The 905,485-nt window shown below is 65.8% G+C and carries 856 protein-coding genes, 5 tRNA genes, 14 pseudogenes and 1 riboswitch (2 of these 876 cut by a window edge); of the genes and pseudogenes, 482 read left to right on the top strand and 393 right to left on the bottom strand.

All coding sequences use genetic code 11. The features are described from left to right. Positions 1-2,988 carry the 5' portion of a DEAD/DEAH box helicase gene (locus LFT49_RS18920; RefSeq protein ID WP_237429072.1) on the bottom strand. It extends 498 nt beyond the left edge of the window, so 2,988 of the gene's 3,486 nt are visible here — the first part of the coding sequence; the start codon lies at positions 2,986-2,988; the stop codon falls past the left edge of the window. Between the two features lie 213 nt (positions 2,989-3,201). On the opposite strand from LFT49_RS18920, the gene LFT49_RS18915 reads away from it, so the two are divergent. From LFT49_RS18915 to LFT49_RS18900, 4 genes are all read left to right on the top strand, one after another. Beyond that, entirely contained in the window at positions 3,202-3,807 is a 606-nt protein-coding gene (locus LFT49_RS18915; RefSeq protein ID WP_237429071.1) for a DMP19 family protein, read from the top strand. A 166-nt stretch (positions 3,808-3,973) separates the two neighbouring features. After that, positions 3,974-4,684 (top strand): protein tyrosine phosphatase, encoded by a 711-nt coding sequence (locus LFT49_RS18910; protein WP_236820634.1) that lies wholly within the window; start codon positions 3,974-3,976, stop codon positions 4,682-4,684. 172 nt (positions 4,685-4,856) lie between these two features. Continuing rightward, positions 4,857-5,435, top strand: a complete 579-nt coding sequence (locus LFT49_RS18905) for an RNA polymerase sigma factor (RefSeq protein ID WP_236799886.1) — start codon at positions 4,857-4,859, stop codon at positions 5,433-5,435. After that, the gene (locus LFT49_RS18900) at positions 5,428-6,165 is read left to right on the top strand and encodes a hypothetical protein (protein ID WP_237429070.1); all 738 of its coding nucleotides are present in this window, start codon (positions 5,428-5,430) and stop codon (positions 6,163-6,165) included. Before LFT49_RS18905 ends, LFT49_RS18900 begins: the two co-directional genes overlap by 8 nt. An 18-nt stretch (positions 6,166-6,183) precedes the next feature. On the opposite strand, the gene LFT49_RS18895 is transcribed toward LFT49_RS18900, so the two are convergent. Next, entirely contained in the window at positions 6,184-6,759 is a 576-nt protein-coding gene (locus LFT49_RS18895; RefSeq protein WP_237429069.1) for a COG4315 family predicted lipoprotein, read from the bottom strand. Between the two features lie 283 nt (positions 6,760-7,042). Between LFT49_RS18895 and LFT49_RS18890 the strand changes: the two genes are divergently transcribed. Beyond that, entirely contained in the window at positions 7,043-7,543 is a 501-nt protein-coding gene (locus tag LFT49_RS18890) for a sigma-70 family RNA polymerase sigma factor (protein WP_237429068.1), read from the top strand. Then, the gene (locus tag LFT49_RS18885) at positions 7,540-8,193 is read left to right on the top strand and encodes an anti-sigma factor family protein (RefSeq protein WP_237429067.1); all 654 of its coding nucleotides are present in this window, start codon (positions 7,540-7,542) and stop codon (positions 8,191-8,193) included. Before LFT49_RS18890 ends, LFT49_RS18885 begins: the two co-directional genes overlap by 4 nt. Here the strand turns inward: LFT49_RS18885 and LFT49_RS18880 are convergent. Both LFT49_RS18880 and LFT49_RS18875 read right to left on the bottom strand, forming a co-directional pair. Continuing rightward, the gene (locus LFT49_RS18880) at positions 8,190-8,690 is read right to left on the bottom strand and encodes an SRPBCC family protein (RefSeq protein WP_237429066.1); all 501 of its coding nucleotides are present in this window, start codon (positions 8,688-8,690) and stop codon (positions 8,190-8,192) included. The two genes, LFT49_RS18885 and LFT49_RS18880, sit on opposite strands and share 4 nt — an antisense overlap. 27 nt (positions 8,691-8,717) lie before the next feature. Then, positions 8,718-9,527 (bottom strand): DUF1206 domain-containing protein, encoded by an 810-nt coding sequence (locus LFT49_RS18875; RefSeq protein WP_237429065.1) that lies wholly within the window; start codon positions 9,525-9,527, stop codon positions 8,718-8,720. Between the two features lie 243 nt (positions 9,528-9,770). On the opposite strand from LFT49_RS18875, the gene LFT49_RS18870 reads away from it, so the two are divergent. Next, the gene (locus tag LFT49_RS18870; protein ID WP_236799879.1) at positions 9,771-11,351 is read left to right on the top strand and encodes a hypothetical protein; all 1,581 of its coding nucleotides are present in this window, start codon (positions 9,771-9,773) and stop codon (positions 11,349-11,351) included. A gap of 5 nt (positions 11,352-11,356) precedes the next feature. Beyond that, positions 11,357-11,803, top strand: a complete 447-nt coding sequence (locus LFT49_RS18865) for a hypothetical protein (protein WP_236799878.1) — start codon at positions 11,357-11,359, stop codon at positions 11,801-11,803. A gap of 49 nt (positions 11,804-11,852) precedes the next feature. Here LFT49_RS18865 and trmB read toward each other — a convergent pair whose 3' ends face one another. Together trmB and LFT49_RS18855 are read right to left on the bottom strand one after the other, a co-directional pair. Continuing rightward, on the bottom strand, positions 11,853-12,776 hold the full coding sequence (gene trmB, locus LFT49_RS18860; protein WP_236799877.1) for a tRNA (guanosine(46)-N7)-methyltransferase TrmB: 924 nt from the start codon (positions 12,774-12,776) through the stop codon (positions 11,853-11,855). A gap of 43 nt (positions 12,777-12,819) precedes the next feature. After that, positions 12,820-13,089 (bottom strand): hypothetical protein, encoded by a 270-nt coding sequence (locus LFT49_RS18855; protein WP_236799876.1) that lies wholly within the window; start codon positions 13,087-13,089, stop codon positions 12,820-12,822. 487 nt (positions 13,090-13,576) lie between these two features. On the opposite strand from LFT49_RS18855, the gene LFT49_RS18850 reads away from it, so the two are divergent. Both LFT49_RS18850 and LFT49_RS18845 read left to right on the top strand, forming a co-directional pair. Continuing rightward, entirely contained in the window at positions 13,577-14,830 is a 1,254-nt protein-coding gene (locus LFT49_RS18850) for an MFS transporter (RefSeq protein ID WP_373462171.1), read from the top strand. 8 nt (positions 14,831-14,838) lie between these two features. Next, complete coding sequence (locus LFT49_RS18845; RefSeq protein ID WP_236820624.1) at positions 14,839-16,272, top strand: MFS transporter; 1,434 nt, start codon at positions 14,839-14,841, stop codon at positions 16,270-16,272. Between the two features lie 25 nt (positions 16,273-16,297). Here the strand turns inward: LFT49_RS18845 and LFT49_RS18840 are convergent. Further along, a pseudogene (locus LFT49_RS18840) lies at positions 16,298-17,101 on the bottom strand (SAM-dependent methyltransferase). Between the two features lie 317 nt (positions 17,102-17,418). On the opposite strand from LFT49_RS18840, the gene LFT49_RS18835 reads away from it, so the two are divergent. Continuing rightward, complete coding sequence (locus LFT49_RS18835) at positions 17,419-19,329, top strand: DEAD/DEAH box helicase (protein WP_236799871.1); 1,911 nt, start codon at positions 17,419-17,421, stop codon at positions 19,327-19,329. Positions 19,330-19,453: 124 nt separating this feature from the next. On the opposite strand, the gene LFT49_RS18830 is transcribed toward LFT49_RS18835, so the two are convergent. The 8 genes from LFT49_RS18830 to LFT49_RS18795 form a co-directional block, all read right to left on the bottom strand. After that, complete coding sequence (locus LFT49_RS18830) at positions 19,454-20,578, bottom strand: permease (RefSeq protein WP_237429064.1); 1,125 nt, start codon at positions 20,576-20,578, stop codon at positions 19,454-19,456. Between the two features lie 49 nt (positions 20,579-20,627). Further along, on the bottom strand, positions 20,628-21,278 hold the full coding sequence (locus LFT49_RS18825; RefSeq protein WP_236820621.1) for an MBL fold metallo-hydrolase: 651 nt from the start codon (positions 21,276-21,278) through the stop codon (positions 20,628-20,630). Between the two features lie 4 nt (positions 21,279-21,282). After that, positions 21,283-21,600: a putative quinol monooxygenase gene (locus tag LFT49_RS18820; protein ID WP_236799865.1), complete on the bottom strand. Its 318-nt coding sequence runs from the start codon at positions 21,598-21,600 to the stop codon at positions 21,283-21,285. Positions 21,601-21,641: 41 nt separating this feature from the next. After that, positions 21,642-22,655, bottom strand: a complete 1,014-nt coding sequence (locus LFT49_RS18815) for an aldo/keto reductase (RefSeq protein ID WP_236820620.1) — start codon at positions 22,653-22,655, stop codon at positions 21,642-21,644. 31 nt (positions 22,656-22,686) lie between these two features. Further along, the gene (locus tag LFT49_RS18810) at positions 22,687-23,313 is read right to left on the bottom strand and encodes a nucleoside/nucleotide kinase family protein (RefSeq protein WP_237429063.1); all 627 of its coding nucleotides are present in this window, start codon (positions 23,311-23,313) and stop codon (positions 22,687-22,689) included. Between the two features lie 9 nt (positions 23,314-23,322). Then, on the bottom strand, positions 23,323-23,688 hold the full coding sequence (locus LFT49_RS18805; RefSeq protein ID WP_236799860.1) for a DMT family transporter: 366 nt from the start codon (positions 23,686-23,688) through the stop codon (positions 23,323-23,325). After that, entirely contained in the window at positions 23,688-24,011 is a 324-nt protein-coding gene (locus tag LFT49_RS18800) for a DMT family transporter (RefSeq protein ID WP_237429062.1), read from the bottom strand. The genes LFT49_RS18805 and LFT49_RS18800 overlap by 1 nt, the downstream gene beginning before the upstream one ends. A gap of 10 nt (positions 24,012-24,021) precedes the next feature. Beyond that, positions 24,022-24,087: riboswitch (guanidine-III (ykkC-III) riboswitch) on the bottom strand. 70 nt (positions 24,088-24,157) lie between these two features. After that, entirely contained in the window at positions 24,158-24,727 is a 570-nt protein-coding gene (locus LFT49_RS18795; protein ID WP_236799857.1) for a HutD/Ves family protein, read from the bottom strand. Positions 24,728-24,830: 103 nt separating this feature from the next. Between LFT49_RS18795 and LFT49_RS18790 the strand changes: the two genes are divergently transcribed. After that, entirely contained in the window at positions 24,831-25,442 is a 612-nt protein-coding gene (locus LFT49_RS18790) for a phosphoribosylanthranilate isomerase (RefSeq protein ID WP_236799855.1), read from the top strand. Positions 25,443-25,589: 147 nt separating this feature from the next. Then, positions 25,590-26,006 (top strand): YccF domain-containing protein, encoded by a 417-nt coding sequence (locus LFT49_RS18785; RefSeq protein WP_236799854.1) that lies wholly within the window; start codon positions 25,590-25,592, stop codon positions 26,004-26,006. Here LFT49_RS18785 and LFT49_RS18780 read toward each other — a convergent pair. The 3 genes from LFT49_RS18780 to LFT49_RS18770 all read right to left on the bottom strand — a co-directional run bounded on the left by LFT49_RS18780 (position 26,003) and on the right by LFT49_RS18770 (position 28,167). Continuing rightward, positions 26,003-26,386, bottom strand: coding sequence for a VOC family protein (locus LFT49_RS18780; protein ID WP_237429061.1), 384 nt, complete (start codon positions 26,384-26,386; stop codon positions 26,003-26,005). The two genes, LFT49_RS18785 and LFT49_RS18780, sit on opposite strands and share 4 nt — an antisense overlap. 105 nt (positions 26,387-26,491) lie before the next feature. Continuing rightward, a complete protein-coding gene (locus LFT49_RS18775; RefSeq protein ID WP_237429060.1) occupies positions 26,492-27,301 on the bottom strand; it encodes a 2-phosphosulfolactate phosphatase in 810 nt (269 codons plus the stop codon). Next, entirely contained in the window at positions 27,298-28,167 is an 870-nt protein-coding gene (locus LFT49_RS18770) for a DUF4031 domain-containing protein (RefSeq protein WP_236799848.1), read from the bottom strand. The genes LFT49_RS18775 and LFT49_RS18770 overlap by 4 nt, the downstream gene beginning before the upstream one ends. A gap of 118 nt (positions 28,168-28,285) precedes the next feature. On the opposite strand from LFT49_RS18770, the gene LFT49_RS18765 reads away from it, so the two are divergent. From LFT49_RS18765 to clpB, 5 genes are all read left to right on the top strand, one after another. Continuing rightward, positions 28,286-28,696 (top strand): TOBE domain-containing protein, encoded by a 411-nt coding sequence (locus tag LFT49_RS18765; RefSeq protein WP_236820615.1) that lies wholly within the window; start codon positions 28,286-28,288, stop codon positions 28,694-28,696. Next, entirely contained in the window at positions 28,693-29,523 is an 831-nt protein-coding gene (gene modA / locus LFT49_RS18760) for a molybdate ABC transporter substrate-binding protein (protein WP_236799845.1), read from the top strand. The genes LFT49_RS18765 and modA overlap by 4 nt, the downstream gene beginning before the upstream one ends. Continuing rightward, positions 29,520-30,422 carry an ABC transporter permease gene (locus tag LFT49_RS18755; protein ID WP_237429059.1) on the top strand — a complete coding sequence of 301 codons (903 nt, stop codon included), beginning with the start codon at positions 29,520-29,522 and terminating at the stop codon, positions 30,420-30,422. The genes modA and LFT49_RS18755 overlap by 4 nt, the downstream gene beginning before the upstream one ends. Further along, positions 30,419-31,477, top strand: coding sequence for a sulfate/molybdate ABC transporter ATP-binding protein (locus LFT49_RS18750; RefSeq protein WP_236799843.1), 1,059 nt, complete (start codon positions 30,419-30,421; stop codon positions 31,475-31,477). Before LFT49_RS18755 ends, LFT49_RS18750 begins: the two co-directional genes overlap by 4 nt. 172 nt (positions 31,478-31,649) lie before the next feature. Next, complete coding sequence (gene clpB / locus LFT49_RS18745; protein WP_237429058.1) at positions 31,650-34,292, top strand: ATP-dependent chaperone ClpB; 2,643 nt, start codon at positions 31,650-31,652, stop codon at positions 34,290-34,292. Between the two features lie 43 nt (positions 34,293-34,335). Here the strand turns inward: clpB and LFT49_RS18740 are convergent, their stop codons facing one another. After that, entirely contained in the window at positions 34,336-35,016 is a 681-nt protein-coding gene (locus LFT49_RS18740) for a septum formation family protein (protein ID WP_237429057.1), read from the bottom strand. Between the two features lie 271 nt (positions 35,017-35,287). Between LFT49_RS18740 and LFT49_RS18735 the strand changes: the two genes are divergently transcribed. After that, positions 35,288-35,521 carry a DUF3073 domain-containing protein gene (locus tag LFT49_RS18735; RefSeq protein ID WP_142135039.1) on the top strand — a complete coding sequence of 78 codons (234 nt, stop codon included), beginning with the start codon at positions 35,288-35,290 and terminating at the stop codon, positions 35,519-35,521. A 216-nt stretch (positions 35,522-35,737) separates the two neighbouring features. Beyond that, positions 35,738-36,511, top strand: coding sequence for a VOC family protein (locus LFT49_RS18730; RefSeq protein ID WP_236799838.1), 774 nt, complete (start codon positions 35,738-35,740; stop codon positions 36,509-36,511). 72 nt (positions 36,512-36,583) lie between these two features. On the opposite strand, the gene purM is transcribed toward LFT49_RS18730, so the two are convergent. The 3 genes from purM to LFT49_RS18715 are packed head-to-tail and all read right to left on the bottom strand — an operon-like array spanning position 36,584 to position 39,768. Continuing rightward, positions 36,584-37,729, bottom strand: a complete 1,146-nt coding sequence (purM, locus tag LFT49_RS18725) for a phosphoribosylformylglycinamidine cyclo-ligase (RefSeq protein WP_236799836.1) — start codon at positions 37,727-37,729, stop codon at positions 36,584-36,586. Beyond that, entirely contained in the window at positions 37,726-39,396 is a 1,671-nt protein-coding gene (gene purF / locus LFT49_RS18720; RefSeq protein ID WP_236799835.1) for an amidophosphoribosyltransferase, read from the bottom strand. Before purF ends, purM begins: the two co-directional genes overlap by 4 nt. Before the next feature lie 57 nt (positions 39,397-39,453). Next, positions 39,454-39,768 (bottom strand): hypothetical protein, encoded by a 315-nt coding sequence (locus LFT49_RS18715; protein ID WP_236799834.1) that lies wholly within the window; start codon positions 39,766-39,768, stop codon positions 39,454-39,456. A 326-nt stretch (positions 39,769-40,094) separates the two neighbouring features. Here LFT49_RS18715 and LFT49_RS18710 point away from each other — a divergent pair, with 326 nt between their 5' ends. The 5 genes from LFT49_RS18710 to fdhA all read left to right on the top strand — a co-directional run bounded on the left by LFT49_RS18710 (position 40,095) and on the right by fdhA (position 46,421). After that, entirely contained in the window at positions 40,095-41,180 is a 1,086-nt protein-coding gene (locus LFT49_RS18710; protein WP_236799833.1) for an S-(hydroxymethyl)mycothiol dehydrogenase, read from the top strand. Then, positions 41,180-41,800, top strand: a complete 621-nt coding sequence (locus tag LFT49_RS18705) for an MBL fold metallo-hydrolase (protein WP_236799831.1) — start codon at positions 41,180-41,182, stop codon at positions 41,798-41,800. The genes LFT49_RS18710 and LFT49_RS18705 overlap by 1 nt, the downstream gene beginning before the upstream one ends. A gap of 564 nt (positions 41,801-42,364) precedes the next feature. Further along, a complete protein-coding gene (locus tag LFT49_RS18700) occupies positions 42,365-43,669 on the top strand; it encodes an aromatic ring-hydroxylating oxygenase subunit alpha (RefSeq protein ID WP_237429056.1) in 1,305 nt (434 codons plus the stop codon). Further along, positions 43,666-45,069: a ferredoxin reductase gene (locus tag LFT49_RS18695; protein ID WP_237429055.1), complete on the top strand. Its 1,404-nt coding sequence runs from the start codon at positions 43,666-43,668 to the stop codon at positions 45,067-45,069. The genes LFT49_RS18700 and LFT49_RS18695 overlap by 4 nt, the downstream gene beginning before the upstream one ends. A 137-nt stretch (positions 45,070-45,206) precedes the next feature. Then, complete coding sequence (gene fdhA / locus LFT49_RS18690) at positions 45,207-46,421, top strand: formaldehyde dehydrogenase, glutathione-independent (RefSeq protein ID WP_237429054.1); 1,215 nt, start codon at positions 45,207-45,209, stop codon at positions 46,419-46,421. 97 nt (positions 46,422-46,518) lie between these two features. On the opposite strand, the gene LFT49_RS18685 is transcribed toward fdhA, so the two are convergent. The 7 genes from LFT49_RS18685 to purU form a co-directional block, all read right to left on the bottom strand. Then, a complete protein-coding gene (locus LFT49_RS18685; protein WP_237429053.1) occupies positions 46,519-49,026 on the bottom strand; it encodes a GcvT family protein in 2,508 nt (835 codons plus the stop codon). Between the two features lie 219 nt (positions 49,027-49,245). Then, positions 49,246-50,658: an MFS transporter gene (locus LFT49_RS18680; RefSeq protein WP_236799822.1), complete on the bottom strand. Its 1,413-nt coding sequence runs from the start codon at positions 50,656-50,658 to the stop codon at positions 49,246-49,248. 22 nt (positions 50,659-50,680) lie between these two features. Then, complete coding sequence (locus tag LFT49_RS22635) at positions 50,681-50,806, bottom strand: hypothetical protein (RefSeq protein ID WP_272912528.1); 126 nt, start codon at positions 50,804-50,806, stop codon at positions 50,681-50,683. Between the two features lie 417 nt (positions 50,807-51,223). Beyond that, positions 51,224-52,129: a bifunctional 5,10-methylenetetrahydrofolate dehydrogenase/5,10-methenyltetrahydrofolate cyclohydrolase gene (locus tag LFT49_RS18675; RefSeq protein ID WP_237429052.1), complete on the bottom strand. Its 906-nt coding sequence runs from the start codon at positions 52,127-52,129 to the stop codon at positions 51,224-51,226. Continuing rightward, positions 52,126-52,827 carry a cyclodeaminase/cyclohydrolase family protein gene (locus tag LFT49_RS18670; RefSeq protein ID WP_237429051.1) on the bottom strand — a complete coding sequence of 234 codons (702 nt, stop codon included), beginning with the start codon at positions 52,825-52,827 and terminating at the stop codon, positions 52,126-52,128. Before LFT49_RS18670 ends, LFT49_RS18675 begins: the two co-directional genes overlap by 4 nt. 2 nt (positions 52,828-52,829) lie before the next feature. Then, positions 52,830-55,322 carry a GcvT family protein gene (locus tag LFT49_RS18665; RefSeq protein WP_237429050.1) on the bottom strand — a complete coding sequence of 831 codons (2,493 nt, stop codon included), beginning with the start codon at positions 55,320-55,322 and terminating at the stop codon, positions 52,830-52,832. A 52-nt stretch (positions 55,323-55,374) separates the two neighbouring features. Further along, positions 55,375-56,280 (bottom strand): formyltetrahydrofolate deformylase, encoded by a 906-nt coding sequence (gene purU, locus LFT49_RS18660; protein ID WP_237429049.1) that lies wholly within the window; start codon positions 56,278-56,280, stop codon positions 55,375-55,377. Between the two features lie 124 nt (positions 56,281-56,404). On the opposite strand from purU, the gene LFT49_RS18655 reads away from it, so the two are divergent. Beyond that, positions 56,405-57,085: a GntR family transcriptional regulator gene (locus tag LFT49_RS18655; RefSeq protein WP_237429048.1), complete on the top strand. Its 681-nt coding sequence runs from the start codon at positions 56,405-56,407 to the stop codon at positions 57,083-57,085. Between the two features lie 132 nt (positions 57,086-57,217). Continuing rightward, positions 57,218-57,499, top strand: a complete 282-nt coding sequence (locus tag LFT49_RS18650) for a hypothetical protein (protein WP_237429047.1) — start codon at positions 57,218-57,220, stop codon at positions 57,497-57,499. A gap of 151 nt (positions 57,500-57,650) precedes the next feature. Here LFT49_RS18650 and LFT49_RS18645 read toward each other — a convergent pair whose 3' ends face one another. From LFT49_RS18645 to LFT49_RS18610, 8 genes are all read right to left on the bottom strand, one after another. After that, entirely contained in the window at positions 57,651-59,567 is a 1,917-nt protein-coding gene (locus LFT49_RS18645; RefSeq protein ID WP_237429046.1) for a BCCT family transporter, read from the bottom strand. Positions 59,568-59,828: 261 nt separating this feature from the next. Beyond that, positions 59,829-60,638: an IclR family transcriptional regulator gene (locus tag LFT49_RS18640; protein ID WP_237429045.1), complete on the bottom strand. Its 810-nt coding sequence runs from the start codon at positions 60,636-60,638 to the stop codon at positions 59,829-59,831. A gap of 80 nt (positions 60,639-60,718) precedes the next feature. Beyond that, complete coding sequence (gene uraH / locus LFT49_RS18635) at positions 60,719-61,057, bottom strand: hydroxyisourate hydrolase (protein WP_236799805.1); 339 nt, start codon at positions 61,055-61,057, stop codon at positions 60,719-60,721. Continuing rightward, entirely contained in the window at positions 61,054-61,551 is a 498-nt protein-coding gene (gene uraD, locus LFT49_RS18630) for a 2-oxo-4-hydroxy-4-carboxy-5-ureidoimidazoline decarboxylase (RefSeq protein WP_236799804.1), read from the bottom strand. The genes uraH and uraD overlap by 4 nt, the downstream gene beginning before the upstream one ends. A gap of 171 nt (positions 61,552-61,722) precedes the next feature. Further along, positions 61,723-62,148 (bottom strand): ATP-binding protein, encoded by a 426-nt coding sequence (locus LFT49_RS18625; RefSeq protein WP_236820577.1) that lies wholly within the window; start codon positions 62,146-62,148, stop codon positions 61,723-61,725. After that, positions 62,141-62,473, bottom strand: a complete 333-nt coding sequence (locus LFT49_RS18620) for an STAS domain-containing protein (protein ID WP_141945622.1) — start codon at positions 62,471-62,473, stop codon at positions 62,141-62,143. The genes LFT49_RS18625 and LFT49_RS18620 overlap by 8 nt, the downstream gene beginning before the upstream one ends. Further along, positions 62,473-64,431: a glycosyltransferase family 2 protein gene (locus LFT49_RS18615; RefSeq protein ID WP_237429044.1), complete on the bottom strand. Its 1,959-nt coding sequence runs from the start codon at positions 64,429-64,431 to the stop codon at positions 62,473-62,475. The genes LFT49_RS18620 and LFT49_RS18615 overlap by 1 nt, the downstream gene beginning before the upstream one ends. Next, positions 64,428-65,540 (bottom strand): PP2C family protein-serine/threonine phosphatase, encoded by a 1,113-nt coding sequence (locus tag LFT49_RS18610; RefSeq protein ID WP_237429043.1) that lies wholly within the window; start codon positions 65,538-65,540, stop codon positions 64,428-64,430. Before LFT49_RS18610 ends, LFT49_RS18615 begins: the two co-directional genes overlap by 4 nt. A 266-nt stretch (positions 65,541-65,806) precedes the next feature. Here LFT49_RS18610 and LFT49_RS18605 point away from each other — a divergent pair, with 266 nt between their 5' ends. Beyond that, complete coding sequence (locus LFT49_RS18605; protein WP_237429042.1) at positions 65,807-66,088, top strand: hypothetical protein; 282 nt, start codon at positions 65,807-65,809, stop codon at positions 66,086-66,088. A gap of 239 nt (positions 66,089-66,327) precedes the next feature. Here the strand turns inward: LFT49_RS18605 and LFT49_RS18600 are convergent, their stop codons facing one another. From LFT49_RS18600 to LFT49_RS18580, 5 genes are all read right to left on the bottom strand, one after another. After that, positions 66,328-67,509 carry a Gfo/Idh/MocA family protein gene (locus LFT49_RS18600; RefSeq protein ID WP_237429041.1) on the bottom strand — a complete coding sequence of 394 codons (1,182 nt, stop codon included), beginning with the start codon at positions 67,507-67,509 and terminating at the stop codon, positions 66,328-66,330. Next, positions 67,506-68,294 carry a ThuA domain-containing protein gene (locus tag LFT49_RS18595; protein ID WP_237429040.1) on the bottom strand — a complete coding sequence of 263 codons (789 nt, stop codon included), beginning with the start codon at positions 68,292-68,294 and terminating at the stop codon, positions 67,506-67,508. Before LFT49_RS18595 ends, LFT49_RS18600 begins: the two co-directional genes overlap by 4 nt. 78 nt (positions 68,295-68,372) lie before the next feature. Continuing rightward, a complete protein-coding gene (locus LFT49_RS18590) occupies positions 68,373-69,173 on the bottom strand; it encodes a carbohydrate ABC transporter permease (protein ID WP_237430556.1) in 801 nt (266 codons plus the stop codon). 78 nt (positions 69,174-69,251) lie between these two features. After that, positions 69,252-70,211 carry a carbohydrate ABC transporter permease gene (locus tag LFT49_RS18585; RefSeq protein WP_237429039.1) on the bottom strand — a complete coding sequence of 320 codons (960 nt, stop codon included), beginning with the start codon at positions 70,209-70,211 and terminating at the stop codon, positions 69,252-69,254. A 61-nt stretch (positions 70,212-70,272) separates the two neighbouring features. Next, positions 70,273-71,493 (bottom strand): sugar ABC transporter substrate-binding protein, encoded by a 1,221-nt coding sequence (locus tag LFT49_RS18580; protein WP_237429038.1) that lies wholly within the window; start codon positions 71,491-71,493, stop codon positions 70,273-70,275. Between the two features lie 363 nt (positions 71,494-71,856). On the opposite strand from LFT49_RS18580, the gene LFT49_RS18575 reads away from it, so the two are divergent. Further along, positions 71,857-72,834 carry a LacI family DNA-binding transcriptional regulator gene (locus LFT49_RS18575; protein WP_237429037.1) on the top strand — a complete coding sequence of 326 codons (978 nt, stop codon included), beginning with the start codon at positions 71,857-71,859 and terminating at the stop codon, positions 72,832-72,834. Between the two features lie 43 nt (positions 72,835-72,877). On the opposite strand, the gene LFT49_RS18570 is transcribed toward LFT49_RS18575, so the two are convergent. Both LFT49_RS18570 and LFT49_RS18565 read right to left on the bottom strand, forming a co-directional pair. After that, positions 72,878-73,447 (bottom strand): GNAT family N-acetyltransferase, encoded by a 570-nt coding sequence (locus LFT49_RS18570; RefSeq protein ID WP_237429036.1) that lies wholly within the window; start codon positions 73,445-73,447, stop codon positions 72,878-72,880. Between the two features lie 9 nt (positions 73,448-73,456). Further along, complete coding sequence (locus tag LFT49_RS18565) at positions 73,457-73,855, bottom strand: hypothetical protein (protein WP_237429035.1); 399 nt, start codon at positions 73,853-73,855, stop codon at positions 73,457-73,459. 88 nt (positions 73,856-73,943) lie between these two features. Between LFT49_RS18565 and LFT49_RS18560 the strand changes: the two genes are divergently transcribed. Beyond that, the gene (locus LFT49_RS18560; protein WP_237429034.1) at positions 73,944-75,338 is read left to right on the top strand and encodes an MFS transporter; all 1,395 of its coding nucleotides are present in this window, start codon (positions 73,944-73,946) and stop codon (positions 75,336-75,338) included. 53 nt (positions 75,339-75,391) lie between these two features. Here LFT49_RS18560 and bcp read toward each other — a convergent pair whose 3' ends face one another. From bcp to LFT49_RS18525, 7 genes are all read right to left on the bottom strand, one after another. Next, complete coding sequence (gene bcp / locus LFT49_RS18555) at positions 75,392-75,871, bottom strand: thioredoxin-dependent thiol peroxidase (protein WP_237429033.1); 480 nt, start codon at positions 75,869-75,871, stop codon at positions 75,392-75,394. A gap of 81 nt (positions 75,872-75,952) precedes the next feature. Further along, positions 75,953-76,615, bottom strand: a complete 663-nt coding sequence (locus LFT49_RS18550; protein ID WP_237429032.1) for a winged helix-turn-helix domain-containing protein — start codon at positions 76,613-76,615, stop codon at positions 75,953-75,955. A gap of 9 nt (positions 76,616-76,624) precedes the next feature. Continuing rightward, entirely contained in the window at positions 76,625-77,968 is a 1,344-nt protein-coding gene (gene allB / locus LFT49_RS18545) for an allantoinase AllB (protein ID WP_237429031.1), read from the bottom strand. Next, entirely contained in the window at positions 77,961-79,154 is a 1,194-nt protein-coding gene (locus LFT49_RS18540; protein ID WP_237429030.1) for a glycerate kinase, read from the bottom strand. Before LFT49_RS18540 ends, allB begins: the two co-directional genes overlap by 8 nt. A 2-nt stretch (positions 79,155-79,156) precedes the next feature. Then, positions 79,157-80,947: a glyoxylate carboligase gene (gene gcl / locus LFT49_RS18535; protein ID WP_237429029.1), complete on the bottom strand. Its 1,791-nt coding sequence runs from the start codon at positions 80,945-80,947 to the stop codon at positions 79,157-79,159. 131 nt (positions 80,948-81,078) lie between these two features. Continuing rightward, positions 81,079-81,957 (bottom strand): 2-hydroxy-3-oxopropionate reductase, encoded by an 879-nt coding sequence (locus tag LFT49_RS18530; RefSeq protein WP_236799785.1) that lies wholly within the window; start codon positions 81,955-81,957, stop codon positions 81,079-81,081. 106 nt (positions 81,958-82,063) lie between these two features. After that, complete coding sequence (locus LFT49_RS18525; RefSeq protein ID WP_236820567.1) at positions 82,064-82,864, bottom strand: hydroxypyruvate isomerase family protein; 801 nt, start codon at positions 82,862-82,864, stop codon at positions 82,064-82,066. A gap of 191 nt (positions 82,865-83,055) precedes the next feature. On the opposite strand from LFT49_RS18525, the gene LFT49_RS18520 reads away from it, so the two are divergent. From LFT49_RS18520 to LFT49_RS18510, 3 genes are all read left to right on the top strand, one after another. Beyond that, positions 83,056-83,946 (top strand): hypothetical protein, encoded by an 891-nt coding sequence (locus LFT49_RS18520; protein WP_236820566.1) that lies wholly within the window; start codon positions 83,056-83,058, stop codon positions 83,944-83,946. Between the two features lie 76 nt (positions 83,947-84,022). Further along, positions 84,023-85,084, top strand: a complete 1,062-nt coding sequence (locus tag LFT49_RS18515) for a LacI family DNA-binding transcriptional regulator (RefSeq protein ID WP_236820565.1) — start codon at positions 84,023-84,025, stop codon at positions 85,082-85,084. Positions 85,085-85,184: 100 nt separating this feature from the next. After that, positions 85,185-85,928: an MBL fold metallo-hydrolase gene (locus LFT49_RS18510; RefSeq protein ID WP_236820564.1), complete on the top strand. Its 744-nt coding sequence runs from the start codon at positions 85,185-85,187 to the stop codon at positions 85,926-85,928. A gap of 77 nt (positions 85,929-86,005) precedes the next feature. Here LFT49_RS18510 and LFT49_RS18505 read toward each other — a convergent pair whose 3' ends face one another. Together LFT49_RS18505 and LFT49_RS18500 are read right to left on the bottom strand one after the other, a co-directional pair. Further along, positions 86,006-87,295 (bottom strand): MFS transporter, encoded by a 1,290-nt coding sequence (locus LFT49_RS18505; RefSeq protein ID WP_237429028.1) that lies wholly within the window; start codon positions 87,293-87,295, stop codon positions 86,006-86,008. An 83-nt stretch (positions 87,296-87,378) separates the two neighbouring features. Continuing rightward, positions 87,379-88,611: a M20 metallopeptidase family protein gene (locus LFT49_RS18500; protein WP_237429027.1), complete on the bottom strand. Its 1,233-nt coding sequence runs from the start codon at positions 88,609-88,611 to the stop codon at positions 87,379-87,381. 134 nt (positions 88,612-88,745) lie between these two features. On the opposite strand from LFT49_RS18500, the gene LFT49_RS18495 reads away from it, so the two are divergent. Next, entirely contained in the window at positions 88,746-89,777 is a 1,032-nt protein-coding gene (locus LFT49_RS18495) for an Lrp/AsnC family transcriptional regulator (protein ID WP_237429026.1), read from the top strand. Positions 89,778-89,842: 65 nt separating this feature from the next. Here LFT49_RS18495 and LFT49_RS18490 read toward each other — a convergent pair whose 3' ends face one another. Next, the gene (locus tag LFT49_RS18490) at positions 89,843-90,316 is read right to left on the bottom strand and encodes a hypothetical protein (protein WP_237429025.1); all 474 of its coding nucleotides are present in this window, start codon (positions 90,314-90,316) and stop codon (positions 89,843-89,845) included. A gap of 316 nt (positions 90,317-90,632) precedes the next feature. Between LFT49_RS18490 and LFT49_RS18485 the strand changes: the two genes are divergently transcribed. The 3 genes from LFT49_RS18485 (at position 90,633) to LFT49_RS18475 (ending at position 92,910) form a co-directional block, all read left to right on the top strand. After that, complete coding sequence (locus LFT49_RS18485) at positions 90,633-90,932, top strand: putative quinol monooxygenase (RefSeq protein WP_237429024.1); 300 nt, start codon at positions 90,633-90,635, stop codon at positions 90,930-90,932. 89 nt (positions 90,933-91,021) lie between these two features. Beyond that, complete coding sequence (locus tag LFT49_RS18480) at positions 91,022-91,900, top strand: Rieske 2Fe-2S domain-containing protein (protein ID WP_237429023.1); 879 nt, start codon at positions 91,022-91,024, stop codon at positions 91,898-91,900. Positions 91,901-92,016: 116 nt separating this feature from the next. Beyond that, positions 92,017-92,910, top strand: a complete 894-nt coding sequence (locus LFT49_RS18475; RefSeq protein WP_237429022.1) for an MBL fold metallo-hydrolase — start codon at positions 92,017-92,019, stop codon at positions 92,908-92,910. 164 nt (positions 92,911-93,074) lie between these two features. On the opposite strand, the gene LFT49_RS18470 is transcribed toward LFT49_RS18475, so the two are convergent. After that, the gene (locus LFT49_RS18470) at positions 93,075-94,676 is read right to left on the bottom strand and encodes an HNH endonuclease signature motif containing protein (RefSeq protein WP_237429021.1); all 1,602 of its coding nucleotides are present in this window, start codon (positions 94,674-94,676) and stop codon (positions 93,075-93,077) included. Positions 94,677-94,756: 80 nt separating this feature from the next. Next, a complete protein-coding gene (locus LFT49_RS18465; RefSeq protein ID WP_237429020.1) occupies positions 94,757-95,956 on the bottom strand; it encodes an N-acetylglucosamine-6-phosphate deacetylase in 1,200 nt (399 codons plus the stop codon). A gap of 146 nt (positions 95,957-96,102) precedes the next feature. Here LFT49_RS18465 and LFT49_RS18460 point away from each other — a divergent pair, with 146 nt between their 5' ends. Further along, a complete protein-coding gene (locus LFT49_RS18460) occupies positions 96,103-96,996 on the top strand; it encodes a hypothetical protein (protein ID WP_237429019.1) in 894 nt (297 codons plus the stop codon). A gap of 78 nt (positions 96,997-97,074) precedes the next feature. Here LFT49_RS18460 and LFT49_RS18455 read toward each other — a convergent pair whose 3' ends face one another. Beyond that, complete coding sequence (locus tag LFT49_RS18455; protein ID WP_237429018.1) at positions 97,075-97,665, bottom strand: AAA family ATPase; 591 nt, start codon at positions 97,663-97,665, stop codon at positions 97,075-97,077. A gap of 224 nt (positions 97,666-97,889) precedes the next feature. Here LFT49_RS18455 and LFT49_RS18450 point away from each other — a divergent pair, with 224 nt between their 5' ends. Both LFT49_RS18450 and LFT49_RS18445 read left to right on the top strand, forming a co-directional pair. Then, positions 97,890-98,153, top strand: a complete 264-nt coding sequence (locus LFT49_RS18450) for a hypothetical protein (protein WP_237429017.1) — start codon at positions 97,890-97,892, stop codon at positions 98,151-98,153. A gap of 2 nt (positions 98,154-98,155) precedes the next feature. After that, a complete protein-coding gene (locus LFT49_RS18445; protein ID WP_236799767.1) occupies positions 98,156-99,088 on the top strand; it encodes a threonine/serine dehydratase in 933 nt (310 codons plus the stop codon). Positions 99,089-99,147: 59 nt separating this feature from the next. Here the strand turns inward: LFT49_RS18445 and LFT49_RS18440 are convergent, their stop codons facing one another. After that, a complete protein-coding gene (locus LFT49_RS18440) occupies positions 99,148-99,498 on the bottom strand; it encodes a hypothetical protein (RefSeq protein ID WP_236799766.1) in 351 nt (116 codons plus the stop codon). 157 nt (positions 99,499-99,655) lie between these two features. Here LFT49_RS18440 and LFT49_RS18435 point away from each other — a divergent pair, with 157 nt between their 5' ends. After that, positions 99,656-100,570, top strand: a complete 915-nt coding sequence (locus LFT49_RS18435; RefSeq protein ID WP_237429016.1) for a hypothetical protein — start codon at positions 99,656-99,658, stop codon at positions 100,568-100,570. Positions 100,571-100,630: 60 nt separating this feature from the next. Here the strand turns inward: LFT49_RS18435 and LFT49_RS18430 are convergent, their stop codons facing one another. The 3 genes from LFT49_RS18430 to hisC all read right to left on the bottom strand — a co-directional run bounded on the left by LFT49_RS18430 (position 100,631) and on the right by hisC (position 103,137). Beyond that, the gene (locus LFT49_RS18430) at positions 100,631-101,272 is read right to left on the bottom strand and encodes an NADPH-dependent F420 reductase (protein ID WP_237429015.1); all 642 of its coding nucleotides are present in this window, start codon (positions 101,270-101,272) and stop codon (positions 100,631-100,633) included. An 84-nt stretch (positions 101,273-101,356) separates the two neighbouring features. After that, positions 101,357-101,989, bottom strand: a complete 633-nt coding sequence (locus LFT49_RS18425; RefSeq protein WP_236802948.1) for a YitT family protein — start codon at positions 101,987-101,989, stop codon at positions 101,357-101,359. Positions 101,990-102,042: 53 nt separating this feature from the next. Beyond that, entirely contained in the window at positions 102,043-103,137 is a 1,095-nt protein-coding gene (hisC, locus tag LFT49_RS18420) for a histidinol-phosphate transaminase (protein WP_442863717.1), read from the bottom strand. Positions 103,138-103,229: 92 nt separating this feature from the next. Here hisC and LFT49_RS18415 point away from each other — a divergent pair, with 92 nt between their 5' ends. Then, a complete protein-coding gene (locus LFT49_RS18415; protein WP_236799762.1) occupies positions 103,230-103,730 on the top strand; it encodes an Lrp/AsnC family transcriptional regulator in 501 nt (166 codons plus the stop codon). A gap of 202 nt (positions 103,731-103,932) precedes the next feature. Beyond that, positions 103,933-105,939 carry a rhamnogalacturonan lyase gene (locus LFT49_RS18410; protein ID WP_272912527.1) on the top strand — a complete coding sequence of 669 codons (2,007 nt, stop codon included), beginning with the start codon at positions 103,933-103,935 and terminating at the stop codon, positions 105,937-105,939. 100 nt (positions 105,940-106,039) lie between these two features. On the opposite strand, the gene LFT49_RS18405 is transcribed toward LFT49_RS18410, so the two are convergent. From LFT49_RS18405 to LFT49_RS18390, 4 genes are all read right to left on the bottom strand, one after another. Next, positions 106,040-106,999, bottom strand: coding sequence for an SRPBCC family protein (locus LFT49_RS18405; protein ID WP_236799761.1), 960 nt, complete (start codon positions 106,997-106,999; stop codon positions 106,040-106,042). A gap of 137 nt (positions 107,000-107,136) precedes the next feature. After that, positions 107,137-107,868: a polysaccharide deacetylase family protein gene (locus tag LFT49_RS18400; RefSeq protein WP_237429013.1), complete on the bottom strand. Its 732-nt coding sequence runs from the start codon at positions 107,866-107,868 to the stop codon at positions 107,137-107,139. Positions 107,869-108,116: 248 nt separating this feature from the next. Then, positions 108,117-110,759: an exo-rhamnogalacturonan lyase family protein gene (locus LFT49_RS18395; RefSeq protein ID WP_237429012.1), complete on the bottom strand. Its 2,643-nt coding sequence runs from the start codon at positions 110,757-110,759 to the stop codon at positions 108,117-108,119. 179 nt (positions 110,760-110,938) lie between these two features. Continuing rightward, complete coding sequence (locus LFT49_RS18390) at positions 110,939-111,091, bottom strand: hypothetical protein (protein WP_236799758.1); 153 nt, start codon at positions 111,089-111,091, stop codon at positions 110,939-110,941. A 238-nt stretch (positions 111,092-111,329) separates the two neighbouring features. Here LFT49_RS18390 and LFT49_RS18385 point away from each other — a divergent pair, with 238 nt between their 5' ends. Further along, a complete protein-coding gene (locus LFT49_RS18385) occupies positions 111,330-111,941 on the top strand; it encodes an NADPH-dependent FMN reductase (protein WP_236799757.1) in 612 nt (203 codons plus the stop codon). A gap of 115 nt (positions 111,942-112,056) precedes the next feature. Here LFT49_RS18385 and LFT49_RS18380 read toward each other — a convergent pair whose 3' ends face one another. Next, positions 112,057-112,533, bottom strand: a complete 477-nt coding sequence (locus LFT49_RS18380) for a sensor histidine kinase (RefSeq protein WP_236820553.1) — start codon at positions 112,531-112,533, stop codon at positions 112,057-112,059. A gap of 201 nt (positions 112,534-112,734) precedes the next feature. On the opposite strand from LFT49_RS18380, the pseudogene LFT49_RS18375 reads away from it, so the two are divergent. The 4 genes and pseudogenes from LFT49_RS18375 to LFT49_RS18360 form a co-directional block, all read left to right on the top strand. Next, positions 112,735-113,292: pseudogene (locus LFT49_RS18375) on the top strand (ZIP family metal transporter); the annotation flags it as partial. Between the two features lies 1 nt (position 113,293). Beyond that, on the top strand, positions 113,294-113,644 hold the full coding sequence (locus LFT49_RS18370) for a DUF6325 family protein (RefSeq protein ID WP_373462130.1): 351 nt from the start codon (positions 113,294-113,296) through the stop codon (positions 113,642-113,644). A gap of 35 nt (positions 113,645-113,679) precedes the next feature. Then, entirely contained in the window at positions 113,680-113,979 is a 300-nt protein-coding gene (locus LFT49_RS18365; RefSeq protein ID WP_236799754.1) for an SHOCT domain-containing protein, read from the top strand. A gap of 106 nt (positions 113,980-114,085) precedes the next feature. Further along, positions 114,086-114,637, top strand: a complete 552-nt coding sequence (locus tag LFT49_RS18360; protein ID WP_237429011.1) for a hypothetical protein — start codon at positions 114,086-114,088, stop codon at positions 114,635-114,637. A 60-nt stretch (positions 114,638-114,697) separates the two neighbouring features. Here the strand turns inward: LFT49_RS18360 and LFT49_RS18355 are convergent, their stop codons facing one another. Next, the gene (locus LFT49_RS18355) at positions 114,698-115,396 is read right to left on the bottom strand and encodes an ABC transporter ATP-binding protein (RefSeq protein ID WP_237429010.1); all 699 of its coding nucleotides are present in this window, start codon (positions 115,394-115,396) and stop codon (positions 114,698-114,700) included. 28 nt (positions 115,397-115,424) lie between these two features. After that, the gene (locus tag LFT49_RS18350; RefSeq protein WP_237429009.1) at positions 115,425-116,528 is read right to left on the bottom strand and encodes an ABC transporter permease; all 1,104 of its coding nucleotides are present in this window, start codon (positions 116,526-116,528) and stop codon (positions 115,425-115,427) included. Positions 116,529-116,694: 166 nt separating this feature from the next. On the opposite strand from LFT49_RS18350, the gene LFT49_RS18345 reads away from it, so the two are divergent. From LFT49_RS18345 to LFT49_RS18330, 4 genes are all read left to right on the top strand, one after another. After that, positions 116,695-118,011 (top strand): sensor histidine kinase, encoded by a 1,317-nt coding sequence (locus LFT49_RS18345; RefSeq protein ID WP_237429008.1) that lies wholly within the window; start codon positions 116,695-116,697, stop codon positions 118,009-118,011. Beyond that, positions 118,008-118,667: a response regulator gene (locus LFT49_RS18340; RefSeq protein ID WP_272912526.1), complete on the top strand. Its 660-nt coding sequence runs from the start codon at positions 118,008-118,010 to the stop codon at positions 118,665-118,667. The genes LFT49_RS18345 and LFT49_RS18340 overlap by 4 nt, the downstream gene beginning before the upstream one ends. Before the next feature lie 156 nt (positions 118,668-118,823). Further along, complete coding sequence (locus LFT49_RS18335; RefSeq protein WP_237429007.1) at positions 118,824-120,437, top strand: AMP-binding protein; 1,614 nt, start codon at positions 118,824-118,826, stop codon at positions 120,435-120,437. Between the two features lie 102 nt (positions 120,438-120,539). Beyond that, entirely contained in the window at positions 120,540-120,725 is a 186-nt protein-coding gene (locus LFT49_RS18330; RefSeq protein WP_237429006.1) for a hypothetical protein, read from the top strand. A 188-nt stretch (positions 120,726-120,913) separates the two neighbouring features. Here LFT49_RS18330 and LFT49_RS18325 read toward each other — a convergent pair whose 3' ends face one another. Together LFT49_RS18325 and LFT49_RS18320 are read right to left on the bottom strand one after the other, a co-directional pair. Further along, complete coding sequence (locus LFT49_RS18325) at positions 120,914-121,213, bottom strand: antibiotic biosynthesis monooxygenase family protein (protein WP_237429005.1); 300 nt, start codon at positions 121,211-121,213, stop codon at positions 120,914-120,916. 36 nt (positions 121,214-121,249) lie between these two features. Continuing rightward, positions 121,250-121,768, bottom strand: coding sequence for a GNAT family N-acetyltransferase (locus LFT49_RS18320; RefSeq protein ID WP_236799746.1), 519 nt, complete (start codon positions 121,766-121,768; stop codon positions 121,250-121,252). A 170-nt stretch (positions 121,769-121,938) separates the two neighbouring features. Between LFT49_RS18320 and LFT49_RS18315 the strand changes: the two genes are divergently transcribed. Then, on the top strand, positions 121,939-123,138 hold the full coding sequence (locus tag LFT49_RS18315; RefSeq protein ID WP_237429004.1) for a GAF domain-containing sensor histidine kinase: 1,200 nt from the start codon (positions 121,939-121,941) through the stop codon (positions 123,136-123,138). A gap of 70 nt (positions 123,139-123,208) precedes the next feature. Here the strand turns inward: LFT49_RS18315 and katG are convergent, their stop codons facing one another. Beyond that, positions 123,209-125,503, bottom strand: a complete 2,295-nt coding sequence (gene katG, locus LFT49_RS18310; RefSeq protein WP_237429003.1) for a catalase/peroxidase HPI — start codon at positions 125,501-125,503, stop codon at positions 123,209-123,211. Between the two features lie 327 nt (positions 125,504-125,830). On the opposite strand from katG, the gene LFT49_RS18305 reads away from it, so the two are divergent. Then, complete coding sequence (locus tag LFT49_RS18305) at positions 125,831-126,922, top strand: SDR family oxidoreductase (RefSeq protein ID WP_237429002.1); 1,092 nt, start codon at positions 125,831-125,833, stop codon at positions 126,920-126,922. On the opposite strand, the gene LFT49_RS18300 is transcribed toward LFT49_RS18305, so the two are convergent. After that, positions 126,876-128,111 (bottom strand): MFS transporter, encoded by a 1,236-nt coding sequence (locus LFT49_RS18300; RefSeq protein WP_236799742.1) that lies wholly within the window; start codon positions 128,109-128,111, stop codon positions 126,876-126,878. The genes LFT49_RS18305 and LFT49_RS18300 overlap by 47 nt on opposite strands. 227 nt (positions 128,112-128,338) lie before the next feature. Here LFT49_RS18300 and LFT49_RS18295 point away from each other — a divergent pair, with 227 nt between their 5' ends. From LFT49_RS18295 to LFT49_RS18270, 6 genes are all read left to right on the top strand, one after another. Next, on the top strand, positions 128,339-130,072 hold the full coding sequence (locus tag LFT49_RS18295; RefSeq protein WP_237430553.1) for an ABC transporter ATP-binding protein: 1,734 nt from the start codon (positions 128,339-128,341) through the stop codon (positions 130,070-130,072). Beyond that, complete coding sequence (locus LFT49_RS18290; protein WP_272912525.1) at positions 130,069-132,105, top strand: ABC transporter ATP-binding protein; 2,037 nt, start codon at positions 130,069-130,071, stop codon at positions 132,103-132,105. Before LFT49_RS18295 ends, LFT49_RS18290 begins: the two co-directional genes overlap by 4 nt. A gap of 291 nt (positions 132,106-132,396) precedes the next feature. Next, positions 132,397-133,650: an HNH endonuclease signature motif containing protein gene (locus tag LFT49_RS18285; RefSeq protein WP_237429001.1), complete on the top strand. Its 1,254-nt coding sequence runs from the start codon at positions 132,397-132,399 to the stop codon at positions 133,648-133,650. Between the two features lie 195 nt (positions 133,651-133,845). Next, complete coding sequence (locus tag LFT49_RS18280; protein WP_237429000.1) at positions 133,846-134,712, top strand: phosphatidylinositol-specific phospholipase C/glycerophosphodiester phosphodiesterase family protein; 867 nt, start codon at positions 133,846-133,848, stop codon at positions 134,710-134,712. A 35-nt stretch (positions 134,713-134,747) separates the two neighbouring features. Continuing rightward, positions 134,748-135,800: a metallophosphoesterase gene (locus LFT49_RS18275; protein WP_237428999.1), complete on the top strand. Its 1,053-nt coding sequence runs from the start codon at positions 134,748-134,750 to the stop codon at positions 135,798-135,800. A 176-nt stretch (positions 135,801-135,976) separates the two neighbouring features. Next, positions 135,977-136,459 (top strand): SRPBCC family protein, encoded by a 483-nt coding sequence (locus LFT49_RS18270; RefSeq protein ID WP_237428998.1) that lies wholly within the window; start codon positions 135,977-135,979, stop codon positions 136,457-136,459. 79 nt (positions 136,460-136,538) lie between these two features. Here LFT49_RS18270 and LFT49_RS18265 read toward each other — a convergent pair whose 3' ends face one another. Further along, a complete protein-coding gene (locus tag LFT49_RS18265) occupies positions 136,539-137,012 on the bottom strand; it encodes a GNAT family N-acetyltransferase (RefSeq protein WP_237428997.1) in 474 nt (157 codons plus the stop codon). A gap of 189 nt (positions 137,013-137,201) precedes the next feature. Between LFT49_RS18265 and LFT49_RS18260 the strand changes: the two genes are divergently transcribed. Continuing rightward, on the top strand, positions 137,202-138,113 hold the full coding sequence (locus LFT49_RS18260; protein ID WP_237428996.1) for a patatin-like phospholipase family protein: 912 nt from the start codon (positions 137,202-137,204) through the stop codon (positions 138,111-138,113). A gap of 18 nt (positions 138,114-138,131) precedes the next feature. Beyond that, on the top strand, positions 138,132-138,386 hold the full coding sequence (locus tag LFT49_RS18255) for a hypothetical protein (protein ID WP_237428995.1): 255 nt from the start codon (positions 138,132-138,134) through the stop codon (positions 138,384-138,386). Between the two features lie 75 nt (positions 138,387-138,461). On the opposite strand, the gene LFT49_RS18250 is transcribed toward LFT49_RS18255, so the two are convergent. Next, entirely contained in the window at positions 138,462-138,746 is a 285-nt protein-coding gene (locus LFT49_RS18250) for a DUF427 domain-containing protein (RefSeq protein ID WP_237428994.1), read from the bottom strand. 84 nt (positions 138,747-138,830) lie between these two features. Beyond that, complete coding sequence (locus tag LFT49_RS18245; protein ID WP_237428993.1) at positions 138,831-139,190, bottom strand: VOC family protein; 360 nt, start codon at positions 139,188-139,190, stop codon at positions 138,831-138,833. A gap of 47 nt (positions 139,191-139,237) precedes the next feature. Between LFT49_RS18245 and LFT49_RS18240 the strand changes: the two genes are divergently transcribed. Further along, a complete protein-coding gene (locus tag LFT49_RS18240) occupies positions 139,238-139,546 on the top strand; it encodes a hypothetical protein (protein ID WP_237428992.1) in 309 nt (102 codons plus the stop codon). Between the two features lie 37 nt (positions 139,547-139,583). Here the strand turns inward: LFT49_RS18240 and LFT49_RS18235 are convergent, their stop codons facing one another. Beyond that, on the bottom strand, positions 139,584-140,609 hold the full coding sequence (locus LFT49_RS18235; RefSeq protein ID WP_237428991.1) for a LysM peptidoglycan-binding domain-containing protein: 1,026 nt from the start codon (positions 140,607-140,609) through the stop codon (positions 139,584-139,586). Between the two features lie 166 nt (positions 140,610-140,775). Between LFT49_RS18235 and LFT49_RS18230 the strand changes: the two genes are divergently transcribed. From LFT49_RS18230 to LFT49_RS18215, 4 genes are all read left to right on the top strand, one after another. Further along, positions 140,776-141,090 carry an ArsR/SmtB family transcription factor gene (locus LFT49_RS18230; RefSeq protein ID WP_237428990.1) on the top strand — a complete coding sequence of 105 codons (315 nt, stop codon included), beginning with the start codon at positions 140,776-140,778 and terminating at the stop codon, positions 141,088-141,090. Further along, the gene (locus LFT49_RS18225) at positions 141,087-141,494 is read left to right on the top strand and encodes an SRPBCC family protein (protein WP_237428989.1); all 408 of its coding nucleotides are present in this window, start codon (positions 141,087-141,089) and stop codon (positions 141,492-141,494) included. The genes LFT49_RS18230 and LFT49_RS18225 overlap by 4 nt, the downstream gene beginning before the upstream one ends. A 103-nt stretch (positions 141,495-141,597) precedes the next feature. Continuing rightward, positions 141,598-141,846: a hypothetical protein gene (locus tag LFT49_RS18220; protein WP_237428988.1), complete on the top strand. Its 249-nt coding sequence runs from the start codon at positions 141,598-141,600 to the stop codon at positions 141,844-141,846. Positions 141,847-142,047: 201 nt separating this feature from the next. Further along, entirely contained in the window at positions 142,048-142,734 is a 687-nt protein-coding gene (locus LFT49_RS18215; RefSeq protein ID WP_237430551.1) for an SOS response-associated peptidase, read from the top strand. A 46-nt stretch (positions 142,735-142,780) separates the two neighbouring features. Here the strand turns inward: LFT49_RS18215 and LFT49_RS18210 are convergent, their stop codons facing one another. The 3 genes from LFT49_RS18210 to LFT49_RS18200 all read right to left on the bottom strand — a co-directional run bounded on the left by LFT49_RS18210 (position 142,781) and on the right by LFT49_RS18200 (position 145,306). Beyond that, a complete protein-coding gene (locus LFT49_RS18210) occupies positions 142,781-142,945 on the bottom strand; it encodes a hypothetical protein (protein WP_237428987.1) in 165 nt (54 codons plus the stop codon). Positions 142,946-143,054: 109 nt separating this feature from the next. Further along, positions 143,055-144,809, bottom strand: a complete 1,755-nt coding sequence (locus tag LFT49_RS18205) for a DUF5671 domain-containing protein (RefSeq protein WP_237428986.1) — start codon at positions 144,807-144,809, stop codon at positions 143,055-143,057. Beyond that, positions 144,806-145,306 (bottom strand): hypothetical protein, encoded by a 501-nt coding sequence (locus tag LFT49_RS18200; RefSeq protein WP_237428985.1) that lies wholly within the window; start codon positions 145,304-145,306, stop codon positions 144,806-144,808. The genes LFT49_RS18205 and LFT49_RS18200 overlap by 4 nt, the downstream gene beginning before the upstream one ends. A gap of 158 nt (positions 145,307-145,464) precedes the next feature. Here LFT49_RS18200 and LFT49_RS18195 point away from each other — a divergent pair, with 158 nt between their 5' ends. The 13 genes from LFT49_RS18195 (at position 145,465) to LFT49_RS18135 (ending at position 159,154) form a co-directional block, all read left to right on the top strand. After that, positions 145,465-146,070 (top strand): helix-turn-helix domain-containing protein, encoded by a 606-nt coding sequence (locus LFT49_RS18195; RefSeq protein WP_236799710.1) that lies wholly within the window; start codon positions 145,465-145,467, stop codon positions 146,068-146,070. Positions 146,071-146,233: 163 nt separating this feature from the next. After that, the gene (locus LFT49_RS18190) at positions 146,234-147,565 is read left to right on the top strand and encodes an MFS transporter (protein WP_237428984.1); all 1,332 of its coding nucleotides are present in this window, start codon (positions 146,234-146,236) and stop codon (positions 147,563-147,565) included. Between the two features lie 10 nt (positions 147,566-147,575). Further along, positions 147,576-148,940, top strand: a complete 1,365-nt coding sequence (locus tag LFT49_RS18185) for an FAD-dependent oxidoreductase (protein WP_236820516.1) — start codon at positions 147,576-147,578, stop codon at positions 148,938-148,940. After that, positions 148,937-150,187, top strand: a complete 1,251-nt coding sequence (locus LFT49_RS18180) for a CaiB/BaiF CoA transferase family protein (protein WP_237428983.1) — start codon at positions 148,937-148,939, stop codon at positions 150,185-150,187. The genes LFT49_RS18185 and LFT49_RS18180 overlap by 4 nt, the downstream gene beginning before the upstream one ends. Next, positions 150,184-150,987 (top strand): enoyl-CoA hydratase-related protein, encoded by an 804-nt coding sequence (locus tag LFT49_RS18175; RefSeq protein WP_237428982.1) that lies wholly within the window; start codon positions 150,184-150,186, stop codon positions 150,985-150,987. Before LFT49_RS18180 ends, LFT49_RS18175 begins: the two co-directional genes overlap by 4 nt. Before the next feature lie 56 nt (positions 150,988-151,043). After that, positions 151,044-151,994 (top strand): dihydrodipicolinate synthase family protein, encoded by a 951-nt coding sequence (locus tag LFT49_RS18170; protein ID WP_237428981.1) that lies wholly within the window; start codon positions 151,044-151,046, stop codon positions 151,992-151,994. Next, a complete protein-coding gene (locus LFT49_RS18165; protein ID WP_237428980.1) occupies positions 151,994-152,794 on the top strand; it encodes an SDR family oxidoreductase in 801 nt (266 codons plus the stop codon). Before LFT49_RS18170 ends, LFT49_RS18165 begins: the two co-directional genes overlap by 1 nt. Positions 152,795-152,823: 29 nt before the next feature. Continuing rightward, positions 152,824-154,293 carry an aldehyde dehydrogenase family protein gene (locus LFT49_RS18160; protein WP_237428979.1) on the top strand — a complete coding sequence of 490 codons (1,470 nt, stop codon included), beginning with the start codon at positions 152,824-152,826 and terminating at the stop codon, positions 154,291-154,293. 5 nt (positions 154,294-154,298) lie between these two features. After that, positions 154,299-154,619, top strand: a complete 321-nt coding sequence (fdxA, locus tag LFT49_RS18155; protein WP_236799702.1) for a ferredoxin — start codon at positions 154,299-154,301, stop codon at positions 154,617-154,619. Between the two features lie 284 nt (positions 154,620-154,903). Next, positions 154,904-156,274: an MFS transporter gene (locus LFT49_RS18150; RefSeq protein WP_236820513.1), complete on the top strand. Its 1,371-nt coding sequence runs from the start codon at positions 154,904-154,906 to the stop codon at positions 156,272-156,274. Positions 156,275-156,361: 87 nt separating this feature from the next. Next, positions 156,362-157,618 (top strand): aminopeptidase P family protein, encoded by a 1,257-nt coding sequence (locus LFT49_RS18145; RefSeq protein WP_237428978.1) that lies wholly within the window; start codon positions 156,362-156,364, stop codon positions 157,616-157,618. An 87-nt stretch (positions 157,619-157,705) separates the two neighbouring features. Then, positions 157,706-158,542, top strand: coding sequence for an IclR family transcriptional regulator (locus LFT49_RS18140; protein WP_442863716.1), 837 nt, complete (start codon positions 157,706-157,708; stop codon positions 158,540-158,542). Between the two features lie 48 nt (positions 158,543-158,590). After that, a complete protein-coding gene (locus tag LFT49_RS18135; RefSeq protein WP_237428976.1) occupies positions 158,591-159,154 on the top strand; it encodes a dihydrofolate reductase family protein in 564 nt (187 codons plus the stop codon). Between the two features lie 54 nt (positions 159,155-159,208). On the opposite strand, the gene LFT49_RS18130 is transcribed toward LFT49_RS18135, so the two are convergent. Next, positions 159,209-159,796 carry a DinB family protein gene (locus LFT49_RS18130; protein ID WP_237428975.1) on the bottom strand — a complete coding sequence of 196 codons (588 nt, stop codon included), beginning with the start codon at positions 159,794-159,796 and terminating at the stop codon, positions 159,209-159,211. Between the two features lie 61 nt (positions 159,797-159,857). Next, a complete protein-coding gene (locus LFT49_RS18125) occupies positions 159,858-161,474 on the bottom strand; it encodes a PucR family transcriptional regulator (RefSeq protein ID WP_237428974.1) in 1,617 nt (538 codons plus the stop codon). A 106-nt stretch (positions 161,475-161,580) separates the two neighbouring features. Between LFT49_RS18125 and LFT49_RS18120 the strand changes: the two genes are divergently transcribed. The 3 genes from LFT49_RS18120 to LFT49_RS18110 are packed head-to-tail and all read left to right on the top strand — an operon-like array spanning position 161,581 to position 165,388. Continuing rightward, positions 161,581-163,113 (top strand): purine-cytosine permease family protein, encoded by a 1,533-nt coding sequence (locus LFT49_RS18120; protein ID WP_237428973.1) that lies wholly within the window; start codon positions 161,581-161,583, stop codon positions 163,111-163,113. 57 nt (positions 163,114-163,170) lie between these two features. Further along, entirely contained in the window at positions 163,171-164,118 is a 948-nt protein-coding gene (locus tag LFT49_RS18115) for a polysaccharide deacetylase family protein (protein WP_236799694.1), read from the top strand. Positions 164,119-164,161: 43 nt separating this feature from the next. Beyond that, positions 164,162-165,388, top strand: a complete 1,227-nt coding sequence (locus LFT49_RS18110; RefSeq protein WP_236799693.1) for an amidohydrolase — start codon at positions 164,162-164,164, stop codon at positions 165,386-165,388. Here the strand turns inward: LFT49_RS18110 and LFT49_RS18105 are convergent. Continuing rightward, positions 165,385-166,221, bottom strand: a complete 837-nt coding sequence (locus LFT49_RS18105) for a helix-turn-helix transcriptional regulator (protein WP_236799692.1) — start codon at positions 166,219-166,221, stop codon at positions 165,385-165,387. The two genes, LFT49_RS18110 and LFT49_RS18105, sit on opposite strands and share 4 nt — an antisense overlap. 85 nt (positions 166,222-166,306) lie before the next feature. Here LFT49_RS18105 and ilvD point away from each other — a divergent pair, with 85 nt between their 5' ends. Next, a complete protein-coding gene (gene ilvD, locus LFT49_RS18100; RefSeq protein WP_237428972.1) occupies positions 166,307-168,166 on the top strand; it encodes a dihydroxy-acid dehydratase in 1,860 nt (619 codons plus the stop codon). Positions 168,167-168,233: 67 nt separating this feature from the next. Here ilvD and LFT49_RS18095 read toward each other — a convergent pair whose 3' ends face one another. Continuing rightward, a complete protein-coding gene (locus LFT49_RS18095; protein ID WP_237428971.1) occupies positions 168,234-168,728 on the bottom strand; it encodes a hypothetical protein in 495 nt (164 codons plus the stop codon). Between the two features lie 74 nt (positions 168,729-168,802). On the opposite strand from LFT49_RS18095, the gene LFT49_RS18090 reads away from it, so the two are divergent. The 5 genes and pseudogenes from LFT49_RS18090 (at position 168,803) to LFT49_RS18070 (ending at position 172,537) form a co-directional block, all read left to right on the top strand. Next, positions 168,803-169,015 (top strand): hypothetical protein, encoded by a 213-nt coding sequence (locus LFT49_RS18090; RefSeq protein WP_237428970.1) that lies wholly within the window; start codon positions 168,803-168,805, stop codon positions 169,013-169,015. An 80-nt stretch (positions 169,016-169,095) separates the two neighbouring features. Then, complete coding sequence (locus LFT49_RS18085) at positions 169,096-169,914, top strand: oxygenase MpaB family protein (protein ID WP_237428969.1); 819 nt, start codon at positions 169,096-169,098, stop codon at positions 169,912-169,914. Next, positions 169,907-170,802: pseudogene (locus LFT49_RS18080) on the top strand (DUF817 domain-containing protein). The gene LFT49_RS18085 and the pseudogene LFT49_RS18080 overlap by 8 nt, the downstream one beginning before the upstream one ends. A gap of 61 nt (positions 170,803-170,863) precedes the next feature. Continuing rightward, positions 170,864-172,129, top strand: coding sequence for an MFS transporter (locus LFT49_RS18075; protein ID WP_237428968.1), 1,266 nt, complete (start codon positions 170,864-170,866; stop codon positions 172,127-172,129). A gap of 12 nt (positions 172,130-172,141) precedes the next feature. Beyond that, positions 172,142-172,537, top strand: a complete 396-nt coding sequence (locus tag LFT49_RS18070; protein WP_236820500.1) for a (R)-mandelonitrile lyase — start codon at positions 172,142-172,144, stop codon at positions 172,535-172,537. A 76-nt stretch (positions 172,538-172,613) separates the two neighbouring features. Here LFT49_RS18070 and LFT49_RS18065 read toward each other — a convergent pair whose 3' ends face one another. From LFT49_RS18065 to LFT49_RS18040, 6 genes are all read right to left on the bottom strand, one after another. After that, positions 172,614-173,036, bottom strand: coding sequence for a universal stress protein (locus tag LFT49_RS18065; RefSeq protein WP_236799685.1), 423 nt, complete (start codon positions 173,034-173,036; stop codon positions 172,614-172,616). Positions 173,037-173,136: 100 nt separating this feature from the next. Beyond that, a complete protein-coding gene (locus LFT49_RS18060) occupies positions 173,137-174,480 on the bottom strand; it encodes an LLM class flavin-dependent oxidoreductase (RefSeq protein ID WP_237428967.1) in 1,344 nt (447 codons plus the stop codon). Next, positions 174,480-175,859, bottom strand: a complete 1,380-nt coding sequence (locus tag LFT49_RS18055; protein ID WP_237428966.1) for an LLM class flavin-dependent oxidoreductase — start codon at positions 175,857-175,859, stop codon at positions 174,480-174,482. Before LFT49_RS18055 ends, LFT49_RS18060 begins: the two co-directional genes overlap by 1 nt. Before the next feature lie 18 nt (positions 175,860-175,877). Then, a complete protein-coding gene (locus LFT49_RS18050; protein ID WP_237428965.1) occupies positions 175,878-176,639 on the bottom strand; it encodes an ABC transporter ATP-binding protein in 762 nt (253 codons plus the stop codon). Continuing rightward, on the bottom strand, positions 176,615-177,469 hold the full coding sequence (locus LFT49_RS18045; RefSeq protein ID WP_237428964.1) for an ABC transporter permease: 855 nt from the start codon (positions 177,467-177,469) through the stop codon (positions 176,615-176,617). Before LFT49_RS18045 ends, LFT49_RS18050 begins: the two co-directional genes overlap by 25 nt. Then, positions 177,466-178,587 (bottom strand): ABC transporter substrate-binding protein, encoded by a 1,122-nt coding sequence (locus tag LFT49_RS18040; RefSeq protein ID WP_237428963.1) that lies wholly within the window; start codon positions 178,585-178,587, stop codon positions 177,466-177,468. Before LFT49_RS18040 ends, LFT49_RS18045 begins: the two co-directional genes overlap by 4 nt. A 319-nt stretch (positions 178,588-178,906) precedes the next feature. Between LFT49_RS18040 and LFT49_RS18035 the strand changes: the two are divergent. Continuing rightward, positions 178,907-179,299: pseudogene (locus tag LFT49_RS18035) on the top strand (VOC family protein); the annotation flags it as partial. Between the two features lie 34 nt (positions 179,300-179,333). Here the strand turns inward: LFT49_RS18035 and LFT49_RS18030 are convergent. Beyond that, positions 179,334-180,227: a helix-turn-helix transcriptional regulator gene (locus LFT49_RS18030; RefSeq protein WP_236799679.1), complete on the bottom strand. Its 894-nt coding sequence runs from the start codon at positions 180,225-180,227 to the stop codon at positions 179,334-179,336. Positions 180,228-180,367: 140 nt separating this feature from the next. Here LFT49_RS18030 and LFT49_RS18025 point away from each other — a divergent pair, with 140 nt between their 5' ends. Beyond that, complete coding sequence (locus LFT49_RS18025; RefSeq protein ID WP_236799678.1) at positions 180,368-181,384, top strand: zinc-dependent alcohol dehydrogenase family protein; 1,017 nt, start codon at positions 180,368-180,370, stop codon at positions 181,382-181,384. A 159-nt stretch (positions 181,385-181,543) separates the two neighbouring features. Then, positions 181,544-182,584 carry an NAD(P)-dependent alcohol dehydrogenase gene (locus tag LFT49_RS18020; protein WP_237428962.1) on the top strand — a complete coding sequence of 347 codons (1,041 nt, stop codon included), beginning with the start codon at positions 181,544-181,546 and terminating at the stop codon, positions 182,582-182,584. A gap of 98 nt (positions 182,585-182,682) precedes the next feature. On the opposite strand, the gene LFT49_RS18015 is transcribed toward LFT49_RS18020, so the two are convergent. From LFT49_RS18015 to LFT49_RS17995, 5 genes are all read right to left on the bottom strand, one after another. Further along, positions 182,683-183,720, bottom strand: coding sequence for a nitronate monooxygenase (locus LFT49_RS18015; protein ID WP_236799676.1), 1,038 nt, complete (start codon positions 183,718-183,720; stop codon positions 182,683-182,685). A gap of 86 nt (positions 183,721-183,806) precedes the next feature. Beyond that, positions 183,807-184,265, bottom strand: coding sequence for an SRPBCC family protein (locus tag LFT49_RS18010; RefSeq protein WP_236799675.1), 459 nt, complete (start codon positions 184,263-184,265; stop codon positions 183,807-183,809). 175 nt (positions 184,266-184,440) lie between these two features. Further along, entirely contained in the window at positions 184,441-184,635 is a 195-nt protein-coding gene (locus LFT49_RS18005; RefSeq protein WP_236799674.1) for a hypothetical protein, read from the bottom strand. A gap of 229 nt (positions 184,636-184,864) precedes the next feature. After that, positions 184,865-185,629 (bottom strand): GAF and ANTAR domain-containing protein, encoded by a 765-nt coding sequence (locus LFT49_RS18000; RefSeq protein WP_236799673.1) that lies wholly within the window; start codon positions 185,627-185,629, stop codon positions 184,865-184,867. Beyond that, entirely contained in the window at positions 185,626-185,877 is a 252-nt protein-coding gene (locus LFT49_RS17995) for a hypothetical protein (protein ID WP_236799672.1), read from the bottom strand. The genes LFT49_RS18000 and LFT49_RS17995 overlap by 4 nt, the downstream gene beginning before the upstream one ends. Before the next feature lie 381 nt (positions 185,878-186,258). Between LFT49_RS17995 and LFT49_RS17990 the strand changes: the two genes are divergently transcribed. Continuing rightward, positions 186,259-186,993, top strand: coding sequence for a GAF and ANTAR domain-containing protein (locus LFT49_RS17990; protein WP_236799671.1), 735 nt, complete (start codon positions 186,259-186,261; stop codon positions 186,991-186,993). Between the two features lie 54 nt (positions 186,994-187,047). On the opposite strand, the gene LFT49_RS17985 is transcribed toward LFT49_RS17990, so the two are convergent. Next, on the bottom strand, positions 187,048-187,779 hold the full coding sequence (locus LFT49_RS17985; protein ID WP_236799670.1) for a Type 1 glutamine amidotransferase-like domain-containing protein: 732 nt from the start codon (positions 187,777-187,779) through the stop codon (positions 187,048-187,050). Positions 187,780-187,883: 104 nt separating this feature from the next. On the opposite strand from LFT49_RS17985, the gene LFT49_RS17980 reads away from it, so the two are divergent. From LFT49_RS17980 to LFT49_RS17970, 3 genes are all read left to right on the top strand, one after another. Next, entirely contained in the window at positions 187,884-188,216 is a 333-nt protein-coding gene (locus tag LFT49_RS17980) for an ArsR/SmtB family transcription factor (RefSeq protein WP_236799669.1), read from the top strand. A gap of 12 nt (positions 188,217-188,228) precedes the next feature. After that, complete coding sequence (locus LFT49_RS17975) at positions 188,229-188,726, top strand: SRPBCC family protein (protein ID WP_237428961.1); 498 nt, start codon at positions 188,229-188,231, stop codon at positions 188,724-188,726. Between the two features lie 156 nt (positions 188,727-188,882). Next, positions 188,883-189,476, top strand: a complete 594-nt coding sequence (locus LFT49_RS17970) for a J-domain-containing protein (RefSeq protein ID WP_236799667.1) — start codon at positions 188,883-188,885, stop codon at positions 189,474-189,476. On the opposite strand, the gene LFT49_RS17965 is transcribed toward LFT49_RS17970, so the two are convergent. Then, a complete protein-coding gene (locus LFT49_RS17965; protein WP_272912524.1) occupies positions 189,473-190,066 on the bottom strand; it encodes a GNAT family N-acetyltransferase in 594 nt (197 codons plus the stop codon). The two genes, LFT49_RS17970 and LFT49_RS17965, sit on opposite strands and share 4 nt — an antisense overlap. Before the next feature lie 306 nt (positions 190,067-190,372). On the opposite strand from LFT49_RS17965, the pseudogene LFT49_RS17960 reads away from it, so the two are divergent. After that, positions 190,373-191,738: pseudogene (locus LFT49_RS17960) on the top strand (HNH endonuclease). 31 nt (positions 191,739-191,769) lie between these two features. Here LFT49_RS17960 and LFT49_RS17955 read toward each other — a convergent pair. Beyond that, on the bottom strand, positions 191,770-193,947 hold the full coding sequence (locus tag LFT49_RS17955; RefSeq protein ID WP_237428959.1) for a transglycosylase domain-containing protein: 2,178 nt from the start codon (positions 193,945-193,947) through the stop codon (positions 191,770-191,772). A 178-nt stretch (positions 193,948-194,125) separates the two neighbouring features. Between LFT49_RS17955 and LFT49_RS17950 the strand changes: the two genes are divergently transcribed. Continuing rightward, the gene (locus LFT49_RS17950) at positions 194,126-194,752 is read left to right on the top strand and encodes a PadR family transcriptional regulator (protein WP_237428958.1); all 627 of its coding nucleotides are present in this window, start codon (positions 194,126-194,128) and stop codon (positions 194,750-194,752) included. Between the two features lie 3 nt (positions 194,753-194,755). On the opposite strand, the gene LFT49_RS17945 is transcribed toward LFT49_RS17950, so the two are convergent. The 3 genes from LFT49_RS17945 to LFT49_RS17935 all read right to left on the bottom strand — a co-directional run bounded on the left by LFT49_RS17945 (position 194,756) and on the right by LFT49_RS17935 (position 197,520). After that, positions 194,756-196,084, bottom strand: coding sequence for an ammonium transporter (locus tag LFT49_RS17945; RefSeq protein WP_237428957.1), 1,329 nt, complete (start codon positions 196,082-196,084; stop codon positions 194,756-194,758). Between the two features lie 325 nt (positions 196,085-196,409). Beyond that, positions 196,410-197,204: a carbon-nitrogen hydrolase family protein gene (locus LFT49_RS17940; RefSeq protein WP_236799661.1), complete on the bottom strand. Its 795-nt coding sequence runs from the start codon at positions 197,202-197,204 to the stop codon at positions 196,410-196,412. A gap of 82 nt (positions 197,205-197,286) precedes the next feature. Beyond that, on the bottom strand, positions 197,287-197,520 hold the full coding sequence (locus tag LFT49_RS17935; protein WP_236799660.1) for a DUF2630 family protein: 234 nt from the start codon (positions 197,518-197,520) through the stop codon (positions 197,287-197,289). A gap of 85 nt (positions 197,521-197,605) precedes the next feature. Between LFT49_RS17935 and LFT49_RS17930 the strand changes: the two genes are divergently transcribed. Next, the gene (locus LFT49_RS17930; protein WP_236799659.1) at positions 197,606-198,004 is read left to right on the top strand and encodes a hypothetical protein; all 399 of its coding nucleotides are present in this window, start codon (positions 197,606-197,608) and stop codon (positions 198,002-198,004) included. A gap of 25 nt (positions 198,005-198,029) precedes the next feature. Here LFT49_RS17930 and LFT49_RS17925 read toward each other — a convergent pair whose 3' ends face one another. After that, positions 198,030-198,362 (bottom strand): DUF202 domain-containing protein, encoded by a 333-nt coding sequence (locus tag LFT49_RS17925; protein ID WP_236799658.1) that lies wholly within the window; start codon positions 198,360-198,362, stop codon positions 198,030-198,032. Positions 198,363-198,366: 4 nt separating this feature from the next. Beyond that, the gene (locus LFT49_RS17920) at positions 198,367-198,771 is read right to left on the bottom strand and encodes a YidH family protein (protein ID WP_236799657.1); all 405 of its coding nucleotides are present in this window, start codon (positions 198,769-198,771) and stop codon (positions 198,367-198,369) included. A gap of 251 nt (positions 198,772-199,022) precedes the next feature. On the opposite strand from LFT49_RS17920, the gene LFT49_RS17915 reads away from it, so the two are divergent. From LFT49_RS17915 to LFT49_RS17905, 3 genes are all read left to right on the top strand, one after another. Further along, a complete protein-coding gene (locus LFT49_RS17915; protein WP_236799656.1) occupies positions 199,023-200,048 on the top strand; it encodes an LLM class flavin-dependent oxidoreductase in 1,026 nt (341 codons plus the stop codon). A gap of 143 nt (positions 200,049-200,191) precedes the next feature. Further along, positions 200,192-201,289 (top strand): ferredoxin reductase, encoded by a 1,098-nt coding sequence (locus LFT49_RS17910; protein ID WP_237428956.1) that lies wholly within the window; start codon positions 200,192-200,194, stop codon positions 201,287-201,289. 13 nt (positions 201,290-201,302) lie between these two features. Continuing rightward, a complete protein-coding gene (locus tag LFT49_RS17905) occupies positions 201,303-202,487 on the top strand; it encodes a fatty acid desaturase family protein (protein WP_236799654.1) in 1,185 nt (394 codons plus the stop codon). Between the two features lie 69 nt (positions 202,488-202,556). On the opposite strand, the gene LFT49_RS17900 is transcribed toward LFT49_RS17905, so the two are convergent. Both LFT49_RS17900 and LFT49_RS17895 read right to left on the bottom strand, forming a co-directional pair. After that, on the bottom strand, positions 202,557-203,615 hold the full coding sequence (locus LFT49_RS17900; protein ID WP_237428955.1) for a cation diffusion facilitator family transporter: 1,059 nt from the start codon (positions 203,613-203,615) through the stop codon (positions 202,557-202,559). Further along, positions 203,612-204,007 (bottom strand): ArsR/SmtB family transcription factor, encoded by a 396-nt coding sequence (locus LFT49_RS17895; protein ID WP_236799652.1) that lies wholly within the window; start codon positions 204,005-204,007, stop codon positions 203,612-203,614. Before LFT49_RS17895 ends, LFT49_RS17900 begins: the two co-directional genes overlap by 4 nt. 162 nt (positions 204,008-204,169) lie before the next feature. Here LFT49_RS17895 and LFT49_RS17890 point away from each other — a divergent pair, with 162 nt between their 5' ends. Next, complete coding sequence (locus LFT49_RS17890; RefSeq protein ID WP_237428954.1) at positions 204,170-205,006, top strand: alpha/beta fold hydrolase; 837 nt, start codon at positions 204,170-204,172, stop codon at positions 205,004-205,006. A 52-nt stretch (positions 205,007-205,058) separates the two neighbouring features. Here the strand turns inward: LFT49_RS17890 and LFT49_RS17885 are convergent, their stop codons facing one another. Both LFT49_RS17885 and LFT49_RS17880 read right to left on the bottom strand, forming a co-directional pair. Next, positions 205,059-205,466 carry a response regulator transcription factor gene (locus LFT49_RS17885; protein ID WP_236799650.1) on the bottom strand — a complete coding sequence of 136 codons (408 nt, stop codon included), beginning with the start codon at positions 205,464-205,466 and terminating at the stop codon, positions 205,059-205,061. Positions 205,467-205,534: 68 nt separating this feature from the next. Then, the gene (locus LFT49_RS17880) at positions 205,535-206,278 is read right to left on the bottom strand and encodes a GAF and ANTAR domain-containing protein (RefSeq protein WP_237430550.1); all 744 of its coding nucleotides are present in this window, start codon (positions 206,276-206,278) and stop codon (positions 205,535-205,537) included. Positions 206,279-206,531: 253 nt separating this feature from the next. Here LFT49_RS17880 and LFT49_RS17875 point away from each other — a divergent pair, with 253 nt between their 5' ends. From LFT49_RS17875 to LFT49_RS17860, 4 genes are all read left to right on the top strand, one after another. Next, a complete protein-coding gene (locus tag LFT49_RS17875; protein ID WP_237428953.1) occupies positions 206,532-207,125 on the top strand; it encodes an adenylate kinase in 594 nt (197 codons plus the stop codon). Between the two features lie 44 nt (positions 207,126-207,169). Beyond that, entirely contained in the window at positions 207,170-208,036 is an 867-nt protein-coding gene (locus LFT49_RS17870) for an NAD-dependent epimerase/dehydratase family protein (protein WP_237428952.1), read from the top strand. Between the two features lie 38 nt (positions 208,037-208,074). Then, positions 208,075-210,045, top strand: coding sequence for a S8 family serine peptidase (locus LFT49_RS17865; RefSeq protein WP_237428951.1), 1,971 nt, complete (start codon positions 208,075-208,077; stop codon positions 210,043-210,045). A gap of 176 nt (positions 210,046-210,221) precedes the next feature. Continuing rightward, positions 210,222-211,019, top strand: coding sequence for a phosphatase PAP2 family protein (locus tag LFT49_RS17860; RefSeq protein ID WP_237428950.1), 798 nt, complete (start codon positions 210,222-210,224; stop codon positions 211,017-211,019). 36 nt (positions 211,020-211,055) lie between these two features. On the opposite strand, the gene LFT49_RS17855 is transcribed toward LFT49_RS17860, so the two are convergent. Next, positions 211,056-211,373: a MerR family transcriptional regulator gene (locus tag LFT49_RS17855; RefSeq protein WP_236799645.1), complete on the bottom strand. Its 318-nt coding sequence runs from the start codon at positions 211,371-211,373 to the stop codon at positions 211,056-211,058. Positions 211,374-211,514: 141 nt separating this feature from the next. On the opposite strand from LFT49_RS17855, the gene LFT49_RS17850 reads away from it, so the two are divergent. From LFT49_RS17850 to LFT49_RS17835, 4 genes are all read left to right on the top strand, one after another. Further along, positions 211,515-211,940: an Hsp20/alpha crystallin family protein gene (locus tag LFT49_RS17850; RefSeq protein WP_237430549.1), complete on the top strand. Its 426-nt coding sequence runs from the start codon at positions 211,515-211,517 to the stop codon at positions 211,938-211,940. 65 nt (positions 211,941-212,005) lie between these two features. After that, positions 212,006-212,395 carry a DnaJ domain-containing protein gene (locus tag LFT49_RS17845; protein ID WP_236799644.1) on the top strand — a complete coding sequence of 130 codons (390 nt, stop codon included), beginning with the start codon at positions 212,006-212,008 and terminating at the stop codon, positions 212,393-212,395. A 42-nt stretch (positions 212,396-212,437) separates the two neighbouring features. Beyond that, entirely contained in the window at positions 212,438-212,815 is a 378-nt protein-coding gene (locus LFT49_RS17840) for a hypothetical protein (RefSeq protein ID WP_236799643.1), read from the top strand. 97 nt (positions 212,816-212,912) lie between these two features. Then, on the top strand, positions 212,913-214,475 hold the full coding sequence (locus tag LFT49_RS17835) for a glycoside hydrolase family 1 protein (RefSeq protein ID WP_236799642.1): 1,563 nt from the start codon (positions 212,913-212,915) through the stop codon (positions 214,473-214,475). A 6-nt stretch (positions 214,476-214,481) separates the two neighbouring features. Here LFT49_RS17835 and LFT49_RS17830 read toward each other — a convergent pair whose 3' ends face one another. The 3 genes from LFT49_RS17830 to LFT49_RS17820 all read right to left on the bottom strand — a co-directional run bounded on the left by LFT49_RS17830 (position 214,482) and on the right by LFT49_RS17820 (position 217,447). After that, positions 214,482-215,456, bottom strand: a complete 975-nt coding sequence (locus LFT49_RS17830) for an IS481 family transposase (RefSeq protein ID WP_237428856.1) — start codon at positions 215,454-215,456, stop codon at positions 214,482-214,484. Between the two features lie 110 nt (positions 215,457-215,566). Next, the gene (locus LFT49_RS17825; RefSeq protein WP_236799641.1) at positions 215,567-216,679 is read right to left on the bottom strand and encodes an App1 family protein; all 1,113 of its coding nucleotides are present in this window, start codon (positions 216,677-216,679) and stop codon (positions 215,567-215,569) included. A gap of 36 nt (positions 216,680-216,715) precedes the next feature. Continuing rightward, positions 216,716-217,447 carry a DUF72 domain-containing protein gene (locus tag LFT49_RS17820; RefSeq protein WP_236799640.1) on the bottom strand — a complete coding sequence of 244 codons (732 nt, stop codon included), beginning with the start codon at positions 217,445-217,447 and terminating at the stop codon, positions 216,716-216,718. A 64-nt stretch (positions 217,448-217,511) separates the two neighbouring features. Here LFT49_RS17820 and LFT49_RS17815 point away from each other — a divergent pair, with 64 nt between their 5' ends. The 3 genes from LFT49_RS17815 to LFT49_RS17805 all read left to right on the top strand — a co-directional run bounded on the left by LFT49_RS17815 (position 217,512) and on the right by LFT49_RS17805 (position 220,438). Further along, positions 217,512-219,320, top strand: coding sequence for a glycoside hydrolase family 15 protein (locus LFT49_RS17815; protein ID WP_237428949.1), 1,809 nt, complete (start codon positions 217,512-217,514; stop codon positions 219,318-219,320). Between the two features lie 114 nt (positions 219,321-219,434). Next, positions 219,435-219,725 carry a hypothetical protein gene (locus tag LFT49_RS17810; protein WP_236799638.1) on the top strand — a complete coding sequence of 97 codons (291 nt, stop codon included), beginning with the start codon at positions 219,435-219,437 and terminating at the stop codon, positions 219,723-219,725. Beyond that, positions 219,725-220,438 carry an HAD family hydrolase gene (locus tag LFT49_RS17805; RefSeq protein ID WP_236799637.1) on the top strand — a complete coding sequence of 238 codons (714 nt, stop codon included), beginning with the start codon at positions 219,725-219,727 and terminating at the stop codon, positions 220,436-220,438. Before LFT49_RS17810 ends, LFT49_RS17805 begins: the two co-directional genes overlap by 1 nt. A 17-nt stretch (positions 220,439-220,455) precedes the next feature. Here LFT49_RS17805 and LFT49_RS17800 read toward each other — a convergent pair whose 3' ends face one another. Continuing rightward, the gene (locus tag LFT49_RS17800) at positions 220,456-220,704 is read right to left on the bottom strand and encodes a hypothetical protein (RefSeq protein WP_236799636.1); all 249 of its coding nucleotides are present in this window, start codon (positions 220,702-220,704) and stop codon (positions 220,456-220,458) included. 198 nt (positions 220,705-220,902) lie between these two features. On the opposite strand from LFT49_RS17800, the gene LFT49_RS17795 reads away from it, so the two are divergent. After that, positions 220,903-222,084 (top strand): zinc-dependent alcohol dehydrogenase, encoded by a 1,182-nt coding sequence (locus LFT49_RS17795; RefSeq protein ID WP_237428948.1) that lies wholly within the window; start codon positions 220,903-220,905, stop codon positions 222,082-222,084. An 82-nt stretch (positions 222,085-222,166) separates the two neighbouring features. Here LFT49_RS17795 and LFT49_RS17790 read toward each other — a convergent pair whose 3' ends face one another. Genes LFT49_RS17790 through LFT49_RS17775 form a run of 4 tightly spaced genes read right to left on the bottom strand, consistent with a single transcriptional unit; the run spans position 222,167 to position 227,357 of the window. After that, positions 222,167-222,979 carry a bifunctional allantoicase/(S)-ureidoglycine aminohydrolase gene (locus tag LFT49_RS17790; protein WP_236799634.1) on the bottom strand — a complete coding sequence of 271 codons (813 nt, stop codon included), beginning with the start codon at positions 222,977-222,979 and terminating at the stop codon, positions 222,167-222,169. A 15-nt stretch (positions 222,980-222,994) separates the two neighbouring features. Beyond that, the gene (locus LFT49_RS17785) at positions 222,995-224,269 is read right to left on the bottom strand and encodes a DUF6986 family protein (protein WP_237428947.1); all 1,275 of its coding nucleotides are present in this window, start codon (positions 224,267-224,269) and stop codon (positions 222,995-222,997) included. 1 nt (position 224,270) lies between these two features. Next, positions 224,271-225,869, bottom strand: a complete 1,599-nt coding sequence (gene aceB, locus LFT49_RS17780; protein WP_236820481.1) for a malate synthase A — start codon at positions 225,867-225,869, stop codon at positions 224,271-224,273. Between the two features lie 36 nt (positions 225,870-225,905). After that, positions 225,906-227,357, bottom strand: a complete 1,452-nt coding sequence (locus tag LFT49_RS17775) for an NAD-dependent malic enzyme (RefSeq protein WP_236799631.1) — start codon at positions 227,355-227,357, stop codon at positions 225,906-225,908. Positions 227,358-227,577: 220 nt separating this feature from the next. Between LFT49_RS17775 and LFT49_RS17770 the strand changes: the two genes are divergently transcribed. Beyond that, complete coding sequence (locus tag LFT49_RS17770) at positions 227,578-228,333, top strand: IclR family transcriptional regulator (protein WP_236799630.1); 756 nt, start codon at positions 227,578-227,580, stop codon at positions 228,331-228,333. Between the two features lie 104 nt (positions 228,334-228,437). Here LFT49_RS17770 and LFT49_RS17765 read toward each other — a convergent pair whose 3' ends face one another. Both LFT49_RS17765 and pucL read right to left on the bottom strand, forming a co-directional pair. Continuing rightward, a complete protein-coding gene (locus LFT49_RS17765) occupies positions 228,438-229,943 on the bottom strand; it encodes a nucleobase:cation symporter-2 family protein (protein WP_237428946.1) in 1,506 nt (501 codons plus the stop codon). A gap of 127 nt (positions 229,944-230,070) precedes the next feature. Further along, positions 230,071-230,979, bottom strand: a complete 909-nt coding sequence (gene pucL, locus LFT49_RS17760; protein ID WP_236799628.1) for a factor-independent urate hydroxylase — start codon at positions 230,977-230,979, stop codon at positions 230,071-230,073. A 349-nt stretch (positions 230,980-231,328) separates the two neighbouring features. Between pucL and LFT49_RS17755 the strand changes: the two genes are divergently transcribed. Then, positions 231,329-231,511 carry a hypothetical protein gene (locus LFT49_RS17755; RefSeq protein ID WP_236799627.1) on the top strand — a complete coding sequence of 61 codons (183 nt, stop codon included), beginning with the start codon at positions 231,329-231,331 and terminating at the stop codon, positions 231,509-231,511. Positions 231,512-231,530: 19 nt separating this feature from the next. Here the strand turns inward: LFT49_RS17755 and ligD are convergent, their stop codons facing one another. Both ligD and LFT49_RS17745 read right to left on the bottom strand, forming a co-directional pair. Further along, positions 231,531-232,769 (bottom strand): non-homologous end-joining DNA ligase, encoded by a 1,239-nt coding sequence (gene ligD, locus LFT49_RS17750; protein WP_237428945.1) that lies wholly within the window; start codon positions 232,767-232,769, stop codon positions 231,531-231,533. A gap of 31 nt (positions 232,770-232,800) precedes the next feature. Further along, positions 232,801-234,171 carry an 8-oxoguanine deaminase gene (locus LFT49_RS17745; RefSeq protein ID WP_237428944.1) on the bottom strand — a complete coding sequence of 457 codons (1,371 nt, stop codon included), beginning with the start codon at positions 234,169-234,171 and terminating at the stop codon, positions 232,801-232,803. Between the two features lie 403 nt (positions 234,172-234,574). On the opposite strand from LFT49_RS17745, the gene LFT49_RS17740 reads away from it, so the two are divergent. From LFT49_RS17740 to LFT49_RS17700, 9 genes are all read left to right on the top strand, one after another. Then, entirely contained in the window at positions 234,575-235,069 is a 495-nt protein-coding gene (locus LFT49_RS17740; protein WP_236799624.1) for a nucleoside deaminase, read from the top strand. A 14-nt stretch (positions 235,070-235,083) separates the two neighbouring features. Further along, a complete protein-coding gene (locus LFT49_RS17735) occupies positions 235,084-236,625 on the top strand; it encodes an NCS2 family permease (RefSeq protein ID WP_236820476.1) in 1,542 nt (513 codons plus the stop codon). A gap of 96 nt (positions 236,626-236,721) precedes the next feature. Further along, complete coding sequence (locus tag LFT49_RS17730) at positions 236,722-237,942, top strand: XdhC family protein (protein WP_237428943.1); 1,221 nt, start codon at positions 236,722-236,724, stop codon at positions 237,940-237,942. After that, entirely contained in the window at positions 237,933-238,856 is a 924-nt protein-coding gene (locus tag LFT49_RS17725; protein WP_236799621.1) for an FAD binding domain-containing protein, read from the top strand. Before LFT49_RS17730 ends, LFT49_RS17725 begins: the two co-directional genes overlap by 10 nt. Before the next feature lie 2 nt (positions 238,857-238,858). After that, entirely contained in the window at positions 238,859-241,693 is a 2,835-nt protein-coding gene (locus LFT49_RS17720; protein ID WP_236799620.1) for a molybdopterin-dependent oxidoreductase, read from the top strand. A gap of 86 nt (positions 241,694-241,779) precedes the next feature. Continuing rightward, positions 241,780-242,760 carry an aldo/keto reductase gene (locus LFT49_RS17715; RefSeq protein WP_236799619.1) on the top strand — a complete coding sequence of 327 codons (981 nt, stop codon included), beginning with the start codon at positions 241,780-241,782 and terminating at the stop codon, positions 242,758-242,760. 103 nt (positions 242,761-242,863) lie between these two features. After that, positions 242,864-243,604 (top strand): HEAT repeat domain-containing protein, encoded by a 741-nt coding sequence (locus LFT49_RS17710; protein WP_237428942.1) that lies wholly within the window; start codon positions 242,864-242,866, stop codon positions 243,602-243,604. After that, positions 243,601-244,251: a uracil-DNA glycosylase gene (locus LFT49_RS17705; RefSeq protein WP_237428941.1), complete on the top strand. Its 651-nt coding sequence runs from the start codon at positions 243,601-243,603 to the stop codon at positions 244,249-244,251. Before LFT49_RS17710 ends, LFT49_RS17705 begins: the two co-directional genes overlap by 4 nt. Before the next feature lie 50 nt (positions 244,252-244,301). After that, positions 244,302-245,900: an HNH endonuclease signature motif containing protein gene (locus LFT49_RS17700; protein ID WP_237428940.1), complete on the top strand. Its 1,599-nt coding sequence runs from the start codon at positions 244,302-244,304 to the stop codon at positions 245,898-245,900. Positions 245,901-245,998: 98 nt separating this feature from the next. Here LFT49_RS17700 and LFT49_RS17695 read toward each other — a convergent pair whose 3' ends face one another. Both LFT49_RS17695 and aceE read right to left on the bottom strand, forming a co-directional pair. After that, positions 245,999-246,793: a nucleotidyltransferase family protein gene (locus LFT49_RS17695; RefSeq protein ID WP_237428939.1), complete on the bottom strand. Its 795-nt coding sequence runs from the start codon at positions 246,791-246,793 to the stop codon at positions 245,999-246,001. A gap of 76 nt (positions 246,794-246,869) precedes the next feature. Continuing rightward, positions 246,870-249,613, bottom strand: a pseudogene (gene aceE, locus LFT49_RS17690) (pyruvate dehydrogenase (acetyl-transferring), homodimeric type). 118 nt (positions 249,614-249,731) lie between these two features. On the opposite strand from aceE, the gene LFT49_RS17685 reads away from it, so the two are divergent. The 3 genes from LFT49_RS17685 to LFT49_RS17675 are packed head-to-tail and all read left to right on the top strand — an operon-like array spanning position 249,732 to position 252,834. Beyond that, positions 249,732-251,258, top strand: coding sequence for an NCS1 family nucleobase:cation symporter-1 (locus LFT49_RS17685; protein WP_237430548.1), 1,527 nt, complete (start codon positions 249,732-249,734; stop codon positions 251,256-251,258). Between the two features lie 57 nt (positions 251,259-251,315). Further along, positions 251,316-252,059, top strand: coding sequence for an aspartate/glutamate racemase family protein (locus tag LFT49_RS17680; RefSeq protein ID WP_237428938.1), 744 nt, complete (start codon positions 251,316-251,318; stop codon positions 252,057-252,059). A gap of 13 nt (positions 252,060-252,072) precedes the next feature. Beyond that, a complete protein-coding gene (locus LFT49_RS17675) occupies positions 252,073-252,834 on the top strand; it encodes an SDR family oxidoreductase (protein ID WP_236799611.1) in 762 nt (253 codons plus the stop codon). A gap of 44 nt (positions 252,835-252,878) precedes the next feature. On the opposite strand, the gene LFT49_RS17670 is transcribed toward LFT49_RS17675, so the two are convergent. Genes LFT49_RS17670 through LFT49_RS17660 form a run of 3 tightly spaced genes read right to left on the bottom strand, consistent with a single transcriptional unit; the run spans position 252,879 to position 255,978 of the window. Beyond that, positions 252,879-253,256, bottom strand: a complete 378-nt coding sequence (locus LFT49_RS17670) for a sterol carrier family protein (RefSeq protein WP_236799610.1) — start codon at positions 253,254-253,256, stop codon at positions 252,879-252,881. A 58-nt stretch (positions 253,257-253,314) separates the two neighbouring features. After that, complete coding sequence (locus LFT49_RS17665; RefSeq protein WP_237428937.1) at positions 253,315-254,331, bottom strand: asparaginase; 1,017 nt, start codon at positions 254,329-254,331, stop codon at positions 253,315-253,317. A gap of 60 nt (positions 254,332-254,391) precedes the next feature. Further along, positions 254,392-255,978 (bottom strand): molybdopterin-dependent oxidoreductase, encoded by a 1,587-nt coding sequence (locus LFT49_RS17660; RefSeq protein WP_237428936.1) that lies wholly within the window; start codon positions 255,976-255,978, stop codon positions 254,392-254,394. A 99-nt stretch (positions 255,979-256,077) separates the two neighbouring features. On the opposite strand from LFT49_RS17660, the gene purD reads away from it, so the two are divergent. Both purD and LFT49_RS17650 read left to right on the top strand, forming a co-directional pair. Further along, complete coding sequence (purD, locus tag LFT49_RS17655; RefSeq protein ID WP_237430547.1) at positions 256,078-257,394, top strand: phosphoribosylamine--glycine ligase; 1,317 nt, start codon at positions 256,078-256,080, stop codon at positions 257,392-257,394. Position 257,395: 1 nt separating this feature from the next. Then, a complete protein-coding gene (locus LFT49_RS17650) occupies positions 257,396-258,334 on the top strand; it encodes a phosphoribosylaminoimidazolesuccinocarboxamide synthase (protein WP_237428935.1) in 939 nt (312 codons plus the stop codon). Between the two features lie 71 nt (positions 258,335-258,405). On the opposite strand, the gene LFT49_RS17645 is transcribed toward LFT49_RS17650, so the two are convergent. Next, on the bottom strand, positions 258,406-259,671 hold the full coding sequence (locus tag LFT49_RS17645; RefSeq protein ID WP_236820462.1) for a helix-turn-helix domain-containing protein: 1,266 nt from the start codon (positions 259,669-259,671) through the stop codon (positions 258,406-258,408). 128 nt (positions 259,672-259,799) lie between these two features. Between LFT49_RS17645 and LFT49_RS17640 the strand changes: the two genes are divergently transcribed. After that, complete coding sequence (locus tag LFT49_RS17640; RefSeq protein WP_237428934.1) at positions 259,800-260,024, top strand: hypothetical protein; 225 nt, start codon at positions 259,800-259,802, stop codon at positions 260,022-260,024. A 166-nt stretch (positions 260,025-260,190) separates the two neighbouring features. Here LFT49_RS17640 and LFT49_RS17635 read toward each other — a convergent pair. The 5 genes from LFT49_RS17635 to LFT49_RS17615 all read right to left on the bottom strand — a co-directional run bounded on the left by LFT49_RS17635 (position 260,191) and on the right by LFT49_RS17615 (position 267,438). Next, positions 260,191-260,267 (bottom strand) — tRNA-Pro (locus LFT49_RS17635). A 70-nt stretch (positions 260,268-260,337) separates the two neighbouring features. Continuing rightward, complete coding sequence (locus LFT49_RS17630; RefSeq protein ID WP_237428933.1) at positions 260,338-262,164, bottom strand: ABC transporter ATP-binding protein; 1,827 nt, start codon at positions 262,162-262,164, stop codon at positions 260,338-260,340. Then, entirely contained in the window at positions 262,161-263,969 is a 1,809-nt protein-coding gene (locus LFT49_RS17625) for an ABC transporter ATP-binding protein (protein ID WP_237428932.1), read from the bottom strand. The genes LFT49_RS17630 and LFT49_RS17625 overlap by 4 nt, the downstream gene beginning before the upstream one ends. Positions 263,970-264,162: 193 nt before the next feature. Further along, positions 264,163-265,107 carry a metallophosphoesterase gene (locus tag LFT49_RS17620; RefSeq protein ID WP_237428931.1) on the bottom strand — a complete coding sequence of 315 codons (945 nt, stop codon included), beginning with the start codon at positions 265,105-265,107 and terminating at the stop codon, positions 264,163-264,165. Between the two features lie 6 nt (positions 265,108-265,113). Next, a complete protein-coding gene (locus LFT49_RS17615; RefSeq protein ID WP_237428930.1) occupies positions 265,114-267,438 on the bottom strand; it encodes a transglycosylase domain-containing protein in 2,325 nt (774 codons plus the stop codon). A gap of 37 nt (positions 267,439-267,475) precedes the next feature. Between LFT49_RS17615 and LFT49_RS17610 the strand changes: the two genes are divergently transcribed. The 8 genes from LFT49_RS17610 to arfA all read left to right on the top strand — a co-directional run bounded on the left by LFT49_RS17610 (position 267,476) and on the right by arfA (position 275,166). Beyond that, positions 267,476-267,631, top strand: a complete 156-nt coding sequence (locus tag LFT49_RS17610) for a DUF4177 domain-containing protein (protein ID WP_009359196.1) — start codon at positions 267,476-267,478, stop codon at positions 267,629-267,631. Position 267,632: 1 nt separating this feature from the next. Then, a complete protein-coding gene (locus LFT49_RS17605; protein WP_141182452.1) occupies positions 267,633-268,166 on the top strand; it encodes a RidA family protein in 534 nt (177 codons plus the stop codon). 15 nt (positions 268,167-268,181) lie between these two features. Next, positions 268,182-269,093: an NUDIX hydrolase gene (locus LFT49_RS17600; protein WP_141182451.1), complete on the top strand. Its 912-nt coding sequence runs from the start codon at positions 268,182-268,184 to the stop codon at positions 269,091-269,093. Between the two features lie 59 nt (positions 269,094-269,152). Next, positions 269,153-270,154, top strand: a complete 1,002-nt coding sequence (locus tag LFT49_RS17595; RefSeq protein WP_141159364.1) for a LacI family DNA-binding transcriptional regulator — start codon at positions 269,153-269,155, stop codon at positions 270,152-270,154. A gap of 215 nt (positions 270,155-270,369) precedes the next feature. Further along, on the top strand, positions 270,370-271,704 hold the full coding sequence (locus LFT49_RS17590; RefSeq protein ID WP_237428929.1) for an extracellular solute-binding protein: 1,335 nt from the start codon (positions 270,370-270,372) through the stop codon (positions 271,702-271,704). Between the two features lie 27 nt (positions 271,705-271,731). Further along, positions 271,732-272,673: a carbohydrate ABC transporter permease gene (locus tag LFT49_RS17585; protein WP_237428928.1), complete on the top strand. Its 942-nt coding sequence runs from the start codon at positions 271,732-271,734 to the stop codon at positions 272,671-272,673. 2 nt (positions 272,674-272,675) lie between these two features. After that, positions 272,676-273,572, top strand: coding sequence for a carbohydrate ABC transporter permease (locus LFT49_RS17580; RefSeq protein WP_237428927.1), 897 nt, complete (start codon positions 272,676-272,678; stop codon positions 273,570-273,572). Between the two features lie 55 nt (positions 273,573-273,627). Continuing rightward, positions 273,628-275,166 (top strand): arabinosylfuranosidase ArfA, encoded by a 1,539-nt coding sequence (gene arfA, locus LFT49_RS17575; protein WP_237428926.1) that lies wholly within the window; start codon positions 273,628-273,630, stop codon positions 275,164-275,166. A gap of 79 nt (positions 275,167-275,245) precedes the next feature. On the opposite strand, the gene LFT49_RS17570 is transcribed toward arfA, so the two are convergent. Next, complete coding sequence (locus LFT49_RS17570) at positions 275,246-275,923, bottom strand: Crp/Fnr family transcriptional regulator (RefSeq protein WP_013602309.1); 678 nt, start codon at positions 275,921-275,923, stop codon at positions 275,246-275,248. Positions 275,924-276,119: 196 nt separating this feature from the next. Between LFT49_RS17570 and LFT49_RS17565 the strand changes: the two genes are divergently transcribed. Continuing rightward, positions 276,120-277,304, top strand: coding sequence for a MarP family serine protease (locus tag LFT49_RS17565; RefSeq protein ID WP_236799593.1), 1,185 nt, complete (start codon positions 276,120-276,122; stop codon positions 277,302-277,304). Positions 277,305-277,334: 30 nt separating this feature from the next. Here the strand turns inward: LFT49_RS17565 and aroQ are convergent, their stop codons facing one another. The 5 genes from aroQ to LFT49_RS17540 form a co-directional block, all read right to left on the bottom strand. Beyond that, positions 277,335-277,799: a type II 3-dehydroquinate dehydratase gene (aroQ, locus tag LFT49_RS17560; RefSeq protein WP_236799592.1), complete on the bottom strand. Its 465-nt coding sequence runs from the start codon at positions 277,797-277,799 to the stop codon at positions 277,335-277,337. Positions 277,800-277,930: 131 nt separating this feature from the next. After that, positions 277,931-280,123: an alpha-galactosidase gene (locus LFT49_RS17555; protein WP_237428925.1), complete on the bottom strand. Its 2,193-nt coding sequence runs from the start codon at positions 280,121-280,123 to the stop codon at positions 277,931-277,933. A 148-nt stretch (positions 280,124-280,271) separates the two neighbouring features. Next, positions 280,272-281,612: an ABC transporter substrate-binding protein gene (locus LFT49_RS17550; RefSeq protein ID WP_236822068.1), complete on the bottom strand. Its 1,341-nt coding sequence runs from the start codon at positions 281,610-281,612 to the stop codon at positions 280,272-280,274. A 93-nt stretch (positions 281,613-281,705) separates the two neighbouring features. After that, complete coding sequence (locus LFT49_RS17545; RefSeq protein WP_236799590.1) at positions 281,706-282,629, bottom strand: carbohydrate ABC transporter permease; 924 nt, start codon at positions 282,627-282,629, stop codon at positions 281,706-281,708. Between the two features lie 10 nt (positions 282,630-282,639). Further along, positions 282,640-283,572, bottom strand: coding sequence for a carbohydrate ABC transporter permease (locus LFT49_RS17540; RefSeq protein WP_236799589.1), 933 nt, complete (start codon positions 283,570-283,572; stop codon positions 282,640-282,642). Between the two features lie 182 nt (positions 283,573-283,754). Here LFT49_RS17540 and LFT49_RS17535 point away from each other — a divergent pair, with 182 nt between their 5' ends. Next, positions 283,755-284,960 (top strand): Gfo/Idh/MocA family protein, encoded by a 1,206-nt coding sequence (locus tag LFT49_RS17535; RefSeq protein ID WP_236799588.1) that lies wholly within the window; start codon positions 283,755-283,757, stop codon positions 284,958-284,960. A gap of 10 nt (positions 284,961-284,970) precedes the next feature. Then, a complete protein-coding gene (locus tag LFT49_RS17530) occupies positions 284,971-285,993 on the top strand; it encodes a LacI family DNA-binding transcriptional regulator (protein ID WP_236799587.1) in 1,023 nt (340 codons plus the stop codon). A gap of 92 nt (positions 285,994-286,085) precedes the next feature. On the opposite strand, the pseudogene LFT49_RS17525 reads toward LFT49_RS17530, so the two are convergent. The 4 genes and pseudogenes from LFT49_RS17525 to LFT49_RS17510 form a co-directional block, all read right to left on the bottom strand. Then, positions 286,086-287,416 (bottom strand): annotated as a pseudogene (locus tag LFT49_RS17525) (ABC transporter substrate-binding protein). Between the two features lie 77 nt (positions 287,417-287,493). Beyond that, complete coding sequence (locus LFT49_RS17520) at positions 287,494-288,327, bottom strand: carbohydrate ABC transporter permease (RefSeq protein ID WP_373462131.1); 834 nt, start codon at positions 288,325-288,327, stop codon at positions 287,494-287,496. A 74-nt stretch (positions 288,328-288,401) separates the two neighbouring features. Beyond that, positions 288,402-289,337, bottom strand: coding sequence for a carbohydrate ABC transporter permease (locus LFT49_RS17515; protein WP_373462132.1), 936 nt, complete (start codon positions 289,335-289,337; stop codon positions 288,402-288,404). Continuing rightward, the gene (locus LFT49_RS17510; protein WP_237428924.1) at positions 289,324-291,387 is read right to left on the bottom strand and encodes a beta-galactosidase; all 2,064 of its coding nucleotides are present in this window, start codon (positions 291,385-291,387) and stop codon (positions 289,324-289,326) included. Before LFT49_RS17510 ends, LFT49_RS17515 begins: the two co-directional genes overlap by 14 nt. A gap of 215 nt (positions 291,388-291,602) precedes the next feature. Between LFT49_RS17510 and LFT49_RS17505 the strand changes: the two genes are divergently transcribed. Together LFT49_RS17505 and LFT49_RS17500 are read left to right on the top strand one after the other, a co-directional pair. Then, positions 291,603-292,619 carry a LacI family DNA-binding transcriptional regulator gene (locus LFT49_RS17505; protein ID WP_237428923.1) on the top strand — a complete coding sequence of 339 codons (1,017 nt, stop codon included), beginning with the start codon at positions 291,603-291,605 and terminating at the stop codon, positions 292,617-292,619. 207 nt (positions 292,620-292,826) lie between these two features. After that, positions 292,827-293,498 carry a hypothetical protein gene (locus tag LFT49_RS17500; RefSeq protein WP_237428922.1) on the top strand — a complete coding sequence of 224 codons (672 nt, stop codon included), beginning with the start codon at positions 292,827-292,829 and terminating at the stop codon, positions 293,496-293,498. A gap of 14 nt (positions 293,499-293,512) precedes the next feature. On the opposite strand, the gene LFT49_RS17495 is transcribed toward LFT49_RS17500, so the two are convergent. The 5 genes from LFT49_RS17495 to acs form a co-directional block, all read right to left on the bottom strand. Then, positions 293,513-294,298, bottom strand: coding sequence for a DeoR/GlpR family DNA-binding transcription regulator (locus tag LFT49_RS17495; protein WP_237428921.1), 786 nt, complete (start codon positions 294,296-294,298; stop codon positions 293,513-293,515). 59 nt (positions 294,299-294,357) lie between these two features. Next, the gene (locus LFT49_RS17490) at positions 294,358-295,272 is read right to left on the bottom strand and encodes a carbohydrate ABC transporter permease (RefSeq protein WP_237428920.1); all 915 of its coding nucleotides are present in this window, start codon (positions 295,270-295,272) and stop codon (positions 294,358-294,360) included. Beyond that, positions 295,269-296,237: a carbohydrate ABC transporter permease gene (locus LFT49_RS17485; RefSeq protein ID WP_237428919.1), complete on the bottom strand. Its 969-nt coding sequence runs from the start codon at positions 296,235-296,237 to the stop codon at positions 295,269-295,271. The genes LFT49_RS17490 and LFT49_RS17485 overlap by 4 nt, the downstream gene beginning before the upstream one ends. An 83-nt stretch (positions 296,238-296,320) precedes the next feature. Beyond that, on the bottom strand, positions 296,321-297,631 hold the full coding sequence (locus LFT49_RS17480; RefSeq protein WP_236799579.1) for an ABC transporter substrate-binding protein: 1,311 nt from the start codon (positions 297,629-297,631) through the stop codon (positions 296,321-296,323). 208 nt (positions 297,632-297,839) lie between these two features. Further along, the gene (gene acs, locus LFT49_RS17475; protein ID WP_237430545.1) at positions 297,840-299,861 is read right to left on the bottom strand and encodes an acetate--CoA ligase; all 2,022 of its coding nucleotides are present in this window, start codon (positions 299,859-299,861) and stop codon (positions 297,840-297,842) included. 407 nt (positions 299,862-300,268) lie between these two features. Between acs and LFT49_RS17470 the strand changes: the two genes are divergently transcribed. The 3 genes from LFT49_RS17470 to LFT49_RS17460 are packed head-to-tail and all read left to right on the top strand — an operon-like array spanning position 300,269 to position 303,239. Then, on the top strand, positions 300,269-301,726 hold the full coding sequence (locus tag LFT49_RS17470) for a hypothetical protein (protein ID WP_237428918.1): 1,458 nt from the start codon (positions 300,269-300,271) through the stop codon (positions 301,724-301,726). A 44-nt stretch (positions 301,727-301,770) separates the two neighbouring features. Beyond that, positions 301,771-302,565 (top strand): endonuclease III, encoded by a 795-nt coding sequence (nth, locus tag LFT49_RS17465; protein WP_237430544.1) that lies wholly within the window; start codon positions 301,771-301,773, stop codon positions 302,563-302,565. After that, positions 302,562-303,239 (top strand): NUDIX hydrolase, encoded by a 678-nt coding sequence (locus LFT49_RS17460; RefSeq protein ID WP_236799577.1) that lies wholly within the window; start codon positions 302,562-302,564, stop codon positions 303,237-303,239. Before nth ends, LFT49_RS17460 begins: the two co-directional genes overlap by 4 nt. A 2-nt stretch (positions 303,240-303,241) precedes the next feature. Here the strand turns inward: LFT49_RS17460 and LFT49_RS17455 are convergent, their stop codons facing one another. Both LFT49_RS17455 and LFT49_RS17450 read right to left on the bottom strand, forming a co-directional pair. Next, positions 303,242-303,430: a YegP family protein gene (locus tag LFT49_RS17455; protein ID WP_142132665.1), complete on the bottom strand. Its 189-nt coding sequence runs from the start codon at positions 303,428-303,430 to the stop codon at positions 303,242-303,244. A gap of 158 nt (positions 303,431-303,588) precedes the next feature. After that, on the bottom strand, positions 303,589-305,325 hold the full coding sequence (locus tag LFT49_RS17450) for a bifunctional 3'-5' exonuclease/DNA polymerase (protein WP_237430543.1): 1,737 nt from the start codon (positions 305,323-305,325) through the stop codon (positions 303,589-303,591). A gap of 346 nt (positions 305,326-305,671) precedes the next feature. Between LFT49_RS17450 and ssd the strand changes: the two genes are divergently transcribed. The 7 genes from ssd (at position 305,672) to LFT49_RS17415 (ending at position 311,342) form a co-directional block, all read left to right on the top strand. Next, entirely contained in the window at positions 305,672-306,730 is a 1,059-nt protein-coding gene (gene ssd / locus LFT49_RS17445; RefSeq protein ID WP_237430542.1) for a septum site-determining protein Ssd, read from the top strand. Further along, entirely contained in the window at positions 306,727-308,031 is a 1,305-nt protein-coding gene (locus LFT49_RS17440) for a TadA family conjugal transfer-associated ATPase (protein WP_373462127.1), read from the top strand. The genes ssd and LFT49_RS17440 overlap by 4 nt, the downstream gene beginning before the upstream one ends. Next, on the top strand, positions 308,028-308,828 hold the full coding sequence (locus LFT49_RS17435) for a type II secretion system F family protein (RefSeq protein WP_236799576.1): 801 nt from the start codon (positions 308,028-308,030) through the stop codon (positions 308,826-308,828). The genes LFT49_RS17440 and LFT49_RS17435 overlap by 4 nt, the downstream gene beginning before the upstream one ends. Continuing rightward, complete coding sequence (locus LFT49_RS17430) at positions 308,825-309,424, top strand: type II secretion system F family protein (RefSeq protein ID WP_236799575.1); 600 nt, start codon at positions 308,825-308,827, stop codon at positions 309,422-309,424. Before LFT49_RS17435 ends, LFT49_RS17430 begins: the two co-directional genes overlap by 4 nt. A gap of 228 nt (positions 309,425-309,652) precedes the next feature. Then, the gene (locus tag LFT49_RS17425; protein WP_236799574.1) at positions 309,653-310,168 is read left to right on the top strand and encodes a DUF4244 domain-containing protein; all 516 of its coding nucleotides are present in this window, start codon (positions 309,653-309,655) and stop codon (positions 310,166-310,168) included. Positions 310,169-310,344: 176 nt separating this feature from the next. Further along, positions 310,345-310,752, top strand: a complete 408-nt coding sequence (locus LFT49_RS17420; protein ID WP_236799573.1) for a TadE family type IV pilus minor pilin — start codon at positions 310,345-310,347, stop codon at positions 310,750-310,752. Between the two features lie 299 nt (positions 310,753-311,051). Further along, complete coding sequence (locus tag LFT49_RS17415; RefSeq protein WP_336885532.1) at positions 311,052-311,342, top strand: Rv3654c family TadE-like protein; 291 nt, start codon at positions 311,052-311,054, stop codon at positions 311,340-311,342. A 20-nt stretch (positions 311,343-311,362) separates the two neighbouring features. Here the strand turns inward: LFT49_RS17415 and LFT49_RS17410 are convergent, their stop codons facing one another. Both LFT49_RS17410 and LFT49_RS17405 read right to left on the bottom strand, forming a co-directional pair. Continuing rightward, positions 311,363-313,738 carry a DEAD/DEAH box helicase gene (locus tag LFT49_RS17410; RefSeq protein WP_236799572.1) on the bottom strand — a complete coding sequence of 792 codons (2,376 nt, stop codon included), beginning with the start codon at positions 313,736-313,738 and terminating at the stop codon, positions 311,363-311,365. A 71-nt stretch (positions 313,739-313,809) separates the two neighbouring features. After that, positions 313,810-314,502 carry a GNAT family N-acetyltransferase gene (locus tag LFT49_RS17405; protein ID WP_237428917.1) on the bottom strand — a complete coding sequence of 231 codons (693 nt, stop codon included), beginning with the start codon at positions 314,500-314,502 and terminating at the stop codon, positions 313,810-313,812. Between the two features lie 132 nt (positions 314,503-314,634). Here LFT49_RS17405 and trhO point away from each other — a divergent pair, with 132 nt between their 5' ends. After that, positions 314,635-315,531, top strand: a complete 897-nt coding sequence (gene trhO, locus LFT49_RS17400; protein WP_236820452.1) for an oxygen-dependent tRNA uridine(34) hydroxylase TrhO — start codon at positions 314,635-314,637, stop codon at positions 315,529-315,531. 9 nt (positions 315,532-315,540) lie between these two features. Here trhO and LFT49_RS17395 read toward each other — a convergent pair whose 3' ends face one another. Beyond that, complete coding sequence (locus tag LFT49_RS17395) at positions 315,541-316,101, bottom strand: hypothetical protein (protein WP_237428916.1); 561 nt, start codon at positions 316,099-316,101, stop codon at positions 315,541-315,543. Positions 316,102-316,151: 50 nt separating this feature from the next. Further along, entirely contained in the window at positions 316,152-316,649 is a 498-nt protein-coding gene (locus LFT49_RS17390) for a hypothetical protein (protein WP_236820450.1), read from the bottom strand. A gap of 43 nt (positions 316,650-316,692) precedes the next feature. Between LFT49_RS17390 and LFT49_RS17385 the strand changes: the two genes are divergently transcribed. From LFT49_RS17385 to proC, 5 genes are all read left to right on the top strand, one after another. Next, entirely contained in the window at positions 316,693-318,348 is a 1,656-nt protein-coding gene (locus tag LFT49_RS17385; RefSeq protein ID WP_237428915.1) for a N5-glutamine methyltransferase family protein, read from the top strand. A 129-nt stretch (positions 318,349-318,477) separates the two neighbouring features. Further along, on the top strand, positions 318,478-321,204 hold the full coding sequence (topA, locus tag LFT49_RS17380; protein WP_237428914.1) for a type I DNA topoisomerase: 2,727 nt from the start codon (positions 318,478-318,480) through the stop codon (positions 321,202-321,204). Between the two features lie 135 nt (positions 321,205-321,339). Beyond that, positions 321,340-321,759, top strand: a complete 420-nt coding sequence (locus LFT49_RS17375; RefSeq protein ID WP_236799567.1) for an SseB family protein — start codon at positions 321,340-321,342, stop codon at positions 321,757-321,759. 7 nt (positions 321,760-321,766) lie between these two features. After that, positions 321,767-322,756 carry a Ppx/GppA phosphatase family protein gene (locus LFT49_RS17370; protein ID WP_236799566.1) on the top strand — a complete coding sequence of 330 codons (990 nt, stop codon included), beginning with the start codon at positions 321,767-321,769 and terminating at the stop codon, positions 322,754-322,756. 276 nt (positions 322,757-323,032) lie between these two features. Then, positions 323,033-323,866: a pyrroline-5-carboxylate reductase gene (proC, locus tag LFT49_RS17365; RefSeq protein WP_237428913.1), complete on the top strand. Its 834-nt coding sequence runs from the start codon at positions 323,033-323,035 to the stop codon at positions 323,864-323,866. On the opposite strand, the gene LFT49_RS17360 is transcribed toward proC, so the two are convergent. Both LFT49_RS17360 and LFT49_RS17355 read right to left on the bottom strand, forming a co-directional pair. Beyond that, complete coding sequence (locus tag LFT49_RS17360) at positions 323,863-324,549, bottom strand: potassium channel family protein (protein ID WP_142132679.1); 687 nt, start codon at positions 324,547-324,549, stop codon at positions 323,863-323,865. The genes proC and LFT49_RS17360 overlap by 4 nt on opposite strands. After that, positions 324,542-325,975 (bottom strand): TrkH family potassium uptake protein, encoded by a 1,434-nt coding sequence (locus tag LFT49_RS17355; RefSeq protein ID WP_142132680.1) that lies wholly within the window; start codon positions 325,973-325,975, stop codon positions 324,542-324,544. Before LFT49_RS17355 ends, LFT49_RS17360 begins: the two co-directional genes overlap by 8 nt. Before the next feature lie 104 nt (positions 325,976-326,079). On the opposite strand from LFT49_RS17355, the gene LFT49_RS17350 reads away from it, so the two are divergent. Then, positions 326,080-327,291 (top strand): acetoin utilization protein AcuC, encoded by a 1,212-nt coding sequence (locus LFT49_RS17350; RefSeq protein ID WP_142132681.1) that lies wholly within the window; start codon positions 326,080-326,082, stop codon positions 327,289-327,291. Between the two features lie 66 nt (positions 327,292-327,357). Next, a complete protein-coding gene (locus LFT49_RS17345) occupies positions 327,358-327,954 on the top strand; it encodes an ArsR/SmtB family transcription factor (RefSeq protein WP_236799563.1) in 597 nt (198 codons plus the stop codon). Between the two features lie 4 nt (positions 327,955-327,958). On the opposite strand, the gene LFT49_RS17340 is transcribed toward LFT49_RS17345, so the two are convergent. Both LFT49_RS17340 and LFT49_RS17335 read right to left on the bottom strand, forming a co-directional pair. Further along, positions 327,959-329,296, bottom strand: coding sequence for an alpha-hydroxy acid oxidase (locus LFT49_RS17340; protein WP_142132683.1), 1,338 nt, complete (start codon positions 329,294-329,296; stop codon positions 327,959-327,961). A gap of 87 nt (positions 329,297-329,383) precedes the next feature. Next, the gene (locus LFT49_RS17335; protein WP_142132684.1) at positions 329,384-330,418 is read right to left on the bottom strand and encodes a LacI family DNA-binding transcriptional regulator; all 1,035 of its coding nucleotides are present in this window, start codon (positions 330,416-330,418) and stop codon (positions 329,384-329,386) included. A 348-nt stretch (positions 330,419-330,766) separates the two neighbouring features. Between LFT49_RS17335 and LFT49_RS17330 the strand changes: the two genes are divergently transcribed. The 5 genes from LFT49_RS17330 to LFT49_RS17310 are packed head-to-tail and all read left to right on the top strand — an operon-like array spanning position 330,767 to position 336,677. Beyond that, the gene (locus LFT49_RS17330; RefSeq protein WP_142132685.1) at positions 330,767-332,206 is read left to right on the top strand and encodes a Gfo/Idh/MocA family protein; all 1,440 of its coding nucleotides are present in this window, start codon (positions 330,767-330,769) and stop codon (positions 332,204-332,206) included. 9 nt (positions 332,207-332,215) lie between these two features. Continuing rightward, positions 332,216-333,175, top strand: coding sequence for an NAD-dependent epimerase/dehydratase family protein (locus LFT49_RS17325; RefSeq protein WP_237428912.1), 960 nt, complete (start codon positions 332,216-332,218; stop codon positions 333,173-333,175). Continuing rightward, a complete protein-coding gene (locus LFT49_RS17320; RefSeq protein WP_237428911.1) occupies positions 333,172-334,077 on the top strand; it encodes a 5-dehydro-4-deoxyglucarate dehydratase in 906 nt (301 codons plus the stop codon). The genes LFT49_RS17325 and LFT49_RS17320 overlap by 4 nt, the downstream gene beginning before the upstream one ends. After that, complete coding sequence (locus LFT49_RS17315) at positions 334,077-335,183, top strand: mandelate racemase/muconate lactonizing enzyme family protein (protein ID WP_237428910.1); 1,107 nt, start codon at positions 334,077-334,079, stop codon at positions 335,181-335,183. Before LFT49_RS17320 ends, LFT49_RS17315 begins: the two co-directional genes overlap by 1 nt. A gap of 42 nt (positions 335,184-335,225) precedes the next feature. Beyond that, positions 335,226-336,677 carry an aldehyde dehydrogenase (NADP(+)) gene (locus LFT49_RS17310; RefSeq protein WP_237428909.1) on the top strand — a complete coding sequence of 484 codons (1,452 nt, stop codon included), beginning with the start codon at positions 335,226-335,228 and terminating at the stop codon, positions 336,675-336,677. 64 nt (positions 336,678-336,741) lie between these two features. Here LFT49_RS17310 and LFT49_RS17305 read toward each other — a convergent pair whose 3' ends face one another. Genes LFT49_RS17305 through LFT49_RS17290 form a run of 4 tightly spaced genes read right to left on the bottom strand, consistent with a single transcriptional unit; the run spans position 336,742 to position 342,397 of the window. After that, positions 336,742-337,857, bottom strand: a complete 1,116-nt coding sequence (locus LFT49_RS17305; protein WP_237428908.1) for a M24 family metallopeptidase — start codon at positions 337,855-337,857, stop codon at positions 336,742-336,744. After that, positions 337,854-339,893 (bottom strand): DUF6807 family protein, encoded by a 2,040-nt coding sequence (locus tag LFT49_RS17300; RefSeq protein WP_237428907.1) that lies wholly within the window; start codon positions 339,891-339,893, stop codon positions 337,854-337,856. Before LFT49_RS17300 ends, LFT49_RS17305 begins: the two co-directional genes overlap by 4 nt. Before the next feature lie 29 nt (positions 339,894-339,922). Further along, positions 339,923-341,044 (bottom strand): acetylxylan esterase, encoded by a 1,122-nt coding sequence (locus tag LFT49_RS17295; RefSeq protein ID WP_237428906.1) that lies wholly within the window; start codon positions 341,042-341,044, stop codon positions 339,923-339,925. Between the two features lie 57 nt (positions 341,045-341,101). After that, positions 341,102-342,397, bottom strand: coding sequence for an ABC transporter substrate-binding protein (locus LFT49_RS17290; RefSeq protein ID WP_237428905.1), 1,296 nt, complete (start codon positions 342,395-342,397; stop codon positions 341,102-341,104). A gap of 291 nt (positions 342,398-342,688) precedes the next feature. Between LFT49_RS17290 and LFT49_RS17285 the strand changes: the two genes are divergently transcribed. The 3 genes from LFT49_RS17285 (at position 342,689) to LFT49_RS17275 (ending at position 346,185) form a co-directional block, all read left to right on the top strand. Continuing rightward, complete coding sequence (locus LFT49_RS17285; RefSeq protein WP_236799552.1) at positions 342,689-343,633, top strand: carbohydrate ABC transporter permease; 945 nt, start codon at positions 342,689-342,691, stop codon at positions 343,631-343,633. Beyond that, positions 343,623-344,567 carry a carbohydrate ABC transporter permease gene (locus tag LFT49_RS17280; protein WP_236820436.1) on the top strand — a complete coding sequence of 315 codons (945 nt, stop codon included), beginning with the start codon at positions 343,623-343,625 and terminating at the stop codon, positions 344,565-344,567. The genes LFT49_RS17285 and LFT49_RS17280 overlap by 11 nt, the downstream gene beginning before the upstream one ends. 244 nt (positions 344,568-344,811) lie before the next feature. Continuing rightward, a complete protein-coding gene (locus LFT49_RS17275; RefSeq protein ID WP_237428904.1) occupies positions 344,812-346,185 on the top strand; it encodes an ABC transporter substrate-binding protein in 1,374 nt (457 codons plus the stop codon). A gap of 162 nt (positions 346,186-346,347) precedes the next feature. Here the strand turns inward: LFT49_RS17275 and LFT49_RS17270 are convergent, their stop codons facing one another. Then, positions 346,348-348,363: a beta-galactosidase gene (locus tag LFT49_RS17270; protein ID WP_237428903.1), complete on the bottom strand. Its 2,016-nt coding sequence runs from the start codon at positions 348,361-348,363 to the stop codon at positions 346,348-346,350. 174 nt (positions 348,364-348,537) lie between these two features. On the opposite strand from LFT49_RS17270, the gene LFT49_RS17265 reads away from it, so the two are divergent. From LFT49_RS17265 to LFT49_RS17245, 5 genes and pseudogenes are all read left to right on the top strand, one after another. Beyond that, a complete protein-coding gene (locus LFT49_RS17265) occupies positions 348,538-349,827 on the top strand; it encodes an ABC transporter substrate-binding protein (RefSeq protein ID WP_237428902.1) in 1,290 nt (429 codons plus the stop codon). 51 nt (positions 349,828-349,878) lie between these two features. Further along, positions 349,879-350,832, top strand: coding sequence for a carbohydrate ABC transporter permease (locus LFT49_RS17260; RefSeq protein WP_236799547.1), 954 nt, complete (start codon positions 349,879-349,881; stop codon positions 350,830-350,832). Beyond that, positions 350,829-351,743 (top strand): carbohydrate ABC transporter permease, encoded by a 915-nt coding sequence (locus LFT49_RS17255; protein ID WP_237428901.1) that lies wholly within the window; start codon positions 350,829-350,831, stop codon positions 351,741-351,743. The genes LFT49_RS17260 and LFT49_RS17255 overlap by 4 nt, the downstream gene beginning before the upstream one ends. 18 nt (positions 351,744-351,761) lie before the next feature. Then, positions 351,762-352,409 (top strand): Poxvirus protein I5, encoded by a 648-nt coding sequence (locus LFT49_RS17250; protein ID WP_237428900.1) that lies wholly within the window; start codon positions 351,762-351,764, stop codon positions 352,407-352,409. A 107-nt stretch (positions 352,410-352,516) separates the two neighbouring features. Continuing rightward, positions 352,517-353,675 (top strand): annotated as a pseudogene (locus tag LFT49_RS17245) (MFS transporter). 78 nt (positions 353,676-353,753) lie between these two features. Here the strand turns inward: LFT49_RS17245 and LFT49_RS17240 are convergent. Together LFT49_RS17240 and LFT49_RS17235 are read right to left on the bottom strand one after the other, a co-directional pair. Continuing rightward, entirely contained in the window at positions 353,754-357,059 is a 3,306-nt protein-coding gene (locus tag LFT49_RS17240; RefSeq protein ID WP_237428899.1) for a family 78 glycoside hydrolase catalytic domain, read from the bottom strand. Further along, positions 357,059-358,264, bottom strand: coding sequence for a Gfo/Idh/MocA family protein (locus tag LFT49_RS17235; protein ID WP_237428898.1), 1,206 nt, complete (start codon positions 358,262-358,264; stop codon positions 357,059-357,061). Before LFT49_RS17235 ends, LFT49_RS17240 begins: the two co-directional genes overlap by 1 nt. Before the next feature lie 254 nt (positions 358,265-358,518). Here LFT49_RS17235 and LFT49_RS17230 point away from each other — a divergent pair, with 254 nt between their 5' ends. From LFT49_RS17230 to LFT49_RS17205, 6 genes are all read left to right on the top strand, one after another. Continuing rightward, on the top strand, positions 358,519-359,181 hold the full coding sequence (locus LFT49_RS17230; RefSeq protein ID WP_237428897.1) for a YesL family protein: 663 nt from the start codon (positions 358,519-358,521) through the stop codon (positions 359,179-359,181). Between the two features lie 126 nt (positions 359,182-359,307). Beyond that, entirely contained in the window at positions 359,308-360,840 is a 1,533-nt protein-coding gene (locus LFT49_RS17225; protein ID WP_237428896.1) for an extracellular solute-binding protein, read from the top strand. Then, positions 360,841-361,815 (top strand): ABC transporter permease, encoded by a 975-nt coding sequence (locus LFT49_RS17220; protein ID WP_237428895.1) that lies wholly within the window; start codon positions 360,841-360,843, stop codon positions 361,813-361,815. Next, the gene (locus LFT49_RS17215) at positions 361,815-362,687 is read left to right on the top strand and encodes a carbohydrate ABC transporter permease (protein WP_236820424.1); all 873 of its coding nucleotides are present in this window, start codon (positions 361,815-361,817) and stop codon (positions 362,685-362,687) included. Before LFT49_RS17220 ends, LFT49_RS17215 begins: the two co-directional genes overlap by 1 nt. A gap of 24 nt (positions 362,688-362,711) precedes the next feature. Continuing rightward, a complete protein-coding gene (locus tag LFT49_RS17210; RefSeq protein ID WP_237428894.1) occupies positions 362,712-363,404 on the top strand; it encodes a rhamnogalacturonan acetylesterase in 693 nt (230 codons plus the stop codon). Then, the gene (locus LFT49_RS17205; RefSeq protein WP_237428893.1) at positions 363,405-364,103 is read left to right on the top strand and encodes a DUF1961 family protein; all 699 of its coding nucleotides are present in this window, start codon (positions 363,405-363,407) and stop codon (positions 364,101-364,103) included. A gap of 62 nt (positions 364,104-364,165) precedes the next feature. On the opposite strand, the gene LFT49_RS17200 is transcribed toward LFT49_RS17205, so the two are convergent. Then, complete coding sequence (locus LFT49_RS17200) at positions 364,166-364,732, bottom strand: ABC transporter substrate-binding protein (protein WP_237428892.1); 567 nt, start codon at positions 364,730-364,732, stop codon at positions 364,166-364,168. A 302-nt stretch (positions 364,733-365,034) separates the two neighbouring features. Here LFT49_RS17200 and LFT49_RS17195 point away from each other — a divergent pair, with 302 nt between their 5' ends. Next, a complete protein-coding gene (locus LFT49_RS17195) occupies positions 365,035-365,412 on the top strand; it encodes a DUF7793 family protein (protein ID WP_236820420.1) in 378 nt (125 codons plus the stop codon). A 42-nt stretch (positions 365,413-365,454) separates the two neighbouring features. Here the strand turns inward: LFT49_RS17195 and LFT49_RS17190 are convergent, their stop codons facing one another. Continuing rightward, positions 365,455-366,492 carry a LacI family DNA-binding transcriptional regulator gene (locus LFT49_RS17190; RefSeq protein ID WP_237428891.1) on the bottom strand — a complete coding sequence of 346 codons (1,038 nt, stop codon included), beginning with the start codon at positions 366,490-366,492 and terminating at the stop codon, positions 365,455-365,457. A gap of 152 nt (positions 366,493-366,644) precedes the next feature. Between LFT49_RS17190 and LFT49_RS17185 the strand changes: the two genes are divergently transcribed. The 9 genes from LFT49_RS17185 (at position 366,645) to LFT49_RS17145 (ending at position 376,218) form a co-directional block, all read left to right on the top strand. Continuing rightward, positions 366,645-366,989, top strand: a complete 345-nt coding sequence (locus tag LFT49_RS17185) for an L-rhamnose mutarotase (RefSeq protein WP_236799523.1) — start codon at positions 366,645-366,647, stop codon at positions 366,987-366,989. Between the two features lie 87 nt (positions 366,990-367,076). Beyond that, on the top strand, positions 367,077-368,243 hold the full coding sequence (gene rhaI / locus LFT49_RS17180) for an L-rhamnose isomerase (protein ID WP_237428890.1): 1,167 nt from the start codon (positions 367,077-367,079) through the stop codon (positions 368,241-368,243). 7 nt (positions 368,244-368,250) lie between these two features. Further along, a complete protein-coding gene (locus tag LFT49_RS17175) occupies positions 368,251-370,287 on the top strand; it encodes a bifunctional aldolase/short-chain dehydrogenase (protein ID WP_237428889.1) in 2,037 nt (678 codons plus the stop codon). Beyond that, complete coding sequence (locus tag LFT49_RS17170; protein ID WP_237428888.1) at positions 370,284-371,777, top strand: rhamnulokinase; 1,494 nt, start codon at positions 370,284-370,286, stop codon at positions 371,775-371,777. Before LFT49_RS17175 ends, LFT49_RS17170 begins: the two co-directional genes overlap by 4 nt. 73 nt (positions 371,778-371,850) lie before the next feature. Then, on the top strand, positions 371,851-372,870 hold the full coding sequence (locus LFT49_RS17165; protein WP_237428887.1) for an acetylxylan esterase: 1,020 nt from the start codon (positions 371,851-371,853) through the stop codon (positions 372,868-372,870). A gap of 49 nt (positions 372,871-372,919) precedes the next feature. Then, the gene (locus tag LFT49_RS17160; protein ID WP_237428886.1) at positions 372,920-374,245 is read left to right on the top strand and encodes a glycoside-pentoside-hexuronide (GPH):cation symporter; all 1,326 of its coding nucleotides are present in this window, start codon (positions 372,920-372,922) and stop codon (positions 374,243-374,245) included. Positions 374,246-374,479: 234 nt separating this feature from the next. Beyond that, complete coding sequence (locus tag LFT49_RS17155) at positions 374,480-375,601, top strand: 3-deoxy-7-phosphoheptulonate synthase (RefSeq protein ID WP_237428885.1); 1,122 nt, start codon at positions 374,480-374,482, stop codon at positions 375,599-375,601. A 154-nt stretch (positions 375,602-375,755) separates the two neighbouring features. After that, entirely contained in the window at positions 375,756-375,968 is a 213-nt protein-coding gene (locus LFT49_RS17150) for a helix-turn-helix domain-containing protein (RefSeq protein WP_043452394.1), read from the top strand. 151 nt (positions 375,969-376,119) lie between these two features. Next, entirely contained in the window at positions 376,120-376,218 is a 99-nt protein-coding gene (locus tag LFT49_RS17145) for a 30S ribosomal protein bS22 (RefSeq protein ID WP_003792170.1), read from the top strand. A gap of 68 nt (positions 376,219-376,286) precedes the next feature. Here the strand turns inward: LFT49_RS17145 and LFT49_RS17140 are convergent, their stop codons facing one another. Further along, the gene (locus LFT49_RS17140; protein ID WP_237428884.1) at positions 376,287-377,105 is read right to left on the bottom strand and encodes an HAD family hydrolase; all 819 of its coding nucleotides are present in this window, start codon (positions 377,103-377,105) and stop codon (positions 376,287-376,289) included. A gap of 78 nt (positions 377,106-377,183) precedes the next feature. Between LFT49_RS17140 and LFT49_RS17135 the strand changes: the two genes are divergently transcribed. Next, complete coding sequence (locus LFT49_RS17135) at positions 377,184-377,438, top strand: glutaredoxin family protein (RefSeq protein WP_142132722.1); 255 nt, start codon at positions 377,184-377,186, stop codon at positions 377,436-377,438. Positions 377,439-377,449: 11 nt separating this feature from the next. Further along, entirely contained in the window at positions 377,450-378,154 is a 705-nt protein-coding gene (locus LFT49_RS17130) for a redox-sensing transcriptional repressor Rex (RefSeq protein ID WP_237428883.1), read from the top strand. Positions 378,155-378,228: 74 nt separating this feature from the next. On the opposite strand, the gene LFT49_RS17125 is transcribed toward LFT49_RS17130, so the two are convergent. Then, positions 378,229-379,011, bottom strand: coding sequence for a Yip1 family protein (locus tag LFT49_RS17125; RefSeq protein WP_237428882.1), 783 nt, complete (start codon positions 379,009-379,011; stop codon positions 378,229-378,231). Between the two features lie 203 nt (positions 379,012-379,214). Further along, the gene (locus tag LFT49_RS17120; RefSeq protein WP_236799513.1) at positions 379,215-379,763 is read right to left on the bottom strand and encodes a YceI family protein; all 549 of its coding nucleotides are present in this window, start codon (positions 379,761-379,763) and stop codon (positions 379,215-379,217) included. Positions 379,764-379,966: 203 nt separating this feature from the next. Between LFT49_RS17120 and LFT49_RS17115 the strand changes: the two genes are divergently transcribed. The 10 genes from LFT49_RS17115 to LFT49_RS17070 all read left to right on the top strand — a co-directional run bounded on the left by LFT49_RS17115 (position 379,967) and on the right by LFT49_RS17070 (position 394,203). After that, on the top strand, positions 379,967-380,647 hold the full coding sequence (locus LFT49_RS17115; RefSeq protein WP_237428881.1) for a histidine phosphatase family protein: 681 nt from the start codon (positions 379,967-379,969) through the stop codon (positions 380,645-380,647). 2 nt (positions 380,648-380,649) lie between these two features. Beyond that, positions 380,650-381,261, top strand: coding sequence for a TlpA family protein disulfide reductase (locus tag LFT49_RS17110; RefSeq protein ID WP_237428880.1), 612 nt, complete (start codon positions 380,650-380,652; stop codon positions 381,259-381,261). Between the two features lie 15 nt (positions 381,262-381,276). Next, entirely contained in the window at positions 381,277-382,032 is a 756-nt protein-coding gene (locus LFT49_RS17105; RefSeq protein ID WP_236799511.1) for a cytochrome c biogenesis CcdA family protein, read from the top strand. Further along, entirely contained in the window at positions 382,032-383,831 is a 1,800-nt protein-coding gene (resB, locus tag LFT49_RS17100; protein WP_237428879.1) for a cytochrome c biogenesis protein ResB, read from the top strand. The genes LFT49_RS17105 and resB overlap by 1 nt, the downstream gene beginning before the upstream one ends. Beyond that, complete coding sequence (gene ccsB, locus LFT49_RS17095; protein ID WP_236799509.1) at positions 383,831-384,916, top strand: c-type cytochrome biogenesis protein CcsB; 1,086 nt, start codon at positions 383,831-383,833, stop codon at positions 384,914-384,916. The genes resB and ccsB overlap by 1 nt, the downstream gene beginning before the upstream one ends. 188 nt (positions 384,917-385,104) lie before the next feature. Further along, positions 385,105-387,297 carry an Hsp70 family protein gene (locus LFT49_RS17090; protein WP_237430541.1) on the top strand — a complete coding sequence of 731 codons (2,193 nt, stop codon included), beginning with the start codon at positions 385,105-385,107 and terminating at the stop codon, positions 387,295-387,297. A 1-nt stretch (position 387,298) separates the two neighbouring features. Then, positions 387,299-389,386 carry a LuxR C-terminal-related transcriptional regulator gene (locus LFT49_RS17085; protein WP_237428878.1) on the top strand — a complete coding sequence of 696 codons (2,088 nt, stop codon included), beginning with the start codon at positions 387,299-387,301 and terminating at the stop codon, positions 389,384-389,386. Between the two features lie 165 nt (positions 389,387-389,551). Further along, the gene (locus LFT49_RS17080; RefSeq protein WP_237428877.1) at positions 389,552-390,664 is read left to right on the top strand and encodes an IniB N-terminal domain-containing protein; all 1,113 of its coding nucleotides are present in this window, start codon (positions 389,552-389,554) and stop codon (positions 390,662-390,664) included. A gap of 126 nt (positions 390,665-390,790) precedes the next feature. Next, on the top strand, positions 390,791-392,713 hold the full coding sequence (locus tag LFT49_RS17075; protein WP_237428876.1) for a dynamin family protein: 1,923 nt from the start codon (positions 390,791-390,793) through the stop codon (positions 392,711-392,713). Then, positions 392,710-394,203 (top strand): dynamin family protein, encoded by a 1,494-nt coding sequence (locus LFT49_RS17070; RefSeq protein WP_237428875.1) that lies wholly within the window; start codon positions 392,710-392,712, stop codon positions 394,201-394,203. The genes LFT49_RS17075 and LFT49_RS17070 overlap by 4 nt, the downstream gene beginning before the upstream one ends. A gap of 23 nt (positions 394,204-394,226) precedes the next feature. On the opposite strand, the gene LFT49_RS17065 is transcribed toward LFT49_RS17070, so the two are convergent. Further along, a complete protein-coding gene (locus tag LFT49_RS17065) occupies positions 394,227-394,796 on the bottom strand; it encodes a hypothetical protein (RefSeq protein ID WP_237428874.1) in 570 nt (189 codons plus the stop codon). Positions 394,797-394,800: 4 nt separating this feature from the next. Continuing rightward, entirely contained in the window at positions 394,801-395,190 is a 390-nt protein-coding gene (locus LFT49_RS17060) for a PLD nuclease N-terminal domain-containing protein (protein WP_236799503.1), read from the bottom strand. 62 nt (positions 395,191-395,252) lie between these two features. On the opposite strand from LFT49_RS17060, the gene LFT49_RS17055 reads away from it, so the two are divergent. After that, positions 395,253-395,561 carry a DUF4229 domain-containing protein gene (locus LFT49_RS17055; protein ID WP_236799502.1) on the top strand — a complete coding sequence of 103 codons (309 nt, stop codon included), beginning with the start codon at positions 395,253-395,255 and terminating at the stop codon, positions 395,559-395,561. Here LFT49_RS17055 and LFT49_RS17050 read toward each other — a convergent pair. The 5 genes from LFT49_RS17050 to LFT49_RS17030 form a co-directional block, all read right to left on the bottom strand. Continuing rightward, positions 395,558-396,439 carry a 1,4-dihydroxy-2-naphthoate polyprenyltransferase gene (locus LFT49_RS17050; RefSeq protein WP_236799501.1) on the bottom strand — a complete coding sequence of 294 codons (882 nt, stop codon included), beginning with the start codon at positions 396,437-396,439 and terminating at the stop codon, positions 395,558-395,560. The two genes, LFT49_RS17055 and LFT49_RS17050, sit on opposite strands and share 4 nt — an antisense overlap. Positions 396,440-396,515: 76 nt before the next feature. Beyond that, positions 396,516-397,718, bottom strand: coding sequence for an AMP-binding protein (locus LFT49_RS17045; protein WP_237428873.1), 1,203 nt, complete (start codon positions 397,716-397,718; stop codon positions 396,516-396,518). Positions 397,719-397,730: 12 nt separating this feature from the next. Next, positions 397,731-398,684 carry a 1,4-dihydroxy-2-naphthoyl-CoA synthase gene (locus LFT49_RS17040; protein WP_237428872.1) on the bottom strand — a complete coding sequence of 318 codons (954 nt, stop codon included), beginning with the start codon at positions 398,682-398,684 and terminating at the stop codon, positions 397,731-397,733. A 22-nt stretch (positions 398,685-398,706) separates the two neighbouring features. Next, on the bottom strand, positions 398,707-399,147 hold the full coding sequence (locus LFT49_RS17035) for a VOC family protein (RefSeq protein WP_237428871.1): 441 nt from the start codon (positions 399,145-399,147) through the stop codon (positions 398,707-398,709). 51 nt (positions 399,148-399,198) lie between these two features. Further along, positions 399,199-399,960: a CPBP family intramembrane glutamic endopeptidase gene (locus LFT49_RS17030; protein WP_237428870.1), complete on the bottom strand. Its 762-nt coding sequence runs from the start codon at positions 399,958-399,960 to the stop codon at positions 399,199-399,201. 206 nt (positions 399,961-400,166) lie between these two features. Here LFT49_RS17030 and LFT49_RS17025 point away from each other — a divergent pair, with 206 nt between their 5' ends. Beyond that, positions 400,167-401,627, top strand: a complete 1,461-nt coding sequence (locus tag LFT49_RS17025; protein WP_236820403.1) for an amino acid permease — start codon at positions 400,167-400,169, stop codon at positions 401,625-401,627. Between the two features lie 10 nt (positions 401,628-401,637). Here the strand turns inward: LFT49_RS17025 and LFT49_RS17020 are convergent, their stop codons facing one another. Beyond that, positions 401,638-402,432, bottom strand: coding sequence for a dienelactone hydrolase family protein (locus tag LFT49_RS17020; RefSeq protein WP_237428869.1), 795 nt, complete (start codon positions 402,430-402,432; stop codon positions 401,638-401,640). A 46-nt stretch (positions 402,433-402,478) separates the two neighbouring features. Between LFT49_RS17020 and LFT49_RS17015 the strand changes: the two genes are divergently transcribed. Then, positions 402,479-403,549 carry a DNA polymerase IV gene (locus LFT49_RS17015; protein WP_442863715.1) on the top strand — a complete coding sequence of 357 codons (1,071 nt, stop codon included), beginning with the start codon at positions 402,479-402,481 and terminating at the stop codon, positions 403,547-403,549. A gap of 183 nt (positions 403,550-403,732) precedes the next feature. On the opposite strand, the gene LFT49_RS17010 is transcribed toward LFT49_RS17015, so the two are convergent. Next, positions 403,733-403,909 (bottom strand): CsbD family protein, encoded by a 177-nt coding sequence (locus LFT49_RS17010; RefSeq protein WP_236799494.1) that lies wholly within the window; start codon positions 403,907-403,909, stop codon positions 403,733-403,735. Between the two features lie 128 nt (positions 403,910-404,037). Here LFT49_RS17010 and LFT49_RS17005 point away from each other — a divergent pair, with 128 nt between their 5' ends. From LFT49_RS17005 to LFT49_RS16990, 4 genes are all read left to right on the top strand, one after another. Next, entirely contained in the window at positions 404,038-404,712 is a 675-nt protein-coding gene (locus LFT49_RS17005; protein WP_237428868.1) for a pentapeptide repeat-containing protein, read from the top strand. A gap of 118 nt (positions 404,713-404,830) precedes the next feature. Next, complete coding sequence (locus LFT49_RS17000; protein ID WP_237428867.1) at positions 404,831-406,057, top strand: thiolase family protein; 1,227 nt, start codon at positions 404,831-404,833, stop codon at positions 406,055-406,057. Further along, positions 406,057-406,860 carry an enoyl-CoA hydratase/isomerase family protein gene (locus tag LFT49_RS16995; protein ID WP_237428866.1) on the top strand — a complete coding sequence of 268 codons (804 nt, stop codon included), beginning with the start codon at positions 406,057-406,059 and terminating at the stop codon, positions 406,858-406,860. The genes LFT49_RS17000 and LFT49_RS16995 overlap by 1 nt, the downstream gene beginning before the upstream one ends. A 79-nt stretch (positions 406,861-406,939) precedes the next feature. Further along, on the top strand, positions 406,940-407,749 hold the full coding sequence (locus LFT49_RS16990; protein WP_237430539.1) for a 3-hydroxyacyl-CoA dehydrogenase family protein: 810 nt from the start codon (positions 406,940-406,942) through the stop codon (positions 407,747-407,749). A 24-nt stretch (positions 407,750-407,773) separates the two neighbouring features. Here LFT49_RS16990 and LFT49_RS16985 read toward each other — a convergent pair whose 3' ends face one another. Continuing rightward, the gene (locus tag LFT49_RS16985) at positions 407,774-408,007 is read right to left on the bottom strand and encodes a DUF6480 family protein (RefSeq protein ID WP_237428865.1); all 234 of its coding nucleotides are present in this window, start codon (positions 408,005-408,007) and stop codon (positions 407,774-407,776) included. A 73-nt stretch (positions 408,008-408,080) separates the two neighbouring features. Between LFT49_RS16985 and LFT49_RS16980 the strand changes: the two genes are divergently transcribed. Then, entirely contained in the window at positions 408,081-408,701 is a 621-nt protein-coding gene (locus tag LFT49_RS16980) for a GNAT family N-acetyltransferase (protein ID WP_237428864.1), read from the top strand. On the opposite strand, the gene LFT49_RS16975 is transcribed toward LFT49_RS16980, so the two are convergent. Then, on the bottom strand, positions 408,698-409,534 hold the full coding sequence (locus LFT49_RS16975) for an SGNH/GDSL hydrolase family protein (RefSeq protein ID WP_237428863.1): 837 nt from the start codon (positions 409,532-409,534) through the stop codon (positions 408,698-408,700). The two genes, LFT49_RS16980 and LFT49_RS16975, sit on opposite strands and share 4 nt — an antisense overlap. Before the next feature lie 179 nt (positions 409,535-409,713). Here LFT49_RS16975 and LFT49_RS16970 point away from each other — a divergent pair, with 179 nt between their 5' ends. Further along, positions 409,714-410,412: a tyrosine-protein phosphatase gene (locus tag LFT49_RS16970; protein ID WP_237428862.1), complete on the top strand. Its 699-nt coding sequence runs from the start codon at positions 409,714-409,716 to the stop codon at positions 410,410-410,412. Further along, positions 410,409-412,571 carry a S1 family peptidase gene (locus tag LFT49_RS16965; RefSeq protein ID WP_237428861.1) on the top strand — a complete coding sequence of 721 codons (2,163 nt, stop codon included), beginning with the start codon at positions 410,409-410,411 and terminating at the stop codon, positions 412,569-412,571. Before LFT49_RS16970 ends, LFT49_RS16965 begins: the two co-directional genes overlap by 4 nt. Before the next feature lie 72 nt (positions 412,572-412,643). Here LFT49_RS16965 and LFT49_RS16960 read toward each other — a convergent pair whose 3' ends face one another. Together LFT49_RS16960 and LFT49_RS16955 are read right to left on the bottom strand one after the other, a co-directional pair. Then, the gene (locus LFT49_RS16960) at positions 412,644-413,354 is read right to left on the bottom strand and encodes a DUF4397 domain-containing protein (RefSeq protein WP_237428860.1); all 711 of its coding nucleotides are present in this window, start codon (positions 413,352-413,354) and stop codon (positions 412,644-412,646) included. Positions 413,355-413,455: 101 nt separating this feature from the next. After that, positions 413,456-413,899: a PaaI family thioesterase gene (locus LFT49_RS16955; protein WP_237428859.1), complete on the bottom strand. Its 444-nt coding sequence runs from the start codon at positions 413,897-413,899 to the stop codon at positions 413,456-413,458. Between the two features lie 143 nt (positions 413,900-414,042). On the opposite strand from LFT49_RS16955, the gene paaZ reads away from it, so the two are divergent. Further along, complete coding sequence (paaZ, locus tag LFT49_RS16950) at positions 414,043-416,154, top strand: phenylacetic acid degradation bifunctional protein PaaZ (RefSeq protein WP_237428858.1); 2,112 nt, start codon at positions 414,043-414,045, stop codon at positions 416,152-416,154. Positions 416,155-416,301: 147 nt separating this feature from the next. Next, a complete protein-coding gene (locus LFT49_RS16945) occupies positions 416,302-416,697 on the top strand; it encodes a VOC family protein (protein WP_237428857.1) in 396 nt (131 codons plus the stop codon). A gap of 90 nt (positions 416,698-416,787) precedes the next feature. On the opposite strand, the gene LFT49_RS16940 is transcribed toward LFT49_RS16945, so the two are convergent. The 4 genes from LFT49_RS16940 to LFT49_RS16925 form a co-directional block, all read right to left on the bottom strand. Next, entirely contained in the window at positions 416,788-417,762 is a 975-nt protein-coding gene (locus tag LFT49_RS16940) for an IS481 family transposase (RefSeq protein WP_237428856.1), read from the bottom strand. Between the two features lie 93 nt (positions 417,763-417,855). Further along, positions 417,856-418,161 (bottom strand): hypothetical protein, encoded by a 306-nt coding sequence (locus LFT49_RS16935; RefSeq protein WP_236799481.1) that lies wholly within the window; start codon positions 418,159-418,161, stop codon positions 417,856-417,858. Between the two features lie 13 nt (positions 418,162-418,174). Beyond that, a complete protein-coding gene (locus tag LFT49_RS16930) occupies positions 418,175-419,332 on the bottom strand; it encodes a S1C family serine protease (RefSeq protein ID WP_237428855.1) in 1,158 nt (385 codons plus the stop codon). A gap of 101 nt (positions 419,333-419,433) precedes the next feature. After that, positions 419,434-420,087, bottom strand: coding sequence for a TetR/AcrR family transcriptional regulator (locus tag LFT49_RS16925; RefSeq protein ID WP_236799479.1), 654 nt, complete (start codon positions 420,085-420,087; stop codon positions 419,434-419,436). A 161-nt stretch (positions 420,088-420,248) separates the two neighbouring features. Between LFT49_RS16925 and LFT49_RS16920 the strand changes: the two genes are divergently transcribed. Further along, the gene (locus tag LFT49_RS16920) at positions 420,249-420,995 is read left to right on the top strand and encodes a hypothetical protein (RefSeq protein ID WP_237428854.1); all 747 of its coding nucleotides are present in this window, start codon (positions 420,249-420,251) and stop codon (positions 420,993-420,995) included. Between the two features lie 25 nt (positions 420,996-421,020). On the opposite strand, the gene paaK is transcribed toward LFT49_RS16920, so the two are convergent. Together paaK and LFT49_RS16910 are read right to left on the bottom strand one after the other, a co-directional pair. Then, positions 421,021-422,424 (bottom strand): phenylacetate--CoA ligase PaaK, encoded by a 1,404-nt coding sequence (gene paaK, locus LFT49_RS16915; RefSeq protein WP_237428853.1) that lies wholly within the window; start codon positions 422,422-422,424, stop codon positions 421,021-421,023. Between the two features lie 7 nt (positions 422,425-422,431). Beyond that, positions 422,432-422,902, bottom strand: a complete 471-nt coding sequence (locus LFT49_RS16910; RefSeq protein WP_237428852.1) for a hotdog fold thioesterase — start codon at positions 422,900-422,902, stop codon at positions 422,432-422,434. A gap of 326 nt (positions 422,903-423,228) precedes the next feature. Here LFT49_RS16910 and pta point away from each other — a divergent pair. Continuing rightward, positions 423,229-425,352, top strand: a pseudogene (gene pta / locus LFT49_RS16905) (phosphate acetyltransferase). A gap of 72 nt (positions 425,353-425,424) precedes the next feature. On the opposite strand, the gene LFT49_RS16900 reads toward pta, so the two are convergent. The 3 genes from LFT49_RS16900 to LFT49_RS16890 all read right to left on the bottom strand — a co-directional run bounded on the left by LFT49_RS16900 (position 425,425) and on the right by LFT49_RS16890 (position 427,850). Then, on the bottom strand, positions 425,425-426,624 hold the full coding sequence (locus LFT49_RS16900) for an IS30 family transposase (RefSeq protein WP_442863690.1): 1,200 nt from the start codon (positions 426,622-426,624) through the stop codon (positions 425,425-425,427). Between the two features lie 484 nt (positions 426,625-427,108). After that, the gene (locus tag LFT49_RS16895; protein ID WP_237428851.1) at positions 427,109-427,399 is read right to left on the bottom strand and encodes a hypothetical protein; all 291 of its coding nucleotides are present in this window, start codon (positions 427,397-427,399) and stop codon (positions 427,109-427,111) included. A 271-nt stretch (positions 427,400-427,670) separates the two neighbouring features. After that, on the bottom strand, positions 427,671-427,850 hold the full coding sequence (locus LFT49_RS16890; RefSeq protein ID WP_237428850.1) for a hypothetical protein: 180 nt from the start codon (positions 427,848-427,850) through the stop codon (positions 427,671-427,673). Between the two features lie 208 nt (positions 427,851-428,058). Between LFT49_RS16890 and LFT49_RS16885 the strand changes: the two genes are divergently transcribed. The 3 genes from LFT49_RS16885 to LFT49_RS16875 are packed head-to-tail and all read left to right on the top strand — an operon-like array spanning position 428,059 to position 430,122. Beyond that, positions 428,059-428,340 (top strand): VOC family protein, encoded by a 282-nt coding sequence (locus LFT49_RS16885; RefSeq protein WP_237428849.1) that lies wholly within the window; start codon positions 428,059-428,061, stop codon positions 428,338-428,340. Positions 428,341-428,395: 55 nt separating this feature from the next. Next, complete coding sequence (locus LFT49_RS16880; protein WP_237428848.1) at positions 428,396-429,556, top strand: acetate kinase; 1,161 nt, start codon at positions 428,396-428,398, stop codon at positions 429,554-429,556. 5 nt (positions 429,557-429,561) lie between these two features. Further along, a complete protein-coding gene (locus LFT49_RS16875) occupies positions 429,562-430,122 on the top strand; it encodes a GNAT family N-acetyltransferase (RefSeq protein WP_237428847.1) in 561 nt (186 codons plus the stop codon). Positions 430,123-430,124: 2 nt separating this feature from the next. Here the strand turns inward: LFT49_RS16875 and LFT49_RS16870 are convergent, their stop codons facing one another. The 3 genes from LFT49_RS16870 to LFT49_RS16860 form a co-directional block, all read right to left on the bottom strand. Then, positions 430,125-431,321 carry an NAD(P)/FAD-dependent oxidoreductase gene (locus LFT49_RS16870; protein WP_236799471.1) on the bottom strand — a complete coding sequence of 399 codons (1,197 nt, stop codon included), beginning with the start codon at positions 431,319-431,321 and terminating at the stop codon, positions 430,125-430,127. Positions 431,322-431,325: 4 nt separating this feature from the next. Beyond that, entirely contained in the window at positions 431,326-431,532 is a 207-nt protein-coding gene (locus tag LFT49_RS16865) for a DUF2945 domain-containing protein (protein WP_043452340.1), read from the bottom strand. Between the two features lie 145 nt (positions 431,533-431,677). Further along, a complete protein-coding gene (locus LFT49_RS16860) occupies positions 431,678-433,894 on the bottom strand; it encodes a S9 family peptidase (RefSeq protein WP_237428846.1) in 2,217 nt (738 codons plus the stop codon). 157 nt (positions 433,895-434,051) lie between these two features. On the opposite strand from LFT49_RS16860, the gene LFT49_RS16855 reads away from it, so the two are divergent. The 3 genes from LFT49_RS16855 to LFT49_RS16845 all read left to right on the top strand — a co-directional run bounded on the left by LFT49_RS16855 (position 434,052) and on the right by LFT49_RS16845 (position 437,293). Beyond that, a complete protein-coding gene (locus tag LFT49_RS16855) occupies positions 434,052-434,612 on the top strand; it encodes a hypothetical protein (RefSeq protein ID WP_237428845.1) in 561 nt (186 codons plus the stop codon). Between the two features lie 12 nt (positions 434,613-434,624). Continuing rightward, positions 434,625-436,241, top strand: coding sequence for an FAD-dependent monooxygenase (locus LFT49_RS16850; RefSeq protein WP_237428844.1), 1,617 nt, complete (start codon positions 434,625-434,627; stop codon positions 436,239-436,241). Positions 436,242-436,870: 629 nt separating this feature from the next. Then, the gene (locus LFT49_RS16845; protein WP_236799465.1) at positions 436,871-437,293 is read left to right on the top strand and encodes an Hsp20/alpha crystallin family protein; all 423 of its coding nucleotides are present in this window, start codon (positions 436,871-436,873) and stop codon (positions 437,291-437,293) included. 220 nt (positions 437,294-437,513) lie between these two features. Here LFT49_RS16845 and LFT49_RS16840 read toward each other — a convergent pair whose 3' ends face one another. The 10 genes from LFT49_RS16840 to LFT49_RS16795 all read right to left on the bottom strand — a co-directional run bounded on the left by LFT49_RS16840 (position 437,514) and on the right by LFT49_RS16795 (position 448,399). After that, positions 437,514-438,473: an NAD(P)H-hydrate dehydratase gene (locus LFT49_RS16840; protein WP_237428843.1), complete on the bottom strand. Its 960-nt coding sequence runs from the start codon at positions 438,471-438,473 to the stop codon at positions 437,514-437,516. Beyond that, on the bottom strand, positions 438,457-439,248 hold the full coding sequence (locus LFT49_RS16835) for a histidine phosphatase family protein (protein WP_236799463.1): 792 nt from the start codon (positions 439,246-439,248) through the stop codon (positions 438,457-438,459). Before LFT49_RS16835 ends, LFT49_RS16840 begins: the two co-directional genes overlap by 17 nt. 221 nt (positions 439,249-439,469) lie before the next feature. Beyond that, the gene (locus LFT49_RS16830; protein WP_237428842.1) at positions 439,470-441,161 is read right to left on the bottom strand and encodes an alkaline phosphatase D family protein; all 1,692 of its coding nucleotides are present in this window, start codon (positions 441,159-441,161) and stop codon (positions 439,470-439,472) included. A gap of 87 nt (positions 441,162-441,248) precedes the next feature. Beyond that, entirely contained in the window at positions 441,249-442,400 is a 1,152-nt protein-coding gene (locus tag LFT49_RS16825) for an LCP family protein (protein ID WP_237428841.1), read from the bottom strand. A gap of 30 nt (positions 442,401-442,430) precedes the next feature. After that, the gene (locus LFT49_RS16820) at positions 442,431-443,588 is read right to left on the bottom strand and encodes an LCP family protein (protein WP_236820382.1); all 1,158 of its coding nucleotides are present in this window, start codon (positions 443,586-443,588) and stop codon (positions 442,431-442,433) included. A 127-nt stretch (positions 443,589-443,715) separates the two neighbouring features. Continuing rightward, positions 443,716-444,381 carry an arsenate reductase/protein-tyrosine-phosphatase family protein gene (locus tag LFT49_RS16815; protein ID WP_236799459.1) on the bottom strand — a complete coding sequence of 222 codons (666 nt, stop codon included), beginning with the start codon at positions 444,379-444,381 and terminating at the stop codon, positions 443,716-443,718. A 146-nt stretch (positions 444,382-444,527) separates the two neighbouring features. After that, positions 444,528-445,178 carry a DUF305 domain-containing protein gene (locus LFT49_RS16810; RefSeq protein WP_237428840.1) on the bottom strand — a complete coding sequence of 217 codons (651 nt, stop codon included), beginning with the start codon at positions 445,176-445,178 and terminating at the stop codon, positions 444,528-444,530. A 57-nt stretch (positions 445,179-445,235) separates the two neighbouring features. Continuing rightward, positions 445,236-445,742, bottom strand: coding sequence for a hypothetical protein (locus tag LFT49_RS16805; protein WP_237428839.1), 507 nt, complete (start codon positions 445,740-445,742; stop codon positions 445,236-445,238). A 32-nt stretch (positions 445,743-445,774) separates the two neighbouring features. Then, positions 445,775-447,961, bottom strand: a complete 2,187-nt coding sequence (locus tag LFT49_RS16800; RefSeq protein WP_237428838.1) for a heavy metal translocating P-type ATPase — start codon at positions 447,959-447,961, stop codon at positions 445,775-445,777. Between the two features lie 81 nt (positions 447,962-448,042). Beyond that, entirely contained in the window at positions 448,043-448,399 is a 357-nt protein-coding gene (locus LFT49_RS16795) for a heavy-metal-associated domain-containing protein (protein ID WP_237428837.1), read from the bottom strand. A gap of 272 nt (positions 448,400-448,671) precedes the next feature. Between LFT49_RS16795 and LFT49_RS16790 the strand changes: the two genes are divergently transcribed. Beyond that, positions 448,672-449,352: a PAS and ANTAR domain-containing protein gene (locus LFT49_RS16790; protein ID WP_237428836.1), complete on the top strand. Its 681-nt coding sequence runs from the start codon at positions 448,672-448,674 to the stop codon at positions 449,350-449,352. On the opposite strand, the gene LFT49_RS16785 is transcribed toward LFT49_RS16790, so the two are convergent. Genes LFT49_RS16785 through LFT49_RS16775 form a run of 3 tightly spaced genes read right to left on the bottom strand, consistent with a single transcriptional unit; the run spans position 449,349 to position 451,533 of the window. Further along, positions 449,349-449,966 (bottom strand): hypothetical protein, encoded by a 618-nt coding sequence (locus tag LFT49_RS16785; protein WP_237428835.1) that lies wholly within the window; start codon positions 449,964-449,966, stop codon positions 449,349-449,351. The genes LFT49_RS16790 and LFT49_RS16785 overlap by 4 nt on opposite strands. Before the next feature lie 51 nt (positions 449,967-450,017). Next, a complete protein-coding gene (locus tag LFT49_RS22630) occupies positions 450,018-450,737 on the bottom strand; it encodes a class F sortase (RefSeq protein ID WP_272912522.1) in 720 nt (239 codons plus the stop codon). 22 nt (positions 450,738-450,759) lie between these two features. Then, positions 450,760-451,533, bottom strand: coding sequence for a CHRD domain-containing protein (locus tag LFT49_RS16775; protein WP_236799451.1), 774 nt, complete (start codon positions 451,531-451,533; stop codon positions 450,760-450,762). A 237-nt stretch (positions 451,534-451,770) separates the two neighbouring features. On the opposite strand from LFT49_RS16775, the gene nhaA reads away from it, so the two are divergent. Continuing rightward, complete coding sequence (nhaA, locus tag LFT49_RS16770; RefSeq protein ID WP_237428834.1) at positions 451,771-453,123, top strand: Na+/H+ antiporter NhaA; 1,353 nt, start codon at positions 451,771-451,773, stop codon at positions 453,121-453,123. A gap of 14 nt (positions 453,124-453,137) precedes the next feature. Here nhaA and LFT49_RS16765 read toward each other — a convergent pair whose 3' ends face one another. The 6 genes from LFT49_RS16765 to ctaC form a co-directional block, all read right to left on the bottom strand. Continuing rightward, positions 453,138-453,314 carry a hypothetical protein gene (locus LFT49_RS16765; RefSeq protein ID WP_236820374.1) on the bottom strand — a complete coding sequence of 59 codons (177 nt, stop codon included), beginning with the start codon at positions 453,312-453,314 and terminating at the stop codon, positions 453,138-453,140. A gap of 199 nt (positions 453,315-453,513) precedes the next feature. Beyond that, positions 453,514-454,671, bottom strand: a complete 1,158-nt coding sequence (locus LFT49_RS16760) for an ABC transporter ATP-binding protein (protein ID WP_236799448.1) — start codon at positions 454,669-454,671, stop codon at positions 453,514-453,516. Continuing rightward, positions 454,668-456,257: an ABC transporter permease gene (locus LFT49_RS16755; protein ID WP_236820372.1), complete on the bottom strand. Its 1,590-nt coding sequence runs from the start codon at positions 456,255-456,257 to the stop codon at positions 454,668-454,670. Before LFT49_RS16755 ends, LFT49_RS16760 begins: the two co-directional genes overlap by 4 nt. Positions 456,258-456,261: 4 nt before the next feature. Then, positions 456,262-457,317, bottom strand: coding sequence for an iron ABC transporter substrate-binding protein (locus LFT49_RS16750; RefSeq protein ID WP_236820371.1), 1,056 nt, complete (start codon positions 457,315-457,317; stop codon positions 456,262-456,264). Positions 457,318-457,643: 326 nt separating this feature from the next. After that, on the bottom strand, positions 457,644-459,377 hold the full coding sequence (gene ctaD, locus LFT49_RS16745) for an aa3-type cytochrome oxidase subunit I (protein WP_236802926.1): 1,734 nt from the start codon (positions 459,375-459,377) through the stop codon (positions 457,644-457,646). A 35-nt stretch (positions 459,378-459,412) separates the two neighbouring features. Beyond that, the gene (gene ctaC / locus LFT49_RS16740; RefSeq protein WP_237428833.1) at positions 459,413-460,231 is read right to left on the bottom strand and encodes an aa3-type cytochrome oxidase subunit II; all 819 of its coding nucleotides are present in this window, start codon (positions 460,229-460,231) and stop codon (positions 459,413-459,415) included. A gap of 240 nt (positions 460,232-460,471) precedes the next feature. Here ctaC and LFT49_RS16735 point away from each other — a divergent pair, with 240 nt between their 5' ends. Continuing rightward, a complete protein-coding gene (locus tag LFT49_RS16735) occupies positions 460,472-461,293 on the top strand; it encodes a carbon-nitrogen hydrolase family protein (protein WP_237428832.1) in 822 nt (273 codons plus the stop codon). Positions 461,294-461,324: 31 nt separating this feature from the next. On the opposite strand, the gene LFT49_RS16730 is transcribed toward LFT49_RS16735, so the two are convergent. The 3 genes from LFT49_RS16730 to LFT49_RS16720 all read right to left on the bottom strand — a co-directional run bounded on the left by LFT49_RS16730 (position 461,325) and on the right by LFT49_RS16720 (position 463,954). Beyond that, positions 461,325-461,810: a hypothetical protein gene (locus LFT49_RS16730; protein ID WP_336886855.1), complete on the bottom strand. Its 486-nt coding sequence runs from the start codon at positions 461,808-461,810 to the stop codon at positions 461,325-461,327. Next, on the bottom strand, positions 461,810-462,529 hold the full coding sequence (locus LFT49_RS16725; RefSeq protein ID WP_236799444.1) for a VIT1/CCC1 transporter family protein: 720 nt from the start codon (positions 462,527-462,529) through the stop codon (positions 461,810-461,812). The genes LFT49_RS16730 and LFT49_RS16725 overlap by 1 nt, the downstream gene beginning before the upstream one ends. Positions 462,530-462,604: 75 nt before the next feature. Further along, complete coding sequence (locus LFT49_RS16720; RefSeq protein ID WP_237428831.1) at positions 462,605-463,954, bottom strand: cytochrome P450; 1,350 nt, start codon at positions 463,952-463,954, stop codon at positions 462,605-462,607. A 160-nt stretch (positions 463,955-464,114) separates the two neighbouring features. Between LFT49_RS16720 and LFT49_RS16715 the strand changes: the two genes are divergently transcribed. After that, positions 464,115-465,476: a phenylacetate--CoA ligase family protein gene (locus tag LFT49_RS16715; protein ID WP_237428830.1), complete on the top strand. Its 1,362-nt coding sequence runs from the start codon at positions 464,115-464,117 to the stop codon at positions 465,474-465,476. Between the two features lie 56 nt (positions 465,477-465,532). On the opposite strand, the gene LFT49_RS16710 is transcribed toward LFT49_RS16715, so the two are convergent. Beyond that, positions 465,533-465,757, bottom strand: a complete 225-nt coding sequence (locus LFT49_RS16710; protein ID WP_236799441.1) for a hypothetical protein — start codon at positions 465,755-465,757, stop codon at positions 465,533-465,535. Continuing rightward, complete coding sequence (locus LFT49_RS16705) at positions 465,757-466,014, bottom strand: hypothetical protein (protein WP_236820368.1); 258 nt, start codon at positions 466,012-466,014, stop codon at positions 465,757-465,759. Before LFT49_RS16705 ends, LFT49_RS16710 begins: the two co-directional genes overlap by 1 nt. A gap of 323 nt (positions 466,015-466,337) precedes the next feature. Between LFT49_RS16705 and LFT49_RS16700 the strand changes: the two genes are divergently transcribed. From LFT49_RS16700 to LFT49_RS16690, 3 genes are all read left to right on the top strand, one after another. Further along, complete coding sequence (locus tag LFT49_RS16700; RefSeq protein ID WP_237428829.1) at positions 466,338-466,676, top strand: hypothetical protein; 339 nt, start codon at positions 466,338-466,340, stop codon at positions 466,674-466,676. Then, positions 466,673-466,831 carry a hypothetical protein gene (locus LFT49_RS16695; protein WP_237428828.1) on the top strand — a complete coding sequence of 53 codons (159 nt, stop codon included), beginning with the start codon at positions 466,673-466,675 and terminating at the stop codon, positions 466,829-466,831. The genes LFT49_RS16700 and LFT49_RS16695 overlap by 4 nt, the downstream gene beginning before the upstream one ends. Before the next feature lie 80 nt (positions 466,832-466,911). Continuing rightward, positions 466,912-468,057 carry a carboxylate-amine ligase gene (locus tag LFT49_RS16690; RefSeq protein ID WP_237428827.1) on the top strand — a complete coding sequence of 382 codons (1,146 nt, stop codon included), beginning with the start codon at positions 466,912-466,914 and terminating at the stop codon, positions 468,055-468,057. Positions 468,058-468,075: 18 nt separating this feature from the next. On the opposite strand, the gene LFT49_RS16685 is transcribed toward LFT49_RS16690, so the two are convergent. Further along, a complete protein-coding gene (locus LFT49_RS16685) occupies positions 468,076-469,779 on the bottom strand; it encodes an alkaline phosphatase family protein (RefSeq protein WP_237428826.1) in 1,704 nt (567 codons plus the stop codon). Positions 469,780-469,781: 2 nt separating this feature from the next. Beyond that, positions 469,782-470,954 carry an alkaline phosphatase family protein gene (locus LFT49_RS16680; protein WP_237428825.1) on the bottom strand — a complete coding sequence of 391 codons (1,173 nt, stop codon included), beginning with the start codon at positions 470,952-470,954 and terminating at the stop codon, positions 469,782-469,784. Between the two features lie 307 nt (positions 470,955-471,261). Between LFT49_RS16680 and LFT49_RS16675 the strand changes: the two genes are divergently transcribed. The 11 genes from LFT49_RS16675 to LFT49_RS16625 are packed head-to-tail and all read left to right on the top strand — an operon-like array spanning position 471,262 to position 481,334. Further along, entirely contained in the window at positions 471,262-471,618 is a 357-nt protein-coding gene (locus tag LFT49_RS16675) for an SPW repeat domain-containing protein (protein ID WP_236799434.1), read from the top strand. Positions 471,619-471,633: 15 nt separating this feature from the next. Next, positions 471,634-471,981: a CU044_2847 family protein gene (locus tag LFT49_RS16670; RefSeq protein WP_236799433.1), complete on the top strand. Its 348-nt coding sequence runs from the start codon at positions 471,634-471,636 to the stop codon at positions 471,979-471,981. A gap of 5 nt (positions 471,982-471,986) precedes the next feature. Further along, positions 471,987-473,333, top strand: a complete 1,347-nt coding sequence (locus LFT49_RS16665) for a phosphoribosyltransferase (protein ID WP_237428824.1) — start codon at positions 471,987-471,989, stop codon at positions 473,331-473,333. Continuing rightward, complete coding sequence (locus LFT49_RS16660) at positions 473,323-474,654, top strand: erythromycin esterase family protein (RefSeq protein WP_237428823.1); 1,332 nt, start codon at positions 473,323-473,325, stop codon at positions 474,652-474,654. Before LFT49_RS16665 ends, LFT49_RS16660 begins: the two co-directional genes overlap by 11 nt. An 18-nt stretch (positions 474,655-474,672) precedes the next feature. Then, on the top strand, positions 474,673-476,508 hold the full coding sequence (gene acsA, locus LFT49_RS16655; RefSeq protein WP_237428822.1) for an acetate--CoA ligase: 1,836 nt from the start codon (positions 474,673-474,675) through the stop codon (positions 476,506-476,508). Positions 476,509-476,527: 19 nt separating this feature from the next. Then, complete coding sequence (pdhA, locus tag LFT49_RS16650; protein WP_237428821.1) at positions 476,528-477,577, top strand: pyruvate dehydrogenase (acetyl-transferring) E1 component subunit alpha; 1,050 nt, start codon at positions 476,528-476,530, stop codon at positions 477,575-477,577. Beyond that, a complete protein-coding gene (locus LFT49_RS16645) occupies positions 477,574-478,566 on the top strand; it encodes an alpha-ketoacid dehydrogenase subunit beta (RefSeq protein WP_237428820.1) in 993 nt (330 codons plus the stop codon). The genes pdhA (LFT49_RS16650) and LFT49_RS16645 overlap by 4 nt, the downstream gene beginning before the upstream one ends. Beyond that, positions 478,553-479,215 carry a biotin/lipoyl-containing protein gene (locus tag LFT49_RS16640; protein ID WP_237428819.1) on the top strand — a complete coding sequence of 221 codons (663 nt, stop codon included), beginning with the start codon at positions 478,553-478,555 and terminating at the stop codon, positions 479,213-479,215. The genes LFT49_RS16645 and LFT49_RS16640 overlap by 14 nt, the downstream gene beginning before the upstream one ends. Beyond that, positions 479,134-480,024: a 2-oxo acid dehydrogenase subunit E2 gene (locus tag LFT49_RS16635; protein WP_336886862.1), complete on the top strand. Its 891-nt coding sequence runs from the start codon at positions 479,134-479,136 to the stop codon at positions 480,022-480,024. Before LFT49_RS16640 ends, LFT49_RS16635 begins: the two co-directional genes overlap by 82 nt. A gap of 22 nt (positions 480,025-480,046) precedes the next feature. After that, the gene (locus tag LFT49_RS16630; RefSeq protein WP_237428818.1) at positions 480,047-480,289 is read left to right on the top strand and encodes an acyl carrier protein; all 243 of its coding nucleotides are present in this window, start codon (positions 480,047-480,049) and stop codon (positions 480,287-480,289) included. 19 nt (positions 480,290-480,308) lie between these two features. Then, entirely contained in the window at positions 480,309-481,334 is a 1,026-nt protein-coding gene (locus LFT49_RS16625; RefSeq protein WP_237428817.1) for an alpha/beta fold hydrolase, read from the top strand. 63 nt (positions 481,335-481,397) lie between these two features. Here the strand turns inward: LFT49_RS16625 and LFT49_RS16620 are convergent, their stop codons facing one another. From LFT49_RS16620 to LFT49_RS16595, 6 genes are all read right to left on the bottom strand, one after another. Further along, positions 481,398-482,699: an MFS transporter gene (locus tag LFT49_RS16620; protein WP_236799427.1), complete on the bottom strand. Its 1,302-nt coding sequence runs from the start codon at positions 482,697-482,699 to the stop codon at positions 481,398-481,400. Positions 482,700-482,812: 113 nt separating this feature from the next. After that, positions 482,813-484,213, bottom strand: a complete 1,401-nt coding sequence (locus tag LFT49_RS16615) for an MBL fold metallo-hydrolase (RefSeq protein ID WP_236799426.1) — start codon at positions 484,211-484,213, stop codon at positions 482,813-482,815. 145 nt (positions 484,214-484,358) lie between these two features. Next, the gene (locus tag LFT49_RS16610) at positions 484,359-484,655 is read right to left on the bottom strand and encodes a rhodanese-like domain-containing protein (protein WP_236799425.1); all 297 of its coding nucleotides are present in this window, start codon (positions 484,653-484,655) and stop codon (positions 484,359-484,361) included. A gap of 47 nt (positions 484,656-484,702) precedes the next feature. Then, positions 484,703-485,044: a rhodanese-like domain-containing protein gene (locus LFT49_RS16605; protein WP_236799424.1), complete on the bottom strand. Its 342-nt coding sequence runs from the start codon at positions 485,042-485,044 to the stop codon at positions 484,703-484,705. 22 nt (positions 485,045-485,066) lie between these two features. Continuing rightward, positions 485,067-485,825 carry a sulfite exporter TauE/SafE family protein gene (locus LFT49_RS16600; protein WP_236799423.1) on the bottom strand — a complete coding sequence of 253 codons (759 nt, stop codon included), beginning with the start codon at positions 485,823-485,825 and terminating at the stop codon, positions 485,067-485,069. Then, positions 485,822-486,439, bottom strand: coding sequence for a rhodanese-like domain-containing protein (locus tag LFT49_RS16595; protein WP_236799422.1), 618 nt, complete (start codon positions 486,437-486,439; stop codon positions 485,822-485,824). Before LFT49_RS16595 ends, LFT49_RS16600 begins: the two co-directional genes overlap by 4 nt. Before the next feature lie 125 nt (positions 486,440-486,564). On the opposite strand from LFT49_RS16595, the gene LFT49_RS16590 reads away from it, so the two are divergent. Beyond that, the gene (locus LFT49_RS16590) at positions 486,565-486,822 is read left to right on the top strand and encodes a metal-sensitive transcriptional regulator (RefSeq protein WP_142117514.1); all 258 of its coding nucleotides are present in this window, start codon (positions 486,565-486,567) and stop codon (positions 486,820-486,822) included. 45 nt (positions 486,823-486,867) lie between these two features. Then, positions 486,868-487,284 carry a DUF302 domain-containing protein gene (locus LFT49_RS16585; RefSeq protein ID WP_237428816.1) on the top strand — a complete coding sequence of 139 codons (417 nt, stop codon included), beginning with the start codon at positions 486,868-486,870 and terminating at the stop codon, positions 487,282-487,284. A 96-nt stretch (positions 487,285-487,380) separates the two neighbouring features. Here LFT49_RS16585 and LFT49_RS16580 read toward each other — a convergent pair whose 3' ends face one another. Together LFT49_RS16580 and LFT49_RS16575 are read right to left on the bottom strand one after the other, a co-directional pair. Then, positions 487,381-487,788: a four-helix bundle copper-binding protein gene (locus LFT49_RS16580; RefSeq protein WP_236820352.1), complete on the bottom strand. Its 408-nt coding sequence runs from the start codon at positions 487,786-487,788 to the stop codon at positions 487,381-487,383. Positions 487,789-487,844: 56 nt separating this feature from the next. Continuing rightward, positions 487,845-488,195 carry a hypothetical protein gene (locus LFT49_RS16575; protein WP_237428815.1) on the bottom strand — a complete coding sequence of 117 codons (351 nt, stop codon included), beginning with the start codon at positions 488,193-488,195 and terminating at the stop codon, positions 487,845-487,847. A 167-nt stretch (positions 488,196-488,362) separates the two neighbouring features. Here LFT49_RS16575 and LFT49_RS16570 point away from each other — a divergent pair, with 167 nt between their 5' ends. From LFT49_RS16570 to LFT49_RS16560, 3 genes are read left to right on the top strand one after another with little or no spacing between them, the layout of a single operon-like run. Next, positions 488,363-488,971, top strand: coding sequence for a flavodoxin family protein (locus tag LFT49_RS16570; protein ID WP_236799419.1), 609 nt, complete (start codon positions 488,363-488,365; stop codon positions 488,969-488,971). A 48-nt stretch (positions 488,972-489,019) separates the two neighbouring features. After that, a complete protein-coding gene (locus LFT49_RS16565; RefSeq protein WP_236799418.1) occupies positions 489,020-489,691 on the top strand; it encodes a haloacid dehalogenase type II in 672 nt (223 codons plus the stop codon). Between the two features lie 39 nt (positions 489,692-489,730). Further along, the gene (locus tag LFT49_RS16560; protein WP_237428814.1) at positions 489,731-490,570 is read left to right on the top strand and encodes an alpha/beta fold hydrolase; all 840 of its coding nucleotides are present in this window, start codon (positions 489,731-489,733) and stop codon (positions 490,568-490,570) included. Here the strand turns inward: LFT49_RS16560 and LFT49_RS16555 are convergent. Beyond that, the gene (locus tag LFT49_RS16555) at positions 490,557-491,297 is read right to left on the bottom strand and encodes a CDP-alcohol phosphatidyltransferase family protein (protein ID WP_237428813.1); all 741 of its coding nucleotides are present in this window, start codon (positions 491,295-491,297) and stop codon (positions 490,557-490,559) included. The genes LFT49_RS16560 and LFT49_RS16555 overlap by 14 nt on opposite strands. 41 nt (positions 491,298-491,338) lie before the next feature. After that, the gene (locus LFT49_RS16550; protein ID WP_237428812.1) at positions 491,339-491,767 is read right to left on the bottom strand and encodes a hypothetical protein; all 429 of its coding nucleotides are present in this window, start codon (positions 491,765-491,767) and stop codon (positions 491,339-491,341) included. A gap of 145 nt (positions 491,768-491,912) precedes the next feature. On the opposite strand from LFT49_RS16550, the gene LFT49_RS16545 reads away from it, so the two are divergent. Continuing rightward, complete coding sequence (locus LFT49_RS16545; protein ID WP_236799414.1) at positions 491,913-492,458, top strand: YceI family protein; 546 nt, start codon at positions 491,913-491,915, stop codon at positions 492,456-492,458. Between the two features lie 145 nt (positions 492,459-492,603). On the opposite strand, the gene LFT49_RS16540 is transcribed toward LFT49_RS16545, so the two are convergent. Further along, positions 492,604-493,350: an ABC transporter permease gene (locus LFT49_RS16540; RefSeq protein WP_236820345.1), complete on the bottom strand. Its 747-nt coding sequence runs from the start codon at positions 493,348-493,350 to the stop codon at positions 492,604-492,606. Between the two features lie 44 nt (positions 493,351-493,394). Then, positions 493,395-493,595 (bottom strand): DUF2795 domain-containing protein, encoded by a 201-nt coding sequence (locus LFT49_RS16535; RefSeq protein WP_236799411.1) that lies wholly within the window; start codon positions 493,593-493,595, stop codon positions 493,395-493,397. A 208-nt stretch (positions 493,596-493,803) separates the two neighbouring features. On the opposite strand from LFT49_RS16535, the gene LFT49_RS16530 reads away from it, so the two are divergent. From LFT49_RS16530 to LFT49_RS16520, 3 genes are all read left to right on the top strand, one after another. Next, positions 493,804-495,780, top strand: a complete 1,977-nt coding sequence (locus LFT49_RS16530; protein ID WP_237428811.1) for an amino acid transporter — start codon at positions 493,804-493,806, stop codon at positions 495,778-495,780. A gap of 132 nt (positions 495,781-495,912) precedes the next feature. After that, positions 495,913-496,431: a GNAT family N-acetyltransferase gene (locus tag LFT49_RS16525; RefSeq protein WP_237428810.1), complete on the top strand. Its 519-nt coding sequence runs from the start codon at positions 495,913-495,915 to the stop codon at positions 496,429-496,431. Between the two features lie 82 nt (positions 496,432-496,513). Then, on the top strand, positions 496,514-496,882 hold the full coding sequence (locus LFT49_RS16520) for a hypothetical protein (RefSeq protein ID WP_236820342.1): 369 nt from the start codon (positions 496,514-496,516) through the stop codon (positions 496,880-496,882). Positions 496,883-496,957: 75 nt separating this feature from the next. Here the strand turns inward: LFT49_RS16520 and map (LFT49_RS16515) are convergent, their stop codons facing one another. Continuing rightward, complete coding sequence (gene map / locus LFT49_RS16515; protein ID WP_236820341.1) at positions 496,958-497,731, bottom strand: type I methionyl aminopeptidase; 774 nt, start codon at positions 497,729-497,731, stop codon at positions 496,958-496,960. Positions 497,732-497,874: 143 nt separating this feature from the next. On the opposite strand from map (LFT49_RS16515), the gene LFT49_RS16510 reads away from it, so the two are divergent. The 4 genes from LFT49_RS16510 to LFT49_RS16495 are packed head-to-tail and all read left to right on the top strand — an operon-like array spanning position 497,875 to position 500,744. Continuing rightward, positions 497,875-498,225 carry an ArsR/SmtB family transcription factor gene (locus LFT49_RS16510; protein ID WP_236802921.1) on the top strand — a complete coding sequence of 117 codons (351 nt, stop codon included), beginning with the start codon at positions 497,875-497,877 and terminating at the stop codon, positions 498,223-498,225. Then, on the top strand, positions 498,222-498,923 hold the full coding sequence (locus LFT49_RS16505; RefSeq protein WP_237428809.1) for an aquaporin: 702 nt from the start codon (positions 498,222-498,224) through the stop codon (positions 498,921-498,923). Before LFT49_RS16510 ends, LFT49_RS16505 begins: the two co-directional genes overlap by 4 nt. Next, a complete protein-coding gene (locus tag LFT49_RS16500) occupies positions 498,920-499,330 on the top strand; it encodes an arsenate reductase ArsC (RefSeq protein ID WP_236799405.1) in 411 nt (136 codons plus the stop codon). The genes LFT49_RS16505 and LFT49_RS16500 overlap by 4 nt, the downstream gene beginning before the upstream one ends. A gap of 13 nt (positions 499,331-499,343) precedes the next feature. Beyond that, positions 499,344-500,744: an FAD-dependent oxidoreductase gene (locus LFT49_RS16495; RefSeq protein ID WP_237428808.1), complete on the top strand. Its 1,401-nt coding sequence runs from the start codon at positions 499,344-499,346 to the stop codon at positions 500,742-500,744. A 124-nt stretch (positions 500,745-500,868) separates the two neighbouring features. Here the strand turns inward: LFT49_RS16495 and LFT49_RS16490 are convergent, their stop codons facing one another. From LFT49_RS16490 to LFT49_RS16465, 6 genes are all read right to left on the bottom strand, one after another. After that, positions 500,869-501,303, bottom strand: a complete 435-nt coding sequence (locus LFT49_RS16490) for a hypothetical protein (protein ID WP_237428807.1) — start codon at positions 501,301-501,303, stop codon at positions 500,869-500,871. Between the two features lie 136 nt (positions 501,304-501,439). Continuing rightward, positions 501,440-502,903 (bottom strand): multicopper oxidase family protein, encoded by a 1,464-nt coding sequence (locus LFT49_RS16485; protein WP_237428806.1) that lies wholly within the window; start codon positions 502,901-502,903, stop codon positions 501,440-501,442. Further along, positions 502,903-503,148 (bottom strand): SHOCT domain-containing protein, encoded by a 246-nt coding sequence (locus LFT49_RS16480; protein WP_237428805.1) that lies wholly within the window; start codon positions 503,146-503,148, stop codon positions 502,903-502,905. Before LFT49_RS16480 ends, LFT49_RS16485 begins: the two co-directional genes overlap by 1 nt. A 248-nt stretch (positions 503,149-503,396) precedes the next feature. Further along, positions 503,397-504,227: an oxidoreductase gene (locus LFT49_RS16475; protein WP_236799397.1), complete on the bottom strand. Its 831-nt coding sequence runs from the start codon at positions 504,225-504,227 to the stop codon at positions 503,397-503,399. Positions 504,228-504,266: 39 nt separating this feature from the next. Beyond that, positions 504,267-505,295, bottom strand: a complete 1,029-nt coding sequence (locus tag LFT49_RS16470) for an aldo/keto reductase (protein WP_237428804.1) — start codon at positions 505,293-505,295, stop codon at positions 504,267-504,269. A gap of 26 nt (positions 505,296-505,321) precedes the next feature. After that, positions 505,322-506,203: an aldo/keto reductase gene (locus LFT49_RS16465; RefSeq protein WP_237428803.1), complete on the bottom strand. Its 882-nt coding sequence runs from the start codon at positions 506,201-506,203 to the stop codon at positions 505,322-505,324. A gap of 85 nt (positions 506,204-506,288) precedes the next feature. Here LFT49_RS16465 and LFT49_RS16460 point away from each other — a divergent pair, with 85 nt between their 5' ends. Then, the gene (locus LFT49_RS16460) at positions 506,289-507,167 is read left to right on the top strand and encodes a helix-turn-helix transcriptional regulator (RefSeq protein ID WP_237428802.1); all 879 of its coding nucleotides are present in this window, start codon (positions 506,289-506,291) and stop codon (positions 507,165-507,167) included. A 192-nt stretch (positions 507,168-507,359) separates the two neighbouring features. Here the strand turns inward: LFT49_RS16460 and LFT49_RS16455 are convergent, their stop codons facing one another. The 3 genes from LFT49_RS16455 to LFT49_RS16445 all read right to left on the bottom strand — a co-directional run bounded on the left by LFT49_RS16455 (position 507,360) and on the right by LFT49_RS16445 (position 511,104). Further along, a complete protein-coding gene (locus tag LFT49_RS16455) occupies positions 507,360-507,896 on the bottom strand; it encodes a hypothetical protein (protein ID WP_237428801.1) in 537 nt (178 codons plus the stop codon). Between the two features lie 170 nt (positions 507,897-508,066). Continuing rightward, positions 508,067-508,423, bottom strand: a complete 357-nt coding sequence (locus LFT49_RS16450) for a DUF7793 family protein (protein ID WP_236799386.1) — start codon at positions 508,421-508,423, stop codon at positions 508,067-508,069. A 68-nt stretch (positions 508,424-508,491) separates the two neighbouring features. After that, positions 508,492-511,104: an AMP-binding protein gene (locus LFT49_RS16445; RefSeq protein ID WP_237430535.1), complete on the bottom strand. Its 2,613-nt coding sequence runs from the start codon at positions 511,102-511,104 to the stop codon at positions 508,492-508,494. Positions 511,105-511,251: 147 nt separating this feature from the next. On the opposite strand from LFT49_RS16445, the gene LFT49_RS16440 reads away from it, so the two are divergent. Next, positions 511,252-511,968, top strand: a complete 717-nt coding sequence (locus tag LFT49_RS16440; protein ID WP_237428800.1) for a GAF and ANTAR domain-containing protein — start codon at positions 511,252-511,254, stop codon at positions 511,966-511,968. A gap of 276 nt (positions 511,969-512,244) precedes the next feature. Here the strand turns inward: LFT49_RS16440 and LFT49_RS16435 are convergent, their stop codons facing one another. From LFT49_RS16435 to LFT49_RS16420, 4 genes are all read right to left on the bottom strand, one after another. After that, a complete protein-coding gene (locus tag LFT49_RS16435) occupies positions 512,245-512,868 on the bottom strand; it encodes a metalloregulator ArsR/SmtB family transcription factor (protein WP_237428799.1) in 624 nt (207 codons plus the stop codon). A gap of 179 nt (positions 512,869-513,047) precedes the next feature. Beyond that, positions 513,048-514,259, bottom strand: a complete 1,212-nt coding sequence (locus tag LFT49_RS16430; RefSeq protein WP_236799382.1) for an alcohol dehydrogenase catalytic domain-containing protein — start codon at positions 514,257-514,259, stop codon at positions 513,048-513,050. A gap of 226 nt (positions 514,260-514,485) precedes the next feature. Then, positions 514,486-515,460: a type IV toxin-antitoxin system AbiEi family antitoxin domain-containing protein gene (locus tag LFT49_RS16425; protein WP_237428798.1), complete on the bottom strand. Its 975-nt coding sequence runs from the start codon at positions 515,458-515,460 to the stop codon at positions 514,486-514,488. A gap of 309 nt (positions 515,461-515,769) precedes the next feature. Then, the gene (locus tag LFT49_RS16420; RefSeq protein ID WP_236799380.1) at positions 515,770-516,150 is read right to left on the bottom strand and encodes a hypothetical protein; all 381 of its coding nucleotides are present in this window, start codon (positions 516,148-516,150) and stop codon (positions 515,770-515,772) included. A 257-nt stretch (positions 516,151-516,407) separates the two neighbouring features. Between LFT49_RS16420 and LFT49_RS16415 the strand changes: the two genes are divergently transcribed. Beyond that, entirely contained in the window at positions 516,408-517,415 is a 1,008-nt protein-coding gene (locus LFT49_RS16415) for an MIP/aquaporin family protein (protein ID WP_237428797.1), read from the top strand. 90 nt (positions 517,416-517,505) lie between these two features. Here the strand turns inward: LFT49_RS16415 and LFT49_RS16410 are convergent, their stop codons facing one another. The 5 genes from LFT49_RS16410 to LFT49_RS16390 form a co-directional block, all read right to left on the bottom strand. After that, positions 517,506-518,405 (bottom strand): metallophosphoesterase, encoded by a 900-nt coding sequence (locus LFT49_RS16410; protein ID WP_236799378.1) that lies wholly within the window; start codon positions 518,403-518,405, stop codon positions 517,506-517,508. A gap of 399 nt (positions 518,406-518,804) precedes the next feature. Continuing rightward, on the bottom strand, positions 518,805-519,824 hold the full coding sequence (locus LFT49_RS16405; RefSeq protein WP_237428796.1) for a sensor histidine kinase: 1,020 nt from the start codon (positions 519,822-519,824) through the stop codon (positions 518,805-518,807). Then, positions 519,821-520,510, bottom strand: coding sequence for a response regulator transcription factor (locus LFT49_RS16400; RefSeq protein ID WP_237428795.1), 690 nt, complete (start codon positions 520,508-520,510; stop codon positions 519,821-519,823). The genes LFT49_RS16405 and LFT49_RS16400 overlap by 4 nt, the downstream gene beginning before the upstream one ends. A gap of 5 nt (positions 520,511-520,515) precedes the next feature. After that, positions 520,516-521,211 (bottom strand): DedA family protein, encoded by a 696-nt coding sequence (locus LFT49_RS16395; protein WP_237428794.1) that lies wholly within the window; start codon positions 521,209-521,211, stop codon positions 520,516-520,518. 9 nt (positions 521,212-521,220) lie between these two features. Further along, entirely contained in the window at positions 521,221-521,982 is a 762-nt protein-coding gene (locus LFT49_RS16390) for a phosphatase PAP2 family protein (protein ID WP_237428793.1), read from the bottom strand. Between the two features lie 403 nt (positions 521,983-522,385). Between LFT49_RS16390 and LFT49_RS16385 the strand changes: the two genes are divergently transcribed. Next, positions 522,386-523,081 (top strand): response regulator, encoded by a 696-nt coding sequence (locus tag LFT49_RS16385; RefSeq protein ID WP_237428792.1) that lies wholly within the window; start codon positions 522,386-522,388, stop codon positions 523,079-523,081. A 56-nt stretch (positions 523,082-523,137) separates the two neighbouring features. Here LFT49_RS16385 and LFT49_RS16380 read toward each other — a convergent pair whose 3' ends face one another. Continuing rightward, complete coding sequence (locus LFT49_RS16380; protein ID WP_237428791.1) at positions 523,138-524,139, bottom strand: GAF and ANTAR domain-containing protein; 1,002 nt, start codon at positions 524,137-524,139, stop codon at positions 523,138-523,140. 208 nt (positions 524,140-524,347) lie between these two features. Here LFT49_RS16380 and LFT49_RS16375 point away from each other — a divergent pair, with 208 nt between their 5' ends. Beyond that, the gene (locus LFT49_RS16375) at positions 524,348-526,054 is read left to right on the top strand and encodes a GAF domain-containing sensor histidine kinase (protein ID WP_237428790.1); all 1,707 of its coding nucleotides are present in this window, start codon (positions 524,348-524,350) and stop codon (positions 526,052-526,054) included. A gap of 25 nt (positions 526,055-526,079) precedes the next feature. On the opposite strand, the gene LFT49_RS16370 is transcribed toward LFT49_RS16375, so the two are convergent. Both LFT49_RS16370 and LFT49_RS16365 read right to left on the bottom strand, forming a co-directional pair. Continuing rightward, complete coding sequence (locus LFT49_RS16370) at positions 526,080-526,757, bottom strand: response regulator transcription factor (RefSeq protein WP_237428789.1); 678 nt, start codon at positions 526,755-526,757, stop codon at positions 526,080-526,082. A gap of 175 nt (positions 526,758-526,932) precedes the next feature. Then, the gene (locus LFT49_RS16365) at positions 526,933-527,250 is read right to left on the bottom strand and encodes a hypothetical protein (protein WP_237428788.1); all 318 of its coding nucleotides are present in this window, start codon (positions 527,248-527,250) and stop codon (positions 526,933-526,935) included. 401 nt (positions 527,251-527,651) lie between these two features. On the opposite strand from LFT49_RS16365, the gene paaA reads away from it, so the two are divergent. From paaA to galU, 12 genes are all read left to right on the top strand, one after another. Beyond that, positions 527,652-528,659, top strand: a complete 1,008-nt coding sequence (gene paaA, locus LFT49_RS16360; RefSeq protein ID WP_237428787.1) for a 1,2-phenylacetyl-CoA epoxidase subunit PaaA — start codon at positions 527,652-527,654, stop codon at positions 528,657-528,659. Then, a complete protein-coding gene (paaB, locus tag LFT49_RS16355; protein WP_237428786.1) occupies positions 528,656-529,036 on the top strand; it encodes a 1,2-phenylacetyl-CoA epoxidase subunit PaaB in 381 nt (126 codons plus the stop codon). Before paaA ends, paaB begins: the two co-directional genes overlap by 4 nt. A gap of 50 nt (positions 529,037-529,086) precedes the next feature. Next, positions 529,087-529,947: a 1,2-phenylacetyl-CoA epoxidase subunit PaaC gene (gene paaC / locus LFT49_RS16350; protein ID WP_237430534.1), complete on the top strand. Its 861-nt coding sequence runs from the start codon at positions 529,087-529,089 to the stop codon at positions 529,945-529,947. Between the two features lie 5 nt (positions 529,948-529,952). Continuing rightward, on the top strand, positions 529,953-530,498 hold the full coding sequence (gene paaD / locus LFT49_RS16345; protein ID WP_237430533.1) for a 1,2-phenylacetyl-CoA epoxidase subunit PaaD: 546 nt from the start codon (positions 529,953-529,955) through the stop codon (positions 530,496-530,498). Between the two features lie 9 nt (positions 530,499-530,507). Continuing rightward, the gene (paaE, locus tag LFT49_RS16340) at positions 530,508-531,734 is read left to right on the top strand and encodes a 1,2-phenylacetyl-CoA epoxidase subunit PaaE (RefSeq protein WP_237428785.1); all 1,227 of its coding nucleotides are present in this window, start codon (positions 530,508-530,510) and stop codon (positions 531,732-531,734) included. Positions 531,735-531,758: 24 nt separating this feature from the next. Further along, a complete protein-coding gene (locus LFT49_RS16335; protein ID WP_237428784.1) occupies positions 531,759-532,550 on the top strand; it encodes an enoyl-CoA hydratase/isomerase family protein in 792 nt (263 codons plus the stop codon). Positions 532,551-532,582: 32 nt separating this feature from the next. Continuing rightward, positions 532,583-533,314, top strand: coding sequence for a hypothetical protein (locus tag LFT49_RS16330; RefSeq protein WP_237428783.1), 732 nt, complete (start codon positions 532,583-532,585; stop codon positions 533,312-533,314). Further along, positions 533,311-533,604, top strand: coding sequence for a PqqD family protein (locus tag LFT49_RS16325; RefSeq protein WP_237428782.1), 294 nt, complete (start codon positions 533,311-533,313; stop codon positions 533,602-533,604). The genes LFT49_RS16330 and LFT49_RS16325 overlap by 4 nt, the downstream gene beginning before the upstream one ends. A gap of 4 nt (positions 533,605-533,608) precedes the next feature. Next, positions 533,609-534,826, top strand: coding sequence for a hypothetical protein (locus LFT49_RS16320; RefSeq protein WP_237428781.1), 1,218 nt, complete (start codon positions 533,609-533,611; stop codon positions 534,824-534,826). 47 nt (positions 534,827-534,873) lie between these two features. Continuing rightward, the gene (locus LFT49_RS16315; protein ID WP_237428780.1) at positions 534,874-536,433 is read left to right on the top strand and encodes a polysaccharide biosynthesis tyrosine autokinase; all 1,560 of its coding nucleotides are present in this window, start codon (positions 534,874-534,876) and stop codon (positions 536,431-536,433) included. A gap of 6 nt (positions 536,434-536,439) precedes the next feature. Further along, a complete protein-coding gene (locus LFT49_RS16310; protein ID WP_237428779.1) occupies positions 536,440-537,339 on the top strand; it encodes a nucleotidyltransferase family protein in 900 nt (299 codons plus the stop codon). A 72-nt stretch (positions 537,340-537,411) separates the two neighbouring features. Continuing rightward, complete coding sequence (gene galU / locus LFT49_RS16305; protein ID WP_237428778.1) at positions 537,412-538,302, top strand: UTP--glucose-1-phosphate uridylyltransferase GalU; 891 nt, start codon at positions 537,412-537,414, stop codon at positions 538,300-538,302. Positions 538,303-538,311: 9 nt separating this feature from the next. On the opposite strand, the gene LFT49_RS16300 is transcribed toward galU, so the two are convergent. From LFT49_RS16300 to gmd, 7 genes are all read right to left on the bottom strand, one after another. Next, a complete protein-coding gene (locus LFT49_RS16300) occupies positions 538,312-538,719 on the bottom strand; it encodes a VanZ family protein (protein WP_237428777.1) in 408 nt (135 codons plus the stop codon). Positions 538,720-539,012: 293 nt separating this feature from the next. Beyond that, a complete protein-coding gene (locus LFT49_RS16295) occupies positions 539,013-539,624 on the bottom strand; it encodes an LPXTG cell wall anchor domain-containing protein (protein ID WP_237428776.1) in 612 nt (203 codons plus the stop codon). Positions 539,625-539,803: 179 nt separating this feature from the next. Then, positions 539,804-541,585 (bottom strand): DUF4012 domain-containing protein, encoded by a 1,782-nt coding sequence (locus LFT49_RS16290; protein WP_237428775.1) that lies wholly within the window; start codon positions 541,583-541,585, stop codon positions 539,804-539,806. A gap of 82 nt (positions 541,586-541,667) precedes the next feature. After that, on the bottom strand, positions 541,668-542,981 hold the full coding sequence (locus tag LFT49_RS16285) for a UDP-glucose dehydrogenase family protein (RefSeq protein ID WP_237428774.1): 1,314 nt from the start codon (positions 542,979-542,981) through the stop codon (positions 541,668-541,670). A gap of 41 nt (positions 542,982-543,022) precedes the next feature. Continuing rightward, entirely contained in the window at positions 543,023-544,459 is a 1,437-nt protein-coding gene (locus tag LFT49_RS16280) for a sugar transferase (protein ID WP_237428773.1), read from the bottom strand. Between the two features lie 48 nt (positions 544,460-544,507). Further along, complete coding sequence (locus tag LFT49_RS16275) at positions 544,508-545,482, bottom strand: GDP-L-fucose synthase family protein (RefSeq protein ID WP_237428772.1); 975 nt, start codon at positions 545,480-545,482, stop codon at positions 544,508-544,510. Beyond that, positions 545,482-546,510: a GDP-mannose 4,6-dehydratase gene (gmd, locus tag LFT49_RS16270; protein ID WP_237428771.1), complete on the bottom strand. Its 1,029-nt coding sequence runs from the start codon at positions 546,508-546,510 to the stop codon at positions 545,482-545,484. The genes LFT49_RS16275 and gmd overlap by 1 nt, the downstream gene beginning before the upstream one ends. Positions 546,511-546,788: 278 nt before the next feature. Here gmd and LFT49_RS22765 point away from each other — a divergent pair, with 278 nt between their 5' ends. The 13 genes from LFT49_RS22765 (at position 546,789) to LFT49_RS16210 (ending at position 564,070) form a co-directional block, all read left to right on the top strand. After that, positions 546,789-547,526, top strand: coding sequence for a WecB/TagA/CpsF family glycosyltransferase (locus LFT49_RS22765; RefSeq protein WP_442863714.1), 738 nt, complete (start codon positions 546,789-546,791; stop codon positions 547,524-547,526). Positions 547,527-547,600: 74 nt separating this feature from the next. Then, entirely contained in the window at positions 547,601-548,125 is a 525-nt protein-coding gene (locus LFT49_RS16265) for an acyltransferase (protein ID WP_237428770.1), read from the top strand. Positions 548,126-548,532: 407 nt separating this feature from the next. Then, positions 548,533-549,243, top strand: a complete 711-nt coding sequence (locus LFT49_RS22760) for a glycosyltransferase family 4 protein (RefSeq protein WP_442863713.1) — start codon at positions 548,533-548,535, stop codon at positions 549,241-549,243. Then, the gene (locus LFT49_RS22755; protein ID WP_442863712.1) at positions 549,243-550,109 is read left to right on the top strand and encodes a glycosyltransferase family 2 protein; all 867 of its coding nucleotides are present in this window, start codon (positions 549,243-549,245) and stop codon (positions 550,107-550,109) included. Before LFT49_RS22760 ends, LFT49_RS22755 begins: the two co-directional genes overlap by 1 nt. Positions 550,110-550,240: 131 nt before the next feature. After that, positions 550,241-551,317, top strand: a complete 1,077-nt coding sequence (locus LFT49_RS16255) for a glycosyltransferase (RefSeq protein WP_237428768.1) — start codon at positions 550,241-550,243, stop codon at positions 551,315-551,317. A gap of 74 nt (positions 551,318-551,391) precedes the next feature. Next, on the top strand, positions 551,392-552,498 hold the full coding sequence (locus LFT49_RS16250; protein WP_237428767.1) for a glycosyltransferase family 4 protein: 1,107 nt from the start codon (positions 551,392-551,394) through the stop codon (positions 552,496-552,498). Continuing rightward, complete coding sequence (locus tag LFT49_RS16245) at positions 552,495-553,964, top strand: oligosaccharide flippase family protein (protein ID WP_237428766.1); 1,470 nt, start codon at positions 552,495-552,497, stop codon at positions 553,962-553,964. Before LFT49_RS16250 ends, LFT49_RS16245 begins: the two co-directional genes overlap by 4 nt. Positions 553,965-554,130: 166 nt before the next feature. Further along, positions 554,131-555,645, top strand: coding sequence for a polysaccharide biosynthesis tyrosine autokinase (locus LFT49_RS16240; protein ID WP_237428765.1), 1,515 nt, complete (start codon positions 554,131-554,133; stop codon positions 555,643-555,645). Positions 555,646-556,252: 607 nt separating this feature from the next. Further along, complete coding sequence (locus tag LFT49_RS16235; RefSeq protein WP_237428764.1) at positions 556,253-557,080, top strand: MBL fold metallo-hydrolase; 828 nt, start codon at positions 556,253-556,255, stop codon at positions 557,078-557,080. A 666-nt stretch (positions 557,081-557,746) separates the two neighbouring features. Then, positions 557,747-559,135 (top strand): MinD/ParA family ATP-binding protein, encoded by a 1,389-nt coding sequence (locus LFT49_RS16225; RefSeq protein ID WP_442863711.1) that lies wholly within the window; start codon positions 557,747-557,749, stop codon positions 559,133-559,135. 1,079 nt (positions 559,136-560,214) lie between these two features. Continuing rightward, on the top strand, positions 560,215-561,621 hold the full coding sequence (locus LFT49_RS16220) for an O-antigen ligase family protein (protein WP_237428761.1): 1,407 nt from the start codon (positions 560,215-560,217) through the stop codon (positions 561,619-561,621). 186 nt (positions 561,622-561,807) lie between these two features. Further along, the gene (locus tag LFT49_RS16215; protein WP_237428760.1) at positions 561,808-562,950 is read left to right on the top strand and encodes an acyltransferase family protein; all 1,143 of its coding nucleotides are present in this window, start codon (positions 561,808-561,810) and stop codon (positions 562,948-562,950) included. A 580-nt stretch (positions 562,951-563,530) separates the two neighbouring features. Continuing rightward, entirely contained in the window at positions 563,531-564,070 is a 540-nt protein-coding gene (locus LFT49_RS16210; protein WP_237428759.1) for a hypothetical protein, read from the top strand. Between the two features lie 70 nt (positions 564,071-564,140). Here the strand turns inward: LFT49_RS16210 and LFT49_RS16205 are convergent, their stop codons facing one another. Both LFT49_RS16205 and LFT49_RS16200 read right to left on the bottom strand, forming a co-directional pair. After that, complete coding sequence (locus tag LFT49_RS16205) at positions 564,141-565,322, bottom strand: fumarylacetoacetate hydrolase family protein (protein ID WP_237428758.1); 1,182 nt, start codon at positions 565,320-565,322, stop codon at positions 564,141-564,143. Beyond that, positions 565,319-566,791 carry an aldehyde dehydrogenase (NADP(+)) gene (locus tag LFT49_RS16200; RefSeq protein ID WP_237428757.1) on the bottom strand — a complete coding sequence of 491 codons (1,473 nt, stop codon included), beginning with the start codon at positions 566,789-566,791 and terminating at the stop codon, positions 565,319-565,321. The genes LFT49_RS16205 and LFT49_RS16200 overlap by 4 nt, the downstream gene beginning before the upstream one ends. A gap of 128 nt (positions 566,792-566,919) precedes the next feature. Here LFT49_RS16200 and LFT49_RS16195 point away from each other — a divergent pair, with 128 nt between their 5' ends. Next, positions 566,920-567,675 carry an IclR family transcriptional regulator gene (locus LFT49_RS16195; RefSeq protein ID WP_237428756.1) on the top strand — a complete coding sequence of 252 codons (756 nt, stop codon included), beginning with the start codon at positions 566,920-566,922 and terminating at the stop codon, positions 567,673-567,675. Positions 567,676-567,706: 31 nt separating this feature from the next. On the opposite strand, the gene LFT49_RS16190 is transcribed toward LFT49_RS16195, so the two are convergent. Then, positions 567,707-568,921, bottom strand: a complete 1,215-nt coding sequence (locus LFT49_RS16190) for an alpha-hydroxy acid oxidase (RefSeq protein ID WP_237428755.1) — start codon at positions 568,919-568,921, stop codon at positions 567,707-567,709. A 309-nt stretch (positions 568,922-569,230) separates the two neighbouring features. Between LFT49_RS16190 and LFT49_RS16185 the strand changes: the two genes are divergently transcribed. The 4 genes from LFT49_RS16185 to LFT49_RS16170 are packed head-to-tail and all read left to right on the top strand — an operon-like array spanning position 569,231 to position 574,286. After that, positions 569,231-570,712 carry an MFS transporter gene (locus LFT49_RS16185; protein WP_237428754.1) on the top strand — a complete coding sequence of 494 codons (1,482 nt, stop codon included), beginning with the start codon at positions 569,231-569,233 and terminating at the stop codon, positions 570,710-570,712. 40 nt (positions 570,713-570,752) lie between these two features. Continuing rightward, on the top strand, positions 570,753-571,664 hold the full coding sequence (locus LFT49_RS16180; RefSeq protein WP_237428753.1) for a dihydrodipicolinate synthase family protein: 912 nt from the start codon (positions 570,753-570,755) through the stop codon (positions 571,662-571,664). Between the two features lie 34 nt (positions 571,665-571,698). Continuing rightward, a complete protein-coding gene (locus LFT49_RS16175) occupies positions 571,699-572,664 on the top strand; it encodes a C-terminal binding protein (protein WP_237428752.1) in 966 nt (321 codons plus the stop codon). Positions 572,665-572,705: 41 nt separating this feature from the next. After that, positions 572,706-574,286 carry a UxaA family hydrolase gene (locus LFT49_RS16170; protein ID WP_237428751.1) on the top strand — a complete coding sequence of 527 codons (1,581 nt, stop codon included), beginning with the start codon at positions 572,706-572,708 and terminating at the stop codon, positions 574,284-574,286. Positions 574,287-574,293: 7 nt separating this feature from the next. On the opposite strand, the gene LFT49_RS16165 is transcribed toward LFT49_RS16170, so the two are convergent. Next, entirely contained in the window at positions 574,294-574,416 is a 123-nt protein-coding gene (locus tag LFT49_RS16165; RefSeq protein WP_336886854.1) for a hypothetical protein, read from the bottom strand. A 92-nt stretch (positions 574,417-574,508) separates the two neighbouring features. Here LFT49_RS16165 and LFT49_RS16160 point away from each other — a divergent pair, with 92 nt between their 5' ends. Continuing rightward, a complete protein-coding gene (locus LFT49_RS16160; protein WP_237428750.1) occupies positions 574,509-575,267 on the top strand; it encodes an SGNH/GDSL hydrolase family protein in 759 nt (252 codons plus the stop codon). 127 nt (positions 575,268-575,394) lie between these two features. Here LFT49_RS16160 and LFT49_RS16155 read toward each other — a convergent pair whose 3' ends face one another. The 6 genes from LFT49_RS16155 to LFT49_RS16130 are packed head-to-tail and all read right to left on the bottom strand — an operon-like array spanning position 575,395 to position 580,579. Next, on the bottom strand, positions 575,395-576,258 hold the full coding sequence (locus LFT49_RS16155; RefSeq protein WP_237428749.1) for a prenyltransferase: 864 nt from the start codon (positions 576,256-576,258) through the stop codon (positions 575,395-575,397). Next, positions 576,255-576,593 carry a lycopene cyclase domain-containing protein gene (locus LFT49_RS16150; protein WP_237428748.1) on the bottom strand — a complete coding sequence of 113 codons (339 nt, stop codon included), beginning with the start codon at positions 576,591-576,593 and terminating at the stop codon, positions 576,255-576,257. The genes LFT49_RS16155 and LFT49_RS16150 overlap by 4 nt, the downstream gene beginning before the upstream one ends. Next, positions 576,590-576,937: a lycopene cyclase domain-containing protein gene (locus tag LFT49_RS16145; protein ID WP_373992615.1), complete on the bottom strand. Its 348-nt coding sequence runs from the start codon at positions 576,935-576,937 to the stop codon at positions 576,590-576,592. Before LFT49_RS16145 ends, LFT49_RS16150 begins: the two co-directional genes overlap by 4 nt. Beyond that, on the bottom strand, positions 576,934-578,595 hold the full coding sequence (gene crtI, locus LFT49_RS16140; RefSeq protein WP_237428747.1) for a phytoene desaturase family protein: 1,662 nt from the start codon (positions 578,593-578,595) through the stop codon (positions 576,934-576,936). The genes LFT49_RS16145 and crtI overlap by 4 nt, the downstream gene beginning before the upstream one ends. A 5-nt stretch (positions 578,596-578,600) precedes the next feature. Further along, on the bottom strand, positions 578,601-579,515 hold the full coding sequence (locus LFT49_RS16135; protein ID WP_237428746.1) for a phytoene/squalene synthase family protein: 915 nt from the start codon (positions 579,513-579,515) through the stop codon (positions 578,601-578,603). Continuing rightward, on the bottom strand, positions 579,512-580,579 hold the full coding sequence (locus LFT49_RS16130) for a polyprenyl synthetase family protein (RefSeq protein WP_237428745.1): 1,068 nt from the start codon (positions 580,577-580,579) through the stop codon (positions 579,512-579,514). The genes LFT49_RS16135 and LFT49_RS16130 overlap by 4 nt, the downstream gene beginning before the upstream one ends. A 35-nt stretch (positions 580,580-580,614) precedes the next feature. On the opposite strand from LFT49_RS16130, the gene idi reads away from it, so the two are divergent. Continuing rightward, the gene (gene idi, locus LFT49_RS16125) at positions 580,615-581,151 is read left to right on the top strand and encodes an isopentenyl-diphosphate Delta-isomerase (RefSeq protein ID WP_237428744.1); all 537 of its coding nucleotides are present in this window, start codon (positions 580,615-580,617) and stop codon (positions 581,149-581,151) included. Positions 581,152-581,161: 10 nt separating this feature from the next. Here idi and LFT49_RS16120 read toward each other — a convergent pair whose 3' ends face one another. Then, entirely contained in the window at positions 581,162-581,923 is a 762-nt protein-coding gene (locus LFT49_RS16120; protein WP_237428743.1) for a glycosyltransferase family 2 protein, read from the bottom strand. A 211-nt stretch (positions 581,924-582,134) separates the two neighbouring features. Between LFT49_RS16120 and LFT49_RS16115 the strand changes: the two genes are divergently transcribed. Continuing rightward, complete coding sequence (locus LFT49_RS16115; RefSeq protein ID WP_236799301.1) at positions 582,135-583,067, top strand: lipid kinase; 933 nt, start codon at positions 582,135-582,137, stop codon at positions 583,065-583,067. Between the two features lie 565 nt (positions 583,068-583,632). Here the strand turns inward: LFT49_RS16115 and LFT49_RS16110 are convergent. Together LFT49_RS16110 and LFT49_RS16105 are read right to left on the bottom strand one after the other, a co-directional pair. Continuing rightward, positions 583,633-584,640, bottom strand: coding sequence for an acetamidase/formamidase family protein (locus tag LFT49_RS16110; RefSeq protein ID WP_237428742.1), 1,008 nt, complete (start codon positions 584,638-584,640; stop codon positions 583,633-583,635). Positions 584,641-584,990: 350 nt separating this feature from the next. Beyond that, the gene (locus tag LFT49_RS16105; protein WP_237428741.1) at positions 584,991-585,698 is read right to left on the bottom strand and encodes a hypothetical protein; all 708 of its coding nucleotides are present in this window, start codon (positions 585,696-585,698) and stop codon (positions 584,991-584,993) included. A gap of 171 nt (positions 585,699-585,869) precedes the next feature. Here LFT49_RS16105 and LFT49_RS16100 point away from each other — a divergent pair, with 171 nt between their 5' ends. Together LFT49_RS16100 and LFT49_RS16095 are read left to right on the top strand one after the other, a co-directional pair. After that, positions 585,870-586,214, top strand: coding sequence for a hypothetical protein (locus LFT49_RS16100; protein WP_236799297.1), 345 nt, complete (start codon positions 585,870-585,872; stop codon positions 586,212-586,214). Positions 586,215-586,324: 110 nt separating this feature from the next. Continuing rightward, on the top strand, positions 586,325-586,837 hold the full coding sequence (locus LFT49_RS16095; RefSeq protein WP_237428740.1) for a hemerythrin domain-containing protein: 513 nt from the start codon (positions 586,325-586,327) through the stop codon (positions 586,835-586,837). A gap of 109 nt (positions 586,838-586,946) precedes the next feature. Here the strand turns inward: LFT49_RS16095 and LFT49_RS16090 are convergent, their stop codons facing one another. The 3 genes from LFT49_RS16090 to LFT49_RS16080 all read right to left on the bottom strand — a co-directional run bounded on the left by LFT49_RS16090 (position 586,947) and on the right by LFT49_RS16080 (position 588,948). Next, positions 586,947-587,558, bottom strand: a complete 612-nt coding sequence (locus tag LFT49_RS16090) for a copper resistance CopC family protein (RefSeq protein ID WP_237428739.1) — start codon at positions 587,556-587,558, stop codon at positions 586,947-586,949. Then, on the bottom strand, positions 587,542-588,288 hold the full coding sequence (locus LFT49_RS16085; protein ID WP_237428738.1) for a YcnI family copper-binding membrane protein: 747 nt from the start codon (positions 588,286-588,288) through the stop codon (positions 587,542-587,544). Before LFT49_RS16085 ends, LFT49_RS16090 begins: the two co-directional genes overlap by 17 nt. Before the next feature lie 75 nt (positions 588,289-588,363). After that, positions 588,364-588,948, bottom strand: a complete 585-nt coding sequence (locus LFT49_RS16080; protein ID WP_237428737.1) for a hypothetical protein — start codon at positions 588,946-588,948, stop codon at positions 588,364-588,366. A 220-nt stretch (positions 588,949-589,168) separates the two neighbouring features. Between LFT49_RS16080 and LFT49_RS16075 the strand changes: the two genes are divergently transcribed. After that, positions 589,169-591,379 carry a transglycosylase domain-containing protein gene (locus tag LFT49_RS16075; RefSeq protein ID WP_237428736.1) on the top strand — a complete coding sequence of 737 codons (2,211 nt, stop codon included), beginning with the start codon at positions 589,169-589,171 and terminating at the stop codon, positions 591,377-591,379. A 53-nt stretch (positions 591,380-591,432) separates the two neighbouring features. Next, entirely contained in the window at positions 591,433-591,957 is a 525-nt protein-coding gene (locus tag LFT49_RS16070) for a DUF2127 domain-containing protein (RefSeq protein WP_237428735.1), read from the top strand. 45 nt (positions 591,958-592,002) lie between these two features. On the opposite strand, the gene LFT49_RS16065 is transcribed toward LFT49_RS16070, so the two are convergent. Continuing rightward, positions 592,003-592,371 (bottom strand): sec-independent translocase, encoded by a 369-nt coding sequence (locus LFT49_RS16065; RefSeq protein ID WP_237428734.1) that lies wholly within the window; start codon positions 592,369-592,371, stop codon positions 592,003-592,005. 84 nt (positions 592,372-592,455) lie between these two features. Next, positions 592,456-593,520 carry a sodium:calcium antiporter gene (locus tag LFT49_RS16060; RefSeq protein ID WP_237428733.1) on the bottom strand — a complete coding sequence of 355 codons (1,065 nt, stop codon included), beginning with the start codon at positions 593,518-593,520 and terminating at the stop codon, positions 592,456-592,458. Between the two features lie 267 nt (positions 593,521-593,787). Between LFT49_RS16060 and LFT49_RS16055 the strand changes: the two genes are divergently transcribed. The 4 genes from LFT49_RS16055 to LFT49_RS16040 all read left to right on the top strand — a co-directional run bounded on the left by LFT49_RS16055 (position 593,788) and on the right by LFT49_RS16040 (position 597,403). After that, a complete protein-coding gene (locus LFT49_RS16055; RefSeq protein WP_237428732.1) occupies positions 593,788-594,477 on the top strand; it encodes a peptidoglycan-binding protein in 690 nt (229 codons plus the stop codon). A 6-nt stretch (positions 594,478-594,483) separates the two neighbouring features. Beyond that, positions 594,484-594,999, top strand: a complete 516-nt coding sequence (locus tag LFT49_RS16050; protein WP_237428731.1) for a hypothetical protein — start codon at positions 594,484-594,486, stop codon at positions 594,997-594,999. An 11-nt stretch (positions 595,000-595,010) separates the two neighbouring features. After that, the gene (locus LFT49_RS16045; protein WP_237428730.1) at positions 595,011-596,948 is read left to right on the top strand and encodes a hypothetical protein; all 1,938 of its coding nucleotides are present in this window, start codon (positions 595,011-595,013) and stop codon (positions 596,946-596,948) included. A gap of 242 nt (positions 596,949-597,190) precedes the next feature. Continuing rightward, entirely contained in the window at positions 597,191-597,403 is a 213-nt protein-coding gene (locus LFT49_RS16040) for a hypothetical protein (RefSeq protein WP_236799281.1), read from the top strand. Positions 597,404-597,706: 303 nt separating this feature from the next. Here the strand turns inward: LFT49_RS16040 and LFT49_RS16035 are convergent, their stop codons facing one another. Next, positions 597,707-598,186 (bottom strand): Lrp/AsnC family transcriptional regulator, encoded by a 480-nt coding sequence (locus tag LFT49_RS16035; RefSeq protein ID WP_373462155.1) that lies wholly within the window; start codon positions 598,184-598,186, stop codon positions 597,707-597,709. Positions 598,187-598,328: 142 nt separating this feature from the next. Here LFT49_RS16035 and pdhA (LFT49_RS16030) point away from each other — a divergent pair, with 142 nt between their 5' ends. Genes pdhA (LFT49_RS16030) through LFT49_RS16020 form a run of 3 tightly spaced genes read left to right on the top strand, consistent with a single transcriptional unit; the run spans position 598,329 to position 602,211 of the window. After that, entirely contained in the window at positions 598,329-599,558 is a 1,230-nt protein-coding gene (gene pdhA / locus LFT49_RS16030; RefSeq protein WP_236799279.1) for a pyruvate dehydrogenase (acetyl-transferring) E1 component subunit alpha, read from the top strand. Next, on the top strand, positions 599,555-600,676 hold the full coding sequence (locus tag LFT49_RS16025) for an alpha-ketoacid dehydrogenase subunit beta (RefSeq protein ID WP_236820265.1): 1,122 nt from the start codon (positions 599,555-599,557) through the stop codon (positions 600,674-600,676). The genes pdhA (LFT49_RS16030) and LFT49_RS16025 overlap by 4 nt, the downstream gene beginning before the upstream one ends. Before the next feature lie 2 nt (positions 600,677-600,678). After that, positions 600,679-602,211, top strand: coding sequence for a dihydrolipoamide acetyltransferase family protein (locus LFT49_RS16020; protein WP_237428729.1), 1,533 nt, complete (start codon positions 600,679-600,681; stop codon positions 602,209-602,211). Between the two features lie 93 nt (positions 602,212-602,304). Here LFT49_RS16020 and LFT49_RS16015 read toward each other — a convergent pair whose 3' ends face one another. Beyond that, positions 602,305-603,063, bottom strand: coding sequence for a peptide ABC transporter substrate-binding protein (locus LFT49_RS16015; RefSeq protein ID WP_236799274.1), 759 nt, complete (start codon positions 603,061-603,063; stop codon positions 602,305-602,307). Positions 603,064-603,440: 377 nt separating this feature from the next. Continuing rightward, positions 603,441-604,295: a hypothetical protein gene (locus tag LFT49_RS16010; RefSeq protein ID WP_236799272.1), complete on the bottom strand. Its 855-nt coding sequence runs from the start codon at positions 604,293-604,295 to the stop codon at positions 603,441-603,443. Positions 604,296-604,951: 656 nt separating this feature from the next. Between LFT49_RS16010 and LFT49_RS16005 the strand changes: the two genes are divergently transcribed. The 3 genes from LFT49_RS16005 (at position 604,952) to LFT49_RS15995 (ending at position 609,646) form a co-directional block, all read left to right on the top strand. Beyond that, positions 604,952-605,131: a hypothetical protein gene (locus LFT49_RS16005; protein ID WP_236799271.1), complete on the top strand. Its 180-nt coding sequence runs from the start codon at positions 604,952-604,954 to the stop codon at positions 605,129-605,131. Between the two features lie 158 nt (positions 605,132-605,289). Then, a complete protein-coding gene (locus LFT49_RS16000) occupies positions 605,290-608,067 on the top strand; it encodes a S8 family peptidase (RefSeq protein ID WP_237428728.1) in 2,778 nt (925 codons plus the stop codon). 121 nt (positions 608,068-608,188) lie between these two features. Beyond that, positions 608,189-609,646, top strand: a complete 1,458-nt coding sequence (locus LFT49_RS15995) for an FAD-dependent monooxygenase (RefSeq protein ID WP_237428727.1) — start codon at positions 608,189-608,191, stop codon at positions 609,644-609,646. A 47-nt stretch (positions 609,647-609,693) separates the two neighbouring features. Here LFT49_RS15995 and LFT49_RS15990 read toward each other — a convergent pair whose 3' ends face one another. Beyond that, positions 609,694-610,110, bottom strand: a complete 417-nt coding sequence (locus LFT49_RS15990; protein WP_236799266.1) for a VOC family protein — start codon at positions 610,108-610,110, stop codon at positions 609,694-609,696. A gap of 238 nt (positions 610,111-610,348) precedes the next feature. Here LFT49_RS15990 and LFT49_RS15985 point away from each other — a divergent pair, with 238 nt between their 5' ends. Then, complete coding sequence (locus LFT49_RS15985) at positions 610,349-612,061, top strand: phospholipase C (protein ID WP_237428726.1); 1,713 nt, start codon at positions 610,349-610,351, stop codon at positions 612,059-612,061. Between the two features lie 450 nt (positions 612,062-612,511). Here LFT49_RS15985 and LFT49_RS15980 read toward each other — a convergent pair whose 3' ends face one another. Beyond that, positions 612,512-613,249: a GAF and ANTAR domain-containing protein gene (locus LFT49_RS15980; protein WP_237428725.1), complete on the bottom strand. Its 738-nt coding sequence runs from the start codon at positions 613,247-613,249 to the stop codon at positions 612,512-612,514. A 145-nt stretch (positions 613,250-613,394) separates the two neighbouring features. On the opposite strand from LFT49_RS15980, the gene LFT49_RS15975 reads away from it, so the two are divergent. Further along, a complete protein-coding gene (locus LFT49_RS15975; protein WP_237428724.1) occupies positions 613,395-614,573 on the top strand; it encodes an acyltransferase family protein in 1,179 nt (392 codons plus the stop codon). A 33-nt stretch (positions 614,574-614,606) separates the two neighbouring features. Here LFT49_RS15975 and LFT49_RS15970 read toward each other — a convergent pair whose 3' ends face one another. Genes LFT49_RS15970 through LFT49_RS15955 form a run of 4 tightly spaced genes read right to left on the bottom strand, consistent with a single transcriptional unit; the run spans position 614,607 to position 618,183 of the window. Next, the gene (locus tag LFT49_RS15970) at positions 614,607-615,524 is read right to left on the bottom strand and encodes a cation diffusion facilitator family transporter (protein ID WP_237428723.1); all 918 of its coding nucleotides are present in this window, start codon (positions 615,522-615,524) and stop codon (positions 614,607-614,609) included. Between the two features lie 3 nt (positions 615,525-615,527). Next, positions 615,528-616,265: a cation diffusion facilitator family transporter gene (locus LFT49_RS15965; protein WP_236799260.1), complete on the bottom strand. Its 738-nt coding sequence runs from the start codon at positions 616,263-616,265 to the stop codon at positions 615,528-615,530. Further along, positions 616,262-616,588, bottom strand: coding sequence for an ArsR/SmtB family transcription factor (locus LFT49_RS15960; RefSeq protein ID WP_236799259.1), 327 nt, complete (start codon positions 616,586-616,588; stop codon positions 616,262-616,264). The genes LFT49_RS15965 and LFT49_RS15960 overlap by 4 nt, the downstream gene beginning before the upstream one ends. A 59-nt stretch (positions 616,589-616,647) precedes the next feature. Further along, positions 616,648-618,183, bottom strand: a complete 1,536-nt coding sequence (locus tag LFT49_RS15955; RefSeq protein WP_236799258.1) for an LCP family protein — start codon at positions 618,181-618,183, stop codon at positions 616,648-616,650. A gap of 203 nt (positions 618,184-618,386) precedes the next feature. Here LFT49_RS15955 and ftsW point away from each other — a divergent pair, with 203 nt between their 5' ends. Together ftsW and LFT49_RS15945 are read left to right on the top strand one after the other, a co-directional pair. Beyond that, positions 618,387-619,697: a putative lipid II flippase FtsW gene (ftsW, locus tag LFT49_RS15950; protein WP_236799257.1), complete on the top strand. Its 1,311-nt coding sequence runs from the start codon at positions 618,387-618,389 to the stop codon at positions 619,695-619,697. Continuing rightward, on the top strand, positions 619,681-620,973 hold the full coding sequence (locus tag LFT49_RS15945) for an MFS transporter (protein WP_236799256.1): 1,293 nt from the start codon (positions 619,681-619,683) through the stop codon (positions 620,971-620,973). Before ftsW ends, LFT49_RS15945 begins: the two co-directional genes overlap by 17 nt. A 484-nt stretch (positions 620,974-621,457) precedes the next feature. Here the strand turns inward: LFT49_RS15945 and LFT49_RS15940 are convergent, their stop codons facing one another. Beyond that, positions 621,458-622,210, bottom strand: a complete 753-nt coding sequence (locus LFT49_RS15940) for an ANTAR domain-containing protein (protein ID WP_236799255.1) — start codon at positions 622,208-622,210, stop codon at positions 621,458-621,460. A gap of 228 nt (positions 622,211-622,438) precedes the next feature. On the opposite strand from LFT49_RS15940, the gene LFT49_RS15935 reads away from it, so the two are divergent. Together LFT49_RS15935 and LFT49_RS15930 are read left to right on the top strand one after the other, a co-directional pair. Beyond that, positions 622,439-622,957: a MarR family winged helix-turn-helix transcriptional regulator gene (locus LFT49_RS15935; RefSeq protein ID WP_236799254.1), complete on the top strand. Its 519-nt coding sequence runs from the start codon at positions 622,439-622,441 to the stop codon at positions 622,955-622,957. Positions 622,958-623,019: 62 nt separating this feature from the next. Next, positions 623,020-623,520: a hypothetical protein gene (locus tag LFT49_RS15930; protein WP_236820259.1), complete on the top strand. Its 501-nt coding sequence runs from the start codon at positions 623,020-623,022 to the stop codon at positions 623,518-623,520. A gap of 161 nt (positions 623,521-623,681) precedes the next feature. Here the strand turns inward: LFT49_RS15930 and LFT49_RS15925 are convergent, their stop codons facing one another. After that, positions 623,682-624,005, bottom strand: a complete 324-nt coding sequence (locus tag LFT49_RS15925) for a hypothetical protein (RefSeq protein ID WP_236799252.1) — start codon at positions 624,003-624,005, stop codon at positions 623,682-623,684. A gap of 156 nt (positions 624,006-624,161) precedes the next feature. On the opposite strand from LFT49_RS15925, the gene LFT49_RS15920 reads away from it, so the two are divergent. Continuing rightward, a complete protein-coding gene (locus LFT49_RS15920) occupies positions 624,162-624,596 on the top strand; it encodes an arsenate reductase ArsC (RefSeq protein WP_236799251.1) in 435 nt (144 codons plus the stop codon). A 22-nt stretch (positions 624,597-624,618) separates the two neighbouring features. After that, positions 624,619-625,596 (top strand): thioredoxin-disulfide reductase, encoded by a 978-nt coding sequence (gene trxB / locus LFT49_RS15915; RefSeq protein ID WP_237428722.1) that lies wholly within the window; start codon positions 624,619-624,621, stop codon positions 625,594-625,596. Between the two features lie 90 nt (positions 625,597-625,686). On the opposite strand, the gene LFT49_RS15910 is transcribed toward trxB, so the two are convergent. Beyond that, positions 625,687-626,028 carry a hypothetical protein gene (locus LFT49_RS15910; RefSeq protein WP_236799249.1) on the bottom strand — a complete coding sequence of 114 codons (342 nt, stop codon included), beginning with the start codon at positions 626,026-626,028 and terminating at the stop codon, positions 625,687-625,689. Between the two features lie 196 nt (positions 626,029-626,224). Here LFT49_RS15910 and LFT49_RS15905 point away from each other — a divergent pair, with 196 nt between their 5' ends. After that, positions 626,225-626,839, top strand: a complete 615-nt coding sequence (locus LFT49_RS15905) for a PAS and ANTAR domain-containing protein (RefSeq protein ID WP_236799248.1) — start codon at positions 626,225-626,227, stop codon at positions 626,837-626,839. A 7-nt stretch (positions 626,840-626,846) separates the two neighbouring features. On the opposite strand, the gene LFT49_RS15900 is transcribed toward LFT49_RS15905, so the two are convergent. Continuing rightward, positions 626,847-627,242 carry a hypothetical protein gene (locus LFT49_RS15900; protein ID WP_236799247.1) on the bottom strand — a complete coding sequence of 132 codons (396 nt, stop codon included), beginning with the start codon at positions 627,240-627,242 and terminating at the stop codon, positions 626,847-626,849. Positions 627,243-627,417: 175 nt separating this feature from the next. Between LFT49_RS15900 and LFT49_RS15895 the strand changes: the two genes are divergently transcribed. Next, positions 627,418-627,849 (top strand): hypothetical protein, encoded by a 432-nt coding sequence (locus LFT49_RS15895; RefSeq protein ID WP_237428721.1) that lies wholly within the window; start codon positions 627,418-627,420, stop codon positions 627,847-627,849. A 25-nt stretch (positions 627,850-627,874) separates the two neighbouring features. On the opposite strand, the gene LFT49_RS15890 is transcribed toward LFT49_RS15895, so the two are convergent. Beyond that, on the bottom strand, positions 627,875-628,576 hold the full coding sequence (locus tag LFT49_RS15890) for a GAF and ANTAR domain-containing protein (protein WP_237428720.1): 702 nt from the start codon (positions 628,574-628,576) through the stop codon (positions 627,875-627,877). A gap of 161 nt (positions 628,577-628,737) precedes the next feature. Between LFT49_RS15890 and LFT49_RS15885 the strand changes: the two genes are divergently transcribed. Continuing rightward, positions 628,738-629,958, top strand: coding sequence for an MFS transporter (locus tag LFT49_RS15885; protein ID WP_236799244.1), 1,221 nt, complete (start codon positions 628,738-628,740; stop codon positions 629,956-629,958). A gap of 56 nt (positions 629,959-630,014) precedes the next feature. After that, positions 630,015-630,716, top strand: a complete 702-nt coding sequence (locus LFT49_RS15880) for an esterase/lipase family protein (RefSeq protein WP_236799243.1) — start codon at positions 630,015-630,017, stop codon at positions 630,714-630,716. Here the strand turns inward: LFT49_RS15880 and LFT49_RS15875 are convergent. Continuing rightward, complete coding sequence (locus LFT49_RS15875) at positions 630,685-631,815, bottom strand: flavin-containing monooxygenase (protein ID WP_236799242.1); 1,131 nt, start codon at positions 631,813-631,815, stop codon at positions 630,685-630,687. The two genes, LFT49_RS15880 and LFT49_RS15875, sit on opposite strands and share 32 nt — an antisense overlap. A 116-nt stretch (positions 631,816-631,931) precedes the next feature. Between LFT49_RS15875 and LFT49_RS15870 the strand changes: the two genes are divergently transcribed. Then, entirely contained in the window at positions 631,932-632,600 is a 669-nt protein-coding gene (locus LFT49_RS15870) for a TetR/AcrR family transcriptional regulator (protein WP_236799241.1), read from the top strand. Here the strand turns inward: LFT49_RS15870 and LFT49_RS15865 are convergent. Next, complete coding sequence (locus LFT49_RS15865) at positions 632,587-632,955, bottom strand: cupin domain-containing protein (protein ID WP_236799240.1); 369 nt, start codon at positions 632,953-632,955, stop codon at positions 632,587-632,589. The genes LFT49_RS15870 and LFT49_RS15865 overlap by 14 nt on opposite strands. A gap of 63 nt (positions 632,956-633,018) precedes the next feature. On the opposite strand from LFT49_RS15865, the gene LFT49_RS15860 reads away from it, so the two are divergent. Beyond that, positions 633,019-633,618 (top strand): TetR/AcrR family transcriptional regulator, encoded by a 600-nt coding sequence (locus LFT49_RS15860; RefSeq protein ID WP_236799239.1) that lies wholly within the window; start codon positions 633,019-633,021, stop codon positions 633,616-633,618. Positions 633,619-634,018: 400 nt separating this feature from the next. Further along, positions 634,019-634,402 carry a VOC family protein gene (locus LFT49_RS15855; RefSeq protein ID WP_236799238.1) on the top strand — a complete coding sequence of 128 codons (384 nt, stop codon included), beginning with the start codon at positions 634,019-634,021 and terminating at the stop codon, positions 634,400-634,402. Between the two features lie 303 nt (positions 634,403-634,705). On the opposite strand, the gene LFT49_RS15850 is transcribed toward LFT49_RS15855, so the two are convergent. Further along, complete coding sequence (locus tag LFT49_RS15850; protein ID WP_236799237.1) at positions 634,706-635,611, bottom strand: phosphatase PAP2 family protein; 906 nt, start codon at positions 635,609-635,611, stop codon at positions 634,706-634,708. A 36-nt stretch (positions 635,612-635,647) separates the two neighbouring features. Continuing rightward, the gene (locus tag LFT49_RS15845; protein ID WP_236799236.1) at positions 635,648-636,841 is read right to left on the bottom strand and encodes an MFS transporter; all 1,194 of its coding nucleotides are present in this window, start codon (positions 636,839-636,841) and stop codon (positions 635,648-635,650) included. Between the two features lie 53 nt (positions 636,842-636,894). Between LFT49_RS15845 and LFT49_RS15840 the strand changes: the two genes are divergently transcribed. The 8 genes from LFT49_RS15840 (at position 636,895) to menD (ending at position 647,713) form a co-directional block, all read left to right on the top strand. Continuing rightward, positions 636,895-637,878, top strand: coding sequence for an ABC transporter ATP-binding protein (locus LFT49_RS15840; protein WP_237428719.1), 984 nt, complete (start codon positions 636,895-636,897; stop codon positions 637,876-637,878). Position 637,879: 1 nt separating this feature from the next. Continuing rightward, the gene (locus LFT49_RS15835) at positions 637,880-639,502 is read left to right on the top strand and encodes an ABC transporter permease (RefSeq protein ID WP_237428718.1); all 1,623 of its coding nucleotides are present in this window, start codon (positions 637,880-637,882) and stop codon (positions 639,500-639,502) included. Beyond that, on the top strand, positions 639,499-639,993 hold the full coding sequence (locus LFT49_RS15830) for a GbsR/MarR family transcriptional regulator (RefSeq protein WP_236799233.1): 495 nt from the start codon (positions 639,499-639,501) through the stop codon (positions 639,991-639,993). Before LFT49_RS15835 ends, LFT49_RS15830 begins: the two co-directional genes overlap by 4 nt. Continuing rightward, positions 639,990-641,006 carry a magnesium and cobalt transport protein CorA gene (locus tag LFT49_RS15825; protein WP_236799232.1) on the top strand — a complete coding sequence of 339 codons (1,017 nt, stop codon included), beginning with the start codon at positions 639,990-639,992 and terminating at the stop codon, positions 641,004-641,006. The genes LFT49_RS15830 and LFT49_RS15825 overlap by 4 nt, the downstream gene beginning before the upstream one ends. A 112-nt stretch (positions 641,007-641,118) precedes the next feature. Next, on the top strand, positions 641,119-642,471 hold the full coding sequence (locus LFT49_RS15820) for an Nramp family divalent metal transporter (protein WP_236799231.1): 1,353 nt from the start codon (positions 641,119-641,121) through the stop codon (positions 642,469-642,471). Between the two features lie 35 nt (positions 642,472-642,506). Then, the gene (locus LFT49_RS15815; protein ID WP_237428717.1) at positions 642,507-643,547 is read left to right on the top strand and encodes an o-succinylbenzoate synthase; all 1,041 of its coding nucleotides are present in this window, start codon (positions 642,507-642,509) and stop codon (positions 643,545-643,547) included. Positions 643,548-643,719: 172 nt separating this feature from the next. After that, the gene (locus tag LFT49_RS15810) at positions 643,720-645,786 is read left to right on the top strand and encodes a PhoX family protein (protein WP_237428716.1); all 2,067 of its coding nucleotides are present in this window, start codon (positions 643,720-643,722) and stop codon (positions 645,784-645,786) included. 109 nt (positions 645,787-645,895) lie between these two features. Beyond that, positions 645,896-647,713, top strand: a complete 1,818-nt coding sequence (gene menD / locus LFT49_RS15805) for a 2-succinyl-5-enolpyruvyl-6-hydroxy-3-cyclohexene-1-carboxylic-acid synthase (protein WP_373462154.1) — start codon at positions 645,896-645,898, stop codon at positions 647,711-647,713. 96 nt (positions 647,714-647,809) lie between these two features. Here menD and LFT49_RS15800 read toward each other — a convergent pair whose 3' ends face one another. From LFT49_RS15800 to LFT49_RS15785, 4 genes are all read right to left on the bottom strand, one after another. Then, entirely contained in the window at positions 647,810-648,586 is a 777-nt protein-coding gene (locus LFT49_RS15800; RefSeq protein WP_306968954.1) for an amino acid ABC transporter ATP-binding protein, read from the bottom strand. Then, entirely contained in the window at positions 648,583-649,542 is a 960-nt protein-coding gene (locus LFT49_RS15795; protein ID WP_237428715.1) for an amino acid ABC transporter permease, read from the bottom strand. The genes LFT49_RS15800 and LFT49_RS15795 overlap by 4 nt, the downstream gene beginning before the upstream one ends. Positions 649,543-649,577: 35 nt before the next feature. Continuing rightward, entirely contained in the window at positions 649,578-650,537 is a 960-nt protein-coding gene (locus LFT49_RS15790) for an ABC transporter substrate-binding protein (protein WP_236799227.1), read from the bottom strand. Positions 650,538-650,780: 243 nt separating this feature from the next. Beyond that, complete coding sequence (locus LFT49_RS15785; protein WP_237428714.1) at positions 650,781-652,181, bottom strand: isochorismate synthase; 1,401 nt, start codon at positions 652,179-652,181, stop codon at positions 650,781-650,783. 111 nt (positions 652,182-652,292) lie between these two features. Between LFT49_RS15785 and LFT49_RS15780 the strand changes: the two genes are divergently transcribed. The 5 genes and pseudogenes from LFT49_RS15780 (at position 652,293) to LFT49_RS15760 (ending at position 656,736) form a co-directional block, all read left to right on the top strand. Continuing rightward, positions 652,293-653,069 (top strand): demethylmenaquinone methyltransferase, encoded by a 777-nt coding sequence (locus LFT49_RS15780; protein WP_236802912.1) that lies wholly within the window; start codon positions 652,293-652,295, stop codon positions 653,067-653,069. Positions 653,070-653,072: 3 nt separating this feature from the next. Further along, the gene (locus LFT49_RS15775) at positions 653,073-654,413 is read left to right on the top strand and encodes a geranylgeranyl reductase family protein (RefSeq protein WP_237428713.1); all 1,341 of its coding nucleotides are present in this window, start codon (positions 653,073-653,075) and stop codon (positions 654,411-654,413) included. Next, positions 654,410-655,510 carry a polyprenyl synthetase family protein gene (locus tag LFT49_RS15770; protein WP_236799224.1) on the top strand — a complete coding sequence of 367 codons (1,101 nt, stop codon included), beginning with the start codon at positions 654,410-654,412 and terminating at the stop codon, positions 655,508-655,510. The genes LFT49_RS15775 and LFT49_RS15770 overlap by 4 nt, the downstream gene beginning before the upstream one ends. Positions 655,511-655,896: 386 nt before the next feature. Continuing rightward, positions 655,897-655,983: pseudogene (locus tag LFT49_RS15765) on the top strand (hypothetical protein); the annotation flags it as partial. A gap of 234 nt (positions 655,984-656,217) precedes the next feature. Next, entirely contained in the window at positions 656,218-656,736 is a 519-nt protein-coding gene (locus LFT49_RS15760) for an endonuclease domain-containing protein (RefSeq protein ID WP_237430531.1), read from the top strand. Between the two features lie 111 nt (positions 656,737-656,847). Here LFT49_RS15760 and LFT49_RS15755 read toward each other — a convergent pair whose 3' ends face one another. Continuing rightward, complete coding sequence (locus LFT49_RS15755; protein ID WP_236799223.1) at positions 656,848-657,276, bottom strand: hypothetical protein; 429 nt, start codon at positions 657,274-657,276, stop codon at positions 656,848-656,850. Positions 657,277-657,328: 52 nt separating this feature from the next. Continuing rightward, positions 657,329-657,982, bottom strand: a complete 654-nt coding sequence (locus LFT49_RS15750; RefSeq protein WP_237428712.1) for a trimeric intracellular cation channel family protein — start codon at positions 657,980-657,982, stop codon at positions 657,329-657,331. Positions 657,983-658,042: 60 nt separating this feature from the next. Between LFT49_RS15750 and LFT49_RS15745 the strand changes: the two genes are divergently transcribed. The 13 genes from LFT49_RS15745 to LFT49_RS15685 all read left to right on the top strand — a co-directional run bounded on the left by LFT49_RS15745 (position 658,043) and on the right by LFT49_RS15685 (position 672,632). After that, complete coding sequence (locus LFT49_RS15745) at positions 658,043-658,912, top strand: sirohydrochlorin chelatase (protein WP_237428711.1); 870 nt, start codon at positions 658,043-658,045, stop codon at positions 658,910-658,912. Between the two features lie 54 nt (positions 658,913-658,966). Beyond that, a complete protein-coding gene (locus LFT49_RS15740; RefSeq protein WP_236799220.1) occupies positions 658,967-660,712 on the top strand; it encodes a nitrite/sulfite reductase in 1,746 nt (581 codons plus the stop codon). Further along, on the top strand, positions 660,712-661,440 hold the full coding sequence (locus tag LFT49_RS15735) for a phosphoadenylyl-sulfate reductase (RefSeq protein WP_236799219.1): 729 nt from the start codon (positions 660,712-660,714) through the stop codon (positions 661,438-661,440). Before LFT49_RS15740 ends, LFT49_RS15735 begins: the two co-directional genes overlap by 1 nt. Next, positions 661,437-662,381, top strand: coding sequence for a sulfate adenylyltransferase subunit CysD (gene cysD / locus LFT49_RS15730; RefSeq protein ID WP_237428710.1), 945 nt, complete (start codon positions 661,437-661,439; stop codon positions 662,379-662,381). Before LFT49_RS15735 ends, cysD begins: the two co-directional genes overlap by 4 nt. After that, positions 662,381-663,796 (top strand): sulfate adenylyltransferase subunit 1, encoded by a 1,416-nt coding sequence (locus LFT49_RS15725; protein WP_236799217.1) that lies wholly within the window; start codon positions 662,381-662,383, stop codon positions 663,794-663,796. Before cysD ends, LFT49_RS15725 begins: the two co-directional genes overlap by 1 nt. A 213-nt stretch (positions 663,797-664,009) precedes the next feature. Beyond that, the gene (locus LFT49_RS15720) at positions 664,010-664,786 is read left to right on the top strand and encodes a hypothetical protein (protein ID WP_236820237.1); all 777 of its coding nucleotides are present in this window, start codon (positions 664,010-664,012) and stop codon (positions 664,784-664,786) included. A gap of 125 nt (positions 664,787-664,911) precedes the next feature. After that, positions 664,912-666,078, top strand: coding sequence for an RtcB family protein (locus LFT49_RS15715; RefSeq protein WP_237428709.1), 1,167 nt, complete (start codon positions 664,912-664,914; stop codon positions 666,076-666,078). A gap of 131 nt (positions 666,079-666,209) precedes the next feature. After that, the gene (locus tag LFT49_RS15710) at positions 666,210-667,337 is read left to right on the top strand and encodes an ABC transporter substrate-binding protein (RefSeq protein WP_237430530.1); all 1,128 of its coding nucleotides are present in this window, start codon (positions 666,210-666,212) and stop codon (positions 667,335-667,337) included. 25 nt (positions 667,338-667,362) lie between these two features. Then, positions 667,363-668,088 (top strand): ABC transporter ATP-binding protein, encoded by a 726-nt coding sequence (locus tag LFT49_RS15705; protein WP_236799214.1) that lies wholly within the window; start codon positions 667,363-667,365, stop codon positions 668,086-668,088. Beyond that, the gene (locus LFT49_RS15700) at positions 668,078-669,052 is read left to right on the top strand and encodes an ABC transporter permease (protein ID WP_236799213.1); all 975 of its coding nucleotides are present in this window, start codon (positions 668,078-668,080) and stop codon (positions 669,050-669,052) included. Before LFT49_RS15705 ends, LFT49_RS15700 begins: the two co-directional genes overlap by 11 nt. Positions 669,053-669,269: 217 nt before the next feature. After that, on the top strand, positions 669,270-669,716 hold the full coding sequence (locus tag LFT49_RS15695) for an SRPBCC family protein (protein ID WP_236799212.1): 447 nt from the start codon (positions 669,270-669,272) through the stop codon (positions 669,714-669,716). A gap of 87 nt (positions 669,717-669,803) precedes the next feature. After that, complete coding sequence (gene cobA, locus LFT49_RS15690; protein ID WP_236799211.1) at positions 669,804-671,066, top strand: uroporphyrinogen-III C-methyltransferase; 1,263 nt, start codon at positions 669,804-669,806, stop codon at positions 671,064-671,066. Between the two features lie 99 nt (positions 671,067-671,165). Further along, a complete protein-coding gene (locus tag LFT49_RS15685) occupies positions 671,166-672,632 on the top strand; it encodes an FAD-dependent oxidoreductase (RefSeq protein WP_237428708.1) in 1,467 nt (488 codons plus the stop codon). Between the two features lie 100 nt (positions 672,633-672,732). On the opposite strand, the gene LFT49_RS15680 is transcribed toward LFT49_RS15685, so the two are convergent. From LFT49_RS15680 to LFT49_RS15670, 3 genes are read right to left on the bottom strand one after another with little or no spacing between them, the layout of a single operon-like run. Further along, entirely contained in the window at positions 672,733-673,971 is a 1,239-nt protein-coding gene (locus tag LFT49_RS15680) for an SRPBCC family protein (RefSeq protein ID WP_237428707.1), read from the bottom strand. 28 nt (positions 673,972-673,999) lie between these two features. After that, positions 674,000-674,827 carry a DUF1206 domain-containing protein gene (locus LFT49_RS15675; RefSeq protein WP_237428706.1) on the bottom strand — a complete coding sequence of 276 codons (828 nt, stop codon included), beginning with the start codon at positions 674,825-674,827 and terminating at the stop codon, positions 674,000-674,002. Positions 674,828-674,830: 3 nt separating this feature from the next. Continuing rightward, a complete protein-coding gene (locus LFT49_RS15670; protein WP_236799207.1) occupies positions 674,831-675,121 on the bottom strand; it encodes a hypothetical protein in 291 nt (96 codons plus the stop codon). 159 nt (positions 675,122-675,280) lie between these two features. Here LFT49_RS15670 and LFT49_RS15665 point away from each other — a divergent pair, with 159 nt between their 5' ends. After that, a complete protein-coding gene (locus LFT49_RS15665) occupies positions 675,281-675,820 on the top strand; it encodes a hypothetical protein (protein WP_237428705.1) in 540 nt (179 codons plus the stop codon). 196 nt (positions 675,821-676,016) lie between these two features. Here LFT49_RS15665 and LFT49_RS15660 read toward each other — a convergent pair whose 3' ends face one another. Then, complete coding sequence (locus LFT49_RS15660; protein WP_237428704.1) at positions 676,017-676,697, bottom strand: FadR/GntR family transcriptional regulator; 681 nt, start codon at positions 676,695-676,697, stop codon at positions 676,017-676,019. A gap of 4 nt (positions 676,698-676,701) precedes the next feature. Then, the gene (locus LFT49_RS15655) at positions 676,702-678,027 is read right to left on the bottom strand and encodes an MFS transporter (protein ID WP_236799204.1); all 1,326 of its coding nucleotides are present in this window, start codon (positions 678,025-678,027) and stop codon (positions 676,702-676,704) included. Between the two features lie 136 nt (positions 678,028-678,163). Here LFT49_RS15655 and LFT49_RS15650 point away from each other — a divergent pair, with 136 nt between their 5' ends. After that, a complete protein-coding gene (locus LFT49_RS15650) occupies positions 678,164-679,759 on the top strand; it encodes a CYTH and CHAD domain-containing protein (protein ID WP_236799203.1) in 1,596 nt (531 codons plus the stop codon). 15 nt (positions 679,760-679,774) lie between these two features. Here LFT49_RS15650 and LFT49_RS15645 read toward each other — a convergent pair whose 3' ends face one another. Continuing rightward, positions 679,775-681,214: a PucR family transcriptional regulator gene (locus tag LFT49_RS15645; RefSeq protein ID WP_237428703.1), complete on the bottom strand. Its 1,440-nt coding sequence runs from the start codon at positions 681,212-681,214 to the stop codon at positions 679,775-679,777. A 168-nt stretch (positions 681,215-681,382) separates the two neighbouring features. Here LFT49_RS15645 and LFT49_RS15640 point away from each other — a divergent pair, with 168 nt between their 5' ends. Next, positions 681,383-682,813: an aminobutyraldehyde dehydrogenase gene (locus LFT49_RS15640; protein ID WP_236799201.1), complete on the top strand. Its 1,431-nt coding sequence runs from the start codon at positions 681,383-681,385 to the stop codon at positions 682,811-682,813. A gap of 30 nt (positions 682,814-682,843) precedes the next feature. Beyond that, positions 682,844-684,214, top strand: a complete 1,371-nt coding sequence (gene gabT / locus LFT49_RS15635) for a 4-aminobutyrate--2-oxoglutarate transaminase (protein WP_237428702.1) — start codon at positions 682,844-682,846, stop codon at positions 684,212-684,214. 78 nt (positions 684,215-684,292) lie between these two features. Here gabT and rarD read toward each other — a convergent pair whose 3' ends face one another. Further along, positions 684,293-685,321 carry an EamA family transporter RarD gene (rarD, locus tag LFT49_RS15630; RefSeq protein ID WP_237428701.1) on the bottom strand — a complete coding sequence of 343 codons (1,029 nt, stop codon included), beginning with the start codon at positions 685,319-685,321 and terminating at the stop codon, positions 684,293-684,295. A gap of 118 nt (positions 685,322-685,439) precedes the next feature. On the opposite strand from rarD, the gene LFT49_RS15625 reads away from it, so the two are divergent. From LFT49_RS15625 to LFT49_RS15600, 6 genes are all read left to right on the top strand, one after another. Then, complete coding sequence (locus LFT49_RS15625) at positions 685,440-686,435, top strand: DNA topoisomerase IB (RefSeq protein ID WP_236802909.1); 996 nt, start codon at positions 685,440-685,442, stop codon at positions 686,433-686,435. 38 nt (positions 686,436-686,473) lie between these two features. After that, positions 686,474-687,940, top strand: coding sequence for an FAD-dependent oxidoreductase (locus LFT49_RS15620; RefSeq protein ID WP_373462160.1), 1,467 nt, complete (start codon positions 686,474-686,476; stop codon positions 687,938-687,940). Between the two features lie 154 nt (positions 687,941-688,094). Beyond that, positions 688,095-689,456, top strand: coding sequence for a GAF domain-containing protein (locus LFT49_RS15615; RefSeq protein WP_237428700.1), 1,362 nt, complete (start codon positions 688,095-688,097; stop codon positions 689,454-689,456). A 170-nt stretch (positions 689,457-689,626) separates the two neighbouring features. Continuing rightward, positions 689,627-691,150, top strand: coding sequence for an acetaldehyde dehydrogenase ExaC (gene exaC, locus LFT49_RS15610; protein ID WP_236799197.1), 1,524 nt, complete (start codon positions 689,627-689,629; stop codon positions 691,148-691,150). A gap of 3 nt (positions 691,151-691,153) precedes the next feature. Further along, positions 691,154-691,561: a DUF779 domain-containing protein gene (locus LFT49_RS15605; protein ID WP_236799196.1), complete on the top strand. Its 408-nt coding sequence runs from the start codon at positions 691,154-691,156 to the stop codon at positions 691,559-691,561. 172 nt (positions 691,562-691,733) lie between these two features. Continuing rightward, positions 691,734-693,296: an amino acid permease gene (locus LFT49_RS15600; RefSeq protein ID WP_237428699.1), complete on the top strand. Its 1,563-nt coding sequence runs from the start codon at positions 691,734-691,736 to the stop codon at positions 693,294-693,296. A 105-nt stretch (positions 693,297-693,401) separates the two neighbouring features. Here the strand turns inward: LFT49_RS15600 and LFT49_RS15595 are convergent, their stop codons facing one another. From LFT49_RS15595 to LFT49_RS15585, 3 genes are all read right to left on the bottom strand, one after another. Beyond that, the gene (locus tag LFT49_RS15595) at positions 693,402-694,037 is read right to left on the bottom strand and encodes a DUF2461 domain-containing protein (protein ID WP_237428698.1); all 636 of its coding nucleotides are present in this window, start codon (positions 694,035-694,037) and stop codon (positions 693,402-693,404) included. A gap of 123 nt (positions 694,038-694,160) precedes the next feature. After that, positions 694,161-695,657, bottom strand: coding sequence for a catalase (locus LFT49_RS15590; RefSeq protein ID WP_236799193.1), 1,497 nt, complete (start codon positions 695,655-695,657; stop codon positions 694,161-694,163). A gap of 7 nt (positions 695,658-695,664) precedes the next feature. Then, the gene (locus tag LFT49_RS15585; protein WP_142133005.1) at positions 695,665-696,150 is read right to left on the bottom strand and encodes a Fur family transcriptional regulator; all 486 of its coding nucleotides are present in this window, start codon (positions 696,148-696,150) and stop codon (positions 695,665-695,667) included. Positions 696,151-696,230: 80 nt separating this feature from the next. Here LFT49_RS15585 and LFT49_RS15580 point away from each other — a divergent pair, with 80 nt between their 5' ends. Both LFT49_RS15580 and htpX read left to right on the top strand, forming a co-directional pair. Further along, the gene (locus LFT49_RS15580; RefSeq protein WP_237428697.1) at positions 696,231-697,502 is read left to right on the top strand and encodes an MFS transporter; all 1,272 of its coding nucleotides are present in this window, start codon (positions 696,231-696,233) and stop codon (positions 697,500-697,502) included. Positions 697,503-697,530: 28 nt separating this feature from the next. Beyond that, on the top strand, positions 697,531-698,397 hold the full coding sequence (gene htpX, locus LFT49_RS15575; RefSeq protein ID WP_237428696.1) for a zinc metalloprotease HtpX: 867 nt from the start codon (positions 697,531-697,533) through the stop codon (positions 698,395-698,397). 174 nt (positions 698,398-698,571) lie between these two features. Here the strand turns inward: htpX and efeB are convergent, their stop codons facing one another. From efeB to LFT49_RS15555, 4 genes are all read right to left on the bottom strand, one after another. Further along, positions 698,572-699,933, bottom strand: a complete 1,362-nt coding sequence (gene efeB / locus LFT49_RS15570; RefSeq protein WP_237428695.1) for an iron uptake transporter deferrochelatase/peroxidase subunit — start codon at positions 699,931-699,933, stop codon at positions 698,572-698,574. Further along, positions 699,930-701,141, bottom strand: coding sequence for an iron uptake system protein EfeO (gene efeO, locus LFT49_RS15565; protein ID WP_237428694.1), 1,212 nt, complete (start codon positions 701,139-701,141; stop codon positions 699,930-699,932). The genes efeB and efeO overlap by 4 nt, the downstream gene beginning before the upstream one ends. 31 nt (positions 701,142-701,172) lie before the next feature. After that, the gene (efeU, locus tag LFT49_RS15560; RefSeq protein ID WP_237428693.1) at positions 701,173-702,033 is read right to left on the bottom strand and encodes an iron uptake transporter permease EfeU; all 861 of its coding nucleotides are present in this window, start codon (positions 702,031-702,033) and stop codon (positions 701,173-701,175) included. Between the two features lie 264 nt (positions 702,034-702,297). Further along, entirely contained in the window at positions 702,298-702,789 is a 492-nt protein-coding gene (locus LFT49_RS15555) for a YajQ family cyclic di-GMP-binding protein (protein ID WP_009357171.1), read from the bottom strand. 188 nt (positions 702,790-702,977) lie between these two features. On the opposite strand from LFT49_RS15555, the gene LFT49_RS15550 reads away from it, so the two are divergent. From LFT49_RS15550 to LFT49_RS15540, 3 genes are all read left to right on the top strand, one after another. After that, a complete protein-coding gene (locus LFT49_RS15550) occupies positions 702,978-703,232 on the top strand; it encodes a hypothetical protein (RefSeq protein WP_237428692.1) in 255 nt (84 codons plus the stop codon). Positions 703,233-703,394: 162 nt separating this feature from the next. Next, positions 703,395-703,476: transfer RNA gene (locus tag LFT49_RS15545), tRNA-Tyr, on the top strand. Between the two features lie 187 nt (positions 703,477-703,663). Further along, positions 703,664-704,089 (top strand): CBS domain-containing protein, encoded by a 426-nt coding sequence (locus LFT49_RS15540; RefSeq protein ID WP_237428691.1) that lies wholly within the window; start codon positions 703,664-703,666, stop codon positions 704,087-704,089. 99 nt (positions 704,090-704,188) lie between these two features. Here the strand turns inward: LFT49_RS15540 and LFT49_RS15535 are convergent, their stop codons facing one another. Both LFT49_RS15535 and LFT49_RS15530 read right to left on the bottom strand, forming a co-directional pair. Further along, on the bottom strand, positions 704,189-705,223 hold the full coding sequence (locus LFT49_RS15535; RefSeq protein WP_237428690.1) for a LysM peptidoglycan-binding domain-containing protein: 1,035 nt from the start codon (positions 705,221-705,223) through the stop codon (positions 704,189-704,191). Positions 705,224-705,560: 337 nt separating this feature from the next. Continuing rightward, entirely contained in the window at positions 705,561-706,295 is a 735-nt protein-coding gene (locus LFT49_RS15530) for a potassium channel family protein (protein WP_237428689.1), read from the bottom strand. Positions 706,296-706,367: 72 nt separating this feature from the next. Here LFT49_RS15530 and LFT49_RS15525 point away from each other — a divergent pair, with 72 nt between their 5' ends. After that, positions 706,368-706,922 carry an acyl-CoA thioesterase gene (locus tag LFT49_RS15525; protein ID WP_237428688.1) on the top strand — a complete coding sequence of 185 codons (555 nt, stop codon included), beginning with the start codon at positions 706,368-706,370 and terminating at the stop codon, positions 706,920-706,922. A gap of 93 nt (positions 706,923-707,015) precedes the next feature. After that, a complete protein-coding gene (locus LFT49_RS15520) occupies positions 707,016-707,453 on the top strand; it encodes a thioredoxin family protein (RefSeq protein ID WP_236799181.1) in 438 nt (145 codons plus the stop codon). A gap of 67 nt (positions 707,454-707,520) precedes the next feature. Here the strand turns inward: LFT49_RS15520 and LFT49_RS15515 are convergent, their stop codons facing one another. Continuing rightward, positions 707,521-707,799 carry a putative quinol monooxygenase gene (locus LFT49_RS15515; RefSeq protein ID WP_142133016.1) on the bottom strand — a complete coding sequence of 93 codons (279 nt, stop codon included), beginning with the start codon at positions 707,797-707,799 and terminating at the stop codon, positions 707,521-707,523. Positions 707,800-707,902: 103 nt separating this feature from the next. Between LFT49_RS15515 and LFT49_RS15510 the strand changes: the two genes are divergently transcribed. Then, a complete protein-coding gene (locus LFT49_RS15510) occupies positions 707,903-709,579 on the top strand; it encodes an AMP-binding protein (protein WP_237428687.1) in 1,677 nt (558 codons plus the stop codon). Here LFT49_RS15510 and LFT49_RS15505 read toward each other — a convergent pair. After that, on the bottom strand, positions 709,576-710,199 hold the full coding sequence (locus LFT49_RS15505) for a hypothetical protein (RefSeq protein ID WP_237428686.1): 624 nt from the start codon (positions 710,197-710,199) through the stop codon (positions 709,576-709,578). The two genes, LFT49_RS15510 and LFT49_RS15505, sit on opposite strands and share 4 nt — an antisense overlap. Positions 710,200-710,363: 164 nt before the next feature. Then, the gene (locus tag LFT49_RS15500; protein WP_237428685.1) at positions 710,364-711,350 is read right to left on the bottom strand and encodes a DNA-3-methyladenine glycosylase family protein; all 987 of its coding nucleotides are present in this window, start codon (positions 711,348-711,350) and stop codon (positions 710,364-710,366) included. A gap of 135 nt (positions 711,351-711,485) precedes the next feature. Between LFT49_RS15500 and LFT49_RS15495 the strand changes: the two genes are divergently transcribed. After that, positions 711,486-711,890 carry a VOC family protein gene (locus LFT49_RS15495; RefSeq protein WP_237428684.1) on the top strand — a complete coding sequence of 135 codons (405 nt, stop codon included), beginning with the start codon at positions 711,486-711,488 and terminating at the stop codon, positions 711,888-711,890. Between the two features lie 11 nt (positions 711,891-711,901). Here the strand turns inward: LFT49_RS15495 and LFT49_RS15490 are convergent, their stop codons facing one another. After that, entirely contained in the window at positions 711,902-713,089 is a 1,188-nt protein-coding gene (locus tag LFT49_RS15490) for an SLC13 family permease (RefSeq protein WP_237428683.1), read from the bottom strand. Positions 713,090-713,148: 59 nt separating this feature from the next. Between LFT49_RS15490 and LFT49_RS15485 the strand changes: the two genes are divergently transcribed. From LFT49_RS15485 to LFT49_RS15465, 5 genes are all read left to right on the top strand, one after another. Then, positions 713,149-714,534 (top strand): cystathionine beta-synthase, encoded by a 1,386-nt coding sequence (locus tag LFT49_RS15485; protein WP_237428682.1) that lies wholly within the window; start codon positions 713,149-713,151, stop codon positions 714,532-714,534. A gap of 39 nt (positions 714,535-714,573) precedes the next feature. Continuing rightward, positions 714,574-715,737, top strand: coding sequence for a cystathionine gamma-synthase (locus LFT49_RS15480; protein WP_237428681.1), 1,164 nt, complete (start codon positions 714,574-714,576; stop codon positions 715,735-715,737). Positions 715,738-715,925: 188 nt separating this feature from the next. Further along, positions 715,926-716,432 carry a winged helix-turn-helix transcriptional regulator gene (locus LFT49_RS15475; protein ID WP_237428680.1) on the top strand — a complete coding sequence of 169 codons (507 nt, stop codon included), beginning with the start codon at positions 715,926-715,928 and terminating at the stop codon, positions 716,430-716,432. Next, positions 716,429-717,805, top strand: coding sequence for an MFS transporter (locus tag LFT49_RS15470; RefSeq protein ID WP_236820210.1), 1,377 nt, complete (start codon positions 716,429-716,431; stop codon positions 717,803-717,805). The genes LFT49_RS15475 and LFT49_RS15470 overlap by 4 nt, the downstream gene beginning before the upstream one ends. 69 nt (positions 717,806-717,874) lie before the next feature. Continuing rightward, the gene (locus LFT49_RS15465) at positions 717,875-718,645 is read left to right on the top strand and encodes an SDR family oxidoreductase (RefSeq protein ID WP_237428679.1); all 771 of its coding nucleotides are present in this window, start codon (positions 717,875-717,877) and stop codon (positions 718,643-718,645) included. A 108-nt stretch (positions 718,646-718,753) separates the two neighbouring features. On the opposite strand, the gene LFT49_RS15460 is transcribed toward LFT49_RS15465, so the two are convergent. The 4 genes and pseudogenes from LFT49_RS15460 to LFT49_RS15445 form a co-directional block, all read right to left on the bottom strand. Further along, positions 718,754-719,959, bottom strand: a complete 1,206-nt coding sequence (locus LFT49_RS15460; RefSeq protein ID WP_237428678.1) for an acyl-CoA dehydrogenase family protein — start codon at positions 719,957-719,959, stop codon at positions 718,754-718,756. Positions 719,960-719,969: 10 nt separating this feature from the next. Beyond that, positions 719,970-721,465, bottom strand: a pseudogene (locus LFT49_RS15455) (APC family permease). Beyond that, positions 721,462-722,673 (bottom strand): glutathionylspermidine synthase family protein, encoded by a 1,212-nt coding sequence (locus LFT49_RS15450; RefSeq protein ID WP_237428677.1) that lies wholly within the window; start codon positions 722,671-722,673, stop codon positions 721,462-721,464. The pseudogene LFT49_RS15455 and the gene LFT49_RS15450 overlap by 4 nt, the downstream one beginning before the upstream one ends. Before the next feature lie 3 nt (positions 722,674-722,676). Continuing rightward, on the bottom strand, positions 722,677-723,297 hold the full coding sequence (locus tag LFT49_RS15445; RefSeq protein WP_237428676.1) for a Tat pathway signal protein: 621 nt from the start codon (positions 723,295-723,297) through the stop codon (positions 722,677-722,679). A gap of 177 nt (positions 723,298-723,474) precedes the next feature. Here LFT49_RS15445 and LFT49_RS15440 point away from each other — a divergent pair, with 177 nt between their 5' ends. The 6 genes and pseudogenes from LFT49_RS15440 to LFT49_RS15415 all read left to right on the top strand — a co-directional run bounded on the left by LFT49_RS15440 (position 723,475) and on the right by LFT49_RS15415 (position 728,498). Next, entirely contained in the window at positions 723,475-724,128 is a 654-nt protein-coding gene (locus tag LFT49_RS15440) for an MOSC domain-containing protein (protein WP_237428675.1), read from the top strand. A gap of 406 nt (positions 724,129-724,534) precedes the next feature. Then, entirely contained in the window at positions 724,535-726,577 is a 2,043-nt protein-coding gene (locus LFT49_RS15435) for a DEAD/DEAH box helicase (RefSeq protein WP_237428674.1), read from the top strand. A 243-nt stretch (positions 726,578-726,820) separates the two neighbouring features. Beyond that, a tRNA-Thr gene (locus tag LFT49_RS15430) sits at positions 726,821-726,892 on the top strand. A 60-nt stretch (positions 726,893-726,952) separates the two neighbouring features. After that, positions 726,953-727,026 (top strand) — tRNA-Met (locus LFT49_RS15425). Between the two features lie 92 nt (positions 727,027-727,118). Then, positions 727,119-727,903, top strand: a pseudogene (gene yidC, locus LFT49_RS15420) (membrane protein insertase YidC); the annotation flags it as partial. A gap of 40 nt (positions 727,904-727,943) precedes the next feature. Next, complete coding sequence (locus LFT49_RS15415; protein WP_237428673.1) at positions 727,944-728,498, top strand: dihydrofolate reductase family protein; 555 nt, start codon at positions 727,944-727,946, stop codon at positions 728,496-728,498. A gap of 1 nt (position 728,499) precedes the next feature. On the opposite strand, the gene LFT49_RS15410 is transcribed toward LFT49_RS15415, so the two are convergent. Genes LFT49_RS15410 through LFT49_RS15390 form a run of 5 tightly spaced genes read right to left on the bottom strand, consistent with a single transcriptional unit; the run spans position 728,500 to position 736,581 of the window. Next, a complete protein-coding gene (locus tag LFT49_RS15410) occupies positions 728,500-729,720 on the bottom strand; it encodes an MFS transporter (RefSeq protein ID WP_236799163.1) in 1,221 nt (406 codons plus the stop codon). Positions 729,721-729,759: 39 nt separating this feature from the next. Further along, on the bottom strand, positions 729,760-730,557 hold the full coding sequence (gene narI / locus LFT49_RS15405; RefSeq protein ID WP_236799162.1) for a respiratory nitrate reductase subunit gamma: 798 nt from the start codon (positions 730,555-730,557) through the stop codon (positions 729,760-729,762). Positions 730,558-730,559: 2 nt separating this feature from the next. After that, the gene (narJ, locus tag LFT49_RS15400; RefSeq protein WP_236799161.1) at positions 730,560-731,180 is read right to left on the bottom strand and encodes a nitrate reductase molybdenum cofactor assembly chaperone; all 621 of its coding nucleotides are present in this window, start codon (positions 731,178-731,180) and stop codon (positions 730,560-730,562) included. Beyond that, complete coding sequence (gene narH / locus LFT49_RS15395; protein ID WP_236820203.1) at positions 731,177-732,871, bottom strand: nitrate reductase subunit beta; 1,695 nt, start codon at positions 732,869-732,871, stop codon at positions 731,177-731,179. Before narH ends, narJ begins: the two co-directional genes overlap by 4 nt. Further along, on the bottom strand, positions 732,871-736,581 hold the full coding sequence (locus tag LFT49_RS15390) for a nitrate reductase subunit alpha (RefSeq protein ID WP_237428672.1): 3,711 nt from the start codon (positions 736,579-736,581) through the stop codon (positions 732,871-732,873). Before LFT49_RS15390 ends, narH begins: the two co-directional genes overlap by 1 nt. 104 nt (positions 736,582-736,685) lie before the next feature. Between LFT49_RS15390 and LFT49_RS15385 the strand changes: the two genes are divergently transcribed. After that, positions 736,686-737,342 carry an NAD(P)H-binding protein gene (locus LFT49_RS15385; protein WP_237428671.1) on the top strand — a complete coding sequence of 219 codons (657 nt, stop codon included), beginning with the start codon at positions 736,686-736,688 and terminating at the stop codon, positions 737,340-737,342. Between the two features lie 4 nt (positions 737,343-737,346). On the opposite strand, the gene LFT49_RS15380 is transcribed toward LFT49_RS15385, so the two are convergent. Continuing rightward, positions 737,347-738,546, bottom strand: coding sequence for an ROK family protein (locus LFT49_RS15380; RefSeq protein ID WP_237428670.1), 1,200 nt, complete (start codon positions 738,544-738,546; stop codon positions 737,347-737,349). Positions 738,547-738,642: 96 nt separating this feature from the next. Here LFT49_RS15380 and LFT49_RS15375 point away from each other — a divergent pair, with 96 nt between their 5' ends. The 11 genes from LFT49_RS15375 (at position 738,643) to LFT49_RS15325 (ending at position 748,734) form a co-directional block, all read left to right on the top strand. Continuing rightward, positions 738,643-740,358, top strand: coding sequence for a glycoside hydrolase family 13 protein (locus LFT49_RS15375; RefSeq protein WP_237428669.1), 1,716 nt, complete (start codon positions 738,643-738,645; stop codon positions 740,356-740,358). Then, positions 740,358-741,299, top strand: coding sequence for an aldo/keto reductase (locus tag LFT49_RS15370; RefSeq protein ID WP_237428668.1), 942 nt, complete (start codon positions 740,358-740,360; stop codon positions 741,297-741,299). The genes LFT49_RS15375 and LFT49_RS15370 overlap by 1 nt, the downstream gene beginning before the upstream one ends. A 167-nt stretch (positions 741,300-741,466) precedes the next feature. Then, positions 741,467-742,330, top strand: coding sequence for an HpcH/HpaI aldolase/citrate lyase family protein (locus LFT49_RS15365; RefSeq protein WP_141942759.1), 864 nt, complete (start codon positions 741,467-741,469; stop codon positions 742,328-742,330). Positions 742,331-742,357: 27 nt separating this feature from the next. Continuing rightward, complete coding sequence (locus LFT49_RS15360) at positions 742,358-743,332, top strand: DUF2797 domain-containing protein (RefSeq protein WP_237428667.1); 975 nt, start codon at positions 742,358-742,360, stop codon at positions 743,330-743,332. A gap of 40 nt (positions 743,333-743,372) precedes the next feature. Next, the gene (locus tag LFT49_RS15355) at positions 743,373-743,597 is read left to right on the top strand and encodes a DUF3188 domain-containing protein (protein ID WP_236799153.1); all 225 of its coding nucleotides are present in this window, start codon (positions 743,373-743,375) and stop codon (positions 743,595-743,597) included. Positions 743,598-743,661: 64 nt separating this feature from the next. Continuing rightward, positions 743,662-744,123, top strand: a complete 462-nt coding sequence (locus LFT49_RS15350) for an FAS1-like dehydratase domain-containing protein (RefSeq protein WP_236799152.1) — start codon at positions 743,662-743,664, stop codon at positions 744,121-744,123. Positions 744,124-744,125: 2 nt separating this feature from the next. Then, the gene (locus LFT49_RS15345; protein ID WP_236820196.1) at positions 744,126-744,563 is read left to right on the top strand and encodes a MaoC family dehydratase; all 438 of its coding nucleotides are present in this window, start codon (positions 744,126-744,128) and stop codon (positions 744,561-744,563) included. Between the two features lie 10 nt (positions 744,564-744,573). Beyond that, entirely contained in the window at positions 744,574-745,848 is a 1,275-nt protein-coding gene (locus tag LFT49_RS15340) for an MFS transporter (RefSeq protein ID WP_236820195.1), read from the top strand. Between the two features lie 59 nt (positions 745,849-745,907). After that, positions 745,908-746,975, top strand: coding sequence for a UDP-N-acetylmuramate dehydrogenase (locus tag LFT49_RS15335; protein ID WP_237428666.1), 1,068 nt, complete (start codon positions 745,908-745,910; stop codon positions 746,973-746,975). Between the two features lie 46 nt (positions 746,976-747,021). Next, positions 747,022-748,125, top strand: coding sequence for a winged helix DNA-binding domain-containing protein (locus LFT49_RS15330; protein WP_237428665.1), 1,104 nt, complete (start codon positions 747,022-747,024; stop codon positions 748,123-748,125). Between the two features lie 84 nt (positions 748,126-748,209). Beyond that, positions 748,210-748,734, top strand: a complete 525-nt coding sequence (locus tag LFT49_RS15325; protein WP_237428664.1) for a hypothetical protein — start codon at positions 748,210-748,212, stop codon at positions 748,732-748,734. A 60-nt stretch (positions 748,735-748,794) separates the two neighbouring features. Here the strand turns inward: LFT49_RS15325 and asd are convergent, their stop codons facing one another. The 12 genes and pseudogenes from asd to LFT49_RS15265 all read right to left on the bottom strand — a co-directional run bounded on the left by asd (position 748,795) and on the right by LFT49_RS15265 (position 760,640). Then, on the bottom strand, positions 748,795-749,925 hold the full coding sequence (gene asd, locus LFT49_RS15320) for an aspartate-semialdehyde dehydrogenase (protein ID WP_236799146.1): 1,131 nt from the start codon (positions 749,923-749,925) through the stop codon (positions 748,795-748,797). Between the two features lie 170 nt (positions 749,926-750,095). Further along, entirely contained in the window at positions 750,096-750,512 is a 417-nt protein-coding gene (locus LFT49_RS15315; protein WP_236820191.1) for a COX15/CtaA family protein, read from the bottom strand. Between the two features lie 2 nt (positions 750,513-750,514). Further along, positions 750,515-751,153, bottom strand: coding sequence for a hypothetical protein (locus LFT49_RS15310; RefSeq protein ID WP_237428663.1), 639 nt, complete (start codon positions 751,151-751,153; stop codon positions 750,515-750,517). Between the two features lie 23 nt (positions 751,154-751,176). Next, entirely contained in the window at positions 751,177-752,166 is a 990-nt protein-coding gene (locus LFT49_RS15305) for a hypothetical protein (RefSeq protein WP_237428662.1), read from the bottom strand. Between the two features lie 113 nt (positions 752,167-752,279). Then, complete coding sequence (locus LFT49_RS15300) at positions 752,280-752,498, bottom strand: NF038396 family protein (protein WP_018760496.1); 219 nt, start codon at positions 752,496-752,498, stop codon at positions 752,280-752,282. A gap of 7 nt (positions 752,499-752,505) precedes the next feature. After that, positions 752,506-753,087 (bottom strand): annotated as a pseudogene (locus tag LFT49_RS15295) (dihydrofolate reductase); the annotation flags it as partial. Next, the gene (locus LFT49_RS15290) at positions 753,084-753,887 is read right to left on the bottom strand and encodes a thymidylate synthase (protein ID WP_236799141.1); all 804 of its coding nucleotides are present in this window, start codon (positions 753,885-753,887) and stop codon (positions 753,084-753,086) included. The pseudogene LFT49_RS15295 and the gene LFT49_RS15290, both read right to left, overlap by 4 nt. Further along, a complete protein-coding gene (locus LFT49_RS15285; protein ID WP_237428661.1) occupies positions 753,865-755,172 on the bottom strand; it encodes a hypothetical protein in 1,308 nt (435 codons plus the stop codon). Before LFT49_RS15285 ends, LFT49_RS15290 begins: the two co-directional genes overlap by 23 nt. A 410-nt stretch (positions 755,173-755,582) precedes the next feature. Further along, positions 755,583-756,551, bottom strand: coding sequence for an NUDIX hydrolase (locus tag LFT49_RS15280; protein WP_236820187.1), 969 nt, complete (start codon positions 756,549-756,551; stop codon positions 755,583-755,585). An 8-nt stretch (positions 756,552-756,559) separates the two neighbouring features. After that, positions 756,560-758,809, bottom strand: a complete 2,250-nt coding sequence (locus tag LFT49_RS15275) for an RNA degradosome polyphosphate kinase (protein WP_236799138.1) — start codon at positions 758,807-758,809, stop codon at positions 756,560-756,562. A gap of 130 nt (positions 758,810-758,939) precedes the next feature. Then, positions 758,940-759,908, bottom strand: coding sequence for a mycothiol synthase (mshD, locus tag LFT49_RS15270; protein ID WP_236799137.1), 969 nt, complete (start codon positions 759,906-759,908; stop codon positions 758,940-758,942). 33 nt (positions 759,909-759,941) lie between these two features. Beyond that, on the bottom strand, positions 759,942-760,640 hold the full coding sequence (locus LFT49_RS15265; protein WP_236799136.1) for a winged helix-turn-helix transcriptional regulator: 699 nt from the start codon (positions 760,638-760,640) through the stop codon (positions 759,942-759,944). Between the two features lie 340 nt (positions 760,641-760,980). On the opposite strand from LFT49_RS15265, the gene LFT49_RS15260 reads away from it, so the two are divergent. From LFT49_RS15260 to LFT49_RS15240, 5 genes are all read left to right on the top strand, one after another. After that, positions 760,981-761,748, top strand: a complete 768-nt coding sequence (locus tag LFT49_RS15260; RefSeq protein ID WP_237430529.1) for a permease — start codon at positions 760,981-760,983, stop codon at positions 761,746-761,748. A 173-nt stretch (positions 761,749-761,921) separates the two neighbouring features. Beyond that, complete coding sequence (locus tag LFT49_RS15255) at positions 761,922-762,530, top strand: FABP family protein (RefSeq protein WP_142133067.1); 609 nt, start codon at positions 761,922-761,924, stop codon at positions 762,528-762,530. 64 nt (positions 762,531-762,594) lie between these two features. Next, entirely contained in the window at positions 762,595-763,677 is a 1,083-nt protein-coding gene (gene ygfZ / locus LFT49_RS15250) for a CAF17-like 4Fe-4S cluster assembly/insertion protein YgfZ (RefSeq protein ID WP_237428660.1), read from the top strand. Further along, entirely contained in the window at positions 763,677-764,102 is a 426-nt protein-coding gene (locus LFT49_RS15245; protein WP_237428659.1) for an ankyrin repeat domain-containing protein, read from the top strand. The genes ygfZ and LFT49_RS15245 overlap by 1 nt, the downstream gene beginning before the upstream one ends. A gap of 50 nt (positions 764,103-764,152) precedes the next feature. Continuing rightward, complete coding sequence (locus LFT49_RS15240; protein WP_237428658.1) at positions 764,153-765,703, top strand: DHA2 family efflux MFS transporter permease subunit; 1,551 nt, start codon at positions 764,153-764,155, stop codon at positions 765,701-765,703. Here the strand turns inward: LFT49_RS15240 and LFT49_RS15235 are convergent. From LFT49_RS15235 to LFT49_RS15215, 5 genes are all read right to left on the bottom strand, one after another. After that, on the bottom strand, positions 765,665-766,381 hold the full coding sequence (locus LFT49_RS15235; RefSeq protein ID WP_237428657.1) for a GNAT family N-acetyltransferase: 717 nt from the start codon (positions 766,379-766,381) through the stop codon (positions 765,665-765,667). The genes LFT49_RS15240 and LFT49_RS15235 overlap by 39 nt on opposite strands. Positions 766,382-766,427: 46 nt before the next feature. Next, positions 766,428-767,453, bottom strand: a complete 1,026-nt coding sequence (locus tag LFT49_RS15230; RefSeq protein ID WP_236799129.1) for an ATP-dependent 6-phosphofructokinase — start codon at positions 767,451-767,453, stop codon at positions 766,428-766,430. A 215-nt stretch (positions 767,454-767,668) separates the two neighbouring features. Further along, entirely contained in the window at positions 767,669-767,926 is a 258-nt protein-coding gene (locus LFT49_RS15225; protein ID WP_142133071.1) for a PspC domain-containing protein, read from the bottom strand. A gap of 3 nt (positions 767,927-767,929) precedes the next feature. Continuing rightward, on the bottom strand, positions 767,930-768,184 hold the full coding sequence (locus tag LFT49_RS15220) for a hypothetical protein (protein WP_236799127.1): 255 nt from the start codon (positions 768,182-768,184) through the stop codon (positions 767,930-767,932). A gap of 1 nt (position 768,185) precedes the next feature. Further along, positions 768,186-769,946 (bottom strand): PspC domain-containing protein, encoded by a 1,761-nt coding sequence (locus tag LFT49_RS15215; RefSeq protein ID WP_237428656.1) that lies wholly within the window; start codon positions 769,944-769,946, stop codon positions 768,186-768,188. A 125-nt stretch (positions 769,947-770,071) separates the two neighbouring features. Between LFT49_RS15215 and LFT49_RS15210 the strand changes: the two genes are divergently transcribed. Beyond that, complete coding sequence (locus LFT49_RS15210; RefSeq protein ID WP_237428655.1) at positions 770,072-771,436, top strand: ATP-binding protein; 1,365 nt, start codon at positions 770,072-770,074, stop codon at positions 771,434-771,436. Beyond that, positions 771,433-772,122, top strand: a complete 690-nt coding sequence (locus tag LFT49_RS15205) for a LuxR C-terminal-related transcriptional regulator (protein ID WP_237428654.1) — start codon at positions 771,433-771,435, stop codon at positions 772,120-772,122. The genes LFT49_RS15210 and LFT49_RS15205 overlap by 4 nt, the downstream gene beginning before the upstream one ends. Positions 772,123-772,294: 172 nt before the next feature. Here the strand turns inward: LFT49_RS15205 and LFT49_RS15200 are convergent, their stop codons facing one another. Beyond that, positions 772,295-773,512 carry a pyridoxal phosphate-dependent aminotransferase gene (locus LFT49_RS15200; protein ID WP_237428653.1) on the bottom strand — a complete coding sequence of 406 codons (1,218 nt, stop codon included), beginning with the start codon at positions 773,510-773,512 and terminating at the stop codon, positions 772,295-772,297. Between the two features lie 289 nt (positions 773,513-773,801). Here LFT49_RS15200 and LFT49_RS15195 point away from each other — a divergent pair. The 9 genes and pseudogenes from LFT49_RS15195 (at position 773,802) to rplL (ending at position 779,404) form a co-directional block, all read left to right on the top strand. Next, positions 773,802-773,874 (top strand) — tRNA-Trp (locus LFT49_RS15195). An 82-nt stretch (positions 773,875-773,956) separates the two neighbouring features. Next, positions 773,957-774,241, top strand: coding sequence for a preprotein translocase subunit SecE (gene secE / locus LFT49_RS15190; protein WP_237428652.1), 285 nt, complete (start codon positions 773,957-773,959; stop codon positions 774,239-774,241). A gap of 112 nt (positions 774,242-774,353) precedes the next feature. Then, entirely contained in the window at positions 774,354-775,166 is an 813-nt protein-coding gene (gene nusG, locus LFT49_RS15185; protein WP_237428651.1) for a transcription termination/antitermination protein NusG, read from the top strand. A gap of 128 nt (positions 775,167-775,294) precedes the next feature. Next, positions 775,295-775,726 (top strand): 50S ribosomal protein L11, encoded by a 432-nt coding sequence (rplK, locus tag LFT49_RS15180; RefSeq protein WP_018760472.1) that lies wholly within the window; start codon positions 775,295-775,297, stop codon positions 775,724-775,726. A gap of 179 nt (positions 775,727-775,905) precedes the next feature. Further along, complete coding sequence (gene rplA / locus LFT49_RS15175) at positions 775,906-776,613, top strand: 50S ribosomal protein L1 (protein ID WP_236799121.1); 708 nt, start codon at positions 775,906-775,908, stop codon at positions 776,611-776,613. 209 nt (positions 776,614-776,822) lie between these two features. Beyond that, positions 776,823-776,945, top strand: a pseudogene (locus LFT49_RS15170) (GNAT family N-acetyltransferase); the annotation flags it as partial. Between the two features lie 7 nt (positions 776,946-776,952). Next, on the top strand, positions 776,953-778,071 hold the full coding sequence (locus tag LFT49_RS15165; RefSeq protein ID WP_236820182.1) for a GNAT family N-acetyltransferase: 1,119 nt from the start codon (positions 776,953-776,955) through the stop codon (positions 778,069-778,071). Positions 778,072-778,367: 296 nt separating this feature from the next. After that, positions 778,368-778,949: a 50S ribosomal protein L10 gene (rplJ, locus tag LFT49_RS15160; protein WP_221386458.1), complete on the top strand. Its 582-nt coding sequence runs from the start codon at positions 778,368-778,370 to the stop codon at positions 778,947-778,949. Between the two features lie 77 nt (positions 778,950-779,026). Beyond that, complete coding sequence (rplL, locus tag LFT49_RS15155) at positions 779,027-779,404, top strand: 50S ribosomal protein L7/L12 (protein WP_236799119.1); 378 nt, start codon at positions 779,027-779,029, stop codon at positions 779,402-779,404. A 79-nt stretch (positions 779,405-779,483) separates the two neighbouring features. Here rplL and LFT49_RS15150 read toward each other — a convergent pair whose 3' ends face one another. Both LFT49_RS15150 and LFT49_RS15145 read right to left on the bottom strand, forming a co-directional pair. Next, positions 779,484-779,981 (bottom strand): aminoacyl-tRNA deacylase, encoded by a 498-nt coding sequence (locus LFT49_RS15150; RefSeq protein WP_237428650.1) that lies wholly within the window; start codon positions 779,979-779,981, stop codon positions 779,484-779,486. Further along, positions 779,981-781,180, bottom strand: coding sequence for an acetyl-CoA C-acetyltransferase (locus LFT49_RS15145; RefSeq protein ID WP_237428649.1), 1,200 nt, complete (start codon positions 781,178-781,180; stop codon positions 779,981-779,983). Before LFT49_RS15145 ends, LFT49_RS15150 begins: the two co-directional genes overlap by 1 nt. 247 nt (positions 781,181-781,427) lie before the next feature. Here LFT49_RS15145 and LFT49_RS15140 point away from each other — a divergent pair, with 247 nt between their 5' ends. From LFT49_RS15140 to LFT49_RS15105, 9 genes are all read left to right on the top strand, one after another. Then, the gene (locus tag LFT49_RS15140) at positions 781,428-781,919 is read left to right on the top strand and encodes a hypothetical protein (RefSeq protein WP_237428648.1); all 492 of its coding nucleotides are present in this window, start codon (positions 781,428-781,430) and stop codon (positions 781,917-781,919) included. Positions 781,920-782,233: 314 nt separating this feature from the next. Continuing rightward, a complete protein-coding gene (gene rpoB / locus LFT49_RS15135) occupies positions 782,234-785,743 on the top strand; it encodes a DNA-directed RNA polymerase subunit beta (protein ID WP_236799115.1) in 3,510 nt (1,169 codons plus the stop codon). Between the two features lie 106 nt (positions 785,744-785,849). After that, entirely contained in the window at positions 785,850-789,749 is a 3,900-nt protein-coding gene (locus LFT49_RS15130; protein WP_236820179.1) for a DNA-directed RNA polymerase subunit beta', read from the top strand. Positions 789,750-790,206: 457 nt separating this feature from the next. Beyond that, positions 790,207-790,581, top strand: coding sequence for a 30S ribosomal protein S12 (gene rpsL / locus LFT49_RS15125; RefSeq protein WP_009358312.1), 375 nt, complete (start codon positions 790,207-790,209; stop codon positions 790,579-790,581). Position 790,582: 1 nt separating this feature from the next. After that, complete coding sequence (gene rpsG / locus LFT49_RS15120) at positions 790,583-791,053, top strand: 30S ribosomal protein S7 (RefSeq protein WP_003803829.1); 471 nt, start codon at positions 790,583-790,585, stop codon at positions 791,051-791,053. Positions 791,054-791,122: 69 nt separating this feature from the next. Next, positions 791,123-793,237: an elongation factor G gene (gene fusA, locus LFT49_RS15115; RefSeq protein ID WP_236799113.1), complete on the top strand. Its 2,115-nt coding sequence runs from the start codon at positions 791,123-791,125 to the stop codon at positions 793,235-793,237. 240 nt (positions 793,238-793,477) lie between these two features. Continuing rightward, positions 793,478-794,668 (top strand): elongation factor Tu, encoded by a 1,191-nt coding sequence (tuf, locus tag LFT49_RS15110; protein ID WP_141159762.1) that lies wholly within the window; start codon positions 793,478-793,480, stop codon positions 794,666-794,668. Between the two features lie 170 nt (positions 794,669-794,838). Beyond that, on the top strand, positions 794,839-794,964 hold the full coding sequence (locus tag LFT49_RS22625) for a hypothetical protein (protein ID WP_268815694.1): 126 nt from the start codon (positions 794,839-794,841) through the stop codon (positions 794,962-794,964). Positions 794,965-795,071: 107 nt separating this feature from the next. Then, entirely contained in the window at positions 795,072-796,322 is a 1,251-nt protein-coding gene (locus LFT49_RS15105) for an Nramp family divalent metal transporter (RefSeq protein ID WP_237428647.1), read from the top strand. 18 nt (positions 796,323-796,340) lie between these two features. On the opposite strand, the gene LFT49_RS15100 is transcribed toward LFT49_RS15105, so the two are convergent. After that, positions 796,341-797,777 (bottom strand): GH1 family beta-glucosidase, encoded by a 1,437-nt coding sequence (locus LFT49_RS15100; RefSeq protein ID WP_237430528.1) that lies wholly within the window; start codon positions 797,775-797,777, stop codon positions 796,341-796,343. Positions 797,778-798,173: 396 nt separating this feature from the next. Between LFT49_RS15100 and rpsJ the strand changes: the two genes are divergently transcribed. The 23 genes from rpsJ to map (LFT49_RS14985) all read left to right on the top strand — a co-directional run bounded on the left by rpsJ (position 798,174) and on the right by map (LFT49_RS14985) (position 811,157). Then, positions 798,174-798,482 (top strand): 30S ribosomal protein S10, encoded by a 309-nt coding sequence (rpsJ, locus tag LFT49_RS15095; protein WP_003803825.1) that lies wholly within the window; start codon positions 798,174-798,176, stop codon positions 798,480-798,482. A gap of 17 nt (positions 798,483-798,499) precedes the next feature. Then, positions 798,500-799,150 carry a 50S ribosomal protein L3 gene (rplC, locus tag LFT49_RS15090; RefSeq protein WP_236799111.1) on the top strand — a complete coding sequence of 217 codons (651 nt, stop codon included), beginning with the start codon at positions 798,500-798,502 and terminating at the stop codon, positions 799,148-799,150. Between the two features lie 4 nt (positions 799,151-799,154). Beyond that, positions 799,155-799,775, top strand: coding sequence for a 50S ribosomal protein L4 (rplD, locus tag LFT49_RS15085; RefSeq protein WP_141942676.1), 621 nt, complete (start codon positions 799,155-799,157; stop codon positions 799,773-799,775). Continuing rightward, complete coding sequence (gene rplW, locus LFT49_RS15080; RefSeq protein WP_011692807.1) at positions 799,772-800,077, top strand: 50S ribosomal protein L23; 306 nt, start codon at positions 799,772-799,774, stop codon at positions 800,075-800,077. The genes rplD and rplW overlap by 4 nt, the downstream gene beginning before the upstream one ends. Before the next feature lie 29 nt (positions 800,078-800,106). Further along, the gene (gene rplB / locus LFT49_RS15075) at positions 800,107-800,946 is read left to right on the top strand and encodes a 50S ribosomal protein L2 (protein ID WP_026264302.1); all 840 of its coding nucleotides are present in this window, start codon (positions 800,107-800,109) and stop codon (positions 800,944-800,946) included. Between the two features lie 12 nt (positions 800,947-800,958). Then, positions 800,959-801,240, top strand: a complete 282-nt coding sequence (gene rpsS / locus LFT49_RS15070) for a 30S ribosomal protein S19 (protein ID WP_003803803.1) — start codon at positions 800,959-800,961, stop codon at positions 801,238-801,240. A 38-nt stretch (positions 801,241-801,278) separates the two neighbouring features. After that, complete coding sequence (gene rplV / locus LFT49_RS15065; protein WP_009358304.1) at positions 801,279-801,644, top strand: 50S ribosomal protein L22; 366 nt, start codon at positions 801,279-801,281, stop codon at positions 801,642-801,644. Further along, on the top strand, positions 801,645-802,475 hold the full coding sequence (rpsC, locus tag LFT49_RS15060) for a 30S ribosomal protein S3 (RefSeq protein ID WP_236799110.1): 831 nt from the start codon (positions 801,645-801,647) through the stop codon (positions 802,473-802,475). It begins immediately after the preceding gene. After that, positions 802,476-802,892 carry a 50S ribosomal protein L16 gene (gene rplP, locus LFT49_RS15055; RefSeq protein WP_015937848.1) on the top strand — a complete coding sequence of 139 codons (417 nt, stop codon included), beginning with the start codon at positions 802,476-802,478 and terminating at the stop codon, positions 802,890-802,892. A 2-nt stretch (positions 802,893-802,894) separates the two neighbouring features. Continuing rightward, positions 802,895-803,224: a 50S ribosomal protein L29 gene (gene rpmC, locus LFT49_RS22620; protein ID WP_018769136.1), complete on the top strand. Its 330-nt coding sequence runs from the start codon at positions 802,895-802,897 to the stop codon at positions 803,222-803,224. Then, positions 803,221-803,526, top strand: coding sequence for a 30S ribosomal protein S17 (gene rpsQ / locus LFT49_RS15045; RefSeq protein WP_272910802.1), 306 nt, complete (start codon positions 803,221-803,223; stop codon positions 803,524-803,526). The genes rpmC and rpsQ overlap by 4 nt, the downstream gene beginning before the upstream one ends. Before the next feature lie 486 nt (positions 803,527-804,012). Then, positions 804,013-804,381: a 50S ribosomal protein L14 gene (gene rplN, locus LFT49_RS15040; RefSeq protein WP_003803789.1), complete on the top strand. Its 369-nt coding sequence runs from the start codon at positions 804,013-804,015 to the stop codon at positions 804,379-804,381. Between the two features lie 3 nt (positions 804,382-804,384). Beyond that, positions 804,385-804,747 carry a 50S ribosomal protein L24 gene (gene rplX, locus LFT49_RS15035; protein WP_236799108.1) on the top strand — a complete coding sequence of 121 codons (363 nt, stop codon included), beginning with the start codon at positions 804,385-804,387 and terminating at the stop codon, positions 804,745-804,747. Continuing rightward, on the top strand, positions 804,747-805,328 hold the full coding sequence (rplE, locus tag LFT49_RS15030) for a 50S ribosomal protein L5 (protein WP_236799107.1): 582 nt from the start codon (positions 804,747-804,749) through the stop codon (positions 805,326-805,328). Before rplX ends, rplE begins: the two co-directional genes overlap by 1 nt. Before the next feature lie 82 nt (positions 805,329-805,410). Further along, the gene (gene rpsH / locus LFT49_RS15025; RefSeq protein ID WP_018769139.1) at positions 805,411-805,809 is read left to right on the top strand and encodes a 30S ribosomal protein S8; all 399 of its coding nucleotides are present in this window, start codon (positions 805,411-805,413) and stop codon (positions 805,807-805,809) included. An 18-nt stretch (positions 805,810-805,827) separates the two neighbouring features. Further along, complete coding sequence (rplF, locus tag LFT49_RS15020) at positions 805,828-806,364, top strand: 50S ribosomal protein L6 (protein WP_110541321.1); 537 nt, start codon at positions 805,828-805,830, stop codon at positions 806,362-806,364. A 2-nt stretch (positions 806,365-806,366) separates the two neighbouring features. Continuing rightward, positions 806,367-806,750: a 50S ribosomal protein L18 gene (gene rplR / locus LFT49_RS15015; RefSeq protein WP_236799106.1), complete on the top strand. Its 384-nt coding sequence runs from the start codon at positions 806,367-806,369 to the stop codon at positions 806,748-806,750. Further along, positions 806,747-807,463 (top strand): 30S ribosomal protein S5, encoded by a 717-nt coding sequence (rpsE, locus tag LFT49_RS15010; protein ID WP_142133091.1) that lies wholly within the window; start codon positions 806,747-806,749, stop codon positions 807,461-807,463. Before rplR ends, rpsE begins: the two co-directional genes overlap by 4 nt. 2 nt (positions 807,464-807,465) lie before the next feature. Then, on the top strand, positions 807,466-807,672 hold the full coding sequence (gene rpmD / locus LFT49_RS15005; protein WP_009358731.1) for a 50S ribosomal protein L30: 207 nt from the start codon (positions 807,466-807,468) through the stop codon (positions 807,670-807,672). Further along, complete coding sequence (gene rplO / locus LFT49_RS15000) at positions 807,673-808,158, top strand: 50S ribosomal protein L15 (protein WP_237428646.1); 486 nt, start codon at positions 807,673-807,675, stop codon at positions 808,156-808,158. Positions 808,159-808,368: 210 nt separating this feature from the next. Beyond that, positions 808,369-809,679: a preprotein translocase subunit SecY gene (secY, locus tag LFT49_RS14995; RefSeq protein ID WP_236799104.1), complete on the top strand. Its 1,311-nt coding sequence runs from the start codon at positions 808,369-808,371 to the stop codon at positions 809,677-809,679. Between the two features lie 5 nt (positions 809,680-809,684). Next, positions 809,685-810,254 (top strand): adenylate kinase, encoded by a 570-nt coding sequence (locus tag LFT49_RS14990; protein ID WP_236802906.1) that lies wholly within the window; start codon positions 809,685-809,687, stop codon positions 810,252-810,254. A gap of 75 nt (positions 810,255-810,329) precedes the next feature. Next, the gene (gene map, locus LFT49_RS14985; protein WP_236799103.1) at positions 810,330-811,157 is read left to right on the top strand and encodes a type I methionyl aminopeptidase; all 828 of its coding nucleotides are present in this window, start codon (positions 810,330-810,332) and stop codon (positions 811,155-811,157) included. An 81-nt stretch (positions 811,158-811,238) separates the two neighbouring features. Here map (LFT49_RS14985) and LFT49_RS14980 read toward each other — a convergent pair whose 3' ends face one another. The 3 genes from LFT49_RS14980 to LFT49_RS14970 all read right to left on the bottom strand — a co-directional run bounded on the left by LFT49_RS14980 (position 811,239) and on the right by LFT49_RS14970 (position 814,538). After that, positions 811,239-812,588, bottom strand: coding sequence for an ABC transporter substrate-binding protein (locus tag LFT49_RS14980; protein WP_237428645.1), 1,350 nt, complete (start codon positions 812,586-812,588; stop codon positions 811,239-811,241). Between the two features lie 73 nt (positions 812,589-812,661). Beyond that, a complete protein-coding gene (locus LFT49_RS14975) occupies positions 812,662-813,582 on the bottom strand; it encodes a carbohydrate ABC transporter permease (protein WP_236799101.1) in 921 nt (306 codons plus the stop codon). Continuing rightward, complete coding sequence (locus LFT49_RS14970; RefSeq protein ID WP_236799100.1) at positions 813,579-814,538, bottom strand: carbohydrate ABC transporter permease; 960 nt, start codon at positions 814,536-814,538, stop codon at positions 813,579-813,581. The genes LFT49_RS14975 and LFT49_RS14970 overlap by 4 nt, the downstream gene beginning before the upstream one ends. Before the next feature lie 217 nt (positions 814,539-814,755). Between LFT49_RS14970 and LFT49_RS14965 the strand changes: the two genes are divergently transcribed. The 8 genes from LFT49_RS14965 to LFT49_RS14930 all read left to right on the top strand — a co-directional run bounded on the left by LFT49_RS14965 (position 814,756) and on the right by LFT49_RS14930 (position 819,977). Then, the gene (locus LFT49_RS14965) at positions 814,756-815,685 is read left to right on the top strand and encodes a P1 family peptidase (protein ID WP_237428644.1); all 930 of its coding nucleotides are present in this window, start codon (positions 814,756-814,758) and stop codon (positions 815,683-815,685) included. A 171-nt stretch (positions 815,686-815,856) separates the two neighbouring features. Continuing rightward, positions 815,857-816,078 carry a translation initiation factor IF-1 gene (gene infA / locus LFT49_RS14960; RefSeq protein ID WP_009358723.1) on the top strand — a complete coding sequence of 74 codons (222 nt, stop codon included), beginning with the start codon at positions 815,857-815,859 and terminating at the stop codon, positions 816,076-816,078. Positions 816,079-816,149: 71 nt separating this feature from the next. Then, positions 816,150-816,263 (top strand): 50S ribosomal protein L36, encoded by a 114-nt coding sequence (gene rpmJ / locus LFT49_RS14955; protein WP_009358722.1) that lies wholly within the window; start codon positions 816,150-816,152, stop codon positions 816,261-816,263. A 184-nt stretch (positions 816,264-816,447) separates the two neighbouring features. After that, positions 816,448-816,822, top strand: coding sequence for a 30S ribosomal protein S13 (gene rpsM, locus LFT49_RS14950; RefSeq protein WP_003803743.1), 375 nt, complete (start codon positions 816,448-816,450; stop codon positions 816,820-816,822). A gap of 54 nt (positions 816,823-816,876) precedes the next feature. Further along, entirely contained in the window at positions 816,877-817,278 is a 402-nt protein-coding gene (gene rpsK, locus LFT49_RS14945) for a 30S ribosomal protein S11 (protein WP_018760435.1), read from the top strand. A gap of 130 nt (positions 817,279-817,408) precedes the next feature. After that, positions 817,409-818,419, top strand: a complete 1,011-nt coding sequence (locus LFT49_RS14940; RefSeq protein WP_013601812.1) for a DNA-directed RNA polymerase subunit alpha — start codon at positions 817,409-817,411, stop codon at positions 818,417-818,419. Positions 818,420-818,487: 68 nt separating this feature from the next. Next, a complete protein-coding gene (rplQ, locus tag LFT49_RS14935; RefSeq protein ID WP_237428643.1) occupies positions 818,488-819,051 on the top strand; it encodes a 50S ribosomal protein L17 in 564 nt (187 codons plus the stop codon). An 86-nt stretch (positions 819,052-819,137) separates the two neighbouring features. Next, entirely contained in the window at positions 819,138-819,977 is an 840-nt protein-coding gene (locus LFT49_RS14930) for a tRNA pseudouridine synthase A (protein ID WP_237428642.1), read from the top strand. Between the two features lie 69 nt (positions 819,978-820,046). Here LFT49_RS14930 and LFT49_RS14925 read toward each other — a convergent pair whose 3' ends face one another. Next, complete coding sequence (locus LFT49_RS14925) at positions 820,047-821,714, bottom strand: sensor histidine kinase (protein ID WP_237428641.1); 1,668 nt, start codon at positions 821,712-821,714, stop codon at positions 820,047-820,049. Positions 821,715-821,966: 252 nt separating this feature from the next. On the opposite strand from LFT49_RS14925, the gene LFT49_RS14920 reads away from it, so the two are divergent. Then, positions 821,967-822,746, top strand: coding sequence for a response regulator transcription factor (locus LFT49_RS14920; protein WP_237428640.1), 780 nt, complete (start codon positions 821,967-821,969; stop codon positions 822,744-822,746). Positions 822,747-822,787: 41 nt separating this feature from the next. Here LFT49_RS14920 and LFT49_RS14915 read toward each other — a convergent pair whose 3' ends face one another. The 19 genes from LFT49_RS14915 to LFT49_RS14825 all read right to left on the bottom strand — a co-directional run bounded on the left by LFT49_RS14915 (position 822,788) and on the right by LFT49_RS14825 (position 839,912). Next, the gene (locus LFT49_RS14915) at positions 822,788-823,270 is read right to left on the bottom strand and encodes an Hpt domain-containing protein (RefSeq protein ID WP_237428639.1); all 483 of its coding nucleotides are present in this window, start codon (positions 823,268-823,270) and stop codon (positions 822,788-822,790) included. 94 nt (positions 823,271-823,364) lie between these two features. Further along, entirely contained in the window at positions 823,365-824,249 is an 885-nt protein-coding gene (locus LFT49_RS14910; protein WP_237428638.1) for a type II secretion system F family protein, read from the bottom strand. Positions 824,250-824,256: 7 nt separating this feature from the next. Beyond that, entirely contained in the window at positions 824,257-825,189 is a 933-nt protein-coding gene (locus tag LFT49_RS14905; protein WP_237428637.1) for a type II secretion system F family protein, read from the bottom strand. Positions 825,190-825,199: 10 nt separating this feature from the next. Then, the gene (locus LFT49_RS14900; protein WP_237428636.1) at positions 825,200-826,702 is read right to left on the bottom strand and encodes a CpaF family protein; all 1,503 of its coding nucleotides are present in this window, start codon (positions 826,700-826,702) and stop codon (positions 825,200-825,202) included. Then, the gene (locus LFT49_RS14895) at positions 826,702-827,895 is read right to left on the bottom strand and encodes an AAA family ATPase (RefSeq protein ID WP_237428635.1); all 1,194 of its coding nucleotides are present in this window, start codon (positions 827,893-827,895) and stop codon (positions 826,702-826,704) included. Before LFT49_RS14895 ends, LFT49_RS14900 begins: the two co-directional genes overlap by 1 nt. After that, positions 827,892-828,635, bottom strand: coding sequence for a Flp pilus assembly protein CpaB (gene cpaB, locus LFT49_RS14890; RefSeq protein ID WP_237428634.1), 744 nt, complete (start codon positions 828,633-828,635; stop codon positions 827,892-827,894). Before cpaB (LFT49_RS14890) ends, LFT49_RS14895 begins: the two co-directional genes overlap by 4 nt. A 24-nt stretch (positions 828,636-828,659) precedes the next feature. Next, positions 828,660-829,709, bottom strand: coding sequence for a pilus assembly protein TadG-related protein (locus tag LFT49_RS14885; protein ID WP_237428633.1), 1,050 nt, complete (start codon positions 829,707-829,709; stop codon positions 828,660-828,662). Continuing rightward, entirely contained in the window at positions 829,697-830,071 is a 375-nt protein-coding gene (locus LFT49_RS14880) for a TadE/TadG family type IV pilus assembly protein (protein ID WP_237428632.1), read from the bottom strand. Before LFT49_RS14880 ends, LFT49_RS14885 begins: the two co-directional genes overlap by 13 nt. A gap of 87 nt (positions 830,072-830,158) precedes the next feature. Then, positions 830,159-830,578: a Flp family type IVb pilin gene (locus LFT49_RS14875; RefSeq protein ID WP_237428631.1), complete on the bottom strand. Its 420-nt coding sequence runs from the start codon at positions 830,576-830,578 to the stop codon at positions 830,159-830,161. Then, the gene (locus tag LFT49_RS14870) at positions 830,575-831,864 is read right to left on the bottom strand and encodes an ISL3 family transposase (protein WP_237428630.1); all 1,290 of its coding nucleotides are present in this window, start codon (positions 831,862-831,864) and stop codon (positions 830,575-830,577) included. Before LFT49_RS14870 ends, LFT49_RS14875 begins: the two co-directional genes overlap by 4 nt. 202 nt (positions 831,865-832,066) lie before the next feature. Continuing rightward, positions 832,067-832,945 (bottom strand): type II secretion system F family protein, encoded by an 879-nt coding sequence (locus tag LFT49_RS14865; RefSeq protein ID WP_237428629.1) that lies wholly within the window; start codon positions 832,943-832,945, stop codon positions 832,067-832,069. A gap of 10 nt (positions 832,946-832,955) precedes the next feature. Continuing rightward, positions 832,956-833,903 (bottom strand): type II secretion system F family protein, encoded by a 948-nt coding sequence (locus LFT49_RS14860; protein WP_237428628.1) that lies wholly within the window; start codon positions 833,901-833,903, stop codon positions 832,956-832,958. A 2-nt stretch (positions 833,904-833,905) separates the two neighbouring features. Then, positions 833,906-835,312, bottom strand: coding sequence for a CpaF family protein (locus LFT49_RS14855; protein WP_237428627.1), 1,407 nt, complete (start codon positions 835,310-835,312; stop codon positions 833,906-833,908). Beyond that, complete coding sequence (locus LFT49_RS14850; protein WP_236799082.1) at positions 835,309-836,508, bottom strand: AAA family ATPase; 1,200 nt, start codon at positions 836,506-836,508, stop codon at positions 835,309-835,311. Before LFT49_RS14850 ends, LFT49_RS14855 begins: the two co-directional genes overlap by 4 nt. Further along, complete coding sequence (gene cpaB / locus LFT49_RS14845; RefSeq protein ID WP_236799081.1) at positions 836,505-837,281, bottom strand: Flp pilus assembly protein CpaB; 777 nt, start codon at positions 837,279-837,281, stop codon at positions 836,505-836,507. The genes LFT49_RS14850 and cpaB (LFT49_RS14845) overlap by 4 nt, the downstream gene beginning before the upstream one ends. Before the next feature lie 17 nt (positions 837,282-837,298). Continuing rightward, positions 837,299-838,324: a pilus assembly protein TadG-related protein gene (locus LFT49_RS14840; RefSeq protein ID WP_236820170.1), complete on the bottom strand. Its 1,026-nt coding sequence runs from the start codon at positions 838,322-838,324 to the stop codon at positions 837,299-837,301. Continuing rightward, positions 838,312-838,704 carry a TadE/TadG family type IV pilus assembly protein gene (locus tag LFT49_RS14835; protein ID WP_236820169.1) on the bottom strand — a complete coding sequence of 131 codons (393 nt, stop codon included), beginning with the start codon at positions 838,702-838,704 and terminating at the stop codon, positions 838,312-838,314. Before LFT49_RS14835 ends, LFT49_RS14840 begins: the two co-directional genes overlap by 13 nt. Before the next feature lie 86 nt (positions 838,705-838,790). Further along, complete coding sequence (locus LFT49_RS14830) at positions 838,791-838,985, bottom strand: Flp family type IVb pilin (protein WP_237428626.1); 195 nt, start codon at positions 838,983-838,985, stop codon at positions 838,791-838,793. A 279-nt stretch (positions 838,986-839,264) separates the two neighbouring features. After that, positions 839,265-839,912, bottom strand: a complete 648-nt coding sequence (locus tag LFT49_RS14825; protein ID WP_236820167.1) for a prepilin peptidase — start codon at positions 839,910-839,912, stop codon at positions 839,265-839,267. Positions 839,913-840,223: 311 nt separating this feature from the next. Between LFT49_RS14825 and rplM the strand changes: the two genes are divergently transcribed. From rplM to glmM, 3 genes are all read left to right on the top strand, one after another. Further along, on the top strand, positions 840,224-840,667 hold the full coding sequence (rplM, locus tag LFT49_RS14820; protein ID WP_043454696.1) for a 50S ribosomal protein L13: 444 nt from the start codon (positions 840,224-840,226) through the stop codon (positions 840,665-840,667). A gap of 38 nt (positions 840,668-840,705) precedes the next feature. Then, a complete protein-coding gene (gene rpsI, locus LFT49_RS14815; protein WP_236799076.1) occupies positions 840,706-841,209 on the top strand; it encodes a 30S ribosomal protein S9 in 504 nt (167 codons plus the stop codon). A 486-nt stretch (positions 841,210-841,695) separates the two neighbouring features. After that, the gene (gene glmM / locus LFT49_RS14810) at positions 841,696-843,057 is read left to right on the top strand and encodes a phosphoglucosamine mutase (protein WP_236820166.1); all 1,362 of its coding nucleotides are present in this window, start codon (positions 841,696-841,698) and stop codon (positions 843,055-843,057) included. A 61-nt stretch (positions 843,058-843,118) separates the two neighbouring features. Here glmM and mscL read toward each other — a convergent pair whose 3' ends face one another. The 3 genes from mscL to coaA are packed head-to-tail and all read right to left on the bottom strand — an operon-like array spanning position 843,119 to position 845,378. After that, positions 843,119-843,523: a large conductance mechanosensitive channel protein MscL gene (gene mscL / locus LFT49_RS14805; RefSeq protein WP_236799073.1), complete on the bottom strand. Its 405-nt coding sequence runs from the start codon at positions 843,521-843,523 to the stop codon at positions 843,119-843,121. Positions 843,524-843,546: 23 nt separating this feature from the next. Further along, entirely contained in the window at positions 843,547-844,407 is an 861-nt protein-coding gene (locus LFT49_RS14800) for a M15 family metallopeptidase (protein ID WP_237428625.1), read from the bottom strand. Between the two features lie 5 nt (positions 844,408-844,412). After that, complete coding sequence (gene coaA, locus LFT49_RS14795) at positions 844,413-845,378, bottom strand: type I pantothenate kinase (protein WP_236799071.1); 966 nt, start codon at positions 845,376-845,378, stop codon at positions 844,413-844,415. A gap of 132 nt (positions 845,379-845,510) precedes the next feature. Here coaA and glmS point away from each other — a divergent pair, with 132 nt between their 5' ends. Then, complete coding sequence (glmS, locus tag LFT49_RS14790) at positions 845,511-847,403, top strand: glutamine--fructose-6-phosphate transaminase (isomerizing) (RefSeq protein ID WP_237428624.1); 1,893 nt, start codon at positions 845,511-845,513, stop codon at positions 847,401-847,403. A gap of 59 nt (positions 847,404-847,462) precedes the next feature. Here glmS and LFT49_RS14785 read toward each other — a convergent pair whose 3' ends face one another. Next, complete coding sequence (locus LFT49_RS14785; RefSeq protein ID WP_237428623.1) at positions 847,463-847,831, bottom strand: hypothetical protein; 369 nt, start codon at positions 847,829-847,831, stop codon at positions 847,463-847,465. A 349-nt stretch (positions 847,832-848,180) separates the two neighbouring features. On the opposite strand from LFT49_RS14785, the gene LFT49_RS14780 reads away from it, so the two are divergent. The 7 genes from LFT49_RS14780 to LFT49_RS14750 all read left to right on the top strand — a co-directional run bounded on the left by LFT49_RS14780 (position 848,181) and on the right by LFT49_RS14750 (position 858,935). Next, entirely contained in the window at positions 848,181-848,528 is a 348-nt protein-coding gene (locus tag LFT49_RS14780; RefSeq protein WP_236799068.1) for a holo-ACP synthase, read from the top strand. Positions 848,529-848,542: 14 nt separating this feature from the next. After that, on the top strand, positions 848,543-850,126 hold the full coding sequence (locus LFT49_RS14775; RefSeq protein ID WP_237428622.1) for an NAD(P)H-hydrate epimerase: 1,584 nt from the start codon (positions 848,543-848,545) through the stop codon (positions 850,124-850,126). A 69-nt stretch (positions 850,127-850,195) separates the two neighbouring features. After that, positions 850,196-852,454, top strand: coding sequence for a glycogen debranching protein GlgX (gene glgX / locus LFT49_RS14770; protein WP_236820161.1), 2,259 nt, complete (start codon positions 850,196-850,198; stop codon positions 852,452-852,454). Further along, the gene (gene treY / locus LFT49_RS14765; RefSeq protein ID WP_237428621.1) at positions 852,451-854,778 is read left to right on the top strand and encodes a malto-oligosyltrehalose synthase; all 2,328 of its coding nucleotides are present in this window, start codon (positions 852,451-852,453) and stop codon (positions 854,776-854,778) included. Before glgX ends, treY begins: the two co-directional genes overlap by 4 nt. Further along, complete coding sequence (gene treZ, locus LFT49_RS14760) at positions 854,775-856,544, top strand: malto-oligosyltrehalose trehalohydrolase (protein ID WP_237428620.1); 1,770 nt, start codon at positions 854,775-854,777, stop codon at positions 856,542-856,544. The genes treY and treZ overlap by 4 nt, the downstream gene beginning before the upstream one ends. Before the next feature lie 102 nt (positions 856,545-856,646). Further along, a complete protein-coding gene (gene mgrA / locus LFT49_RS14755) occupies positions 856,647-857,687 on the top strand; it encodes an L-glyceraldehyde 3-phosphate reductase (protein ID WP_237428619.1) in 1,041 nt (346 codons plus the stop codon). Positions 857,688-857,849: 162 nt separating this feature from the next. Continuing rightward, a complete protein-coding gene (locus tag LFT49_RS14750; RefSeq protein WP_236799062.1) occupies positions 857,850-858,935 on the top strand; it encodes an inositol-3-phosphate synthase in 1,086 nt (361 codons plus the stop codon). Between the two features lie 303 nt (positions 858,936-859,238). On the opposite strand, the gene LFT49_RS14745 is transcribed toward LFT49_RS14750, so the two are convergent. The 4 genes from LFT49_RS14745 to LFT49_RS14730 all read right to left on the bottom strand — a co-directional run bounded on the left by LFT49_RS14745 (position 859,239) and on the right by LFT49_RS14730 (position 864,930). Beyond that, the gene (locus LFT49_RS14745) at positions 859,239-860,195 is read right to left on the bottom strand and encodes an endonuclease domain-containing protein (RefSeq protein WP_237428618.1); all 957 of its coding nucleotides are present in this window, start codon (positions 860,193-860,195) and stop codon (positions 859,239-859,241) included. Between the two features lie 210 nt (positions 860,196-860,405). Beyond that, positions 860,406-862,082, bottom strand: a complete 1,677-nt coding sequence (locus tag LFT49_RS14740) for a formate--tetrahydrofolate ligase (RefSeq protein WP_236820156.1) — start codon at positions 862,080-862,082, stop codon at positions 860,406-860,408. A gap of 78 nt (positions 862,083-862,160) precedes the next feature. Next, a complete protein-coding gene (mshA, locus tag LFT49_RS14735) occupies positions 862,161-863,426 on the bottom strand; it encodes a D-inositol-3-phosphate glycosyltransferase (protein ID WP_237428617.1) in 1,266 nt (421 codons plus the stop codon). A gap of 64 nt (positions 863,427-863,490) precedes the next feature. Beyond that, complete coding sequence (locus LFT49_RS14730; RefSeq protein ID WP_237428616.1) at positions 863,491-864,930, bottom strand: family 4 glycosyl hydrolase; 1,440 nt, start codon at positions 864,928-864,930, stop codon at positions 863,491-863,493. 88 nt (positions 864,931-865,018) lie between these two features. On the opposite strand from LFT49_RS14730, the gene LFT49_RS14725 reads away from it, so the two are divergent. The 6 genes from LFT49_RS14725 to tsaD are packed head-to-tail and all read left to right on the top strand — an operon-like array spanning position 865,019 to position 870,299. Next, a complete protein-coding gene (locus LFT49_RS14725; RefSeq protein WP_237428615.1) occupies positions 865,019-866,110 on the top strand; it encodes a carbohydrate kinase family protein in 1,092 nt (363 codons plus the stop codon). A 56-nt stretch (positions 866,111-866,166) separates the two neighbouring features. After that, positions 866,167-867,405 (top strand): alanine racemase, encoded by a 1,239-nt coding sequence (alr, locus tag LFT49_RS14720; protein ID WP_237428614.1) that lies wholly within the window; start codon positions 866,167-866,169, stop codon positions 867,403-867,405. Continuing rightward, complete coding sequence (gene tsaE, locus LFT49_RS14715) at positions 867,402-868,031, top strand: tRNA (adenosine(37)-N6)-threonylcarbamoyltransferase complex ATPase subunit type 1 TsaE (protein WP_237428613.1); 630 nt, start codon at positions 867,402-867,404, stop codon at positions 868,029-868,031. The genes alr and tsaE overlap by 4 nt, the downstream gene beginning before the upstream one ends. Continuing rightward, the gene (tsaB, locus tag LFT49_RS14710) at positions 868,025-868,696 is read left to right on the top strand and encodes a tRNA (adenosine(37)-N6)-threonylcarbamoyltransferase complex dimerization subunit type 1 TsaB (RefSeq protein ID WP_237428612.1); all 672 of its coding nucleotides are present in this window, start codon (positions 868,025-868,027) and stop codon (positions 868,694-868,696) included. Before tsaE ends, tsaB begins: the two co-directional genes overlap by 7 nt. A gap of 44 nt (positions 868,697-868,740) precedes the next feature. After that, a complete protein-coding gene (gene rimI / locus LFT49_RS14705; protein WP_237430527.1) occupies positions 868,741-869,211 on the top strand; it encodes a ribosomal protein S18-alanine N-acetyltransferase in 471 nt (156 codons plus the stop codon). Further along, the gene (gene tsaD / locus LFT49_RS14700; protein ID WP_237428611.1) at positions 869,208-870,299 is read left to right on the top strand and encodes a tRNA (adenosine(37)-N6)-threonylcarbamoyltransferase complex transferase subunit TsaD; all 1,092 of its coding nucleotides are present in this window, start codon (positions 869,208-869,210) and stop codon (positions 870,297-870,299) included. The genes rimI and tsaD overlap by 4 nt, the downstream gene beginning before the upstream one ends. Before the next feature lie 78 nt (positions 870,300-870,377). Here tsaD and LFT49_RS14695 read toward each other — a convergent pair whose 3' ends face one another. Together LFT49_RS14695 and LFT49_RS14690 are read right to left on the bottom strand one after the other, a co-directional pair. Further along, positions 870,378-871,055, bottom strand: coding sequence for a CPBP family intramembrane glutamic endopeptidase (locus LFT49_RS14695; protein ID WP_237428610.1), 678 nt, complete (start codon positions 871,053-871,055; stop codon positions 870,378-870,380). 166 nt (positions 871,056-871,221) lie between these two features. Beyond that, entirely contained in the window at positions 871,222-872,373 is a 1,152-nt protein-coding gene (locus LFT49_RS14690; protein WP_237428609.1) for a glutamate--cysteine ligase, read from the bottom strand. A 374-nt stretch (positions 872,374-872,747) separates the two neighbouring features. Here LFT49_RS14690 and LFT49_RS14685 point away from each other — a divergent pair, with 374 nt between their 5' ends. Together LFT49_RS14685 and LFT49_RS14680 are read left to right on the top strand one after the other, a co-directional pair. Continuing rightward, complete coding sequence (locus LFT49_RS14685; RefSeq protein ID WP_237430526.1) at positions 872,748-874,196, top strand: glycoside hydrolase family 3 protein; 1,449 nt, start codon at positions 872,748-872,750, stop codon at positions 874,194-874,196. Between the two features lie 63 nt (positions 874,197-874,259). Next, positions 874,260-875,057: a shikimate 5-dehydrogenase gene (locus LFT49_RS14680; RefSeq protein WP_237430525.1), complete on the top strand. Its 798-nt coding sequence runs from the start codon at positions 874,260-874,262 to the stop codon at positions 875,055-875,057. Between the two features lie 27 nt (positions 875,058-875,084). Here LFT49_RS14680 and LFT49_RS14675 read toward each other — a convergent pair whose 3' ends face one another. Beyond that, entirely contained in the window at positions 875,085-876,323 is a 1,239-nt protein-coding gene (locus LFT49_RS14675; protein WP_237428608.1) for a class I SAM-dependent methyltransferase, read from the bottom strand. Positions 876,324-876,377: 54 nt separating this feature from the next. On the opposite strand from LFT49_RS14675, the gene LFT49_RS14670 reads away from it, so the two are divergent. From LFT49_RS14670 to groL, 3 genes are all read left to right on the top strand, one after another. Beyond that, entirely contained in the window at positions 876,378-876,758 is a 381-nt protein-coding gene (locus tag LFT49_RS14670; protein WP_237428607.1) for a hypothetical protein, read from the top strand. A 253-nt stretch (positions 876,759-877,011) separates the two neighbouring features. Next, positions 877,012-877,305, top strand: coding sequence for a co-chaperone GroES (gene groES / locus LFT49_RS14665; RefSeq protein WP_003805290.1), 294 nt, complete (start codon positions 877,012-877,014; stop codon positions 877,303-877,305). A 78-nt stretch (positions 877,306-877,383) separates the two neighbouring features. Then, a complete protein-coding gene (gene groL, locus LFT49_RS14660) occupies positions 877,384-878,994 on the top strand; it encodes a chaperonin GroEL (RefSeq protein ID WP_236799047.1) in 1,611 nt (536 codons plus the stop codon). 85 nt (positions 878,995-879,079) lie between these two features. Here groL and LFT49_RS14655 read toward each other — a convergent pair whose 3' ends face one another. Next, positions 879,080-879,682 carry a dihydrofolate reductase family protein gene (locus tag LFT49_RS14655; protein ID WP_237428606.1) on the bottom strand — a complete coding sequence of 201 codons (603 nt, stop codon included), beginning with the start codon at positions 879,680-879,682 and terminating at the stop codon, positions 879,080-879,082. A gap of 56 nt (positions 879,683-879,738) precedes the next feature. On the opposite strand from LFT49_RS14655, the gene LFT49_RS14650 reads away from it, so the two are divergent. Next, entirely contained in the window at positions 879,739-881,262 is a 1,524-nt protein-coding gene (locus LFT49_RS14650; protein ID WP_237428605.1) for an ATP-dependent DNA ligase, read from the top strand. A gap of 15 nt (positions 881,263-881,277) precedes the next feature. On the opposite strand, the gene LFT49_RS14645 is transcribed toward LFT49_RS14650, so the two are convergent. After that, positions 881,278-882,246, bottom strand: a complete 969-nt coding sequence (locus LFT49_RS14645) for a DUF389 domain-containing protein (RefSeq protein WP_236799044.1) — start codon at positions 882,244-882,246, stop codon at positions 881,278-881,280. A 116-nt stretch (positions 882,247-882,362) separates the two neighbouring features. On the opposite strand from LFT49_RS14645, the gene LFT49_RS14640 reads away from it, so the two are divergent. From LFT49_RS14640 to LFT49_RS14620, 5 genes are all read left to right on the top strand, one after another. After that, positions 882,363-884,432: an acyltransferase family protein gene (locus LFT49_RS14640; RefSeq protein ID WP_237428604.1), complete on the top strand. Its 2,070-nt coding sequence runs from the start codon at positions 882,363-882,365 to the stop codon at positions 884,430-884,432. Then, positions 884,432-886,519: an acyltransferase family protein gene (locus LFT49_RS14635; protein ID WP_237428603.1), complete on the top strand. Its 2,088-nt coding sequence runs from the start codon at positions 884,432-884,434 to the stop codon at positions 886,517-886,519. The genes LFT49_RS14640 and LFT49_RS14635 overlap by 1 nt, the downstream gene beginning before the upstream one ends. Before the next feature lie 246 nt (positions 886,520-886,765). Continuing rightward, entirely contained in the window at positions 886,766-888,277 is a 1,512-nt protein-coding gene (guaB, locus tag LFT49_RS14630) for an IMP dehydrogenase (protein ID WP_142133152.1), read from the top strand. A 126-nt stretch (positions 888,278-888,403) separates the two neighbouring features. Next, a complete protein-coding gene (locus LFT49_RS14625; protein ID WP_237428602.1) occupies positions 888,404-889,936 on the top strand; it encodes an HNH endonuclease signature motif containing protein in 1,533 nt (510 codons plus the stop codon). 41 nt (positions 889,937-889,977) lie between these two features. After that, a complete protein-coding gene (locus LFT49_RS14620; protein WP_237428601.1) occupies positions 889,978-891,837 on the top strand; it encodes an ABC transporter ATP-binding protein in 1,860 nt (619 codons plus the stop codon). 144 nt (positions 891,838-891,981) lie between these two features. On the opposite strand, the gene LFT49_RS14615 is transcribed toward LFT49_RS14620, so the two are convergent. Further along, positions 891,982-892,587, bottom strand: a complete 606-nt coding sequence (locus tag LFT49_RS14615) for a hypothetical protein (RefSeq protein WP_237428600.1) — start codon at positions 892,585-892,587, stop codon at positions 891,982-891,984. A gap of 244 nt (positions 892,588-892,831) precedes the next feature. Here LFT49_RS14615 and LFT49_RS14610 point away from each other — a divergent pair, with 244 nt between their 5' ends. From LFT49_RS14610 to LFT49_RS14580, 7 genes are all read left to right on the top strand, one after another. Beyond that, a complete protein-coding gene (locus LFT49_RS14610; RefSeq protein WP_237428599.1) occupies positions 892,832-893,968 on the top strand; it encodes a GuaB3 family IMP dehydrogenase-related protein in 1,137 nt (378 codons plus the stop codon). 103 nt (positions 893,969-894,071) lie between these two features. Then, entirely contained in the window at positions 894,072-895,811 is a 1,740-nt protein-coding gene (locus LFT49_RS14605; protein WP_236799037.1) for a glycerol-3-phosphate dehydrogenase/oxidase, read from the top strand. Positions 895,812-895,849: 38 nt separating this feature from the next. Beyond that, positions 895,850-896,338 (top strand): PTS sugar transporter subunit IIA, encoded by a 489-nt coding sequence (locus tag LFT49_RS14600; RefSeq protein WP_018769223.1) that lies wholly within the window; start codon positions 895,850-895,852, stop codon positions 896,336-896,338. Between the two features lie 86 nt (positions 896,339-896,424). Then, positions 896,425-897,324: an SURF1 family protein gene (locus tag LFT49_RS14595; protein WP_237428598.1), complete on the top strand. Its 900-nt coding sequence runs from the start codon at positions 896,425-896,427 to the stop codon at positions 897,322-897,324. Continuing rightward, a complete protein-coding gene (locus LFT49_RS14590; protein ID WP_237428597.1) occupies positions 897,321-897,830 on the top strand; it encodes a DUF3817 domain-containing protein in 510 nt (169 codons plus the stop codon). The genes LFT49_RS14595 and LFT49_RS14590 overlap by 4 nt, the downstream gene beginning before the upstream one ends. A 116-nt stretch (positions 897,831-897,946) precedes the next feature. Further along, entirely contained in the window at positions 897,947-899,536 is a 1,590-nt protein-coding gene (gene guaA / locus LFT49_RS14585; protein WP_237428596.1) for a glutamine-hydrolyzing GMP synthase, read from the top strand. A 129-nt stretch (positions 899,537-899,665) separates the two neighbouring features. Further along, entirely contained in the window at positions 899,666-903,823 is a 4,158-nt protein-coding gene (locus LFT49_RS14580) for a DUF4011 domain-containing protein (RefSeq protein WP_237428595.1), read from the top strand. 84 nt (positions 903,824-903,907) lie between these two features. On the opposite strand, the gene LFT49_RS14575 is transcribed toward LFT49_RS14580, so the two are convergent. From LFT49_RS14575 to LFT49_RS14565, 3 genes are all read right to left on the bottom strand, one after another. Next, positions 903,908-904,636 carry an RcpC/CpaB family pilus assembly protein gene (locus LFT49_RS14575; RefSeq protein ID WP_237428594.1) on the bottom strand — a complete coding sequence of 243 codons (729 nt, stop codon included), beginning with the start codon at positions 904,634-904,636 and terminating at the stop codon, positions 903,908-903,910. A gap of 115 nt (positions 904,637-904,751) precedes the next feature. Then, the gene (locus tag LFT49_RS14570) at positions 904,752-905,024 is read right to left on the bottom strand and encodes an FmdB family zinc ribbon protein (protein WP_188570909.1); all 273 of its coding nucleotides are present in this window, start codon (positions 905,022-905,024) and stop codon (positions 904,752-904,754) included. Positions 905,025-905,135: 111 nt separating this feature from the next. Then, positions 905,136-905,485, bottom strand: the 3' portion of a protein-coding gene (locus LFT49_RS14565) for a 5-formyltetrahydrofolate cyclo-ligase (RefSeq protein ID WP_236799030.1). The gene runs 271 nt beyond the window's last position; 350 of the gene's 621 nt are visible here — the last part of the coding sequence; the start codon falls outside the window, past its right edge; it ends in the stop codon at positions 905,136-905,138.

Here is a 905,485-nt window from a genome sequence, read left to right as displayed (position 1 = left end):
CTTGCTGGAACGCACGGCGGACAGCGCCGGGTCCACCAAGGACACGTCCAGGCTCAGCTGCCGGAGCAGCGTCAGCGACTGGAAGATGGTGAACCGGTTCTTGTTGACGTCCTCGATCAGCCCCAGGATCTTCTGCCGCTCCCGTTGCAGGTGCGTCTGGTACACCTTCTGGTGCCGCGGATTCAGCACCACCTCCAGGACCTGCTCCTGCTTGGGCGGCAGGTCCTTGATCACCTGGTCCTTGGTGCGGCGCATCATCAGCGGCCTGACCCGGCGGCGGAGCTTCTCCAGCTGCCCCTTGTCGCCGTTCTTCTCCACCGGCTTCTGGTAATACTCGGCGAAGCGCTTGGGGCTCGAGAAGAGTCCCGGCGCCACGATGGAGGTCAGCGCCCAGAACTCCATCAGGTTGTTCTCCAGGGGCGTGCCGGTAATGGCCAGCTTGAACGCCGCCGGCAGCTTGCGCGCGCACTGGTACGCCTTGGACTGGTGGTTCTTCACGAACTGCGCCTCGTCCAGCACCAGCCCGGACCAGGTACGGGAGGCGTAGGACTCGTAATCGATCCGGAACAGGGCGTAGGACGTGATCACGATATCTGCCCCTCCCAGGGCCTCTGCCACGTCCTGGCCGCTCTTGGCGAAGGTCTCGCCGACGGTCCGCACGGTGAGGCCGGGGGCGAAGCGTGCGGCCTCGAGCGCCCAGTTGCCCACCACGCTGGTGGGCGCCACCACCAGGAAAGGCGCGACGGCGGCCGGCTGGTTTGCGTCATCCACACCAGGGGCGGCGGCAGCACCGTCGTCGGGCTTCTCCGCGGACGACCGGGCCTCAACAGCCAGCTCCCTCGCCGCGCACATCAATGCCAGCGCCTGCACGGTCTTGCCCAGGCCCATGTCGTCGGCGAGGATGCCGCCCAGCCCGTGCTTGTACAGGAAGCTGAGCCAGTTAAACCCCTCCAGCTGGTACGGCCGCAGTTCGGCGTTGAGGGACGCCGGCAGCGGCAGCCCGTCCGTTCCGCCTTCCAGGAGCCCGCCCACCGCTGAGCGCCAGGCCGCTGCCTGCTCGTCGACGATCCCCAGCTGCGCCAGCTCGTCCCACAGCCCGGCCTGGAACCGGCTGATCTGCAGCGGAGCATCCTTGTTGTCCTGCAGCGACCTTGCTTCCTCGATCAGCGCCCGCAGCTGGTGCAGCTCCGGCAGGTCCAGCGAGAAGTAGGCTCCGCTGGGCAGCAGCATCTTGGTCTGGCCGGCAGCCAACGCGGAGAACACGGCGGCGAAGGAAACGGGCTGGCCCTCGAGGGAAATCTGGATGCCCAGGTCGAACCAGTCCCGCTGTTCTGTTGCCTTGGTGGAGATGGACACCACGGGCGCTTCCTCGGCCTCACGGTAGTCGGCGATCTCGCCCACGGTGTCGACATCCACGTCCGGCGCCTCCCGCAGCCGGGGCAGTACTTCCTCCGTGAACGCCAGCGTGTCCAGGCCCGTCAGCTCGGCAGAAGCCGCCAGCCGGGGCGTGCCCCAGCCGCCAGTGGCGGATTCGCCCAGCGCGGGCACCACGTTCCACGGCTGGCCGACGCCTTCGAGGATGCGGGACTCGGCGGTGTCGTCCCGGTAGCCGGCGTCGCCCGGGTGACGCCACAGCGGCTGCGCCGTGACCAGTTTGCCGGTCTTGTAGTGCCACTCCCAGTGCAGCCGCACCCGGTGGTCAGCCCCGTAGTTGGCCAGCAGCGACAGGGTGGGGACGGCAAGTTCGGGCAGTTCCACCGACTCGTCGCGCGCCGTCACGCGGGCCGTCTGCTTCAGTTTGGGGTAGAAACCGGTCAGGAACCGCGATTCGTCTTTGGCGGGAATGTGCAGCGTGCTTCCCGCCGTGACGAAGGCCAGCAGTTCCTCGCTCAGCCCGTTCTCCAGCGGCGCCAGCGTGATGGTTCCGTTGGGGTCGGGGACGCCGGGCAGCGACGCCTCCCCGGAGGTGAAGAACAGCCCGTGCACAGGCCGGCCGATCGTTCCCACCGAGGCCGGATCAACGTCTGCGCCCTCAACGGTGATGGTGGGCGAAAGCTCCAGCCCGCCGTCGGACGCCTGTACCTTGACGGCGTCCACCGCGGCAGGCTCCGCAACAGGAGCCCCGTAGCGGCTCAGGGAAAGTCCGACGGCGGCGGGGGCCTCGGCGACACGGACCGGCTCGGTGCCGCGCGAGTGGACCAGGGCGAGCCCGATCTTCCGGGCGTCGGACAGGAGGCTCCACAGGTTCTTCCCGGCGTAGGAGTTCAGGCTCAGCCACAGGCCTGCCGAGTTGTGCACCCGGCTGGCGGAGGAGGAGTGGCCGGCCAGGAACTCCTGCAGCCACTCCACGTGCGCCTGGTTCGATTCACGCCGGAAGTTCAGGTAGCTCAAGGTGTTCCAGGAAACGTCGCCGCGGATCCACTTGCCCTTGGCGCCCATGATGACGGGCCGCACCTTGAGCTGCCGCACGCCGCGGACCGGGTCCCGGCGGCCGGTGTAGGAGAAATGCGGCGGCGGTTCCTCCACCTCGAACTGCAGGGCCAGGGGAACGCCGCTGGTGGAGGGGGCGGATCCGGGCTGCGAGATCAGCGGGCTGAGGGCCTGCTCCCAGTCGGACAGGGCGGCGGAGGGTGCGCGGGACACCTGCGTTGCCGTGGACGGCGCCAGCAGCTGCATCCGGACCGAGGGGTTGTCCTCCGCGGCGAAGAGCAGGGCCGCCACGTGCTTGCAGTCCTTCCGGACCGGGCAACTGCAAACGCCAACGGTGCAGCTCCAGCCGCCGGCCTTGCGCACCAGCTTGGCGGTGGTGGAATAAGGAACTTCGGCGCCGCCCCGGACCTTTCCCAGCATGAGGCCCGTGCCGCCGTCGAACGATATGCCGGAGACCCTGCTGGCCATGGCGTACGCCAGCCCAGCCGCTAGTGAGCGGTCGTTGATGGCAGGTGTCTGTATCGCCAGGTCCGCACTTTCGTCCGGTTGGGATGGCATGGTGGCACTACTTTCGGGAGGTCACGGCGGAGCCGGGTCCGGTGGGTGGCTATCTGATCCATCTTAGTTCGCCAGAGCGGGGGCCTTTGCCGGGCGCTTTCTCCACACGCCCCAAAAACTTCGCTTGGCGTTCATTTCTCCCCGGCCCAGCCGTGACACTTCCCCCGTACCGTAAAGGCGTCCGCCGCACCGCCACCTCCACCAAGGATCACCATGGCCACCACGCACCTGCCCGTCGTCCTCACCAGCAGCAGCATCGACGGCAGGGACGAAGAGGTGGTGGAGGCCAACGCGGCGATCGTCAACGCCATGCACCATGCCCTGCTGCTCGCGGACGAGATGTCGCCCGTTGCCGTCCGGAGCTGCGCCGTGGACTTCTACCTTTGCCAGGTGCTGGACGGCGGCTTCACACGCTATGCCGCCATGGCAGGCCGGCGCTCCGGTGCCGCCGACGCACTGGTCCGCGAGGGCATGGCCGCAATGGGTGCTGCCGCCCATCTGGACCTTTTCAACCTGGCCATGGAGGCCCTCGCTGCGCTGCCCGGCGGGGCTGGGTCCAGCGCCCGTGGCGCCGGTGCCGTTTCCGACGGCGTCTTCCGGATGGCGGAGCTTGACGGCGAGTTTGAGGAGCTGCTGGAACGCGAAAACGTCACGGCCCTCAACTCCGGGTGGCTGCGCGGCCAGCCGGACCTCCTGGTGCTGGATGACGAGGAAGTAGGGCCCTACATCCAGCGCATGGCGGCGCGGGTTCCTGACATGGCAGGCAGGAAAACGGCCGGCGCTGGCGCCGCAGCTTCGCGGATCGCGGGATCGCTGTGACACCGCCGGAGCGGACCGGCGATCCGGAAGCTTTCCAGCGATCTGGGGGCAGAAAAAAGAAAATTGTGGGCGTCCGTAACCTTTCCGCCACCGCAGGCGATGTAGTCCGTGATGGGCCCGCCCGGCGGGCCCAGCCCAATGTGTTGTCTAGGTTTTGGAGAAGTAAATGTCTGTGTTCACCGTTCTCGCCACCAGCAAAGTCGCCGCAGGAGTCCTGGCTGCCGGAACCCTGGCAGTAGGAGGAACCGGTGCCGCCGCCGTCTCGGGCGTCCTCCCCACCCAGGCCCAGCAGACCGCCCACGAGCTCTTCGGTGCGCCCGCCCCCAAGCTGGCAGCGGAAGCAGCCGCTGACGCCCAGGCCACCCCGGCTCCCACCGCCACCGCCGCTGTGACCGACGCCCTGAAGACCGCAGAAGCCACCGGGGACGCCACCGCCAAGGCTTCCGCTACCGCTGAGGCTTCGGACGAAAAGGTCAGCGCCGACGCAACGGAGTCGGCAAAGGCCAACACCGCCGTTGACGCCGCCGGCCCCGCGGCCCTGGGCCTCTGCACCGCCTTCACCCACGGCGGCCTGGACGCTTCCTCCAAGGCATTCTCCTCGCTGTCCATCGCAGCCCAGGGCGACGCGAACATCAAGAGCTACTGCGCCGACGTCGTGACCAAGGCTGACGCCGCCGCGAAGGCCGGCGCCGAAACCAAGGGGTCCGTGTCCGTCCAGGCTGAGAAGCCCGAGGTTCCGTCCGCTCCCGCTGTGCCCGCAGTTCCGGCCGTTCCGGGTGTTGACGGCAAGACCACCGTCCCCGCTGTTCCTGCCGTTCCCGCTGTCCCGGCTGTGGGCGGCAACACGGCCCACAGCTCTTCAGTTTCGGCCCGCTAAGGCTCATTCGCTAGTCTGGACTGCGGCTCGCAAGCCGCAGTCCAGGCAGCCGGGCGGGGTCGCGCACGTTTGCCGGGGCGCCCCTGGAAGACCCGCCAAGAGGCAGCCGGATGACCACGGGGACTGGCAGTCCGTACCGGAGACCGGGACAAGGCTTGAGCCGAGTCCCGGGATGGAGGAGCCGCTGGTGCTAGACACTCTGGCCCAAGAAGAGATGGACATATTCGACAACGCAGCCGGAACCGATCCGGCCGCGTTGTTCGCTGCTGCCTATCGAACCTTCGCGGGCCCCGTGCAGGGGTACCTCAAGGCGCGCGGACTCGATGACCCCGAGGCTGTCACCCAGGACGTGTTCCTGGCCTTCTACCCCCGGATCAGCAACCTCACCGGTGGCCTGCAGGGCGCCAAGTCCCTGATCTTCTCCATTGCCCACGCCCGCATGGTGGACCACTACCGCCGGCTGGAGCGCAGGCCGCAGCTCACACCGTACGACCCCCAGTACGACGGCCGCACCACGCCGTCGGCTGAAGACCACGCCGTGGAACTGAACAGCGGAGCCGCGGCGATGCTGGAAGGGCTCAGCGAGGAGCACCAGGAGGTCCTGGCCCTTCGCGTCGTGGCCGACCTGTCCATCGACCAGGTGGCCGCCATCATGGGCAAGAGCGCCGGAGCGATCAAGCAGCTCCAGCGCCGCGCCCTGCAGAACCTCAAGGCACAAACGCTCAAGAGAAACCAGGCGAATCATGAGTGACACCGCAGGATCCCGCAACCACGGGGCCGTTGACCAGCTCCTGCTGGAAGCAGGCATGGGTGACGACGGCCAGCTCCGCGACGCCTTGGCCGACCTGAGGTCCCTCGCGGCGGAGGCCCCGGCGCCCTCCGCCGAAATCGCGGCGTTGATGGCGGGTTCATCACACGCAGCCACGCCGGCCGACACCACGGTACTTCCCATCGCGGACCGGCCTGGCGATGAACTTGCCGCCCGCCGCAAGGCCAAGCGCCGCATCACGCTTACCACGCTGTCCGTGGCGGCATCGCTCGCCGCCGGCGGTGCTGTCGCCGCAGCCTCGGACCAGGGCTTCCGCGAGTCCTTCAGCCAGCTGAACCATGCCGTGACCACTTTCGTGTCGGGCTCCGGCGCCACACCTGAGGGCAGCACCGGCGGTCAGGTACCCGCGCCTGGGCCCGCAGCTTCCCGGCCATCGGCGACCAGCAGCCCGGACTCCGTTCCGGCGGCAACCGCGCCTGCTTCGGCGCCTGCCGCCGCGGCGCCGTCGAGCATTCCTGCCCGGCCCGGAAATACCCCCACCCACGGAGCGTCGGCCCAGAAGCCGGCGGAAGTCCCCGCGCAGCCGTCCCTGCCCGCGGATGTTCACGGGGATGTCAAGAAGGGCCTGGAACAGGGCAACCCAAAACTCCCCGTTCCAGTGCCCACGGAAATCCCGCTCCCGGGCAAGGTCCCGGACGTACCCCTCAAGTAGGGGTGGCAGCGGGCAGGCCTAGTAGCCCTGGCCTGGCGCCTTGATCATCGCGCCCGACGGATCCGACAGGTACCACACACCGCCCACGCCCTGGCCAAGGGTGTCGCCCGGCTTGGTGTCCTTCGCGAAGTAGTACAGCGGCATCCCGTTCAGGGTCACCTGCTTCTTCCCGTCGGGGGTGCTGATGGTGCCCACTTTTCCGGTCACTCCCTCTGCTGCCGGTGTGCCCGAGCTGGTGGTCAGCGGCGGCCATGAGACCAGGCAGGAGCCGGTGCAGGCGCTGGTGCCGGAGTCCTTGGTGTCCTTGGTGAAGAAGTAGAGGCTCATGCCCTTCGCATCCACCACGATGCTGCCCTCCGTCGAGGAAGCCGTCTTAAGGTCGACGGCGGCGCCTGCCTGGGACGATGAGGCGGACGACGACGTGGAGGTTGAAGACGGGCCGGCAGACGACGCCCCGGATGACGCGGTGGCTGTGCTGCCCGCGGCGCCCGTAGCCGGGCTGGTTCCGGCCGGGGGTGTACTGCTGCTGCCGCAGCCGCTGAGGGCTGCTGCCAGGGCCAGGATGGCAAGGCCTGCCCCGAGATGGTGTTTCATGGTGTGCTCCTTGGCTTTGATGCTTTTTTGCTGTGGCGTTCTTCGCTGCTGCCTTCACAGCGGGCGCCGGCCCCTTTACCGGGCGCCTACCCCTACCACGCCGCCGGGTAAAGAATGGTTCACAGCGCGGTGGAGCGGGATTGCGGGCGAGGGCTGTTGAACCTTTGGAAGGCTTCATGCGTGGTAACAGCCAGGAGCGCCGGATGCTGTGGCGTTCCTGCACAGTGGCCCGCGTGTGGCGACGTGGGCCATGCAATGCCGGGGCAGCGATGGGAGGGGCGGCATGCCGCTCGACGACAATGTGGTGGAGGCCATCTACCGTGAACACGGCAACGCCCTGCGCCGGTTCGTGCTTAGCGCCACCCATGATCCGCAGCTTGCGGAGGACGTGGTCCAGGAAACCGTGCTCCGCGTGTGGCAGCACGCCCCGGACGTCAACGGCAGCTTCCGCAGTTACTTGTACCGTACGGCCAGGAACATCATGATCGATAACTACCGACGCAGCCAGCGGCGGCCGCCGGAGGCGCTGGAGGGCACCCCCACCGATCCCGTCGAGGTGATGGGCCGCGTTGATGAACTGCTCAACCGGGTCCTGATGGAGGAGGCACTGCTGCGGCTGAGCAAGGAACACCGGGACGTTTTGGTGGCCCTGCATTACCGCCGGTTCACGGTCAACGAGGCGGCTGTCCAGCTCAACATCCCCAGCGGCACGGTCAAGTCCCGCGCGTATTACGCCCTCCGGGCCCTGCGGGGCATCCTGGATGAAATGGGGGTGGAACGATGAGCACCAACCCACACACCTTGCTGGGGGCCTATGTGCTGGGCGGCCTTGAGCCCGCCGACCTTGCCCTCTTCGAGACGCATCTGCAGGGCTGCCCCGGCTGCCGCAAGGAACTTGCCGTGCTGGAGAAGGTGCCAGTGCTCCTGGACGCGCTTCCCGTCCCCGACGCAGTGGCGCTTACCGACGTTCCCGGCAGCGGGGCGGCTGACCCCGGCGTCCCCGTCCGCCTTTTCGACGAACTGGCGCGCCGCCGTCGGACATTACGACGGCGGTGGGCAGCGCTGGCGGGCGCCGTCGCCGCTGCCTGTCTGGCGGTGGGCCTGGCGGTGGGGCCTTTGCTGGCCAGGCCGCCGCAGCCGGACGCCACCTATTCGGTGGTGTCCGGGGGAGGGCTGCAGGTGAACATCGACATGGCGCGGAAGACGTGGGGGACCGAACTCGCGGTGAGCGGCAGCAGCCTGCCGGCGGACGGGACGCTCTCGCTGTGGGTGCGGGACCGCGCCGGCGGGGAGGACCGCGCCTGTGCCTGGACGGCCACGCCCAGCGGAAAGGTCAAGGTCACCGGGGCAACGCCCATCCAGCTGGGCAGCATCTCAAGCGTGGAGCTGCGGGACGGCGCGCAGCACGCGGTGGCGGTGATTACGGTTCCCTAGGTGTGGGGCGACTGGTCCCGGGTCCCCAGTGCCTTGAACTCCGCGACCAGGGCCTCGTCCTCGCAGGCGCGGGCGAAGGCATCAATCCGCCGTTCGATCTCGTAGCCCAGCAGCCAACTGCCGATCCGCTCCATGATGGGCCGCAGCAAGGGTGGCCGGCAGGAAAAGGTGTACTTCCAGACCGCCCGGGTGCCGTCGTCGTCAGCGGTGAAACGCCAGCCGCCGCCGAAGTTCTTGAAGAACCAGGGCCCGGACACCATGGTCATGCCCACGTTCCGCGGCGGCGCGTAGGAGACATACTGGCTGACCATCGTCAGGCCAAGGCGCGACCTGGTGCGGGTGCGGATGCCCTTGCCTGCTGCCTGCGCTCCGTCCAGGAAACCCTGTGCGGAGATGAAGGGGTCCCACTTGAGGCGGAACTCTCCGGTGGTCTGGGAAAAGGCGAATGCAGTCTCCGGATCGATTCGGATGAGGCGTTCGGCACGTACCTGCGGCATTCCCCCACCTCATCACACTGCAGCCGGCTATTTGGTCATTTTGGCCAGCCGGGCGCGCATGATCATGTACGCGCCGTAGCAGACCAGCCCGGCTCCCACCGCGGCCAGGAGATAGGGGCCCATCGGTTGGTCCCGAAGGGCACGCAGCCCGCCGTCCAGACCGGTGGAGTCCTCCGGATGTTCCTTGATGGTGGCAATCACGATGAGCAGGCCGGTCAGCAGCAGCACCATGCCCTTAGCCAGGTATCCCGCAACCCCCAGGGTCACCACCGCTGTACGAGCCGTCCCGGAGGCCGGCATCCGCAGGTGCTTCTCGAAGGATTTGTTGGGGCCCCGCATGCCGTAGGCCACGCCCGCGACCGCCACGGCCAATCCGATCAGGACGAGCAATGCCACCCCGCCCGGGGCCTGCACCATGGCGATAGTGAAGTCGCTGGCGGCCTTGCGGTTGTCCCCGCCAGACCCGGAGCCCGTTACGAAGTGCCAAACAGTCACGGCCAGGACGGCGTACACGACCGCCTGCAGGGCGGCCTTGGCCTTGTTCTTGATCTTTTTTCTGGTGGCCTGGTGGTTGAAGTCGAAAATTGCATCGCCGGTCTGCCAGAGCGACAACGCGGCGCAGGCCGCGAAGCTGCCCCATAGCAGAAACGGGCCCACAGGCATGGTTGCCAGCTCGGCCATCGCGCCGCTGAAATCGGCATTGCCCGTGCCGCCCACGGCCAGCCGGACGGCAATGGCACCCACCAGCAGGTGCAGGATGCCGCTAACGGCAAACCCGGCCCGGGCCAGGAACTCGAGGATGCGCGAATTCGTGACGTCCTCGGCCTTCTCGACCACCTGTTTGAGTTCTTCTTTTATCGTCTTTCCTTTGAGCAGGCGCGGTAGTGCGCTGGTGTGCGTGCCCTTCGTACAAGGGCAATCGTGCCATGCCGGCCGGGATGCGGAACAGTCGGCTCCCGGCACTGTCCGCGCCCGGACCGCCGGGCGATGGGGAGGGATCCCCATCGCCCGCGTCCGGTACCTGTGCAACCATAAGGACCAGCGATCGACAGGCACCGCACACTTTTCCCGGGGGAAACCATGACTTTTTACGGCGCAGACATCAGCCAGCTGCGGGCGCTGGCCAAGGCGGCCGACCAGGCAGCATCCCTGTTGAGCAGCCGGGCCGGTTCACTGCACAGCCAGATCCAGTCCGCACCGTGGAAGGGCAGGGACGGTGAACGCTTCCGCCAGGAATGGAGCGCCAGCCACCGCCCCAGCCTGGACAAAGTCGTCGCCAGCCTGCGGGAAAACTCCAAAATCCTGATGAAACACGCCGATGAACAGGAGAAAGCTTCCACCCGCGGAAGCGACGGCTCCGGCGGCAGCGCCTGGGACAGGATTACTTCTTTGGCGGCGCAGGCCAAGGATTGGTTCCAGGAAAAGGCCGAAGCCGCCAGGGAGCTCGCGGAGCACCACCGCGAACTGGCGTCGGGGCTGGACCGGATGCTCAACGCCAGCCCCGAAGAGCAGGCGAAGTGGTGGGCCGGACTGTCCGACGCCGACCGCAGATACCTGATCGAGGGCGAAGGCAGCGACGGCCCCTTCGCCGAGGACCTCATGCGCATGGACGGGGGCATCCCCGCGGCCGCACAGCAACTGGCCAAACAGCACCTCCAGGAGCTGGCCAAGGCGGACATCCCGGTCTACTCGGAGACGGGCAAGGCCTCCATCGAAGCCCGGGTCGCCTGGGTCCATGGCGGTGCCGAAGTGGGGACCGAGGTGGTGGAGAACGCCGACGGGTCCGCCACCATGAAGGTGTACGGAAACCTGGGCCTGGGCGTGAATGACACCACCGGCACGGCGGGGGCCACCCTGACCGGCGAGGTATCCCGCGAGTACACCTTCGGCAGCGTGGAGGAAGCCATGGCTGCCCGCGAACAGATGTACCGGGACCTGCCGCCGGACAGCATCGGCGAGATCAAGGATGTGGCGGGCAACCCTCCCGGGTACGTCCTGGACACCATCAATGACGCTGCCAAGGACAACGGCTCCATGGGACAGGCGGACAAGGCCAAGGGCACGTTCTCGCTCGATGCAGAGGGTGAGGCCGGCACGGCCTCGGGCGGGGCAAAACTGGACCTTGCCTATGAGCGGAACCTGACGGACGGAACCTCCACCGCCAGCGGTGAAATCTCCGCGCAGGGCCAGCTCAAGCTTGACGGCAGGGTCTTCGAAGCCTCCGGAAAGGGGGGCTTGCAGGTCAACATGGACAAGAGCAACAACATCGATTCCGTCTCGGTGTCCATGGACGGCACCGTGGCGCAGGGCGTCACCTCCGGTGTGAAGACAGAAGCCGCCAAATTCGATTCCACCGTCACGGCAGGGACGCAGGGCAGCGTCAAGATCGACGTGGATTACTCTCCGGAGAACCGGCCCATCATCGACAGCTACCTGCGCAACGTTGCCCTGGGGAATGACACCGGCGCAGCCCGTGACGCGGCACGGCTCTATGAGGCCGGTTCCGCCACCGTCCAGGTGAACTCGGTTGTGACGGCCACCAACGAGGCAGGCTTTGACGTGAAGATGGGCGAGGTGGAGGTCAAGACCGAGAACCAGGCCACCACCAACGTCTCCACGTACTATAAGGTCCCCAACGACACCAAGCTCGAGAGGCTCTGAAACCCATGTCAGTGCACATCGAATCCCCGCTGGGCTTCACCGCAGACTTCCCCGAGCACACCCAGGTCCTGGGCGACTCCACGGCCGGGCCCAACAGCGAACAGTACGGCCTGCTGAACGGCGTGCTGGTCACCGTGATCAAGGACGACACCTCCGTGCAGGACGCCCCGCAGGCCAACGGCTGGGCGCACCTGATGGCGGGCTTCTACCTTGAGGACCGGGGCGGGACCCTCCTGGCGGAGGGCGAGCTGAACCTGCCCGGCAAGGCTGCCTACGCCGTGGTTGTGGGATATGACGACGACGGTGGGCCGGCCAAGGTGGCAGCCACGGTAGGCGTGTGGGAAAGGGGGCGGTTCATTGGCGTAGTGGTCATCTGGCCCTACCTGAACCCGGAGGCAGAACCCCGGCTGGACATGCTCAAGGAGATCGTGGGCTCCATCAGCGTCGGCTGAAAGTCCTGCCCGGACTGGCCGGGATGCACCGCCCAGGCAGGTTCAGCGTTCAACGGCGGCGGTAGCAGAGGTCGAAGATCAACCTGCCGGCCTCGTGTGCCTTTGCCTCAAAGCTGGTCCTGATCCGGCCCTCGAAGCGGGGTGCCCAGCCGCCCGTTTCGTCCACGCCTTCGTTGGGGCCGGTGTGTTCCGTGCTCACGGGCGCGCGTCCCTCGCGGACGGGCGCGCCGCCCACCACGGATTCAACGCCGGACTGCCACACCTGGGTCAGCGGGCTTTCGGGGCCGCGGCGCTCGCCGGTGTGCAGGTTCTCGAAGTCCATTGAAGCTGCCATCACGTCGCGGACGTGGACGGCATAGTTGGACCAGTCGGTGGCGATCCGGAATAGGCCCCCCTGTTTCAGGGCCCGCGCCGCCAGCTCTGCGAACTCAGGCTGGATGAGCCGGCGCTTGTGATGCCGCGACTTGTGCCACGGGTCCGGGAAGAAGACCCACAATTCACTGACCGAGCCTTCGGGCAGCATGGTGGCCAGTACCTCCGGAGCGTTTGCCTCCACCACCCTGACATTGTTCAGGCCCCGGCTGTTGATCTTGATGATGGTGTTGGCCAGGCCCGGGGTGTAGACCTCCACGGCCAGAAAGTTCGTGTCCGGGTTCTGTTCGGCTGCATGGCAGATGGCATCGCCAAGGCCCGAGCCAATCTCGACGATGAGCGGGGCGTCACGGCCGAATTCAGCCGCAGCGTCAAAGACGTAGTCGGGGTGGACCGAGGTGTTGGCCACGTGCCTTGGTACGTCGACGGCCCACCGCTCGGCATGCTCGGCCCAGGCAGCTTGCCTCCGGCCCTGCAATCGGGTGCCGCGGCGCACGAAGCTGACCGGGCGGCCGCCATAGGTGCCAAAGGAGGCCTGGGTTCCGGGCGTCACGGGCCTCGGGACATGCGGCTGCTGGGGGTTTTCAGGGGATTCGCTCATCCCTTCCAGAATAGCGCCGCGAGACTGCTCCGGATCGGAGGGGTCAGAACACCCCCACGTTGTCCAACGCCGGACCCAGTGCCAGGGCATAGACCAGACCGCCAAGACACAGCGCAACCGCCGCAGCGGAGCGGTCACCGGATCCCTGTGGCGACCGCTTTAGGGCAGGGATGGCCCGTCGCAGGGCGAGAGAAGCAAAGAGGAGCGGAAGGCTGAACAGCACCAGGGGAGTCACCCATGGCCTGCTGGAAGAGCCGTTGGACGAATACGTCATCAACATGGCGAACATGGATACAGGTGCCGTGAGGATCATGCTTGCAGGGGCAAGGATCGCCAGGACCAGGCTGTCGGCCCCTTTATGCCTGGGCGCACCTGGCTGAGGCTGGCCAGGGCCTCCCTGCCGGGGAGGCGATCCCGGCCCGCCCGGCGGTGCGCTTCCCTTCGATGCAGCGTCCACGGATCTACTGGCCTGCGATGCACCGTTCATCGATCTACCGTCCAGCGACGCACCTTCCGCCAGTCGGCTTTCCGTCGATCCCGGGCCGGGTTCCGGTTGCGGCGTGGTTTCCATGGTGCTCCCATCGGTTGATGCAGCCATGTGCGTGGCCGCGGCTGCTTTCAACCTACGAAGTTGCAGGGGAAGCCAGAAGCCGCCTCTTCCCCTATGTGGAAAACCTGCATCCGCGCTCTCCTGCGAGAATGGGCCCATGAAGGACGCAATGAATGCCGGGGCAAGTAAGCAGCGGCGGATGACAGCCGCGGGGGACGCACAGGGCCGGGCCCGGAGCGGCAGCAGCCTGATGGACCTCAGCACCCTGGTGGACGCAGAAATCGATGAACTCCCGGCGGCGGCACCCACCCGGGTGGGCAGCCGCCGTGCCTTGGTCTACTTGGGGGTGTGCCTGGTCCTGATCGGACTGAACCTCCGCAGCGTCTTTTCCAGCCTCTCCGCAGTCCTTCCGGAAGTGACGTCCCAGGCGGCGCTGCCGGGCTGGTCCGTGGTGGTGCTGACCACCGTCCCCGTGACACTGCTCGGCGTGTTTGCGCCGCTCGCCCCGGTCCTGGCTCGCCGCTTCGGGGCGGAACGGGTGCTTTTGGGGGCCATGGCGTTGCTGACCGCCGGGCTGCTGCTGCGGCCCGTGGACACCGGGGCAGGCACGGGCGGGGCCGGCCACCTGCCTGCCCTCCTGGTTGGCACGGCTGCCTGCGGGGCCGCCATCGCACTGTGCAATGTGCTGCTCCCCGGCCTGGTGAAGCGCGACTTCCCCCACCGGCTGGGCCTCATGGGCGGCCTCTACACCACCGCCATCTGTGCGTCCGCCGCCCTGGGAGCCGGATTCACGTACCCGGTCTACACGGCGACGGGGGAGTGGACCAAGGCGCTGTGGGTGTGGGCGCTGCCCGCCGCCGTCGTCCTTTTGCTGTTCCTGCCCGTAGCCGTCCGGCAGGAAACTGTCCGGCACCAGGCGGTCAGGGACGGCGTCAATGTGTGGCGTTCCCCGGTCGCCTGGCAGGTGACCATCTTCATGGTGCTGCAGGCCATGATGTCCTTCAGCGGGTTCGCCTGGCTGGCGCCCATCCTCCGCGACAGGGGCGTGGACGGTGCCACGGCAGGGCTGATCGTCGCCGTGTGCATCGTGCTGCAGATGCTGGGTTCGCTGTTCGCGCCGGCCTTGGCCGCGAGGTTCCGGGACCAGCGGGCCATCAATACCGTAGTGGCGTTGATGACCGGCGCCGGGTTCGCGCTTAGCATCCTGGGTCCGCTCGATCTCATTTGGGTGTGGGCCGGGCTGCTTGGCCTGGGCCAGGGCAGCCTCACGGCTTGCGCACTGACCCTGATCATGCTCCGCACCCGTGACGGGCATACCGCCGCCCACCTGTCCGGCATGATGCAGGGTGTTGGCTACGGGGTGGGCTCCACGGGGACGCTCATGGTGGGGCAGTTGCACCAGGCCACAGGCTCGTTCGTGCCCGCCGGCATCCTGTTCACGGTGGTGGGCCTGCTCGCGGCGGTCTTCGGCTACCGCTCAGGCCGGAACCGGTTCGTGGGGTAGGAACTGCCGTGCGGGACTCCACCCTTCCGGCCGCCCATCCCGCCACCGGGATCTTCCGGCCCCCGTATCTGTGGGTGACCATCGGCACGTGCGCCCTGGTGTTCCTTGCCGCTTTTGAGTCCCTGGCCGTCACCACCATCATGCCGCTGGTCAGCCGGGAGCTGAACGGCGGCAGCCTCTACGCGCTAGCCTTCGCCGGGCCGCTGGCCACCGGTGTGATTGGCATGGTGGGAGCCGGCAACTGGTCCGACCGGCGCGGGCCAGCCATGCCGTTGTACGCCTCTGTCTCACTGTTCGTGCTGGGACTCCTGATTGCGGGCAGCTCGGTGTCGATGCCGATGCTCGTCGCAGGCCGCCTGGTCCAAGGGCTCGGCGGCGGCGCCCTTACCGTGGCGCTGTACGTGCTGGTTGCGCGGTTCTTTCCCGGCCCGCTCCATCCCAGGATCTTCGCTGCCTTTTCGGCCGCGTGGGTGGTCCCTTCACTGGTGGGGCCCTTCGCCGCGGGCGTGGTGGCACAGGTGTTCAGCTGGCATTGGGTGTTCCTGGGCGTGGTGGGCCTGGTCATTCCCGCGCTGGTGATGATCGTGCCGGTGCTCCGGGGCCTGGATGAACCTGAAGAGGCAGGCGCGCCCCAAGGGGCCGGTCAGCCAGCCCACCCCGTCCCCCCCTGGGCCCTGGGCCGGCTCGGGTGGGCGGCGCTGGCCGCGCTCGCGGTGCTGGGCCTCAACCTCTCGGCCGAGGTCAGCATCCCCTCGTTCCCCGCCGCCACGGCACTCCTGGCATCGGCCGCCGTCGTCCTTGCCCTGGTGGCCGTCCGGCCGTTGGTGCCCCACGGCACCCTTGCTGCCCGCCGCGGGCTGCCCAGCGTGATCCTGGCACGCGGGCTGGCTTCGGCTTCCTTCTTTGGTGCGGAGGTCTACCTTCCCTACCTGTTGATCGACCAGTACGCGTTCCCGCCCACCCTGGCTGGCCTGACCCTGACCGGAGGAGCGCTGGCCTGGGCCGGTGCAGCGGCGGTCCAGGGCCGGCTCGGTTCCAAGCTGCCGCACCAAAGCGCGGTGCAGACCGGCTCGCTGATGGTCCTGGCGGCGGTGCTCCTGGCCCTGGCCACCACGGCGCTGCACTGGCCCGCTGCCATCGCCATCGCGGGCTGGGTCTTGGCGGGCGGTGGCATGGGCCTGCTCTACCCGCGCCTCAGCGTGATGACCCTGGCGCTCTCCACCAAGGAGAACGAAGGCTTCAACAGCTCGGCCATGTCCATTTCCGACTCCCTGGGCGGAGCGCTGTCGCTGGCCACCACCGGGATAGTCTTCGCGGCATTTACGACGGCGGTCCAGTCCTTCGCGGGTGTCTTCGCCTTCACTGCGGCCATCGGAGTGGGCGCGGCGCTGGTGGCGCCCCGGGTTACCGGGCGTACGCCCTCAACCAGCCGCACGCCCTGAACCAGCCGTACGCCCTGAGGGGCGGTCAGGCGAGGCGCGTTGCGCGGAGGACGACGTCGGCGATGGTGGCTTCCTGCCCTTCCGGTCCGGTCACGGGGCGTTCCCGTGAAGTGAGGACTTCCAGCTGCCACTCCGGGCGGCCATTTGAATCGAGCCGGTCCAGCCCGAGCTCCTGTACCAGCTGGTCGGCGGTGTAGAACATGCCCGCATGATGGTGCGCTGGGCCCCAGGGCGGCAGCCGGTCAGGATGGTGGCCCACCACCAGCAGCGTCCCGCCCGGCTTCACGGCTCCGGCGGCGGTCCGCAGCGGAATCCGCCAGTCGAGCTCCTGGGAGTGCAGGAACTGCGACGTCACCAGGTCGTACAACGCCTCCGGCTGCCACTGCGTCAGGTCCGCCAGCTGCCACGTGATCCGGCTTCCGATCCCACCGTTGGACGCCTGCACGCTTTCCCGTTCCAGCTCGGCCAGTTCGTGCGAGTGCGCCCGTTCCAGGGCTACGGCGGAAACGTCGACGGCGGTCACGGACCAGCCCTGCTGCGCAAGCCAGATGGCGTCGGCACCTTCGCCGCAGCCCAGTTCCAGCGCCTTTCCCGGGCGCAGGCCGCCGGCTTCACGGACCAGCTGCGGGTTGGGCTTCCCGCTCCAGAGCCGCGCCTTGGTGCGGTACCGCTCGTCTCAGACCGATGCGGCATCAATGCTGCCGCCCGCCGCCTCGGGCGCGCTGCCGCCGTCGTGCGCTTGATTCCAGGGCGCTTCGTCCCCTTGGGGCCGGTGCCCCTGCGCTTCCTGCCGGTGCGTTTCCTGTTGCTCCTCCGGGTGCTCGTTCATGGGTCAACACTGCCCCGCCGGGGCTCCCATGGCAACGCCGCGGAAGGACGCCGGGCGCCGGGATGGTAGACTGGTGGAACTTGATGTGCAGTGATGCCGCCTGCTCCTGATCTGGAGATCCTTTCCGGGGAGTGGGCTTTCTTCATGTGAGAGGCACATCCTGCGTCGATGAACGCGTTCCATTTGGTCCCGGCCGGCTGTCCCTATTTACAGCGCCCGGTTGATCACCTGACTTTTCTTCGGCGAAACCCCTGGTCCAACCGGCATCGGGGGCCGATATCCGCCCGGATACCGCCAGAAAGACCGTAAAGAACTACATGACTACTTTTGCTGCCCTCGGTACTCCCAAGGCCCTTGCAGACACCCTTTCCGCGCAGGGAATCGTTGAACCGTTTCCCATCCAGGTCAAGACCCTTCCGGACACGCTGTCCGGACGTGACGTCCTGGGCCGCGGCCGGACCGGATCCGGTAAAACCATCGCTTTCGCCATCCCGCTTGTAGCAAGACTCGCTGAGCGGGAAGCCAAGCACTTCCGTAAGCCCGGCCGCCCCATGGGCCTGGTCCTGGCACCCACCCGTGAGCTGGCCACCCAGATCAACGCCACCATCGAGCCCCTGGCCAAGGCTGCCGGTCTGAACACCACGGTGATCTACGGCGGCATTTCCCAGGCGCGGCAGGAAAAGGCGCTGCGCGCCGGCGTCGACATCGTCATCGCCTGCCCCGGTCGCCTGGAGGACCTGATCCGCCAGCGCATCCTCACCCTCGAGGCCGTGGAGATCACCGTCCTGGACGAGGCCGACCACATGGCTGACCTCGGCTTCCTGCCCGTGGTCAAGAAGCTTATGGACATGACCCCAAGCCAGGGGCAGCGGTTGCTCTTCTCCGCCACTCTGGACAACGGCGTGGACAAGATCGTCCAGCGCTACCTGTCCAACCCGCTCACCCACTCCGTGGATGACCCGCAGGCCGCGGTGACCACCATGGAGCACCACGTGCTGGTGGTCAACGACCAGACCGTCAAGAAGCAACTGATCGTGGAGCTTGCTTCCGGCGCCGGCCGCCGCGTCCTGTTCATGCGGACGAAGCACCACGCCCGCAAGCTGGCCAAGACCCTGACGGACGCCGGCATCCCCGCCGTCGACCTGCACGGCAACCTGTCGCAGAACGCCCGCGACCGCAACCTGGCTGAGTTCTCCAATGGTGACGTCCGCGTCCTGGTCGCCACCGACGTCGCCGCCCGCGGTGTGCACGTTGACGACGTCGAACTCGTCATCCACGTGGACCCGCCCACCGAGCACAAGGCATACCTGCACCGCTCCGGACGCACCGCCCGCGCGGGTTCCGACGGCACCGTGGTGACGCTGACCCTGCCGGAGCAGCAGACCGACGTGAAGAAGCTCATGAAGGCCGCCGGCGTGGACGTCAGCTTCGAACGCGTCACTGCCAGCTCGCCCATCGTGGCCGAGCTCGTCGGTGACATCGCCGAAAAGGTCGACCCCCGGACCCGCGCTGCACTGATGGCCGCCAAGACGGCCAAGCAGGGTGGCGGCACCTCCACCGGAGCCAACGCGGAACGCAAGCGTGCACGCCGCCAGGCTGCCCCCACCGCCGGTGGCCGTGGCGGCCGCGGCGGACGCGGCAAGGTTGCAGCAGAGGCAGTGCGCGGCGACGTTCCGCGTGCCGAGCGCCGCGCCGCAGCATTCGAGGGCCGCACTGAGGCCCGCGCAGCGTTCGACCGCAACGCCGAGCAGAACGAGGACCGCGCGGTGGCCGCAGCAGCTGCACGCCGCAACGCCCGTGGCCGCGGCACCGCTTCGACCCACCGCAACGACGTCCCCGCGGCAGGTGGCCGCTCATCGGCCGGCCGCGGTTCGGACGGACGTGCGGCGGAAGGCCGCGGCGATTCCCGGATCACCCGCAGCGACGCCCCGCGCGGCGGCACCGGCCGCCCGGCCTCAGGCGGGCGCCCCGCTTCCGGTGGACGTCCGGCAGCCGGTGGTCGGCCCGCTTCCGGCGGCGGCCAGCGCAGTGGTCGTCCGGCGACCGGGCAGCGCGCAGCAGCAACCGGTGGCAGCAAGGCCGTCTGGTCGTCCAACACCGGCGGAACCTCCGGCGGTTCGTTCAGCTCAGGTAATGGCGGCTCGGGCAACGGCGGCTCAGGCCGTCCGGCCCGCAGCGGCCCGCGCCGCGCATCCGCCCCGGCGTCGAATGAGCGCCGCGGACGGTAACAACGCCTGGCCCATCGAGTGCTCCGATAACGTCGTTTAGGAGGTTCTAAACGACAGTTGCGGAGCACTCGGTGCGTTAAACCGGGTTTGGCAGCAGGGACCAGGGCCGCGGCTGCCGGGTGCCTCAGGTCAGCGCCGCCATGGCGACCGCGCCCGCCAGGCCCAGCCCCATCACGGCAGCCCCAGTGGCTGCGATCACCCGGCCGGGGAAGGCCCCGCGGACCATAAGCATCGACGGCAGGCTTAGCGCGGGCAGGGTCAGCACCAGGGCCGCCAGGGGAACCATTCCAACTCCAGCGGCCATCAACGCGCCGATGATGGGGATTTCCGCGGCGGTCGGGATTACGAACAGGGTTCCGACGACGGCGAGCAGGACGGCGGCGAGCACGCCCCAGGACGCGAGCGTGCCGGCTTCCGGGAACAGCCAGCCACGAAAGGCGCCCAGGAGCATCACCACCACCGCATACTCCGGCAGGAGTCGCACCGATAACCGGACCAGGGCCTTGGCGAACCTGTGGACTGCGCCCGCGGCAGTCACGGTTTCAGCGGGCTCTTCCACCGGTCCGGCGACGCTGGTCCCTTTTGCCAGGCGGCTCACGAGCAGCGTGACGCCAAAGACAAGGATCACGCCGGTGCCCACGCGGACGGCCACGAACTGCCAGGGGAGCACAAAGGCCATGAATGCCAGGGCTGCCGGATTGAGCACGGGATTACCCAGCCAGTATGCGAGCGCGGAGCTGACGGGCACCCCTCTGCGGCGAACATTCAACGCGACGGGCGCGGCGCAGCATGTGCACATCATTGATGACATGGACAGGAGCCCGCCACAGACCGTGCTCACAGCCGGGCCACGCCTGGCCTGGAACAGCGCGAGCAACCGGCGGGCGGGAAGAAACGCCTCCACCGCCGCTGCAACGAGCAGGCCGGCCACCAGCGCCTGCCAGATCGACCCGACGTAGCCCAGGCTGTACTCAAAAGCCGCGTTCCACGAGGGGGCGGGCGGCGCGCTTGCCTTGCCGGACAAGACGGAGTTTCCCAACGAGCGGCTGTCCGCCACCGCCGGGATCTTGAGGGCATAGGGGTACCACTTGGCCCACAGGAGGACCGCGATGGCTATCCCGGCCGTGGCCAGCGTTCCCACAAGCACCATTCGCCGGGCAGCCGAATCCGGAGTGAGCTCCTGGTCCCGTTGCCCGGTGTCCCGTGTCCCGTTGTCCTGGCGGTCGATACCCGCGGCACTATCCTTCATGCGTTCCCGAAACCTCTCCTCGTGGGGCTTGGCGGCAGCTGGCGAGCCGCTACCAGCCGCGGGCGCGCCATTCGTCGAGGTGCGGCCGCTCTGCACCAAGAGTGGTCGGCTTGCCGTGGCCGGGATGGATGACCGCGGAGTCCGGGTAGGCGCCGAACAACCGCTCCGTGACGTCGGCCAGGAGCTGGTTGAACCGTTCGGGGTCCTTCTGCGTGTTGCCCACGCCGCCCGGGAACAGCGAGTCACCGGAGAAGATATGCGCCGGCCCGTCCGGGTCCTCGTAAACGAAGGCAATTGAACCGGGGGTGTGCCCGCGCAGGTGGACTGCCGTCACATCAAAGCCGTCGAAGTTGCCAACGTCGCCATGCCTGAGCCGGACGTCAACGGGAACCGGCAACGCATCGGCGTCGTCCGCCCCGGCGGCTGTCCGCGCCCCCGTAGCCGCCACCAGCTCCTTCAGCGCCCGCACGTGGTCCCAGTGCTGGTGGGTCGTTGCGATGAGGGCCAGCCGGGGAACAGCCGTCGTGTCCGCGGCCCCGTCCGCCAGCAACTGCTGGATGGCGGGAAGGTCGTCGGCGGCATCAATCAGCAGCTGGGCCCCGCTCTCCTTCGCCGTCAGCAAGTACACGTTGTTGTCCATCTCGCTGACGGAGATGCTGCGGATGGTCAGGGCCGGCAGGTCGTAGAGAAGTGAGTCCATGGGCTTAGGCCTGGGACGGCTGCAGGTCGAGCGGCATGGTCTCCGAGTAAACCTGCTTTGACGGTGTCCCGGCGAGAACCTCGCCCAGCCTGTGCTTCCCCTCCGGCGTCTTCCGCCATGCGGCGTAGTCGTCATGGTCCTGGGTGGTGGCCCAGGTTTCCACTACCAGGATGTGGCACGGATCTGCGTCGTCCACCAATGCTTCGATCCCCAGGTTTCCGGGCCAGGCACGGGTGGCGGCGAGGGTTTCAGACAGGTATGCGGCGGCGTCGTCGCGGCGGGCGGGGTCAATCTGGACTTCGAAGTGCACGATGGCAGGCATGGGGCTCCTTTGGGTTTGCGGTGGAATTGGTGAAAGGCGTGTTATTCCCGGCCCTCGGACACCCATTTGGGGTCCGCGGAACGGGAGCCGACGACGGCGTCTGAGGCCGCGTCCAGGGCCTCCAGGTGCGCCGGGGTGAGGTCGAGGGACAGTGCGCCGAGGTTTTCGTCGATGCGGGCGGCCTTGCGGGTGCCGGGGATGGGGACCACGGGCAGGCCCAGCCGCTTGCCCTGGGCCAGCAGCCACGCCAAGGCAACCTGGGCGGGGGTGGCCTGCAGCTGGTCCGCCACGGACCGGACCGCGTCCACCACGGCCTGGTTGGCGCTTGCGGCATCGGGGGCGAAACGGGGGATGTTCCGGCGGAAGTCCTTGTCGCCCAGGCTCGAGGTGTCCACGGTGCCGGTGAGGAACCCGCGGCCCAGCGGAGAGTAGGGAACAAAACCCACACCGAGGTTGGCGGCGGCGGGAACCACATTGCGTTCCACATCGCGGCTCCAGATGGACCATTCGCTTTGGACCGCGGCGATGGGGTGGACCGCCGAGGCGTCCTGCAGTTCCTGCGCCGTCACTTCGGACAGGCCCAGGTGCTTGACCTTTCCCTGCTTCACCAGCTCGGCCATGGCGCCCACGGTCTCTTCGATGGGGACCCGGACGTCCCGGCGGTGCATGTAGTAGAGGTCGATGACGTCCGTGCCCAGCCGCTGCAGGCTCCGCTCCACCGCCTGGTGCACGTATCCGGCGTCGCCCCTGATGTCCGTGTAGCCGTCCGTCGGCGTGCCCACCAGCGCGAACTTAGTGGCCAGCTGGACCTCGTCCCGCCGGTCCTTGAGCAGCTGGGAAATCAGTTCTTCGTTGCTGCCGCCGCCGTAGATGTCGGCTGTGTCAATGAAGCTGACACCGGCGTCCACGGCATGGTGCAGCGTCTGCAGTGCCTCCGCTGGGTCCACCTCGCCGTAAACGGGGGTGAGGGCCATGCCGCCGAACCCGAGGGGGCTGACGGCCAGGCCGTCGCCGAGCTGGACTGTAGTGCCGGGGTTGGTGGGGGCGTTAGCCATGGGTGCTCCTGTTCGTTTCCTGAGAATGACGTTACAGCCAGGGTATGACGCGGTCCGCGGCAGGGCGGGTTGCCTGGATCAGCCGGGCGTTCGCCTCGTCGGGTCCGCTGGCCCAGGCAAGCGCAGCCTCCGGGTCCATCCCGAACGACACATGCCGGTCAACCAGCCGCTGCAGCCGGAGCTCGTGCGGGGTTTCGAGGAACCACACCTCGTCCAGCTGCGCCCGCACCTCCTTCCATGGCTCCTGGTCCGCCAGCAGGTAGTTGCCCTCGGTGATCACCAGCGGGACGTCGGCCGGGACGGCGATGGACGCCGCTACCGGTTCATCGATGGTGCGGCGGAACTCCGGCGCGTACACCACTGCCTCGTCCCGGCGCGCCAGGCGGCGCAGCAGCGAGAGGTACCCGCCGCCGTCGAACGTATCAATGGCGCCCTTCCGCGCACGCAACGGCGTGCCCTCGATGATCGCGTTGCCCAGGTGGAAGCCGTCCATCGGGACCACAACCGAGGTTCCCGGGCTGAACTGCTCCTGGAGCCAGGTTGCGAAAGTGGACTTGCCGGACCCTGGCGCCCCGGCAATGCCGAGGATGGTCCGCGTGCCAGGCACCATGCGGCGCCGCAGCGCGTCGACGGCCTGGGCGATCTCGGGGGAGTCCATGGCAAAAGCCTAGTCACTGCTGGGAGCAGCCGGAGCGTCTTTTCCGGCCGGCAGCGCCTTCAGGCCGGCCGCGCAGCCCACGATGCCGGCGATGAACAGCAGTTTCACCACGCTGAAGGGCTCCACGCCGGTGGCCATTGCCCAGCCGACGGTGAGTGCGGCGCCTATACCCACCCAGATGGCGTAGGCGGTGCCCAGGGGAATGCTGCGGATGGCCATGCCCAGGCCCAGCATGCTCAGGGTCGCAGTGACGGCGAAGACGGCAGTAGGCAAGGGTTTGCTGAAGCCGTCGGACAGGCCAAGGGCCGTGGCCCAGACTGCTTCCAGGACCGCGGACGCCAGGAGCACCAGCCACGGGAGTGCGCGCTTCAGCATTACGCCACCACCTTCAGGCCAACCACGCACGCGGCGATGCCGGACAGCAGCAGCAGGCGCGCCGCCGTCGGGGGTTCCACTTTGGTGGCCATGGCGTAGGCGGAAGTGAGGACGACGCCCACACCCACCCACACGGCGTAGGCGGTGCCGGTGGGGATGGACTGCATGGCGACGGCAAGGCTGCCGGTGCTGGCCGCGACGGCCACGAGGAAGAGGGCGGCCGGGGCGAGGCGCCGGCGCCCGGAAACCTTGGAGGCCCGGTGCAGCGCGGCCGCCCAGACGGCTTCCAGAGCGCCGGAAAGAATGAGGATTATCCACGACATGACCAGATCCTTTGGCCAGTCTTGTCGCGTGCCGGGTACTGAACCGTCGTCCGGAGGCTCGGGTGCGGAGCCTTGGATTCCAGCGTAGCAACGCACGACGGCGGCCAGCCACCGTTGGTGCCCAACCTCACCAGCGGTGCCGGTACTTACGCGGTGGTGTCCACCGGGTCGATGGACACCACGGCCAGGAAGCCGCGCCCCAGGATTTCGGGAGAGCCGCCGTCCGAGCCCACTACCGTGTCGTAGCGGCCCAGCTCCATGGGCTCTCCGCCGCCCTGGCTGACCGTCGCCTGCCCTTGCAGCAGCACACCGAACTGCCCTTCGAACACCGGGTGGGCGCGCTTCCTGGACAGCTCAACGATGGACGTGAAGCCCTTGAAGGCCCCCGCCCGGGTGATGACGTTCAGGTCCCTGATGTCCCCGGTGGGCAGCTTGGCAGCGGTGGCGGCCCCGCCGTCGAACCTGAAGGGACGGTACTTCTCCAGGGGCTGCTCTGCGCCGTCAACGGAAAGCAGGATCAGTTCCCCTTCGATGACCGTCAGGACGCGCTCCATGCCGGGGAACGCCGTGAAATCTCCTGCCTTGGCAACGTCAGCGATGCTCACCCGCCAGTCAAAGCCACCGTCTTCGGAGTCCTGGCGTGCGATTTCCCTGGTCACCCCGCCGCCATTGCGCCACGGTTGGGCCTTGAGTTCTGCGAAGCGGATGATCTGCATCAGCCCAGCCTAGTTGCCGCGTGTGGGCGGCATCGCAGTTGGGTCCGGTCCCTGCTACTCTCCTGCGGGGGGTCAACACGAAAACAGCCTGAAGGAGCCGGGAATGTTCGTCAAAGTGTGTGGTCTCAGCACGCCCGAATCGGTGCGCGAGGCAGTGGATGCCGGTGCGGACGCCGTGGGTTTCGTGCTCACGGCCAGCCCCCGGGTGGTCTCGCCGTCGCAGGCGGCTTCGTTGCTGGCAGGGGTCCCCAAAACCGTCTCCCCGATCGGGGTGTTCCGCGACGAACCGGTGGCCGACGCCATTGCCATCGCCCGGGCAGCGGGCCTGGAATGGATCCAGCTGCACGGCAGCCGGTCCCGCGCGGACGTGAAAACCGTGCACGACGCCGGCATGAAGCTGATCAGGGCCATCACCATGGGTGCCGCCCAGGATGATTTCGAGGACTGGGGCGAGGACCTGCTCCTGATTGATGCAGCGGTGCCCGGATCCGGCGAGTCCTGGGACTACGCCTCCGTGGCTGCGCTGCCCGCGCTGCAAGGGCGCAACTGGCTGCTCGCCGGTGGACTTGAACCCGGGAACGTGGGCCAGGCATCGGCAGCCGCGCATGCCTGGGGTGTGGATGTTTCCTCCGGCGTTGAAGTATCCCGGGGCGTGAAGGACCTGGCCAAGGTCCGCGCCTTCGTGCACGCTGCCAAGGACGCCGCCACGGTCTAGGTGGGCTGCCAGGGCTGGGCTGGCAGGGCGGCAGCCCCAAGTTCCGGCCACCGGATCGGGCAGGACCCCTGGGCACGAACCAGTATCAGGGCAGGATCAGGGGAGTCCCCCACCCTTTTGTCGGAGGGACGGGGGCACAATGGGTGCATGAAGACACTTCTGAACATCATCTGGCTGGTTTTCGGCGGCCTGTGGCTTGCCTTGGGCTATTTCCTGGCGGGTGTGGTCTGCTGCCTGCTGATCGTCACCATCCCGTGGGGCATTGCCTCGTTCCGGATCGCCGCCTACACCCTGTGGCCCTTTGGTCGAATGGTGGTGGATAAGCCCGGCGGCACCGGTGTCTTCTCGCTGCTGGGCAATGTGATCTGGCTGCTGGTGGCCGGAATCTGGATCGCCATCGGGCACGTGGTCACGGCGTTCGCCATGGCCATCACCATCGTCGGCATTCCGCTGGCCATCGCCAACCTGAAGCTCATCCCGGTGTCCCTGATGCCGCTCGGCAAGCAGATCGTGCCCACCAGTACCCCCTTTGTGAGTACCTACCCCGTCAGGACCTACCGCTAGCCGCCTTCGCCGGGCCTCAGGGCGCGAAGCACGCAGAACTCGTTGCCGTCCGGGTCAGCCATGACCACCCACGTGGCGGCCGCGCCCTGTCCCACGGAGACCTGGCGGGCACCCAACTTCTCGAGCCGGGCCACTTCAGCATCCTGGTCCTCGGGCCGGAGATCCAAATGCAGGCGGTTCTTGAGCTCTTTCCGTTCGGGGACCCGCAGGAAGAGCAAATCGGGCACCACGCCGTCTTCCTTGCTGCCCGCCGGCGGCTCCAGCACGACTTCGTCATCCTCCTCATGGGTGCGCCGCCACCCCAGCGCCTTTTCCCAGTAGGCTGCCGGAATCCCGGGCTCGGTCGAATCAACGGCGATGGCTTGGATGCGCAGGCTCATCCGTGCAGTTTTGCACAGCTGCAGGGATTCCTGAACTCTCTCCCGGCGACGGTGACGGCGCCCGTCCCGGGCCTGCCGCGGCGGGTCTGCGGGTTAAGCTGTTCCTCAAAGCTGCCGGAATGCCCCGTTCCGCAGGATGGCCACCGAATCGCTTTGGTCCAGTTCCGCGGCGATGTCAGCGTCCCCGGCGTAACCGGCCCCGGACAGCTCCCGCCCGCTGGAGCATTGCTGCAGCATCTCCCGCAGGCGCGGTTCTGCGGATTCGTAGACAGCCATGGCCGCTACGGCTTCCGGTGCATAGCCGTGCCGTCCGTCACCGGCTTCATACCCGCCCTTGCCGGCAGCCACCAGCCCGGCGATGAACGCACCGGCTCCGATCTGGTCCTCGACGGCGGGGCGAAGTGTGCCGTCCGGCCAGCGTTCACCGGCGGCCACCACCGCCACCACCGCGTCGCCTGGAAGATTGGCGGCCACCCACTCCGCCGTGGCCGCCGCGTTCCGCAGGCATACCGCGGCCATCAGGGGAACCTCCCCCGCAAGCGCGTGGCACAGTTCCGAACCGTTGGGGGACGGCAGCACCACTCTCTCCAGTCCCTCCGCATCTCTGAAGCTTGTCGGGGACAGGCTCAGCCCGCCGCCGTCGCGCGGCCCCGCCAGCTGCGCCTGGTGGTGGGCAGCGAAGTCTTCCGCGCCGGTGTCCCGCCACCGGTAAGGGAAGACTTCCGCGCCCCGGTCCAGCGCCACGCTGACGCACGTACTGAAGGACAGCACGTCCACCACCACCGCAATATCCGCCCCGGGCGCCACCGTCAATGCCCCGGCGAGCCCCCAGTCCAGCCGGACCGTGAACGGGAGTTGCCGGTGCGCGGCATTGGCGGAGAACGTGTGCCGCGGGCTGGAGCCGGGCGCGTTCACGTCAGTTCGCTTTCCAGGTTGCGGTGCGCCGCGTCCAGCCACAGGTCCCGGGCGCGCTCGTGGTGGAAGAGCGGGTCCAGTTCCAGCAGTTGGCGCACGACGGCGGCCCTGCCGGCGGCGAAGTCGGCGTCACCGATGTGCGCATAGTCCTTCCGTACGGCGGCAACATACCGGGCGTAGTCCTCCGGCTCCCCACCCAGGACGGACAGGTCCGCGTCGCAGAGGAGGGCTCCGTCGTCGTCGCCTGGTTCCGGCCGGTGGTCGGATGTCAGCCGGACCAGCCGCGCCGTCTCCGCCACCTCTTCCTCCGGCAGGCCGGCCTCGGAAAGGCGTTTCTCGGCAAGCCGTGCGGATTCCTCCTCATCCTCGCCGGCGGCGCCGCGGTACACGGCGTCGTGGAACCAGGCGGCCAGCAGCACGGACCGCGGCGCCTCGTCCGGTTCGGTGAGCAGGTCCAGCGCCTCCAGGACCGAGAGCAAATGCGTGCAGCCGTGATAGTGGCGGTGTGGTTCGCTCCACCGGTCCAGCAGGTCCAGGAACAGTGCGTCATGGCCCGGCATGATGGCTTCCCACCGGTTCAGGAGCGGGACCTTCAGTGCCTTGTTCCGCCGCCGGGCCGGGATGCGCAGTCCGCTCGCGATGAGCCTGCGGACCAGCACCCTGGCCTCCACGGACACCGCGCCGGCCGCCACGAGCTCCTCGAAGCGGCGTTCCGGTACGTCGTAATGGTCGCCGTCGAAGGCCCGCTCCGGGATCCCGGCGGCGGCAGCGAAGGCATGCAGCTCGTCCAGGGAAGCGTCCGAGACCAGGTGTGAGAAGTGGGTTCCGTGTGCAGGCCACAGCGGCGGGTCGATGTAAATGGCCATGGAAGCGAGTCTAGTGCTGCGGTGTGTCCGGAAGCCTGGGGTCCACAGGACAGGCTCAGCTCCTCCTTTGCGCCCTAATGCTGTTTCTGCTGCCGCATTTGCGGACTAGGATCTGTCCATGGCCCTTATCCGCGTTTCCGAAGCCGCCCGGTTCCTTGGCGTGAGCGACGATACCGTCCGCCGCTGGACCGAGAACGGAACCCTCAACCCGCTGCGCGACGGCTCGGGCCGGCTCGCGGTCGACGGGCTGGAACTGGCGGCCCACGCGCAGAAGCTGGCCCAGCTCCCGGATGACCCCAAGCGCGGCAACAGTTCCGCGCGGAACCGCTTCGTGGGCCTGGTGACCAACGTGATCACGGACAAAGTGATGGCGCAGGTGGAACTGCAGTGCGGACCCTTCCGGGTGGTGTCGCTGATGAGCAGCGAGGCGGTCCGCGAACTGGGCCTCGAACCAGGCGCCGTGGCCACCGCCGTCGTCAAGGCAACAACTGTCATCATCGAGGCCCCGAAAGGGAAGGCCACGGCATGATCAGGCAGGACATCCCCTTCCTGAGGCCCCGCTTCTGCGCCGCGCTGCTTGCCTTGGGTATCCTCCTGCCGGCTTTGCTCGCCGGATGTGGCGCGCAGGCCGGCAATGCCCCGGATGCCGGCGCCACGCCAAGCGGCACCGTCACCGTTTTTGCCGCAGCCTCCCTCAAAGCCACCTTCACCGAGCTCGCCCGCACTTTCGAAGCGGAATACCCGGGAACACACGTGGCCCTGAGCTTCGCGGGGTCCTCGGACCTGGCCGGCCAGCTCAGCCAGGGTGCACCGGCGGACGTCTTCGCATCAGCAGACACGGCCAACATGAAGAAAATGCAGGACGCGGGCCTCGCGGACGGCACGCCGAAAGACTTTGCCACCAACACCCTGGCCATCGCCGTGCCGCCCGGCAACCCGGCCGGAATCGCCTCGCTGCAGGACCTGGCCCGGCCGGGCATCAAACTGGTCACCTGCGCCCGGCAGGTTCCGTGCGGTGCCGCGACGGCCAAGGTGGCTCAGGCCGCGGGGCTTACCCTGAACCCGGTGAGCGAGGAGAATGCCGTCACGGACGTCCTGGGCAAGGTCACTTCCGGTGAGGCCGACGCCGGGCTGGTCTACGGCACGGACATCACGGCCGCCGGTTCCAGCGCGAAAGGCATCCCGTTTCCGGAAGCTGCGGGTGCAGTCAATACCTACCCGATCGCGGGTGTCGCCACCGGCCGGAACAAGGCCACCGCCAGGGCCTTCCTAAGCCTGGTCATCGGTCCGGAAGGCCAACAGGTCCTGGCCGCGGCAGGGTTCGGCCCGGCCGGCGAGGGTGCGGGCAGCAAGTGACGCAGCAAGGGAAGGTGGCCCGGCAGCAGGGAAGGCCTGCGGCGCGCCCGCGCACCCAAACCAGCGCGTACTCGGGCATCCCCGGCTGGGTGCGGGCGCTGGCCGTCGTGGCTGCCGTCGTCGTCGTGCTCCCGCTGCTGGCCATGGTGCTGCGGGTGGACTGGGCCCATTTCATTCCGCTGGTGACGTCCGGCCCGTCGCTGACGGCGCTGGGGCTGAGCCTGCGGACTTCGGCCGCGAGCACCCTGCTGTGCATCGTTTTGGGCGTCCCGTTGGCCCTGGTCCTTGCACGGGACACGTTCCGCCTGCAGGGCCTGCTGCGCTCGCTGGTGCTCCTGCCGCTGGTGCTTCCCCCGGTGGTGGGAGGCATCGCCCTGCTCTACACGTTCGGCCGGCAGGGGCTGCTGGGGCGGACCCTGGAAGTGCTCGGCCTGCAGATCGCCTTTTCCACCACGGCTGTGGTCCTGGCGCAAACGTTCGTGGCGCTGCCCTTCCTGGTGGTGAGCCTGGAAGGCGCGTTACGGACCTCCGGGTCCAGGTACGAGGCGGTTGCCGCAACCCTGGGAGCCCGCCCGGTCACCGTCTTCCGGCGCGTCACGCTGCCGCTCGTCCTGCCCGGACTGGCCTCCGGCGCCGTCCTCTCCTTCGCGCGGAGCCTGGGAGAATTCGGCGCCACGCTGACTTTCGCGGGCAGCCTGCAGGGGGTGACCCGGACCCTGCCGCTGGAGATCTACCTGCAGCGCGAAACGGACCTGGACGCCGCCGTCGCCCTGTCCCTGGTGCTGGTGGCGGTGGCCGTGGCGGTGGTTGCCCTCGCCTACCGGCGCCCGGCAGCGGGCCGCGCCGGATCAGGACAACGCACGACGGCGGCTGCTCCGGCAGGAGGGAACGCACAGTGACGCTGTCCTTCCAGGCAGCCGTGGCCGGCCGGGGGTTCGACGTGGCCCTGACCGTCCGGCCGGGCGAAACCGTCGCCGTCATGGGACCCAACGGCGCCGGTAAATCGACCCTGCTGTCCAGCATTGCCGGCCTGCTGCGGCCGGACAGCGGCCGGGCCGAACTCAACGGCAGGACGCTCTTCGACCTCGATGGGGCACAGCACACCTGGTCGCCGCCGCACGACCGCGGCACGGCCCTGCTCGCCCAGGAACCCCTGCTCTTTCCCCATCTGAACGTCCTGGAGAATGTCGCTTTCGGGCCCCGCAGTGCCGGCGTGTCCAGGCGGGAGGCCAGGGAGCAGGCCCTGCGGCTGCTGGCGGACGCCGAAGCGGACCATCTTGCCGCGCGTCGTCCTGCCGAGCTCTCGGGCGGGCAGGCCCAGCGCGTCGCCGTGGCCCGGGCGCTCGCCGCCGACCCGGCGCTCCTCCTGCTCGACGAGCCGCTGGCCGCCCTGGACATCCACTCCGCCCCGCTGCTGCGCCGCCTGTTCAAGCGCGTCCTGGCCGGGCGGCAGGCCATTATCGTCACCCACGACGTACTGGATGCGCTGATGCTCGCGGACCGCGTGGTGATCCTGCAGGACGGCAAGATCGCGGAGGAGGGACTCACCCGGACCGTCCTGGAGCGCCCGCGAAGCTCTTTCGCCGCCGGGCTTGCCGGGCTGAACTTCGTTGCCGGCACCCTCGACGGAACCGGGGTCCGGACCGATGGCGGCCTCAGGGTCACCGGCCACGACGACGAACCCGGCCACCTGCACACGCCGGGCGGTTCCGGCGTCGCCGTCTTCCCGCCGTCGGCCGTTTCCGTGTTCCTGACGGACGCACATGGAAGCCCCCGGAACTCGCTGGCTGTCACCATCACCGATCTGGAGCCGCACGGCGACCAGATCCGCGTCCGCGCCGGAAGCCTCGCCGCGGATATCACGCCTGCCGCTTCCGCGGACCTGGGCCTCGTCCCGGGCATGACGGTGCACTTCGTGGTGAAGGCTGCCGCCGTGTCCGTGTACGGAACCTAAGGGCCCTGAACACAGGGCCGGAGCCGGTTCCCGGGAGGCCCCCGGTTCCTAAAAGGTCCTCGGGCTCTGGACAGCCGTTTCGCCTTGGGCAAACATGGCTAGTGGACCTCGCCGTTCAAAGTTGAGCGTAGTAGACTCAACTTAGTCAACAAGCCCCCGAAAGGAGCTCTCTTTGGACGTCAAATTCACCACCAAGAGCCAGGAGGCTCTTTCCGCCGCCGCAATGAACGCCTCGACGGCCGGGAACCCCCAGTTGGAACCGGCCCACCTCCTCAAGGCCCTGATGGACCAGCGGGAGGGCGTGGCCGTTGCGCTGCTCCGTGCGACCGGGGCCGACCCCGACGCCGTCAGCGTCCAGGCCAGCAGCGCCATCAAGGCCCTGCCCGCAACGTCCGGCGGCTCCAGCCAGCAGGCCCAGCTGTCCCGGCCTGCGCTGCAGGCCATCCAGCACGCCAAGGAGGAGGCTGACCGGCTGGGCGATTCGTTCGTGTCCACCGAAGTGCTCCTGGTGGGCCTGTCCGCCGGCAATGACGCCGCTGCCCGCCTGCTGCGCGACGCCGGTGCTTCCCGCGAAGCCCTGCTCGCCGCGCTGCCCGGCGTCCGCGGCGACCGCAAGGTGGACAGCCCGGACCCGGAAAACACCTTCCAGGCTCTTGAGAAGTACGGCACCGACCTGACTGCCATGGCCCGCGCCGGCAAGCTGGACCCCGTGATCGGCCGCGACTCTGAAATCCGGCGCGTGGTCCAGGTCCTGTCCCGGCGCACCAAGAACAACCCGGTGCTCATCGGTGAGCCCGGCGTGGGCAAGACCGCCGTAGTGGAAGGCCTGGCGCAGCGGATAGTGGCCGGGGACGTCCCGGAAAGCCTGCGCGGCAAGACCCTGATCTCCCTGGATCTGGGTTCCATGGTTGCCGGCGCCAAATACCGTGGTGAGTTTGAAGAACGGCTGAAGGCGGTGCTTGAGGAAATCAAGGGCTCCGATGGCCAGATCGTCACCTTCATCGATGAGATCCACACCGTGGTGGGGGCCGGCGCCACCGGCGACTCCTCCATGGACGCCGGCAACATGCTCAAGCCCATGCTGGCCCGTGGCGAGCTGCGGCTGATCGGTGCCACCACCCTGGACGAGTACCGCGAGAACATCGAGAAGGACGCGGCTTTGGAGCGCCGCTTCCAGCAGGTGTACGTAGGTGAGCCCAGCGTGGAGGACACCATCGGCATCCTCCGCGGACTGAAGGAACGCTACGAGGCGCACCACAAGGTGTCCATCGCCGACTCCGCGCTGGTGGCAGCGGCCACGCTCTCCAACCGCTACATTTCCGGCCGGCAGCTGCCGGACAAGGCCATCGACCTGGTCGATGAGGCGGCTTCACGCCTCCGCATGGAAATCGACTCCGCCCCGGAGGAAATCGACCAGCTCCGCCGGCAGGTGGACCGCCTCACCATGGAGGAACTGGCCCTGAGCGGCGAATCGGACCCCGCGTCCGTGGAGCGGTTGGCCGCACTCCGTGCCGACAAGGCGGACAAGGAAGAGGAACTCTCCGCGCTGAATGCCCGGTGGGAAGCCGAGAAGGCCGGCCTCAACCGCGTAGGCGACCTGAAGGCCAAGCTGGATGAGCTGCGCTCCGCCGCTGACAAGGCCCAGCGCGAAGGTGACCTGGAGACGGCTTCGCGGATCCTCTACGGCGAAATCCCGGCGCTGGAACGCGAGCTGAACGCCGCCGCGGAGGCCGAGGCTGCCGTCACGGACAAGCCGGCGCAGATGGTGGCGGAGGAAGTAACCGCGGAAGACATTGCAGAAGTCATCTCGGCCTGGACGGGCATCCCCGCCGGCCGGATGCTGCAGGGCGAAAGCCAGAAGCTGCTGCACATGGAGGAGGAGCTGGGCCGGCGCCTGATCGGCCAGGCCAAGGCCGTGCAGGCAGTGTCGGACGCCGTCCGGCGCGCGCGGGCCGGCATCAGCGACCCCAACCGCCCTACCGGTTCGTTCCTGTTCCTGGGCCCCACCGGCGTGGGCAAGACCGAGCTGGCCAAGGCCCTGGCTGACTTCCTGTTCGACGACGAGCGTGCCATGGTGCGCATCGACATGTCCGAGTACAGCGAGAAGCACAGCGTGGCCCGCCTGGTCGGGGCGCCTCCGGGATACGTGGGCTACGAGGAAGGCGGCCAGCTGACCGAGGCCGTCCGCCGCCGCCCGTACTCCGTGGTGCTGCTGGACGAGGTGGAGAAGGCGCACCCCGAGGTGTTCGACATCCTCCTGCAGGTGCTCGACGACGGCCGCCTCACCGATGGGCAGGGTCGCACCGTGGACTTCCGCAACGTGATCCTGGTGCTGACCTCCAACCTTGGCAGCCAGTTCCTGGTGGACCAGTCGTTGAACGCCGAGGCCAAGCGCAACGCCGTGATGGCCACCGTGAACGCGTCCTTCAAGCCGGAGTTCCTGAACCGGCTCGATGAAGTGGTCCTGTTCGACGCCCTTACGGTGGAGGAACTGGCGCACATCGTGGAACTGCATGTGGCGGAACTGGGTCGGCGGCTGCACGAGCGGCGGCTCACCCTCGATGTCACCGACGGCGCCAAGGCATGGCTGGCGTTGTCCGGCTACGACCCCGCCTACGGCGCCCGGCCGCTGCGCCGCCTGGTGCAGCGCGAGATCGGCGACCGGCTGGCCAAGGCCATCCTGGCGGGCGAGATCAGCGACGGCGACACAGTCCTGGTGGACACCGCGCCGGACTTCGGCGAACTCACCGATTCCAGCGTCGACACGCTGACCGGTGCCCCGAGCTCAGGGCTGTCGGTCCGTCGGAAGGACTAGCCTCGCGCTGCGGTTTGGGTGTGCTGCCCCGGCAGGCTCTCTGTCAGGGCAGCACACTTGCGTTGATCACGTTGCCGCCGTCGGCCGCGACGTAGCAGTCCACCCGACGGTCGCCTGATCCCCAGCTGGTGGTGCTGGGGTAACTGCGCTGGTAGTTGAGCGGGAACTGCTTCGCCGCCGGGCTGAGCTTTGCTGCCTGGCAGACCTCCAGCGCTTTTGCCTTGAGCGGGTCCGCACCCGGATACTCGGCGGCCTGCGGGTAGTGCAGGGTGGCCACCAACTGCGCCGAATGAGGCGTGTCACAGGCCACCACCGTGGACGTCAGCGCCTGCGGGTCGAAGTCCTTGAAGCAATCACCAACGGCGTACGCGGCGGGTGCCACCCCTTCCCGGGGGAGGGGCTGGGGGCTGGCGGGCGGAGTGACGGCGGTCTGCAGCACACCCGGTGCAGCGGCTTTCGGTGCCTGGGTGCCCGGGGAAGAGCCCAGCCACACGGCAAGCCACACCAGCGATCCCGCAACCGCCAGGATTACGACGACGAAAAACGCCTTCCAGACGGCCGGCCGCCTGTTGGCGCGCTTTTCCAGGGCGGGCTCGTGGGGCGTTTGGGACCAGGTGACGGATTCCGGCGCAGGAGCTGACGTGCCGCTTCCGTTAGGGATCTTAGGCAGGCTTCCGGTGCGCGGCGGCGAGGACGGTTTTGGCGGGAGGTCCTGCTGGTTCACGGGTGCGCATCCTCCTGGTTTGGTTCCGCGGCTCGCCAACGGCCGGATAATATCCGGCAGTTCTTAGGTGACTCTACCGAAGAAAAATGCCGGAATCCCGCGGGTGGGAGTGCGTCATGGTACCCCACCGGGCCGTGCGGGCCTCCAGGCGGCAAGCGGGGCCCGCCGAAAGCATGTAATCTAGGTGTACGACAAATTGACCAAACATTCCGGGGCCTCACCGATCGCCAAGGTGACCACCTCCGGTCCAAGTACAAAAGGGGGTCACGCCATGGGGCGCGGCCGTCAAAAGGCAAAAGCTACCAAGCAGGCTCGGGACATCAAGTACTACTCCCCGAACACTGACTACTCGGCACTTCAGCGTGAGCTGACGGGCCCTGCCAGTCGTTCAACGAGCCGTTACTCGAATGAGCCGGTCGAACCGGACTATTCGGCTTATGTGGATAAGTACGCGGATGATTTGGATGACGATGACGACGAGGTTGACCACCGTCGCATCGGCTAGTTGTCGCAAGCCCGCCGTGGCTCTGGCCCGGCTGCTGTGGCGCTCAAGCACAGACTGATCCCGCAGGAATGCGGACGCAGGTAATGTGCGGGAACTCCTTTTTGATACCCGGTTCGGGTGACCGCTTACAGCGCGAAGCCCGCTGCCACCCCGGATTACCGGTGCGGCAGCGGGCTTTCCGTGTTGCTTCACGGACCGGATTGGTAACCTGACCGGATGACTGTTCGGACCACGTACGCCAACGGCGAGCCCTGCTGGGCGGATCTGCAGACCCCGGATGTTGCCGCCGCCAAAGACTTCTACGGCCGTATCTTCGGCTGGACCTACCAGGACTTTCCCACCCCGGATGGCCGCAGCTACGCGCAGGCCTTCGTGGGCGGAGAGCTGGTATCCACGATCGCACCGCAAAACCCCCTCCAGTTGGAGGCCGGCACTGCCGCAAAGTGGAACATCTACTTCTCCGCCAAGGATGCCGCGGACGTGCTGGAAGAAGCACGCCACACCGGCGGCACTGCTTTGTTCGGCCCGGAGCCGGTGGGCGATACGGGAGTGCTTGGCTTCCTGGCCCCTCCCGGCGGTGGAACCACCGGGATCTGGCAGCCCGGAACGCACTTCGGAAGCCGCTTGTTCAACGAGCCCGGTGCGCTTGCCTGGGCGGAACTGTTCACGCCCGAGCCCCCGGCCGCCGTCGGCTTCTTCCAGCAGCTGTTCGGGCATGAGGTCACCGAGTATCCCCAGGACGACGGCGGCAGCTACAGCACGCTGCTCATCGACGGCAGCGAGGTGGCCGGCGTCGTTCCTGCCGATGAAGGCGAGCAGGCCGACTGGCAGGTCTATTTCGGCGTGGCGGATGTTGCAGGGGCGGCAGCGGCGGCCCAGGCAGCAGGCGGCGAGGTCCTGGTAGAGCCGGACGAATACCCTGTCGACGGTTCACTGGCCACCATAAGGGATCCCCAGGGCGGAGTGCTCAACCTGATCCAAGTCGATTAAAAACATCGAGTGCTGAGTACTTGTCGTTCCCAGGCGTGAAAACGACAAGTACCCAGCAATGGATGGAGGGTTTTAGGCGTAGGCGTTGACCAGGCGGACCGCTCCGCCGTCCACGCCCTTGGCGCCCTGCACGTAATCGGGGCCGGACTTGTCGATCGAATCGGAGTCCGCGGTGACGGTACCCATGATCCAGGACGGCAGCCCGCGCTCGTTGAGGCGGGCCACGGCGGCATCCGCTGCCTCGGGGGACACGATGGCCACCATGCCCACGCCGAGGTTCAGCGTGCGCTCCAGGTCGGCCAGGGGGACGTTGCCCAGTTCGGACACGAGCTTGAAGATGGCCGGCAGTTCCCAGGTGGCGCGGTCAACCGTGGCCACCAGGCCCTGCGGCAGGACACGGGCCAGGTTGGCGGCCAGGCCACCGCCTGTCACGTGGCTGAAGCCGTGCACGGCCGCGCCGGCGCTGACCGGGAAGGTGCGGGCAAGGTCCAGGCAATCGGCCGCGTAGACGCGGGTCGGCTCCAGGAGTTCCTCACCCAGGGTGCGGCCCAGTTCCGAGACCTGGCGGTCCAGCGCCCAGCCGGCATGGTTGATGACGCGGCGGACCAGGGAGTAGCCGTTGGAGTGCAGCCCGGAGGAGGCCATACCGATCACCACGTCCCCGGCGCGGACCCGGTCCGGACCCAGCAGCGCGTCGGCCTCCACTACGCCGGTGGCTGCACCGGCAACGTCGTACTCATGCTCGCCCAGCAGGCCGGGGTGCTCGGCGGTTTCGCCACCCACCAGGGCGGTGCCGGCTACGGAGCAGGCGGAGGCGATGCCGCGGACGATGTCGGCGATGCGCTCCGGGACAACCTTGCCGCAGGCGATGTAGTCGGTCATGTACAGCGGCTCGGCGCCCACCACCACGATGTCGTCCACCACCATGCCCACCAGGTCGAATCCGATGGTGTCGTGGATGTCCATCGCCTGCGCGATGGCCACCTTGGTGCCCACGCCGTCGGTTGAGGTGGCCAGCAGCGGCTTCCTGTAGGTCAGCAGCCTGGAGACATCGTAGAGGCCCGCGAAGCCGCCCACCCCGCCGATCACCGAGGAGTTGTGGGTCGCCTTGACGGCATCCTTCATGAGCTCGACGGCGCGGTCCCCGGCTTCAACGTCCACGCCGGCGGAGGCGTAGGTGATGCCGGAGTTTTCTGCGGCGGGGCTGGCGGAGGTCATACGGAATCCTTCTTGTCGGCGCTGGTGGCGGCGTGTACGTCGGGCACGAGGTCGGCTTCGGTCAGCAGGTTCTCGAATTCGGAGTCCGGGCCCGGATCGCAACCGGTGGCACCGGACTTTTCCGCGGGATCCTCGGTGGCGTCAACGGCCAGGGCGGCGGTTTCACCGGGGAGCGCGGACGGGGAAGGCTTCAGGCCGCCGAGGTCCGTGCGCTCCAGCAGGTTCTTGCCCAGCTTGTCCGCATCGGGAAGCTTAATGGGGTATTTGCCGGTGAAGCATGCGGTGCAGAGGCGTTCGCGCGGCTGCCGGGTGGCCCCGATCATGCCGTCCTCTGTGATATAGGCCAGTGAGTCGGCGCCAATGGCCTGGGAGATCTCTTCAATGGTGGCGCCGTTGGCGATCAGCTCGGCCCGGGAGGCGAAGTCGATGCCGTAGAAGCAGGGCCACTGTACCGGCGGGGAGGAAATCTTCACGTGCACGGCGGCAGCTCCGGCTTCCCGGAGCATCCTTACGATGGCCCGCTGGGTGTTGCCGCGGACGATCGAGTCATCCACCACGACAACGCGCTTGCCGCGGATCACCGATTCCAAGGCGTTGAGCTTGAGCCGGATGCCCAGCTGGCGCAGGGTCTGCGACGGCTGGATGAAGGTGCGGCCCACGTAGGAGTTCTTGACGAAGCCGTGGGCGAAAGGGATGCCGGATTCCTCGGCGTAACCGACCGCCGCCGGGGTGCCGGACTCCGGTACGGGGATGACGATATCCGCAACCTGGGTATTTTCCCGGGCCAGCTGGCGTCCCATCTCCACCCGGGATTCGTACACGGACCGCCCTGCTATGGCGGCGTCCGGGCGCGCAAGGTACACGTACTCAAAAACGCAGCTCGCCGGCGTCGGCTCCGCGAAGCGCTTGGAACGCACCCCGTCCTCGTCGATGGCGATGAACTCACCCGGCTCGATCTCGCGGATGAAGCTGGCACCCACGGTGGCCAGGGCGGACTGTTCGGACGCGACGACCCAGCCGCGCTCCAGCCGGCCCAGGACCAGGGGGCGGATGCCGAAGGTGTCGCGCGCCGCGTAAAGGGTTCCTTCATCCATGAAGACGAAGCAGAAGCCGCCTTTGATCTTGGGCAGCAGTTCGGTGGCGGTTTCCTCGAGCGTCTTGCCCGGCTCGCCCTCCAGCAGGGCGGTGACCAACGCGGTGTCCGAGGTGTTGCCCTGCTTCATTTCACCGGTGAGATGACCGCCGTTGCGTTCGGTGATCATGGCGTTGAGTTCCACGGTGTTGGTCAGGTTGCCGTTGTGTGCCAGGGCAACCGTGCCAGTGGCCGTGGCGCCGAGCGTGGGCTGTGCATTGGCCCAGTGGCTGGCGCCGGTGGTGGAGTAGCGGCAGTGGCCCACAGCCAGGTGCCCGGTCAAGGTGTTCAGGGTGGTCTCGTCGAAGACCTGGGAGACGAGGCCCATGTCCTTGTAGACGTTGATCCGTTTGCCGTCGCTGGTCGCTATGCCAGCCGACTCCTGACCGCGGTGCTGCAATGCATACAGCCCGTAATAGGTAAGTTTTGCTACTTCCTCACCCGGTGCCCAGACGCCGAAGACGCCGCAAGCGTCCTGGGGGCCTTTTTCGCCGGGGAGAAGATCATGGGAAAGTTTTCCATCGCCGCGTGCCACTGATCGATTATCGCACGATATGGGGTATGTCTTTTCCGGCCACCGGTTTGTGACCTGCTAGCCCTGGGTATCGGTATCGGGCTCTGAATCCGGAACAGCCTCCACCACGGCCCTCTGCTGCCGTTTCACGCTTCGACGGTCAAGGACCAGCGCCAGACCAGCACCGAGGATGGCACCGATGGCAGCGAACATGATCAGAAAGAAACCGAAGACGGCTCCGGGGTCGAATGACGCGTCGCCCGGAACCGCATATGCCACCACTGCGGCAGCGATAATTCCCACCACGGCACCCAGGATCAGGAATGGAACGTATTTGGGTGCCCGGCGGACGGTTACTTCGCGCCGCTCGGCAGGGGTTTCTTCAAAAGCCATGCCATCCAGCCTACTGCCGGACTTTTGGGCCACATAACAGGACGCCGGGCGGCGGGAGCCCAGGTTTCCTGCCCCGCCAAACTTCGCCCGGAAAGGATCCGTGACCCGCGCCGCAACTGGCCTGCAACTGATATATCTATTGACACGACCTGTAGCCGCTGCCATATTTCCCGTTAGTGCTCTGTGCAACTTGTTGTGTAATCCGCAATCATCCCCGCAGGTCGCACTGGCCATGGCGAGACCCCTGGGCCTTGGCACGTCAGCTAGATTGGCACTTGGTGCCGACTCACCGGATCCAGCCGGATCCAGGAAAGGAACACAAGACCATGGTCCACAAAGTCCAAGCAGTTGTGGTTAAGGAAAAGAACGCCCCGGTGTCGCTGGAGACGATCCTGGTGCCGGATCCGGGCCCGGGGGAGGCCTTGGTCGACATCCTGACCTGCGGTGTCTGCCACACCGACCTGCACTACAAGCAGGGCGGTATCGGCGACGACTTCCCGTACCTGCTCGGTCACGAAGCCACTGGCGTGGTTAGCGCTGTCGGCCCTGATGTCACCTCCGTGGCTCCCGGCGACCGGGTCATCCTGAACTGGCGCGCTGTGTGCGGCGAGTGCCGCGCGTGCGCCAAGGGCCAGCCGCAGTACTGCTTCAACACCCATAACGCCACCCAGAAGATGACCCTCGAGGACGGGACCGAGCTTTCCCCGGCCCTGGGCATCGGCGCCTTCGCCGAAAAGACCCTTGTGGCTGCCGGACAATGCACCAAGGTGGACCCCGAGGCGGACGCTGCCGCCGTCGGCCTGCTGGGCTGCGGCATCATGGCCGGCATCGGTGCCGCAATCAACACCGGCGACGTCAAACGCGGCGAGTCCGTGGCAGTGATCGGCTGCGGCGGCGTGGGCATCGCGGCGATCGCCGGCGCCAAGCTGGCGGGCGCGACGACAATCATCGCCGTGGACATCGATGACAACAAGATTGAGATGGCCAAGTCCCTCGGTGCCACCCACGGCGTGAACTCCAAGCAGGAGGACGCGGTGGAAGCCATCCGTGCCCTCACCGGAGGATTTGGCGCGGACGTGGTGATTGACGCCGTCGGCCGTCCTGAAACCTACAAGCAGGCCTTCTACGCCCGCGACCTTGCCGGCCGCGTGGTCCTGGTGGGCGTGCCGACGCCGGAGATGACGCTGGAACTGCCGCTGCTGGACGTCTTCGGGCGCGGCGGCTCGCTGAAGTCCTCCTGGTACGGTGACTGCCTGCCCTCCCGCGACTTCCCCATGCTGGTGTCGCACTACAAGCAGGGCAACCTGGACCTGGACGCCTTCGTCTCCGAACGCATCACCATCAAGCAGGTGGAGGAAGCGTTCGAGAAGATGCACGAGGGTAAGGTCCTGCGCTCGGTGGTGGAGATCTAATGGCAGTCACCATCGAGAACCTGGTCACCTCGGGCACTTTTTCGCTCGACGGCGGCACCTGGGACGTGGACAACAACGTCTGGATCGTGGGCAACGATGAGGAATGCGTCATCATCGATGCGCCCCATGACGCCGCTGCGATCATCAACCAGGTCCGCAGCCGCAAGGTCAAGGCCATCCTGCTCACCCACGCGCATAACGACCACATCGGCGCCGCCCGCGAAGTAGCAGACGCTCTGGGCGCCCCGATCCTCCTGAACTCGGAGGACCTGGTCCTGTGGGAGCAGGTGTACCAGGACGCCAAGCCCGACCAGTACCACGCCGACGGCGATGTGTTCGAAGTTGGCGGGTCCACGCTGCGTGCCATCCACACCCCGGGGCACTCGCCGGGATCCACGTGCTTCTACCTCGAGAGTGAAGGGACGGTCTTCACCGGGGACACGCTGTTCAACGGCGGCCCGGGTGCCACTGGCCGGTCCTACAGCGACTACCCGACCATCCTGACCTCCATCAGGGAGAAGCTGCTGACCCTGCCCGCTGAGACCGTGGTCCGCACAGGCCACGGCGACAACACCACCATCGCCGCGGAACGGGAAACACTGGCCAAGGTGGCGCAGTAGCCAACAAAGAATCGATGCAGTAAGCCCGTGAAGGGCGGAAACAGCGACGGCGACACCGGCACCTGCCGGACTGTCGCCGTCGCTGTTGCATGTTCCCGGTAGTCACGCAGGGTTGTTGCCGTCCGGCCCCCCTCCGGATCCAGGTCCCTGCCGTAGCCGCCGGCGGAAGCCAAGCGCCCGCGAGGTGGCACTTCGCGGCAGTCCAAAGCACTGGGATTGCCGTCAAATGCCAATTCGCGGGCCGTTCCGGGGTGAAAAGTGCGGGTTTATTCGACGCTGCACCTGACACGCAAGGCCTGTTGGCGGCACGCATCGGACGACACATTCCGGGCTTTTCCGTCATATCTGAAATTCATTGACAGCGGGGGTGGCAGGAGTCACACTGTTGCATATGGTGATCGCTGTTGCGTTAGGTGCTTCCAGTTCTCCTCTGGAGTCATCAAGTCTGTTGCTGATGTACCTCCCCACATTGGTGAACAGAACGTCCTGGACAACCCCTGTTGCCCCAGCCGCTCCGTAATCTCCTCAATTTGCTCAAAACCCAGCCCTTTTGGGAGGAAACACATGACTACCTCAGTGAACGCGCCCCTCAGCGCACGCGGAAAGCTCGCTTCAACAATGCCGGCCGAGCAGCTGGCTGAAATTACCGAGTTGTTCGCTCTACGGCGCACCGGCTACTCCCTCGACGCCCCCTTTTACACCGACCCCACCATCTTCAAGCTCGACGTGGAGGCCATCTTCGGCCAGCACTGGATCTTTGCCGGCAGCGTTGCCGAGCTGCCGGAGCCGGGCGACTACATCACGGTGGACTACGGCCCCTACTCCCTGATCGTGCTGCGCACCGATGAGGGCGACGTCAACGTCCTGCACAACGTCTGCCGCCACCGGGGTGCGCGGGTCCTGACCGAAGCTGCCGGTTCCACCGGAAACCTGGTCTGTGGCTATCACTCCTGGACTTACTCCCCGGAGGGCAACCTGATCCACGCCTCCGCCCCCGGCGAAGCCAAGTTCGATAAGAACTGCTTTGCCCTCAAGCGCGCCCACAGCCGCGAGGTTGCCGGCCTCATCTTCGTCTGCATCGCTGACGAACCGCCCGCAGACTTCGACGAGACCTCCAAGATCTTTGAGCCCTACCTGGCACCCCACGACCTGTCCAAGACGAAGATTGCCTACCAGCAGAACATCATCGAAGAGGGCAACTGGAAGCTCGTCATGGAGAACAACCGTGAGTGCTACCACTGCGACGGACACCCGGAACTCGCCTGCTCGCTCTTCCCCACATGGGGCCTGACCGAGGGACTGATTCCGGCCCACCTTGAAGAGGTCTGGGACCGCAACAAGGAAGCCCAGTCCTCCCTCGAGGAGCGCTGCCGCCGCTACGGCCTGCCCTACGAGGTGGTTGAGGAACTCGACACCCGCATTGCCGGTATCCGCATCTCACGCGAATCCCTGGACGGCGAAGGCGAATCGTTCTCGGCCGACGGCCGCAGGCTCTCCAAGAAGCTGCTCGGCGACCTGCGGGACTTCCGCCTGGGCCGCTGCTCGATGCACCTGCAGCCCAACAGCTGGTTCCACTTCCTGGGCGACCACGTCATCACGTTCGGCGTCTTCCCCATCAACGAGCACCAGTCCCTGGTCCGCACCACCTGGCTGGTGGCTGACGACGCCGAGGAAGGCGTTGACTACGACCTCGACAAGCTCACCTACACCTGGAAGCAGACCAACATTCAGGACAAGGCGTTCGTGGAACTGTGCCAGCAGGGAGCTGCCAGCCCCGCCTACGAGCCCGGCCCGTACATGAAGAGCGAATACCAGGTGGAGGCCTTCATCAACTGGTACGTCCACCGCGTGCAGGAGCACTTGGCATGATTGACGTCCTCACCCAGACGCAGGTCCAGGAACCACAGCGCATCCGCGGCCTTGAAATGCCGTGGAACCGGGTGATGGGCAGCGTCGAAGGACCGGCCAGCGCAGCCAAGGCCCTGGGCCCGTGGCATCCGCAGGAGTTCATGGCCGAATGCGTCGAAACCATCCCCGAAGCGGGCGGCATGATGACCTTCGTGTTCCGCCGCTCCGATGGTGCACCGCTGGCGTTCCGCCCGGGCCAGTACGTGAACATCGCCTTCCCGGTTAACGGCGAGGACCAGGAACCCGTGGACCGCAGCTACTCGCTGTCCAGTTCGCCCACGGAACCGTGGACCTTCAGCGTTACCGTTAAGCGTGACCCGGGCGGACTGGTTTCCCCTTGGGTGCACCAGAACGTCAGGCCCGGCACCGTCCTGGACATGCTGGGACCTGTGGGCGCATTCCACCTGCCTGACGCCGACCGGCGCGCCCGGTACCTCTTCCTGGCTGCAGGCGCCGGCATCACCCCCATCATGTCGATGCTGCGGACCATCCACTCCCTGCCGGGAACCGCCGACGTGGTGGTGCTCTATCACGGCGCGGAAGCCGGCGGCTTCGCCTTCCACCGGGAGCTGGCCTACATCGCTTCCGTGGACTCGCGCATCAAGGTCTTCTATGCCCTGGGCGACCGCGGCAGGCCCGAGCACTGGGAAGGCTTCAGCGGACGGCTGACCTCAGCCATGATCGATGAGGTGGCGCCCGACGCCAACGGCCGGCAGGTGTACGCCTGTGGACCGGAGGGGTACCTGAACACCGCCACTGAGTTGCTCAGGAAGGTGGGCGTCGACGACACCTCCATCTACATGGAGTTCTTCTCCGGCGACCGGCAAACCCTCCTCGAATACCAGGCCGAGCTCGCCCTGGCGGCGGACATCGCCGAGGAAATCGCTGGGGAAATCGCGGAATCCGCCGAGGACTACTTCGAAGGCCAGCCCGCAGCGTTCGGGATCTACGAGCCCGGCTACGACGAGGACGGAACCCTGCAGGCCACGGGACTGGCGCTGGAAGCTGCCAACCCGGAAGCCCCGGCCGGTGGCACCCCGGCTGTGGCACCGGATGCGCAGGCCCCGGACGCCTCCAGCTTCGACACCGTGGGAACCGGCAGCCTCACCCTGTCCTTCATGCGCGCCGGGATCAACGTGCGGATCGACCCCGAGGAGCACATCCTCGAGGTGGCCCAGCGCGCCGGTGTCCGGATCGGCGCCAACTGCAAGGAAGGCATGTGCGGCTCCTGCAAGGTGGTCAAGTTGTCCGGGGAGATCGACATGAACCACCAGGGCGGAATCCGTAAACGTGAAATCGATGCCGGAAAGTTCCTTCCCTGCTGTTCCACCGCGCGCACCGACATGGTGATCGACGCCTAGCCGCGCCCTGGGCCGACGGGCACCCCGCGGCCCCCAAAGATTCACCGCAAGTGAAAAGTAACACCACACGGAAGGTCTGATGCACCCAGCGTCAGGCCTTCCGTGGCAACCGAACGCCAACCATAGGAGCCATGCCCATGTCAGGTAACAAAGCCGTTGCATACAAGGAGCCCGGAGTCGTCGAGGTCATCGACACCCCGTATCCCTCGTTTGAGCTGAAAGCCGGCCCCGGCGTCAATCCCGCCAATGTCGGCCGGAAGGTCCCTCACGGGGTCATCCTGCGCACCGTGAGCACCAACATCTGCGGGTCCGACCAGCACATGGTCCGCGGCCGGACCACCGCACCGGCCGGCCTCGTCCTGGGGCACGAGATCACTGGCGAAGTCATCGAGACCGGGCCCGACGTCGAGTTCATCAAGGTCGGGGACATCGTCTCCGTCCCCTTCAACATCTCCTGCGGCCGCTGCCGGAACTGCAAGGAGCGCAAGACCGGGATTTGCCTGAACGTGAACCCCGACCGTCCCGGCTCCGCCTACGGCTACGTGGATATGGGCGGTTGGGTTGGCGGCCAGGCCGAATACGTGCTGGTCCCCTACGCGGACTGGAACCTGCTGCGCTTCCCCGACCGGGACCAGGCACTGGAGAAGATCATGGACCTGACCATGCTCTCCGACATCCTGCCCACCGGTTTCCATGGCGCCGTCACGGCAGGTGTCGGGGTCGGGTCCACCGTGTACGTTGCCGGAGCAGGTCCCGTGGGCCTTGCCGCGGCCGCCAGCGCCCAACTGCTGGGAGCAGCGGTGGTTATCGTGGGCGACCTGAACGAGGATCGCCTGGCCCGGGCCCGGTCCTTTGGCTGTGAAACCGTGAATGTGGCCAACGGCGACCCCGCCGACCAGATCGAGCAGATCCTCGGCGTCCGGGAAGTCGACTCCGGCATCGACGCCGTCGGTTTCGAGGCCCGCGCACACGGCCACGGCGCCCAGGAAGCACCGGCCACCGTCCTTAACTCGCTGATGGACCTCGCCACCGCCGGCGGCTCCGTGGGCATCCCCGGTCTCTACGTCACGGGCGATCCCGGAGCAGCGGACGAGGCCGCCCGAAAGGGAAGCCTGTCCCTGTCGCTGGGTACCGGCTGGGCCAAGTCCCTGTCCTTCACCACGGGCCAGTGCCCGGTGATGAAGTACAACCGGCAGTTGATGATGGCCATCCTGCATGACCGGATCCAGATCGCCAAGGCGGTCAACGCCACGGCCATTCCGCTGGAGGATGCCCCGCGCGGGTACGCGGAATTCGATGCCGGAGCCGCGACAAAGTACGTCCTGGACCCGAACGGCTACCTCAACAACTAATGCCTGGTTCCCGTTTATAAAGAGCGGTAAGGCCAAACGGCGGCACCCCGGACTGAGCAGTTCAGTCCGGGGTGCCGCTTGCTGTGGGTGGGGCGGATCAGCCGCGGAGGCGTTCCATGCCCGGGTCAAAGAGCGGTTCGGCGCTGATGGTGGCTGCTACGCGCCGACCGAAGTACTCGATTTCCACGGCGTCCCCTTCGGCCACCGACGAGGGCAGCCAGGCGTAGGCGATGGGCTTGCCGACGGTGAAGCCGTACGCCGCGCTCGTGACGTATCCAGCGGCTTCCCCGCCCACGTACACCGGTTCCTTGCCCAGCACCACTGACGTGCCGTCGTCGACCGTCAGGCAGCGCAGCGTCTTGGCCGCCGGCTGTTCCTTGCGGACCGCCAGGGCCTCGGCACCCACAAACCCGGTCTTGTCCTTGGCCACGGAGAAGCCCAAACCAGCCTGGTAGGGGTGGTGCTCGGAGTTCATGTCCGTGCCCCAGAGCCGGTAGCCCTTTTCAAGGCGCATGCTGTTGAAGGCGCCGCGGCCGGCAGCGATGATGCCGTGCTCTTGGCCGGCTTCGAACAGCAGGTCCCAGAGCTTCAGCCCGTATTCACCGGTGGTGTAGAGCTCCCAGCCCAGTTCGCCCACGTAGGAGAGTCGCATGGCCGTGACGGGGATGCCCCCAACGGAGATTTGCTTGGTGCGGAAGTACTTGAGGCCGTCATTGCTCAGGTCGTCCGTGCTGACCTTGCCGATGACCTCGCGGGCCAGCGGGCCCCACAGGCCGATGCAGCAGGTGCTGCCCGTAATGTCGGTGACGTGGACCCACTGCGAGGGATCCGCCGCCGATTGCCGGCGGGCCTCCACCCGGAGGTAGTCGAAGTCAACGTTGCTGTTGACGCCCAGCTGGAACTCCTCCTCCGCGAGCCTTGCCACGGTCACGTCGCTGCGGATACCGCCGTCGTGCTCCAACAGCAGGCAGTACGTCACGGCACCTGGCTTCTTGGCGATGTTGCCCGTGCTGAGCCGGTGCAGCAGTGCCTGGGCGCCGGGGCCGGTGACGGAGAGGCGCTTCAGCGGCGTCATGTCGAAAAGTCCGACGGCGGTGCGCGTCTTCCACGCTTCGGCGGCGGAGATGGGGGAGTGGAACATGGCGGACCACTCGTCGCGCTCGGGGGCCTGCCATTCTTCCGGCAATTCGGCCAGGAGACCCCGGTTGGCTTCGAACCAGTGCGGGCGTTCCCAGGCGGCGGATTCCAGGAAGAAGGCCCCAAGCTCCTTCTGCCGGACGTTGAAGGGGCTGACGCGCAGGTCGCGCGGCGATTCGCGCGGCTGCAGCGGGTGCAGGACGTCGTAGATCTCCACGAAGTTCTGCTGCGAGGTCTCGCTGACGTAGGCGTCGGAGGTCTGCACCTTTTCAACGCGGGTCAGCTCGCAGCCGTGCAGGTCGGTCTGCGGGTGGCCGTCGATGATCAGCTCCGCCATGGCCTTGGCCACGCCGGCGGAGTGGGTGACCCAGACGGCCTCGGCCACGAAGAAGCCCTCGAGGTCCGGTGCCTCGCCCATGAGCGGGCCGCCGTCGGGGGTGAAGGAGAAAATGCCGTTGAATCCGTCCTGGATCTCAGTGCTGCGCAGTGCCGGCAGCAGGTCCTGGCTGTCCTCCCACGCGGGAACAAAGTCTTCGAGGGTGAAGTCCAGGCGGGAGGGCATGCGGTGGTCGGACATCTCCTTGGCCGCCACCTTTGGCAGCGCGGACATGTCCACCGGCATCGGGCGGTGGGCGTAGCTGCCGATGCCGATGCGGTCGCCCCATTCGCGGTAGTACAGGTCCTTGTCCTGGTAGCGCAGGATGGGCTTGCTGGCACCCTTCGGAAGCTCGTTGACGCCCTCGAGTTCGGCCAGGGGCGTGGTGACCGCGTACTGGTGGGCCAGCGGCAGCAACGGCACCTCCAGGCCTACCATCTTGCCGAGCTCACGTCCCCAGAACCCGGCGCAGGACACCACGATGTCAGCCGGGATCACGCCGTCGGACGTCTCCACGCCGGTGACCTTGCCGGCTTCCCGGGTGATGCCGGTGACTGTGGTGGAGCCGCGGTAGCTCACGCCGCGCTCGCGCGTGCGCTCGATCAGCAGCTGCACCGCCCGGGCCGCCAGGGCGATTCCGTCGGTGGGGATGAGCAGGCCGCCCAGGACCTCGCGGCCGCCGGAAAGCTTTCCGGTATTCAGCAGCGGGTAGATCTTTTCGCATTCGTCGGCGTCGATGATCCGGCTTTCGACACCCCAGGACGTCATCACGCCCATCTTGCGCTGGAGGTCGGCGAAGCGCTCCGGAGTGGTTGCCAGCTCCAGGCCGCCCACCTGGTTGAAGCAGGACTCGCCGTCCTTGCTCAGGGCGAGGAGCTTGTTCACGGTGTACGTGGCGAATGCCGTCATGGTCCTGGACGGATTGTTCTGGAACACGAGGCCCGGGGCGTGTGACGTGGAGCCGCCTGCCAGTTCCAGCGGGCCCTGCTCGACGACGGTGATGTCGTTCCAGCCGCGGCTTACCAGCTCGTCGGCGAGGTTGGTGCCGACGATGCCGGCTCCGATGATGACGACGCGGGGTGATGCGCTCATGATTTTTGGTTCTCCTGGGTGGTGCTGGAATCCGCCTGACCGGGTGATGGAGTTAGCTTCGCTATGAGCAACGCGCATCACTATATGCAACAGAGTGGCTTAGCTCACATTGGATGTCAAGGATTTCCTGCTTTGTTGCGGGGATCGGCAGCACTGCGTCGAAAGGCAGCAAAAAGGCCCCCGCCGCAGGCACGGCGAGGGCTCTTGTGCAGTCCCGTGTCAGTGGGAGACGTCTGCTGAGATGTCGGCGAGGGTGCGCCCCTTCGTCTCAGGCGCGAGCCATTGCGAGAGGATTGCCCCGAGTAATGCGACGGCGGCGGCTACGACCATGCTGGGCCCCATGCCGATGTTGCTGATCGCCCACGGCAGGGCGAAGGTGCCGAGCGCGGCTCCAATGCGGCTGAAGGCCGCGGCGAAGCCCATTCCGATGCCGCGCAGATGGCCGGGGAACAGCTCGGCCGGATAGACCTGGGTCAACGTGGTGTAGCCGGCGTTGAAGAAGGAGAAGGCGAGGAACAGGGCGAGCACGAGGATCGCCGGTGCGTCCGCCCAAACTCCGATCACCAGAAGGATGCCTGCGCAGAGCCACTGCCCGGGCACGGTAAGGATTCGGCGGCCGAGCTTGTCAATCAGAAGCACGGTGGTGACAACACCCGCGGTGGCAAGTGCGGACAGCCCGACTCCACCGGCCCAGCCGCCGCCGAAGCCGAACTGGTTGAGCACGTCGTCGGCGAAGGTGGCGATCGCGAAGTACGGAGTGACCGCACAGAACCAAAAACCTGAGGTGAAGAGGGTGGTGCGCCAGTTCTGCCTCGAGAACAGCATTCCGAGGGAGGCGCTCTTGATTTTGGTCCTGCCCTGCGCGGCCTGGGCCTCCTGGATCGCCCTCAGGTCGATCTCTTCGGTGATGCTGTTGTGCATCTGGGGCGATTCGATGTATCTGTGTGCGATCTCGAGTGCTTCCTCACGCCGTCCCTTCGTAATGAGCCAGCTGGGCGATTCGGGGAGCCCGAAGCGGGCGAAGAACAGGACAAATGCGAGGATCGTGCTCGTGCCGATGACGAGGCGCCAGGGGGTGCCGGCATCATGCAGGAGCGTGCCGATGATGAATGCCATCATGAAGCCGACGTACCAGGCGATCAGGGTCAGTCCGAGCAAACGCCCGCGGAGCTTTGGCGGGGAGAACTCTGACAGCAAGGGGCCGCCGATGGAGTATTCACCGCCGATCGCAACGCCCATGAGGAACCGGATGATGGCCAGTTGGATCACGGCTCCGTCTCCGGAAGTTACGAAGAACTGGGCCGCTGAGGCCGCGAGGAACAGGCCCATGTCCACGAGGAACATGGGCTTGCGTCCGAATTTATCGGTAGCCCAGCCGGCCAGCGGGGAGCCGACGAAGATACCAGCCAGCGGGCCTGCCGCAATCATGCCCAGGGACAGTGCGTCGAGCTGGAGCTCTGACCGCATGGGTCCGGTGACGGGGCCGATAATTCCAAGGATGTAACCGTCGAGGAACATTCCGCCGATGAAGACAGCAACAAGCCGCACCATGAAGCGACGTTTGAACGCGGAGCTGGTCTCTTCTGATTTTGAGGTGTCGACGGGGGCCGTCGACCTGGTCGAATTAATCATTGAAATTCGTTCCCTTCGGGCTTCAGCGCAAGCCGCTGACGGCACCGGAGCGCCGTTTTCTGGACTCAGGGACAGACTCCGGTGTCGTCCCCACGTTCCGGCGCTCTGCACTGCTTTGATCGATGGTGCTGCCATCTTTGATAGTCATCAACAGTTTCCTTTGGTGATTTAGCGGTACCGCCTGGATGCTGACATCGCTGGGCGGGCCGATGGGCGAGGTGCGGATCGGCCAGAATGAATTCGTTCGTCTGTTTCCGAGGCCATCACGGGTGGAGCCGGGGGAAGGGAAGGACATATCCGGGCGAGCTTCGTTCCGTGATGATCAACAACGTTCGCTTTATGCAACAAAATCGTGCGCTACGTCACACTCAAAGTCAAGACTGTGAACTGTGAAAGTCAGAGTATGTAAGCGCCCTTGCATCGTGTTCCGGGGCACGCCAAAGGCCCGCTCGTTACGGCGTCCCGTTTTCCGAAAACGGTGCTTCGATGAGGAATACCTCCCCAGGTCTTAGGCCCATCGAAGCACCTTTCACGGAAAACGGGACGCCCGCTGCAAACGCTGGGCCTAGCTTGCCGCTTCCAGGATGTGGGCTCCTGAAACGCCGGCCTGCAGCGGCAGGGGGCACGATTGCCGCCGTGCGGCCTCCACGGTGTGGAGGAGCAGCAACGCCGTCGTCACGGAGCCGACGCCACCCGGAACAGGGCTGAGCGCAGCTGCAACCCCTCGGACGCTGTCCGCATCCACGTCCCCCACCAGCGAACCGTCGGCCAGGACGTTGGTGCCCACATCGATGACTACGGAAGAGGGAGAGACATGGCTGCCGTTGAGCAGGGCCGTCCTTCCGGCCGCGACCACCACGATGTCAGCCTCAGCCGTGTAGCGCTCCAGCGGCCCGGAGCGTGAATGGCACACCGTGACGGCAGCATCGCGTTCCAGGAGCAGGAGGGCCAGCGGTTTTCCCACTACTGCCGAGCGGCCGACAACCACAGCGTTGCGGCCCGCCACCGGGATGCGGTAGTGCTCCAGGATCTCGACGACGGACCGGGCCGTGGCAGGCGCGAAGGCCGGCTGCCCTACGGCCAGGCGGCCAAGGCTCAGTGGATTCGCGCCGTCGATGTCCTTTTCCGGCGGTATCAGGCCCACCAGGGCATCGGTGCGGACGCCGGCCGGAAGCGGCGTCTGCAGGATGATGCCGTGCACCGACGGTTCGGCGCCCAGGTCGCGCAGGACGTCGGCCAGCACCTGCTCGGTTGCATCGTGCCCCAAGTCGATGACCCGGCAACCAATCCCGGCCGCCTCGGCGGCCCGCTCGATGGAGCGGACGTACCAGTGGGTCGAGCCGTCGTCGGTGGCGATGACCACGGCCAGTGCAGGGTGGATACCGCCCTGTTCGAGGTCCCGGGCCTGCTCCCGGGCGCGGTGCCGGATGTCCCCGGCCAGTTCCTTTCCGGAAAGCGACTGGGTGCTCATTGAAGGATCCTTTCCCGTACCCGTGCCGTGAGGGCGTCGGCCGAGGCCACGACCTTTTCCTCGATGCCGTCCGTCTGCTCCTTGAGCAGCGACCGCACTGCCGGGTCCTTGATGGCCACGACATTGATGTCAATATTGACCCGTGCCGTGGTGGCGGCGGCACGTGCTGCATCTGCTGCTGCGGCCACATCGCTGATCACGTTCGGATTGGCGACGTCGGCCAGCCCTGTTGCGAGCTCCACCACCGCGCCGGCCAGTTTGACCAGTTGGGCGGGGGTCTGTGCGGCCTGCACCAACGCTGCCTGGATGGCCGACATCTTGGCAGCCTTGAGCCCCTCGGTGTCAGAGGGAAGCCGGTAGGCGTCAATGACGGCCTGGAAGACCTGCTCATCGGCGTCGGCCAGGCGCAGTGCCTCCGACGCGAGCCCATCGGCCACCTTCGTGGTCCGCTCCACCAGGGCTGCGTGCTCCCCGTACTTGGGGCCGGTGGTGTAGCGGGCCACCATGGCCACCAGGGCTGCCCCTTGGGCGGCGTGGAGTGCGGCCGCCGCCCCGCCTCCGGGCGTGGGTTGCCGGGAGGCGAGCCGTGCGAGGTAGCCGCCGATGGTCTCGGTGCCGATCGAGCCCGTGGCGGATGAACCGGTGCCAACCGGGCCAGCCCCGGACGGCGCCGCCGTGTTCACTTGCTGTTCCGTCATGCTCAGCCGCGCAGCCGGGACATGGTGGGGTCGTACAGCGGGTCCTGGGTGACTGTGGCCACGATGCGACGGCCGAAGTACTCGATCTCCACCGAATCGCCGACCGAAACTTCGGCGGGCAGGTAGGAGTAGGCGATGGGCTTGCGGACGGAGTAGCCGTAGGCGGCGCTGGTCACGTAGCCAACTGCCTGGTCCTTGTAGAACACCGGTTCCTTGCCCAGCACCAGGCTGCGGCCGTCGTCGACCGTGAGGCAGCGCAGGCGCCGCCCGGAGTTCTCCTCGGTGCGGCCCTCCAAGGCTGCCTTGCCCACGAAGTTGTCCTTGGCCATCTTCACCGCGAAGCCGAGGCCGGCCTCAAAGGGGTCGTGCTCGGTAGTCATGTCGGATCCCCAGGAACGGTAGCCCTTCTCCAGGCGGAGCGAGCTGAATGCCGCGCGGCCTGCGGCGATGATGCCGAAGGGCTGGCCGGCCTTCCACAGCGCGTCCCAAAGGCGCTGGCCGTTGTCAGCGCTGGTGTACAGTTCCCAGCCGAGCTCACCGACATAGGACAGCCGCATCGCGGTGACGGGGACGCCGCCGATGACGACCTGCTTGGACCTGAAGTACTTCAGGCCGTCGTTGGAGAAGTCGTCGCTGCTGACCGCGCCGACCACCTCGCGGGCGAGCGGGCCCCAGAGGCCGATGCAGCAGGTTCCGCCGGTGGTGTCGCGCACCTGGACCCAGTCTCCGGCGCTGCCGCTTTCGTTTTGGTGCCGGGCTGCCCGCTCGAAGTAGGCGGTGTCGATGTTGCCGTTGGCGCCGAGCTGGAAGGTGTCCTCGCTCAGGCGTGCAACGGTGATGTCGCTTCGGACCCCACCCTTGTCATCCAGCAGGAGCGTGTAGGTGACGGCGCCCGGCTTCTTGTTCATTTCCGCGGTGGTCAGTTCCTGCAGCAGCTTCAGTGCCCCGGGTCCGGAGATTTCCAGGCGCTTGAGCGGGGTCATGTCGTACATGGCGACGGCGGTACGCGTCTTCCATGCCTCGGCGGCGGCGATGGGGGAGCTGAACATGCCGGACCAGGAATCGCGGGCCGGCGGCCGCCAGTCGGCGGGCAGATCCTTGAGCAGGTCAGCGTTCGCCTCGAACCAGTAGGGACGTTCCCAGCCGGCGCCTTCGAGGAAGTACCCGCCCAGTTCCCTGTGCCGGGCGTGGAAGGGGGATACACGCAGGTTGCGCGGGGAGAGCTTGGGCTGCAGCGGGTGCATAACGTCGTAGATCTCCACGAAGTTCTGCTGGGAGGTTTCGCTGACGTATTCGGGGGTCAGCTGCACTTCCTCGAAGCGGTGGATGTCGCAGTCGCCCAGGTCGATGGAGGACTTGCCGTCCACCAGGAGTTCGGCCACGGCCCGGGCGATACCGGCGGAGTGGGTGACCCATACTGCTTCGGCCACGAAGAAGCCGTCCAGTTCCTTCGACTCGCCGACAAGGGAGCCGCCGTCGGGGGTGAAGGAGAAGATGCCGTTGAAGCCGTCCTCGATCTCGCTCTCGCGCAGGGCGGGCAGGATCTGCTTGGTGGCTTCCCAGGCCGGGAGGAAATCCTCCAGGGTGAAGTCCAGTCGGGAGGGCATGTTGTGTTCGCTGATCTCGTTCGGCTTGAAGCTGCCGAGCTCGTCCAGGTCCACCGGCATGGGCTTATGGGCGTAGGAGCCGATGCCGTATCGGTCGCCGTGTTCGCGATAGTAGAGGTCCTGGTCCTGGTGGCGGAGGATGGGCAGACGCGCACCGTTGGGCAGCTCGTTCTTGCCCTGCTGTGCCGGAACCGGCGTGGTCTTGACGTACTGGTGTGCAAGGGGCAGCAGCGGCACGGACATGCCGATCAGTTCGCCGACCTTTGCGCCCCAGAAGCCGGCACAGGAGACGACGATGTCTGCCGGGATCACGCCGTCGGGCGTTTGGACGCCGGTAACGCGCCGGCCGGATTGCTCGATGCCGGTCACTTGGGTGTTGCCGATGTACTTCACGCCGGCCGCTTCAGTGCGCTTGATCAGCAGCTGGACCGCGCGGGCGGCCAGCGCCAGACCGTCGCTGGGAACGTGAAGGCCGCCGAGGATGTCCTCTTCGTTAATAAGGGGGTACAGCTCCTTGCACTCGGCGGGGGAGAGGATGGAGCCCTCAATGCCCCATGACGAGGCGTAGCCAAGCTTGCGCTTCAGGTCCGCAAGCCGGGTTTCGGTGGTGGCGACTTCCAGTCCGCCCACCTGGTTGAAGCAGCTGACGCCGTCCTCGGTGAGGGACAGCAGCTTCTCCACCGTGTACTTCGCGAACAGCGCCATGGACTTGGAGGGGTTGGTCTGGAAGACCAGGCCGGGGGCGTGGGACGTGGAGCCGCCCGGCATGTTGAGCGGGCCCTGGTCCAGGACCGTGATGTTGTTCCAGCCCCGGGTGACGAGTTCATCCGCCAGGTTGGTGCCGACGATTCCGGCTCCGATGATGACGATGCGTGGCGACGATTCCATAAAAGGTCTCTCCTGCTGCTTTAAGTATTGTGTCTGCGAAACGGGCGGGCGGTTACCGGAACACCACGGTGCTGGTCTGGTCCAGCAGTACCCGGTGCTGGCAGTGCCAGCGGACGGCGCGGGACAGTGCGAGTGCCTCGGCATCCTGCCCGACGGTGGACAGCTGGGCCGGGCCGTAGGTGTGGTCCACCCGGATGACTTCCTGCTCGATGATCGGCCCCTCATCCAGGTCAGCAGTGACGTAGTGCGCCGTGGCACCGACCAGCTTTACGCCGCGGTCGTAGGCCTGGTGGTAAGGGCGCGCGCCCTTGAAACCGGGAAGGAACGAGTGGTGGATGTTAATGGCCCGGCCTTCCAGCGCCCGGCAGAGGTTGTCAGAAAGCACCTGCATGTAGCGGGCCAGGACCACCAGGTCGGCGTCATACTCATCTACCAACTCCAGGAGCCGGCGCTCGGCGTCGGCCTTGGTGTCCGGGGTGACCGGGAGGTAAATGAAAGGCAGGCCGGCGGCTTCGGCCATTGCACGGTGGGTCTCGTGGTTGGAAACGACCGCTACCAGTTCCCCACCGAGGCTGCCGCCGCGCCAGCGGAAGATGAGGTCGTTCAGGCAGTGGCCGAACTTGGAGACCATGACCAGGACGCGCTGCTTGGTCTGGCCGTGGAAGCTGAACTTCATGTCGAACCGGCCCGCAATGGACGCAAATTCTTCTTCGAGCATGGCTGGCGTGTAGTTGGGGGAGCCCGAGAACGCCGTGCGCAGGTGCAGGGTTTCGCGGAGGCTGTCGTCGAACTGCTGGTGTTCGTCGATGTTGAAGCCACGCTCGAAGAGGAACGTGGTCACGGCCTGGACGATCCCTGCCTGCTCCCGGCACGACAGGGTCAGCACGAACTTCTGCGCCTGCTCTTCCTTGAGCGCGGGCAGGGTGGTGGTTGCTGAGGCTGTTTCGATGAGGGTCATGTCCCTCCTCCTTCTAGATATATTCCAAACCACTGAACTGATATATTAGATTGGGTGCCAGCGTATACTGGTCCACAGACGAGGTCAATAGATTTTTTGTGGATTGCGAAGAAGGGGGCCCGGCATGGCATTTGAGGCTTTGGCGGTGGCGGACGACGCCGGCAGGAAGTCGCTGGCCGACGTCGCCTACGAAAGCATCCGGGACCGGTTGCTGACGCTGGAAATCAAGCCCGGAGAACTGCTCAATGACGAGCTCCTGGCCAGGAACCTGGGCGTGGGGAGAACCCCGGTGCGTGAAGCGCTCAAGCGGCTGGAGCTGGACCGGCTGGTGAAGACTTACCCCAGGCGGGGGACGTTCGCCACCCGGGTGGACGTCACCGACCTTTCCTTCATCTCCGAGATCAGGGCACAGCTGGAGCCCCTTGCCGCCGCACGTGCAGCGAGGGTTGCCTCGCCTGCGGCCCGCGCGGAGCTGTCTGCCACCCTCGAGGAGGTGGAGGTGTTTGACGTGGCTGCGGCAACGGTGACAGAGACCCTGCGGCTGGATGCCCGGGTGCACCAGGGGATTTACGCCGCTGCGGCCAACCCTCACCTGGAGGACATCCTGATCCGCTACGACAACCTGGCCACTCGGATCTGGTGCATGGTCATTGATCGGCTGCCGGACCTCCATCACCATGTGCGCGAACACCTCGATCTGCTGCGGGCGGTCATTGACGGGGATGAAGATCGCGCCGCGGAGCTGGCCAAAGCCCATGTGAGTGGATTCGAGCATGCGGTGCGCGAGGCCCTTTTCAACGCCTAGCCCATCCCGGCCCTCAGGACCCTCGTTGACGCGGACTGTGACCTGCGCCATACTCGGATAGTGCTTTGATATATCAATCAAATACCAGTGTTTTCTCAGGAGCGGCGACGGTGCCGGCGAACGGAGTGACGAGTGAATTCCCAAGCAACCCTTGACGCCCGGCGTGATGCCAGCGAACTCGACCTCGAGCACGATGAGCAGCGCGCGGGAAGTTCTGGAAAGGTCCTCGGCCTCCGGTCCGACTGGGCGCGGCTGCCCGGCCGGAGTGTTGAGGTGTGGCTACTGGGGGAGCATGTGGCTACCGGGGTGGTGGACCAGGCCGCGGAGGACGGATCGGTCCTCTGGATAGCCGCCGAAGGCATCAGCACGCGGCGCATTTTCGACAAGTCATCGGGCTATCAGATCTGGGCTTAATCGCCCTGCCGCCCGCAGCGCTGCCAGTTTTTAGCGCAGCCCGCAGCTGTGTCTGGACCTAACCCGCAGTTCCGGCCCCTTGGTTGGTCTGCATAGCCATAACGACGATGGCCCCGACGCAGGCGCCGGGGCCATCGCAATGCCGGTGCTCCTACAACCGGTGGGCTGCCTTCTGCGTGTCGGTACTTGCCCCTGGGCACGGACTGCCCTTTGCGCATGCTTCTGAGCACTCGTGCTTGGTCACAAGTTCAAATTGGACGCCGCGGTGCTGCTCGACCCCCGTGCGGATGGCCCGCTCCACCACCGAGTCCGCCAGCCGGCGGTGCAGGGAGAGCGGGTCCCGCCGCAGATCCTTGGTGATGGCAAAGCAGAGCAGCAGCATAACGATGATGAAGGGCAGGGCCGCCACGATGGTGATCCGCTGAAGGCCGGACAGTGCTTCCGAGGGCTGGTCGCCGCCGGCCAGGAGCATGACGGCCGCCACGGCACCGGTCAGGGCACCCCAGAAGATGACCAGGGCACGCTTAGGTTCAGAGCTGCCGTTGGAGCTCAGTGAAGCCATGATCAGGGATGCGGAATCCGCGCCGGTGATGAAGAAGATTGCCACCAGAACCATGGCGAGGACGATCACGGCCGCGGTCAGCCAGGCGGGCAGCGGGAGGTTCTTGACCAGGTTGAACAGGGCGCCGTCGAAATCGATGGTGGCCTTGCCGTCGACCATGGTCATGAGCCCGGGCGAACCGGCGTTGTCCGCTTCCTGCTGGATGCGGAAGGCGGTGCCGCCGAAGATGCCAAACCAGACCACGCTCACAATGCTGGGGACGAGCAGGACGCCGGTGACAAACTGCCGTATGGTGCGGCCACGGCTGATGCGGGCGATGAACATTCCCACAAAGGGCGTCCAGGAAATCCACCAGGCCCAGTAGAAGATGGTCCAGCCCGACATCCAGGTGCGCAATGCTTCGTCGCCGACGGCCTCCGTGCGGGAAGACATTGCGGCCAGGTCCCGGATGTAGTCACCCAGAGCGGAGGGAATGAGGTTGAGGATGAAAAGCGTCGGCCCTGCCACAAAGACGATCATGGCCAGCACGACGGCGAGGACCATGTTGATATTGGACAGCCACTGGATGCCCCGGCTGATGCCGGAAACTGCGGAGGCAACGAAGCATGCCGTCAGGATGGCGACGATCCCGACCAGCACGGGGGTTCCGATTTCGCCGGCCCAGCCGTTGGAAGTGAAGCCGCTGCCGATCTGCAGGGCGCCCAAGCCCAGGGAGGCTGCGGTGCCGAAGAGCGTGGCGAAGATGGCCAGGATGTTGATGACCTTGCCCACCGGTCCTTCAACGGTCCTGATCCCGAACAGGGAGGTGAAGGCGGCGGAGATCAACTGCTTGCGGCCCAGTCGGTACGTGCCGTAGGCCATTGCTATTCCCACGACGGCGTACATGGCCCAGGGGTGAAGCGTCCAGTGGAAGATCGAGGTGGCCATGGCCGTTTGGATGGCGGCCGGAGTGCGGCCATCGACGGTTCCCGGCGGCGGAGAGATGAAGTGGTACAGCGGCTCGGCGACGCCGTAGAACATCAGGCCGATGCCCATGCCGGCGGCGAACATCATCGCGATCCAGGAGACCGTGCGGAATTCAGGCTTTTCACCGTCCTTGCCCAGTGGAATGTTGCCGAACTTGCTCATTGCCAGCCACAGCACGAAGACGACGAAGAGTGAGGCGAGGACCATGAACAGCCAGCCCGTGTACTCCATTACCCAGTCAAGGGCGTCTTTTGACGTGGTGGCGAGACTGTCCTTGTCGAGGAATCCCCAGGCAATGAAGGCCAAGGCTATGGCGCCCGTGATCCCGAACGTCGCCTTGTCCAGCGTCAACTTCCGGTTGCGGCGCTGGGAGACTTCCTGCTCCCGCCTGCCCAGCCGCAGCTCTTCGAGGATCTGTTCATGATCGTTAGGGGCAGCCGGGGCCGCTTCTTCCCGTGGATCGTCAAGGCTTGCAGGGGCGGCGTCCCCTGACGGGGGCACTTTGGGCTTGGGGGTAGTCAAATCACTATTGATGGCCATGAAAGCGGGTCCTTTGGCTAGTCCATGGGCTTGCGAGTGTGCTTGGCCTGTCGTTGCAGGAGCCCTAACGGCAACCGGCAGCCGCGGCCATGCGGGGGAAGGGTCATTAGCCCTGTGGGGGAGGTGTTCCGCAAAGATCAACAGAGTTCGCGCTAAGCAACAAGAGTGCTGTACGTCACTTCGAAAGTCAAGGGAGGCTGCACGGGCCGTGTCCCCGCTTAAAGCAAAATGACCCCCGGCCAGCCGGGGGTCATTTTGTTGTTATCGGACCGTGTAGCCCATGTTGGCGCTGACCTTGAGTCCGGCTTCCTTGAGCGTTTCCAGCAGCCCCGGGATCTGCTCAGGGTCGAAACGGAATGCGGGTCCCGAGATGCTGAGGGCGCCAATCACGGTGCCCTGGTGGTTGTAGACGGGCACCGCCACCGCGTTCAGGCCGATTTCGAACTCCTCGCGGACCACGGCGTACCCCTTGGCGGCCACCTCGAGCAGCTCCGCGTCCAGTTTCTTCCGGTTTGTGACGGTCCGGGCCGTTCGGGCTTCCAATCCCGTCTCCTTGAGGATCCGGTCCCGTTCATCGGCCCCCAGTGCTGCCAGGAGCACCTTTCCGCTGGAGGTCGCATGCAAGGGCGTGAGGCTTCCCACCCAGTCGTAGGTGGCCAGCGTGGAAGGGCCCATGGCTTGGTCCACGTTGACTGCATAGTTGGAACGCAGGACGGCGAGGTTGACGGTTTCCTTGAACTCCTCCGCCAGGCTTTCCAGCACAGGCCGTGCCTCGTGCACCAGGCTCAGCCTGCCGGGAATGGAACTGGCCAGGCGCAGGATGCCGAAGCCGAGCTGGTACTTTCCGCGCTCGCTGTTTTGGTGGACCATTTCGCGGGTTACCAGGGAACCCATAAGCCGGGAGACGGTGGACTTGTGGATCCCCATCTCCTCGGCGATCTCGCTCACGCCGGCGTGCCCTTCCCTGGCAAGGATCTCCAGGACGGTCAGAGCACGCTCCACGGACTGCACTCCGCCTGACTGGCCGCCTTGGGTGTCGGTATCTGATTCCGGTTCATTTTTAGGAGCCATACTTCCTGATCCTATGCGGGAACTGTGACGGCCGTGACATTGGATCAACCTGGGCGGCGTCCGGCCGCCCTGGATTTCCGCTAGCTCCCGCGGTAGGTGGAGTATGCGAACGGGCTCAGGAGCAGCGGCACGTGGTAGTGCTCGGGGCCGGTGACCTCGAACACCAGGTCCACTTCCGGGAAGAAGGTCTGTGTCTGCAGGCCTGCGTAGTACTTGCCCGTGGCGAAGTTCAGCTTGTAGTGTCCCGGTTCCAGCTGCTCCGGCCCCAGGTCCTTCGCCCGGCCGTCCGCGTCGGTGCTGGACGCTGCCAGCTCGCGCCAGGTGCCGCCGTCGTTCTTTGAAAGGACGACGGCGACCCCCGCCGCCGGGCGTCCGGCGCCGGTGTCGAGGATGTGGGTGGTGACGTGGGAAACGCTCATTCGCTGATCAGTCCTTCGAGCCGCAGTACGGCGATTTCGCGCAGCTGCTGCGCCACGATGCTGTCTTCTTCTTCCGGAGAGTTGGAGAGCCGCTGGTTCAGGGCCGCCAGGATTTCCGGGGCGGTGCGTCCGGCTGCCCGGATCAGGAAGACCCGGCCGAACTTCTCCTCGTACTCACGGTTCCCGCGCGCCAGGGACTCGGCGGCTTCAGCGTCCGCAGGGTCCACCCCGGCTTGCTCGGAACGGGACATTGACGCCTCGGTGCTGGCCGCCGTCGGGCGTTCCCCGATCCTGGGATGGTGGGCCATGGCGGCTTCAACCTCGGCGGAAGTGAACGGGTTGGCAGCCTGGGCGGCGAACTCCAGGAGCTCGTTACGGGCGGGGAACGGGCGTGCCCCGGCCACCGCCTCCACCCAGCGGCTGATGTCGATGCAGGGCCGGAGGATGGCCTGGGCCGCGGCAGGATCCGCGCTGTTGAATTCGGCAAGCTTCATGCTGGTCGTATTCCTTGGTGTCATGCTGGCATCCACGGTGACGGCTATGCGGACGCCGGAGTGCCCGGCACCTGCGCACAAAGGCAGGCTTCCGCATCATGGAACTGTTATTTCAGCATACGCAATATTCAAGAGCAGGCGAGGGTCACTGTCAAGCGGCGCGCCAGATTCCTAGTCCCCTGAGGACGTCCTGGAAAGCACCCACGTGTTGGTTCCGTCCTGGCGCTCGAATGTCACCGTGGTGACCAGCGCCTCGATCAAGGCCAGGCCGCGCCCCGACTCGGCGTCGTCGTCCGGGGTGGAGGCCTCCATGGGACCGAACGGCGCCTTGGCGTAATAGGCGCTGACCCGGGCCTGCAGCAGCGCGGGCTGCACCGTGGTCTCCACGCCCAGCTCCACCTCGCGGTCCCCGGCCGGCTGCGCATGCTGGACGATGTTGGACGCGGATTCGATGACGGCGGTGGTGAACGTCATCTGGTCCATGTCGTTCACGAACGGGACGTCCAGCCACAGGCTGTCGAGGTCGTTGTGGATCTCTTCTATGGCCTCTTCGGCGGCCGGTCCGCGGAAGCTGCGCGATGCCAGTACCTCAGTCATTGCTGAACGCCTCCTCGGCCGTGGGGTAGGCGGTGAGGACCTTGTCCATGCTGGTCAACTTCAGGACCATGTTCACCTGCGGCTGCACGGCAGCGATGCGCAGGTCGCCGCCGGCCTGGCGGGCGGCCTTGAGGCAGCCGATCAGCGCGCCAAGGCCGGAGGAATCCATGAATGCAGTGTTTTCCAGGTTGACCACGATCCGGTTGGATCCGCCGGCGATGACGTCCGTGACGAACTCGCGCAGTTTGGGCGCGGAGACCATGTTGAGCCGGCCGTCCGCCTTGACCTCCGCGTACGAATCTTTGACCTCGTAACTGAACTCCATCAGGATTCCTCTCTGTTTGCAGGTTCTGCGGCCGGTTCGTACCCCTTGTAGAGCACGGCGCGGACCAGGATGCTCATGACCACCAGGTCAAAGACCACCCAGACAACGTTGACCAGGGTGCCCAGCGGCTCGGCCAGGCCGGTGGCCAGGCGGATGATGCCGACGACGGCGGCGACGGCCAGCAGGATGGACACCACGATCTGGGGCCGGATGAGGCTCCAGCTGGGTCCGCCGCTTTGGCGCGCCTTTGGGGTGACGGCAAACCCAAGGGGACGGCCGAACCAGACGTTGCGGGCCGCCGTCGTGCATGCCTTGATCCAGGTGGGGAACAGCGCAAGGCTGTACTGCTGGCCGCGCCAGGTGGGAATGCCCCGGCCTGCCACGGCGAACAGCAGCTGGTTGACCACCATGAACGGGATGAACCGGATGAAGAAGTCCCAGCTCAGGCTGCTGACCGGCAGGATGCCCAGCAGCAGGTAGATGATGGGGGCGGCGAAGTAGATGACCGCGGCGAACCCGCTCAGGTACGTCCACATGGTGGCGAAATACATCAGGCGCTGGCCGAGCTTGAGGCCCTTCTGCACCAAAGGGTTCTCGCGGAGCAACACCTGGATGGTGCCCTGGGCCCACCGGAGGCGCTGGGTGAGCATGGTCTTGAGGTCTTCCGGCGCCAGGCCGTAGGCCAGGATCTCGTGGTGGTAGACGCTCTCCCAGCCCATGGCGTGCATGCGCATGGCGGTGGCCATGTCCTCGGTCACCGAGATGGTGGCCAGAGGCATCACCGGCTGGGCCTCGTTGCTGCGCTCCACGGTGAGGGCATCCAGGACGGCCTGGACGGACTCCAGGGCGCCCAGCGGGGACCAGTCGCGGGCGGACATGCGCTGGACGGCGTCATCAGCCACCACTGGGACACCGGACTCGCCCACGTGGGCCAGCTCCATGGCGGCGATTTCCTCGAGGTCTGCCTGCAGTGCTGCGACGTCGGCCTGGACCAGGGTCTGGACGGCGGCGTCCACGCGGCGGCGGACCCGGTAGGTCACTTCGCTGAGGGGGCGGCCGGTGTCCACTTCCGCCTGGGCTTCGCGGGTGGCGGCCTCCACCTCGTCCAGGACCTCCGACACCAGGGGTGACTCGACATCGGCAGATTTCCGGGCCTGCTTGATGGCTGCCCGGGACGCGGCCAGGGCGCGGCGGATGCTCTTCTCGGTTTCCTTGACGTAGCCCACCAGGCCCAGCTGCATCAGGGCCTCCCGGCGCAGGATGGCGTTGGAGCCGCAGAAGAAGGCCGCGTTCCAGCCGTCCTTGCCCTGCTGGATTGGGCCGTAGAACAGCGGTGCCTGGCTGCCGAGCGGATCGTCAGCGGGAACGTTGCTGAAGTACTGGGGCGTCTGGACCAGGGCCACGCGCCGGTTGTTGAAGTAGCCCAGGGTCTTTTCCAGGATGTCCGGCTCGGGGATCTGGTCCGCGTCCAGGATCAGCAGGAACTCGCCATGGGTGACCATGAGGGCGTTGTTGAGGTTGCCGGCCTTGGCGTGCCGCGGCAGGTCCTTGGTCCAGTCCCCGCTGCGGGTGACGTAGCCCAGGCCATGCTCTTCCGCCAGGGCCTTGAGCTCGGGGCGGGCACCGTCGTCCAGGATCCAGGTGCTGTGCGGGTGCCGGATCTTCTGCGCCGCCAGCGCGGTGGTGAGGACCATGTCCAGGTCCTCGTTGTAGGTGGTGATGAAGACGTCCACGGTGGCGTCTTGCGGCGGCGGCGGGGCGCCTTTGCGGATCTTCAGCTTCCACACGGTCATGCCGAAGAGCATGACGTCGATCAGGCTGTAGGTTTCGGCGACCACCAGGGGGAGGGCAATCCACCAGGCATCCCAGTTGAGGGACGCCGCCCAGCGCCAGGCGATGTAGTTCAGGCCGGTCAGGACGGTGAGCACCACCACCAGCCGGGTCCAGAAACGGGTCATGCGGCCACCTCCCCGGGGAGCCGGCGGACCACAACCACCGTGACGTCGTCTTCGGCGGTCTCCGCCGGGGCGAGGGCCATGATGGAGTTGCTGGCTTCATGGGCCGAACCTGCAGCCTGCGTCGCCTGCTGCACGGCGTCCGTGAAATCCTCCACGGACTCGAACACATCAAGCACGCCGTCGCTGACCACAACCAGGGAATCGCCCGGGGCCAGCTCCAGCTCTGCCTGCGGCCACTGCGTTCCGGGCCAGGCCCCCACTGGAGGCCCTCCCGTGGGGAGGCGGTCCGCCGGACCCGCAGGCTGGACGTGCAGCGCAAGTCCGTGGCCGGCGTCGACGTAGCTGACCTTGCCGGACGCCGCGTCCAGCCGGGCATGGAAGAGGGTGACGAAGGAGTTGGAGGAGTCAAGGTCGCTGGCGATCGCCTTGCTGGCAGAGGCGAATCCCGCGTCCAGGTCCTGCCGCAGGCCGGTGGAGCGCATCACTGCACGGACGGTTGCCGCGATCAGCGCCGCCCCCATGCCCTTGCCCATGGCATCGGCGAAGGTCAGGTGGAGCCCGTCGGGCGTCTGGTACCAGTCGTAGAAGTCGCCGCCCACGCTGCGGGAGGGGCGGAAAAGGCCCGAAACGTCGTAGCCGTCCACCCGGATGTCCTCCTTGGGCAGAAGGCTTTGCTGCACCTCCGTGGCGCGTTCCAGTTCACTCCGGGCGGCGGACGCCGCCGCTTGGGAGGGGCGGCGGCGGAACAGGGCGTTGATCCGTGACTGGAGTTCCCGGGGGCTGAACGGCTTGCTGATGTATTCATCGGCGCCGTTGTCCAGCCCGGTCAGCTTGTCCAGTTCGTCCGCGCGGGCAGTGAGCATCACGATGAACGCGTCCGAGAATTCGCGCAGGAGCTTGCATACCTCCAGCCCGTCAAGGTCCGGCAGGTTCAGGTCCAGCGTCACCAGGTCCGGTTTGGTCCGCCGGACTTCCTCCACTCCGGGGAGGCCGGCGCCCGCGTGGGTGACGTCAAAGCCCTGCTTCACCAGGACGCGGACCAGCAGGCCGCGGATGTCCGGGTCATCTTCGATGACTACCGCACGGCGGGTTTCGGAGGGAGAGACCATTCTCTACTTCTACCGTATTAAGCCGCACACGGCATGTCTTAGGCTTCACAGTTTCCGGTGACTTGCCTGACAGGAGGCGATACCCACCTTTTTCGGTCCTGCGCAGGGGCACCGCTCAGCAGATCTTGTGGAAATCTTGGCATCTGCTTGCCGGGACGTTGAGGTGCGGCGCTCACACTCGAAGGAACGCAGCAGCTTTCAGGAAACAGCGTACGACGACGACACCGCGCGGAGGCTGTACGGCTTGCGGAAGGCGGGGAAGCCACATGGAACAAGTTAAGAGGAAGGGCGCGGACAAGGCCAAAGCATGGCTTCGCGTCTACTTCCACTCACGCAAAGTACGGGCGGCATCGCGGGAACTGGAGCACGCGCTCGCCGAATCGCGGGAAGTGTCCAGCTGGCCGGGGGACCGGCTTCCGGTGGGGGAGGAGATGTCCCGGCACGTAGAGAAGCTGACCCGGCGGCTGAAGCTGGAGACCGAGGCGCACCGCAGGCTAGAAGTCCTTCTCAAGACTGCGGGTGGAGGGCATTCCGTAGCGGCGCTTTAGGTGCCACACTTAGCAGCAATCGATTGGCTGGGGGATAGTCAGGAGATTGCTGTGAGTTTGTTGCTTGGCTGGTCGTACCTGATGGCAGGACTCATGACCATGGACGCGCTGCTCCTGGCGCTATGGGCCATGGAGGTTGACTGGGGCAAATACTGGCGCCGGAAGTAGCTGAATCCCGGTTTGCGGGACTGCCCCATGGTGCAGGCGCAGTCATGGGGCAGCCCGCAACCGGCAGCCAGCTATTGTCTGCCGCTGCTGGTTCCTGCGGCCAGGGACCCCTTGCCGATGGCGTTGGCAAGCAACTCTGACGTGGAACCCCAAACGCCCAGGGTTGCCTTGACCTCCGGGATAGTCTCCTCGTTGAGGGCGTTTTCGTAGGCCGAGGCCAGGACGTGCTCGATGTCGATCCGCTCCTTCTTCTCGGCTGACAGTACCGCCGCTTCCACCATGCATAGGCTGAGCACGTTCGAATGCACCTCACTGGCAGGGGTAGCGCCTGTTCGGAGGGCATTGACGAACTCGGCAAGTGAACCGGCGATCTCCTCGGCATCCTGGCGGTTCCCCGGCTGGTCGGCCCTATCGGCCGATTGGGGCTGGCCAGGAAGCTCCAGAAGGGCTGGACCCTCGCCGTCCCAACTTGCGGTGCCGTGCGCACCGCTGATTCGCCAGTTGCCGTTCCAGGATGTTTCCAGGCCCGGGCTGCACCAGCTTCCCGTGAACATGTAGCGCGCACCGCCGCTGAATTCGAACAGGGCCGTGGTGGCCGCGTCCCCGGCATACCAGCTCCAGCTCGGGTTGTACTCCTCGCAGTAGACCGACGTGGGTTCCTGGTCCAGCAGGTAGCGGGCAACGTCGAAGGCATGGATGGCCATATCGACGAGCAGTACGTGGTCCATCTCTTCCCGGAAACCCCCGAAATGGGGTGCCTTGAAGAACTCGGTCGTTACGATTCCGACGTCACCCAGCAATGGAAGCTGCTGCCGGAGGTGTGCGAGATTACGGTAGTAGCGCCGGGACTGGCTGACCATGAGCAGTTGCCCGCTGACCTCTGCCGTGGCTGCCAGGGACAGCCCCTGGCTGACGGTTGGGGCGAGGGGCTTTTCACACAGGACTGGCAGGCCGGCCAGCAGGGCCTGGACGTTGGTAGCGTGGTGCGCCACCGGGACGGTCGCATTCACAACAGCTTGTGCCGACGTCGCGGCTGCTACTTCCGTCAGGCTCGTCCCCGTAGCCACACCTTCGAGGCCTGCTTCGCGCAGTGCTTCTGTGGCTCCTGCCAGGTTGATGTCGACCAGGCCCACCAGCTGAACGTCAGGGGATGCCGTCAGGACGGATATCCATTTTCTGCCCATCAGCCCGGCCCCGATGAGAACCACGCGGACGGGTGTGTTGTCATCCTTGAGTGTTTCGAAGGAGCTCAATTTTGCATCGCTCCCTTGTAGCCGTGACCGTTGTAGAAGTCTTCTGTCTCGTAGCGCAGAAGGACAGGGCTGGTCCGTTCCGGCCGGTTAGTCCTTGCCCACTCAACACCGTTGGCGATGACCCGGCGGACGTCCTTGTGGTGGTAGACGGGGTAGTCCTGGTCTCCAGGGCTGAAGAAGAAGATCTTCCCGAATCCGCGCTTGAAGGTGCAGCCACTGCGGAACACCTCGCCCCCCGAGAATGAGCTGAGGAATATGAGCTCATCAGGGGACGGGATGTCAAAGAACTCACCGTACATCTCCTGCTCGGGAATGATGAACGGGTGGGGGACGCCCTGTGCGATGGGGTGGGTGGGATCCACCGTCCACACGATTTCACGGTCCCGCTCGGAGCGCCAGCGAAGCGTGCAGCTGGTGCCCATGAGTTTCCCGAAAATCTTCGACCAGTGCCCTGAGTGCAGCACAATGAGGCCCATCCCCGCCAGGACATGCTCATGGACGCGGTCCACCACCTCGTCCGAGACTTCGGCGTGCGCCGCGTGCCCCCACCACACCAGTACATCTGTTGCTGAGAGGACTTCTTCTGTTAATCCGTGCTCCGGGTCGTCGAGAGTTGCGGTGGACACCCGGGCCTTCTGGCCCAAATTCTCTTCAATGCCCTGGCGGATGGTGTTGTGCATGCCTTCGGGGTAGATCTTGGCTACCTCCGGCTGCAGCTGTTCGTGACGGTTTTCTCCCCAGACAAGGACCCTGGCTGGCCCTGCTGAAGATTCGAGCTCCGACATGTCATTCCTAACTGTTGTGCACCTTAAAGGGAAAGCGGCTTGAGGTTTGAAGGGGAAACCGGGTTGGAGGGCGGGCGCTTACTTGACGGCGCCGCCTGTTGCCCCGGCGGCGATGTATTTCTGCGCTATCAGGAGCAGGACGATGGCCGGCAACGAGGAGAGTACTGCGGTGGCCATCACGGCGCTCCAGTTTGAAACCTCCGAGCCCAGGTACTGGTAGATGCCGAGGGTTACCGGACGGACATCAGGCTTGGTGGTGAGGGTGAGGGCGAACAGGAAATCGCTCCAGGAGAACAGGAAGGAGAACAACCCTGCCGTAATGAGCGAGTTGCGGCTGATGGGAAGGACGATGGAAACGAAGGCCCTTACCAGCCCGGCGCCATCGACCCGTGCTGCCTCCACCAGGGAAGGGGGAATGCCGATCATGAAAGCCCTCAGGATAAGGATGGCGAAAGGGATGGCGTGCGTCGAGTCGGCGAGGATCAGCCCCGGAATGGTGTTGAGCATTTTCAGGTCGTTGTAAGCGGTGTACAGCGCGTTGGCTATCACGATCCCCGGGATCATCTGTGACACCAGGATGGCCAGGAGCGCGATGTTGATCCATTTGAACCGGAACTGTGCCAAGGCGTAGGCCGCAGGTGCTGCAATGGCCAGGCTGAAGAGCACCGTTCCCGCCGAAACGATGAGGCTGGTCAGCAGGTTCTTGCCCTGCTGGGAAATAGCCGTTTCATACCCGGCGAAGCTGGGATTCAACGGAAGGAGATCAGCCGTGAGGGTGTTCCCGGAAGGCTGGAGTGAGGCGTTGATCATCCAGTAGACCGGAAAGAGCATGATGGCCAGGAACAGGATCCCCAGCCCTGTGAAGAGGCCCTGATGCATGGGCCGGCCGGGGCCCGGTGCCGTCCCGCGTACAGAAGGACGAAGCTTGGTTGGTGCTGAGATTGTCACTGGTACCCCTTATTCGTCGACTGCTCGCCGATTGGCGCGGAGGTAGATGATTGCGAACAGCAGGGAAATGAGAATGAGGATGTTGCTGTAAGCGGCGCCAACACCGAATTGGAAGTCGACAAAGGACGTTTGGTAGGAACGGACGGCCAGCGTTTGGGTAGCGTTCGCGGGTCCGCCGTTCGTCAGTCCCAGGATGATGTCCAGAACTTTGAGGGTGTACACCACGCCCAGGACAAGAACGACGCTGACCACGGGCCTCAGGTTGGGCCAGGTGATGTGCCGGAACGCTTTCCATCCCGTGGCCCCGTCAAGGGCCGCCGCCTCGTACAACTCCTCCGGAATGTCCTGCAGGCCCCCGTACAGGATGGTGACGTTGAAGGGGATCCCAACCCAAATATTGACGAGGACCACCGCCGAGAGGGCCACTGCCGGGCTTGTAAGCCACGGTATTGGGTCATGGATCAGTCCCGTTGCCTCGAGGAACCGGTTGAGGATGCCGCTGTCCTGGTCGAGGATTGAACGCCAGGTGGCACTGCCCACGATGAGAGGCAGCAGCCACGGGAGGAGAAGCATCGACCGAAGGAAGTTGCTGAGGTGGAAGCGGCGCCTGAAAAATGAGGCCAGTGCCAGGCCGATGACGAACTGGCCGGCAATGGATCCCACCGTGAACACTGCCGTATTGATCAGCGCAGGCGCGAAAAGGTTGCTTTGAAAGACCGTGATGTAGTTATCCAGGCCCACCCATGGGGCCACCCCCGTGAAGAAGGTCTTGGTTGTGTAGGCCTGGAAACTCATGGTGATGTTCTTCAGTACTGGGTAGCCAAAGAACAGCGCCAGGTATATCCCGGCGGGAACCACGAAGAGAACCTTGGCGATGTTCTCTTCCGAGAACCGCGGTCGGCCAGCCTTCTTGTTCCGGACGCGGAGTACTTCTGGTGCCTGAAGTTGCGAACGCTCAATGGTTGGCATGTGTTTTACGGCCCTTCCGGTTCAGCAATCGAAAACAATCCGGCCAGAACACGGTCACGCCTCAGCCCGCTGCTGCCCGCGCGAATGCTTCGTCAACAGACGCGCCGCCTGTCAACGCAAGTTGAACCGCGGTATAGATGGTGGTGGCCGCTTTCGGCCACTCCGGGCCGAGCTTTCCCGTGCGTGCCCGGGCGTTCTCAACCTGCTCGGTGAACGACTTCATGGCCGGGACTTCCTGGATGTATTTCTCTTGCAGGCCGGCGCGGACGGGCACTGTGTTGCGTGCCTTACCCAACGACATCTGGCTGTCTTCGCTGCCCGTGCATGCCACGAACTCGGCTGCCTTTTTCTCCTTGGCTTCATCGCCTGTCCTGGGCACAGTCCACACCATGCCGCCCAAAGGGGCGGTCGGCGTCTGGCCCGGCTTGTTCACTGGAATCTGGACCGAGTCCCAGTGCACCTCGGGCGCTTTGGCAAGTGCCGGAATCTGCCACGGCCCATTGATCATCATGGCCGCCTTGCCTGCCACGAACTGGTCCTTTACGTCAGCCTGCGTCCAGTTGACGATGCCTTTTGACACAGAGCCACTGTTGACGAGATCGACGTAAAGCTGAAGGGCTTCCTTCACCTCAGGCGAGTCCAGCTTGGTTTCGTCTCCACCATTCGTCCACATGAAGGGCAGGAACTGCCACGACCCCTCGTAGGTGGCTGCTGCCGAAAGAGCCAATCCATACCTGTCGGCCGTGGTGAGCTTGGCAGCGGCAGCCTTCAGTTCGTCCCATGTTTTGGGTGGCTGGACGCCAGCCGCGGCGAGGACGTCTTTGTTGTAGAAAAGCCCCAACGTGTCGGCCGGCAGGGGTAGGCCGTAGACCTGTCCGTCCTGTGTGACAGCATCCAGGCTGTTGCCGGCGAAAGGTGAGGTGTCCACATTGAAGTCCCCCAGGGGTGCGAGGGCGCCTGTTGCTGCGACATCCTTTACTTCTGGATTGTCGAGCATTAGCACATCAGGCAGTGTCTTTGAGGAAGACCGCTGGAGCACCGTCTGCATTCTGTCCTTGCCGGGCACAGTGGTTCGCTCAATTGTCACCCCAACAGCGGCGGCGCATTTGTCGATCGAGTCCTGGAGGATGCCCTTGTCGGGTTCGTTGTTGTAGCTGTCCAGTACTGTGAGCGTTTTTACGTCCCCGCCTGCGTTGGACGTCCCGCCGGAACAGCCGGTGAACGCCAGAGGCAGGACTGCTGCCATCGCCAGTGTTGCCGTAATTCTCCCTTTGATTTTCATGTTCAAAAGCTCCTTTGCTTAGGTGTCGCCACTGAAACCAGCCCGGCTTTTCGCGCAGCGGGGTTGGGGAACGGGGTTTGCATGTGCGTGCCGGACAAGCGGGTCGGGGGTGGGGACCGGGCGCTGTCGGGGATGGCAGCCCTGCATTTAACCGCTTAACCATTGCTGCCGCGCTGAATCCCTCAAGGTGAAGGGGTTTGTTGGGAACAACTCTGCATGCCGAAAAGAAGGCTTGTCAAGGAAAAATTTAACCGGTTTACTGAAAGGACATCAGCAAGCCTGACAACCAGAGGAGGGGCATCTGTGCCAACGATGAGAGACGTTGCGAGGTTGGCTAACGTCTCTGTTGCAACGGTGTCTTTCGTGATCAACGGCAGCAAGCCGGTCACACCTGCCACTAAGGCCCGCGTCGAGGATGCCATGCGGCAACTCGACTACCGCCGCAATGCGCTGGGCCGCGCTCTGGCGAGTAAACGTACGCGAATTATCGCGTTGCTGTACCCGGCGCTGCAGCGGCGGCTCACTGAGACGGCGGTCAAGTTCTTTACCAGCGCGACGCAAAGGGCGCGCGAGCTTGGCTACAACCTGGTCCTGTGGCCGATCAGCAACGAGGCGGAACAGATAGAGGAACTCATATCGAGCGGGTTCATCGACGGTGTCCTGCTCATGGAGGTCCAGCTGGACGACCCCCGGGTGGAGTGCCTTCGAAGTTCCACCATGCCTTTTGCACTGATTGGACGGGTCCGGGAGCCGGAGAGCGTGCCATATGTGGACGTCGACTTCGAAAACGCCGTGGTTGAGGCAGTGTCCTATCTCGAAGGATTGGGCCACCGCTCGTTTTGCCTGGTGGACAGCGCCGACGTTGAGTATGCCCTCACAGGCTATGGTCCCTTGGTGCGTACCAGGGAAACCTTCGCTGCAGAAATGCAGCGGCGCGGATACAGTTCTGCCCAGCTCTCCTGCGAGAACTCGCCCATTTCAGGGCAGGCCGCCATTGAACATCTGCTCGCCGCCGCTCCGGATACCACTGCCATCATTTTGATGAACGACAACGCTTCCTTCGGCTTGATCAACGGGCTGTCGAAACACGGCCTTGAGGTTCCCACCGATGTATCTGTTCTGTTAATCGGCGCGTCGCCCGCCGTTGCTGAGACGACGGATCCGAGGCTCACCGTGATGAGCCTTCCCAGTACCGAACTTGGCCGGATGGGAGTTGAAACGCTCATTGACCAACTCGAGGAGCGGGGCGCGCCCATGCAGCACGCTTTGGTGAAGTGTTCGTTCGAGGAGGGACAGTCGACCGGCCCTGCCCGGAACTGGAACCCGGCAGGTCCCTGGTAAGGAGGCTGACGTGCAGGGGGACCGGGGCTAGGCGAAGCCCTCCCTAGAGCACCAGCCGCATCAGCACGCGCGGAAAACCGTTCAGGACCGACGTCGTGTCCGCCGCCTTGGTGAAGCCTGCGTCCTCGAACAGCTTGCGGGTTCCCACATATGCCATGGTGAGGTCCACTTTGCTGCCGCCGTTGTCCACCGGATAGCCCTCCACGACGGGCGCCCCATAGGACCGTGCCATCCCGACGGCGCCTGCCAGCAGGTGGTGCGAGATCCCCTTTCCGCGGTGGCCGGGGCGTACCCGGAGGCACCAGACCGACCAGGCGTCCCGGTTGTCAACGTGCGGGATCTTCCTGTTGCGGGCGAAGCTGGTGTCCGCGCGCGGGTGGACCGCTGCCCACCCAACGGGTTCGCCGCCGTCGTACGCTATGACTCCGGGTGGCGGATCCTGGGTGACCAGCTGCCTGACCAGTTCCCCCCGTTCCTCGCCCCGCAGCGAAACGTTTTGCTTGGAGGGGATCCGGTAGCTAAGGCACCAGCAGACCGTGGCGTCCGGCCGCTTGGGCCCTACCAGTGCTTTGACGTCCTCGAAGTTTGTTGCCGGACGCACCTCGATCACCATGCGATCATCCTAGTCACCGGGAATCCGCCCAATACTCCACGCCGCCACCCTGCGGACGTCAACCCGGGTTGCCTGCAGCGGCACCCTGACTCCTCCTGAGAGAAGGACAGGCCCCAGGAAGTGGATGTACTGCGGCTGGGCGCCGTTGCCGGTACCGGCTTCATCTGTCCCGGATTCCCAGGCGTCGAGGACCCCGGCGACGGCCCAGCTGCCAATCCGCACCTGGTCATTCTGCCGCTGCGTCCAGGCCTGCTCCGACACCACCGATCCGGACAGTACCGCACCATCGACCACTACGGTTAGTTCCATGGTGGCGTCCTGACTTAACCCGAAGACCGAGGCGAGCACGAGTGCCAGGCGCGGGTCCGTCCCGTTCGCCGGCGCTTCCTTATCCGTCCCGTTGTGCATGGCGTCCCCTTCCTGGGGTAGAGCTGAATCCGCTTCAGCCCAGTTTCCACCCTGTTGGCGGTCCTTGCGCGTCACTACACTGGGACGCATGACCCAGCAGGAACCGGGCAACGCCGCTGCGGATCCAGAAACAATCCACCGCTCCCTGCGTACCCCGTCCCAGCGCTCCCGAACCTTTGCCGGCATCCTGGTCAACACCGCCCTGGCGAATATCACCACCAGCTACCTGTGGTTCGCGCTGACTTTCTGGCTGTACCTGGAGACGCGCAACGTGATCGCCACCGGCGTGGTGGGCGGCGCCTACATGCTGCTGATCGCCCTGTCCAGCATCAGCTTTGGCACTTTCGTGGACCGTTACCGCAAGCTGGCCGTCATGCGCTTCGCAGCCGGCTTCAGCCTGGTCATGTTCGTGCTGTCGGGGGTGATGTTCCTGCTGACGCCCGCGGCATCGCTGCTGGACCTGGGGCAGCCGTGGTTCTGGATCTTCACTGTGATCATCCTGGTCGGCGCCGTGGTGGAGAACCTGCGGAACATCGCCCTGTCCACAACCGTCACCATCCTCATCGAGCCTGAACGCCGCGCCAATGCCAACGGGCTGGTGGGTATGGTGCAGGGGCTGATGTTCATCGTCACCTCCCTGCTGTCCGGACTCTCCGTCGGGTTGCTCGGCATGGGCTGGACCATTGCGGTCGCACTGGTGCTTACGGCGGTCGCCGCGGCGCACCTGCTGACCCTGCGGATGCCCGAGGAAATGCGCGCGGCGGCCACGGACGCCCATGGCAACTTTGATCTTCGGGGTTCTTTGGCCGCGGTGCTGGCCATCTCCGGGCTGTTTGCGCTGGTCCTGTTTTCCACGTTCAACAACTTCATCGGCGGCGTCTACATGGCGCTGATGGACCCCTACGGGCTGGAGATGTTCTCGGTGGAGATGTGGGGCGCCGTGTTCGCAGTTGGATCCACGGGGTTCATTATCGGCGGTGCCCTGATCGGCAAGTTCGGGCTCGGAGCCAACCCGTTGCGCACCCTGCTGATGGCAGTGGCAGTCATGGGGGTTCTCGGCGCGGTCTTCACCCTGCGGGAGTGGGCGTGGCTCTACATCCTGGGAATCTGGCTCTACCTGCTGCTGGTCCCGTTCGTGGAGGCGGCCGAACAAACCGTCATCCAGCGGGTGGTGCCGTTGGAGCGGCAAGGCCGCGTTTTCGGCTTCGCCATGGCGTTTGAGTCCGCCGCGGCCCCCGTCACCGCCTTCCTCATCGCCCCCATCGCCCAGTTCTGGATCATCCCCTATGCGCGGTCGGCGGACGGCGCCGCCGCCCTGGCGCCGCTGCTGGGTGAGGGCACGTCCCGCGGGATCGCCTTGGTGTTCCTGGTGGCGGGCATCATCATGATCGCGGCGGCGCTGCTGGCCTTCCTTACGCCGGTCTACCGCAGGGTTTCGGCGTCCTATGCGCAGGTTGCAGCAGAGGTGAAGGCAGAAGGTTAAACGCCGGACGCCCCAGCAGCATGTGCTGGGGCGTCCGGAGATGCAGAGAGAGCTTAGACTCCCAGGGCTTCCTTGAGGCGGGTGACGTGGCCGTCGGCCTGGACCTGGTACTGGGCCAGGGTGACGTTTCCTTGGGGATCCACTACAACCGTGGAGCGGACGATCCCTTCGTGGATTTCGCCGTTGACCAGCTTTTCGCCCCAGGCGCCGTAGGCCAGGGCAACCGCGTGGTCGGGGTCGGAGAGCAGCGGGAAGGTCAGGGAGAAGTCGCCGCTGAAACCGGCAAGCGCTTCCGGGGCGTCGGGGGAGACACCGACAACTTCATAGCCCTTGCCCTGCAGGGAGGCAAGGCTGTCGCGGAAGTCGCAGGCCTCGGTGGTGCAGCCGGGGGTGGCGGCCTTGGGGTAGAAGTACACGATGACGTTCTTGCCACGGTAATCGGCCAAGGAGGTTTCCCGGCCCTGGGCGTCCCGGAGGGTGAAATCAGGAGCCGGGGTGCCGGGCTGAAGCTTGGTGGTCAGGGTGGGGCTCATGGCGTTCCTTTGTAAGACTCGGTCAGTGATGGCCAAACATCCAGTGAAGCGGGTTGCCGCTTACTGATACAAACCCGCGCGTCATATGCAGTATTCCGCAGGACCCCGAACCGCGGCGTGCGGGCCGGGAACAAACTGGTAGCCGCCGCCGCGCACCGTGGCCACGGCGTGGCGGGCGTTGCCCAGTTTCTTGCGGATCCTGCCCACGTATACGTCGATGGAGCGGGCGGTGGCGCCGGGGAAATCCAGCGATTCCAGGAACTCCTGCAGCTCCTCGCGGCCCACTGTGCGGGACAGGTGGGTCACCAGATACCGGAGCACCTTGTACTCGACGCCGGTCAGCGCCACCGGACGGCCGTCCAGCAGGACGGTGTCGGCGGCAAGGTCCACGGCGACGCGGCTGACGGGGCCGGCCGACGGCGGCAGGCGGGTGCCGCCGTCGGCCCTTGAAAGTGCCGGGCTGGGTGCCTCCGCCGCGGAGGAAGCGCGGGAGGAGTCATCTTTTGCTTCCTCCGCGGCGGACGTGGGGGCTCCGGCGGCAGGCCAATGGACTTCCGCCTCCGGAGCAGTTTCGAGGGCCCTCGCGAGGACCATTTGGGCGGCGTGGCGCAGGAGTTCCGGGCTGGTTCCTTCAGCGGGGACAACCCACACGGCCAGTCCGTGGGCCGTGGCCCGCCGGGCTGGAACCGGATACGGCACCTGTCGCGGGGCCGCCGTCCGTGGATGATGGGCTTCCACTGCCATGGCGCGCCCCTATACGCCGCCGCGGCGGATCAGCTTGCCCGTAGGGGTCTGGCCGTCCACTACGGCGCCGCGGAGGTAGGTTTTGCGTACGACGCCGGACAGGGCTTTGCCGTCGTACGGGGTGATGGGGTTCTTGTGCTTGAGCTTGGAGACGTCCACAACGAAGGCTTCGTCCGGGGCGAAGACGGAGAAGTCGGCGTCGTAGCCCAGGGCCAGCTGTCCCTTGTTGGTCAGCCGGGCCAGGTTGGCGGGCTTCTCTGCCATCCAGGACACCACCTGCTCCAGCGGGATGCCGCGGTGCCGCGCTTCGGTCCAGATCAGGGACAGGCCCAGCTGCAGCGACGAGACGCCGCCCCAGGCCACGGCGAAGTCGCCATTTTCCAGGTCCTTGAGGTCCAGGGTGGAAGGGGAGTGGTCCGAGACGATGCAGTCGATGGTGCCGTCCTGCAGGCCCTGCCACAGCAGCTCCCGGTTGGAGGCCTCGCGGATGGGCGGGCAGCACTTGTAGGCGGTGGCGCCGTCCGGGATTTCCTCCGCCATCAGCGTGAGGTAGTGCGGGCAGGTCTCCACGGTGAGCCTGACGCCGTCGCGCTTGGCGCTGGCGATCATGGGCAGCGCGTCCGACGACGACAGGTGCAGGATGTGCGCACGCGCACCGGTCCAGCGGGCCCGTTCGATGACCTCGGCGATGGCCTTGTTCTCGGCGCCGCGGGGTCGGGAAGCCAGGAAGGTTTGGTAGTGGTCGCCGCCCGGGTGGGGTGCGCGGTCGATGGCGTGCGAGTCTTCGGCGTGGACGATCATGAGCGAGTCAAAGGACTTCAGCTCGGCCATGTCCTCTTCCATCTCGTCCGCGTCCAGGTGCGGGAACTCGTCCACACCGGAGTGCAGGAGGAAGCACTTGAAGCCGAAGACGCCCTCGTCGTGCAGGGGGCGCAGGTCCGCCTTGTTGCCGGGGATGGCCCCGCCCCAGAACCCGACGTCGATGAACGCCTGGTCCTCGGCCACCTCGCGCTTGAGCTTGAGGTTCTCCACCGTGGTGGTGGGCGGGACGGAGTTCAGCGGCATGTCGATAATGGTGGTGACGCCGCCCGCTGCCGCAGCGCGGGTGGCGGAGGCGAAGCCCTCCCACTCGGTGCGGCCAGGCTCGTTGACGTGGACGTGGGTGTCCACCAGGCCGGGGAGCAGGGTTTCGTCGTCGGCCAGTTCGATGACTTCGGCGCCCGCCAGGCCGTTGCCCAGCGGTTCGATGGCCACGATCTTGCCGTTGCGGACACCTACCTCGCGCGGCGCGATGCCGGCGGTGGTCAGGATGCGCTGGCCCCGGATGACGAGGTCAAAACGTTCTTCAGACACGGAGGTCCTCCTTGGTACTTGCGGCGGCGGGCCTGTTGGCCGCCAGCCCCGCACTGATTTGGGTGCCCAGCTGCTCCAGCAGCGGCCCAGCCTCTGCTATGCACCTGTTTACATCGGTTTCGAGCGCCGTCAAAGCGTAGACGTCCTCGAATCCGGCCGCTGCCGCCTGGCCCTGGTCCAGGGTGGTCCGGCCGCAGACGGCGATGACCGGAACGCCCTGGGCCGCGGCGGCCCGCGCAACGCCCATGGGGGTTTTGCCCAGCAGGCTTTGCTCGTCCAGGCTGCCTTCGCCGGTGATCACCAGGTCTGCACCCGCCAGGCGGTCCGCCAGCCCGGTGAATTCCAGGACGACGTCGATGCCCGGCCGCCGCGACGCGGCCAGGACGGCGATGGCGGCGTAGCCCACGCCGCCGGCTGCCCCGGCTCCGGGAGCCTCAGCAGCCTTGACGGCGCGGAATCCGATTTCCCTGGCCAGGACTTCGACAAACCTGGCCAGGGCGGCGTCGAGCATGCCGACGTCTTGGGGCGTGGCGCCCTTCTGCGGACCGAACACCGCTGCGGCGCCTTGGGCGCCCAGCAGCGGGTTGTCCACATCGGAGGCCAGCACAAACCGTGTGTCCACCAGTCGGGGCTCGAAATCGGTGAAGTCGATGCTGTGCAGGTTTGCCAGCGCAGCCCCGCCCGGTGGAAGTTCGTTGTTCCTGTTGTCCAGGAACCTGGCGCCGAGCCCCTGCAGGAGCCCCGCGCCGCCGTCGGTGTTGGCACTGCCGCCCACGCCGAGCACGATCCGCCGGCAGCCGGCGTCGAGCGCTGCCCGGATGAGCTGGCCGGTGCCCAGGCTGCTGGCCGTGGCGGCCTCAACCGGGGTGGGCCGTCCGCCCTTCTGGACGCTTGGCACCAGGGCGAGCCCCGAAGCCGCCGCCATCTCAATGACGGCCTCGTGCCCGCGGACCGCGTAGTCCGCCTCCACCGGCTGCCCCGTGGGACCGCTGACCGTGGCCGTGCGACGGGTGAAACCGGAGCCGACGGCGGCGTCGAGGGTGCCCTCGCCGCCGTCGGCTACCGGAATCCGGACCACGTCAAGGTTCCCGCCGGCACCGCGCTGCAGGCCCTTTTCCAGGTGGCTGCACACCTCCGGGGCGGACAGCGATCCCTTGAACTTGTCCGGGGCAATAACCACGCGCATGGTTATGCCTGCAGGGCCAGGATGGCGGTGGGGGCGTCGGCGGCGGTCTCGGCCAGTTCCTCGAACTCGTTCACGGCGTTGATTTCCACGCCCATGGAGATGTTGGTGACCTTTTCCAGGATTACTTCCACCACCACGGGTACCCGGAACTCGCCTATCAGGGCCTTGGCCTTGTCGAACGCGGCGGCGAGGTCGCTGGGGTCCTCTACGCGGACGGCCTTGCAGCCCAGGCCTTCGGCCACCTTCAGGTGGTCAACGCCGTAGCCGCGGGTGTCCTCGGACAGGTGGGAGCTGTTGATGTTCTCGAACGCCAGGGACACGTTCTGCTCCATGTTGAAGCCGCGCTGGGACTGGCGGATCAGGCCCAGGTAGGAGTTGTTCACCACCACGTGGATGTACGGCAGGTTGAACTGCGCACCCACTGCCAGTTCCTCGATCATGAACTGGAAGTCGTAGTCGCCGGAGAGGGCAACCACGGTCTGGTCCGGGTTGGAACGTGCGACGCCGAGCGCGGCCGGGGCGGTCCAGCCCAGCGGGCCTGCCTGGCCGGCGTTGATCCACTTGCGCGGGCCGAAGACGTGCAGCATCTGCGCGCCGGCGATCTGGGACAGGCCGATGGTGGACACGTAGGTGGTGTCGCGGCCGAAGGACTTGTTCATCTCCTCGTACACGCGCTGCGGCTTGATGGGGATGTTTTCGAAGTGCGTCTTGCGGTGCAGTGAGGCCTTGCGGTCCTGGCATTCGGCCACCCAAGCGCTGTAGTCCGGCAGGGACCCGGCAGCAGCCCGTTCCCTGGCGAGTTCAACCAGCCCTTCCAGCGCCGCTCCGGCGTCGGACGCGATGCCCAGGTCCGGGGAGAACACGCGGCCGATCTGCGTGGGCTCGATGTCGATGTGCACGAACTTGCGGCCGGCCGTGTAGGTCTCCAGGCCGCCGGTGTGGCGGTTGGCCCAGCGGTTGCCGATGCCGATGACGAAGTCGCTCTGCAGGTAGTTCTCGTTGCCGTAGCGGTGCGAGGTCTGCAGGCCCACCATGCCGGCCATCAGCTGGTGGTCGTCCGGGATGGTGCCCCAGCCCATGAGGGTGGGGATGACCGGAACGTTCAGGGTCTCTGCCAGTTCCACCAGCTGTGCGGAGGCGCCGGCGTTGATGATGCCGCCGCCGGCCACGATCAGCGGGTGCTTGGCCGCCAGGAGCATGTCCAGGGCCTTCTCCAGTTGCTTGCGGGAGGCCTTGGGCTTCTCGACGGGCAGGGGCTCATAGGTGTCGATGTCGAATTCGATCTCGGCCATCTGCACGTCGATCGGCAGGTCCAGCAGCACGGGGCCGGGGCGGCCGGAGCGCATCAGCTGGAAGGCCTTCTGGAAGGCGCCGGGAACCTGGCCCGGTTCCAGGATGGTCATGGCCATCTTGGTGACGGGCTTGGCGATGGACTCGATGTCCACGGCCTGGAAGTCTTCCTTGTGCAGCTTGGCCACGGGGGCCTGGCCGGTGATGCAGAGCATGGGGATGGAGTCTGCCCAGGCAGCGTAGAGGCCGGTGATCATGTCGGTGCCGGCGGGGCCGGAGGTGCCGATGCAGATGCCGATGTTGCCGTCCTTGGCGCGGCTGAAGCCGTCGGCCATGTGGCTGGCGCCTTCAACGTGGCGGGCCAGGGTGTGGCGGATGCGGCCGTGGGCGCGCATGGCGGAATAGAAGGGGTTGATGGCGGCGCCTGGCAGGCCGAACGCCTCGATGGCGCCTTCCTTTTCCAGGATGGCCACCGCTGCATCAACGGTACGCATCTTGCTCATGGGGTGCTCCTTGTTGTGCCCCTTTGGGGCGAAGTCTGGGTGTTTTTGGGTGTGGTGAGGGAACCGCCGTCGTTTTATGTCCGACGGCGGGTGCCCTGCTGGTGTTTCTTAGGCGCCTGTAGCGCTGGTGCTTATTTCCTGCCGCTGAGCTGGAGGACCTGCTTGAAGAGTCCGGAGTGGTCCAGTGCGCCGTCGCCCTGGTTGACGGTGGCGGCGACGAGCTGGGCGACGATAGCGCCGAGCGGGATGGTGACGTTGGCTTCGCGGGCGGCCGAGGTGACGATGCCCAAATCCTTGTGGTGGAGGGCCAGGCGGAAGCCGGGGTCGAAGTTGCGGTCCAGCATCTTCTGGCCCTTCTGGTCCAGGACCTTGGAGCCGGCCAAGCCGCCGCCGAGGACCTTGAGGGCGGCGTCCGTGTCCACGTTGTAGGCCTCAAGGAAAGCGATGGCCTCGCCGAGGACCTCGATGTTGACGGCGACGATCAGCTGGTTTGCAGCCTTGACGGTCTGGCCTGAGCCGGAGGGGCCCACATGGACGATGGTCTTGCCGACCGCGTTCAGGACATCCTGGGCGTCCTCGAAGTCGGCCTTCTCGCCGCCGACCATGATGGAGAGGACGGCGTCGATGGCGCCCTGTTCGCCGCCGGAGACCGGGGCGTCGAGGGGGCGGATGCCTGCTTCGCGGCCCTCGTCGGACAGGCGCTTGGCGACGTCGGGGCGGATGCTGGAGGCGTCGATCCACAGGGTGCCCTGCTTGGCGTTGGCGAAGACGCCATCCTTGCCGCTGACTACGCCCTCAACGTCGGGGGAGTCCGGCACCATGGTGATGACGACGTCGGCATCCTTGACGGCCTCAGCGATGCTCGAGGCACCCCTGCCGCCTTCGGAGACCAGCTTGTCGATCTTGTCCTGGCTGCGGTTGAAGCCGGTGACGGTGTGGCCGGCCTTGACCAGGTTGATTGCCATGGGCAGGCCCATGATTCCGAGTCCGATGACGGCAACGTTGCTCATGATGGTTCTCTTTCTGAAGTCTGTATGTGTTCCCAACTGACTCGCATTTGTTGTCGTTTTGAGGGCTCATAACGACAACTACTGCGAGTCAGTTGGGCGGGAGGGGTCAGTTGGATACGCGCTCGCGGATGGCCCAGCTGAAGGCCGTTTCCTGCGGTTCCTTGTACTCGAGGCCGATGTAGCCTTCGTAGCCGAGTTCGCGGCTGCGGGCGATCCACTCGCCGAGCGGGAGTGTTCCGCTACCGGGTGCGCCGCGTCCCGGGTTGTCGGCGATCTGGATGTGGCCGAAGTCCTTGGCGTGGTTTTCGATGACGGCCGGGACGTCATCGCCATTGACTGCCAGGTGGTAGAAGTCAGCGAGGAGCTTGATGTTGTCGACGCCGGCCTCCTCCTTCACGCGGGCGATGACCTTGAGTGCGTCGTCGGCGGTGAGGAGCGGGTACTTGGGTGCGCCGCTGACGGGTTCCAGGAGGACGGTGCCGCCGATGCGGGCCACGCCCTGGGCTGCTGCCGCCAGGTTCTTGACGGCGAGTTCGTCCTGCTCTTCGGCGGTGAATTCGTCCTGCCGGTTGCCGTAGAGGGCGTTGAAGGCCTTGCAGCCCAGGCGCTCACCGATGCCGGCCACCACGTCGATGTTGTCCTTGAACTCGGAGCAGCGTCCCTTCCAGGAGACCAGGCCGCGGTCGCCGCCGGGCATGTTGCCGGCGTTGAAGTTCAGGCCCGTGAGCTGGACGCCGGCGTCCGTGATGGCGTTCTCGAACTTGGTGACCTCGCTGTCCGCCGGGACGGAGGTTTCGAAGGGCCACCAGAATTCGACGGCGTCGAAGCCTGCTGCCTTGGCGGCGGCGGGGCGCTCGAGCAGGGGCAGCTCCGTGAGGAGGATGGAGCAGTTCACTGTGTACGTCATCGTAGGTCCTTCCAAGGAGGGCTTTGATCTATTTTCCCTTGCGTCCGGCTTCCTCACCGTTTCCGCTTTGTGGAATTTAGATTCTGCTTTATGAAAAGTGTAGGGAAGGTGGGGTGGGGTAGTCAAGACCGGCCCCGGGCAGCAGACTGGGATGACGTAAGTCCGTTCTGCGGAAACGAATTGGAGCGATCATGACCGGCGCCCGCCTCCGTCTTCTGGCCTGGCTCGTTGCCGTGGCCGGATTCCTTTCCGGCTGCACGACGGTGGCGGATCTCCGGGAGGCGTCGAGTGCTCCCGCCTCACCGGCTGCTGCATCTGCGGATGCTTCTACGGAGTCCTCTGCCGGTCCCGATGCATCCGCAGCCAGTACCGCCCTGGCACCTCCGCCGGCCCCCATCCCGGCAGCGCCTGCAGAACCGGCTCCGAGTCCGGCAGCCCCTCCAGCTCCAGCTCCAGCCCCGGCTCCAGCTCCAGCCGCGGCGCCGCAGCCGTTCGCCCTCAACCTGTACCGGGAGGGGGATTTCGTGCCGCAGTACACCTTCGACTGGTGTGTGGCCGCGAGCATTCAGATGGCGCACAACCTCATCGACGACACCGGCGGCGGAACCTGGGCTGACCGGGCACAGCAGAACGAGCTGTGGGAAATGGCGCGTGCCCGTTCGTCCGATTCGTTCAACGGTGCCAACCCGTTCGGCTGGGCGCAGGTCCTGACGTTGTCAGGAATGGGGCCGTACGGCGTCGTAAGCATTCCCGACTACCAGGAAGCACTGCGGACGGCGGCCCGTGCCATCACCGAAACGGGGCGGCCTGTTGGGCTGGTGATGTGGAGCGGCCGGCATGCCTGGGTGATGAGCGGTTTCGAGTCGGTGGGGGACCCCCGGCAGTTCGCGGACTTCTCGGTAACCGGTGTCCACGTCCTTGATCCGCTGTACCCCTACGGGAGCGGCCAGTGGGGACCGTCGCCCGCGCCCAATGCTCTGCTGAGCCCCGAACAACTTGCTACCCAGTTTGTGGTCCGTGAGCCCCGGCGGTGGAGCAGCGCCCTGCCCGCCGGCTACCTGCTGGTGCTGCCGCAGGCCTGACCTTTGTGCTTGCCTTCCCGGGCATCAGGGACGTCAGGGCCGATACCCTAGAGCCCAAAAGGTGGGTGGGACACAGGTGAGCAGCAGGACAATCGGCATCAGGGACGTGGCAGTGGCCGCAGGCGTGTCCGTCACCACGGTTTCCCATGTCCTGAACGACGTGCCGTACGCCAGGGTCAGTCCGGAAACCCGCAAGAAGGTGCGGTCCGCGGCGGAGCAGTTGGGGTATGGGCCAAACCGGCTGGCCCAGGCCCTGCGGACCCAGCGGACCGGCATGCTGGGTCTGGTCTGCGAGGACATGGCCAGCACGCCCCACACAGGCAGGATCATCGTGGGGGCGGAGGAGGCCGCCAAGGCCCGGGGGTACAACCTTCTGATCATCAACGCGTCAGGTGCGGCCAACCTTGAATCCCGACAGGCCGACGTCGGCGCGCTCCTGAACCGCCGCGTGGATGGCATCCTTTACGCCACCGCTGATTACCGAAAGGTGGAGTTCCCGGCGAACTTGGGCAGCGTGCCCGCCGTCCTGGTCGGCTGCGAGATGGGGGAACCAAAAGTCCCCGCGGTGGTGCCGGATGCGGAAGGTGGTGTACGCCGCGCCCTGCACGCTCTTGTTGGCGCGGGCCACACGCGCGTGGCCTTCATCCACAACGCCGGTGATGTTCCCTCAACCCGCCGACTGGTGCAGTCCTTCCGGGCCGCGCTTGACGAAGCAGGGCTCGACGGCGGCACGGCACCTGTGGAGTCAGGGGTCCCCAACGTGCAGGGCGGCTACTTCGCGGCCCGGCGCATCCTGTCAGGTGAAGACCGCGCCGATATGCCAACGGCACTGTTTTGCCACAACGACCTGATGGCGATGGGCGCCTACCGTGGGGCCGCCGAGTTGGGACTTTCCATTCCCGGTGACCTTTCCGTCATTGGCTTCGCTGACCAGGGGTTGGTCGCGGACAGCCTCTATCCGGCCCTGACCACTGTGGAAACGCCACATCACGGAATGGCTGCCTTGGCAGCCAGGCTCCTGATTGACGCCGTTGAGGCGAAGAGCGACCTTTCCTTGCTTGCAGCGCAACCGGCCATGGTGGACTGCACACTGATGGCCCGGGATTCCGTCGCAGCCCCTCCAAGTCAAACAACCTAGCTCCTCCCGTCCAGGACCGCGAAGGCGTCCCCGACTACTCCGGCACCGGTTCCCATGCCCTCACGGCGTTAGGTGCATGGTTCCTGGGTACTTTCCTTTCATGCTTATCCCCAACGTCGCAGACGGTGTCCACCTGATAACCCACGCCAACGTCAACTGCTATGTGATTGAGGACGACCACGGCGTGACCCTGGTGGATGCCGGGCTGCCCAGCATGTGGCCCATGCTCACGCAGCTCCTGGAGGAACGGAACCGGCGCCCGCAGGACGTCAAGGCGCTGGTCCTCACCCACGGGCACTTCGACCACGTTGGCTTTGCCCTGCGGGCACACAAGCAATGGGGGATCCCGGTCCTGGTCCACGCGGAGGACGCCCGCCTGGCGGCGCACCCCTACCGCTATAAGCCGCAGCGCAACCGCTTCCTCTACCCCTTCACCCATCCCAAGTCGCTGCCGGCACTTAGCCGGATGGCGGCAGCCGGAGCCCTGGCCGTCAAAGGCATCTCCGATACCAAGCCGCTGGGCACCGGGGTGGCTGACGCTGTCACCGGCCGTCCTGACGTCGTCCATACTCCCGGGCACACCGACGGACACTGCATCCTGCACCTGCCGGACCGGGGCGTCCTGCTGACCGGCGACGCCCTGGTGACGCTCGACCCCTACACCGGCCAGGCCGGCCCGCAGATTGTGGCATCGGCCGCCACCAAGGACACGGGGCAGGCGCTGGCATCGTTGGAGGCCATTGCGGCAACGGGAGCAACCACGCTGCTGCCCGGCCACGGTATGCCCTGGAAAGAGGGAGCGGAAGCGGCGGTCCGTGAGGCACGCCGGATCGGCGCGCACTGACCGGAGCCGGGTCCCAGGCGGGAACGAAAAGGTCCCCGGCGCAGCCACACGCGCCGGGGACCGTTCGACTACCAAACCTAGTGCGTCAGGTCCTTGCCCTTGGTCTCGGGGATGGTGAAGACGAACGCCGCGCTGACCACGAGCAGCAGCACTGCGTACACGTTGAACACCTGCGGCGCGCCCAGCGAGGAGCCGAGCCACTGCTGCAGGTACGGGGCCGTCCCGCCGAACAGCGCCACGCAGATGGAGTAGGGAACGCCCACACCCACGGTACGGATCGACGTCGGGAACAGCTCGGCGTAAACGGCCGGGACGATGGCTGCACACGCGGCGATGAACACCAGCATCACGGACATGCTCACGGCCAGCTGCCAGGCTGAGTCCTTCAGCAGCCAGGTCATGGGGAAGTGCAGTACCGCCGAGCCGATGGCGCCGGCCCAGAGGACTTTCTTGCGGCCGATCCGGTCAGACAGCTTGCCCCAGACGGGCAGGGCGGCGATGAACACGATGTTGGCCACGACGCCGGCCCACAATGCTTCGCCCCGGTCGATCTTCAGTGCGGTGGTGGCGTAGCTCGGTGCCACCACGCCCCAGATGTAGTAGATCACCGTGAGGCCCACCGTCAGCCCGATCACCTGCAGGGCCTGCTTGCGGTAGCGGACAACCTGCGGCCAGATCGCAGCGCGCTTCTCGGTGGCAGCCTCACCCTGGAAGGCCTCGGTTTCGTGCAGCCGGGACCGCATGATCAGCGCATACAAGCCCATCGCGGCGCCGATCAGGAACGGAATGCGCCAGCCCCAGGCGTTCATCGCCTCGGTGCTCAATGCCATGTTGAGCACGGCCCCCAGCAGCGTGCCGAACAGGATGCCCACCGTTCCGGAGGTGTAAATAAGGGTGGCCCAAAAGCCTCGGTGCTCCCTGGGTGCCATCTCGGACAGGTACGTCTGCGACGACGGCAGCTCACCACCGTGCGCCAGGCCCTGGACCAGCCGGGCCGCCAGCAGCATCAGGGAGGCGAACGCGCCGACGCTGGCGAAGGTGGGTGCGATGCCGATCATCAGGCTGCCCAGCGAGGCGAGGCCCACGGCGAGGGTCATTGAGGACTTGCGGCCGATCCGGTCGCCGATCCAGCCAAAGAGGAAGCCGCCAAACGGCCGGGCCACAAAGCCGACGGCGAAGATCGCCAAGGTGGACAGCACCGCCGACGCCGGGTCTTCCTTGCTGAAGAGTTGGCTGGCGATGAACGGGGTGAAGGTGGCGTAGATGGCCCAGTCGTACCACTCGACGGCGTTGCCGATGCCGGTGCCGACGACGGTCTTGGCGGTGGACATGCGGCCGGTCCTGGACTTGGTTGCTGCAACTGACATGGTGTTCTTCCTGGTCGGTTGGTCTGGAGGGGCAGCGGCGCTGCTGCCGATTTCTTGGGGTGCTGAGTTCTTTAGGGGGCTCTTTAGGAGGCGTTGGCGAGGGCGGCCAGGCGTGAGATGGCGAGTTCCGCATAGAGTGCGGCCCCGTCAGCCAGCACGCCGTCGTCGAACGTTGCGTACGGTGAGTGGTTGAACGGCGAGGCGTCGTGGTCGTCGCCGGGTGCGACGGCGCTGAGCCCCACGAAGGTGCCGGGCACCTCGGCCAGTACCCGGGAGAAGTCCTCCGAGCCGCTGAGCGGGGTGGCCCAGCGGGAGAGGCGGCGCTCGCCGAAGAGTTCGGTGATCACCTTCTCTGCGGTGTGGGTTTCGTCCTCGCTGGTGATGGTGAGGGGGTACTCCTGCAGGTAGTCGACGGCGACCTCCACCCCGTGCGCGGCGGCGATCCCCTTGAGCAGGCGCGGGACCGCGTCCATCATCTTCAGGCGCGAGGCCTCTGAGAACGTCCGGATAGTGGCCTCGATGCGGGCCGACTCCGGGATGACGTTCCGCTTGGTGCCGGCGTGCAGTACGCCCACGGACAGGACCACGGGATCGAACATGTTGAACTGCCGGGTGACCATCACCTGCAGGGCCGTCACCATCTCCGCGGCAACGGTGACCGGGTCCTTTGCGGAGTGCGGGGCGGAGCCGTGGCCGCCGGCGCCGAGCACCGTGACTTCCAGGCCGTCGGAGGCGCTGAGCATGACGCCGGGCTTTGTGCAGAACGTGCCGTGCGGCTCGAGTGAGGAGAACACGTGCATGCCGTAGGCCGCGCTGACCCGGGTGCCGGCGGCATCCAAAACGCCTTCGCGGAGCATGTAGCTGGCGCCGTCGAAGCCTTCCTCGCCGGGCTGGAACATCAGGACGACGTCGCCGTTGAGTTGGTGCCTCTTCTCGGCCAGGAGGGTGGCGGCCCCGGCGAGCATTGAGGTGTGCAGGTCGTGGCCGCAGGCATGCATGGCGCCGTCAGCCTGTGAAGTGAAGTCCACTCCGCTTTTCTCCTGGACGGGCAACCCGTCCATGTCGGCGCGGAGGAGGACGGCAGGGCGGGGCTTTGCGTCCTCGCCCGAAGTGGAACCGGCGCCTCCGCGCAGCACTGCCGTGACCGACGTCGTCTCCTTGCCCAGGGTGATCTCGAAGGGCAGGCCATCCAGGGCCTGCAGGACGCGTTCCTGCGTCCGGGGAAGGTGCAAGCCGATTTCCGGCTGCCGGTGGAGTTCATGGCGCAGGCGGACCAGGTCTTCCTGGAGGTCAAGGGCATCGGCGGTAATCGTCATGAAGCACTCCTGTGCGTCGGCGGTGGGCTTGTCCACTATTCTGAAGTGGTCTGGTTCACATTTTTCGAAAGCGCAGGAAATATACTTTCAGTCCTGCTCCTGCGCAGAAAGCGTGCAAGAGAGGAGCGGGGCGCGTGGAACTTAGTGAGGAAGACCTGGCCCTGATCCAGGTCCTGCAGAGCTCGCCGAGGCTTGGCTGGGCGGACGCCGCCAAGGTGCTCGGTGTGCACGCAACCACTCTGGCCGCCCGCTGGGAACGACTGAAGTCCAGCGGGGCAGCGTGGGTGACTGCGCACCTGGCCGGAGACCCGAAGCAGATGCTCCTTGCGTTTGTGGCCGTGGATTGCGACATGAACCTCAGGGGCAGTGTTACCGAGCAGATTGCCGGCATTCCGGAGATTGTCACCGTGGAGGAAGCTGCGAGCAACCGGGACCTGATGCTCACAGTCATCACCGGTTCTTTGGCTGATTACAGCAGCCGTGTGGCGTCCCGCCTCAAGACCATCGAGGGGTTGACGAAGTACCAGACCTCCCTGTGCACCAGGCTTCATGCCAGTGCGGATGAGTGGCGGCTGAACATCCTCGATAAGACCCAACTGGCCACACTGCGGACACTCGCCCAGCAACGCGCCAACGAGGCAAAACAAGCGGCCGCTGCGGCCGCCCGGCTACCCGAAAGCCACCTGGACCTGCTGCCGTTCCTGGCCCGTGACGGCCGGGCAACCGCGGCTGATATAGCCCGTGAACTGGGGCGGCATCCGGCCACGGTGCAACGGCAGCTCAACCGGGTACTGGCCAGCGGAATTCTCCTGTTCCGGTGCGAAATCGCACAGGGCTACTCGGCCTACCCGGTCACCTGCCAGTGGTTCGCGAAGGTCCCGGCCGGCCAGCACGAGGAGGCGGCGGCCGCGATCCGCACCATCAGCAATGTCAGGCTCAGCGCTTCCACCACAGGTCCCACCAACTTTGTGATCATCATGTGGCTGCAGTCCCTGGCGGATGTGATGACGGCGGAGCTCGCCCTGCAGCAGAAGGTGCCGGGCCTTGACCTGGTGGAGAGCGTGGTCATGCTCCGGACCGTGAAGCGCGTGGGCTGGATGCTGAAGGAAGACACGACGGCGAGTGGCGCCGTCGTCCATGCCGGAAACCTTGGTGCCGCGGACTGAAACGGGGCGACAAAGTGGGGAACCAGGAGCCTAACCCCTGGTTCCCCACTGTGGACCTGGAAGGTCTATTTGCCGCCGTGCACTTCCACTACGGCGCTCTTCTCCCATGGGGTCCAGTCCGACCAATGGCCGCCGTGGTTTTCCACCCGGAATGAGACGAGTTGGTAGACCTTTTCGCCCTTGCGGTCATGGTTGCGAACATCGACAAAGTAGTGAACGGTCCTCGCGTCGTCATGGCGGCCAAATTCCTCTGTGAACTGTCGTTTGACGAGGAGGTCATCGTGGTGGCGCTCGTCTTCATAGATCCGCTGGCGGATCTCGACGGTCTTTTGGCCGTTGCAATCCACTGTGATCCTGAAGTCGACGTCGTTCCCGCGGAGATCCTTTGGATCCAGGGGGTTGACGGTACAGCCGTTACGGCTTGTCTCCGCGTTGGCGGGTGCGGCCATTGCCAGGGAAACCCCGAGCAGGCCCAGTGAAACCAACGGAACCAGGGCCGTCCGTGCCTTGGTTGGGCGGTTTGTTCCAGTGTTGGACATTTTTCGTTGCTCCTCAAAGGGGTGTGATTCACCTTTGCGGGCAGCCTTCAGAACCGTCGCGACTGATGAGCATGTTGTAAAACCGGTGTGGCGGCCCCGTGCCTGCCCGTCCCATTTCAGACAGCTCGCCCGCCGAAGCGGGTGGCTTCGACTCCGGATCCTTCCGCTTGATGTTCGCGCGGTTATCCGGTCGTTTAATCTTCCGCCCGCGCTTTGGGGGCGTACTAGGGGAGCACCTACCCTGCTTGTGCGGGGTTTTCCCGTGGGTAGGCGGAACGGGCCGCCGCTTGTCGCGGCCGTGCCGCACACTGTTTCCATGACATTTGCGAATGTGGGAACCCTTGGTACCAAGCCGGGGCAGCGCGATGCCCTCGTTGCCATCCTGCTTCGGCCCAAGCCGGAGATGCGGGAAGCCGGTTGCTTGCTCTATGAGGTGGGCATCAACGATGACGTGCCGGACACGGTGTTCGTTTCCGAACTCTGGGAGTCCGCAGAGGCGCACCAGGCCTCACTGCAACTCGACAGCACCCGCGCGGCGATAGCGGAGGCCACACCGCTTCTGTCCGGGGAGATGGGCGGCCATCGGTTCACTGTCCTGGGATCGCCACTGCGGTGAGTTTTGCCTCGAGCAGCGACCCTTCGGCTTTGCCAAAACAGGATGTTCCGTGATGAGTGGACGGGCCTGATCGGGGTAAGGGACGTCACATGAAACCGTTGCCTGCACTTGAGCTTGTCACCCGCCTTGAGGACGCCGAATGGCTTGACCCGCTGGCCAAGAGCGTCAGGAAGGCCGTCAAAAAGGTCATCAAACCTCAGTGGGCCCGCGACATCCTGCATGGCGTTCCCATCGGACACCCCGTGCATCCCCTTGCCGTCCAGGTCCCGCTCGGCGCCTGGGTGTCAGCCGGTGTCCTCGACGCGGTTCCAGGGGCTGAAAAAGCGGCAAGCCTGTTGATCGGAGTGGGAACTGCCAGCGTGCTTCCGTCTGCGCTCGCCGGGTTCACGGACTGGTCCCAGCTGCACCCGCAACAGCAACGGGTTGGCCTGGTGCATGCAGCGGCCAATGTGACGGCAACGAGCCTTTACATCGCATCACTTATCCAACGGGCCAGGGGCAGCCAGGGCAGCGGCAAGGTTCTTGCCTATCTTGGGCTTGCCACTGTGGGCGCTGGCGGTTTCCTTGGCGGCCACCTTTCCTACCGCCAGGCCGCCGGCGTGAACCACAGTGAGGACGTCCCGCACCGTTTCCCCTCCGGCTGGCACCCGTTGGCGCCGTTGGCGGAGCTGCCTGAGGGTGGCCTGCACAAGCGCGAGGTGGCCGGCATCCCGCTGTTGGTACACCGCGAGGGCGACACCGTCAACGTACTGTCCGACGTCTGCAGCCATCTTTCCGGACCGCTTCACGAAGGAAAGATCAAGGACGACGACGGCGACCCGTGCGTCGTCTGCCCATGGCACCGGAGCACTTTCTCGCTGCGCACCGGAGAGGTGAAGGCGGGGCCGGCAACTTCCCGGCAGCCTCTTTTCGAGACGCGCGTCAGTGGAGAGCTTGTGGAGGTGTGCCTGCCCGGGGCGGACGGCTAGAAAGGCCGTTCGGCCCTACTGGGCAAGATAGGGCGGCGGAAAACTGGGTGCATGCGAGGTCCAGTGGTGCAACTGTCCGACCGGTCACCGCTGCGGTGCAAGGGCGAATCTTGTGCATGTCGATCTTTCGCACGCCTGTGCTCCACCCGTCCCCTCATTTCCAGCGGTGTGATGCCACGGTGATGCGGGTTTCGGAACCGCGGGAGATTGCCTCCGGCGTGGTGCTCATGACCGCCGGTACGGGGCCTAGGGCCGCAAACCTCTACCTTGTCCGTTCGGGTTCCGGCTGGGTAATGGTTGACTGCGGGTGGGCCGGCAGTGCAAGAGCCGTTCTCGGTGCTGTGGAAAAGATGCTCGGAGCCGGGAACGCGCCGGCTGCCATTTTCCTGACGCATATCCACCCGGACCACTCAGGTGCCGCCGGTGCACTGGCGCGCTCTTGGAACATCCCGGTGTACGTCCATCAGGCTGAGCTGCCAATGGCTGCCGGGCGCTACATTCCCGAATTCTCGATGCCGCTGGACCGCTGGCTGGTTGCCCCGTTCCTGTGGTCATTGCCGACTCGTGCCCGCCGACGCATGGAAGCGGCAAACGACATCTCCGACGTGGTGCAAGGACTTCCGCGCAGCGGGGAAGTTCCCGGTCTGCCAGATTGGGCTGCCGTTCCGACCCCTGGTCACACACCCGGACATGTCGCCTACTGGCGCTCCAGGGACGGCCTCCTGATGACTGGAGATGCGGTGGTGACGGTGAACTTGAACTCGCTGCGCGGAGTCCTGCTGGCATCACCTGATTTGTCCGGCCCGCCCTGGTACACCACCTGGAACTGGAAGATGTCCTTGGAATCAGTCTCGCGATTGGCGGAGTTGGGCCCCCGCTTGCTGGCGCCCGGTCACGGGCAGCCCCTTGCCATGGGGGTCGTTCCCCGGCTCCGCGCCATGGCCACGAAGGAGCAGGCACAACGGCTGGTACGCCGACGCCGCACCGGCGGAGCGCCCAAAGCTGCATGAACCGGAGCTCAAAGCTGACTAAACCGTAGCGCCCCAAAGCTGCCTAATGGGGAAGTCCCGTGGGGGTTTGCTGCGGTCAATTTTACGTGGGGGCATTAGGGCTTTCGCTGAGGGGTATGCCGGCTTCATGCTGTGCAGGGCAGCATCATTTGGGCAGGGCTGCATCACGTGGACAGAGCGAAGGGCGATGCAAGGAGTTCGGCCCACAGCGGATCATCCGGTGCGAGATCATCGGGGTCTATGAGTGAGTCGTCGTCGGGCTCCCACAGTGGGAGGTCTTCCGGGCTGGCATCCACACACCTGGCATTGGCATTTGCACACCTGGCATCGAGGCACTGGTATTCGGTGGGCGTGAGCCATTGCGGCCAGTGTGTGGGTTCTGGGTGGGGGTGTTCGGGTTTGTAGTGGCGGCCGGTGGGCGAGGTCCAGCCGGGTGATTCGTTGTTGGTGGCCGGGTCTGGTGTCCATTGGGTGTGGTGTTTGAGCCGGTGGTGTTTCGGGCACAGTTGTGCCAGGTTGCCGGCCCCGGTGGGTCCGCCACATCCCCAGGCTTTCAGGTGGTCGGTTTCGTTTTCCGGGGTGCGGTTGGTGCAGCCGGGGAAGGTGCACTTGCCGTCGCGCATCCTGATCCAGCGTTTGATGGTTTCGGTGAGCCGGTAGTTCTTCCGGCCGATCTCCAAGGGTGCCCCGTCCCTCGGGTCGACCAGGACGCGGTAGAAGGAGTCCGCGCCGTCGGCGACCAGTTTGCGTGCGGTGGATGCCGGGATGGGTCCGAGCCCGTCGAGCATGGCGGGTTCCTCCGTGAGTCCGAGCAGGGAGAACACCGGCACCGTGACCAGGACGTCCGCCCGCGGGGTGGGGACCTTGCCCGGTTCGCTCGCTGATCCAAGGAGCAGGGATGCTGCGATGTCGGGGCGGAGTTGGGTGATGGTGCGTGGTTCGTTGGGGCCCTGGAGGCCGCGGGCGGTGGCGGTGGTGCGGTTCCAGATGGCGCAGGCGGTGTCGCCGGGGAGGTAGAGCGAGACCCAGGCCATGCCGTCCCGGTCCGGGGTGTATTCCATCCGCCGGTCCGCCACCCCTTTGGCGTGGCGTTTCTGCAGTGTCTCGGGGTGGTGGCGTTCGCGCCAGTTACGGACTTTGGCCCGGAACCGGGAGGGGACGAGTTCGCCCGGGGCTGCGCCGCGGCCGGGGTGGGGTGCGTCGGGGTCGAAGAAGTGCGCCACCAGCGCGGCAGCACCGGCCGGATCGAGGCCCTCGGTTTCATCGGCGATTACCCTTGCGTGCTGCCAGGACATGGCCCCGGTGGCCAGGGCCTGGAACACCGGTGGGAGGGAGCAGATCGTCCGGGACTGTTCCACCAGAGCACCTGCGGCGGCGGAGCTGATGGTCAGGACCCCTGCGATCTCCTCCACCACGGACATCTCGGCGTAGGTACGGTCCTGCACCGACGCGTCGGGCGGGGTCATGGCCTGCTGGAACCCGATCGCCTCGGCTGCATCCCGCGCCTTCATGGCGGCAAGCTGCGCTTCCAGGCGGGCTGCGAGTTCGAGCCGTTCCAGCCGGATCTCGTACCGCCGCTGCAGCACATCGACACCCGGACCAACACCAACGCCGGAACCGAGAGCAGCGCCCGAACCAACAGCAACCCCGGAAGCCAGGAACGCATCCTCCCGGTCCAGCACACTTATGGCGTCCAGCGCATCAAGGGCAGCCACAGAGGCTTGAACACCCTGCACACCTGCTCCGACACCGCTGCTGCTTGCCATAGAAGAATCATCCAACAGGGGTCCGACAATTTGGGTTGCGAGGCAATGAGGGAGGACAGCTACGAGGAAGCTCACTCAGTTCACCCGATCGGATGCACCCACTCACCCCCACGCAGCACCCCGGCCACCTGCAGATCCTGGCCAAGCATCACGATGTCCGCGGGCATCCCGGGGCGGAGGTCCCCTGCTTTTGCCGAAAGGCCCAGCACGGATGCCGGGACAGCGGAAGCGGACGTCACGGCATCCTGAAGGGGGACACCTGCGGCGACGGTAGCCCGGACTACGTCCATTAGGGTGGCGGTACCGCCGGCGATGGCACCCGTACCATCCACGCGCGCCACCCCGCCGCTCACGGTTACTTGGAGCGACCCCAACCGATACTGCCCATCCTCCAAGCCGGTTGCGGCCATGGCATCGGTCACCAGGGCAATATTGCCCGCTCCAACAAGGTCGAACACCAGCTTCACCGTCTCTGGTGCCAGGTGCACGCCGTCGGCGATAAGCTCCAAAACTGCTTTGCCGGCCCGTGCCAAGCTGAGGCTGGCCGAGACGGGGCCGGGGGCGCGGTGGTGCAGCGGGGGCATCGCATTGAAAAGGTGTGTCACGGTGGGCCGGATCCTGCCGTGACTGTCAGCCGCAGAACGCAACCCGGCGCCCGCGCGCTCAAGGAAAGCAGCCGCCGTCGTATGGTCAGCAGCGGTGTGGCCCAGGGACGGGACAACGCCGCGGGTACTGAGCTGGTCGACCAAGCTGGAGGCACCCGGGAGTTCTGCTGCCAGCGTCATGGATGTGAGTGAGGACCCTGCCGCTGCCAGCAGTTGGATCAGCAAAGCAGGATCCGGGTCCGTCAACAGGTCAGGGTCGTGGGCGCCGCACTGCTGGGTAGAGAGGAAAGGACCTTCCAGATGGGAGCCTGCAACCAAGCCCTGCTCGCTCAGCTCCCTCAGCACGCGCAGGTTGCGGATCAGGTCCTGGGGTTTCCCGGTAACAAGACTGGCGAGCAGGGTGGTGGTGCCGCGGCTGTGCAGGTAGCGGGCTGCCCGGGATACACCGTCCAGGTCGCCCTCTGAGAAGTCCGAACCATAGGCCCCGTGGCAGTGCAGGTCCACCAGGCCCGGCACGAGAACCCGGCCGCCAGGCCCGTTTTCTGGAAGAACCCCGGAAAATTCCGATGCTGGCCCCGCGAAGGCAACCAGGCCGCCGTCGACCGCTACAACCCCGTCCGGTATGTCCAAGGCGGCGGTGACAATCCGCCCGCGGAGGGTCAATTCGCTGCTCATGGTGCACCCGCCTCCCGCCACGGATTATGTCACAGGGCCCGAACGCGCACTCGGGCAAAAAATCGCGCCCCGTTATTTCGCCCTCCCAATGGGAACATCTACAGTGGAAGTACTAAGCATGCTGTCTATTTCGGAGGTTGAACCTAATGCGAAAAGTTTCTGCGCTTGGAGTGGTTGCTGCTGCGATGCTGGCGTTGGCCGGCTGCTCGGGAGGAGGCGGCGGTACCGCCAGCCCCTCGGGCACGGCAAGCACGTCGGCTTCGGCGTCGGCGTCTGCCAGCAAGACGGCCGAGGCCAAGGTCTATTCGGAAGATCAGCTCCGTGACCTCATCTCCGGCATGAAGGACGCGGACGGCAACGAGCTCAAGCTGTACTCCAAGGAACAGGTGAACCAGGGTGGCAATATCGCCAATCTGCTCATGAGCACGGCGACCATTGATCCCAAGGAGTGCAAGGATATTGCCACCGCGGGCCTGCTGGACAAGGTGGAAAACGGTGACGTAGCCGTGGCGCTTTCCGAAGGCAACCAGCCGCGAACGCTGTCCGCCCAGTCCGGCAGCAACGGCCCGGATGCTGTCAAGACACTGACTGACATCAGCGACAAGATGGACCAGTGCGCCAAGTTCTCGGTCTCCGCGTTGGGACAGAAGTACGACGTTTCCAGCGAGAAACTGCAGGCGGATACGGACGCGGAGAAGACCTTCGCCACGGTCAGCACCCGCAGCGGTGACAACCAGCAGAAGCTGATGCAGGTGTCCGCTGCCCAGGGCCGGCTGTTGGTGGTCGCCACCAAGAGCGGCTCTGACCTGGGTGACAAGGACCAGAAGGAACTTGAGGGTCTCATCAACGACGTGCTGAAGAAGGCCGAGAGCGGCGGCGCAACTTCCAGCGCCACCTCCACCTCCACCAGCTCGTCCGGTTCGGGAAGCATGTCCTCGCCGAGCAGCTCAGCCTCGTCGACGGCCTCGCCGACCTCTTCGTCGACGATGTCATCCGGCAGCGGCGCCTCGTCGTCGGCCTCCCCGGCTGCTTCGCGGTAGCAGGCACCTTCTCAGTATCAGCGTGTGCGGGTCGGGACCCCCTGGTCCTGGCCCGCACGTTCTGTATCCGCATTTTTTCTAGGCTGGCCAACGGCCAAACAGCCGTAAGAAGACCAGCCGCGCGTCCAAGTCGGCCGCAACCTCGTCCGCCGTACGTGACGCGTCGATCTGCACAAAGCCCGCGAACTCCGGCAGTTCGCGGTACCCGCTGCGGAAAGCTGCGAGGTCATCAAGGGTCTCGGAATCCGTTCCGCGGGCAGTGATCCGGCGGTGTGCTTCGGCATGGTCAAGATCCAAGTGAAGAATGGCGTTTGGCTGCGGCAGCCGGGCCAACAGCCAGGGAAGGAACCGTCCCCGGGGCAACCCTTTCGCGCGGCGCAGTGCCAGTTGGCAGTGAAGGTGCCGGTCCATGACCACCAATCCATCGAACCGGCTGGCGCGCAGGTGCGAGAGCAGCACGTTGCCCACCCGGAGGACGGTTTCGACGGCGTCAACCAGCTGATCGGGCAGCCGCACTCCCAGCTTGGCCGCGGCCAAAGACATGACGCGGCGTCCAGCATGGTTGCTCACCAGCATGGCCCGGCCGCCACCGGCGCGCACGGCTGCAACCAAGGCGCGTGCCGCCGTCGACTTCCCCGACCCGTCGATGCCCGTCAGCACAATGATCATCCGGCCTCCTCCCGCTGTTCCGTTCAACGCTGGAGGCGGCCGGAGAGTCCCCCACGGGATGCATCTCACAGCCGGGGGACGCGGGCGCTCAATAGGACTGGGGCGGACGAAGGAATACCTTCAGCCCGTAGGCTGGAGTCCGGACAGGGGTCCTCCCTGGCCCGGAACAGCAGTTCCGCAACAGCAGTTCCACAGCAGGCAGTTCCCAGGTGAAAGGCAGGACCATGACCGTTTCCAGCGACGATCCCCAGAACACCGCAGACCTCCGCGGCCCAGGCGACCCGGATGAGGCCAAGGACCAGGCCACAAAGGCACCTGTGTCGGGCCAGCACCTGGAACAGGCGGGCGCGGAAAACATCCGGGAGGAACAGCAGACCCATGCCGCCGGAACCGTTCCGGCGTCCTATGTTGGCGGCGAAGAAGCGGCGCGGGAACCCGAGCCGGAGGACGCCCTCAAGGACCAGGGAACCTGGGACGACGAAGTCTAGGCATGATCAGCCACGCCGATATAGAGCAGGCGGCACGCCGGACAGCGGGCCTGATCCGCAGGACACCCGTGCTGCAGGCAGACCCCGGAGTGTTCAAGGGCGAGGTCTGGTTCAAGTGCGAGTTCATGCAGCACACCGGCACGTTCAAGGCCCGCGGTGCGATCAACCGCATCCTGGCCAGCAAGGAGCGCGGGGAACTGCGCGCGGATGTGGGAATTGTGGTGGCCTCCGGCGGAAACGCCGGACTGGCCAACGCCTATGCGGCGAAACAACTCGGGGTGCCGGCCACCGTGTTCGTTCCCGAAGCCGCGCCGGCCGTCAAGGTGGCCAAGCTGAGGGCCATCGGAGCCAGCGTGGTCCAGGGCGGCGCCGAGTACGCCGCCGCCTACCAGGCCGCCGTGGCCCATGCAGAGGAAACCGGCGCCGTCTACTGCCACGCGTATGACCAGCCCGAAATAGCTGCCGGCGCCGGAACCGTGGGCTCCGAGCTGCTGGAACAGTTGCCGGACATCGATACAGTCCTGGTGGCCGCGGGCGGCGGCGGGCTGATGGCGGGAGTGGCGGCCGCCGTCGAAGGGTCCGCCAAAGTGGTGGCGGTGGAACCGGAAAGTGCGCCCACCCTGCACGCCGCCCTCGCGGCCGGCCAACCGGTGGACGTGGCTGTTTCGGGCATTGCCGCGGACTCCCTGGGAGCCCGGCGGGTAGGCGACATCGGATTCTCCGTCGCGGTCCGCTGCGGCGTCGTAAGCGTCCTGGTAACGGACGAACAAATTGTCGCCGCACGTTCAGCGCTGTGGAACGACTACCGCATTGTGGTGGAACATGGAGCGGCGGCCGCCTTCGCGGCGCTGGCGTCCGGAGCGTACGTGCCGGCGGAGGATGAACGCGTCGCCGTCATCCTGTGCGGCGCCAACACGGACCCCGCCACGCTCTAGGGCCATCAACAAAAAGGACCGGCCACCTGGACAGGTGGCCGGCCCTTTCGTCCAAGCTCTTAGCCGCCCGCCTGGCCGCAGAACTTGCTGTAGGTTGCGCCGGCTTCCTGGTAGCCGGACTGGAGATCGGCCAGCTTGTCCTTGTCCGGGTTCTCCTTGGCCTGTTCGTCCGTGTACGCCAGGATCGAGGCGAGGGCGGGCTTGAGGTCGTCGGAGGCCACCGCGTGGATGGGGCGGATCTGGTTGGCGAGGTTGTTCATGCCCGTCTTGCCTGCGTTGTTGGCGGGGTTCGACACAACGGCCTGGATCCGCTCGCAGGTTTCAGCGGTGGTCAGTTGGTGGGTGGCGGTGCAGGCCGTGGCAGAAGCAACGAGGCCGGCGGCAAACAGGGCTGTGGCGAATTTCTTCATGGGTCCCTCGGTAGTGGTCAGAGGGTTCGATTGTAAGCAGATTGGGTACCCCGATGCCTTCGCGGGCCCAATACCCGAGCTTAAAATGGCAGCACCAATCGTGCGGAGCTCGCCGCAGATGGGCCCCGTGCGCATCAGCCGAGACTAAGGAACCAGCATGCGCCGAACAGTACGCCGACGCGCCGCAGCCGGCCTCATTGCCACTGTTTCATTGCTCCTTCCCACGGCCCTTCCGGGCTTGGCGGCGCCGCCTTCAGGGGAGATAGTGCTCGACGGCGCCACCTCCGCCGAGGGTATCGCGGCAGGGGAGGGCAAGACTTTTTACGCGGGGGAACTCACTACCGGTGACATTTTCCGCGGCGATATCCGCGACAGCACCGCCACCCGCTTCATCGACGCACCCGCGGGGCGCGCCGCCGCCGGGATGAAGGCTGATCCCTGCCACGACCTGCTGTTCGTGGCGGGCGCCGATACCGGGAAGGCCTTCGTCTACAACACCGACACCGGGAGGTCCGTTGCCGATATCGACCTGGCCAAGGGATTCATCAACGACGTCACGCTGACCGATGAAGGCGCCTGGTTTACCAACTCGGCCGCAGCGGAACTCTACTTCCTGCCCGTCGGAGAGGACGGCAAACTGGGCAAGGTTAAGACCCTCAAGCTGAGCGGCCCGGCCGCGGACCTCAAGCAGGGGTTCAACCTTAACGGCATTGCCGCAGCCCGGGAGGGCCGAGTGCTGATCGTGGCGCACACTGTTGACGGCGCCCTTTACACAGTCAACCCAAAGACGGGCGCGAGTGCGGCCATCAAAGGGGTCAACGTTCCGTTCGTGGACGGCATCCTGGTACGAGGCCATACCCTCTGGGCGGTCCAGAACCAGCTCAACCAGATAGTGCGCGTGGACCTTTCCGGTGACCTGTCCTCCGGCGTTGTTGAGGACACCATCAAGAGCGATGCGTTCAATGTCCCCACCACCGTGGCGCTGTTCGGAAACACGCTTGCCGCTGTCAACGCGCAGTTCAATCAGCCGCCCAGCCCGTTCGAGGTGGTGCTGGTTCCGGCCCGGAAGTAGCAGGTGAAAGAAAAACTGGCTGGCAGTGGGAACTGCCAGCCAGTTTTTGTATGCGACAAATCAGATGGTTCGAGGGGCCTTGGCCAGGTTGTCCTTCAGTTGCGTGGCGTTCTGCCGTGCCACATAGGCCGGGCGGTCGCGCTCCACGCGCCAGCTCTCGGAAAGCGGGCCGACGTTGACGGTGTCGAAACCGAATTCGTCGTAGAGGCGGGTCACCAGTTCAGCGGCTTCCGGGTAATCGCTGGCGGTGGCAAGGGCGCGGCGGTTCTCCGTGCCGGCCGGAGTCCCGTCGGTGGTGATGTCCTTGGCCATGATGTGGTTGAAGCCCTTGGCTACCTTGGACTGGGGGAGGTGTTCCTGCAGCATCCCGGAGGTGGTGGCCTCGCCGTTGTCCAGGGCGGGAATGCGGCCGTCCCGCTCCCAGTAGTAGTTGTTCGTGTCGATCACAATCTTGCCGGCCAGCGGTTCCACCGGGACGTCCTTGTAGTTCTTCAGCGGCACCGTGACCACGGCGAAGTCGCCGGCCGATGCCGCTTCAGCTGAGGTGGCTGCCCGGGCCTTCGGGCCAAGCTCAGCCACCAGGTCCTGGAGGGTTTCCGGCCCCCGTGAGTTGCTGATGACCACGTCGTAGCCCAGCTCCACGGCCTTCCGTGCAACCTGGCTTCCAATATGTCCTGCACCGATGATTCCGATTGTTGTCATATGGGCGGCAACACCGCCCCCCGCCGAGATATTTCAGCTGGTCCAGGGGAATAAAAGGGCTGGTCCGTGCCTACTTTCGGGTGCCTACTTTCCCAGGTAGCGCCCCGGCCGGTGGTTCAGCGCGAGAATGAGGTTCAAGAGGGTGGCGCCTGCAGCGGACAGCAGCACCATCAGCGGTGGAACGAGCACGAGCGACGCCACCACGATGGCCACGTCCAGCACCATCTGCACATACCCGGCCCGCCATTTCAGCTTCTCCTGCAGCAGCAGGGCCAGGATGTTGAAGCCGCCCAGGCTTGACTGGTGCCGGAACAGGATCAGCAGTCCGACTCCGGCCAGCAGGTTTCCGCCCAGCACGCCATACAGGGGGTCGATGTGCAGCGACCCCAGGGCCGCCGGGTGCAGGCTGGCCATCAGGGACACCAAGGCAATTGCCGCGCCGGTGCGGAGGGCGAAGTTCCAGCCTTTCTTCCACACCGCCAGCACGAAGAACGGCAGGTTGACCGAGAAGAAGATGACGCCGAACGGCAGCGCCACCGAGTAGCTCAGCAGCAGCGCCAGCCCGGCGGTGCCGCCGGTGACGGCACCGCTGGACTTGAGCAGGAACAGCCCCAGCGATGCGGCGAACGTGCCCGTCAGGATGCCCAGGACATCCTCAACCACGGAGTGGCGGGCGGCCGACGGCGGCGCGGAACCTGCCGTCGTCGGCTCTTCCACCTGCCGGGCCGGGGCAGCGACGGTTGCGTCAGCGGGAAGTCTCGTGGAGGTGCTCACCGGGACACAAACCTCTCGCGGTCGGCCAGGACCGCCAGCACGCGGTCATTGGTGGCCGCGTCGGCCAGAGTGATCCGCACGCCGTCGACGGCATAACCGCGGGCAAGGATGTCGGCCCCGGACAGTGCATCCAGGGGCCGTTCCCGCAGTTCGTCGGAGGCGCGGATCCAGTAGAAGTTGGCCTGGCTGTCCGGCACGTCCCAGCCGTAGCCGCGGAGGGCCTGGATGACCCGGGTTCGTTCCTGCGCCACGGCCTCGGTCCGCTCCAGGATCTGGTCCGCGGCAGCGAGTGAGGCAACCGCGGCGGCCTGCGCCATCCGGTTCACGCCGAACGGAACGGCCGTGCGGCGGAGGCCTTCGGCGATACCGGGACGGGCAATGGCGTAGCCGATCCGCAGCCCCGCCAGCCCATACGCTTTGGAGAAGGTTCGCAGGATGCAGAGGTTTGGGTAGCGGCGGTAGAAGTCCAGTGAGTCCACGCCGGAGCCGCGCTGAAACTCGACGTACGCCTCGTCCAGCACTACCAGCACCCGCGGGGGCACGGACTGCAGGAACTCTTCCAGTGCCTCCGGGTTGATGGACACGCCGGTGGGATTGTTCGGCGAGCACAGGATCACCAGGCGGGTGCGATCGGTGATGGCAGCCGCCATGGCCTGAAGGTCGTGGTGTTCGCTTGCCAGCAGCGGTACGGGCACCGAAACGGCTCCGGCCACCGCCACCAAAATGGGATACGCCTCGAAGGACCGCCAGGCGTAGACCACCTCGTCACCGTGCCCGCAGACGGCCGAGATGATCTGCTGCAGCACACCTGAGCTTCCCGGGCCCGCCGCAATTTCCTCAGGGCTGACGCCAAAGTGCCCGGCAATGGCTTCACGTGCCTCCACCGCACCCATGCTGGGGTACCGGTGGATACGGTCTGCCTCGGCGGAAATCGCCGTGACGACGGACGGCAGGGGAGGAAAGTGGCTTTCATTCGAGGCAAGGGCGGCGGTCAGGTCGGACTGCGCGCTCTTGCCGGCCACGTAGGCGGGGAGTTGGGCGACGGCGGCGCGGACCTCGGGTGCCGCGGCTTCGGAAAGGGTGCTGGTCATGGACAGCATGGTGCGGGAGTTCGGGACGTTTGCGCAACAGGGGTGGATTGGGCAGGACAGATCCAGTAGTTGAGCTGCGCTTGAGTGGCAAAATGCTCAGTATGCACCTCATTGACGCGCTGGACGCAGAGATCCTCCTCACACTGGACAGTGACCCGCACGCGACGGTACTGTCCCTCTCCAGAACACTGGGCGTGGCACGCAATACTGTCCACGCCCGGCTCCGCCGCCTGGCCAGCGACGGCAGCCTGGCCCCCTTCAGCCAACGGGTCCGGACAGCAGCGTTGGGCCTGCCGCTCATCGCGTTCATCTCCATTTCCATCAGCCAGTCCTCAAGTGACATCGCCGTCGCGGCGCTGCAGACCATCCCGGAAATCATCGAGATGCATGCCACCACCGGGGATGCAGACCTGCTCGCCAAAGTGGCCGCGAGGGACCCGGCCGACCTGCACCGGATCACCAACGCGATGCTGGCGATTGACGGCGTCGTACGCACCAGTACCGCCATGTCCCTGGTCGAAGTAATGCCCACCCGGACCGTGCCGCTGCTGCAGGCTGCCGCGGAGAAGGGGCATGTGCAGAAGCAACCGTAAAAGAACATATTCTCCCAATCACTTTCGGTCAAACCCTTGACCGGGTTTGTCAGACGCTGATAGACCTAGAGGGCAGAAAGCGCTTCCTCGTAGTCCGCACTCCTCGAAACCACTCGCGATGGGTCAATAACGCTCTACGAATGAAACGTTCCAAAAAGACAGCGGCGGACTCAGCCGCCGCTGCATCAAAGGAGATGTTCTTTTGGCAAACCCCTCAATTCATTCCCCAAAAACTCTGGCGGGCGGGGCTTGGAAGGCGGCGCCGGCAGCAGCGGCTACCCTTACCGCGGCTGTTCTGGCCTTCACCGGTGTCCCCCTTGCCGCCGCTGATCCAGGCGCAGGAAACCCTGCCTCTCCCGCTGCCCCCGCAGGTCCAGGCCTCACCCGGCAGGTGGAAAACCTCGACCGTGCCCCGGTTGCCGTCCTGACCGGTCAGGGTGTTTCGCTGGGCTGGCGCATGCTGGGCCTGGACAAGGACAGCGTTGGCTTCCAAGTGATCCGTGACGGTGCCATCATTACCGACGAGCCGATCCGGGACACCACCACGTACCTGGATCCGGACGGCAAGGCCGACTCCAAGTACGTCATCAAGACCGTGGGCAACGGCAACGGGCAGGACAAACTCAGCGCCGAATTCACCCCGCTGGCCCAGAACTACCTGCCCATCAAGCTGGATAAGCCGGCCGATGGCGTCAGCAAGGATGGAAAGCCGTACACCTACAGCGCCAACGACTCCAGCGTGGCGGATCTGGACGGCGACGGTGCCTACGAAATCATCCAGCTCTGGAACCCTTCCAACGCGCAGGACAACTCCAAGTCCGGCTACACGGGCAACGTCTACGTGGACGCGTACAAGATGGACGGCACCAGGCTGTGGCGGATCGACCTGGGCCGCAACATCCGCGCCGGCGCGCACTACACCCAGATGCTCGCCTACGACTTTGACGGGGACGGCAAGGCCGAAGTCGCCTTCAAGACTGCGGACGGCACCACTGACAACGCCGGTACGGTCATCGGCGACCCCGCGGCCGATTACCGCAACAGCGCCGGCTACGTCCTGTCCGGGCCCGAGTTCCTCACGGTATTCAACGGCGCCGCCGGCACCATCATGGACACCGTTCCGTACGACCCGCCGCGCGGCAGCGTTGCGGCCTGGGGGGACAACTACGGCAACCGCGTGGACCGTTTCCTCGCTGGAGTGGCATACCTGGACGGCGAACACCCGTCCATGATGTTCAGCCGCGGCTACTACACCCGCACCGTGCTGGTTACCTATGACCTGGTGAACGGCAAGCTGGTCAAGCGCTGGAAGTTCGACTCCGACGTGGCGGGTGCCGAGTACAAGGGCCAGGGCAACCACAACCTGTCCGTGGCGGACGTGGACCAGGACGGCAAGGACGAGTTCGTCTTCGGCTCCATGACCATCGACGACGACGGGTCGCCGCTGTACAACACCAAGCTCGGGCATGGCGACGCCATCCATACCGGCGACCTGGACCCCTCGCGGCCCGGCCTGGAAACCTTTGCTGTGCACGAGAGCATGAGCGCCAGCGGCAACCGGGGCGCCACTTTCCGCGACGCCGCCACTGGTGAAGTCCTCTGGAGCATCCCCGCTGTCAAGGACACGGGCCGCGGCGCCACCGGAGATATTGACCCCCGGTTCCCCGGCTCTGAAAGCTGGGCAGTGGGCGGCGACGCCGCCTGGAACTCACCCGTCGGATTCCTGATGTCGGCCAAGGGGGAGCGGATTTCGGACAAGATCCCCGCCGCCAACTTCATGGCGTGGTGGGACGGCGACCTGCTGCGCGAGATCGTTGACCATGACTTCGACGCCAACGCGGGCATGGGCGTACCCACCATCTCCAAGTGGAACTGGGAAACTGAAACCAGCGAACGGCTGCTGACCGCCGCCGGCGCCCGCACCAACAACCACACCAAGGGCAACCCGTCGCTGCAGGCGGACCTGCTGGGGGATTGGCGCGAGGAGCTGGTGTACCCATCGGAGGACAGCAGCGAACTGCGGATTTACACCACAACTTCGCTTACCGAGGTCCGGCTCCGCACCCTGATGCATGACCCCATGTACCGCACCGGCGTGGCGCGCGAAACGGTCGGCTACAACCAGCCGCCGCACCCGAGCTTCTTCATCGGCGAGGGAATGCAGGCCCCGGCCGCACCGGCTGTCTTCTACGCAGGCAAGACGAAGTAAACCTTCCCGGACGCAAGAGCGCCGCCCGCCTTGGGGGAAGGCGGGCGGCGCTTGCTTTTGGGCTGGATCAGCGACCGGGCGGGTCGGAGATCCGGCGGGGTCAGTGACCGCCGAGGTTGCCGCCGACAGGCGGCAAGCCGCCTTCGGTGCCGCGATCACCCTCGCGCCGTTCGCCGGCGCTCAGGTTCTCGCCTTCGAGTGTCTCGTCCGACTCGCCGGTAGTATCCACCAGGCCGTTGGTCTGGTCGAACGTATGCCCGATCCGGCTGTCATCCAGATCGGCGACGGAACCGGAGGAACCGGCAGCCGCCGTCGTGCCCGCCGCGGGAACTCCGGTGCCCGCGTCCGCTGCGCCGGCCGTGGCGCCGGTGGTGAGCGGCTCAGCCGGAACAACCGGTTCCGCCGGAACCACGGGGGTGGTCTCGGTAACGGTCACGTCGGCAGTCTCGGTCTTGTCCTTGTTGCCGCTGGCCGCCATGGCTGCCGCTGCTCCCGCGGCCGCCGCCAGGCCTACGCCAGCCGCAACCTTGCCGGAGACGCCCGCCTTGCCGGAATCGCCGCGGGAGGCGCCGGCGTGTTCAACACCGGGGGTGCCCACAGCGGAACCGGCGTTGACGGATCCACGCCAGGCACCGCTCGCGTAGCCCTCGTCCTCGATGAATTCCTTGAACTTCTGCAGGTCCGATTCGGCCTGGCGGTCGACGACGTTGAGCTTGTCGCCCACCTTCTCGATCACGCCTTCGGGCTCGTATTCGAGGGTCAGCTGGATGGAGGTCTGGCCGCCTCCCACGTCCTCGAAGTCCACTGCGCCGGCGTTCGTGGCGCCTTCGGTGGCGGCCCAGGCAACCCTGCGGTCCGGGACCTGCTCAAGGATCCTGGCTTCCCACTGCCGGCGGACGCCGCCGATCTCGGCCACCCACTCCAGCCTCTCGTCGCTGAGCTGCGTAACGCTCTTGACGCCGCCCATAAAGTGGGGGAACTCCTCGAACTGGGTCCACTGGTTATAAGCCGTGCTCACCGGTACGTTCACCAGAATGCGTTTTTCCACCTTCGTGCTCATAACGTCTCCTTCGCTTTGTTACCGGGAACTGATGATTTGGTAAAAATCATCAGCATGCTTACCAACATACCTTTTGGTTGCTTCGGTTTCCAGAGCGGGTGGTGCAAAAGGTGAAACCCCGGCGGGGCTTGCCCTACCTAGGGCGCCACCACGACGCCATACGAGCCCTCGTTGAGGTTGCTGGGTGTGGAGGAAGGGGCCACCACGCCGAAGTCGTAGCCCTTGGCCCGGATTGCGTCAATGGTTCTGGCCAGGTAGTCCCATTGCGAGGCGGGGCAGGACAGGACGTCGTTGCCGTCGTGGAGCAGGATGATCGCACCGGGGGCAACCTCATCCATCACGTACTTCTGGACTCCGGCTGCGCCGGGGCACTCGTAATCGCCGGGTTCGCCGACCTCCCAATGCCATTGGATTCCGCCGCTCATGCCAATGCTCCTGATGTAGTCCAGGGAGTATGGGGTGCTGTTGCCGAACGGGAAGCGCATGAGTTTGGGTGTCGTACCGGTGATGGACTTGATGGCGGCGTTGGTGCGGTCAACCTCCTGCTTTTGGCTGGTTTGGTTCAGGTCGGGGAAGTTTGGGTGGTTCCACGAGTGGTTGCCGATCACATGTCCCTCGGCTTTGATCCGCCGGACGAGGTCGGGGTACTGCTGGACGTGGGAGCCCTGGAGGAAAAATGTTGCCTTGACGCCCTTTTGTTTGAGGACATCGAGGACAAATGCGGTGCGTTGGGGCGAAGGACCGTCGTCAAAGGTCAGGCCAATCAGTGGCTTGTCGGCGGCTTGGGCTGATGCGGCTGGACCCCCGGCCAGCAAGGCCAGGATCAAGCTCAGGGCGGCCAAGGCCATGACCGCAATTTTGCTCTTCATGGTGCTCTTTCCCTTCCCAAGGTCGCTTTCAACCTTGTTTAGGTGCAGCACCCTATGGCGGGCTTAAAGCGGGTGTAAACAGGTGGCAGGCGTCGAGTGCGTAACTTCTGTGGGCGCCCCAAAAGGGCGTTATGCGGCCGTTATCTTCCTCCGCGCGAGGCGCGGAAAACGGACGACGGCGGCATCTGGCCTTCCTTGGAATCAAAGCCGGGTGCCGCCGTCGTTGGTTTCTGGCTGGGAACGTTGCGTCAGTCCAGGTGGTCGCCCACCAGGGCCAGGTTCTGGATGACCGCAAGGCCGAACTGCGCGGTGTCATTGGTGGAAACGGTGGGCGCCTCATCCACAGGCAACAGCACGTGCGGCGGCTCGATCTTCCGCAGCGTGAACGCGGATTCGTGGTTCAGGTGCTCCCCGCCCTCGGCGAAGCTCTCCCAGGCTTTGGCCGCAAGGTCACGGTCCTGCAACCGCGCGGCGGCATAAGCCGTGAGCCGGCTGTGCGCCTGCGTGAGGTAGATGCCCTCAAGCGGCTGGCCCACGGCTTCCACCTGCTCCTCCTTGGTGGCCAGGAACAGGCGGCAGTACTGCAGCCAGGCCCGCTCGAACTCCGGATCGTCCACCAGGTCCACCAGCTCGCTGCAGATCTCCACCAGCCCGAACACGGCACTGAGGTGCGACACTGACATCTGCTCGCGGCCGGTATCGAACCGGCCCTTGTCCAGGTCGTACAGTGCTTCGCCTGTGAGGAAGCCGTACTTGAGCGCGCCGATGTCCGCCATGGTGCCCAGCAACCGGTCGCGGGAGCGCGGATTGCCGGTGCGTTCCCAGTCCGTCAGCCAGGCGGCCGCAAGTGAGCCCCAGTCCGTGCCGAGCCCCACGCCCAATGCCCCGCGGTCGGGCCGGTAGGTGGCGGCGTCCGGGCGGACCTTGCGGACCGGGTCCAGGCCCAGGAAGTTCTGGTCGCTGTCCACCAGTTCCGTCAGCAGGTCCCCGGTGCGCTCGTCGGCGGTCAGGTAGTAGTAGAAACGGCGGTAGGCGGGGGTGCTGATCCGCAGCTGCTTGGCGCTGCAGCCCCAGTGCTGGACGTTGTGCCGCGACCCCAGGCCCTTCCAGGGGCCGAGATGGTAGACGTCCACCTCGCCCGTATGCCGGGTCATGGCCTCGGCGAAGCGGAAGATGTCCGCCCGGCCCGAGCGCAGGTAGGAGTACCAGAGCCAGAGATCGGGGGAGAGTTCGGAATTGTCCCAGGCGTAGCCGCCGATGTCGTAGCGCCATACGTGACGGTCGAAGTCGTAGGTGTGCATCACGTCGCCATAGTTCCAGAAGCCGTACCACCGCCGCTGCTCCACCTGACCGGCGTAGAAGTTGAACAGGAAGTCCAGGCGGTCCTCCAGGCGGGCCCGGGCCGGGGTACTCCGGTCCACTGGCATCCAGTCGCCGAACACCCCCACCGAGTGCAGGTATTCCGGCGTGGCCTGCAGGAGAGCGGGGGTGGAAGCGGAGGCAGCATCTGCGGCCAGGCCTTCGGTGGACGGGGTGGCTTCATAGGCGAACAGGGTTAACTCATGCGTGCGGGCAATGCCCTTGGGGTTGCCGAAGCCCGGTTCGTAGTCCTCATACGTAATCTCGAGGCCCTCCAGCTGTTCGGCGAACGTGTCCTGGCCCAGGCCGTCGTGGTAGAACCGCAGGTCCATCGGCTGCGCTTCGGGCGAGTAGAGCCAGGCCGTAAGCGCTGCTTCGCCGGTGGCGGCGCCGCGGATGTCCAGCTGCCCTGGATGGGACTGCCAGAAGTCCTTGATCCCCACGCCCAGGCCACCCTGGGAGTCGCTCAGGGAGCAGAATCCCGCCGAGCGGCTTCCGCCGGAGATGCCCACCCAGCCGTGGCCGGCGGCAGTGCGCTTGCGCAGTTCGAAGCCGTCCGCACTGAGCTGGCTGAGGGTGTAGTCGCCCCAGGTGGGGATCAGGTGCAGGCGGGCCGAGACTTCCGGGTTCCAGGTGTCCAACGGGGGAGTGGGGCGGCCGGCGACCTGCGCCTCCCGCACCTCCGTGCCGGGGTCACGGCGGAGTCCGGTGAGGCCGCGGACCGCTTCGGTGAGGAACCCGCCGTCGGCGCCCGCAATGCGGATATGGCGGTTGTGCGGGTCGTCCTCCAGCGGCACCGTAAAGCGCACGCCGAGTCCGGCCAGGAAGTCCCGATCCGCGTCCCCGTCCCAAACAAAGGAGTGCACCATCCGAACGCTGCGGGCGCCGGCATAGAAGTAGAACCGCACCACGAACGGCAGCCACTCCCGTCGGCCGCTTTCCGGTTCGTCCGGGCGATGGGTGCCTTCCAGCCGGACCACGGCGCGGACGGGGCCGCTTTGTTCGAGGACGACGGCGGTGACCTCACCGGTGAAGGCATGGCGGCCCAACGTACCCGCACCTTCCGGAAGGCCGTCCTGCAGGAGGCTGACGAGCTTGGCGTCCCCGGCAACTTCCCGGCCGTCCCGGACCAGGCTGCTGAAGAGAGTGGAGCCCCTGCGGTTGAGCACCATCGTCAGGAGGCCTGTGTGCACGGTCAAAGTGCCGGCACCTTCGGTGACCGTGACTGAAGCGGCGTCCGACGGCGGCTGGCCGGCCGCGGTGGTTGTGCCGCCGTCGGCCGTCACGTGGTAAGTCTTCGACGGCGCGTCTGTTGCCGCCAATGCGATGCCTGCCCACTTCAAGGATCCGTCCGGCCAGGTGGCCAGCGGCCACGCCTGGCTGGGAATGGGCGTGCCGGTGGCGTCGGATACTGTCAGCGCCTCCGTGCCCGGCACGAGGCCACGTACGAAAGGCATGCCCCATGTGGTTCCGCCGCTGATTTCTGTTGGGCCCTGCCCGTCGATCCACCTGATGAGGGTGCTGTCCGTCATGTCATCCAATTCCGCTGCTGATTGCCGCGCGTCTACGTCCCAACCAAGTGGGAAAGCGCTTTCTGGGGTTGGATTACAACGTAGTAGACAAGTGCCAGGCAGGCAAGGGGTTTTTGCCAGGCGGGACAGTCCCGCGGAGTTGAAGCGGGCAGCCGTGGGGCTGGTAGACCGGAGAGGTACTACTTCTTGGCCGCATCCCCTTCGTCGTCTGCGCCTTCGGCGGGATCCTGGGGGTGGACGCGCAGGTCGCTGGGGTCGGCGTTGGGGTCGCCTTCGGAGGGGGCCTGGTTGTGGACCCGGTCGTCGTCATCCTTGGCTCGGTTCTCAGTCATGGCTGCTCCTGTCATGGGTAGAGCTGGGGATCGTGGATTGGGCCATCCCTCATTCAGCGCTTCGCTTCCGGACCTGTCAAGGACCATCCACGCACTCTGGCCGGGCCTTGCCTTGTGTGCTGGACTGGGGGAGCAGTTGGCACCACCGCCGTCCCTTTGGTCTCCCCCGGGGAGAACGGCACCATTTCCAGCCAAACTCAGCCAGCCGGCGTGGACCGGCTGTTGGAAAGGATCACTCATGGCGACATACAAGATCGGATATTTCGTGGGCAGCCTGGCGAGCGGCTCCATCAACCGGACCCTGGCAAAGGCCTTGATCAAACTGGCCCCCGAAGAACTCGAATTCACCGAGATCCCCATCAAGGACCTCCCGCTGTACAGCTACGACTACGATGCCGATTTCCCGCCCGAGGGCCGCGCCCTCAAGGAAGCCATCGAGGCTGCCGACGGCATCCTGTTCGTGTCTCCCGAATACAACCGGTCCATCCCCGGCGCGCTCAAGAACGCCATTGACTGGGGCTCGCGTCCTTGGGGGACCAACTCATTTGCCCGCAAGCCCACGGGCATCATCGGCGCCTCTCCCGGCAGCATCGGCACCGCCGTGATGCAGTCGTCCATGCGCAGCGTCCTGAGCTTCCTTGATGCGCCCCAGCTGAACGCACCGGAAGCGTACATCACGTACAAGGCAGAAGTTTTTGGCGACGACGGGGAGGTCAAGGACGAGTCCACAGCCAAGTTCCTGGGGCACTACATGGACGAGTACGCCGCTTTCGTTGCGCGGGTCCTGGCAGCCAACGCGCCCGGCCACATCGGCGACCTGGAGCCTGACTCCGCCAAGCTCTCCCGGTAGTTCCGGTAGTTCCTGCAGCTCATGGGCCGGGGCATTCCTGGGGCGTACGGATGCCCGCCGTCCCAGCGACGGTGGGCATCCGTATCTGTGAGTCCTTGACGGTCCGCGAGTCCGGTTAGTCCAGCGGCAGCGTGACCGTGACGCTGGTGCCCCGGCCGGGGCTGGAGGTAATTTCCACCGTTCCGCCCGCTTCCTGGACGGCCACTGACATGAGCCGGAGCCCGTAGCCGTGGTGCCGCCCGGTGGTGGCGAGGTTGCTGTCAAAGCCTGTGCCGTCGTCGGACACTGCCAGGCGGATGCCGTGGTCAACCGCGGCAAGCTGGATGGCGAGCGTGTGCGCCGAGGAGTATTTGAACGCGTTGCTCAGTAACTCGCGGGCGGACTGGTACAGCAGGGATGCGGAGTCCGCAGGGATCTCGAGGCCCCAATGGGGAGTGTCCCATTGGACCACCGTCCCCTGCTGCCGCAGGGGTGCCGTGAGCCGGTCGATGCACCCGGCCACCCCCAGGGTGTGGAAGTCCAGCGGCTGCCGGTCTGTCAGTACGCCGCCCACGGTTGTGACTTCGTTGTCCAACGTTGTTTTGCTTCCCATGACTTTCTGCTCCCCAAAAAGCTGGCTTTGCCGATGCCTCCAGCGTGGACCCGCAATGTCTAGGGATGGCAAGCTTTGCCTCAAGATCCCATCAATTTTGCGCGGCGGGGGAGGATGGCAGCCGCCTTTTTGCAGTGGCTGTGACATGGCGCGCTGCCAGCCCCATTGTTTTATCCCCGTTGGACTGGGGACGGAGGGCATATGCCTACTTGGTTGACTTCGATCGTATGGGGCACCGGCGCCGGAGCTGCGCTGGTCCTGGGAGCCGCTGTGTCCTGGCGGTGGGCGATACCACCGAAAGTTGTCTCCACGGTCATGGCCTTCGGCGCGGGGGTGCTGATCTCCGCCCTTGCCTTTGACCTGGTGGACGAGGCCGTCCAAGGCGGCGGTCTGTGGCCGACAGCGGGAGGCTTCCTGGCTGGTGCGGTAGTGTACGTCGGCGCGAACATGCTCCTGGCCCGGGTTGGCGCCAAGCACCGCAAGAGGTCCGGCGGCCAGCAACCCTCCGAGCAGGACGCGCCCGGCAGCGGCACGGCCATTGCTGTCGGAGCGTTGCTGGACGGGCTGCCGGAATCGGTGGTCCTGGGCGTCGGCCTGCTGGCTGGGGGAGGGATGAGCCCTGCCATGCTGGTGGCGGTCTTCATCTCCAATTTTCCTGAAGGGCTATCGGGTACCGCGGGCATGAAGAAGGCTGGCCGGAGCAAGGCTTACGTCTTTGGGCTCTGGGGCGGCATCGCGGGCCAGCCGGGAAGTGGCGCGGCTGGTCAAGGAAGGTGTGATCCGGCTACTCGATCTGCTCGTCATCGCAAAAAACGAGGAGGGCTTGGTCGAGGTGGTCGAGCTGACCGACCCGGGTGGTCAGGCGAAAGAGTTTTCATACTTGGAGGGGGTGCAGTCAGGCCTTCTCGGTGAAGAAGACATTGGGGAGGCGGCTGGCGCTGTTCTCCCGGGAAGCCTGGCGGTGCTGATCGTGTACGAGAACATTTGGGCGGCGCCTTTCGTAGCGGCCGTGCGCGACGCCGGGGGCGAGCTCGTCGCGAGTACGCGGATCCCCGCGCCCGATGTGATGGCAGCATTTGAAGCCCTCGGCGCAGCACCGCCCGTTTCCTGACCGATACGACCGGATTGAAGAGGAGAAGAGAGACGATGGGACTGCTTCGAGGCGTGGTGCGTACCGCTGTCGTTGCCGGGACGGCTTCGGCGGTCAGCGGCAGGGTCCAGCGCTGGCAGGCTGAGAAATTCGCGGACAAGGATGCCGGGATCGCTGCCAAACAGCAGGCGATGTATGAGGCCCAGATGGCATCGGCCCAGCCCGCCGCCGCTGCTGCAACCGGAATTTCCACTGAAGCTCTCGAGCGACTCAAGGAGCTCGGGGCACTGAAGGAGCAGGGCATCCTCAGCGAACAGGAGTTCGAGGCGCAGAAGGCAAAGATCCTGGGGAGCTGACGCTGCGCCACATCAGGTGGCGGTATCTCGTGTAGCGTGCAGGGAGATCACCAGCCTGAGGGGGCAGCGCTTGACCATCCTGACCGTTCAAAGACCAGCACCACCGTTGACTTTGTTCTGGAAGCTCACCATCACCCTTGCCGCGATTGTCGGCACTGGCACCTGCGTGGTCCTGGGGTTCATCTACGTACACTTCTTCGTCGGAGTCCCCGGGACCGTCGAAGTGCTCGAGCGGCAATTGACCAAGCAGGATGCGGTCCACGCCATCCAGGACGACGAAGGGGATGCCGAAATTCGGGAGAGCAGGTTCCTTGCCTCTTACGAGTCGACGTCCTACTACGCAGCGCCTGGCATCGATCCTGGCGTAGCGTGCTTGGTGGTGACGTCTCCTTGGGACGACGAAAGGTCCTACTGGGAAATGTGCCATGAGGTCCGTGACGGCCGGGACGTCCTGGTGGGGATCCAGGATCCCGACAGCAGGGACGTCCTCTTCGTGCCTGACCAGTTCGACCACGCACCGCTGGAACGGGACGGGTGGATGACGCTGCACCGCAACCTTTTGATCCGGCCCCTGACTGAAGTACCTCAACCAGCGGAACCACCGACCAGCAGCGCTGTACAGCAGGAGACCCGGCAGGGACAGGTAATCCTTATCTGAACCGGAAGCCTTCTGGTGGCTGGCACCCAGCCCACGTGGAGTCTCCCCCTTCGGGCAAAATCACGCTCCCGCCGGGACCGGCACCGTGAGCCTGCCGTCCCGCATGGTGGCCACAACGTCGGTCAGCGGCACGAACTCGGTGTCATGGGTGACCATTACCGTCGCCACCGAAAACTCCGTGGTCACGTCCCGCAGGAGGGCGATGATCGAAGCACTGCGCTCATGGTCCAGCGCGGCCGTCGGCTCATCCACCAGCAGCACCTTCGGACTGCCCATGAGTGCCCGGGCGATGTTCACGCGCTGGCGCTGGCCGCCGGAGAGCTGGTGCGGCAGCTTCCGGGCGCTGGCGGATAGCCCGACGACGTCCAGCAGTTCGGCGGCCCGGACCCTGGCCGCTTTGGCGGGCCTTCCGCGAAGGTGGTCGCTGATGATGAGCTGTTCGACGGCGGTAAGCGAGGGCAGCAGGTTGGGTTGCTGGAAGATGATGCCCACCTTTCCCCGCCGCAGGGCCGTAAGCTCCTTGTCCTTGAGCCCGGAAGTATCGGTGCCGTCGATCATGACCTGGCCGCTGGTGGGGCGCACCAGGGTGGCGGCGGTGGCCAGGAGGCTGGACTTCCCGGACCCCGAGGGGCCCACGAGTGCAACGAACTGCCCGGCTTCCGCGGTGAGACCCACCCGGTCCAGGGCGGTGGTGGTGCCGCCGCCATCGGGATATTCGAGGGTGACGTTGGCCAGGGTGAGGGGAACAGGAGTGGTCATGACGGGTTCCTTTCGGGGAGTGATGGGGTTAGTTGCCGCCGAGCGCCAGGAGCGCATCGACCTTGGTGACGCTGCGGACGGCCAGTGCTGCGGCGGCCAGGCCCAGGGCAACGATCCCGACGACGGGAAGCACCGTGGTGCCCGCGTTCAGTTGGAACGGGGCGGCCTGCGCGGCAAAGAAGCCGCCGGCAACGCCAACAGCTCCGCCGACGGCTGCCCCCGCCACCAGGACGATGGCGGCCTGGGTCATGGCGTCCCGGAGGATGTAGGAGCTGGGCGCGCCCATGGCTTTCAGGACGGCGATGTCACGGGTCCGCTGGATGGTCCAGACGGTCAGGAAGGCCACGATCACCAGAGCGGATATTCCATAAAGGAAGGCCTGCATCAGGGTGAGGGAACCGTTTTCGCTCTTGAAGGAGCCCAGTGCCTGGAAGGATCCGGTGCGGGACTGACTCACCGTGTGAGCCGCGGCGTTCCCGGCGGCCTCATCCACTGTGGCACCGTCCGCATAGGTGATGGCGACAACGGTAGCCGGCTGGCCGCCGTCGGACACGTGCGCCGCCTTGGCCCACGCCGGCAGCGCCGTCCATACGACGCTGGTGTGCGCGTACCACTGGTCCGGCACCACGGCGGCCACGGAAAGCTCCACGCCGCCCAGGGACACCTTGTCCCCTTGGCCCACCGACAGCGCCTCCGCTACCGAGGCACCCACAGCGGCCGTCCCGGCGGACACCTCCACGGGCGCCAGCGGACTGCCGGGCGATACGCCGAACACCGCCACGTTCGCAGTGCCTGACGCGTCCGCCGATTGCGCCCGGGTCTGGGTGATGCCCAGCGGCTCGGCGGACTTGACGCCGGGCTGGTCGTTCCAGCTGTCCACCTGGGCAGCCGTCACGGAGCTTTCCGTATAGGACGCCTTCGGTGAGCCGGAACCCGGGGCGCCAAAGGCGATGGCGTCCACCGGCTTGGCGGCTGATGCGCCAAGCTGCCCGATGGCGGACGTCGACTGCTCGGCGAGCCCCGCGGTCAGCCCGGACAGCATGACCAGCAGGAGGGTGATCAGGGCTACGACGCCGCCCATCATGGCGAACCGGCCTTTTGCGAAGCGGATATCGCGGATTGCCAGGAACACGTTGTTTCTTCTCTCAGCAGGGGTGGTTTGTTCTGTCCTTCCACTCTCCCGGGGGCACCCCGCGCGGGCATCGCGGGGATGGTTGATTGGCGGGAATGGAAGGGTTGAGCTGCGAGTCAACCTTTCGGTTGATTCCCGCTTGGACCTCCCGGCATAAGCTGGTGAGATGCCTGCCACGCCCCCGCCGCCAACATCGGAGACGGCCCGGTCCGGCGGATTCCTGGGCGCACTGGAGAACGCATCGTCGGCGGCCATCCTTCGGGTCCTGCGGGTCACCCTGCACACCGGGTTCGCCGTCCTGCTGGCCGTGGGTTTGGTGCGGATGCTGATGGCCGGAGGTTCGCTGCGCTGGGTGTGGTCGGGCGCCGCCGTCGTCCTCGCTGCCGTCTACCTGACCGGCACGGTCCTGGAAAAGAGGCACGCGGAAGACCGGATCACGTTCAACCCCGGCCGCTACGGCCTGCTGTGGCTGGGCCTGGTGACGGCCCTCTGGGCGTTCCTGCTCGCCGGAAGTGCCGACTTCGCCTGGCTCGCCTTTCCCATCTTTTTCCTGCACCTGCACCTGCTGCCGCGGCGGCCAGCGCTGCTGACTATTGGGCTGATGACGGTGGCGGTGATCGCTTCCCAGTGGGCCGTCAGCGGTGCCCCGGCGCCGCATGCCGCGGCTGTTGTGGGGCCCGTGCTGGGGGCCATCTTCTCGGTGATCACCGGCCTGGCCTACGCGGCTTTGTACCGCGAGGCCGAGAACCAGCGGCGTGCGGCGGACGAATTGCGCCGCACGCGGGAGGAGCTGGCGCGTTCCCAGCATGAAGCGGGCGTGCTGGCGGAGCGGGCGCGGCTGGCCCGGGAAATCCACGACACCCTGGCGCAGGGCCTGTCCAGCATCGTGCTGCTGGGGCGGGCGGCGGAACAGTCGCTCGCGGACGGTGATGCCGCCACCGCCTCTGGCCGGCTGGCACTGGTGCAGCAGACCGCGGCGGACAACCTGGACGAGGCGCGCAGCTTTGTCCGCGGCCTGTCCTCGCCCCAGCTTGAAGGCAGTTCGCTGGTCGGGGCCCTGCGCCGGCTCTGTGACAAGACGGAGGCTGCCGCGTCAGCTTCCGGAGCGGCGCTGCACTGCCGGCTGGAGGTGGACGGCGAGCCACAGGAGCTGCCCCAGTCCGTCCGCGTCACCTTGCTGCGCGCGGCGCAGGCGAGCCTGGCGAACGTCCGCGAACACGCCCGGGCCGCCACCGCCGTCGTCAGCGTCGCCTTCCTGGGCAGCGAGGTGACCATGGACATTTACGACGACGGCGCGGGCTTTGACCCGTCAGCTCCGGCAGGTGCCTCGGGCGCAGCCGACGGCAGCGGATACGGACTGCGCTCGCTGAGGGAGCGCATCGCGGCGCTGAACGGCTCGCTGGCCGTGGAATCGGCGCCGGGCGAGGGCACGGTGGTGGCCATCCGGCTGCCCTTGGCGGAACTGCCTGTGGAGGAACAGTGAGCGAGGTGCGCGTCCTGCTGGTGGACGACCATCCCGTGGTCCGCGCCGGACTGCGCGCTATGCTCACGGGCTTTGACGGCATCTCGATTGCCGCGGAAGCAGCTGACGGCAAGGCTGCGCTGAGGGAACTGGCACGGCTCACGGCCCTGGGCGAGGCGCCCGACGTTGTCCTCATGGACCTGCAAATGGGGGAGGGGATGGACGGTGTCACAGCCACTGCCGAGATCCGGAAGCTCGCAGTGCCGCCGCCGGTGCTCATTCTCACCACCTATGACACCGATGCGGACATCCTCGCGGCCGTTGAGGCCGGGGCGAGCGGCTACATGCTGAAGGATGCCCTGCCGGAACAGCTGCGGCAGGCAGTCCTGCAGGCCGCTGCCGGCGGCACCGTGCTGGCCCCCCGCGCTGCCGCGTTGCTGATGGACCGGATCAGCAACCCGGGCACCTCCCTGACCCCGCGCGAAGTGCAGCTGCTGGAGCTGCTGGCCACCGGCCTGTCCAACCGGGCCATCGCCAAGCAGGTCTTCATCTCGGAGGCCACCGTGAAAACGCACCTGGTGCACATTTACGGGAAGCTCGGCGTGGACAACCGGACCGCTGCCATCGCCGCGGCCACCCAGCGGCGGATCATCCGGCCGCCCGGCGCCAAGGGCTGACTGTCGATAGGTCGCGACGGCGGGGCCCGGCACCCTGCCGCGTCCCGCCGTCGTCCATCACCTGGGTGGCGCGCACGGCCCTACCCTGCAGTAGGTTTATGTCACTGCCCTTCAGGTGCCATTGCCCGTCAGGTCTCACTGTTCAAAGGAGAACGAATGTCCCGTCCGGTTCCACCCGTTGATGCCCTTCTTGCCACCTATGGTGCGGCAGACGCCTGCGCGGCCGACCTCCTGTGCGACAGCCATGACCCCAGCGCCGTCGCCTTCACCGTGGTTGCAGCCGATCTCACCGCGGAGGACATTACTTACGGCGAGCTCCGGGAGCGCTCGGAGCGGGGGGCCGCCGCCCTGGCGGAGCTGGGGATTGGCCCGGGCGACGCGGTGGCCACCCTGATGGGAAAGTCCGCGGACCTTGTGGTCATGCTCCTTGCCATTTGGCGGCGCGGAGCCGTCCACGTCCCACTGTTCACGGCATTCGCGTGGCCGGCCATCGAACTTCGACTCACAGCTTCCGGCGCAAAGGCCGTGATTACCGACGCCGACCAGCGGGTGAAGATCCAGGAGACCGCGGCCGCAGTCGTGGTTGTAGGTGCAGAAGCAGCCCAGCCGGACCTGGCACTCACGCCGCTCCTGGCCAGGCAGCAGCCGGGTATCGCCTCCGAGGCTGTGGGTGGTGACGGTGCACTGGTGCTGATCTTTACGTCCGGAACCACGGGCGCCCCCAAGGGGGTACCGGTGCCGGTCAGGGCGTTGGCGGCGTTCCGCCAGTACGTCGAACTGGGCCTGGACGTCAGTGAAGAGGATGTTTTCTGGAACGCCGCAGACCCCGGCTGGGCGTACGGCCTGTACTACGGCATCCTCGGGCCCATGGCGGCGGGGCGGCGCAACCTCCTGCTGCATGCCGGATTCTCCCCGGAACTCAGCTTCAAAGTGTTGGAGGCATTTTCCGTCACCAACTTCGCGGCGGCTCCCACGGTGTACCGCACCATGCGCGCGAAAACCGAGCCCGGAACGGGCCCTTTTGGCCTTCGGCGTGCCTCGTCCGCCGGCGAACCGCTGACCCCGGAGGTGATCAGCTGGGCGCGGGAGGTACTGGGTGTTCCGGTGCGGGACCACTACGGACAGACCGAACACGGGATGATGATCATCAACGCCTGGCATGACGACGTACGGACAGAGCTGAGGCCGGGTTCCATGGGCCGGCCCCTCCCCGGATGGAGCTGCGCGGTGCTCAAGGACAACGCGGATGAACCGGCTGCGCCGGGTGAACTGGGCCGGGTTGCCGTCAACGTGGCCGAAAGTCCCATGATGTGGTTTAAGGGGTACCAGGACGCGCCGAAGAAGACCGCCGAAAGGTTCAGTCCGGACGGCAGGTGGTACCTGACCGGCGACGCGGGCATGGTGGACCAGGACGGCTTCTATTTCTTCTCCTCCCGGGACGACGACGTGATCATCATGGCCGGCTACCGGATCGGCCCGTTCGATGTGGAGAGTGTCCTGGCCACCCATCCGGCGGTCCTGGAAACTGCCGTGGTAGGTGCCCCGGACGAGCTGCGCGGCGAAGTACTGGAGGCCTACGTGGTCCTGGCGGAGGGAACCACGGGCAGTGATGCCCTGGTGGCCGAGCTCCAGACAATGGTCAAGACGCAGTTCGCCGCGCATGCCTATCCGCGCCGCATTCACTTTGTAAAGGACCTGCCAAAGACGCCGTCGGGCAAGCTGCAACGCTACATCCTGAGGCAGCAGCGGGTCGCGGAGCTCGGCAAGTAGCAGGACAGGAAGGAACGACGATGGGCAGAAACTTCCGGCCCTTCCGGAGCCTTTTGCTTTGGGGCCTGTTAGCGTGGAGGCCCAGCCACAGAAGGAGGAGCGATGACCATCAATTCACCTGATTCACTGCCTGAGGATGAGCCGCAGGAGGGCTCGGCAGCGGGCAAAGGCAATGCCGACGGCGGGATCCCCGGTGGGAAGGACGGCATCGGGATTTCCGATGGCGCCGCGCCGAACACTTTTGAACCTGAAGAGGACCCGGACGCTGCGGCCGATCCCGCCGACTAACGGCGCGAAAATGACGGCTCAAGGTTGGATCAAGATTCGCCCAAGGTGTGGGGTTTTGGTCCAGACCCAACCTACTGGCCGGTAATTTTTAATTGCTTCCACGTCAGTTCCCCGGCAGGAAGCACTAGGAGCCCCCGCGCTGGAGCTAGACTCGCGCGGGGGCTCCCCCCAAAACTGTTGCTTTGGTTTTAGTTGGCGAATTTCACCGGATTGAAGTGCTCAACCACCGGAAACGGCTCGTAGAAGCGGTGCAGCAGCGTGCGCCACTGCTGGTATTCGGGAGATTCGCGGAAACCTACCGTGTGGTCCTCCAACGACTCCCATTCGACGAGGAGCAAATAGGTGTTGGGGGTTTCGACTGATCGGGACAGGGACAGCGAGACGAAGCCCGGCATGGAAGCAATGATGGGGCGGGCCTGCTTAAAAGCGGCTTCAAATTCCTCTTCCTGGCCCGCAATGACAGGCAGAAGCGCATGTTCAGTGATCACCGGCCAAGTCTGGCAGATGGGCGCGCCCACGCCCCGCTAATCGGTGCTGATCCAGTACCGGCGCTTGCCGTTGCGGGTGTCCTCGTACTGGCCGCCGTTCTTCTCGATGGTTGCCCGGGAGCCGGCGTTGTCCTCATCGCAGGTCAGCAGGACTCGCTCGATCCCCAGCGCCCGTGCCAGGGGAAGTGCGTCAGCCAGCGCCTTTGCGGCGTGGCCGCGGCGTCTCGCCGAGGGCCTGACGCTGTAGCCGATGTGCCCGCCTTCGTTGAGGAGGTAATGGTTCAACTCATGCCTGATGGCGAGGGATCCAACGAAAGTGCCGCCGTCGACCATCCAAAGGTAGGTGCAGGGCACGTAACCCGGCTTCCGCTCAGTCTCCGGCAGGGCATCTTTGACCAGGGCGTCGACGAAGCGGGCAAACACGCGCGGATCCTTGAGTTCTTCCAGCGACCAATCTTCGGCGCCTGCCCCGTCCAGGTGGGCTCCTTGAAACTCCGCCGTTCCCTCCAGCCAGGAGGAGTGGAGGGCAGGGTCCGGGACGATGAGTTGAGCCATCCCAGAATCCTATGCCGCCGCTGGGGAACACTTGTTGCCGGGAAACGATGCCCCGGCGCCACCTGCTCGCGGACGTTGCCCATGGCCGGTACTATCGGCCCGGGACCCATTTCGCGGTCAGGAAGGGGGGACGATTAGTGGGCGGCACTCACTCAACAACGGCGGCTCTCATGGAACCGGTTGGGCGGGACGGGTTACTGCGGGACTACGGCTTGGCCACCCGGATCGACGAGGCCCCGCTGGTCAACTCTCCTGAACTGTCCGGCGAGCCCCTTGAGAATCTCGTCGAGCTCGCCACCAGACTCTGCGGCATGCCGTACGGGGTGATCAACGTTGTCACGTCCGACGAGCAGCGCCAGGTGGCCGCCGTCGGAATTGATGCCGGTATTTGTTCCCGGCAGGACTCCATGTGCTCCAAGGTCTTCCTTTCGGGGGAGGCCACCGTGGTTCCGGATGCCTCCATTGATCCGCGCTTCGCGGCTAACCCGTTTGTGACCGGGGAGATCGCCGCCGTCCGGTTCTATGCGTCCGTGCCGCTGGAGACGGCGTCTGGGTTCGTCATCGGGTCCTTGTGCGTCTTCTCCAATTCGAGTGCCTCGCTCAGCGATGAACAGCAGGAAATGCTGGAAATCCTGGCCCGCCAGGCGGTGCAGCTGCTCGAACTCCAGCGGCGCACCCTGCAGTTGAACAGCGCCCTTGAAGAACTGCGGGAAAGCAACGCCAAGCTGGCGGAATTTGCCGGGCGCGTCAGCCATGACCTGCGCAGCCCCCTCACCACCATTCTGGGTTACGTGGAGTTGGGCGAAGACGATGTGGAAAGCGACCACCCCGCTGCAGAATACCTTCAACTCATCGGCGCCAGCGGCAACAGGATGCTGGCCATGCTGGAGGACGTACTGCATTACTCACGCATGGGCGGAGGCCTTCAGCGCCAGCGTGTTTCCCTGCAGGAAGTAGCGTCCGAAGTGGCCGGCGATCTGGGCCTGTCCTATGGGGCCGACGGTGTCCTGGACAGCGAGGACTTGAAGCTCCATGTGGACCATGGCCAGCTGCGCATCCTGCTGCAGAACCTGGTAGCCAATGCCGTAAATTACCAGAGCCCCGACCGGGACCTCAAGGTGCGGATCAGCGGGATCTCGAACTATCACGGAGCCACTGTCCTGGTGGCGGACAACGGCAAGGGCATAGCGCCGGCGGACAGGCAGCGGGTACTGGAACCTTTGGTCCGGCTGCACCGGGAAGGGGATGGGCAGGGATCCGGCCTTGGCCTGGCCATCTGCCGCCGCATAGTCGAAGCACACGGCGGTGAGCTGACGCTTAAGGAGACCCCGGGCGGGGGAACCACCGCGGTGATCAGCTTCCCCGGCTGACCAGTTTGGGATTTTAACTAGCCCGGGCCGGCCGCAGAGTGCGGCCGGCCCGGAGCTTGCGTCAAACGGATTAGTTCAGGTCGAAGCGGTCCAGCTCCATGACCTTGGTCCAGGCAGCCACAAAGTCGTTCACGAACTTCTCCCGGGCGTCCTCGCTCGCGTACACCTCAGCCAGTGCGCGCAACTGCGAGTTGGAACCGAAGACCAGGTCCACGGGGGTGGCGGTCCACTTCAGCTCACCGGTGGCAACGTCGGTGATGTCGTAGACGTTTTCCTCCGACTCGGAGGCTTTCCACTTGGTGCCCGGCGAGAGCAGGTTGACGAAGAAGTCGTTCGTCAGGACCTGCGGCTGGTCCGTGAGCACGCCATGGTTGGAGCCGCCCACGTTGGTGCCCAGCGCACGCATGCCGCCCAGCAGTACCGTCATCTCCGGTGCCGAGAGGTCCAGCATGTACGCCTTGTCCAGCAGGAGGGTTTCCGGCGGAAGCTTCAGCCCGGGGCGCAGGTAGTTGCGGAACCCGTCGGCGCGCGGCTGAAGGTACTGGAAGGATTCGACGTCGGTCTGCTCCTGTGCTGCGTCCGTGCGGCCCGGACGGAACGGCACCGTGACGGGGAACCCGGCGTCGGCTGCTGCCTTTTCCACGGCGGCGGCGCCGCCCAGCACGATCAGGTCCGCGAGGGAAACCTTCTTGCCGCCGGACTGTGCCGCGTTGAATTCCTCCTGCACCCGCTCGAGCACCGGAAGTACAGCAGCCAGCTGCTCCGGCTCGTGTGCCTCCCAGCTGCGCTGCGGCTCCAGACGGATCCGCGCCCCGTTGGCACCGCCGCGCCGGTCCGTCTTGCGGTAGGTCGCCGCGGATGCCCAGGCCGTGCCGGCCAGCTGCGGGACGGTCAGGCCGGAGTCGAGGAGTTTCGCCTTCAGCTGGGCGATGTCCTGCTCGTCGATCAGGTCATGGTCGACGGCGGGAACGGGGTCCTGCCACAGCTGCGGTTCCGGAACCCACGGGCCCAGCATGTGCGGGCCAACGGGGCCCATGTCGCGGTGCAGCAGCTTGTACCAGGCCTTGGCGAAGGCCAGTGCGAATTCGTCCGGGTTTTCCAGGAAGCGCCGGCCGATCTTCTCGTAGGTGGGGTCGAAGCGCAGCGACAGGTCTGTGGTCAGCATCGTGGGGCGGTGCTTTTTGTTGGGGTCGTGCGCGTCCGGGATGATTTCGGGGCCGTCCTTGGCAACCCACTGGTGGGCGCCGCCGGGGCTCTTGACCAGTTCCCACTCGTACTCGAACAGGATCTCCAGGAAGCGGTTGCTCCACTGGGTAGGAACGTCCGTCCAGGTGACCTCCAGGCCGGAGGTGATGGTGTCGCCGCCCTTGCCGCTGCCATAGGTGCTGAGCCAGCCAAGGCCCTGCGCCTCAAGGTTGGCGCCCTCAGGCTCGGGGCCCACGTGCGCATCGGCGGGGCCGGCGCCGTGGGTCTTGCCGAAGGTGTGGCCGCCGGCGATCAGCGCAAAGGTCTCCTCGTCATTCATCGCCATGCGCTTGAAGGTCTCGCGGATGAAGGCCGCGGCGGCCACTGGGTCCGGGTTGCCCATGGGGCCTTCGGGGTTGACGTAGATGAGGCCCATCTCGGTGGAACCCACCTCGTCGGACATCTGGCCTTCGCCGACGTACCGCTCATCGCCGAGCCACGCGTCCTCAGGTCCCCAGAAGATCTGCTCCGGCTCCCAGACGTCCTCGCGGCCAAAGGCGAAGCCGAACGTCTTGAAGCCCATTGACTCCAGGGCAACGTTGCCCGCGAGGACCAGCAGGTCGGCCCAGGAGAGCTTCTGGCCGTACTTCTGCTTGACCGGCCACAGCAGCCGCCGGGCCTTGTCCAGGTTGGCGTTGTCCGGCCAGCTGTTCAGCGGCGCGAACCGCTGGCTGCCGTCCCCTGCGCCGCCGCGGCCGTCGTGGACGCGGTAGGTGCCGGCGGCATGCCAGCTCATGCGGATCATCAGGCCGCCGTAATGGCCGAAGTCCGCCGGCCACCAGTCCTGGGAGGTGGTGAGGACCTCAGTGATGTCCCGCTTCAGTGCGTCAACGTCGAGCTTCTGGAATTCCTCGCGGTAGCTGAAGGAGGGGCCCAGCGGGTTGCTTGCCTGGCCGTGGGTGTGCAGGACGGAGAGGTCCAGCTGGTTGGGCCACCAGTCCTGGTTGGTCCGCGGGCGGTGCCCCTTGGGCTGCGGGGAATCGATCGCCGGGTTTTCACTCTCACTGCCCTGGGCGGTGGCACTGCCATGGGCCACCGGGCACCCGCCCTCAACCTTCTGGTCCAGGCCCTGGGCGCTCCCGGGAGTGGGGACCGGAGGATGGTCTTGGGGTTCGGTCATGTGCTTTTTCCTTCCGTTGGGCCGAGGCCGCGGTTGGACTCGGGCAGCCGGTGCAATCCTCCTATTTGAACATGGACCTGTGACAGCGCAAGTCACGCCTACGCCATGGGTGAAACCGCTGGTCATCGTCCCCGCGGAACCCACCTGGCAAAGACACTTGTGAAGCTGTTGGCGGGCAGGGAAGGAATATCCGTCGGACGCTGCGGCTTGTCGCCAGTGGGCTGTCTTTGCCCCGTGTCCCGGCGTGACGCAGCGCGCGGGCCTCCGCCAGAGCGTGAGGCCGTGCTGACGCGCGGACACACCAGCACCTAAACCAAGAGGAGCACTATGACCATCGGATCAGGAACAGCAGCGGGCAGCGGCCGGACAGCCCTGGTAGTAGGGGCCACCGGTATTGCAGGCTCCGCCCTGGTGGACACCTTGGTTGGTGAAGGCTGGGAGGTCCTCGCTTTGTCCCGCAGGCCCGGGCCGGAGCGCTCCGGTGTCAGGTGGCTTTCCGCGGACCTGACCTCAGCTGACTCCCTGGCAGCTGTGCTTGGCCCGGAGAACCCCTCCCACGTCTTCTTCACCGCCTGGTCGCGGCGCGCCACTGAGGAGGAGAACATCGCCGTCAACGCCGGCATGCTGCGGGATCTACTCGCGGCACTGCGGGGCAAGAAGGTGGCGCACGTTGCCTTGATGACCGGCCTCAAGCACTACCTCGGACCCTTCGAGGCGTACGCCGCCGGTGAAATGCCGGACACGCCGTTCCACGAGGAGGAGCCACGGCTTCCGGTGCGGAACTTCTACTACGCGCAGGAAGATGAGTTGTGGGCCGCGGCGGAGGAACAGGAATTCACCTGGTCCGTGCACCGCGCCCACACCGTTATTGGGCACGCCGTGGGCAATGCGATGAACATGGGCCTGACGCTCGCCGCGCAGGCCACCCTGTGCCGGGACAGCGGGCAGCCGTTCGTCTTCCCGGGATCCGAAACCCAGTGGAACGGCCTCACCGACATGACGGACGCGGGCCTGCTTGCCGAGCACATGCTCTGGGCCGCCACCACTCCCGCGGCCGCCAATGAGGCCTTCAACATCGTCAACGGAGATGTGTTCCGCTGGCGGTGGATGTGGCCCCAGCTCGCCGCCTACTTCGGAGTGGAGTGGGAGGGATACCAGGGGGAGCCCCGTCCGCTCGAAGGGTCCATGGCGGGGCGGGAGGACCAGTGGCGGCGGATTGCCGCGGAGAACAACCTTCGTGAACCGGACCTGGACCGGGTGGCGTCCTGGTGGCACACCGATGGCGACCTGGGGCGGAACATCGAGGTGGTGACGGACATGGGCAAGAGCAGGGATGCAGGCTTTACGGGCTACCGGCGGACGCTGGACGCCTTTACCTCACTGTTTGACCGCTACCGCGCCGAGAATCTGATTCCTTGATCACCCGGTCGCGGCCGGCCAGCAGGCCCATCAATGCCAGCACCGCCATGGCGCCGGCGGTGGCGAGCAGTGGAAGCGTCCACTCCGCGGTGGCGTCGTGGAGTGCGCCGAACACCACAGGCCCCGCGGCGCCAAGCGCGTAGCCCACGGATTGGGCCATGCCGGACAGCGATGCTGCCTGCGGGTGGTTCACGGTCCGAAGGCTGAAGAGCGACAGGGCAATGACGATGAGGCTCCCGCACCCCAAAGCACCCAGGACAACCCACAGCAGGATGAGTTCCGGCGCCAGGGCCAGCCCGAGGAAGGTCACGAACACCAACATCCCGCTGGCAAAGGAAACCAGCCGTTGGTCTGATCCCCGGTGCAGGACACCGCCCGTCCCCAGGCTGGCGAACACGCTGATCAGCAGGAAAACGGATAGGTGCAGGCCGGCAGTGGTGGCGGGGATCCCACGGCTTTGCTCGATGGTGGGCAACCAGGCCATGAGGACGTAGAAGGCAATGGACTGCAACCCCATGAAGGCGGTCACCTGCCAGCCCAGGGCTGAACCCCAGGGCGACCGGTAGGCGGCGTCGGGCTTTCCCGATTGCCGCGTGCCTGCCGTGTGCCGGCGAAGCCAGGGCAGGAGCACCGCCATGGCGATGAGGGCCAGCCCCGCCCAGACTCCCAGGGCGAGCCGCCATCCTGCCGGGGAGGTCTGTGCCACGGGTACGACGACGGCGGCCCCCACCGCTGCGAAGGCGGCCTGGGCAGCGGTGTAGCTTCCGGTGACCTGGCTGACCCGCAACGGAAAGTCGCGTTTAACGAGGGAGGGCACCAGGACATTGAGGAAGGCAATGGCCACGCCGATCAGGATTGTGCCGGCCCAAATAAAGCCGGGCACAGGCAAAGAGCGAAGCACGATGCCCGAAGCGAGGATCAGCAAGGACACCCACATTGCCCGGTCCAGTCCCAGGCGTGAAGCGAATCCGGGGGCCCATGGCGAGAAGACCGCGAAGGCGATAAGCGGGAGCCCGGTGAGGAAACCTGCTGCGGCACTGGACAGGCCAAGATCGCTGCTGATATTGACCAGGACCGGCCCCACGCTGACAAAGGACACCCGAAGGTTGACGGCGATGAGCAGGACGCCGATGAAGGCCATTCCGAATCTCGCAGTGCGGTGTGGGGCGTTTTGTGTGGCGGCAGGCATCGTTGGTTCTTCCATCATTCGGTGAGGTGGCGCGTTCTTGGCGCCCTTTCAGTTCTCTCCCACTGACGTACCCACCGGCGGCCCCGAATCTCCCGCCGGGCCGATGAATACGCCGTGGGAGAACTGCCGTTTTTCCCAGTCAACTGGCAGGATCAACGGCCCTTTCCGGACGTACACTGACCTTCGCACCACGTTTGTGGACACTCCGTCAGGTGAGGGCTCTGCCTATGCTCTGGAAGTTGCTTGTCGAATACCTCCGGCCGCACCGGCCGCTGCTGGCCGCCGTCGTGGTTTTCCAGCTGGCGCAATCCATCGCGTCGCTGTACCTGCCCACGCTGAATGCGGACATCATCGACCAGGGCGTGGCCCGGGGCGATACCGGCTACATCCTGTCCACGGGCAGCATCATGCTGCTGGTCACGCTGGCGCAGATCGCCTGCGCCGTCGTGGCCGTGTACTTCGGCGCCAAGGCTGCCATGGGCTTGGGGCGGGACCTGCGGGGCGCCATCTTTGAACGGGTGGGGCAGTTCTCCGAGCAGGAAGTCACCCGTTTCGGCGCCCCCAGCCTCATCACCCGCTCTACCAACGACGTCCAGCAGGTGCAGCAGCTGGTGCTGGTGTCCGCCACGCTCATGGTTGCCGCGCCCATGCTCAGCATCGGCGGCGTGATCATGGCCATCCGGCAGGACGCCCAACTCTCGTGGCTCATCGCGGTGTGCGTCCCGGTGCTGCTGATCGCCGTCGGCCTTATCGTCACGCGGATGGTGCCGCTGTTCCGCAAGATGCAGGCCCGGATCGACACCGTGAACCGCGTGCTGCGCGAGCAGCTCACCGGCATCCGCGTGGTGCGGGCGTTCGTGCGCGAGGACGTGGAGACGGAGCGGTTCGCCGGCGCCAATACCGACGTCACCGACGTTGCCCTCCGCGCCGGCCGGCTGATGGCCCTGATGTTCCCCACGGTGATGCTGGTCCTGAACGTTTCCAGCGTGGCGGTGATCTGGTTCGGGTCGTTCCGGATAGAGGACGGGTCCATGCAGGTGGGCACCCTGATCGCGTTCCTGAGCTACCTGATGCAGATCCTGATGTCCGTCATGATGGCTACCTTCATGGCGGTGATGATCCCGCGCGCATCGGTGTCCGCGGACCGGATCGGGGAGGTGCTGGGCACCAGTTCAAGCGTCCTGCCACCGGAGAAGCCGCTCACCAGCGCCGTCCGGCGGGGTGAGCTTGAAATGCGCGACGTCGGATTCGCCTACCCGGGTGCCGAGCATCCGGTGCTGCAGGGCATCAGTTTCACGGCCCGTGCGGGGGAGACAACGGCGATCATCGGCAGCACCGGTTCGGGCAAGACCACCTTGGTGAACCTGATGCCGCGGCTCTTCGACGTCACCTCCGGGGCGGTGCTGATGGACGGCGTGGATGTCCGGGACCTGGACCCGGACCTGCTGTGGGGGCACATCGGCCTGGTGCCGCAGAAGCCCTACCTGTTCACCGGAACCGTCCGCAGCAACCTGCTGTATGGCAATCCGGATGGCACGGAGGAGGAGCTGTGGTCAGCGCTTGAGATCGCGCAGGCCCGGGACTTCGTGGAGCGGATGGAGGAGGGGCTGGACGCGCCTATTTCGCAGGGCGGCACGAACGTTTCGGGTGGCCAGCGGCAGCGGCTGGCAATCGCACGTGCCCTGGTGAAGCGGCCCGAGCTGTACATCTTTGACGATTCCTTCTCGTCCCTGGACACCGGCACGGACGCCCGGCTGCGCCAGGCGCTCAAGCGCAACATTGCGGGGGCCACCATGGTGGTCATCGCCCAGCGCGTGTCCAGCATCGTTGATGCGGACCAGATACTAGTGCTCGACGACGGCAGGATCGTCGCGCACGGAACGCACCACGAGCTGCTGGAAAGTTCCGATACGTACCGCGAAATTGTTTCGTCCCAGCTGGCAGCGGAGGAGACGGTATGAGCGCACATCGCCCGGGCACCCCTCCCGCACCCGGCACCAAAGCCGGGCCCGCCGCCGGACCCGGCCAGGCCGCCGTCGTACGCATCCCAAGGCCGCGCGGCGGCCCCGGCCACGGCGGACCTTTTGCCGGGATGAACGTGCCGGCGGAGAAGGCGATGAACTTCGGGGGCTCCGCCAAACGGCTGCTGGGCACCCTGCGGCCGGAACGTGCCTGGCTTGTCCTGGTGCTGCTGATGGCCGTGGCGGGCGTGGTGCTGCAGGTGATCGGGCCGCGGCTGCTGGGCGAGGGCACCAACCTGATCTTCGCCGGGGTGGTGTCCAAGCAACTGCCGCCGGGGATGACGCAGGCGCAGCTGATCGCCATGCTGCGCGCGTCAGGGGAGAACCAGAAGGCGGACATGCTCAGTGCCATGACGCTGACGCCGGGCGCGGGGATCGACTTTGGCGCGCTGGCCGGCGTGCTGACATGGGCGCTGGTGCTCTATGTGCTGGGGTCGGCGTTCATGTGGGGGACGGCGTATGTGCTGAACGGCGTGGTGCAGCGGACGGTCTTTGGGCTGCGCGAGCAGATTGAGGCGAAGATCAACCGGCTGCCGCTGCGGTACTTCGACTCGATCCAGCGCGGCGAGCTGCTGAGCCGAGTGACCAACGATGTGGACAACATTTCGCAGAGCCTGCAGCAATCCATCAGCCAGGCGGTGACATCGGTGCTGACGGTGCTGGGCGTGCTGGTCATGATGTTCATCCTGTCGCCCACGCTGGCGCTGATAGCGCTGGTGACCATTCCGCTGACGCTCGGGATCACCACGCTGATTGCCAAGCGCTCGCAGAAGCTGTTTGTTCAGCAGTGGACCAATACCGGCGAGCTCAACGGGCAGATCGAGGAGACCTACACTGGACATGCGCTGGTGAAGGTGTTCGGGCGGCAGCGCGAGGTGGGGGAGCGGTTCCGGCAGAAGAACGCGGAGCTGTATGAGGCGAGCTTCGGGGCGCAGTTCATTTCCGGGCTGATCATGCCGGCCATGACGTTCATCGGGAACCTGGTGTACGTGGGGATCGCGGTGGTGGGCGGGCTGCAGGTGGCGTCCGGGGCGATGCAGCTGGGCGATGTGCAGGCGTTCATCCAGTACTCGCGGCAGTTCACGCAGCCGCTGGCGCAGCTGGGGTCGATGGCTAACCTGCTGCAGTCCGGGGTGGCGTCTGCAGAGCGGGTGTTTGAGTTGCTGGATACGGAGGAGCAGTCGGCGGACCCTGCGGGGGCTTCGTTGCAGAGCCCGGATGGTGCTTCGCGGGGGCGCCTGGTGTTTGAGGACGTGTCCTTCTCGTATTCGCAGGACAAGCCGCTGATTACTGGGCTTTCCTTGGTGGCGGAGCCCGGGCAGACGGTAGCCATTGTGGGGCCCACTGGGGCGGGCAAGACCACGCTGGTGAACCTGATGATGCGGTTCTACGAGCTGGACGGCGGCCGGATCACTCTGGATGGCGTGGACATCACCACCATGACCCGGCACGACCTGCGCTCGCGGATGGGGATGGTGCTGCAGGATACGTGGCTGTTCGGCGGGACCATCCGGGACAACATCGCGTACGGGCGGCCTACGGCTTCTTCCTCCGAGGTTCTGGAGGCCGCGCGGGCGACGTACGTGGACCGGTTCGTGAAGTCCCTGCCCGACGGGTACGACACCGTGCTGGACGACGAAGGTTCCAACGTGTCCGCCGGTGAGAAGCAGCTGCTGACGATTGCGAGGGCGTTCCTGGCACAGCCTTCTGTGCTGATACTTGACGAGGCGACGTCCTCCGTGGATACCCGGACCGAGGTGCTGGTACAGAAGGCCATGAGTGCGCTGCGGTCTGACCGGACGTCCTTTGTGATCGCGCACCGCCTGTCCACGATCCGCGACGCCGACCTCATCCTGGTGATGGAGGCCGGCCAGATCGTGGAGCAGGGGACGCACGCTTCACTGCTCGCCGCCGGCGGGGCTTACGCGCGGCTCTACGAGGCCCAGTTCGCGGCGCCGGTGGCGGAGGTTTGACCTTCCCTTTTCTGTATAAGGGTTTGCAGCCAGAGGATCTGTTCGGGCCCGGAACTGGCATAGGTATCGGAATCAAAATGTCGTACCCTCCTGCGATGCTTTGGTTATGGAAACCAGGGCTGTTCTGAAAAGTGGAGGCGAGGCCGGGATGGTCGCTGCCGCCACCTCCCTGACCCGGTTGGTAGGCGAGCTGACAGGAGTCCTCGGCCGATTTTCGGATGGTACTCGTGTCGCAGACGCTTATGATCCCTTCGCGAACTGGCCGATTTGTGCTTGGACGGCCTGGGTGTTGTGGCCCGCATTGAAGCCGCCACTGCTGCAGCAAAAGTCCAAGTGCTGGCGACCTATGCAGACGCAGCAGAAGCGTTGGAGGCGCCAGCGGAAACCGCATACGAGTCATCGGCCCGGGAGATGAGCCTTGTGGCGGAGGTCGCCTGTGTTCTTACTGTCGGTGAACGCGCTGCATCGGCCCTGCTGGGTGAGGCCCACGCGTTGACCACTTCCTTGCCGGCCGCACTGAATGCGTTGCAGGCTGGCGCCATCTCTTGGCAGCACGCCCGGATCATCGTCGACGAAACCACTGGGCTGAACGATGCCGCTGCGGCTGCACTTGAGGCGCACTTCCTGAACCCGGAAGCCCCGAACGCGGCCCGTGGCGCCGCGGCGGGGGAGTTGGTGCCGGCCCGCTTCCGGCGGAAGGTGCGCGCCTGGCGGGAGCGACACCATCCGGAATCCCTGGAGATCAGGCACGTGAAGTCGGTTGAGGACCGCCGGATGGAGTACTCCCCGGACCGGAACGGCATGGCCTGGGTATCGCTGTATATGGCCGCGGACAAGGCCTGCGCCATCTGGAACAAGAGTTCTGCCCTTGCCCGCGGGCTGCAAGGGCCCGACGAACCACGGACGCTCACTCAACTCCGGGCGGATGTGGCCGAGAAGTTGCTGCTTTGTGGGACAGGCCAACCCGCAGGGTCTGGGCCGGCTCTCAAGGCGGATGTGCTGGTCACGGTACCTGTCTTCTCCCTCCTCGGTGCCACGGACGAACCCGCCGAACTGGATAACTTTGGGCCTATCCCTGCATCGATGGCGCGGAAGCTTGTCGCGGAAGGTGCTGGCTCGTTCTACCGGGTCCTGGTGGACCCTCGCGACGGAGCACCGCTCGAACTTGGCCGCACCAACTACAGGCTCACGGAGCCGCTCAAACGGTGGTTGCGGATGCGCGATGGTAAATGCACCTTCCCCGGCTGCAGCAATCCCAGCCAGGACAACGAAGCAGACCACCTCAAGGCGTGGCAGGACGGCGGGTCTACCGGGATCAGCAACCTGGGACAGCTGTGCCCCAAGCACCACCGGCTCAAGCATCGAACCGGCTGGAGTCCGGGTCCGGCTGCCAGGAACGAGCCACCGGGCTGGGTCTCGCCCACCGGCCGCAAGTACAACGCTGAACAAGCGGACCGGGAACCGACGGTCTGGCCCCCGGGGTGCCTGCCCGAAGAATCGAGCCCACTGGAAGCAATGATCGTTGATTACCTCATTGCCTCTTAGGGTGCCGCCCGTGGCTGCCCGATGCCCAAAACAGGTCGATATCACTTAGCTCCCAGTTCTGTTGTTCCCACTCGTTCACCACCTGGCAACCAAGGGGCCTCACGCCGTTTCAGCAGTGCAACCAGTCTTTTCACGCACCCTTCGCCCAGCGCGCTAACCGCTGGGCCATAAATCCCGAGGTACCAGGAGTACTGCGTGTTCGTGAAAACCACCCTCGCCGCCGTCGCCCTTCTCGCCACCCTGGCCGGGGCGGCACCAGCTCCTGCCCACGTCCGGGCCGAGGCACCCGAGCCCGCGCCCGTCGTCGTCGGCCAACCGCTTGCCGGGACGCATGCGCACAACGACTATGAGCATGGCCGTCCCCTGTTCGACGCACTGGAGCACGGCTTCACCAGCGTCGAGGCGGACGTCTGGCTGGTGGACGGCGAACTGCGCGTGGCCCACGACCTCGCCGACGCCAAGCAGGGCGTCACTCTCGAGAGCCTCTACCTCGACCCGCTCCAGGCACTGGTCCGCAGCCAGCCCGGCCACAGTGTCTACCCCAAGTGGGACGGCAGCCTGCAGCTCCTGATCGACATCAAGAGCGAGGGTGAGGCCACTTACGCCGCCGTTGAGAAGGAACTGGCCGAGCACCACGACATCATGAGTCGCTACACCAATGGCAACGTCAAGACCGGCCCCGTCACCGCAGTCATCAGCGGCAATCGCCCGCTGGCCACCATGCAGGCGCAGACCCAGCGCTTCAGCTTCTACGACGGCCGCGCAGCCGACCTCACCTCCGGCCTGCCCGCCACCCTGATGCCGCTGGTCAGCGACAACTGGACCAAGCTCTTCACCTGGCAGGGCGTCGGCCCCATGCCCGAAGCCGAACGCACCAAACTCGGCGCCTTCGTGGCCAACGCGCACGCCACCGGCTACCGCGTCCGCTTCTGGGCCACCCCGGACCAGCCCGGCGCAGCCCGCGACGCCGTCTGGACCGAACTGGCCGACGCCGGCGTGGACCACATCAACACCGACGACCTCGCCGGCCTCCAGCAGTTCCTCGCCGCCCGCGGCGCGTAAGCCCGTCCAGACACCCCGACAAAAGGACCATCCCCATGCCTTCAAAGACAGTCAAAATCACGACGGCGGCACTGACCCTGACGTTCGGCCTCCTTGCGTCGCAGCCCGCCTTCGCCGAAAGCAGCCAAGACAACAACAGCGACAGCAACCACGCCTTCACCTTCGGCGTCATCGGCGACATACCCTATGGCGCCACCGAGATCGCCAAGTTTCCCTCCCGCATCAAGGACCTCAATGCGGACAAGGACCTGGAGTTTGTAGCACACGTGGGCGATATTAAGAACGGCTCCTCCGTTTGCTCGGATGAGTACTTCTCCTACATCCGCACCCAGTTCGACACCTTCACCCACCCGCTGGTCTATACGCCCGGCGACAACGAGTGGGTGGACTGCCACCGCGCCAACAACGGCGCCTACAACCCGCTGGAGCGCCTGGACAAGATCCGGGAGGTCTTCTTCAACCAGCCCGGTAAGACGCTCGGCGCCACCATGCCGGTCAAGTCGCAGGAGAACCTGGGCCTGCCCGAGGACGTCCGCTTCGACAAGAACCGGGTGGCCTTCTCCGTGCTGAATGTCCAGGGCAGCAACAACTCCCTCCTGCCGTGGACCGGCCTGGGCAAGACGGAGCCCACCCCGGAGCAGCTGGCCGAGGTGGAGCACCGCACGGATGCCGTGATCGCCCAGATCCACCAGACCTTCACCGACGCCAGGCGCAGCAACGACCGCGCCGTGGTGCTCATGCAGCAGGCCGACATGTTCGATCCGTCGCTCCTGGCCGACGCCACCGCCAACCCGAACACCGTCTCCGGCTTCCGCGAGATTGTGCAGGCCATCGTCCAGGAGACCAACAACTTCGACGCCCCGGTCTACCTGGTCAACGGCGACAGCCACGTCTTCGCCGAAAACCAGCCCCTCGCCGCCGGTTCGCCCTGGCTGGGCATTTACGGCTCGCCGGCCGCCGACGATCTGCAGCACATCACCGTTGACGGCGCCAACAACGCCGTGGACTACGTCCGTTTCACGGTGGCCGGCAACAGCGCCAAAGGCGCAGAGGTCCTGAGCTGGGAAAAGGTCCCCTTCAGCCGCTAGGCGCTTAACGGAAAGTGGATGACGGCGGGGCCACCCGCCGTCGTCCACTTCGGTATTAAGGCTCTGGACACGGGTAGGCGCGGGATCTATCGTGCAGGGGTGGCGGCTGCCTGGCTGGCAGGAAGGCCGAATCTGCCGGTCCGCCGTTGCGGCCGTCCGTCATGAGGAGGAAGCAGATGGAACACTTTCAAGAGGTTGAAGAGGCCGTCGAGGTCGCGGTTCCGGTGCGGACCGCGTACAACCAGTGGACCCAATTCGAATCCTTTCCGAAGTTCATGTCCGGAGTGGAATCGGTGACGCAGCTGACCGACAGAACCAACCACTGGGTCACCAAGGTGGGCGGTGTCCAGCGGGAGTTCGACACCGAAATAGTCGACCAGGAGCCAGATGACCGGATCGCCTGGCGCAGCACCGATGGCAAGTCTCATGCCGGCATCGTCCGGTTCACGCCGCTGGATGCCAACCACACCAAGGTCAAAGTCCATTTCGAGTGGGCCCCCGAAACCATCACGGAAAAGGCTGGCGCGGCGCTGAAGATCGACGAGATGCAGGTCAAAGCTGACATGCGGAAGTTCAAGGACTTCATTGAATCGCGCGGCACTGAAACCGGCGGCTGGCGCGGTGACGTCAAGGACAGCGGCCCGGGCGGGCAACTCTAGCAAGCCGGGACACAGGAAAGCGGACGACGGCGGATGGCCACCCGCCGTCGTCCGCTTTCTTATATGCCGAGGTGAGTCGCTAGAGGCGAAGCTCCATGAAGACGCTGTTGGGATCCAGCACGTAGTCCGCAAAGGGCGGGCATTCCGTGAAACCGTGCTTGGCGTAGAGCCGCCGCGCGGGGGCGAAGTAGTCCTCGGTGCCGGTCTCCAGGTAGACCCGCTCAATGTTCCGGGTCCGGGCGTCCTCCAGGATGTGCCCGAGCATGAGCGTGGCCACGCCACGGCCCCGCGCGGATGCCGTGGTGCGCATGGACTTGATCTCGCCCTGCCTTACGGGACCCGTGGGGGAGCCCAGCAGTTTGAGGGCGCCGCACCCCAGCAGGTTGCCGTCCTCGCGGGCGGTCCAGAACGTGATGGAGGGAGCGGCCAGCGCGGAGTGGTCCAGGGCGTGAACGCTTTCGGCGGGCGAGGTGGCGTACATATCGGCCAAGTGTTCGCTCAGGAGCAGGTGGACGTCCTGGCGCGTGGGGCTGTCCCGGTCAATCGAAATCATCGCCTCAAATTTACCCGTTGCGGGCGGCACTGCTGGTGTGCCAAGATTCCCCTGATCGTGACGCGACCTCAGGAGGTGAGACCCATGAAAGCTGTATCCGCAATGGGTGCTCCCTCCCAGCCCACGATCCACGGCTGACCTAGCCGCCACAGGGAGCGCCGCACACGCAATTCGCGAAAGGCGACTCCCATGAACACAACACCTTCTTCCATGCCGGGTGCCAGTGACGCTGCGGCATCCGGCCGCGCGCTGGTCCTCGGCGGGGGCGGATCCACCGGCAACGCCTGGCTGATCGGCGTTCTCGCTGGCCTGGCCGACGCAGGTCTGGACGTGACCAACGCCGACAGGGTCATCGGAACATCGGCAGGAGCCACGGCTGCTGCCCAGATCGCCGGCGCCACTCCCGCAGAACTCTATGCCGCCGTCCTGGCCGCTCCGCTCCCGCAGCGGCCGCGCCCGGGAGGACCACCGGCCTTGGGCGGGTCTGTACCCGACCACTTGGAGCGGACCGGCCGGATCATTGCCGCCGCCAGGAACGCCGCGGAGATGCGGCGCCGAATGGGGGCGGCTGCACTCGACCTGGCTTCGGACTACGACGGCTCGGTGCGGTGGCGGGCCATTGTGGCGGGGCGGCTGCCCCGGCAGGCGTGGCCGGACCATGAGCTGCTGATCACTGCAGTCGACGCGAGGACCGGGGACCCCGCAGTGTTCCACCGAGACAGCGGTGTCAGCCTGGTGGACGCCGTGGCGGCCAGCTGTTCCAGCGCCTCCGCGTACCGGATCGGGGATAGCAACTATATCGACGGCGGCTACCGGCGCAACGAGAACGCCGACCTGGCCGCCGGATGCAGCCGCGTCGTGGTTCTCTCGCCCTTTGGCGGCAGGACCCGCATGCCGCTGGAGTGGGGCATGCAGCTTGGGGCGCAGGTCGAGGAGCTGCGGGCGGGCGGCAGCCTGGTCGAAACGATCTTTCCGGACAGCGACGCCGAGCACATGTTCGGCCCCAACGCGATGGACCTGTCACTCCGCCCTGCAGCAGCGCTAGCCGGGTACAACCAAGGCAGGTCCCTTGTGAGGAGGCTCGGTGAATTTTGGCGGTAAGCAGCATCCGGCGCGCGATTGGCGATGGCCTGGGATGGGTGGTTTGTGCGGCTCTGGGCTGCGGGAAAACGGGGGCTGGCCAAAAAGATAAAAGTGGGTATGGTAGCGGTTATCACGGGAAAGGAAGGCGTGATTCCGATGTCAGGAAAATCCTCCAAGGGTGGTGCCGCCAAGAAGGTCGGTAAGTCCATTCTCGAAAAGCGGGCCGAAAAACGGGCGAAAACCGAAGCCAGCGAACTGCATGTCGTAAAGCACCGCAAGAACCACCGCTGAACGCCGTCGGCGTACCGCTAAGGCTAAGCGGACGACGCCGGGTTAGCACCCGCCGTCGTCCGCTTCTTCTGTCCGCTAGTCCTCGATGGTGACACCGCGCCAAAAAGCGATCCGGTCCTCAATGTGCTTGGCGCGCGGCTTCGGCTCGGGGTAGTACCAGGCCGCGGCCTCGTTCAGCACGCCGTCCACGTCCAGCGTGTGGTAGCTGGCCGTGCCCTTCCATGGGCAGAACGTGTTCTTGCTGCTGTCCCGCAAATAGGCGGGATTGACAGCGTCTCGCGGAAAGTAGTGGTTGCCCTCCACCACCACGGTGTCCGCGGATTCAGCGATGACTTTTCCGTTCCAGATAGCCCTGACCATGAGTTCCCTTCCGTCGCTGCCGCCCCTCACAAGGTGACGGTTGTACGGATGCCAACGGGCTGGGCGGCGGGCTTGTTCCCGTCGCTAGTGTGGGCTCTTGTCGATCACGCAGAACCGGTTGCCATCTGGATCTTCCAGGACCACGAAGTCGGGATCGTCCGGGTACGAGTCCCAATCCACGCGCTGGGCGCCGAGCGATACCAGCCGCTCCACCTCCGCGGACTGATCGTCCGCATACAGGTCCAGGTGGATCCGCGGGTGGTGCTGGACGGGCGTTTCGCTGAGCATGAGGGACAGTTCTGCGCCAGGGCCCGACGACGGCACCAGGGTCACCCACGTTTCGTCGCCAGGTTCCCGGGGGACATAGCCCAGCGCGTCATGCCAGAACTTGGTGGCGGCGGCGACGTCGTTGACGCCGAGGACGATCGTTCCGATGGTCAACATCCGCCCAGCCTAAACCCGTCATGTTCCGCCCGGCTAGACTCACGGGCATGGGGGAGAACAGCACACCTGATGGAAACCGACCGTCCAAACGCGCCAAGGTTACTGCCGCCGTCGTGCCCTTACTGGGCGTCGCCATCGCGGTGGTGGGCTGCATCGTTGCGTGGAGCAACCGAAACAGCAACGTGGGTTGGTTCGCGTACGCACCGCTCAGCAATGAGGTCTTTTCCGGGAATGGCATCGCGTTCATGAGCCAAGGGACGCAAATCGGCATAGCCATCATGGTGGCTGGGCTGCTGGTGCTCGCGTTCTGGGCTGGATACAGCGTGGGCCGGCGGGCCAGTTCCGGCCTTCGGTAGATGAATGGGGTCCTACCTGGAGGGGAACGGGTGGAGGTTAGCTTCCGGGCTTATTGATGGGCTTGTCCAGCGCTACGCTGATGGTCTGGCCCGGTTTAAGTTCGCCGGTGGGCAGGTCGGTGAAGTCATACCAAGCTCCACCCGTACCCGTGCTCGGACGGTTGGCTGACCGCAGGTCAGTGACGCCGAAGCGGAACGAAACCTGCCGCTCGGTGTCCCCCGGGGCGGTGGTATAGGTCAGCGGAACCCCGTTGGCATCGGCGGTGAAAGTTCCCTGGGCGCCCTCGATTTTCACCTCTCCTGGTATCAGTCGAACCTTCGTGCCGGCGGGGATGGGTTGATCCGCCTGGAGGGAAGGGTTGTACAGCAAGATCTGTGCTGTGGTGGACCGGAACTTGTAGCCAAGGCTGTCGAACGAGTCGCCGTCTACGGTGGTGTAGAACACTGTCTGCCCAAACGAGTTGTTCACCGACGCGCCCGAGCCGGACCTGCTGTCCACCGGCTTCTTCTGTAACTGGATGGCCTTTCCGGCCTGGATGAAGAAGACGTTCCCCTTTTCGTAGGTGAACGGAACCTTGTTCGCTTCGGCCAGCTGTTCTTGCGTCAGATTGAACCGGTAGGTGATGCCGGCCAGGCTGTCGTCGGGCTCTATTGTGTAACCCGTCGGAATGCCGTTTGCGTCAACGGTGGCAGCGCCCTTGGCACCTGGCATGGGACCGGCCGGGATCAGCCGGAGCCGTGTGCCCGGAGTGAGGGGAGTTCCGGGCTGGAGTCCGTTGAACCCGGCGACCTTCGCCTCGGAAAGCTTGTATGCCGCCGCCACTGCCGGCAGCGTGTCGCCCGCCACCGTGGTGTAAAAGTCCGCGTTGCCAAACGAGTCGCGTACCGTTTCTCCGTCCAGGGGAGGTTTTGCCGCGGAGGGCGAAGCTGAGAACGTTGGCGCAGCTGCGGCTGCCGGTTCCGCTTGGGTTGAAGCGTCCGAGTAAGAGCACCCTGCCAGCCCCAACGACAACAGGGCGGCGAGCCCGGCTATCGATCGGCCCAAGGGTAGACGCGTGCCCATTGTTGAAGTGCCGTCAGTCCCCATCATGAATTAGCCCCCAATAGTTCGGCCGCGCCGAGAAAAGGTCCAAATGGACCAACAGTGAGCCTAGTGGGTGAAGCTCTTCCCAACTACCCGCACGAGCCCAAGCGTTTTATGTCGGAAATTTCCGACGTATACTGTTCCCGTGCTTCCCGATGTCTTCGCCGCAGTGTCCAACCCGGCACGGCGCGTCATCCTGGACGAGCTGCGGCAGGGCCCGCGGACAGCCGGGGAACTCACTGGCCTGCTGGACCTCAGCCGTCCGGCCGCGTCCGAGCACCTTGCCGTGCTCCGCGAGGCCGGCTTGGTGCGGGAGGAGCGGCAGGGCAGGAACAGGGTTTACCACCTGCAGCCTGGCAACCTCGCAGAGATCGGCGGCTGGGTGAAGCACTTCGAGCACTACTGGAACCAGCGGCTGGATGCCCTGGCAGACCTTCTGGACGAGGAGAAACCGTCATGACCGAGAACGCCATCCGGCTGGAACGCCGCTACCCTCACCCCACGCAAGCCGTGTGGGCAGCGTTGACCACGCCCGAACTGCTGGCGCGCTGGTGGGCACCGGGCAACATCGCGCCTGTGGTGGGCCACCGTTTCACCATGGATATGGACGCGTGGGGCCAGCAGCAGTGCGAAGTCCTCACCGTAGACCCCGGCACATCCATCAGCTTCCTCTTCTCTGAAGGCCAGCTGGACACCACCATCGCATGGCGCCTGGAACCCGTCGACGGCGGCACCATCCTCCACTTCGAGCACGCCGGCTTCCGGCTCGACACCCCCATGGGCCGCCACGCCATCGAAGGCATGGGCAACGGCTGGCCATCCCTGCTGGCCCGCCTTGACGGTCTCCTTGCCGAAGCCGCCTGACACTAAGTTGAGCGGACGACGGCGGTCCCAGCCCGCCGTCGTCCGTTCCCCTTTGGCTCCTTCACCCCGTTTACTGCCGGACGGAGAAGGGTAACGATGGAGTATGACTGATACCGGAGACGGCGGCGCCAACGACCCCTTTGATGGCAACGATGAGCTGGTGGTGGGAACGGATTCCGATGCCACGCCCGAAGAGATCGCGGAGGATGTCCGCCACGACATTCAGCTGGGCCATGTCCAGGACGACGTAAGCCACGTCCTGGAGGAGCGTTTCGAAGAGGCCGGGATCAAAGCCCGGCCGGAAGAAGTGGATGACCTGGCCGAGGAAATCGAGCGGGAAGCCTCCAGCTGACCTTCCTGTCTGTAGCAACGGCTTCAAAAGCCGGGCGGGCCAGAAACGGCGGGTAACGACCTGGGCCAGTGCGTTGGCCGTGTTGGGCGCATGGCTCCAAGGAGTCATACCGGTGGTCCAGGTGGCCCGTCCCGTTACTTACCGGCCAACAGCCAGCCAACCTGTAGTGGGGAGGATGACCACATGTGCGGCAGATACGTCATGTCCAAGGCCAGCGGGGACCTCCTGAGCCACTTTGACGCCAAAGAGGTTGAAGGCAGCCTGCCCCCACCCAGTTGGAACGTGGCCCCCACCGAGCCGGTGCCGATCGTGGCCGAGCGGCTGGACGGGGGCAGCATCGAACGCCACCTGCTGGTGGCCCACTGGGGCCTGGTTCCGTCCTGGGCCAAGGACATCAAGATCGGCAACAAGCTGATCAATGCCCGCAGCGAGAGCATCCTGGAGAAGCCGTCGTTCCGCAAGGCAGCGGTGAAACGACGCGCGATTCTTCCTGCCGACGGCTACTACGAGTGGCAGAAGACGGAAGACGGCAAAAAGATCCCCAACTACCTGTACTCCGAGAAGGAACCGGTGCTCGGCTTTGCCGGCCTGTACGAGTGGTGGGCCGATCCTTCAGTGCCGGAGGATGACCCCGGCCGGTGGCTCCTGAGCTGCACAGTCCTGACCACCACCGCCCAGGACGCCCTGGGCCATGTCCACGATAGGTCCCCGGTGATCATTCCCCTCGACCGCTTCGCTGAGTGGTTGGACCCGGACCTAACAGACAAGAACGATATCCGGCACCTTCTGGACACTCTTCCCGAGCCCGTCCTGACCCCACGGGTAGTCTCCACGAGGGTAAACAGCGTACGGAACGACGGACCGGAACTGATCGAGCCGGCTGATTGACGAGGTTGTCGCGGACCGCACCGGCGCCTTTGGGGTGCCGCGGGGCCTACGGCCAGTCAGCCCGGGTGAAGCGGATTGGGCTTCGCATGGTGAGCAGGCAGTCGGACGTCCAGTCCGCCACTTTGTGCTGTACATCCAGTGATTCCGGCACGGCTACCAGCTGCGCGTCCTGGTGTGCGGCGTCTGTAAGACTCTCAACTGTGCTTTTCATTTTGTCCCCCTTGGCAAAGCGTGTGTGCCAACCCTAGGCAGCGCAGAACGCCAGGGGAAGAGGGTTAATCCACCAGCGGGATAAACTGAGCAGATCTTGAGGTTTGGCCTTATTCGGCGCCCGGAAGAGCGGGTGTCCGGGCGCCGCTTTCTGTGGGAACCGACGTGCCGGGAGTCATCAGCGGGACAACCTCCAGCCGGGCTCCCGGCCCGGCGATCACCAGCACCTGCTGCGCGGCAGTGGCCTCCAGCGCCACCGCGATCTGCCGCATGACGTCCGCAACCACGGGCGAAGGATCGGACGACGACGGAAGTCCCGCGCCGCCGTCGTCCGCCCTGAGCCAGGTGGTCACCTTCGCCCCGGTGGCGTCAGCGATTGCCCGCGCCACAGCCTCGGCATCAACGACAGCGGGTGGATAACCGCTGACCAGGGTGACCCGCTCTATCACCCGCCGCCGGGCAGGGGCCGCCGCGGCGAGTAGTGCACGGTCGTGCCGCCACAGCGCAAAGTGGTAGCCCGCCACGAGCCCGGCAGCCACCAGGAGTCCCAGGGGCGCCCGGATCCGGTCAAGGACGCTGCCGCCGGTGACTTCGCCCAACAGGAATTCGAAGAGCCGGTATCCGATCACCAGCAGCGTAATGAGCGCCACCACAGCACTGACGCCGAAAAATGCCACCAGGTACACGCGCCGGCCGGGCGGAATGTCGTCCGCGCTGCGTGGTTGGTGCAGGGGCTTCCACGCGAGCCACCACACCGGTGCTCCCACCACCAGGGAACTGATGCCGCCCAGAAGCAGGGTACGGGTTGTCCCGCCCGCCAAAGGAGATACGGCTGCAGCCAGCAGTGCATTCACCACCACGCCGATGCCGGAGGCCGCCGCGGCAAGCGCCACTGCGGACGTCACCAGGAGGCTGGCCCGGCGGGTCCGGGTGGAACGGTGCACGGACGTACTGCGGTGATACCGCCACACCAGCGCCCCGATGGCGGCAGAGGCGATGGCCGGGGCCAGCGGCTCAAGCAGATCGTTCAGGGGATCGCTCCGGTCGAAGGCCAGCCGCAGGAGGACGAACAGGATGACGCCCAGCCCGCCCACGGCAGCGATGCCGGCCAGGAAGATGCCCACGCCGATGATGGTGACGTCCACCAGCCCTGTTTGGAAGCGCTGCCCGCCCTCCCGGAACCAGTGCCACCACCACACCACCGCCCCGCCCGCGGCCCAGATCAGGGACCGGAGGACCTCAAACCACCAGGGCTCGAAGACGGTGGTTGCCGTGAAACTGCGGATCGCGACATCCAGCAGCACACTGAGCGCGGCGATCAAGCCGCCGGCACCCAGCAGCAGCCCAAAGACGGAGCCGACGACGGCGCGCACGTCCTCAAGGTGGCGCGACGCTTTGCGGGGGTGCTTCCACATCCACCGGTGCCACCACCAGATAGCCGCCCACACAATGGCGTTCGCCAGGGGGGACGGCCACTGGCTGACCTGTCCGCCGATGAAGGACGTGGCCAGATCCAGCAGCGACGTGGTGGCGATGATCAGCGAGACGGCGTAGATCCCGGTGAGGTAGAGGCCCCACCCGGGGGCCCTCCGCTCGGCTTCATCGTCGAGCCGCCGCCACACGAACCACCACAGCAGCAGCGCCAGCGGGCCGCCGATCAGGGTGAAGGCCAGGGACAGGGCCAACCCGGTGACGTCGCCGGAAACCAAGGTGGTTGCCGTACGGAAGAGACGCTCAAGCAACCCGCTTACACCTGACGCGGCGATGACCACCAGCGCGAACAGCAGGACGTACAGGATCAGCCGGCGGAGGGTGGCCAGGCCACCTGTGGGAACGGGAGACGTCGGGGCTGCGGAGGCGCTCATGGCTTCACCGGCATCACCGTGCAGGCCATCAGCGGGTAAGGCGGCTGGTCAATCATCCATTTCCCATTCACTTTGAGGAGCGAGAAGGCGTCCTCCGTCTCATACTCGGACGGCCCAAAGGGGCCGCCCTGGGCCGACCGCACAATCGAAACCTTCACGGTGGCTGAGTCGGTGCGCTCCGTCGTCGAGATGAGGACAACGCGGGCGGGCGACGGCTCGCCGGTGTACGTACCGCGGCACCTGCTCCTGGCACCCTCCGTGAGATAGGACTGGGCGGTGGGAACGTCGCCGTCGATCACTGCCTTGCTGTACCGCTGGACCACCCCGGCGGGACTGTCTTCATCCAGCGGCGCCGGCTCGCCGCGGGTGAAGACCACGGCCAGCGCCACCACCACCAGCAGCACCACCACGCCCACCAGCGCGAGCAGGACCCGGTCCGGTTTTCGCGCGTTCTGATGTTCCTGCACAGTCCGGTCCCCGGCGGCGGTGTCGTCCATGGCGCAAGTATGGGCAGGGGAAGCGGTTCCGCTCGTGTCTTTGGGCCCGTTTTTGCCGCGCCAGAGCAGAATCTTCAAGATAATTAGGAAAAGGGGTTGTTTGAGTGAAAATCTTCACTATAGTTGTGTGAGTAACATCACCCAGTGAAAGACAACCGATGACCACCGAGAGTAGCACCACCGCACCGCCGGCCACCAGCGAACTGCTGGCCACGGTTGGCAACAAAGTGCGGGCCATGCGCAAGGAAAAGGGTATGACCCTGGCCAAGCTCTCGGACGTCACCGGGCTCAGCCAAGCGATCGTCAGCCAGATCGAACGCGGAATGGCCAATCCGTCCTTCACGACCCTCGCCCAGCTGGCCCATGGACTGGACATCCCCGTGGGAAGGTTCTTCATTGGCCAGGACCAAACCAAGTCACCCGTCGTCCGCAGATCCGCACGGCGGAACCTGAAAAACGTCACCCGCGAATCCGTGGGGGAGGCAGTTCACGAACTGCTCACCCCGGACCGTGACGGCACCATCGAAGCGCAATGGATCATGACGCCTCCAGGGCATGACACCAGCGCAACACCCTTTACCCACAGCGGGGAAGAGTTCTGCTACATCATCTCGGGCCGGAAGGACGTCTACTTGGACGGCGTCTGCTACAGCCTGGAAGAGGGCGACTCGATCACCTACCCGGCAGAAACCCCGCACTGGTACAAGAACAGCTACGAAGAGGTATGCGTAGCCATCTGGGTAAACGCACCACACAAGTGGTAGGCCTGCCGGTCCCCGCCGGCGCCTGCGTTTCCCCATAACTGTCCGGACCCAATCTGTGGCCCCGGGCAATCCTTGCCACCTTCGCATCCTGCGCCTCCTCCAACAGGCGTCGCTGCGTCATACCCTCCTGCGCCCTTCCCGGCGCCAGCGTAAGGACACTCCCATGCTCGACATCCAAGCGACGGACAACGCCGTACCGTCACCACGTGCCACCACCTCATCCCCCCGCAACCGCGATAAATTCACCCCAGAAGTCCGCAAGGGCCTCCTCGGCCTTGGCCTGGGCAACGCCCTGGAATGGTACGACTGGATGGTCTTCGGCCTCCTGTCCGCCTTCATCGGTCCCAACTTCTTCCCCAACACCGAGCCTCTCTCCGCCACCCTGAACGCGCTGGCCGTGTTCGCCGTCGGGTTTGCCTTCCGTCCCCTCGGCGGCATCCTGCTCGGCACTCTGGCCGACCGCATCGGCCGCCGCCGCGTGATGCTGCTGTCAATCATGCTGATGGCAGGCACCACCCTGGTCATCGCAGTCACCCCCAGCTACGCCACCATCGGCGCCTGGTCCGGCATCATCCTGGTGGCCTGCCGTATCCTGCAGGGCATCTCCACCGGCATCGAAGCCCCGCTCTCCACCTCCCACGCCGTTGAACTGGCGCCGGAAGGCCGCGAAGGCTACGTGGCCGGCATCATGTCCTTCTACGTCAACATCGGCATCCTGCTCGCCTCCCTTGTCAGCTTCGTCTGCAGCCTGGTGATCGGCGGCGCGGCCATGGGGGAGTGGGGCTGGCGCGTCCCCTTCATCATCGGCGCAGTCTTCGGCTTCGTGGTGCTCTACCTGCGCCGCTCGCTGCCGGAGACCCTCAAGGAGGAAGAGCGCGCCACCAACACGGCCAAAACCGTCTGGTCCGGCGTGGGCAAGCACTGGCTCTCCGTCCTGGCCATTGTCTTCGTGGTGGGCGCCGCCCAGGCTTACAACTACGCGTGGAACGTGGGCCTGCCCAGCGCGGCACGCAGCGGCTTCAAGGAAGACCCCACCGCCGTCTTCGCCCTCACCACCATCCTGGGTGTCATCCTGGTGATCGGCAGCTGGATCATCGGCAAGCTGGCCGACGGCCGGTCCATGTCCCGCTGGTTCCTGGTGACCCGCGTCCTGGCCATCCCCTCTGTGTTCCTCATGCTCCTGTACGTCCAGCCCGGCATCGGCGGTTTCGCGGCGGTCCTGCTGGGTGGCTCGATCGTCCTGGTCCTGAACATGACCCTGTACAACGTGGTCAGCTCCTCCCTGATGCCCAAGAACATCCGCGGAACCGGTGTGGCCCTGGGCTACGGCATCGGCGTGGCCATCTTCGGCGGCACCGCCTCCTACCTCCTGGTCTGGCTGCAGTCCCTGAACCTCACCTGGGTCTTCCCGGTGTACGTCGCCGTCCTCTCCATCCTCAGCATCGTTTTCTACCTCGCCGCACGCCGCTCCAACGGCATCTTCGTCGGAAAGTAAGGACTTCCCCATGAACACGCTCGAACTCAGCACCACCACTGCGGACCTCACCGCCCCGGTGATCTCCCGGTCCAACGTCCTGGTGGTTGGCGGTGGTCCCGCAGGTGTGGCCGCCGCCGTCACCGCCGCCCGTTCCGGCGCCAAGGTGACCCTCCTGGAGCGCTACTCCTCCCTGGGCGGCCTGGCCTCCGGCGGCATGGTGCTGGTCCTGGACGACATGATCAACGGCCAGGACATCACCGTCACCGGCATCGTCTCCGAATACGTCGAACGCCTGCAGAAACTGGGCCTGGCCATCGTCCCGCCGGCCGAGGACCGCCGTACCTCCGAGGAACTCTGGAACAAGTGGGGCCGCTACGGCACCTTCGACTTCCACTCCCACACCAACCCCAAGCCCATCTGCTACGCCGCCGCTTTCGACCCGGACGGCTGGAAGCGAATCTCCAACGACCTGGTCCGCGAGGCCGGCGTGGACCTGCGGCTGCACTCCTGGTTCTCCCGCCCCATCGTGGACAACGGCGTGATCAAGGGCGTCATCTGCGAAACCAAGCTGGGCCCGCAGGCCTTCATGGCGGACGTGGTCATCGACACCACCGGCGACATCGACGTGGCCTCCCGCGCCGGCGCCAGCTACGCCAAGGACAACTACCTCACCACCCTCGTCTTCCGGCTGGGCAACGTGGACACCGCTGCCGCCGAAGCCTTCGAACAGGCCAACCCCAAGGAAGCCCGCGCCATCAACCGCAAGATCAAGCGCCTGCTCGGCGGGGCCTGGGAACTGTGGTGGCTCAAGACCCCCATCGAGGGCGTGGTGTGGTGCAACGCCCCGCACATGACCGGCTTCGACGGCGTGGATCCGGCAGACATGACCGCCGCAGAGTTCGCCGCCCGGGACAAGATCTCCGAGGCCGTTGACTACGTCCGGGCCAACCTCCCCGGCTTCGAAAAGTGCTACATGCTCGATGTCGCCTCCCAAATGGGCGTCCGCCAGACCCGCCTTCTGCAGGGCGAGTACGTCATGACCAAGGAAGACGTCACCTCCCGCCGCCACTTCCAGGACAGCGTGGCCCGCGGCCGCGACTACTACTACCCCTACCGCTCGCTCCTGCCCAAGGAAGTGGACCAGCTCCTGGTGGCCGGCCGCCACTACTCCGCCACCCCCGAGGCGCAGAAGATGTCCCGCGAAATCCCGCCCTGCATGGCCATGGGACAGGCCGTCGGCGTCGCCGCCGCGCTCGCCGTCGAGTCCGGCGTGCTGGTCCGCGATGTGGCGGCAGCGGACATCCAGCAGGGTATGCGCCGGCACGGCGCGGACCCGGGCGACGTCCCGTCGTCGAACGCCACCCTGGACGCCGAAGCAGCGGTGCCGGCGTGAGCGCGGCAACGGTAGAGCGGGTGGAACGCCCGACGGCGGCGGGCGCCAATGCGGCTGCCTCACCCGTGCCCCTTCCGCTGGAAGGCATCCGGATCGTGGACTTCACCCAGGTGTTCATGGGCCCGTCCTGCACCCAGCTGCTGGGCGACTACGGTGCGGACATCATCAAGGTGGAGCGGCCCGGCGCGGGTGACATCTCACGCAACTCGTTCCCGGACCAGGACGGCCAGGACAACCCGATCTTCCTGTCCATCAACCGCAACAAGCGCAGCGTCTCGGTGGACACCCGCACCGACGAAGGCCGCGAGGTGTTGCACCGGATTCTGGCCGACGCGGACGTGGTGGTCAGCAACTTCCGCTCCGGCGTCATGGAGCGGATGGGCTTCGGCTATGAGGACCTGAAGGCGAAGAACCCGGGCATCATCTGGGCCTCCGGCACTGGGTTCGGCCCGGTGGGACCGTACTCGCACAAGGGCGGGCAGGACGCGATCGCCCAGGCCTACTCGGGCGTGATGTGGCGCCGCGAATCGGATGACCAGAAGCCGGCCATCTACCCCACCACCCTCTGCGACTACATCACCGGGATGCACCTCATGCAGGGCATCCTGCTGGCGCTGCGCACCCGGCAGGCATCGGGCGTGGGGCAGAAGGTGGAGGTGACCATGTACGACTCCATGCTGCACCTGCAGATGCAGGAGGCCTGCATGCAGCTCAACCGCGGCTACGAGGTCAACTGGGGCGCCATGCCGCTGAGCGGCGTCTTCGAAACCACCGACGGCGCCGTGTGCATGGTGGGCGGCTTCACCCCCGACCCGCTGGCGCGGATCTCCGACGCCCTGGGCCTGGACGAGGACCTGACCGAGCGGCCCGGGTTCGCCACCCTGGAGCAGCAGTTCAAGAACAAGCCCGCCCTCCAGGCCATCTTCCGGGAGCACTTCGCCACCAACACCACCGAATACTGGACCGGGAAACTGGAGGAACAGGGGCTCCTCAACGCCCCCGTCCACACCCTGGAACAGGCGCTCGCCGACGCCCAGACCGAGGCCAACGGCATGATCGTGGAGGCCGAACACCCGCGGGTGGGCACCGTGAAAATGCTCAATGCGCCCATCCGGCTCTCCGCCACCCCGCCCACGGTCCGCCGCGTGGCGCCCCGCCTCGGCGAACACAACTTGGAGGTCCTGCTGGAAAACGGCTTCGACGCCGAAACGATTGAACGCCTGCAGCAGTTGGGGGTCCTGCGGTGACGGCCCTGGCGGAGCGGGTAGACGAAGTCACTCTCAGCATCAACGACGGCGTCGCATCCGTCACCATCGACCGCCAGCACGTCCTCAACGCTGTTGACGGCACCGCGCAGGCCCGGCTCAACGACATCTGGGACCAGCTGGAGCAGGATGCATCCGTGCGGGCTGTGGTCGTTACCGGGGCAGGGTCACGCGCGTTCTGCGTGGGCGCGGACATGTCCGCCTCTGCCGTGGACAAGACCGGCCTGGAGTACTGGGCCGGCCTGGACCCCAACGGGTTCGGCGGCCTGAGCCTGCGCACCACCCTGGACATCCCCGTGATCGCCAAGGTCAACGGCTACGCATTGGGCGGCGGCATGGAGATCGTGCTGGGCGCGGACATCGTGGTGGCGGCGGACAGCGCCAAGTTCGGATTGACGGAGCCCCGGGTTGGGCGGTTGGCGCTCGACGGCGGCATCCACCAGCTGCTGCGCCGCGTCCCCTACACCCAGGCCATGGGCATGCTCCTCACCGGCCGGAAAGCCGGCGCGGCCGAGATGCAGGCCATGGGCCTGGTCAACGAAGTGGTGCCGGCCGAGGAGCTCGACGCCGCCGTGCAGCGCTGGGTGGACCAGATCCTCGCCTGTGCCCCCACCTCCGTCCGGGCGGTCAAGCAGATGGCTGCCCGGACTTCGCACCTGACGGCCGCCGAAGCGCGCGGCCTCCGGCTCCCGGCCCTCATGGCCGCCCTGGACAGCGAGGACTCCGCCGAAGGCGTCCGGGCGTTCCAGGAAAAACGGCAGCCGCTGTGGCCGGGCCGCTGACCGGGCCGCCGCCGTCGAACCTCTTCCCGCTTCATCTTCCTTGAAAGGAAACAACCATGCCGCAATCCGCCGCGCCTGAAAAGCGTGAATCCCTGGCCCCGGGCGTGTGGGGCGTCGTTGCCACCCCGTTCCAGGGCAGCACCCTGGACGTGGACCTGGACAGCCTCTCCGACCTCGTGGAGCGCTACGAAACCATCGGTGCCACCGGCCTCACCGTCCTGGGCGTGTTCGGCGAAGCAGCCGCACTTGCGGCGGAGGAGCGGCGGCAGGTCTTGGAAATCGCCGTCGAATGCACCAGCCTGCCGCTGGTGGTGGGCGTGACCGCCCTGGCCACCCGGCCCGCCATCGAGGAGATCCGTGCTGCCCAGGAGGCTGCCGGCCAGCGTCTCGCCGCCGTTATGGTGCAGGCCAACTCGCCAAAACCTGAAGTTGTCGCCGCCCACCTGGACGCCATCCACCGTGCCACCGGCGCCAAGGTGGTGCTGCAGGACTACCCCCTGGCCAGCGGGGTCACCATCTCCACGGAGGCGCTGATCGCGGTGGTCAGGGCAAGCCCGTCCGTTATCGCCATCAAGGCCGAGGCGCCGCCGACCAGCGTGGCCATCGCAACCCTCAGCGCCGCCACCGGCATCTCGGTGTTCGGCGGCCTTGGCGGCCAGGGCCTGCTGGATGAACTCCTGGCCGGAGCCGCAGGAGCCATGACCGGATTCTCCTATCCGGAAGCATTGATTGCCTGCGTCCGGGCCTGGCAGCGGGAGGGCTACGCGGCGGCCGCCGCCCAGCTGGTGCCTTACCTGCCGCTCATCAACTTCGAGCAGCAGGCCAGGGTGGCCCTGGCCATCCGCAAGGAATGCCTGCGCGAACGCGGCTGGATCAAGGACTCCGGCGTCCGCGCCCCGGCGCCGGGCTTCCCGGAGAACCTGCGGCACGCCATGATCGCGCACCTCCGCGAAGCGGCCACGGCACTGAAAATCACCCGCACGCCCGTCCCGGCCGGGAGCCTCTGATGGATCTGGGCATTGCGGGACGCACAGCGCTGGTGGCGGCCTCCACCGGCGGACTGGGGCTCGCCGTGGCGCGGGCACTCGCCGCGGAAGGGGCCAAGGTGGCCATCGTGGGCCGGCGACATGACCGGGCCCAGGAGATCGTGGGCGAACTGCACGCAGCATATGGTGACCTCCCTGGGTTCGGCGCCATTGCCGTCGAAGCCGACCTCACCGCCCCCGGGGGAGTGGCAGCGGCAGCGGCGCAGACCGAAGCGGGCCTGGGCCAGATCGACATCCTGGTCCTCAACGGGCCCGGACCCAAGCCCGGCGCCGCGGCGACCCTGGGCTCCGAGGACATCGCCGCAGCGTTCGACACCCTGGTCAAGCCCCACCAGGCCCTGGTGGCCCTGGCCCTCCCCGGAATGCGGGAGCGGCGGTGGGGGAGGATCCTGGCCGTCGGGTCCAGCGGGGTGGCCGCGCCCCTGCCCAACCTGGCCATCTCCAACACCGGCCGCGCAGCCCTGGCCGCGTACCTCAAGACCCTCGCGGCGGAGGTGGCGCTGGACGGGGTGACCGTCAACCTGCTCCTGCCCGGCAGGATCGCCACCGACCGCGTCACCGAACTGGACCAGGCAGCGGCCAAGCGCCGCGGCACCACCCTGGACGAAATCGGGCTCGAATCCCGCAAAACCATCCCCGCGCGGCGGTATGGGGAACCCACCGAGTTCGGTGCCGCAGCCGCCTTCCTGTGCAGCGCACCGGCGTCGTACATCACCGGCGTGGCGCTGCGGTGCGACGGCGGCCTCATCCGCAGCCTCTAGCCCCACCCACCATCTTCCAAAGGAACGCCATGACCTCCACCGCCCTGGACCCCCAAACCACCGCCGACGCACACCTGACCGCCCAGCACCTCATCAATGGCCAATGGCTGGGCGAGGCAGAAACCCGGCGCATGAACCCCGCCCGGCCGGACGAGCTCGCCGCACTGTCACCCCGCGGCACCGCCGAGGACGTGGACGCCGCTGTCACCGCAGCAGCAGCCGCGCAGCCCGCCTGGGCAGCGCTGCCCGCACCATCCCGCGGCGCCGTCCTCCTGGCCGCCGGAAACCTGCTGATCGAACGGCAGGCGGCCATTGCCGAGGACCTGGTCCGCGAGGAAGGCAAGACCCTGGCCGAGGCCAAGGGCGAAGTGAAGCGCGCCTCCGACGTGCTGCGGTTCTTCGGCTCGCTCGGCTGGGCCGCGACCGGTGAGGTGCTGCCCAGCGGGCTGCCGGACACCACCATCACCACCCGGCGCGAGCCGCTGGGCGTGGTTGGCCTGATCACCCCTTGGAACTTCCCCATCGCCATCCCTGCCTGGAAAACGGCGCCGGCACTGATCAGCGGCAACGCCGTGGTCATCAAGCCCGCCGAGCTCACGCCGCTGTCCGCCACACACCTGGCCCGCGCCCTGCAGGACGCGGGACTGCCGGCCGGCGTATTCAACGTGGTGCACGGCAAGGGCCGCGTGGTGGGCGATGCCCTGGCCCGCGATCCGCGCGTTGCCGGAATGTCCTTCACCGGTTCCACCAAGGTGGGCCTGGGCCTGCAGGAGATCCTCAACGGCCGGCGCGCCCGGGTGCAGCTGGAGATGGGCGGCAAGAACGGCGTCCTGGTCCTGGACGACGCCGATCCCCACATGGCGGCCCAGGTGGTGGCCGCCGGCGCCTTCGGCCTTACCGGCCAGGCCTGCACGGCCACGTCGCGCGTTTACGTCACCCCCGGCATCCGCCCCGCGTTCCTGGAGGCGCTGGTGGCAGAAGCCGCCAAGTACACGCCGGGCGATGGCCTGGAGTCTGCCATGGGGGCTGTGGTGAGCCAGCAGCAGTTCGAGCAGGACCAGGCAGCGGTGCGCGGCGCCGTCGAACGCGGTGCCACCCTCCTGCATGGAAGGTACGACGGCGATTCCTCCGGAGCGCTGTCCTTCCCCGCCGCCGTGCTCACCGACCTGGCCTTCGACGATCCGGCCGTGACCGAGGAAATCTTCGGCCCCGTGGTGGCCGTCCTGGAAGTGCCAGGCTACGAGGCCGGACTGGCCGCCATCAACGACTCCCGCTACGGCCTCACCGCCGGTATCTGCACCGACTCGCTGGCCCTGGCCACCGATTTCTCCGCCAGGGCGCAGGCGGGCGTCATCAAGGTCAACCGGCCCACGGCGGGACTGGACCTGAATGTGCCGTTTGGCGGCGTCAAGGACTCCTCCACCAACACATTCCGCGAGCAGGGCAGGTCCGCCCTAAAGTTCTTCACCTGGGGCAAGACCGTCTACACGGGTGTGTAGCTGCCATGACGTACGTGATCGCCCAGCCCTGCGTGGACGTAAAGGACAAGGCCTGCATCCAGGAGTGCCCAGTGGACTGCATCTACGAGGGCGAACGCTCGCTCTACATCCACCCGTCCGAATGCGTGGACTGCGGTGCGTGTGATCCCGTGTGCCCGGTGGAAGCCATCTACTACTCCGACGACGTGCCGGACGAGTGGGCAGACTACGTCCGCGCCAACGTGGAGTTCTTCTCCGACCTGGGGTCACCGCAGGGGGCCTCGGCCCTGGGGAACCTGCACCGGGACCACTCGGTAATCGCAGCGGAACCTGTTCCTGCGGGATAAACCCTCCAGTACATCCCTGCCGTTGAATGGCCGCCAAGCGCTCCCGCTTGGCGGCCATTCCTGCGTTAAAGCCCAAGTTTCGCTCTTGTTACAACCCTGTTGCCTTCGACGCAACAAGTTGGATCGTTTTAGGGTAGACCCTGAAGTGTGCGACTTCCGGTCCATCCATTCGATGGGCGCGGGATTAATCATTCCAAAACCTATTGACTGTGTTGCGCATCACGGCCTATCTTGAAACAACCACGTTGCAAGCAATGCAACTCCAACTTTCAATTGGTGGTTTCATGAGTACCCAACAAAACTCACCCCGGGCCGGAATCGTTGCCGCTGACGCCAACGGTCCCGCCCGGGCTGGCGATGCTGCGGACAGTACCGTTGCCAGCAAGGACGTCCGACGCCGGGTGGTCACCGCGAGCTTCATCGGCAACTTCGTCGAATGGTTCGACTACGCCGTGTACGGCTACCTGGCAGCAGTCATCTCCTCGGTGTTCTTTCCCGAAGCGGACCGGCAGACCGCGCTCCTGGCAACCTTCGCAGTCTTTGCCATTTCCTTCTTCGTCCGTCCCTTGGGCGGCTTCTTCTGGGGCCACATTGGTGACAAGCTGGGCCGCCGCAAAGCGCTGTCCCTCTCCATCGTCATCATGTCCGTCTCCACCTTCTGCATCGCACTCATCCCCGGCTACGGCACCATCGGCATGCTGGCCCCGATCCTGCTGCTCCTGGTCCGCGTGGTCCAGGGATTTTCGGCCGCAGGGGAGTACGCCGGAGCCTCGGCCTTCCTGGTGGAATACGCACCGGCCAACCGCCGCGGCCTCTATGCCGCCGTCGTTCCGGCCAGCACCGCTGCTGGCCTGCTCCTGGGCTCACTGATCGCGGCACTCCTCAGCTCGGTGCTCAGCACCGAACAGCTGCACGACTGGGGCTGGCGGCTGCCGTTCCTCCTGGCAGCCCCCATGGGCCTGATCGGGCGCTACATCCGCACCAAGCTGGAGGACACCCCGGCCTTCCGCGCCCTGGCCGACCAGGAGGAAAACGCCCCCAAGGCTCCCGCGCTGGACATGTTCCGGACGTACCGCAAGCAGCTGGTCATCGCGTGCGGCGCGGTGCTGCTCAACGCCGTCGGCTTCTACGTCATCCTCAGCTACATGCCCACCTACCTGTCCGAGGAACTGGGCTTTGGACCCACCGAGTCCTTCCTGGCCACCACCATCGCCCTGGCCAGCTACATCGGCTTCATCTTCCTGACCGGCATCGCCTCGGACCGGTTCGGCCGGAAGCGCATGCTCATCACCGCCTCGGTGCTCTTCATGGTCCTGACCGTCCCTGCCTTCATGCTGCTGGACACCGGCAACTTCCTGGTGATCGTCCTGGTCCAAATCCTGCTGGGCGGCATGCTCACCCTGAATGACGGGACCCTGCCCAGCTTCCTGGCCGAACTGTTCCCCACCAAGGTCCGGTACAGCGGCTTCGCCGTCAGCTTCAACCTCTCCAACGCGCTCTTCGGCGGCACCGCACCGTTCATGGCCACCCTCCTGATCGGCATGACCCAGAGCAAGCTGGCGCCCGGCTGGTACCTGGTGGCCGCGTCCGCAGTGTCCCTTGTAGCGGTGCTGTTCGCCGCCGAGACTTCCCGGAAACCCCTCAAGCACCTCTGACCAAGAGGTTTTCCCAAGACCAACCTCATCACGCAAACCAACACCGGCTGCAGCAGCTGCCGGCACCCATTAGAAAGGCACACCTTCGTGACTATCACCGCTGACAACGCGTCCTCCATTGCCGAACTCGAGCGCCTCAAGGTCCTGCACATCGGCTCCAAGGGCAAGCTGACGTTCTCCGACGCGGAGTTCGAGCGCCGCCTGGGCGGCCTGCGCCAGATCATGGCCGCCAAGGACCTGGACGCCGTCATCCTCACCAGCTACCACGGCATCAAGTACTACTCCGACTTCCTGTACACCACGTTCGGCCGCAACTACGCCCTGGTGGTCACCGCCGACGACTCGGTCACCGTCACCGCCAACATCGACGCCGGCATGCCCTGGCGCACTTCCTACGGCGAAAACATCGTCTACACCGACTGGCGCCGGGACAACTTCTACTTCGGCCTGCAGGAAGCGCTGCGCCAGCGCGGCGTCAAGGCCAACCGGATCGGCGTCGAGGATGACTTCCTCCCGGGCCTGACCCGCGAAAAGATCGCCGCCGCCTTCCCGGGCGCCGAGCTCCTGGACGTGTCCCAGGACGCCATGCGGCAGCGCATGATCAAGTCCGCCGAGGAAATCGAAGTCATCAAGCACGGCGCCCGCATCGGAGACCTGGGCGGCGAGGCCATCCGCAACGCCATCCGCGAAGGCATCAGCGAGTACGAGGTTGCCCTGGTTGGCACCGAGGCCATGGTGCACGAGATCGCCAGGACCTTCCCGCACCGCGAGGTCCGGGACACCTGGGTGTGGTTCCAGTCCGGCATCAACACCGACGGCGCGCACAACTGGGCCACCACCCGGAAGCTGCAGCAGGGCGACATCCTCTCGCTCAACTGCTTCCCCATGACGTCCGGCTACTACACCGCCCTGGAGCGCACCCTCTTCCTGGGCCAGCCGGACGAGCGCTCACTGGAGCTGTGGAACATCAACGTGGAGGTGCACCGCCGCGGCCTGGAACTCATCAAGCCCGGCGCCGTCTGCAAGGACATCGCCGCGGAGCTCAACGAGATCTACATCAGCCACGGCCTGCTGGCCAACCGCACCTTCGGTTACGGCCACTCCTTCGGTGTGCTGAGCCACTACTACGGCCGCGAAGCCGGCCTGGAGCTGCGCGAGGACATCGACACCGTCCTGGAACCGGGCATGGTGGTGTCCATGGAGCCCATGATCACGGTTGCGGACGGCCTGCCCGGCGCCGGCGGCTACCGCGAGCACGACATCCTGGTCATCGGCGAGGACAACTCTGTCGAGAACATCACCAAGTTCCCGTTCGGTCCCGAGCACAACATCATCGAGGGATAACCCACTGAACGGCCAGAGCGGCGCCGTGGACTGAGCAGCTCAGGCCACGGCGCCGCTTTCGGCGTCTGCCGCCAACGATAGGGAAAGATGGTATCCACCATGACTCCTGCAAAGACCCCCGACAGCAACGGCAACGGAAGCGGCACCAACGGCGGGCCGGACGCGAAGGGCGCCTCCGTCGTCGTCAATGCCATCGCCGTCCTGCGCACCTTCACCGCGGATGAGCCGCTGCTGGGCGTTACGGAAATCGCCAACCGGGTGGGCATGCACAAGAGCAGCGTGTCCCGGATCCTGGCCACCTTCGAGCAGGAAAACCTGGTGGAACGGGACCCGGAGACCAAGCGCTTCCGGCTGGGCCTGGGGCTCATCGCCGTCGCCGGGCCGCTGCTCGCCGAGATGGAGGAACGCCGCGTGGCCTACCCGGTCCTGCGGCAGTTGACGGAGCAGACCGGGGAAACCAGCGCGCTCATGCTGTGGAACGGCGACGAAGCCATCTGCGTGGAACAGATCGCCAGCCACCACCAGATCAAGCACACCACCCCGCTGGGCGCGCGCTACCGGGACGCCATGAGCGCGTCCGTTCAAGTCTTTCTGTCCACCCTGCCGGCAGAGCGGGTGCGGGAGCTGCTGAGGAGTGGCACCATCACTTTTCCAGGCATGGACGACGCCGGCCTTGCCGCCTACGAGGCCCGGCTCCAGGATGTTGTGCGGCGGGGGTGGGCGGGCAACTACGGGGAATCGTCCATGGACGAGGTGGGCGTGGCAGCGCCCGTCCGCGACCACCGCGGCGACGTGGTGGCGGCCGTGTTGATCCCGGCACCCCGGTTCCGGGTATCCAAGGAGCAATTCGAGAGCCTGGGCGAGGCCTGTGTGGCCGCCGCAGCGAAGGTAACCACACGGCTGGGCGGGCGGACGGCAAGCTGACCTCGGCAGGTCTGTACAACTAGCCGTGGCCCACGGGAGACTGGCGCCATGCGTGAACTGGCCTTTGGCATGAACGTGAGCCTGGACGGTTACATCGCCGCGCCCGGCGACGACATCGCCTGGAGCACACCGAGTGACGAACTGTTCCAATGGTGGTCCGACCGGGTGGGGGCGACCGGCCTGGCGCTGTATGGGCGCAAACTTTGGGAGACGATGAGCTCCCACTGGCCCACCGCGGATCAGCAGGCTGACGCCACACCGGCGCAGGTCGAGTTCGCCCATCGCTGGCGCAATATGCCGAAGGTGGTTTTCTCTTCGACGATCAGCGCGGTTGACTGGAACGCCCGTTTGGTCTCGAGCGATGCGGTTGCCGAGATCACCCGGCTCAAGGACGGCGACGGCGGTCCCATGGATATCGGCGGCGCCACACTCGCCGCGGCGGCTATGCGGGCCGAACTGATTGACGAGTATGCGGTGGTCACCCATCCGGTCCTGGTAGGCGGCGGCACACCGTTCTTCACAGCCCTGGACAACTGGGTGAACCTGGCCCTGGTGGAGACCCGCACGTTTCCCGGCGGTGTGGTCCTAACGAGGTACGAGGCCAGGCGTTGAGCCGTACGACAACCGCGTCCACGAGCCTGTATAGCTGTAAAACCGGACGATGCCCTAGGTGCCGTCGGCCAGCTTTTTCATTCGCAGACGCTGCTCTTCCCACTGATCGGGCGTGAGGTCTGGAATGTTCGGCGCGGATGGGCGCAAACCGATGAAACCGTCCAACTGCTCGCGCACGATGTCCAGGTGTCCGGCATGACGGTGAGACTCGGCGATCATATGCACCAGAAGGCGTTCGACCGTAGTGTGCCGATGCTTTACCCACCACTGCACCACGGCCGGTGAATCCAGCTCCATTTCATCGAGCACTGCATCGGCCGCGACGTTTGTCTCCCGATAGACCTTAACCGTATCGATCAGCGTCATATTCGGCGGCGGGAGGAAGTCTGCCTGAGGGTCCTCGGCGTCGATAACGCCCCGGATAATGGGGTTCTCAATTTTGCGTCCAAGACATGAAATGAAGTACTGGGATTCGGTGACGGCCAGGTGGAGCAGTAGGCCCATGACATGGGTGCCTGTCGGAGTAAGGGGAGTACGTGCCTGGGCATCACTCAGGCCCTCACATTTCCACAGGATTGCTTCGCGGGCATCGTTCAGATATTCACGAAGCTGTGCACCTCTGTCATTTCTATCGATTGGCATGAACTGAACGTTATGTCCTTTTTAGAAGCTGACTGCACAACCTTCCGCAGACTTCCTGGTTTCACGGCAGCCCGGCAACCCGGGCCGCCAGGTGCAGTGCCGCCAGCCGGCCCGTGCCGCGCGGATCGCCCCCACACAACTCGAAAATCCGCTGCAGCCGGTGGTGCATTGACTGCCGTTCCAGATGCAGTTCGCGGGCAGACTGCGCCGTGTTGCAGCCGGAGTCCAGCCACACCTGCAGGGTCTCCAACAATTGGGACTGCCGCTGCGCATCATGCTCCAGCACGGCCCGCAGCTGCCGGTTGACGAACGCGTCACGGGCTGAGGCATCGAGGCCGGTCAGGGCGAGGCTTTCAACGGCGGTGTCCTGGGCATCAACCACCACCAGGCCGCGCGCCGGAAACCGCCTGCGCGCCGAGGCATTGCGCCGCCGGATCTGTCGCACGTCCAGGGCACGGCGCGCCTCCGCCAGCGACCAGGCCGCCTCCGCAACACGGCCTACCGGCGGTCCCACGGCTATCACGGCATCATGGTCGCCCTCCAGCCCCCGCAGGGATTCCAGAAGCTCCCGCCGCTCGCCCGGGGGCTCGGTGCAGGGCAAACCGATCATCACCACCAGCTCTGCGTCGTCCAGGTAAGCGGCGCACGGAATCCTGCGCGAGCTCAGGAAGCTTTCGACGGCGCCACGCAGCTCCTGCGGCGCCGCGGCATGAATGGCTGCCACCACGGCCGGGGAGTCTGTCGGAAAGCCGGCACCTGGAGCAAGTTGTTCAAGCCGCCACTCGGGAGCGGAATTGAGCACTGCGCGCATCAGTTCAGCACCCGCCAGGGCATGCAGCCCGGGAGGCGTATGCTGCAGCAGCGCCAGGCCCAGGATGTCGACGGCGCGTTCCCCGGCCACCTGTGCCAGTGCCGTGTCGGCAACCTCCGGCACCAGCACCTCCAACCGGCCCATGAGCACGCCGCGCACGGGGATGTCCACGCTGAGCACTCTTCCAGCAGGAGTCCCGCTGAAGTTGGCATCCCCGCCCGGCCCGGAGCCGCCGTCGTCCGCTGCTCCTTCCTCGGCCGCCCCGGCCGCGCCATCCGCGCTAACCTCGCTGCTCCACCCCTCCGGCACCGCGCTGCCCATCGTCACTCCCCACGGGGAGGTGAGCTTCACGGCGGAACCGGTAATCCCCGCCAGCACGGCCAGGATCTTGTCCAGCGAGGCGCCGTGGGCCAGCTCCGAAGCCATGGCGCGGGTGGCGGCGTCGGCCTGCTGAAGGTGGCCCACCGACTCGCTCACCAGCATGGAGTTGATGGCCTGCATGACGCCCACAAAGGGCACCACCTTGCGCAGCTCCACCACGGGCAGGCCGAACTCCTCAGCCTTCTGCAGCATGTCGGCAGGAATCTCCGGCAGTGCGCCGCCTGTCTCGATGGCCAGCGCGGCAATGCCGCGCTGCGCCAGTTCGCGGACGTACTCCTCGCGTTTGGCGGGCGTGGCGGTGGCAAGTGTGATGCCGCCGCAGAGCAGCAGCTCGCCGCCGCGGAGCAGGGGAGCGATGTCCAGCACCTCGCTGGAGTGGACCCAGCGGACCGGCTGGCTATCCGCGGCTACCCCACGGGGATGGATCACGGGGTCTGCGGCGGCGAGGGCGGGATGGGCGAGTATTTCGCCAAGAAACACTGACACGACGTTCCGTAACGTAGTAGGAGAATCTGTTCGACAGATCGTATCTTGTTCCTTGTGATGGGGGCCACATAGCCTTTTGGTACTTATCCACCTCACGGAGGCCCCCATGCAAGAAAAGCTTTCAACAGCCACGCACGGCCAACCTGCGCAGGCAACCGAGGACCACAACGCCGTGGACCACGAAGCCTGGCTGCAGCCCATCCCCGAATCAGCGAGAACACGCAAGGTATCCGGCCAGTTCTGGATCTGGGCGGGCGCCAACCTGGCGCCCATCAACTGGGTGCTGGGGGCACTCGGGATCCAGCTGGGACTCGGACTCGCGGACACCATCACCGTCCTGGTGCTGGGCAACCTGATTGGCATGCTGCTCTTCGGCTGCTTCGTCCTCCTGGGACAAAAGACCGGAGCCACCGGCATGGTCCTGGCCCGGGCGGCGTTCGGCCGGCGCGGCAACTACCTGCCGGCCGCCATCCAGGCCCTGCTGGTCATCGGCTGGTGCGCGGTGAACACGTGGATCATCCTGGACCTGGTCATGGCACTCTTCGGAACCCTTGGCTGGGTTGACCCGGAAGCACCCAACTACGGCTGGAAGATCGGCGTCGCCACCTTCATCATGGCCCTCCAGGTGGCCATCGCCTGGTTCGGCTACAAAGCCATCGCCGCCTTCGAAAAATGGACCGTTCCGCCCACCATCCTCATCCTGGCCGTCATGTCCGCCGTCGCATGGTTCGGCATGGACATCGACTGGGGCTACGCCGGCCCGGCCGGCGCCATCCTGGAAGGCTCCGAAAGGATCGCCGCCATGAGCGCCGTGATGACCGCCATCGGCATCGGGTGGGGCATCACCTGGTTCACCTACGCCGCTGACTACTCCCGGTTCGTCAGCACCAGCGTCCCCAAGAAAAAGGTCTACCTGGCCTCAGTACTGGGCCAGTTCATCCCCGTGGTGTGGCTCGGCGTCCTGGGTGCCAGCCTGGCCACCAACAGCGGCGAGATCGATCCCGGCAAACTCATCGTCCTGAACTTCGGCGCCATGGCGCTGCCTGTACTGCTCATGGTGCTCCACGGCCCCATTGCCACCAACATCCTGAACATCTACACCTTCTCAGTCGCCACGCAGGCCCTGGACATCTCCATCAGCCGCCGCAAGCTCAACCTGTTCGTCGGCGTCTTCTCGCTCGCCGCCGTCGTCTTCTTCATCTTCCAGGAAGACTTCGCCGCGGTGCTCGACGCCTGGCTGATCGGCCTGGTGGCCTGGGTGGCCGCCTGGGGCGGGATCATGCTGGTCCACTACTTCTGGCTGGACAAGCGCTGGCCGGGTGCGCCGGAGCGCCTGTTCGACGGCGTTGGCACCAAGCGACTGCCCGTCGTCAACTGGGCGGGAGTCATCTCCCTCGTGGCCGGGATTTTCGCGACGTGGCTGTTCATGTACGGCCTGATCCCCATCATGCAGGGCCCCATTGCGGTGGCCCTGGGCGGCTGGGACCTGTCCTGGCTGGCCGGCGGACTGACCAGCGCCGGGGTGTACGCCATCCTTGGGCCGCGCCAGCACATCCGCTACCTCGCCCTGGAGCCCCGCATTCAAGCTGAAGCAAAGAGCCCGGCGGCGGACACCACTCCCGCCCTTCCTGCCCTCTGATCCCTTCCCCTCCCTGAACCTGGCGGGCGCACTGCGCCCGCCAGAAAGGATTTTCCCGTGAACCAGCCCGCCATTGCGGACGCCCTGCACAGCATCACCTGGCCCAACGGTGCCAAGGCCGCCGCGTCCTTCACCTTCGACGTCGACGCCGAATCCTGCACCATCGCCCACGATCCCACCAGCACCCGGCGCATGTCGCTGATGACCCACCAGTCCTACGGCCCCAAGATCGCGGTGCCGCGGCTGCTGAAGATCCTGGAGCGCCAGGACATCAAGGCCACGTTTTTCATCCCCGGCTTCACCGCAGAGTCCTACCCTGATGTGGTGCGGCGGATCGTGGCCGACGGACACGAGGTGGCCCACCACGGCTACCTCCATGAACCCATGCAGGGCATCAGCGCCGCCACCGAGGCCAGCTACATCGACCGCGGCCTGGAGGCCCTGGCAAAGGTGGCCGGGATTCGGCCCGTGGGCTACCGGGCACCGTGGTGGGAGCTGAACTGGCACTCGCCGGGCCTGCTGGCGGACCGCGGCTTTCTCTACGATTCCAGCCTGCTCGACGGCGACGCCCCCTACCGCTTCGCCGTCGCCGCCGATGATCCCAGGGACCTCGTGGAGATTCCCGTGGACTGGACCCTGGACGACTGGGAACAGTACGCCTTCTACCCCGGCGTGACCGGCAGCGGCGTGATCGAGAGCCCGGCCAAGGTGCTGGAAATGTGGACGCTTGAAGCCGAGGCACACCACTCCCAGGGAAGCTGCTTCGTGCTGACCAACCACCCGTTCATCTCCGGCCGGCCGTCCAAGGCTGTGGCCCTGGAGCAGCTGATCGAGCGGGTGAAGAGCATGGACGGCATGTGGGTGACCACGATGGAACAGATCGCCTTGCACACCAGGGCCACGGTGAACGAGGTCCACACCCACGCACGGATCGACGTGCCGGTATTCCCGGGCGCGGGTGCACAGTTTCAGCCGGCCGTGGTGCGGCAGGGGGTGCTGGCCTAGAGTGGCCGAAGGGGCCGGCGCCGCCGGCCGGGAGGAGCTCCGCATGGACGTCAGGGACAGCAGCTTCGAGCAGGAACTGGCATGGCAGGTACCGCTCTACGAGCAGATCCACCGGAACCCCGAGCTTGGCCTTGCCGAACACGCAACATCCGGGGCCGTCGCGGCGAAGCTGGCCGGCTGGGGCTTTGACGTCCGGCACTTCGGCGGTACCGGCGTCGTAGGCGTTCTTGCCAACGGCGCCGGTCCCTGCGTCCTGGCCCGGGCGGACATGGACGCCCTCCCCGTCACCGAGGCCACTGGCGCAGCGTACGCCTCCGCCGTTCCAGGGGTGATGCACGCCTGCGCGCACGACATGCACGTGGTGGCCCTGCTCGGCGCGGCAAAGTACCTGGCTGACCACCGGGACACTTGGCAGGGCACCTACATTGCCCTGTTCCAGCCGGCGGAGGAGACGGCGGCGGGTTCCCAGGCAATGCTCGACGACGACCTGGCCGCCGGAATCCCGCGGCCGGACATTGCGCTGGCCCAGCACGTCATGCCCACCGAGGCGGGAACCATCGGCACCACGCCGGGACCCGTGCTGTCCGCCGGCGATTCCCTCCGGATCACCGTCCACGGCCGCGGAGCCCATGGATCCATGCCACACAAGGCGGTGGATCCCGTGGTGCTGGCCGCCTCGATCGTCCTTCGCTTGCAGACCGTGGTGTCCAGGGAAACCACGCCGGGGGAGTTCGCCGTGCTGACCGTTGGATCGGTGAACGCCGGGGCCACCGCCAACATCATCCCGGACCGCGCCGAACTGCTGCTCAACCTGCGGACCTACAGTATGGCGACCCGGAGCCAGATGATTGCAGCAATCGAACGCATTGTCCGCGGCGAGTGCGCTGCGGCTGGCTCGCCGCAGGAACCCGGGTTCGAGTACTACGACCAGTACCCGCTGACCAGCAACGATCCCGACGCCTACACCCGGATCACCGCGGCCTTCACCAGGTCCTTCGGGTCGGATGCCGTCTACCGCACCGCGCCGCAGACGGCATCCGAGGATTTCAGCCGCATCCCCGACGCTTTCGGGATTCCCTACGTGTACTGGATTGTCGGTTCCGTTCCCCGGGACCTTTACCGCCGGGCCGTGGAAGCGGGCACTGTGGACACGGACATTCCGGCCAACCACTCGCCGTTCTTCCTGCCGGCCGTGGACCCCACCCTGCGCATGGCCACGCAAGCACAGGCCACCGCGGCCTTGGCTTACCTTGGCACCGGCGCCGGTTAGCCGGCGGCAGCCATCAGGGACTGCATCTGCGCGGCGGCGTCGCTGCCGGGGGCCGGCGTGTAGACCACGATGTGCAGGTCCGGCCGGTCCGACGGGGACACCTGGTGGTGCTCCAGCTGCAGCACCCCCACCGCGGGGTGGTGGAAGAGGCGCTCGCGGGATTCAAAGCCCAGGATGTCGTAGAGGTCCCAGCCCTGCCGGAACTCCGGGCTCGCTTCCTTGAGCCGCTCCACCTGGTACTGGATGTCGGGATCGCCCAGCCGCTGCCCGGTCTCGGCCCGGAACTCGGCAAGGAACCTCTTGCTGGTGGTTTCCCAGTCGGGGAGCAGGTCCCGGACATAGGGGTCCGTGAACACCAGCCACAGCAGGTTCCGGTCCGCCGGCGTCACGGTGTCGATGTTGGGGTAGAGAGCCGCGTAGGCCCTGTTCCACCCGGCCACGCCCCAGTCCGGGAACAAGGCAAAAGCCGGATTGGGATCCAGCGCATCCATCAGTCTTTGGATGTGGGGCGGTGCCGTATCGGCGGCGGGGCTGGCTGGAGCGGCCGACGCATATCCGCCAAGGGACAGCACATAGCCAAGGCCGGTACTTGAAAGGTGCAGTGCGCGGCTGACCGCTTCCAGGACCTGGCGGGACGGGCTAATGTCGCGGCCCTGTTCAAGCCACGTGTACCAGGTCACGCTGACGCCGGACAGGAAGGCAACCTCTTCGCGCCGCAACCCCCGCTCACGGCTGCGGCCGATCGGGGGCAGGCCATAGTCGGCCCGCAGCGCCTGGTCGCGCCGGGCCCGCAGGAAGAGGCCAAGTTCTTTGCGCCGCCCGGGATCATTCACCCGTAAATACTATTACTCTGGTACTCCCACTACTAGGAGCAACGCTGTCTTCCCGGAAGCGGAGGGACCGGACAGGATGGTACACATGCCTGCACTCCGCTCTAAAACAGTCACCCACGGCCGCAACATGGCCGGCGCCCGCGCACTGCTGCGCGCGTCCGGCGTCGCCAACTCGGATATCGGCAAGCCGATCATTGCCGTGGCCAACAGCTTCACCGAATTCGTCCCCGGCCACACCCACCTCGCCCCCGTGGGAAGGATCGTCTCCGACGCGATCCTCGCCGCCGGCGCCGTGCCGCGGGAGTTCAACACCATTGCCGTGGACGACGGCATCGCCATGGGCCACTCCGGCATGCTCTACTCGCTGCCGTCCCGCGACCTGATCGCCGACTCCGTGGAATACATGGTCAACGCCCACTGCGCCGACGCCCTGGTCTGCATCTCCAACTGCGACAAGATCACTCCCGGCATGCTGATGGCCGCGCTGCGCCTGAACATTCCCGTGGTGTTTGTCTCCGGCGGCCCCATGGAAGCCGGCCGCGTGACCCTGACCGACGGCTCCGTGCGCTCCCTGGACCTGGTGAACGCGATCGCCGACGCCGTGGACGAGTCCATCTCCGACGCCGACATCAACCTCATCGAAGAGAACGCCTGCCCCACCTGTGGATCCTGCTCCGGCATGTTCACCGCCAACTCGATGAACTGCCTCACCGAGGCCATCGGCCTGTCCCTGCCTGGCAACGGCTCCGTGCTGGCCACCCACACCGCCCGCAAGGCGCTGTACGAGAAGGCAGGCGCCACCGTCGTCGACCTGGTGAAGCGCTATTACGACGGCGACGACGACTCCGTGCTGCCGCGCTCCATCGCCACGGCCAAGGCGTTCGACAACGCCATGGCCCTGGACATCTCCATGGGCGGCTCCACCAACACCATCCTGCACCTGCTGGCCGCAGCCCAGGAGGCTGGTGTGGACTATGGACTGGCCGAGATGGACGCCAAGTCCCGCCAGGTCCCTTGCCTGGCAAAGGTGGCGCCGAACGTTGCCAAGGACAAGACCTACTACATGGAGGATGTGCACCGCGCCGGCGGCATCCCTGCGCTGCTCGGCGAGCTGAACCGCGGCGGGCTCCTGCACAAGGACGTCCACTCCGTGCACTCCGCCGACCTCGACGGCTGGCTGGATGACTGGGACGTCCGCGGCGGCAAGGCCACGGAGGAAGCCAAGGCCCTCTGGCACGCGGCCCCCGGCGGGGTCCGCTCCTCCACCGCTTTCTCCCAGTCGAACGAATGGACCTCCCTGGACACCGACGCCGCAGGAGGCTGCATCCGCTCCGTGGAACACGCCTACTCCAAGGACGGCGGCCTGGCCGTGCTCCGCGGCAACGTGGCCGTCGACGGCGCCGTGGTGAAGACCGCAGGCGTGGATGAGTCCATCTGGACGTTCTCGGGCCCGGCCGTGGTGTGCGAGTCCCAGGACGAGGCCGTGGAAAAGATCCTGAACAAGTCCATTAAGGAAGGCGACGTGGTGGTCATCCGCTACGAGGGCCCCAAGGGCGGACCGGGCATGCAGGAAATGCTGTACCCGACGTCGTTCCTCAAGGGCCGCGGCCTGGGCAAGAAGTGCGCCCTCATCACGGACGGCCGCTTCTCCGGCGGTACCTCCGGCCTGTCCATCGGGCACATCTCCCCGGAAGCTGCCTCCGGCGGCGCCATCGCCCTGGTGGAGGACGGCGACATCATCAGCATCAACATCAGCGAGCGCTCCCTGCAGTTGGAGGTCTCCGATGAGCTCCTTGCCGAACGCCGCGAGAAGCTGCTGATCAACGGCGGCTACAAGCCCAAGGACCGGGACCGCCAGGTGTCTGCCGCGCTGCGTGCGTACGCCGCGATGGCCACGTCCGCGGACAAGGGGGCTGTCCGGGACGTGTCGCTGCTGGAGCAGTGACTCCGTTCCCCGGGCGGGGGAGGGCAGGTCCTCCGGCCCTCCTCCGCCCGGGGGAACCGCGCCACACTTAAGGGGTCAACGTCAGGCCCAAGGAGGGTGTGGTGCGCAGGTTCGTGGCAGCCCTTGTACCCGTAGCCCTCTTCCTTGCCGCGTGTGCGCCGCAAATGGGAAGCCCACAGCCCACCGCTTCAGCTTCCGGCCCTGCCAGTACCTCCGCAATGGCGCCGAGCGCGCCGGCGGCGCCAACGCCGTCGAACGTTCCCCCTGCGCAGGCTCCGACAGCGCCCGGCAACGCCGGGGAAAGATGGACCACGTTTACGACGGCGGATGGCACCATGGCGTTCGACCTCCCCGCCGCCTGGACCGTCAAGGATCCCGCGGGGGAACTGGCCGAAGGCGGCGGGGCGTTTGCGGAGGTGCGGAACCAGGCCGGCAAGGTAATGGCGACGCTGCGGACCAACATGGCCACGGGATCCACGTGCACCGAGAGGTTCCCGTACGAAGTCCTGGACGGCGCGGAGATTCCGGCGCTTGTCCAGAACGGCGTAGTGCCGGAGTTCATCTTCGAGAGTCGCGGAAACGCCGCAGGGTCTTTATCAAACCCCGGCGGCCGGCTACGGCATCACGTCGGGCCCGATGCCAGGCGGCCCCGACGCCTGCCCCATCTTCCAGTTCTTCACATGGCCGCCGAACAGTGCCATGTTCGGCGCGTTCTACGACCCGGCCAACAACGCCACGCCGGGGGACCCGTCGCTGCCTTATCTGGAGCAGGCAAGGAAGTACCGGGATACGGCCGAGTACGCGCACATCAGGAAGATGATCATCTCGCTGCGGCCTGTTGCCAAGTGACCCAGCTACCGGCACGGGCGAGCTACCACAACGGGCCGAAGGGCCCATCCGCTGTCATACCCCTCCGGTACTCTTTTCCCATGGTGCAGGGAGTTGCCGATTACCGGGCAGAAGGCATAATGCTCGCCGGGGCGGGACGCGCCATCCTGCTGCAGCTTGCCAACCCTGCCATCGGCCGCGGCGTCGCGGCACACAGTACCTTCACGCAACGCCCGGTTTACCGGCTCAAGGGCACGCTCACGTACGTCTACGCCATCACCTACGGAAACGATGAGCAGGTGAGGGAAGTCCGGCGCAGGGTGAACCGGGCCCATGTACCCGTCCGCCGCGGTGCCGACGAATCGTCCGCCGGCTACAACGCCTTCGATCCGGCGCTGCAGCTGTGGGTGGCAGCAACTCTTTACGACACAGCGCTCACCATCATCGAGAAGATTCACGGCCCGCTCGACGACGAGACCGCCGATGCGATGTACCAGGACTATGCGCGGATCGGTACCGCCCTTCAGCTTCCGCCGGGGATGTGGCCGAAAGACAGGGCGGCCTTCCGCCACTACTGGGAGGAGCAAGTGTCTGCCCTCCGCGCTGAGGAAGAGGGCGTCCGCGTTGGACGGGGCCTGCTGTTTCCCAGGCGTACGGCCCTTTGGTACCGCGCCATCATGCCACCGGCCCGGTTCCTCACGGCCGGGCTCCTTCCCGCCCAGCTACGGCAGGACTTTGGCCTGGAATGGAGCGATCGCCACCAGCGCAGGTACGACCGGTCCTGGCGCGTTATTGCCGTGGCCTACCCCAGGCTTCCGCGCGGCATCAGGCACTGGTTCAAGGACTACTGCCTGGCAGAGCTCGAAAAAGATTTGCGCAGGAACCGCCAGCCAAGCCGGCACCAGGGGATCAGTGCGTAATTCAACTTCAGTTGAGCAGCGGATCGACGAACGGGCCCGCCGCTTCCTGGCCGCGGCCCCCGCCGGTGGTGCCAAAGCGAAGCTGACAGAGTTCGTTGTCTTCGCCCTCAAGCAGGGCTGGGCCTGCATCTTCGGCGCCGCGCTGCTGGCGGTGCTCATGGCGGCCAGGCTCTGGTACCCGGACCACGCCGGCCTGGCGCGCAATGATTTCCTGACCGTCGCCGCCGTCGTTATCCAGATCCTGATGGTGGCGTTCAGGCTGGAAACCCTGCGCGAGCTGCGGGTGATCGTCCTGTTCCATCTGGTGGGGACCGTGATGGAGCTGTTCAAGACCGATATGGGTTCCTGGTCCTACGAGGCCGAAGGCGTCCTGCGCATAGGTGCCGTGCCGCTCTTCAGCGGGTTCATGTACGCGGCCGTTGGCTCGTACATGGTGCGCGTCTACCGGCTCTTCGACCTCAGGTTCGCGGGCTATCCCCGCCGCTGGATCACGGCCATCCTGGCCTCCGCCATTTACGCCAACTTCTTCACCCACCACTACATCTGGGACCTGCGCTGGGTGCTGCTCGCCGCCGTCACGGTGGTGTTTGGCGGTGCGTAATGCACTTCCGGGTATTCCGCCGGGAGTTCCGGATGCCTCTGGTGGTCGCGTTCCTGCTGGTGGCATTGTTCATCTGGCTCGCAGAAAACATCGCCACGTGGTCCGGCGCCTGGCTCTACCCCAGCCAGGTGGACGAATGGCACCCCGTCGGCCTGGAGAAACTGGTGGCCTGGTTCCTGCTGATGATCATCTCCGTGGTGCTGGTCGCCTGGGTCTACAAACCACAGCCGCCGGAAACAGACAACATACCGCGGCGGGAAGCTCCGTCAACGGCCGTGCTCCCCTAAGGAGGGTCTGGCAAAACCCGTTTCAGCAGGGCCCTCGCTACGACTTTGGCAGCGCGGTTTGATGGAAACCATGGCCCCCGAAGCAACAGTCACAAATATCAGTGCGCCCCAAAAACCCGACGGGCAGCACCCTGCGCACTGGGGCGGCGTGTATGCGATGTCGCTGTGCGTCTTCGCGCTGATCGCCTCCGAGTTCATGCCTGTAAGCCTGCTGACGCCAATGGCCGCCGAGCTCCAGGTCTCCGAAGGGATGGTGGGGCAGGGCATTGCGATCTCCGGCCTGTTTGCAGTCCTGACCAGCCTTTCGGTGGCCACGCTGGCCGGCAGCATGAACCGGAAGACCCTGCTGCTGGGACTGACCGGGCTCATGGCCCTCTCCGGTGCCCTCGTTGCGTTGGCTCCGGGATACCTGCTCTTCATGGTGGGCCGCGCCCTCATTGGCGTGGTGATTGGCGGGTTCTGGTCCATGTCCGCGGCAACTGCGATGCGGCTGGTGCCTGCCTCCAAGGTGCCCCGGGCCCTGGCGGTCTTCAATGGCGGCAATGCCCTCGCCACAGTCCTGGCCGCACCGCTGGGCAGCTATTTGGGCTCCATTATCGGCTGGCGCGGGGCATTCTTTTGCCTGGTCCCCGTGGCGCTGCTGGCACTCGCTTGGCAGTGGATCAGCCTTCCATCCATGCCGGGCGGGACACGTCCTGCGGGAACCGGGGGCATCTTCGCGGTTTTCCGCGAGCTCAAGAGCAAACCCGTCGCCTGGGGGATGGCCGCCTGCGGGTCCTTCTTCATGGGGCAGTTCGTCCTGTTCACCTACATCCGCCCGTTCCTGGAGACGGTGACCCGCGTCGACGCGGCCACGGTATCCCTGGTTCTCCTGGTGATTGGTGCCGCGGGATTTGCGGGCACCCTGCTGATCGGCCGTTATCTGGGGAAGCGGCTGTACCGGACGCTGGTTGCCATCCCGGTGCTCATGGCGATCATCGCCGCCGCCCTCGTTCCTACCGGTGACTGGCTCGCCGCCGTCGTGGTTCTCCTGGGACTTTGGGGCCTGATGTCCACCTCCGCGCCGGTGGGGTGGTGGAGCTGGATCGCCAAGGCCATGCCGCACAACGCCGAGGCCGGTGGCGGATTGATGGTGGCCGTCATCCAGACCTCGATCGCCCTCGGTTCAACTCTGGGCGGAGTCCTGTTCGATTCCGCCGGCTACCGCGGCACCTTCCTGGCCGCTGCCGCAATCCTTGCGGCGGCGACCGTCCTGGCGTTCATGACGTCCCGCGTTACAGACCGAACTGCCGGGACATCCAACACACTGTCCAGCAACCCCGACTAACAGGAGGAGAACATGAAGTACACCAAAAGCGGCGGCCAGACCGGCGCCGGACCGGCGGAATGGTTCACCGGAACCGTGCAGATCGACGGCATCCGGAACCCTGACGAGCAGTCGGCCATCGGCTGTGCGCATGTGCGGTTCGCCCCCGGTGCCCGCACCGGTTGGCACCACCATCCCAAGGGCCAGACCCTCTACGTGACCGACGGGGTTGGGCTCGTGGCCCGGCGCGGCGGCGAAATCCAGGAGATTCGTCCCGGCGATGTGGTCTACATCGAGCCGGGCGAGGAGCACTGGCACGGGGCCACCCCGGAGCGGTTCATGGCACACATCGCCATGCAGGAGGCCGATGCGAATGGGCAGGTGGTCACGTGGCTCCACCACGTTACCGACGAGGAGTACGGCGCCTGACCCTTTCGCCGAAGAAAGCGGGCGGACGACGGCGGGAGGTCCCGCCGTCGTCCGCCCACCTTTGCTGCGCGGTAGGTCAGTCCTCGTAGGTGTTCGCGATGTAGACATCGCACGGGGCGTTGTGCGCCACGCTGTTGGCCACACTGCCCAGGAGCCGGCCGATGCCGCGCATCCTCCGGTTGCCCACCACGATCACGCGGGCATCCAGGCGGACGGCTTCCTTGATGAGGGAATCGGCCGGCTTGCCGCGTGCTGCGAAGTGCGTGATTTCCACTCCCGGATGCGATGCGGCCAGGGACTTGGCCACCATCTCCGAGCTGTCGGCGTTGGAGATCCGGACCTTGTCCGATCCCACGCCAAAGGTCTCCGCGTTTTCAATTTCAAAACCAGTCACCACGTGCAGTGACGCTCCCAGCGACTGGGCGAGGTCCAGCGCCACCTCCGCAGCCTTCCGTGCCGACTGGCTGGCATCCACACCTACAACAACTACATTGGCCATGCGCCCGCTCCTTCGTATAGTCCTGCTAAACGTCCATCTGTCAGTCTAGGGACTACCCGCGTGGAGCCTCTTGTACTCACACGGCGCTGTGTCAGGAAAATCAATGCACCGCAGCCCCGACCCTGTCTGCCTTCTTCGCATACTGGCTGTTGGGCCGGTCGAGGCCGAAGTGCTCCCGCAAAGTCCGGCCCGTGTACTCGGTGCGGAACAATCCGCGGGCCTGGAGGATGGGAACCACCTCATCAGCGAACGCCTCAAAGCCCCCGGGCAGCCACGGCGGCATGATGTTGAATCCGTCCGCGGCGCCGCCCCCGAACCAGCGCTGGATCTCGTCCGCCACCTGCACGGGGGTTCCGGCGAATACATAATGCCCGCGGGCGCCGGCGAACCGGTGCAGCACCTGGCGGACCGTGAGGTTTTTGCGGCGGATGATGTCCAGCACCAGCTGGCTGCGGCTGCCTGCGTTGCCGGCCGCGGCCAGCAGATCCGGTGGGAATTGCCCGTCCAGCGGCACGCCGTCCAGGTCGATACCCAGCAGCTTCCGCAGGATGCCCAGCCCGTACTCCGGCTGGGTCAGTTCATCGAACTCCTGATTCAACGCCCGGGCTTCGGCCTCCGTGGAGCCCAGGTAGGGGCTGATTCCGGGGAGCACCAGGAGCTGGCCTGGGTCGCGGCCGAACGCCGCCGCCTGCTCCTTGATGTCCGAGTAAAAGACCTGGGCACTGGCCAAGGACTGGTGCGCGGTGAACACGGCTTCGGCGTGTTCGGCCGCGAAAGCCTTCCCGTCCGCAGAGGACCCGGCCTGGACGAAGACCGGACGGCCCTGCGGGGACCGCGGGGTGTTGAGCGGACCCGCCACCCGCAAGTACTTACCCTCATGGCCGATTTTGTGGATCAGGGACGGGTCGGCGAAAAGTCCGCTGCCGGCGTCGGCCACCACGGCGCCGTCCTCCCAGCTGTCCCACAACTTGCCAACCACGCGGACGAACTCGTCGGCCCGGGAGTAGCGTTCAGCGTGCGGTGGGTGTTCATCCAGTCCGAAGTTCTGCGCCGCACGCTCCGCGCCGGTGGTCACGATGTTCCAGCCTGCGCGGCCCTTGCTGAGGTGGTCCAGTGAGGCGAACAGCCGGGCGGCGTTGTAAGGCTCCAGGTAGGTGGTGCTGGCCGTGCCAATCAAGCCGATCCGCTCAGTGGCCACCGCGACGGCGGACAGCCACGTGAAGGGTTCGATCCGGAACCGGGTGGCGTACTGCACGTTGCTTTCCAGTGCCGGCCCGTCCGCGTAGAACACTGCATCCAGCTTGGCGGCCTCCGCCCGCTGCGCCAGCTCCTGGTAAAAACCGATGTCCAGCAGCCGGTCCGTCTGCGACTTCGGGTGCCGCCACGCAGGCTCGTGGTGGCCGCCCGGGTAGATGAAGAGGTTGAGCTTCAGCTGCCGGCCCATCAGAACGCCGACCCAATGGACGCCAACTCCGGCACCGCAGCACCCTCGTACTGGTTTTCCGGCCGGCCCAAACCGTAGTGCTCCCGCAGCGTTTTTCCGGCGTACCCGGTCCGGAACAGGCCTCGCTCCTGCAGGATGGGCACCACCTGGTCCACGAAGGTTTCCAAGCCGGACGGGAGCACCGGCGGCATGATGTTGAAGCCGTCCGCCGCGCCGCCGTCGAACCATTCCTGGATGGCGTCCGCCACCTGCACGGGGGTCCCCGTGAAGGTCCGGTGCCCGCGGCCGCCGCCCAGCCGGCCGATCAACTGGCGGACAGTGAGCTGCTCGCGGCGGGCCAGCTGCACGATGAGCGTATAGCGGCTCTTGGCTCCTTCTATCTCGTCCTCGCTGGGCAGGTCTTCCGGCAGCTGGCGGTCCAACGGCAGGTCCTCGGGGTCCAGGCGAAGAGTCCTGGCAAGCTGGGTCCGCGCGTACTCGGGTTTAATCAGGCGGTCCAACTCCCGCTCGAGCTCCAGTGCCTCTTCCACGGTGGCGCCGATGACCGGCACAATTCCCGGGAGGATCTTGATGGTTTCCGGGTCCCGCCCGGCGGAAGCGGTGCGGGCCTTCAGGTCGCGGTAGAACTCCTGCGCGTCCGCGAGGGTCTGGTGGGCGGTGAAGACGGCGTCGGCGTACTTCGCGGCCAGGTCCTTGCCGTCTTCCGACGATCCCGCCTGCACGATCAGCGGGTGTCCCTGTGGGGAACGCGGAACGTTGAGCGGGCCGCGGACCTTGAAGTGTTTGCCTTGGTGGTCGATGGTGCGGATTTTTTCCCCGTCGCCCCACACGCCCTCCGCCTTGTCCGCCAGCACGGCGTCGTCCTGCCAGCTGTCCCACAGCTTCTGCGCCACCTCGATGAATTCGGCAGCACGCTCGTACCGGACGGCGTGGGCGGGCTGGTCGTCCACGCCAAAGTTGCGTGCGGCGTCCGGGCCAGCAGTGGTCACCACGTTCCAGCCGGCCCGCCCGCTGCTGGCCCAGTCCACCGACGCGAAGCGGCGGGCCAGGTTGAAGGGTTCGTTGTAGGTGGTCGAGGCAGTGGCGATCAGCCCGATGCGCTCCGTCGCGCCGGCGATGGCGGTGAGCAACACCGTGGGTTCCAGTTTGCCGGCCGGGCGCCTGCCCACCTCGCCGAAGAGGACGGGGGAGTCGGCAAAGAAGATTGAGTCCAGCTTGCCGCGCTCGGCGGTACGTGCCAGCTGCTTGTAGTGCTCCACGTCGGTGCTGGCCTGCGGGTCGCTCTCCGGCAGCCGCCACGATGCTTCATGGTGGCCCGTGCTCATGAGGAAGGCGTTGAGGTGGAGTTTGCGGTTTTTGGGCTGGCTATGGGAAGTCATGGGAGTCCTTTTCAGCTATCAGCGGCCGACGGCGGCCGGTTCGGGGGTGTGCGCGGGCTCGACGCCCAGCGCGGTGAGGAGGTCGCGGCGGAGGGCTTCATGCCCTGCGGCGTCCGCGGAAGAGCGGATTTCCGGCGACACCGGGCGGACGGTGGCGATGCGGCCGTGGTCCAGGACCACGATCCGGTCGGCCAGCGCGATGGCCTCGTCCACATCGTGGGTGACCAGCAGAACGGCGGGCCGGTGTGCGGCCACCAGGTCCTGGAGCAGGCCGTGCATCTTGATCCGGGTCAGCGCGTCAAGGGCGCCGAAGGGTTCGTCGGCCAGCAGCAGCTGCGGTTCGCGGACCAGGGACCGCGCCAGCGCCACGCGCTGCTGCTCGCCGCCGGAAAGCTGGTGCGGCCAGGCCTTTTCCCGCCCGGCGAGTCCCACCTCGGCGAGGGCCTTGCGGCCCTGGGCCTCGGCGTCGTGCTCCCGGATACCCAGGGTGACGTTGCCCAGCACGGTGTCCCAGGGCAGCAGCCGGGAGTCCTGGAAGACCACGGAGACGCGCTCAGGCACGCTGATCACGCCGCTGCCGCGGACGTCGTGATCCAGCCCGGCGAGGGCGCGCAGCAGGGTGCTCTTGCCGCAGCCGCTGGGGCCAAGGAGGGCCACGAATTCGCCCGGGTCGATGTCCAGGTCCACCCCGTTCAGAACGCCTTTCGAGCCGAAACCGCGGATGAGGTCCCGGACGGAAACTGCGGAGGCGGTGGTCAGCCCGCCAGGGTGCGCTGCCATGAAAGGGCCTTTCGTTCTATGAAGCGGACAATGCCGTCGGAGAGCAGGCCAAGGATGCCGTAGACGGCCAGGCCCAGGACGATGATGTTTGTTTGGCCGTAGGTGCGGGCGAGCTCCATCATGTAGCCGATCCCGCTGGTGGCATTGATCTGTTCCACCACCACCAGGGACACCCAGGCGCCGGTGACCGCGAAGCGGAGGCCCAGGAAGAACCCGGGAAGCGCGCCGGGGAGGACCACCTTGCGGATGAAGCCGGCCCGGCTCAGGCCCACCGTCTGGGCGAGCTCCACGAAGCGCAGGTCGATCCCGCGCAGCCCTGCGTGGGTCTGCAGGTAGACCGGGACGAAGACGCCGAGGGTGATGGTGAGGACCTTCATGGTTTCGTCGATGCCGAACCAGAGGATGAGCAGCGGGATCAGGGCCAGGCCCGGGATGGCGCGCTTGATCTGCACCGGCCCGTCGATGAGCGCCTCACCCACCCGGCTCAGTCCGGACAGGAGCGCCAGGGCGGCGCCCACCAGGATGCCGAAGAACAAGCCCAGGCCGGCGCGCTGGGCGGAGATGGCCAGGTTTTCCTGCCGCCTGCCGTCCGCGATCAGTTCACCGGCGGTGGCCACCACAGTCCAGGGTTCGGACAGGATCCTGGGGTCAAGGAGCCCCGTGGCGGAAGAGACTGTCCAGAGCAGCAGCAAAACGGACGGACCCGCCCAGGCGAGCCGCCGTCGTCGTCCGGGCCCCAGCTTCTTGGCCGCGGGCCGGACGTCCTTCCGCCCGGACAGCACCGGGTCCTGGTGCGGTGCCACGCTGGTGCGCTCCAGTACGGCGCTCATGCCGCACCTGCCTTTCCGGCGGAAGCAAACGCAGTGCCGGCAATGGACTCGAAACGGGTGTCATAGAGGTCTGCTGCCTTCAGTTGTGGCTTCTTCTGCTCGCGGGACAGGAGATCGACGGTTTCCTGATGCCGTTCGATCGCGTCGGTCCACGAGGTGGGCAGGTCGCGCTTGCCCGTTGCGTCGATCAGGTACTGGCCGTCCTCCCGGGACAGGCCCTGGTCCTTGACGTAGTAGCCCTCCAGCCACTCGGCCGGGTGGTCCTCGATCCAGCGCTGCGCCTTGCCCCACATCTTCGCATACGCGGCAAGGGCTGCCGCCTTCGCGGGATCGGCCAGGACCTTGGCGGGGGAATAGAGGAGGCTGGGATCATCCCGAAGGCCGTGGCGGAGGGTGGTGGCGCCGTCGGCCCTGTATTTGGCCAGGTACCGCTTGATCTGCACGCCGCCCAACGGAGCCGCGTCCACCTGCTTGCTGGCCAAGGCGGTGGCGTAGGCGTCCCCGGTGCTGGGCAGTTCCACCAGCTTGACGTCCTCCTGTTTGAGCCCGGCCTTGTCCAGGATCCGCAGGACCAGGGCACCCTGCGCCTGGCCCGGGCTGTAGGCCACCTTTTTGCCGCGCAGGTCCTCAAGCCGGCTGATGCCCGCTCCCGGTGCCACGCCGAGTTCGTAGATGGGGTGGTTCACCGCATCCGGCCGGTAGCCGGCCGCGATGACGCGCACGTCCAATCCGGTCCAGGTGGCGTGGATGGGCGGAATATCCGCCACGGAGCCCACGTCCAGGGCGTTGGCCCGGAAAGCTTCGGTGGTTTGCGGACCGCCGGAGATGTTGGCGAACTCCACGGTGAAGCCGTCAAGGTCCTTGATCAGGCCGGACAGTTCCAGTGCGACCTTGATGCTGGGATCGCCCACCTTGATGCTGGTCCCCGCGGGCACTGAGGCGGCCAATGGTTCCAGGGCGCTTTGGCTGATGCGCTGGCTGCCTGCGGTTGCCGTTCCCCCGCAGGCAGCCAGCAAGCCGGCGCCGGGGACCGCCAGGAGAGCCACCAGGGCGCGGCGGCGGGTGAAGGACGGGGCTTGTTGGCGGGAGCGGGGCGGCGGGGATGACGGGAAGGACATGGTGTTCCTTTCGGGAAAGATTCCGGGTACGACGACGAGACCCGGGATGTGTGCCCGGGTGGACGTGCAAGGTGAGTGGGTCCGCCTTGAACGGCGGGGTGCGCGAGCTTGTGGGTGGTGCTTCGTGGTGCTGCATGCGGCCTGGCCGGTGCCGTGACAACACCTAAACACGGCCCGCCGGGCATTGGCCAGCGTCACGCAACGGACGCTAAACGCGGCGAAACGGCACTACTTATGGCGCCATGCGGAAGACAAATTGGGACCAACGAGGACAATCGGGGCAACCCGGCGCCATAAACCGCAACCGGGGCTCACGTGACTCTACGTCAGCTTTCCCGGCACGGCGCGTGAGGCACTCGGATTCTATGCGTCCGTTTTCGGTGGTGAGCTTACCCTCCACACAAATGCGGAGTTCGGCCGGACGGATGGTGCCTCAGATGCGATAGCGCACGGCGAACTCAGCGGCGTTGTTGCCTTGGCGGGGTCGGACACGCCTCCGGGCGGGACGAGCGCCCGGTTTGAAGGCCTAATGCTCTCCTTGCTCGGTACCGCTGAGCCTGCAGTTCTCCACGACTGGTTCAACAAACTCAGCCTTGGCGGCCGGGTGGTTGACCCTCTTGCGGCCAAGCCCTGGGGCGCCTCTGATGGCCAGGTCATCGACCGCTACGGGCTCCACTGGCTCATTGGCTATGAGCCCGGCGCCGACGCTTAGTGCCAGCCCAAGGGCTGCGGGCCGGGGCAAGTTCCTAGCTGCCCACCTTTGCCTGCGCCGTTTCCACAATGTTTTCAGTGACCGCCCACGACGCCAGGAGCTTCAGGGCCTCAGCGGACGGGCTTCCGGGTGTGGCCGGGTAGACCGTAAGGGTATGTCCGGGGTCCTCTTCCAGCCCCAGGACCTGGTAGTTCAGCTCAAGAAGGCCCACCACGGGGTGCTGGAAGAACTTGGTCCCGGCGTAGTGGCGGCGGACGTTGTGGGCGGCCCACAGGGTGCGGAACTCGTCGCTGCGCATGGACAGCTCCCCAATCAGTTCGGCGATGCCCTTGTCATGCGGGTTGCGGCCGGCCTCGCGGCGGAGGATGGCCACGTTGGTGTTAGCCGCCCGGTCCCAGTCCGTGTAGAAATTGTGGGCGCGCGGATCCAGGAAGATGAACCGGGAGTGGTTGGCCGGCCGGGACGGATTGCGGTACATGTCCGAATAGAGGGCGTAGCCCAGGGTGTTGGCGGCCACGATGTCCAGCCGGTTGTTGCCGATGAAGGCCGGCGCGTCCGTGATGGCGTCCAGGAGGTACTGCAGCTCCGGCCGAACCTTTGACGGGGACGCGGCACCCGCGCTCGCCGCCCGCTTGCGGCCCGATGTGTTGGCCGCGCGGGCAAGGTCGTAGAGGTGGTCGTGCTCGGCGCGGTCCAGTTCCAGGGCGCCGGCAATGGCATCCAGGACGCTGTCCGAAACACCGCTGAGGTTTCCCCGTTCCAAGCGCGTGTAGTAGTCCACGCTGACACCGGCCAGCCGCGCCACCTCCTCGCGCCGCAGCCCCGGCACCCGCCGCCGGCCACCATACGGTTCGATGCCTGCCTGCTCCGGGGTGATGCGTCCACGGCGTGAGGACAGGAACTGTCGGACCTCGGCTCGGTTATCCATATGGAACACGTTACGGCGCCTGCGGCGGCGCTAAGGAGGTTCTGCCAGAACCAGTTTCAGCAGGGCCCTCGCAAACGGTTCCCACGCCGGGTTTGATGGGAGTGTCCGCTTTCAGCCTTTCACCCTTTGGAGGAGCCAGCATGCGCGCAACCATCATGCACGCCCCCGGCGACGTCCGCGTCGAGGACCGGGACAAGCCCGCCATCCAGCAGCCCACGGATGCCGTGATCAAGGTTGTTGCCGCCTGCGTCTGCGGGTCGGACCTGTGGCCCTACCGCGGCGCCGACACGCTGCACGAACCAAGGCCCATGGGCCACGAGTACGTGGGGATCGTCGAAGAGGTGGGCGCGGATGTGAAGAATGTGCAGCCGGGCCAGTTCGTCGTCGGCTCCTTCTTTGCCTCGGACAACACCTGCGAAATCTGCCGCTCCGGCTACCAGAGCGGCTGTGTCCACCGGCAGGGCGTAGGCGGCGCCCAGGCCGAGTACCTGCGCGTCCCGCTGGCGGACGGCACCCTGGTGGCCACCCCGGGAACGCCCGACGCCGGGAAGGTTCCGTCGCTGCTGGCCGCCTCCGATGTGTTGGGAACCGGATGGTTTGCAGCCAAGGCAGCCGAGGCGGGACCCGGCAAGACCGTGGCGGTAGTGGGCGACGGGGCCGTGGGACTTCTGGGCGTCCTCGCGGCGAAGCAGATGGGTGCCGAACGGATCATCGCCATGTCCCGGCACGCGGACCGGCAGGCCCTGGCCCGGGAGTTTGGCGCCACCGACATCGTGGAGGAGCGGGGGGACGCAGGCGTGCAGAAGATCAAGGAGTTCACGGATGGGCTCGGTGCGCACTCCGTCATCGAGGCCGTGGGCACGCAGGAATCGATGATGCAAGCCATCCACGCCACCCGCGCCGGAGGCCACGTGGGGTTCGTTGGAGTATCCCACGATGTGGCGCTGCCCGGCCGGGACCTGTTCTCCTCGCTCGTGCACCTGCACGGCGGCCCCGCTCCCGTCCGGCAGTACCTGCCCGAGCTGATCGACCTGATCCTGGGCGGTGGGATCAACCCTGGAAAGGTGTTCGACCTCGAGCTCCCGCTTGACCGGGCCGCAGAGGGGTACAAGGCCATGGATGAACGCCGCGCCATCAAGGTGCTCCTCCGCCCGTGACGAGTTAGTCCGAATGAAGTCCGCGTCCCACCACTTCCGCCAAAGGTAGGACTCAGAAGACCAGGCACAACAGGGCCACCCTTGCCCGCCCATTTCCGGGGTTTGCTCCGAACAACCCCGGTAGCATTTAGAAGTCCCCCAACAGATCACAGGAGAACCATGACTACCGTCAAGGCTTATGCATCCCCGTCCGCCATGGAGGACCTGGTGGCAACCACCATCGAGCGCCGCGAAGTGGGTCCTCACGATGTCCTGATCGACATCAAGTTCGCCGGCATCTGCCACTCGGACATCCACACCGTCCGCGGTGACTGGGGCCCGCAGCAGTACCCCCTGGTCCCCGGCCACGAAATCGCCGGCATCGTCACCGAGGTCGGCTCCGAGGTGACCAAGCACAAGGTAGGCGACCGCGTTGGTGTTGGCTGCATGGTCAACTCTTGCCGGGAGTGCGTCAACTGCCAAAAGGGCGAGGAACAGTACTGCCTCAAGGGCAACGTTGGCACCTACGGCGCCGTTGACCGCGATGGCACCATCACCCAGGGCGGCTACTCCACCCACGTCGTGGTGACCGAGGACTTCGTCGTGACCATCCCCGAGGGCATCGACCTCGACGTCGCCGCACCGCTGCTGTGCGCCGGCATCACCACGTTCTCACCCCTGCGCCACTGGGGTGCCGGCCCCGGCAAGAACGTTGCCGTCGTCGGCCTTGGCGGGCTGGGCCACATGGCCGTCAAGCTCGCCCACGCCATGGGCGCCGAGGTGACGGTCCTGTCGCAGTCCCTGAAGAAGCAGGAAGACGGCCTGAAGCTGGGCGCTGACCACTACTACGCCACCAGCGACGAGAACACCTTCTCCGAGCTCGCCGGCTCCTTCGACCTGATCATCAACACCGTCAGCGCCTCCATTGACATCAGCTCCTACCTTGGCCTGCTGAAGCTCGACGGCGCCCTGGTGAACGTCGGCGCTCCCGCCGAGCCGCTCCCCGTCAACGCCTTCGCATTGATCGGCGGCCGGCGTTCCTTCGCCGGTTCCATGATCGGCGGCATCCGTGAAACCCAGGAGATGCTCAACTTCTGCGCCGAGCACGGCCTGGGCGCTGAGATCGAGGTCATCCCGGCCGAAAAGATCAACGAAGCCTACGAGCGCGTCCTTGCCTCGGACGTCCGGTACCGGTTCGTGATCGACACCGCCACCCTCTAAGGCACCACGGACGCATGGCGGGCCGGCTCCCAAAAGGGGCGGGCCCGCCGTCGTGCTTTAAAGAGCGGACGACGGCGGGCCAAGCCTTTCGGCAGGGCTTACGGCGCGAGGCTCTTCAGGATTGACGCCGCCGGGCCCTCCACGACGTTCCGGTAATTGATGCCGGCCCACAGATTCAGCCAGTCCGGTTCCCCTGCCGCCGCAGCCGCGGCGCGCAGGGGAGTGGTGAGGTGGTGGATCTCGGGATAGCCGTAGGGGGCGTCGCCATCATGGCGGCGCATGAACTCGTTGTGCAGGCCCCTGGCGTTGCGGCCGGAGAAGACCCGGGTGACGGCCGTGGTGGTGAAACGGTGCGACGACGTCAATGCGGCCCGGTGGGTGGCCTTGGTTCCGGCTTCGTCCGCGCAGAGGAAAGCGGTGCCGGCCTGGACCGCCGCGGCACCGACGGCGAGTGCGGCACGGGTGTGCTCCGCAGTGGCGATGCCGCCGGCGGCAATGAGCGGCACCTCAAGGTCGGACAGCTCGCCCAGAATCCCGTGCAGGGGCACCAGCGGGGGAGGCGCGTCGGCCTTGAATGTGCCACGGTGGCCGCCGGCCTCGGGGCCCTGCACGCACAAGGCGTCGGCGCCTGCCGCCAGCGCCCGAAGCGCCTCTTCACGGCCCGTGACCGTGGCTATCACGTACATCCCGCGCTTCCGGAGTTCCTCCACCACACTGGATTCGGGGAAATCGAAAGTGAATGAGACCACGGCCGGTGCGAGCTCCAGGAGTACTTGGAGCTTTTGGTCCCAGTCGTCATCGTCGTGCTTGGGCTCTCCCAGGCTGACACCAAACCGCTCAGCGTCAGCCGCCAGCGAATCGGCGTACTGCTGCAGGGCTTCGGGGCTGATGACCGAGGGCTGGGGGACAAAGAGGTTGACACCGAAAGGGTGCGTTGTGAGCGACCTGACTGCTTCGATCTCTGCACGCATGGCCGCGGCACTCTTGTAGCCCGCCCCAAGGAAGCCGAGCCCGCCGGCGGAGCTCACCGCAGCCGCCAATTGGGCTGTGGAGGGTCCGCCGGCCATCGGGGCCTGGACGACGGGCAGCGCCAATGACTTGAGACTGAACCTTTGGCCGTGGTGCTGCGTGTCCATCTGCCCTCCCAATCGTCTGCGCGTACCTGACGAATGCTACGCCGGTACGCGCTTTCGTTCGACGAGGCAGGGGCCTGTCGCCACGATCAGCTTTGGCCGGCTTCAACCAGGAGCTTGAGGTTCTCGAGGGTCTGTTGGCGCGCCCGTTCCTGCATGCGCTCAATGATCAGTTCATCAGCGAACTTCCCCACGGCGCTGGCCGGGACGTTGTAGTCGAACTCCGCGGTCACCACGGTGGTGTTGTCTCCATCCGGGGTGTAGTCCCACGTTTGCCAGCCCTTGAGCGGGCCATCGAACTCCAGCCGCAGTCTCTGTCCACCGTTCGGAGTCTGCTCCCTGCCGGTCACGCGGGTGGTCACGTGGAACGGGACACCCGCCATGAGGTACCTGTGCTCGACGACGGTTCCCACACCGCCGTCGCCCTCAATCTTCTCCGCCTCACCGAGGTTGACCCACCACGACGCCCAGTGCTTCGGGTCCGACGCAACCTCGACGACGCGGTCCACCGATGCGTTGATCGGCGTGCTCACCTTGATATGGCCCATGGGAATCTCCTCGTGCTCGCGGCCGGATAGTTGGTGATGAGCAGACGCTATCGGCAGCCTGCCGGGCCAAACAGGGGCCAAAGCCCCGAGGGGGCCCTTGGGCGCCGGCAGCAAAAAGGACGCGGACGACGGCGGGTGGGTCCCGCCGTCGTCCGCGTCCTCTGTTTGGGGCTGCTTACAGCGCCAGTGCCGGCTCGTCCCCGCGCACGCTCAGCGTGAAGGTGTTCGGTCCGCTGCAGTGGACTGCAATGCGGCACGTGGTGGTGTTGTGACGGGAAGAGAGGTCGGAGACCGCGGAATCAAGGGTCTCGTGGAGCGACGCCCGGTCCCAGATCTTAAGCGTCACGGATTCGGCAGTGATAAACGTCATTGTTCAGTACTTTCCTGTGTCTAGCCGGTTGTCTGCCGGCGGTGGCCTGTCCGCGCTCGGAGGGTCGGTGGCCTGTGCTCACCGGTGGGCCTCGTTGCGTCACCAGGATGTCAAGGGCGGATGGTTCCCGCCCTGCCCATCCATAGTGCCCATGCCGAAAGGCGAGACTCAACCGGACGGCACAGTTATTGCGAGTGTTTCTCATCACGTGTGAGCCGCGCCACAGCTTCTATTCCTCGAAGTGGGTGGTGATGCGTTCTTCCCCCGAGATGGAAGCGATGACCATCGCGGCAACATCGCGGAGCTTGACGTTCCTGGTGCTCGAGGCCCTGGTCAGGATGTTGAAGGCCGTGTCCCGGTCGCATCGGTTCTCGGCCATGATGGCGCCCACTGCCATGTCGATCACGGTGCGGGACTGCATGGCCGCTGCAAGGTCATTCCTCGCATCACTGAGCTGGGTGATCCGCAAAATCAGCCGCAACGAACTCGCCGCCTGGCCGGCAAATGACTCCACAAGGGCGATGTCCTGCGATGAGAACCCGTTGCTGCGGCCTGAGTACAGATTGAGCACCGACTCGGCGTCCCCGGCCAAGTCCAGGGGAACGGCAAGGATGGAGTACACGCCGTGCTGCATCGCAGTCCGTACATAGGGACCCCAACGGGTTTCGGCGGCCAGGTCCGGCACAAGGAGCGTGGTCTTGTGCCGGAGCGCGGTGAGGCACGGCCCCTCGCCAAACCCGTTTTGCAGCTCATCGAGGGCCTTGGCTGCAGCATCACTGGAAGCTACTGCCTCCGGCTTCTTGCGCCGGAGGACGGTGACCCCGCTGTGGATGGTGTTGCCCGGGGCGGACAGCCGCGCCGAAGCCAGGATGGCCAGTTCCCCGAGGAAGCCCTTGATGCTGGGGTTTTCCAGGACCAGCCGCTGCAGCGAAACTTCCGGTTCAGCTGCGGCCAAGCCATCAGTTTCCCGGAAGGGACCCTCGTCGGCGCTCATTCGTCCTCATTTGCGCTTAATTCCGTCATGGCCGTGGTGATCAGTCCCACCTGGGCAGCCGGGAGGTGCAGCGCCTCATTGAGGTACGCATCCAGTGACATCTCGTCGGCATCTCCGCCGAGGCCGAAATAGTACGTCCACAGCTTGACCAGGGGGACCTCACCCTGGTGGAAACGCTGTGCCACTGCCCGGCGCTGTTCGTCTGCTTCCAGCAGGTTGTCCGGGCCGCCGGTCCAGTCGGCGTTCATGGCCGGCCTCCGTTTGCTGAAGCGGCCACTGGCACCACCTTTGGCGGGGCCTGGCGCAGCGGGGCGCCGCAGCGGATAAAGGAATCTTGGGGCAGAAGCTCCGGGAACCCCTCACGGGCTGCTGGTGGATGGTAGCTGGCCATAAGGCCTCAATCCCTGATTACGCCTGAAGGTTTAGGCCCCGGCTGGCGGCCGCCGCTCTTGGCGCGGACGGCCCGTACATTCAACCCCTGGACCTGCGCGCAATCCCGAAATCTCCTACCTTTGACACTACGCGCCCTGGCGGATTTCTGATACAGGAACTTATTCGCCTCCGGTTCACCTCCGGTTCGCCCGGCCGGAGCACGCCCGTGGCCGCTTGAACTCAAGTAAGCTGGGCGAATGTTGAGTTCATCGGACCACGAATCTGTACAGGTACTTCAAAGTATTCTGGTGGGCTCAGAGAACGGGGTCGAGTTCCTTTCGGGACTGTCCAGCCTTGCCGCTGCTGCGGTGTCTGAAGCTGCCGGGGACACGATTGAGTGCGCTGTCACGCTGAAAATGCGACGTAGGCCGGCAACCGCTGCCGGCAGCAGCGCGCGGGCTATCGAAATTGACCATGTCGAGCAGGAGTTGGGCGACGGCCCCTGCGTCCGGGCGCTCAGGGAGATGGCCCCGGTAATCATTGATGACGTGGACAGGGATCCGCGCTGGCAAACGCTGAACCAGAAGCTGGCTGAGTACAATGTGCACAGTACTTTGGGTGTGCCGCTGGAGATCACCGACGATGCCAGAGCTGCGCTGAACTTCTTCGCCACAAAACCGGGAGTGTTCACAGCTGACGTCTACGACAAAGCAGTTGGCTTCGCCGCTGCCGCCCACAACACCCTGAATCTTTCCGTTCGTATCAACAACGCGCAGAGCAGGGCGGACGACCTCGAAGCGGCAATGCAAAGCCGCACCGCCATCAACCTGGCCTGCGGGGTGATCATGGCGCAGAACCGGTGTTCACAGGAAGAAGCGATGGAGATCCTCACCAAGGTCTCCAGCAACCGCAACAGGAAGCTCCGGGATGTGGCCAGCGAGCTGATCGAGCAGTTGTCAGGAAGCAGCGCCAGGACGCACTTCGACGGATAACCCGGCTGCGCCGGGAATTAGCCCCGGGCCGTCGCCTTAACCGGGCCAGTCAGCTCAGTCGCCTTTCAGCACGGAGACCGAAGTGGCCGCGCCGCCGGTGCCCCGGATGTCCCAGCAGTTTCCGGCACCAATGACCCTGTAGTCGACGTCGCCCGCTGATTCCACCACCACTGCTGTGTTCTCGTCGATGGCCACTGCCCGCTCCGCCAGTCCGGCTGCCACGGCACCAAGTGCCCGGCTCAGCGTACCGGCCTGGGCGGCGTGGACATCCACTGTGAACGGGACCAGCCCCAGGCCCTTGCGGAGATCCACGGAATCCAGGCCTTCTGAACACTCCTCCCCGCAGACCTCTACCCCATTGATCCGGTATCCGCCGATCAGTGCCAGGCGCGGTGCCATCATCGCCCCGGCGGAAAAACCCAGGTAGGGCACACCGGCAGTGACGAGGTTGGAAATGGCGCTGGCCGCGGGGTGGAGCCATTCCCAGTAGCCGGGCGTCAGCCCGCCACCCACCACCACGCCGTCGACTCCATCAAATGTGGCCGGATCCGCAGGCTTGCCCGGCGCCAGCGGTACAACAACGATCCGGCAGTCGATCCGGCCCTGCAGGGGTTCCGCGTAAGCTGCCACGAGGTCCTGCAGGTTGACCCCCGTGCCATGCACGGCGACGGCGACATGGGCGGGCCGGCGCTGCCCGGCCTGCTGCCGGACTTCAGCTGCAAACGCGTCGAAGACGTCCGGAAAGGCATCCGGATCCGGGCCCGCTCCGGCGAGGAAGATGGTCATGCGGCCCAAGATACCGTGACCGGCTGGCGTCCTCCGGGCAGCGGGGCATGTCCACGCAGAAAACCCATTGACGCCAGTGAGCGGGCGGACTAATCTACAACCAAATGGTTGTAGATCAGCTCCGTGAGACCGAAGTGGATCGCCTCTTCCAGGCGTTCGCGGATTCCACCCGCCGGGACATTGTCCGCCGGGTCACCGTCGGCGAGTACTCCATCTCCGGCCTGGCAGCCCTCTACGCCATGAGTTTTGCCGCCGTACAGAAGCATGTGGCGGTATTGGAGCGCGCATCCCTGGTCACCAAGGAAAAGCGCGGAAGGGAGCAGATCGTGCGGGGCAATCATGAAGGACTGCAAAAGGCCCGGCGGCTGCTCGACGAATATGAACAGGTCTGGCGGCAGCGCGCCGCCAAGATGGCAGACATTCTCGCTGAAGGTTAGGACGGCATTGCCATGACAGTCATCAGTACGGAAAAAAATCCTGAGGCCCTGAGCCTTACCGTGGTCGCCGAGTTTGACGACGGAGTCGAACGCGTCTGGCAGCTCTGGGAAGACCCCCGCCAGCTTGAGCGGTGGTGGGGGCCGCCCACCTATCCGGCAACCTTCTACCTGCATGATTTCGTGCCGGGCGGCAAGGCCAAGTACTACATGACAGGGCCTGAAGGGGATAAGGCGCACGGCTGGTGGGAGTTCACCAGCATTGAGTCACCGCGCAGGCTGCAGTTCGACGACGGGTTCGCGGACAATGACGGCAATCCCACCGGGGAATACGGCACTGCCCACGCCACGGTGACGCTGGAAACAGTGGGGGAGCGGACGCGCATGACCATCCTGTCCACTTTCGAATCCGAGGAACAGCTGGAGCAGATGGTGCAGATGGGTATGGAAGAAGGCATGAAGCAGGCAGTCGGACAGATTGACAGCATCCTCGCCGAGCACGCCAACGCCTGACTGCACAGCATCAACCAGGAACCTTTCCACGGCGCCAGGTGGAGCGGACGACGGCGGCACGTCCCGCCGTCGTCCGCTCGCCCTGGGCGTTGAACGTGCGAGCTGCCCGCTGAATACTGGAAGGTGGGGATTGAGCGAGGGAAGGCGGTGGCAGCGATGAGCGGCGGCGCACGGGATTTCCGGAAGCGGCTGGAGCGGGCGTCGGAGCTGCGTTCATACCGCGGCGCCGGCATCAGTGCCGAGGAAGAAGCAGCGCTGGATGCCCTCGACGCGCAGGAGCGGGAGAAGCGCCGGAAGGTCAGCGACGCGGCCCGCGCCGAATACCTGGTCCGGGACGCCATGGCGCAGGGCAAGTTCGACAACCTCAAGTACGCGGGCAAGCCGATTCCAGGCCTGGGCGAAAGCTATGACCCCGACTGGTGGGTCAAGGGATTGATCCAGCGCGAGAACATCAGCGGCCTGGGCCCGGCCGCCATCCTGCTCCGCACCGAGGACGCGGAACTGGATGCAAAGCTGGACGTCCAGTACACGGAGCAGCAGGTCCGGGACGTTTTGCAGGACTTCAACCGCCGGGTAATCGATGCCCGCCGCCAGCTGCAGGGCGGACCGCCGGTGATCACCAAGACCCGCGACGTCGAGGAGGAAGTGCAGCGCTGGCGTGGCAGGCGGGCCGCGCGCGTTGAGGACGCTCCCGCCGAGCCCGAGCCCGAGCGGTCCTGGTGGAAGCGGCTCTGGAAGGGAACCGGCTAGGAGCCCGGGTTCATGCCCTCAAAAAGCTCGCATACGGCGTTGTAGTACATGTCCGTCTGCCCCCGGTGGCTCAGCCCGATCCTGGTGCACACCCGCTGTGAGGCTGCATTCGCGGGGTTGGTGACCGCAACAACCCGTGGCAGGCCGCGCGCGAAGGCATGGTCGAGGACCACCCGGGCGGTCTCGGTAGCGTAGCCCTTTCCCCAGTGGTCCGGGTGAAAATGCCATCCGATCTCCGTGTCGCCCGAGGGCTGGAGCGGCAATTCGCTACCCGACGCCGGAATGGACTTGAGGAGCAACGTTCCGGCGAGCTGGGGCTTTGCCGACCCGGGCTGGGAGGGCTCCGGTCGGGCGAGCCCGGGATGGGTCTTGAGCTCGACAGCCCATATCCCGTGGACGGGGTGGTCAAGTGCGCGCCATTTCCCTATAAGTTCCACAGCATCGCCCATGCCCACTATGACGCGGGGCTGGTTGCCAATGAAACGCTGCACTTCCCAGCGCGAGTATAGGTCAAGCACGAATTCCGCGTCGTCCGTATGCCAGGGGCGCAGAATGAGCCGCTCAGTCTCCAGGATCGTCACGCCACCCATCGTGCCAGAGTAATCGGAACGGCTGACTTTGCGTTTTCCACATAGGGGTTTTGGGTGGCTGTCGATGTCACACCTTGGTGGAAAACTTTGGTCATGGAATCGGTTGTGGGGACGGCGGGAGTACTGGAGGCAGAACCTCGGGGGCTGTTTGCTGCTGGTCTGCCGGAGTCATCACCTCCGTTGTCTGCGGTATTTTCCGCTGCTGACCGGCGTCGGTTCCCGCCTGCTGTTCAACCCGCCGCCCCTTCCATGGGTGATGTCCTGAGCCTGTTGGCCCGCGTCCCGGTCCCTGCGGTTGGTGCGGGGATGATGGACCAGATGCGCGGGTTGGAAGACCTGAAGTGCCTGGCGGGTGCGCAGCAGGCCCAACTTGCTGTGGCGTTTGATCTCCAGCAGCGGCAGGTGCAGGCTGCCGCCGGGGTCCCGGCCGGTGAGCAGGGTGCCGGGGTGGCGGCGCAGATCGCGCTGGCCCGGCGCGAGTCCCCCGCGAAGGGCTCCCGGCTGCTGGGAATGGCCAAAACCCTCACCGGGATGCCGCACACCTCCGCCGCGTTCAGGAGTGGGCTCCTCAATGAGTGGCGGGCCACTCTGGTGGTGAAGGAAACCATTTGCCTCTCCCCCGAGGACCGGGCCGGGGTGGATGAGGAACTCGCCGCCGACGCCGGCGCCCTGAACGGCATGGGCGACAAGTCCATCATCGCCGCCGTCCGCGCCGCCGCGTACCGGCGGGACCCCGCCTCGGTCGCGAAGCGGGCAGCCCGGGCCGTGGCCGAGCGGTGTGTGAGCCTGCGCCCGGCACCGGACACCATGGCCTGCCTGACCGCCTTGCTCCCGGTCGCCCAGGGGGTGGCCGCCTACGCCGCCCTGGCCCGGGATGCCGACACAGCACGCTCAGGCGGGGATGAGAGGTCGCGGGTACAGGTCATGGCAGACACCCTCGTCGAGAGGATCACCGGGACCCCCGGCGGGATCAAAGGCGTGGAGGTCCAGCTCGTCATGACCGCACACCCTCCTCCAAGCCGATGCCGAACCCGCACGGCTCCCCGGTTATGGCATCATCCCGGCGGCATGGGCAAGGGAACTCGCCCTCGCTGGTTCGTCAATGCGAATGCCGGTAACAGCCCCCGGCCCCGGCAACCTTGGTTCTCCGGCCACCCCTGAAGCCGCTGGCGAGGCCAACGTGGACGCGTCCGGCCGTCACAACCTGAATCTCTGGATCCGCCGGCTCTACACCGCCCCCGGCACAGGTGAATTGGTGGCGATGGACTCCAAAGCCCGGTTGTTCCCGGCGGGGCTGAAGCGTTTCCTCCAGGTCCGGGACGACACCTGCCGGACCCCGTACTGCGACGCTCCGATCAGGCACCACGACCACATCAGGCCTTGGCACAGCGGCGGCCCCACCACCACCGGCAACGGCCAGGGACTCTGCGAAGCCTGCAACCACGCCAAAGAAACACCCGGCTGGACCACCAAACCAGTCCCCGGCCCCCGCCACACCGTGGCAACCACCACCCCAACCGGCCACACCTACCACTCCACCGCACCACCACTCCCCGGAACCCCGCCCAACGCAACCTGTGGTCCACCGGGCACGACCGCCGTCGTGCCTTCCAGATCATCGGCAGCTTACTGCGCCCCTCCAAAGCGGTGGCCAGTGCCTCGCCGACAGTGAGGAACGGCAGCACTGAGGGGCGCGTCCCAACCTATGGCTTGTAATTCGGGTTCGGACCGATCATCGAAGGGGGAGGTGGTGCGAACGGGCCTGCCGGATAGAGCGGTGCCACCTTGAGCATGTAGTTGGCCCACTGCGGGCCCGCAATCATGTAGCCGTCCAGGCGCGGGTAGAAGGTGCCGTTGATGCTCACGTTCTGGCCTGCACGTTTCTGTCCTTCCAGTGCATCGCCGAAGAAGGAAGCGGTCACCAGGCCGGTGGTGTATCCCACCACCCACGTGGACCCGTTGTTGTTGGAGGTACCGGTCTTGGCAGCGGTGGGAAGCTTGTCCTGCACTTTGGGGTTGATCCAGACGCCTGAGCCCTTCTTCAAAACGTCCTGCAGAACAGAGTTGACCCCGCGGGCCACATCCGGTTTGACGGCGTCGTGGCAATCCGGGGCCTGGGCAGGCAGTTTGGCACCAGCGGCATCCTTAATCTCAACCAGTGCCATGGTGGCGCAGAACCGGCCGTCCGTGGCGAAGGTGGCGAAGGCGTTTGCCAGGGTCAGGGGAGCGACGCCTGTGCCGCCGAGCAGATTGCCCAGCTGGTGCATGTTGACTGGGGAACTATCCAGGCCGCTGTGCAGGCCAACCGCGTCCACCATCTTCTGGATGCCGCAGAAATCCAGCTGGGAAGCTGAGGCGAAGGTGGCGGTGTTGATCGAGTTGTAGAGGCCGTAGTTCACGGGCATGGGCCGGTAAAACCCGTCTTCGGCATTTTGCAGGTCATCGGCCGCGCCAAGGGCCGGGTTCGCCTGGGCCGTGCTGTAGGCCCCAAGCACCTTTCCGCAGCTGTCCCTCCAAGGGAACCCAAGTGGATACACCCGGCGTGAAGCGTCCACTTCGGCCGTGAGCGTCTTGCCCTCGTTCAGCCACTCGGCGAACGTGAAGGGCTTCATGGTGGATCCCGGCTGGAACCCGCCGGCACCATTCAGGTCGTTCCCCTGCGCGTCCCGGGCATCCACATTGAAGTTGAGGTTGGTATCGAACTTGCCGGGCTGGGGAAGGAACACCGTGTTTTGGGCCATTGCCAGGATCTTGCCGCTGCCGGGTTGGATGCTCACCAGCGACGCTGCCCAGTGGTCCGGGTTAGCCCCCGCGGTCCCGTCCACCTGGGCCTGGGCGGCAGCCTGGAGCCGGCTGTCCAGGGTAGTGACGATGGTCAGGCCGCCCCGGAAGAGCCGCCGCTCACGTTCAGCTTCCGTTGGGCCATAAGCGGGATTGTTCAGGATCAGGTGGGAGATGTAGTCGCAGAAGTACGGGGCCATGGTGGCATTGGCACAGCCCTGCTGTTGGGGGCTGATCTTCAGCTGGATGGGCGTGGCCACGGCTTCATCGTGCTGGGTCCGGGAGATCTTCCCCAGCCGCAGCATCTCGTCCAGGACCTGGTTCCGCCGCACGATCGACTTGGCCGGGTTGGTGGCCGGGTTGTAGAGGGTGGGGCTGTTGACCACCCCGGCCAGCAGGGCTGCCTGGGGGAGGGTGAGGTCCTTCGCAGTGGTGCTGAAGAGGCGGCGGGCTGCGGCTTCGATGCCGTACGCGTTGTTGCTGAAGAACACGATGTTGAGGTAGCCCTCAAGGATCTGGTCCTTGGAGTATTTCTTTTCCAAGGTGATGGCAAGCTTCATTTCCCGCAGCTTGTCGCCGAGGTTCTTTTGCCCGTTCAGGACCACCGCGTCCGGCCGGTCCTGGGAGAGTTGCGCCTCATTAAGGACATTGGTCACGTACTGCTGGGTGATGGTGGATGCGCCCTGCTCGCCGCCTCTGGTCAGGTTGGAAACCAGCGCCCGCAGTATCCCCTGCGGATCCACGCCGGCGTGCTCATAGAACCGGCTGTCCTCGATCGCGATGATGCCGTCCTTGATGAAGGGTGACATCTGGTCCAGCGGCACCTGCACCCGGTTTTCGGCGTAGAACGTGGCAATTTGCTGCCCGTCGGCAGTCAGGACCTTCGTGGCCTGCGACGGCGGCTGCACTGTGAGGTCCGACGGCAGCTTTTCGAAGAAGTCTATGGAGGAACTGACCCCCATCCCCGCGGCGGCGACGGCAGGGACCACCAGACTTGCCACCAGGACGCCGCACATAACACTTGCGGCCAGGAACCCCAGGATCCTACCCATTGTGGCGTTCAAACCGCGCCTGCGCCTAGGCTTCCGCTGCTTCGCCATTCCCCTGCCCTCGCCCTCGAAGGTGGGACCAGAATACGCTCCTGCACGAGGCGGAAACAGGTGCGGAAAGGTCAGGATTTGGTCACGTCAAAGCGTTGACGGGCGATAGTTACCGATATATCTTTTAACTATCGCTGACGCCAAAGCGACTACCTATCAATGAAAGGACGATGCCACCATGAACGGCATATTTGACGACAAAAATCCCGGCCCTGGATTCGGCCGGGGCCGCTTCGAGCGGGGAAGGGGCCATAAAGGTCCGCACGGGCACAGGGGTCCGGGGTTCGGGCCGGGATTTGGTCCCGGTTTCGGGCCGGGCTTTGGTCCGGGTTTTGGCCCTGGGTTCGGCCCCGGTTTCGGACGGGGCGGCCGGCGGGCCAACCGGGGTGATGTCCGCGCCGCGATCCTCTCGCTGCTGGCAGACGCCCCCTCGAATGGTTACGGACTGATCAAGACCATCGCCGCAAAGACCGGCGGCATGTGGCGGCCCAGCCCCGGATCCATCTACCCCACCCTGCAGCAACTGGTGGACGAAGGCTTGATCGCGGCCCTCAGTGAAGGCCGCGGGACCGAGTTTTCCCTCACCGATGCCGGCAAGGCCTACGTGGCGGAGCACGCAGAGGAAATGGAAAACGCCTGGAACGCTGAACCGGACAGTGCGGACCGGGACTTCCACCAGAGCATTGGCAAGCTGATGGGTGCCATCCACCAGTTCCGCAGTGGAGTGTCAGAGGAACAGCGGGCTGCCGCCATCGAGAAGATGGATGAAACGCGGCGCGCGCTCTACAAGATCCTTGCGGACTAGCTGCTACGCGAAGGAATCTTCCTTGGCGAGCCGTTCCACGGGGACGGCGGCAGGAGCAGTTCCGTGGTGGTGGCTCAGCATGTGGCCCAGGCTGCTGAAGCCGGAACCCATCTCGCCGAAGGCGTAGGCGGTCTCGGCGTGCTCGGACAGGTCCACGCCGGCGGCTTCGGCCTCGTGGCTGACGCGGAAGCCCACGGTCTTGTTGATGATCCGGGCAATGACCGCGGTGCCGATGCCGGACAGGAGCAGGGTGATCACGACGGCGGCTGTCTGGGCGATGAGCTGCTGGACGCCGCCGCCGTAGAAGAGTCCACCGCCCAGGCCGTCCACGGGGAGGGCGATGAAGCCGAGTGACAGGGTGCCGATCAGGCCGGCGCCGAGGTGGACGCCCACCACGTCCAGCGAGTCGTCCAGGCCGAAGCGGTATTTGAGGTCCACGAACACGCAGCACGCGGCTCCCGCCACCAGGCCCAGGCCGATTGCCGCCACCGGGCTGATGTTGGCACAGGAAGGTGTGATGGCCACCAGGCCGGCGACAACGCCGGAGGCGGCGCCAAGCGACGTGGGGTGCCCGTGGCGCATCTTCTCGGTGACCAGCCAGCTCAGCATGGCTGCCGAAGGGGCCACCAGCGTGTTGATCCAGATGACGCCGGCCTGCTCAGCGCTGGTTGCCGCACCGCCGTTGAAGCCGAACCAGCCAAACCAGAGAATGGCCGCGCCCAGCATGATGAAGGGGATGTTGTGGGGGCGGTGGTTCGGGTCCTTGGCGAAGCCGTGGCGCTGTCCCACGATGACGGCGAGTACCAGGGCTGCCGTTCCTGAGCTGATTTCGACGACGGCGCCGCCGGCGAAGTCGATGACCTGGCCGAAGATCCGGGTGACCGCCCCGCCTGCACTCATTAGTCCGCCGCCCCAGATCATGTAGGCAAGCGGGCAGTAGATCACCGTGATCCACACCGGCACAAACAGTGCCCAGGCGCTGAACTTGGCCCGGTCGGCGATGGCGCCGCTGATCAGGGCCACGGTAATGATGGCGAACGTGGCGCTGTAGCCGGCCTTGAGCAGGTCAGGGGAGCCCATCAGGTTCTGCAGCCCGAAGCTGGTGAAGGGGTTGCCGAACAGCCCAAGGATCCCGTTGCCGGTGGTCATCGAGTAACCCCAGAGGACCCAGACAACGCCAACGATCCCTGCCGAGATGAAGCTCATCATGATCATGTTGAGCGCAGCCTTGGCGCGGGTCATGCCGCCGTAGAAGAGGCCAAGCCCGGGGGTCATCAGCAGTACCATTGCGGCTGAAATCATCAGCCAGACGTGTTGGGCAGTGATTTCCACCGGTGGGTCCCTTCGCAACGTGATCTTGGTGCGGGACCCGATTGGGCCCCGGAGCATTTCCCCCGGGATCCATTTTTGGTGCAGCGTGTTTCAGCTGATGCCCTTTAAAGTTGCGCCCACGTTACACAAATCCCGTGGGCGTGAAGATCACGTGTCGGCAATGTTTCCGGAATGTAAACGGCCTGGTCTCTGCGTTCGGGCGCGAAAGGCGAACACGGCCTCAGTTCCCCGAAACGACGGGGCGCACGGGCCTCTTGAGGTGAGGACCGCCGTCGTACGCTCTTTTGCCTTCTGTTTCGGGGCCGTGAACGGCACCTCACCCGGATCAGAACTTGCGTGCGTTGGCCAGGACCGGCAGCTTGGCGCGAACGTCGTCCACTGTTGAGGGATCGATATCGACGACGGCGAGTTCGGGCTTCCCGCCCAAGGCCACCACGGCCTTGCCCAGGGGAGTGACCACCGCGCTGTGCCCGATGCCGGTGGGCGCTGCTCCGGCCGGACCCGCGCCGATGGCTTCGGGGTCGCCCTGGCCGCACGCAACCACGAAGGTGGTGCTGTCCAGCGCACGGGCGCGCACCAGCAGGTCCCACTGTTCAGCCTTGCCCGGACCCGCGCCCCAGGAAGCGCACACAATATTCACCTGGGCGCCTGCATTGGCGTTGGCCGTGAACAGGCCGGGAAAGCGGACGTCGTAGCACGTGGCCAGGCCGAAGACCGTCCCGTCCAGCTCGAAGGTCACCGGCGCTTCCCCCGCATCCACTGTCTTTGACTCGGTGAAGCCGAAGGCGTCGAAAAGGTGGACCTTGTCGTAGGAGGCCTCCACCCCGGGACCGGTGACCAGCAGCGTGTTGCGGACGCGGCCGTCCTGGCCCGGGGTGAACATGCCGGCCACGACCGTGATCTCCAGCTCCCGCGCCATCCTGCGGACCTCGCTGGCCCACGGCCCGTCGAGGGGCTCGGCGATGCCTTTCAGGGAGTGGCCGAAGGCACGCATGGTCGCCTCCGGGAAGACCACCAATTGCGCACCCGCGTTCTTTGCCTGGGCGGCGTAGTCCCACACCAGTTCAAGGTTGGCGGCGGTGTCTGCGCCGCTGATGATCTGCGCTACTGCGATACGCATGGAAAGGCTCAATCTGTTGGTGACGGAAACAGGTGTCCGGGCCAAGCGGCCCGGACACCCAGGTTGACTCAGTGCGGCGGACTTACTGCCGGTAACCCTCAACCTCGCTGATGGGGCGGGCCTCGGCGTCGTCCGGGTTCTCGCCGGACTCCTTCTTGGCGCGGCGCTGGCGCAGCAGGTCCCAGCACTGGTCCAGGCTCTCTTCCACGTGCTTTAGCCGTGCCGGGTCCGGCTGGCCGCCTTCTGAACCTTCCCGCAGCGAGTGCTCCTCCTCCACCAGGGCCTGGATGTGCGTCAAAATATCCTGATCATTCATGGTTTCCCCTTACTCCGGTCCGGTCCCCTTCAGCGTACGTACCTGGTGCTGAAGCCACCAGTCCCCGCGCTGTACCATCAATTTCATGCCCACTGCGCTGGATATGGCAGGTCCCATCCTGGAGGTCCTCACTTGGTTGTGCCTGCCCGCCGGGCTGGGCCTGCTCTTCTATACCGGCTTCCTCCGCCGCTACGTACACCCCTGGGACGTGGCCGAGGCGGTGGTGTACTCCGATTCCACCGGGGTGGGGTTCCGCTGGTTCGACCGGAAACACCAGGTGCACAACGCCCCCATGTCCCCGTACGACATCAGGGACATGTCTGTGGGCGACACCCTGCCCATCTACTACCACCCCAAACGGCCAACTCAGTGGCAGATCACCCAGCCTGAGGAAGCAGGCCGGACGGCGTCGGTCCTTGGCCGCTGCCTGACCGCTATCGGCTCGGTGGCATTGTTGGCCGGCTTCGTCCTGCCGATGTTCTAGGAGCATCAGCCGGTGGCCGGCACCTTCAACTGACCAGGACCACAGCGATGCCCAGCACTGCCAGGGCGACTCCGGCCAACGCCGTCCACAGCACCGCCGGCAGGTCCGCCTCGATGCTCTCGCCGGCCAGCCCGTGGGACCTCTTCCGGTAGCGGCGGCGCTGGGTGAGGTAGATGGCAAGCGCGGCGCCGCCGGAAACCATCGGCAGCATCAGGATGGGCGCCCCGTACGTGGGAAGCCAGCGCAGGAAGAAGGCGCTCGCCGTCACCAGCGCCAGCATGGTCCGGCCCCACGCGAGGGCTGTCCGTTCGGGCTGGAGCCCGGGATCGCCATGGGGGATGGGTGCGGGGGACGGCACGGAATCAGCGCCAGAGGATAAAGACCAGTACGACGGCGGCGGCCAGTGCGCCTGCCCCGGCCAGGAGGGGCACAAAGAGCGGCAGCGGCAGCGGGGCTTTGTTGCGCATGCTCCGTTCCACCCGGAGCCAGCGCACGGCGGCCCCGCCGCTGAGCATCATGCCCAGCAGCAGCAAAAGGACCGCCAGGCCTTTGCGGACAGGTTCAACGAAGAGGCCCGAAGTGAACGCCTCGATCGCGATGCCGCCCGCCAGCAGCGCAAGGGACGTGCGGATCCAAGCCAGGAAGGTGCGTTCGTTGGCAAGGGTGAAGCGCGGGTCCGGTTCTTCGCCGCCGGGCAGCAGCCGTTCGGCGATTTTTCCGCGCGACGGCGGGACCGCCGGGGTGGACGGCTGCTCACTGTTGATCACCGGGCCAGTTTAGCTGTGCGGGAATGGCGCGGCCGGGCAGCCGATTTGGAAACTAAGCAAGCTTCCTATTATTTTGGTTCCAGCCTCTCCGTTTGGCCCCCCAATCAAGCGGAGAGGCTTCCATCTTCCGGCGGAGGCGGAGCACGGCCTTGTCCGCCAAAATGTTTCAGCGATCGGCAGGTCAGCGGTAAGCCCGTGCAGCCGTCATGCCAGCCGGGAATGCAGCCGCCGCCCGCGCAGTTGGGGGAGGTATGGAGCGTATCGGATTCCTTTCATTCGGCCACTGGGGCCCCGGCCAGGGTTCCCGCACCAGGACAGCGGCGGACGCCCTGCTCCAGGGAATTGAATTGGCGGTTGCCGCTGAGGAGATGGGCGTGGATGGCGCATTCTTCCGTGTCCACCACTTTGCCCGCCAGCAGGCCTCCCCGTTCCCTCTCCTGTCCGCCATCGCCGCCCGCACCAGCCGGATCGAGATCGGCACCGGTGTCATCGACATGCGCTACGAAAATCCGTTGTATATGGCGGAGGAGGCCGCGGCAGCGGACCTGATCAGCGGCGGCAGGCTGCAGCTCGGCATCAGCCGTGGTTCACCCGAGCCCGCCTTGGAAGGCGCCTCAGTCTTTGGCTACCGTCCGCAGCCGGGGGAGACCGATGCGGACATGGCCCGTCGCCACACTGATGTCTTTCGCAAGGCCATCACCGGTGCCGGCATGGCCCAGGCCGATCCGCGCTACGCCGGTGGTGCCACCGGACTCCTGCCCATCCAGCCGCAGTCACCGGGACTGGCGGAACGGATCTGGTGGGGTGCCGGCACCAGGAAAACCGCGGTTTGGGCCGCGGAACTGGGCATGAACCTGATGAGCTCAACCTTGTTGACCGAGGACACCGGCGTTCCCTTCCATGAACTCCAGGCCGAACAGATCCAGCTTTTCAGGGAAGCATGGACCGCGGCAGGACACCCCCACGCCCCGCGTGTTTCGGTCAGCCGCAGCGTCCTGCCCATCGTTGATGAAGAGGACAACTACTACTTCGCAGGCAGTGCCCTCCGCGACGGCCGGGACCAGGTGGGCGTCATCGACGGCACCACTGCCCGCTTCGGCAAGAGCTATGTGGGGCCGCCGGACCTCCTGGCGGAGCAGCTCGCTGCCGACACTGCGGTACAAGCGGCGGATACCCTGCTGCTGACCGTCCCCAACCAGTTGGGCGTGGATTTCAACGCCAAGCTGCTGGGCACCATCGCGGAGCACGTTGCCCCGGCCCTGGGATGGAGCCGATAGGACGCTGGGAACTATTAGTGAGACCCAACCGTTACTCTTGAAGAGCGTAGTGGGGGCTTCGCGCCCTACTACTAGTGTGACTGCTGAACGGTCATATGACGGAGAGAGAGAAATATGGCTCGCGCCGCCTTAGGCTTTGACGCATGATCCGGCTACGACAGCTGGCCCAGGCGGCTTCAGTACTCACTACCCCTTTGACGCCCGAGGACGTCCTCTCGCTATTCAATCCGGTCTACTCGGCCCGGCAGTTGCGTGGCGTGGTCACCCGGGTGGTCCAGGAGACCGCCCAGTCCGCCACCATCTTCTTCCGCCCCGGACGCGGCTGGAAGGCGCACCTTGCAGGGCAGTGGGCGCGCATCGGCGTCGAACTCGACGGCGTCCGCCACTGGCGCTCCTACTCGCTCAGCGCACCCGCCGGCAAGGACCCGGCGATCACCGTGACCGACGTCGGTGCCGTCTCCGGCACCCTGGTCCGCACCACCAAGCCCGGGGATGTCCTGTTCCTGGCCCCGCCGCAGGGTGATTTCGTCCTGCCGGAACATCCGCGCCCCCTCCTGATGGTTACCGCGGGCAGCGGCATCACCCCGGTGATGTCCATGATCCGCACCCTCGTGCCACGGCGCCCGGACGCCGACGTCGTCCTGGTCCACTCAGCCCGCACGCGGGATGACAGCCTGTTCCGTGAGGAGCTGGCTGAGCTTGCCGACCAGTTCCCGAATTTCCGGCTGGCACACTGGTACACCGGCGAGCAGGGCCGCATGGACTTCTCCAGCACCAAGGAGCTGGACGAGATCTGCCCGGACTGGAAGGAACGGGCTGCCTATGCCTGCGGCCCGGACAGCTTCCTGGACGACGCCGAAGCGTTGTGGCAGCGGGCAGCCCTGACAACGCGGGCGCCCGGCACTGACGTGGCGGTGCCCGGCAGTGCCGGCAACCTGATGATCGAACGCTTCAACACCAGCTTCGACGCCGCCGTGGGGCACGACGGCGGCCTGGTCACCTTTGAAGCCAGCGACCGGGAGGTGGAGGCCGACGGCGACACACCCATCCTGGACGTCGGCGAGGACGCCGGGGTGCTGATGCCCAGCGGCTGCCGGATGGGCATCTGCCACAGCTGCCTCACGCCGCTCCTGGCCGGGCAGGTCCGCGACCTCCGTACCGGGGAAGTCCACGGCGAACCCGGCCAACTGATCCAAACGTGTGTCTCGGCAGCCGCCGGACCCGTCAACCTCGAAATCTGAGGAGCAGTACCGTATGTCTGTCATCTCACCCACAAAGACCACTGCCGCCGGAGGGGCCAGCGCCGGCTCATCGAGGACACGCCCCGGCAAGCTCGCCGAGTCCGGAAGCCCCACTGTTCGGCCGCCCGCCGCCGCGCACCTCACCGACGAACAGGTGGCGGAGCTGGGCCGCGAGCTCGACGCCATCCGGGATGAGATCCTGGGCAAGCGGGGCGCGGAAGATGCCGCCTACATCCGCCGCATGATCAAGATCCAGCGCGGCCTGGAACTCTCCGGCCGTGCCGCCCTGCTGGTGGGAAAGAACAAGGCCGCCTGGGTCACGGGCACCACGCTGCTGAGCCTTGCCAAGATCCTGGAAAACATGGAGCTGGGCCACAACATCCTGCACGGCCAGTGGGACTGGATGCGGGACCCGGACATCCACTCCACCACCTGGGAATGGGACTTCGTCACGCCGTCGCGGTCCTGGCAGCACACCCACAACGACCTGCACCACCGCTGGACCAACGTGGTGGGCAAGGACAATGACGTCGGATACAACCTCCTGCGCATGGACGAGCAGCAGCCGTGGAAGCCCATCAACCTGGCCAACCCGCTGTTCAACGCCATCCTGGCACCGGTCTTCGAGTGGGGCATTGCCATCTACGACCTCGAACTCACCGAGTACAAGGAAGGCACCAAGTCCAAGGAAGCCCTGCTCAAGGACCTGAAGGCGCTGGGCAAGAAGGTGGTCACCCAGTTCACCAAGGACTACGCCGCCACGCCCGCCCTGGCAATGCTGACCGGCTCCGCGAAGCAGGCCCTGTTCGGCACCATCGCAGCCAACGCCATCCGCAACGTCTGGGCCCACGCCGTCATCTTCTGCGGCCACTTCCCGGAAGGCACCGACACCTTCACGGAAGAGATGGTGGACGGCGAGACCCGCGGCGACTGGTATGTCCGCCAGATGATCGGGTCCGCCAACATTTCGGGCTCCAAATTCATGCACCTCATGACCGGCAACCTGTCGCACCAGATTGAGCACCACCTCTTCCCGGACCTGCCGTCCAACCGGTACGCCGAGGTGGCCCCAAGGGTCCGCGAAATCTGCCAGCGCTACGGCCTGAAGTACACCACCGGCCCGCTGCTGAAGCAGGTGGGGTCATCCTGGGCCAAGGTCTTCAAGCTGGCACTGCCGGGCAAGACCGCACAAGCCTAGCCAAAATCCCTGAATGCAGAAGTGACCCGGCCGGCCCTGCCCGCCGGGTCACTTCCGCATTTACCTGTGTTACCGCCGGGTGCCCGGAGCCAGGAGCATATGGTCCAGCTTGGGCAGCGCATGCCGGAGCTGGTGCTCCGCGCGGTGAAGGGTCTCTTCCGCCTGCGACAACGCGGTGTCCGCCAGCTCGATGCGGGCCGACCCCTGCAGCCGGTGGCCGGACCAGCGCAGCTGCAGGTGCTGCACTGAAAGCACGCCCGGCGTCCGCGCCAGTGCGGCCTCGGCACGTGATACCAGTTCCGGTTCGATCCCGTCCATCAGCCGGCGCCCGATGCTGCGGACTGTGCCCCACAGCAGCACCATGATGGCGGCGGAGATGACGAGCCCGACGATCGGGTCTGCCAACGGAAAACCGAGCATGACTCCCACGGCGCCGATCACCACGGCCAGCGAGGTAAAGCCGTCCGTCCGGGCGTGCACGCCGTCGGCAACCAACGCTGCGGAACCGATCCTGCGGCCAACCCGGATGCGATAGATCGCCACGGCCTCGTTTCCTGCAAAGCCGATCAGGCCTGCCGCGATGACCCAGCCCAGGTTCTGCAGCGGCTGGGGATTGATCAGACGGTCCACCGACTGCCAGCCGGCCACGACGGCCGAGAGGGCCACCACGGCAACAATGAACAGGCCGGCCAAATCCTCGGCCCTGCCGTAGCCGTAGGTATACCGGCGGGTGGCGGCCCTGCGCCCCAGGATGAAGGCAACCCACAGGGGCACTGCCGTCAGAGCGTCGGAAAAGTTGTGGATGGTGTCCGCCAGCAGGGCCACCGAACTGCTGAACAGAACCACCACAAACTGCAGCACCGTGGTGGCCAGCAGAAGGAACATGCTGATCTTGAGCGCCCGGATGCCCTCGGTGCTGGCCTCCATCGCATCGTCAATCGAATCTGCAGCATCGTGCGTGTGCGGGACGAACAGCTCGATCAGCCAGCCCTTGAAACCGGAGTGGTGATGATGGTCGTGGTCGTGGTCGTGGTCGTGGTCGTGGTCGTGGTCGTGGTCGTGCCTGGCGTGGCTGTCCTCGTGGGGATGGCTATGCGTGTGCGTCGACTCCGGGTGCGGCCCGGTCATGAGGCGCTCCTCTCTGCACTGTGTACGGGGGCGCCGGTGTGGGAAGGGACGCGGTGGTGGGCGGGTTCCCCGCCCAGGGCGTGCTCGGCCTGGAAGATGGCGTCGGCCACCAACTGGCGGGCGTGCTCGTTCTCCAGACGGTACAGCACCCGCGTGCCTTCCTGCCGGGTGGAAACCATCCGGGCGAGGCGCATTTTGGCCAGGTGCTGGGAGACCGCCGCGGGGGACTTGCCCACCACCTCCGCCAGCGCGCCTACAGCCATCTCGCCGTCACGCAGCGCCAGGATGATCCGCACCCTGGTGGCGTCCGCCAGCATGGCGAAAACCTCCACAGCCAGCTCCACGTATTGGCTGTCCGTGCCAAGGGAGCAAGCATTCTTATCTGCATTCATGCGCATATAGTGTCACACCTTTGGCTCCCGCGGCACTTTTGGGCGTACCGCCGCCGTGAAATTCGGGCCTGCTCCCGAGCAGTCGCGCACCCTAGAGTAGGAGGTGCACTGGCGCGGCGCTCTGCCTGCCGCCCTGATCAGTCTCGAAAGGAATACGCCCCGATGGCTTTCATCACCGTAGGTACTGAGAACAGCACTGACATCGAGCTCTACTACGAGGACCACGGCTCAGGCCAGCCCGTGGTGCTGATCCACGGCTACCCGCTGGACGGCTCCTCCTGGGAGAAGCAGACCGCGGCGCTCCTGGGTGCGGGCTACCGCGTCATCACCTACGACCGCCGCGGCTTCGGCAAATCCAGCAAGCCCACAGAGGGTTATGACTACGACACCTTCGCGGCGGACCTCAACACCCTGCTCACCACCCTGGACCTGAACAACGTCGTACTGGTGGGCTTCTCCATGGGGACTGGTGAGGTGGGCCGCTACCTTGGCACCTACGGCTCCGGCCGAGTGGCCCGCGCCGCGTTCCTGGGCTCGCTGGAACCGTTCCTGCTCAAGACCGACGATAACCCCGACGGCGTCCCGCAGGACGTGTTCGACGGGCTCAACGAAGCTGTTACTGCTGACCGCTACGCCTTCTTCACCGAGTTCTTCAAGAACTTCTACAACTCGGACACCTTCCTGGGCACCCCGCGCCTCAGCCAGGAAGCGGTGAACGCCAGCTGGAACCTTGCTTCAAGCGCCGGCGCCACGGCATCCGTTGCCGCCCAGCCCACCTGGCTCACGGACTTCCGCCAGAACATCCCCAAGATCGATGTTCCCGCGCTGATCGTGCACGGCACCGCGGACAACATCCTGCCCATCGATTCCACGGGGCGGCTGTTCGCCAAGGCCCTGCCGAGCGCCGAGTACGTCGAGATTGAGGGTGCGCCGCACGGCATGTTGTGGACCCATGCGGCAGAGGTCAACGAAGCGCTGCTCGGCTTCCTTTCCAAGTAGGCACTGAAGGAAGAAAGGCGACGGCGGCTGCCCGCCGCCGTCGCCTTTCTTCCTAACTGCCGTTCCCGGCCGGGGCGTTGTGCCTGGGCGTGGGTTGTCCCGCCGCCAACTGCCGGGCAAGCTCCTTCAGTTCCCCTGGGTGGAACGGCTTGGTGAGGTAGCCGTCAGCCCCTGATGCCATGCCGGCCAGCAAATCGTCGTTCTCGGAACGGGCTGTCAGGAACAACTGCGGTGCGGTGCTGAGGGCACGGATGGCACGGGCCACTACGTGCCCGTCCATGTCCGGAAGGCCAAGGTCCAGGGTGACCAGGGCGATGGTGGGATCAGCAGCGGCGGCTATGCCCTCTGCCCCCGTGCCCACGGCTGTCACTTCGAAGCCGGCACGGGACAGGACCATTGTGATCAGTTCCCGGATATCGTCGTCATCCTCCACGACAAGGCAAACACGCTGCTGTTCCATTAAGGCCCCCCGGCGAAAAGTTGGCACTAGTCTACTTGTGGCGGAACACGTTGCCGTGTGCCGGCCACCTAACCGTCGTAATGTGTACGCGCAGGCCCCTGGCCCAGGGCATTCACCACAGCAGCGGCCACATCGTGCAGCTTGGTGTTGCGGGTGCTCGATGCCGTCTTAAGGATGCCGAACGCGTCCTGCTGGCTGCACCGGTTCTGGGCCATGATGATTCCCACCGCCATATCGATGACCGTGCGGGATTCCAGGGTGGCGCGGAGGTTCGCAGCGGTTTCGCTGTAATGCGCAAAGCGGACTGCAAGGCGGAGCGCCAGCGAAGTCTGGCTGACGAAATCCTCGGCGAACGCCAGCACACGGCCTTCGAAGCGGTGGGCCCGGCGTGAGTACAGCAGCAGCGCAGCCTTGGTTTCCCCCTCAAGCCGGAAGGGAAGTGCCGCGACCGATTGCACACCCTGGGCCACGACGGCCGAGGAGTATTCCGGCCAGCGCTCGTCCCCGGCAAGGTTCGGCGCGTGCACAGTCTCCTGTGCGGTGATTGCGGTGAGGCTGGGGGTCTCTGCAAACTTGTGCTCAATCAGGCCGATCGACTTGGCGTCCTGGCTGCTGCTCGCGATTGTCGCCGTCTTCCGCTGCCGGAGCAGGGTGATGGCACATAGCATTTCATCGCCCGGCTCGGAGAGGTTGCGGGCGGACACCTGCGCCAGTTCCGTTAAGAAGTCCTCGACGTCGGAGCTGTTGAGGACCAATTCATGCAGGTGTTCTGTTATGGATGTATCGGTTTTTGCTGTTGACTCGCTGGCCACGGTTCTTGGTGCCATTCGTTCAGGTCAAAACGAGCCTGCAACACACAAACGCCCCGCAACTGGGCGGGGAGCCGGTGATGGTCGCTGGATCGACGAACTTTCCAACGGCCTGCTGCTAAACCGATAACCAGAGTATATACATTCGGGGCGGCGCCAAGCCCACAACCACCCGGGGCCGTGACGCCGTTTGCCGGCGCCGAAAGGGGGTACCGGTCACAATGAAGCGGGCAGCACCTCGGGGAAGGGCGGGAACATGACCAGGCTCCTCATCATCGGCCCACCAGGCTCCGGCAAAGGGACCCAGGCAGAACACTTGGCCCGGCACTTCGGAGTGCCCGCCGTTTCCACCGGCGACATCTTCCGGAGCAACGTCAGCCGGCAAACGGAGCTGGGCAGCCAGGCCGCGGACTACCTGGACGGCGGCCACTTCGTACCGGACCATCTCACCAACGCGCTCGTGAAGGACCGGCTCCTTGAACGCGATGCCCGGCACGGCTTCCTGTTGGACGGGTATCCGCGGACGCCACCGCAGGCAACGGAACTCGACAACATGCTCGCGGCGCAGGGGCATGCCCTGGACGCCGTCATCGAGCTGCAGGCGCCGGATTCGGAACTGGAGGAGCGGATGCAGCGCCGCGCCTCGGAACAGGGCCGAACGGATGACACCATCGACGTGTTCCGCCGCCGGCTGGACCTCTACCGCCGGCAGACGCATGAAGTAGTCTCGGTGTACGCGGGCCGGGGCATCCTGGTGTCCGTCAACGGCAGCGGCGATCCGGGAACGATTACCGGCCTGGCAATCGCCGCCGTCGAACAGTTCCTGGCAGCCCCGCGTCCCCCGTCCTGACCGAAACACCGCACGGAGAAGCACTCGAACAGAAGGAAACACTGATGAGAATTGCCGTTACAGGCGGAAACGGAAAGCTGGGGCGGCACGTGGTGCGCCGGCTCACCGACGACGGCCACCAGGTCCTTACCCTGGACCGCGCGGGTGACCGCAGCCCGGGCCTGCTGGTGGTGGACCTACGCAACTATGGCCAGGTGGTGGACGCGCTGTTGGGCGTTGATGACCGGCACGATGGGTTCGACGCCGTGGTGCACCTGGGTGCCATTCCCGCCCCCGGCATCCTTCCGGACGCAGCAACGTTCGAAAACAATATGCTCTCCACCTACAACGTGTTCCAGGCCGCGCGCCGCGCAGGCATCAAAAAGGTGGTGTATGCCTCCAGCGAGACCGTCCTGGGGCTGCCCTTCGACATTGACCCGCCCTACATTCCGGTGGACGAGGAATACCCGCCCCGGCCGGAAAGCACCTACTCCCTGGTGAAGCGGCTGGAGGAGCAGATGGCCGTGGAAATGACCCGATGGGATCCTCAGCTGAGCATCACGGGCCTGCGGTTCTCCAATGTGATGGATGAGGCCGACTATGCACGGTTCCCCTCCTTCGACGAGGACGCAACCCTGCGGAAGTGGAACCTCTGGGGCTACATCGACGGCAGGGACGGTGCACAGGCCGTGGCACGGGCTCTGGAGAACGCCAAACCGGGATTCGAAGCCTTCATCATTGCCAATGCCGATACCGTCATGAGCCGGCCAAGCGCCAGCCTGGCGGCAGAGGTCTTCCCCGGCGTCAAAGTCACCAAGGACCTGGGCGAGCACGAAACGATGCTGTCCATCGACAAGGCGCGGCGCCTGCTGGGTTTCGAACCCGAGCACAGCTGGCGGAACCACGTGCCGGCAACCAACAGCGCCGGCTAAAACCAGCAAAATCGCCCGCCCGCAGGAATCCCGAAGGGTTGGCACAGGATCATCCAAGGAGCCGGAAGCCATGCGCTTCCGGCTCCTATCCTTTTGGTACAGCCACCGTTGGTCCGGTTCCGCGGGAGGATTCTCTAGCCAGGGACCGGCCACCCAGCCACCACGAGGACCCCAAAATTCGTACCCGATCCTTCCTGCTGCCTGCCCTCGCGGCGCTGCTTTCCACCGCGTCCCTTCCAGCCGTCGCCGCCCCTGCCTCCCCGGCCGGTTCCGGCGGAGCCGGCAACGCAACCGGCCGCTACATCGTCCAGTACGCGCCCGGAACCGATGTCGCTGCGGAGGTGTCCGGACTCCACGGCCAGGGACTCGCCGTCGGCCGCACCTTTGAGCACGCCATCCGCGGCGCCGTCGTCACCGCCAACCCGGCCCAGGCGGCTGCCCTTGCCAAGTCCGGAAAGGTGCTGTCCGTGGAGCCCGATGCCCCCGTCAAGGCCTCCGGGACCGAGCAGCCCGCCCCTTGGGGCCTGGACCGCGCCGACCAGCGCGCGCTCCCTCTCTCGGGTTCCTACTCATGGACCGCTGCCGGAGCCGGCGTGACCGCCTACGTGGTGGACACCGGCATCCTGGCCTCACACACCGACTTCGGCGGCAGGGTGGCCGCCGGCTGGACCGCCGTGGCGGACGGCAACGGAACCACCGACTGCAACGGACACGGCACCCACGTGGCCGGAACCGTGGCAGGCTCCACCTATGGCGTGGCCAAGAGCGCCACCCTGGTGCCGGTCAGGGTGCTTGACTGCAGCGGATCCGGATACAACTCCGACGTCGTGGCGGGCCTGGACTGGATCGCCGCCAACCACGCAGCAGGAACCCCCGCCGTGGCCAACCTCAGCCTGGGCGGAGCCGCCAGCAGCACGGTGGACAATGCCATCCAGGCCGTCCTTGACGACGGCGTCACCACCGTGGTTGCCGCCGGGAACTCTGCCACAGACGCCTGCACCACCTCTCCCGCCAGGGTTCCGGGGGCCGTCACGGTGGCAGCCGGCGACTCCGCCGACAAACAGGCGTCGTTCTCCAACTTCGGATCCTGCGTGGACCTCTACGCTCCCGGCGTCGGCATCACCTCCGACTACTACACCTCCACCACTGCCACGGCATCCATGTCCGGAACCTCCATGGCATCCCCGCACACCACCGGGGCTGCGGCCCTCCTGTTGTCCCAGAACCCGGCCCTGACGCCGGCGGGGGTAGCGGCCGCCCTGGTCTCCAACGCCACGCCCGGAGTGATCAGCGGGGCCACCACCGGAACCCCGAACCGCCTGCTGTTCACGGGTGCCGACGCCGCTGCTCCGGCACCTGCCCCCGCCCCTGCACCAACCGTAACGTCCGTATCGCCCGCCGGGAAGGCAGCGGCGGTGGCAGTTGACACCAACGTGACGGCCACCTTCAGCACCTCGGTGCAGGGCGTTTCCGCTGGAACCTTCGTGCTGCGGAACGCGGCCGGCAGCAGCATCACCGCGGCCGTCAGCTACAACGACACCACCAGGACGGCCACCCTTGACCCGGCCGCAAACCTGGCCGCAGATGCCACCTACACCGCAACCCTGGTGGGCGGTACCTCGGCCATCCGGGATGCCGCGGGTACGCCTCTGACCACTACCAGCTGGACGTTCACCACGGGCCCCGCGCCCACGGTCACCAGCTACAGCCCTGGCAGCAATGCCCTCCTGGTCCGCAGGAGCAGCAACGTCAGTGCCACGTTCAGCGAGACGGTCCAGGGGGTTGGTACGGCCACCTTCACCCTGAAGAACGCTTCCACCGGGGCGGTGGTGGAGGCAACGGTCTACCGCAACGGCACCACCAACCAGTGGATCCTCGATCCCCAGGCAGCATTGGCCGCCAAGACCCGGTACACCGTGACGCTGACCGGTGGCGCCACCGGCATCCAGGACCTGGCAGGGAACCCGCTCGCCTCCCGCAGCTGGCAGTTCACCACCGGCTCGTTCTAGCCGCCAACCTGCCGGACCACCGAGGCGCTCGCCCTGGACCATGTGTCCAAGGCGGGCGCCGTGGTGTCCAGCCCTGATGGAGTGAATGGCGGTTCACCGGGATAATCTTCAGCCTAGGCATTTACCATGGCCGTTATTCGGCATGGCTAAAACAGGGCGCAGGGACGGGCAGCACATTGGCACATAATTCAGCAGGTTCCGCAGTCAGGGAAAATGGCAACGGCCGGTGGCGTACTTTCCATGAGAAGTTCGTGGTGGAGGAGCGGTATATCGACCCTGCCGACCGGCGCCGCCTCTACCGGACGTCGGTGGTCCTGGCCGTGGTGGGGCTGGCCCTCTTCATTGCCACGCTGGTCAGCGTTGTACAGGCCGACGGACTTTCCTTCGCCGACCACCCGGTGCATGACTGGCTCCTGACGACACGTTCAGCGGCAGTGACGGCCATCATGATCTTCCTGGCGGTGTTCTTCGGCCCCGTCGCGCTGCCCATCATCATCCTGGTGGTGATCCTCATCTGGGGATTCGCGGCCAAACATGCCTGGCGCCCCATCCTGCTGGCCGCGGCCATGCTGACCGGGGTGATCATCTCCCAGATCATCCTGCATATCGTCCAGCGCTCGCGCCCACCCGTGGACCAGATGCTGTTCGGTGCGGACCAGACCTTCTCGTTCCCGTCCGGGCACGTGCTGGGGGCCTGTGACTTCCTGCTGGTGGGTGCCTACCTGATCTTCTCCCGCCACAGGAACCCGCGGGCTGCGGTCTTCGGATTTATCGGCGCCGGGATCGGGATCGTCCTGGCCATCGCCAGCCGCCTGTACCTCGGATACCACTGGCCCACGGACACGCTTGCTTCGTTCTCCCTCTCGCTGCTCATCCTGGGCGGCGTCATCGCCCTGGATACCTGGCGAACCGCCCGCGTCCCCGGGGAACCTGTCACCGGAGAGCTGTCAAAGGAAGAATCTTCCCGGGAGTGAAATCTGCACTCCGGGCCTGGCCACTGCCGGGCCTGGTCACTGCGGCCGGGAACGGGCGCGCTTCAGGGCGCGGTGGAGTTTAACGTTCGCTGCCTCCAGCTCCAGGACCTTGGCAACGCCCGCCAGGTTCAGCCCTTCTTCGAGGAGCTCGCCAATCCGCAGCAGCACGGCAATATCATCTTCGCTGTACTGGCGGGTTCCGCCGGCAGTCCGCGACGGTGTCAGCAGCCCCTTTGTTTCATAAAGCCTGATGTTCTGCTGTCCCGTTCCCGTAAGCTCGGCCGCCACCGAGATCGCGTACAGCGCCCTTGAGCCGGGGGAGCGGGCGCTGCGTCCTGCATCAGGTCCTGCCATTTCTTCTCCCAAAATCGGTCCAGCCGGTGTCTTGCTTCAGTTTCCCACCAGTGCTATAAAAAATCTATATCCACCACCATAGATTACGCGGAGGTGGGTAACCACAGATCCAACACCTGGAAGCTGAAGGAGTGGGAAATGATGTTGATGCGTACCGACCCGCTCCGTGAGCTGGACCGGCTCACGCAGCAGGTCTTTGGAACCACCGCCCGCCCGGCTGCCATGCCCATGGACGCCTGGCAGGAGGACGGCGAATTCGTGGTGGCGTTCGATCTTCCCGGCGTGAAGCTGGACTCGCTGGACCTGAACGTTGAACGGAATGTCCTCACCGTCCGCGCGGAGCGCCAGGACCCCACACAGCCCAACGTCGAGCTGGTGGCCTCGGAGCGTCCCCGCGGTGTGTTCAGCCGCCAACTGATCCTGGGCGACACCCTGGACACGGAGAAGATCAAGGCCAGCTACGACCAGGGCGTCCTGACCCTGCGGATTCCGATGGCTGAGCAGGCCAAGCCACGCAAGATCGAGATCAAGACCCAGCAGGGCGAGATGCACCAGATTGGCACCTAGGTCCATGCTTTCCAGCCCGTGCCCCTGCCTTCCCGGCAGGGGCACGGGCTGAAGAGGAGGCTGGGATGACTGACCCCCCTGATTACTACGCCATCCTGGGGGTGGGCCGTGATGCCACCCGGCAGGACATCTCCCACGCGTACCGCGCCCTGATGCGCAGCCACCATCCGGACATGGACGGCGCCCGCGCTGACGGCGATGGCGGCGGGGGCGCGCAATCGAAGGCGGACAAACCGGCGAAGAACGTGGACCCTGGACAGGGGGACCAACTCCTGCGGATCATGCAGGCGTTCAACGTGCTGGGGGACCCGGAACGGCGTGCCGCGTACGACAGGAAGCTGGCGGCACCGGCACCCACGATCATTCCCGTCCGGAAAGTCCGCAGTACCCGGGGACCGTCCGGGCCCGTCATCCGCATCACTCCGGTGCGGTGGGAAAGCGGACCCTGGGCCTGAACACACAACCTTTAAACACTTTCCAAGGAGGCGGAACACCGCATGAGCGAGTGGCGGCGCTACGATTCACACCTGATCCCCGCGTTCCATGAACGTTTTGAGCAACGGTGGGGCGCCGGCACCGCGCCCTTCCTGGACCCCGAGGCGCATGAACAGCCGCTGCCCCGGGCACAGTGGATCAACCCGGCCACGGGTGCCGCCCTTGCCGTCGTCCCGGTCTGGACCGCCGACGAGCGGCAACAGCGCTCGTTCGGGGTGTTCTACCTGCCGCCAGGCGGGGACATCTGGGTCCTCCGGCCCGGGTACACCGGTTACCTGGAACCATCCGACGGCGACACCGAGCATCTCGTGACCCTGCGCAATGATGCGTTCCGCAAAGCAGTGGCGCACGCCAAGGAGTTCCTTTTCGGTTCGCAGTAGCAGCGGTGCCGGGCGCGGGTTGCTGCTCGTCAGCCGCCCTCCGCTATGACATTCTGGGACGTACCCTGACCACCGTGACCAAAAGGCTGGACCCCAAATGCACATCTCCGCCAAGGACCTCGCAGCACTCATCCCCCCGGGGTTCACCCTTGGCGTTGCCACCGCAGCATTCCAGATCGAGGGGGCACTGGACGAGGACGGACGCGGTCCAGCAGCCTGGGACAGGTTCGCAGCCAAGCCTGGTGCAATCGTGGAGGACCACAGCCCGGTGGTGGCCACAGACCACTACCACCGGATGCCCCAGGATGTGGCCCTCCTGAAGCAGCTGGGCGTTGACTCCTACCGGTTCTCCTTCTCCTGGCCGCGCATCCAGCCCGGCGGCACCGGCCCCGCCAACCGCGCCGGCCTGGCGTTCTACGACCGGCTCCTGGATGAGCTCCTGGCCAGCGGCATCTCGCCGATGGCCACCATCTACCACTGGGATACACCCTTGGAACTGGAGGAAGCCGGCGGGTGGATGAACCGGGACACCGCCTACCGCCTGGGTGAATACGCCGCCATCCTGGCCGAGGCGTTCGGGGACAGGGTGGCCCGCTGGGTCACCATCAACGAACCGGCGACGGTTAGTGCCAATGGCTATGCATTTGGGCTGCATTCGCCGGGCAAGGAGCTGGCACTGGGCGCCTTCCCCACCGTCCACCACCAGCTGCTGGGCCATGGGCTGGCTGTCCAGGCACTGCGCGCGGCGAAGGTGCCGGGCGAAATTGGCATGACCAACGTCTACTCACCCATGGTGCCGAACTCGATCAACCCGCTGGACAAAATCAGCGCCGGGATCATGGACCTGGGCCAAAACCGGCTTTACGCGGACCCCGTCCTCACGGGTAAGTACCCGGACCTGATCCGTGCCGCAAAGTTCTTCAGCTCCTTTGAGCACCCCGAAGAGGACATGGAGATCATTTCCCAGCCCCTGGACTTCTACGGGCTCAACTACTACATGCCCACCAAGGTGGCGGCCGGGCCGGGCGGCGGGACCGTTCCGTCAAGCATGGCGGAGGCCATGGGCAGCGACCTCAGCGCGACGGGCAGCGGCGCAACGCCGTTCCACGTCGAGACCTGGCCGGAAGCCGACATCACCGCCTACGGCTGGCCGGTCAAACCGGAGTACATGGCGGTTGCCCTGAAGGAAATGGCAGAGCGGTACCCCAACCTGCCCCCGGTGATCATCACCGAAGGCGGCGCCAGCTTCGAGGACATCATTGTCCGGGACAAGTCCACCAACACCCGCTTCATTCCGGACGAACGCCGGCTGAAGTACCTTTCCGACCACCTGGAAACGGCGCTGCGCGCAACGGCGCCCGGCGGCGTGGCGGAGTCCATGGATCTCCGCGGCTATTACGTGTGGTCCTTCCTGGACAACTTCGAGTGGTCCGCCGGCTACAACCAGCCGTTCGGCCTCCTGCACGTGGACTTCGAAACGCTGGAGCGGACCCCCAAGGCGTCCTACTTCTGGTTCCAGGAACTCATCGAGGAACGCGACCTCGCCGCAGCGGCGGAGCTGGCCATCGCCCAGGCGGTGGTCCCGGATCTTCTGGTCGAGGAAGGTGTGGAGGGCACCGAAGCGCCCGACGACGGCGCGGCGCTGGGGGCCAGCGCCTAGGTGTACTCAGTCAGTAGGTTGGTTGCACCTGCTGATCGGTGGGTTGCCTCCGAGGCTGCCGTGGGGCCGGTGGTTGTTGTAGAAGTCTAGCCAAGGCTGCAGAGCGTCTGTGCGGGCCTGGTTTGAGGTGAAGGGTTGACGGTAGGCCCAGCCTTCCTGGAGGGTGCGGTTGAAGCGTTCTGCTTTGCCGTTCTGCCAGGGATGGCGGGGTTTGATCAGGATGTGTTTGGCGCCCAGCGCAGTCAGTGCGTCCTGGAAATCTTTCGAGAGCCGGTAGGCGAAGGCATTATCGGTCATGACCCTTTTGACGGGTGCGCCGTGGGCTGCCATGGCTGCCGCGGCCCGGGTAAGGAATCCTGCGCAGGTCGCGCCTTTCTCATCGGGCAGGACCTCGGCGTAGGCGAAGCGGGAGTGGTCATCCACGGCCACGTGGACGTAGTCAAAACCGACCCTTGAGTGGCCTGTTGAATGATTGCGGGCAGACTGATTCGGGTCTGCCCGCCAGCCCCCGCCATCCGGGATTCGGCCCAGTTTCTTGACGTCGATGTGGATCATGTCCCCGGGAGCGTCGCGTTCGTAGCGGCGGTCGGTCGCCCGGGATGCCCGAATCCGTACCCCGGTCACCGGGTCCAGGTCCCACAGTCTGGGCATGCCCGCGCGGGCCAGGATCCGGGAGACCGTCCGGGCGCTCGTGCCGCAGCGCAAGGCCAGGTCCGCAGGTCCCTCGCGGTGCTCGACGCGCTGGGTCAGAACATCCGCAACGACTTCCGCTGAGGTTGCGTTCGGGCACGACCTTGGGCGGGAGCTGCGGTCCTCGAGGCCGGCCCAGCCGTGGGCCCGGTACCTGCTGATCCAACGGTGCGCGCAGGTCCTGGAGATACCCATCTCCTTGGCAACGTGGGCGACGGGACGGCCGGCAAGGATACGCTCGATGATGATCCGTCTACCGTTCGGAGTCAGCCGGGCATTACGGTGGGACATGAAGACCTCTTAGTCGTTGGCTGTGTGTGGTAACCACCAACCTAAGAGGTCTTCACCTATTCACGATGTAACCAACGTCCTGACTCAGTACACCTAGGGACCGGGGGGTGTCAGCCCCGGAGCAGGTCCAGCATGGCGAGCTGCTTTGCGATGCCGGCGCCGTCGGGGGAATAGATCCAGGGCACCCTTGAGGTGCTGTGGTCCCCGTCTTCGGAGTGGCCGCCGGCGAAGACCGACTCGCTGACGGACAGTTGACGAATGGCGATCGCCGCAACCTTGTCCGGGTTCTCAGCCGCGAAGGCGGAGTAGATGGCCTCGTCGTGCTGGCCGTTGTCGCCGATCAGGAGCCACCGCATGTCCGGAAACTCCTGCGCCAGCCGCTCCAGGTTCCGGTGCTTGTGGTCCTGCCCGCTGCGGAACCAGCGGTCCTGGGTGAGCCCCCAGTCCGTCAACAGCAGCGCGCCCTTGGGGTACATGTTGCGGGTCAGGAACCGTGCCAGCGTGGGGGCGGCGTTCCAGGGCCCGGTGGACAGGTAGATGATCGGGGCTTCAGGGTGCTCGATGGTCAGCCTGTCCAGCAGCACGGCCATGCCCGGGGTGGCCATGCGGGCGCGTTCGCTGAGCACGAAGGTATTCCACAGCGCCAGGAAGGGCCGGGGCAGGGCTGTGACCATCACGGTGTCGTCGATGTCGGAGACGATGCCGAATTCCACTCCGGGGGCGATCACCTGGATCAGTGCCTCTGCCGGCTCGGTACCCTCCGCGCGGAGCACTGCGGTGTGCCAGCCGGGGGAGAGCTTGACATCCACCTCGGTGTCGATCAGCCCGCCCCGGTCCGCCGTGACGTGGGTGACCACGTCCCCGATGGTGATTTCGACGTCGCTGTACTGCAGCGGCACCCCGGTGAAGGCGCGCCAGCCGCGGACGTTCTGGTTGCCGTTTTTCGCTTGGTGCTCCGCCTTGCTGCCCGGCTGCGGCTTCTGCGTCAGCAGCACCCGCCCCAACACCCGCACCCGGGTGGTGGAACCGTAACCCTGGTAGGCGATGGTCTGCGGCACGAACTTCCACCGTTGGGCGAGCTGGATCCTGACGTCATTGAGAGCGTCGGACAGCCGGTGTGCCAGCCGGAAGAACTGGCCTCCGGAAAGCGCAACGCGGCCCTTGGTGTTGTCCCGGGGCGGGCGTGCCGTGTCATGGGCGGGGTTCTGCGGAGCCGTGTCCATGGCACCACTCTGCCACAGGCCGGCCCCGGGCAGGCATCAGCCGTTGCCCAGGATCCCGCGCAGGGTCTGGGCGTTCCGCACCGCGTTCCCGCCGCCGTCGTTATTGAAGTAGGCGTACACGTCGACGCCGGCGCTGTCCCACTCCCGGATCCTGTCCGCCCACCAGTGCATGTCCGCGTCTGAGTAGGAGCCGCCGTACAGGTGCTCCTGGTCCGGTCCGTGCAGCCGGATGTACGTGAATGGCGCAGTGGTGCGCAGGATGCAGGGCAGGTTGGCGCCGCTCATGATGCAGTACGCCGCCTGGTGGCGCTCCAGCAGCTCAAATACCTCCGGGCAGTCCCAGGTGGGGTGCCGGAACTCAACGGCAACCCTGATCCAGGACGGCAGCACGGCCAGGAAATAGTCCAGCCTCGCATCGTCCCGCGCCAGTTGCGGAGGCAGCTGGACCAGGAGCACGGCGCGTTTGTCCCCGAGCTCATGCCAGCACCTGGCGATGCGCTCCACCCAGACTTCGGGGGAGTACAGCTTGCGGGCGTGGGTCAGTCCGCGGGGAGCCTTGACGGACATGCTGAACCCTGGCGGCAGGCGCCTGTTCCAGCCAGCGAAAGTGGTGTCCCGCGGCCACCGGTAAAAGCTGGCATTCAGTTCAACCGTGCTGAACCTGGAGACGTAGCACTGGAGCCGGTCCCGGACGGGCAGTCCGGGCGGGTACAGCACGTTCTCCCAGTGGTCGTAACTCCATCCGGAGGTGCCAATGTGGATTGCCATTTGCCTCAGGCTACACCCGGACATTTCCCCTTCCATTGCGGACTCTGTGTGGCAGGGTACTGTCATGGTGCGAATTGAGGATTATGCGGTGGTTGGCGACCTTCACACCGGGGCCCTGATCAGCAAGGACGGCTCGATCGACTGGCTCTGCCTGCCGCGGTTCGATTCCCCTGCGTGCTTCAACGCGCTGCTGGACACCCCGGACGCGGGCCGCTGGCTGCTGGCGCCCGTGGGTGGAGGTGCCTGCACGCGCCGCAGCTACCGGGACGGCAGCCTGGTCCTGGACACCGAGTGGGACACGGCGGATGGAACCGTGCGCGTTACCGACTTCATGCCGCCCCGCGACTCCGTGGCTGACATCGTCCGGATCGTGGAAGGCGTCAGCGGCAGCGTCAAAATGCACGGGGAGCTGATCCTGAGGTTCGACTACGGCCACATCATTCCGTGGGTCCGCAAGGACAAGCGCGGGCTGCACGCCATTGCGGGGCCGGACGCCGTCTACCTCGTGACCCCCGCACCCCTGCACGGGGAAAACATGCATACCGTCAGCGACTTCACCGTGAACGCCGGCGACAAAGTCCCGTTCGTACTGACCTGGGCGCCCAGCCACGTGGGCAGGCCCGTCTCCGTGGATGCCGAGGACGTCCTGGCGAGCACCTTTGAATTCTGGCGGGGCTGGTCCTCGCAATGCACCGTGGAGGGGAAATACCAGGACGCGGTGGTGCGCTCCCTGATTACGCTCAAGGCACTGACCTACGCCCCAACCGGGGGCATCGTAGCCGCGGTCACCACCTCCCTTCCCGAGCAGCCCGGCGGCCAGCGCAACTGGGACTACCGCTACTGCTGGCTGCGGGATGCCGCCATGACCCTGCAGGCGCTCCTGGCCGCGGGGTACACCGCCGAGGCCGCCGCGTGGCGGGACTGGCTGCTCCGCGCGGTTGCCGGCGACCCCGCCGACCTGCAGATCATGTACGGGATCCACGGTGAACGGCGGCTGCCGGAAATGGAGCTGCCCTGGCTGAAGGGCTATGAGAACTCGGTTCCCGTGCGGATCGGAAACGCGGCGGCCGAGCAGTTCCAGCTGGACGTGTGGGGCGAGGTCCTGGACTGCCTGGCGCTGACCCGGAACTCGCTGCTGAAGCATACCGACGAGGCTTGGGACGTGCAGATCGCGCTGATGGAACACCTGGAAACCATCTGGGACCAGCCGGACAACGGGCTCTGGGAAATGCGGGGGCCCCGCCGGCACTTTACCCATTCCAAGGTCATGGCCTGGGTGGCGGCCGACCGGATGGTGAAGGGCGTCCGCGAGTCCGGCCTGCCGGGTCCGGTGGAGCGCTGGGAAGCGCTGCGGGACCAGATCCGCGCGGACATCATGGCCAACGGTTTTGACGCCGAGCGCAATACGTTCGTCCAGTCCTACGGCCGGCCCGAGCTGGATGCGAGCCTGCTGCTGATTCCCAGGGTGGGATTCCTGCCCAACGACGACCCCAAGGTCATCGGCACCATCGAGGCCATCCAACGGGAGCTGACCCAGGACGGGTTCGTGCTGCGGTACAAACCGCAAGAGAGCGACGACGGCCTTCCGGGCGACGAGGGCGTCTTCCTGGCCTGCTCGTTCTGGATGGTTGAGGCGCTCCTGGGTGCCGGGCGCCATGAGGAATCGCGTGAACTCTTCGAACGGCTGCTGGAACTGCGTAATGATGTGGGGCTGCTGAGTGAGGAATGGGCGGTCAAGGCAGGCCGCCAGCTGGGTAATACACCGCAGGCATTCAGCCACTTCGCCCTTGTGACTAGCGCTCTGGAGCTACATCAGGATACCGTTCGGCGCAGTGACATCCCTCTTCCATCTGCAAGGGCGGATTCGCGCTGAGGCGGCGCGGACCAGGGCTGGAACTTCTCCTTCGCGCGATAGATAAGTATACTTACTAACACCTCATGGAGTGCTCCCAAGCACAGCGCCGTGATTGATGGAGGAGTGATTGTTATGGCCGGATTTTTTGAGCTCGTCGATGCCCCTGACGGTGGATACCGGATCAGGATGATGGACGGAAGCGGGAACCTGATGGCCATCTCGGTGACCTTCCCAACCAAAAGGGCAGCTGTGGCAGGCGTCGCCATGGCCCGCGAAATCGCCGGCACCGGCCTCATTCGGGACAAGAGCCTGGACGGCGCCGGGTCCGTCATCCGTGACCGCGTGCGGCCCGTCAGTTCCCCCAAGGATGAAGCGGCCAAGCGGAAAAAGGCGCCGGATGTACGACGGGCAGCGGTGGGCTGATGACTGAGTCCACGACACCCCCTGACGGTGTCCGCCGGGGGGTCCTCTTTGACGTTGACGGCACCCTGATCGACTCGTCCTACATCCACACCATCTCCTGGTGGGGTGCCTTCCGCCAATACGGGCACGATGTGTCCATGGCGGCCATCCACCAGCTCGTGGGCATGGGCGGTGCCCGCTTGGTGGACAACCTGCTGCCGTCCGGCCGCGACCGTGACGAGGACGAGGACATCATGGCCAGCCACGGTGCACTGTACGCTTCGCACTGGCCCTCGCTCCGTCCCTTGGACGGAGCCAAAGAATTGTTGGGCCAGTGCCATGCCGGCGGGTTGGCCGTGGCACTTGCCTCCTCGGCCCGGGAGCGGGATCTGCAGGTCATGCGGTCCGTCCTGGATGCAGACGCCTTTATCGATGCCGCTACCAGCGCCAACGATGCGAAGGAAAGCAAGCCGGCGCCTGACATCCTCGAGGCGGCCCTCGAATCTGCCGGCGTGGACGCGGCGCACGCGGTCTATGTCGGCGACGCCGTGTGGGACATGAAGGCGGCCGGAGCCCTGGGGATCCCGGCCATAGGAGTCACCTGCGGGGGCATCCAGGCCGCGCAACTGCGCGAGGCGGGCGCCGTCGAGGTTTATGAAGGGCCGCGCGACCTACTGGAGAACCTTGCCTCCAGCGCCATCGGCCGCTTGCTTGCACTGCAGCCGAATCCCTGAAACCGGCTAGCACCGGTTCACAGCGGCTGGCCGCCTGGCACTGAATCCTCATCGCCCGCGATGGCCGGCTTCGGCCAGGACACCACTACCACCACCGAGCCGTCATCGTTCCGCTTGATGTCCGTGGCCACCTCGGCCGCGGGCGCGCCCATCTCCTCTACCCGCCTCCGGTAGGTGCTGACCAGCTCCGTCAGGCTTTCCTCCGTCCATTCGCCAGGGCGCATGCGGGTGGAGATCTCGACCGGTTCCGGCTGGTACAGCGACATGGCGTTCCTCTTTCGGGTGCTCTTCTTGGTGTTCCGGGACTCTCCCTACGCTAGAAGCAGCGGACGGCCGCTACAAGCTTTTAGTCAGCATGCTTACTTTTTTCCCTCAAAACCGATACGGTCGAAGAAAGGGTGCCTCCGGGTGCCCTGCCCCGCCCAAGGAGACCTCCACGGGCAAAGCAGAGCGAAAGGGAGACTGTGAAAGCACTGACGTGGCAAGGAAAACGGTCGGTAAGCGTAGAAGAAGTACCTGATCCCGTTATCCAGGAACCGACGGATGCAATCGTACGGATCACCTCCACCGCCATCTGCGGCTCGGACCTGCACCTCTACGAGGTCCTGGGCCCGTACATGCACAAGGGTGACGTCATTGGCCACGAGCCGATGGGCATCGTGGAAGAAGTGGGCAGCGGCGTCACCAACCTCCGCAAGGGCGACCGCGTGGTGATTCCCTTCAACATCTCCTGCGGCTCCTGCTACATGTGCAAGCTGGGGCTGCAGTCCCAGTGCGAGGTAACCCAGGTCAAGGAAAAGGGATCCGGCGCCGCCCTCTTCGGCTACTCAGAGCTGTACGGGTCCGTTCCCGGCGGCCAGGCCGAGTACCTGCGGGTGCCGCACGCCGACTACGGACCGGTCAAGGTGGGCAACGAGCTTCCGGACGAACGCTACCTGTTCCTCTCCGATATCCTGCCCACCGCCTGGCAGGCAGTGGAATACGCCGACGTCCCGGCAGGCGGTACCTTGGCCGTGTTCGGCCTTGGCCCGGTTGGCCAGTTCGCCGGCCGGATCGGCGTCCACCTCGGGTTCCGCGTCATCGGTATTGACCCCGTTCCGGAGCGCCGGGAGATGGCTGCGCGGCACGGGGTGGAAACGCTGGACTTGAGCAAGACCATCGGCGACGAACTCCGCGAAATGACCGGGGGCCGGGGCCCGGACGCGGTGGTTGACGCCGTCGGAATGGAAGCCCACGGCTCGCCTATGGCCGGCTTCGCCCACCAGGCGCTGGGGCTCCTGCCGGACAAGCTGGCCCAGAAGGCTATGGAGACCGGCGGCGTGGACCGGCTGGCAGCGCTGCACGCTTCGGTCGACGCTGTGCGCCGAGGCGGCACGCTGTCCCTGAGCGGTGTGTACGGCGGCACGGCCAGCCCCATGCCGCTGCTCACCATGTTCGACAAGCAGCTGCAGGTGCGCATGGGGCAGTGCAACGTGCGGAACTGGACGGACGCCATCCTTCCCCTTGTGGAGGACGACGCCGATCCGCTGGGTGTGATGGACCTGGTCACCCATCGTGCGGGCCTGGAAGGCGCGCCCGCTCTGTATGAGAAGTTCCAGAAGAAGGAAGACGGCTGCATCAAGGTGGTCCTCAACCCGGGCGCCTAAGCGTTCCCCAACAGCACTAAAAAAGCAGGGGCCGTTATGGAATTCCATAACGGCCCCTGCTGCTGCCCGAACGCACAAATGGCTAGGTCAGCTTCACCTGCCGGTTCATGTCCTTGTACAGCAGGTAGCGGAACTCGCCGGGGCCGCCGGCGTAGCAGGCCTGCGGGCAGAAGGCGCGCAGCCACATGAAGTCGCCGGCCTCCACCTCAACCCAGTCGTTGTTCAGCAGGTACATGGCCTTGCCCTCCAGGACGAACAGGCCATGCTCCATCACGTGCGTTTCCGGGAACGGGATGACGCCGCCGGGCTGGAACGTCACGATGTTCACTTGCATGTCGTGGGCCAGGTCGCTCGAGTCGGTGAAGCGGGTGGTCTTCCAGACGTCATTGGTGTCCGGCATTGAGGTCGGCTCCACGTCCTTTTCATTGGTGACAAAGGACTTGGCCTCGTATCCCTCGAGCCGCTCGTAGGCCTTGCGGATCCAGTGGAAGGAGACGATATCCTCGGAGACGTTCTCCAGGCCCCACTGCGCTCCGGCGGCCAGGTAGGCGTAGCCGCCTTCCTCGAGCTTGTGCAGTTCGCCGTCAAGGGTCAGGTTGACGGTTCCCTGCGTGACGAAAATGACGCCCTCCACGCCTTCTTCGAATTCGGCGCGGGGTGCCCCGCCGCCCGGTCCGATCTCCACGATCAGCTGCGAGAACGTGGTGGCGAAGCCGGAGATGGGGCGGGCGATGATCCACGACCGGGTGTTGGCGAAGCCCGGCAGGTTGGAGGTGACGATGTCCGTCAGCACGCCCTTGGGGATGACGGTGTAGGCCTCGGTGACGATGGCGCGTTCGGTGGTGAGGTGGGTCTGCGGCGGCAGGCCGCCGGTGGGGGTGTAGTACTTGCCCATGAAGGGGTCCTTTGCTTAGGAGTTGGAAGTGGTGGCCAGCCGCGGGTGCGCCAGCGCGGTGAGCTGCGGAATTCCGACGCCGGCAAGCGCCTGGACCTCCTCGCCACCAACAGCGCCGCACTGGACGCCGCGGAGCACGAAGGCGGCAAGGGCGCGGGCGGTGGCGGGCTCGTCCATCACGCCGCCTTCGGTCCGCTCCACGTAGTTGCGCAGGCGGGCCGCGGCGGCCGGGAGGCCTTCACGGTAGAAGGCGTAGGTGGCAGCGAAGCGGCTGGGCAGCTGGGCCGGATGCAGGTCCCAGCCCTGGTAATAGCCGCGCTCCAGCGACCGGCGGACCAGGCGGCCGTGCAGCTGCCAGGCGTTCTCCACGTTGTCGCCCACCGGGATGATGTTGGTGGAACCATCGGAGAGCCGGATGCCCGTGCCGGCCACGGCCAGCTGCATGACCTCCTTGGCGAAGTCCGCCACGGGGTGCTCCATGGACTGGTATTCGGCGGAGATCTGCAGGGACGCGGAGTAGTCGTAGGTGCCGTAGTGCAGGCCGCTGATCCGGCCGGGCACGGCGTGCGGCAGCTGCGCCACCGGCGATGTGCCTTCCGGGCCAAGGATCAGCTGCGGGGTTTCCACCTGCACCTCGAACCGGAGGCGGCCGGCGGGAAGTCCGTGGACTTCCTCCAGCCGCGACACGGCAAAGTCCATGGCCTTCACCTGCGCCACCCTGGTGACCTTGGGCAGGGTCAGGACCAGGCCTTCGGGGAGTTCACCGGCCGTGGCCAGGCCGGAGACAAACAGGTCCAGGGTCCGCAGGCCGCGGGCCCGGGTGGGGGCCTCAAAGCACTTGAACCGGATGCCGATGAACGGCGGAGCGGAGCCCGCCGCGACTGCCTGGGCCACCGTGGAAGCCGCGGCAACCGCGGCGGCGTCCTCGGCGTCGTCGCCCCTGTCCCCAAAGCCGTCCTCAAAGTCCAGGCGCAGGTCCTCGATCGGCTCGGCTGCCAGCTTTGCGGCAACCCGTCCGGCGACTGCCTCGGCGAGGCTGGCTTCCTGGCCCAGGAGCCGGCCCAGCTTTTCGAACCCGCCGTGGGCTTCCACCGTCGTGGCTGCCTGGGCGCCCCAGTCGGCAGCGAACGACGGCGTGAACCGGTCCGCCGGCACGTACACCGTGTGCACGGGCTGGCGGGAGCCGTCGTCGCCCGGGTAGTTCTGCTCCAGCAACCGGTCCGTGGCGGCAAGTTGCCCGTCGATGGCGGCCAGGTCCCCTGCGGAGAGCGAGGGTTTAGGTGTTGCCATCTCAGCCCACCAGCTCGTAGGCGGGGGTGGTCAGGAAGTCCGTGTAGTCATCGGACAGGCAGATGTCCGCGATCAGTTCGCTGGCCGGCTGGTAGTAGCGGCGGAACGCTTCGTCGCCGAACTCGGTGCGGAGCCGCTCGGTTTCCTCGCCCAGGACCCGCTCCACCAGTTCCTTGGTCACGGTGTTGCCGGAGTCGGCCAGGATGGACTTGTTGCGGATCTGCTGCCACACCTGGGAACGGGAGATCTCCGCAGTGGCGGCATCTTCCATCAGGTTGTGGATGGCCACGGCGCCGTTTCCGGACAGCCACACCGCCGTGTAGGCGACGGCTACGTACAGGTTCAGCCGCAGTCCGGCCTCGGTGACCTGGCCGTCGGCGGACTGGACGTCCAGCAGCTGCTCCGCCGTCACGGAAACCTCGGGCCGCTGCTTGTCCACCTGGTTGGGCTTGTCACCCAGCACGGAGTCGAAGACTTCGCGGCAGGTGGGGACCAGGTCCGGGTGGGCAACCCAGGAACCGTCGAAGCCGTCGTTTGCCTCGCGGGTCTTGTCCGCACGCACCTTTTCGAAAGCTGCCGCGGTGACTTCCGGGTGGCGCCGGTTGGGGATGACCGCTGCCATGCCGCCCATGGCGAAGGCGCCGCGCTTGTGGCAGGTCTTCACCAGGAGTTCGGTGTAGGCACGCATGAACGGGGCGGTCATCACCACGGACGCGCGGTCCGGCAGGACGAATTCCTCGCCGGCGTCGCGGAAGTACTTGATGATGCTGAACAGGTAGTCCCAGCGGCCGGCATTCAGTCCGGAGGCGTGGTCCCGCAGTTCGTACAGGATCTCGTCCATCTCGAAGGCGGCCGGGATGGTTTCGATCAGCACGGTGGCGCGGATGGTGCCCTGGTTCAGGCCCAGGTAGTCCTGCGCGAACACGAACACGTCGTTCCACAGACGCGCCTCGAGGTGGCTCTCCATCTTGGGCAGGTAGTAGTACGGGCCCTGTCCGTTGAGCACCAGCTGTTTGGCGATGTGGAAGAAATGCAGCCCAAAGTCCACCAGCGCGCCCACGGCCGGTTCACCGTTGATCAGCAGGTGCTTTTCCTGCATGTGCCAGCCGCGGGGGCGGGCCACTACGACGGCGAGCGGTGCGTCGGTTCGGAGGCGGTACTCCTTGCCTTCCTCCGAGGTGAAGCTGAGGGTACCCTGGGCCGCGTCGCGGAGGTTCAGGATGGCGTCGATGACGTTGGCCCAGGTGGGCGTGCTGGCGTCCTCAAGGTCCGCCAGCCACACCTTGGCGCCGGAGTTCAGGGCGTTGATGGCCATCTTTGCCGGCGACGCGGGTCCGGTCATCTCCACGCGGCGGTCCTGCAAAGCCGCCGGTGCCGGCGCAACCTTCCAGTCGCCGTCGCGCACGTCCTTGGTCTCCGGCAGGAAGTCCAGCTTGCCGGTCTCGGCTACCCGCTGCCGCTTGACGGCGCGGGCCGCCAGGAGCTCGTTGCGGGTACCCGCGAACCGGTTGTGGAGCTCTTCCACGAAGGCCAGTGCCTTGGGCGTGAGGATCTCCTCCGCGCGGTCGATCGGCCGGGGATCTGTGACGGTGATGGCCATTTCTGGTCCTTTCCTTGGGCTGGGAAGTCGGGCGGGTCAGGCGGAGGCGAGTGCCGGCACTGATTCCTTGGCAGAGTCGGCCGATTCGGCGGCCGTTGCAACGTTTGAGGCCTGGGCTGCGGCCGCTACGGCCGCTGCGACGTCGGCGGTCACATGGGGGTCGAAAATGCTCGGAATGATGTAGCTCGCATTGAGCTCATTATCATTCACGCGGTTTGCGATTGCCTCGGCGGCAGCCACCAGCATTTCCGGCGTGATGTCGCTTGCGCCGACATCAAGGAGCCCGCGGAAGAGGCCGGGGAAGGCAAGGACATTGTTGATCTGGTTGGGGAAGTCGCTGCGGCCGGTGGCCACGACGGCGGCGTGCCGGGAGGCAACGGCGGGGTCCACCTCGGGGGTGGGGTTGGCCATGGCGAACACGATGGCGTCCTTGGCCATGGATGCAATGTGCTCTTCGCCAAGGATGTTCGGGGCGGAGACGCCGATGAAGACATCGGCACCCGCCAGGGCCTCGTGCAGGCTGCCGGCGAAGCCTTCCTGGTTGGTGTTGTCCGCGATCCAGGTGCGGTGGGGATCGTTGTAGGTCTCGCCCTTGTGGATGGCGCCGGAGCGGCCGGCGGCCACGATGTGCCGGGCGCCCTGGGCTTTGAGCAGCTGGATGATGGCAGAACCGGCGGCGCCGACGCCGGACACCACGATCTTGACGTCCGCGATCTTCTTGTCCACTACGCGCAGGGCGTTGACCAGGGCTGCCAGGGTCACGATGGCCGTGCCGTGCTGGTCATCATGGAAGACCGGGATGTCCAGTTCCTCGCGCAGGCGGGCCTCGATCTCGAAGCAGCGCGGAGCAGCGATGTCCTCCAGGTTCACCCCGCCGAAGACGGGTGCCAGGAGCTTGACCGTGCGGATGATTTCCTCGGTGTCCTGGGTGTCCAGGCAGACCGGCCAGGCGTCCACGTTGGCAAACTGCTTGAAGAGTGCGGCTTTGCCTTCCATGACCGGGAGCGCGGCTGCGGGACCGATGTTGCCCAGGCCCAGCACCGCGGAGCCGTCGGTGACCACTGCCACCGTGTTGCGCTTGACCGTCAGGTTGCGGGCAGCGGCAGGGTCCTCGGCGATGGCCAGGCAGACGCGGGCGACGCCCGGCGTGTAGGCACGGGAGAGATCGTCGCGGTTGCGCAGCGGGACCTTGGGGACCACCTCGAGCTTGCCGCCGAGGTGCATCAGGAAGGTGCGGTCCGAGACGTGCTGGACCGTAACGCCGTCGAGCGCGTTGAGGGCGTCCTTGACGCGTGCGGCGTGGTCGTCGTCGGTGGTGTTGCAGGTGACGTCAACGACGAGGGTTTCGTGGTGGGACTCCGTGACGTCCAGTGCGGTGATGGCCGCGCCGGCTGCTCCGACGGCTGCGGCAAGTTCGCTGGTGGCGCTGAAGCTTGAAGGCGCTTCCACGCGCAGGGTGATCGAATTTCCGGGGCTGGGGTTCGCCATTGAATGTCCTCCTGTTAGGCCTGGTCGGGCTTCTACTCTAATCCGAATATTTTCGTATTATGGATATTATTATCTACTTTATGGAAATACAAGCCCTGCGAATGCGACTGTCCCTGCGCGTCGCGGTGGCGCTTGCCGTGCTGTATGTTGGGTGTTCTAAGCAACTCTTTTCACGATGCGGATAAGAGTTGTCGGATTCCGAGCCATAGGAGACAACGGAATGGCAGAAAAAGCCTCTGGCGGGGTGCAGTCGGTGGAGCGCGTCTTCGAACTGCTCGAGCTCATCACCGATGCCGGCGGCGACGTCACCCTCAGCGAGCTGTCGTCCTCGACAGACCTGCCGCTGCCCACCATCCACCGCCTGCTCCGCACCCTGGTGTCGCTTGGCTACATCCGCCAGCTGCCCAACCGGCGCTACGCGCTGGGCCCCCGGCTCATCCGCCTTGGCGAGGGTGCGAACAAGCAGCTCGGAGCCTTGGCCCAGCCCCAGTTGAAGATGCTGGTGGACCGGCTGGGGGAGACCTCCAACATGGCCGTGCTGGACTCGGACATGGTGATCTACGTGGCCCAGGTGCCATCGCTGCACTCCATGCGCATGTTCACCGAAGTGGGCCGCCGCGCCCATACCCATGCCACCGGCGTGGGCAAGGCCATCCTGGCCCAGCTCGACGACGACACCGTGCGCGGCATCGTTGCCCGCGCCGGCATGCCCACCCCCACCGCCAAGAGCATCGGCGACGTGGAGGAACTCCTGGCCGACCTCAAGCTCATCCGCGAGCGTGGCTACTCCATCGACGAGGAGGAACAGGAACTCGGCGTCCGCTGCTTCGCCATGGCGGTACCCAACGCCCCCACGCCCAGTGCGATTTCCGTTTCCGGGCCGGTATCCCGGGTGGATGAAGACTTCGCCGACAAAGCTGTGCCCATCCTGCGGGAGGCCGCCGAGGCCATCTCCCGCGAGCTCAACCGCACCTGAGGCAGCGACGCGGCGTCCCGCCGTCGTCCTTAACCCGCGAGATGGCAGTTCGCGGCAATGTTCCTGGGGAACACTGCCGTGAACTGCCATCTCGCGTTGGTCACTCAGTGCTCTGATGCCTTCTCGGATGACTGGACCGGTACTTCCTTGCCGTCGCAGTCGATGAGCTTGCCGTTCTCGAACCGGTCACCCTCGGCCAGGCAGCGCAGGTCCTCGGCGCGTACCAGGCGTTCGGTACCGGCGACGAACACGGACTGGTTATCAGAGTTGCCGGCCTTGAGGTGGTTGAACAGCAGGTTCAGCAGGATGGCCATGACGGCCGCGGAGCTTATGCCGGAGTGGAAGATGGTGCCGAACCAGGACGGGAACTGGTCGTAGAAGGTGGGCGCGGCGATGGGGATCATCCCGAAGCCGATGGAAGCGGCCACCACGATCAGGTTCATGTTGTTTTTGTAGTCGACCTTGGACAGGGTGCGGATGCCGCTGGCCGCGACGGTGCCGAAGAGTACTACGCCGGCACCGCCCAGGACGGGCGTGGGGACCGCTGCCACCACCCGGCCAAGGACGGGCAGCAGGCCAAGGACCACCAGGATGATGCCGCCGGCGCTGACAACGAACCGGCTCTTGACGCCCGTGATGGCCACCAGCCCCACGTTCTGGGCGAAGGCGCTTTGGGTGAAGGAGTTGAAGAGCGGGGAGACTGCGCTGGAAAGCATGTCCGCCCGCAGGCCGTTGCCGATCCGTTTCGAGTCCACCTTGGTGCCCACGATCTCGCCCACGGCGATGATGTCGGCAGAGGTCTCGGTGAGGGTGACCAGGATGACGATCAGCATGGAGATGATGGCGGCTGCCTCGAACGTAGGCGGTCCGAAGGCGAAGGGGGTGGGGAAGGCGACAATCTCGCCCTGGCCCACCTTGGAGAAGTCGGCCATGCCGAAGACGACTGCGATCACCGTGCCCAGGACCATGGCCAGCAGGATGGACAGCCGGGAAATGGCGGCGCTGCCCACCTTGCTCAGGAGCAGGACGATGCCCATGGTGGCGGCGGCGAGCCCGATGTTCGCCATGCTGCCGTAGTTGGGCGCCTTGTTGTTTCCGCCCATGGCCCAGTTCGCGGCAACCGGCATCAGGGTCAGGCCGATGGTGGTGATCACCGTGCCGGTAACGACTGGCGGGAAGAAGCGGATGATCTTCGAGAACAGGGGAGTGATCAACAGACCGATCAGGGACGCCGCGATGACCGACCCGAAGACGGCCTGGATTCCCCCGCCGCCGTGGACGATGGCCACCATGGTGGAGACCCCCGCGAAGGAGACGCCCTGGACCAGCGGCAGCTGCGAACCGAAGAAGGGGACGCCGACGGTCTGCAGGATGGTGGCCAGGCCGCCGACGAAAAGGCAGGCCGCGATGAGCAGGCCGATGTCCTGGGAGTTCATCCCTGCGGCTGCGCCGATGATCAGGGGAGGGGCGACGATGCCGCCGTACATGGTCAGGACGTGTTGGAAGCCGTAGGCAAACATGCTTCCAATTGGGAGCCGCTGGTCCTCGGGGCGGGCCGGCCGTGCGCCTTTTGCAGCGGCTGCGGCGGCGAGTTTCTTCTTGGTGTTCATGGCAGACTTTCTTGGTTCATGGCAGACGTCATCGTCTGGCTAACTGGTGTCTGGCTAACAGGTGAATCTGTGGGGGTGACGACGGGCCCAACCAGGTAGCTGAGCCCGTCGATGGTGAATCCGGGATTTAGCAGAAGCCCGCGATGCCCGACCAGGCGGTGGGAGCCGGGGCCGCGTCGTCGCGCTGGACGGTGGCCTCGATCAGGCCGTAGGGGCGGTCCGCCGCGAAGAAGACCTCGTTGGGGTTGTCGAGGCCGAACGGTGAGAGGTCCACCAGGAAGTGGTGCTTGTTGGGCATGGAGAACTTGATCTCATCGATTTCGCTGTGTGCTTCAAGCACCTTGGTGCCCATGTCGAACAGGGTCTGCTGGAGGGCGTGGGAGTACTTCTCGGTGAAGCCTTCCAGCAGGAGGCCCTTGACGTCGTCGTAGCTCTTGTTGAAGTCCAGCGTGCTGAAATCGGTGCCGGTCTTGAAGCGCCACCGGGCTGAAACGTCCGTGGCGAGGATGCGGTCGGTGGTCTCGGGCAGCGTGGTGTAGCGGTCCCGGGGGTAGCCGACGAATCCTGACTGGGTGGACTTGAGGACGGTCAGGTCCTTGAGTCCGGAGATCAGGTGGCTCGTGGCACCGTCTCGGACCAGGACGGCGGTCCGGACTTCCTGGCCATTGCGGACGAAGGAGTGGTCGTGTTCGCTGCCGTGGGCCTGGATCCGGTTCCAGGCGTAAGACTCGGCTTCCCAGCGTCCGCCGGTGACCCAGTCGAAGCTGGAGGTGAAGTGCTCACCGAGGCGCAGCAGGAACTGTTCCGGTGACCCGATGCCCTCACGGGCAAAGGCGTAGATGGTGTTCTTCTGGGTGTCGGTGGCCACCACGTGGGCGTTGTCGCCCTCAAGGTGGGCCGCGGCGAAGTCGCCCCGCAGTTGCGAGGTGACGTTCAGGTCTTCGATCTCGTGGCGGTTCGTGTCCCGGGTGATCTTGACGACGCGGACTTCTGCCTTGCCGTACTGGTTTTCGCCGAGGATGATCTTGCTGCTCATGGTCTTTTCCCAACTTCCGGTAAGTGGAACCTAGGTTCCATCACTGAAATTAAGCGCGCGTTTCATGCGCGTTTCCGATGGAGCCGACCCAACAAAAAAGAGCCGGCATCCGTTGATGCCAGCTCATTACGACCCTGCCTGCTGCTCCCAGGTTACGTGACGTGCGCCACGAGTTGCACAACAGCGTACCCCGCAATGGCGGTGGTGTACATCACAGGTGCAAAATTCGGTTTGTGACCGGACTAGGCACTTGGGCCTCGGCAGGGGCTATTGACCCCCCGGCCAACCCAGTTCTAGAATTTCATAAAGCAGAAACAAATTTTCGTACTATGAAAAATAGGAGGCTTCGATGTACCAGCAGGACAGGACCCCGGTCGCGCCACAGCCAGCCGCACCGTCAGCAGTCCAGGAGTTCTACCTTCCCCTCGGCGGCGGTACGGACCCGGACTTCTTCGTTCCGGAGGACCGCGTCCACGAACCCGGCCGCTTTTCGCGGTGGATTTCCGCCCTCCCTGGATTCGGGCGGCGCTAAGACCAGCAGGGAGTTCCGGCTACTCCCGCCCCGGCCACTGCTTTCCGGCCCAGGGATCATAGTCGGCTATGAGCTTCTCCTGCGCCGGGCGTTCGTCTTCGGGAACATGCTGCAGGTTCACCCGCACCCGGTACCAAAGCGAGCTGGACCCGCGCATCCCGTCGACCAGGACATCAGCCGGCTGCAGGGAATTGACGACGGCGGCGTGCCGGGTTTTCCATTCGTCGAGGGCCGCGAGGGCCTCTGGCTTGGTCTTGGTGCGGGCCACCTCGATCAACGGCATCGTGGACTGCCGGCGCCCGGACCCGTTCCCCGCCCGGGGGGCCTTTTCGGCGGGGCCCAGCTCCTTGGCAAGGGCCAGGAGCCCATCCAGCCTGCCCGCAGCGCCGTCAATTTCGGAATGCGGATCACCGATCTGCGCGTACCGTTCGAGGACCGTGCGCATATTGAACTGCTCAGGCCTGGCGGTGCGCATCTCGTCCCACGTCAGCGGCGTCGAAACCCGGGCATCCGGCAACGGCCTCACCGAGTAGGCGGAGGCCACGGTGCGGTCCTTGGCGTTTTGGTTGAAGTCCACGAAGACGCTCTCGCCGCGCTCCTCCTTCCACCACCGTGCGGTGGCCAGTCCGGGAGCGCGGTTCTCCACCTCCCGCGCCAGGGTTTCGGCAGCGAGCCGGACGTCCTTGTAGGACCACTCGGGAGCAATGCGCACCAGGATATGCAGCCCGCGCGAACCGCTCGTCTTCGGCCACCCCACCAGGCCTGCGTCGTCCAGCACCTCCTGCGCCACGTATGCGACGTCCACGATCTGCGACCAGTCCACCCCCGGCATGGGGTCGAGGTCCACCCGCAGCTCGTCCGGGTGTTCAAGGTCCTCCGCGCGGACCGGATGCGGATTCAGGTCCAGGCAGCCGAGGTTGATGACCCATGCCAGACCGGCGGCATCCCGGATCACCGCTTCCTCCGCCGATGTTCCGGACGCGTAGTGCAGCATGGTGGTGTCGATGAACGGCGGGTGGTTTTCCGGCACGCGCTTCTGGAAGAATGGCTCGGCATCGATGCCTTTGGGGAACCGCTTGAGCACCATGGGCCTGCCGCCCGCACCCCTCAGCGCGCCGTCCGCCACCGACAGGTAGTACTGGACCAGGTCCAGTTTGGTCAGCCCTGGCTCCGGGAACACCACTTTGTCCGGGCTGGAGATCCGCACTTCGATCCCATCGATGTCCAGAACCTCGGGTGGCGTCTTTGACGGTGTCATGGCGCCACGCTAGCAGCGGGCCGGACGCCTGTCAGCCGTTGACCAGCCTCTTTGCCGCTGCGGCGTGTCCGGCGATGAGGCCGACCACATCCAGCCCGGGGATCTGCCCGTCCACCACCCGCCACTGCCCGCCCACCATCACCCGGTCCGCCCGGTCGGCGGCGCAGAGGAGGAGGGCTGCGACGGGGTCATGGCTGCCGGAAAAGCGGAGGTCGTCAAGTCGAAACAGCGCCAGGTCGGCCTGCATGCCAGGTGCCAGCTGCCCCAGGCCGCGCCGTCCAAGGACTGCCGCGGACCCCCGGGTGGCCCAGCCCAGCGCCCGTTCCACCGGCACGTCAGCCCCATAGCGCAGCCGCTGGAGGTAGAGGGCCTGCCGCGCTTCCAGGATCATGTTGGAGGCATCGTTCGACGCCGAACCGTCCACCCCCAGACCCACCGGGACGCCGGCGTCCTCCAGTTCCAGGACCCGGGCAGTCCCGGAGGCCAGGCGCATGTTGGAGGTGGGGCAATGCGCGACGCCGGTCCCCGCTGCACCGAGGCGGGTGATCTCCGCATCGCTGAAGTGGATTCCGTGCCCCAGCCAGGTGCGGTCCGTCAGCCAGCCAACGCTGTCCAGGTAGTCCACGGTCCGCAGGCCGAACATCTCCCGGCAGAAGTCCTCCTCCTCCAGGGTCTCGGCCAGGTGCGTGTGCAGCCGAACGTCCAGCCGCTCCGCGAGGGCCGCGCTTTCAGCCATGATCTCCTTCGTCACCGAGAACGGTGAGCAGGGGGCCAGTGCGATCTGGATCACCGCGTCAACCCCGCGCTCGTGGTACTGGCCCACCAAGCGCTCGCTGTCCGCCAGCACCACCTCCGGATGCTGCACGGTGGACTGTGGCGGCAGGCCGCCGTCGTCCGTCCCCAGGGTCATGGAGCCACGGGTGAGCGTGGCCCGCATGCCGAGCCGCCGTACCGCCTCAACCTCGATGTCCACGGCATCCTCAAGGCCCGCGGGGAAGAGGTAGTGGTGGTCGGCGGCAGTGGTGCAGCCGGAAAGCAGCAGCTCGGCCAGTGCCACTGTTGCTGCCAGTTCCAGGTCCTTCGGCGTGAGCCGGGCCCACACGGGGTACAGGTTCTGCAGCCAGGGGAACAGCGGGGTGTTGGCCACCGGCCCCCAGGCCCGCGTGAGGGTTTGGTAGAAGTGGTGGTGCGTGTTGATCAGGCCGGGCAGCAGCACGTGGTTGCCTGCGTCGAAGGTCCCGGTGCAGGGCGCGGACGGCTGCTCGCCCGCGGCCAGGACCTCGGTGATGACGCCGCCGCTGACCACCAGGCCGCCTGTTGCGTCGAGGTCATTGGCGGTGAAAGCTGCGAGCGGATTGCGGATCCATAAGCGGGATACGGGTGCAGGGGAGGGAGCGGTCATGGCTGTCCTTGTCTGAGCCGAAGGCGGATGCGGTAAGTCCAGCTCAGTGAGGCCCTGTCTGCTGATCCAGGTGCCGCGCCTGGAGGCAGGGCGGGTGGGTTCAGCGTAGGGAAATCGGCTGACGTGCGTCAACGTGGCTTTTTGTGACCGCGGCGCCGGGAGGAGCCGTGAAGAGTCGGCAACATGCATTTCACATAGCGAAAATGAATTTCCAGAAAAGTATGGCGTGGCCCACAAACGGGTGCTAATCTCAATTCTGCCAAAGGCGGGCACCCGAACCCGGGAAGCTATCTACCAGGCGCAACTTAACCTTCACAGCACATGCTGAAGCCTGGTAACCGTTCGCACCTGGTTTTACTGGTCCTGCGCGGCAACAGGCTTCCCGGCAAAAGGAAGTCGCATCATGAGTACCACCGTCACGGCCGAACAGTTTTTGGCCCGCTCCATCCGGCTGGCAACGGCCAATGTCCTCAACAGCGGGGGCCCGTTCGGCGCCATGATCGTCACGGCGGACGGGCAGGCGTTCGACGGCGTCAACCGTGTCACCGCGGATAACGATCCCACCGCGCACGCCGAAGTTACCGCCATCCGCACTGCCTGCCGCGAATTGGGCACCTTCGACCTCAGCGGCGCAACCCTCTACACCAGCTGCGAGCCCTGCCCCATGTGCCTGGCCTCCGCGCTCTGGGCCCGGGTAAGCCGCGTTGTCTACGCCGCCGACCGGCATGACGCCGCATCCGTCGGTTTTGACGACGCCCTGTTCTACGAATACTTCGAAAACCAGGACAGGGATTCCCTGATGCCGGTCTCCAAGCTGGAGCTGGGCGATCCCCAGGCCCCGGCGCCGCTGGAGCCGTTCAACACCTGGAACACGCTCGAATCCAGGATCGACTACTAGGCCCGGCGGCTTCGATGACCATCCTGGACCATTCCCACGAGGAGCATTCGGCTCCAAGCACCAGCACGATCCGGCGGGCGCCGCGCACTTCCACGCAGGCAACCGGAACACCCCGACCGCCGGCACCGGAATCCTTCCTGGACCGCTTCTTCCAGATCACCCGGCGCGGCTCCACCGTTGCCCGCGAGTTCCGCGGCGGCCTGGTCACCTTCTTCACCATGGCGTACATCGTCATCCTCAACCCCCTCATCCTGGGCGGGTTCAGCGCTGACAACGCCCCCACCGATGTTGCCGGCGGTTGGCTCTCCGCCGCCCAGGTGGGCGCCGTCACCGGCCTCACCGCCGGCGTCATGACCATCCTCTTCGGCCTTATCGCCAACCTGCCCTTCGGTCTTGCCGCCGGGCTTGGCATCAACTCCTTCCTGGCCGTCTCGGTGATTCACGAAGTCACGTGGCCCGAGGCCATGGGCCTGGTGGTGATCAACGGCATCCTTATCGTGTTGTTCGGCGTCACCGGCGCCCGGACGGCCATCTTCCGGGCGGTGCCCAAGGAGCTGAAAGCCGCGATCACTGTCGGCATCGGGCTGTTCATCGCCTTCATCGGCTTCGTGGACTCCGGCTTCGTCCGGCCCACCGCCGGCGGTCCACCCGTCCAGCTGGGCGACGGCGGCTCCATCACCTCAGTGCCCACGCTCGTGTTCGTCGTCGGACTCCTGGCCATGGGCATCCTGGTGGCGCGCAAGGTCCAGGGCGGCCTGCTCATCGGCATCGTGGGCACCACCGTGCTGGCCGCCGTCGTGGAAGCCATCATGAAGATCGGCCCCGCCAGCGCTACCAACCCCGGCGGCTGGCACCTGAACACCCCCGTCCTGTCCGGCCAGCTGGTTTCGGCGCCGGACCTGGGCCTGGTGGGCCAGTTCGACCTCTTCGGCTCCTTCGCCAGGATCGGCGGACTCGCAGCCACCATGCTGGTCTTCACACTGGTGTTCACCAACTTCTTCGACGCCATGGGAACCATGACCGGCCTGGCCAAAAGCGCCGGCGTCGCCCACAAGGACGGCACATTCCCCCGGCTGAAGTCGGCCTTCATCGTGGAAGGCTTCGGTGCCGTGGCGGGCGGGGCCACCTCCGGCTCCTCCAACACCGTGTACATCGACTCCGCAGCCGGCATCGGCGAGGGCGCCCGGACCGGTTTGGCTTCGGTGGTCACCGGCGCGCTGTTCCTGGGCTCGATGTTCCTCACCCCGCTCACCAGCGTGGTGCCGCTCGAGGTTGCCGCCGCCGCACTGGTGGTGGTGGGCGCCATGATGATGGCGCAGATCCGCGAGATCAAGTTCACCAAGTTCACCGTGGCCCTGCCGGCGTTCCTCACCATCGTGACCATGCCGCTGAGCTACTCCATCGCCAACGGCATCGGGGTGGGCTTCGTGAGCTGGGCCGTCATCGGGGCGGCATCCGGCAAGGCGAAGAAGATCCATCCGCTCATGTGGGTGGTGAGCGCGGGGTTCCTGGTGTACTTCGCCCGCGGGCCGATCAACCACCTGCTCGGCGGCTGATCTTGCCCCACCACCCAAGGGGTCGGGCCAGCCCTTGGCCCGGCCTCTTGCAGGACCGACAATGGACACCACCGCCGCGGAAGAAGGAGCGCCGCCATGCTTGACCTGATCCCTTCACTTGGCCCCTGGACGCGCAGGCTGGCAGGCCGACAGTTCGCCGTGGCCACCATCCTGGCCGCCACCGGATCGGTGCCGCGCCCGGTGGGGACCTCCATGCTGGTCACCGAATCCGGCGATGTCCTGGGCAGCCTCTCCGGCGGCTGTGTGGAAGGCGCCGTGGTGGCGCTCGCCCAGGAGGCAACGGACGACGGCGTCCCGCGCCACGAGACGTTCGGCTTCAGTTCCGACGACGCCTTCGCCGCCGGACTCACCTGCGGGGGAGAACTGGCCATTCACATCCAGCCGGTGCCCGCCGGGACCGGTGCTGCCAGGGATCCGCTGCGCGCTGCCCTGCTGCAGCTTGCTGCCCTCGGCCCGGACCAACCCGTAGCGCTGGTACGGCTCCTGGGTAGCCCGGGAAGCGCCGCCGTCGTCCTTTCCGATCCCGCCGCCTTCCGCCTGGCCGCCCACCCGGAGCTGGCAGCGCTGCTGCAGGGGGAGCCCGCCCTGCAGGTGGAAGCGATGGTGCGCAGCGGCGGCACCGGGCTGGTCCGCCAGGCAGGGCACCGGGAATGTCCACCGGACCGGAGCGGGCACGGGCGCCCGGGCGAAGAGCTGGCTGTCCTGGTGGAGTCCCGGCTGGCCCCGCCGCGGATGCTGGTGTTCGGCGCCAACGATTTCGGTGCCGCGCTGGTCCCGGCAGCCAAGCTGCTGGGCTACTACGTGACCCTGGTCGATGCCCGCCCGGCCTTCGCGTCGCAGCCCCGGTTCGCCGCTGCCGACCAGGTGGTGACGGACTGGCCGCACCGGTACCTGGCGGCGGAAGCCGCGGCAGGCAGGCTGGACCCCCGTACCGTGGCCGCAGTCCTGACCCACGACCCCAAGTTCGACATTCCGCTGCTGGAGGTCGCGCTGGCCCTGGACCTCGCCTATGTGGGCGCCATGGGCTCGCGCCGGAGCCACCTCCAGCGGGTGGATGAGCTCCTCAACGCAGGCGTTCCGCCGGAACGGATTGCCCAACTGCATTCACCCATCGGCCTGGACCTCGGCGCCGTCACTCCCGCCGAAGTGGCGGTGTCCGTGACTGCGGAACTGATTGCCGCCCGGAACCGCGCTGCCAGCGGCATGCCGTTGCGGGAAACTTCCGGGGCCATCCACCATCACCCGGCTGCCCCGGCAGCCGCAGACCTTACCAAGCAGGAGATCGCATGGACATGAACACCATCGAGGCGGTGGTCCGCACCACCGACCCCGCGCAATGGCGCGAAGGCGATGCCTGGCTTGCCGGCGGCACGGTCCTGTTCTCCTACGGCAGCTACGCCTTTGGGCCCCAGCCTCTCACCCGGCTCCTGGACCTCGGCGACGCCGGCTGGACGCCCGTCACCGTCACCGATGACGGCATCGAGCTGGCCGCCACGTGCACCATCGCGGAGCTGTACAACCTTCCGGTGTCGCCGGCTGTGGCGGACCGCAGCTGGCCGGCGCTGGACCTCGTCCGGGCGTGCTGCGATTCCTTCGTGGCCTCCTTCAAGGTCTGGAACATGTCCACCGTGGGCGGCAACCTCTGCACCTCCCTGCCCGCAGGGCCCATCATCTCGCTGTGCGCCGGGATGGAGGGGACGGCCACCATCCTCGGCCCGGGCGGCGCCAGCCGGCAGGTTCCGGTGGCGGAGTTCATCACCGGTGATGCCACGAACTGCCTGGCACCCGGCGAGCTGCTCCGCAGTATCCACCTGCCGGCGTCGGCCCTTAACTCACGGGTGGCGTTCCGCCGGCTGTCGCTGAGCAACCTGGGCCGGTCCGGGGCGCTGCTCATCGGAAGGCTCGACGGCGGCACCTCCCTGGTGCTCACCGTCACCGCTGCCACCAAGCGGCCCGTACAGCTGCGTTTCGACGGGGTGCCGGATGCAGACCGGCTGGCCGCTGCGTTGGACGATGCCATCCCGGCGGAGCTCTATCACGACGACATCCACGGCATGCCCGCCTGGCGCCGCGACATGACCTACCGGCTTGCCGAAGAAATCCGGGCCGAACTCGCCGCGCCCCACGGGACGCCGGGACTCGTTGTTTCCGGTGATTTCTGGCCGCCCCGGGCCGCAAGGCCCGGCACCACTCTTTCGAAAGGGGCCTAAGCATGGCCATCGAGATCAACGGCACCCCTGCCGGCACGGCGCCGCGCCCCGGGCAGTGCCTGCGCACCTTCCTGCGGGAGCTGGGTAACACCGGCGTGAAGAAAGGCTGCGACGGCGGCGACTGCGGCGCCTGCACCGTGCACGTGGACGGAACACCGGTCCACAGCTGCATCTACCCGGCCGTGCGGGCAGAGGGGCGCTCGGTGACCACCATCGAGGGGCTGGCGGCGGCCGGAGGTGGCGGCGACGGTGACTTGCACCCCGTGCAGCAGCAGTTCATGGAGCGCCAGGGGTTCCAGTGCGGCTTCTGCACGGCGGGCATGGTGATGACGGCGGCAACGTTCGACGACGAACAAGAGGACAACCTGCCCCGGAACCTCAAGGGCAACCTCTGCCGGTGCACCGGGTACCGCGCCATTGCCGATGCGGTCTGTGGGGACGCCGGCCATCCCGCCCCCGAAGGACCGGGTTCCGGCATCGCGGGGGAAGGCCAGCCGGATCCGGAGCCGGGCCGGTTGGGCGACGACGTTCCCGCACCGGCCAGCCGGGCAGTGGTTACCGGCGCCGCCCGCTACACCTTGGACCTGCCGACGGACCAGCAGCAGGCCCTGCTGCACCTGAAGATCCTGCGCTCGCCGCACGCCCACGCCCGCGTTCTCTCCATCGACAAGGAGGCAACGCTGCAGGTTCCCGGCGTCGTGGCGGTCTTCACCCACGAGGACGCTCCGGAGCAGCTGTTCTCAACGGCGCAGCATGAGCTCTTTACCGACGACCCGGATGACACCCGGGTGCTCGATGACGTGGTGAGGTTCCGCGGCCAGCGGGTTGCCGCCGTCGTGGCTGAATCCGTCGGCGCTGCGGAAGCCGGCGTCCGGGCGCTCCGCGTGGAGTATGAGGAGCTGCCTGCTGTCTTTTCGCCGCAGGACGCGCTGCTTCCGGGCGCACCGCTGGTGCACGGGGACAGGGATGCATCCCGCTCCCGAATTGGCCGGCCGGACCGCAACGTGGTGGCGGAGCTGCACTCGGAGCTGGGAAACGTGGCCGACGGCTTCGCTGCCGCCGATTTCATCCACGAGCAGACCTACCAGACCCAGCGGGTGCAGCACGTGGCGTTGGAGACGCACGCGGCCATCGCCTCGGTGGACGCCGACGGCCGGCTGCAGGTTCGCACGTCCAGCCAGGTCCCGTTCCTGGTCCGGCGGACGCTGTGCCGGGTGTTCGGGCTGGATGAGGACAAGGTGCACGTGGTGGCCGGCCGGGTGGGCGGCGGGTTCGGCGGCAAGCAGGAAGTCCTCACCGAGGACCTCGTGGCGCTCGCAGCCCTGAAACTGAAGCGGCCGGTCCAGCTGGAACTGACCCGCACCGAGCAGTTCACCGCCACCACCACCCGGCACCCGTTCACGATCAAACTGAAGGCCGGTGCCAGCAGGGAAGGCAGGCTGACGGCCCTGGAGCTGGACGTCGTCACCAACACCGGCGCTTACGGCAACCACGGCCCTGGCGTCATGTTCCACGGTTGCGGCGAATCACTGGCCGTATACAACTGCGCCAACAAGAAGGTGGATGCGCACTCGGTGTACACCAACACGGTGCCGGCCGGTGCCTTCCGCGGCTACGGACTCAGCCAGATGATCTTCGCCATCGAGTCCGCCATGGATGAACTGGCGGCCGGAATCGGCATGGATCCGCTGGAGTTCCGCCGCCGGAACATGGTCCGCGAGGGAGACCACATGCTGTCCACCCAGCCGGATCCGGAAGAGGACGTCCACTACGGCAGCTACGGACTGGACCAGTGCCTTGACCTGGTCCGCGACGCCCTGGACCGCGGCAAGGCCCGCTACCGGGATGCAGGCCTGGACGACCTTGGCCCGGACTGGATGGTGGGGGAGGGCGCCGCCCTCTCCATGATCGACACCGTGCCCCCGCGCGGCCACTTTGCCCACTCCCGCCTCCGGCTCCTGCCGGACGGAACGTACCAGGCCGACGTCGGGACCGCCGAGTTTGGGAACGGCACAACCACGGTGCACGCGCAGCTGGCGGCCACGGCCTTGTCCACGGAGGCGTCCCGGGTGGCGGTGCGCCAGTCGGACACGGACCTGGTGGAGCACGATACCGGCGCGTTCGGCTCCGCAGGGACGGTGGTGGCCGGAAAGGCCACGCTCGCCGCTGCGGAAGAGTTGGCAGTCCGGATCCGCGCCTTCGCGGCCGGCATCCGGCAGACGCAGGCGTCCGCGTGCGTCCTCAACGGCGATGCCGTGGTGGTTGACGGAACTCCCGTGGCACTGGCTGAGCTGGCGCAGGCTGCCGCGGATGCCGGCGTCGAACTCGCCGCGGAGGGACGCTGGGGCGGTACCCCGCGTTCCGTCGCCTTCAACGTGCACGGCTTCCGGGTGGCCGTGAACCGCGGCACCGGTGAGCTGAAGATCCTGCAAAGCGTGCAGGCCGCCGACGCGGGGGTGGTGGTCAACCCGCGGCAATGCCGCGGACAGATCGAAGGTGGGATTGCCCAGGCCTTGGGTGCCACGCTGTATGAGGAAGTCGTAGTGGACGACGCCGGCAAGGTCACCACGGACATCCTCCGGCAGTACCACATTCCTACTTTCGCGGACGTGCCTCGCAGCGAGGTGTACTTCGCGGATACCAACGACAAGCTGGGGCCGCTGGGGGCGAAATCGATGAGCGAAAGCCCGTTCAATCCGGTGGCGCCGGCGCTTGCCAACGCACTCCGGAATGCCACCGGAGTGCGCTTCGCGTCCCTGCCCATCGCTCGCGACCGGATCTATTTGGGGCTCAAGGAAGCCGGGCTGGTGCCCAAGCTGGAGCGTGTGCCTTCCTAGGCCAGCCGGGGTCATACTTCCGCTGGTGCGGATGCAACCCGGGGTCGGATCTGACCCGGGGTTGCATCGTTGCATATAGTCGGGGGATGGAACAGCGGATTTTAGGCAAGACCGGACGGAACGTCTCCATCGTGGGGCTGGGTACCTGGCAGCTCGGTGCGGACTGGGGAAACGTGGATCCGGCACAGGCGCAGGCCATCCTCGCAGCCTCGGTGGAGGCCGGAGTTACCCTCTTCGACACCGCGGACGTCTATGGTGACGGCAAGAGTGAGCAGGCCATCGGGAAGTTCCTGGCGGACAACCCGGGCTCCGGCGTCACGGTTGCCACCAAGATGGGCCGGCGGGTGGAGCAGCGGCCGGAGAACTACAATCTGGCCAACTTCCGCCAGTGGGTTGACCGCTCTCGGAAGAACCTGGGCATGGACACCCTGGACCTGGTCCAGCTGCACTGCCCGCCCACCCCGGTCTACAGCAACAACGAGGTCTACGACGCCCTCGACACCCTGGTGGCGGAAGGTGCCATCCGCAACTATGGCGTCAGTGTGGAACGGACGGACGAGGCCCTCGAAGCCATCCGGCATGAAGGAACGGCCTCTGTCCAGATCATCCTCAACGCCTTCCGCCTCAAGCCGCTGGACGAGGTGCTGCCCGCCGCCAAGGCTGCAGGGGTGGGCATCATCGCCCGCGTGCCGCTGGCATCTGGTCTGCTCTCCGGCAAGTACACCAAGGACACCACCTTCGCGGAGAACGATCACCGCAACTACAACCGCCAGGGCGATGCCTTCGACGTTGGGGAGACCTTCTCCGGCGTGGACTACGAGCTGGGCCTGAAAGCCGTGAAGGAGTTCGAGCAGCTGGTCCCTTCCGGTGCTACAACGGCGCAGGCGGCCATCGCCTGGATTGCTGCCCAGGACGGCGTCACTACCGTCATCCCCGGCGCACGCAACGTGGATCAGGCACGGGCCAATGCCGCCGCGGCCACGGTCAGCGTGGGCAAGGAGTTCGACGACGGGGTCCGCTGGATCTACGACCACTACTTCCGCGAGTCCATCCACCCGCGCTGGTAGCGTTCGCCGCCTGCCCCAAGCCTCGCTTCGCTCGCCACGGGGACCCCGGGCGGCTTTCTTACCCACTCGGCTCGGTGGCACGCCGGCGGCAAGGAGTTCAGCGATGGGCAAACGGTCGGATTACCGGGCGGTGCTGGAATTGCTTCCGCCCGGGGAGTGGACCGCCTACCTGACCGCTGAGTCCGGGCTTCCTGGGCCCCGGGGCAACCTGGAACTGGCGGCGGCGTTTGCCGATGTAGCGGAGCCGGACCTGGTCCGGCTGTGCGCCGGGAGCCCCGACGAGTACCTTGCCCTGTGCGGCGCTATTGGTCTTGGCCGGCTGCTTGTGGAGGGCGATTCTGATGCTGCCGCTACCCTGCGGGCGCTGGCGGAAGACGACCGCTGGCGGGTCCGCGAGGGGGTAGCGATGGCCCTGCAGCGCCTGGGGGATGCGGACATGCCCGCCTTGTGGGCCCTGGTGGAACGATGGGCGGACGACGCGCCGCTCGTGCAGCGTGCCGTTGCGGCCGGGATTTGTGAACCGCGGCTGCTGGGTGCTCCGGAGGATGCCGCCAGAGCGGTTGAGATCCTCGACAGGATAACCAGAGTGGTGGAAGGAACGGATCCTGCATCCCGCCGGTCGGAGCAATTCCGCGTGCTGCGCCAGGGGCTTGGATACTGCTGGAGCGTTGCCGTTGCCGCGGCACCGGTCACTGGGTTCGGACACCTCGCCAAGTGGGCTCGCAGCCAGGACCGTGACGTGCGCTGGATCGTACGCGAGAACCTTCGAAAAGCGCGCCTTCACAGGGCCGATCCGTCGGCAGCAGAGCGTTTGGCTGCCGTCCTCGAAAAGTCCGCCGAATGACGGCCCCCGGCATCTCTGCGTTCGTTCAGCGGCTTGCGGCCGTGGAGCTCGGACCGGCGTGCACTAACTTCTTCAATCATGAAGTCCCGGAGAACGCGCTGCGCAGGCGCAACCTGGAGCTCTACCTGCAGGAGATGCTGGACCGGCAGCCCAAGGTGCTGCTGGTAGGGGAGGCACCCGGTTTCCGGGGCATGCGGATCACCGGTGTGCCCTTCACCAACCGGGTTATCCTCGGAGGCCCCACCAACAGCTTCGGGCTTTTCGGCCCCGGCAAGGGGTACGTGCTGCCGCCCGAAGCTGCAGGGGTGGCTGCCGAGCCAACGGCAACGGTGCTGTGGCAGGTGCTGGAAGAGGTGGGGGCTGTGCCACTGCTGTGGAGCGCTTTCCCCTGGCACACGCACCAGCCAGGAAAGCCCTTGTCCAACCGCACGCCCAAGCCTTCGGAGACAAAGCTGGGGACTCCCTTCTGGCAGGAATTGGCGGAACTGTTCGGCACCACCTCCATCGTGGCCGTGGGCAACGTGGCCCAGCACAGCCTCCAACGCAGCGGCTTGGCCGTTCCCAAGATTCGGCATCCGGCGCATGGCGGCAGGGCGGGTTTCAAGAGCGGGCTGGAGCAGTTGCTGGAAAGTGGGATGCAGGCCTGAGCTGAACACTTCACAGCCAGAATGTCGTACCCCTTTGTCATGATTGGTTCATGGGAAGGGCGGCGGTGGTCAAGGCTTACGCAGACATCCGGGCTGCCCTTGCTGTGCTGAATGCCGAGGTGGATTGGTGCGGTTCGGAGTCGTTTTCGGTGGCTGATCCGTTGGCCGGCCTGGCGGATGGTTGCTTGGACATTCTTGCCGGTGCCCGTGAGGTTGAAGCAGGGATTGCCGGGTTGAAGGCGAAGGCTGCGGTGATGTATGCGGAGAGCGCCAGTGCTGTTGCCGGTCCGGATGTGCCGGTGCAGGCGCAGGAGATGGCGGTCGCGGCGGAGGTCGGGTGCGTGCTGGCGCTGGGGCCGCGGGCGGCGTCCTCGTTCCTGGCGACTTCGCACGCCGTTGTTTCCTCGTTGCCGCGGACCCTTGCGGGGCTGCAGGCGGGGACGTTGTCCTGGAGTCATGCGGTGGTGATGGCTGATGAGGCCGCGAGCCTGGGTGCCGCGGGGGCGGCGGCGTTGGAAGCTCATTTCCTTGACCCGGACGCCCCGGATGCTGCTCGGGGGTGCCCTGCCGGGGAGCTGCCGGCGCAGCGGTTCAGGGTCAAGGCCCGGACGTGGCGGGAACGTCACCACGCCGAGAGCATCGAAGTGCGCCATGCCAAGGGGGTGGCGGATCGGCGGGTGGAGTTCCGGCCGGACCAGGACGGGATGGCGTGGCTGTCCGCGTGTTTGCCGGCGGATCAGGCGTTGGCCGGGTGGAACCGGCTCACCGCAATGTCCCGGTCACTGCAGGGGCCCGCGGAGTCCCGGACCATGTCCCAGTTGCGGGCGGACAAGTTCGCTGATGCGATCCTCGGCAGCAGTGGCAGCAGTGGCAGTGGCGATGGCAGCAGCAGTAGCAATAGGACCAGTAGCGGCCGTGGCGCCAGCGTCACGGATGCGATTGACGAAGCTAATGGTGGTGACGGCGATACCGGTGCCCGTGACAGCGCCGGTGTCAATGGCAGGGATGGACGGGAAGACTTGCCTTCACCGATCCGGGCGCAGGTTCTGGTCACGGTCCCGGTGTTCTCCCTGATGGGGTTGGCCGATGAACCGGCCATGCTCGACGGGTACGGGCCGATCCCGCCCTCGATGGCCCGCGATTTGGTGGCGAACGGCGCCGGATCGTTTTACCGGGTGTTGGTGGATCCGCGGGACGGTGCGCCGCTGGAGATCGGCCGGAAGAGTTACCGGGTGACCGGGGCGATGCGGGCCTGGCTGCGGATGCGGGACGGTAAGTGCCCGTTCCCGGGCTGCAGCAACAATTCCCTGGACAACGATGCCGACCACATCCTCGCCTGGGCCAAGGGCGGCACCACCGGGATCTCCAACCTGGGACAGCCCTGCCCTAAGCACCACAAGCTCCGGCACACCACCGGTTGGAAACCCACCGCGGCCACCAAGAACGAACCACCTGGCTGGATCTCGCCTACCGGCCGCCACTACACAAGCGAACACCAGGACTGGGAACCCACCCGTTGGCCTGTTCTTCGCAACGCGGACCAGGTACCGGGGGAGGCACCGCCTGGCGTGCTTTCTGATCTCGTGCAGCTCGGGATATCCCCGGCAGAAGATTGGCTGCAGTGGGTCCTGCACGCTCCATCCGCCTGACGCGGCCAGGGTAATGCTGCCCTGCCCACGCCTGACCGTCTTTGCGTGCTGTTGGGGTCGCCTGCTAGTGGTGGCCCGGTGCCTGTGGAGCTCGACTGCTACTGAAGAAGGCCCAGCTGGTCCGGCGTATCCACGTCCTCGCCGCTGGACTGGTCGCTGCAGTCCACCTCGTCCACAAGGTCAGGATGGGAACGCAGGAAGCCGCGCGCGCCGGCGTCACCCGTTACCGTTGCGCACACTGCCTCGCGCAGCGAGGCGTCGATGAGCAGGGGGTGCCCGCGCTGGAGTTGGCCCGCTTGCCCGCGGTTGTTTCCGTGGCGGGCGAATCCTGGCTGTCGTGACCTGTTCTCCTGCTGTGTGTTTTCGTTCCCTCCTGCTGTCTCCTTTGGCTCAAGACAGTCTCCGCGGCCAGCGTCGCCTTCGTGGCTTCGGGTGTCCGGCAGCCCGCCGTCGGACGGCGCGCGGCGGTAGGCCGCCGTCGTGACACGCCCCGGACGATGGGCGGCCAACAGCCGCCGGACAGTCTCCGGGGTCAGTCCGGGCTGGTCCACAAGGGCTATCAACAGGTGGCTTCCGGGGTTCGCGGCGTGGTTCCCGAGCAGGAATGAGCTGCCCATGCCCGTCTGCCAGTCCGCGTTGTCCAGCACGCGGAAGCGGTCGAGGCTGGCAGCTGCCTGAACTTCAGACGCTCCTGCGCCGAGGACCACCACTACTTCCCGGCAGCCGCCCTCGAGCAGTGCATTGCCGACGGACTCCACCAGCGGCCGGCCCCGGTAGGGCAGCAGGGCTTTCGGTCCCAGGCCCAGACGTGTCCCGGCCCCGGCCGCCAGGACGACGCCGCATACTCCGGGGTCCGCCAAACCCGTCGGGCCTGCGGCCTTAGTGTTCCTCATAGCTGCACCCTAGCCAATGCCAAAGCAGACGGGGCAGCCTCCCACGGAGACTGCCCCGACTGCTCCTGGGTGGTTCTCAGGCGTCGCCGCCCGCCCCGCCCGTGGTGCCGGCGTTGACGTCCAGGAGCTTGTACCGGTCAATCGCGTATGACGGCGCACCCTCCTCAACTTCGCCCCTCGCCGCCAGCATCTGCAGCACTTTCACCACGATGGAGTGGGTGTCGTTCTTGAAGTAGCGGCGGGCTGCTGCGCGGGTGTCGGAGAAGCCGAAGCCGTCGGCGCCGAGGGTGGCGAATTCGTTGGGGACGAACTGCCGGATCTGGTCCGGGGCTGCCTTCATGTAGTCGGACACGGCGACGATGGGGCCGGTGGCTCCTTCGAGTTGCTGGGCGACGAAGGGGACGCGGGCGGGCTGGCCGGGGTTGAGGAAGGCTTCTTCTTCGGCGGCGAGGCCGTCGCGGCGCAGTTCGTTCCAGGAGGTCACGGACCAGACGTCGGCGGAGACGTTCCAGTCATCTGCCAGCACGCGCTGGGCTTCGAGGGCCCAGGGTACGGAGACGCCGGAGGCGAGGATCTGGGTGCGGGGACCGTCGATCTTTGCCGGGGCGAGCAGGTAGATGCCCTTGATGACGCCTTCGACGTCGAGGTTCTCCGGTTCTGCGGGCTGGATGATGGGTTCGTTGTACACGGTGAGGTAGTACATGACGTTCTTGTCCGTCGAGCCTTCCCCGTACATCCGTTCCAGGCCGGAGCGGACGATGTGTCCGATTTCGTAGCCGTAGGCGGGGTCGTAGGTGAGTACGGCCGGGTTGGTGGAGGCCAGCAGGGGGGAGTGGCCGTCGGCGTGCTGGAGGCCTTCGCCGGTGAGGGTGGTCCGTCCCGCGGTGGCGCCGATGATGAAGCCGCGGGTCATTTGGTCCGCTGCTGCCCAGAAGGCGTCGCCGGTGCGTTGGAAGCCGAACATGGAGTAGAACGCGTAGACCGGGACCAGGGGGATGCCGTGGGTGGCGTAGGAGGTTCCGGCGGCGGTGAACGCTGCCACGGCGCCGGCTTCGTTGATGCCGGGGTGGATCAGCTGGCCCGCGGGGGACTCCTTGTACGCCAGGACCAGGTCACGGTCCACCGACAAGTAATTCTGGCCCTTGGGGTTGTAGATCTTCGCCGTGGGGAAGAACGCGTCCATGCCGAAGGTGCGGGCTTCGTCGGGGATGATCGGGGCTATGTGCTTGCCGAAGTTCTTGTCCCGCATCAGGTCCTTGAGCAGGCGGACGAACGCCATGGTGGTGGCGGCCATTTGCTTGCCCGAACCGCGCTTGGCCACCTCGTAGGACTTCGCCTCGGGCAGCACGATCTCAGCGTGGGTGTTGCGGCGCTCCGGGACTGATCCGCCCAGCGCGGCACGGCGCTCCATCATGTACTTGATTTCCGGGGCGTCGTTACCGGGGTGGTAGTACGGCGGCCGGTACGAGTCGTTCTCCAGCTGCTCGTCAGTAATGGGGATCCGGAGGTGATCGCGGAATTTCTTCAGGTCGTCCAGAGTGAGTTTTTTCATCTGGTGGGTGGCGTTGCGGCCTTCGAAGTGGGGGCCGAGGCCGTAGCCCTTGACGGTGTGGGCGAGGATGACGGTGGGTTTGCCCTTGAATTCTGTGGCTGCTTTGTAGGCGGCGTAGACCTTGCGGTAGTCGTGGCCGCCGCGTTTGAGGTTCCAGATCTGGTCATCGGTCAGGTCCGCGACGAGGTCTTTGGTCTGCGGGGTTTTGCCGAAGAAGTGTTCGCGGACGAACCCGCCGGATTCTGCCTTGTAGGTCTGGTAGTCCCCGTCGACGGTTTCGTTCATGATTTTCACGAGGGACCCGTCGGTGTCGCGGGTGAGCAGGTCATCCCATTCCCGGCCCCAGACGACCTTGATCACGTTCCAGCCCGCGCCGCGGAAGAACGCTTCGAGTTCCTGCATGATCTTGCCGTTGCCCCGGACCGGACCGTCCAGGCGCTGGAGGTTGCAGTTGATCACGAAGTTCAGGTTGTCCAGGTTCTCGTTCGCGGCGAGCTGGAGCAGGCCGCGGGATTCGGGTTCGTCCATTTCCCCGTCGCCCAGGAACGCCCAGACCTGCTGGTCGGAGGTGTCTTTCAGGCCGCGGTTGTGCAGGTAGCGGTTGTTCTGGGCCTGGTAGATCGCGTTCAGCGGCCCGATGCCCATGGACACGGTGGGGAATTCCCAGAAGTGCGGCATCAACCTGGGGTGCGGGTAGGAGGACAGGGCGTGGCCCTGGCGGGACTTTTCCTGCCGGAACCCGTCCATGTCTTCCTCGGAGAGGCGGCCTTCCATGAATGCCCGGGCGTACATGCCGGGGGAGGCGTGGCCCTGGAAGAAGACCTGGTCCCCGCCGCCGGGGTGATCCTTGCCGCGGAAGAAGTGGTTGAACCCGACCTCGTACAGGGTCGCCGCGCCGGCGTACGTGGAGATATGCCCGCCGACGCCGATATCGGGCCGCTGCGCCCGGTGCACCATGACCGCGGCGTTCCACCGCATGTAGGCCCGGTAGCGGCGTTCGTATTCCTCGTTGCCCGGGAACTCGGCTTCCTGGTCCACCGGGATCGTGTTCACGTAATCGGTGGTATGGTCACCATCGGCACACCCACGCTCTGCGCGCCCGCGCGCTGCAGCAGGCTCCGCATGATGTATTGGGCACGCTCGGTACCCTGTTCCCTGATCAACGCATCCAGGGACTCAACCCACTCGGCAGTCTCTTCCGGATCACGATCAGGCAGCTGGTTAGTCAACCCGCTGAGGATATGGGAGGTCTCTTCTCCTGCAGCCACGGCAGCCTCTTTTCATTTTTGAATGCTTGGCCTCATGTTTTCGTATTGTGAGAAAACATTGTTGCTAGACGAGATTAGTAGGAGGCGTGTCCAGGGTCAACGTGATAACCGCCACCAGCTGGCCGCAGCGGCGGGTTGGAGCGTACATACCCCCGGAAGCGTTGAAGCCCTGTGCGAATCAGCAAGCGCAGCCTCGGGCACGAGCATCAGCCCTTCCCTGTACAACTCCGATCTTGCCCCCACCAAGCGCGCCGGCCGCAGCTGGACCAGTTACAGCATCTTCACCCTGTGGGCCAACGACGTGCACAGCCTGGGCAACTACGCCTTCGCCATCGGGCTGTTCGCCTTGGGGCTGGGCGGGTGGCAGATCCTTATGGCCCTCGGCATCGGCGCGGCGCTGTTGTTCGGCCTCCTGACGCTGTCCGGATTCATGGGCGTCAAGACCGGTGTTCCCTTCCCAGTCATGAGCCGAATCAGCTTCGGCATCAGGGGCGCCCAGATCGCCAGCCTCCTCCGCGGCGCAGTGGCCGTGGCCTGGTTCGGCATCCAGACCTACCTCGCGTCCGTGGTGTTCCGCGTGATGCTCGTCGCCATGTTCCCCGCGTTGGCGGACATGGACAAAGACTCCATCCTGGGCCTGTCCACCCTGGGCTGGATGGCGTTTGTGACCCTTTGGGTGGTGCAGTTGGTGATCGTCAGCTTCGGTATGGAGATGATCCGCAAGTATGAGGCCTTCGCCGGCCCGGTCATTCTTGCCACCATGGCCGCCATGGCCATCTGGATCTTCGTCGAGGCAGGCGGAAGCATCGCCTGGTCCTCCGACAAGGCGCTGGAAGGGCCGGAAATGTGGCTCACCATCTTCGCCGGCGGCGCCCTGTGGGTGTCCATCTACGGCACCTTCGTCCTGAATTTTTGCGACTTCACCCGCTCGGCAGTCTCCAAGAAGGCTGTGGTGCGCGGCAACTTTTGGGGCATCCCCATCAACATGCTGGTTTTCGGCGCCATTGTGGTGGTCATGGCCGGTGGCCAGTTCAAGATCAACGGCACCATCATCAAGAGCCCCTCGGACATTGTCCAGACCATCCCCAACACGCTCTTCCTGGTCCTGGCCTGCCTTGCCCTGCTGATCCTGACCATCGCCGTGAACCTAATGGCCAACTTCGTTGCCCCGGTTTACGCACTAACCAACCTGTTCCCCAAGCGGCTGAACTTCCGCAAGGCCGCCATGGTCTCAGCGACGATCGGCTTGGTCATCCTGCCCTGGAACCTCTACAACAACCCGCTGGTCATCGTGTACTTCCTCGGTGGACTCGGTGCGCTGCTCGGCCCGCTGTTCGGCGTCGTCATGGCCGACTACTGGCTCATCCGCCGCGGGAAGGTCAACGTGCCGCAGCTCTACACGGCATCCCCTGACGGAACGTACTTCTACAAGAAGGGCGTCAACCCGCGGGCCATCATCGCCATGGTTCCGGCCGCCGTCCTGGCCCTCCTCATCGTCTTCGTCCCGGGACTGGCTGCGGCCGCTCCCTTCGCCTGGTTCTTTGCAGCAGGCATCGCCGCCACGCTCTACTTCTTCATCGCCGACCGCAACCAACGGCTGGAAGACCACGACGGTGAGGCAATCGCCGTCGTCAGCACCCACTGATCCCCACTCACCCAGCAACCGGCCCCACAGGGACCCGGAGCACCAAAGGAATTCCCCATGCGCATACTCGTTGCCAATGTGAACACCACCTCGTCGATGACGGACTCGATTGCGGCCTCGGCACGCAGTGTGGCCGCTCCCGGTACGGAAATCATCGGCATCACCCCGAGGTTCGGCGCAGACTCCTGCGAGGGCAACTTCGAAAGCTACCTCGCCGCCGTCGCCGTCATGGACGCCGTCACCTCCTACCCGGAGCCCTTCGACGCCGTTGTCCAGGCCGGCTACGGCGAGCACGGCCGCGAAGGCCTGCAGGAGCTGTTGGACGTGCCGGTGGTGGACATCACCGAAGCCGCAGCCAGCACGGCGATGTTCCTGGGTCACAAGTACTCCGTGGTGACCACCCTGGACCGGACGGTTCCCCTCATCGAGGACAGGCTGAAGCTGGCCGGACTGGACGCCAGATGTGCGTCCGTCCGTGCCAGCGGCATGGCCGTGCTGGAACTGGAGGAGGAACCCGGGCGGGCAGTGGAGGCCATCATCAATCAGGCGATGCTGGCCGTCACCCAGGACAAGGCCGAGGTCATCGTGCTCGGCTGCGGCGGCATGGCCGGGCTGGATGAGCAGATCCGGCAGCGGGCGGGAGTCCCCGTAGTGGACGGCGTGGCTTCCGCGGTGACAATCGCCGAATCCCTGGTCCGGATGCGACTCTCCACCTCCAAAGTGCGGACGTTCGCTGCGCCCCGCCCCAGGACCGTCATAGGCTGGCCGCTGAACAAGCCGGCCGTGCCGGCGCAGTCCTAAGCCAGGAGACAGAATGGACACGTCCCCTCCCACTGCCCGCGTCGCCGTCGTTACCGGGGCCGGCTCCGGCATTGGCCGGGAGGTCGCCCGGCAGATGCTGGCCGACGGCTTCCGCGTGGTGCTGGCCGGCCGACGCGAAGCGCAGCTGAAGGAGACAGCGGACAGTCACCCCGACGCTCTTGTGGTGCCGTGCGACGTCACGCGGCCCGACGACGTCGAGCGCCTTTTCGAGGCTGCCCGCCGGCAGTGGGGGCGCGTGGATGTCCTGTTCAACAATGCCGGCGTGTTCGGCCCGGCAGCCGGCGTGGACGAGATTAGCCTGGACGACTGGAACGCCACGCTGGCCGTGAACCTCACAGGCTCCATGCTGTGCGCGGCCGCGGCCGTCCGGGCCATGAAAGCGCAGGTGCCGCAGGGCGGGCGGATCATCAATAACGGTTCCATCTCCGCCCATTCACCCCGGCCCCGGACGGTCGCATACACGGTCACCAAGCACGCCATGACCGGCCTGACCAAGAGCATCGAGCTGGACGGCCGCGGCTATGGCATCACGTGCGGGCAGATCGACATCGGCAACACGGCCACGGAAATCATGGACACCATCGGCGTCGGCTCGGGGGCACTGCAGGCCGACGGCAGCCGCAAGGTGGAGCCAATGTTCCCCGTGAAGGACGCGGCGCGCGCGGTGCTGATGATGGCCAACATGCCGGCCACAGCCAGTGTTGGCTCAGTGGTGGTTACCGCGGCCGGCATGCCTTTCATCGGCCGCGGCTGACGTGCTCCGGCCGACTCGCCGCGGCTGGGGAGGAGGCGGCAGGGCTAGAGGGGCAGCAGGGCCGACAGGTCGGCCCGCAGGCCTGATGCTGCCACTTTGCCGGCAGCAACTGCATCTGCCCAGCGCACCTGGCCCGTCACCATCCCAAGCCAGGTGGCGGCGTCGCACTCAATCACATTGGGTGGGGTGCCGCGCGTGTGCCGCGGCCCCTCCACGCACTGTGTGACGCCAAAGGGCGGCACACGCACCTCAACAGAGTTGCCCGGGGCGCGGGCGGTCACTTCCTCCAGCGAGTACCTCACTGCGGTGGCCAGGACCGTGCGTGGCACGGGAACGTCCGACGGCGGCTGGGCGGCTTCCAGCCATGCCTTCAGTGCTGCTTTGCCTTCCTGGACGTCGATACGACGGCGGGCTACGGCCATGCTTTCAGTCTTTCCTTTTGCGGCGGTGCGGATTTTGCGGCGGCGGGAGAACGGGGTGTCAGTCCAGAAGGGCGGAAACTGCCGGGCCCAGCCGGATCTTGCCCACCGGTCGGCCGCCGCCAAGCACCGGCTCAACCACTTTTTCCAGGGCGCTGGCAACGCCCGGAATCTCCACGGCCCCCGCTGCCGCAAGAAGGGTCAGGGCCACAAGCGAGGTGGCGCGGACATTGCCGTCGAGGATCTTGACGGCCACGGAAACGCCTTGGGGCGTGGCCATGGCCAGGACTCCCTCGGCCCCGATCTTGGCGATGATCTCCAGTTCGTCCATCACCAGCGTGTTGGCTTCGCCGCGGCCTTGCACGGCCCAAGGGTAATCCAGCATCGACGTGGCGATGGTGGCCGCCCTGGCGCTGAAGCTCTGGTCGCCGGGCGCCTTGGCCAGCTGGGAGTAGGCCCTGGCCAGCCCCTTCAGGGAAACTGCTGCTACCGGAGCGCCGCAGCCGTCGATGCCCAGGTGCGCGATCTGCTCGCCCGTGTATTCCTCGATCACGGTGCGGACCCGCTGCTGCAGGGGATGGTTGGGCTCCAGGTAGCTATGCGTGTCCCACCCGTTTTCCGTGCAGGCCCAAAGGAATGCTGCGTGCTTCCCGGAACAGTTGTAGGCCAGCCGCGACATCCCCTTCTCCGAGCGCACCAGCCAGTTGCGGGCCGTCTCGTCCTGGGGCCAGGTTTCGGGGCACTGCAGCTGGTCTTCACGGACGCCGGCGGCCTTGAGCATGCCCGCCACCACGTCCATGTGGTCCAGTGACCCGGTGTGGCTGCCGCAGGCGATGGCCACCTGGGCGCCGCGGAGCGGAACCCCGGACTGCATGGATGCCAGCGCCTGGAACGGCTTCAGGGTGGACCGGGCGTAGATGGGGGTGTTGATGTCGCCAAGCTGGGTGACCACCGACCCGTCGGCGGACAGAAGGACGGCGGAACCGATGTGCCGCGACTCCACAAAGCCGCTGCGTTCGATCACGGCCAGTTCGACGGCGGAGTCCACGGTGAAGGTGGCATGCGGATTATGCGGCATACCGCCAGTCTATGGGCCAGCCTGCCACTGCACGGGGACCCGCCACTGAGCGCTGACCATCTACTGCACGGTCACCATTACCGACTGCCAGCCGGAGGCGCCGTCCGGAACCGGATCGGCACGCTTGTCCGTTTGGACCTCGCCGGTGCCGTCGGTGGCCCGGACCTTGATGTAGTGCGGGCCGGGCGTGGCGTCCCACTCGTAGGACCACTGGCGCCAAGTGATGGTGGACGCTTCGGCCGACAGGGCGGTTTCCATCCACTCGCCGTTATCGATCTGGATCTCAACCTTGGTGATGCCGCGCGTCTGGGCCCAGGCGGTGCCGCCCACCGCTACCTTCCCGGCCGGCACCTTGGCGAAGGACTTGGGCACCTCCACGCGTGCCATGGTCTTGATGGGTCCGCGTTCGGACCAGCCACGGTTGGTCCAGTATGCCTTGTTGTCGGCAAAGCGGGTGACTTCCAGGTCAACCACCCACTTGGTGGCAGAGACGAAGCCATAAAGCCCCGGAACCACCATCCGCACAGGGTAGCCGTGCTCCAGCGGAAGGGGTTCGCCGTTCATGCCGATGGCCAGGATGGCGTCGCGGTCATCCTGCAGGACCTCCAGGGGAGTGGAGGCGCTGAAGCCGTCAATGGAGGTGGAGAGCACCATGTCCGCGCCGTCCTTGGGTTTGGCGCGTGCCAGGACCTCGCGGATGGGAAGGCCAAGCCACCTGGCGTTGCCGGCCAGGTTGCCGCCCACGGGGTTGGAAACGCAGGTGAGGGTGACATGCGATTCGATCAGCTGCGCGTCCAGCAGGTCCTGGAACGTCAGGGTCACTTCCTGTTCCACCAGCCCGTGCACCCGCAGTTCCCAGTCATCGACGTTGATTTCCGGGACACTCAAGGCCGTATCGATGCGGTAGAACTCATTGTTCGGCGTCAGCCACGGGGTAACGCCCGCAACAGGGGACTGCACGCCCGCCGGGACGGGCGCTGCATCCTTGGCCGGTGCCGGCAGCCGCAGGGCGTCCCGGGCCTGGGCCACATTGTTGCGTGCGGCACCCAGGAGCCGGCCGCCAGTCGCCGCGATTCCTGCAGCCACCGCGGTGATCCCCGCGGCGGTGAAGAAACCCCGGCGGCTGGTGCCGTCGCCACGTTCCCGCGCATCGCCGTCGTACGCTGTATCAGCCGGCGCTTCGGGCCACTCCTGCAGCCCCCACAGCTGCACCATCAATCGGCGCAGGGCCACCAGGCCGGCCAGTGTCCCCAGCACTGAAGGGATGGCGTCCGCGGGGCCAACGCCCGCCCGGGTCACCACGCAGGCAACGATCACGGCACCCATGAACAGCACACCCAGGACGCCCAGCGCCCATTTCCGGTAGGCCACCACGCCAAGAATGCAGGCAAGCACCGCGATGGTGAGGCCCATGCCCACGAACAGGGCGGCCTTGTCATTGGTGCCGAAGGTGGCGATCGCAAAGTCCTTGAGCCCGGGCGGTGTGAAGTCGATGAACGTGGAGCCCAGGGCAAACAGCGGCGTGGCCCTGGCGGTGAAGAATGCGCCGATCAGCTCCGCAACGGCAAGTACGACGGCGGCCGCCACCACGCCTGCCAAAGCGGCCATGGCGGCGGTGCCGGTTTTCCGGTTTCGAAGCGTTGTCATGTGTATGGTTCGGAGCGGCCGGGGCCGCGGATTGACGGGCCGGGCAGGGAAGGTCACAGCTTAGGAGCCGGAAGGGTGCACAAAGTACCCTTGGAGACTGTGAAGGTACTCGTCATTGGCCCCGGAGGCCGCGAACACGCCATTGTCCGCTCCCTGCTCGCCGACCCCAACGTGTCCGAGGTCCACGCGGCGCCGGGCAATGCCGGCATCAGCAAGCTGGTCCCTACCTACAACATCAACGGCAACGATCCCGAGGCGGTTGCGGAACTGGCCACCCGGCTGGCCGTGGACCTCGTGGTGGTGGGCCCCGAGGCTCCGCTGGCCGCCGGTGTCTCCGATGCCGTGCGCGAAGCCGGCATCCCCGTCTTCGGACCCAGCAAGGCTGCCGCACAGCTGGAGGCCTCCAAGGCTTTTGCCAAGGAAGTCATGGCAGAAGCCGGGGTACCCACGGCGATGGCCATGGTGGCCACCAATGCCGAGGAAGCAGCGTCAGCACTGGACACCTTCGGCGCCCCCTATGTGGTGAAGGACGACGGCCTGGCCGCCGGCAAGGGCGTGGTGGTCACCAGGAACCGCGACGAAGCCCTGGCCCACGCGCAGTCCTGCTTCGACGCCGGCGGATCAGTGGTGATCGAGGAGTTCCTGGACGGGCCCGAAGTTTCCCTGTTTGTGCTCTGCGACGGGCAGAACACCGTTGCGCTCACACCGGCGCAGGATTTCAAGCGCATCTTCGACAACGACGAAGGCCCCAACACCGGCGGCATGGGCGCCTACACCCCGCTTGAGTGGGCCCCTGAAGGCCTGGTGCAGGAGGTCCTGGACCGGGTGGCCCAGCCCACCGTCAACGAGATGGCCCGCCGCGGCACCCCGTTTGTCGGCGTGCTGTTCGTCGGCCTGGCCCTCACCTCACGCGGTACCCGCGTCATCGAATTCAACGTGCGCTTCGGCGACCCCGAGACGCAGGCGGTCCTCGCCCGGCTCAAGACGCCCCTCGGCGCCCTGCTCATGGCGGCTGCCAAGGGCGAACTGGACAAGGCAGAGGAGCTGCGCTGGTCCAAGGAAGCCGCTGTCGCCGTCGTCGTAGCCTCGGAAAACTACCCGGACAAGCCGCGCACAGGTGACCGGATCCGCGGACTCAAGAAGGTGGAAGCGCTTGAGGGCGTGCACGTCATCCACGCCGGAACCGCCCTGGATGATGAAGGCAAAGTAGTTTCCGCCGGCGGCCGCGTCCTGGCTGTCGTAGCGCTGGGCAGCGACCTGGTGGAGGCGCGCGAAAGAGCCTACGACGGCGTGGAGCTGGTCCAGCTGGAAGGCTCGCAGTTCCGCAGCGACATCGCCCGCAAAGCCGCCCGTGGCGAAATCAAGGTTCCCTACGGCGCCACGGGTTCAATGCCCATCGTGAAAGCAAAGGCCTGACATGACTGACACTTCGGAGAACCGCGGCTACGCCACCGAGACGCTTGACCTGCCCGGTTGGAAGCATGTTTATTCCGGCAAAGTGCGCGACCTCTATGAGCCCGCCGATGAGTCCATCCTGCAGCGCCTGGGCCAGGACTGCGTGCTGGTGGTGGCCAGCGACCGGATCAGCGCCTACGACCACGTGCTGTCCAGTGAAATCCCTGACAAAGGGCGCATCCTCACGCAGCTGAGCCTCTGGTGGTTCGACCAGTTGGGCGTTGAGCACCACGTGCTCGGTTCCACTGTGGAGGACGGCGTGCCGGCCGAGGTTGAGGGCCGGGCCATGATCTGCAAGAAGCTGGATATGTTCCCGGTGGAGTGCATTGCCCGCGGCTACCTCACCGGTTCCGGGCTCCTTGAGTACAAGGCCTCGGGCACGGTCTGTAACATCCCGCTGCCCGAAGGGCTGGTGGACGGATCCCGGCTGGAGCACGCCATCTTCACCCCGTCGGCGAAGGCTTTGATCGGCGAGCACGACGAGAACATCACTTATGACGCCGTGGTGGCGCTGGTGGGGGACGATATCGCCGCCCGCCTGAAAGAGCTGACGCTGAAGATCTACACCACCGCGGAAAAGATCGCCCGGGAGCGCGGCATCATCCTGGCGGACACCAAGGTGGAGTTCGGATACGACGCCGTCTCTGGGTCCATCACCCTGGGCGATGAGGTACTGACCCCGGATTCCTCGCGGTTCTGGGACGCCAGCACCTATAAACCGGGCCAGGCCCAGCCGTCCTACGACAAGCAGTATGTGCGGGACTGGCTGACCTCCGCCGAGTCCGGCTGGGACAAATCCTCCGACACCCCGCCGCCGGCGCTTCCAGCCGACGTGGTCGAGCGCACCCGCAGCCGGTACGTTGAAGCGTACGAGAAGATCACGGGAAAGAGGTTTTCCTAGCTGTTCAGACCGAAGCCAGGTAAGCCCGAAAGCCGGCCAGGTAAGCCTCCCGCTTACTTGGCCGGCTTTATTTAGCTTGCTTTAGCCGCTGCTGCCGCTCTTTTTTGCGCGAGCTTTATTTCCAGGATCGCATCCAGCGCCTGCTGAACCCGGTCTTGGGCACCTGCCGCGGCGAAGGCTTTTCGAGCCTCCTCGAGATACCCCAATGCCTCGTCGATATCGCCCGCGGCCTTGAGGGACTTGCCCAGGAGCAGGGAGACCTCACCGGCGGTGTGCTTGCCCAAGGCATCACGTTCGGCGTGGATTTCGCGGAGTTTTTCGACTGCTGCCACGATGTCGCCGGTTAGGTAGAGCCAGCGGGCGCGGATAAAGGCAACCTCCAGCTCGTCACTCTTTGTACCGCCGACAATCGAGAAGGCAAGCTCCGCACGTTCGATGGCTGCGAGCGTCTCCGGCTCCACAATGCCGGATGAGAGCCGGACAGCGGCAGAGGCCTTGTTGAAACGCGCCCATAGCTCGATGTCATTGGCAGGGGAGAGCAGGCGGGCTGCCCGCTCATGGTGCTTGACGCCTTCTGTGTAGTCGTGCCGCATGAACGCCACATTGCCGACTACCCAAGCCACCTCGCCAGCGAGTTGGGACATCGCGTGCTCGTCAACTTGGTCGAGCAGCGCCTGGCAATACTTCCAGGCTTCGTCCAGCCGGCCACTTTCGGCCAGCGCACCTATCAGGATCCGGTGTGCACCGATAGCGACGGTCGAGCCGCGGGGGAGGTTGACGGAGAGCCTGACAGCCTCGAGAGCGTGTTCTACCGCGATTGCCAACTGGCCCTGGCCATGGCAGACGGCAGCCAGCATCTGGCGTGCGCGGACTCCCAGGCCAACGGACTCCGTCGCCATTGGGTGCTCAATGAGCCGCTCGATGATTTTGCGGCACTCCTGCAAATCGCCTTGTTTCATGAGGCACTCGGCCTGCATGTAAGTCATGTTCCACCAGGCACTGGTGTTCTTACCCTCCAAGGCAATCTGCGCGGCCGTCGCCGCGTGGCTCGCCGCAAGAGGGTAGTCGCGGAGGTCCCATGCCTGGCGCGCATACAGCCCAGCCAGCACGTATTCAGCGTCGCTGACGGAGATCGGTTGGCTCCAAGCCTCCAGTGCCTTGGGGGCCAACTCCAGCCTGCGGGCCAGTTCTTCAATGACTTCAGCCGTCGGTTCGCGCCGGCCGGTCTCGAGCAGTGAGATGTAGCTGGGGGAGTACAGGTCCTTGCCCAGTTCCGCCTGTGTCAGTCCACGCTCAAGGCGCTCCGCCCGGAGCTTTTCTCCGAATCCGTTGCCCACGCGTTTCCTCCTTCTGGACAGCTGGGGCGCCGAATGCTTGACAGCCCCTGTGGAAAATATTTTACAATGTGTGTCAACAAGGACAGTGCTGGCTTTGTAACGAATCCGACTCGTATTGAGGAACTTATATGTTGAAGAAGATCGCAACCGCGGCCGCCTTGGCTGGGGCCTTGGCTTTTTCTGCGGCGGCTCCGGCCGTCCTGTCTGCAGGTTCCGTCGCCGATAATTCGGGTACGTCGGTAGCTATTGGAAACTGGCCTGACCCTGCCTCCACCAAGGTGAAGGGCAAGAAGACCACAACCACCGATACCGCCGTCGTCACCTACATCGGCAACTGGCCTGACCCCGCATAAATAGCTTCCTCACCATAGGAGGCGAAGGCAGCCCCGGAGCAACTGCTCCGGGGCTGTTCCTTTTAAGGCCACCATGCGTAAGGCCGGAAGCCGGCTGGTCGCGATGCTTTCGCAACCCCTTTGAGATGCAAAAAGAGGGCCTCCGCAAGGAGACCCTCTTTCATTATGGTCGGGATGACAGGATTTGAACCTGCGACCTCTTCGTCCCGAACGAAGCGCGCTACCAAGCTGCGCTACATCCCGATCCGCTGCAAAAGCAACTTTACAAGGATAGCCGATCCAAGGCCCCGATGCGAAATCCTGAACGGGATGGCTAGACCAGCGAATCCTTCCAGGCCCCGTGCAGGTCGGCGAAGCGTCCGCCGCCACCGACCAGTTCCTCAGGCGTCCCGTCTTCCACGATCCGGCCGTCATGCACCACCAGGACGCGGTCAGCGGTCTCCACCGTGGACAGGCGGTGGGCGATGATCAGTGCCGTCCTCCGTGCTGCCTCCGTGCCGGCCAGGAGCCGGGCCAGCCCAGCCTGCACCAGTCGTTCGGACGGGATGTCCAGCGAGGAAGTGGCCTCGTCCAGGATCAGCACCGCCGGCCGTGCCAGGAAAGCCCGCGCAAAGCTGATGAGTTGCCGTTGCCCGGAGGAGACCCTGCCGCCGCGCTTGTTGACGTCCGTGTCGTAGCCTTCGGGAAGTTCAAGGATGAACTCGTGTGCCCCAACCGCCTTGGCGGCTTCCTCGATTTCCTCCCGTGAGGCTTCCGGCCGGCCCAGGGCGATGTTGTCCGCCACCGAGCCGCTGAACAGGAAGGCTTCCTGGGTGACCATGACGATGTTCCGCCGGAGGTCGGAAGTGGCCAGGCCGCGAAGGTCTACGCCGTCCAGGGTGAGCGTGCCGGAGGTAACGTCGTAGAACCGGGCAATGAGTTTGGCCAGGGTCGATTTGCCGGCCCCCGTCTGGCCGACCAGCGCTACGGTCTGCCCGGCCGGGATGTGCAGGTCCAGGCGGGGGACCACCACAGGCCCGTCGCCGTAGCGGAATTCGACGTCGTTGAAGTCGACGCGACCCGTGGCGCTGCGCAGGGCAACCGGGTTCTTCGGTGGCCGGACTGTGGGCACCTCTTCCAGCAGCCCGGAGACCTTTTCAAGGGCTGCCTGCGCGCTCTGGAACGAGTTGTAGAACATGGCCATCTGGTCCACCGGCTGGAAGAACCGCTTGGTGGAGAGGATTAGGGCCAGGAGCACGCCAACGGCCAGGTCGCCGCCCAGCACCCGGAAGCCGCCGAAGAGGAGGACAACTGCCACGCAGACGTTGCCGATCAGCACCAGTCCCGGCTGGAAGATGCCGTTGAGGTTGATGGAGCGGACGGTGACCAGCCGGTAGTCCTCGGCAAGCTTGCCGTAGCGCTCGGAGTTTTCCTTTTCCTTGCGGAAAGCTTTGACGGCGCGGATTCCGGTCATGGTCTCCACGAAATGCACAATGAGCCGGGCGGAAACCACACGGGACTCACGGAAGGCGATCTGTGAGTGCTTCTGGTACCAGCGGGACAGGAAAAACATCGGAACACCGGCGGCCAGCACCAGCAAACCGCTCCGCCAGTCGAGGGCAAAAATGGTGATTGCGGTAAACGCCATGAACAGCATTCCCGAGGCCAGGGAGCTGACGCCGGAATCCAGCAGTTCCCGCAGCGCCTCCAGGTCCGAGGTCTGCCGGGCGATAATCCTGCCGGAGGTGTACTTCTCGTGGAACTCCAGGCTGAGGCGTTGGGTATGCCGGAAGACACGCACCCGCAGGTCCAGCAGCATGGCCTGGCTGAGCCGCGCCGTGGAGGTGACGTAAAGGGACGTGAGTCCCGCCGTCGCAATGGCTGCCAGCAGGTAGGCGACGCCGGTGAATACCAGCGGAAGGTTGTCGCCGGCCCGGAGCGCGGGAAGCGCGCGGTCGATGCCGAAAGCGATCAGTGCCGGGCCTGCGACGCGCGCGGCCTGCGAAAGGACCACCATGGCGATGGTCAGCCAGAACCGTACCCGTACCGGACGGATCAGCGACCCCAGCAAGGCGAGTGACCGCCGTCGTACTGCCCTGCTGTCGCTCTTGCTGAGGTGGGCATTGTCTTCATTGGCGGTGCCGAACGTTGCGGTGCTCATCGTGTAACTTCCTCGGCCTGGTCCTCAAGCGCCGACAGTTCGGAGTCCAGGTCGCGCGGCTCGCGGTCCAGGCTGGCGATGACGTAGCGGTAGTGCTGGTTGTGGGCCAGGAGTTCGGTGTGTGTCCCGACAGCGGTGATGCGGCCATCCTCGAGCAGCGCCACCCGATCCGCGAGGGCCACGGTGGAGGGGCGGTGGGCCACGATCAGGGTGGTGGTGTCCTTCAGCACTTCCCTGAGGCGGGCTTCCACCAACTCCTCGGTGTGCACGTCCAGGGCGGACAGGGGATCGTCCAGGACCAGCACGCGCGGGCGGGCGGCGATGGCGCGTGCCAGCGCGATCCGCTGCCGCTGCCCGCCGGACAGGCTTAGGCCTTCCTCACCGATCAGCGTGTCCACCCCTTCCGGCAGAGAGTAGGCGAAGTGTGCCTGGGCCACATCCAGTGCTTCGTCGAGGACCTCCTCCGTCCGGACCGGGGCGCCCAGGAGGACGTTGTCCCGTACGGAATTGGAGAAGAGCGTGGTGTCCTCGAACGCCACGCCAACAACCCTGCGAAGCTCCTCAACCTCGAAGTCCCGGATGTCCACGCCGTCGAGGGTGATGGCCCCTGTGGTGACGTCGTACAGACGCGGCACCAACTGGATCAGCGCGCTCTTGCCGCTGCCGGTGATGCCCACCAGGGCCATGGTTTCGCCGGGACGGATGTCCAGGTTGATGTCCTTGAGGATGGGCTTGTCCGGCGCGTCCTCGAAGGCGAAGGTTGCGTTCGCGAAGCGGAGTGCCCCAGCGAGTTCCTTGGGGCGCCGTGGCTGAGTTGGGCTGGTGATGGTGTTTTGCGTGTCCATCACCTCGTAATGGCGGTCGACGGCGGTCTTGGCCGTGAGTGCCATGGCCAACAGCATCCCGGAGAATTCCACGGGGGAGGCAATAACCGCCGCGGTGGCGAAAAACGCCACCAGGGCGCCGATGCTCAGTTGACCGCTGGCGCACAGCATGACGCCCACCACCAGCCCGGCTCCCAGCGCCAGCTCGGGAAGCAGGGTGACCACCATAGTGAACGTTGCCTGGTGGCGCGCCTTCTCGATTTCGGTCTGGCGCAGTTCCTCGGCCTGCTCGTTGAAGTTTTCCAGGGCTTCCCGGCTGCGTCCAAAGGCCTTGAGCACGCGGATGCCGTGGACGGATTCCTCCACGGTGGTGGCGAGGTCGCCGGCTTGGTCCTGGCTGCGGCGGGCAACCTTGCTGAACCGGGTGCGGAACCGGAAGCTGTTGATGGTGATGGGAACGGCGGCGGCAAGGAAGATCAGGGCCAGCTGCCAGCTCATGGCGAACATGGCAATGATGCCGATGATCACGGTGAGGGTGGTGACCACCAGCATTATGGCGCCGAAGGCCATCCAGCGGCGCAGGAAGTTCAAGTCCGTCATGGCCCGGGACAGCAGCTGGCCGGAGCCCCAGCGGTCATGGAAGGAAACGGTGAGGTCCTGCAGGTGGTCGTAGAGGGACACACACATCCGGGTTTCCACCGTGGTGGCAGGGTTGATGACGAATTGCCGGCGCAACGCCACCAGGCCAGCTTCGGCGATACCCAGGACCAGGATGACGCCCGCTGACGTCCAGACTGCCTCCGGGGTACCTCCGGGCTGCAGGGCGGTGTTGACCAGGACACGCAGCACCTGGGGGATGGTCAGCGCAACGATGCTGGCCAGGAGTGCACAGAGCAGCCCCAGCAGGAGCCTGGGGATGATGGGCCGGACGTGGGGATAAAGACGGCTGATGGATCGGAAAAAGGGAGTCTGCTTGGCCATGCCCGCTTCTCAAGCTATAAAACGAATGTAGTTTCCTCTAGCAACAACCCTATGCCATGGCGTGAGCTGCTTCACAGCGATTGTGCGGGCCACTGGCTGCTTCCCCAGTTATTGCACTCCGTAATGCCGGATGCCCTATCAGTTATGGTCCCCATAACCCGCTTTTGGGGACCATAACTGATGGAGCAATGGGTTAGTTCGGTGAGGTGAGGGTCAACAGGACGGCTTCGGGCTTGCAGGCGATCCTTACCGGGGCAAAGCGCGAGGTGCCGATGCCGCCGGAGACGTTGACCGGCGTCGTGCTTCCGTTGCTTGACCAGTCGTTGAGGCCTTTGGCGCGCCAGGTGGGAAGGTCGCAGTTGGAGATGATGGCGCCGTACCCGGGGATGCACAGCTGGCCGCCGTGAGTGTGGCCCGCCAGCAGGAGGTCGGCGCCGCTTTCGGTGAAGTGGTCCAGTACCCGCTGATAGGGCGCGTGGATAACAGCCACCTTGACGTGGTCTTTTGCGTTCTGGCTCACTGTTCCGCGGGGCCAGCCTGCATACCGCTCCCGCTTCAGGTGCGGATCGTCGACCCCGGAGAAGTCGAAGCGCATGCCGTTCAGAACCAGGGACTGGTTGCGGTTGGTCAGGTCAACCCAGCCGCTCATGCCGAAGCCTGAGCGCAGGCGCGGCCAGTCAAGGGCTACCGGCTTGGGCTTCACCTTGGACGGTCCCAGTAAGTAGGCCGCTGGGTTTTTGGGGCTGGGGGCGAAGTAGTCGTTGGAGCCGGGGACAAAGACACCGGGGAACTGCAGCAGCGGCTTCAGTGCCTCCAGCAGCGGGTCCACCGCCTTGACGTGGCTGAGGTTGTCGCCGGTGTTGACCACCAGGTCCGGCCGGAGGTCCGCCAGGGACCCGAGCCACTCGGCCTTCTTCCGCTGCCCGGGGACGAAATGGATATCGCTGAGGTGCAGGATGCGGAATGGTTCGCGGCCGGGCGGGAGGATGGCAAGATTCTCCTCGCGCAGGACGAACTGGTTCTTCTCCCACAGGCCGTACCCGAACGCAGCAACGCCGGCCGCGGCCCCGGCGCCGGCAGTGACGGCAAAGCCGCGCCCGATGGAACGGGCGCGGCTTGCCAGGCTATCGATGCTCATATGCGCTTAGCCGTTTCCTCTGCCGTTGTTGCCGTTTCCGTTGCTGGTCGGGGCCGGGGCCGGGGCGGGGGCCTGCGTGGCAGGAGCCCGGGTTGCCTGGGGGGCAGGAACGGGAGCCTGGGTGACCTGGGGCGTGGTCCTGCCAGGCGAGGTAGTGGTTACACCATTGATCATGTTGCTCGGCGGGGCAGGGAACGGGTTGGTCCCATAGGCCGGAGCAATCTTGGCCATGTAGCTGGAGAACATGGGACCGGCGATCATGTAGCCGTCAATGCCTTCATAGAACTTTCCGTTGACGGTGATGTTCTGCCCTGCGCGGTCCTGCGCCCCCAGCGGGTCGCCGAACCAAGCGGCGGTGGCCAGGCCGGTGGTGTGGCCAACAACCCAGGTGGAGCCGTTGTTGTTGGAGGTACCGGTCTTGGCGCCGATGGGGAAGCTGGTGGTCGTGGAAATCCGCGGCCGGATCAGCGATCCTGAACCCCTGTTCAGGACTTCCTGGAGGGCATAGTTCACGCCGCGGGCAACTTCAGGCTTGATGGCATCGCGGCAGCTGCTGGACTGGGCCGGCAGCTGCTTGCCCGTGGCATCGACAACAGAGGTGATGGCGATGGGCTCGCAGTATTTGCCGTCATTCGCAAACGTGGCGAAAGCACTGGCCATGGTCAGCGGCGAGGTCTGCGTGGAACCCAGCAGGTTACCCAAGGTTGACATGTCGATTTTCGGGTGCGGATCATCTGCGGAGGGCAGGCCACCGTGCAAACCTGTCGCATCCACGATTTTCTGGATTCCGCAGAGATCCAACTGGGCGGCTGACGCGAACGTCACGGTGTTGATCGAGTTGTAGAGGCCTTCCAAAACCGTCAGCGGCTTGTACCACTTGGTCTCAGCGTTCTGCAGGTCGTCCGCCGCATCCAGGCCCTGGTTCTTTTGCGCCGTGCTGTACGCGCCCTGCACCTTGCCGCAGGTGTTGCGCCAGGGGAAACCGATGGGGTAGACCCGCTGGGCGGCGTTAACCACCGTGTTCATGGTCTTGCCTTCGTTGAGCCACTCGGCAAAGGTAAAGGGTTTCATGGTGGACCCAGGCTGTGCGCCACCCATGCCGTTGAGGTCGTTCCCGTCCTTATCCAGCTTGTCCACGTTGAAGTTCAACTGGGAATCGAAGCCCTGGCCGGGCAGGAACGTGGTGTTCTGGGCCATTGAGATGATCTTGCCGGTGCCCGGCTGCACCGACACCATCGAGGCGCCCCACTTGTCCGGGTTTGCGCCCGCAGCAGCGTTGACCTGTTCCTGGGCGGTGGCCTGCGCGTTGGGGTCCAGTGTGGTGGTGATGGTCAGGCCGCCGCCGTAAATCAGCCGCTGGCGGTCCTTTATGTCCGCCCCATAGGCCGGGTTGTTTTCCAGCAGGTGCAGGATGTAGTCGCAGAAGTAGGGGGCGGAGGCCGCGTACGCACAGCCCTGCTTGGGCTGGGTTACCTTGGGCTCCACCGGGGTGGCCACGGCGGCGTCGTGTTCGGCCTGGGTGATCTTGCCCTGGTTCAACATCAGCCCGAGCACCAAGTCCCGGCGCTGCTTCGACTTTTCCGGATTGGTGATGGGATCAAAGGCGGAGGGGCTGTTCACCAGGCCGGCGAGCAGGGCTGCCTGCGGCAGGGTGAGGTCCTTGGCAGTAGTGCTGAAGAAGTAACGGGATGCCGCTTCGATGCCGTATGCGTCGCGGTTGAAGAACACGATGTTCAGGTAGCCCTCAAGGATCTGGTCCTTGGTGAATTCTTTCTCCAGGGCGATGGAGAGCTTCATTTCGCGGAGTTTGTCGCCAACGCCCTTGTTGACGCCGTTGAGCTTGATCTGGTCCTCTTCGCCGGCGGCTGCGAGGTTGGCGTTCAGGACGTTGTTGACGTACTGCTGCGTGATGGTGGACGCGCCCTGCTTGTTGCCGCGGGCTGTGGCGACCAGCGCGCGGAGGATGCCGGTGGTGTCCACACCGCCGTGCTCGTAGAACCTGCTGTCCTCCACCGCGATGATGGCGTTCTTCATGTTCGGTGAAATCTGGTCCAGCGGAACCTTGGTGCGGTTCTCCGTATAGACGCTGGCGATCTCGCTGCCGTCCGCAGCCAGGATCCTGGTGGTCTGGCTCGGGGGATCAACCTTCAGTTCGGCGGGAAGGGAATCGAAGAAATTGATGGAACCGCTTGCCGCGCTGCCGGAGACGGCCGCGGCAGGGACCAACAGGCCCGCCACGAGGACACCGCAAATCGCGCTCACACCAAGGAAAAGAAGGATCTTACCCAGTGTGGTGGCAGTGTCGAATAAGGGGTTGTTGCGAGTCGCCATGTTTTCCACTTTACCGGCAAGGGCTACGCTTTCTCTCATGACCAAATGGGAGTACGCGACGATTCCGCTCATCATCCACGCTACAAAGCAGATCCTTGACCAGTGGGGAGAGGACGGCTGGGAGCTCGTCCAGGTAGTCCCCGGACCCGACGGTAACGGCCTTGTCGCCTACCTCAAGAGGGAGAAGCAGTAGCATGAGCACCCCCGCAGAAGCCCAGTCCAGCCCGGCGACGGCGCCGGTTTCCGCCGTCGAGCAGCGCCTCGCGGAACTTGGCCTTGCCCTCCCGGAGGTTGCCGCCCCGGTAGCCTCCTACGTTCCCGCTGTCGTCTCCGGCAGCCACGTCTATACCTCGGGCCAGCTGCCGTTTATTAACGGCAAACTCGAAGCTACGGGCAAGGTTTCGGCAGGAACGGAAGGGTTCGCCGACGAGCCCACGGTTTCCCCGGAGGACGCCCAACGCTACGCGGCAGTGTGCGCCGTCAACGCCCTTGCTGCCGTCAAGAGCGTCATCGGTGACCTTGACCGCATCACGCGGATCGTCAAAGTTGTGGGATTCGTCGCCTCGGATCCCTCCTTCACGGGCCAGCCCGCCGTCGTCAACGGCGCCTCGGAACTGCTGGGCCGCGTCCTTGGCGACGCCGGGCAGCACGCGCGGTCCGCCGTCGGCGTTGCCGTACTTCCGCTCGACTCTCCCGTAGAGGTCGAGTTGATCGCCGAATTCAGCTAAGACCGGACACTTCCCTTGCCGCACCTCGCACGACGCCTTTTTGCACTGCCCCAGGATCTGGAAGGGGCAGCACAAAGCTGGCTCGAACACGGCGAGCGGACCCCCAGGGCCGCCCGCTACGCATCATCCGTAGTCCTCCTGCGCGATTCACCCACCGGTTTGGAGACGTGGCTGGGTTACCGGCCCGGCTCCTCGCCGCTGGGGGTCCTCGCGTTCCCCGGCGGGTCCCTTGACCCGTCCGACGACGAGCCCATGGGTTGGCTGGGCCCGTCGCCGCAGCATTGGGCTGAGCAAATGGGAACGGACGACGTCGGGCTGGCGCGCCGCCACGTGGTGGGAGCCATCCGGGAACTCTTCGAGGAAACCGGCATCCTGCTGGCTGGTCCGGATATGTCCAATACGGTCGAAGCCACGTCAACGTCCGAATGGATGCGGGCCCGCGTGGCCGTCGCGGACCAGGAAAAGACCCTTGCCCAGGTCCTGGGCAAGCGCGGACTTTCCCTCCGCACCGACCTGCTGAAGTCCCTGGTCAACTGGCGCAGCCCCGACTTTGCGCACCGCCGGTTCGATACCCGGTACTTTGCGGCCACCCAGCCGCTTGGCCAGGAGCCGTCGCTGCTTGAGGGCAAAGGCGTGTGGGGCCGATGGGTCAACGCGGCGCAGGTGGTGCAGGAACGGAACACCAGCAATCTTGGGGACGAGGCAGGCCAGGAGAATACCGTGGGCCGCCCCTTGGGCGAACTGCTCGTGCCGGGCTCGGAAATCATGCTGGAAAAGATGGCGACGGCCAACGGCTGCATCGCTTATTTGAGCTACAAGCGGAAGCACCACGTATACCAGCCAACGCTGGTCGAAGAAGACGGCAGGCTCATGCTCGAAGTCGAGGCGGCCAAGACCGTGGCAGGGGACCACCAGCGCGAACGCTGACGCACTGCAGAGGCGGGTAAAATCCTCAACAATGCCACACCGGAAGCAAGGGGGCGCCTTTGCGCGCAACGGTCAAGGACGTAGCGCGCCTCGCAGGGGTTTCGCCAAAGACAGTCTCGAACGTCATGAACGGAATTGTCCCGGTCAGCGCTCCCACCCGAACCAGGGTGGAGCAGGCCATGGCCGAGCTGGACTATGTCCCCAACCTCTCCGCGCGGGGGTTGCGCAACGGCAGGTCTGGCGTCATTGCCCTGGCATTGCCGGACCTGGCCACGCCGTATTCTGCCGAAATTGCGCACAGCGTGGTGGAAGTAGCCCATGAACAGGGCTGGAGCGTGCAGATCGAGGAGACTGGATCCGATCCCACCCGCGAGTACGAATTGATGTCCCGCGCGCGCTCCAACCTGATAGACGGGTTGATCCTCAACCCCGTGGTGCTGGACGAGAGTGCCGTCAAAGTGGGCGTCGCCCTGCCTCCCGTGGTCCTGCTTGGGGAAGTGTCCCAGAAGCTGGCCGACCGTGTGTGGGTGGACAGCGTCGCCGCCGCCCGTGACATGACACTGGCGCTCGGCAGGACGGGCAGGCGGCGTATCGCGGTTCTGGGCGCCGCCGAGGGCAGGGGCTCCGCGGCAGCCGTCCTCCGCACCCGCGGGTACCAGGCCGCGCTTGGCGAACTCGGCATCCCCTGGGACGACTCGTTGATCATCCCTTGCGAAAAGTGGAGCCCGGATACGGCAGCCCATGCTCTTTCCGCCTACCTTGACGCGCACCCGGTGCCCGAGGCGCTGTTCTGTTTCACCGATTCCATGGCGATCGGTGCCCTGAGCGTGCTGTGGAAACGCGGCCTTCGGGTTCCCGACGATGTGGCCGTTGCGGGTTTCGACGACATCGCAGATGCGAAATATGCGGTGCCGTCACTGACAACCGTCTCCTTCGACAAGCGCAGGGTGGCCAGCGAAGCCCTGCGGCTCCTGACCGAACGCATGCAGGACCGCGAGGGCCCGCAGCGGGTGGTGGCCGTCGATTACGAAGTCGTGGAGCGGGAAAGCACCTCTTCCTAGGCCCTGCACGCAGCGCCGGCCACTGGCGTGGTGTCGAAGCGAGACAGCGGGATCACTTTGCGAACGCTAACAATTTTCATTGCGGGACGTATTACATCGATGTAATGTGAGGCGTGCGTCACACCGGAGCCTGTAGGACTGCGATGAGGGACACCCGGCAGCAACGGTTGTGGCAACGGAATGACTTTCAGCGGACCCATCCAAAGGAGTGACGGGTGAAGCAGTTTGATTTTTTCGACGACAGGCAACTGTCCAGGCGCCGGCTGTTGTCCGGAACCGCAGCGTTGGGAAGCGTGTTCGCCGCGGCGGCCTTGTCCGGGTGCGGCGGAAATGCCTCCGCCGCGGCCCCCAGGGATATCCAGTTCTGGCATCTCCTGTCCGGTGGCGACGGCATCAAGATGCGGAACATGATCAGCAAGGTGAACGACGCCAACCCCGCGTTCAAGGTGCACCCGACAGTTCTTGCCTGGGGGCCGCCGTACTACACCAAGCTGGCCATGGCATCGGCCGGCGGCCGTCCGCCGCAGCTGGCCATCATGCATGCCAGCCGCGTTCCCGGCTATGCGCCCGGCGGCCTGATCGACCCATGGGACCTGGACCTGCTGTCAGAGTTCGGCGTCACCAGCCAGAGCTTCGCGCCCAGGATCTGGGACAAGAGCCAGAACAACGGCAAAGTCTTCTCCATCGCCCTGGATTCGCACCCCTTTGTCATGTTCTATAACCGTGACGTGGCGGGAAAGGCAGGACTGCTTGGCAGCAACGGGCAGTTGCAGGAAGCGAAGTCCCCGCAGGAATTCATCAGCATCGCGCGGGAAATGCAGAAAGTGACCCAGGCGCACGGTCTGTCCTTCGGGTACCTCGGCAGCGGGTCACAGATGTGGCGCCTTTTCTACACCCTCTACCGGCAGCACGGGGCAAGCATGGAACTGACCCCCGGCAAGCCAATGGTGGCCGACAACGAGGCCGCCGTTGAGTCCCTGGAATTCATGACCTCCCTGTTCGATGACACCATCGCGGCGCAAAGCGGCGACATCAGCACCGGCATCGCGGAATTCGCCCGCGGGGGATCAGGCATGCTCTTCAGCGGGGTCTGGGAGCTTCCCACCTTCAAGAAGGCAAACCTGCCCGTTGACGCCGCCACCATCCCCACGCTGTTCGGAACGCCGGCCGCATACGCTGACTCGCATTCCTTCGTGCTTCCCCGGCAGCTGAACGTCGACGAGGCCAAGCGCCGCGACGTCTACAAATTCGTCAGCGACATCCTCAAGGGCTCGCTGTCCTGGGCCGAGGCAGGACATATCCCCGCCTTCCAGCCGGTGGTGCAATCCCAGGCCTACCGCGAACTCACGCCCCAGATCCACTACGCCAACGCCGCAGACATCATCGCGTACGATCCCCAGTCCTGGTTCAGCGGCTCGGGCTCCGACTGGCAGACCTACTTTGCGGAAAACGTACAGAACGTCCTCCTTGGGCGTGACAAGGCAGCTGATGGATGGGCCGCCTTCGAGAAGCGCACCAACACCCTTCTTTCCCGGCCCAACCCGGTCTAACCGTACTGAGCGACAAAGGAGTCCTTCATGAGTTCTTCATTAACAGCCCGGCGGAGTCCGGGGAGCCGGGTTTCTTCACCAGCAGCCCGGGGGAGCCGCGACAGCGTCACCAGGAATAACCTCAGCGGTTGGGGGTTCGCCGCGCCGTTCCTGGCATTCTTCCTCGTTTTCCTTGTATGGCCCATTGTCTACGGCATCTATATGAGCCTCACCGGCAAGTCCCTTACCGGAGCCAATGACAGCGTGATTGGCTTCGCGAACTACGCCGAAGCCTTCGCTGACGCCGACATGTGGCGCTCACTCGGAAACACCCTCTACTTCACGGTCATCAGCACGGTCCCCCTCGTGCTGGTCGCGTTGGTGATGGCGGCGCTGCTGAACGTCGGATTGCCGGCGCAGTGGCTGTGGCGCCTCTCGTACTTTGCCCCGTACCTGCTGGCGTCCACCGTCGTGTCCCTGTTCTTCACGTGGATGTACAACCCGCAGCTTGGCCTGATCAACGATGCTCTGTCCAAGATCGGCATCCCGAAGATCGCCTGGCTCAACGACCCCAACGTGGCCATGTGGGCGATCGTCATTGCCACCCTCTGGTGGACGGTGGGTTTCAACTTCCTGTTGTACCTGGCTGCGATGCAGAACATCCCCGCCCAGCATTACGAGGCGGCGTCATTGGATGGTGCCGGGGCCTGGCGCCAGCTCTTCTCCATCACCCTGCCGCAACTGGTCCCCACCACCGTGATGATCGTGCTCCTTCAGGTCCTTGCCTCGCTCAAGATCTTCGATCAGGTGTACCAGATGACCGCCGGTGGACCGGGAGGATCGACCCGTCCCGTGGTGCAGTACATCTTCGAAACCGGGTTCACCGGCTACCGGCTGGGCTATTCCGCAGCCATCTCCTACATCTTCTTCGGACTGATCGTGCTCGTCTCGGCCATGCAGTTCGTCATAACCCGCCGCAGGAGCGCATAACCATGGCAACCCAGACCCTCAACCGTGCCACATTGGGCGCAAGCACCAGCCCAGCCGTCCGCCAGCCACACAGGAAGATGTCGGCCGGCAAGGTCGCTGCCGTAATTGTCGCCGCCGTTATCGCAGTCCTGTGGCTGGTCCCCTTCGCCTGGGCGACCGTTACGGCGTTCAAGAGCGAGACGGATGCCGCCTCGCCGAAAATCAACTGGATCCCGCCGTCTGGCTTTACCGCCGACGCGTTCGTGAAGGTGTTCCAGGACGGCAACATCCCACTCTGGACCTGGAATTCGCTTTACACTTCGGCGGCCATCACGGCCGTCACGCTGGTGATCTCGTCGCTCGTGGCGTACGCCTTGTCCCGGATCGACTTCAAGGGAAGGAAGGTGCTGATGACCGTGATCATCGCCTCCATCATCGTCCCTCCGCCGGTCCTAATCATTCCGCTGTTTTACCAGATGCTCGCCCTCCACATGATCGATACGTCCTGGGCCATCATCCTGCCGCAGGTCATCCACCCCGCCATGGTGTTCGTGCTCAAGAAGTTCTTCGACCAGATTCCCCGCGAACTTGAAGAAGCCGCAGTGATGGACGGCGCCAGCCGGATGAGGATCTTCACCCAGATAATCCTGCCGCTGTCCCGGCCCATCCTGGCCGCCGTCGCCATCTTCGTGTTCATCGGCGCCTGGAACAACTTCCTGTGGCCGTTCATCGCCACCAACGACCCGTCCCTCCTCACCCTCCCGGTGGGCCTGCAGACCATCAAGAGCGCCTATGGCATCCAGTACGCGCAGAACATGGCGTCCGCGTTGCTCGCGGCCCTGCCCCTGATCCTGGTCTTCCTGTTCTTCCAGCGCCAGATCATCAAGGGCGTTGCGACGACGGGCCTCGCCGGCACCTGATGCCCACCGTCACTTTTCACCCCGTACCTGCTGCACAACCAAGGAGATAGTCCTCATGTCCCGCGCCAGAATCACCCTCGACCGCGACTTCACCATTGGTGAAGTGCCCCGCCGGCTGTTTGGCTCCTTCGTGGAGCACATGGGCCGCTGCGTCTACACCGGCATCTTTGAACCGGGCCACCCGGAGGCCGACGAGAACGGCTTCCGCCAGGACGTCCTCAAGCTCGTCAAGGAGTTGGGCGCCACCGTGATCCGCTATCCCGGCGGCAACTTCGTTTCCGGCTATGACTGGGAAGACGGCATCGGTCCCCGCGAGGACCGCCCGCGCCGGCTTGACGGCGCCTGGCACACGGTGGAAACGAACGCCTTCGGCCTCCACGAGTTTGTGGACTGGTCCCGCCAGGCAGGAACCGAAATCATGGAAGCCATCAATCTCGGCACCAGGGGAGTAGACGCCGCCCGGGCAATCGTGGAGTACGCCAACCACCCCGGCGGCACCCGCCTCTCTGACCTGCGCGCAAAGAACGGCCACAAGGACCCGTTCAACATCAAGCTCTGGTGCCTGGGCAACGAGATGGACGGGCCGTGGCAAATTGGCCACAAGACCGCCGACGAATACGGCCGCCTGGCACAGGAGGCTGCCAAGGCCATGCGTTATGTTGACCCTGGCATCGAGCTGGTGGCCTGCGGAAGTTCCAATTCACGCATGCCTACGTTCGGCGACTGGGAGCAGACTGTCCTGACACACACCTACAACGAGGTTGACTACGTGTCACTGCACGCCTACTACCATGAGTATGAAGGTGACGCTGGCAGCTTCCTCGCAAGCGCAGTTGATACCGACTACTTCATCGAATCAGTCATCGCAACTGCCGATGCCGTCCGGGCGAAGGGAAAGCACAAGAAGCACATCAACCTTTCCTTCGACGAATGGAACGTTTGGTACCAGCGCGGCAGGGACACCGAGGACCAGTTGCGGAACGTCGCCAAGGCGGGCTGGCGCGAGCACCCGCGACTCATCGAGGATAAGTACAACGTGACCGACGCCGTGGTGGTGGGGACCCTGCTGAACTCGCTGCTCCGCCACGGCGACCGCGTCAAGATCGCCAACCAGGCGCAGCTGGTCAACGTCATCGGCCCCATCTTCAGCGAAGAGAACGGACCGGCCTGGCGGCAAACCATTTTCCACCCCTTCTCCCGGATGGCAGAACTCGCCAAGGGCCAGATCCTGCGGCTGTCCGTTGACTCGGACAAGTACGAAAATGAGCGCTTTGGCGGCACGGACCTCGTGGATGTCAGTGCCACCTGGAACGAGGAGACCGGCCGCGTGGCGCTCTTCTTCGCCAACCGGGGCCTTGAAGAAGCGGCCGACGTGGAGGTCAGCCTGCGCGGTTTCGACGCCCAACGGGTAGTCCGTGCTGAGGTCCTGGAAATCCCGGAAGGCGGCGACCGCTTCACCATCAACAGCCAGGAAAACCCCGACCGGGTGGGCCTCAAGCCGCTGGAGGGAGCAAAGGCAAACGGTTCCGAGCTGCGGCTCAGCCTTCCCGCCCTCTCGTGGGCCGTCGTCGAACTGGACGTGGCGAAGAGCTGATCCGACGGCGGGTCGACGAACCTCCGGCAACAAAAAAGCCGCCCCCTCGGGCGGCTTTTTTGTTGGGTTCCAGCTTTATTTAGCGCGAGCGCTGGCGGAGGCGCTGCATGTCCAGGATGACCACGGCGCGGGCTTCGAGGCGGAGCCAGCCGCGCTGGACGAACTCGGCCAGGGCCTTGTTGACCGTTTCGCGGGAGGCGCCCACCAGTTGGGCCAGTTCTTCCTGCGTGAGCTCGTGTGCCACCAGGACACCGTCGGTTGCCGGCCGGCCGAAGCGGTCTGCAAGATCCAGCAGGGCCTTGGCCACGCGCCCCGGGACGTCGGAGAAGACGAGGTCGGAGAGGGAATCGTTGGTGCGGCGCAGGCGGCGGGCCAGGGCCTGCAGCAGCTGGGCCGAGACCTCCGGGCGGGTGCGGAGCAGGGTGTTGAGGCTTTCGTTCTTCAGCCCGGCCAGGCGGGTCTCGGACACCGCGGTGGCAGTAGCCGTGCGGGGACTCGGATCGAACAGGGCCATCTCGCCGAAGAGCTCACCCGGGCCAAGGATGGCCAGGAGGGACTCGCGGCCGTCGGGGGAGGTGCGGCCGAGCTTCACCTTGCCGGAGACGATGAAGTACAGCTGGTCACCCTGGTCGCCCTCGCGGAACACCGACGCGCCGCGGGAAAGGTCCACCTCGGTGAGCTCGTCCGTCAGCAGACGGAATGCGTCGTCGTCGAGCGTGGCGAAAAGGGGTGCTCGGCGCAGTACCTCGATGTCCATGAAATCTCCTACGTAAAAGTATCGGCTGTGGCGCTTTTGCCATTGTTTCAGAATTTTCAAGGTTCTGTGACGAACTTGGCAGCCGAAACACCTGCGGGCAGTGCGCAGCCGGTCCGCCGGAGGGGGCGGCAGGCCACAGAAGATTGTCAGCCACCCCCCACTAGAATGGAGGTTCAACTGTTAATAAGGAGCCTTTGTGGTCGGCCTGACTGTCCTGGACATTGTCCTGATCCTGGCGCTGCTGTCATACCTGATCTACGGCCTCCGCAACGGGTTCCTGGTCACGGTCGGCGGCCTCGTGGGCTTTGCTGCCGGCGCCATCGCAGCCTTCTTCGCCGTCCCCCTCGTCAGCACCTTCGTTGAGGATTCAGGATGGCGGCTCACCGCCATCATTGCTGCCGCCGTCGTACTCATGGCACTGGGACACGGCCTGGGGACCATGGTGGGCCGGCAACTGCGCGGCGTGGTTCGGATCCGGCCGCTGCGCGCGGTGGACCGCCTGGTGGGCGGGGCGCTGAACCTTGTGGTCGCCGCGCTGGTGATGTCCATGCTGGCATTCAGCGTCAGCTCCCTCGGCGTGCCTGTTGTGTCCCAGCAGTTGGCCGAATCCAAGGTGATCCGCTTCATCGACGGGCTCACTCCCACGCCGGTCAAGGCCACCATGGCGCAGCTGCGTTCCACTGTGATCGGCAACGGCATTCCCACGTTGATTGAAGGGCTGGACCAGGGCCAGGCGGTCCAGGTGCCCAACACGAGCACCAACACGCCGGCGCTCAACAAGGCTGCCCAGTCCGTCCTGAGGATTGCGGGCACGGCCTACGAATGCGGCCAGAACCAGACCGGCAGCGGCTTCGTGGTCTCCGATGACCGCGTGGTGACCAACGCGCACGTGGTGGCCGGCGTCTCGCAGCCCGTGGTGGAAATGCCCGACGGCGGTGCCATGCCCGGCCGGGTGGTCTACTTCGACACCAAGCACGACCTGGCAGTCCTGGCAGTGGATAACCTGCCCTCCCGGCCGCTGCCGCTTAGCCGCGACCTGCCCGGCGGCAGCCAGGCTGCATTCGCGGGGTACCCGCACGGCGGTCCCTTCCAGTCCAAGCCTGCCACCGTCCAGGACATCGCCACCGTCCTGGTCCCGGACATTTACGGCAACAACCCCTCGCCGGAGGACATCTACCGCCTGGCCGGGGACGTGCAGCCCGGAAATTCGGGCGGCCCGCTGCTCACCACCGACGGCCAGGTGGCCGGGGTGGTGTTCGCCAAGGCAACCTCGGATGCCGAAGTAGGGTTCGCCATCACCATGAATGACCTGGAGCCTGTGGCAGAGCAGGCGCCGGGACTGTCCTCACCGGTTTCCTCCGGACAGTGCATCCAGAAGTAGGGCAGGGCATCCAGCAGTAGGACCTGGCGGTCAGAGGACCTCGGCCAGGTAGTCGATGGCCAGCTTGTAGCCGAACACACCCGCACCCACGATCACTGCCGCGCAGACCGGCGACAGGTAGGAGTGGTGCCGGAATTCCTCGCGCTGGTGGACGTTGGTGATGTGAACCTCGACGGCGGGAAGCTGGACGGCTGCCAGGGCGTCACGGAGTGCCACGGAGGTGTGCGTGAAGGCGCCGGCGTTCAGGACGATGCCCGCGGCGGTGCCCCGGGCTGCGTGGATGGCGTCCAGCAGGACGCCCTCGTGGTTGGACTGGAGGCATTCCACCGCGAATCCGTGCGCCTTGGCAGCGGCCGCTGCCAGCTGTTCCACGTCGGCAAGGGTTGAGGTGCCGTACTTCTCCGGCTCACGGGTTCCGAGGAGGTTCAGGTTGGGGCCGTTGATGACCAGGATGGTGCCGCGGCCGGCTTCGACAGTGGAGGAGGCTTCAGTCATGCCTGCAAATCTATCGGGTGGCCCGGCCCGCCGCGCATTCTTACGCAACTCCCTCCCATCGGTTGCTGAGTACTTGTCGTTTTCAGGCCTGTAAACGACAAGTACTCAGCAATCGACGGTGATGAAGGCTGTTAGAGGGCTGTGACCTTCAGCAGCAGCGCGTGCTCCGGGTTCAGGATGGGCATCGGCAGGCCGACTTCGGCAAGGAACCTGCCGCTGGCCACCGCACCCTCAGCCAGCCATGCCGGCGGCTGGGCCTGGGTGAACGTGTGGCGGTAGTCGGCGTCCTCTGCGGTGGGGAAGACCGCCTCCACGCGGTAGCTGCGCGCATCATCGAGTCCCGGAATGCCCATCCGCCCCGGCTGCTCGGCAGCCGAGGTACGCGTGCTGACCAGGGTGAACAGGGCCGCCGTCGTCCCTGCCGCCACGGAGCTGTCCGCCACCACGCCGTGCAGCAGGAAGGAATCGTCCGCAACGTCCGCATGGACGGCACGGCCGCTGTGGATCAGGTCCCGGTGCTCCTTGTACAGGGCCACGATGCGCCGCAGCTCCTCGCGCTCCTTGCCCTGCACGCTGCGCACGTCCCATTCCATCCCGAAGTGGCCGAACAGTGCCGTGATGCCACGGAAGGACAGGTCGTGGGTGCGGGCGGTGGTGTGCGAGGTGGTGGGCCCGATGTGGCTGCCCACGAGTTCCGGCGGAACCACGGCCTCCGTCCAGCGCTGGATGGTCTGCCGCTCCAGCGCGTCGTTGCAGTCCGACGCCCAGATCCGGTCCGTCCGCTCCAGGATGCCCAGGTCCACCCTGGCGCCGCCGGAGGAGCAGCTTTCAATTTCGACGCCGGGGTGGGCCTTGCGGAGTGCGTCAAACAGCCGGTAGGCGGCAAGGGTTTGTTCGTGGACGGAAGCGCGGCCGCCGTGGCCGTGTTCCGTGAGGTCCCGGTTCTGGTCCCACTTCAGGTAGCTGATGTTGTTGCCGGCCAGCAGGGCGTCGATCCGGTCAAAGACGTACTGCCAGGCTTCGGGGTTCACCAGGTCGAGGACATGCTGGTTGCGCCACTCAAGCGGCAGCCGGCCGCCGTCCTTGTGCGCGGCGGCCGAGGGACCCACGATCCATTCGGGGTGCGCCCGGGCGATGTCCGAGTCCAGGTTGATCATTTCCGGTTCCACCCACAGGCCGAACTCCATGCCGCGGGAGGTGACCGCATCGATCAGCGGTGCCAGGCCGTCCGGCCACACCGTCTCGTCCACATACCAGTCGCCCAGGCCTGCGCGATCGTCGCGCCGTCCGCGGAACCAGCCGTCGTCGAGCACAAAGCGCTCCACGCCGAGGTCCGCGGCGGAGTCGGCCAGCTCGATCAGGGTGTCCAGGTTGTGGTCAAAGTACACAGCCTCCCAGGTATTCAGCACCACCGGGCGCGGTTTGCCGGCGGGCAGCCCGGTGGCTGCGGCGGGCAGCACGTGGTGCGGGCGGGAGCGGAACCAGCTGTAGAACGCCTCCGTGATGCCGTCCAGGCCCCGGTCCGAGTAGGCGGCGAACAGGGCGGGCGTGGTGTAGCTGCCGCCCGCTGCCAGGATGACTTCGGCAGGGCCCAGGAGTTCCGAGCCGCCGATCATGGTCCGGCCGTCACCGATGGTGTCCGCAAACTGTTCGTGGTTGCCGCTCCAGGCCAGGTGCGTCGCCCAGACCTTGCCGTGCCGGTTGCCGAAGCCTTGGGTGCCGGCGGCGAACAGCAGGGTGGAGTCGTGCCCGGTGCGGCCGTGCCGACCGGTCCGGACCCAGGTGCCCTGCTGGATCTGCCGCCGCTGCGGGTGGCGTTCCCGGCACCAGCGCCCGGTCAGGTCCAAAAGTTCGACGGCGTCCGGTCCCACCGGGAGGACGGTTGCCAATTCGTCCACCTGGAAGGGCGTGGTGCCGTTGTTGGTGACGGTGTGCCGCAGTTCCAGCAGCCCGCCGGGGTGCAGCGTGAGGGAGGTTGTTACGCCGATGCCGGTGTCGGCGTCGGCGTGTTCAATGGTCGCCGATGCCCCTTCGGGGCTGACGGACGTGACGCGGAGGCGGGAGGAGAAGTCAAGGCCGGCCGCGCCGTCGCTGATCCGGTGGCCGCGCAGGGCCGGGCGGCCGCGCCAGGAGGAAGAGGCTTGGGGAAGGAGGCCGGCAGGGACGCGGGCGTCGATGGAGGAGTGCCCCACGGGCGTGGCCAGGATCGCGAGGTCCGGCAGGGCGTCGCCCAAGTCGGCACCCCAGTGGATGACCTCGGCCTCCCCGCTGTCGAAGCTAATCACCAGGCTGGTGCCGGCGGAACGGAGGTTGAGGGGTTCCATAGGATCTCTTTCAGTGTTCAAGGGGTGCATCTTAAGTTACGCACGGGAGAAAGCAAGGGAAAGGGGTGGCCGGATGCCGCCGCCGCGAGGTGGAAGCGGAGGCATCCGGCCGGTGGTTGCGACCACATACGCAACCACATACTGAGGGCTACTTGAACAGGGCGTTGACCTGGTCGTTGGCCTGGGTGAGGGAGCTGGCTGGTGCCTTGCCGGACACCACCGAGTCCATGGCCGGCTTCATGATGCCGTCAACCTTGGCGGCGTTGTCCGCAATCGGGTACAGGAACGTGGTGCCGTCCTTGACCTGCTCGCTGAAGGGGGTCACGTCCACGCCCTTGGCCTTGAAGGCTTCAACGGCCTTGTCGGCAGAGGTCTTGATGGCGGGGAAGACGACGGCCTTGGAGGCGACCACGTCCTGGCAGGCGGCGGAGCCCAGGTACTCCACCCACTTGATGGCGGCTTCAGGCTTCTTGGTGCCGGCGTAGACGGAGTCCGCCAGGCCGTTATACATGCTGGCGCGCTTGCCGTTGACTCCGACGGGAGTGGGGGCGATGCCCACCTTGATGTCCTTGTAGCCGGTGTACTGGCCGATCATCCAGGAGCCGTTGGCGTTGATGACGGACTTTCCGGCGGCAAAGGTATCAGCCATGCTGGCGCCAACCGTGGTTTCGAGCTTGGGCATGTAGCCCTTTTCCACCAGGCCGGCGAACCAGTCGATGCTCTGCTGGAACTTGGGGTCGTCGTAGTTGAAGTGCTTGCCCCAGGGGTTCTTGTCGGTGTGCGTCCAGTCGGTGGTGCCTGTCAGGTAGCTCCACTCGGTCTGGCCCTGTCCGGAGCCGGAGCCGTTGAGGCCCAGCCCGTAGACCGCCACGTTGTTCTTGTCGAAGCCGGGTTCGTCGCCGCGCTTGCCGTTCTTGTCCACGGTCAGGTGGGCGATGGTCTTTTCGTAGGTGCCGCCGTCCTGGGGGTTCCACGTGAGGCTGGCCATCTGTTCAGGCGTGACGCCGGCGTCGGCCGCGAGCTTGGTGTTGTAGAACAGCGCGATGGTGTCCCAGTCCTTGGGCAGTCCGTAGCGCTTGCCGTCCTGTCCCACCCACAGGTCGGCGAGGCCGGAGTTGTAGACGCTGGTGTCGATGTTGTCCTTCTTGACGGCGTCATCCAGCGCCAGCAGCTGCTTGTTCTTGATGAATTCCGGGTACTTGCCCAGGTGGTCAGTGAAGACGTCAGGGGCGGTGCCCGCCACGAAGCCGTTGGTGAGGGTGCCCCAGTAGTCGTCCCAGCCGCGCTGGGTGACCTTGACGGTGATGTCCGGGTTGGCCTTGTGGAAGTCGTCGGCGCACTGCTTGTACGCCGGCAGCTGGTTTGCGTCCCAGAGCCAGTAGTTGATTTCGCCCTTGCCGGCTTCCGAGGATCCACCGCTTCCGCAGGCCGAGAGTGCCAGTACTGCGGCAGCGGCTGCTGCCAGGGAGCCGAGCGCTTTTTTGTTCATTTTCATTACAGGTCCTTTCAAGGTGTTTCCGGGCACGCCGCCATGGCCTGTGCCGGGACAGGGTGTTGGGGAGTTGCGTGGGGAGGGTTACTGCTACTTGATGCCGGAGAAACCGATGGAATTGACGATTTTCTTGCCGAAGATGGCGAACAGGATGAGCACGGGAAGGGCGGATACCAGGGTGGCCGCCATGAGTCCGGACCAGTCGGGGGCGCCCTGCGGCGACTGCGACTTGAAGACGCCCAGGCCCACCGTGAGGACCCGGACGGATTCGTCCTGGCCCACCAGGAGGGGCCAGAAGTATTCGTTCCACTGGCCGATGAAGGTGAGCAGGGCAAGGGTGGCGATGGGGGCTGCGGCGTTTGGCAGGATGATCTGGAAGAAGATCCGAAGGTGCTTGGCGCCGTCGAGCATTGCCGCTTCCTCCACCTCGCGGGACATGTTCAGGAAGAACTGCCGGAGGAAGAAGATGGCGAACGGGGTCATGAAGATATAGGGGAGCACCAGTCCCACCATGGTGTTGAGCAGGCCCAGGTTCTTGATGAGCAGGAAGTTGGGCAGCGCGGTGAAGATCGGTGGCACCATCATGGTGGCCAGGAACAGGCTGAAGACCAGGTTCCGTCCCCGCCACCGCAGCCGGGCAAACGCGTAGGCGGCCATGGCGCTGAAGAACACGGCGCCGGTAGTGGTGATGGAGGCGAACAGGACGGAGTTGCGCAGGTAGATCCAGAAGTCGATCTGGGCACCGGATCCGCCCTGGGCCACGGCCTCTTCCGGGGACTGCAGGCCGAAAACGCGCTGGAATGCGCCGAGGTTGAAGTCTGCAGGGAGCAGGTTGGTGGCGTTGCCGGCCAAGGCCCCGTTGGTGGACAGCGCGGTCCGGAGGATCCAGTAGAACGGGAGGACCGAGACGGCAACGGCGAGGGCTACGAGGAGCCAGGCGCCGCCGCGGCGCCAGGTAAACGTCCGACGGCGGGCGGTTGCCCGGGCGGGTGCGGAGACTTTTGCGGTGGTCATGGAAGTGTCCTTAGTCCAGGTCTGATTCGTTGCCCTTGAGGAACTTCATCTGGATGAAGGCCACCAGGGCGAGGATGACGAAGAGGATGACTGCCAGGGCGGAGCCGTAGCCGAAGTCCGATTCCGTGAAGGCCTTTTGGTAGATGTAGAACTGCAGCACCCGGCTGGCGTTGACGGGGCCGCCCATGGTGGTTACGGCTACGGTGTCGAACACCTGGAAGGAGCCGATCACGGTGACGATCAGCACCAGCGCAAGCACCGGCCGGAGCAGCGGCATGGTGATTTTGCGGAACGTCTGCCAGGGGGAGGCGCCGTCCAGGTTGGCCACTTCATAGACGTGGCTGGGGATGGCCTGCAGGCCGGCGAAGAGGAGCAGTGCCGTGTAGCCCATGTGCCGCCAGGTGTTGATCAGGGCCTGGGTGGGGATGGCCCATTCCTCGCTGCCGAAGAATGCCACCTTGGGCAGGCCGAATGCCTCAATGAAGTAATTGACGATGCCGATCTGGTAGTCGAGGAGCCAGAACCAGAGAAGGGCGGCGATCACGTTTGCCATGAGGTACGGCAACAGGAGTGCGCCGCGGATCAGGGTTGACTTGGCCACCCGGTGCATAAGCAGCGCCAGCCCGAGTGCCAGGGCAGTCTGCAGGACGATGTTGATCAGGACGTACTGCGCGGTGACCGCCAGGGCGTTCCAAAACAGAGGGTCCTTGGCGATGGCTTCATAGTTGGCAGTGCCAATCCATGTTGGGTCACCGAGGATGCTGTATTCGGTGAAGCTGAGGTAGATGCCCCGCAGGGTGGGCACCAGGTAGAAAACGATAAATCCGATCATGGCCGGGGCGATGAAGAGCAGTGCGATCTTCAGGTCGCTTTGTCCCCTGCGCTTCAGGGGCCGGTGCACTGAGTGCTCCGTCCGGCTGGCGTTCCTGGTAAGGGTGGTCATCGTCGACCCTTTCCTGAGTGTGATGGAAGTAACAAGCTGGGTAGCAATCTACACGAGTAGATAAGAGGATCGCAAGAGACCCTATGAGGTTTAGTTTTCTTGATGTTTTCGCCAGTAAATGGATATTGACTCGAGTAGATAGTGATGAAACACTCAGGGAAACTTCAAATGGAAGGCAGACAATGGCGTTTTCGATCGGCGTACTCGGCGTTGGGCAGTTCGGCGGACAGTTCGCGCACCTTTTCAACCTCCACCCCGGCGTCAGCGACGTCTTCGTGGTGGACGAGCGGCCCGAGCGCGCGGCCGAGGCTGTGGAGCGGTACCACTTGGCAGGGGCCAAGGCGGACTTCGCGGAGCTCCTCGCCTCCGACGTTGATGCCGTTGCCATCTTCACCCAGCGCTGGACCCACGGCCCGCTGGTCGAACAGGCGCTCCGGGCAGGTAAGCACGTCTACTCAGCAGTACCCATGGCGGTATCGGAAGAGGAGATCGCCCGCATCATCCAGTCCGTCCGGGAAACCGGCTTGGTGTACATGATGGGGGAGACCAGCTACTACAACCCCGCTACGGTGTATGCCCGCGAACAGCAGGCGGCCGGCAGGTTCGGGCGAATCTTCTACTCTGAGGGCGATTACGTCCATGACATGGACCTGGGCTTCTACGACGCCTACCAGTACAGCGGGGGTGAGCGGTGGAAGGAGACCGCCAGCTACCCGCCGATGCTGTACCCCACCCACGCAATCGGTGGTGTGCTGGGTGCCATTCCAGGACACGCCGTCAGCGTCAGCTGCGTTGGAGTCCGCGACGACCGGAACGACGGCGTCTTCAACAGGGACATCAGTATGTTCGGCAACGACTTTTCCAACGCCACCGCACTGTTCGAACTGAACGACGGCGGCGTGATGCGAACCAACGAGATGCGCCGCGTGGGCTATCCCTCCCATATCCGTGAGTCCCGCTTCAGGTTCTTCGGCACGGAGGCGAGCTTCGAACAGCTTGCCAAGGTTACGGTCTGGCAGGACAAACAAAACGTCCATGACATCTCCGAGCAGATGGAGACCCGTCCCAGCATGTCCCTGGACGACCCCTCCCTGGCAAACGTGGCCCCGGAGCTTCGCGACGCCTTCGTCTCCGGACTCTCGCCCGTCCACGACGCAGAACGGCTCCCGGAGGAGTTCCGCGGCGCACCCAACGGACATGAAGGCAGCCACCACTTCCTGGTGGACGACTTTGTCACGGCCGTGAACACCGGCACCCTGCCGCCGGTCAATGCTTGGGTGGCGGCCCGTTACACCCTGCCTGGCATCGTGGCCCACCAGTCAGCACTTCAAAACGGCGTACGGCTTCCCATCCGTGACTTCGGTGATGCGCCCGGTACCAGCAGTTAGCATGGACACTATGACCTCCCCGCCCGCGCAGGCCTCCCGCGGCGGCCCCGTAACCCGCAAGGACGTTGCGCGTTATGCCGGCGTCAGCACCGCCGTCGTCAGCTACGTTGTCAATGGCGGGCCCAAGAAAGTGGCACCGGCAACGGAAGCCAAGGTCCAGGACGCCATCCGCGTCCTTGGCTACCGTCCCAACGCCGCCGCCCGGGCGCTCAAGCTGGGTTCAAGCGAGACGCTGGGGCTCATCATCCCGGACAACACGAACCCCTTCTTTTCCCTCCTGGCCCATGCTGTTGAGGACGCTGCCGCGGATCTGGGCTACGCCCTGGTGCTCAGCAACTCCGACGGGAACCTGTCCAAGGAGCGGCGGAACATCCGCAACCTCGCCGCCCGCCAGGTGGACGGCGTGCTGCTGGCAAGTGTCCTTTTCGAACCTGACCTGGAAGCGCTGGAAACGGCGGACATCCCGGCCGTGCTGCTGAACCAGGAACGCGATGCCCCGGGCTTCAACAGCATCGGTGTGGACCTCGCAGCAGGGGCCAGGATCGCAGTGAACCATCTGATCGGTCATGGGCACACCAATATCGGTCTGGCGATGGGCACCAACGTTTCCGGCAGCCTGGACGGCCGCGAGGTGGGTTGGCGCCAGGCGCTCCAGGAGGCAGGCCTGCCGGAGGGCCCCATCGTATACAGCGGCTTCACCTGGCCCGGCGGCTATTCGGCCGGCCAACGGCTGCTGGCCTCGATCAACAGGCCCACGGCGATATTCGCAACCTCGGACACCCAGGCGGTGGGCCTGCTCCGCGCCATTCATGAGGCGGGCCTGGCCGTGCCGGGTGAGATCGCCGTCGCGTCCTTCGACGGTTCCATTGAATCCGAATATTCGTGGCCGCCCCTGACCACTATGGAGCAGCCCGTGGCTGCGATGGCGGAAGCCGCCGTGCAGGCCCTGGTGGAAGCCAAGCGCGGCGGGAAGCCAAAGCACAGAATATTTCCCACAAAGCTCCACGTCCGGCAGTCGTGCGGGTGCCCCTGAAGGCCGTCTGACAACAAAGGCCACCATCCCCGCGGCGCGGGGATGGTGGCCTTTGTTGTCAGGAGTTGTGTCGAGGCTGTGCCTCCAGCTCGTTATTCCTTGACGGGGATGGACTGCGCCTTCAGGGCATCGACGGTCTTCTGCTGGCCGCTCTTAAGTGCATCCAGGAGCGTGCCGCTGCCGCCGGCTGCCTTGCCGAAACCATCCGACACATCGGTGTAGGTCTTGGTCATGGTGGGGCCCAGGTGAAGTTCGGATTCACGTTGGACGAGGCCTCGGCGAAAACGTCGTAGATCTTCTGGCCACCGAAGTAGTCCACGCCGCCGGAGAAGGCGCCGAGGTCCTTTGCCGATTTGGCCGCGGGGTAGAGGCCGCCGAGCTTGTTGGCCAGCGCCAGCGCCTCAGGATCCGTGTTCAGCCACAGCGCGAATTTGGCTGCCTCGTACGGGTGCTTGGAGCCCTTGAGGACTGCAGTCGAGGAACCGCCCCAGTTGCCCGCGGCCTTTCCGCCGGCCTCCCACTGCGGCATGGGTGCAACTGCCCACTTGCCCGCGGTGTCGGGGGCTCCGCTTGCCAGGGTGGACGCGCCCCAGACCGCAGAGACCCAGGTCCACTGCTGGCCTTTGTTGAAGGAGGCGTTCCACTCATCGGAGAAGGAGGGAAGCGTGGATACCTCGCCCTTTTCGAGCAGCTTCTGCCAGTAGTTGGCCACCTTCGCGGACTCCTTGCCGGTCAGGTTTACCTCCCACTTGTCATCGGTGTTGGAGAACCACTGTCCGCCCGCCTGCCATACGTTGCCGGCAAACCAGTTGACGTCGCTGCGGGGGAAGTTGGTGATGTAGGAGCCGCGGGCCTTGATCTGCTCAGCTGCCGCAGCGTATTCGTCCCAGGTGGTGGGGACCTTGATGCCCGCCTCCTTGAAGAGGTCCGCCCGGTAGAACATCGCCATCGGACCGCTGTCCTGCGGGATGGCATAGACGGCCTTGTCCTCGTTGAAGGTGACCTGGCCCCAGGTCCAGTCCACGAACTTGTCCTTGGCTTCTGCCACTCCCTCGCAGCCGGCGATGTTCGCCAGTCCGTCCTGCACACGGAAGTTGGGGAGTGCGTCGTATTCGATCTGCCCCAGGTCGGGGGCGTTGCCCGCCTGTAGCTGGTTGAAGAAGTTTTGGTAGGTGCCCGAGTTGCCGTTGGGCCCGGTCTGGACCTTTACCTTGATGTCAGGATGGTCCTTGTTCCAGAGGTCCACCACCTTGTCCATGCCAGGCACCCAGGTGGTGAAGGACAACTCAACCGGTCCGGAGGAGGGCTTGCAGGAGGTGGTGTCCTGGGCAGCAGAGGTGCTTTCGCCGCTTGAGCAGCCCGCAAGGGACAGCGCCGAGACTATGGCAAAGGCGGCAGTGGCTTTTCCGTAACGCACGCGCATTTCTATTCCTTATTAGTGGGGTGGGTGTACCGGGGCAGTGGGCCGCGGGACGGGTTGTGGGGGGAAAATTTTGTGGGCTATTTGACGCTTCCAGCGCCCAGGCCGCTGCTCCAGAAGCGCTGCAGCCCGAGGAACGTTGCGATCAGCGGGAGGATCGACACCAGGGCGCCGACGATCACCAGGACCCGGAGCTCCGGAATCTGGCTGATCTGGCTGTTCCACGCATACAGGCCCAGCGTGACCGGAAACAGTGTCTGGTCCCGCAGCATGATGAGGGGCAGGAAGAAGTTGTTCCAGATGGCTACGAACTGGAACAGGAAGATGGTCACCAGGGCAGGAGCCATAAGGCGGGTGGAAACCGTGAAGAAGGTCCTGGCCTCAGATGAACCATCGAGGCGTGCAGCCTCCAGCAGCTCCGTGGGGACGCTTGCCGCCGCGTAGATCCGGGCAAGGTAGACGCCGAAGGGGCTGACCAGGCTGGGCAGGAACACTGCCCAAAGGGTATTGGTCAGTTTCACCTGGCTGAAGATCAGGAACAGCGGGAGGGCGAGTGCAGTTGCGGGCACCAGCACCCCGCTGAGCACGACGTTGAAGATGGCCTCACGGCCACGGAACTCATACTTGGCCAGGGCATAGCCGCACATGGCGGCAATGACGGTACCAACCAGGGCGCCCAGCCCCGCGTAGAGGGCGCTGTTGGCCAGCCAGCGCCCGAACACGCCGTCGCTGTAGGTGAACAGGTTGCCCAGGTTGGCGAAGAAGGTGGGGATGGAGTCCGCGGTGAACCACAGCGGTGCGGTGCCTGTGATGTCCCCGCCGGTCTTGGAGGAGGAGACCAGCAGCCACCAGATGGGGGTCAGAAAGTAGAGCGTGAAGACGCCCATGATGAGCATGGCCGCTCCCCGGGACATGATGCTTTGCCGGGGTCCCCGGGGTGTGGTTGCCGTGGTGGCCGGCTTTTTTGTGGTCATGGCCGTTGCTGCGCTCACTGGGAAACCTTCCGCTGGGTTGCCTTGAGGAAGACGAAGGAAAGAACGAATGTTGCCAACGCAAGCACCACCGAGAATGCTGCAGCCAGGCTGTAGTTCGGGACTGATGCTGTTGTGTAAACGGCGAGGTTGGGAGTGAAGGTGCTGCTGATGGCCGTGCTGAAACTGCGCAGGGTCTGCGGTTCCGCCAGGAGCTGGAGCGTTCCGATGATGGAAAACACGCCGGTGAGGATGATGGCCGGCACCACGAGGGGAATCTTGATGCGCCAGGCGATCTGGAAGTTGCTGGCACCGTCCAGCCGGGCCGCTTCGTAGATCTCCGTTGGGATTGCCAGCAGGGACGAGTAGATGATCAGCATGTTGTAGCCGACGTATACCCAGGTCACAATATTTGCCACTGCCCACAGGACCAGGTCTGCCGAGAGGAAGTTGACCTGCGAGGTAACGGCATCAAAAGGGGAAAGCGACGGCGAATAGAGGAAGCCCCACATGATCGCTGCGATGACGCCGGGGACGGCATAAGGGGCGAAAAACGCCAGCCGGAAGAACTTCTTCCCCTTCAGGAGGGGCGAGTCGAGCAGCAGGGCGAAGAGGAGTGCAAGGCCAAGCATGACGGGCACCTGGACCACTCCGAAGAGCAGTACCCGCCCCACAGACTCCCAGAATTCACTGTTCTGGAACACCTGCTGGTATTGGACCAGCCCGCCGAAGACCTGCTGGGGAGGTCCGAATGTTCCCTTGCGTTCAACGGTGAGCAGCGACTGCACCACGGCAAAAATGATCGGAACCGCATAGAAGGCAAGGAAAAGGACGCCGAATGGCGCAACGAACAGGAGGACGGCGCGGCGCTGGGCGCCTGTGGTTTTGGACTTCCGGGGCATCGGCACTCCGGTGGCCGTTGCCGGCGCGGTAATGGGTCTAGTCACGTTCATCATCTTTCTGGCCGGTGTTCTGGCCAGTAGTCGGGGGAGCTGATGTGGCGGTGCGGACAACCCTCACGGCGCCCGCAGGAATGGCGACGGCGGTGGCGACTTCTTCGCCGGCGATCAGTTCGTGGCCGCGGGCCGCGTACTTGTGCTCTTCTTCGGTGTGGTTGATCAGGAAGGTGTAGTCGTGGTCAAGGCCTGCCCGGACCACGACTTCAAGCCCTGGGGCTGACTCGTAGGCAACCACTCCAGCGCCGGCAGCAGCCTCGGACACGGTGTGGCGAAGTGCTGCCTGGTCCAGCGCCGTCGCCAGGTACCACGCCGTTCCGGACCCGTGCTGGTTGCGGGTGACGGCGGCCGTGCCGGCGAGGGGCCCATCGGTGAAGGAGGCTATTGCCTCCGCTCCCTCCAGCCGCAACGCTTCGGTCCACAGGGAGGCATCAGCACCGTTGTCGAGGGTCCTGGCCTGTCCCCGGGCCAGGGGGATGAATTCCTCCGTCCGGATGCCGAGCAGTTGCCGGAAGGCGCCGGGATAGCCGCCGGCCAACACCTTTTCGTTTTCGTCCACAATGCCGCTGAAATAGGTAACGATGGCATGGCCGCCGCTGCTGACGTAGTCCGCAAGCGCTGCTGACTCCTTGTCCCGGACGAGGTACAAGCCGGGCACCACCACGAGTTTGTAGCCGGAAATGTCGGCGCCGGGGGCCACGATGTCTACCGTGATGCCCGCGTCCCACAGTGCCTTGTACATCGCGTGCACCTGGTCCAGGTACCGAACGTCTGAAGATGGGTGGGACTCCTGGTCGTAGGCCCACCACGCTTCCCAGCTGAACATTAGGGCCGCCTCCGCCATGACTGTCGAACCGGCTACCTCGGCAAGCTGCTCCAGTATGCCGCCGAGTTCCACCACCTCCTTCCAGATCCGGGAATCCGTTCCTGCGTGGGGAAGCATTGCGGAGTGGAACTTTTCACTGCCCTGGACTGAAGCGCGCCACTGGAAGAAGCAGAGCCCATCGGCGCCGCGGGCCAGGTGGGCAAGTGAGTTGCGGAGCATCTCGCCAGGGTTTTTGGCAATGTTGCGGGGCTGCCAGTTCACGGCCGACGTTGAGTGCTCCATGAGCAACCACGGCCGGCCCTGGGCGAGGCCCCTGGTCGCGTCGGCGGCAAAGGCCAGTTCGATGGTGGGGTCTTCAAGCCGGTGGTCGAGGTAATGGTCATTGGCAATGACGTCCATATGCGGTGCCCATGACCAGTAATCCTGGTTGCGGATGTGGGCGGCGACCATGAAATTGGTGGTGACGGGAACGTCGCTGTGCCGCCTCAGGACCTCGGCTTCGGACTGGTAGTAACCCAGCAGTTCATCCGAGCTGAAGCGGTGGAAGTCCAGTACCTGGGTCGGGTTGCTGGTGGAAACAGTGGTGCGGGGCGGCAGGATTTGGCTCCAGTCCGAGTACCGCTGTGACCAGAAGGCGGTGCCCCAGGCGCTGTTGAGCGACTCGAGGGTCCCGTACCGGGTGACCAGCCAGCCGCGGAAAGCCTCGGCGGAGACGTCGCAGTAGCACAGTGCGTTGTGGCAACCGAGTTCGTTGGAGACGTGCCACAGCCTGACGGCCGGATGGGCGCCGTACCTGCGCACCACCTCGGTGACCAGCCGGAGGGCGTATTCGCGGTAGTGCGGGGAACTGGGGCACCAGGCCTGGCGCCCGCCGGGCCAGGCGCGGGTTCCGGATGCCGACTGGGGGAGGATGTCCGGGTGAAGCGCTGTGAGCCAGGCCGGTGTGGAGGATGTTCCCGTCCCCAGGTTGACGCCAATGCCGTTGGCGTGGAGCAGGTCCAGGATCTCGTCAAGGCGGTCGAACGTAAAGATGCCCTGGGTTGATTCCAGTTCTGCCCAGCCAAAAATATTGACGGCGACGAGATTTACGCCGGCCTGTTTCATGAGGCGGACGTCTTCCTGCCACACGGTGTTGTCCCACTGCTCGGGGTTGTAGTCGCAGCCGTAAACGAGTTGTCCGCTCGGGGACAGCCCGGCAACCGGCGTTCTGGTGGGGCTCAACCCTGCTCCTTCGGCTTGCAGCAGACGTGCAAGACCGGGGCAGACCCGGACTCCTGGACGCTGTTGTCTCAACGATTTCTGTGAACGTTCCCAGAGAAGCAATGCAGTGAGTGATGCAGATCATCTGGGAACGTTCCCAGAGTACGCATCGGCGCGAGGGGTGTCAATGCGTGCGGCAGGACATCCCTTCCTGCAGACTCGGCTACAGTACAAATATGTCGCTGACACGCACCCGTGCCCGCCGCGCCACCATCAACGATGTGGCGGACGCTGCCGGGCTTTCCAGGGGGACCGTTTCACGTGTTATGAACGGGGAAAAATATGTGTCGGACGAGGCCAGGCAGGCGGTGGAGGAAGCCATTGCCCGGGTTGGGTACGTCCGGAACAGCGCCGCCCGGAACCTGGTCACCAAGGAGTCCCGGGCCATCGGGCTGATCATCCACGAACCACACTCGCTGTTGTTTGAAGATCCGAACATCGGCTCCATCCTGCTGGGGGCCAACGAGGTCCTGTCCAAGGCTGACTATCAACTGGTTTCGCTGATCATTGACTCGGACCGTGACAGCCGCCGGGTGGCTGATTACCTGCGGGGCGGCCTGGTTGATGGTGCCGTCATCATCTCGGCCCGCGCCTCCGATCCGATTGCGGCGGCCGTGGCGGAGATCGGCTTGCCGGCCGCTTTTGTGGGGCATCCGGAGGGGACTCCCGAGTTGCCCTACGCCGCCATCGACAATGTGGAGGCCGCCCGCAACATCACCGGAAGGTTGCTCGAAACTGGGCGCAAACAGGTAGGTATGATCGCCAGCGCATTGGACCGCGATTCCGGGAAGGACCGCGTGGCAGGCTTTCGCGCTGCACTGGGCGGACGCTTCAATCCCGACCTGGTTGTTGAGTATCCCCTGTACACCTATGCCGCAGGCTTCGATGGAATGCAGGAGTTGCTGCGGCGGGCGCCGGACATCGATGGAGTCTTCGCCGCCTCCGATGCCGTGGCTGCGGGCGCAATGACCGCGCTGCAGGAGGCCGGCCGAAGGGTGCCCGAAGATGTGGGCGTTGTCGGTTTCGATGACAGCAGTTGGGCCCTGCGCTGCCGCCCGCAGCTCTCCACAGTCCGCCAGCCCGCGGATCTGCTGGGGAGCGCCGCTGCTGAGCTCGTCCTTGCCCAGCTCAAGGGGCTTCCGGGCACGCCGCGGGTCCTTGAGACAGCGATCCAGTGGCGCGGTTCTGCCTGACCTTTCGGGGCGCATCCCCGCTCTGGTTCCGGAACAGGATGAAACCAAGGGACGCGAGAACCACCATGCCGCCAAACGCCTGTCCGGCCGAGAGTGATTGCCCCAGTACTATCCATCGCGCCAGAACTGCAGTGGAGCTGAACAGCCGCGAATTTGGGCCGGGAAGGTCAAATGTGCGTCAGCACTGAATAACAGGAGCGAGAAACAATGCATCTCAAAAGCATTCGGATGCCTTCCCCTGATCTTGAAGGCAGCGCAGTTTTCTACCGTGACGTTCTTGGTCTTCCGGTCCGGCAATCCAAGGAAACGGTGGTCGTCGAGGTTGGCTCCAGCCTGCTTGAGTTCTTCGAAGGCAATGCCTCTGAAGGCAGCAACCATCTGGCTTTCACCATTCCGGCCAACCAGTTGGCAGACGGGAAGCGCTGGCTGTCTGGCAGAACCAGGGTCATAAGCCTCAATGGAAATGACGAGTTTCAGCTGGGGGAGCCCTGGGAATCGGAGTCGGTCTACTTCGAAGGCCCGGACCGGATGATTTTGGAATTAATCTCCCGGCAGCAATTGGACAACGCTTCCTCCGCGCCGTTTTCCGGCGCAAGCCTCTTATGTATCAGCGAAGTAGGGCTTGCCGTGCCGGATGTCGCACGCTCCATACAGGAGATAGGGGATGCGTTCGGGATTCAGTCTTTCGCCGGCGACGGGCAAAGCTTCCATGCGATGGGGAACCATGACGGGCTCCTCATTCTCGTGCCCGCCGGCCGGCGCTGGTTCCCAACCTCCGATGCCCTGTCGTCGTTCGGACAGCTCACTGTGGACATCGCGGGCACGCCCCGTTCCGGGACCTTTGATTCCGGGGTGGGATGGCGGCTCAGATCAGGCTAAGCCGTGAAGAAGCCCTAGGCAGGGACCACCCGCAGTTTGGCCCGTTCGCCGAGTACCCGGCGCGCCTCGGCGCTGAGCCCGGCGTCGCTGATGACCTCGTCCACGTCATCCAAGGCGGCGATGGAGCTGATCCCCAGCATGCCCCACTTGGTGTGGTCGGCCAGCACCACTGTTTTCCGCGCAGCCGCCACGAACGCACGGTCCGTTTCCGCCTCCAGCAGGTTGGGCGTGGTGAACCCGGCATCGGCATCCATCCCGTGGACGCCCAGGAACAGGACATCCAGGTGCAGTTGCTTGAGTGCGCCCGTTGCGATTGGGCCCACCAGGGCGTCCGACGGCGTGCGCTCGCCGCCCACGAGAATGACGGTTGACGACTGGCGGGCTGAGCCGGAGGAAGCAGCGTGGTGGAAGAGGTCTGCGATCCTCACCGAGTTGGTCACCACGGTGATCCGGGGGCCATCGACCAGTTCCTTGGCGAGCGCCCATGTAGTGGTTCCGGCACTTAGGCCAACAGCCATCCCTTCCTGGACCAAAGCGGCCGCCTCTACGGCTATGGCGCGCTTTTCCAGCGTCAACTGCGTGGACTTCAGTTCGAACCCGGGTTCATGGGTGCTGGCATCGCCGGGAAGCTTGGCCCCGCCGTGGATGCGCTCCAGCTTCCCGCCTTCTTCCAGCAACTCGATGTCCCGGCGGACGGTCATCAGTGAAACACCCAGCTGCTGGGCCAGGTCCGAGACACGGACAACCCGTTCGCGCCGGACAACGTCCACGATGGCCTGATGGCGTGCGGCAGGGAGCATGGGGGTCCTTTCGTGCTGCTCGAGCCGGAAAGCTATGTTCCGTCTTGTTCCATAATGGTCTATCCCTTGCTGGAACCGAGAGTCAGCCCCGCAACAAACTGCCGCTGGAGGAGCAGGTAGATGATCAACGTGGGGATAACGGTGATCACCGCTCCTGCCGCCAGGAGGTTGTAGTTGTTCAGGAACTGGCCCTGCAGGTTGTTGATGGCGGTGGTGATGGGGAGCCGGTTGCCGCTCTGGATGAACAGGAGGGGCCAGAAGTAGTCGTTGTAGATGAAGATGACTTCCAGGGTGCCCAGCGCGGCGAACGCCGGGCGGCACAGCGGCAGGATGATCTCGCGGTACTGCCGCCAGATGCTGGCACCGTCCACCAATGCCGCCTCGGTGAGGTCGGCGGAAAGTGCCTTCATGTAATTCGAGAGCACGAAGGTGCAGAACCCCATCTGGAACGCCGTGTCCACCGCGATGACGATGATGTAGGTGTTGAGCATGTTGCCGGAATCGCTGAAGGAGTAGGGCACCTGGAAGTGCTTGGCCATCTCGAACAGGGGCGCAGCGAGAACCTGTGGGGGCAGCAGGTTTCCCGCAGTGAACATGATCAGCAGGGTGATGTTGAATTTCCAGCTGACGCGGCTGACGGCGAAGGCCATGAGCGAGGCGAGGAACAGGGTCAGCAGGACCGCAGGCACGGTGATGATGACCGAATTCCAGAAGTAGGTGGCAAAACCTCCCTGCGTCCAGGCCTGGACGAAGTTGTCGAAGTTGAACTCGCCGGCAACGCTGAAATAGCCGTGCTCGTTGGTGGACGCCACCGGCCGCAGTGCGGTGAAGACGGACCAGCCCAAGGGAACCAGCCAGACGGCGGCCATCACCACCAGGAAGATGTGCGTCCCGTAATGGCGCTTGGGGCGGCTTCCGGACCGGCCGGTGGCTTCTGCGGAAGACCCGTCGGCGTGGGCTGCGGCGATGCTCATGCTTGGTTCTCCTTGCCAAAGGTGCGGCTGAGGTAGAAGACGATGGGAACGAGTGAAATGACCAGCAGCACCACGGCGAGGGCGGAGCCGACGCCGATCACGTGGCCTTCGCCCACGAGGTTCTGGATCACCAGGGCGCTGAGCATTTCCAGGCCGTTGGTGCCGCGGTTGATCACATAGACGACATCGAAGGCGCGGAGGGACTCGATGATGGTGATCACGACAATCACGATGTTGATGGGCCGCATGGCCGGGAAAACCACCCGGAAGAAGGTCTGCACGGCGGAGGCGCCGTCGATGGCTGCGGCCTCCTTGAGGCTGGGGTCCACGCCCTTCAGGCCTGCCAGGTAGAGCAACATGACGTAGCCGGCGTGGCGCCACGTGGCCGCAATCATGGCCGCCCAGATATTGACCGACGAATCGCCGAACCAGTCAACGGCCTGCGGCGTGCCGGCAGTGCCCAGGAGGAAGTTGAGCAGGCCGTTGTCCCGCTGGTAGAAGAGCTGCCAGATGATGCCGATCAGGGCTAGCGACAGCATGACGGGTGCGAAGAAGATGCTTTGGTAGATCTTGCTTCCGCGGATGTTCTGGTCCAGCAGCACCGCGAGCAGCAGGCCCAGGGGCGTGGCGATGAGGGCCAAAAACAGCAGCCACAGCATGTTGTGTTGAACAGCCGGCCAGAACGGGGGGTAGTCCTGGGCGATGAACTGGTAGTTTGCGGTGCCCGCCGGGCGGATGTCCGCAAGGTCCAGGCCGTTCCACCGGGTGAAGCTGAGCCCCACCGACATCAGCATGGGCAGCCAAACCATCGCCAGTTCAATCAGCGTGGGGATGCCCACCATCAGGGACAGGACCACTTTGTCGCGTCCGGACAGGCGGCGGACGCGGCCGCCTTTGGCCCGGCGGACAGGTGCGGCCGGCTCCCGCGCCTCCGGCGGAATCAGTTCTCGTGCGGTGCTGCTCATGGCGTGTCTTTCCTTGCTGTTGGATGCAGGAGGCAGGACGACGGCGGGAGCCCCGTGCCGCCGTCGTCCTTCCTTTGGCGGGGCTACTGCGCTGCGTAGAGGTTCTTGGCCTGGGCCTCAAGGTTCTTGACGTCCACGCTGCCGTCCTTGATGAAGCTCTGCAGCGCCGGGATCATCACGTTGTTGGCCATGGCCGGCAACGCGTCGCGGTCGAAGAACTGGCTGATGTATTTGGCGTTCTTGATGGTGTCTGCGCATGTCTTGTTGAGGGGTGTGAACTTCGAGGTGTCTGCACCCTTGGCGGTGGCGATGTTCGAGTTATCGACCTTGGCATAGGCGTCCTGGGCCTCGGGCGTGCCCATGAATGCCATGAAGTCGCGGGCCGCCTTGTTGTCCCCGCCTTTCTTGGACAGCAGCAGGCCGTCAATGGGGGCTTCGACTGCGTCCCGGCCCTCCATGGCGATCTCCGGGAAGGGGAAGAAGTCGATGTCCGACAGCACCGCCGGGTCGGTGAACTGCTGGGTGACGAAGGAGCCCAGCAGGTACATGCCGGTCTTCTTGGCTTCCAGCGCCTTGGCCGCGTCCTGCCATGTTTGGCCGAGGGCGGCGGGATCCTGGAAGGGCAGTAGCGCCTTCCAGGTGTCGAAGACGGACGTTACTTTCTGCTGGTCCCAGGATTCCTTGTGTGCGCAGAGGTCCACATGGAACTGGTAGCCGTTGAGCCGCATATTGATGTAGTCGAAGGTGCCCATGGCGGGCCAACCGTCCTTGTCGGCAAAACCGATGGGAATGATGCCGTCTGCCTGCATTTTCGTTGCCAGGGCCTTGAGCGCATCAAAGGTGGCCGGCACCTGGTACCCCTTCTCCGCCCACAGGCTCTTCCGGTAGAAGAAGCCCCATGGGTAGTTGTAGTTGGGGACGAAGTACATCTTGCCGTCCGGCCCCGTGGATGCCTTCTTCAGCGCATCGGAGTAGTTGCCGCCAATGGTCTGCCAGACATCATCAATGGGAGCGAGGAGGCCCTTGCCCGCGTAGTACTGCATCCGGTAGCCGGCGAACCAGGTGAAGGCGTCGTCGGGAGAGCCCTGCAGGTAGGAATTGATCTTGTTCTGGAAGTCGTTGTGGGGCACCACGTTGGTGGTGACCTTTTTGCCGGTCTTGGCTGTGAAGGCATCGGTGACCGCCTGGTACGCCCGCTTGGGGACGTCGTCCGAGGAACCTGAACCGAACGTGAGGCCGGAAGAGTCGGAACCTGTGCCGGACGGAGCGCTTCCGCCGGTGCAGGCCGCGAGGAACGGGATGCCGGCCAGGCCCATTGCGCCCACACCGACGGTCTTGAGGATGGTCCGCCTGCTGGGGAAAGCAGTTGCCGACGCATCAAACTGTGAAGCCATGGTCTCTCCCTTGAGTACTAGCCGCATGTGAGGGACCTCACATTAGTTCCGACTATAACCTCGCAAAAGAGAACATGGAACAACGGTAAATAACACTTTGGGTGTCGATGCCCTTTGAATCGTCACAACAGCGAAATGGCCCTGCTTCCCTGTAATAACGGGGAAGCAGGGCCATCCTGCAGCAGGGGGGACAGGTACTAAGCCTGTGTTACTTTCTGAGCGACTGGGCGATCTGCTGCATGATCGTCGGGTCGGACAGGGTAGTGGCATCACCCGGGTCGCGGCCCTCTGCGACGTCCTTGAGGAGGCGGCGCATGATCTTCCCGGAGCGGGTCTTGGGCAGTTCGGGCACCACCAGTATGTTCTTGGGCTTGGCGATGGGTCCGATCTCCTTCCCCACATGGTTGCGCAGTTCCTGGACGGTGGCGTCGCCGTTGTTCACGGCGTCACCGCGGAGGATGACGAACGCGACGACGGCCTGGCCGGTGGTTTCGTCCGTGGCACCCACGACGGCGGCCTCCGCCACGGCGGGGTGGCTCACCAGTGCCGATTCGATCTCAGTGGTGGAGAGCCGGTGCCCGGAGACGTTCATGACGTCGTCCACGCGCCCGAGCAGCCAGATGTCGCCGTCCTCGTCCTTCTTGGCACCGTCCCCGGCAAAGTACATGTTCTCGAACCGCGACCAGTAGGTGTCCTTGAACCGCTCCGGGTCGCCCCAGATGCCGCGGAGCATGGAGGGCCACGGCTCCCGGATCACCAGGAAGCCGCCGTGCCCGTTGGGGACCGATTCGCCCATTTCGTCGACCACGTCCACGGCGATGCCGGGCAACGGCACCTGCGCCGATCCGGGCTTGGTGGCCGTGACGCCGGGCAGCGGGGCGATCATCTGGGCGCCGGTTTCGGTCTGCCACCAGGTGTCCACGATGGGGGCTTTGTCGCCGCCGATGACCTTGCGGTACCACATCCAGGCTTCGGGGTTGATCGGTTCGCCCACCGAGCCCAGCACGCGGAGCGAGGAGAGATCATACTTCGCCGGAATCTCCGAGCCCCACTTCATGAAGGTGCGGATGGCGGTGGGGGCGGTGTAGAGGATGGAGACCTTGTACTTTTCCACGATCTCCCACCAGCGGCCCTGGTGCGGGGAGTCCGGGGTGCCTTCGTACATCACCTGGGTGGCGCCGTTGATGAGCGGCGCATAGGCGACGTAGGAGTGCCCGGTGACCCAGCCGACGTCGGCCGTGCACCAGTACACGTCCGTTTCCGGGTGCAGGTCAAAGACCGCCCTGTGGGTGTAGGCGGTCTGCGTGAGGTAGCCGCCGGTGGTGTGCAGGATGCCCTTGGGTTTGCCGGTGGTACCGGAGGTGTAAAGGATGTACAGCGGGTGCTCGGAGTCATGGCCCACGGCGCTGTGCTCGGCGGACGCGGTCTCCACGGTGTCGGCCCACCAGTGGTCCCGGCCTTCCTTCCAATCCACGTCCTGGCCGTTGCGCTTGACCACCACCACGTTCTGCACCGTGTGGCCATCGTGCGCCAGGGCGTCATCCACGGCCGACTTCAGCGGGCTCGGCTTGCCACGGCGGAAGGTGCCGTCTGCGGTGACAACGAGCTTGGCCTCGGCGTCGTCGATCCGGGAACGCAGGGCCTCGGCGGAGAAACCGCCGAACACCACCGAGTGGACCGCGCCGATCCGGGCGCAGGCCAGCAGCGTGATGACGGCCTCCGGGATCATGGGAAGGTATACCGCCACCCGGTCGCCCTTGGCCACGCCCAGGGATTCGAAGGCGTTGGCTGCCTTCTTCACCTCTTCAGTCAGCTGCGCGTAGGTATACGTCCGGGTGTCCCCGGGCTCGCCCTCGAAGTAGATGGCAACCCGGTCGCCTTTGCCGGCTTCGACGTGCCGGTCCAGGGCGTTGTAGGCGGCGTTAAGCTCACCGCCGACAAACCACTTGGCGAACGGTGGATCGGACCAGTCCAGTGCCTGGGTGAAGTCCTTGCCCCAGGTCAGCAGCTCCCGTGCCTTCTTGGCCCAGAAGGCGGGCCGGTCAGTACTGGCTTCGTCGTACTCTGCTGCGGTGACAACGGCGTCCGCTGCGAATTCCGGGCTGGGCGGGAAGGCCCGCGTCTCGCTCAGCAGGTTTTCGAAGGCGTCGCCCTGGTGGCCCTGCTGGCCTGCCGGCTCGTCGGAAGCGGACGGAACGGTGGCGGTGGAGCTGGGAGTGTCCTGGGACATGTGAACCTCATCATTCATCGATCTTTGCCGCGCGGGATACCGCCACCGCAGGGCCCGCCGCTCGCACGGCGCTGGGCTCCAGCCGGGACGGACATACCGCAAAGAGCTGTTCCGAAACCAAGCCTAGTGCTTGCCGCCCATCCTCTGTGCGCCCCGTCACAGAAGTGCCAGCGAGCGGCATTTTTTAAGCGGTGAATGGCGTCTTGATCGCTCCGGCGGCGCTCCCGAAGGCTCGCCTCAGCTAGTGATCAGCTTGGCTGTTGACTAGGCTGAGATGGAATTGTGACTTCACTTCGGACCACTCCGGCAACGTGCTGATCGCGCAGCGCCGGGCCGGAACCGCATGTCAAGACGGCACAGTTTTCGGGGCCTCAAGGACCCGGTGCCGCCACGCTAAGGAGAGCAGAATGAACCAGCAGAGCTTCGGCCAGCGAAGGGCCCCGGACACCGATGCGGGGCCCGGAGGCTCCGGAACAACGGCCGGGGGACCGGGGCAGCCAGCTGCTGCCGGCGGTGCCGCCAAGGGACCGGCTGCAGGACAAAAGGCCGGTGCCGGAAAGCTGGATCCCCAGGCCAACCAGGCCGTGCTCGGTCCGTTCACCGTGCGTGACCTGGCCGTCTTCGCCGGTACCCTGATCCTCTTTGTGGCGTCCCTGCTGCCCCTGTTCGGTACCCGGTACAACCTGTGGAACCTGAACAACCTGTTCTTCCTGGGATTGGGCATCATCCTGCCGCTGATCACCAGTGCCCTCTTTGCCGCCCGCCGCCTGGCCCCTGCCACGAAAATCCGGGTTGGTTCGCTCTCGATCGACCAGTTCGCGTCCGTGGTGGCCTCCTTCGCGGTTGCCTTCTTCTTCCTGTCGGTTGCCGGCGGCTACGTGGCCAGCCTGTTGGTGGGACTGATCGGTTCGCTCGTCCTCTTCGCCGCCACGGTGCTGGGCCGCTTCCTGCCGTACCTCTCGGGCGACTTCAAGGACCGGCCCGAGGCACCGGCGCACCTCGTGGCACGCGAAGCCGCGGTCCCGGTACGCAAGCCGCGCGCCCCCAAAGCACCCAAGCCGGAAGTCGGCCCCAGCCAGTCAAAGGGCGGCCTTAAGGGCGCCGGCATCTTCGGCGGTGCGGGTGCAGGCTCTTCCGCCGTCCAGCCCGGTTCCTCCGCCCAGCTCGGGTCCGTTAACCAGCCGGTGCCCTCTGCCCAGCCGGCCGGTCCTGAGCCTGTCCGGTCAAACCACACGCCTGCCACCGCTGCAGTCCCCGTTGCCACAGCAGGAGGACCGGCCGCTGCGGCTGCCGGTGCCGTGAGCAGCAGCACCCCGGCTTCCACCCCGGATGCCGGCGCGGCCACTTCCGGCGCCGCAGCCGCCGGCGCGGCACCTGCCAGCGCTGAAGGCGCTGCCTCCCCGACGCCCGTCTCAACCGCCCCGGAAGTCTCCGACCGGACCCCTGAAGTGGAAGCCGGTCCGCCCACCCAGGCAGCCGACGTCGTCCGCCCTGCCTCTGCGCCGGCCGCCGAGGAGACCCAGTACGCAGACGTCCCCGCAGCCAATGCTCCGCAAGCGGCCTACGAGCCGCCGGCCGCCACCGCCGTCCATCAGCAGGTCCGCGCCGAGCAGCCCATCGGCGCAACCGTGGACCCGGCCAGCCGCCATGACGAAAATGACGGCCAGCCGATCCACGAGGCCTTCTGGTTTGCGGTTGCGCAGCACCGCACAGCCTTCGATCCCCGCACTGGCGCCCCTGCCTTCGTGATCGAACCCGGCGGCTGGGTGCTGGCACTCGAGGACCGCGGCCACGAGTTCCTGGTCCAGCACACCGACGGGCGGCTGGGCGTCCTGCGCGACCTCAGCAACATCGAGCGCGGCTGACGCCGGTGGCCGGGGTCCGCACCAAAGCCGGCCAGGCCGCCGGGATGCCGGTGGTCTCGTCCGAATCAGTCCTGGCACTGAAGCGGCGGGCACGGCGCATCCACCGGGCCCTGGCCGAGAAATACCCTTACGCCCACGCGGAACTCGACTTCAGGAACCCGTTCGAACTGCTGGTGGCTACCGTCCTGTCCGCCCAGACAACCGACGTCACGGTCAATCAGGTCACCAAAGTGCTGTTCGCGCGCTACCCCAACGCGCGTTCGCTGGCCGAGGCGGATCCTGCCGAGCTTGAAACGATCCTCAAGCCCACCGGGTTCTTCCGCGCGAAAGCAAGGAATGTCCTTGCCCTGTGTACCCGCCTGGTGGACGACTTTGACGGCGAGGTCCCGGGCCGGATGGAGGACCTGGTCACGCTGCCGGGGGTGGGGCGGAAAACGGCCAATGTGGTGCTCGCGAACGCCTTTGGTGTTCCGGGGATCTCGGTTGACACGCACTTCGCCCGCCTCGCCAAGCGGTTCGGGTGGACCCAGTCCGAGGACCCCGTGCAGATTGAACAGGACGTGGCCGAACTGTTCGAGCGCAAGGACTGGACCATGCTGTCCCACCGGGTCATCTTCCATGGCCGCCGCGTCTGCCATGCCCGCAGGCCCGCCTGCGGTGCCTGCCCCGTCGCCAACTGGTGCCCCAGTTACGGGCTGGGCGAGACTGATCCCGACAAAGCAGCCAAGCTCCTCAAATACGAACTTGCGCCCGGCAGCGAGGAATTGCTGGCGCAGTACCTGGCAGAGGAACACCGGGCCGCGGAAATCCGGATGGCCTCCCAGCTGAGGACACCGTGAGCGCACGCGAAGACCTGGCTGAGCTGATCAGGAGGGCGGAATCCGGAACGGCCGGGCCTCCCCACCCCCGCTGGGCCGCGCTCACGGTGGATGCCGCACATGCCCGCAGGGCCGCTGTCCTGATGCTTTTCGGTGTCCTTGACGACGTCCCGGCGGAGTCCGGCAAGCCATTGGCGCCGGCTGACCTGGACGTTTTGCTCCTCGAACGCGCCCACACCCTGGGGTCGCATCCAGGGCAGGTTGCGTTCCCCGGCGGCGGCATCGACAGGGGAGAAACCGCAGTGGCCGCGGCACTCCGCGAAGCAGAGGAGGAGACCGGACTGGACTCAGGCGGGGTTGAGGTCCTGGGCACGCTCCAGGAGCTTGGCCTGGCACACAGCAACTTCCTGGTGACGCCGGTGCTCGGGTGGTGGCATTCCCCGTCTCCGGTCCGGGTGGTGGACTACGCCGAATCCGCGCAGGTTTTCCGCGTTCCCGTCCGCGACCTGCTGGATCCGGACAACCGGGTCATGGCCACCGTGCACCGGGCAGGCCGCACCTTTGACAGTCCTGCCTTCACCGTCAACGGCGTAGTGGTGTGGGGCTTCACCGGCATTGTGCTGAGCGGCCTCTTCGACCAACTCGGCTGGTCGGTTCCGTGGGACCGGAACCGGCTGCATCCCATGGGAGTCTAGTTTCAGGCCTGCTGGCGCAAGTCCACCACGATTCCCGTGGCGGCGTTCTCACGCATGGCATTGATGCCATCGCGGAGCAGGCTCAGGGACCGAAAGGTTGGCGACACCGCAACCACATTGCCCTCGGCGTCGGTGAGCCGCAACCGGTACGACTCGTCGCCTGCACGGTGGATTTCAAATCTTCCCGCCATGGACGGGGACCTCCCTGGTATGCGTCATTGCATCAGCGTGCGGACCGATCTGCTTCAGTCGCCGCTACGACTGTAACGTCAGTCACCGGACCCGCATAGCTACCGCCGGGTAGATTACTTTGCGTCTCGAACGCAAGCTGTTGACGCGCCGGGGACTGTTATTTCGCGAGGTCGTAGGAGTCAACCACGGCGAGGCTGACCGGAAACTCCACAGGGATAGGACCGAACAACAGTTCCTTCGCAGCCCTGGCCGACTCCTCGATCGCCCTGATGCAGGCGTCGACGCCGTCCGCGGGCGCATGCACCATCACCTCATCGTGCAGGAAGAAGACCAGCTCAGCCAGGACAGCACCGCCACCGCCACCGGTGCCTGGCGTCCGCAAGGTGCGCAGCCGCCGTCGTAATTCCGCCAGCCAGCACGCCGCCCAATCCGCCGCCGACCCCTGGACCACGAAGTTCCTGGTGAAGCGCCCCCGGCTCCGGGCAATGGACTCCGCCCGGCGCTGCTCCTCCGCTGTTGCCGATCGCTGGCTTAGGAACCACCGTTCCGAAGGCGGGGGGCTGCTCCGGCCCAGCCGCGTGGTCACCGTCCCGCCGGCTTCGCCCGCCCTTGCTGCCCTCTCCACGAAGTCCACGGCGCGCGGATAGGTGCGCGCCAGCTGCGGCATGAGCCGACCTGCCTCACCCGAGGTGGCCCCGTACATGGCGCCCAGCAATGCCATCTTTGCCTTGGCCCGGTCGCCGCCGAAACCCTTGGCAGCGATGCCGGCATAAAGGTCCTGGTCCCGAGCCGCCTCCGCCATGGTGGAATCCTGGGCAAGGGCCACCAGGACGCGCGGTTCCAGCTGCGATGCGTCCGCAACGATGAGCTTGTGGCCTGGATCGGCGTGCACCGCGCCGCGGACCTGGCGCGGGATCTGGAGCGCGCCGCCGCCCCGGGACGCCCAACGCCCCGACACCACGCCGCCCACCACATACTCCGGTCGGAACCGGCCGCCGTCCACCCAGGCGTCCAGCCAGGACCAGCCGTTGGCGGTGTGCAGGCGGGAGAGTTTCTTGTACTCCAGCAATGGTTCGATAGCCGCGTGTGTGTACTCCCTGAGCTCCCACTTGCGGGTGCTTTTCACTTCGATCCCGTTGCGGTGGAGGGCACGCATCAGGTCCTGCGGCGAATCCGGGTTGAGCCCGGGAGCCTGGAGCAGGGAGCGCAGTTCCGCGGCCAGCGCTTCAAGCTTTTGCGGCCGCTGGCCGGCCGGCGGGCGCGGACCGAGATGGCTGACGAGGATCTGTTCGTGCAGGTCCTCCCGCCAGGGAACGCCTGCGTGCTGCATCTCAGCAGCCACCATGGCGGCAGCCGACTCCGCCGCGAGCAGCAGCTGAAGGCGCTTACGGCGGTTATCCTCCGTGTCCACCTCCGCCAGTGCGCCCTGCTGGGCAGCGTATTCGGTCCGAAGGTCCTCAAGGGCAACGCCCGGCGGCGGGCCGGTCGCGGGATCATCGAACAGTGCACCCTGGTCGGCCGGGGGACGGGGCGGCAGCAGCGCTTTCGGGGGAAGCACGGGATCCTCCACCGGGGTTCGGTCGGTGTTCCTGGCGTAGTCCGTGTGGGCGCTGAACTGGGAAAAGGCCAGGATGTTGCCGCAGAGTGTGACGTCATAGCAGCGTTCCACTTCCACGCCGGAGGCGAGCAGCTGCGGGTACCAGTCCTGGGTCCGGTGCCAGATCCAGCGGGGCGGCAGGCCGCCCGGGCGCGTGGCTTCGAGTTCGCGGACGACGGCGGCGAGGTCGCTGAGTGCCACTACTTGGGGTTCGGGGTTGGCCGGCTGGGCATGCCCGGCCTGGGTCAGTTCCTGGAGGGCCGCGCCGCGGGGGTGGGCGGCGAGCAGCAGGTACATGCTCCCATTGTGCCCTGTCTGGAGATGACGCAGTTCCGGGTTGTCCACATACAGGATGTGCTCCCTTACCTGGGCGATGGCGCAGGAACAGAGTGGTTCCATGAGCAGGCACCAGTTGAACGCAGCGCCATCCGGGCAGGAAAAGGCGGGAGCTTCCTCCTGGCCGCCAACGGATCCGGCCTCAACACCACCGGAGAGTCCCTTGGCGCCCGGGGATCCTTTGTCCGTCGGGACGAGGGAACGTGGTGCCGCATGGCTTCCGGATGGGGCCGGTCACTATGGGGCCGGGCCATATGGTGCCGGCCGGCACGACGCATCGCTCGCCGGTTCGGGTGCGTCAGTGGCGATGGGTCCGGGCGAGGTACTGCTGGTCACCTCCTCCGGCGTCCTCCGCGCCGAAGTGGAGCGCATTGTGGCAGCCGCCGGCGCCCAGTTGCGCGTCGTCGAGGACGCGGTGGAGGGCGGGCCCTACTGGGATTCTGCATCGGCCGTCCTGGTGGGAAGCGACATTAGGGAACTGCCGCCCCGGCTGAGTACGCCCGTGGTCATGGTGGGCCTTGACGGCGAGGGGGACAGCCTTTGGCATCTTGCGGCTGCTCTGGGTGCCGAACGTGTTGCAGTACTGCCCGACGCCGCCGCCTGGCTGGCGGACCATCTCAGCCGGTCGCGCTCGCCGGGTCCGGGCGGCCTGGTCCTCGGTGTTATTGGCGGCTGTGGTGGCGCCGGGGCCACTACCGCCGCCATCTGGATAGCGCAGGCCGCGGCAGGGCTGGGCGCCCGGGTTCTGTTGGTTGACGGCGACCCTTGGGGAGGAGGACTGGAACTGGCGCTTGCCGCCGAGGAGAGTCCCGGTCTGCGCTGGCCGGACCTCGCCGAGGCCAGGGGAAGCATTGATCCGCTGCAGCTCTCAGATTCCCTCCCGGTCGCCGGCGGCTTTTCCTTCCTGTCCTGGCCTGCCACGCGGGAACCGCCCGCTGCAGTCGCCGCCGCTGCCGCAGCCGGGGTTCTCGACGCCGCGCGGCGGGGATACGAACTGGTTGTCGTCGACGTGGGACGCGGTGCCGAGCCGCTCCACACAGTGGCATGGGACTGCGACCGCATCTTGCTGGTGGTGCGGGCCCAGCTGAAGGCGGCGGTGGCGGCCGTACGCCTGCTGCAGGAGCTTCCCCCGGTGGAGGGGGCCCTCCTGGTACGGGGGCGGACCGGCGCGGCGCTCGACAGTTCCCTGATCGCTGAGGCCGTGGGGCTGCCGGTGCAGGGCCGTATCCCCGAACTGCGTGCTGTCGCCGGGGCTATGGAATCCGGGCGGCTTTTGGACCTGGGTAAGCGGCGGAATGTGCGGCACTTCGGCGGAACCGTGCTCGACTGGCTCGGAGAGGATCTGCAGGCGGAGGACATGGCGTGAGGCGGGCATGGGGTACTCCGATAACGTCGGCCCCGGAAACGGGCAGGACCCCAGGGGCGGGCGGACTCGGGGAACGGCGCAGCGCCCGGATCCTGGCAGCGAACCAGGCTGGACGCGCCGGGCGCGGCAGGGACACCGCCGGCACCGGCAGGGCCGTGGATTCCGGGCTGCTGGAATCCGTCCGCGAGTCGATGATGGCTGAGGCCGGAGCGGTGACGCCGTCCCGAGTGGCCGCGGCGGTCCAGGCCACGGGCAAATTGTTAGGTACCGCCGGATCGCTCGCAGCCGTGGAGCGGATCAGCGCCGAGCTCAATGGGCTGGGGCCGCTGCAGGAGCTGACGCGCGACCCCGGCGTCACAGACATCTTCGTCAACGCTCCCGACTCCGTCTGGGTGGACCGGGGGCGGGGCATCGAACGCGTTGCCGTCCTGTTCGACGGAGAGGCACAGCTGCGGGCACTGGCCTGCAGGCTCGTGGCTGCAGGCGGTCGCCGCCTCGATGACGGTTCACCCTGTGTCGATGTCAGGCTTGCCGGCGGTTACCGTGTCCATGCCGTGTTGCCGCCGGTATCCACGTCCGGGACGCTGCTGAGCGTCCGGATCCGGAGGGAACGTGTCTTCACCATGGCGGAGCTGGGCTCCGGCGGCATGTTCGTGCCGGGAGTGCGTGCGGTGCTGGAGAGGGTTGTCGCGCAAAGGTTGAGTTTCCTTATCAGCGGGGCTACGGGCTCCGGCAAGACGACCCTGCTGTCCACCCTGCTCGGCCTGTGTTCCGTGGAAGAGCGTTTGGTCCTGATCGAGGACGCGTCCGAACTGAACCCTGTCCACCCACACGTCGTCGCGCTCGAATCACGCCACGGAAACCTTGAAGGCGGCGGCGCGGTGGACTTGGGGGAACTGGTTCGCCAGGCGCTGCGGATGCGCCCGGACAGGCTGGTGGTGGGGGAGTGCCGGGGCGCTGAAGTACGTGAGCTCCTCACCGCGATGAACACCGGGCACAGCGGGGGCGGAGGCACCATTCACGCAAACACGGCAGCAGCCGTACCCGCCAGGCTCAACGCCCTCGGCGCGCTCGCAGGGCTCGGCCCCGAGGCGGTGCGGCTCCAGGCCGCCAGCGCGCTGGATGTGGTCATCCACGTCGGCAGGACGCAGCGGGGAAGGGAAGTCCTGTGCATTGGACTCATCAATGACGGCCCGGAAGGACTGACGGTGGTGCCGGCCGTTGGACAATCGGGGACTCCGGGCCCTGCATGGCCGGCGCTGGCAGCCCGGCTGGGGATGGACCCCGAGGGCGCGTTGTGACTCCTCTCTTCACCCTGGTGCTGTGCGCTGCTGTGCTGTTGCTCCTCAAGCCGCCCCTGGATGCTGCCTCCAGGCTGCGGGCAGCAACCAGGAGCAGTCCCAAATCGCCCGCGCTTCCAAGGATTCGGAAACTGCCGTGGGCCAGGGCGGCCGGCGGAAACGCCAAAACGACGAGACAGCCCGGCCTGACCCTGGTGGTGCAGCAGCTTGCGGCGCTGCTCAGGGGTGGACGAACACCTGGGCGTCTGTGGGACGAACTCTGGACGGTCTACGGCGTCCCCAACGGGAACGGGCAGCCGCATTGGGGGCCACTCCACGCCGGCTCGGCGCTCTCAGAGGGATCAGCTGCCGTACTCGCGTCCGCGCGGGCGGCTGCCGCAACGGGAGCTCCCGTAGCCGAAGCCATCCGGCGGGCACTGCCCACAGCCTTCAAGGGCAGGGACAGGGAGGCCCGGACCTGGTCCCAGCTCGCTGCCTGCTTCGACATCGCAGAAGCCAGCGGATGTCCGCTCGCCGACGTGCTGGCGCGCTTTGCGGCCCAGCTCGAAGCGGAGGATGACGCAGACGCGGCGCGGCAAACAGCCCTCGCCGGGCCCAAGGCAACCGTCCGGCTACTGACCTGGCTTCCATTGATGGGTCTTGGACTGGGTGCGGCCCTGGGGGTGGACCCACTGGCCACCCTGCTGGGAACACCTCCAGGACTGGCGGCACTGTTGGGCGGAGCAGTCCTCACGGTTGCGGGGAGGGCCTGGTCCGCGCGACTTGTAGCGGCCGCCGCCGGGTCAGGAACTCCATGAGCACGGGTTTGGGCCCGGGCCTCGCGCTCTTCCTGCTGCTCGCGGCCGGCGCCTGGCTCGCCTGTTCCAGCCATGACCGTTCCCGCCAACGGCTTCGCCGCCTGGCTCCTCCAGTGCCGGGTGCAAAGGCCACCGCTGGGCCCGGAAGCAGTCACGGCAGGGGCCTGAACGATACGGCGATGATGCTTGAACTCGTTGCAGCGATGCTCGACGCCGGGGCCGGGATTGGGCGATCGCTCGAGCTGGTGGCCGCCTCGGCGGCACCGGAGTACCGGGACTCGCTGCGGCCCGTGGTTTCGGCACTGGCCATCGGCGCCGACTGGGAGACCGCCTGGCGCAGCTCCGCCGTCCGCAGCACCGGGATCCTGGAGCTCCGTGATGCCCTGGCGTTCGCAGCCCTCACCGGCGCTCCGTCCTCCGCGATCCTTTATGCCCAGGCCGCAAGGCTTCGCCGCGAGCGGTTCCGGGCCGCGGAAAAGCGTGCTGCCTCGCTTGGGGTAAAGCTGGTGGTTCCGCTGGGCCTGTGCTCGCTTCCTGCCTTCATTTGCCTTGGAGTCGTGCCGGTGCTGCTGGCCCTGGTGCCGTCAGGCTCGTAGCGGGCGAGTGCCGTCAGGCTCCCAGCAGGCCAGTGTCGTCCGGCTACCAGAGTCGATGGTTCCGGCCTGCTTCACGTGCAGTCATTCGTGGGCATCTCTTCCTCCACACAGGGAGAGATGCCCGGCTTTTCCACTTAGCGAACCGCTTCCCTTACCGGCTACAGGTACGCGGGGAAGAGTCAAAGGCAGCCGGCAAAGCCACCGGCAAAACAACCGAAAGGAAACCATATGTCCACCAACCACCGCCGTCGTCAGTACTCCGCCAGCTACTCCGCCGGGACCTCTGCGCTCGCCGCTTCCGGACTGCGGCCAGGGCCGCTGCAGTCCGGTCGAGGTGAGGGCCGCCTTCGTAACTCCGGCGGCACCCAATACCCTTCCAGCCCTGCACCGCTCGTGGACGCACCTTCCAGGAAGGCATCGGCCCCAACAGTTTCAGCCCCGACCACGTCCGTCCCTCTGCCAGGCAACGTGGTGGAGCTCTACCCCAATTCAGTGGGGCATGGTTTTGTTGGTCCCCGCTCGGTGGATAGCCGCCCAGTCGTGTCCGGTCCAGCCCGCGCCTCGTCGAAGTCCCCGCGCACCGCAACGCTGATGTTTTCCGAAGCCGGAATGGCAACTGCGGAGTATGCCATCGCCACCCTGGCCGCGGTTGGGTTTGCCGGGCTGCTTGTGTTCATCCTCCGCAGCGATGAAGTTCGGGGTTTCCTGCTCAACCTCATTCGCACCGCCTTGGCGCTGCCGTGACACCAACACCTGCCGTGACTCTCCTTCGTTCCGGCCGACCGCTTCCAACTAGCACCGGCAGCGTGGACTGCAGCCGAGTCGTCAGCAGCCCGGTGTCCGGGGTCGCAGTCGCGTGTTGCCGCATCACCGGCACTAAAGCAGCCAGCGGGAACGGCGGTGGGCATGGAGGCAGGGCATTGAACGCAGTAGTCAACGCACGCGGTGCGGTAACGGCAGAGTTTGCCGTGGCACTTCCTGCCGTGCTGGCGCTGCTGGCCATGCTGCTTGCCGGTGCCGCCGCGGGCATGACGCAGCTGCGTATCGAAGAGGGAGCCCGGGCCGGTGCCAGGGCTTTGGCGAGAGGCGATGACCCGGCAGCGGTGGAACGGACAGTCCGGACGCTTGCCGGCGGCTCGGCGGCGGCATCCGTCTCTGCTGACGGCGGATGGTTCAGTATCACCGTGACGGACCGGGTATCAGGACCTTTAGGATCCGCCATCCCCTGGACCCTCACCGCCCGTGCCACAACGCGCAGTGAAACAGCGGGGACCCGAGTGGGCGGTGGCGTTGGCGGTGGCCTGACCGAGGGCGCAGGGCTCAAATGATGGAGCAAGCCAAGCTACGCCCTGTGGGTAACGCAGGTAACCCGGCCAGTCCGTGCGACAGCGCTCTAACGGGGCAGTGCGGAGGCGGCCCGGCCAGTCCGTGCGACAGCGCTCTAACGGGGCAGTGCGGAGGCGGCCCGGCCAGGCGGTGCAACAGCCCTTCAACCAGGCGGTGCCGCAGGGCCCAGGCCAGTCGGGACCGCCCTGTTCCCAGGCCTGCTACCGGCCGTTGGCGGTGGGGGTTCGACGATAGGAGTGAGCGCGGTTCGGGGACCGTCCTGGCTGCAGGGCTGGCACTTGTGGTCATAACGGCAATGGCGGTCATGCTGCTGCTGGCCCAGTCAGCGGTACTTGCAAGCCGTGCGGCATCGGCCGCAGACCTGGCCGCGCTTGCAGCGGCGGACGCACTTCGCGGCATCAGCAGTGGCGAGCCCTGCACGGTTGCCGCCGAGGTGGCAGCCCGCCACGCGGCAACGGTCCTCGGCTGCACCGAGGGGGCGGGACAAACCATTGAGGTGCGGACCGAGCTTGCGGAGCGCTCACTGTTGGGCGCGGCCACCGGTCGTGCCCGGGCCGGACCTCCACCATAGGAATCGCGGCCTTGCGGGAGTCAGTTCCGGGCTTCCTGTTCCACCGGCACCGCTTCCGTGGCGTCCTTGAGCAGGACATCCAGCAGGGTCACCGCGGCAGCCTTGTCCAGCGGGTTGTTCTTGTTTCCGCACTTTGGCGACTGGACGCAGGACGGGCAGCCCGCCTCGCACTCGCAGGCCTTGATGGCGTCGCGGGTCGCTGCCAGCCACACCATGGCTTTGTCGAATCCCCGTTCGGCAAAGCCAGCCCCGCCGGGGTGCCCGTCGTACACGAAGATGGTGGGCACTCCGGTGTCGGCGTGCAGGGCAGTGGAGACCCCGCCGATGTCCCAGCGGTCGCTGGATGCAACGAGGGGCAGGAGCCCGATTGCTGCGTGCTCCGCTGCGTGCAGGGCACCGGGAAACTGCGCTTCAATCAGTCCGGCCCCGGTCAGCGAACGGTTGTCCACCACAAACCAGACCGCCTTGGTGAAGAGCTCGCGTGCACCCAGCTCAAGCGGCTCCTCCCCGAGGACCTCGTTGGAAATCAGGGCTTTGCGCTGGAAGGAGACAACTTGCGTGGTGACCTTCACATCGCCAAAGTGGACCGTGACATCGCCCCACTGCATGGTCCGCACGGTGTCCAGGACCTCGATCTGGGTCACATCCCGTGCAGTGGTGTAGTAGTCGGGATTTGCCCGGCGCACCATGACGCAGTGGTCGTCCTCGTTCAGGTCCTCCACCACGTAGGTGTCGCCCTGGTGGACGTACACCGCGCCAGTGTGCGCCTGGTAGTGGGTCTGCGGCGAGTCCATCGTTCCCAGGAGGGAACCGGTCTCGGCATCGACGATGCTGACCGGCCCGCCACCGTCGGCCCGGAGATTGACCATGGCGGCGGCGCTCTGCGAGTGGGTCCAGAACCAGCCCGCGGGCCGCCGCCGGAGGTAGCCCTGTGCCACCAACCGGTCCAGGAGCATTTCGGCGGTTCGGCCGAAGAGGTCGAGCTCGGCAGGTCCCAGCGGAAGTTCCGCTGCCGCCGCGCACAGGTGCGGTCCGAGCACGTAAGGGTTGGAAGGGTCAAAGACGGTGGCCTCGACCGATACGTCGAAGATGGCTTCGGGGTGGTTCACCAGGAACGTGTCCAGCGGATCGTCGCTGGCCACAAACGCCGCAATGGCGTCCTGGCCCGCGCGGCCGGCCCTGCCTATCTGCTGGAACAGCGATGCGCGCGTGCCCGGCCAGCCGGCCACCAGGACGGCGTCAAGGCCGGAGATGTCGATGCCCAGCTCCAGGGCGGATGTGCTGGAAACGCCCAGCAGCTGCCCTGAACGCAGGGCTTTTTCCACAGCACGCCGTTCCTCCGGCAGGTATCCGGAACGGTAGGCCGCCACCCGCTGGGGAAGGCTGGGATCCACCTCGTCAAGGAGGCGTTTGGTGATGGCGGAGATGGTCTCGGCCCCGCGCCGGGACTTGATGAAGGCAATGGTGCGGATCCGGGCTGACACCAGGTTGGCCAGCAGGTCCGAAGTCTCCGCAACAGCGGTCCGCCGCTCCTTGGCTCCGTTCTCACCCCGGACTTCGGTCAGCGCCGGTTCCCACAATGCCACGGTGGTGGCCCCGTGAGGCGAACAGTCGCTGGACACCGCCTTTACGGGGGCGCCGATGAGGCGGGAGAAGGAGACATCGGGCTCCGAAGCGGTGGCGGAGGCCGCAATGAACACGGGCTCCGGGAACGCCGTTCCTGCCCCGTAATAGGCGCAGATCCTGCGGAGCCGCCGCATCAGGTTGGCCACATGCGATCCGAACACGCCGCGGTAACTGTGGGCCTCATCCACGATTACATAGCGCAGCCGGCGGAAAAACCCTGCCCACCAGGCGTGGTTGGGAAGGATGCCAAAGTGCAGCATGTCCGGGTTGGCCAGGATGAAGTTGGCGTGGTCCCGGATCCACCGGCGCGCGGCCGGATCAGTATCGCCGTCGTAGGTTTCGGCCCGGACGGTGGGCAGTTTGAGGGCACGGATGGCGTTCAACTGGTCGGCTGCCAGGGCCTTGGTGGGGGAGAGGTAGAGGGTGACGGCGCCGTCGTCGTGGATTTTTCCCGGGTCCGCGAGCACCTGCAGCTCGGACCGGTGGATCGCGTCCAGCGCCGGCAGCTGGTACGCCAGGGACTTTCCGGATGCGGTTCCGGTAGCCACCACGACGTGCTGGCCCGAGTGGGCTGCGTTGGCCGCATCCACCTGATGCAGGTATGGCTCCCGGATGCCGAGGGAGCCGTATGCCTCAGCGATGTCCGGATGCAGCCACTCAGGCCATGGTGCGTGGACCGCCTCCCGCGCGGGGATGGTGTGGACATGACGAAGCTGCTCCGGGTCCGGGCCGCGGCCCAGCAAAGGAATCAGGGAGTCATGGGGGTTCACCCCACCATTCTTTCATCCGGCGCCTAACGCACGGCCAGCGGTTCGCCCACGGAAAAACCGGGCAGCCAGCTTCAGCTCAGCGAGAGGTCCGCGCCCTCGTGGGACGCCGAGAGCATCAGGACCCGCGCTACCGTGGTCCAGCCGAGGTGTGAGTAGAGCTTCTGCCCGTCCGCCGAAGCCAGCAGGAGGCCGGTCCGCACGTCGTGGCCGAAGGCCTGGGCCGCCAGGGCGCGCATGATGAAGCTGCCCAAGCCCCTGCGCTGGAACCGGGGTTCGGTGATGATCTTGTCGAACACTGCGGTGTCACCCACTACGAACACCCTGCCGCTCGCCGCTAGGGCATCTCCGGAACGGACCTCGGCATAGTGGACGCCATCCTGCTCGAAGGTGGACAGGCTCAGCTCATCGTCGGAAAGCCAGGGGTCCTCGGCGTCCTGGGTCTCCATGTCCACGATCATCATCGTTTGCGTGTCTGAGGTGACATTCAGCCCGTGCCGGGCAGCCAGGTCCGCATACCGGGAGGGGTCGTTGGTGAGGACGGTGAGCACGCGGGCCGGGGATTCGGCCGTCCTGGCGGCCAGTGCTGCGAACTCATCGGCCGTGGGTTCGGAGGCGAAGACTTCCCACTCCCCACTTGTGTCGGACCGGAGCACGGAGGGGAAGCGGCCCTCCGTGGAGGTCCGGTAGCCGCGACATCCCGCCCAGCCGGCAACCCACACTTCGAGCAGGCCAGTGATGTCTTCAACCAGGGTTTCCGGACTCATGGGATGAACAATATTCCAGCCCGATCGCCAGCAACAGGGGGTGTGGAAGTGCTTATGCAATTGTGATGAGCACCAGGGCTGGGTTATGCGGGGCAGGCAGGGACAGACAGCCCAGCCGGTACCCTTAAATACGTGGCTTTGAACAAGATTGTGCTCTTTTACGGCTTTACCCCCATCGCCGATCCCGAAGCGGTGCGGCTCTGGCAGCGCGCGCTGTGCGAGAAGCTGGGCCTGACCGGCCGCATCCTCATCTCCAAGGACGGGATCAATGCCACGGTGGGCGGGGAAATCCGCGCTGTTAAGCAGTACGTCAAAACCACCCGGGAATACCCCGGCTTCCGCGGCATCGACGTGAAGTGGTCCGACGGCGGCGCGGAGGACTTCCCGCGGCTCAGCGTGAAGGTGCGGGACGAGATCGTCTCCTTCGGTGCTCCCGGAGAACTCAAGGTGGACGCGGACGGAGTGGTCGGCGGCGGGAAGCACCTCAAGCCCGAGCAGCTGCACGAGCTCGTCGAGGCCAGGAAGCAGGACGGCGAGGACGTGGTCTTCTTCGACGGACGGAACGCGTTCGAAGCGCAAATTGGCCGGTTCAAGGACGCGGTGGTCCCGGACGTGGCCACCACCCATGACTTCATCAAGGAGCTGGACTCCGGCAAGTACGACGCCCTGAAGGACAAACCGGTGGTCACCTACTGCACCGGAGGCATCCGCTGCGAGGTGCTCTCCAGCCTGATGGTGAACCGCGGCTTTAAAGAGGTGTACCAGCTGGACGGCGGCATCGTCCGGTACGGCGAAGCATTCAAGGACCAGGGACTTTGGGAAGGCTCGCTCTACGTCTTCGACAAGCGGATGCACCTGGAGTTCAGCGAGGACGCCAAGACCATCGGTGCGTGCGCCCGCTGCTCCGCACCCACCAACAAGTTCGAGAACTGCTCCAACCCCAGCTGCCGGACCCTGACGCTGTACTGCGCTGAGTGTGCGGCCAGCCCGGAAACCCTCCGCTGCCCGGACGGCTGCGCAGCGGCGTAGCAGACGCGTTCAAAGCCGGCGAACGCGGAAGGCGTAGTTGGCAGGCGTCCTGGCCTCCACCCGGACCGTGAGGACGCTGTCCGTTGACAGGTAGATGACGTTTTCGCGGTTGATGCCACACCGCAGGGCCAAGTCCACCAAGGTGAGGGTTTCGGTGCGTACCGTAAAGGTCACCCGGCGCTGGCTCCGGCAGGCGATGGCGAGGATGTAGGTTCCGGTCTCAAGTACCGGTGACGAAACATGCCGTACCTCCCCGGCGCCCAGGAGCCCGGCATCGGCCTGGACCACGGGACCGGTGCTCTCAGGCAGTGCCCGCGACACCCAGTCGCCAAGCTCGGCGTCGCTGACCGGGTCCTGCTGCAGCGGGTCGCGGGTGAAGGCCGGCGCCGGGGCGACGGTACCGGTATCCTGCGCGCTTCCGGCGCGGTCGTCGTACGTATATTCACAGGCCGCCAGCGCACCTGCCGCAAGCACAAGTCCAAGGGCGACGGCGGCCGCCGGCTTCGGTGCCAGGGGCGCCCGTGCTGTCCCTCGGGTAAGGGGCGCGGAGTTTCTCCGCACGCTGGGCATAGTCCGACCTTATGCCCGCAACGGGCGGCGGGCCAGAGCCGGAGGAGGGGCTATTGCGCGGGCACCAGCCGGTAGGCGTAGAGCAGCGGAGCGTCCACGCTGGAGGTGCTGATTTCCACCCGTCCGGCGGCTGGAAGGGTGATCCTGGTGGATTCCTGCCGGCCATTGCACGCTGCCCCGGCTTCCGCCACGGCCTTGCCGTCCAGCGACACGGCGAAGAATGCCTTGCCCGTGCCGTCGCACACCGCCGCGAGGGTGTAGCTGCCGGCGGGCACCCTTGCGGCTTCCTGCACGATGCGGTCCCGGTTGAGGATCTTCCCCGAGTCCTGCAGCACCACGTTGGCCGGAGATGATGGCAGGGCAGTAGCCCGCCACTTCGGAACGTCGGCATTTTCCACCGAGTTCACCGGCGAACATCCCGCCAGGGCCAGGCCGAGTACCGCGGCAGCCGCCGGCCCCCGCAGCCAGCGCCGGACACTCGAGCCTCCCATGGGGGCAAACGAGGCGGCCGTGCGGGCACACGGAACGGGGGAAAGGCGGGAAGGCATGGCTCCACCGTACCCCGCAGCCATGCCGGACTAAACTTGAGCGGTGCCTAAATCCCCTTACGAGTTCACCGCCGGCAACACCCCCGACGCTCCCCGCAGCGACCTCCCCGGCCTGCTGGCCGCGCTTGCTGCGGACCTGCGCCGCCTGGACTACACGCTCGACGGCGTTGCCCGGCTCCTGGGCCCCACGGCCTCTGCGGCGTTGAACCGGGACCAGACCATTCCCGCACTGCTCGCTGCCGAGCAGGCTGTAAGGGAGGACAGCCGCGTGGTGCCGCTTGCCGCCGTCGTCCGCCTCTGGCTCCTCGCCGAGCCGCAGGAGCGGGAAACGCTCGACGCTGCGCTGCCGGATACCGGCGTGGAAGGCCTCCTGGAACTGGGGCTGGTGCAGCCCGTCCCCGGCTCGGCGCTGCTCACTGCGAAGGCAGACCTGCGGCCGTACGGCTGGGACAAGAATGATGACGGCAGCGGCGGAGCGGAGCTGTGGGTTGCCAGCGATCTTGCCGCCCATCAGCAGGCGGGCGTGCTGAGGCACGACCACGTCCTGGGCATCGGGCAGGCGTCCACCACCTTGGTGCAGACCACCATCCGCCGCCACACCGAGCGCGCACTGGACCTGGGCACGGGCTGCGGCATCCAGGCCTTCCACCTGCTGCACCACTGCCAGCATGTCACCGCCACTGACATCTCCGAGCGGGCCCTGGCCTACGCGCGGTTCAACATCCTGCTGAATGCTGAGGCGCTTTCGGTGGACCCGGACCGGCTCGAGGACCGGGTGAGCCTGCGCCTGGGTTCCCTGTTGGAGCCGGTCGCGGGCGAGGAGTTCGGGCTGGTGGTCTCCAACCCGCCGTTCGTTATCACCCCGCGCAGCGCGGGCGAGGATGCCGCGGACCAGTTCACCTACCGCGACGGCGGCCTGCCGGGAGATGAGATTGTTGCGTCCCTGGTGGCGGACCTGCCCGGCATCCTGGCGCCCGGCGGCTGGGCCCAGATGCTGGGGAACTGGGAAGTCCCAGCGGATGACGCCTGGGACGAACGGCCCAGGTCCTGGGTGCAGCCGGGCACGGACGCCTGGTTCATCCAGCGCGAGCAGGTCAGCCCGGAACAATACGCCGAAACCTGGCTGCAGGACGCCTCGGAATCCCGCGACCGGCAGCACTACCGGGAGGCGTACGCGGCCTACCTTGCGGATTTCGCCTCCAGGAATGTGGCCGGGATCGGCTTCGGCATGGTGTGGCTGCGCCGCCCTGCCGGCGGCGTGCCGGCCGCCATCAGCCGCTTCGAGGAACTCACCTACCCCATCGAGCAGCCCATCGGCCCGCACCTGGGTGCCGCCGTCGACCGTTGTGACTGGCTCGCTGCGCATGATCTTGGCAACACGCACCTGCTGGTGGCGGACGACGTTACCGAGGAACGCCACCAGCGCCCCGGCGCCGAGCACCCAGGCGTGATCCTGCTCCGGCAGGGTGCCGGGCTGCGCCGCACGAACCTGATGAGCACCGAGCTGGCCGGGTTCGTGTCAGCGTGCGACGGCGACCTTACCGCCGGGCAGATTGCCGGCGCTTTGGAGGCCCTCCTGGGCGGGGGTTTTGGCGGCGAGGAAGCCTTCGACGCCGGGTCCTTCCAGGGTGCGCTGCTCGCGGACGTCGCCAATCTGGTCCGCGACGGCTTCCTCATCCCGGCCGGGATCCCTGCCTGACGGGACGCCCCCGTAAGCCCGCAATGGAGCCCCGTCTTTTCCACATGAATGCGCACGATTCCCCAAAATATGGTGAACTAGGCGAACATGGGCTCATCTGCCCCAGCAACCTTTTTCTGTAGGAGCACCGTGCCAAGCAAGGCCAAAACCGGCAAGAAACTCGTGATCGTGGAGTCTCCGGCCAAGAGCAAGACCATCGCCAAGTACCTGGGCGAGGGCTTCATCGTGGAGGCCTCCATCGGTCACATCCGGGACCTGCCGCAGCCGTCCGAACTGCCTGCAGAGCTGAAAAAGACCTCGGTGGGCAAGTTCGCCGTCGACATTGACCACGATTTCAAGCCCTACTACGTGGTGTCCCCGGACAAGAAGAAAAAGGTCACCGAGCTCAAGGCCGCCCTCAAGGACGCCGACGAACTTTATCTCGCAACAGATGGGGACCGCGAGGGCGAAGCCATCGCGTGGCACCTGCTGGAAGTGCTCAAGCCCAAGGTCCCGGTTTACCGGATGACGTTCGGCGAAATCACCAAGGAAGCCATCCAGCGTGCCATGGGCAACCTGCGCGACGTGGACCAGGACCTGGTGGACGCCCAGGAAACCCGCCGCGTCCTGGACCGCCTCTACGGTTACGAGATCTCGCCCGTGCTGTGGCGCAAGGTGGCCCGCGGCCTCTCCGCCGGGCGCGTGCAGTCCGTGGTCACCCGCATGGTGGTGGACCGCGAACGCGAGCGGATGGCGTTCAAGGCTGCCTCCTACTGGGACCTGACCGGCCAGTTCGGCGCGGAATCCGGCTCGTTCAAGGCCAAGCTTGCCGCCGTGGACGGCGCCAAGGTGGCGACGGGCCGCGACTTCAACGACAACGGTGAGCTCACCTCCCGGAACGTGGCCCACCTCAACGAGGAACTGGCAACGTCCCTGGCGGCCGGCCTGCAGAACGCGGACTTCCGTGTCCGCTCTGTGGACACCAAGCCGTACACGCGCCGTCCCGCTGCGCCGTTCACCACCTCCACGCTCCAGCAGGAGGCCGGCCGCAAGCTGCGCTTCTCCTCGAAGAGCACCATGCAGATCGCCCAGCGGCTGTATGAAAACGGCTACATCACTTATATGCGTACCGACTCCTCGGCGCTGAGCGACGAGGCCGTCACCGCCGCCCGCCGGCAGGCGTCCGAGCTGTACGGCCCGGAATACGTGCCGCAGTCCCCGCGCGTGTACTCGAACAAGGCTGCAAACGCGCAGGAAGCCCACGAGGCCATCCGTCCTGCCGGGGACTCCTTTCGCACGCCTGCCCAGGTGGCGAAACAGCTGTCCGGGGACGAGTTCCGCCTATACGAACTCATCTGGAAGCGCACCGTCGCCTCCCAGATGGGCGACGCCAAGGGTTCGACGGCCACCATCCGCCTGGGTGCCGTGTCCACCGACGGGCGGGACGCCGAGTTCTCCGCCTCCGGCACCGTGATCACGTTCCCCGGCTTCCTCGCCGCCTATGAGGAAGGCAAGGACGAGACCCGCGGCGACGACGACTCCGACGAAGCCCGCCGGCTGCCCAACGTGGCCAAGGACGACTCCCTCACCGCAACGGACATCCAGGCCGTGGGCCATGAGACCTCCCCGCCGCCGCGCTACACCGAAGCATCCCTCACCGCGGAACTGGAGAAGAAGGGCATCGGCCGCCCGTCCACCTACGCTTCCACCATCTCCACCATCCAGGACCGCGGCTACGTCCGGAAGCAGGGCTCGGCCCTGGTACCCAGCTGGATCGCCTTCTCGGTTATCCGCCTGCTGGAGCAGCACTTCTCCGACTACGTGGATTACGAGTTCACCGCCGACATGGAAGGCGACTTGGACAAGATCGCCAACGGACAGGAAGCCGGGGCCTCCTGGCTGCGGCACTTCTACTTCGGCGAGGATTCAGATCCGGGCCTGTTGAGCATCGTCAACAACCTGGGCGAGATCGACGCCAGGGAAATCAACTCGATCCCCATCACGGACGAGATCACGCTTCGGGTGGGCAAGTTCGGCCCGTACCTGGAAAGCTCGGCCGCCGTGGTGGACCCGAAGACCGGCGAGATCGTGGAATCGGCCCGCGCCAACGTTCCTGAGGACCTGGCGCCCGACGAGCTGACCGCTGCCAAGGCCATCGAGCTGATGGAGACGGCGGCGCCGGAGGAGCGCGTGCTCGGCACCGATCCGCACACGGGGCACACGGTGGTGGCCAAGAATGGCCGCTACGGCGCCTACGTCACCGAGATCATCCCCGAGATGACGGATGAGGAACTGGCCAAGCAGCCGGTGGAGTACTACAAGAATGGCAAGCCCAAGCCGCCCAAGAAGCCGGTCAAGGCCAAGCCGCGCACGGGCTCGCTGTTCAAGTCCATGACTGTCGAGTCCGTGACCCTGGACGAGGCACTGCAGCTCATGAGCCTTCCCCGTGCGCTGGGGGAGGACGCCGAAGGCAACCTCATCACGGTCCAGAACGGCCGGTTCGGCCCGTACCTGAAGAAGGGGACGGACTCCCGCTCCATAGGCTCTGAAGAGGAGATCTTCACCATCACCCTGGAGCAGGCCCTGGAGATCTACTCCCAGCCCAAGCAGCGTGGCGCCCGTGCCGCGGTGCCGCCGCTGGCCGAGTTCGGTCCGGACCCGGTGTCGGAAAAGAACATCGTGGTGAAGGAGGGCCGGTTCGGGCCCTACATCACCGACGGCATCACCAACATCACGGTTCCCCGCGCCACCTCCCTTGAGGAGCTCACGCGGGAGCAGGCAGTGGAGCTGCTGGCCGAGAAGCGCGCCAAGGGGCCGGTCAAGCGGACCGCCACCCGCAAGGCTCCGGCCAAGAAGAAGGCAACGGCGAAGAAGTAGCGCTGGGATCGCCGAGTTCGCCGGAACGGTGCGGTCTCGCTGGAAAGAACCGGCGAGACCGCATTCTTCCGGCGATTTCGCGTCAAGACAGCGACTCTGTTTGCGGTGCAGGGCACAACGTGATCGGCTAGTTGTATGACTGAACAGCAGGGAATCGACGACACCAATCCGCTCAACGACCTTGAGGAGAAGCTCTCCACTGGCGGGCAGCCTGACGCGAACCCCGTGGACGTCATCCTGTCGTTCCTCAACAGCGAGGTCTACATCATCAGCTCGGACACGGTGGAAGGCGTGGACTCCCAGGTGGAGCCGCTGGTCCTGGCCAACGCCGATGGCGACCCCGTCCTCGCCGTTTTTTCGCACCCCAGCAGGGTGGACCAGCAGTACCTGGAAGCGGCCCCGAACGTGCTGGGCACGCAGGGGGCAGCCATCATCGCCAACCTCGGCGATGAGCTGGGCATGGTGATCAACCCCGGAGCCGCCTACGGCTTTGAGATCAACCCCGAGGGCGTGGCCAACATCCGGCGCGACTTCAAGCGCGCTGACGAGCAATAATGTCCCCATGCGTCTAGGCGTCCTCGATATTGGTTCCAATACTGTCCACCTGCTCCTGGTGGATGCCCACCCCGGCGCGCAGCCGGTCCCGTTCGCATCGCACAAGCGGCCGCTGTCCCTGGTCCAGTACCTCGAACCGGACGGCAGCATCAGCGACGAAGGCCAGCACGAGCTGACCGAATTCGTCCTGGAAGCCTGGGAATTCGCTGCCCGGCACAAGGCCGAGGACCTGCTGGCGTTCTGTACGTCGGCCATCCGCGAGGCCACCAACGGCCCCGAGGTCCTGGCCCGGGTCAAGCACGAAACCACGGTGACCCTGCAGGAGCTCACGGGCAGCGAGGAAGCGTCCATGACGTTCTTCGCCGTCCGGCGCTGGCACGGGTGGGGTGCCGGCCCCATCCTGAACCTGGACATCGGCGGCGGTTCCTTCGAAATGGCCTTCGGCCAGGACGAATTGCCCGAGGTGGCCACCTCCGTGCCGCTGGGCGCCAGCAGGCTCACCAGGGACTGGCTTGCCGGCGACCCGCCGTCGGCAAAGAGCGTCAAGGAACTCCGCCGCTATATCAGGGCCACGCTCAAGCCAGCGGTCCGCGAGTTCGACGGCCTGGGCCGGGCAAACGTGGTGGCCGGTACGTCCAAGACCTTCCGTTCCCTGGCCCGGATCGCCGGTGCCGCCCCCAGCGCTGAAGGCCCCTACGTCAAACGCGAACTGCACGCCTCGGACCTGGGCATCTGGACCCAGCGGATCTCGGCCATGAGCTCGGAAGACAGGCTGCATCTTCCCGGCGTGTCCGAGGCACGGGCCCACCAGCTGCTTGCCGGCGCTTTGGTGGCTGAGGCCGCCCTGGAGATGTTCAAGTTCAAGAAGCTGCGCATCTGCCCGTGGGCCCTGCGTGAAGGGCTCATCCTGCGGCGCCTGGACCAGCTGGTGTTTTCCGGCCCGCTCCAGCCGGCGCCCCACGTGGCCGCCGCGCAATCGGTGGACGCACCCGTCTAAGCGGCGGGCGCCTTGCTGCCTCCCGCCGTCGTACTCCCCGGCGAAGCCCTGGCTGTTGAAAGCCCGCGGTTAAAAGCGGAAGCACCGGGGCGGGCAACAGGAAAATGGGGGAAAACCTGTTGCCACGCCGCCGGTGCCCTGGCAGGCATCCCCATGCCTGCCGCATCACTCGCACCCTCAATGAGGTAATAACTACGTTAGGACCGTAAGTTGTGTGCTGCCTGCGGTGAAGATGGGAGTTGCCTGTGAATGCCTGCCTCCTGCAATGATGGAGGCATGAGCAACCGAATCGCATTCCTTGGCTGTGGATCCATGAACGAAGCCATTCTTGGCGGCCTGCTGAAGGCAGGAACGGACCCCGGGGATGTGGTGGCCACCGTCCGCCGCGCTGAGCGCGCCTCGGAACTGGCCGAACGGTACCACGGCATCACTGCCATCGCGGGCGAGGAAGAGCCCGACAACAACAGGCAGGCCGCCAAGGGATCCGCCGTCGTCATCCTTGGCGTCAAGCCGGTGGGCACCGCGGACCTGGCCCGGGAGATCAGCCCCGCCCTGTCACCGGACACCGTGGTGGTCAGCGTGGCCGCGGCCGTGTCGATCGCCCAGCTTGAGGCCGCATTGCCGGCCGGGCAGCCGGTGATCCGGACCATGCCCAACACCCCGGCAAAGCTGGGCCGCGGCGTCGTCTCCGTGTCGCCGGGAACGCACTGCACCCCCGAGCAGCTTCAGTTGGTCAAGGACATCCTGAAGGGTGCCGGGACCGTCGTTGAGGTCCCTGAGGAGCAGGTGGATGCGCTCTCTGCCATCAGCGGATCCGGGCCGGCCTACGCCTTCTACCTTGCAGAAGCCATGGCCAACGCGGGCGAAAAGCTGGGCCTGGACCGTGAACTGTCCCTGCTGCTTGCGCGCGAAACGGTGGCTGGGGCAGGCCTCATGCTGGCCGAGCCCGGGGCAAACCCCGCAGCGTTGCGCAAGGCAGTCACCAGCCCCAACGGCACCACGGAACGCGCCATTGCCACCTTCGACGAACAGGGCATCCCGGCCATCATCGCCGCCGGCGCCAGGGCGGCCGCCGACCGCGCAGCCGAAATCACCAAGCAGCTCGGCTAGGGGCGCGCTGCGAACCTCTCCAGCAGGTCCACGTGGCCGGAAACGATCAGCATGTCCCGCGAGGACACCTTGGTCTCGGGCCGCGCATAGGTGAAGTCCTCACCCGGGGACTTCACACCCACAATGGTGACGCCGTACTTGGACCGGACCTTTGACTCGTCCAGGGTGAAACCCACGGTTTCGCGCGGCGGGTACATTTTGACGATGGCGAAGTCGTCGTCGAACTCGATGAAGTCCAGCATCCGGCCGGACACCAGGTGTGCGGCGCGCACACCGGCGTCAGCCTCCGGGTAGATGACGTGGTTGGCGCCGATCCGGGTCAGGATCTTGCCATGCGAGGGCGTGATGGCCTTGACCCAGAGGTGCTCGATGCCCAGGTCCACCAGGTTGACGGTGATCAGCACCGAGGACTCGATGGAGGTGCCCACGCCGACGACGGCGGAACTGAACTCCTGGGCGCCGAGCTGGCGCAGCGCATCGATATTGGTGGCGTCGGCCTCCACCACGTGGGTCAGGAGGGGTGCCCACTTCTGCACCAGGTTCCGGTCCCGCTCGATGGCCAGCACTTCCCGGCCCTGCTTGACCAGTTGCTCTGCGGTGGATGATCCGAAGCGGCCCAGCCCGATCACCAGGACCGGGGAGTTGTGGGCGGGGCGCCGGGGGGCGTCTGTGGAACTAGCCAATGATCGGCCTCTCTTCGGGGTAGTGGTACAACTGGCTGCGCTGGCGCAGGGCCAGCGCGGCGGCGAGTGTTACGGTGCCCACACGGCCTGCGAACATCAGCACCGTGAGGACGTAGACCCCGGCGGGCGGCACCTCGGCGCTCAGGTTGGTGCTGAGTCCCACCGTGGCGAACGCCGAGATGGTTTCGAACAATACGCGGTCCAGCGACTGGCCGCTGATGTGCAGCAGCAGGAACGCGGACACGGACACCAGGGTGGCGCCGGCAACGATCACGGAGATGGCCACGCGCATGCTGCCCTGCGGGATGGTCCGGCCGTACACCTTGACGTCGGCATCGCCCCGGGCCTCGGCGATGATGGCCAGGAACATCACCGCGATGGTGGTCACCTTGATGCCGCCGGCCGTCGACGCCGAACCGCCGCCGGCGAACATCAGGGCGTCGGTCAGCAGCATGGTGGTGGAGTCCATCTGGTTCTGGTCCACCAGGTTGAACCCCCCGGAGCGCATCATCACGGAGGCGAACAGCGCGTGCGTGATCTTGTCGCCCACGCCCATGGAACCGATGGTCCGGACGTTGTCCCACTCCATCAGTGCCCAGAGGAATGCCCCAGCCACCAGGAGGATCAGGGACACCTGGATGGTGAGCTTGGTGTGGAGGTTCCACTTCTTCCAGTTCAGGCCGTTCTGCTGCAGGACCATCACTACGGGGAACCCCAGGCTGCCCAGGAAGACCCCCACCATGAGGGGGATGAGGATCCACAGGTCCGTCTCATAGGGCACGATGCCGTCCGAGTGCGGGGTAAATCCGGCGTTGTTGAACGACGAAATGGAATAGAAGATGCCGTGCCAGACGGACTGCCAGAAGGGCTCGCCCAGGGTGAGGAACCGCGGGATCAGCGCCAGCGCCAGGATGCCCTCGATCACCACGGAGGTGGTGATGACGATCCGGAGCAGGGTACCCACCTCGCCCAGGCGCCCGGCGTTGTTCATGGACTCGGCGGCAATGATCTTGCCGCGCACACCCAGCCGCTTGCTCACCATCAGGGCCAGCAAGGACGCCAGCGTCAAGGTTCCCAGGCCGCCGATGAAGATGCCCACCAGGATCACCAGCTGCCCGAAGAAGGACCAGTGGACCGCCGTCGACACCACCGTGAGGCCTGTGACGCACACAGCCGAGACTGCGGTGAACAGGGCCTCGTCGAGGGGGGTGGGCGTTCCGTTGGCCGAAGACACCGGCAGGGACAGCAGGAAGGTGAATACGAGGCATACGGCGGCGAAGGCCGTCAGCGCCAGCCGTGCCGGGGTGGTGTTGGCGATGTCGTCAATGAAGTCGCGCAGCCGCGTCAGGATCCAGAGGCCCTCCCGCTCCTGTGCCGGGGGGTGCCAGATGGCCGGGGTCCGGGGCCTTGACTGGCTCTGCGTCATGTGTGGCTTTTCCTCGGTTGAAACGGCTTCCTTCAGTAGTAAACCACTAAAGCCGGCGTCCTGGCCGGGCGGACGGCAGGCTGGGCTCGGGTAGCCTGTGATTGATGACATACCTGCCCGGCCTCAGCCAACCCGCGCCGCCAACGGTGGTGGCGTGGAGTCCTGACATGACAGCCTACAACTTCGGCCCGGGCCACCCCATGGCGCCGGAGCGAATGGAGCTGACGGCCCGCCTGGCCCGGAGCCTCGGTATCTTCGACCTGGAGCATGTTGACGTGGCGGCACCTGAGGTGGCATCTGACGCGGAACTGGAGTCCGTCCATTCATCCGACTATGTGGCGGCAGTCCGCCGGGTCAGCGCGGACCCGTCCCGGCCGGACGAGTCCCGCGGGCTGGGAACCGAAGACGATCCGGCCTTTGCCGGCATGCATGAAGCCGCGGCGCGCCTTGCCGGAGGGTCCCTGCTCGCAGCGCAGCGGGTGCTGGAAGGTTCTGCCGTACATGCCGTGAACTTCGGCGGCGGCATGCACCATGCCGCCCGGGAGCGGGCCAGCGGGTTCTGCATCTACAACGACGCCGCCATTGCCGTGCAGAAGCTGCTCGACGGCGGCGTACGCAAAGTGGCGTACGTTGATGTGGACGCGCACCACGGCGACGGCACCCAGAACATTTTCTGGGACGACCCCCGGGTCCTTACCGTTTCGCTGCACGAGACCGGCCTCACGCTCTTTCCCGGAACAGGGTTCGCCAACGAAATCGGCGGCCCGGCAGCCGAGGGGACGGCGGTGAATGTCGCGCTGCCGGCCGGTACCTCCGACGCCGGATGGCTGCGCGCCTTCTACGCCGTGGTGCCGCAGTTGGTGGGCGCCTTCGAACCGGACGTGATCGTGAGCCAGCACGGCTGCGACTCCCACCGCAGCGACCCCCTCACGCACCTCAACCTGAGTGTGGACGGACAGCGCGAGGCAGCGAACGCCGTCGGGCATCTGGCCGAGCGGTACTGCGGCGGCCGCTGGATCGCCACCGGCGGCGGCGGGTACAACGTGCTGGACGTGGTGCCGCGGGCCTGGAGCCACCTGGTGGCCATCGCCGCGGGGCGGCCCGTGCCACTGCGGACGCCCGTGCCACAGGTCTGGCGGCAGTACGTGGCGGAGAAGTTCGGCAGGGAAGCGCCCGCCCTCATGGGGGATGACGTGGAGCTGTGGTGGCGTTCCTGGGAGGTGGGCTTCGACCCGAATGACGCGGTGGACCGCACGGTCATGGCCACCCGCAAGGCGGTGTTCCCGCTGCACGGCCTGGATCCCTGGTTCGACTAGCCGGCTCCACCAGCGGCAGCCGAAATAGTGATGCCTTTCGGCGTATATGTCGTTAGGGTGGGAGGCATGGTGACAGACGACGTATTTGCCGTCATTGCGGAATCCACGCGGCGGGACATCCTGGTGGCCCTCCGTGCAGGAGACAAAGCCGTGGGGGAACTGGTGGAGGAACTGGCGGCCAGCCAGCCCACCATTTCCAAGCACCTGAAAGTCCTCCGTGAAGCGCAGCTGGTCAGCATGCGCGCGCAGGGCCAGAAGCGGTACTACGCCTTGAACCGGGGTCCGCTGGAGGGCATCGCCACCTGGCTGGAAACGTTCGACGTCGGCACCCGCACCACAGCCGCCGCCGCACCAGCCGGCCAGGACCAGACAGTCCCCGCCCACCTGAGGGAGGGCGTCGCCGCTGTGGCGGCGTCGCTGCCGCCTGCCCCAAGGCCCCTGGAAACCGCGCAGCCGGCCGGGGAGGAAGCCCCGGCCCCTGTCCTGGTGCGGGAAGGCGCCGAGCTGAGCCCCGCCGTCGTGATTCCCGGCGGCACCACCGCGCCGCTGAGCGACGACAGCGTTCCGCAGCAAATCGGACGCACCGTTGGCCGCGCCGCCACCAAGGCGGCCGACCTGCTGGCGAATCTTCCCAACCTGCCCAAGTTTGGGCGTAAGAAGTAAGGAGCTACTGTCCCAACAGCCGCACGTGGTCCGGGGTGAGGTCGGAAACCCGGCTGACGCCCAGCAGGGCCATGGTGCGGACCATGTCCTTTTCGAGGATCTGCAGGGTGCGGTCCACACCGGCCCGGCCGCCCGCCATCAGGCCGTAAAGGTACGCGCGGCCGATCAGAGTGAAATCGGCGCCCAGGGCCAGCGCGGCCACAATGTCCGCGCCGCTCATGATGCCGGTGTCCAGGATGATGGCGGCATCGCTGTTGTCACTGGCGAAGGCCTGCTTGACCTCGGGCAGCAGGTGGAACGGGATGGGCGCGCGGTCCAGCTGGCGGCCGCCGTGGTTGGAGAGGATCACCCCGTCGGCGCCGTGGTCCACAACGCGGCGGGCGTCCTCCACGGTCTGGATGCCCTTGACCACCAGGTTGCCCTTCCACGTTTCGCGCAGCCAGTCCAGGTCCTCGAACGTGAGCGTGGGATCGAACATGGAATTGATCAGGTCCGCCACGGTGCCCGTATAGCGTGACAGCGAGGCGAAGGTGAGCGGCTCGTGGGTGAGGAAGTTGAACCACCAGGCCGGCCGGTAGGACGCGTCCAGGACGGTCTTGAGGGTCAGGGCCGGCGGGATGGTCATGCCGTTGCGGACGTCGCGGAGGCGGGCGCCGGCCACGGCGGTGTCCACGGTGACCATGAGGGTGTCGTTGCCGGCCTTGGCGGCGCGCTCGATGAGCTCCAGCGAGCGGTCCCGGTCCGTCCACAGGTACAGCTGGAACCAGTTGCGGCCGTTGGGGGCCGCCTCGGCGACGTCCTCCAGGGAGGCGGTGCCCATGGTGGAGAGGGTGTAGGGGATACCTGCGGCCTCCGCCGCCTGGGAGCCGGCATATTCACCCTCGGACTGCATCATCCGGGTGAAACCGGTGGGAGCGATGCCCACGGGCAGGCGTGAAGGCTTGCCCAGGATGTTGGTGCTGAGGTCGATGCTGGATACGTTCCGCAGGATGCCCGGCCGGAACTCGATGTCCAGGAACGCCTGCCGGGCGCGGCGGAGGGTGATTTCCGCTTCGGCTGCCCCGTCCGTGTAGTCGAAGGGCGCCTTGGGCGTGCGGCGCTTGGCGATGTCGCGGAGCTCCCAGATGGTGCTGGCCCGCTTCAGCCGGGCCTCCTTGCTGAACTCCGGCTTCTTGAACTGCATCAGCGGGGCCAGGTCGGAGTACTTGGGGACCCGCCGTTTCAGGGCTGGGGGCAGGGCGGACGACGACGGAGCCTTGGCAGGTGCCGGCGCTGCGGGGATGTCCGTGGCGTCCGGCGCCGGGGTGGCCTCCGGATTGTTGGGCTGGATGGTGTGCGTCATGGCTCCTCCTGTGGGGTTGGGTAGCTTCGGGTGGCGGCAGCAGCGGCCGTGCGGCCCGGCCGGACTGCGGCAGGCTGTCGTCCTGGGTCAGCCGTGGACCGTGCTGCGCGGTGCCTTGGCCGGTCCCGTGCTGGCCCTGACTTCCAGGCGGGGCTGGTAGCGGCTGCCGGAGGTTCCGTCGCCTTCCTGGCGGATCAGCGCCCTCAGTTGGTGCCATGCCTGCTCGCCCAGTTCGCTGATGGGGACGGCGCCGGTGGTGAGCGCCGGCGTCGTATACCTGGCGAAGGGGATGTCGTCGAAGCCGGTCACGGAGATGTCGCCGGGGACGTCCAGGCCCCGCTCGTGCAGGCCGCTCATCAAGCCCATCGCCACCAGGTCGTTGAAGGCCAGGATGCCGGTGGCTCCGCTGGCCAGGACGGCGTCCACCGCTTCATGGCCGGTGTCGAAGTCCGAGCCGCCCTCCAGCATGGTCACTTCAACCTCCGGGTGGGCGGCCTTGAAGGTTTCCAGGCCCCTGAGCCGCATCTCGTTGGAGGCACTGCGGGGCGGCCCTGCGAGGAACGCCAGGCGGGTGTGGCCCAGTTCCACCAGGTGCCCGGCGATGTCCTGCACGCCCTGGCCGTAGTCCACCACCAGGCTGGGCACGCCAGGGGTGGCCGTGGTGCGGTTGATCAACACCAGTGGGTGCAGGGAGGGGGCAATCTCTTCCAGTTCCGCATCCGACATGCGCGGGGCGCACAGGACCAGCCCGTCACACCGCCGGCGGGCTTCGCCGGCCAGGATGGACTCTTCGCTGGAGACTTCGAACGAGTCGGCGATAAGGACGCGGTAGCCGTCCTGGGCTGCCGCCCGGCTGAGGCCGCGGAGGATCTCCTGGAAGGTGGGGTTGGCCAGGTCCGGCACCACGATGCCGATGGTGTCCGTCTTGCCGAGCGCCAGGCTGCGTCCCACCGGGTTGGGCTGGTACTTCAGTTCCGCGGCGGCGGCACGGACCCTGGCGGCAATGTCCGGATCCACGGTGAAGTTCCCGTTCATGACGCGGGAGACGGTGGCATGGGAAACTCCCGCCTTCACGGCGACATCCGCGATGCCGATCCGGCCGCTTGCCGATTTCCTGGCCATGGGGGACCCCTTCTTTTACGCCGCCCGGCCGCGTCCTCCGGAACAGTCAGTGACCTGGAGGGCGCAGGCCGGAAGGCAGGTGCTTTGAAGGACAGCATATACGGCTTTGGGAAAGCGATTTCTTTCTTTTCCCGCTGTTTTCCCGACCCTTCGCGGAGCGACCCGAAGCTGTTGGCTAGAAAGCGCTTTCTTCCAATGCCCAAAGTGGTTGACGTACCCGCTGACGGATTGATACAACTGCTATAGCGATGTGAGAAAACGCTTTCTCATTTGGTGCCGCGGGCACCACGCCGAACGTCAACGGCCGCTCCCACGGCCGGGTATTGAGCTTTTCGAAAGGGACCCATCATGGTCAACACCGCCGAGACCACTTCGGCCGCAGCTGCCTCCCGGCCCGGCACCGCCGCCGGAACCGCCACCACCGCCGGGGACGGCCGGAAGGCCCGCATTGCCCTGATCGGCACCGGCGGGCGATCCGAGATGTACATCCGCGCCATTTTCGGCAAGCATGCGGACACCGCCGAACTGGTGGCATTCTCCGACGTGAACCCCGGGCGGGTGGAGTTCTACCAGAAGCTCATCCAGGAACTCGGCGCCCCGGGCCCGGTGGCCGCCTTCGAGCCCGGCGACCTCACCGCCTTCATCCAGGCCAACAACATCGACCGCATCATTGTCACCACGCCGGACTACACCCACGCCGACTACATCGTGGAGGGCCTGCGCGCCGGGGCTGACGTGGTGGTTGAAAAGCCCCTGACCATCGACGCCGAAAGCTGCCGCCGCATCGTCCAGGCCGTCCACGAGACCGGCCGGAACGTGGTGGTCACCTTCAACTACCGCTACTCGCCGCGCAACAGCGCCCTGAAGGAAATCATCCAGAGCGGAGTGATCGGCAAGGTCACCTCCGTCGACTTCAGCTGGGTCTTGGACACGGTCCACGGCGCCGACTATTTCCGCCGCTGGCACCGGGAGAAGAAGAACTCCGGCGGCCTGCTCATCCACAAGGCATCCCACCACTTCGACCTGGTGAACTGGTGGATCGATGATGTCCCGGAGCGGATCTTCGCCTCCGGCGGCCTCAAGTTCTACGGCGACAAGAACGCCGCCGAGCGCGGGCTGGGCCCACGCCCCGAGCGCGGAACGCCCGACGCCGATGCCCCCGCAGGCGACAAGGATCCCTTCGCACTGGACCTCAGGGAAGATGAGCGGCTCAAGGCCCTCTTCCTGGACAACGAACACTACGACGGCTACCGCCGCGACCAGGACGTCTTCACCAGCGGCATCACCATCGAGGACAACCTGGCCCTGGTGGTGGAGTACCAGGGCGGCCCGCGCCTGAGCTACTCCCTGAACGCGCACAGCCCTTGGGAGGGGTACCGGGTGGCGGTCAACGGCACCGAGGGCCGGGCCGAGCTCGAAGTGGTGGAACGCGCCGCCGTCCTGCACAGCACGGACCAGAAGACGGTGGTGGACCCCAGCGCCACACCGGTCGAGGAAGAGGACGCCGTACGCCGCAACGGCGAGCGCCTGGTGGTGCAGCGCCACTGGGAGGCTGCCTACGAGGTGCCCATCATCAATGGTGAGGGCGGCCATGGCGGCGGTGACGAGCTGCTGCTGTCCGACCTGTTCAACGGACCGGGCGAGGATCCGCTGGGCCGACCTTCCGGCTACCTGGACGGACTGCGTTCGGTGTCCGTGGGCATCGCCGGCAACCGCTCCCTCGAAACATCCCTGCCCGTGCGCGTCGAGGACCTGGACCTCGGCGTCGACCTTCGCCGCGGCAAGTAGGAAAAGGCCATGAGCAGGATATTTGTCACCGGCGGCTCGGGCCGCCTGGGCCGCAGCGTTGTGGCAGGGCTCGCCCAGGCCGGCCACGAGGTAGTCTCGGTGGACCGCGACGCCGTGCCCGCTGAACTGCTGCCGGCCGGCGTCGTCCAGGAAACCGCCGACCTGCTGGCCCCAGGTGAGGCGTTGCGCCTGATCGGGGCAGCAAAGCCCGACGCCGTCATCCACCTTGCAGCGATCGCCGTTCCGTTCAGCGCACCGGAGGACATCATCTTCGGCACGAACACCCGGCTCGCCTTCGCGGTGATCAGCGCGGCGACGGAGGTGGGGGTCCCCAAGATCGTCACGGCCAGCAGCCCCACCGTGCTCGGTTACGGATGCCCTGCAGGATGGCTGCCGCCGTCGTTCCCGCTGGACGAACGCACCCCGGCCAAGCCCTGGAACGCCTACGCCCTGTCCAAGCTCATCGCCGAACAGACCGTACAGATGTTTGCCGCAGCGCAGGGGGAGAGAATCCGGTATGCGGCCTTCCGGCCGTGCTTCGTGATCTCGCCCGAGGAATGGGAAGGCGCCCCCACGCAGCAGGGCCACACCCTCGCCGAGCGCCTGGCGGACCCTGCACTCTCCGCCCCGGCCCTGTTCAACTACGTGGATGCGCGGGACGTGGCGGACTTCCTGGACCTGCTGCTTCAGAAGATGGAAGACATCCCCAACGGGGAAACCTTTTTCGTGGGCGCGGCGGACGCACTTGCCACTGCACCCCTTGCGGAACTGATGCCGAAATTCCTGCCCGGAAGCGAAGCACTCAGCGCCGGCCTCACCGGCACCAGCCCCGCATTCTCCATCGCCAAAGCCCAGGAACTGCTCGGCTGGCAACCCAAGCGCACGTGGCGCACCGAACTCAAACCCACCCTCAACGACGAGGCCTCCACGCTGGTCACTGCCGGCGGCGGAGCCAAGGAGACATCATGAAATTCGACGGCGTTCTCTTCTTCCCCGTCACCCCGTTCACGGCCGAAGGTGCCGTTGACGTGGAGCTGCTCAAGGAGCACATCGGCTCCCGGCTGCCTTTTGGGCCCGGCGGCGTGTTTCCCGCCTGCGGCACAGGTGAATTCCACGCCTTGAGCATTGACGAGGTCCGCACCGTGGTGGCGGCCGCCGTCGAAGTCGTCGCGGGCAAGGTTCCCGTGGTGGCCGGTGCGGGCGGGCCCTTGGGCCACGCGCTCGCTGCCGCCCGTGCCGCTGAGGAGGCGGGCGCAGACGCCCTCCTGGTCCTCCCGCCCTACCTGGTCACGGGCCCGACGGACGGCCTGGTGGCCTACATTGAGGCTGTGGCCAACGCCAGCAGCCTGCCGGTCATCGTGTACCACCGCGGCAACGCGAAGTTCACCGCCGCGTCCATGGCCGAACTTGCCGCCAATCCAAAGATCATCGGCTTCAAGGACGGCCTGGGCGACGTGGGCCTGGCCCAGGAGATCGTGACCGCCGTCCGCGCCACCGGCCGGACAGACTTCGCCTTCTTCAATGGCCTGCTCACCGCCGAACTGACCCAGGGCGCCTACCGCGGCCTGGGCATCCCGCTCTACTCCTCCGCAGCCTTCGCCATGGCCCCGGAGATCGCCAAGGCCTACTACGATGCCTACGTTTCAGGCGACGAGGACCGGCGCAGCGCCCTGCTCGAGGGTTTCTACGCACCCCTGGTCCGCCTGCGCGACCAGACCCCGGGGTTCGGCGTTTCCCTAATCAAGGCGGGACTGCGGTTGGCCGGGCTGCCCGTCGGTTCGGTGCGCCCGCCGCTGGTGGACCCCACGGAGGAACAGCTGGTGGAGCTCAAGGCCATCCTGGCCAAGGGCCACGAGCTGGCCGGCAGCTGATGACGGCGCCTACGGCCGAATCCGTCCGCACCGTTCCCCGCATCACCGGGCTGGCCACGCGGCTCCTCACCGTTCCGCTGCGGCGGCACTGGGGTACGGAGGCGCCGGAGAACCACGTGATCGCCACCGAGCTTTCCACGGACGACGGCGGCACGGGCTTTGGCTTTTCCTGGACACCCACCATCGGTCCCCAGGCAGTCAAGGCGCTGCTTGATTACGACATCGCACCTTTCATCACCGGCCTGCCGGCCTCGCCCGAGGCCGTGTGGGACGCGGTGTGGAAGCGCCTGCACGAAGCCGGTGGCGGCGGGCTCACCACCATTGCCATGGCCGGGGTGGACCTCGCGCTGTGGGACCTGCAGGCGCGCCGTGCCGGAACATCGGTCACCGGTTTGCTGGGCCAGCGCCAGGACTCCGCCGAGGTCTACGGCTCCGGGGTGAACCTGCACTACACCCTGGACGAGCTGGTGGCGCAGGCCGAACGCTGGGTCGCCGCGGGCCACCAGGCGGTCAAGATCAAGGTAGGCAAACCGGACATCCGCGAGGACGTCGAACGCCTTGCCGCAGTGCGCTCCGTCCTGGGCCCGGAGCGCAGGCTCATGATCGATGCCAACCAACGGTGGGACCTGCCCACCACCTTGCGCGCCCTGGATGTCCTGGCCGAATTCGGGCTGGAGTGGCTGGAGGAGCCCATCCGCGCGGACGACCTCTGGGCCTACCGGCGGCTGCGGAAACATTCACCGGTACCCATCGCCCTCGGCGAAAACCTGCACACCATCTACCGGTTCCGCGATTTCATTGAGGCGGAAGCGGTGGACATCATCCAGCCCAACATCATCCGGGTAGGCGGGATCACCCCGTTCCGGCGGATCGTGGAGCTGGCACGGACCCACAGCATCAAGGTGATGCCGCACCTGCTGCCGGAACTGTCCGGACAGCTGGCCCTCACCATGGCGGAGCCCACCCTGGTGGAGGACGTCGAAGATGCGTCCTTCGAACAGCTGGGCATCCTCGACGAACCATCGCCGGTGCGGTTCAGGAACAGCCGGGTGACGCTCGCGGACCATGCCGGGCTGGGTTTCCGCTTCAAGGACAGGCTGCAATGATGAATTTCCAGACGACCTCTATTGGATGAACAGGTTCCTGACGTGACAACTGCAACGCTTTCCCTCACCGAACTCACTGCCGCCGCCACGGCCGCAGCAAAAATCGCCGCGGCTGCCTCCGACGCCGAACGCGCCAGCTGGTTGAACGCGGTGGCAGACGCCCTGGACGCCAACGCCGCCGAGCTGGTAGACATCGCGGACGCCGAAACCAGCCTGGGGGCCACCCGCCTGACGGGCGAGGTGGCCCGCACCACCGGCCAGCTGCGCCTGTTTGCCCGCGTGATCACCGAAGGCTCCTACCTGGAAGCCATCATCGACCACGCGGACCCGGTCGCCACCCCGCCCCGGCCGGACCTCCGCCGGATCCTCAAGCCCATCGGTCCGGTCGCGGTTTTCTCGGCGTCCAACTTCCCGTTCGCCTTCTCGGTGGCCGGCGGAGACACTGCCTCGGCGCTCGCCGTCGGCTGTTCAGTGATCGTCAAGGCACACTCCGGCCACCTGCGGCTCTCCGAACGGACGGCGGAAATCGTGGCGGAGGCGCTTCGCCGCGCCGGGGCACCGGAGGGCCTGTTCGCCCTGGTCCACGGCCGCGAAGTGGGAACAGCCCTGGTCCAGGATCCTGCCGTCAAGGCCGTGGGGTTCACCGGGTCCATCCCCGGCGGCCGTGCCCTGTTCGACCTTGCCACCTCCCGCCCCGACCCCATCCCGTTCTACGGGGAACTGGGCAGCCTCAACCCCGTGGTCATCACAGCGGAAGCGCTGCAGGCACGCTCAGCGGAACTCGCCGCCGGACTTGCCGGGTCCTTCACCCTGGGCGCCGGGCAGTTCTGCACCAAGCCGGGCCTGGTGGTCATCCCCGCGGGAACCGACTTCGCCTCGGAGGTGGCAGAAGGGAGCAAGGACAAGCCGGCCCTGGGCATGCTGACCAGCCGCATCGCCGAGGCCTACCCGGACGGGCTCCGCAGTTTCGCTTCCGTTGACGGCGTGGACGTGGTGGGCGGCAGCGTGGACCAGGACGCCGTGGCCAACGGCGCCGCTCCGGTGGTCTTTTGCACCAGTGCCGCCAACGTCCTGGAAAACCCGGAGCAGCTGCTGGAGGAATGCTTCGGACCCACCACCATCCTCATCGAGTACAAGGACCGGGAGGAGCTGGCTGCCGTCCTGGCCAAGGTCCCGGGAAGCCTCACGGCAACGCTCCACAGCGAGCAGGGTGAGGATATCGAGGCCCTGGTGGAGCAGCTCTCCGGGCTGGCCGGACGCGTCCTGTTCGAAGGCTGGCCCACGGGCGTGGCCGTGAACTGGGCCCAGCAGCACGGCGGCCCCTACCCCGCCACCACGTCGCTGTTCACCTCGGTGGGTGCGACGGCGGTCCGCAGGTTCCAGCGCCCCGTGGCCTACCAGGACGCCCCGGAAAGCGTGCTGCACCCGGCACTGCGCGAGGACAACCCGCTGCGCATCCCGCGCCGGGTGGACGGGGAACTGCAGCTTCCGTAGCTCACAAAGAAAACCCCGGAGCCTTTGGGCTCCGGGGTTTTTTGCTGCCCGGGAAACTCGTTTACTACAGCTGCAGCGTCACCGGCCGCTCCAGCCCGTTGACGGTGCTTATGGGCCAGCGCGGGTCCACCGTCAGGACGCGGAGGCCGGACTCCGTCAGCTGGACGGTGTCTTCGATCTTGACGCCGGGGCCTGACGGGTTCCAGGTGAAGGCCTGGTCCAGCACCACAGTGTCGGTCACCGCAGACGTCACCCTGGGATCACGCCCCGCGTATCCGGCCGGTCCGCCCTGGTGATGCTGCTCCCACTGGTCCGTCCCGAAGCCGTGCCGGGAGTACGCTGCCTGGATTTCGGCAAAGATTCTGTCCAGGCGCGCCCCGGGGACCGTGGCATCGAAGATGTCCGCTTCCACGGCCGCGATACGGGCCTCGGCGTCGCGCTCTTTCGGGGTGCCGGCGTCGAACCTGATCCAGCGGGTGATGTTGGCCACCAGGCCGTCCCGGCGGGCGCACACCACGGCCATGGCACGACGGCCCAGCGGGGCGTGGGTGGCCAAAGGGTGCCGGAAATCGCTGCGGGAGCTGCCGTTGCACAGGAGTACCAGCGGCTCCGCGCCGGCCGCCACCACGCGGGCGGCCAGCGCCGAGACGAGTTCGAACTCGGTGGTCTCCGGGCGCGCTGCGGAAAGAACGTCCGTCATCATGGCAGCCAGCTCGGCGCTGAGCTGGGAGTACCGCGCGCTCTCGGCCGGGAGGAGCTGCTGGCGGGCAGCGCGCAGTTGCGCTGTGACGTCCGCTTCCGCGAGCGGCGGCCGGGAACTGCTTCCGAGGGCGGCGGCGGTCTGGTGCAGGTTGCCGTACCAGGGCACGGTGTGCAGGTTGACTTGGGCTGGAAGCTCTTCGGCCGCGATCCGCCCGGCCTCATTGTTGAAGGTCACCAGGTGGTCGCCGTCGCGGTCCACCAGGAGGGCTGCGATGGGGTCGCCGGCCAAGCTGATGTGCACGCGGCTGCCGTCCAAGTACCACGTCAGGGCAGTGTTGGAGGTCAGGAGCAGGGAGTCCCGCCCGGCAGCGTCCAGGATGTCCAGGACGCGGCGGCGCTTGATGGTGCGGTCCGTCCTTGAGCCCGGCGGCCGCCGTGCCTCCTTCGGGGGAGCGGCTGTGGTTGTTGTTTGCGTCATGACGGGTCCCCCTGTTGGTTAATTAGCGCTTCTACGTCGGCGGTGGCCAGGATTCCGTCGGCCACGAAAACGGTGATGTGCCGCCGTACCGGGTTTCCCGGCCGGGCCAAGACGGGACTGTCCCAGGCGAGCGACTGTCCCACGCCGGGGTAGCCCTCCACACGGACAAACCACGGGTCCGTGCAGCCTTCCGGGGCGACGAACACCAAGGTGGCCGGCCCGCCGTCGAACCTTCCGGACCAAGCGAGCCAGCGCGTGACGCTGCCGTGGGTCTTTGACTCGCCGCTGCCGGCCTGCGTCCACACCGCCGCTTCCCCGCACGCCGGGAGGCGCCAGAAGAAGCCGCCATAGCCGCCCTCGAAGCGGCCGTTGGAGCCCGGGCTGCCTAGGCTGACGGGCTTGTCCCCCGCGGGGGACAGGGCAAAGTCCACGGACAACCGCCAGATGGAAGGCGCGACGGCGGACCACGCCCACGTGCGTTCCTCCACCAGGACGGGGGAGCCGTCGGGGCCGTTCCACTCCAGGGTCTCCTGGAGCCTGCCCTTTTGCCCGCCGCTGTCGTCGGTCTGCTGTGAAGCGGTGGCCGTGATGCTGCCGTGGTCCGGGCGCCAGATGTACTGCCCGGCCTCCGGCGTATAGGTGCGTCCGCCCCAGAAATTGACGCCGTCCACGTCCTGCAGTGCCACCCCAACACCCAGATGCCACACGTGGTCCAGCGGCATGTGGTCCGTGACCACAGTGCCGCCGAGGGTCCGGACAGGGTGCAGGTAGGGGCGCGGGGAGGATATGGCGCGGATGTTGCTGCCGTCCTGGTAGTCCGCCACCGGCCGGCCATCCAAGGCCAGCGCCCGGACCGGCGGGAGGGCCCGGGCCCACGGGACGCCAAGGTCGGCGAACGTTGCCTGTGACTTGATGGCGCGCCCGATCAGGTCGCTGATGCCCTGGATCACGGGGTGGGCGTCGTCGCCGTCGCCCTCCCAGGAGATGGATGCAGTATCAATCGGAGCCGGCGCGGGGGAGGTGCGGATGGCTTCCAGCACTGCGGTGAAGGCGCCGGTGTCCTGCAGGGCGCACAGCAGGGGCGTCCCGGTGGCGCGGGCGTCCAGCAGGTTCTCCAGCAGGTCGGTGCGGCCGTACGTTTCATGGCGCTCGCCGTCGGCGCTGCTGATCACCACCTCATCCCGCGTGTAGTAGAGGGTGATGTCGCCCAGGGTTCCATGCACGGTGACGGTGGGATCGAGCTGCTCGGGTGCGCACAATGTGAGGGCGCACAGCAGGGTGTTCCCGCCGGCGGTGCGGATCCGGAGCACCGAGGTGTCGTCGCTCTCGGTCTGGTTGGCCCGGTAGAGGTCGGTTTCCACGGAGGCGACGTCGGAGAGCGTGTGGGCGCCGGCCAGGGACAGGCCCGTGGCAACGGCGTGGGCCAGCGCATTCGTGGCCACGCCATCCACCACGTCGGTGCCGTCCAGGCTGCGCTTTCCTGCCCAGCGTGAGCGCTTGAAGTAGGCCTTGGTCCGCAGCCACTGGCCTGTGGCGCTGATGCCCAGGACGGTGCCGATCTCCCCGGCAGCAACTTTCTCACGGATGGCGGGCAGGGCGTGGGATCCCAGGCTTTGGAAGCCCACTTGGACCAGGCGTCCCTTCTCCTGTGCGGCGGCAAGGACCTGATCGTACTGCGCCAGGGAGGCCACCGGTGGCTTTTCCACATAGACGTCCATCCCGGCGGACAGCGCGGCGAGGGCCAGCGGCGCGTGGGATTGGATGGGGGTGGCAAGAATGACGACGTCGGCACCCGGCTGTGCGGCCAGCAGCGAGTCCAGATCGGGGAAGACGGCAACCGTATCGGCCAGGGTGCCGGCCTGCGGCGGAAGGGGATCGGCCACTGCCACCAGTTGCAGGGCACCGGCTGCCTCGAGCCGGGCCAGGTTGGCGAGGTGGCGCTCGCCGAAGCCGTGCACGCCCACCAGCGCAACCCGGGGGATGGCGGTGGAGGTGGGCTGTTGCTGGGCGGATTCCGCTGGGTGCTGTGTGGTCACGTGGGTCCTCGGTGCTGTCGGAAAGGGGGTCAAGAGGTCAGTGTCCCGGCCAGGAAATCGAGGGCCTCGTCCTGCATGCCCGCCGTGAACACGTGCCCGCCCGGCCAGAAGCTGCCGGTGTAGGCGTCCGTGCCGGGGTGCAGGGATTGCAGCAGTTGGTCCGCCTGGCGCATCCCGTCCTCCGGGAACAGCTCATCCGCCAGGGCGTACTGCACCAGGAAGCGTGCTGTTTCCGCCCGGCAGGTGAGCTCCGGCCAGTCGCCCAGTTTCCACAGGCCGGGAGTCTGCAGCAGCCAGGAGTGCGCGTCCAGGTAGGCGGGGAAGAGCGACTCGAAGGTGGTCATCATGCAGGTGACCACAGCGGCCCGGACGCGCGGGCTGAGGGCGGCGAGGGCAAGGGAGCGGCCGCCGCCGCCCGAGAAGCCGATGCAGCCCAGCCTGTCCTGGTCGACGTCCGGAAGTGCTGCCAGGATGTCCAGGGCGGCAAGGTCGTCATGCGCCACCATGCCGGCCAGGCTGGTGCCCAGCAGGCCGGCTGCCTTGGCAACGGTGTCTTCATGAAAGCCGGCAGCGGCGTTGTATTCCTCCGCCTCGGAAGGCACTACGCCGTCCTCCCGCCACTGCGCCCGCCTCGCCGCTGTTGCGGAGGCCGTCCGCCATGGGGGAGTTTCGAGGTTGAACCTGCGGCTGCCCCACGCGAATGTGTCGTGGGCCAGGACGGCAAATCCCCGGCGGGCGATGGCGGTGGCCAGGGCGCGGCCGTCATAGTGTCCTGCGCGGGCAGCGGCAGCCGACGGGTGGTTGTCCGGGAGTTCCACCAGCCGGTCGGCCCCGCCGAACTTGTTCCCGCCGTGGCAGTGCAGTGCCAGGACGCCCGGCAGCGGACCAAGACTCCCGGCCGGCTTCACCAGCCAGCCCGTAGTCCGTGGACCGAAGCCCAACTGCCAGCTGAGCTGGGAGGTGGTGGCGCCGTCGTATGTTTCCTCCCAGTGCACCGTTACCTCAGGAAGTGCACCGCGCTCCGGGACGCCCAGCGCGTCCGCCAGCTCCTGCGCCGCGGCGCTGGAGGCTGCGTGGAGCGGATGCTCCCGGACGTAGTCGGGCCAGTCCTCATAGCCGGCAATGGCGCTGGGCCGTGCTGTTGGGGTCACGTGGCTGGCCTCCTTACTGCGGTGGTTCCCGGTGCTGGGCGGGTTTGCTTGCTGGGGTCAGGCGAGGTTCTGGTTGACCTCGGAGATCATGCCCTTGGCAGCATCGCGCGGGGAGATCTTTCCGAAGAGTACATCCGTGTTGTAACGGTTCAAAACCTCCATGGTCGCCGATGATCCTGCCGGGAACGGCTTCGGAGCTTCGATCTTCATGGCGGCAATGCGGTCCAGGTACGCGGCCTCCTTCTGCTGGGTTTCCTTCAGCATAGGAGTGATGCCGGCCTTGAGTTCAGTGTTGGCGGGCATTCCCCGGTCACTCTTGATCTTGGACGCTGCGTCCATGTTGTTGACCAGGTAGTTAATGAAGAGGGCAGCTTCCTTGGACTGTGGCGACTTGGACGAGATGGCGTATTCCATGGAGGAGCGCAGCCACGCGCCGGGTGCCTTGCTTTCGCCCGGGAGCTTCACCATGACCAGCGGCGAGCCGGAGTAGGAGGTCATCTGGTTGCTCCAGGAAATCTTCATCCCTTGTTTGCCTTGCCCCATCAGGGTCATTTCGGGCTGCGCGGAACCGTCCTCCACGGTCTGCGAGGCAGACGGGGCGCCGCCGGTCTCCGTCAGCTTCTTGTTGAGCTCGAACCAGCGGGTCAGGGTGTCCTCGCTGATGCCCATCTTCTTTCCGTCGTCGGTGTAGAGGGCTTCCCCGTTTTGGCGGGCCCAGACGGCCAGGAAGGAATCGTTGGCCATGGGCGTGGTGCCGAACGTTCCGGCCGGCGACTTTTGCGTGATTTCGGCAGCGATCCTGGCGTAGTCGTCCCAGGTCCAGGTCTCGTCATCCGGCATGGCAACACCGGCGGCCTCGAAGACCTTGGGGTCGAGGACCATGGACATGGAGTTGACGCCCGCGGTGATGGTGTACTGCTTGCCGTCGATCTTGCCCAGGTCCACGGTGCCTTCCGCGAACTTGGACGTATCGATCTGGTCCTTGACCTTGTCCAGGTCCAGCAGGACTCCGCGGCTGGCGTACTCGCTGGGATAGGCGCCGCTCATGGCAATGACGTCCGGCATGGTTCCGCCCGCAATCTGGGTGGCCATCTTGTCCCAGTAGGAGCTGAATTCGGTGTTCTCGCCCTGGACCTTGATGGTGGGGTTCGCGGCTTCGAACGCCTTGATCACCTCCATGGTGGTTTTGGCCCTGGAATCGTTGCCCCACCAGGCGAACCGGATGGTGACGGGATCTTCTGCCGTCCCCACTTTTCCTGCCTGCGGGCTGCTGCCGCAGCCGGTGAGGGCCAGCGCGGCCGCGGCGCAGGCGCCGGTGATGCCCAGGACGGATTTCTTGAGACCAAACTTCATTGTTGTGCCCCTTGGCGGGTTGGTTGTGCTCGAGTGACGGCGGTAACAGAAAGCGTTTTCTCAAAAACTAACAAAGGGCTATACAGGAGTCAAGAAAGCGTTTACTTTGGTACGGAGCCGCAATTCATACGGCCCCGCGGCGCCGGAACCGCTTCCGCTCTCACGGGCAGGAGCAGGGCCGGGCCTGGGTGCCGGATACCCCATCGCCCTGCGATGAAACAACGTGGAGGCCACGATGACCAAAGGAGACCACATGGCCGCAAAACACATCCCCAGGACGGAGCAGCTTCCGTGAGCGCCATCAGCGAACTCAGCTCCATCACCCGGCGGAAGGGCAAAGCCACCGCTGCTGAAAAGAAGGCCAACAGGCGGGACAACAAGGCCGCCTACATCTTCCTGCTGCCGTGGCTGGTGGGCCTGGTGGCCATCACCATCGGCCCCATGCTGATGTCCCTGTACCTGTCCTTTACGGACTACAACCTGCTCCAGCCGCCGGAATGGACGGGGCTGCACAACTTCACCCGAATGCTCAGCGACGCCCGGCTCCACAATTCACTGCGCGTGACGTTTACCTATGTCTTCGTGGGCGTTCCGCTGCAGCTGGCTGTGGCGCTGTTGATCGCCCTCGTCCTGGACAAGGGGCTTCGCGGCCTTCCGTTCTACCGCTCGGTGTTCTACTTGCCGTCGCTCCTGGGCGGCTCCGTGGCCGTTGCCATCCTGTGGAAGCAGATCTTCGGCACCACCGGCCTGGTCAACCAGGTCCTGGCCATGTTCGGCATCCAGGGTCCGGGCTGGATCTCGGATCCCAGCACGGCGCTGGGATCGATCATCCTGCTGCACGTCTGGACCTTCGGCGCCCCCATGATCATCTTCCTGGCGGGCCTGCGGCAGATCCCGAACATGTACTACGAGGCCGCCAAGGTTGACGGCGCCACCACGCTGCAGCAGTTCTGGCGGATCACCCTGCCGATGCTGAGTCCGATCATCTTCTTCAACCTGGTGCTGCAGATCATCGGTTCATTCCAGTCGTTCACCCAGGCGTTCATTGTCTCGGGCGGCAACGGCGGCCCATCCGACTCCACCATGTTCTTCACGCTGTACCTCTACCAAAAGGGCTTCGGCCAGTTCGACATGGGCTACGCGTCGGCCATGGCATGGGTACTGCTGCTCATCATCGGTGTCTTCACCGCCATCAACTTCATCGCTTCTAAGTATTGGGTTTTCTATGACGACTAAGCTTGAGACGCTGCCCACCCCGGAGAGGAAGTCCGCCGGCGCCGGCAAGCCCAACAACCGCAAGCCCAGGGTCCGTGAGTCCCGGGGAACACTGGCCTTCAGCCGCGCGCAGCGAGGCAAATCGCTGATGAAGCACGGCATCCTCATCCTTGCCGGCGCCCTGATGATCTACCCGCTCCTGTGGATGGTGGTGTCCTCGCTCCGCCCCAATGAGATGATCTTCCGCGAGCCCGGCCTGTGGCTGAACAGCCTGGAAATGAGCAACTACACCTCGGGGTGGTCGGCCCTGACGCACCCGTTCGGCCACTACATGCTGAACTCGGCCATTGTGGTGATCGGCTCGATCCTGGGAAACCTGGTGTCGTGCTCCATGGCCGCCTACGCCTTCGCCCGGCTCCAGTTCACGGGCAAGCGGCTGTTTTTCGGCATCATGCTGCTGACCATCATGCTGCCGTTCCACGTGGTGATCGTTCCGCAGTACATCCTGTTTTCGCAGATCGGCTGGGTGAACACGTTCTGGCCGCTGCTGGTGCCGAAGCTGCTGGCGACGGACGCGTTCTTCGTCTTCCTGATGGTGCAGTTCATCCGCGGCATCCCCCGCGAACTCGATGAAGCAGCACGCATCGACGGCGCCGGCCATCCCCGCATCTTCCTGCGGGTCATCCTGCCGCTCATGGTGCCGGCATTGGCCACCACCACCATCTTCACCTTCATCTGGACCTGGAACGACTTCTTCGGGGCCCTGATCTACCTCACGGACCCCGATATGTTCACCGTCCCGGTGGCGCTGCGGGCCTTCGTTGATTCGCAGTCGGCCACAAGCTGGGGATCCCTGTTCGCCATGTCCATCGTCTCCCTGCTGCCGGTCTTCCTGGTGTTCCTCTTTGGCCAGCGGTTCCTGATCAAGGGCATCGCCACCACCGGCATCAAGTAACCCAGCCCTCCAACTTCCATATCCCTGAACGGCCCGTCCTTGCGGCGGGCCGTTCGTCCGTCCACGCCGTTCGAAATCTTTCAAGATCACGACTCAGGCTTCTTGTATTACAAGTTGTGGACTTGTAGCATTAGATCTAGAAAGCGCTTTCATAACGCATCCGCTCGGCCCTATCGCTGAGTCGGAACCGAGTCCCCACTTGGAACACCACCCGCACCTTGATCAAAGAAGATCGGAGTACACAGTGCCGCTTTTTCCCCGTCCTGCAGCTGCTGCAAAGCAGCGGGCAGGGGCACCCACTTCAGGCGCACTGCGCCACGGCCGCCAAGGCCGAACCCGTAAAGCCGGCGCCGTTGCGGCTGCAGTTGCCGCCGTTATGGCCCTCAGTGCCTGCGGCGGGGGAGCAGCCCCCCAGAACGCGGACGGTACTGTCGAGCTCCGCTTCTCCTGGTGGGGCGGCGACAAGCGCGCCCAGCTCACCCAGGAAGCCATCAACCAGTTCGAAGCAGAGAACCCCAAGATCAAGATCAAGCCGGAGTTCGGCGACTGGAGCGGATACTGGGACAAGCTGGCCACCCAGGTGGCGGCCAATGATGCTCCGGACATCATCCAGATGGACGAAAAGTACATCACCGAATATTCCAGCCGCGGGGCACTCCTGGACCTTTCCAAGTACGAGATCGACACTTCCAAACTGGACGAGGCTGCACTCAACGCCGGCAAGGGCGAGAAGGGCCTGACGGGCATTGCCGCCGGCATCAACGCCGCCACCATCCTGGCCAACCCGGCCGTCTTCCAGGCCGCCGGTGTCCCGCTTCCGGACGACACGAAGTGGACCTGGGAGGACTTCGGCAAGATCGCCGCCGACATCACCGCCAAGTCCCCCAAGGGAACCTACGGTGCGGCCGCCTATGGAACCGACGAGGCCTCCCTTGGCGTGTGGCTCCGGCAGAACGGCAAGTCCCTGTACACGTCGGACGGCAAGCTGGGCTTCGAGCCCGGGGACATCGCCGAATGGTGGGCCTTCCTGAAGAAGCTCAGCCAGGAGAAGGCCGTGCCTTCAGCCTCCGAGGTGGTGGAGGCCGAGGCCGCTCCGCTTGACCAGAGCGGGCTGGCGACCGGCAGGAACGGCATGGCCTTCTGGTGGTCCAACCAGGCCCCTGCCTTGGAAAAGGCCAGCGGCGGAGACCTGAAGATCCTGCGCTTCCCCACCAAGACGGGGTCCGCCGCCGACGCCGAGCTCTGGTACAAGGCGTCGCAGTTCTGGTCTGCTTCCTCCCGGACCAAGCACCCCCAGGAAACTGCAAAGTTCATTAACTTCCTGACCAACAACGTCAAAGCCGGCGAGGCGCTCCTGGCGGACCGCGGCGTCTACCCGAACTCGGAGGTCCGGGCAGCCATCCAGTCCAAGCTCACCCCTGCCGACGTCAAGGTGGTCAAGTTCATCGATCAAATCAAAGATGAGCTCGGGGAGGCCCCGGCGCCGCCGCCGAAGGGCGCCGGCGCCATCCAGGAAATCATCAAGCGGTACACGTCGGAAGTCCTCTTCGAACGGCTGTCCCCGGAGGACGCCGGCAAGAAGGCAACGGATGAAATGAAATCAGCTATCAGCAGCTAGTCGGCAGGGCTGTTTTGAGGTGAGTCCTCCAAAACGGGGCACTTTGACACGGACTCGCTAGCCGTCGTCGTGGTTTGCACGAAAATAGCGCCCAAAGTGCCCCGCGACGGTGGGGAGGGCGGCACCGGGGGAGGTGCCGCCCTCGGACTTCTGTCCGCGCGCCTACGCCTCCGCGATCACGGCCACGCTGCCGGCCGGAACGGTGCCGCCGAAAGACTCCCCCGTCAGGAGATCAGTTCCCGTGGCCGAGACGGAGACATCCGCCCGGGTGTGGTTGATGGCGAACAGGAAACTCTGTCCGTCGGCCGAACGCCTCCGCACCAGCTCCACGCCGGGATCGGCCACGGCCGCGGGGGAGACCAGGGACTCCGCCAGCAGTTTGTCCAGGAGGGCGTCGATCCCGTGGCGGTCCGGGAAGGTGGCAAGGTACCAGGCGGCACCGGACCCCACGCTCCGACGGGTCAGGGCGGGCGCACCCTCCAGCGGGTACTCGGTAAAGGTCTGCAGGGCCTCGGCGCCGGCCAGGTGGACATCTTCGCTCCAGATGGACGAAACAGTGCCGTCGCTCAGCTTCAGCTGCGCTCCGGCCAGCAGGGGGTGGAACTCCTCCACCCGAACCCCCAGGAGTTCCCGGAACGCCCCCGGGTAGCCGCCCAAACGGATGTGGTCCTCCATGTCCACAATTCCGCTGAAGTAGCTGACCAGGACCGTGGCACCGGCGTCCGCGGCAGCGGTGATGTTGGCAGCGTGGTCGTCGGACACGGCATACAGGGTGCACACCAGCACCAGGTCGTACCCCTCAAGGGCATCGGAGGGGTGCACCATGTCGACCGAAATGCCGCGCAGGAACAGGCCGCGGTGGAAGGCCCGCAGCAGGTCCAGGTACTTGACGTCCACGCTGGGCTTCGAATCGATTTCGCTGGCCCACCACGCCTCGTAGTCAAAGACAATGGCCGCACGCGACTGGACCCGCGAACCCCGCACCGGCTCCAGCCGTTTCAGTGCGGCGCCGAGTTCCACCACTTCCCGCCACACGCGGGTGTCCCGTCCGCCGTGTGGCACCATCGCCGAGTGGAACTTCTCCGAGCCCGCAAAGCTCTGCCGCCACTGGAAGAACATGACGGCGTCGGCCCCGCGGGCCACGTGGGCCAGGGAATTGCGCAACATCTCGCCGGGCATCTTGGGCTGGTTGCGCGGCTGCCAGTTCACAGCCGACGTCGAATGTTCCATCAGGATCCATGGGTCACCGCCCGCGATGCCCCGGGTGAGGTCCGCGCTGAAGGCCAGTTCGACGTGCCGTTCCGGGTCCGCAGCGACAAGGTAGTGGTCGTTGGCGATGACGTCCAGGTCCTTGGCCCAGTCGAAGTAGTCCATGGACTTGGTGGCGCTGGAGGCCATCAGGTTGGTGGTGCACGGGATGTCCGGGGTGACCTCGCGCAGGACTGCCACCAGCTTCCGGCAGTAGTCCATCAGTGCCCAGGAGTTGAAGCGCTGGAAGTCCAGCTGCTGGCCCGGGTTCAGCGTGGTCGGGGCGATGGCGGGCGGCAGGATTTCTTCGAAGGAGCCATAGTTCTGGGACCAGAATGCCGTGCCCCAGGAAGCATTGAGGGCCCCAATGCTTCCGTACCGGCGTTCCAGCCAGGCGCGGAAGGCTGCCGCGTCCTCCTCGCCGTAGAACTCCGAGACGTGGCAGCCCAACTCGTTGTCCACATGCCACAGCGCCAGGGCCGGGTGGTCCTTGTACCGTTCGGCCAGGACTCGGGTGATGCCTGTGGCATAGCGGCGGTAAACGGCCGACGACGGCGTGTAGTGCCGCCGGGAGCCCGGTCCCAGCACGGTCCCGTCAGCGGTGACCGGCAGGATCTCCGGATGCTTTCGGACCAGCCAGGCGGGGGGAGCAGCGGTGGCGGTGGCCAGCGCCACCTTCACGCCGATTCCTGCGAGGTTGTCCATGACGTCGTCCAGCCACCCGAAGTCGTACTTGCCCTCGGCCGGTTCGAGCAGTGCCCAGGAGAAGATTCCCACGCTGAGGAAGTTCACGCCGGCCTCCTGCATGAGTTCCAGGTCCTCCAGCCGGACGCTGACGGGCCACTGCTCCGGGTTGTAATCACCGCCGAAAGCGATGCCTTCGACTTTGCTCCAAACGCTCGACGGTCCGTGCGTTACCTGTTCTGTCATGGGACTCCTTTGTCAGCTGGGTAGATGGAACGAACGAATGGTCAGACCTTTGGAAAACGCTTGCCCAATCCTGGGAATGTCGCTATTGTATCGTTTCAGAAGCCGTGTAAGCCAGCTCACTACCGCCGTTGTAGACCGAGAAAAGGCAAACACCCATTGAGCAAGGAGGCTCCCGTGATCAACAGAAGGCATTTCCTCACAACCGTGGCCATTGGTACCGCATCCGCAGCAGCACTGTCGGCCTGTGGGAACGGATCCGGCTCGTCCGGCCAGACCGGTTCCGCAGACAAGCCCGTCACCATCAACTACACCTGGTGGGGCAACGACGACCGCGCCGAGCGTACCCGCAAGGCCATTGCCCTGTTCGAGTCGAAGAACCCGGACATCAAGGTCAACGGAAACTTCACCGACTTCGCCGGCTACTGGCAGAAGCGGGCCACCGAGGCCGCAGGCGGCGGGCTGCCGGACGTCATGCAGTGGGACCTGTCTTACCTGCGCGACTACGGCCAGCGCAACCAGCTCCTGGACCTCAGCACGGTCAAGATCAACACGGACGCCTTCGAGAAGTCCCTCCTGCCTTCAGGCCAGATCAAGGGCAAGACCTACGGCATCCCCACCAGCACCAACGCCTTCGCCGTCTACTACGACCCCGCCAAGCTTGCCTCCCTGGGCATTGCCGAGCCCACCGGCAAGTGGACCTGGTCCGAATTCCAGTCATTCCTGAAGGAAGTTGGCGACAAGGGCAATGGCACCCTCTATGGGTCCACGGACTTCACCGGCGTGTGGTGGCAGTTCAACATCTGGCTCCGGCAGAAGAACATGCAGGCCTTCAACAGCGACGGGAAGCTGGGTTTCAGCAAGGACGACCTGAAGACCTGGTGGAACCTCAACTCGAAGCTTCGCGGGACCCAGGCCATCGTTCCGGAAGAGAGGGTGACCCAGCTCAAGCCCAAGTCGCCGTTCGGTTCGAACGTCAGTGCTGCCGAGGTTACCTGGGACAACTTCATGGCCGGCTACCTCGGGGACAGCGGCGCAAAGGAACTCAAGCTGGTGCCCGTGCCGTCGGATGACCCCAACAACCTGGGCCTGTTCCTCAAGCCTTCCATGCTGATGGTGGCAAGCGCCAAGACCAAGTTCAAGGATGCTGCCGCGCGCTTCATCGATTTCATGGTCAACGACCCCGAGGTGGGCCAGATCTTCAAGACCTCCCGCGGCGTCCCCGCCTCCAAGACCCAGCGCGACGGTACCACCTTCGACGGCGCCGACAAGCTCGTGGTGGATTATGAGAAGTCCATCGAGCAGTACCTCAAGGACGCCCCGGAGCCGCCTATCGTCGGCTTCGGAACGCTGGAAGCTTCGTTCGGCCGGATCGCCTCCGACCTTAACTACGGCAAGGTCACCGTTGACGGTGCCGTCGACGCGTGGTTCAAGGAAGCCGAAGACGTCATCAAGCAGAACGCCTGATCCGGCTGCCATGCCCTCCCGCCCTGGTTCCACGACTGACGGAATGATCTCGTGACTTCAAGCCCAACCCTGAGCAGGCGTTCGGCGTCGTCCGCTCCCGTGCAGCTTCGCAAGTCGAAGCGCAACGGAGTGGACGCCCGTGCCGGCTACACGTTCCTGCTGCCCTGGCTGCTGGGATTCATCGCCCTGACGGTAGGGCCGATGATCTCCTCGCTGTACCTGTCCTTCACCAACTACAATCTGTTTGAGGCCCCCAAGTGGATCGGCCTGGACAACTACACCACCCTGTTCCAGGACGAACGGTTCCTGCAGTCCGTGGGCGTGACCTTGTCCTACGTGGTCTTCGGCACCCCGCTGAAGCTCGCGGCCGCGCTGGCGGTGGCCATGCTGCTGAACAGCAAGCGCCGCGGCCAGGGCTTCTACCGCTCGGCGTTCTACGCGCCGTCGCTGATCGGCGCGTCCGTGTCCATCGCCATCGTCTGGAAGGCGATGTTCGGGGACTCCGGGCCCGTGGACCAGGGGTTGTCCTTCTTCGGAATCAACCTGGGCGGCTGGGTGGGCAACCCCGCCATGACCATGCCGATGTTCATCCTGCTGACGGTGTGGCAGTTCGGCGCCCCGATGGTGATCTTCCTGGCCGGGCTCAAGCAGATCCCCGGCGAGCTCTACGAAGCAGCGTCCATGGACGGCGCCGGCCCGGTGCGGAAGTTCTTCAACATCACCTGGCCCATGCTCTCCCCGGTGATCTTCTTCAACCTGCTGATGGAAACCATCCACGCGTTCCAGGTTTTCGCGTCGGCCTACATCATCTCCAACGGCGACGGCGGCCCCGCCGGATCCACCCTCTTCTACACCCTCTACCTGTACCTGCGCGGCTTCAGCGACTTCCGGATGGGCTACGCCTCGGCCATGGCCTGGCTGCTGGTGGTCGTGGTCGGCATCATCACGCTGATCTTCTTCCGCACGTCCAAGTCCTGGGTCCACTACAGCGGTGATTCACGATGACAACCATGGCAACTCCCACCCAGTCCACTCCGGACACCGTCCCGGCCTACAACCCGAAGTCAGAGTCCACCGGGGCCAAGCGGGCCAAGAGCGTGGTCTTCCACGCCGCGGCCCTCATCCTCACGGCCATCGTGCTGTACCCGGGCCTGTGGATGATCGCGTCGTCCTTCAAGCCGAACTCCGAAATCGGCGGGCAGAACACGTCGCTGTGGTCCAACAATTTCAGCTTCGACAACTTCGTTACTGCCATGGACGGGATCGGCGGGGTGTCCACCCTGCAGTTCTTCACCAACTCGCTGATCCTGGCCCTCGGCGCAGTGGTGGGGACCATCCTGTCCGCGTCCGTTTCGGCCTACGCGTTCGCCCGGATCAACTTCCCCGGCCGCAGCATCTTCTTCGGCATGATGATCGCCACCTTGCTGCTGCCCTTCCACGTGGTGATCATCCCGCAGTACATCGTGTTCCAGCAGTTGGGCCTGGTGGACACGTACGTGCCGCTGCTGATCGGCAAGTTCCTGGCTGCGGACGCGTTCTTCGTCTTCCTCATGGTCCAGTTCATGCGCGGCCTGCCCACGGAGCTGGACGAGGCGGCACGGATCGACGGCGCCGGGCACGCCCGGATCTTCTTCTCCATCATGCTGCCGCTGATGAAGCCGGCCCTGATCTCCACCTCGATCTTCTCCTTCATTTGGAGCTGGAACGATTTCCTGGGCCCGCTGCTGTACCTGAACACCCCGGACAAGTACCCGCTGCCGCTGGCCCTGCGGCTCTTCGTGGACCAGACCCAGTCCTCGGACTACGGCGCCATGATCGCCATGTCGGTCCTGGCCCTGCTCCCCGTCCTGATCTTCTTCCTGATCTTCCAGCGGTACATCGTCGAAGGCGTCTCCACCCAGGGCCTCAAAGGCTAAAGGCAGTAAAGGAAGAAAATGAGCGTCATGGACAGCACCACACCCGCATCCAGGCACGAACCCATCCCGGTGAACCGGTTCGCCCTGTTCTCCGAAACCCTTTTGGCAGGGGTGCTGGTGCTGGTGCTGTCCCTCCCGCTCGTCACCATCCCGGCCGCCTACGCCGCCGGGACCGCGCACCTCGAACGGCACCTGAACGGCCGGGACGATTCCGTCCGCGGCCTGTGGGGCCTGTTCAAGGCTGCCCTGCCGGGCAGCTGGAAACTTGGCATCACGACGGCGGCAGCCGCCGTCGTGATTGTCCTCAACCTCTTGCTCGCCTGGGTTGGGCAGCTCCCCGGCCGCGGCCTGGTCCTTCCCGCCACGCTCATCCTTGCCGCCGGCGCCGCCATCGTGCTGCTGCGCACCGCATCCGCCTGGTCCGACTACGGAGGGTCCGACTTTGCAGCCGCCGGAACCACCGGCAAGGACACTTGGCGCCGGGCCCTCGAAACCGGCCAGGCATTCTCCCTCCGTGACTGGACCGGGTCGCTGCTGCTGGCCGCCGCCCTGTTTTGTGCCGTGGTCTTCGTCTGGATGCTCGCCGCGCTTTTCGTCGTCGTCCCCGGAACCCTCATCCTGGCCGCCGCCGCAGTGAAGCTGCGCTCCGGCCGCACCAAACGCTGACTGTGCCTGCCCGCCGCACGCGCTCCCTCCAGTCAGAACAAGCCGTCAGCAGCCAGCCCCGCTGGTACCACCCCCTAAGGCAGCACAACTACCGGCTCTTCCTGGCCATGCAGCTGGCCGGCAGCCTCGGCGTGTGGATGCAGCGCCTGGCCCAGGACTGGCTGGTGCTGCAGCTGACCGGAAGCCCCGCTGCGGTGGGCGCCGCCGTCGCCCTCCAATTCCTGCCCATGCTCGTGGTGGGTCCACTCGCCGGACTGGTGGTGGACATCTTTCCGAAGCGCCGGATCATGATGGTGTGCCAGTCCATCATCGTCCTGCTGGGCCTGGGGCTCGCGGCCTGGGCTGCCGGCGGCACCATCACCGTGTGGGTGGTCTACGCCAGCTGCGTTGCCCTGGGCATCATCGCCGCGGTGGACCAGCCCACCCGCCAGGTCTTCGTCAACGAGGTGGTGGGCGACGCCGCGCTGCGGCCCGCCATCGGACTCAACAACGCGCTGTCACAGCTGGGGGCGATGGCCGGGCCGGCGCTGGGTGGCGTGCTGATTGCGCAGGCAGGGCCTGCAGCGGCCTTCGCCGCCAATGCGCTGATTGGCCTGGTGATACTGGGCCTTATTGCCGCCGTCCGACTCCACGAACTGCACCCCACCGCGCCGGCCGCGCGGGGGCGCGGACAGGTGCTCGCCGGGTTCCGTTACGTCAGGGAGCGGCCGCGCCTGCTGCTCCTCATCCTGCTGGCGGGGCTCATGGGCGCGTTTGGAATGAACGGACCCGTTGTCCTTGCCGCGTTCGCGCAGCAGGTGTGGCACAACGGCGTGGAAGGCTTCGGCCTGTTCAACACCGTCAGTGCCGTTGGGGCCCTGGCCGGTGCGCTCCTGGCGGCCCGGCTCGGCAACATGGGCCGCAAGGGCATCGTGGCCGCGGCGGGCCTCTTCGGTCTGTCGCAGCTGGTGGCCGCGCTGATGCCCAACGTGGTGCTGTTCATCGGCATGCTGGTGGTGGTGGGCATGATGACGCTGCTGTTCCTGACCAGTGCCGCCACCGTCGTCCAGCTGGAGGCCGGTGCCCGCCATCCGAGGCCGGGTCATGGCGCTGTACCTCCCGCTCCTGTTGGGCGGGCACGCGTGCGGCGGCCTCCTGGCCGGCTGGCTGACCGAACAGTTCGGCGTCCGGACCGGACTGGTGGCCACCGGTGCTTTGGGAATGCTCTCCGCGGCCGTGGTGGGACTGCTGCTGTGGTGGCACGGGCGGCGGCAGGACCGGGTTTGACGCTGCACCCCTGCGCGAGATGGCACTTCGCGGCAGTGGCTTGCGACGGGATTGCCGCGAAGTGCCAACTCGCAGGGTTCAAACGGGAGTGAACGTCCAGGTTCCGGTGTGGACGCGGAATTCGCGGGCGGCGCCGGGGGTTTGCTCGTCGGCTTCTGCAGGGGAATCCACGACGGCGGCATCCGCACGCTGGTCCTGCAGGGCCCGGGGCCCTTTGACTCCGTAGCTGCCGGCGGGCAGGCGGACCGTGGCTGCGGTTCCGGGCGGCACCGTGCACTCCAGCTCCACCAAGCCGCCGCGGCGCCGCCAGTTCGCATGCACGTATCCGTTGCCCACCGGAACGCTGCCACGGGCATGCTCCAGCCGGCACACGGGCGGTTCGACCAGCACGTCGTTGCCGCCCGGGACGAGGTAACGGATGCCCAGCAGGTACTCCAGGATCTCCTTGACGACCGACGCGGACCAGGCATGCGACTGGCTGTAGTCCGTGCCGTCTTCCAGGTCCCAGGCCTCCCAGGTGAAGGTGGCCCCGTGGTCAAGGAGCCGGGCCCAGCCGGGCTGGTCCGTGTTGGTGAGGAGGTCCAGCACAGCGTCCGTTTTGCCTAGGCCCAGCAGGGCCCGGACCAGCCGGTGCACAGTCATGGGTCCCTGCCGCATGCCCATCCCGGCGATCCGGTCGGCATCTGCGGCAGCATATCCAGGATCGGTGATGCCCAGGGACAGCGGAAAGGATGTTGCGTGCTGGGAGGCGTGGGAGTTGGGTGTGCCATCGCCGTGGAGTCCGTCCACCATGACGCCGTCCACCCGGAGCCGGGTCCGGATGGCGTCGGCAAGGCCGCGGGCTGCGGCGGAATAACGGACCGCGGCGGACTCGTCGCCTGCCGCGCTACAGAGGCGGGCTGTCGAGACCAGCGCGGAGTAGGCCTGCGCGTTCACGGTGGTCTTGGCCGCGCATTCCATGTCGTAGCCGAACCGCCCGGGCGCGGGCCAGTCCACGATGCCGTGCAGGTAAGGTCCGGAGCCGCCGCCCAGCCTGGTGACCAGTCCCGCCGTCGGGCCCTCCGCCGGAACGTACCGCAGCGCATAATCAGCCGTGTCGCACAGGTGGGGGAGCAACTCCCGGACCAGGGCCAAGTCCCCGGTTCGCAGGTGGTACTCCTCGGCCCATTCCGGCAGCATCAGGGAGAAGTCGGGGATGTCCCGCTTGCCGTCGCCGTTGGGGTAGACGGCGTTGTAGCGGCCCTTTTCCCCTGCGGCGCTCCAGTAGCGGCGGGCGGACCATGCGAACTCCCGCAGGGCCTGCGCCGTGTAGGCGTGCTCGCCGAACAGCGCCATGGTGGCACACGAAATGTTGGCGGCGTCCGCCAGGAACTGGCCCTTCTCCCGGGTGGGGGTGTCCACGAACTGCTCCTGCACCCCGTACAGCGCGGAGTCGCGGAGCAGCCCGAAGACGGCGTCCAGGACCGGGTCCGAGCTGCTGAAGCTGCCTTCGCCGGGATGGCTGGCGTGGACGGTGGTGGCACCCACGCGGGACACCTCTGCGGCGTCGATCCCGGGCAGTTCAAGGTAGCGGAAACCCAGGTGCACCGAGGCGCGGAACTGCTGTGGCCCGGCCGCCTGGGTGTAGGGGAAGGACATGTCCGTGTTCTGGCTGGCGGTCTTCCCGGCGTCAACCCTGCCGTCGGGGCGGAGGGCGTAACCGGCCCGGAGCATCACGGTGCGGCCGGGGACGCCGTCCAGGAAATCCACCTCGGGGCGGGCGGGAAGGACCTGGCCGAAGTCCGCCACCATCGTGCCGTCGTCGGCGGTCAAAAACTGCCGCGGTGCCACGAACTCCCCGGCAAGGAACGTCCGGCGGGGGTGCAGGCGGGGAAAGTCCGACGACGGGTGGCGGCCCGTGACCACAGCGGCAGGCAGGTCGTCGGCCGGGTCGAGTGCCGCAGCGGCCAACCCGTCCAGGTGCTCGACCGGATCGCCCTCATCGTTCCGGTAGCCGGACTGGCGGTACGGCGCCTCGGCGGCGGACCAGCCGGGGCCGGAGGTGAGAACGTCCCGGCGGCCGTCGTCGTAGTCCACGCTGAGCCGGACCAGCAGGCCAGGGACCCCCGCTGCCCGGCCCTGGCCCGGGCCGTACCAGTGGAGCAGGGCCGTCACCGGGACCGCCGAACCGCCGGGCTGCCCGGCCAGGATCTCCGTGACGTCGGCGGCGTCGTAATAGCCCTCGCCGGGGTAGCCGAACGATGTGGTGTTCAGGCAGGGCGTTCCGGCCACGGAGAGCTGGGCGTGGTGGTGTGCGGCAACATAGAGCCGCGCCCGCCGCACCGTCCCGGACAGCCGGAGGGCCGTGCGGAACAGGGTCCACTCGTCGGGCGGGCGGTGCGTGGTGGTCCGGGGCCACTGGGCCAGGCACGCAAGGCCCTGGTTATCGTCCACGTCGAAGCGGTGGTCAAAAATGAGGGCTTCCGCCCTGCCGGCAGTGGTGTCGGTGAGCCGCAGCGCGGCGTACTCGGCCTGGCTCCGCGGGCCCTGATGCAACGCCAGCAGGGCGGAATCATCATCCGCAGCGGCGGGCTGGTCCAGGGCCAGCAGCTCCGTCCCGTCCAGTGTGACGCGGATGGTCCTGCCGTCATCGGTGACAACCAGGTCCCGCCAGCTGCCCGGCGCCGGATCCTTGGCCCGGGCGCTGGCCAGTACCGGAGTGTCGGGCACGGGGGAGGGGATCTCCCATTCCGGGGCGGGACGCAGTACAGCGCTGCCATCCGGGTCCAGTTCGAGCAGCAATCCGGTTCCGGCGCCGCTGCTGCGGAGCAGGAGCCCGGCGAAGCCCATCACGGGCCGCAGCCGCGCTTCAAGCCGGAAGCTGCGGAGCGCAGGGGAGGGGAGGGGTAGGAAAGGGGAACCGGCCACGCGGAGTGAATGATTGAGGATTTCCAGCGGGGCGCGTCCACCCGGGGCACGGCCCATCCAGCCGGCCTGCCAGGAGCCGTCACCGAGGCCGGTGCTGAAGGGTTGCAGGGCGGACCAAGAGCCAGGATTGCCGGCTGCGTCCAGAATGCGCACGCGCCACGCGTAGTCCGTGTCGTCCTCGAGCCGGGGGCCGCCGCAGGGAACACCCCGCTGTGTAGCGCCGGCCATCTGTCCGGAGCTCCACAGCACCCCGCCCCGGGCGTCCCGGACCTCAAGCTCAAAGCCCACCTGCCGTGCAAGGGCGGGGTCGGCGTCGTCATCCTGCCCGAGCTGCCAGCCGAACGCAGGGGACGGGGCCGCCGTCAGGCAGGGGGAGAGACCGTCCGTGAGGAGGTTGACGGCGTACAGCCGACCCTGGCTCCCGGGCCGGGTTGCACCCTCGGTTGCCGCCTCCTGCAGTCCCGCCCGGTCCATCATCAGAAGGCCGGCAGGTCAAAAACCGCGGGGGCGGCTGCAGCCCAGGGCAGGCCCAGCTCACTGAAGGTGGCATGTTGCCGGCCTGCCTGATCCAGGGCCTCCTCGATGCCGGCTACCACCGCGTGCGCGGCGTCCCCCTCGCCCTCCCAGCGCACGTAGGCGGGATCGATGGGAGTGGGAAGTGGTGCTGTGCGCACGGCCTCCAGCACCAGCATGAAGGCGCCACTGTCCTCCAGGCTGCTGATGAGCGGGACCCCGCGGGACCGGTGGGCCAGGAGGTTCTCCGTGAGGTCGTCCCGGCCATACGTTTCCTCACTGCGTCCCGCCGCTGTTTCAACCGTGAGCCGGTCCTCGGTGTAGTGGAACACTGCCGTCCCGTTAGAGCCCTGGAGGGTCACGTAAGGCTCAACGGACTCCGAGGCGCAAATGGTCAGGGCACAGGTAATGGGCAGTCCGGCGGCGGTGCGGATCCGGATCACGGAGGTATCGTCCGATTCGATGTCATTGGCCCGGTACAACTCGGTTTCCACGGACGCCACATCGGTGGTGGTGCGCGCCCCGGCAATACGGAGTGCCGTTGCCACGGCGTGCGCCAGCGGATTGGTGGCCACGCCGTCCACCACGTCCACACCGTTGATGCTCCGTTTCCCGGCCCATCGGGAGCGCTTGTAGTAGGCCCGGTCCCGGACCCAGCGGCCGGTGGCGGAAATGCCCTGCAGGGTTCCGATGGTTCCCGCGGCCAGCAGGTCCTCGACGGCCTTCAGGGCGTGCGAGCCGAGGCTTTGGAAGCCGATCTGGACTCCACGTTCCGTTGCTGCGGCGGCTTCGCACAGCCGGTTGAAGTCTGCAAGGGAGGCGACCGGCGGTTTCTCCAAGTAGAGTTCCGCATCCGTGGCCAGGGCGGCCAGGGCCAGCGGGGCATGGGTCTGGATGGGGGTGGCAACGATAACCAGGTCCAGGTCCCGGGTCGCCTTCAGGAGGTCGTCAAGCCCCGGGTAAACAGCGGCCGACGGCGGCACGGCACCCGGCGCCGGAGGCTGCGGGTCCGCCACGGCGACCAGTTCAACGCTGCCGGCGGCCTGGAGCCGTTCGAGGTTCCGGAGGTGGTGGGTGCCAAAGCCGTGCACACCCACCAGCGCAACCCTTGCCGCCGGTGTGGTGGCCGTGCCGGCGCCGCTGCCGGCGGTTTCCGTTGCCGTTCCCATCGTTCTCCGTTCTGACCGGCGGCACCACGTCGCGGGCACCGGTGTCCCAGGCGCTGGCATATTTCCAGCAAGCGCTTTCCATCAATCAGTGTGCGGCATTCGCGTACTTCGAGTCTAGTTATGTAACGATTCAAAAAACCACTTGACCGTGGTGTGACAGGAGGTCTAGATTTCGAGAAACCGATTACCAGCGTGATGCGGGACACGTTCCGCTTCGCCCCTGCAACGATGGAGAAACAGAAGGGAGCCGTGCCATGCTGTCCGGGACCTTCAGTGCGCGTGCCTACTCGTTTTTTGACACGCTTGTATGGATTGCCTGCCTGAACCTGCTCTGGATCGCGTTCACCGTGTTGGGCCTCGGTGTCCTTGGTGCCGGCCCCGCAACGGCGGCCGCGCAGATCCTGGTGCGAAAAAGGGCGGCCGGCGATGCTGCTCCGCTGCTGCGGGGCTTCGCTGCCGAATACTTCCGGAACTTTGGCGGGGCCAATGCCCTCTCGCTTCCGGTCATGGCCGTGGTGGCTGCGCTTGTCCTGAACTGGAACTACTTCTCAGGCAGCCACGGGATCTTCCCGCAGCTCATGGCCGTGGTCCTGCTTGTTGCGGGAGTCTTCGTCGCCGGTGCCTTCTGCTATGTGTTCCCGATGTACGCCAGGTACGAACTGCCGCTGCCGCAGTATCTGCTGATGTCGTCCCGGTTCGCCGTGCGGCACCTTGCGGGGACAGTCATCCTGCTGTTCGTGTCCGCGGCCGTGCTGTATGGCAGCAGCTGCCTTCCGGGGCTGATCCCGTTTTTCAGCATGGGTGCCTGGCTCTACCTGACCGGCTGGCTGTGCGACCGCTTCTTCACCGCCAACGACCAAGCCGTAGGCCAGGCCGAACCTGTGGGGCAGGCCGTCCCGCAGGGCGCCTCCACCTAAAAGCAATTCCCCGGCAGCCGGGCTACCCCTGATGGTGGCAGGCGCATGCCTGTGTCGTTCAAATGAAACGTATCAACCCGGCGGGCCAACGCCAAAGAACCCCAACGAAGTGGAAAAGGAAAATAAATGATCTGTAGGAAACTTACCCTTGCCGCCGCCGTCGTCACTGCGACGGCCCTGAGCCTCACGGCGTGCAGCGGCGGGGGTGACACACCGGCCGCGGACCTCACCTCGGTGTCCATCATGGCCCCGTTCCTTGAGGCGCAGCCGCCTGCAGCGGACGGTGCCGTCCAGAAGAAGCTCGAGGAACTCACGGGCAAGCAGGTCAAGATCAACTGGGCGCCCAACGCATCCTACGAGGACAAGACCAACATCACGCTGGCGGGGTCGGACATCCCGCAGGTCATGGTGATCCAGGGTAAAACTCCGGGCTTCGTCAAGAACGCCCAGGCAGGGGCTTTTTGGGACCTGACGGACAAGTTGGACAAGTACCCGAACCTCAAAACCACCTTCCCGGACATCCAGAAGAACGCCAGCGTCAACGGCAAGGTCTACGGCGTGTTCCGTGGCCGTGCCCCCATGCGCGCAGCGGTGATGTTCCGGCAGGACTGGCTGGACAAGCTGGGCCTGCAGCCGCCCAAGACCGTCGAGGACCTGTACAAGGTGGCCAAGGCCTTCACGGAGCAGGATCCGGACGGCAACGGCCAGAATGACACCTACGGCATCACCATTCCCAAGTGGGGTGCGCTGGGAACCAACAGCCCCTACGACCTGATCGAGGAATGGTACGGTGCCGGGAACCGCTGGACGGAGCGGGACGGGAAACTCGTGCCCAGCTTCGAGACGGACGAATTCCTCGAGGCGGACCGGTTCATCAAGAAGATGGTGGACGAAAAGCTCATCAACCCGGATTTCGCCACCTTTGACAGCACTAAATGGAACGAGCCGTTCTTCAACGGCAAGGGCGGCATCATTGTCGACGTCGATTCGCGCGTGAGCGTGCTGATCAACCTCTTTAAGCAGGCGGATCCCAACAACTTCCAGAACAAGGTGGGCTTCGTGGGCAATCTCGAAGGGCCAGACGGCAAACTGCACGCCCACCCCACCGACGGGTACTCGGGGTTCCTGGCCATGCCCAAGGCCAGCGTCAAGACCGAGGCTGACCTGGTCAAGGTCCTGCAGTTCCTGAACACCATGAACGGCAAGGACGTCCAGATCCTGCTGAACAACGGCATCGAGGGTGTGAACTTCAAGGTGGAGGACGGCAAGGCGGCCACCATCAAGCCGGAAACCCCGGAAGGCAAGGCCGTCACCACCGACATCAAGAGCTACGCACAGCTGGGCATGAACGTTGCCGGCAACGGGTTCTACCCCGTGAAGCAGCCCTCCGACTACGAGCAGCAGGTCTTCGACAAGCGCACGGAAGTCATGGCGGAGGATCTCAAGAGCGCGGTCTACAACCCGGCAGCACCCTATGTTTCAGCCACGTACGTTGCCAAGGGCGCCCAACTGGACAACATCGTGGCCGATGCCCGGATCAAGTACCTGGCCGGCCAGATCGATGAGCAGGGCCTCAAGGACGCCATCAAGCTGTGGGACACCAGCGGCGGTAACAAGGTCAAGGAAGAGATCAACAAGCTCTGGCAGGACAACAAGTAAATGGCAGCCCCTGTCATTGACACCCTCGCCGGGGAGCGGGCGGGCAAGACCCCGCCCGCTCCCCGGAAGGGGGGCAGGTTCTCCGTCCACTTCGCGCACTACAAGTGGCTGTACCTGTTGCTGCTGCCCGGCGTGGTGTACTTCGCAGTGTTCCGCTACGCACCCATGTACGGGGTGTCCATCGCCTTCAAGGACTACGTCCCGTTCCTCGGCGTGAACGGCAGCCCCTGGGTGGGTTTCCGGAACTTCGAGGACTTCTTCGCCAACCCCGACTTTCCCCGGCTGCTGGGCAACACCCTCATCCTGGCGTTCCTGAACCTGGGCGTGGCCTTCCCGCTGACCATCATCCTGGCCCTGCTGCTGAATGAGGTCCGGCTGTCCGTCCTCAAACGCACCGTCCAGACCCTGGTGTACATCCCGCACTTCCTGTCGTGGACCATTGTTGCGTCGCTGAGCTTCCTGCTGTTCGCCCTGGACATTGGACCGTTGTTCCAGTTCCTGAACAACGTCATGGGCACCAATATCGATTTCCTGAGCGACCCCGCCTGGTTCCGGCCCCTGATTGTGCTCCAGGAAATCTGGAAGAACACCGGCTGGGGCACCATTATCTTCCTCGCAGCGCTGGCCACCGTGGACCAGGACCAGTACGAGGCAGCGATCATCGACGGCGCCGGCCGCTTCCGCCGGGTCTGGCACATCACCCTGCCCGCGATCCGCTCCACAATCATCGTGATGCTGATCCTGGCCATCGGTCAGATGCTCAACACCGGCTTCGAGCAGATCTACCTGATGACCAACGCCCTCAACAGGGAAGTGGCCGACGTCTTTGACACCTATGTCTATTTCGTGGGCATCACCCAGGGCGCCTACAGCTACTCCACGGCGGTGGGCCTGTTCAAATCACTGGTGGGCATCGTGCTGATCTTCGGCACCAACTGGCTGGCCAAGCGATTCAACCAGAGCGGACTGTTCTAATGAAGATCCACAACACCCGCGGCGGCCGGATCTTTGACGCCGCCAACTACGTTTTCCTGTCCCTGGTCGGCATCATCACGCTGCTGCCGTTCGTTTACGTCTTCGCCGGGTCATTCGCCACTGAGGCCGAGATAACCCGCCGGGCATTCTTCGTCTGGCCTGAGCAGTTCACCTTGGGCTCCTACGAGTACATCTTCGCCACGCCGGCGTTCGTCCGCGCCCTGGTGACCACCATCCTGGTCACGGCGGTGGGCACCCTGGTCCAGCTGGCCTTCACGGTGACCATGGCCTACCCGCTGGCCAAGAAGACCCTGCGGGGCAGGAACGTGATCCTTTCCCTGGTGGTTTTCGCCATGGTGTTCTCCGGCGGCATGATCCCCACGTTCCTGCTGGTCAAGGACCTGGGCCTGCTCAACTCCTACTGGGCCCTGATCCTGCCGGCGGCCATTAACCCGTTCAGCCTGATCATCATCAAGAACTTCTTCCAGGAACTACCCGCCGAACTGGAGGAGTCGGCCAAGATGGACGGCGCTACCGAAATCGGGATCCTCTGGCGGATCCTGCTGCCGCTGTCCAAACCGGTCCTGGCTACGTTTGCGCTGTTCTATGCCGTGGGCATCTGGAACGACTTCATGTCGCCCCTGCTGTACCTGAGCGACAACTCCAAGTGGACCCTGCAGATGTACCTGCGCCAGGTCACTGCCGCTTCCGACCTGCTGGGCACCGGCAACGTGGACCCCAACTACATCCCGCCTGAACAGGGCATCAAGTTCGCCGTGATCGTGGTGGCCACCCTGCCCATCCTCATTTTCTATCCGTTCCTGCAGAAGCACTTCGCCAAGGGCATGTTGATCGGCTCCGTCAAGGGCTGACTCCCGTCTGGATGAAAGGACACCATGAAGATACTGCTGGCCGGCGACTCCACCGTCGCAAACTGTCCCACGCAAGAGTTCCCCATGAGTGGCTGGGGCGCGCACCTGGCCCCGCTCACCTACACGTGGGCAGCAGTGCATAACTTCGCCAAGGGCGGGGCCAGCACCGAGTCCTTCCGCAGTGAGGGGCTCTGGGCGGACCTGCTCGCCGCGGCAGGACCGGGCGACCTGGTCCTCATCCAGTTCGGCCACAACGACCAGAAGAAGCAGCATCTCGCGGCCCGCACCGGGTATGCGGCCAACCTGCGCACCATGGTGGCCGAGGTGCATGCCGTGGGCGCCGCTACGGCGCTTTGCACGTCGGTGGAGCGACGGCACTTCCTTGACGTGCCGTCGTCGGACGCTGTCCTGGAGGAAAGCTTGGAGGACTATCCGGAGGTGGTCCGCGAGCTTGCCCTGGAGCTGGGCGTCGCAGTTCTGGACCTGAACGCCTGGACGCGGTGCCTTTACCTTGGGCTGGGGCCGGACGGCTCCCGGGAGCTCTTTTGCCACTTCGCGCCGGGTGGGAACGCACACTGGCCGGACGGCTTGGCTGACAATACGCATTTCTCCCAGCACGGGGCCGCGCTGGTGGCGGGGGAGGTGGCCCGGCAGCTTGGCGGCCTGGGCTACGGCGCGAAGCAACGGCTGGCAGGTACGACGGCGGGACGCGGCTAGGTGGGCAGCGCGGGCCTGGAGACAGGCATCCTTTACCGCAACCCGCTGGCCGGGCCGGACGATGTCGCCGGGTGGGTGGCGGAGGGGCCGCTACGCTTAGGCAGCCTTGAGGGCGCACTGGAGCTGTCAGGCAGCCTGGATGACCAGGACTTCGGCGACCATGCACACTGGACGTTCTGGTGCCCGGAGGAATTTCCGGACGGCATCCGCATCAGCTGGGAATTTTTGCCCCTTGCTGAGCCAGGCCTTGCCATGCTGTTCTTTGCCGCTGCGGGCCACGGCGGGCTGGACCTCTTCAGCCCGTCCCTGGCACCCAGGACCGGCTACTACCCGCAGTACCATTCGGGCGACATTGATGCCCTGCACGTCTCCTATTTCCGGCACAAGTACCAGTCCGAGCGGGCGTTCCGGACCTGCAACCTGCGCAAGAGCGCGGGGTTCGAACTGGTGGCCCAAGGTGCGGACCCGTTGCCTCCTGCGGAAGACGCCACGGACTTCTATCGGCTGGAAGTGCTCAAGGACGGCCCGCTGGTGGCATTTTCCATCAACGGGCTGCCGCTCTTCGAATGGCGTGATTCGTCGGACAAGGTGCTTGGCGGGGGCCGGATCGGCTTCCGGCAGATGGCACCGCTCCGGGCTGCCTACCGAAACCTGGTGGTGGAGAAGCTCCAGGCGGCACGCACCTGCACGGGACAGTAAAGCGGGCGGCCCTTTCGGGGCCGCCCGCTTTACTGGCGTTCCAGGTTCTTGATCTGCCGGAACTAGAGGCCCAGGAGGCGGTTGAGCAGGTTGGCCAGGCCGCTCAGGCCCGTCCCGCCGTCGAGGAGCCCGGTGACGGCGCAGAGGAGGTTGCCCACCAGGTTGCCGGCTCCGGTCTGGGAGGTGATGTCGAGGACCACCTGGTTCAGGTCCACGTTGAGTCCCAGGAGATCCAGGTGCAGCGGCCCGAGGACCAGGTTCAGGATGTCGCAGCTGCCGCCGCTGGCGAGGGCAGCCGCGGTGGAGGGTGCGGCTGCAGCGGTGGTGGTTACCGTCTGGGTGACAGGGGTGGCCACGCCGTTAAGGTCCGTGAAGGTACCCTGCACCAGGCCGGTGACGGTCAGCTGGCCGTTCTGGGCGCTGAAGCCGGACGGCGTGAACGAGCCAACGAAGGTGCCGACGCCGTCGATGGTCTGGTTAATGGTTCCCGTTACGTTGGCAACCTGTGATGACTGGGAAGCGGCAGAAGGAGCCGCTGGAGCCGCTGCCGTCGCCGGGCCTGCCATGCCAAAGAGCATGGCGCCGGAGAGGGCAATGGCGGTGACTGAAGCTGAGACCCTTGTTCGCATTTTCGGTAGATCCTTTCAGCGCCGGGTTGCGGCGCAATGAACCCCCCGAGGCTCCGCCCCCATGGAGAACCCCGGCGGAACTGGTTATTTCAAATGCAGTTGTTTCAAATGCAGCCCTCGCGGGCCGCGACTCGCAGCTGCCGGATGGTGATCCGGGCCACGGCACGTCGACCAACCTATTAGTAAGTATGCTGATTAGTCAAGCCGCTTGCAGGCTGTTGGGCATGGGCGCCGTGTTCCGGGTTCCCTGCACTAAGGCAAGATAGGGGAGTCAGTAACTGCCCACTGGAGGGAGGCGGGATATGGAACCCGTAATGGTCGACGGCGGCAAGGGCACTGTGGAGTTGCGCGCCGACGGCATCATCCACCTCATCTGGGAGCCCAGCGTCCGGATAGAAGTTGAGGATGCGACCGCGGCCATGGCCGCGGTGAACCGCATAGCCGGCGAAGGAACCTATCCCATGCTGGTGGACATGGCCACCACCGAGAATGTCAGCATCCAGGCACGCTCCGTCTTCTCCATCCCCTGCGCGGCCAACCGCATCGCCCTGCTGGGGGCAAGCCCTGTGGACCGGATCATCGCGAATTTCTTCTTGGGCGTCCACGTCCCGCCGTGCCCCACGCGCTTCTTCACTTCCCGGAGCGACTCGATGAAGTGGCTGCAGCAGTCCGGCAAGTAGCCTTTCCCGGTGTCCGTCGCCGCTGGGCCGGCGAGTTCTGTGTCAGCCGGCGCTGGGCCCGCTTGTGCCGCGTGCGGCAGTGCTCTGCCGGACCACCAGTTCTGGGGTGAACACCACGGACCGGTGGACGGGATTCTGCGACTCCACTTCCTCGGACAGCAACTCGATGGCCGTCCGGCCCAGTAGTTCCGTCGGCTGGCGGATGGAGGAAAGCGGAACCACGGCCGAGACTGAAAAATCGATGTCGTCATAACCGATCAGGGCCACGTCCTCGGGGATGCGGAACGTGTGGGTCATGGTGAGTGACTGCATGACGCCCAGGGCCAGGAGGTCGTTGGCGCAGAAAATGCCCTCCGGCAACTCGGCCCTGCCCCGCTCCACCAACGTGTCGCCCACGCTGCGTCCGGCCAGGACGGTCTGTCCCTCGGCTTCCAAAACCTCCAGCATTGCGTCCGGCTCCTCCTTTGCGGCCCGCTGGGCCCCCTGGAGGCGGTCTGCCACCTGCCGGATGGAAGTGGGACCGCCAACAAAGGCGAGTCGACGGCGGCCGGTGTCCAGCAGGTGCCGGGCGGCAAGGTATCCGCCGGCGTCGTCGTCCACGGCAACCGAACTGAACTTGGATTCGTCAGCCAGCCGGTCCACCAGCACCGTGGGCACTCCGCGTTCGCGGAGGAGGTCCAGCCTGTCCGTGACATCGCCAACGGGTGAGATCAGCAGGCCCTGCACGCGCTGCTCCTGGAAGAGGTCGATGTAGTTCGCCTCACGCCCTGCATTGTGGCCGCTGTCGCCGAGCAGGACTGCACTTCCCTGCAGTGCGGCGGCGTCCTCCGCCGCACGGACCACGGAGGTGAAGAAGGGGTTGCCCACGTCCAGGACAATGAGTCCGATGGTGCGGCTGTGCCCCACGCGGAGCTGCCGGGCGGCATCGTTGCGGACAAAGCCGAGGTCGTCGATGGCGCGCAGCACCCGCTCCTTGGTCCGATCCGACACCCGGTCCGGATAGTTCAGGACGTTGGAGACCGTGCCTACGGCCACGCCCGCGTGGGTGGCGACGTCCTTGATGCTGGCTGTGCGGTTCATCGATTCTCCGTGCTGATATGCCCGCGGCAGCTGGTTCCGCGCGGGAAATCAAAAGTTCTTGCCATTGCTTGACACCTGCTTAAATCCAAGAGTACTTTGAATCGTAACAATGAAACGATTCAAAGAATCCAAAAGTTTGTAGAGGAGTTCCAGTGAGGGTGTGCTTCCGTTCCTCGGTGCAACCGGCGTTGATGGATGAGTACCGCCGGCGGCACGCAGCGGTCTGGCCCGAGATGCTGCACGCCCTCAAGGAGGCAGGCTGGCATAACTATTCCCTCTTCCTCGGAGAAGACGGCCTCCTGGTGGGGTACGTGGAGTGCGACGACTTTGACGCCGTCCGTGCCCGCATGGCCCTGACGGAGGTGAACGCCCGCTGGCAGGCGGAAATGGCAACGCTTTTCGAAGATTCCGGCCAGGCGCCCGACGAAGGGTTCCAGGTCCTTGAGGAAGTCTTCAACCTTGACAGCCAGTTGGCGGCCCAACCCTCCGCGGGCTGACCGGGGCACAAAAACCAGCAGGGCTCCAGCAGCGGGGCATCAACCACAACGCATCAGAATGACGCTCAAACACCGGAAAGAACCATCATGAACGACGTAGCAACGGCGCTGGGCAGGCTCGGGGAGCTTGCAATCGAGGTCCCTTCGTGGGCCTATGGAAATTCGGGAACGCGGTTCAGGGTGTTCGGCACGCGTGGCACCCCCCGGACCGTCCAGGAGAAGCTGGCGGACGCCGCCAAGGTCCACGAGCTGACCGGACTGGCGCCCACCGTGGCCCTGCACATCCCGTGGGACAAGGTGGATGATTATGCGGCCCTGAAGGAATACGCCGCCGGCCTGGGCGTGGGCCTTGGCACCATCAACTCCAACACCTTCCAGGACGACGAGTACAAGTTCGGCTCGCTGACATCCTCCAACGAGTCCGTCCGCCGCCGTGCGGTAGATCATCACCTGGATTGCATCGACATCATGCATGCCACGGGCTCGAAGGACCTGAAGATCTGGCTGGCGGATGGCACCAACTACCCGGGCCAGGACGACATGCGCGGCCGGCAGGACCGGCTCGCCGAATCCCTGCAGGAGATTTACGCCGCCCTGGGCGATGAGCAGCGCCTGGTGCTGGAGTACAAGTTCTTCGAACCGGCGTTCTACCACACCGATGTTCCGGACTGGGGCAGCTCCTATGCCCAGACCCTGGCGCTGGGCGAGAAGGCGTTCGTCTGCCTGGACACCGGCCACCATGCCCCGGGCACGAACATCGAGTTCATCGTGATGCAGCTGCTGCGCCTGGGCAAGCTGGGCTCCTTCGACTTCAACTCCCGCTTCTACGCCGACGACGACCTCATTGTGGGTGCGGCGGATCCGTTCCAGCTGTTCCGGATCATGCATGAGGTCATCCGCGGCGGCGGGTACGGCAAGGACTCCGGCGTGGCCCTGATGCTTGACCAGTGCCACAACCTTGAAGAGAAGATCCCGGGCCAGATCCGCTCGGTGCTCAACGTCCAGGAAATGACGCTGCGCGCCCTGCTGGTGGACACCGCAGCCCTGAACGAAGCCCAGCGCGCCGGTGATGTCCTGGCCGCCAACGGCATCTTCAATGACGCCTTCTACACCGACGTCCGGCCCATCCTGGCCGAGTGGCGTGAATCCCGCGGGCTGCCCGCGGACCCGATGGCCGCGTTCAAGGCCAGCGGCTACCAGAAACAGATCAACGAGGACCGCGTGGGCGGCCAGCAAGCCGGATGGGGCGCCTGAGGAAGTTATGACGAACACGACTGTTGAAGACCTGATTTCCCGTTCCAACCGCCTGGGCGCGGACAAGCGGAACACCAACTTCGCCGGCGGTAACACCTCGGCCAAGGGCACCGAAAAGGACCCGGTGACGGGTGAGGATGTCCAGCTGCTGTGGGTCAAGGGCTCGGGCGGGGACTTGGGCACCCTGAAGGAGCAGAACCTGGCGGTGCTGCGCCTTGATCGGATGAACGCTTTGAAGGGCGTTTACCCGGGCGTGGAGCGCGAGGATGAGATGGTGGCGGCGTTCGATTACTGCCTGCACGGCAAGGGTGGCGCCGCCCCCTCGATCGATACCGCGATGCACGGCCTGGTTGATGCCGCGCATGTGGACCACCTGCACCCGGACTCGGGCATCGCCATTGCGACGGCGGCGGATGGCGAGGCCCTGACCACCAAGATCTTCGGCAACAAGGTGGTGTGGGTGCCCTGGCGCCGCCCCGGCTTCCAGCTGGGCCTGGACATCGCCGCGATCAAGGACGCCAACCCGCAGGCCATCGGCACCATCCTGGGCGGCCATGGCATCACCGCCTGGGGTGCCACCAGCGAGGAGGCAGAGCAGAACTCGCTGTGGATCATCGAGCAGGCCGAAAAATACATCAGGGACAACGGCAAGGCCGAACCCTTCGGGCCCAAGCTGCCCGGGTACGGTGCGCTGCCGGGGGCCGAGCGCCGCGCCAAGGCGGCAGCCCTGGCGCCGGTGATCCGCGGCCTGGCCTCCACGGACAAGCCGCAGCTGGGGCACTTCAGCGATGACGCCGTCGTTCTTGACTTCCTGGAAGCCGCGGAGCACCCACGGCTCGGAGCGCTGGGCACCTCCTGCCCGGACCACTTCCTGCGCACCAAGGTCAAGCCGCTCATCCTGGACCTGCCGGCGGACGCCTCCCTTGAGGAGTCGATCGCGCGGCTGCACGAACTGCACGCGGACTACCGCGAGGACTACCAGGCCTACTACGACCGCCATGCGGACGGAAACAGCCCTGCCCTCCGCGGAGCGGACCCGGCCATCGTGCTGGTCCCGGGCGTGGGCATGTTCTCCTTTGGCGCGAACAAGCAGACCGCCCGGGTTGCCGGCGAGTTCTACATCAACGCGATCAACGTGATGCGCGGCGCCGAGGCGATCTCCGCCTACGCCCCGATCGAGGAATCCGAGAAGTTCCGCATCGAGTACTGGGCGCTGGAGGAAGCCAAGCTGGCGCGGATGCCCAAGCCCAAGTCGCACGCCACCCGCATCGCGCTGGTGACCGGTGCCGCGTCCGGCATTGGCAAGGCGATCGCCACCCGCCTCACCGCTGAAGGCGCCTGCGTGGTGATCGCGGACCTGAACCTGGAGAACGCGCAGAAGGTCGCCGAGGAACTCGGCGGCTCCGATGTTGCCATCGGCGTCCAGGCGGACGTGACGGACGAAGCGCAGGTCGCGGCGGCGATCGACGCCGCCGTGCTGGCATTCGGCGGGGTGGACCTGGTGGTCAACAACGCCGGCCTGTCCATCTCCAAGCCGCTGCTGGAAACCACCGAAAAGGACTGGGACCTGCAGCACAACGTGATGGCCAAGGGTTCGTTCCTGGTGGCCAAGGCCGCCGCGAAGGTCATGATTGCCCAGGGAATGGGCGGGGATATCATCTACATCTCCTCCAAGAACTCGGTGTTCGCCGGGCCCAACAACATCGCCTATTCCGCCACCAAGGCAGACCAGGCCCACCAGGTCAGGCTGCTCGCGGCCGAACTGGGCGAGCACGGCATCCGTGTCAACGGCATCAACCCCGATGGCGTGGTCCGCGGCTCCGGGATCTTCGCCGGCGGCTGGGGCGCCAAGCGCGCCGCGGTCTACGGCGTCGACGAGGAGAAACTGGGTGAGTACTACGCCCAGCGCACCCTGCTCAAGCGCGAAGTCCTGCCCGAGCACGTGGCCAACGCCGCCGCCGTCCTGACCAGCAACGAACTGTCGCACACCACCGGCCTGCACATTCCCGTGGACGCCGGAGTGGCCGCAGCCTTCCTCCGATGAGCACGGTTCCGAACGGTGTCGACGCGCATTTTGCCGCCAGCGTGTTTGCCGCCGTCGATATCGGCGCCTCCTCCGGGCGCGTGATGCTTGGACGGGTTTCCCCCGAAGGTGTGGCGCTGGAGACCGTCCACCGCTTCCCGAGCGGAGTGGTGGAGCGCGACGGCGGCCTCCGCTGGGACTTCGACGGCCTCTTCGCCGAGGTGATTGAGGGCCTGCGGGCTGCCGCCACGGTGGCGGCGGTGCAGGGTGAAACGATCGCGAGCATCGGCATCGACACCTGGGCCGTGGACTACGGCCTGGTGGACGCGGCCGGGAAGCTGGTGGCACAGCCGTTCAGCTACCGGGACGACCGCAGCCGTGCTGCCGTCCAGACTGTCCACGCCACCCTGGACCCGGCGCGCCTGTACCAGACCACGGGGCTGCAGTTCCTGCAGTTCAACACCATTTACCAGCTGGCCAGCGAACGGAACCTGGACGGGCTGCAGGCCCTGCTCATCCCGGACCTGATCGCGTTCCTGCTCACCGGCGTGCGCCGGACCGAGGCCACCAACGCCTCCACCACTGGACTGTTCGACGCCGTGGCGGGGGAGTGGGCCACCGAGTTCTTCACCGCACTGGGCCTGCCGAAGGACCTGTTCCCGCCGCTGATCCAGCCGGGCGAGGCGTTCGGGAACCTCAAGCCGGACATCGCCGCGGCCGTGGGCCTTCCGGCGGAAACCACAGTGGTGGCGGTGGGCTCCCATGACACTGCGTCCGCCGTCGTTGCCGTCCCCGCGACAGCGGACAACAGCAGGGACGGCTTCGCTTACATCTCTTCCGGCACCTGGTCCCTGGTGGGCCTGGAACTGAAGCGTCCGGTCATCACGGAGGCCAGCCGGGAAGCCAACTTCACCAACGAACGCGGTGTCGACGGCACCGTCCGCTACCTGCGCAACGTGGGCGGGCTGTGGCTGCTGAGCGAATGCCAGCGCACGTGGGCCGGGGAAGGGTTCCAGCCGGACCTTGCCGCCCTGCTGGCTGCCGCCGCGGCACTTCACGCGGGCGGGCCGCAGATCAACGCCGACGACCCGGACTTCATCGCCCCGGACAACATGCCGGACCGCATCCGCGCCGCGGTGCGGCGGACCGGTGCGGACCTGGCGAACGACCCCGCGGCCATCACGCGCTGCATCATGGACAGCCTCGCGGCAGGCTATGCCAGGACCATCACGGCGGCGGAGCGCCTGGCCGACCGGCAGGTGGCCGTGGTGCACATCGTTGGTGGTGGTTCCCAGAACGCCTTGCTCTGCCAACTCACCGCCAACGCAACCCGCCGACCGGTCATCGCGGGACCCGTCGAAGCCACCGCCCTTGGCAACGTACTCGTCCAGGCACGCGCTGCCGGGGCAGCCACGGGAGGGCTGGCCCTCCTGCGTGGAATTGTCGCCACCGGAACCAGCCTGCACCGCTACGAGCCACTCGTCAGCGTGAGCCAGGGATCTCCGCAGTAGAAGGGGATCCGTGCAGTAGAAATAGAAGAACCCACCGCGAGCCGCCGAACAACAGAAACAGAACTGGACAACGATGCCCCTCTTCGACCTTCCCCTGGCACAGCTGCGCAGCTACACCTCCGATGTCACGCCGCCGGAAGACCTGGGCGCTTTCTGGGATGCCACCCTCGACGAAGCCCGGGCCTTTCCGCTCAACGCCACCTTCGAACCGGTCGAGAACTACCTCACGGTGATCGACACTTTCGACGTCACCTTCTCCGGCTTTGGCGGCGCGCCGGTCAAAGGATGGCTGCACCTGCCTGCCATCAGGGAGGCAGGTGCCCGGCTTCCGGTGGTGGTGAACTACATCGGTTATTCCGGCGGCCGTGGCCTGGTCAACCAGGACACGCGCTGGGCACAGGCCGGATACGCGCATTTCATTATGGACACCCGGGGCCAGGGGTACGGCGGCACTCTGGGGCACACCGCGGACCCCCATCCGTCAGCCGGGGACGTGGCACACGCGGGCCTGATGACCAGGGGCATCGCCAGCCGCGAGGACTACTACTACCGCCGCGTCTACGTTGACGCCTTCCGCGCGGTGGAAGCGGCCCAGGCCCACCCTGCCGTCGACGCCACAAAAGTAGTGCTGGCGGGAGTCAGCCAGGGCGGCGGGCTGGTGGTGGCCACGGCGGGGCTCACCGTCGGAAGGCTCGACGCCGTCATCGCCGCGCTGCCCGACGTTCCGTTCCTGCAGGACTTCCCCCGCGCCATCGACATCACCCCACGGGGACCGTACCCGGAGATCGCCCAGTTCCTGGCCCGGCACCGGGAGCGCTACGACGACACCCTCGCCGTCCTCAACTACTTCGACGGCGTCAACCTGGCCCGGTACGCCACGGCGCCGGCGCTGTACTCGGCTGCCCAGATGGACGATATCTGCCCGCCGTCCACCGTCTTCGCCAGCTTCAATGCCTACGGCTCCGGGACGTCCGGCGCATCCGCCACCGGAGCTGTAAAGGACATCGACGTGTACCGGTTCAACAACCACGAAGGCGGCCAGGAACATCACTGGATCCGGCAGCTGGTGTTTCTGCGCAAGATTTTGGGGTAGATTCCTGTTCGAATGCGAAAGCGTTTTCTCGTTCGGGGGACAGGGAGCAATGAAGCCTTTGAGCAGGGCCGCAATCGTAGGCTACGGCGCCGGCGATGCAGCCAACAGCATGATCATCAGCACCGCCAACATGTTCCTGCTGGTCTACTACACGGATGTGGCCGGGATCGGCGCGGCGGCCGCCGGCACCCTGCTGGTAGTCGCGCGGGTGTTCAATGCCTTCACGGACATCGCCGCGGGCAGGATCGTTGACCGCTTCCACAGCCCCCGATGGGGAAAGTTCCGCCCTTTCCTGATCTTCGGGTTCATACCACTGGTGCTGGGCGTAGCCGTGTTCCACGTGCCCGACGTCGAGCCATCACTGAAACTCCTCTACGCCTACTGCACCTACTTCCTGGTCTGCCTTGCCTACAGCCTGGTGAACGTCCCGTACGGCTGCCTGGTGGGGGCCATGACCCAGGACCCCCGCGACCGGGCCAGGCTTGCCGGGGCGCGGACCATCGGCGGTCTCTCCGTGGGGGCGACGCTGGGGTTCTTCGTGGCACCGCTCCTGGGCGGGGGAGGGGACGTCCAGCAGATCTTCACCGTGATGACCCTGGTCTTCGCGGTTCTGGGTTCCGGGCTCTATGTGTTCACCGGGATCGCCTGCCGGGAACGAGTGGCCGGCAGCGTCCCCAAAATCACCTGGCGCCAGACCATCGAAGCACTCAGGGTCAATTCGCCGCTGGTGGTCCTGTGCCTTGCCTCCGTGCTGCTGGTGACGGGCAACTCCGCCACCGTGGCCGCCCAGTTCTACTACCTGCGCGATGTCCTGTCCCGCCTGGACCTCTTTCCCCTGATGGCCGCAACACAGGTGGTCATCACCCTGGCACTCGCCGTGCTGATGCCCCGCCCGGTGGCCAAATGGGGCAAGAAGGCGGTGTTCACCGTCGGCTGCCTGCTCGGCGCCGCAGGCGGACTGGTGGTTTTCCTGGTGCCGGCGGAAGCACCCTGGCCGGCGGTGGCCGGGATGGTCCTGGCCCAGCTTTCAGCCGCAACGATCAGCATCCTCACCTGGGCACTAATCGCGGACACCGTGGAATACGGCGAATGGAAGACCGGCGTCAGGGTCCAGGGCATCAACTACGCCCTCCTGGCTGCCACCCGGAAGCTGGGCATGGGTTTCGGCGGAGGATTGGTGGCCTTCGCGCTCGCGTGGGGCGGCTACTCCTCGTCAGTTCAGGAGCAGGCGGCCCCGGCCCTTACCGCCATCCGCGCCGCTGCCGGACTGTTGCCCGCCGCCCTGGTGCTGGCCGCCGTCGTCATCATGTCCTGGTACCGCCTCACTGACCAAAAGCACGCCGAACTGGTGGCGGGCCTTCAGGAATCGCGATGAAGGGAATGTGACGCACTGATTTTGCGGCTGCGTGCACCCGGGTTTATGGTCTCTTCCATGACTAACCGTTGGTATGCGTATTTTTCGTTGGCTCTGGAGGGGCCCGCGTCTAACTGACACGCATCCAGCATTCCTTCAGAGCCAACAGGGCAGAGATCATTCTCTGCCCTTCGCCGTTTCTCCGGCGGGTTCTGAAATCCGGGCCCGCTTCCCATCTGGAACAGGACCCCGAACATGAGCACCGCAACAGCAGCAGCCCCCGCCACCGAGACCAAGTCCACCTCGAACCTGCGCGTCAGCGAATTCACCCCGCTGCCCACCCCCTCCGAACTCCTCGCCGAACTGCCGCTGGACGCCCGCGCCGCTGCCGTCGTCGAACGCGGACGGGACGAGGTGCGCGCCATCATGGACGGCGTGGACGACCGCCTGCTGGTCATTGTTGGCCCCTGTTCCATCCATGACCCCAAGGCGGGGCTGGAGTACGCCCGCCGGCTGGTCAGCCAGGCCGAAAAGCACAAGGAAGACCTGCTGATCGTCATGCGGACCTACTTCGAAAAGCCGCGTACCACCGTGGGTTGGAAGGGCCTGATCAACGATCCACGGCTGGATGGCAGCCACGACATGGTTACCGGCCTCCGCACGGCCCGGCAGTTCCTGCAGCAGGTCACTGCGCTGGGCCTTCCCACCGCCACCGAATTCCTGGAACCGATCAGCCCCCAGTACATGGCCGACCTCATCTCGTGGGGTGCCATCGGTGCCCGCACCACCGAAAGCCAGATCCACCGGCAGCTTGCCTCCGGATTGTCCATGCCCATCGGCTTCAAGAACGGGACCGACGGCGGCCTGCAGGTGGCCATCGACGCCTGCGGGGCAGCGGCGGCGGCCCAGGCGTTCCTGGGGATCGACGGCGAGGGCCGGGCCGCGCTGGTGGCAACGGCCGGAAACCCCGACACCCACGTCATCCTCCGCGGCGGCCGCAAGGGGCCCAACTACTCAGCGGCCGACGTCGAACGCGCCTCCAACGAACTGGCGGGCAAGGGACTGAATCCCCGCCTTATCGTCGACGCCAGCCACGCCAACAGCGGCAAGAGCCACCACCGGCAGGCCGAGGTGGCATTGGAGATCGGCGCCCAGTTGGAAGACGGCGGGACCGCAGCGCGCGCGGTGGCCGGCGTCATGCTGGAAAGCTTCCTGGTGGGCGGGGCGCAGAACCTGGACGTCGCTGACCATGCAGCAGGGCGCGCTGAACTGGTCTACGGCCAAAGCGTCACGGATGCCTGCATGGACTGGGATGTCTCCGCGTCTGTCCTGGAGCAGCTGGCGGCATCGGCACGGAAGCGCCGGGGGTCGAATTAGGGGATGAAATAGGGGGCCCGCCACTTTCACATCTGCCACAGGAACATCTAGAGTATCTACTTAGGTGGTTGGTGGATGGCTCAGCATCGGAACACCGCATTGGCACGTACCTGGGGTCACTGTTGTCCATCCGTCAGCAAAGGAAAATAGGGAAATGTCGGCAGAACAGAACTTCTCCAACGCGAAGTTCCTGACCGTGGCCGAAGTGGCCGAGGTCATGCGCGTCTCCAAAATGACTGTCTACCGGCTGGTGCACTCGGGCGAAATGCCGGCAGTGCGCTTCGGCCGCTCCTACCGGGTCCCCGAAAACGCCGTTGAACAGTACCTTAAGGGTGCTGTCGTGGACGGTCACACCGAGACGGCCTGAGGCAGCCTGTCCTGAGCCGCTCCCAATAGGCGGTACCCTGTTAAGGAACGTTTTACGTCATTGTAAGAATCTGTCAGTTGTTCAGTTCGTAGCTATGTCCGCGGACATTCTCCATCAGACAGGTACTGCATCTAGTTTGTAAGGAACTTTCGTGGGTTCAGTTATTAAGAAGCGTCGCAAGCGTATGGCCAAGAAGAAGCACCGCAAGTTGCTTCGCAAGACCCGTCACCAGCGCCGCAACAAGAAGTAGAAATACTTCCAACAGCGTGCAAATGCCCGTCGCCTTCCGAGGCGGCGGGCATTTTGTTTGTTACCGGGCTACGCCCGCGGGCCGCGCATCCGGGCGAAGCCCTTCCAAAGGCCGTAAACCGCACCGCCAAAAGTGGCTGCCTTGAGGCCGAACGTGGCAGCGCGGCGGCCGGCGCGGAAGTCGTAGACCGGCCAGTTCCGGTCCCGCGCGTGGCGGCGCAGCTTGGCGTCCGGGTTGATGGCCACGGGGTGCCCCACCAGCGACAGCAGCGGGACGTCGTTGAAGGAGTCGCTGTAGGCCCAGCAGCGCTTGAGGTCCAGGCCCTCCTCGTCGGCGATGGCCTGGACGGCTACGGCCTTCGCCGAGCCGTGCAGGATGTCTCCCACCAGGCGGCCGGTGTACATGCCGTCTGACACTTCGCCCACCGTCCCCAGGGCTCCCGTCAGTCCCAGGCGGGTGGAGATCACGGTGGCCACCTCGATGGGCGTGGCCGTTACCAGCCAGACGCGGCGGCCCACCCTGAGATGCTGCTCCGCCAGTGCCTTGGCGCCCGGCCAGATCCGCGAGGCGATCATCTCGTCGTAGACCTCTTCGCCGAGGGCCTTGATGTCGTCAACGGTGATCCCGGCGGCCAGCGTCAGGGCCGAATCCCGCACGGCATGGACGTCATCGATGTTTTCCCCGCGGGCCACGAACTTGAACTGCTTCCATGCGAAGCCGGCGGCCTGGGCCAGGGTAAAGGCTCCGCGCTGGTGCATCTTGCGTGCCACATGGAAGAGGCTGGCTCCGCGCATCAAGGTGTTGTCCACGTCGAAAAACGCCGCTTCGCCCGGCTGCGGCTCGGCAGCCGGGCGCGTGACTACGGCGACGTATTTCTCCTCGGGCATGGTGTTGAGTCTAGTCAATCCGCTGGCCTGCCGCCGTCGGCGTCACCGGCAGCACGCGAACGGCGATACCGTTAAGCCATGGCTACACCCCGCGTCGTCCTGGTCACCAAAGCTGACTGCCACCTTTGCGAAGACGCGCGCGACGCCGTCAGCCGGGTCACTGCCTCATTGGGCCTTACCTGGAGCGAAGAGTTGGTGGACAACCAGCCCGAGCTGCGGGAGCGCTACGCCGAGGAAATCCCGGTGGTGCTGGTGGACGGCGTACAGCGCGACTTCTGGAAAATCGACGAAACCCGGCTGGAACGCGTGCTGCAGCGCGCCATGGCCCAGTAGGGGGAGTGCCGGTGACCTCCCTGGATTCCACGCCGCAGCCGCTTCCCGACCTTCCGGCTGCCACGGGCACGCCGCCCAAGCAGATACCGCCCGCAGCCGTAGCCCGGCTGACCCTCTACCTCCGCGCCCTGAACACCCTGCTGGCTGAGGGCGTGGAGCGCGTCTCCTCCGAATCGCTGGCTGAAGCCTCAGGGGTCAGTTCCTCAACCCTGCGCAAGGACCTGTCCTATGTGGGATCGTACGGAACCAGGGGTGTTGGCTACGAGGTGCAGTACCTCAGCCGTCATATCGCGGCAGCGCTTGGACTGACGCACGACTGGAAAGTGGCTATCGTCGGTGCCGGCAACCTCGGCAAGGCGCTGGCGCGGTACGGCGGCTTCGAGTCCCGCGGGTTCGACGTCGTGGCCATTTTCGACGCCGACCAGATGGTGGTGGGCAGCGAGGTGGGATGGCTGCGGGTCAGCGACGTCGCGGACCTCGAAACAGTCCTGCACCGCACCGGGGCCAACATGGTGGTGCTGGCGCTGCCGGCCGCCGTGGCCCAGGGCGTCTGCGACCGGGTGGTGGCGGCGGGCGTCCACAGCGTCCTGAGCTTCGCCCCGGTGATGCTGCAGGTTCCCGACGGCGTCAACCTCCGCAAGGTGGACATGGCCACCGAACTCCAGATCCTGGCCTACCACGCGCAGCGGGCCCAGACACCCGGACAGACAGCCTAGCGCTGGCTTAACGCAGGCGGCCCGGGACGCATTGCTGCGTCCCGGGCCGCCTGTTTGCCAGCAGACGTGCTGGGTTACCGCCCGTAAGGGTTGCCGAACCCACCCGAGTACGGGTTGGCGAAAGGCTGCTGCTTCCGGAAGTACGGGGCAGCTGCAGGCAGGTAAAGCAGCACAATGGCCACGATGCCCAGGACGGTTCCAAGCGTTCCGAGGGAGGGAACCCCAAACAGGCCGAAAATGGACAGCGCTGCAAAGACCGTCCCCAGGATGCGGGCCCAGTTCTTGCCCTTGCGGATGAAGAAGGCCACCAGCAGGTAGAGCGCGGCGCCGATGATGGCAAAGACCACCAGCGTGCCGGCGATGACGCTCTTGATGCTGTCGTAGCTGATGTCTGTTCCGCTCGACTGCATCTGCTGTTCAAAGAGCTGCCGGAACTGGGGGTCGTCCAGCTGGGTGAGCCCGAGGAGCATGCCGATGACGAAAATGGCGGCCGACGCAATCAGCAGCCAGAAGGAGATGTTCACAAGCTGGGGGACGCCGTTGCTTCCGGCGGGCTGCGGCTGCTCCGAGGGGTACTGGGCGTAAGGGGACTGTCCATACGGCGACTGGCCGAACTGGGACTGGCCGTAGCCGGGAGCCTGCGACCCATACTGCGGTGCATTCTGGCCGTACTGGGGTGCATTTTGGCCGTACTGCGGTGCTGCCGGCGGCTGCGAGCCGTACTGCGGAGCGTTTTGGCCGTACTGCGGAGCGTTCTGGCCGTAGCGCGGCTGGGCTCCGGACTGGTCGTTGCCGGATTGTCCGGGGCTGGTGCGCGGGTCTTCGGACCCGGGAGGCGGGACGGGAGGAGTACTCATGGGCGTTCCTTCTGCAGGGTCGGGATCCAGTTAGGCTGCCGGGAATCGGTCCTCAGCCTTCCCCCCAGCATGGCTTAAGTCCACCGTACCCCCGGCGGGCGGCGTTGTGGATCATTCGGGAGGTGTTGATGCACCGCGTTTGCAGGTTAAACACGGCACCCCGGCCATGCCGTGCAGGCGGGCCGGGGTGCCGTGAAGGGGAATTAGGCTGCGGGAGCGATGAAGGCGAGTTCCAGGTTGATGGCAACCTTGTCGCTGACCAGCACGCCGCCGGTTTCCAGGACGGCGTTCCAGGTCAGGCCGAAGTCCTTGCGGCTGATGGTGGTCTCGGCGGAGACGCCGGCGCGGGTGTTGCCGAACGGGTCCACGGCCACGCCGTTGAACTCGGTTTCCAGGGTCACCGGACGGGTAACACCCTTGATGGTCAGGTCGCCGGTGAGTTCGTAGCTGTTGCCCTTGGCCACGAGGCCGTTGGAGACGAAGGAGATCTCGGGGAACTTCTCCACGTCGAAGAAATCCCCGCCCTTGACGTGGCCGTCGCGGTTGGCGTCGCCGGAGTCAAAGCTGGCGGTCTTGATGGTGGCGTTGATCTTGGAATCGACCACGTCCTCGGCCAGGTCCAGGGTGGCGGCGGCTTCGGTGAACTGCCCACGTACCTTGCTGATGCCGGCGTGGCGGACGGTGAAGCCAATCTCGCTGTGGGAGTTGTCCAGGGTCCAGGTGCCGGTGGTGACGTCTGCGGGAAGTGCCATGATGTTGCTCCTTGTATAGCTGTGTCTGTGGTGATCCTGCTGTTGAAGCTTCATAAGTTGAAGTCTCAACTAACTTGCTGCATCCAGTATAAACATGCATTTGCATGTTTTGTTCCCGGGTCCGGAACATTTCTTCAAAAACTTCAGTTCTACTGAACGTAGAAGATTTCGGATCGCGCGCCATCTTTGAGAAACTGGTAAACATGCCCCAAGCCACTGTCCATCTGCTCCGCCACGGCGAGGTCCATAATCCCGACGGCGTTCTCTACGGGCGGCTCCCGGATTTCCACCTTTCCGAGTTGGGGCAGGAGATGGCCCGCATGCTTGCGGAGTACTTCCGGCAGCGCGCCGAGCACGGAGCCCGCATCACCTACCTCGCCGCCTCTCCGCTCGAGCGTGCGCAGGAAACTGCACGGCCGACGTCGGAAGCCCTGCAGCTGCAGATCCACACAGACGAGCGGATCATCGAAGCGGAAAACTACTTCGAGGGCATGAAAGTCACCAAAGGTGAACTGCGCCGGCCACGGCACTGGCCGCACCTGGTCAACCCGCTGCGCCCGTCCTGGGGTGAGCCGTACAAGCAGCAGGCGGCGCGGGTGGCAGCGGCTGCGCAGGACGCGCGCCGGAAGGCGATTGAACTTGCGGCCGGCGATTTTGGCGCAGAAGGCCCTGAGGCCATCCTGGTCAGCCACCAGCTGCCCATCTGGGCCACCCGGCTGAGCGCGGAAGGGCGGCCTTTGTGGCACGATCCCCGCAAGCGCGAGTGCACCCTGACTTCCGTTACGTCCCTGGTCTTCGACGACGCCGGCTCGCTGTTGCGGGTTGAGTACAGCGAACCCGCAGCATCCCTTCTTCCCGGTGCCGCCAGCACCCCTGGAGCCTAGTAGTGAGCAACAGCAACCTTCCCTCGCGCCGCAGCCTGCTCGCTGCCGGCGGCGTGGCGCTGACCGCGCTGACCCTTGGCCTGTCCGGCTGTGCCCAGGAGGATGCTTTGGCCAAGCAGGCCAAGGCGGGGGACAACAAGAACTACGTTGCCGGTGACGGCTCCGTGACCGAATTCGCCGCTGCGGACCGCAAGGAAGCCGTGCAGATCCAGGGTGCCCTCTTCAACGGCACCGCCGTCACGCCTGCCGACTTCCAGGGCAAGGTGAGCGTCCTGAACTTCTGGTTCGCAGCCTGCGCCCCCTGCCGCGTGGAAGCGCCGCTCCTTGAAGCCCTGCACCAGGAGTTCAAGGACCAGGGCGTCCAGTTCTTCGGCGTCAACCTCCGGGATGAGAAGCCAACGGCGGAGGCGTTCGAAAAGACCTTCCACCTGACCTACCCCAGCTTCGACGACAAGGACGGCGCCGTCCTGCTGTCCGTGTCCGGCCTGGTGCCGCCCGGAGCCGTGCCCACCACCCTGGTCCTGGACAAGCAGGGGCGGGTGGCCTCCCGCGTCCTCGGCGAGATCGAGAAGGGCACCCTAAAGGCCCTCATCACCGCCGCAGTGGCGGAATAGGAACAGGCCGGGACCGTGAACAGCCCCTTCGCCGAAGCCATCCTCAGCGGCTCCATCCTGCTGGCCATCCCGGTGGCACTGCTCGCCGGGCTGGTCTCCTTCCTTTCGCCCTGCGTCCTCCCGCTGGTACCCGGTTATCTGGGATACGTGACCGGCCTGAGCGGCGTGGACCTGGAAAAGCAAAAACGCGGCCGCATGCTGGCAGGCATCGGATTGTTCGTCCTGGGCTTCTCGGTGATCTTCGTCCTGCTGGGCGGCGCGTTCGGCCAGCTGGGCACGCTCATCACCGGCAGCCAGAACGCCTGGATCACCCAGCTTCTGGGCATCCTGGTGATCATTATGGGCATCGTGTTCATGGGCGGCTTCAGCTGGCTCCAGCGGGACGCAAAAATCCATGCCAAGCCGCCCGCCGGTCTCTGGGGTGCCCCGCTGCTGGGCCTGACCTTCGGGCTGGGCTGGGCGCCGTGCATCGGCCCCACCTACTCGGCCGTGCAGCTGCTGAGCCTCTCCGGCGGGTCCTCAGCCGCCAAGGGCGCTTTCCTGGCATTCGTGTACAGCCTGGGGCTGGGCATTCCGTTCCTGCTGATCGCACTGGCCCTGCGCCGGGGGATGGGCGTGATGGCGTTCTTCCGCAAGCACCGCCTGGCCATCCAGCGGACCGGTGGCGGAATCCTGGTGGTCCTGGGGCTGCTGATGGCCACCGGCGTGTGGGGTGCCTGGGTGACCGGGCTGCAGTACTGGTTCCAAACCGATGTGAAGTTGCCGATCTGATGAGCGAGCGTGTGAAGGTAAAAAAGAAGCAATCCGCCCCTGTTGCCGAGGCGAAGGCCCAGGCCGCCCTCCCGGCGCTGGGACCCAGGGGCATGCTCCGGTGGGCCTGGACCCAGCTGACCAGCATGCGGACTGCGCTGTTCCTCCTGCTGCTCCTCGCCGTCGCCGCCGTCCCCGGGTCGCTGTTCCCGCAGCGGCCCGCCAACCCGGCCACGGTGACCCAGTACATCAAGGACCATCCGGAGTACGGCAAGCTGCTGGACTCCCTGCAGCTCTACGACGTCTACTCCTCCGTATGGTTCTCCGCGATCTACCTGCTGCTGTTCATCTCGCTGATCGGCTGCGTGGTGCCGCGGGCCATCGCCCATTACAAGGCCGTGCGCTCCCAGCCGCCGCGTACCCCGCAGCGCCTGTCCCGGCTGCCGGAATACGGCACATTGGTGATTCCCTCGGGCGCCGGAATCCCGGCGTCGGACGCCATCAACGGTGCGGCTGGGTTGCTGCGGAAACGCGGCTACCGGGTGGAGGTCAGGGATGCCGAGGGCGCGCTTCCGTCCATGGGTGCCGAGCGCGGCTTCATGAAGGAAGTGGGCAACCTGGTGTTCCACACCTCGCTCATCGGTGTGCTGGTCTCCGTGGCCGCCGGCGGTCTCTTCGGCTACAGCGGCCAGCGGATCCTGGTGGAGGGCGACACGTTCGTGAACACCCTGGTGGGCTACGACCAGTTCAACCCCGGCACCAACTTCCAGTCCAGCCAGCTGCAGCCGTACTCGCTCCAGCTGGACAAATTCAACATCACCTTCGACCGCGAATCGAAGGGCAAGTTCGGCCAGCCCATCGACTTTGCCGCCACTGTCACCACCAAGGAGAATCCGGAGGCTCCGCCGAAGCAGGAAATCCTGAAGGTCAACGACCCCGTGAGCCTGGGCGGCACCAGCATCTACCTGACCGGCAACGGCTATGCGCCGGTGGTGACAGTCCGTGACGGAGCGGGCAACGTCGCCATGCAGGGCCCGGTGGTGGCCAAGCTGCAGGGCGAGAACTACTACTCCTCCGTGGTGATCAAGGTCCCCGACGCCAAGCCGGACCAGCTCGGGTTCGTGGGCTTCTTCCTCCCCACGGCGTTCGTCACGGACAAGAATATTTCGTTCAGCGCCGATCCCGAGCTGTTCAACCCGCAGCTGACCCTGAACTCGTACTACGGCGACCTTGGCTTGAACACGGGTGCGCCGCAAAACGTCTTCGAGCTGGATGTCAAGAACCTGACGCCACTGAACGCCAGGAACCTGGCGGCAGGCGGCATCACGCTGGCCCCCGGCTCCACCTACACCCTGCCGGACGGCAAGGGCACCATCAGTTTCGATGGCGTGAAGCGCTACATCGGCGTGGACATCCACCACAACCCGGGACAGCTCTCCGCCCTGGTGTTCGCCCTCCTGGCCGTGGCCGGCCTGATCCTGTCGCTCTACGTCAACCGCCGCCGCGTCTGGGTCCGCACGGGCACAGCCGCTGACGGCCGCACCATGGTGGAGTACGGGCTCCTGGCCCGCGGCGAGGACCACCGCCTGGCCGGTGAGGCGGCGGCACTCCGGAAGCTGTTCACCGCAGAGTGGCAGCTGCCTGAAGGCACTGACTCTGAAGGTGCTGTGTCCGAAGACACCGCTCCGTCCCAGCAAACTCCCAGCCGGGCAGGCGATAATGTCGCAGGCTCCGTCGATAACGCGGCAGGCTCCGCTGAAACTGGCGCCGGCTCCGTCACCACCCCAGCAGGCCCCACCGGGCCCGAAAAGGACCAGTAATGCCATTTGGAATCAACGAAACCATGGGCCAGTACAGCGAACTCTTCATGCTGCTGGCGGCGGGTACCTACACGGTGGCCTTCATCGCCTTCGCCTGGGACCTGGCCAAGAGCAGCAAGGCGCTGCGCGCGGTGGACCTCAAGGCCGCCCAGGCCGGGACCGCCGCCAAGGTTCCGGTAGCGGCAGGAGTGGGTGCAGGTTCTGCCGGGGCCCGCCTGGACGGGCCTGCCGACCGGGCCGAGCGCCCGTCGTCGTCCGCCAAGGCCGGCGGAGCAGGAACTGGCAGTGTCGTAACGGCCGACGGCGACATGAAGTACGCCGCGGAGCGCCGGGTCCCGGCGCGGGTGGCCGTAGCCCTGACCATCCTCGCCGCCGTCATCCACGGGGCCGGCGTGGTCACCCGTGCACTGGGCGCGGGCCGCGTGCCGTGGGGCAACATGTACGAATTCCTTACCACCGGCGCATTCCTCGTGGCAGCCGTTTTCCTTCTTTCGCTGATCCGCCGCGACCTCCGCTTCCTGGGCACCTTCGTGGTGGGCCTGGTGATCATCATGCTGGTGGCGGCCTCGGTGGCCTTCTGGACCCCCGTGGGTCACCTGGTTCCCGCCCTGCAGAGCTACTGGCTGGTCATCCACGTCTCCATCGCGGTGCTTTCCTCGGCACTGTTCACCCTGACTTTCGCCATGTCCGCCCTGCAGCTGGTGCAGTCCCACCGGCAGAAGACCGTGGCCGCGGACGGCACCGACAAGCTCGGTTTCATGCGCCTGGTGCCCTCAGCGCTGAGCCTGGAGAACCTGTCCTACCGCATCAACGCCATCGCTTTCATCGGCTGGACCTTCACGCTGATGTTCGGTGCCATCTGGGCCGAGAAGGCTTGGGGCCGGTTCTGGGGCTGGGACACCAAGGAAGTGTGGACCTTCGTCATCTGGGTCGTCTACGCCGGCTACCTGCACGCCCGTGCCACCCGCGGCTGGACCGGAACCCGCGCCGCATGGCTGTCGATCGTGGGCTACCTCTGCGTGATCTTCAACTTCACCATCGTGAACACGTTGTTCAACGGGCTCCACTCCTACTCGGGCCTCTAAGCTGCGCCTTAAGACCCGCTGGTTTTACGGGTCTTAAGGCCCGAAATCGATCGGTGATACGGCAGCCACCTGCCGTATCACCATTCGTTGTAGCAACAGGGGTGTTCCCCGGTCCCTGTGAATGCTAATTTGGTGACTGTTCACTGTGATGAAGCTTGCATGTGGACCACCAGCCTTTCGAGGTCACCATGAGCTACGCCCTCGCCGTAGACGTCGGGACGAGTTTCACGGCAGCCGCGGTTGTACGCTTTCACCAAGGTGCTTCCCCCGTGCCCGAGTGCCTTCCCCTCGGCGCCCGTGGAGCGTCCGTCCCCTCCGTGCTGTACTACCCGGAGGAAGGCACTGTCCTGGTGGGCGAGGCCGCCGAACGCCGCGGGCTGGACACACCGGAGCGAGTGGTCCGGGAATTCAAGCGCCGGATTGGCGACGACGTACCCATCATCCTGGGCAGCCTGGCGCTGCAGCCTGAGGACGTCTTCGCCACCATGGCCCGGTGGGTGGCAGACCGCGCCGCCGAACGTGAAGGGGGCCCGGCGTCGGCCTTCGTCCTTACCCACCCTGCAGCCTGGGGCAGCCACCGCCTGTCCGTGGTGCGGGACGCCCTCAGTTCCCACGGGCTGGAGAACGTGACACTCCTCCCCGAACCGGAGGCCGCGGCCCTGCACTACGCGTCGCAGGTGCGGGTGGAGGAAGGCAGCACCATCGCCGTTTACGACCTCGGTGGCGGCACCTTCGATACCGCTGTCCTGCGGAAGTCCGGCAGCAGCCGCTTTGAACTCGTGGGACGCCCGGAGGGAATCGAAGACCTGGGCGGAGCCGACTTTGACGCTGCGGTCTTCCGCTACGTGGCAGGCCACAGCGGGAACGCACTGGACAGCCTCGACGCCACCGACCCCGTGGTGCTTGGCGCCCTGACGCGGTTACGGCGCGAATGCGTGGAGGCCAAGGAAGCCCTGTCCGCTGACAGCGAGGCAAGCATCCCGGTACTCCTGCCGGGCGTCCAGCAGCAGGTCCGCCTGGTCCGTTCCGAGTTCGAAGCGCTGATCGAAGAGCCCGTGCGGGAAACGGTGGCGGCACTGGAACACTCCCTGGCCCAACTGCACCTTGAGCCGGAAGACCTGTCCACGGTGCTGCTGATCGGGGGCTCGTCCCGAATCCCCTTGGTGGCACAGCTGGTGTCCGAGCAGCTGGGCCGGCCCATCGCGGTGGACGCCGACCCGAAGTCCTCCATCTGCCTCGGCGCCGCCGTGGCGGCGCTCCTGGCACACACCGCTGCCGCAAAGGCATCGGCGTCGGCGGAAGCTGAGGCGGTCGAAACTGAAGCGGCACTGGCCGGGCCGGGATCAAGCGGAGCGGACGCTGATGAGGCGCGTGCCGCCGTCGTGCCTTCCGGCGCGCCACCTGGAACGGGCCACCCCGGACGGCCCAGCTGGTCGCGTAAATATTCGACGGCGGGAGGAGCCATTGCCGCGCCCTCCCGCAGTGCGCTGCACGGGAAAGGGGGCGCGCACGCCCCGAAACCCACGGTCCGGGTCACGGCCGTCGCCGCGGCCGCTGCCGTCCTTACGGTCCTTACCGCCACTGCCGCCCAAAGTCCGGATGGCTTCGGGAGCCTGACCGCGATGTTCGTGCCGCAGGCAGGGGCCAGCACCACGGGTGGATCCACCGGGGGAGGGACAACTGAAGCGCCCGATCCAGGGGGAGCAGCAGTGGTTGCCGTTCCCCATCCCCTTGCGGGCGTTGAAGCCAGCGCCACGAAGCCGCTCAGCCAGGAGCCCGGACCCGCTGCCTACGCACCGCCCGCCGGAAAGCCGGCGAGCAGCGGCGACGGGAACGCCCCCGGTGGGGCGAAGGCCGGTGGACCCGCTGCGGGAGCTCCCCTGACTACGCTGTCCGGCTCCGGTGCGGCCGGCACCGGCATCATTCCGGATTCCATTGCCACTGTCACCGCAAGCCCTACCGACCTCTCGCAGCCTCTCCCGACCAGTCCTGCAACCTCCGTCCCCGCGTCCCCTGCCACTACTGCACCCGGGACCACAACGTCCCCGCCCACATCGCCTGCCCCGTCATCGTCCGGCACGGCCTCGCCCGGCACATCACCAGGGGTGACAAGTAGTCCCACGCTTAGTCCCACTCTCAATTCCGGTCCAGCTCCCACGGACACAGGCACCGCGACGCCGACCAGCGAGAGCGCGTCTCCCAGCATGACGCCTGCAACAATGTCAGCCGCCGGCCCCACTGGCGATGCGCTCGTCACGCCAACGGCCACCGAGCTGACGCCCACACCTGCCGTTGCGCCTGCACCTACGCCCGAGGAGACCACCACTGCCTCCACTGAGACTGCCGTCGCCACGGCCACGACCACAGCTCCGGCGGCCTGAGATGGATGCGCACCTGCAGCGGGCGGAACGCCCCGTACCCCTGCACACGTCTCCGGACCACCAGGGGCACCCGCCGCCGCCCCATTCAGCCGAGCTGATGGCCAAGCAGTTGAAGGGCGCAAACGCGGCAGTACGTGAGCTGCTGCTGGCACTGTCGGTGGGCTTCGCCTTGCCCGGACCGCTCCCGGCAGACCTCCAGCACAAATTCATCAGCGGGACCGTGGAGGACCTGGACTCCTTAGTGGACAGGGCAGAGGCCGCGGGCCTGCTGAGGCCGGATGGCACCGTGGTGGGGACTGCCCAGCACGCCCTGTTGACCGCCACTCCAACCGCCAAGGTGCACGCGCTCCAGCGGGAGCTCGTGAGCGTTTTCGCGTCCACCGGGCAACCGCTTGGCAACCTGGCGCGCGACCTCGCCAGGGGCGGACTCGCCGATTCCAGGGTTGCAGCGGAACTTGAGCAAGCGGCCAACGCTGCGCTGGAAAGCGACCCCAGGCTCGCCTCCCAGCTCTACGAGGAAGCGCTCCTTGCAGGTGCCGACACGCTGGCAACGGCGGCCCGGCGCGCCCAGGCCGCGGCCGGCGACGGTGAACTGGATACCGCCGCCCGCATCATCGACGCGCTCCTGGTCAGTGCGGACCCGCCGGACGTGCGTCGCGGCGCGGACGTAGCGGCCTCTGTGTGGGCGCAGCGGGGAATGCTGGCACGCGCAGCCGACGTCTACAACTGGTTGGGGCCAGGCCGCGTAGGTGCCTCGGCACCCCTTGCCGCCGTCGCCATGATCGGTGCGGGAGACCGGGCAGGTGCCGAAGCCTTCTTCCAGCCGGACGCTCCGGCGTCGTCCCCGACCCTCCTCGCGGCTGCCCTGGTGCAGACCGGCCAGGGAGTCTTCGCATCTCTGGGCGAAAAGCCGCAGCAGGGCATCTCCATCCTGATCCACGCATCAGACATGTTGAACTCGGCGGGCATGGCCCTGCCGCTGCCGGAAACGCCGGCCGCCCTGGCAGCCCTCCTGGCCTTGCACAGCGGCGAGCCGCACCTGGCGGAAACAGTCTGCCGGGCCGCGGTGGTGGCCGGGCAAGGTGGCAATGCCGCGCAGCCCAGGCTTTTGCTGCTCCAGGCCTGGGCAGCCATGATGCAGGACAAACTCGAGGACGCACGGTTTGCCGCAGCGGAAGCAGCCAAGGCCAACCACTGGCCGCTGGTCCCGCGCGACGAGTTCATGTCCGCCGCCCTGGAGGTGGGACTTGCCCGCCGCAACGGAGACGTACCGGAGCTGCTCAGGGCGTGGGAGCGGGCACGGGAGGCAATGCTGCACACGTCGGTGGACCTCTACAACCTCCTGCCGTGGGGGGAGCTGCTGATTGCCGCTGCCCGCCTGCGGGAGACGCGCCGCGTGGCGCAGTACCTGGACGACGCGTGGAAGCTGCTGGGGCGCCTGGGCGGACCTGCGTTGTGGGCCGTTCCCCTTCACTGGGCCGCCGTCCAGGCTGCGCTGCTCAATGAGAGCCCCGCCGATCTTGCCCCCCACGCCACGGCACTGGCAAGGGCCTCGGCCCACAGCCAGCTGGCCGCCGTCCTGGCGACGGCGGGCAAAGCCTGGGTATCGGTGCTGGCCGGCCGTTTCCGTACTTCCGAGGTGGAGGGCGCGGCCCGGCTGCTGGGAGCTGTGGGAATGCCGTGGGAGGGCGCCAGGCTGGCCGGACACGCAGCTGCCCGCGCAGAGGAACGGCGGGACATGATGCGCCTGCTCTCCTGCGCGCGGGACCTGCATCCGCAGGGCAGCACAGGAGCGTCCGGGGGCGCCGACGCGCAGGCAGGCAGCGGTGCCGACGGCGTGGGCAAAGGTGCGCAGCCGGACGCATCCGGCCTAAGCGAGCGCGAAAAGGAAGTTGCCAGGCTGGTGCTTGAGGGCAAAACCTACCGGGAAATCGGCGAGGCCATTTACATTTCGCCCAGGACGGCGGAGCACCACATCGCCCGGATCAGGCGCCGGCTCGGCGCGGAGAACCGGTCGGACCTGCTGGCCCGCCTGCGCCTGGCACTTGGCGTGGAAAGTTCCCAGCAGCTGAATCCGCAGCAGGAATGAACCCCTAACACCCCTAGGCGTGCCAGGCCCGGCGCCCCGGAACGGCGGCCGCTGCTAGGGGGAAACCGCCCGATGTCCTGTCCCCGGCAGCGAACCTAGGTTGAGATAACCGGATACGTTTCGCCGGATGATCCGCAACTTCAAGAAGATGTGAGGACCACGCATATGCCAACACTCGCAAACGACCTTGTTCAGTTCCTGATGCAGCTCTTCGGCAACCGGGAAGCAATCCAGGAGTTCCTGGACGACCCCGAGAGGGCATTGGCGGAACACGGCCTGGGCAACGTGTGCTCGGCTGACGTGGACGCCGCCATGCCGGTCGTCCTCGACTACGCCCCCATCACCGTCAACGCCTCATCCCTGGACCGGGTACATCACACCGGCGGAAACAGTGCCTGGGCAGGGCACACGGGGTCCGGGTACATGGGATCCGGGCAGGCGGGCACCACGGCGGCGCACGCCGGGAGTGCCGCGGCAATCCATGGCGGCGGGCCCAGCCCGGGGCAGGGCGGGACCGACTACGACCAGGACGACCACGCCAACGCGGTCCAGCAGCTGCACCACGTGGTGAACCACTTTTCCTACACGACCAACACCACCATGCTCGACGACCGGGACACCACCACGGACCAGTCCGTCAACCAAAACATCTGGGCGCATGGGGACGTGGAGCAGTGGTTTGACCATGATGCCGTTGTGGCCTCCGGAGATTACGCAGTGGCGGCCGGTGACGACGCCAGTGTCCGGGACTCCAATAACATTCGGGATTCGTACAACGCCGACCATTCGACCGATAACTCCAGGGACAACTCCATCCACGCGGGCGGAGACGTTGGAATCGGCAACGAGGTGACTGCCATTTCCGGTTCCTTCAACACCGACGATTCCTTCAACACCGACGTCGGCCTGGATGTGGACGACTCCTTCAACGACAACTCGGACCATTCGGACTACTCCGACCACTCGGACCACTCCGTCAGCACGGACACAGCCCTGGATGTCCGCGACTCGTTCAGTGACAACTCCGACAACTCCACCCACAACTCGGTGGAGGTGGAGGATTCCTTCAACCCGGACAACTCCACCAACACGGCGGTGGACGTCCACGTTGACGACTCCTTCCAGGACAACTCGGCCACGAACACCGTGCAGGACAACCTGGTGGTTGCAGACAACCAGCTCGATTTCACGGAGGACAACCCGAGCCACACGGATGTGGACCTGGAAAACCACACCGCCATCGACCACGCGGTGGTTGACGACTCCACCGCGCTGTAACACGCTATTCCAACAACCCGCTGTTCGCGGGAGGCAAACCGCCCGGCAGGAGGCATCCACTTCCTGCCGGGCTCTTCCGGTATTTCCGGCATTGGGAATATTTCGGCACCGACAGGGGGACACGCTGTGGCAGAAGCAGCACCGGCAAGGCCACCGGGGCCCGTCACTGCCGGGCAGTTGGGAAAGCTCGTGGAGCAGGGCCTTCAGCTGGTGGGCAGCGGGGACCGCGCAGACCTGCGCCGGAGGCTGGAGCAGGCCAGTGCCCGCCTGCGGGACCCGAGCATCAGGGTGATTGTCGTGGGGGAGTTCAAGCAGGGAAAGAGCAAACTCATCAATGCCCTGGTGAACGCCCCGGTATGCCCCGTGGACGACGACATCGCCACTTCCGTCCCCACGGTGGTCCGTTACGGGGAGCCGGCGTCGGCCGCGGTCCTGGTCCCCGCCCCGGATAATTTCGCCGCGGACATCTTCACGGCGGAAGACCCCGCCGGGGATGCTGCCGGCGGCGGCATTGAGCGTCGGCCGGTGGCGCTTACCGACCTGCCGGCCTTTGTTTCCGAGCAGGGGAACCCGGGAAACAGCAGGAAAATAGCCGCCGCGGAGGTCTGCCTGCCCCGACGGCTCCTCACCGGCGGACTCAGCATCATCGACTCCCCGGGCGTGGGCGGCATGGGCTCCACGCACACTTTGACCACCCTTACGGCCCTGCCCACCGCGGACGCCATGCTGCTGGTGTCGGACGCGTCGCAGGAATACACGGAGCCGGAACTGCGGTTCCTGCGCCAGGCCATGCGGATCACCCCCAGCGTTGCCGCCGTTCTTTCCAAGACAGACCTGTATCCGGACTGGCGGCGGGTGGCGGAACTGGACAGGGCGCACCTGGACCAGGTGGCGCCGGACATTCCGCTGTTGCCACTGTCCGCAGACCTTCGGCTGGAGGCTGCGCGGCTCCAGGACAGTGAGCTCAACGACGAATCCGGCTACCCGGCCTTGGTGGCCCACCTGCGCAATGACGTGGTGGGGAAGGCAGAACGGATCCAGCGCCGCTCCGTGAGCCAGGACCTGCTGTCCGTCACCGGGAACCTGAGGCTGTCCCTGCAGTCCGAGCTGGACGCCCTGGAAAACCCTGGTGGCACGCCCCAGATGCTCGCAGAACTGGAACAGGCCAGGGCGGAGGCGGACCATCTGCGAAAGCGGTCCGCCCGCTGGCAGCTCACGCTCAGCGACGGCATCAACGACCTCATCGCCGACATGGAGTACGACCTCCGGGACCGCCTGCGCGGGATCCAACGGGAAGCGGAGAACGCCATCGACCAGGGCGATCCCGGTCCCGTGTGGCCGCAATTCTCGCAGTGGCTCGAAGAGTGCGTTGCCGCAGCGGTTTCGGACACGTTTGTCTGGACCAGCGAACGGTCCCAATGGCTGGCGGCCCAGGTGGCTGAGCACTTCGCGGCGGACGAGGTATCACTGCCGGTCCTGCACGTCTCCGACTCCGGGGACGCCCTGGATCCGGTGGAGCAGATGCCGCAGCTGGATCCCGGCCGGGTGAACCCGGTCCAAAAAGTCCTCATCGGAATGCGGGGATCCTACGGCGGCGTCCTGATGTTCGGCCTCCTGACGGGGATCTTCGGGATGGCCCTGATCAACCCGCTGTCCGTGGGTGCCGGGCTGCTGCTGGGGCGCAAGGCCTACCGGGAGGACAAGGAGACCCGGCTGAAGCGGCGCCAGAGCGAGGCGAAAGCCTTGGTGCGGCGGCAGCTGGACGATGTGACGTTCCAGGTGGGTAAGCAGTTGAAGGACAGGCTGCGCCTGGTCCAGCGGACCATCCGCGACCATTTCACCGAGATCGCCGATGAATACCACCGGTCGCTGTCCGACTCGGTGGCCGCGGCGCAGAAGGCTGCGAACTCGTACGCACAGGAGAAGGAAGGACGCGTGCGGGACATCAGGGCGGAGCTGAAAAAGGTGGATGCGCTCCATCGGGCTGCAGAAGCCGTGGCCGCCGAGGCAGCTGCAGCCAGGACCCAGACAGCGGCGGGGGTGGGATGACGGCGTCCACCACGGCCGGGGCGGCAGCGTTGATCCGGGAAGCGCTGGAGGTATATGCCGATGACCTCCACACCACCCAGGAACTGCACGGCTATGCGCGGCGGTTGGCAGAGCCGCTGCGGATTGCCGTTGCCGGCATGGTGAAGGCAGGCAAGTCAACGCTCCTGAATGCCATCATCGGTGAGGAAATCGCCCCCACGGACACCGGCGAGTGCACCCGGATCGTCACCTGGTACCGGCACGGCCATACGCCCCGCATCACCCTCCACCCCGCGGCAGGGGAGCCCCGGGCCCTGCCGCTGAAGCGAGTGGACGGGCGCCTGGTCTTCGTCCTCGACGGCGTACGTGCGGAAGAAGTGGAACGGCTCGACGTCGAATGGCCGGCGCCGGCACTGCGGGCCATGACCCTGATCGACACCCCCGGCATCGCTTCGGTCTCCCAGGACGTGTCCGCGCGGTCCCTGGCGTTCCTGACCCCGGAGGATTCGCCGTCGGAGGCTGACGCCGTCATCTACCTGATGCGCCACCTGCACGCGTCCGACCTGAGGTTCCTGGAGTCCTTCCGCGACACCGGGGCGGGCCGCTCGGGCACGGTCAACTCCATCGCGGTGCTGTCCCGGGCAGACGAGGTGGGAGCCGGCCGCATCGACTCCCTTCTGTCCGCCGGCAATATCGCGGAGAGGTACAGCCGTGATATTGCCCTGCGGAAGCTTGCCCTCGGCGTGGTCCCGGTGGCCGGGCTCCTGGCCCAAAGCGCCCGTACCTTGCGCCAGCCGGACTTCGAAGCCCTGCGGTTGCTGGCCACCCTGGACAGAGCCGAGCGTGAACGGATGCTGCTCTCCGCCGACAGGTTCCGCCGGTCCACCGGGCCCGCAGGTCTGACGGAAGAGGCGCGGGCGTCACTGCTGGAGCGCTACGGGCTTTTCGGGATCCGGCTGGCCGTGGTCCTGATCCGCAACGGGTTTGCCGAACCCACGCCGCTGGCCCACGAGCTGGCCCGGCGGAGCGGTCTGGACACCCTGCTGGACGTGCTGGACCGGCAGTTCCGGGCCAGGGCGGAAGCGCTCAAGGCCCGGACCGCCCTGGTGGCTGTGGAAAACCTCCTGGCCAGCCAGCCACGCCAGGGGACGGAAAACCTGGCGGCATCCCTGGAGCGGCTGCAGGCCAACGCTCATGAGTTCCGCGAGCTCCGGCTGCTGGCGGCCCTGCGGACCACGGGGGTGGAGCTCGCCCCGGAGCTGGTTGCGGAAGCTGAACGGCTGGTCGGAGGCCAGGGCGCCACCGCATACCGCCGGCTGGCCGTGGCGCCTGATGCCGGACCGGAAGTGCTGGCCGCTGAGGCGAGCCGCTGCCTGGCACGCTGGCGCGCAATCGCTGAGAGTCCGCTGACGGCACGGTCAGCCGGTGAGGCATGCCGGGTGGTGATCCGCAGCTGCGAGGGAGTGCTGGCAGAATACGCCGGGAGGAACCGGCAGCCGAAGTCGGCGTAGGGCGTTCCCAGGCCTTTGCCGGCTCAAGCCCTGGCACTCTCCGGCCTCAGCCAGGCCCCGGCAGACGGCAGGAACAGCAGCGCCAGCCCGGCTACCGCCAGGAGCAGCCCGGCGCCCCACAGCATCACCACGTAGCTGCCGGCGGCACCGGCGGGGACCAGGAAGGCGGACGCCAGGAGCAGTATGAGGGCATGGCTGGCCAGCAGGGGGAGCAGGGTCCAGCGGGCCCAGTTCCGGCGGTTCAGCACGGCGGCGAGCACTGCTGCCTCAAACAGGGTCACCAGCAGCAGGGCGCCGATGCTTCCCCAGAAGACGATCTCCGCCGTCCTGCCTACGGCCGCGGCGCCACTGCCTGCCGCCATGTTTGCCACCACGCCGTGGAGCCGCTGCAGATTGGAATCACGAGCCACGAAGGATCCCAGCAGGACGGCCAGTCCCGCACCGAAACTGAAGAGCCACAAAGTGCGCGCAGTGCGGACTGTGCCGGGCAGCGGGGTGACAACGGGAATGGGCGGCGGGGTGGAGTAGGACGGGCCAGGCCTTGGTGGGGGAGCGGACGGGTGCCGCTCTTCACCGCCGGACTGGAATGCCATAGGCCTATTTCAGTCCGTCGGTATCGTGTTCGTCGGTGCCCCGCTGTCCTTTTCCGCCGTCCTCCTTGGCCTTTGCTTCCAGTTCGTCCCGGAGTTTCTTCAGTCGCTCGGCCTCGGCCTGGCTGCGGCGGCGGGCCTCGAGGTTGCGGAGGAAGTCCGGGTCATCGTCCGGGGCCATGGAATGGGGGTAGCTGGGCCGCGGCTGCGCCGTGCCCCGTGGGCGTCCAATCAGCAGCCACAGGATGGCGCCCAGGACCGGCAGGACGATCTGCACGATGATCCAGGCCGGTTTCGAGATGCCCCGGGTAAGGCGGCCTTCAGTACGGATCACGTCCACCAGGCCATACACGAAGATGACGAGGACTGCGACGGCCAAAGCCACACGGAACAGCATGCCATCAAGTCTATCGTCAGGACGGGCAGGGGCCGCCGGGCGGAGGCGGCTAAACTTGAATAGTGGCCTTTTTGAAATATTCCCTGATCCGTTTGGCGATCTTTGTCCCCCTTTTTGTCCTGTTCATGCTCCTGCAGGTAGGGGTGCTGATGGCCGTGATCTGCGCCGCGCTCATTGCCTTTGCCATCAGCTACCTGTTTTTCCAGAAGCAGCGCGATGCTGCCGCGGCGGCCCTGCAGCACCGTTTCTCGGGGAAGGCCAAGCCGCTGCGCTCCGCCGGTGAAGTCCAGGACGCCAATGCCGAGGACGCCCTGCTGGACGCCAACCCGGACATCACCATCAACAACGCCAAGGGCACCAAGAACAGCTAGAACCCGTGGCTGAGGATCAGTCCCAGTGAGAACAGCACGCTGTAGCCGAGATTGATCAGGCCGGTCTGCTTCAATACCGGGATCAGGCTCTTGCGCTTGCGGCCGTTGATCATCAGCCAGGCCGGCATCAGGCAGGCGGGGATGAGCAGCAGGACGATCAGGATCCATGGCCGGGCCGGTGCCAGGATCACCACCAGCAAGATGGCGACGGCGAGCATCAGGACATAGCTTTCCCGCGCATGCTTGTCCCCCAGCCGCACCGCCAGCGTCTTCTTGCCGGCCTGCATGTCGGTAGGAATGTCCCGGACGTTGTTTGCCATGAGCAGCGCGGTGGCGATCAGGCCGGTGCCGATGGCGCCGATGACCGATGACAGGTTGATGTGCCCGGCCTGGGTGTAGGTGGTGCCCAGGGTGGCCACCAGGCCGAAGAAGACGAACACGAAGAGGTCCCCCAGGCCCATGTAGCCGTAGGGGTTCTTGCCGCCGGTGTAGCCCCATGCGGCCATGACGCAGCCCAAGCCCACCAGGATCAGCCACCAGGCCTGGGTGAGGAACACCAGCACCAGGCCGAACACCATGGCCAGGGCAAACGTGCCGAACGCGGCCCACTTGACGTGCTCCGGCTTGGCGGCGCCGGATCCCACGAGCCGCAGCGGCCCCACCCGGTCATCGTCCGTACCGCGGATGCCGTCCGAGTAGTCGTTCGCGAAGTTCACGCCCACCTGGAGCAGGAGTGCCACCAGCGCCGCGAGGATGGCGTTGGGCAGCAGGAACGAGTCCATCTCGTAGGCGGCGGCAGTGCCGATCAGCACCGGCGCGATCGCTGCCGGCAGCGTCCGGAGTCGGGCGCCTTGGATCCATTGGGCGGCTGTGGCCACGGTTAGTACCTCGTGTTGTTTCGGTCAGACGGCAGGATGGAACGTGCGCACCCGCCGCGGTGGTGCAGGTCCAACTCTACTTTCCCCGGTGCAGGGCGCTGAGTTCGGCGGTCATGGCGAGCCGGTCGGGTTTGCCGTTGGGCAGCATCCGCAGCGCCGGCGCCGCGAGGACGGTCTTGGGCGCCAAGACCCCCAACTGCCGCTGCCATTGACGTTGGAGTACGACGGCGGGATCCCCGGCACCTTCTCCGGCGGTGCCTTCCGTACCTGCGGGGGCAAGCGCCACATAGGCGGCCACGGCCTGCCCCCACTCGGCGGACAGGACGCCCGCCACGAAAGCCGCGGCGACGGCGTCGGACTTTTCCAGCTGTTCCTGCACGTGGCCGGCGGAGACCTTGACGCCGCCGGTGATGATCACATCGTCGGCGCGGCCCAGCACGGTGAGCCGGCCGTCGTCGTCAATGGAGCCCAGGTCGCTGGTGCGGTACCAGCGCACCCCGTCCTCCTCGAAGAATGTCCCGGTTTCCTCGTCCGGCGCCTCGATGTAGCCTGCGGCGACGGTGTCACCGCCCAGCAGGATCCGGCCGTCCGTATCCACCCGCACCGAGACGCCTTCCAGGGGATAGCCGTCGTAGATGCAGCCGCCGGAGGTCTCCGCGGAGCCGTAGGTGGTAACCACGCGGACGCCGGCGTCGCGCGCCGCCGCCAGCAGGGCCGGCGGCGCAGGTGCCCCGCCCAGCAGGATGGCGTTGAACCGGCGGAGCACGGCGAGCGTGTCCGGCGACGGATCGTCCAGCAGCCGCTGCAGCTGGGTGGGAACCAGGGAAGTAAAGCGGATGTTGTCCGTGAGTTCCAGTGCCGCAGCAGTGAAGGCCTCCGGGGTGAAGCCGACGGACATGTCCATGACCCAGGGCCGGGTGCCGGCAAACAGGGAGCGGACCAGCACCTGGATCCCGGCAACAAACTGCACCGGCAGTGCCAGCAGCCACTGGCCCTCGCCCTTGAGCCGCAACGCCGTGGCCATCGAGGAGGCTGCCAGGGACTCCACGGTCAGCAGGGTTGCCTTGGGCGTGCCGGTGGAACCGGAGGTGCGGACCACGGCCACGGCGTCGTCGCAGCCGGGGGTCTCAACGTGCCCAACGATGAGGCTGCCGTCGGGGCCTACGGAGAGTTCGACGGCGGGGCCCTCGCCATGGAGGGCGGCCGCGAGGGCCTTCAGGGCGGGTTCGATGTTGATTGGACCGGCCGATACCGGAGTGGGGGAAGCTTCGCTGTTCATTGCCGTCCTGCCTTAGAAGTAGTGCGGGAAGCGTGACCAGTCGGGGTCGCGTTTTTGCAGGAAGGCTTCCTTGCCCTCCACAGCCTCGTCCGTCATGTAGGCCAGCCGGGTGGCTTCACCGGCGAAGACCTGCTGGCCGGCCAGCCCGTCGTCCGCCAGGTTGAAGGCGAACTTCAGCATGCGGATGGCCTGCGGGGACTGCCGGGCGATGTCTGCCGCGTACTCGAGCGCCACCTCCTCCAGCCGCCCGTGGTCCACGGCCTCGTTCACCGCACCCATGCGAACCATGTCATCAGCGGAATATTCGCGGGCCAGGAAGAAAATCTCCCGCGCTGCCTTTTGCCCGATCTGGCGGGCCAACAACGCGGAGCCGTAGCCGGCGTCGAAACTTCCCACGGTGGCGTCCGTCTGCTTGAACTTGCCGTGCTGGCGCGACGCGATGGTGAGGTCCGCGACAACGTGCAGGGAGTGCCCGCCACCGGCGGCCCAGCCGTTGACGACAGCGATGACCACCTTGGGCATGGTGCGCATGAGCCGCTGGACTTCCAGGATGTGCAAGCGGCCAGCGCGGGCAGGGTCGATGGTTTCCTGCGTCTCCCCATCTGCGTAGCGATAGCCGTCCCGGCCGCGGATCCGCTGGTCCCCGCCGGAGCAGAACGAATGGCCGCCGTCCTTGGGGGAGGGGCCGTTGCCGGTGAGCAGGACGGTGGCGACGTCGGGGGTCATCCGCGCGTGGTCCATGGCCCGGTAGAGCTCATCCACGGTGCCCGGCCGGAAGGCGTTCCGCACCTCGGGCCGGTTGAACGCAATCCTGACGGTGGGCAGGTCACGCACCCAGCCGCCGTCCGAATCCCGCTCCACCTGCCGGTGGTAGGTCATGTCCTGGAAGTCCTCGAAACCGGAGACCACCCGCCAGCGCGTGGGATCGAAGACATCGGACACCGGGGCGGGGATCTGGTTGCTCACCGTCCAAGTCTAGTAATCGTGCTTAGCTGATGCAGAACTCGTTCCCCTCGGGGTCCGCCATGGTGTGCCAGGAATGCGGGCCCTGCCGCGCCGACCAGAGGAAAGTGGCTCCCCGCGCTTCGAGTTCGCTCCGGACCTCGTCCTTGTCCCGGCCGTCCAGCCGGACGTCCCAATGCACCCGGTTCTTGACCGTCTTTCCCTCCGGTGCGGCCTGGAACAGGATGCGCCGCTCGGGGGCCTTGGACTCGATCTCTTCCGGCGGCCGGATGGCAGCGCCGTCCTTCCACACCATGTTGCCCCGGTGGGTCATGGTTTGGTCCTCGCTGGCATAGCCCTGCTCGATCATGGAACGGATGAAGGCCCCGTCCTGGGGCTCCACAGCCCACTGCAGGGTTTCCGCCCACCAGTCTGCGAGCTCGTGCGGCCTTGCGGAATCGACAACTATTTGGATATTCAGTCCCATGCGTCCACGGTAAAGGCGGCTGCCGCCCTGCGGAAGATCCCCTGGGGGGCGCTAGGCCTGGACGTTCTGCATCTGGTCGAACAGTTCCGGCGGGATGGCGTAGACCAGGATCACGGCCAGCAGGTTCTTGGCGGCATGGACGAAGTAGGAGAACATGACGTTCTTCCCGGTCCACATGTAGACGAACACCAGCGTGGCGCCCATGGCCAGGTACGGGAGCAGTGCGGTGAGGGTGATCGCTTCCTGCCCCACGATGTGCAGGGCCGCGAACAGCACCACGGACAGGATGCAGCAGATCCAGATGTTCACCCTCCTGCTTAGCTTGCCGATCAGCAGGTGCCGGAAGATGTATTCCTCCACGAACGGACCAACTATCACCAGCAGCGGGACCATGAGCCAGGCGGGGACCTGCTGCATCAGTGCCTGCAGCCCGGCCTGGTTCTGGGAGGTTTGCACCTGCCCGTTCGCCGCCACCAATACCGCCGTGAGGATCATCATGGCGATGACGGACGCCGGCACCATCAGCAGCGTGAACCAGGGCCGGGTTGCCAGGACCTTGAGGTCGCGGACCACCACCTTGCGGGCCGCCAGGAGTGCCAGTATGCCTACCGAGGCATAAAAGAGCAGGTTCACTGCGTACGAGGCCGCGGCGGGGGAGGGGGCTATCTGGCGCAGCAGCGGTGCCACCAAATCGCCGGCAGCGGCGAAGAACCCTGCGATGGCAACGTAGAGGCACAGCGTGGCCACGTCCATGGGGGAGAAACGGTACAGCTGGGGCTGCGGGGCGGGCGGTAAGCGGTGGGCTGTTGCCATGCTTCCAGCCTATCGCCGGGGCCGGCGTGTAGTGCGCGTCACGTACCACTCCGCACCAGGTTGTAGGATGGTCAGGTCGCGTGAAGCTTCGGCAGTTCGACGGTTCGCCCTCACATTCGCTGGCTGTAAGGCCTGAAGACCGAATTATGTGAGCTCGATCATACGAAGACCGGATGCGGCCAACCCCCAACCCACAAGGAACAGTTGTGCCTCAAAGTACCCCCACAGACCTAAAGAACAGTACGGCGCCATCCACCGCCGTCGACCCCACCCTCAGCGCCGAGGGCTACAGCAAGACCCTGGGCCGCCGCCACGTCACCATGATCGCCATGGGCGGCGCCATCGGCGTGGGCCTCTTCATGGGAGCCGGCGGCCGCCTGGCCTCCACTGGCCCGGCCCTGATTTTCTCTTACGCCATTGCCGGCGTCATCGCCTACCTCCTCATGCGTGCCCTGGGTGAGCTCATCATGTACCGCCAGACCTCCGGCTCGTTCGTCAGCTACTCAGGCGAAATGTTCGGCAGGAAGGGCGCCTTCCTTTCCGGCTGGATGTACTTCATCAACTGGGGCATGACCGGCATCGCCGAACTGATCGCCATCGGCCTGTACTTCCAGTTCTTCTTCCCCAACGTTCCGGTGGAAGCATCGGCCATCGCCGCGCTGGCGCTCCTCGTGGCAGTGAACCTGCTCAGCGTCAAGGCCTTCGGTGAATTCGAATTCTGGGCCTCCTGCCTCAAGGTGGGCGCCATCCTGATCTTCCTGGTGGTGGGCACCTTCATGGTGGTCACCAACGCCCAGGTGGGTGACGGGCACGCGTCGGTGGCCAACCTGTTCGCCGCCGAAGGGGGCATGTTCCCCAAGGGCGCCCTGGTGATGGTCCTGGTCCTCAACGCCGTTATTTTCGCCTACAACGGCATCGAGCTGGTGGGCATCACCGCCGGCGAGATGCAGAACCCGGAGCGCGAGGTGCCCAAGGCCGTCCGCGCCGTCGTCCTCCGCATCGTGGTGTTCTACGTTGGCTCCGTGACCCTGCTGGCCATGCTGCTGCCGTCCGACCAGTACAAGGCCGGCACCTCCCCGTTCGTCACCGTTTTCGGCCAGATGGGCCTGGGCTGGGTGGGCGACGTGATGAACATGGTCGTGATCACGGCGGCGCTGTCCTCCTGCAACTCCGGCCTGTACTCAATCGGCCGGGTGTTCCGCACCATGGCCAACAACGGGCACGCCCCGCAGTGGCTCACCAGGATGTCCAAGCGCCACGTCCCGTACGCAGCCATCCTGGCCATCGCGGCGTTCTACCTGGTGGGCATCATGTTGAACATCTGGCTGGGCGGTTCACACGCATTCGACCTCGCCCTGAACACCGCCTCCATCGGCGTGATCTTCTGCTGGGGCTCCATCTTCGCCAGCCAGATCGTGCTGCGCCGCCGCAAGGGCATCACTTCCAGCCTGCCGATGCCCGGTTCGCCGTGGACCAGCTGGGCCGGCCTGCTCGGCCTGCTGGCCATCACGGTGCTGATCGGCTTTGACACCATGACCAGCAAGGACGGCGAGGTGTTCTACCTGGGCCTGTGGACCCTGGGCACCATTCCGTTCTTCGCGCTGCTCCTCTGGCTGGGCTGGCAGAAGGTCAAGAACAACCAGCCCAAAAGCGAGCTTTACAGCTGACCTTCCCGGCTTACTGAACAACGTTCGACGGCGGGCCGCCCCCTTGAGTGGGCGGCCCGCCGTCGGCGTTTCCTTTCAGGTGCCGTGCGAAAAAGTCCTCGATGCGCTGCCAGGCCTCAGGGGAGGATTTCGGATCCGGGCCCACGCCCATCACCCGCATCAGCGGGCGGAGGAGTACCGGCCCCAACTCTTCATCGTTGAGGAAGGCGTGGCCTGCCCCGGGGAATTCCTTCACGCTGTGCTCGATGCCCAACTGGTCGAGGGCTGAATCGAGCCGGGCCGCGGCGCCCTTCAGGGACTTGTCCGCACCGCCGTAGCTGGCCACGATCGGACAGGAGCCCCGCAAAGCCTCCACCAGGTCCTGCTGCTCCTTGCCGGGCAGCCGTCCGTAGTTGACGGAGGCGGCGTCGAACCCGTCCCGGGCGGTCGGCAGGGCAAACCCGCCGCCCATGCAGAAACCGATAACCCCGGTCTTGGCGTTGCATAGTTCCGACTCCGCAAGCCAGCTGCGCGCGGTGGCGATGTCTATGAAAGGCCTGCCCGTGCGGGCTGCCATGGCACGCATGGTTCCCACCAGGCAACGCCTGCGACCGCCGTCGCTGAACAGATCCAGCGCCAGGGTAAGGTAGCCGGCCCGGGCCAGCCGGTCCGCATGCCGGCGGGTCTGGTCATCCAGGCCGAACACTTCATGGATCATGACGACGCCGGGAAAGGGGCCCTGCCCTTCGGGCACGGCAAGGTAGCCGTGCAGGAAGGTCGATCCGCCGGCAGCCGTGCTCTCGGCGCTCAGGTCTACGTTCGTCATGGCCCAAGGCTAGCCGCTGGGAGTCCCACCGGGCAGACTGGGGCCTGTGAGCGAACCGTGGGTGCTGCATGTGGACCTGGACCAGTTCATCGCTGCCGTTGAAGTGCTCCGCCGGCCCGAGCTGGCGGGAAAGCCGTTGATTGTGGGCGGGCGCGGGGACCCTACCGAGCGCGCCGTCGTGTCCACGGCATCCTATGAGGCCAGGGCCTTTGGGGTTGGCTCGGGAATGCCGCTGCGGATTGCCGCGCGGAAAGTGCCGGATGCCGTCATCCTGCCCGTGGACCACGGGGCCTACCTTGAGGCGTCGGAGAAGGTCATGGCGGTGCTGCGCTCGCAGCCGGGAACCACAGTCCAGGTGCTCGGCTGGGACGAGGCTTTCGTTGGCGTCGAGACCACCGATCCTGAAGCCTTTGCCAGGCAATTGCAGGAGGCCGTCCTGGCGGAGACCCTGCTGCACTGCAGCGTGGGGATCGGCGACACCCTGCTCCGCGCCAAGGTTGCCACTTCATTCGGCAAGCCCGCGGGGGTCTTTCGGCTCACGGAAGAGAACTGGCTGGACGTCATGGGGAGCCGGCCGACGGTGGAGCTGTGGGGCGTGGGTACCAAGATCTCACGGCGCCTCGCCACCCTGGGGATCAAGACTGTTGCCGAGCTCGCAGCGGCGGACCCCAGTGACCTGGTCCCCGAGTTTGGTCCGAAAATGGGTCCCTGGTACGCGCAGCTGGGACGGGGGGACGGCTCCCGGGTGGTTGACGATACGCCCTGGGTGCCGCGGGGGCACAGCCGAGAGACCACCTTCCAGCGCGACCTGACAGACCCCGAGCGGATTCGCGACGCCGTCCGGGAGCTGGCCGCGCGCGTGCTGGAGGATGTTGCTGCCGAGGGAAGGCCGGTGATCGGCCTGACGTTGAAAGTTCGGTATGCGCCGTTCACCACCAGGACCTACGCGCGGAAGATCCCCCAGACATCCGATCCCGCGGACGTGCTGTCCCGGGCCCTTGACCTCGCGGCGAAGATCGAGCCTGGGCAGCCCATCCGGCTGCTTGGACTCCGGGCCGAAATGACCATGCCTGAGGATTCGCGGCAGGGCCACACACCGACCCGCAGCGGCTGGTGACTTCCCCCTTCGATTGCTGACTTCCCGCATCGATTGCTGTGTATTTGTCGTTATGAGCCCTCAAAACGACAAATACACAGCAATCGATGATGGGTGGACAGCGAAACGGCGGCAGATCCAAGGGATCCGCCGCCGTTTGGGGCTGCTGCAGCACGCCGTTCGCTGCGGCTGCATCAGCAGGGACTAGCTGCGCTTGAACTCGTCCTTGACGCTTTCGCCCACCTTCTTGGCGTCTGCCTTGACCTGGTCGGCCTGGCCTTCTGCCTTGAGGCGGTCGTTGTCGGTCGCGTTGCCTGCAGCTTCCTTGGCCTTGCCGCCAAGGTTCTCTGCCGCGTTACTGATCTTGTCTCCGAGGCCCATGGTTCCGGCCTCCTTTCGTTTCCGTCGATCAACCGTGCCCTTTCACGATAAGCAAAGCTTGCTTACTATTTCAAGTCCCGCGCTGCGTTTGCTGCCCTTTGTCAGGCCCCACCGCTAGGCTCGGGCTCATGGATAAAGTGCGCGGCAAGGCGGCAGCCAGGGTGGTCCCGCCCCGGCTCTCCCCGGTGGAGTTGAATGACCTCGAGGACCTGCCGGGCCACGCGTTCCGCCGCGGTGACCGGCATGAGAATGCACGGTTCATCCGTGCCGCCATGGACGGCCTCGACCTCGCGGACAGCGTTTTTGCCGAGTGCCGGTTTGATGCAGCGTCCTTGAGCGATGCCCAACTCCGCGGTGCCTCATTCCGCGACTGCATCCTGGCAGAGGCGTACGCGCCTGTCTTCCGCGGTGCCCGGACTACCTGGCGCGAGGTTGAGTTCCGGAATCCCCGGCTGGGCTCGGCCGAACTCTATGAAAGCGGCTTGCAGTCCGTGCGGATCGACGGCGGCAAGGTGGACTTCCTCAATCTCCGCGGCGCCAAGCTCACTGACGTGCTGATCAGCGGCTGCATCATCAATGAACTGGACCTCGGGGGTGCCGCGGCAACAAGGGTGAAGCTTGAGGGCTGCACGGTGGGCTCACTGGACCTGACGGGAGCCAAGCTGAAGGATTTTGATATCAGGGGTACGGAATTCCGCGGGATCAGCGGCTTGGGCAGCCTGTCCGGAATGGTTATCGACGAGTATCAGCTGAACCTTTTGGCGCCGCTCATTGCGGCGCACCTGGGGGTGGCGGTGCTGTAACCGGATGCGCGCGTGGGGCCTGCCGTGTACCATTTACAGAACGAACGGTCGGTAAGTGGAGGGTTCCGCTGCGCCGGCCGCCGATGACAGTGCTGTTTATCGCGTGAAGGGTGTTTCCATGGCTGCAACCGCAGGTCCGCAGGCTTTCCTTGTTGGCGGGGTCCGAACGCCGGTGGGCAGGTATGGAGGGGCTTTGTCCTCCGTGCGGCCTGATGATCTTGCGGCCCTGGTGGTCCGGGAAGCGGTGCAGCGTGCCGGCCTGGATCCGGAGAGCATTGAGGAAGTGATCCTCGGCAACGCGAACGGCGCCGGCGAGGAGAACCGGAACGTGGCCCGGATGGCCACCCTGCTGGCGGGGCTGCCGCTCCACATTCCAGGGATCACCGTCAACCGGCTGTGCGCATCGGGCCTGAGCGCCATCATCCAGGCCAGCCACATGATCAAGGCCGGAGCTGCGGACATCGTCATCGCCGGGGGCGTGGAATCGATGAGCCGCGCACCTTGGGTGCAGGAAAAGCCCACCGCCGCGTTCGCCAAGCCGGGCCAGATCTTCGACACCTCCATCGGCTGGCGCTTCACCAACCCCCACTTCCAGCACGGCGGCCTGTCCCGCGACGGGAAGATGACCTACTCCATGCCGGAGACCGCGGAGGAAGTGGCGCGGGTGGACAACATTTCCCGGGAAGACGCCGACGCGTTCGCATTCCGCTCCCACCAGCTGGCCCTGGATGCCATCGAAGCCGGCCGGTTCAAGGACGAGATCATTCCCGTCACGGTCAAGACCCGCAAATCCGAAACCGTGGTGGACACCGACGAGGGCCCCCGGCCCGGCACCAGCCTTGAGGTCCTTGCCGGGCTGAAGCCGGTGGCACATGGCGGATCGGTGGTCACCGCTGGCAACTCATCGTCCCTCAACGACGGAGCCTCAGCCATCATCGTCGCCTCCGAAGCGGCCATCGAGCGCTTGGGCCTGACTCCGCGTGCCCGTATCATCGACGGCGCCTCTGCAGGCTGTGAACCGGAGATCATGGGCATCGGCCCGGTCCCCGCCACCCAGAAGGTGCTCAAGCGGAGCGGCCTGAGCGTCGGCGAGCTGGGCGCCGTCGAACTTAATGAAGCCTTTGCCACGCAGTCCCTGGCCTGCATCCGCCGCTTGGGACTGGAACCGGAAATCGTAAACCGTGACGGCGGCGCCATCGCCCTGGGCCACCCCCTTGGTTCCAGCGGGTCACGAATCGCCATCACCCTGCTGGGACGGATGGAACGGGAGGACGCGAAGATTGGCCTCGCCACCATGTGCGTCGGCGTGGGCCAGGGCACCGCAATGCTGCTGGAGAAGATCTAATGGCCGTCGCGGTGAACCTCGCCGAAGAAAAGTTCTCATCCCTCCTGGTGGAGGAGCGGGAAGACCGGGTGGTGGTGCTGCTCAACCGGCCCGAGGTGAAGAACGCGATCGACCAGCAGATGGTGGACGAACTCCACACAGTCTGCGCCGCGCTGGAACAGAACCCCAAGGTACTGATCATCGCCGGCGTGGAAGGAGTGTTCGCCTCCGGGGCCGACATTGCGCAGTTGCGCGAACGGCGGCGGGACGATGCCCTGCAGGGAATCAACTCCACTATCTTCGTCCGGATCGCCAAGTTGCCCATGCCGGTCATCGCCGCGCTGGACGGCTACTGCCTGGGTGGCGGCGCCGAGCTCGCCTATGCCGCGGACTTCCGGATCGGCACCCCCAACGTAAGGATCGGCAACCCGGAAACGGGGCTGGGCATCCTTGCCGCGGCCGGTGCCAGCTGGCGGCTCAAGGAACTGGTGGGTGAGCCGCTGGCCAAGCAGATCCTGCTGGCCGGGCTGGTCCTCGGTGCCGGTGAAGCCAAGGCCATCAACCTCATCACCGAAATCCACGACCCCGCCGACCTCCTGGATGCCGCCCACAGCCTGGCCAACAGGATCGGACGCCAGGATCCCCTGGCTGTCCGCATCACCAAGTCCGTCTTCCACGCGCCTGCGGAAGCCCACCCGATCATTGACCAACTGGCCCAGGGCATCCTCTTCGAGTCGCAGGCCAAGTTCGACCGCATGCAGGAGTTCCTGGACCGCAACGCGGCCAAGAAGGCAAACGCCGCCAACCCTGCCGACGGAAAGTAGACCCGTGAGCGATTCAACAACGAACCCAAACCTGCCCACCGGCCTTCCCCGCTTCGTGGGAGTGCTGGGCGGTGGCCGCATGGGCGCGGGGATTGCCCACGCCTTCCTCATCAAGGGCGCGAACGTCCTGGTGGTGGAGCGCGACGACGTCTCCGCCGAAGGTGCGCGGGAACGCGTGGAGTCGGCAGCCCTGAAGAGCATCGAGCGGGGCGCCGTGGACGCCAACTTCGACGAACTTGGGTCCCGGCTGACTGTGAGTACCGACTACGACGACTTCAGCGGCCGCGAGTTGGTGGTGGAAGCGGTCCCCGAAGACTGGGACCTCAAAGTAACGGCGCTGCGGGGCATTGAAGAGCGGCTGGCGGAGGACGGGTTCATCGCGTCCAACACCTCTTCCCTGTCGGTCAACGGGCTGGCCCGCGAAATGAAGCGGCCGGAGAACTTCCTGGGCCTGCACTTCTTCAACCCCGTCCCGGCATCCACGCTCATCGAGGTGGTGCTGGGGGAGCGCACGTCTCCCCGACTTGCTGCCGCGGCAAAAACGTGGGTGGAGGCACTTGGCAAGACCGCCGTCGTCGTCAACGATGCCCCTGGGTTCGCGTCCTCACGCCTGGGCGTGGCTATCGCGCTGGAGGCCATGCGGATGGTGGAGGAAGGGGTCGCCTCGGCCGAGGACATCGACAACGCCATGGTCCTGGGCTACAAGCACCCCACCGGGCCACTGAAAACCACGGACATCGTGGGCCTTGACGTCCGCCTGGGCATCGCCGAATACCTGCAGTCCACACTTGGAGACCGGTTTGCGCCCCCGCAGATCCTCAGGGACAAGGTGGCCCGCGGTGAGCTGGGGCGCAAGACCGGCAGGGGTTTCTTCGACTGGCCCAGCTAGGAATTCCCGCCTACGCTGACGGATTCAGTCGAAGAATCCCACGATGTAGCCGATGAAGTACAGGAGGCACAGCAGGACCACGACACCGATGATGCCGATCCACAGGAACTGCGTGCCCTTGCGGGTGCCGTGCTCGTCGTGACCCTGCGTCATGCTGGTGGACGCCTCACCCGGTGGTGTTTCCCCTGGCGGCACTCCGCCCCCGGGCTCCAAACCGGTGAGCTTGTCCTCTTCCGGATCCGGATTCTGGCCTGACATGGTGACTCCCTCGCTCGACGTCTTGGTGCTTGCCCCAGCGTAACCCGTGCTTCCGGCGGCCTAGGCTGGTGCAGTGACTTTCCTTGAACCCCTTACCCTCACGGGCCGCTACGTAATCCTCGAGCCGCTTGGGGAGGAGCACCACGACGGCTTGGTGGAGGCTGCCAGGGACGGCGAGCTGTGGAAGCTTTGGTACACGTCGGTGCCCGCACCCGGCAAAATGGCGGCGGAAATCCGGCACCGGCTGGCCCTGCAGGAGCAGGGGTCCATGCTGCCCTTCACCACCCGGCTGATCGATGCCGCAACCGGCGGACCGGGACGCGTTATCGGCATGACCACCTACATGAACATTGACGCCGCTACGCCGCGTGTAGAGATTGGCTCCACCTGGAACGCCGCGTCCGTGCAGGGGACCGGGACCAACCCGGATTCCAAGCTCCTGCTGCTGCGGCACGCCTTCGAAACCATTGGCTGCCCGGCCGTCGAGTTCCGGACGCACTGGTTGAACCACCAGTCGCGTGAGGCCATCGCCCGGTTGGGTGCCAAACAGGACGGCGTGCTGCGCAGCCATTCACGGACCAGTGACGGAAACCTGCGGGACACCGTGGTGTTCTCCATCCTGGATCACGAGTGGCCCGCCGTCCGCGCCGGGCTTGAGTATCGACTGGACCGGCGCGGACAGGGGCACGGCTAGGGGACGGAGTAGGCGCCGGAACCGGTGAGCGCAGCGAAGTAGGCCTGGTAGCCCGAAGCGTTCGGGTGGAAGTTGTCCGGGCTGGCGGGGTTGGCGAGATCCAGATTGATCCAGGGATCCGCGGAGTTGACGCCGTGGCCGGCGAACGCTCCCCGGACGTCCACGTACTGAACCCCTGTGGCACTGGCGGCCGCCGCGATGGAGGCGTCCAGGCCATCGGCCAGGACGGTTGCCTGCTGGATAAACAGCGACAGCGGATCGGCAGGATTGGGGGTGACGGGGTCGTACAGGTAGGGATAGCCCGTCACCACGATCCTGGCATTGGGTGCGGCGGCCTTCACGCTCTGGATCATCGAGATGACGTCCCGGGTGAGCTGTCCGCTCTGGATCATCGCTGCGGCTGAGGCGGTGGCCGCGTCACATGCGGGTCCTGCGGCGGGGTTGGCCAGGGCAGCCCCGCAAGCGGTGATGATGTCTCCGAACCCGATGTTGTTGCCTCCTGCGGTGATGGTCACGAGCTCCGTGCTTTTGTTCAGCTGGCGAAGCTGGCTGTTCACGACGTCCCAGGTGGTTTTGCCGCTGCAGGCAGCATTCACCACCAATTGGATTGATTTGGCTTCATTCGCAAGTTCGGCATAGGCGCTGTTGCTGCGATAGCAGGCGTCCAGGTACGGCCCGGCACCTTGTCCCGCTGCATACGAATCACCCAGCGCGATGTACTTGTCTTTGTCCACTGCCTGCGCCGGAGCGGCCGCAAAGCCTGCGGCGATCGCCAGCGTGGCAAAGGCGGCAGCGAAAGCCCGCGGCCGCCGTCGTGTTGAAACTGTTCCCATGTGTTCCCCTCGAATGCTCAGTGCCCTCCAGTGGGCCAAGTTTTCGTCACAGTACTCCCGCCTGTCACACCTGTCACGGGCCATTGGACACTCGCGCTGCACCGCCTCTTCCCCTTATGTGACATGCGGCTCCCAGCAGCGTGTGATTAGCTGTCCGGATGAGCACAAGGGGCAGGTCCATGGACTGGGATGGCGCTGTCAACGCGTGGCACGTTTCCGGCGGCATTTACCGCATGGGGCGGCGCGAGTGGCTGACGGAAACAGGGTGGAAACAGGCGTTCGACGACGGCGTCCGCACTGTGGTGGATCTCCGTAACGCTGGTGAGGGGCGGCGCCGGGACAACGACCCGGCAGTGCCTGCCGCTGCCTGGGCCGGGATCGAGGTGGTGCAGGCGCCTACGGAGGAGCCTGGTGACCCGCGCTTCACCGCAGTCGCCGGCCCCTACCTGAACGATCCAGCCCACTATGCAGAGAACGCCCGGCTCTTCCCCGAAAAGCTGGTGAGTGTGTTCCGTGCCATCGCCGTGGCCGCGCCCAAGGGGAACGTCCTGCTGCACTGCGCCGCGGGACGCGACCGCAGCGGGCTGGTGGCTGCCATGGTCCAGGACCTTGCGGGTGATTCTGACGAAGAGATCGCCGAAGGCTACCGAAGGGCCGTCCGCGGCATCAACGAGCGATACCGCACCCACGGCCCGCCCCACAGCCGGGAGCGGTACCTGGCCGAGCCGGAGCTGGCCCCGCTTCTGGAACAGCGGGGGCGTGCGGTGGTGGCGTTTGTCCGCGGCCTGGACACCCGCGGCTACCTTCTGGCCAACGGGCTCACCACCACCGAACTTGATGCTGTCCTGGCCCTCTCGGGCGCGGGGGTGGCCCGATGAACGCCGACATGCTGCGGCGCGTGCTTGCCCTTGGCGCTGTGACCGGAATGCTGGCCTCCTCGGCGTCGGTAGCCGGTCCCGCCTTTGCCGCCAGCGGATCGGACTCCGGGCAGGAAGCGCCGACCGGGAGCAGCACTGCCGCGCCGGCCCCCGCTGCCGGCCCGTTGCCCTCAGCCGGCCCGTCCGGCACAGGCACCTCCACAGGACTTTCCGAAGCGGCTCTCGCCGAAGCAGTGCAGCGCGACCTCAAGCTGACTCCCCAACAGTTCGAAGCCGCAGGTGAACTTGGCGCCCGGGCGGCAGCAGCTGCGGTCCAGCTGCGCCAGGTTCCCGGTTACGTGGGCGTCCGCCTCGAGGGCCCATCCATCGTCGTGACCGGCTCCGGTCCTGAACTGCAGGCTGCCGTTGCTGGGCATGCCGGCACAGTTAACGGCTTGACCCTTGAAGCCCCGGCGCCCCACCCGTCGGCCGTGGCGCCCACCGTCATGCCGCCGTCGTCCCCCACCCCGTCTCCTTCAGCGTCGCCGGCCGCCCGGGCGGCCACCGACGGTACCCGCTCAAAGCTGGCAGTAAGCACTGAGCAGCTGTTCCAGGCGTATGTTCGCGACGTCGGCCCGCAGGGGCTGCAGGCAGTAATGTCGGTGGGCGGAAAGTTCGTCATCAGGACCGGCGGAATCAATGCGCCGGAGTCGCTGCCCGCTTCTTCAGGAGCCGGTGCCGACACCGCAGGCCCGGCAAAGGGAAAAGTTTCGCCTGAACAGTTCGTTTCCCGTTACGCCAACGTAGAGCTTGACGGTGGCGCGCCGATCAAGCCCGAGGCAGACGTTCCCGGCGGCTTGGGCTACCAGACGGACGTCGGCTTCGTCTGCTCTACCGGCTTTTCCGTCTTCGATCCGGCGGGTCTTCCCGCTGTCCTTACGGCTGGCCACTGTGCCTCGGACGGCGCCGCCAAAAAGGCCACCCTGGAACTCCAGGGCACTCCGGCCGGTCTCCTGGGAAAATTCGGCTTCAGCCAGTTCGGCGGGCCCGGCAACTCGCGGGTGGTTGACCCCAACACCCCCATCGGCCCGGATTACACGGCAGTCACGGATCCCGGCAACGTGGGTACCGACGTATCAGTCATCCAGTCGCTGCGGCAGGACATCGATCCGATGCCCGCTGCCAGCACATGGGGGAATCCCTCCCAGCCTGGACCGGATGTGAAGATCATTGGGGTCAAGGATCCGGTGGTGGGAATGCCCGTCTGCCGGTCGGGGCGGAGCTCGTTTTGGTCCTGCGGAACTGTGGACGCGGTGGGAATCTTCATCGTGCCCGGGCCGGCCTACGGGACCGACGCTACTGACCTTCGAGCCTTCAATGGCTTCCTGTCCTATGGCGTGCAGTCCAGCGGTGGTGACTCCGGCGGCCCTTACGTGAGTGGCAATTACGCCGTGGGCACCCACTCAGCCGGGGACACCCCGGACGCGAACGGGCATGTCATCCAGAACTTTGCCGTGGGCGCCACGTTGCGGGACAGCCTGGCGGTGCTGCCCGGTTACCAGCTGGAACTCTTCCTCAACAGGCCGGCCGTCACCGCGCCGGCGCTCGGCGGAACGTACCAGCCGGGACAGACGATCAGCGGGCAGGTTCCTGCGGCTCCGGCGTCCGCCGTTGCTGAAGGTTCAAAGGTTCGGATCACCATCCAGGGCAAAGACCCGTTCGAGGTGCCCGTGGAGGCCGGAAACTGGAGCTTCACGGCTCCGCAGGGCACGGGTACGCTCCGGTTCACGGCCGAGACGGTGAACGGGTTCAGCAAATCGGGCACGAACAGCTTTGAGTTTGCTGCAGCAGCAGCGGAACAGCCTGCCCCTCCGGCGCCGTCGGGTCCCGCTTCAAGCAACCCTGCCCCGACCAGCCCGGCCCCCGCAAGCCCGTCACCTGCCGCGCCGGCGGAAGCGCCCGCCGTCGTGCTTCCTCCGTCAAGCACCCCTGCGCCCAGTGCCCCCGCGGACCTGGCCAACACCGGCGGAAACCGGAACAGTCCCGCCGACCCGGGAAACCTGGCCTACACCGGAGCCGACGGGCTGGTTGCCGCAGCGGTCGCTGCTGTGGCTGCGCTCGCCGTCGGAATCCTGCTGATGCTGTTGGTCCGCCGCCGGAAGGGGCGCTCCACCAACTAGTTGATAAGGGGCTGGGTCCGAGGGCCCCGCCCCTTGCCATTAGGTGCGGTCCGTTAGCTGCGGTCCGTCAGGTCAGTGCCGGCCGTGCCCGCGGTCCTTGCCGTCAACCACCTGGACGGCTACGTCCAGGGTGCCGTCTGCGAGGCTTCCCCAGGCGTAGACGATGGTGTTCTTTCCGCCCTCAACCGTGATGTCCGCCGGCCCGATCACGGGATCGGTGGTTCCTGCCGCGGCCACGCTGGCCGAAATGGTGCCGGCCTTCAGCTTCAGTTTCGCTTCGTCCGGGTTGCTGAGTCCTTCAATCACCGGAGTTCCGCCGGCCAGTACGTCGACGGCGGGGGCTGCGGCCACGTGCCTGACCGTGAGCTTGCCCTTCTGGTCGTTGCGGGGGGCTTTGGTGTCGTTCGTGAAAAGCGACGCTGTGGGGGTGCCGTCGGCACTGAGGTGGGCGACGGCCGTGTAGTTGCCGCCCTGGTCCAGTTCCACGTTGACCGGGCCGATCACCGGGTTGTCGGCGCTGGTGGCGTCGGCAGCGGTGATGGCGATTTGGTAGTCGCCGGCGGCCAGTTCCAGGGGCCCGGCAAGGGTGCCGGGGGTGAAATCGTCCAGGGTGAGGTTTCCGTTCACCCATACGTCCACGGTCAAGCCGGGGACGCCATGCAGGACGGAGAGCAGGGCAGGGTCATCGTCATGGTGGTGCCATCCGCCGGCCTGGGCGGGAGCGGCGAGGGCCAGCGAAGCGGCGAGCGAGATGGCTCCGGCGGCGTAGATCATTTTGCGCATGTCAAACTCCTTGCAGGATGCCCGGCAGCCGAGCTGTTTGTACTTACGCGCTTAATACCTGCGGAGCGGCGGCTCTGGATGCAGTGCCGGTAATTTTTTCGTCAGTTTTTGCGCTTCATCAGCAGGTTGGTGATGCGCAGGGTGCACAGCCGCTGGCCTGCCTCGTTGGTGATCAGCACCTCGTGCGTGGTGAGTGTGCCGCCCAAGTGGATGGGGGTGGCGGTGATGGTCACCTGGCCCTCACGTGCGGAGCGGTGGTGGGTTGCGGAAACGTCCACGCCCACCGCGGTCTTGCCCATGGTGCTGGCATGGATCACCGCGGCCCAGGACCCCACGGCCTCGCCCACGGCCAGGGAAGCGCCGCCGTGCAGGAGCCCGAACGACTGCCTGTTCCCCTCCACAGGCATGGTTGCGACCACGCGCTCCACGGACTCCTCCAGGATCTTCACGCCCATCTTCTCGTCCAGTTCACCGAGGGTGATCTTCCATAGTTCGTGCCCGGACGGCTGGTTGCCGGCGGTATCCGCAGGGGACATGGCGTTCATGAGTTCTCCTTTGAGGCGGCCAATTCGGTCCTGGCCTTCTAGTCTGCAGCACGGCACTTCATGTATGGTGAATATATTACCGAACGGACGGTCAGTAATGGCTGTCCTGTTTGCCTGCCCCCTTGTTGGAAGGACCGTCAACGATGACCACCACAGCCACAGCTCCCCAGGCCACGGTCGACACCGTGGAGACAGTGCCCAGCTTCGTCATGGACGCCTGGTGGACGCCCGACGCCGGCTCGTCGGCTTCCGCCGTCCCCGTCCGGGACGCGAGCACAGGGGAGATCCTGGCCAAGGTCAGCACGGAGGGCCTGGACCTCGCAGGGGTGGTGGAGTACGGACGCACCACCGGCCAGGATGAACTGGGCAAGCTGACCTTCCACCAGCGGGCGCTCAAGCTCAAGGAACTGGCCCAGTACTTGAATGCCCGCCGCGAGCACTTTTACAACTTCTCCTTCCAGACGGGCGCCACCAAGATCGATTCCATGGTGGACATCGACGGCGGCATCGGCGTCCTCTTCACCTTTGGCTCCAAGGGCCGGCGCGAGCTGCCCAACTCCCAGGTGGTGGTGGACGGGCCCATGGAGGTGCTCTCCAAGGATGGCTCCTTCGCCGGTGAGCACATCTACACCCGGATTCCCGGTGTCGCGGTGCAGATCAACGCCTTCAACTTCCCCGTTTGGGGCATGCTGGAGAAGTTCGCGCCCGCGTTCATCGCCGGCGTCCCCACCATCGTCAAGCCCGCCACCCCCACCGGCTACGTTGCTGCTGCGGTGGTCAAGGCCATCGTGGAATCCAACATCCTGCCCAAGGGCTCGCTGCAGCTGGTCTCCGGCTCGGTCCGCGGCCTGCTGGACGTGCTGGACTACCGCGACCTGGTGGCCTTCACCGGCTCCGCCTCCACCGCGAAGTCGCTCAAGGCGCACCCGAACGTGGTGGAGGGCGGTGTCCGTTTCACCTCGGAGACCGACTCCCTGAACGCCGCGATCCTGGGGCCCGACGCCGTCGAGGGCACCCCGGAATTTGACGCCTTCGTCAAGTCCGTTGTCACCGAAATGACCGTCAAGGCCGGCCAGAAATGCACCGCCATCCGCCGCGCCATCGTGCCGCAGGAGCTGGTGCCGGCGGTCTCCGCCGCTATCGGCAAGCGCATCACCGACCGCGTGGTCCTGGGAGACCCGCGCGGCGAGGGCGTCACCATGGGTGCGCTGGCCTCCGTGGAGCAGCTTGAGGACGTCCGCGCCGCCGTGCAGTCCATGCTCGACGCCGGCGGTGAGCTTGCGTACGGAACCCTCGATTCGCCGTCGGTCACCTCCGCCGACGGAACCACCGGGGTAGTGGACGGCGGCGCTTTCATGGCCCCCGTGGTCCTGAACTGGGACAATCCGGAAGCGGAAGCCATCCACTCGCTGGAGGCCTTTGGTCCGGTATCGTCCGTGATCGGCTACAAGGACCTGGCCGACGCCGTTCGCCTCGCAGCCCGCGGCGGCGGATCCCTCGTGGCGTCGGTCTGCACCAACGATCCCGAGGTGGCCCGCCACCTGGTCACCGGCATCGCCGCCCACCACGGCCGCGTCCTGATGCTCAACCGCGAGGATGCCCGCACCTCCACAGGCCACGGCTCGCCCGTGCCGCACCTGGTCCATGGTGGGCCGGGGCGTGCCGGCGGCGGCGAGGAACTGGGCGGCATCCGGTCGGTGCTCCACCACATGCAGCGGACCGCCATCCAGGGGTCACCCAACATGCTCACCGCCGTCACCGGCGTCTGGCACACCGGCGCGGCCCGCAACTTCACCGTGGAAACCGAAGGGACCCACCCGTTCCGGAAGCATCTGTCCACCCTTCGGATCGGCGACGCCGTCCGCTCCGACCTGCGGCAGGTCACCCTCGAGGACATCAGTGCGTTCGCCAACTCCACCGGCGACACCTTCTACGCCCACACCAACCAGGAAGCGGCGGAAGCCAACCCGTTCTTCCCGGGCATCGTGGCGCACGGCTACCTGCTGCTGAGCTGGGGCGCCGGACTGTTCGTGGAGCCCGCCCCGGGTCCCGTGCTGGCCAACTACGGCCTGGAAAACCTGCGCTTCATTACCCCCGTTGCCGCCGGTGATTCCATCCGGGTGACCCTCACCGCCAAGAAGATCACGCCGCGTGAAACCGACGAATACGGCGAGGTGGCCTGGGACGCCGTCCTCACCAACCAGAACGACGAAATCGTGGCCACCTACGACGTCCTCACCCTCGTCGAGAAGTAACCCTCCCCTTGCTCTATCACTTTTGGTCCCTAAACCGCGGTTTTAGGGGCCCAAAGTGATAGAGCATCGGGGTGCCGGGGGAGGGTCTTTCGGGGCTGCCCGGCGTAAGATTCTGCCCACAAGGAGGTGGCCCCCATGCATCTGACAATGAGTTCAGCCACAACCATCCTGCCGGTGGATAACGCAGCCCGCGCCCGGAGCTTCTATACGGAGAAGCTCGGCCTCCCGCACCGCGGAACCACTGACGATGGGAATGAACTGCTGGGTATCGACGGCGGCCCGTTGCTGGAGTTGATGTCGGTGTCCGACGGCAAGCACTCCGAACACACGGCGCTGAGCTTCGAGGTCCCCGACATCGAGGAGGCCGTCCGGGACATGGAAGCCCGGGGCATCAGGTTCCAGGACTACGACTTGCCCACCCTGAAGACGGAAAACCACATCTGCACCACGGGATCGGAAAAGTGCGCGTGGTTCATGGACACCGAGCACAACATCCTGTGCATCCACCAAAACCTGGGCGACAAGCTGGAGTACCAGGTCTAGGCCCGGCAGACAGTAGAACAGCAGCAGGGGTCCCCGGTCGGATCGGGGTACCCCTGCTGCTTGTCTGTGGATTGCGGCGGCTAGCTGTACTCAGTCAGTAGGTTGGTTGCACCTGCTGATCGGTGGGTTGCCTCCGAGGCTGCCGTGGGGCCGGTGGTTGTTGTAGAAGTCTAGCCAAGGCTGCAGAGCGTCTGTGCGGGCCTGGTTTGAGGTGAAGGGTTGACGGTAGGCCCAGCCTTCCTGGAGGGTGCGGTTGAAGCGTTCTGCTTTGCCGTTCTGCCAGGGATGGCGGGGTTTGATCAGGATGTGTTTGGCGCCCAGCGCAGTCAGTGCGTCCTGGAAATCTTTCGAGAGCCGGTAGGCGAAGGCATTATCGGTCATGACCCTTTTGACGGGTGCGCCGTGGGCTGCCATGGCTGCCGCGGCCCGGGTAAGGAATCCTGCGCAGGTCGCGCCTTTCTCATCGGGCAGGACCTCGGCGTAGGCGAAGCGGGAGTGGTCATCCACGGCCACGTGGACGTAGTCAAAACCGACCCTTGAGTGGCCTGTTGAATGATTGCGGGCAGACTGATTCGGGTCTGCCCGCCAGCCCCCGCCATCCGGGATTCGGCCCAGTTTCTTGACGTCGATGTGGATCATGTCCCCGGGAGCGTCGCGTTCGTAGCGGCGGTCGGTCGCCCGGGATGCCCGAATCCGTACCCCGGTCACCGGGTCCAGGTCCCACAGTCTGGGCATGCCCGCGCGGGCCAGGATCCGGGAGACCGTCCGGGCGCTCGTGCCGCAGCGCAAGGCCAGGTCCGCAGGTCCCTCGCGGTGCTCGACGCGCTGGGTCAGAACATCCGCAACGACTTCCGCTGAGGTTGCGTTCGGGCACGACCTTGGGCGGGAGCTGCGGTCCTCGAGGCCGGCCCAGCCGTGGGCCCGGTACCTGCTGATCCAACGGTGCGCGCAGGTCCTGGAGATACCCATCTCCTTGGCAACGTGGGCGACGGGACGGCCGGCAAGGATACGCTCGATGATGATCCGTCTACCGTTCGGAGTCAGCCGGGCATTACGGTGGGACATGAAGACCTCTTAGTCGTTGGCTGTGTGTGGTAACCACCAACCTAAGAGGTCTTCACCTATTCACGATGTAACCAACGTCCTGACTCAGTACAACTAGCTTTCGGCGCCCCCGTGCAGGCCGTCGTCGCTGCTGTCGTCCTCGGGGCCGGTGCCCCGGCCGTCCTCGCTGCGGTCGGAGAGGTCCATGTTGCCGCGGGCCTCATCCATGGTGGGGCCGCCGGAGGGGACGCTGTAGGTGTCCGGGCGGACGCCGTGCGACTGTTCCTCGATCAGTGCCTGCTCCTCGCTGAAGCGGATCACGTTGGCTTCATCTCCGGCGTCGCCGGGGATGTCCTCGCGGATCTTTGACGGATCCGGAATGATGAAGCCTGCGTCGGGTTCTTCCTTGGGGTGGCTCATGTGTTTTTCCTTCCTATCGGGTGGTTGTGTTGGCTGGGCGGTCGGTAAGGTCCACCTTGATGTCCAAGGTCTGGTCGGCGCGCTTGACCTTGAAGCCTACGGTGTCGCCGGGGTTGCGCTTGCGCAGTTCCGCCAGGAGCTTTTCCGGCGTGGTGAGCTCCACGCCCTCCATGGACTGCAGGACGTCCCCCGGGCGGATTCCCGCGCGTCCGGCGGGCCCGTCGGCATCGGCAGCAAGGACCACCACCCCGGATCCGGACTGGATACCCAGCTGGTCGGCGATCTGCGGGGTCAGCTCGCCCGGGGTCAGGCCCAGATACGCGTGCTTGGCCGTGCCGTTTTTCAGCAGTTCCTCGGCCACGTCCACGGCGGTGGCGGCGGGGATGGCGAAGCCAAGGGACACGGCGCCGGACGACGGCGGGATGTAGGCCTCGCTGATGCCGATCACCTCGCCGCGCATGTTGATCACGGCGCCGCCGGAGTTGCCGGGGCTGATGGGTGCGTCCGTCTGGATGAGGTCCACCAGCGAGAGGCTGTTGGATGCGGAGCCGGGGATGGAGCGGTGCAGCCCCGAGATGATCCCGGCGGTGGCGGTGTTTTCAAAGCCGAGCGGGGATCCCAGGACCAGCGCGCCCTCGCCCACCTTGGGCAGGTTGCTTTGGTAGGTGGGCTTGGGCAGGCCGGTGCGCTTGGCCTGCACCAGGGCGAGGTCGGTCACGGCGTCGCTTGCCTTGACCGTTCCTTCCACCCGCTGCCCGTCGGCGAACCCCACCTGAACGGTGGTGGCGCCGCGGACCACGTGCTCGTTGGTGAGGATCAGCCCGTCCGCCGAGTACACCACGCCACTGCCCAGGCCGCCCTGCGTGAATATGGTGACGACGGACGGTGACAGGTTTTCCACGAGCTGCGGCAGGTTCCCGGCAGCTCCGGGGTCGGGGCCCGCGCCGGTGGCCGGCGCTGCAGAACCAGAGGCGGCTTGGGTGGAGGGTGCCGGCGTGGCATTGGCCGACGACGATGCCTGGCTTGGGGAGGTGCCGCTGGGATTGGGAGGGCCCGGCGTGCCAGTGCATCCGCTGAGTGCCAGGGCTGCCGTGAGAGCCCCGGCGGCCAGCGCAGTGCCGCGCGCGGGGTAGAGATGGCGTGAACGCTCTGGAGCGCTGGCCTTGCTCATCAGGACCTCCCTGCGGATGGTGGCTTTCTACCACCGTAACGGGGGAGCGGGGAAAATACCAAGCACCCTTATTATCTGGGGCCGGGGAGTTTGCGCGTTCCCTATGTGTCCGCGTGGAGGCCATCGAACGCCATGGTGATGACGTCGTCCGCCAGCCGTTCCGGCGATAGTGCGCCGCCCGGTTTGTACCACTCCACAATGGAGTTGATCATGCCGAACAGCAGCCGCGAAACGGTGCGTGGGTCGATGTCCGCGCGGAGGGACCCCTCGTCGCGGGCCGCCGAGATCAGGCCCGCGACCTTGTGGTCGAAAGCGCGGCGGCGTTCCAGGGCGTCCCGTTCGATTTCGGTGTTGCCGCGCAGGCGCAGCAGCAGGGTGACGAAGGGCAGGCGGTCCACCAGGACGGCCACGGTCTGGCGCAGCACAAACTCCAGCCGGGCATCCGCCGCACCGGAGGTGGCCTCGGGTTGCTCCAGGATGGCTTCGAGCCCGCCCAGGGCGTGGTCGAGCGCGAGCTTGAGGAGGTCGCCCTTGGACGGCACGTGGTGGTAGATGGCGGACTTGGAGATGCCCAGATTCTCCGCCAGGATGCCCATGGAGGTGGCGTCGTAGCCGTGCCGGTTGAAAACATCCACGGCGATGCGGAGCACCGACTGCTGGTCGTAGCCGGGGCGGCCCCGCTTGGCAGTGCCATTCGCGGCGGTGCCGTTGGTGCTGGAGGTTTCGGTGCTGGCAGTTCTGCTGGCGCTGGGCATAGTCGCTATTTTCTCATGAACGTTCGGTAATCGGCCGCAGCCGGGCCGCCGCGGGGACCTTCGGCACTTGGATGTCGATGGCCACCGGGCCACCCTGAGGGGAAAGCTGCCAGGAAGCAGGAGCCCTGCCGCTCCTCCTGAAGATCGAAGGGATGCCAGCTGTGGATGACAATGCTGTTCGCCGGATCACTGGATGGGCCGGCGTCGGGATGCTGGTGTTCTGGGCAGGGCAGTTCCCGCTGTATCTCGCCCAGGACCCCTCCGTTAGTTTGTACGACGGAGCGGCAGGTGCGGCTGAGGCGTACCGGATCCGCAACATCATCTTCACCCGGGTCCTGCTCGATCTCTGCCTCTACGTGGCTGCGATCGTCTTTGCAGCGGGGTTGGGCCATCTCATCGGGCGTGCGGATCCTCGTTACGGCTGGGCCGGGTCCCTGGTGGTCGCCGCCATGGCAGTCTGGGTGGGTGTGACCCTCGTGGCCAATGGAATGGAGGGTGGCCTGGCTCTGGATGCCTTGGCACCTGCTCCCGATCCCTCGGTGAACCGGGCGCTGACCATGGCTTACATGCTGATCTACAACAGTTCCATTGCCTTCGCCATCACCGGGCTCTTCCTGGGCGCGGCAGGCTGGGCGGCGGTGGCCACCGGTGTCCTGCCGTCCTGGACCCGATGGGTCGCCTATGTCGGCGTGGTGCTGTGCGCCGCCGCGGTCCCCTCTATGTACGGCGGCCCCTTGGACCCCTCGGGGTTCTATAACGCTGCCGGCTGGGGCCCGGTGATCATCGCCAATCTGGCTCCGGCGGTCTGGTTTGTGCTGGCGGCCGTGCTGCTGCTCCGCAGGCCCGCTTCCCTGCCGGCCGGCCGGAGTCCCGGCAGGGAACGGACGCCGGGCAGCGCCGAACGCTGAAGCTGCCCGGCGGCCCTGGACGGCATTAGCCTTTCGGACGCAGGTCGTAGATTCGGCGCAGCTTGCCGTTGGACCGCTCCAGCGAACCAGGCTCCACCACGTCCACGGTGCACGAAGAACCCACGTGGATCTTGATCTGTTCCTTCAAGGTGCGTGCCGCCGTCGTGCTCTGCTCAATGGTGACTGCGTCCCGGCGCTCGATGCGCACGGTCAGCTGGTCCATCCGCTGGCCCTCGGGGCGGGTGAGCTCCAGCTGGAAGTGCGGGCTGAGCTCGGGGATGCGGAGGGCGATTTCCTCGATCTGGGACGGGAAGAGGTTCACGCCGCGCAGGATGATCATGTCGTCGCTGCGGCCGGTGATGCGGCCCATGCGGCGGTGTGCGGGGCGTGCGGTGCCGGGCAGCAACCGGGTGAGGTCCTTCGTGCGGTAGCGGATGATCGGCAGGGCTTCCTTGGTCAGGGACGTGAAGACCAGTTCTCCGTGCTCGCCGTCGCGCAGGACGTTTTCCTTGCCAGGGGCCGGGTTGAAGGGGTCGATGATTTCCGGACGGAAGTGGTCCTCCCAGATGTGGCTGCCGTCCTGGGTCTCCACGGCCTCGCCGGCCACGCCCGGACCCATGACCTCCGACAGGCCATAGATGTCGCAGGCCTTGATGTTCATCATCACCTCAAGCTCGTGCCGCATCTCCTGGGTCCACGGCTCGGCGCCCAGCACGGCGAACTTCAGCGAGGTGGAAGCCGGGTCGATGCCCATGTGCGCCATGGCGTCGGCGATGGTCAGCAGGTAGGTGGGGGTGGCCAGGATCGCGTCCGGCTTGAAGTCCTGGATCAGCTGGATCTGGCGTTCGGTCTGGCCGCCGGACATGGGGATGACGGTGCAGCCCAGGGCCTCGGCGCCGGCGTGCGCGCCCAGCCCGCCGGTGAACAGCCCGTAGCCGTAGGCGTTGTGGACCTTCATGCCGGGGCGGATGCCGGAGGCGCGGAAGCTGCGGGCCACCAGCTTGGCCCAGTCGGCCAGGTCCTGCTTGGTGTAGCCCACCACCGTGGGCCGGCCGGTGGTGCCGGAGCTGGCGTGGATGCGGGCCACCTCGCTCTGCGGCACAGCGAACATCCCGAACGGGTACTCCTGGCGCAGATCCTCCTTGGTGGTGAAGGGGAAGTTGCCAAGGTCCTCGAGTTCGCGCAGGTCGCTGGGGTGGATGCCCGCTTCGTCGAATTTGCGCTTGTAGAGCGGGACCCGGTCGTAGGCGTAGGCCACGGTGTGCTGCAGCCGCTGGAGCTGCAGGGCCTCGAGTTCGTCGCGGGAGATGGTTTCCTCGCGGTCCAGCCCTTCCGTGGTGGTGGGGTTGGCGTCCGTGCCGGCCGGGCTGGCTGCTTCCGCCGGGTTGGAAACGGCAGCGGCGGGGGTTTCGGGGGCATGCAGGGTCATGGTTTTCCTACTTCTTGGGGATGGTGCGGCTGCGTCCGCGGAACTCGGCGATGAGCTCGCCCGGGGAACTGGGCTGGGTTTCGGAAGCCGGCGTTGCGGCGTCGGCGGCGAAGATCTGGATGTCGTAGAGCCCGCTGCGTCCGGCGCTGGAGCGGCGGTCCGCGACGGCGGTGAGCACCTGGCCGCGGAATGCCGGCTTGAGGAAATTGATGTCGACGCCGGAGGCGACGGTAATGGTGCCTTCCTCGCCCGGTGCAGGGTGGATGGGGTTGCACGCGAGGGCGAAGGCGGTGTCGCCGAAAGCGAAGATCATTCCGCCGTGGGCCATGCCGAAGCCGTTGAGCATTTCCTGCCGGAGCGTCATCCGGATAGTGGCGTGGCCGTCGCTGATGGCGAGGACCTCGATGCCCATCCATTCGGAGGCATAGTCGTTTTCCAGGATGGGGTGGGTGGCCCCGGAAAGGGTGGTCTCAGCCATGCGTCATTGCCTCCAGCTTTATTTACCGAATGTTCATTAGGTAATCCCATGAGGGGTCCGGTGTCAAGGGGATGCGTGCCTTCCTGCCCACTTACATCGGTGGCCCAACCCGCCAAACGGGGGACACGCCGTCGTCCGCGGCGCGCCGCACGGTGGCGGTGAAAGCAACCGGGCGGGAACGCATGACGGCGGCCCCGCACCTTTCCCCGCGAAGTGGCACTTGGCGGCAGTCCCGGCGCTGAACACTGCCGCCAAGTGCCATTTCGCGGGGAGGGAAGTGCAAGGATGGGGGTACCGGCACCAGCAAGGACAGCAAAGGGCGGACCATGGCCAAAGGCATCTACGTCAGCGCAACAACTCCTGGATCAGGCAAGTCCCTGATCGCCCTCGGGCTGGCGGACACCCTGCACCGGCACGCGGACCGGATCGGCTTCTTCAAGCCGGTGGTCCACGGCCCCTCAGCCGCCGATGACCCCATGGTGGCACTGATGAAGTCCCGGTTCGCCCTGGACGATGACCGGTGCCGCGGCGGCCTGACCTACGAGGAGGTCCGCACCCTGCTCGCGGAGGGAAACCGGGCGGAGATCGACGCCAGGTGCGTGGAGATCTTCGCCGACATCGCCCGCCTCTGCGACGTGGTGATCGTCGAAGGCACCGACCTGGTGGGCCAGGACTCCGCCGTCGAATTCGACTTGAACGCCCGGCTGGCCAACAACCTCGCCACCCCTGTGATGGCGGTGGTAGGCGCCAAGGGCCGCACCGTCAGTGAGACGGCCGCCGCCGTTGAAGTTGCCCGCAAGGAACTCGCCGCCGAGAAGTGCGCGCTGCTGGCCATCATGGTCAACCGCGCGGACGCTGATGACCTGGACGCCATGGCCGCCGCCCTGAAGCCGGGTGCCTCCGGCCGGCCGGTCTACATCCTGCCGGAGCTGGAGGAAATTGCCAGGCCCACGACCGGTGAGGTGGCCATGGCGCTGGGCGTGCGGCAGATCGCGGGTACGCCGGACATGGAGCGCGACGTCTAGGACATCAAGGTGGCCGCCATGAACGTGGGCAACTTCCTGAACGTGCTGGATGAGGGCGCGCTGGTGATCGTGCCGGGGGACCGCGCGGACGTGATGGTGGCCTGCCTGGCGTCCTCGTTCTCGCCCGAGTTTCCCGTGCCGTCTGCACTCATCCTCACCGGCGGCCTGGCCCCGGACGCCAACATCTACCCGCTCCTGGCCCAGGCGCCGTTCCCGGTGTTCGCGGCGGACGAGGACACGTACCAGACGGCCCGCCGGGTGTCCGAAGTGCGCAGCGAGATCTGGTCCGGGCACCGGCGCAAGGTGGCTTCCGCCCTGGGGCTGTGGTCCCGCCGGGTTGATGAGGCCGAACTGGTGGAGCGCCTGCACCTGCCGCGGGCGGAGCGGATGACGCCGCTGCGGTTCCTGCATGACCTCGTCGAGCGGGCCCGGGCGCAGCGCCGGCACGTGGTCCTGCCGGAAGGAACCGACGTCAGGATCCTGCGCGCGGCCGAGATCCTGCACCGCCGCGACGTCTGCGACCTTACCCTGCTGGGCCCCGAATCCGCCGTCCGGGAACTGGCTGCGGCAAACGGCATCGACCTGTCCGGTATCAGTGTCATTGATCCGGCCACGTCCGAGCTACGGCCGAAGTTCGCCGAGAAGTACGCCGAGCTCCGGGCGCACAAGGGCGTGGACCTGCCCAAGGCCCTGGAAATCATGCAGGACGGAAGCTACTTCGGCACCATGATGGTTCAGCTGGGCGTGGTGGACGGCATGGTCTCCGGCGCCGCCCACACCACGGCGCACACCATCCGGCCGGCGCTCGAGTTCGTGAAGACCCGGGAGGGTGTGAAGATCGTGTCCTCGGTGTTCCTGATGCTCATGCCGGACCGGGTGCTGGTCTACGGCGACTGCGCCGTGAACCCGGACCCGAACGTGGAGCAGCTGGCGGACATCGCGCTCGCTTCAGCGGAGACCGCCGCGCAGTTCGGGGTGGAGCCCCGCGTGGCGATGCTGTCCTACTCGACGGGCGGTTCGGGCTTCGGCGAGGCGGTGGACGAGGTGCGGCAGGCCACCGAACTGGTGCGCCAACGCCGGCCGGACCTGGCCGTGGAAGGTCCCATCCAGTACGACGCAGCCGTGGACGCCTCGATCGCCGCATCCAAGATGCCCGGTTCCTCGGTGGCCGGGCAGGCCACCGTGTTCATCTTCCCGGACCTCAACACGGGCAACAACACCTACAAGGCCGTGCAGCAGAGCTCCGGTGCCGTCGCAGTTGGGCCGGTCCTGCAGGGGCTGCGGAAGCCGGTCAACGACCTCTCCCGCGGCTGCACGGTGGAGGACATCGTGAACACGGTGGCCATTACGGCCATCCAGGCGCAGGCCCAAAGCCCGGCGCAAGCCCAAAGTCTCCAGGCTCCAGCAGAGGCACCGGCCTCCTGAAGGACCACGCAGAAAAGTACGACGCCGGCACTTCGGAGGCGGTTTCTAGGGGTCGTTGCAACACTGCTGGTGTTATGTGGTCATTAGTAGATCACGCAGACGCTCGGCTGGGGTGTCCCAGCCGAGCGTTTTGCGTGGTCGGCTGTTGAGTTCTTGGGCGACGTGTTCGAGGTCTTCGGGGCCATAGATGGATAGGTCCGTGCCTTTTTCGAAGTATTGGCGCAGCAAGCCATTGGTGTTTTCGTTGGAGCCGCGTTGCCAGGGGCTGGCGGGGTCGCAGAAGTAGACCTGCATGTCCGTGGCCATGGTGAAGGATTTGTGGGCTGCCATTTCCGCGCCCTGGTCCCAGGTCAGGGAGCCTCGGAGGTGTTCGGGGAGTGTCTTCATCGTGGCGATGAGGCCATCACGGACGGTTTCGGCGGTGTGGTCTCCGGGCAGATGGACGAGCATGACGTATCTGGTGGTGCGTTCAACGAGGGTGGCGATGGCGGACTGGTTGCTTGCCCCGGTGATCAGGTCTCCTTCCCAGTGTCCTGGAACGGCGCGGTCTTCAACTTCGGGTGGGCGTTCGGAGATCATCACCATAGGGTCAGCGAAGCGGGGCTGCCGCTGCTGGGGGTCCTTGTGAGGCTTACGGCGCGTCCGGCCGGTGCGCAGAGCTGCCTGGACTTCACGTTTGAGTCCTCCGCGGGCCTGGAAGTAGAGGGCCTGATAGATCGTTTCTGGGCTCACGCGCATCTCCGGGTCGTTGGGAAACTTCCTGATCAGCTTGTTGCTGATCTGTTCCGGTGACCAGCGCCGAAGCAGCTTCTTCTTCACATACTTTCGTAACCGGTGGTGAGTGACCAGCTTGCTGTCCTTGGGCCGGGGCCGCCGGGCGGTCGCGGCACGTTGGGCTGCATAGGCGTAATACTTCCCATCGTTGACACTGTTCCTGGCCAGTTCCCGGCTGATGGTCGAGGCGGACCGGCCCAGCTCCCTGGCGATCTTCCGGACCGGTGTGCCGGCAGCGCGGAGGTCAGCAATCCGTTCCCGGTCCTGCAAAGTCAGGAATCTGGCATCCAGTGGTTTCTCCAAGGCCGCAAGTGCGGGAAACGCGCCAGAATCGGTGATCGCTTCGTCGGTGGTCAGTGTCATCACACCACTGGTGTAATCGACCCGGCGGCCATCACGGTAGATTCGCCCGTTCCGTGTCCTTCTGACCCCGTTGTCCCATTCCTGGGCCGTGCACCGGTTAATGCCCAGTTCTTTGGCAGCCTCCCGGCGTGTCATTCCAGCTTCGCGGAGCTTGCGGAAATCCTCACGGCTGGGGCCTTCCGTGCGTTTCCGCGCAAGCCCGGCCTTCTGGGTCCACTTGTAACAAGTTTGACGGCTCAACCCCAGTTCGGCAGCGGCAACCGTAGTGCTACCGGTACGCGCCAAAGCCTTGAAGAACGCTGCCTTCACCTCCGGGGTTACTCTCGCCCCACGGACATTCCCGCCATTTATGGTGCCGGCAGATATTCCCGCCTCACGCAGCCACCGGTAGCACGCCGACGGTTTAAGCCCGAGCTCAGCCGCGGCAAGAGCAACACTCCCCGCGCTTGCCAGTGCCCGGAAGAACCCTTCCCTTTCCCCGGAGGTATAGCTCCGTCGAGGGGTCCTGCCCTCGCTTAAAGACGACATGGTCGTTGCAACTCCCAAAACTAAGGGGTGTTGCAACGACCACTAGAACCCAAGGGAAAGTGCCGGCGTCGTACTTTTTGTCGGGGAACAGTCAGCTGTTGTCCGGCTTGGCCAGGCTCTCCGGGTCCTCCTCCTTGGCAGGCTCATCGGAGAGGCCCTGCGGGGTAAGGTCCAGGTCCTCCCGGTTCTCCGGGGCCTCCGGCGCTTCTCCCGTTTCGGCGGCCTTGAGGTGGCCGGTATCGTCCAGGGCCGGGTTGGCGCCCTCCACCCCCGTGGGATCGTCCTTGCTGCCGGAATCCGGCTGCGCGTTGAGTGGGGCGGTGCTGCTGGATCCCGTGTTGGTGGGGTCGTTCTCGTCGATCGAATTGGGCTCGTTCGTCATGGAATTGTCCTCTCGGCGTGGTCCAGCCTTGTTCGCCGACTCTATGCACAGGCTCCGCTGATCCGCAAGGAACCCACGGCGGAGTATCTGTGCCTGGAAAACCTGCCGCCACAAGCGGGTACGGGAAAGGTGCGCCCCGTTCGCTGAGCGCACCTTTTCGCTGTTCCGTTCGCAGCCGTTTCCGATCGGCTGCGTCCATAGTAAGCATACTGATGATAATTTTGGCAAGCTTCCCGTGCCGCTGCAGCGAAAGCCCTTTTAGCGCGGCAGGTCAGGACGAAAAGTCGGCCAGCTGCGCGCTGTCCTCCGGGAATTCGAGGCCCTCCGTGATTTTCCCGCCGGAGATACGGAAGACGAGGATTTCACGCTGGTCCAAGGTCTTGCCGTCGCGCTGCGAATGGGTGGTATGAATTCCAATTGCGTATTTGTCGCCCAGGGCCAAGTCCTCCACGTTCACCTTGATGGACCCGTTCGAGGGGGATTGGCCCCCAAAAAAGCGCCCCCTGAAGCCGGCGGTGACACGGACTGTCCCCTCCCGGGGTCATTGTGGGGCCCTCTGTCGGAGGGGTGGGCTAGCATCGCAGGCATGCCCGGTACAGCCATAACCACCGCCTTCATCCCCGTCCGGAACCCAGACCGCAGCCGACTGGTACAGCCGCATGCTCGGACTCACGGTGGGGCAAGCCAACAACTTCTCGGCCGTCCTCTCCGCCGCGGGAACGGCATCGGTGACCCTCATGGGGCCGGACAGCGGTATCAACGCCCAGCCCGGCCTTGCCTGGGCAACCTGCAACTTCCTGGTCGAGGACCTGGAGGGAGCCCGCGCCCGGCTCGCAGACAACGGGGTTGCCGTTGGCGCCATCACGGGCGCCCCGGACGTCTGCCTCTTCTTTACAGCCCAGGACCCTGACGGCAACACGCTGCTGCTGACCGACCGTTAGCCGCGCAACCTATAGTGGGGGTTGAACTGCAGACGCCAGGCTGAGGAGGCCCCGCATGCTCGTGCTCGTCATCAATTCCGGTTCGTCGTCACTGAAGTACCAGGTCCGGGACGTGGCCGCCGGGACCGTCCTCACCGAGGGGCTGATCGAGAAGATCGGCGTGGGCAACGGCGGCGGCGGGGATGGCGAATTGGTGGGCCCGCGGGACCATGCGGAGGCACTGGAGCAGGTGGACGCGGCCATCCACCAGGAACTGGGCGACCTGGAACTGGGGGCGGTGGGACACCGGGTGGTCCACGGCGGCGAGCGGTTCGCCGAGCCCGTCTTGGTGGACAACGAAATCACCCGTGCCATCGAACGGCTCAACCCCCTGGCCCCGCTGCACAACCCCGCCAACGTCCTGGGCATCCGCGCCATCACCAAGAAATGGCCCAAAATGCCTCAGGTTGCAGTCTTTGACACCGCCTTCCACCGCACCCTGCCCGAGTATGCCTGGCGGTACGCGGTCCCGGATGAGCTCTACACCAACCATGGCATCCGCCGCTACGGCTTCCACGGCACCTCCAACCAGTACGTTGCGCGCCGGTCGGCAGCGTTGTTGGACCTCCCCGTGGAGGAGTTCGACGGCGTGATCGCCCACCTGGGGAACGGCGCGTCCGTGACCGCGATCCGCGGCGGACGCTCCGTGGACACCTCCATGGGCTTCACCCCGCTCGAGGGCCTGGTGATGGGCACCCGCTCCGGCGACCTTGACCCCTCCATCCTGGTGTTCCTCGGCCGCGCCGGCTGGACGCCCGAGGACCTCGACACCATGCTGAACCGCGAGTCTGGTCTGAAAGGCCTTGCCGGGCACAACGACATGCGCTCCGTGGTGGAGGCCTCCGAGGCCGGCGACGAGCGCGCAGCCATGGCGCTCAGCGTGGCCTCCTACCGGCTGGCCAAGTACATCGGCGGCTATCACGTGGCGGTGGGCGGGGCCAAGGCGCTGGTGTTCACCGCAGGGATTGGCGAAAACTCACAGCACTTCCGGGCCCAGGTGGCGGACCGGCTGGGCGCTCTGGGCATAGAGCTCGACGGCGGCCTGAACGCCGAGCGGTCAAAGGAGCCGCGCGTGATATCCACGCAGTCCTCCGCGATTCCTGTCCTGGTGGTTCCCACTGACGAGGAGCGCGCCATCGCCGAGGCGACGGCCGCCGTCGTTTCCGCCAGCCGCTAAGACGCATGCCGGAGATTTCCCTTCCCATCCGCACTGACCGGCTGGTCCTGCGCCGGTTCGACGGCGGCGACCTGGAAGCCTTCCACGCCTACCACTCGCTGCCGGAGACCGCCCGGTACCTTCCCGGACCGGCCAAGACCTACACCCAGTCGATGGAGCGGGTGGGCCGGTACGCCAACTTTTCCTTCGAGAAGGAGGGGGACTGGGCGGCTCTCGCCATCGAAGCGGCGGATGAGCCCGGGCTGCAGGGCGAAGTGGTGCTCAAATGGCTGCCGGGACGCGGGCAGGGCGAAGTGGGCTGGACCCTGGCACCGGGTGCCCGCGGCAAGGGTTATGGAACGGAGGCCGCCCAGGCCGTCCTGCGCCTGGGTTTCGAGGAGCTGGGCATGCACCGGATTGAAGCCCGGCTGGACGAACTCAACAGTGCCTCGGCTTCACTCTGCGGCCGGCTGGGCATGCGGCTGGAAGCGCGGCACATCGATAAGTGGCACTACAAAGGCCAGTGGGCCACCGAGCTCATCTACTCGATCCTTGCCGATGAGTGGCGCATCGGCACCGCCGGCTAGCGTTACGCCCGTCCCTTGAGGATCAGGTTCCAGTAGATCTTCGGGAAGATGTCGCGGTCCAGCACCCAGGACAGCTTGCTTTCATTCCACGTGGGCAGCCGCGGGATGGTGGGCATGGGCCGGTACCGGTCGTCGAATTCGGCGAACACCACGGTGTCCCGTGACACGGTGAACGGACACACGGAGTAGCCGTTGTACTTGGCCCGCAGCGGCTTTCCTTTCCGGGCTGCCACCAGGTTCTTTGCCACCACCTTGACCTGCTTGCGCAGGGACCCGCCGGACTTGGAGTTGGTGGTGCCCGCGGCGTCGCCCAGGGACCACACGTTGGGGTACCGGAGGTGCCTGAGCGTCTGCCGGTCCACCTCCACGAAGCCGCCTGCGTCCCCCGCGGCGGGCAGGTCCGTGGCCTTGAGCCAGTCCGGGGCCGACTGCGGCGGAACGGCATTGAGGACGTCGTACGTCAGGTCCTCGGTGGTGTTGGCGGCGTTGTTCCGGATGGTGGCCCTGCGGCCGGCCGGGCTCACGGCCACCAGTTCGCTGTTGGTCCGCAGCTCGATTCCGTACTCGGCGATCTTGCGGTCCAGTTCCCGGTCCACCTCCGGCACCCCGAACACGGTGGGGTACGGCTGCACCATGACCACGCGGATTTTGTCCAGCACCCCCTGCCCGCGCCAGTAGTCACACGCGAGGTACATGGGTTTCTGCGCGGCGCCCCCGCATTTGATCGGCCCGGCCGGCATGGTGAAGACCGCCGTGCCGGAGCGCAGGGCGCTGAGCAGCGCCCAGGCCTTGGGGGCCAGTTCGAAGTCGTAGTGGGAGGCGCCGTACGGGGAATGGACGGCGTCGAGCAAGCCGGGCACGCGGTCCCAGTCGTACTGGAGCCCCGGGCACACCACCAGTTGCCCATAAGCTACCGAAGTCCCTGATCCGAGGGTGACCGTGTTGGCGTTCGCGTCCACGCCTACGGCAGCATCCCGGATCCAGGTGACGCCCTGGGGGATCACCGACTCCTGGCTCCGGACAGCCTCCTGGGCCTGTGCCCGCCCGCCGGCGATATGCGAGAACAGGGGCTGGAAGAGGTGGTGGTCCCGGGGCTCGACCACCGCCACGTCCTTGACGCCGTAGCGCTGCAGCCGGGCCGCCAGGGAGATCCCGGCATTGCCGCCGCCGATGATCACCACCTCGTGCTGGGCAGCCACGGCGCTACTTCTTCTCGGTCAGCGCGGACGCCTTGTGCGCTGCACGGGCGCCGGTCTTGTCCGATTCCACCACGTACTGTGGTTCGTCCTCGCTGGCCCGGTGGGTGTTGCCGTCGAGTTCGAAGTCGCTGGTTTTCTTCTCCACGATCCTGCCGTGCGTCTTGCCCTGTGAAGTGTTCCACTCCACGTGCGTTCCCTTGCTCAATGACATGCCTGCTCCTCTGGTATCCCGCCGGAAAACACGTGCCCCCCAATAGTAAGCATGGTTAGCTTTGCCAGGTGCGCGGGTGAACATCGATTGCTCCGTACCTGCCGTTTAGCGGGCCCAAAAGGACAACAACGGAGCAATCGATGGGCTACTTCAGGCCGGCGCCTGGCAGCAGTTCGGTGGCGCCCAGGGCGTCGGCGATGAACGCGTAGTCCCAGGCCCGTTCACGCCACTGCACGTAGCGGCCGGATGCGCCGCCGTGGCCGCCGTCCATCTCGATCTTCATGACAATGGGCTCGGACCCTGTGGTCCTGTTCCGCAGTTCCTGCACCCACTTGGCCGGTTCCACGTAGAGGACGCGGGTATCGTTGAAGGACGTCACCGCGGCGATTTTGGGGTAGGCCACCTCCCGCACGTTCTCGTAGGGGGAGTAGGACTTCATGTAGGCGTAGGCCTGGGGATCGGTGATCGGGTTGCCCCATTCCTCCCACTCCAGGGCGGACAGCGGCAGGTCCGGGTCAAGGATGCTGGTGAGCGGATCCACGAACGGCACCTGGGCCACGATGGCCGCGTACTTTTCCGGCGCCATGTTGGCCACGGCCCCCATGAGGAGTCCGCCAGCCGAACCACCCAGGGCGGCGATGCGGGAGGGATCCACCCAGCCCGAGCCGGCCAACCAGTCCGTGGCGTCCACGAAGTCCGTGAAGGTGTTCTTCTTGGTGAGCTTCTTGCCGTCCTCGTACCAGTGCCGCCCCAGCTCGCCGCCGCCGCGGATGTGCGCAATGACGAACACCACGCCGCGGTCCAGCAGCGACAGCCGGGCAATGCCGAAGCCCGGGTCCATGCTCATCTCATAGGAGCCGTACCCGTACACCAGGCCCGCCGCCGTCGAATCCTGCTTGACGGCCTTGTGCCGCAGGACCGACAGCGGGATCCGCGTGCCGTCGGCCGCCGTCGCCCACTCACGGGTGTTAACGTAGTCGCTGCCGTCGTAGCCGCCCAGCACGGGGCTTTCCTTGCGCAACAGCAGTTCGCCGGAGGGTCGCTCCGGGGTGGGCAGGACGAAGTCGTAGATCCGGGACGGCGTGAAGTAGGAGGTGTAGCCCAGCCGAATCACAGGTGCCTCATAGTCGGAGCCGCCCACGCCGGCGGTGTAGAGCTCCTCATCGAATGCCGGCTCCACGGGCTCCTGCTGCGCGGGCGTGCCAAGCCCGGCCAGCCCCAGCACCTGGACCCGCTCGATGGTGTCCTTGCGGATGGAAACGATCAGGTGCGTGGAAGTGACGCCCGCGCCGTTGACGCGCACGTCGTTGGAATGTTCGACGACGGTCTGCCAGGTCTGGTCAGCCAGCGGCCTTTCCAGCTCGGCCGGGTCCGCCAGGGAGACCATGGAGTTGATGGCGCCGCGGTTGTGCGTGAGCAGGATTTTTTCTTCGCCGTCGAGCAGGAAGGGCTCGGCTTCGTACAGGATCCGCTCGTCCCGGGAAATCACGGTGCTGACTGTTCCGGCGGGGTCGTCAAACCGGAGCAGCCTGGTTTCGCTGTACTCAGAGCACCCGATGCCCAGCACCAGGTGGCGCCGGTCAGCGGAAAGCTCGAAGCCCAGCCACATGGCGGGGTCGTCCTCCTGGTACACCACCGCGTCCTGGGCCACAGGGGTGCCCAGGACGTGGGACTTCACCTGATAGGGGCGCCAGGACTCGTCCACCACCGTGTAGAACAGGCGGGTGCCGTCCGGGGAGAAGGCAACACCGTAAAAGATGTTTTCGATGACGTCCGGCAGGAGCTCACCGGTGCGCAGGTCCTTGATCCGCAGCGTGAAACGTTCATCACCGGAGTTGTCCACGGCATAGGCGTAAAGGGTGCCGTCAACGGTGACGGCGGTTCCGCCTACGGAGAAGAACGGCTTGCCTTCGGCCTCCACGTTGCCGTCCAGCAGGATCTCTTCGCCGGGGATCTCCATGCCGGGTTCCACGGCCGGCGGGGTCCAGTCGGCCACCTTGTCCCCGGTGTCCTGTGCCTTCACCCGGCAGTGGATGCCGTACTCCTTGCCTTCGGCCGAGCGGCTGAAGTACCACCAGCCGTCCTTCCGGTGTGGGACGGAGAGGTCGGTTTCCTGGGTACGGCCCTTGATCTCCTGGAAGATGGCTTCGCGGAGCGGTTCCTGGTGCGCAGTGACGGCTTCCTGGTAGGCGTTCTCGGCCCGCAGGTGCTCCACGACCTCCGGCGACTCCTTGTCCCGCAGCCATTCGTAGTTGTCCACGAACGTCTCCCCGTGGTGGATGCGTTCGGTGGGGATCTTCTTGGCCACCGGGGGCGCCGGGATCGCAGTGCCGGTGGAATCCTGCAGGGAAGTGGAGGTCATGGATTCAATATATAGACCGCCCCCAAGAAGTCGGCAGGCCGTTCGCTGACGGGGGAGACGCCGCAGCCCTAAAGGGGCGAAAGACTCTGGAGCTTTGCGTCCACATCCCGGCAGGCTGGAGGGGCGCGGCAGGAAAGCGCAGGTAAAGGAGAACGCCATGACCCCCGAATCCGGTCCGGCTCCCCGGTCCAAGGCCTGGCTGGCGGTGGCCCACAGCGTCAGAACGTCCTGCGTCATGCTGGCGCGCCGGCAGGTGCACCTTCCCAAGGACAACGTGGGCCGGGTCCTGCGCTTCGCCGACGGAAGCACCTCGCGGGTCTACCGGGAGACCGCCGTCGACCGCCTGCCCGCCGAGCCCTGCGTGCTGGTGGTGGCGTTCACGCTGCGGCTGGTGCGGGGCCGGGCGCACCGCCTCTTCGAAGCGGAAAGCATCCTGAACACCCCGCTCTTCGTAGGGTTCCCGGGCTTTATCTCCAAACTCTGGTGCGCCCACGACACCTTCGGCGCCTATCGCGGGCTGTACGAGTGGGACGGCGCCGAGCGCGCCAGGAACTATGCGTCGGCCCTTTGGCGGGTCCTGGAACTGGTCAGCGTCTCCGGATCGATCAGCTACAAGGTGCTTCCCGGGCTGCGCCGCGAGGAGGTGCTGGCGGACCCGGCCAGGATTGCGGCCGCCGGAACCGACCACGCCTGGTGGCGGCTCCGCGTGAAAAAGTGACGGCCCGTGGGCATGCCAGGCAAGCAAGGGACGACGGCGGACACGGACGTTCTAGTGGTCGGCGCAGGTCCCGCCGGGCTCACCACCGCACTCCAGGCCCTTGCCCACGGCGCCACCGTGCGGGTGGTGGACCGGCGGGATCACCGGGTCCGCCCCTCACGGGCGCTCATGCTGCATGCCCGGGCACTGGAGGGACTCCGCCCGCTCGGTGTAACCGCTGGCCTGCTGGAGCGGGCGGACACTGCGCCTGAGGCACGGATCCACCTGGGGCGGCGGGTGGTTGAAGCACGGCTGGGGCACGCAGATCTTCCGGACACCGCCTTCCCGCACCTGACGCTGGTCCGGCAGGCCGACGTCGAGGAGGTCCTGTGGCAGGCGCTGCAGGACAGAGGCGTGATGGTGGACTGGGGTGTGGAGTTCCGTGGCCTGCACCAGGACAACGGCGGGTTGCAAGCGCTATCAAGCGGACTGGTCCGCGCCGAGCTCCAGGGAGCCCACGGGCCGGGGCATCACGTCTCCCGCTTTTTGGCCGGCTGCGATGGGCAGTCCAGCACCGTCCGCGGCATCACCGGCGCGCAGTGGCGCGGAGGCCCGTACCCCGTGGAGGCGGTCCTGGCCGACCTCGAACTCGATGGTGGCCTGGACCCCGGGCTGCTGCACGTTGCGGTGGGGCAGGCCGGGCTGGCCTTCCTCTTTGCCCTGGGCGAGGGGGCTACGTGGCGGATGCTGGCCACGCGTCCGGCGGTCCCGGATTCCGGCGCCCGCTTCGGCCAGCTGGGTCCGCCCATACCGCCGGAGGAGGTGGCGCAGCTGGTGAAGGACTCGGGCCTGGAGGCCAGCGTGCGGGAGGTGGGCTGGTCCGCCCGGGTCCCGCTGCAGCACCGGATTGCCAGCACCTTCGGGAGCAGCCCGGTCTTCCTGGCCGGCGACGCGGCGCATGCCCACTCCCCGGCGGGCGGCCAGGGCATGAACAACGGCATCCTGGACGCCCTCAACCTCGGCTGGAAACTCGGGTTCGCCTCGACCGCCGGCAGGCCGCTTCCGGAACTGCTGCAGACCTACGGGCAGGAGCGGCTGCCCGCGGCCCGGCGGGTGCTGGCGCTGACGCACCTGATCTTCTTCGGCGAAGCCTCGCCGCATCCGGCGGCACGCCTGGCCCGCAGCATCCTGCCGGCGTTCGCTCCGGTCATGCCGCTGCTCCTCCGCCGGCGGTGGCTCATCGCCAGGGGAGTCAGGCTGCTGGCCCAGCCGTTCGTGAACTACCGGAACAGCGCCATCTCGCGTGAGGGCACGCCCAAGGCCCGCGGGTGGCCGCGGCCCGGCAAACGGCTGCCCGATGCTCCGGCTGCGGTGGATGGACGCTCCGTCCGCCTGCATGAGCTGACCGCGGTGCCGGGACTCCACCTTTTGCTGGAGCGCGACGCCGGCCCAGTCGCGTTGGACGCCATCCCCGCCGTTGCGTCGATGGACAGCCAGCCCCGGCTGCTGCATGTCCACCGCCTCACCAGCCACCCCGGCACGGGAGTGGCCGGCATCAGGCCCGACGGCTACGTGGGCTTCCGCTGCGGCGAGGCGGACCCGGTCCAGCTCCGCGACTGGCTGCGGCTGGTCGGTGCCGTGCGGGACTAAGGCGCCCTCCCGCCGTCGTGATGCTCTATCAGTTATGGCTCCTAAAAGGGCCCTTTGGGGACCACATCTGATAGAGCAACGGGGGTAGTTGAGAAGGGGTTGCGGGCGTAGTCTGGTCAGTTCAAGGCACATCGCCCGGTGTGTGATTCGCCCAGTGTTTGATCCGATCAGCGTGAGAGGGGAATTTCCATGACCATCCCGCCAGTGCACGAACCTGAGCCATTTCCGCCCGAACCCGGTCCCGAGCCCACATCGCCGGATCCCACCCAGCCGCGGCCGCCCGGTCCGCCGTCCCCCAACCCGTTCCCGGCACCGCCGGCGCCCGGCCCGCTGCCGGTCCCGGATCCAGGTCCGGCGCCGCTTCGTCCCGACCCCACCAGGGACTGACCGAAAACCTTAAAACAGTGACTCGATGAAGGGCCTTCCGCGCAGCAGCAGCTGGGTGGAAGGCCCTTTTCCCTGGTGCCGTCGACTGCGGAGTCAGGCCCCGACGGGCAGAAAAATCACCCAAAAACCATGCAGGAACCCCTTGAAGACCTGCTGCTGCGGTGCTAAAAAATCTATATCAGCCAATACAGATCGGCTGATGTGGAAACGATGTTGGACCATCTCTTACGAGGAGGGAAGCCATGTTGATGCGCACCGATCCGTTCCGCGAACTGGACAGGCTGGCCCAGCAGGTCCTGGGTACCTCTGCACGCCCGGCGGCGATGCCGATGGATGCATGGCGTGAGGACCAGGAATTCGTCGTGGCCTTCGATCTGCCCGGCGTCGCTGTGGATTCGGTGGACCTGGACGTGGAACGGAACGTCCTGACGGTGCGGGCGGAACGGCCCGATCCCGTGGGCAAGGACACCGAACTGATCGCCAGTGAACGGCCGCGCGGCGTTTTCAGCCGGCAGCTGATCCTCGGCGACACGCTGGACACGGACAACGTCAAGGCCAGCTACGACGCCGGCGTCCTGACGTTGCGGATCCCGGTGGCCGAAAAGGCCAAGCCGCGCAAGATTGAGATTCAAACGAAGGGGGCAAAGCAGGAGATCTCCGCATAGCCGGCGCAGGGATCCCGCCAAGCGCAGGGACCCGAAGAGGTTCGGAAAAGGATCGGGAGGCGGCCAGATCTGTTGACTGCCTTTTTGGGGCGAATCGCCATCTGTGCAACGCCACAGCGCCAGACAGCGCATCGGCAGCTTAGGCCTCAACCTCCCGACACGGTGGCCCCCGGGTTTAGCCGGGGGCCATCCGCGTGCCCGGGTGTCCTGCCGCCGGGCGTTAGACGCTGAATTCCAGCATCAGGGCAGGCAGTTCGTCGGCCAGTTCGCGGGCCAGGAACCCGAGCGGTCCCAGCCTGACGGCCAAACGGTCCCCCGCGGCTGCGTGCAGGTGGGTGCCCCAGCAGGCCGCTTGGGCGCCGGTGGTTCCGCGGGCACGGAACCCGGCAATGGCTCCCGCCAGGACGTCGCCGCTGCCGGACGTACCCAGCCCGCCGTACCCCGTGGTGATTTTCCACAGCTCCGGCTCGTCCGGGTTCAGGCCGGGCGGCTGGGTGATCAGCCCCTGGCAGCTGACCACGGCGCCGAACCTGGCGGAGATCTCGGCCAGGTCCTTTTCGAGGTCATTCACCTCCCGCCCCAGCAGGACCTCCGCTTCCTTCGGGTTGGGGGTGAGGATCAGCCGGCCGCGCCAGGGGCCGAGTTGGTCCTCCAGGGGCACCAAGGCACCCAACGCGTAGGCATCAAGGACGACGGCGGGACCTTCCTTTGCGCCGGCGTCGCCTTGGGAGCCCCGGCCGGCGTCACCTTGGGCGCCGCTGTTGGATTCCTTATTCTGCCCGAGCAGCGCTTCCAGCAGTTCGCGGGCGAGGTCGGGATGGTCCAGGCCGGGCCCTACCAGGATGACGTCGGCCCGGTCCAGGTAGGAGGAAATGCGGTCCAGTTCCGGTTTGACGGAGCCGCCGGGAGTCTCCGGAAGGCCGATGGACCCGCACTCAGGCAGTGCCACCCCCAGCTGCACTGACACTGACTCGGCCACTGCCAGCGTGACTTTCCCGGCCCCGGCACGCAAGGCTGCGGTGCCGGCCAGAAGGGCTGCCCCCGGGGTGGCCCTGGCCCCGCCCACTACCAACACGGAGCCGCGTGAATACTTATCTTCGCCCGGCGCCGGCAGTGGCCACCCCCGCAGGAGCGTCGCCGTCACCAGCGTGGGCCCGGGTGCGTTATCGTGGGCGGACACTGGTGTCTCCCGCGTGCTGGGTGACCTCGACGCCCTGCTCGGCCAGATGGTCGGCCACGTTGAAGCTCTCCAGCGTCCACGGCCCCACCCCGGAGGGGCGGACAAACTTGGTCAGTGACGCGTTGAGGATGGCCTCCCTGGCTGCCAGGTCCAGCAGTTCCTTTTCGCTGAGCCCTTCCAGGACATACCGGAACAGCATGATTACCGCGTCGTGGCACACCAGCATGACCCGCTGGCCAAGGCCAAGGTTGTTCAGCTCGGCCAGGACGGACCGCAGCCGCAGCGCAACGTCCGCCCAGGATTCCCCTCCCGGTGGCCGGTAGTAGAGTTTGCCCAGCCAGTCACGGCGTTCGGATTCCTCGGGGTAGCGGTTTTCCACGCCCAGCCGCGTGAGCCGGTCCAGGATGCCCAGTTCGCGGTCGCGGAGCCGTTCGTCTATGCGCACCTGCACTGGCCAGCCTGCGGTTTCCACCGCGATCTCAGCCGTCTGGCGGGCACGCGCATACGGGGAGGACACCACCGTGTCAGGGCGGAACTCCTCCGCAATCCGTCCCAGTGCCATGCCCAGCGCCTTGGCCTGGTCCCTGCCGGTGCCGGACAGGTCCACGTCCGCATCCCGGGCGGGAACCTTGATGACCTCCACGCCGGCCTCGCGGGCCTCCGTGGCCGCAACGTTGCCTTCGCTCTCGCCATGGCGGATCAGCAGCAGTTCCACCGCCCCGGCCTGCTGGACGGCCTCCGTCAGGCCGTCGTCGTTTGCTGAAGTGTCCTTCAAGAAATCACCCCGTCCTCACCCTGCCAAATGCTGTGTCGAATGCAGGAACACTACCAACGGCGTACCCAGGGGCAGGCGCAAATAACGACGGCGGCGGCAGCGGACCATACGGCTCGACGCCCATTTTCCTCAGCGACGCGCAAAATCATCGACGCGCCCCGAATATCGGCGCGTCAGGGAATATGCGCGTCGCCAGTGGTTCTGCGCGTCGAGGGCAGGGCTTACCGTTCGGGCGTCAGGACCTTGGAGAACACCGTGGCACCGTTGGCGTTCCGGAGGCTGGCGGTGAAGCTGTTGTCCTCGCCCAGCTGGACGTGGCCGAAGAACTGGTTTTCGCCGTCGCGCGGCGATTCTCCGGCGAAGCGTCCGGTCTTTGCGAACACCACCTCGGGGCCGAAGGTGCCGTCCATGCTGTTGGGGCCGAAGGAGCCGGCGGCGATGGGCCCGGCCACGAACTCCCAGAAGGGTTCGAAGTCGGTGAAGGCAGCACGCTCGGGGGAGTAGTGGTGGGCGGCGCAGTAGTGCACATCGGCGGTGAGCCACACGGTGTTCTTGACGCCGTTGCGCTTGAAGGCGCTGAGCACTCCTGCGATTTCGAGTTCACGGCCCAGGGGAGCGCCGTTGTCCCGGTTGGACAGGCTCTCCTGGTTGACCGGGCCGTCCGGCACCACAATGCCCAGCGGCAGGTCGTTGGCAATCACCTTCCATGTCGCCTTGGACCTGGACACCTCGCGGATGAGCCAGTCCACCTGCTCCTGGCCAAGGATGTTGGTGGCGTAGGGTTCCTTGCCGTCCGTGTTGGGGGACTTGTAGGTGCGCATGTCCAGGCAGAAGATGTCCAGCTGCGGGCCCCGGGAGATCTTCCGGTAGATCCGGGCCGGCTGGTACTGCCCGGCATCATCGAACGTTCCGGGGCGCCAGATGGCCGAGCTGTCGGCGATGGGCATGTTTTCCTGCCAGGCCTGCCGGCCGCGGGCGGCAAGGGTGTTGACGTCCCGCACCGTGTAGCGGGAGTCGTCGATGATCTGGCCCGGATACCAGTTGTTGTGGGTCTCGTGGTCATCCCACTGGGCGATCACCGGAACGTCGGCAAACATGGCCCGCATGTTGGCGTCCATGGAGTTGTAGCGGTGGCGGCCGCGGAATTCGGTCAGCGTTTCGGCAACCTTGGACACCTCTTCCGTGACCAGGTTCCGCCACACCTGCCCGTCCTTTTCCACAACGGTTTCGGCGATGGGGCCGTCGGCGTAGATGGTGTCGCCGGAGTGGATGAAGAAGTCCGGGCGGGTCTGGTGCATGGCCCGGTAGCCACGCATCCCCCCGATTTCCTCGTTGATGCCCCAGCCCTGGCCCGCGGTGTCGCCGGTCCACACAAAGCTTTGCGCGGACGACGCCGGGACGTCGCCGCCGTTTGTGGTGTCGCCGGTGCGGCCCTTGCCGTTGACCGTCCCGGTGTCGGGGGCCGTGCGGAAGCTGCCGCGAACCGTCTCACTGGCCGCGCCGGCGTCGTCGTCGAAGCTGATCTCCAGCGCAAAACGCGTGTTGGACGGCAGGTTGCCGGCGTGGATTTTGGCAGTGAAGTCGGATGCCTGGGTGGCGCGGGGCCCGCGGAGGACCCGCTCAAAGGCGCCGCGCCCGCGCAGCACCTGGCCGCCGTCGTCCACTGCCCGCAGGACCGCCGTCATCCGGCCGGCTCCCGAGGCGCGCGACCACAGCACGGCCGAATCGGAGGTGACATCGCCGGTGGCGATGCCGCTGGGCAGTGTGAGCCGGTTGCGCACCAGGGCGACGCCGGCGGGAGACTGGGTGGCGGCCGTGGCGTTGGCGGCGGGCACGGAGGCCAGCGCGGCGGCGAGGACAGAACTCTTGACGATGGTGCGGCGGGAAACCCCTGCCGGGGAAGACTCGGTCATGTCCTCAGGGTTGCCCCGGCCGGTACACGGACTCTGGCGTCACGGTGAACGGGCGGCGAGCCGCGGCTGAACAGCGGGGGTTGCGCCCTATGGCTTCGCGAAGTCGCCGATCCGGCCCTCCCGGAGTGCTGCGCCCACGGCCGCGATGCCGCCATAGTCTGGAAACAGTACGGATTGTCCGGCCACGAAACCTGAACCCGCCGTCGGAAGCGTCATGGTGCCGATGGCGTTCACGTCCAGGTTCCGCAGGCTGTAAGCCAGAATGGCGGCCTGCACGGGGTCGAAGGCCTTATCCACGGTGAGGCAGCAGGAAGCGAAGTCGACCAGGGACCGAACCGTATTCACATCGTTGAGGGCACCTCCAGCCGTGAGGCGCGCCAGGATTGCGCGGAGCATGATCTGCTGGTCGCGGACCCGCTGGAAGTCGCCGTCGGCGAAGGCGTAGCGCTCGCGGGAAAACTCCAGCGCCGCCTGCCCGTCCAGGTGGTTCATGCCTGCGGGGAAGACGTGTTGGGTTTCAACGCTGGACTGGAAAGGGATGGGCACATTGACGTCGATTCCGCCCAGGCCGTCCACCAGGATTTTGAACCCGCCGAAGTCCAGCATCAGCGTGTGGTCGATGGTGATTCCCAGCAGTTGCTGCACGGTGGCAGTTTCCATGTCGATGCCGCCATACTGCAGGGCTGCATTGATCTTGGCGGCCCCGTAGCCGGGGATGTCCACCCAGTTGTCGCGGTTGATGGAGATGAGGTAAAGGTTCCGGCGGTCGGCCGGGACGTGAACCACCATCAGGGAGTCCGCCCGCTGGTCCTGGGCTTCGCCGGTGGCTGCCGTATGGGCGGCGGCGTCCCGCGCCGGCGTGCCGCCGCGGATGTCGCTGCCGATCACCAGGATGTTCATCGGAACTGCGGGCAGTTCCGGGATCGGGGGAGGCGGGGGCGGGGGAGCGGGAGCCGGCGGCGGCGTTTCGGAAGGAGTGGGCGTAGGCGTTGGGCTGGGCGTTTCGCTGGGCGGCTGGGTTTGGGTGGCTGCCGGTTGTGCCTCCTGGCCGGCGCGGTTCAGGCTGAAGACCGCGATGCCGGCTGCCGCCACAAGGGCCAGCACCACCAGTGCCACGATCCAGCGGCGGCGTCCCAGGGCAACCAGCCATCCGGGCCGGGGCGCGGATGGGCCTGTGGGCGGACCGGAATTGCCGGGGCCGACGGGACCGGACGGATCAGGACCGCCTGGGATGCTCATGACGCCTCCACCTCATTGTGACTGGTGGCATCAGTGTCCGTCCGGCAAGCCGTTATTGGCTACATAGTTGTCCAAACTGTCACCTGCCAGCGCATCGCCGATGTCTTTGATTGCCGTTTGGTTCGGAAGGACGATGGACTGGCCGTCCGCGGAGGTTCCGATCCCCAGGGTGGGAAGGGTAAACATTTCCATGTCGTCCGCACGCACGTTGCGCAGTTCCAAGGCCAGGTTTGCCAGGGCCGCTGCGTTAAGTCCGCTGTCCACGCTGATGAACGGCGACATGGCAGTGACTACGTTATGCACCTTCACCGGGTTCAGAAGGGTTTCCGGGCTGAGGTTCTTGGCGAAAAGCGCCCGCACGAAAGCCTGCTGGTTGCGCACCCGCTGGTAATCGCCATCGGTGAAGGAGTAGCGCTCGCGGACGAACTCCAGGGCGTGCTTGCCGTCCAGCAGGGTACGCCCCTGCTGGTAGGAGAATTTGTCGTGCGCGGAAACGAAGGACCGGGGGATGTCCACCTCAACCCCGCCGAGGGCATCCGTGAGGCCAACAAAGCCCTCAAAGTCGACCATGGCCACGTGGTCCACGCGCTCGTTGAACATGGTCTCCACCGTCTGCACCATGAGGGGGACGCCCCCGTAGGCGAGGGCTGAATTGATCTTTGCCCTCCCGTGACCCGGAATGTCCACCCACAGGTCGCGCATCAGGGAGATGGCGAAGATTTTGGATCGGTCCGCGGGAATGTGCACCAGCATGAGGGTGTCAGCGCGCTGATCCGAGCTGCTGCCGGATTCAGCCTTGCCAACCGTTGCCCCGCGGCTGTCGCTGCCCATCACCAGGATGTTCAGCGCCTGCCCGCCGGGTGCCTGGGCAGGGGCGGCTGCTGCGGGCCCTGCTGCGGGCCCGGCCGCCGCACCAGTGCCGGTGCCTTCGGCCGGTGTTACGCCGGACGGCGCAGCGGAACGCGGCTGAGGGCGGTTGGACTCGGACGGGAATGGATTGTCAATGACCTTCGCCTGTGAATCGTACGCACGGCCGAGGCTGAAAAGGTACGTACCGGCTGCGGCGGCTATCAGGATCGCTGCGGCGAGCAGCACCAGCAGCGCGGTCCGCAACGGGTGCCGACGGCGTTTGGACCGCTCAACAACGCGGACGGCGCCGGTACTGCGAAGCTTCGCCTGGGTGCTCATTTCGGAAAATTAGCACCGGAAAAAATGCCTTACATCGGGGAAATCCACAGAAAAACCGCACTCTGTTCCACACCAGCCGGCAGGCCCGAGACCAGACGCCGGATGGGTGGAGCCTCTGCGGCAGGACCTACAGTTGGGCGGCGTCCGGGCTCACGGGCGCGTTCAGGCGGGCGTGGCGCAGGATGGAGACGATCGCCGGAGCCAGCTGGTCCTCCATCTCCCGGTAGACCTCGGGCGAGCGGCGGTAGGGGTCCACGATGTCATTTTCGGCGGGGTCGGCGGGAAGCGAGAGGTGCCGCACCCCGGCGGCGCGGGCTGGCAGCCCGCGCCAAAAGGCGGCGTTGGCAGCCAGCCGGGACTCGTCGTCGGACGCTGCTTCCTGGGGGCCGGCGGGCTGGGTGTCATTTTCGGCGGCCCGCTGGTCCAGGACATTCAGCATCCGGGCGAACTCGCGGATGGTGAAGGTCCGTTTGAGCAGGGACGCGTCCAGCTGCAGGACCTCGCCGCGGTGCCCGGACGTCATGGTGAGCACCAGGTCCACGCCGCGCAGGATTGTGGGGGTGAGCTGCCGGGCAGCGAAGCCTTCGGGATTCCCGCCGAAGGTCCGCACGATGTCCGCCGAGATGGGCTGCATGGGCTGGCCCACCAGGGCGCGGGTCCCGGCGCTGGAGACTTCGAAACCGCCGGGCACTACTTGGTCAAGCCCCGCCTGCAGCAGCCGTTCGGCCACGGGCGACCGGCAGATGTTGCCGGTGCAGACGGTCAGGATTCGTACTGGTGCGGAAGTGTCCAAGGAGATTTTCTCTTTTCCCAGCTGGCGGCGGTCCGGTGGGGCCCGTGCCCTTCAACTTAACATGCGACGCCGCGGCGGCGGCTCCCACACCGGGTGCCGCCACCGCGTCGTTCACATTTCCCGCCAGGTCGGCGGGCTGTCCCACGCTAGAGCGTGGCCAGCAGCTGCTTCATCTGCATGATCTCCGTCTGCTGCGCGTCCACGATCTCGTGGCCCAGCTTCACGGCTTCAGGGGATTTGCCGGCGCTGATCTCCTGCTGGGCCATGTCGATGGCGCCCTCGTGATGGCCGATCATCTGCTCCAGGAAAAGCCGCGCAGCGTCGGTGCCGGTGGCCGACTTGAGCTTGTCGATCCCTGCGTCGTCCACCATGCCGGTCATGCCATGGCCGGTGTGGTCGTTCATCATGGTGGGTGCGTTCCACCCCTGGAGCCAGCCGGTCATCTGCTCGATCTCGGGGGCCTGCGCCGCCTTGATCTTGCTGGCAAGCGCAGTCACTTCCGCCGGGACGCCCTGCTTGTCCAGGATGATGCCGCTCATCTCCACCGCCTGGGCGTGGTGCGGGATCATCATCTGGGCAAACATGATGTCGGCCTGGTTATGGTCGGCATCCGCGGTGGGCGTCGTGCCCCCGCTGGACATGGCCCCGGAGCTGGGCATCGTGCTCGACATGGGGCCGGAGTTCCCGTGGTCCATGGGCATGCTGTTGCCCGATCCGGCGTTGCCGGCGCAGCCTGCCAGGCCGAGCGAGGCCGCCAGGGCAGCAGCAATGGACAGGGTCTTGATGGTGGTGTTCATGGTTGTCTTTCAGGGGAGTGGGTGAACTGGGCCGCGATGGATGTGGCGCAGTCCGGATTACGTCCGGCTGATCGACAGGTCGCAGGGTGTGGGGCTGGGCGGCAGGTAGCCGTAGCCGGCGCCCGCGGTGCTACCGGGGGCGCGAGGTGCAGGAATCGCGGCGGGGGATGCCTGGGGTGGGGAAAGGGTGACCGGGCTGCCGGGCGCAGAGGGGACACAGGGCGCGCCCGATTCCTGGGCGCCCGGGCAGGAATCGCCGCAGGCGGGCGAGGCAAGGGCTGGCGCGTCCGGAGTGGAGGAGCCGGGGCGCTCGCCGGCATGGCCGCCGGCAGCAGCGGAATGCGCGACGGCGGTGTGGCTGGGGGAGTGCCCGGCGCTGTGCGATGGGTGGGCGGACGCCACAGGAGAAGCCGGACTGTGGGAAATCATGACCTGCAGGCCGGACCCGTGCGAGCCATGCCCGGAGGTGAGCACGTGCATGCCCAGCAGCCCTGCGATGACGGCCAGGGCAGCGGCCAGCAGCCAGGCACAGCGAAGGAGGGACGCCACGGCGCGGGTGGTCATGGCCGTCCCTCCTTTCAATGTGCCTGGAATGTTCAACGTACCTCGGACGGGTTCAGTTTCAGGCGCCGGAGGAGCTGGGCGTTCAGTGCCACCACCACGGTGGACGCGGACATCAGCACCGCCCCTGCTGCGGGCGACAGCACCACCCCGGCGAATGCCAGGACACCGGCAGCCAATGGCACGGACAGGACGTTGTAGCCGGTGGCCCACACCAGGTTCTGCCACATCTTCCGGTAGCTGGCACGGGATAGGTCAACCATGGACAGCACGGCCCGCGGATCGTTTCCGGCCAGCACCACGCCGGCGGATTCCACTGCCACGTCGGTTCCGGCGCCGATGGCGATGCCCACCTCGGCACGGGCCAGCGCGGGTGAGTCGTTGACGCCGTCGCCCACCATGGCCACCCTCAGGCCGCGGCCCTGTAGCTCGGCCACTTTCTTGTCCTTGTCCGCGGGCAGGACCTCGGCGAACACCTCGTCGATGTCCAGATCCGCGGCCACGGCCTTGGCCACCTGGTGCGCGTCACCGGTAACCATGGCCACCTTGACCCCGCGCCGCTGCAGGGCAGCAACAGCCTGCCGGGACTCCGGCCGCACCGCATCCTCCATGCTGACGGCGCCCAGGACGTTGCCGTCGTCGACAACGTGCAGGACCGCTGCCCCGCGGTCCATCCAGGCTTTGGTGCTCCCCGCCAGGGAGGCCGGTTCCACGACGCCGAGCTCGCGCAGGAGCGCCGGCCCGCCCACATGCACCGTACGGCCTTCCACGTTGGCGCGGACGCCGCGGCCCGTCAGCGAGGTGAAGCCGGTGGCCGGAGCCAGCGCCAGGTTCCGTGCCTTCGCAGCGCGGACGATGGCCCGTGCCACGGGGTGTTCACTGTCGGACTCCACGGCGGCGGCGAGGGCAAGCACCGCGTCCGGATCTGCTCCTTCAGCTACGGCAACGTCCTTCAGCTCCGGCTCGCCGGTGGTCAGGGTGCCGGTCTTGTCGAACAGGACCACATCGATGGTCCGCATCCGTTCCAGCGCCATCCGGTTCTTGATCAGGACGCCGGCCCGCGCCGCCTGCTCGGTGGAAATGGCGATCACCAGAGGGATGGCCAGGCCAAGGGCGTGCGGGCAGGCAATGACCAGTACGGTGACGGTCCGGGTCACGGCGTCCGGGACACTTCCCATCAGCGTCCAGGCGATGAAGGTGAGGACCCCGGCGCCGGCGGCAAAGTAGAAGAGGAAGGCTGCGGCACGGTCCGCCAGGGCCTGTGCGCGTGATGATGAGGCCTGTGCTTCCTCCACCAGCCGCTGGATCCCGGCCAGGGCGGTCTGGTCGCCAACGGCCGTGACCCGGACGCGGACGCTGCTGTCCGTGGCAACGGTTCCGGCCACCACGGGATCGCCTGCGCCACGCGCCACGGTCTTGGATTCACCGGTGATCATGGACTCGTCGAACTCGGCCTGGCCGTCCACCACGTTTCCGTCAGCGGGCATGCGGGCTCCGGGACGCACCAGGACCAGGTCCCCGGCGTTGAGTTCGGACACGGGAACGGTCTCGGTGCCGCTGTCGGTGATGCGCTCGGCTTCGTCCGGCAGCAGCGCGGCGAGGGCATCAAGGGCGCCCTGCGCGGATCCGAGGGCACGCATTTCGATCCAGTGCCCCAGCAGCATGATGGCCACCAGCAGGGCCAGCTCCCACCAGAAGTCCAGGTCGAAGCCGCCGATGCCCAGGCTGGTGACCCAGGAGGCGGCGAAGGCCACCGTGATGGCCATGGCAATCAGCAGCATCATTCCGGGGGTGCGGTCTTTGAGCTCCTGCAGGCCGCCCTTGAGGAACGGCTGGCCGCCGTAGAGGAAAATCGCGGTGCCCAGGACCGGGGGGATCCAGGCGGAGCCGGGGAACTCCGGCGGCATGTAGCCCAGCAGGTGGGCCATCATGGGGCTGAAGTAGACCACGGGAATGGACAGGGCCAGCGTCAGCCAGAATCTGTTCTTGAACATGGCCGTGCTGTGCCCCGCGTGCTGGCCGTGCGTGTGGATGGTGTGGTCGTCGTCGTGCTGGCCGTGTCCGGCGTGCTGCGGGTGTCCGGTGTGCCCGGCGCTGTGTGCAGGGGGCTCCGTGAGCGTCCCCCCGGGCGGCTGGGGGTGGTCATGCCCGCCTCCCTGGTGGTGCACGGCGGGGTGGTCCTGCGTGCCGTGCTGGTCCTGCATATCGTGGTGATCCTGCATGGTTCCTCCTTGGAGGCAATCGCTGCCCGGCTTTACCCGGGGCTGCGGAAAAATGTTGGGAGCGCAGGGGCGCGGCCCGTATCAGGCCAGGGCGTAACCGGCGGCAGCCACGGCCTGGCGGACGTCGGCTTCGGACGCCCGGCCGGTCACGGCAAGCCGGGAGCGGCCGCCCGGCACCAGGTCAACCGAGGCGGAGGTTACGCCCGGAACGGCGAAGACAGCCGTTTCGACAGACCGGACGCAGTGCCCGCAGGTCATGCCTTCCACTGCAAAGCTGCGCTGCGCGGAAGCGTCCGCGTCGGCATTTACGACGGCGGCCGGAGGCTCCTGCGGGGCGGTCGCGGGGAGGATGCTGGCCGGCTCCACCGAGTGGGTTGGGGCGCAGCAGCTGCAGCCGGAGGATGCGAGGGGGAGCTGGGGACGGTTCCCGCTGTTCATGTCAGTTCCAATCCGTTGAGGGAATCAAGGGGCGCTGGGGTTGAACGGCTGTGAAAGGCTGGTGCTGGTGCGCCGGCCGGGACATACCACTTCACTGACAACACCGCCAATATACCCCCTGGGGGTATAAAGGTCAAGGACTCTAGCGCATTTCACGCGCGACTTCCATGGGACCTCCCGCACTACCTTCTGTTGCGCAACGCGACCATACTGGAAGGAGCGGGGACAGAGCCGGACCGCTGGGGGCTGGCCATTGCACGGGAGGTGGACCTGTGACGGAGCTGAGCGATTTGTACACGTATTCGAGTGCCCTCGGAGACAGCGAAAGCGATGCCGGTACCTTCCGCGTGGACATTGAGCCCTCCGGTCCAACCTTCCAGTGGTCGGACGGGATGTTCCGGCTGCACGGATACCAGCGCGGCGAGGTTGTCCCCACGCTGGAACTGATCTTTGCCCACAAGCATCCTGATGACCGCGAGCGGTGCGAGGAGATTGTGCAGCAGGTTTCCGCCACAGGCGGCTTCTTCTGCATGTATCACCGGATTGTGGACGCCCGGGGGAAGACGCGGCGTGTGGTGACCTCCGGCGAGGCGGTCTTGAGCGCCGACGGAGCAGTGCTGGCGCTCGAAGGCGTAACGGTAGACCTCAGCCGCACCCTGCAGCGCGAAACCGAACAAACGGCCCGGGACGCCGTCGCGCGAGCAACGGCAACCCGGACCGTGATCGACCAGGCCCGGGGCATCCTCATGGGCCAGCTGAGACTTGGCTCCGATGACGCGTTCCAGATGCTGGTGAGCACCAGCAGCCACCGGAACGTCAAGCTGGTGGTAGTGGCGGCGGAACTGGTGCAGTTGGCCAACTCCGCGGAGGCACGGACCTACCTGGACCGTGCCGTGCGGGCCATCCAACTGCACGGCCGGGCGAACCACGCGGGGGACCGCCGCGCGGGCTAGTGGTGCTCCACCCAGCAGGCAAGGATGGTTGTGGAGAGCTGGTATGCCAAGGCGCCGCGGGTGATGGCATCCGGTCCAACCGCAGGTGGAAGCGCCGATGCGTTCACCTGCAGCACAAAGTTGTCCTTTTGGAAAACGGCGGAACCGGCTGCAGTTTCATAGGCGGGAAAGCCCAGGTTGGCCAGCCCCTCAATGGGGGAGGCGTCTGTGGCAAGGGCTTGCATGGCGTCGAAATAAGCCCGCGCCCTCGCTTGGTCGGGCGCCTCCTGCACGGTAATCACCAGTGCACCTTCGGTTAGATGGTAGGTGCAGGTGAAGGTGCCGTTGGCCCAGCTGCTTACCGTGTGCGGTTTCCGGTCGAGCGACAGGATGCTGGTCAGCCGTTCCATCGGCTGGTCCCCGCATACCATCCTGGCGGCCGCGCTGGGGCCTCCGGGGCTGGTTTCGGGAACAGCTGTATCGGTGCCATGGTGGCCGGCATGGGCCGCCGCCGTTGAGCCGGCGGGGCCGGGGGGCGCCGCTGGAAGGGCCTGCCCGGCTGATCCCGCCGCAGCACAGCCGGTGAGCAGCAGCGACAGCGCCAGGGTTGCCAGCAGGGGAGCACGGTTCTTCATGACGATCCGTCCTGGCCGCCGCGAGTGGGGCGGCCGTTGTTGTCTGTCCGATCAGGCTTTGAGCTTGGCGAAAACGACGTAGTTGTCATCGAAGAGGCCGGTGGCGGCGTCATAACCGTCGCAGGTGATCAGCCTCAGTTCGGACTCCGGAGTGTTGCCGTAAACCTCAAGGGTGGGGAAATTGTCTTTGCCGTAGACGGCAGCGCGTTCGACGACGAAAAGGGCCGTGCTGCCGTCCGTCCGCGCCACACTGACCTCGGCTCCGGGCGCGAGTTTACGGAGGTCGGCGAAGACACCTTTGTGGCCGCCGAGCGCGTTGACATGCCCCAGCACCACGGCCGGGCCGCGCTCGCCGGGCGTCGGCGAGCCGTTGTACCAACCAGCCGGGGCTCCGTTGCCCTTGTCTTCCGGGACCTGCAGCGAGCCGTTGGGCCGCAGGCCCAGGCTCAGCAGTTCCGTGCGCAGGCCAATCGAGGGGATATCAAGCGCCGCCGGTTCGGACCGGGGCAGGACTGGGGGTTCGACGACGGGAGGTGCGGTGGGTGCGGGCGGGCCGGCAGGAACGGGGGCGGTGGAGATTGGCGCGGCGGGCGAAGGCATGGACGCGGAAGGTGCGGGGGATGCCGACGGTACGGGGGAGAGCGAAGGCGATGGGCCGGTGGCGGACGTTCCTGGTGCGGAGCCGCAGCCGGTGAGGGCGAGCAGGAGCAGAAGCCCGGCAGCCGCGGGGGCCCGAAGGCTTCCACGGCTGCCGGAGTTCAGGAAGGACATGGCGTGGTCCAGCCAGCCGGACTTAGGCTTCCGAACCTGAACCGCGGCGGCGGACCAGGTAGGCGCCACCTGCTGCCGCTGCCAGGACCAAGCCGCCGCCCAGGGCGAGGGCGCCGCTGTCGGTGCCACCGGCCTGCTGCGCAACGCCCGTGTCAACGCCGCCGGCGGGCATCTTCATCTGCCCCGCTTTAAGCGTCCCGCAAAGGGCGGGGGAGGTGGCAGCGAGTGGGAGGCTCGGAACGAGGTCCGATTTGGCGGCCTGCCCGGCCGGGCTGAGGGTGGCCGGATCGAGCCCGTGGACAACGACGACGGCGGTGCCGGACTCCAGGGCGGATTTGGTCTCGGCGTTGAGTTCGAAAGTTCGGTCCACGGTGTAGCTGGCACCCTGGCCCGCAACCTTGAGGTCGAGCCCGGCCGCAGGGCTGGTATCGCCGCTGGTGGACAGGGTCGTCACAATTCCGCCGTAGCTGGGTGCACCCTCGGTGGTGGAAACAACGCCGTCGCCGTCCTTGTCTGCCGACGGTGCGGGGCAGACGCCTTGGGCGCCGCCGTGGATGTGCTGGACGTGGGGGTAGGGCGCGTTGTTGAAGGTGGAGGCCAGGCCGGAGACCTTCAGGACGGCGTGTGCCTGATTGCCGGTGACGTCCACGGTGACGGTGCCCGAGGCAGAGCTGCCATTGATTTGGGTGAGAGTGGACTGGTATGTGTGGTCCGCTGCGGAGGCGGGACCGCCCGAAAGGGCCAGGGCGCCCAGGGCGAGGGTGGGAACTGCGAGGAAACGAAGTGTCTTGTTCATCGGAAAGCATTCTCCTCATGCAAGTGACGTTTTGTCCCAGATGAGGGACATTACTGATTCGATGCCATCGAAGCGCCGGATGGGTGTTTTTGTGAACTGGCCCACAAAACCCCGAAATCCGTCGGAGAAGAGTGTTTGGGGGGGGGGGCGGCAGCGGGGCGCCGTAGAATGGACCGAAGGTGCGCCGGGAAGTCTGGTCGGCATGTATTTGTCGAACCCGGATTTAAGGACGCCTGCATGAGCGCCACACCGCCCACCCCACGCCAGAACAAATTCTTCGGTTCCACCGTTTTTTCCCGTGGCAGCTACGCCGAGGCGCTGCGGATCGGCGAGATCCTCCGCAAGGAAACCGTCGGCGGTGCCCTCCTGGTGGTCGCTGCCGTCATCGCGCTGGTATGGGCAAACTCCCCGGCGTCGGACAGCTACTTTGCCCTCCGCGACTTCAAGGTTGGCTACGAACCATGGCACCTTGAACTGAGCCTGGGGGCGTGGGCGGCGGATGGGCTGCTGGCCATCTTCTTCTTCCTGGTGGGCCTGGAACTCAAACGCGAATTCGTGGCCGGTGACCTGCGCCAGATCAGCAAGTCGATCGTGCCGGTAGCGGCAGCCGTGGGAGGCGTGGCGGTCCCCGCGGTGATCTACGCCGTCGTCAATCTCGCCAGCCCGGAAACGCTCCGGGGGTGGGCCATTCCCACCGCAACGGATATTGCTTTTGCCGTTGCCGTCCTGGCGATCATAGGGTCCCACCTGCCCAGCGCCCTGCGGATCTTCCTGCTTACTCTGGCAGTGGTGGATGACCTGATTGCCATCAGCATCATCGCGTTCTTCTACTCCAGCGACATCCAGGTGGCGCCTCTGCTTCTGGCGCTGGTTCCGCTGGCCGTTTATGCCTTCCTGGCGCATAAGTTCCGGCGGTTCTTTGGCCTGCATGCCGCCGCTGCCTGGCTGGTCCTGCTGCCCCTGGGCGCCGTGACGTGGGCGCTGGTGCACGCTTCCGGTATCCATGCCACCGTGGCGGGCGTACTGCTGGGCTTCGCCATTCCGGTGATCCGCTCCCAGGCGTCGGGCGGACCCGAAGCCGGACCCGGGCTGGCGGAGATCTTCGAGCACCGGTTCCGGCCCATCTCCGCGGGCGTGGCAGTGCCTGTGTTCGCGTTCTTTTCGGCCGGCGTGGCCGTGGGTGGCTGGGCTGGATTGGGCTCAGCCCTCACGGACCCCGTGGCGCTGGGCATCATCCTGGGCCTGGTCCTGGGCAAGCCGATCGGCATCCTGGCCACCACGTGGATCCTGACCAAAGCCACCAGGGCCACCCTGGACAGCTCCTTCAAATGGATCGACGTGTTTGGCGTTGCGCTGTTGGCGGGGATCGGCTTCACCGTGTCCCTGCTGGTGGCGGAACTCAGCTTCGGCAACGGCAGCCTGCATGACGACCATGCCAAGGTTGGCATCCTGGCCGCGTCGCTGATTGCCGCGCTGCTGGCAACCGCCGTGCTGCGCACCCGCAACCGGCAGTACCGCCTGGCCGAAGAGCTGGAGAACGTGGATTCGGACCACGACGGCGTCCCGGACGTCTACCAGGACCGCGCCTGAGCCCTCACCGGGCTTCAGGCGGTGGCGAGCGGCTTGGCCGGGGGCTGGGGCTTGGCGGTGACGTCCGGTTTCACCGGCGCCCCGGCCTCCACGTGGCGGATCTCCAGGGCTTCGGGGTCCAGCAGCTTGCGCGTGCCGGTCCGGGCGTCCAGGATCCAGAAGAGTTCAAGGGCCGGGACGACGTCGGTCACGCGCCCTTTGTGGAAGAGCCTGCCCCTGTGCCAAGCCTCGATCTGATCCCCGATCCGAAGCTGGGCCGTACGTACTCCTTGTGCCTCCATAATGGGCTGCCTCCTGCTGTTGTATCCCCGTAAGGACAGCTTGGCGGGGAGACATTGCCGGAGTGTTTCCACAGGATGATTTTTCTGTGTCAGGAGAGACGGCTGGTGCTCAGTCCTCCACCGGGAACGCCACGGCTTCGCCCACCACCCGCAGGCACAGTTCCATGCCGGGCCGGGCGATCGAGGCGTTCCAGTGCCGAATGGTGATCACCTCGCCGCCGCCGGGGTACCGGTGGTCAGCGTGCTCGGCCACTTCCTGCGGCACGTTCAGCTTCAGCCGCACGGTGGTTTCGGGGCCGAAGTAGTCCGTGTCCACCACCACGCCGCGGATGGGTCCGTCCTCGGCGATGCGGATCTGTTCCGGCCGCAGCATCAGCTGTACCCGGCCCTGCGCCGGCGGCCGGCGGACCGGGATGCCGCCCAGGGAGCAGGTGGCCAGGGAGCCCTCCAGCCAGGCGTCCAGGATGACGGCATCACCCAGGAATTCGGCGGTGGCCCGGTCCGCGGGGCGGGTGTACACCACGAAGGGGTTACCGATCTGGGCCAGCTTGCCGCCGCGCATCACGGCCACCTGGTCCGCGAAGGACAGGGCCTCGGCCTGGTCGTGCGTGACCAGGATGGTGGTGACCCCTGCCTCGGCCAGGACCTTGGCCACGGCCCGGCGGGTGGCCACGCGCAGGCCCGCGTCCAGGGCAGAGAAAGGCTCGTCCAGCAGCATCAGCTCCGGTTCGCGCGCCAGCGCCCGGGCCAGGGCGACCCGCTGCTGCTGGCCGCCGGAGAGCTGGTGCGGGCGGCGCTTGGCCATGGACGCATCCAGCGACACCATTTCCAGCAACTCCGCCACGCGGGCGTTGACGGCGCGGCGGCCGCCGTCGAGCTTGGCCGCATTCAGGCCGAAGGCAATGTTCTGGCCCACCGTCAGATGCGGGAACAGGGCACCGTCCTGGGCCACGTACCCGATCTCCCGCTTGTGCGCCGGAAGCCACGCGCCATCACCAGCGACAAGGGTCCCGTTCAGCGAGATGCTCCCGGTGTCCGGATGTTCAAACCCGGCGATCAGGCGCAGCAGCGTGGTTTTGCCGGAGCCGGACGGGCCCACGATGGCGGTGGTGCCGCCCTTGGCCACGGAGAGGTTGACGCCCCTCAGGACCGCCTGCGATCCGAAGTTCTTGGTGACGTCCGTGATCTGCAGGTGGCTGTTGGTGGTTGCCGCCACCGAGGGTGCCACCCGGGGCTCGGGCAGCCTGCGGGTTGATGGTGCTGTCACTGTCCGGCTACTTTCTTGGACTGTTGGAAGAGGAGGTAGGTCATGGGCGCGGAAAGCAGGATCATCAGCAGCGCGTAGGGAGCGGCGCCGGCATAGTCGATTTCGCTGCTCTTGCTCCAGAACTCGGTGGCCAGGGTCTTGGTGCCGTTGGGGGACAGGAGCAAGGTGGCGGTGAGTTCGTTGGCGATGGCCAGGAACACCAGGGCCGCCCCGCCTGCGGCGGCCGGGGCGGTAAGCCGCAAGGTGACGCGGATGAAAGCCAGCAGCGGCGGCTTGCCCAGCGCCTGCGCGGCCTCGTCCAGTTCCTTAGGGGCCTGTGCCAGCCCGGCCCGGAGGTTGACCAGGGCGCGGGGGAGGAACAGGAGCACGTAGGCTGCCACCAGGAGCCCCGCCGTCTGGTACATCCCCGGGACCATGCGGATGCTCACGGTGACGAATGCCAGGGCCACGACGATGCCGGGCATGGAGCTGGTGACGTAGTTGGACAGTTCCAGGGACTTGCTGAACCAGCCCGGGTGGCGGACGGCGAGGTATGCCATGGGGAAGGCCACCACGGTGGTGGCTGCGGCGCCCGCCAGCCCGTAGGTGAAGGTGGTGAAGAGGGCAGGCAGGAACTCGGACGCGGTCCAGATGTCCGCCCCGCCGGCCAGGATCCACCGCATGACGTAATACAGCGGAAGTCCGAACGCCAGTGCCGTCAGCACCACCAGGAACAGCTGGGCCGGCACCTGGTACGCGTGCAGCGGCAGCCGCAGCGCCCTTGCCTGCACGCCGGAACCGATCCTCGCGTAGCGGGCGGTGCCGCGGCTGCGGACCTCGGCCACCAGCAGGAGCAGGCAGAAGAACACCAGGACGCTGGCCAGCATGTTCCCGGCTGCGCCGTTGAAGGTGGACTGGTACTGGGTCATGATCGCGGTGGTGAAGGTGTCGAACCGGATCATCGCGAACGCGCCGTATTCGGCAAGCAGGTGCAGCCCCACCAGCAGGGCGCCGCCGGTCAATGCAATCCGGAGTTGGGGGAGCACCACGCGGAAGAAGGACCGCCAGGCCCCCAGCCCCAGGGCTGCGGCGGACTGTTCAATGGCCGGGTCCAGCCGGCTCAGGGTGGCCGCGGCCGGGATGTACACCAGCGGGAAATAGGACAGCGTGGAGATCAGGATGCCGGATCCCAGCCCCCCGAGCGACGGGACGGCCGATACCCAGGCATAGCTGTTCACGAACGCGGGGACGGCCAGCGGAGCGGCCAGCAGCACGGCCCAGATCCGGTGGCCGCGCAGTTTGGTCCGCTCCACCAGCCACGCTCCCGCCACGCCAAGCAGCAGGCACAGCGGGATGGTGGCGGCCATCAGGAGCAGGGTGTTCAGCAGGAGTTCGCCCACGCGGGGACGCAGGATAAGCCCGACGGCAGTGTCCCACCCGGTTGCCACCGTCATGTAGGCCACGTACCCCAGCGGGACGAGGGAGAAGAGGGCGATCAGCACCGCCAGGAGGGACACTGCGGAAACGCCGAAAGGCGGGCGGGGGCTGTTGCCCCGGCCCGCCGTCGTCGTGCTCCGCCTGGGAGGAGCCGATAGATCGGTGGTCACGGAATTAGAGGAGTCCTGCCTGGGTCATCAGATCGGTGACCTTCTCGGAGTTGAGCTTGGCGGCGTCAACCTTGGGTGCCTGCAGGTCCTTGATGGGAACCAGCTTGTCATTGGCGGGAACGTCGGAGCCGATGGCGTACTCGAAGGACGTACCGTTCTTGAGTACCTCCTGACCCTTCTTGCCGGTGATGAACTTCAGAAACTCCTGCGCAGCCGCAGCGTTCTTGGAGGACTTCAGCACACCGCCGCCGGAAACGGACAGGAACGCGCCCGGGTCCTGGTTCTTGAAGTAGTACGGGGTGACGTTGCTGGAGTTTTCGCCGGTCTTGGCCTGGTCGCCGTAGTAGTAGTAGTGGTAGATCAGGGCGGCATCCACTTCACCGGCGTTGACGGCCTTCATGGCCGTGCTGTTTCCCTTGTAGGCCTTGGAGTTTTCCTTCATCCCCTTCAGCCACTCTTCCGTGGCGGACTCGCCCTTCAGTTCCAGGAGCGCGGAGACGATGGCCTGGAAGTCGGCACCGCTGGGGGAGGCAGCCCACCTGCCCTTCCATTCGGGGTTGGCCAGGTCAAGCATGGACTTGGGCAGCTTGTCCTCGGTGAGCTTGGTCTTGTTGTAGACCAGCACGGTGGAGCGGGCGGCGATGCCGGTCCACTTGCCGGTGGACGGCGAGAATTCGGCCGGGACCTGGGCCAGGGTGTCCTTGTTGACGTCGGCGAACAGGCCGGCGTTCTCCACCTGCGTCATGGCGGGGGAGTTCTCGGTCAGGAACACATCCGCGGGGGAGGCCTGGCCTTCCTGGATGATCTGGTTGGACAGTTCGGTGTCCGAGCCCTGGCGCATGGTCACCTTGATGCCGGTTTCCGCTGTGAAGGCATCCACCCATTCCTTGGTGAGGCTCTCGTGCTGGGCGTTGTACACCGTGATTTCACCCGAGGAGGCGCCGCCGGAAGCGGCGGACGAGCTGTCGCCGGCGGGGGTGGCGCCGCCGCAGGCGGTCAGGCCGAGAGCTGCGCTGGCGGCGAGTGCGATGCCGGCCAGCGCGCTGTTGCGGATCTTCATTGAGGCTGCTTTCGGTGGGGAAAAAGTCTGCTTGAACCTAGGTCCTATTAGGCAACACGAATGTTTCCTATGTCAGAAAAATTGTAGGGTAGGCAAACCTAAGCTCCAAGCCGAAGAGCCCCTTAAGTGACGAGGTTCACATCAATTACGAAACTTGGGCGTGACGTAATTGCCGATGTATCGGCGACTTGCTCGCAGGGCCTTCAACAGCGCTGCCCATAGACACTGGCGCTACTCACAAGTGCTGGCGCTGCCCGTATTCGGGTAGCGCCAGCGTCTTTGCGCCTCGAAGGCCAGGATGCGCCTCGAAAAGCGGGGGAGCCTGGCTACTTGTTCGGGTTGGGATCGTGGAGGTCGTGTTCACCGATATCGGCGGCGCCCAGGAGGCCCTCTCCAGGGGCATTTTCATGCGGATGTACGCGGATACTCAGCTCGGGATGGTGCAGGTCCAGGGCGGGGCGCTCGGAACGGATCCGGGGGAGCGAGGTGAAGTTGTGGCGCGGCGGCGGGCAGGACGTGGCCCACTCCAGTGAAGCGCCGAAGCCCCAGGGGTCGTCCACCGTGACCTTCTTCCCGGCGCGCCAGGTGATGAACACATTCCAGAAGAACGGGATCAGTGACGCACCCAGCAGGTAGGAACCGATGGTGGAGAACTGGTTCATGAAGGTGAAGTTGTCCTCCGGCATGTAGTCGGCGTACCGCCGCGGCATGCCCAGGACGCCCAGCCAGTGCTGGATGAGGAACGTGGCGTGGAAGCCCAGGAAGAGCATCCAGAAGTGGATCTTGCCCAGGCGCTCGTTGAGCATGGTGCCGGTGAACTTGGGCCACCAGAAGTAGAATCCGGCGAACATGGCGAAGACGACGGTGCCGAACACCACGTAGTGGAAGTGCGCCACCACGAAATAGGTGTCCGAGACGTGGAAGTCCAGCGGCGGGGAGGCCAGGATGATGCCGGTCAGGCCGCCGAACAGGAACGTGGCAAGGAATCCCATGCTCCACAGCATGGGCGTCTCGAAGGTCAGCGATCCGCCCCACATGGTGCCGATCCAGTTGAAGAACTTCACGCCGGTGGGCACTGCGATGAGCATCGTCATGAACGCGAAGAATGGCAGGAAGATGGCGCCCGTGACGTACATGTGGTGGGCCCACACCGTCACGGAGAGGGCTGCGATGGCGATGGTGGCGTACACGATGCCCTTGTAGCCGAACAGCGGCTTGCGGCTGAATACCGGGAAGATTTCCGAGACGATGCCGAAGAACGGCAGCGCGATGATGTACACCTCCGGGTGGCCGAAGAACCAGAACAGGTGCTGCCACAGGATGGCGCCGCCGTTGGCGGGGTCGAAAATGTGCGCGCCGAACTTGCGGTCCGCGCCGAGCGCGAACAGTGCGGCGGCCAGCGGCGGAAACGCCATCAGCACCAGGATGGCCGTGACCAGGGTGTTCCATGTGAAGATGGGCATCCGCCACATGGTCAGGCCCGGGGCGCGCATGCAGATGATGGTGGTGATGAAGTTGACCGCACCCAGGATGGTGCCGAAGCCCGACAACGCCAGGCCGAACACCCACAGGTCGCCGCCGATGCCGGGGGTGAAGGTGGTGTTGGACAGTGGCGCGTAAGCGAACCAACCGAAGGACGCGGCGCCCTGCGGAGTGATGAAGCCGGACACCGCGATGGTGGAGCCGAACAGGAAGAACCAGAATGCCAGCGCGTTCAGGCGCGGGAAGGCAACGTCCGGCGCACCGATCTGCAGCGGCATGATGACGTTGGCGAACCCGGCGAACAGCGGGGTGGCGAACATCAGCAGCATCATGGTGCCGTGCATGGTGAACAGCTGGTTGTACTGCTCTTTGGTCTGCAGGATCTGCATGCCGGGCTCGAACAGCTCGGCGCGGATCAGCAGCGCCATCACTCCGGCCAGGCAGAAGAACACGAAGGACGAGATCAGGTACATGTACCCGATGGTCTTGTGGTCAGTGGAGGTGATCCAGTTGACCACGATGGTGCCTTTGGGGCGCCGGACCACTGCCGGTGCCGCCGTGGCTGCCGTTCCACCCATTCTCTGGCCTGTGGTGGTCATTACGGTGCCGTCCTTTACTCTGTTGGTTCCAAAGCCTGCGGTGCCGGTGCCGACTGCGGCTGCCGGTTGAAATCGTTGCCCAGGCTTCCGGTGTTGCCCTTGGCCTTCAGGTCGGCCATGTGGCTGTCATACTCCTGCTGGCTCACCACCCGGACCTTGAAGAGCATCTCTGAGTGGTACTCACCGCACAGCTCCGCGCATTTGCCCATGTATTCGCCGGTGCGCTGCGGGGTGATGCTGATGTATGGGTTGTACTGTTCGTGGCCCGGGTAGAGGTCGCGTTTCTGCAGGAAATCGATGACCCAGAAGGAATGCTGCACGTCGCGGGACTGAAGGTGCAGCTCCACCTTCTTGCCAACGGGCAGGTAGAGCGTGGGCAGCCGGTCCGGGGCGCCGTAGCCGCCTGTCAGGTGGGCCTGCTGCCCGGCGTCCTCATGGACCTGTTCCTTGACGTAGTTGAAATCCCACGACCACTGTTTGCCGAAGACATCGATCACCACGTCCGGATTGGCGTAGCGCTCATCGATGGCGCGCTGGTCCCGGTCCGTGAAGACGAACAGGACGCCGATGACGATCAGCGGGACCGCGAGGTAGAACACCTCAAGCGGAAGGTTGTAGCTCAGCTGCGCCGGGAACCCCACCGTGTTTTTCCTGCGACGGTAGGCCACGATCACCCAGATCATCAGGCCCCAGGTAATGATCCCCACGATCAGCGCGGCGATCCAGGAGTTGACCCACAGGTCAGTGATGAGCGGAGTCTTGTCGGTGGTGTCCCGGGGGCCCGGAAGGAAACCGCGGGTGACTTCCGCGGAGCAGGAGGCCAGGGCCGGCATGGCCAGGAGGCCAACTGCCAGTGCCGCGAAGCGCCGCGTCCTGTGATTCCTGAACGGTCTTCTACCCACTTGTGGTCCCTCCGGCACGCTCCAGAAGCCCAACTGCATGAGCCCACCGCACCAGCAAAAAGCCCGGTGGGTTGTGTGGCCAACCCTACGCGGGGAGGATGCTGATGGGAAGGGGACGGGCTGCGGCCGGGACAAGACCGGAACGCCAGTCCAGGGACGGAAAGGGCAGTCATGGACCCAGCAGAAATGCTCATCGCGGCGGGCCAGTTCAGCGCGGGCACCGATCCCGGGGAAAATACGACGGCGGCCGGCCGGTTGATTGCGCAGGCTGCGGAAGCAGGGGCGCAACTGGTGGTCCTGCCCGAGTCCAGCCTGTACGGCACCAGCGAGCCGGCCGGGGCCCTGTCAGCCATCGCGCAGGACCTGGACGGCCCGTTCATCCGGAGCATGGCGGGTTTCGCCCGGGAGCATGGCATCGCGGTGGTGGTGGGAACCTATGAGAAGACGGAGGCTGGGCCTCCGTTCAACACCCTGGTGGCTCTGGACAGGCGCGGCAAGATCCTCGGCTGCTACCGGAAAGTGCATCTCTACGATGCCTTCGGGTACCGGGAAAGCGACGGGATCACGCCGGGCAGCGCCGGGAGGCCGCTGGTCTTCACCCTGGGCGGCTTCAGCTTCGGCGCCTTCACCTGCTACGACCTCCGCTTCCCCGAGAGTGCCCGCGCCGCGGTCGATGCAGGAGCCGATGTCCTGCTGGTGCCGTCCATGTGGATCCGAGGCCCAGGGAAGGAGGAACACTGGTCCACGCTGGCCAGGGCGAGGGCCATCGAGAACACGGCCTACCTCCTGGCAGCCAACCAGGCAGGGCCGCTGGCCACCGGATACTCCATGGCGGTGGACCCGGCCGGGGTGGTGGTGGCGAATGCCGGCGAGGAGCCCGGCCTGATCGTCGCCCGCCTCAGCCGGGACCGGCTGGCCCGGGTGCGCGAGCAGGTGCCGGTGCTGGAAAACCGCCGCTACGCCGTCGTGCCCCTCCCCGACGCAAGGCGCTGAACGGGCCGGGACGGGCGGCTGCAGGCGAGAATTACCGGCTGCCCGCCCAGACCGATGCTGCACCCGAGTGGCCGGTTGCGATGCTTTGGTAGACCAGGAAAACTCCGGCCAGCACGCCCAATACCGAGGTGGCGGGGAGCAGCCAGCGCGCTTCGAGGATGCCGCGCAGGCCGCGGAAGGCGGGACGCCTGGTCAGGATGGAAGGGAAGGCAGCGGCGATCTGTGCAGCCACCACCACCAGGAAGAAGGCGGTGACGAAGCGCAGGAAGCTTCCCTGTTCGGCGTGTTCCTCGATCAGTTTTGAGACCGGCCTCGCCTTCTCCAACTGCTCCCCGGCTTCCGCCGTAAGGACGGACAGCGGGACCAGAATCAGGGCAAGGATCCCCAGCGGCCAGGCCAGGTAGCGCCTTGAGCGCCGGAGCAGCGCGAAAACCACCGCAGACAGCCCGGCCAGCGGCGCCAGGACCACCACGCCGTGGATCAGCAGGATATGGGCGGGAAGGCCGGCGATCTCCATCAGGCGATCCCGGTGGTGCCCAGCAGGCTGCCCACGGCAAACGTGAAGGCCATGGCAAGCGCGCCGCCCACCACCAGCCGGATGGTCGCCTTGCGCTTGGAGCTTCCGCCGATCTTGGCGCTGACGGTGCCGGTCAGGGCCAGCGCCAGGATGACGGCGACGAAGGTGACGGGGATGCGCGCCTGTTCAGGCGGGAAGATGATGGCCAGCATCGGCAGCACGGCGCCGACGGTAAAGGCGATGGCGGAGGCGAAGGCGGCGTGCCAGGGGCTCACCACTTCTTCTTCGTCAATGTTCAATTCGGCGGCCAGGTGGGCTTTCAGCGGGTCCTTTGCCGTCAGCTCTTCGGCAACCGTGCGGGCCGTGGCCTCACTGAGTCCCTTGGCCTGGTAAATCCCGGCAAGTTCTTCCAGCTCGCCTTCGGGATCGTCCCGAAGTTCCTGGCGCTCCTTTTCGATCAGCGCCCGCTGGCTGTCGCTCTGGCTGCTCACGGAGACGTATTCGCCCAAGGCCATGGACACCGCACCGCCCACTACTGCGGCCGTGCCGGCCACCAGGATGGGCGCAAGGTCGTTGGTGACGCCCGCGACGCCCACCACTGTTGCCGCGACGGAGACGATGCCGTCGTTGGCACCGAGGACACCGGCGCGCAGCCAGTTGAGGCGTGCTGCCACGCTGCTGTCGTGGGGTTCGCGGCTCAGCTTGAGAGTTTCAGACATGCTGGCAGTAAAGCACCGCATGGACCCCCGTGCCACGAAGGTTTGCATCCCCTAACCGTGTTGGCAGGGAAAGGGTCAGGCGGGGGACACCCGGAACCGGAGCCCGAAGTGATTCAGCGTGCCCGGCAGTGGCCGGTCCGGGGACAGCCGGTGGGACTCCAGGGTGAAGGTGCTGTCCTGCAGCAGGCGGGCCAGCAGGGCACTGGTCAGCAGCAGCACCAACTGGCGGCCGGGGCACCGCACCGGCCCGTCGCTGAAGGGAACCACGCCCCAGTCTTCGGGATCACCGGGGCGGGCATCGTCGTGCTGCAGCCAGAGGCCGGGGTCGAAGGTATCGGCCTGCGTGAGGCGACGGCCGTCGCGGTGGAAGTAAGGGGCAAAGACCAGCACGCCGCAACGCGCCGGCATGGTTCCGTTCTCCCAGGCGACCTCACGGGTGGTCTGGCGCAGGATCATGGGCGTGGTGGGCCACAGCCGCAGGGACTCCAGCACGCAGGCGCGCAGGAACGGCAGGTTCCGGCCGCCGGTTTGATCAGCAGCAACTTCCACCCGGGCCTGCGCTGCCTGGCTGGGATGGCTGGCCAGGAGCGCCAGGGTGCGGATTGCCGCCATCCCCGCCGGTTCGAACGCGAACAGCCACTGGGGGACCTGGTCGCCGGGCGCCGTGGGGTCCGAGTCGGGCCGCCCGCGCAGGGCGGAGGCCAAGGTGCCGGGCGGAGCGGCACCGATGCCGGCGCGCACACGCCCCAGGAATTCGGTCCGCACGCTGTGGCGGCGCGGCTTCAGGCCGGACCAGTTGGCGTCCTTCCGCAGCCGGGCCAGCATATCCGTGAGTTCGACGTCGTCCCTCGCCGCATCGCCGAAGACCACCCGCCGGACGGCCCGGTGCCAGGCGGCGGTGAACAGCGGCCAGTCCAGCGCTCCGTCGGCCGACCCGACGTCGCCCATGGCCGCAAGCAGCAGGGCGTCCGCTTCCTCTTCAACGACCGGCAGGAAGGAATCGGCGAACCGGTGGACCGGGCTGGCGGTATCCAGCGCCTGTTCCTGCAGCGCCCGCCGCACAGTCCTGTCGGTGCCGGTGGAAACCAGCACATTCCGTGGCTCGAAGTGCGCCAGCGCACCGCGTTTTTCGCTGCTCGCCGGCGAGAAGGGCTCCGGCGACTCCGCCAGGACCCGGTGGAGCTGGTCCGGGCGAAGGACCACCGCCTGCTTCCTGAAGGGCAGCCGGAGCAGGAGCGGACCGGCAGGATACTTGGCGTCCAGCTTCTGCATCCGCGTCACGGCGCGCCGGTCCAGGCCCAAGCGCTCGGCCAGGGCCTCGACCCGCGGCCGCCGGATCAGGGGACCTTTGGCCGCCGTCGGAATGAAGACGTCCATCAGGAACGCTGCCGTTTCGCCGATGCCGGCGCGCGGAAGGGAATGCATGGGTACCTGCCTTGCTCGGGTGCTCGTCCTAGGGTGAGGTACCCGATTCTGGGCTCCTGTAGCGGCAGGACATTTTTTGCCCCCAGCAACCGGCTTTCGGCCCTAGCGGTGCCTCTCCGGCGGGAGGAGGCTGGAGGGCGTCCCGTATGAAGGATCTGCCATGGACGTCCGCCTCCTCTCCCAAGTGCTCTCGCTGCGTGCAGCGTGGCGGCGAAGGGACCGGTGGGATGCCGCGCGCATCGCTGTCCACCAGGAACGGGCCCTGCAACGGCTGCGCGAAGCCACCTATGCGGGCTCGGAATTCTACCGGCGCCATCACGCGGGGCTGCACGAGGCTCCCTTGCAGGAACTGCCGCCCGTGAGGAAAGCGGATCTGATGGAGCACTTCGATGAAGCCATCACCACCCCGGACCTGAACCTCGCCGATGTGCAGGACCATTTGCAGGAGCTCGCAGAAGGCGGAGGGGACCCCGGCCGACCATGGAGGGGCCGGTGGTGGGTTGCCGCGACCGCCGGAACGGCGGGCGGCCCGGGGATCTTCGCCTGGAACCGGTTTGAATGGGCAGCTGTCCTGGCGTCCTATGCCCGAGCGTATGACTGGGCCGGCATCTCAGCCGGGAGCCGGGGAAAGCCGGTGAAGACAGCGCTGGTCAGCTCCCGCGTCCCCACCCACCAGTCCGCAGCCGTCGCAGCGTCCCTGGCCTCCCGGTTTGTACCAACGCTCCGGCTCGATGTCACTGCGCCACTGGACGGAATCACGGCCGCCCTGAACGGGTTCCAGCCGAAGGTGCTGGTGGGTTATGCCTCCGCCCTCAAGCCGCTGGCTGCCGAACAGTCCGCCGGGCGGCTGCATATTGCACCCGCCGGCGTCATGTCTGCCTCCGAGGTCCTGACCAGACAGGCTGCCTTGGAGATGGAGGCAGCCTGGGGGACTGCCCCGATTGACGTCTATGCAGCTACCGAAACAGCAGGTATCGCTTCGGGCTGCCCCTACCGGAACAGCCACCTCTACGAGGACCTGGTGATCCTCGAGCCTGTTGACCAGGCCGGAGCACCGGTCCCGGCGGGAACGACAGGGGCCAGAGTGTTGGTTACCGTCCTGTTTTCCCGCACCCTGCCCCTGATCCGCTACGAGATGTCCGACAGCGTCAGGGTCGGCGGGCGTGGCTGCCCCTGCGGGCGATCCTTCAGCCTCCTTGAGGAAGTGGAGGGGCGCCTCGAAGATGTCCTGGAGCTTTCGGGAAGGGAAGGTCCCGTCAGGCTCCATCCGATCGTGTTCCATCATGTGCTGGATGAGGTGGCAATGGGCTGGCAAGTGATCCAGGAACCCGCGCGGCTGCGCGTCCTTGTGGCCGGAATCGCGCCAGGACAAAATCCGGAGGGAATCCGTGCGGCCGTGGCGGGGGCGCTTGATGCCGCGGGCGTGCCGGCACTCCCGGTGGTCGTGCAGCCGGTTGACCGGATCGAGCGCACCGCCTTGGGTAAAGCTCCCTTTGTCCGGGCGCTGCGCAGTTCACGCTGACCCGCAATCCATGGCAGGCGCGGGCAGACGTGGGGTGCGGCAGCGCTTGAATCCGCTCAGGCCGGTTCAGCAGCGTCCTGGTCCGGTATCTCGATCTGGAATCCGCAGGCGCAGCGCAGCACCCTGGTGGCCAGGTACACGCCAAGGGCTTCCGGCAACTGGCCATAGGTGCCGTGGATGCTGCGCATTTCGGCTCCGCTGGCGGCCATGACCTGTCCGCAGTGGACGTAGTGGCCGCCCCGGACCAGGACGTCCGGAGTACGCCGGCTTTCGGTGGCCATCAGGCGACGGCGGGGTAGCTGCTGAGGATGTAGTCCGCCGCGGCGGGGCCCGTCATGCGCAGCCGGCAGTTCCGGACATCCACGCCGCAGCGCAGCATTCCCGCGCGGAAGGCCTGGTCCGGCTTCGGCGTCAGGCCGTGCAGCGCTGCCCAGCTGACGTAAAGGCCGTAGAGGCAGTCGGGACCAAGGGGGTGGTCCCTGGAAGGGTCGGAGATAGTTGCTTCGTCGAGGAATAGCTGGAACTGCGAGGACGCCATTGCGTGTCTCTTCCGCTGCTGCTTAATTGCCGCCGTTGGACTACAGCAGCTGCTCTGGCCGGCCTTTGCAGAAGATCCGGGGAGGACGGGGCATGATCCCAGTCACAGGTACTAATCTACGCGGGGGTAGGGCGGAAGTACAGCCGGAGCAATTGCGGCTGCGCAACCGCACCCCTTCCCACGGATTGATAAGGCTGCTTATCATATTGTTCCCTTCCGACGGCGGCCACGGCACCGGGGATGAAATGGTGCAGAGGTTGCCGGGGAAGATTCGACTCATGCGTGCTCCGGAAGGGTAACCAAGAGATATGGAGAACAACGAGATGAACGATTCACCCCTGCACAAGGAATTGCCGCTGCCCGACTATGACCACCTGCCCGTCGGCACCCTTCCCACGCGCATTAACGGGCTGGACGAAGCGGACGTTGCCCAGCTGGTCACCTACGAGAAGGCACACGGAAACCGGCTCCCGATCCTGCAGATCCTGGAGAAGCGGTTGCAGGACCTGCAAAGCGGTGCAGAGCCGAGTGGCACCCGGAATCCGACCACTCCGGAGGTCCAAGGCAACGCAGGGACCCCGCAGTCGTCCTCCGTCCCCGGGCCCCCGGTGAACCCGCCGTCCCACGGCGATCCCACCAACCCGGCACAGCCCCGCAAATGACCTGCGGAACGGGCACGAGCATGCAGGACAACCTGGGCGCCGGAGGCACTGAGAGGCATAGCGGCGCCGCGGACCTGCTCCGCTCGGCCAACTGGGTGGCCGGCGAATTCCGCGACGTGGGCTTCCCCATGGCGGAGGTGCTGCGCCAGCTTTGACGTCCTGATGGACGGGGCAGTCACGCTGGCCTGCTTCTGGGAGGAACTTGCAAGGAAGCAAGGGATAGGGGACGACGACGATGGACACCTACGGCAATGACGGCACCGGCGGCGCCGGTGCAGGCAGGCGCACGTTCGGGATTGAAGAGGAGCTGCTCCTGGTGGACCCTGCCACCGGTGAAGCAGTGCCGCTGGCAGGCGCCCTCCTGGACCTGTACGTCCGGCCGCTGGAGGCCGGTGCCGGCCCCGTCCTGACCGCCGAATTCCAGCAGGAAATGATCGAGCTGGTCACCCCGCCGCACGCCACGCTGGCGAGCCTGGAGCGTGACATCATTGCCGGCCGCGCGATTGCCCACCAGGCAGCCGAGGATGTGGGCGTCAGGGTGGCGGCACTGGGCACTTCGCCGCTGCCGGCCGACCCCCATCCCGTGCAGCTGCGGAGGTTCCGCGCCATGACGGAAGAGTACGGGCTGACCGCCAGGGAACAGCTCACATGCGGATGTCATATCCACGTCTCGGTGGAGTCGCCCGAGGAAGCCGTGGCCGTGCTGGACCGGATGCGCAACTGGCTGCCGGTGCTCATCGCGCTCAGCGCCAACTCCCCGTTCTGGCATGGCCAGGACAGTGGCTACGCCAGTTACCGCTCGCAGGTGTGGAACCGCTGGCCCTCTGCCGGACCGCTGGAAATCCTGCGAACACCCGATGCCTACCACCAACTAGTGCACGACATGGTGAGCACCGGGGTGGCCCTCGATGAGGGCATGATCTACTTTGACGCCCGCCTCTCCCGGCACTATCCCACCGTGGAGATCCGCCTGGCCGATGTGTGCCTCCGGCCGGAGGACACGGTCCTGCTGGCTGGGATTGCCAGGGCCCTGGTGGAAACCGCGGCAAGGGAGTGGCGGGAAGGAATCGAACCGGTGGCTGTCCCGTCGGCGTTGCTCCGCCTGGCTGCCTGGAAGGCGAGCCGCTGGGGCCTCCGCGGTGAGCTGCTGGATCCGCAGACGCACCGCCCGGCGCCCGCCCTCGCCGTCGTGAATTCGCTGCTGAACCATGTCCGCGGGGCGCTGGAGGACATGGGGGACCTGCAGCGGGTGGAGGACCTGGTGGACCGGCTGCTCGCCCGCGGCACCGGTGCGGTGCGGCAGATAGAGGTGCTGCACCGCACCGGGGACATGGAACGGGTGGTGGAGGACGCGGCCAACTGCACCGTTTCAGCGTCCTAGCCAGGGGCGGAAAGGTGGTCAGTAAGTCGTCGCGTTGGGCAGGATCAGTGGCGGCAGCGGTGCCTGGTCGAAGTCGAAGGCCTTGGCCAGGTCGCCCAGTTGCGGGTTGTTCTCGCGCACGTCGGGCCTCGGGTCCGGCCGTCCGTCGGTGGCGGGATCGATGCGCTCGCCGCCAAGGAAATCGTCCTCGATGAACTTGAAGTAGGCATCCTGGCTGAGCACCTGGTGGTCAATGTAGCCCTTCTTCGCATAAGGGCTGATCACCAGGCCCGGGACGCGCAGGCCGTAGCCGTTGTCGTCCACTACCGGCGGCTGCAGGTGGTCGTAGAACCCTCCCCAGTCGTCCCAGTTGAGGAAGATTGCCGTGCTGTCCCAGTCCGGCCCGCTCATGACAGCGTTGATCAGTCCTGCCACGTACGCCTGCCCGGTGCTGATCTTGGCCGGGGCGTGCTCGCTGACTTTGTCCGTGGGCGCCACCCAGGTGACGGCGGGCAGGGTGCCTTGCTTCGCGGCGTCGTAGAAACCACTCAGCGGCTTGATGTTGCCCTGCTGGCCGTCCTCCTTCACCGTGTCGAAGTACAGCAGCGGGTTCCACAGGCCCGGGGTTTTGGCGTCCTGCTTGACGGGATCGCAGGTGGCGGCGTCGTTCCGACAGTCGGGTTCAGTGCCGTTGAAGACGTAGTAGGCCCAGTCCACCTGGTGCTTGTGGAGCAGGAAGGTCAGGTCAGTCCAGGCGTAGTCCGGCAGTTCCAGTTTTTTGGCGGCCTCGGTGAGCTTCTTCTTCAGGTCGTCGGCCACCGGCGCGGCGTCCACCGCAGCCTGGCAGACAGCGTAGGAATCGGTGGGCTTGCAGCTGGTGCCGATGATCTGGTCGATCTGGGCGGCCAGGTCCGGGTTGATGCCCGCTGCCTCCAGCGCCTCCTTGCACGGGTCCAGGTCCATCCCGGCCTGGCACTTTCCGATCAGGGTGTCCTTGATGATCTGGGGCTCCGGTTCGGGATCCGGATTCTGCAGGGCGTTGACGCACGATGACGGATCTCCACTGACGGTGCACTTGGCCGACCATTCCGAGACCAGGTACAGGTGGGCCGGCAGGCTCCAGGAGGCGGCGGAGGCGAACAGGTGGTCCTGGAGCGTGAAGTTCTGCGCATAGGCCCAGTAGTTGGGCAGGTCCCGGCCGTCGTGGAAACCCATCACGTCCGTGGGCGCACTGGTGTTGTACACGCAGTTGGTGCTGCCGGCGCTGCAGCCCGACAGCCCTTTCTCCGCCTGCGCCACAAACCCGTCCATCGCCCCGCCGTTGATGTCCGCCGTGGCGTCGGCATGACTGTGCGGGCCCCCTGCATTGCTGTCCGCCGAGTTGTAGAAGGGCCTGGCGCAGCCGCCCTCCGCAGGGTCGGGGACGCAGACGCTGGGCTGGCCGTCCTTCATGGGGATCCCGTCGGCCCCGGGATAGGTGCCGAAGTAGCTGTCAAAGGACCGGTTCTCCTGGGTGATGATCACCACGTGCTTGATCTTGGAGATTCCGGCAGCGGCGATGCCAGCGGGACCGGCCGCAGGAGCGGCGTTCGGTGACGGGTTCGCCGGCGCCGCTGCAGGGGAGCCCGTCTGTTGCGGGCCGGCACGGAACACGGTGAAAAGAACGACGGCGAGGATCACCAAAGCGACCACTGCGGCAGCCCCCAGTACGAGCCGGCGTCGTCCGTTATGCTCAGGCCACATCCTCAGGATTCCTTCCGGTAAACGTCGTCGCTGAAGACCCTCGCACCGGGATCTGCCGCCAGTCCCAGGCGGGGGAGGCGGAAGAAGTCCTCGATGCTGGCCAGCAGGCTGTAGTGGTTGTAGGCCCGGTCCGATGAGGTCCCCGCCTCGCTGAACGGGGACAGGACCAGCGCGCCCACCTTGCCGCCCGCCGTGCCGCCGGCCGGTACGGCACTGGCCGGTTCGGACGGCCCGGCGGCGTCGCCCTCGGCCTCATCGAAGGTGATCACCAGCATCCCGTCCTGCTTGTACGCCGGGGAGGACAGGATGGCCGGCACCTGCTCCTTGAGCCAGCTGTCCGCCGCACCCAGTCCGCCGTCCGAGCCGTCGGCGCAGGTGCCGTCATGCCCGTCATGGCAGAGGTTGGGCGTGATGTAGGCAAGGTTCGGGGTGGTGTCCACCGACCGCAGGTCGTCCTTGAGGGCCGAGGAGTTCACCACGTTCCTTGCGCACTCCGGGGATGAGGTGATGGAGCGGAAGTACACAAAGGGGTTGTGGTGGGTGGAGTACTGCTCCTCCGGGGTGGCCTTGATGTGGTTGTCGGCCTCTTCCAGGACCGGGTGCTCGCACGGCTGCTGCATGTCCTCCATGTAGCCCTTCCAGGTTTTGCCCTGCGCCGCCAGTTGCCCTGCCAAGGTCTGGACGTTCTCCGGATAGACGCACCCGTCGCCCTGCAGCGTGCCGTCTGAATTGGTTCCAGTGGCGGTGAACGCGGTGTAGGTGTGGCAGTCCTTCTCGGTGCTGTCGTTGGGGGGTTGCCCGGAAATCTGGGCCAGGTAGTTGGGCAGTGAGTTGTGCGCTATGCCGTAGTAGTTCTGCAGCAGCACGCCCTTCTTCCGCAGTGTTCCGGACAGGTACGGGGCGGGGGAGTTGTCGCCCCAGACGCTGGCGTATCCCTTGTTTTCCAGGTTGATCACGAAGATGTGCTGGGGTGTGCCGGCGGCCTTTACGGCGTCGACAGCGTCTGCAGCGGAGCTTGGGTTTGCCGTGGGTGTTGCCGTTGCCGGTGAAGCGCTGGGCGAAGGCGTGGCAGCACCGGACGGCGTGGCTGTTTGCGGAGCCGGCGCGGGCGCGGGCGCGGGCGCCTGGCAGGCCACCACTCCGGACAGGAACAGTGCCAGAACGGGCAGCAGCATGGGAAAGGGGCGCCTCACCGCAGCGAAGGGACGGAGTGGTCTTCGGTTCACGGGCAACCTCCACGGTCGGGTATTCACCTGCGCCCCAGCGCTGCGGTCACTCTCGCACATCGGAACCGCTATTTGCAGGGGCGATTGCTGTGAGTTGGCAGTGAATCGCGACGCAATGCAGGCGCTGTCCTGCCCTAGGTCTTTCTGCCCTACACCCCGAACAGCGCCAGGCGTTGACTTAAATCGCGGGAAACAAAGGCCCGCGGGACGGGAAACGCACAGGGCGCAGCCGTCCCAAAACAGAAAGGAAAGTTCAGTGAAGAAGTGGTATCGGTGGCAGGACTACGTAGCTGCTGCCGCCGGACTCTTTACCGCGGTGGCGGTCCTGTTCACGCGGCAGCAAAACATGTCCACCACCCTCATGCTCGTCTTCGGCGGGCTCCTGGTGGTCAGCGGCATCATCAACCTGGCCATGCCGGGAACTCCGGCCATGGAATACGTGCAGGCCATCCTCGCAGCAGGACTGGTCCTCTCGCCATGGCTCGGAACATACACGGGCGCGACGGGGGCTGCCTGGACGTCATGGATCGCAGGGGCAGTGGCACTGGTGGTAACAGCGGTGGCCATCAAGCCCAGCACCGACGTCCGCCGGACCTACCGCGTCTCGCATTAGTAAAAGGAATCCGCCATGACCGAGGTGCTGCGGTACGAAGTGGGATCCGGGACCGTGCTTGTCGAGGCTGCTGATGACAGCTACGGCGTGGACCATCCCGCACGGAACGAGCAGGGAATCCTGGACACGGGCAGGCGACTGGAAGATGCACTCGCCAGCGTCCGCCCCGCCGCCCGCGCAGCACTGGAGGCCATGGCGGAACTAACTCCGGAAAAGATCGAAATCGAATTCGGCGTCAAGCTTGCGGGGGACGCAGGGGCCGTGATTGCCAAGAGCAGTTCCGATGCCCACTTTGTCCTCCGCATGTCCTGGGCCCCTGCCGCGGCAGCGGTGCCCGGGGAAGAAATCATGCATGGCGGGTGACAGCTATGGTTGCGTTTCATGACAGGTCCGACGCCGGGCGGCGGCTGGGCAAACGGCTTGCGGGCCTGCGAGGACGGGACGTGGTGGTGCTGGGCCTGCCCCGCGGCGGTGTCCCGGTGGCGTTCGAAGTAGCAAAGGCCCTCGAAGCGCCGCTGGACGTGATCGTGGTGCGGAAACTGGGGGTTCCGTTCCAGCCCGAGGTGGCCATGGGGGCCATCGGGGAGGGCGGAGTCCGCGTCCTGGATGCGCGCACCATGTCCCTGGCCCGGGTTTCGCAGGAGGACCTGCAGCAAGTGGAACGGCAGGAACGGGCACTGCTGGAAAGCAGGGTGGCGCGGTTCCGCCAAGGGCGTCCCCGCATCAACCTCGACGGCCGCACGGTGATCATCGTGGATGACGGCATCGCCACCGGTTCCACCGCCAGGGCCGCTTGCCAGGTGGCCCGGCACCTCGGCGCGGCGAAAGTGATCCTTGCCGTTCCTGTTGCCCCTGCCCGTGCCATCGTGGAGCTGAAGGAACCGGACGACGTCGTCTGCCTGCTCTCGCCCCAGGACTTCCAGGCCGTGGGCTACTACTACCACGACTTCTCGCCCACCGAAGATGGCGAGGTGGTGCAGTTGCTGGACGCCGCCGCATCCCCGGCACGCCGCCGCGCCGAGGAAGGCGGGGACGGGAGCCTGGAGCAGGACGTGGAGATTCCCAACGGCCGGGTGGTGTTGAGGGGCAGCCTCTACCTGCCCGCCAGGTGCGACGGCACCGTCCTCTTTGCCCACGGCAGCGGCAGCAGCCGGCACAGTCCCCGCAACCGCTTCGTCGCCTCCGTGCTGCACGGGGCAGGCCTGGGCACCCTGCTGCTTGACCTGCTTACCCCGGAGGAGGAGGTCAACCGGGCGAACGTGTTCGACATCGCCCTGCTGGCACACCGCCTTTCCTCGGCAACCCATTGGCTGGAGGCACGGCACGACGGCTCGGCCGGCCGGATCGGCTACTTCGGGGCCAGCACCGGCGCGGGCGCCGCCCTGTGGGCCGCCGCAGAGCCCGGCGCCCAGGTTGAAGCCGTGGTGTCCCGTGGCGGACGTCCGGACCTGGCAGGCCCGCGGCTGGCGGCCGTGAAAGCGCCCACCCTCCTGATCGTCGGTGGCGCGGACACGCAGGTGCTGGCCCTCAACCGGCAGGCTATGGCCCAGATGCAGGCCCCCACCCGGCTGGAGGTTGTCCCGGGCGCCACCCATCTCTTCGAAGAGCCCGGCACCCTGGCCATGGCAGCCAGCCTTGCCGCGGACTGGTTCCGGCAGTACCTTCTGCCCGAGCCGGTGGGGCGGTCCAGGCCGGAGGCCAGGGATGAACGCTGACGGCCGCTGGGCTGAGCGGGGTGAGGAACGGGCGGCTGAAACGGGCCAGATCCGCCGCCTCGCCCACCCCCTGGCCACGGCGGACCACCTCGAATCCCTGGTCCGCCTCGCTGCCCCCGCCCGGTTCGTCTGCCTTGGCGAGGCATCGCACGGCACCCGGGAGTATTACCACTGGCGGGCGCTGCTCAGCCGGCGGCTCATCGAAGAGTACGGCTTCACATGGATCGGCGTGGAAGGGGACTGGCCGGACTGCTGGCGGATCAACCGCTGGGTCCGGGGCGAGGCCGGCCAGGACATGGATGCCCGCCGGCTGCTGGCGGGCTTTGAACGCTGGCCCACCTGGATGTGGGCCAACCAGGAGGTGGCGGAGTTCCTCACCTGGCTGCGCGACCGGAACCTGGACCTCCCCGCGCACCAGCGCACCGGCTTCTACGGCCTCGATGTCTACTCCCTGTGGGATTCGCTGCGGGAGATCTTCTCCTGGCTCGAGGCCAACGCCGAGGACGCCCTCCCGGCCGCCATGCAGGCCTGGCACTGCTTCGTTCCGTACCGCGAGGACCCCCAGCGGTATGCCTTGAGCAGCCGGCTGGTGCCACAGTCCTGCGAGGCGGACGTGGTGGCACTGCTGGCGGAGGTCCGGCGGCGAACGCTGGGCCGGATGCAGGATAATCCGGCGGCCTTCGACGCCGTCCAGAATGCCATCGTGGCCACCAACGCTGAGCGCTACTACCGCACCATGGTGCGCGGCGACCAGCAGTCCTGGAACATCCGGGACCACCACATGAGCGACACCATCGACCGGATCGCGCGCCACCACGGACCGGACTCCAAGGGGCTGGTGTGGGCGCACAACACGCACGTGGACGATGCCCGGGCAACGGACATGGCGCATGACGGCAAGGTCAACATCGGGCAGCTGGTCCGGCAGCGGCACCCCGGAGAGGTGGTGCTGGCGGGGTTCGCGTCCTACGCCGGCTCGGTCACCGCAGCGGAGTCATGGGGATCGCCGGAGTGGGTAATGGATGTGCCTGCCGCCGTACACGGGAGCCACGAGGACCTCCTCAACGAGGCACTGGGCGAGCCGTCCGTCCTGGTGTTCGGTGCCGACAGGACCGGGCCCTGGCTCACCTCCTGGCGCGGCCACCGGGCCATCGGCGTGGTGTACAACCCGCACCGGGAGCGGGGCAACTACGTCCCCACGCGGATGGGGGAACGCTACGACGCCCTGTTCTGGCATCCCCGGACCGAGGCGCTGCGGCCGCTGCACCACGAGTACCAGCCCGGCGAACCCGAGTTCGAGACCGAGCCCTCCGGGTTCTAGGCACGAGGGAGGACCACTATGACCATCGGAGTTGAAGGGTCCACGCGCTGGCCAGCCATCACCAAGGACGTGGCCGCGCTCCCGGTGCAGCCCAACATGCTGGATTACGACGCGGCCCGGCGGGATTTCACCTGGGACCAGGCGCGGCGGGCGCTGGCCGGGCTGCCCTGCGGCCGGGGGCTGAACATCGCCTACGAGGCCGTGGACCGCCACGTCGCGGAGGGCCGCGGCGGCAGGGAGGCCCTGCGTTTCGTCAAGGCCGACGGCGGCACCCGGTCCCTGAGCTATGGCCACCTTTCGGAGCGGTCCGGGAGGTTCGCGGCAGTACTGCAGGGCCTGGGCGTGGGACGCGGCGAGCGGGTCTTTTCGCTGCTGGGGCGCAGCCCGGACCTGTATGTCGCGGTCCTTGGCACCTTCAAGAACGGCAGCGTCTTCTGCCCGCTCTTTTCCGCCTTTGGCCCCGAGCCTGTGCGGCAGCGGCTGCACCTGGGCACCGGCAGGGTGCTGGTGACAACCAGGGCGCTGTACCGCAAGAAGATAGCTCCGGTGCGGGACGCCCTGCCCGAACTCCGCCACGTCCTGCTGGTAGACACGGACAGTCGGTCTGAACCGGGAACCCTGGACCTGGCCGCACTCCTGGCCCAGGTCGACCCTGTCGAGGAGATCGCTGACACCCAGCCGGGGGACATGGCACTGCTGCACTTCACCAGCGGCACCACGGGCACACCGAAGGGCGCCATCCACGTCCACGACGCCGTCGCAGCCCACTACGCCACCGGCCGCTTCGCCCTGGACCTGCACCCGGACGACATCTACTGGTGTACCGCGGATCCGGGCTGGGTGACCGGCATGTCCTACGGCATCATTGCGCCGCTGGTGCATGGAGTCACCGCCGTTGTGGACGAGGAGGAACTGGACGCGGACCGCTGGTACCGGATCCTCGCGGAGCAGCACGTCACGGTCTGGTACACCGCGCCTACGGCCCTGCGGATGCTCATGAAAGCGGGCGGTGAAAGGGCTGCCGGACATGACCTCTCCGCGCTGCGCTTCATCGCCAGCGTGGGGGAGCCGCTGAACCCGGAGGCGGTGGTGTGGGGCCAGGACGTGCTGGGCCTGCCGGTGCACGACAACTGGTGGCAGACCGAGACCGGCGGGATCATGATCGCCAACTACCCCGCCATGGACATCCGGCCCGGCTCCATGGGCCGGCCACTGCCCGGCATCGAGGCCGCCCTGGTGGCCAGGGACGCCGACGGCAAACCCATCATCCGGGACGGCCAGGCTGTCCTGGTCACCGGACCGGACACCATGGGGGAGCTGGCGCTGCGGCCCGGCTGGCCCTCGATGTTCCGCGGCTACCTCAATGAGGAGGAGCGGTACCGGCGCTGCTTCGCCGGCGGCTGGTACCTCACGGGAGACCTGGCAAAGCGCGACGGCGACGGCTACTACTGGTTCGTTGGCCGCGGCGACGACGTGATCAAATCCTCCGGCCACCTGATCGGCCCCTTCGAAGTGGAGAGCTGCCTCATGGAACACCCGGCCGTGGCCGAAGCGGGTGTGATCGGAGTGCCGGACCCGGTGGCCGGGGAAGTGGTGAAAGCCTTCGTGGAACTCAAGCCGGGCCACCAGCCCAGCGAGGAGCTGCAGCTGGACATCATCGGATTCGCGCGGAAACGGCTGGGTGCCGCCGTGGCGCCCAGGCTGCTGGACTTCACCGCCACCTTGCCCAAGACCCGCAGCGGAAAGATCCTCCGCCGGCTCCTCAAAGCCCGCGAACTGGGGCTGCCGGAAGGTGACACCTCGACGCTGGAATCCCCGGCGGGCCCGGCAGTGACACTGAAGGAACAGCAATGAGCACCCGCAAGGACCAGCCATGACCGCCCTCAAGAACCAGGGCGTCCCGGACGCGGGGCACGCACTGCACCTCCTGCGGCAGATGCTGCGGGTACGCCGGCTCGAGGAAAAATGCATCGAGCTGTACAGCGCGGCCAAGATCCGCGGCTTCCTGCATGTGTATATCGGCGAGGAAGCCGTGGCGGCCGGGGTGATGGAAGCCCTGGCGCCTGAGGACGCGGTGGTGGCCACGTACCGGGAGCATGGGCACGCCCTCCTGCGCGGGGTCTCCGCCGGCGCCATCCTCGCCGAAATGTACGGCCATGCCGAGGGCTGCTGCCGGGGCCGCGGCGGGTCGATGCACCTGTTCGACGCCGCCACCCGTTTCTACGGCGGAAACGCGATCGTGGCAGGCGGGCTGCCGCTCGCCGTCGGCCTGGCGCTCGCGGACCGGATGGCCGGGCGCCAGCAGGTGACCGTCTGCTTCTTCGGCGAGGGCGCCGTGGCCGAAGGCGAGTTCCACGAGAGCATGAACCTGGCCGCCCTGTGGCAGCTGCCGGTGCTGTTCTGCTGCGAAAACAACCTCTACGCCATGGGAACCGCGCTGGTCCGGTCCGAATCCCAGACCGACATCGCGCTCAAGGCCGCGGCGTACGAGATCCCGTCATGGGCCGTGGACGGCATGGATGTGCTCGCGGTGGAGGAAGCCGCGCGGCGCGCCGTGGACGCAGTGCGGTCCGGCGGCGGCCCGCACTTCCTGGAACTGCGAACCTACCGCTTCCGTGCCCACTCCATGTTCGATCCCGAGCTCTACCGGGAGAAGTCCGAGGTGGCGCAGTGGATGGAACGGGACCCCATCCGCCTGCTGCAGGGTGCCATGGAGGCCGCCGGACAGCTGCCGGAGGAGGAATGGGACGAGCTGCAGGCGGACGTGGACGCGGAGATCAGCACCGCCGTCGGATTCGCCGAGAACGGGACACCGGAACCGGTGTCCGAACTCGCCCGGTTCGTGTACAGCGACCGGTTGGAAGAAATCAACAGTGGGATGGACATCGGCAAGGAGCCAGGGAAAGGCGGGGCGGCAGGATGAAAACCACATACCGGGAAGCCATGCGCGCGGCCCTCCGCGACGCGATGCAGCGCGACGAACGCGTGTTCCTCATGGGCGAGGACGTGGGCCGGTACGGCGGAAGCTTCGCCGTCAGCCTGGGCCTGCTGGAGGAATTCGGGCCGGAGCGGATCCGCGATACCCCGCTCTCCGAATCCGGGTTCGTGGGTGCCGGCATAGGTGCGGCGCTGGGCGGCATGCGGCCCGTCGTCGAAATCATGACGGTCAACTTCAGCCTGCTGGCGCTGGACCAGATCATCAACAACGCCGCCACCCTGCTGCACATGTCCGGCGGCCAGTTCAACGTGCCCATCGTCATCCGGATGACCACCGGCGCCGGCCGGCAGCTGGGCGCCCAGCACTCGCACAGCCTGGAAGGCTGGTACGCGCACATCCCCGGGCTCCGGATCCTGGCCCCGGCCACCCTGGCCGATGCCCGCGGCATGCTGTGGACCGCGCTGCAGGACCCGGATCCGTTGCTGATTTTCGAGCACGGTTCGCTGTACAACGTGGCGGGCGAGCTGGACGAGGAGGCCGGCGCCGTGGGCATCGACAAGGCGGCGGTCCTGAGGCAGGCTGACGGAAGCGGGGACACGGTCACGCTCATCATATACGGCGGCACACTGCCCCTGGTGCAGGAGGCCGCGGACCAGCTTGCCGGGGAGGGCATCGGGACTGACGTGATCGACCTGCGCACCCTCCGCCCGCTGGACACGCACACCCTCCTGGACAGCGTGGCCAGGACGCACCGGGCCGTGGTGGTGGATGAAGGCTGGCGCAGCGGCAGCATCTCCGCAGAGATCGCGGCCAGGATCAGCGAGCAGGCGTTCTTCGACCTGGACGCACCGGTGGAGCGGGTGTGCAGCGAGGAGGTGCCGGTTCCGTACGCCAAGCACCTGGAGCAGGCGGCCCTGCCGTCCGTGGAGCGGGTCATGGCGGCCGCGCGAAGGGCCGTGGGTGCCGGTGGATGAGTTCCGGATGCCGTCCCTGGGCGCGGACATGGAGCACGGCAAGGTGGTGGAATGGCTGGTCAAACCCGGGGACTACGTCCACAAGGGCGACCTCGTGGCGGCCGTGGATACGGACAAGACCGTGATGGACATCGAGTCGTTCCAGGACGGCGTGCTGGCCGAATTCCTGGTGGACATCGGCGACACCGTGGACGTGGGCACCCCCATCGCCCGGATCACCGCCACCCCCGCCGAACTCCCTCCCGCCCAACCCCCGCTCACTTCCGGCGCTCCTTCCCCCGACGCCCGCTCACCTTTGGCAGCCCAGGAGCCAACGCCCGCTCACCAGGGTGACGAGGCCGGGCACCCGGAGCCTGCAGTCAAAGCCGCCCCGCCGGTCCGGCACCTTGCGCACACCCTGGGGGTCGACGTCGGACGCATCACCGGGAGCGGGCCCGGCGGCGAGGTGCTGCGGGCCGACGTCGAACGCGCCGCAGCAGCGTCCGTCACCGCAGCGGCGCCGGAGGAAGCAGCAGCGCCTGAAGAGCCGGCAGCGCCGGCACCCGCGGAAGCCAGGCGGGTCCGGTCATCGCCGCTGGCGCGGCGGCTGGCGGCCGAACTGGGCTTGAGCTGCAGGACGTCAGCGGAACTGGCCCCGGCGGCGCGGTGACCGAGGACGATGTGCTCTCCGCAGTCCCGCCCAGGGGGCGGCCACCCCGCGAACAGGTTGCGGAAGCACCGCCGTCGGAAGCTCCGGCCCGGGAGCCTGCGCCCGAAGCCGCGGAAGAGGCACCACGGCAAAAACGCCCGACGGCGGCCGGCGGCAAGGCTGAGACCCTGCGGCAGGCGGTGGGTGCGCTGATGTCCCGGTCCAAGAAGGAGATCCCGCACTATTACCTGTCCACCACGCTGGACCTGGCGGCGGCGATGGCCTGGATGCAGGCGGCGAACCAGCAGCGGCCGGTGTCGTCGAGGCTGGTGCCTTCCGCCCTGCTGCTGAAGGCCACCGCGCTGGCAGCCAAGGAAGTGCCGGACCTGAACGGCTTCTTCACCAAGGGCGCGTTCCACCCCAGCAGCGAAGTGCACCTGGGCGTCGCCGTCGCACTGCGGCATGGCGGACTGGTGGCCCCGGCCCTGCACGACGCCGACACCCTCAGCCTGGATGAGCTGCGCGACCTGGTCAGCCGGGCAAGGGAGGGCAGGCTGCAGCGCGCGGAGATGGCCGACCCCACCATCACGGTGACCAACCTGGGGGATCTGGGCGTCGAAAGCGTGTACGGGGTGATCTACCCGCCGCAGGTAGCCATGGTGGGGTTCGGCAAGGTCCTGGAGCAGCCGTTTGCGGACAACGGGATGCTCGGCATCCGGCACGCCGCCATCGCCACCCTGTCCGCGGACCACCGGGTGAGCGACGGGCTGCGGGGCGGCCGGTTCCTGGCACGCATCGACGAACTGCTGCAGGAGCCGGACAAGCTGTGAAACCTGCAAGCGAGGAGGAACCGTGAATGAACAGGACGCGCGCCAGGCGGTGGCGGCGGCGATCGGGAAAGTAGCTCCCGACGTCGAGCCCGAAGACTTGGACGGTGCCGCCAGGCTCCGCCAGGACCTGGAGCTGGACTCGCTGGACTTCCTCCGCCTGGTGGAGGTCATCGCGGAGACCACCGGCGTGGACATCCCCGAGGCCGACTACCCTGCCGTGGCCACCGTGGACGGGATGGTCACCTACGTCGCTGCGCACGGGTGAAGCTGCTGTGGGAACGCCGGTGCAGGACCCGGTAAAGCCACGGCGGCGACGGCGCTGGCCGCGCCGCCTGGGGATCACGGCGCTGGTTGTCCTTGGGCTGGTCCTCGTTTCCACCGTGGCCAACCTGCTCCTGGAGCAGCAGGAAAGGGCAACGTTGGTGCCCTATGGCGAGAGGGTAGCGGTGAACGGCGGATCGCTGAACGTGGTCCGGAGCGGGGCATCCCCGAACGGCACCGCCCAGGGCGGGAGCGACGGCGTCGCTTCCACCGGGGGCCAAGGCCAGCCCATCATCCTACTCAGTGGGCTGGGAACTGCGGCCCCCGGCTTGGACTTCGCGCCCCTGATGCGCGAGCTCAAGGGCTTCGACGTCATCGTGGTGGAAGGGTTCGGGTACGGCTACAGCGACATGGAGGCCAGTGCCCGGACCAACGAACACATCAGCAACGAACTGCACGAGGTGCTGGCCAAGCTCCAGGTCCGGCAGCCCTACGTCCTGGCGGGCCACTCCATTGCCGGGTTCTACCTGCTGGATTACGCCAACCGGTACCGCTCCGAGGTTTCCGCCGTGGTGGGAATCGACGTCAGCATTCCCAAACCGGGGGACCAGCCGGTGGCGGAGCCGCAGCCGGGGATCAACTGGGCCAAACTGTTGGCCACCCTCGGCGTGGTCCGCGTGGTAGCCGCGCTGGCGCCCGGCCTCATGGACCCGGACAGCAAGGCCTACACCGACGAGGAGCTGCAGCGGATGCGCACCATGACGGTGTGGAACGTGGGCAATCCTGCCGTGGCTGATGAAACCGCGCGCATCGCCAACAACGCGGCTGCCCTCCGGGGCGTCACCTACCCCCATGACCTCCCGGTCCTCGCTTTCATCGCCGATGAAAAAAATGACAGGACTGCCACCAAAACCGCCGCCGCGGAGAACCTGCTGAAGAACGTCACCCGGCACCAGGTCCTGCCCCTCGAAGGCGGGCACTACCTGCACTGGACGCAGGCTCAACGGATGGCGGAGGAGATCCGGCGGTTCGTTGAATCGGCGGGCTGATTCCAAAGGCAGGAGTGGCGCCCGCTCCGTCGTCTCCGGCATCGACGGCTCGGCCACAAGCACCTACTTCGAGTCCTGACTCTGCCCCTGTCGCAGAGCGTGGTCGTTGCCACGCATCCGGACGGCAACCACCACACCGGACGCTGCGGTGAGAACCGCGACGGCGGCGATGGCGGCGGGGATGCCGTAAAGGTCGGCGAGGACACCGGACAGGAGGGCGCCGACGGCGAATCCGCCGTCGCGCCACAGCCGGTAGACGCCCACTGAGCGGGCGCGCCAGGCCGGGTGGGCCACGTCGCCGATGGCGGCCAGCAGGGTTGGATAGACCAGGGCGGTACCAAGGCCAAGGACGACGGCGGCGGCGAGCCATGGCCCAAAGCCGTGCGCTGAGGCGATGATCCCCAGGGCGGCGGCCTGCACCAGCATCCCCGCCGCGATGAACCACTTGCGGCCCCACCGGTCTGACGCGGCACCGGTGACCAGCTGGGCGGCACCCCAGGCGGCGGGGTAGGCGGCGGCCAGGATGCCGATCTGGCCCAGGCTCAGGCCGGCACCGGCGAACAGGACGGGAAAGAGACCCCAGGCCAGGCCGTCATTGAGGTTGTTCACCAGGCCGGCCTGGCTGGCCGCCGAGAGTGACCGGTCCTTGAAGCTGGTGAGGGTGAAGACCTGCCCGGTGCTGAGCCCGGCGTGCGCGCTGTCCTGGCTGCCGACGTGCTGGAAGGCCTCGGTCCTGGCGTGGTGGTGGGTTTCCTTCACTGCCAGGACCGTCAGTCCCAGGCCGAGGGCAATGTATGCGGCGCCCAGGAGGAAGGGGGCGGGCCGCAGGCCGTAGGCCGTGGCGAGGTAGCCGGTGGCAAGCGCAGTCACGGCTACGCCCAGGTAGCCCGCGGCCTCGTTGAAGCCCATGGCCAGGCCGCGCTGCTTGGGGCCCACCAGGTCCATCTTCATGATGACTGCCGTGGACCAGGTGAGGCCTTGGCTGATGCCCAGCAGCACATTGGCTGCCACGATCCAGCCCCAAGAGGGGCCGAAGATGAGCATGAGTGGCACGGGTACCGCTGCCAGCCAGCCGGCGACCAGCACGGGTTTGCGGCCGTAGCGGTCAGAGAGCGTCCCGGCGAAGTAGTTCATCGCGGCCTTGGACAGGCCGAAGGCCAGGATGTAGGTCAGTGCGCTGGTGTACTGGTCGAGGTGGAATTCCTGCGCGGCCAGCAGGGGCAGGACGGTGCGTTCCTGGCCCAGCGTGCCGCCCACCAGCGCGTTGACGGCCACCAGCAGCATGAACTGCGCCAGGTTTTGCCGCAGGCCCAGCACCGCAGGCGCTGGTCCCGTGCTGCGGCGCGGGAGTGCTGTGCCGTTCATCGAGTGGTTCCGTTCCGTTTGGGCAAAGGGTGGCCCGGGCGTGTGGGGGCACGCCCGGGCCGGAAGCCCGGGCAGGAGGGGGGGCCTGCCCGGGCGGTCTGTGGTCGCCTGGGTTAGGCGGCGGGGACGCTGTTCCGCCACGCGTTCCAGGCGGCGTAGCTGCCGTCGAGCTCGACGACGTCGTACCCGGCACGGCGCAGGGCGCTGGCGGCTACGGAGTTCCGCACGCCGGACTGGCAGTAGGTCACGATGGTCCCGCCAACCGGCAGCTCATCCAGGTGCCACATGACGCGGCCGCCGCTGAGCTGGTACGAGCCCGGGACGTGCCCGGCCTTGTGCTCGGTCTTGTTGCGGACGTCCAGGACCATGGCTGCGTCGAAGCCTTCGAGTTCCTCCGGCTGGATCAGCTTGGGGGTGAAGGTGGGCAGTCCCTCGATGCTGGTCAAGTAGCCAGCCACGTTGTCGATGCCCACGCGGACCAGGTGATCCCACATGTCCTGCGCCTGCTCCTGGTCCTTGGCCAGCAGCACCAGCGGGTTCTTGTCCGTCTCCGGGTTCACCACCCAGGCGCCGTAGCTGGCCACGGACTTGCCGGCCGGAACGTTCAGGGACCGGACCACGGTGCCTTCGTGGACCTCGCTGTTGGAGCGGGTGTCAATGAAGGTCAGGGTGTCTTCCGCCAGTCCTGCGGCCACGATTCCGGTGGAGAGCTCGGGCAGCGGGGTGCGTTCACCCATGACGTCCGGGCCTACGCGGTTTTCGCGCTTCATGCGGCCGAAGTAGGCGTGGGCGTCGGGCTGGCCGTCGAGGAGTTCGTTGATGAAGCCCTGCTCGTCGTTGGCGGCGAGGTAGGGACCCCACCAGGCGTAGAGGCGCTCGTAGCCGACGGTGGAGGAGGGGATGGCACCCAGGGCCTTGCCGCAGGCACTGCCGGCGCCGTGGGCGGGGTGGACCTGGACGTAATCCGGCAGGGTGAGGAACTTGTCGCGCAGGCTGGCGAACAGCTGCTTCGCGCCCTCGAACCTGGTGTCCACGCCGCCGGCTGCTTCGTCCAGCAGGTCCGGCCGGCCCAGATCGCCGGAGAAGACGAAGTCTCCGGAGAGCAGGTAGCCGGGCTTGTCGCTGAACGCGCCATCGGTCACCAGGAAGGACAGGTGCTCCGGGGTGTGGCCGGGGGTGTGGACGGCCTTGATGCTGATGTTGCCCAAGGTGATGATGTCGCCGTCGTAGAGCCGCTCGCCCTCGAACTCATACTGCCAGTCGGGCCCGCCCTCACCGGAGACGTAGATCTTGGCGCCGGTGGCGGCGGCCAGTTCGCGGGTGCCGGAGAGGTAGTCGGCGTGGATGTGGGTCTCGGTGACCGCAACGATCTTCATGCCGTTCTTGGCAGCCAGTTCCTGGTAGACGGCGATGTCGCGGCGGCCGTCCACCACGATCGCTTCGCCCTTGGCCTGGCAGCCGATCAGGTAGCTGGCCTGGGCGAGGTCTTCGTCGTAAATGCGCTCGATAAGCATGGGGTGCTCTCCTTCAGGTAGGGGGAGTATTTGTCTCTGGCAACTATTTTAGATACCCCCGGGGGTATAACGCAAGGGGACTGCCGCCAATTGAGTTGCGGTGCGGCGGGAGCCGTCGATCAGGGAAGGGCGGGTCCGGGCAGGCTTAGGTGGTGGGGAGTCCGGCGCGTGTCCAGGCGGTCATGCCGCCGGCCATGGTGTCCGCTTTGTAGCCAACGCCGTTGAGGGCATCGGCGACGGCGGCGCTGCGGTTGCCGCTGCGGCAGACGGCGATCACGGGCACGGCCGGATCGAGCTCGCCCAGGCGGGCCTGCAGCTGGCCCATCGGGATGTGCAGCGCGCCGGGGATCATGCCCTCGGCAACTTCAAAGTCCTCGCGGACATCCAGGATGTGGGCGGTAGAGCGGCGCTGGTCGGTTTCGGTGATGGTGATTTCAGCCATGGGAGTTCTCCTTTGAAATGGGTTGCGGCTGGTGGGGTGGAGTTGGGTCAGCGGATCGTTTCGCCGGCCTGGCGCCAGGCGGCCATGCCGCCGCGCACCGAGTACGCGTCATATCCCTTGGCGGCGAGGAGCCTGGCCGCCGAGGCAGAGCGGACGCCGGAGGCGCAGACGGCAATCACCGGCCGGGCCTTCTGGATTCCGGCAGTGCTGGTCTGCAGCCGGTCCAGGGGAACGTGTTTGGCTTGGGGTGCGCGGCCGGTGCGCCATTCCTGGGCGGACCGGACGTCGATCAGCGTGGCGCCGGAGCCCAGGAGTTCCTTGGCCTGCGCCACGGAAATCGTCTTGTAGGGCTTGCTGAAGGCCTTCTTGAGGGAATCGATCAATCCCACGATGTTCTCCTCTGTAACGGGGTCAGGCGGTGACCGTGCCGGCGGTGACCCACGCCGCGACGGCGAAGATGAGTACCGCGAATGAGATGCGGATGTGCTTGTCGTGCAGGCGCCGGGCCAGCCGGGCGGCGAAGACGGAACCCAGGATGGCCGGGACTGCGAACGCCAGGGTGGTGGCCCAGTCGATGGTGTAGCCGGCTGCGTGTGCGCTGAACCCGGCGGCGGAGTTGACCACGATGATCGCCAGCGAAGTCCCTACGGCCTGCTTCATCCGCAGGCCCAGGAAGATGGTCAGTGCGGGGGTGATGAGGAAGCCGCCGCCCACGCCCAGCAGCCCGGTGAGGAACCCGACCAGCACGCCCACAGCCACGGCTTTCGGGGCGCAGGACCGGAAGGCCCGGCGCGGCCCGGTGCTGCAGGAGCCCTCGGTTTCGCGCGGCTTCTTGAGCATCCGGATGCCCGCGACCACCATGATCACGGCGAATGCGAGCATCAGGATGTTCGGGTCCAGCAGTTTCCCCACGGCGGCTCCCGCCCAGGCCGCCGGGATGCCGGCGGCGCCTACCAGTGCGATGACGGGCCAGTTCAGGCCCTCGCGGAGGCGGGGGAGCAGGGCCGCCAGTGAGGAGATGCCCACCACCAGAAGTGAGGTGGGGATGGCCTGGGCGGGGCTCATGCCCACGCCGTACACCAGGGCAGGAACGGCGATGATGGACCCGCCGCCACCCACTACGCCCAGTACGACGCCGACGACGAGCCCCAGTCCCAGGGCCGGGATCATGCTGCCGCGCCCGCTTCAGCTGTCTGCACGGGAAGCTGCAGGATGGCGCTTTCGCGGGTGGGTTCGTTGGCGGCCTTGTTCCATGGCATGGCAGACAGGGCCTTTCCCATGGCGCAGGTGTTGGTCGCGGCCGAGAAGGTCAGCCCGGTGCCGATGGCGCCGGCGAGCATGCGGACCTTGGGGGAGACGAACTTGCCGCCCACCAGACCCAGCATCACCAGGGAGCCGGCGGCCAGGCGGACCTGGCGCTCCAGGTCCCAGCGGTCTTTGCCCTTGACGACGTCGCCGCCGGCAGCGGCGAAGCCCGGAACCCCGCCGGTGAGGACGTAGGCGGTATCGAGGCCGACGGTGGCCATCCGCTGGCGTGCCTGCTCGGCGCGGACGCCGGACTGGCAGACCAGGACCACGCGTGAGCCCAGCCGGGCGGCGAGTTCATCGGTGTGCTCGGAGAGCAAGGGCAGCGGCACGTTGTAGGAACCGCGGATGTGCATGGACTCGAACTCGGCTGCAGAGCGAACGTCGATCACCACCAGGTCCTGGTGCTCTGTGATCCAGGACTGCAGCGTTTCGGGAGCAAGCGCCGTAACGGCGGTTGCTTTGGAAGGGGATGTCATGTGTGGCCTCTCGGAAGGGGTCTGGGGGATACCCGACCGAGTATTACAGATACCCCCGGGGGTAGTCAAAACACCCATGGGGGTATATAGTTGAGCGCAGCACCCCATCGATGGAGACACCTCTTATGGAACTGAACCCCACTGAACTCACGCCCGTGATCAACCGCCTCAAGCGGGCCCAGGGCCAGCTTGCCGCCGTCACGCGGATGCTTGAAGAAGGCCGGGACTGCAAGGACGTTGTCACCCAGCTGGCGGCCGTGTCCAAGGCTCTTGACCGGGCCGGCTTCGCCATCATCGCCACCGGGCTGGAGCAGTGCATCGTCCAGAAGGACGCAACCATGGACCGCAAGGACCTGGAGAAGCTCTTCCTCTCCCTGGCATAAACCAACGCCCCATCAGCGGACCGGCAGCAACCTCAAAGGAGCACCATGACCTACACCCTGGCCACCACCGTCTCCCTTCCCTGGGCCGAAGCCGTGGAACGCACCCGCGAAGCCCTCGCCGCGCAAGGGTTCGGAATCCTGACCGAAATCAATGTCCGCTCCACCTTCGAAGCCAAGCTTGGCGCTGAAGCCGCGGACGCCGTCGGGGATTACGTCATCCTTGGCGCCTGCAACCCGGCCCTTGCCAGCCGCGCCTTGGCCGCCGAGCCGGAAATGGGTGCCCTGCTGCCGTGCAACGTGGTGGTGCGCCGGAACAGTGCAGCCGATGCAACCACTGTGGAGGCGATCGATCCGCAGACCATGGTGCAGCTGAGCAGCGCACCTTCAGTTAAGGAAGTGGCGGACGACGCCGGCACCCGCCTCCGCAAGGCACTGGCCAGCCTGAACGGTGCAGCCGAGTAAACAGTCAGCCTGTAGACCACAACGCGGGGCTCCGCCGTTACGGCGGAGCCCCGCGTTGTTTTGCTTAAAGCACGGGAGCCGTTCTTCCCGGGCGTCTCAACCCAAGGAAGCCAGGAGGTCGGCGCAGGCTTGTTCGCAACGGCGGCAGGATTCGGCGCAGACGCGGCAGTGTTCGTGCATGGAGGCATGCTCACCGCATTCGTCGCCGCACGCCTTGCAGGCCGCACGGCAGGCTTCCAGGACTGCCCGGGTGATGTTCGCGTCGTACCCGGTGTGGCGGGAGAGGACGTTGCCGGTGGCGGCGCAGATGTCCGCGCAGTCGAGGTTGGTGCGGATGCACTTGGTCAGCTCCGCGACCATGTCTTCGCTCAGGCAGGCGTCGGCGCAGGCCGTGCAGGTTTGGGCGCATTCGAAGCAGGCCTGGATACATGCGGCGAGCTTGTCCTTGTCCAGGTTGCCGAGGTCTTTGGGGTAGGTGTCCAGCATGGACTGTACGTGCGTCATTTTTGGTCTCTCGTTTCCGGTTGTGGTCAGTGGATTGGGTGGGCGGAAGTGCCCGTTTACGTCCGGCTGATGGAGAGTTGGTCTAGCGTCAGCGCCTGCCGCCGGGGCTCGGGCTCCTGCGCCACCTGCAGTACATGCTGCAGGGCGGCTGGCGCGGCAGCTCTTGGCGGGTCCGGCGCGGCCGCCTTCGTTGGCGCCGGCTCGCTGCGTGGCGCGGGGTAGCGGTCGCAGCACGCATGGTGCTGGGGCGCAGGGGAGTGGAGGGCGGCTGCGTGCTGGACCACGGACGGCGCCGGGCCAGGCTCAGCCACCAGCGCGTACCGGGTGCCCTGCGAGTAGGAGGCTGCGGCCACGAGCAGCGCAGCCAGGAGAAGCCAGCCGAAAAGGATCCGCAGTGCTGCAGGCACGCGGATCGTTCCTTCGGGCATTACTTCCAACTCCGTGGAGGCCTCCTTGGGTGGCAGGCAGGTCGGTATAGGTGGCGGCAGCCGGCCATAGTGCGGGCGGCTGCCGTGTGATCTACTACTAAGTAGACTGACTATTTTGGTCGAGAAAATCAAGGGAGCTTTCGCTGATGTCCACGTTGTCCGCTCTTGCCCTCATCTGTACCCTCACCCCGTCCCCGGAACCGTCCAGCAGCGAGCTGATGGCCCAGCACATCCTTGACGAACTGGAAGGCCACGGGGTGGCCACCGAGTCACTGCGCATCGTGGACCATGACGTGAAGCGCGGCGTGCAGGTGGACATGGGCAACGGTGATGCGTGGCCCGCAATCCACGAAAAGATCCTGGCCGCGGACATCCTGGTCCTCTCCACCCCCATCTGGATGGGCCACCCCTGCAGCGTCGCCCAGCAGGTCATGGAGCGCCTGGACGCCGACCTGTCGGAAACGGACGACGACGGCCGGCCGGTCATGTACGGAAAGGTTGCCACGGTTGCCGTGGTGGGAAACGAGGACGGGGCCCACAAGACCATCGCCGACATGATGCAGGGACTGAACGACGTCGGCTTCAGCCTTCCAGCCCAGGGCGGCACCTACTGGGTGGGCGAGGCCATGCAGACCGTGGACTTCATGGACCTTGAGCAGGTCCCGGACCCGGTAGCTTCCACCAATGCCGGGCTTGCCCGCAACGCCGTGCACCTGGCCCGGCTCCTGCGCTCCAACAAATACCCGGCCAAGTAGCGGGCGGCTCCGCGGTGGGGCTGCCCGCCGGAACAGGAAAGGAACATCATGTCCCAACCATTGGTCATCGTTTTTGACGTCAATGAGACCCTGTCCGACATGGGCCCGCTCGCCGAGGCATTCGCGCAGGTCGGGGCGCCTCGCGGGCTGGCCAAACTCTGGTTCGCCACGCTCCTGCGTGACGGGTTCGCCCTCACCGCCAGCGGGGGCAAGGCGTCCTTCGCCACCATTGGCGCCGATGCCCTCCGCACCCTGCTGGGAGCCGAAGGGATCTCCGGAAACCTGGAGACCGCCGTCGAACGCGTCATGGCTGCCATGCAGAACCTGTCCCTTCACCCGGACGTCCCGGACGGCATCCGCGCCGTCGCGGCGGCCGGGCACCGGCTGGTCACGCTAACCAATGGCGCCACCGCCAACACGGACAAACTGCTGGTTGCCGGTGGCGTTAGGGACAAATTCGAGCTGCTCCTATCCGTGGAGGACGCGCCTGCCTGGAAACCGGCCAAGGCCGCATATGAGTACGCGGCAACTGCGGCCGGAGCAGACCCGGCCAAGATGCTGCTGGTTGCCGTGCACCCCTGGGACATCCATGGGGCAGCCAAAGCCGGGCTGCGGACCGTGTGGATCAACCGCACCGGCGCCCGCTACCCCTCCTATTTCCAGTCACCGGACATCACCATCCCGGCCCTCACCGGGCTGCCCGCGGTGCTCGCCGCGTAGCCACCCCCGCCCCGCCCCAAACTCGAACGGAGACCACCCATGGCCCAGCCCGTCGAACGCCATACCGTTGACGTGAACGGCATCCCGCTGTCCTACCTCGCGGCGGGGGATGAGGGCGCCCCGCCGCTGATCCTGCTGCACGGCACCTTCTGGAGCCGGGTGTGGCAGCCCGTCCTGCCGGCCCTTGGCGAACACAGCCGCTGCTACGCGCTGGACTTTCCGGGCTTCGGCCGGAGCGGGGGAGAGCTGGATGTTGAGCAGGCCAGCGTACCGGCCCTGGTGCAGACCGTGCTCGATGCCGCGGATGCCCTCGGCATCGGGGAGTTTGACGTCGCTGCCCACGACATCGGCGGCGGCGTGGCCCAGCAGCTCGCCGCCTACAGCGGGAGGGTCCGGAAGATGGTTCTGATGAACGCCGTCATGTTCGACTCCTGGCCGGTGCCCGCCGTCGAGCGTTTCCGGGAGCCTGACGTGCGGGCAAACACCAGCGAGGAGGACCTCCTCGCTGCACGCCGCAAGTCCACGCAGGGCAGCGCCACCCGGACGCTCACCGAGGAGGAACTGGAGGACTACCTGTCGCCGTGGCATTCTCCGGCCCGGTCACGCTCGTGGATGGCCATGGCAGCGGCCGCCGATCCCCGCTACACCCTGGACTTGGTCCCGGCCCTCAAGGAAGCCGCAATCCCCACCCGCCTGGTATGGGGCCGTGACGACGACTTCCAGAAAATCGGGTTTGCCCGCCGGTACGTGGAGGAGGTCCCCAACGCGGACCTGGTGGAGGTGGACGGTAAGCACATCCCCACGGAGGATTCACCGGACGCCGTGGCTACGGCGATGCTGGAGCACCTGGCTGCACAGCACTCGGCTAAAGCGCCGTAAGCCCGGCCTCCGCGTCCAAAACCACCGCCCGGTGGCGGCTCTCCAGCTGGACCACGTCCCGCGTGAAGGAAAACGTGAGCAGGCCAAGGGCCAGGGCCGGCGCCGCAACCGCCGCACTGGGCGGAGTCACCGGCAGCAGTGCCACCAGCAGCGCGAACGGCTGGAACGCCCCGATTGCCTTGCGGGACGTGCTCGGCGGCAGCGTTGCACGGAGGTGCGGCCGGAGGAAGCCGGCGGCAGAGAATGCGTAGTACATGGCCCCGGTGGCCAGGGTCCAGGGACCAACGACGGCGGCGGCCGCGACGGACAGGACCAGGACCAGGGCGGCGTCCGTGGCTCCATCGAAGCGGGCTCCCTCCGCCGACGAGGTGCCGGTGCGCCGGGCCACCGCGCCATCGAGCCCGTCCAGGAGGAACGTGGCGCCGCCCAGGACTGGCAGGAGCAGGTCCGTGCGGGGCCCGGTGAACAGTTGCTGCACGGCCAACACGGCGCAAAGGGCCACGAGGACGGCGCGCAGGAGGGTGACACGGTCGGCGGGCGTGGAGAAGCGCGGGACGCGACGCAGGATGGAGCCGACGGCGCCACCGGCCACCACGGCGCCGGCGGCCAGCCCGGCCAGCTGGGTCATTGGAGCGGACGGGGTCAGCGTGAGCAGCCACAGTGCCGCCAGCCCGTAGGCCACAAGGGCGGCCAGCGCGTCCGGCAGTGCCCGTTCAGCTGCGCTCATCCGGACCTCCCCTCGCATGCTAGCAATGGCTGCGGTGATCCTCACCGCCGGCGACGCCCGGCCGGAAGCCTGCTGCCGTCGTCGTACCGTGCCCTGTGGCCGGTCCGGACCAGGCCGGCGATCGCCAGCATGGTCCCGGCGCCCTCGGCGACGGCACTGAGGGTTTTGGAGAAGAACCAGACGGGGTCGTACATGGCCGGGATGGGCCCGATGGCCGGGATGTCCACGTACCGGTAAAGCACGACGGCGGCGAACGCGCTGAGTGCCACCACCAGGGCCAGGGCGTAGGCAGCCCTGCTGCCGCGGACCAGGACGTAGACGCCGGCCACCAGCGCCGCGGCCGCCTCGAGCAGGAACAGGGTGCCTTGGCTGATGGTGCCCGGCTGCGCGTTCTGGTAGCCCGGGGCCAGGAAGAAGTGGACGCCGGAGTCGATGAACAGCGCCAGTGCGGTCAGGAGTCGTAGAGCCACGTTTATGTATACGCCCGGAATTCGCTCCGGGTTCAAGTCGCCCTATTACGTCTGCGGGTTTTGTGGGGAATATTTAGGGGTGTCTGGAATATTGCGCCTTTAGCGGGCAGAAGCGCCTGCGGCCCTACGAGTAAGGAGAACAGCGATGACCCTTCCCAAGGAACTCACGCCGGGAACATGGACCCTGGACATGGCCCACAGCGAGATCGGCTTCAGCGTCCGCCATGCCGGGATCAGCAAGGTCCGGGGCCGCTTCACAGAAGCGTCGGCGGAAGCGCGCGTGGGCGAATCCCTGGCGGACTCGTCCGTGCATGCCACGGTGTACACCGCCAGCTTCACTTCCGGGGATGCCAACCGGGACGCCCATGTCCGCGGGGCTGATTTCTTCGACGTGGAGCAGTACCCCGAGATGACGTTCCGCGGCACCCATGTCGAGGGCGACGGCGAGGAGTACACGCTGACCGGGGACCTCACCATCAAGGGTGTCACCCGGCCCGTGGAACTTGAGGTCGAGTTCACCGGTGTTGCTGTGGATCCCTTCGGCGCCACCCGTGCCGGGTTCTCCGCTGAAACCGAGATCAGCCGCAAGGAGTTCGGGCTGACCTGGAACGCAGCCCTGGAAGCCGGCGGCGTGCTGGTCAGCGACAAGGTGAAGATCAACCTGGAAGCAGCGCTGGTAAAGCAGGGCTAGATCTCAAATACATATATTCGACGCGCGACGGTACTTTCGACGCGCAAAAACGATGGCGCGACCGAAATATCGGTAGCGCCATCGTTTTTGCGGCGCGGGAATGAACTTCCGCAGCGCCAAACCGTCCGGGCAGAAACCGTCCCGGTCACAGCGGCTCGGGACGCACCTTCACGTTGCCCAGCGAACGGATCAGCGCCACGGCGGTGATGGATCCGGCCGCCATGATCGAGGCCAGCACCACCACCTGGAACCGGCCCGCCTCCAGGGGAGAGGCGCCGCCGAAGATGGCACCCACGAACGCGCCGGGCAGTGTGACAAGCCCGGTGGTCTTGGTCTGGTCCGTGGACGGGATCAACGCCGAGTGCACTGCCTGCCGGGCCTGGATCAGGGTGGCCTGCCGGGGGGTTGCCCCCAGCGCCAGCCAGCCCTCTACCTGGTCCCACTGCTCCAGGACGGCCTCGAAGAAGCGGCGGCCGGCAAGCGTGGCGATGGTCATGGAGTTGCCGATCACGATCCCGCCCACCGCCAGCGCGTATCGCGGGGAGAATTCGATGGCACCTGTGCCAAACACGATGGCCACCGTCACCAGGATGCCCGCAGCCATCGTTGCGGCCACCACGGCAAAGCGCCGCCAGGACCAGGTGAGCCGCCGCGTCGCCGTCACGGATGCCACGGTGAACATGACCAGCAGGGCCGCCCCCACCCAGAGCGGGTTGGTGATGACGCCGCCCAGCACCAGGCTGATCACCGCCAGCTGGGCCGCGCCGCGGAGGATGGCCAGGGCAGGGGAGAGGTACGACGGCGTCCGCGCGCCCCACAGGATGCCCACCGTGAGTGCCGCCAGGATGGCAATGGCCACCAGGGTGGGCAGCAGGGCGGCAAGGGCGGGCATGCCGCCAGCTTACTGGGGGCGGAAACCGCCTCCTGCGAACCCGCCTAGGAGTTGCTGTCCGAAATCGCGGAGCTGACAGCGGTGGGGCTGTCGTATTCCCGGTCGGGGAGTGCCTCGAGGGCCTCCATCACGTTGTTGTCGGCGCCGGATTCCTTGGCCCGGGACAGCAGGTCTTCACGCTTCGCCGGGTAGTCGATGCCGCCCAGGAACTTCTGGATCTGGATGGGATTGGGAGTGTCTGCCATGGTGCCGGGTTTCCTTTCGGTGTTCGGCTGTGCTTTCCGTGGCCCACCACGTTCAGACCGCGGTGGACCCATCCTAGTCCCGCAGCCTGCCGTCCCAAACCAGGCGTCAAGGAATCATTAAGAAATCCCGTTTTGGCGCTTGGGGCGTTTTGGCCGGTGCTAGCTTCGCAGGTGGTCGCGGTGCAAAGGGCAGCGCGGAAAGGCAAACATGACCACGTTAAGCAGGCCCCCGGCGGATCCTTCCGCGCATCACGCGCACGGAAGGAAGACGTTCCAGGGCTGGCTGCTCTTCGGGCTCCAGGACAGCAAGGGCGCCCATCCCGGTCCCGGGGGCGTGCCGACGCAGCATGAGAAGAAGCACACATGGTGGCAGGTCATGTGCCTGACGGGGGTGGACTACTTTTCCACCCTTGGCTACCAGCCGGCCATTGCTGCGCTTGCAGCAGGGGTCATCTCCCCGCTGGCCACCCTGGTACTGGTGGCGGTGACCCTGCTGGGCGCCCTGCCGGTGTACCGCAGGGTTGCCGGCGAAAGCCCCCGCGGTGAAGGCAGCATCGCCATGCTCGAGCGGCTGCTGCCCCGCTGGGGCGGCAAGCTCCTGGTGCTGGTCCTCCTGGGATTCGCAGCCACCGACTTCATGATCACCATGACCCTTTCGGCAGCAGACGCCACCGCGCACCTGCTCGGGAACCCGGTGGCTCCGGGGTGGCTGCAGGGCCAGAACGTCCCCGTCACCCTCTTCCTGCTTGCGTTGCTGGCCGCTGTGTTCCTGCGCGGCTTCAAGGAAGCCATCGGCATCGCCGTTGTCCTGGTGGTGTTCTACCTGGGCCTGAACGCTATCGTGGTTGCCGTTACTTTCGTTCAGGTACTCTCGCACCCCGCCGCCATGGGGGATTGGTGGACCAACCTGTGGGTGTCGCACGGAAATCCGGTGATGGCCGTGGCCATCGCGCTCCTCGTGTTCCCCAAACTGGCCCTGGGACTGTCCGGCTTCGAAACCGGCGTGGCCGTCATGCCGCAGGTCCTGGGGAAAGCGGACGACACCGAGGAAAATCCGGCCGGCCGCATCCGGGGTACCCGCCGCATGCTCACCACCGCCGCCGTGATCATGAGCGCCTTCCTGCTGACCACCAGCTTCATTACGGTTGTCCTGATCCCGGAACAGGAATTCCAGCCCGGTGGCCAGGCGAACGGCCGTGCCCTGGCCTTCCTGGCGCACGAATACCTCGGTGTGGGGTTCGGCAGCGTTTATGACATCAGCACCATCGGAATCCTCTGGTTCGCCGGTGCGTCGGCGATGGCCGGCCTGCTGAACCTCGTTCCCCGCTACCTGCCGCGGTACGGCATGGCTCCGGCCTGGGCCAAGGCCGTCCGGCCGCTGGTGCTCGTCTTCACCCTGGTCGGCTTCCTGATCACCTTCATCTTCAAGGCCGACGTCGATGCCCAGGGCGGTGCCTACGCCACCGGCGTCCTGGTGCTGATGACCTCCGCCGCCGTGGCCGTCACGCTATCGGCGCGCCGTCACGGGCAGCGGAACCTCACGGTGGGTTTCGGCGCCATCACCGTGGTGTTCGCCTACACCACGGTGGCCAACATCTTCGAACGGCCCGAGGGCATCCGGATCGCCGCCATCTTCATCCTTGGGATCATCGTCATCTCGCTGCTGTCCCGGGTCCGCCGCTCCTTCGAGCTGCATGCCACCCGGGTGCACCTGGACCAGCAGGCCCTGGAGTTCATGTCCAGCACCCTGGACGGGCCCATCGCGATCATCGCGCACGAGCCGCTGCGGATGACCGCGGAAGCGTACCGGGACAAGCTGGAGTCCGCCATCGAGGTCAGCCACCTGCCGCTGGCCGGCGACGCCCTGTTCCTCGAGGTTGTGGTGGATGATTCCTCGGACTTCGAAACCGAGCTGCACGTCAAGGGAGTGAACCGGCATGGGTATCACATCCTCGAAGTCCACGGCCCCGTGGTCCCCAACACCATCGCCTCCGTCCTGCTGCACATCAGGGACATCACCGGGCTCATGCCGCACATCTACTTCCGCTGGACCGAGGGCAACCCGATCAACAACCTGGTACGGTTCCTGTTCCTGGGCGAGGGAGAGATCGCGCCGGTGACCCGGGAGGTGCTGCGCGAGGCCGTCCCGGATGTCACCCAGCGCCCGTGGGTCCACGTCGGCTGACCGCCGTCGCACCGTAACGCCCACACCCTTCCCCGCGAGATGGCACTTGACGGCAATGTTTCCGCGGAGCATCGCCGTGAAGTGCCATCTCGCGGGACGGAGGAGTGCCAGCGCGCCACCATAATGGGACGCATGGACAGTCCCGTCACCATCCGCCCCATGTGCCCCGACGACTGGACAGCGGTCCACGCGATCTACGCCGCCGGCATTGCCACGGGGGAGGCGACCTTTGAGAGCGAGCCGCCCACCTGGGAAGCGTTCGACGGCGTCCGGCTGCCTGGCCACCGGATCGTCGCCGAAGATGCGGGCAGGGTCCTGGGATGGGCCGCGGTCTCCCGGGTTTCTTCACGGGAGGTGTACCGGGGCCTCGTGGAGCACTCCATCTATGTTGCCCCGCAGGCACAGGGCCGCGGCGTGGGCCGGCTGCTCCTGGACGCCCTGATTGAGTCGACGGAAGCGGCCGGAATCTGGACCATCCAGTCCAGCATTTTCCCTGAGAACATGGCGAGCCTTGCCCTGCACCGGAAGCTGGGCTTCCGGGTGGTGGGAACCCGGGAACGGATTGCCCGGATCAACCACGGCCCCAAGGCGGGCCACTGGCAGGACACGCTGCTCCTGGAACGCCGCAGTTCCGTGGCCGGGACCGAATAGAAGGACCTCCCGGCGCCGGGTCCGTACCTGCCTCCGGTGCCTAGACTGGACGTATGCGGGTAATGAACCCCGGGGGCTTTTGATGAGCCTGCAAGCGATGTTCGTGGGCGCCCTGTTGTCCGCCGTCGTGGCACTGGTCCTGCTCCTGCTGGTGCGGAGGGAACGGCGCGTGGGGGTCGTGGCAACGGCAGCAGCCGCGGCTCTCCTGATGCCCATGGCCTGGAATTCGATCCTTAACTGGACTGCAGCGATCGGCCTGTTCTCCCACGACCTGCCGTTCCCGCCGTTCCCCATCAGCTGGCAGGATACGGGAACGGGAGTGTTCACCCTTGCCGGCACCGCCATCGCCCTCATGTCCGGGCCCTGCAGGCGGGACGCAGCCCGCGGCGTGGCAGCGACCGCCGCCCTCACCGCGCTGGCCGCTCTGCTGGTGGACGTCTACCTCTACTGAAGTGGCGCCGGTACTCCGCGCGCTCGTACTCCGGGCGCCGGCTCAGCCGCGGCAGCGGGCGAAGCGGCCCGGCACCTACCGCGAGGGCAGCGTCAGGATCTCGGCGCCGTCGTCGGTAATGGCGATGGTGTGTTCCGTGTGGGCCGTCCGGCAGCCTGTGGCGCTCCGGAGCGTCCACCCGTCGTCGTCCGTCACCAGTTCAGCCGTGTCCGCCATGATCCACGGTTCCAGCGCCAGCAGCAGCCCGGGCCGGAGCTTGAAGCCGCGGCCGGGCCGGCCCATGTTGGGCACGTGCGGGTCCTGGTGCATGGTGGAGCCGATGCCGTGCCCGCCGAACTGCGTGTTGATGGGGTACCCCGCGTCGGTGAGAACGCGGCCGATGGCGTAGGAGATGTCGCCGATCTTTGCCGTTGGCCCTGCCGCAGCGATCCCGGCGGCCAGGGCCCGCTCGGTGGCCTCAATCATCGCCACGCTCTCCGCCGGCCGCGAATCGCCCACCAGGAAGCTGATGGCAGCGTCGGCGGCCACCCCGTTTTTCACGACGGCGAGGTCCAGGGTGAGCAGGTCGCCGTCGGCCAGTTCGTAGTTGTGCGGCAGTCCGTGCAGCACGGCATCGTTGACGCCCGTGCAGATGTAGTGGCCGAAGGGGCCGCGGCCGAACGATGGCGCATAGTCCACGTAGCATGACTCGGCCCCGGCCTCGGTGATCAGCTCCTTGGTCCACTGGTCGATGTCCAGCAGGTTGGTGCCCACGGCGGCGCGGCTCTTCATGGCCTGCAGGATGTCCGCCACCAAGGCTCCGGTCTCCCGTGCGCGGGCCACTTCAGCGGGGTTCAGGATCTCGATCATTGCGGCGCCCTTCGTCTGCGGCCAAAAGCTCTCGGGGCCATCCTATTTGCCGTGGCTGTGGGCGTTGCAAGGGGCGGAGGAAGCAGGGGGGATTTCCGCGGATTGCCAAAGATATAGATGAGTGTAAATATTTACACGTGTCTATGTCTTTGGAGCTGACCCCCGTCCAGGCCGTCGCCTGCTGTGCGCCCCTGGCGAGGGAGCCGTTGTCAGAACCGGAAGCGGAAGGAATCGCGCCGCTGTTGAAGGCGCTGGCCGATCCGGTCCGGCTGCGGCTGATGTCCCTGGTCGCCTCGCATGAGGGCGGCGAAGCCTGCGTCTGCGACCTCAATGACGCCTTTGAGCTGTCCCAGCCCACCATCAGCCACCACCTGAAGATCCTCCACGAGGTGGGTTTGCTGGACCGGGAAAAGCGGGGGGTGTGGGTCTACTACCGCGCCCGGACCGAGGCGCTGCAGAATTTGGCCGCCCTGATTGGCGGGCAGGCCACGTGAGCACACTTTCCCGCCGTGCCGCCGCCGAGTTTGTCGGCACCGCCTTCCTGGTGATGGCCGTGGTGGGCTCGGGCGTCATGGCGTCCAGGCTGTCCCCGGACGACGCCGGCCTGCAGCTTTTGCAGAACAGCCTCGCCACGGGTGCCGCGCTGGTGGCGCTGATCGTGGCACTGCAGCCGGTGTCGGCGTCGTTCAATCCGGTGGTGACCCTGGTGGAACGTGCACTGGGGATGATCGACACCAGGACCGCGGCAGGGTTGATTGCCGGCCAGGTTTTGGGCGGGCTGGCCGGAACCATCACGGCGAACCTGATGTTCGGGCTGGACGCGGTCGCCTGGTCCACGCACCAGCGCACCGGGCCTGACCTCTGGCTGGCCGAGGTCATCGCCACGGTGGGGCTGCTGCTGGTCATCTTCGGCACGGTCCGGTCCGGCCGGGCGGACAGGGTGGCCTTCGCCGTCGGCGGGTCTATCACCGCCGCCTACTGGTTCACCAGCTCCACCAGCTTCGCCAACCCGGCGGTGACCATCGCCCGGACCCTCACGGACACCTTTGCCGGCATCGCACCGCCGTCGGCCCCTGCCTTCATCCTGGCCCAGCTGCTGGGCGGTGCCCTGGGATACTTCCTGGTCCGCTTCCTCTACCCCTCCTTCACCGCTGCCGCTGCCGTCGCGGCTGACCGAAAGGTGCTCTCATGAGCCACAAACCCTCCGTCCTGTTCGTCTGCGTCCACAACGCCGGCCGTTCCCAGATGGCCGCCGCGTTCCTTACCTCGCTCTCGCAGGGCGCCATCGAGGTCCGTTCCGCCGGATCGCAGCCGGCGGAGAAGGTCAACCCGTCTGCGGTCCAGGCCATGGCGGAGGTGGGCATCGACATGTCCGCCGAGATCCCCAAGATCCTCACCACCGAAGCCGTGCAGGACTCTGACGTGGTGATCACCATGGGCTGCGGCGACGAATGCCCCTACTTCCCGGGCAAACGCTACGAAGACTGGGTGCTGGAGGATCCCGCCGGCAAAGGCGTGGAGTCCGTCCGGCCCATCCGCGACCAGATCAGGACCCGGGTGGAAGCCCTGATCGCCTCCCTCATTCCTGCCCAGAGCTGAATTGGAGCATGCCATGACATCGCCGGAACCTACATCGCTTGAGTCCCTGCAGTCCCTGCCTGTTGCCGTGATCGGCGCCGGACCCGTCGGCCTGGCCGCGGCCGCGCACCTGCTGGAACGCGGGCTGGAGCCATTGGTCCTCGAGGCAGGCCCAACTGTTGGCGCTGCCATCCGCCAGTGGGGCCACGTCCGCGTCTTTTCCACGTGGAAGTACAACCTGGACGCTGCCTCGGTCCGGTTGCTGGAACGCTCCGGGTGGGAAGCGCCCCGGCCCACCGCCCTGCCGTACGGCGCCCAGATCGTGTCCGAGTACCTGGAACCGCTGGCCGCAACGCCGGAACTGAAGGACCGAATCAGGACCGGGGCGCGGGTGGTGGCCGTCAGCCGGCAGGGCATGGACAAGGGCAGGAGCCAGGGCCGGGACACTGCCCCGTTCCTGCTGCGGATAGAGCACGACGGCGGCAAGGTCACCCAGGTGCTTGCCCGCGCCGTGGTGGATACTTCCGGCACCTGGAGCACCCCGGCGCCGCTGGGATCGTCAGGGTTGCCCGCCCCCGGCGAGGCAGAGGCCCGGGCGGCGGGCCTGGTCACGGGGCCACTGCCCGATGTTTCAGCTGGTGGTTTCGCCGGCCGCCGCACCCTGGTGATAGGTTCCGGCCATTCGGCGGCCAACATGGTCCTTGACCTGGCCCGGCTGGCCCGCGCCAATCCCGGCACCGAGGTGCTCTGGGCCATCCGCGCGGCCACACCCGCCCGCGCCTACGGGGGCGGGGATGCCGACCAACTGCCCGCCCGCGGCCAGCTCGGCGCGAGGCTCCGCACCGCCGTCGACACGGGTGCCGTCCAGCTCCTGACGGACTTCCACACCGCTTCCATCGGCGTGCATGACGGCGCGGTGACAGTGCACTCAACGGACGGCCGCGCTGTTGAGGTGGACCGCGTGATTCCCACTACCGGTTTCCGCCCGGACCTGGCCATGCTCTCCGAGCTGCGCCTGGACCTGGACCCGGCGGTGGAGGCACCCAAAGACCTCGGCCCGCTGATCGATCCCGATTTCCACAGCTGCGGAACCGTCCCTGCCCACGGCGCCCGCATCCTGGCCCAGCCGGAGAAGGACTTCTACCTGGCCGGCATGAAGTCCTACGGCCGGGCGCCCACCTTCCTGATGGCCACCGGCTACGAGCAGGTCCGCTCCATCGCCGCAGCCCTGGCCGGAGACACCGAGGCCGCGGACGCCGTGGAACTCGAACTCCCGGAAACCGGAGTGTGCTCCACCAGCATCCTCAGTGACTCGCATGATGCCGGTGATTCCGTCGGCGGATCCTGCTGCGCGGCGCCGGCACCGGTACCCGTGACGATCGGGTTCGCCACGGGCCTTCAGCACGGCCGCAGCAGCGGAACCATTTCGGGGTAGGCGTGCGTTCCAGCCCAGTTACTCCCGGCCGCCCGGGTGCACAGCCAAGGGCACGCCGTCCCTCACGGCGCGCCGCGGGAGGAGCGGAAGAGTAACTGGGCGGGAATGCATGGTTGGCCGGGACTCATGGGCCGGAAGGCTCACCCCAGTTGATGCCGATGGAGCGGCCGCGCGCGAAGTGGGCGTTCGCGATTTCATTGACTTCGCGGAGGCTCATGCCCGGATGGGCCAGGCGGATCCACTCGTAGTCCCATTCCTGCAGGTCCCGTTCGCGGCCGGCCCGTTTCTGGTTGCGCATGTGGGCTGTGAGGTCGTCGCCACCAACGGGGATGCGGGGTGCGGCAATGACGGGTTGCGGCTTAGGTGGGGGTATCGGGGCCGGACGGGGCGGAGCCTTCGTAGTGCGGACCAGCGCCACCGTCACTGCCACCACGCCCAGGCTGATGAGGATGACCCACCAGAATTTGATGATGATGGCTATGACGATCAGGACCAGGAAGGGGGCGCACCCGATAGTGCCGCCGCCCTTGCTGCGCGAGCGACGCCGTTTTGCTGCCATGGTGGTTCCTCTTGTGACGTGATGGAGCTATAGAATCCACTTTCGCACCGGCTACGCGCCGTGTCATGAGTACTAACTACTCAATTTTGACGCCTCATTAGGGGCCTGGCTGGTTGCCCTGCACGGTGCCGATTGCTCACCGGACCTCAATAGCGCCCATCATGCCAAGATCCTCATGGTCCCGGATGTGGCAGTGGTAGGCGGAGCGTCCGCGGAAGTCCGCGAATGCCACCCGGACGGTGACCCGTCCGTTTGCCGGTAGGTTCACCACGTCGCGCCAGTCGGGGGAGGAAGCTTGCTGACCGTTTTGCTCGACGACCTGCATGGGCCAGACGTGCAGGTGGAACGGGTGGTCCATCGTGCTGGTGTTGATAAGGGTCCATTCCTCGACGGTTCCGGCCCCGGCGGTGATATCGGTCCTGGCCGGATCGAACTCCCTGCCGTTAATGGTGAAACGCATCATGCCGGCCCCGCCCATTCCCATGCCGGCGGACAGGACGATTTGCCGGTGGACGGCCAGCGCTGCACCCCTCAGGTCCAAAGGCGCTCTTAGTGCAGGGACTGCTGCCTGGGGAGGGGCGGCTTCGCCGGCCACCTGGAAAGAAGCCAGCGCCACGCCGTCGGCCGGCTCAGCGGGTCCAAGCGGCCCAGGCCCCTGGCCCATCATCCCCGCGGTGCTGCCGCGGTTGTACCGGAACGCGCGCAAAGAGGAGTTGCCGGCCTTGGCGGTGACCAGCAGGTCAGCCCGGTTACCGGGGGTCATCACCAGATCTTCCACCTGCCGCGGTTCGCCGAGCCGGCCGGAGTCCATGCCCAGCAGCTGCAGTTGCTGCCCGTCCAGCCGCAGCTGCAGGTAGCGCGCTACACAGGCGTTGACGACGCGCCACCGTTCCCGCTGCCCGGGACGGGAAGTGAACTGGGGGTTGATTTGGCCGTTCACCAGGAGCAGTTCGCCCTCCCGGCCCGCCATCCGCCCCATCACTGACGTGGCGCTGATGTTCCCCAAACCGTCCACCGAGGTGTCCGATACCACCAGCACACGCTCGGCGCTGGACTCGATTGGCTCAGGGTCCTCCACGATGATGGCTCCATAGAGCCCGGCGAAGACCTGGTCGGCCACCATCCCGTGATGATGGGGGTGGTACCAGTACAGGCCGGGCGGGTGATCCGCGGGCAGCCGGTATTCGTAGTCGAACGAAGTGCCTGGCGCGACCGCGACGAACACGTTGTCCCCGTTGTTCTCGGGCGACACGTGGAGGCCGTGCACGTGCAGGTTGGTGGGCTGGGACAGGCTGTTGGTGAGACTTATCTTGAGGGTGTCCCCAGCCTTGAGACGAAGGGTGGGCCCGGGCACGCTGCCGTTGTACGCGAGCGCCGTGGCCTGCCGCCCGCCAAGCTGGACCTGCGCAGGGCCGGCTGCGAGCCGAACCTGCAGTTGCCCGTTCCCGCTCCGGAGTTCTTCCGGCTGGATCAGGCTGCCGCCAAAAGGCCGGGCGGCGGGGGAGGACAGGGACCAGATCAGGCCGGCTCCGCCTGCCACAGTGCCCGCAGCCCCCAGCCCGCCGAGGAGGAGCGCCTGCCGGCGGCTTATGGGGCGCACTACCGGCCCTCGCCGAGCACCCTGAGCTGTTCGCGGTACTGCTCCGCGGTCAGTTCACCCCTCGCGAAGCGCTCATCGAGGATCTGCCGCGCCGTCGATGCCGGCGGCCCTTCCCGCCCCTGCCCGCCGCTCCGGATACCACCGCCGAAAACCCGCACGGCCACGAAGACGAGCAGCGCTATGCCCAAGAGCATCAGGATGCCCCAGAGCCACCAGCCTGCGCCCTGCCCGTAACCCCACATCATCGCCGGAGCCCTTCTTCGCGTTGGTACTTGCGATTCTTGGCGCGTTCCGGCCCGGTAGGTAGGGCCCGAGGACCCGTCGATCCCCGGCGACGCGCCTGCCCATATTCGGTTCCCCGCACTCCAGCCCAGTTACTCCCGGCCCCTCCGGTACCCGGGCCTGGACACGCCGTCAGCCACGGCGCGGTCCGGGAAAAGCGGAAGAGCAACTGGGCGGGAATGCACGGTGGCGGGCCAAGCCAGCAGCAGGGTCAGTCCGTGATGTCGGTGCTGGTGCTCAGCTCCTGCCACTGCTCCAGCTCGGCGCGCTGGGCTTCCGCCACCTTGCCGAAGGCGCCGAACGCGTCCGTGCCCAAGACCAGCAGGCCCGGCGGGTTGGGGGATTCCACGACGGCGATGATCGCCCGTGCTGCCTTGTCCGGGTCGCCGGGCTGGTTGCCGTGCGCGGTGTCGTGTTCCTTGCGGCGCTTGCCGGCGGTGTCCGCGTAGTCACCGATCGCCGAAGCGGACTGCGTGAGCGAGCGGCCGGCGAAGTCGGTGCGGAAGCCGCCCGGTTCGATCGCGGTGACATTGATGCCCAGCGGCTTCAGCTCGCTGCGGAGGGACCCCGACATGCCCTCCAGTGCAGCCTTGGTGGCCGCGTAGTAGCCGGAGCCGGGCGGTGTGATCCGTGCGCCGATGGACGAAATGTTCAGGATGGAGCCGGCCTTGTTGGCGCGCATGCCCGGCAACACTGCCTTGATCATGTCCACCGCGCCGAAAAAGTTCGTGTCGAACAGGCGGCGGATGTCGGCGTCGTCCGCTTCCTCCACCGCCGCCCGGTAGCCGTAGCCGGCGTTGTTCACCAGCACGTCGATGCTGCCGAACTTCTCCTCCGCCTGCTTCACCGCTGCGGCAATCTGCGCCTTGTCGGTGACGTCGAGGGCCAGGGGAAGCGCGGTGTCCGGGAAGCCGGCAGTGATGTCCTGCACCGCGTCCACGTTCCGGGCGGTGACGACGGCGTTGTGCCCGGACGCGAGCACGGCCTCCGCGAGTGCCCGGCCAAGTCCGGTGGAGCAGCCTGTGATGAGCCATGTTGCCATTGGTGTTTCCTTTCGTGGGGGTTAGGCGGGGGCAGGCACTTAGCGCCGGTGCCGCCGTCGTGCGTTGGGCGTCAGTTCGTGGGCGCCGTAACTGTTGTCGTCCGGGTTGACGGTGACGCCGGGGGCGACCAGCTGGTCGATGCGGTCCAGCACCTCGGGGGCCAGGACGGTGTCCGCGGCCGGGAGGTAGGACTCCAGCTGCTCCATGGTGCGCGGGCCCACGATCGCGGAGGTGACGCCGGGGTGGTTGATGACGAACGCGATGGCCATCTCGATGAGCGTGACGCCTGCCCATTCGGCCACCTGGGCCAGCTCCTCCACGATGTCGAGCTTGCGCTGGTTGGCCGGCTGCGTCATGTCGAACCGGGCACTCGGCCGTGCTGACGACGTGGGCCGGGACGCCGAGTCCTTCCGCCACCGGCCCGAAAGCCAGCCGCCGGCCAGCGGGCTGTAGGTGAGGGTGCCCATCCCGTGCCGCTGCACCGTGGGAAGGACATCCTCCTCGATGCCGCGGACCAGGATGGAGTAGGGCGGCTGCTCGGTGACGAACCGCTCCAGGTTGCGCTCGCGGGAGGCCCACTGCGCCTCCACGATTTGCGAACCGGAGTAGGACGAGGAACCGATGTAACGCACCTTGCCCTGGCGGACCAGGTCGGTGAGGGCGCCCAGGGTCTCCTCCACGTCGGTGTCCGGGCTGGGCCGGTGCACCTGGTAGAGGTCGATGTAGTCGGTGTTCAGGCGGCGCAGGGAGTTCTCCACCTCGCGCATGATCCACCGGCGGGAGCCGCCGCGCTGGTTGGGGTCCTTCTCGTCCATGGGCATGAAGAACTTGGTGGCGAGGAAGGCGTCGTCGCGCCTTCCTGCCAGTGCTTCCCCCACGATCTCTTCGGAGGCACCGCCGGAGTACACGTCCGCGGTGTCGATGAAGTTGATGCCGGCGTCCAGGGCGCGGTGGATGATGCGGGTGGCGTCGGCGCGGTCGTTGTTGCCCCACGGGCCGAACATCATCGCGCCGAGGCAGAGGGGGCTGACCTGCACACCGGTGCGGCCAAGCGGGCGGTAATCCATGCTGTGCTCCTACTATCTGCGGCGGTCTAGGCTTCGGGGATGACCATGGCGAACCGCTCCGGGCGGGCCACATCGGGGTCCGGGCCGCTGCGGACGCCGGAGTCCAGGGCGTCGATGGCAGTGAGTTCCTGGGCGGCGAGCTCGAAATCGAACACGTCGAAGTTCTCCGCAATGCGTGCCGGATTGGTGGACTTGGGGATGGCGGAGCGGCCCTGCTGCAGGTGCCAGCGCAGCATCACCTGGGCGGGCGTTTTGCCATGGGCCTGCGCGATGCCGGCAATCACCGGGTCGCGCATGACGTTCTTCCGGTTCTCGCCCCAGCCGGGGTAGAAGGTGATGCCGCCGATGGGTGACCAGGCCTGGGTAAGGATCCGGTGGTCCTCATCGATGGTCTGGACAGCCGGCTGCTGGAAATACGGGTGGAGCTCGATCTGGTTGACGGCCGGGACCACGTCGGTTTCCGCCAGCAGCTGCTGCAGGTGGTGGGGCATGAAGTTGCTGACGCCGATGGCCCGCACCCGTCCATCCTTGAGCAGGGTTTCCAAGGCCTTGTACGCGGCGACGGTTTTGTCGAACCGGTCCGGGGCGGGCTGGTGCAGGATGAACAGGTCCAGCTGCTCTACGCCCAGCTTGCCCACGGCCTTGTCCCACGCGTGCAGCGCCTGATCGTAGCCGTAGTCGCTGACCCACACCTTGGTCTCGATAAAGACGTCTTCGCGCGCCAGGGCCGAACGCCTGATCCCTTCGCCCACCTCCCGCTCATTGCCGTACGCGGCGGCGGTGTCGATGTGCCGGTAGCCCACCTCCAGCGCGGTCTGGACGGCCGCCGTCGTCTCTTCCGGGGGACTTTGGAAAACGCCCAGGCCGAGTGCGGGCATGGTGACACCGTTGTTGAGTTTGAGTTCCATGCCTTCACGCTATGTGGGTGTCCGCGATTGTGGGAGGGCTTGCCAGTCCCTCCTTCGCCGGTTTGGGCACGCGTACCGTGGAGCCATGACCAACACCGATGACGTGCGGAAATTCCTGACCTCCCGCCGTGCCCGGATCACGCCGGAGGAGGCCGCGCTGCCCGCGTACGGCGGCAACCGGCGCGTGGCGGGGCTGCGCCGGGAAGAAGTGGCGATGCTGGCCGGGCTGAGCGTTGACTATTACATCCGGCTGGAACGGGGAAACCTGTCCGGCGCGTCGGACAGCGTCCTTGAGGCCCTGGCGCGCGCCCTGCAGCTGGACGACGCCGAGACGGCCCACCTTTTCGACCTGGCCCGCGCGGCCACCGCCGCCCCGCGGGTGCGGCGCAAGCGGAGTCCCTTGACGGTGCGTCCCAGCGTGCAGCGGGTCATTGATGCGATTACGACGGCGCCGGCCTGGGTCCGCAACGACCGCGGCGATGTGCTGGCCTCCAATGAGCTGGGCCGGGCCCTGTACCTGGAAATGATGGCGGAGCCGGTCACTCCGCCGAACAGTGCGCGGTTCACCTTCCTGAATCCGAAGGCGCGGGAGTTCTTCCGCGACTGGGAGCGGAGCGCGGATGACATCGTGGCGGTCCTGCGCTCCACCGCCGGGAAGAACCCGTACGACAAGGACCTCTCGGACTTGATCGGCGAGCTCTCAACCCGCAGCGAGGAGTTCCGCATCCGCTGGGCCCGGCACGACGTGAAGTACCACCGCACGGGGCGCAAACGCCTGCACCACTCCATCGTGGGGGACCTGGACCTCACCTACGAAGCGATGGAACTCCCAGCGGACCCGGGGCTGCGGATCAACATCTATACGGCCGAGCCTGGCACGCCGTCGGAGGATGCGCTGAAGGTGCTGGCCAGCTGGGCCGCCACGCAGACAGCGGCTGTGGTTCCGGCCCGGGAGGCCACATGACCCGCGCTTCTGCGCGTATTCGTTTGCGAGGCCCATATTCCTTTTCGAGGCGCATATTCCTTTGCGCAGCAGATATGCGGGCCGCGAAAAGGAATATGCGCGTCGCGGGTGCTTCTGCGCGTCACTATGCGGGCCAGGCGTGCGGCTTCAGGACTCAGCGTTGATGAACCCAATAATGATTGCTGTCCACCATCACAGCTGTGACACTGCCAGGCAGGACAGCAAGTGCACCCGCTGGCCAGGGGACAAGTCCGTGAAGGTGGTGTCGACCGGCAGCCGGGCGAGCCGCCGCATAAGGGGCACAAGCATGATCCCGTTCAGGCTGAGGACAAGAACCGCAGCGAGCTTGACGTCGGTCATGGGGTTTTCCAGATGTGGGCTCAGGAACGCACCGGTGGCGAGCAGCCCGGCAAGACCGCCCCAGATGAGCGGCGTCGCAGCCCCGTCCAGTCGAATGATCTCGCCAAGTCCGCGCCGGCCGATCAACCACAGAAAACCATGCCAGTCGACCAGGATGATGGCGCCAAAAGCCACAACAAGGCATAAGTCGTGCACCACGAGGTCGACGGCATGGACGTATCCATCGACATAGACCATGGGTGACAAGCTGACGGACAGCAGCCAGGCCACCACAGCCGCTGCGGCAAGGGCTACAACCAGGCGCCGGGTGGACCGTTCGGATTCCCGATGCCTCCTGATGGTGCGTCGGCTGACCGGCACGTAACTCATGAGATACCTCTGCGGAGACCTGCCAGCTGTGGCCTTCCCAGTAAGGCCCGGAGTAGCTCCAACATAGTCCTGCGCATTCCTGTCAACAAGGAACAGGCCTCCCGAAGCCAAGCAATTGGTTTCGATGCGCAGGTTCCTTGCCGCTCCTGAATGCCCGGCGCCAGGCGAAATCATCCGCCCTCCTCCAGCCACGCCATCGCCTCATCCATGGACGTGAAGTACCGGGTGGGGTGCACCGGCTTGTGCCTGCCGGTGTAGAAGCTGGCAAGGGTCTGGTCCACGGGGGAGGTGCCCACCACGGCGGCACGCGTCAGGGGCCAGGTACCGGCAAAGGCCTTTAGCGCCCCCTGGTCAATCCACTCCACGCCGGTTATTTCCACCAGCAGCGGCAGGGCGCGGCCGCCGCTAAGCTCTTTGGCGCGCTCCATCAGCGCCACAGCATCGCGTTCCGTGACCACATCCCCGTGCCCCCACTTGAGGTGCAGCAGCTCCCCGGAGAGCTCGATGGTCCCGGTGACGTCTTCCATGCCTACTACTTTGCTGCTCCTTCACCGCGTACAGCAATACGGCTCGAAAAAGGTACGACGACGGCGGCTCACCTGCCGCCGGAACGCACCGCCGCTGGGCGTCCAGGCAGACTCCCGGGGCGCCCCTTCAGCCACCGTTCCGCCAGGCCCATGGCGCGTGTTGCCGCCGCCCAGTACAGGACCCCGCAGGCCAGGGAGGCCAGTACCGCGAGGCCTTTGGCCAGGGGTTCGAAGCCATCAGCGAAGTCGAACAGGGGGTACACCAGCCAGTGCGTGACGTAGATGTACAGCGAGGCGCTGGCCAGCAGCGCCGTGATCCGGCGCAATCCGCGGGGAACCCGCAGCGTGGGAAGCCAGAGCAGGACCAGGCAGCCGGCGAGGATCGTGGCGCTGCGGTAGGGGTTGTCGAAGGACGCGGGAACCGTGAGGAAGGCGAGACCTGTCACCGCGATCCGCTCCCACTGGGTGCGGGAGGCGGCGGCCGCCCAGCCCAGTCCGAACAGCCACAGCACCGGACCCTGGCCCGGGTAGCGGCTGTCCACCAGGCCATAAAGCAGGGGCAGGTCAACGGCAACCAGAACCACGCCGAACGCCCACGGCCAGCGCCGCACCACCCGGTCAACGGCCGGTATCGCCAGCAGCAGGGAAAGGCCAAGGAGGATGTGGACCAGGATCTCCACGAACCAGAACCGCGAGTAGTCACTCCATCCTTCGGGGCCCAGCAGCGGATTGAGCAGGACTACGTTATGCCAGGCGTATCTGTCCGTCACGGCAAAGGCGAACCCGATGACGGCAATGCTCGGCACGGCGATCCGGGCGATGCTGCGCAGGTGCCGCCGGAACCGCGCACCACGCTCCCCGGACAGCTGGAACCGCGCGAAGTTGTACCCCGCCACGGCCATGAGCACATGCGCGGTGCCCTGCCAGTGGAAGAACCCGATGTGCGTGGAGACGATGGCAATGATCGCCACCGCACGAAGCACGATTCCCGTCTCCATTGGTGCAAGCAACGGGCGCTGCACCCGGTGAACCCGGGTCCCCGCAGGTTTGCCGGCCGGCGCGGCAGCCGGTGCCACGTGCGGCGCAGGCGTCAGTTCGCAGACAGGCATCAGGTGCCAGCCTTCGGGAAGGTACCCGAGTGCACGCTCCAGCCGGACCGACGCCGCCACGTAGGACAGGGAGTCGCCGCCCAGGGACACGAACGTATCGGTGCCGGCGACGCGGTCCACTTCAAGCACCTCCGCGAAGATGCGCGGCACATCAGTGGAGCCCGCGCCGGGAACTGCAGTGCCGCCGTCGTGCGCTTCTTCACCACCGCCGAGGGCGAGGACGGCAGGATAGTCCGGCTTTCCGTTGCCAAGGCGCGGTATGGCTTCGACGCGGTGAAGTCCGACGGCGGCGCGCGGCAGGCCCAGGTCCTGCGCCAGGGTTTTGGCGAGCAGGGTGAGGTCGTGGTCGCCTTCGACGGCGGCAGTCACCGCGGCGTCGGAACCGGCGGCGGCCGCCGTGACACCGAGGTCCGCCAGAATCCGCTCCACGTGTCCCAGGTCCACGCGGAGCCCGGCAATTTTCAGGAAGCGGCTGCGCCTGCCAACAATCTGGTACAGCCCCTCGGGCCCTCGCCTGGCCAGGTCGCCCGTGCGCAGTTCGGTCAGGACCCGGCCAAAAGCAAGATCCTCCGGCCGTTCGGCGTACCCCAGCATCACGTTGGGGCCGGAATACACCAGTTCATCGGCGTCCAGCCCGGGGACCGGCTCCAGCCGGAAGGAGCCGCCCGGGATGGGTACGCCGATGGACTCGGGATGCACCACGGCCTGTTCCGGCGGCAGGTATGCCATCCGCGCCGTGGCCTCGGTCTGGCCGTACATCACGAACAGGTCCCACCCCTTCCGCCGGCCCAGGTCGGCATACCAGCGCACCCGCTCCGGTGCCAGCCGTCCGCCGGCCTGGGTGATGTAGCGCAGGTTCGGCAGGTCCATGTCCTGGAATCCCACGCGGTCCAGGAGGTCGAAGGTGTACGGTACGGCGGCGAATGAGGTCACGTTACCGGTGCGGACCAGGTCCCAGAAACAGGGGTCCACAACCGAGAGGTCCGTCAGCGCCAGGGACGCGCCCGCCAGAAGGTGGCTGTTCACCACACTCATCCCGTAGCAGTAGGAGAGCGGAAGGGTGGTGGCAGCTTTGTCGGCCGGTTGCAGCTGCAGGTATTCAGCGATTGCCGCGGCGTTGGCCTGGATGTTGTCCGCGGAAAGGCGGACCAACTTGGGGGAGCCGGTGGATCCGGACGTGCTGAGGAGCAGGGCCAGATCGGGGTGCAGGTCGTGGGAGGTCTGCTCCCGGCGCACGTCCAGGGCCGCGTCACCGGGGTGGGATGTCCGGACTACGATGTCCGGATCGTAGGCAGTTATCAGCGCATTTGCGGCGGACTCGCCGCTTGGAAGGACCAGCAGGGGATTGCCCGAGGACAAGGCCGCCAGGTAGGCCACCACAGACGGCAGGGTGTTCGCGGCCTCCAGCGCAATGAGCCGCCGGCCGTGCCCCAACGTCCTGGCAAATTCCTCCACGCGGAGGGCCAGTTCCGCGTAGCTCAGGGACAGGCTTCCCGTGCTCACGGCGGGACGGTCTCCGAAGCGGGCAAGGTCGGCGGCAAACGGAACGCCGGTGAGCTTTGTCTCTGTCATCACCAAAGAACCGTAGAAGGTGAGGCTAACCTAACTCAAATGGACGTATCTGTGGTTCCGCTCTTTCGCCGGCAGGGCAGGCGGTAGCAAAATATTGTCGAAACCTTCGGCAGCCCCTGCTGCCCAGCCATGACAAGGTGCCAAGCCATGAATTATTTGCTTCCACCGGCCTATGAGCCTGCCGGACTCACCGGACGGATGGTCACCGGCCTCCTCTCCGCGGAGGATGCTTCAAGGGCCGTGCAGTCCCTGGCGTCTGCGCTGCGGGACGTGATTCCGCACGCTGCGGGCGCGGGGGTCTCCCTGATTAGCGCCGACGGCCGCGGCGAAACCATAGGTGCCACAGACAGTCTGGTGCTCCAGGCGGACAAGTTGCAGTATGAACTGGGCCAGGGGCCATGCCTGAGCGCCTGGGCCGGGCAGCGCGCCGTCATCATCCAGGACACATGGAAAGAAACCCGCTGGCCGGAGTGGACGGCGGCAGTTGCCGGCTTTCCGCTGCGGTCGGTCCTCAGCGCGCCGCTGACCCCTGACGGAAGGCCGATCGGTGCCCTGAAAGTGTATTCACCCGTCCCGCTGGCGTTCGACGACAACTCGGTGTTCCTGATCGAGCGGCTCGCTGCCCCGGCCGCGGTCATGCTGGGCCATGTTCGGGACCGGGCGGCTGCGCAGCGGATGACGGAGGAGTTGGCTGAAGCTTTGGCAGGCAGGGACATGATCGCCCAGGCCCAGGGCATCCTGATTGAGCGGCTGAATCTCACCTCGCAGGAAGCGTTGGACGTGCTGCTGGCCCGCTCCCGGGGCGAGAGTACGCCACTGCATGATGTGGCACGGGAGGTCCTCCAGGAGACCGTCGGCGAATAGGGACGCCCGCCGCCAAGATCGCCAGTATTGACGGCCGGAAGTGGATGGGGAAAGGGCAGCTTGTCCCCTCCCCATCCAATCCACACCAGGAACCCCCCCCAATAACGGGGAGAGCGTTGCCCCGGGCTTCCTGGTGGCTTGCTTGGACCGGGTGGTCGGCCAGAGAATTGACGGATAGACGTTTTCGTCAATTCTGCTAGAAGTGTGGCCCTCGCTCCGCTGCAAGGTCAAGGGACCTTAGTACGGGATGGATGGGCAGGACATGGAGATCGGGGATCAGGATCCGGTCCCGTGCTGCGCGTTCTGCAGCTCCTGGGCGGCCGCTGCCCGAAGAGTGAGGTTGGCGTTGCGCGCCGTCATGATGAGGTGCTTCGCCGCCTCGTCCAAGGTAAAGCCGCATCGCGCAGCTATTGCTTCGCACGCGTCAGCAATCACCGCCCGCGATGCCAGGGTATGTTCCAGCTCCGCAAACTGCTCGTCGGAAAAGGTTGCCGGGGTGGTACCAGGGACGCCAGGCGGCGCCGGCATAGGTGTGGCAACGTTATGCGTCCGCCTCGGTGTGTAGTTCGCGCGGACCACGGCAGCCGCCACCTGCGACTGCAGCACGGAGCGTGCGGCGGCAAGCAGGTTCGCCACCTCAGGGCTAGCGAGCCGGTACATCAGCCGCCCCTCGGAGCGCTGGCACTCGATCAGCCGCTGGCCCCGCATTTGGGCCAGGTGGCGCGACAGGTGCGAGGCCTTCTCGCCGGTAGCCGCGCAGAGTTCCGGGATGGAAGACCCGCCATGGGACAGCGTGTCCAGGACCTGCGCCCTCACCGGATGGGCCGCGGCCTTGAAAACCTCCGCGAGAGCCAGCATCGACGGCCGTGCCCCGTCTGCATCAGGGACTTGTTTCGTCACGGTTTCCCACCCTTGCCTTGTCCGGGCCCCGCCAGGGAGACACGCCAATGTGTTGACGCCTAAGATCGTCCCCCGCAACCGGACGTCAGCGCAACGATTTCCCGCAGAAATGCCCGGCAGGGGAAACACGGCGGCGGCCAGCGCCAAAAGGAGCGGACCGCCGGTGGTGCAGGGGGAGGCTATGCGGTGGTCAGCACCGTCTTCAGCCAGCCTTCCTCGCGCCGGTCGAAGTTCAGGTAGGCGTCCACCACGTCGCTGATCGGTTCGTGCTGGGTGATGAATGTGGTGGGGTCGAAGACACCGGAGGCCACCAGGTCCACCAGCGGCGGCGTGACCGATCGGTGGTCGCAGTTGCCCATCCGGATGGTCAGATTCTTGTTCATGGCCTGGCCAATGGGATAGGTCATCATCGCCGGGCTGTACACGCCAATGATCCCGATGCGGCCGTACTTCCGCACGGTCTCGATGCTCCACTGCGAAACCTGCGACGGCGCGTTCCCCGGCACCCAGTTGTCGCCCTGCACATTGGTGGACGGGGCAACCTCGGCCACTTCCTGCGCGAACTGCTCCGCCTGCTCCTCGCCTTTGGCCGCCGCGGGCCCGGCCCAGGGCCGCTGCGCATCCACGCCAACGGCATCGATCACCGCGTCCACGCCGATTCCCTGCGTCGCCTCCTGCAGGGCCTCCGCGGGGTCCTCGCTGTTGAAATTGATGACATCTGCGTTCTGGTCGAGCGCCTGGACCAGCCGGGTCTCGATCCCGTCCACGGCGAACACCCGCGACGCACCCTGCCGGAACGCGGACGCGATTGCCAGCTGCCCCACAATGCCCGCGCCATACACGGCCACCGTGTCGCCGCGCTGGATGCCGGCCAGCTGCGCGCCGAACCAGGCCGTGGGGAAGATGTCCGAAAGCAGGATGGCCTGTTCGTCGCTGACATTGTCCGGCAGCCGGGTCAGGGTGTTCGAGGCCCACGGAATCCGCGCGTACTCCGCCTGCAGCCCGTTGATGGGGCCGGTGGTCTCCGGTCCGCCGAAGAAGCACGTCCCCGCCTGCGGGCCGTTCGGGTTGGCAACATCGCACTGCGCAGTATGTCCGGCCCGGCACTGCCAGCACACGCCGCAGGACATGGTCGAGGAGACAATCACGCGGTCCCCGGGCGCGAACCGCCGCACGGCCTTGCCCACGGCCGTCACCTCTCCCACGGCTTCATGGCCCAGGATGGTGCCTTCCTTCATGCCGGACATGGTGCCGCGGATGAAGTGCAAGTCGGTGCCGCAGATGGCGCTGCGGGTGATGCGGACAATGGCGTCGTTCGGATCGAGGATGGTGGGATCGTCCACGTTGTCCAGGCGGATGTCGCCTTCGCCGTGCCATACAAGAGCTTTCATGATGGGACTCCTTTTACGCGCTCAAACCGCCAAATAGGGTTCTGGTCATCAGGCACTGCATGCGCCCAGCTGCAAGATAGTAAGCCTACTGCCTATTTTGCGGCAGGGCGAGGGTTCCATCCACCCCCGAGCGACGCGCATCCTCATTTCCGCTGCTCAAGTTCCGGCCCGACGCGCAAATTCCTGAGCGCACTCCAAATAAGCGCCGCGCCATGGAGGGATCGTGTCATGGGAAGTTTTGCGCGTCGAAAACAGCGGAACGCGTACGACGCCGGGCCACGCCTGCCGCCGCCAGTTTCCGTTCCAGCGTTCCAGCCGCAGCGAGGTCCGCCCAGTCCCACCGCTCCACGCGGAATCCCAACGAACGAAGCCGGTTTTCGCGGTTCTTCTCAGCGAGAACGGCCTCGGATGTGGTCCGGCCCTTGAGGAACTCGGGTTTGACGTACTTCTCTTCGCCGTCGAACTCCCCAATGACCCTTGAGTCCTTCCAGTAGAAGTCCGAGTACCCTACCAGTCCGGCGGCGTCCGTGAAGCGCTGCTGGAGGATCGGGGGTTCGAAGCCGGCCACGTGGATCAGCGCGCGGCTCCAGGACTCGCCTGCTGAAGCGGATGCGGGATCGGCAAAGGCGATGGCGGTCCGGATCCTGCGCGCCGCCGCCGCGGAGTAAAGCCCACCAATGCCTGCCTCCAGTTCGGCCTTGGCCAGGGCATGCAATTGACGGCCCAGGTCCTGCCGCAGCACGTGGTCCAGCGGCGCTATGGCTTCGGTGAAGGGGCTGAAAGCGGCCAGATCCAGAACAGTCCGGACGCGTCCGGTGACCAGGAGCCCCTCCAGCTTCACCACTTCCAAACCCTCACGCGCAGCGAAGTGGCGGGTGACTCCGGCACGTGACCTCCCGCCGTCGTTCTTCAACGTGAGGGCCTGCACGGGGTGGTTCTGCCCGATGAACGGGATGTCCCACACGCTGGCCGAGGAATGCCGGGCGAAAATGGTGGGCTTTTCAAAGGTCTCCGCGGCGGCCTGGACCCGGACGCGGTACTGCTGCCAGGGCCTCATGGCCCGCCACGTGGGCCCGTCCACATACACGCCGTGCCTGATCCGCACCAGGGCGCCGGACCGCACGCGCTTGGCCAGAGCGTGGGCGTTGAGCCCGTGCAAAATGCGGTCCCGTGACAGCAGGAACGGCGGGAGGTTGGTCATATCCCCACGCTGCCCCCAGGGGCCGCTGCCAAGAAGGGGCTTCTGAGGCTATGTGGAAAAGCGCCGGCGCGGGCGGGGCAGCCAGTTAGCCTCCGTCACCGGCGACGCGCATCCGCGTTTCCGCTGCGCACGTTCCTTTCCGCGGCCCATATGTGCGCCGCGCAAGTGAGCACGTGCGTCGAAAATGCACCCGCACGTCGAGCACTGGAGCGGGCCGAGGCTTCAGCAGGAACGCACGACGCCGGCCCGCACCAGAGCGGCCTGCCCGCCGTGTGCAGGTGGGCAGGCCGCTGTGGCCGGGTCGGGCGGCTACCGCTCCGCACGCGGGTCCTGGGCTCCGCCCGGCTTGCGCGTGGGATCCACAGTGCCGCCCTTCCCGTAGTCTCCTTCCGGGTACCGGCCGGTCTCGGACGCTGCGGTCCTGCCGGGGACGGGCCCGGCCTCGCCGTAGTCGGCCTTCACGTAGCGGCCGGCTCCCACGGTCCTGTCGCCCAGGGGTTCGGGCAGTCCGGCTTCGGCGCCCGCCCCGCCGTAGTCCCCTTCGACGTACTGGCCCTCTTCGTCTTCGGCATGGCGGCCGCGCTGTGCACCGGCTTTGCCAAAGTCGCCTTTGACGTACCGTCCGCGCAGCTCCCGTTCCTCCGGTGTCTCATCCGCAGTTGGGGTGTTTTCGATGCTGCTGTCGTTCATGGTCTTGCCTTTCCGAACGAACTCCACGTCCCTGCAACGGCAACCTGGACCTGTCCGGGGTGTCTCTTCCCTGGCGGAATCCGGCTCCGCGCCCGCTCAAACAAGGCGGCGGTGCTGGCGTCAGAAGTGCCGCCCGGTAGGGGTGACCGTCGGTCTGTTGCCTAGGGATACTTTCGGCGTAGCATAGAAGTGCTCGCATTGTCAATTGGTCCTGAAGTGAGGCCATAAACCTAGAAAATCGCAAAGAAGGTACTGCGATGAGTGATGTAAGTCCACTGAGAAATGCGGTCCGCAATGGCAGCGGACTCAAGCGGTTGGGTGGGACCTGGGGCGAGCTGCTTGCGGAGTTCCTGGGCACGTTCGTGCTGATCGCGTTCGGCGACGGCGTCGTGGCCATGGCGGTCGCGGCGTTGCCGGGATCGGGCCGTGCCCAGACATCAACAACCATCTTCATGGCGGCGGGCGACTGGCTGCTCATAGCCTGGGGATGGGCCCTTGCCGTGGCGTTGGCCGTCTACGTGGCCGGCGGCGTCAGCGGCGCCCACATCAACCCGGCCGTGACGATTGCCTTTGCAGTCCGCCGCAAATTCCCGTGGCGCAAAGTGGGCCCGTACATCGTGGCCCAGGTGGTGGGTGCTTTTGCAGGGGCGGCGTTGGTGTACCTGCTGTACTACAACGCGATTGACGCCTACAACACCGCCGTGGGCACCGGCCGCGGCGACGCGAAGGGCCTGGCCACCTACTCAATTTTCGCCACGTTCCCGGCGCCCTACTTCAACGGAAACGCCGTCGGCCCGCTGGTTGACCAGATCGTGGGCACGGCGTTCCTGGTGATGTTCGTCGTGGCCATCATCGACATGCGCAACACCGCCGTCCAGGCGAACCTGGGCCCGTTCATGATCGGGCTCGCGGTCGCCGCCATCGGCATCTCCCTTGGCGCCAACGCCGGCTATGCCATCAACCCGGCCCGTGATTTCGGCCCGCGGCTTTTCGCGTGGATGGCCGGATGGGGCCAAACGGCGCTGCCTGGCACAGTGGACGGGGCGTTCAGCTGGTACTTCTGGGTGCCCATCGTCGGCCCGATCGTCGGCGGCGTGATCGGCGTGCTGCTCTACGACTGGTTCATCGGTGACGTCCTGGACGCCAAGGCCCGCCTGGCAGAGTCCACGCCTCCGGGCCGCGCCGGCGGCGAAACGCCTCCCGCCACCGAGGCCGAGACCTCCGTTCCGGAGACCCGGACCACCCCGAAGCGGAGAGCGGCGTAGGGGCGCACCAGCGCCAACATGGAAGGCACGACGGCGGAGCTCCCGTGGGGGTCCGCCGTCAGGCCTGCCCGGGGTACTGGGCGAACCAGGTCACTTGGTGATGCTGAACGAATCCGTGAAGCTGTATCCCTCGGCCGGCACGAACTTCACGTCCATGCGGGATTCGGTCAGCCGGATGTCCAGGGTTCCCAGCGCCGGATCCACGTTGCTGCCGGACCATGCCGTGAAGTACGGTTTCTCTTCATCCTTGGTGTTGATGGGCCTGATGTTCCTGCCGCCCAGGCCTGACGTGACAAATACCGTGCCCTTGCCTTTGGCGAGGGAGTCATCCGTATCAGCCATGCAGTCCCGCTTGGTCGACATCTGGCGGCAGCTGACGCTGTTGGCCAGCTGGTTGGTCCGCTGATAGACGTGTTCGTGGCCGTTCAGGACCAGGTCCACCTTTTTCTTGATCAGCATCTCGGTCAGCTCCCGGCCGGCGTCACAGCTGTAGCGTCCGATGGTGAAACAGGGGGTATGCATCCCAACAACCGTCCAGGGGATCTTCGCGTCACGGGCACCGTCGATGGCGCTTTCTGTCCACTGCCGGCGTTCGCTGCCCTCCGAATAGTCCAGCTCGTCCCCGCCGTCAAAGGGAATTCCGGGGGACACCAGGATCAGCCGCATCAAGGGGTTTTCCTGGGGCAGGTCCACGTACCACTGTTTGGCGTATTCACCCTGGAGGCCCGGCAGCTTGTTCGGCAGGCACTGCGCGAACTTCTCGATATTGCCCTGCAGGCCGTCGCTTTCATGGTTGCCGGCAACCAGCTGGTACGGAAAGTCGGTTCCCAGCTTTCCGGTCACCATGTCGCAGAACTGCTGCTCTGGAACGTCGGAGTAGGACATGTCACCGAGGTGGAGGTTGAAGTCGGGCGAGAGTTCCTTGATTTTGTCGAGCACGGCCCTGGCGCCGTCCTCGATGCCGGTGTCGCCGGCAGCAGTAAAGTGCACTGACCGTGCGTCTGTTTCCTTTGGATTGTCGGGGGCCGGCGGTTTCGACTCGCACCCCGCAAGCCCGGCACACACCAGCAGGGCCAGAAAAATCGATGCGGCCCGCTTTCGTGCCGGCATAAGGTCCTCCCTCCAACGGCGCCCCACTGCTTGATGCGCCCGCCCGGCTGCCCATGCCGGGGTGAGACCAATCTATTGAGCCCTCACCCGGGGAGCAATAGGGATTCCCGCAGGAAAGCCCGCAGTCCCGCCGACGATGCCGCCTGGCCACCACCCCGCCTCCGACGCGCATGTTCCCCACAGAGGCGCACGTTCCCTTTCGCGGCCCTAATGTGGGCCGCGAAATGGAACGTCCGCGTCGAAAGTGCGTTTGCGGGTCGAAAACGAAGAAGCCCGCAGTCAGGCCGAGGCCAGGGGCAACGACAGTTCCATGGTGGTCCCGTCCGGGCCGGTGCGGGCCACCTTCACGGTGCCCCCGGCCGCGGAGGCAATCTCGCGGACCAGTGCCAGCCCGATCCCGAAGCTCCGCCGCCCCTCGGACCCAGCAGGCCCGCCGGCGCGGACAAAGCGGTCGAAAATCCGGTCCGGGTCCACCCCGCTGATGCCGGATCCCGTGTCGGTTACCCGCACCAGCGCCCGGGAACCCTCGGCCGAGGCGGTAATGGTGATGCTCCCGCCGGCCGGGGTATGCCCCAGTGCGTTGTCCGCCAGGGCCAGCACCGCCCGCCGGAACGAACTGGGATCGATCCGCACCAAAGCCGGCCCGCCGCCGTCGAACGTTAAACTGACGCCTTGTTGCCGGGCAAGGTCCTGAAGGCTCCCGGCGGCGGACTCGGCAGCCAAAGCCACGTCCACCGGCTCCAGTACCGTTACGGGCGCCGACGCAGTGGCGGCCAGGAGCAGCTCGTTCACGATCCCGGTCAGCGTGGACGCGTCCTCCCGGATCTTCGCCAGGGCCAGCGAAGATTCCGAGCCCGGTTCGGCCTTCCTCTGGGCCAGCTGGATGCGGGTGTCCAAAATGGCCAGCGGGGTGCGCAGTTCGTGGCTGGCGTCCTGGACGAACCGCCGCTGCCGGGCCAGCGCCTCACCCAGCGGCCGGATGGCGCTGCGCGCGCTGAGCCAGCCCACCACCCCGGCCAGCACCACACCCGCAAGGCCGGCCAGGATCATCCCCTCGATCAGGTCCCTGGAATCCAGGTAGGTGTACGGCTTTCCCGAGGCAGAGGCGGGCTGGACCGGGTGGGCGAGCTTGTACATGAGGAAGGCGGTGGCGGCGGCCAGGAGGATGAGCACCAGGGCGGCAACCCCGGCGCTGATCCGCAGTGCCACCTTCAGCGACGCGCGGCGAAGGATCTCCCGGTCCGGGTCGGCGGAGGCAGCAGCAGTGGTGCGCGGCCCGGAAGGAACGGGTGCAGTCATGAGGGCTCGCCGATCTGGTAGCCCACGCCGTGGACGGTGCGGATCAGGGCCCTGTCGATCTTGCGGCGCAGGTGGTGGACGTAGGTGTCGATCACGCCGGGCTGGTCCGTCTCCTGGAAATGCGCGGCGAGCAGTTCGTCCCGGGTAAACACCCGGTCAGGCTCTGCCGCCAGCGCGGCCAGCACCTCGGCCTCTTTCGCGGTCAGCGTCACCAGGTCGCCGTACAGGGACCGGACAGAGCGCGACGCCGGATGGAACTCCCAGCTGCCGATGCCCACCGGGCCGGCGTGCGGACCCTGCCCCGCGGGCGGACCGTAGGTGCGCGTCAGTGCACGCAGGCGCGCAGCCAGCTCGCCGCCGTCGAACGGTTTTGCCAGGTAGTCGTTGGCGCCGGCGTCCAGGCCGCGGACTTTTTCGTCGGTGTCGCCCAGCGCGGTGAGGATCAGGATGGGGGTGCCGATGCCCTTGGCCCGCAGGGCGGTAATGACGCTGATGCCGTCCATGACGGGCAGGCCGCGGTCGATCACCATCACGTCCCACGGCTGCGTCAGCCCCAGATGCAGGCCCTCCTGCCCATTCGCCGCGAGCCGCACCGTGAAGTCCGGCTCCAGCAGCTCGGCAATCAGCGGACCCAGGACGGGATCGTCCTCCACCAGCAGCAGGGCCGGCCCCTCACCTGTTGTCATGCCGCCTATTCTTCCGCAGCCGCCTCAACACCTTCATCAACTGGTTCTTCAGCTGCGGCGAGCCTGTTCTTCCGGCGGCGCTTCATATATTCCACAATCCACGGCACCACGGAGGCCAGGACCATTACCACGGCAATGATGTCGATGTTGTTGGCGATGATCTCGTAGTGTCCCAGCCACGTGCCCAGGAGGGTCACCGACGTCGCCCACGCCAGGGCCCCCGCCATGTTCCAGAGCGTGAACGCCTTGTATTCGTACCGGGCAATTCCTGCGGTGACCGGCGCGAAGGTGCGCACCATGGGTACAAAACGGGCCAGTACGACGGCGGCACCTCCATGGCGGCGGAAGAACTCTTCCGTGACGGTCAGGTGGGCGGTTTTGAGGATGCGGGCATCGTCCTTGAACCAGCGGCGGCCGAACTTGCGTCCCAGCAGGTACCCCACCTGGTCGCCGCCGATCGCGGCCGCGGTGATCACGCCGATCAGCAGGGGCAGCGCCAGGTTCAGCTGCTGGTGCAGGAGGCCTGCGGTGAAGAGGAGGGAGTCGCCGGGCAGGAAGGGGAACAGGACGCCGGATTCGATGAACACCATCGCGGCGATGACGCCCAGTGCGGCCGGGCCGAAGCCCTCCAGCAGGCCGGCGGGATCAAGCAGCGAGGGCGAACCGGCGGTTGCTGCCAGGGGTATCAGGAGGCTGTGCATGAGTACTCCCTACGCCCGGCCGAAGGGGCGGAGGACGGTGGCCGGCAGGCGTTCCATCAGGGCAGGGGCGAAGCGGTTCCAGAGCCCGGCGAGCAGGACCACTGCGGCGCTCGCGGCAAAAAAGGAGGCTGCGACGTCGGTGGGGTAGTGGACCCCCACGTACAGCCGGGACCAGGCGACGATGAGCGCCATGGCCGCGCCTGCCACCGCAACCGGCCGGGCCCAGCGGGTTCCGCGGGCCAGGAAGTACAGCGCGAAGGCCAGGGCCACGGCGAAGCTGACGTGCCCGCTGGGGAAACTGTTGGATCCGGTCTCCGGCGCCAGGGGGTCGAACAGCATCGCAGGGTTGGGCCGCTGCCGGGCGAACAGGAGCTTGAAGGCCTCGCTCGCCACCCAGCCCGAGCATGCGGTAAGCCCGAAGGCGACGGCGGTCACCAGGTCGCGCCGGAACAGCCAGATGCCCAGGGCGGCAACTGCGATGAGGGCCAGGCCCACCACCGGGCCGAACAGCAGGTTGATCCCCATCGCCACGGCGGTCAGTACGGCGACGTGGTGCAGGCTGAGGTTTTGGTCGACACCCAGTTCCGCGGTTGTGTCGCCGGGGACCAGTTGCACGGTCAGGCCCAGCACCACGACGGCGGCGCACAGCACGATGCCCACCGGCAGCCAGTGCCGGGGCTGGGGGAGTGCCCTGAACTGGGTGCCGACGGCCGGGGGTGCCGTGGGCGAGGTGTGCTGGTGCGGTCGGTCGTTGTGGGTTGATCCGTGCATGTCTTCCTTGGGGGCGTGGCGTGGGGGCCGCTGTTCGGCCTGTCATTCCACTCTCCTCCGCGGGCTTTAAGAAAGGCTTAAGAAGTGCTGGTTCCTGGCTGTGGGCAGGGGTACGACGGCGGCCCGGGCCTTTCGCGCGCGGCGTGGCGGCGACGCGCAAACTCATTTCCGCTGCGCAGATTCCTTTTCGCACCCCGTATTTGGGCCGCGCATGGGAATGTCCGCCCCTGGAATGAACATCCGCGTCGAAAGTGCAGCGGGGCGTGATCAGTGGATTTCCATTCGGGGGTAGACGGACTTTCGGCCCTATTCGTTTTCGTTTGTTGCGGCGACTGTGGTGGTGGTGCATTTGTGCCGCAGGTGGCCAATGTTGACATCGGGGAAGTTGGGGGATGAGGACACTATGCCAGAGGTAAAGGATTACAAAGACGGGCGTCCGCTTCGGGTTTTTATCCTGGATGACCATGAACTCGTCAGGCGGGGTTTGAGGGACCTGGTCGAGGGCGAGGGGATGGAAGTAGTGGGGGAGTCGGGGTCGGCGGTGGAGGCCTCGCGCCGCATCCCTGCTTTGCGGCCGGATGTGGCTGTCCTTGATGGCAGGCTCGCCGACGGGACGGGCATCGAGGTTTGCCGGGACGTTCGGGGGATCGATCCGGAAATTCGTTGCCTGATCTTGACGAGTTTTGACGACGAGCAGGCCCTGCGGGGCGCGGTCCTGGCGGGGGCAGCAGGCTATGTTCTGAAGGAGATTGGCAACCACGATCTGATAAACGGCATCCGGAGGGTGGCTGCCGGGGAGAAGACTTTCGGGCCTGGTGTTGAGGAGCGGGTCCTCCATGGGTTGGGTGAGGAGGCCCGGGTGAATCCGAGGTTTTCCGGTCTGAGCGTGCAGGAACGGAAGGTCCTGGAGTTTATCGGTCAGGGAATGACCAACCGGGAGATCGGTCAGGAGATGCGACTGGCTGAGAAAACAGTGAAGAACTACGTCTCCTCCGTGCTTGCCAAGCTTGGCTTCGAACGACGCACCCAGGCTGCTGTCTACGCAGCGCGCCCCGATGCCCCCGCTCAAAGGGCCGCCAAGGGAGCCAGGTCGGCCTGACCGACGGGGTGGGCCGCGGATCAACGGGGAGGACGAGCGGTGGGTTCTGGTCGGCGTCAGGTTTGGAAGTGCACCGGTGGTTCGCTGCCGCCTGAGGCGGAGGCCACTATTGCTGCCGCGAGGTCCCGTACTTTGATGTTCCGGTTGCTGGAGGCGCGGCGAAGAATCCCGAAGGCGGTTTCGTGGTCGCAGTGGTTTTGGCCGATCAGGATCCCTAAGGCAATGTCGATGACGGTGCGGTGGGACAGGGCTGCATACAGTTGCTCGACGGTTTCCTTCAGTTCTGCGATGAGCAGGGCCGAACGCAGGGGGCCGCTGATCCGGTCGGCGAAGTCTTCAGCGGCGACGATGTCACCGTACTGGAGGCCGCCGGGCGCCTGGGTGGAGAACGTCAATACCGCTGCCGACCCCTCGTCGACGGCAATGGGTACGGCCAGTACGGAGCCGATACCGCATGCCGCTGCGGACGGTGTGAACTTGGGCCAGCGGTTGTCAAAGGACGTGCTGCGCATGATGATGGTCCGGCGGCCGGTGATGGCTGTGAGTGCAGGTCCTTCCTCGAGCCGCTCCTGCAAGTCGATAACCTGGGCGGCCAATCCTCCGTTGCAGGCGTGGACGGGCGTTTTCTTCGGGGTGAGGAGCGTGATGCTGCACGAGGTGCCGTCACCGGTTGAGGCAGTGAAATCCACCAGTGTCACCACGGCCGAAAGTGCATCGTTGATGTTCTCGCTTGCCATGAGGCTTTCCTCCAAGGCTTTGGCCGGGTGTGGGGCGGGCGGTGCATGACGTGTTTGGCCGGCCCCCATGGCTGACTGGACGCTTGGCGGTGGATCAGCGACAGTGAGCCGCCGGACGCGGACCTGGTCTGTCCCGTCCTGGTCGCGGACACCAGCAGGCATGTCGCCCAAGCCCATACCGTCAGCGTCAGCCTCGGAGGCCGGCGCGGCGGATGTGTCCTGGTAATGGCCGGAGACTTCCAGTGCGTGACCGTCCGGGGTTAGAAGCCGTAAACGGGGGGAGTCCAAATGATCCGTGCTGACTTCGAATCCACGCGCCATATTCTTGGCCTTTCAGTTTGGTGGACTTCCAGTAGACGTTCCGCTGCTGCGGTACCAACAGGGACAAAAGGCCCCACGAGTTCCGGGGTCCAATGGTGGCTGGGGTTGGTAGAGTTGTTGGGTAGACGCTGGGGCTGCTGCAGATATTCTTTTCCGAGGCGATGCAGCCCGCCATGGAACGGCGTTGGTCTTGGACCGAGGTGCTTTCATGTGGCGTGAACCTATTAAGCAGCGGACCCGGAACCTCCTGCGGGAGTTTGTTGAGCGGGCTGATGAGCTTGTCCGGGCCCAGGAACATGTTGAAGGGCTCCTCGGCGCGGTCGTGTCCCTCAGCGAAAACCTCAGCCTTGAGGCCGTGCTGGACCGGGTGGTGCAGTCAGCATGTGAGCTTGTCGGGGCGCAGTACGGCGCGCTGGGCGTCATTGGCGATGACCAGCAGCTGAACACGATCACCGTCGGCATTGACGAAGACGGTGCCCGTCTCATCGGTGATCTTCCCACCAGCCATGGATTGCTGGGGCAACTGATCCGTGAGCCCAGACCGCTCCGCCTCAATAATCTTGGCGAGCAAACAGCCGCGGCGGACTGCCTGCCGGGACTCCCGCCCATGCGGACCTTCCTGGGCGTTCCGGTGCGGGTACGGGATGAAGTGTTCGGGATCCTGGCCCTGACGGAAAAGATCGAGGGCCGCGAATTCACCGCCGAGGACGAGGATCTGGCGGTGGCCCTGGCCTCCGCTGCGGGCGTGGCGATCCAGAACGCGCGGTTGTATGAGGACAGCAACAGCCGCCAACGCTGGCTGGAAGCAGGTATGGAGGTCAGCGACCGGCTGAAGAGCCAGCCGCGCTCGGAAACAGAAAATCTGGAGATGATTGCTGAACGGGCATTGCACGCGTCCTCCTCGGCGTTGGCGGTAATCGCTTCGTTGGCCGGTGACGGCAGCCTGCGGTGCCGGACGGCTCTGGGCGTACAGTCCATGCCGGCCGGGCAGGAACTTCCCGCAGGCCCGGTGTTTTCGGAGGTTCTTGCCACGGGGCAATCCCAGTTCCTGCGGGACCCGCGGCAGGTTTTCGACGACGTGTCAGCGGAAAAGCTCGGCCCTGTCCTGGTGGCTGCCTTGGCCAGTGACAGCGACGGCCAGCGCGACAGTGTGCTGATTCTGGCAAGATCCGCCGGCACCGCCCGGTACACAGACGTGGACCTTGAGCAGAGCTGCGTGTTCGCCTCCCGGATCGGGCTCACCCTTGACCTTTTGAAGGCTAACCGGCTGCGGGAAGAATACGCCTTGTTCATCGACCGGGAACGGATTGCCCGGGACCTGCACGACTTGGTCATCCAGCGGCTTTTCGCCGCAGGGCTGAGCATCCAGGGCCTGCGCCGCTACACCTCGGATCCGGCAGCGCATGAACGGCGCGTCGCCGGCATCACCACGGAACTGGACGACTGCATCCATCAGCTCCGCGACACGATCTACGCCCTCCAAACCGGAGAAGCCGATCAGGAGCTGCTCAGCGGCCGGGTCCTGCGAGCTGTTCAGGAAGCCGCCAATGCTGCCGGGTTCCTCCCCAGGATTCAGCTTTCCGGGCCTGTCGATGACGCCGTGGACTACGAGGTAGCCGAACAACTACTGCCGGTGCTGCACGAAAGCGTCAGCAATGCCGTGCGGCACTCAGGGTCTGAAGACATCCAGGTCCTGTTGGCAGCCCGGGACGGCGAGGTGGTCCTCACAGTCCGGGACCACGGGTGCGGCTTCCAAAATCCTGATCGGACGAGCGGGCTGGACAACATGCAAAACCGTGCCGCCCGCCTGGGAGGGACCTGCACCATCGACAGCGCCCCCGGCGAGGGGACCAGCATCACCTGGACTGCACCCACAGCCCCACTGCAGGTGCTGCCCAGATCTGCGCCGGGCTGAGGTCGGGCGGCCCAACCAGCGCTCTTCAGACGCTTTGACCCGTAGCAGCCGGTGGCGCCAGTTTGTCCCGCCGGCTGAAGCCCAGTTTCTGCAAGACCGAAGACACGCAGCGGACAACCGTCTCCTGGGAAGCCGTCATATGCAGTTCGATTTGCCTGTTGGTCATGCCGCGGGCCATGAGCGCAAAGACGTTGCGCTCCTCAAAGGTCATGGCCTCCAGCCAGTGGACCCCAGCAGTTGCGGAGAGGCTCTCGGCAACCCTTTCCCGGATCTCTGGCTCCAGCAGCGAGCGGCCGGCTGCTATCGCACGGACATCGTTGAGAAAATCCCCGATGCCCCCGACCCGCTTCACCGCGTACCCTGACGCGCCCGCCAGCACGGCTGCCCTCACCCCGTGCTGTTCGTCCCAACCGGTCAGAATCAGGCATCTCACCGACGGCGCGGTAGAGCGCAGGTGACGGCAGACCTCAATGCCCGTAGAGTCCGGCAGGCGCTCGTCCAGGACAGCGATGTCCGGATCCAGGTCCGGGATCAAGCGGTAGGTTTCAGCAGCCGAGGCGCCTTCACCCACCACCTGGAATCCTTCATGCTCCAGCAAGTCCCGCAGCCCCTGCCGGACCAACTCATGGTCGCTGACGATGAACACCCGGACGGGCAGTGCCCCAGACCGAACCCCATCCTGTGGTGTTGCTGATGTTTCCATGACGATGCTCTTATCGGCTCATGCCCTCCCCGGCCACCCCATTTCAAATGGCCGCCCCGTTCGGAAGAATCCTCACCACATCATCCCGCAACACCCCGCATCCGGGCAGGGCCAAAGGTCCGCTCCGCAAGGAACGGCAAACGGCTGGCCTACAGGAGAAAGGCCAGCCGATGAATCATGACCATTCAATGCCCATGATCCGGCCGGCCAACGCAGGGATCCCCCGTGACATACCGCAGACCGAGCAACTGGTCCTCAACTCGGTTTCGACCACCCACTGATGGGACTCCTCCAACCGGTACTCGAACCCGAACCCAAGCTTCTGCAGTTCATTCAGGGCCCTGCTGGCTACCTCCCAGGAGCCCCACCGGCCGACCACTCCGCCGCTGTTCCTGATGACGTTGCATCCGCCATCGCCAAGCTCGGCTGCCAGGTCTTTCCGGCTGGCCGGCCCACTGCCGTGCACTGCCCGGTACTCCTCCACGGTTACCACGTCTCGTCCCCTCACCCATACATTGCCCGCCCAAGCTCTGCATCCGGTCCTGCAGGCTGGAAGCTCTCCCGGCTCCCCCTCAAGTCCGCCGATCCGGCCCCGAAAACTGGGGACCCGGACGGCACCTCTACAAGAATGACAAGCGTTGCGGGCCCGGTTATAGGGCTGAAAGTCCCCCTGCGAGCGCTCGCAGTACTGTTCCCCGCGGTCCGCAGCAGTGAGCGGGCGTTGGAGGAAAGGCTGTCAGACGTGAGCGGGCGTGGGGAGAAAGGTGGCCAAAGGAGAGCGGGCGTCGAAAGAGGGGCGGCACGCTTGACGGCCCGGCACTGCCCCACATATCCTGAACGAACGGTCGGTAAATAATTCCGCACGTTCCAGAAGGTCTTTGCATAGGAGCAACCATGGCAGCGCAGAACTTGCAGTCAGTGCCGGTCGAGCTAACGGCTGGAACCAGCGAAACAGCAGATGCGGCAGGCCAGGCCCACTTCGACCGGATCATCGCCGAGGACTCGCGCATCGAGCCCCGCGACTGGATGCCCGCCGCCTACCGCAAGACCCTCCTGCGCCAGGTAAGCCAGCACGCGCACTCGGAGATCATCGGCATGCAGCCGGAGGCCAACTGGATCTCCCGCGCCCCCAGCCTGAAGCGCAAGGCCATCCTCATGGCCAAGGTCCAGGATGAGGCCGGCCACGGGCTCTACCTCTACTCGGCCGCCGAAACCCTGGGCCAGTCCCGGGACAAGATGATGGACGACCTCATCGCCGGCAAGGCCCGCTACTCCAGCATCTTCAACTACCCCGCGCTCACCTGGGCGGACATGGGTGCCATCGGCTGGCTGGTGGACGGTGCAGCCATCTGCAACCAGGTCCCGCTGTGCCGCGCCTCGTACGGTCCCTACGGCCGGGCCATGGTCCGCATCTGCAAGGAAGAGTCGTTCCACCAGCGCCAGGGCTTCGAGATCCTCCTGGAGCTCTCCAACGGCACGCCTGCCCAGAAGCAGATGGCCCAGGACGCCGTGAACCGCTGGTACGCGCCGGCCCTGATGATGTTCGGCCCTCCGGATGATGATTCCCCCAACTCCAAGCAGTCCATGGCCTGGAACATCAAGCGGTTCAGCAATGACGAGCTCCGCAGCCGGTTCGTCGGCATGATGGTGGAGCAGGTCCGGGTCCTGGGCCTCACCCTCCCCGATGACCAGATCCGCTTCAACGAGGACACCAAGAAGTGGGAGCACGGCCCCCTGGACTGGCACGAGTTCCAGGAAGTCCTGGCCGGCCGCGGCCCCTGCAACGCCCAGCGCCTTGAGCGCCGGAGGGCAGCGCACGACGACGGCGCCTGGGTCAGGGAAGCAGCCGCGGCTTACGCAGCAAAACAGTCAGCAAAGATGCAGAAGGAACACGCAGCATGAGCCCGCACGGCAACCCCGAAACCCCGGCCAGCTCGGCCACCGAGATCAACCGCGAAGCCCCCAAGGTCAGCCCCGCACCGGAAGAGCACCATGACAGAAGTGCCTGGGGCCTCTGGGAGGTCTTCGTCCGGTCCAGCCGCGGCCTGAGCCACGTCCACGCCGGCTCCCTGCACGCACCCGACGCCGCCATGGCCCTCCGTAACGCCCGCGACCTCTACACCCGCCGCAACGAGGGCGTCTCCATCTGGGTTGTCCCGGCCGACGCCATCGCCGCCAGCGACCCCGACTCCAAGGGCTCCTTCTTCGAGTCCCCGCAGGGCAAGGACTACCGGCACGCCACGTACTACACCAAGAGCGAGGGAGTGAAGCACCTGTGATCCCCACCGGCTCCCACAGCTCGCAAGCTCGCAGCGGGTCCCTCGCCGGCGTGGCCCCTGGCACGGATTCCGCAACCCGCATCACCCCCGGCAACGCCCTCCGCCCGGAGGACATTGCCCTGGAGGTCAAGACCGGCCTGGCCAAGCCCAGTGAGGACATAGCGGAGTATGCACTGAGGCTGGGCGATGACGCCCTCATCCTCGCCCAGCGCCTGGGCCACTGGATCTCGCGCGCCCCGGAGCTGGAGGAGGACATCGCCCTGGGCAACATCGCCCTGGACCAGCTGGGCCACGCCCGCAGCTTCCTCACCTACGCCGGCGCCGGGATGCCCAACGAGGACGGCACGGCCAAGACCGAGGATGACCTGGCCTACTTCCGCCGCGAACACGAGTTCCGCAGCGTCCAGCTGTTCGAGCAGCCCAACGGCGACTTCGCGGCCACCATCGCCCGCCAGTTCGTGGTGAGCTACTACCAGTACGAGCTCTACCGGCGCCTCACCGAATCCACGGACGCCACCCTGGCCGCCATCGCCGCCAAGGCCGTGAAGGAAGTGGACTACCACCGGGACCACAGCGCCCAGTGGATCCTGCGCCTGGCCGGTGGCACCGAGGAGTCGCGCACCAGGATGATCCACGGCCTGCGCCTCATGTGGCCGTACGTCAACGAACTGTTCCAAGACGACGAACTGACCGAAAAGCTCGCCCAGGCCGGTGCCGCCGTCGCGCCTTCCAGCCTGAGGGAAGACTTTGACCGCCTGATCGCGGATGTCCTCAAAGAGGCTGAGCTGGAGGTCCCGGACGTGCCCGCAGCCCCGGGCGGCGGCCGGTACGGCAGGCACTCCGAGTACCTGGGCTACATCCTCGCGGAGATGCAGGTGCTGGCCCGCGAGTACCCCGGAGCAACCTGGTGACCGTCATGGACATCTACGTCAGCGACTTCGAGGCAAAGCGTACGACGCCGGCACAACCGTCGGGGGAGAAGGACGCCTGGGACATCGCGGCCACCGTCGTGGACCCGGAGATCCCGGTCCTCACCATCGCGGACCTGGGGATCCTGCGGGACGTGCAGGTGGCGGAGACCGGGCAAGTGAAGGTCACCATCACCCCCACGTACTCGGGCTGCCCGGCCATGGACGCCATCCGCGACGACCTCTACAAAGCCTTCGAGAAGGAAGGCTACGCGGACGTGCACGTGGACCTGGTCCTGGCCCCGGCGTGGACCACGGACTGGATGACCGAGGCCGGCAAGGCCAAGCTGCAGGAGTACGGCATCGCCCCGCCCAGCGGCAACTCCAGGGCCGGCGGCCACTCCGGCCCCATCCGGCTGAGCCTGGCCGTCAAGTGCCCGCAGTGCAACAGCCTCAACACCAGGGAACTCACCCGGTTCGGTTCCACGTCCTGCAAGGCGCTGTACGTCTGCCAGGACTGCAAGGAACCGTTCGACTACTTCAAAGTCCTGTAAGGAACCACCATGACTGTTGTCCGCCAGACCGCCGCCGAAGAGGCTGAGGCGACCGGCCGCCGTCGTCCGTCCTTCCACACCCTTGAGGTGAAGGAGGTGCGCCGGCTCACCGACGATGCCATCGAGGTCAGCTTCCATGTGCCAGCCGAGCTCGCCGGCAAGTTCGACTACCTGCCCGGCCAGTACGTGGCCCTGCGCACCACGCTGCCGGACGAGACCGGGGAGCCAAAGGAAATCCGCCGCAGCTACTCCATTTGCGCCGAGCCGCGCAGCTTCGCGGACGGCACCAGCGAGATCCGTGTGGCGATCAAGAAGGACCTGGGCGGGCTGTTCTCCACGTGGGCCAACGCCGAGCTGAAGGCGGGGGACACGCTGGACGTGATGAGCCCCATGGGCGCGTTCGTGTCCAAGCACGGCCGGGACGGGCAGGCCGTGGAGCAGAACGTCATGAACTCCATGAACCATCCCGAAGAGTTGGCGGGGGAGCCGGGGAACTTTGTGGCCATCGCCGCCGGCTCCGGCATCACCCCGGTGATCGCCATCGCCCGGACGCTGCTGGCCGCCAACCCGGACACCCGGTTCGACCTGATCTACGCCAACAAGGCCGCCATGGACGTGATGTTCCTGGAGGAGCTGGCGGACCTGAAGGACAAGTACCCGCAGCGGCTGGCCATCCACCACGTGCTGAGCCGCGAGCAGCGGATCGCGCCGCTGCTCTCCGGCCGGATCGATGCGGAGAAGCTGCAGCAGCTGCTGGGCACCGCCCTGCACGCGGACGATGTGGACGAATGGTTCCTGTGCGGGCCGTTCGAGCTGGTGCAGCTGTGCCGGGACACCCTGGCCGAGCGTGGGGTGAAGCCGGAGAACGTCCGGTTCGAGCTGTTCACGTCCGGCAAGCCGGACCGCCCGGAGGGCCACGCCGGCCGTCCAGTGGTGGTGGACGAGTCCAAGGAAACGTACAAGATCACGTTCAAGCTGGACGGCCTGCAAGGCGAGGTGGCCAGCCCCACGCACGCCCGCGAGTCCATCCTGAACGCGGCGCTGCGGGTCCGCCCGGACGTGCCGTTCGCGTGCGCCGGGGGAGTGTGCGGCACCTGCCGGGCCAAGGTGGTCACCGGCACCGTGACCATGTACGAGAATTACGCGCTGGAGCAGGATGAGCTGGACAAAGGCTACGTCCTGACCTGCCAGAGCCACCCCACCAGCAAGGAAGTCACGGTCGACTTCGACGTCTAATCCGTTTTCACCAGAAGGAGCCCCATGATTTCCCTTTCCATCAGCAACGGCATCGCCGAGGTAGTGCTGGACGCGCCGCACAAGCTGAACTCATTGGATGAGCAGGCGCTGCGGGATTTAGCACAGGCGTACGACGACGCTGCTGCCGCCGCCTCACGTGGTGAGGTGCGGGCGCTGCTGCTGAGGGGAGAGGGGCGCGCCTTCTGCGCGGGCCGGGACATCGCCGGGGTCACCCCGGAGAACGACGACGCCGCCGCGTACCTGGGCGGGCTGGTGGAGCCGCTGCTGAAGAAGATGGCCGCGTTCCCCGCACCGACCTTCGCGGCCGTCCAGGGCGCGTGCCTGGGCGTGGGGCTGGGGCTGCTGCTGGCCACGGACGTGGTGTACGTGGCGGAGAACGCGAAGTTCGGGTCGCCGTTCGCCAAGTTGGGGGCCACGCTGGATTCGGGCGGGCACTGGTACTTCACGGAGCGGCTGGGCATGCACCGGACGCTGGACCTTATCTACACCGCGGACCTGATCTCGGGCGCGGAAGCGGTGGCGCAGGGGATGTTCAGCCGGGCGATGCCGGCTTCTGAACTGCTCGAGTCCACGCGGGCGATCGTTGGCGGCGTGGCAGCCGGCGCCACCAGTGCCTTCGTTGCCTCGAAGGAGCTGGTGGCGCACATCCGCGACCAGCGGCTGGGCCTGTGGCAGGCCATGCAGGAGGAGAACGAGGAGCAGGCGCGCCTCTGCAAGACCGATGATTATGCGGAGGGTTTCCGGGCGTTTCAGGAGAAGCGGGAACCGAAGTTCACGGGAATTCCCCTCGTGTAATTGCCCTTTGGCAAGCCTTGCAGAATTCTTGATTGAACCTTGCAAGCCCTTTTCAAAGATCTTTATTTGCGTTCGTAAGAGTAGGCGAAGCCGGGCAAATCGGCCGATGCGCCCTGCCGGTCTCAAATAGGCAGCCGCATCCGGAACCTACTCTGGGGGCACAATTGTCTGAGGTTTTGAATGAGGAAGTCGATGGTAAGGAAGAGAACGGCTTCAGTCGCCGGCGTGTTGTGGCTGGTGTCGCCTGGTCACTGCCGGTAATTGCCACGGCCATCGCGGCTCCAGCAGCGGCAGCGTCCGGGCCAACGCCCACGCCTACCGCAACTCCGGCGACTGGCTTGTTTACTTCCGGTACCCAGAACATGACGTCGACGGTAAGTACTGCCCATGACCGGACAGGAATGGTAGTACCGGCTCTTCTGAGCCTCAAGAACCTCACCGGCGTCACCGGTCAGATCAGGGTTGTACTTACCATCACACCGCCATCGTCAGCTGCACCTGCAATTTCCTTCTCGACAGTCAGCGTAGGGTCTTCGACTCTGGCCATTACGCGGCCGCAGAGTAACGCAGCGGAGTTCAGCGCTACGCTGCCCGCGGGTGCCACCACTCTCGATTTTGCTTTCAGCGGTTACAGCTACACAGGCAAGAAACAAGATTCAGGCACTTACACGGTCACCACCGTTATTACCTACGTCCAAAACGGAACTTCCACCCAAATGCCGTCGGCCCCGAGCACTACGATTGTTCTGCCGAAGGCTGGGTGACCACAAGCATGGTCTGGAAACGTGGCGGCCTGGTCGCAGAAGTCTGTACCAAACCCCGGGCTCGTGTGGCTTTGCTGCACCTCGACGCAACGCAGCCCGTGGTCCTGGAAGGAACGGCTGCGGTCATTTGGGATCTGATCGATGGCCAGCGGAGCGAGCAGGACATCTTCGCTGAGCTGGAGTCCACCTTCGAGGATCAGTCAGGGCAGATGCAGGCCCAGGTGGAGGGCTTCCTGGCAAGCCTCGAAGCACAGCGCCTGATCGAAGCCGCACGCGGCGTTTCCCACTGACGGCATGACAGCCGCGGGAACCACGGAGAGCGCAGGGCTGGCCTGGAAGCAACGCCTCCTCGAGGAGTTGGCAAGGGGTGGCGACCTGCTGTGCCTGGATGTTTTGGGGCAGCAGTTCGTGGTCCGATGGGGCAGCGCGGTCACCTGGCAGCAGAGGGTCAGCATGAGCTCGGCGTGGGCTCGCTGCGCCAGCAGCCGTGAGCCTCTGCTGCCGCCTGCACCTGTGGAAGCGCAGTTTGGCAGGCCGTTCACGGCGTCGGTCGCCTGCACGTCCACGAAGCATGGCGGGGGCACCTTCCAGCTCGCGGCAGCTTCCTTCGAGGAGTTGGCGGAGAACCTCACGTCCCGGCTCACGGTAGCCGCCATCCTGTCCAACGCCGGTGAGCTGATCATGCTCCACGCGTGCGGGGTGGCGGATCCTGATTCCGGGGCCGTGGTGGCGCTGGTGGCCAAGTCGGGAACGGGAAAGACCACGGCCGCCTCCATGCTCGCCAGGACTTATGGCTATGTCACGGATGAAACGGTGGCCATTGCCTGGGACGGGTCGGTGGTTCCTTATCCCAAGCCCCTGTCCGTCAAACAGGAGGCCGGCACACCGAAGCGCCAGGCGTCCCCGGATGAGTTTGGGCTGCAGCCGGCACCGGCGTTGCCCTACATCCAGTCGATCGTGCTCCTGAACCGTATCGAGGGGGCCCGGCACACAGCTCCGGTGCTGGAGAGCGTACCGCTGGCAGATGCCGTCTTGGCGCTCGTCCCGGAGTCTTCCTCGCAGGCAGAAGTCGTGGATCCGCTGCAGTCACTCTGCCGCCTCATCGAGAGCGTCGGGGGAGTGTGGCAGGTGACGTACTCCGAGTCAGCTGACCTCCCGGCCGCGCTGGAACCTCTGTTCCGTCTGCAGCCAGCCGCCCAGACAGAGTGGGCGCCTGCAGCAGCAAAAAGCGTCCAACACCAACAGGTCCCGGCTGGCTGCATTCAGCGCACCGCTCCACAGGATGCGGTCGCCATCGCCGGGGACCGTCTGGTCATGCTGGACAACCAGATAGTGCGCCTAAGCGGGATCGGCCCCGCAGTCTGGGAAGCCTGCGCCAATCCCGTCAGCCTTGACGGAATAACGAAATACGTCGGCAGCGTGCATGGCAAACCCGAGGGCTATCGGGAGGCCGTCGCCGGAGCCGTAGAGCAACTGGTCGCCAAATCGATTCTGGAACGCGCCAGCAACTGAACTTACCCGCATCCGTGCATACAAGAACTTGAGTTTAAGGAACCATCGTGAGCACAGCAGCAGCCCCGGCGGAGACGCCTCCTGGCTTGGACCTGGCGGACTACCTGAACGTTCTCCGGACGTACTGGAAGGCCATTGTCGCAATCACACTGCTGGCCACCATGGCGGCCGCAGGATGGACGCTTCTCCAACCAAAGGTCTATTCCTCCGATTCCAGCGGCATAGTGGTCACTCCCGGCTCGGACAACGTGAGCCTGGCCTTGGCCGGTGACAGCCTGGCCAAGGCCAAGGTCAAGGACTACGAGTCTGTGGCCAAATCGCGGCTCGTCGCGGACCGTGTCATCCAGGCCCTGGACCTGAAGACGAGCGGCGACGCCCTGCTTGGGAGCATCAGCATCAAAGTTCCTCTCGATACGGCCCAGATCACCGTCACCGCCAAGTCGACCGATCCCGCAACCGCACAGCGCGTGGCAGATGCTTGGGTCAACGGCCTTGCGGCCCAGGTGGAAGCCATCGAGACGGCACCCTCCAACGACACGAAGTCCACCGCGACAACAGCCGACGCCGGGCCATCGGTGAACGCAACCACGGCCGTGCGTGTTCTCCCGCTGGGCAAGGCCGTCCTCCCCAGCAGCCCAACCTCACCCAACACAAAGCTCAACCTCGCCCTGGGTGCTCTCGTCGGAATGGCCCTCGGCGTGGCCTACGCCCTCATCCGCCGCCACCTGGACCGTCGCATCCGCCGGGCTGCAGACATCGAACGGCTATTCGGTGTGCCTGTCATCGGTACCCTCCCTGTGGACCACCGCCTCGCTGGGAAGAGCACCATCGTGGACGCCGGCACCGCCGAACAGCTGCATGATGCCGGCGGGGCCATGGCCGAGGCCCTCCGCGAGCTGCGCACCAACCTCAGCTTTCTGGACGTGGACCAGCCGCCCCGGGTCATCGTGGTCACCAGTTCACTCCAGGCAGAGGGCAAGTCGACCGTCACAGCCAATCTTGCGGTCACCATGGCGGCAGCGGGTGAAAACGTGGTGGTGGTCGACGGCGATCTCCGCCGGCCTACGCTGGTGGACGTCTTCAATCTTGTTCCGGGTGTGGGGGTCACCGATGTGCTCACCGGCACGGCGGATTTGGCTGATGTCCTTCAGCCCTGGGGTGCCTTGCCGAACCTTTCAGTTCTGGGGTCGGGGCGTATCCCGCCCAACCCCAGTGAGTTGCTTGGGTCCCGGGCCATGAAGAACATGCTGGCGGCTTTGGCGAAGGATGCAGTGGTCCTCATCGACGCGCCGCCGCTTCTTCCCGTGACGGATGCTGCTGTCCTCTCCCGGGCTGCCGATGGCGCAATCCTCGTCATCCGGACCGGCAAGACCACCCAGGAGCAGCTGGACCTCTCCCTGGGAAACCTCGAGAAGGTCAAGGGGCGGGTTCTGGGCGCCGTCCTCAACTATGTTCCTAGCAAGGGACGGGATGCCTATTCCTACTACGGAACGTACACGGCTGCGTCCACCCCGCCCGCGGAGACGGCTTCCGCTCACGGCCGGGATGAAGAGGACACTCTGGGAGCGCTGGAAGCCGCGGCGGGTGGCCGCAGAGCCAGGGGCTAGAGTCCTGTGACCCACGCTTCCCGTAAAACGCAGCTCGAGATCCCGGAGGGTGTGCTCCTGGGTCATGCCCTCGTGGCGCGCCTGGCAAATGGCCTCGGCATCAGGGCCTTCTTTATCAAGGGGCCTGCAAGCGTCCTTCAGGGGCTTCGTGAAGCCAAACTGTCGACCGATGTTGACGCCTTCGTCGATCCCGTCAGGCTTGAGGAAGTGCTGGAGCGACTCCGTGAACGGGGTTGGCGTGAACGGCCTGTGGACCCGGACAGCAGGACGTTCCCCAAGCACTCCGTCACGGTCCACCATCCGGAGTGGCCCTGCTGTATCGACATCCATTTCCGCTTTCCCGGTATGGAAAAACCCGCGCACGACTGCTTCGAAAGCTTGTGGGCGAACACTGAGACCATCTCACTTGCCGGCCAGCGGTTAAGGGTTCCCGCCAAGGAACTTGGCGTTTTGTTTTTGGCTCTGCATGCCCTGCGTTCTCCCACTCTGCCTGCTTGCCAACAGGAGTTGGACTACCTTGCTGACCTCATGCGCAGGGAGGACATGTCCGAGGCGCTCCTGGAACTCGCTGGAGCAACAGGATCGCTGGCAGCCATTCAACCCTTCCTGGAAGGGCTTCTTCCCCCGACGACCAGCGTTGTCTGGCCGGAGCCCTCCATGGAGTGGCGCAACCGCGTGGCAGCCCAAGAACCTGGCAGCGCACGCCTCGCCGCTATCCTTCAGGCCACGTGGAAAGAGAAACCAAGAATGCTGCGGGGAGCGCTCTTCCCACCGCCGGAGGTCTTCCTCAGCGGGAACATCTATGCGGACATGTCGCTGGTTGGACAACTCAGGCAGCATCGTGCCCGGTGGGGCCGGTTTATGCGTGCTCTGCCTCGTCTAGTTCGGCGCCTCTGCAGACTCTGATCGAGCGGTGAAGTCCTTCTGAAATCCGCATCCAATTGCCGTTTGGCCCACCAAATTTGTTAAGGTTCAGCTATGACTAAGGGGAAAGCAATTACCAAAGCCGTCATTCCTGCTGCCGGATTGGGAACACGCTTCCTGCCCGCCACCAAGGCAATGCCGAAGGAAATGCTGCCGGTGGTTGACCGCCCGGCCATCCAGTATGTGGTGGAGGAAGCGATCGATGCGGGCCTCTCGGACCTGTTGATGATCACTGGCCGCAACAAGCGAGCCCTGGAGGACCACTTCGACCGCGAGCCGGGCCTGGAAGCTGCCTTGGAGGCCAAGGGGGACAAGGACAAGCTGGGCTTGGTGGAGTACGCCTCCAACCTGGGCCCCATCCACTACGTCCGCCAAGGCGAGGCCAAGGGCCTGGGCCACGCAGTGCTGTGCGCGCAGCAGCACGTGGGTGACGAGCCGTTCGCCGTGCTTCTGGGTGACGACCTGATCGACGAGGCAGAGAACCTACTGAGCACCATGATGAAGGTGCAGCAGAAGACTGGCGGTTCCGTGATTGCACTGATCGAGGTTGATCCGTCACAGATCAGCGCTTACGGCTGCGCTGACGTCACTGCTGTGGAAGGCGAGGACTACGTCCGCGTCAACAGCCTGGTGGAGAAGCCGGCTGCAGCTGACGCACCGTCCAACCTGGCGGTCATCGGCCGCTACGTGCTCCATCACAACGTGTTCAGCGTCCTGGAGCACACGGAGCCTGGCCGCGGCAACGAGATCCAGCTGACAGACGCCCTGCAGACGCTTGCCGCCGGCGAAGGCGAAGGCTCCGGCGTGTACGGTGTGGTCTTCAAGGGCCGCCGCTACGACACCGGGGACAAGCTGAGCTACCTGAAGGCGGTCATCACCCTCGCGTCCGAGCGAGTGGAGTTCGGCGAGGACCTGAAGACCTGGATGAAAAGCTTTGTAGGCTAAAAGCAGCTTTTAGCACTTCTGGGAGGCCTGCTGCCGAAAGGTGGTAGGCCTCCCTTTTTTCGTGGCCCAGGCGGCCAGCAGCGCCCCGATGACAGCACCTGACGTGTTGGTCAAGATATCTGATGGGCTTGCAAAGCGATCGTCCAGAAATAGGAGCTGTCCCAGCTCGATGCAGCCGGAAATCAGCATGCCGAAACCGCCGATTTGCCACCAGCGTTTTGGTAAAAATGCCAGTGCGGCCACAAATCCGACGGGCATGAAAAGGACGACGTTGGCGGACGCTTCGACCAAACCGTAGTTGAACCAGCGGGGAATCCCGTGGCGGTGAAGGAAGGCGAGGACGGCTGCGAGGTGTCCGGAAACTGGTTTGTCGACGGGCGATGGCCAAAAAGCGATGAATGCCAGGGGAATTGCCATAGCCACGAGGATTAGTTGCCACAGTCGCTGATGGTAAAGGAACCTCAAGTCGGCCTCAGGTGGTCCGTAGCAGGGCGCATACTGCAGTTCCGAGTGCAGATAGGGCCAGGACTACAAGGAGCGCGTAGCGTATCACCTGTGGCCGGAGGAGCGGGACGGAAAAGTCGTGCTCCCGTGGTTGTTTGCGCCAATGTCTCCCCATGGATCAAATTGATACCACATAAAGCAAAAGGTGGGTGCTTCTCCGTTTCCGGAGAAGCACCCACCGTCGTTGGTGCTATGGAGTGTTGGTGCTATGCAGCAGCTTCCGTCTTGGCGCGGCGGCGAACCACTACAACGGAAGTTGCGCCGGCGGCCAGTGCGCCCGCGCCGACCAAGGTCCAGAGGACGAGGCCGGAATCAGCGCCGGTGTTGGCCAGACCACCGGTGTTGGCCAGCGGAGCGCCACCCGCGGTACCGGCGACGGAGCCGCCAGTGTTTGCCAGAGATGCGGCAACGGTGACCGTGACGGGACCGACAGTGACACCGGAAGTGTTGCCGGTGGCGGTGATCGAGTAGGTTCCCGCCTCATTGATGGCGATCGGCAGTGCAACAGCTCCCTGGGCATCAGCCGTGGCGGACAAAGTCTGCGCCTCGGCCACAACGTTGATGCGAGCGGGAACTGCGCGGGTACCAAGGGCGGCGCCGTTGGAGGCCGGAGCCTGACCCGGAGTGACGCGGATGGTCAGTGATTCACCAGCGAGGAAGCCCTGGCCGCGGAAGATGAAGGTTTCACCCGGACCAACCGTGCCGTCGGAGACAGCTGCCTGCGGCGGAAGCGCCGGGTACGTTGCGGCCATGGCGGGCGCGGAACCGATAAGTGCGATGGAACCTGCAAGAGCGAGTGCAGCGAAAGTCTTCTTCATGTGTGTCCCCCCGGAGACGTTTAAGTTTTGATACCCGATTTTGGGGAGATGTCCCCGCTGCACGAGACCATGTGCAGAACTACGGATAAATATCCCAGATAGAAGTTACCATCCTGAGTCGCTTGTGACCAAGTTCAATCAAGACGGTTTACATAGTGTTAATGCTTGCGCCACTCTCTCTAACCGCAGGATGGTTTTTCAGTAGGGAGAATAACGTCCTTTACAGGCTGGACAGTGGGTGTGACAACAAGGTTAGGTTCTGTCTGTTGAACAATCTTTCCGAAGGTGAAGTCGACCGTTTTGCTTTCACCAGGAGCGAGTTGTTGGGCTACAACACCAACGGGCCTGTTGGCGTGGAGGTAAGGGGCGAAAGGAGCCTTCTGGCCATCGATAGCCGCGGATTCCACGTTTGCCTGCGCGGGTCCGTAGGCGACGATATTCGTTTGAACGGTGCCTGGAGTTACGCCAAAGATGCCGCCTCCGGTGACGTACCTAGGCAGTGAAATGGCAGCATCCGCGGGCGCAGTGTTTGTACTGGTGATACGCACTCTGGTCTGCTCGTATCCCTCGGTGGGACATTCCTTGATGAGCTGAACCGTGCGCTTGATGTAGTAGTCCATCTTTGCACCGGTGCCGTCGTTGAAGTAGACCCCGAATTGGGCGGGAGAAACACTGGGTCCTGAAATCGCACCACTCATGGGGTACTTAGAAATTACGGACTGTTCCGAGGAACGAGCAGACCACACGAGGACGCGTCCTTCTTCCGTCCCGCGCGTGAGGCCGCTAATCAGGCCCTTCGCCTCGCCTCTACCACTGGAAAGGGCAGCAAACACTTCTTTAGCCACAGCCGCAAAGTAGGCGTCTTGTAGCTTGGGACTTGGGATTTTCGAGTAGACCTCGGACAGGAGGGTCGGCACTACGTTGCTGCCTGTCAGTTCGGATGGCAACCCTGCCGCCTTAACCGCAGCCAGCTCCGTACCAGTGACGGTTACTGGTCCCGTTGCCTGCAGAATGTAACTCAACACCATGGGATCGATGGAAATGACTCCGTCAACTTGTTGGCCGGTCTTCTTTGCCCACATCGTCTGGGCCGTGGCAGCCGCGGTAGGGAAGTCGGGTGTGAGGTTGACGTCCTGCATGTACTTCCCAAGCCGACTTGAATAAATCTGCTGCTGTTGGGGATCGACCGCCAGGTTTGGGGACATGATTCCAACATCACCTGCACTGCTCTGGGCACCGAGTGAAAGCTTCCCGTGGTCCAGTGTCATAACTGCCAGAGCGCCTGCTATACCGCCCGAGGCACGTGCTTCCGCATTGTTCTGGATCATGAGCAGATAGTTCTTCTGGCCATCCGCGCCCAACATTTCAGGCGCAAGGTTGGCCGCATCCGCTGCTGCGTTGAGTGCACCCGTCGCCTGCTTCAGTTCTTCGGTTGCATCCTGAAGAGGGTGGGCGACCTGCGGCAGCAGTTGAGAGGTATCAATTGCCTGTAGCCGTTCCGAGGAAGCTCGAACTGTATAGGCCGCGGATGCAACAGATGGGGCCGCGGTTTTGAGCGGCTCGAGGCTGCTGCCCGAAGCGCTCGGCATTAGTGCGTCCCAGTTAAGAGATTCGTAGACATTGATCAGAGGACTAAGACCAAGAGTTGCCACGTCGTCAGCTGATCTTGCTGCCTCGGAAACTGCACTGATATTGGGCCCGATCCAAGGCGCGCTGGAGACAAGGGTCCATAGGGGGTCCTCCGACGCCTGGCGGGCGGCCACAGTGTGCTGACGTAGTACCGAGACCGTGTCTGCCGCCGATTCTGCATCTGAAGCCAGTATTTCTTGCTTTAGCTGAGAAACCAGACCGGCGGCAGCCTCCAGCTCATGCTTGATTGAAGATGCCTTTAGCCCTAACCAAAACGTCCCACCGCTGAGGAGTATAAGCAGAACAAAGATCGCCAGGACGATTTTTGTCACCCTTCGTGGCCGCCTTCTTCGTTCCGTCACTTCACGACGGGGACCGGGGGCCTGAATCTCCTCTGGAGTAGTTGCATTCATGCTAAGGACGTCCTAGCCCGCGGTAGGTCCACCCGGCAGCACGCCATTTGCTGGGATCCAGGATGTTTCTACCATCCAGAATCTTGGGAGAGGAAACGAACGTCGAGGCTTCGTAGGGATCCAAGTCTCGGTACTCCTGCCATTCCGTCAGTAGCAGAAGTGCATCGGCTCGCTGGAGGGCCGTTTCCGTTGATTCCTCGTAGTGGAGTTCGGGGAAACGGTGGGCGGCGTTGTGAAGTGCTTTCGGGTCCGTTACCGTTACCACCGCACCCTGAAGCTGAAGTTGGGCTGCGATACTTAGCGCTGGGGAATCGCGAACATCATCGCTTTCTGGCTTGAAGGCAGCTCCCAGTACCGTGATCCGCTGCCCTAAAAGTGAACCCCCGCAAAGTTCTCGCGCTAGTTCCACCATCCTCGTCCTACGCCTCATGTTGATGGCATCTACCTCACGGAGAAAAGTCAACGCTTGGTCCGCACCCAATTCACCTGCGCGTGCCATGAAGGCACGAATATCTTTCGGGAGACAGCCGCCACCGAATCCAATGCCGGCGTTGAGGAATTTGCGTCCAATCCTGTCATCTAGGCCGATGGCATCTGCCAGCATGGTCACGTCGGCGCCTGCAGCATCGCATAGCTCGGCCATGGCATTGATAAAGGAGATCTTCGTAGCCAAGAATGAGTTGGCGGCCGTCTTGACCAACTCGGCCGTCGGCAGATCTGTAACTAGCCGGGGGGTTCCCAACTCGAGAGGGGTTGCGTAAACCTGGTCGAGGACTTGAACGGCATAATGTTCTTCCGAACCTCCAGATATGCCATAAACCAGCCTGTCCGGATGAAGCGTGTCTGAAACAGCGTGCCCTTCCCGAAGGAACTCTGGGTTCCACATCAAGTGGGCAGCTGGCTGAACTTGTTCGATGAGGCCAGCGAGCCTCGCAGCAGTTCCAACCGGGACCGTTGACTTGCCTACAACGAGGTCGTCAGGAGATAGGTAGGGCATCAGACCTGCTGTAGCAGCATCAACGTATGTCAAATCGGCTGCGTTCTCTCCCTTCTTTTGCGGAGTGCCAACACAGATGAAGTGCACGGAGCTTCCCTGCGCCGCGGCCATGTCAGTCGAAAAGGAAAGCCTTCCCGTCTCCTGGACTTCCTTGAGTAGCGCTTCCAAGCCAGGCTCAAAAAACGGGGCGTGAGCAGCAGACAAGTCCGCTATTTTTCGTTCATCTATATCAATGCCCACGACCTCATGTCCGAGTTTTGCCATGCATGCAGCATGGACAGCGCCCAAGTACCCACAGCCAACAACTGTTATTCGCATCAATTCATCCTTTCCCGGGGCTGTAGTCTGCCGCCAGAAAATCAGTAGGCTCCGGAGCTTTGGAAAACTGCTCGGAAGGTCTTTATGAGTATGAGGAGGTCCCCTGCCAATGACCAGTTTTCAACGTAGTAAAGGTCAAGGCGTACGGAGTCCTGCCAAGAAAGATTAGAGCGGCCGCTTACTTGCCATAGACCCGTGAGACCCGGCTTAACAAGGAGTCTTCGCCTGACATCTTGCTCGTAGGCTTCGACCTCCGCAGGTAGGGGTGGGCGGGGGCCAACAAGGCTCATCGATCCCCTGAAGACGTTAAATAGTTGGGGAAGCTCGTCAAGGCTGAACTTACGGAGGAGTCGGCCGATCGACGTGACCCGCGGATCCTCCTTCATCTTAAAGAGGAGCCCGTTACCGTCACTGCTTTCCTTGAGAGAATCAAGTCGTGATTCCGCATCTACCACCATCGACCTGAATTTGAACATTTGGAACCGGGCGCCCTCTATGCCCACTCGATCCTGTTTGAACAGGACGGGGCTGCCGTCATCCAGCCTGATCAGGGCCGCTACGACTGCCATAACAGGCAGGCTGACTACAATCAGGAGAGCAGATACCACCACGTCGAAGAGCCGCTTCGCTACTCTTTGACCTCCCTCAAGAGTAGGCGTAGTGACGTGGATCAACGGAAGTCCGGCAACCTGCTGAGTGTGGATTCGTGGCCCCGCTATGTCTGTAAGTGCGGGAGCCATAATCAGTCCGATATTTCGGGAAGCAAGTTCCCATCCCAGATGTCTGAGTGTTTGCGGATGTAGCTGCACTCCAGCGGAAACGGCCACCGCGTCGGCGCGACAAACCTCGATCGCCGCCACAATCGACTTTGCGTCCGGAGAGTTTCCTACGACAGGAAGTCCGGATTCAGGTTCAACGGATGACAGCTCCGAAGTATTCGGTGTGTAAACCGCAACGGGCAGATATCCAGCGTGTCTGGCGGTCCTTAAGGAACGAGCCAAGTGTGCGACCGCGCTTGGGCCTCCAAGTAACAGCAAACGGGACATACTTTGTCCCATTTGCCGATTCACATTTAGGTGCTGCCTAATAAGCCAGCGTGCAAGTAGGAGTCCGAATAAACCCGCGGGCAAGGCGACGCCCACATAGCCACGGGCAGTATCCAGTCTTAGTACATACGACACGATAGCGACCAGCCCAAATAGCCACAATGACGCTGCGGCCACACGCTTGTATTCGTCGGGTCCTGCACCCAGAATACGACTTTGACGGCTATTCCAGGCTCCAAGCATGATCCACCAAGCCGCAACTAGTGCAATCGAGAGCCATACGTATACGCCTTCCTCGCCTGCAACGACGAAGTCCGCTGCCCAGCCAAAGCGGATGACGTAGGCACCGGCAACAGCCCACGTAACAACGAAAGCGTCAACAATTCGCAACTGTCGGCTGCATTTTGACCGCCAGTCGCGCACCTCTTTCACGAAAAGTCCCCCAGTGATTGAGCTTCCGACACCAACTACCCTGCAGAGCTAGCTGCGAATGCTCTCGACATTTGCGCGGTACCACTCCACGGTGGAACCAATTCCCTCTTCTAAGCTTATGGAGGACTTCCAACCAGCCTCAGCCAGCTTAGAAACATCCAGGAGCTTCCGCGGTGTTCCGTCAGGCTTGGATGTGTCCCACTTAATCTCCCCGGTGTAGCCCACCGCTGCGGCGACGATTGTAGCCAGCTCCTTGATGGTGACGTCCGAGCCCGTCCCGACGTTGACTTGGGCCGGGCCGTCATAATTTTCAAGGAGATGAAGGCAGGCATCTGCCATGTCATCCACGTGGAGGAACTCCCTCATAGGCGAGCCTGTACCCCAGTTGGTGACAGACACTTGGCCTGCTTTCGCGGCCTCATCGTAACGCCGGATAAGCGCGGGCAACACATGAGAGCCTTGCGGGGAAAAATTGTCGCCTGGACCGTATAGGTTGGTTGGCATGGCAGAAATCCATGGCAAGCCATACTGCCGGCGTACAGCCTGCACCTGCATGATGCCTGCGATCTTGGCGATAGCGTAAGCGTCATTCGTCGGCTCCAAGTGGCCAGTAAGAAGCGAATCCTCCCTAATGGGCTGGTCAGCAAACTTCGGATAGATGCAGGAGGAACCCAGAAAGAGGAGACGTTCTACTCCGTATTGCCGTGCCGCATCAAGAACGTTCACCTGAATGCGGAGATTATCGCTCAGGAAATCTACCGGATAGGTGTTGTTGGCCAGGATGCCGCCCACCTTTGCCGCGGCAAGGATCACGTATCGCGGTTTCGATTGTTCGAAAAACTCGAACACAGCTTCGCGGTCCTTGAGGTCCAACTCCGAGGAAGTACGACCAATCAGGTTTGTGAACCCTTCATCATCCAACTTCCGCCAAATGGCAGAACCGACAAGTCCTCGGTGTCCGGCAACATAGAATGGGGCAAATCGATCAAGCTTTGAAGGCTCGAAGTTGACGTCATAAGACACTAGTTCTTCCAACTTTCCAGATTGACGGTGTCGATCCAGTGGTTGCCAGCGTGCTTTAGAGCTTCAATGTCGGCATCCACCATGATGCGAGCCAGTTCCGGTGTATGGACCGATGCCTTCCACCCAAGCTTGTCTTGGGCCTTCGATGCGTCGCCCACTAGGGCGTCTACCTCTGTCGGGCGTAGATAACGTTCGTCGAAACGGACATGGTCTTCCCAGTTAAGCCCAGCATGCTCGAACGAGATCTGAAGAAAGTCGCGGACCGTGTAGTTGCCCCCTGTGGCCAGTACGAAGTCGTCCGGTTCGTCCGCCTGGAGCATTCGCCACATACCTTCGACGTATTCTGCTGCGTAGCCCCAGTCACGCACTGCGTCGAGGTTCCCCATGTAAAGCAGGTCTTGCTTCCCAGCCTTGATTGCCGCAACGGCACGGGTAATCTTTCGGGTGACAAAAGTTTCCCCCCGCCGCGGAGACTCGTGGTTGAAGAGGATGCCGTTGACAGCGAACATCCCATAAGCCTCTCGGTAATTCTTGGTTATCCAGTAGCTGTAAACCTTCGCAGCACCGTACGGTGAACGAGGGTAAAAAGGGGTCTCTTCGTTTTGTGGAGGTGGCGTAGCCCCGAACATTTCAGAGGAGGACGCCTGGTAGAACCTCGTTTCGATTCCAGACATTTTCACAGCTTCCAACAAGCGGATAGTGCCTACTCCGGTTGTGTCGGCAGTGTGCTCAGGTTCGTCAAAAGACACCCGCACGTGCGACTGCGCGGCAAGGTTATAAACCTCGTGAGGTCTGATTCCGGCAAGTAACGTGACGAGGCGCGCGCCGTCGCTGAGGTCACCGTAGTGAAGAAAAAGTTTTGCCTTCGGGTCATGCGGGTCGACATAGAGGTGATCGACTCTTGCAGTATTGAAGGTAGAAGCGCGCCGGATAAGCCCGTGGACCTCGTAGCCCTTAGCAAGCAAAAGTTCGGCCAAATACGAACCGTCTTGACCTGTTATGCCTGTGATTAACGCGCGCTTTGTCATGGAGCCCCCATCAAAGAATCGTCGCGCGCCCTAAGAAGGGTGCACGACGGTATAAGTTTCGTAACGCCCCAATCATAGTGCCCTTCGGGGAAGTGAAGCGACTGTCAACACCTGTCATACCCAGTGTGACCAAGATGCACGCCGTCTTCCACCATCCGACAAATCATAGCCAGCGCCTTGCTATCCTTGCTTGGGCCATCATCAGCTGAGCGGACAGAACTTTCGAGGTTATCTGGGCCGCGGCAGGAGAGGCCAGGTCTATAAATGAGGAGGGGGTCATGATGGACAAGGGGCAGTTCGCAGGAGTTCCGTTTTGTGTCGCAACACCGGGTACCGCAGCTCGATTCATCGTGGACACGGCGAACGAGTCCAGTCTTGGGGCGGACATCCATTTCTTGAATGCCTATAGCATAGCGTTGGCAGAATACGATCCAGCATATAGGCGGTGCCTAACGAATGCCGCCTATAACTTTCCTGATGGCAAGCCGATATCGCTCTTGAACCGGCTTCGATCAGGCCGCATGACCCAGGTACGAGGGCCGGGGTTCTTTGAAAGTGTCATGGACCTAGGAAGAACGAAGGATCTTCGTCATTATCTGCTTGGTTCAACGCCAGCTACTCTTGCGAAACTCCAGGAGAGTCTTGAGTGCCGCTACCCCGGCGTCCGAATAGTGGGCTCTTTTAGTCCCCCGTTTGGTGAAATGACGAGCGAACAGCGTTCGGAACAGGACGAAGAAATCCGCATCTCACGTGCCCAACTAGTTTGGGTAGGCCTAGGGACGCCAAAGCAGGACTTCGAAGTAGCACGGCTTGCAGAGGCTGGCTTTAAGGCGGTTGCTGTTGGAGCGGCTTTCGATTTCTCTGCCGGTACGAAGAGAGAAGCCCCACGGTGGGTATCAAAGCTAGGCCTGGAGTGGCTGTTTAGGTTCGCTACCGAGCCTAGGCGGTTATGGCGTCGGTATCTCGTGGGGAACCTGGTCTTCCTCAGAGCGGCCATACGCCACGGTGTCAACTAGCTCTTGATGCCCGATGATTCTTTTGGAAGAGGAAGACGATGCTTTTTAGGCGAGCTAAATCTATGCTGCTGCGAATGCTGGCCGTCCGGAGAAATGTTTCCGTTGGTCGCGAATTTCATGTCGGTCCAGGGTCGGCGATTTGGGCTCCAAAAGACCTGAAAGTTGGCAGCGACGTCTACGTTGGAAAGCACGTGACGGTGGAGGTTGACGGCGAAATAGGCGACGGTGTGCTCATCGCAAACCTCGTCGGAATCGTGGGACGTAGGGATCACGATATTCATGACCGCGGCACCAGCGTCCGCAGGAGCCGATGGGTGGGCGACGAGCCTGAGGAGTTGAGTCTGAGAACTGTTATCGGATCAGACGTCTGGCTTGGATACGCCGCCACTGTCCTGTCTGGCGTTACTATCGGGGATAGCTCCATTGTCGCAGCCGGCGCGGTCGTAACTCGAGACGTTCCCAGTAACTCTATAGTTGTGGGAAATCCCGCAAGAAAAATTGGCGAGAGGTTTAGTGCCGAGGATTTTCGTCTGCACTGGGAGCAACTGCACGAAAAAGGATATCGCCGGATGACAAGTGATAAGCGGATGGAATCATGAGGGTTGCAGTTATTCATCCGTGGCTTCCCCAATATCGATTAGCCTTTTTCCGGGAACTTATAGCTCGGGGAACCCGGCGCGGTATCGATATTAACGTCTTTTATGGCGAAACACCGCCCGAGTGGAGGAACCGAGATGACACTAGGTCGATGGAGGGCTTTACCTCCCTCAAGACCCGGTTCGTGTCAATGCCCGGGAGGCGAACCCTAAACCGGAAGTCGCTTCGGCCGGTGAACTCTTCTGGTCCATACGACTTGATAATCGTTGAGCAGGCGGTGCGAAATCTCGAGACATATGAGCTACTGGCGCGGAAGGCACCAGTTGCATTTTGGGGACACGGTAGAACCTTCACGAAGAGAGTGAGGCCCCAACAGGATCGGTTTAAGCAGTGGTTGACTCGGCGAGGAATGTGGTTCTTCGCCTACACCTCTGAGGGGGCTGAAGCGATGGAAATTGCTGGGATGGCTCCGGAGAGAATGACCGTTGTGCAGAACTCGATAGATACAAACGCGCTCCTTACCGAACTTCAGGGTGTGAAAAGCCAAGCCTTAGCTGCCTTTGAGGCCAAATATGATCTCCACGGCAAAACGGCTCTTTTCGTGGGGGGCTTGGATGAAAGCAAACGTCTGCCCTTTCTCTTCGAGGCAGCTCGAAAGGCAGGCGAACTGGACCCTAACTTTCGACTGTTAGTCGTTGGCTCTGGGGACGATCAGGGGTTAGCGGAGATGGCTGCTGCGGAAAGCCCGAATATTCACTGCCTCGGTCCTCTCTTCGGTTCCGAGAAGGCTCTTGCACTGGCCGCTGCGCAGGTGATCGCAATGCCGGGCCGCGTTGGGCTGGTGGCCGTTGATAGTTTCGCCAGTGTCACTCCGATAGTAACTACAAATTGGCCCTGGCACTCTGTTGAGTTTGCTTATCTCGAGGCAAACAAGAGCGCAGTCATAACCGATGACTCCGTCGACGCTTATGCGCTGGGCCTAGTGAATACGCTCCGGGATCGAGACGCTTTGGAAATACTCAGACAAGGATGTGCCGAGGCGAATGAGAAATACACTTTGGATGCCATGGTCGAAAACTTCTTAAATGGAATTAGCCTTGCCTTGACGGCGGATCACTAATGAGAATGCATGTCCTGATAGCCTGCCATAATCGTGCGGATTTAACTGTTCAAAGTGTAACCGGCTTCTTGGCCTCTGCCCAGAAAGCTGGTGTTGATTTGTCGTTCACCGTCTTCGACGACGGCTCTACTGACGGCACAGCACAACGACTGTCCGAGATTCCCGCCGACATCACGGTGCTTCGAGGGAACGGGTCCGCTTTCTGGGCACGAAGCATGTCGATCGCAGAGAAATGTGTGCTCAACTCGATGGCTCCCAACAGTTCCGACTTCCTCGTTTGGCTCAATGATGATGTTCGGATTGATGACGACTCAGTAGCTCGACTGGTGGAGTCTGTAAATCAGAATCCGGAATGTGTGGTTGTGGGGGCAGTCAGGGCACCTGGTGTCGATTCCGTCTCCTATTCCGGTATGCGTCGAAGTGGGGTCCATCCCCTGCGGTTTAGAACGCTCCCGGCAGCAGACGCCAGCCAGGACGTGGACACGTTCAACGGAAACCTAGTGGTAGTTCCAACGTCTGTCGCACTCCGACTGGGGGGAATTGATGGTGAGTTTTCCCATGGCTTGGCTGACATCGATTACGGCCTACGTTGCGGGCGTATGGGTATACGAGTGGTCCAAGCGGCGGGCACATTCGGTACGTGTCCGAGGAATCCTCCTCATCCGACGGCTACAATTCGTACTGAATGGGCAAGATTTGTTGGTCCGAAGGGTGGAGGTAACTATGCGTCGTTGCGAAGAATCCTCCGCAAGTCGAATAGGCGCTCTTGGTTGCTATATATAGCTGCAACCTACACTCTTTGGTGGGCGCGCATGACTTGCCGCAGTTTTGCTGCTCGGAATTCTGTGCTACGCCCACAAAAATAATCTCCTTGCGTGTTACTCCTAGGAATCTCAGATCGCTAATGATTTCGCATCGGTGCTGGCGCCAACATTTAGTAGCGCCAAAGGGTGGTATTTCATGGAACCTGCGAAAATATAATTTGAAGGGCAGGTAAATGAGCGAGCTAAAAGTCATTCATCTTCTTGGGCGTTTATATCCAAGCGGTATGGAGCGCATGCTGGCTTCAGCGGCACAAGATTTTGTTGAGCAAGGAATCCGCAGCATCGTAATTGGACAAGGAGAAGGTCATCCTTTTCGTGATGACCTTGCCAATGCTGGTTATGATGTCCGGGTCGTACCAAGTCTACGTACTCTTGCCGGTTGTTTTGCTCTTTCGAGAATAGTGAGTGCAGAACGTCCCGATGTAGTGCACATTCATACTGAATCCGCGTTTCTCCCGGCTGTCCTGTCTTCGTATCTATCGGCTCGAACTCGAGTTGTACGAACGGTCCATAGTGTATTCAGACCCCATGGGAAGGCGGCCTTCAGCCGTCGAGTGCAGGCAATGCTCGCTGATCGCTTCGTAGCTCAGTTTGTCGCTCCGTCTCCGGACGTTGCGAAGAATGAGTTGAACTGGAATCGGAAACTGCAAGTTGTCTATAACTGGGTTTCCTCAGATTACATTGCTGCTAAACGTCACTCTGGTTCTAATGCGAGTCCTCTGCACGCAGTTCTCGTCGGTAATTGTGCGTCCGTAAAAAACCACGAGTTTGCTTTGAAGCATCTTATGGCGAACGGCTACGTTGTTTCACATCATGGTAATGAAGCGCACGCTACAGCACTTGAACGAGAAATGCTGGAAAGCCTGGCCAGTCAAGGCCGCTTGCGTTACCGGGGTAGCGAACCGCCCTTGCAGTCTCTTAAGAATGGTGGCGTGTTCGTGTTGCCATCTTTGCATGAAGGTATGAGTGTCGCGTTAGCAGAAGCCATCGCTCTCGGAACGCCCTGCTTAGTCGCCGACTCCATCGGTCTTTCTTGGGCAAAGGGGATCCAGGGGGTGGAACATATTTCTTTGCTGGAGGAGGACGCTTGGTCGTCTGCGCTTCGTGAGACGGGGTACCTTCCCGTAGCAGGCGGGTCCGCCCCACCGGACTTGTCTCCGCGTCGAGGGGCCGAAGAATATGCGGAACTCTACCGTACTGTTGCGAACCACATCCGGAGCGGCCGGGGCGCCATTGGCAGGCAGGTATGAGGATAGCTATCGTCGGGCCTTCCAGCCCGCGAGAATTCGCCGAGTTCTTAGATGTGCGTCCCGACTCTTTGCCCGTGGGTTTGGGCGGCACGCCTGTAAACAGCCTGGTCCGGTCTTTGCTGAGGCATGGGAATGCTGTTCATTTGGTCACCGCGTCACCAGATATAGCAAGCACAAAAAGGTTCGATGCAGATAACTTCCATATCTCCATTGTTCCGTATCGCAAGAGAGCACGCGCCCGCGCACTCGATTTATTTCGTGCGGAGCGAAATATGATGTCGAAGGAGCTGAATCGTGTTCCAACCGACGTGGTCCATGCCCATTGGAGTTACGAATTTGGCTGGGTCGGTGTGACATCTGGCTTGCCCCAGATACTCTCTATCCACGACGCGCCACTTACGATTCTACGGCGGATGCCAGATGCTTATCGAATCTTGCGGTTGTTGCTGGCATATGCTGTCCGAACGAAGGCATCCCATGTGACCGCTGTTTCTCCAGATTTGGCAAAAAAATGGCGCCGGCAGATGTTCTTTCCCGGAGATGTTCGTGTAATCCCAAACATTACTCCAGAATTCGACTTATCCGATGATTTCGCTGGCCTGCCCTCTCATCCTGTTATCACCGATATTGCCGATAGTACGCCATTGAAGAATGTGCGCACGCTTCTCACTGCATTCAAGGAATTTAGATTCCAGTACCCGGAGGCGGAACTCAGGCTTATCGGATCAGGCTTGGAGGATGAAGGCGAACTTGCACGCTGGGCGGCGGATTCCGATCTGAAACGTTCTGTGAAGTTTCTCGGACGACAATCACGTGTGGGTGTATCGACGCATCTACGAGAATCGGAGATGCTCTGCCACGTTTCTCTTGAAGAAAGCCAAGGCATGTGTTTTCTCGAGGCCATGTCTCACTCAGTTCCTGTTATCGGGGGACATGACTCCGGTGGCGTGGCATGGACTCTGGGAGAAGGAGACGCCGGCCTCTTGGTTGATGTTAGGAAAAGTGAGGACGTCTTACGGGGCTTGCTTCGGCTCCACGAAGATAGAGAACTGCGCGCTTCGCTTATTCAGCACGGCCATGCACTACTGTCCGAGCGATATTCGGCTGACGCTGTCACTAGCGCCTATATCGATTCCTACGAGCAAGCAATTTCGTCTTTTCGAAAGCCGCCATCTTCATGAGCGGAGTCAAAGCAGCAGCCGCCGGTGCTCGATGGACCATAGGCTGTCAGATCTTTGTGAGTGCTGCCCAGTTCGTCGTATCGGGCATAACCTCAAGAATCTTCTCGCCCGTTGACTTTGGGAGCTTTGCGGCTGCGGTCAGTTTGCTGGGCATCTTGACCCTGATGACAACTACTGGGTTGCCCTCATACGTACTCAAGGAAAGTACTCTTTCGACCGGTCAGATATCTCGTATACGCGGGATAGCAGCAGTTGTCGGAACTGTAACGGCGGCATGTTACCTTGTGGTGGCCCCATTCTGGCTAGACCTTTTGAAAGCCGGCGAAGGCGACCAGTACTTGTGGCTGATGGCTGCAGCGCAAGCCGTTGGTCCTATCGGTGGAGTCGAGTCCGCACTTCTACGTCGCGAGTTGAATTTGAAACGAGACACCGTCACTGTTCTGCTTTCCTTTGTGGTTTCCGCCCTGGCGGGGCTGCTACTAGCAGTATTGTTGCGACAGGCCTGGGCGTTGGGTGTTCCAATGGCAATCAGCCCAGTCGTTCTGGCGATTTCTGCTCGTTTTCTTCAGCGCCGCGGCTATCCGGGCGGACAGCGCCTGAATGGCAAAGAACTCTTCCATTTTGCCCGTAGGATAACCTCCCAGAATGTTGGCTTTATGCTGCTGCAGCAAACGCCCGGCTGGGTCGTGAGTTCCGTCCTGGGGGCGGGAGCCCTTGGGCAATTTACAAAGGGTGTAGCTCTGGCTCAGATGCCTGCAACGGCTCTCACCTCGATTCAAAGCCGTATTGCCCAACCGCATTGGCGGAACGCTGAGTCACGTCGTTCTTTTCAAGACGCAGTTTGCGACGCTGCCATTCTGTCGTCTGGTGTTGCGTTTCCTGCATTCGCAATTTTGTCTGCAAACGGTCCCTTTGTAATAAACGTTTGGCTCGGACCGGGTTGGGCCCTAGCTGGCACAATGGCTTCTACTCTTGCCATAGGATTTGCCCTTTCAATCCCATTCACCCTAATTGCGGGAAGCTTAGAAATGCGCGGCGAGTTCCGTCCAGCACGTCTGGCGCAATGGCTTATGGCAGGAGCAATGGTTCCCTGTGTTGTGGCGTTGTTCCTAACCCGTGACGTGCTGTGGGCAGGGTGGATGATGTTGCTCTCCCAGATCACTGCGCTGGTGTCATTGATCTGTGTTACCAAATGGGAAAATTCGAACACGGTCAGGCGTCTCATGAGAGGTCTGGTGACGGGATGTTTCTGGGCAGCAGCCATTGGCGGGAGCGGGCTTGGTGTGGCAATGATGCTCGGTGATGGTGCTGAAGATTCTTTTCGCGCAGATGCAACTCATCTGGGAGTTGCAGTCGTCGTCTCCACTGTCGTTTGGGCCGGAACTTTCAGGTGGCATGCTGTCAGCGGCGTACTCACGCGGCGAGGATTTGTCCTACCATGGTTCTTCCGCCCTGCCAATCCATAAATTGACGCTCCTGGAGCTCAATCGGCAGGTTTAGTGGGAGCGCCTTGGACCCGCCCCATCCGGTCTGTGCCGCCTCCCGGGTATGATGGCTGGGACACAATGAATTTCGCCGTACTAGTAGTGCGTCGCCTGGATGTTTCCAGGAACCGATACAAGGGGATCCGGTTTGGACATAGGTGAGTACGGGCGTCTGTTGCGTCGCCAGTGGATTTCAATACTGAGCTTGGCTCTCGCAGGCTTACTCATCGCTGGCATCGTGTCGGTCTTGTCCCCTCCTAAATACTCGGCAGACACCGAACTTTTTGTTGCCATTCAAGGGTCTGGTTCGGTACAGGAGTTGCAGCAAGGCAATACCTTCGGGCAGGCACGAGTTCAGTCCTATGTGAAGACAGTTACTTCTCCGCTGGTGTTGCAGCCGGCTATCGACGCCCTCGGACTCGGCATGTCCTCAGCCGAGTTGGCCACTCGCGTCCACGCTACAGCCGACCTAAACACTGTGTTAATCAACGTTTCAGTCGTAGATGATTCGCCTGTCAGGGCCGCTGCAATAGCCGAGGCTGTGGCTAACAGCCTGGTTAAAGCCGTCGATGCTCTCGAAAAACCTACAAACAACGGAAACTCGCCGGTTAGCCTATCAATTATCAAACCTGCCACTGCACCGACGGTTCCGACGGCACCTAATACCCGGCTGAATCTACTTCTTGGGTTGCTCGCAGGGTTAGCCCTTGGCGTAGGTATCGCCATTGCCCGTTCCTCCATGGATAACCGCGTGCGGGGTGAGTCGGATGTTCGTCTAGTGTCCCATGCTCCAATTCTCGGCGGAATATCCTTTGACGCCGCTGCAGTCCAGCAGCCGCTCGTGACGCATGCTTCGGCGCAAAGTGCTAGAGCCGAGTCGTTCCGGCAACTCCGCACGAACCTGCAGTTCGCGAATATTTCAGGGAAGGCTCGCACGATACTTATCACGTCTTCCTTGCCCGGCGAGGGTAAGAGTACAACGGCCATCAACTTGGCAATTTCGTTGGCCCAGGCTGGACAGTCCGTTTGCCTGGTAGATGCCGACCTGCGACGTCCTACCGTAAATGAATATCTTGGTCTCGATCGCAATGTCGGTCTCACCACTGCACTTATAAGTGGGGGGGATGCGAGTGAATTTCTGCAGCGCTGGGGGGAGGACGATCTCTTTGTTCTGGTCTCCGGGCAAATTCCTCCTAATCCAAGCGAGCTCTTGGGTTCTGCAACAATGGAGGAACTGCTTGCGAGTCTTGAGCAACAATTTGACACGGTTATTATCGACGCCCCGCCCTTGCTCCCAGTAACCGACGCCGCAGTCCTTTCTCAGCACGTAGGGGGCGTCGTAGTAGTGGTAGGGGTGGAGAAAGTTAAGCGTCAGGATCTGGAGAAGTCAATCAGCGCTCTGACGCTCGTCGATGCCGAGTTGCTGGGTTTGGTACTAAATAGGCTGCCCGTCAAGGGCCCCGATTCTTACTCCTACACTTACTACCGGCATGACGATGCTGCGGCGGTCGGGGGAGCAGTCAAGCGCAGGTCGCGCAGCAAGGGGAAAAGCACCAACGAGGAGTCACATCTACCAGAAATAGTTCACAGCAGTATGTACGTTGAGCCTCGACCCGCTCGCGCTTTTCCAGTGGAATCTGAAGGAAGCCGACGCCGAAGGTAGCGGCAGAAACCGAACTTCGTGCGTTCTGGGGCTCGCGTGCATGAGAAGAGCCTTCGCAAGAGAATCTTTAAAGCGCACGTCACGCCGCTGCTGTAAGGCGGCGATTCTAGAGTGCTAGTTGGCGGCACCCCTCAAGGGACTACTAAGGGTTAACTTAACGAAGCTGCTGGGGCTTGGCCTGGGGCTGATCGTTGTGCTTGAGGTACGCGGTTGCTCGCGTTCCCTGTTCGGCTCCTAACTGGGGCTGATGAAGAACTAGGACGCGTTTTTGTCGTTAGGCGTCGCCTTGGGTTCCACTGGTTGTCCCTAAATGGAAGTGACAGAAAATCAACCAAGGGGCCGCCTCGCCGCTGGTCCATGAGGCATTGCCCTAACGAGGTGCGGCAACCGTAAGACGCGTGTCAGTTCTCTGAATGGCATATGTATCGCAGGACTTAGACGAGACTTGAGCTGATGGCAGGCTTTCAGCACAACTGGAGGCTGCTGGCCATCCCTCAGCTACCGTTGTGAGCGTTGTGGTCGACTGCCTTCCCGGAAACTCAGGGGCCTTGGGTAGAATCGGGGACCAAGACAAGCGCACACTGCTTGACGGAGATACGGAGAAACAATGTCGGAATGGCTCGAAGTCGGCGCGGACAGCTATGTACTGGTCACTGAAGCGTCGCTGCTGAACACGGGCCTCATCGTCGGTTCCGAACGCGCCATGGTAATTGACACCGGCTGCGGTCCCCGTCAGGGGCGCGAGATCCTCGACGCTGTCCGCGAGAAGACGGACCTGCCCATCGTTGTCGTCAACACACATGCCCACTATGACCACTTCTTCGGCAACAGCGTCTTTGTCGAAGCCGGCGTAACCGAATTCTGGGCCCATCAGAACTGCGCCAAAGAGGTCCATGAAAAGGGCGACATGCAGCGCCGGCATGTTGCAACGCAAGAGCCAGAGATGTCCGCTGGGGAGGGGGACAACGTTGAACTCGTGGTGCCCAATGCCATCGTCAAGGACCAACCAGTCCTCGTCGACCTCGGTGGTTTGACGACAACCCTGTTTTACCTCGGCCGTGGGCACACCGATGGAGACCTTCTGGTGGGCACTCCCACCACACTGTACGTGGGCGACTTGGTGGAGCAGGGCGCTCACCCGTCCTTCGAGGACTCCTACCCGGAGGAGTGGGCGGATGTGCTGCGGCACATCTCAGCGCTGCGCCACCGCTACGAGTTCCTCGTCCCCGGCCATGGAGAACCGTGCAGCGATCAGTTTGTCAAGACTATGGCCAACACCATGAGTACAGCCGTCCGGCAGGCTCGCCAGTCCATACGCGACACTCCAAATGACGCGACGAAGGCCATTCCGGTGCTGCCATACGGCCCGGAGCAGTCCCGCTGGTTCATCAGGCGTCTCCAAGAGAATTGGCGCAGCAGCCTGAACGCGTCGTAACACCGGTTCGCTTTGAGCGCGCCCACGGTGGCTGTGTCCTCTGTCCTATGTGGCGCTGGCCATGCTCGCCCAGCTACCGTAATCGTGAAGCCGTTAGATCGAGGTTAACCAGGTCGGACTCCAATTCTGATCAAATCGGAGCTGGTTTATTGCACTTGATGGGGCCTCTACCTCCCTAATCTGTAGTCTCCACGGTTCTTTGACGTGACTTGTCAATTGTTCTGTCACATGCTTAGGTCATAGGCAATAAGGATGCTTATGACCAATGGAGACTGTTATGGCCTTGACTGACTACGCCCTTGCGCTGAGCTCGTTGCTGGGCACCCTACTCATTCCCTTCGCCGTTCTCTATCAGATGCTGCGGCTTAGACGACGAGCAATGCGGATCTCCGTCCGGCCCGCACCCACATCACCGTCGCCAATCTACCGAGGTAACCGACGCTGATCATGCCGTATGTCGATATCAACCCCCACAAAGCCCGTCCCAAGTGGGTGGGTTACTCCGTCCTTGCCGCTCTCCTGGTGCTTACCGCAGCCGTGGTTTCCGCCGCGCTCATCCACCACTGACCAGCGGATACGGGGCAGGGTCTCCTGCCGGACCCCCTAGACTTACAGATTGAACCAGTGCCGCAGAAACCGTTCGCCGAAACGTCCGGGGGGACAGACATGCCAGATCCGGCTGATCAGACTGCAGGCGCCCCAGCAGAAGATGCAGGGCAGCCGCAGCTGCGCCGTCGCCGCGACCTTCGTCGTGACCACGGCTCAGTTCAGGATGCCTGGACAGGAACCATGCCAGCCGTAACGCCCCCTTCCAGTTCAAACGACGCCGGCAAACCGGTCACGCGGCGCAGCTCTTGGGCGGAGGCGGCCGCCGCGGCCGACGCGACCAAGCCGTCCCGCGCCCCTTCCACCGCGCCGGCTTCGCCTGTTGCGCCCGGAGTGTCTCCTCCATCGCCGCCTGCTGCGGATCCGGTGCCTATTGCCACAGTGCCTCCTGCTGCCCCGACCCAATTCCCGGGCACTGCGACCTCTCAAGCTGCCGAATCGCCGTCGGACGCTCCTGCCGAAACGCGGTCCCTCCGCCGCAGCCGGCCCACTGCGGCCGACGCGATCGCGGATGCACCCATGCCGGACTTCATCAGCTCGCCCGGCCTGTTCGTCAGGGAGCAGAAGCCGCGCCCCGTGGGCGGGTTTCGTGGTGCGCTGTACAACCTAACCGGCGGCGCTTGGAACCTGGGCCCCGGGCTAAAGCAGCGCCAGGAAGACGAACTGGCCCGCCGCATTTCCCGCCAGCTCCAGGGCAGCTACAACACCGCGGTCCTAAGCCTCAAGGGCGGCATCGGCAAGACATCCACCACCGTGGGCGTAGGCCTGACCCTGGCCGAATACCGCGGGGACGCCCCCTGCGCCATCGACGCCAACCCTGACTCCGGCGACCTGGTGGAACGGGCGCTGGGCGAGGGCATTTACCAGCAGTCCACGCCGCGGACCATTTCGGACCTGCTGGAAAACATCGACTCCATCGATTCGTTGACATCGCTGGCCCGGTACATGCACCACGCCGGCCGGCTGCACCTAATTGCGGGGGAGCAGGATCCGGAGGTTTCGGACTCGCTGACGGCCGAGGAGTACCGCCGCATCCGCAAGCTCATCTCCAGCTACTACTCAGTGGTGCTGACCGACTGCGGCACGGGCGTGACGCACAATGCGATGAGCGGGATTTTGCAGTCGGCCGACAATCTGGTGATCGCCGCCGGCTACGCTGTGTCCGGTGCCAAGCGCGCCCGCAGCACCCTGCACTGGCTGGCCAGCCATGGCTACGAGGACCTGGCCCGCAACGCTATTGTGGTGATCACGGACAAGGATGAGGTTTCCTCCCGCGTGGATAAGGACGCCATAGAGGAGCACTTGGCCGGAATCTGCCGGGAGCTTATTGCGGTACCGCATGACCGAGGAGTGGCCGACGGAGACCTGGTCACTCTGGAGGTGCTCAAGGCCGAGACGCGGCGCGCGTACAAGGAGATCGCCGCGGCGATCGTCGATGGGTATCGGTAAACCTTTTGACGCATTCGCGGCGGTGTCTCGCGGACTGTTGCTACCTTCGTCGGGGCCTCATTCGATAGCGTAGGGCTGGAGGGGAACAACAGGAAAGCAGTACCAGGTAAGCAATTGCCGTCGCAGCTGGTGGGACAGCGGATGTACTTGGTGGACGTCGTCCTCAACGACTATCTGCGACTGCAGTTTGACGGAAAGCAGGTCCCGGCCACGGTACACAGATGCCCTCAGCCCAGTTGACTCCCGGCACGTTCTTCGAGATTTTCCCAAATCAACTGTTTCCCGGATCCAGGGTGGATGCTTGGCGCCCGGGGTGAGGCCAACTTCGAAGACCTGTCGTGACCGATCCGCTGAGATCGGAACCATCGATGTGGTTTGGAAGAATTTGATGGCGTAGTTTGGCACCGGAACTGCGCCCACGGGTGGATATACGAAACCTCACCTGCTCGCGGGGCGGCCCAAGTATCGGCCGCAGAAAATACAAGTACTCCTTACTGGTCAAACTTGCGGCGGATTGCGGCTAGCCTGCACGCATGTTGCGGACGCTAATTCGAAGATTGGGGCTTGGGCCAAGATGCCGGTTTTGCGGCATGAAGCTACGGCGCATTCCTCCACCCGTGTTTTGCTCAAGGGCATGCTTAGAAAGCTGGCAGTACAGGCAAACTCATTTTCCTGAGGGGTTCAAGGTCCCTAGCAACCGGCAGCTCTATCGGATGGCCGCCACTTCGCGGGAAGACGTTGGGTGATCGTGCGGTTCGTAATCCCAAACAACAAAGAACCTAAAGCCTTGCCTTAAGTCAGTAGCGTGGTCACGGAGAACCCGGTGACGTAGCTTTCCCATAGGGGGTGCCCCGGCCTTGTTGACTCGGGATGCGTATTCCGATGGGTTGCTTCCTATTCGATGAGCATGTGATTGCTCATCCGTCGCTGTCGGTGCTGGGTTGTCTCGATTCAGGTTGTGGTAACAGCCCGAGGTCCTGCCGTGCGAGCCGTCGCTGACGGTCAAGGACGTTCTTCTACAGCAGCGAGAAGAACGATTTCATGGGCAGGGGCGGCGCATGAACCGACCCTGCGTTTATATGACCCTTATGCTTAGGGATATGGGGACAATACTTTCGCTTGCCCTGCCGGGCTTGGTCTGCCTTGCCGGCATTTTGTGGGCCTACCTTATTGTTGGAGCCTGGCGGCCGGCCGCTGAGCACAGAGGCGGGTACTGGGCGCTGGAAGCCATACTTCTAATTTGCGGCCCCATCACGACCGTGGCCATAGCCATGTACCCGCCGGGTGGGACGCCCAGTGTTTTCCAGGAAATCAATCATGGGGCAAACCTAACGGCGGTGGTACTGGCTGCGTGGGTGATCCTAAAGGCGGTCAGCCATCCTCGGAAGAACGCCGGGTGGGTGACCTTTGCCGTGCTGACCTTCTATGCGGTGTTGGGCGTATCAACAGTCGCGGGCGTTGTGCCCGACTTCCCCGAAGCGTACTGGACAACTCCGCTGGTTGTTCTTGCGTTTCTGGTATACGGCGGGTACTCGTCAGAATGGCTTCTTAAGATGTCCCGGCTGGTGATTCGCATCATCGTCGTGCTGAGCTTCGCCGCGATCTTGCTCCTGCCGCAAATCGTGTTCAACCTGGAGGAAGCCAGAACCGTGTTCGGGATCCACCGGCTTCAGGGCCTGATGGGGCACCCGAACGGGTTTGCCGCTTTGGCGGTTGTCGGTTTCATGCTTGAACTCCATGCACGCTCACGTCTCGTCTGGCGTGGAATGTTCCTCGTCGCTGTCATTCTTGCGCAATCAACCACCGGGATTATTGCATTGGTAATAGGCTTGCTCGTCATGACTAACGCCTTGAGCAAGGCCTTTCGGGTGGCGCTCTATCTTGGAGCTGTTGCGACACTGCTAATTGCTCTATTCGGAGGCAACCAATGGCTCATGTCCACGTTCGTCCCCGAGCAGGCTGGGACCCTGACAGGCAGGACAGCCATTTGGGCCGCGGCCCTAGTGGGCTTCCAACTGAACCCATGGTTTGGTTACGGCCCTACCTTGCTGGGCCAGGAGTATCGCAATTCCTATCTGCCGAACTTTGATGCTGCCGCCCAAGCGCACAACCAGTTCGTGCAGACCTTGGGCGGCGAGGGGATTACCGGCCTCGCCTCCCTGGTAATCCTCATCTCCGTGCTGCTCTTCGCAGCCTTCCGGGTACGAAAATCCACAGATGGATTGTCGGTGGCATTGGTGATGTATTTAGTCGTTCGCGGAGTCACAGAGACGCCGCTGCGTCCTGCCGGCCCCGGCTCCACAACATTCATCCTCATCGTAGTTTTCGGCCTGCTCGTGGCAACCCTCTCCGAGATTGCAGCGGAGTCCCCGACAATAGATGATCACGCGAAGTCGCGAAGCCAACCCAAGCTTGAAGGCCGGACAATTCGGGCAGAAGGAACAGGCGGAGAGGCGCCGCACCAAAGCACCGCACGCTCCGTTTAGCGTCCAACCAGCAGTCTGCTATGGATGGACAAGAGAAAGCTTCTTGGCGCTATAAATGGATTATCAAGGCCCAGATGGCAGCAGCGATATCGGGGGAACTCGGTAACGCCGTTGTCGGCCCGCTCTACGGCTACCTCCGGAGCCGTAGTATCCAAGACGCCGGCAGACTAGCCCTAAAATGGGGCAATGACTTCTGGGGGATTTTTGAATAGATTCATGCCTAAGCCGCGGCTGAAGTTCGTTGACGGGCTGCGCGGTGTGGCGGCACTGGTGGTGGCAGCTGGCCACGTCCTTGGTATGGTCGGGCCTGACCGTCCTGTAATCCCCATCTGGAAAGCTGATGCGCTCGGCCTTGTGCTGTGGCCATGGACTTTTGGTGGACCCGCCGTTTGGCTGTTCATCATGCTCTCTGGCTTCACTCTGTACTGGACCGAAGAGTCCCGCCGTTTGGGAAGCCGAGGAGCCACGCCTTTCCGTGTGTACTGGCAGCGGCGCTTTTGGCGAATCCTGCCCACCTACTACGCGGCCCTGGCCTTCGGTGCAGTCGTTGTCCTCGGGTTCGGCTGGATGTTATTGGACCCATCCCCGAGCCTCATGACATACGAGCCGGTGACTCTGGGTGGTGTGCTGTCGCATCTGTTTATGGTCCACAACCTTGACCCCGCATGGCGGACGCAGATTGTCCCACCGCTGTGGTCGATCGCTGTCGAGATGCAGCTCTACCTGCTCTTCCCGCTGCTATTCATACTGCGCCGGAAGCTGACCGTTTACGGTGTCGCCGCCGGACTGGTGCTAGTGTCTTTCGCACTCAACCAGGTTGCTTCGTTCCCCGTGTTCGAGCTGGTTGAGTGGTTCGTCGTTGGGGCCATTCTCGCCCACGTCCTACGCCGCCGGCAGGTTCACGCAAAGGTGGCCCTTGTCGTCGCGCTGACGGCTCTCGCTATCGGATTCGCTCGCGTCCCTACCCTCTCGGGCCGCATCGAGCAGGGCGTGTGGCTGGTTGCGTTTGCCGCCCTCATTGCGTGGATGTTCGCCCGCGGGGACCGAAAGAACCTGCTGGAATCCAAGCCCGCACTGTGGCTCGGGGCGCGCTCTTACAGCCTTTACGCGGTACACTTCCCTGTCGCCCTCCTGTGCTGGTCACTGGTGGGGCGGCTTGACTTGTCCCGGGTTGAATACATCATCGGTATTGCAGTCTTCGGCATGGGCGTGAGCCTCGCCGCGGCGAGCGCAAGCTACCGATGGATCGAAGTCCCGTCGCTTGAGAAGTCGCGCCTCGTTGGGGGCGGCAAGGCTTCCTCTGCCGCCCCCAACTCCAATACCAAGTAGGGAGTGCACGCCCGCTTCCAGCGGGTGCTCGTCTTGACGTAGATGTGGTTGTCATCCTTACGGATTTCACCCGTCCAATCGGATACGTCAGCAGAGGACGCCGGGGCCGGGTCTGTCGCTATCTTAAAGGCGTTGCCAATGGTCTGGACGATGCCGGCAGCGATGACCGGCCAGGCGTGGTTAGGCTCGTGCCGACCACGCGTTTACATCCCCCACGCGCTCAGGACTATGCTTACTTGCGCCGCCTTCTAGCCCCACACCCCACCGCCGCGTACCAGATCAGCTGCATAGACACGAAGAACTCCGTGACGTAGTTCAGCGACAATGCGCTCCCGTCCGCGGTGGGCGTGCCCTGAGTCCGCGTCGGACAGGGAATCGAAGGGGAGGATGCTCACCGCGTATGGGAGTGGAGCAGGGCCGCCAGCGGTCCCGGCCGGGCGTGAAGAGCGGCAGCGCGCCGGCCAGCAGGTAAGCGGCGATCGCAAAGCGCACCGTTGCCCGAGCGCCGATCACGATGGGCAACGAGCCGGTGCCGGCCGCGCGGTTCTCCACTTCATCCTGCACCACGCACAAGGCATAATTGCCCACGCCGGCCTCCGCCGTCGTGGGTTGTAGGGTGGCGCGCTCGCTCGAGGTGGCCGTCGCGGACCCGCAGTCTGCTTCACTGGAGTCGTTGATCGAGGAGAAAAGAAGGTTGGTGGTTAGCTCGATGGCGTCCTACGTTCCGAACGAGTTGCTCTCCCGGCTGGTGGACCAACGGCTGTGCTCGGTGGAGTTTGTTTTGAACGACTACGTGCAGTTCCGGTTCGACGGGGAGCAGGGCCCCGGCCACGTTACGCTCAACAGCCATGTGTGGCCTGTGGTCCGGCAGAATGGCCGCCAGTGGCGCGAGCAGGATCTTCGGTATGCCGACGCCCTGCGCCGGTTGGATCAGGGCACTGTGGTTTCAACGACGGAAAAAACCGGCTCGGGTATCCGCGTCGACCTAGACGCCGGCACCATCGTGATCCACCCTGCCAAGGAAGAGATCTTCGTGGAGATTGCCGAACTCAGCGGCTTCCCGGACGGGCGGTGGATGGCCTGGCGCCCCGGCGAGGACAGCTTCGAAGATCTGGCGTAGTGCAGCATCCACCAATACCGAGAAAGGCAGGGCCCGGTACGCCCGGACCCTGCCTTCGTCGGTTCTAGTCCTAACCCTCGTGCACAGGAACCTGGACAAACCGTGACAGGTATTCCATCAGGTCGCGGATCCCAAAACTCCAGGCAGGGAGGTCCTCGGCGGTGCCCGTGGTGTTGATCAGCGACCCCAGCTGGGCGCTGTGGATCGTCACCCGGTCTCCCTCCTTGTGGGTGAACCCCAGGCCCGGCGCATCCCGGTCCTGGCTGGGTGCAAAGAGCGTCCCCGTGAACAGTGCAAAGCCGTCCGGGTACTGGTGGTGCCTGCCGTAGGCGGCCCCCACCAGCTCTTCGAAGGGCCGGCTGATCCGGGACAGGCTGTTTTTCCCGTCAAGACGGTAGCCGTCGGTCCCCTCCACGGTCATCGTGATGTCCTCGCTCCGCAGCGACTCCAGGCTGAACCGGTCGTCGAAGAGGCGGATGAACGGGCCGATGGCACAGGACGCGTTGTTGTCCTTGGCCATGCCCAGCAGGAGCGCGCTGCGGCCCTCCACATCGCGCAGGTTCACATCGTTGCCTACGGTGGCTCCACGTACCCGGCCGCGGGAATCCACGATCAGGACCAGTTCCGGTTCCGGGTTGTTCCAGCTCGAAAACGACGGGATGCCGATCCGGGCCCCAAAACCGACGCTTGAGAGCACCGGGGCCTTGGTGAAGACTTCCGGGTCCGCGCCGAGCCCCACCTCCAGGTACTGGGACCACATCCCCTTGGCCGCCAGCACCTCCTTGACCTGCCGGGCCTGCTCGGAACCGGGCCGCACGCTGGCGAGGTCGGAGCCCAGAACGGCCAGGACGGACTCACGGACGCCCGCGGCCTGGTGGAAGTCACCGCCGCACCGTTCCTCGATGACCCGCTCAATCATGCTGTCAACGAACGTCACGCCGCAGGCTTTGACCACCTGCAGGTCCACCGGGGCCAGGAGGTACGGGCGTCCCGTGTCCTGCGCCAGGGAAGCGTCGATCAGGGCCGCCAGGTCCCAGCTGGGTGACTCGCGGGTGGCAGCGATGAGACCCGCCGGGTCGTCCAGGTCCATGAGTTCCGCAACGGTGTGTACGTGGGCAGTGTGGTCAAAGACGTCCTGTCCGCTGACGGAGACCACGCGCGGCCCGCCCGTCTCCGGGTCCCAGACGCGCCCCACCAGTAGGGCTTTGTCCGCGTCGGCGGGCAGGATCTGGTCTGCACTAACAGTCGTCATCGTGTTTCAGCTTTCTGTCCGGCAGGCTGGTGGATTCCGTCCACCCGCCGCGTGATGTTCCAGGGGTTGTCATCCCGCAGGGCAGGCGGAAGCTGCTCCGGGGCGAAGGAGTCATAGGCAACCGGGCGCATGAACCGTCCGATGGCAGCCGTCCCCACGGAGGTGGTGGAGGCGGCGGTGGTGGCGGGGTAGGGCCCGCCGTGCTGCTGCGCGTAGGTGACGCTGACTCCCGTCGGCCAGGCGTTCCACACCAACCGGCCGCTCCGTTCCCGCAGCACCGTCAGCAGGTCATCGAGCTTTTCCTCCGGCTCACCCTGGACAGTGGCCGTCAGCTGGCCCTCCAGCAGGGCGGCCAGTTCGGTGAGGTCTGTTCCGGGACGGTACCGGATGAGCAGGGTGGCGGGGCCGAACATTTCCTGCTCCAGCAGCTCCGGCTGCGCCAGCACTGCCTCCGCGGTGGTGGCCAGCACGGTGGGCCGGGGTGCTTCGGCGTCGTCGCCCTTCACCAGCACGTCCACGCCCTCGGCGGACCGCACCTTTTCCAGGGCGGCGTCGAAGCCCTCGCGAAGCTTGGGGCTCAGGAGGGGTGCCACGCTCTTGGACTCGAGTTCCTGCTGAAGCAGGGCTGCCACCTCGTCGATATCCTCCACCGGCGCGAACAGCAGCCCCGGCTTGGTGCAGAACTGTCCCATTCCTGCGGTGAACGACGCCGCGTAACCCGACAGGATGGCGTCCCGGCGCGCAGCCCAGGCCTGCTCCGTGACGAACACGGGGTTGATGCTGCCCAGCTCACCGTAGAAGGGGATGGGGGTGGGGCGGCGGCAGGCCCGGTCAAACAGCGCCCGGCCGCCCGCGGTGGAGCCCGTGAAGCCAATCGCCTTGGTCAGGGAATGGTCGACCAGTGCTTCGGCTGCCTTCCGGCCCACCACGGCGGAAAACAGTCCCTGCGGTGCGCCTGCTGCGGCAAGGGCTTCCTCGACGATGGCCGCGGTACGCAGCGCCAGCTGCAGGTGCCCTTCGTGGATCTTGTGCACCACGGCGCAGCCGGCCGCGAGGGCGGAGGCAGTGTCCCCGCCCATCACGCTGAAGGCAAAGGGGAAGTTGGAGGCACCGAAGACGCCCACGACGCCGAGGGGCACGTTGACCCTGCGCAGGTCCGGGCGGGGGCCCATTCCCCAGTCCTGGTCGGCGTGGTCAATGATGGCGCCCAGGTGCTCACCGGCAAGGATTTCGCTCCGGAAGAGGCGCAGCTGGAAGACCGAGCGCTTCAGTTCGAAACGCAGCCGGCCCTGGTCCAGGTGGGTTTCCTGTTCTCCGAGGCCAACGAGTTCATCCGCGTTGGCTTCGAGGGCGGCGGCGATGGCCTCCAGCCAGGACCCGCGGACCTGTGGTTCCACGTCCCGGGCCTGCTCGTAGGCCGCGTGCGCGGCCACTATCTGGTTTTCGACCTGCTCTGGGGTGGTCTGCATGTTGTTTCCTCCTGGAATCATCTTTAGTTCCAAATCCATTCCTTGTCGAACAATGTGCGATATTTCGAACGGTGCACGTAGACTGGAAGCCGCGCTAGGCCATCGCGCCCCAAACGAAAGGACTTCACGTGCCCCGCTTGACCCCCGCCGTCGTCAGGAGCCTCGACGTCCTGGAGCTTTTCATGGACGCCCGCCACGGGCTTTCCGCACCCGAAGTGGTGCAACGGACCGGCCTTCCCCGGACCACCGTCCACGAACTGCTCACCACCCTGACGGAGCGCAAATACCTCCGCCGGGACGATGCCACGGCCACCTACCACCTGGGGCTGAGCGTCTTCCGGCTGGGCAACGCGTTCGCCGAACGGCTGGACCTGCACGCCGTCGGGCTGCGCATTTCCCAGTCCGTGGGCAGGGAGTGCGACGAGACCGTGAACGTGGGAATCCTCGACGGCGCGGACGTGGTGTACATCTGCAAGGTGGACAGCACCCAGTCCGTGCGCATGGTCTCGCGCATGGGCGGCCGGCTTCCGGCGAGCTGCACCGCCGTGGGCAAGGCCCTTCTGGCGTACCTGCCGGACGCCGAACGCAAGCGCATCATCACAAAGGGCCTTGCCAAACTGACCCCCAACAGCATCACTGAACCCCACGCGCTCGCCAACGTCCTGGACGAGATCCGTGCCTCCGGGCTGGCCTTCGAGTCCGGGGAGTCCACGCCGGACGTTTCCTGCGTGGCGGCGCCGGTCCGGGACCACACCGGCGCCGTGGTGGCGGCCCTGAGCGTCTCCGTTCCGGACATGCGCTGGAACCAGCGCCCGGTGGAGGAGTGGTCTGCATTGGCGGCCGACGGCGCTGCCCGCTTGAGTGCCGAGCTCGGCTACCGCTGACGGCCGGGGGAGCGGGGCGAACCCCTGGCGGTCAGCCGGCCAGTGCCACATGATCGCCCGAAATGCCAGCCGTGGACTTGACGCCCAGCAGCTGCATGGACCGTACGTACTGGGAGCGCAGGATCTTCACGGCATGGGCGGCGCCGCGCTCGCCGCCGGCCATCAGGCCGTAGAGGTAGGCCCGGCCCACCATCGCCGCATCCGCTCCCAGGCCGACGGCGGCCAGGATGTCACTGCCGGACATGATGCCGCTGTCGATCAGCACCGTGGGGTTGGATCCCAGGGCCTCGCGGACCTGTGGCAGGATCTTCAGGATGGTGGGCGAGCGGTCCAGCTGCCGGCCCCCGTGGTTGGACAGGACCACGCCGTCGCAGCCCAGCTCGATAACCCGTTCCGCATCCTTGACCGTCTGGATGCCCTTGACCAGCAACTTGTGCGGCCACACTTTACGCAGCCAGGCGATGTCCTCGAACGTCAGGGCGGGATCAAACACCTGGTCCGCCACCTCCGCGGAATTCCCGCCAAAGCCACGGAGTGAAGCGAACTCGATGGGCGGGGTGGTGAGCTTGTCGAACCACCAGGACGGGTGCAGCGCCATGTCCGCAAAGGTCTTCGGCGACAACGTGGGCGGAATGGTCAGCCCGTCACGCAGCTCCCTGACGCGGGCACCGCCCACTTGGGTGTCCACAGTGACCATCAGGACGTCGTAGCCGCTGGTCAGCACCCGCTCCAGCAGGCCCTCCGTCTTGCTCCGGTCCTTGGCAATGTAGAGCTGGAACCAGTTGTTCCCCTCGGGCACCGCCTTGGCGAGGTCCTCCACGGTGGTGGTGCCCACCGTCGAGAGGGTGTACGGGATGTTGTTCCGCGCCGCGACCCGGGCCACCGCCTTTTCGCCGTCGTTGTGCATCATCCGCGTGTAGCCGGTGGGAGCCAGGACCAGGGGGAAGTCGATGGTGCGGCCAAAAAGCTTCGTGGACGGATCGGGATCCGAGACATCGCGGAGGACCGCCGGGGAGAACTCCACGTCACGGTAGGCCTGCCGGCACCGCGCGATGGTGATCTCTTCTTCGGCGGCGCCGTCCGTGTAGTTGAAGACAGCCTTCGGCGTGGTCTTCTGGGCCATTGCGCGAAGGTCCGCGATGGTGAACGCCCGGGCAAGCCTTCGCTGCACCGGATCCAGCTCGAAGCTCCGGAACTGGACAAGTTCACGGATCTCGGACCACTTGGGCAGTTGACGGTCCTCCATAGGGAGCAACCCCTTTCACGTTCGAAATTTAGTACAAAGGTCGGCAAGCTGGCGCTGGTGAGTCTGGCAGTTTGGTGGTTGGGCCCCGCGATCGCTGGCGGCTGCATTGCCGCTGGTGCAGGCACTTCCGTCCAAATTCCGCTTCATCGCTTGACGGTCCGGGGTGGTATCCCTAGACTCCTTTGTGTTCCCGATCACCCTACCCCAGCGAATGCTTGATCGCCACATCGACCAACGTTCGAAATATCGAACACAGAACTTGCCAAGTTGCGAGACCCACAAAGCAGTGGGCTTTCGAAAGGACCCCCAATGTCAGCAGTCCCCAACGCCGCTGCGCCCAGCGGCGGACGGATCGTCCTGCGCTCCGCCCAGGACGTCACCGACCTCATCAACAGCGGTACCCTCAAGACGGGCAAATCCTTCGCCATCACCCTCATCGCCCTGGGCGGCATCTTCCTGGACGCCTACGACTTCACCTCGGTGGCGTTCGGCCTGCCCTACATCTCCAAGGACTTCCACCTGACTCCCGAGATGCTGTCCGTGGTGTCCGCCTCCATCATGGTGGGCGCCCTCGTCGGATCCGTCTTCGGCGGGTACTTCGTGGACAAGCTCGGCCGGTTCAAGGTGTTCATGGCGGACATGGTCTTCTTCGTTGTCGCAGCCATCGCCTGCGCCGTCGCCCCGGACGTCTGGACCCTCATCATTGCCCGCTTCATCATGGGCGTGGGCATCGGCGTCGACTTCCCCGTCGCCTTCAGCTTCCTGGCCGAGTACGCCTCACGGAAGAAGAAGGGCGGCACCGTCTCCCTCTGGCAGCCCATGTGGTACGCCGCCGTCGCCTCCACCTTCGCCCTGCTGATCCCCGTGTACTTCCTCTTCCAGGGCATGCAGTGGCCGGAAAACCAGATGTGGCGCATCGTTGTGGGCTTCGGTGCCGTCCCTGCCATCCTGATCATGATCTTCCGCCAGAAGTACATGGCTGAGTCCCCGTCCTGGGCGGCGCAGAACCTGGGCCTGCACGAAGCAGCCAAGATCCTCAAGCGGACCTACAACGTGGACGCCGAAGTGGCGGAAGACGCCGTGGACCCCCGCGCCGAGCGCAAGCAGTTCCAGATGACCCTGACCCAGGCCTGGGGCAAGCTGGTGGGCAAGAAGTACCGCGGCCGCACTGGACTGGCCCTCGTCATCAACGCCAGCCAGTCCATGGAGTACTACGCTGTCGGCTTCTTCGTCGGGCAGATCGTGCTCGCCATGCTGCACACCCAGAATGTGATGACCAACATCATGTCCTCGCTCATCCTCAACGTCTGCTTCGGCGTTACCGGCGGCTTCATCGGTGCCCGCCTCTCCGGCAAGATCGGCCCGCGCAAGCTTTCACTCCTCGGCTTCTGCGGCACCTTCACCTGCATGATCATCGCCGGCAGCCTCAGCAACGTCGAAGGTGCTTGGTCCTTCATCGGCGCCCTGGTCATCGGCCTCCTGATCTTCTGCCACGCAGCAGGCCCCGGGGCCCAGGGAATGACCATGGCCACCATGTCCTACCCCACCTCCCTCCGCGGAGCCGGCACCGGCTTCACCCAGATCGGCATCCGCCTAGGAGCGATCGCCGGGCTCGTGTTCTGGCCCCTGGCCACGGCCGCCTGGGGAACCCGTGCGCTGCTGGTGCTCGCTGTTGTTCCCGCCATCGCCATCGTGGTGATCCTGATCAACAAGTGGGACCCGCACGGCCGCGACATCGACGCCGAAGACTACGAGGACCAGTCCGTGGCCGCGGTTAGTGCAAACCGCTGATTCCGGTGCCCGCAACCCCTACAAACCCTCAAGGACAACCATGAGTGCCATCACTGGCGTAATGCCGGTAGCGCCCACCATTTTCGCCGACAATGAGGAACTGGACCTCGACGGCCAGCGCAGGGTCCTGGATTACCTGGTGGACGGCAAGTCCGACGCCGTCTGCATCCTGGCCAACTACTCGGAGCAGTTCTCGCTGACCGACGAGGAACGCGAGCAGGTGCTCCGGACCACCATGGAGCACCTGGACGGGCGGCTGCCGGTCTGCGTCACCACCAGCCACTTCAGCTCGCGGATCGCCCGGGAGCGCAGCCTTCACGCCCAGGAGCTCGGCGCGGAGATGGTGATGCTCATGCCGCCGTTCTTCGGGGCCACCATGAAAGTGGACGACGACGCCGTGGTGGAGTACTTCAAGCGCGTGGCCGACGGTCTGGAGATCGACATTATGATCCAGGACGCACCGATGAGCACCACCCCGCTGTCCGTGGCCCTCCTGGCACGGATCGCCAGGGAGGTGCCGAACGTGAACTACGCCAAGATCGAGATGCCCCAGGCCGCGGACAAGCTCCGCGCCCTGGGCGCCGCGGCCGGCCCGTCGCTCCCCGGACTTTTCGACGGCGAGGAAGCCATCACGCTCATCCCGGACCTGGAAGCCGGGGCCGTTGGCACGATGAGCAGCTGCATGGTTCCGGACCAGCTGGGCCAGATCGTGCGGGATTTCCACGCAGGCGAACGGGACAAGGCGATCCACGCCTGGGAGGACCTGCTTCCGTTCATCCACTTCGAGAACCGGCAGTGCGGCCTGCGCGCCACTAAAGTCCTGATGAAGGAGGGCAACATCATTGCCAGCGACAGGACGCGCCATCCGGTGGGGGAGCTGAACCCGCATACCCGGGCGCAGCTGGTGGAGATGGCCAAACGCAAAGACCCGCTGATTCTCCGCTGGGCGTGAGGATCACAGGACGCAGGAAGAGGAAAGGGCGGGCATGCCGCGCATACTAATCACCGACTACGAATTTGAGTCGATCAGCCAAGAGCAGGCCGTGGCAGACGCCAACGGCGTTGAGCTGCTGCGGGCCAACTGCAGGACGGAGGACGATGTCCTGGCGGCTGCGGCCGATGTGGACGGACTCATCGTCCAGTACGCCCCCATCACCGAACGGGTCCTCAAGGGCCTGCCCCGGCTGAAAGCCGTCAGCCGGTACGGGGTAGGCGTGGACACCGTTGACGTCCCAGCCGCAACGGAATGCGGTGTGGTGGTGTCCAACGTGCCCGACTACGGTGTGGAGGACGTCAGTGACCACGCCATTGCGCTGGCCCTGACGCTGGCACGCGGCATCCCGGACCTGGACAGGGGAGTCCGGGCCGGGGAAACCCGGCTCGACTCGGTCAAGCCAATCCGCCGCTTCTCTTCACAGACCTTCGGCGTGATCGGACTGGGCCTGATCGGTGCGGCCACCGCAGCCAAGGCCAAGGCTCTGGGCTACCGTGCCCTGGGCTACGATCCCCTCCACACCCCGGGGACCACCACCAAGGAAGGCATCGAGGTGGTGACCTTGGAAGAACTGCTGGCCGCGTCCGACGTCGTATCCCTGCACGTGCCGTTGAACAAGCACACCCACCACTTGATCAACGCAGGCACGCTGGGGCAGTTCAAGGCGGGGGCCACCATCATCAACACCTGCCGCGGCGGGGTGATTGACACCGCGGCCCTTGTTGACGCGCTGAAGAACGGAAAACTCCAGGCAGCAGGCCTGGACGTCTTTGAGGAAGAGCCCCTTCCCCTTAACAGTGCGTTGCTGGACCTTGAGCGCGTGGTGCTGACACCGCACACCGCCTGGTACACGGAGGAATCCAGCGACGAGCTGAAGCGGCGCACCGCGGAGAACGTGGTGGATGCCGTCCTGGGCCGCCGGCCGCGCAACATCGTCAACCCTGAGGTCCTCACCTAGCCACCCCAGGTACCCGCCGGAGCGGGGCCAACAGTAAAGGCATGAACATGAACACACCGATTGAACTGATCGCAAACCCGCGGCTTGCCGCGGACATGGGACTGCTGGTCCTGCATCCGGAGGACAACGTTGGCACCGCCCTGGGGACGGTTCCCGCCGGCACCTCCGTCCCGTTCAACGGCAGTGAGTTGCTGTGCGCGGATGAGATCCCCGGCGGACACAAGGTGGCATTGCGGACCATCGAGGCCGATGAACCGGTCCGGAAATACGGCCAGATCATCGGCTTCGCGGGGCCCCTGATCAGCAAGGGCGAACATGTGCACGTCCACAACGTGGCGTACCGGGAGTTCGACCGGGCCGGCCAGGCGGGCACCGCGCTGCGGGAGACCGAATTCGTGCCCGAGGATCAGCGGGCAACCTTCCAGGGGTACCGGCGGAGCAACGGCTCCGTCGGGACCCGGAACTACATCGGCATCCTGACGTCCGTCAACTGTTCCGCGACGGCGGCGAAACTCATCGCCTCCCGGATCGAGAACAGCGGCGTCCTGGACCAGTACCCCAACGTGGACGGCGTGGTGGCGCTGACGCATTCCTCTGGATGCGGCACCGGAGGGGACGGAAACTACGGCTTCGAGGTGCTGCGCCGGACCCTCCACGGGTACGCGAACCACCCCAACTTCGCCAGCATCCTGGTACTGGGGCTGGGCTGCGAAGTCAACCAGATTGCCGGCCTCGCCACCGGGTGGTCGCTGAGCCCTGACAAGTCGATTTCCAGCATGACCATCCAGGCGCAGGGCGGCACCAAGGCCACGGTGGCGGAAGGGGTGCGGCGGATCGAGGAACTGCTTCCCGAAATCAACAAGGCACAGAGGACTGCCGTTCCCGCCTCGGAGCTTGTCCTCGCCATGGAGTGCGGAGGCTCGGACGCCTTCTCCGGCGTTACGGCCAACCCGGCGCTGGGCGCAGCCGCGGACCTGCTCATCCGGCACGGCGGCACCGCCGTATTCGGCGAAACCACGGAAATCTACGGCGCCGAGCACCTGCTCACGTCCCGCGCCGAGTCCCAGCACACGGCAGACAAGCTCATGGAACGTATCCGCTGGTGGGAACAGCACGTTACCCAGGACGGATCGTCGATCAACAACAACCCGTCCCCCGGGAACAAAGCCGGCGGACTCACCACCATCCTGGAAAAGTCCCTCGGCGCCGTGGCCAAGGGCGGGACCACCAACCTGGTGGGCGTCGTGGAGTACGCCGAACCCATCACCGCCCACGGTCTGGTCTTCATGGACACCCCGGGATATGACCCCGTCAACGCCACCGGCATGGTGGCCGGCGGCGCCCAGGTCCTCGCCTTCACCACCGGCCGCGGTTCCGCCTTTGGCTGCAAGCCCACGCCCAGCATCAAACTGGCCACCAACACCCCGCTATATGAACGCATGCGGGACGACATTGACGTGAACTGCGGGGCGGTGGCGGACGGGCAGCTGACCATCGAGGAGATGGGGCAGCAGATCTTCGACCTCATCCTGGCTGTGGCTTCGGGCCAGGAAACCAAGAGCGAAGAACTGGGTTACGGGGACAACGAGTTTGTCCCCTGGCAGCTGTCCACCGTTCTCTAGGTGCCGCCTACCGCACCGCCGAGTACCAGATCAGCAGCATGGTCAAGGAGAACCCGGTGACGTAGTTCAGCCACAGGAACCGTTCCCACCCGCGGTGGGCCTGCTCCGAGTGGCCGCGAGGTGCGGGCACTCACTGCCTGCGCCGCATCCCGGTACGATGTGCTGAGTTGTGTGGCCGGGGCGGGGGATCTTGTGGGCAGGTGGGCGGGCCGTAGGTTCTTTATGGTTGCGGGGCTGGCCGTGCTCATGGTGGCCGCCGCTACCGTCGTCTTTCTGTCCCTGAACCGCGTGGACCGGGACCCGGCAGCAGGAAACGAAGCGCAGCCCCAGGAGCAGACAGCATCGACGCCGGCGGGGCCGGATGCCGCGATCGCCGCTGCGCCGGACGCGGGGCAAGTAAAGCTGACCTGGCCGCAGGAGCATCCCCTGCGTTTGTTCTTCAGCGGCGACTCACTGACCGCCGGGGAGTTTTCGACCACGGAGGACACCTCGTTCCGGCGGCTGGTCACGGCTGGATTGGGAAAGCGTGGTGCCGTTGAGGAAGTTGGAACGTACAAGTCGGGGTACCGGCTACAGGACGTCGCCTCGGGGTTCGCGATCCCTCGGGGTGCAGGCCTTGCCGTTGTAGAACTGGGCACCAACGACCTGGTCACCAACACGGACACCGCGGTGTTCGCCCGGCAGTACAAGGAGTACCTTAACCGTGTTGCCGCGGCCTCCCCTGACGCCAAGCTCCTGTGCCTGGGCGTGTGGGCACCGGCAGCTGCTGGCAGAACCGCCGCCCTCGACGCTGCCATCACAGCAGGGTGCCATGCTCATGGCGGCCAGTTCATTTCCCTGAAGGAACTTTTTGGCACGCCGGCCAACAGGGGCCCGGCCGGTGATCCGGTGTGGCTGGGGAGCAGGGACAGCTTCCACCCCAACGATGCGGGCCATGCAGCCATCGCCGATGCCGTGCTCCAGCGGATAGCGCCATCCTGATTCCCGCCGTGCTGAAGTGAAGATCGTCGAACTCAGCGGCTTCCCGGACGGCCGGTGGATGGCCTGGCGGCCGGGTGAGGACAGCTTCGAAGACCTTGCGTGACAGCAGCCGGAGGGGAACGGCCCCCTAACGCACCGCCGCGTACCAGATCAGCAGCATGGTCACGAAGAACCCGGTGACGTAGTTCAGCCACAGGAACCGTTCCCAGCCGCGGTGGGCCTGTTCCGAGTCCTCGTCTGTGACCGAGGCGAAGGGGAGGATGCTCACCGCGTAGGGGAGCGCCAGCAGGGCTGCGAGCGGTCCCGGCCAGGGCGTCAACAGCAGCAGCACAGCGGCCAGCAGGTAGGCGGCGATTGCGAAGCGCACCGTGGCCTTGGCACCGATCACAGTGGCCACGGATCCGATGCCGCCGGCCCGGTCCGCCACCACGTCCTGGACCGCGCCGAACGCATGGCTGGCCACGCCCCACAGGAAGAACGCCCCCAGCAGCGCCCACAGCGCCGGCGTGAACTGCGCCTGCGCCAGCACCAGCCCGTACACCGCGGGGCTCACGAAGTGCGTGCTGGACGTGGCCGAGTCCAGGAACGGCCGCTCCTTGAACCGTAGCCCCGGCGCGCTGTACGCCACCACCGCGAAGATGCTGACCGCCAGCACCAGCCAGGACAGCGGGTTCCCCAGCAGGACCAGCGCCGCCAGGAACGGCACGTTGGTGCCGATCGCCGCCCGGAGCGTGACGGCGTGCATGGTCCGGTCCAGCACCGCGCCCTCCACACCGCCCTTGCGCGGGTTCCGGAGGTCCGATTCGTAGTCGAACACGTCATTGATGCCGTACATCGCCAGGTTGTACGGGATGAGGAAATACAGGGTCCCCACCACCCAGGCAACGTCGATCTCGCGTGCCGTGAGCAGGTACGCCGAGGCAAACGGGTACGCCGTGTTCACCCAGGACAGCGGGCGGGAGGACAGCAGGAGCATCCGTAAGGTTTTCATGGCCGCCTTCCCGACGGGCTGGCCTTCGACGTCCGGTCCAGCAGGATCCACAGGCCCGGCAGCAGCAGCACCGCGGCCACCGGGTACGCGAAATCCTCCAGCGGGGCCAGGCCCACCATCATCCCCGAAATCATCTCCGGCGCGTACGTGAACAGGCCGGCGGCGATCATCAGGTTGTCGAACACTGCCGTCAGGACCAGGACGACGGCGGCCGCCCCACCCGCCGCTGCCAGTGCCACCTTCCGCGTCCGGCCCCTGAGCTGCCGTACGGCCGCGGCCGTGCCCACGGCCAGGGCGGCGAGCAGGAACACCGCGTTCAGTGCCCAGTAGCTCATGAGCGTTCCTCCACTTTCTCGCCGTGCGCCAGACGGGCCGCGAGGAACCGCCGGAACAGCTGGAACAGGTTCATCACCAGGTAGCAGAGGAACACCAGGAAGATCGGCTCCTCCAGCGGCAGCTCCGGTGCCAGCTCGATCCCGATCGTCTCGTTGTGCCCGCGGAAGAAGATGCCCAGCCCGATCCCGGACAGGTCCCACGCCAGGAAGAACACCAGCCCCGCCGCCAGCACCACGGCCGCGCGCCGCGCATCCTGCCAGAAGAAGAGCCGCAGCCGCTGGTCCAGCAGCACCATGCAGCCCAGCGACACCAAAAGGAACGCCAGGTACGCAACCGCCGTCACGCCGTCGTACCTTTTGAAACTGTTCCCTCTTGTGCAGGTGCCGATGGCACTGCTGTGCCTGCCGGACGCAGCGGCGCCGGCAGCGGACCAGTGCTGGTGTCGCCGCGCAGCCGCTTGACCACCAGCTCGGCGCTGATCAGGCACATGGGAATGCCGATCCCCGGAATGGTGGACGCGCCCGCGTAGTAGAGCCCCTCCACCTTGCGGCTGACGTTGCCGGCCCGGAAGAACGCGCTCTGCTTCAGCGTGTGCGCCGGCCCCAGCGACGTGCCCTTCCACGAGTGGTAGTCGCGCTCAAAGTCCGCGGGCCCGTACATCCGCCGCACCACGATGCGCCCGGCCAGGTCCGGGATGCCCGCCCACTCACTGAGCTGCCCGATCACGGCGTCGGCCGCACGTTCCAGCCGCTCGTCGCCGCTGCCGCCCAGACCCGGATCCGGCGGGATGGGCACCAGCACGAACACGTTCTCGTGCCCGTCCGGGGCCACGTCCGGATCGGTGGCGCTGGGCTTGCACACGTACATCGACGCCGGCTCAGGGATGAACGTCTCCTTGCCGAAGATCGCCTTGAAGTTCTCCTCCCAGTCCTTGGTGAAGAGGAGGGTGTGGTGCTGCAGCTGCGGCAGCCCGCCGCGGACGCCCAGGTACAGCAGCAGGGCGCTGGGCCCGGCGGTGCGCCGCTGCCAGTACCGCTCCGGGTAGGTCTGGAGGTTTCGGGGGAGCAGCGCGGTTTCGCTGTGATGCAGGTCGGCAGCGGAAATTACGACGTCGGCCGGCAGGCTTTCCTCCGTTCCGTCACCCTTGCGGAAGCGCACCCCGCGCACGGCCGCCGGCCGCCGCCGGGAGATGATGGGCGCCGTTTCGATTTCCAGCACCTCCGTGCTGGTCCTGATGGTCACGCCGGCGTTGCGTGCCTGCTTTTCCAGCGCCTCCACCAGCCGGGCGAAGCCGCCCATGGGGTAGTAGACGCCCACCTCCAGGTCCAGGTGGCTCATGAGGTGGTACATGCTGGGCGCGGTGAACGGCGAGGCGCCCAGGAACACCGCGGGGTACTCCAGGATCTGCTGCAGGCTTGGATTGCTGACGTAGCGGCGGGCATAGCTGTGCAGCGGCTCCAGCAGCAGGCGGGCCAACCGGGGGAGCCGGGCCAGGATGTCCGGCACCAGCAGCGGGGCGAAGGACTGGAACGTGGGATACAGGAAGCGGCGCTTGGCCATGGTGTAGGTCTCGGCGGCGGAGTCCAGGTACTTCTCCAGCCGCGCACCGGCGCCGGGTTCCAGCCGGTCAAACAGCGCCACCACCCGTGCCCGCCCGGCCGGGACGTCCACCGGCTCTGCCGCGCCTTCGGAGATGAGCCGGTAGCCGGGGTCCAGCTTCAGCAGGTCCAGCTGCTCGTCGGCGGAGGTGCCCAGGAGCTGGAAGTAGTGGTCGATGACCTCGGGCATCAGGTACCAGGAGGGCCCGGCGTCGAACCTGAAGCCATCCTCACTAAACGTGTACGCCCGGCCGCCCAGGACGTCCTGCTTCTCCAGGATGGTGACGCGGTGCCCCTCGGTGGCGAGCAGGGCCGCCGTCGCCAGTCCGGTGATGCCGCCGCCGATCACCACCACCGTTTTTCCAGGTCCAGCTGTCCGTCCTGACGGAACTGCTTTCTTCACGGCCGTCACTGCGCCGCCACCCGGGCCGGTCGGGCGGCAACTGGTTCCAGCCCGCGCCTTCCGGTGAGCACGGCGGCGGCGATCTTCAGTTTCACGGGGGTGGGCACGCTGATCCTCGCCCGGATCAGGTCCGGTGCAGGGGTGACGCGGATCCGCTCGGCCAGTTCGGCGAAGAGCTCCTGGGCCAGGGCCACGGCCAGGCGGCAGGACGTGGGCAGGCTGCGGAGCACCGCGCGGGATTCCTGCAGGTCGTGGTCAATGTCCGCCAGGAGCCGGATCTTCTGTGCCTCGTCGAAGTTTGCGGGGCTGACGCCGGGGAAGTAGCTGCGGCCCAGGGACGTGAAGTCCTCTGCAAGGTCGCGCAGGAAGTTGATCTTTTGGAAGGCCGCGCCCAAGTGCCGGGCGCCGCGCTCCAGCCGGGCCCGTTCCTCCGCGCTGACCGGTTGCCCGTAGAGAAAGCACCTCAGGCACATCAGGCCCACCACTTCCGCGGACCCGTACACGTACTCGGTGAAGGATGCCAGCGTGTGTTCCGACTGCTCCAGGTCCGCCCGCATCGAGGCGAAGAACGGGCGGGTGAGATCGGTGCCGATGCCGGTTCGGCGGGCGGTGTCCGCGAACGCGTGGATCACCAGGTTGCTGCTGTAGCCGGTGGCCAGGGCGTTCTCGGTTTCCTGCTCGAACGCGTCCAGCTGCCGCCGGCTCTCCTCAGGTGACAGGCCCGCCGCGGAGGTGACGCCGTCGACAATCTCATCCGCCACCCGCACCAGCGCGTACACGGAATCCACCTGGCGGCGGACGGCGTCGTCAAACAACTTGGAGGCGAGGCCGAAGGAACTCGAATAGGAGCGGAGCACCACGCCGGAGGACTTGAGGGCGGCGGCGGTGTAGTCGGCCAGCGCGTCGCGGTCCCGCTTCATGCGCCCATCCGATCGGTGACCAGGCGGGACAGGGGGGAGAGGCCGTCGCGCAGCTCGTGCGGCACGAACGGCTGGACCAGGACATCCAGGGCCCGTTCGGTGAGGTCCGCGGCGAGTTTCAGGGTCTTGTCCCGTGCTCCGGAGGCCACCAGGAGTTCGCGGATCTCGGCGGCATCCCTGGCCGTGAGGTCCTTGGAGAGCAGCTCTCTGATGCGGGTCCACTGGGGTTGCTGCGCGGCGTAGGAGATCAGGGCCGTGCGCTTGCCCTCGCGCAGGTCGCCCCAGCCGGTCTTGCCGGTCCTCGACTCATCCCCGAACGCGCCCACCATGTCATCAGCCACCTGGTACGCAGTGCCAATGATGCGGCCAAACCCGCCCAGGGCCTCCACCAGTTCCCGGTCCGCGCCGGCCAGGACGGCTCCGGCGCGCAGCGGCGTGTCGAAGGAGTACACGGCCGTTTTCAGCCTGGACATCTCCAGGACCTGGTCCACGGTCTGTGGCGTGGGGTCCAGGGGTGCCAGCACGTCCAGGAGTTCGCCGGCCGCCGAAGCCATGACGGCCTCGTCAAGGAGGTCGCCCAGCCGCTGCCGGATGGCCGGGTCCGCCTCGACTTCGGACAGGAACCGGTATGCGTTGGACAGCGCCAGGTCCCCGGCGATCACCCCGGCGGACAAGCCGGTGTGCTCTGCCCTGTCCGGGCTGCTGCCCTGGTCCGTGGCGAGGCTGCGGTAGGCGCCGGCGAGGTTGGGCATCCCGCGGCGGGTGAAGTCCTGGTCCACCACGTCGTCGTGGATGATCAGGGCAGTGTGCAGCAGCTCGTAGGAAGCGGCCAGCGTGGCTGCCGCCGTCCTGTCGCTGCCGCCCAGCAGGGAGTAGGTGGTCATCACCAGCCGGGGACGGAAGCGCTTGCCACCCACCGTGCAGGCCTCAAGGTGTTCCCACAGGCGAAGGTACTGGGGGTGCAGCGCGCCGGCCCTCATCTTGGCCCGGGCAAAGAAGGATTGCAGAACGTCATTGACCAAGCGGCCGTCATCGGTGTGCGCCAGCGTGGTCCCCGTATCCATAGGTAAAGTAAACACGGGCACCTATGGGAGGGCAATTGAACGGGAAGACAGAGCAGGTGGTCCTGGCCGCCGACGACGGAACACCCGTTGGCGTCGAGGACAAAGCTGCCGTGCACACCTCCTTCACGCCCCTGCACCTGGCCTTCTCCGCCCACGTGTACGATTCCGATGGCCGCATCCTCCTCACCCGCCGCGCCTTGTCCAAGCTGACCTGGCCCGGAGTCTGGACCAATTCCTTCTGCGGGCACCCCGCTCCGGGAGAGGAACTCGAGGATGCCGTGCGGCGCCGGGGCGAGTACGAGCTCGGCCTGCACCTTTCGGACATTGAACTGCGGGTTCCGGACTTCCGATACCGGGCGGTGGATGCCTCCGGCGTGGTGGAAAACGAGATTTGCCCGGTCTTCACGGCGCGCGCCACGTCGCCGCTGGATCCCCGGGCCGACGAGGTCATGGAATGGCAATGGACCGATCCCGCCCTGATCACCGCCGCGGTGGCCGCAACCCCCTGGGCCTTCAGCCCATGGCTGACCCTCCAGCTGCCGCTGCTCTACCCGGAGCGGTTCGGCGCTTAGGTTCCTTGTGTCACCGTTGTGGTGACGGACGACGGCGGCGCTCGCCGCAGGCTTGCAGTGTCACCTTCCAGCGCTCCCAGGGAGGCAGCTGCCGCCAGTGGATTCCCAGGGTGTGGAAGGCGCGCTTTAACCGCAGGCGTGCGTCGGCGCCTCCTGCCAACGCGCGGGCCGAAATGCCAACCTTCAGCGAGGGATCGTAGGCCGTGCGGCGGGTGGGGTCCAGCGCAAAGCCGAGGTCGACGTCGTCGTGCACGCCCGTGTCCAGCCGGTTCACCCTGGTGCGGGCCTGCTCCCAGTCCTGTCGGCGGAAGGCGCAGTTGGAGCCGAAGGGCGGCCAATGCCCCATGGCCGCGCCCATCAGGACGAAGTAGGCCTGAATGTAGGCGACCCCGGCGAGTTTGCCGCGGATCCTGCCGGTGCCGTAGAAGACGCCGGGCCCGGTGAGAAGGGCCAGGTCCGGTTCCTGCTCGAAGCGCCGGCAGATGCGTTCCAGCCAGTCCAGCGGCGGCACGCTGTCCGCGTCGCAGCGGGCGATGATGTTCCCGCGGGCCGCGTCGTAGCCGGCGGAGGCTGCGGCGGCGATCCCCGGCACGTTTTCGTGAAGGACCCGGGCGCCGTACTTTGCTGCGATTTCTCCCGTGTTGTCGCTGGAGGCGTTGTCCACCACGATGATTTCCAGCGGAGCCATGGTCTGGGACTGCAGGGCCTGGAGGCAGCGTTCCAGGAAAGGGCCGTCATCCTTGCACGGGATGACCACGGAGAGGGACGGCATTCCCCGATGCTAGCCTGCTTCGCTGTCCTTCCGCCTGATCGCGGGCCCTGCCTGATTTTCGACGCGCATATCCATCCGCGATGCGGTTCCCCGTTTTCGACTCGCAGACTCGGTTGCGCTCCCCAAATGTGGGTCGCGGGAAGGAACCTGCGCGGCGGAATCCCATTCGCGCGTCGAAATCCGCCTGTCCGGTCCACCTAGGATGGTCCCCATGAAGGCTGCCCGAGACGCGGAGTCCGTTGCCCTGGTGATCAACGCCGGTGCGCGCCTGGCCGCGGCCGGGGCGGAGCCGGTGGTGGAGAAGCTGCGGCAGGCCGGCCTGCCGATCTCCGCCGTGCACCTCGTCCGGTCCGGTGGCGATCTGGCTTCGACACTCGAGGCTGTGTCCTCGAAGGGGCATGACCTGGTGGTCGTCGGCGGCGGCGACGGCACCGTGTCCTTCGCTGCCGGGCGGTTCGCCGGAACTGGAACGGTGCTGGGGGTCCTACCCTTGGGGACAGCCAACGACCTTGCCCGCACCCTCGAAATTCCGGCCAACCTTGAGGCGGCGTGTGCTGCGCTCGCCGACGGGAAAGTGGTGGACATCGACCTGGGGCGGGCCAACGGCGAGCCCTTTCTCAACGTGGCGTCGGTTGGCCTGTCCGTGGGGGTGACCGAAAGCCTGAGCCCGCGGCTGAAGCGGAGGCTGGGGCCGCTGGCCTACGGCGTTGCCGCGGTGCGCGCGTATGCCCGGCACAAGCCCTTCCGTGCCTGGCTCGAGTTCCCGGAAGGCGACCACGAACCGCTGGAGCTAGAGAACATGCTGCAGGTGGCGGTGGGCAACGGCCGGCATTACGGAGGCGGCAATGCGGTCTCGCCCACCGCCGGCATCGACGATCACACTCTGGACATCTACGCCATCCCCGGGGCGCCGCTCCGGGAACACGTAAGGATCGCCCGGCTGCTCAAGGACGGCAGCTTCGTGGAGCGCGACGGCGTGTACCACTTCACCACGACTCGGGTCCGGCTGGTCACCGAGCCGCCAATGCCGGTGAACCTCGACGGCGAGATCGCCACAGTCACGCCCGCGGACTTCACCATCGACCGCAACGCCGTGCACGTCGTGGTGCCGCAATACAGCACCGCGGCGAGGCTGGACTCGTAGGGGAGCCCTCCGCGGCCGCTTGCCCTTCCCCGTTTTCGAGGCGCAAGTCCCTCCGCGACACGGTTCCCCATTTTCGAGGCGCAGATTCCTTTTCGCTCCCCCAATTTGGGCCGCGAAAAGGAATCTGCGAGTCGACATCCCATTCGCGAGTCGAAATCCAAGGTGCGTGCCGTCGTCGTACTTCTTTGAGGGATGTGGGGGCCGACGGCTTTTTTCGGATCGACGCTGATCCGTTGCCTCCGCCGTCGGCCCCTGGCCTGTGTGGAATGGGGGGTGTGGTTGCCTGGCGGCGCCGCTTCTTAGCGCCGCCAGGCACTGAGACCATCGGTTTTATCCGATGCAGGCGCGGGTTGACTGGGCCCAGTTCCCAGGTGCATCAAGGTTGCGTCCCCGTCCTTCACGCACCACTTTGAAGGGAATGCCTCAAGGACCTGTTTGCTTTCGATCAAGATTGCATCAAGGTCGGCGAAATTTCGTGCCGGCAGACGTTGAGGGCGTTCCCAACACAACGGAAGCGCTGCAGATCTGGCAAGAGACCTGCAGCGCTTCCGTTGTTTTGCCGTTTCTACCGTGCGGTGTAGTCCTCGGCTGCCTTGCGCAGGCGGCTGTGGGCGCCGCCATATGCTTGGGCGCCCTGGAGCGTCCACTTGGGCAGCTTGGCCACCATCGTGTAGTTGGGGTCGCATACGTTGGCCGCCGGGGCCAGGCCCATCTGGCTGACCAGCTGGTAGGAGTCCAGCAGGTCCATTCCAGTCAGGTCCGAGGTCCAGGCGATGAGGTCCTTCTGGCTAATCCGGTACGCATCCTCAAGCGGGCGGGTGGAACCGGTGCTCATGATGAAGTCGTCGTTCTCCAGGCGGGGCCAGGCGGCGGCACCCTCCTTGATCAGGTCCACGGCGATCACCGAGTTCATGGCGGATTCCAGGCCGGTGCCGCAGACTTCGCCCTCGCCCTGGCGGGCGTGGCCGTCGCCGAGGGATAGCATGGCCCCGGACACGTTGACCGGCAGGTACAGCGTGGTCCCGGCACGGGCTTCCGGGGTGTCCATGTTCCCGCCGTGCGTGGACGGCGTCATGACCAGCCGGACTTCGCCGCCGGCAGGGGCCACACCCACGGTGCCGTGCATGGGATCCAGCGGCAACTGAAGCCGGAAGTCGGAGTTCCGCGCCTTGAACGAGGCGGTCCAGTTTTCCAGGTCGATGTAGTAGAACCAGACGCGTTCCTCCAGCGACTCGTTGAGCGTGGCCGTCTCGCGCGTTCCCGTCATGGCGCCGAACTGCGGAAGCACGCAGGACACCGCGTACTTTCGGGCCGGCACTATGGAGACGAAATGGACGGCCAGCATGTCGCCGGGTTCCGCGCCCGCCACCTCGATGGGCCCCGAGACAGGGTTCATCTCGTTGAAGGGCACCACTTCGCTGGGCAGTTGGTCAGGGGAGGTGACCCGGCCGCCGAAGCAGTCCTCGGTGCTGACCTCCACAATGTCGCCGGGCTTGATGCTGATCATCGGCTCCCGGCCGCCGAACACGTACGAGTATTCGCCTGGCTGGGGCGCGAGTTTGTGGACAACCATCTTTACTGAACCTCCGCTGCTTCAGGTTCCCCTGCCGCCGTCGTAATTGGTACTTCCTTCTTACCCATGCGCCCGGTCTTGAACAGGACGACGGCGACGACGATCCCCACGATAGTATTTTGGTCCTCGCGCCCGGAAGATCTCACGAAGTCAGGCAGCCCAGGCTCTCCTCGACTCGCTTCCCGGTTTTCGCGGCGCACCTTCCTTTGCGCACCCCAAATGCGGGCTGCGAAAAGGAATCTGCGCAGCGGAATCGCATTGGCGCGTCGAAAGCGCAGGTGCCGGCCGCCGTCGTACTTTTGTCCTGCCTGTGACCGGGGAATCTGGTGCTGGTTAGTACCTGACGGTGCTTAGGTGTTGGGGGCCGCAGCCTTCCTGGCCAGCGCTTCCGCCATTTTCTGGACCTTGGTGCCGTAGCCGCCGTTGACTGCGGTGTCCTTGATCTTGTTCGCCTGCGCATCCAGATCAGCGGGGGCGGCGTTCTTAAGTGCCGTCAGATCCGTCTGGAGATTTGCGGGGAGCTTGGCAAACAGTTTCGGGTGGCCGATGAGCTGGCTGGCCACCTGCTGGAGCCCGGCGCCCGGGTTGCCCGAGCTGAACGCGGTGCGCAGCTCCTGGCGAAGCCCGGCCAGGCTGGTGGCGGCCTTCTCCGCCGCGTCGGCGCGCTTCTGGATCTCGGCGCCGTACCCGCCGGACAGGGCAGTGGTCTTGATCTTGTAGGCGTCCTTCACCCTGTCGGCCGCGGGGGCGTCCTTGAGGGTGGTCACGTCTGCCTGAAGGGCGGCGGGGAGCTTTGCGAAAAGCTGGGGGTGGTTCACCAGGGCGGCGGCGGCCTTTGCCGCACGGTCGCCGGCGGACTGCGGGCTGTCCGCCTTCAGGCTGAGGAAGGCCTCCAGGCCACCCGAGCCCTTTGGCATGTGGGCCTTGGCCGCCGCAGCGGGGGAGGCTGTTGACGTGAGGGTTGACGTGGGGGAGGCGGACGCAGCACCGACGCCTGCGGCGGCCATGGCACCCGCGGCGAGGACTGCCGCCGCCCCGACTCCGATGCGGGATTTCATTGACGGAATTGATGGCTTCACCACGTTGTGTCCTTCCGAATTTGCGCATGCGTGCCGAACCAGTGACCGGGCACGGGTTCACTGTAGGAGCCAAGGCTGGGGAAAAGCTGAAAACGCCGTGGTTCTTGTCCGGTCCTTACCTCTGTCTGGGGTGCGGATTATGCTCGGACAATGGCGCATGATTCTCTGGCGAGACCCGTTACCCCCGGCAAACAGGGGCTTTGGCAGCGGCGCATGTGGATGTGGATCGCCGCCGCCGGACTGGACGTGTACATTCTGGGTTTCGTCATCGGGCTGCAGCCGGCGGGTCCTCTCTGCGGCAGCCCGTTGGCCCCGAACAGCCGGGCAGCTGAACTGCTGGACCAGCAGCAGGGCGGCGGCGGGGCGGCAGCTGCCTGCTACCGCAGCATCGATGCCGATTCCGTGCCCGTGTGGATCCTCCTGGCGTTGGGAATCGCTCTTGTTATCGCCGGAGTTGCGGCGCGGATCGTCATCATCCGGCGTTCCGCTGCCTGAGCCGGCCCTTAAACGAGCTGGAGCGGCGCCGCACGTACGCCACGTTGGGGCATCTGCAAGGATGGGCTGGTGGCTCACCCGGGCGCGCTGAACCTGCCGAAAGGTCCACCATGGACATCGTTGAAGTGATTTTGAATGACCACCACGAACAGCGGCGGCGGTTCGCCCTGCTCGACGAAATGCATGAGTGCGAAACTTCAGACCTGGAACCCGTGTGGAATCAGCTCCGCATCCTGCTGGAAGTACATGCCAAGGCAGAAGAGGAACTGTTCTACCCGGCCTTGATGGAACTGGGGACAGGGGCAGGCGGAAAGGACTCCGCCGGGGACGAAACCACCGACGCGATCCACGACCACAATGAAATCCGGGACGCCATCCGTGATGTCTCCGACCACCGGGCAGGGGCACCGGAGTGGTGGGAGGCGCTGTCAAAGCTCAATGAAGCCAACGGCGACCATATGGCAGAGGAAGAACGCGAAGGTTTGACCGACTTCCGGCAGCACGCTTCCCTGGAACTGCGCCACCGGCTTGGACTGTCATTCAGCATTTTCGAGTCAGCCCACGCCGGCGGCATCGAACCCGGGGACATCGATCCCGACGAGTACGTCCACGAGCACGAATAGGGCCGGCCGCGTCCGCCCGCAGTGCGGTGAAAACCGGTCACCCCGCAGCTGTTCGGCTGCAGGGTGACCGGGTCTCGCCTTCCGGGTGCCGAATCAGTCCTGGTACGGCTTACTGTTCCGGATCGGCATTTTGGAGCCGGCGCCTGACGAAGATGCCGGTCACCACCAGTGCGAGGACCAGGACGCCGGCAATGCCGCCCACCAAGGCCCACGGCACCTGGCCGACCGCGGTGCCTGCCTGGGCGGGCGCCGCCGTCGTGGGCGCGTCACTGGTTGCGCCGGAACTGCCCCCACTGCCTGCGGTACCGGCCGCGGCAGTGCCCGCCGTGGCCGCACTGTTCGCGGTGAAGCTGAAGGTTCCCTCGATGGGGTGCCCGTCCGAGGAAACCACCCGCCACACCACCGTGTACTTGCCGGCGGGCGCTCCTGCTTTGACCGCCTGGGTGACGTGGTTGTCCACGATGTCCACCGCACCATCTGCCTGGTCCGTGCCCGTGGAGTCCTCCACCCGCACGATCGAATTGATGGCGATGGGGGTGCGGTCAAAGGTCAGGCCGATTTTGGCCGGGACGCTCTGGATTGTGGCGCCGTTGGCGGGATCGCTGGATTCGAGGGCGTCGTGGGCCTGGGCCGCAGCCGAGGGTAGTACCAGGAACGCTGCTGTGGCGAGGGTGAGAAGGAGCCGCGCAGGCCAGCCCCGGCCCTTATTTTGCGCTTTCACGGACCGCCCCTTTCGTGCGCCGCCCGGCGAGGGCAACCGCCAGGGCGGTGGCACCGAGGACCAGCCCGGCAGCGCCCAGGACGATTCCCCAGACGGAAGCGGCACCGTTGGACGCGGGGGAGACCTGGGCCGCTGGTTCCGCAGCCGACGCTCCGGCCGCGGCAGCCGCCGTCGTGCCGTCCTCGGCGGTGGTGGTGAAGGACGGGGCCGGATGTTTGGGCTCGGGCTGTCCCTCGGTCTGTTCCTGGTCCCAGTTCACTACGGAGCCGTCCGTGTAGGACTGCGCCGTCTTCAACGTCACCGTGGTCCCCGCTGCCGGGAGCCTTCCCACGGACAGGGAGAACGACTGGTACTGGTTCTGGCCCAACTGGTGCGCCTCATCCGCAGTCCACACCACGGAGCTCGGCGCCTTGGTCACCGTGGTGCCAGCCACTGTGACGGGCTTGGGCAGGTCGCTGGTGATGACCTGCGCGCTCCAGCCCTCTACCGGCTTGACCGACACGGAGGTGAAAGGGGTGTCTGCAGGCAGCTTCACCTCGAGCTTGCTGGTCTTCGCGGTGGGGGATTCGTTGGGCACATTGAACGTCAGGTGCGAGTAGCCGTTGGCGCCGGTATCGTCAGGGTCCACGCTGACGTGGGCGGATGCGGCGGTGGCGCCTGCGGCGATGATTCCCGCGGCTGCCGTCGCGGCGGTCAGGGTTTTCAGGGTATGGCGAAGTGTCGTTTTCATTGCGTGCTTTCAGGGAAAGGGCGTGCTGGCAGGACCCGGCGCGGCAATCGCCCGGGTCAGGATATGAGGTGCCGCTCAGGGAGCGGTGGGAACCAGCGGCGGCCCACGCCGGGCCGGCAGCCTGAGGTTTCGCCAGCGGGAAAGAACGACGACGGCGGGCCGCGCCGGTTGGAGCGGCCAGTCAGGGATGACCACCGGCGTGAGGATCCGGATGATGGGGCGCAGCCACACGGCGAGTGCCCAGACGGCTGCTTCGCCCCGTGCCAGCACCACAGCCGTGGCCAGTGTTGCCGCGGCGTGCAGGACCAGCATCAGTGTGTTCGGAACGGCGTAGTCCGGGGTGAATGCCGTTGCGGGCAATACGGATCCGGGGCCGTGGAGGTGGCCGACAGCAACGTGCTGGAAGCCTGCGGGCACGGACAGGGCGTTGAAGGCCTCATGAAGGATCAACTGGCTGGCCACCAGGAGCCCGGCCATGGCGGGCGCGGCCACTTTGAAGCTGGCCAGGATCATGACCGGCGCCAGCACCAGCGCCACAAGCCCCAAGAAGATTACGGGGTGGGGCAGCGCACCGCCCGCCATGACGTGTGCGCCGGCAGCCAAGGCGACCATCGCCGTCGTAACAGCCATGGCGCGGGGGAAGCGCAACGGGGCACTCATGCCATACGCCACCCTTCCAGCTCGATCTTGCCGGTATCCACTCTAGGCAAGGGCCCGAGGTGCCCGTTAATCGGGCCGCCTCTTCACCGAAACGGCCCCGCTGGCCGTGACGCAAAGTGTGCTCCCGGTGCACCGTTCAGGAGCGCCCCAGACTTGAAGAGTAGGGTGAGGGCCGGTTGCGACCACTGCAGGAATACGATGCCGAGAACCGGAGACACGCATGCCCAAGGGAGTTTCTTTCCAATCCACGTCAGACTCGCCCGGGCGCCGGAACCCGTTGCGCGTCGCCGGGATCACGCTGGGCTGGTTCGCCGGCTTCCTTGCAGTCAGTGCCCTTTGCGGGGCCCTTGTTGCCGGCCTGATGATGCCGGCGGCAGCCGTCACGGAAACGGCGTTAGCGGGCGGATCTGCTGCCCTGACCACCAACCTCCCCAACGACGTTTTCTCCGCGCCCCCGGCACAGATGACGCGTGTGCTTGCAGCGGACGGGTCCCAGATCGCCACCCTTTTCAACGAGAACCGGACGCGGATTTCCCTGGACCAGATGTCGCCCAACATCAAGAACGCGATCGTGGCAATCGAGGACTACCGGTTCTATCAGCACGGCGGCATTGATCCCGAAGGCATCTTCCGGGCCCTGGCCGTGGACGCCGCCGGCGGGCACCAGGGCGCATCGACCCTGACCCAGCAGTACGTGACCAACATGCTCAACGAAAACCTGATCGCCCAGGGCAAGGACGCCCAGGTGGTGCTCAACGGTCAAAAGGGCGTGAACCAGAAGATTCAGGAGATGAAGCTCGCCATCGGCCTTGAGGAAAAGTACTCGAAGGACCAGATCCTGGCCGGATACCTGAACGTGGTGGGTTTCAACAGCAACGCGTACGGCATCCAGGCCGCCAGCCAGTACTTCTTCTCCATTGACGCCAAGGACCTCACCCTGCCCCAGGCGGCACTGCTCGCCGGCCTGGTCAATGGTCCTTCACTCTACGACCCCACCGTTCACCCGGAGGCCGCCAAGTCGCGGCGCGACCTAGTGCTGGACGCGATGCTGGAACACGGCTACATCAAGCAGCAGCAACGCGACGACGCCGTGAACACTCCCATCCAGCTCAAGCTCAACCCGCCCAAACAGGGCTGCGCGTATGCTCCCCAGGCGCAGTACTTCTGCGACTACGTCATCCACCAGATTGAGAATGACCCGGCGTACGGCGCCACGGTGGACGACCGCGACCAGAAGATCATGGCCGGCGGCCTGACCATCAAGACCACCCTGGACCCCCGACTGCAGGGACCGGCCCAGGCACAGGTGGACGCCACTGCCGGCGCCAACCCGGACAAGTGGGGCGCCTCGCTGGTAACCATTGAACCCGGCACCGGAAAAGTCCTGTCCATGGCGCAGAATTCACGGAAGCTGCCCGGACAAGGCGCCGGGTTCGTCTCTGACTACAACTTCAACGTGGACGGCAGCAACGCGGCCGGGAACAGCCTGGGTGGTGTGGGCGGCATGCAGCCCGGCTCCACCATGAAGCCGGTGACCCTGGCGGCCTGGCTTGGCGAGGGTAAGTCGACAAACCAGATCGTCGACGCCTCCAAGCGGCGCTACGGCATCTACTACCCCTGGAAGACGACCTGCCATCCCGTGCAGGGCTGGTTCGACAGCACGGTGCCGCAGTCTTCGGACCTGCAGAACGATGAGCCCAACTGGTACCGGCCCATGACGGTCCGCGAAGGCATCTACCAGTCGATCAACACGGCCACGTTTGCCTCACTGGCCGGGCTCAATGATTTCTGCGATGTCCAGCGCGCCGCAGATGCCATCGGCCTGCACCTGGGCAGCGGAAAAGACGAAAAGATCGATCTCTCAACCCTGGGAAACATCCTGGGCAGCCAAAATGTGGCACCCCTGACCATGGCGAACGCCTTCGCGACCTTTGCGGCCAACGGCACCTACTGCACTCCCATCTCCATCACGGAAGTGGACGACGCCCAAGGCAAGAAGATCGGCGGACAAACATCCTCCTGCCAGGCCGGGGCGCTGAAACCGGATGTTGCGAAGGCCGTCACCAACGTTCTCCAGGACGTCCTCACCAAAGGTTCCGGTTTGCTGATTCCGCAGAAACTCGGGGTGCCGGATGCTGCCAAGACCGGCACGAATGAATGGAACAACCAGACCTGGGTGGTGGGCTACACGAAAGGTCTGGCGACGGCATCCTTCTTCGGCGATCCGTTCAATGGCGGCCCGGGCCGGCTGGGCCGCAACATCACTGTCAACGGCAAGTTCTATCCCGCGGTGGACGGAGCATTTATCGCGGGGCCGCAATGGGCGCAGTACATGCAGGGCGTAGTGGGCCTCTACGATCACGGAAACTTCGACGCGCCGCCACAGGACCTCATCAGCGACCCCGCGGGACAACGGACCAAGAGCAACTGATCCGGGACGTTTTGGCCCCTGGGAATCGCCGTAGGGTTCGGAAGGGAAAACCAATGGAAAAGGCGCAGTCGGGAACAACCGTGCTCGACAGGACCTTCCGCATCTCCCTCCTCCTCAAGGGGTTGGACGGAGTCCTGGAACTGATCGGCGGCATTCTCCTTTTGCTGGTCACGCCGGCGCAGATCGGCGAGGTGGCCTGGTTCCTCACCCAGCATGAACTTGCCCAGGATCCCCGGGACTTCGTGGCCAACAGCGTGCTGCACATGACCGCCAACCTTTCGGGGTCGGCGTCGTTGTTTGGCGCTGCCTACCTCCTTCTGCACGGCGTGGTGAAAATCGTCCTGGTGTGGGCCGTCCTGAAGGAAAAGCTGTGGGCCTACCCCTGGATGATCGCCTTCCTGCTGGTCTTCATCGCCTACCAGCTGTACCGGATCTCCGTGTCTTTCTCGTGGGGCATGGTGCTCCTCACGGCATTCGACATCTTCATCGTGTGGATTACCTGGCGTGAGTACCGGCTCCGGCGAGCGCAGGGCCGGGCGCCTGAGGATGATGCGGCAAGGTCCCGGTCCTCGCGCTGACAGCGTGCCCTTCCAATTAGGGCACCCCTGCCTGGAACGGGGCTCCTAGGTTGCCTCGGAATCAAAAGGGGCTGCCTGCCCGGGAACCACCTTTTGCCGCCGCGGCGAAGCCCCCGTTTCCGCGCGCTCGTTCCCGTCCGGGCTCCGGGGGAGGTCAGCAGGTTCATCCAGGAGTGCCTCGCGGATAATCCGGCGGGGATCGTACTGGCGTGGATCCAGCCGCTTCCAGTCAATGTCATCGAACTCGGGCCCGAGTTCCTGGCGGAGCTGTTCCTGGGCCCCGGAAGCCATGCGGCGCAGCTCCCGGATAAGGCGGCCAAACTTGGCGGCGTATTCGGGTAATTTGTCCGGGCCAAGCACCAGGACCCCGATGATGAGGAGGACGAAAAGCTTTTCGGCGTCGATACCGAACATCCCATCATTTTACTGCCGTCCCGGCCGCAGGAGTGTGGGAAGAACTCGCCTTGGAGTCCCCACTGGACCGGAGAATTCCTGCGGTCAGGCCATCGTGGCCACGGCGAATAGTCCGGCCACTCCAACCAGGTAAAGGATCAGGACCACCAGCGAGTCGGCTCCCATGCCCAGGCGTTTCTTTTTCGGCCGGAAGAGGAGGCCCAGCAGGTAGGCCAGGGTCAGCAGGATGGCCAGGGCGGTGAGGTAGATGTCCATGGCCTGGGCCTGCGGCAGCACGGGCTTGCCGGTGATGAGGACTGCCACCAGGAACAGCACGGGCAGGAAAGCGTTGCCGCCAAAAATGTCGCTGAAAGCCAGTTTGTAGTCGCCCTGTTTCACCGATGCCAGCCCGGTGGAAATTTCGGGCAGGGAAGTGGCCAGGGCCAGGAAAGTCGCACCGAAGAGGACGCCCGAAAGCCCGATGTGCCCGGCGATCGCGTCCCCGCTGCGCTCCAGCACCACGCCTGCGCCCAGGGTTGCCAACCCAGCGACTGCGAAGATCAGGGCAGACTTGCCCGTGCTGATGTGCCGGTTCTTGTCGTTGGCCTTCTTCTTGGAATGGCCTTGAGGCTGGTCCTGCCCACCGGGGGCGTCACCTTGCTCGTGCCAGGGAAGGCCCTTCTGGGAACGCTGGACGAGGATTAGCCCGACAATCCAAATCACGGCGATCAGCACCGCGGCCGGGGTCAGGCGAAGGGCCACGAGCGAGTTCGGCATCTGGCTGCCGGCAATCACCACCCCCAGGACTGCGATGACGGTGACGGCTTCAATGACCAGGGTCAGGGACGCTGCCTTGTAGCTGAGTGGATCGGTGCCCCTGGTTCCAAACACATCGAGGATGACCAGCACGACGGTCTGGATGGCGATACCGCCCAGGATGTTTCCAACGGCCACCCCGATGTTGTTGGAAGCGGCCGCACTGACAGTGATGGCGATTTCCGGCAGATTCGTGGCAACGGCAAGCAGGATCAGGCCGCCCAGCGCCGAGCCCAGATGCAGCCGGTCATCGAGAACATCCGTCTGTTTGGAGAGGTGGATTCCCGCCACCCAGATCACCGCCGCGGCACCGGCGAAAATCAGTAACAGAACTGCCAAAGGCAGGGATTCCATGCCTCTCCCTTCCCGGGCGGCGCCCTACCGTCCAGGAAATCAGATACCCAGCGAAGGGGCCGGGAACTGAATCTGCGGCTGGGAATAGGCTGGGAATCGCCGCTTCCCGCACGACGAGGCCACATCGCCGCAGGTCAGCAGCCTGCTGTTTAGCCCTAGTAAGGCCCACGGGTTTCTAGGCAAAACTACTAATCATGCTTACTATTGTGGAGCGCGAGCTGTCCGCCGGGGGCAGAGCACCCGCGCTGCACCGGAGGTTTTTCAAGCATGGACAACGAAATGCGTCCCCTCACCGATGAAGAACTGATGTCCGAGCAGGCCACCGCCCTGCCGGACAAGGAAGTTGCGTCCGTCCTGGACCTGAATGCGGACCTGGACTTGGGCATCAACGCAGCGGCACCCATCGACCTTGCCGTCGCCGCCAACGCCAACGTGGCAGCACCCATCGACGCCGCCGCCTCGGCCAACATCCTCTCCTACGGCTCGGACGCGCAGGCCCTCTCGAGCCAGGACGCCACCATTGACCAGGGCATCACCGCCGACGCCAATGCCGACTCCACCCAGGACAGCGTGATCGGCCAGGGTGACGGCACCACTGATACGGGCACCACTGATACGGGCACCACCGACGCCGGCACCACGGACGCTACCGCTGGCACGGTCACGGATCCCACCAGCACCGGCGGGCTCACGGACACCGTCGGCGGCGCCCTGAACGGCAACCTGCTGAACGTCGACGTGAACCTGGACGCCGACGCCGCCATCGCCGCTCCCATCAACGGTGCCGTGGCCGCCAACGCCAACGTTGCCGCCCCCATCGACGCCGCAGTGGCCGCCAACATCGGCTCCATCGACAGCCAGGCCTACGCCATCTCGGACCAGAGCGCCACCATCTCGCAGCACATCGACGGCGAGGCCAACGCCACCGCGGGCCAGCAGTCCGACCTGCAGCAGTAAGCAAACATGACCCAAATCCACGGCGGGCCGCCTCCTGAGGCGGGCCCGCCGTCGTCACGCGTCTCTGTTGCCCCGGATCCGTCGGGCCAAATTCCGTCAGGCCAGAGTACGACGGCGGCTGCCCACCTTCCTGCCCGGGCCGACGGCGTCCAGCTCCTGGGCACCGCAGAGGGGTCCGGCTACTGTGAACCGCCCGCCCTGGTGCGGCGCGCCGACGGCCAGACCCTCCAGCTGACCCGGCTCCTGTACCTGGTCCTGGAGGCCGCCGACGGCACGAACGACCTTGACGGCATCGCCCGGCACGTCAGCGAAGCTTCGGGCCGGCTGGTCAGCGCGGACAATGTCCGGACGCTGATGGACAAGCAGCTGCTGCCGCTGGGCCTGCTGCGGCTGGCCGACGGCAGCCAGCCCGAGGTCAAAAAGTCCAACCCGCTGCTGGGCCTGCGCTTCCGCTACATCGTGTCCGACCCCGAGCGCACCCGCAGGATCACGGCACCGTTCGCAGTGCTGTTCACCCGCTGATCGTGGTGGCCGTGACGGCGGCGTTCCTTGCAGCTTGCTGGTGGGTGCTCATGGTCAAGGGCCTCGGATCGGCCACCCATGAGGCCTTTGAGCAGCCCGCCCTCCTGCTGTTGATCCTCGCCGTCACCATCCTGTCGGCCGGCTTCCACGAGTTCGGCCACGCCGCCGCCACCCGCAAGGGCGGAGCCACACCCGGGGCCATGGGCGCCGGGCTCTACCTGCTCTGGCCGGCGTTCTTCACGGACGTCACCGATTCCTACCGCTTGGGCCGGGGCGGCAGGATCCGCACCGACCTGGGCGGCCTGTACTTCAACGCCATCGTGGCCGTCGCCATCATGGGACTTTGGTGGGCCACCGGCTTCGACGCGCTCCTGCTGGTGGTTGTCACGCAGATCCTGCAGATGGTCCGCCAGCTCATCCCGCTGGTCAAGTACGACGGCTACCACATCCTGGCAGACGCCACCGGCGTGCCCGACCTGTTCCAGCGCATCAAGCCCACCCTCCTGGGAATCCTTCCTTGGCGCTGGGGAAACCCGGAAAGCAAGGTACTCAAGCCCTGGGCGCGCACGGTGGTCACCGTCTGGGTCCTGGTGACCGTACCGGTGCTGCTGTTCAGCATGGTGATGATGGTGCTGTCCCTGCCGCGGCTGTTGGCCACTGGGTGGGCCAGCGCGGGCAAGCAGCAGGAAGCGCTGGCGGCATCACTCGCCACCGGCGATCCCGTGGGCGCGGCCGTGCGCGCCCTCGCCATTGTCGTGGTGGCGGTCCCGGTGCTGGGCGTGCTGTACATCGTGGTGCGGCTGCTGCGGCAGCTGGTGACCGGGCTGTGGCAGAAGACCCGCGGCAAAGCCGTGCAGCGGACGGCCGCCATGGCCGCCGTGGCCGCCTTGTTGGCAGGGCTCGCCTGGGCATGGTGGCCCGACGGCGGGACGTACCGTCCGGTGCAGGCATACGAACGCGGGACGTTGGGTGATGCAACGCGGGCCGTCCTGCCCAAGCCTGCGCGTGCGGGCGTGGCGTTGCGGGAGGGTGCTTCCGGTCAGACTGTTGCGCTGTGGCCGGCGGGTGCTGTGAAGCCCACGCGGGACAAGCCCCAGTTGAGCATGGTGCTGGTGCCGGTGGCGGAGCCTGGCGCCGCCTCTCCCGGGGGTGATGCTCCCTCTGCTGCCGCTTCGGCTGCCGCCCCGTCCTGGGTGTTCCCGTTCGACAGGCCGGCCGCCCCGGCCGCCGACGGAAACCAGGCGCTCGCCGTCAACACCACCGACGGCTCGGTGAAGTACAGCGTGGCCTTCGCCCTGGTGTGGGCAGACGACGGGGAGCCGGTCACCACCACCAATGAGGCTTACGCCTTTGCCAACTGCTCGGGCTGCGCGGCCGTTGCGGTGGGGTTCCAGGTGGTCCTGATCGTGGGACAGACGAATGTGATTGTCCCGGAGAACCTTTCGGCGGCGGCCAACTACAACTGTCTGGACTGCCTGACGTATGCCCTGGCCAGCCAGCTGGTCTTGACGCTTGACAAGCCCCTGGACGGAGACAGCAGACAGCAGCTTGAGGCCTTGTGGGCGCAGATCGCTGAGTACGGAAGGAACATCCAGAACGTCCCGCTCTCCGAGATCCAGGCCACGCTGAATGGGTACAAGGAGCAGATTACGGCCATCGTCAAGGGAGCTTCGGTTTCCGGGGGAACTTCTGTGGCGACGTCCCCTGCTGCGGTCAGCCCCAGCAGTGGTCCGACCCCTGCCCCTACCTCAACCCTTGCCCAGGATGGTCCGTCCGCCACCGCCGATGCACCTGCCCCGGCAGCGACTCAGGTGGCCACCGCACCGGCGGGCCAATACATGGAAAGCGGGCAGCCGACGTCGTCCGTTGACTACGCAACGCCGGCACCAACTGTGGATTACGGGGGAGGAGAGACGGCGGCGCCGGCGCCTACGTCCAGCGCAGGGTAGGGGAGGGGGCACCCCGACCATGCCCCACCGACGATCCCGCCATTGGGATGGGTAGGCCGCCGGGGCGAATGGGGTGCAGCCAACCCTTATGCGAGGTTCGCCGCGCGAGTATGTTGACTGCTGCCGGAGCGTGCTGCCCGGCAGCAGTTCATTTTTGGGGCATGGGCTGGGAACCCCAGACGCGCCGCCCGTGTGTCCGGCGGTTGCCCTTTTAGTCGCCCTTGCTATCCAAGGAGACAACCATGAACAGGAAGAATCTTCCGGTTCTTGCTGCCGTGTTCCCGGCTATCTTCCTCTCCGCAGTTCCGGCTTCGGCCACCACTGCCTCCGATGACGACGTCCTCAACACCTATGTCGACTGCCCGCTGGAGCGCATCGGCTCCCAGCTGGTCCGCTGTGACAACCTCACGGGCTTGGGGCTGGATGCACCTGACTGGATCCCGGAGCAGCGATAGCAGTAGTCGGCGCACTGCCATATCCGGCCAGCTTCTTCATTCCGCCGCGCATCCCACTTATCGACACGCAGATTCCCGAGCGCGCACAATATTTGCTGCGCGGAATGAAACATGCGCGTCGAAATCTCATCGGCGGCTCGACAACCGAAAGGGGTATACCCGAAGCTGGCGCGGGGTGGGGTGGTCAGGGCTGGCGGCAGTGGCCGGATCAGTCGGGTGAGGGTTGATGAAGTTGCGTGAATTCATGCTGGTTGGGTCTGGGTGGTCCACCGGAGATTAGCCTGGCTGCGGGGAAGCAGCCACCTACCGCGTATCCACGTCCTCAAACACCAGGAACGTCTGCGTGTCGAGCACGCCGGGCATGGTCTGCAGCTGGTCGAAGATGACCCGTCGCAGATCGATGTTGTCCACGGCGCGGACCAGCAGGATCACATCGAAGTCGCCGCCCACCAGTGCGATGTGGTGCACCTCGGGGATGGCGCCCAGCTGGTCACGGAGTTCGCGCCAGGAGTCCTGCTTCAGCTTCAGCGTCACATAGGCGGAGGACTTGAGCCCGGCCTTGATCGGGTCCACCAGCGCGGTGAAGCGGGTCAGCACGCCGTCGGAAGTCAACCGGGAGATCCGGGAGTAGGCGTGGGCCCGGGAAATGTGGACGTTCTCCGCGACCTGCGTCACCGACATCCGGCCGTCGCGGGTCAGTTCGGCAATGATCCGCCGGTCGATGTCATCGAGCGCAACCTCGGCTGCAGCGTCCTTGCCCGGCATTTTGTCCACGGCCCCCATCGGTAATCCACGTCACAGTTACAAATCGTCTCCCATAGTAGGCAGTTTGGAGCAGCTTCTCCACGATCTGCGCAGGTGCTGGATACGAAACCTGCTGCAGGACCATACTGGGAGCGAATAGTGGCTACCGAAGGACGGACCAATGACGATCTCCGCAGACCACACCGTGCCGGACACCGCCAGCCCGCAGGAAGCGCCGGAAAACGCGCTGAACGAGGCTGTAAAGAAGTTCGGCATCACGGTGGAGGACTACATGCTCCCCGCCCGGCACCAGATCCAGATGGTGGACCCGGACGGCCGGCTCAAGCCCGAAGGCGAGCAGGGCACCCAGCCCGGCCACGAATACCCCGTGCCCGGCGACAAGGAACTGCTCGAAGCGTACGAACGCCTCGTCGTCGGGCGCCGCGTCAACGACCAGAACTCCGCCCTGGTCCGGCAGGGCCGCATGGCCGTCTACCCCTCCAGCCATGGGCAGGAAGCCTGCCAGGTGGCCGCCGCCCTGTGCCTCTCCGACGGTGACTGGATGTTCCCCACCTACCGGGACGCCGTCGCCGTGATGACCCGCGGTGTGGACCCCGTGCAGGTGATGACCATCTTCCGCGGCGACTGGCACGGCGGGTACGACCCCCTCAAATACAAGGTGGGCATCCAGTGCACGCCGCTGACCACCCAGCTGCTGCACGCCGTTGGGGTGGCCCACGCCGCGAAGCTCCGCGGCGAGGACACTGTGGTGCTGGCCATGTGCGGCGACGGTGCCACCAGCGAAGGCGACTTCCACGAAGCCCTGAACTTCGCCGCCGTCTTCCACCTGCCCGTCATCTTCTTCGTGCAGAACAACAAGTACGCCATCTCAGTGCCGCTGGCGCACCAGTCCGTGGCACCGTCGCTCGCGCACAAGGCTGTGGGCTATGGCATGGCCGGCGAACGCGTGGACGGGAACGACGTCGTCGCTCTTCTCGCCGTCTTGGACCGAGCCGTCAAGCTCGCCCGCGAAGGCTCCGGACCGCTGCTGGTGGAGGCCAACACCTACCGCATGCAGGCCCACACGAACGCCGACGACGACACCCGCTACCGGGAAAACAGCGAAGTTGCGGAGTGGCGGGCCAAGGACCCCGTCAACCGGATGCGCACCTACCTGACGGACCGGGGGCTGCTGGATGACGACGGCGAGGCCCGGATCCGCGAGCACGCCGAGGCGGTTGCCGCACAGCTGCGCGAAGGCCTCAGCGAGGACGTTCCCGTGGACCCGCAGGAACTCTTCCGCCACGTCTTTGACCGGCAGACCCCGCAGCTGAAGGAACAGTCCGCCATGCTTGCCGACGAGCTGGCCAGGGATGCAGCAGCAACTGATTCGAAGGAGGCCGGCAAGTGAGCCCCACCATCACCACCTCGTCCGAGGCCAACGGCAACGTTTCCGCCGCCACCGCCCGGGCCGCCGCTTCCGCTGCTGCGTCCGCCGAAGCCGCCGGCCCGCAGCCGGTCACCATGGCCAAGGCACTGAACACCGCCCTGGCCGACGCCATGCAGGCAGACTCCTCCGTGCTGGTCTTCGGCGAGGACGTAGGGCTCCTGGGCGGCGTCTTCCGCATCACCGACGGGCTCACCGCCACGTTCGGCGAGCAGCGCTGCTTCGACACCCCGCTGGCCGAGTCCGGCATCGTGGGCATGGCCGTGGGCATGGCGATCAACGGCATGCGGCCGGTCATCGAAATGCAGTTCGACGCGTTCGCTTACCCGGCGTTCGAACAGATCGTCAGCCACGTGGCCAAGATGCACAACCGCACGCGCGGAATGGTGAAACTGCCCATGGTCATCCGCATCCCGTACGGCGGCGGCATCGGGGGAGTGGAGCACCACTGTGACTCCTCCGAGTCCTACTACGCCCACACGGCCGGCCTGAAGGTCTACACCCCGGCCACAGTGGCGGACGGCTACCGCATGCTCCGCGAAGCCATCGACTCCGACGATCCGGTGGTCTTCATGGAGCCCAAGAAGATGTACTGGACCAAGGACTCGGTGGACTTGGGCGAGCTGCGCCGGCTCCACGACTCCCGCGGGGACGGCACGACGGCGGGACTTGGCTCTGAGGGGCGTGCCGCCGTCGCGCGTCCCGGCACGGACGCGACGCTGATTGCCTACGGTCCGTCCGTGCCCACCGCTTTGGCCGCTGCCGAGGCCGCTGCGCTGGAGGGGCGCTCGCTGGAGGTCATCGACGTGCGGACCATCGTGCCGTTCGACGACGAGACGGTGTGCGAGTCTGTCCGGAAGACCGGCCGGGCCGTGGTGATCGCCGAGGCGCACGGCTTCGCATCTGTGTCCTCCGAGATCGTGGCCCGGGTGCAGGAGCGCTGCTTCCATTACCTGGCCGCGCCCATCCGCCGCGTGACCGGATTCGACATCCCGTACCCGGCGCCCAAACTCGAAAAGTACTACCTGCCCGGCGTGGACCGCATCCTCGACGCCGTTGACGACCTTCAGTGGGAGAACTGACCATGAGCGAACCACGCGTGTTTTTGTTGCCCGACCTGGGTGAGGGCCTCACTGAAGCCGAGCTCGTGTCCTGGCACGTGGCCGTGGGCGACGAGATTGCCGTTGACCAGCCCATCGCCGAGGTGGAGACCGCCAAGTCCGCGGTGGAGGTGCCGTCCCCCTACGCCGGGATCGTCACCGAACTGCACGGGCAGCCGGGGGAGACACTGGACGTGGGGAAGCCGCTCATCTCTGTTATGCCGCTCTCCGTCGGTGTTGGGAACGACGCGGATGATGCCGCCCCCGCCCCTTCGCCGGACGACCATGCTGCAAGCAGCATGTCGTCCGGCTCAGGAAGGCCCGATGCCACTCCCGGGGCGGCATCATCCGCGTCGGCTGCGTCGGAGGCGGCAGCCGAGACCTACCGGGAAGAGGAGAAGGCCGGGTCCGGGAATGTGCTGATTGGGTACGGCACTCCAGGCGGTCATGGTGTTGCCCGGCGGACCCGTGCGCGGAAGTCTTCTGTGGCGGTGGCTGAACGGACCGAGGCCCCTGCCGCGGAGTTGTCCAAGGAAGACGAGCTCACCCTCCTGCGGACCCGGGTGCCGGGCAAGCTTGGCGCCGTCATCTCGCCGTTGGTCCGCCGGATGGCGCGCGAGCACGGCGTGGACTTGGGAGAGCTTTCCGGTTCCGGCGAGAGCGGGCTGATCATGCGCCGCGACGTGGAGGCTGCGATGCGGACCGAAGCGCCTGTGGCTGAACCTGAGGCCAAGGCGGTGGAGGCGCCGGAGCGTCCGTCTGCTCAGCCGGCCGAATCCTCGGCGGGCTCGGCCACCGACTCCCGTACCGGACTTCCCATTTCTGCACGCACGCCGGTCCGGGGTGTCCGGAAGGCCGTGGCCAGCAACATGGTCCGCAGCCGCTCGGAGATCCCGGAGGCGACCGTGTGGGTGGACGTTGACGCCACGGCCCTTCTGGAGCTCCGGGCGGGGCTGAAGGCCAACGGCACCGAGGTTCCCGGCCTGCTGGCGTTCATCGCCCGGTTCGTCACCGCGGGGCTGAAGAAGTACCCGGAACTGAACACGCGGATCGAGACGGCTGAGGACGGGTCGCAGGAAATCGTGTCGTTCGAGGGCATCAACCTGGGCTTCGCGGCGCAGACCGACCGCGGCCTGGTGGTGCCCTCCGTGCGCGGCGCCGAGAAGCTCAGCGCCCGCGAACTCGACGCAGAGATCCGCCGGCTCACCCAGGTGGCCCGAGACGGCAAGGCGACGCCGGCCGAGCTGGGCAGCGGCACGTTCACCCTGAACAACTATGGGGTGTTCGGCGTTGACGGTTCCGCGGCCATCATTAACCATCCCGAGGTGGGCATCCTGGGCGTGGGCCGGATCATCGACAAGCCGTGGGTGGTCAACGGCGAGCTGGCCGTCCGCAAAGTCACCGAACTCACGCTGACGTTCGACCACCGGGTCTGTGACGGCGGCACGGCCGGCGGCTTCCTCCGCTTCGTGGCAGACGCGATGGAAAACCCCACCTCGCTGCTGGCGGACATCTGAGCCGCGCCGCTGGCCCCGCTCGACGCGTATAAATATGGGTAAGAAGTACGACGGTGGCGCGTGCCGCCGTCGTACTTCTTCAGGCGGTCGCCGTTACTTGGCCCTGACGTTGTAGTAGAGGATGACGCCGTTCCAGCCGGTCTCGGCTGCCAGGACGCTGTTGCTCCACACCAGAGGCTGGTTGTTGTACCAAAGCGGCAACGCGGGCAGTTCCCTGAAAAGCACTTCCTGCGCCTGGTTGAACTTTGCATTGGCCTGTGCCGGGTCAATTGACCGCAGGCCTTCTTCGAGCAACCCATCGAACTCGGGGTAGGAGAAGTTTTCAAGATTCGCAGATGCCCCTGTACTCCATTCAAGGCCCAAGAAGTTGTACAACGAGGGATAGTCGCCTTGCCAGGCGGTGCTGGTCAGGCCGGGGAGGGACTGCGACACGCGCAGGTTCAGAAGATCCGCGAATCTGGGAAGCGCCTGGACCGCAGTCTTGATGCCCAGATTGTTTTCCATGCCTTTAGCGACGGCATCGACCCACTCCTTGTTGCCGCCGTCAGTGTTCGTTGTGAAAATGAGGGGCTTGCCGGCGTCGTACGGCTTTAGGGCTTCTGCCTGCTCCCACAGTTTCTTGGCCTTGTCCGCGTCGAACTTCAAGACATCATTACCGGGAATCGAATCCGAGTAGCCGTCCAGTACCGGCGAAGTGAATTCTGTGGCGGGCGTGCGTGTGCCGTTGAAGATCACCCGGGTGATCTCTTCCCGGTTGATGGCGTGGGATAACGCCCGGCGGCGCAGCTTCCCCGCTTCGCCCTGGAAGTTTGCGTTATAGGGCGGAATTACCAGGGCTGCGTTGACGGCCACCGGCCTGGCAGCATTCCGGGTTTGAAAGTCACTTTTATAGGTCTTGAGTGGCGTTGGCGGGCCCGGAAGAGCTTAAGGATCGATTAAGCCTCCTGGGGGATTCTTGAGACATCAAAGCACCGGAACCCGGAGCTCTTTCGCAGGACCGATCACACCACCGGTCATTCGACAAATTCCTCGCCGAACCGGCGAAAGCCTGAACGGAAAACGGTCAGGAAACCCAGCCGTCCCCCGCGGGGTGGCATCGCATGAAAGGAGCAGTACAGTGTTCACGCTCAAAGGACACCATCGCATCACCGGTATCGTCAGGCTGGCTAGTTCATCATCTTGATTTATTAGCAGAACTTTAGCCTCGACCTCGGAGTGCCTGGATGAACTCACGTCAACGGCCAGGGCGGGGCAGGCACCTGGTACTTGCTGATCGCGGCCTTCGCCTGCTCATACCGGGATCCGCTGGACATGAGCATGTCCTGCTCCATGAAGCTGAACCCAAACAGCCCGTTTACCTTCAGTTCCGCCATTTTGACGTCGTTGAAGAAACCGGCCATGTCGGCATCATAGACAGCCAGGGAGTTATTGTCGGGTTTGTAGTGTGCCAGCAGTGAAAAGCCGTTGCCGTAGCCGTGGAGTGCTTTCACCATCCACGTGGACTGCTCCACGTTCCCGCTGTTGCCCATTGCCTGGAACGACTGGAAGTCCGATCCATCCATGACGTCCTTGAAGAACGGAAGCATTGACCTTCCACCGCCCCTTGCCGGGTCATCGAAGTTGGCAGCCCAGCCGCCCCAGGTCAGCGCAACCTTTGAATTGGGGGCGTATTTATGGAAGGTGTCTTTGGCCTCGCGGTAGGCATCCTTCAAGGCTCTGTAGTAGTTCTGGCCCGTGTCCCAGTAATTCCCGTCCTCGTGGCACGGGTAGGTCTGAAATTCGGTGAACATGGAAACGTACAGCGGCGGGCCGTCTGCTGGGCCGCCCGTGTTCTTTGCCAACCGCACCATGTCGGCCTGGAATTCCCGTGACAAGGGGTAGCTGGCGCCGCAGACCTTCCCGTACTTTGTCTGCACCATGCCGGCGTCCGGCCACCCTTTCGGTCCCCAAGTATCGGTTGTGTATCCATCCCAGATGACCAGATGCATGGCTTTCCCTGCGGCGTAGATCTGCGGTGTCACGGAGGTGCGGAATTTGTCGAAGAACGCCATGTCGGTCCGGTAGTTGTACCAACTGGTAATCATGTTGACTGGCACTTCCTTGACGATTGGCTTGTCCAGGGCGCCATAGGCCTGTGATCCCACACCGAAAAGAAAACTCCCGTGGATCTGCTTCGACTGTTTACCGGGAGGTCCCGAAGTTGTGGAGGGAGCCGCTCTATCCGGGGGTGGCGACGGTATGCATCCTGCCAGGAGAAGGCATGCTGCGAGCACAACAGCGAGCAGCCGCCGCGGCACTGGCGTCCGTCGGCCAGGCAGGTCACGCGCGGACGGTCTGTTGCGGAGGCACCTCCACTGCCGCTTTCGGTCCATGCGATCCATCCTCCCGGTCGCCCAGGCAGGAACTTTAAGGGACAGCCTGGGCCGCCCCCGCGTCAAGCTTTAGGGGCACGCAGATAACGACAATCAGTGCCGGGCAGAGTCGACTGTCCGACACTGTCGATATTGCCCCTTGCTCAGGTCCTGCCGCCACAGCAAAGGTCCTGAAAATGTTGATTACGGGAGATTAGGGGGTTTTGCTCCGGTTGGCGGTTTTAACCTTCCAATGGGGCCCATGCCGTAACCTTGTGAGGATAATTCCTGTTGCTTGGGCGGACACCTGGGAGGGCCTGCCCGGCGTTCCTTCCGGAAACACGCCCCGCAGGAACATGCCTCCCCGGTCTCACAAAAGGGTCAGAACTTTGCCAACTTCAGCTTTGCAGGCTCCCAAGCTCGGTCCGCTCGAAAACCTGGGCTGGACTGCCCTGTCCATCACTGCCGCTGCAGTTCTGCTTCCGGCAATCGGGGTCAGGGCGCTGTCCCGTGCAGTCTTTCCCAAACCTGCCGCAAATGCTGACGAGCGCCATTACCTGATCCAATAGCAGCAAAGGTTTTTCCAAGGATTTGGCTTTATAGCGCTTTTGGGGGTCCTGCTGCTGGCTTCTTGTGGCTAGAATCGGGGCGGGGGTCAGCTGGTGATTCCCGGCTGTCCGCGCTGAGCCGTCCTGGGGTTGGCGCTCGTCCCTGAGGATGCCCGCCCATGTTCCATTTCCGGCCCTTGGCTGCCGCCGCAACCGTGCTGGCCGCCGTCGTGGCTAATGCCGCGCTGATGGCCCTCCCCGCACACGCAGACGAACTGCCCATTCGGGACGCACCGCCGCGGTCAACCCCTGCCGCTGTCCCCACGGATCAGTTCATCGTGCGGATCAAGGGGGGACGGGGGATCGCCTCCGAGGCGACAGCCACGGCAGAAGCCGCCAGGTTAGCGGCCGGAAAAGTCGGCATCTCCGCCCGAAACGTCAGGTCCGCCGCCACGGGAGCGCAGGTCATCAAGACCAGCAAGGCCCTCCCTGCCGCGGACGCCACGGCTTTCCTGGCTGCGCTCAGGGCAGATCCCACTATCCAGTCCGCCGAACCCGACGTCGTTGTGCAGGCGACAGCGGTAGCCCCCAATGACCCCGGCTACACTGCGCAATGGGGCCTGTGGGAAGACGCCTCCGGCATCCGGGCTCCTGGCGCCTGGGACGTGAACCGCGGTACAGGTGCCGTGGTGGCCGTGGTGGACAGTGGCATCACCAGCCACTCGGAACTGAATGCCAAAGTCCTGCCTGGTTACGACATGATGTCCAACGCGGACTGGGCGCGCGACGGTGACGGGCGCGATCCCAACCCGCAGGATGAGGGCGACTGGATGGGCGCGGATGAGTGCGGCGCCGGAACCCCGGCGTCCATCTCCTCATGGCACGGGACCCATGTGGCAGGGACCATTGCAGCGGCCGGCAACAACAATGACGGCATCACGGGCGCTGCTCCTGAGGCAAAGATCCTCCCCGTGCGGGCCCTTGGCTCCTGTGGCGGCTACTCCTCCGATGTAGCGGACTCCATCATTTGGGCCGCCGGCGGAACCGTCCCCGGTGTTCCCGCGAACCCTAACCGGGCGCAAGTGGTCAACCTCAGCCTCGGCGGCATAGGCACGTGCTCCGCCATCGAGCAGGATGCCATCAACTTCGCCTACAACGCCGGCACCGCAGTGGTGGTGGCGGCAGGAAACGCGAACCGCCCCGCAGCAGATATGAGCCCGGCAAACTGCCAAAACGTCATCAGCGTGGCCGCAGCGGGACGCAACGGTGCCCGCGCCAACTACTCAAACTACGGAGCCGCCGTCGACATCACCGCTCCCGGCGGTGACCTTGACGTCGACAACACCTCGGGAATCCTGTCTACCTCCAACTTCGGGTCCACGGCACCGGAGGGTGAGGCGTACGAATTCCTGCAGGGAACTTCCATGGCGGCTCCACACGTGTCCGCCATCGCCGCGATGATGATGTCCGAAATTGGCAGCACCTTCACCCCGGAGATGGTGGAGAAGCGGCTCAAAGCCACTGCACGCCCACTGCCCATTGCCTGCCCCGAAGGCTGCGGCGCCGGATTGGCAGATGCTGCAAAGGCCCTTGCTTTCACCTCCGCCGACCTGCCCGCCAACACTGTCATCCCCGCAGCGGTGACGTTCACGGACAAGGACGGCACCGCCCAGGACACCTTCACCATCCCCACGCAGCAGGGCGTGGAGTACCTTCGGGATGGAAACGTGGTCCCGCCAGGCGTGCGCGCAGGTTCCGGCACCGTGACAGTCTCGGCCCGGGCACTGCCCGGCTACACCATGGCGGCCGGAGCCACCTCACAGTGGGTTTACACGTTCGCCACCACCACTGCACCCGTTCCCGGTTCGCTTATTACCGTCACCCCCTTCCGTGCGTTGGACACGCGCCAATGGTCTCCGGTTCCGGCGGACGGCACAGTCTCCTTCCAAGTGGCCGGCCAGTCCGGAATTCCGGCCAAAGTCTCGGCAGTGGTGTTCAACCTGACAGTGGCCGAAGCCCGGTCCTTCGGCTTCGTCACTGCTTATGCATCGGGCTCAGCCCGCCCAGACGCATCCAACCTCAACTTCGATACCGGCCAGATCGTGGCCAACTCGGTGACGGTTCCGGTGGGCGCTGATGGGAAGGTGACGCTGTTCAACAGGTCATCGGGCACCACGCACCTGCTGGCTGACGTTTCCGGGTACTACCTCGACGGAACGCCGACGGCGGGCGGTGCCTTCCAGCCGATTGCACCGGCCCGGTTCCTGGACACCCGGACCAGCTCTGCGGTGGCGCCCGACAGCACCACCTCGGTCCAGGTGGCCGGCAGGAACGGCCTCCCCGCCAACGTATCCGCTGTGGTGATGAACCTGACGGTGGCCGAGGCGAAATCCTTTGGCTACATCACCGCCTATCCCTCGGGAGCGGCCCGGCCGGATGCCTCCAACATCAACTTCAAGGGGGGCCAGATCATCCCCAACTCCGTCACTGTCCCTGTGGGCGCCGACGGCAAAGTGGTGTTCTACAACCGCTCCAGCGGTGCCACCCACTTGGTGGCCGACGTCTCCGGCTATTACCTGGCTGGGAAGCCGACGGCAGGCGGCACCTTCCAGCCCATGGTCCCCACGCGTTTCCTGGACACCCGCCAGGGTTACCCGGCCGAACCGGACAAGGATGCGGCGTTCCAGGTGACAGGGGAGCACGGGATTCCTGCAGGGGCAACCGCCGTGGTGTTCAACCTGACGGTGGCCCAGGCAAACTCCTTCGGCTACATCACCGCGTATCCCACCGGGAAGTTCCGGCCGGACGTCTCCAGTGTCAACTTTTCGACCGGGCAGATCATTGCCAACTCCGTCACAGTGCCCATTGGTTGGTATGGCAAAGTCAACCTCTTCAACCGGTCTTCGGGGAGTACGCACCTGGTAGCGGACGTCTCGGGGTACTTCCTGCCCGGCTGACAGCCGGCGTTCCGCCGCAGACCGTTCCTTCCATTTCCAAAGTACCGCGCGACGGGGGCCTTGCCGCAAGGCCCCTGTCGCGCCGCATACTGGCGGTCGAAAAGGAAGGGGACGGTTGGGTATGCACGACGTAGTAATAGTGGGGAGCGGCCCCACGGGGCTGATGCTTGCGGGCGAGCTGCGGCTGGCGGGGGTGGACGCCCTTGTCCTGGAGCGGCGACCGTCCCAGGAGTTGGCCGGCTCGCGTGGCGGCGGCATCCATTCACGCACCATCGAGCTGCTGGACCAGCGCGGCATCGCGGGCCGGTTCCTCGCCGAGGGCAAGACGCTTCAGACCGCCGCCTTCGGCAGCACCCAGCTGGACCTGACCGGCTTGCCCACGCGCCACCCCTACACGCTGGCTTTGTTTCAAAACCACATTGAGCGGCTGCTGCTTGAGTGGGTGGAGGAGCTGGGTGTGCAGATCCGTCGCGGCATGGAGGTGGCCGGTGTTTCAGCGGACGACGCCGGCGCAGACGTAGAGCTCGCAGGCGAGGGGCCGGTGCGCGGCAGGTATGTCGTGGGCACCGACGGTGGGCGCAGCGTGGTGCGGCGTTCGGCCGGCATCCCGTTGGTGGGTCCGGATGCGACCCGGAGCAGCCTGATCGCTGAGGTGAAGGTGGCGGGGGAGCCCGGCCAGCAGGGGAAAGTGGACGCCCGGGGCATTCATGGACTGTACCCGATGGGGGACGGCGTGGTCCGGGTGGTGGTCACCGAGGCCACGCTGGGCCCGGCCACCGAGCCAACCCTGGCCGACTTGAAGAAGGCTCTCATCGATGTGTTTGGCACCGACTTCGGCGTGCACAGCCCCATCTGGCTCTCGCGCTTTACCGACGCCACCCGGCAGGCAGAGGCCTACCGGAAGGGCAGGGTGCTGCTCGCCGGAGACGCGGCGCATGTCCACTCACCTACAGGTGGCCTGGGCATCGGGCTGGGGCTGCAGGACGCGGTCAACCTTGGCTGGAAGCTGGGGCAGGTGGTGCTGGGGATCTCGGGCGAGGAGCTGCTGGAGACCTACCATGCGGAGCGCCATCCTGCCGGGGCCCGGTCGCTCAAATACACCATGGCCCAGTCCCTCTTCCAGAAGGCCGATCCCCGGCAGGAGGCCCTGCGCGACCTGCTGGACGAGGTGCTCCGCGTCGATGATGCCGGCGCACCGATCGCCGCCCTGGTCAGCGGACTCGACGTCGCCTACGACCTGGGGCCCGGCCATCCGCTGCTTGGGCGCCGCATGCCCGACCTGGACATCACAACTGCCGAAGGTCCAGGCCGGGTGTACCAGTTCCTGCACCAGGGCCGGCCGGTGCTTCTTGAATTCAGCGGCCCGGCGCTGGAGCCGGGCGCATGGGCGGGCCGGGTGCAGCATGTCCGGGCAATTTGCGACGGCGCGTGGCAGCTTCCCGTGCTGGGCGCGGTGGATGCACCCACGGCGGTCCTGGTCCGGCCCGACGGTTACGTCGCCTGGGTGGGTGAAGGCTCAGTGGAGGGGCTCCCTGAGGCGCTTGCCACCTGGTTTGGTCGCAGTGGCGTTGGCTGCTGAGAGGTTGTTTGGGCCGCCAAGGGTGCTGCAGTTACTGGATCCGGCAGCTACTCCTTGGGGCCCGCGATGTTGACCAGCCATTGGATGCCGAACTTGTCGGTGCACATGCCGAAGGCGTCGCCCCAGATGGCCTTCTCCAGCGGCATTGTCACGGTGCCGCCCTCGGACAGCTTGTCCCAGTAGCCCCGCAGCTCGGCTTCATCGTCACCGCTTAGGGACACACTGAAGGTGTTCCCGGGGTTGTAGTCCATGCGGGCCGGAGTGTCCGATGCCATCAAGGTCAGCCCCGATGGGCCGTCAAGCTGTGCATGCATCACCAGGTTGTCCTCAGCGGGATCCTGGCTTGCATGAAAATCTGCGAACGTGCTCACGTTCAGCTCGCCGCCGAAGACGTCTTTGTAGAATTCCATGGCTTCCCGTGCGTTGCTGCGGAAGCTCAGGTAGGGGTTGAGGCGCGTGGGCATTTGGGCTCCTTCATAGACGGACATCGTTGTCAGCACGGCCATGCTAACAGCGCCGGGGAATGCCGAGAAGGGGTCCCGTCCGCAGGGTGGGGGATGACCGAGAGCCCGGGCCGGCAGCGCCAGGCAGATGGCGCGTGACCGGAAGGTGAACACGCGTTCATCCGCAAGGCGGGAGGGGTTAATTGCGCGAAAGTAGCTTGGGGGGCCCCGGCTATTACCAATTTGAGAGGCTCCCCCAATGAGTTCGTCCCATGGACAACGAATCAGCAGAAAGCGGATGGCCGCCGCCACGGGCGCGGCGGCACTTGCAGCGTGCACCCTGACCGCAGGCTTCGCCGGCCCCGCCGCCGCCGATGGTGACGGCAGCACAGCTACTCCTATCAAGCACGTTGTGGTGATCTTCCAGGAGAACGTCTCCTTCGACCACTACTTCGCCACCTACCCCAAGGCGGCGAACATAGCAGGTGAAACCCAGCAGGGCACAGGTACCCCGGCGTCCGCATTCACCGCGGCGGGGGACACGCCCAAGGACATCAACACCTTGGCCAAGGCGGGCCTGCTGGCACCCAACAACCCAAACTCGGTCCAGCCTGCCCGGCTCTCGCCGATGCAGGCCGTCACGTGCGACCAGGACCACGGCTACACCGCCGAGCAAAAGGCCTACAACGGCGGGGCAATGGACCAGTTTGTCCAGTTCACCAGCCGCGACGCCTGCGGCACCAACCAGTACAGCCGCCCCGGCCTGACTATGGACTACTACGACGGCAACACCGTCACCGGCATCTGGAACTACGCCCAGAACTACGCCATGAGCGACAACCACTTCAGCACGGTCTTCGGTCCGTCCACCCCCGGCGCCCTCAACCTGGTTTCCGGCCAAACCCATGGCGCCAAGGAGTACACCGCCGCTGGAGCGCCCGTGGCCACGCCGGCAGCCGGCAGCAGCACCGTCCGCCAGCCCGATGCGAACGGAGTGGGCACCGTCATCAACGACCCCGACCCTGTCTACGACGACTGCTCCAACAACAGCCATGTCAAGAGCAACAACCTCGCTGGCATGAGCGGCACCAATATCGGTGACCTACTCAACGCCAAGGGCACCTCATGGGGCTGGTTCCAGGGCGGGTTCACACCCACCACCCCGGCGACAGCGACCACGCCGGCCTCCTGCCTGTCCAGCCACACCAATGCCGCCGGCGCCTCCGTGGTGGACTACTCCCCGCACCACCAGCCGTTCCAGTACTACTCCTCCACGGCCAACCCCCATCACCTGGCCCCCGCCTCAGATGAGGAGATCGGCCACAACGGCCAGGCCAACCACCAGTACGACCTGACCGATTTCGACAAGGTGGTCAACACAGACAACATGCCCGCTGTGTCCTTCCTCAAGGCGGGGATGTACCAGGACGGCCATGCCGCCTACTCGGACCCAGTGGACGAGCAGAACTTCATCACCAAAACCGTCAACCAGATCCAGCAGTCCAGGAACTGGGAGGACACCGCCGTCGTGATCGCCTATGACGACTCCGACGGCTGGTACGACCACGTGGCCGCACAGGTGAAGAATTCCTCCAACACCACAGACGACGCCGGCTGGTGCCAAAGCGCCGCGGCCGCAGGAGTGCCCATGGCCGGCGGCTACACCGACCGCTGCGGCCCGGGCCCGCGGCAGCCGCTGGTGGTCATTTCCCCGTACGCGAAGAAGAACTTCGTGGACCACACCCAGACCGACCAGGCCTCGGTCCTGCGCTTCATCGAAGACAACTGGAACACCGGGCAGATCGGCGACTCTTCAGCCGACGCCGTGGCGGGATCGATTAGCGGCATGTTCAACTTCCACCACTCGCGGAACGACAAGGTGATGCTCGATGAGCAGACCGGCGCCGTCGCGTCCATTACCCATTCCAGTAAGGGCAGCGACACGTCCGGCAAGGGCTGCGGTCCGCAGTAAAAAGCGTACCCGCCGAGCCCGGCGCCCCTCCTGGGGCGCCGGGCTCTTCAGTGTCTCCTGTGATGCCCGAGCCGACGGTGCAGCTGCTGGTGAAGGGCACTGAGAGGGCGAATTCTTGTTGTGTCAGGTAGTCAAGGGGCCGCACGCGACAGAATCATTAATTGGGGGAAATAATTGGGGATTTAGTCCCTATGTCCGGGCACTGGGGAGCGCTAGGCTGGGACCAGGTCAGGCAGACGGCCTTCTTGTTGCCGTCTCGGGAACTAACGATGCCTGCCTCCCGCCTGGTCATGCCGGGCCCCTTGGCAGGCCGCCGCTCCCTGTGACGCAATCAACCGCAAGCTGGCGCGGGTGTGGCCCAGGGAAATCCAATTTCGGGGGTGGGCCACATTCGCGTCGTACTCTCCGGGAGCCAGCAGCGTCGCTGGCTCCCGGTCTGGTTTTTGGGCCTTAATCCTCGAAGTGCGCTTTGGCTTCCTCCGGCGGTGCATAGCGGTTCACGAGGGACTCGGCCAGATCATTGAGCTTTTGGTTCCGGGTATTGGAGGCGCTGCGAAGGATCTCGAAAGCCCTGTCCTTGCTGCACTTGTTCTCCGCCATGATGATCCCGCAGGCCAAGTCGATCACGGTCCTCGTGTCCATCGCCGCCCTGAGGTTCTCAGCCCGCTGGTCTGACGAAGCGATTCTGACAGCCAGCCTCAGCGCTTTGCCTGCCATATCGGCGAACCGCACGCCCTCGGCCACCGCCTGCTCATTGAAGATTCCACTGACGGGAGCAAAGAAATCAAGGACGGCGCCGGCGTCGTCCTCCAAATCCATCGGGATGCCCAGCGATCCGCCGATGCCTGCGGCGGACAATGCGCTGCGGTACTCCGGCCAACGTGGGTCCGACGCCACGTCACCCAGCAGAACGGGAACGCCGCTTTCCAGGGCCTCGATGCAGGGGCCGTCGCCGAGGCTTTGTTCAATGCGGTCAATTACCGTCGCCCGGCCGCTGCTTCCGCCGATGGTGGCCGTTCGTTTTCGCCGGTGCAGTGTCACGGCGCACTCAACGGGCACTCCAAGGGTGCCGCTCATGCTGGCCGCAGCAAGTCCGGTGAGGCCGTCCAGCACGGATTTGATGTCCTCCATCCCTGCGACAAGATCCACAAGCCCCTCGAGGTCATCCACCATGTCCTGCTCAACCATGAGTTCACCCTAGAAGCGTGGGCTGGCAGCCACAAGGGGCGATATTTCCAGACCGGAAGTCAGCGTTCTCCCAGCCTCCTGTCAGTCCAGTTATGGAAACGTTATATATGCTTGCTTAGTGGTTTTGAGGTTGAGCAGCGGATTGATGTCAGCGCCAGATCGCCCGGCGGCGCCCGAAACGGGCCTCATCGCCGGACGCAAGCATGCCTTGGACGGCCTCCGGACCGTGGCCGTCGCCGGCGTTTTCTTCTTCCATACCGCGACGGAGGCGATGCCCGGCGGGTCCATCGGGGTGGACGTGTTCTTCACGCTCAGCGGCTTCGTCATCACGCTGCTGATCATGAAGGAACGGCTCGCCACCGGTCGTCTCCATCTCGGCATCTTCTACGCCAAGCGCCTGGCCCGGCTCTGGCCGGCACTGCTGGTGCTCTGCGCGGTGATCCTCGCCGGCGGCTTCCTGTTCCCTGCCTCAGGCTGGGGCGGGCAGGCGGGCTTTGTCCTTCCGGCCGCCGCCTACGTGATGAACCTGGCCCACTTCGGCATGTTCGGTGACTCCATCGCCGGTGAAACGCTTGGCCCCACCTGGACCCTGGCCGTTGAGGAACAGTTCTACCTGGTGTGGCCGCTGCTCCTGCTGGTGATGCTTCGGTTCTTGAAGGTCCGCAGCGCAGCCGTCGCCACCGTGGCCCTGGCGGCCGCCTTCGTACTGAACCGGTTCCTGCTGGTCAACGCCGGCGAACCGCTGGACCGCATCTACAACGGTCCGGATACCCGGGCTGACGAACTGCTGATTGGCTGCGCCCTGGCCCTGCTGTTCACCGCCGTGCGCCACGGCTCGCGGCTGCATGCAGGGCTGCTGTCGGCATCCCGCTGGGCCGCGCCCCTGGCTGGCGTCGCCCTTGTGGCCGCACTGTTCCTGCTGAAGGAACCGGACACCCCCGGCACCTGGTTCAACGTGTTCTGGACGGCCGGGCCCGCCGCGCTCGCACTACTGTCCGCGGTGCTGATCGGTTCCCTGGTCCTCCAGCCGGCCGGCTTCCTGTCACGCATCCTCAGCCACCCCTGGCTTGCCCGCCCCGGCCGCGACCTGTCCTACGGCATGTACCTCTGGCACCTTCCGGTCTACCTGCTGCTGATGCCGCTGATCCCGGAACTGCCGCTCCGGATCGTCCTGACCGCGGCACTCACCGTGCTGCTGGCCTTCGCGTCCTTCCGCTGGGTTGAGCGCCCGCTGCGCCGCTGGGCGAACAAAAGGCTCGAACCCGCCGTCGTGCCTTCCACGACGGAGCCGTCCAAGACGCCCGTTTCCGCGTCGGCAGGCTGAACCGTTCGGCCGACCAAACGCCGGTTCTGGAAATCAGTGCGGGATGCTTTCCTGGTCGCGGTGCGCGGCGGGTTCGATCTGGAAGGTGGAGTGCTCCACGCTGACGTCGAAGTCCTGGGCCACGCAGCGCTGCAGATCCGCCAGGATGGTGGCCGAATGACCGTCACGCATGCAACCGTCCTGCACGGTGACATGTGCGGACAGGACCGGCACACCGGAGGCCACCAGGGAGGCGTGCAGGTCGTGGACGTCGATGACATGGGGCAGCGCCAGGATGTGCCGGCGGACCTCGGCCAGGTCCAGGCCCGGGGGAGTGCTTTCCATCAGCACATTCACCGTGTCCCGCAGCAGCTTCAGCGTCCGCGGGATGATCAGCACGCCGATGAGAAGGGATACGACGGCGTCAGCCCGGGTCCATCCCGTCAGGGCAATGACCAGCGCGGCGACGATCACGGCAACGGAACCGAGGGCATCATTGAGCACCTCGAGGAACGCAGCCTTCATGTTGAAGCTGTGGTGGCGGCCGGAGGCGAGCACCAGCAGCCCCACGGCGTTTCCGGCCAGGCCGATCACACCGAACCACAGCATCAGCGAACCACCCACCCCCGGCGGTTCGAACAGGCGGCGGATGCCCTCCACGATCACGAAGCCGCCCACCCCCAGCAGCAGGGCAGCCTGCCCGGCCGCGGCGAGGATCTCGGCGCGCTTGTAGCCCCAGGTGCGCTTGAAGGTTGGCGGCTTCAGGGCCAGCGACGCCGCAATCACGGCAATGAGCAGCCCGGCGGAGTCGGTGAACATGTGCCCGGCGTCGGCCAGCAAGGCCAGGCTGCCGGTGAGGACCGTGCCCACGATCTCGGCAACCATCACCGTGAACGTGATGGCGAAAACCAGCAGCAGCTTGCCGCGCTGGCTTTGGGGATCGGCCACGTCGTGGCTGTGGTCGTGGCCCACGGGTCAGCCCTTCCCGATGGTCGGCAGGCCAAGCGGCTGCAGGCCGACTGATGTTGAATCAGGGCTGGCGCAGCCCGGGCAGCAGCCGTCCTGTTCGTCGGCGGCTTCCGCCGCGTGCGGAACAGTGCAGCACGCGTCCCCACGCCAGGCGTTGATGCCTTCACGGACGGCAATGCCCGCGATGACCAGTGCTGCGCCGGCGTCGGCCCACCACCAGCCCAGTGTGCTGTTCAGGACCAGGCCCACCAGGAGCACGGCGGAAAGATAGGTGCACAACAGCGTCTGCTTGGAGTCCGCCACGGCCGTCCTGGACCCGAGCTCCCGCCCGGCCCGGCGCTGACCCCAGGACAGGACGGGCATGATGAACAGGCTAAGCGCGGCAATCACAATGCCCGGCAGGGAGTGCTGCGCTTCCCCGGCGCCGGCCAGGGAGCGGATGGAGTCCACGGCCACGAACGCGGCCAGGGCGAAGAACGACACGGCAATGATCCGCAGCGTCAGGTGCTCGCGCCGCTCTGGGTCCTTGGCTGAGAACTGCCAGGACAGCGCCAGCGCGGAGGCTACTTCGATCACGGAGTCCAGGCCAAAGCCGATCAGCGCAGCTGAATCAGCTGTGCCGCCGGCCCACAGCGCCACGATGGCCTCGATGATGTTGTACGTGATGGTGGCCGCCGCGAAGAGCCTGATCCGACGGCTCAGGACCCGCCGCCGCTGGGTGCCGGCCACGTTGGGGGCGGTCATGCCAGGCACTCCCCGTCGGGTGCGCAGCAGGCAGGATCCACCGCCAGGACTACGCTCAGCAGGTCCTTGATGGCATGTCCGATCCGCGCATCCGCCAGCTCATACCGGCTCCGCCGCCCGTCCGGAACCGCAACCACCAGGCCGCAGCCGCGCAGGCAGGTCAGGTGGTTGGACATGCTTTGCCGGGATACGGCAAGGCTGTCCGCCAGGTCCGACGGATATGACGGACCCTCCGCAAGGGCCAGCAGCACGCGGGCGCGGGTGGGATCCGATACCGCATAACCGAACCGGGCCAGCACCGGAGCGTGGGTGAGGGTCTGCATGTCCTAAAGGTACAGCCGGGGCTGTATTCAGGCAAAGCTGGATCGTGCTGGAGGTTCTGCTATCCCAGCGGGTTGGCCGCCTGGCACTTCTGGTCGCTGCCGGTCTGAGCCACCACGCTTCCGGAGGAGTCAGCGGACGACGGCGGGGCGGCGGGTTTGGTGCCGGACGCAAAGTCCGTGCCGGCGTACAGTTGCACGCCCTGGATGTTGGCAACCTGCTGGACGCTGCTTGCCGGCAGGCCGAACAGCGCGGCAACGTCGGCTGCCACGTCCTCGAACCCGGCGGAGTAGTACACCATGGTCTGGCCCTGCGCCTGGGCCGGCAACTGGGTGAGCTTGGTGAACCCGGCGTCGGACAGCAATCCTGCGATCGCCTTGCTGCGGCCGGTCACACCGGTGCCGTTGGCGATGGAGACCGGCTGCAGCGACTTGTCATAGGCCGGTGCAGCGGGCGTTGCCGGCGTCTCAGGTGCTGCCGGCGCAGGCTGGCTCAGGTCCGGGCTGTTGCGCAGGGCCTTGAAGAAGTTGGATGCAGCCGGCTCGTCGAGAGCCAGCCGGTTGGGGTCCTGCGGCGCGGGGACGGTGGGTACGGTGATGAAGTTGATGTTGGCCGGATCGATGTTCTTCAGCCGGTTGGCGATGGTCAGCAGGGACGGGGCCGAGGCCAGGCCGGAATCCACCGTCAGGTTCTTGGTGATGGTGTCGGCGATGCTCAGGACCTTTTGCGGGTTGCCGAGGGTGCCCTCGGACTTGAGCTTGCGGCTGAGCGAGGCAAGGAAGCCCTGCTGCGCCTGGATGCGGCCCAGGTCCCCGCCGTTGGCGAACCCGTGCCGGGTCCGCAGGAAGGCCAGCGCCTGGTCGCCCTGCACCTGAGAGGTGCCCGCCGGCAGGTTCAGGTGCGAATCGGGATCATTGACGGCCTCGGTCACGCAGACCTCCACGCCGCCTACCGCGTTGGACAGCTCCTTGACGGCGTTGAAGTCCGCCATCATGAAGTGGTCCACCTCAAGGCCCGTCAGCTTGTTCACCGTATCCACGGCACAGCCGATGCCTGCCTGGGCCATGGCGCTGTTGATCATCGCGCTCTTTTGCCCGGGATACGTTTGGTTGGTCTTGGAATCCGTGCACGAAGGCACATCCACCAAAAGGTCGCGGGGGAAGCTGATGACGTTCACGTGGTTGTTGTCCGCGGAAATGTCCAGCAGCATCATCACGTCGGACTGCCCGTAGCCGGAGGATTGGTCCGCGGTGCCGTATTGGCTGTTGTTGCCGCTCCGCGTGTCCGAGCCCAGCACCAGGATCTGCAGCCGGTCCGTGTTGTCATTCGCGGCCCCCTCCGTGCGCTGTCCGCCCGCGGACAGCTGCGAAGTGCTGATGTTGGACTGCAGGCGCCAGGCCCAGTAGCCGCCAAACGCCAGGACGGCCAGGAGCAGCACGGACACCACAGCAGTGAGGACCTTGACCCAGCGTGGGGCACGACGGCGGAGGGGCCGGAGGTGGCGCGAACTGGTGGCGTACAGCTCACCCTGGCCGGGGTAGGCGAGGGGGCTGGAGCTTTCCTGTTCCGGGCCGGGAGATTTTCTGGAACCGAACACGACAAAAGGACCTTCGGGAGGGGACAGGTTTCCGCTACCCTACAGGCCGAAGCTGGCAATTCGCCTAAAACCCTTGACTTGGCGGGTGTCCCGTCGCCCTCCAGTAGCGGGGTGGGCGTACTCTTTCTTTTCGGCGGTACCCGCCCGGGCCGCTGGCCCGGCCCTGCGGGAAACCGCGGATGTTCAGGCTGAGGAACGGACAGATGAGTACAGGACAAAAGCAGCGCGTTACGCGTCCTCCTGCCCGGCGCAGGCTGGGCAAACTGGCGGTATGGCTGGAGGACGACTCGCCGGGCCGCCTGCGGCCGCTGATCCTGGCAGTGGTGCTCACGCTCTCAGGGATCGGACTCGTGGAGGTGGCGTCGGCGTCGTCCGTGGAATCCGTGGCGGCAGGAAACAATCCGTACGATCTTCCCCTGAAGCAGGCCATGTGGACCGTGGCCGGCGCGGCGATCATGCTGGTGCTGGCGCGGATGCCCGTGCGGCGGATCCGGTGGCTGGGCTGGCCGATGCTGATCGGTTCACTGTTTGCCCTGGTGCTGGTGTTCACGCCGCTGGGCATGACCGTGAACGGCAACCGGAACTGGCTCAGTGTGGGTGGTTTCACGGCCCAGCCGTCCGAATTCGCCAAGCTCTCGCTGATTGTGTGGGGAGCCTGGATCCTGGACCGGAAGCAGGCCCTGCTTGGGCAGTGGAAGCACGCGGTCATGCCGCTGGCACCGGCCGGTGCACTGATTATGGGCATCGTGGCGCTGGGGCACGACCTGGGCACCACCTTGATCATCATGATGATCCTGGCCGCCACCATGTTCTACGGCGGCGTGCGGATGAAGGTGTTCTCCGTGGCCGGGCTGATCTGCGCGGCGGCAGCCCTGGTGCTGGCAGCCACCAGCGGCAACAGGATGGGGCGCATCTCCTCCTGGCTGGGCATGGGGTCTGACGAGGACGCGCAGGGCATGGGCTACCAGGCGCAGCACGGCACATACGCACTGGCTTCCGGCAGCTGGTTCGGCGTGGGCCTGGGGCAGAGCCGGCAGAAGTGGAACTGGATCCCGGAAGCCCATAACGACTTCATCTTCTCCATCCTGGGCGAGGAACTTGGCTTGGCCGGCTCGCTGCTGGTGCTGGGCCTGTTCGCCACCCTGGCCATTGCCGTGTTCAAGACCATCGCCCGGACCACGGATACCTTCTCGCGGATCGTGGCCTGCAGCGTGATCACCTGGATCCTGGGGCAGGCGGTGATCAACATTTCCATGGTCAGCGGGCTGCTGCCCGTTATTGGCGTGCCCCTGCCGTTCATCTCATACGGCGGGTCGGCGATGGTTTCGTCCCTGGCAGGAATCGGAGTGATCCTGGCGGTGACGCGTCCGGAAGGTACTGTTCCACCATCCCGCCGTGGCACCCGCGTGGGCCGCGCACTCCGTCGCGGTGCCGGGTCGAATCGTGCTGGATTAAGCGGCGCTGTGCCTGATAGTGCTGTGAAGCAGGCCCGGGAGCATGCGCACCAGCGGTAACGCCGGAGGGGCGCTTCCCGCCGCGCCCATGACTGCCGTCCGCTTCATCCTGGCTTTCGGCATCATCAGCGCGCTGATGGACATGGTGTACGAGGGTGCGCGGAGCGTTACCGGGCCGTTCCTCGGTGCGCTGGGCGCATCGGCGCTCCTGATCAGTGTGGTCACCGGTGCCGGTGAAGCCGTGGCCCTGGTCCTCCGCCTGGTGTTTGGGCGGCTTGCTGACAGGCCCGGGCTGCGGTGGGCGCTGGCCATCAGCGGTTATGCCCTGACCGCGGTCTCAGTGCCCCTGCTCGGAGTCACCGACGCACTGTGGGTCGCCTGCCTGCTGGTCCTGGCCGAGCGCTTGGGCAAGGCCGTGAGGAGCCCCGCGAAGGACACCATGCTGGCGGAGGCCGGTTCCGCGCTGGGCCAGGGAAAGGCATTCGCGCTTCATGAAGCACTGGACCAGGTGGGGGCGTTGGTGGGGCCACTGCTGGTGGGGGTGGCCCTGGCGCTTTCCGGCAGCTACGGGCCCGGTTTCCTGCTGCTGGCTGTGCCCGGACTTGCGGCCATGCTGGTCTTGTTCTGGCTGAAGCGCAGAGTTCCCGATCCTGGCGTCTACGAGCTCGCCGCCGCCCAGCCGGGCAACCCGCAGCCTGCAGGCGGCGTGGAGCAGGCCGATGCGGAGCCCCCTGGAGCGGAGCGCAACGCGGCCATTCCTGTTCCCGGCGGCGCTGCCGGAATGCCGCGCCAGTACTGGCTTTACGCTGCGTTCAGCAGCCTGACAATGTTCGGCTACGCCACGTTTGGACTGCTTTCGTTTCACTTGGTGGCCACAGGGCTGCTCCCGCCGGCGCTGGTTCCGGTGCTTTACGCCGCGGCAATGGGTGTGGACGCGGTGGCAGCCCTGGGCTCGGGCTGGCTTTTTGACCGGGTTGGGCTGCGGGTCCTGCTGGTCCTGCCGGTGCTGGCCGCCGCGGTTCCGTGGCTTGGCTTCAGTAACAACACCGGGCTTGCAGTGGCAGGTGTGCTGGTGTGGGGAGCGTCGATGGGGATGCAGGAGAGCACTATGCGTGCCGGCGTGGCGGGCCTGGCACCGGCCAACAAACGGGGGAGCGCCTACGGAATGTTCACCGCCTGTTACGGCCTGGCCTGGCTGGCGGGAAGTTTCCTCATCGGCCTCCTCTACCAGCAGTCGGTCTTTGCCCTGGCCGTCACCGTCACGGTGGTGCAGGCAGCAGCATTGGCGATTTTCGCCGTCGTCCGTCCTGGCCGCTCCGGCGACCTAACTGCCTAGGCGACCGCCCCCGCAGCCTCCCGGCATTCTGCACAGCGGACGTCCGCAACCAGGCTGCCGGCGTCGTCCTTTTGGAAATGGGTGACGTGATTGGTGTTCCTGCCGCACCGGGGGCAGAAGCTCTGGCTTTGTTTAGTCCACATGCCTGAATAATACGGAATGCCGTGATGCAGGGAAGATCGCGGGTCAAAGTATGCGGATGCCCGCAGGTCTCCTTAACCGGATCTTGATCAAACCTGCCGGCGATCCTTCAGGGAAGCCTGAGTTTCGCCGGGTAGCTTGTGCCCATCAGGCGGTAGCAGGGAAGGAGCGCAGGACAATGACCATTACCGATTACTTCGTGGCTCTTGGTGGCATGCTGGCTTCACTCGGGTGTGCAGGACTTCTGGCGGCAGCACTTATCCGGGCCCGGGCGCGTCATTAGCCGCGCGGTCACCCTTGCCTTGCCCTCCCGCCATTGGCCGCGGGGAGTTGCGCGGCGGGATTAGGCGATTGCCGGAGGCTCGAAGCGGGTTCCCGGCGGGCCGCTGGGCATCGCCCGGAGGATGCTGTCCGCGACGCTGCGCACTTTGAGGTTGCGGTTCCTGGAGGTGCCGGCCAACTTGCTGAAGGCTTCAGCATAGGAGCAGCGGTTCTGCGCCATGAGCACTCCGCAGGCAACGTCGATGCTGGTCCTGCTCTCCAGTACCTGCTTAAGGTTGTCGCCGGCACGGATGACGCCGTGGACGTCCAGTGCCAGCTTCAGGCTGTGCGATGCCACCTCGACGAACCAGGCGGCGTCATTGACAACCTTGGCGGTGAATCCGACATTGGCCGGGGCCAGGAAGACCAGTGCGCCGGCCAAGCCGGGCTTTAGATCCAGGGGGACGGCAAGGGCTGCGCCGAAGCCGTTGTCCACCAACCGCCTCCGGTAGGCCTGCCAGCGCCCGCCGGCCTGATTGATGACTGTTGGAGCAGCCAGTACGGAACCGAGTGCTGTGGGGCCGTCTCCGTGCTCGTCCTCGGACGCTGCCAGGCCAGCCGCGCCGGATGTGCTTCCGGCCGTGGCAAGGCAGGACCGCTGGCGGTGCAGGACCACGGCACATTCCATCGCCGCACCTGCCGTGGTACTGACCCAGTGGGCTGCAGCGTCGGCGAGTATCTGCAGGGACCCTGCCTCGCCGTCGGCCCCCGTTACGAGGTCCAGCAGGAACCCCTGCCGCTCAAGCGCCTTGTTGTTTGCCGGGCCAACTGCCACTGACGCACCCCCATTCCTTTACGCCCACCAGCTACAGGCGCGGCGGGTTGCATAGAAACCTATTGGGCTGCCGATGCCCGGGCACGAGTAGCCAGTACTCTACTTTTCCCGTCGGGCTGCGCGAGGTACCTGAACATGCTTTGCATCGTTATGGAGGTGGAGGGACGGCGAGTGGGCTACGATGGGTTTGTTAGACAGCCAAGCAAGTAGGATATCGAAGGAATTCGCATGAACCCGCATGGTGCAAGCGAAGGCTCACGGTACCCATCCTCGGCGGGTGCCGAGCCCCGCGCAGTCGACGTCATCAACGCCCTCCGGGAGTTCCGGACATCCGAAAGCGCCATGAGAAGGCGCACCCGTTCCTCCGTGGCAATGGGGGAGACGGACCTCCTGGCCCTGCGGTACCTCATAGACGCGGAATCGGCCGGAATCGGCATCCGGCCCACAGAACTTGCCGCCCGCCTGGCCATCACCTCCGCTTCAATGACAAGCCTGGTCGATCGGCTGGTTGCGGGTGGGTATGTGTTTCGGGAACCCCATCCCACGGACCGGCGCGCTGTGATTCTGAGGCCCACTCCCGGTGCTGACGAAGAGGTCCGGCACAACCTGAACCAGATGCACAAGCGCATGCTGGAGGCTGCCGAATCCCTGTCTCCCGAGGAGATCAAAGCCGTGATGCACTTCCTGGAACGGATGCGTGAAGCGGTGGACGCCGTCAATGCCAAACCCGGCGTTTCCGTACGCTAGACAAGTAGAGAATCCTAGTTAGACTAGCTACATACTTGTTTATCAATCGGATGGCGGATCGAATGACTGCAGTACTTGAACCTCAGGCACCGGGACAATCGACCTTTACGGGCCGTCGCGTCGAATGTGTGCAGAAGGCCGTGCCCATTGCCCTGGACCACCCGTCGGGATTGCGTGGTTCTTCCGTTGCCGTGAATGCCTCGGATCGTGCCCTGGCTGACCCTGCCGCCCCCTTCCACTGCGGCACCGCAATGAGTTCGATTCCAGTGCCTGTGCCGTCGCTGAGCTGGGCTTCGACGGAACTTGACTCCAGGGAGTGGGCCTGCGCCTGCGGCTTCAAGATGGACGTTGGCATCACCGCTGATTCCATGGAGGCCGTGCGGCTGGAATCCGCCATGCTGGAAAGCCTCCAGTGGGAAATGGACGCAGCGCAGGAACGCTTCGAGAATGCCGTGCGGGCCGCTTCCCGGTTGGGCGCGGCCCCCGAAGCTCTTGGCAAAGCTGCCGGCCTCGCCGTCGAGGAACTACAGGAGATCCTGGCCCGCAGCGTTCAGCTGTTCTAACGCCTGGCAGGCGGGGCCTGTAATAGGCTCCCCGGGCCCCGAAGTGCAGCCATCCGTCTGTTCAGATGCGGCTGCACTTCGGGTCGTTGGGAGCGGTAAAGCAAAGTGGTGGCCGGCCGGCTCTGGCCCGAAAAGTGGGCGCGGCGAGCGGCCGGAAGGTTTTATGCAGCCAGGCGGACTGCCCTCGGACGCGGATCTCGGCGCTCGGCCAGCACGCTGATGGTGCAGGGTGCCTGGTCCGGATCGATCTTTGCGGGCAGGTGCCGTGTTTCGGAGGCGGTATGGAGCATGTCCAGCGCCTCCTCATCAACCAGGGCGCTGGAAACGTCCAGCTCCAGGTCCAGGCCTCCCCTGAGGGAGTTGGCACGCTTTGCCACTACATAGAGGGCGTTGACGCTGTGGATGGTGATATGCCCCTTTGCAATCACCTGGGCCTTGCTGTGGTCCAGATCCACCCGGACCACAATGTTCAGCTTAGAGTTCAAGTTGTAAAGCCTTCCCCGGCATTGGCTGCGACGCTGCAGCTTCTTGCATGGCCTGTTTGCTTAAGCCTCCACTAGGTTAGGCAACGAATGTGATGAGCGCAACACAGTGACGTTTGTTACACCGCAAGTAGTTTTCTATCAGTTTGAGGAGCACCCATGAGCGCCGATCCCGCCGGCAAGCCTTCCGTCCTCTTTGTTTGCGTCCACAACGCAGGCCGGTCCCAGATGGCGGCCGCTTTCCTGACCTCCCTGTCCCGGGGAACCGTGGAGGTGCGTTCCGCCGGATCCCAGCCCGCGGAGAAGGTGAACCCCTCCGCCGTGGAGGCCATGGCGGAGGTAGGTATTGACCTCTCCGCGGAGGTCCCGAAGATGCTTACCACCGAGGCAGTGAAAGAATCGGACGTGGTGATCACTATGGGATGCGGTGACGAGTGCCCGGTTTTTCCGGGCAAGCGTTACGAGGACTGGGAACTGGAGGATCCGGCCGGCAAGGGCGTTGACTCGGTTCGTCCGATCCGTGATGAGATCAAGGCACGCATTGAAAAACTGATCACCGAACTCCTGCCCGCGCAGCACGCGGACGCCCAGTAGTACCGCCACCGAAGGACAACCAATGAGCAAAGAACAGCTGATCATCATCGGCTCCGGCCCCTCCGGCTACACCGCCGCCATTTACGCCGCCCGCGCCGGCCTGAACCCCCTGGTCCTGGCCGGGTCCGTCACCGCCGGTGGCGCGCTGATGAACACCACCGAAGTGGAAAACTTCCCGGGCTTCCCGGGCGGCGTCCAGGGCCCGGAGCTGATGGACGGGCTGCAGCAGCAGGCGGAAAAGTTCGGCGCGCGTATTGAGTACGACGACGCCACGTCCGTTGACCTCAAAGGTCCCGTCAAGCGCGTGGTCACCGGCGGCGGGGAGACTTACGAGGCAACGGCTGTCATCCTGGCCACCGGCTCCGCCTACAAGGAACTCGGCCTGCCGGAGGAGAAAAAGTTCAGCGGCCACGGCGTTTCCTGGTGCGCCACCTGCGACGGCTTCTTCTTCCGCGAACAGGACATCATCGTGGTGGGCGGCGGCGACTCCGCCATGGAGGAAGCAACCTTCCTGACCCGCTTCGGAAAGTCCGTCACCGTCGTCGTGCGCAGGGGCGAGCTCCGGGCCTCCCGCATCATGGCCCAGCGTGCCAAGGACAACCCCAAGATCCGCTTCGCCTGGAACTCCGCCGTCACGGCCATCCACGGCGACGGCAAAGTCACCGGCGTCACCCTCACGGACACCCGCACAGGGGAAACCCGGCACCAGGACGCCACCGGCATCTTCGTGGCCATCGGCCATTTGCCGCGCACCGACCTCGTGGCCGGCCAGGTGGACCTGGACGAGGAAGGCTACATCAAGGTTGACGCGCCCACCACGTGCACCAACCTGCCCGGTGTCTTTGCCTGCGGCGACGCCGTGGACCACCGGTACCGCCAGGCAATCACCGCCGCCGGAACCGGCTGCGCCGCAGCCCTGGACGCCGAGCGCTTCCTCGCCGCGCTGGAGGACGCTGCCAGCATCGCCACTGCGCTCGTCGAGGAACCGACCCACAGCTGATGTCCGTCCCAGGCCCCAACTGAGTCGCAGTTAATGTCGTTATCAGCCCCGAAAACGACAACAACTGCGACCCAGTTGGGGCTTTGCCTGTTAGACGACTTCGGGGAGCTTTCCCGTTAATACTGATACGGGAGCGGCCGACCAGCGCTCGCGTTCCGGTTCGTAGGAGACCACCATGGACACGTCGCTTCCCCGCGCCTCGTCGATTGCCAGCAGCAGGGCGTCCTCCATGTGCCTGGCATATTCCAGCCGCTCGGGCAGGGAGCCCTGCAACCCGCCGTCGTCAATCAGCACGTGGCTCTTGCCGTCCACAATGACCTTCAGTGAATACCCGCGGTCCTCCTGCCGGGACCCGCGGGTGGATGTAATCTCGGTGACTCGATCGGCCCGGACCAGCCCGTTGCCCAGCGTGCGGATCCACACTTCACCCATGAAATGACCTCCCCTTGGCTGTGGGCGCAGACCGCCAGCGCCCCCTAGGGCGAACAGTACTCCGTCCCCGCATCTTTGTGACCCCTGTACTTTTCCGGCATCTGCTGGGCGGAATATGACGTGTCCTTTTCATACTGGTCGGTTAGGGTGGGTGCCGTTAGCCCGCCGGGGGTGCACCTGACTTTGGGAGGAATGTATGTGGTCAAAGCTTGATACGTATCTTTATCCGCTGCAGCCCTCTGCCCATTGCCCCTCAGGGACGTTCGAACTGCATGTCCCCTCCGGGAAAATGGTGTGGTCCGAGGGCATGTACGGCATACACGGACTCAAGCAGGGTGAGGTGGTGCCCACCTTCGAACTGTTCATGGCCCACAAGCACCAATTGGATCGGGAGCGCATCCAGGAGATCTGGGCGGACCTCCTGGAAGGCGGCGGCCAAGGGGCGCTGCTGCACCGGGTCATTGACGTCCGGGGCAGGGAACGGCGCGTTTTTTCTGCCATCCAAGCTGTCGTGGAACCATCCGGACAGGTGGACTACGTCCGCGGCTTCATGGTGGACGTGACCCAAAGCCTGCGTATCGAGTCCCAGCACGCCGCCGAGGAAGCCATCGAGGGAGCCCTCGGGCATAAGGCCCTGATTGAACAGGCGAAGGGCATTGTCATGGCACTGCAGGGAGTGGACGGCCCTGCCGCATTCCAACTCCTGGCCAGCAGGAGCCAGCACGCCAACACCAAGCTGCACATCGTGGCCGAAGAACTGGTGAACGCGGCAGCGAACGGCAAGGCCGCTGAGCTCCTGGCCGGTTACTGACCTCCAGCTAGCCCATCACCTGCTGGTTGACCCAGCGTTCCAGGGGCGGTACCAGCAGCAACACCGCGACGCCGGCCACCATCAGGACGTGCACGAAGACGTTCCATGCGGTGGTCCCCACCGTCTCGCCTCCGCCCGTTGCCGCCTCCCAGAACGGCACCAGGGTGACCAGCCCCAGCGCCGCAGAGGCCAGGGCTGCGTACTCCCACCAGCTCCACCGGGCGAACAGTCCCCACGTGGCCACCAGGAATCCCAGCACGGTCAGCAGCGACAGCACCATGGTGATGGCCCACCAGACGCCGGAGGTGTTGACCCCTTTGCTGGCGAACGTGGGCGTCAGCCACAGCCAGCTGCTCCCAGCCATCAGGAGGGCGATCCCGCCAAGGGTGCGAAGAGTGAACACTGCCAACCACCTCCTTCAAAAAGGCTCCGTTTCCAAATAGGCTCCGTGCTGCCGGGACCGCTGGAACAGTGCCGAACGGCCTGCCGTCCCCTGCAGGCGGTGTCCCCGGGCGCTTCCTGCGTCGGGGGACCTTCGGCACTTTTTGCCGCGGCTGTCCATGCGGGACGCTGTTGGCATGGCGGCCAGGACTACCACCAGCCGGAGCGGCAACGTTGGCTCCGCCGTGATCAACGCCCTGTTGCTGTGGGGGATCAACGTCTGGCCGGGCTGGCAGATAGTTCCGTTCCTCACCGCGGACATGACCCGCGTCCTTGACCTCATCAACGCATCCCTCATCGCCGGCATCATTGTGAACCTGGTCTGCGAGGTGATCCATTCGCGGGCCCTCCTTTCGCTGGGAAACATTGTGGTCATGGGCATAGGGGTGGCGGCCATGCTGCGAATGTGGCAGGTCTTCCCCTTCGATTTCGGCACCAGCTGGTCCGGCTGGCCCGTAGTGGTGCGGGTGTTCCTGGTGCTCGGGATCGTGGGTTCGATCATTGGCGCCATTGTTGAGCTGGTGAATTTCTTCCGGGCCCTGGCCGGGTTCGAGCCGCGCGTCCGGTGAACCTTGCCCCTGTTGCACCTAAGCCTCAGTCGAAGTGCGTAATGACGTTGGGATCCTTGCCCACCGAGGCCACCAGCAAGGCTGCCACGTCCCGAAGCTTGCGGTTGCGGGTGTTGGAGGCGCTCCGCAGGACCTTGATGGCGGTGTCCTGGTTGCAGTTGTTCTGGGCCATGATGATTCCCGTTGCCAGGTCGATGATGGTCCTCGACTCCAGTGCTGCTGCCAGGTTGTCGCGGTCCTCCGTCAGCTGTGCCAGGCGCACGGCCAGGCGCAGCGCCTTGGAGGCCTGGCCCGCATGCACTTCCGCCTTGTGAATTGCTTCATCGCTGAACGCGTGCGTTTGGGCGGCGTACAGATTGAGTGCCGCACTTGCCTCCCCTTCCAGCGGCAGCGGAACGGAGAGGATGGAGCGGATGCCTTCGTCCCAGGCCGTGGCACAGTAATGGGGCCAGCGGCTCTCCTCATGCAATGTGGGGATGTAGACGGTGACCAGGTCCCGGAGGGCGGTCAGGCAAGGCCCGTCGCCATAGGCATACTCCAGCTCATCCATGGCTTTGACCCGCGAATGGCTGGTGGCCACCGTTGCCGGTTTCTTCTTCCGCACCATAGTGACGCCGCAGAGCAGCCTGGTGTGGACGGAAAGCGCCGCGGCAGAGAGGGTCACGAGTTCGTGGAGCAGCTCCGCCATGTCCGGAGTCTTCAGGACAAGGTCCTGTAGACGCTCCACGATCCCTTCCTCACGCGGAGTTTCGTGCTTTCCCGCCATGTGGCATCACCCCAATGTGCTGCGTACGGAGATTCTAGGAGGAAGGGCGGGCGAGGAACCCCTGTACCAGGCCCCCTTTCCAATGCAGGGGGACCACAATGGGCGGCCATAGGATAAATCTGATGACTTCCCCTGATGATCCTGAGCCTTTCAGCCTGCGCAGCATTGCGGTTGCCGCTTTCGGCCCCACACTGCTTTTCGGGATCGGGCAAGGTGCCATCCTGCCGGTGGTGGCGTTGTCCGCCCGCGAACTGGGAGCGTCGGTGGCAGTGGCGGCCCTGATCGTCACCCTGATCGGCCTGGGGTCCTGGTTCTTCAACCTGCCCGCGTCCCTGGTGACCCTCCGCTTCGGTGAGCGCTGGTCCATCGTGGGCGCCGCCGTCGCTGCCGGCCTGGCGCTGGCAGCAGCCGCCGTCTCCTCCACCCTTGCCTCGAACGGACTGTGGCTGCTCGCGGTGGCGATGGCCGTCGTCGGAATGTCCGGGGCGGTGTTTGGCCTGGCCCGGCAGAAGTACCTCACCGAGGCCGTGCCCGTGGCGTTCCGTGCCCGGGCGCTGTCCACCCTGGGCGGTGTGAACCGGATCGGCGTGTTCATCGGTCCGTTTGCGGGGGCCGCCGTGATGCAGTTCTTCGGCCTTGCAGGCGCCTACTGGGTGGGCGTGGTGGCCATGGCGGCCGCCGCGCTGCTGTCGCTCACCATTCCGGACCTGACGACGCCGGAGGTCCGGCCGGGCGGGGATGCCGGCCCCCAGCCCACCCTCCGCAGCGTCGCGGTCTCACACGCGGGCGTGTTCCTTTCACTGGGCGTTGGCATCCTGCTGCTCAGCGCACTGCGGTCCTCCCGCCAGGTGGTGATTCCGCTCTGGTCCGACCACCTGGGAATGGACGCCACCTCGGCCTCCCTTATCTATGGGTTGTCCGGCGCGATCGACATGCTGGTGTTCTATCCCGCCGGGAAACTGATGGACCGCAAGGGCCGGCAGTGGGTGGCAATCCCGTCCACGCTGCTCATGGGGACGGCGCTGCTCCTGATCCCGCTCACCGGATCCTTTGTTGGGCTGCTGCTGGCGGCGCTGTTGATCGGTTTCGGCAACGGCATCAGCTCCGGGCTGGTGATGACGCTCGGCGCCGACTTCTCGCCGGACCGCGGCCGGGGGCAGTTCCTGGGCCTCTGGCGGTTCATGGCCGACGCCGGGTCCACCGGCGGTCCCGTCCTCCTGTCGGGGGTGACCGCGCTCGCCTCCCTGGGCCCGGGGATCTCAGCCACCGGAATCCTGGGGTTCGCGGCGGCAGCCGTGTTCGCCGTCGTAATTCCCCGCCTGAAGCACCGCCGCAACTACTGACCGTGTTTGCGGGCCGGTTTGGTGGGTAGCGCGGCCGTCGAGGTTATTCTCGACACATGAGTCATCCCGGCGCCGCTGCCCGCATCAGTCCACTGCAGAAGGCCGTGTGGTGGGCGCAGGACTATGTGTACGCCGCGGGCTGGCAGGTGCGCGGCTTCCTGTCGCGCGTGCAGCCGGCGTCCTTCCGGAACGGGACCCGCGCGCCCGTGGTGATCATCCCCGGCGTGTACGAAAACTGGCAGTTCATGATGCCGGTCATCCAGGCCATCCACGACGCCGGGCATCCCGTCCACGTGGTCACCGTACTCCAGCGCAACAAGCTGAAGGTGCCGGAGGCCGCCAAGCTCGTGGCCCAGCACCTGGAGGAGGCGGGGCTGCGCGGCGCAATCCTGGTGGCGCACAGCAAGGGTGGGCTGATTGGCAAATACACCATGCTGTCCCTGGATCCCGAACACCGGATCGACCGGATGATCTCCGTGTGCGCACCGTTTTCCGGCTCGCGTTACGCCCGGTACATGCTGCTGCCAAGCCTGCGGATCTTCTCGCCCCGGAACGCCCTGACGCTCCAGATGTCCCGCGAGCTCACCATCAACAGCCGGATTACATCCATTTACGGACCCTTTGACCCGCACATTCCGGAGGGAAGCGTCCTGCCCGGCGCCACCAACATCGAACTGCCGGTGGCCGGGCACTTCAAGATCCTGGGCGACCCCGGAACCGCCCGCATCATTGTGGAGCAGCTGAACCTTCCGGCCTGACGTCCTTTTGCCGGGGGCGTGCTGCCGGTGCTTGTGGCGTGCGTGCGGCGATATGCCGGGCGATGAAGGCCGCGTCCCGGCCTACCCCGTGGACCATGGAGGACGCCAGCGACTGCTGGAAGATGGCGCCCAGGAAGTAGAGTCCCGACTGCGCTTTGGCCACCCCGCGGTCATGTTCCGGTTCGCCGTCCGGGCCGAACACCGGCAGGTGGATCCACCCCAGGTCCGGCGTGAAACCGGTGCACCAGATGATGCTGGCCACCTCGAGTGCCCGGCCATCCGCGAGTATGGGAAACCCATCCCTGGTTCCTTCCGTCCTGGGAACGCGTTCGACGCCGGCACGCACCAGGTCGCGGTTCTTCACCCTGACCAGGGGTCCGCTGTGTGCCAGGATCTGCGGGCGGGCCTTCCGGCCGGCAGGCGTGTTGAGGTTCAGGACGTGCGAGAACGCGAAGAAGACGGCGAGGGTGAGGGGGCGGGTGGCCAGGGCGTCGATGGGCCAGGGGATTTCGCCGGGGTGCCTGCCGGAGATGTATGTCCTGCGGGTCGGGGCCAGCTCCAGGGCGATGTCCGCGCCGGAGTTGCCCGCGCCGACCACCAGGACCGGGCCTGGCGCGAGGTCCGCTGGGCTCTTGTAGCTGCCCGCCGTGAGCTGTTTGATGTGCGGGCTGAGCTGCTGTGCGAAAGCCGGCACCTTGGGCTTCCGGTCCCAGCCCGGGGCGACCACTACGTTGTCGGCTTCGATGCGTTGGTTGTCCGTTTCGATGACGAAGCACTGTCCGGTGTGGCTCACGCCGGTGACCCGGAAGTTGTTCCGGACCGGCAGTGCGAAGCGGTCCGCGTAGCCGCTGAGGTAGTCGGCGAACTCTTCCCGCGACGGGTAGGACCAGGGCGGGGCTGGGTAGCGGCTGCCGGGAAGGGCGTCGTACCGGGCGGGGGTGAAGAGCCGGAGCGACTCCCAGCGGGCACGCCAGCTGTCACCGGTCCTGGGGTTCTCGTCGAGGATGACGAAGTGACGCTTGAGGCGGGACAGGTGGTAGCCCATGGCCAATCCGGCCTGGCCGCCGCCGACGACGACGGTGTCGAAGTGCTCTGACATGATGGCCTGCCCTTCCACCCCTTTGCCGCTTCTTTGCGATGGGCTCTTGGCGGCCTGGGGCTTCCTGCTAGAATTCATCCGAAGCATACTCGGATCAATTAAGGCTAGGCCCGGCGATGAGTGAAGTCAATGCCCCTGCGCGCCGCTACCACTCGCCCCGGCGGAAGCAACAGGCGGCCGCAACGCGGGATGCCGTACTGGCCGCCGCTCGTGAATTGTTTGTGGGGGAGGGGTACCGTTCCACCACTGTGGCGGGCATTGCGCGGAGGGCGGGTGTCGCCGTCGACACTGTCTACGCCGCCATCGGGCGCAAGCCTGACCTGCTGCGGGAAGTAGTGGAAACTGCCATCTCCGGGACCGGCCATGCGGTCCCCGCCGAGAGCCGCGACTATGTCATTCGCCTGAGGGAAGCGGAGCGCGCCGCCGACAAGATCTCGATCTACGCCCACGCCCTGGCCGCCATCCAGCCCCGGCTCGCGCCGGTGTATGTGGCCCTGCGGGATGCCGCGGGGACCGACGCCGATTGCGCTGCGCTCTGGCGGGAGATCTCCGACCGGCGCGCGGCGAACATGCTGAAGTTTGTTGAGGACCTTGCCGCTACCGGGGAGCTGCGGACCGACCGGCCGGCCGCAGAGCTGGCCGACGCCGTCTGGAGCATGAACGGGCCCGAGTACTGGGTGTTGCTGGTGGACCAGCGCGGGTGGACCCCGGAGCAGTTTGCGGGCTGGCTTACTGATGCGTGGTGCCGGCTGCTGCTGACCGTGGACCAGGCTAAGAAGCGCTAGGGCCAAGGCGGCCGGTGTGGGTGGCCGGCGAACGCTCCTGGTCGCCGGGGGATTGCGGACGCGGTTCCTTCAGCTCAATGAAGAGGCAGTGCGTGGGGGAAGAGCCGGTATTCGTCCCCGAATGTTCCTGCGCGTCGAGCCAGCGGGCCTGCCCTGCCCCGAGTTCCACATCCACTTCGCGGCCTCCCGACCGGAGCCGGCGGGCGAACGAAGTGAGTGTGACCATCACGCTGTCCGGGTGGGAATGGGTGCCGGTGCTGTCGCCGGGGCCGTCACTGTACTCAAGGACGCGGACCCGGTCGTTCTCGAAGACCAGCCGGTAGTGCTGTGGATTCACTGCAATGGGATCGGCCATGGGAAACCCCTCATTTTTTATGGGACGTCCGTACCATTACGGTACGTATGTATCATAAGTCCTGTGTCCGTACGCCACAATGAAAAGTATCTGGAGACCGGCAGGGCCCGGCAGAAGTCGCGCACGCGGGACGAGTTGGTGTCCGTCCTCCGGGATCTGCTGAAGGACGGACGGGACCCTTCGGTTGCAGAAGTTGCTGCCACGGCGGGCATATCCCGCACCACTGCCTACCGGTACTTTCCGGACAAGGAAGCGCTGCTGCACGCGGCCCTCCCGGAGACCGGTCTGGGATCGCTGCTGGGTGAGGACCCGCCGTCGGACGTGCGTGACCGCCTGGAGCGCACCCTGGACGCGCACTTCGACTTCATCCGCACCTGGGAACCACAACTGCGGGCATCGCTCCGGCTGTCTTTAACCCCGGGCGCTGCCCGGCCCACGCTTCGCGGCGGCCGGGCTGTGGGCTGGTACCGCGACGCGCTGTCCCCGCTGGAAACCGGAGGATCCGGCATCGACACTGCCGCCCTGGCTGTCAGGCTTCGCGCGGTTGCCGGCATTGAAGCCTATGTCTGGCTGCGGGACGTTGCAGGCCTCCGGCCGAACCAGGCATTTGGGGTCATGCGTGCCAACGCCTTGGACATTCTTGACGCTGCGCTCGCTGCCTAGAGCAGGCTGTCCCGCCGCTTTGGAGGGCGGTGGATAAGTAGGGCAATCGGAATAGAAGCGCAGGTCAGAGGCGGTTGAGCTTTCAAATAACTTGAGCTTTTGTTGACGATTTACTCCCTCACTTCCTGAGGTTGAGCGTTCATAGTAGTCCTCAGTTAGGCCACGCTCGGCGGAAGAAGGTGCCGCTGCAACACCCCCAAGGCAGCGGCGCCGCCTCCCGCCGAGCTGGTTCTGTCATAAATGTGGTTCCCGCGACGCGCATATTCGACCCCGACGCGCAGCTTCAATTGCGCTCCTGATACCTGGGCCGCGCTGGTGAAGATGCGCCTCGAGGATGGAAAAGGCCGTCGAAGAATGTGTCAGCGAGCTGGCAGGTGCAGCCCCTCCGTAGACTGGCACCATGTCATGCCGTATAAGTGAACTGGTCCTTACTTGCGCTGACCCCGAACTGCTCGCGAAGTTCTGGAGCGACGTGCTTGGCTACGTGGAGATTGACCGGGAGGACGGGGCGATCGAGATCGGGCCGCCGGACGCCGGGTTCGGGGGAGCGCAGCCAACGATCTTCCTGAGTCCAAGCAGCAACCCGCGGGTGGGGAGGCTTCCGCTGCACATCGACATCAACCCGGTGGACCGGGACCAGGACGCCGAGCTGGAACGCCTGCTGGCGCTCGGTGCACGGCCGGCGGACGTAGGCCAGACCGGCGAGGCGCAGTGGCACGTCCTGCAGGATCCCGAAGGCAACGAGTTCTGCCTTCTGCGCAAGCGGCTCGACCCGCTCGAGTAAGAACAGAGGCACATCCGTGCGGGACGCGTAGAGGGAGTTGCCCGGCGGTGCCTGCTTCTAGACGCCGCCCGGGCACCTTTAACTATCCGCCGCACCCCTCAAGCTAAGGGCCTCAATATCCTCAAGGTTTGATCAAGATCTCCCCGCAAAAGCCCGTTTCGTGCTAGGGCCAGGCGGGCCGTGAAGCTTATCGCCGCCATGGGGGGAGCAAGGCGGTATCGAGAACGCCATCCTGGCCGGGGCTTCCTCCTGGCCCGCCTTGGCGCCGCGGACTGACCTGCGCGTTGCACCCGCCGTTCCGTGTCAGCGGCGGGACGCGTGCCGCCGTCGGGAGGCAAACGCAAACAGGGACGTAGTGGCCACAGTGGCCAGGTACCCCGCGATCACGATCAGCGAGATGCCGGCCCAAAAGTAATTGGTGGTGCTGGCCTCCTGCCAAGGGCTGGGGGCAATCCGAATCAGTGAATAGACGGCAACGCCCGCGGACGCCAGGCCGATCAGCACCGGCAGAGTGAGCCAGATCCGGGCCGAGCCGAGATGTTCACCGAACCCGTCCCACTCGTTCCACGAACCGCGCCGGAGGATCAACCAACCGGCCGGAATCATGAACGCCCCTACCAGCAGGAACGCCGCCACCACGTCGGCGGGCCGGTGCCACTGGTTGATCAGCGTGGACACGCCGGAGGCAATGGCGAAGGTGCCGCCGACGAAGCCTGCCATGGGCCGCCAGCGCGGGGACGCCATCAGGAACACTGCCGCCGCCGCTGAAGCCGCCAGGGTGGTGTGGCCGGATGGCAGCGAATTCAGTTCGAGGGTCAGCACACCCTTGTCCGGGCGCGCCGGCAGCAGGTCCTTCAACACTTGGGTGGCCACGTTCGCGCCAATGCACGCAGCGACGGCGATGCCGGCCTCGGCCCAGTGCCGCCGGATCACCGTGACAAACAGGACCACGACGGCGGCCATCACCAGCGAGATGGTGGGCAGCCAGTCCAGGAACTTGGTGGCCGCCTTGCCCGCAGGCCCGTGGATTTCCACCGCTTCCACCAGCGCGGACTCATCAATGAACTGGCCCGTGGTGGTCTGGACAAAGAAGTAGTAGGTGGCCATCAGCCCGGCAATGCACGCGGCAGTGGACAGCACGAACAGGAACGCCGAACCCGGGGCAGGCCGGGCCGGAGTCCTGGTGGGCAGTTGCCGTGAAGAAGTCATCGCGGTTAAGGGTGACACAAAAAGCTGGATGGCCGCTCAGGAGTTGGGCGCGGCGGGTTTGACCGGGTCCAGCCGGGGGATGCCCGCCGCGGCCACCAACAGCGCCAGCGCGCCCAGCCCGAACGGCAGCGCCGTGGCCGTGGCGATGCCGCCCACCAGCAGCGGGCCGCCGGCGTCGCCCAGCTCCCGTCCCAGTTCGGCCGAACCCATGGTCCGGCCCATCCGCTCCGGCGGGGTGGTGTCGGCCAGATGCGCGAAACCCAAGGGGGTCACCGCGCCGATGCCTGTCCCAATGCAGGCCGCGGCCACGAAGATGGTGACCACACCCGGGGCCACCGCCACCAGACCGATGCCCGCGGCAATCAGCAGCAGGCCCGTCGTCGTGCCGCTGTTGTCCGTGATGGCGTTGCGGTCCCGCAGCCTTCCGATCCAGGGTTGGGTGAGTACCGAGCCCAGCGCCAACACGCTCACCGCGGCCGTGCCCGCGAATGCGTCCATGCCATGGCGGGTGGCCAGGGCGGGGATGAATCCGACGGCGGCACCCAGCGCGCCGGTTGCTGCGGCCAGCACCAGTGTGGGCACCAGGAAACGGCGCTCGCCGACCTGCCGGGCCAGGTCCATCACCGTGTACCGCTTCCGCGGCAGCGGCGCCAAATGCGGCACGGACACCAGCACCCACACGGCGGTCACGGCGGCCAGCGCTGAGAGCGTTCCGAACAGCAGCGGAAACCCGCCGGCAAGGATCAGGCCCGCGCCCAGCGGCGGCCCGATAATGTAGCCCAGGCTCTTCCAGGACCCGTACCGGCCAAAGTAGGTGCCCGCCTTGCCGCCGCGGGCCATCCTTGCCACCATGGCGGACGACGCCGGCGAGAAGGCAGATGCCGCAGCGCCCTGTCCCAGCCTGGCCAGGGCAAGGATCAACGGGTCCGCGGCTCCCAAACCGATGAGGGACAGGGCGGCGAAGGCGAAGAGTCCGCCGACGATGACAGGCTTGGCCCCGATCCGGTCGCTGAGCGCTCCGAACACGGGCTTGAGGAAGACTTCGGCCACGTCATAGAGGGCCAGCAGGATGCCGAGGTTCAGCAGCGTCAGGCCGACGTTCCCGCTTTGCGAACCGAGTCCTGCCGCGATGCTGTGGGCGCCGAAAGCGGTGACGAACCCGGCGGCGTAAAGAGGTGCCGTTGCCGTGCGGGTGGCGTGCCCGGTGGACAGGGGCTTGTCGGGGCTCATAGTTGGGACTTTAGTGCCTTCATAAACTTGTGAAAACTTCGAAGACTTGAATCATGAACACCGTTGTCCAGACAGCGAACCTGCATAAGCACTTCGGCCGGGTCAGGGCCCTGGACGGCCTGGACCTCGAAGTCCAGCACGGGGAGATCCACGGCTTCCTTGGCCCCAACGGCGCCGGGAAGTCCACTACCCTGCGCGTCCTCCTGGGCCTGGCCCGGGCAACTTCCGGCGCCGCCACGGTTCTGGGCCTCGAACCCTGGACTCAGGCCGCAGAATTGCACCGGCGCCTCGCCTACGTTCCCGGCGACGTCCGGCTCTGGCCCAACCTGTCCGGCGGCGAGACCATCGATTTGCTGTCCCGGCTGCGCGGCGGCACGGCGGACGGCGAGGCCTACCGCCGCCGGAAGGACCGCCTGTGCCAGGTGTTCGACTTTGATCCGGCCCGGAAGGGGCGCGCCTACTCCAAGGGCAACCGGCAAAAAGTCGCCCTGATCGCGGCCCTCGCCACTGAAGCCGAGCTCTACCTGCTGGACGAGCCCACCAGCGGCCTGGACCCGCTCATGGAGGAGGTTTTCCGCAGGGAGCTGCTGGCCGCCGTCGACCGCGGCGCAACGGTGCTGCTGTCCAGCCACATCCTCTCCGAGGTGGAGGTGCTGTGCCACCGGGTGAGCATCATCCGCGCCGGAAAAATCGTCGACGGCGGCACGCTGGAGTCCCTGCGGCACCTCACCAGGTCCGAGGTTTCCTTCGCTGCGGACGGTTTGGACGCGGAAGCCCTGTCCCGGCTCGGCGCGGTGCACGACCTTACGGTGGACGCCGGCCGGGTCCGGTTCAGCGCCGACGCTGACCGGATTGCGGAGGTGCTTCCCGCATTGGGCGCGCTGGGCGTGCAGGGCCTGACGATTGTCCCGCCGTCGCTGGAGGAGCTGTTCCTGCGGCACTACGGGGATACCGCTGCTGCCCCGGAGTCGGATGCTCCGGCTTCCGCTGGCTACGGTTCCCGGCGGCACCTGCTGGGTGCGAGGGGACGGAGCTGACATGGAAGTCTTTCTGGTCCTCTTGGGCCAGCGGCTGCGGCGGGACCGCTGGCAGCTCCTAAGCTGGGTGGTGGCCATCGGGGCCTTCGCCCTGTTTGCAGCGGCCGCCGTCACACAGACGTACGGCAGTGTGGTGAGCCGCACCGAGATCCTGCAGGTGGCCATCGCCACTCCCGCCATCCTGATGCTGCGCGGCCTACCCCGCGGTGCGGACCAGGGGGCGTTCACGTTCTTCCTGATCTACGCGTTCCTGGCCCTGCTGGCCGGGCTGATGAGCACGTTCCTGGCGGTGCGCCACACGCGTGCCGATGAGGAAACCGGCACTGCCGAACTGGTCGCCGCCACGCCTGCCGGCCGCCTGCTGCCCAACATCGCCACCCTGCTGCACGGCATCACGGCGAACATCCTCGTGGCACTGGCGGTGTTCGCAGGGTTCGCCTCCCAGGGCCTGGACGCGCAAGGTTCCCTGACCGCCGGAGCCGCAACGGGCGCCGTCGGGCTCGCCTTCCTTGCCCTGGGCCTGCTGGTGGCCCAGTTCATGCCGACGTCCCGCGGCGCGAACGGCGTGTCCGCCGCACTGGTTGTCCTGGCCTACGTCCTGCGTGGGATCGGCGATGCCACGGGGACCCCCGGTGCCGACGGGACCACCATGACGGAAGGGTCCGCCAGCTGGTTCTCACCCATTGGCTGGGGCCAGCAGACGTACGCTTTCTCGGGAAACCGCACCTGGCCGCTGGTGCTGCCGGTGGGCCTCGCCGTCGCCTGCTTTGCAGTCGCCTGGCTGATCCTCCGCACGCGGGACAGCGGGGCAAGCGTGTGGGGAACACGGCCGGGACGCGCCGCAGCCCGGCCCGGGCTGCGGAGCCCGGTGGCCCTGGCGCTGCGGCTGCAGTCCGGATCGATTATCGGCTGGGGACTCAGCGGCCTGGCCCTGGGCCTGCTGGCGGGCTCGCTCGGAAAGGCGATTGCCGCCGTCGATACCCCTGATACCAACATCACCGCCATGCTGCGGGCCATGCTCCAGTCCCAGGGCACCTCGCTCACCCAGCTCATGGTCTCGGTGCTCTTCTCGATGGCCGGGGTCCTGGCGGCGGCGTGTGCGCTCCAGGCCGTGATCAGGCTGCGGCAGGAGGAAGCGGCCGGGACGGCCGAACTGCTGCTGTCCGCTCCCGTGGGCCGGGTCCGGTGGCTGGCCGGTTACCTGCTGCTGGGGGCGGCGGCCGTGGTATTGGTGGTGGGCCTGGCAGGTGTGGGGGCCTGGGCAACATTGACCGGCTCCGGCGATACCTCGATGCCCGCCGATGCCCTCTGGCAAACCGCCCTGGCCCAGCTGCCGGCGGCCCTGATCTACCTTTCCGTTCCAGCGCTGGTGTTCGTCCTGTGGCCGGCAGCGACCATCGCCGCCAGCTGGGCGCTGCTGGCCCTGGGCGTGGTGCTCGGCATCCTGGGCGCCATGTTGGGGATTGATCAGGCCCTGCGTGACCTGTCGCCATTCGCCCACACCCCGGTTCCTCACGGCGACACCACGGACTGGAGCGGCGCATGGTGGATGCTCTTGATCGCCGCGGTTGCAGCCGTGCTGGCGGTCTCGGTAATGCGGCGGCGGGAGGTGGGTTCGATGTGACCACTGACATGGGCGTGGCTGATGCGCAAACCCCGGAACTGACCGTCGCGGCTGCCGAAAGGACCGCGGCCGCCTTCGCCGCGGCCGGGTTCCCCAAGATGCCGGCGCGGACCTTGTTGGCGCTGGTTTCCTCGGAACAGGGAAGCCTCACCGCCGCAGAGCTCTCGGAGCGGCTGGGCGCCAGTGCCGCAGCGGTCTCGGGGGCGGTGCGGTACCTGCAGACCGTGGGCTTCGTCCACCGGATTTCGCAGCCCGGCAGCCGCCGGGACCTCTACGCCCTCCATACCGATGAGTGGTACGTGGCGTCGATGCGGAACAGCACCGTTTACGAGAAGCTGGCAGCACTCACCGATGCCACGGCGGAAACCCTCCCGGAGGGATCTGCCGCGCGGGCGCGGGTAGCGGAGATGGCCCGGTTCTACCGGTTCCTCAACTCGCGGATGCCCGCGCTGCTGGATGACTGGGAGCGCGAGCGGGAGGCCCACCCGTGACCATCATTGACAACGCCGTCTACGTAAACGGACTCCGCACCGAGGACCCCGAAGACCTTGATGAAACCTACTTTCTCCTGCGGCAGCGACAGGGGATGGCATGGATCGGCCTGTACCGGCCGGACGCGGAGGAACTGCAGTCCGTCGGCGAGGAATTCGACCTCAACCAGCTCGCCATCGAGGACGCGCTCTCCGGCCACCAGCGGGCCAAGCTGGAGCATTACGGCGGCTGCCTGTTCCTGGTGCTCCGGCCGGCGCGGTACCGGGACGACGTAGAAAAGGTGGACTTCGGCGAGATCCACGTTTTTGTCGGTGACGAGTACGTGGTGACCGTCAGGCACGCCGAGTCCCCGGACCTGGCAAAGGTGCGCCGCCGCATGGAGTCCATGCCGGAGTTCCTTGCCCTGGGCCCCGACGCCGTGCTGTACGGCATCCTGGACCAGGTGGTGGACGAGTATGAGCCTGTGGCTGCCGGCTTGGAGAACGATATCGACGAAATTGAGGATGACCTCTTTGGCGCCGACCCGGAGGTTTCGCGGAGGATCTACGAGCTCTCCCGGCAGGTAATCATCTTCCAGCGCGCCACCAGCCCGTTGGCCGGAATCCTTCGCCAACTCATGGCGGGGACCCCTGAGCGGCCGCCGGGGGAAGTCCTGCAGGACCACCTGCGCGACGTCCTGGACCACGTGCTGCGGCTCAACGAGCGTGTGGCCTCCTTCCGGGCCCTGCTTCAGAACGCCCTCGCCGTCAACGCAGCCCTCGTGGCCCAGCGGCAAAACGATGAAATGCAGCGCATGACCGAGTCCAGCCTGGAACAGAACGAGCAGGTCAAGCGCATCTCGTCCTGGGCCGCCATCCTGTTCGCGCCCACCCTGGTGGCCTCTATCTACGGCATGAACTTCACCAACATGCCCGAGCTGGCGTGGACGTACGGCTACCCCTACGCGCTGGGCCTGATGGTGGCCATGGGCCTGGTCCTCTACCTCGCGTTCAAGCACAACAAGTGGATCTGAGCGCCTCCACGCGACCGCTGCTCCCAGCTTCATGCCCTACCATTGCCTCTGAATCCTAAGCCTGCTTAGCAGTTGGGCGGCTTAGCGGTCGATGGTGAGTGGAGAGAACTGTATGAGCAAGGCTCAAACGAGCGGACGGCCCCAGGTCGAAGACACGGCAGCTGGCGCTCGGCAAAAGTCCTTGCTGCGCCGCTTTGGGGCGCTGCTGGGCCCGGGCCTGGTCACAGGTGCCGCGGACGATGACCCCTCAGGGATTGCCACGTATGCAAAAGCCGGTGCCACCTTTTCCAACGGCATGCTGTGGACCGCGCCGGTCACGCTGCCCATGATGATGGCCGTGCAGGAGATCTGCGACCGCACCGCACTGGCCACCGGGGAAAGCCTGGGCTGGCTGGCCCGCCGCAAGTTCTCCCGCCGTCCCCGGGTGGTGATCGGCATCCTGATCGTTGCCCTGCTGGTGGGCAACATCCTCAACGCCGCCGCGGACCTGATGGCGATCGGGCAGGGCATGCAGATGCTCGGTGCGGGCCCGGACCACCTGTGGAGCGCGCTTGCGGGCTTAGGCATTGCCGTCGCGCTCATGAGCGGATCGTTTGCCGTCATTGCGAAGGTCTTCAAGTGGTTGTGTCTTACGCTGCTGGCGTACGTTGCGGTCCTGTTCGTTGCCAATGTCGACTGGCCGGACGTGTTGGAAGGCATGCTGGGAATGAAGTTCAGCTTCGCCCCCGAATACCTCGGCCTGATCGTCGCCGTGCTGGGCACCACCATCTCGCCCTACCTGTTCTTCTGGCAGAGTGCGCACAGGGTCCAGGAATTGCGCGCCGAGGAGCACGGCGGTGACGAGGCGGTGGGACTGAAGGACCGTCCGGACGCGGCTGCCGCCGCCCACACCCTCCGGAAGGCCCGCGCCGACGTGTTCATTGGCATGGTCTTCTCCGTCCTGGTGATGTTCTCAATCATGGCGGCCACGGCGGCAACCCTGGGCAAGGACGGCACGGACGTGAACACCGCGGCCGATGTTGCCAAGGCCCTGGAGCCCGTGGTGGGGCCGGCCGCCACGTTCCTGTTTGCCGCCGGATTCATCGGCACCGGCATCCTGGGGGTCCCAGTACTCGCCGCGTCCGGTGCAGCGGGACTCGCCGGCCTGCTCGGCAAGGACTGGGGCCTGGACCTGAGCCCGCGGCGTGCCCCGTTGTTCTACACGCTGCTGGGGGTCGGAATCATTGCCGGCGTCCTCATCAGCTTTTTCTCCGCCGACCCCATCGGGCTCCTGGTTTTCAGCGCCACCGTCAACGGCATTGCGGCCGCCCCGTTCCTGGTGGTCACCATGCTCATCTCCCGGGACAAAGCCATCATGGGCAACTACGCCAACGGCCGGCTCGCCGCCACGCTCGGCTGGTTCACCGCCGCCGTCATGGTCGTGGCCGGAGGCATCGGCGTCTGGACCACCCTTACCGGAGCCTGACGGGGAGTTGCCCCTGCCCGCGTACAGTAAACCGCATGCCCCTCCCCGGTCTCCCGCCAGCCCCCGCCGCCCTCCCCGAAAAAGTTCCTCCGCTGGAAGAACTGCTGGCGGGTGCCCATGTGGTGAGCCTGCCCATGCGGGTGAAGTTCCGCGGCATTATGCAGCGCGAATCGCTCCTGCTCCGGGGTCCCGTGGGCTGGGGCGAGTTCTGCCCCTTCCCTGAGTACGGCGACGCCGAGGCGTCCCGCTGGCTGGCCGCCGCGATCGAGGCCGGGTGGGAGGGCTTCCCCCCTGCGCTGCGGCATAGCATTCCCGTCAACGCCACCGTGCCCGCCGTTTCCGCGGACCGGGTGCCGGACGTCCTGGCCCGGTTCGGCCGGGTGGACGCAGTCAAGGTCAAGGTGGCGGAGCAGGGGCAGACATTGGACGACGACGTCGCCCGGCTTCACGCCGTCCGCGCCGCCTTGCCGGATGCCGCCGTCCGAGTGGACGCCAACGGAGGGTGGGATGTGCCCGGCGCCGTGGAGGCGCTGACCCGGCTGGCGCCCGTGGGGCTGGAATACGCCGAGCAGCCGGTGCCGTCCATCGAGGGCCTGGCCGAGGTCCGGTCGCGGCTGGGGGACGCGGGGACTCCTGTGCTCATCGCGGCAGATGAAAGCGTGCGGAAGGAAACCGACCCCCTCCGCGTGGCCCGCGCCGGCGCCGCGGACCTGATCGTGGTCAAGGTGGCACCGCTCGGGGGAGTACGCCGCGCCCTGGACATCGTGGCACAGGCCGGGCTTCCCGCCGTCGTCAGCTCCGCTCTGGACACCTCCGTGGGCATCCGCGCGGGGCTGGCGCTCGCCGCCGCCCTGCCGGAGCTGCCCTACGCCTGCGGCCTGGGGACGGTGTCCCTGTTCGAATCGGACGTCACCCTGGATCCCTTGGTGGCCGACGACGGCGCCATCCGCCTCCGCGACGTGGCCGCCGACGCGGAGCTGCTTGAGCGGTTTGCGGCTTCCGCGGAACGCCGGGACTGGTGGCTGGATCGGCTCCGCCGGGTCCACGCCCTCCTCGCCCCATCGATTGCTCCGTAACTGCCGTTTAGAGCGGCCTAAACGGCAGTTACTCAGCAATCGATGGCGGGATTGGCAACGTTCCTGCAGGTCACGGGCGGTTCACCATGAGTTCATCCAATTGATGGCTTCCGGTAGGAACCGGCTGGAAGGGTGATCGGGCACCCCAGAGAGATTCCTTGGAAGGTTCCCCATGTCTGAAATTGCCCGCAAGTTCACCCTGTTGCCCATGCTCGGCCACACCAAGGGCAAGCGCAGCCCGGTCACATGCGCACTCAAGTGCGACAACGCCTGCGCCGGGGACGTCTGCAACACCAGCTCCAACAGCTACTTCCGCGATATCGCTTCCGCCACCCTGTCCCGCCGCGCCGCCCTGGGCATGGGCGCCGCCGGAGCACTCGCCGTCGTCCTTAACTCCGTGGTGGGCTCCGCTGAGCCTGCCTCCGCTGCCGGCCTGTCCCAGGCCGCCAAGGAAGGCTTTGGCAAGTCCAAGCTGCAGTTCACCGCCATCAAGCCCGTGGACAAGGCAGTCGACGCGTTCACCGTGCCCGAAGGGTTCACCTGGCAGCCCATCATCCGCTGGGGCGATCCGCTGTTCAACGATTCCCCGGAGTTCGACCTGAACAACCAAAGCGCGGCAGCCCAGGCCCGCCAGTTCGGCTACAACAACGACTACACGGACATCGTGGAAATCCCCGGCAGCAAGGGCCGCCGCGCGGTGCTGTTCACCAACCACGAATACACCAACGAAAGCATCATGGTCCCCGCGGGCTACGACCCCAAGGAAACCCGCGCCATTGGCCGTGCCGCCCATGGCCTGGCCGTAGTGGAGCTGGAGCGCAAGAACACCACCAAGCCTTGGAGCTACGTCAAGGGTGCACCGCTGAACCGCCGCTACCTCTCCGACACCACCTACGAACTGACCGGCCCCGTTGCCGGCTCGGCACTGGTCAAGACCGTGGCAGATCCCTCCGGCCGCGCCATCAAGGGCACGTTCGGCAACTGCTCCGGCGGCACCACCCCCTGGGGCACCATCCTTTCCGGCGAGGAAAACTTCAACGGCTACTTCGTGGCGGGCGGCACCTCCGCCGGCGACAAGCGCTACGGCCTCACCGCCAAGCCGACCGCGCGCCAGTGGGAACTGGACGACCCCCGCTTCGACACCCGCAACCCCGGCTACGAGAACGAGTCCAACCGCTTCGGCTGGATCGTGGAAGTCGACCCCTTCGACCCCACCTCCACCCCCAAGAAGCGCTCCGCCATGGGCCGGTTCAAGCACGAGGGCGCCAACGTGATCGTGGCCGAGTCCGGCCACGTGGTGGCCTACATGGGTGACGACGAGAAGTTCGACTACCTCTACAAGTTCGTCTCGGCGGATAAGTACCGTGAGGGGGACCGCCGGCACAACATGAACCTGCTGACCGAAGGCGACCTGTACGTTGCCAAGTTCACCGGCAACTCAGCCGCCGCGGAGATCACCGGCACCGGTGCACTGCCCTCCGACGGCGCGTTCGACGGCACCGGCGAATGGCTGCCCCTGGTGGTGGGCGGCAAGTCCGCCGTCCCGGGCATGTCCGTCGAGGAGGTCCTGGTGTATACCCGCCTGGCCGCGGACAAGGTTGGCCCCACCAAGATGGACCGCTGCGAGGACGTCCAGCCCAGCCTGCACACCGGCAAGGTCTACGTGGTCTGCACCAACAACTCGGACCGCGGCACCGGCACCAAGGAAGGCGCCACGGAGGTCAACCCGCGCACCCAGAACCGCGACGGCCATATCGTCGAAATCACCGAAACCGGCGACCAGACGTCCACCAGGTTCAACTGGACCCTCCTGATGGTCTGCGGCGATCCCGCGCAGGGCGACGTCACCTACTTCTCCGGCTACCCGGTGGACAAGGTCTCGCCCATCTCCTGCCCGGACAACGTGGCCTTCGACTCCGTGGGCAACCTCTGGATCTCCACCGACGGCGCGCCCTCCGGCATCGGCTACAACGACGGCCTGTTCAAGGTCACCCTCGACGGTGCAGAGCGCGGCAAGGTGGAGCAGTTCCTGTCCGTGCCGCGTGACGGCGAAACCTGCGGGCCGGTCATCCACGACGACGAGCGGATGGTCTTCGTCTCCGTGCAGCACCCGGGTGAGGACGGCACCTTCGAGGCGCCCAACTCCTACTTCCCGGACTACGTCCCGGCAGGTACGACGCCGGCACCCGGCAAGGTGCGCGCGCCCCGTCCCGCGGTGGTCCAGGTTTTCCGCGGCTAGGCCCTTTCGTTGCTCTATCACTTATGGTCCCCAAAACCCCGGTTTAGGGACCATAAGTGATAGGGCATCCGAGGAGTGGGCGGGCGTTTGGGGGTGGCAGACTGGTTGGGTGACTTCGTTCAACGAACCCGCGCCCGACTCCGCCTCCACAGAGGCCCGCACCGACCTCCCTGCTTCCACCGACGCGGCAGGTGCCGTCCGCTCCAGTGACGCGCCTGAGCTGGACACACAGGAGTTGAGCGCGCTGTCTGCGGCGCGGATCGCCGTCGAGGTTTTGCTCGACGGCGGGGTGCGGCACGCGGTGGTGTCGCCGGGTTCGCGGTCGGCACCCATGGCGTACGCCCTGGCCGAGGCATCGGCGGCCGGCCGGGTGGAGCTGCTGGTCCGGATCGACGAGCGGTCCGCCGGATTCACGGCGCTGGGCTTGGCCCTGTCCACCGGCTCGCCCGCCGCCGTCCTCACCACGTCCGGAACCGCCGTCGGAAACCTGATGCCGGCCGTGATGGAGGCCAACCATGCCGCCGTCCCGCTGATCGTCCTGTCCGCCGACCGTCCCGAAGAGTTGCGCGGGACCGGCGCCAACCAGACCACCGTGCAGCCGGACCTGTTCGGGGAGCAGGTCCGGTTCGCCGCCGACGTCCCCGCAGGAAGCAGCCCGCAGCGGGCCATAGAAACCGGGCTGTCCGCGGCTACCGGCGCCTTCCCGGACCTGCCCCCGGGACCGGTCCAGCTCAACCTCGCCTTCCGCGACCCTCTGGTTCCTGCTGCTGGCGAGGGGCTGCCTCAGGCTGTGGAGCGGCAGCGCTACCGGGTGGGCACCGAGCCGCTGGTCATGAACCTTCCGCCGGCACCGGAATCCATGCCTGAGCGTCGCACGGTGGTGCTGGCGGGCCATGACGCCGGCCCGGTGGCTGAAGCGTTCGCCCGCGCCCACAACCTGCCGCTGCTGGCCGAGCCGTCTTCAAACTCCCGGTTCGGACCCAATGCGGTGGGCCCCTACCGGCTGCTGCTGGAGCACTTCGGGCCGGGTTCGGCACAGCCGATTGAGCGCGTGGTGTTGTTCGGCAGGCCCACTCTTTCCCGCCCGGTGGCTGCGCTCCTGGCCCGCCCCGACGTCGAGTCAGCCCTGTACCAGCCGGTTCCGGTCGCCTGGTATGAGCCAGGGCGCCGCACCGAGCTGCCCTTGGAGAACCTCGCAGACCTTGCCGATTTCGCCGGCCGCGGGGCGTCCGCCTGGCTGGACACGTGGCTGCTGGCCGGCTCGGCCGCGCAGCACGCGCTGGACCAGGTGCTCTCCGCCGAGGCCGCTGCTACCGGTCCTTCCGTCGCCGCGCTGGTGTGGAAAAATGCCCGGGGGGAGCTGCTGCTCGGTTCATCCAACGGCATCCGCGACGTGGACCTTGCCGGGCTGCCTGCCCCGGACCCCGCCGCCACCGTGTATGCGAACCGGGGCCTGGCGGGCATTGACGGAACCATCTCAACGGCCACTGGCATCGCGATCGGGGGCCGGCAGGAAACCACAGTCCTGCTGGGGGACGTGACCTTCCTGCATGACGCCGGCGGCCTCCTCCTTGGCGCGGGGGAGGAACAGCCGGACCTGCGGATCGTGGTCCTGAACGACTCCGGCGGCGCCATCTTCGGCCTGCTCGAACACGGGGGAGTGGAGGAAGGCGGCCGCTACGGGGACGCCGTCGAACGCCTCTTCGGCACCCCGCACTCCGTGGACATCGCGGCACTCGCCGCAGCGTACGGCGTCGGACATTCAATGGTCAGTACGACGGCGGGACTCGCCGAAGCGCTCGACCGGCCTGTGCAGGGGCGCAGCATTGTGGAGGTCCGGACGGACCGGCGGTCGCTCCGGCAGCTCCACGCCCGGATCAAGGAAGCCGTGGCCGCCGCGGTCGAGGGAGTGCTCTCCGGGCAGTAGGGTTTCGACGCGGAAATCCGCCCATGACGCGCAAATGCCCTGCCGCTCCCGAAATTCGGGTAGCGACAGGGCATTTGCGCGTCGGAAGCGTGAAACTCAGAGCACGCGGCTGAGGAACTCCTTGGTGCGGGCATGCTGCGGGTTGGCGATGATTTCGCGGGGATCGCCCGATTCCACCACCACGCCTCCGTCCATGAACGTCAGCGTGTCACCCACCTCGCGGGCGAAGCCGATCTCGTGGGTGACCACGATCATGGTCATGCCCGACTTGGCCAGGTCCTTCATCACGTTCAGGACGTCGCCCACCAGCTCCGGGTCTAGCGCCGAGGTGGGCTCGTCGAAAAGCATGAGCTCCGGCTCCATGGCCAGGGCCCGGGCGATGGCGACGCGCTGCTGCTGGCCGCCGGAGAGCTGGGAGGGGTAGTGGCCGGCGCGGTCGCCCAGCCCCACCCGGTCCAGCAGCTCAAGGGCACGCTTCTGCGCTTCAGCCTTCGACTGGCCCTTCACGTGGACCGGCGCTTCCATGACGTTCTGGAGCGCGGTCTTGTGCGGGAACAGGTTGAACCGCTGGAACACCATGCCGATTTCGCGGCGCTGGGCGGCGATTTCCTTGGTTTTCAGGTCGTGGAGCTTGCCGTTGACCTCGCGGTAGCCGATCAGCTGGCCACCAACGGAGATCCGCCCGGCACTGATGCTTTCCAGGAGGTTCACGCAGCGCAGCATGGTGGACTTGCCCGAACCCGAGGGCCCGATCACCACTGACACTTCGCCCTGGTTGACGGTCATGTCGATGCCCCGAAGCACATGGTGGTGCCCGTAGTACTTGTGCAGGCCTTCGATCTTGACCAGCGGCTTTTCTGCTGTGATCGTCATCGTGCACTCTCCTCGGGGAAGTCCGTCTTCATTGAGTGGTGCGCGTCAGCACCCGCGCCGGCGGCTTTGGCTGCGGCCGGATTGACCGCTGCCGGGGCCAGGTTGTCCACACCCTTGCCGTAGTACGCCTCGATGAAGTGCTGGCCCACCATCAGGATGCTGGTAATCACCAAGTACCAGATGGCGGCAACGATCAGCAGCGGAACCGGCAGATAGGTTCGGTTCGCCAGGGCATTGGTGGCGAACGTCAGGTCCAGCGTGAATGGAACCGCGAGTACCAGCGACGTGGTCTTCAGCATGCCGATGGTTTCGTTGCCCGTGGGAGGAACGATGATCCGCATGGCCTGCGGCAGGATGATCCGCCACATGATCTTGCCCTTGGACATGCCCAGCGCCTCGGCGGCTTCCTGCTGGCCCTTGTCCACGGACTTAAGGCCGGCGCGGAAGATCTCCGCCAGGTAAGCGGACTCGTTGAGGCCTAGGCCGAGGATTGCAGCGACGGTCGCGTTGACCACACTCGCCGTATCAAGGCTGAAGAGCTCGGGTCCGAACGGGACACCTGCGCTGATCTTTGGATAAAGAACTGCGATCAGGCCCCAAAAGACCAGTTGGGTGTACACGGGTGTGCCGCGGAAGAACCACACCCATACCCAGCTGGACCAGCGGAACACCGGGTTGTCGGACTGTCGCATGACTGCCAGCAGGATGGCCAGGACAATCGCCAGAACCATCGATGCCACGGTCAGCAGCAGGGTCCAGCCCACGCCCTGGACAACCTTCACGTCCAGGATGTAGGTGCCCACAATGTCCCAACGGAAGTTGGGGTTGGTGAACAGGCTCTGAAGCAGGCCTGCGACCAGGAGGAGGATGATGGCGGCGCTGATCCATCTTCCGGGGTGGCGAACCGGTACTGACTTGTTCAGTACCGGTTCATCCCGGTGTTGATGGTGTTCCATGTGCACGCCTGACTTGTCGTCGGTAACGCGAAAACTCAAGACTTAACCGCCGGGTTGACCTCGGACTTGGTGATGGCGCCCTCGGCGTTGCCCCAGCCTTCGAGGATCTTCTTGTAGGAGCCGTCTTCCATCAGCTTGGTGACGGTCTTCTGGATGACCTCGGCCCAGGCGGTGTCGGACTTGGCCACCGCGATCCCCTGCGGAGCGGAATCGTAGACGTCGCCCAGCTTCTCCAACTGGCCGTTGGTCTGGGTCAGGGCGTAGCCGATGATGGGGGAGTCCGCGGCCATGGCGTCGATGCTGCCGTTGACCAGGCGGGTGGTGACATCCGTCTGGTTCTTCAGGGTGACGATGTCGATGGGCTTCTTGCCGTCGGCCACGCACTTCTTGTTGCGGTCGGCCAGATCCGGGTCTTCCTGGACGGTGCCGGTCTGGACGCCGATGGACTTGCCGCAGACATCATCGAGGGAGAACTTGTTCGGGTTGCCCTTCTTCACGGCCCATGCGGTGCCGGCGTTGAAGTAGCTGACCATGTTCACTGCGCCCAGTCGCTCCGGGTTGATGGTGAACGAAGAGATGCCCAGGTCGTACTTGGGGCCGAGGGCCGGGAGGATGCCGGTGAACTCCGCGGTCTGCACCTGGACCTTGAGGCCCAGGGTGGCACCGATGGCCTTGGCGATGTCCACGTCGTAGCCAACCGGAGTCTGACCGTCCGGACCCAGGAATTCGGCGGGGGCGTAGCTGGTGTCGGAGCCGACCGTGATGGTGCCCTTGGACTTGATGGAGTCCGGGACCATGGCGGCGAGGGCATCGTCCTTCTTGACCGTGGTGGGATCAAAGCTGGCGCTGGCGCTGGCGTTGCCTGAAGAGGTGGCCGCGCTGGAGGGACCCGTTTCCGAGGCGTTCGTGCATGCTGAGAGGGCCAGGGCGCTGATGGCGATCATAGTGGCAGCGGTCAGCTTGGAGGTGCCCAGGAGGGTACGGGGAGTCTGCATTTCTTACCTTTTGTTGCAGGGGCTATGAGGTACTAACGCGGCTTATAGTGTAACGCTCAACAAGAGAGGTACGTCACACGCAACTAAGTTTCACTATTGGATAACTGTAGCGGGGGCAAAATCAAGCCTTCCAGAGCGGGAGCAGTCTGTCATTCCAGACTCCTTACCCAACTGGCTAGCAGTTAATGTCGTTTAGGGGGCTCAAAACGACATTAACTGCGACCTAGTTGGGGGCGCGAAACGTCAGCTGCTGATGCCCAGCGACTCCAGCATCGGCCGGAACTTGGCCCAGGTCTCCGCCAGTTCGGCCTCTGGTTGTGAACCGTCAACAATGCCGCAGCCGGCATACAGCCGTACCGTCTCAGGGGACTCAATGACCGCGCCCCGCAGGGCGATGCCCCATTCACCGTTTCCGGCCGCATCAAGCCAGCCCACCGGCCCCGCATACGGGCCGCGGTCCAGGTGCTCGAGCTTGCGGATCAGTTCTCCGGCCACCGCCGTGGGCGTTCCGCACACGGCGGCCGTTGGGTGCAGGGCGTTGATCAGGGCGAGGCACGTGGGGACGTGCCCCTCCACCTCGGTCAGTTCCGCCTTGACGTCGGAGGCCAGGTGCCACACGTTGGGCAGCTCCAGGATGAACGGCTCGTCGTGGGCATTCATGGCCTCGGAGAAGGGTGCCAGCTGCCTGGTGAGGGACTGGATGGCGATCTCGTGCTCGTGCCGCTGCTTATCGGAACCCGCGAGCACCCGCGTCGCGTAGTCCATCGGGGAGCCGTCCTCGCCGTGCGCGTCCCGGCGGTCAAGGGTGCCGGCCAGCACCCGGGCCTGGGCGGTGCGTCCCTCCACCTGGATCAGCATCTCCGGCGTTGCGCCCACGAGTCCGTCCACGCCGTAGGTCCAGCATTCGCGGTACCTCGCGGCGAGCTCGCGCAGGACATCCGCGGCATGTACGCCGGACGGAATAGTTGCCACCACATCCCGTGCAAGCACCAGTTTCTCGAGCGCGCCGGTTCGGATTTCCTCAACCCCGGCGGCGACGGCATCCATCCACGCTTCCTCGCTGAGCGAGCCCGTGTGCAGTGTTGCGCCGGCGGCCAGGGGGAGGGGGCGTACGACGGCGCCGCCCGCCGTACCGGGCATGTCACCAACTGAAGCGTCCCCGGGGGAGTCCGCTGCCGCCGTCGTGCCTTCTTCGACCGGGGAGCCGAGGGAACCACTGCTGAGCCAACGGTCCAGCGCGGCGAGGGCCGTCTCTTCGGTGAGCGGGCCGCCGTCGAACGCCAGTTGGGTGAGCCAGGCCTGGTTGTCCCGCACGCCCACCACAATTTCCGGCACGATCAGCCGGGACTCGTGGGCGGAAGTCTTGGAAAAAGCAAAGGAGCCGAAAGCCACGGGACCGGTTCCCGGCAACTCCACGGAATCCGTGACGTCTGCCTCAAGGACCAGGTGCCGCCACCAGATGTCCGCCTCCAGGAAGCGGTCGGGGCCCGTGGCGGTGAAGCGCGCTATCTCGCCGAAGCCCGCCAGGCCGGCTTCGCGGCGGGTCCAGCACAGGACGTCGTCCCGGACCAAAAACGAAGGCAGCCCCCCGGGGAACGCTTTGCCATCCAGGGGGACTGTCAAGGTGCGGAACGTGCTCGTCATGATGAGACAACACTACTCCCGCGTAGAGTCCCCCCTTCCCGGCGCCCCGCGGGAACCGGGCGTGCAGCAGGGCTGGTCAGGACCGTCGGGAACATTTGAGACAATGTCATGGTGAACCGAGCATCCTTGGATAAGCGTCCGGACGAAGTAGCCACGATGTTTGACGACGTCGCACCGAAATACGACGTCGTCAACGATGTCCTCTCCATGGGGCAGACCCGCCGCTGGCGGAAGATCGTGGTGGATGCCATGGAAGTCTCCAAGGGCCAGCGGGTCCTGGATCTGGCAGCGGGAACCGGCACCTCCAGTGAGCCATATGCCGATGCCGGCATAGACGTGGTGGCCTGCGACTTCTCGCTTGGAATGCTCAAGGTGGGCAAGCGCCGCCGCCCGGATATCGACTTCGTGGCCGGTGACGCCACCAACCTGCCGTTCGCCGACAACACCTTTGACGCCACCACCATCTCCTTCGGCCTGCGCAATGTGAACGAGCCCAAGAAGGCGCTGCAGGAGATGCTGCGCGTCACGAAGCCCGGCGGCCGCCTGGTGATCGCCGAGTTCTCGCAGCCGGTGGTTCCGCTGTGGCGCACCATGTACACCGAATACCTGATGCGGGCCCTGCCGGCCATCGCCACCAAGGTTGCCTCCAACCCGGATGCATACGTGTACCTCGCCGAGTCCATCCGGGCCTGGCCGGACCAGGACCACCTGGCCGCCTGGCTGCAGGAGAGCGGCTGGGAGAAGGTCACCTACCGCAACCTCACGGGTGGCATCGTTGCCGTCCATCGGGCATTCAAGCCTGCCGATTCCTCGCCTGAGGGCGCTGCCGCCGCCATCGCCGCGCACAAGGGCCCGGTGGCCAAGCTGCGCCGCAACATCGTCCGCTGACCTGTGAAGGTATTGATTGTCGGCGCGGGTCCGGCCGGATCCACTGCCGCGTACTACCTCGCCAAGGCTGGCCTGGACGTTACGGTCCTGGAAAAGACTGCGTTTCCGCGTGAGAAGGTCTGCGGTGACGGTCTGACGCCCCGCGCCGTCCGCGAGATCCAGAAGCTCGGCCTGCCCCACCCGGAAGGTGAGGGCTGGCGGCGCAACAAGGGCCTGCGCCTGATCGCCGGCGGCCGCACCATCGAGCTGCCCTGGCCCGAGGTCTCCGACTTCCCGCAGTACGGCCTCATCCGCACCCGGCTGGGCTTCGACGAGGAACTGGCCCGCCACGCTGAGTCGGCCGGTGCCACCATCCTTGAGCGGCACAGTGTCACCGATGCCCTTAAGAACGACGCCGGCCGCGTCACCGGAGTCCGCGCAGCGCTCCTTGACGAGGCCGGGCGCAAGACGGGGGAGACGCGCGAGTTTAGCGCCGACGTCGTCCTAGCCGCCGACGGAAACTCCACCCGCACATCGGTGTCCCTGGGGATCCAAAAGCGTGACGACCGCCCGCTCGGCGTCGCCGTCCGCACCTACTTCACCTCCCCGCGCACCGACGACGACTGGATGGAAGGCTGGCTGGAGCTTCCCGGCCGCGACGGCAAGCTGCTGCCCGGCTACGGCTGGGTGTTTGGCGTGGGCGACGGCACCTCCAACGTGGGCCTGGGCATCCTGAACTCCTCCAAGGATTTCGGCAAGCTGGACTACAAGCAGGTCCTGCGCGAATGGACCGCCGGAATGCCGCAGGAGTGGGGCTTCACCCGGGAGAACCAGGTGGGCGAGATCCGCGGCGCCGCGCTGCCCATGGGCTTCAACCGCACCCCGCACTACTCGCCCGGCCTGTTGCTTCTGGGTGACGCCGGCGGCATGGTGTCCCCGTTCAACGGCGAGGGCATCTCCTACGCCATGGAGTCCGCGCGGTTTGCGGCGGAGTTCATCATCGACGCTTCCTCGCGCTCGGCTGCTTCAGGCGGGACGTACGACGCCGATGCGCACCTTGCGCGGTACGCGGACTACGTGCGGGACCAGTGGGGCTCGCACTTCACGCTTGGGCGGGCCTTCGCCGCGCTGATCGGCAAGCCCGCCGTCATGAAGCTTGCGCTGCGCACCGGCATGCCGATTCCGGTGCTGATGCGGTTCGTGGTCCGGCTTCTTGCCAACCTCACGGACCCCTCCGCGAAGGGCTTCGAGGACCGGGTGATCCGCGTGCTGGAATCGCTGGTTCCGGCCACAAGTAATACATCCACTGTCCCGCCAGCTTCGAACCAGCGGTATCCGCAACAAAAAGTTAGGGTTAACCCGTGACCAAATCCGCAGACCAGAGCTGGACGCACGCCGGGCACGGCCTGCCGGACTCCGAACCCAGCCTCAACACCACCGCGATCGCCACCGGACTCCAGCTGCCGGCAGGCTTTGCGGCTATTGCGGGGGACCCCGAACTGGGCCCGGCCATCACCACCAACCTGGCCAAGGTGGAGAAAAAACTCCGCGAAGCCATCGCCAACTCGGACCCCCTTGCTGACGCAACGTCGCGCCACCTGGTGGAGGCCGGCGGCAAGCGGATCCGGCCCCTGCTGACCCTGCTCTGCGCCCACCTCGGGGACGCATCCCTGCCCGCCGTGGTGCAGTCCGCCGTCGTGGTTGAACTGACGCACCTGGCAACCCTGTACCACGACGATGTCATGGACTCCGCCCCGTTCCGGCGTGGTGCCCCCACGGCCCACGAGGTGTGGGGCAACTCCGTGGCCGTCCTGACCGGTGACCTCATCTTTGCCCGGGCATCCATCCTGGTGTCCGAACTGGGCGGCCGCGCGCTGGGCATCCAGGCCCGCACCTTCGAGCGGCTGTGCCTCGGCCAACTGCACGAAACCGTCGGTCCGCGGCCGGACGAGGACCCCATCGAGCATTACCTCTCAGTGATCGCGGACAAGACCGGTTCCCTGGTTGCCGCCTCCGGCCAGTTCGGGGCGATCTTCTCCGGCGCTGACGAGGCCTATGAAAACGTCCTGGTGGAGTACGGCGAGAAGGTGGGCGTGGCCTTCCAGCTGGCTGACGATGTCATTGACGTCACCGGGGTCAAAGTGAAGTCCGGCAAGTCCCCGGGAACGGACCTGCGCGAAGGGGTTCCCACCCTGCCCGTGCTGCTCCTGCGCAAGGCTGCCGCTGATGGCGACCAGTCCGCCGTCGACCTCTTGAAGCTCATCGACGGCGACCTGTCCTCCGACGAGGCACTGGCTGCCGCTGTCGCCGGGCTGCGCGAACACCCCGTGACCGCTGAGTCATGGGTGGTGGCGCGCCAGTGGGCCAGCGAAGCAATCGCCGCCCTGTCTCCGCTGCCGGAGGGCGTGGTCAAGGAGTCCTTGTCCAACTTCGCCCTGGCTGTGGTGGACCGCGCCAGCTGATTCCCGTTCGTTAGGAGCCCGGGACCTCTGGTGATTCGCTGGAGGGCCGGGCTTCTTCGCTTTAACGGGACAGCCCCGGCCCTCAGCAACCGAAGCTGCTGTGAACCGGGGCTATCTCTCCGTTCGCATCAGACCCGCCGGAGGCGTTTAGCGGATCCGTGAATAGCTTATGACAGCTTTGTCATAATGCGCAAGTCTCTCTTTACGTGATCTGTCACGGACTTTTCTTGCTTGCTCTGACGGTCGTGGGGCACATTGACGGCCTGAACCGCGAATGGGGCGAGATGGTACGGCGGGTTCGTGTCGAAGTGCCCCTCGACGGCACGTTGTCCACATGACAAAGTCCCGGGCTGACGCTTGCTCACGGCCAGCGCCATCGTTGAGCTGTGGAGATTGAGGATTTTCTGCGTGACAGGGGAGGCGTCCCCAGAACTGCGAGCATCAGCAAGGCTGGTATTCGCCGAACCCTTCTGGACAAGGCCTTGAAGGCGGGGCGCATAGTCCGGATTCGGCGGGGTGTTTACGCTCTGGCTGACGATGGAGGAGCGCTCGGCTTCGCGTTGAAGCACAATGCACACCTGACGGGTCTTTCAGCTGCCCCTCTTTACCAGCTGTGGACTCTGCAGAAGCCCAGCGTGCTCCATGTCAGCCCGGGCCACAAGAGTGCGGTGCCGGGAACGCTCCCCCACGGCAGGATCCTTCATCCAGTGCACCCCTGGCTTCCGGCGGCCGGTCTGGCAGACGTCCTGATGCACGCCTTGCGCTGCCTTCCGATGCTGGAAGCCCTGGTGATGGTGCAGTGTGCTGCGCAGCGAGGAAACATAACGGTGGACTTCCTGCGCTGGAAACTGCCCGGCAACCGCAATGCCCGCGCCAGGGCCGTCCTGGATTACGTCATTCCGCGTGCGGACTCGGTCTTGGAGGTACTGGCCAACTACCACCTCCGCGCGGCTGGGCTCAGTGTCCGCAGGCATGTGGAACTCGATGGTGTTGGCGAGGTGGACTTCCTGGTTGAGGACTGCCTTGTGGTGGAGACGGACGGCCAGACCCATCTGGAGCCGAAGCAAGTTAGGAAGGATCGGGCCCGCAACAACGCCACGGTGGTCGGCGGCCGGCTTTGCCTCAGGTTCAGCTATGCCGACGTCGTTCATCACCCAGAGCAGATGATGGCCCAGGTGCTTGCGGTACTTGAGCAGAGGAGGCGGGGAGCCTTCAGCGCGAGGTGAGTGCCGCCGTCGTGGGGCACTTGGGACGCCGCACCTGGGACTACGGGCTTAAGTTGCGGCGTGTCCGTGTCAATGTGCCCCACGAGCGAAGGGCGCCCGGGAAGGAGGGGCCTACTCTTCCTCTTCGTCCTCGAAGGCCCACTCGAACATGTCGAAGACGAACTCGGAGAAGGTCCCTTCCTCGGACTTCCACTGGCCGCGGGCGTTGTTGCGGCGGTAGACAATGGGGTCCGGCACGCTGAGGTCGCCTACGCGGAAGCCCCAGGTGTACTCCTCGTCCTCGTCCTCAAGGAACATCAGGAAGCCCTCGTCATCAACTTCGAGCTCGTCGGGGTCCCAGAAGTAGTGGTACGCCTCCATCAGGTCCTCGCAGCCGCCCAGGGCGAGGTAGAACTCGCGCAGGACCAGGGGAATCTGGAACTGGTGCTCGGCAAGCTGAGAGTCGAGTTCCCCGGGAGCCAGGCCGTCCTCTTCCTGCCATTCATCCTCGAGATACTTCGGAACAAGCGCTTTGAACTTCTCGAGGAACATGTCAGTCATGCTCATATCCTAGCCAATCCGGACCACCCCAGAATGCCAGCGACAACGGCCCTCACAGCCCCGAATCTGTGGCCCGCCGGTGCCACCCGCGCACGGCAAGGGGTGCCTGCCAGGACCGCCGCCAGGCGAGGACCCGGAACGTGAACACCAGCGCCGCAATCCCGGCTGCGGTCAGGACGTTGAACACGCCAAGGACCCACAGCACCGCCGTCAACGAGGAACCGAGGAATGCCGGCAGCGCGTAGATGTCCTTCGGGTTGAAGAGCTCCGGCACCTCATTGGCCGTGATGTCCCGGAGCAAACCGCCGCCCACCGCCGTCGTAACCCCCAACAGCACTGAAGCCACGGGATTCAACCCAGTGGCCAGCGCCTTGAGTGTGCCGGTCATGCAGAACAGGGCCAGGCCGGCGGCGTCGAACAGGATCAGCAGCGACGTGTACCGCTGCACGCTGGAGAACAGGAAGAACACCAGCACGGTGGCCAGCAGCGGCGGCGCCAGATAGGCCGGGTTGGTGAAGGCCGCGGGGACGATGGCCAGGATGATGTCGCGGATCACGCCGCCCCCAAGCCCCACCAAAGAGGCCAGCAGCAGCGACCCGACAATGTCGATCTGCTTCCGCGCAGCCAGCAGCGAGCCCGAGACGGCGAAGAAGAACACGCCCAGCAGATCCAGCCACACCGGGGAGTTGTCAAAGGCGAAGGTCATGGGGCGTCCTGGCATTTCAAAGAGGGCGGACAGGGCGGCTCCAACGTTACGCTAGCCCCTATGAACAGCCCCATCATGATCGCCTGCGCCCATGGGACTTCCAACGCACAGGGGGCCGCGGAGGTCAATGCCCTGCGCGCCGCCATCGCGGAACTGCGCCTCGGGCTTGATGTCCGCGAAGCGTACGTGGACGTCCAGCAGCCCGACCTCGTGGACGTGATGGCTGGCCTGCCGGAGGGGGAGCCCGCCGTGGTGGTGCCGCTGTTGCTGAGCGTTGGGTACCACGTGAAAGTGGACATCGCCCGCGCCGTGAAGAGCCGTCCCGGCAGCGCCGCGGCCGCCCCGCTCGGCCCCGATCCCCGTCTCGCGCAGCTGCTGGACCAGCGCCTCCGCGAGGCCGGCACCACGGACAACGACGTCATCGTCCTGGCCGCGGCGGGCTCGTCCAACCCCAACGCCGCAGTGAGCGTCGAGGAGCTGCTGGGCCAGCTGCGGGCATTGAGGTCCAACCGGATGGTGGCCGCCTATGGTGCCTCCGCCCAGCCTTCCGTGCCCGACGCCGTCGCCATGCTGCGCGAGGAGCTCGCCGGAGGTGCAGGGGCGGGGGAGTCCGCAGGAGCGGTCGACGTCGGCGGCCGCGTCGTGATTGCCTCGTATCTGCTGGCGCCGGGCTTCTTCCACGACCAGCTGGCCAAGGCGGGGGCCGACGTCGTCACCGAACCCCTGCTGCCGTCCCCGACACTCGCCGAGATTGCGCTGGACAGGTACGACGCCGCCGTCGCGAAGATGAACGAAACCCCCGCGGAAGCTGCTCCGCCAGGTCCCGCGCCAGCCCCGGCGGAGGCGCCCGACGCGGGGTCCCAGGATGCACAGCAGGGTGGCTTGTTCAAGGCCGTCCGGCGTTTCGTGACGAAATATTTCCCTAGGTGACTTAGCGTTTCCGGGCCTTTGTGACGCTATTCGGCGTCGCCCTACAGTCGATGCATGACTGATACAGCTCTAGCCGGAGCGTCCGCGGACTCAGCTGCCCCCAAGCGCCCCGCACGCCCGTCACGCCCCGCCGCGAAGCCGCACGGCCAGTGGAAAGTGGACGGCAAGACGCCGCTGAACGCCAACGAAACCTGGAAACAGGAAGACGACGGCCTGAACGTCCGCGAGCGTATCGAGACCATTTACGCCAAGGAAGGCTTCGACGCCATCCCCAGCCAGGACCTGCACGGCCGGTTCCGCTGGTGGGGCCTGTACACCCAGCGCAAGCAGGGAATCGACGGCGGCAAGACCGCCACGCTTGAACCGCACGAGCTCGAGGACAAGTACTTCATGCTGCGGGTGAGGATCGACGGCGGCGCGCTCACCACAGAGCAGCTGCGCGTGATCGGCCAGATCTCCGTGGACTTTGCCCGCGACTCTGCCGACCTCACCGACCGCCAGAACATCCAGCTGCATTGGATCCGGGTTGAAGACATTCCGGAAATCTGGAACCGCCTGGAAAGTGTTGGCCTGTCCACGACCGAGGCCTGCGGCGACGTGCCCCGCGTCATCCTGGGTTCGCCCGTGGCCGGCATTGCCAAGGACGAGATCATCGACCCCACCCCGCTCATCGCCGAGCTGGGGGAGCGGTTCATTGGCAACCCGCTGCTGTCCAACCTGCCGCGCAAATACAAGACCGCCATCACCGGCCACCCCAGCCAGGATGTGGTCCACGAGATCAACGACTGCGCATTCGTGGGCATTGAACACCCGGAACTCGGCGTTGGCTACGACCTCTGGGTGGGCGGCGCGCTGTCCACCAACCCCATGCTGGGCAAGCGCCTCGGCGCCTTCGTCCAGCCGGACCAGGCCGCCGACGTGTGGCTGGGCGTCACCAGCATCTTCCGCGACTACGGCTACCGCCGCATGCGCACCAAGGCCCGCCTGAAATTCCTGCTGGCCGACTGGGGTACGGAGAAGTTCCGCCAGGTCCTGGAGGACGAATACCTGGGCTACAAGCTGGCCGACGGCCCCGCCGCGCCCAAGCCTTCAACCCCCGGCGACCACGTGGGCGTGCACGAGCAGAAGGACGGCAAGTTCTTCATCGGTGCCACCCCGATCGCGGGCCGCCTTTCCGGATCCGGCCTGGTCAAGCTCGCGGACACCCTGGAGGCCCGCGGCTCCTACCGGCTGCGCACCACCCCGCACCAGAAGGTCGTGGTCCTGGACGTCGAGAAGGACCAGGTGGAGCCCCTGGTGGCCGAGCTCGACGCCCTGGGCCTCTCCGCCCGCCCGTCCGTGTTCCGCCGCGGCACCATCGCCTGCACCGGCATCGAGTACTGCAAGCTGGCCATCGTCGAGACCAAGTACACGGCCGCTACCGCCGTCGCCGAACTCGAACGCCGCCTCGCGGACCTCGCCGGCTCGGGCCAGCTGCCCGCGGCACTCTCCCTGCACATCAACGGCTGCCCCAACTCCTGCGCCCGCATCCAGACGGCGGACATCGGCCTGAAGGGCATGATGCTTCCAACGCCCGACGGCGACCCCTCCCCGGGCTTCCAGGTCCACCTTGGCGGCGGGCTGGCAAACAACGACCGAGAGGAAGCAGGCCTGGGCCGCACCGTCCGCGGCCTGAAGGTATACGTCGACGACCTGCCCGACTACGTGGAGCGCGTGGTCCGACGGTTCGTTGCCGACCGCGCCGAAGGCCAGACCTTCGCCGAATGGGCCCACACAGCAGACGAGGAGGCACTGCAGTAATGGCAAAGCATCTCGCACCCGCACCTGCCAAGCGCCCCACGGAGGAGCTTAAGGCACTGGCCGAGGCCGGCGCCGCCGAACTCGGCTGGGACGCCCCCGCGCGTGACGTGATCGCCTGGGTGGAGCGCAACTTCGAACTCCCCGCCGTCGCCGTCGCCTGCTCCATGGCTGACGCCGTCCTGCCGGCCCTGGTCGCGGACCAGATGCCCGGCGTCGACGTCCTGTTCCTGGAAACCGGCTACCACTTCCCGGAAACCTACGCCACGCGGGACGAGGTGGCCGCCAACCTCCGCGTCAACGTGGTGGACGTGCTTCCGGAGACCACCGTGGAGCAGCAGGACCGGCTCCTGGGCAAGGACCTGTTTGCCCGCGACGCTGCCCAGTGCTGCGCCCTCCGCAAAGTGGCGCCCCTGCAGCGCACCCTTGCCGGTTACGAACTCTGGTTTACCGGCGTCCGCCGCGACGAAGCACCCACCCGCACCAACACGCCTCTGGTCAGCTGGGACGAGAAGAACGGCCTGGTCAAGGTCAACCCGATGGCCGCGTGGACGTTCGACCAGCTGGTGCAGTACTCGGACGACAACCTCCTGCCCGTCAACCCGCTGCTTTCCCAGGGTTACCCCTCCATTGGCTGCCAGCCCTGCACCCGCAAGGTGGCGCCCGGCGAAGACCCCCGCGCCGGTCGCTGGGCAGGCTCCGACAAGACAGAATGCGGACTTCACGTATGAGCACTTCACTAACCGAGGAGACCCAGGTGACTGAGTCCGCCGTCTCAACCCGCCTCAGCAGTCTGGACACCCTGGAGTCCGAAGCGATCCACATCATCCGCGAGGTTGTTGCCGAGTTCGAGAAGCCTGCGCTGCTGTTCTCCGGCGGCAAGGACTCCGTCGTGATGCTGCACCTGGCCACCAAGGCGTTCTGGCCAGGCAAGGTTCCGTTCCCCGTGCTGCACGTGGACACCGGCCATAACTTTCCCGAGGTCATCGACTTCCGCGACCGCACGGTTGAACGGCTGGGCCTGAAGCTCGTGGTGGGCTCCGTGCAGGAGTTCATCGACCGCGGCGAACTCGCCGAACGTGCCGACGGCACCCGCAACCCGCTGCAGACCGTCCCGCTGCTGGACGCCATCCAGCAGAACAAGTTTGACGCCGTGTTCGGCGGCGGCCGCCGCGACGAGGACAAGGCCCGCGCCAAGGAACGCATCCTGAGCCTGCGCGACGAGTTCGGCCAGTGGGACCCGCGCAACCAGCGCCCCGAGCTGTGGAACCTGTACAACGGCCGGCACACGGTGGGCCAGCATGTCCGCGCGTTCCCCATCAGCAACTGGACCGAGCTGGACATCTGGCGCTACATCGAGCGCGAGAACATCGAACTGCCCGGCCTGTACTACGCCCACGAGCGCGAGGTCTTCGCCCGCGACGGCATGTGGCGCGCGGTGGGTGAAGTTTCCCAGCCCCGCGAGGGCGAGGAAGTCATCACCAAGACTGTCCGCTACCGCACGGTGGGAGACATGTCCTGCACCGGCGCCGTCGAATCCAATGCCTACACCGTGTCCGACGTGGTGGTTGAAGTCGCTGCCTCCACCCTGACCGAACGTGGCGCCACCCGCGCAGATGACCGCATCTCCGAGGCCGCCATGGAAGACCGCAAGAAGGACGGGTACTTCTAATGACCACGGAAACTGTTTTGTCCGGCGCTGCCGGTGGCCTGGAAACCGCCCTGCCCACCACACTCTTCCGGTTCGCCACGGCAGGATCGGTCGACGACGGCAAATCCACCTTGGTGGGCCGCCTTCTCCACGATTCCAAGGCCATCCTGGCTGACCAGCTTGACGCGGTCGCCCGCACCTCGGCTGACCGCGGCTTCGGCGGGGAAAAGGGCGGGATCGACCTGGCCCTGCTGACCGACGGCCTGCGCGCCGAGCGGGAACAGGGCATCACCATCGACGTGGCCTACCGCTACTTCGCCACCGACCAGCGCAGCTTCATCCTGGCCGACTGCCCCGGGCACGTGCAGTACACCAAGAACACCGTGACGGGCGCGTCCACCGCGGATGCCGTCGTCGTACTCATCGACGCCCGCAAGGGCGTGCTGGAGCAAACCCGCCGCCACCTGTCCGTGCTGCAGCTGCTGCGCGTGGCGCACGTGATCGTGGCCGTGAACAAGATCGACCTGGTGGACTTCAGCGAGTCGGTGTTCCGTGAGATCGAAGCGGATGTGCAGCAGGTGGGCCGCGAATTGGGCCTCGGCTCGGACGGGATCTCCGACCTGCTGGTGATCCCTGTCTCCGCGCTCGACGGCGACAACGTTGTGGAGCGCTCGGAGCGCACCCCCTGGTACACCGGTCCCGCACTGCTGGAGGTTCTGGAGACCCTTCCGGCCGCCGATGAACTCGAAAGCCACCTGGAAAGCTTCCGGTTCCCGGTGCAGCTGGTCATCCGGCCGCAGGGTGCCCTGGCACCGGACGCCGTGGCCGCCGGGCTGGACGCGGAGGCCTACCGCGACTACCGCGCGTACGCCGGCCAGATCACCGAAGGGTCGGTGAAGGTGGGGGACCAGGTGTCCGTCCTGACGCCCGGTCAGTCCCCGCGGACCACCACCGTGGCGGGCATCGACTTTGCCGGCGCCTCCCTGGAGGAAGCCGCCGCGCCGCAGTCGGTGGCCATCCGCTTGGCGGACGAGTTCGACGTCGCGCGCGGTGACACCATCGCCGCCGCCGGCACCGTCCGCGAAGCCTCCGCCGACCTGTACGCCGCCCTCTGCTGGCTCTCCCCGAAGCCGCTGCGCGAAGGGCAGAAGGTGCTGGTCAAGCACGGAACCCGCACCGTCCAGGCGATGGTCCGCAGCGTGTCCGGCAAGCTGGACCTGTCCACCTTCAAGCTCGAGGGCGCCTCCGGCCTGGAGCTCAACGACATCGGGCACGCCCAGCTGCGCCTCGCCGCACCGCTGCCGCTGGAGAACTACCTGCACCACCGCCGGACCGGCGCGTTCCTGGTCATCGATCCACTGGACGGCAACACGCTGGCCGCGGGCCTGGTCAAGGACCACCCGGGCGACCACGAGGACGAGCGCTACAGCATCTAGTTCGCACCGGAATCGCCTGAACCCTGCGGGGCCGCCGTATCGTTACGGCGGCCCCGCTGCGTTTCCGGCGATTTCACGTGACTGCGGCATTCCGCACGTTTACCACAAAGGTTGCCGGGGGATGTTCCCTGCCTGTTTGGAGCCGTGGGAAGCTCAGGCATTGCATCAATGCCTGCGACTGCAGGCCATGGCCGGATACTTTGAGGAGGCAGGATGCCAACCAACCAGGAGTGGTACACAAGGGGGAGCGAGCTCGTCACGATCGACTCGCGCGAATGGAACATTGCTCCCCGCCGGGCGCGGTTGCTGGTACTGCTGCCCATCATCCTGTCCGTCGCTGTGGCGGCAACTGTTCCCTTCAAGGAGTTCTATCTCTGGATTGTGGACGAGGACCACCCGATCGAGTGGCTCCAGTTTGCGTGCCTCGTGGCCGCCGCCGTCATTCTGGCACTGCTCAGCGTCCGCCTGCTGCGGAGACGGCAAGTGGGCATGGCATTGCTTTACGGCGTGGTGGCCCTTGGCGTTGTGTTCCTTGCCGGTGAGGAAATTTCCTGGGGCCAGCGCATCTTCGGATGGGGCACCCCTGAAGAGCTGCAAGAGGTCAACCGCCAGGGTGAGACAAATCTGCACAATCTCCGGGCGGTGCAGGTGCTGGTCCCGTATGCCATGCTCCTGGCAAGCCTGTATGGAACATGCGTTCCGCTTTGGGCGGCGTTCCGGAAACGGTTGAAGCACTCCACGTACAGCCATCTGCTTGTACCTCCGCTCTGTCTCGTGCCCGCCTTCGGGCTGGCGGCGGCTTATCGCCTCTTCCGGTTGGTAATCTGGCCGACCCCCACCTTCGTCATTTCCGAATACGGCGAGGTCATGGAGTTGACCCTGTACTTTGGGCTGATGATGTTCTGCTGGTTCAACCTGCGCAACATGCGGCGGCCCCGGTTGAACCTGACTTTCCAGGATCAGCGACAGCCCGCCCACCGCCGGGCGTAGATGCCCGTTTCCCCACCGTCCGCTTCCGCAACCGCGGTCCGTTCGCCAAACCTGACCTTCCAAGGCCGGATCAGGCGAACGAGCCGCGGTTCTGCCGTCTCGTATGGTTGTCAGAGGAGGCGGCAATGGAAACCATCAGTCCGAAACTCTTGAACTGGGCGTCGATCCTGGACGACAAGACCCGCGAACAGGCGGTGATGACGGCGGCCCTGCCGTTCATCTACCCCCACCTGGCGCTGATGCCGGACGCGCACCTGGGCAAGGGCGCCACCGTGGGTTCGGTGATCCCCACACTCCGCGCCATCATCCCGGCCGCGGTGGGAGTGGACATCGGCTGCGGCATGATTGCGGTCCGCACCCAGTACTCGGTAAAGGACCTGCCGAAGGACCGCAAAGGCCTCCGCGAGGACATCGAGCGGGTCATTCCGTTGTCCGCGGGCCACAACAACCGGAAGGTCCTGTCCACTGCTGAGCCACGAATCGCCGAACTGAAGCGGCGGGCCGCCAAGGCAGGGTTCAACCCCGCCCAATACGTCGCCCAATGGGAGCTGCAGCTGGGGTCCCTGGGCTCGGGCAACCACTTCATCGAAGTCTCAGCGGATGAGGACGACGGCGTGTGGCTCTTCCTGCATTCGGGCTCGCGGGGCATCGGCAACAGGATCGCGCAGCACCACATCGGCGTCGCCCAGCACGTGGGCCGCAAGCATCAGATCCGCCTGCCCCACCCGGACCTGGCCTACCTGGACGAGGGGACGCAGCAGTTCGAGCGGTACATTGCCGAGCTGCGGTGGGCCCAGCACTTCGCGCTCCTGAACCGGGAGGAAATGATGGACCGCGTGACTGCCCAGTTCAGCCGCTGGGTGGGAGGCCCCGTGCAGGAACGCGAGCGGATCAACTGCCACCACAACTTCACCCAGCAGGAGACGCACTACGGCAAGCCGGTTTGGGTGTCCCGCAAGGGAGCCATCAAAGCCGGCCACGGCGATCCCGGACTGATCCCTGGATCCATGGGGACGGCGTCATATGTTGTGGAAGGCCGGGGCAACCCTGCATCGCTGAACTCGTCCCCGCATGGGGCCGGGCGGGAATACTCCCGAAACGCCGCCCGAAAGACATTCACCCTGGAGGAACTGAAACGCGCCATGCGGGGCATCGAGTTCCGCGCGTCGGAGGCCTTCATTGACGAAATCCCGGCCGCCTACAAGCCGATCGACCAGGTCATGCAGGACGCCGCGGACCTGGTCACCGTGCGGCACAAACTGCGGCAGCTGGTCAACGTCAAGGGCAACTGAATCTGGGCAGCCCGGGCAACAGCAGGGCAAAATATGACGCCAGATGAACGTGCGTGACCCCCCGTTTCCGCTTCGTTGAACGGGTTTGGGCCACTCCCTATGGTGAAACAATGACTAGTTCCAAGCCCGGGATGACCCGCATCGTGGCAGGCGAAAGCGCGGTCCCCACGCGCAAACGCGCCGCCGAGGCTGCCCTGGCCATCGGGCTGGTCCTGCTGATCGCCGTCGGGGCCATCGTGGCCTCCAACATCTCCCGCAACACCGAGGCACAGGCCGCCGAGCCCACCCCGGCCGCCGAGCTGAAGCTGGGTTACTTCGGGAACGTCACCCATGCCGCAGCGCTGGTGGGTGTCAAGAAGGGACTCCTCGCGGAGGCCCTGGGCAGCACCAAGCTCAGCACCGAGACCTTCAACGCCGGCCCGGCCGCGATCGAGGCCCTGAACGCCGGCGCCATCGATGCCGCCTACATCGGCCCCAATCCGGCCATCAACTCGTTCGCCAAGAGCCAGGGCCAGTCCGTGCGCGTGATTGCCGGAGCCGCGGCCGGTGGTGCGCAGCTGGTGGTCGAGCCGGGGATCAACTCCGCGGCCGACCTCAAAGGCAGGACCTTGGCAACCCCGCAGCTCGGCGGCACCCAGGACGTGGCACTCCGGGCCTGGCTCACCAAGCAGGGCTACAAGACCAACGTGGACGGCAGCGGTGACGTGGCCATCAACCCCACGGACAACGCTCAGACGCTGAAGCTGTTCCAGGACGGAAAGCTCGACGGCGCCTGGTTGCCTGAGCCCTGGGCCTCACGTTTGGTGCTCCAGGCCGGCGCCAAGGTGCTGGTGGATGAAAAAGACCTGTGGGATGGGGCCGGCACCGGCAAGCCCGGCGAGTTTCCCACGACCATCCTGATCGTGAACCAGAGATTCGCTGCTGACCACCCGGACACCGTCAGGGCCCTGCTGAAGGGCAATGCGGACTCGGTGGCATGGCTCAACTCGGCTCCGGCCGATGAGAAGGCCAGCCTCATCAACTCCGCCCTGCAGGAATCCGCTGGGGCAGCGTTGCCCGCTGACGTCCTGGCCCGATCGTTGTCCAACATCACTTTCACCCTCGACCCGCTGGCCGGCAGCTACCCCAAGCTGCTGCAGGACGGCGTGGACGCAGGCACCACCAAAAAGGCCGACATCAACGGCCTCTTCGACCTTCGCGGCCTGAACCAGGTGACCGGCGGCGACAAGATCTCAGCTGCCGGCCTCGGCCAGGACTGACCCACCACTACCTAAGGACGCCACCATGCCAGTCGTACTGGAACACCTGGGCAAGCGCTTCGGCGACGGCGCCCCGGTACTGGACGACGTCAACGCCAACATCAAACAGGGCGAATTCGTTGCCCTCCTTGGTGCCTCCGGCTGCGGCAAATCCACCCTCCTGAACATCATCGCGGGACTCGAAGCGCCGACGTCGGGCGCCCTGGAAGTACCCAGCGACGGCGCCGCCTTCATGTTCCAGGACGCCGCCCTCTTCCCGTGGCTGACGGCCCGGGAGAACATCGAGCTGGCCCTGAAGCTGCGCGGCGTGGGCAAAACCGAACGGCGCGCCAAAGCCCAGGAGCTCCTGGAACTGGTGCACCTGGGCTCCGCCGGGGATAAGCGCCCGCACGAGCTGTCCGGTGGCATGCGGCAGCGCGTCTCACTGGCCCGTTCCCTGGCCCAGGACCGGCAGCTGCTGCTCATGGATGAGCCGTTCGCCGCCCTCGACGCCATCACCCGGGACCTGCTGCACGACGAGCTCGAGCGCATCTGGAAGGAAACCGGGCGGACCATCGTCTTCGTCACCCACAACGTCCGCGAGGCCGTCCGCCTGGGCCAGCGGGTCCTGCTGCTGTCCTCCCGCCCCGGCCGCGTAGTCCAGGAATGGGCCGTCACCGAGGAACACCGAACCGACGCCGGGCTCGCCGGCCAGCTGACCGGGGTTATCACCGCCCGGCTGCGGGAGGAGATTCGCCGCCATGCCAAGTAACCCGACACCCCTCGCGGAAGCACGCACGGAGGCGGCATCCGGTGCTACGGCTGATGCTTCCGAAACCCGTGAGCACGTGCATGCCGCTTTGACCCGGACGTCCACTGGCAAGGAGGACCTCCGGGAACTCGAGTCCGGCCTTGACTCGCTGCAGTCCGACGCCGACCGCAAGCACCGGGTCGACTGGAGCCGCATTTTGCTGCCCGTGGCCGCGCTGGTGGTCCTGGTGCTCATCTGGCAGTTCTATGTCTCGCTCGGGGTGAAGCGGCGAGACCTCGTTCCCGGCCCCCTGGACGTCGTGGCCCAGATGGGCGTCCTGTGGAGCGACGGAAAGTTCCAGCAATCCATTTGGACGTCCCTGCAGCGTGGTGTGGTGGGCTTCCTGATTTCGGTGGCCATCGCCACGCCGGTGGGCCTGCTGCTGGCCCAGGTTGCACCGCTGCGCCGCGCGTTTGGCCCCCTGATTTCCGGTTTGCAGGTCCTGCCCTCGGTGGCCTGGGTTCCGGCCGCGATCATCTGGTTCGGACTTACTGACGCTACCGTGTACTTCGTGGTGTTCATGGGCGCCATCCCGTCCATCATCAACGGGCTGATCTCGGGCGTGGACCAGATTCCACCGCAGTACCGCAGGGTCGGCACCGTCCTGGGCGCATCCCGGCTCCAGATGGCCCTGCAGGTCATCCTTCCGGCCGCGCTGCCCGGCTACCTCAGCGGCCTGAAGCAGGGATGGGCCTTCTCCTGGCGCTCCCTCATGGCCGCGGAAATCATTGCCGTGGGCGGCACCATCGGCTTTGGCCTGGGTTCCCTGCTGGACCAGGGCCGGGATCTGTCCGACATGACCATCGTCATGGCTGCCATCCTGCTGATCCTCGCGGTCGGCATCCTGATCGAGCTGCTGGTCTTCGGCCCCATCGAGAAGCGGCTCCTGCGCCGCCGCGGCCTCCTGGCCGGCAGCACCCGCTGACCCAACCGCTTCCCAACACAGCCCCTTCCCAACGCACCGCAAGAGCCCGACGGCGAGTCCCGCCGTCGGGCTCTGCTGTTTCCTGCCGCTGCCCGGAACCAAGACGAGGCACTTTGGCACGGACAGGCCGGGTCATCAGGCCGTTGCGACGCCGGAGCCCGCCAAAGTGCCCCACCACGGGGCCCGGGGCGGTCCGGAAGAATGGCAGACTGACGCCATGACCGTCAGCTTCGTGTGCCGCACCGAGTCCACGCTGCCCGTGGAACAACTCTTCGACCGGGCACGCAGCATCGACCTGCATCTGGACTCCCAACAGGACGCCGGGGAACGGGCGGTGGCCGGCGTCACCAGCGGGCTCATCGGGGAGGACCAGGAGGTGACCTGGCGGGCGAAGCACTTCGGTATTCCGCTCACCATGACCAGCCGGGTCACCCACTTCGATTTCCCACGCAGCTTCACGGATGAGCAGGTGAAGGGCCCTTTCAAGGCTTTCAAGCATGTGCATGAGTTCCAACCAACAGCCGCCGGAAGCATCATGACGGACCGCGTTCAGTTCACCGCCCCGCTGGGTGTCCTGGGCCGCGCCGTCGAGCGGCTCATCCTGCGTGGCTACCTTGAGCGGCTCATTATCCGCAGGGGCACGTTCCTGGCGCAGCACAGGTAAAAATCCTTTGTGACGCAGCGTTACCTTACGTGAACTGGTGTTGCTCGTCCTTTGTTGGCGAATATGACGCCGCCCTACCGTTGATTCATGGCAATTCAGGACATTTACCCCACCGCGCTGCGGCTGCTCGGCCGCCCGGTGCTGGTGGTGGGTGGGGGCCCCGTTGCTGCCCGCCGCGCCAAGGGGCTGCTCGACGCCGGTGCCGTGGTCACCGTCGTGGCCCCGGTTGCCTCGCCCGCGCTGCAGGAGATGGCCGACGCTGGCCTGCTCACCTGGGAAGCGCGCCCCTACCTTTCGCGGGACGTCGACGGCGTCTGGTTCGTCCAGACGGCCACCGGCGATCCGGAGGTGGACGCCCAAGTATCGGCCGACGCCGAGGCGCAGCGGGTTTGGTGCGTCAACGCCTCCAACCATGAAGCTTCTGCCGCCTGGACCCCCGCCGTCGCCGTGGTGGACGACGTCAAAATCGCCGTCAACGCCGGGGGAGACCCGCGCCGTGCCATGGCCGTCCGGGACGCTGTTGCCACCGCCCTCGAAACCGGTGACCTGCCGCTGCGCCGCCGCCGGGCGCACCAGGGAAGCGTGGCCCTGGTGGGCGGCGGCCCCGGCGACACCGGGCTCATCACTGTCCGGGGCCGTCGGTTGTTGGGCCAGGCCGACGTCGTGGTTGCCGACCGCCTGGGCCCCCGCGCGCTCCTGAACGAGCTTGCCCCGGATGTGCGCGTCATCGAGGTTGGGAAGACTCCCGGCCACCACCCCGTGCCGCAGGCGGAGATCAACAGGATCCTGGTGGAGGAAGCCTTGAAGGGCCACCGCGTGGTCCGGCTCAAGGGCGGCGACCCATACGTGCTGGGCCGCGGCGGCGAAGAAGCCGAATACTGCCGGCAGCACGGCGTCGAGGTTGAAGTGGTCTCCGGCGTGACCTCCGCCATCTCGGTACCCGCCGCGGCGGGAATTCCGGTCACGCACCGCGGCCTGGCCAAAGGCTTCAGCGTGGTCACAGGCCACGAGGAACTCTCCGAGATCCCGGCCCGCCCGGACCACACCATCGTCCTGCTGATGGGCGTGGGCCAGCTGCGCGAATCGGCGTCCGCGCTGGGCGAAGCCGGACTGCCGCTGGAGACGCCAGTTGGTATCGTGGAAAACGGCTATTTGCCGGACCAGCGCGTCACCATCGGCACGCTCGGTTCCATCGCCGACCAGGCCCAGGCGGCCGGCGTCGCAAATCCTGCCGTGATTGTCATCGGTGACGTGGTGCGCGTGAGCCCCTTCGCGCCGTCGCACTTCAAAACCGCTGACTACAGCACCACCACCCCGAACAGCCCCCGCAAGACCGCCCTCACCACCTAGCCCCAAGCCCAACTGACTGGCAGTTGTTGTCGTTATGAGCCCTCAAAACGACAACAACTGCGAGCCAGTTGGGCCGGAACGAAGAAAAGGAACACAGCCGTGTCATCCAGCAACACCGTAGGATCTGCTGAGCGTCCGCTGCGCGTCGCCGTCGTGGGCTCCGGCCCGGCCGGTGTCTACGCCGCCGATATCCTCACCAAGAGCGAAGCCGTCAAGAGCGGCGAGCTGACCGTCAGCATCGACCTCTTTGACCGCTACCCGGCACCCTACGGCCTGATCCGCTACGGCGTGGCCCCGGACCACCCCCGCATCAAGGGCATCGTGAATGCCCTGCACAAGGTGCTGGACCGCGGCGACATCCGCTTCTTCGGCAACGTGGACTACGGCACGGACCTCACCATCGAGGACCTCCGCAAGCACTACGACGCCGTCATCTTCGCCACCGGCGCCATCAAGGACGCGGACCTGAACATCCCCGGCGTCGAGCTGGAGGGCTCCTTCGGCGGCGCCGACTTCGTGTCCTGGTACGACGGGCACCCGGACGTGCCGCGCGAGTGGCCGCTGGAGGCCAAGGAGATCGCGGTCATCGGCAACGGCAACGTGGCCCTGGACGTGGCCCGTGTCCTGTCCAAGCACGCCGACGACCTGCTGGTCACCGAAATCCCGGACAACGTCTACGCCGGCCTGAAGGCTTCCCCCGTCACTGACGTGCACGTCTTCGGCCGCCGCGGCCCGGCCCAGGTCAAGTTCACCCCGCTGGAGCTGCGCGAGCTGTCCCACTCCAAGGACGTGGACATCATCCTGTACCCGGAGGACTTCGAGTTCGACGAGGAATCGGACCGCCAGATCCAGACCAACAACCAGACCAAGACCATGGTGGGCACCCTCACCAACTGGATCGCCGAGCAGCCCGAGGACCTCTCCGAGCTTAAGGCGTCCCGCCGCCTGCACCTGCACTTCCTGCACAGCCCGGTGGAGATCTACGACGACGCCGAGACCCCCGGCAAGGTAGCCGGCATCAAGTTCGAGCGGACTGAGCTGGACGGCACCGGCAACGCCCGCGGCACCGGCGAGTACGTGGACTACCCGGTGCAGGCCGTGTACCGGGCCATCGGCTACTTCGGTTCGGCACTGCCGGACGTTGAGTTCGACCACAAGAAGGGCGTGGTCACGAACGACGGCGGCCGCGTCCTGGACGCCGACGGCCAGCACGTGCCGGGTATCTACGCCACGGGCTGGATCAAGCGCGGACCGGTCGGCCTGATCGGCCACACCAAGGGCGACGCCCTGGAGACCGTCACCTACCTGCTCGAAGACCGCGAAAACCTGCCGTTGGCGCAGGCACCCCAGGAGGACGCCGTCGTCGAACTCCTCGATGCCCGCGGCGTGAAGTTCACCAGCTGGGAGGGCTGGCTGGCCCTCGATGCCCACGAACTCGCCCTCGGCGCTGCAGCCACGGAGGCCGGCGGCTCGCACGGTGTTGAGGTCAAGCGTGAGCGCATCAAGGTGGTCCCGCGCGGGGACATGGTTGACATCTCCCGCGACGGCGTCGCCGCCCAGGTCTAGGACCTCAAAACAAGGAGCCGCGGGACCAATGGTCCCGCGGCTCCTGCGTTTAAGCCTATTAACCGGGCTGCGCCATTCCGCGCCGACTATCTCGAGCGCCCTATTTCCCCGCCCCGCCGATCGCCATGAGCTCCAGCCGCCGGAGGGTCTCGCGGTTCCGGGCAGAAATCAACGGGTCCCGGAGGAATTTCGGCATCAGCTTGCCCGGCCCGCGGATGGCGTCCTCTGCAATCGTCACCCGGCACTGGTTCCCGCGGTCTTCCAGCGAGATCTCCACCTTGGCCTCGCCCATGGGCCAGCCGCGTGCCACGAGTTCCAGGGAGCGGCCGGGCTGCATGGCCGTGACCCGGGTGCTGTCGTCGATGACCAGTGGCCAGGCCCCTACCGAGTGGTGCAGTTGGGCGCCGGGCTGCGGCCATTCGGCGTCCACGTCCCTGATCCGGGACGCGCCCACCACCCAGCCCGAGTAGAGCCAGCCGTCAGAGATGACGCGCCAGACGTCGGCGGCGGATGCGTTGAACAGCAGCGAGACGGTGGACATAGTGTTCCTTCCGGTTCCGGTAATGCTTTCCTGGAGTGTTGCGGCAGGGTTCCTTGGCTGCGGCCGTTGCCTGGCATGGACGACGGGGGGAGATCCGGGCCGCCGTGCGGCCCGGTAGGACGGCTTCCGCAGGCGCCGGGTCCATCCGTAGGCCTCGGCCCCCGGCGGCTGGTTCTCCAAGGGATCGAACCGCAACGGGATGTCAGCAGGATCGGCTGCGGCATGCAGCCGCAACTCACCGCACTCCCGCCAGTGTCCGCCCGGCGTGGCCCAGTGCAGCGCCAGCACCCACTCCCCGGACGCCAGCGAACCCGGAGGGAGGCTCCGCGTCCGCAGCCCCAGCAGGACGGGACCGTGCTGGCCCCGGTACGGCATGAGCGTGGTCATGGTGGCTCCGGCGACGTCCAGCCGTGGCATCAGCAGGAACCGGCCCGGCAGGCCCCACCTGGTGGAGGCAAACAGCACGTCAGCCGGACCGCCGGCAGCGTCATCGCCGCTGGCGGACAAGCCCGCGGGCGAAACCCGGAGGGCCAGGCCCAGGATGTCCGGCAGCGCCTGCGGCAGGCCTACGGACCGCGAGAAGCGGGCCACCACCTGGTCAGCCCCGGGGGAGTCCAGCCAGCTGATGCCGCTGGGCCCGGCCGGGTTCCCCGTCCTGGTGAGTTCCCCTGCCAGGCCAATCCCCTCGGGATGGATGGGCCGGTCAGGCCGCGCGAGTTTGAGGAGCCGGAAAAGGGCAGCAAAGGCCTGCCCGGCACTTCCGGTGACGGCGGAAACTACGCGCAGCTGTTGGGTCATACTTCCTTCCTACCCACAAAGCCCGGGACTACATGCGCCCGAACCGGGCCCGGACCAGGGCGAAAATCCCGTAGGCGATGAACCCGGCACCGATCGCCACCAGCAGGGCGGGCCCGAAGGGGTGGTCCTGCAGCGCCTTGAGGCTGCCGTCCAGCCCGGTTGATTCCTCGGGCCGGTGCTTGGCTGCAGCAATGACGAACAGCAGTCCGGTGAGGTCCAGCGCGATGCCTTTGGCCACGTGGCCCGTGACGCCCAGGCTGTCGATAAGCCTGCCGCGCCGGGTGCCCTCGAAATGGAACAGTTCTTCCTTGAAGCCGCGCCGCAACCCCTTGACGATGAAGTAGATGCCGATGCCCAGGATGGTCAGGCCAAGGGCCACCAGGAGCCACGGCCCCACAGGGTTGTCCATCAGGCTGGCGCTGAAGTCGCGCGTGTTGTCGCCCGAGTCGCTGCGCTGGCCCAGCGCGAAGCCTGCGAAGGTTACGCCCACGCTGCCGTAGGCGATGGCCAGGAACCCTGAGGAGACCAGCTTGGCCAGCCGTTCCTTGCGGGGGAGGCTCCTGGCCCGCAAGGTCGCCTCACTGGCCTGCCATAAGGCAAGGCCGAGGCAGGCCACCACGCACCCCCACATGACGATCGGGCCCCACGGGTTGTCTGCCAGTTGGGCAATGGCGCCGGTGGGTTCGGCCTCTCCCGGATGCCCGAAAGCGATGGCGATGGCGATGGCACCGAGGATGACGTGGAGCAGGGCCATGACGGCAAACCCGGCGCGGGCCAGCACATCCAGCACCCTGTGGTTGGAGGCCTCTTCGACAACGTCCGCTGCCTGCCGAAGCGTGGATTCGCCGTTGGACATCTGTCAGCCGTTCATGGGCCCTTCGGCCCGCAGCTTTTCTGCGCCCGGTCCCTCGACGTGCACGGTACAGCGGACCACCAGTTGGCCGGGGGCGTTGTCCAGCTCCACCAGGGATTCGTCCGCGCTGAGGACGGTGAACACTTCAGAGCCCGCCACAACGTCCACGCCCTTGGCTTTTGCCGTTTGCTTGGCATTGCGGAGCGCCTCGCGCTCCAGTCCGTCGACGTAGCCGCTGTCACTTTCGCGGGCGGGGTTTCCGAAGGCCCAACCGAACAATGTCCCTGTGTTTCCCATGGCGACGATATTACGCGGTGCGCACCAGTCGGGGCGGGCTTTCGTAATATTAGTAAGTGTGCTTACCATGAGCGCACCATACCTCGATGGGACACGGCAAGTGAAGTCTGCCGCGCAGCGGCACCCCGGAACCAGTTCACGACGATAGGAATGCACATCATGGCAGGAAATCTCATTGCCCGTTCGGTTCACGACCTCACGGCAGCAGCATGGTTTGGTGGATCCCTGATGGGCGCCATCGGGCTCAACGGGGCAGCGGCCCAGGCCAAGGACCCCTCGGAGCGGACCCGGCTTTCCAGCGCCGGCTGGATGAAGTGGGCTCCGTTCCAGACCGCGGCCTTCGCCTCCCATCTGGTGGCGGACCTTGCCATTGCCTGGGAGAACAAAGGCCGCATCGCCAAGCAGGAGGGCGTGGCCCGCGACACCATCATCAAGACCGCCGTTACGGTGGTGGGCGCTGCGGTGACCCTGTACTCGGGCATCCTGGGCAAGAAGGTGGACAAGCTGGCCGGTGAAGGTGCAGAAGGCGCAACCGAGCCGCATGGCGCTGCGTCGGACGAGCTCAAGGCCGCCCAGCAGCAGCTCAAGCTTCTGCAGTGGGCCATCCCGGGCTTCGCAGCGCTGGTGATCATCCTGGGCGCCAAGCACGGCGAGATGCAGCGGCCCAAGAACGTGTTCGCGGGCCTGCGCGGCGACTGAGGCTAATAAGTAACACAAAGCGTACGACGGCGGTCCGGCACCAGAGTGCCGGGCCGCTGGCGTGTCCGGGACGCACCGTCCTCGGCGACGCGCAGGTTTATTTTCGCTGCGCATATTCGAAGGCGCACCGGATTTATTCCGCGCGCCAAGGAACATGCGCGTCGATAACCGGGGATAACCGGGGAAGCCAGAGCAACTACTCCGCCAGCCACTCCGCGCAGGAGTTCAGGTTCCGGTTCACGCTGGCCACGGCGGCATCCTCGTCCCGCTGTTCGATGGCATCGAGCAGGGTCTCGTGGCCGTCCCGGGGAAGCCCGTTGAAGCCCGGCCGGCGCTGCTGCGTCAGCAGGTCCTGATGGAACACGGTGCCAAAGCTCGCGTAGAGCTCGTGCAGCAGGGGGTTGCCGGAGGCCCGCGCGATGCCTTCATGGAAGTGCCAGTCGGCGTCGGCCCAGGCCTCGAAGTCCCCGTTCCTCCAGGCCCGGTCCCGGGTGGCGAGGAGCGCACGCAGGGCCATGACGTCGTCGTCCGTGGCATTGCGCGCGGCCAGTCGGGCAGCCTGTGTGTCCAGGCCCAGCCTGACCTCGAGGATGCGCTGTTCGCTGTGGTCCTGGTACATCCGGCGGGCCGCGCCGGACATTTCGCTGGTGGCACGCACGTAGGTGCCGTCCCCGCGGCGCACCTCCAACATGCCGCCGTGGGCCAGAGCCTTGACCGCCTCGCGGAGGGTGCCGCGGGAAACACCCAGCCTGGCCATGAGCTCGGGTTCGGGTGGGATCCGCTGGTTTAGCGGCCACTCGCCGGAGTGCACCATTTCCCGCAGCTTGGCCGTGACTTCAGCGGCGAGCGGCGGACGGACCGAAGGACTCAAGGACATGGCGTTATTTTCCTTCCGCGCGGGCGCCATCCGGGGCAACCGTGCCGGGAGCGCCCGCTGGCTTTGCGGACATCGCCTTCCCGGTGAGCAGGTGGGACACCACGATCTGCACCAGGGCCAGGCCCAGCAGCAGCACGAGGGGCAGGGACCAGCTACCGGTGGCGCTGTGCAGCAGCCCCATGCCGAACGGGCCCACGGTGGCCAGCAGGTAACCCGAGGACTGGGCAAGGGTGGACAAGGCCGTGGTTTCGGCGGTGCTGGTTCCGCTGCGGCTGATCATCACCATCACCAGCGGGAAGATGCCCAGGCCAAAACCCAGCAGGACGGCGGGGACGGCTGCCAGACCCACGGGGAGGACCAGGAGCGCCGCGATCCCCACCATCATGGTGATGCTGACCAGATAGAACGCGGGGCGCAGCATGCCCGGCCGGGAGCCAATGGCAATCAGGACCATCCCGGCCGGGACGGAGACCAGCTGCATCAGCCCGAACATCAGTCCGCTCTCCGACGCGCCAAGGCCCATGGTGGTGAGCATGTAGGGGAACCAGCTCAGCAGGGCATACGCCAGCAGGGCCTGCAGGGTGAAGATGGCGGTGAGGAGCTGGCCCTTGCGTGTCCGCAGGAGGGGCCACGGCGAGACGTGCCGGGCGGTGGTCCGGACGGCGTGGCGGTGGGCATGCATGGCCACGGGCACGAACCCCAGGAAGGCTGCCACAGCGGCGATGCCCACGGCACCGACGGCGGCGGACGGGGATCCCAGGGCCTGTGCCAGCGGAACCACCAGGACGGAGGTCAGGGTACCGCCGGTGGTCATGGTCACCGTGTAGACGGCAGTCATGAGGGAGGTCCGGGAGGAGAAGTGCTCGCGGATGAAGGACGGCATGGCCACATTGCAGATGGCCAGCCCGGACATGCCCACCACACTGCCGGCCACCAGCATGCCGGTGGCGGGGATGCCGCGCAGCAGCAGCCCGCCCGCCAGCAGGGCCAGGGACAGCAGGATGGCCTTCTCCACGCCGAGCTTGCCGCTGAGCCACGAGGTGGCAGCGCCGGCCACAGCGAAACACAGGGTGGGGATGGAGGGGATGATCGCCGCCACCAGCGCCCCGTAGCCCAGCACCGCCTGGAGGTCGTGCAGCAGAGCGGACGCCCCCGTGATGCCGGCGCGCAGGTTCAGCCCGATCAGTACCAGCGCAATGACCCCGAACACGACGGCGGAGCGCGGCCTCGAAGGTGCCGTCCCGGCTGTCTTGGCGGGCGTGGCGGCGGGAGTCGCCTGAGTGACTGCGGGGGCGTCCGCGGGCGCGGAGGCAGGGGGAGTGGCGGGCATACCCTCAACGGTAAAGGTTAGACGTTTGATGTTTTCGCTTTTGTGGCCAACCTCTCGCCGGAGCGGAAGCCTGCAATAGACTGCCAACGGACTGTCGGAGGGCCTGGCATGGACCAGGCGGCGCGGAAGGACGGCTGTGGAGGCTTCCCGGGGACTTGAGATCGAGAAGAAGTACGACGTCGACACCGCCACCGAGGTGCCGGCACTGGAGCAGGCTCCCGGGGTGGCCCGCACGGGTAAGCCGCACACGGACCTGCTGGAAGCGGTATACTTCGACACTCCCAAACATGGCCTGGCTGGCCGCCGCATCACGCTCCGCCGCCGTACCGGGGGCAAAGACGCGGGGTGGCACCTGAAGCTGCCGCCGCAGGCTGCCGCCGGGGAAGGCCCCCAGCACCGGACGGAACTGCACGCGCCGCTCGGCCGGCCCGACGTCGTCCCGGACAGCCTCCTCACGCACCTTCACGCCTACCTCCGGGGGACTGTCCCGGCGCCCGTGGTCCGCCTGGAAACCCGACGCACCACGTACCCCCTCTACGGGCCGGACGGCGTGCACCTCGCCGACCTCGCCGACGACCAGGTCACCGCCGTGCGACTGGAGGACGGACATCCCGACGAGGCTACACGGCAGGAATGGCGCGAATGGGAGCTGGAACTGGTCCATGGGGATCCTGACCTCTTCGGCCCCGTGGAGGACCTGCTCACCGCCGCCGGCGCCCAGCCGGCCGGCCACGCTTCAAAGCTCGCCCGCGCCCTGGGAAGTGACACCAAGGCAGGAAAGCGGGCCGCTGCCGCCGGTGAGGTTCCTGCCGCCGGTGCTGCCGGCCCTGGAAGTGCCCCCGCCCTCTTGGCTGGAAAGCGCGCCCCGGCCGCCGCCGTCGTCACCGTCTATGTAGCTGCGCAGATCGACCAGATCCTCGCAAGCGACGCCGACGTCCGGAACGAGGAACCGGACGCCGTGCACGCCATGCGTTCGGCGACGCGCCGCATCCGCTCCGTCCTGGCTGCCTACAGCCGGCTCTACCGGGCATCGCCGGTGCGCAAGCTGCGGAGCGAGCTGAAATGGCTGGGCCAGCTGCTGGGCCAGCCACGCGACGCCGAGGTGCTGGGGAAACAGCTCCGCGAACAACTGGGCGGCCTGCCGCCGGGGGAGGGCATCGCCGCCGCAACCGTGGAACAGCGCACCGGCAGTGATTACGACGCCGCCTACCGGCTCCTGCGGGAAGCCTTGGGATCGACCCGCTACTTCCGCCTCCTGGACAAGCTGGAGGATTTCCGGGACAACCCGCCCGTGCGCGCCGAAGCCGTGACTCCCGGACGCCGTGCCGCCACGAAGGCGGTGGACAAAGCCGCCAAACGCCTGCGCCGTTCACACAAGGCGGTCAAGCGGGCCCGGCGCGGCAGGGAGGAAGAGCTTGCCCTCCACCGCGTCCGCAAGGACGCAAAGCGGCTGCGCCACGTGGCCGAATCGGCGGCCCTGGTGCACGGAAAGCGCGCCGGCAAGGTGGCCAAGGCCGCGCACCGGCAGCAGAAGATCCTGGGCCAATTCCAGGACGCCGTGGTGGCCCGCGACCTGCTCGCCGCCATCGCCGCGGAGTACAGCGATCCGGCAACGGCGGGCATCTACGCCGAGCTGCTCAACCAGCAGGAAGAACGGATGGGGGCGGCAAAGGCCGGGTCCCGGAAGGCGTGGAAGAAGTCGCGCGACCTGCTGGGCCACGGCGTCATCTGAGGCTGTAAGCGGCGGCTACTTGCCCTGCCGCGCCGACAACCGGGCCACGGCCAGGGCGAGCCACAACTGCACCCGGTCCGCGGTGATGGCCGGGTCGTAGCCGGTGAGCTCGGTGATCTGGGCCAGCCGGTACCGGACGGTGTTGCGGTGCAGCGTGAGCTCTTCCGCGACTGCTGCTACGGACCCGTTGTTGTTCAGGTAGCTCTCCAACGTGGCCACCAGCTCCGAGCCGTGCGCCGCATCGAAGGCACGCAAGGGGTTCAATGACTCGTGTGCCATGTCCGCCAGTGGCACGTCCTCGCTGGCCAGCAGCAGGGACGTCAGGCTCAGCCGCTCGGGCTCGTTGACCGGCAGGCCGTGACTGGCGGCGTCGCGCGCCTCGAAGTAGCTCCAGCGGAGTCCGTTTGGCTTGGTGTACGCCCCACCGATGCCGATCGTGGCGTGGATTCCGGCCTCGGCGAGGTGGTCGCTGAGTTTCCGGGCCAGCGCAGGTGCCGTCCCGCCGTCGTCATTGATTACCAGCACGAGGTCCTTGCCCACGACGGCGGCAACAGCCTTCTCCAGCTCCTGCGGCACCGAGGTGCTCCCTAGAGCCTTGCCGTGGGCGGCCGAAACGGCCAGCAGCACCACGTTCTTGCGGGTGCTGTTCACGCCCACGCCTGCCAGCCTGCGCTGCGCCTCGCTGGTCTCCAGCGCCCCGTGGATCACGTCCTCGAGCACCTGGCCGCACAGGGCGCGCTGTGCCTGCCGCTGCTTGACCATGTTGTTCAGCTCCACGCTGATCAGGTTCTGCGCGTAGCCGATGATGCCGGTGTCATCGAAGGGCTGTCGCACCCACAGGGTGCAGGCGTCGCGCCGGCCGGTGGGCACGGGGTAGCTGGACCAGGTGTCCGCCGACGGGTGGGTGCTGCTGCTGCTGTTGTAGAGCTGGGCCGTGAACTGGGTGAGCGCGATGTCGGTGCGCAGCATGCCGCCCAGGTTCTTCAGCAGCTCCGCGAGCCCGCCGCCGGTCAGCAGCGCGCGGGCCAGAACCTGGTGCCCGGCGATCAGCCGTTCCAGCTTGGCGTAGTGGTCGGCGGACTGGGCATCGGCCACCAGCTTGGTGATGGCGATGAAGGGCGTCTCGTATGGCACCTCGACCACGGGCAACCCCCACCGGTTGGCCTCCGCCAGGAGGGCCGGCGGCACAGCCTCGTGCGACAGCCCTACGCCGAAGCCGATGCCCACCGCTCCGGCGCGCTGCACCTGGCGGACAAAGCGGCGCTGCTCGGGCGCCGAGCGAAGCCGCAGGCCCGTGGTGAGGACCAGCTCCCCGCCGTTGAGGAACCGCTGCGGATCCTCCAGTTCGGTCACCGCCACCCAGTTGATGTCCTGGTTCCAGGTAGTCTCCGCCACGCCCGCCTTGGACAGCTTCAAGGAGGTCACGCCCACCAGGGCAGCAAGGGAAATGGCCATGAAGCAAGGATAAACGTGAGCTGGGCAACCGCACTAAACACCTTTGGCAAGGGTGTGCAGGTGGCTATTCACCCGGCTTGGGCGCTGGCATAGGCTCAATGCAGTTCCATCCATCCGTCCTGGTCTCCGCCCGGCCGCGGATGGCCCTTACGAAAGAGGTTGCACACCGTGGTTCAAACCTTGCAGAACTTCATTAACGGGAAGTTCGTTACCCCCGCCGGCACCACCCTGCTGGACGTGGTCAACCCCGCCAACGGCGAAGTGGTGGCGCAGGCTCCCGTGTCGGTGCAGTCGGATGTGGACGCCGCCATGGCGGCCGCCAAGGACGCCTTCAGGACCTGGAAGCACGTCACCCCGGGCCAGCGCCAGCTCATGCTGCTCAAGCTCGCGGACGCCATCGAGGCCAACAGCGACGAACTGGTCGAGGCCCAACACCGCAACACCGGCCAGGTCCGCTCGCTCATTGCCTCCGAGGAAGTGGCTGCCGGCGCCGACCAGCTGCGCTTCTTCGCCGGGGCCGCCCGCATCCTGGAGGGCAAGTCCGCCGGCGAGTACTTCGAGGGCCACACCTCCTACGTCCGGCGCGAACCCATCGGCGTGGTGGCCCAGGTCGCCCCGTGGAACTACCCGTTCCTGATGGCCATCTGGAAGATCGGTCCCGCGCTCGCGGCCGGTAACACGGTGGTCCTCAAGCCTTCCGACACCACCCCCGAATCCACCCTGGTGCTGGCCCGGCTCGCCGGGGAGATCCTGCCCGCCGGCGTGCTGAACGTGGTGCTCGGCACCGGCGAAACCGGGGCCATGATGGTGGAACACAAGGTCCCCGGCCTGGTGTCCATCACCGGCTCGGTCCGGGCCGGCATCGCTGTCGCGTCCGGCGCCGCGAAGGGCCTCAAGCGCGCCCACCTGGAGCTGGGCGGCAAGGCGCCGGCCATTGTCTTCAAGGACGCCGACATCAAGAAGAGCGCAGCGGCCATCGCCGAGTTCGCCTTTTTCAATGCCGGACAGGACTGCACCGCCATTACCCGCGTGCTGGTGGAGGAATCCGTGCACGACGACGTTGTGGCAGCCATGGTGGAACACACCAGGACCCTGCACACCGGCTCGCAAAACGACGAAGACAACTACTTCGGGCCGCTGAACAACGTCAACCACTTCAACGCCGTCACCTCCGTGGTGGAGAACCTGCCCGCCAACTGCAGGATCGAGACCGGGGGGCACCGTGCGGGGGAGAAGGGCTTCTTCTTCGAGCCCACCATCATCACCGGCGCCAAGCAGACCGACGAGGTGGTGCAGAAGGAAACATTCGGCCCCGTTATCACCGTCCAGAAGTTCAGCACTGAGGAAGAAGCCGTGGCCATGGCCAACGACGTCGACTACGCCCTGGCCTCCAGCGTCTGGACCACCAACCACGGCACCGCCATGAGGCTCAGCCGCGACCTGGACTTCGGCGCCGTCTGGATCAACACCCACATCCTGCTCACCGCCGAAATGCCGCACGGCGGCTTCAAGCAGTCCGGCTACGGCAAGGACCTCTCCATGTACGGCGTGGAGGACTACACGCGCATCAAGCACGTCATGTCCGCCCTCGACGCCTGATTTCCCACCACCAGCACTGAAAGTAACCCCATGACCACCACCGCAGCAGACATCACTTACCGCCTGGAGCAGAAGCGCCGCGTCCAGGCCGACTTTCCCGGCCCCAAGTCCGTGGCACTGACCGAACGGCGTAAGTCCGTGGTTGCCGCCGGCGTCGCTTCCAGCGTTCCGGTCTACGTGGCCGACGCCGACGGCGGCATCATCCAGGACGTCGACGGCAACTCGTTCATCGACCTCGGCTCAGGCATCGCCGTGACCAGCGTGGGCGCCTCCGACCCCGCCGTGGTCGGCGCGGTCAAGGAAGCCGTGGAGCACTTCACCCACACCTGCTTCATGGTCACCCCGTACGAAGGCTACGTGGCCGTCGCCGAGCAGCTGAACCGCCTCACGCCGGGCGACCACGAGAAGCGCACCGTCCTGTTCAACTCCGGCGCCGAGGCCGTGGAAAACGCCGTTAAGGTGGCCCGCCTGGCAACCGGCCGGGACGCCGTCGTCGCCTTTGACCATGCCTACCACGGCCGCACCAACCTGACCATGGCGCTGACCGCCAAGGCCATGCCGTACAAGACCAACTTCGGCCCGTTCGCCCCCGAGGTCTACCGGATGCCGATGAGCTACCCGTACCGCGAGGAAAACCCAGCCATCACCGGTGCCGAGGCCGCCAAGCGCGCCATCACCATGATCGAGAAGCAGATCGGCGGCGACCAGGTTGCCGCCATCATCATCGAACCCATCCAGGGCGAGGGCGGCTTCATCGTCCCGGCCGAAGGCTTCCTCCCGGCGCTGGCCGCCTGGGCAAAGGAGAAGGGCATCGTCTTCATCGCCGACGAAGTCCAGTCCGGCTTCTGCCGCACCGGCGAATGGTTCGCCGTCAACCACGAGGGCGTTGTCCCGGACATCCTGACCATGGCCAAGGGAATCGCCGGCGGCATGCCCTTGTCCGCCATCACCGGCCGCGCCGACCTGCTGGATGCCGTCCACCCGGGCGGCCTGGGCGGCACCTACGGCGGCAACCCGGTGGCGTGTGCCGCTGCGCTGGCCGCCATCGGCTCCATGGAGGAATACAACCTGAACGGCCGTGCCCGCCACATCGAGGAACTGGCCCTCGGCCGGCTTCGCGACCTGCAGGCTGAACTGGCCGGTGCCGGAACCGACGTGATCGGTGACATCCGTGGCCGCGGCGCCATGCTCGCCGTCGAACTGGTCCAGGCCGGCTCCAAGGAGCCGAACCCGGAACTGACCAAGGCTGTTGCAGCCGCCTGCCTCAAGGAAGGCGTCATCATCCTCACGTGCGGCACCTACGGCAACGTCATCCGCCTGCTGCCGCCGCTCGTCATCACCGATGACCTGCTGGCAGACGGCCTGGAAGTCCTCGCCGCCGCCATCAAGGCCAACGCATAGCCGGAACGACTCCCTCCGGCAACGCAAGGAAGGTGGGCCCGCAGTCGCGGGCCCACCTTCTCTTTGGTTAATTCAGGATCAGGAGGCCTGGCGAAGCGCCCTGCGGGCCAGCGAGTTGCGGCGCGCCGCCCGGAGCATGTCCAGGGTCAGCAGCACCAGGGCCAGCCACACCACCCCGAACCCGATCCAGCGCTCAACGGTCATGGTTTCACGGAACACGAGCAAGGCCACCAGGAACTGCAGGACGGGGGCGAAGTACTGGAGCAGCCCGATGGTGGTCATGGGCAGCCGGCGCGCGGAGGCGCCGAAGAACAGCAGCGGAACGGCAGTGATCACGCCGGACGCCAGCAACAGCCAGAAGTGCCCCGCGCCTTGGGTGGTCAGCGTCGAGCTTCCGCTGGCAGCAAGGACCACCATGGCCACGGCAGCCAGCGGGGCGAGCACCATGGTCTCCACGCTGAGGCTGGTGATGGCGTCCACTTTCGAGCCCACCCGGTTCTTCACGAAGCCGTACAGGCCAAAGCTGAACGCCAGGGTGAGGGCGATCCAGGGCAGCTTTCCGTAGGAGTAGGTCAGGACGCCCACGGCCACGAAGCCGACGGCCACCGCGGTCCACTGGAGCGGCCGCAGCTTTTCCTTCAGGACCAGCACGCCCAGCAGCACCGAGACGAGCGGGTTGATGAAGTACCCCAGGGATGTTTCCACGGCCTGCCCCGTAGTCACCCCGTACGTATAGGTCAGCCAGTTGATGGCGATCAGGAACGCCGCCAGCGCCAGGGAGCCAAAGACCACCCGGTCCTTCAGGGCCGCGGCAAGCACCCGCCACGTCCTGGTGACCGTGATCAGGAGCGCGCAGAACAGCAGCGACCAGACCACGCGGTTGGCGACGATTTCGACGGCCCCCGCCGGCATAAGGATGAAGAAGTACAGGGGGAGCAGCCCCCACAAAACGTACGCGCCGATGCCGAACAGCATCCCCGCCGTCGTGTCCTTGCCAACGGGCACGGGGCCCGCAGGTGCCGGGGCACCTGCTGGGGATTTTGCGGCGGGCGGAGCGGCGGCTTCCGGGGCGGCGACGGGCGTGACTGGCGAGGTTCCTTCTGGCATGGGCACGCTCTCAATAACAGCATCCGGCGGGCGGGTATTCCAGCAGGCAGGCGGCAATCCGGAAAATAGTCAGTAGGCTTGCTTTCATGACATGTGCGCCTTTGCCGAAGCCCGCCCCATGAGGCTCCGGCGCAGCAATGCCTCGGGCCGTGGCTACCGCAGGGTGGCCGCCGGCAAGGGGTTCAGTTACCGTGACCTGGACGGCTCCACGCTTCCACCCGGCCCGATCCGCGACCGGCTGGAAAGCATCGGCATCCCGCCGGCATGGACCGACGTCTGGATCGCCCCGTTTGAGAACGGCCACATCCAGGCCACCGGGGTGGACGGGGTGGGCCGCCGCCAGTACATCTACCATCCGGAGTGGCGCGAGCGTAAGGACAGGGTGAAGTTCGACCGGTCGCTCCAGTTGGCCGAATCGCTTCCCGCAGCCCGGCGGCGCGTCACCATGGACCTGCGCAGCGACGGCTTCACCCGCGAACGCGTCCTGGCCGGCGCCTTCCGGATGCTGGACAGCGGGTCACTGCGGGTGGGGTCTGAGCGGTACACGAACGAGAATGGCAGCCGCGGCCTTGCCACCCTGCTGTGCGCCCATGTCCAGGTGCGAAAAGACCGGATCATACTGCGCTTCCCGGCCAAAAGCGGCAAGGACTGGGAGTCGGAAATCCGCGATCCGGACCTCGCCGTCCTGCTGCGCCTGCTCAAGCGGCGCGGTCCCAACGCCCGGCTCCTGGCCTACAAGGAGGGCAGGGTGTGGCGCCCGGTCACAAGCGCCGACATCAACGCCTACGTAAAGGAGCGCACCGGCTCCGACTTTACGGCCAAGGACTTCCGGACCCTGCGCGGAACGGTGGCAGCAGCGGAAAGCCTGGCCCGCACCGGTGTCCAGCGCACTGCCGCCAAGCGGAAGCGGGCCATCAGCCGGGCCATGTATGACGCCGCGCAGACGCTGGGCAACACCCCGTCCATCGCGCGGAAGAGCTACGTGGATCCCCGGGTGGTGGACCACTACCACGACGGTGAAACCATCGACCCGAAACGGCCGGACTCCGCGGAAGCCGAACTGCGCGCGCTGCTGTACCGCGAAGGCAAGGTTGTGCCGCTGGCCGCCAACTAGAATGGGGGACTGTGCGCTGCACCGTGCTGCGCACCCTCATGGATCATGAGCAGGACCAGTCAGAAGGGCTCCCGGTGTCCAACCACAGCGAAACCCCGTCCAACCGTCCCCTCCGCGTTGCCATCATCGGCGCGGGACCGGCAGGAGTCTACGCTGCGGACATCCTCACGAAGTCCAGCGGCGTGAAGGACGGCGACTTCCAGGTCAGCATCGACCTTTTTGAGGCCTACCCGGCGCCTTACGGCCTGATCAGGTACGGTGTGGCCCCGGACCACCCCCGCATCAAGGGCATCGTGAACGCACTGCACAAGGTCCTGGACCGTGGCGACATCCGCTTCCTGGGGAACGTCACCTACGGCCGGGACCTTACGCTGCACGATTTCCGCGCCTTCTACGACGCCGTCATCTTCTCCACGGGTGCCGTCAAGGATGCGGACCTGGACATTCCGGGCGTTAATCTGCAGGGTTCCTTCGGCGGTGCGGACTTTGTTTCCTGGTACGACGGCCACCCCGACGTCCCCCGCGAGTGGCCGCTGGAGGCCAGGGAAATCGCCGTCATCGGCAACGGAAACGTGGCCTTGGACGTTGCCCGCATGCTGGTCAAGCACCCCGAGGAGCTGCTCAGCACCGAGATCCCGGACAACGTCTATGCCGGTTTGAAGGCCTCGCCCGTCACCGACGTCCACGTCTTCGGCCGGCGCGGCCCCGCGCAGGTCAAGTTCACCCCGCTGGAGCTGCGCGAGCTCAGCCACATGAACGACGTCGACATCGTCCTGTACCCGGAGGACTTCGAGTTCGACGAGGCCTCGGACGAGGCCATCCGCACCAACAACCAGGTGAAGACCATGGTGAACACCCTCACCAACTGGCTGGTGGAGGAGCATGCGGAGTCCGAGAACCCCTCCTCCCGCCGGCTGCACCTGCACTTCCTGCACAACCCCGTTGAAGTGCTCGACGACGGCACGGGCAAGGTGGGCGGCATCAAGTTTGAGCGCATGCAGCTGGACGGGACAGGGAACGCCAAGGGGACGGGGGAGTACGTCGAGTACCCCGTCCAGGCCGTCTACCGTGCCATCGGCTACCACGGCTCGGCCCTGGACGAACTGGAGTATGACGCCAAGCGCGGCGTCATCCCCAACGAGGGCGGGCGCGTCCTGGACGCCGACGGCAACCCCGTTCCCGGCGTTTACACCACGGGCTGGATCAAGCGCGGTCCCGTGGGGCTGATCGGGCACACCAAGGGTGACGCGCTGGAGACCATCGGCTTCCTCCTGGAGGACCGTCTGAACCTGCCCGCGGCGAAAAATCCCGATCCGCAGGCCATCATCGATCTTCTTGAGGAACGCGGCATCGAATACACCACCTGGGAAGGGTGGAACAAGCTCGATGCGCACGAGGCAGGCCTGGGCGCAGCCTGGACCGGCCCGGAGGAACTGAACCACGTGGTGCGCGAACGCATCAAGGTTGTGCCGCGTGAGGACATGATCCGCATCTCCCGCAGCTGACCGGGGGTCGCGGCGGCGGGAGCGGAGGCGCTGAGGGATCTGGTCCGGATACACCCAGTACACCGGCACCCATGACACGCAGTTCTGGTGCGGCTATGCTGGCTTGGCCACCTCCAGCCTCAAGCGCTGGACAAAACTCTGGACCGGGAGTTCGATGACGAACCTGCTCCACCCTGAACCGCTCCAGCGCGCCGCGCTGGCGGGACATGAGCGCCTGGCTGACCTGGCTCCACAGCATCCGGGCCGGGGCGACGCCACGCCCGAAATTCCGGGCCTGCGCAAACTCATCCGCGAGTCCTGGCAGCGGTCCGCACGCTTCAAGGCCAATCCTGACAACGTGGCCGCCCGCTTGGCCTTCGATTGGGACGAGCTGGACGACTACCGCCGGCAGCACCCCTTGGCCGCCATCATGCCGGTCATCAACAAACTCCTGGTCCAGCCGAGCCATGACAGCGGCCTCCTGGTGGCCGTGGGCGACGAGGTGGGAAGGCTGCTGTGGGTGGACGGCGACCCCACCCTCCAGCGCCGCGCCGAAGGCATGATGTTCGTTCCCGGCGCCGACTGGTCCGAGGCAAGCGTCGGCACCAGCGCGCCCGGCACCGCCCTTGCCCTGGGCAGGGGGATCCAGATCGCCGGAGCGGAGCACTACCAGCGCGCCGTGCATCCCTGGAGCTGCACCGCCGTCCCCTTCCATGACCCCGACTCCGGCGCCCTGCTCGGCGTCGTGGACATCACCGGCACGGACACCGCGGTGGCCCCGCACACGCTCTCGCTGGTGGAGGCCACGGTGGCCGCCGCCCAGGCGCAGCTGCGGGTGGAGCGCCTGCAGCATGCCGCGGAGCTGGCCAGGAAGGCCGTACGACGGCGGCCGACGGCTTCCGGAAGCAGGCAGGCCCCAGGTGCCAAGGAAGGCAGCCTCTACCGCAACAGCCTCCAACTGCTGGGCCGCGACCAGGCGCTGCTCAGCCTGGCCGGCCGGACGGTTTCCCTGTCCGCCCGGCACAGCGAGATCCTTGCCCTGCTCAGCACACACCCGGAAGGGCTCAGCGCCGAGGAACTCGGCTCGCTGCTGTATCCAGGGGAGGGTTCCACCATTACGCTCAGGGCCGAGATGGTCCGCCTCCGGAAGATCCTCCAGGAGCTGAGCCCGGAGGCCGTTCCCGGCTCACGCCCGTACCGGCTCCCGCTGGACCTGGTGCCGGACACGGGCCAGGTGCTCAGCTGCCTGCAGCGCGGTGCGCACCGGATTGCCCTGGCGATCTACCGTGGCGAGGTGCTTCCGCGCTCAGAAGCGCCCGGCATTGTGGACTTGAGGAACAGGGTCTCGTCCCTGCTCCGGGAAGCTGTCCTCACGGACGGCAGCGCCGAGTCCCTGCTCAAGTTCGCCGCGCTGCCCGAAGCAAGGGACGACGTCGGTATCCGCCGGGCTGCGCTTCGCCTCCTGCCGCCGCGCTCACCCAAGCGCGCCGCCGTCGTCGCCGACCTGGAACGGCTGGAAGCCGAGCTCCGTGCCTGACAGCCAGTAGGTGGTTGAGCTTGTGGACACCAGGTTCCGACAAGCTCAGCCCGCGGTTGTGATCCGCAACCCACCCGTGCAACCTTGCTGCAACCTTTCCCCTCCTACGCTGGGTCCATCGGCGGGCGCCCTGGTGGGCCAGCCTTCTGCACAGCAAAGGAGCTAAGCACATGACCGTTTACGCACAGCCGGGAACCGACGGTTCGAAGGTCACCTTCAAGGACCGGTACGAGAACTGGATTGGCGGCGAATGGGTGGCCCCGGTGAAGGGCCAGTACTTCGACAACATCACCCCGGTAACAGGCAAGGCATATTGCCAGGTGGCCCGCGGCACGGCCGAGGACATTGAACTGGCCCTGGACGCTGCCCACAAGGCCGCACCTTCCTGGGGCAAGACCTCCGTGGCGGAACGGGCCGCCATCCTGAACAAGATCGCCGACCGCATCGACGAAAACCTCGAGATGCTGGCCGTCGCGGAAACCTGGGACAACGGCAAACCCATCCGGGAAACGCTCAACGCGGACCTGCCGCTGGCCGCGGACCACTTCCGCTACTTCGCCTCCGCCGTCCGGGCGCAGGAGGGCAGCCTCTCGCAGCTGGATGACAACACCACCGCCTACCACTTCCACGAGCCGCTCGGCGTGGTGGGCCAGATCATCCCCTGGAACTTCCCCATCCTGATGGCCGTCTGGAAGCTTGCGCCCGCGCTCGCCGCCGGCAACACCGTGGTGCTCAAGCCCGCGGAGCAGACGCCGTCGTCCATCCTTGTGCTGATGGAGCTCATTGCGGACCTGCTGCCGGCCGGTGTGCTTAACGTGGTCAACGGCTTCGGCGTCGAAGCCGGCAAGCCGCTGGCGTCCAGTTCCCGGATCCGGAAGATCGCCTTCACCGGCGAGACCACCACGGGGCGTCTCATCAGCCAGTACGCCAGCCAGAACCTCATCCCCGTCACGCTGGAACTGGGCGGCAAGAGCCCCAACATCTTCTTCAACGACGTAGCCCAGGAAAACGACGCCTTCTACGACAAGGCCCAGGAAGGCTTCGCCCTGTTTGCGTTCAACCAGGGCGAAGTGTGCACCTGCCCGTCACGTGCGCTGGTCCAGGAGGACATCTACGAGTCCTTCATGGCGGACGCCGTGGCCCGGGTGGAAAAGATGATCCAGGGCAACCCGTTGGACACCGAAACCCAGGTGGGTGCGCAGGCGTCCAACGACCAGCTGGAGAAGATCCTGTCCTACATCGACATCGGAAAGCAGGAAGGCGCCAAGATCCTCACCGGCGGTGCCCGTGCCGAGCTGCCGGGCGACCTGGCCGGCGGCTTCTACGTCCAGCCCACCGTGTTCGAGGGCCACAACCGCATGCGGATCTTCCAGGAGGAGATCTTCGGCCCGGTGGTGGCCGTGACGAAATTCAGCGACTACAACGACGCCATGGGCATCGCCAATGACACGCTCTACGGCCTCGGCGCCGGAGTGTGGTCCCGCAACGGCAACGTGGCCTACCGCGCAGGCCGCGAGATCCAGGCCGGACGCGTCTGGGTGAACAACTACCACGCCTACCCGGCAGGCGCGGCGTTCGGCGGCTACAAGTCCTCGGGCATCGGGCGCGAGAACCACGCGATGATGCTCGACCACTACCAGCAGACCAAGAACCTGCTGGTCAGCTACGACGAAAACAAGCTGGGCTTCTTCTAGGCCATGGCTTCGACCAGGCTCGATGCCGCCGTGACGCTGCCCGGGGAAGACTTTTCCCGGGTGGCGCTCACGCCCGCGGCCGTGGACCTGCTGCGCATGCTGTGGGACCGGCATGGCCCGCTCATGTTCCATCAGTCCGGCGGCTGCTGCGACGGGTCCGCTCCCATGTGCTACCCGGCAGGTGACTTCATCACAGGGGAGTCCGACATCCTCCTGGGACTGTTCGACCTGTCCGACGGGCTGCAGCCCCAACCGCTTGAGTTCTGGATGTCGCGCGAACAGTTCAACTACTGGAGCCACACCCACCTCAGCGTCGATGTTGTGCCAGGCAGGGGGAGCGGCTTTTCCGTTGAAGCCCCTGAGGGTAAACGTTTCCTGATCCGGTCCACGCTGATGGACTGGCCCGCCTAGAAGTTCGATCCGCCGCCACTGGGGCTCTCCTTTGGGAGGGCCCCCAGTGCGTTGGCGGAACATTATTCGGTCATTAGGGCGTCTCACTATTCGGGACGATTGGGACCGTCCAGTGGATGGACACTATCGTTGATAGGTCTGTTTCCATCACAAACCAGGATTGTGACCCCTTATGAACCTTCTGCGGACAAAATCCATCGAGCAGTCGATCGCCGACGCCGATGAGCCCGGACGCAAGCTTAAGCGTTCCCTCAGCACCTGGGACCTCATGATCATGGGCGTCGCCGTTGCTGTTGGCGCCGGTATCTTCTCGGTCGGCGCCAAGGCCGCCGCAAACTTTGCCGGTCCCGCCGTGACGCTCTCCTTCGCCATCGCGGCCGTCACCTGCGCGCTGGCCATCATGTGCTACGCCGAGTTCGCCACCGCCATCCCCGTGGCGGGTTCGGCCTATGTCTTCACCTACGCCACGATGGGCGAACTTCTTGCCTGGATCATCGGTTGGAACCTGATCCTGGAGCTGTTCACGGCCGCGGCCGTGATCGCCAAATACTGGGGCATCTACCTCAGCAAGGTGTTTGCCCTCACCGGCCTGGACATTCCCCCGGCCATCTCGCTGGGCGGCGTGGACCTCTACTGGGGCGCTTTCCTGATCGTTGCCATCTTCACCGTGCTGCTGGTGCTGGGCACTAAGCTCTCCGCTCGGGTGGGCAACATCTTCACGCTGATCAAGATCGCCGTGGTGCTGTTCGTGATCGTGGTGGGCTTCACCTACGTGAAGTTCGAAAACTACGCCCCGTTCGTTCCCGCTGCCGAGCCCACTGCGGGCACCGGTGCGGCGGACGTCCTGAAGCAGTCGTTCTTCGGCTTCCTGACGGGCGCTGCCCCTGCCCAGTACGGCACCGCGGGCATCTTTGCCGGCGCCGCCCTGGTGTTCTTCGCCTTCATCGGCTTCGATGTGGTGGCCACCTCCGCCGAGGAAGTGAAGAACCCGCAGAAGACCCTGCCCCGCGGCATCTTCGGCGGCCTGGCCCTGGTGACGCTGCTCTACATCCTGGTCTCCCTGGCCCTGACCGGCATGGTGTCCTACACGCAGCTGGCCGAAGCCAAGAGCCCCACCCTCACCACCGCGTTCGAAGCCGTGGGCGACACCTCTGCCGCCAAGGTCATCGCCTTCGGTTCCCTGGTGGGCCTGACCACCGTGATCATGGTGCTCCTCATGGGCCTGTCCCGCGTGGTGCTGGCCATGAGCCGCGATGGCCTCCTGCCGCGGGCACTGTCCAAGACCAGCGACAAGCGCGCCACGCCGGTCCGCCTCCAGATCATCTGCGGCACCGCGGTTGCCCTGGTGGCAGGCCTCACCAACGTGGACCTGCTCGAGGAAATGATCAACATCGGCACGCTGTCCGCGTTCGTGGTGGTCAGCCTGGGCATCCTGGTGCTGCGCAAGAAGCGCCCGGACCTGAAGCCCGCCTTCCGCGTCCCGTTCGGCAAGGTGCTCCCGGTGGTCTCAGCCCTGCTCTGCCTGTACCTGATGACCAACCTGGCCGTGGAGACCTGGATCTTCTTCGCGTTCTGGCTGGTCCTGGGCCTGGCGATCTACTTCGCCTACGGCCAGCGCCACTCGCGGCTCAACGAGCGCTTCGCCGAAGCCAACGCGGCGGTCAATGGCATTTCCAGCACCGCTGCCCTCGCGGCCGCTGAAGCTGATGACGAGGACGAGCTGAGCCGCACCTGACGGCCCTCGAATCCGCCCGACGGCCGGCGCATCACCAGCTGTCCAACTGCCCGCCCGGCCTGTGCCGGGCGGGCAGTTGCTTTTCCAGCCTGCAACTTTGCAAGTTCAGGGCGCCGCGTACTTCCCCACCCACTCGACCAGCGGCCGCAGCTGCCGCCACCTGGCGGCAATCTCGTCCGTGGCGGCTTCCGTGGAAAGCCACTCCGGCTGGCCCAGGTCCACTCCCGTATACAAGGTCTTGTGCTTGAGAAGCTCCGCCCGTGGGTGGTCCCGGCCGAAACCGCGGGGCACCGTCTTGAGCTTCTCGCCTTCAATGAGAAAGCCGGCGGCCGCCACCGCATCCACGATCTCCTCCAGGGCGGCGCCACTCCCCGGGGCGTCCGCTGCCGCCCGGAACCTGGCCAGCTGGGCGGGGGTGTGGGAGCGATAGCCCCCTCCTACCAGCAGCCCGTCGGCGCTGACCTGCAGGTAGTAACCCACCCCTTCCTGCCGGGTGGCGAAGGCGCCCTGGGCAGTCTTGTAGGGTGACTTGTCCTGGGAAAAGCGGACGTCCCGGTAGGGGCGGAACAGCCTGGCCGGACCAAACTCCGGCTCCAGGACCGCCAAAAGTGCTTCCAGTGGCTCCTTGACCGCGGCGTCGTACACGTCCTTGTGGCCAAGCCACCAATCGCGGTTATTGTTCTCTTCCAGCTCCGAATAGAAACGGAAGGCTTCCGTAGGAATGCCTGCAAATGTGTTCATGAACGGAGCCTAGGAGGGCCGCCCGGGGCAGGCCAGGGGACCAGGACCGTATGTGCAAAAAGACCACCCCGCCACGGAACCCGTGGCGGGGTGGTCTTTCGGTTAAGCCTGCAGGAAGCCTGGTCAGCCGATCTTGTTGGCGGACTCTGCATCCGAGGCCGGAGCCGACGGGGCAGCCCCGGCGCCGAGGTTAGCGCGCAGCTTGGCGCCCAGTTCGGCGTCGACGTTGGTCCAGTACTGGATGGCGCGTTCCTTGATGTCGGAACGCTTGACGCCGCCTACTGCGCCGGTGATCGTCTCCAGGAAGCGGGCCTTTTCGGCTTCGTTGTAGACCTCGCGGTACAGCGCGCCGGCCTGGACGAAGTCGCCGTCCTCTGCGTGGAGGGAGTGCGCGGCGAGGGTCAGCTCGCCGTCGTTCTCCCAGCCGCCGGCGGTGTTCTGCGGCTCAACTGCAGCCGGACCACCGAAGGTGTTGGGCGCGTAGACCGGAACGGAGGGAGCGTTGAACAGGAAGCGTCCCTGGCCGTCCTGGCTGTAGTTGTTGACCTGGTTCTTGGGCTGGTTCACCGGGATCTGCGCGTGGTTGGTGCCCACGCGGTAGCGGTGTGCGTCCGCGTAGGAGAAGATGCGGGCCTGCAGCATCTTGTCCGGGGAAGCGGCGATGCCCGGCACGAAGTTCGACGGCGCGAAGGTGGCCTGTTCGATCTGCGCGAAGTAGTTCTCCGGGTTCCGGTTCAGCTCCATGGTGCCCACCTTGATCAGCGGGTAGTCCGCGTGCGGCCACACCTTGGTCAGGTCGAACGGGTTGAAGCGGTAGCTCTTGGCGTCCTCGTAGGGCATGACCTGGACGTGCAGGTCCCAGGAGGGGAAGTTGCCGGCTTCGATGTTCTCGGACAGGTCGCGGATGTAGAAGTCCGCGTCGGAGCCGGCAAGCTGTTCGGCCTGCTCGGAGCTCATGGAGTTCACGCCCTGGTTGGACTTGAAGTGGTACTTGACCCAGAAACGCTCGCCCTCCGCGTTGATCCACTGGTAGGTGTGCGAGCCGTAGCCCTGCATTTCACGCCAGGAAGCGGGCAGGCCGCGGTCACCCATCAGCCAGGTGACCTGGTGTGCGGACTCGGGGGACAGGGTCCAGAAATCCCACTGCATGTCGGCGTCGCGCAGGTGGGTGCCCGGGAGGCGCTTCTGCGAGTGGATGAAGTCCGGGAACTTGATGCCGTCGCGGATGAAGAAGACGGGGGTGTTGTTGCCCACGAGGTCGTAGTTGCCCTCGCTGGTGTAGAACTTCACGGCGAAGCCGCGGGGGTCGCGCCAGGTGTCCGGGGAGCCGTTCTCGCCGGCAACGGAGGAGAAGCGGATCAGCATCTCGGTCTCGACGCCCGGCTGCAGGAATGCAGCCTTGGTGTACTTGGAGATGTCCTCGGTGGTCTTGAACGTGCCGAATGCACCGCCGCCCTTGGCGTGCACTACGCGCTCCGGAACCCGCTCACGGTTGAACTGGGCAAGCTTCTCCACCAGGTAGTGGTCAGTCAGGATGATGGCACCATCGGCACCAACTGACTTCGAGTGTGCGTCGGACGTAACCGGCGCGCCTGACTGGGTTGTGGAAACGGCAGTCATTGTTCTCCTATTTCTCTTTTTCTTGCGAGGGACTGTGGGGAGGAAGTTGCTGGGCCTGCTGGCACTCCTGGCAGATGCCCTGGTACATGACGTCGGCGATCTGGATAGTCATCGGCTTGGCGTCCGGGTTCCAGTGCGGGGTGAGGCACGGGGCGTGGCCGACGGCGCAGTCCACGTCCTCCACGCGCCCGCAGCTGATGCAGATGGCGTGGTGGTGGTTGTCGCCCACACGCGTTTCGTACAGGGCGGGGGAGTGCGGCGGCTCAAAACGGCGCAGCATGTGCAGGTCCGTCAGGTCGCCGAGGACCACATAGACGGACTGGGCCGTCAGTTCGGGGAGCTCGGCGCGGGCGGCGGCAAGGATGCTTTCGGCAGGGGAATGCGGGTGGCGTTCGACGGCGGCGAGTACAGCGAGCCGCTGCTTGGTCACCCTGCGGCCATGGGCGCGCAGGGCTGCAGCCCATGCTTCCTGGCCATCAAAGTGCTCCGTCATGGCTCCATTGAAGCACTTATTTTGAGCAACTCACAATAAGGCTCGGCTAACCTCTCCCCGCGTCCCGCTAGTGTTACGGGGTGGGGAAATTACTTGCCGATGTCACGCCGCTCAAGGAAAGCCCCGCATTCCGCCGGCTCTGGCTGGGATCCGCAGTGTCCGCCGTCGGCAGCCAGCTGACCTTGGTGGCCGTGAGCCTGGAGGTGTACCGGCTGACCCAGGACAGCTTTTACGTGGGCCTGCTGGGCATCTTTGCACTGGTTCCCCTGGTGATAGGCGGCCTGATGGGCGGCTCCATCGCCGACGCCCACGACCGCCGCCGGATCGCCCTGCTGGCCTCCGCCGTGCTGTGGCTGACCACCGGCCTGATCGCGCTCCAGGCCTGGCTGCATCTGGGAAACGTCTGGGTACTGTACCTGCTGGTGGCACTGCAAAGCGGGGCCCAGGCGATCAACCAGCCGGCCCGCAGCGCCATCATCCCCATGCTCATCCGCAAGGAACTCCTGCCCGCGGCCAACGCCCTGAGCATGCTGTCCATGGGCCTGGCCATGACCGCCGGACCCCTGCTGGCCGGCGTGCTGGTGGCCTGGCTGGGATTCGGCTGGACCTACACCATCGACTTCGCCAGCTTCGCCTTCGTCCTCTGGGCGGTGTACCGGCTTCCGCCCATGGCGCCCGCCGGAGCCGGCGGCAGGCCGGGAATCCGCTCCGTCATCGAGGGTTTCCGGTTCCTGGGCACCCGCCCCAACCTCCGCATGACCTTCATCATCGACCTCGTGGCCATGATCCTCGCCCAGCCGCGGGCGCTGCTTCCGGCTGTCGCGGCGCTGATGATCGGAGGCGGGGAGGCGACCGTGGGCATCCTGCTGGCGTGCACCGCCGTCGGGGCCTTCCTGGCCGGTCTGTTCTCCGGGCCGCTGGGCAGCGTGCGCAGCCAGGGGACCGCCGTCGTCGTTTCCGTCATGGGCTGGGGCGCCTCCATTGGAGCGTTCGGCGCGGTGGTGCTGCTCGCCGGGCCCGCGCCCGACGGTGCTGTGACCGTGTGGCTGCTGCCCGCCGCCGTCTGCTGCGCCCTGGCCGGCATCGCGGACTCTATCAGCAGCGTCTTCCGCAACACCATCCTCCAGGCCGCAGCCCCCGACCATCTGCGGGGTCGGCTCCAGGGCGTGTTCATCGTGGTGGTCGCCGGCGGTCCGCGGATCGGCGATCTGCTGGCAGGTGGCGCGACTAAGATTTTGAGTGAGGGCTGGGTCCTGCTGCTGGGAGGCGGGCTGTGCATCGCGGGGGCGTGGCTGGCGGCGAAGCTGCAGCCGGGCTTCCGGAAGTACGATGCGCGGAACCCGGTTCCCTAGCAAGCCGTTCCTTTAGTAAGGAGGAAACGTGCACAAACATCACAACGGCCTGAAGACCGCGGCACTGTTCGGGGTGCTGTGGGCGGTACTGCTGGGCCTTGGCGGGCTGATCGGGGTGGGGACCCGCAGTTCCACCCCCATTTGGATCATGGCCCTGATCGGGGTCGGCACCACCTTCTACGGGTACTGGAACAGTGACAAGATCGCCATCCGGTCCATGCAGGCCATCCCGGTGACCGAAGCCCAGGCGCCGCAGCTCTACCAGATCGTCCGTGAGCTTTCGATGCGGGCCAACCAGCCCATGCCGCGCATCTATGTCTCGCCCACCATGAACCCGAACGCGTTCGCCACCGGACGCAACCCGCAAAACGCCGCCGTCTGCTGCACCGAAGGCATCCTGCAGCTCTTGGACGCCCGCGAACTGCGCGGTGTCCTTGGCCACGAGCTGATGCACGTCTACAACCGGGACATTCTCACCTCGTCCGTGGCGGCCGCCGTCGCGGGCGTCATCACCTCGGTGGGGCAGATGCTGCTGTTCTTCGGCGGCGGTGACCGGCGCAACGCCAACCCGTTGGCCATGATCGCCATGGCCGTGCTGGCACCCTTCGCGGCGTCGCTGATCCAAATGGCCATCTCCCGTACCAGGGAGTACGACGCCGACGAGGACGGTTCGCAGCTCACCGGCGATCCGCTGGCGCTCGCCTCAGCCCTGGCCAAGATTGAGCGCGGCGTCAGCCTTGCGCCGCTGCCGCAGGACCAGCGGCTGGTCAACGCCTCGCACCTGATGATCGCCAACCCGTTCCGCGGCGGGGCCATGAACAAGCTGTTCGCAACGCACCCGCCCATGCGCGACCGCATCACCCGCTTGGAGCGGATGGCTGGCCGGCAGCTGTAGCCGGCATCCCGCCGTCGGCCCTTGCTGGACATTTTCGATGCGCAACCTATTTTTCGACGCGCATATTCGCTGGCGCTCCCCAAAAAACGGGTGCGCCAGCGAACATGCGCGACGGTTTCGAGTTTGCTCGTCGAAGACGACGGCGGCGCGGGCCGTGCAAGGCGGGCACGGCGGTCAGGCGAAGAGTCCTTCGCCGATGAAGCCCCCAGGCTTCACCCCGCGGGGGACAGCGAACAGGCCCGACCCCGTGTGCTTCAGGTATTCCACGGCCAGCGTGTCGCCCTTGGCCATGGCCATCTGCATGGGCACGTAATGGGTGCGCGCGTCGGTGACGAAGGCAATGAAGAACAGGCCGGCGTCGAGGTGCCCCACGCCGTCGGATCCGTCCGTGTAGTTGTAGCCCCGGCGCAGCATCCGCACCCCGCTGTTCTGGGCGGGGTGTGCCATCCGCACGTGTGAATCGAGCGGAATCAGGGGCTTGCCGCCCTTGCCCTGCCGGGAGAAATCCGGTTCGGTGAATTCTTCGCCGCCGGACAGGGGTGCGCCGGTCCCCTTGGTCCTGCCGATCAGGCCTTCCTGTTCGCCAAGGGATGTCCGGTCCCAAATCTCGATGTGCATCCGGATCCGGCGCGCCACGAGGTAACTGCCGCCCGCCAACCAGTCGTCCTTCGGCCGGTCAGGGCGGGCCCACACGTGCTGGTCCAGCAGCTGGTCATCCTCGACCTTGAGGTTGTTGGTCCCGTCCTTGAAACCGAACAGGTTCCGCGGAGTCTGCTGGGCGCGGGAGGTGGAGGAGGTCCGGCCAAAGCCCAGCTGCGACCACCGGACCCGCACTTTCCCAAACCCAATCCTTGCCAGGTTCCGGATGGCGTGGACCGCCACCTGGGGGTCGTCGGCGCAGGCCTGGACCACCAGGTCGCCGCCGCTGCGAGCAGGGTCCAGGTCGTCGCCGGGGAAATGCGGCAGGTCGATCAGGGCCTCGGGCCGCCGGCCCTCCAGGCCGAAACGGGCCATACCGTCCTTCTCGAACAAGCTGGCGCCGAAGCCGAACGTGAGGGTCAGTTTGCCCGCATTGAGGTCCAGGGCCTCGCCGGTATCTTCCGGAGGTGCGCCGTATGGTCCGTCGACGGCGCCCGTTGCCCCGGCTGGTTTGCCCTCGGTGAGCGCTGCCGCAGCGTCGGTCCAGTCCTTGAGGAGCTGGATGAGTTCCTCGCGCTTGCTGGTGGTGACATCGAACGCTGCCATGTGCAGGCGGTCCTGCGCGGGGGTGGTGATGCCGGCCTGGTGGTCCCCGTGGAAGGGGACTACGGCGTTGTCGGCGGCAGGGGCGGGTGCTGCAGAGGCAGCGACGGCGTCGTGCCCCAGGAAACCTGCGGCAAGCCCGGCGGCGGCCCCGCCCAAGCCGGCCAGGCCCAGCAGGCCCCGCCTGCTCAGCCGGGATCCCGCCGTCGGCCGTTCACTGGCACCTGAATCAGAAGGTGGCCCGGAAGGTCCGGATGCTTCCGGGGGCCGGACGCCAAAGGGGCACCCGGTCACAGGACCACCGCCGCAGTCAGCCGGGAGAGCGGTTCCCCGAGGGCGTCAACCAGCGAGGCCAGCCGCTGGACCTGTTCCGGAGTCAGTTTGTCGTAGGAGGTGAAATCCGCTCCCTGGGCATGGGTGGCCAGTTCAGCCTGCAGCGCCGCGAACTTTTCGTCCAGTGATGCGGCCAGGGCCGAGTCCTTTTGCAGCAGGGCGGGCTTCAGGCTTTCGAACGCAATGCGCGCGCCGTCAACGTTCGCCTGGAAGTCCCAGAGGTCCGTGTGCGACCAGATCTCCTCTTCGCCGGTCACCTTGCCGGTGGCCACTTCGTCCAGGAGTTCCTTGGCGCCGTTGCCCAGCATGTCCGCGGAGATCTCAAGCGTGCGGGTGCGTTCCACCAGGTCCTTGGTGTCGGCCACCATACGGTCGGCGATGGCTGAGCGTTCGGCAGGCGTCATGGCGGTGTAGCCAGCGGGCGGGAAGAGATCCTTTTCCGCGCGGTGCCACCCGGTCCACTCCTGGCCCGGCTCGAGGTCGGCCTCGCGTGCATCGAGCTGCGGGTCCAGGTCCCCGAAGGACTCGGCGACGGGCTCAATCCGTTCCCAGTGCTGCCGGGTGGCCGCGTACAGCCGCTTCGCCTCACCGGCATTGCCGGCCGCGAAAGCTGCGGCGAATTGCTCTGTGCCGGTGAGCAGCTGTTCGCCCTGGTCCTTCACATAGGACGCGTACTGGGCAGTGGCGGTGTCGAGCAGGTGCTGGAAATCGGCGTCCGCGGTCGGCTGGTCCCCGGACTGCGTCACCTCCAGCGCACCCCTGATCCCGTCGCCTTCCATGCCCGGCTTGCAGGCGGTGGTGTACGTGCCGGCGGGGGCGGTAACCACCAGGTTGCGGCTCAGCCCGGGTCCGATGTTTTCCACTTCGCCCAGGATGCGCAGCCCGTCCGCTGCCAGCAGGTAGAACTCGGTGACTTCTGTGCCTTCATTCTTGACCGAGAACGTGAGGTTGCCGCTGGGGACGCTGGCTGTCGAAACCTTGCAGTCGGTGTTCGAGCTCACCACGTTGATGGCGCCTCCTGAGGCGTCCGCAGCCTTGGTGTTGTCGGTGCAGCCAGTGAGCAGCAGGGGGAGGGACACGACGGCGGCAGCCAGCGAAGCGAGCTTGCTGCCGCGGGCGGTGCGGGAGTTTTTGGGCAGGGTGTTTTTGGGCAGGGTGAAGCCAGGCATGGGGATTCCTTTGGGTGCGGGTGGCGGGGAGTTAAGCGGCTGCCACAGCCTTGGCGGTGGGTTTCGTGCCTGCGGCAGCAGTGCTGGGCGGCGTCTTGCGGTTGGTGCGCAGGTAGAGGAACAGCACCGGCAGGACGTAGAGGAGCCAGGCGGCCGCCTCGAGCCAGGTTGTGGCGGGGGAGAAGTTCAAGGTTCCCTTTAGCAGGGTGCCGTACCACGACGACGGCGGGACGGCGCCGCTGATGTCGAACGCCAGGGAGTGCAGCCCCGGAAGCAGGCCGGCCTCTTGGAGGTCGTGGATTCCGTAGGACAGGACGCCGCCGGCGATGATGACCAGGGCGGCGCCGGTCCAGGTGAAGAAGCGGGAGAGGTTCACTTTCAGGACGCCGCGCTGCAGCAGGTAACCAAAGCCGGCCGCGGCAACCAGGCCGAGGAGGGCGCCCGCAAGCGGCTGCGTGGATTCGCCTGTGGCTTTGGCCGCGGCCCACAGGAAGAGCGCCGTTTCCAGGCCTTCGCGTCCCACTGCGATGGCGGCAACCATGGCCAGGCCCCACCCGGTTCCACCGGCTGACTTGTCCACGCGGGACTTCAGGTCGCTTCCGAGCGTCCGTGCGGTGCGGGCCATCCAGAAGACCATCCACGTGACCAGGCCGACGGCGAGAATGGAGAGGCTGCCGCCGATCGCCTCCTGTGCCTCGAAGGTGAGTCCCCTTGGGCCGAAGGTGAGGAGCGCGCCGAAGCCGGCAGACACAGTTAGCGCCGCCGCAACACCTGCCCAGATGCGGGGGATGAGGTGGCGTCGGTCCGTCTTGGCCAGGTAGGCCATCAGCAGGACTACCACCAAGGTGGCTTCGAGTCCTTCGCGCAGGCCGATCAGGAAGTTGGCAGTCATGGAAGTTCTTTCACTCAGGTAAGCCTTACTTAGGAAGGCCTAAGAAAGAGATTACCCGGCGGGTGGCATTACGCAAACTAAATGTGGCGTAATTGGTCCGGATTGCGTTTGACGTCGGTTGCCCCCAGGCCGCCGGCTGGATTGTTCCGACGCGGTAAGCCGCCTCCGATGCGCAAAAAGGCCGGCGCACCCCGTATGTCGGGTGCGCCGGCCTTTTGTGCAGCGCCGGAGGCTATGGGCGTCGATTACGACGCCGCGGCCGGGCTAGCTGCGGAAGTTCACGAACTGCAGGTCGGCTTCGTCGAAGTCCTTCAGCAGGGCCATGGTGGCCTGCAGGTCGTCACGGGACTTGGAGGAAACGCGGAGTTCGTCGCCCTGGATCTGGGACTTGACGGACTTGGGCCCTTCGTCGCGGATCAGCTTGTTGATTTTCTTGGCCAGGTCCTGGGCGATGCCTTCCTTAATGGAGGCCTCGAGCCGGTATTCCTTGCCGGAAGCATAGGGCTCGCCGCTGTCCAGGGACTTGAGCGAGATGCCGCGCTTGATCAGCTTGGACTGGAAGACATCCAGGACAGCCTTGACGCGTTCCTCCGAGTTGGCCTTCATGAGGATCTTTTCGCCGCTGAAGTCGATCTCGGCGCCAACACCCTTGAAGTCATAGCGCTGGGCAATTTCCTTCTGGGACTGGTTGAGTGCGTTGGCCACTTCCTGCTTGTCCACCTTGCTTACGACGTCGAACGTTGACTCGCCTGCCATGACTCTCCTTTTGCTGATGGGAACCCTGCGGGGGGACAGGGCCTGGATTCCTGCGTTCCAGCCTAATACGGATGCCGCGGCCGGTGGGATGCGCATTTCACAGTTCCCTCTCAGCGGAAGCACCGGCGGAACGAAGGATCGGTGGCCAGGGTTGGACCAGAGGTACAGCAGTTGAAGGGAACACCGCCATGCACCGCAAAGCCGCCCATTACGTCACCCGCACCACCACGGCGGCAGCCGGGGCAGTGGCCACAGCCGCAACGTCAATGGCCGCGGCAGCGGTGGCGGCGTCCATCGTCCTCAGCCCGGTGCCGGATGCTTCATCCCGGATGGACGGCGTGCGGGCGGACCTTCAGCGGGCCGTGCAGCTCAACCAGATCACTGAAGATCAGGCGCTCAGCTTTGAGGCCAAACTGGCGGGGCGCATCCTGGGCCAGGCATAAGGTTTTTGGCGTGGTTCCAGGGCTTTTGAGGTGCTGCAGGCCCCGATTCGATTCTTCGGCGGAAGTTCTGTAAAGTTGTCTTGCCCGCGGTTACTGAAGCGGAAAGGACACGGAAACGGCTCCTTCCGAACACTGCATCAACGGGTACTTCTTTTGAAGTTCGGCAGATTACCCGAGCGGCCAAAGGGGGCTGACTGTAAATCAGCTGGCAACGCCTACGGGGGTTCGAATCCCTCATCTGCCACCCAAGGAAAGCCTCCGGAACCAACAGGTTCCGGGGGCTTTTTCGTTGTCCGGTGCCCTGCTCCAGAGCGCCCAGGCAAGGCTCCTGCCGCCGTCGACACGATGTTGGGGCGGGCATAATCTGGAAGTATCGGCGCATGTGCTCCGATGCCCTGCGTCGATATCCCACATCGATGAAGGAGGATTCAATGAGTGCCGTACGCGAATTCATGACCACTGATGCGCGATGTGTCGGGGAAGGCGAGTCCCTTCTGGACGCGGCCCGTATGATGCGGGACCTCGATTGCGGAGCTCTTCCCATCTGCGGTGACGACGGCAAGCTGAAGGGCATGGTCACCGACCGTGACATCGTGCTCAAGTGCGTCGCCGCCGGCCGTGACCCGGGCCAGACCATGGCCCGCGAGCTGGCCTCCGGCAAGCCGTACTGCGTCGACGCCGACGCCAACGTTGACGAAGCCATCCACATGATGGAGGAGCACCAGGTCCGCAGGCTCCCGGTGATCTCGGACCACAAGCTGGTGGGCATCATCAGCCAGGGCGACATTGCGCGCAACTACAACGAACAGCGCGTGGGTGAACTGGTGGAACACATCTCAGAACGCCACGGGATCTAGCCCAGGCGACATGGCCTTGTCCGCGGGTCCAGCCCTTGAAGGTTCGGACCCGCGGACAGGCTTGGGAACTTTGCGGTTCAACAGGTTTCGTGCACAGGTTCAGTTCAGCGCGATCAGGAGCATCGTGCTGGTTCCCGGAATGCAGGTCTGCAGGATGGCCCGGGGGAAGCCGCCGAAGACCGCAATGACGTCATTGGTGGTTCCCGGGTTGGGGACCGTGCCGCGCCCCGTCACCGTGTACGTGCCGTAGCCCGGAATGCTCACCGTCTCACCCACGCCGATTCCGGAGAAGCGCGCCCACCCGCCGCAGAAATCGTGTTCGGTGATGAACAGCGAGTAGCCGTCATTCGGGGTGTAGTGGATGGGCCCTACGCAGGCGTCCACCATCGACTGACCCCCGGAGCCCGCAACGTAGATGGTGCGGACGGCAGGTGCTGCCGGGACAGCTACGGGCGCGGGAGCAGGAGCGGGTGCGGCTGCTGGAGCCGGGGCAGCGGCGGGCTCAGGTGCGGCAGCCGGTGCCGGTGCAGGCGCTGCTACCGCTACCGGCGGCCCGGTCAGCAGCAGCGTTTCGCCCGGGTAGATGATGCTGTAGGCGCTCAATCCGTTGGCTGCGAGCATCGCGTTCATGTCCACGCCACGGGACGCTGCAATCGCACCTACGGTGTCGCCGGCCACCACCGTGTACGAATTGGGATCGCCCGCAGGTGTGGGTGCGGGTGCAGGTTCGGGGACTGGCGCAGGTGCCGATTCCGGTGCGGGTGCGGGGGCCGGGGCGGGTTCGGGCGCTGCCGGAGCGGGCGCTTCTGATGCCGGCGCAGGTGCTGCCTCCGCAGCCGGCGCAGCTCCCTTGGCCGCAACTGCCGCCACGGCATCGTCGCCGGCGGGGGTGCTTGGCGGCGCTGGCGCGGCGGTTTCTGCGACCTGGGCCGCCGGCGTCGTGCCACCGCTGAGCAAGGTGGGCGGCGCCGCCAGAGCGCCGACGCCCACTGCGGCCACCACCGCCGCCGTGGCCATGCCGGCCCACAGTTTGTTGCTGATTACCGGGCGGCCGGTGCTGAGGTCCGTGCGCGGTTCGTCGGTGGCGAAGCTTCTGCTGGTGCCGTCGGGGGAGGTGGATGTCTTCGGGTTCATGGGTTGCCCATCAGGTGTCGGTCCTGCCCGGGCATGCGAGGCACGCCGGGACTGGACGGAGCGAGATGTGATTGCACCGCCGGACCCCGGCAAACGACGGAACCGGTGGCGGTACAGATTGGAGGCATCCGCACACCCAGAAAATGCAGAGCTCCGCGTGAAGGAAGGTCTCCCGGAAGCCACCCGGGGGACCTGCCAGTGCGTGTTGGTCCTAGGAACCCCGAGTCTAGGAATCGTGCCAAGGGGCGGGCACCAGTAGGACTTACCCGACTTTTCCGGCCCGGTACTCGCCTGCCCGGGGCCCGCTACTCAAGCAGCGACGGCCCGGTACTTGCCGTTACAGCGGGCGGTGTTCCCGCAGTTCAGCGATTTCCTGCCGCAACAGTGCGATCTCCGCCACCAGTTCCGCCACCTCAACCCGGACCGGTTCCTCCACCGCCTCGGCCACCGATTCAGCGGTGTCCTCAACGCGTTGGACGAGCCAGGACGCGATGGAGGCGGTAACTACACCCAGCACGGCGATCCCGCTCATCATCAGCGCCGTGGCCACCAAGCGGCCGATGGGCGTCACCGGATACATGTCCCCGTAGCCCACGGTGGTGATGGTGGCGGTGGCCCACCAGAGGGCATCGCCAAACGTGGTGATCTTGGCGTCCGGCGCCCACTGCTCCACATCCAGCACGGCCAGCGCTCCCACGAAGACCAGCAGTGCAGCAGACGCCGCCACGTACGTCACTACCCGGCCGCGCAGGGTCTCGCCCACCGTCCGGTGCAGTACGGACAGCAGTGTCACCAGCCGCAGCAGCCGCAGGGGCCGGAAGAACGGCAGGGCCACGATCACCAGCTCATGCAGGTTTCGGACGAACCACTGCCGGCGCTTTTCCGCCAGCCACAGGTTTGCCGCATAGTCCAGGACAAAGACGCACCACGTCACCCACATGACGGCCTCGAGCCAGTCGGCCCAGCTGCCTTCAACCCGGCCGATCACCTGCCAGGCGTAGGCGCTCAGGAAGACAAGCGCGGTAGCCATCAGGGGCCACTCCGCCAAGTCCCGGTAACGTTGCTGCGTCATGCAGGAAATCCTACGGCGGTGGGCACGCCGGCCAGCAGCCTGCACAATGTTACTCGCGGGTAGCATTGGTTCATGCACCTGCTTCTGAGAACCTTGCTCCTGCTCTTCCGGTCGAAACGTCGCCCGCCCCTCACGGTGTGGGAGGCGTCCTCCCTGCCCCTGCGCGTCCTGCCCACGGACATCGACATCGCCATGCACGTGAACAACGGCATGTACCTGTCCCTCATGGACCTGGGCCGGTTCGACCTGATGGTCCGCAGCGGCATCTGGCAGCGGATGCGCCGCCGGGGCTGGAGCCCGGTGGTGTCGGCCGAGACCATCTCCTTTCGCAAATCGCTGCAGCTGTGGCAGGACTACACCATCGAGACCCGCATCATCGGGCTGGACACCAAAGCAATCTTCTTCGAGCAGCGCATGGTGGCCGACGGCGAGATTTACGCCCGCGCCTACATCGCCACCCGGCTGGTCACCAAGGCCGGCCCGGTCAGCCAGGAGGACATCCTCGCGGAATTCGGCGCCCCGCCGGCGGATCTCATGCTCCCCGAGTGGATCCACGAATGGCGTGCCGCCAGCGCCCTCCCCGGCAGCCGCACACCGGCCCCGCATCTCTGGAATGCCGACGCTTAAAGCCGGGTGCCGGCGTCGTCCTTCCTGCTATTCCCAATGACGCGGGGAGCGAACAGGCGCGACAGCGAGGGGCCCGGCGCGTACCGTGGACACATGGCTACCCTTGACATCACAGGTGAAAAGTTCGCATCCACGATCGAAGGCAACGACATTGTCCTGGTCGATTTCTGGGCAGAATGGTGCGGTCCCTGCAAGCAGTTCGGCCCCACGTATTCCGCGGTCTCGGAAAAGCACCCGGACGTCCTCTTCACCAAGGTGGACACCGAAGCTGAGCAGCAGCTCGCCGCGGAGGCGGGCATCACCTCCATCCCCACGCTGATGGCCTTCCGCGAAAAGGTGCTGGTGTTCTCGCAGCCCGGTGCCCTGAACGCCCAACAGCTGGAACAGGTGGTGGACGCCGTGAAGGCGCTGGACATGGAGGAAGTCCACGCCCATGTGGCCAAGCAGCGGGAGGAAGCGGAAGCGGCGGCAAGCAAGCCCGCCGGATCCCAGGGCGGCACCCAGGACGGCACGCAGATCCCCGACTTCTAAGACTTGTCTTAAATCAAATGCGGGACCTCCCTTTGGAGGTCCCGCATTCTGTGTTTAAGGCGCTGCGCTAGACGCGTTCCACCTTGACCGGCTCGGCCAGCAGTGCGCTCAGCGACTCGTTCAGGTCCTGCACGGCGGTGCCCTTGGAGTGCTTGTCCAGATCCTCCTCGGACGCCCACTGCTCGGTCAGGACCAGCTTTTCCTCCGTGGCCTCGGTCAGCTCGTAACGGATGCAGCCGGGCTCCTTCACCACCTCATCGATCGCGATATCCAGGGCCAGTTTGACGCGGTGGAACTCGCCCTCGTTGGGGATGAACGTTGCTATCAGATCAATGGGTGCACTCATGGTTTTCACAATACCGGGCCCTGCTGATACCTCCGGTTCTGTTGCGTCGGTTTCCCCGCCTGTCGTCCTTCTCCTGCCGTGATCCTGTTGGTAGCGTGCCTTCATGCGTGCTTACACAGCCGGGGACACTGACGTCCCGCTCCTGGAGGAAACCATCGGCGCCAACTTCGAGCGGGTGGTGGCACGGTTTCCGCTCCATGACGCCCTGATCGAGGCCGCCCCGGTGCCGGGCGGTGACGCCCGCCGCTGGAGCTACACCAAGATGAACGACGACGTCGACCGGCTGGCACGCGCGCTCCTCGCCTTGGGCGTCGCCAAGGGGGAGAGGGTGGGCATCTGGAGCCCCAACTGCGCCGAGTGGACCCTGCTGCAGTACGCCACCGCCAAAGTCGGCGCCATCCTGGTCAACGTCAACCCGGCGTACCGCAGCCATGAACTTGAGTTCGTGGTCAAGCAGAACGGCATGCGCATGCTGGTCACGGCGCCGTCGGACAACAACAGCGACTACGTGGCCATGGCGCGCCAGGCCCTCCTCACCTGCCCGGACCTGCGGGAGCTCGTCTTCCTCCCGGACCACGGCCTGGACCCCCTCAAGGCCGGCAGCCCCCAAAGCGATGCCGAACTCACGTACGCCGAACTGCTCACCCGGGCGGACGGCGTCGCGCACCCGGTACTAAAGGCCCGCATGGCCGAACTTTCTCCGCACGACCCCATCAACCTGCAGTACACCTCCGGCACCACGGGATTCCCCAAAGGCGCCACGCTGACGCACCACAACATCCTGAACAACGGCTTCGCCATCGGCGAGCTGCTGGGCTATACGGAACGTGACCGGGTGGTCATCCCCGTGCCGTTCTACCACTGCTTCGGGATGGTGATCGGCAACCTCAACGCGCTCAGCCACGGTGCCGCCACGATCATCCCGGGGCGCGGCTTCTCGCCCGCCGCGGCACTCGAGGCCGTCCAGGATTTTGCGGGCACGTCGCTGTATGGCGTGCCCACCATGTTCATCGCCGAGCTGGCCCTGCCCGACTTCGGGTCCTACGACCTCTCGACGCTGCGCACCGGCGTGATGGCGGGCTCGCTGTGCCCCATTGAGGTGATGAACGGGGTCATTTCGGAGATGAACATGGTGGACGTTGCCATTTGCTACGGCATGACCGAGACCTCGCCGGTGTCCACCATGACCCGCAAGGGGGACACTCTCCAGCAGCGAACCGAGACGGTGGGCCGCACCATGCCGCAGCTGGAAAGCCGGATCGTGGACCCTGCCACCGGCGAGGAGCTGGAACGCGGGCAGATCGGGGAACTCTGCACCCGCGGCTATGCCGTCATGGCGGGTTACTGGAACCAGCCGGAGAAGACGGCCGAGGCGATTGACTCCGACGGCTGGATGCACACAGGCGACCTGGCCCGCATGGACGACGACGGGTACGTGGTGGTGGAAGGCCGGATCAAGGACATGGTCATCAGGGGCGGCGAGAACATCTATCCCCGGGAGATCGAGGAGTTCCTGTACACCCACCCCGACATCCAGGACGTGCAGGTGATCGGGGTCCCGGATCCGCGGTACGGCGAGGAACTGATGGCCTGCGTCATCCTCAAGCCCGGCGCCGGCCCGCTGACCGCTGAGTCCCTTGCCGAGTTTTGCCGCGGCCGGCTGGCTCACTACAAGATCCCCCGGTACGTGGAAGTCCGCGAGAGTTTCCCGATGACGGTCTCGGGGAAGATCCGCAAGGTCCAGATGCGCGAGGAAGCCGTGGCCCGGCTGGGCCTCTAGGCGTTGACGCGGCGCCGGCGGCTGGTTCCCGCGCGGACGGCCACGACGGCCGCAATTGCCACTGCTGCCAGCGCCGTCAGGGCCAGGACCGCGCCGCTTTCCCACTGCGGCAGCGACAGCGTGCGGGTGCTGCCGCCGGTCGTCTCGCTGCGGGGGATGTTCCAGTCGTCCTGGGAGGGGAAGATGCCGGCCGGTAGCTTCTCCTGCTGGAGCTCCCGCTGGGCGGCCAGCCGGTCCCGGACCTCCTGGTTCGGGGCGGGCACGATCGTGTCCGCGACTACCGCGGCAGGAAGGTTCACGATGTACGGCTCACCGTAGAACGCGGAGGATGCCACCGATTCCAGCCAGGTGCCCGGCGGCGTCTCGACGCCGTGCCGTGCGAAGGCAGCACGCAGCATCTCCTGGATCTCGTCGAGGCCCCTGCCATCGGCGTCCCGGGTGACCTCGAAAATGGCCAGCTGAAGCCGTACCTTCTCGTCCCCCATCGGGTCCGCGACGGTGGGATCATCAGCGTTCGGGTCATCGGCGGTGGGATCCTGTGCGTCGGGGTCCAGGGCTGCGGGGTGGGCGGCTTGCCGCCTGCTGCTGGCCCGGTTCGTGCTGACTGGGTTGGTGCTCATGGGGTCTCTTCCGTCCTGTTCAGCATTCCGCCTCGCGGGCGGCCTTCACCCATGGCCGTACCCATTGCCCCGTGGATCAAGCGCCCCGGGTGAAAAGTGGGGCCGCGGAAAGGAACGCCGCTGGAAAGAGGGCCTGCGGTGCGCACGCACATCAGGCCCACGGGTCAGTGCCCGCGGTGGTCCTGGATGGTCATGCGCGGGCCGAAGGTGGGTTTGCGGAAGCCGGTGCTTTGGATCATCCGGACCACGCGCTGGCGGTGTCCCCGCCAGGGCTCCAGCAGCCGGAGCATCCCGGCGTCGTCCGTCCGGCGTCCGGTCAGTGCCGCCCCCACGTAGGCCGCCAGGTGGTAATCGCCCACCGAAATCGAGTCAGGGCAACCATGGGTGCGCTGCACCACCTCGGCCGCAGTCCACACCCCGATGCCGGGGATCACCTGCATCTTCTCCGCTGCCTCAAGTGCCGGCAGCACCGCAAGGCGTTCAAGCGCGACGGCGGAACGCAACGCCCGCATGACCGTGGCGGAGCGCTGGGGTCCTACGCCCGCCTTGTGCCACTCCCAGCTGGGAACCTGCAGCCACTGCGCCGCGGTTGGCGGCACAACGAGGCCCGCCGGGGTGGATGATCCTGCCGGGGGAGCAGGCGTTCCATAGCGGTGCACCAGGTAGCGGTAGGCGCGCCGCGCCTCGATCACCGTCACCTTCTGTTCCAGGATGATCGGCACCAGCTGGTCCACCATGCGGCCGCTGGATGGCAGCCGGACCGACAGGCTGCGCCGCCGCGCCTCCCGGACCATGTGGGGCAGAGTGGCGTGGAAGTCGGGGTCGTCGAAACTCCGCCAGTCGTCGTCCGCCCCCAGAAGCCGGGGTGCCGCCTGCACGGCGGCTGCGGCGCCCGGCCCCCACGCCTGGATGTCCACCAACGGTCCGCCTGCTTCGCCGCCGCCCGCCGGGGCGAGCCGCATGGTGGCCGGGCCGGCCGGCGTCGTAAATGCGTTCCAGATGACATCCCCCTGGACGCAGAACGAAGGATCACTGTTGCCGCGCAGGAGCGGCGCAAGGGTGCGGGAAAGACTGTAGGGAGCCTCTGGACACCACCGCAGGGACACGTCCGCCGCGGCCGCCAGCCGGGGAGGTGCGTCTGCGGTCGTCATGCCTTCCATCGTCCCACGGACCACGGACAGCGGCGGGACCATCGGCCCTTCTGCGCTTTCCGGGCCCGGATTACGATCACCGCGTGGTACCCGGGCGACCGGAAGATGACCGCGAATAACAAAACACGGAGGGCAATGATGGGCGGAGTAGTGCATTTCGAGATCCCCGCGGACGACCAGAAGCGGGCCAGGAAGTTCTACCAGGAGGCACTGGGCTGGCGGATCGAAGCGGTGCCGGGGATGGACTACAGCATGGTCATCACCACGGACATGGACGACGACGGCCAGCCGGCGGCCGCGGGCGCTATCAACGGGGGAATGATGGCCAGGGATGGCCAAATCACCACCCCGGTCATCACCGTCGACGTTCCGGACATCAACGCCACCCTCAAGAGCGTGGAGCAGCTGGGCGGCTCGGTGGTCATGCCCAAGAACGAGATTCCCGGGATGGGCTACACGGCGTACTTCAAGGACCCCGAGGGCAACGTCATGGGCCTGTGGGAAAATCTTCCCGGCGGAGACCGAGGCACAGGCAGCTGATCCCGCCGGCCTTAGGCCATACCGCTGACCAGCCACAGCGCCAGCACGGCCAGCGGCACGGTCGCCGCAACGGCCACCAGGCCCGCGGCGGCGAACCCGCCCCACCTGATCGGAACGTTCAGGACGCGTAGCCGCTCATGCCACAGGAGGGTTGCCAGCGAGGCCCATGGGGTCACCAGCGGGCCCAGGTTCACGCCAATCAGCAGGGCGGCCAGCCTGGCCGGCGAGCCCGCCACCGGTTCCAGCGCCAGGTAGGCGGGAAGGTTGTTGGCGGCGTTGGCCGCGCCGGCCCCCACTCCGGCCAGCTGCAGCAGTGCGGGCAGTGTGTCCCCGGACCCCGCGACACCGGCCAGCAGGGTGGTGAGGCCGTGCGAATGCAGGGTCTCCATCAGCATGAACAGGCCCACCGTCAGCATCAGCGGCCGCCAGGGAACCATGGACCACCGCAGCACGGAGGGCCTGCGGCGCAGGAAGACCACCAGCAGGACGGCGGCCGCGGCGAGCGCCGGGTACTGGACCGGCAACCCGGACACCAGCGCGGGCAGCAGGACCAGGAGCGTAATGGCGGCCGCCTTCAGCAGGGTGGGGTCGCGAACAGGGTGCGCCGGCTGCGGCCCGTAGGTTCCGCGCAAATCGCGGCGGAAAGCCAGCCACAGCAGGACCAGCGGAACCAGCAGGCCAACCAGCGAAGGAGCCCAGACCAGTCCCGCGAAGCGCCACGGGCTTAGCCCCAGCCGGTCCTGGGCCAGGAGGTTGGTCAGGTTGGAGACCGGCAGCAGCAGGGAAGCGGTATTGGCCAGCCAGATGCTGGTCAGCGCGAACGGCAGCGGCGGGATGCGCGCATGGACCGCCAGCAGGACCACCACGGGCGTCACCAGCACGGCGGTGGTATCCAGGGACAGGAACACGGTGGACACCGTGGCCACCCCCACCACCAGGAGCCACAGCAGGAAGACCCGCCCCCGGCCCAGGGCGGCCAGCCGGTCCGTCACTACCCGGAACAGTCCTGCCTCGTCCACCAGTTCGGTGACCAGGGACATCGCCAGTACGAAGGCCAGGATGGGAATGGTTCGGGCAGCCAGCTCCCCGAATGCGGGCAGGGGGAGTACGCCAAGTGCCAGGCTGGCCAGGCCTGCTGCCAGGATGGCGCCGGGCAGCAGGTAGCTCCGGGCCGCTTTGAGCCATGCGAACTGCTTCACCGGCCTATCCTTGCACCCCGGGCAGGGAACGGCGCACAGGAAGCGGTAGCTTTGTACCTATGAAGTACGCCCAGTCCATCCTGGACCTCATCGGCAATACCCCGCTCATCAAACTCAACCATGTGACTGAGGGCATCAAAGCCACCGTCCTGGTCAAGCTGGAGTACCTGAATCCCGGCGGCTCCATCAAGGACCGCATCGCAGCCCAGATGATCGAGGACGCCGAACGCGAGGGCAAGCTGAAGCCCGGCGGCACCATCGTGGAGCCCACGTCCGGCAACACCGGCGTAGGCCTGGCCCTGGTGGCACAGCAAAAGGGCTACAAGTGCGTCTTCGTGGTGCCGGACAAGGTGGGCGAGGACAAGCGTGCCGTGCTGCAGGCCTACGGCGCCGAAGTGGTGGTCACGCCCACCTCGGTACCGCCGGACAGCCCGCAAAGCTACTACGGCGTCTCGGACCGGATCACCCGCGAGACCCCGGGCGCCTTTAAGCCGGACCAGTTCTCCAACCCCGCCGCACCGGGCAGCCACTACAAGACCACGGGCCCGGAGATCTGGCGGGACACCGACGGCAAGGTCACCCACGTCGTTATTGGCGCCGGCACAGGCGGCACCATCACCGGCACCGGCCGGTACCTTAAAGAAGTTTCGGCTGACAGGCCGGAATCCGACGGCGGACTGGTCCGGATCATCGGCGCGGACCCCGCGGGGTCGGTCTACTCAGGAGGAACCGGCCGCCCGTACTTTGTTGAGGGCGTCGGCGAGGACATGTGGCCGGCGAACTACGACAAGACAATCCCGGACAACGTCATCGCGGTCACCGACGCCGACTCCTTCGCCATGACCCGCCGCCTGGCCCGGGAAGAGGGGCTGCTGGTGGGCGGCTCCTCCGGCATGGCGGTAGTAGCCGCGCTGCAGGCGGCCAGGGACCTGCCGGAAACTGCCGTCGTCGTGGTCATCCTGCCTGACTCGGGCCGCGGCTACCTGGCCAAGATCTTCAATGACCAGTGGATGCGTTCCTACGGGTTCCTCTCCGGCGGCGAGGAAACTTCCGTGGGGGAGGTCATCAAGTCCAAGAACGGTGAACTGCCGGACCTGGTGCATATCCACCCCAACGAGTCCGTCCGCGATGTCATCAACATCATGAACGAGTTCGGCGTCAGCCACATCCCGGTCCTGTCGCAGGAACCGCCCGTGGTCATGGGCGAGGTCCTGGGCGCCGTGGACGAGCGCACCCTCACCGCCAAGCTGTTCCGCGGCGAAGCCAAGCTCACGGACAAGATTTCCGAGCATATGGGCCCCAAGCTGCCTGTCATCGGATCGCTGGAAACCATCTCCGCCGCCAGGGAACTGCTCTCGGACTCGGACACCCTCATGGTCACGTTCGTGGGCGCTCCCGTGGGCATCCTCACCCGGCACGACCTGCTGGCCTACCTCAGCAACTGAACTGCCTGACCCGATCAGCCAACCCCGATAAGGAGCATCATGCCTGCCTCTGAAAACCAGGGTTTCAACACCCGCGCCGTTCACGCCGGCCAGGACTTCGAGCCCCGCACCGGGGCCGTAGTGCCGCCGCTGCACTTCAGCTCCACGTATGCGCAGGACGGCATCGGCGGCCTGCGCAGCGGCTACGAGTACGGTCGCGGCGCCAACCCCACCCGGGACGCGCTCCAGGAACAGCTCGCGGCACTGGAACTTGGCACGCACGCCTACAGTTTCAGCTCCGGCCTCGCCGCGGAGGACGCCCTCATCCGTGCGCTGACCCGGCCCGGCGACCACATCGTGCTGGGCAACGACGCGTACGGCGGAACCTACCGGCTGATCAGCCGGGTGCTGGGCGATTGGGGGATCGGCAACACCCCGGTGGACATGGCCAACCTGGACAGGGTCCGCCGTGCGGTGGCTGCGCACAAGACCCGGTTCGTGTGGGTGGAGACGCCGTCCAACCCGCTGATGAAGATCACCGACATCGTGGCGCTCGCCGACATTGCGCACGACGCCGGCGCCCTCCTGGTCGTCGACAACACCTTCGCGTCCCCATACCTGCAGAACCCGCTCGCCCTGGGTGCCGACGTGGTGGTCCACTCCACCACCAAGTACATTGGCGGCCACTCCGACGTGGTGGGTGGCGCCGTCGTGGTCAAGGACGAGGAATTGGCGGAGAAGATCGGCTTCGTCCAGTTCGCGGTGGGGGCCGTGTCCGGCCCCATGGACGCCTTCCTGACCACCCGCGGCCTCAAGACGCTGGGCGTCCGGATGGACCGGCACAGCGAGAACGGGCAGGCCGTAGCCGAATGGCTGCTGGAACGCCCCGAGGTGGAGGCCGTCCTCTACCCGGGCCTGCCGAACCACCCGGGCCACGAGCTCGCCAAAAGGCAGATGCGCAAGTTCGGCGGCATGGTGTCCGTGCAGTTCAAGGGCGGTGAAGCTGCCGCCCGCAAGGTGGCCGAGTCCACGTCCGTGTTCACTCTGGCGGAGTCGCTGGGCGGCATCGAGTCGCTCATGAACTACCCCTCCGAGATGACCCACGCCTCCGTCAAGGGCACCGAGCTGGCCGTCCCGGTCAACCTGCTGCGGCTCTCATGCGGCATCGAGGACAAGGAAGACCTGATCGCAGACCTGGACCAGGCGTTCACCTCCATCCCGTAGCCCACCCCCCGCGGGATGCCACTCACCTCCATCCCGTAGCCCACCCCCGCGAGATGCCACTCACCTCCATCCCGTAGCCCACCCCCGCGAGATGCCACTTAATAGCAATGGTTGCGACCCGGACTGCCGTTAAGTGGCATTTCGCGGGAACCCTAGCTTTCTTGAAGAAAGTCAGCTAGCGTTCCCGTATGCCTCTTCGATCTGACTGGTCCCAACGCAGCTGCAGCATGGCCCGCGGCCTGGACATCCTGGGCGACCCCTGGAGCATCCTGGTGCTGCGCGAGGTCTTCTTTGGCAACGGGCGCTTCGACGCCATGAAGGACCGGCTGGAGGTGGCGGATTCCGTCCTCACCAAGCGCCTGGCAGGCCTGGTTGAGTCCGGACTGCTGGAGAAGAAGGCATATGACGACGGCGGCCGCACCCGCCAGGAGTACGTCCTCACCACCAAGGGTGAGGACGCGCTCCCGGTCCTCAACGCGGTCACCATCTGGGCGGAGAAGCACCTGCCCGCGCCCTCGGACCAGGCGCACCTCCACGTCATCCACACCGGCTGCGGCAAACCCACTACCTCGGCAGACACCTGCACGGAATGCGGGGAACGGCTGACGGCGGCGAACACCAGTTGGCACAGCCGGGCCAGGTCGGAGCATCCCATCCCGTTGTCCACCGCGTCCGGAAAAGAAACTGCGGCATGAGCACCGTGCCGGAGGAAGCCCGCGAAGTTCCTGCTGGTTCTGCTGCCCTTCCCTCACCGCCACGTAAGCGCATGCGCCTGCATCCTGCCTGGATCGTTGCCGCCGTGGCGTTCCTGGCACTCGTTGGGGCGGCCGGATTCCGCGCGGCGCCTGGTGTCCTCATGGTCCCGCTCCAGCAGGAGTTCGGCTGGTCCACCACCGTGCTGTCCGCGGCCGTGAGCATCAACCTGGTGCTCTTCGGCCTGACCGCCCCGTTCGCCGCCGCCCTGATGGAACGGTTCGGCGTCCGGGCCGTCACCGCAACAGCCCTGGTGCTGATCGGCATGGGCAGTGCCTTGACCGTGCTGGTGAACCAGTCCTGGCAGATCCTGTTGACGTGGGGGCTGCTAATCGGCCTGGGGACCGGTTCCATGGCCCTTGTCTTTGCCGCCACGGTCGCCAACACCTGGTTCACCAGGAGCCGCGGTTTGGTGATCGGCATCCTCACCGCCGGCAGCGCGGCCGGACAGCTGGTCTTCCTGCCCTTCATCGCCATGCTCGCCCAGGACCCCGGGTGGCGGCAGGCCTCCCTGCTGATCGCCGCCGGTGCGCTCGCCGTGGTTCCGCTGGTGCTGAAGTTCCTCAAGAACTCACCGGCCGAGGCGGGGGTCCTGCCCTACGGCGAGAAGCCGGCCGGCGTGGCCGCCCAGCCGCCGGAAACCGCAACGGTTCCGGGTGGCCGCCCGCGTGCCAACGCCGCGGTCCGCGCCCTGCAGGTGCTGCGCCGCGCCAGCAAGGTCAGGACCTTCTGGGCGCTTGCAGCCGGGTTCGCCATCTGTGGCGCCACCACCAACGGCCTGATCGGCACCCACTTCATCCCCTCCGCCCACGACCACGGCATGCCGGAAACCACGGCAGCGGGGCTGCTTGCCGTCGTCGGGATTTTCGACATCATCGGAACCATCGCCTCCGGCTGGCTGACCGACCGCTTCAACCCCCGCATCCTGTTGGCCGTCTACTACCAGTTCCGCGGCATCGGCCTGCTGGTGCTTCCGCTGCTGCTGAACGCCGAGGTGCAGCCCAGCATGATCGTGTTCGTGGTAATTTACGGCCTGGACTGGGTGGCCACTGTTCCGCCCACGGCTGCCATCTGCCGGGAGACGTTCGGTGCGGACGGCAGCGTGGTGTTCGGCTGGGTCTTCGCCGCCCACCAGCTCGGCGCCGCCGCGGCCGCCATCGTTGCCGGCGCCCTGCGCGATGCCACCGGGCACTACACCTACGCGTGGCTGGGGGCGGCGGCCATGTGCACCATCGCCGCGGTCATCAGCGCCACCATCCGCCGGCACAAAGGGTCGCAGGAACCGACGGCAGCGGCGGAGCCGGCAGCGGCCTGAGCAGTGTGGGACCTGTGAGCAGTGCGGCACAGGACAGTCCCCGCCGCCAGCCGCCGCTAGGCTGGTCGGATGGAATCCCAATCATCCGTCCCCGCCCGCCCCGTCGCCCTGGTCACCGGCGTGGGGCGCCTGGCCAGTATCGGCGCCGGTATTGCCCGGCAGCTGGCCGCGGACGGCTGGGACCTGGTCCTCTCCTACTGGGCCGACTACGACGCCCGCATGCCCTGGGGGAGCGAACCCGAGGACGTTGTCAGGCTTACCGCCGAGCTTGAGGCCATCGGCGCCAAAGTGCACGTCCTGTCGGCCGACCTGCAGGACCCCGGCGTCCCGGACCGGCTGGTGGCGGAAGCTGCACAGCTGGCCGGGCCACTGCAGGGCCTGGTGCTGAGCCACGCGGAATCCGTGGATTCCGGGCTGCTGGACACCACCATTGAATCCTTTGACCGGCACTTCGCCGTGAACACCCGCGCCAGCTGGCAGTTGATTGCCGCCTTCGCACGCCAGGCAACGGACGACGGCGGCGCGATCGTTGCGCTGACCAGCGACCACACAGCGTTCAACCTTCCCTACGGTGCCTCAAAGGGTGCCTTGGACCGGATCGTGATTGCCGCCGCACGTGAACTGGGTCCGCAGGGGATCTCGGCAAACGTGCTGAACCCGGGTCCGGTTGATACCGGGTGGATGACCCCCGACGTCCATGAAGAGCTCACCGCGCAGCAGCCCACCGGCCGCCTGGGCACCCCTGCCGACGTCGCCAGGACCGTTGCGTTCCTGCTCTCACCGGCAGGCCGCTGGGTGTCGGGCCAGCTGATCAAGGCCGACGGCGGCTTCTCGGCCTGACTGGCCGGGCCGGACGTCGGCCCACGTCCCGGGTCCCCAACTAGCTCGCAGTTGTTGTCGTTATGCGTCGCCAAAACGGCAACAACTGCGAGTCAGTTGGGGGAGGGGTTAGTGGAAGGCGCCCAGGCCGGTGATGTGCCGGCCCAGGATCAGGGTGTGCACCTCGTCGGTGCCCTCATAGGTCCGTACTGATTCGAGGTTGGCGGCATGCCGCAGGGGTGAGTAGTCGGTGGTGATGCCGTTGCCGCCCAGGATGGACCGCGCCTCCCGTGCCACGGCAATGGCCTCGCGCACGTTGTTGAGCTTGCCCAGCGAGATCTGCTCGGGCCTGATGGTACCCGCGTCCTTGAGGCGTCCCAGGTGCAGGGCCAGCAGCGTGCCCTTCTGGATTTCCACCAGCATGTTCACCAGCTTCTCCTGCGTAAGCTGGTAGCCGGCCAGCGGCTTGCCGAACTGGAGCCGGTCCTGCGAGTAGGCCAAGGCCGCCTCATAGGAATCGCGGGCCGCGCCCATGGCGCCCCACGCAATGCCGTACCGGGCCTCATTCAGGCAGGTGAACGGGCCGCGCAGTCCCCGCGCTCCCGGCAGCAGGGCCTCGGGACCCAGCCGGACGTCGTTGAACACCACGTCGCACTGGATGGAGGCGCGCATGGACAGCTTCTGCGTGATGGCCCTGGCGGTCACGCCGGGGGTTCCGGCCGGCACCAGGAAACCGTGCACGCCGTCGTCCGTCATGGCCCAGACCACCATGACGCCCGCAACTGACGCCAGCCCGATCCAGCGCTTGGTCCCGTTCAGGACCCAACCGGCGTCGTCTCCGGTGCCGTCGCGCTGCGCAACTGTGGCCATGGACGCCGGGTCCGAACCCGCCGTGGGCTCGGTCAGGGCAAAACACCCAATGACCTCGCCGGCTGCCATCCGGGGCAGCCACTCCTGCTTCTGTTCTTCCGAGCCCCACGTGTGGATGGCTGTCATGGCCAGCGAACCCTGGACGGACACGAACGTGCGGATCCCGGAATCGCCGGCTTCCAGCTCCATCGCGGCAAGGCCATATTCGACGGCGGAGCGGCCGGGGCAGCCGTAGCCTTCCAGGTGCATCCCCAGCACGCCCAACTCACCCAGTTCCGTAGCCAGCTCCAGGGGGAAGACGGCGTCCTCATACCAGCGGGCTATCTCCGGCTTGATGCGCTGGCTGGTGAAATCCCGGACCTTTTGCCGGAGTTCCAGTTCCTCCGCTGACAGCAGTGAATCGAGGTTCAGGACGTCTGACAGGCCGGCCGCCGCGGCTTCAGCAGTCAATTCTTCGCCCGTCATTCGGTCACCGTCATTTCTCAACCAGGAAGTAGCCGCGGGTGGCGGGCAGGAACCGGCAGGCGGCGGCCAGCACCACGCCCAGCGCCAGCAGCACCACTCCGCTCACAAACGCGCCGCCGACGCCGAAGATCTGCGTATCGCCGTACGCCGGGTCCCACATCTGCACTGCCGAGATGAAGAACGCGGCGGTCAGCAGCAGCGCGCCCACCAGGGGGAGGATGCCGCGGAACCAGAGGTTGCGGGCCGATTCCCGCAGGGTTCCGCGGAAGTACCAGAAGCAGGCGAAGCCGGTAAGGGCGTAGTAGAAGGCGATGAACAGGCTGATGGCGCTGATGGAGTCCGCCAGCAGGTTTTCGCTCAGGAAGCTCATGGCCACGTAGTAGGCTGCCGCAGCACCGCCCATCACCTGGGTGGAGAACCCGGGGGTCTGGTTGCGCGGGTGCACCTCTGCGAACTTGGCCGGAAGGGCTCCGTGGACGCCCATGGACAGGGTGCCGCGGGCGGTGGGCAGGATGGTGGTCTGGGTGGAGGACAGCACCGAGGCCAGGACCGCGACGACGATCAGCCAGCCCCACGGCCCCAGCACCACGTCCTTCATGGCCAGGAACACGTCGTCCTTGTTCGCCTCGTTGCCCAGCCCGATGCCCTCGGAGCCCACCGTGGCGTACATCATCACCAGGAGCGCCACGGAAACGTAGATGGCCACCAGCACGAAGGCCGAGATCACGGCGCCGCGGCCGGGGGTCTTGGAGGGGTCCTCGGTTTCCTCGTTCACGGCCAGGCAGGTATCCCAGCCCCAATAGATGAACAGGGCCAACAGCGCCCCGTGCACCACGGCGCCGGGGTCGGTGAAGGCGCCCACGGGGTTGAACCACTCAAAGTCGAAGGCCTGGCCTTCTGGGGCACCCCCAACGATCCGCACCACAATGGCCAGCGCGAAAATGCCCAGGGCAATGTACTGGACGTAGGTCAGGACGCGCTGCACATGCTCGCCCAGCCGGATCCCGCGGTAGTTCACCACGGTCATCAGCACGATGAACAGAGCAACCCCGTCCCGGTGACCAGAACCTTGTTCTGCGCCAAGGACCCGTCGCCCACCAGCAGCCACAGGTATTGCCCGGCCACCTGGGCCAGGTTGGCCAGGACCACGATCCCGGCGAGCGCGACACCCCAGCCGCCCAGCCAGCCGGCCCAGGGGCCGAAGGCCTGGCGGGACCAGGTGAACGTGGTGCCGCAGTCCGGGATGGCGCTGTTGAGCTCGCGGAAGGCGTAGGCGATGAACAGGACCGGGACGAAGCCCAGCAGGAGGATCAGGGGAGTGTAGTTGCCGTTGACCGCAACGATCAGGCCCAGGGTGGCGGCCAGTGAGTACACCGGCGCGGTGGAGGCCAGTCCCAGCATCACCGAGTCGCCCAAGTCCAGGATCCCGGCCCGCAGCCCCTTGGCCGGCACCGGGGTGCCCGGTCCGCCTCCGGAGGCGCCCGTCGTCGTCATGTCCGTACTCATAGGGTGATACCTGCCTTGGTGGAGTCGGCCACCGCTGAAAGCGGCGCCGGTGCATCAATCGTGTTGGGGACGAAGCGGCAGAAGTAGTCCGTGACCGGTCCGTCGGATTCGCGGATGCCGCAGCCCACGGACTCGCCGTCCACCACCCAGAGCCCCAGGACGGGACGGTTGCCGTCGAAATCCGGCAGCGGGTGGTATTGCTGGTAGCACCAACCCTCGCGGCCGTACCCGCCGGGCTGCTCCAGGTTGATGCCGTCCGCGTGGATGCGGATGTTGTCGCCTTCGCGGCCGTGCAGCGGCTTGGCCACCCATTCCTTCAGCGGTCCCGGATCGGTGAGGTACGCCGGCAGCAGGTTGGGGTGGTTGGGGTAAAGGTGCCACAGCGCGGCCAGCAGGGCCTTGTTGGAGAGCAGCATCTTCCAGGCAGGTTCCACCCAGCGCGGGTTGTGGGCACGCTCCAGCAGCCGCGGGCCGAACTCCTCCTTCATCATCAGCTCCCAGGGATAGAGCTTAAAGATGGTGCTGATCAGGAAGTTGTCCAGGTCCACGAAGCGGTTCAGGTTGGGGTCCCACCCGATATCGGACATATTGATGCCGATGGTGGTCCAGCCGGCCTGGCTGGCAACATCGCGCATGTACGCGGCAGTCATCCAGTCCTCGCCGGACTCCTTAACTTCCGAATGGGCAACGTGCAAAGTGCTCATTCCCGTGCGGTACTGGAATTTCTTCCACTGCCGGATCAGGGCCTCGTGGATACCGTTCCACTGGTCCTTCTCCGGGTGGACGTCCTGCAGCCAGAACCACTGGGCCACAGCGGCTTCGATCAGCCCGGTGGGGGTGTCGGCGTTGTATTCGAGCATCTTTGCCGGCCCGCCCTGGCCGTCATAGATGAAGTCGAACCTGCCGTAGACGTCCACGTCGCCCGCCTGCAGGGATTCCGCCGCCAGTTCCAGGGCCTGCGGACCGATGCCGATGCTGCCCATGGCGCCGGTGGCCAGGAACTTGGCGGCCTCCAGGCACATCCGGTGCATGTCTTCGGCCACCACTTCGAGGGCCTCCACCTCGTCCATGGTGAATTCGTAGTACGCCGATTCGTTCCAGTACTCAATGCGGCGCCCGTCATCCGTGGTGGTGGTGGAGAAGACCAGGCCCTGTTCTTCGATCTTTTGCTTCCAGCCCGGCCGGGGCTCAGACAACATTCTCTTCATCCGTCAGCCCCCCGAAACCTTGCCGCCGCCGCTCGAACCGCTCTTGGCGCTTGACCCGAAACCGCCGCGGCTGACCGTGCCGCCCTTGCTGCTGTAGCCCGTGGAGGCCTTGGCCCCGCTGGGAACGGTCCGCGTGTAGTTGGGCGCTGTGGACCGGTTCTGGCCGATGGCCGGAACGCTGGCTCCGCGCGAGTAGAAGTACCAGGCGTAGATGCCGCCGCCGCGGCCTGCTGAGCTGTCGCAGCTCCTGTCCTCCACGCGCTCGCCGGTTTCATCGTTGAAGCACACCTGGGCGTACTCGGGATCGTCCTCGTTGCTGGCCACCACGGCCGTGATGGTGCCGGCCAGGAGGGCGGTGACGCCGAGGCCCACCACCACTGCGCGGCGCTGGGAGCGCTTCTTCCGCGCCGCAGCATTGTCGAGCTGCTTTTCGCGCTCGCGCGCAAACGGGTCCACGGGGGTGACGGGTTCGTTGAGGAGATCAGGACGCAGCTCAGGCTTGGGCACCTGCCACGGCGGCCGCTTGGCGGCGCTGCCCGCGCCACTGGTTCCCGGGATGTTGTTAGCCCCGCTCGGCGGCCCTTCCTCCGGGTCCCCTTGCGGGATCTTCTGGTTCGAGTCCACGGCGTCCCCCTCAGTTATCCGCACGATTTGGGCGCAGCACTGCCCCCAATGCAAGTCTCGACTCAGCGTAGTCCCTGCCGGTGCCGCCTGCGAGTAGGAACGCAGTGCGGCAGCAGGGGAGAACTGCCCATGGCCGGCAGGCGGGGGTGGATCCCAAGGGGACCCTAGACTGATGCCATGGAATCAGGTTCTGTCCTTGCTGTCTGCCGCGTCCACCAGCTCCTGGGAGACCAGGGCAGCGTGGGCGTCACCGCCATCGACAAGCGCCCGGCCGATGGGCCCGTCAAGGTCCACAAGCTCGGCCTCCGCGGGGACATCCAGGCCAACAGGGCACACCATGGCGGGGAGGACCAGGCCGTCTACGCCTACTCCCAGGCCGACGCCGATTACTGGGCCGGCGCACTGGGCCGTGAGCTGCCGCCGGGCGTCTTCGGTGAGAACCTGCGGGTATCCGGCATCGAAGCCACGCACGCGGTGATCGGGGAGCGCTGGAAGGTGGGGTCCGGCGTCGAACTTGAAGTCACCTCCCCACGCACCCCCTGTGCAACGTTCCAGCGCCGGATGAAGGAGCCGCAGTGGGTGAAGCGGTTCACCGACGAGGGGAGGGTGGGGACATACCTGCGCGTCATCCGCACCGGCAGCATCCGGGCCGGCGACACCATCGAGCGGACCTTCGTCCCGCGCCACGGCATCACCATCGGCAGGTGGTTCACTGAACCGGACGCGGAGGTCATTGCGGCCCTGCGCGGTGCAGAGGCCGACGGCGAGATCAGGCTCCAGGACGAGTACCACGCCAGGTTTGAGGTACTGCTGCGGCGGTTGGCGCGGTAGCCCGTCTTGCCCGAGTGCCGCCCACGGCGTGCTGTGTGCGCAAGCTCACCGCCGCCGTCGCCCGCTCGATTAGCGCCGCGGCGCCTGCGTGCCCTACACTTGAAACATCCCCCACTCCGGAAATCCCTTATTCCTGCCCAATTTTTGAGGCAGGACTGGCAAGTGTTGGGGCCCGCACAAGCGATGCGGGCATTTTCATAGGGAGAGCCGGCTAAAGAGAAACGCTGTACAGACTGCTGGGATAGCAGCCAAGAGATGCAGCGCGAAGTCCTGCCATGGGATTGCGAAAGCGCCGGACTTCTGTGACCGGCCGGTCAACGTTTGCCCGGCACCATCGGCACGTGTACTGCGGCTCCGCTCACCTTGGGTAGTGCCGCCTGGCCCCCTATGGATGAGGAATCTCCCTATGCCCGAAAACCAGAACGAAACCGCCGCTGAAGCAGCAACTGCCAGCATCGAATTCACCGAGCCCGCTGCCCCCGCAGCTGAGGTTCCTGCCGCTGAGGCCGTCGCGGCCCCCGCCGAAGCCCCCGCTTCCGACGAAGCCCCCGCCGCGAAGGCAACGGAGTCCGACGAGGAAGAAGGCGTCAAGTTCGCCGACCTCGGCATCGACGCCCGCGTCCTTGCCGCCCTCCAGGATGTCGGGTACGAGAAGCCGTCCCCCATCCAGGCAGCCACCATCCCGCTGCTGCTCGAAGGCCGCGACGTGGTGGGCCTGGCACAGACCGGTACCGGCAAGACTGCAGCATTCGCAGTGCCGGCACTGTCCCGCCTGGCCGAACTCCACGACCTCAACGGCCCGTCCCGCAAGACCCAGGCCCTGGTCCTGGCCCCCACCCGCGAGCTGGCACTCCAGGTTGCCGAGGCATTCACCTCCTACGCCAAGCACATCGATGACTTCACCGTGCTGCCCGTCTATGGCGGCTCCGCCTACGGTCCCCAGCTGGCCGGCCTGCGCCGCGGCGCCCAGGTGGTTGTGGGTACCCCCGGCCGCGTGATCGACCACATCTCCAAGGGTTCCCTGGACCTGTCCGAGCTGCAGTACCTGGTACTGGACGAGGCTGACGAGATGCTGCGCATGGGCTTCGCCGAAGACGTGGAGCAGATCTTCCAGCAGACGCCGTCGGACCGCCAGGTGGCACTGTTCTCCGCCACCATGCCCAGCCAGATCCGGCGCATGTCCAAGCAGTACCTGAATGATCCGGCCGAGATCTCCGTCAAGTCCAAGACCACCACCGGTGCCAACACCCGCCAGCGCTACCTCCAGGTCATGGGCCCGCACAAGCTGGACGCGATGACCCGCATCCTTGAGGTGGAAGAGTTCGACGGCGTCATCGCCTTCGTCCGCACCAAGATGGCCACCGAGGACCTGGCTGACAAGCTGAAGTCGCGCGGCTTCCAGGCTGCCGCCATCAACGGCGACATCCCCCAGCAGCAGCGTGAGCGCACCGTCGACGCGCTGAAGGAAGGCCGCATCGATATCCTCGTTGCTACCGACGTCGCTGCCCGCGGCCTGGACGTGGAGCGCATCAGCCACGTCATCAACTACGACATCCCGCACGACACCGAGTCCTACGTGCACCGCATTGGCCGCACCGGCCGTGCAGGCCGTTCCGGCGACGCCATCCTGTTCATGACGCCGCGGGAGAAGTACCTGCTGCGCTCCATTGAAAAGGCCACCCGCCAGCCGGTGGAGCAGATGCACCTGCCCACAGCGGAAACCGTGAACACGCTTCGCCTGGGCAAGTTCGCCGAGCGCATCACCGAGACCCTCGCCTCCGAGGACGTCTCCGCGTTCCGTGACCTCATCGCCTCCTACGAGGAAGAGCACAAGGTGCCGGCAGCAGAAATCGCTGCGGCACTGGCCGTCATGGCCCAGGGCGGCCAGCCGCTCCTGGTCAAGGAACTGCCCGCTGCTCCCGAATTCCAGAAGCGCGAGCGGTCCAAGGACGGCTTCGGCTCCCGTGGGCCGACCCGTGCACTGACCGAGGGCAACGCCACCTACCGTATCGCGGTGGGCCGGCGTCAGCGGGTCATGCCCGGCTCGATCGTGGGCGCCATCGCCAACGAGGGTGGCATCTCCTCCGCCCAGATCGGCGGCATCGATATCCGCTCGGACCACTCCCTGGTGGAGCTGCCCGCGGACCTCAGCCCTGAGCAGCTGCGCGCACTGTCCCGCACCCGGATCGGCGGCGAGCTGATCCACCTGGAGCTGGACAACGGCCGCAAGCCGTCCGGTGACCGGGGCGCCTACCAGGGCAACCGCGGTGGCGACCGTGGAGGCAACTTCAAGGGCAATGGCGGGTTCAAGAAGGAATTCCGGAAGAACGACGGCGAGCGCACGTCCGCTGACCGCGGCGGCCGTTCGTACAGCGAGCGTTCCGAGCGTTCCTTCGGTGACCGCAAGCCGCGGACCGAGGGCGGCTTCAAGCCCCGCAACAAGTGGTAACCACGTTTAGCTAAGCAACACCCGGACGGGCCGGCTCATCGCGAGCCGGCCCGTCTTTTTTGTTTAAACTCTTTGCGCGAAGTAGTCTTCGTCACATCCGGGTCCGGAGGGGTCCCACCGCCGTCGCTGGGGAGGCCTCGGGTACCGCTACATCCCTGATCTGGCGGGGATTTTGGGGGTCCGGGGCCGCCGGCCACGCCGATTTGTTGGTGCGGAAATCTTCCGGTAGAGTATTTACTCGTTGCCCCCCTAGCTCAGTGGTAGAGCGCGTTCTTGGTAAGAACGAGGTCACCGGATCGATTCCGGTGGGGGGCTCTGAATGAGGGCCTGTGTCAAGGCGGTTTGACCGGCTTGACACAGGTTTTTCTCATTCGTGGCGGTGTAGCTCAGTTGGTTAGAGCGCACGACTCATAATCGTGAGGTCGGGAGATCGAGCCTCCCCACCGCTACAGGCTAAGCCCCCAGGATCGCATGATCCCGGGGGCTTTCTTGTTTCCCTGATTCCCAGTAGCTTTGCAGCAGGCTGCGGATGGGGGATTCGGTGGACTTTTTCACGGCAGTGATGGATCCGTTCCGGTGGCTGGTGTCTGCCATCCTGGTGGCTTTCCATGACGGACTGGCTGCGGCAGGCATGCCGGCATCCGGTGGCTGGACGTGGACGCTGGCCATCATCGGGCTGGTCCTGGTCGTCCGCGCCGCGCTGATCCCGGTGTTCCTGGCACAGATCCGTGCCCAGCGCAGGATGCGGCTCCTGCAGCCGGAGCTGAAGGCGCTCCAAGACCGGTACAAGGGCCGGACGGACCAGGCGTCCCGGCAGGCCATGGCCCAGGAGCAGATGGCGCTGTACAAAAGCACGGCACCAGCCCGTTCTCCGCCTGCCTGCCGCTGCTGATCCAGGCTCCGTTCTTCCTTGCCCTGTTCCAGGTGCTGTCCGGGATCTCCAACGCGTCGCGGCAGGGCGAAGGAATTGGGGCGCTAAGCCGTGACCAGGTGCTCCAGTTCGAATCCGCCAGTATCTTTGGTGTGCCGCTGTCCGCCTCTTTGCTGCACGGCAGCGGCGGCGGTGGCCCCGCGGCCGTGGCCGTGCTCGCCGTCGCCATGATCCTGGTGATGATTGCCTGCCAGTTCCTTACCCAGAAACTCGTGGCTTCCCGGAGCTTTGCCGGGCAGGACAGCGATAACCCCCTGATGCGCCAGCAGAAGGTCCTCCTCTACGTGCTGCCGCTGGTCTTCGGCCTGGGCGGAATCTTCTTCCCCATCGGCGTCCTGGTCTATTGGACGGTCTCCAACCTCTGGACCCTGGGGCAACAGTTCCTGGTGTCCCGGGAGCCTATCCAGAACTGATGTCCAGCGGCAGAATGTCCCCATGGCGCAGCTGATCTACTCCGCAATCATGTCCCTGGACGGCTACACGGCAGACCCAAACGGGAACTTCGCCTGGTCGGCGCCGGACGAGGAAATCCACGCCTTCATCAATGACCTGGAGCGGGATGTGGGCACCCATCTTCTGGGCCGCCGGATGTATGAGGTGATGTCGGTCTGGGAAACCATGGGCACGCAGGATGACCCGGAGGTGATCCAGGACTACGCCCGCTTGTGGGCGGCAGCGGACAAGGTGGTGTATTCGACGTCGCTGGACACCGTCTCCACGCCAATGACCCGGCTGGAGCGGCAGTTCGTCCCGGACGCCGTGCAGGAGCTGAAGTCCACCAGCGCCAGGAACATCAGCATTGGCGGCCCCACCCTTGCCGCGCATGCCCTCAACGCGGGACTGGTGGATGAGTGCCAGTTGTTCATCAACCCTGTAACTGTGGGCGGCGGCCTGCGCTTTCTGCCCGACGGCTTGGACCTGAAGCTGGAACTGCTGGAAGAGCGCCGGTTCAGCAACGGTGTGGTGTACCTGCGTTACCGGACAGTGTGAATCACCGGGCCCGCTGAACCGCCGCGGCGCTGGCCCTGGGCTGGACTGCGAAGAGGGTGAACACCAAAGCCACCAGGGCTGTGACCACCAGCAGGAGCAGCCCTATCGAGTAGCTGCGCGTAGCGGCGTCGTACGTTGCCCCCATGACGAGTGGGGGAAAGTAGCCGCCCAGGCCACCCGCCGCGCTCACGATGCCACTGATGCTGCCTACCTTCCCTGCCGGTGAGAGGACGCCCACCCAGGCGAACACGCCGCCCGTCCCCAGCCCCAGCGCCGCAGCCATGGCAACGAACGTGGCACCTGCCGGGACCTCGCCGTCGGGCCGCATGTTCACCACCCAGCCCAGGACGGCCACGGCTCCAAGGGCCACCAGGACCACGGGCTTGGGGCCCAGCTTGTCCGCGAGGACGCCACCGACCGGACGGGCCAGGACGGCGGCGAGGGCAAATCCGGCGGTCCGGGCACCCGCACCGGCGGGGTCGAAGCTGTAGACATCGCGCAGGTAGGTGGGCAGGTAGGTGGCGAAGGATACAAAGCCGCCAAAGACCACGGCGTACAGGAAGCACATCTTCCAGGTGACTGAAATCCTGGCAGCATCCAGCAGCTTGGGCAGCACCGGTGCGTGGTTCGGAGCCCATTCGGGGGATTCCTTCATGAGGAACCAGACCAGCGCGGCCATGACGGCCAGGACACCGGCGATCAGCAGGTGCGTGGGAAAGTAGCCGATTCCCGCCACCAGCCGCGGATTCAGGAAGGCCGCCAGCGCCGTCCCGCCCATGCCCGCACCAAAGATGCCGGTGGCGAAGCCGCGGCGGGCGGGCTCATACCAGGAACTGACGAACGGAATTCCGACCGCGAACACCGTCCCGGCCACGCCCAGCAGCAGGCCGGCGCCCAGCACCAGCGCGAAGGAACTGAGAAGGCCGCCAATGGACACCAGGAGGATGGGAGGGATGGCGGCCAGCAGCACAAAGCTGAACATGGCCCTGCCACCGTATTTGTCCGTCAGGGTGCCCACCACGATCCGTCCCAGCGAACCGACGAACACCGGCATGGCCACCAGGATCCCCGTGGCGGCCGGTGCCAGGGCCAGGTTCTGGGTGTAGAAGGCACCCAGGGTGGCCACGGAGTTCCACGCCCAGAAACCTGCCACGGACGCCGCCGTCGCGAGCGCAAGGTTCAGCGCCCTTCCGCTAACTGGCGTTGGGGTTGTTCCGGCCACTGCTAGCTCCTCAGGAGATTGTCCAAGACGCACCGCCGGTCAGCGGTTGCGGGTATCCCTGTCCGGCGTGCCAACGGCGGACCAGCCCCGGCCCTTCGTTTCCCTGTCCCGCGAGCGGTAGACGATGTACGGGCGGAAAAGGTAGTGCAGGGGTGCCGTGAATGCGTGCACCAGGCGCGTGAACGGCCAGATGACGAACAGCGCCATGCCCACCAAGGTGTGCAGGTGGAAGGTTAACGGCGCAGCGGCCATCGCCGCGATGTCCGGCTGGAAGATGAACAGCGACCGGAACCACGGCGCCACCGTTTCCCGGTAGTTGTGCCCGTGTTCTCCCTCGAACACACTGGCCAGGGTGGTCCACAGGCCAAAGACGATGGCCGCGGTCAGCACCACGTACATGGTCTTGTCGTTCCTGGTGGTCGCCATGAAGACCGGGCCGGTGGTGCGCCGCCGGTAGATCAGCAGCGCGATCCCGCCCAGCGTTCCCACCCCGGCGATGCCGCCCACCAGCAGGGCGTTGAAGTGGTAGAACTCCTGGCTCATGCCCGCCGCCGCCGTCCAGGCCATCGGGATCACCAGGCCGAAGAAGTGCCCGGCGATGACCGCAAGCAGCCCGAAGTGGAAAAGCGGGGAGGCGATCCTCAGGAGCCGGGATTCGTAAAGCTGGGAGGACCGGGTGGTCCAGCCGAACTGGTCGTACCGGTAGCGCCACACCAGCCCGCCCACCAGCACCACCACCATGACATAGGGCAGGACGCCCCACAGGACGGTATCCCAGGCGTTGAGTACGACGGCGGGTCCCGGCTCCGCCACGGTGGACGCCTTGAGTGCGGGCATGGTCAGGCCCTCCTGACCGGCAAAAGCCGCGGGTCGTAGGGATCCAGTCCCACGCTTTCGGAGGGTGGACCGTATCCGGCCATGCGCATCACTTCCTTCTCGTCCTGGGGTGACTTCCCGGGCAAGGTGGCGCAGATGGCCGCCAGCATCGTGGCATGCGGCAGGTTGTCCCGAAGCAGCCCCAGCCGAAGCATCTCCAAGCTGGCCCGGTAACGCTTCAGCAGGGTGCGTCCGGCCGCGGAATCCACCCGGGCAGCGAATTCCAGCACCATGGGCAGGTAGTCGGGAAGTTCCCCGTCCAGGTCCACCAGGGCGCCGCTGTGCCGGTAGGCCTCCTTGAAGAAGCCCAGCACCTCACCGCGGCGCCGGGTGTCGCCATCGGTCCAGTAGCTCAAATGCAGCGCGTGCCGCCGGCCGAGATCGAACTCGCGGACATATTGGGCCTGCAGTTCCATGGGCGGGGTGGCCTCGAGAAGGTCCAGTACCGGCGCAAATGCCGGCAAAGCCCCGGGAAACTCGGACAGCGCTGCCCGGACCAGGGGAACCCGCTGCACCAGGTCCTCATCGGGATAGGACAGGCACCAGGCCGCTGCCAGGTACACCACCTGGTCGTGGCGGTTCACGGCTGGTCCTCCGCAGCGTCGAGGGTATCCGCTTCGTGCCCCTTGTCCGGGAACAGGCCGGGCGGCGCCCCGCGGCCGTCCCAGTTCAGCAGGTTCACCCTGCCCTTCAGGCCCGTCCCCGCGGAGACCTCGTCACTTGTCTGCCGGTCGCGCAGGGCGTGGAAGGTGTCCACGGCCACCGGGACGGGCCTGCCGCTCGCCTCCCCGAAGGGCGCCGAATCCTGCATGCCAGGGCCGCCGTCGAAATCCAGCGAGCAGCCCATCTCCTCCAGGTCGTGGGCCTGCTCCACGTGCGCCTTGGGAATGACGTACCGTTCGTCGTATTTGGCAATGGCCATCAGCCGGTACATCTCGTACATGGTCTGGCCGTCCATGCCCACGGCCTCGGGGATCGAGTCGTCCGGGTCGTTGCCGAGGCTGATGCCGCGCATGTAGGAACGCATGGCGGCCAGCTTCTTCAGTACGGCCGTGACCCGGTCCGCATCGCCTGCGGTGAACAGTTCCGCGAGATACTCCACCGGGATGCGCAGCGCATCAATGGCGCCAAAGAGATTGCCGTGGTCCTCGCCGTCGTGCCCCTGGTCCCGCAGCAGGTCCACAACGGGTGAGAGCGGCGGCACGTACCAGACCATCGGCATGGTGCGGTACTCGGGGTGCAGCGGGAGTGCCACTTTGTAGACCTTGGCCAGGGCGTAGACCGGCGAGCGCCGCGCGGCGTCAATCCAGTCCTCGGGGATCCCCTGGGCGCGGGCCTCGGCCTGGACGGCGGGGTCGTTCGGGTCCAGCAGCACGTCCATCTGGGCATCGTAGAGTTCCTTGGGGTCGGTGACCGCGGCCGCCGCGGTGACGGCGTCGGCGTCGTACAGGAACAACCCCAGGTACCGCAGCCGGCCCACGCAGGTCTCCGAACAGACCGTCGGCAGCCCCACCTCCACCCTTGGATAGCAGAAGGTGCACTTCTCGGCCTTGCCCGTCTTGTGGTTGAAGTAGATCTTCTTGTACGGGCAGCCGGTGACGCACTGCCGCCAGCCACGGCACTTGTCCTGGTCCACCAGCACAATCCCGTCCTCCACCCGCTTGTAGATCGCGCCGGAGGGGCAGGACGCCATGCAGGACGGGTTCAGGCAGTGCTCGCAGATCCGCGGCAGGTAGAACATGAACGTCTGCTCGTAGGCGAACTTGATCTTGTCCTCGGACTCGCGCCGCACCTTCTCCACGATCGGGTCCAGGTGGCCGTTTTCGGCGGAGCCGCCCAGGTCGTCGTCCCAGTTCGCGGACCACGTGATTTTCGTGTCTTTGCCGGTGATCAGGGACTTGGGCCGGGCCACCGGGAAGTCGTCACCCAGCGGCGCGTCCACGAGGGTCTTGTAGTCGTAGGTCCACGGCTCGTAGTAGTCCTTGAGCTCGGGCTGGACGGGGCTGGCGAAGATCCCCAGGAGCTTCTTCACCCGGCCCCCGGCTTTCAGCACCAGCTTGCCGCGCTTGTTCAGCACCCAGCCGCCGTGCCACCTCTCCTGGTCCTCATAGCGGCGCGGATACCCCTGCCCGGGCCGGGTTTCCACGTTGTTGAACCAGACGTACTCGGTGCCCGCACGGTTGGTCCAGGCCTGCTTGCAGGTCACGGAACAGGTGTGGCAGCCGATGCATTTGTCCAGGTTCATGACCATGCCCATTTGAGCCATGACACGCATCAGTACTGCACCTCCTGGGAACGACGGCGGACGGTGGCAACCATGTCGCGCTGGTTCCCGGTGGGGCCGAGGTAGTTGAACGCGTAGGCCAGCTGGGCGTAGCCGCCGATCAGGTGCGAAGGCTTGACCAGCAGCCGGGTCACCGAGTTGTGGATGCCGCCGCGCCGTCCCGTGGCTTCGGACTTCGGTACGTCGATGGTGCGTTCCTGTGCGTGGTGGACGTAGACCACGCCGGCCGGCATCCGGTGGCTGACGATCGCCCGGGCCACCAGGACCCCGTTGATGTTCAGGCACTCCACCCAGTCGTTGTCCTTGACCTGGATCGCCTCGGCGTCGGCGGGGCTCATCCAGACAGTGGGGCCGCCGCGGGAGAGCGAGAGCATGAGCAGGTTGTCCTGGTATTCGGAGTGGATGGACCACTTGGAATGCGGCGTCAGGTACCGGACCACCACTTCCAGCTCCCCATTCCGGCCCAGTTTGGGTTCGCCGAAGAGCCGGTGCATGTCCAGCGGCGGCCGGTAGATGGGCAGCCCCTCGCCGATGTCCGTGATCCAGTCGTGGTCCAGGAAGAAATGCATCCGCCCCGTCAGGGTATGGAAGGGCTTGAGCCGTTCGATGTTGATGGTGAACGGGGCGTAGCGCCGGCCGCCCGTTTCGGAGCCTGACCATTCCGGCGACGTGATCACGGGGACCGGTCCGGCCTGGGTCTGGGCGAAGGTGATGAACTTTTCCTCGGAGCCCTCGGACAGGTCCGCCAGCTTCCTTCCGGTGCGGACTTCGAGGTCTTTGAAGCCCTGCACGGACAGCGCACCGTTGGTGGTGCCGGAGAAGGCCAGGATGGCCTCGGCCATTTTCGCGTCGGTGTCGATCGCCGGCCGCCCGTCCGCTGCGCCGCCGAGCATCACGCCGTTGGAACGGCTGAGCCGCTCCAACGGGCCGGCGAGTTTGTACGTGACGTTCTTGACGGTGAAACCGAGCTTGTCGGCCAGGGGCCCGACGGCGGCGAGCTTGTCCGCGATGGCCGTGTAGTCCCGCTCCACCACCGAAAAGGCGGGCATGTTCTGGCCCGGTACGGCGGGAATGTCCGTGTCACGCCAGTCCCGCACGATCCCCCCGGGTTGAGCCAGCTGGCCGGGAGTGTCGTGCATCAGCGGCACGCTGACCAGGTCTTTCCGGACGCCCAGGTGGGCCTTGGCGAGCCGGGAGAATTCCCTGGCCAGCAGGTGGAAGGTGTCAAAGTCGGTCTTGGTTTCCCAGGGCGGGTCGATCGCAGGGCTGAACGCATGCACGAACGGGTGCATGTCCGTGGAGGAAAGGTCATGCTTTTCGTACCAGGTGGCGGCGGGGAACACGACGTCGGACAGCAGCGTGGTGGAGGTCATCCGGAAGTCGGCGGAGACCAACAGATCCAGCTTTCCCTCCGGTGCCGTCCCATGCCAGGCCACCTCCCGGGGCTTGAGCTCCTCCGCGCTGTCCGGGCCCAGGACGTTGTTGTGGGTTCCCAGCAGGTTCCGGAGGAAGTACTCGTTGCCCTTGGCGGATGAGCCGAAGAGATTGGACCGCCACAGCACCAGGGTGCGCGGCCAGTTCCGCGGCGCGTCCACATCCTCGATGGCCGGGTTGAGGGAGCGGTTCTTGAGGGAATCGGCAATGTAGGACGGCGCATCAGCTGCGGTGCCCGCGGCGACGGCGGCCTCCGCCTCATCCGCCACGTCCAGCGGGCTACGGTCGAACTGGGGGTAGAAGGGCATCCAGCCAAGCCGGGCGGACTGGGCGATGGCATCCGCCGTATGCATGCCGTCCAGCTTTCCCGTGGACAGCGGGGACTTCAGGGCATCGGCCGAGTAGCCGTCCTGCCGCCACTGGTCGGTGTGCATGTACCAGTAGCCGGTGCCGATCATGGTCCGCGGCGGCCGGGACCAGTCCAGCGCGTTGGCCAGGGATACCCAGCCAGTGACGGGGCGGGTCTTTTCCTGGCCCACATAGTGCGCCCAGCCGCCGCCGTTGCGCCCCATGCAGCCGGTAAGCATCACCAGTGCCAGCACGGCGCGATAGGTCGTGTCGCCGTGGAACCACTGGCAGATGCCCGCGCCCATAATGATCATGGACCGGCCCTGCGACTGCTCGGCATTGCGGGCGAACTCACGCGCTACCCTGATGCAGGCCTGCGCCGGAACGCTGGTGATCTCCTCCTGCCACGCAGGCGTGTAAGGGGTGGCGGCGTCGTCGTATCCCTCGGCCCACGTGCCGGGAAGGCCCTGACGGCCCACGCCGTACTGGGCCAGCATGAGGTCGAACACCGTGGTGACCAGATGGCCGTCGACCTCCAGGACCGGGACACCCCGGCGCAGGATGCTGCCCCCGCCGCCTGCATCCTCGAAACAGGGGAGCAGGATTTCGGCGCTCTGCGTGGACACTTCCTTGAGGGAAAGGGCGGGCTCGATCCCTTCGAGGTCCAGGTTCCACTTGCCCTCCCCGCTAGGCGAATAGCGGAACCCCATGGACCCGTTGGGAACGGCGGCCCGGGCCGCCGCCTTGTCGTACAGGACAGTGCGGAACGCTGCATCCTCGGCCAGCGACTCACTGGGGACGTCCAGGGCGGTGAGGAATTTCGACGGCGTGAGGGCGCCGTCGTCGTTCTTCTCCAGCCTGACCAGGAAGGGAAGGTCGGTGTACTGCTTCACGTAGTCGGCGAAGAACGGCACCTGCCGGTCGACGAAGAATTCCTTCAGCATCACGTGGCCCATGGCCATCGCCAGTGCTGCGTCCGTCCCCGCCTGGGCGGGAAGCCATTCGTCGGCGAACTTGGTGTTGTCCGCATAGTCCGGACTGACCGTGACCACCTTGGTGCCGCGGTACCGGACCTCGGTCATCCAGTGCGCATCCGGCGTGCGCGTCACCGGAACGTTGGAGCCCCACATCATCAGGTAGCGGGCGTCCCACCAGTCCCCGGACTCGGGAACGTCGGTCTGGTCCCCGAACACCTGGGGGCTCGCGACGGGAAGATCGGCGTACCAGTCGTAGAAGGAGGTCATCACCCCGCCGATGAGCTGGATGAAGCGGGTGCCCACGGCGTGGGAGACCATGGACATGGCCGGGATGGGCGAAAAGCCGGCGCACCGGTCCGGCCCATAGGCCTTGATGGTGTTCACGTGGGCGGCGGCGGCGATCTCGATGGCCTCCTGCCAGGACACGCGTACCAGGCCACCCTTGCCGCGGGCCTGCTGGTAGCGGCGCCGCCGCTCCGGGTCGGCGGCTACTTCGGCGAACGCCAGCACGGGGTCGCCCAGCCGGGACTTGGCTTCCCGGTACATTTCCACCAGGACGCCCCGGGCGTAGGGGAAACGGACCCGGGTGGGGGAGTAGGTGTACCAGGAAAAGGCTGCCCCGCGCGGGCAGCCCCGTGGCTCATACTCCGGGCTGTCGGCCCCTACGGAGGGGTAGTCTGTCTGCTGCGACTCCCATGTGATGATGCCGTCCTTGACGTACACCTTCCAGGAGCACGAACCCGTGCAGTTCACCCCATGCGTGGAGCGCACCACCTTGTCGTGGCTCCAGCGGTCGCGGTAGAAGATGTCGCCCTTGCGGCCGCCCTCGCGGAACACCGCCCTGCCGTCATCCGTCTGCTCCCACCTCGTGAAGAAACGGCCCAGCTTCAACATCGCTTCTGATGCGGGTCCATCTAACCCCGCATGGGGTCCGGCAGCCATGCCCCCAAGCTAGGTGGCTTCCGGAAACCGTGGACAGGGCACAAAGCCCCTGTTCAGCACCACGTCGCTTCTGTATGCCGGTGCCTTGCGGGCAGAATGGGTGCATGACACGCATCGCCATCATTGGCGGCCACGGGAAAGTGGCCCTCCTCCTGTCCGAACTGCTCACCGGCGAGGGCCACTCCGTGACCTCGTTCATCCGAAACCCGGACCATGCCGACGACGTCACAGCCACCGGCGCCACGCCGTCGGTCCTGGACGTGGAGAATTCCACGACGGCGGCCATCGCCGACGCGCTCGCCGGGCACGACGCCGTGGTCTGGTCCGCGGGTGCCGGCGGCGGCAGCCCGGAGCGGACCTACGCGGTGGATCGGGATGCGGCCATCCGCTCCATGGACGCCGCCGCCCAGGCCGGGGTGGACCGGTATGTCATGGTGTCCTACTTCGGCGCCGGCAGGGACCACGGGGTGCCGGAGGACAGCAGCTTCTTTGCGTATGCCGAAGCGAAAGCGGCTGCTGACGAGTACCTCCGCGGCACCAAGCTGGCCTGGACCATTCTTGGCCCCGGCGCACTGACGGACAACCCCGGAACGGGACTGATCGACGTCGACCCCTCGCCGGAAGGGGAACGGGAAACTTCCCGGGCAAACGTGGCGATCGTGGCGGCGGCAGTGCTGGACCTGCCGCAGACCGCCGGCCGCACCATCGAGTTCCGCGACGGCACCCTGCCGGTGGCCGCGGCCCTGGAACCGCGCCCGTAGGCTCCTAAGGCGTCCGAAGCTCCAGGTCCAGCGAGTTCCTTTCCACGTAGTCCAGGGCGCAGCGCACCGCGCCTACCGTCACGATGGAATCACCCAGCGGGGACACCGCCACCCGTGCAGGGGTGGCGGTGAACTCGTGCAGGCGCTCGCTGATGGGCGCCAGGAGGACGTCCGCCGAATCCGCCACGCCCCCGCCAATCACCACCAGTTCGGGGTTAAGCATGGTGGCCACAGTGCCCACCACCCGTGCCATCCTGTCCGCCAGCCGGTCCAGGATGCCCAGGGCCACGGAGTCCCCTTGGGATGCTGCGGCGAAGACCTGCTCGGCCTCCACACGCGCCGGCCGGAGGTCGCGGAGGGCGGTGGGCGTGTCCGTGGCCAGTGCCTCGGCTGCCCAGGTCCTGGCCAGGTGGGCGATGCCGTAGGTGTCACCCACGCCTTCCACCAGGTTCAGGTAGGCAAGTTCGCCGGCACTGCCGCGGCTTCCGTGCACCAGCCGGCCGCCTTCCAGGATGCCGGATCCCAGCCGTTCGCTGGCCAGGATCACCACCACGTCGTCGACGCCGGCAGCCGCCCCCTGCCAGCGGTCGCCAAGGGCGGCAAGGTTGGCGTCGTTTTCCAGCAGCACCGTCCACCCGCGGGTCTCCTTGAGGGCCGGCCGCAGCCCGAGGTCGAACAGTCCCCAGAACTTTTGCGTGGCCACCACGTCCCCGTGCCGGTCCACCGGTGCTGCCACCCCGGCGCACACGGCCAGCACCTGTTCAGGCCCGGTTCCCGCGGACTGCAGCGCCGCCATGGCCACGCCGTCAATGAAGGCGATGCGTTCCTTCGAGCCGACGTCACCAGCTTGGAAGGGGCGGCTGGAGCGGCCAAGGGTCATGCCCCGGAGATCGGAAACCACCACGGTGACCTTGGAGTAGCCGATGTCCATGCCCAGGACCACGCCCGCCCGCCCGTCGAGTTCGAACCGGCGGGCGGGACGGCCCTTCTGGTACCCCCCGAACTCGCGCTGGTTCTCCAGCTCCAGGATCCAGCCGCGCCGCACCAGGTCCTCGCAGACGGCAATGGTGGTGGCACGGGTGAGTCCTGTGGCGGCCATGACATCCGTGACCGTCACTGCCGCCGTCGTCCGCATGAATTCCAGGACCGCGCCGGCGCTGACGCGCCGCAGCAACTGGGGGGTCGCCGGAACTGGTTCGGGCATGCTGTTGACCTTCCTGTGCAAATCACCAGATAATACTTGAGGAAGTAAATTTAGGCTCAATATAAATATAACCGCACTGAAGAAGAGGGTTAGTCCTTGTCCACCACTGCCACCCTGGCAACCCTGTCCGACTCTGACCGTCTGGCCGACCCCAACTGGTGGCGCCAGGCCTCCGTCTACCAGATCTACCCCCGCAGCTTCGCCGACTCCAACGGAGACGGCATCGGCGACCTCAAGGGCATCACCGCCAAGGTCCCGTACCTGAAGTCGCTGGGAATCGACGCCGTCTGGCTGAGCCCGTTCTACCCGTCAGCGCTCGCCGACGGCGGCTATGACGTTGACGACTACCGTGACGTCGACCCCAAGCTGGGCACGCTGGCCGACTTCGACGAGATGGCGAAGGCACTGCACGACGCCGGCATCAAGCTCATCGCGGACATCGTCCCCAACCATTCGTCCAACCGGCATCAGTGGTTCCAGGAAGCACTGGCCTCGCCCAAGGGCTCCCCGGCCCGGGACCGCTACATCTTCCGTGACGGCAAGGGCCCCAACGGCGAGTTCCCGCCGTCGGACTGGGACTCCGTGTTCGGCGGACCGGCCTGGGAGCGCATCACCGAACCGGACGGCACCCCGGGCCAGTGGTACATGCACATCTTCGCGAAGGAACAGCCGGACCTGAACTGGTCCAACCGCGAGATTCGTGACGACTTCCTCAAGACCCTGCGTTTCTGGTCGGACCGGGGCGTGGACGGCTTCCGCGTTGACGTGGCACATGCCCTCACCAAGGACCTCACCGAGCCGCTGCTGTCCAAGCTGGAACTGAGCGCCGCCAACACCGGTGTGGACGGATTCGACGACGGCACGCACCCCTTCTGGGACCGCGACGAAGTGCACGAGATCTACGCCGAATGGCGCGAGGTGTTCAACGAATACAACCCGCCCCGCACCGCCGTTGCCGAAGCCTGGGTGCACGCCACCCGCCGCGCCCGCTACGCCAGCCCGCAGGGACTGGGCCAGGCCTTCAACTTCGACCTGCTGCAGGCCGACTTCGATGCCACCGAATACAGGGAAATCATCACCCGCAACCTTGCCGAGGCCGCTGCCACCGGCGCCTCCTCCACGTGGGTGTTCTCCAACCACGACGTGGTGCGCCACGCCACCCGCTATGGCCTGCCCCAGGTGGCCAAGGAAAAGGCCGGCGCCAAGGGCCAGGACGGCAAGGACTGGCTCCTCGCCGGAGGCCCCAAAGACCAGCTGGACGTTGAGCTCGGCGAACGCCGCGCCCGCGCCGCCACCCTCCTGATGCTCGCCGTGCCCGGATCCGCCTACCTGTACCAGGGAGAGGAACTGGGCCTGCAGGAAGTTGCCGATATTCCCGAATCGGAGCGGCAGGACCCGTCCTTCTTCCGCAACAAGGGCGTGGAGATCGGCCGCGACGGCTGCCGCGTGCCGCTGCCCTGGAAGGTGGAAGGCACCTCCTTCGGCTTCGGCGACGGCGGCTCCCACCTGCCCCAGCCGGATTGGTTCAGCAAGTACGCCGTGGAGGCCCAGGACGGAACGGAAGGCTCCACCCTGGAGCTCTACCGCAAGGCCCTGAAGCTCCGCCGGGAGCTGCTGACGGACGAGGACCTCGAATGGGTTGAAAACGGCGGCCCGGACGTCCTGCACTTCAAGCGCCCCAACGGCTGGCAGTCGGTGACCAACTTCGGCACCACCGCCGTGGACCTTCCCGCCGGGACCGTCCTGGTCAGCAGCGCTCCGCTGGAGGACGGCAAGCTGCCGGCCAACACCACCGCCTGGCTGCGGGACTGATGCAGGAAGTCATTTACGGCTGCATGGGCCTGGGCGGCAGCTGGTCTGGGGAACCGCATGAAGCTCGCCATGTGGACCAGGCCGCCGCTGCCGTCCAGGCCGCCCTGGACGCAGGCATCACCCTGTTCGACCACGCTGATATCTACCGCAGCGGAAAGTCCGAGGCGGTGTTTGGTGAGGTTCTGGCCGGCACGCCGGGCCTGCGGGAGCGCATCCGGCTGCAGACCAAGTGCGGCATCCGGCTGAACGAACGCGGCCTGCAGACCCACTACGACCTGAGCCGGGACGCCATCCTGGAGCGGGTCAACGGCAGCCTTAAACGGCTCCGGACCGACTACGTGGATATCCTCCTGCTGCACCGCCCGGACCCCCTGGCGGACCCGGCGGAGGTGGCGTCCGCCGTCGGGCAGCTCATGGCTGAAGGCAAGGTCCGGCAATTGGGCGTGTCCAACATGTCCGCGGTGCAGATCGAGGTGCTGCAGGACCGGCTGGAGACGCCCGTGGTGGCCAACCAGCTGGAAATGAGCCTGCTCAAGCGGGCCTGGCTGGAAAGCCAGGTGCTGGTCAACCACCCGGAACACCTGGACTACAGCTTCCCGCACGGCACCGTGGAATACTGCACCCGCAACAACATCAGCCTGCAGGCCTATGGTGCGCTGGCCCGCGGCGCCTACACGGGAGCTGAGCCGGAGAACCCCGGCTCAGCCGAGGCGGCCACCGCGGAACTGGTGGCCCAGCTGGCGGGGGAGTACGGCGCCACCGGCGAGGCTATTCTCCTGGGGTGGCTGATGAAGCATCCCGCCGGAATCGCGCCGGTGATCGGCACGGTCAACCCCGACCGGATCCGGGCCTGCAGCGACGCAGCGAGGGTGGCCCAGGCCCTGACCCGGGCTGACTGGTACAAACTCTGGGTCACGGCCCGCGGGAGCAACATCCCCTGACCCTCCCAACTGACTGGCAGTAGTTGTCGTTTTGGAGCTCCAAAACGACAACTACTGCCAGTTGCTTTCCCCTCCCGCCCAGTCATATCCCGTTTAGTTCGTATTGAACCTCACAAGCGGGCCGTTTTCTTCGCCGTGCCGCTTCCGGGCCGGATACTGTAGAAAGCATGACGTCTACCATCGCCGCCGAAACCGTTAGGCCGGAACGCAATATCCCCGCCGAGATCGCCCGCTCCTGGCTGCTGGTCAATGCCATGAAGCCGGAACTCTTCGACCAGTCGGCCGTTTCCCGCGCGGACTCGATCATCCTGGATATTGAAGACGCCGTGGACCCCTCGCAGAAGGACCAGGCCCGGAACAACGTCATCGACTGGCTTACCGCCGGCGGCAAGGCCTGGGTCCGGATCAACGACGCCACCAGCCCGTTCTGGGCTGATGACCTCGCCGGACTGCGCGGCACCCCAGGGCTGCTGGGCGTCATGCTCGCCAAGACCGAATCCGCGGACCAGGTGACCGAGAGCTACCACCGCATGGACGGCAAGACGCCCGTCATCCCGCTCGTGGAATCCGCCCTCGGCATCGAGGAAGCCAACCACATCGCCAAGGCCCAGGGCGCGTTCCGACTTGCCTTCGGCTCCGGCGACTTCCGCCGGGACACCGGCATGGCCGCCACCCCGGAAGCCATGGCCTACCCCCGCGCCAAGCTCGTGGTCGCCAGCCGCGTCGGCAACCTGCCGGGCCCCATCGACGGCCCTACCGTCGGCACCAACCACCCCATCCTGCGCGAGCAGACCGGCATCACCGTGATGATGGGCATGACCGGCAAGCTCTGCCTGGCGATCGACCAGACCCCGGTCATCAACGAGGTCATCAGCCCCACGCCGTCCGACGTCGCCTGGGCCACCGACTTCATGAACGACTTCGAGGCCAACGGCCGCGTCATCCGTGATGGCTCCGACCTGCCCCGCCTGGGCCGCGCCGAGAAGATCATGAAGCTCGCGGTAGCCTTTGGGGTGCAGCCCGCGCTGTAACACCCCCACATACATCAGGAGACCCCGTTGACCGATACACGCTATCTGGTCCACGGGGTCTTTTGGGAGGGCCCGCCGGCTGTCCAGCCCGCGGAACCCGATAAGACAGCGGACGACGGCGGCGGCCCGGTTCTGCGCCTCCAGTCACCGGAGGGGGAGTTCCGGGAGATCGCCCTGCGCCGGGGACACCGGCTCGGCTTCCAGGTGGCGGAGCCCGGCAGGTTCTGCCTGGGCCATGTGCAGATGCGACAGGCCGGCTCGCGCAGCCACGTTCTCTGTGCCTCCGCTGCTCCGGCCATCCGGGGAAAGCAGTGCGAGCGGTGCTTCATACTGGACGAGTCGCGGCTGATGCACGACTTCCACCGCGGCGGCCGCGTCACTCCCGGCCTGCGGGACTACCTGATGCAGGAACACTGGCTCTACGTGGCAACCTTTGGCGGCGGCGCCACCAAGGTGGGGACGGCGTCCGGCCCGCGGAAGTGGAACCGGCTCGCGGAGCAGGGGGCCGCGGTTGCGCGCTATGTGGCCCGGGCGCAGGACGGCCGGGTGGTGCGGATCCTTGAGGACCTGGTGACGGCCGACGTCGGGCTGACGCAGCAGGTGCGGTCCGCGGCCAAAGCCGAAGCACTGCTGCAGCCGCTCCCAGCCACGGCGTTGGACGCCGTCAATGCCCGTGCCGTCGGTGACGTTCGAGCACTCCTGGCGCGCACCGCCGTCGACGGTTTCGAACCTGTCGATGAGCAGTGGAGCAGGCCCGCGCATGCTGATGCCCTGTATGGGGATGCCATCTTTGGAAACAAGCTCCGCCATGCATACCCGCACGCCCTGGAGGCGGGGCAGCACGGGTTCGGCATTGCTGCCTTGAGCGGCGCGAACGCCTTGGCCCGGTTGGACGGCTCGGACGCGGATTTTGTGGTTAACCTGACCCAACTGGCCGCCCGCACGATTGTCCTGGGTGACTTTGTTTCGGAGGTGCCCGCAGTGCAGGAAGCCCTGTTCTGACTCAGCCCGGGCCTCCGGACACGGCCGGTAGACTTGGACGGTGCTGAACGAATTTTGGGCCACTGCGCCGACCCGCTACAAAGTCCTGGTTTTCAGCGCGATGGGCCTGATCGCCGTCGGTATCATTCTCAACCTCATCGGCAACACTGGTGGCAACCAGGGACTTGCCATGGCGTCCCTGCCGCTGATCGGGCTGGGCCTGGTCCTGCATGTCGTCGGCCTCGTGGTCCGCGGCCAGGCCATCCGCCGGAACCTCCGCCGGTAGCGGGCGCCAAAAACCGCGGCGGGCCTTTTCTAACGGCCAAGACGCGGACGATAGGCTGGAATCCATGACTATCAATCCGGATCTGCAGGGCCGAAGCTACCCTGCCGCAGAGGTGTACGACGTTGGCCGCGAGAAAATCCGCGAGTTCGCCCGCGCCGTGAAGGCCACCCACCCTGCACATTTCGACATCGACGCAGCCAAGGCGCTGGGCCACAGCGACCTGGTGGCGCCCCCCACCTTCGCCATCATCATCGCCCAGCGCGCCGACGCCCAGCTCATCCAGGATCCGGAAGCGGGTATCGACTTCTCCCGCGTGGTCCACGCAGACCAGCGCTTCACCCACCACCGGCCCATCATTGCCGGCGACCGCCTGGTGGCGGAACTCCACGTGGACGGCGTCCGGGCCATGGGCGGCGGTGCCATGATCACCACCCGCTCGGAGATCTTCGCCCTGGGTTCCGGCGACTCCCGGGAACCCGTCACCACCACCACGTCATCCATCCTGGTCCGCGGAGAGGGACAGTAGCCATGAGCCTCAGCATCCACGAACTCAGCCCCGGCCAGGAGATCGGCAGCCGTACCATCGAGGTGACCCGTACAGACCTGGTGAAGTACGCCGGCGCTTCCGGTGACTTCAACCCCATCCACTGGAACGAAGCCTTCGCCACCAGCGTGGAACTGCCGGGCGTGATCGCCCACGGCATGTTCACCATGGGCTCAGCCGTCCAGCTGGTGACTGACTGGGCAGGCGACCCCGCCGCCGTCGTCGATTTCCAGACCCGCTTCACCAAGCCCGTCCTGGTCACGGACACCACCGGGACCGACCAGCCCGGAGCCAGCATCGAGGTCAGCGGCATCATCGGGAAGCTCGACGCTGAAGCCAACACGGCGCGTATCGACCTCACAGTGGTCTCCGCCGGGCAGAAAGTCCTGATGAAGGCCCAGGCCCTCGTCAAGCTGTCCTAAGCTGCACCTTTTGACCACTCCTGCAGGAACCACCGCCACCGCCGCGCAAGTCACCGCCTGGCGCAACGCCGTCGTCATTGCCTACGGGGCCAGCGGCCTGGCCTTTGCCTCCTGGGTCTCCCGGTTGCCGGCCATCCGGGACGCGCTGGACCTCAGCCCTGGCAACGTGGGCATCATCCTGCTGTGCATGACGCTGGGCTCGTTCGCTTCCGTGTCCATGTCGGGGCTGATCGTGCTGCGGCTGGGCTCCAAGCGGACCATCCGCACCGGCAGCATTGTGGTGGGTGCCGGGCTGCTGACCACCGGTTTTGGCACAACTGTGCTGGCAAACCCGGTGGCCACAGCCGTCGGCCTGGCCATCATCGGCCTGGGTACCGGGAGCTGGAACACTGCCTCCAATGTGGAGGGCGCGGCGGTGGAACGGGCCGTGGGGAGGCACATCATGCCCCGGCTCCATGGGGCGTTCAGCCTGGGAACGGTAGCCGGGGCGGGGCTGGGTGCGCTGGCTGCGGCCGTGTCCCTGCCCGTGTTCTGGCACTTGGCAGCGGCAGGGGCGGTGGTGGCTGTTTCGGTGGCGACGGCTGCGTCCTGGTTCCGTGCCGATACTACGCCGGTGCCGGGCGAGCGCAGCTACTCCCCGGACAATTTCGAGGACCCCACTACAGGACCCATCCCCGTGATTCCTGCCGCGGGCACGGCGGAGGCACCGCTGGACAACAAGCGCAGGATCGCCCAGGCCTGGCGGGAGCGGCGGACCCTGCTGCTCGGGGTCCTGGTGCTGGGCCTTGCACTGGCTGAAGGCGCCGCGGGGGACTGGGTGGCCCTGGGGCTGGCGGACGGCCACGGGCAGAGCGATGCCGCCGGTGCTGCCGGTTATGGCCTCTTTGTCACGTTCATGACCATCGGGCGCTTTGCCGGGACGGTGCTGCTCGATAAGTTCGGCAGGGTCCCGGTGATGCGGTGGTGCGCCGCGATGGCCGTGGTGGGCCTTGGCATCTTCGTCTTCGCCCCGGCGCCGTGGCTCGCCTACGTTGGGCTGGCGGCCTGGGGCCTGGGCGCCTCCCTGGGCTTTCCAGTGGGCATGTCCGCTGCGGCCGACGATCCCGCCAAAGCCGCCGCCCGGGTATCGGTGGTATCCACCATCGGGTACGGGGCGTTCCTGTGCGGGCCGCCGCTGCTTGGCCTGCTGGCCGAACACGTGGGCATCCTGCATTCACTCCTGGCCGTGATGGTAATGCTCGCTGTGAGCTTCGTGCTGTCGCCGGTGGCCCGGAAGGCTGCATAAGTACTCAGTTCTACTCTTCCGGAAGCGCGCAATCGAGTATCTTCAAGTACTGTGGATCGGTGACTCCCACCCTGCTTTCGTCCCTGACCACGTCCGCCGTCGGCGGCCCCGCCGGTACGTTCATCGAGGCGCGGACTGAGGCGGAGATCATCGACGCCGTCCGTTCCGCGGATGCGGCCGGTGAGCAGGTGCTGATCATCAGCGGCGGGTCCAACCTCCTGGTGTCTGACGAAGGGTTCCCCGGGACCGTCATCAAAATCGCCTCGGAGGGGTTCACGGTCAACGCCGAGGACTCCTGTGGGGGCGTTGCCGTGGTGGTGCAGGCAGGCCATAACTGGGACAAGCTGGTGGAGCACGCCGTCCGCCATGCCTGGTCCGGCATCGAGGCCCTCTCCGGCATTCCCGGCTCAACCGGCGCCACTCCCGTCCAGAACGTGGGCGCCTACGGTGCGGAAGTTTCGCAGACCATTGCCGCTGTCCGCACTTGGGACCGGCAGCGGAATGCCGTGCAGACCTTCACGAACTCGGAACTGAAGTTCGGCTACCGGGACTCCATCCTTAAGCAGACCACTGTCAACGGCTCGCCCCGGTACGTGGTGCTCACCGTTGAATTCCAGCTGCCGCTGGGGCGGATGAGCGCCCCCATCCGGTACGCCGAATTGGCGCGCGCCCTCGGTGTGGAGGTGGGCAAACGCGCGTACGCCAACGATGTCCGCCGTGAGGTGCTCCGGCTGCGCGGCTCCAAGGGCATGGTGTGGGACGCCGCGGACAGGGACACCTACTCCACCGGCTCGTTCTTCACCAACCCCATCGTTTCCGCCGACGTGGCAGACAGGCTGCCGGAAGCGGCGCCACGCTACCCGGCCGGCCAGGACGGGCTGGTGAAACTCTCGGCAGCGTGGCTGATCGACCAGGCAGGGTTCGGCAAGGGCTTTGGCCTGGAGCCGGAAGGCGTGGCCGGCGGACGTGCCTCGCTCTCCACTAAGCACACCCTGGCCATCACCAACCGCGGCTCCGCCAGCGCCGCCGACATGGTGGCCGTCGCGCGGGAGGTGCGCGCCGGCGTCGAACACCGCTTCGGCATCTCGCTGCACCCGGAGCCGCTGCTGATCGGCCTGGAGCTCTAAGCGTTCCCCGCTGTCCGCCTGCCGCAGGCGGGCCTAGGATGGGCGCATGGCTGCACAGGGTGCGCTCCGCGACCGCAGGATGATGGGGCGGCTGAGGCTTGCATCCCAGCGCCTTGCCGGGGATGCTGCCACCTCCGCTGCGGAGGCGGTCCGGTGGATGACCGCCATGCAGGCGCAGGACCTGCCGGCAGCCCTGTGGGCCGTAGGTGCCAGGGTGCCCGCGGTGGGCAGCGCCGACGTCAGGGCTGCCATCAACAACGGCGAAGTGGTCCGGTCCTGGCCCATGCGCGGAACGCTTCATCTGGTGGCTCCCGAGGACCTGCGCTGGATGCTGGAGCTCACGGCCGAACGGCTCACCAGGAGCATCGCGGCGCGGCACCGGCAGCTGGACATTGCGTGGTCCGACATCGAGAAGGCACGCGACCTGGCGCTGGACCGCATCCTGGGTGGCAGCCCCATCAGCCGTTCTGAGCTGTTCAAGGTGTTCGACGCCGGAGGCCAGCCGACGCACGGCCAGCGGGGAATCCACCTCCTCGGTTCGCTGTGCCGCCACGGGTGGCTGGTTCTGGGGCCGCTTGCCGGAAACCAGCAGCTGGTCGCGGCCTTCGATCAGTGGATTCCGGCGTCCCGCAGCCTGGAGCGGGAGGAGGCCCTCGCTGAGTTCCTGCTGCGCTACTTCCGCAGCCACGGCCCGGCCACGCTTCGCGACTTCGCCTGGTGGACGCAGTTGCCGCTGACCGAGGTACGTGCCGCCTTTGAGATCGTCCGCCAAAAGCTGGCGGAACTGGAGGTTGAGGGCACCAGCTACTGGCTCTCACCCGACGTGGCCGCCCTCCTGGACACCGGCCTTCCGGGCGCGCGGTCCGTGCACCTGCTGCCCGGTTTCGACGAATTTGTCCTCGGCTACACGGACCGGACGCACGTCTTGGACCCCGGGCATTCCGACCTGATCGTGCCGGGCGGGAACGGGGTCTTCAAGAAGACAGTGGTCGCCGCGGGGAAGGTGATTGGCACCTGGGGACTGCAGGGCACGGGGCCGGGTGCCGTCGTCGTACCCGAATTCTTCGACGGAGCCCAGCCGCTGGGTCCTGCCGCCCAGGGCGCCCTCGCCAAAGCCGCGCAGCGCTACACAACATTCCTGGCCACCTGACCGGCCCCTGCCCGCATAACCGGCTCTTGCACGCATGACCGGCCTCGGGCAGCAACGGAACTTCTCACCATCAGCCTCGACCGGATGGTCCTGGACTGCGCTCGAATCCGCCCCCTGGAGGAAGCCGCGGTGATCAGCGACCACGCGCTTCGAAAGGGTGCCGGCGGAAAGCCCAGGCGCCGGCTGCTCGGCGAAAGCCAGACCAAACGTGGCAGCAGGAGGGCCTTGGGTCTTTTGGACGTGCTGGACGGGCGGTCGGAATCGGCGGGGGAGACGTGGACGCGGTTGCTGCTCCATGCGTTCGGCCTGCACAACTTCACCCTGCAGGTAGAGATCCCCACACGTGAGGGTCTTTTCCGGGCTGATTTTGCCGATCCCGAGGCCCGGGTGATCATCGAGTTCGACGGCGCCGCCAAGTACAACGATTACCGTCCCGCCGAAGAGGTCCTGATTGCGGAGCGCCGCCGGGAGAACGCATTGCAGGAGTTGGGATGGGCGTTCTTCCGAATCAACTGGAAGCACCTGGACCGGCCGGGGGAGCTGCGCCAAAGGCTGTTCACGTTTCTGGCGCGGCACCCCGGAACGCAAAAGCGGCCCTTGCCCGCATGACCGTCGCTGGGCCGCAACGGTCATGCGGGCAAGGGCCGCTCTGACAGCAATCTGTAGGCGTTACAGGTTACCGGTGGCGATGTTGAGCATGCGGCGCAGCGGCTCGGCGGCGCCCCAGAGGAGCTGGTCGCCAACGGTGAACGCGCTGATGTACTGCGGCCCCATCTCCATCTTGCGGATGCGCCCCACGGGAATGTCCAGGGTGCCGGAGGCAGCCACGGGGGTCAGCTCGGCCATCGAGGCTTCCTTGGTGTTGGGAACCACCTTGGCCCACTGGTTGTCCTCGTCCAGGAGCTTTTCGATCTCGGCGACGGACAGGTCCTCGCGGAGCTTCAGGGTCAGGGCCTGGGAGTGGGAGCGCATGGCGCCGATCCGGACGCAGAGGCCGTCCATGATCACCCGGTTTTCCTCGGAGGTGCCCAGGATCTTGTTGGTCTCAACACCGGCCTTCCACTCTTCCTTTGACTGCCCGTTGCCCAGGTCGGCGTCGATCCAGGGGATCAGGGAGCCGGCCAGGGGGACGCCGAACTGGGTGGCGTCGATGTCAGAGCGCTGGTGGGCAAGGACCTTGCGGTCAATGTCCAGGATGGCCGATGCGGGGTCGTCCAGTTCCGTGCTGACCTCGGCGTTGAGCGTGCCGAACTGGCTGAGCAGCTCACGCATGTGCCGCGCGCCGCCGCCTGAGGCTGCCTGGTAGGTCATGGAGGTTCCCCACTCCACCAGGCCGTTCTTGAACAGGCCGCCGAGGCCCATGAGCATGCAGGACACGGTGCAGTTGCCGCCGATGAAGTCCTTGGTGCCGTTGACCAGGCCCTTGTCGATGACGTCGCGGTTGATGGGGTCCAGCACGATGATCGAGTCGTCGTTCATGCGCAGGGTGGAGGCGGCGTCGATCCAGAGGCCGTCCCAGCCGCGGCTGCGCAGCTCGCCGTGGACCTGCTTGGTGTAGTCGCCGCCCTGGGCGGTGACGATAATGGGCAGCTTGGCCAGGGTGTCGAGGTCGAACGCGTTCTCGAGCTTGCCGGCGCCGTCAGCGAAGGACGGCGCGGCACCTCCCGCGTTGGAGGTGGAGAAGAACACCGGGTTGATGTTGGCGAAGTCGCCCTCGTCCTGCATGCGCTGCATCAGGACGGAACCGACCATGCCGCGCCATCCGACCAGGCCGACGGAAGGGGTAGCTGCTGTAGTCATTGGTCCAGTTTAGACTTCGTATCCGGCACGGCGCAGTCGGTTACGTCACGCCGTGGGCGGCTTGGAAACGTACGACGGCGGCAGACACCTGAGGCATTCATTCGAGCGGTCGCGGGAGGTTCCTGCCCTTGGGCAGCTTTTCCGCTTTGCATTCGGAGCTTGCCTGCTGGTCACTCGCTGACATGTCCTGCTCCTGGTTCCGGTGCGTGCCGTTCCTTACGCAGCTTCTTGGCCCGGTACTCGTCCCTCGCCAAGCCGAAGGTGTACCAAGCGCCGAATCCCCCTAAAGCGATGGCGAACAACGCGCCCCACTCGGGCCCTGCGGTGTGCCCGAACGAAGCAAGGAACAGAACTGAAGAGCCAAGGAACATGAGCCCCAGAAAGGCAGACACTATTCCCATGCCCCACCAGGTCCGGACCTGTGCCTGGCCTCGGCCCGGGGAAAAGCCGATCTCGTCCCCGGGATAGCTGTGCAGCTCGCCCGTATTGGTCCTGCGCAGAACGCGTTTCTCACCCCGTGCAAGCGCTGCCTTGTGCTCGGCATACACTTCGTCGTTGCGGCGTTCACGGTCGCGGTCGAAGTTCACAGTCAGTCCTTACGGATGGTGCGGATCTGTTCAAGAAGGGAAGCTTCATCCACGCCCATGGTTTCAATAATGTTCTTTTGCTGCGAGTCGGCCGTACCGGTGGTCCATGCCCCATCGCCGCCCTTCTTCACGTAAAGGGTCTGTCCGGTGGGATCCTCGCGGCGGCGGAGAGTGGCGCCGCCCTCTGGGTTGTTGTCCAGGTGCTGCTTGATAACCATGAGGTTGGCCTCGGCGGCGGTAACATCCGGTCGTTGAGCCATTGCCCACCACGTGAAGTAGGCGCGGGGCTGGAACAGCAGATGGATGTCATCGCTTTCCATGAAGACGACGCTGTCGCCCCCTTCGGCCGTCAGCAGCGAGATCTCAATGCGGCGGGTGGCGGAGGAGAGAAGGGCAGCCACGGCGGCAGTGGGTCCTGATACGGAGAGGAGCCCGTCATTTTCGGCCTTGGCCAGGCCACGGGCCACCAGTGAGGACGCGCCTGCGCTCACCATGTCCGTGTTGTTCAGATAGCCGTCAACCCTCAGTGCTTCAGCGCTGAGCACGGCAGCGTCCCCGCCCTTCAGACGTGCGAGGGTAACCATCTCGGCAAAGCCATATCCGATGGCGTCGGGGATGGCTTCCGCAGTTGTCTCAGTCATCGTCAATACCTCTCGTTGTGGGCTCAGAATCCAAAGAAGTCCCCGACTTTTTCGGCCGCATCCCCGGCGCCTTTCCAGGCTTCCTTGGCACCATCAGCGATGGACGCGCCGACGGCATTGACTGTTTCCTTGACTACCGGAACATTGTCGTAGATGGCCAATGCGCCGGACGCTACCATTGCAGCGGTCCCAACGGGGGGCGGGATGAAGCCGGCTGCGCCCAACCCTGCCTTGACCACCGAATACCAGGCTTGGCCGTTGTCGTCAGGATTGCCATTGCTGAAGTTGTTGAGAGCGTCAAGGGCATCAAGGCCAACTCCGATGCCGCCCAAGGCTTTACCTCCGAACTCGAAAAACTTGGCCGCCTTGCCGCCCTCGGCGAGGTTCAGGGCGGTGTCCCACCTGCCGTCGAACAACTCAGAAGAGGTGTTGAAATACTGGCTCAGCATGTTCGAGTCCTGGAAGGCCTTTGCAACGCTCCGGAAGTCTCCAGAGAAGAGGAACTCGCCGAGGTTGTCTGCCTTGCTGATGAAATGGGGAAGATCGAACAGTCCTGCCCGGAGATTCGGCAACGCTTTGGTGAGGTTGTAGATGTCCCAGCCGCTGCGGAACGGGGAGTCCGGATCGGTCAGCCAGTCCGGTCCCCAAGGATCGTTACTGCCTTGCCCCGGAATTACCGGGCGGGGACCGTTGTTGCCGGCGGTCGAACCGGTGCCAGGTTCTCCACCGGAGCCCGAGCCGTTGGTGCTGGCCTTCTCCTGCTCATCGGCGTTCTTGAGCAGCACCTTTGATTCCTGCTGCAGCCGCGAGACGGTCTGTTGCAGAAGCGTCCGGTGGTTGGTGTTCCAGTCAGACCGGAATCGCTGGGCGTCTGCGCCCTTCCAGGCCGGGTTGTTGTTGATCTGGCTGCTCAGCTGCGTCGATTGCTGCTGCAGCAGGTCCGCCGTCTTGCTGAACTGCTGCGCGAGGGTGCGCAGTTGCTCGACGTCCGCGCCCCACAAAGTTCCTGCCACCAGGATTCCCCCCAATATTCATTCAACAGCCCCCAGAGTGCTGCGTGCCCCAGCCTAGGGCAGGAGCAGGCCGGCCGCGATGGGGTGGCCTCCCCATGCCGCCGCCGTAAGCGCTAGCTTTGGTCCGACTGCTCCAGCACCGCTGCTTTCCGCGCGCGGAGCGCAAAGAACGCACCGAAGGTGAAGACCTGCGTGACCACCACCAGCACGATGGCTCCGGCGATCTTGTTGCCGCCCAGGATCATCGTCAGCCCCACGATTGCGGAGAGCAGCGCTAGGAGGGGCAGCAGCATGTAGCCCAGGACGAACAAGGTTTCCGGTTTCTTCAGCATGTTCCAAGCCCTCTGTCCGTGACCATTTGGTGAATCGGTAGCGCGTGCCGTTGGCCCCCGTCAGCCACCCGTCGGGCGGGACGGAGGCGGTGGCCTCCCAACCGGGGCCAAGCTCGGGAGCGAACGTGTCGCCGTCGGCCTTCACATCGATGGTGGTGACCACCGCGACGTTGGCCAGCTCGGTGGACTGGCGGAACACCTCGCCGCCGCCCAGGATCCACACCGTTTCGCCGCCGTCGACAAACTGCGACTCAAGGAGCGCATCATCAAGGGAGGGAACCACGACGGCGCCCTCCGCCTCAGGTGTGTCGGCCCAACTCTTCTGCCGGGTGATCACGATGTTGGTGCGGCCGGGCAGGGGACGGTACTTGTCCGGGAAGGACAGCCACGTCTTGCGGCCCATGATGACGGGATGCCCGGTGGTGAGCCGGGTGAAGTGCTTAAGGTCCTCGGGCAGGTGCCAGGGCATGTCCCCGTCCTTGCCGATCACGCCGTCGGAGGTCTGCGCCCAGACCAGCCCGACGCCGGTGATTGAGGCGGCCAGTTCCTCCGTGAAGGACTGCGGATCCGTGAAGTTTTCGGTGCTCATACCGCTATCGGTGCCTTGATTGTGGGGTGGTGCTTGTAGCCAACCACGTCGAAGTCCTCCAGGGTGTAGTCGAAGATCGACGCCGGCTTCCGGTTGATCTTCAGCTGCGGGTACTCGTATGGCTCGCGTTCCAGCTGCTTGAGGACCTGGTCCATATGGTTCTCGTAGATGTGGACGTCCCCGCCAGTCCAAATGAATTCGCCCGGCTCCAGCCCCACCTGCTGCGCCACCATGCACGTGAGCAGGGCGTAGGAGGCGATGTTGAACGGAACACCCAGGAACATGTCAGCGGAGCGCTGGTAGAGCTGGCAGGACAGCTTTCCGTTGGCCACATAGAACTGGAAGAACGCGTGGCAGGGTGGCAGCGCCATGTCGTTGAGCTCGGAGACATTCCACGCAGACACGATGTGCCGGCGGGAGTCGGGGTTCGACTTCAGGTTCTCGATGAGCTCAGCGATCTGGTCGATGTGGCCGCCGTCGGGAGTCGGCCAGCTGCGCCACTGCACGCCGTAGACCGGGCCAAGGTCGCCGTCTTCATCCGCCCATTCGTTCCAGATGGTGACCCCCTGGTCGGTCATCCACTTGATGTTGGTCTCGCCGCGCAGGAACCACAGGAGTTCCACGGCCACGGACTTGAAGTGGACACGCTTGGTGGTGATCAAGGGAAAGCTCTTGGAGAGGTCAAAGCGGATCTGGCGCCCGAAAACGCTGGTGGTTCCGGTGCCCGTACGGTCCGATTTATGCGTGCCATTGGCCAGGACATCGCGCAGGAGGTCTTCATAAGGCGTTGGGATGCTCACGCCCCAAGTCTACTGGCTGGGGGTCACGGACTGGCGGTGCTGCTGCTCGCGCTCGCGTCGTGTGGCCGGCAACGGGAATCACTGCGACCACCACTGCGGCCGCCGCCAGCAGAGCCCCGACGGCGGGCGCCGCCTCCCACACGTTGCCCCAGTGGTCCGGGTCCAGAGTGGGGGATGTCCAGTGCAGCTTTGGTCCTGCGCTCATCAGCAGCACTCCTGCCTCCGCAGCGAGGAAAGCGGCGAGGGTACGGACGACGCGGTGCACGGTAATGGCGCGGAGTGCGGCATCGAGCCCCGGGACCGTCGCCGCGACGCTGCTCCGTCTTCGGGTAAATGCAAGGGGAACACCGGAAACGAGCACGAGTCCGGCGCTGGTCCAGGCAGTCACCGGCCACGTCTGTTCCACTTCCAACTCCACCTGCCGCCACGCGACAACGACGACGACCGCCACAAGAACGGCCGCCGCCACCACAAGGGTGCCGGCCATGGCGGGCGGGACGGTCTGGCGCGGCCAGTGGCAGGGCTGGTCCGCGGCCCCGTAATTCCGGTGGACCAGCAGCTCTCCGAGCGCAACAACCGCCAGGACGGCGGCGGCTGATGCGGCCACGAAGAGCGCGGGGCTCCCGGTAACCGCACCCGGGGCGAATATTGCTGCAGGAACAGGCGCAAATGCGGCCAGACCCATGACCGCGCCGATAGACACCACCAGCCTGGTGACCGGTTGCGGGCCGGCACCGCCATTCCAGCGGGCCGGTGACCTCCCGGGAAGCCTGGGTGGGGCCCAGAGAAGCATCAGCAGCAGGACGGCCAGGTTCAAGGCACCGGCCGGGTTAAGCCAGTTGGCCGGCCCGGTGGTCGGATCGGGGCGGGCTGCATGGTTGCCTGCGATGGCCGCCAGCCCTGAGGCTACGGTTGCAACCGTGCGGAGAAAGCGGTTCGTGGTAATGGTCCTCAATAGGCCATCAGTATCTGTGCCCAGCCCAGGAAGCGGTGGGCGGTGGGCCACCAGCACCAGCACCAGCAGCGTTCCAAGTACCAGGACGAGCAGAGCACCGCCAAGGTATGCCGCGAGTTCGACGCCGGGAATTCGGCCTTCGCCGCCCCTTGGGACAAAACTGCCAGTGCCGTCAGGCCACGACTCGTACGGCAGCGGGGAAAAGCCGGGCAGAGTGGATGTCCATATGATTTGCGCGGCAGAAAGCAGGAAGACCACAGCGACGGTCCAGGACAGACGGCGGGGCAGGAACTCCCGGATGCGACGGGTATCTCGCGGCCCAGCGGGCATCGGCCGGGATCCGAAGTAGCTCAGTTGGCCCAGGACGTGTGCAGCCAGGCAGCCGAAAACAGGCCAGGCGAGGGCCGGCAGAATCTCAACAGGTCGATTTGCGGTTCCAGGTACGGGGAGTATCCCTGCGTTGGTCGCTGGGAGCAGCGAAATCCCCATCCAGCCGATGATCCCAACCCACAATGCGTGCCGGGCAGCTGCCGCTGCAACGTCTCTCCTGCCGCCTGTCCGCAGTATCGACCGCAACAGGAGATAAACGGCGGCCGCCAGCAGCATAGACCACAGGATGACTGCAGGCGGAACGTCATGGGCAACAGCGATCGTGGCAGCCAGCACTTTTCCCCCAAAAGCGTGCGTCGTCCCCTAAGTCAAAGCTGCCGGATCCACTGGGTCAAGCCGGAAGGCAAAACCTAGTCATCGAAGGGTTTGAACTGCTCCACCGCCACGACCCGTTTCCTGCCGCCCACGGCCACGTGGCATACCACCACTTCCCCGGGTGACAGGTATGGCTCGCGCGCCGGCAGCAGCTTCGCAAGGTGTGATGGCATGTGCTCCGCCAGCTGCTTCAGCACCGTCGGCAGGGCGGGCCGGTGCGTGCAGACAACCACAGGCTTCTGCTTGTCGAACAGGGACTCGATGACGGCGGCCGTCTTCTTGGGGCTGCGCTGGTGCTTGTGCTCGGTGAGGCCTTCAGCGAGCTTCACCTTGGCCCCCGTGGCCCGCGCGTACGGAGCAACGGTAGCCACGCAGCGCAGCCACGGGCTGGTGACGATGCGCATCGGCTTCCACGCCTGCAGGAGCCGGCCGACAGCCTGCGCCTGCCGGGTGCCGGTAGCTGCCAGCGGTCGCTCGCCCTCGGCCTTGCTCCAGGAGGAGCGCGGCTTGGCCTTGGCATGGCGCAACACCAGCAGCGGCCAAGTGTCCAGCGCGCCCCGTTCGTGCGCGTCCCGCAGGTATTCAAGGGGTACGACGTCGGACGGATTGGACAGCAGGCGGGCGGCCTTTTCAGGGGCGCACCACATGACGCTGTCCACCTCCTTGCCGTCCGGCACCAAGGTGGTGCCGTTGACCTTGACCGCCCAGTAATGGACCACCTTCAGGCCCGACGTCACGTGGTAGTGGATGGGCGGCAGCGGTATGCCCAGCGGCGCTCGCAGGCCGATCTCCTCCCATACCTCACGGACAGCGCACTCGGGGACCGTCTCGCCGGCGTCGATCTTTCCCTTGGGCCAGGACCAATCGTCGTAACGGGGCCGGTGGATCAGCAGGACTTCAAGGCTGTCCTTGTTGATCCGCCACGGGATGGCACCCGCAGCGGTGACCGCTACGGGTTCCCCTGGGTGGTCAGTCTGGTCAGCTACGAGTGCATCGCTCGACACGCGGCTGCCTATCGCCGGCTCAGGCTGCGTTGCCGCGGCCGGGATGCCAGCAGCCAGGACTGGACGTCTTCAAGCGGCTTGCCGTCCTCGGACAGGTGGTGCCGGGTCCAGTGGCCCGCGTTGTCCAGGTGCCAGCTGGAGGTTTCCGGCGCCATGTAGCGGCGCATGAGGTCAAGGACGTAGGTAATGTCGTCCGCGCTGGCCAGCTGGACCAGGGCCTCCACCCGGCGGTCCAGGTTCCGGTGCATCATGTCCGCGGAACCGATGTACACCACGGGATCGCCGCCGTTGGCGAAAGCGAACACCCGCGAGTGCTCCAGGAACCGGCCAAGGATGGAACGGACGGTGATGTTGTCGCTCAGGCCTGGAACGCCGGGACGCAGCGAGCAGATGCCACGGACCACCACGTCCACCTTGACCCCCGCCTGGGACGCGCGGTAGAGCGAGTCGATAATTGCCTCGTCCACCATGGAGTTGACCTTGATCTGGACATGCCCCGGCACTCCCGCCCGGGCGTTGCGGATCTCGGTCTCGATCCGGTCGATGAGTCCCGACCGGACGGAGCGGGGGGCTACCAGGAGCCGTTTGAAGGTGGACTTCGGTGCGTAGCCGGAGAGCTGGTTGAACAGCTTGGAGAGGTCCTCGCCCACCTGCTCGTTGGCGGTCAGCAGGCCCAGGTCCTCGTAGTAGCGCGCCGTGCGGGGGTGATAGTTGCCGGTGCCAATGTGGCAGTAGCGGCGCAGCCCGTCCACTTCCTGCCGGACCACCAGCGAAAGCTTGCAGTGCGTCTTCAGGCCAACGATGCCGTAGACAACGTGCACGCCGGCCTGCTCCAACTTACGTGCCCAGGAGATGTTGGCCTGCTCATCGAAGCGCGCCTTGATCTCCACCAGGGCCAGGACCTGCTTGCCGGCCTCGGCAGCGTCGATCAGGGCATCAACGATGGGGGAGTCGCCGGACGTGCGGTACAGGGTCTGCTTGATGGCCTGGACCTTCGGGTCCGCCGCAGCCTGTTCCAGGAACGCCTGGACTGAAGTGGAAAACGAGTCATACGGGTGGTGCAGCAGGATGTCCCGGCGCCGCATGGCGGCGAACACGTTCGCAGCCTTGGAGGTCTCGGACTCGTTCAGGTACCTGGAGGTGTGCGGAACATGCTTGGGGTAGTGCAGGTCGGCCCGGTCGATGCCGGCAATGACTGAGAGGCCACGGAGGTCCAGCGGAGCCGGCACCGAGTACACCTCGGATTCCTCCACACCCAGCTCCCGGATGAGGAGCGCACGGATGTTGGGGTTGATGTCATTGGTGACTTCAAGCCTGACGGGCGGGCCGAACCGGCGGCGCAGGAGTTCCTTCTCAAGGGCCTGCAGGAGGTTCTCGGCATCGTCCTCCTCCACCTCCACGTCCTCGTTGCGGGTGACGCGGAACGTGTGGTGCTCCAGGACCTCCATGCCCGGGAACAGTTTGTCCAGGTGGACGGCGATGACTTCCTCAAGCGCGATGAACCGGGCAACCCGGCCCGGCACCGCGCCGGCACGGGGGCCGTCGATGGAGATCAGCCGCGGCAACTGGTCCGGGACCTTGACGCGGGCGAAGAGTTCCTTGTCGCTGACGGGGTTCCTCACCACCACGGCGAGGTTCAGCGACAGACCGGAAATGTACGGGAAGGGATGCGCCGGGTCAACGGCGAGGGGAGTCAGGATGGGGAAGACTTTTTCCGCGAACATGACGCTGAGCTGCTGCTGGGCTGTGTCGTCCAGTTCATCCCACTGCATGAGGTGGATGTGCTCGTACGCCAGCGCCGGCCGGATCTGGTCAGCGTACACCTGGGCGTGCCGCGCCTGGAGCCGGTGGGCTTCCTCGCTGATGCTCTCCAGCACCTCGACGGGGCTCAGCCCGGCGGGTGAGGGGACCGCCAGGCCCGTGGCGATGCGGCGCTTGAGGCCGGCCACACGGACCATGAAGAACTCGTCCAGGTTGGAGGCGAAGATGGACAGGAAGTTGACGCGCTCCAGCAGTTGCAGGGTGGGGTCTTCGGCCAGCTCCAGCACCCGGGAATTGAAGGCGAGCCAGCTCAGCTCGCGGTCCAGGAACCGGTCGGGGCGGATGTCGCCTTCCGGCTGCAGGTTCGGTGCGAACTCCGGGATGTCGATGCGGTCCTGGGTAGCCCTGGACGCCGGTACCTCGGAGGAGCCGAAGCGTGCCCTGACGGGCACCGCAACATCCTGGGACGTGGCTGTTCCGGAAGGTTCCGGGTTCATGGCTGCTCCTTTTGCTGGCGCTCTGGTGCCGGCGCTTCCGCCCCGCGCGGTTCCTTCTCAACCTTACAAGCATTCACCGAGGGCACGGCCCTTGTTTTACGCGCTGACGGCGTTCGCTGGGTCGCCCTGTTCAGCCCGCAGCCGGCCCATACATGACGTCCATGTCCCACCGGGTGAAACCCAGCCGCCGGTACAGGGCCACCGCTGCGCTGTTGTCGGCGTCGACGTAAAGCATGACGGCGCTCAACCCTGCGTCACGGAGGTGCTTGATGCCCGCAATCGTCAGGGCCTTGCCCAGGCCCATGCCCTGCGCCTGGGGCGTCACTCCCACCACATACACCTCGCCGATGGCGGGGTGCGCACCATGCCGCGGGTGGACCTTGGTCCAGTGGTAGCCCAGCAGCCGGCCGTCCCGGTCCTCGGCCAGGAAGAATCCGGCAGGATCAAACCAGTCTTCCGCCATGCGCGCCTCGAGGTCGGCCCTGGTCAGGTTGCCCTGTTCCGGGTGGTGGGCAAACGCCGCGCGGTTGGCAGCCAGCCAGGAATCCTCGTCCTTGCCCGGCACGAAGGTGCGGATGGCCACCCCGTCCGGGAGGCCGGCGTCGGGCAGGTCCGCGCCCGCCGTCGTCATCCGCATTTTCCACAACTCGCGCATGGGCGCGTAGCCGTAGCGTGCGGCAAGGTCGGCAGCGGCCTCGTGGTTCCCGTGGGACCAGGCCTTCAGCCCGTCGAAGCCGCGGACTTCCTTGAGCGCTCCGACCAGCCGGTCCGCCACGCCCTGGTTCCGGTAGGAGGGATGGACAGCGATTTCCAGGACGCCGTTGCCGTCGGGCTCTTCAACCACCACGGCGAAGCCTGCCAGGTCCTGGGCGGTGGCGGGATCGGAGTCCTCGTCCGGCGCGTACAGCGCCAGTGTCAGCAGCGTGTGCTCCGCGGAGTCCCCGGCACGCATGGTCACCAGGGTCTGCTCGGAAATGGACGGGTTGCCGTCCGATTCCTCGGCGGCGGCCAGGAGGTCCCGGCAGTCTTTCAGGAGTTGCTGGTCAACTCCGCCACGGACGACATGGACGGGCCACTTCTGCGGATGCGCTGGAGTCATGAGCCAAGGCTATACGTCGACGGCGGACGGGGCTCAGGCTTCGGTGAGTTCGTCTTCCTGCTGCCGGACCAGGGTGAGGCGGTAGCCAACGTTCCTGACCGTGCTGATGAGGTTCTCGTGGTCCGCCCCAAGCTTGGCCCGCAGGCGCCGGACGTGGACGTCCACGGTGCGGGTGCCGCCGTAGTAGTCGTACCCCCAGACCTCGGTGAGCAGCTGCTGGCGGGTGAAGACACGCCCGGGATGCTGCGCCAGGTACTTGAGGAGCTCGAACTCCTTGAAGGTCAGGTTCAGCGGCGCACCGTTTACCCGGGCCGTGTAGCTGGCTTCATCGATGATGACGCCGGCGGCGCGGATTTCGGTCGGCGCGTCTTCCTGCTCCGGGACGGCACGGGCGACGGAGAGCCGGATGCGGGCCTCCACCTCGGCGGGGCCGGCGGAATCAAGGACGATATCGTCAACAGCCCAGGCCGACGAGACTGCGGCCATGCCGCCTTCGGTCAGGATCAGCACCAGCGGGGCGCTGAGGCCGGTGGCTTTGAGGAGCTGGGTAAGGGAACGGGCGCCCACCAGGTCCTTGCGGGCGTCCAGCAGGACGACGTCGCAGGGGTCCGTTTCCAGCAGGGCCGTGGGTTCGGCGGGCAGGATATGGACCCGGTGGTTCAGCAACTCGAGGGCAGGCAGGATGTCCACCGAAGAACCGGTGCTGTTGGTCAGTAACAGGATGTGCGACATTGTTCCTCCAAGGGCCGTCCGCGCATCATTGGGCGACTGAACCGGATTCTCACCGGCCGGTACTGGCTGCCTGCAGGAGGTTTGTGGACCGTCAGCGCGCCGCCGGCCAGCCACCTCAGCAGGGAGCGTAGCTGAACCTTGAGTATACCCGGCAGGTCCCTCCCGGCCACAGATTGCGGCCGTGGAGAGGCTCGATTTGCGACATATCCGGTTCATATAAGGCAGGATTGAACCAGGGCTGACAGCCCTGCCATGAGGGGGCGGACCAGCCTTCCGGCCGAATGCCAGGATGGGAAAGCAGCGCAGTGAGTGCACGGACGAACCTCAGGCCGGGCCGCACATGACGGCCGAATTGCAGGCGCCCGTGCGTTCGCTTGGATCCTGGAGCATCGGAGTCGTCGGGATCACCGGCCTCATCGCCATCATCGCCGGGGTCTACGCGTCCCCGGAGGCGCTCGTCGCCGTCGGCATCTTGATCGCCGCGGCTGTGGGCATTGGGTGGCCGCACTTCCTGCGCATCCCCGCCAAGAAGACCCTCGCCGCAGTCATCGCCCTGCCCGGTGCAGCCTCGGCAGTGGCCGCCGCCGTGGCCCCGGCCCCGGGGTACCTGGACTGGACACCGACATTTGTGGCGCTGGGGATGATGGCTGTCTTCGTGGTGCAGCTGATCCGCGGCACCGGCCAGGCGCAGCGGCTGGAATCCACCCTTGGATGCTGCGCGGGCGTGCTGCTGTCCTGCCTCGGCGCCGGCTGGATTGCCGGCGCCCGCTTCAACGGGGTCCGCGAGATGCTCCTGGTGGCGGCCATCAGCGCGGCAGTGGCCCTGCTTGCCGGGCTCATCCGCTGGCCGGACAGCATCGTTGCCCCGCTGGGAGTGGTGCTTGCGGGACTGGCAGGTCCGCTCGCGGGACTGGTCCTGTCCGATATCGCCGTCCTGCCGGCCGCAATCTTCGGCGTGGTGGTGGGTGCGGTCCTGGCGAGCTTCCGCCGTCTTGCGACGCTTCGCGGCGCCCCACTGAACATCCCCGCCGCACTGGGCATGGGCCTTGCCCCGGTGTCGGCTGTGGGATCCCTCGCCTACTTCATAGACAAACTACTCATCTACTAACGGGTTAGGATGGCACCATGTCCGTACTTGCTTTTGAAATCTTCTTCCTTGTCCTGCTCGGCATCGCGAGCCTGTCCATGGCCTGGTTCGCCGGTTTCGTGGTCTACCGCCTCTTCAAGGGCCAGAAGTAGCCACCCCTTTTCCGGAGCCAGCCGCATCTGGAGGTAAGACCAATGCCCATTGAGATTCCTACAGACCTGACGCCTGAACTCGTCCCGCTTTCCTGGCTCATTGGTGAGTGGGAGGGCCGCGGCCGGCTCGGCAGCGGCGACGAGGATTCCGAACACTTCCTGCAGCACGTCTCCTTCACCCACAACGGCCTGCCGTACCTTCAGTACCGTGCGGAGAGCTGGCTGACCGACGACGAAGGGACGCGGCTGCGGCCGCTCACCGTCGAGACAGGGTTCTGGGCGCTGGAGCGCAAGCAGCTGGATGCCGACGGCGGTCCCGGCCTGGTGCCGGCAGACATCGTGCCGGTATTGAAGAGCGCCGACGAGGTGGAAGCGCTGCGCAACAAGGACGGAGGCTTCGACATCTCCGTGTCCATCTCGCATCCGGGCGGAATCTCGGAGCTGTACTACGGCCAGATCAAGGGCCCGCAGATCCAGCTCACCACCGACATGGTGATGCGCGGCAGCCACTCCAAGGACTACAGCGCCGCCACCCGGATCTTCGGGCTGGTGGACGGCAACCTGCTGTGGCGGTGGGACGTAGCCACCGGCGGAGAAGCCGGCAAGGGACTTGAGGCCCACGCCTCCGCGTTCCTGCACCGGGTCTCCTGAGCAGGGTTTCACCCCGATTCCGGAAATCCGGAATACCGCTGACCGCCAAGGACTTCTACTTCATATGACTACGCCCAGCCCTTTGTTGTCGCGCCCCGGCGCCGTAGAGGCCGCCGGCCCTGACGCCGGTGTCGCCGCCCACTACGGTGAGCCGCTGCGCGAGCAGCGCGCCCTCGCAGCCGGAACCGCCGTCGTCGACCTTTCCCACCGCGGCGTGGTCACCGTCACCGGGCCGGACCGGCTGAGCTGGCTCAACACCCTGTCCTCGCAGCAGGTGGCAGCCCTCAAGCCCGGCGAGTCCAGCGAGCTGCTGCTCCTGAGCGTCCAGGGCCGCATCGACTTCGATGCCCGGGTGGTTGACGACGGCGGGACCACCTGGCTGATCGTGGAGGCAGCGGAGGCCGCGCCCCTTGCTGAGTACCTCAACCGGATGAAGTTCATGCTGCGGGTGGAGATCGCCGACGTCTCCGCGGACTGGGCCGTGGTGGGGAGCACCCGGGCAGTTCCCGAATGGTCCGGCTACCTTGCCTGGCAGGATCCATGGCCGCACGTGGGAGCCGGGGGTTACTCCTACGCCACCGTCTCGGAGGAGCACCATCCGGGCGTGGAGCGTCCCTGGTTCGAGTACCTCGTCCCCGCCGCCGAGCTGGAGGAAGCTGTCAGCGGACGCGCGCTGGCAGGCGTGCTCGCCGCGGAAGCCCTGCGCATCGCTGCCTGGCGTCCCCGGATCGGCGCCGAAATCGATGACAAGACCATCCCGCACGAACTGGACCTGCTGCGCACGGCCGTGCACCTGGCGAAGGGTTGCTACAAGGGGCAGGAAACCATCGCCCGCGTCCACAACCTGGGCCATCCGCCGCGCCGGCTGGTGTTCCTGCAGCTGGACGGCTCGCAGCACACCCTGCCCGCCGCCGGCAGCCCGGTCCTGGCGGGAGAGCGAAAAGTGGGAGCGGTGACCTCCGTGGCACAGCACTACGAGATGGGGCCCGTGGCCCTGGCGGTCATAAAGCGTTCCGTTGCCCCAGATGAAATACTGACCGTCCTGGACGGCGACGAGCCGTATCCGGCCGCCCAGGAACTGATTGTCGCCCCCGACGCCGGCCAGGTTGTGGGGCGCCAGACCGGATTCCTGAGGGGGCCACGCTGATGACCGAGAACACCACGCCCGTCCACAGTGGGGCGGAGGCAGCGGAAGGACACGACGACGACGCGCTGGCTTTGGCGCATGCGCTCTTCCAGGCTGCGCGTGAAGGAAACAACGCGCTGCTTGGTGCCTACCTGGATGCCGGCGCCCCCGCCACCATGACGAACGCTGCGGGGGACTCCCTGCTGATGCTGGCCGCATACCATGGCCACGCCGGCACCGTTGAGCTGCTCCTGCAGCACGGGGCCGACGCAAACACCGCCAATGACCGGGGACAGACGCCCCTCGCCGGAGCGGCATTCAAGGGCTACACGGACGTGGCCCGGGTCCTGCTGCGCGCCGGCGCGGATCCGGACGCCGGTGCGCCATCGGCACGGGCCGCGGCGCAAATGTTTGCCCGCACGGAGATCCTGGACCTGCTGGGCTAGCCTTACCAAGTGCCCGCGCGGCACGGCCATAACTTCAAAAGGATGACCGAGTGGAAAACGTAGAAAAGCCCTGGCCGGCCCTGTGGTCCCTGGTGATCGGGTTCTTCATGATCCTGATCGACACCACCATCGTGTCCGTGGCCAACCCCCGGATCATGGAAGGCCTGCACGCCGACATTAACTCGGTGATCTGGGTGACCAGCGCCTACCTGCTGGCCTACGCCGTCCCGCTGCTGATCACCGGCCGCCTGGGTGACAGGTTCGGGCCCAAGAAGCTCTATCTCACCGGCCTGGTGGTCTTCACCCTCGCGTCGCTGTGGTGCGGCCTGTCCGGCGACGTCCGGATCCTGATTGCCGCCCGCGTCCTCCAGGGCCTTGGCGCGGCCATGATGACCCCGCAGACCATGGCCGTGATCACCCGCATCTTCCCGCCGGACCGCCGCGGTTCAGCCATGGCTGTCTGGGGTGCAACTGCCGGCATGGCCACCTTGGTGGGCCCCATCCTCGGCGGCGTTCTGGTGGACGGCCTTGGCTGGGAGTGGATCTTCTTCATCAACGTGCCCATCGGCGTCGTGGGCTTCATCCTGGCGCTGCGCAACGTTCCTGCCCTCAGCACGCACCCGCACCGGTTCGACATTCCCGGCGTGCTGCTCAGTGCCGTCGGCCTCTTCCTGCTGGTGTTCGGCATCCAGGAGGGGGAGACCTACAACTGGGGCACCATCGTTGGACCCATCAGCGTGTGGGGCCTGATCATAGCCGGCATCGTGGTGCTGGCCGCTTTCGTCCTCTGGCAGCGGTTCAACAAGGGCGAGCCGCTGCTGCCGCTGGGACTCTTCCGGGACCGGAACTTCTCGCTCGCCAACATCGGCATCACCACCGTGGGCTTCACCGTGACTGCCTTCAGCCTGCCGCTGATCTTCTACTACCAGCTGGTCCGGGGCCTCACCCCCACGCAGTCGGCCCTCATGATGGTGCCCATGGCGCTGATTTCCGGCGGCCTTGCACCCGTGGTGGGCAAGCTGGTGGACCGGGTCAACCCGAAATTCATTACGGCCACCGGCCTGGTGCTCATGGCAGTCGCGCTGCTCTGGAACTCCGCACTGATGCAGCCCGACACGCCCATCCTGATGTTCCTGCTCCCCAGCGCGGTGCTGGGCTTTGCCAACGCCGGCATCTGGGCCCCGCTGAGCACCACGGCCACCCGGAACCTGCCCCCGCGCCAGGCCGGTGCCGGGTCGGGTGTCTACAACACCACCCGCCAGATCGGCGCGGTCCTGGGCAGCGCCGCCATCGCTGTGCTGATCCAGTCCCGGCTTGCCGCCGAACTTCCGTCGGGTGGTCCCGGCGGGGCCGCGGGCGAAGGCCTTGCCATGGGCGGCCCGCTGCCCGAGTTCCTCCACAGTGGATTCTCGACGGCGATGGGCCAGTCCATGCTGCTGCCCGCCGGGGTAATCCTGGTGGGGGCGGCGGTGGCACTGTTCTTCGCCAAGCCCCAGCCGGTCCAGGGCTGGAGCACCCAGGGCCAGCACGGCGGGGAGAGCCACGGCCAGGGCGGCCAAGCGTCAGCGAAGGTGGACGCTGGTCTGGATTCCGCCGGCTGAGAGTCCAAGTTTTCGGGCCAGTGCCAGGCACCCGGTGTTGCTGACGTCCGCGCGCCACTGCAGGGTCAGTCCGGCGGCGAGTGCCTCGTGGGCCGCGATGGATCCGGCGAGCGAGCCCAGGCCCTGCCGGCGCCACTCGGGATCCACCAGCACGCCCATATTGGCCAGCAGGCCTTCCCATTCCCCGTAGGCACCGCAGGCCAGGGGAACGCGCCTGCCGTCCAGCTGGTGCACGATGGTGAAGCGGTTCTCCAGGTCGGAAAGGCCCACTTCGTTGACGTCGTCCGGCGGGCAGCGCCCCTCCAGCTCGATCGCCTCCGGGTTGCCGTGCGAGACGGTCAGTTCCTCGGACGGTTGCTGCAGCGGCAAGTCGTCCGCGAAGAACAGAGCCGCCGACCCCAGCCCGTGGCCGCCGCGGTCCCTGGTCAGTTTCAGGAGCGTGACGTGGTGGGCCATCTCCTCATCAGGAATGTCCGCAGCGGCATCGATGACGCTCTGCGGGCCCACCAGCGCCGAACTCCCGAACAGCCGCACGAACTCCACCGTGCGGCATGATTCGTCGGCGCGGACAATCCGGTTCCCGGACGCGAGTGCATCGCCGAAAGAGTCGTCGTCAAGGCCCAGCCGGCGCGCCCACGCAAGCTGGATGATGGCCGCAGAGCCGGGATCGAGTGTCATGGTCCCAGCCTAGGGCGGGCCGGAGGCTTAGCCGAACAGGACAGGCCTAACCGAACAGCACCGCGGCTTCGTCGTACCGGTTTTGCGGCACGGTCTTGAGCTGGCCCAGGGCTTCCTCGAAAGCAACGTGGCGGATGTCCGTGCCCTTCAGCGCCACCATGGTGCCCCAGTAGCCCTCCACCACGGAGTCGATGGCGGCCATGCCCAGCCGGGTGGCCAGGACGCGGTCGAAGGCGGAGGGGACGCCGCCGCGCTGGATGTGCCCCAGGATCGTGGCGCGGGTTTCGATGCCGGTCCGGGCTTCGAGCTCGGGGGCGAGCTGGTCGGCGATGCCGCCCAGGCGCGGCCGGCCGAAGGTGTCCAGGCCGCGCTCGGAGTGCGGGCTTTCCATGTGCTCCGGCACGAACCCTTCGGCTACCACCACCAGGGGCGCACGGCCACGGTGCTGGGCTTCCTTGACCCACTCGGTGATCTGCTCAATGCTGACTTTTTGCTCGGGGATGAGGATGGCGTGGGCGCCGGCGGCCATGCCGGCGTGCAGGGCGATCCAGCCCACGTGCCGGCCCATCACTTCGGCGATCATGCAGCGGTGGTGGGATTCACCGGTAGTCCGGAGCCGGTCGATGGCCTCGGTGGCAATCTGCACTGCGGTGTCGAAACCGAAGGTGTAGTCGGTCGCGTCAAGGTCGTTGTCCACGGTCTTGGGGACCCCGACGATCTTCAGTCCGGCGTCGGTGAGGCGCTTGGCCGCAGCGAGGGTTCCCTCACCGCCGATGGCGATGATGGCATCGATGCCCAGCCGGTCCATGTGGGCCTTGATCGCCTCGGGGCCGCCGCCGTTTTCGAACGGGTTGGTGCGGGAGGTGCCCAGGATGGTGCCGCCCTGCTTTGCGATGCCACGGACCATGGTGCGGGGAATGTCGATGATGTCGCCCTCCACCACGCCGCGCCAACCGTCACGGAATCCGACGAATTCCTGGCCGTGGACGGCGATGCCTTTCAGCACGGCGCCGCGGATGACGGCGTTCAATCCGGGGCAGTCGCCACCGCTGGTGAGGATTCCAATTTTCATGTTCGGCTCAAATCCTGGGAGAAGGTTTACAGGCAGAGCGCCACGCTGAGCTCACCTAGAAGTGTAGTGGGGTGTGTGGGGTACGACACAAACCGGTTACATTAGGGCCCGCTGTCCGGAAGCGGAGAACAGCAAAAGGCCCCTGCCTGGCGAAGCATTCGCACAGGCAGGGGCCTTGGTCGGCGGGTGGAAGCCGGGTCCGTTTCAGCGAGCGTTCAGGGCCGGTTGAGCGAGCGGCGGTCCAGGAACGTCTGGAGCAGGATCTCGTTGCGCTGGTCGGGAATGATGATCCAGGCCAGGAGGTAGAAGATCACGGCGGGTCCGGGGAGGAGGCAGAACAGCAGGAACGCGATGCGCACGTAGGCCACGTCCACGTTGAGCTGTGCGGCGATGCCTCCCAGCACTCCGCCGAGCCAGCGCTGCGGGCCGCGCTTCAGGCCAAAGCCCCTGACAATGCTGAAGAACTTATCCATGGTTCAAGACTTCCCTGTAGTTGGTTCGTTGTCACGTTTACGGGCGGAGAGCAGGCCGCCCACCACCAGGGCCACGCCCGCTCCGATCATGAGGCCGATCAGGACGTAGGTGCCGTTAAGGGTGATGATTCCCAGCTGCGCCACGAGGATCAGCACGGCCAGCGCCAGGACGATCAGTCCCCACACCACCGTTCCCACCCTGGCAGGTGCCGGGCCCCCGGTGTCCGGTTCCGCCGTCGGAATGTTGCTGCTGTCCATGTCAGTTGCCTTCCTGGATCGTGACGTTGCTGAAGGTGCCGTCGATCTGCACCACCAGGTGGTTGCCGGGCCTGTCCGTGTTGTAGCTGCTTTCGCGGGTGGTGGTACCGCCGCGCTGCCCGCTTACCTCGTTCAGGTTCCCCATGGTCATGTCCGCCTTGATGTCCACGGGCAGGTTGTGCGGGATGACCACGGTGACGTTGCTGGCGGTGACGTCCAGGGGAACCACGACGTCGGAGGTCAGGGGGGCGCTGGGGGACAGGTCCGTGAGGTCCACGGTTCCCCGGCCGGCGGTGATGTCGATGCCCCCGCGCGCCTCCTCAATGCTTGCCGGGTTCCAGTCCACCTGCTGGAAACGCATCCGGCCGTCATCCACGGTGTTGTAGACGCCCCCGGTGACAAGGGCGATCACGGCGAAGAGGCTCAGGATGCCCGCGCTCCGGCCGCGCAGCCCCGCTATCAGGATGCCCAGGCCGAGGACTACGGCTGCGCTGGCCCACACAATGGCGTTGGCAGAACCGCCCAGGCTGATGAGGTTGGCGGCGTCCAGCGCTTTGAGCCCACCGCCCACCAGCAGGGCACAGCCGGTTGCGATGGCCACGGCCGGGGCGCCGGGACCGGACGGGCGGGGCTTAGGCGGCCGCGGCGGGACCCAGGGCGCCGGGTAGCTGCCTCCGCCGGGGACACCGCTGCCGGGTCCGCCTGGTGTGCTGCGGCCGGGCACACCCGCGCCAGGGACCGCGCCAGTGGGAAACGTGCCGCCATACCCGCTGCCGGTGCCCGTGCCTGCGCTGCCGTAGCCGCCCTGGCCGTAGGCGCTGGACCCCGTGCCACTGGGATACGTGGGCCCACTGCCATAGGTGGGAGCCCCGCTGCCGGACGTAGGCACCGAAGATTGCCCAGGTGCCGGCGCTGAAGCCGTGCCGGCGGAGAACGACGACGTGTATCCCGTGCCTGAGTGCCCCGAAGGTTGGGTCGTTCCGTGGACTGATCCGTGCCCGGCCATAGTGGGGTGGGCCTTGTTGCGCTGGGAAAGGTAGTAGACCAGGTAGATCGCACCTCCCACCCAGAACACGGTCCACAGCAGGCCGCTCAGGCCGTTGTGGCTCCACCCCCAGAAGCCTCCGCCCAGGCCCGTCAGTCCCAGGACCGTGGCGATCAGGGAGCCCGTCATGCCGCTGGACCAGCGCCCGGCGCCGGCTTCCTGGACGTGGATCCTGCCGTCCGGTTCCGGGAGGAAGGCCCATGCCAGGCCGTAGAGCAGCACGCCGATACCGGCCAGGAGGGTCAGGACGATGAAGACACCGCGGATGATGATGGGATCTACATTCAGCCGGTGGGCGATGCCGCTGCACACGCCGCCGATCCACCGGTCGTTGCCCCGATAGATGCCATTGCTCCTGATCCAGCCAAAGAAGTCCGTGGAGGGAGCCGGAGCCGGGTTGTTGTGGAAGGCGTAGTCAGGGCCGGAGCCGGCACCAGGGCCCGGACCAGCGCTCGAACCCGGACCAGCACCGCTGCCCGGGCCGGCTGCCTGGCCGCCAGCGGAGGGATAGTCCGGAGCCATTGGATCGATGGGGTCTGAAGCCCCGATTGGGCGGCCCCCGGAGGGCGTGGTGGAGGGATCCGTCGCGCCGGCCGAAGGTATTGAATCGGAAGACGGCAGTGGCTCGGTGGGCTGCTCGCTGCCCGTGCCGTGCGGCCCTTCAGGGAGGTGTTCGGCAGGGTGTTCGTCGTCGGGGGAGGGGGTCTGCGAGTTCATACCTCGATCCTCCCGCCCGGCCGGGTTCACGCTCTACTGGGGGAAACCCTGAACCGTCCCTGAGCTGTCCCCGGGAACCGGCCGGATGCGGTCCGGGCCACCCTGATCCGTGCTTGGATTGATCCATGACAACCCTCCCGGCGCGCCCGCCCCTGGCACGGAGCAGCGACCGTGTCATCGCCGGGGTGTGCTCGGGCCTCGCCGCACACCTGGGCTGGCCGGTGAAGAACGTCCGGCTGGCCATGGTCCTCGCCTCCTTCGCGGGCGGGGCAGGCCTGGTCTTCTACGCGTGGCTGTGGATCATGGTTCCCACGGCGGATGAGGCTGCCCGCCGCAATGCCCGCCGGCCGGCGTCGCCCATTGCCCCCGCCGTAAGCCATCCAGTGCAGGGCCAGGGCACTCCGGGTGATCCGTTGCAGGGAGCAGCGCCCGACGGCGGACCTCATTCGGGTGCCGCCGGTTCGGTTGCGGACGGCGGGGCGTCCGCTGCCCCACGATGGTTCCGGGCGCGCGGTATGCGGTACGGCAAGGAAATCCTCCTGGGCTGTGGGCTCCTGCTGGTGGCCGGCATCATGATCGCCCAACTGCTGGGCGTGGACGTCTCCCTCGGCACGCTGATCCCCGCCGCCGCCGTCCTGGGCGGTGCCTCCATCGCGTGGATGCAGCTGGACGAAACCCGCAGAGCCGGGCTGGTGGACAAGACCAAGGCCGACCAGGCCGGCGGGTGGGGCAGGCTCGCCGCCGGACTGGCCCTGGTGGTGGCCGGCGTCCTGGTGATGGTCTCCGGCTCAGGATCGTGGGAGCAGACGTGGCTTGCGCTGCTTGCCTCCGTGGCCGTGCTGGGCGGTGTCGTGCTGGTCCTGCTGCCGTGGGCACTGAAATTCTGGCGGGACCTGGAAGCTGAGCGCGCCGGCAGGATCCGGGAGACGGAAAGGGCGGAGATTGCCGCCCATCTCCACGATTCCGTGCTGCAGACGCTCGCCCTGATCCAACGGCGGGCAGGCAACGAGCACGACGTCGTCCGCCTGGCGCGTGCCCAGGAACGTGAGCTGAGGGGCTGGCTGTTCCAGGACGCGGGCCGCGAAAGTGGACAGCTGTCGGACCGGATCAAGGCCGTCGCCGCTGAGGTGGAGGACCTCTTGGGCCATGCCGTGGAGGTGGTCACCGTTGGCGATGCCGCCATGACCGAGGCACGCGAAGCCCTGGTCCAGGCCAGCCGTGAGGCCATGCTCAACGCATCACGCTACGGCGGCGGGACGGTCTCGGTCTACCTCGAGGCATCGGATGGACAGGCAGAGATCTTCATCAAGGACAGGGGGCCGGGCTTTGAACTGGGCGATGTACCGGCGGACCGGTTGGGTGTACGGGAATCGATCATCGGCAGGATGAAACGCCACGGCGGCTCGGCTGCCATCCTCAGCACCGGGGACGGCACCGAGGTCCGGCTTCGACTGCCGGCTGCAGCAGAACATGCGGAAGGGAAATCATGAACACGACGCAGGGGACAGGTGCCGGAAGCGCCCGGCCGGCCAACTCGGTGCGGGTGGTCATCGTCGACGATCACGCCATCTTCCGGTCCGGACTGAAAGCCGACCTCGACGCCAGCATCCAGGTGGTGGGGGAGGCTGCCACGGTGGAGCAGGCCATCGCCGTCATCGCAGGGCAGCGGCCCGACGTCGTCCTTTTGGACGTACACCTGCCCGGCGGCCTTGGCGGCGGCGGCCGCGAGGTCATCGCCGGTTCCGCCGCGTTGCTGTCCACCACGCGCTTCCTGGCCCTGAGCGTCTCTGACGCCGCCGAGGACGTGGTGGCCGTGATCCGAGCCGGCGCCCGCGGCTATGTCACCAAGACCATCTCCGGCGCCGAAATCACGGACGCCGTGTTCCGCGTGGCCGGCGGTGACGCAGTCTTTTCGCCCCGCCTTGCCGGGTTCGTCCTGGATGCCTTCGGCACCGCTCCCGCGGACATCGCCGACGACGAACTGGACAAACTCTCCGCCCGCGAACTCGAGGTCATGCGCCTGATCGCCCGCGGCTACAGCTACAAGGAGGTGGCCAAGGAGCTCTTCATCAGCATCAAGACCGTGGAAACCCACGTGTCGGCAGTGCTGCGCAAGCTCCAGCTCTCCAGCCGCCATGAACTAACCAAGTGGGCCGCGGAGCGCCGCCTCCTCTAGCGACAAACGCCGGCTCACTTTTGGCAACCATTCCCTCAACGCCCCATCACCTTTGGCGGCTTAAGCGCCAACGCCCGCTCACCTTTGGTCGCTTAAACCCAAACGCCCGCTCACTTTTCCTAAGGAAGTGAGCGGGCGTTTGGGTTTTGCCTGTGAAAAGTGAGCGGGCGTCCTACTGGGCCTTGCCCAGGAAGTCCTGCAGGCGCTGCACGCCGGTGGCGAGGTCGTCGTCGCCCAGGGCGTAGGACAGGCGCAGGAAGCCGGAGGGACCGAATGCCTCGCCCGGAACCACTGCCACCTCAACCTCGTCGAGGATCAGCGAGGCGAGCTCGGCGGAGGTCTGCGGCGTGGCGGTGCCGGACGCCGTCGGAAATTCCTTCCCCAGCAGCGCACGGACGTCCGCATACACGTAGAAGGCGCCCTTCGGCGTCGGGCATTCCACTCCGTCGATCGCGTTCAGCCCAGCCACGATGGCCTTGCGGCGGCGGTCGAAGGCCACCTTCATCTCGTCGACGGCGGTCAGCGGGCCGGAAACGGCGGCGAGGGCCGCGATCTGCATGATGTTGGAGACGTTGGAGGTGGCGTGCGACTGCAGGTTGGTGGCCGCCTTGATGACGTCGGCGGGGCCGATCATCCAGCCCACGCGCCAGCCGGTCATGGCGTAGGTCTTGGCGACGCCGTTGAGGATGACCACCTTGTCGCCCAGTTCCGGGGCGGCCGTGGCGATGGAGGTGAAGGGGACGCCGTCGTAGGTCAGGTGCTCGTAGATCTCGTCCGTGACCACCCACAGGCCCTTGGCGGCGGCCCACTTGCCGATCTCCGCGACCTGCTCCGGGGAGTAGACAGCGCCGGTGGGGTTCGACGGCGAGACGAACAGCAGGATCTTGGTGCGGTCCGTGACGGCTGCTTCGAGCTGGTCGACGGTCACCAGGTAGTCCTGCTCCGGACCGGCGAAGACCTCTACGGGGACGCCGCCGGCCAGCCGGATGGCCTCCGGGTAGGTGGTCCAGAACGGGGCGGGTACGAGGACTTCGTCGCCCGGGTCCACCAGGGTGGCGAACGTGTTGTACACGGCCTGCTTGCCGCCGTTGGTCACCAGTACCTGCGAGGGGTCTACTTTGTAGCCCGAATCGCGCAGGGTCTTCTCCGCGATGGCCTTCTTCAGCTCGGGCAGGCCGCCGGCGGGGGAGTAGCGGTGAAACCTGGGCTGGCCGGCAGCCTCAACGGCCGCCTGGACGATGTAGTCCGGGGTGGGGAAGTCGGGTTCGCCCGCGCCGAAGCCAACAACCGGCCGGCCAGCTGCCTTCAGCGCCTTGGCCTTGGCATCAACGGCCAGGGTTGCGGATTCGGCAATTGCGGAAATGCGTTGGGAAACGCGGGCGGCAGACATGGCAGGTCCGTTCTTCGCTTGCAGCCGGGAGGCTGGAATGTGGGATTCGACGAGTTCTACTCTATGCTGTTCACCGGACCCTCCGGGGTGCCGGTTTTGATTTATGACTGCCCCGCGCAGCAGGTTCGCGCAGCAGGTTTCAGACCCGGCGACGGATGGGCCGGAACGGGCCGGTTTTACCTACGCGAAGTTCTTGCGTAGACTGGTTCACCGGTGTTGAAACACGGATGATGACGTGTGCCCCAGTTCAAGCTGGTGTTGGGTCGTCACAGAGTGCAATTCACTCCATAGGGTAGTGGCGCAATTGGTAGCGCAGCGGTCTCCAAAACCGCAGGTTGCAGGTTCGAGTCCTGTCTGCCCTGCGCAAGCTGTTCCGGGCGAAAGCCCGGGGCAGGCGCAGCAACCATGGTTCTGATCAGGGCCGGGTAATCCACCATTGCAAAGATGAGCGAGGACCAGGTGACCGAAACAGCTGCCAGCAGCTCCAAGGGCCGCCCAGCTAAGAAGGAAGCCAAGGCAAACTTCTTCGCCCGCATTGCACTCTTTGTCCGCCAGATCATCGGCGAACTGAAGAAGGTTGTTGCCCCCACCCGCAAGGAACTGATCAACTACACGCTCGTGGTGCTGGTGTTCGTGGCCATCATGATGGTCGTCGTCAGCCTGCTGGACATAGGTTTCGGAACCGCTGTCAGCTGGATCTTTGGCGGCACCGGTCCCAAGGACAGCTAGGCTGCACGGTCCGCAGGCCGCGTGTTCCGCCGGGAAACCGGAAGGATGCACCGGTGTGCGGAATTGAGCCATTTAAATAGGCATGTTAGGCAATGAGGAAGCAGGAGACCAAGTGTCTGAGCAGGAGCTCGAGGTAACCGAGACTGGGCTGGAAGAATCCCCGGACGTCACGGCAGAAGCCGGCGAAGAGTCCGAGGTTGAGTCCTCCGCGCCCGAATCCGACGACGCCGCCTCCGATGTTGCCGACGCAGACGCTGCCGACGCTACAGAAGCCGGCGACGAAGAGACCGACGCCCTTGCCGCCGCGGCAGCCACTGCAGCTGCGGACCCGGCCGAGGAATTCAAGGCCAAGCTGCGCCGCCAGGAAGGTGACTGGTACGTCATCCACTCCTACGCCGGTTACGAAAACCGCGTGAAGGCCAACCTTGAAACCCGCATCCAGACCCTGGACATGGAAGATTACATCTTCGAAATCCAGGTGCCCATGGAAGAAGTCGTGGAGATCAAGAACGCCCAGCGCAAGGTGATCAACCGCGTCCGCATCCCCGGCTACGTCCTGGTCCGCATGGACCTGACCGACGCCTCCTGGGGCGCCGTCCGCCACACCCCCGGCGTCACCGGCTTCGTGGGCAACGCCCACAACCCGGTCCCGCTGCGCCTGGACGAGGTCTTCTCCATGCTCGCTCCCGTCTTCGAAGAGGAACAGGCCGAGAAGGGCAAGCCGGTCAACAAGCAGAACCAGGCTCCCGTGGCCGTGGACTTCGAGGTCGGCGAGTCCGTCATCGTCAAGGAAGGCCCGTTCGAGACCCTTCCCGCCACGATCTCCGAGATCAAGCCCGAGTCCCAGACCCTCGTGGTGCTGGTCTCCATCTTCGAGCGCGAAACGCCCGTCACCCTGGCGTTCAACCAGGTCACCAAGATCTGAGAATCCTAGAATTCGTCCCGGCGCCGCCCGCTTAGCGGCACCGGAACGGCCGGCCGCCTTGCCATGGCGGCCAAAAACCTGAGGCACGCTCCTGTGCCCCAGGACGTTATTGAGAGAAGGACCCTACATTGGCTCCCAAGAAGAAGGTCACCGGCCTCATCAAGCTGCAGATCCAGGCAGGTGCCGCCAACCCGGCCCCGCCGATCGGTCCTGCGCTTGGCCAGCACGGTGTCAACATCATGGAATTCTGCAAGGCGTACAACGCTGCCACGGAAGCCCAGCGCGGAAACGTCATCCCCGTGGAAATCACGGTCTACGAGGACCGCTCCTTCACGTTCATCACCAAGACCCCGCCGGCTGCAGAGCTCATCAAGAAGGCTGCAGGCGTTGCCAAGGGTTCGTCCACCCCGCACACCGTCAAGGTCGCCAAGCTGACCCAGGCCCAGGTCAACGAGATCGCCTCCACCAAGATGGAAGACCTCAACGCCACCAGCCTCGAAGGCGCAGCGAAGATCATCGCCGGCACCGCCCGCTCCATGGGCATCACCGTCGAGGGCTAATACCCCATACCGCTGTCCAGCGTCGTGGCAATTGACGACGACGGGCGGCACCGCCGGGACACCGGCACCAAGAAAATTCAAATGTTGGCCATCCGGCCGGATAACGAACCGGATTGGGCGACTGTGGCAGGGCCCAGCGCGGTCCGCAGACCACAACTGCACAAGGAGAAACAAGCAGCATGGCAAAGCGCAGCAAAGCATATGAGGCAGCAGCCGCCAAGATCGATGCAACCAAGCACTACGCACCGTTCGAGGCAGTAACGCTGGCCAAGGACACCAACCCGTCCAAGTTCGACGCCACCGTTGAGGTTGCCTTCCGCCTCGGCGTCGACCCCCGCAAGGCTGACCAGATGGTCCGCGGCACCGTCAACCTGCCCCACGGCACCGGTAAGACCGCCCGCGTCCTGGTTTTCGCCACGGGTGACAAGGCTGAGGCCGCAATCGCAGCCGGCGCCGACTTCGTTGGTTCCGATGACCTGATCGAACGGATCGCAGGCGGCTGGACCGACTTCGACGCCGCCGTTGCCACCCCTGACCTCATGGGCAAGGTTGGCCGCCTCGGTAAGGTCCTGGGCCCGCGTAACCTGATGCCGAACCCCAAGACGGGCACCGTGACCCCCGACGTCACCAAGGCCGTCAACGACATCAAGGGTGGAAAGATCGACTTCCGCGTCGACAAGCACTCCAACCTGCACTTCATCATCGGCAAGGTTTCCTTCGACGCACAGAAGCTGGCTGAGAACTACGCAGCCGCCCTGGAAGAGGTTCTTCGCCTCAAGCCGTCGGCATCCAAGGGCCGCTACATCCAGAAGGCCACCGTGGCCACCACGTTCGGCCCGGGCATCTCCGTGGACCCCAACGTCACCAAGGTGCTCACCGAGGCGTAGTCCTTGATTGAAGTTCCTGCCCGGACTGATTCCGGAGCATCCGAAGACCGTCCCGGCGCATCAGCGCGGGGGCGGTCTTCTTTTTGACCCGGCGCTTTCCCTAAGCTGGCTTGAGCGGCCACGCCGATCCGTCTGAACGCAACCCGGACTACTCGCGCCGGATTGGTGATTGCCGCCGTCGTGCTTCCGCCGGACCCAGGGAAGAACGACCCTCGGCGCGCTCGGCCCTGACATGGAATGCCAGCGAAAACCAGCATATGCTGGCGATAAATATTGCACTTGGATTCAAACCTGTTGGTTATGAAGGTGAGTGGCAGAAACGGCTGGGATGATGCCCGAATGGCAATAGACGTTAAGATCGAGCAGCTCTGGATCCCCGACTCATTGGACACCCCGGACGCTGCGGACTTCCTGGCGGCCGTGGAAGTGGGCCGCAAAGTGCGCATGCAGACCTGGGGCAGTGACGATCTAGCCTATGGTCCGCTTGAGAAGCTGCTGGAGTTCGCGGATCCTTATGAGCGCCAGCTGATCCTTGTGGCCAAGGTGGACGGCGCCATTGTAGGCACGGTGGACATTGCGCTGCCCCTTACCGACCACCTTGACCTCGCCGAGCTCACCCTCGACATCCTTCCGGAGTACCAGAGGCAGGGCGTTGGACGCCGGCTGCTGGAGGCGGCCGAACAGCTGGCCCGGGGTGAAGGCCGCACCATGATCCTGGTGGACACCAATCACCCCGGCGCTTCACTGCACGAGTTTGAGCAGGCCCAGCTGGTCCCCGGGTCGGGGCAGGGGTTCGTGCCGCTGGAGAGCCGGGAGGTGGAGTTCGCCCGGAAAACCGGGTACACGCTTCAGCACATTGAGCAGTTCAGCTCCTGCCTCCTGCCCCTGGACACCAAGCTCGTGGCAGACCTCCAGGCCGAAGCCGAGGAAGCGAACAACGGCAGGTACCGGCTGCACCATTGGACGGACCGCTGCCCCGAGCGCTGGCTGGAGGCGGTGGCGGCCCTGGAGAACCAGGCGGGGGTGGACGTTGACCCTTCCCTGGATGCGCCGATTGAGCAGGACATGGTGTTCGACGCCGGCATCCTTCGCGAGGCGGAAGACGTCGCCATCGCGCAGGGGAGACGGACGGTGGTCACCGCCGTGGAGCATATCGCCACGGGAGCGCTGGTGGGACTGACCACCATCACGGTGCTGGCGCACCGGGCCGATGTCGTGTTCCAGGACGACACCCTGATCCTGCAGGAGCACCGCGGCAACAAGCTGGGCCTGCTGATCAAGGTGGCCAATATGGAACGGCTCAGTGAGCAGTTCCCGGATGCGCGCATTATCTACACCTGGAATGCGCCGGAGAACCGGTACCTTCTGACGGTCAACAAGCAGCTCGGTTTCCAGACTGCGGGAGTTACGGGAATCTGGCAAAAAGAGCTTCCCACCCTGCATACCAGCACCAGTTGAGGCCCGATTTGGAGGACGGGTACCGCCTCGCGTAAGCTGGAAGTACCAAAGACCGTCGGTTGTTGGAAATCCACTCTCCTGAACATGGCTCAACTCTGTAGTTGTGCGCTGGGGACAACAGTGGCTTTCCGGACGAAGGACCCTCAACGCAGGGCGGCCGGCGCAGGTGAACGAAGCAAAGTTCCGCGGTACAGCCGCGTTGAGCCAAGCCCCGTGCATCTGCGCGGGGCGTTTTTAGTTTTAGCTCTCTTGAGCGGGGACCGTCGAATACCGGCACTATCCCCGGAAGGAGGGTTATGGCAACGCCTACCAAGGTTTCAGCAGTAGCTGAGATCACTAACGATTTCAAGGAATCGAACGCCGCTGTCCTGACCGAATACCGCGGGCTCACCGTTGCACAGCTCAAGCAGCTGCGTGTTTCTCTCGGCCAGGACACCAAGTTCGCGGTCGTTAAGAACACCCTGACCGCCATTGCAGCCAAGGAAGCCGGCGTCGAAGCATTCGACGGCCAGCTTGCCGGCCCCACTGCAATCGCGTTCATCAAGGGTGACGCAGTTGCCGCTGCCAAGAGCCTGACGGATTTCGCCAAGGCCAACAAGCAGCTGGTCATCAAGACCGGTTACTTCGAGGGCAAGGCGCTGGACGCCAGCGAGGTTGCCGCACTGGCTGCCCTCGAGTCCCGTGAGCTGCAGCTCGCCAAGGTTGCAGGCGTCCTCAAGGCCCCTGCCGCCGCAGCTGCACGCATCATCGACGCACTGCGCCTCAAGCTTGAAGAAGAGAACGGTGCACCGGCAGCTGCCGAAGCGCCCGCCGCTGAAGAAGCTCCTGCCGCTGAAGCCGACGCTGCCGCCGAGGCTCCCGCTGCCGAAGAGAACTAATTCTCTTACCCCCACCAGACTCCGGTGCCAGTCCGGCCCAGCGCCGTTCGGACACCACAACAGGAAGGACGCCTACCATGGCGAAGCTCAGCAACGAAGAGCTCATTGAAGCTTTCAAGGAACTGACCATCATCGAGCTCTCCGAGTTCGTCAAGCTCTTCGAAGAGACCTTCGAAGTTACCGCTGCTGCTGTAGCCGTTGCCGGCCCTGCCGGTGGCGGAGCTGCTGAAGAGGTTGAAGAGAAGACCGACTTCGACGTCATCCTCGAATCTGCCGGTGACAAGAAGATCGCAGTCATCAAGGAAGTTCGCGCCATCACCTCCCTCGGCCTCAAGGAAGCCAAGGACCTGGTTGACAGCGCTCCCAAGGCTGTCCTCGAAGGCGCCAACAAGGAAGCTGCCGAGAAGGCCAAGGATCAGCTCGAGGCTGCAGGCGCCACCGTTACCCTCAAGTAACAGCGCCTTTTTCCCGGGAAACCCCGCCCCACTGCGAACCAGTTGGGCGGGGTTTTCCTGCTTTAACCCGTTTCCGGCCCTAGCCGGGCTCACTGATGTCAGCCACCACCGCGCCGAGCGCTGCAGTGAGTGCGTCGGCGTCAACAAAGGCGCTGTAGCCATGGGCACCGGCCCCCATGGAGATACGGCGGCCGGTAATGGTCTCATCAGCGTAGACAGGCCATGCCGTGGTACTGCCCAGGGGCGTGATGGTGCCCCGCTCGTAACCGGTCGCTTCCAGCGCGGTTTCGGCAGGCGGCAGGGACAGCTTGTTGACGCCCACCAGCGTGCGCAGCTTGGGCCAGGAGATCTGCCGGTCGCCCGGGATCAGGGCGAACAGGAAGGTCCCGTCCTTGTGCTTGACCACCAGGGACTTGACGATGTCCGCCGGGCTGATGCCCAGGATGTCCGCGGCCTCTTCGAGGCTCTTCGCTGCGGGCCGCTCCACTACTTCGACCTGCAGGCCCCGGGCCTCGGCGTCGGCCAGGAAGCGTTCCTGCCCGACGCCGTGCGTTCCGTTTCCGGATGCGCCCGCCATCAGTCGCGGTACAGCAGGAGGGCCTCGCCCTGCCCGCCCCCGCCGCAGAGGGATACGGCAGCCTTGCCGGTTCCGCGCCGCTTCAGCTCATGGGCGGCGTGGGCGGCCAGGCGGGCTCCGGAGGCGCCAATCGGGTGACCGAGTGCGATGGCGCCGCCGTGGATGTTGCACTTTTCCAAGGGGTAGTCCAGGTCCTTGAGGGACTGCACCGCGACGGAGCCGAACGCCTCGTTAATCTCGATGAAGTCGAGGTCGGAGGTGTTCCAGCCGGCCTTGCCAAGGGCATTCAGAATGGCATTCGACGGCTGTGAGTGCAGGGAGTTGTCAGGACCGGCAACTTGGCCCGGCTTTCCCACCACCGCCAGGTATTCCAGCCCGTGCTCTTCGGCGTAGCCGCGCGAAGCGAGCACCAGGGCGGCGGCCCCGTCGGACAGGGGAGAGGAGTTGCCCGCCGTAATGGTGCCATCGGTAACGAAGGCCGCACGCAGGCCGGCCAACGACTCCACCGACGTATTCGGGCGGACGCCCTCGTCAGTATCAACCACCAGCGGGTCGCCCTTGCGCTGCTTGACGCTGACAGGTGCGATCTCGCCGTCGAACGTTCCGTTCTTGGCCGCAAGCGCCGCACGCTGGTGCGACTGGGCGGCCACGTTGTCCTGCGAGGTGCGGTCGATGCCCAGCGTGAGGTTGCGCGTCTCGGTGGACAGGCCCATGGACTGTCCGTCAAAGGCGTCGGTCAGGCCGTCGTGCGCGGCAGCGTCCAGCGCCTGGATGGATCCGTACGTCCACCCCTGGCGTGATCCGGGAAGCAGGTGCGGGGCCCGGCTCATCGACTCCTGCCCGCCTGCCACCACCACCGCAGCCTCGCCGGCGCGGATCATCCGGGCTGCGTCGATCACCGCTGTCAGACCGGAAAGGCACACCTTGTTGACCGTTACCGCCGGGACATTCCATCCGATGCCGGCGCCGATGGCGCTCTGCCGTGCCGGGTTCTGTCCGGCGCCCGCCTGCAGCACCTGCCCCATGATGACCGCCTCCACGTCGGCGGCCTCCACACCGCTGCCTTCCAGCGCGGCCTTGATGGCGTGGGCACCGAGGTCCACTGCCGTAAGGCTGGAGAGTTGGCCGTTGATCCGGCCCTGCGGAGTCCGTGCCGCCCCGAGGATGACAACGTCGTTGCTGTCGGGAGAGTTGACCATGGTTACCACTTTCAATCCGGTTCCGGTGTAGGCCACCAAGGCTATCGTGAGCCTGGTCACCCAACTATGCAAACGCTGGAACGCCTATGTGCATTCCTGGCAGGGGAGGGGTCCCCATCGGGGCATTGTGCACGACGAAGGCCGGTTGCGTAGGGTGGACGGCGAGGCTTTGAGGGGCGCGCTTTGCAAAGGAAACTCTTTGCGGGGGCCTGGGCCGGCACGCGGGACGGACGGAATGGGAATCGTGATGAAGACAGTGACGGCGGCAGTGATCGCGGTATTGACCGGCTGCGCGCTGGCAGGCTGCTCTGTGTCCACGCCGGCACCGGCAGAATCTGCCCCGTCCGCCACTTCCCCTTCGGCCCCGGCCCGGGAAACGGAAAGCAGCAGCCCGGCAGCCGGTGGCACAGCTACGGGCGGGGTGGGCCAAGGCCCCGACGCTGCCGGAACCCGGGAATCCTGCGAACTCTTCAACAAGCTGGTGGCGGACTACGGCGCCGTATCGCCCACCGACTCCAATGGCTACGAGGACGTGTACCTGAAGGCGCAGGACGCGAAGGACACCGTGTCCGGCGACCTCAGGGGGCTTTTCAGCTCCCTAAGCCTGCTGGCCATGGACCGGTCCTCGGCAGCGGAGACCGGCGGCAAGCCGGCGCAGGAATCCCAGGACGCAGTCAGGGATGCCGTCTTCGCCAACTCCGCGGCGTGCACTGCAGCGGGCGTAACCCTCCGGCTCTGACAGGGGAAGCCCAGGAAGCGGCTGCTGGGGGACGAATATCCGGTGCTTGCAATCCGACCGGATGTGGGGTAGACACGAAGGTTGTTTTGCCGTATCGTAGATATTTGCGTCTTCCCTGTTTACCTTCAGCCTTCATATAGCGGTGGGCTTCGCCCGACAGCTGGCAATCAACGTGCCGTAACAACGGTCACATCATAGCCAGTTCGGGTCCCGGGTCATATAGCGGAACCGGATGGTAGCGCTGCGAAGTCACTTCGCAGGGTGCACAGCGGGGGAGATCTGAAAACGCCTGAAGGTCTGTGGAAGGATCCCTCTTGGTCGCCTCGAGCACCTCTAATAACGAAACCGCTAACACTGCCGACAGCACTGATGGTGCCACTCGCCGGCTCTCATTCGCAAAGATTCACGAACCTCTTGACGTTCCGAATCTGCTTGCCCTGCAGACGGACAGCTTTGACTGGCTGGTCGGCAATGAGCGCTGGCAGGCACGCGTGGCAAAGGCTGTCGAAGAAAACGATCTCAGCGTCGCCACCACGTCCGGCCTGTCGGACATCTTCGAAGAGATCTCCCCGATCGAGGATTTCCAGGGCACCATGTCCCTGAGCTTCTCCGATCCGGAGTTCGCTGACCCCAAGTACACCATGGCTGAGTGCAAGGACCGGGACGCCACGTACTCGGCTCCGCTGTACGTCAAGGCCGAGTTCATGAACAACAACACGGGCGAAATCAAGCAGCAGACCGTGTTCATGGGTGACTTCCCGCTGATGACCGAGAAGGGCACCTTCGTCGTCAACGGCACCGAGCGTGTCGTCGTTTCCCAGCTGGTTCGTTCACCGGGCGCCTACTTCGAGCGCGCCGCTGACAAGACCAGTGACAAGGACATCTTCACCGCGAAGATCATCCCGTCCCGTGGTGCGTGGTTCGAGCTCGAAATCGACAAGCGCGACCAGGTCGGGGTCCGCCTTGACCGCAAGCGCAAGCAGTCCGTCACCGTCCTGCTGAAGGCCCTTGGCTGGACCGAAGGCCAGATCCTCGAAGAGTTCGGCCAGTACGACTCGATGCGGGCAACCCTGGAGAAGGACGCCACCGAAACCCGCGAAGACGCCCTCCTGGACATCTACCGCAAGCTGCGTCCGGGCGAGCCGCCCACCGTTGAGGCTGCCCAGTCCCTGCTGGACAACCTATACTTCAACTCCAAGCGCTACGATCTGGCCAAGGTTGGCCGCTACAAGATCAACCGCAAGCTGGGCATCGACCGCTCCCTTGGTGACAAGGAAGCTTCTGTCCTGCACGTTGAAGACATCGTTGCCATGATCAAGTTCCTCGTTGCGCTGCACGCCGGTGAGAAGACCATCAAGGGCACCCGCGATGGCCAGGAAGTGGACCTGCGCGTCGAAATCGACGACATCGACCACTTCGGCAACCGCCGCATCCGCGCCGTCGGCGAGCTCATCGAGAACCAGGTCCGCACAGGCCTGTCCCGCATGGAGCGCGTTGTCCGCGAGCGTATGACCACCCAGGACGTCGAGGCCATCACGCCGCAGACCCTGATCAACATCCGCCCCGTGGTTGCAGCCATCAAGGAGTTCTTCGGAACCTCCCAGCTGTCGCAGTTCATGGACCAGAACAACCCGCTCTCGGGCCTGACCCACAAGCGCCGCCTGTCGGCCCTTGGCCCCGGTGGTCTGTCCCGTGACCGCGCCGGCATGGAAGTCCGTGACGTGCACCCGTCCCACTACGGACGCATGTGCCCCATCGAAACCCCTGAAGGCCCCAACATTGGCCTGATCGGTTCGCTGGCTTCCTACGGACGCATCAACCCGTTCGGCTTCATCGAGACCCCGTACCGCCTGGTCAAGGACGGCGTCGTGTCCGACGACGTCCAGTACCTGACGGCCGACGACGAAGCCGAAGTGCTGATCGCCCAGGCCAACGCGCCGCTGGACGAGAACAACAAGTTCGCCGAGGACACTGTCCTCGTGCGTGCCCGTGGTGGTGGAGGCGAGCCCGTCCTGGTTCCGGCCGAGGACGTTGAGTTCATGGACGTTTCCCCGCGCCAGATGGTGTCCGTGGCAACCGCCCTGATCCCGTTCCTTGAGCACGACGACGCCAACCGCGCACTCATGGGTGCCAACATGCAGCGCCAGGCTGTGCCGCTGGTCCGTTCCGAGGCCCCCGTCGTGGGCACCGGCATGGAGCGCGCCGCCGCCGTCGACGCCGGTGACGTTGTCATTGCCAAGAAGGCCGGTGTGGTCACCGAGGTTTCCGCCGAGCTCGTCATCATGCTCAACGACGACGGCACCGAGACCAACTACCGCATCAACAAGTTCGCCCGCTCCAACCAGGGCAACTGCTACAACCACCGCGTACTGGTGAACGAAGGCCAGCGCCTGGAAGTTGGCGGCATCATCGCCGACGGCCCGGCAACGGACCAGGGTGAACTGGCACTCGGCAAGAACCTGCTCGTGGCATTCATGTCATGGGAAGGCCACAACTTCGAGGACGCCATCATCCTCTCGCAGCGCATCGTTGCCGAGGACGTCCTTTCCTCCATCCACATCGAGGAGCACGAGATCGATGCCCGCGACACCAAGCTTGGTGCCGAGGAAATCACCCGTGACATCCCCAACGTGTCCGAGGAAGTCCTCGCAGGGCTGGACGAGCGCGGCATCATCCACATCGGTGCCGAGGTTGAAGCAGGGGACATCCTGGTCGGAAAGGTCACCCCGAAGGGTGAAACCGAGCTGACCCCGGAGGAGCGCCTCCTGCGCGCCATCTTCGGCGAGAAGTCACGCGAAGTGCGTGACACCTCCCTGAAGGTGCCCCACGGCGAGTCCGGCACCGTCATCGGCGTGCGCGTCTTCGACCGCGACAACGACGACGAACTGCCCCCGGGCGTCAACCAGCTGGTACGCGTCTACGTGGCTGCCAAGCGCAAGATCACCGACGGCGACAAGCTCGCCGGCCGCCACGGCAACAAGGGTGTTATCTCCAAGATCCTCCCGATCGAGGACATGCCCTTCCTGGCCGACGGTACCCCCGTCGACATCGTCCTGAACCCGCTGGGTGTTCCGGGCCGTATGAACGTGGGCCAGGTGCTCGAAACGCACCTGGGCTGGGTTGCCAAGACCGGTTGGAAGATCGAAGGCGAGCCGGAATGGGTCAAGCAGCTGCCCAACCTGCCGCGCGAGAGTGGTCCCACCACTGTTGCAACGCCGGTGTTCGACGGTGCACGCGAAGAGGAAATCACGGGCCTGCTGGATTCCACCAACGTGACCCGCGATGGTGACCGCCTGATCAACTCCTCGGGCAAGACCCGCCTGTTTGACGGCCGCTCCGGCGAGCCGTTCCCGGATCCGATCTCGGTCGGCTACATGTACATCCTGAAGCTCCACCACCTGGTGGATGACAAGATCCACGCACGCTCCACGGGCCCGTACTCCATGATCACGCAGCAGCCGCTGGGTGGTAAGGCACAGTTCGGTGGCCAGCGCTTCGGTGAAATGGAAGTGTGGGCGCTCGAAGCTTATGGCGCCGCCTACACGCTCCAGGAACTCCTCACGATCAAGTCGGATGATATCCACGGTCGTGTGAAGGTCTACGAAGCGATCGTCAAGGGCGAGAACATCCCCGAGCCGGGCGTTCCCGAATCCTTCAAGGTCTTGATCAAGGAAATGCAGTCGCTGTGCCTGAACGTGGAAGTTCTTTCCACGGACGGAACCACAATTGAAATGCGTGACTCTGATGACGCAGTCTTCACGGCTGCGGAGGAACTGGGCATCGATCTGTCTCGCGCAGAGCCCAGCTCCGTAGAAGAGGTCTAGAAGGCGCCCGTACGACGGCGGGTGGGAACCCGCCGTCGTACGCCGCCCTCCCTCATCCCGCACCTAAGACTTCAGAATTTAGAGAACAAGAGAGAACAGGGACCATATGTCCAGCGAATCCTCCTTCGGCCTCATGCAGATCGGCCTCGCCACCGCGGAAGACATCCGCGGCTGGTCGTACGGCGAGGTTAAGAAGCCGGAAACCATCAACTACCGCACCCTCAAGCCCGAGAAGGACGGCCTCTTCTGCGAGAAGATCTTCGGCCCGTCCCGCGACTGGGAATGCTACTGCGGCAAGTACAAGCGCGTGCGCTTCAAGGGCATCATCTGTGAGCGCTGTGGCGTCGAAGTCACCCGCGCCAAGGTCCGCCGTGAGCGCATGGGCCACATCGAACTGGCCGCACCGGTCACGCATATCTGGTACTTCAAGGGTGTTCCGTCCCGCCTGGGCTACCTCCTTGACCTGGCCCCGAAGGACCTCGAAAAGGTCATCTACTTCGCTGCCTACATGATCACCAGCGTCGACGAGGCTGCCCGCCACGAGGAACTGCCCAACCTGCAGGTTGAGCACGACATCGAGAAGAAGCAGCTGATCGACAACCGCGACGCCGACATCGCCGCGATCGCCCGCGACCTCGAAGGCGAAATCGCACGCCTCGAGGGCGAAGGCGCCAAGGCTGCCGACAAGAAGAAGGCCCGCGACTCCGCCGACCGCCAGATGGCCAACGTGCGCAAGCGTGCCGACGCCGACATCGAGCGCCTCGAGCAGGTCTGGGACCGCTTCAAGAACCTGAAGGTCGCCGACCTCGAAGGTGACGAAGGCCTGTACCGCGAACTGCGCGACCGCTACGGCATGTACTTCGAAGGCTCCATGGGTGCCGAAGCCATCAAGAAGCGCCTTGAGAACTTCGACATGCAGGCCGAGTCCGAGTCCCTGCGCGACGTCATTGCCAACGGCAAGGGCCAGCGCAAGACCCGTGCCCTCAAGCGCCTGAAGGTGGTCAACGCGTTCCTGACCACCAACAACAGCCCGCTCGGCATGGTCCTCGACGCCGTCCCGGTGATCCCGCCGGAACTGCGCCCCATGGTCCAGCTGGACGGTGGCCGCTTCGCGACCTCCGACCTCAACGACCTGTACCGCCGCGTGATCAACCGCAACAACCGCCTCAAGCGCCTGCTTGACCTGGGTGCTCCGGAGATCATCGTCAACAACGAGAAGCGCATGCTTCAGGAAGCTGTCGACAGCCTCTTCGACAACGGCCGCCGCGGCCGTCCGGTCACCGGACCGGGCAACCGTCCGCTGAAGTCCCTGAGCGACATGCTCAAGGGCAAGCAGGGCCGTTTCCGCCAGAACCTCCTCGGCAAGCGCGTCGACTACTCCGGCCGTTCGGTCATCGTCGTCGGCCCGCAGCTGAAGCTGCACCAGTGCGGCCTGCCCAAGCAGATGGCACTGGAGCTCTTCAAGCCGTTCGTGATGAAGCGCCTGGTTGACCTCAACCACGCCCAGAACATCAAGTCGGCCAAGCGGATGGTGGAGCGCTACCGCCCGCAGGTCTGGGACGTGCTCGAAGAGATCATCACCGAACACCCGGTGCTGCTCAACCGTGCACCTACCCTGCACCGCCTGGGCATCCAGGCGTTCGAGCCGCAGCTTGTTGAAGGCAAGGCAATCCAGCTGCACCCGCTGGTTTGTGGCGCATTCAACGCCGACTTCGACGGCGACCAGATGGCAGTCCACCTGCCGCTGAGCCCCGAGGCGCAGGCTGAGGCCCGCATCCTGATGCTGTCCTCGAACAACATCCTGAAGCCCTCTGACGGACGCCCGGTCACCCTGCCTTCGCAGGATATGATCATCGGCCTGTACCACTTGACCACCAAGCGCAAGGGGTCGGCCGGCGAAGGCCGCATCTTCGGTTCGGTTTCAGAAGCCATCATGGCCTTCGATGCCCGCGAGCTGCACCTGAACTCGCAGGTCAAGATCCGCCTCGAAGGCTTCGTCCCGTACGCCGGCTGGGAAGCTCCCGAAGGCTGGGAGCAGGGCCAGCCCGCACTGGTTGAAACCTCCCTGGGCCAGGTCCTCTTCAACGAGACCCTGCCCGAGGACTACCCGTGGGTTGAGGCTGTTGCCGACAAGGGCGAACTGTCCCGCATCGTCAACGACCTCGCCGAGCGCTACCCGAAGGTTGTCACCGCTGCAACGCTGGACAACCTCAAGGATGCCGGTTTCTACTGGGCCACCCGTTCAGGCGTCACCGTTGCCATCTCCGACATCGAGGTTCCGGCTGCCAAGCCGGAAATCCTTGCCGGGTACGAAGAGCGCGCCGCCAAGATCCAGGGCCAGTACGATAAGGGCCTGATCGACGACGACGAGCGCCGCCAGGAACTCATCGAGATCTGGAACAAGGCCACCAACGATATCGCCTCGGTGATGCGTGAGAGCCTGTCCCCGATGAACACCATCAACCGCATGGTGTCCTCCGGTGCACGTGGTAACTGGATGCAGGTCCGCCAGATTGCGGGTATCCGTGGCCTGGTGGCCAACCCGAAGGGTGAGATCATCCCGCGCCCCATCAAGTCCTCCTACCGTGAGGGCCTGTCGGTGCTGGAATACTTCATCGCCACGCACGGTGCCCGTAAGGGCCTGGCCGATACCGCTCTGCGTACCGCCAACTCGGGTTACCTGACCCGTCGTCTGGTGGACGTCTCGCAGGACGTCATCGTCCGTGAAGAGGACTGCGGCACCGAGCGCGGCCTGGTCACGCCCATCGCCGTCGCCGACGCCAACGGTGAGCTGGTCCTGGACGAGAACGTCGAGAACAGCGCTTACGCACGTACGCTGGCTGTTGACGTCGTGGACTCCGAGGGCAACGTCCTCGCAGCCGCCGGCACCGACTGCGGCGACGTGGTTATCGCCGAGCTCTTCAAGGCAGGCATCACCGAGGTCAAGGTCCGCTCCGTACTCACCTGTGAGTCCAGCGTCGGCACCTGCGCCCTGTGCTACGGCCGCTCGCTGGCCACCGGCAAGACGGTGGACATCGGCGAGGCCGTGGGCATCATCGCCGCACAGTCCATCGGTGAGCCCGGTACCCAGCTGACCATGCGTACGTTCCACACCGGTGGTGCTGTTTCCGCCGGTGGTGGCGACGACATCACGCAGGGTCTGCCCCGTATCCAGGAGCTCTTCGAAGCCCGCACTCCGAAGGGTGTTGCACCGATTGCTGAAGCAGCCGGCCGCATCACCATCGAAGAGTCCGAGCGCCAGATGCGCCTGGTCATCACCCCGGATGACGGCTCGGAAGAGATCGCCTACCCGGTGCTGCGCCGTTCACGGCTGCTGATCGAAGACGGCGACCATGTTTCCGTGGGCCAGAAGCTGATCAACGGCCCGGTGGACCCCAAGCAGGTCCTGCGCATCATGGGTCCGCGTGCGGCACAGAAGTTCCTGGTGGACGAGGTCCAGGGCGTGTACCGCAGCCAGGGCATCGGTATCCACGACAAGCACGTCGAGGTTATCGTCCGCCAGATGCTGCGCCGCGTCACGGTCATCGAGTCCGGCGAATCCGACCTGCTGCCCGGCGAGCTCGCTGAGCGCAGCCGGTTCGAGGAAGCCAACCGCCGCGTTGTGTCCGAAGGCAAGACTCCGGCTTCCGGACGTCCTGAACTGATGGGCATCACCAAGGCGTCGCTGGCCACCGAGTCCTGGCTGTCCGCAGCTTCCTTCCAGGAGACCACCCGCGTCCTGACGCAGGCGGCCATGGAAGGCAAGAGCGATCCGCTGCTGGGCCTCAAGGAGAACGTCATCATCGGTAAGCTGATCCCGGCCGGCACGGGCCTCCCGCGCTACACCGAGGTCACCGTCGAGCCCACTGAAGAAGCGAAGGCCAATCTGTTCACCGGCCCCAGCGCATTCAGTGACTTCTCGTACGACACCCTGGGCGGTGACGGAGCTCCCGAGTTCCACGCCATCCCCCTGGATGACTACGACCTGGGCAACGACTTCCGGTAACCACTGACGGTTGACGCCTGACGAAGGGATGGTCCCGCACCGCAAGGTGGGGGACCATCTCCCGTTAACGTCGATTGCTTCGTACCTGTCGTTCTGGTGGCCCATAACGACAGGTACGGAGCAATCGATGGGGGGAAAGGCCCCGATTAAGGCATGGAGCCTGTCCATGCTAGACTTGTTACCAATTGTTATTGTGGCAGTGGATGAGAGCGCCGGTATCAGCTGAAAGGCTGGACCAGAGCGACGTTTCCGGTTTGCAGGGTTCTTGTGCAACGTATGCCACATTTTTGCATGCCTAGGGAACTGCAGGAATGTACGTTTCGTCCCGGTGTGCGATCCGACTATTAAGGCTTCGCCTTCGCCGCCATGGAGATTCCCTTCAGGGCCCGGGCGGCGGGGCAACGCAAAAGGAGAGTGGCCGGAAACAGCCACTCCGGATAAAACGGAGAACACGAGAGTGCCTACGATTAACCAGCTGGTCCGCAAGGGCCGCACGCCTAAGGTCTCAAAGACCAAGGCTCCCGCGCTTAAGGGCAGCCCCATGCGCCGCGGTGTCTGCACCCGCGTCTACACCACCACCCCGAAGAAGCCGAACTCGGCTCTGCGTAAGGTGGCACGTGTGCGCCTCAACGGCGGCGTGGAAGTTACCGCCTACATCCCCGGTGTTGGCCACAACCTGCAGGAGCACTCCATCGTGCTCGTTCGCGGTGGTCGTGTGAAGGACCTTCCGGGTGTCCGCTACAAGATCGTCCGTGGCGCCCTCGATACCCAGGGTGTGAAGAACCGTAAGCAGGCCCGCAGCCGCTACGGCGCAAAGATGGAGAAGAAGTAATATGCCTCGCAAGGGTCCGGCCCCCAAGCGGCCGCTCGTTTCGGATCCGGTATACGGTTCCCCGCTGGTAACCCAGCTCATCAACAAGGTGCTCGTTGACGGCAAGAAGTCCACGGCAGAGCGCATCGTCTACGGTGCCCTCGAAGGCGCCCGCGCCAAGTCGGGCGGCGACCCCGTTGCAGCCCTCAAGAAGGCCATGGACAACGTCAAGCCTTCCCTCGAGGTCCGCTCCCGCCGTGTCGGTGGCGCCACCTACCAGGTGCCGGTTGAGGTCAAGCCGGGCCGCTCCACCGCCCTCGCCCTGCGGTGGCTGGTTGGCTACTCCAAGGCCCGCCGTGAAAAGACGATGACCGAGCGTCTCCAGAACGAAATCCTGGATGCGTCCAACGGTCTCGGTGCCGCTGTGAAGCGTCGCGAAGACACCCACAAGATGGCCGAGTCCAACAAGGCCTTCGCACACTACCGCTGGTAATACTCCCCGGACGCCGCCGGCTCAACCGAGCCGGCGGCGAACGCGTAGTCCATCCCAAAAGGAGACCCCGTGGCACAGGACGTGCTTACCGACCTTAGTAAGGTCCGCAATATCGGCATCATGGCCCACATTGATGCCGGCAAGACCACCACAACCGAGCGCATCCTGTTCTACACGGGTGTGAACCACAAGATCGGCGAAACGCACGACGGCGCGTCGACCACCGACTGGATGGAACAGGAAAAGGAACGCGGCATCACCATCACGTCTGCCGCCGTGACCTGCTTCTGGGAAAACAACCAGATCAACATCATCGACACCCCTGGCCACGTGGACTTCACGGTTGAGGTTGAGCGCTCCCTGCGCGTCCTCGACGGTGCAGTTGCCGTCTTCGACGGCAAGGAAGGCGTTGAGCCGCAGTCCGAGACCGTATGGCGCCAGGCTGACAAGTACAACGTCCCGCGTATCTGCTTCGTCAACAAGATGGACAAGCTCGGTGCTGACTTCTATTTCACCGTAGACACCATCATCAGCCGCCTCGGTGCCAAGCCGCTGGTCATGCAGCTGCCCATCGGTGCCGAGAACGACTTCATCGGCGTCGTCGACCTGCTTTACATGCGTGCCCTGGTTTGGCCGGGCGACGCCAAGGGCGACGTGACCATGGGTGCCAAGTACGAGATCCGTGAGATCCCGGCTGACCTCCAGGAAAAGGCTGAAGAGTACCGCGCGAACCTCGTTGAGACCGTTGCAGAGTCCTCCGAGGAACTCATGGAGAAGTACCTTGAGGGCGAAGAGATCTCGATCGACGAGCTCAAGGCCGGCATCCGCCAGATGACCATCAACTCCGAGCTGTACCCGATCTTCTGTGGCTCCGCGTTCAAGAACCGTGGCGTCCAGCCGATGCTCGATGCAGTTGTGGACTACCTGCCGAACCCGCTCGACGTCCCCCCGATGGTCGGTCACGATCCTCGCGACGAAGAGAAGGAACTGACCCGCAAGCCTTCCGCTGAGGAGCCGTTCTCGGCCCTGGCATTCAAGATTGCTGCTCACCCCTTCTTCGGTCAGCTCACCTTCATCCGCGTGTACTCCGGTCACGTGGAAGCAGGCGCGCAGGTGGTCAACTCCACCAAGGGCAAGAAGGAGCGCATCGGCAAGCTGTTCCAGATGCACGCCAACAAGGAAATGCCCGTTGAGGGCGCTACCGCCGGCCACATCTACGCAGCCATCGGTCTGAAGGACACCACCACGGGTGACACCCTGTGTGATGCCAACAACCAGATCGTGCTCGAGTCCATGAGCTTCCCGGAGCCCGTGATCTCGGTTGCCATCGAGCCGAACACCAAGGGTGACCAGGAGAAGCTCTCCACGGCCATCCAGAAGCTCTCCGCTGAGGACCCCACCTTCCAGGTGTCCCTCAACGAAGACACCGGCCAGACCATCATCGCCGGCATGGGCGAGCTCCACCTGGACATCCTGGTGGACCGCATGCGCCGCGAATTCAAGGTCGAGGCAAACGTGGGCAAGCCCCAGGTTGCCTACCGCGAAACCATCAAGCGCGCCGTCGAACGCCACGACTACACGCACAAGAAGCAGACCGGTGGTTCGGGCCAGTTCGCAAAGATCCAGATCGCCATCGAGCCGCTGGACACCGCTGAGGGTGAGCTGTACGAGTTCGAGAACAAGGTCACCGGTGGCCGCGTTCCGCGCGAATACATCCCGTCCGTCGACGCGGGCATCCAGGACGCATTGAACGACGGCGTCCTGGCCGGCTACCCGGTTGTCGGCATCAAGGCCACGCTGATTGACGGCGCGTACCACGATGTTGACTCCTCGGAAATGGCGTTCAAGATCGCCGGCCGTATGGCTTTCAAGGAAGCTGCACGCAAGGCGAACCCGGTTCTGCTCGAACCACTGATGGATGTCGAGGTCCGCACCCCTGAGGAATACATGGGTGAAGTTATCGGTGACCTCAACTCCCGCCGTGGCCAGATGCAGTCCATGGAAGATGCACAGGGCGTCAAGGTCATCCGTGCGCACGTTCCGCTGTCCGGCATGTTCGGCTACATCGGCGACCTGCGCTCCAAGACCCAGGGCCGCGCTGTCTACTCCATGACGTTCAACAGCTACGCCGAGGTCCCGAAGGCAGTTGCCGACGAGATCATCCAGAAGTCCCGCGGCGAGTAGTCCTTTCCGGACTTTCAAAGCGAACACCCCGGGTTCGGCGGCCTCCACGGCCGACGAACCTGGTGCAGGAGGCCGGCCGGTCCAGGCCGGCCCCCTGCACCGACAGGCTCAGGGGACTAGTATTAGTTCCTGAATCTGCGATTTCACCAATCCAAAGCCCCCCAAGTAGACTTGCCTGAGTTCTACCGCGACAAGCGCGGCTGGAGGGCAAGCTATTTGTAAACGTTCTAGGAGGAACCTGTGGCAAAGGCAAAGTTCGAGCGGACTAAGCCGCACGTCAACATCGGCACCATTGGTCACGTTGACCACGGTAAGACGACGCTGACGGCCGCCATTTCCAAGGTGCTGTACGACAAGTACCCGGATCTCAACGAAAAGCGTGACTTCGCGTCGATCGACTCTGCACCCGAAGAGCGTCAGCGCGGTATTACCATCAACATCTCCCACGTGGAGTACCAGACCGAGAAGCGTCACTACGCACACGTTGACGCCCCCGGCCACGCTGACTACATCAAGAACATGATCACCGGTGCTGCTCAGATGGACGGCGCAATCCTCGTGGTTGCCGCTACCGACGGCCCTATGGCTCAGACCCGCGAGCACGTTCTGCTCGCCCGCCAGGTTGGTGTTCCCTACCTGCTGGTCGCGCTGAACAAGGCTGACATGGTCGATGACGAGGAACTCCTCGACCTCGTCGAAATGGAAGTTCGTGAGCTCCTGAGCTCGCAGGGCTTCGACGGCGACAACGCTCCGGTGGTTCGCGTTTCCGGCCTGAAGGCCCTGGAAGGCGACCCCGAGTGGGTCAAGTCCGTTGAGGACCTGATGGCTGCTGTCGACGAGTCCGTTCCGGACCCCGTACGTGACCGCGACAAGCCGTTCCTGATGCCGATCGAAGACGTCTTCACCATCACCGGTCGTGGCACCGTTGTTACGGGCCGCGCCGAGCGTGGAACCCTCGCCATCAACTCCGAGGTCGAGATCGTCGGCATCCGCCCGGTCCAGAAGACCACGGTTACCGGTATCGAGATGTTCCACAAGCAGCTCGACGAAGCATGGGCCGGCGAGAACTGTGGCCTGCTGCTCCGTGGCCTGAAGCGCGACGATGTCGAGCGTGGCCAGGTTGTCGTCAAGCCGGGTTCCATCACCCCGCACACCGACTTCGAGGCCAACGTCTACATCCTCTCCAAGGACGAAGGCGGACGTCACAACCCGTTCTACTCCAACTACCGCCCGCAGTTCTACTTCCGTACCACGGACGTAACCGGCGTTATCACCCTGCCCGAGGGCACGGAAATGGTTATGCCCGGCGACAACACTGAGATGACCGTTGCGCTCATCCAGCCCATCGCCATGGAAGAGGGCCTCGGCTTCGCAATCCGCGAAGGCGGCCGCACCGTTGGTTCGGGACGCGTTACCAAGATCATCAAGTAGTACTTGCTGATCAAGGATTTGCTGGGCTTCGGCCCACACTAGAATCCAAAAGAAAGCCCCGCTGCGACAAGCAGCGGGGCTTTCTTTTTGTCCAAAAGCCCCGGCCGGAACATTGCGGAACCGCTATCGACAAGCCCCTGATACTGTGGCAGCACTGAAAGGAGATCATCATGGGATGGCTTATTTTCCTGATCATCGCGGTTGTGGTGGTGGGTGGGGTGTTCTGGGTCAGAAGGAACTTCCGGCACGAAATTGACCGGGCCAAGCGGATCAACAGGGCGAACAAGAACCAGTAGCCGCCCACCCTCCGGCCATCTTGCCGGTACGCCTTATTCCTACTTTTCGGTATGCCTAAATTCGCGGTATCCTCGTCTTAGTGACGCCGCAACGACGAGGACATGTGATGGCTGTATCGACTATGACGGCGCAAACCGCCACTCCGGGGCTCTGGTCCCGCCTCCTGCTGCTGGGGCCTGCCTTCGTGGCAGCCATTGCTTATGTGGACCCTGGAAACGTCGCGGCTAACCTGACGGCCGGCGCCAGCTTTGGGTACCTGCTCGTCTGGGTCCTCGTGGCTGCCAACGGGATGGCCGTTCTCATCCAGTACCAGTCCGCCAAGCTTGGGCTCGCCACTGGCATGAGCCTGCCGGAAATCCTCGGCCAGCGGCTGGGAACCGGCCGCCGACGCGCCTATTGGGTGCAGGCCGAGGTCGTTGCCGGAGCCACGGACCTGGCTGAGGTGATCGGCGGGGCAGTTGCGCTTAATCTGCTGTTTGGCCTGCCACTGCTCGCCGGCGGGGTCGTCATTGGCCTTGCGTCAATGCTGTTGCTGGCACTGCAGTCGCGCCGGAGCCAGAAGTCCTTCGAGTTCGCGATCCTCACCCTTCTTGGTGTAATCGCCGTGGGGTTCGTCTCGGGCCTGTTCGTCGCTCCGCCGGATGCGGGTGGCGCTCTGGCCGGCCTTGTACCGCGCTTCGAGGGAACCGATACCGTCCTGCTCGCTGCCAGCATGCTCGGTGCAACTGTCATGCCGCACGCGATCTACCTGCATTCAGCCCTCGCCCGGGACCGCCACGGCTTCTCGAAGGATCCTGCCGTCAGGACGCGGTTGATCCGGACCACCCGCGTGGACGTCGCCGGCGCCCTGCTGCTTGCCGGCGTCGTCAATATCGCCATGCTGCTGTTGGCTGCCACCAGCCTCCGCGGGGTGGAGGGCACTGACACCATTGCCGGTGCCCACGCGGCGGTCACGTCGGCACTGGGGCCGGTCATCGGCGTCGTATTCGCCGTAGGCCTGCTGGCCTCCGGACTGGCGTCCACCTCGGTGGGTTGTTATGCCGGGGCCACCATCATGGGCGGGCTGCTGAAGATGAGGATTCCGCTGCTGGTCCGCCGAACCGTGACCCTGATCCCGGCGTTGCTGGTCCTTGGCGCGGGCATCGAACCCACGGTAGCCCTGGTCCTCAGCCAGGTCCTCCTGAGTTTCGGTATCCCGTTCGCGCTGATTCCGCTGATCCGGCTTACCGGAAGCCGCAAGGTGATGGGCGTCCATGTGGATTCCAAGCCCCTCCGGATCGCCGGTTGGACCAGTGCCACCCTTATCGTGGGGCTGAACTGCGTTCTGATCTTCCTGACTGTCACCGGGCACTCCTGACCCGCAGAGCCGGCCAGGCTAGTCTGATCGGCCATTCCTTGCGCGGGACAGGGCCTGGTACCAGTAGAAGGACCTCTTTGGCGTCCGCTGCAGCGTCTCAAAGTCCACGTGCACCAGGCCAAAACGTTGCGAGTAGCCGGCGGCCCACTCAAAGTTGTCCATGAGCGTCCACACGAAATAGCCACGCAGGTCCAATCCCTCTGCCAGGCCCCCGGGAGCCGTGGCCTCAAGCGCCGCACCCAAATGACTGGCCAGATACTCCACCCGATCGGTATCCTCGAGGGTCCCCGAAACGCGGTCAGGTTCCGGGAAACTGGCGCCGCCCTCGGTGATGTAGACCGGGGGGAGGGCCGCGCCGTAACGGTCGCGCATTTCCTGCAGCAGGATGCCCAGGTGTTCCGGCGCCACGGGCCAGCCGAAGCCCGTACTCCCGTACTCCGGGTAACCCACCTCGTGGAAGGGCAGCTTGGCAAGCTCCTTGTGCATGTCCGCAGGCAGGGGGGTGATGCCTGGCCCCACGGCCACCTTGACCGGAAAGTAGTAGTTGAGCCCGTAGAAATCCAAGGGCTGGTGGATGGTTTTGAGATCCGCGTCGGAAATCCTGCCGATGGAACGCAGCCAGGGCTTCGCGTACAGCGGCAGCGACGGGTAGCGGCCCAGCAGGACCGGATCCGCGTACATCCTGTTCATCAGCAGGTCATAGACGTGGGCGACCAGCCTATCGCCGATTTTTCGTGAGGCGGGCCTGACGGGAGAGTGCAGGTTGGACAGGCCTACTCCGCCGGCCACTCCAGCAGCCCGCAGCGCCTGCACGCCGAGCCCGTGTGCCAGGAGCTGGTGATGGACGGCGGGAAGGGCGTCGAACAGCAGCCGGCGGCCGGGTGCGTGCACCCCCAGTGCGTAGCCGTTCAGGGTGACCGATACGGGTTCGTTGAGGGTGACCCACTGAGCCACCCGGTCCCCGAACCGCTCACCGGCGGCCCTGGCGTACTCGCTGAACCGCTCGGCCGTGTCCCGGTTCAGCCAGCCGCCGCGGTGTTCCAGGGGCAGGGGAGTGTCCCAGTGGTAGAGCGTTGCCATGGGTGAGACGCCTGCTTCGAGCAGTTGGTCGATGAGACGGTCGTAGAAATCCAGGCCTTCGGCATTGAGGGCACCCCGGCCATCAGGCTGGATGCGTGGCCAGGACAGGGAGAACCTGTAGGAGCCTACGCCCAGTTCCTTCAACAGCGCGACATCCTCCGGGAGCCTGTTGTAGTGGTCGCACGCCACTGCGGGGGAGTGGCCGTCGAGGATGGCACCGGGCTTCTCCGCGAAGGCATCCCACCCCGATGGTCCCCGACCCCCGGCCTTCAGCGAGCCTTCGATCTGGAATGCCGCTGCCGCGACGCCGAGGATGAACGACGGCGGCACGCGCCCGGCCAGTTCCGTCACCGATTCTGTACTCTCCAGGGTCATGCCCCTATCATCCAGCCGCTCCCGGCCCGCGGCAATGGCCCTGACGAGCATCGATACAGAGCCAATTCGCATCTGCCGCAGTTTTCCGGCATACTAGATGAGTTGTTCAAGCGCTTCTTCGTGTCCCGATCCGGATAATGCCGGGTGCAGGGTCCAAGCTGAAGACCAAACATAACCCACCCCAATGGAATTGCGGATTTGTATGCGTGTTCAGCGCGACACGCCCGACCGCGGGGGTCGGTTGCGCCGGCAGGTTGAGGAACCCGGATTCATCCGGATTCAGCTTGTGCGGCGGATGGTGGTTACGACCTCAAATGCTTCGGCAGCCATACAACGAGTAAGTGAACAGGGCAGCCCTAAACCGGGGAAGCACAGACTGAAAGAGAGTCAGGCGACATGGCGGGACAAAAAATCCGCATCCGGCTGAAGTCATACGACCACGAGGTCATTGACGTTTCAGCACGGAAGATCGTTGAGACGGTCACGCGCGCAGGCGCAACGGTAGTTGGCCCCGTGCCGCTGCCTACGGAGAAGAACGTGTACTGCGTTATCCGCTCTCCGCACAAGTACAAGGACAGCCGCGAGCACTTTGAAATGCGCACGCACAAGCGTCTTATCGACATCATCGATCCCACGCCGAAGGCTGTTGACTCGCTCATGCGTCTCGACCTGCCGGCTGACGTGAACATCGAAATCAAGCTGTAGGGAGGTGCTGAGAAACTATGACCGCAACCCGTAACGTAAAGGGCCTGCTGGGCACGAAGCTCGGCATGACCCAGGTCTGGGACGAGAACAACAAGCTCATCCCCGTCACTGTGGTCCAGGCAGACTCGAACGTCATCACCCAGCTGCGCAATGCTGAGTCCGATGGCTACGTCGCCGTTCAGATCGGCTACGGCCAGATCGATCCCCGCAAGGTCACCAAGCCGCTGGCTGGTCACTTTGAGAAGGCAGGCGTCACGCCTCGCCGCCACGTCGTCGAACTCCGTACCGCAGATGCTGCTGAGTACGAGCTGGGCCAGGAGCTCTCCGTGGAGCTCTTCGAGGCCGGTCAGAAGATCGACGTCATCGGCACCACCAAGGGTAAGGGCTTCGCCGGTGTTATGAAGCGTCACGGCTTCCACGGCGTTGGCGCTTCCCACGGTGCCCACAAGAACCACCGTAAGCCCGGTTCAATCGGTGGCGCATCCACCCCGAGCCGCGTCTTCAAGGGCATGAAAATGGCCGGCCGCATGGGCGCCGTTCGTCACACCACGCTGAACCTCACGGTCCACGCGGTTGACGTCGAGAAGTCGCTGCTCCTGATCAAGGGCGCCGTTCCCGGTGCCCGCGGCCAGGTCGTACTCGTACGCACTGCCGTGAAGGGAGCCTAGTTCAATGGCTAACACTGTCCAGGTTGACCTGCCTGCAGAGATCTTCGACGTTCAGACCAACGTGCCGCTGCTGCACCAGGTTGTCGTTGCCCAGCTCGCTGCTGCCCGCCAGGGAACCCACAAGACCAAGACCCGCGCTGAAGTTTCCGGTGCAGGACGCAAGCCGTTCAAGCAGAAGGGTACCGGCCGCGCCCGTCAGGGTTCCGTCCGTGCTCCGCACATGACCGGCGGTGGCATTGTCCACGGTCCCACCCCGCGTGACTACAGCCAGCGCACCCCCAAGAAGATGATTGCTGCTGCACTGCGCGGCGCACTGTCTGACCGGGCCCGCAACGGTCGCATCCACGTTGTCTCCGAGCTGGTTGCTGGAGACAAGCCGTCTTCCAAGACTGCCCTGGCAACGCTTCGCGGCGTTTCCGACCGCAAGAACCTGCTGGTCGTCATCGAGCGCGATAACGATGTTGCCGCACTGTCCGTGCGCAACCTCGCCGGCGTTCACGTTCTGTACGCAGACCAGCTGAACACCTACGACGTTCTCGTCTCTGATGACGTTGTCTTCACCAAGGCTGCCTACGACGCATTCGTTGCCGCTAAGGCAGCAAAGAACGAGGAGGATGCCAAGTGAGTGCAGCCACCATCAAGGATCCCCGCGACGTCGTGCTTGCACCCGTCGTGTCGGAAAAGAGCTACGGCCTGATCGACGAGGGCAAGTACACCTTCCTGGTGGACCCCCGTTCGAACAAGACCGAGATCAAGCTGGCCGTGGAGAAGATCTTCTCCGTCAAGGTCGAATCGATCAACACCATCAACCGTGCCGGTAAGCGCAAGCGCACCAAATTCGGATGGGGTACCCGCAAGAACACCAAGCGTGCGATTGTCACCCTCAAAGAAGGCACCATCGACATCTTCGGCGGTCCGCTCGCGTAGCGGAGACCACTTTAACGAGGAAATAAATTATGGGAATCCGTAAATACAAGCCGACTACCCCGGGCCGTCGTGGCTCGAGCGTAGCGGACTTTATCGAAATCACGCGGTCGACGCCGGAAAAGTCGTTGGTACGTCCGCTGCCCAAGAAGGGCGGCCGTAACAACACCGGTAAGATCACCACCCGCCACAAGGGTGGTGGACACAAGCGCCAGTACCGTCTGATCGACTTCCGTCGCCACGACAAGGACGGCGTCAACGCCCGCGTTGCCGAAATCGAGTACGATCCGAACCGCACGGCTCGCATCGCCCTCCTGCACTACGTTGATGGCACCAAGCGTTACATCATCGCTCCCAACAAGCTCTCCCAGGGTGACGTTGTAGAGGCAGGTGCCGGTGCTGACATCAAGCCCGGTAACAACCTGCCGCTGCTCAACATCCCGGTGGGTACCGTTATCCACGCAGTTGAACTGCGTCCGGGTGGCGGCGCCAAGATGGGCCGCTCCGCCGGCGCATCCATCCAGCTTGTTGCCAAGGAAGGCCGCTTCGCCCAGCTGCGCCTGCCCTCCGGCGAAATCCGCAACGTTGACGTGCGCTGCCGCGCAACGGTCGGCGAAGTTGGCAACGCCGAGCAGTCGAACATCAACTGGGGCAAGGCCGGCCGTATGCGGTGGAAGGGCGTCCGCCCGACCGTCCGTGGTGTCGCCATGAACCCGGTTGACCACCCGCACGGTGGTGGTGAAGGTAAGACTTCCGGTGGTCGTAACCCCGTGAACCCGAACGGTAAGCGTGAAGGCCGCACCCGCCGCCCCAACAAAGAGAGCGACAAGCTTATTGTGCGTCGCCGTCGTACTGGCAAGAACAAGCGATAGGAGCCTGGACACATGCCACGCAGCCTGAAAAAAGGTCCTTTCGTTGACCAGCACCTCTTTGTGAAGGTAGCCAGGGAAAACGAAAAGGGCACCAAGAACGTCATCAAGACCTGGTCCCGCCGTTCGATGATCATCCCCGACATGCTCGGGCACACGATCGCCGTACACGACGGACGCAAGCACATCCCGGTGTTTGTCACTGAGTCGATGGTCGGGCACAAGCTCGGCGAATTCGCTCCCACGCGGACATTCCGCGGCCATGTCAAGGACGACCGTAAGGGCAAGCGCCGCTAGGCGCCTGCGTTTACGTCAAAGACGAGAGAAGGAAAGCAATGGAAGCCAAGGCAATTGCGCGCCACATCCGCGTAACGCCTATGAAGGCCCGGCGCGTCGTCAACCTTGTTCGTGGATTGCAAGCGAATGAGGCTCTGGCAATTCTGAAGTTTGCCCCGCAGGCAGCTTCGGAGCCGGTATTCAAGGTAGTTCAGTCGGCAATCTCCAACGCCCGGGTCCTCGCGGACCGCGACGGCGTGGCGTTTGACGAAGGCGACCTCATCATCAGCGAAGCGTTTGTTGATGAAGGCCCGACCATGAAGCGGTTCCAGCCGCGTGCCCAGGGTCGTGCATTTCAGATCAAGAAGCGCACCAGCCACATCACCGTGGTAGTCGCTACCCCGGAGAAAGAGGAGGCTCGCTAAGTGGGACAGAAAGTAAACCCGCACGGGTTCCGACTCGGCATCACCACCGATCACGTATCGCACTGGTTCGCTGACAGCACCAAGGCCGGCCAGCGGTACAAGGACTTCGTTCGCGAAGACATCCGCATCCGCCAGCTCATGTCCACGGGCATGGAGCGCGCCGGTATCGCCAAGGTCGAAATCGAGCGCACCCGTGACCGTGTCCGCGTGGACATCCACACGGCCCGTCCCGGCATCGTCATCGGCCGCCGTGGAGCAGAAGCAGACCGCATCCGCGGCGAGCTCGAAAAGCTCACCGGCAAGCAGGTCCAGCTGAACATCCTCGAGGTCAAGAACCCCGAGATGGAAGCCCAGCTTGTGGCCCAGGGCGTTGCAGAGCAGCTGACTTCCCGCGTGGCATTCCGCCGTGCGATGAAGAAGGCCATGCAGTCCGCACAGCGTGCAGGTGCCAAGGGCATCCGTATCGCCTGCTCGGGCCGCCTGGGTGGCGCTGAAATGTCCCGCTCGGAGTTCTACCGCGAAGGCCGTGTGCCCCTGCACACCCTCCGCGCGAACATCGACTACGGCTTCTACGAAGCCAAGACCACCTTCGGCCGTATCGGTGTGAAGGTCTGGATCTACAAGGGTGACGTCACCGCCAAGGAACTGGCCGCACAGGCTGCTGCCGCTCCGTCCCGCGGTGGCCGTGGCGAGCGTCCCGGCCGCCCGGGTGGCGCTGACCGCGGTGACCGCCGCCGTCGCAACGACCGTCCGGCCGCTGACGCAGCTCCCGCTGCTGAAGCTCCGGCAGCTGAAGCTGCACCTGCAGCAGCAGAAGGAGGACAGGCTTAAATGCTTATCCCACGTCGAGTCAAGCACCGTAAGCAGCACCACCCGGGTCGTTCCGGCGCTGCCACGGGCGGCACCGAGGTCTCGTTTGGTGAGTGGGGTATCCAGGCTCTGAGCCCGGCATACGTCACCAACCGCCAGATCGAATCTGCCCGTATCGCGATGACCCGCCACATCAAGCGTGGCGGTAAGGTCTGGATCAACATTTACCCGGACCGTCCCCTGACCAAGAAGCCTGCCGAAACCCGCATGGGTTCCGGTAAGGGTTCACCGGAATGGTGGGTCGCCAACGTCAAGCCGGGCCGGGTTCTGTTCGAACTCTCCGGTGTCAATGAAGAGGTAGCTCGCGAGGCCCTGCGCCTGGCAATCCACAAGCTGCCGTTGAAGGCACGCATTGTGCGTCGCGAAGGTGGTGAGTAGAAATGGCAGTAGGATCCAAGGATCTGGCTCCCGCACAGCTGGACGGTTTCGACAACGAGCGTCTCGTTGAAGAACTCCGCAAGGCCAAGGAAGAGCTGTTCAACCTGCGTTTCCAGTCCGCCACCGGACAGCTGGAGAACCACGGTCGCCTGCGCGCGGTAAAGAAGGACATCGCCCGCATCTACACCGTTCTCCGCGAACGCGAGCTGGGCATTCGTGCCGAGGTTGCCGCGCCGGTTGTGGAAGCCAAGGAAGAAAAGAAGTCCAAGAAGGCTTCAACCAAGAAGGCCGACAAGGCTGAAAAGGCTGAGACCGAGGAGGACGCCAAGTGAGTGAAAAGGACCAGAACGTGACCGAAACTGCTACCGCAGCCAAGGCTGTGCAGCGCGGTTACCGCAAGACCCGTCGCGGTTACGTGGTCTCCGACAAGATGGAAAAGACCATCGTTGTCGAGGTTGAAGACCGCGTGAAGCACGCACTGTACGGCAAGGTCATCCGCCGCACTTCCAAGGTCAAGGCACACGACGAAGAGAACACCGCCGGCATCGGCGACCTCGTTGTCATCGCCGAGACCCGTCCGCTGTCCGCCACCAAGAACTGGCGGCTCGTGGAAATCCTCGAGAAGGCCAAGTAGCACCTGCTGCTTAGCTGAGGCCCCTGCTCCTTCCGGAGTGGGGGCCTCCTCGTTTTAACGCGCCCCTCACGGCAGCCAGCATTTCAGCGAAGCGCACGACGGCGGGACCTGCTCTGGCGGGGGAGCGGCACCCTGGGCGGGCCGAAAGGCTGCCATGCGTGACGCCGTCGTGCGTCCTGCACTGCTTGCGGACCAGGGGACGGCGGTGATATGGGGACTGGCGGAAAACGTGCTAGGATATTGAGTTTGTATGGCGCCTTTCGCGCGCCGTCATCAACCTCGTAAACAAGCGTGCCACAGCATAGTGCCCCTGTGCGCCCGGGATCCGTCCCGGACTGGATGGGAGCAACTGCTTCTGGCACAGGCGTTTAGGCCTGGTCTGGCAAAATCCAGGCAGGTCAAGAGACACCCCGATCAACCGTTCCGCAAGGCTCATTCCGTAGCAAGACCACGGCCTGAGAACCGGCGCGACGCAAGGAGTAAATAGTGATTCAGCAGGAGTCGCGACTCAAGGTCGCCGACAACACGGGTGCTAAGGAAATCCTTACCATTCGCGTTCTCGGTGGATCCGGCCGTCGCTACGCAGGCATCGGTGACGTCATTGTCGCCACCGTCAAGGATGCGATCCCTGGCGGCAACGTAAAGAAGGGCGATGTGGTCAAGGCCGTCATCGTCCGTACCAAGAAGGAACGCCGCCGTGCGGATGGTTCCTACATCAAGTTTGACGAGAACGCAGCTGTGATCCTGAAGAACGACGGTGACCCCCGCGGTACCCGTATCTTCGGACCGGTTGGTCGTGAACTGCGTGACAAGAAGTTCATGAAGATCGTTTCTCTGGCTCCGGAGGTGCTCTAGTCCATGGCTGCAAAGATCAAGAAGGGTGACCTGGTTCAGGTCATCACTGGCGCCAAGGCTGAGCGCGGCGGCGACCGCGGCAAGCAGGGCAAGGTCCTGCGCGTCTTCACCGACACCAACCGCGTGCTGGTTGAGGGCATCAACCGCGTCACCAAGCACACCCGGGTTGGACAGTCGCAGCGCGGCACCAAGACCGGCGGCATCGAGGTCGTAGAGGCCCCGATCCACATTTCGAACGTGGCCCTGGTTGACCCGTCGACCAAGAAGCCGACCCGTGTGGGCTTCCGCCTCGACACCGTGGAGAAGAACGGCGTGCAGAAGACCGTCCGCATCCGCGTGTCCAAGAGCACCGGGAAGGACATCTAATGACTGAGACCATCGAGACTCCGGCAACGAAGATCGTTCCCCGTCTGAAGGCCAAGTACGCCGAAACCATCAAGGGCCAGCTCCAGGATGAGTTCAAGTACCAGAACGTGAACCAGGTGCCCCGCCTGGTGAAGGTCGTTGTGAATATGGGTGTTGGAGATGCCGCCAAGGACTCCAAGCTGATCGACGGCGCTGTCCGCGACCTGACCCAGATCACCGGCCAGAAGCCGCAGGTTACCAAGGCCCGCAAGTCGATCGCACAGTTCAAGCTGCGCGAAGGCATGCCCATCGGTGCACACGCAACCCTGCGTGGCGACCGCATGTGGGAATTCGTGGACCGCCTGGTCAGCCTGGCACTGCCCCGTATCCGCGACTTCCGCGGCCTCAGCGGCAAGCAGTTCGATGGCAATGGCAACTACACCTTCGGTCTGACCGAGCAGGTTATGTTCCACGAAATCGACCAGGACAAGATCGACCGCGTCCGCGGTATGGACATCACGGTTGTCACCACCGCCAAGACCGATGACGAAGGCCGCGCGCTGCTCAAGGCGCTTGGTTTCCCGTTCAAAACCGAAGCTTAATTAACTACGTAAAAGGTCCGGCCGCTCCGATCCGTCAAGGACGGGACGGCGGAAACCGTTACGAGGAAGGGCATGAGCCCACATGACAATGACAGATCCTGTCGCAGATATGCTTACGCGCCTGCGTAACGCAAACTCGGCATACCACGACTCCGTGTCTATGCCTTACAGCAAGCTCAAGGCACGCGTTGCCGACATCCTCAAGGCCGAAGGTTTCATCGCCGGCTGGAAGGAAGAGGACGCTGAGGTTGGCAAGAAGCTGACCCTCGAACTCAAGTTCGGTCCGAACCGCGAGCGCTCCATCGCCGGTGTTCGCCGCATCTCCAAGCCGGGCCTCCGCGTTTACGCGAAGTCCACCAACCTGCCGCACGTGCTGGGTGGCCTGGGTATCGCAATCCTGTCCACCTCTTCCGGCCTCCTGACTGACAAGCAGGCCGGCAAGAAGGGCGTGGGCGGCGAAGTCCTCGCGTACGTCTGGTAACGGGAAAGGAAGAGAATAATGTCACGTATTGGACGTCTCCCCATCACCGTTCCTGCCGGCGTTGAGGTCAAGGTTGACGGCTCTGTCGTCAGCGTCAAGGGTTCCAAGGGGGAGCTGAGCCACACTGTGGCCAGCCCCATCGAGGTTGCCCTGGAAGACAACACCCTGACCGTAAGCCGCCCGAACGACGAGCGTGCCTCACGTTCGCTCCACGGCCTGACCCGCACCCTGATCGCCAACATGATCCAGGGCGTCACCGCAGGCTACGAGAAGAAGCTTGAAATCGTCGGTACTGGTTACCGCGTTCAGGCCAAGGGTTCTGACCTTGAGTTCGCTCTGGGCTACAGCCACCCGGTCAACGTTTCGGCTCCGGCCGGCATCACCTTTGCAGTAGAGGGACCGACCAAGCTCTCTGTATCAGGAATCAACAAGCAGCAGGTCGGCGAAGTTGCTGCCAACATTCGCAAGCTGCGGAAGCCCGACCCGTACAAGGGCAAGGGCATCCGTTACGCCGGCGAAGTCATCCGCCGCAAGGTCGGAAAGGCTGGTAAGTAACCATGGCCATCTCCATTAACAAGAAGCGTACGAACAAGAGCAAGGCTGCTGGTCGCAGCCGCCGCCAGCTTCGTATCCGCAAGCGCATTTCCGGTACGGCTGTACGCCCCCGCATGGTGGTCAACCGCTCCGCACGCCACGTATTTGTCCAGGTTGTCGATGACACCATTGGCCAGACCGTAGCAAGCGCGTCCACACTGGAAGCCGACCTCCGTGCATTCGACGGTGACAAGACTGCCAAGGCCAAGCGCGTCGGCGAGCTCGTTGCCGAACGTGCCAAGGCTGCCGGCGTCGAGGCTGTTGTGTTCGACCGTGGTGGTAACAAGTACCACGGCCGGATTGCCGCCGTCGCTGACGGTGCACGCGAAGGTGGGCTGTCACTGTGACCGAAGCAAACAAGGAAAAGGACACTGTGTCTGCAGATCAGAAGGCTCCCGAAGCCGCAGCTGCTGAGACCACTGCCCCCGCTGCCGACGACCGCCGTGGTGGCGCCCGTCGCGGCGAGCGTGGCGACCGCGGCCAGGGCCGCGGCGACCGCGGTGGCCGTGGCGGCCGCGACGGTGGCCGTGAAGCCGAAAAGAACCAGTTCGTAGAGCGCGTTGTCACCATCAACCGCGTTTCCAAGGTCGTCAAGGGTGGTCGTCGCTTCAGCTTCACCGCACTGGTCGTCGTTGGTGACGGTAACGGCATGGTCGGCGTGGGCTACGGCAAGGCCAAGGAAGTTCCCGCTGCTATCGCCAAGGGCGTTGAAGAGGCCAAGAAGTCCTTCTTCCGCGTTCCGCGCGTTGGCAACACCATCCCGCACCGCGTTCAGGGTGAAGCCGCTGCCGGCGTCGTAATGCTGCGTCCGGCCTCCGCCGGTACCGGTGTTATCGCCGGTGGTCCGGTCCGTGCAGTACTGGAGTGCGTGGGCATCCACGACATCCTCTCCAAGTCGCTCGGTTCCTCCAACGCCATCAACATCGTTCACGCGACCGTTGATGCCCTGAAGCGCCTCGAAGAGCCGGCAGCAGTGGCAGCACGCCGCGGCCTGCCGCTGGACGAGGTTGCTCCCCAGGCTCTGGTGAAGGCCCTCCTGGCTCCGAAGGCAGGTGTTTAGTCATGGCTAAGAACCTGGTCCCTTCCGACGCCCAGTTGGAAATCACTCAGATCAAGTCCGCCATTGGCGGCAAGCAGAACCAGCGCGACACCCTGCGGTCCCTCGGCCTGAAGCGGATCGGACACACCGTTGTCCGCACCGCCGACGCCGTGACCGTTGGAATGCTCAACACGGTTCCGCACCTGGTAAAGGTAGAGGAGGCGAAGTAAATGGCAGAGAACACTGCTGATAAGGCACAGGCTGCAGAGAAGCAGAACGCCCTGAAGGTTCACCACCTGCGTCCCGCCCCGGGTGCCAAGACCGCCAAGACCCGTGTTGGTCGTGGCGAGGCATCCAAGGGTAAGACCGCCGGCCGTGGTACCAAGGGTACGGCTGCCCGCTACCAGGTGAAGGCTGGCTTTGCCGGCGGCCAGCTGCCGCTGCACATGCGCCTGCCCAAGCTGCGTGGCTTCAAGAACCCGTTCCGGGTTGAGTTCCAGGTCGTGAACCTGGACAAGCTCAACGAGCTGTTCCCGGAAGGTGGCGCAGTCACCGTGGAGAACCTGGTTGAAAAGGGTGCGGTTCGCAAGAACCAGCCCGTCAAGGTGCTGGGCACCGGCGACATCTCCGTCAAGGTTGACGTCACCGTCCACGCATTCTCGGCCAGCGCCGCTGAAAAGATCGCTGCAGCAGGCGGAAGCACCACCGCCCTGTAAGGGACGGCGCCAGCTGTTGAACTCCCGGTATCCGTGGGCTTTGGCCCCGGATACCGGGAGTTTTTCATATCCGCCGGGCGAATTTTTCGCGCCATCCGGCGCACGTGCGCTGCCCCGGATTGTTCGCAGGGCGCATCCAACCGTTAGACTCGGTTGTCGGGATTTATCAAGTTCCGCCACCCCACCCTTATTGACACCACAGGAGGACGCTTGCTTAGCGCATTTGGCCGGGCCTTTCGCACGCCTGATCTGCGACGCAAGTTGTTGTTCACGCTGGCAATCATCACCATCTTCCGCTTGGGTGCTTTCATTCCCTCGCCAGGTGTGAACTACCAGAATGTCCAGCAATGCTTGCAGAACGGTCAGACCGCCGGCGGGTTGTACCAGCTCGTTAACCTCTTCAGCGGCGGCGCGTTGCTCCAGGTGTCCATCTTCGCCCTGGGCATCATGCCCTACATCACGGCGAGCATCATTGTGCAGCTGCTCCGGGTGGTCATTCCCCGGTTCCAGCAGCTCTACGAAGAGGGCGCGTCGGGCCAGTCCAAGCTGACCCAGTACACCCGCTACCTCACCATCGCGCTGGGCCTGCTCAACGCCACCACCCTGGTGTCGCTGGCACGCTCCGGGCAGTTGCTGCCCGGTTGCCAGCTGCCGATCATCCCGGACACCAGCATCATCACCACCATCCTGATCATCATCACGCTTACGGCCGGTACCGGCCTGATCATGTGGATGGGCGAGCTTGTCACGGAGAAGGGCGTGGGCAACGGCATGTCGCTGCTCATCTTTACCTCCATCGCCGCGCAGTTCCCCACCTCGCTGGGCGCCATCTGGACCTCCCAGGGCCCGGGAACCTTCTTCATCGTCCTCGCCGTGGGCCTGCTCACCGTTGCACTGGTGGTCTTCGTGGAACAGTCGCAGCGGCGTATCCCCGTGCAGTACGCCAAGCGCATGATCGGGCGGCGCACCGTGGGCGGCACCAGCACCTACATTCCCATCAAGGTGAACATGGCCGGCGTCATTCCGGTGATCTTCGCTTCCTCCATGCTCTACATTCCCGGGTTGATCGCGCAGTTCAACCAGCCCCGGAACGGCGAGCCCATGCAGCCGTGGGTTGAGTGGATCAACAACAACCTCACCCGCGGTGACCACCCGATCTACATGGCGGTTTACTTCGTCCTGATCGTGTTCTTTACCTACTTCTACGTCGCGATTACCTTCAACCCTGAAGAAGTATCGGACAACATGAAGAAGTACGGCGGCTTCATCCCTGGTATCCGCGCCGGCAGGCCGACCGCTGATTACCTGCAGTACGTGCTCTCACGGATCACCCTGCCCGGTGCCCTTTACCTGGGCTTCGTGGCACTGATTCCGCTGGTGGCACTGGTACTGATCAATGCGAACCAGAACTTCCCGTTCGGTGGCACCTCGATCCTGATCATGGTGGGCGTTGGTTTGGAGACCGTAAAGCAGATTGATGCGCAGCTACAACAACGTCACTACGAAGGGCTTTTGCGATGACGAGAATGCTGATTATTGGACCTCCCGGTTCCGGAAAAGGAACGCAGGCGGAGCGGATCTCAGAACGCCTCGGCGTTGTGGCCATCTCCACCGGCGACATCTTCCGTGCCAACGTGAAGGGCGAAACGCCGCTGGGCCTCGAGGCCAAGAAGTTCATGGACAACGGTGACTTCGTTCCGGACAGCGTGACCAACAAGATGGTCCGCGACCGCCTTGGCGAGTCCGATGTGAACAATGGCTTCCTGCTGGACGGCTACCCGCGCACCACCGCGCAGGTGGATTACCTTGACGAGATCCTCGCCGACGGCGACGAGAAGCTCGACGTGGTCCTCCAGCTGACCGCCGACGACGAGGAACTGGTGCACCGCCTCCTGGGCCGGGCCAAGGAAACGGGCCGGAGCGACGACAACGAAGCCGTCATCCGCCACCGCCTTGACCTGTACCACGAGCAGACCGAAGCTGTGGTGTCGAAGTACGCCGAGCGCGGCATCCTCACCCAGGTCGACGGGATTGGTCCCATCGACGAAGTTACCGACCGCGTGATGCAGGCCATCAAGGCGGCACAGGCAGCCTGACCAAAGGCGGCCCCGGTTTTATCGAGGCTCCTCCCGGCATCCGGGAGGAGCCTCAGCCATTTGAAAGGAAACACCATGGCCTTTGGCCAGCCCCGCATCGAATTCAAGAACAATGCCCAGATGCGCACCATGCAGGAGGCAGGCCTGGTCCTAAGCCGCGCACTCGACGCCGCCGTTGCCGCCGCGGTGCCGGGAGTCACCACCAAGCACCTGGACGACGTCTTCGCCGCCGTCCTCAACGAGGCAGGCGCCAAGTCCAACTTCCTGGGCTACCACGGCTTCCCGGCCACCATCTGCACCTCAGTGAATGAGGAAGTGGTGCATGGCATTCCCGGCAGCCGGATCCTCCAGGACGGGGACATCATCTCCATCGACGGTGGCGCCATCGTCAACGGCTGGCACTCGGATTCCGCGCGGACGGTGATCGTGGGAACCGCGGATCCGGAGGACCAGCGGCTCTCCGACATCACCCAGGCCGCCATGTGGCGGGGCATCGCAGCGCTGGCCACAGGCTCGCACGTTGGAGACATTGGCGCGGCCATCGATGATTACGTTTCGTCCGTTCCCGGCAAGCCGCTGGGCATCCTGGAGGACTACGTGGGCCACGGCATCGGTTCCGAGATGCACATGGCGCCTGATGTCCTGAACTACCGCACCAGCCACCGGGGTCCCAAGATCAAGCCGGGCCTCTGCCTCGCCATTGAGCCAATGCTTGTGCGCGGCGGCATCGAGACCGCGGTCCTGGAGGATGACTGGACAGTGGTGACCACGGACGGCAAGCGCTCCTGCCAGTGGGAGCACTCCGTGGCGGTGCATGAGAAGGGCATTTGGGTGCTTTCAGCGCCCGACGGCGGTGCGGAGCACCTGGCGCCCCTCGGCGTCACCCCGGTGCCGATCCCGTAAGGGACGCGCCCGTTCGCCGGCGACACGCAAAAGCCCTGGCGACTCCTGAAACAGGAGCGGCCAGGGCTTTTGCGTTCCCAACTACGACTTCAGCTTCGGCTTCACGTCGCGGTCGTAGATGCTCTGCAGCGTGTTCTTCAGGTCCGTCATGGTGGACTTCACATCACCCTGCTGGGTGAGGATCTTCGCGGCAGCCTTGGCCATCTCCTGGTCGGCGCCGGGCAGGAACACGCGGGCGTTGTCCTGGACCTTGGTCACCGCCAGCTGGTCCACTGCCGTCTGGATCTGTGGTGTCTTGGCCAGGACGGCGGTCATGTCCGCAGACTTGCGGGTGGGCATGTAGCCGGTGGCGGCCGAGAACTCGACGGTGCTCTCCGGCTGGGTGACGAAATCGAGGAACATCCCGGCGGCGAGCTGTTCCTCCTTGGTGATCCCGCTGGGGATGCCCAGGCCTGCGCCGCCGGTGGGGCAGACGTTTGTGGTCGCCTTGGGGCCGCCCGGCAGGAAGCCGACGCCCACATTGAATTTGGCCGACTTCAGGATGCCCAGCAGCGAGCCGGTGGAGGCGATGGTGGCGGACGTCAGGCCGGCCGAGAAGTCGTCAGCTGCTTCCTTGGAGGAGACCCCCGCCCACTTGTCCTTGTAGATCGAATCCTGCGCCCACTGCAGCGCCGCCACGGAATCAGTGGAGTCGCAGGTGATGTCCCATTCCTTGGACCAGCCGCCGCCCCAGCCCCACAGCATGTTCTGCAGGGTCCAGCCCGCGTACCCTGCCAGGGCGGGGTAGATGTAGGCGTACTGGGCCCCGGAAGCTGCCTTGAGCTTGGGTGCCCATTGGCCGAATTCGTCCCACGTCTTGGGCGCCCGGTCCGGAAGTCCGGCAGCGGCAAAGTGGTCCTTGTTGTAGTAAAACAGCGGGGTTGAGCGGCCGTAGGGGAGCGCCCACTGCTTCCCGTCGTACTTGTAGTCGTTGATCAGCGACTGCTGGAAGTCGTCCATCTTCATGTTCAGCTGCTTGGTAAGGCTGTCCACCGGGATGATGCTGCCGTTGGTGTAGTAGCGGAACCACCACACGTCGGAGAGGACCACCACGCCCGGAAGGCCGGACTTGGCAGCCTGGGCCGTCTGGAACTTCTGCGCAATTTCCTCATAGTTGGCCCCTGCCGTCACCAGGTTGACGGTGATGCCGGGGTTCTTGGCCTGGAATTTCTGGATCAGGCTCTTCTCAACCTCCTGCGACTGGCCGGGGTGGCTGGACCAGAAGTCGATCTTGGCCGCTGGCTTAACGCCGTTGAAGTCGATGTCGGCCGCCTGCGAGGTCGCCTGCCCGCCGCCAGTGGTGGAGGGTCCGCCGCATGCGGCCAGGGCGGCGGCAGAGGCGGTAACCCCTGCCAGGCCCAGGAAATGCCTCCGGTCCAGGTGAAGTGTCATGACAGTTCCTTTCGGTTGTTGCCTTGGAAAATGTGAGAGTCGAAGGTTGGAAAGTACGACGGCGGGAGGCAGGTCAGCCGGTCACGCTCCCTTGGGTGAGGCCCGCCACGATGTAGCGCTGCAGGGCGGCGAAGATGATCAGGATGGGGACGATGACCAGGACCGCGCCGGCCATGAGGACCCCCCAGCCGGCGGCGTTGCTCTCGCTGTTCTGCAGCAGCGTCAGCCCCACCGGAAGCGTCATCGTCTCCGGGCGGTCCGTGATGATGAGCGGCCAGATGTACTCGTTCCATTCGGTCACCACCGTCACCAAAGCCACGGTGGCGATGGACGGGACCGAGACCGGAACCACGATCTGCCACAGCCGCCGCCAGTGGCCGGCACCGTCCATCTCGGCAGACTCCAGGATCGAATTCGGCAGGGTCCGGAAGTGCTGGCGCAACAGGAACGTACCGAACGCGGTACCCAGGCCGGGAAGGATGATGCCCCACAGCGTGTTCTTGCCTCCCATTCCCGCGATCAAAATGAAGTTGGGCAGGATAGCCACCTGAGGGGGCACCATCAGCGCCACCAGGATCAGCAAAAAGATGAAATCCCGGAACGGGAAGCGGACGAAGACCAGCGCGTACGCCGTCAGGATCGCCAGGATCACCTTGATGGTGGCCCCCACCACGGTGACGATGGTGCTGTTCAGGAAGAACTGCCCAAACGGCACCGTGGTCATGGCGGTCCGGTAGTTCTCCAGGTTCAGGCTCTCCGGCAGGATCTTCAGGTCTGTGGTGACGATTTCGCCGGACTGCTTGAAGGAGCTCAGCACCATCCACAGCAGGGGCAGGAAGACCACCAGTGTTGCGATGAGCAGGGGCAGGTAGCCGCCCACCACCGTCTGGACGAGGTTGCGGCGCGACAGCGGGCGGTCGCGGTCGAGGCCTGGCTCGGGGGCAGCGACGGCCGGCGCAGCGGGGTCCGGGTTGACCGGTGACAGGGAGGTCACGAGTAGTGCACCTTTCGTTCCACGAACCGCAGCTGCAGCACGGTGATGACCAGGAGGATAGCGAACAGCACTACCGAGATGGCTGCCGAGTAACCGGCCCTGTTGTAGGCGCCGAAGGCCTGCAGGTAGGCCTCGTAAATCAGGGTGCTGGTGCCGGTGCCCAGCGGGGTCATGATCCGGATCAGGTCGAAGGCCTGCAGTGAGCTGAGCATGGTGGTGATCAGGAGGAAGAACGTGGTGGGGGACAGCAGCGGCAGCGAGATGCTGACGAAGCGCCGGAACCCGTTGGCTCCGTCAAGGGAGGCCGCTTCCATGACTTCCGAGGGAAGGGACTGCAGCCCGGCCAGGTAGACCACGGCGCAATAGCCCAGGTTCTTCCAGACGTAGACCAGGATTACCATGACCAGCGAAAGCTGGGGATCGTTAATCCACTGCGGGCTCTGCTGCCCGATGCCCCGCAGCAGCCAGGCCAGGACCCCGTAGCCAGGGTCGAAGATGAACAGCCATACCAGGCCCACGCCGACACCGGAGAGCACATAGGGCGCAAAGACGGCGGAACGGGCAAACGTGGTACCGCGGATCTTCGCGTTCAAGGCCAGCGCCACCAGCAGGCCCAGCAGCATGGATCCGCCCACCGTCGTAAGGGTGAACACTGCCGTGGTGCCCAGGACCTTCGGGGCGTCATTGCTGCCGAAGAAGGTGACGTAGTTGGCAAGGCCCACCACCGTGGCGGTGGGGGAGCCCAGGGTCCAGTCCAGCGTTGAGTAGTACATGTTGCTGATCAGCGGACGGTAGGTGAAGACGGCGATCAGCACCAGGTTGGGCAACGCCATGGCAAGGAAAACAAAGAAGTCGCGGCGGGTCCTTGCTGTCCACCGCCGCTTTGGTACTTTCGCGGAACTTCCCGGAGGCCTGTTGGGTTTGGCCGAGGGGTGCGGGGCGAGTTGACGGGTCATGCGTTGCCTCTCCCGGGTTGGGAGCCTGCTCGTGGCGGGCCCTGGCTTGATCTAGGGACTACTACACCAGACCGTCAGGGGGCTGAAACCCGCATATGCCCTTGTTCAAGGGACTGTTATCCAAGGCTTCGTCGCCCGTTAACGCTGTGTTGAATGCAGTCTCGCATAAAGTTCGCCAATGCGGCAGGGGCGCGCCAGCAGAGGGGAGAATAGGGCCATGGGAACCATTACCGATGTTCCGGGCCTGCGCGTGGGCCACGTACAAAAGGACCGCGACGGCTGGCTGACGGGCGTCACCGTGGTCCTGCCCCCACCGGGCACCGTGGGATCGGTGGATGTCCAGGGCGGGGGGCCTGCCACCCACGAAACGGACGCCCTTGACCCGACGACACTGGTCAGCCACGTCGACGCGGTGGTCCTCACCGGCGGCAGCGCCTACGGGCTTGCCTCCGCGGCCGGTGCCCAGCGCTGGTGCGAGGAGAATGGCCGCGGCTTCGCCGTCCCGGGGGGAGTGGTTCCGATCGTCCCGGCCGCCGCCATCTTCGACCTGGGCAGGGGCGGCGACTTTTCCGCACGCCCGACGCCGGACATGGGCTACGCGGCAACGGCCGCCGCAGCGGCACAAAAGGAAGGGCACGACGTCGAACGCGGCAACGTGGGCGCCGGAACCGGGGCGCTCCTCGGCAGGACCTACAAGGGCGGGGTGGGCACGGCGTCGGCCACGCTCAATAACGGTGTAGTTGTGGGGGCAATCGCAGTGGTGAATGCGTTGGGATTGCCGACAGTCGAACAGTCGGTTCTCGAGGAGGCCGTGGTGGAACCGGGTCCCAACACCACTCTGGTCGTTGTGGCTACCAACGCCGTGCTTGATGTGGCCGAATGTAAACGGACTGCCTCGGCGGCTCACGCGGGGATCGCGAGGGCTCTCAACCCCTCACACACCCTGGCCGACGGCGACACTGTTTTCTGCCTGGCGACCGGTGCCGTGGCACTGGACCGGTCGGACGAAGCTGCCCGGCAGCTGAGTCTTATCACGCTGCAAAGTGCGGCAGCCGACGTCGTACGGTTGGCCATCCTTGACGGCGTGGCCAGCGCTGAAACGATCACTACCCCCGCAGGTGAATATGGTGCGTTCCGGTCCGCGTAGGCTACTATGGCCGATTTAACTTTTACCCGCTGACGGGGTAGTGTTGTTTGTTGGTTGTCTGGACTGCCACGCCCTTTTGGGCCTGGAGGCTGCAATCGATCCAACAAAAACGTTCGTAGTCATGCCCGGTGCAATCCGGCGGGGCTGCGGCAACAACAGTTAGCGGAGGGTATGGCCAAGAAGGACGGGGTCATTGAGATCGAAGGCGTTGTGACCGAGGCGCTGCCTAACGCGATGTTTCGCGTTGAGCTCACCAACAAGCACATCGTTCTGGCACACATCTCTGGAAAGATGCGTCAGCACTACATCCGAATCCTCCCCGAGGACCGCGTAGTGGTGGAGCTGAGCCCGTACGACCTCACCCGTGGTCGTATCGTCTACCGCTACAAGTAAATTGCTGGGCGGCATCAGTACACACTGGCCGCCGCTTCAGTTGACCAAACTGCTACACGCAAAGGAACGCCATGAAGGTCAAGCCGAGCGTCAAGCAGATCTGCGAAAAGTGCAAAGTGATCCGCCGTAATGGCCGGGTCATGGTGATCTGCGAGAACCCGCGCCACAAGCAGCGCCAGGGCTAATTTCCTTCCCTGAAGGAAATCCTGGGTTGCTAACCCACGCAAGTAAATAAAGGCAGCACAAGCTGATCTGGAACATTGAGCTCGAAAGAGTCCGGACAGCTAACCCCCGGTCGGAGGCTGGGGCCGCACGGACTGTGCGGGTGTACTGCCTACGACCTCCGGTTTATCAAGGAGTACTGCCACTATGGCTCGTCTCGCTGGCGTAGACATTCCCCGCGAAAAGCGGCTGGAAATTGCGCTTACTTACATCTACGGCGTGGGCAAGACCCGTGCACACGAAACCCTGGCTGCCACGGGCATCAGCGCTGACGTTCGCGTCAAGGACCTGACTGACGCCCAGCTGGTTGAGCTGCGTGACTACATTGAAGGCAACTACAAGGTTGAGGGTGACCTTCGCCGCGAAGTAGCAGCAGATATCCGCCGCAAGGTTGAAATCGGCAGCTACGAAGGCCTGCGCCACCGCAAGGGCCTGCCCGTACGCGGTCAGCGTACGAAGACCAACGCACGTACCCGCAAGGGCCCGAAGCGTACCGTCGCCGGCAAGAAGAAGGCCCGTTAAAATCCCCGCCCGGGATTTACGGACTTTCCCCAATAACTTTCTGTAGGAGAAAAAATGCCCCCGAAGACTCGTGGCGCGGTTCGCAAGCCGCGTAAGAAGGACAAGAAGAATATCGCGCTTGGCCAGGCGCACATCAAGAGCACCTTTAACAACACCATCGTTTCCATCACGGATCCCTCCGGTGCTGTTATTTCCTGGGCTTCCTCCGGTGAGGTTGGCTTCAAGGGCTCGCGTAAGTCCACCCCGTTCGCTGCCCAGATGGCTGCTGAAGCCGCTGCCAAGCGTGCGCAGGAGCACGGCATGCGCAAGGTAGACGTTTTCGTCAAGGGACCGGGTTCCGGACGCGAGACCGCAATCCGTTCGCTGCAGGCCGCAGGCCTCGAGGTTGGCTCCATCCAGGACGTCACCCCCGCAGCCCACAACGGCTGCCGCCCGCCGAAGCGCCGCCGCGTCTAATTCTTTTCCGCAGCAGGAGCTTGCCCGGACCAGCGATGGTCCGGGCAAGCCCAGCGCGTTAAGTCTTCAGACCGAATTTCCACCACCTGTGTTGCGTCATATAGCGGATGCTCGCCGAAAGGAAACCTAAGTGCTCATTGCACAGCGCCCCACCCTCTCCGAAGAGGTCGTCTCCGAAAACCGTTCGCGTTTCATCATTGAACCGCTGGAACCGGGCTTCGGCTACACCCTCGGAAACTCCCTCCGCCGTACCCTGCTCTCCTCCATCCCCGGTGCTGCCGTAACCAGCATCCGGATCGATGGTGTGCTGCACGAGTTCACCACGGTTCCGGGTGTCAAGGAAGATGTCACCGAGATCATCCTTAACATCAAGAGCCTGTCGGTTTCCTCCGAGCACGACGAGCCTGTCGTGGCTTACCTGCGCAAGCAGGGCCCCGGAGTCGTCACCGCCGCGGACATCGCTCCGCCGGCCGGCGTCGAATTCCACAACCCGGATCTGCACATCGCCACGCTGAACTCGAAGGGCAAGTTCGAACTCGAACTGACCATCGAGCGCGGCCGCGGCTACGTTTCGGCAGCTCAGAACAAGTCCGGCGATGCAGAGATCGGCCGCATCCCGGTCGACTCCATCTACTCGCCGGTGCTGAAGGTTACTTTCCGCGTGGAAGCAACCCGTGTTGAGCAGCGCACCGACTTCGACAAGCTGATTGTCGACGTCGAGACCAAGCAGGCCATCGCCCCGCGCGATGCCGTTGCTTCCGCAGGCACCACCCTGGTGGAACTGTTCGGTCTGGCCCGTGAGCTGAACACCGCAGCTGAAGGTATCGAGATCGGCCCGTCGCCGACGGATGCTGCCCTGGCAGCAGACATGGCACTGCCGATCGAGGATCTGGACCTCACCGTCCGTTCCTACAACTGCCTCAAGCGTGAGGGCATCCACACCGTGGGTGAACTCGTTGCCCGCTCCGAGGCTGACCTGATGGACATCCGCAACTTCGGTGCCAAGTCCATTGACGAGGTCAAGGCAAAGCTGGTTGAACTGGGCCTGTCCCTCAAGGACTCGCCTCCCGGTTTTGACCTCGCAGCACGCGCCGCAGCAATCGAAGAGGACGACGCCGCTTTCGGCGACGACGAACTCTAAACCAGACCTTGGCCGGTGGGCAGCACCATGGTGTGCCGCCCACGGCTTCCACATGAGGAGAAACAATTATGCCTACCCCCACTAAGGGTCCGCGCCTCGGAGGCGGCCCGGCTCACGAGCGCCTCATGCTCGCGAACCTGGCAGCATCCCTGTTCGAGCACAAGCGAATCACCACCACGGTGACCAAGGCCAAGCGCCTGAAGCCGTACGCAGAGCGCCTTGTCACCTTCGCCAAGCGTGGCGACCTGGCTTCCCGCCGCCGCGTGCTCGGCCTGATCAGCAACAAGGGCATCGTCCACGAGCTGTTCACCGACATCGCCCAGGCTGTGGAGAACCGCGACGGCGGCTACACCCGCATCACCAAGATCGGCAACCGCAAGGGCGACAACGCTCCCATGGCTGTCATCGAACTGGTCCTGGAGCCGGTTTCCGCCAAGCAGGCCGTCGTAGCCGAGGCTACCCAGGCTGCTGCCAAGGCTGCTCCGGCCGCCGAGGAAGCTCCGGCTGAAGAGGCTCCGGCCGCTGAGGAAGCTGCCGAGGCACCTGCTGCTGAAGAAGCTGCAACCGAAGAGGCTCCGGCCTCTGAGGAAGCTGCCGAGGCTCCCGCAGCCGAGGAGAAGGACGCGAAGTAATTCGCTGATTCGCTTCGCATAGACTTAGGTCTGTGAACCACCAAAAACCCGCGGCCCCCGTTTCAGGGGGCGGCGGGTTTTTGCGTATGCGGCTTGATCTTTCGTACGACGGCGGTCCGTTCAGCGGGTGGGCGGTGCAGCCGGGACGGCGGACAGTCCAGGGCGTGTTGGAGGAAGCAATCGAGCTTTTGGTCCGCCGCCAGGTCCGGGTCACCGTTGCAGGGCGCACTGACGCCGGTGTCCACGCCCGCGGGCAGGTGGTGCACCTGGACCTCACCGAAGCCGAGTGGCTGGGACTGCCGCGCGGGCACGAACTCGATCCCGCCGTCGCCATGATGCGCAGGCTCCGCGGGGCACTCAACCGGGCCCTCGGCGACCTGCACGGCGCGGTGGAGGTGCATGCCGTTTCGTTGGCACCGAAGGGTTTCGACGCCCGCTTCTCCGCCCTCTGGCGCCGGTACAGCTACCGGATCGCGGACGGCCCGGCGCTGTGGGACCCTTTGGAGCGGTACTTCACGCTGTGGCACAAGAACCCGCTGGACGTCTCGCTCTTGAACGAGGGTGCTTCGCAGCTCTTGGGTCTGCAGAACTTCCTGTCCTTCTGCAAGCCGCGCGAGGGCGCTACCACCGTCCGTGAACTCCAGCGGTTCGAGTTCCGGCGCGGCGAGGACGGCGTCATCGTAGCCACCGTCCAGGCTGACGCGTTCTGCCACAACATGGTCCGCGCCCTGATCGGTTCCGCGCTGTACGTGGGGGAGGGCGCTGTGGAGCCGGGCTGGTTGTACGAGCGGCTGCTGCTGCAGAAGCGGGATGCCAAGTCGGTTCTTGCCGCGCCGCACCCCCTGGTGCTGGAGGAAGTGGCGTACCCGTCGGACAGCGAGCTCCTTACCCGCGCCGAACAGACCAGGGCCGTCCGCGAGTACTGATTCCCATCGAGTGCTCCGTACTTGTCGTTTTCGAGCCCGATAACGACAAGTACGGAGCAGTGGATGGTGCTAAAAAGCGGGCGGGGGACCTTCTGCCGGAAGGGTGACCGTGAAGGTGCTGCCCTGGCCCTCGCCGCTCTGGCATGTGATGCTGCCGCCGTGCCGCTCCACGATCATCCTGGTGATGGAAAGACCCAGCCCCGCTCCCGGGATGGCTGCTTTCAGGGCGGATTCGGCGCGGAAGAAACGGTTGAAGGCCTTGGCCGCGTCCTCGCCGGACATGCCCATCCCGGTGTCCGTGACGCTCAACCGCACCCATTGCCGGTCCGCCTGCGCGCTGATACTGACTTTGCCGCCGTCGGGACTGTACTTGATGGCGTTGGACACCAGGTTGTCCAGCACCTGCCCGATCCGCAGCGGATCCGCGTAGGCCCACAGGGGCGACGGGACGTCGGTGGCGATCTCCACGTGGGACCGCAGGGCCGAAGCCTGGGCCGAACCCAGGCTGGTCTCCACCAGGCTGGCCAGATCGGTCCGCTTGGGATGCACGTTTAAGGTGGTGGAGGCGGAAGCTGTCAGGTCGGCCACGAGGTCCAGCAGCCGTTCAGCGTTGCGCTGCACCACGAGCAGGCGCTTGGCTACGTGCGGGGGCAGGTCGTCGGGATCGTCCAGCACCAGGTCCACGTTGCCCAGAATTGAGTTGAGCGGGGTCTTGAATTCGTGCGAGACATTAGAAATGAGTTCCTGGTTGGCTGCCAGCGATTCCACCCAGCCGGTGACGTCGCTGTAGACCACCACGGCGCCGGTGAGCCGGCCGTCCTCGCTGACCAGGGGGCGGGCGGCCGTGGACACGGCGCGCTGCTCCGGGCCCTCGCCCGCCCACACCAGGTAGTCCGCGAAGGACTCACCGGCCATGGCCCTGCTGATGGGCCGCCGGTCCGGAGGAAGCAGAGTGCGGCGGTCCTGGCCGAAAATCAGCTGGTGCCCCTGGCCCGGGATGGCTTCGTCGGCGCCTGTGGCCCGGCGGAAGTTGCGCTGCCGGCTGTTGGAGACCAGGAAATGGCCGGCGCGGTCGACGGCGGCGATACCGACGTCGGTGGCGTCCAGCACGGTTTCGAGCAGCTTCTCCCGTTCCCGGCTTGCGGCCAGCAGGTCCCGGAGTTCGCGGTCCTTGTCCGCCAGTTCCGCCTGTTGCTGCCGGAGGCTCACGCTCGCGAAGCGGATGGCCAGGGACACTGCGAGCATCATCACCGGGAAGAGAACGACGGTGGTGATGTCGGAAGCAGTGATTGCTGGGAAGTGGGCCGCTGCTGTGGGGAGCATGATCAGCAGAGGGCCCAGGAAGCTGAGCACCAGGCTGCTGCGCGCCAGCATGCCAGAGGCGGAGAGCCAGATGACAGGGAAAACCACCAGCACCGCAAGGCCCGGCAGGAGGGGCGCGGCGCCGTTGCGGAGGAGACCGATGGCCGCGAAATCCAGGACCGGAATTAGCAGATAGGGGCGGTGCGCCAGCCGTTCCCAGGGGACCAGGAAACAGCCAAGGAACAGGATGGCGTGCAGGACAATTCCGGCCAGGTACAGGGGGCTGTGCGTGAGTGAGGGCCATGCGAAGGGTGTTGCCACGGCAATGGCAGCCACAATGAGGGTGAGTGGGAGCTGGCACAACACCACTTGGGCGCGGGTTCCCAGCCGGCGGAATATGCGGCCGGGTCCCCGGTGGAACAACGGCTCAGCCATGTTTCTGACTCGTACCCCTTCACATTTGGAAAGCAGGTGCCGCAAGGTCTATCAAATCCCCCCAGTTACCTTGGGCAACCACCCTTTCCCTAGATATTGCACATGTCTTGTCATAATAATTGACTTTTCAATTTCCGGCGCCGATTCGGATGTCATCAGTGCGGCTTACTAGTAGCGTATAAATGGTTGGAGCGGGATTGGCATTGGCGCTGGGCCAATGGGGGGCCATCTTCGCCTGGCGCAGGGATAGCAATGGACGATCTTGGTGTAGCTGTAGTAATCGAGGACGACGACGATGTGCGTAACCTCCTGGAAGGTGTATTGACCCAGGCGGGCTTCGAAGTGCATACAGCGGTGGATGGGCGGACCGGGGTTGACGTAGTCCGCAGGAAGCAGGCTAATGTCGTGACGCTCGATATTGGCCTGCCGGATATTGACGGGTTTGAGGTTCTGCGCCGGATCCGGAATTTCAGCAACGCATATGTGGTGATGCTGACCGGTCGTACGGAGGAACCGGACCTGCTGTCAGCACTTAATGCGGGGGCAGATGACTACATCGCCAAGCCCTTCAGGCCCAGGGAACTCCGGGCACGGGTGGCGGCAATGATGCGCAGGCCCCGGCATGAGGTGGACGGGCAGAACCCGTCCACGTCCCTGGGCCAGTCCCCGGCTCCTGCCGCCCATGCAGAGCCCGGAGTCCTGCAGCACAACGGGCTCCTCCTGAACCACCGGACGCGCACGGTGGAAATCAAAGGCCAGCCACTGGGATTGACCCGCAGTGAGTTCGACCTGCTCCATGTGTTGCTGAAAGGCGGCGGGGCCGTATGCACCAGGGCCGACCTGGTGCGGGCCGTGCGGGGCGAGTTCTACGACCGGGAAACCTATATCAGCGAAGCGGACGAGCGCGCCGTGGAGGTCCACGTGGGAAACCTGAGGCGCAAGCTCAAGGAGGATCAGCTGTCGCCACGCTGGCTTCAGACGGTCCGCGGGGTGGGGTACCGGTTGGCGCCGCGGCGACCTGACGACGCCTAGGTCCTGGCCCTTTTCCGAATCCCCAGCCGTTCTCCGGATCCCTAGCCCTTTTCCAGGATGTAGGTTGCTTGCAGCTCGGAGACGGTGCGTGCCCCGTCCCGCGCCACCCCGGCCATCATGGCCTGGCCCTGGGCAAAATCGCCCTGCCGGATCAGGCCTTCCAGGAGTTCGGCGAGCCTGGCCAGCCTGAGGCCGCCCACCATGGCGGAGCTGATTTTGAGGCTGATGACGGCGTCCAGGGCTGAGTCTTCATCCTGGCTGTCCACAGCTGTTCCCAGCCGGGCCAGGCGCAGGTCCCACATGGCGGCGTAGTCGCGGGCGAAGCGCTGGGCCAGTCCGGTACCGGCCAGTTCGTCTTCCAGCTCGTCCAGGACTGCGGCATCAATCAGCGGCAAGAGACCCGCCTCCTCCAGTGAAGGTCCCACGCTGGGAGCAGGAACGGCAGGAGCAGGCAGAGCGACCCCGGGCAGTGGGGAGTCCGCAGCGGGGCTCTTTCCGCTGGAACCGGGATCGGTACTGTGCATTGTTCAAGGCTACTTCCTGGAAATCCGTCGTTGGCCTATTTGTCATCATTCTGTGTAAACCTTGAGGCAAACTTGCCGTCGCCCTGCGTAGGCGCTACTGCCCGCTGAAAGTCATCACCGCATTGATCACGGCCGGCCCCAGAATGGCGATGAAGAGGACCGGGAAGATAAAGAACAGCAGCGGGAAAAGGATCATGACGGGCAGCTTCATGGCCTTTTCCTCGGCCCGCTGGCGCCGCTTGACCCGCATGACCTTGGCCTGGACGCGCAGTACCCGGCTGATGGCGATGCCGTACGTGTCGGCCTGCACCACAGCCTGCACGAAGCTGCGCAGCTCCGGAATGTTGGTCCGCTCAGCCAGCGCGATGTAGGATTCCCGGCGGCTGCGTCCCACCTGCATGTCCTGCAGGGTGCGAACCAGCTCTTCCGCCAGCGGGCCCTTGCCGTTCTCGCCGGCCCGGGCCATGGCGCCCTCGAAGCCGAGTCCGGCTTCCACGGAGATGAGCATCTGGTCCAGCGTGTTGGCGAGCTCCAGCTGCATTGCCTTCTGCCGCTCCTGGCCCTTGCTGTAGAGGAGCAGGTCCGGGATGAAGTAGCCAAGGACGATGACGAAGAGCCCGGCGAGCTTCATCATCGGTGAGCTGCCGATGGAAGTCAGATAGAGGCCAGCCGCGGCACCGGCCAAGCCTAGGCCGATCTTCGACCCCAGCACCTTTCCCAGCGGCATCGAGGCGGGCCTGCCGGCGAGGGACAGGAGCCGGTCCAGGAACGCGACATAGGCCGGGGGAGTCAGTCGTCGGCCCAGGGCTTCGAGCCGCGCCGGCGCTCCGGTTGGAGCAGCCGCGACGGGCGGTGCACCGCGGGACAGCAGTTCGGTGACCGCTACGCGCCCCTGCTTGTCCACAGTCAGGACTGACCAGGCCAGCGCCGCCACCGGGACACAGACCAGCAGGACGGAGAGGAGAACTATCAGGTTCATGGTGTCCTCAGAACTTCAGGTCGATGATCTTGCGCATCCACAGCGCGCCGATGGTCATCAGGACAAACGAGGCGCCGATCATTACCCATCCCAGGGGATGGGTGAACATCGAGTTCATGTAGCTCGGGCTCACTGCGAGCAGCATGGCCACAATGCCGAACGGCATGGCGATCAGGATGTACGCGGAGAATTTGCCTTCGGCCGCGAGGGCTTTGATGTGGCCCTTGATCTCCGCGCGTTCGCGGATGGTCTCGTTGACCTGGTCCAGGACCTCGGCCAGGTTGCCACCCACTTCGCGGTTGATCTGGATGGCCTGCGAGATCCAGACGAAGTCCTCGTTCTTCATCCGATCGGCGGTGTCATTGAGGGCGGCGAGCAGGTCGCGGCCCAGGCTGGTTTCGGTGATCACCCGCCGCATCTCCTCGGACGTCGGCTTCTGGGACTCAGCCGCCGCTGCGTCGATGGCGCGCAGGATGCTGTGTCCTGCCCGCAGGCCGCCGGAGAGCAGCTGCAGCGTGTCGCCCAGTTGCCCGTCGAAGGCGGTGCGGCGCTTGCCGGCCAGGAAACCGAGGACCAGTTTGCCCACGAACGGGGCGAGCAGGGCGAGCAGCAGTCCCACCAGGGGACCCACGGTGACAGTGCCCACCAGCATTCCGACGCAAGCGCCGATGCCGACCAGCAGGAAGAATTCGGCCTGGCTGAGGCGAAGGCCGGCGTTTTCCAGTTCCGCACGTGAGAAGAGCTTGACGTTGCGCCCGGCGAGCAGCCGTTCGAACGACCGGACCCCGGACTGTGCCAGGCGCGTTATGGAGGATGGCGGCTCGGGTTCAAACGGACGACGGCGGTCCAGCGGCACTGAGGGCGCGCTTGGCAGGAGCACGGCGACCCCGAGCAGGCAGATGGCTGCCAGCAGGGTGACGCTTCCGATGGCGATGATCATGGCTCAGTCCCTACTTCCCGCCCGGGCCCAGCGGGGTGGCAAACACCTCGGGGGACACGTGGATGCCCAAGTCCTCGAACCTGTCGATGAACCGCGGCCGGATGCCCGTGGCAACAGGACGGCCAAGGAACCGTCCCTGGGCGTCCACGCCTGCTGAATAGTCGAACACGAAGGCATCCTGGAGGGTGACGATGTCGCCTTCCATGCCCTGCACCTCCGTTACGTGAGTGATGCGCCGGGACCCGTCGCGGAGCCTGGAAATCTGGACGATGAGGTTCACGGCAGAGGCGATCTGCTCCCGGATGGCGCGCAGCGGCAGGTCCATACCGGCCATCAGCACCAGGGTTTCCAGGCGGGCCACCGCGTCACGCGGGGAGTTGGAGTGCACGGTGGAAAGGGAGCCGTCGTGGCCGGTGTTCATGGCCTGCAGCATGTCCAGCGATTCGCCGCCACGGACCTCACCCACCACGATCCGGTCCGGACGCATACGGAGGGAGTTGCGGAGGAGCTCCCGGATGGTCACCGCGCCCTTGCCTTCGGTGTTGGGCGGCCGGCTCTCCAGCCGGACCACATGGTCCTGCTGGATCTGCAGCTCCACGGCGTCCTCGATGGTGACAATGCGTTCGTCGTGGGGCAGGAATGAGGACAGAACGTTGAGCAGCGTGGTCTTTCCCGTGCCGGTACCGCCGGAGACGATGATGTTCAGCTTCGCTTTGACGCAGGCGTTCAACAGTTCGGCCATTTCCGGCGTCAGCGTGCCGAAATCGATCAGGTTGCGGACCGTCAGTGGGGTCTTGCTGAACTTTCGGATGGTCAGCGAGGAACCGCCCACGGCCAGCGGCGGGATGACCGCGTTGACACGGGAGCCGTCCTCAAGGCGCGCGTCCACCAGCGGCGAGGACTCGTCGATGCGGCGGCCCACCTTGGACACGATGCGTTCGATGACCTTGCGCAGGTGCTCCTCGGAGCTGAAACGGGACTCGGTGAGCGTGAGCTTGCCCTTGCGTTCCACGTAGATCTGGTCCATGCGGTTGACCATGATTTCCGTGACGGCGGGATCGTCCAGCAGGCGCTGGAGGGGACCGTAGCCCAGCACGTCATCGGCAACGTCGCGGACCAGGCGGGTGCGTTCCTCGGGGGTCAGCGGCACCTGCTCGGCGTCGATGATGCGGGTGAGCTCCTCCTTGGCGGTGCTCCGCAGTTCCTGCTCGGTGACGGCGGCGTCGTTGAAGCGCGTTCCCATACGCTCGAAAAGCGCGGTGGCCGCCCTGTCCTTCATGGCTGCGAAGACGTCCACCTTCGGTGCCGTGGGCACCTGCTGCGCGACGGCGTCGTGCGTTGAATGCACGACGGCGGCATATGCCGGAAGCTGCCGCTCGGCGCTTTCCGCCGGGGACGGCAAAGGAGCGGGCGCCGGACGAGGCGCCTCGAGGAGGGCTGTGCCGGTGCCCGTGCCCGGGGATGCGGCCTGATTGCGCGACTGGACCGCATTGATTCGTTCGGAGAGTTTCATCAGATAACCACCCTTCGGTGAAGCTTCCGCTGTGCCTGTGCGCGCCAGGCCGGGTTGAAGCGCTCCACGAGCTGGCGGAGGCTTTTGACGGCGGGGTCTTTCCTGGATTCCTGGAGGACCGGGATGCCGCGATTGGTGGACAGTGCCACGGCCCTGGACCGGGGGACGCTGACGTCCACGGGCGCGCCGATGGTGGATTCGACGTCCTGGACGTTCAGGCCGGCCTTGGCGTCGGCCATGTTCAGGACGACGTGGCGGGATTCGGGCATGATGTCCAGCTGGCGGAGGACCTCCAGTCCGGAGCGGAGGCCGCGCAGGCTGGGGATGTCCATGGCGCTGACCCAGACCACGTCGGTGCACTGCTCCATGGCGGCGAGGCCGATTTCCGGCATGCCGGGGGCGGTGTCGATCACGACGTACTGGAACTCCTGGGCCAGCTGTTCCAGAAGGTGGCTGACCTGTTCCGGCGTGATGTGGTCCGCGTCCACCGGGTTGGGCGGCGCGCACAGGGCGTAGATGCCGGCCGGGTGCACGGTGAGGAAGGCCTTGAGGACCAAGGGGTCCTGGGCCGCTGCCGGGGTGACCGCGTCCGTGACGGTGTGCTGTGGGTTGAGGTAGAGGCCGGAGGCGACGTCCCCGAACTGCAGGTCCAGATCCACGATGACCACGCTCATGGGCGCGATCTGGCCCAGCCCGATGGCGATGTTGGTGGCCAAGGTGGTCTTGCCTACGCCGCCCTTGGGGGAGAAGACGCCAATGACCAGGCCCCTGCCGTTCTCCGCCTGCTGTTGCTCCGGGCCGCGGTGGCGGGTGGCGAAGGACTGGCAGGCGCGCTCCAGCAGCACCGTGATTTCCGCCGCGTCGGCCTGCGGGCTGAGGATGTCCCGGATACCGGCGCGCATGGCGTGAAGGAGGAAGTCCGGGTCCACGTCGCTGACCAGGACCAGGCTGAGGCCGGGGAGCTGGACGTCGAAGACCTTGGCGAAACGGAGTGCCTCTTCATAAGGAACATCCGGTCCGATGATGAGGACTTCGGGCTGCTCCTGGTTGAGGAGGCCGAACAGCTCCGCCGGGCCTGCGGGGAGGATGTCACTGGCGATGGTCTGCACGGTTCCGCGCAGGCCGTGGGCGACGGCGGCGCGCAGCTTTTGGTCGAACTCGGCGTTGGGGGAGAGGAGGACGAAACGGCTCATTTGTACACCGTGTCCTTCCTGGCGATGAAGCCGCCGTTGTCCTGGGCGTCGAGGGGTTCCTTGGTGAGCCAGAGGTCACCGTTGTTTGAGGAGTAGATGATCTTGGTGGCGTCGATGTCGTTGACCGCGACCGTGATCATGAATGACCCCTGGGGGAGGGTGGTGTCCTGGGGATTGGTTCCGTCCGTTGGCTTGGCTGTTGCCTGAGGAGCCCGCTGGACGGCTGTGACCAGGACCTTGCGAAGGGTGAGCTGGGTTGTCGGCTCTCCTGCTTTTGCCTTCTCTGCACCAAAGCTGAACCCGACGCCGACATGGTCACCGGCCTCGATCCTGCCGCCTACAACGCGTTTGGCTTCGAGTTCGAACGTGACTTCCTGGAGGCCGGCGGGCACTTTGACAGAGCCACTGGCCTTGGCATCCTTGGGGGTTACGAGGCGTTCGGCCAGGAGCTGTTCGCCGGGGACCAGGTCGACAGCGGCGACGGTTCCGCCCTTGCCGTCCAGTGAAGTAAGGGCGGTGGTGGCAACACCAGCGGCGGGTACGTCCTCGATCACGAGTGAGGCTGTCATGTCATTCACCGGTGTTCCGGCGGGGATCGCCTTTTGGACGACCAGCACTTTCTTGGGATTGGTACTGGCCATCGCCCGTGCGTCGGCGCCGTTCGCGTAGACGATGATGAGAAGGGCTCCCACAAGCGCCAGGGCTACGGCGGCCGTGCCGGCGAGCATGCGAGATTTCACGTGGTTCTCCTGATGTGGGTAGTGCTAGAGGCCGAGGCGCACGATGGTGGCGCCGTAGGGGTCAACGGGCCCGAGGGTGTAGCCGTCAGCGAGGGACACATAGGTCACGAACCTGCCGATCACGCCTCGGCAGTTCCCTGTGCACTGTGTCGCAGTGGTGACACCCGTTGCCGTTGACTTAGTGCTTTGGAACTCGTAGGGAAGGCCCGTACCACCGCTGAACCGCCAGCCCGTCACATCGAATGCAGCAAATGAAATGAGGCTGTAGATTGCGCCGTTGCCGGTGCCGGTAATCTGGTTGTAAACGGGGAGCAGAACGATAACTTTTCTTCCAGCCGTAATGTCGGCGCCCCACTTGTTCAGCGTGGCGTCGCAGTTACCTGGAGCATTGTTGCCCGGATCGCTGCCGCCTTCGCTGACCGCGAGGTCGATGGTGGCACCGCACTTACCCGTGTCTTGCTTCAACCATCCGTATCCTCCGGCGACCGCCGCGCCGGACGGGCCGTAGTTGCAGGAGGCGTTGGCATTTTGACCGTGATCCTGCAGGAGTTGAATGGCGCCGTCCACATAACCTTTGACTTGGCAGATGGAGAAGGCGAGGGGGAACGCGGTTGTTCCGGCCTTCGGGCTGCCCCAAACGGCGGACGACTTGGCCCCCACCTTCGCCGTCGGAACCCCCAGGACGTCCGCGAAAAAGAGCGAGACAGAGTCGGGAGGTGCGCCCTTTTCTGCCGCCGTCGTATTTACGACCACCTTCCGGTTTGTCGTTTCCAGGGCAATGGAGCGGACGTTGCTGCTGCCGTCCAGTGCATTCTGGTTGGCAAGAGTGGCGGCCAACGTCGATGTGGTGCATAGGGTATCTGAGGAGTCCCGGGCGCATTTCTGGGCGACACCTATGGCGGCAGCGTCTGCGCCATTCTGCAGTTGGGCGTGCTCCGAATACAGCACTCCTACGTCAACAGCAATGGCTGCAGAGCCCAGCAGGACCACCATAACGATGGCAACGATCACCGAAATGGCGCCGCGCTGGTTGCGTGACTTGCCGTCTTGCAGGACTAATTTCAGCCGCCGCACAGCATGACTCCTTTGCCCGTCATCGCGAACGGCCCGGCAATTCCGGTGATGGTGGAAAGTGTGTACTTGACGGTGACCGTCACTTGGGTGCCCGTGCTGCACGTGATGGGGCTCACAGTGACGGCTGATGAGGGAAGGGTTGAGCTTACCGATGCTGCAGCGTTTTGAACTGCAGTTGCGGCAGCGGTGGGGCTGTTGTTGATGGCCATGACACGCACGCCCTCCCGGGCCGCGTTGGTCAGGGTGATTTGGGCGTTGTAGGCCCGGCCGAACTCAATGGTCCCCAGCACAAGCATCAAGAGGAGGGGCAGCAGGATCGCGAATTCGACGGCGGCCGCGCCGCGTTCCGAATCACGTTTCACCTGCTGCTCCTCCTCTTGAATTGCTTGCTTCTGCCGAGCAGAGTGTCGCCGTTTCGATATGGGGTCCGGAACGGCGGGGGCGTGTTACTACGGGGTGGCGACGGCGGTCGCGCCACCAGTGGGGGAAACTTTTCCTGCCACGTTGTTGAAGAGTCCGGTGAGGTTGTTACCGAGCAGCGAGACGGCGACGATGATGACAACTGCGATGAGGGCGACCATGATGCCGTATTCGACGGCGGTTGCGCCCTTTTCGCTGTTGCGAAGGCGGATCATGAAGTTGGTGTAGAGAGAAAGCATTGTGTACTCCTGAGCGAGACGGATTGGCTGGCCCTGCACCAGCACTGAATCGAAGTTAGCAACGCTTGATTCGACATTGACCCGATCTTGCAGCATTCTGCGCAAAGCCTTTACGCCGTGTACTTTTCCTGCGCTTTTGCTTGGCTTTTGCTGGGCCGAAACTGGCTCTTCACGGTTCGTGGTGAATGTTCTGCCGTGAAGGATGTTCATGCCGCTGTTCTGGCGGCACTGCGCAACAGGATACGCGTTTTGTAGTTGCGTGCGTTGGTGAATCCCCGGCCGGTCCTCTTTATGTGCTTGATCGCGGTGTTGTTGGCTTCCACTTTCGCGGTTGTCGCACCGGTGACGATGAGCACTTCGATCTCTTTCCACCAGCGGCAGACCGTCCGCCAGAGCCGGTTGGTTTCGGGCTGCGCGGCTTTGACAACCAGTGTCTGAAGCTGGTCTTTCGCGGCGGCCGCGTGGGCGAGGGACCCGGTGGTCAGCAGGGCGCGGAGCTGTTCCTTGACCAGCCACGCGGCCTGCAACTTCCCGGTGGCGTCGTCGGTGTCGAACACGGTGCTGAGCCTGTTCCGTGCCCGGTCCGAGAGTGTGTCCCCGGCCCGCAGGAGCAGTCGCCGATTTGCCCATACCGGGTCGATGGCGCGTCCCCGCCGGCCATGAACCTGCTGCGTGAGGCGCTGCCGGACTTCGGTGAGCATGTCGTTGCCAAGCTTGACCAGGTGAAATGCATCGACTGAGACAGCGGTGCGTGGCAGCCACATCCGCAGGGCTTTGCGGAAAGCGGCGGATGGGTCGATGGCAACGACCTGCACGCCCAGGCGCCATTCGAGCGGACGGGCGAAAAGCCAGTCCCCGACGCCCTCACTGTCGCGGCCGTCAACGATCCCTAGGACTTGTCCGGTGTCAAGATCGACGATGGTGGTCATCCATGGTTCGTAGCGTTTCCAGGCCTTGGTGGCCGGGTCGCGGAAGAACCGCACGGACCGGTAGCGATGTTCATCGATGCCGAGCATCCGCGGTGCAAGGGCGTCGACATCGGGCAGCGTCAGCGCCGCAGAGTCCAGGGCCCGCTGCACGAGCCACCATGAGACTCCGAAAGAAGCGGCGGCCTCGGCGGCTGCCCTGCCGGATCCGATGACGGCGGCAACCAGGGCCTCACGGAGCCGATGGGTGGACCGTGCCCGGCGCGGGACCTGGGTTGTTTCCTCGGTGAATGTCTGGCGCGGGCACAGGTACTCATCGCAGAAGAATCTCCGCTTGGCCCAGACCACTTCGACCGGCCCGGCGACGGGGATGTCACGCAGGCGTTGTGGCCGGCGGGAATGAACGCGGGTGCTGATGACGCCGCAGGATGGGCAGCCGGCCTCGGCGGTGGCCACGACTTGGATCCGGCGCTGCCCGAAAGCGAGGATCTCAGTATCGGTGACGCGGTAGTCGGGCAGGTTGAAAATTGCGGTGGCAGCATCGGGGCGCGGCGAAGTAGGCTCGATCAAGGCTCGTAGCTCCTGACTTGATGAATGCGTAGAGAACATCCATCACAGCAGGGCTACGAGCCCTTCAGCTTTCAAGACACGAACCTGTTTCACCATCAACCACGAAGAGCCCCGAAACTGGGTTTTTCTAACCCGTGTGCACACAAAAGGACCCCCTCGGTTCTGGGTGCCGAGGGGGTCCGGTCTTTCGGGCGGGGGTGGATCAGCTGAAGGCTTGGATGATGTTGATAACTGCCGGGCCCAGGATGATGATGAAAATTACGGGAAAGATGAAGAGCAGGAGTGGAAACAGGACCAGAACTGGGAGTTTCATTGCTTTGTGCTCTGCTCGCTGCCGCCGCTTGACCCGCATGTCTCCGGCTTGGGCTTTCAAAACCTTTGCTATCGCAATGCCGTAAGTGTCAGCCTGTACAACTGCTCGAACGAAGTTCCGCAGATCCTGGACATTGCTGCGATCCGCCAGGGCGGTATACGAGTCTCGACGACTGCGGCCCACCTGCATGTCTTGAAGGGTCCGAATCAGTTCCTCCGCAAGGGGACCCTTTCCGTTGTGACCAGCCCTTGCCATTGCCGATTCAAAACCTAGCCCTGCCTCAACCGAAATCAACATTTGATCCAAGGTGTTCGGTAGTTCAAGCTGAATCTTCTTTTGCCTCTCGGAACCCCGACTGTAGATCAGCAAGTCGGGGACGAAGTACCCGAGCAAGGTGGTGAAGACAGCCAGCAGTACCAACTGGGGTGTCGCCCCCCGGCTGAGGAAGAGCATCATGATGATGGCTGCTATCAGCGCGATGGCGGGCTTTGCTACCAAAAGGCGCGGGAGAGGCATAGCGGCGGGCCGGCCAGCCAATGCAAGCAGTCTGTCGAGCTTTGCTGCATAACCTTTGGGCGTGACGCGGGCCGCGAACCTCTCCAGATTCATGTTCTGGCTGGATACGGCGTTGGCGGGTACATCTATTCCCTTGCTCAGGTTGCCCTGGATCAGCACACGCGACCTGCGGTCCGTAACGATTACGGACCATGCGAGGAAGGACACTGGAATTACTGTCAGGGCGATGATGCCCCAGGCTATTGGTTGCACTGTTCACCCCTCAAAATTTCAAATCGCTAATTTTGTGGACCCAGATTCCGCCGATCGTCATCATCACGGCAGCGATGCCCAGCAATATCCAGCCGACAGGATGTCCGGTCAGTGCCCCCATATATTTGGGGTTCGCCAGTCCGATCAGAATGAATAGCAGGACTGGAAGTGCCATGAGAATAATGGCGCTTAGTTTGCCTTCTGCGCTTAGGGCCTTGACGGTCCCCTTTATCTGAGTCCGTTCGCGGATAGTTTCGCCGACCTGATCAAACACCTCTGCAAGATCTCCACCGACTTCCCGGTTGATTTCGATGGCCTGGGCCATCCAGCTAAAGTCCTCGCTCTTCATACGTACAGAAACTTCATTTAGTGAATCCTGGAGATCTCGGCCAAGCCGTGTCTCATTGACAACACGGGAGAACTCAGTTGCGGTCGGTTCGCTGGCCTCCTGAGCGACTGCGTCAATCGCTCGTAGAACGCTGTGTCCCGCCCGGAGTCCGCCGGAGATCATGGTCAGGGTTTCGCCCAACTGGGCCTCAAAAGCGGCCCGCCTCCGCTGAATGAGTATCGACAAGCCGACTCTTGCCACCACTGGAATTGCCAAAGCCACCAGGAGGCCGAGCCCAATCCCCTGGAGAATCAGTCCAGCAAGGCCACCAACCGCCGTGGCGGCTGCGACGAGAACCACGAAGTCCGCTTGGGGAAGAGAAACTCCCGCAAGACTGAGGAGGCTATTTGATCTGGGTGTGGTGCTTTTTCTTCCGGCCAGTAACCTTTCGGCGAGTTGCACGGCAGAAGAGGCAGCACGGCTTATCGCTGTCTGTTCTGTTGTACCGAGCGGCCGCCGCCTGCTTATCGGCAGAGAACCGCTCGCCGGTTTGAAGACGACGAGTACCGCAGTAGCGAGTGAGGTTCCCAGGAGGACCACGCCGGCAAGGAAAATCTCTTGACCATGCATGATTACCGCCTCGCCAGCTGTGCTGTGGTGCCGGAAAAGATGCCTGGCGACACCGAAATCCCAAGCTCGGCAAAGTGATCTATGAAACGAGGACGGATGCCCGTGGAAACCGGCTGGCCAAGGAACCTGCCATATCTGTCAACACCAGCGCTGTAGTCAAAGACGAAGGCGTCTTGGAGAGTGACAATATCCCCTTCCATTCCCTGTACTTCCGTGATGTGTGTAACCCGGCGCGTGCCGTCCCGCAAGCGCGAAAGGTGCACGATGAGGTTAACCGCGGATGAGACTTGCTCGCGAATGGCCCGCAGGGGCAGGTCCATGCCGGCCATAAGAACCAGCGTCTCCAGCCGGGAGATCGCGTCCCGGGGGGAGTTTGCATGGACCGTCGATATGGAGCCATCGTGGCCTGTATTCATGGCCTGCAACATATCCAGGCTTTCCCCCCCTCGAACCTCGCCTACGACGATGCGGTCAGGGCGCATGCGAAGGGAGTTGCGGACCAGCTCACGGATCGTGACTGCCCCCTTGCCCTCAATGTTCGGGGGCCTGCTTTCCAGCCTGACCACGTGACTTTGCTGCAGCTGCAATTCAACGGCATCTTCAATGGTGACGATGCGATCGTCCGCCGGGATGAACGACGACAGCACGTTGAGGAGCGTCGTCTTGCCGGTGCCGGTGCCCCCGGAAACGATGATGTTGAGCTTTGCCCGAACACAGGCATCGAGAAGCTCTGCCATTTGTGGCGTCAAAGTACCGAAATCGATTAGGTTCTGGACGGTTAGCGGAACTTTGCTGAACTTCCTGATAGTCAGCGAAGAACCGTTCACGGCCAACGGCGGGATGATGGCGTTGACACGGGATCCATCTTCCAACCGTGCGTCGACCAGGGGCGAAGACTCGTCGATACGTCGACCAACCTTTGCCACGATGCGCTCGATGACTTTGCGGAGGTGTTCCTCGCTGCTGAAGCGGCTGTCCGTTAAGAGCAGCTTGCCATCCCGCTCAACGTAGATCTGATCAAGCCTGTTGACCATAATCTCCGTGATGGAAGGATCATCCAGGAACCGCTGGAGAGGGCCGTAACCCAGAACGTCGTCTCCCACGTCCCGGATCAAGCGGCGCCGTTCTTCCGGCGTAAGCGGTACCTGCTCTTCGTCGATCACGGTGCTAAGCTCATCGCGCGCAATCTTCCGGAGTTCCTCGTCGCTGAGCGAGGAATCAGTGAGCCGGCCCCCAAGCCGCTCAAACAGGGCCTTTCCCGCGCGTTGCTTGAGTCCGGCCAAGGCGTCCACGGGTGCCGCGCTGGCACCTGCTGTCTCCAGAGTAGGGGTAGTCGTTTCCTGCAATGGAGAAGTCTGGGCGGGGGCCGGACCACTGCGTGCCGCTTGAAGTCGTTCTGCCAGGCTCATGAGATCACCATCCGACGATGTACTTTTCTTTGGGGTTGTGCGCTTCGCTTCGGGTCGAAGCGTTCTATGAGTTTTCCGAAAGCTCGAGCTGCCGCATCGCGAGAGGACTCCTGTAGAAGAGGAACCCCTTTGTTTGTGGAAAAGGGGACAGCGCGGGAACGCGGAATCACCGTATCGACGGGAACACCTATGGTGGCCTCTACATCTTGGACAGTCAGTCCACTCCTGCGATCAGCAAAATTGAGTACCACGTGCCTTCCCTGTGGCATAAGCTGCAGCTCGCGCAGGATTGAGAAACTAGTGTGAAGCCCCCGGATGCTTGGTACGTCCATTCCACAAACCCAGACAGCATCGGTGGCTTGCTCCAAAGTTGCCAAGACGTGCTCGCCAAGTCCCGGGGTTGTATCCACGATCACGTACTGGAATTCAGCGGCCATCTGGCTAAGCAGGTGGCTAACTGCCTCTCCACTGATGTGGTCTGCTTCGCTGGGGCTACTGGGCGCACATAGTGCGTAGATTCCACTGGGATGTACTGTGAGGAAGGCCTTCAGGACCATGGAGTCCTGGAAAGCCGCACCACTGACAGCATCTTTTAGTGTGTGTTCGGGTTCCAAGAGGAGACCGCTGGCCACATCTCCAAATTGGACGTCCAAGTCGACGATGACCACGCCCATGGGAGCGATCTTGCCCAGGCCGATGGCCAGATTGGTGGCTACGGTTGTCTTGCCGACGCCGCCTTTCGGTGACATTACGGCGATGACGCGGCCGGGAGCACGTTCTGGTCCCGCTGCCGCTACCAGCCCCCGGCGCCTACCGGCAGAAGCAAGGCAGGCGCGCTCGAGGAGAATTCGCAGTTGGTCTGCATCTGCGCTCGGGCTGACGATATCCCTGATGCCGGCGCGCATTGCGGTGATTACTTGCTCGGGTTCCGTGTCTTCGACGAGAACCAGGCTGATTTCCGGAAACTGAAGATCGAACACGGTCGCGAGTTTTAGGGCATCGTCCTCTGGCAGGCCGGGGCCGAGGATCAATACTTCAGGCGGTTCGCCTGTGAGTCGGTCAAAGAGCTCCTGCGGACCTCCCAACAAAACTGAGGGTGGCAGCACCTGAACTGAACCGTGAAGCGCTCCGCGTACGGCCTGGGATACTTTGCGCTGGAAATCCTGTGATGCGGTGACGAGAACGAAGCGGCTCATTGCGAGACCTTTCCGAGGGTTATCACACCTGGGTTGCCGTCCTTGGAGTCGCTGTTCTCCTTCGACAGCCAGACCTTTCCGAACTCTGACGCGAACACGATTTGCGTGGCATCGATGTCTTCGCGGGCCAGCGTCACGTAAACGGAGCCCGACGGGAGGGCCGGCCCGTCAGATGACGAATTAGAGTCCTTCTTTGACGTTTCGGCAGGTGCCTGCTGCACGCTGGTTACCAACACTTTTTGGAACGCCAGTTTTGTAAACTCCTTGAATCCTTTTACGTCGTTTCCGACAGGCGCACTGGCTGCGGCTGCATCATCCAGCTTGTAAGAGGTATAGACCCCAACGGTGTCTCCGGCCTTGAGCTGCCCTCCCAGGATGCGTTGCGGTTCCAGCAGAAGGGTAAGCTCTTCCATGCCCTTGGGAACCGGTACTGTTCCAGGGGCCGCCAAGGCATTCGGGTCAACCAGCCGCGGTGCTAAAAGCTGCTCACCCGGCTCTAGGGCGACAGAGGTGACCTTGCCGGGAAAGTCTGAGAGCGACGTGACGACATCTTTGGGCACTGCCGCGCCGGGAAGAGATGTCAGCTTTACGGATTGGGCAAGATCCGCAACGGGTGTCCCTGCGGGAATTGCCTTTTGAACGACGAGTACTTCGACGGGATCTAGGCCTTGCTGTGCTCGGCTGTCGGCAGCCTGTGCGTAGTTGAACATCAGTACAGATCCGACAATTGCCAAGAGCAGTGCTGCCAGGCCCCCCAGCAGCCTTGTTTTCAAGAGATTCTCCTTATGTCTTATTTGGTGAGCTCTACGACGTTTCCGCCGTAGGTGGTAGGCCCGCCTACGTCGAACGCCTCATCCAAGGCGACGTAGCGCACGAACTTTCCGACGATGCCGAGGTCGCTGCTCTTCCAGCCACCCGCATCCTTGAATGCCTGAGCGGAAGCAGGCATGTAGTGGAATGGATCCTGATTGGCCAGGTCCCAGCCGGCAATATCGATGGCAGCAAAGGCTCGCAGGTGGAATTTGGAGCCAGTGCCCGTACCGCTTGTCTGATCGAAAACCGGCAGCAGCGCTACCACCTTCTGCCCTGCGACGAGCTTGTTCTTCCAGCCTTGAAGAATGTCGCTGCAGCCGGCCTCGGGATTGTTTCCGGTATTGCTTGATACCCACGGTGATGCCAGGTCAACTTTGACGGTGCAGGTGCCGCTCGTTACCAACCAGCCAAAGCCGCCAGGAATCTCAAGCCCAGAGGCGGTGCTGTGGCAGGTATCTTTCTTGCCAGCCCCCGTCCCGTGGGAGAGCAGAAATTGCATGGCGCCGTCGCCTGACGTGCTGAGGTCGACTTCGCATTCAGAGAAGGCAATCGGGAAGATGTCACCCGATTTGGCGCCTCCCCATCTCGCCTCGGCCACGGCGCTGATATTTGTCGTGTCGGTTCCGAAGATCCTGGCGAAGAATGTCGAGAAATGGACCCCGGAGGAGTCTTGGGCATTCGTGGTAACAGTTACCGTGCCTGCTCCTTTATTAACGACAGTCGACGCCACATTCGTGAGATTGTCTTTGGCATTGGCATTGGCCAAAGTGGGCGAAAGTGACGAGCCAGTCACGCACGCGGGATCGGCTTCGTTTTTGGAGCATTTTTGTGCAACCGCCAGGGCTGCCGCATCTGCCCCGTTCTGTGTAACGGCCTTTTCTGCATACATCCCGCCCACATCGACGGCGACGGCTCCAAAGCTGAGAAGCACCACCATCATGACCGCCACCATTACGGCGGTGGCTCCGCGCTCATGGTCGGTGTTCTTGTTCAGCCTCCGCATGACATCGTTCCTTTGCCCGTCATGGCGATGTTTCCCGTGAAGGCGTCCAGAAAGCCCGTTACGGTGGTCAGCGTGTAACTGGTTGTTGCTGTGACCTGTTTGCCGGCCGCACATGTCGTCCCGCCGCCTGTGAAGGAGAAGGTGGTGCTGACTGAAGCTGGCGCCAATCGACCGGCAGCATTACCGGCGGCAGTAGCCGCGTCACCTGCGTTGTTGTGGATAGCCATGTACCGAGCTCCTTCACGAGCTGCTTGGTTCAGCGACAGCTGCGCGTTGAAAGCCAAGGAGAACTCGATGATGCCGATCAAGATGAGTAACAGCACCGGAAGTATGAGTGCGAACTCGACGGCCGCGGCACCCTCTTCGTTCCTCTTGCGCATGCTTCGATCCTTACGTCCTGGGAAAGCAATGGCGGCTCCCAGATGGCCTGGGAGCCGCCATCGGTTTGGCGATATATTCCTGCTTGTTAGAGCCGGGTGGCGATGTCGGCAAAGAGGGCCTGCAGCTGGCCTCCGACGGCCGTGATACCGAGGATGGCCGCGATAACGATCAGGGCAACCATCAGGCCGTACTCAACAGCAGTTGCACCCTTTTCTTCGGTCTTGAAACGATCGGCGATGCCGGCGATGAAAGCAGTCATTGAGACCATGAGAGGAGTCATTTTAATTTCCTTAATTCGGTGAAATTGGATTTATTTGATTTCAACGAATTTCCAGCTGCCCCCATAACTCTTTAGCGGCTGGACTTCGCTAAGAAGAGATTGTCATCGGGGGCTATGGGGCGACAATGCGTAGTAGTACTCGACTTTTTACTTTGACGCAAAAAATACGTACTCGGAAAGACGGACCAGTACTCAGCCGGCGTTTGCAGGTACGCGGAGGACTACTTGGGTTGCTGCCGGAAACGGCGGCGGCGCCGGAATGAAGTACGGCGATGCGGACTAGGCAATGAAGAACGTGACGGCAGCAAGGGCACCGAGCATGGAGGGGCCGTGGGCCACTTCGGTGGCTTTATTGCGGCCTTTTCTGCTGAGCACAAGCACCGTGGCCACGCCGTTCAGGATGAACCCTAAGAGGCCGCCGTAGAGGAGTTGGCTCCAACCTAGGTACCCCAGGTAAAGACCGACAGGCGCGGCAAGCTTCACGTCGCCCATTCCGATGCCGCCGGGCGAAATAAGTCCCAACATCAGGTAGCCGGCAAACAAGATGACGGCTCCCAGGGCTGCGCGAAGCACATCCTCAGATTGCTTACCAAATACTCCTGGCAATAAAAGAAGTAAAAGACCGCCGGCTAAAAGTGTCAGTACGAGGGGATTGGGCAGCAGATGGAGTGCTACATCTATCCGTGCCAGCTGCACGCCTAATACCGCTAGGAATAGGAAGGCCGGTAGGCCGAAAGAAATGCCAAAATGAAGGGCAAAGGCGGCGCACGCGACGCCGGTGAGTGCCGCCGTCGTAATTCTTGTCTGGAAGCGTGGTGCGTTACCGAGCCTCGGAATCACCTTGGCGATCAGGAACTCCGCGATGGGGGAGAGGGTGGCTCCCAGGAGTGCGGCGCCAAGAACTAGGAGCGCGGTGGTGGGGCTCAAGTTCTCCGCTGACAACACTGTTACCCCTACGTTGTTGATCCGACGTAGGCCCCAGCGGCCTCCGGCTACCTCATTTTGACCCTGAAGCACCTGACGCGCTAATCTTGGTAGTCGTTGTGCGTGTCCTATTCCGATGGTGCGTGCCCGCTTGAGAATCCGGTTGCAGGATAACTACTCAACGTGCACATTCGGAACTTCAGGATGACTGGTTACATAGAGCCCTCACCTCTGTTCCGGTAGCGCGCAGACAGTAGGTGCGCGAGCTAGCGACACCTAAACAAGAACGCCAGAACAAGAACGAGGCAAACACCGTGCGTACGTACACCCCGAAGCCCGGCGATATCAACCGCCAGTGGCACGTCATTGACGCCACCGACGTTGTCCTTGGTCGTCTTGCAAGCCAGACCGCAATCCTGCTGCGCGGCAAGCACAAGGCCACTTTCGCATCCCACATGGACATGGGCGACTTTGTCATCATCATCAACGCTGAAAAGGTAGCCCTGACCGGTGCCAAGCTGGAGCAGAAGCGGGCATACCGCCACTCCGGTTACCCGGGCGGCCTGACCTCCGTCAACTACGCGGAACTGCTGGAAACCAACCCGGTCCGCGCCGTTGAGAAGGCCATCAAGGGCATGCTCCCCAAGAACTCCCTTGCTGCCCAGCAGCTCGGCAAGCTGAAGGTGTACCGCGGTGCTGAGCACCCGCACGCCGCCCAGCAGCCCAAGACTTTCGAAATCACCCAGGTCGCCCAGTAGTCCTGGCCACCAAACAACTTATCTATACAAGGAGAATCGTGGCTCAGAACGAAGAGACCACCGAGGTCGTCGAGGCCGAGGAAAACCTGACCAGCTACACCTCTGAGAGCTCAGCTTCAGAAGCTGCTCCCAAGAAGGAGCGCCCGGCACTGACCGTTGCCGGCGCAGCTGTTGGCCGCCGTAAGGAAGCCGTTGCACGCGTTCGCGTTGTGCCCGGCACCGGCAAGTGGACCATCAACGGCCGCGAGCTGGCGAACTACTTCCCGAACAAGCTGCACCAGCAGGACGTCAACGAGCCCTTCAAGATCCTTGATCTCGAAGGCGCCTACGACGTCATCGCCCGCATCCACGGTGGCGGCATCTCCGGCCAGGCCGGCGCACTGCGCCTCGGCATCGCCCGTTCACTGAACGAGATCGACGTCGAGAACAACCGCCCCACCCTGAAGAAGGCCGGTTACCTGTCCCGCGACGCCCGTGTCATCGAGCGTAAGAAGGCCGGTCTCAAGAAGGCCCGTAAGGCCCAGCAGTACTCCAAGCGCTAAATCCGCTTGCACAGAAGCCCGTCCTGCCGTTTGGCGGGGCGGGCTTCTGGCGTTAACACCTATAGCAACCCCAGCAGCGGCAGAGATGATTGCGAGCAGCGGTTCGGGTGGACTAACTTGTCAGTGACAAGCCACTTCGAGTGGATGCGGATCTGCTGTACTAAGCGGCTGATCAAGTGTGGATATGAGCCATGCGACTTCCCATAATTGGATTTCGCATTATGCCCTCTTGCACTAAGGTCACCTACGCGAGCCGGAACGCCGCTGTTCTGCCACTCATAGCCATACGACGCTCGAGCGGCTACCGGAGGCGAGAGGCCAACGTCTATCCCTGCTCCCTGTGCAAAGGATGGCACCTGACATCAAAACGAGTAGGCGCGACTTGGAAGAGGTTTCAAATTTCCGCTCCCTGAACACACGAAGCACGCTTAAAGCCGCTGGCCAGCTGTTTCAAACTGCAGCAGCCCCATCCTCTACACTTGACCGGTGTCTAGATTATTTGGAACAGATGGTGTCCGGGGGCTGGCCAACGGCCTGCTGACAGCAGAACTGGCCCTGCAGTTGGCCCAGGCGGCCGCCGTCGTGCTCGGCCATGACCGCGCTGCCAACGGTGCGAGGCCCCGCGCCGTGCTGGCCCGTGACCCGCGAGCCAGCGGCGAATTCATCGCCGCCGCCGTGGAAGCCGGCCTCTCCAGCTCAGGCATCGACGTCTACGATGCGGGTGTCCTGCCCACCCCCGCCGCTGCCTACCTGGTCGCAGACCTGGATGCCGACTTCGGTGTCATGATCTCCGCCTCCCACAACCCGGCACCGGACAACGGCATCAAGTTCTTCGCCCGCGGCGGCCAGAAGCTGCCGGACGAGGTGGAGGACGCCATCGAAGCCCAGATGAGCAAGGAAGCCGTCCGCCCCACCGGCGCCGACGTGGGCCGCATCCAGCGCTTCTCCGACGCCGAGGACCGCTACATCGTCCACCTGCTCCGCACGCTCCCGCACCGCCTCGATGGCCTTACGGTGGTGCTGGACTGCGCGAACGGCGCCGCCAGCGGCTGCTCGCCCCAGCTTTTCAAGGACGCCGGCGCGGATGTCATCGTCATCGGCGCAGATCCGGACGGCCTGAACATCAATGACGGTGTCGGCTCCACCCACCTCGGCCCGCTCAAGGAAGCCGTGGTCAAGTACGGCGCCAACCTGGGCATCGCCCATGACGGCGACGCGGACCGCTGCCTTGCCGTGGACCACGAAGGCAACGAGGTGGACGGCGACCAGATCATGGCGATCCTCGCGGTAGCGCTCAAGAAGTCCGGCAAGCTCAGGGACGACGTCCTGGTGGTTACCGTCATGAGCAACCTGGGCCTCAAGATCGCCCTCCGCGAGGCGGGCATCACCATCGTGGAAACCGCGGTGGGGGACCGCTACGTCCTTGAAGGCATGCGCGACGGCGGCTACAACCTGGGCGGCGAACAGTCCGGCCACGTCATCTTCTCCGACCACGCAACCACCGGCGACGGCCTCCTTACCGGCCTGCAGCTCGCCGCGCAGGTGGCCCTCACCGGAAAGCCGCTCAAGGAGCTGGCCACCGTGATGACCAAGCTCCCGCAGGTTCTCATCAACGTCAAGGGCGTGGACCGCAGCGGCGTGCGCAGCAACGACGTCCTGGCCCAGGCTGTTGCGGCGGCGGAAGCTGCGCTCGGCGAAACCGGCCGCGTCCTGCTCCGCCCGTCCGGGACCGAGCCCGTGGTCCGCGTGATGGTGGAAGCCGCAGACGAAGAGACCGCCCAGTCCATCGCCGAACACCTGGCCCAGGTGGTCCGGAGCGAACTCGCGCTGGAGCTCGCCTCGAACTAGGCACACCTAGAAGAGTGGCCCGCCTCCCATAGGGAGACGGGCCACTTTGCTGCAACAAGACTTACAGGGAACGTTCCTTCAGCGCATCCCGGATCTCGGTCAGCAGCGCCACCTGTGGATCCTCGGCAGCGTCCTTCTTCACGTCCTTGTTGATCCCGAGTCGGCGGTTCCGGCGCTCGATCATGATGTTCATCGGCATCACCACCACAAAGTAGATGGCCGCGGCAATCAGCAGGAAGTTCACCACCGCAGTCAGCAGCACCCCGAACTCGATGGCGTTGCCGTTCAGCTCCACCCTCGCGAAGCTGTCGAAATTGGGCGCCCCTACCAGGCCGGAGACAAAGGGCATCAGCACCTTGTTCACCAGCGCCGTCACCACCGCACCGAACGCAGTACCCATGACCACGGCGACCGCAAGGTCAACCACATTGCCCTTCATGATGAAGTTTTTGAATCCATTAAGCATGGACACCAACCTAACGCACGCCCTTACAGATACCCGGGCGCCGCTTCGAGGCCGAAGTATTCCTCCAGCGTGCCGATGCCGCGGTTCAGCATGTCTGTGGCCGCCTCCACTCCCACGTACCGCAGGTGCCACGGCTCGTAGTAATACCCCGTGATGGGGTGCAGCATCCAGGGATACCGCACTACGAATCCGAACCGGTGCCCGTTCGCCTTCGCCCAGGAAGCCGCAGGCTGGTCAGCGAAGCACGGCTCGAAGCTGCACGCTCCGCCACCGTCGCCGATGTCGAACGCCCACCCCGTCTGGTGCTCAGAGTGGCCGGGCCGCGCGCTGGCGGTGTCGGCGTCGGCCTGTCCCCGTGCCGCCACGTACCCGTTGTAGGTGGCCACCTGCGTGTTGTACGAGCGGTAGCCGCTGGCCAGGACCATGGCCACGCCGTCCCGCGAGGCCGCTGCGAACATCGCCTCGGCAGCCGCCGCCGTCGTGCTGTTCAGCAGGGCGGCCTCACCCACGGCGGAAATCGCGACGGCGGGCCGGACCAGGTCAGCCGGCACATAGTCCGCCGGCTTCAACGGCCGGTGCTTGTTCACGATCACCCACGGGCTGGCCGGATCATCGAGCGAAAACTGCCGCGCCAAGGTGGCCGACGGCGACGGCGTGGGGGACGGCACCTCGGGTGACTGGCCCACCGTGGCGGCGCCCGGCGTCGGGCCCGCCGAAGCTGTGACAGCTGAAGGGGAGGGTGCGGCGGAGGAAGCAGTGGACGACGACGGCGCCACCGCCTTGGGTGCCTCCGGTGTGCAGGCTGCCAGGACAGTCAGCCCGGCCCCCGCTGCGAGGAAGCGGGAGAAGCTGCGCCGGCTAGGGGAGCCGCATTGGTAGCACACCTGTGCTACACCTTCCGGAGCAGCATGCGCCGGATGGAGTGGTCCGCCTCTTTGGTCAGTACCAGCTGCGCGCGGCCCCGTGTGGGAAGCACGTTCTCCTCCAGGTTGGGCTCGTTGATCCGCTTCCAGATGTCGCGCGCGGTGCTCTCGGCTTCCTCGTCGGACAGGGTGGCATAGCGGTGGAAGTAGGACTCCGGCTGCGCGAACGCCGTGCTGCGCAGCTTCCGGAACCGGTCCACGTACCACTCCTCGATGTAGGAGGTCTTCGCGTCCACGTAGATGGAGAAGTCAAAGAAGTCGCTCAGGGCCAGGCCCTGGCGGCCGTCGTGCCGGGGCCGGGCCGGGGCCAGCACGTTGAGGCCCTCCACGATGAGGACGTCCGGGCGGCGAACCACCACTTCCTTGCCGGGCACGATGTCGTACGTGACGTGGGAGTACCAGGGTGCGCGCACTTCCTCGGCACCGCCCTTGATCTCGCTCACGAATCGCAGCAGCGCGCGGCGGTCGTACGACTCCGGGAAGCCCTTGCGGTCCAGCAATTGCCGACGCTTGAGCTCGGCCAGAGGGTAGAGGAAGCCGTCGGTGGTGATCAGCTCCACGTTCGGGGTGCCGGGCCAGCGGCGCAGCATCTCCCGCAGCACGCGGGCAATGGTGGACTTGCCGACTGCCACGGAACCGGCCACGCCGATGACGAACGGGGTGCGCTGGGTCTGTTCACCCAGGAACGTGGTGGTGGCTGCGTGCAGCTGGCCTGCCGCCTCCACATACAGGTGCAGGAGCCGGGACAGCGGCAGGTAGACGTCCCTGACTTCGTTGATGTCCAGGGGATCGCCGAGCCCGCGAAGGCGCAGCACGTCCTCTTCATTAAGGGGCTGTTCCATCTGGGCGGCGAGGCGGGACCAGGTTTGCCGGTCCAGCTCCACGAACGGCGAGGCACCCTCCCCGTTCGCGTCGTTGCGTTGCGAAGTCACCTAAAGATTCTGCCCCGCGCCCGGCCCATCGCGAAATGACGCCCCTGCTCAGCGCGGCGTACATCACGGACGCTTACTATCGGCAGCCTGCCGGTTTAGAGCAACAGGCACGCTGCCGATAGTCTTGAGCCTATGTGTGGAATCGTGGGGTATGTAGGCCGTTCGACTGACGGTGCAATTAATGGTCACAGTGCGTTGGACGTTGTCCTTGAGGGACTGCGCCGCCTGGAGTACCGCGGTTATGACTCTGCTGGTGTGGCTGTGGTGTCCCAGGGGAACATCGAGTCCCGTAAGAAGTCCGGGAAGCTGAGCAACCTGCTTGGTGAGCTGGAGGCCCGGCCGCTGCCGGAGACCCTGACCGGGATCGGGCACACCCGCTGGGCGACGCACGGCGGCCCGACGGACCGTAACGCGCACCCGCACCTGGCTGACGGCGGCAAGCTTGCCGTGATCCACAACGGCATCATCGAAAACTTCGCCGAGCTCAAGCTGGAGCTGCTGGAGAAGGGTGTGGAGTTCCTGTCCGAGACGGACACCGAGGTCGCTGCTGCGCTGCTGGCGGATATCCTTCGGAACCAGTTGGGCGGGGACCCTGCAAATGGTGGGCTGACCCGGGCGATGGAGCTGGCCTGCCAGCGCCTCGAGGGCGCCTTCACTCTTTTGGCCGTGCACGCGGACCAGCCCGACGTCGTGGTGGCCGCCCGCCGCAACTCGCCGCTGGTGGTGGGTCTGGGTGAGGGGGAGAACTTCCTGGGCTCGGACGTGTCCGGGTTCATCGATTACACCCGCCGTGCGGTGGAGCTGGGCCAGGACCAGATCGTGACCATCACCGCCGACAGTGTGGTGATCACCGATTTCTTCGGCAACCCGGCCCAGGGCAAGGAATACCACGTGGACTGGGACCCGGCCTCGGCGGAGAAGGGTGGTTTCTCCTCGTTTATGGAGAAGGAAATCCACGACCAGCCCGACGCCGTGGCGCAGACCCTGCTGGGCCGGTCTGACCTGGAGGGCAAGCTGACCCTGGACGAGCTGCGGATCGATCCTGAACTGCTGAAGCAGGTCAACAAGATCATCGTGCTGGCCTGCGGCACCGCCGCCTATGCCGGTACGGTGGCCAAGTACGCCATCGAGAACTGGTGCCGGATCCCCACGGAGGTGGAGTTGGCGCACGAGTTCCGCTACCGGGACCCGATCCTGGACGAGAACACCCTGGTGGTGTCCATCTCCCAGTCCGGTGAGACCATGGACACCCTGATGGCCGTCCGGTACGCCCGCGAGCAGGGTGCGAAGACCATCTCGATCTGCAACACCAACGGCTCCACCATCCCGCGCGAGTCCGATGCCGTGCTGTACACGCACGCCGGCCCGGAAATTGCGGTGGCCTCCACCAAGGCGTTCCTGGCCCAGATCACCGCCGCGTACCTGCTGGGTCTGTACCTGGCACAGCTGCGCGGGAACATCTTCTCGGGCCAGATCAAGGACGTCCTGGCGGACCTGAACAAGATCCCCGCCAAGATCCAAACCATCCTGGACAACGCCGGACCCCTGCGCGAACTGGCCCGGTCCATGGCGAACGAGAAGTCCGTGCTGTTCCTGGGCCGGCACGTGGGCTACCCCGTGGCCCTGGAAGGTGCGCTGAAGCTCAAGGAGATAGCGTACATCCACGCCGAGGGCTTTGCCGCCGGTGAGCTTAAGCACGGCCCCATCGCCCTGATCGACGAAGGCCAGCCGGTGTTCGTGGTGGTCCCGTCCCCGCGCGGGCGCGAATCACTGCATGCCAAGGTGATCTCCAACATCCAGGAAGTCCGCGCCCGCGGCGCCCGGACGCTGGTCATCGCGGAGGAAGGCGACCAGGCCGTGAAGGCCTACGCCGAGCACGTCTTCTACGTCCCCGAAACCCCCACCCTGCTCATGCCCCTGCTGACCACCGTCCCGCTGCAGATCTTCGCCGCGGAACTCGCCGCAGCCAAGGGCTACGACGTGGACCAGCCCCGCAACCTCGCCAAGAGCGTCACCGTCGAATAAGCGGAATAGCGCAGGACAGCTGAAGCCCCGGGCCCCACGGCCCGGGGTTTCTGTTTTGCCTAGCGGTTTTTGATGCTGCTTAGCCGGAACTGGATGATCCGTTCCGGGTCGTTCTCTGCCAACTTCAGCACCCGAACCTCAACGTCGTAGCCGTCCAACACTCCGGCTGCGCTGCATGCTGTGTACATTCCGGTGACATTCGCAGGAAGGGGAGACGTTTCACAGTCCCCGTTCACTTTCCCGTCCAGCCCCGCCGCCACGGTTAGTTGGCGGATATCGGCGGGCGCGGGCGGCTGCTGCGTCCTGTACTGGCGCCACATGCTGTCGCAGGGCACAGCGACAGGGACGCAGAAGACGCCGCCGCTCACGTTTTCACCATCCGGTTCCCACTCGGCCAACGGGTGAAGCCTGTCGGCGAGGGACACCATCCGGGCCGTTCCCAATACGTACGACGCCTGAAACAGAAGAAGCGGAGCAGCGATGACGGCGAATGCGATCAGGACTCCTTTGAAAATCCTTCGCCAAGGTCTTCTCCTCCGTGGCGGCTGGGAGCCTCTTGAGTTGTCCATAGGCCATTATCTCCAGCGACTGGAGAAACTTAATATCGAGGGGGTGTGTGTAACTTTTGGCCCGCTCCGGCCACTGAAGGCCCCCGGATGTCAGGGTGCGCTCCGCGCGGCCAGCCCGAAAGTCACGTTTTTCCGCTGATGGCGGACAGCCGGGGCCAGCGGCGTGGACCGGCTCCCCGCGGAGGGGTGCGACCGTAGAATGAACCGCATGATCGTTGGCATCGGGGTAGACGTAGTAGACATCGAGCGGTTCGGCCGCCAGCTGGAACGGACGCCGGGTTTGAAGGACCGCCTGTTTGTACCTGCGGAACGGGAGCTGAACACCCGCTCCCTGGCTGCCCGGTTCGCCGCGAAGGAAGCCGTAGCAAAGGTGCTGGGCGCCCCTGCCGGCATGAACTGGCAGGACTGCTGGATCGGCCTCGACCAGAACGGCCCTACCGTCCAGGTGAAAGGGACGGTCCTGGCGGTAGCCGAGGCCAAGGGCGTGAAGCGCTGGCACCTGTCCATTAGCCACGACGGCGGCATCGCCACGGCCACGGTCCTGGCCGAGGGCTGAGCCGGGCGGCCGCCATGATCAGCGCCTATACCGGAACGCAGGTCCGCGAAGCGGAGGAACCCCTCCTGGCCGCCGGACTGGGGGACATGCTCATGCAGCGCGCCGCGCATGGGCTGGCCAACGCCGTCGTCCATGAACTCAGGGACCGCGGCACCCGCCTGAACGGTGCCCGCGTTGTGGTGCTGGCGGGCAAAGGGAACAACGGCGGTGACGGCCTTTATGCGGCCGCTTTCCTCGCGGCCCGGGGGATGCGTACGACGGCGGTACTCACCGGGGATGCCGCCCACCCGGCCGGCCTCGGGGCGTTTGAGCGTTCCGGCGGCAGGGTGCACCGGCTCACCGAAGCGGCACTGCCGGGACTGGCCAACGAAGCCTCCGCGGCCGACGTCGTGATTGATGCCGTCCTGGGGACCGGCGCCCGGGGCGGGCTGCGGGGGAGTGCCGCGGACCTGGTGGAGGCCATCACGGACGCAGACCGCCACGGCCTTGTGGTGGCCTGCGACCTTCCCAGCGGAGTGGACGCCGATACCGGCGAGGCTGCCGGCCCGGTCCTGCCGGCTGATCTGACCGTGACGTTCGGCGGGGCAAAGTCAGGGTTGCTGGCCGATCCCGGCGCAGACTATGCCGGCCGCGTCCGGGTGGTACCGATTGGGATCGAGGAGCACCTGCCCCGTCCTGCCCTGCGCCGCCTCGAGGGCCCCGACCTGGCACGCCTCCTGCCGCACCCGGCCCGGCGCGCCCAGAAGTACTCCCGCGGCGTGCTGGGTGTGGTGGCCGGGTCCGAGGACTTCCCGGGCGCCGCAGTGCTTGCCTGTCGCGGTGCCCTGGCGGCAGGGGTGGGCATGGTCCGGTACCTGGGCCCGCCGTCGGTGGCCGACCTGGTCCGCCAATCCTGCCCCGAGGTTGTCTGCAGCACCGGGACCGTTGCCGAAAACCGGGTCCAGGCCTGGTTGGTGGGCTCCGGCATGGGGCCGCATGACCATGAACAGCTGACCCGTGCCCGGGACGCCATTGCGTCGGACCTTCCGGTCGTGGCCGACGCCGGCGCGCTGCCTGCACTGCCCGCAATCCTGGCCCCGCACGTGGTGCTGACACCGCACGCCGGTGAGCTTGCGTCGCTGTTCCAGCGGCTGGGCCGCGGGGAGGACCGGGAAGCGGTGGAAGCAGGGACGCTCACTGCGGTCCGCCATGCGGCTGACCGCACTGGCGCCACCGTCCTGCTCAAGGGCGCCACGACTCTTGTCGCCGCCCCTTGGGGCGCTACTTACAGCCAGGCGGACGGGACGCCGTGGCTCGCCACTGCCGGCAGCGGGGACGTGCTGGCCGGCGTCATTGGTGCGCTGCTGGCCCAGGCGGGGTCCGACGTCGGCCGCTTCCGGAAGCTGGGCGTGGAACCGGACGGGCGGTGGGCCGCCATCGCCGCACTTGGCGCTGCCCTGCACGGCCAGGCGGGGAGGGCGGCGTCGGAAGCTGTGTCCGGCGGGCCGATCACCGCAGGCCGCGTTGCGGATGCCCTACCCGAAATTTGGGGTAAAGTCAGCATGCTTAGTAAACATGAAGCTTGGAAACGTAATAGTCACAGCCAACCACTACGGTAGGCATTAGTTCGCACCAGCAGTAGGGGCGCCCTGATGTCCTCTGCTGCTGACCAATAAATGAGGAGCACGATGGAAGTCTGGCCTGGAAATGCCTACCCGCTGGGAGCTACCTTTGACGGCACCGGCACTAACTTTGCCTTGTTCAGCGAACGGGCCGAGCGGGTCGAACTCTGCCTCCTGGCCGATGACCTGACTGAAACCCGGATTGAGCTGACCGAAGTGGACGGCTACGTGTGGCACTGCTACCTGCCCCACATCCAGCCCGGCCAGAAGTACGGCTACCGCGTGCACGGGCCGTACGATCCCGAAAGTGGCAACCGCTTCAACCCCAACAAGCTGCTGATGGACCCCTATGCCAAGGCCATCCAGGGGCAGATCGACTGGGATCCCGCGCTCTTCTCCTACGAGTTCGGCGACCCCGACTCCCGCAACGACGCCGATTCCGCTCCCCACACAATGCACGGTGTTGTCATCAACCCGTTCTTCGAGTGGGACGGCGACCGCCAGCTGAAGATTCCGTACCACCAGTCGGTCATCTACGAAGCACACGTCAAGGGCCTCACCGAACTGCACCCGGAGATCCCCGAAGAGCAGCGCGGAACTTACGCAGGTGTTGCGCACCCCGCCGTGATCGAGCATATGAAGAAGCTCGGCGTCACCGCCATCGAGCTCATGCCTGTCCACCAGTTCGTCAACGACGGCACCCTGGTGGAGAAGGGCCTCAACAACTACTGGGGCTACAACACCATCGGCTTCTTCGCGCCGCAGAACACCTACAGCGCAACGGGCGACGTGGGACACCAGGTCCAGGAATTCAAGGCCATGGTCCGCGACCTGCACCGTGCCGGCATCGAAGTGATCCTCGACGTCGTCTACAACCACACAGCCGAGGGCAACCACCTGGGCCCCACGCTGTCCTTCAAGGGCATCGACAACCAGGCCTACTACCGCCTGGTGGACAACGACTGCAAGCACTACATGGACTACACCGGCACCGGCAACTCGCTGAACGTCCGCCACCCGCACTCCCTGCAGCTGCTCATGGATTCCCTGCGCTACTGGGTCACCGAAATGCACGTGGACGGCTTCCGCTTCGACCTCGCCTCCACCCTGGCCCGTGAGTTCTACGACGTGGACAAGCTCTCCACCTTCTTCGAACTCATTCAGCAGGATCCGGTAGTTTCCCAGGTCAAGCTGATCGCCGAGCCGTGGGACGTCGGTCCCGGCGGCTACCAGGTGGGCAACTTCCCGCCGCAGTGGACGGAATGGAACGGCAAGTTCCGCGACACCGTCCGCGACTTCTGGCGCGGCGAGCCCTCCACCTTGGGCGAGTTCGCATCCCGTCTGACCGGCTCCGCCGATCTCTACGAAAGCTCGGCCCGCCGCCCCGTGGCGTCGATCAACTTCGTCACCGCCCACGACGGCTTCACCATGCGGGACCTGGTGTCCTACAACGAGAAGCACAACGAGGCCAACGGCGAAGGCAACAACGACGGCGAATCGCACAACCGCTCCTGGAACTGCGGCGTGGAAGGCGACACGGATGATGAAACCGTTCTGTCCCTGCGCGCCCGTCAGCAGCGGAACTTCATTGGCACGCTGCTGCTCTCCCAGGGCGTCCCCATGCTGCTGCACGGCGACGAACTCGGCCGCACGCAGCAGGGCAACAACAACACCTACTGCCAGGACTCCGAGCTCAGCTGGATCCATTGGGAAGCCATGGACCAGCCCCTGGTGGAGTTCACCGCCTTCGTCAACAAGCTCCGCCACGACCACCCCACCTTCCGCCGCAGCCGCTTCTTCGACGGCCGCCCGGTCCGCCGTGGTGAGGGCGAAAAGCTGCCGGACATCGTCTGGCTGAAGACCGACGGTACCGAAATGCTGCCCGAGGACTGGGGGAGTGGCTTTGGCCGCACCATCGGCGTTTTCTACAACGGCGACGGCATCCAGGAAAAGGATTCCCGCGGCCGCAGGATCACCGATGACAGCTTTATCATGGCCTTCAACGCCCACGATGACGAAGTGGACTTCTGCCTTCCCGCTGAGGAGTACTCGCAGTACTGGGAGGTGCAGTTCGACACCGCCGCCCAGGCCGACGACTATGAACCCCTCAAGGCCGGTGCCACGCTGAAGCTGCAGGCCAAGTCGATGGTGGTGCTGCGCGCCTACTCGGGCCCGGAGGAAGAGGTCGACTACTCCGCAGCCGCGTCCCTTGCCTCGATGGCCGAGCAGGAGGAAGCACAGGAGGAAATGGTGGAAGCCCAGACCAAAGCCGCGGAAGCAAGCGAGGCAAGGGCAACGGGCGCCGACGAGGAAGCCAAGGCATGAGGACCCCGGTCTCCACTTACCGCTTCCAGATCCGCAGCAGCTTTACCCTGTTCGACGCCGCCGAAAAGGTCCCGTACCTGAAGGACCTCGGCGTCGACTGGGTGTACCTGTCGCCCATCCTCACCGCGGAAAAGGGCTCGGACCACGGCTACGACGTGACCGATCCTTCCGCAGTGGACCCGGACCGCGGCGGCCCGGAAGGCCTGCTGGCCCTGTCCAAGGCCGCCCGCGAACACGGCATGGGCGTCCTGGTGGACATCGTTCCCAACCACGTGGGCGTGGCCACTCCCGCGCAGAACCCCTGGTGGTGGTCCCTGCTCAAGGAGGGCCGCGAGTCGCCCTACGCCGAAGCGTTCGACGTCGACTGGGACCTGGGCGGCGGCAAGGTCCGGCTCCCCATGCTGGGCTCGGACGACGACCTGGACAAGCTGGAGGTCAAGGACGGCGAGCTCCGCTACTACGACCACCGGTTCCCGCTGGCCGAGGGCACGTACAGCGAAGGTGACTCCCCGCAGGACGTGCACAGCCGCCAGCACTACCAGCTGATGGACTGGCGCCGCGCCGACGCCGAGCTGAACTACCGCCGCTTCTTCGCGGTCACCACGCTGGCCGGCATCCGGGTGGAGGTTCCCTCCGTCTTCGAAAAGGCGCATGCCGAGGTGGGCCGCTGGTTCACCGAGGGCCTGGTGGACGGGCTCCGTGTGGACCACCCGGACGGGCTTGCCGATCCCGCCGGCTACCTCCGCTGGCTCAAGGACCTCAGCGGGGGCGCGTACGTCCTAGTGGAAAAGATCCTGGAGCCGGGCGAGGAGTTGCCGCAGGACTTTGCCTGCGAAGGGACCACCGGATACGACGCGCTGGCTGACGTGGACCGGGTCTTCGTTGACCCGGCCGGGCAGCCAGGGCTGGATGCGCTGGACGCTTCCCTCCGGGGTACCTCCGAGCCAGCCGACTACGCCGAGATGATCCGCGGTACCAAGCGCATGATCGCCGACGGCATCCTGCGCTCCGAGGTGCTGCGGCTGGCGCGGCTGGTTCCCGAGTCCCACGGGCTCAGCGTGGACCAGGCAGCGGATGCCATCGCGGAGATTATTGCGTCCTTCCCGGTGTACCGGTCCTACCTGCCCGTGGGCGCCGATGTCCTCAAGGAGGCGTGCGAATCAGCCGCCGCGCACCGGCCGGACCTGGAAGTGGCAGTGGGGACCCTTCTCCCGCTGCTGCTGGATCCCGCCAACGCCATCGCCATCCGGTTCCAGCAGACCTCCGGCATGGTCATGGCCAAGGGCGTGGAGGACACCGCGTTCTACCGCTACACCCGGCTGGGCACGCTGACCGAAGTGGGTGCTGAACCCACCGAGTTCGCCGTGTCTCCGGAGGAATTCCACCAGCGGATGCAGCGCCGCCAGCAGGAGTTGCCGCTGTCGATGACCACGCTGTCCACGCACGACACCAAACGCAGCGAGGACGCCAGGGCCCGGATCTCGGTTATCGCCGAGCTGCCGGAGGAGTGGGCGGAAACGCTGGCGGAGCTTCGTAAGCTGGCGCCGATCCCGGACGGACCGTACGAGAACCTGCTGTGGCAGGCGATCGTCGGCGCGTGGCCGGCAAGCCGGGAACGGCTGCAGGGCTACGCGGAAAAGGCGGCGCGGGAGGCCGGCAACTCCACCAAGTGGACCGACCCCAACGAGGAGTTTGAATCCAAGGTGAAGGCCGCCGTCGATGCAGTCTTCGACGACGCCACGGTCGCCAAGGTGGTCACGGACTTCGTGGCCCGGATCGACGCCTTCTCTGCGGCCAACTCGGTCTCCGCCAAGCTGGTCCAGCTGACCATGCCCGGCGTGCCCGACGTCTACCAGGGCAGCGAGTTCTGGGAACGTTCGCTTACGGACCCGGACAACCGCCGGCCCGTGGACTTTGGTGCCCGGCAGGAGGAGCTGGCAAAGCTCGACGCCGGCGAGTTGCCGGACGCAGGCACCGAGGCCAGCAAGCTTCTGGTCACCTCACGGGCACTGCGCCTGCGCCGGGACCGTCCTGAGCTGTTCCAGGGATATGTGCCGGTGGGCGCCACCGGCGCAGCGGCCGGGCACCTGCTCGCGTTCAGCCGCGGGACCGACGCCTCCTCCGGTGCCCTCACGCTGGCCACTCGGCTCCCCGCCGGACTGGAAGCCAGCGGCGGGTGGCGGGACACCGCCGTCGACCTCTCCACTGCCATGCGCGACGAACTCACGGGAGCCAGCTACGGACCCGGCCAGGTTTCGGTCGCGGAGGTCCTGGGTACCTATCCCGTGGCCCTGCTGGCACCTGTGGATGGAGAAAAAGCATGACCCTGGTCAACGTTGGACCCGAACGCTTCGATGTGTGGGCGCCGGACGTTTCGTCGGTGGTACTGGTGGCTGACGGCCGGCAGTACCCCATGCAGCAGAAGGAAACGGCGCCCGGCTCCGAAGGATGGTGGACGGCGCCCGACGCCCCGGCGGACGGGGACGTGGACTACGGCTACCTGCTGGACGGGGACACCACCCCTGTTCCGGATCCGCGGTCCCGGCGGCTGCCCGCCGGCGTCCACGAGCACTCCCGCACCTACGATCCCGCCGTCTACGCCTGGCAGGATTCCGGCTGGCGCGGCAAGGACCTGCAGGGAGCCGTCATCTACGAACTCCACGTGGGCACCTTCACGTCCGAAGGAACCCTCGATGCCGCGGTGGAGAAGCTGGGCTACCTGGTGGACCTGGGCATCGACTTCATCGAACTGCTGCCGGTCAACGGATTCAACGGGACCCACAACTGGGGCTATGACGGCGTCCAGTGGTACACCGTGCATGAAGGCTACGGCGGGCCTGCTGCGTACCAGCGGTTCGTCGACGCCGCCCACGGGGCAGGTCTCGGCGTCATCCAGGACGTGGTGTACAACCACCTGGGGCCCAGCGGCAACTACCTCCCCAAGTTCGGCCCGTACCTGAAAAAGGGCGACGCCAACACCTGGGGTGACTCGGTGAACCTGGACGGACCCGGCTCCGATGTGGTCCGGGAATACATCCTGGACAACGCGGCCCTGTGGCTGCGCGATTACCACGTGGACGGGCTCCGGCTCGATGCCGTGCACGCGCTGCGCGATGAGCGTGCCGTACACATCCTCGAGGACCTGGGGGCCCTGGGCGATGCCATCTCCGCTGAGACCGGACTGCCCAAGACCCTCATCGCGGAATCCGACCTGAACAACCCGCGCCTGATCTACCCCCGCGACGTCAACGGGTACGGACTGGCCGGGCAGTGGAGCGACGACTTCCACCATGCGGTGCACGTCAGCGTCAGCGGCGAAACCACCGGCTACTACTCGGATTTCGAGTCACTGGCTGTGCTCGCCAAGGTGCTGAAGGACGGCTTCCTGCATGATGGCAGCTACTCCAGCTTCCGCGGCCGCCACCACGGCCGGCCCATCAACGCCTCGCTGGTGCACCCGGCGGCGCTGGTGGTCTGCAACCAGAACCACGACCAGATCGGCAACCGGGCCACGGGCGACAGGCTTTCGCAGTCATTGTCCTACGGGCAGCTTGCCGTAGCGGCGGTGCTCACGCTGACCTCACCGTTCTCGCCCATGCTGTTCATGGGCGAGGAATTCGGGGCCTCCACGCCGTGGCAGTTCTTTACCTCGCACCCGGAACCGGAGCTCGGAAAGGCCACCGCGGAAGGGCGCATCAAGGAATTCGAGCGCATGGGATGGGATCCCGCCGTCGTTCCTGACCCGCAGGACCCGGAAACCTTCCGCAGGTCCAAGCTGGACTGGTCCGAGGCTTCCACGGGTGACCATGCGCGGCTGCTGGAGCTGTACCGGTCGCTGACGGCCCTGCGCCGCCAGCATCCGGACCTGGCGGGCCTTGGCTTCGGTGAGACAGAGGTTTCGTTCGACGACGACGCCGGCTGGCTGCGCTTCCGGCGCGGTTCCGTCGAGGTGCTGGTGAACCTGTCGGACGCCAAGGTCCGGCTGGACGATGCGGCCGGCGACCTCCTCCTGGCCACCGATGAGGGCAACGCGCTGGACGGCGGCTCCCTTGCCCTTGCGCCGTGGAGTGCCGCGATCCTCAAGTCCTGAATCAGGAGTTACGCCGGGGGCATGCGGTTCCCGGCGTAACTTTTCTTCTGAGCGCTAACAACCTCCCGTGTAGCGCGGGTCACAACTGGCAGGATGGAACGTATGACTTATATTGCAGCGGACAACCGCTACGAATCCATGCCCTACCGCCGGGTGGGCCGCAGCGGCCTCAAGCTCCCGGCCATCTCCTTGGGCCTGTGGCACAACTTCGGGGACGACAAGCGCTTCGAGGACCAGCGCGACATCCTCCGGCGCGCCTTCGACCTCGGGGTAAACCACTTCGACCTCGCCAACAACTACGGTCCGCCGGACGGGTCGGCCGAGACCAACTTCGGCCGCCATCTCAAGGATGACTTCAAGCCGTACCGCGACGAATTGGTCATCTCCACCAAGGCGGGCTACTACATGTGGCCCGGCCCCTACGGTGAATGGGGCTCCCGCAAATACCTGATCTCCAGCCTGGACCAGTCGCTGCAGCGCATGGGCCTTGACTACGTGGACATCTTCTACAGCCACCGCCCGGATCCCGAGACGCCCATGGAGGAAACCATGGGTGCCCTGGACTATGCCGTCCGCTCGGGCAAGGCGCTCTATGCGGGCATCTCCTCCTACACCCCGGAGCAGACCCTTGAGGCGGCCCGCATCCTCAAGGAACTCGGCACGCCGCTGCTGATCCACCAGCCCAGCTACTCCATGCTCAACCGCTGGACCGAGGACGGAGCACCCAACCTGTACGAGGTGCTGGACCAGGTGGGCGCCGGCTCCATCGCCTTCTCGCCCTTGGCGCAGGGGATGCTCACGGACCGCTACCTCCACGGCATTCCCGCCGACTCGCGCGCAGCAAAGGCCCGTTTCCTCTCCGAAGAGTCCATCACCGAGGAGAAACTGGATCGGGTCCGCGGCCTGCGGAAGATCGCAGAAGGCCGCGGACAGACACTGGCCCAAATGGCCATCGCCTGGATCCTGCGTGACCAGCCGAAGGGTTCGCCCGTGACATCCGCGTTGATCGGTGCCTCAAGTGTCCGGCAGCTGGAGGACAGCCTGTCCGCCATCAACAACCTCAGCTTCTCTGACGAGGAACTGACCGCCATCGACGAATTCGCGGTGGAGTCGGACATCAACCTCTGGAAGCAGAACGTCTGACCCAGGTTTTTCTTTTACGGAGCGGGGCCGGGCGTGACAACGCCCGGCCCCGCTCCTTGGGTAGTATGAAAAGGCGCCGCGTGGCGCCAAGCCAGCCGGCCGCCGTCGTCCATTACTCGGAGGCAAACCAGGCAGGCTGACGTTTGTCCCCAAAGGAGTTCTGTGTCTTCACATCCCATTCGTGTTGCAATCGTTGGCGTGGGTAACTGCGCTGCCTCGCTGGTGCAGGGCGTTCAGTACTACAAGGACGCCGATCCGGCAGATACCGTTCCGGGCCTGATGCATGTTGAGTTTGGCCAGTACCACGTGGGTGATGTTGAGTTTGTCGCCGCGTTTGACGTGGACGGCAAGAAGGTCGGCGTTGACCTTGCCGATGCCATTACTGCCAGCGAAAACAACACCATCAAGATCGCCGACGTTCCCCCCACCGGCGTGACGGTCCAGCGTGGCCACACCCTGGACGGGCTGGGGAAGTACTACCTGGAGACCATCGAGCAGTCCACCGAAGAGCCCGTGGACGTGGTCCAGGCCCTGAAGGACGCCCAGGTGGATGTGATGGTCTGCTACCTGCCAGTCGGCTCACAGCAGGCTGCCGAGTTCTACGCCCAGGCAGCGATCGACGCCGGGGTGGCGTTCGTGAACGCACTGCCCGTCTTCATTGCCGGGACCAAGGAGTGGGCTGACAAGTTCACCGCCGCTGGTGTGCCCATCGTGGGCGATGACATCAAGAGCCAGATCGGTGCCACCATCACGCACCGCGTGATGGCGAAGCTGTTCGAGGACCGTGGCGTGACTCTGGACCGGACCTACCAGCTGAACGTTGGCGGGAACATGGACTTCAAGAACATGCTGGAGCGTGACCGGCTGGAGTCCAAGAAGATTTCCAAGACCCAGGCCGTGACCTCCAACGTTGAGGCCGAGCTGGCCGCCAAGGACGTGCACATCGGCCCGTCCGATTACGTTCAGTGGCTCGATGACCGGAAGTGGGCCTTTGTCCGCCTGGAGGGCCGGAACTTTGGTGACGCCCCCGTGTCGCTGGAGTACAAGCTGGAGGTGTGGGATTCGCCGAACTCTGCCGGTGTGATCATCGATGCGATCCGTGCGGCGAAGATCGGCCTGGACCGTGGCATCGGCGGGCCGCTGCTGTCGGCGTCGAGCTACTTCATGAAGTCCCCGCCGGAGCAGTTCAACGACGACCTCGCCCGCGAAAAGGTCGAAGCCTTCATCCGCGGCGACGTGGAGCGCTAACCCTTTCGTACGGCTTTAGGGCGCTCCCTCACCGGTTCACCCGGTGGGGGAGCGTCCTCCGTTAACACGCCCGCTCACTTCTGACACGCCTTCTACTAACCCCCGCTCACCTCTGATTTGTCTTTCAGGAACGCCCGCTCACTTTTGGCTGGGTTTTCTCCAACCCCCGCTCATGTTGGGTATGTCTTGGCGGGACGCCCTCACGCTAGCTGGACTTGTTCCGGATACTAAACGTGCGGTCTTCTCGCAGGCGCAAAAGGGCCGAAACGAGGTTCAGAGGTGCGGAACGTAGGAGCTGCTGAATCACTCATTGGCGAACCCCGAGCTGATTGAGGGATCGACCGTTGAACTACTCAAAGCCCGCTTGATCTTCTTGATGGCAGCCGCAAAATCATCTTCCTGATCGGCCTTGTCGACAATGACGACAGTCCACCCAGCCGCTCCGAAGGCCTTGTCCCTGCGCCGATCACTCAGGCGCTGCGGCTCCAATAGGTGATGGCCGCCGTCGTACTGGATTGCAACTCTCCGTCGTCGAAAGCCGAGGTCAGCAGACGGCGATCGCGCGTCCCCTGGGCGAAGCCCAACCTGCAACTCGGGTTCGGGAAGGCCTGCGTCCAGCATGGACAATCGAAGAAACGTTTCTGGCGCGGAATCAGATCCGACCCGGATCAGGTCCAGCGCTTGCCTGGCACGAACAACGCCCTGAAGATTTGGGTGTCGGGCGACCAAACACCGCAAATCCTCAACGGTTGAGTAGGCGCCCTTCCTGCCCTCAAGTTCTGGGCGGGGTGTCCGGACGAGTTGGTCTCCCATGGCCACCAAGTCGTTCAAAGGCAGCTGCCGTGCCATGTCCAACCAGGTTCGCGCCCTGGTGCTCAGCCAAATTCCCTCGACGAACTCGACCTCACCGGGCTTCACAATGACCCGGTGGCCATGGATTCCCTTTCTCCGCGCTCCGGGAAGGGCAGTGGACTTGCTGAGATGCAGCGCGTTGGAGTCTGAGAGCCATGCGGGCAGAAGAGAACCTCGGATTCTGGCCGCGGTCACGTGCGAAATCCATGCTCCGGGCGTCGCTTCGGAAAGGGCGCGGGCAGCATCCTCCAGGCAGAAGTCCCAGTTGGCAGGACGATAGAGTCCCCGGCTGATGTGCTGAATATCCCTGCCTCGCAAGCGGTTGCGATGCAGTCCGGCATTCCTGGAATTCTCAAGCGTGAAAGGGCTGCTGGCCAATTGCTCGGGTAGGGGCGGGCGGGATCGCATACTGCATTCTCATACAAACAGCTGGAGTCAGTTTGAAGTTATCCACAGGTGCCCAGCACAGGGTAGAACGTGAGCGGGCGTTCCTAAAAGAGCTGCGAAAGGTGAGCGGGCGTTCCTGGAAAAGAAGCAGAAGGTGAGCGGGGGTTCCTGGAAGAGCTGCCAAACGTGAGCGGGGGTTTCTGAAAGGCGGGCCAGAGGTGAGCGGGGGTGCTAGGTGAGGCCGACGGGGTTGCCTTCTGCATCCACGTCCATCCGCAGGGCGGCCGGGGCGGCCGGGAGGCCCGGCATGGTCATCACGGCCCCCGTCAGGGCGACGATGAAGCCCGCGCCGGTCTTGGGCAGCAGGTCGCGGACATGGATCGTGAAACCCTTAGGGGCACCCAGCCGGGAGGCGTCGTCCGTGAACGAGTACTGCGTCTTGGCCATGCAGACCGGCAGGGAGCCCCACCCGTTCCGCTCGATATCGGCCAACCGCTTCAGCGCCGGAACGGAGAAGTCCACCCCGTCGGCACCGTAGATTTCCTGGGCGATGGTGCGGATCTTGTCCTCCACAGGCAGCTCGAGCGGGTACAGGTGCCGGAAGCTGCTGGGCGCCTCCAATGCCTGCGCCACCAATGCCGCGAGTTCGTCGCCGCCATCGCCACCGCCGCCGCGGCCCCACACATCCGCAACCGCTGCCCGTACGCCCTCCGCAGCGCACCATGCCAGCAGCCAGTCCAGTTCCTCGGGCGAATCGGACGAGAACTGATTGATGGCCACCACCGGCGTGACCCCGAATTTCTCCACGTTGCGCATGTGCCGGCGCAGGTTGGCCACGCCGGCTTCCAGTGCAGGGATATCCGGCCGGGTCAGCTGGTCCTTGGCCACTCCGCCCTGCATTTTCAGGGCCCGAATGGTAGCCACCACCACGACGGCGGACGGTGCCAGGCCGCCGTACCGCGCCTTGATGTCCATGAACTTCTCCGCCCCCAGGTCCGCCCCGAAGCCGGCCTCGGTGACCACGATGTCCGCCAACCGCCGGGCGGTCTGCGTGGCGATCAGCGAGTTGCAGCCATGCGCAATGTTCGCGAAGGGGCCGCCATGTACCAGCGCGGGCGTGCCGGCGATGGTCTGCACCAGGTTGGGCTTGACCGCCTCCTTGAGGAGCAGCGTCAAGGCGCCCTCCACGCCTAGGTCGGCCACCGTCACGGGTTTCCGGTCATAGGTGTAACCGAACGTGATGCGCCCCAGGCGGGTGCGCAGGTCAGCCAGATCGGTGGCCAGGCAGAAAACCGCCATGACCTCCGAGGCCACGGTGATGTCGAACCCGTCCTGCCGCGGCACGCCCTGGGTCGGCCCGCCCAGACCAATCACCACCTCGCGCAGGGACCGGTCGTTCATGTCGAGCACGCGCTTGAACGTCATCCGGCGCGGATCGATGTTGAGCGCGTTGCCTTGGTAGATGTGGTTGTCCACCAAGGCCATCAGCGCATTATTGGCTGACGTGATCGCGTGGAAGTCCCCGGTGAAATGCAGGTTGATCTCGTCCATGGGCAGCACCTGTGAATATCCCCCTCCGGTGGCGCCGCCCTTCATGCCCAGCACCGGTCCCAGCGAGGGCTCCCGCAGTGCGATCATCACCTTGTGCCCGGCCCGGGCCAGGGAGTCCGCCAGGCCCACTGTGGTGGTGGATTTGCCCTCGCCCGCCGGGGTGGGTGACATGGCCGAGACCAGCACCACCTTGCCGTGCGGAGCGGGGGCAGCGAGGCGGCCCGGATCGATCTTCGCCTTATACCGCCCGTACATCTCCAGGGCGTCGGCGTTAACCCCTGCGGCAGCTGCAATGTCCCCGATCGGCCGGATCCGGGCAGCACGTGCTATTTCAAGATCAGAAGGAAACGCTGACATCCTTGTCCTTTCCTGCACCGGCCCGCGCCGGAGACCTGCCCCTAAGCTAACAGCAGCGGGGCGAAGGACGAAGGAACGTCAGGAAGCAGGCACCACCGGGGCCAGGCGGCGGCCCACAAAGCTGTCGACGGCGGCATGGTAGCTCTCCAGCGTGATGGCGGCAGTGCGCTGCCAGCCGGAGCTCTGTGCCCGGATGGCAGCGGCCCGGCCTAGGTCCTCGCGGGTGGCGGGGTCGTCGTACAGGGCTTCCAAGGCGTCGGCCCAGTCGGAAGCGTGGTGGCCGTCCACCAGGAGGCCTGTGCGGCCGTGGAAAATGGCGCGGGACAGTCCGCCCACCCGGGTGGCCACCACCGGCGTACCGCAGGCCTGCGCCTCGAGGGCCACAAGCCCGAAGGATTCGCTGAAGGAAGGCATCACCACAACGTCGGCGGCACGGAACCATGACGCAAGCTCAGGTGCCTTGACGGGCGGAAGCTGCGTGACGACGTCGTCCATTCCTGCCTCCTTGATCAGGCAGCGGAGGTTGAATTCCTTGTTGCCGCTCAAGGCGCCAAGGATGGTGACCCGCAGGTCGATGTCCGGGCGGCGTTTCCGGAGCAACGCGGCAGCCTTGACCAGGACCTGCGGACCCTTCAGTCGCTGGATCCGGCCGGCGAAGACGAGGTGGAAGGTGTCAGGGCTGACGCCGTGCTGCATCCTGGACCGTGCCCGGAACGCCGGGGTGAACGTGGCGAGGTCGACGCCGGGCGGTGCGATATCGATGCGGTCGTAGGTGGCGCCGTAGTGGGAGACGAGCTCGGCGGCTTCGGAGCTGGTGTTGGCGATGAGCCTGGACGCACCCTCCACGATGCGGTGCTCGCCCAACTCGCGACGCCGCGGCTCCGGTTGCTCGCCGGACTCCAGCAGCAGGTTCTTGACCTTGGCCATCGTGTGCATGGTGTGGACCAGCGGCACACCCCACAGCTGGGACAGCTCCAGCCCGGCGATCCCGGACACCCAGTAGTGCGAATGGATCACGTCATAGCGCCCGTGCGGCTGGCGCCGGCGGATCTGCTCGATTTCCGCCACCATGGCGTGCAGCAGCCCGGGGAGCTCCTCCTTGGGGATCTTCCTGGGCGGTCCGGCCAGCACGTTGTGCACGCACACACCGGGATCGGGATGCTCGACGGCGGCCTGGTCCACGGACGTGGCGCGCGTGAAGATCTCCACCTCAACGCCCGCCTCGGCCAGCGCCGACGCCAGCTCGCGGATGTAGACGTTCATTCCGCCTGCATCGCCCGAACCGGGCTGTTCCATGGGGGAGGTGTGGAGGGAGAGCAAAGCGACCCTGCGGATCAGTGCCACGGGACCTCCTTCCGGCCGCCGGCGCGCGTCAACGGAGCCGGTTCAGTGCGCATTCGGTAAAACACTACTCCTTCCCGTAACGCCCACCGCCCTCCCACATCTTCCCCAGATCCGGAAAAGCCTGATCGTAGCCGGCCAGGAGCCTGGCGGCCAGGTCTGCCGAATCCACCAGCGGGTGCCGGGCGAAGGCCTCGAGGGCTGCGGCACGGTCCCCGGTGGTGGCCGCCTGCACCGTGAACCGCTCCACCTCCTTGACCCGCTGGAGCAACTCGAGCTGCGCGCCGGCGGGCATCTGCTGCGGCAGCGGGAAGGCGCCGTCAGCCGTAACAGTGCAGGGGACTTCGACGACGGCGTCGGCGGGAAGACCGGGGATGGCGGGTTCGGAAGGGCTTGGGCGAGCAGTGGACGGTTCGGGTGCCCGGGTATCCGCGTTGCCCATGGCAGGTAGTGCATTGCGGACATTGAGGATCAGCTGGGCCTCCCCGCTACCGGCCAGGGCGCGCATGGCCCCCAGCGCCACCCGTTCGTACCCGCCGCCGGCCAGGTCCTCCTCGTTCCGGCGCTCGCCGTCATGCCGGGCTTCGGCCAGGTACCCCTCCTCACGTGACCGCCGGGCTTCCTCCCACAGCCGATAAGAGTCCGGCCCGGCAGCGGCCAGCCGCGGATACAGCTCCTGCTGCTGGGTGTGGATGCTTTCTCCGCGGGTTTGTGCCATGGCCTGCATCGCCTGCCGGGCGACGTCGCGCTGGTAGTAGTAATACAGGTACTCGTTGGGCAGCAGGCCCAGGGCGGCCAGGAACGGCTGCGGGAAGAGCCTGCCCTCCTCGAACGAGTGCAGGGCGCCGGCGTCCGCCAACAGGCCAGGCAGCACGTCCGTCCCGCCGGACTCCAGCCGGTACAGCCAGCCCAGGTGGTTCAGCCCGTAGTAGCCCACGCCGTCGAGCCGTCCCGCCGCCAAGGCAACGCCGGCGGCGGCCGCTGCCCGTTGCACCAGCCCGCCCGCCGAGTCGCAGATGCCAAGGACACGGTGGCCCAGGACTGGGAGGAGCGCCTCCGTGACCATTCCGGCCGGGTTGGTGAAGTTGATCAGCCAGGCGTCCGGGCAGTGTTCCCGCATCAGCCGGGCGAGGCCAAGCATGTGCGGGATGGTCCGGAGGGCGTAGGAGATCCCGCCGGCGCCGGTAGTTTCCTGGCCCAGCAGCCCGAGGCCCTGGGCCACCTTCTCGTCGGCGATGCGCCCCGCCGTGCCGCCTGGCCGGATGGCCGCGAACACCACGTCGGCACCGTCCAGGGCTGCGGCAGGATCGGTGGTGGCGTGCACGGGAAGCCGGGCACCCCCGCTCCCCGGCATACTTTGCAGCACCGAGGTGACGGCGTTCAGGCGGGCGGAATCGACGTCGTACAGCACCAGTTCGGTGACCAGCCCGGAAAAGGGGCCGGACACCAAAGCCCGGTAGATCAGCGGCACCCGGAAACCCCCGCCGCCGGCAGTCATCAGCCGCATGGATGAAGTCTAGGACCGGTCTCCGACATCGTGTCCAGCCTTCCAAAGCCCCTACCGGAGCAGTGCGGTGCGGCGTATCCTGCGCACTATGGACGCGATGCCAGCACGCCCCTTCGATCCGCTGGCTGCTGTCCGCCCACATGCGGAGCCGGGATTCGATCTGCTGCTCGCCGGGACGGTTTTCCAGGACATCATCTTCACGGGCCTGCCGCACGGTCCCGAACCAGGCACCGAAGTCTGGAGCGACGGCATGGGGAGCTGCCCCGGCGGGGTGGCGAACCAGGCCATTGCCGCCGCCAGGCTGGGGCTGCGCACCGGCTTGGCGGCTGCTTTCGGGGATGACGGATACGGGGACTTCAACTGGAAGATCCTCTCCGGCCAGGAGCACGTGGACCTCAGCCTGTCCCGCCGCGTCCCGGGCTGGCACTCTCCGGTCACCGTGTCCCTCTGCGTGGACCAGGACCGTTCCCTGGTGACCCACGGGCACTCCGCCCCGGTGACAAACTCCGAACTGATCGGAGACCCGCCCAAGGCGCTCGCCGGCATTGCGGAGGTGGGCCTGGAGATGGAACCGTGGGCCCGGGCTGCCCATTCGGCCGGGGTGAAGCTGTTCGGGGACGTGGGGTGGGATCCCAGCGGGGAGTGGGCTCCGGTGCGGCTGGACAACCTGCAGTACTTTTACGCCTTCCTGCCCAACCAGCGCGAGGCCATGGCCTTCACCGGCAAGGACAACCCGTGGAGCGCTCTCTATGCACTGGCTGACCGCGTTCCCGTGGCGGTGGTGACCCTCGGAGCGCAGGGTGCCATGGCCGTGGACTCGGAAACCGGGGAGGAGGAGTGGGTTCCGTCGCTTCCGGTCAAGGCACACGACCCCACCGGGGCGGGTGACTGCTTTGACGCGGCATTTATCGTCGGCACTCTTGCCGGCTGGCCGCTGGGGGACAGGCTGCGGTTTGCCAACCTGTGCGCGTCCCTGGCGGTACAGGAGGTGGGCGGATCCCTGGCGGCCCCGGGCTGGGGCGACATCGCGGACTGGTGGAAACGCGCCAACGCCCGCCCGGAACGGCAGACCAGCCAATGGCTGCGGCGCTTTGGGTTCCTGGCGGACATCATCGACGACGTGCCGCTCGCTGCCCAGCGCCGCGCGTCGGCCACCATCGCGCACCTGTCGGATGCCTGAGCAGCGCTGGGCGCCCTGATTATTCGGCGTGAAGTGCCCGCACTAGAATCAATTAGGTGACCTACCCCGCAACAACCGGTGAATTCAGCGCTGCCTCCGGGCCGGACCCCCGCCATGAGCGGTCCGCCGTGATCGACCTGGACGCCATCCGGCACAACGTCCGCCGGCTTGCCGCCGCTGCTTCCCCCGCGAAAGTCATGGCCGTCGTCAAGGCCGATGCCTACGGCCACGGTGCCGTCCCTGTGGCCCGGGCGGCACTGCAGGCGGGCGCCTCCTGGCTGGGTGTGGCCCATATTTCCGAGGCCCTCGCGCTGCGCGCCGCCGGGATTGACGCGCCGCTGCTCGCGTGGCTGCACACCACGGACAGCAACTTCGGTGCCGCCGTGGCCGCCGGCGTCGACATCGGCTGCTCCGGCTGGGAGCTGGAACGCATCGTTGCCGCGGCGCGGGAGCAGGAACGCCCCGCGCGCATCCACCTCAAGGTGGACACCGGGCTTGGCCGCAACGGCGCCACCCCGGAGACCTGGGACCGGCTGGTAGGGGAGGCCGTGGAATACCAGGACCAGGGGCTGCTGCGCGTGGTGGGCATCTTCTCCCACCTGGCCGTCGCTGACGAACCGGAGCGGCCCGAAACGGACCAGCAGGTGGCCGCCTTCCGCGAGGCGCTTGCCATCGCCGAGGATGCGGGCGTGGACCTTGAGGTCCGGCACTTGGCCAACACCCCCGCCACGTTGTCCCGGCCGGACACCCACTTCGACTTGGTGCGGGTTGGCCTGGGCGTTTACGGGCTTTCGCCGTTCGACGGGACCACATCCGCTGAGCTTGGCCTCCGTCCCGCCATGACGCTGCGTACCCTCGTATCCCAGTGCAAGCAGGTGCCCGCCGGACAGGGTGTCTCCTACGGGCTGCACTACCGCACCAGGGAAGCCAGCACGCTGGCACTCATACCACTGGGGTATGCCGACGGCGTGCCCCGCGTCGCCACGGGTGGTCCAGTCCGCGTCGCCGGCAAGACCTACCCGGTGGTGGGGCGGATCGCAATGGACCAAATGGTCATTGACCTGGGGCCGGAAGCATCGGGGGCCGGCCTGCAGGGCACGGAAGCGGAGCTGTTCGGCAGCGGCGCCGACGGAGGGCCCACCGTTGATGACTGGGCCCGCGCCGCCGGAACCATCAACTACGAGGTGGTGACCCGGATCAGCCCCCGCGTACCCCGTCGCTTCATCAACGAGGACGATCCCGCTGACAACAGCCGGGGCCTGGCGGGCGTGCCCGGCAAGGAGGGAGCCGCGTGAGCAGCCCCGAAGAGTTGCCTGCCAACTGGGAAAAGACGTTTACGGCGACGACGGCGGAACAGACCCACGCGTTCGGCGCCCGTCTGGCGGAGGTACTGCAGGCCGGGGACCTGCTGGTGCTGTCCGGCGAGCTGGGTGCCGGAAAAACCACCTTCACGCAGGGTCTCGGCGAGGGCTTGGGCGTCCGCCCGGGCATCATCTCGCCCACCTTCGTCCTGGTCCGGGTCCATCCCAACCTGCCAGATGGTCCGCGTCCCGCTGGCCCGGATCTGGTGCACGTGGATGCCTACCGGCTGGGCTCGGCCGCGGAGGTCGACGATATCGACCTTGAAAACACGATGGACACATCCGTCACAGTGGTGGAGTGGGGGCACGAACGGGTGGAACACCTGAGCGACAGCCGGCTCGAGATCGACCTGCACCGCGCCATCGGGCTCGGGGCCATCGGGTTGGGAAGCACCGGGACCACGGGCTTTGCAGCGGAGGGAGCGTCCGCGGCTTCCGCCAGCCTGGACTTTGACGGCGAGGAAACCGACGAACCCCGCACCATTGTGATGCGCGGCTACGGGCCCCGGTGGCCAAGCGTTCCCGAACTCGGAAGCCCGGAAGGGAGCAGCCCGTGCTGATTCTGGCCATCGATACCTCGGCCGTGGCCAGCGCCGCGCTGGTGTCGGACGACGCCCCGGAAAGCGTGGTGGCAAGCTTCGCCACGGAGGACACCCGCAGCCACGCGGAGGTGCTCGCCCCGGGCATCCACACCATGCTGTCCGAGGCAGGGGTCAAAGGGCAGGACGTCGACGCCATTGTGGTGGGCGTTGGGCCCGGCCCCTTTACCGGGCTGCGTTCAGGCATTGCCACGGCCCGCACGCTGGCCTTCGTCTGGGGCAAGCCACTGCACGGGATGATGAGCCTGGACGCCGTGGCCCTTGAGGTTGCCGAATCCACGGCGGCGCCTTCCGAGTTCCTGGTGGTCACGGACGCCCGCCGCAAGGAGGTGTACTGGGCCCGCTACAGCCTCAATGATGCCCAGTTGCCCCGGCTGGAAGACGGGCCGCATGTCGGGTTCGCGGCAGACCTTCCGGACCTGCCCGCCTTCGGCGCAGGTGCAGGGCTCTACGCTGATGCCCTTCAGGCCCACCCGGACTTCGACGGCGAGCAGCCGGACGCCCTGTACCTTGGCCAGTTCGCCCTCGCGCGGCTCGCTTCCGGACACACCCTGCTGGACTCCACCCCCCTCTACCTGCGCGAATCCGACGCGCAGGTTCCCGGACCACGGAAGCGGGCACTGTGAACACCCTCCCGGACCCCCGCCTGGCCGGAATCACCATCCGTGACATGACCCTGGACGACGTCCCCGCCGTCGGTCTCCTCGAACAGAAGCTCTTCCCCATTGACGCGTGGCCCGTGCAGATGTTCCTGGACGAGCTTTCCCAGCCGGAGACCCGCCGCTACCTGGTGGCGGAGACAAACGACGGCATTGTGGGCTATGCAGGCCTGATGTGCATCGAGCCCATTGCGGACGTCCAGACCATCGCCGTCGTCCCCGATTACGAGGGCCGCGGCATCGGCAGCACGCTGCTCACGCACCTGATCGACGAGGCCCGCCAGCGGGGCGCGGCCGACGTCCTGCTCGAAGTCCGTGCCGACAACCCCCGGGCGCAACAGCTGTATGTGCGGTTTGGCTTTGAACAGATCCACACCCGGCCCCGCTATTACCGTGACGGCGTGGACGCCCTCATCATGCGCCTCCAACTGACCGCACCGCATCCTGAAGGCCACGAAGCAACGGAAGCAGGCCAGGCATGAACCGTGAACAGCCCCTGGTACTGGGTATCGAATCGTCCTGCGACGAAACCGGCGTCGGCATCGTCCGCGGCACCGAACTCCTGACCAACACGGTGTCCTCCTCCATGGATGAGCACGTCCGCTTCGGTGGAGTCATCCCCGAGATCGCTTCCCGGGCGCACCTGGACGCTTTCGTCCCCACCCTCGAACAGGCCCTGGCAGACGCCGGGGTGACCCTGGAGGAGGTGGACGCCATTGCCGTCACCTCCGGGCCCGGGCTTGCCGGCGCGCTGATGGTGGGCGTGTGCGCCGCCAAGGCGCTCGCCGTCGCCACCGGAAAGCCCCTGTTCGCCATCAACCATCTGGTAGCGCACGTGGGCGTGGGTCTCCTGGACGACCGTGCAAGCGGCCGGAAGCAGGAACTGCCCGAAAACCTCGGCGCCCTGCTCGTCTCCGGCGGCCACACCGAAATCCTGCGGATCAACAGCATCACCAGCGACGTGGAACTGCTGGGCTCCACCATCGATGACGCCGCCGGCGAAGCCTACGACAAAGTGGCCCGCATCCTGGGGCTCGGCTATCCGGGCGGACCGGCCATCGACAAGATGGCCCGCAATGGCAACCCGAAGGCGATCCGCTTCCCCCGCGGCCTTACCCAGCCCAAGTACATGGGCACGGCGGATGAACCCGGGCCGCACCGGTACGACTGGTCCTTCAGCGGGCTCAAGACGGCGGTGGCCCGGTGCGTGGAGCAGTTCGAGGCCCGCGGGGAAGAGATTCCCGTGGCAGACATCGCGGCGGCGTTCCAGGAAGCCGTGGTGGACGTGATCTCGTCCAAGGCGGTCCTGGCCTGCCGTGAGCACGGCATCAAGGATGTCCTGCTGGGCGGCGGCGTGGCAGCCAACTCACGCCTGCGGGAACTGACCGGGCAGCGCTGCGCCTCGGCCGGGATCCGGCTGCACGTTCCGCCCCTGGATCTTTGCACGGACAACGGTGCCATGGTGGCCGCGCTCGGCGCCCAGCTGGTGATGGCGGGCGTCGAGCCCAGCGGTATCGGGTTCGCTCCGGATTCCTCGATGCCGGTCACCTCGGTGTCGCTCCCGGCCTGACCCCCGCCAAGCGACCAGTTGCTCTATCAGATAGGGCTCCCAAACCGGGGGTTTGGGAGCCCTATCTGCTAGAGCAACTCAGGCGGTAAGAGTGGCGATGACAAGCAGTGCGAGGTCGTGCAGGCCGTGGGCGGTTCCGGTAGCGAACGTTGAGCAGTGCCTGATCTTCATCCTGGCAGCGCTCCACAGCACGCCGAAGAGCATAGTCACCAGGACCTGGAGCACGTCCTGCCCGCCGGGATAGTGCCACAGCCCGAAGAGCGCCGAGGACAGCAGCACGGCGGCCGCTCCGGAGCGCAGGTTTCGGCGCACTGCGCCCAGGACATAGCCGCGCCAGATGAGCTCCTCGCCAAACCCCACCAGCAGAAAGCTGCGCACGGCCCCGTACAGGAAGGGCAGCAATCCGGTCTGGCCCTCGCCGAACATGTGAAAGCCCAGCGCGGCCAGGGCCAGGGTCACGGCAAGCGTGACGGCCAGGAGTGCAAGGGCTGTGAGAAGCTGCCAGCCGGCATGCCGCGTGGAGAACCCGACGGCGGTGGCGAACCTGATCCCCTCGGTCCGACCTGCCAGGCCGATGGCAGCGAAGAAAACCACGAACGTTGCAAGGCCGGCGGCGATTTGAACGGAAAGCTGGGCCTGCGCGGTGGCAGCAGCCAGTAGAGGCCAAAGTGCGGCCACCGCAAAGAGGACCAGCACTACTGCAATGAGGGGGAGGAGTGTGCCGCTCCGCTTGGCCACAGGAGGAGCAGGAGTCATTCAACTTCCCCTTCCGCAGGAACTCACATGCCTACGGAAAAGAATCGCGCCGCACTGAAGGGGCAGGGCAGGGTCCAAAGGCCCACCAAACCCCTCAAACCCCCATTTGCTCTATCAGATATGGCTCCCAAACCGGCGGTTTAGGAGCCATATCTGATAGAGCACGTCAGGCGGTGGGGCCGTTGCGCATCTGCTTGACCAGGTCCAGCACAACGGCCTGCAGGTTTCCGCCGTTTTCCTCAGCCACGCGACGCTGGCGCTGGTAGCCGGCGCCGCGGCGGATGATCTTCTCCACGTCGGCGAGTTCGTCGGAGCAACGCAGCTTGGCGGCCACGGGTTCCAGCCGGTTCAGCGTCTCCAGCAGGTGGTCCGTCACCAGCTGCTCGTGGCCCGCGGCGTCAAGGATGATGATGGCGTCCATACCGTAGCGGGCGGCGCGCCACTTGTTTTCCTGCACGTGCCACGGCGGCATGGTGGGGATGGTGCCGCCGTTGTCCAGGATGGTGGAGAACTCGTCCACCAGGCACTGGGTGAGGGCCGCGATGGCGCCCACTTCCTCCAGCGTGGCCAGGCCGTCGCAGATGCGCATCTCGATGGTTCCCAGTGCTGGAACCGGCCGGATGTCCCACCGGATCTCCGAGATGGTGTCGATGACGCCCGTAGTGAACATGTCCTGGACGTAGGACTCGTACTCTTCCCAGGACTTGAACTGGAAGGGCAGGCCGGCCGTGGGAAGCTGCTGGAACATCAGAGCGCGCTGGGAGGCGTAGCCGGTGTCCTCACCGCCCCAGAACGGGCTGGACGCGGAGAGCGCCTGGAAATGCGGGAAGTAGTTGACCAGGCCATCCAATACGGGGAGCACCTTGTCCCGGCGGTCCAGCCCCACGTGGACGTGGACGCCGTAAATGACCATCTGGCGGCCCCACCACTGGGTCCGGTCAATGAGCTTGGCGTAGCGCGCCTTGTCCGTCACCGGCTGCAGCTGCGGCGGGCTGAAGGGGTGGCTGCCGGCGCAGAACAGCTCCACACCCATGGGATCGGTGATCTCGCGGACGGCGGCGACGGACCGGCTGAGGTCCTCCTTGGCCTCGGCGGCTGTCTCGCAGATGCCCGTGACCAGTTCCACCGTGTTCAGCAGCAGTTCCTGCTTGATGTGCGGGTGTTCGTCGTCTTCGTTGAGTTCCGGGTGGCGGGAAGCCACGCCGCGGAGCACCTGGTTGGCTACGGACGCGAGCTCGCCCGTCTTTCCGTCCACCAGTGCAAGCTCCCACTCAACACCGAGCGTTGACTGCCTCGATGACGCGAAGTCGATCTTCACACGTTTCCTTACTCTCCGGTTTGCCGCTGGCTGATGCCGCTCACAGACTGCTGCCGGGAGGCGAACGGGTGGTTCAAGTCTAGTGCAGGGGTAGCATCGTATTGATGGCCCCGTTCCTGCTGCGTCACAGTCCCGCCAAATCCTTCCCCCTCCTCCTGGCCCTGTCCGCCCTGGCCCTGGCCTCCTGTTCTCCCTCCCCAAGTGTGGCCCCGCCGTCGTCCTCCGCGCCGCCCACCGTCCCGTCCCCTTCGGCATCGGCAAGTACGACGCCGGCACCTCCTTCGGCTTCTCCGTCACCGGACCCGGGTTCCCGGCCTTTGGGGTGGGGACCGGAGCAGCGGGACCAGGACGCGGCAGTGGCCGCTGTGGCGGCGATGTCGCCTGAACAGAAGGCCGGGCAGGTCCTGCTCCCGTTCTTCAAGGGCAACCAGGTGGAGGCCCATGCCGCGCTCATCCAGCGCCTGCATCTTGCGGGTTCCATCATCATGGGGGACAACGTGCCCCTTGACGGGCAAGGCAACGTCGACGTGGCCGCCATGGGAGCCGTGAACCAGCGGCTGCTGCAGGCTGTTGCGGCCGACGGCCGGCGCTGGCCCGGGATCATCGGCGTGGACCAGGAAGGCGGTGCGGTGGCACGCCTCGGGGCCCCCCTCACCGAGTGGCCCACGCCCATGAGCTACGGCGCCGCCGGAAACCCGGACCTGACGCGCAAAGCCGGCAAAGGCCTCGCGGGTGAGCTGGCGCCGCTGGGCTTCGACCTGGACTTCGCCCCGGACACTGACGTGACCATCGGGCCCAGCGACCCCACCATCGGGTCCCGGTCCATGTCCGCCGATCCGGTGGCAGCGGCAACCCATGGGGTGGCCTTTTCGCAGGGCATGCTGGACGCCGGGGTGCTTCCCAGCGTCAAGCACTTTCCGGGGCACGGATCCGTGACTGCAGACTCGCACCTGAGCCTCCCCGTCCAGCCGGCCGGCATCGATGCGCTCAGGGCCCGGGACTGGAAGCCGTTCCAGGCCGCCGTCGCCGCGGGCCTTCCGATCGTCATGACCGGGCACATCGCCGTGCCTGCGCTGGAACCCGGCGTGCCGTCGTCGCTTTCTGCCCCAAGTTACGCAGCATTGAGGGGGCTGGGCTTCAAGGGTGTGGCCGTCACTGACGCGCTGAACATGGGTGCGGTGGACAACCAGTACCCGGCCGGCGCTGCCGCGGTGAAGGCGCTCACCGCCGGTGCCGACCTGCTGCTGATGCCTGCCGACGTGGCACAGGCCCATGCCGCGATCGTCCAGGCGCTGGCCGCAGGCACGCTTCCCGCCGCCCGGCTGGATGAGGCAGCGCAGCGGGTGGCCAGCATGATGATCTGGCATGCCCGGACCACGCCTGCTCCCGGAACGCCGGGTGCCGGTGCTCCGGCCGGAAGCGCTGCTCCCTTGTCTGCCCAGGTGTCCGCGTCCGCAGTCACGGTGGTGTCCGGCCCCTGCGCCGGACCATTGGTGCCCGGCTCGGTGCGCGTGGCCGGCGGCGGACCGGGGGACCGGGAGCGGTTCGAGGCCGCCGCTGCCCGGGCCGGACTCGAAGTCGGGGCGGGACCCCTGGTCAACCTGATCGGCTTTGGCGGGAAACCGGCCGGCGGTGACATCGCCGTGGCCCTGGATGCCCCCTGGCCGCTGCAGGGCTCCAGCGCGCCGGTGAAGCTGGCACTCTATGGCCGTACCGACGCCGCTTTCGACGCACTGGCCGCCGTGCTGGCCGGAAAGGCGCCCGCCCCCGGGAAGCTGCCCGCCGCCGTCGGGCCCTTTCCTGCGGGAACCGGCTGCCCCTGACCGGAACACCACCCAGCGGGTGAACGCGGGTTTAATGGTCTGGTGCCCATTCTGAATAAAGACATGACCCTCTGCATCTCGCTCTCGGCCCGGCCCAGCAACAACGGGACCCGGTTCCACAACCACCTGTACGGACAATTGGACCTGAACTGGATCTACAAGGCGTTCGCGCCTACCAACCTGGAGCAGGCCATCGCGGGCGTCCGCGGGCTGGGCATCCGCGGCTGCGCCATCTCCATGCCATACAAGGAAGACGTCATCGCGCTCGTGGACGAGATGGATCCCTCTGCCAAGGCCATCGACTCCGTGAACACCATCGTGAACACGGACGGGCACCTCAAGGCGTACAACACCGACTACACGGCAATTGAGCAGCTGCTGGCCACCAATGCGGTGCCCACCAACTATTCCGTGCTGGTCCAGGGCGCGGGGGGCATGGCCAAGGCCACGGTCGCTGCCTTACGGGACGCCGGCTTCAAGGACGTCACCGTCATCGCCCGGAACGAGGGCGCCGGGCGTGCGCTCGCTGACCAGTACGGCTTCCAGTGGCGGGCAGCGCTCGACGGCGGGACGGCCGACCTGATCATCAACGTCACCCCCATCGGCATGGCGGGAGGGGCGGAAGCGGACAGCCTGGCTTTTCCTGCCGAAGCCATCGAGGCCGCCCGCGTGGTGTTCGACGTGGTGGCGCTGCCTGCCGAAACGCCGCTGATCCGCGCTGCCAGGGCAGCCGGCAAGCCAGTCATTACCGGGTCGGAGGTGGCCACCATCCAGGCGCTGGAGCAGTTCGTCCTGTACACGGGGGTGCGGCCGACGGCAGAGCAGGTGCGGGCCGCCGAGGAGTTCATGCGCGCCCAGTAGCTGCGCGAGGGGCTCCCGGCCAGGCAGTCAGACGGGTTCCACCACGATGGCCACCCGGTCCTCGCCGATGCGGGTCAGGACCAGGGTGGCCGTTTTGCCGCCCTTTTTGGTGTTTTTCCCGCCCGGCAGCAGCTGCTTCCGCAGCTCTTCCGGGGTCACCGCGGTGCCGCGCTTCTTGATGTCCAGCACGGTGACGCCCTCCTGCTTCACCCAGGCCTTCAAGGCCTTGACGTTGTAAGGCATGACCTGCAGGACCTTGTAGGCCTTGGCAAACGGGGTGTCCAGGAGCTCCGGGGCGCAGATGTAGGCAATGTGCTCATCCACCAAATGCCCGCCGAGTTCCAGCGCCACGTCCGCCACCAAACCGGCGCGGATCACGGCACCGTCGGGCTCGTACAGATACCCCTCCACCGGTCCCACCGGCGCCGTCGGGCCTGCGCCGAAGTCCTCGCCGCTGGTCAGTTCGGCCGGCCCCTGGGAACCCAGGACCAGGGCAGCGCGGCGGACGCCGGGCCTGCGTACGGCGTTGAACCACAAGGTCACCTCGGTGACGTCCCCGCCCACCGACACCCACTGCGCCTCGCACCCGGCGGGCACGGATTCGTGCGGCATGCCCGGGCCCATCTTCACTCCCACGGCCTTCCCCCCGGCGGCCAGCGACTCCACGAAGGACAACGGCGGCGAGAACGCCTCGGGGTCCCAAATCCGTTTGGTGCCCGAGGTGGAGGTGACCCGGCGCGCCGGATCCAGCCAGACGCCGTCGATCCCTTCCAGCGGGACCGTCGCCGCGTCCGAGTGGACCACCGTGGCGTTGGGAAACGGGATGAGGTTCACCGTTGCGCATGCCGCGGTGGTTTCATCCATTTCCACCGCGGTGACGTTGATGTCCAGGGAGGCCAGGGCCAGTGAGTCGGCGCCGAGGCCGCAGCCCAGGTCCGCCACGTGGCCGATCCCGGCAGCCGCGAAACGCCGCGCATGGTGGGCGGCGACGTTCAGGCGCGTGGCCTGCTCCAGTCCAGCCTGGGTGAAGAGCATCTGGCGGGCAAACTCGCCGAACTTCGCCGCTGCCCGGGTGCGCAGCCGCGACTGCGTGAGCACGGCGGACACGAGCTCGGGGGAGTGCCCGGCCTTCCGGAGGGCCGAATTGAGCTCGAACGAATCCTCGTCCCGGTAGGGGCCCAGCGATGCCAGCAACTCCCAGCCTTCGGGGGTCAGCAGCGGTGCGATCTGGTCCTGTGCAATCTGGTCCTGGGGAGCGTGAGCCATGGGTTCCAGCCTAGTGGAGGAGCGCGTGGCCGGGATGCGGATACTGTTGAAACCATGGATGAGAGCGAAGCCCCAGGGGAGACCGCGGACCACGGGCCCAGGCACACCGGACCCGCCAGGTATGCCCGTCCCGTCCTGATCGCCGCTGCCGTGGTGGCCGTGGTCTGCATCGCCCTGCTGGTGATCATCTTCCTGCTGGACACCTTCAACGCCACCGTCTATTCCGTGGGCGGCAACGACATCCAGGACAACACCCAGGAGGCCAAGGACATCCGCGGGCTGTACGACGGCGCCCGGGCAGGAAGCATCGTCTTCCTCGTCATTGCGCTGCTCGCCGCAGCGGTGTCCGGGTGGGTCCTCTACCGCGGACGGAAGCAGGGCGGCGGCGATTCCGACGGCGGCGAGGACGTGGACTTTGACGACCTCGGCCGGTAGGTGGGCTGCGGCTGCCACCCCGCCGCCCGGCATCGTCCATCCAGCAAAGGCGTACGCCCATGACGAAACGTTGGCACTCACCTTGACCGAGTGCTAACTCATACATAGAGTCTTCATTAGCACTCTCCCTAGGCGGGTGCTAACACATGAAGAGCTGCCAGCCAGGCTGCTGCCGGCACCGCGACGACGGTTTGCCAGCTACGGCGGAAAGCTTTCCAGTCCACGAATTTGCTGACGAAAAGGAGAGGTCCGAGTGTCGGTCTCTATTAAGCCTCTTGAGGATCGTATTGTTGTCCGCCCGCTCGAAGCCGAGCAGACCACGGCTTCCGGCCTGGTCATCCCGGACTCCGCACAGGAGAAGCCGCAGGAAGGCGAAGTTGTCGCAGTAGGCCCCGGCCGCTTCGAAGACGGCAACCGCGTCCCCGTTGACGTAGCAGTTGGCGACGTCGTCATCTACTCCAAGTACGGCGGAACCGAAGTCAAGACCGGCGGCACCGAGTACCTTGTGCTCTCCGCCCGCGACGTCCTGGCGATCGTCGTAAAGTAACTCTTCCGGATCCCCGTGCCGCCGGCCATGCTCATGCTGGCCGGCAGTGCGGGGTTCTGTCTTTGAAAGGACAAAACCATGGCAAAGCAGCTTGCGTTTAATGACGCTGCCCGCCGGTCCCTTGAGGCCGGCATCGATAAGCTCGCGAACACCGTCAAGGTGACGCTCGGCCCCCGCGGCCGCAACGTCGTCCTGGACAAGAAGTGGGGCGCCCCCACCATCACGAACGACGGCGTCACCATCGCCCGCGAAGTGGAACTGGACGATCCCTACGAGAACCTTGGCGCCCAGCTGGCCAAGGAAGTAGCTACCAAGACCAACGACGTTGCCGGCGACGGCACCACCACCGCAACGGTCCTGGCCCAGGCCCTGGTCAAGGAAGGCCTGCGCAACGTTGCAGCCGGCGCTGCCCCCGGCCAGATCAAGCGCGGCATCGAAGTTGCGGTTGAAGCCGTGGCTGCCCGCCTGCTCGAGAACGCCCGCCCGGTTGAAGGCACCCAGGTGGCAAACGTTGCCGCCATCTCCGCCCAGAGCGACGAAATCGGCGAGCTCCTCGCCGAGGCCTTCGGCAAGGTGGGCAAGGATGGCGTCATCACCATCGAAGAGTCGTCCACCACCCAGACGGAACTGGTCCTCACCGAGGGCATGCAGTTCGACAAGGGTTACCTGTCCCCGTACTTCGTCACCGACGCGGAGCGCCAGGAAGCTGTCCTCGAGGACGCCCTCATCCTGATCAACCAGGGCAAGATCTCCTCCATCCAGGAATTCCTGCCGCTGCTCGAAAAGGCGCTGCAGGCCTCCAAGCCGCTGTTCATCATTGCCGAGGACGTTGAGGGCGAGGCCCTGTCCACGCTGATCGTCAACCGCATCCGCGGCACCCTGAACGTCGTTGCCGTCAAGGCTCCGGGCTTCGGTGACCGCCGCAAGGCCATGCTGCAGGACATCGCCACCCTCACCGGTGCGCAGGTTGTCTCCCCGGAACTGGGCCTGAGCCTGGACTCCGTTGGCCTGGAGGTGCTGGGTACCGCCCGCCGCATCACCGTCACCAAGGACAACACCACCATCGTGGACGGCGCCGGTTCGGCTGAGGACGTGTCAGCACGCGTAGCCCAGCTGCGCGCAGAGCTGACCCGCACCGACTCCGACTGGGACCGCGAAAAGCTCCAGGAGCGCCTGGCCAAGCTGGCCGGCGGCATCGGCGTCATCAAGGTCGGTGCTGCCACCGAGGTTGAGCTGAAGGAAAAGAAGCACCGCATCGAGGACGCGGTGTCCTCCACCCGCGCTGCCCTCGAAGAAGGCATCGTGGCAGGCGGCGGTTCCGCCCTGGTCCACGCCCTCAAGGCACTGGATGAGGACGCTTCGGTCAAGGCCCTCGAAGGCGACGCCGCAGCAGCTGTCGGCATCGTCCGCCGGGCACTGGTTCAGCCGCTGCGCTGGATCGCCCAGAACGCCGGCTTCGACGGCTACGTGGTGGCCGCCAAGGTTGCCGACGCCGAGGTCAACAACGGCTTCAACGCCAAGTCCGGCGAGTACGAGGACCTGATCGGCGCGGGCGTCATCGACCCAGTCAAGGTCACGCGTGCAGCCCTCCGCAACGCGGCCTCCATCGCCGCCCTGGTTCTCACCACCGAGACCCTGGTCGTGGAGAAGCCGGCCGAAGAGGACGAGCACGCAGGCCACAGCCACTAGCGGCTGCACCCTCGCGGCTTTCCGCTCGAAATAGGCTGGTCCGGCATCTGCCGGACCAGCCTTTTTCATGTCCCCTGCAGGAGGCTTAACCAGCCGCCATGTCCTGCGTCTCTACGCCGCCTACAGGCTCGTAGACCAAAGACACAGCGCCTTTGGGGAAGCTGCGCGCCGGCTCGGCCAGGCTGAAAGTGGTGGGTACGCTGCCGTCGTCGAAGAGGCGCTTGCCTTGTCCGAGCGCGACGGGATAAAGCCACAGGTGAAGACGGTCCAGCACGCCTGCCGACAGGAGGGACCGGATGAGGAACCCGCTGCCGAACATGTGCACCTGCCCGTAGTCCCCCCGGAGGCTGCCGGCCGCGGCGGCATCCGGCAGCACTGTGGTCCCTGCCCAGCTGGGATCGTGCAGGGAGCCGGACACGACGAACTTGGGCACCCGGTTAAGTGCGTCCGCGATGTCGCCGGACTGGTGGGGCCAGTACGACGAAAAGATGTCATAGGTTGCCCGCCCCAGGAGCAAGGCGTCCATGCGTCCGATCTCGGCAGCGATGGCGGCGCCCGCTTCGTCGTCGGACACCGGCGCCTGCCAGCCGCCGAATTCGAAGCCGCCTTCGCTGTCTTCCTCGCGGCCGCCGGGCGCCTGGTATACGCCATCGAGGGTGATGAACAGGTTCGCGACAATGATCCCCACGCGCCCATTGTGGAGCAGCGCCGGGAGGCTGTCCAGAGCCGTGGCAGGATGGTCCCATGTTGCTCCTTGAGCTTGTGGAAACCAGCGCGTCCGTTGCGTCGACCCGCTCCCGGCTGGCGAAGGTGGACGCCTTGGCCGGCCTGCTGCGCCGCCTTGAGCCAGTGGAGATCCCGACGGCGGTGGGCCTGCTCAGTGCCAAACCGCGCCAGGGCCGCGTGGGCGTGGGATGGAGTGCGGTGGCAGCGGCGCAGGAGGACCCGGCCGACGAGCCGAGCCTGACGGTGGCCGACTTTGATGCGGCGCTGGACGGACTGCTGGCTGCGGCGGGTACGGGGTCGGCGGCGGGGCGGACAGCAATCCTGCGGAAACTGTTGTCGGCGGCCACCGGGCCGGAACAGTCGTTCATCACCGGAGTCCTGCTCGGCGAGCTGCGCACCGGTGCGCTGGAAGGAGTCCTGACTGATGCCGTGGCCCGCGCTGCCGGGAAGCCCGTGGAAGCCGTCCGGCGTGCCGCCATGCTCTCCGGAGACCTCGGCGAAACAGCCCTCCTGGCCATCACCGGCACCCAGGCCGAGCTTGACGCCGTCGGACTGGTGGTGGGCCGCCCCGTGCTGCCCATGCTCGCTTCCACCGCAGCCAGTCCCAGTGCAGCACTGGAAACCACGGGGGAGGCCTCCGTGGAATACAAGCTCGACGGCGCGCGCATCCAGGTCCACCGCGCGGACGACCGCGTCAGCATTTACACCCGCAACCTGGCCGACGTCACCCACCGGCTGCCCGAAGTGGTGGAAGTGGTCCGTGGCCTGCCGCTGCGGCACGTAATCCTGGACGGCGAGACCCTGGCCCTCGATGAGGAAGGCGGCCCGCGGCCCTTCCAGGAAACCATGGCACGGTTTGGCGCGGATGCAGTGCGCGAAACCCTCCTGCATCCCTGGTTCTTCGATGTGCTGCACATCGATGGGAGGGACCTGCTGGACGAGCCGTTGGCCGACCGCATCGAGGTGCTTGAGCGCATTGCCCCTGCCCACCGGATCCCGGGGGAGGTAACGGCTGACCCGGCGGTTGCGGAACGTGTCTCACAGGACGCGCTTGCCGCCGGCCACGAGGGTGTTGTGGTGAAGGCGATCGGGTCCGCCTACGCGGCAGGCCGGCGTGGATCGAACTGGGTGAAAGTGAAGCCGGTCCTGACCTATGACCTGGTGGTGCTGGCCTGCGAATGGGGGTCCGGCAGGCGCACTGGGATGCTGTCCAACCTGCACTTGGGGGCCCTGGACCCTGCTGGAGAGTTCGGTGAACCCGGCGGTTACGTCATGGTGGGCAAGACTTTCAAAGGCCTTACCGATGAACTGCTGCGCTGGCAGACCGAAAGGTTCCAGGAGCTTGAGGTGCGGCGCACTGCCGGGACGGTCTGGGTGGAGCCTGTCACCGTCGTCGAAATTGCCATTGACGGCGTGCAGCAGTCGCCGCGCTACCCCGGTGGAATCGCGCTCCGTTTCGCGCGCGTCAAGCGCTACCGCGATGACAAGGTTCCGGCCGAAGCGGACACCATCCAGACCCTGCGGGGCCTGCTGCGCCCATAGGGGAGAGCTCGGCGGCTAGCGGCGCGCTCCGCTTCGCTGGCGCTGCAGCCTCCGCGCCGCCCCATCCGGCAGGCGCCTGGCGACCACCCGGTAAAAGAGCAGAACTGCCAAGGCTGCCACCACGATGCCCACGAGGTTGAGCAGCAGCTGCAGGGCAGAGCCCGCCGCCTTTTGGTATTCGCCCAACACCAAAGCCACCGCCACATACCCGGCCGCCGGCACGGTGGTCACGGAGATGAAGACGCCGATCAGCGCGGCGGAACGCCGGCCGATGATGGACAGCATGCCCGCGATCCCGGCCAGCACCGCGACAATCAGTGAATACGGCCCGGGGTGGTAGATGAATTCGACGGCCGACCCCTTGTCCAGGGCATCGCGCGGGAACAGCCCCAGCGGCACCGAAAGCCACGCAGTGAGTGCTGCCAGCAGCATGGCAACGGGGAACCCGACACCCAACGCGACGGCGGCGCGCCGGCCAAGCTTCCACTGCCGGGTGGCCAGCGACACGGCCAGGGCGGCCAGCGGCCCGAACTCGGGGCCCACCGCCATGGCGCCGACAATGGCAATCGGGGAATCGGTCACAATGCCAATTCCTGCGAGCTGTGTGGCCAGGACCAGGAAAGCGAGGAAGTTCCACGTCAGCCTGGAATCCTCCCCGGTTTGCCGGGTCACATCGTCCCAGATCACCGCGTCCGCGCCGTCCCCCGGGGCGGACCGCTCTGCCTGGTCCGCCTTTCTCGAGAGGACGAATTCCGGCGTCGACATGGCAATCGAGCCCGCCTCCTGGATCTTCAGGATGTCCAGCTTTTCGAGCAGTTCCTCCACGGACTCCCGGGCGATGAAAACCTCGATCACGTCGCCCGGAGGCACCACGGCCGCCCCCTTGGCCACCATGACTTCTGCCACACCCCGCTGGTCGCGGCAGGTCTGTACCGTTACCTCGGACAGCTCCCCGGGCACACAGATCCGCAACTGGACAACCATGCCCGCTCCCTTCGCCGGTTGTGGCCAGCATAGTCCGGACGGCCGCGTTGATTAGCTGTTAAAGACGGCGTTGGCTAGGCTTGCTGCTTTGGCTGGCGGGATTTTGAGAGGTTCTTGTGTCGATAACGGAAACCCCGAAGGCACCGGAACCCAGGCCCAGTGTCGCCACAAAACAGCGGAAGCCGTCTTTCCGGCCGGAGATCCAGGGCCTGCGGTCACTGGCTGTCCTCATGGTGGTGACTTACCACGTCTGGTTCGGGCGCGTGTCCGGTGGGGTGGATGTCTTCCTCTTTATTTCCGCCTTCCTGATGACGCTCCAATTCCTTGGACGCCATGACCGGAAGCAGCCCTTCGCCCTCGCAAAACACTGGCTCCACCTGTTCCGGCGGCTCCTCCCGGCAGCTGTCACCGTCATCGTGGCAACCCTGGCCGTGTCCGCCCTGGTCCTTCCACCCACCCGGTGGCTGGACCTCATCGCGCAAGGCTGGGCCTCCCTGTCCTATTCGGAGAACCGCCTGCTGCAGCAGCAGGCGGTGGATTACTACGCCAACGACCACAGCCTGGCCAGCCCCTTCCAGCACTTTTGGTCGCTGTCCATCCAGGGACAGGTCTTCATCCTGTGGCCCCTGATCTTCGCGCTGGCCGGCTGGACGGCACGGCGCTACCGGTTGTCCTACCGCCCCCTGCTTGCCTACATCTTCTTCGCCATCTTCCTCGGTTCGCTGGGCTACTCCATCATCTTCACCGCCATCAACCAGGTGCAGGCCTACTTCGATACCGGCGCCCGGCTGTGGGAATTCGCCTTGGGCACGCTCGTGGCCTTGATCCTCCCCGGCCTGCGCTTCCGGCGCCGGACCCGCGTCATCATGGGCTGGGTGGGGGTTCTGGCCATGCTGGCGTGCGGCATTGTCCTGGACGTGCAGGGGGCTTTCCCCGGTATTGCCGCGCTGTGGCCCACCGTCGCCGCGGCCATGGTCATCGTGGCGGGCCAGACAGAGAGCGCCGCAGGGATAGACCGCTTCCTCTCTGCCAAGCCGCTGGTCAAGCTCGGCGACATCTCCTACGCCCTGTACCTGTGGCACTGGCCGCTCCTGGTCCTCGCTCTCGCCTGGAGCGGCAAGGACCACGCAGGCTGGCTCTCCGGTTCCGTCATCATCCTGGTGGCCCTGGCGCTCGCCTACCTGACCACGCGCTACATCGAAAAGCCCTGGCGTGAATGGAAATGGCCGGAAGTCCGGAAGCGCAGGGCCGCCCTGGCCATCATGCTGGCCGTGGCTGTGGCGGCGGTGCCTCTGTCCGGCTGGAGTTTCCAGCTTGAGTTGGAACGCCGTGCGGTGGAAGCGCAAAAGATCGCCAACAACCCCGGGTCCCGCGTCCTTGACCCCGCTTACACGGCCGCAACGCCGGCCCCGGATGCTTCCCTCCTCCCGTTGGCCGCGGACCTCACCAAGAACTGGGTATCCCTGGATGGGCCGTGCACGGAGGAGATCGCCCCGGACAGCCGTCTGTTGAAGGGATCGTGTTTCGAACAGCGTCCGTCCGGTGAGCCTTCCAAGCGTGTCCTGGTGCTCGGTGACAGCCATGCGCAGCAGTGGACCGGTGCCGTCAAACCGCTGGCAGCCCAAAAGAACTGGCTGCTGTATTCCATCCTCAAGGGTGCCTGCAAGGCCACGCCGGCCGGGCTCGGAGGAAGCGAGGACTGCGACGCCTTCAACGCGGACGTGCAGAAGGAAATCACCCGGCAAAAGCCTGATGCCATCATCGTGGTGGGGACTGCGGCGGCGCCCTCGACTCCTGCCGAGGCCCTGACACCGGGGTTCGAGGAGATGGTCTCCGGGTGGCTGGACCAGGGGATCCAGGTAGCTGCCGTCCGGGACAATCCCCGTTTTTCCTTCAACATGGCTGAATGCGTGGTTCGGGAAGGTGCCGAGGCCCAGGGCTGCCGCCCGGCGATCGGGGACAATTTTCCGGCGGCCAGTCCCTTCGACACCCTGGACATGGCGCGTCTGCCCGGCTTGTCCCTGGTGGACCTGACAGACAGGATCTGCACGCCGACGGAGTGCCCTGCCGTGGTGGGCAACGTGTATGTGTATCTGGACGACAACCACCTGAGCGCGGAATACGCGGAAAGCATGGCGGACGAGTTTGCCAAGCGGCTGCAGACGGCGGCGGGATGGGCGGTCTGATGCCGCGGAGGCCGCAGGCAGCACCAGACACCAAAGCCACGTCAGCAGGCCCCGCGCCTTCGAAGCCCCGGAAGCCCTCCTTCCGCCCCGAGGTCCAGGGCCTGCGCGCCCTGGCTGTCCTGATGGTGGTGGCCTACCACGTCTGGCTGGGCCGCGTGTCCGGCGGTGTGGACATTTTCCTGTTGATTTCTGCATTCCTGCTCACCCTCTCCTTCGTCCGCAAGGCGGAATCAGGCAAGCCCTTCCAGCTCCTGGCGCACTGGCTGCACCTGTTCAAGCGCCTGTTGCCCGCCGTCGTCGTGGTGATCCTGGGGGTCCTGGCCGGAACCTGGCTGATCCTGCCGCAGGGGCGGTGGCCGGAGGTGCTCGACCAGGCGTGGGCGTCCCTGCTTTACCGGCAGAACTGGCTGCTGGCGGATGCCGCGGTGGACTACTACGCGCAGGACCATGCGGGCGCCAGCCCACTGCAGCACTTCTGGTCGCTGTCCATCCAGGGGCAGGTCTTCATCCTGTGGCCACTGATCTTCGCCGCCACGGCCATTGCGCTGTCCCGGCTGCGCCGGATACCCCGCCTGGGCCGACTGACTTATCGCGGGCTGCTCGCCGTCGTGTTTGGGACGGTGTTCGTGCTGTCCCTGGCCTATTCCGTGGAACAGACCGCCACCAGCCAGGCCTACGCCTACTTCGACACGCGCGCCCGGCTTTGGGAGTTTGCGCTGGGGTCATTGCTGGCCCTGGTGCTGCCCTACCTGAAGCCCGGCCGGAGGCTCCGGGTGGTGCTGGGCTGGGCCGGACTGGCAGGCATGGTTTCGTGCGGGCTGGTCCTGACCGTTGACCGTTCCTTCCCCGGGTACGCGGCACTGTGGCCAACGTTGTCGGCGGCCGCCATCATCGTGGCGGGACAGACCGGCAGCCGGTTCGGGGTGGACCGCCTCCTCAGCAGCCGGCCCGCCGTCGCCCTGGGCGATAATTCCTACGCCCTGTACCTGTGGCACTGGCCCCTCCTGGTGCTGGCCCTTGCGGCTACCGGGGTGGAAGCGCCCAACCTCAAACAGGGCCTTGGCATCGTCGCTGCCTCCATAGTGCTCGCCGTCCTGACCACGCGCTTTGTCGAAAAACCCTTGCGCGACTGGCACTGGCCCAAGCTGCGCGCCTGGCGCACCGCCGTCGTCATTGTTGCCTGTGGTGCCGTGCTGGCGGGGCCCGTCGCCGTCTGGCAGACATCGCTCACTGCGGAGGAAAGCGCGACGGCGGCACAACCGAGGGAGCTGACGCCAGGGGCGCTGGCACTCACCCCGGAGAACGAAAACACTCCCGCCCCCAGGGCCCGGACCATCCCCGGGCCCACCGCGCTGGACAACGACTGGGCCGGCATCGACTCGCCCTGCACTGGCGCCAATGCCACCAGCGACCCGATATTGGAGGGCTGCCGGCAGGAGCTGCCGGAGGAACCTTCCTCCAAGCGCATCGTGGTGCTGGGCGACTCCCATGCCCAGCAGTACCTTGCCGCGCTGGCCCCGGTTGCTGCTGCCCGCGGCTGGGAACTGGTGACACTGCTGATGCCGGCCTGCCGGTTCGGCGCCGACTCGGAAGCGCGTAACGCAGAGTGCAACGCCTACAACCGCGCCAGTTCCGCCTACGTCCTGAAGCACAGGCCCGATGCTGTGTTCACGGTGGCTTCGCTGACCCACGAGGAGGCTCCCTTCGAAACCGAGGTGCCGGGATACCTCGAAGGCGTGCAGCCATTTGCCGATGCGGGTATCGAGGTGGTGGGAATCCGGGACAACCCCCGGTTCACGTTCAATATGCCGCAGTGCGCCCAGCGCCACGGTGCCGCTGCGCCGGCCTGCAACCCGGCGCTCGCCGAGTCCCTGGTGGAGCCGTCCCCCCTCGAGAACTACCGCGGCAAGCTGCCCGCGCTGCACCTGATGGACATGAGCGACTTCATCTGCGCCCGCGGGGTCTGCCCGGCGGTGGTGGGAAACGTCTACGTCTACAAGGATGACAACCACCTGACCCGGACCTATGTGGAGACCATGATCCCCATGTTCGAGCAGCGCCTGCTCGCCGCCACCGGCTGGAACTGACCCACTCCTTGGGCTTGGCCTGAGCGGCGAGCGGGTGGGGGACCGTGCGGTTGCTCACATTGGCCGCGCGGAATAGGGGGATCGGCGCCGAGGTTCTAATATTTACTCAACACTTTCTGCCCCCGGAATGCCGTGCTGCACGGTGCTCCCGCAGGATCGTCTGCACAGGCCAGTTCCGTAATCACGGGCTGGTCATCGGCTGCAACCCCTACCCGTGACCCAGCAACCAAGGTAAGAGGCGCACTCATGACCGAGCCCGAACACAACCCCTTTGGCTTCATTGGCCTGACCTACGACGACGTCCTCCTCCTGCCGGGCCACACCGACGTCATCCCGTCCGAGGCCGACACCTCCTCCCGGATCTCTAAGCGGATCTCGGTGCAGACGCCGCTGCTTTCCGCCGCCATGGACACCGTCACGGAGTCCCGCATGGCCATCGCCATGGCCCGCCAGGGCGGCCTGGGCGTGGTGCACCGCAACCTGTCCATTGCCGATCAGGCGGACCAGGTTGACCGGGTCAAGCGGAGCGAGTCCGGCATGATCACCAACCCGCTCACCATCCGCCCCGAGGCGACGCTGCGTGAACTGGATGATCTCTGCGCCCACTACCGCGTCTCCGGCCTGCCCGTGGTGGACGAGGACAACCGCCTGCTGGGCATCGTCACCAACCGCGACACCCGGTTCGTCCCGGAGTCCGATTTCCCGCTGCGGCTGGTCAGTGACGTCATGACCAAGATGCCCCTGGTCACCGGGCACGTGGGCATCAGCCGCGAGGAAGCCTCGCACAAGCTGGCCACCAACAAGATCGAAAAGCTTCCGCTGGTGGACGACCAGGGCCGGCTGAAGGGCCTGATCACCACCAAGGACTTCACCAAGGCCGAGCAGTACCCGCTGGCCACCAAGGATGACGAAGGCCGGCTCCGCGTGGGTGCCGCCATCGGCTTCTTCGGGGACGGCTGGGAGCGCGCCATGACCCTGGTGGACGCCGGCGTCGACGCGCTGTTCGTGGACACTGCCAACGGCCACTCCCAAGGCGTGCTGGACATGATCCACCGCCTGAAGTCCGAGCCCGCCGCGGCGCACGTGGACATCATCGGCGGCCAGGCTGCCACCCGGGAAGGTGCCCAGGCACTGATCGACGCCGGCGCCGACGGCATCAAGGTGGGCGTTGGCCCCGGCTCCATCTGCACCACCCGCGTGGTGGCCGGCGTGGGCGTCCCGCAGATCACCGCCATCTACGAATCCGCCAAGGCTGCCATCCCGGCCGGCGTGCCGCTGATCGCCGACGGCGGCCTGCAGTACTCGGGCGACATCGGCAAGGCCCTGGTGGCCGGTGCGGACACCGTCATGCTCGGCTCCCTGCTCGCCGGTTGCGACGAGTCCCCGGGCGAGCTGATCTTCGTCAACGGCAAGCAGTTCAAGTCCTACCGCGGCATGGGCTCCCTCGGCGCCATGCAGTCGCGCGGCAAGAATACGTCCTACTCGAAGGACCGCTATTTCCAGGCCGATGTGTCCGGCGACGACAAGCTCATCCCCGAAGGCATCGAAGGCCGTGTTGCCTACCGCGGTCCGCTGTCCTCGGTGGCGTACCAGCTGGTGGGCGGCCTGCGCCAGACCATGTTCTACACCGGCGCACCCACCATTCCTGAGTTGAAGGTCCGCGGCAAGTTCGTCCGGATCACCTCTGCCGGGCTGAAGGAATCGCACCCGCACGACATCCAAATGACCGTCGAGGCCCCAAACTACGGCTCGCGCTAAGCTGCGGCGGCACGTTTCCGCTGAGCGTGCATGAACAAAAGGAGGCAGAGGTGACCCTGCCTCCTTTTGTTTTGGCCTGAGACAGCTGCGAAACAAAATGTCAGACCCTCGTTGGATGATTCTTCTATGGGAGTCGGAATCGGAAGCGGCGCTGGGGTGGCTTTGGAGGGTGTTCATGCCTCTGTGGCTGCCCTTGATGCGCTGGACGGGGAGGACGACTTCCTGGCTGCCGGCGTCGGTGTTGGTTCGGGTGTCGATGTGCTGCAGCGGCGGTGCGAGATCCGGCTGGAGCGGCTGGAACTGGCGGCCCGGTTGGAGGCGCAGCTCGCGGCGATGAAGGCGCGGGATGCAGCGGAGGCGGTCGGGTTCCAGCAGGCCGTGACCCCGCCCGACGCGTCGGTGCAGGACCGTACCTACGCCGAGATGTCCGTGGTGGAGGAGATCGCAGGGGTCCTGACCATCAGCTCCGCCGCCGCAGGTGCTCTGGTGGAACAGTCCCGGACGATCTGCTCCCTCCCACCGGTGTTCCAGGCCCTGGCCACCGGGGCCATGTCCTGGCAGCACGCAAGGGTAATCGCCGATGAAACCGAGGGCCTCGATCCGGCCGGTGCTGCCGCGCTGGTGGCGCACTTCTTCGACCCCGACGCACCCCACCCCGGCCGCGGCGCAGCCCCGGGCGAACTCGTCCCCTCCCGGTTCCGGGCCAAAGTCCGTAACTGGCGCGAACGCCACCACCCCGAGACACTGCAGAAACGCCACGCCAAAGGGGTGGCGGACCGGCGGATGGAATACACCCCGGACCGGGACGGCATGGCCTGGGTCTCGCTCTACCTCCCCGGCGACACCGCCTGCGCCATCTGGAACCGCACCACCGCCACCGCCCGCGGCCTCCAGGGCCCCAACGAACCACGCACCATCACCCAACTCCGCCCCGACATCGCAGCATCCCTGCTCCTTGGATCAGCGAGCGAACCGGGCAAGGTCCCCACCCCGCGGGCGGACGTCCTGGTCACGGTGCCGGTGTTCTCCCTGCTCGGACTCACGGAGGAACCCGCCATGCTCGACGGGCTCGGACCCATCCCGGCATCCACCGCACGCAAACTGGTCGCCGACGGCGCGGACTCCTTCTACCGCGTCCTGGTCGACCCGAGGGACGGGGCACCCTTGGAGATCGGCCGGAAGAACTACCGGCTCACCGAAACCATCAAACGCTGGATCAGGATGCGCGACGGCAAATGCACCTTCCCCGGCTGCACCAACCGCACCCCGGAAAACGAAACCGACCACCTGAAAGCCTGGGGATGTGGCGGACCCACCGGGGCCGGCAACCTGGCACAACTGTGCCCGAAACACCACCGGCTCAAACACCACACCCAATGGACACCAGACCCGGCCACCAACAACGGATCACCCGGCTGGACCTCGCCCACCGGCCGCCACTACAAACCCGAACACCCCCACCCAGAACCAACACACTTGCCAGTAGAGATTCATGCGCAGGGCAGGACAGATGTTCCGGGCGGGACATTCGAGCCTAAAACCGGGGTGAATCTTAATGGGGAATTGCTGCGGGTGGTTGGCCATCGCCCGGACTTCCATTACCTGGATTGGTCCCCGGGAGAGGACGCCTTGCGGCGCTGTCTCCATTCCACTGGATGACTCCAGGCCTGTTCGAGCACTCCCAGCACTAGGCTGATTCCATGCCTCCAACACGCCATCCGGCGGAGCTGACTCCTAAGCGCGATCCGCAAAAGCGGCTTGCCTTGCGCCCCTATGCCAAGGCCGTGGCCCAAGTCCTCCGAGTGAGCTTCCGGGCATCCCCGGGCGCTGTGGTCATGAAGGTGCTCGGCTCCCTGATCTCCGCAGTGCTGCCGCTGGTCACCACCTACTTCGCGTCCCTCACCACCTCGGCGCTGGCCGCGGCATATGCGGGCGACGGCGGAGCAGGCCGAAGTGCTGTCGTCTACGTCATCATCACGGCCGCGCTGGGGCTGTTCTGGGGCGCCTTCAACAGCGTGGACCGCTACATCCAGCAGTTGATGAGTTTCAAGGTTGGCGCCATCGTGGGGGACCAGATGTATGAGCGGTTCCTCGCTCTCGAGTTCTGGCGCTACGACGACAAGGAGACGGTGGACCTATACGACCGGGCAAAGCGATTCTCCGATTCCTATGCCCGCGTCCTGGACCGCATCGCCGCCATCTTCACGCAGCTGGTCTCGGTCATCCTGGCCATCGGCGCCCTGCTGCTGGTCAGCTGGTGGATCGCCGTCATCGTCCTGGTGGCGATCGTCCCCAGCGTGTACCTGCAGTTCAAGCTGTCCAGGGAGCAGATCGCGCACTGGAACACGCAGGTGGATTCACGCCGTCAGCGGCGCATGATTGAAACCAACCTCCTGCGGCCGCAACACATCGCCGAGATGCGGCTCTACGGCATTGTCGGCTTCCTCATGGGCCTTCGGTCCCGGCTCCGCGACGCGGACGAGCGGCGGCGCCTGGATTACCAGCGACGCTACATCCCCAAGCAGCTTGCCGCCGACGCACTCCAATACGGCGCGGAGGTGGTCTCGCTGATCTGGGTGGTGGGGCAGATCATTGCCCGCGCCGCCCCGGTGGGCCAGTTCCTCTACGTTCAGCAGATCGTCAGCCGCGCCCTGTCCACGGCGAACAACCTGGTGTCGTCCCTGAGCTCCATCGATGAGGACCTGGCCAACCTGAAGGACTACGAGCTGTTCATGGCGATGCCCATGCACTCGGAACACGCGCCTCCTCTGCTGCAAGCACCCAAGGAAGTGGAGCTGAAGGACATCCGCTTCACGTACACGGGCAGCGACATTGAAGTGATCAAGGGCATAAGCCTGACCATCCGCCAGGGCCAGCACATCGCCATCGTGGGGGAAAACGGTGCCGGCAAGTCCACCCTGATCCGCATCCTCGCAGGCCTCTACCGTCCCGACTCGGGGCAAGTCCTGCTCGACGGCGTGGACCTGGCCGCCGTCGACGTCACCTCCTGGCACCGGCACCTGGCGGTTCTCAGCCAGGAGTTCCTCAAGTACGAGTTCGCCACGGCCGCCGAGAACATCTACTTCGGCGATGTGGAGAGTCCTCGCGATGATGACCGCATCCGCAGGGCCGCAGCCGACGCCGAGGCACTCGACTTCATCAACAAGCTGCCCAACGGCCTGGATAACCACGTCAGCAACTGGATGGAAGACCCCCGCGGCCGGAAGGGGAGCGGCCTTTCCGGCGGTCAGTGGCAGCGCCTGGCGATGGCCCGGAACTTCTACCGGGACGCATCCTTCATGGTCATGGATGAGCCCACGTCCGCCATTGATGCGCTGGCCGAGCACCGGATCTTTACGCGTCTCTTCGCCGACCGCAGCAGCACCATCATCGCCATCAGCCACCGGCTGGCCACCATCGAGAAGGCGGACGTGGTGTACATGCTGGAGGACGGGCAGATCGTGGAGCAGGGAAGCCACAAGGAGCTGGTGGCACTGCGCGGCCGCTATTTCCGCATGTTCGAGTCCCAGCTTTCCGTGGAGGAACCCGAAGGAGTCTGACGCAGGTTGTCGAAGCCCGCGCTCCGCGCAGGGTACGGCGAAGACCATGCTCATCCACCAAAACCGGAAGAGACGGGCCCTTCGATGGGCACAACCCCGTGCCCGTTCCTGTGCATCACGGTTACCTCGGCGCCGGCGTCCCCATCACGCTTCCACCACGGTGGTGCGCACGCGGGCCACACTTGGCCGCGGCGGCACACTGCTGAAGCCGAACGTTACGGCCGGCCGGATGGGGGAGAGCGTCCCGGCGTTGGCACCTTCCCAAGTGACGACGGCGGAGGTCACGTGGTGCAGGTCGGTCACCCCATAGAACTCCGCCCTTCCACTGCCGGCAGTTCCGTAGGTGCGGGCGCCGGGTGCCGCGAGGGCAGCGAGTGGATTGACCGCGGCGAGCCAGCGGGGATGGACAGCAAGGCGCCGGGGCACTGCCTGAAGCACCGAACCCAGGCGAGTCCTGGCACCGGTGACGGCCCGGATTTCCAGCGGGCCGGCGTCGACCGTCAACCTGTGGCCGGCGAGCAAGGCGGCAACGTCCACCACCCGCACCTCGTCAAAGCTGTAGGTGGCGGCGATGAAGCCGGCAACTTCAGGCGTCGGTGCCAGCAGCAGCCGGTGTCCCGAAGGCTGCTGGACCATGACGTCCGAGAAGGATCCGAAGGGGGAGTCCTGCCATATTCCAACTACGGCGCGCAGCCCGGAAGTAGTACCAATGCCGGCGATATGCCCGTCAAATGTCCAGCGGCTGCCCATCACGCCACTGTAGCGGGAAGGGTGCGCCTTACAGAGGTCCGGAAGCCGGGTTGCCGTAGGGTCACGCCAAGAGGACCAGGTCCTCCCTATCGGAAGGAAGCCCAATCGTAAGCTGGTCGCGGGAGCATCCACCGAGACTCCGGAGAAGGCTACGTGTTTGCCCCGCGCCGCCGCCACGGGTAGCGCTTTCCGTCAGGATCCGGCCCGGGCAAAGCCACCGGACCTGCTGGGATAACCTAGAGCAGTGACTTATGAGATCGAGATCGGCCGTGGCAAGCGTGGGCGTCGTGCCTACTCCCTGGATGACATCGCAATCGTCCCCAACCGTCGCACCCGCGACCCCAAGGACGTCTCCGTCTCTTGGCAGATCGACGCCTACCAGTTCGACATGCCAGTGATCGCCGCTCCGATGGACTCGGCCATGTCCCCGGCCACGGCCATTGCCCTGGGCAAGCTGGGTGGCCTCGGCGTGCTGGATCTGGAAGGCCTCTGGACCCGGTACGAGGATCCGCAGTCGGTCCTCGATGAAATTGCGGCGCTTGAAGACGAGACCAACAGCCCCGTCGTCACCGGTCGGATGCAGGAGCTGTACCAGGCACCCATCCAGCCGGAACTCATCACGTCCCGCCTGGCCGAAATCCGCGAGGCCGGCGTCACCGTTGCCGGTTCCCTGACCCCGCAGCGCACCCAGGAGCACTACAAGACGGTCCTGGCTGCCGGCGTCGATATCTTTGTCATCCGCGGCACCACCGTGTCGGCCGAACACGTCTCCAAGGACCACGAGCCCCTCAACCTCAAGCAGTTCATCTATGAACTCGACGTCCCGGTGATCGTGGGCGGCGCAGCCGGCTACACCCCGGCGCTGCACCTCATGCGCACCGGTGCCGCCGGCGTGCTGGTGGGCTTCGGTGGCGGCGCAACCACCACCACGCGGCGCGCCCTGGGCATCCACTCGCCCATGGCTTCCGCGATCTCCGACGTCGCCGCGGCACGCCGCGACTACATGGACGAATCCGGCGGCCGCTACGTCCACGTGATTGCCGACGGCGGCATGGGCACCTCGGGTGACATCGTCAAGGCAATCGCCATGGGCGCCGACGCCGTCATGCTGGGCAGTGCCCTTGCCAGGGCAGAAGAAGCGCCGGGCAAGGGCTGGCACTGGGGCCAGGAAGCCCACCACACCGAGCTGCCGCGCGGGGACCGCGCCAATGTCGGCACCGTTGGGCCGCTGGAGGAGGTCCTCTTCGGACCCGGCCACCACACCAACGGCACGTCCAACCTCATTGGTGCGCTGCGGCGCTCCATGGCGACCACCGGCTATTCGGACCTGAAGGAATTCCAGCGGGTCGACGTCGTCGTATCGCCTTACGAAGGAAACTAAGCACAGGTCAGGGCCGGGTGGGCACCACCCGGCCCTGCCCAAAGCACGCCACTTGCAAGTAGTGTGGGGTTACTACCGGCACTAGAGGCACTGGAGGCGTTCAATGAAGAGTGTTCCTGCAAACGGCGGGGTCCTTGGCCCCGAAGCCAGGGAAGCATCCATCCAGCGGCTGCGCGCCACAGCCGAACCCGGCCAGGAGCTGGACATTCTGATTGTGGGCGGTGGCATCGTTGGTGCCGGAGCAGCGCTGGACGCCGTGACCCGTGGGCTGAGCGTTGGCATCGTCGAGGCAAGCGACTGGGCCGCCGGTACCTCCTCAAGGTCATCCAAACTCATCCATGGCGGCCTGCGCTACTTGGAAATGCTGGACTTTGCCCTGGTCAAGGAGGCCCTGCAGGAACGCGGCCTGCTGCTCTCCGAGATTGCCCCGCACCTGGCGCGGCCGGTGCCCTTCCTTTACCCGCTCACCAAGCCGTTCATTGAGCGTCCGTACGTGGGCGCCGGCATCGCACTGTACGACGTCATGTCCATCTCCAGCGGACACAGCCGCGGCGTGCCGTTCCACAAGCACTTGAGCAAGCGCGGCACGCTGCGGGCGGCCCCCAGCCTGAAGAACGATGCCTTTGTGGGATCGATCAGGTACTACGACGGTCAGGTGGATGACGCCAAATACGTGGCCAACCTGGTCCGCACGGCTGCATACTACGGTGCGCATGCAGTGAACCAGATGGCGGTGGTGGACTTCCTGCGCGAGGGCGAGCGGGTGGTTGGAGCCAAGGTGGAGAACCGCGAGGACGGCACGCAGTTCAGCGTCCGCGCCAAGCAGGTCATCAATGCCACGGGTGTGTGGACCGATGAAACCCAGGCCATGGTGACGGACCGCGGCCAGTTGAAGGTGCGCGCCTCCAAGGGTATCCACCTGGTGGTTCCCCGGGACCGTTTCCAGTCCACCGTGGGGCTGATCCTGCGCACCGAGAAGTCGGTGCTGTTCGTCATCCCGTGGGGCAGGCACTGGATCATTGGCACCACCGACACGGACTGGCATCTGGACAAGGCGCATCCGGCAGCCTCCAGCAAGGACATCGACTACGTCCTGGAACACGTCAACCAGGTTCTGAAGCGGCCGCTCACCAGGGAAGACGTCGAAGGGGTCTATGCCGGGCTGCGGCCGCTGCTGGCCGGTGAAAATGACTCCACCGCCAAGCTCTCCCGCGAGCACGTGGTGGCGCATCCGGTTCCCGGCCTGGTGGTGGTGGCCGGCGGCAAGTGGACCACCTACCGGGTCATGGCCAAGGACGCCGTCGACGAGGCCACCCGCACCATGGACGAGCGGGTGCCGCCCAGCTGTACCGAGACCATCCCGCTGCTGGGCGCCAGCGGTTTCCGGGCGGCCTGGAACCGGCGGAACCGCACCGCGGAGGAATCCGGGGTGCACGTGGCGCGGATCGAGCACCTGCTCAACCGATACGGGTCCATGACCCCCGAAGTCCTGGAAATCATCGAGCAGAACCCTGAACTGGCTGAGCCCATCCCGGGAGCCGATGACTACCTCCAGGCCGAGGCCGTGTACGCAGCCACGCACGAGGGCGCCCGCCACGTGCAGGACGTCCTGACCCGACGGACGAGGATCTCCATCGAGGCGTGGGACCGCGGCGTGTCCGCGGCCCCTGTTGTCGCTAAACTGATGGGTGACGTCCTTGGCTGGAGCGAGGCACAGCGCGAAAACGAAGTCCGCCACTACCTTGCCCGTGTGGAGGCGGAACGCCTTAGCCAGCAACAGCCGGACGACGAATCCGCAGACGCTGCCCGCCTGGGCGCGGAAGACATCGTGCCCTTGCGTTGAGGGGCCGCTAGCCCCACTGCTGACCGAAGGGATACGCCTTGGCGGAACCACTGGACCCGTATGACGCCCATTTGACCACCGCCGACATGGTGATCCTGGAAATGGAGGCCAAGGACAAGACCGACGCCACCAACCAACTGGCAGAGCGGCTGCACGCGGCAGGGCGGATCTCAGATCTTGACGGGTTCCTGAAGAACGTTAACGCCCGGGAGCACCAACTGGCCACGGGGCTCCCGGGCGGCATCGGGTTGCCGCACGCAAGGAGCGAATTCGTTTCCCAAACGTCCATCGCGGTTGGAATCGCGAAGTACGGCCATGCGCTGGACTTTGGTGCCGCGGACGGTCCGGCCACGGTCATCCTGTTGATTGCCACCCCGGCCAGCTCCTTCTCGGACCACCTGGAGGTGCTGGCCACCCTGGCCCGGTCGCTCTCAAAGGAGTCTTTCCGGGAGTCGCTGCGTCGTGCGTACGACGCCGAAGTGATTGCCGAACTCATCAACTCCAGCCTGGTCTTCTTCGACCACTAGGCGCGGCTGGGATGGGCCGGTCCCGTTTCCGGTCCGGATGCCCTGGCGTTTAGTTGTTCTACAGAAGTACGAAGTACGGTTAAGACGTGTGGAAAACAGCCCTTAAGCCCCGATGGATCGCAGGCTTTATCTTCGCGATCGTTCTTTCCGGGGTCTTCGTGCTGCTGAGCCAGTGGCAGTTCGGGCGCTCCACCCAACCCGAGGTGCCGGTCAACCCGGCTTCTGAACAGGTCCAACAGCTCACAAGCACCCTGCAGCCCGGGGAGTTCTTCCACGGAAGCGTCGCAGACCAGATGGTGACGGCGCAGGGAACGTACAGCCCGGACAAGCAGGTCCTGGTTCCCGGCAGGCTCCACGACGGCAAAAGCGGCTACTGGGTGGTGTCCGCCTTCGCCGTCAACGGTGCCCCGGCCCTGACCGGCGCGGGCGCATCTCCCCAAACCTGGATCCCGGTGGCACGCGGGTGGGTAGCCGAGCCGGGGGATGCGGCAGCACCGCCGTCGGGCGTTGTTGAACTAACCGGACGCCTCCTGCCATCCGAGGCGCCGGTGGCCGGGAAGTCGCCCAAGCCGGGGGAGGCCACGGCTGTTTCCGTCGCCGAGCTCATCAACTACTGGGACGTGAGCAGCTACCCGGGCTTTGTGTCTGCCACCGCCGAGGTGGTGGGCGGCCAGGACGTCAGCGCCTCAGCCGTCCCTGGAAAGCTCCTGCCCCTGGATATCGGGCCGCAGCCCCCCGGGCAGCACATCAACTGGCTCAACCTGTTCTATTCCATCGAATGGGTCGTCTTCGCCGGTTTCGCCTTCTTTATCTGGTGGCGCCTGGTCAAGGACGACTACCACCGCGATCTCGAGGAGGCCCTCGAGGACGCCGATGAAGCCCCCGCAGGCGGCCTACACGAAACACAGCCTCTTCAGCAGCAGCCTGACCAGCACCAGCCTGAACAGCAGCAGCCTGACCAGCACCAGCAGAAGGTACAGCCATGATTGATCCGAAACCCGCCACCCCATCCCCGCAGGCATCCGGCGGCAAGACTTCCGGCAAGAAGCGCCGCTTCGGCGGCACTGAGGCACAGATCCGGTCGGCCCTGAAGTTCTACAAGGTCATGGCCTACCTCACCGGCACCATGCTGCTCCTGCTCTGCGCCGAACTCGTGGCGCGGTACGGCTTCGGGCAGTACCTGTTCGCGGGCGGCACCAACGCAGTGACCGGCCAGCCGTTCGGCTTCGGATTCGCCGACGCCGAACCGGCCGGGGTGATCAACGGCGTCAATGTCTCCGTCACGGTGCTGATCGTGCACGGCTGGATGTACGTGGTGTACCTGATCTCCAACTTCCGGCTGTGGTCTCTCATACGCTGGCCGTTCCTGAAGCTGGTCCTGCTGGCACTGGGTGGCGTGGTGCCGTTCCTGTCCTTCATCGTCGAGAAGAAGTTCCACGCCGAGGTGGAGGCCGAGTTGGCCGCCAACCCGCAGGCCCCGCAGCGCTACTGATCCCCTCCGCAGTGGGCCGCGCACAGGCAGCCGACCGGCCGCCGTCGGACGTTTGCTCCGTCACAGCGCGGCCTCCCAAGGTGCGCCGGTGCAACGGCGCCAAGTAGGCTATTACGGTGACTACTCCCACTGCATCCCAGACTTCCCAGAAGCCGGTGCTGGTTGTTGATTACGGTGCCCAGTACGCGCAGCTGATTGCCCGCCGCGTCAGGGAAGCGAATGTGTATTCGGAAGTGGTTCCGCATACTTACTCCACCGAGCAGCTCCTGGCCAAGAATCCCGCCGCCATCATCCTTTCCGGCGGCCCTTCCAGCGTTTATGCCGACGGCGCCCCGAGCGTTGGTGCCGACCTCTTCGAGGCCGGCGTCCCCGTCTTTGGCATCTGCTACGGGTTCCAGGCCATGGCCAACGCGCTGGGCGGCAAGGTGGACAAGACCGGCCTGCGGGAATACGGATCCACCGAGACCACCATCCTGGGCGAGGGGCGTTCCGTGCTGGAAGGCATGCCCCAGCACCAGAAGACCTGGATGAGCCACGGCGACTCCGTCCACTCTGCGCCCGAAGGCTTCGAGGTGCTGGCCACGACCGCGGGCGCGGAGGTGGCTGCCTTCGCCAACGAGGAAAAGGGTCTCTTCGGTGTGCAGTGGCACCCGGAGGTCAAGCACTCCGCCTACGGACAGCAGGTGCTTGAAAACTTCCTGTTCAACTGCGCCAAGATTGAGCCCAACTGGACCACCGGGAACATCCTGGAGGAGCAGGTGGAGCGGATCCGCCAGCAGATCGGGGATTCCCGGGTTATCTGCGGGCTTTCCGGCGGCGTCGATTCAGCAGTGGCGGCAGCGCTGGTCCAGCGTGCCGTGGGCGACCAGCTCACCTGTGTGTTCGTGGACCACGGACTGCTGCGCGAGGGCGAAGCGGAACAGGTGGAACGCGACTTCGTGGCCGCCACCGGCGTCAAGCTGTACGTGGCCAACGAACAGGAGCGCTTCCTTTCGGCACTGGCAGGCGTCAGCGATCCCGAAACCAAGCGCAAGATCATTGGCCGCGAGTTCATCCGCGCCTTCGAAGAAGCCGAACTGGCCATCATTGCCGAGGCTGCCGCGCACGGCGAGAAGATCAAGTTCCTGGTCCAGGGCACCCTCTACCCGGACGTCGTCGAATCCGGCGGCGGCGAAGGTGCGGCGAACATCAAGAGCCACCACAACGTGGGCGGGCTTCCCGAGGACCTGCAGTTCGAGCTTGTCGAACCGCTGCGAGCCCTGTTCAAGGATGAAGTCCGCGCCGTGGGCGCCCAGTTGGGGTTGCCGCAGGAGATCGTGGGCCGCCAGCCGTTCCCCGGCCCCGGCCTGGGCATCCGGATCGTCGGCGAGGTCACCAAGGAGCGGTTGGACCTGCTCCGCAAGGCGGACGCCATCGCCCGCGCCGAGCTGACCGAGGCCGGCCTGGACAACGAGGTCTGGCAGATGCCGGTAGTGCTGCTGGCGGACGTCCGCAGCGTCGGCGTCATGGGCGACGGCCGCACCTACGGCCACCCCATCGTGCTGCGTCCCGTTTCGTCCGAGGACGCCATGACCGCCGACTGGTCGCGCCTGCCCTACGACCTCTTGGCCAGGATTTCCAACCGGATCACCAACGAGGTGGACGGCGTCAACCGGGTGGTGCTGGACGTCACCAGCAAGCCGCCGGGAACCATCGAGTGGGAATAGCTTCCTAAGTGGCCGGCCTCCGCCAGCGGGGGCCGGCCACTGCTTTTCCCGAATGAATCCTCCGCAATTTCCCGTGCTCCAGTGTTGCGGTCGCTCAAGTCCGGCGCCGAAGCGGCTACTCTCGAACCTATGCCGGTATGGTCCAGGACGTCACGTGCAAACGCAGAAAAGAAGGCAGAAGTGTCAGTTGGTCAAGGCCACCCGGAGGGCTCGGAAGAGCTTCGTAAATGGCTGTCCGGGCTAAAACCCGTCACCGGCGCGGACACGATGCTGCGCTTCACCAAGACGCCCGAAGGTTCCATCGACCTCACCTCGGCACACCCCTCCGGACTCGCCCAGCTCATGGCCGGGCGCCGCACACGGCTGTCCACGCTGATCCGGGACCGGCAGCAGTACGTGGTCGCGGCAAGGGCTTCACGCAACATCCGGTCCAAGATCTTTGAGCTCGCCAATGACCGGGGTATTGATGCCGGGTACCTGTCTGCAGGCACCGTGGTGTGGACATCCGCCGTCGGGGGCAAACCCCAGCGTGTGTCCGCCCCCGTGATGCTGACCGCCATCTCCCTCACGGTTCGGCCAGGGGAGGACGATTTTGAACTGCAGCTCACCGAGCAGGCACAGATCAACCCGGCATTGGTGCGGCACCTGAAGAACATCCACGGCATCGTCTTCGACGTCAACGCCGTGACGCGCCTGGCCTACAGCACCGCCCGGTTCGACCCCCAGCCCGTCCTGGACCGGCTGGCCACCCTGATCCGGCCCATCCACGGGGCGGAAACCCAGCACAACCTGCTCGTTTCCACCTTCGCCGACCTCTCCGGCAACCTGGACGACCCCTGGATCAACGACACACACCCCATCGTGTCCGCACTGGCCACCGCCGCCGGCGGCGAGATGGTGGACATTGAAGAACCGGACCCGTCCCGCTTCCCGCAGCTGGACAACCGGCACCCCAAGGACGAACTGCTCCTGCTGGACGCGGACACGGACCAGCAGTACGTAATCGATGCAGCCCGCGCCGGGGACTCCCTGGTGGTCAGCAGCCCGCCCGGTACCGGCCAGACCCAGACCGCGATCAACACCATCGGTGCCCTGGTGGATGCCGGAAAGACCGTGCTGGTGGTGGGCGACCGGCGCGCCAGCCTCAATGAGGTGTCCGGACACCTGGAGTCGCTGGGACTGGAGTCCATCCTGTTCCAGCTCACCGGGAATGTCACCGCCCAACAGCTGAAGGGCCAGTTGGTCCGGGCGATCGTCCGGAACGAGAAGTCGCTGGAACCGCAGCTCGGGAACCTGCACAACACCCTTACCGAGCACCGGCATGCGCTGATGGACCACGTGGCATCGCTGCACAACGTCCGCGATCGGTGGGGCTGCTCGCCGTACCAGGCCATGCAGTCCCTCGCCGAACTCACGTCCATCCATCCGGCACCGGCCACCACCGTCCGGCTTAAGCGCAGCGTCCTGGACAGCATCCGGGACCGCGATGAACTGGCCGGCCGGCTTCGCCGTGCTGCCGAACTGGGCAGCTTCAGCAAGGCGGCCACCACCAGCCCCTGGCACGGCGCAAGGCTGCTGACCCGCAAGGAAACCGAGGAAGCCCAGGACCTGGTCCGGTCCGTGGCCAAGAGCCTTCCCATCCTCCGCGACCGGATGGACGCGGTTGCCGAGCACGCCGAAATCCGTCTGGGCGAATCCTTTGCCGAGTGGGGCGAGCAGCTGGAACTGCTGGTTGCCGTCCGCGGCAGCCTGGACAAGTTCACCCCGGACATCTTCGACCGCCCGGTGACGGACCTGATCTCCGCCACTGCACCGTCCTCGTGGCGGCGTGAGCGCGGCATCGAGCTGACCGCCATGCAGCGCTCCCGGCTGCGCCGGGTGGCCAAGGAATATGTGCGTCCGGGCGTCCACATCGCGGACCTGCACTCGTCCCTGCTGCTGGTGCAGGAACAGCGGGCCCTGTGGGCGGGATACGCCACAACGCAGCGGCACCCTGCCGTTCCATCGGGCCTGGCCGAAATGAACGCCATGTACCGCTCCCTGGACAAGGAGTTGGCGCAGCTGGGCGAGGCGCTGCGGCATACGGAAGACGGTGGGTCGCTGACCGGCGTTCCCTACCCGCAGCTGATGGAACGCCTGGAGCGCCTGGTGGCGGACACCGATACGCTCAAGACCCTGCCCGAACGCACACTCCTCATCGAGAACATGCGCGAACACGGCCTGGGTGAACTCCTTGCCGACCTTGCTGAACGGGAAGTACCCGAAGGATCGGTCGCGGCCGAATTGGAACTGGCCTGGTGGCAGTCCGCGCTCGAGGCAATGATCAGCGGTGACGACTACCTGGCCATGTCCGACGGCGACGCACTGCGCCGGCTCGAAGCAGAGTACCGCCTCGCAGACAATGCGCACATTGCCAGCGGCGCAGCCCGGCTGCGGTGGGCCCTGGCGGAGCGGTGGCGCACCGCTATTGCCGCCCAGCCGCGGCAGGCCGGCCTTCTGCGCAGCCTGCTGAAGGACGGGCGGGTCTCCCTGCCCGCCCTGACCGCACAGGCGCCTGACCTGATCGGGACGCTGGTTCCCGTTTGGTCTGTCAGTCCTTACCTCATGACGGGCCTGCTGCCAGCGGAGCAGCATTTCGACGCGGTGGTGATCCTCGATGCTGAGGCCACCTCCCTGCAGGCCGTCCTGCCCTCGATTGCCCGTGCACGGCAGGTCATTGCCTTCGGTGATTCCCGCATAGCAACGCCACGGACCTTCACCGTGGGAGTGGAGCGGCTGGCGCCCGGCGAGTCGGCGCACCACCGTGTGGAAAGCGCCTTTACCGCGCTTTCCGCCGTCCTGCCGGTATGGCGGCTCAATGTGGTGTATCGCGCGGTGGACGAGGACTTGGTCCTCCAGCTGAGTAAGAGCTTTTACGACGGCGGCCTGCGCCGGCTGCCGGAAGGGCAGTCCGCCACGGGGCTGGACCGCTCCTTGTTGGTTGAGTACCTGCCGGACGGCACCGGCCTGCCCAGTGCCGACCACGAGGGTGTGGAATCCGTCGTGGCGGAGGTCAACCGCGTTGTGGAACTGGTCTTCGAGCACGCCAGGATGCGCCCCCGAACGTCCCTCGCCGTCGTAACCGCCAGCCTCCGGCACGCGGCCCGGATTGGCGAGTCCATCAGGCTCCAGCTGTCCAACCAGCCCGGCCTCGCCGGATTCTTCGGTGCCGGCCCGGAGTCCTTCCGGGTGGTTGACCTGGAACGCGCCCAAGGCCTGGTGCGTGACCACGTCATCTTCTCGCCGGGATTCGGGCGGACCCCCCACGGCCGTGCACTCCACAACTTCGGGCCGCTGTCCGCCGAGGGTGGCCGGGAAAAGTTTGCCCTGGCGATGACCCGGGCACGGCGTTCCCTGCACGTGCTGACCTGCTTCCGGCCGGAAGACCTGGACCACACCCGCCTCACCCACGGGGCGGTGGACCTTTACACGCTGCTGAACCGGGAAATCTCCGGCAACACGGACCTGGGCACTCCCGCGTCCCGTGCCGCTGCCAGCGAACAGGCACTGGGAGCGGATCCCCTGGTAGCGGATCTGGGGGACAGGCTGCGCGCCCGCGGCGCCCGGGTGTGGCACCAGTACGACGGCGCCATCGACGTTGTTGCCGCGGCCGACCCCCTGAACACTATGGGCCAGGACGACCTGGACCTGCCCCGGCCTGTGGCCATCGAATCCGACGGCACCAAGCAGTACCGCGCCATGAGCGTGCGTGAACGCAGCCGGCTGCGCCCGGAACTGCTGGAACGCCTGGGCTGGCGCTACATGCCGCTGTGGACCATCGAAGTCTTCACCGACCCCTCGACCTGCGCCGACCGCATAGCGGGGTACCTGGGACTTGAGAACATCGTGCTCCCTGGCAGGACCACGACCTCTACGGGCTTCCTTGACGACGACGTCCACCAGGCGCTCAATGGAATCGATACCGCATCATCGGCAGCTTCCGTGGGCAAAGAAGATTTGAGCAGAGAAGAATTGGGCAAGGAAGACAGGGCCGGGAAAGCCGGTCCCGAGGAAGACATGCACTACGACGAGAACAAGAACGGAAACCCTGAACCTGGCACTGACGCTGCTGCGTCGGGGGCGCCTGCGGCACCCGGCCCGAATGCCCCTGCGGCGCGCGCGGCGCAGGGCGGCAGCGAGGAAATCCTTCCGAGCAAGGCCGCAGAGGACGATGCGCGCAGCTGGGGAGACCGGGAGGACGACCACGACACGTGGTTGAAGGAACAGAAACCACCGCACTGGGGCTGACCGCGCAGGGCTGACCAGCGCGTCCGGGTTGGATGTGTGCCCGGTTTGGATGGAGCGCCCGGCTTCGGCCTTGCATGGCTGATGTCACGGCGGCCCGACAAGGACGAAGAACAGCCGGCCCTGGGTTGAGGCTCCGGCCAGACGGGACGATTGTTCTGCGTTGGCCGCCACCACGATCAGTCCATCCGTCTCCGTGGTGCCCAGCCATTGCCCGCCCTGGCCGCCGTTGTTCGACGTCCACAGGACGGGGACGGCAGATGCCAGGACCTGGGAGGGACCCTGCTGGTCAAACCCGTTGGCTGATGTCAGCACCACATTGACCAGTTGGCCGGGGGAGACCAGCTGTGTGGACGAGGGGTCCGCCATGCGCAGGGGAACAGCCGCTGAACCGGGCGGAGTACCAGCCAGCAGTCCGGGACCCAGCAGTTGGGCGTCCGTGAGGAGCTGGCCCTTGCGCATGGGCGCGGCCAGCTGCTTGCCCGTTGCGGCGGCGTCATCCTGCAGGAAGCCGTCCGCCACCATTCCCGGCGGCACCTGGACGTGAGCCAAATCTGCTGTGGTGACGGCGCTTCCGGCGGGAAGATCCCGGGCGGCGGCCAGCGCCCTGACAGTGGAGAGCGGGGCAGGAGTGAGCTGCTGGACCGCAAGGGCTGCAGCTGCGCATAACAACAACGCCGCAGCGAGCCTGCGGTTGCGGTTCACCCAGCTGGCAAACCGTGCCCCCGGGGAACGCTCTTTGCCGCGGCGTGCGATGTTTCGGGGGCTGGCGGGACGCCGGTAGTGGTCGCGGCGACGGCGGGGAAGTCTGGGCATGCGCCCACGCTAGTTGCGGCAACCGCACCTGGGCAGCCAGAACGAACGCTATGTGGACAAAGGCGGCCGGCGCTGGAATGCGCCGACCGCCGTCGAACTTAAGGCTTATGCCTGTCTAGCTGGCTGCCGCAGCCGGAGCCGAAGCGGCGGGGGCGGCAGCGGGCGCAGCCGGAGCCGCGGCAGGCGCGGGGGAGACGGAGCTGCCCTTGGAATCGCGCGAGTCGGTGCGGTAGAAACCGGAGCCCTTGAAGACGACACCCACGCTGTTGAACTTCTTCCGCAACGTGCCCTGGCATTCGGGGCAGGACGTCAGGCTGCTGTCCGAAAACGACTGGACAATGTCGAAGGCGTGGCCGCAATCCTTGCAGGCGTAAGCATATGTTGGCACTGGTGCTCCTCCTCTTGGGCAAACGAGAGGTCCCGTGCTGCCACTTGGTAAACCATTAGCAGTCGCAGGGCCTGAGTGCTAATTCTATCACTGCCCCTGGACGGGCCGGGGTCAGGCGCCGCCCGTGAGCGGCTGGTACCCGGACGGCGCAAGGACCGCCGGGACCGGCCGGTCGAACTCCTCTGCAGGAATCCGCCCCGCAGGCAGCAATTCATCGTCGTAGATAACAGCGGCCAGGGGAATTTCCTTCCCGGCTGTCGCAAGGTGTCCCAGGAACTTGTCGTAGTACCCGCCGCCCTGGCCGATCCTGTTACCGGCACGATCCACCGCGGTGGCCGGAATGAAAAGCACTGCCGCTGCGCCTGCTGTCTCCGGCCCGTGCCGGGGTCCGGCGGGCTCAAGGATGGGTGCAAATTTGCTGCGTTCAAAGCTGGTTTCCGGCGTCCAGAACACCCAGCTCA

Source organism: Arthrobacter sp. FW306-06-A (assembly GCF_021870055.1).
In the GTDB taxonomy this organism is placed as follows: domain Bacteria; phylum Actinomycetota; class Actinomycetes; order Actinomycetales; family Micrococcaceae; genus Arthrobacter.
The sequence above is the reverse complement of the archived record's forward strand: the minus strand, read 5'-3'. Positions and strand labels throughout refer to the sequence as shown.

Coding starts and splice junctions, on each gene's coding strand:
- LFT49_RS17640 (WP_237428934.1), top strand. CDS start 259,800: ATGTTGAAGAAGATCGCAACCGCGGCCGCCTTGGCTGGGGCCTTGGCT.
- LFT49_RS16560 (WP_237428814.1), top strand. CDS start 489,731: ATGGCCCAGCCCGTCGAACGCCATACCGTTGACGTGAACGGCATCCCG.
- LFT49_RS17335 (WP_142132684.1), bottom strand. CDS start 330,418: ATGGCCAGGAAATCGGCAAGCGGCCGGATCGGCATCGCGGATGTCGCC.
- LFT49_RS18735 (WP_142135039.1), top strand. CDS start 35,288: ATGGGGCGCGGCCGTCAAAAGGCAAAAGCTACCAAGCAGGCTCGGGAC.
- glmS (WP_237428624.1), top strand. CDS start 845,511: ATGTGTGGAATCGTGGGGTATGTAGGCCGTTCGACTGACGGTGCAATT.
- paaD (WP_237430533.1), top strand. CDS start 529,953: ATGGACATCTACGTCAGCGACTTCGAGGCAAAGCGTACGACGCCGGCA.
- aroQ (WP_236799592.1), bottom strand. CDS start 277,799: ATGACTGAAGCCTCCTCCACTGTCGAAGCCGGCCGCGGCACCATCCTG.
- LFT49_RS18185 (WP_236820516.1), top strand. CDS start 147,576: ATGAACACGCTCGAACTCAGCACCACCACTGCGGACCTCACCGCCCCG.
- LFT49_RS15980 (WP_237428725.1), bottom strand. CDS start 613,249: ATGGTTGAGCAGGACATGGTGGATGACCTCGAGGGGCTTGTGGATCTT.
- LFT49_RS14740 (WP_236820156.1), bottom strand. CDS start 862,082: ATGTCAGCGTTTCCTTCTGATCTTGAAATAGCACGTGCTGCCCGGATC.
- LFT49_RS18900 (WP_237429070.1), top strand. CDS start 5,428: ATGAGTGACACCGCAGGATCCCGCAACCACGGGGCCGTTGACCAGCTC.
- LFT49_RS18235 (WP_237428991.1), bottom strand. CDS start 140,609: ATGGGCACGCGTCTACCCTTGGGCCGATCGATAGCCGGGCTCGCCGCC.
- LFT49_RS17215 (WP_236820424.1), top strand. CDS start 361,815: ATGAAGATCCACAACACCCGCGGCGGCCGGATCTTTGACGCCGCCAAC.
- LFT49_RS18020 (WP_237428962.1), top strand. CDS start 181,544: ATGACTACCGTCAAGGCTTATGCATCCCCGTCCGCCATGGAGGACCTG.
- LFT49_RS18345 (WP_237429008.1), top strand. CDS start 116,695: ATGCCTGCCACGCCCCCGCCGCCAACATCGGAGACGGCCCGGTCCGGC.
- LFT49_RS17330 (WP_142132685.1), top strand. CDS start 330,767: ATGGTCAACACCGCCGAGACCACTTCGGCCGCAGCTGCCTCCCGGCCC.
- LFT49_RS17625 (WP_237428932.1), bottom strand. CDS start 263,969: ATGGCCAAGCAGACTCCCTTTTTCCGATCCATCAGCCGTCTTTATCCC.
- LFT49_RS16710 (WP_236799441.1), bottom strand. CDS start 465,757: ATGGCCACCGAAAGCCGGCGTACTCCGGACGTCCTGGTCCGGGGCGGC.
- LFT49_RS17695 (WP_237428939.1), bottom strand. CDS start 246,793: ATGAGGAACACTAAGGCCGCAGGCCCGACGGGTTTGGCGGACCCCGGA.
- LFT49_RS15210 (WP_237428655.1), top strand. CDS start 770,072: ATGACAACCCTCCCGGCGCGCCCGCCCCTGGCACGGAGCAGCGACCGT.
- LFT49_RS17800 (WP_236799636.1), bottom strand. CDS start 220,704: ATGTCGCTGTACCAGCCGGAACCGGTCGAGATCTCCACCCGCATGCGC.
- LFT49_RS16055 (WP_237428732.1), top strand. CDS start 593,788: ATGGACAACGAAATGCGTCCCCTCACCGATGAAGAACTGATGTCCGAG.
- LFT49_RS15895 (WP_237428721.1), top strand. CDS start 627,418: ATGGCGGCCAGGACTACCACCAGCCGGAGCGGCAACGTTGGCTCCGCC.
- LFT49_RS17170 (WP_237428888.1), top strand. CDS start 370,284: ATGAGCACGGTTCCGAACGGTGTCGACGCGCATTTTGCCGCCAGCGTG.
- LFT49_RS17325 (WP_237428912.1), top strand. CDS start 332,216: ATGAGCAGGATATTTGTCACCGGCGGCTCGGGCCGCCTGGGCCGCAGC.
- LFT49_RS15790 (WP_236799227.1), bottom strand. CDS start 650,537: ATGCAGACTCCCCGTACCCTCCTGGGCACCTCCAAGCTGACCGCTGCC.
- LFT49_RS18470 (WP_237429021.1), bottom strand. CDS start 94,676: ATGGCAAGCAGCAGCGGTGTCGGAGCAGGTGTGCAGGGTGTTCAAGCC.
- paaZ (WP_237428858.1), top strand. CDS start 414,043: ATGACCACCACAGCCACAGCTCCCCAGGCCACGGTCGACACCGTGGAG.
- LFT49_RS15380 (WP_237428670.1), bottom strand. CDS start 738,546: ATGCCCGAACCAGTTCCGGCGACCCCCCAGTTGCTGCGGCGCGTCAGC.
- LFT49_RS16385 (WP_237428792.1), top strand. CDS start 522,386: ATGCCAGAGGTAAAGGATTACAAAGACGGGCGTCCGCTTCGGGTTTTT.
- asd (WP_236799146.1), bottom strand. CDS start 749,925: ATGACTACAGCAGCTACCCCTTCCGTCGGCCTGGTCGGATGGCGCGGC.
- LFT49_RS18015 (WP_236799676.1), bottom strand. CDS start 183,720: ATGGACACGCAGCACCACGGCCAAAGGTTCAGTCTCAAGTCATTGGCG.
- LFT49_RS16985 (WP_237428865.1), bottom strand. CDS start 408,007: ATGTCAGGCCAGAATCCGGATCCGGAAGAGGACAAGCTCACCGGTTTG.
- LFT49_RS16540 (WP_236820345.1), bottom strand. CDS start 493,350: ATGCCCGCCCTTGCCGCCCTGCTGCCCACCCTGGTGGCCATTGCCATC.
- LFT49_RS16885 (WP_237428849.1), top strand. CDS start 428,059: ATGCTCGGACTCACGGTGGGGCAAGCCAACAACTTCTCGGCCGTCCTC.
- LFT49_RS16130 (WP_237428745.1), bottom strand. CDS start 580,579: ATGGATACGGGGACCACGCTGGCGCACACCGATGACGGCCGCTTGGTC.
- LFT49_RS17975 (WP_237428961.1), top strand. CDS start 188,229: ATGACAGTCATCAGTACGGAAAAAAATCCTGAGGCCCTGAGCCTTACC.
- LFT49_RS16715 (WP_237428830.1), top strand. CDS start 464,115: ATGGACGTCCGCCTCCTCTCCCAAGTGCTCTCGCTGCGTGCAGCGTGG.
- LFT49_RS14575 (WP_237428594.1), bottom strand. CDS start 904,636: ATGCCCAGACTTCCCCGCCGTCGCCGCGACCACTACCGGCGTCCCGCC.
- LFT49_RS18675 (WP_237429052.1), bottom strand. CDS start 52,129: ATGAGCACCCAGTCGCTTTCCGGAAAGGAACTGGCCGGGGACATCCGG.
- map (WP_236799103.1), top strand. CDS start 810,330: ATGGCCTTTGGCCAGCCCCGCATCGAATTCAAGAACAATGCCCAGATG.
- LFT49_RS16660 (WP_237428823.1), top strand. CDS start 473,323: ATGAACGCTGACGGCCGCTGGGCTGAGCGGGGTGAGGAACGGGCGGCT.
- LFT49_RS18245 (WP_237428993.1), bottom strand. CDS start 139,190: ATGTTGACCATCGGAACGATCGTCCTCGGCGTCAACGACGTCGCCGCC.
- LFT49_RS16040 (WP_236799281.1), top strand. CDS start 597,191: ATGAACAGGAAGAATCTTCCGGTTCTTGCTGCCGTGTTCCCGGCTATC.
- LFT49_RS17220 (WP_237428895.1), top strand. CDS start 360,841: ATGGCAGCCCCTGTCATTGACACCCTCGCCGGGGAGCGGGCGGGCAAG.
- LFT49_RS18695 (WP_237429055.1), top strand. CDS start 43,666: ATGATTGACGTCCTCACCCAGACGCAGGTCCAGGAACCACAGCGCATC.
- rplL (WP_236799119.1), top strand. CDS start 779,027: ATGGCGAAGCTCAGCAACGAAGAGCTCATTGAAGCTTTCAAGGAACTG.
- rpsK (WP_018760435.1), top strand. CDS start 816,877: ATGCCCCCGAAGACTCGTGGCGCGGTTCGCAAGCCGCGTAAGAAGGAC.
- LFT49_RS17010 (WP_236799494.1), bottom strand. CDS start 403,909: ATGGGCCTCGGAGACAAGATCAGTAACGCGGCAGAGAACCTTGGCGGC.
- LFT49_RS18795 (WP_236799857.1), bottom strand. CDS start 24,727: ATGCAGATCATCCGCTTCGCAGAACTCAAGGCCCAACCGTGGCGCAAT.
- LFT49_RS17555 (WP_237428925.1), bottom strand. CDS start 280,123: ATGGAACCCCTCAACCTCCGTTCCGCCGGCACCAGCCTGGTGATTAGC.
- LFT49_RS15615 (WP_237428700.1), top strand. CDS start 688,095: ATGACGAACCTGCTCCACCCTGAACCGCTCCAGCGCGCCGCGCTGGCG.
- LFT49_RS16730 (WP_336886855.1), bottom strand. CDS start 461,810: ATGGAGATCGCCGGCCTTCCCGCCCATATCCTGCTGATCCACGGCGTG.
- rplP (WP_015937848.1), top strand. CDS start 802,476: ATGCTTATCCCACGTCGAGTCAAGCACCGTAAGCAGCACCACCCGGGT.
- LFT49_RS16415 (WP_237428797.1), top strand. CDS start 516,408: ATGAGTGATGTAAGTCCACTGAGAAATGCGGTCCGCAATGGCAGCGGA.
- LFT49_RS14780 (WP_236799068.1), top strand. CDS start 848,181: ATGATCGTTGGCATCGGGGTAGACGTAGTAGACATCGAGCGGTTCGGC.
- LFT49_RS17115 (WP_237428881.1), top strand. CDS start 379,967: ATGCCCCAAGCCACTGTCCATCTGCTCCGCCACGGCGAGGTCCATAAT.
- LFT49_RS18025 (WP_236799678.1), top strand. CDS start 180,368: ATGCGCGCAACCATCATGCACGCCCCCGGCGACGTCCGCGTCGAGGAC.
- LFT49_RS18055 (WP_237428966.1), bottom strand. CDS start 175,859: ATGACTTCCCATAGCCAGCCCAAAAACCGCAAACTCCACCTCAACGCC.
- LFT49_RS18870 (WP_236799879.1), top strand. CDS start 9,771: ATGACTTTTTACGGCGCAGACATCAGCCAGCTGCGGGCGCTGGCCAAG.
- rplE (WP_236799107.1), top strand. CDS start 804,747: ATGACTGAGACCATCGAGACTCCGGCAACGAAGATCGTTCCCCGTCTG.
- LFT49_RS16080 (WP_237428737.1), bottom strand. CDS start 588,948: ATGAGTGCCCCGTTGCGCTTCCCCCGCGCCATGGCTGTTACGACGGCG.
- LFT49_RS14675 (WP_237428608.1), bottom strand. CDS start 876,323: ATGGCTCACGCTCCCCAGGACCAGATTGCACAGGACCAGATCGCACCG.
- LFT49_RS17570 (WP_013602309.1), bottom strand. CDS start 275,923: ATGGACATCGAGGTACTGCGCCGAGCACCCCTTTTCGCCACGCTCGAC.
- LFT49_RS16935 (WP_236799481.1), bottom strand. CDS start 418,161: ATGAGCCACCCCAAGGAAGAACCCGACGCAGGCTTCATCATTCCGGAT.
- LFT49_RS14645 (WP_236799044.1), bottom strand. CDS start 882,246: ATGGTTGTCCAGTTGCGGATCTGTGTGCCCGGGGAGCTGTCCGAGGTA.
- LFT49_RS17675 (WP_236799611.1), top strand. CDS start 252,073: ATGGACACGTCCCCTCCCACTGCCCGCGTCGCCGTCGTTACCGGGGCC.
- LFT49_RS15620 (WP_373462160.1), top strand. CDS start 686,474: ATGGATCATGAGCAGGACCAGTCAGAAGGGCTCCCGGTGTCCAACCAC.
- LFT49_RS14635 (WP_237428603.1), top strand. CDS start 884,432: ATGCCGCGGAGGCCGCAGGCAGCACCAGACACCAAAGCCACGTCAGCA.
- LFT49_RS14875 (WP_237428631.1), bottom strand. CDS start 830,578: ATGAACATCCTTCACGGCAGAACATTCACCACGAACCGTGAAGAGCCA.
- LFT49_RS15905 (WP_236799248.1), top strand. CDS start 626,225: ATGTGGTCAAAGCTTGATACGTATCTTTATCCGCTGCAGCCCTCTGCC.
- LFT49_RS15285 (WP_237428661.1), bottom strand. CDS start 755,172: ATGCCCGCTGGGCCGCGAGATACCCGTCGCATCCGGGAGTTCCTGCCC.
- LFT49_RS14785 (WP_237428623.1), bottom strand. CDS start 847,831: ATGGTGTCCCTCGCCGACAGGCTTCACCCGTTGGCCGAGTGGGAACCG.
- LFT49_RS16930 (WP_237428855.1), bottom strand. CDS start 419,332: ATGAGCAAGGCCAGCGCTCCAGAGCGTTCACGCCATCTCTACCCCGCG.
- rpmD (WP_009358731.1), top strand. CDS start 807,466: ATGGCTAAGAACCTGGTCCCTTCCGACGCCCAGTTGGAAATCACTCAG.
- LFT49_RS17125 (WP_237428882.1), bottom strand. CDS start 379,011: ATGAGTACTCCTCCCGTCCCGCCTCCCGGGTCCGAAGACCCGCGCACC.
- LFT49_RS18485 (WP_237429024.1), top strand. CDS start 90,633: ATGACATTTGCGAATGTGGGAACCCTTGGTACCAAGCCGGGGCAGCGC.
- LFT49_RS16830 (WP_237428842.1), bottom strand. CDS start 441,161: ATGACCGAGTCTTCCCCGGCAGGGGTTTCCCGCCGCACCATCGTCAAG.
- LFT49_RS17530 (WP_236799587.1), top strand. CDS start 284,971: ATGACCTCCCCGCCCGCGCAGGCCTCCCGCGGCGGCCCCGTAACCCGC.
- LFT49_RS16400 (WP_237428795.1), bottom strand. CDS start 520,510: ATGACAACAGGTGAGGGGCCGGCCCTGCTGCTGGTGGAGGACGATCCC.
- LFT49_RS17430 (WP_236799575.1), top strand. CDS start 308,825: ATGAGCACGGGTTTGGGCCCGGGCCTCGCGCTCTTCCTGCTGCTCGCG.
- LFT49_RS15260 (WP_237430529.1), top strand. CDS start 760,981: ATGACGGCCGAATTGCAGGCGCCCGTGCGTTCGCTTGGATCCTGGAGC.
- LFT49_RS15310 (WP_237428663.1), bottom strand. CDS start 751,153: ATGACTGAGACAACTGCGGAAGCCATCCCCGACGCCATCGGATATGGC.
- LFT49_RS22625 (WP_268815694.1), top strand. CDS start 794,839: ATGGGATGGCTTATTTTCCTGATCATCGCGGTTGTGGTGGTGGGTGGG.
- LFT49_RS15820 (WP_236799231.1), top strand. CDS start 641,119: ATGAGCAAGGCTCAAACGAGCGGACGGCCCCAGGTCGAAGACACGGCA.
- pdhA (WP_237428821.1), top strand. CDS start 476,528: ATGACCGCCCTCAAGAACCAGGGCGTCCCGGACGCGGGGCACGCACTG.
- LFT49_RS18050 (WP_237428965.1), bottom strand. CDS start 176,639: ATGGCAGCGCACCCTGGCGGGCTGACCACCGCCTCCGCAGTTTCCGTC.
- LFT49_RS14730 (WP_237428616.1), bottom strand. CDS start 864,930: ATGCGGCTGATGACTGCCGGCGGCGGGGGTTTCCGGGTGCCGCTGATC.
- LFT49_RS18270 (WP_237428998.1), top strand. CDS start 135,977: ATGGAACACTTTCAAGAGGTTGAAGAGGCCGTCGAGGTCGCGGTTCCG.
- LFT49_RS14860 (WP_237428628.1), bottom strand. CDS start 833,903: ATGCATGGTCAAGAGATTTTCCTTGCCGGCGTGGTCCTCCTGGGAACC.
- LFT49_RS16590 (WP_142117514.1), top strand. CDS start 486,565: ATGGAACTGAACCCCACTGAACTCACGCCCGTGATCAACCGCCTCAAG.
- paaA (WP_237428787.1), top strand. CDS start 527,652: ATGGCAGCGCAGAACTTGCAGTCAGTGCCGGTCGAGCTAACGGCTGGA.
- LFT49_RS17320 (WP_237428911.1), top strand. CDS start 333,172: ATGAAATTCGACGGCGTTCTCTTCTTCCCCGTCACCCCGTTCACGGCC.
- LFT49_RS15525 (WP_237428688.1), top strand. CDS start 706,368: ATGCACCTGCTTCTGAGAACCTTGCTCCTGCTCTTCCGGTCGAAACGT.
- LFT49_RS15710 (WP_237430530.1), top strand. CDS start 666,210: ATGACCCGCATCGTGGCAGGCGAAAGCGCGGTCCCCACGCGCAAACGC.
- LFT49_RS15670 (WP_236799207.1), bottom strand. CDS start 675,121: ATGGGAAACACAGGGACATTGTTCGGTTGGGCCTTCGGAAACCCCGCC.
- LFT49_RS16530 (WP_237428811.1), top strand. CDS start 493,804: ATGACCACGTTAAGCAGGCCCCCGGCGGATCCTTCCGCGCATCACGCG.
- LFT49_RS18085 (WP_237428969.1), top strand. CDS start 169,096: ATGGTGCAGGGAGTTGCCGATTACCGGGCAGAAGGCATAATGCTCGCC.
- LFT49_RS16070 (WP_237428735.1), top strand. CDS start 591,433: ATGGAAAAGGCGCAGTCGGGAACAACCGTGCTCGACAGGACCTTCCGC.
- rpsJ (WP_003803825.1), top strand. CDS start 798,174: ATGGCGGGACAAAAAATCCGCATCCGGCTGAAGTCATACGACCACGAG.
- LFT49_RS17315 (WP_237428910.1), top strand. CDS start 334,077: ATGACGGCGCCTACGGCCGAATCCGTCCGCACCGTTCCCCGCATCACC.
- LFT49_RS16820 (WP_236820382.1), bottom strand. CDS start 443,588: ATGAGCACCCAGGCGAAGCTTCGCAGTACCGGCGCCGTCCGCGTTGTT.
- pucL (WP_236799628.1), bottom strand. CDS start 230,979: ATGAGCAGCAAGATCATCCTCGGCGAAAACCAGTACGGCAAGGCAGAA.
- LFT49_RS18005 (WP_236799674.1), bottom strand. CDS start 184,635: ATGACGTTTATCACTGCCGAATCCGTGACGCTTAAGATCTGGGACCGG.
- LFT49_RS17710 (WP_237428942.1), top strand. CDS start 242,864: ATGGGCAAACGGTCGGATTACCGGGCGGTGCTGGAATTGCTTCCGCCC.
- LFT49_RS17825 (WP_236799641.1), bottom strand. CDS start 216,679: ATGGACACGGCTCCGCAGAACCCCGCCCATGACACGGCACGCCCGCCC.
- LFT49_RS17020 (WP_237428869.1), bottom strand. CDS start 402,432: ATGACGAACGTAGACCTGAGCGCCGAGAGCACGGCTGCCGGCGGATCG.
- LFT49_RS15365 (WP_141942759.1), top strand. CDS start 741,467: ATGACGTCTACCATCGCCGCCGAAACCGTTAGGCCGGAACGCAATATC.
- LFT49_RS18625 (WP_236820577.1), bottom strand. CDS start 62,148: ATGACTGAGGTACTGGCATCGCGCAGCTTCCGCGGACCGGCCGCCGAA.
- LFT49_RS22765 (WP_442863714.1), top strand. CDS start 546,789: ATGATGGACAAGGGGCAGTTCGCAGGAGTTCCGTTTTGTGTCGCAACA.
- LFT49_RS15605 (WP_236799196.1), top strand. CDS start 691,154: ATGGCTTCGACCAGGCTCGATGCCGCCGTGACGCTGCCCGGGGAAGAC.
- LFT49_RS16460 (WP_237428802.1), top strand. CDS start 506,289: ATGACCAACACCGATGACGTGCGGAAATTCCTGACCTCCCGCCGTGCC.
- LFT49_RS18885 (WP_237429067.1), top strand. CDS start 7,540: ATGAGCACCAACCCACACACCTTGCTGGGGGCCTATGTGCTGGGCGGC.
- LFT49_RS15870 (WP_236799241.1), top strand. CDS start 631,932: ATGAGTGAAGTCAATGCCCCTGCGCGCCGCTACCACTCGCCCCGGCGG.
- LFT49_RS17355 (WP_142132680.1), bottom strand. CDS start 325,975: ATGACGCAGAGCCAGTCAAGGCCCCGGACCCCGGCCATCTGGCACCCC.
- LFT49_RS15300 (WP_018760496.1), bottom strand. CDS start 752,498: ATGCTGAAGAAACCGGAAACCTTGTTCGTCCTGGGCTACATGCTGCTG.
- LFT49_RS16405 (WP_237428796.1), bottom strand. CDS start 519,824: ATGACTGCACCCGTTCCTTCCGGGCCGCGCACCACTGCTGCTGCCTCC.
- map (WP_236820341.1), bottom strand. CDS start 497,731: ATGATCGAGATCCTGAACCCCGCTGAAGTGGCCCGCGCACGGGAGACC.
- LFT49_RS17830 (WP_237428856.1), bottom strand. CDS start 215,456: ATGTCCCACCGTAATGCCCGGCTGACTCCGAACGGTAGACGGATCATC.
- LFT49_RS15370 (WP_237428668.1), top strand. CDS start 740,358: ATGCAGGAAGTCATTTACGGCTGCATGGGCCTGGGCGGCAGCTGGTCT.
- LFT49_RS17615 (WP_237428930.1), bottom strand. CDS start 267,438: ATGGCGACTCGCAACAACCCCTTATTCGACACTGCCACCACACTGGGT.
- cobA (WP_236799211.1), top strand. CDS start 669,804: ATGGCAATTCAGGACATTTACCCCACCGCGCTGCGGCTGCTCGGCCGC.
- guaB (WP_142133152.1), top strand. CDS start 886,766: ATGACCGAGCCCGAACACAACCCCTTTGGCTTCATTGGCCTGACCTAC.
- LFT49_RS17490 (WP_237428920.1), bottom strand. CDS start 295,272: ATGAGCATCGCCGCAGCCCACGCCGACGGGTCTTCCGCAGAAGCCACC.
- LFT49_RS18810 (WP_237429063.1), bottom strand. CDS start 23,313: ATGGACTCCCCCGAGATCGCCCAGGCCGTCGACGCGCTGCGGCGCCGC.
- LFT49_RS17815 (WP_237428949.1), top strand. CDS start 217,512: ATGGTGCGAATTGAGGATTATGCGGTGGTTGGCGACCTTCACACCGGG.
- LFT49_RS16220 (WP_237428761.1), top strand. CDS start 560,215: ATGACCCTTATGCTTAGGGATATGGGGACAATACTTTCGCTTGCCCTG.
- LFT49_RS15850 (WP_236799237.1), bottom strand. CDS start 635,611: ATGACTTCTTCACGGCAACTGCCCACCAGGACTCCGGCCCGGCCTGCC.
- LFT49_RS18540 (WP_237429030.1), bottom strand. CDS start 79,154: ATGCGCGTGGTTATTGCCCCGGACAAGTTCAAGGGATCGCTGTCCGCC.
- LFT49_RS18700 (WP_237429056.1), top strand. CDS start 42,365: ATGACTACCTCAGTGAACGCGCCCCTCAGCGCACGCGGAAAGCTCGCT.
- LFT49_RS18670 (WP_237429051.1), bottom strand. CDS start 52,827: ATGACGGAACAGCAAGTGAACACGGCGGCGCCGTCCGGGGCTGGCCCG.
- LFT49_RS16135 (WP_237428746.1), bottom strand. CDS start 579,515: ATGAAGCGGGACCGCGACGCGCTGGCCGACTACACCGCCGCCGCCCTC.
- LFT49_RS18685 (WP_237429053.1), bottom strand. CDS start 49,026: ATGAGCGCATCACCCCGCGTCGTCATCATCGGAGCCGGCATCGTCGGC.
- LFT49_RS18065 (WP_236799685.1), bottom strand. CDS start 173,036: ATGGCCAATGTAGTTGTTGTAGGTGTGGATGCCAGCCAGTCGGCACGG.
- LFT49_RS18275 (WP_237428999.1), top strand. CDS start 134,748: ATGCCTTCAAAGACAGTCAAAATCACGACGGCGGCACTGACCCTGACG.
- LFT49_RS17080 (WP_237428877.1), top strand. CDS start 389,552: ATGCCAACACTCGCAAACGACCTTGTTCAGTTCCTGATGCAGCTCTTC.
- LFT49_RS15510 (WP_237428687.1), top strand. CDS start 707,903: ATGCGTGCTTACACAGCCGGGGACACTGACGTCCCGCTCCTGGAGGAA.
- LFT49_RS16255 (WP_237428768.1), top strand. CDS start 550,241: ATGAGCGAGCTAAAAGTCATTCATCTTCTTGGGCGTTTATATCCAAGC.
- LFT49_RS16425 (WP_237428798.1), bottom strand. CDS start 515,460: ATGACCAACCTCCCGCCGTTCCTGCTGTCACGGGACCGCATTTTGCAC.
- LFT49_RS18520 (WP_236820566.1), top strand. CDS start 83,056: ATGACCGGCGCCCGCCTCCGTCTTCTGGCCTGGCTCGTTGCCGTGGCC.
- LFT49_RS17225 (WP_237428896.1), top strand. CDS start 359,308: ATGATCTGTAGGAAACTTACCCTTGCCGCCGCCGTCGTCACTGCGACG.
- LFT49_RS17730 (WP_237428943.1), top strand. CDS start 236,722: ATGCTTGACCTGATCCCTTCACTTGGCCCCTGGACGCGCAGGCTGGCA.
- rplR (WP_236799106.1), top strand. CDS start 806,367: ATGGCCATCTCCATTAACAAGAAGCGTACGAACAAGAGCAAGGCTGCT.
- LFT49_RS16570 (WP_236799419.1), top strand. CDS start 488,363: ATGTCCACGTTGTCCGCTCTTGCCCTCATCTGTACCCTCACCCCGTCC.
- rplC (WP_236799111.1), top strand. CDS start 798,500: ATGACCGCAACCCGTAACGTAAAGGGCCTGCTGGGCACGAAGCTCGGC.
- LFT49_RS18120 (WP_237428973.1), top strand. CDS start 161,581: ATGCAAGAAAAGCTTTCAACAGCCACGCACGGCCAACCTGCGCAGGCA.
- LFT49_RS16795 (WP_237428837.1), bottom strand. CDS start 448,399: ATGAACAGCGGGAACCGTCCCCAGCTCCCCCTCGCATCCTCCGGCTGC.
- LFT49_RS18665 (WP_237429050.1), bottom strand. CDS start 55,322: ATGGAATCGTCGCCACGCATCGTCATCATCGGAGCCGGAATCGTCGGC.
- LFT49_RS18045 (WP_237428964.1), bottom strand. CDS start 177,469: ATGAGCGCCGTACTGGAGCGCACCAGCGTGGCACCGCACCAGGACCCG.
- LFT49_RS18240 (WP_237428992.1), top strand. CDS start 139,238: ATGGGGGAGAACAGCACACCTGATGGAAACCGACCGTCCAAACGCGCC.
- LFT49_RS16225 (WP_442863711.1), top strand. CDS start 557,747: ATGCCAGATCCGGCTGATCAGACTGCAGGCGCCCCAGCAGAAGATGCA.
- LFT49_RS16095 (WP_237428740.1), top strand. CDS start 586,325: ATGGACATCGTTGAAGTGATTTTGAATGACCACCACGAACAGCGGCGG.
- LFT49_RS17340 (WP_142132683.1), bottom strand. CDS start 329,296: ATGACGCACACCATCCAGCCCAACAATCCGGAGGCCACCCCGGCGCCG.
- LFT49_RS17230 (WP_237428897.1), top strand. CDS start 358,519: ATGCTGTCCGGGACCTTCAGTGCGCGTGCCTACTCGTTTTTTGACACG.
- LFT49_RS15465 (WP_237428679.1), top strand. CDS start 717,875: ATGGAATCCCAATCATCCGTCCCCGCCCGCCCCGTCGCCCTGGTCACC.
- LFT49_RS15700 (WP_236799213.1), top strand. CDS start 668,078: ATGCCAAGTAACCCGACACCCCTCGCGGAAGCACGCACGGAGGCGGCA.
- LFT49_RS16725 (WP_236799444.1), bottom strand. CDS start 462,529: ATGTCTGAAACTCTCAAGCTGAGCCGCGAACCCCACGACAGCAGCGTG.
- LFT49_RS18385 (WP_236799757.1), top strand. CDS start 111,330: ATGGCGACATACAAGATCGGATATTTCGTGGGCAGCCTGGCGAGCGGC.
- LFT49_RS17580 (WP_237428927.1), top strand. CDS start 272,676: ATGGCAACCCAGACCCTCAACCGTGCCACATTGGGCGCAAGCACCAGC.
- LFT49_RS15880 (WP_236799243.1), top strand. CDS start 630,015: ATGAGTCATCCCGGCGCCGCTGCCCGCATCAGTCCACTGCAGAAGGCC.
- LFT49_RS18075 (WP_237428968.1), top strand. CDS start 170,864: ATGGAAACCATGGCCCCCGAAGCAACAGTCACAAATATCAGTGCGCCC.
- arfA (WP_237428926.1), top strand. CDS start 273,628: ATGTCCCGCGCCAGAATCACCCTCGACCGCGACTTCACCATTGGTGAA.
- LFT49_RS18445 (WP_236799767.1), top strand. CDS start 98,156: ATGATCAGCCACGCCGATATAGAGCAGGCGGCACGCCGGACAGCGGGC.
- LFT49_RS15655 (WP_236799204.1), bottom strand. CDS start 678,027: ATGCCCGCCACTCCCCCTGCCTCCGCGCCCGCGGACGCCCCCGCAGTC.
- LFT49_RS17305 (WP_237428908.1), bottom strand. CDS start 337,857: ATGACGCAAACAACAACCACAGCCGCTCCCCCGAAGGAGGCACGGCGG.
- trmB (WP_236799877.1), bottom strand. CDS start 12,776: ATGAGCGAATCCCCTGAAAACCCCCAGCAGCCGCATGTCCCGAGGCCC.
- LFT49_RS17650 (WP_237428935.1), top strand. CDS start 257,396: ATGACTGACACTTCGGAGAACCGCGGCTACGCCACCGAGACGCTTGAC.
- efeU (WP_237428693.1), bottom strand. CDS start 702,033: ATGACTGCCAACTTCCTGATCGGCCTGCGCGAAGGACTCGAAGCCACC.
- LFT49_RS15715 (WP_237428709.1), top strand. CDS start 664,912: ATGGAAACCATCAGTCCGAAACTCTTGAACTGGGCGTCGATCCTGGAC.
- acsA (WP_237428822.1), top strand. CDS start 474,673: ATGACCATCGGAGTTGAAGGGTCCACGCGCTGGCCAGCCATCACCAAG.
- LFT49_RS16525 (WP_237428810.1), top strand. CDS start 495,913: ATGGACAGTCCCGTCACCATCCGCCCCATGTGCCCCGACGACTGGACA.
- LFT49_RS18560 (WP_237429034.1), top strand. CDS start 73,944: ATGACCCAGCAGGAACCGGGCAACGCCGCTGCGGATCCAGAAACAATC.
- LFT49_RS17120 (WP_236799513.1), bottom strand. CDS start 379,763: ATGGCACTTCCCGCAGACGTCACCACCGGCACCTGGACCCTGGACAAC.
- LFT49_RS18820 (WP_236799865.1), bottom strand. CDS start 21,600: ATGCCTGCCATCGTGCACTTCGAAGTCCAGATTGACCCCGCCCGCCGC.
- LFT49_RS18455 (WP_237429018.1), bottom strand. CDS start 97,665: ATGATCATTGTGCTGACGGGCATCGACGGGTCGGGGAAGTCGACGGCG.
- LFT49_RS18765 (WP_236820615.1), top strand. CDS start 28,286: ATGGCCCTTATCCGCGTTTCCGAAGCCGCCCGGTTCCTTGGCGTGAGC.
- LFT49_RS17610 (WP_009359196.1), top strand. CDS start 267,476: ATGACCAAATGGGAGTACGCGACGATTCCGCTCATCATCCACGCTACA.
- LFT49_RS16445 (WP_237430535.1), bottom strand. CDS start 511,104: ATGACAGAGACAAAGCTCACCGGCGTTCCGTTTGCCGCCGACCTTGCC.
- LFT49_RS18165 (WP_237428980.1), top strand. CDS start 151,994: ATGGATCTGGGCATTGCGGGACGCACAGCGCTGGTGGCGGCCTCCACC.
- LFT49_RS16705 (WP_236820368.1), bottom strand. CDS start 466,014: ATGGCGTCCTCGCAGTTCCAGCTATTCCTCGACGAAGCAACTATCTCC.
- LFT49_RS16685 (WP_237428826.1), bottom strand. CDS start 469,779: ATGTGGCCTGAGCATAACGGACGACGCCGGCTCGTACTGGGGGCTGCC.
- LFT49_RS18450 (WP_237429017.1), top strand. CDS start 97,890: ATGACCGTTTCCAGCGACGATCCCCAGAACACCGCAGACCTCCGCGGC.
- LFT49_RS17665 (WP_237428937.1), bottom strand. CDS start 254,331: ATGCCGCATAATCCGCATGCCACCTTCACCGTGGACTCCGCCGTCGAA.
- LFT49_RS15435 (WP_237428674.1), top strand. CDS start 724,535: ATGCCCGAAAACCAGAACGAAACCGCCGCTGAAGCAGCAACTGCCAGC.
- LFT49_RS16960 (WP_237428860.1), bottom strand. CDS start 413,354: ATGCGCAAAATGATCTACGCCGCCGGAGCCATCTCGCTCGCCGCTTCG.
- LFT49_RS17805 (WP_236799637.1), top strand. CDS start 219,725: ATGACTGAGTCCACGACACCCCCTGACGGTGTCCGCCGGGGGGTCCTC.
- LFT49_RS17280 (WP_236820436.1), top strand. CDS start 343,623: ATGACGACTAAGCTTGAGACGCTGCCCACCCCGGAGAGGAAGTCCGCC.
- LFT49_RS22635 (WP_272912528.1), bottom strand. CDS start 50,806: ATGACTATCAAAGATGGCAGCACCATCGATCAAAGCAGTGCAGAGCGC.
- LFT49_RS16215 (WP_237428760.1), top strand. CDS start 561,808: ATGACTTCTGGGGGATTTTTGAATAGATTCATGCCTAAGCCGCGGCTG.
- LFT49_RS14745 (WP_237428618.1), bottom strand. CDS start 860,195: ATGCGATCCCGCCCGCCCCTACCCGAGCAATTGGCCAGCAGCCCTTTC.
- proC (WP_237428913.1), top strand. CDS start 323,033: ATGAGCAACCGAATCGCATTCCTTGGCTGTGGATCCATGAACGAAGCC.
- LFT49_RS17370 (WP_236799566.1), top strand. CDS start 321,767: ATGCGTCTAGGCGTCCTCGATATTGGTTCCAATACTGTCCACCTGCTC.
- LFT49_RS16610 (WP_236799425.1), bottom strand. CDS start 484,655: ATGGCTGAAATCACCATCACCGAAACCGACCAGCGCCGCTCTACCGCC.
- LFT49_RS17765 (WP_237428946.1), bottom strand. CDS start 229,943: ATGAACACCAAGAAGAAACTCGCCGCCGCAGCCGCTGCAAAAGGCGCA.
- rimI (WP_237430527.1), top strand. CDS start 868,741: ATGACCCTGGACGACGTCCCCGCCGTCGGTCTCCTCGAACAGAAGCTC.
- LFT49_RS16615 (WP_236799426.1), bottom strand. CDS start 484,213: ATGCTTATCGAGCGCATTTACGACGAAGACCTCGCCCAGGCCAGCTAC.
- rpsH (WP_018769139.1), top strand. CDS start 805,411: ATGACAATGACAGATCCTGTCGCAGATATGCTTACGCGCCTGCGTAAC.
- mgrA (WP_237428619.1), top strand. CDS start 856,647: ATGACTTATATTGCAGCGGACAACCGCTACGAATCCATGCCCTACCGC.
- LFT49_RS16800 (WP_237428838.1), bottom strand. CDS start 447,961: ATGCAGGATCACCACGATATGCAGGACCAGCACGGCACGCAGGACCAC.
- LFT49_RS17915 (WP_236799656.1), top strand. CDS start 199,023: ATGGAGCGTATCGGATTCCTTTCATTCGGCCACTGGGGCCCCGGCCAG.
- LFT49_RS14605 (WP_236799037.1), top strand. CDS start 894,072: ATGAAGAGTGTTCCTGCAAACGGCGGGGTCCTTGGCCCCGAAGCCAGG.
- paaB (WP_237428786.1), top strand. CDS start 528,656: ATGAGCCCGCACGGCAACCCCGAAACCCCGGCCAGCTCGGCCACCGAG.
- LFT49_RS17885 (WP_236799650.1), bottom strand. CDS start 205,466: ATGGAACAGCAGCGTGTTTGCCTTGTCGTGGAGGATGACGACGATATC.
- LFT49_RS18680 (WP_236799822.1), bottom strand. CDS start 50,658: ATGATTAATTCGACCAGGTCGACGGCCCCCGTCGACACCTCAAAATCA.
- LFT49_RS16085 (WP_237428738.1), bottom strand. CDS start 588,288: ATGAAAACGACACTTCGCCATACCCTGAAAACCCTGACCGCCGCGACG.
- LFT49_RS17495 (WP_237428921.1), bottom strand. CDS start 294,298: ATGCTCCCTGCCGCACGCCATCAGGCCATCGTGGACGTTGTCCGGCGC.
- LFT49_RS16010 (WP_236799272.1), bottom strand. CDS start 604,295: ATGATTACCAGTTGGTACAACTACCGGACCGACATGGCGTTCTTCGAC.
- LFT49_RS18405 (WP_236799761.1), bottom strand. CDS start 106,999: ATGAGCACGAAGGTGGAAAAACGCATTCTGGTGAACGTACCGGTGAGC.
- LFT49_RS16785 (WP_237428835.1), bottom strand. CDS start 449,966: ATGAAGAACCGTGCTCCCCTGCTGGCAACCCTGGCGCTGTCGCTGCTG.
- LFT49_RS18565 (WP_237429035.1), bottom strand. CDS start 73,855: ATGCACAACGGGACGGATAAGGAAGCGCCGGCGAACGGGACGGACCCG.
- hisC (WP_442863717.1), bottom strand. CDS start 103,137: ATGACCAGCACCCTTTCCGAAGCCGCGGCACCCGAGGTCCGCGCCGCC.
- LFT49_RS17515 (WP_373462132.1), bottom strand. CDS start 289,337: ATGAACGTGACTAGACCCATTACCGCGCCGGCAACGGCCACCGGAGTG.
- LFT49_RS16370 (WP_237428789.1), bottom strand. CDS start 526,757: ATGGAAACATCAGCAACACCACAGGATGGGGTTCGGTCTGGGGCACTG.
- LFT49_RS15520 (WP_236799181.1), top strand. CDS start 707,016: ATGGCTACCCTTGACATCACAGGTGAAAAGTTCGCATCCACGATCGAA.
- LFT49_RS15725 (WP_236799217.1), top strand. CDS start 662,381: ATGACCACGGAAACTGTTTTGTCCGGCGCTGCCGGTGGCCTGGAAACC.
- LFT49_RS15235 (WP_237428657.1), bottom strand. CDS start 766,381: ATGACACTCGATCCCGGCTCTGCGGCCATCATCCAGCTTGCGTGGGCG.
- LFT49_RS17520 (WP_373462131.1), bottom strand. CDS start 288,327: ATGTCCCGGGGAGCGGCCATGCTCATCATGGGCGTCTTCACGCTCTAC.
- LFT49_RS17535 (WP_236799588.1), top strand. CDS start 283,755: ATGGCGTTTTCGATCGGCGTACTCGGCGTTGGGCAGTTCGGCGGACAG.
- LFT49_RS16150 (WP_237428748.1), bottom strand. CDS start 576,593: ATGAGCTACTGGGCACTGAACGCGGTGTTCCTGCTCGCCGCCCTGGCC.
- LFT49_RS16670 (WP_236799433.1), top strand. CDS start 471,634: ATGACCGAGGTGCTGCGGTACGAAGTGGGATCCGGGACCGTGCTTGTC.
- LFT49_RS16585 (WP_237428816.1), top strand. CDS start 486,868: ATGACCTACACCCTGGCCACCACCGTCTCCCTTCCCTGGGCCGAAGCC.
- LFT49_RS18730 (WP_236799838.1), top strand. CDS start 35,738: ATGACTGTTCGGACCACGTACGCCAACGGCGAGCCCTGCTGGGCGGAT.
- LFT49_RS15845 (WP_236799236.1), bottom strand. CDS start 636,841: ATGAGCCCCGACAAGCCCCTGTCCACCGGGCACGCCACCCGCACGGCA.
- LFT49_RS16295 (WP_237428776.1), bottom strand. CDS start 539,624: ATGAAGAAGACTTTCGCTGCACTCGCTCTTGCAGGTTCCATCGCACTT.
- LFT49_RS18890 (WP_237429068.1), top strand. CDS start 7,043: ATGCCGCTCGACGACAATGTGGTGGAGGCCATCTACCGTGAACACGGC.
- LFT49_RS17190 (WP_237428891.1), bottom strand. CDS start 366,492: ATGAACCGCACAGCCAGCATCAAGGACGTCGCCACCCACGCGGGCGTG.
- LFT49_RS16620 (WP_236799427.1), bottom strand. CDS start 482,699: ATGAACGGCACAGCACTCCCGCGCCGCAGCACGGGACCAGCGCCTGCG.
- LFT49_RS14650 (WP_237428605.1), top strand. CDS start 879,739: ATGTTGCTCCTTGAGCTTGTGGAAACCAGCGCGTCCGTTGCGTCGACC.
- LFT49_RS15590 (WP_236799193.1), bottom strand. CDS start 695,657: ATGACTGCCGTTTCCACAACCCAGTCAGGCGCGCCGGTTACGTCCGAC.
- modA (WP_236799845.1), top strand. CDS start 28,693: ATGATCAGGCAGGACATCCCCTTCCTGAGGCCCCGCTTCTGCGCCGCG.
- LFT49_RS14590 (WP_237428597.1), top strand. CDS start 897,321: ATGATTGATCCGAAACCCGCCACCCCATCCCCGCAGGCATCCGGCGGC.
- LFT49_RS18790 (WP_236799855.1), top strand. CDS start 24,831: ATGTTCGTCAAAGTGTGTGGTCTCAGCACGCCCGAATCGGTGCGCGAG.
- LFT49_RS17770 (WP_236799630.1), top strand. CDS start 227,578: ATGGCAGAAAAAGCCTCTGGCGGGGTGCAGTCGGTGGAGCGCGTCTTC.
- LFT49_RS18645 (WP_237429046.1), bottom strand. CDS start 59,567: ATGGCCATCAATAGTGATTTGACTACCCCCAAGCCCAAAGTGCCCCCG.
- LFT49_RS15530 (WP_237428689.1), bottom strand. CDS start 706,295: ATGACGCAGCAACGTTACCGGGACTTGGCGGAGTGGCCCCTGATGGCT.
- LFT49_RS16035 (WP_373462155.1), bottom strand. CDS start 598,186: ATGGGGGCCGTGGACAAAATGCCGGGCAAGGACGCTGCAGCCGAGGTT.
- LFT49_RS15705 (WP_236799214.1), top strand. CDS start 667,363: ATGCCAGTCGTACTGGAACACCTGGGCAAGCGCTTCGGCGACGGCGCC.
- LFT49_RS18605 (WP_237429042.1), top strand. CDS start 65,807: ATGGAACAAGTTAAGAGGAAGGGCGCGGACAAGGCCAAAGCATGGCTT.
- LFT49_RS17620 (WP_237428931.1), bottom strand. CDS start 265,107: ATGAGCATCGATAGCCTGGCAAGCCGCGCCCGTTCCATCGGGCGCGGC.
- LFT49_RS15205 (WP_237428654.1), top strand. CDS start 771,433: ATGAACACGACGCAGGGGACAGGTGCCGGAAGCGCCCGGCCGGCCAAC.
- LFT49_RS16065 (WP_237428734.1), bottom strand. CDS start 592,371: ATGTTCGGTATCGACGCCGAAAAGCTTTTCGTCCTCCTCATCATCGGG.
- LFT49_RS16600 (WP_236799423.1), bottom strand. CDS start 485,825: ATGATCCCGGCCCTGGGACTGGGGCTCGTCGTCGGCGTCGTACTGGGC.
- LFT49_RS16175 (WP_237428752.1), top strand. CDS start 571,699: ATGCCGCGCATACTAATCACCGACTACGAATTTGAGTCGATCAGCCAA.
- LFT49_RS16235 (WP_237428764.1), top strand. CDS start 556,253: ATGTCGGAATGGCTCGAAGTCGGCGCGGACAGCTATGTACTGGTCACT.
- purU (WP_237429049.1), bottom strand. CDS start 56,280: ATGACCCTCATCGAAACAGCCTCAGCAACCACCACCCTGCCCGCGCTC.
- LFT49_RS17930 (WP_236799659.1), top strand. CDS start 197,606: ATGCCCACTGCGCTGGATATGGCAGGTCCCATCCTGGAGGTCCTCACT.
- LFT49_RS18835 (WP_236799871.1), top strand. CDS start 17,419: ATGACTACTTTTGCTGCCCTCGGTACTCCCAAGGCCCTTGCAGACACC.
- LFT49_RS15985 (WP_237428726.1), top strand. CDS start 610,349: ATGAGTTCGTCCCATGGACAACGAATCAGCAGAAAGCGGATGGCCGCC.
- trxB (WP_237428722.1), top strand. CDS start 624,619: ATGAGCAAAGAACAGCTGATCATCATCGGCTCCGGCCCCTCCGGCTAC.
- LFT49_RS16495 (WP_237428808.1), top strand. CDS start 499,344: ATGACATCGCCGGAACCTACATCGCTTGAGTCCCTGCAGTCCCTGCCT.
- LFT49_RS18195 (WP_236799710.1), top strand. CDS start 145,465: ATGACCACCGAGAGTAGCACCACCGCACCGCCGGCCACCAGCGAACTG.
- rpmJ (WP_009358722.1), top strand. CDS start 816,150: ATGAAGGTCAAGCCGAGCGTCAAGCAGATCTGCGAAAAGTGCAAAGTG.
- LFT49_RS15130 (WP_236820179.1), top strand. CDS start 785,850: ATGTCCAGCGAATCCTCCTTCGGCCTCATGCAGATCGGCCTCGCCACC.
- LFT49_RS18010 (WP_236799675.1), bottom strand. CDS start 184,265: ATGGGCCATATCAAGGTGAGCACGCCGATCAACGCATCGGTGGACCGC.
- LFT49_RS18400 (WP_237429013.1), bottom strand. CDS start 107,868: ATGAAGAGCAAAATTGCGGTCATGGCCTTGGCCGCCCTGAGCTTGATC.
- LFT49_RS15990 (WP_236799266.1), bottom strand. CDS start 610,110: ATGCCCACGCGCCTCAACCCCTACCTGAGCTTCCGCAGCAACGCACGG.
- LFT49_RS16720 (WP_237428831.1), bottom strand. CDS start 463,954: ATGCATTCCCTTCCGCGCGCCGGCATCGGCGAAACGGCAGCGTTCCTG.
- LFT49_RS17810 (WP_236799638.1), top strand. CDS start 219,435: ATGGCCGGATTTTTTGAGCTCGTCGATGCCCCTGACGGTGGATACCGG.
- rpsM (WP_003803743.1), top strand. CDS start 816,448: ATGGCTCGTCTCGCTGGCGTAGACATTCCCCGCGAAAAGCGGCTGGAA.
- LFT49_RS18465 (WP_237429020.1), bottom strand. CDS start 95,956: ATGAGCAGCGAATTGACCCTCCGCGGGCGGATTGTCACCGCCGCCTTG.
- LFT49_RS14850 (WP_236799082.1), bottom strand. CDS start 836,508: ATGAGCCGCTTCGTTCTCGTCACCGCATCACAGGATTTCCAGCGCAAA.
- LFT49_RS14725 (WP_237428615.1), top strand. CDS start 865,019: ATGGACGCGATGCCAGCACGCCCCTTCGATCCGCTGGCTGCTGTCCGC.
- LFT49_RS17970 (WP_236799667.1), top strand. CDS start 188,883: ATGAGCGGCGGCGCACGGGATTTCCGGAAGCGGCTGGAGCGGGCGTCG.
- LFT49_RS22760 (WP_442863713.1), top strand. CDS start 548,533: ATGTGGTTCTTCGCCTACACCTCTGAGGGGGCTGAAGCGATGGAAATT.
- LFT49_RS15480 (WP_237428681.1), top strand. CDS start 714,574: ATGCCTGCCTCTGAAAACCAGGGTTTCAACACCCGCGCCGTTCACGCC.
- LFT49_RS15440 (WP_237428675.1), top strand. CDS start 723,475: ATGGAATCAGGTTCTGTCCTTGCTGTCTGCCGCGTCCACCAGCTCCTG.
- LFT49_RS18770 (WP_236799848.1), bottom strand. CDS start 28,167: ATGGCCATTTACATCGACCCGCCGCTGTGGCCTGCACACGGAACCCAC.
- uraH (WP_236799805.1), bottom strand. CDS start 61,057: ATGAGCGTTTCCCACGTCACCACCCACATCCTCGACACCGGCGCCGGA.
- LFT49_RS16480 (WP_237428805.1), bottom strand. CDS start 503,148: ATGATGTGGGGTTACGGGCAGGGCGCAGGCTGGTGGCTCTGGGGCATC.
- LFT49_RS15680 (WP_237428707.1), bottom strand. CDS start 673,971: ATGACCCAACAGCTGCGCGTAGTTTCCGCCGTCACCGGAAGTGCCGGG.
- LFT49_RS17085 (WP_237428878.1), top strand. CDS start 387,299: ATGGATGCGCACCTGCAGCGGGCGGAACGCCCCGTACCCCTGCACACG.
- LFT49_RS16940 (WP_237428856.1), bottom strand. CDS start 417,762: ATGTCCCACCGTAATGCCCGGCTGACTCCGAACGGTAGACGGATCATC.
- LFT49_RS18825 (WP_236820621.1), bottom strand. CDS start 21,278: ATGGACTCACTTCTCTACGACCTGCCGGCCCTGACCATCCGCAGCATC.
- LFT49_RS15345 (WP_236820196.1), top strand. CDS start 744,126: ATGAGCCTCAGCATCCACGAACTCAGCCCCGGCCAGGAGATCGGCAGC.
- LFT49_RS17005 (WP_237428868.1), top strand. CDS start 404,038: ATGGATAAAGTGCGCGGCAAGGCGGCAGCCAGGGTGGTCCCGCCCCGG.
- LFT49_RS17270 (WP_237428903.1), bottom strand. CDS start 348,363: ATGACAGAACAGGTAACGCACGGACCGTCGAGCGTTTGGAGCAAAGTC.
- LFT49_RS17870 (WP_237428952.1), top strand. CDS start 207,170: ATGAGAATTGCCGTTACAGGCGGAAACGGAAAGCTGGGGCGGCACGTG.
- LFT49_RS14830 (WP_237428626.1), bottom strand. CDS start 838,985: ATGACTCCTCTCATGGTCTCAATGACTGCTTTCATCGCCGGCATCGCC.
- LFT49_RS15265 (WP_236799136.1), bottom strand. CDS start 760,640: ATGTCGCACATCCTGTTACTGACCAACAGCACCGGTTCTTCGGTGGAC.
- LFT49_RS16170 (WP_237428751.1), top strand. CDS start 572,706: ATGAACATGAACACACCGATTGAACTGATCGCAAACCCGCGGCTTGCC.
- LFT49_RS16825 (WP_237428841.1), bottom strand. CDS start 442,400: ATGAGCATCCCAGGCGGTCCTGATCCGTCCGGTCCCGTCGGCCCCGGC.
- rplA (WP_236799121.1), top strand. CDS start 775,906: ATGGCAAAGCGCAGCAAAGCATATGAGGCAGCAGCCGCCAAGATCGAT.
- LFT49_RS16490 (WP_237428807.1), bottom strand. CDS start 501,303: ATGGCAGCAAAACGGCGTCGCTCGCGCAGCAAGGGCGGCGGCACTATC.
- LFT49_RS18090 (WP_237428970.1), top strand. CDS start 168,803: ATGCCAGGCGGCCCCGACGCCTGCCCCATCTTCCAGTTCTTCACATGG.
- LFT49_RS16105 (WP_237428741.1), bottom strand. CDS start 585,698: ATGAAATCCCGCATCGGAGTCGGGGCGGCGGCAGTCCTCGCCGCGGGT.
- LFT49_RS15140 (WP_237428648.1), top strand. CDS start 781,428: ATGAAGACAGTGACGGCGGCAGTGATCGCGGTATTGACCGGCTGCGCG.
- LFT49_RS17745 (WP_237428944.1), bottom strand. CDS start 234,171: ATGACCGCTCCCTCCCCTGCACCCGTATCCCGCTTATGGATCCGCAAT.
- LFT49_RS17455 (WP_142132665.1), bottom strand. CDS start 303,430: ATGGCGGGAAGATTTGAAATCCACCGTGCAGGCGACGAGTCGTACCGG.
- LFT49_RS15865 (WP_236799240.1), bottom strand. CDS start 632,955: ATGGCCGATCCCATTGCAGTGAATCCACAGCACTACCGGCTGGTCTTC.
- LFT49_RS18805 (WP_236799860.1), bottom strand. CDS start 23,688: ATGCTGAAGCGCGCACTCCCGTGGCTGGTGCTCCTGGCGTCCGCGGTC.
- LFT49_RS17940 (WP_236799661.1), bottom strand. CDS start 197,204: ATGCGTATCGCAGTAGCGCAGATCATCAGCGGCGCAGACACCGCCGCC.
- ctaD (WP_236802926.1), bottom strand. CDS start 459,377: ATGGGTGGAACGGCAGCCACGGCGGCACCGGCAGTGGTCCGGCGCCCC.
- LFT49_RS15555 (WP_009357171.1), bottom strand. CDS start 702,789: ATGGCAGGCGAGTCAACGTTCGACGTCGTAAGCAAGGTGGACAAGCAG.
- LFT49_RS18170 (WP_237428981.1), top strand. CDS start 151,044: ATGCCGCAATCCGCCGCGCCTGAAAAGCGTGAATCCCTGGCCCCGGGC.
- uraD (WP_236799804.1), bottom strand. CDS start 61,551: ATGAAGCTTGCCGAATTCAACAGCGCGGATCCTGCCGCGGCCCAGGCC.
- LFT49_RS15505 (WP_237428686.1), bottom strand. CDS start 710,199: ATGAGCACCAACCCAGTCAGCACGAACCGGGCCAGCAGCAGGCGGCAA.
- nth (WP_237430544.1), top strand. CDS start 301,771: ATGCCGGTGGTCTCGTCCGAATCAGTCCTGGCACTGAAGCGGCGGGCA.
- LFT49_RS15275 (WP_236799138.1), bottom strand. CDS start 758,809: ATGAACCCGGAACCTTCCGGAACAGCCACGTCCCAGGATGTTGCGGTG.
- LFT49_RS17160 (WP_237428886.1), top strand. CDS start 372,920: ATGAAGCCTTTGAGCAGGGCCGCAATCGTAGGCTACGGCGCCGGCGAT.
- LFT49_RS18030 (WP_236799679.1), bottom strand. CDS start 180,227: ATGGATAACCGAGCCGAGGTCCGACAGTTCCTGTCCTCACGCCGTGGA.
- LFT49_RS15450 (WP_237428677.1), bottom strand. CDS start 722,673: ATGAAGAGAATGTTGTCTGAGCCCCGGCCGGGCTGGAAGCAAAAGATC.
- LFT49_RS15960 (WP_236799259.1), bottom strand. CDS start 616,588: ATGCAGACCCTCACCCACGCTCCGGTGCTGGCCCGGTTCGGTTATGCG.
- mshD (WP_236799137.1), bottom strand. CDS start 759,908: ATGACTCCAGCGCATCCGCAGAAGTGGCCCGTCCATGTCGTCCGTGGC.
- LFT49_RS17090 (WP_237430541.1), top strand. CDS start 385,105: ATGAGCTACGCCCTCGCCGTAGACGTCGGGACGAGTTTCACGGCAGCC.
- LFT49_RS18130 (WP_237428975.1), bottom strand. CDS start 159,796: ATGCCAATCGATAGAAATGACAGAGGTGCACAGCTTCGTGAATATCTG.
- LFT49_RS17070 (WP_237428875.1), top strand. CDS start 392,710: ATGACGGCGTCCACCACGGCCGGGGCGGCAGCGTTGATCCGGGAAGCG.
- LFT49_RS17350 (WP_142132681.1), top strand. CDS start 326,080: ATGACATACCTGCCCGGCCTCAGCCAACCCGCGCCGCCAACGGTGGTG.
- LFT49_RS17470 (WP_237428918.1), top strand. CDS start 300,269: ATGAACCAGCAGAGCTTCGGCCAGCGAAGGGCCCCGGACACCGATGCG.
- LFT49_RS16545 (WP_236799414.1), top strand. CDS start 491,913: ATGACCCTTCCCAAGGAACTCACGCCGGGAACATGGACCCTGGACATG.
- LFT49_RS16850 (WP_237428844.1), top strand. CDS start 434,625: ATGCCAGGCAAGCAAGGGACGACGGCGGACACGGACGTTCTAGTGGTC.
- LFT49_RS17935 (WP_236799660.1), bottom strand. CDS start 197,520: ATGAATGATCAGGATATTTTGACGCACATCCAGGCCCTGGTGGAGGAG.
- LFT49_RS17955 (WP_237428959.1), bottom strand. CDS start 193,947: ATGGCGAAGCAGCGGAAGCCTAGGCGCAGGCGCGGTTTGAACGCCACA.
- LFT49_RS16865 (WP_043452340.1), bottom strand. CDS start 431,532: ATGTCATTGAGCAAGGGAACGCACGTGGAGTGGAACACTTCACAGGGC.
- LFT49_RS18490 (WP_237429025.1), bottom strand. CDS start 90,316: ATGTCCAACACTGGAACAAACCGCCCAACCAAGGCACGGACGGCCCTG.
- LFT49_RS17395 (WP_237428916.1), bottom strand. CDS start 316,101: ATGCCCAGCGTGCGGAGAAACTCCGCGCCCCTTACCCGAGGGACAGCA.
- LFT49_RS17585 (WP_237428928.1), top strand. CDS start 271,732: ATGAGTTCTTCATTAACAGCCCGGCGGAGTCCGGGGAGCCGGGTTTCT.
- LFT49_RS18620 (WP_141945622.1), bottom strand. CDS start 62,473: ATGGAGTTCAGTTACGAGGTCAAAGATTCGTACGCGGAGGTCAAGGCG.
- mscL (WP_236799073.1), bottom strand. CDS start 843,523: ATGCTTAATGGATTCAAAAACTTCATCATGAAGGGCAATGTGGTTGAC.
- narH (WP_236820203.1), bottom strand. CDS start 732,871: ATGCGTGTCATGGCTCAAATGGGCATGGTCATGAACCTGGACAAATGC.
- LFT49_RS16510 (WP_236802921.1), top strand. CDS start 497,875: ATGTCTTTGGAGCTGACCCCCGTCCAGGCCGTCGCCTGCTGTGCGCCC.
- LFT49_RS15920 (WP_236799251.1), top strand. CDS start 624,162: ATGAGCGCCGATCCCGCCGGCAAGCCTTCCGTCCTCTTTGTTTGCGTC.
- acs (WP_237430545.1), bottom strand. CDS start 299,861: ATGTCCCAGGACACTCCCAGCTCCACCGCCACCGTTCCGTCCGCTTCC.
- LFT49_RS18355 (WP_237429010.1), bottom strand. CDS start 115,396: ATGACCACTCCTGTTCCCCTCACCCTGGCCAACGTCACCCTCGAATAT.
- rplX (WP_236799108.1), top strand. CDS start 804,385: ATGGCTGCAAAGATCAAGAAGGGTGACCTGGTTCAGGTCATCACTGGC.
- LFT49_RS16465 (WP_237428803.1), bottom strand. CDS start 506,203: ATGGAACTCAAACTCAACAACGGTGTCACCATGCCCGCACTCGGCCTG.
- LFT49_RS17165 (WP_237428887.1), top strand. CDS start 371,851: ATGCCCCTCTTCGACCTTCCCCTGGCACAGCTGCGCAGCTACACCTCC.
- LFT49_RS15535 (WP_237428690.1), bottom strand. CDS start 705,223: ATGAACCCGAAGACATCCACCTCCCCCGACGGCACCAGCAGAAGCTTC.
- LFT49_RS18365 (WP_236799754.1), top strand. CDS start 113,680: ATGGGACTGCTTCGAGGCGTGGTGCGTACCGCTGTCGTTGCCGGGACG.
- LFT49_RS18070 (WP_236820500.1), top strand. CDS start 172,142: ATGAAGTACACCAAAAGCGGCGGCCAGACCGGCGCCGGACCGGCGGAA.
- LFT49_RS18510 (WP_236820564.1), top strand. CDS start 85,185: ATGCTTATCCCCAACGTCGCAGACGGTGTCCACCTGATAACCCACGCC.
- LFT49_RS17835 (WP_236799642.1), top strand. CDS start 212,913: ATGCACATCTCCGCCAAGGACCTCGCAGCACTCATCCCCCCGGGGTTC.
- LFT49_RS17425 (WP_236799574.1), top strand. CDS start 309,653: ATGTCCACCAACCACCGCCGTCGTCAGTACTCCGCCAGCTACTCCGCC.
- rplO (WP_237428646.1), top strand. CDS start 807,673: ATGGCAGAGAACACTGCTGATAAGGCACAGGCTGCAGAGAAGCAGAAC.
- LFT49_RS15695 (WP_236799212.1), top strand. CDS start 669,270: ATGACCGTCAGCTTCGTGTGCCGCACCGAGTCCACGCTGCCCGTGGAA.
- rplV (WP_009358304.1), top strand. CDS start 801,279: ATGGAAGCCAAGGCAATTGCGCGCCACATCCGCGTAACGCCTATGAAG.
- LFT49_RS18915 (WP_237429071.1), top strand. CDS start 3,202: ATGGCCACCACGCACCTGCCCGTCGTCCTCACCAGCAGCAGCATCGAC.
- LFT49_RS16895 (WP_237428851.1), bottom strand. CDS start 427,399: ATGACGAACGAGCCCAATTCGATCGACGAGAACGACCCCACCAACACG.
- rplF (WP_110541321.1), top strand. CDS start 805,828: ATGTCACGTATTGGACGTCTCCCCATCACCGTTCCTGCCGGCGTTGAG.
- LFT49_RS17605 (WP_141182452.1), top strand. CDS start 267,633: ATGAGCACCCCCGCAGAAGCCCAGTCCAGCCCGGCGACGGCGCCGGTT.
- LFT49_RS18830 (WP_237429064.1), bottom strand. CDS start 20,578: ATGAAGGATAGTGCCGCGGGTATCGACCGCCAGGACAACGGGACACGG.
- LFT49_RS15500 (WP_237428685.1), bottom strand. CDS start 711,350: ATGACGACCGCAGACGCACCTCCCCGGCTGGCGGCCGCGGCGGACGTG.
- LFT49_RS15245 (WP_237428659.1), top strand. CDS start 763,677: ATGACCGAGAACACCACGCCCGTCCACAGTGGGGCGGAGGCAGCGGAA.
- LFT49_RS18815 (WP_236820620.1), bottom strand. CDS start 22,655: ATGGCTAACGCCCCCACCAACCCCGGCACTACAGTCCAGCTCGGCGAC.
- rplB (WP_026264302.1), top strand. CDS start 800,107: ATGGGAATCCGTAAATACAAGCCGACTACCCCGGGCCGTCGTGGCTCG.
- LFT49_RS15475 (WP_237428680.1), top strand. CDS start 715,926: ATGCCTCTTCGATCTGACTGGTCCCAACGCAGCTGCAGCATGGCCCGC.
- LFT49_RS18335 (WP_237429007.1), top strand. CDS start 118,824: ATGTCCCGTCCGGTTCCACCCGTTGATGCCCTTCTTGCCACCTATGGT.
- LFT49_RS14695 (WP_237428610.1), bottom strand. CDS start 871,055: ATGACTCCTGCTCCTCCTGTGGCCAAGCGGAGCGGCACACTCCTCCCC.
- rplQ (WP_237428643.1), top strand. CDS start 818,488: ATGCCTACCCCCACTAAGGGTCCGCGCCTCGGAGGCGGCCCGGCTCAC.
- LFT49_RS16200 (WP_237428757.1), bottom strand. CDS start 566,791: ATGCAGACCACCCCAGAGCAGGTCGAAAACCAGATAGTGGCCGCGCAC.
- LFT49_RS18395 (WP_237429012.1), bottom strand. CDS start 110,759: ATGACGGACAGCACCCTCATCAGGTGGATCGACGGGCAGGGCCCAACA.
- LFT49_RS14910 (WP_237428638.1), bottom strand. CDS start 824,249: ATGAACCTGATAGTTCTCCTCTCCGTCCTGCTGGTCTGTGTCCCGGTG.
- LFT49_RS17890 (WP_237428954.1), top strand. CDS start 204,170: ATGGCTTTCATCACCGTAGGTACTGAGAACAGCACTGACATCGAGCTC.
- LFT49_RS17950 (WP_237428958.1), top strand. CDS start 194,126: ATGAACGGCATATTTGACGACAAAAATCCCGGCCCTGGATTCGGCCGG.
- LFT49_RS17855 (WP_236799645.1), bottom strand. CDS start 211,373: ATGGCAGGACCTGATGCAGGACGCAGCGCCCGCTCCCCCGGCTCAAGG.
- LFT49_RS17000 (WP_237428867.1), top strand. CDS start 404,831: ATGGCTGCAACCGCAGGTCCGCAGGCTTTCCTTGTTGGCGGGGTCCGA.
- LFT49_RS18040 (WP_237428963.1), bottom strand. CDS start 178,587: ATGTCCTTCCCGTCATCCCCGCCGCCCCGCTCCCGCCAACAAGCCCCG.
- LFT49_RS17895 (WP_236799652.1), bottom strand. CDS start 204,007: ATGAATGCAGATAAGAATGCTTGCTCCCTTGGCACGGACAGCCAATAC.
- LFT49_RS15785 (WP_237428714.1), bottom strand. CDS start 652,181: ATGACGAGCACGTTCCGCACCTTGACAGTCCCCCTGGATGGCAAAGCG.
- ilvD (WP_237428972.1), top strand. CDS start 166,307: ATGCCTGCACTCCGCTCTAAAACAGTCACCCACGGCCGCAACATGGCC.
- LFT49_RS18655 (WP_237429048.1), top strand. CDS start 56,405: ATGGCATTTGAGGCTTTGGCGGTGGCGGACGACGCCGGCAGGAAGTCG.
- LFT49_RS15840 (WP_237428719.1), top strand. CDS start 636,895: ATGAACACCGTTGTCCAGACAGCGAACCTGCATAAGCACTTCGGCCGG.
- LFT49_RS15220 (WP_236799127.1), bottom strand. CDS start 768,184: ATGGACAGCAGCAACATTCCGACGGCGGAACCGGACACCGGGGGCCCG.
- LFT49_RS16455 (WP_237428801.1), bottom strand. CDS start 507,896: ATGAGTTACGTGCCGGTCAGCCGACGCACCATCAGGAGGCATCGGGAA.
- LFT49_RS15230 (WP_236799129.1), bottom strand. CDS start 767,453: ATGAAAATTGGAATCCTCACCAGCGGTGGCGACTGCCCCGGATTGAAC.
- LFT49_RS17505 (WP_237428923.1), top strand. CDS start 291,603: ATGTCGCTGACACGCACCCGTGCCCGCCGCGCCACCATCAACGATGTG.
- LFT49_RS17175 (WP_237428889.1), top strand. CDS start 368,251: ATGACGAACACGACTGTTGAAGACCTGATTTCCCGTTCCAACCGCCTG.
- LFT49_RS16555 (WP_237428813.1), bottom strand. CDS start 491,297: ATGAGCGCAGCTGAACGGGCACTGCCGGACGCGCTGGCCGCCCTTGTG.
- LFT49_RS16945 (WP_237428857.1), top strand. CDS start 416,302: ATGAGTTCAGCCACAACCATCCTGCCGGTGGATAACGCAGCCCGCGCC.
- rarD (WP_237428701.1), bottom strand. CDS start 685,321: ATGCCAGAAGGAACCTCGCCAGTCACGCCCGTCGCCGCCCCGGAAGCC.
- LFT49_RS15390 (WP_237428672.1), bottom strand. CDS start 736,581: ATGGCTGCCGGACCCCATGCGGGGTTAGATGGACCCGCATCAGAAGCG.
- LFT49_RS16115 (WP_236799301.1), top strand. CDS start 582,135: ATGAAGGCTGCCCGAGACGCGGAGTCCGTTGCCCTGGTGATCAACGCC.
- LFT49_RS16075 (WP_237428736.1), top strand. CDS start 589,169: ATGCCCAAGGGAGTTTCTTTCCAATCCACGTCAGACTCGCCCGGGCGC.
- LFT49_RS17910 (WP_237428956.1), top strand. CDS start 200,192: ATGATCCGGCTACGACAGCTGGCCCAGGCGGCTTCAGTACTCACTACC.
- LFT49_RS17900 (WP_237428955.1), bottom strand. CDS start 203,615: ATGACCGGGCCGCACCCGGAGTCGACGCACACGCATAGCCATCCCCAC.
- LFT49_RS18880 (WP_237429066.1), bottom strand. CDS start 8,690: ATGCCGCAGGTACGTGCCGAACGCCTCATCCGAATCGATCCGGAGACT.
- LFT49_RS14685 (WP_237430526.1), top strand. CDS start 872,748: ATGTCGCCTGAACAGAAGGCCGGGCAGGTCCTGCTCCCGTTCTTCAAG.
- LFT49_RS18430 (WP_237429015.1), bottom strand. CDS start 101,272: ATGACAACAATCGGAATCATCGGTGCAGGACATATTGGAAGCCAGGTT.
- aceB (WP_236820481.1), bottom strand. CDS start 225,869: ATGGCCATCACCGTCACAGATCCCCGGCCGATCGACCGCGCGGAGGAG.
- rpsS (WP_003803803.1), top strand. CDS start 800,959: ATGCCACGCAGCCTGAAAAAAGGTCCTTTCGTTGACCAGCACCTCTTT.
- purM (WP_236799836.1), bottom strand. CDS start 37,729: ATGACCTCCGCCAGCCCCGCCGCAGAAAACTCCGGCATCACCTACGCC.
- LFT49_RS17775 (WP_236799631.1), bottom strand. CDS start 227,357: ATGGCGAACCCCAGCCCCGGAAATTCGATCACCCTGCGCGTGGAAGCG.
- LFT49_RS22755 (WP_442863712.1), top strand. CDS start 549,243: ATGAGAATGCATGTCCTGATAGCCTGCCATAATCGTGCGGATTTAACT.
- LFT49_RS17485 (WP_237428919.1), bottom strand. CDS start 296,237: ATGAGCAGCACCGCACGAGAACTGATTCCGCCGGAGGCGCGGGAGCCG.
- LFT49_RS17240 (WP_237428899.1), bottom strand. CDS start 357,059: ATGATGGACCGGGCGGGACTGCAGGAGGCGGCAACCGAGGGTGCAACC.
- LFT49_RS16375 (WP_237428790.1), top strand. CDS start 524,348: ATGTGGCGTGAACCTATTAAGCAGCGGACCCGGAACCTCCTGCGGGAG.
- LFT49_RS16860 (WP_237428846.1), bottom strand. CDS start 433,894: ATGACCTCCACTTCCCTGCAGGATTCCACCGGCACTGCGATCCCGGCG.
- LFT49_RS15255 (WP_142133067.1), top strand. CDS start 761,922: ATGCCCATTGAGATTCCTACAGACCTGACGCCTGAACTCGTCCCGCTT.
- LFT49_RS16285 (WP_237428774.1), bottom strand. CDS start 542,981: ATGCGAATAACAGTTGTTGGCTGTGGGTACTTGGGCGCTGTCCATGCT.
- LFT49_RS16430 (WP_236799382.1), bottom strand. CDS start 514,259: ATGAAAGCTCTTGTATGGCACGGCGAAGGCGACATCCGCCTGGACAAC.
- LFT49_RS17135 (WP_142132722.1), top strand. CDS start 377,184: ATGGCTACACCCCGCGTCGTCCTGGTCACCAAAGCTGACTGCCACCTT.
- infA (WP_009358723.1), top strand. CDS start 815,857: ATGGCCAAGAAGGACGGGGTCATTGAGATCGAAGGCGTTGTGACCGAG.
- LFT49_RS14625 (WP_237428602.1), top strand. CDS start 888,404: ATGGGAGTCGGAATCGGAAGCGGCGCTGGGGTGGCTTTGGAGGGTGTT.
- LFT49_RS15910 (WP_236799249.1), bottom strand. CDS start 626,028: ATGGGTGAAGTGTGGATCCGCACGCTGGGCAACGGGCTGGTCCGGGCC.
- LFT49_RS18330 (WP_237429006.1), top strand. CDS start 120,540: ATGACCATCAATTCACCTGATTCACTGCCTGAGGATGAGCCGCAGGAG.
- LFT49_RS17670 (WP_236799610.1), bottom strand. CDS start 253,256: ATGGCCGTAGCCCGCCGTCGTATCGACGTCCAGGAAGGCAAAGCAGCA.
- LFT49_RS18390 (WP_236799758.1), bottom strand. CDS start 111,091: ATGACTGAGAACCGAGCCAAGGATGACGACGACCGGGTCCACAACCAG.
- LFT49_RS16060 (WP_237428733.1), bottom strand. CDS start 593,520: ATGGAATCCCTGCCTTTGGCAGTTCTGTTACTGATTTTCGCCGGTGCC.
- LFT49_RS14670 (WP_237428607.1), top strand. CDS start 876,378: ATGGATGAGAGCGAAGCCCCAGGGGAGACCGCGGACCACGGGCCCAGG.
- LFT49_RS17405 (WP_237428917.1), bottom strand. CDS start 314,502: ATGAGTCCGGAAACCCTGGTTGAAGACATCACTGGCCTGCTCGAAGTG.
- LFT49_RS17140 (WP_237428884.1), bottom strand. CDS start 377,105: ATGCCCGAGGAGAAATACGTCGCCGTAGTCACGCGCCCGGCTGCCGAG.
- LFT49_RS18290 (WP_272912525.1), top strand. CDS start 130,069: ATGAGCGCACATCGCCCGGGCACCCCTCCCGCACCCGGCACCAAAGCC.
- LFT49_RS15495 (WP_237428684.1), top strand. CDS start 711,486: ATGATGGGCGGAGTAGTGCATTTCGAGATCCCCGCGGACGACCAGAAG.
- LFT49_RS15810 (WP_237428716.1), top strand. CDS start 643,720: ATGTCTGAAATTGCCCGCAAGTTCACCCTGTTGCCCATGCTCGGCCAC.
- nhaA (WP_237428834.1), top strand. CDS start 451,771: ATGAGCGCCACACCGCCCACCCCACGCCAGAACAAATTCTTCGGTTCC.
- LFT49_RS18780 (WP_237429061.1), bottom strand. CDS start 26,386: ATGAGCCTGCGCATCCAAGCCATCGCCGTTGATTCGACCGAGCCCGGG.
- LFT49_RS17820 (WP_236799640.1), bottom strand. CDS start 217,447: ATGGCAATCCACATTGGCACCTCCGGATGGAGTTACGACCACTGGGAG.
- LFT49_RS15965 (WP_236799260.1), bottom strand. CDS start 616,265: ATGACCGCCCCCAACGTGGCCGGCACCCAGCGGCGGCGGGTCCTGAGC.
- LFT49_RS16810 (WP_237428840.1), bottom strand. CDS start 445,178: ATGAACACCACCATCAAGACCCTGTCCATTGCTGCTGCCCTGGCGGCC.
- LFT49_RS17715 (WP_236799619.1), top strand. CDS start 241,780: ATGGAACAGCGGATTTTAGGCAAGACCGGACGGAACGTCTCCATCGTG.
- LFT49_RS18215 (WP_237430551.1), top strand. CDS start 142,048: ATGTCCAAGGCCAGCGGGGACCTCCTGAGCCACTTTGACGCCAAAGAG.
- LFT49_RS16955 (WP_237428859.1), bottom strand. CDS start 413,899: ATGAACGCCATGTCCCCTGCGGATACCGCCGGCAACCAGCCGTCCGGG.
- LFT49_RS17965 (WP_272912524.1), bottom strand. CDS start 190,066: ATGGGTGGCGTGACGATCCTGGAGACTGAGCGGCTCATTCTGCGCCCC.
- LFT49_RS16925 (WP_236799479.1), bottom strand. CDS start 420,087: ATGCCCAGCGCCAGCAGAACTGCCAGCACCGAAACCTCCAGCACCAAC.
- LFT49_RS18475 (WP_237429022.1), top strand. CDS start 92,017: ATGTCGATCTTTCGCACGCCTGTGCTCCACCCGTCCCCTCATTTCCAG.
- LFT49_RS15750 (WP_237428712.1), bottom strand. CDS start 657,982: ATGACCTTCGCCTTTGACAACTCCCCGGTGTGGCTGGATCTGCTGGGC.
- LFT49_RS18895 (WP_237429069.1), bottom strand. CDS start 6,759: ATGAAACACCATCTCGGGGCAGGCCTTGCCATCCTGGCCCTGGCAGCA.
- LFT49_RS14930 (WP_237428642.1), top strand. CDS start 819,138: ATGCGGCTTGATCTTTCGTACGACGGCGGTCCGTTCAGCGGGTGGGCG.
- LFT49_RS14680 (WP_237430525.1), top strand. CDS start 874,260: ATGACCCTCTGCATCTCGCTCTCGGCCCGGCCCAGCAACAACGGGACC.
- ctaC (WP_237428833.1), bottom strand. CDS start 460,231: ATGCCGGCCCTGGCCTCCTGCTCCGCGGAAGTCACCCGCGGTTTCCTT.
- LFT49_RS15470 (WP_236820210.1), top strand. CDS start 716,429: ATGAGCACCGTGCCGGAGGAAGCCCGCGAAGTTCCTGCTGGTTCTGCT.
- LFT49_RS18160 (WP_237428979.1), top strand. CDS start 152,824: ATGACCTCCACCGCCCTGGACCCCCAAACCACCGCCGACGCACACCTG.
- LFT49_RS15330 (WP_237428665.1), top strand. CDS start 747,022: ATGGCTGCACAGGGTGCGCTCCGCGACCGCAGGATGATGGGGCGGCTG.
- LFT49_RS17905 (WP_236799654.1), top strand. CDS start 201,303: ATGTCTGTCATCTCACCCACAAAGACCACTGCCGCCGGAGGGGCCAGC.
- LFT49_RS15225 (WP_142133071.1), bottom strand. CDS start 767,926: ATGGATAAGTTCTTCAGCATTGTCAGGGGCTTTGGCCTGAAGCGCGGC.
- ligD (WP_237428945.1), bottom strand. CDS start 232,769: ATGACACCGTCAAAGACGCCACCCGAGGTTCTGGACATCGATGGGATC.
- LFT49_RS16520 (WP_236820342.1), top strand. CDS start 496,514: ATGAGCCTGCAAGCGATGTTCGTGGGCGCCCTGTTGTCCGCCGTCGTG.
- LFT49_RS14580 (WP_237428595.1), top strand. CDS start 899,666: ATGCCGGTATGGTCCAGGACGTCACGTGCAAACGCAGAAAAGAAGGCA.
- LFT49_RS15100 (WP_237430528.1), bottom strand. CDS start 797,777: ATGACCCTGGAGAGTACAGAATCGGTGACGGAACTGGCCGGGCGCGTG.
- LFT49_RS15835 (WP_237428718.1), top strand. CDS start 637,880: ATGGAAGTCTTTCTGGTCCTCTTGGGCCAGCGGCTGCGGCGGGACCGC.
- LFT49_RS15855 (WP_236799238.1), top strand. CDS start 634,019: ATGTCATGCCGTATAAGTGAACTGGTCCTTACTTGCGCTGACCCCGAA.
- LFT49_RS16000 (WP_237428728.1), top strand. CDS start 605,290: ATGTTCCATTTCCGGCCCTTGGCTGCCGCCGCAACCGTGCTGGCCGCC.
- LFT49_RS17785 (WP_237428947.1), bottom strand. CDS start 224,269: ATGGCAACACCTAAACCCTCGCTCTCCGCAGGGGACCTGGCCGCCATC.
- LFT49_RS17035 (WP_237428871.1), bottom strand. CDS start 399,147: ATGGGACTGAATATCCAAATAGTTGTCGATTCCGCAAGGCCGCACGAG.
- LFT49_RS15550 (WP_237428692.1), top strand. CDS start 702,978: ATGCACCGCAAAGCCGCCCATTACGTCACCCGCACCACCACGGCGGCA.
- LFT49_RS14900 (WP_237428636.1), bottom strand. CDS start 826,702: ATGAAACTCTCCGAACGAATCAATGCGGTCCAGTCGCGCAATCAGGCC.
- LFT49_RS16975 (WP_237428863.1), bottom strand. CDS start 409,534: ATGGGAACAGTTTCAACACGACGGCGGCCGCGGGCTTTCGCTGCCGCC.
- LFT49_RS16185 (WP_237428754.1), top strand. CDS start 569,231: ATGTCAGCAGTCCCCAACGCCGCTGCGCCCAGCGGCGGACGGATCGTC.
- cysD (WP_237428710.1), top strand. CDS start 661,437: ATGAGCACTTCACTAACCGAGGAGACCCAGGTGACTGAGTCCGCCGTC.
- LFT49_RS15105 (WP_237428647.1), top strand. CDS start 795,072: ATGGCTGTATCGACTATGACGGCGCAAACCGCCACTCCGGGGCTCTGG.
- LFT49_RS18320 (WP_236799746.1), bottom strand. CDS start 121,768: ATGGCTCAACTCATCGTCCCGGACCCTGCCCTCCACTCCTCCTGGCTG.
- LFT49_RS18315 (WP_237429004.1), top strand. CDS start 121,939: ATGGAACCGGTTGGGCGGGACGGGTTACTGCGGGACTACGGCTTGGCC.
- LFT49_RS17660 (WP_237428936.1), bottom strand. CDS start 255,978: ATGACAACGCTTCGAAACCGGAAAACCGGCACCGCCGCCATGGCCGCT.
- gmd (WP_237428771.1), bottom strand. CDS start 546,510: ATGACAAAGCGCGCGTTAATCACAGGCATAACAGGTCAAGACGGTTCG.
- LFT49_RS18225 (WP_237428989.1), top strand. CDS start 141,087: ATGACCGAGAACGCCATCCGGCTGGAACGCCGCTACCCTCACCCCACG.
- LFT49_RS15625 (WP_236802909.1), top strand. CDS start 685,440: ATGAGGCTCCGGCGCAGCAATGCCTCGGGCCGTGGCTACCGCAGGGTG.
- ygfZ (WP_237428660.1), top strand. CDS start 762,595: ATGACTACGCCCAGCCCTTTGTTGTCGCGCCCCGGCGCCGTAGAGGCC.
- bcp (WP_237429033.1), bottom strand. CDS start 75,871: ATGAGCCCCACCCTGACCACCAAGCTTCAGCCCGGCACCCCGGCTCCT.
- LFT49_RS17450 (WP_237430543.1), bottom strand. CDS start 305,325: ATGTACCTGCTGCTCGCCGCCCACCCCCGCGGCGCGGCCCTCCAGGAA.
- rpsG (WP_003803829.1), top strand. CDS start 790,583: ATGCCTCGCAAGGGTCCGGCCCCCAAGCGGCCGCTCGTTTCGGATCCG.
- LFT49_RS15660 (WP_237428704.1), bottom strand. CDS start 676,697: ATGTCCTTGAGTCCTTCGGTCCGTCCGCCGCTCGCCGCTGAAGTCACG.
- LFT49_RS18715 (WP_236799834.1), bottom strand. CDS start 39,768: ATGGCTTTTGAAGAAACCCCTGCCGAGCGGCGCGAAGTAACCGTCCGC.
- LFT49_RS18460 (WP_237429019.1), top strand. CDS start 96,103: ATGCGAAAAGTTTCTGCGCTTGGAGTGGTTGCTGCTGCGATGCTGGCG.
- LFT49_RS16160 (WP_237428750.1), top strand. CDS start 574,509: ATGGTTGCGGGGCTGGCCGTGCTCATGGTGGCCGCCGCTACCGTCGTC.
- LFT49_RS16245 (WP_237428766.1), top strand. CDS start 552,495: ATGAGCGGAGTCAAAGCAGCAGCCGCCGGTGCTCGATGGACCATAGGC.
- LFT49_RS16120 (WP_237428743.1), bottom strand. CDS start 581,923: ATGCCGTCCCTCTCCGTGGTCATCCCGTGCAAGGATGACGGCCCTTTC.
- fdxA (WP_236799702.1), top strand. CDS start 154,299: ATGACGTACGTGATCGCCCAGCCCTGCGTGGACGTAAAGGACAAGGCC.
- LFT49_RS16475 (WP_236799397.1), bottom strand. CDS start 504,227: ATGGCAACATGGCTCATCACAGGCTGCTCCACCGGACTTGGCCGGGCA.
- efeO (WP_237428694.1), bottom strand. CDS start 701,141: ATGCCTGGCTTCACCCTGCCCAAAAACACCCTGCCCAAAAACTCCCGC.
- LFT49_RS17995 (WP_236799672.1), bottom strand. CDS start 185,877: ATGAACGCCGACTGGACCGGCGGCCCGGACAACCTGCTGGAAGCAGAC.
- LFT49_RS16450 (WP_236799386.1), bottom strand. CDS start 508,423: ATGGAAGACGTCACCGGGACCATCGAGCTCTCCGGGGAGCTGCTGCAC.
- LFT49_RS18000 (WP_236799673.1), bottom strand. CDS start 185,629: ATGAGCGCCGACGAGGGTCCCTTCCGGGAAACTGATGGCTTGGCCGCA.
- ftsW (WP_236799257.1), top strand. CDS start 618,387: ATGAGTACAGGACAAAAGCAGCGCGTTACGCGTCCTCCTGCCCGGCGC.
- LFT49_RS15415 (WP_237428673.1), top strand. CDS start 727,944: ATGGCGCAGCTGATCTACTCCGCAATCATGTCCCTGGACGGCTACACG.
- LFT49_RS17195 (WP_236820420.1), top strand. CDS start 365,035: ATGGAACCCGTAATGGTCGACGGCGGCAAGGGCACTGTGGAGTTGCGC.
- LFT49_RS15165 (WP_236820182.1), top strand. CDS start 776,953: ATGGCAATAGACGTTAAGATCGAGCAGCTCTGGATCCCCGACTCATTG.
- LFT49_RS16440 (WP_237428800.1), top strand. CDS start 511,252: ATGAATTATTTGCTTCCACCGGCCTATGAGCCTGCCGGACTCACCGGA.
- LFT49_RS16900 (WP_442863690.1), bottom strand. CDS start 426,624: ATGACACGCCGGGAGGCTGCCAAAGAACTGGGCATTAACCGGTGCACG.
- LFT49_RS17845 (WP_236799644.1), top strand. CDS start 212,006: ATGACTGACCCCCCTGATTACTACGCCATCCTGGGGGTGGGCCGTGAT.
- LFT49_RS16320 (WP_237428781.1), top strand. CDS start 533,609: ATGACAGCCGCGGGAACCACGGAGAGCGCAGGGCTGGCCTGGAAGCAA.
- LFT49_RS17735 (WP_236820476.1), top strand. CDS start 235,084: ATGACCATCCTGGACCATTCCCACGAGGAGCATTCGGCTCCAAGCACC.
- LFT49_RS18590 (WP_237430556.1), bottom strand. CDS start 69,173: ATGCATCAGGGCCTCTTCACAGGGCTGGGGATCCTGTTCCTGGCCATC.
- LFT49_RS18710 (WP_236799833.1), top strand. CDS start 40,095: ATGGTCCACAAAGTCCAAGCAGTTGTGGTTAAGGAAAAGAACGCCCCG.
- LFT49_RS16155 (WP_237428749.1), bottom strand. CDS start 576,258: ATGAAAACCTTACGGATGCTCCTGCTGTCCTCCCGCCCGCTGTCCTGG.
- gabT (WP_237428702.1), top strand. CDS start 682,844: ATGACCACCACCGCAGCAGACATCACTTACCGCCTGGAGCAGAAGCGC.
- LFT49_RS16750 (WP_236820371.1), bottom strand. CDS start 457,317: ATGAAGATCCGCAACAGCGCGCTGGCCGGCATCGCACTCGCCGCCAGC.
- ssd (WP_237430542.1), top strand. CDS start 305,672: ATGGGTCCGGGCGAGGTACTGCTGGTCACCTCCTCCGGCGTCCTCCGC.
- pdhA (WP_236799279.1), top strand. CDS start 598,329: ATGACGATCTCCGCAGACCACACCGTGCCGGACACCGCCAGCCCGCAG.
- katG (WP_237429003.1), bottom strand. CDS start 125,503: ATGACCGAACCCCAAGACCATCCTCCGGTCCCCACTCCCGGGAGCGCC.
- LFT49_RS15150 (WP_237428650.1), bottom strand. CDS start 779,981: ATGGCGGGCGCATCCGGAAACGGAACGCACGGCGTCGGGCAGGAACGC.
- LFT49_RS18135 (WP_237428976.1), top strand. CDS start 158,591: ATGCGTGAACTGGCCTTTGGCATGAACGTGAGCCTGGACGGTTACATC.
- LFT49_RS16535 (WP_236799411.1), bottom strand. CDS start 493,595: ATGGCAGACACTCCCAATCCCATCCAGATCCAGAAGTTCCTGGGCGGC.
- LFT49_RS15935 (WP_236799254.1), top strand. CDS start 622,439: ATGAACCCGCATGGTGCAAGCGAAGGCTCACGGTACCCATCCTCGGCG.
- LFT49_RS17235 (WP_237428898.1), bottom strand. CDS start 358,264: ATGGGAACGGCAACGGAAACCGCCGGCAGCGGCGCCGGCACGGCCACC.
- LFT49_RS14840 (WP_236820170.1), bottom strand. CDS start 838,324: ATGCGGAGGCTGAACAAGAACACCGACCATGAGCGCGGAGCCACCGCC.
- LFT49_RS18580 (WP_237429038.1), bottom strand. CDS start 71,493: ATGAAAATCAAAGGGAGAATTACGGCAACACTGGCGATGGCAGCAGTC.
- LFT49_RS18615 (WP_237429044.1), bottom strand. CDS start 64,431: ATGACCCGTTTCTGGACCCGGCTGGTGGTGGTGCTCACCGTCCTGACC.
- LFT49_RS16910 (WP_237428852.1), bottom strand. CDS start 422,902: ATGGCTGAGACCACCCTTTCCGGGGCCACCCACCCCATCCTGGAAAAC.
- LFT49_RS15875 (WP_236799242.1), bottom strand. CDS start 631,815: ATGTCAGAGCACTTCGACACCGTCGTCGTCGGCGGCGGCCAGGCCGGA.
- LFT49_RS16775 (WP_236799451.1), bottom strand. CDS start 451,533: ATGAACAAGACACTTCGTTTCCTCGCAGTTCCCACCCTCGCCCTGGGC.
- LFT49_RS18205 (WP_237428986.1), bottom strand. CDS start 144,809: ATGAGCGCCTCCGCAGCCCCGACGTCTCCCGTTCCCACAGGTGGCCTG.
- LFT49_RS18210 (WP_237428987.1), bottom strand. CDS start 142,945: ATGAAAAGCACAGTTGAGAGTCTTACAGACGCCGCACACCAGGACGCG.
- LFT49_RS14905 (WP_237428637.1), bottom strand. CDS start 825,189: ATGATCATCGCCATCGGAAGCGTCACCCTGCTGGCAGCCATCTGCCTG.
- LFT49_RS17550 (WP_236822068.1), bottom strand. CDS start 281,612: ATGAACAAAAAAGCGCTCGGCTCCCTGGCAGCAGCCGCTGCCGCAGTA.
- LFT49_RS17255 (WP_237428901.1), top strand. CDS start 350,829: ATGACAACCATGGCAACTCCCACCCAGTCCACTCCGGACACCGTCCCG.
- LFT49_RS17345 (WP_236799563.1), top strand. CDS start 327,358: ATGGTGACAGACGACGTATTTGCCGTCATTGCGGAATCCACGCGGCGG.
- LFT49_RS17390 (WP_236820450.1), bottom strand. CDS start 316,649: ATGCCTTCCCGCCTTTCCCCCGTTCCGTGTGCCCGCACGGCCGCCTCG.
- LFT49_RS16680 (WP_237428825.1), bottom strand. CDS start 470,954: ATGCTGCTGCCCGTTCTGGCACTGTTCCTGTCCGGAGTGGTGGCCTGC.
- LFT49_RS15815 (WP_237428717.1), top strand. CDS start 642,507: ATGCCCCTCCCCGGTCTCCCGCCAGCCCCCGCCGCCCTCCCCGAAAAA.
- LFT49_RS17065 (WP_237428874.1), bottom strand. CDS start 394,796: ATGGCATTCCAGTCCGGCGGTGAAGAGCGGCACCCGTCCGCTCCCCCA.
- LFT49_RS15675 (WP_237428706.1), bottom strand. CDS start 674,827: ATGTCCAACGGCGAATCCACGCTTCGGCAGGCAGCGGACGTTGTCGAA.
- rhaI (WP_237428890.1), top strand. CDS start 367,077: ATGAACGACGTAGCAACGGCGCTGGGCAGGCTCGGGGAGCTTGCAATC.
- LFT49_RS18500 (WP_237429027.1), bottom strand. CDS start 88,611: ATGACGATTACCGCCGATGCCCTTGACCTCCAGGAAGACCTGGTCCGC.
- LFT49_RS18800 (WP_237429062.1), bottom strand. CDS start 24,011: ATGTCGTGGATAATCCTCATTCTTTCCGGCGCTCTGGAAGCCGTCTGG.
- LFT49_RS16050 (WP_237428731.1), top strand. CDS start 594,484: ATGACCCAAATCCACGGCGGGCCGCCTCCTGAGGCGGGCCCGCCGTCG.
- LFT49_RS16700 (WP_237428829.1), top strand. CDS start 466,338: ATGAACGATTCACCCCTGCACAAGGAATTGCCGCTGCCCGACTATGAC.
- LFT49_RS14615 (WP_237428600.1), bottom strand. CDS start 892,587: ATGGGCAGCCGCTGGACATTTGACGGGCATATCGCCGGCATTGGTACT.
- resB (WP_237428879.1), top strand. CDS start 382,032: ATGAGCGAGCGTGTGAAGGTAAAAAAGAAGCAATCCGCCCCTGTTGCC.
- LFT49_RS16735 (WP_237428832.1), top strand. CDS start 460,472: ATGGACCCAGCAGAAATGCTCATCGCGGCGGGCCAGTTCAGCGCGGGC.
- LFT49_RS17030 (WP_237428870.1), bottom strand. CDS start 399,960: ATGGCAACAGCCCACCGCTTACCGCCCGCCCCGCAGCCCCAGCTGTAC.
- LFT49_RS18705 (WP_236799831.1), top strand. CDS start 41,180: ATGGCAGTCACCATCGAGAACCTGGTCACCTCGGGCACTTTTTCGCTC.
- LFT49_RS16965 (WP_237428861.1), top strand. CDS start 410,409: ATGAACGCCGACATGCTGCGGCGCGTGCTTGCCCTTGGCGCTGTGACC.
- LFT49_RS18505 (WP_237429028.1), bottom strand. CDS start 87,295: ATGTCAGTTGCAGCAACCAAGTCCAGGACCGGCCGCATGTCCACCGCC.
- LFT49_RS15800 (WP_306968954.1), bottom strand. CDS start 648,586: ATGACGATCACAGCAGAAAAGCCGCTGGTCAAGATCGAAGGCCTGCAC.
- fdhA (WP_237429054.1), top strand. CDS start 45,207: ATGTCAGGTAACAAAGCCGTTGCATACAAGGAGCCCGGAGTCGTCGAG.
- LFT49_RS14895 (WP_237428635.1), bottom strand. CDS start 827,895: ATGAGCCGTTTCGTCCTCCTCTCCCCCAACGCCGAGTTCGACCAAAAG.
- LFT49_RS14620 (WP_237428601.1), top strand. CDS start 889,978: ATGCCTCCAACACGCCATCCGGCGGAGCTGACTCCTAAGCGCGATCCG.
- LFT49_RS16880 (WP_237428848.1), top strand. CDS start 428,396: ATGCTCGTGCTCGTCATCAATTCCGGTTCGTCGTCACTGAAGTACCAG.
- LFT49_RS18150 (WP_236820513.1), top strand. CDS start 154,904: ATGAGTACCCAACAAAACTCACCCCGGGCCGGAATCGTTGCCGCTGAC.
- LFT49_RS18060 (WP_237428967.1), bottom strand. CDS start 174,480: ATGGGCCGGCAGCTGAAGCTCAACCTCTTCATCTACCCGGGCGGCCAC.
- galU (WP_237428778.1), top strand. CDS start 537,412: ATGACTAAGGGGAAAGCAATTACCAAAGCCGTCATTCCTGCTGCCGGA.
- LFT49_RS18585 (WP_237429039.1), bottom strand. CDS start 70,211: ATGCCAACCATTGAGCGTTCGCAACTTCAGGCACCAGAAGTACTCCGC.
- LFT49_RS17680 (WP_237428938.1), top strand. CDS start 251,316: ATGCGCATACTCGTTGCCAATGTGAACACCACCTCGTCGATGACGGAC.
- LFT49_RS17840 (WP_236799643.1), top strand. CDS start 212,438: ATGAGCGAGTGGCGGCGCTACGATTCACACCTGATCCCCGCGTTCCAT.
- LFT49_RS16020 (WP_237428729.1), top strand. CDS start 600,679: ATGAGCGAACCACGCGTGTTTTTGTTGCCCGACCTGGGTGAGGGCCTC.
- LFT49_RS15215 (WP_237428656.1), bottom strand. CDS start 769,946: ATGAACTCGCAGACCCCCTCCCCCGACGACGAACACCCTGCCGAACAC.
- LFT49_RS18435 (WP_237429016.1), top strand. CDS start 99,656: ATGCGCCGAACAGTACGCCGACGCGCCGCAGCCGGCCTCATTGCCACT.
- glgX (WP_236820161.1), top strand. CDS start 850,196: ATGGAAGTCTGGCCTGGAAATGCCTACCCGCTGGGAGCTACCTTTGAC.
- rpmC (WP_018769136.1), top strand. CDS start 802,895: ATGGCAGTAGGATCCAAGGATCTGGCTCCCGCACAGCTGGACGGTTTC.
- LFT49_RS17045 (WP_237428873.1), bottom strand. CDS start 397,718: ATGAACAGCGAAGCTTCCCCCACTCCGGTATCGGCCGGTCCAATCAAC.
- LFT49_RS18140 (WP_442863716.1), top strand. CDS start 157,706: ATGGTATCCACCATGACTCCTGCAAAGACCCCCGACAGCAACGGCAAC.
- LFT49_RS15325 (WP_237428664.1), top strand. CDS start 748,210: ATGGTCCTGGACTGCGCTCGAATCCGCCCCCTGGAGGAAGCCGCGGTG.
- LFT49_RS18260 (WP_237428996.1), top strand. CDS start 137,202: ATGAACACAACACCTTCTTCCATGCCGGGTGCCAGTGACGCTGCGGCA.
- LFT49_RS18480 (WP_237429023.1), top strand. CDS start 91,022: ATGAAACCGTTGCCTGCACTTGAGCTTGTCACCCGCCTTGAGGACGCC.
- tsaD (WP_237428611.1), top strand. CDS start 869,208: ATGAACCGTGAACAGCCCCTGGTACTGGGTATCGAATCGTCCTGCGAC.
- LFT49_RS16265 (WP_237428770.1), top strand. CDS start 547,601: ATGCTGGCCGTCCGGAGAAATGTTTCCGTTGGTCGCGAATTTCATGTC.
- LFT49_RS16970 (WP_237428862.1), top strand. CDS start 409,714: ATGGACTGGGATGGCGCTGTCAACGCGTGGCACGTTTCCGGCGGCATT.
- LFT49_RS16565 (WP_236799418.1), top strand. CDS start 489,020: ATGTCCCAACCATTGGTCATCGTTTTTGACGTCAATGAGACCCTGTCC.
- LFT49_RS14920 (WP_237428640.1), top strand. CDS start 821,967: ATGGACGATCTTGGTGTAGCTGTAGTAATCGAGGACGACGACGATGTG.
- LFT49_RS18570 (WP_237429036.1), bottom strand. CDS start 73,447: ATGGTGATCGAGGTGCGTCCGGCAACAAACTTCGAGGACGTCAAAGCA.
- LFT49_RS14835 (WP_236820169.1), bottom strand. CDS start 838,704: ATGCGCAAGAGGAACGAAGAGGGTGCCGCGGCCGTCGAGTTCGCACTC.
- LFT49_RS16190 (WP_237428755.1), bottom strand. CDS start 568,921: ATGGAGGACCGTCAACTGCCCAAGTGGTCCGAGATCCGTGAACTTGTC.
- rplJ (WP_221386458.1), top strand. CDS start 778,368: ATGGCAACGCCTACCAAGGTTTCAGCAGTAGCTGAGATCACTAACGAT.
- LFT49_RS16855 (WP_237428845.1), top strand. CDS start 434,052: ATGACCCCCGAATCCGGTCCGGCTCCCCGGTCCAAGGCCTGGCTGGCG.
- LFT49_RS16875 (WP_237428847.1), top strand. CDS start 429,562: ATGCCGGAGATTTCCCTTCCCATCCGCACTGACCGGCTGGTCCTGCGC.
- LFT49_RS18190 (WP_237428984.1), top strand. CDS start 146,234: ATGCTCGACATCCAAGCGACGGACAACGCCGTACCGTCACCACGTGCC.
- LFT49_RS16380 (WP_237428791.1), bottom strand. CDS start 524,139: ATGGCGCGTGGATTCGAAGTCAGCACGGATCATTTGGACTCCCCCCGT.
- LFT49_RS16390 (WP_237428793.1), bottom strand. CDS start 521,982: ATGCACGGATCAACCCACAACGACCGACCGCACCAGCACACCTCGCCC.
- LFT49_RS15665 (WP_237428705.1), top strand. CDS start 675,281: ATGGCAGGAAATCTCATTGCCCGTTCGGTTCACGACCTCACGGCAGCA.
- LFT49_RS15485 (WP_237428682.1), top strand. CDS start 713,149: ATGAAGTACGCCCAGTCCATCCTGGACCTCATCGGCAATACCCCGCTC.
- LFT49_RS15930 (WP_236820259.1), top strand. CDS start 623,020: ATGACTGCAGTACTTGAACCTCAGGCACCGGGACAATCGACCTTTACG.
- LFT49_RS18910 (WP_236820634.1), top strand. CDS start 3,974: ATGTCTGTGTTCACCGTTCTCGCCACCAGCAAAGTCGCCGCAGGAGTC.
- LFT49_RS18110 (WP_236799693.1), top strand. CDS start 164,162: ATGGACGTCAGGGACAGCAGCTTCGAGCAGGAACTGGCATGGCAGGTA.
- LFT49_RS18865 (WP_236799878.1), top strand. CDS start 11,357: ATGTCAGTGCACATCGAATCCCCGCTGGGCTTCACCGCAGACTTCCCC.
- LFT49_RS18300 (WP_236799742.1), bottom strand. CDS start 128,111: ATGCCTGCCGCCACACAAAACGCCCCACACCGCACTGCGAGATTCGGA.
- LFT49_RS17290 (WP_237428905.1), bottom strand. CDS start 342,397: ATGAAGTTTGGTCTCAAGAAATCCGTCCTGGGCATCACCGGCGCCTGC.
- LFT49_RS15460 (WP_237428678.1), bottom strand. CDS start 719,959: ATGACGGGCGAAGAATTGACTGCTGAAGCCGCGGCGGCCGGCCTGTCA.
- LFT49_RS15600 (WP_237428699.1), top strand. CDS start 691,734: ATGAACCTTCTGCGGACAAAATCCATCGAGCAGTCGATCGCCGACGCC.
- LFT49_RS15595 (WP_237428698.1), bottom strand. CDS start 694,037: ATGAACACATTTGCAGGCATTCCTACGGAAGCCTTCCGTTTCTATTCG.
- LFT49_RS17875 (WP_237428953.1), top strand. CDS start 206,532: ATGACCAGGCTCCTCATCATCGGCCCACCAGGCTCCGGCAAAGGGACC.
- LFT49_RS17630 (WP_237428933.1), bottom strand. CDS start 262,164: ATGAGCACCGCAACGTTCGGCACCGCCAATGAAGACAATGCCCACCTC.
- gcl (WP_237429029.1), bottom strand. CDS start 80,947: ATGAGCAAGATGCGTACCGTTGATGCAGCGGTGGCCATCCTGGAAAAG.
- LFT49_RS17150 (WP_043452394.1), top strand. CDS start 375,756: ATGTCGGCAGAACAGAACTTCTCCAACGCGAAGTTCCTGACCGTGGCC.
- LFT49_RS15885 (WP_236799244.1), top strand. CDS start 628,738: ATGACTTCCCCTGATGATCCTGAGCCTTTCAGCCTGCGCAGCATTGCG.
- LFT49_RS16500 (WP_236799405.1), top strand. CDS start 498,920: ATGAGCCACAAACCCTCCGTCCTGTTCGTCTGCGTCCACAACGCCGGC.
- LFT49_RS18095 (WP_237428971.1), bottom strand. CDS start 168,728: ATGAACTCCGGCACTACGCCGTTCTGGACAAGCGCCGGAATCTCCGCG.
- LFT49_RS17990 (WP_236799671.1), top strand. CDS start 186,259: ATGTTGAGTTCATCGGACCACGAATCTGTACAGGTACTTCAAAGTATT.
- LFT49_RS18265 (WP_237428997.1), bottom strand. CDS start 137,012: ATGATTTCGATTGACCGGGACAGCCCCACGCGCCAGGACGTCCACCTG.
- LFT49_RS17500 (WP_237428922.1), top strand. CDS start 292,827: ATGCATCTCAAAAGCATTCGGATGCCTTCCCCTGATCTTGAAGGCAGC.
- LFT49_RS18530 (WP_236799785.1), bottom strand. CDS start 81,957: ATGAGCAACGTTGCCGTCATCGGACTCGGAATCATGGGCCTGCCCATG.
- LFT49_RS17375 (WP_236799567.1), top strand. CDS start 321,340: ATGACTGAACAGCAGGGAATCGACGACACCAATCCGCTCAACGACCTT.
- LFT49_RS16690 (WP_237428827.1), top strand. CDS start 466,912: ATGGACACCTACGGCAATGACGGCACCGGCGGCGCCGGTGCAGGCAGG.
- LFT49_RS16990 (WP_237430539.1), top strand. CDS start 406,940: ATGGGCGCGGGGATTGCCCACGCCTTCCTCATCAAGGGCGCGAACGTC.
- LFT49_RS15995 (WP_237428727.1), top strand. CDS start 608,189: ATGCACGACGTAGTAATAGTGGGGAGCGGCCCCACGGGGCTGATGCTT.
- LFT49_RS17985 (WP_236799670.1), bottom strand. CDS start 187,779: ATGACCATCTTCCTCGCCGGAGCGGGCCCGGATCCGGATGCCTTTCCG.
- LFT49_RS17700 (WP_237428940.1), top strand. CDS start 244,302: ATGGGAAGGGCGGCGGTGGTCAAGGCTTACGCAGACATCCGGGCTGCC.
- LFT49_RS16805 (WP_237428839.1), bottom strand. CDS start 445,742: ATGACCACCCGCGCCGTGGCGTCCCTCCTTCGCTGTGCCTGGCTGCTG.
- LFT49_RS18295 (WP_237430553.1), top strand. CDS start 128,339: ATGCTCTGGAAGTTGCTTGTCGAATACCTCCGGCCGCACCGGCCGCTG.
- rplD (WP_141942676.1), top strand. CDS start 799,155: ATGGCTAACACTGTCCAGGTTGACCTGCCTGCAGAGATCTTCGACGTT.
- LFT49_RS15385 (WP_237428671.1), top strand. CDS start 736,686: ATGACACGCATCGCCATCATTGGCGGCCACGGGAAAGTGGCCCTCCTC.
- LFT49_RS18250 (WP_237428994.1), bottom strand. CDS start 138,746: ATGGTCAGGGCTATCTGGAACGGAAAAGTCATCGCTGAATCCGCGGAC.
- ccsB (WP_236799509.1), top strand. CDS start 383,831: ATGCCATTTGGAATCAACGAAACCATGGGCCAGTACAGCGAACTCTTC.
- LFT49_RS22630 (WP_272912522.1), bottom strand. CDS start 450,737: ATGTCCTTCCTGAACTCCGGCAGCCGTGGAAGCCTTCGGGCCCCCGCG.
- LFT49_RS16695 (WP_237428828.1), top strand. CDS start 466,673: ATGACCTGCGGAACGGGCACGAGCATGCAGGACAACCTGGGCGCCGGA.
- LFT49_RS15645 (WP_237428703.1), bottom strand. CDS start 681,214: ATGGCCATTTCCCTTGCTGCCCTGGTGGGCGTGACCTCCTTGAAGCTG.
- LFT49_RS15745 (WP_237428711.1), top strand. CDS start 658,043: ATGAACAGCCCCATCATGATCGCCTGCGCCCATGGGACTTCCAACGCA.
- LFT49_RS18595 (WP_237429040.1), bottom strand. CDS start 68,294: ATGTCGGAGCTCGAATCTTCAGCAGGGCCAGCCAGGGTCCTTGTCTGG.
- LFT49_RS16665 (WP_237428824.1), top strand. CDS start 471,987: ATGGTTGCGTTTCATGACAGGTCCGACGCCGGGCGGCGGCTGGGCAAA.
- LFT49_RS17210 (WP_237428894.1), top strand. CDS start 362,712: ATGAAGATACTGCTGGCCGGCGACTCCACCGTCGCAAACTGTCCCACG.
- narI (WP_236799162.1), bottom strand. CDS start 730,557: ATGCCCGCACTCAAGGCGTCCACCGTGGCGGAGCCGGGACCCGCCGTC.
- LFT49_RS16845 (WP_236799465.1), top strand. CDS start 436,871: ATGTTGATGCGCACCGATCCGTTCCGCGAACTGGACAGGCTGGCCCAG.
- treY (WP_237428621.1), top strand. CDS start 852,451: ATGAGGACCCCGGTCTCCACTTACCGCTTCCAGATCCGCAGCAGCTTT.
- LFT49_RS15945 (WP_236799256.1), top strand. CDS start 619,681: ATGCGCACCAGCGGTAACGCCGGAGGGGCGCTTCCCGCCGCGCCCATG.
- LFT49_RS16205 (WP_237428758.1), bottom strand. CDS start 565,322: ATGACGACTGTTAGTGCAGACCAGATCCTGCCCGCCGACGCGGACAAA.
- LFT49_RS16420 (WP_236799380.1), bottom strand. CDS start 516,150: ATGAACGACAGCAGCATCGAAAACACCCCAACTGCGGATGAGACACCG.
- LFT49_RS14915 (WP_237428639.1), bottom strand. CDS start 823,270: ATGCACAGTACCGATCCCGGTTCCAGCGGAAAGAGCCCCGCTGCGGAC.
- LFT49_RS16300 (WP_237428777.1), bottom strand. CDS start 538,719: ATGGCAATTCCCCTGGCATTCATCGCTTTTTGGCCATCGCCCGTCGAC.
- LFT49_RS16100 (WP_236799297.1), top strand. CDS start 585,870: ATGGCGCATGATTCTCTGGCGAGACCCGTTACCCCCGGCAAACAGGGG.
- LFT49_RS15540 (WP_237428691.1), top strand. CDS start 703,664: ATGAGTGCCGTACGCGAATTCATGACCACTGATGCGCGATGTGTCGGG.
- LFT49_RS18855 (WP_236799876.1), bottom strand. CDS start 13,089: ATGATCCTCACGGCACCTGTATCCATGTTCGCCATGTTGATGACGTAT.
- LFT49_RS18440 (WP_236799766.1), bottom strand. CDS start 99,498: ATGAAGAAATTCGCCACAGCCCTGTTTGCCGCCGGCCTCGTTGCTTCT.
- LFT49_RS17155 (WP_237428885.1), top strand. CDS start 374,480: ATGAGCACCGCAACAGCAGCAGCCCCCGCCACCGAGACCAAGTCCACC.
- LFT49_RS18850 (WP_373462171.1), top strand. CDS start 13,577: ATGGACCTCAGCACCCTGGTGGACGCAGAAATCGATGAACTCCCGGCG.
- LFT49_RS18415 (WP_236799762.1), top strand. CDS start 103,230: ATGCTCAGTATGCACCTCATTGACGCGCTGGACGCAGAGATCCTCCTC.
- LFT49_RS16395 (WP_237428794.1), bottom strand. CDS start 521,211: ATGCACAGCCTCCTGATACCCCTGGCAGCAACCGCCGGTTCGCCCTCG.
- treZ (WP_237428620.1), top strand. CDS start 854,775: ATGACCCTGGTCAACGTTGGACCCGAACGCTTCGATGTGTGGGCGCCG.
- LFT49_RS17725 (WP_236799621.1), top strand. CDS start 237,933: ATGGACATGAACACCATCGAGGCGGTGGTCCGCACCACCGACCCCGCG.
- LFT49_RS14925 (WP_237428641.1), bottom strand. CDS start 821,714: ATGGCTGAGCCGTTGTTCCACCGGGGACCCGGCCGCATATTCCGCCGG.
- LFT49_RS15515 (WP_142133016.1), bottom strand. CDS start 707,799: ATGAGTGCACCCATTGATCTGATAGCAACGTTCATCCCCAACGAGGGC.
- LFT49_RS18525 (WP_236820567.1), bottom strand. CDS start 82,864: ATGACGTACACAGTGAACTGCTCCATCCTCCTCACGGAGCTGCCCCTG.
- LFT49_RS16595 (WP_236799422.1), bottom strand. CDS start 486,439: ATGACATCCCCTTCCAAAGCAACCGCCGTTACGGCGCTTGCTCCCGAA.
- LFT49_RS16995 (WP_237428866.1), top strand. CDS start 406,057: ATGGCCGTCGCGGTGAACCTCGCCGAAGAAAAGTTCTCATCCCTCCTG.
- LFT49_RS18905 (WP_236799886.1), top strand. CDS start 4,857: ATGGAGGAGCCGCTGGTGCTAGACACTCTGGCCCAAGAAGAGATGGAC.
- LFT49_RS17200 (WP_237428892.1), bottom strand. CDS start 364,732: ATGCGAACAAGGGTCTCAGCTTCAGTCACCGCCATTGCCCTCTCCGGC.
- LFT49_RS15200 (WP_237428653.1), bottom strand. CDS start 773,512: ATGTCTGCCGCCCGCGTTTCCCAACGCATTTCCGCAATTGCCGAATCC.
- LFT49_RS16470 (WP_237428804.1), bottom strand. CDS start 505,295: ATGGATTACCGCCCGCTTGGCCGCACCGGTGTGCAGGTCAGCCCCCTC.
- LFT49_RS15720 (WP_236820237.1), top strand. CDS start 664,010: ATGCCAACCAACCAGGAGTGGTACACAAGGGGGAGCGAGCTCGTCACG.
- LFT49_RS18305 (WP_237429002.1), top strand. CDS start 125,831: ATGACCATCGGATCAGGAACAGCAGCGGGCAGCGGCCGGACAGCCCTG.
- LFT49_RS17705 (WP_237428941.1), top strand. CDS start 243,601: ATGACGGCCCCCGGCATCTCTGCGTTCGTTCAGCGGCTTGCGGCCGTG.
- secE (WP_237428652.1), top strand. CDS start 773,957: ATGAGCGAGGACCAGGTGACCGAAACAGCTGCCAGCAGCTCCAAGGGC.
- paaE (WP_237428785.1), top strand. CDS start 530,508: ATGACTGTTGTCCGCCAGACCGCCGCCGAAGAGGCTGAGGCGACCGGC.
- LFT49_RS17850 (WP_237430549.1), top strand. CDS start 211,515: ATGTTGATGCGTACCGACCCGCTCCGTGAGCTGGACCGGCTCACGCAG.
- LFT49_RS17480 (WP_236799579.1), bottom strand. CDS start 297,631: ATGGCTTCACAGTTTGATGCGTCGGCAACTGCTTTCCCCAGCAGGCGG.
- LFT49_RS18785 (WP_236799854.1), top strand. CDS start 25,590: ATGAAGACACTTCTGAACATCATCTGGCTGGTTTTCGGCGGCCTGTGG.
- LFT49_RS17740 (WP_236799624.1), top strand. CDS start 234,575: ATGAGTACCACCGTCACGGCCGAACAGTTTTTGGCCCGCTCCATCCGG.
- LFT49_RS15585 (WP_142133005.1), bottom strand. CDS start 696,150: ATGACGGAGCACTTTGATGGCCAGGAAGCATGGGCTGCAGCCCTGCGC.
- LFT49_RS18220 (WP_237428988.1), top strand. CDS start 141,598: ATGACTGATACCGGAGACGGCGGCGCCAACGACCCCTTTGATGGCAAC.
- LFT49_RS17250 (WP_237428900.1), top strand. CDS start 351,762: ATGAGCGTCATGGACAGCACCACACCCGCATCCAGGCACGAACCCATC.
- LFT49_RS17060 (WP_236799503.1), bottom strand. CDS start 395,190: ATGCTGTTCCGTGTGGCTTTGGCCGTCGCAGTCCTCGTCATCTTCGTG.
- LFT49_RS17755 (WP_236799627.1), top strand. CDS start 231,329: ATGTACCAGCAGGACAGGACCCCGGTCGCGCCACAGCCAGCCGCACCG.
- LFT49_RS15145 (WP_237428649.1), bottom strand. CDS start 781,180: ATGGTCAACTCTCCCGACAGCAACGACGTTGTCATCCTCGGGGCGGCA.
- LFT49_RS18610 (WP_237429043.1), bottom strand. CDS start 65,540: ATGGTCTCTCCCTCCGAAACCCGCCGTGCGGTAGTCATCGAAGATGAC.
- LFT49_RS17790 (WP_236799634.1), bottom strand. CDS start 222,979: ATGGGCAAGTACTACACCCCCACCGGCGGCCTGCCGCCGCAGACCCAC.
- LFT49_RS14990 (WP_236802906.1), top strand. CDS start 809,685: ATGCTGATTATTGGACCTCCCGGTTCCGGAAAAGGAACGCAGGCGGAG.
- LFT49_RS18640 (WP_237429045.1), bottom strand. CDS start 60,638: ATGGCTCCTAAAAATGAACCGGAATCAGATACCGACACCCAAGGCGGC.
- LFT49_RS15740 (WP_236799220.1), top strand. CDS start 658,967: ATGACTGATACAGCTCTAGCCGGAGCGTCCGCGGACTCAGCTGCCCCC.
- LFT49_RS16180 (WP_237428753.1), top strand. CDS start 570,753: ATGAGTGCCATCACTGGCGTAATGCCGGTAGCGCCCACCATTTTCGCC.
- LFT49_RS14775 (WP_237428622.1), top strand. CDS start 848,543: ATGATCAGCGCCTATACCGGAACGCAGGTCCGCGAAGCGGAGGAACCC.
- LFT49_RS17980 (WP_236799669.1), top strand. CDS start 187,884: ATGGTTGTAGATCAGCTCCGTGAGACCGAAGTGGATCGCCTCTTCCAG.
- LFT49_RS14965 (WP_237428644.1), top strand. CDS start 814,756: ATGGGAACCATTACCGATGTTCCGGGCCTGCGCGTGGGCCACGTACAA.
- LFT49_RS15755 (WP_236799223.1), bottom strand. CDS start 657,276: ATGACTGACATGTTCCTCGAGAAGTTCAAAGCGCTTGTTCCGAAGTAT.
- LFT49_RS16580 (WP_236820352.1), bottom strand. CDS start 487,788: ATGACGCACGTACAGTCCATGCTGGACACCTACCCCAAAGACCTCGGC.
- LFT49_RS18380 (WP_236820553.1), bottom strand. CDS start 112,533: ATGGGAAGCAAAACAACGTTGGACAACGAAGTCACAACCGTGGGCGGC.
- LFT49_RS17545 (WP_236799590.1), bottom strand. CDS start 282,629: ATGACCACCGCAAAAGTCTCCGCACCCGCCCGGGCAACCGCCCGCCGT.
- paaK (WP_237428853.1), bottom strand. CDS start 422,424: ATGACCCTGCATGCCCCCGAAACCCCCGCCGCTGCCGTTTCCAACCCG.
- LFT49_RS16645 (WP_237428820.1), top strand. CDS start 477,574: ATGAAAACCACATACCGGGAAGCCATGCGCGCGGCCCTCCGCGACGCG.
- LFT49_RS18550 (WP_237429032.1), bottom strand. CDS start 76,615: ATGGCAGTGGAAGCCCATCATCCACGGACGGCGGCCCCGCGACAGGTG.
- LFT49_RS14855 (WP_237428627.1), bottom strand. CDS start 835,312: ATGAGCCTGGCAGAACGACTTCAAGCGGCACGCAGTGGTCCGGCCCCC.
- groL (WP_236799047.1), top strand. CDS start 877,384: ATGGCAAAGCAGCTTGCGTTTAATGACGCTGCCCGCCGGTCCCTTGAG.
- LFT49_RS18200 (WP_237428985.1), bottom strand. CDS start 145,306: ATGGACGACACCGCCGCCGGGGACCGGACTGTGCAGGAACATCAGAAC.
- LFT49_RS17720 (WP_236799620.1), top strand. CDS start 238,859: ATGGCCATCGAGATCAACGGCACCCCTGCCGGCACGGCGCCGCGCCCC.
- LFT49_RS16335 (WP_237428784.1), top strand. CDS start 531,759: ATGATTTCCCTTTCCATCAGCAACGGCATCGCCGAGGTAGTGCTGGAC.
- LFT49_RS16110 (WP_237428742.1), bottom strand. CDS start 584,640: ATGGTTGTCCACAAACTCGCGCCCCAGCCAGGCGAATACTCGTACGTG.
- LFT49_RS15350 (WP_236799152.1), top strand. CDS start 743,662: ATGACTATCAATCCGGATCTGCAGGGCCGAAGCTACCCTGCCGCAGAG.
- exaC (WP_236799197.1), top strand. CDS start 689,627: ATGACCGTTTACGCACAGCCGGGAACCGACGGTTCGAAGGTCACCTTC.
- LFT49_RS14980 (WP_237428645.1), bottom strand. CDS start 812,588: ATGACACTTCACCTGGACCGGAGGCATTTCCTGGGCCTGGCAGGGGTT.
- LFT49_RS17540 (WP_236799589.1), bottom strand. CDS start 283,572: ATGACCACCCTTACCAGGAACGCCAGCCGGACGGAGCACTCAGTGCAC.
- LFT49_RS15735 (WP_236799219.1), top strand. CDS start 660,712: ATGGCAAAGCATCTCGCACCCGCACCTGCCAAGCGCCCCACGGAGGAG.
- LFT49_RS14970 (WP_236799100.1), bottom strand. CDS start 814,538: ATGACCCGTCAACTCGCCCCGCACCCCTCGGCCAAACCCAACAGGCCT.
- LFT49_RS15795 (WP_237428715.1), bottom strand. CDS start 649,542: ATGGAACACCATCAACACCGGGATGAACCGGTACTGAACAAGTCAGTA.
- LFT49_RS15975 (WP_237428724.1), top strand. CDS start 613,395: ATGTCAGCGCCAGATCGCCCGGCGGCGCCCGAAACGGGCCTCATCGCC.